Below are 922,746 nucleotides of genomic sequence, written 5' to 3'. Positions count from 1 at the left end.
GAAAGAGCAAAATATTGCCGATAATTTAGAACAGATGATGACAATAGTGAAATCTATAAAGACCAAATAGGGGGAATTTAGATGCAAAATTTAACTACAATGGAACAATTTGAACTATTAAAGAATGAAGAAAAAGTAGTTTTCAAATTTACGGCGGATTGGTGTCCAGATTGCCGTTTTATCGACCCTTTCATGGGAGAAGTAGAAGAGAAATTTTCAGACTTCACATTTGTTTCAGTAGACAGAGATCAATTTATTGATTTATGTGGCCAATTAGACATTTATGGTATTCCTAGTTTCATTGCTTTTGAAAATGGGATAGAAATAGGACGTTTTGTTAGCAAGGATCGCAAAACGAAAGAAGAAATCGAATCATTTCTTCAAACTATTTAACTTTATTCAGTAGCCGTCCCAACGTAATAGAGTGGCGGGAGTAAAATTTGGACGCTAATATGCCATTGCTTATTTGATAATAATAAAACGGTTCACGACTTGTGGACCGTTTTGTTTATGGAAAGGAAATGTTTAAAGTGAAAGCACTTGAACTCATTAGGCTTCTAAAAACGAAGCTATCAGAAGAAATTTACACGTACGACTATAATCGAGAAACAAATAAACTTCGATTAGACCATAAAGAATTAGCAAAAGGAATTGATATTTCTATTCCTCCTATATTAGCTAAATATGAAACGAAAAAAGAGAAAGCAATTGAAGAAGTAGTATATACAATTCAGCAAACCTTTCAAGCAATGGAAAAGGAAATCGCAGGAGAAATTGATCCTGCTGCCTCTATTTATCCAGTTATTCGTTCCACTTCGTTTCCACAGAAGTCCAATGAAGGGAACCGCTTTATCACGAAAGATCATACAGCAGAAACGCGAATATATTATGCATTAGACTTAGGGAACACGTATCGATTACTCGATGAAAAAATGTTAGCCGGATGGGATATTCGAGAAACTGAAATACGAGAAAGAGCTATTTTTCAAGTTAGAAATTTAGAAACAAATTACAAAAAAGATGAAGTAGCCGGTAATATTTTTTATTTCTTTAATAATAATGATGGCTATGATGCAAGTCGCTTGCTGAATGAATCGCTGCTAAGAGATATGAAAAAACAGGTTGTTGGAGATATGACTGTTTCTGTACCCCATCAAGATGTTATGATAATTGGTGATATAAGAAATGAAACAGGTTACGATGTTCTCGCTCAAATGACTATGCATTTCTTTACTGTTGGAACCGTACCTATTACTTCATTATCTTTTATATATGAAAATGGAGATTTAGAGCCGATTTTTATTTTGGCGAAAAATCGAGTAACAAAGGAGAATGAAGACAAATGAATATTTTTTACAATGAAGTTGGCGTAGGGGACGTACTATTAGTACAGTTGACACCCGAAAAAACGGAAAAAGTTATTACAGAGTCAAAAGGAGATGTGACGTTAGTAAAAGACGCACAATCAAACGAGGTATTAGCGATAAACGTTTTTGGTTACAGTAAATATGACCAAATACAAACAACTGGACAAGTTTTCCTAACGGAAGAATTAGTAGCAAAAGTACAACATGCCCTGGCAGAAAATGGTGTATCTTACACGTTTGAAGTAGATTTATCGCCTAAATTTGTTGTTGGTTATGTGGAATCATTAGAACAACATCCGAACGCAGATAAATTAAAAGTTTGCCAAGTAAATGTTGGAGATACTACACTACAAATTGTATGTGGTGCTCCTAATGTAGAAGCAGGTCAAAAGGTAGTAGTAGCAAAGGTTGGAGCTGTAATGCCTTCTGGAATGGTTATTAAGGATGCAGAGCTTCGTGGAATTGCATCAAGTGGAATGCTTTGTTCTGCAAAAGAATTAGCATTGCCAAATGCACCAGAGGTAAAAGGCATTCTTATTTTAGATGAGCAACAAGAAGCAGGAAGTCCTTTTCCGCAATCATAAAAAGTAGTGCAAAATTACTTTATTTTTGTAAAATATCCAGTTTTTTATCATCATTCTTAAAGCATGCCGATTAGGTGTGCTTTTTTTTATGTATTTCTATTATATAATAGGGACGTATACTGGTATTACTGGTAAAATAGAAGGTATCGATTAGAAAGAGTGATGAATTTGAATTGGTTTAAAAAATTATTTGCAGCTAATGAAGATGAATATAGAGATGAAACAGAAGTAGAAGTACAAGGTGTCCCAAAAACAACACAACCTAAAACACCATTTCGTTTCCCATTAATTTCAGATGAAGAAAAACATGAATTTTTATATGGGTTACCAAAAGAAGAAAAAGTAGTGGAAGAACCATTTCTAGAAAAAAAATCTAATGATACACAATCGTTTAAGCCTTTACATACGCAAGGTATTTGGCAACAGCGGAAGCAGCAAACGGTTGTTCATCGTGCAGAAAAAAAAGAAATAGAAGAGGCTCCAGCGATTATAAGAAAAAAAAGAGCATTTACACCAACAGATGTACCTTCTCCTATTTATGGTTTTTCTAAAGAAAAAGAAAAGAAAGTAGAACCAAAACAGGAAAAAGAAATAATAGTAGACGACCTTATCGTAATGGAGGCTCCAATTCCAGTTCCACAGCAGGTTGTAGAAGAGTCTGTTGCACCAGTGGTGGAAATCATGGAGAGAGTAGTAGGTGAGGTAGAACAATCTGTAACTACAATGGAAGAGATTCATGAAGCTATAGATACACTACCAATCGAAGAGGTCGAAGAAACTAAGCCAACAGTTCCAAAAGAAAATATTCGACCTTTTAATGTGCTTATGTTGAAATCAGATAAACAAAAGCAGGTGGAAGAAGCTGCTGCAACAGTCATGGAAATAATAGATGAGGTGGAGGTAGAACAATCTTCACCTCTAACTGAAGAGATCCAAGAATTTAAGGTTAATATACCAATCGAAGAATATAAGGATACATCACCGATCGAAGAGGTCCAAGAAGTAAAACCAACAGCTCCAAAAGAAAACATAAGACCTTTTAATGTAATGATGCTGAAATCAGATAAACAAAAGATGAATAAACTAGATATAAATAATCCTATGTCACAGTCTGTACAACCATCTGCACTAAAACCGGAAACACAAATAGTAACATCAAAAGAAGTGCTTATAGAAGGAGTGAAGCAAGAAATCGTTCCATCTACTTATACAAGACCATCATTCAGTTACTTGCTTCCTCCGGAAATAAAGGATGAAGATAATGAATGGATGGAAGAGCAAGCATTTACACTAGTAGAGGCCTTATCCCATTTTCAAATAACGGGTGAGATTGTTCAAACTTTTCAAGGACCTGCTGTCACCCAGTTTGAACTAACAGTAGGACGTGGGACAAAAGTAAGTAAAATTCGTAATTTAGCTGACGATTTAAAATTAGCTTTAGCAGCAAAAGATATTCGTATTCAAGCGCCTATTCCAGGAAAAAGTTCTATTGGTATTGAAATTCCCAATAGAAAGTCCCGAGCTGTCCGCATTTCAGAAGTTCTTAAAACCGATGTGTTTACAAACTCTGATTCACCACTTGAAGTTGCACTTGGGTTAGACCTTACTGGAAAACCAGTGACACTAGATTTACGAAAAATGCCGCATGGTTTAATAGCGGGTGCGACAGGGTCAGGAAAGTCAGTATTCATTAATTCATTACTTGTTAGCCTGTTGTATAAAGCAACTCCTGAAGAAGTAAAGCTACTTTTAATTGATCCGAAGATGGTTGAACTTGCTCCTTTTAATCATATTCCACATCTAGTGAGCCCGGTAATTACAGACGTTAAAGCTGCTACAGCGGCATTAAAATGGGCAGTGGAAGAAATGGAGCGTCGTTATCAATTATTTGCTCATGTAGGTGTGCGCGATATTGGCAGATTTAATACGCTTGCGACAGAAAAACGACAATTCGCTCAAAGACTACCTTATCTCGTGATTGTCATTGATGAGCTTGCCGATTTAATGATGATGGCACCTGCAGAGGTGGAAGAAGCAATTTGCCGTATTGCACAAAAAGCAAGAGCCTGCGGAATTCACTTAGTATTAGCTACTCAGCGTCCATCTGTAGATGTCATTACTGGTTTGATTAAAGCAAACATACCAACCCGTATTGCATTTTCTGTTTCTTCTCAAATCGATTCTCGTACAATTTTAGATCAGCAAGGTGCAGAGCGATTACTTGGTAAAGGGGATATGCTTTACCAAGGAAATGGCATGTCTAGCCCTGTTCGTATTCAAGGTACTTATGTATCGGACGATGAAATTGAAAGTGTTATCGATTATGCAAGAAGCCAGGGAACTCCTGACTATATGTTTGAGCAAGAAGAGTTAATGCAAAAAGCAGAAATAGCATCTGAACAAGATGAATTATTTGAAGAGGCATGTCGTTTTATTGTAGAACAAGGGTCTGCTTCTACCTCCTTATTGCAACGTAAGTTTCATTTAGGTTATAATCGAGCAGCTAGATTAATAGATGCCATGTATGAGAATGGATATATTACAGAGCAAAAAGGAAGCAAGGCGAGAGAAGTATTACTAACAAACGACAATTTAGAACAAATATTTAGTTAATATTGTTTATTAAATTTATGTATGAAAAAGTGATATAATTGGGAATACGTCTATTAAGACGATTGTATTAAAAAATGTATATAAGTGGGACTAATCCCAGGAGGGTTACAACGTATGACAAAGTATCATTTTACAGGCATTAAAGGGTCTGGAATGAGTCCGTTAGCACAAATCTTACATGATATCGGAAATGAAGTGCAAGGTTCTGATATTGAAAAGTATTTTTTTACGGAAAAACCATTACATGACCGACATATAAATGTTTTATTATTTGATGAAGCAAATATAGAAGAAGGTATGACAATTATTGCAGGGAACGCATTCCCTGATAGTCATCCTGAATTAGTGAAAGCAAGAGAACTAGGTTTGAATGTAATACGTTATCACGATTTTTTAGGCGACTATATGAGTAAGTTTACGTCCATTGCTGTTACTGGAGCTCATGGGAAAACGTCTACCACAGGACTACTATCCCATGTGTTAAGTGGTTATAGCCCTACTTCTTTTCTAATTGGTGATGGTACTGGTAAAGGGGAAGCAGATGCTTCTAATTTTGTGTTCGAGGCATGTGAGTATCGTAGACACTTTTTAGCGTACAGTCCTGACTATGCAATAATGACAAATATTGATTTCGATCATCCTGATTATTTTCAAGATATTGACGATGTATTTAGTGCATTCCAATCCATGGCGATGCAAGTTAAAAAAGGTATCATCGCTTGTGGAGATGACCAATATTTACAAAAAATTAAAGCTGCTGTGCCGGTCGTTTATTATGGATTTGGTGAGCATAACGATTTTGCGGCAAGGAACATAGAAAAAACGACAGAAGGTACTTCATTCGATGTATTTGTCCGAAATGAATTTTATGAGCGTTTTACTATTCCTATGTTTGGTGACCATGCAGTCCTAAATTCGTTAGCTGTTATCTCTCTATGTCATTACGAGGAAGTGCCAGCGGATATTATTCAAAAAGGCTTAGAAACGTTTGAAGGTGTGAAAAGACGCTTTACAGAGACTGTTATTGGAGATCGTATTATTATTGACGATTATGCACATCATCCAACAGAAATTAAAGCAACGATTCAGTCAGCTCGACAAAAATACCCAAATCGTAAGATTGTCGCTATATTTCAACCACACACATTTACGAGAACGCAAAAATTTCTGCATGAATTTAGCGAGAGCCTAAGTTCAGCGGATCAGGTGTATTTATGTGATATCTTTGGTTCAGCAAGGGAAAATGCTGGTACTTTAACCATTCAATCACTAGGAGACCTAATTGAAGGAAGTCATATTTTACATGAAGATACAGTAGATCAATTGCTGTCTCATGAAAATGCTACTTATTTGTTTATGGGAGCAGGAGATGTACAGAAATACCAAGAAGCTTTCAACCAAAAACTAAATAAATGATAAAAATGCTTAATCCATTTGTGATTAAGCATTTTTTTAAAGGAAATTTCTAAGAAAAGTAGTATAGTATAAAGAAAGAAGTTTAGTTTATTTCTTTTAGGGTAAAATTACAATATCACAAACAAGTTAGAGGAGAATGCTCAATGGAAAATCTTTTATACATAGCTGCTATTATAGCTGCAATTGCATTTCTAGTACTTTGTATAAGCCTTGCTGTTACGTTATCTTCAGTTAAAAAGACTTTAAATAATGTTGCGGATACACTGGAAGGGCTAGATACACACTTACAAAATGTTACGAAAGAAACAGCGGAACTTCTTCATAAGACCAATGAATTAGCAGAAGATATCCAAGAGAAATCAGTACAACTAAACACAGTGGTTGCAGCAGTCAAAAATGTAGGAACTTCCGTAAATGGTTTTAATAATTCTATCCAACGTCTTACATCATCTGTTACAACAGAAGTAGAAAAGAATGAAGAAAAAATAGCACAAGTTGTTCAGTGGAGCAGTGTAATTCTAGGTCTACGAGACAAATGGAAAGAAAGAAAAGCAATGGATCAAGCAGAGTTTTATTCCTTTGAAAAAGATAATAAAACAAATAACTAATAAATTGGAGGAATTTTAATGAGCAATCATGAACAAAACAAACCAAATTATAATGAAGCAAAATTTAACCATGAGTATTATGCAAACCAAGCTTCCTACGATCGTCAATCACAACCAAACTATCCACTTGCTCCTTCTTATAACGAAACGAGAGAGAACATTTATCGTGATCAAGAAGTGAATGGTAAGGACTTTATCATTGGAGTAATAATTGGAGGTATTATTGGAGCTACTACTGCTTTGTTATTAGCGCCTAAAACTGGGACTGAGTTGCGTGGAAATCTTTCAACACAAGCTGGCCAAATTAAAGTAAAAACAATGGACTTATCTTCTACAGCTAAAGAAAAAACAACAAAAATTTCTAAGCAATTACAAGAACAATCCGAGCAATTAGTAGATAAAGTTAAATCCATGAAGGGAAAACCAATGTCGCCTTTAGACGATGGAACTGCTTCCTCAGAAGGTGAAGAGCCAATGGAATTCATGGCAACTATTTCACATACAACGGTTGAAATAGCGGAGGAAGATGAAAATCTGACTGTAGTAGCCGAAGCAATTAAAGAAGCGGTTACAGAAGAAAATAATCCGAATAAGAATTAAAAAAAACGGGCCTTATGCCCGTTTTTTTAGTTGAAAATTATTTCGAGTTCGTCTCCGCCAAAGATTTCTTCATCAAAGCGAGAGGCTAGTCCGTTTTTAATGATTTGGAAAGAACCAGCATTTTCTGGTAAGGTCCATTCGGAAAAACGAAAAACATCTTGGAATATCCATGCAGAGGTATTAACCTCTTCCCACTGAAGCGCTGTTCCATTTGGAATTAAGTCCGAGGGAGATAAAATAGTATTTTCACTGATTACCTTAGCACTTTCTTTAAAAAGTTCGATCGTTTCTTGTTGAAATTTGATTGTAATACGGTCCAGAAGTTTTTTCTCTAGATGATCTGAAAGTTGCTGCAAAGTAGGAGCAGTAGCTATATTCATTTGTAATACATCATTGTCTTGAACGGGATATTGTAGCTTTACAGCGTTCCCATTTAATAATAATGTGGTGGAAAAGGATGGGATGTAATGATTTTTATTATTAATAGAAATTGTATAAGGCTTTAATTGGGTTAAGTAATTTTCTTTTTGAATTGCATGTAAAAGTTGTTCAATTGTATGTGGAGTTTCAACTGTGATCTTGTCTCTTTCTACTAGTGAAGTTTCTAGTGAAACTCTCTCTCCATTTACTTGAACAGTTGGTTCTACAATATGTTTAACTCCCTGAAAGGTAATTGTTTTTACAGATGCTTCGTCTAGTAAATCTCGGACTGATGCTGTACCTACATTACCATCTTTTCCTTCTATGAGTTCTATTTTATCTTTGTTTTTTATTAGTGTTTTTGTATTTGCTTCCTGACCATTAAGCTCAATAACAGCGGGCTTTCCATGCTCTCCTGGAATATGGATTGTTTGTCCATTTACTTGAACGGAAAGAGCTGCTCCTGGTCTTCCATACAACTTACGAGTAGAAATATTTGCGGCAAGTAATGCATCTCCAATAGTCATTTCTTTTAATTCAAATAAACGAACAACCTGTTGGTTTACCTCAACAGACATATATTGAATGGGAGCACGTTTAGCAGCAATTGCAATTCCTATTGGTGTAACAAGTTCTGGAGATACAGGAATATGATCTTCTTTCGTTAGGTTTTGAATGGCGTCAATTCCTCGTACAGCAACTCGATTTACAGGTAAATTTAATTTTTCTGCAAGAAGTGTTGTGAGCGAAGGGGTTAAGCTTCCTCCACCTACTAGCATGACAGCCTTTGGTGGATGGTTATTATTTAATCGGAAAATTTCCGTTGAAACAGCCGATGCTAATTCCAACGTTGCTGGTCTTAACGCATCAATTACTTCTTCTTTAGGGATGTTTTGATCAAAGCCTAGAATATCTTTTATTTGAATAAATTCATTTGTATTTATTGCTCTCTTTGCATCTTCTGCAAGTGGAAAATCTAGAAGATAAATGTCGCTAAGTGCTTCTGTTATTTCATCGCCTGCATAAGGTACCATTCCATAAGCAACAACTGTCCCATAATTGGTAATGGCAATATCCGATGTTCCTGCCCCTATATCCACTAGTGCCACATTGAGGCGCCTCATAGTTGGTGGAATTAATACATTAATCGCCGCAATAGGCTCTAATGTTAAAGCTTCCATTTCTAAATTAGCTCTTTTCAAAGCAGAAAGTAGTGATTCGACAACGACTCTAGGTAAAAAAGTGGCAATTACTTCGATAGATGCTTCATTTCCTTGTTGATCTACTAGGCTACCAATTTCTTCACCATCAAGTCTGTAGTAAAGTACGCTATATCCCACACAGTAATAATGACTTGATTGTCTTTCTCCGTCATTTTGGACTAAATTATTTTGTGCTTGTTGAACTGCTGTGAGTTCAAGTCGGCTGACATCGTCTTCTGAAAATATAGGTCTGTTTTTGATGTCCATTTTCATCTCTGCTTGTTCTGTTTTTAACGCTCGTCCAGCAGCGGCAACGCTTACTTTTTCCAAGGGTCCATGTTTTTCTTCTAATTGTGTTTTTATGGATTGAATGACTTCCACTACTTTTAGCACATTATGTATTTGTCCATCCACCATCGCACGTTCTTTATGTTCTTCTACTAAAACATCAATTACATGAAATGTTTCATGGCGTTCTTCTAAAATAATTCCTACTACGGATCTAGTACCAATATCTAATGCAAATAATTTTGATGACAAATTTCCACGTCCTTTTCAGACAAATACTTTAGCGAGTTGAATCGCTAAAATTAAAATACGTGACATTCTTGTATACATTGATTATAATATGACTTATATCTTAAAATGTATCATAATTTTCAGTCGATAGAAAGCATCGATGGAGAGAAGAGAGGAGAAATATCTATGAGTCAAGTAGATTTAGTGGCTTTACGTAGTCGTGTAGATGAGATTAACGTAGAAATTTTACAGTTAATCAACGAAAGAGCTGGTGTTGTTCAAGAGATTGGAAGAGTTAAAGAAAAACAAGGTGTAAATAGATATGATCCTCTTCGCGAAAGACATATGTTAGATCATTTAAAAGAAAACAATTCTGGGCCACTTCCACAATCAACAGTTGAACATATTTTCAAGGAAATATTTAAAACTGCTCTAGAATTTCAAGTAGATGATCAAAAGAAAGCTCTTCTTGTTTCACGTAAAAAGAAATCAGAAGATACGATAGTTGAAATTAATGGAGAAAAAATAGGCACAGGAATTCCTTCATTCGTATTTGGTCCTTGTGCAGTAGAATCTTACACTCAAGTGGCAGAAGTTGCTGCGGCAATCCAAGCTAAAGGCCTAAAACTTATAAGAGGTGGAGCGTACAAGCCACGTACCTCTCCATATGATTTCCAAGGTCTTGGTTTAGATGGATTAAAAATATTAAAACAAATTTCACAAAAATATGGCTTAGCGGTTGTATCTGAAATCGTAACTCCAAGCCATTTAGATGAAGCACTAGACTATGTGGATGTTGTACAAGTAGGTGCTCGTAATATGCAAAATTTCGAACTATTAAAAGCGGTAGGTTCTATTAATAAGCCAGTCTTATTAAAACGTGGTATTGCAGCTACGTTAGATGAATTTATCCATGCAGCAGAATATATTATGTCACAAGGAAATGACCAAATCATTTTATGTGAACGAGGTATTCGAACGTATGAGAGAGCAACTAGAAATACATTAGACATTTCTGCAGTACCAATCTTAAAACAAGAAACACATTTACCTGTATTTGTCGATGTAACACATTCAACTGGACGTCGTGATATCCTTTTACCTGCTGCAAAAGCAGCAATTGCAATTGGAGCAGATGGAGTTATGGCTGAAGTGCATCCAGATCCAGCGGTGGCATTATCAGATGCTGCTCAACAAATGAACTTACAGCAATTCGATGAGTTTTATGATTCCTTACAAAAATTTATGAAGACGCATGAAGTTCACGCGTAATTCGTGAAATAATTCACAAAACCGACTCTTCTTGAAGGGTCGGTTTTACTATTTAATTGAAAGTTAGGAAGGATATCAAGTATTATTTAATTATATACTTAATTAGACTAGTAAAGGAGGGTACGCGTTGACTATTACAATTTATGATGTAGCAAGAGAAGCGAATGTATCAATGGCAACTGTTTCACGTGTAGTAAATGGTAACCAAAACGTCAAGCCAGCAACACGTCAAAAAGTGCTAGCAGTAATAGAACGATTAGATTATAGACCCAATGCAGTGGCAAGAGGTTTAGCGAGTAAAAAAACAAAAACAGTTGGAGTAATTATTCCAGATATATCAAATGTGTTTTATGCCGAACTAGTGCGAGGTATAGAAGACATTGCTACTATGTATCGTTATAATATTATTTTAACAAACTCCGACCAGCAAGAAGACAAAGAAGTACAGTTATTATCTACATTATTAAGCAAACAAGTTGATGGCGTAGTCATGATGAGTGACGAAATTACAAAGGAAATGCTTCGTGAAATGGAAAGGACGGATGTACCAGTTGTTTTAGCTGGAACAGTAGAAGATTCTAATTCTTTTCCATCAGTCAATATAGAATATCATGAAGCAGCTGTCGACGCGGTTAATCGCTTAATACAAAACGGTCATACTAGAATTGCATTTGTATCTGGATCCATGTCTTCTACCATAAATAGAGTATACAAGCTTTCGGGCTATGAAAAGGCTTTGAATGCAGCAAATATAGAAATTGACTCAGATTTAATCGTTGGCGTCGATAATACATATGACGATGGCCTTGTAGCGTGGGAACAGCTCCGCAATCTTAAAAATCCACCAACAGCATTTTTTGCTGGGAACGATGAAATTGCAATTGGACTTATTCATGGTGCTCAAGATAGTGGGTTAAACGTACCAAAAGATGTTGAGGTAATAAGTTTTGAAAACTCCAAACTTGCTCGAATGGTAAGACCTCAACTCACAAGCGTTGTTTTACCTTTGTACGATATCGGTGCCGTTTCCATGAGGTTATTAACAAAATTTATGAATAAAGAAAAAATTGAAGAACAAACAGTAGTTCTTCCTTACCGAATTGAGGAAAGAGACTCGGTAAAATAAATCTTCTAATAAAAAGGGGCTGTCCAAAGTCATATAGTGACTGAGAGATGGTCCCTTTTCCAATGTATTGATTTCTGTTCCAGACGGACGCTTTCCGCGGGCATGGCTTCAGTCTCCTCAGGCCAACACGATGTTGGTCACGAAGGCGTTGCCACACGAGGTGGCGTTCTTAGCCTTCGTTCCTTTGTTCGCTCCTGCGGGGCCTTCAGCTCATGCACCTGCCGCTTCGCTTTCGGTGCAGAAAACATCTGCTATTCCCGCTGGAGTCGCCGTCTTCCACTACAATCAATTGCCTACAAAAAATAGTAGTTTAATAAAAAGTATACAAAAAGCAGGTGTAGAAAAAGACTCGTTTTTCTGCACCTGCTTCAATTTATGGGCTAATTGGACAGCCCCTTTTTATATGACTGTTGATTGCGTAACAAATATAACGCTTTATCTAGCATTTGTTTATTTTTCTCCATTATTTCTAGTTTTCTTGGAATAGGCTCATATAATGGATGAGGATCCATCCAAGTAGAAATAAGAGGTATAGGTGACTCCTTAGCCCAACGATCAAGCCAAGATTTCGGCAAGTTACCTATGGGAGATTTTACATCATTCATTTCCATCCACAACAATGACCATGCACGTGGAACAACTCTCCAAATATCATACCCACCACCACCAACAGCAATCCATTTACCATCGCAAAACTCATGAGCAAGTTCATGTGCCAGTTTAGGTATCTCTTGGTATAGGTTCATTGTTCCATATAAATGGGTTAACGGGTCAAAATAATGAGCATCCGCACCATTTTGGCTTAAAATAATATCGGGTTTAAATGACTCAACTATCTCGCGAAAACTTGTACGATAAATATCTAAAAATGACTCATCCTCTGTAAATGCATCCATAGGAAAATTAAAAGAAGTTCCATATCCTTCACCAGTTCCTCTTTCTGTAATGTTGCCAGTTCCGGGAAATAGATACCTTCCTGTTTCATGGATGGAAATAGTACATACATTAGGATCATCATAAAAGCTCCATTGAACGCCATCCCCATGATGCGCATCCGTGTCTATGTATAAAACCCGTGCATTATACTTTTGCTGCATGTATTTAATAGCAACGGAACTATCATTATAAACACAAAAACCGGAAGCTCGTCCTCTAAATCCATGGTGGAGACCACCCCCTAAATTAAGTGCATGAGACGATTTACCCTCCATCACATAATCCACTGCAGTTAAGGTACCTCCAACAAGACCTGCGCTCGCTTCATGCATATGAGGGAAAATAGGGGTATCTTCTGTTCCAATTCCATAATTTTCATACTTCGTAGTGTCGCTTGTTTCCGAACTTGCTTTTTTTACGATCTCAATATAATGAGGATCATGTATTAAGCTTAATTCTTCATCTGTTGCAATTCTAGGAGCAACTATATCTGATAATGATAAAGCATTCATTTCCCTTAATAAATCGACCGTAAGTGTTAAGCGTTTTTGATTGAACGGGTGGGTTTCCGAAAACTTGTAGCCTAACTGGTCCTCTGAAAAGACAAACACTGCATTTTTTTTCATATATTCATTCCTGGGTGATTTGGCCATAATACTTCGAACCCTTCAGCTCTTATTGCTTCAATAAGCTTGAGTGGATTCATCGTCTTCACTCGAAGGACTAATATTTTATAATCACTTTTATCTTTATCTGGATATACTAGCACACTTAACAGATTTATTCTTTGCTCATAAAAAACTCTAGATACTTCAAACAAGACACCTGTTCTATTTGGGACTCGAACCTCTATTTGAGAACCAGGTTGATGTACACCAGTTAGTTCAATAAATTTGTACAATAAGTCGGACTCTGTAATCATACCGATTAGTTTCCCTTGGCTCACAATAGGTAAGCATCCTATGCGATTATCATAAAAAATACTTGCCGTTTCTTCTACAAAATCTAATGGATGGCCGGTGATTGGGTTTTTCGTCATAATTTTTTCTAACGGTAAATCAAAAATTTCTGCATTCTGACTGCTGATTAAGGAGGAAGGAGTTGCTTCTTTTAAATCGCGATCAGTTACAACACCTAAAACCTCATTCTCCGAGTTAACTATTGGGATATGACGAATTCGTTTTTCCTTTAAAAGCTTTAGTGCATCATTAATTGTATGAGAGGGGCTTAAGGTTGGTACGGATGTATTCATGATTTCTTCTACAAGCATGTGAATGAACTCCTTTTATAAGAAAGTTATACATTTTTGTTTTAATACATGAAACGGTTCATAAAACGTAGTTGATCAAATTGCTGAATGGAATCATTATCCACTCTATTCCCTATTTTAGCCATTAAACAATTAGCGGGATGGGAACTAATTTCTGGATCGTCTGTTGCAAAATACTTAAGTCCGCCAGCCTGCATCATTTTCTCCATCACTTTTCGGTATTCCCAGACATTTAAACCAGTCCCTTTTAAATCCCAATGCCAATAATATTCAGTAGTAATCGTTATATAGTCTTCCATCGCATCATCCATCATGGAAACTCGTAGAAGTGTTTTTCCTACTCCAGTTCCACGATATTTTGGAATGACTTCGATAGCACCAAGCTCTATCAAGTTTTCCATATTGCCTTTAGACCATGTTTCTAAAGGGTCTGGGTGTAAAAAAGTGCAGTATCCAACTATTGTTTGTTGATCTCGAACAATAATAATTCTTCCTTCAGGTAATTTTGCAATTTCTATAATTGCTCTATGCTGCGCGTCAGGTACTCGAAAAGCTACTAAGTCCTCATGAAATTCTAATTTTGCTATTTCCTCAGATAAAATAGGACCTTCAATAACGACGTTACCATGCTTTGTTTCTAATTCCACCGCATTATACGCTTTTTTGTGTATCACGAATTCACCACCTATAAATTAATTACAATTGAAACTATTATACATGATTTTAATAATAGAAAGCGTTTTCTTCATTAATTGTAATAAAACATTCAAAAGAGTAAAAAAATTAGCAAAAATCGAAAAGAGTATTGTAAAATAAAAGATATAGTTATAGAAAGGGTGAGTAGGATGAAGGTAGAAGTGTTACCAGTTGTGCAAGGGGACTATCGCTTAAAGGATTATGAAGCGACTGTAAAATCTTTTCAATGGGAAGATGCAGAAAAGTCTTTTTCATGGTATGAAACAGGAAAAGTAAATATGGCATATGAAGCTATTGATCGACATGCTGAATCTGATAAAAAAGACAAAATTGCACTCTATTATCAAGATGCAGACAGAAAAGAATCTTATACATTTAACGAGATGAAAAACTGGACAAACAAAGCTGCAAATGTCTACACTCAACATTCCAACTTAACAAAAGGGGACCGTCTATTCATTTTTATGCCTAGATCTCCTGAATTATATTTTTCTTTATTAGGTGCTGTAAAAATGGGTGTTATTGTTGGACCTCTTTTTGAAGCATTTATGGAAGGTGCTGTGTACGACCGTTTATTGGATAGTGCTGCAAAAGCAATTGTTACAACTCCAGAATTATTAGATCGAATTCCTTTGGATAAATTACCTGATCTTGAAACTGTATTTTTAGTGGGAGACAATATTGAAGAAAAAGATAAATTTATTGATTTTAAGAAAGCGTTAAATAGTGCTTCCGATTCTTTTACAATTGAGTGGGTAGATAAGGAAGACGGGTTAATCCTACACTATACATCTGGGTCAACAGGGAAACCTAAGGGGATTTTACATGTACATTATGCAATGGTTCAACAGTATCAATCAATGAAATGGGTAATGGACATCCGTGATGAAGATATTTATTGGTGTACCGCAGATCCAGGATGGGTTACTGGAACTTCCTATGGAATATTTGGACCTTGGTTAACAGGCGCTACTTCCTTAGTACTTGGAGGTCGTTTTTCACCAGATGCTTGGTATAATGCCATTGAAGATTATCGTGTAACTGTATGGTATAGTGCTCCAACCGCATTTCGCATGTTAATGGGAGCAGGAGATGCGATTGTAAAAGAGCATGATTTATCCACTCTTCGACACGTTTTATCCGTTGGAGAACCATTAAATCCAGAAGTTATTAAATGGGGAATGCAAGTATTCAATAAGCGAATTCATGATACTTGGTGGATGACAGAAACAGGGGCTCAAATGATTTGTAATTACGGTTGTCTACCGATTAAACCAGGATCTATGGGGAAACCACTACCAGGACTAGAAGCTGCCATTATTGATAACCAAGGAAATGTTGTTCCACCTTATACAATGGGTAACTTGGCAATTAAAAAAGGATGGCCATCCATGATGCGTCAGATTTGGAATAATAAAGAAAAATATGAATCTAGCTTTATGAATGATGAATGGTATTTTTCAGGCGACTCTGCTTATATGGATGAAGAGGGCTACTTTTGGTTCCAAGGACGTGTAGATGATGTCATAATGACGTCTGGGGAGAGAGTAGGACCATTTGAAGTAGAAAGTAAATTACTTGAGCATCCTGCTATTTTAGAGGCTGGGGTGATTGGTAAGCCGGATCCAGTGCGTGGGGAAATTATTAAAGCATTTGTTGCATTAAATGAAGGATATGAACCTTCGGAAGAATTAATTGCAGATATTCAGCAGTTTGTGAAAAAAGGGCTTGCTGCACATGCAGCACCTAGAGAGATAGAATTTAAAGAGAAGCTACCAAAAACGAGAAGTGGCAAAATTATGCGTAGAGTTTTAAAAGCATGGGAATTAAAATTACCAACAGGTGACTTATCCACTATGGAAGACTAGAAAAGAAAAGCCACAGCGACCTTACATTTCAGGTCGTTGTGGCTTTAATATTTTAACTATTAAGGGTTTGTATCTTCGTCTTCAGGGGGGGCTTCTTCCTCAGGAGGAGTTGTTTCTCCGTCTCCTTCTCCTTCTCCGTCTCCATTACCCGGAGATGTTTCCTCTTCATTTCCCTCTTCCGGTATTACTGGGTCAGGTTTTTGTTCTTCTATCGATACAGTATTAGAAGGGACTGACAGTAAACCAGTAATATCAACAGAAACAATGACATACTGCCCGGGTCCATTAATGGTATAACTATAATTTTCCGCTTCTAGCTTGGATGCCACTTGAATTCGTTCACCGTTCACCACTTGATATATTCTATATCCTACAACATCAGAGGATGCAGCTTTGGTCCAAGTAAGTGTTTGTCCGGAAAGAGTGGCTGTAACGGAAGCCGGAGCACTACCATCCGCTTCAAATAGATCTTCAGATACTACGTTTCCAGCAAAAGTAGATTTTGTGTGGAAAAGTTTACTTGCATTTCCTCCAAATTTACCAAGCATCCGTTTGATAAATGCTTCGTTTACTCCATATCCACCTTTTACAACAAATTCATCAGGAGTGGAATCTAAAGCTCGGTATTTATTCCCATCAATTACTACAAAAGAAGCGGATATTAAACTATCATCTGACGCAGTTGGTAACATAGCTTTAGAATTAAACAAATCAGATTTGACTAATCCTGCTTGTTCGCATGCTTCAGAGGTAGCAAGTCCAGAAATACCACAGAACGACCTGGTTACAACACCTTCTGGAGCTTGGAATGCATTAGGTGCATCTACTAGCTCTGGATTCACATCATACATGGCATTCATCATATTAGACCAAAGTGTATTTACACGAACGCTTGGGTGGTTATAACGATTATTCAGATGAAATAATGAAATACTGTTGTCGTCGTAACCAAGCCATACACCAAGAGAAACATTTGGGTTATATCCGATAAGCCATGAATCATTGTGATTTTGGGTTGTACCCGTTTTTGCAGCAAAATCTGACTGGAATTTTAGTCGTGAATTTGCAAGTTTGGCAGTACCTTCCGTTAATACATCACGAAGAATGTCTGTCATGATATAGGCAGTTTCAGGACTGAATACTTCGACTGGTTCTATTTCATGCTGATAGATAATATTTCCTTCCACATCTTCAATCTTTTCAATCATATACGCATCGATAAATTGCCCATTGTTTGCAAATGTTCCATAGGCGTTTGTATTTTCTTCTACACTTGCACCATTGTCCATTCCACCAATCGATAGGGCATGGTTCGCATATTCGTTCTCGTTGATATGTTCAAAGCCCATTTTATATAAGAAATCAGTAGGCTTTCTATCCATGATCAAATCATAAAGGCGAATTGTCGATAGGTTTTGTGATGTCGTTAAAGCTTCACGTGCTGATATAATTCCTTTTTCTTGCTCAGTCGTATAATTCGAAGGTGATTTTGTCCATGTTGTACTGCTTAAATCTTCTAGTTTGACATCGACTACTGGACTTCCTGCACCAATAACACCATATTCAATAGCAGGAGCGTACACTAATAATGGTTTAATCGTAGACCCCATAGATCGAACGGCTTGAGTAGCGTGATTGTACTTTTCTACATTATAATCACGTCCTCCAAGGAAGGACAAGATTCTACCTGTTCCATTTTCGATAAGCATGCTTCCTACCTGTACAGGATAGTCTTGCATGATCATCTCACCTGTATTTGGATCCTTTACTTCTTTCGTGTGAGTATGCCCATAGGTTTCGAACTCATCTCTTACTTTAAGCATAGTTTCATACATCTCTCTATCAATTGTTGTATGAATGCGGTATCCACCTGTACTCACTGCTCGTTGTGCTATAATATCATATTTTTCATAGAGTTTAGATTCGACTTTTAATCGTTCCGGATCAATACCATCTTTCTCTGCTAATTGTCCTCTTAAAATATCCTTTACTCTGTTTTCTATTTCAATAGTTAACCATGGATATTTTTCTTCTGGTAAAATTTCAGGTTGTCTAAAATCTTTTGTAATATCATATTTTATAGCAGAGTTATATTCTTCTTCTGTAATATAACCTGTTTCTTTCATCCGAAATAGTACTGTTTTCATCCGATCTATTCCAGGTTGTAATGCCTTTGCTTCTTTTAATACCCCTCCTTGTCTAAAAGGAGTATAAGCGAAAGGAGCTTGAGGAATTCCAGCAATATAAGCAGCTTGTGGCAAACTTAAATCTATGGCTTTTACATTAAATATTCCATTGGCAGCTGTTTCAATTCCAGCAATATTTCGACCATTAGCGTTTCGACCATAAGGAATAATGTTTAAATACGCTTCAAGTATTTCTTCTTTTGTCATAAACTTTTCCAAACGCATTGCTAAAAGGATTTCTTTTGCTTTTCGCTCATAAGATACTTCGTTCGTTAATATTTGGTTTTTAATTAATTGTTGTGTTAGTGTAGAACCACCTGTTTGTGTATCTGAATTCGAGACATCTTGAAGTAATCCACGGAAAATCGCTTTTGGTACAATTCCATCATGCACCTCAAAATATTCATCCTCGGTTGCTAATACAGCGTCCAATACGTAAGGAGAAACTGCGGAAAGTTTGGTTTCCGTACGTTCAAGGTCAGTCCGTAATTTACCTAAATAGACATTTTCGGCAAAGTAAATTTCGGAGGTTTCCTCATAGTTAAATACAGCAGCTCTCATTTCCTCTTTATCACGTAACGGTTCTTCTTTCACTAGTGAAGCGAAATAACCAGCTGCAACTGATGCAGCAAATATTCCAAGAGCAAGGCCTACTACAATGAATAGTAAACATAAGTTCCATATAACACTGGAAGAAATTCGTATGCTTTTTGCCCAATTTGTTGATTGCCATGTATCCAACTTATCTTTGTAAAATTGGAATTTCTCCATCCATTTATTCATTAAAATTCCACCCCCAAATCATGAATTATTATACCATAATCGTTTATCATAAGACGATAGTTATTGACATACGTTTTAAATTAGGTAAAATAAAAATATATTTTAGCGAAGAAGAGTCCGAAGTAGTTATTATACAAACTGTATAGAGAGCTAGCGGTTGGTGAAAGCTAGTCAGTGTATAAGAACGAATTACAGGCTTGGAGTTAGACGTTCTCACAACGATATCGTGATTGAAGCGGAAGGATTTCTCTCCTTCAAGCTGGGTGGTACCGCGCTAATTAACTAAGCGTCCCTGCATGATATATATATCGTGCAGGGGCTTTTTTTATTTGGCTCTGTTAAATTATGCTGTTGTTTTTTAACCTATAATTTGCGGTAGAATCAGCGCAGACTCCTGCAGGAAAGCGAGCGAGAAGAGACCCTGCAGGCGCAGTCGAGGGGGCTTGTCGGTTCCCCCGCGGGAAGCAAGCGGATTCTGTCAAATAACAACAATGTAGTTTAACAGAGCATTTTATTTTAAAGGAGGAGTTACAAATGACAAATTCATTATTAGAAGATTTATCTTGGAGAGGGCTATTGTATCAGCAGACAGATAAAGAGGGGATGGAAGAGCTATTATCCAATGAAAAAATTTCCTTGTACTGTGGAGTAGACCCTACTGCTGATAGCATGCATATTGGACACATTGTACCGTTACTTACTTTAAGACGTTTTCAACTACATGGTCATCGTCCAATACTTTTAGTTGGTGGAGCAACTGGTATGATAGGAGATCCATCTGGTCGGTCAGAGGAGCGTCAACTGCAAACTACAGAACAAATTGACAAAAATGTTCAAGGTATTAAAACGCAAATGGAGCAAATTTTTGACTTCCAATCAGAAAATGGTGCACAAATGGTTAATAACCGTGATTGGATTGGATCAATGAATGTAATCGAGTTTCTTAGAGATTTCGGAAAACTAGTGAATATTAATTACATGTTAGGAAAAGATTCCATCGCTTCTCGCTTAGATACAGGGCTTTCCTTTACAGAATTTACGTACACCCTAATTCAAGGTATTGATTTCAATCATTTATTTAATCATTACGGCTGCCGTGTGCAAGTTGGTGGGTCTGACCAATGGGGGAATATAACAACAGGGTTAGAAGTGATTCGCAAAACACATGAAGAAGAAACAAAAGCATTTGGCATAACAATCCCGCTTGTAACAAAAGCAGACGGAACGAAATTCGGTAAATCGGCATCTGGTTCTGTCTGGTTAGATGCGAAAAAGACCTCTCCGTATGAGTTTTACCAGTTCTGGATTAATACAGCTGATTCAGATGTGATTAAATACTTGAAAATTTTCACATTCTTGGAACGTAGTGAAATTGAAGCGCTGGAAGTAACGGTACAAAACGAGCCGCATTTACGAAAAGCACAAATTACACTTGCAGAAGAAATGACTCGTTTAATACATGGTCAGGAAGCATTAGACCAAGCGATTCGTATTTCACAAGCATTGTTCAGTGGAAATTTGAAGGAACTGAATGCAGAAGAAATGAAGGATGCGTTTAAAGATGTACCTTCCGTGGAGATGTCAAAAGAAGAAAAAAATATTGTAGACTTTATTGTAGAAGCTAGCGTCTCGCCCTCTAAAAGACAGGGGCGTGAAGATGTGACAAATGGAGCTATTTCAGTCAATGGTGAAAAAATAACAGATGTTGGATATATAATAGGTAAAAATGACCGCCTCGAGGATGAATTTATGATTATTCGAAGAGGAAAGAAAAACTATAAAATGATTAAATTTGTATAAATTAAAAGCTACTTCTCATAATATTGGGAAGTAGCTTTTTAAATCTATAGATAATAATTCATACTGTTCTAACCTGTTTAAAGCATTTTTTTGCTATTTACCACATTTATCCTCCTAATTTATTTCTATAATTTTCTTGTGTTTACTTTAATAGGTTATTTGTATGGTAAATATTAATTAAAATTTAAAAGTTAATCAAAATAGATGATAAAAGAGTATGAGATAGTATAGAATAATAAATGTGGACAAATTTACATTAAAAATAAAATAAAATATTGTTATTTTATATATTAATTAATAATTTTATTAAAAGATCGAGGAGCTGTTCGTGGTGGAATCAAATAAGTATGTATTAGATCATTTCGATGATTTTTTTGTAATACTTTTCGGAAAAAATAATAAAGCCAACAAGCTAGTTATTTTAAAAGAAAAGTTTACAATAGATGCAAAAGAAGGGGATTTGTTAGAAATTTATATAAATAAAGACAAATCGGGTTATGACTTCAAGATTTTAAAAGAAGAAGCAGATGAAACAAAACAAAGACTACTTGATTTAATTGCGAACATGGAGAAAGATAAATAGTACGTTAAAAAATTCCCCCGTAGAAGTTGATTAACACAACTTCTATGGGGATTTTATTTAAGAGACACTATGCAGCGTATTGGTAAAATGGTGAATTAATATAGGTGCAAGGTATATATGTTATCCAAATCACAACATATTTTTGGGTTCATCCTATTTTTGTACATGTGTTGATTAACCAAAAGTACCCAGTAAATTGCTTATTAAAATGGTGATTTCACACTAAGCACTCTATGTGTAGGTGGTATTGGAGTGCTTGGAACTAAAGGTAGCTATTCTTTCCTTTTTCAAATCCATTTCGGTTTACTTTTGAGCGTTGTAGGTACGTAACGGTTGCCTGCACGATGCAGGTCACACAGTCGTTGCGAAATGTTCTTTTATTTTGCGACGAGCTTTGCGCAGGAGTACCACGATGTCGCGTACTTAGACTGTGCTCCTTTAAATATCCACAACAGGATGAATGAATTATTTTAAGCTCCTCTAACCACGGTCATTTTTATGCTATATCGGAAAAAATAAAAAAACCTCCAAAACCCTGTATTATCAAGGTCTTGAAGGCTCTTTGTAGAGTAATAAAATTAACGAGAGTAGAACTCAACGATTAGAGCTTCGTTGATTTCAGCTGATAATTCGCTACGTTCTGGAAGGCGAACGAAAGTACCAACTTTTTTGTCAGCGTCAAATGTTACGTATTCTGGAACGAAGCTGTTCACTTCGATAGATTCGTTTACAACGTCAAGGTTTTGAGATTTTTCACGAAGAGAAATTTCTTGACCTGGTTTAACGCTGAATGAAGGAATATCAACACGTTTACCATCAACCATAACGTGACCGTGGTTAACTAATTGACGAGCTCCACGACGAGTGCGAGCAAGACCTAAACGGTATACAACGTTATCAAGGCGAGTTTCAAGAAGAATCATGAAGTTTTCACCATGTTTACCTTGCATTTTACCAGCTTTGTCAAATAGAGTACGGAATTGACGTTCGTTAACACCATAAGTGTGACGAAGTTTTTGTTTTTCTTGTAATTGCATACCGTATTCTGTTAATTTTTTACGTTGGTTAGGACCGTGTTGTCCTGGTGCGTAAGGGCGTTTTTCTAATTCTTTACCAGTACCGCTTAGTGAAATACCAAGACGACGTGATAATTTCCATGCTGGACCTGTATAGCGAGCCATGAATGACTCCTCCTTTTGTATTGGTTTTATTTTGTTGTAAAATAAGACCAGATGTATTCAGACTAGCAGACATTTTGTTTTCATGTAACATCGCCCTAGCAGCCGAGGGTTACTTGATACACCATCTATTAAAATAGAGGAACAAAATGAGCAATCTAGGCCATACAACTGCTGCATTTATTTTACACAAAGTCAATTGTATATCTATAGAATGAGAAAGTCAATAAAATTCATTACTTAATGATTGATATAGAACAGAAATCTATTTTCTGAAATTTGACAAATGGATGGCAATATAGTCAAATTGAATTATAAGTTTCATTGGGATAAAAGTATCACATCCACTCGTTGAAAGTTGAGAGGTGTAAAAATGAAAAATGAAGTAAACATGATTCTGTTGAAAAGTCGTATTTTAGATATTTGGAATGAAAATGTATTTACCCATGAATCCAGTGCCAAATGGCTTGAAGAATTAAAAGTTATATTAACAGAATTTTTCGATGTTGAGTTTGCTAATTATTATATCTATGATACAGATACGTTTGTGCAGTTAAAATGGAATCATTCCTTGTCCAAAAAATTGAACGCGATTAAATGGCAAGAAATAGAACCGTTTTTCTATGAGCAAGATTTTGTAGAAAATTCTTTTTTACAAAACGAGGATAGAGTGATCCGAGAAGTTGCAATTTTACTAAAAGACGAAGAGAATCAAATTTTAGGATTACTAACCACGAATCTAACTGAGAAATGGCAAAAATTCTCTCAAACTCCACAAGTAAATGATTTTATAAAAACGATAAGCAAACTGGTGAAAACAATTCGGAGATCTGTCTTTTTAACGCAGCAGGAACATCAATACCGTAATTTGTTTAATGTAACGAAAATGTTTCACTCAACATTAGAGGTCGGGGAAATTTTAGAAGGTACTTTATTTGCAATAAATGATGCATTTCCGGATTTTGAATCCATCTTAATATTATCGAATGACCAAGAGCGAAAAACTTCGGTACCGTATAAATTGTTTGACTACACCTCTGAGCGAACTGCTACAGTAGAAGCATATGTATCGGGCGAAATTACATCGGAGCTTGCAAATGATTTGGACGTTCGACTACTAAATGTACCGATAAAAGGGAAACAAGGGATTTACGGTATCTTACAAGTATCTACTCCGCTTGATTATTTATTTTCTGTCAGACAAAAAGAATTTACATCCATGTTAGCTTCAGCTGCAGGTAACGCATTGGAAAATGCCAAACTATATATTCAATCGCATCGCTTAGTAGCCGATTTGCAATTAATTAACGAAACCTCTCGCAAGTTAAATATGAATATTTCTTTAGAGGAAATGCTCCTTTTTTTAAGAAACCAATTAATGAAATCCTTCCATCCAGAACAAGTTTGTTTTGTGTTTATGGGAGAGGATGAATATAAAGTATCAACAGCAAGCTCGGAATTTTTCCATTCAATTGATGGGCAATTGTATATTCAGCATGTAGCTAATCATTTTATAAAAATGAAAGATTCTTTATTTGTTGCTGATTTAAATCGCTTAGCTGATATAAAATATGAGTATCGATCGTTAGTCGCTATTCCATTTAGAGAGCAGAATACAATTACTGGATTTAGCATTGTGTTACATAAAGAACCGTATTTCTTTTCGTTCGATAGCTTTAAATTAATGCAATCATTAATCCAACATTCTTCTCTTGCGATTAGCAATTCTGCATTACGCAATAAACTGCAGGAAATGGTAAACCGTGATCATTTAACAAATTTGTACGCACGTACATATTTAGATAAATTTGTGGAAGCCTCCATGGATGAGGAAGATAGTGGAGTGTTTGTATTAATGGATATTGATAACTTTAAACAGGTGAATGACACACATGGTCACCAAGTTGGAGATGAAATATTAAAGCAAATTGCTTCTATAATACAAAAGAAAGTAGATCAAATTGGTATAGGTGCTAGGTGGGGTGGAGAGGAGCTTGCATTATACTTTTCTCAAATGACCATTACACAAGGCACTGAAATCTGCTGTCAGTTGCTAGATTTAATATCTAGCAATACAAATCCAAGAGTTACAGTTTCTATTGGCGTTTCTGGCTGGAAACAAAAAGACAACATAAGTTTCCACCAATTATTTCATAATACTGACACCGCTTTATATGAAGCGAAAAATAGTGGCAAAAATAAATTGAGTATTTTTGAGGCATCTCATCTTTCCTGATGAGTGCCTTTTCTTTTTCATATAATCCGTGTACACTGTATGTAAGCGTTTACAAAAAGGGGTGCAACGTTTATGGATAAATTAAGTTATGAGAAGGAAACATTATATGTTCACAAGGGGTATAGTTCTAAAAATCACCAAGGAAGTTTGTCCGTTCCACTCTATCAAACATCTACTTTTGCCTTTGAAACTGCGGAACAAGGGGCAAGAAGATTTGCTGGAGAAGAGGAGGGTGGCATTTACTCCCGCTTAGGTAATCCAACTGTTCACGTATTGGAAGAAAGAATGGCTGCAATTGAGCATGGAGAAGGAGCACTTGCTTTTGGTTCTGGAATGGCTGCTGTTAGTACGATATTAGTACACTTAACGAAAACAGGAGATCATATACTTTGTACACGAGGAATTTATGGTTGTACATTTGGACTTCTTAATATATTGGAAGAAAAATATAATATTACGCATGATTTAGCAGATTTAACGACAGAAGAGAAAATAGAAGCTGCGATTAAACCAAATACAGTGTGTATTTATATAGAAACACCAATTAATCCAACGATGGAAATAGTGGATATCGCTCAAATAACGAGAATTGCTAAAAAACATGGTATTCAAGTTGTTGTCGACAATACATTTTCCTCCCCTTATTTACAAAATCCATTAGAGTTGGGAGCAGACTTTGTCTTGCATAGTGCAACAAAATATATTAATGGGCATGGGGATGTAATAGCAGGGATTTTAGTAGGAAAAAATCGAGAAGATATTAACAAAATTCGTTCTACCATTCAAAAAGATTACGGTGGTATCATTTCACCATTTGATGCATGGTTGCTCATCAGAGGGGTAAAAACGTTGCATGTACGTATGGATAGACATTCTAATAATGCTGCAGATATTTTTAGATTTTTGAAATCAAACCCAAAAATAGAGAATATTTATTATCCTTTTGATGAAGATAATCCTCAATATGAGGTTGCGAGAAAGCAAATGAAAGCTGGAGGGGGGCTTATTTCATTTACAGTAACTGGTGGAATAAATAATGCCCAAAAGCTTATGAATGAATTAAGATTAATCAAGATTGCAGTGAGTTTGGGAGACGCGGAAACGCTTATTCAACATCCTTCAACGATGACACACTCGGTTGTGCCAGAAAAGGAAAGAGTCGAAATGGGAATTACCGACGGGTTGCTTCGCCTCTCTGTTGGACTTGAAAACTCTCTTGATCTAATAGAAGATTTACAGCAAGCATTATCTAAAATATAGGCGTTGTTATTTTTGGCTCGTTAAGCTACATGAGTTAATTTCATAAATAGTGCTTTGTCATTAAAATACGAACATTTATCACTTTGTTGATGGAAGCGGCAGGCGGCGACTCCAGCGGGATGAGTGAGACAGATAAGTCATCACAAACGACGCGTGAGCGGCGGTGATGGCTTATCGCTCACCCCGCGGAAAGCGTCCGCCTATAGCGGAAATCAACTATACTTTATTCCGTGTAAAATATATTTCTTTAGCTACCTTAGTATAGTTCGTGTTTTTTCATATAAATTGGAATTATGAAATTGATTTAGAAAAACGGAAAGAGAAAATCTCCTTCCGTTTTTTTATATATGTTTAACTAACACTTCAATGAACTGCTCTAAGCCTGCAGCATCTTGGTCAGAAAAACGATCTTTAATTGGGCTATCGATATCAAGGACCCCTATTAACTTCCCATCTTTTAAAATAGGTAGGACAATTTCAGATTGGGATGCTGCATCACAAGCAATGTGACCAGGAAATGCATGAACGTCTGGAACAATAACCGTTTCTTTATTAGTTGCAGCTGTTCCACATACCCCTCTTCCGAGTGGAATTCTTACACAAGCTGGTAAGCCTTGGAACGGACCCAAAACTAATTCGCCATTCTCCATTAAATAAAAGCCAACCCAATTAATTTGATCAAAGAATTGATTTAAAAGTGCAGACGCATTACTTAAATTAGCAATTGCATTTGTCTCCCCAGTTAATAGCGCGTCTAATTGCTTTGATAACATCGTGTAATTCGCTATTGCATCTTCTGAATAGGTTGATTTTGTAAACATGATTTATCCTCCATTCTCAAAAAAAGTACTAAATTCATTATAATACTGATGTAAATCATTTGCTAGATGCGCATCCGAGCCGAATACAAGCGGTACCCCTAGTTTTTTTGCGAAACCAATATAGGCTGGGGGTGGATAGCTTTCTAGACAATAAGCTTTCGCTAAACCAGCACTATTGACATCAAGTGCAAGTTGTTGGTTCTTCATCTCTGTTAATATAGAGATTATTTCCTCGTGATCATCTACCTTTTCGTCCAGTGCATGTTGAAATTTATGGACAAGTGTAATATGACCGATTCGATTTGGTTTATATCTTCCTAATTCACTCGTTATTGAATCCATTACTGTTTTATAATACAATTTATACACAGACATCGGACTTCCCACTTGATGAATAAAGTCTAAATAGGTAGATTTAGAAAAGTCGATACATGTGTAGGTTTGCTGAAATTGTAAAAAATGTACGGATAAAATAGAATCATCCAAGTATTTCCCGTATGAATTTAAAAAGGAAATCGTTTCTTGTTCAAAACCGGAAATATAATCTATTTCTAATCCAGTTGAAATAACAATATCTTTTTTGTATTGTCTTTTCAACTTGACTAAATCGGAAATATAATTTTCCAACTGTTTGAAATCCATTCCACTATCTTTTTCTGGTGTTGGATCGATAAAATTAATAGGTAAGGGCGCATGCTCGGTAAATGAGATTTCATGAAACCCATTTTTAATAGCTTTTTCAATGTATAAATGGAAAGGGTCAAGCGTTCCATGAGGACAATATGGTGTATGTATATGACCATCTTTTTTCAAAAAAACCGACCTCCTTATCATTGAAAGACAATTATTTCAAAGAATTCATTGCTTTTCTAGTGTTTTATGAAACAATAACATAAAAAGCATGGTAAGATATAGAGTAACACATTTGAATTGGAACTTTTTGATTTTGGAACAGGGGGCTTACGATGAAGTATATCATCCCAGCAATCATTATACTTTTAGTAATTGCAATTTTTGCGTTTATTATTAGAAGAAAACATAATTCAGAAATATCGCGGTTAGAACATGAAAAGCATCAAATTCAAAATAAACCTATTTTAGAAGAAATGACGAAAGTGAAACAATTGAATATGAACGGGCAAACGGAAGAAATGTTCGAGGGATGGAGAAATACATGGACAGAAGTAATGGATGTTCATATGCCTAAAATCGATGTTCTATTATTTGACGCGGAAGAAACTGTAGATAGGTTTCTTTTCTTAAAAGCTTCCAAAGTTGAAAGGGAGATTCAAACATTAATTTCTCTATGTGACGTCAAAATGTCTGGAATTTTGAAAGAATTAGAAGAACTGATTGGCAGTGAAGAAAAGAACCGAATTGAAATGGAACAATTAAAAGAGCAGCATCGTGCTGCAAGAAAGACATTACTTGCTCATCAGTATTCATTCGGAGAAGCAGTGCCAGCATTAGAAAGAAAGTTAGAATCATTTATACCTCATTTTGAAGAGTTTGATAATTTGACTGAGACAGGCAATTATTTAAGTGCTCGAGAGATTGTAATGGCAGTTCAAGATGAAGGGCAAAAATTCTTTCATAAATTGCATGTTATTCCGACAATACTTACGGAAATTCAACATAAGATTCCGGCTACTATTCACGAATTAAGAAATGGTCAAAAAGAAATGGAAGAAAGCTCGTATTATTTACAGCATCTTGAAATGACTAAAAAATTGGATGCGATTGAAATAGAGTTAGTGGATTTAAAAGCTGCGATTGTAGAGCTTGAAGTTGCTAAATCCATCACACGTGTGGAAGAAATAAAGGATGAAATTGAAACTTTCTATGATTTATTAGAAAAAGAAGTATTAGCTAAAAAGTACGTGGATAATTATAAAGATCAAACTGCTCATCGGTTGAGAGAAGTAACTTCTGTAACTAGAGCAATAAGTGAAGAAGCAGCTTTTGTGCAGCAAAGTTATCGTTTACCAGAAAAAGAAGCTGAAATTCCCCAAAGTTGCTTAAAAGAGCTAGAGGAATTAGAAAAGAAATTTGAACTTCTCTCCACTCGTGTAGAAGAAGAAAGATCTGCTTATTCTAGCTTACAAGAAGAGTTGAACGAAATAGCAGAAGAGATTGATCGTTTATATGATGAACAAGACCGATTTGCAAATCGATTAAAAAATCTTCGAATTGATGAAAATCATGCACGAGAGAAGCTGGAAGAATTAAAGAACTTACTACATGATACAGATCGCATGCTGCAAAAAGCGAATATTCCTGGAATTCCTGAAGAGATGGACATTCGGTTAGAGGAAGCAGAAGAACATATATATGTAGCCATGCAAAGTCTTCAAGAGGTTCCACTAAATATGACGTTAGTAGACAATTATTTAGAGAAAGCGGAAGCTTGTATGGAAGAGGTCCATAAAAGAGCAAAAGAAATGTTAGAAAATGTGTTATTAACAGAGAAAATTATTCAATATGGTAACCGTTATCGAGCAACTCACCCCACTATGCATGCACGCTTACTGGAAGCAGAAGAAGCATTTAGACAGCTACGGTACGCAAAAGCCCTGGAAGATGCTGCTACAGCGGTGGAAGAAGTGGAACCAGGTGCTTTAAAGAAAATTGAAGTTTTAATAAAGGAAACTGCTTGGCGTACATAACTATATGTCTGATACATGGATAGGCATCTAGACTGGACTTAAGTATATACTTTAGAAAACAGATATATATACAAACGTGAACCACCTCACTATAATTGTGATGGTGGTTTTTTTCCGAAAAGGAGAGAGGAATACATTGATTTATTTTGACAATAGCGCCACAACAAAAGTGCATCCTGAGATTATGAAAACATTTGTGGCGGTAAATGAAAATTTTTGGGCGAATCCTGCATCCATTCATGAATTTGGTCATCAAACAAATGAGTTATTGCAATCTGCTAGAGAGCAAGTGGCAGATATTTTACACACGTCTAGTGATAAAATTTATTTTACATCCGGTGGTACAGAATCCAATAATCTAGCCATTTTTGGATTGGCCACTAAATATAAGCATCGTGGAAATCATGTACTTGTTTCAGAAATTGAGCATCCATCTGTGCTAGAAGCTGCAAAACAATTAAGCAAAGTTGGATATGAAGTAGAGTGGATTCCTGTCGATTCGGAAGGAATTATATTATTAGATGCGCTAAAAAATCTACTTCGTGACAATACTGTTTTAGTAAGTGTTATGCATGTGAATAATGAGACAGGAGCAATCCAACCAATCCAACAAATATCGAGCATTGTAAGAGGGCAAGGTAGAGCGTTGATTCACGTAGACGCTGTACAAAGCTTTGGTAAATTACCGGTACATTTTCAAGCATTCGATATTGATGCTCTTACGATTTCTTCTCATAAAATCCACGGTTTAAAAGGTTCAGGCCTACTTGCACTAAATAAATTCATTGAAGTTGAACCGATCCTTTTTGGTGGTGGACAGGAATCAGGTATACGAAGTGGAACAACACCTGTTCCGTTAGCAGTCTGTACTGCAAAAGTAGTAAGACTTGCAAGTGAGCAAATGCAAAATGTTGCGGAAAAGATGCAAAAAATGACTAATAACCTTATTCATTTTTTAAATTCCTTTCCAAATATTAAAATTATCTCTCCCCCAGATAGAGCTCCACATATTGTTTCGTTCTCCGTAAGCAAAATAAAAGGGGAAGTTTTGATTAATGCATTGCAACAAAAAGATGTTATTGTTTCAACGAGCAGCGCTTGTTCATCTAGGCAAACGAAAACGAGCCATGTATTAAAAGCTATGCATATACAAGACGAATACATTAAAGGAGTAATACGATTAAGTTTTAGCTCTATTAATACGGAAGAAGAAATAGAACAATTTAAAAAAATATTTTCACATGTGATGAATGTAATTAAAGGAGACTAAATTTTATGAAATGGGAAAAAATATTAGTAAGATACGGTGAATTATCAACAAAAGGGAAAAATAGGAAACAGTTTATTGGCCATTTGAGAACCAACATCAAATTTTCATTTGTTGATCTACCAAATATTAAAGTACACGCGGAAAGAGATCGAATGTTTTTAACTTCGACGGAGGACTCAGAGATTCAAGAGTTAATTCAACGACTTCCAAAAATATTTGGCATTCAATCTTTCAGTCCAGTTGCATCTTGTTCACAGGGTTTAGAGGATATTCAAGCAACTGCACTGCAAATAATGGAAAGTCTGGATAGTCAAGATAAAACATTCCGTGTAACTGTAAAACGTACAGACAAACGTTTTCCGATGGATACATATGAATTGCAAAAGAACATTGCTAGCCATGTTTTAAGACAACATCCTACTTTAAAAGTGCAAATGAAAAAACCGGAAATTGATCTACGCATAGAAGTGTTGGCAGATGCGGTTTATATGATGGCGCAAGTAATTCCAGGAGCAGGTGGAATGCCATTAGGTTCAAATGGACGCTCCTTATTAATGCTTTCTGGTGGAATAGATAGTCCAGTTGCTGGCTATATGCTGTTGAAGCGTGGTGTTCGACTGGATGCAATTCATTTTCATAGTCCTCCATTTACAAGTGAACGTTCAAAAGAAAAAGTAATGGACTTAGCCAATCAGCTAAGTCATTTTGGAGCAACAGTGAGACTACATGTTATTCCTTTTACAGATATTCAACAAAGCATACAATCGCAAATTCCAGAAAATGTAACTATGACAACAACTAGAAGAATGATGATGAAAATTGCCGATATAGTTCGTGAAGAAATAGGAGCATTAGGAATAGTGACAGGAGAAAGCTTAGGACAAGTTGCAAGTCAGACACTTGAAAGCTTGACTGCAATAAATGCAGTTACTACAACTCCTGTTTTTAGACCACTAATTTCAATGGATAAATTAGACATTATAGATATTGCCCGGGAAATAAATACGTATGAGACTTCCATATTACCATATGAGGACTGTTGTACGATTTTCACGCCATCTTGTCCAAAAACAAAACCAAAGCTTGAAAAAGTGGAGTATTATGAAAGCTTTAAGGATTTTGATGATCTGATAAAAGAAGCAGTTGAAAACAGAGAAGTGATTTCGTTTCCAATGAGAAAAAACAGTAATTTCGAAAACTTACTTTAAGAAATAGCACTGTTAAACTACATGGTTGTTATTTGGTAGCATCCACTTGCTTTTCGAGGGCGAACCGATAAGCCTCCAGGAGCCTGTGCGGATTCTCGCAAATTATATGCAAAAAAACAACAACAGCACAATATTACAACGGCTAAAAAATAGCAAAATATACCTCCTTGAACCTGTGCATGATTTGAATGATAAAAGCCATTCTAATTTCACAAGGAGGTGAGAGACATGCCAAACAACAATAAACTTGTAGTTCCAGGCGTAAAACAAGCGATTGATCAAATGAAATATGAAATTGCTCAAGAGTTTGGAGTACAACTTGGACCTGATGCTTCATCGCGTGCCAACGGATCCGTAGGCGGAGAAATTACAAAGCGATTAGTGCAACAGGCTCAACAACAAATGAATGGATTTTTAAAATAGTATAACTGTAAAACCGGTAGCGATTATGCTACCGGTTTTACTTTTTTATAGTTTAATCAACGTTTAAATGTTATGTTAAAATAATATCAGAAAATTAAATATATATTTAATTATTACATAATTTATTTTATAATTTAAATAACTTAAAGGAGGAATTGGAATGTTAAAACAAGATTTGATTGCTCCATTGCATTATAACCTAGTAAGTGAATTTGAAAAGTTTACTGCTGATGAAAACAAGTTAGCATTAATTTGGGAGTCAGAAAAAGGCGAGACGCGAAAAAGTACGTATAAACAATTATTACAACGAGCAAATAAAATTGCTAATCTTTTTACGAGAAAAGGCCTTCAAAAAGGCGATGTAATTTTAGTAATGGTACCTCGATTAATTGAGGCCTATGAAGTTTATATTGCAGCTTTAAAAGCTGGATTAGTTGTAATACCAAGTTCTGAAATGCTAAGAGCAAAGGATATTGAGTATCGTTTAGAACATAGTGAAGCAAAAGCAATTATTGCCTATGAGCCATTTTTACATCAATTTAACGATGTAAAACACTTGGAGGAAAAATTATTATTAGTAATTGGGAATGGTCATGGAAACTGGACTTCTTTAACGAATGAAATGGAAAATGAAAGAGATGAGTTTCAAGCGATAGATACATTGAAAGATGATATGGCATTCCTATCTTATACAAGTGGAACAACAGGTAATCCGAAAGGAGTTGTACATACACATGGATGGGCATTTGCACATTTGCGTACATCTGCTCCTAACTGGCTTGGTATACAAGAAGGCGATATTGTTTGGGCAACTGCGAGTCCTGGATGGCAGAAATGGATTTGGAGTCCTTTCCTTGCAACTCTTGGTAGTGGGGCAATTGGGTATGTATATAATGGGAAATTTGAACCGAATATATATTTAAAAATTATTCAAGAGAATAAAGTGAATGTGATCTGTTGTACACCTACTGAGTATCGTATTATGGCGAAAGTTGAAGGGTTAACAAACTATAATCTTTCTTCCCTTCATAGCGCAGTATCTGCTGGTGAACCTTTAAACAGAGAAGTTATTGATACATTCGGTAAATTTTTCAATTTAGAAGTCCGAGACGGCTATGGCCAAACCGAAAATACATTACTTGTTGGGACAATGAAAGGCATGGAAGCAAGACCAGGCTCTATGGGTAAACCGACACCCGGAAATACAGTGGATATTATTAATGAACATGGCCAAATTTGCGCACCGGGCGAGGTAGGGGATATTGCAGTCCACATAACCACTCCTGCATTATTCAAGGAATATTTAAAAGACGCTGAAAGAACTTCGATGCAATTTAGAGGAGACTATTATATTACAGGTGACCAAGCGAAAAAAGATGAAGATGGTTATTTCTGGTTTGAAGGTAGAGGAGATGACATCATTATTAGCTCTGGTTACACGATTGGACCATTTGAAGTAGAAGATGCACTAACAAAACATTCCGCAGTGCAAGAATGTGCGGTTATTGGAAGTCCACATGAAGTTCGTGGATCAATTGTAAAAGCATACGTTGTTTTAAGGGATTCAACTGTTCAAGGCTCAGCTGAATTAGTGAAGGAGCTGCAAAATCATGTAAAGGCCATGACTGCTCCTTATAAGTATCCACGCGAAATTGAATTTATTGCTGAACTACCGAAAACAACATCCGGTAAAATTAGAAGAATCGAGTTAAGACAGAAAGATCAAATGAAAAAATAGAAGAGGAAAGCACGGAGAGCGAATTAATCTCTGTGCTTTGTTATTTACTTTAAAGAGCTAAAGCAATATAATGAATCTCGTGTTTCAAAATAATGAGGTGAAGTATTGCAAACGGAAGAAAAGCAAGGAATAATAATGGTCGTAATTGCTTATGTATTTTGGGGATTCATGCCAATATATTGGAAGTTACTAGACCATGTATCCAGTGATGAAATATTATCAGGTCGAGTCATTTGGTCTTTTATATTTACTTTACTGCTTGTGATAGTTGGTCGTAATTTTAAACAACTTATGATGGATTTAAAAGAGTTATGGGGCAATCAGAAAGATTTCTGGAGCCTAGTCATCGCTTCTTATTTAATAACAGGAAATTGGTTTACATACATATATGCAGTAAATGCAGGATATATTGTACAAACAAGCCTAGGATATTACATAAACCCTTTACTCTCTGTCGTACTCGGTATAGTATTTTTTAAAGAAAAATTATCAAAGGCGCAACAATTAGCTGTAGTAATTGCTGCTGCTGGTGTATTAATTTTAACAATCTCTTATGGTGAGATTCCCTGGATTGCCTTTACATTAGCAATTACGTTTGCATTATATGGACTTATTAAAAAAAGTTTGAAGATTAATGCATCAAGAGGACTAACGATTGAAACATTTTTTGTACTTCCTGTAGCGCTAATTTATTTTGGATACTTGGTTGCAACGGACAAAGCTATGTTTTTCTCATCGGATTTATCTACGGTCATTTTGTTAATATTAACAGGTGTAGCAACTGCGGTCCCACTTATATTTTTTGCAAAAGGGACTAAAACAATGCCACTTTATATGTCAGGATTCATTCAGTATATTGCACCAACGATTATGTTATTAGTAGGTATCTTCATGTACGATGAACAATTTAGTAAAATTGAGTTTTTGTCATTTTCTTTCATTTGGTGTGCATTAATCCTATTTACTATTTCAAAAATTGTGGAAGTACGAAAAAACAGGTAGTTTACGTTTGACGACGAAACTACCTGTTTTACTTTCTAAAAGGCTCTGTTAAACGATCATGTTGTTACTTGTCGAAAATCCGCTCGCTTTCCGTGGACGAACTCCTAGCCACCTTGGGGCAACAAGATTTGTTCCTATAAGCTCGTTGCGGGGTCTTGGTAGCCGGTCTTTCCGCAGGTTTCTCGCGGATTTTCGTCACAAAATTTATTCTTATAATTAAATAACAGAGTAATTTAACCTAGCCTTATAAAAAGGTACGTTTAACTTTTTCCCAATAGCTATTATTTTTAAGTTTTACTGTTTTTACTACTTTATCACTGAGTGAGATGGTGACAGACTCTACGTGTTGAATACTTAGCGCTTCATTATCTGTACTCATGGAAGGGTAATCATTCCAATCTTTATGTAACTGAAGTTCTAATGATCTATTACCACTTAATATAAAAGAAGAGCCTAATGTTCTAAACTCATTACTATTTATAGAAGCAATCTCTGCAACTTGAATACATGGTAGAAGTGGGTCGACGATAGCCCCATTTAACGATTTATTATAAGCGGAACTACCAGTAGGAGTCGATATGACCATGCCATCTCCTCTAAACGATTCAAAATGCTTATGGTCAATAAAAATATCTAATACAAATGCTTTGATAATATTAGACCGTATTGTAAACTCATTTAAGCATAAAAATTTTGGATTATTGTTTACCGAAATTTCTAGGACAGGATATTTACGAACTTCAATTTTATTAGTTAAGACAGCTTCTGCCATTGCCTCAATATCATCAGCAAGGAAATCACAATACATACTTAAGGAATCTGACGTTGAAATACCAGCATACAAGCAATCTTGTCTAAAACCCGTATTGCGAACGGCTTGTAAAAAAGAACCGTCTGTTCCAATGCTTACTATGATTGAAGCATGATGATCTTCTTCTACGACTTTAAATCCATTTTGTATAATTGCTTTTTCCAATGTAGCTTTTATTTGCAAAGACTTTGTGTCATTCTTAGTATATAAATATATTGTATTTCTGGAGGTCATAAGTATTCTCCTTTTTATATAATTATATATATTTTAGCATTACATGAAACGTTTTGACATTTTTTACGTATAAAAAGAGGAAAGTTAAAGGAGGAGTAACATTTATGAATATGAAACGCTGGTTTGCTATTTTAGGGGCGACCATATTATTGGTAATTTCGATAGGCGTTAACACGCTTTCAAGTGCCTTTTCAACAGATTGGACAGCTTTTATGGATGATTTTGCATCTGTTGCCAGTTCAGATTTTTTTGAAACGGTAATAGAAGAAGGAAACGTGAACGAACGCGTAGCTTTATTAACAGTTGACGGAGTAATTCAAGATACAGGAAGTGCTAATACACTATTCGGAGCAGAAGGGTATAATCATCAATTCTTCTTACAACAATTAGAACAAGCGAAAACGGACGAATCGGTGAAAGCGATTGTACTACAAGTTAATTCACCAGGGGGTGGAGTTGTAGAATCAGCCCAAATTTATAAAGAAATTAAGGAATTACAAGAAGAAACAGCAAAACCAATTTATGTATCAATGGGAAGTATGGCTGCTTCTGGTGGATATTATATTTCTGCACCAGCAGATAAAATTTTTGTGAACAAAGAAACAATTACAGGGTCCATTGGTGTTATCATGCAAAGCATTAACTATGGAAAACTGGCAGATAAATACGGAGTAGAATTTGTAACGATTAAATCTGGTCCATACAAAGACATCATGAGTCCAACAAGAGAAATGACAGAAGCTGAGAGAAATATGTTACAAGAAATGTTAAACGAATCGTATGAGGATTTTGTCGATATTATCGAAGAAGGTCGTAACATGACGGAAGCTGAAGTGAAAAAAGTGGCAGATGGAAGAATCGTAAATGGACGTCAAGCGATTGAAGCTGGTTTAGCGGATGATTTTGGATTTTTAGAAGACGTAGTGCAAGCTATTAAAACAGATTATAACTTAGAAAATGCTGAAGTATTTGAATATGGTTATACACAAAGTTTTGGTTCCATATTTAAAATGAAAGCTCAATCACTTTTAGGTGTTGATATGGAATCCAAGATAATTGCTAAGTTAATAACAGATAATAATGCACCAAAAATGATGTATTTATACGGGAATGAATAAGGAGGGGTCCAGATGAGTGAAGTTGTACAGACAGATGAGCATGATGTGCAAGAGAACACATCGATAACCCAAAAGGTTGTTGTTCATCGAACAGCACAATATGAACCGAAAGCTGCTGGTTTTTGGATTCGCTTTTGGGCTTATACAATAGACATCCTTATATTGTCATCCATCGGTATGTTACTAATAAAACCTGTGTTCCGTATTTTTTCATTAGATCTTAATGATTCCAAATGGTACGCGCCTTTTGCCATAATTACTGCAATCATTTTTTACACTTACTTTGTATTAATGACGAAGTTATGTCATCAAACAGTAGGGAAAATAATTGTTGGCATTCGAGTAGTTTCAAAGGATGGCGGAAAATTAACATGGAGTACTGTTCTGTTTAGAGAGTGGATTGGACGTCTTATTTCCGTAATTCCATTTAATATTCCGTATATTGTCGTGGGATTTACACCAAAGAAACAAGCAATTCACGATTATATCGCCGATACTTTAGTGGTATATGAAGCATCTTACGAGAAAAAGGAAAAAGTAGAATATGAACACCCTTCAACTGCAAAAGAGTTGCAAGAGGAGAATGTATTCTAGTAAGATAAAGATAATGAAAAAGGAGGCTACATATATGGCTCAAGTAACATTTAAAAATAATCCAGTAACTTTAGTAGGTAAAGAAATAATAGTTGGAGAAAAAGCGCCAAACTTTAAAGTATTAGCAAATGATTTATCAGCCGTTACACTTCAAGACTCTGCTGATAAAGTTCGTTTAATCAGTGTAGTTCCTTCCCTTGACACAGGTGTTTGTTCTATCCAAACTAATAAATTCAATCAAAGTGCTGCTAGTTTAGGTGACGACGTGGTTATTTTAACAATATCAGTAGACCTGCCATTCGCGCAAAAACGTTGGTGTGGGGCAAATGCAGCAGACGCAATTCAAACATTATCTGACCACCGAGACCTATCATTCGGAGAAGCTTACGGTGTATACATGGAAGAATTACGTTTACTAGCTCGCGCTGTATTTGTAGTAGATAAAAACGATGTTGTAACGTATGCTGAATATGTAAGCGAAGGTACAGATCATCCAGACTATGAAAAAGCGCTAGAAGCTGTTAAAGCAGCAACGAATTAATAATACACGAAACCCACTCGCAGTTGAGAGTGGGTTTTCATATGAGGGATATTTATGCATACAAATGTTGAACAAATTTTTACCTTTATTGATCAAGAAAGTACGTTTATAGAAGAACAACAATCAGCAACCTATTTAGAAGGCGTTGTGTACGCTCTTGAACTATGGCTAGAAGAGAAAAAAGTTCCTACCGTATATAATCCAGACAAAGAACAGATTCGAAAAGCAGTTCAGTTGGCCATCTTAAAAGGAATGAAAAAATCAGCTCAAGTGAATCATCAAATGACTCCAGATGCCATCGGTTTATTAGTAAGTTATTTTGTAAAAGAAATGGCGAAAGGCAAAAAAGAACTTTCTATTTTAGATCCTGCGCTTGGAACAGGTAATTTGCTGTATACCATAATGAATGCCATACCTACAGAAAATTACGCTTTTGGTGTTGAAATTGATGAGTTACTGATTCAACTTGCAGCCCAAACAGGTGAACTGCTAACACATGATGTTCAGTTGTTTCGACAGGATGCTCTAAAACCTTTATTAATTGATCCAGTGGACATCGTAATAAGTGATTTACCGGTTGGTTTCTATCCGGATGAGGAAATTGCACAAGACTATTTTCTACATAGTAAAGATGAAATGTCTTATGCACATCACTTATTTATGGAACAGTCGATGAAGCATGTAAAACCAGGTGGTTATCTATACTTTTTAGTCCCTGCTACTATTTTTGAATCCAAACAAGCAGCACAGCTTCATAAATTTATTAAGGAACAGGGATGGATCCAAGCAGTCATTCAATTTCCATCTTCCATCTTTAAAACTAAAGGACAAGAAAAAAGCCTGCTCATTTTGCAAAAGAAAAGTGAGGCACTGAAAGCGCCACGAGAAGTGTTGCTTGCAAAAGTTCCTAATATGTCGAACAAAGAAGCAATGGAACTCTTCTTCCAAAAAATAGATATCTGGCAAGAAGAAAATGCCAAGTGAAAGTTGCTCGCCCCTAAAACGAACGGTACAATTAAAGTACTAGTTCAAAGAAGGGGCGTTTTTTTATGCCAAATATTTTAGCAGTAAATGCAGGAAGTTCTTCTTTAAAGTTTCAATTATTTAAAATGCCAGAAGAAGTAGTAATTGCAAAAGGTTTAATAGAGCGAATCGGTTTAAGTGATCCAGTTTTTACAATGACGACTAAAGACGAGCGGATTCATATGATTCAAACAGTTGAAAATCATGCACAAGCAGTCAAATTATTAATAAACATATTATTGGATAAAAGTGTGATTGAATCATTAGACGATATTCAAGGAATAGGACATCGTGTCGTCCATGGAGGAGAGGTTTATAGTGACTCTGTACTCATAACAGAGGGTGTTTTAGTGACCTTAGAAGAGTTGTCCGAGCTTGCACCACTTCACAATCCTGCAAATGTGGCAGGTATTAAGGTATTTGCAAAAGAATTGCCGAATGTTCCTGCCGTAGCCGTGTTTGATACCGCCTTTCATCAAACGATGCCAGAAAGTTCTTATTTATACTCTATTCCTTATAATTACTATGAAAAATATGGAATCCGAAAATACGGCTTTCACGGTACATCTCACAAATATGTGGCGAATCGAGCTGCAGAACTGTTAAATCGACCGTTGGAAACTACTCGTTTTATCTCTTGCCATCTGGGCAATGGGGCAAGCATCGCTGCAATTCACAAAGGAAAGTCGATTGATACATCTATGGGCTTTACACCACTTGCAGGTGTAACGATGGGCACTAGGTCAGGTAACATTGATCCCGCTCTCATTCCTTATTTAATGGAGAAAACGGGAAAAAGTGCTGAGGGAATATTAGATGTGTTGAATAAAAAATCTGGAATGCTTGGTGTTTCTGGTTTTTCAAGTGATTTAAGAGATATTGTAGTAGAGGCATCTAAGGGAAATGATCGTGCTCAATTAGCACTTGATGTATTTGCTAATAGAATACATAAATATATCGGATCTTATGCTGCCCGTATGAACGGTGTAGACGCCATTATCTTCACAGCTGGTATTGGTGAAAATAGTGAAGTTATTCGCGAAAAAGTGTTGACAGGACTTCAATTCATGGGTGTTTATATGGACCCCGATTTAAACAAATTGAATGGTAAGGAAGGGTTTATTAATTACCCACACTCTCCTGTAAAAGTCATCGTGATACCAACGAACGAAGAAATAATGATTGCGAGAGATACGATGAGAATTGCAGGAGTATAAAGGGTTTGAGTGCAAATTCAAGGTTGTAAAGATAAGTATAATGAATACTATTTGGCGATGAATTATTTTACTAAGTTTTTAATGTTTTTACAGATATATGCAAGGTTAGCAGTACTCTAATAAAGTAATAAGGTTTACTTCAGTAAAATAAGGTATATTATATTTGTTGAATAGATTCTCTTTAAAGACAAGAAAAGTAGGTGAACAAAGTGGGGAAATATCAATTGGATACTAAAGGTCAGGTAGCTGTGACAAAGTATCATGAAAAACACAAGCCCGCAAAATTTGATAAAAAGCAGCAACTTGAAAAAATACGTGCGGAGTATTTGAAAAAGAAGCAAAAACAAACAGATAAATAATATGAATGATAACATAGGAAGACTAAAATCTCCCTATGTTTTTCTTATTCGAAGTTCTTTTTTCAATTGATGATAACACATTACGCAAAACTCAAATTACAGCTATGCACGAAGCAGGAGCAGACCTAGCAACAATCGCAAAGCAAAGTGGTCACAAAAACCTTGAAACAATCAATAAGCACTACTTAGAGGTCAGTGACAGAACCGTTTATAAATACTTGTGAAAATTAATAGAAGCTCTTATGGATTAATGGAATTTTAGAAAGGTTCCGTTGGGGTAATTGATAAGAGAATGGGCGATTTATGGGGGCTTTTCTGTATGTTTATTCATAACAGATAGCCCCTTAAAATTTATATTTTATTTAAGCCATGCAACAGAGAGCTATGTGTAGAGCCACACACGCCTCCTGTGTGTTCCTACGCGGTGAGGTTGATATTCCGTCATGGGAGCGTCAGACCGTCACACCGTCACACAGAGCCATTTCGAGATCCGGATGGCATGATTCAGGTAGGGGGTATTTTCCGATAATTTGATTAGTATGAATGAAGAATCCAAGCTACCTACTACACCCATACCAAAAGGAATACGCAGCGATACGAGAGCAACCTTGTGAAGTTGAAATACATAGAAATCAACAAAATAATGGAAGGTTTCACACTTTAAGAGCAATTGTCGTGAGCGTAACCTTTTGAGATAGAGCGGTATAAACTACGTGTTTATATATTTTTTTTGCTTAATTAAATGAAAAGAGAAAAATAAAAGTGAACAGCATTTTTATTCAGGTAATATGGTATATTTATTTGGGAGAAAAATATTAACTATATTTGTAAAAAATAAATAACCGAATATTAATGGAGGGATATTAATTGTTTGAGATGTTTAGAAAAAAGAAACAAAATGATGAATTGGAAGTGACACAGGAAGAAATAATAGATGGAGTAAATTTTGAGGAAGTAGAGAAAGAAGAAAAATTAGATTTTGAAGAAAAAGAGGTAGAAGAATTAAAGTTTGATGCAGAAAATATGGAAGAAGAAGCTATTCAAAATCACGGAAAGTATTATTCGGAAGATAAGTTGTGGAAAAAAATCAGAAATTTCGCTAAGAGAGCTGGCTCTTCAGTTATATATGCTGTTCTACTTCTTTATTTTACATTGCAGAAACCAGAGGTACCTTTGAAAGTAAAAGCTACAATTGTAGGGGCATTAGGGTACTTTATACTTCCAATAGATATAATTCCAGATGTTGCTATGGGGGTAGGTTATATTGATGATCTATCTCTCGTTATGGTAGCATTATTTCAAGTGGCTATATACATTGATGCAGATATAAAAAAACAAGCAAAAGATAAGTTAAAGGATTGGTTTGGGGATGATGTAGATACATCTGATATAGATGATAAATTATGATATTAATTTTGTAATTGAGAGCTATCATTGCTCTCTTTTTTTTTTTTGAGCTAAAGTGTAAAATCATTATTTAAAGTGAGCAGTAAGTATGGTAGAAGGCTAGTGAAAGTTCAAGGTTGAAGAGAACAATAGAATAAGAGTAGCAAAGAAGCGACATAAACTAGATATGATAGGCTTTTTTTAGAATTTAAACTGGATTTATGGTAGTACTATTAGAGTGGTGTACATAAAAAAGCAATCATAACCATTTTTTCAAATCGTAGAGCAATCACAACTGAAATGATAAATTTGGGGTTAAGAATTCAATGAAACATTGTCATATCAATATTCGATATGTTTTTTGTATAAATCGTGATACCTACAAACGAAGAAATAATGATTGCGAGAGATACGATGAGAATTGCAGGGGTAAAAAAAGGATAGCCGTAATTGACTATCCTTCATGAATTAATATTTAATCTGGTTTTTCTTCTGTACGAACTACTAATACGTCGCAATTTGCGGAACGAACGATATATTCGGATACACTTCCGATTAGAAATCTTTCCATAGCATTCAGACCAGTAGCACCACAGATAATTAAATCTGCTTCTACCCTTTTCGCGATGTCTTTGGAAATCATTGATTTAGGTGAACCGTAGTCCACTATAATATTAACTTTTTTAACCCCTGCTGCAATTGCTTGTTTTTTGTAGCCTTCTAGTAATTCTTCAGCAAATACTTGTGCTCTTTCGGCAATGGAACGGTCATATGCTTCGATTGCAGCAAATGATCTAGTGTCAATTATGTTGATCAGATTTAAAGTTGCGTTATTTCTAGCTGCGATTGATGCTGATTTTTTAAATGCAAACTCTGCTTCCTTTGATCCATCCACCGCTACAATAATTTGGTTATATTTCAATGTCATTATTAAAACCTCCTATACTTGTTATATATATATATTTCGAGATTTATTGGTATATTCCTTCTACTATTATTTATTTAATTTGCACAATTTGTGAACATTTCCTTTTAATTATTTTATTTGTTGAGCATTTTTGATTTATTAATGATAAAATGGACTTGTTTAAATGTTTCATTTATTATTGCTTTGATTAAAATGCTTACATAGGGGGATAAAAAAATGCGTATTGGGGTTCCGAAAGAAACAAAAAACAATGAAAATCGTGTGGCAATGACACCAGCAGGAGTAGTGAGTTTAAAACTTTATAATCACGAAGTATTTATCGAAGCTGGCGCTGGATTAGGCTCAAGTTTTGCGGATGAGGATTATATTGCTGCAGGTGCAACAATTGTACAAACAGCAGAAGAAGCATGGAATCAAGAGATGGTGATGAAAGTAAAAGAGCCTACTCATGAAGAATTTTCACTTATTCGTGAGGAATCAATTCTTTTTACTTACTTGCATTTAGCTCCTGAAGAAGATTTGACGAGAGTATTACTGGAAAAGAAAGTAACTGCTATTGCATACGAAACAGTTCAACTTCCAAATAACTCGTTACCATTGCTAACTCCTATGAGTGAAGTTGCTGGTCGTATGGCAACGCAACTTGGTGCTCAATACTTAGAGAAAATTAATGGTGGAAAAGGTATTTTACTTGGAGGAGTTCCAGGGGTACCACGTGCAAAGGTTACGATTATAGGTGGAGGTATTGCCGGTACAAACGCAGCTAGCATAGCTATAGGTATGGGAGCACAAGTAACAATTATCGATTTAAATGCTGATCGTCTACGTCAATTAGAAGACTTATTTGGTAGCAATGTTCAAACATTAATCTCTAATCCTTATAATATTGGACAAGCGGTAAAAGAAGCAGATTTAGTAGTAGGAGCAGTTCTCATCCCTGGTGCCAAAGCCCCTAAGCTTGTATCAGAAGAAATGATTAAATCTATGTCTCCTGGTTCTGTTGTAATTGATATTGCAATTGACCAAGGTGGTATTTTTGAAACTTCGGATCGCATTACAACTCATGACAATCCAATTTATGTAAAACATGGCGTAGTACATTATGCAGTTGCTAATATGCCAGGAGCAGTACCTAGAACTTCCACAATGGCGTTAACAAATGCTACTGTCCCTTATGCAGTTCAAATTGCAAACAAAGGGTATATCCAAGCATGCTTAGATAATCTTGCTTTACAAAAAGGTATTAATACTTTAGCAGGCAACATAACATTTAAGGCTGTTGCGGAAGCACAAGGCTTGCCTTATGTTGATGTAGCAACTCTTTTAAACTAAATAGTAAAAGGTCATCACCCAAACCTGTACAGGCTTGGGTGATTTCTGATTATTAGCATCAATGGAGATGAAAAAATGATGTTTTTTTACGTAGGGGTTGCAGGCGCAATGGGTGCAATTGCAAGATATGTTATAGGAAATATATTTTTCTCACAATCAGTGTTTCCATTCGCTACATTATGTGTAAATTTAGTGGGGTGCTTTGCTTTAGCATTTATAACGTCTAGAAGTATGTTTTCTAAACAACTAAAAGTAGCAGTCGGGACTGGATTTTTAGGATCTTTTACCACGTTTTCAGCATTTAGTGTCGAAACAGTCCGTTTGTTTCACAATGGTGATACTATTCTTGCTTTCGTTTATATTGGAATAAGTATGGTCGGTGGAATTTTAATGAGTAACATAGGGTGGAAAAAAGAGGTGAGTAGATGAGTCTCTACTATTTGTTTGCTGTTGGCATCGCGGGATTTGTAGGAGCAATTGCTAGGTTTTACATTTCAGAGAAATGGAACGATAAATCGGATGGGGGCTTTCCTTACGGGACGCTATCAGTTAATATTGTAGGTTCATTTCTTCTTGGGATAATTATTGGGATTAACATGGAAGAATTTTATTTATTAATGATTGGGACCGGTTTTCTAGGGGCGTTTACAACTTTTTCTACCTTCAATAAAGAATTATATACACTCCAAAAGAATCCGATGAGATGGCTTCTTTATTTTTCTACTACCTATTTAGGGGGACTAGCATTTGCGTTTATTGGCTATATGATTGGACAGTAAAAAAGCACCCTAAAAGGGCGCTTCTATATTATAGAATTTGTAATTCTTTTGGAAACTTAGTTAGCACTTCGACTCCATCAGCTGTTACTACAACGTCGTCTTCGATACGAACGCCAGTTATTTCTGGGTGATAAATTCCTGGTTCAATGGTGAAAACCATCCCAGTTTCTAGTTTCATATCATTTACTCCTGTAATAGAAGGAAACTCATGAACAGAAATACCAAGTCCATGGCCTAAACGGTGTGTAAAATAGTCTCCATATCCTGCATTTGTAATAATATCACGAGCAATTTTGTCTAGTTCCATCGCAGTAATACCTGGTTTAACAGCTTGTACTGCAGCTTCTTCCGCTTGACGAACTGTTTCGTATATTTCACGTTTGTCCGAAGTTGGTTCACCAAAAGCAACGGTGCGTGTAATATCTGAGCAATAGCCATTGTAAACAACCCCAAGGTCAAATAATATAAAGTCACCTTTTTGGATTTTACGATCACCAGGAGTTCCGTGAGGAGAAGCAGTCTTAGGTCCGCTTAATACCATTGTATCGAAGGACATTTGTGCAGCACCTTTTTCTTTTACTGCTAATTCTATCGCGTTTAATATTTCGAGCTCTGTTTTACCTTCTGCGATTTCTTTGCATCCAACTTCAATTGCATAATCAGCAAGCTCTGCAGCTTTACGCATATTCACTAATTCTTCTTCCGATTTAATCACACGAAGCTCGTTTATCTTTTCATCAATTCTAGAAACTTGTAAAGAAGGGATTCTTTCCTCCAGTGCTTCTAGTCTCTCCACTGTTAAATGTGCTTTTTCGATGGCAAGCGTATTTATGCCTCCAACTTTTTCTTGGATCGTTTGAATAACGATATCCCAAGCATTTTCTGTATCTTGATGTCCTACTATATCACCTGTCCACCCAGCAACTTTTGCGTCTGGAATTTCCATTTTAGGGCAAATAATAAAGGGAGCGGTATCTTTAAAAATAACAACCCCCAATAAGCGTTCATGTGGGTTGCTTCTAAAGCCGGTAAAATAAAACACATTGTCTGGAGTAGTTATAAAAGCAGCATCCGTTTTATTAGATTGTAAAAACGATTGAATTTTTTCTATTTGATTCATAAAGGCACCTCTTTTTGGTTTATATAATTAAGAATAGCAGAATAAAGGAATTCTAGCATCTACGTTGAATGAATAATAAGAGAAAGTATAAAATTATTTAAGGAGATGATGACATGAACATTAGCTACCATGGACACTCAGTAATCAAGATTAAAACAAACACACACACAATTTTAATTGACCCATTTATTACAGGAAATGGACAAACGGATTTAAAAGCTTCGGAAGAAAGTGTCGACGTCATCTTATTAACGCATGGCCATAATGATCATGTGGGAGATACGGTGGACCTCGCAAAAAGAAATGATGCATTTGTAATTGCCACATTTGAACTTGCGAATTATATAGAATCACAAGGAGTAAAGGTGCATGCAATGGGAATAGGCGGAGCATTTGACTTTGACTTCGGAAAAGTAAAATATACACAAGCTTTTCATAGCTCATCATTTACAACAACAGAAGGAAAGACCATCTACGGTGGAATGCCTGCGGGAATCCTGCTCACAGTTGGAGGAATAACTATTTATCATGCTGGAGATACCGCATTGTTCGGAGATATGAAGTTAATCGGGGAACGAAATAACATTGACGTAGCATTTTTACCAATTGGAGATAACTTTACGATGGGACCTGAAGATGCTGCATATGCTGTGCAATTACTTAACCCAAGAATAGTGGTTCCGATTCACTATAATACGTTTCCGGCGATAAAGCAGAATCCAAATGAGTTTAAAGACCTTGTGAAAACTGCAGATGTACAAGTATTGAATGCAGGGGACTTTGTCCAATTGTCACATAAATAGATATAGTGAAAATTGTGGTACAATAAACGTATAACAATCGTTTGGATGTGACTACATGACAACAAAACATGAGCAAATTTTAGCATATATAGAAAATCTTCCTGTTGGAGATAAAATATCCGTTAGACAAATTGCAAAGGATTTAGCAGTCAGTGAGGGTACAGCTTATCGAGCAATAAAGGAAGCGGAGACTAGAAGACTAGTTAGTACGATTGAACGAGTTGGTACAATTCGAATCGAACTAAAGAAGAAAGAGCATTTTGAAAGACTAACTTTTGCTGAAGTTGTAAATATTGTAGATGGACAAGTTTTGGGTGGTAAAACGGGTCTATATAAAACATTGAATAAGTTTGTAATTGGTGCAATGCAGCTGGATGATATGATGCGTTATGTGGAGCCGAGTAACTTACTGATAGTTGGGAATCGCTTAAAAGTCCATGAGACTGCATTACAAGCAGGAGCAGCAGTATTAATCACAGGTGGATTCGATGTTTTAGACAGTATTAAAAAGCTAGCAGATGAATTAGAACTGCCCGTTATTTCAACTAGTTACGATACATTCACAGTGGCAACAATGATTAACCGAGCAATAGACGATCAACTAATTAAAAAAGATGTTTTACTCATCGAAGATATATATGTACCCATACAAGAAACGTCCTTTCTATATACAACGGACCAAGTTAAGCAATACCGGGAGTTAAACCATTTAACGACACATGGTGGATTTCCAGTAGTAGATAAATCGAATAAATTAGTCGGGATAGTTACTGCTAGAGATGTAATAGGGAAATCAAGTAATGAATTGATTGAAAAAGTGATGACGAAAAGCCCAATATCCATAACGATGAAAACAAGTGTTGCATCTGCTAGTCATCGAATGATCTGGGAAGGAATCGATTTGTTGCCAGTAGTGCGGGATAGTAATTATTTAGAAGGTGTTATTAGTAGACAAGATGTTTTAAAAGCATTACAAGCCGCTTCTAGACAGCCCCAAAATGGAGAGACAATCGATGATATCGTTAAACAGCAAATAAAAGTTATATCCACGGAGGAATTTTTATTTGAGTTTGAAGTAACTCCGCAAATGACGGATCACTATGGAGCGATGTCTTACGGAGCTTTTACTATCCTGTTAACAGAAACTGGCGCGCAAACATTGAAGATTCGGAAGCGTGGAGAAAGTGTTGTTGAAAATATGACGATTTATTATACAAAACCAATTCAATTGGAAAGTATTCTTCGAGTTCACGCTCGTGTTTTAGAAATGAGCCGAAAAGTAGCGAAGATGGATATCGAAGTATTTAATGACAAACAACTAGTCGGAAAAGCAATGGTAACCTATCAGTTGTTAGAAAGATAAAGTGTAAGGATTCTATGTAAATAAAAAAATGATGCAGCATTTGGCTGCATCATAGACGATTATTGATTTAGAGAAACTTCCTCTTTTACAAACTGACCATAGTGTTTTGCAGCCTTAAAATTATGATACATAAAATAACCGCCTAGTAAAATGAATAGTCCAGAAACAACATAGGTTACACCGGATTGGTAAACAAATAAAAAGTTAAGCCCAAAAAATAGTAAAAATGCTCCAAGACATGCAGAAGCTTTTGCTGCGAACCATTTTTTACGAATAGGTAAAGTTGTGCGTAGCTGTTTAGTTTTATAATAAAAATACCAAACAAATGAGACAACTATAGCAATTACGAATAGTACATTTAGAAACATAATGAACCTCCAATAAAAGATAATCTTCTATTATTGTAAAGGAAATTTCAAAAAATGCGAATAGTAAACGAGTCTCAATGGGGGAAAATAAATGAAAAGACAAATCATAGACACAATCGAACGCTATGACAAAATAATTTTACACCGTCATGTTAGGCCAGATCCCGATGCATACGGCTCACAAATAGGTCTTAAAGAATTAATAGCATTTAACTATCCAAGCAAAAAAGTATTTGCAACAGGAACCCATGAAAATACATTAGACTTTCTTGCTCATCCAGATGTAGTGACAGATGAAGACTTTCAAAACGCATTAGTCATTGTAACGGATACAGCAAATACGGAAAGAATAGATGACGAACGCTATAAGCTAGGTAGTTATCTCCTAAAAATTGACCACCACCCAAATGACGATGCATACGGAGATTTACTTTGGGTAGATACAGATGCCAGTTCTGTGAGTGAAATGATTTTTGAATTGTTTGCTGAGGCTAGAGAATATAAAGGTTGGAAAATGGATGCTGTCATAGCAAGATTACTTTATGCAGGAATAGTAGGGGATACAGGCAGATTCATGTTCCAAAGTACGACAGAACAAACGATGAACGTTGCAGGTGAATTAATTTCCTATGGTTTTGATCGTACAGCACTTTTTAATGGCATGTACGAAGTGGAAAGTAATCTACTTCAACTCAAAGGCTATATTTATGCAAACTTTGAGATGGATGACAAAGGAGTCGGTCATGTGAAATTGACGAGAGAACTCCTACAAAAGTATAAGGTAGCTGAGTCAGAGGCTTCTTTATTAGTAAGTGCGTTAGCGGACGTTAAAGGAATGAAATGCTGGGTGTTTTTCATTGAAGATGCAGACGCTATTCGTGTTCGTTTACGCTCTAAAGGTCCGGTTATTAATGGAATTGCTAAGAAGTACGGTGGTGGAGGTCATCCGCTCGCTTCAGGAGCTAGCGTTCAAACATGGGATGAAGCAGATCAAGTCGTGGAAGATTTGAAAAAGCTATAAATTGAGGTGTTTATTATGAAAACAGTATATCCACAAATTGTCACATCAGCGGATATGCTGAAAAGTACAATTCAATTGGAGCAGCTCATTCAAAAGTTGAAAGAAAATAATGCAAAGGCAGCTGCCATTACAAACAGTAGATTGTATGGGTTGTTGCCTTTTTGGCATGAATTAAGTAAACATCAAATTCAGCCAGTCATAGGTCTTTCCTTGAATGTCCAATTAGAAAGTAAATCTGTTGTTGTCGTTCTATATGCAAAGAATAATGATGGCTACGAGAACTTATTGAAAATATCTAGTAGTCTTGAGACAAGAGAACTTACTATCCTTCCTAAAAAATGGTTACAAGCCTATAAAACTGGTCTAATCGCTGTTTATAAGGCTGACAACCATTTTTCTGCTGAAGCACTTTCAGAGTTACATACTATTTTCGATATCTCTTCCCTATATATTGGAATAGAGCGTCCAAATGGTCAGAAGCTTGAATTGGAAGTGGAAATAATACAGGCCGCGCAGCAAACCTCTACAAAAATAACCGTCTTTCATATGAGTCGCTATGTACAAAAAGAAGATGCATTTGCCTACGAAGTATTAAATGCAATGGACCAATCCGTGAAAATGACGGATCATAATCGACTAAAGCCTTCGGATCATTCGTATCATGTTTTAACAAATGAAGAATGGAACGAGTGGTTTTCAGACGTTCCTCACTGGCTTGAAAATACGCAGGAAATGTTGTTAGGATGTCAAGTGAACTTTGATCATCAAGCACATATTATGCCGAAATTCCCCTTGCCGGAATCCGTGCTAGCAAAAGATTACTTAAGAGAGCTATGCGAAGAAGGACTAAAAATACGTTTACAAGAAGTGACGCAACGGTATAAAGATCGACTTCATTACGAACTTCAAATTATTAATCAAATGAATTATGAGGATTACTTCTTAATTGTGCAAGATTTTATGAAATTTGCAAAGCAAGCCAATATTTTAACGGGACCTGGTCGAGGTTCATCTGCAAGCTCACTTGTGGCTTATTCTTTATTTATTACGGATGTAGATCCCTTAACTTATGGGCTACTTTTCGAGCGTTTTTTAAATCCTGAACGAATAACTATGCCTGACATAGACATTGATTTCGCTGATTCTAGAAGAATGGAAGTAATACATTACGTTGCTGAGAAATATGGGAAAAATTACGTTTCTCAAATTATTACGTTTGGAACCTTATCTGCGAAAGCAGTTGCCAGAGAAGTTGCGAGGGTGTTTGGATTTGAGTCTACTACATTAGAGGCTATTTCCTCTTTCATTCCAAATAAATTAGGTATCACCTTACAAGATGCTTTCGAGCAATCACAAAAATTACGAGAATTCATACAGACAGAGGATATTCGAAAGAAATGGTTTCAAGTGGCTCTTGCTTTAGAAGGGTTGCCAAGAAATGCATCTACCCATGCAGCAGGTGTTGTGTTGTCTCCTGTTCCGCTTGTGGATGTAGTGCCTATTCAAAACGGACATGATGAGATATTTTTAACACAATGGCCAATGAAGGAAGTAGAACAAATAGGCTTGTTAAAGATGGATTTTCTAGGTTTAAGGAATCTGACGATCATTGAACGAATTTTAAACCTTATAAACAATAATCGTTCTATGAAGTTTTCTTTAACCGATATTCCACTAAATGACGAAAGTACATTTCACTTGTTACAACATGGAGATACGACAGGTGTCTTTCAGTTAGAATCAGCTGGGATGCGAAATGCGCTGAAACAGATACAGCCCACTAGATTGGAAGATATTGTAGCAGTAAATGCATTATATAGACCAGGTCCAATGGATAGTATTCCATTATACGCAAAACGTAAATTAGGCCAAATACCGGTTACGTATGAACATCCTGTTTTGCAGCCTATTTTACAAGAGACGTATGGCATTATAGTATATCAAGAGCAAATTATGCAGATTGCCTCCCAAATGGCTGGATTTACATTTGGAGAAGCTGATTTATTGCGAAGAGCTGTAAGTAAAAAAAATCGAGATATTTTACAAAAAGAACGTACTCATTTTGTCCAGAAAGCAATTCAACTTGGTCATTCAGAGCAAGCAGCTTCTTCTGTTTATGACCTTATCGTTCGATTTGCAGACTATGGATTTCCAAAAAGTCATGCAGTTGCCTATAGTCTCATATCCTATCAAATGGCCTTTTTGAAAGCCCATTTTCCACTGGAATTCTACTGCGCTCTATTAAGTACAGCTACAGGAAATCAAGAAAAGTTAAACCAACTAGTTATGGAGATGAAACAAAAAGAGATTCCGGTATTTCCTCCATCTATATTTAAAAGCCTACCATTTTTTACGGTTGAAAATGATGGAGTAAGATTTGGTTTACAAGCAATAAAAGGGGTTTCTCATCTATTTACGCAGAAACTACTGAAGCAGAGGATGGATGGATCAATGAATTGGGAAGATATATTTGATTTTGCTGCAAGTATATCCGCTATTCATTTTACAAGAAAGAATATAGAGCCGCTTATAAAGGCCGGTGCATTAGATGATTTTGGTGTGGAACGTTCGACCTTACTTGCAACACTAGACGCAGCAGCAAAATATGCAGAGCTTGTAAGTCCTGCAGAAGAAACGGACTTATTTGGAGGAGATGCTTCACATTTTGGGAAATCCAAATATATAAAGTCAGAACCATTGCCTTTAATGCTAAAACTCCAATTTGAAAAAGAAGTATTAGGACAATATTTTTCTGAACATCCAACGATAGATAAGAAGAAAAATATTACTGAGCCAATTAATAATATATGGAACATACTGCAATCTACAAAAGACTCGAAAGTAAGAGTAGTGGGATTAATCCAAGAAATAAAAAGAATCCGTACGAAAAAAGGTGAAGCGATGGCTTTTGTCACTATTCAAGATGATACCGGAAGTCTTTCTATTACTTTATTTCCTGAAGAATACGCCAAGTACAATAATCTTCTAAGTGAGCTTTCTATTATTTTGGTCGAAGGCAAATGCGAAAGACGAAATGGAAAAGTTCAAATTTTAACAAAAACCATTTTAGACTGTTAAAAAAATACTTTTGAATAGTCTATGTTAAATTAGGCTTTTGTTTTTAGAAGCATCTATTTTAAGACGAAAATCATCGAGACTCATCCTGGAAAAACGGGCTGCCATAACCCAATAGCGGGCTTATGAGGGCACTGAAAAATGGTGATGTAGGATTTGTTCCGATAAGCCAGAGGGCACTGAAAAACTCTATTATAGTTTTTTTATGATAAATATTCGATGTGACGATACTGTGTATTATAGGATTTAGCACGGCGGCGTGAGACTACAGTGGGAAAGCGAGACAGTCGAGACCCCGCACGAAGCGTAGCGTAGGAGGAGGCTCGGCGCTCGCCCACGGAAAGCGAACAGAGTCGTGCTAAATCTAATTTGCGGATATTTATTAGAACACCACATCCATGCGGCAACGGATTTGCGTCTGTCGGTTACGGCTTTCGACGCAGAATGGGCGCAGTGACCAACATCCTGTTGCCTCGAGGAGACTTGGTAGTTCGTCCACGGCAAGCGAGTGGATTTTCGGCAGGTGACAACATGATCGTTTAACAGACCTTTTGAACAAAATATTAACTTTATCTCTAGACTGTACATTTTTTTGTACAGTTTTTTCTTTACGTTTTAATAAATCTTTTGTATGCTAATACATATAAGTGGTCTGACCACTTTGTAATAAATGGAAGAGTGAGGATTGGATGAATCCAAAAAACAACTCAAGAAAAATGTTTTTAGAAATAGTCAAGCAGCTAAGACAGCTTATTCATGATGAACAAGTTGCGGTGGGTGGTAAGCTACCTTCCGAAAGAGAACTTGCAGAACGTTTACAAGTGGGTAGATCAACTGTAAGGGAAGCACTTAGAAGCTTAGAGCTACTAGGATTAATTGAAACAAGAAGAGGAGAGGGAACTTTTCTTTCCGATTATCGTAAACATCAATTAGTGGAATTATTATCCACTTTTATATTGCAAGAGTCTAAGTCGAAGGAAGATGTTCACACGACAAGAGAGGCTTTAGAAAAAGATGCCATTCGAACGATTTGTCTGACAGAGCATCTTCAAAAACTAACAATCTGGGATGCATTTGTAGAAAGATTACTACAAGAAGAAGTGCTTCGAGAGGATGTTATTAGAGAAATACTCATTATATCTGATAATAGACTTGGATTAAAAATTTGGTTTTTATTAAAACAGTTTGCTGGAGAGCCATATCGCAGTTACATGGATTCAGAAGAGAAAAGAGCCTGGATACAGCTTCTGACATCCTTGCAAAATGGGGATGAGCAGCTTGCCGTATCTTTTTATAATGAATGGCTTTTGTTAATGAATAGGGGAGAAGTTTAAATGAGTATTCGAGATATATTTAGAAAAAATCAGAAAAAGAAATATGCAACGATTCCGACCGAGAAAAATAATGTGCCAGAAGGAATTATGATGAAATGTCCGGAGTGTAGAAAAAATGTGTTTACAAAGGACCTCATGAAAAATTTAAAAGTTTGTCCTTCGTGTGATCATCATATGAAAATGACGGCTTTTGAACGCGTTGAAAGCTTTTTAGATGAAGGGTCCTTTGTATCGATGGATGACCATTTAGAAACAATAAATCCGCTAAACTTTCCTGGTTATACGGAAAAAGTTAAATCAGATGGAAAAAAGACTGGCCTAAATGAAGCTGTCTTAACAGGTATTGCACAACTAGAAGGTCAACAAGTTGTAGTTGCTATAATGGATTCCCATTTTAGAATGGGTTCAATGGGCTCGGTAGTCGGAGAAAAAATTACAAGAGCAGTTGAAAAAGCGACAGAACTTCGTGTACCTTTCATTATTTTCACTGCTAGTGGTGGAGCAAGGATGCAAGAAGGGGTATTATCCCTCATGCAAATGGCGAAAACTTCCGTAGCGTTAAGAAGACATAGTGATCATGGTCTTCTATATATTTCGATTTTGACTCACCCGACAACAGGAGGAGTTTCTGCAAGTTTTGCTTCCGTTGGAGATATTAATATTGCAGAGCCAAAAGCTTTAATTGGATTTGCAGGTCGAAGAGTAATCGAGCAAACTGTTCGCGAAAAACTTCCAGAAGATTTTCAAACCGCCGAATTTTTATTGGATCATGGTCAGTTGGATGCGGTAATACACAGAAAAGATATGCGAGAAACAGTAGCATTACTTGTTCAAATGCATGAGCGTAAGGAGGTATCCCCATGGTAAAAGCACTACCTTTTGAAGAGCCAATTATTCAACTGAAAAATAAAATAATTGAACTAAAAGAATACACTGTAAATGCAGAAGTAGATATGACAGTAGAAATTGAAAATTTAGAAGATCGATTAAGAAAATTAGAAAAAGAAATTTATGAAAATATGGAACCTTGGGACCGTGTACAAGTAGCCCGCCATCCAAATCGTCCGACGACAAGAGACTATATTCAATTATTATGTACAGATTTTATTGAACTTCATGGAGACCGTTTGTATGGGGATGATGCGGCAATCATAGGCGGAATAGCTTTATTAGACGGAAAACCAATTACTATTATTGGGCATCAGCGTGGTCTGGATACGAAAGAAAATATTAGACGTAATTTTGGGATGCCACATCCAGAGGGATACCGAAAAGCATTACGTTTAATGAAACAAGCGGAAAAATTTAATCGTCCAATTATTTGTTTTATCGATACTAAAGGAGCTTATCCAGGTAAAGCTGCAGAAGAGCGAGGTCAAAGTGAAGCAATCGCTAGGAACTTAGTAGAAATGGCTGGCTTAAAAGTTCCGGTAATTAGTGTCGTAATCGGTGAAGGTGGTAGTGGTGGAGCACTAGCTTTAGGAGTTGCTAATCACATTCATATGTTAGAGAACTCTACTTACTCCGTAATCTCACCAGAAGGAGCAGCTTCTATTTTATGGAAAGATGCATCTCTTGCGAAGCAAGCTGCTGAAGCGATGAAGATTACAGCACCGGATTTAAAAGAAATGAATATTATTGATACGATTGTTCGAGAAGTACATGGAGGTGCTCATAGAGACCTAGATGCACAAGCAACGTATATGAAAGAAGCACTTATAAACTCTTTACAACAACTATGTAAGCTTTCAGCAGATGAATTGATTGAAAATCGTTATGCTAAGTTTAAAAATATTGGGGAGTTCACGGAGGGAAATGCGTCTAGATAAGGCGCATTTTTTTTTTTAGCCATTTCGTGATAAGCTTATTCTATTAATTACATAGGATGGAGGGGAAATAGTTGAAGCGCATTGGTGTATTAACAAGTGGAGGAGACGCTCCGGGCATGAATGCTGCAATTCGTGCAGTTGTCAGAAAAGCAATTTATGAAGGACTTGAAGTAGTAGGTATATTTCATGGTTATCAGGGCTTAATTGATGGGAATATGGAATTGCTAAATCTCGGTTCTGTGGGTGATATTATTCAACGTGGAGGAACGAAGCTATATTCTGCTAGATGTCCAGAGTTTCGGACAGAAGAAGGACAACGCAAAGCTATAGAGCAGTTAAGAGCAAATGATATTGAAGGGTTAGTTATTATTGGAGGCGATGGTTCTTATCGTGGCTCTATGACCTTAACGAAAAATGGATTTCCATGCGTTGGTATACCAGGGACTATTGATAATGATATTCCAGGTACAGATTATACATTAGGCTTTGATACGGCGCTTAATACGGTTATAGATTGTATTGATAAAATAAGAGACACGGCAACCTCACATGATCGAACGTTTATTATTGAAGTAATGGGAAGGGATGCCGGTGATCTTGCATTATGGGCAGGTCTTGCAGGAGGTGCGGAAACAATTATTATTCCAGAAATTGAAATAAATATGGAAGAAGTTGTGGAACGTTTACAAAGTGGACATGCACGTGGTAAGAAACATAGTATTATTATTGTGGCAGAAGGAGTTATGAGTGGCTCGGAATTTGCATTAAAACTAATGGAACATGCAAATATTGAAACTAGAGTTTCCGTGCTTGGTCATATTCAGCGTGGGGGTTCTCCAACCGGTCGCGATCGAGTGCTAGCAAGTATGTTCGGTGCTAGGGCAGTCGAAGTTTTACTATCAGGTAACGGAGGGCGTGCGGTTGGCATCCAGAATCATCAAGTGGTAGACTATGATATGATGGAAGCATTTGAAAAGATAGAAGATTTTGATACGAATATGTATCAATTATCGAAAGAATTATCTATTTAATCAGCTAAATATTTCTTTAATTAGAAAGGACTGTACTATGAGAAAAACTAAAATAGTTTGTACAATTGGACCTGCAAGTGAATCGGAGGAAATGTTAGAAAAATTAATTGAAGCTGGAATGAATGTTGCCCGATTAAATTTTTCACATGGTAGCCACGAAGAGCATGCGGCTAGAATTAAAACAATAAAAGCAGTATCTAAAAAACTAGGGAAAATTGTTGGGATCTTATTAGATACAAAAGGCCCTGAAATTCGAACACATAAAATGGAGAATGATTCTATTGAATTGATTTCTGGACAAACAATCGATATTTCGATGACGGAAGTGTTAGGAAACACAGAACGTTTCTCTATTTCCTATGAGAAGTTAATCGAAGACGTACAGGAAGGTTCTATTATATTACTTGATGACGGATTAATTGAGTTAGTTGTGACAAAGATTAATATAAGTGATGGAATTATTTCAACATTCGTTCAAAATGCTGGTACGTTAAAAAATAATAAAGGTGTAAATGTTCCAGGAGTATCTGTCCAATTACCAGGAATAACAGAAAAGGATGCAAAGGATATTTTGTTTGGAATAGAACAAGACGTAGATTTCATCGCGGCATCCTTTGTACGACGTGCAAAAGATGTATTAGAAATTAGAGAGCTTTTAGAAAAAAATAATGGTGCTCAAATTCAAATCATCCCTAAAATTGAAAACCAAGAAGGCGTAGATAATATCGATGAGATTATTCTAGTTTCGGATGGCTTAATGGTGGCAAGGGGAGATCTTGGTGTTGAAATTCCTGCAGAAGAAGTTCCATTAGTGCAAAAAAGTCTTATTCAAAAATGTAATGAAGCTGGAAAGCCAGTAATAACTGCAACTCAAATGTTAGATTCTATGCAACGTAATCCAAGACCAACTCGTGCAGAAGCGAGTGATGTTGCAAATGCAATTTTTGACGGAACAGATGCAATTATGCTTTCTGGAGAAACTGCAGCTGGTTTATATCCAGTAGAAGCAGTTCAAACGATGGACAAAATTGCAAAGCGAACAGAAAACGCTGTAGATTATCGGGCGAATGTAACGAAGCTAAGTAAAGCAAGAGAAGTAAACTTAACAGATGCGATTGGACAAGCTGCAGCACATACAGCGATCAACTTAAAAGTGAAAGCTGTAATTGCACCTACAGAAAGTGGCTATACTGCTAAAATGATTGCTAAGTTTAGACCCGGAGTTCCAATTATTGCAGTCACTTCCTCTATTACACCGTCTCGAAAATTGACGCTTGTATGGGGTGTTTACCCGATAGTTGGAAGGAAAGCACAATCTACAGACGAAATTTTAGAAGTAGCAGTCGAGGAAAGTATCCTTCATCATTATGTAACTCATGGAGATCTTGTGGTCATTACAGCAGGAGTTCCTGTTGGAGAAGCTGGTACTACTAACTTGATGAAAGTACATATAATTGGTGACATGGTTGCAAAAGGCCAAGGAATCGGTAGAATGACTGCATTTGGTAAAGCCCTTGTTGTAAATAGTGCGAAAGAGTTAGAAGGAAAAGATACTTCCAATAGTATTATTGTAACAATTGGGTCCGACAAAGATATGATTCCTGGAATTGAAAAATGCAAAGGACTAATTACGGAAGAGGGTGGCTTAACAAGTCACGCGGCAGTAGTAGGTTTAAGCTTAGGAATTCCAGTCATTGTCGGCGTTGAAAATGCGACTAAATTAATTGGAAATGGCCAAGAATTAACGATAGATGCTGTAACTGGTGTAATTTATCATGGCCATGCAAGTATTATTTAATAGTAATAGCCTCACCCAAAAGGTGAGGCAACAGACTGTTGACAAATGATTTCATTCTTCGTTACTCCTGCGCGAAGCTCGTCGCAGAAAAGCGGTGCTTGCGCGCCTCGACTGACTTACGTTTTCAAAACAGTCAGAGGTGACACCTTAAATTAAGATTTTTCTACAACAATATGCCTCACCCAAAAGGGTGAGGCAATTATTATATATATGGAAGGTGAATGTATGAAATGGATTATTAGTTTGTTCATCATAATTCCTGCAATTGAGTTATATATTTTACTCCTATCCGGTAAAACAATAGGTGTTGGAAATACGTTTCTTTTAATAATAGCAAGTGGAGTGATCGGTGGGTATTTTGCGAAAAAACAAGGTATGAAAGCATTCCGAGAAGTTTCAGATAGTGTGAAGAATTATCAAGCACCCGGTCAAGCTGCCATTAATGGAATATGCATTTTTGTTGGAGCGATTTTAGTAGTGCTCCCAGGTTTCATTTCAGATATCCTTGGCTTCATGCTTTTATTTGCTCCAACTCGAAAATTATTTAAACCAATTATTTATCGATGGATTCGAAAAAAAATGAAAAATGGTCAAGTTATTGTGATGAAGTAGAAGTCTTCGTAAGGCTCTCCCACTTATTTGCGAACAAATAAATAAATGGGCTAAATAATATACCTATAAACCCAAATAATAATATGGCTGCCGCGCTTAGAAAGAATACGTGGACAGCCTTTATTTGCATAGAGGCAGACCAAAGCATAGAGTCGACAATATGTCTTGTTAATTGAACAAATAGATAGAGAAGTAAAATGATTGTACCGACTATCTGTTCATCCATAAGAAAGAAATATACACTAAGCGGAATTAGAATGAGGCCAGTACCTAAGAAAGGGATACTATCTACTAATGAAATTAGAAAAGCGTATTTTATGGGATTATGTAAGCCTAAAACGATAAACCCAATGGATAATAGCAAAAAAGTTAGTAAAAAAAGTTTTAACCCCACAGATAAAAATTTATTTACGACAACAGAGGCCTTTATCAGAGCCCTTTGAAAAAAGGAGCGAGATTTTTTAGGAAAGTAAACGAGAAACCAAAGACGATCTTTTGTAGATTCGGTTAGTGAAAAAAATAACCCAATACTAAAAAGAAATACTTCAAAAAAATAAGAAGGTAGATGGGTGAGATTTATTAATAGATTATTTAATAACTTATTTAATAATTCCTGAAACTCCCCTTCAAACATTAAAAAGATTGGATGTTTTTGTAATTGATCGATTGGTAATAGGACTACATGGTCGTGTATAAGTGGGATGAGATCTATTAATGTCTGCACTATAAAGAATAGAAATAATAAAACTCCTGTTAAAATCAGTGCTTCTGTTAACAAAACACTAAAAATAATTGGCATTTTTATTTTATTATAAAAGAAATTTGTAATTGGGAATAGAAAGTAACCACATAAAATAGCCAATGAAAGAGGGTAAGCTATAAATAGTATTAGTATAATTATTCCTATTGGAACCCAATAAGTCACAATTTCTTTTTTATTTATTTGCAGAGCAATCATTTTCATCCATTCTTTTCAATAAATTAGGAGATTGAAATTTCTTATTTATTTTATTTCAAGCGTTTTCATTCACAAATTCGCCAATTATGATATATAATATGGGAGTACGCAGTTCAGGAAATATAATACATACAGATAGTATTTCGGTTTACGAAAGAGGTAGAGCGAATTATTGTACTGTTGAAAGGGAGATTTAGAAATGACAGCAACTCGTGGTTTAGAAGGAATTGTAGCAACGCAGACGGCCATCAGTTCTATTATTGATGACACACTTACATACGTTGGCTATGATATCGATGATTTAGCAACTAATGCAAGCTTTGAAGAGGTTGTGTACTTACTGTGGCATAAGCGCCTACCAAAAGCAGGAGAGCTATCAGAACTAAAACAACAATTAGCTGATAATATGGCAGTCCCTCAAGAAGTTTTAAATCATTTCAAAACTTATCCAATTGATAAAGTTCATCCAATGTCTGCTCTAAGAACAGCAGTCTCTATGCTAGCATTATATGATGATGCAGCTGAAGATATGTCCGAGGAAGCAAACTACTTAAAAGCAATTCAACTGCAAGCAAAACTTTCCACTTTAGTTACTGCATTCTCACGTGTACGTAGAGGTCTAGATCCAGTTGCTCCTAGAACTGATTTAGGATACGCTGCAAACTTCTTGTACATGCTTTCAGGTACACTTCCAGAAGAAATTGAAGTCGAAGCATTTGATAAAGCACTTGTACTACATGCAGATCATGAGTTAAATGCATCTACATTTACTGCGCGTGTATGTGTGGCAACTTTATCTGATATTTACTCAGGGGTTGTAGCTGCAATTGGTGCACTAAAAGGACCACTTCACGGTGGAGCTAATGAACAAGTAATGAAAATGTTAACTGAAATCGACTCACTTGATAAAGTGGACGAGTATATTAAAGCTAAATTAGATAATAAAGAAAAAATTATGGGCTTTGGTCACCGTGTATATAGAAAAGGTGATCCACGTGCAAAACATTTACGTGAAATGTCTAAAAAGCTGACTACACTTCGTGGAGAATCAAAACTATATGATATGTCGATTCGCATTGAAGAAATAGTTACTGGTCAAAAGAAACTTCCACCTAACGTAGATTTTTATTCTGCTTCTGTATATCATTCTCTAAATATTGATCATGACCTATTTACACCTATTTTTGCTGTTTCACGTGTATCTGGTTGGACTGCTCATATCCTTGAGCAATATGCAGACAACCGTTTAATTCGTCCACGTGCTGAATATGTTGGACCGGGTATGCAAACTTATATTCCGATCGAAGAAAGATAAGAACAATTTTTTAAATAGAAAGGGCTTTAACATATTGTCTTTATGGCCCTATGATTATAATAGTAGGAGGAAATAACAAATGTCATCAGGTAAAATTACAGTAGAAAACGGTGTTCTTAACGTACCAAACACAGCAGTAATTCCTTTCATCGAGGGAGACGGAACGGGTCCGGATATCTGGGCTGCAGCATCACGTGTATTAGAAGCTTCAGTAGAAAAAGCTTATAATGGTGAAAAGAAAATTGAATGGAAAGAAGTTCTTGCTGGTCAAAAAGCTTTCGACCAAACAGGCGAATGGTTACCTCAAGAAACTTTAGATGTTATTAATGAGTATCTAATTGCTATTAAAGGTCCTTTAACTACACCAATCGGTGGAGGTATTCGTTCATTAAACGTAGCATTACGTCAAGAGCTTGACTTATATACTTGCCTACGTCCAGTTCGTTATTTCACTGGAGTACCTTCTCCTGTTAAACGTCCAGAAGATACAGATATGGTTATCTTCCGTGAAAACACAGAAGATATCTACGCAGGTATCGAGTATGCAAAAGGAACAGACAATGCTAAAAAATTAATTGATTTCTTAAAAACAGAATTCGGTGTTAAAAACATTCGTTTCCCTGAAACTTCTGGAATCGGGATCAAGCCAATCTCTGAAGAAGGAACTAAGCGTTTAGTACGTGCTGCTTTAAACTACATCATTAAAGAAGGTCGTACTTCTTTAACATTAGTTCATAAAGGGAATATCATGAAGTTTACTGAAGGAGCTTTCAAAACTTGGGGTTACGAAGTAGCTGAACAAGAATTCGCAGATAAAGTATTCACTTGGAATCAATACGATCAAATTAAAGAAGAACAAGGCACAGAAGCTGCTGATAAAGCACAATCTGAAGCTCTTGCAGCTGGAAAAATATTAGTAAAAGATTCAATCGCTGATATCTTCTTACAACAAATTTTAACTCGTCCAAAAGAGTTCGATGTAGTTGCTACAATGAACTTAAATGGAGATTATATTTCTGATGCATTAGCTGCTCAAGTTGGTGGTATTGGTATCGCACCAGGTGCAAACATTAACTATGTAACTGGTCATGCTATTTTCGAAGCAACACACGGAACAGCTCCAAAATATGCTGGTCTTGATAAAGTAAACCCATCTTCTGTAATCCTTTCAGGTGTATTAATGCTTGAACACCTTGGTTGGAATGAAGCGGCAAAACTAATCATGGATTCAATGGAAAAATCTATTGCGTCTAAAGTAGTAACATACGACTTTGCTCGTTTAATGGACGGCGCAACAGAAGTGAAATGTTCCGAATTCGCTGACGAACTAATTAAAAACATGTAAGCTGAAAACGAAATTTGGTTTTTAGGAAGGGAATTTCCCTTCCTTTACGTTAGAACAAAAGGAGAGTTTTCTAATGACATTAAAAAGAAATAAAATCTCAGTAATCGGTGGCGGATTTACAGGTGCTACAACTGCATTCTTATTAGCTCAAAAAGAACTTGGAGATGTTGTATTAGTTGACATTCCCCAAGCTGAAAACCCAACTAAAGGGAAAGCTTTAGATATGGCGGAGGCAGGTCCAGTTCAAGGATTTGACGCTAACATTATCGGTACTTCAAATTATGAAGATACAAAAGACTCAGACGTAGTAATAATTACTGCTGGGATTGCACGTAAACCAGGTATGAGCCGTGACGATTTAGTTCAAACAAACCAAAAAGTAATGAAAGCTGTAACAAGCGAAATCGTAAAATATTCTCCAAATACAACAATCCTTGTATTAACTAACCCTGTTGATGCGATGACTTACACGGTATATAAAGAATCAGGCTTACCAAAAGAACGCGTAATCGGTCAATCAGGTGTACTAGATACAGCTCGTTTCCGTACGTTTGTTGCGCAAGAATTAAACCTATCTGTTAAAGATGTAACTGGTTTCGTTCTTGGTGGACATGGTGATGACATGGTTCCTCTAGTAAGGTATTCGTATGCTGGTGGTATTCCATTAGAAAAATTAATTGACGCTTCTCGTTTAGAAGAAATTGTTGACCGTACACGTAAAGGTGGAGCTGAAATCGTTAACCTTCTTGGTAATGGTTCTGCTTACTATGCTCCTGCTGCATCTTTAGTAGAAATGGCTGAAGCTATTCTTAAAGACCAAAAACGTGTTTTACCATCAATCGCTTACTTAGAAGGCGAATATGGTATGAACGGAATTTATCTTGGTGTTCCAACTGTCCTAGGTGCAGGTGGCATTGAGAAAATTATTGAATTAGAACTAACAGAGGATGAAAAAGCGTTATTAAGCAAATCTGCTGAATCAGTTAAAGCAGTAATGGACGTTTTAGCATAATCTATAATAACATTAATCGAGCGAGATAAACTCGCTCGATTTTTTTGTGCTTTAGGAGACTATAAAACGTGTGAAAACAGAGTTGGCTTTTAATGTGAGTAATGAGTTGAGCGCTTTTCTTCAAAGATAGCTCTCTTAAAAATCAATCGATAATGATAAAGCAATAAGTCTGTCCAAAGACCTCCGAAAACGATACAAAACAGGTTTTGGACTTAGAGGGCGCTTGCGCTTTTCTTATTGTCTAGGTAAATACTGCTACATTAACCGTCAATACTCTAGCACCTTGCACTTTTATTGTACTTATTGTTAAGATAGAAGTAGTTTACTGACGAGGGGATGAAGCATCGTTGTTGGGTAAAATAAGGAAAATGGGAAGAAACATTGAAGAGTTAATTGTTGGAGAAAAATTAATGATTACTGAAAAAATAGAAGACAAAGACTTACTTCTTTATTTGGGATTAACAAATGATAATAATCCTTTGTATATTCAGCACGATTTTGCCTCTAAATCAATTTACGAAAATCCTATTGTTCCACCGATCATGTTGACGGGTATAATTACTTCTGCTTTATCAAAGTATTTGCCTGGACCAGGCTCTCATTTAACAAGGCAAATCGTCTCCTTTCCGACGCCAACCTATCATTATGCAATTGTAACGTTTAATTTTGAAGTAAAAGAGGTTCATGTACATGCAAATGAAGTAGTCATTTATGTAAACGCACAAAATGAGCAAAACGATACGGTCGTGGACGGTATATTTCATGTGACACCACCAGTTAAATAAAACTAGAAGTTCCTATACAAAGTTCATGTTTCAGTCAATGATTTGGAATGGGGGTTTCAAATCGACTTTGGAGGCTAAAAAAATGAAAAAAGTATTAGTTGTAGATGATGAAAGCTCAATAGTAACATTATTAAAATACAATCTAGAAGATGCTGGTTTTGAAGTAATAACTGCTAGTGATGGGCTGGAAGGACTAAATCTTGCTGTAGAGGAGAATCCAGATGTTATCGTGTTAGACTGGATGTTGCCGCATATGGATGGAATGGAAGTATGTAAAGAGCTTCGTATAAAAAAAATCCAAACACCAATTATTATGCTTACAGCAAAAGATGAAGAATTCGATAAAGTACTTGGCCTAGAATTAGGCGCGGATGACTACATGACAAAACCGTTTAGTCCTCGAGAAGTTACAGCACGCGTCAAAGCAATGATTCGTCGGTCTGGTATGTCATCTGACCACCAAAATAGCCAAAAGCAAACTTCCGAAGAAACTTATACATTTGGTTCTTTACAAGTTTTCCCTGAACGATTTGAAGTATTATTAAACAACGGACCAATTGAGTTTACTCCAAAGGAATTTGAGTTACTTGTTTATTTAATTGAAAATAAAAATAGGGTGCTTACGAGAGATCAACTACTAAGTGCGGTATGGAATTATGATTTTGCGGGAGATACACGAATTGTTGACGTTCATATAAGTCATTTAAGAGAGAAAATTGAAGAAAATACCAGAAAGCCTATCTTTATCAAAACAATACGTGGTCTTGGTTATAAGTTTGAGGAGCCGAAGTCTTCATGAAGAAGTCGTTTCAATCCCAAATATTACGAACGTATTCTATAATAATTGGGTTAATATTAGCTGGTCTAGGTCTTATTCTTGGACAGCTTTTTCCTATTTTTTGGGAACATTCAACAAAGGTCCATTTAGATGCTAAAATGGATGATGTAGCCGATTATTTAGATGCAACAGGACTTTCTAAAAAAGAGCAAGCAGATATAACGGAAATATTGTCATCTACAATTCATTATAAAGATATGACAAATGAACAACATTCGCTTTGGTTATATTTATTTTTTGCATTATTTATAGCGTTTATTCTTGCAATATTTCTTGGTTCCAATATATTTAAAAAATATGCACAACCTATTGAGCATTTAACGGAGACTGCTATGGAACTTGCAAGGGGGAACTATCGAATTAGAGCTTTTGAAGACGATTTTTCTGGTATGTCGAAGCTGAGTAATTCTATTAATATACTTGCCCGTAATTTACATGATATTTCAGTTATGCGAGAAACAGAGAAAGAGCGTTTGAAAACGTTAATTGAAAACATGGGTAGTGGTCTAATTATGATTGATCGTAATGGTATTGTCACTATCGTAAATCGATCATTTTTAAATCAATTGCAAATTTCATTGGAGGATGTAGATGGCAAGCTATTTCGTAAAATCGGACTTCCTGAAAAAATAGAAGCTTTTATTGATAAGTTATTTTTAACAGAATCTTTAAATCGAGAGCAAATACAGATTCAACGTAATTTACATACCTATTATATGAATGCGTATGGAGCTCCTGTTATTGGTGAACATGGAAGATGGCTAGGTATTGTTGTGGTCATGCATGATATTACAGAGCTTGTTAAGCTGGAGCAAATTAGAAAAGATTTTGTTGCTAATGTTTCGCATGAGTTAAAAACGCCTGTTACCTCTATTAAAGGTTTTTCAGAGACGTTATTATATGGTGCTTACAAAAATGAAGAAACATTACTTTCTTTTTTAGAAATTATTCATAAGGAAAGTAATCGTTTGCAAATGCTTATTAATGATCTTTTGGATCTTTCAAAAGTAGAGCAAGTTGGATTTGAAATATCACTCCAAAAAGTGAAGCTGAACAACGTGTTAAATAGAAGCATTGAAATGACAACACACTTAGTAGAAGAAAAAAATATGGACATAGCTGCAACCATAGATGAGAGTGTAGAGGTTCTCGGAGATCCAAACCGCATCATGCAAATTATGATGAACTTACTGACGAATGCGATTAACTATTCAATTGAAAATACTACTGTACATATTTCCATTTATAAAAACGAGAAATACGGCATCTTTCAAATAGAAGACCAAGGAATTGGCATTAGCAAAGAAGAGATAAATCGAATTTTTGAGCGTTTTTATCGTGTAGATCGTGCGAGAAGTCGAAACTCAGGTGGTACAGGTCTTGGACTTGCGATAGTAAAGCATTTAGTAGAAGCACATCATGGTTTGATAAAAGTAGAAAGTGAAGTTGGGAAGGGGACAAGTTTTACTGTGTTCATCCCACTTGTTAAAAGTTAATGGAGGTCAATATGAAGAACCAATCTTTTATCCCGATTATTATTGGGACAGATATAAATGCCTATAATATGGCAATTTCATTTCATGAAGAATATGGTATTAAGCCAATCTTAGTTGGTAAAGAGGAAATGTCGTTTACTAAATGGAGCAGTATTATTGAACGAATAGAAATTCATTCTAACTTATGGGACAAAACAGAATTTGTTGCAGTTTTAAGTGAAGTGGCTAAAAAATATCAAGCACCTGGCAAACAATTATTATTAATCGGAACAAATGATTTCTATGTTCGTTTAATTATAGAAAATACAGAAGCATTAAAAGAAATGTATGTGTTTAACTATATGTCGGAAGAATTGATGAATAATCTTCTTGTAAAATCGAATTTTTATAAACTTTGTGAAGAGCATGGAATAGATGCCCCAAAAACCTATAACTATTCTTGCGCAAAAAAAGAGCCTTTTACTGAAGAAGTATTATTCCCTTTAATTATTAAGCCAAGTAATGGTGTTCAATATTATAAAAATAAATTTCCAGGGCAACAAAAGGTATACAAGGTAGAAACGCACGAAGAGTTAAATGATGTAATCAACCAAGTGAATGCAAGTGGCTATGAAGAGGATCTAATTATTCAAGATTTCATTCCTGGTGATGACACATATATGTGGGATTCTGTTTTTTATATGAGTTCAAAAGGTAAAGCGCAACTGAGCACACTAGCACAAGTAGTGTTACAAGAACATACAGTGACTGCTATTGGAAATTATACAGCACTTATCACGAGATATAATGAAGACCTAATGAAAAAGCTTCAACACTTTTTAGAAGCGGTAGGATATGTTGGTTTTGCAAACTTTGATTTGAAGTTTGATGAACGGGACGGTAAATTTAAAGTGTTCGAAGTAAATATTAGACAAGGACGTTCTAGTTATTATACGACAGCTCTTGGGCATAATATGGCACGGTATTTTGTGGATGACGTGATCCATGAAAAAGAAAAACCCCTTACGCTATTAAATGAACATTATTTGTTTACGGTAGTCCCTAAGATTGTATTAAAAAAATTTGTTGACAATAAAGAAATTCAAAAAGAAGTTCGCATGTTACTTAAAGCAGGAAAATGGGGTAATCCTTTATTTTATAAACAGGACAAAGATTTTAAGCGGAAGTTCTATTTGATTGCCCGCCAGTTTAATTATTATAGAAAATATAAAAATAATAATTGGTGATGAAAAATTTACAAATTATTCACAAAGTATTTACAATGGTCTGTTACATTTAATTAGACCCCTTTTCCAAACGATTTACCCAAAGAAGCTAGCGCTTGTCGCTAGCTTTTTTTATTTTTTTGAAACTTATTACAATTTGAATGCGTAAAGAAGGTATACATACGAAAGGGGAAAAGATATGAGTACAAAAAGATTGATGACGATCATCACTATATCCATTATTGGAATCATTTTATTATCTGCAGTATTTACATCGTGGTATACAGTTGATGAATCGGAGCAAGCAATAGTCATAACGTTTGGAGAAGCAAGTGATCCGATCACAGAATCTGGTCTGAAATTTAAATTACCTTGGCCGATTCAAAAAGTAGAAAAACTTTCAAAAGAAACATTTAGTCTCAAATTCGGCTATAAACAAACACCTGATGGAGAGGTTACTTCTTTTGATAAGGACACAAAAATGATTACTGGAGACGACAATATTGTATTAACAGATTTAGTCGTTCAGTGGAAAATTACAAATCCAAAAGCTTATTTATTTAATTCAGAGAGTCCACAAGAATTATTACATGATGCAACATCAGCATCTATCCGTTCTGTAATCGGGAATTCGAAAATTGATGATGCCTTAACATCCGGAAAAGCACAAATAGAAGCAGATACAAATGAATTGCTAGGATCCCTAATAGAAAAATATGATATTGGAATTACAGTATTGACTGTTAAATTACAAGATGTAGAGCTACCAAATGCAGAGGTACGTTCAGCCTTTACAGCAGTAACAGACGCAGAGGAAACGAAAAATACGAAAGTAAACCAAGCAGAGAAATATGAGAATCAAAAAATGAGTGAAGCAATCGGTGAAAAAGATGCCATTATCTCCAATGCAAATGGGTACAAGACAGCTCGTATCGAGCAAGCAAAAGGAGATATTGCGCTTTTTGATAAGCTTTATGCGGAATACCAAAATAATAAAGAGATTACAAGACAACGACTTGTAATGGAAACATTAGATGCTGTTTTACCGAATGCCCAAATCTATATTATGAATGACGACGGTGGCACGATGAAGTATTTACCACTTCAAACACTAGAATCTACAAAACAAACACCACCACCAACTTCAAAGGATACAGAAACTAAGGCTGAGGAAGGGAGTGGGCAATAATGGCAGATAATAATAATCCTTTTGCAAATATGGAATCCAAATTTAAAACCGTACAAAATAAACCTAAAAAAGAAAAGACTCCAATTGACTACAAAAAATATACAAAGTCATTTATTGCTATTTTCATAATGTTTGTCGTTATTGTCATAGCTTTTGCTAATATTTATGTTGTAAAAGAAGGCGAATACAAAATAATCCGCCAGTTCGGTGAAATTAAAGATGTAAAAGAGACGCCTGGTTTGCATATGAAAGTACCATTCATTCAAAGTGTCACAACCGTTCCAAAATATCAAATGAACTATAAACTTTCTGAAAAAGAGATTAACACGAAAGATAAGAGACGTATCATCATTGATAACTATGCAGTTTGGCGCGTTGTAAATGCAAAAGAAATGATTTCGAGTGCAGGTAGCTTAGTTGGTGCTAGTTCTCGTATGGAAGAATTTATCTATTCCGTCGTTCGTTCAGAGCTTGGCCAACTAGAATATAGTGATATTATAAATGATGAAAACTCATCTCGTGGTAGCCTAAACGATCAAATTACGAAGCATGTCAACGAACTACTCGAAAAGGATAAGTATGGGATTGAAGTAGTAGATGTGCGTATTAAACGTATAGATTTACCAGAAGAAAATGAACAATCGGTTTATAATGAGATGATATCCGAAAGACAGAGTATTGCACAAAAATTCTTATCTACAGGGGATGCAGATAAGCGACGTATTGAAGCTGAAACTGATCGACAAGTGAGAGAAATGCTTGCATCTGCTAAAAAAGATGCTGCTATTATTGAAGCAGAGGGAGAAGCAGAGGCAGCGCAGATTTATAACAAATCTTTTTCAAAAGACCCTGAGTTTTATTCCCTATACCGAACGCTAGAATCGTATAAAAAAACAATTGGGGAAGATTCGATGATTATTATTCCATCTGATTCTCCTTACGCTAGAATTCTTTCTGGTTATTTAGAATAGGTTATGAATCGTCATTCCCCTTACTCTCATGGTAAGATATAGGGAATGACGGTTTTTATTTGTATAAATAAATTCAGAAGAGGAGCTGTCCCTGAGAATAGCTCTTCGTAAAAAATGCCACATTTCAAATTGAAGGAGTGAAATATATGTCATCCGAAAAAATTCTTTTATTAGATGGGAATAGTCTTGCATATCGAGCTTTTTTTGCTTTACCTTTACTAACAAATGAACATGGAATACATACAAACGCGGTTTATGGTTTTACATTGATGCTTCAAAAAATTATGGACGAAGAAAATCCTACGCATATGCTCGTTGCATTTGATGCTGGTAAAACAACTTTCCGACATTCTACTTTTGGTGAATATAAAGGTGGAAGACAGAAGACTCCACCAGAACTTTCCGAACAATTTCCGTATGTTCGTAAGTTAATCGATGCATATGGCATTAAAAGATATGAGTTAGAAATGTACGAAGCAGATGATATTATTGGGACGCTTTGTAAGCAAGCGGAAGCGAAGGGCCAACAAGTAATCGTTGTTTCTGGTGATAAAGATTTAACGCAACTAGCAACGGACAATACGACTGTGTACATTACGAGAAAAGGAATTACAGATATTGAAAAGTATACGCCAGCTCACGTGGGAGAAAAATATGGTTTAACTCCTCTTCAAATTATTGATATGAAAGGATTAATGGGTGATGCCTCTGATAATATTCCAGGTGTTCCCGGAGTTGGTGAAAAAACAGCTATAAAATTATTAAAAGAACATGGTTCTGTAGAAAATCTCTATCAAGCACTAGATACAGTCAGTGGAGTGAAGTTGAAAGAAAAACTTACGGCTAATGAAGAGCAAGCGAAAATGAGTAAAGTTCTGGCGACGATTGAAACAAATGCACCAATCGATGTTTCTTTAGAAGATTTAACATACAGTGGTCCGAATATGGATGAAGTGATCACTATTTGGAAAGAGCTAGCATTTAAAACACTTCTTGAAAAATCGGAGTATGTTGCAGAAGAACAAACTACAACAGAAACTAAGTTTGAAGTAATAGAGCAAATAGATGCTGCTATTTTACAGGATGAAATGGCCGTGCATCTTGAAATGTATGACGAACAATATCATACAACAGAGTTATTAGGGATTGCGTTATCAGATGGGGAACATTCATATTTCGTTCCTGAAGCTAAGGCATTTCAGTCAGAAGCATTTCGTGAGTGGCTAGAGGATGATTCCAAGAAGAAGTATTTAGCCGACTCGAAAGCGACCCAAGCTGTAAGTAAAAAATACGACGTAAGCATTCAAGGGGTTGAATTTGATCTACTTTTAGCAGCCTATATTGTTAATCCATCGATCTCATCTGATGACGTATCTATCATTGCAAAAGAATTTGGCTATTATAATGTGTTAACGAATGAAAATATTTATGGAAAAGGCGCGAAAAAGACAACTCCTGAACAGAACAAGCTTGCAGAACACGCCTCAAGAAAAGCGCAAGCGGTGTGGAAGTTAAAGCCGATTCTAGAAGAAAAATTAGAAGAAAATGAGCAGTACGCTCTTTATAAAGAACTCGAATTACCACTCGCGTCCATTCTTGGGACGATGGAATCAGACGGCGTAAAAGTAGATAAACAAATTCTTGTTGAAATGGGCCACGATTTAGAAATAAAGTTGCAATCCATTGAAAAAGATATTTATGCATTAGCAGGAGAAAAATTTAATATTAATTCACCTAAACAACTAGGCGTTATTTTATTTGAAAAATTAGGATTGCCTCCTTTAAAGAAAACGAAAACTGGTTACTCAACTGCAGCGGATGTACTAGAGAAGTTAGCAAGTGAGCATGAAATCATTGAACAAATTCTTCACTACCGTCAATTAGGTAAACTCAACTCAACTTATATTGAAGGATTGTTAAAAGAGATACATGAACAAGATGGAAAGATTCATACACGCTATCAGCAGGCGCTTACTTCTACTGGTCGTTTAAGTTCCATAAATCCAAATCTACAAAATATTCCAGTTCGTTTAGAAGAGGGGAGAAAGATTCGTAAAGCATTCGTTCCTTCTCATGCAGGATGGGTTATGTTTGCAGCGGATTATTCTCAAATCGAACTACGCGTACTAGCGCACATGTCTGAAGACAAAAACTTAGTGGAAGCATTTAATAACGATATGGACATTCATACCAAAACGGCAATGGATGTATTCCATGTAGCAAAAGAAGATGTGACGTCGGATATGAGACGAGCTGCAAAAGCGGTTAACTTCGGAATTGTCTACGGGATTAGCGATTACGGCTTATCTCAGAACTTGGATATTACTAGAAAAGAAGCAGCAACATTTATTGAACAATATTTAAATAGCTTCCCTGGCGTAAAAGGGTATATGGATGAAATTGTCCAAGAAGCTAAACATAAAGGGTATGTTACGACGATTTTAAATAGAAGAAGATATTTACCAGAAATAACAAGCTCTAACTTTAATCTTCGCAGCTTTGCGGAACGAACAGCGATGAATACGCCTATTCAAGGAAGCGCTGCAGATATTATTAAAAAAGCTATGATTAACATGGCTTTGCGTTTAAAAGAGGAAAATATGCAAACGAAAATGCTATTGCAAGTGCATGATGAATTAATTTTTGAAGCACCACAAGAAGAAATTGCATTACTTGAAAAAATAGTTCCAGAAGTAATGGAATCTGCAATTAAGTTAATCGTTCCATTAAAAGTAGATTATGCATTTGGTTCATCCTGGTACGATACGAAATAAGGAGTTTTTTAGATGCCTGAATTACCTGAAGTGGAAGGACTCGTTCGTTCGTTACAACCCATTGTAACGGGTAAAATAATTCGATCGGTAGATGTTTCGGAAACAATTATTACTTCGAAAGCAAATGGGAAGGAAGCAATTATTAAAGGGGCGGACGTGGAATCTTTTCGAAAAGCGATACCCGAAAAGACAATTGAAAGAATAGAGCGACGTTCTAAATATATTTATTTTCATTTAACTAAAGACGGTATCCCACAGTTACTCGTTTCTCACCTTGCTATGTCTGGGGCCTGGTTTTACGTAAGGAATCTCCATGAAATAGTAGAAGAAAAATTTAAGCGGCACGTACATGTCATCTTCCATTTTGAAGAAGGTGACATGCTCGTATACGCTGATATTCGTCGTTTCGGAGAGCTTCGTTTATTAGAAAACGAAGCGGATTACCCCCCTTTATTGCTCATGGCCCCAGAACCTTTTGACCACGGTGCATTAGAGCATTTCCTGGAAATGAGCGTCTTGCCAAAGTATGAGAATAAGGCAATCAAAGAATTCATAATGGATGGACATGTTGTGTCTGGTTGCGGAAATATATATGCAACAGAAGCGTTATTTAATAAGAGAATTCACCCGGCTCGAAAAGTAAAACGTATTAGTAAAGAAAGAAGAATACAATTATTTAATGAAATCGTCCTTGTCCTATTAGATAGTATTGAACATGGAGGAAGTAGCATTTCCGATTATCGGTCGATTAACGGGGAAGCCGGGAATATGCAAAATAGACTACAAATGTATGGTAAAAAGAGTTGCCCTATATGTGGGACGAAAACGAAGCAGAAAACGATTGCTGGTCGAACTTCAACTTATTGCGGGATATGTCAGAGGTAACGGAGGATTCACATGATTATTGGTTTAACAGGAAGTATTGCAAGTGGGAAAAGTACAGTTTCGGATATGTTAAAAGCGTTAAACTATCCAATTATTGATGCTGATGTTGTAGCACGAGTTGTGGTAGAGAAAGGAACAAAGACGCTGGAAACAATTAAGGAAGTATTTGGGAAGGAAGTCATTTCAGAGGATGGTTCACTTAACCGTGAGAAATTAGGGTCCATCATTTTCTCAACTCCACAAAAGCGAAAACAATTAAATGATATTATACACCCCGCAATTCGTGTAGAAATGATTCGTCAAAAAGAAGAACTTTTAAAAGATGGCCATCCAACGATTGTGATGGATATTCCTTTGTTATTTGAAAGTAAGCTCCAATCTTATGTAGATAAAATTCTCGTGGTTACAGTGACAGAGGAAACACAGTTGCAAAGACTAATGGCTAGGAATAACTATTCATTAGAGGAAGCAAAAGCAAGAATCCAGTCTCAACTACCTCTTTCGATTAAAGAAAAAGGGGCAGATGCAGTGATTTATAATAATGGAACGCTACAATCTACAGAAGAACAGTTGAAAAAAGTTTTAGATAGTTGGGACTGCTAATTGCTGACAAAGAGAAAAAAATTAAATGTGTCAATTGGGAGTGCATAATTCGAAAAATGTGTTATACTAATGCATGGCAATAAAACATAAAGTATCACACAGTTACAGGAGGATTTTCAAATATGTCAGCTTCAATTGCAATTAATGGTTTTGGTCGTATTGGACGAATGGTGTTTCGCCAAGCAATAGTACAAGAGGATTTAAATGTTGTCGCAATCAATGCAAGATACCCATTAGAAACGTTAGCGCATTTGATTAAATACGATTCAACACACGGGACTTTCTCTGGTGAAATAGTGATTGAAGAAAATACACTTATTATAAATGGAAAACGTGTACAAATTGTAAACGAGCGTGATCCAGGAAACTTACCTTGGAAAGATTTAAATGTTGATATTGTTATAGAGTCAACAGGTCAATTTAATGATGGTGAAAAAGCATCTCTTCACCTAAAAGCTGGTGCGAAAAAAGTAATTATTACTGCTCCTGCCAAAAATGAAGATGCAACCATTGTGATGGGTGTAAATGACGACAAGTTAGATTTAGCTATTCACCATATTATTTCAAACGCAAGCTGTACGACTAACTGTTTAGCACCAGTTGCTAAAGTGTTAAATGACACATTTGGAATTGAGAATGGTCTAATGACTACAGTTCATGCTTACACGAATGATCAAAATAATTTAGATAATCCACATAAAGATTTAAGACGAGCTCGTGCATGTGCGCAATCGATTATACCTACTTCTACGGGTGCTGCAAAAGCGCTAACATTGGTTTTACCTGAACTACAAGGGAAAATTCATGGTATGGCACTTCGTGTACCTACTCCAAATGTCTCTTTAGTAGATTTAGTAGTAGATTTGAAAAAAGATGTAACTGTAGAAGAAGTGAATGCTGCATTTATGAATGCATCGGAAGGACCTATGAAAGGTATTCTTGGTTTGACGATGGAACCACTTGTGTCTATCGATTTTAATACATCAACAAACTCTTCAACTGTAGATGGCCTAACTACAATGGTAATCGGAAATCGTAAAGTTAAAGTTCTTGCTTGGTATGATAATGAGTGGGGTTATTCAGCTCGTGTCGTAGACTTAACGAAAAAAGTTGCTACTGGCCTTTAATAGTGGATCCTTTTTCTAATTTTTTTAGAAAAAGGATTTATTATATGTTGCATAATTTTCTAAAACAACATATAATGAGAATCGTGTTACTTAACGTTCACAGACTACTTAAAGGGTTAGGACCTCTTAGGACTAACTTTCCCCCGTGGTAGTCAACTTTGATGTTCAAAATAAAACTAATCAAAGGGGGAAACGGACATTGGAAACAATGGGACGTCACATTATTGCAGAACTATGGGAGTGCGATTTCGACAAACTTAACGATATGCAATTTATCGAGCAAACATTTGTTGATGCTGCACTGAAATCTGGAGCAGAAGTCAGAGAAGTTGCATTTCACAAATTTGCACCACAAGGTGTAAGTGGAGTCGTTATTATTTCCGAATCGCATTTAACGATTCACAGCTTTCCAGAGCATGGTTATGCGAGCATTGATGTATATACATGTGGTGATTTAGATCCATCAATCGCAGCTAACTATATTGCAGATGCTCTTAATGCTGGAATACGCGAAACGTTGGAAATGCCTCGTGGTATGGGTCCAGTAAATGCACCTAAATCACGTATGACAGTTCAAGCGTAATAAACTTTATCCTAAATGATTGAGCAGAGGAAGAGATTCCTCTGCTTTTTCGATTTTATTGAAGAATGTTGCTATAATAGATATATAAATTAACGTGAAGATTTAGGAGAGGTCTATATGAGATGCCCAGCTTGCCATTTTAATGGGACAAAAGTTGTCGATTCTCGTCCAGTGGATGACAACAAGGCGATTAGAAGAAGAAGAGAGTGCGAGGACTGTGGGTTTCGATTCACCACATTTGAAAAGGTAGAAGAAACTCCTTTAATATTAGTAAAAAAAGATGGCTCACGAGAAGAGTTTAGTCGTGAAAAAATATTGCGTGGATTAATACGTGCCTGCGAAAAAAGACCAGTTGCGCTTGATCAATTAGAAGATGTTGTGTTTTCCATTGAAAAGGAATTAAGAAGAACTGGTAATTCCGAAGTGAAGTCTGAGGAAGTAGGCGAAAAAGTGATGGACAAGCTAGCTGAAATAGATGAGGTAGCTTACGTTCGATTTGCATCTGTATATCGTCAATTTAAAGATATAAATGTATTTATTGATGAACTAAAAGAGATTCTTAAAAAGAATCCATCATTATAAGTTATAGGAGAGTAGGCGCAATTGTCGATGTTATATAAGGAGCTACAGCCAGCAGATTTGTATATGATTCGCTTGCCATATTCTTTTTCAGACTATGATCGTCAGTTATTAACTTTATTTTATCAACCACTAGTTGGAGCTGAAGGCATTAGCCTGTATTTAACACTATGGGCAGATGGAGAATTAAGAAACAACGAACAATGGCCGCATTATCAACTCATGAATGTATTAGGTGTTTCAATAGGCAAGATCTTTCAGGCGAGAATAGCTCTCGAAGCTATAGGATTGCTTCGTACATGGCAAAAGTCAGAGGAAGATGGCCGTGTTTTTTACTACGAGCTCGCTGCTCCCTTAGACGCAGAGTCCTTTTTAAAGGACCCTCTATTGTCCATGTTTTTGCTGAATAAAATTGGAGAAAATGCTTATAAACAATTGCGAAACCGCTATATACATAAAGCAAATTGGAATAATGGATTTACAGATGTTTCTCGAACGTTTATGGATGTTTTTAAACCGTCTACGAAAACCGGAAGTGTTATCTCCCATACAGATGAATTTGAATCAAAAGAAAGAAAGTCTTCTATTCCTTTTTACTATGAAGAATTCGATTTTGCTTTATTACAAGAAGGTTTATCCGAACAATTGGTACCAAAATCTGCGATGACCATTGAAGCAAAAGAAGTGATTGCTAAACTTGGGTTTTTATATAATTTAAATCCAATTGAAATGCAAAAAGTGGTTATTCTTGCTTTGGATGACGAATTACATCTTTCAGAGGCTAGATTAAAAAAAGCATGTGCAGACTACTATAAACTTACTGTTTCCAAAACTGCACCAGTCATTGAGAAAATAATGGAACAACAGGTAAAGCCAATTCCAAAAAATAGTCAACCTTTATCGAAAGAAGAGGAACTGATACATTATTTAGAAACAACTTCCCCAACAGTTGTATTAAAAGATATTGCAAATGGAAAAGAGCCCATTCTTGCGGATGTCCAACTAGCGAATTATTTTGTGACTCACTATAAAATGCCTATTGGTGTTGTAAATGTTTTATTGCAATATGTACTTCTTCGAACGGATATGAAGCTGACGAAAAACTATGCAGAAAAAATTGCTTCCCATTGGATGCGAAAAGATGTAAAAACAGCAAAGCAAGCAATGGAGCTGGCAAGAAATGAACATGAACAATATATTAAATGGAAAAATGAAGGCTCTAAGCAGAAATCCTATGCGAAAAAACCAACACGCGAAGAAAAAGTTCCGGACTGGTTTTACAAAAAAAATGGGGAAACAAAGCAATCTGGAAACGAAACGAATGGAATACAAAATATAGATGAAGAACGACAAAAACTACTAGCCGAACTAGGTGTCAAGAAAAGGTAGGTGACGCAGATGGAACGAATAAATGAAACATTAAAAAGAGTCATATCACCGGAATTTACCTCTAGATTAGATGACATGAAACAGGAAGTTTTAGAAAATCCAGGAGTACAAAAGTTTTTGGAAGAAAATGCTGCCGATATTTCCAAGCAAATTGTAGATAGAAGCTTAAGTAAACTCTATGAGTATAAGTCTCAATCCCATGATTGTGTGTCCTGTCCTTCTTTAGAGCAATGCGTGAATCACCTAAAAGGATATGAGCCAAAACTTGTATTGGATCGAAACTTAATTGATTCAGAATATGTACGCTGTAAGCGCGGCGTCATTGAGGATGAACGGAAGAAAGTAACATCTATGATAGATAGCATTCATATGCCGAAAGAAGTAATGGAAGCTAGTCTTTCTGGTGTTGATTTAGAGGATGGAAGTCGTGTAGTAGCAGTTCGCGCTGCAAAAGACTTTTTAAACGAGTGGGAAAGTACGAATGTATTGCCAGTAAAAGGGCTCTATATTTACGGACAGTTTGGGGTTGGGAAATCCTATCTGTTAGGGGCATTAGCTAATGAGTTGGCAGCTAGACATATACACTCGGTAGTTGTATACGTTCCGGAATTTTTAAGGGAAATGAAACAAGCAATTCAAGATCAGTCACTTGCTGAAAAAATTGAATTTGTAAAGCGTGCTCCTGTTCTTATGCTAGATGATATAGGTGCGGAAACGATGTCGAGTTGGACAAGAGACGAGATTTTAGGCACCATCCTTCATTTCAGAATGTCAGAGCAATTACCTACATTTATGTCGTCCAACTTCAATTATGATGAATTGCAGCATCATTTATCATTTACCCAACGTGGTGAAAAAGAAGTGGTGAAAGCCGGCAGAATAATGGAGAGAATCCGTGCGCTAACAATTCCTATTTCACTCAAAGGGAAGAACTGGAGAGAAAATTAACTTTTTTTAGTAATTTTCAGCGATAAACTTGCGCAAGAACAATCGTTTCGTCGGAATCGAACCAAAACGCTCAAGTAGAATTAAGTGAGCCTTGTGATTTTCTTAAGAACGACTTGCAAATGGTTTTTTGGTGGCGTATAATCATTTTCATAAGAATAAGTAAATGCGTTGAAGAGGACAACAATCAGTTTGTACGACTTTTAAGAGAGAGAAGCCTTGGCTGGAAGCTTCTTAAGTATCGGCAATCGATTTACCACCTTGGAGCAATAGCTGTGAACTAATTATTTAGCAGCTGTCGGTCACCGGCCCGTTAGCCGATGCAGAGCTTCGTCTATTTTTATTTTGGATAGACAGAAGAAGGGTGGAACCACGATTGAACCTCGTCCCTTTTTAGGGATGGGGTTTTTTGTTTTTTTTACATTTATTTAAGAGGAGTGTTCAAAATGGCAGAAATTATTAAATTGCAATTCCCAGATGGAGCAGTAAAGGAATTTCCGATGTCTACAACAACAGAAGAAATAGCTCAATCGATTAGCCCGGGATTACGTAAAAAAGCTTTGGCGGGTAAATTAAGTGGTCAACTAATTGATTTAAAAACACCAATTACAGAAGATGGCGACATTGCAATTATTACACCAGAATCCGATGAAGCTTTAGAAATTCTTCGTCATAGTTCAGCTCACTTACTTGCACAAGCTGTAAAGCGTTTGTTTAAAGATGTAAAATTAGGAATTGGTCCAGTTATTGAAAACGGGTTTTATTATGATATTGATTCACCTGAACCGATTACTGCAGAAGATTTACTGTTAATCGAAAAAGAAATGAAAAAAATTATTAATGAAAATATTGAAATTGTTAGACATGACGTTTCTCGTCAAGTTGCTTTTGATAAATTTAAAGATGATGAATACAAAGTAGAACTACTAGAAGCAATTCCTGAAGGAGAACAAGTTTCTATATACGAACAAGGTGAATTTTTCGACCTTTGTCGCGGCGTACATGTACCATCTACAGGAAAGTTAAAAGAATTTAAATTATTAAGTATTGCTGGTGCCTACTGGCGCGGAAACAGTGACAACAAAATGCTTCAACGTATATACGGGACTGCTTTCTTCAAAAAAGAAGACCTACAAGCGCATCTACAAATGCTAGAAGAAGCAAAAGAGCGTGACCACCGTAAAATTGGGAAAGAATTAGATCTTTTCATGAATTCTCAAAAAGTAGGACAGGGTTTACCACTATGGCTACCAAATGGTGCGACAATTCGCCGTGTAATTGAGCGCTACATAGTAGACAAAGAGTTAAAGCTAGGCTACAAACATGTATACACACCTGTTCTTGGTTCGAAGGAGCTTTATGAAACATCCGGTCACTGGGAGCACTATCAGGATTCCATGTTCCCTCCAATGGAAATGGACAATGAAACACTTGTAATGCGTCCAATGAACTGTCCTCACCATATGATGATTTTCAAAAACGGCATGCATTCTTATCGTAATCTACCTCTACGTATTGCAGAGTTAGGTACAATGCATCGCTATGAAATGTCAGGTGCTGTGTCAGGTTTACAGCGTGTACGTGGGATGACTTTAAATGATGCCCACCTTTTCGTACGTCCTGACCAAATTAAGGTTGAATTCCAAAAAGTTGTAGAGCTAATTATCTCTGTATATAAAGATTTCGACTTGAAAGACTACTCTTTCCGTCTATCATACCGTGATCCACAAGATACAGAAAAATATTTTGATGATGATGCAATGTGGGAAAAAGCGCAAAGTATGTTAAAAGAAGCAATGGATGAGCTTGGCTTAGATTATTTTGAAGCGGAAGGCGAAGCAGCGTTCTACGGACCGAAATTAGACGTTCAAGTAAAAACAGCGATTGGTAAAGAAGAAACTTTATCAACTGTACAACTTGACTTCTTATTACCAGAGCGTTTTGACTTATCTTACGTTGGGGAAGATGGAAAGCAACATCGTCCAGTTGTTATTCACCGTGGCGTAGTTTCAACGATGGAGCGTTTTGTTGCATTCTTAATCGAAGAATACAAAGGTGCATTCCCAACTTGGTTAGCACCAGTACAAGTCGAAATTATTCCAGTATCTAATGGAGTACATTTCGATTATGCAAAACAAATCGAGGAAAAACTAGTCGCTGCTGATTTACGTGTGGAAATGGACGACCGCGAAGAGAAACTTGGTTATAAAATTCGCGAAGCACAAATGCAAAAAATTCCATACATGCTTGTACTCGGCGATAAAGAGTTAGAGGCTGGTAATGTAAATGTACGTAAATACGGAGAACAGCAATCAGAGAGTATTCCTTTTGAAGAATTCTTAGCGCGTGTTCAGCAAGAAGTACAACATTAAGAAATATAGTTGACATACTGTTAGGTACGTGCTATAGTTATTAAGGTTATTGAATACAAGTTTGTGGTATAAGAAGAGGCTGCCCGCTTCTCACCTGTTCGACACATTAAGTTGTTGACTGGTAAGCACACGATCACTGCACATGTAGTTGCTACATGTTCTCATATCGGCGGGCAGACATAACACTTATGTCTGTCCGCTTTTTTTATTGGATCGAAAACGGCTAATTCGTTTCTACGGAATTTATGCCTCAAACCATGTATTCGCGACACTATCTGGAGGTGGATTGTTATTAGCAAAGACATGTATGTGAACGATGGCATTCGAGCACGCGAACTACGAGTTATTGATCAAAATGGTGATCAATTAGGTTTAAAAACACGTAACGAAGCACTTGAAATCGCAGGTCGTGTAAATTTGGATCTTGTCCTTGTGGCTCCTCAAGCCAAGCCACCGGTCGCTCGTATCATGGACTATGGTAAATTCAAATTTGAGCAGCAAAAGAAAGATCGTGAAGTTCGTAAAAATCAAAAAATCATCGTGATGAAAGAGGTTCGTTTGAGCCCAACGATCGATGAACATGATTTCCAAACGAAATTGAAAAACGCGATTAAGTTCCTTGAAAAAGGAGATAAAGTGAAAGCATCTATTCGCTTTAAAGGTCGTGCCATCACTCATAAAGAGATTGGTCAACGAGTTTTAGATAGATTTGCAGAAGCTTGTACGGAAGTATCTACAATCGAGTCAAAACCGAAAATGGATGGCCGTAGTATGTTCTTAGTGCTTGCACCAAAGAACGAAAAACAGTAATAGAGTACAATTGTTTAGGAGGAATTCGACATGCCGAAAATGAAAACTCACCGTGGAGCTGCGAAGCGTTTCAAAAAGACAGGTACTGGTAAATTAAAACATGACCGTGCTTTTGGAAGCCACTTATTCGCAAACAAATCTACTAAAGCAAAACGTAAACTACGTAAAACTAAAGTAGCTTCTTCAGGCGATTACAAACGTATCAAAACTTTACTTACTTACATGAAATAATAAAAGAAATTCAATCATTCGAAAGAATAGCAGGAGGTAATGAATCATGCCACGCGTAAAAAGCACACCAGTAACAAAAAGACGTCGTAAAAAAGTTTTAAAATTAGCTAAAGGTTATTACGGTTCAAAACATACATTATATAAAGTAGCAAACCAACAGGTTATGAAATCTTTAATGTATGCATACCGTGACCGTCGCAACAAAAAACGTGAATTCCGTAAATTATGGATTACACGTATCAATGCGGCAGCACGTATGAACGGACTTTCTTATAGCCGTTTAATGCACGGATTGAAAGTAGCTGAAATCGAAGTTAACCGTAAAATGTTAGCTGACCTAGCTGTGAATGATGCTTCTGCATTTACACAACTTGCAGATGCAGCAAAAAAAGCGATTAGTAAATAAGCATAGATGAAAAGGCTGATAGAGATTCTATCAGCCTTTTTTTTGCAAATAAGAAAGTATAATTTTTCTACAATGTAACTGTCCAGACTTCAGTCAGTACCTATTGGGGCAGACATAGGAGCTTACGCTTTTCTTATTAAGGAGGTCGAATCCAATGACAGAAATCATTCTAATATTTATTCTAATAATGTCTATTATCGCATTCTTTGTAATGGGGTATGATAAGTCACAAGCCAAGAAAAAAGGGCAACGAGTATCTGAGCGTACATTATGGATGCTAGCTTTAGTAGGTGGAGGAATTGGTGCCTACTTAGGAATGCAATTATTTCGTCATAAAACAAAGCATACTAATTTTCGTGTTGGCTTTTTGATGTTATTAATTGCATATATATTCTTGGTTTTTTGGCTATTAAAAACAGACAGCCCTATTATTTCTTAGGACTGTCTGTTTCTATTCATCATTCATTAATTGTTCAATAGGGCTTTTCCAATTTATTTTGGCAGAAGGATAATTCATACGTATTTCATTTTGTAGAAATCGGAAGTCTTCTTTTGTGAAGCCTTGAAGTTTAGAGGAATCTTTCGTCCAAACGAAAATAGAAACGACTTCAAATGCTTGATCGGTCGTACCTAGATACTTTTCTCCTTCAAATAAAGCACCTTTATAGGTAATAAAAAAGTTTTTACGGACATTTTTTATATCATCATAATAATAGTAGCTTTCATTCTCGTATGCTTCATCTAATTTTCTTTTAGGATCAAATAAATAGCGAAGAATCTTATAAAATACATATATAATAATGACAATTATAAGCAATCGAAATATATGGACCATCCTTAATGTCCTCCTTGTAAAATACATTGTATCTGCTATACGATAGAAGGAGTAGTTTGGTTTCAAAATAAATTAAATTTTTTGGAGGAAATGATGAATTTAGAAAAACTTTTTACAATGCAGCAATCATTAGATGAATATATTCAAACAAACAAACAAGTGGACGAAGATGTTTTTATGAAAAAAGGATTGGCACTTCTTGTAGAACTTGCGGAACTAGCGAATGAAACTCGCTGTTTTAAATTTTGGAGTGAGAAGGGACCTTCTGAAAGGACTGTTATTTTAGAAGAGTATGTTGACTCTATTCATTTTCTATTGTCACTAGGTATTACAAAAGGCTTTGATGATTTAAAAGAGTGGCCAGTAGAAAAGAAAGAAGAAGATTTAACTACGTTATTTCTATTAACAAACGCGGCTATCATAGCATTTTTACATCATACAACGAAAAGTACATATGAAAAGATTTGGATTTTATATGGCGCTATTGCAGAAAACCTAGGGTTTAGTAGTCATGATGTATTGCAAGCGTACATTTCTAAAAATGAAACAAACTATGAAAGACAAAAGAGTGGGTATTAACTTGAATCAGCAAATGTTCTTTTGCGATGAGCTTGAGCAGGAGCAGAATTCCTTCTCTTCTAGAAGAGGAGGGATGAAAGCCAGAATGCATTTTAATCAGAGTGAGCCCCAACTCACATCAAAATCTGGACGAAGTTACGCAGAAGCGTAATTGATCAGTAAAATAATTGGAACTTTTTCAAATGTAAGCCGTAAACAAACTAACATAAAAATTAGTGATGTTGAGGTGAATCAATGAAAAAGTTCTTTTTTTTAATTGTTATTTTTTTGTTAGCTCTTTCACCAAGTATAGTTGCGGAAGCGAGATCTTATTCAATAGACACGGTACATATTAAATCTTGGATTCAACCAAATGGCGATCTTTTAGTCAATGAAGTATTCACATATAACTTTGAGGGGAGCTATACAAATTTAAGGCGATCATTTCCAGAAAAGCATGAGGGAAACGTGGAAGATTTTTACGCTTATGAATTAACTACATTAAGTCCAGAGCCGGGTTTTATTGAAGATAATACGTTAATTCCGTTAAACATATCCATTGATAATGGAGTATATCGAACAAGTATAAACAAAACAAATGAAAAAGTTTCTTTTATGTATGTATATACCCTTAAAAATGCAGTGAAAACATATGATACTTACAGTGTTGCAAATGTTACGTATTTTGAAGATGGGGATGCACATGATCAAGATTATCACCAAGTAACAGTCGATTATATTCTTCCTCAATCGATGGATCCATCCAAATTCGATGGAGTGTTTTTTGATCGAAACGCAGTAGAAAATGGCAAGTCCGAATATGGAATTCGATTTTCAACACCGATTTCGGAGGAATCTTCTGTAACGAAAACAACTTTCTTTTTTCCTTCTACTGTAATGACGAGTATGGAGAAAACGAAAAGTGATGTTTCTATGAACGAGGCTTTTGAGAACGAAAAGCAACTGGCGGATGCTATGCAAAAAAAGTTATCCAATATTCCTGCACTCATGCAATTAATACCTACATTTTCACTCGCATTAGTGATCATAGCAATACTGTTCATTATTGCTTTACCTCAAAGGCATTTTTGGCGAAAAGGAACTGGTGAAAATATACTGGATATCGATATTTTATATTTATTTTCTGTGTATAAGACTGGAAAGAGGAATAAGAAAGGATTTTTAGCTGGCTTATTTTCGCTAGTTGAAAAAAAAGCTGCCATCGTAAAACCGTCAGCAGCGGCATTACGTTTTAAAAACGACCCGAAAGCACCAAAAGATACTTTATTTTTTCGATTGAAAAATGGAGGTATTGCAAAGGGTGCATCTGAGAACTATTTGATTCAATGGCTTTTTAATACAAGAAGTGGTTCGAGTAAATGGGCATTTCATTTACATGATGCAGCTGGTGCACCAAGAAAAGAAAGTGACAGAGGAATGTCCAATTATTATCATGCAAGAACGAAAGACTTTAAAAAGAATCAAAAAACATGGCATAAAAAAGTACAAGAGGAACTAGTGGAAGCTGAAACTTTTCATCCTAAATTACCTAAGCTAATAATTAGTTTAACGATTATTTTGTTGTCAACATTCGTAGCTTTCAGTAATTATGCAGACCTTCGCAGCGGTGGAGGTATTGTGTTCATTGCTCTCATTACGATATTTTTTCTTATTATCTATTGGGTTAAATGGAGCGCTAACGGATATTTTATCGCTTATATGATTTTGCTCAGTTTAATGGTAGGAGATACAGTAAATGATGAATTGATGAGTGAGATAATTGGTGCTATTTTTGCGACAATTCTTTTGTATATCGCAGTTCCGAAAAATATTCTTTCGATGAATGCTGTTCGTGTAAAAGATAATATTCGTTCTTTCCAGAGAAGTATGGGAAACGGAATTCCTGCTACACTTACGAAAGAAGAGCAGGAGAAATGGACGATACGAGCATATTTATTTGGTAGAAAAAATGTGCATATACCAGTTGCAGATGAAGCAATCCCATTAGCAGCATTATTAATAACAGGAACCGATCCAATGGACTATGTAACGAAATCATGGAAATGGTCTACAGGCATTACATCCAGCGGCGGTTCATCCGATTCAGGAGGAGCTTATAGCGATGGTGGCGGTGGTGATAGCGGCGGCGGAGGGGCAGGAGCCGATTAAAATATAGCGCTTAATTTTGAAAGTAGAATGAATTTAGAATATAATAGTTATTGCAGGTATATTTAGGAGGGCGAAATAATGACGAAGTTAGATGAAACCTTAACAATGTTGAAAGAATTAACAGATGCGAAAGGGATTCCAGGGAATGAGCGTGAACCTCGCCAAGTGATGGAAAAGTACATAACACCTTTTGCTGATAAAATAGAGTACGATAATTTAGGGAGCTTAATCGCTGAAAAAGTAGGCGATGCGAACGGTCCTAAAATTATGGTAGCAGGACATTTAGATGAAGTAGGATTTATGATTTCCAAAATTGATGATAAAGGATTTTTAAGCTTCCAAACGGTTGGAGGCTGGTGGTCACAGGTTATGCTTGCTCAGCGAGTAACAATTGTTACGCGTAAAGGAGACACAATTACAGGTGTGATTGGCTCAAAACCGCCACATATTTTAACACCGGATGCACGAAGTAAAGCAGTAGATGTAAAAGATATGTTCATTGATATAGGTGCCTCTTCCAAAGAAGAAGCAATGGAATGGGGAGTGTTACCGGGAGATATGGTCGTACCTTATTTCGAATTCTCTGTGATGAACAATGAAAAACTATTACTTGCAAAAGCATGGGATAACCGCATTGGTTGTGCCATTGCAATCGACGTATTAAAAGGGTTAAAGGATGAAAAACATCCGAATATTGTATACGGAGTTGGAAATGTGCAAGAAGAGGTTGGCCTTCGTGGTGCAAAAACTTCTACCGTAAAAGTAAATCCGGATATCGGCTTCGCAGTAGATGTAGGTATTGCAGGGGATACACCTGGAATAACAGCGAAAGAATCGACAAGTAAAATGGGTGCAGGTCCACAAATTGTGTTATTCGATGCGTCTATGGTGTCACACAAGGGATTACGTGATTTCGTTGTAGATACTGCGGAAGAAAACAACATACCATATCAATTTGAAATGATACCTGGTGGGGGAACAGATGCAGGTTCTATGCATATTTCTTTAAATGGTGTTCCATCATTGTCGATTGGAGTTGCTACTCGATATATTCATTCTCATGCAGGGATTCTACATCGCGATGATTATGAAAATACAGTCAAATTAATCGTAGAAGTAATTAAAAAATTAGATCGCGATACAGTGAACAAAATTACATTTGATTGATTTAAAACGTCTAGAAGAGCATAGTGGATGCTTTTCTAGACGTTTTTTATTTATTTAATATAGTGAATAAATTTCATAATAGGGAACTAAATATTGAAATCCGAACAAAGTGGATTTCCGCTTCAGGCGGACGCTTTCCGCGGGCTTGGCATCAGCCTCCTCGTCGCTTAGCTCTTGCGGGGTCTTCAGCTCAAGCTATTCCCGCAGGAGTCGCCGCCTTCCGCTCCAATCAACGGAAAATTGCTAGCTACTCATATATTGTGTGAAGTCAATCAATGTTGCGTACAATGTATTTTTTACAGAAGTAATAAGAATGATCAGAAGTCTGAACTTTATAAGTGTTCGGAGAAGCATCCGCTCGATTCCCGTGGAAAGCGAGCCGTAAGTTTCGGAAAACCTGATTAACTTTTCTTTTTATTTTTTGCATAAAAATTCAGTTGACTTTATGTTTATTCATAATTATAATGATAATTACATAAATATACGTAAAGGGGAGTTTTTATAAATGAAATTATTAGAATGGGTGAACTTAAAAATTGTCGACAGTTTAAAAGGAAAAGACTTATTGACGCTTTTTGATTACTCAAAAGAGGAGATAGAAGATTTAATTCAGCTTGCAGTTGATTTGAAAAATCTAACAAAAGCGGGAAAATGCCCCCCTCTTTTAGAAGGTAAAACATTAGGGATGATTTTTGAAAAACATTCTACACGAACTAGAATTTCCTTTGAAGTCGGCATGAAACAATTAGGTGGAAATGGTATGTTTATGCATGCGCGTGATTTGCAAATCGGTCGTGGGGAATCGGTTTATGATACAGGGCATGTATTATCTGGTTATTTAGATGGGATTATGATTCGTGCCAATTCGCATGAAATGGTGAAAGAGCTTGCTGAACATGCAAGTATTCCTGTCATTAACGGATTAACGGATATTTATCATCCATGCCAAGCTCTTGCGGACATTTTAACGATTCATGAAGTGAAGGGATATACGAAAGGTTTGAAAATTGCATATATCGGGGATGGGAATAATGTAGCGCACTCCTTAGTTATAGCAGCCGCATACATGGGTATGCATATTGCAGTAGCAACTCCGGTTGGATATGAAGCGAATGAAGGCATTATCGAAAAAGCAAAAGCAATTGCTTTAGAAAACGGTGGTTCGTTATTTGTATCGAATGATCCAGTAGAAGCTGCAGTGAATGCGGATATTATTTATACAGATGTTTGGACATCTATGGGGCAAGAAGAGGAAACGGAGAAGCGTTTAGCTGACTTTAAAGAATTCCAGATCAATGATGGACTAGTAGCCAATGCAAAATCAGACTATATGTTTTTACATTGCTTACCTGCGCATCGAGAGGAAGAGGTTACTACATCTGTAATTGATGGGCCAAACTCATATATTTTCCAACAAGCTGAAAATCGTTTGCACGCTCAAAAAGCGGTACTTGCTTCCGTAATGGCATAATGTACAACAGAATGTGATGGCAGGGTTTGCCTAGCGGTCTGCTATAATATAAACGCGATGTCGATCGTCAAGATGGATGGCTTCATCGCTACATAGGAAGAGTGATTCGGGAGACGCTGAATCACTCTTTTTTTTACGTAACAATATTCCTAAATATAGATATTTAAAAACAATATTTCCAAATAAATGTTATACTACTAATTACATTAAAGTGGAAAGGGTTTTAAAAGAATATGAGAACAATTTATATTTTATTATTTTCAATATTGTTTATGGTATTTATTCCGAATGCTTATGGAAACGTACTTGCAGCTAGCGATACTACCAACAAGATTCAAGAAGTTACAATGGACGCAAAATTTACAGATGTCTCCGATGCATACTGGGCAAAAAATGAAATTATGCAACTTGTAGACATGGGAATAATGACTGGGGATCGAGATTTACAATTTCGACCCGATTTATTTGTGACAGTCGAAGAAGCAGAAGTAGTATTGACAAAAGCATTTAAACTAGAGCCACATATGTTAAGAAATTATCTCTTGGGAGATAAGAAAGACTTTGTAACGATGAAGCAAGTAGAAGCTGCACTAGAACACGCAATTAACGTGACAGAAACAGAGGAGAATAATAGTTCGCTTCTTGAAGGAAAAAGTGAATTAGTATCCCTACTTAGCACACCCTCCATTAATAAAAATAATTTCTCAAATTTGAATAATACGATCGATCGTGCTACATTCGCAGTTATGTTACATGAAGCACTAGTTAAAAGTGGAGCCATAAATACGATTAAGAATTACTCCCTAAAGAATTTATCGTTTTCAAATAATTACAGTCCACTCCATTCAGAAGCAAATTTAATGAAAGTTTCGTTTGATGAACACCCAATTTATTTAAGATCGACTGAAAATATTGTGTTTACAAATCATACAAGAATTGATAATTCATTTTCACGTGATAATGATTATACCTATGATGTAGGTATGAACGGTGCGACAATTGAGTTAACTGTTCGTTCTTTTGATAATGGGGATTACTTTTTATTTTCCAAAATCGATAATCCAACTAACTCTGCTGTAGCAGTTGATGTTATTCAAAAGGAAAATCAAGTTGATTCATTAGAACTCTTCCGTTATGATCGCTACGAAATTAAACGCAGTAGTAAGGATGTTTTTGGAAGTGATATCACGTCTTATCCAACAGGATTACTTCGCTTTGTGAAGCAAGATGGTACAGTAGAAGAGCGTATGGTAGGTCAATCGTATATATCTAAACAGTTATCTTTAACGTATCCGAATAATGGACAAAGCTATATGCGCGATTTGCTTGCTGAAAAAGAAGCGTTATCGTATGCACAAGTTGGTGAGACATTAATGTCCATTCATACATTGGAATCTGAAGGTAAAGATATTGTTGAACAGTGGTACTTGAATGCAGATAATCCATTATTTTCTAGTAATGAGCATATGGAAAACTGGATGCTCGAATCGTCGGAGAACTACAAAAAGCGTAATAAGTGGTACACCGCAGACGGTCAATACAGTAAAATGGCTACAACAACCGAACCAATGCCAGAGTCTGGTCAAGGATACGGACGAATTTTATTATTACAAAAAGAGGATCGCGCATTAGTCTTATATAATCAACAAAAAGACCGTTATTTTGAGAACTTAATCTATAATTCTTTTGTTAACTTAAAGAACTTTAAAGGTGACAAGGGATATTGGGAAACAGAAGTAACAAGTACGTATTTGAAAAGTTTATATGAAATTACCGCTCCATTTATTGATACACGCTTTAACGAACAAATTGCGTTGTTTTATTATAATAGTGCGGATGCATTTGGAATTGAAAATGGAAAAGAGCCCCTTCGTAATTATGCAGACTTACTTGTATCACAGAAAAGTAAAGGCAATGTCATTCCAGTAGATGATGAATCTTATTACATTTCTGATTACTTCCCAGTCGTGCAAGATACCACAACACATGCTTCCATGAATCATGTGTTAGGAGGTATGAATATATTACTAATGGCTTACAATGAGTTTCATGATGAGAAATATTTAGAGGCGGCACATGCCATTCAAACAGCGATTGCAAAGGATAAGGATGATTGGATTCGAGATAACGGGGATATTTGGTACCGTATTTCTCCAGTTCAAGATTATAAAGGTGACGACTATAAGCACCTTACTTTAGAGGATTTAATTAATTCGTATAAGCTTTGGAAAGATATAGACCCAACCTATTTACCGTTACTGGAGGAAATGATTGCTTCCAAAGCATCCTATTTATCGAATGAAAACCTAGGGTACACATCGAAAATTAAAAATGGATTAGCTGATATCGGGTTAATGCAATACCTTCCAGTAGGAAATGAGCAAACGGACGCATTATAAAAAATATTTTTATAATTAGAATAAGAGACTAACTCTGAGATTATATTTTGCACACCTAGAACGGATGCAGGTTCTATGCATATTTCTTTAAATGGTGTTCCATCATTGTCGATTGGAGTTACTACTCGATATATTCATTCTCATGCAGGAATTCTACATCGCGATGATTATGAAAATACAGTGAAGCTTGTAGTAGAAGTCATTAAAAAGCTAGATTGAGATGCCGTAAATAAAATTACATTTAGTTAATAAGGAACGACTAGAAAAGCTAAAATAGATGCTTTCCTAGTCGTTTTTATTATTCTAAAATTGCGTATAAATTCACTTTACTTTATATTTATTCACCAATCTGTCGGGCGTGTATCGGACTTTCACCGACTAGTTATTACCCATGCTGGGCGCACCAAAAAAGTGCTGAAGTTAAGCAGAATTTCTGCTAGCTAGCTTCAGCACTTTTTGTTGGGTTTCTTTAAATAGTTTTCTTATTTAAAAGATAGAAATAATTTTATCTAGTATTCCAGTTATATCAAGGAATACGATGATAATTACTAACGGAATAATATATCTCATGATAAAGAACCAAATGTTAAATGCAGTAGCACCCAAACTAGAATGCTGTAATACTTCTTCACGTAATTTACTCTTCTTAATCTTAAGTGGTACGAAAATAGAGATTAAAAATACGCCGAGTGGCATTAATATATTACTAACTAAATAATCTGCGGAATCAAATATATTCTTTGAGAAGATGATAATATCTTCAAAAACACTATATGATAATGCAGATGGAACTCCAACTGCGAATATTAAAACACCAACAATATAAGCATATTTTGTTCTCTTCTCTTCTTTTCCTTTAACTAATGAAGCTACAATAATTTCTAACATAGAAAATGCCGAGGTTAATGTGGCAAATAAAAATAAGGCTAAAAATCCTAATAAAAAAGCTTCTCCAAAGATGATTTGATCAAAAACAGCAGGTAATACAACAAACAGCAAACCAGGTCCTTCAGCAGGTTCTAAACCTAATGAAAATACAGCTGGGAAGATTGCTAAACCTGCTAATAAAGCGATGAATAAATTCATTGAAACGATTGAAATAGCCGGTTGAATTAAACTTTCTTTTTTTGAAAGATACGAACTATAAGTAACCATTACTGATACACCGACACTTAGGGAGAAGAAAGCTTGTCCCATTGCATACAGAATACTTTGAGATGTGATACTTGCGAAATCAGGTGCTAAGAAGAATTTCACACCTTCCATAGCATTATCAAGTGTAAGTGAACGAATGATAAGAACAAAAAATAGGATAAATAAAGCGGGCATCAAAATTTTACTTACTTTTTCAATTCCATTTTGAATCCCTTTTGCTACAACTACAACTGTGAAGGCTAGGAATGCAAATTGAGCTCCGATAACTAACATTGGATTTCCAATTGTGTCGTTAAAAATAGATCCATAATCTGCGCCTTCACTAATAATTCCACCAAACAAACCTTTTGCAAAATATATAACAATCCAGCCACCAATTACACTATAAAAAGACAATAGAAGGAAACATGTGAATACCCCTAACTTGCCGATCCAATGCCATTTAGTATTTGGAGCTAAAGTACGATAAGCACTAACTGCTTCCTTTTGAGTGCTTCTACCAATGACAAACTCTGCTAATAACAGCGGAAAACCTATGAATAATGAAAAAAGGATAAACAGTAGAAAGAATGCTCCCCCTCCACTGATGCCAGTCACATAGGGCAGCTTCCATATTGCGCCTACTCCTATAGCTGACCCTGCTGCAGATAAAATAAATCCAATCTTAGATGACCATTGCTCTGATGTTTTAATACTTACCAATCCAATCTATATTTATTACGTCTTTTCCTCATAAAAAACAAAGGAAAAGACAAAAAAACCACGTCTCTATCTTTAACGATAGGGACGTGGTTGTTCACGCGGTACCACCCTAATTGGAAACAAATCTAGTTTCCCACTTACTTGGTAAAATAACGGTTTAATCCGTTTTTATACTACCTTCTCTATGATGAAGTATAAAAAAAGCTCTAAGAATGAAATTCACCAAAATCTATGTATCAGTTTCCACCAACCACTGATTCTCTGTCAACAGGGAGACCCGGCTTAATATGTTCTTGTCATCGCTCATTTGCTATTTAGAATATTAAATGAAATTATAGTATGAGGACACATTACGGTCAAGTGTTTTTTCAGAGTTTCACTATAATTCTACCTAATCACGTCTTTACACCACTTTTCCAAACTACCATTCATATGCATATGTGATTTATCCGCATAGATAAAAAAGTCGTATTTATTTGTAAAAATTATTTAAAACTTAGTAATAAAAAAGGGTCATGAAAATGTGCGGACGTTTTAGTCTATTTTCTAACTTTGAAGACATAAATCTCCCGTTACGAAAGTATGTCATATATCCCTACCCAAATGGAGTAGTTGTCATCTAAACGATTAGCTATCTTCTTTTAAAATGAGTTCGAGACGCACTAGACTTGTGCGGAGTGTATGCGGCAACACATGGGTGCTGGTGGGTTTAAGTAATTGGTTAGGTCCTACCATAATAGAATAGAACATAGCCTTTTTATTTATCTTCAAACAGTTTTTTCTTCAACTAAAACACCAGTTAGTTGAAGAAGGAATATTAATTAACCAGTCCCTATAGTTAAATTAAATTCAACAAAAATAGCGTTAATCCTTTAAGGATCAACGCATTCTAATTGAGATATGATTTGAAGGACTACCTTCCCTTTTGTACGTCCACTTTCTACATGCTTATGAGCCTCTACGATTTGATCCAAGAGATAACACTTCTCTATAATTGGTTTTACTTTCTCTTCCTCTATAAGCCCACGCATGAATTCTAGATCCATGTCATTAGGATTTGTAAGATGCAGCTTAGCTTTCTTTCGACCGATTAAGGAACCAACCAATAACTGAACTGGGTGATACATAGGATAGAGGGGGTTTTCTGTTATATAGACACCATTCTCAGCTAGTGAACGTAAACAACTAAAAAAGGTCGTTTTACTAACAGCATCCAGTATGATATCGTACTTTTGTCCGTTATTTGTGAAGTCTTCTTTCGTATAATCGATCACGTAATGTGCACCGAGATCTTTCACCCACTGCAGATTCGAGGTGCTGCAAACCGCGGTTACTTCAGCCCCGTAGTAATTGGCAAGCTGAATTGCAAAGTGCCCGACACCGCCCGAAGCTCCGTAGATCAAAACCTTATGTCCCGATTTTATCTTTGCTACATCTCGCAACGCCTGAAGAGCTGTTTGAGCAGCACATGGCACGGCTGCAGCCTGTTCGAAGGTTATGTTTTTCGGCATATGACTCAATCCACTCTGTGGAGGGCAGACATATTCTGCGTAGGATCCGAAGCAACTTCCGAAGACATAGTCGCCAACTTTAAATCTTTGTACATTTTTACCGACCGCTTCAACGATGCCTGAAACGTCAATCCCCAATATTGACGATTTTGGTTTTTTAAGACCATTATTTAATCTGGTAGGCAAATAACCCTTCCGATATAGACAGTCAAATTGATTGACTGAAGCGTTATGCACTCTGATTAGTACCCGATCGTCATTCTTTATAGATGGCAGTTCAACTTCATTTATCCTAAGGACCTCCGGGGATCCATACGAGGTGTAAACAGCTGCTCTCATCTCACTAACCTCCCAGAATATTTTTCAATTCGTTATTAGTTATACATTTAATATAATTCGCTTAAATAGCCATAAATTCTTTACTCAATTTAGTTAATTTAGTCATGCTATTTTGGACAATAATCAGTTCCCAGTATCTATATACTTATTGACCTTGTTTTAGAACAAATTTGGTTTACATTAACTTAATTCTTAAATCGCATAAAAACGCTTTTAATTTATTGTTAAACTAACCTGCTGCGTTAGTTTAAGTGAAATCCTTCATAAACTATAGTTGTTTTAACATAAATATCCAATAAAAAAAATCACCTGTCAGATAAACTAGAGAGGTGATTTTAATCATCTTTATTTAATTCAAACTAAACTTTGTATTCTTTAAAATTTCTATATCAGTAACCTACTTTAATACAAAGTTACCAACTTTAATGTTACTGGACGCGAGAGCGCCAGAAATTGTATCTTCTGGCGTCCCTCTTTTAAAACTTTCCCGGTAATAATATAGCAAACGTGCCGTCAAAAGCACGTTAGAAACAATGGAGACAAGATGCACTTAAAGGCCGCATTCAAAAAATAGCAAGCGTAACGAATAATTTTTTTCTTAAAGTATATCGCTATTTTTGAATATATGCTTATCAGCGAAGAGTAATAAAAATAATCCGTGAAGAGTTATTATTCTTCACGGATTATTTTTATTTGAATGCGGTTGCGAGTTCATTTAATACGGAATTTCGTTTTGTATCATCCGCCATTTTCCACCATTTTTCAAAGATTACTCCAAGTCCAGGTAGTAAATGTTCTTCTCCTCTTTGAATGGCATCTTCGACTACCTCTCGAATATCAGTTGTCGAATTGCCTTTCAAATTTGCAGTTATTGCTTCTCGAATTTGAAAATCCAATTTTCATCACTCCTCGCAATTATGTTATCCAAACTCTCGCAAGCTATACATGAATTTGTTACAATTAATCAAGAAAAGTGTAAGGTATTATTAAGGTGTCTCCAATGAGCACTTTACATATAGGCTCTTTTAAATTAGGTTGTTGTTTTTTAGAAGCATATATTTTGTGACGAAAATCCGCGAGACTCCTGCGGAAAAACGGGCTGCCAAGACCCCGCAACGAGCTTGTAGGAACAAATCCTAAGTTCGCCACATCCATGTGGCAACGGATTCGTGACCAACATCCTGTTGCCCCGAGGAGGCTTGGCAGTTCGTCCGCGGAAAGCGAGTGGATTTTCGTCCATAACGACATTATCGCTTAACAGATCCTACATATAAACTAGACAGATACTAAGTAGAAAAGCTATACTTTGTTATCTAAAAAAAAGGCGGTCACACATAAATGAAACGAATTGAATCTCCACAAAATTCACTGGTGAAGCATTGGAAAAAATTATTAAGTGTTAGAAAAGAACGGGATAAAACAGGTGAATTTATTATTGAAGGTTTTCACTTAGTAGAGGAAGCAATTAAACAAAAAGAAAACGTGCTTACGATTATGATAAGTGATACTAGTGAGATTCCAGTGAATTGGGATGTAGAAAATATTGAAATGGTTGAAATCAATGATGTCATAAAAAAAGAACTTGCTGAAACAGAGCATACACAAGGTATATTTGCTCACTGTAAACAACAAACTGTGGTTGATCAAGAGCAAACGAACTGGAGTCGCCTATTATTAATTGATGCCGTTCAAGATCCAGGTAATATTGGCACAATGATACGCACGGCAGATGCTGCAGGAATAGACGCAGTGATTCTTGGAAAAGGATCTGCGGATGCATATAATTCCAAAACACTACGATCTGCACAAGGATCTCATTTTCATATTCCTGTAGTAAAAGGGGATCTACACGATTGGGTGGATCAGTTGAAAAATCGACAAGTGCCAGTTTTCGGAACTGCATTTGAAAATTCTACACCGTTTAATGCAGTTAAAAAAGGTGATACGTTTGCGTTAATCGTTGGGAATGAAGGAAGCGGCATACATGCTGAGCTACTACAGAAAACGGATCAGAATATTATAGTACCCCTTTTAGGTCAAGCTGAATCATTAAACGTAGCAGTTGCAACCGGAATTCTTCTATATGGATTAACATTAAAATAAAAGACACTTGAAGAAATGTCTAAAAATACGTATAATAGACTATAATTTGATAAATAGAAAAAGCTGTGATCGGGAAAAGTATATATGACGATTCGAAAAAAGGGATTTTACACCGTGACTGAAAGTGTAAATAGAGAATGCATATAGAAGTTCACCCCGTTAGCTGCCACCGGGACCAGCGATTGCTGTAAAGGTGTGCCGGTGTAGAGCCGTTAGTCGAATTGAGTGATTGCACTTACTTTTGTGCAATAATCAGGGTGGTACCGCGAAATTAGTCCTCGTCCCTTTTATAGGGGCGGGGCTTTTTATTTTGTAAAATTTCATTCAGCCGAGTAATGTTGAATGAAATCATAGCCTCTGGCGGATGTCACAGATTTGCAAAGCAGTTCAGTTCATCGAGCTAGCTTGATGCAAAACCTGGACTCCATTACGCCAAGGCGAATTTGATTAAGGAGGATTATCAGATGGAAGCACAACTTCAACAGTTGAAAGAGGAAGCAATTCAAAAAATTGCAGCTTCTCAAAATGTAAAAGAATTAAATGATGTGCGTGTTGCATATTTAGGTAAAAAAGGACCGATTACGGACTTACTAAAAGGAATGGGTAAACTTCCTGCAGAAGAACGTCCGAAAATGGGGGCATTAGTAAATGTAGTACGTGAAGAAGTAACAGAAGTACTTGAAGCTCGCATGACATTGCTTCAAGACCAAGCGATCCAAGAACAGTTAGAAAAAGAATCTATTGACGTAACATTACCAGGGCGTCCAGTGAAAACAGGTAATCATCATCCACTTACTCGTGTAGTAGAAGAGATTGAAGATTTATTTATTAGCATGGGATATGAAATTGCGGAAGGTCCGGAAGTGGAAAAAGACTATTATAATTTTGAAGCTTTAAACTTGCCAAAAGGTCATCCAGCTCGTGATATGCAAGATTCTTTCTATATTTCAGAGGATATTCTTCTTCGTACACATACTTCTCCAGTACAAGCTCGTACAATGGAAGCAAAAGAAGGCAAGCCGATTAAAATCATTTGTCCAGGTAAAGTGTACCGCCGTGACAATGATGATGCGACACATTCACACCAATTTACACAAATCGAAGGACTTGTAATTGGGGAAAATATTCGCATGAGTGATCTAAAAGGAACACTTTCTGTCTTTGCGAAGAAAATGTTCGGTGATGATCGTGAAATCCGTCTTCGTCCAAGTTTCTTCCCGTTCACAGAGCCATCTGTTGAAATGGATATTTCTTGCTTTAAATGTGGCGGAAGTGGCTGTAACGTTTGTAAGAAAACAGGGTGGATTGAGATTTTAGGTGCTGGTATGGTACATCCAAACGTACTTGAAATGGCTGGCTATGATTCGAAAAAACTATCTGGGTTTGCATTCGGTATGGGTCCAGAGCGTATTGCAATGTTGAAATATGGAGTGGAAGATATTCGTCATTTCTATACGAATGATGTGCGTTTCTTATCGCAATTCCACCGAACAGAAGTGTAAGGAGGAAATGACATGTTAGTTTCTACGAAATGGTTAGCAGATTATGTGAATACACAAGGACTTGATCCAAAAGAATTGGGTGAAAAAATTACTCGTTCAGGTATTGAAGTCGATGCAGTAATAGATCGCTCTCAAGGAATGACAAATGTAGTAGTCGGTTATGTGAAGGAATGTGTGAAGCATCCAGAAGCAGACAAGTTGAATATTTGTCAGGTAGACGTTGGAGATGAAACAACACAAATTATTTGTGGAGCTCCAAACGTTGCAGCTGGTCAAAAAGTTATCGTTGCTCGTCCAGGAGCAGTGCTTCCTGGTGGCATGAAAATTAAAAAAGCAAAACTTCGTGGGGAAGAATCAAATGGTATGATTTGTTCGCTTCAAGAACTTGGAATTGAAGGCAGACTGGTAGCAAAAGCATATGCAGAAGGTATTTATGTGCTTCCAGAAACAGCAACTGCTGGAGAAAGCGTACTTCCTTTATTGGGGTTAGACGATACAATCCTAGAGTTAGGCTTAACACCAAACCGTTCAGATGCTCTAAGTATGCTTGGAGTAGCTTATGAAGTTGGGGCAATTCTATCAGAGGATATGAAATATCCAGAAGCAACATACACAGAAAGTAACGAGAAAGCTTCTGATTACTTAAGCTTACGTGTAGATGCTGATATAGAAAATCCAATGTACGTAGCAAAAGTAGTGAAAAATGTAGTGGTAAAAGAATCACCACTATGGTTACAGCACCGACTTATGGCTGCTGGCGTTCGTCCACATAATAACGTAGTAGACATTACGAACTATGTGCTAATGGAATATGGTCAACCACTTCATGCGTTTGATTATGACCGACTGGAAACAAAAGAAATTGTCGTTCGTCTTGCAAATGAAGGAGAAAAAATTGTCACGCTTGATGATCAAGAGCGTACGCTAAAATCTAATCATTTAGTTATTACAAATGGCAAAGAGCCAGTTGCTATTGCTGGTGTTATGGGTGGTGCTAATTCAGAGGTGCATGAAGGAACAACAACGGTTGTCATCGAATCTGCATACTTTGTTGGCGGATCCGTTCGCCAAACTTCTAAGGACCATAACTTACGTAGTGATGCGAGTGCCCGTTTTGAAAAAGGTGTCGATCCGAATCGTGTTATTCCAGCTGCAGAACGTGCGGCAAGTCTTCTTGCAGAGCTTGCTGGTGGAGAAGTCCTAGCTGGTTCAATAGTAGTTGATGAGTTAGATAAAACTCCAGCTGAAGTAGTTGTGTCGCCTGACTTTATTAATAATCGTTTAGGAATGAAAATTTCATTAGAAGAAATGACTTCTATATTAACTAGACTTAAATTTGATTTCGAAGCGGCAAATGGATACTTGTATATTAAGGCACCAACTCGTCGTCAAGATATTAAAATTAAAGAAGATATTGTAGAAGAAATTGCTCGTATGTATGGGTACGATGAAATTCCAATGACATTACCAGTGGAAGAATCAAAACCAGGTGGATTAACATCTTATCAAGCAAAACGTCGTCAAGTTCGCGCTTACTTGGAAGGTGCTGGTCTTTATCAAGCCATTACGTATTCATTAACATCAAAAGAAATGTCTCAAAAATTTGCATTAGAAACTGCTCCAGTAACTGAGTTATTAATGCCAATGAGTGAAGAACGCAGTATCCTTCGTCAAAGCTTAATCCCGCATTTACTAGAGGCTGTTACGTATAATACGGCTCGCCAAGCGGATACAGTTGCTCTTTATGAAGTAGGTTCCGTATTCCTAGGTGAAACAGAATCAGGCTTACCTCATGAGCAAGAGCATTTAGCAGCTGTAATTGCAGGTAAATGGTTAGATCATAGCTGGCAAGCTGAGAAAAAAGTTGTCGATTTCTTCGTATTAAAAGGAATTGTCGAAGGATTAATGGAACTACTTGGACATACAAGTGAGCTTACATTTGAACGTTCAGTAGTAGACGGGTTACATCCTGGACGTACTGCTTCCATCAAGTTAGCTGGAGAAGAGATTGGGCTTATCGCTCAATTACACCCATCTGAGCAAAAAGCACGTGACTTAAAAGAAACGTATGTAATGGAATTGAATTTAGCAAAAGTATTAAATAAAGAAGTGGAAACATTATACTATGCACCAGTTTCTAAATTCCCATCCATTACTCGTGATATTGCATTAGTAGTGGACAGCGAGAAAGCTTCTGGCGAACTACAAGCAATTATTCAGTTATCTGGTGGAAGATTATTAAAAGGTGTACATCTATTCGATTTATATGAAGGAGAAAAAATGGAGCCAGGCAAAAAATCGGTTGCATTCTCTCTCACATACTTCGATCCAGAACGTACCCTTACAGATGAAGAAGTAGTAAATGCACATAACAAAGTATTAAAAGCACTTGCAGAGCAAGCAGGAGCAGAGTTACGAGGATAATAAACATAAACAGGAGCAGCACCGATACCATGGTGTTGCTCTTTTTATTGGATTTGATTTTTGTTACCGGATAAAAATATTTCTGACTAGATAGGAATAAAATGTGACCGGATAAAAATATTTCTGTCCGTATAGAAAATTTTAAGACCACAATGGGTATGTTCAATATGAAAATAAACATAGGAGTAACACGGATTACTCGTGTTACTCCTATGTTTATTTATTTAATTTAAGTTTACGAATCGTCAATAGTATACCAAATAACACGCCGATGAAGGACATAGCCGAAATGATGAAATAAAACGAATGCCCACCAAATTCATTATAAATATATCCACCTGCATAAGATGCGATGATACTCGATAATCCAAAAAATAAGAGTGCAAGAATGGTTTGTCCGGTAGCACGCCATTCCTTTGGCATAATTTGATATAAGTATTGAATTGCTGCGGTGTAAAAGATTGGGAACGTTAGCATTTGTAACACTTGTAGCAATGTAAGAACGATCGGACTCGTTACGAAACCTGAGGCCAAAAAACGTAAAAAGTAAAAAAATGTAGCAATCGTGATGATTTCCATTTCTTTTCCTTTTCGTAACCACCAAAAACTTAACGCAAAAATAACAATTTCACTTGTTGCAGCTATGAAGAAGGTGATTCCAACTAATGATGTGTCCCCGCCAAGTGCTTTTATATGAATGCCTAAAAATGTATCGTTCATACGAGCCGGTATAGCGCTAATAAACACTAACGCTAAAAATAGAAGCATTTCTTTATTGTTTAATACTTGTTTAAAGCCTTCCATTGTCACTGGTTTTGATGAGGCTTGTACTTCTGGCATAAACCAAATAACTCCAAATGAAATAATTCCTACTATAATAAACAAAATAGATACACTGCTCACACCAAAATAATCCATTGCAAAGCCGGAAATTAATGCCAACACCGCATAACCCAGAGCACCATATGTACGAATAGAGCCATAGCTAACACGTGCCATTTCAGAAACAGTGAAATTGAGGCTTTCAGTAAGTGGATCAATTGGCATCAAGAAAAAATAAACAAGCAGTGCAAAAATAATAAGTAACATGAAGCTATCTACGTTAAATAAAAAGTAACCGAAAATTGCTGTTAAACTAACGAGTAATAGCATTACCTTACGAATTGTTTTTGTTTTATCACTAATGAAACCCCATAGCGGTTGTGCAATTAATGTCACAAAGCCCCCCGTTCCAATAATCAGACCTATTTCGCTCGCTGATAAACCCTTTTCACCCAAATATACAGGTAAAAATGGAATAAAGAGCGCAAGTAAACCGAAAAACAAAAAATTATAACCTTTTAATAATACTTGTACATTCAATAAAATTTCTCCTTCTGAGGTAAAAATGCTTGCCTTCCATCTTTATTAAGATAATACCATTGAATATTGTAACTGATTTTCCTATCGAATAGCTGTTTTTATTGTAATAAAGGAGCACTTTTCAATTTACTAATAAATCAGAAGAGTCCATCTGTTATAATTTGTAGTATTAAGGGGTGACAGTTAAAAATGAGAAGAGTAAACGTCGTGTATGCTTTGATTTTAAATGAGGATAAGAAGAAAGTGTTGATGGTCCATAATATTGGAGCAAGTTGGACACTTCCTGGGGGTGCAGTAGAAGATGGGGAGACCTTGGAACAAGCGCTTATTCGTGAGGTCAAAGAGGAGACCGGTTTAGTAGTACAAGTGGGGGAAGTTGTATCATTAAATGAAAAGTTTTTTGAACAAAAGGGAGAACATGCTTTATTTATAACTTTTATCGCGAATGTAATAGAAGGAGAAATCTTCATTCAGTATGAGGACGAAATTTCAGAAATAAAATGGGTCGATAGGAAAACCGCTAATGAACTAATGCCTTATTATCCTGGTGGAGTAGAAGGTTTACTAAAATCAGCCGTTCCATACATTTTTCAAATCTAGTCTAAAAAACGTTAAGGAGGAAGATAGGTTGTTTAATCTGTTTAAAAAAGAGGAACAAGTAGAAATTAATGATGGGGAAGACGAATTCATAGATGAAAAGGAAATAGGAATCCTTATTCAATATACATCTGTAGCTGTGTATATGTATCTCTGTTCAGATGGTCGCATTGAAAACGAAGATGTGCTTTTTGATGCGGCAGGAAGAGAAACGATTGTACAAGGTAATACTATATCGATAGTTGTAGAGAGTCCAACCGAAATAGCAGAAATTATAGAACTTTATGGGTTGAATAAAATCAACCTTCCTTTATTCACGATAGATGTAACTTTGTTTTGATTCAGAAAAAAATAGTAGTAAAGGGGGATAGGTATGTTAAAAAGAAGGTATGGAGATCGTTCGGATTGGAAGCGGATTATTAAAAGAGAGTATGCACAATCGTTTGTTGAGAAAGAGGAGTTCACAGGATATATAACACTACTAAGCTTAATTCAGGTTACGGAGCCCTTATGGGTAAAATATGATGAAAAAAGTGTCTGTATTGTAGATGATGGATACATGTGGCTGCAGCACTTTCCAGATGGACAAAATTACTCCGTAACTACCATGTTTGATTCGAATGGAGAAGTAGTGCAGTGGTATATAGATATTTGCAATGAAATAGGAATAGAAAATAATGTTCCTTGGTGGGATGATTTGTTTCTGGATATTATCGTATTGCCTACAGGAGAGGTCATTCAGCAAGATGAAGATGAACTGGAAGAAGCCCTTATAAATGATTGGATCGATCAAAGGATGTATAACTTGGCTTGGTCTCAAGCAAATAAAATTACTACTAGTAATACAGAAGGAAATTTTGATTTACTTAACTATTCAAAGATTCATAAGGAGATGTTAACGAAACTTCTTAAATAGAGGGAGGAAGATAGGAATGCGCAAAGTGGAGGTATTAGCATTTTCAGCGGATTGGAAGGAAAAGTTTGAGGAAGAAGCAATGCAGCTTCAAGCAATTTTTGGTCCAGAAATCATTGCTATTCACCATATTGGTAGTACTTCCGTACATGGATTATATGCAAAACCAATTATCGATATAATGCCGGTTGTTCGGGATATAACGAAAATTCATACATATAACCATGCAATGATTGCTATAGGATACGAACCAAAAGGAGAAAATGGGCTTACTGGTCGTAGATATTTCCAAAAAGGTGGAGATAATCGGACGCATCATGTCCATATGTATGAATCGGGAAATCTAGAAATTGAGCGACATCTTGCATTTCGAGATTACTTACGCGTACATCATGATGATGCAAAAGAATACGGAGATTTAAAAAAAGCGTTAGCAAAGAAGTTTCCTTATGACGTAGATTCGTATATTAATGGAAAAGATCAATTAGCGATGGAAATCGAACAAAAAGCAATTAGATGGTATATGGGTATTGAAAAGGAAAGAAATTTTCATCGTGCATTTGGTGTCTATGGAATTTGCGTCCAAAATGAGAAGCTGCTAGTTATCAATAAAAATGGAGGTCCTTATATAAATCGTTTTGATCTCCCAGGGGGCAGTTTAGAAGAAAGAGAAAGTTTAACAATTGCAATGAAAAGAGAGTTTCTAGAAGAGACAGGTCTTGAAATTGAAATTATACAAAACATAGGCACCACGGATTTCATGATTTCGTCTAACTGGAGAGGATTGATGGATGTTCATCATATCGCAGTATTTTATTTAGTTCAGCAAATAGGGGGCAGTTTAATAGAGCCCGAACAATTTCAAGGCCAAGACTCACTAGGAGCTATATGGATTTCTGAAGAAGAGGTATCCATTGAAAATGCTTCACCTTTAGTGTTGAAAGCATTTGAATGGTTAAGAACAAATAATTTAGGGTTAGATGCTGATTTTTATAATGATTGGAAAGTGAAAACGAAATAAAGAAAGATTTCTATAAATGTATAGAAGTAATAGTCTTTCATATATGGTTCTCTAAGAGAAACACAGAAAGAAGTTTGATTTAGAAACTTCCATTCTGTGTTTTTATTAAATTAAATGAATCAATTTCATAATTCTAATTTACATAAAAAAACACGAACAATACTAAAGGAATATTACTTTGTCATTAAAATACGAACATTTATCACTTCGTTGATGGAAGCGGCAGGCGGCGACTCCAGCGAGATGAGTGAGACAGATAAGACATCACAAACGACGCATGAGCGGCGGTGATGGCTTATCGCTCACCCCGCGGAAAGCGTCCGCCTATAACGGAAATCAACTTTACTTTATTGTAAAATTTACCATCAATGAAATTAACTTAAATAGTAGGTTTTTCAAGATCATGCTTTTTTATATGATATTGCAAGCTTTGCCGAGTGATACCAAGTTTTTGGGCAGCCTGTGATACATTCCAATTCGACTGTACCAGCGTTGTTTCAATTAGTTGCTTTTCCGAACTTTTAAAGATTTTTTTAAGAGGTCTTTTTATTTCGTTACTTTCTTCAAATGAAGTAGTAGAATGCACCACTAATATCTTTCCTCGCATATAGGATGGAAGATGATTAACTTCAATGGCTGTAGCATTTTCAGGCACGCGAATAATTAGGTTTTCAATCATATGCTCTAACTCTCTTATATTTCCTGGCCAAGAATATTGAAGTAAACTTTTTTGTAATGAATTAGAAAGTATTGGAACTGATTTTGCTAGTTTTCTTTGATATGTATCTAAAAAATAATTTATAAAAAAATGTACATCTTCTATGCGTTCCCTAAGTGGAGGAATGTAAAGGCTTGTATGTGCAATTCGATAAAACAAGTCAATACGCATTTTATTTTCCGCAATCAGTTTCTCCGGATCTTCGTTGCATGCACTAATAATAGTACATTTCACAGGTGCCACATCATTAGAACCTACTTTTCGAACTAACCTTTCTTGTAATACACGCATTAATTTGGTTTGCAAAGTAATGGGCATGGAATTAATTTCATCTAAAAAAAGGGTTCCATCTTGAGCGTATTCAAACAGTCCTATTTGATCCGTTGCACCAGTAAATGCACCTTTTACTGTTCCGAATAGAGTACTTTCCAGTAAATTCTCCGGAATGGCAGCACAGTTTATTGCCACGAATGGCTTATTAGCTCTAGGACTATGATTATGCATACTTTGCGCAAACAATTCTTTGCCAGTTCCCGTCTCTCCGACAATCAATGTATCCGCATTATGGATAGATACATTTTGGGCTTCCTTTATGAGATCTAAAAGTACAAGGCTTTTCCCTTTTATATCATTAAACGTAAAAATTGTACCGTTCTTTGAATGGACCTTCTCTTGGTGTGTAACATTTGCTTGTCTTTTTTGTTCGATTGTTTGATGAAGTCGGTCTTTAAGCTTTGATTCATTTGTACTCAGTGAAAACACAGCAATGGTTTTTCCATCTTTTTGAATTGGATATGTACTATAGTTTACATATTTCGGTATTCCGTTGATGGTAGAATGTGCACGATACCTTGAGAAAATTGGTTTTCCTGTTTTAATTGTATGCTTATGCTCGGAATATTGTGGATTGTAATTGTAAACAGACCATAAATGCTTGCCTATAATATTTTGACTGATTAATCCCTCCATTTTTTCTTGTGCTTCATTATATAAAGTAATTTCTCCTTCAGAGTTGCTCATCATGACACCTTCATCGAGAGAATCAATAATTTTTTCCAAGCAATACAATCGCTCTTCCAGATTAGTCGTTTCATTAGTTAAATCTTTTAGACATAAGAAAATAATAGTATCCTCCGTAGATAAAACTTTGACGTCAAACGATAATTGTTTTCCGTTTAAATCAAGAAGAAATGTTTCATTGTTTATAAAATGTTTGTTATCACATTCCATAAAACTACTAATAGTCATCCCTTTTGAAATATTAATAGGGATATCCTCTTTAATATCATGCCAAAGAATTTCACGTTGCTCGTTTAAAGCAATCACTCCATCTACAAAACTTCTTATAATCGCTCCTATAGACGCAACAGTCAAGGTAGTTTTACTCCTTCCTAAAATAAAATTATCAATAGTATAACATAATCTTCTGATTATTTAGAAGAGTCTGCATGTAAAATTTATCTGCACTAGATGAAAAGCATTGTCCTCAAGGAAATATAAAATATTTACTGAATTTTGAGATTAATAATGCAAATATATCTGCGCTATTGTAATGTCTTTTTGCACTGAAGACCATTTAAGATTTACTGATTCAATGATGAAAGTAAAAAAAACACTGATGAGACACGATTATATGAAAATTTAGCTTTATTTTTTGTCGAATGAAGAAAGTTGGCACGACTCTTGCAGTATATAAAAGTGTAAAACACAAATTATTCTTTTAGGAGGAAATATCGATGACAACACCAGAAATCTTATACTCAGTAAAGGCACAAAGAGGTCCAGTATTACGTTGTAAAGGATGGAGACAAGAGTCGATTTTACGCATGCTAGAAAATAATATGGAAAATGCAGAAAAGCCAGAAGAGCTTGTTATCTACGGTGGAATCGGGAAAGCAGCCCGCAACTGGGAATCCTACCATGCAATAGTGAAATCATTAAAAGAGTTGGAAGATGACGAAACACTTGTCGTGCAATCTGGTATGCCAGTGGCTATCTTCAAAACACATAAATATGCTCCGACTGTAGTGATGGCAACGACAAACATTATGAAAGCAGACTGGCCAACATTTTATGATTTACAAGACAAAAACTTAACTATTTACGCCAACTATACAGCAGCACCATGGGAATATATCGGTACACAAGGGGTAATTCAAGGAACGTTTGAAACACTTTCTGCGATTGCCCGCCTGCATTACAATGACTCACTTGTTGGGAAAATCCTTTTAACTGCTGGTGCAGGGGGAATGGGTGGTAACCAAACACGTGCGATGACAATGCACGGAGGAGTAGCAATTCTTTGTGATTCGAATATTGAAATCATTCAACGTCGTATCGACAAAGGGTTTATCGATGAGGTGGCTAATTCTTTAGACGAAGCAATTACGAAGGCAAAAGAATATGCGGCTGCAGGTAAACCACTAGGTATCGCTGTTGTAGGAAATGCTGCAGATATTTATGAAGAAGTACTTGAAAAAGGATGGTTGCCGGATATCTCTACTTCCATGACACCAGGACATGACCCAATTTCTTACTTGCCATCGGGCTATACAGTTCAAGAAGCTGAAGAGCTTCGTGATTCAAATCGCGAATTGTATTTAGAAAAAGCACGTGAAACGATGGTTCGCGAATTAAAAGCGTTAATTAAATTCATGGATCTAGGTGTTCACTCGTTCGAATACGGTACAAGCCATCGGAAAGAATGTATTGATGCAGGCATGGATGCAAAAGAAGCGAAGCGTCTTCCAGGTTTCGTAGCCGAATATATCCGTCCACTTTTCTGTGAGGGGCGTGGGCCGTTCCGTTGGATTTGTCTATCAGGAGAAGCGGAAGATCTACGCAAAATTGATGACATGATTTTGGAAAAATTCGGTGATGATCACCTAGTGACACGTTGGATCAAGCTTGCAAAAGAGCATATTCCAATTGAAGCACTACCTGCTCGTATTTGTTATATGGGCTTCGGTCAGCGTAAGGCTTTTGCGCTGGAAGTGAATGATATGATTCGCCGTGGAGAGTTGTCTGGTCCAGTTGCATTCTCACGTGACAACTTAGACTCTGGTTCTATCGTGAACCCAACATTCGAATCCGAAAACATGAAGGACGGTAGTGATTTGATCTCTGACTGGCCGATGTTGAACGGACTTTTAAATGCTGTCGGCATGTGTGACCTAATTGCAATCCAAGCTAACTATTCTATGGGAGAAGCGGTTCATACAGGTGTAACAATGGTTGCGGATGGAACGGCTGAATCGGATATGAGACTCGAAGTGGCAATGACCGTTGACTCTGGAATTGGGGTTGTTCGTCATGCGCAAGCAGGTTACGAAATTGCCCAGGACGTTGCAAATGGAAAAGGAAAGTTAACGAAAGAGAGCATCCAAATACCATTATGGTGGAAACCTGAAGCTACATTTGGACCAAAGGACCTTCATAAAGAAGAAGTGAAGGCTTAACAAATAAACTTAACAGATTATAGAGATCTAAGGTTACTTGGATCTCTATCCCTACTTTACTCGAAATTTCGAATGAAATTATTTTTCTATTATGGGTCTAATGGATAAAAAATAGAATAATTCTAAGGAGACAATGAAATGAAAAAGAAGGTATTTCTAACAATTGTCATGATTTTCTCTCTCATACTAGCTGCATGTGGGGATAATCAAGCTGATGCTGAAAAGAGTAATGGTTCAAATGGGGATAAGAAAAAACTTAAAGTTGCAACAGAGGCAAACTATGCACCATTTGTCTATTTGAATCAAGGGGAAATGACTGGATTTGACGTAGATTTTATGAATGCTGTTGCAAGTGAAGCGGGTTATGAAATTGAACTTGTCAATGTTGGTTGGGATCCTTTATTTGTTGAAGTCAAAAGTAAGCTCTCCGATTTAGGTATTTGTGCGATAACTATAAATGACGAACGGGAACAAACGTATGATTTTTCTGTTCCATACTATTTATCTACAAATAAAATTCTAGTACCAGAAGGCAGCGACATAAAGAATGCTGCAGATTTAAAAAATGATAAAGTGGTAGCTGTGCTTGGTGGAACTACAGGTCAAGAAGCAGTGGAGAGCATTTTAGGGAAAAATCATGCGAATATAAAAAAATTCGATAATAATAATTTAGCAATTATGGAAATGCTAAGTGGCGGTGCAGATGCTGTTGTAGCTGATAATGCAGTTGTGGAGGAATATGCAAAAAATAATCCAGACCAAAACCTAGTTGTTATTACAGATGATGATGGCTTTGAAAAAGAATTTTACGGAATTATGTTTCCAAAAGGCAGTGAACTTAAAGCGGATTTTGATGTAGCCGTTACAAAGGTTCTTGAAAACGGAACATATGCAAAAATCTATGAGCAATGGTTCGGATCAGAACCTGATGTAGCAACAATTCTAGCACAACAGAATTAAGTGAATAATAAAATTGCGTAACACTAAAAGAGTAGTTGCGCAATTTTGGTTTCACTAGGGGGGAAATCAATGGATTTTAGATTAGACATCATAGTAGAATATATCCCTTTCTTTCTAAAGGGGACCTTACTGACAATCGGGTTATCGCTTATAGGAATTTTAATAGGGACGGTACTAGGATTATTAATCGGTTTAGGAAAAATGATGCGCAATAAGTTTATTTCGTTTATTTGTAACTGCTATATTATATTTTTCCGTGGAACTCCACTATTTGTGCAAATTTTATTGATTCACTTTGGTGTCGTGCCTATGTTAATAGGGCATACAAACGGGATAGTAGCTAGTATTATTGCGCTATCGTTGATTGCGGGTGCATATATATCAGAGATTTTCAGAGCAGGAATCCAGTCAATTGATAAGGGGCAAATGGAAGCGTCACGTTCTCTTGGTATGAATCATATTCAATCAATGAAAGATGTTATTTTGCCTCAAGCCTTTAAAAGAATGATTCCACCTTTAGGGAATGAATTTATAGTACTTATTAAAGAGTCCTCACTTGCAGCGATAGTTGCAACTCCTGAGCTTATGTATTATGGACGGGCACTGGCAAGTCAATATTATCGTGTATGGGAACCTTACCTTACAGCTGCGCTTATTTATCTAGTGTTAACTACTTCTTTGAGTTTCTTATTAAATCGTCTTGAAAGAAGGTTGGCAACAGAATGATTCAAGTAAAGAATTTAAAAAAAACGTTTGGAAGTAATGAAGTCTTAAAGGATATTAATGTATCCATTAAACCAAAGGAAGTTGTGGTGGTAATTGGACCATCTGGATCAGGAAAATCTACCTTTTTAAGATGTCTGAATTTACTAGAGTCCATAACTGATGGTCAAGTTTTGATCGAAGGCATTGATATTACGGACAAGAAGACAGATATTAATAAAGTAAGAACCGAGGTAGGTATGGTATTTCAGCAATTTAATTTATTTCCACATAAAACCGTGATAGAAAATATAATCCTCGCTCCAATGAGAGTTAGAAAGTTATCTACAGAAAAGGCAAAAGAAAGAGGCCTTGAACTTCTTCGTAAAGTAGGGCTAAAAGAAAAGGCAGATGCATATCCAGATTCGTTATCTGGTGGGCAAAAACAGCGTGTCGCAATTGCAAGGGCACTCGCGATGGAACCGAAAATTATGCTTTTTGATGAGCCGACCTCAGCGTTGGATCCAGAAATGGTAGGAGAAGTACTCGAAGTTATGAAACAGCTAGCCAATGAGGGAATGACGATGGTGGTAGTGACACATGAAATGGGTTTTGCTCGTGAAGTCGGGGACCGCGTGCTGTTTATGGATGGTGGTTTCATTGTAGAAGAAAATATCCCTAAAGATTTATTTGAAAACCCACAGCAAGATCGAACTAAATCATTCTTAAGTAAGGTTTTATAGTAAGTTGCAGAGAGTGAATAAAGATTTATAAATTTGCTATTACAGCATATGGGGTGAAAAAATGAACAGTATTCCAGAATCATATGATAATCGTCAAGTTGCCAAAGAAGAAAAACAAAATATATACTCGCTTCAAAACTTCTTGAAATTTTTCATTTTTAGTACAATTGGAATCTTTATGTTTTTTATTCCAATCGATATAAATGATAAAAACTCCATTCCATTAGATCACTTAGTTACGTGGATTCGGTCGTTGTCTCATACTGTGAATGCCTACTATGCAATGATATTAGTAGTTTTAGGTGCAGCTTACCCATTTTACACTAAAACTTGGAGGAAAAGTAAAGTGGAAATGGTGTTATCTGGATTTAAAGTATTAGGAGCAATTGCTGCTTTTCTAGTCTTGTTTGAAATAGGTCCAGCTTGGTTAATGGCCGAAGACATGGGGCCATATTGGTATTATAGTTTACTCATTCCAATAGGAGTGCTCGTTCCAATCGGTGCAATCTTTTTAGCAATGTTAGTTGGATATGGGTTACTTGAATTTATCGGTATTTTCATGCAACCGATTATGCGTCCGATTTGGCGAACACCAGGAAGATCTGCTATTGATGCAGTTGCTTCTTTTGTCGGTAGTTATTCAATTGGTCTGTTAATAACGAACAGGATTTATAAAGAAGGTAAGTATACAAAGAAGGAAGCTGTCATTATAGCAACTGGCTTTTCTACGGTATCAGCTACATTTATGATTGTTGTGGCAAAAACTCTAGACATAATGCATATTTGGAATCTTTATTTTTGGCTAACTTTTTTAGTTACTTTCGTTGTAACCGCTATAACTGTTAGAATTTGGCCTATTAACAAAATGAGTGATGAATATTACACAGAAGAAGGATTTCCAGAAGAGATTATAAAGGAGAATAGAGTAAAGTATGCTTGGGAGCAAGCAATGACTACTGCTCACAATGCTCCGAAACTAAAGGATAACATTTTGGAAAATGTTAAAGATGGCTTAGTAATGGCAATGGGTATTTTACCGTCCATTATGTCTATTGGATTATTGGGACTAATTTTGGCCAATTATACGCCTGTGTTCGATTTCCTTGGCTATATTTTTTATCCCTTAACTTGGATTCTTCAAATTCCAGAACCACTTCTTGCCGCAAAGGCTGCAGCAATTAACTTGATTGATATGTTTTTACCTTCATTGGTCGTACTAGAGGCTAGTTTAGAAACCCGATTCATTATAGGTTCACTTTCCATATCAACCATTCTATTCTTTTCAGCGTTGATTCCATGTATTCTATCTACGGAAATACCGATAAAAATGAGTCATATGTTAGCAATTTGGTTTTTGAGAACAGTGTTAACACTCATTATTATTACGCCACTTGCATTTTTACTACTTTAAGTTTATTACCAAAAGTTAGTTTGGAAGTGAAAGGAGTTTTTGGAATGAAATCAAAAGTTGATTTAGTAATTAGTAATGCCGCTGAAGCAATTACTTGTACAGGTGAAGGCATGGCTGGCATTGAAGTCATCAAAAATGCTTGGATTGCTATAAAAGATGACAAAATTGTTGGAGTTGGTTCCGAAGAAGAGGTGAGCAACAATTTTGCTTTAGAGAATTCGACAATTATCGATGCAACTGGGAAAGTCGTTGCACCTGGGTTTGTTGATTGCCATACACATCTCGTCTTTAATGGTACACGTGTAGAAGAATATGCGGCAAAATTGACTGGCAATGACCCTGAAAAATTGAAAGAGCTTGGCATTACAACAGGACCTAATCGGACAATTGAATTAACACGTGATGCATCGGAGGAAGATTTATTTCAACAATCGAAAAAAAGATTATTGTCTATGCTAGATTACGGAATTACGACAATTGAAAGCAAGAGTGGATACGGCTTAACGACTGAAAGTGAAATTAAAATTCTTGAAGTAGGCAGGAGACTTGGGAAAGAAACACCAGTAGATGTGCTAAACACATTTCTAGGTGCACACGGTTTTCCAAAAGGAATGTCGAAAAGTGAATACCTTGACATAATTATTAATGAGATGATTCCACAAGTTGGTGAGCGTGAACTTGCAGAGTTTTGTGATGCTTGGTGTGATGAAGGTTATTATACAGCAGCAGAATCGAAGCAAATTTTACAAGCCGCATTACAATATGGAATGAAACCAAAATTACATGCAGATGCGTATTCATACATCGGTGGTTCGGACTTAGCGGTGGAAATGAACATGGTTTCTGTCGATCATCTTAACTTTACACCTGTTGAAGTGATGGAGAAGCTTGCAAAATCAGAAGTAACTGGTGTGTTAATGCCTGCACTGGATTTTGCAGTTGGCCATAAGCACCCTTTTAATGCTAGGAAAATGCTTGACTTAGGGATGAATATAGCACTTGCAACGGATCTTTGCCCAGCATGTTATACAGAATCTATGCAATTTGTTATTAACCTTGCATGCCGTCTATATAAATTTACCGTAGAAGAAGCAATAAAATCAGCTACATATGGCGGAGCATGTGCTCTAAATTTAAGTGATCGAGGCGTTATTGAAGTTGGCAAACTTGCGGACTTGCAGATATGGGATATCCCTACATACCAGCATGTTGCCTATGAACTTGGAACGAATATTGTAGAAAAGGTTATTAAAGATGGAAAAATAGTTGTAAGTAGATAAAACAAAAATGAATTAATATTGGAGGACTTTCAATGACTAATAAACAAATTGTCTCTGCTGCTAAACAAGTAAATGAGGAACGATTGCTAGGTTTATTTCTAGAGCTTGCAAAAATTAACGGACCAAGCACGAAGGAACAACTGGTAGCCGATTATTTAATAAACGCATTACCTGAACTGGGATTTACACTAGACTTTGATGAAGCATATAAGCACTTTGACGGTGAAGTAGGGAACTTGATTGCCTGGCATGAAGGAACAGATTCATCTATACCTCCGTTATTTTTCTCTACACACATGGATACAGTACTTCCGACAGAAGGATTGAAACCGGTAATTAAAGATGATGTTATTTATTCAGATGGCACAACTATATTAGGTGCTGATGATCGTGCTGCATTGGCTGCGTATTTAGAAGGGATTCGGGCGATTATTGAAAGTGGCGCTCCACATGGTCCGATTGAATTTATTTTAACAGTGAACGAACAGCCTGGCCTTGTAGGAGCAACATATATGGACTATAGCAAGGTCAAAAGCAAAGCTGGTTATATTTTCGATAGCAGTGGTGACGTAGGGCAAATCATCTTAAAAGGGCCATACAGCAGTCGTATATGGATGGAGGTTGAAGGAAGCGCAGCACATATTGCATTGAATGCGGAAGAAGGGAATAGTGCATTTCTCATTGCTGCAAAGGGATTGCTGAAAATGAATCTTGGTACAATTGATGAAGAAACGCTAGCTAATATAGGTATTATTAACGGTGGAGAATTGACATCTATTATTCCAGGTAGTGTAACGGTAGCGGGAGAGGTCCGAAGCTTTTCCAAAGATAAATTAGAACTTCAACTGAAGCACATGGAGGAAGCGATGCAAGAGGTAGTTACGAATAGTGGTGGGAAATTAACTGTACGAATTGAAAAGAAATACAGTGGATTTGATATTCCTAAAGATCATATTCTATCGGTAACCGTTGAAAAAGCGGCAAGCAACATTAATGTAAAATCTTATCTAACAAAAACATTAGGTGGAGCAGATACAAATGTGCTAAATGATAATGGATTGACTTGTATTACCCTCGGAAATGGATTTCAAAATATCCATTCATTTAGAGAGTGCATAAGTGTGGAAAACTTAATAAATACAGGTAGATTAACAGCTGAATTGATTGAACAATGGTATGTGAGTCATAAACAAAAATAATAGTATACGAACAAAATAGCAAAAGACACGGGGAGTGGACTTACATGGAAAGTCAAAAAATAGTTGAATTGGATGGTCTTACATTAGATAGACACAAGATAGAAATGGTTGTTTTTGGAAATGCAAAAGTGATCATTCCGCAAGCAGATTTACTACGAGTTCGTGCTAGTCGCGAGAGAATCGAAAAACAACTTATTGATGGAAAAGTAATATATGGGGTTAATACAGGGTTTGGAAAATTAAGCGATATCGAAATTGAGAAGGAAGACATTGCTAAATTACAATTGAATTTATTACGTGCAGATGCTGTGGGTGTCGGGGAGCCATTGCCAAAGCCTGTGATCAGAGCAATGATGATTCTCCGCGCCAATGCACTTGCGAAAGGGTTTTCTGGAATTAAAGAAGATACACTTTTATTGTTAATTGACATGATTAATAAAGGGGTTCATCCAGTTGTCCCTTGTAAAGGATCTGTGGGTGCGAGTGGAGATTTGGCACCTTTATCTCACATTGCAATCGTATTGATAGGTGAAGGAAAAGCGGAATATGAAGGAGAAGTTCTTTCGGGTGGGGAAGCACTTAAACGCGCTGGATTAAAACCTGTTTCATTGGAAGCAAAAGAAGGACTTGCTTTGATAAATGGTACGCAGGCAATGACAGGTGTAGGAGTTGTAGCCTTAAATGAAGCAGAGCGTGTAGGATTGGCTGCGGATATGGCTGCTTGTTTAACGATGGAAGCGCTGCAAGGAATTATATCTGCATTCGATAGTGAATTGTTAGCTGTCCGTCCTCATCCTGAGTTGGAATTCGTTGCATCACGAATGAGAAATTGGTTAGAAGGAAGTAAACGAATTACGCATCAAGGGGAAGTTCGAATGCAAGATGCTTATTCGATTAGATGCATTCCTCAAGTGCACGGTGCGTCTTGGCAAGCATTTAACTATGTAGAAGATAGACTGAAAGTTGAAATAAATTCAGCGACGGATAATCCGGTAATTCTGGAAAATGGAGAAATCATCTCAGGTGGGCATTTCCACGGTCAGCCGATTGCTCTTGCAATGGATTTCTTGAAAGTTGGTGCAGCAGAGTGGGCGAATATCTCAGAACGAAGAACGGAACGACTTGTTAATCCGCAACTAAGCGGTTTGTCGCCATTCTTAGCCATGGATCCGGGCTTAGAATGCGGGTTAATGGTTGCTCAATATGCAGCAGCTGCTCTTGTTTCGGAGAATAAAGTACTTGCACACCCAGCAAGTGTCGATTCTATTCCGACTTCAGCTAATCAAGAAGATCATGTAAGTATGGGGACAATCGGATCCCGCCAAGCGCGAGAAATTATTCATAACAGTGCTCGAGTGATAGCAATTGAACTGATCTGTGCATCACAAGCTATCTATTTAGAAAAAGCAGAAAACCAATTAGCACCGGCTACCAGAAAATATTTAGACATCGTTCGAGGAATTTGCCCTCCTTTAGATGGGGACCGAGCTATTTCAGATCAAATGGAAGAGCTGGCACAATATATCTTACGGGCAGACGATTTAAAATAGTATCTGCAATAAGAACCAAGACTCACTTAAGTTTAGTTAATAGTCAAATAAAAGTAATGTATACCATTAGAAAAAGAGGTTATGGGTGAAAATTGAAGTGCACCCGAAACCTCTTTTTCTTTTGAATAGAAACTCTAAACCCTAAAGATCTATTTCTTTACGTAGATTGGAAGAAGGAATATTAAGTTCTTCTCGGTATTTACTAATAGTTCTTCTAGAAATGGTAACCCCTTTTTCAGTGTTAAAATAATCTGCTATTTTTTGATCTGATAAAGGTTTACATTTGTTTTCTTTCTTAATAATTTTTTCTAAAAGGTCTTTAACTTCCGTTTGTGAAATGGAATTTCCGTCTATCGTTTCTAATTTGGATGTAAATAACTTCCGAATGTCAATCGAGCCTCGAGGGGTCTGGATAACTTTGTTCATAGTTGCTCTACTAACGGTTGACTCATGCATTTCAATTTCAGTGGCTACTTCTTTTAATGTTAAAGGCTTTATTGAGCGAACTCCTTCTATAAAAAACTTTTCTTGTTTTTTCAGAAGTACTTCGACTATCTTCAAGATAGTAATACGACGTTGCTCTATACTGTTTAATAACCATTTGTAGCTAGTGAATTGATTGCTAATATATTTGGACGTTTCATCTTCTAAGTTAAGTAGATTCGAGTACTGGTTGTTAAAATGAATTTCTGGTAAATAACTTTCATTTAAGTAATAGACAAGATTTCCATCCTTGTATTCAACAATGATATCTGGATTTAAATATTCTACTGAAAAATCAGAAATATCAGAGCATGGGTTTGGATTAAGTGTTTGAATGAAATCATACGTTTCTTTTACACTTGCTAATGAAATCCTCATACAACGTGCGATATCGTTCCATTTTCTATTCGCTAATAGATCTAAATGATTTTCGATTAGGGTTTTCGCTAATTTTTTTTCCGGATATTCGTATGTTATTTGCAAGAGCAAACATTCCTTCAAACTTCTTGCGCCTATTCCAATAGGTCCAATCTGTTGCAGAAGATGAATCCCTTTTTCAATAGTAGTTTCATCAAAAAGTTCGTTTTCCTTTAAACGTAAATAGCCATTATCATCTAAATTGTTGATGAGATACTTAAGAAGTTGTTGATTTTGTTTATTTCTAAAAAGAAACTTAGCTTGTTCATATAATTTATGTCTCATTCCAATGTCATTACTTTTTACAAAGTCAATAAGTTGCTGAGATGAACTGGTTGATATAGTTTTACCTTTCCATTTTTCCGAATCTATAAAATTATTTGTGCGTTCTACCAATTCTATTAATGGGTTTTCTAACTCTTGTTCTTTTATGTATTGATAAAGATCGTAAGTGGAATATTGTAATAATTCAATTGCCTGTCTTAATTGAAAAGTCATGACAAAACCTAGTTCTTGTTTTTGTTTAAGAACGAGTTCCATGTTATCCTCCTCCTTAACGCCTACATTTTTATACCTTATTATACTACAGTTTAACATTTTTATTAATATAAAATTAGAATATTTAGAATTATAAAAATGGAATTATACGAAAAATAAAGACTGTAGATAAGCGTATACGGTACGCTAATTCCACAGTCTATCTCAATTTTTTACATTATATTACGTATTCAAAGTATGGCTCTTCTTGCTCCGTATCATCAAAGTATCTCATCTCTTTAAATCTAAAACCAACCTTTTCCAAAATCTTTAAAGAGCCTTCATTTTCTGGGCTCGCTGAGGCTGTCACTAGTTGTACATCCCCATGGTTTTTAGCTACTTCCAAGCAAGCATTTGCAGCTTCCGTTGCGTAACCTTTTCCCCAAGAATTTTTACTAAAATGATAAATTAATTCTACTTCAATTAATGAACCAGATGTATTAAATCCAGCCGCTCCAATAATTTCATTGGTTTCTTTTTCTTTTACAGCGTAAACGGATAAACCATGGACATTATGACATTTGCGATATCCTTCGATAACTTTATGCAATACTTCATGGGAAGCAGGTCCAGCGCATAGTGTCATCACTTCTTCATCTCCCCAAAATTGTTTAGATGACTCTAAATGGGCGTCCTCAAACACACATAAATACAAACGCTCTGTTTCATAAACGATTTCCATGTAGTCCCTCCGTATACTAAAATTTTCTTTTATTTGCAAGCTTCATTGCTTTTTGTGTATTCGCAAAATGCCATTTTGTAATGGACTTTAAAAATGCTTCTCCATGCTTCAAATATATACTTGCTGCGATTTCATCCACTTTTGCACTGGCACCTTTTGGGATGGTTGTATTTGCCAATTCGCTTAGACGGTCCATTTCTTTTAAGAATGCATATCTTGCAATAATGGAAGCAGCGGCAACAGAAACGTGCAACTGTTCTGCCTTTGTAGAGAACAGTACATTTTCACGTATGATTTCTTTTTCGGCTTTAATATGATTATAATAAATGCCTCGTTCAGCGAACTGATCAATTAAAATATGCGCAGGTTTTTCAGGGGCCATTTTACTCAACACATGCTTAAGTGCTTGGTTGTGCATCAGTGCTTTTATTTTTCCTTGGGACCAACCTCGTCCCTGTATAGTATTATATTTTTCATTTTTTAAAACAAGAACGCTATGGGTTAAAGTGGCCATTAAATCCGGGGCCATTTTACGCATAACCTCATCTGTTAGCATTTTGGAATCTTTCACTCCAAGCTCTTTAATGAGTTCAATTTGATCTGCCCTTACAAAACATGCAGCAACTGTTATTGGTCCGAAGTAATCTCCTGTTCCTGTCTCATCTGAACCAACGACCGATAGAGAGGTGAAACTTGGTGGTAATGTATCACCTTTTGTCGTGCCACTATTTACTTTTTCTACTGATTTGCTGGTAGTTCCCCAAAGAGAAGCTTCACGTGCTGCTCCATTACCTTGAAACATGACTTTGCCAGATTTATAGACAGTAACTGCTGTATCTACGATTTTTGCTGCAAACACGACACCTGGTGCTGATCTTTCTACTTTGTATTTTAGATAGTGAGCTTTTACTTTTTCTATTTCATGTGGTTGTAAAACTAGGACTTCATTTGCCATTCGTTTGTTCCTTTCTTCACATCGTAATCTATTTCGTGTATTATTATAAATAGGAATTTCTGGGGGAGGGTACGTCTTTGTCAGAACAACAAAAAACACGAATTTCTGTTGATATATATGGACAGAATTATAAAATAGTAGGTTCCGAATCTTCGGGTCATATGAGACTTGTAGCCTCCATGGTGGATGATAAGATGAGAGAGATTCATTCTCATAATGGTCAACTAGATATTGCGAAGCTTTCAGTGCTTACTGCTGTAAATGCAGTGCATGATTATATAAAAATAAAAGAACAACTAGAGTTTTTAGAAGAAGAATTGAAAAGGTTAAAGGACTGAAAAAATGATAGATATAATAATACTTATATTACTTGTAGCTGGTTTTATAACTGGTGCAAGGCGAGGACTAATTGTCCAACTTATTCATATGACTGGTTTTATAATCGCACTTATAGTGGCTTACACATATTATAAACCACTTGCAGAGAAATTTGTGTTATGGATTCCGTTTCCAGCAATAACTACTGGTTCAAAGTTAACAATTGCAGTGGACAGCTTAGATCTTGATCAAACTTTTTATCGAATTATTGCGTTTGCCATTATTTTTATTGCGGTTAAATTTGCACTACAATTACTCGCGTCGATGTTTGATTTTTTAAAGTATTTGCCAATACTAGGTTTTGTTAGCAATATTGCGGGGGCCATTTTAGGATTTATCGAGTTTTATTTTATTATGTTTGTTCTACTATACGTATTGGCCCTTTTACCAATTGATTTGATACAGAATCTAATAGCTAACTCCGTTTTAACAGGATGGATGCTTGAACATACGCCGATATTATCAGAACTAGTAAAAAAATGGTGGTTTATTTATATAGAAAAGTAACTTCAGTAACTTTGCTCAGATAATCTGTGAACAATGATTCTACCGCAAATTGTACACTAAAAACAACAGTAAAATATTTCAGCGTCTCTAATAAAAACTTCTCTCAGTAGAGGGAAGTTTTTTTGAATGAAAGGAGTCCTAGTGATGGATAAAAAGACGATTATTAAAACATTAGAAAAAATTGCTTTATATATGGAACTACAAGGTGAAAATCCTTTTAAAGTGTCTGCTTTTCGTAAAGCGGCGCAAGTATTAGAATTAGATGCACGAAGCCTTTCAGAAATGGACAATATCTCCTCCTTAAAAGGTATAGGGGCTGCCACGGGTGCAGTTATAGAAGATTTAATGACAACTGGGGAATCCTCTTTATTAAAGGAACTACAAAATACCGTGCCTAGTGGATTACTTCCGATGTTAAAAATACCTGGACTTGGTGGCAAGAAAATCGCCAAGTTATATAAAGAATTACAAATAGATTCCATTGATACCTTAAGGGTAGCTTGTGAGGAAGGTAAAGTACAAGTACTTGCAGGATTTGCTGCAAAAACAGAAGAGAAAATACTAGCAGAGTTAGCAAACTTTCAATCAAAACCGGAACGAACTGCAGTTTGGCAGCTAGAACCAATCGTGGAATTAATAGAAAATACATTAACTGCTATTCCTTTGATAGCAAAATTTTCGGTAGCAGGCTCTTATCGAAGAGTAAAAGAGGCCAGCAAAGACATCGACTTTATTATTGCTACTAGCTCTCCTCAAGAAGTTCGAGAAGAACTATTAAAAAAGCTTCCCGTGTTAAAGGTAATAGCAGCTGGGGATACGAAAGTATCGGTTACATTGGACGTAGAAAACGAAGTAGATGTAGACTTTAGACTAGTGGAATTACATCAATTTGCTTCTGCGCTAAACCATTTTACGGGTTCAAAAGATCATAATATTAAAATGAGACAAATTGCAAAAGACCAAGGAAAGAAAATTAGTGAATATGGTGTAGAGCTTGAGGATGGAACAGTGGAGCATTTTGAGTCTGAGCAGAATTTCTACGCTTATTTTGACTTGCCTTTTATTCCTCCTACTGTTCGAGAAGATGGTTCGGAATTTACAAAGCTCGATCAATTGCCATTCCTCGTTGCGTTAGATGATATTCAAGGTGATTTTCATATGCATTCCACATGGTCTGATGGGGCACACTCGATAGAAGAAATGGTGGAAGCTTGTTTAGCAAAAGGGTATTCCCATATCGTCATTACAGATCACTCAGACTATTTAAAAGTTGCGAATGGTCTCTCAAAAGAGCGATTATTAAACCAAATCGAAACGATTCGAGCATTAAACGCCAAGTATACAAATATCGAAATTTTTGCAGGAACAGAAATGGACATTCTTCCGGATGGTTCGCTTGATTTTGATGATGAATTATTAAAGCAATTAGATTTTGTAATTGCTTCGATCCATTCCAGTTTTAGTCAGCCACAAGAAAAGATTATGGAGCGACTATTAAATGCAGTCAAAAATCCATATGTGCATATGATTGCGCATCCAACAGGTAGAATTATTGAACAGCGTAATGGCTATAATCCAGATGTCCCTACACTCATTGAGTGGGCAAAGGAATATGGAAAAATTTTAGAGTTAAATGCCAATCCGTACCGTTTGGATTTACAAACTGATTATTTAAAGATAGCACAAGAAAAAGGTGTACCAATTGCAATTAATACAGATGCACACCATATCAATCAATTAAAATACATGGACATTGGTGTCCGATATGCACAAAAAGCGTGGCTTCACAAAGATAATGTCGTGAACACATGGTCATTAGAAAAATTTAAGCAATTCATAAAGAAATAAATAGGAGGTGCCTTAGTGATAGCTGAAAGAGCACTGAAAACATTAGAATATTTTAAAATACGAGAAGAAGTTTCGAAATACTGTACTTCTTCCATCGGAAAAAGTCATATAGATAAACTTGTACCATCTGTCGATTTTGCAGAAGTGGCAAAGCTTTTAGAAGAAATGGATGAAGGATTATCGGTTCTTCGACTAAGAGGAAATGTACCAATGGGCGGGATTACAGATATTCGTCCTCATGCAAAACGCGCACAAATTGGTGGTATGCTAAGTCCCGTCGAATTAATGGAAACAGCTAGTACCATTCGAGCAAGTAAAATTCTCCGTCTATTTTTAGAAAATGTAGCAGAATCAGAGGATGTAGCAATCCCTCATTTTATTGAGAAAAAAGACGCAATGCCAATATTAACTGCACTAGAGCATGAAATAAATGATTGCATCGATGAAAATGGTTCTGTTTTAGACAGTGCGAGCAGTACATTGCGTTCAATTCGCCAGCAATTACGAATCCAAGTTAGTCGAGTTCGCGAAAAATTAGAAAGCTATACGCGAGGTGCAAATGCATCTAAAATGCTTTCCGATTCGATTATTACCATTCGAAATGACCGATATGTTATTCCGGTAAAATCTGAATATCGAAGCCATTATGGTGGGATAATTCACGATCAGTCTTCTTCTGGGCAAACTCTATTTATTGAACCATCTGCAGTTGTGCAAATAAATAACGATATTCGCGGTTTAAAAATAAAAGAACAAGAAGAGATTGACCGTATTTTAATTAGATTAACGGCAGAAGTAGAAGTAGTAGGACATGAAATATTCCTATTAGTCAATATTCTAGGGGAAATTGATGTCATTTTGGCGAAAGCAAAATATGGACAAGCTGAAAAGTGTACGATGCCTAAAATTAATAATAGTGGATATATCCGTTTAGTTAAAGCAAGACATCCACTCATTTCGGTTGATCATGCAGTGACAAATACGATTGAATTTGGAAAAGATATTACGGCAATCGTCATTACAGGACCTAATACAGGTGGTAAAACCGTGACGCTTAAAACAGTTGGACTATGTACATTGATGGCGCAAAGTGGGATTCCTATACCTGCATTAGACGGTTCAGAAGTGGCATTATTTGAATCAGTATTTGCAGATATCGGAGATGAGCAATCCATCGAGCAAAGTCTAAGTACATTTTCATCACACATGGTCAATATTGTGGATATTTTGAAGAAATATGATGAAAAATCATTGATATTATTTGATGAGCTTGGAGCTGGAACAGATCCTCAAGAAGGAGCAGCTCTTGCAATTTCTATTTTAGATGCAGTGCACGGAACAGGCGCGCGGGTGATGGCTACAACACATTATCCTGAGCTTAAAGCATATGGATATAATCGTCCTGGAGTGGCAAACGCAAGTGTAGAATTTGATATTGAAACGTTAAGTCCTACTTATAAATTACTAATAGGTGTCCCTGGGCGTAGTAATGCTTTTGAAATCTCCGAGCGCCTTGGTCTTCCGGGTCATATTATTTCGCAAGCACAAACATTTACTGGAACCGACCGCGGAGAAGTGAATTCCATGATTGCTTCATTAGAAGATAGTCGTAGACAAGCCGAAAAAGATGCGGAAGAAACAGAAGTAAGATTAGAAGAAGCCAAACAAATACAAGAAGATTTAGAAAAAAGATTAGCTGAGCTCGATGAGAAAAAAGAGAAATTAGAGCAAAAAGCAAAAGATAAAGCGCGAAAAATTGTAGACGATGCACGTCGTGAAGCAGATGAAATTATTATTGAGCTGCGAAAAATGCAAGCGAATACCCATAAACTCGTAAAAGAGCATGAACTAATTGATGCTAAAAAACGTTTAGAAGAGGCACTTCCGAACAATCCAGTTCTTAAAAAGCAAAAGAAACTCAACGAACTTGGTAAAGAACTGAAATCCGGAGATGAAGTGAAGGTTCTAAGTTTTGGTCAAAGAGGAACATTATTAGATAAACTTTCTAATTCTGAATGGTCAGTTCAAATTGGTATGTTAAAAATGAAACTCGATGAGTCTGATTTAGAATATATAAAGCCGGAAAAACAAAAACAAACTGTTTCTGTCAATGCTGTTCGTGGTAGAGATTCACATGTGAAACTCGAGCTTGATCTTCGTGGAGAGCGATATGAGGATGCCATAATTCGAACAGAAAAATATCTAGACGATGCCATTCTTTCAAATTACCCGCGTATTTCCATTATTCATGGAAAAGGGACAGGTGTTTTAAGACAGGCGATTCAACAGTACTTAAAAAATCATTCTCGTGTCAAAAGCTACCGTTTTGGTGAAGCAGGAGAAGGTGGACATGGTGTAACGGTTGTTGAATTAAAATAATAGCCTCTGTTATATTAGGCTGTCGTTTTTTAGAAGCATAAATTATTGACGAAAATTCGCGGAAAGCGAGCGGATTTTCGTCAATAACAACAGGATCGTTTATCATAGCCAAATAATAAAATAAATGAAACCTTTTATCGGTCAAACCGTATAGAAAGAAAAGTGTAAAAGGGGTTATTATGTTGCTACTATCTAGTTTTTGGTCAAACCCACTAGTGGAGTCTGCTGGTTATTTTAGTGTAGTCATTTTATGTTTAGTAGTATCAATGGTTTTATTTGAGATTGTGACGAAATATAAAAACTGGCAAGAAATCAAAAACGGGAATATTGCAGTTGCTTTGGCAACTGGAGGAAAAATCTTTGGTGTTTGTAATATTTTCAGCTATTCAATTGAACAGCATAATTCATTATTTGAAATGATTGGCTGGGGACTATTTGGATTCTCCCTGTTAATAGTGGCATACTGGTTATTTGAATTTCTAACACCGACTTTTAATGTTGATAAAGAAATAGAAAATGATAATCGTTCCGTTGGATTAATTTCTCTTATTATTTCCGTTGGCTTATCATTTGTTATTGGTGCAAGTATTTAACTTAATTCAGCAAAAATGTTTTTTGTATTTGATTAGGAGCGATCTAGATGGAGAAATTGTCGAAAATTTTAATTGCTGTAGGCATACTTTTTGTTGCCATCGGAATAATATATGTTGTAATGAATTAATAGAATGAGTTATCAACTCATTCAGAGACTGTTAGTAACGCTTCCACTCATGTAAATGAATAAGCGAATTCAAGCAGTCTCTTTTTTATGTAAAGAATTGAATTGTCATTCATTTTTATCTATAATAAAAATATTAATATTCTTATTATTAAAAATAAAAGGGGGCAATAAGTTGACTGAAAAACCATGGCTGGCACATTATCCACCGGAAATATCGCATACGCTTAACTATGAATCTATTCCAGTTCACGAATATTTAACGCGAGCATACAAGAAATTTCCACTGAAAGTAGCCATTCATTTTTTGGGAAGAGATGTATCATACAAAGAGCTATATGAATCGTCGTTGAAATTTGCTAATTATTTGAAGTCGTTAGGTATTCAAAAAGGGGACAGAGTGGCAATCATGTTACCAAATTGTCCGCAAGGGGTAATAGGCTATTACGGAGCTTTATTTGCAGGGGCAATTGTAGTACAAACAAACCCACTTTATACAGAACGAGAAATATCGTATCAAATGAAAGACTCAGGAGCTAAAGTAATTTTAGCATTAGATATTTTGTTTCCTCGAATTTCAAAAGTAATCAAAGACACAGATTTAGAAAATATTATACTAACAGGTATTAAAGATTATTTACCGTTTCCGAAGAGCCTCGTTTATCCCTTCATTCAAAAGAAACAATATGGATTTAGTGTGAAGGTAGAACATCGAGGAATGAATCATTTATTCACTGAAATAATGAAGGTTGCGAAACCAAGTCCAATCGAAATGCCTTTTGATTTTGAAGAAGATATTGCACTGTTACAATATACTGGTGGAACGACAGGATTTCCGAAAGGTGTTATGCTAACCCACAAAAACTTAATATCTAATGCGTCCATGTGCAACGCATGGCTGTACAAATGTAAAGAAGGCGAAGAAAGTATTTTAGGGATTTTACCATTCTTCCATGTGTATGGGATGACTGCAGTTTTAATACTTTCTGTTCTGTTAGGAAATAGAATGATATTATTACCAAAGTTCGATGTAGAAACAGCGCTTAAAACAATTGATAAGCAAAAGCCAACCTTGTTTCCAGGGGCGCCTACTATATACATTGGTATTCTAAACCATCCGGATGTTCAAAAATATGATTTGTCTTCTATTGTTGCTTGTTTAAGTGGTTCAGCAGCTTTACCGGTAGAAATTCAAGATAAATTTGAAAAAGTTACTGGTGGTAAATTAGTAGAAGGTTATGGGCTAACAGAAACTTCACCTGTAACTCATGCAAATTTAATTTATAGCGATCAACGCGTAAAAGGTTCTGTAGGCATTCCTTGGCCGGATACAGAATCGGTTATTTTAGGAGTAGAATCTACAACCCCTCTTCCACCTGGTGAAATTGGAGAAATTGCAGTAAGAGGTCCACAAGTTATGAAAGGCTATTGGAACCGTCCGGAAGATACAGAAATGACGATGCGAGATGGATGGTTTTTAACAGGGGATTTAGGTTACATGAATGAAAGCGGTTACTTTTTTATTGTCGATCGTAAAAAAGATTTAATTATTGCTGGCGGGTATAATATTTATCCTCGAGATGTAGAAGAAGTACTTTACGAACATCCGGCTATTCAGGAATGTGTTGTGGCAGGAGTACCAGATCCATATCGCGGTGAAACGGTTAAAGCATATATCGTACTAAAAGATGGAGTCGCTACAACGGAAGAGGAGTTAGATAAGTTTTGTCGTGAAAACTTAGCAGCTTTTAAAGTTCCGAGAATATATGAATTTAGAAAAGAGTTGCCGAAAACAGCAGTTGGTAAAATATTGAGAAGAAACCTAATAGAAGAAGAAAAAGAAAAATTGAAACAAGTGGCATTAGAGAGTTAATTGTTTATTGACATAATAGAAAATTAAATATAATATAAAAATATGAATGAATCATCATTCATATTTTTATTTTTGGGGCTGAATTCAATGAAAAAAGATAAACCTAAGTATAAGCAAATTATTGACGCTGCGATTATCGTCATTGCAGAAAATGGATATCATCAGTCGCAAGTTTCTAAAATTGCCAAGGAAGCTGGTGTAGCAGACGGGACGATTTACTTATACTTCAAAAACAAAGAAGATATATTAATATCCGTATTTGAAGAAAAAATGGAGATGTTCGCTAATAATTTACAAGAAATAATAAAAGAAGATGTGAGCGCTTCAGAAAAATTATATAAGATGATTGAAAATCATTTTAAGGTACTTGCTAGCAATCATCACTTAGCAACTGTCACGCAATTGGAGCTGCGACAATCAAATCTTGCTTTACGTTTACGTATAAATGCCATTTTAAAAAACTATTTAGTTTTCCTAGAAACCATACTAAAAGAAGGCATCGAAAAGGGAGAATTTGAAAATAACTTAGATATTCGCTTAGCAAGACAAATGGTTTTTGGTACAATTGATGAGACGACAACTACTTGGGTCATGAATGAATATAAATATAATTTAGTTGACCTAACAGAAAAAGTACATCGTCTATTGTTAAAGGGGATAAAGTGAAACTTCCATCAGTGGGGGGGTCTTCATCCCCCACTGATGGTTAGTTGAACCAATCGGGGTTTTACAGGTTGTTTATCCCCACCTATTTTCTCTCGCAAAATTTGTGGTGGGGGTATTACAGCCTGTTAAGCCGTGATAAAAGCATAACAAAGGGGAAGTGAGCAAATGGAATTTTTATCATGGACTATTGAAGATCATGTAGCGATAGTTACGCTTAATCGTCCACCAGCTAATGCATTAGCTAGCGGAGTTATTCTAGAAATAAATAGCTTTCTAGACGATGTAGCAAATGATGATACCGTTCGAGTTGTTTTACTTAAAGGAGAAGGAAGATTCTTTTCTGCAGGAGCAGATATAAAGGAATTCACTTCTATATCAACAGGAGAAGAATTTTCGGAATTAGCTACAAGTGGGCAATTAATTTTCGAAAAACTTGAAACATTCCCAAAACCAGTGATTGCTGCAATTCATGGTGCTGCACTTGGTGGAGGTCTGGAATTAGCGATGAGCTGTCATATTCGACTTGTTTCGGAAAATGCAAAGCTTGGCCTTCCTGAATTACAGTTGGGGTTAATCCCTGGCTTTGCTGGAACACAGCGTCTTCCACGTTATGTTGGATTTGCAAAGGCGGCAGAAATGCTGTTAAGTAGCGATCCGATTAGTGGGAGAGAAGCGGCTCAATTTGGCTTAGCGAATCATGCTTACCCAGAAGAAGAACTATTTGCTCGCGCAAAGGAACTAGCAACCAAAATTGCAAAGAAAAGTCCTGTAGCTGTAAAAGCTGCGCTAGAAATGCTTCAATATGTGAAACCAGCTTCTTACTATGAAGGTGTGAAAGCAGAAGCAAATGCTTTTGGAACGGTATTCGTTTCAGAAGATGCAAAAGAAGGTATTTCAGCGTTCTTAGAAAAAAGACAGCCTATTTTTAAAGGGAAATAATTACTTGTTGAGAAGGAAACAACACTATACACATTGGGGGATTTCTAAATGAATATTTATGTTTTAGTGAAACGTACATTTGATACAGAGGAAAAAATTGTCGTAAGCGGCGGTAAAATTCAAGAAGACGGTGCAGAATTCATCATTAACCCATATGACGAATATGCGATTGAAGAAGCAATTCAAGTTCGCGACGCACAGGGTGGAGAAGTAACTGTAATCACTATGGGTGGGGAAGATGCAGAGAAACAACTTCGCACAGCGCTTGCAATGGGAGCAGACAAAGCTGTTCTTATTAATTTAGAAGACGACGTAGAAGAAATGGACCAATTTACAGCTGCACAGATCATTTCTGAATACTTAAAAGATAAAAGTCCTGATTTAATTTTAGCTGGTAACGTTGCCATTGACGGTGGATCTGGACAAGTAGGCCCACGTGTTGCAGAATTATTAGGCATCAACTATGTAACAACAATTACAAACCTAGAAATAAACGGAACAACTGTTACGATTAAGCGTGACGTAGAAGGGGATACTGAAGTATTAGAAACTTCTTTACCACTTTTAGTAACTGCTCAACAAGGTTTAAATGAACCACGTTATCCTTCATTACCAGGAATTATGAAAGCGAAGAAAAAACCTTTGGATGAAATAGAATTAGATGATCTTGATATCGATGAAGACGAGGTCGTAGCTAAAACAGAAACCCTTGAGATTTATCTTCCTCCTAAAAAGGAAGCAGGAAAAGTATTAGAGGGCGAATTAGCTGACCAAGTGAAAGAGTTAGTTCACTTACTTCATTCGGAAGCAAAAGTCATTTAACTTGGTTTAACAGATGGTCACTTCTGGTAGCAACTGCTCCAAGGTGTATTTGATTCGAATTCATACTCAAACTGGGAGGAAAACAACATGTCTAAAAAAGTATTAGTATTAGGGGAAGCGCGTGAGGGTGCTTTACGTAATGTATCATATGAAGCTATTGCCGCTGCAAAGCAAATTTCTGATGGTGGGGAAGTAGTTAGTGTTCTACTAGGAGATTCAGTGAAAGAGCTAGCTGTTGAACTTGCTAAATATGGTGCTGACCGCGTGATCACTGTTGAGCACCCACATTTAAAACAGTATACATCAGACGGGTATGGCCAAGCTATACTTGCTGTCATTGAGCAGGAAAAACCAGGAGCGATAGTTTTCGGACATACTGCCCTTGGAAAAGACTTATCGCCAAAAATTGCAAGTAAATTACAAGTTGGTTTAGTATCTGACGTTACAGCTATTGAAGGGGAAGGCGATGAAGCTGTATACATTCGTCCAATCTATTCTGGTAAAGCGTTTGAGAAAGTTAAAGTAAAAGACGGAATCGAATTTATTACAATTCGTCCAAATAATATTGCTCCTCTTGCAAAAGATGATAGCAAAACAGGTGATGTCTCTTCCTTATCGGTAGATATAACGAACCTTCGTACCATTATCAAAGAGGTTGTTCGTAAATCTTCCGAAGGTGTAGATCTATCAGAAGCAAAAGTAGTTATTGCTGGTGGTCGTGGAGTGAAAAGTGAAGAAGGCTTTGCACCTTTAAAGGAGCTTGCAGCCGTGTTAGGTGGAGCAGTAGGTGCATCACGTGGAGCCTGTGACGCTGATTACTGTGATTACTCACTACAAATTGGCCAAACAGGTAAAGTAGTTACACCAGACCTTTATATCGCAGCTGGTATTTCAGGAGCAATCCAACATTTAGCTGGTATGTCTAACTCGAAGATAATCGTAGCAATCAATAAAGATCCAGAGGCTAATATTTTCAAAGTAGCAGACTACGGTATAGTTGGCGACCTATTTGAAGTAATTCCAATGCTTACGGAAGAATTTAAAAAACTAAAAGTGAATGCATAAGAAAATAGAAAGGTGTTCGCACCATTCTATTTAGTATAGATTTTACTCAGTTGTCACTTTCTTACAAAGAGTAGGCTGTGTTTTTAGAATTTGTGACGAAAATCCGTGAGACTCCTGCGGAAAAACGGGCTGCCAAGACCCCGCAACGAGCTTATAGGAACAAATCCTAAGTTCGCCACATCCATGTGGCAACGGATTTGTGACCAACATCCTGTTGCCCCGAGGAGGCTTGGAAGTTCGTCCGCGGAAAGCGAGCGGATTTTCGGCAGGTAACAACACTTTTTTTAACAGAGCCACTGATAAAAATGATACTCGGTTCTATTAAAAGGGCCGAGTTTTTTCATATTACTTGCCTGTAAGCTAAAATGTAGAAGTAGTGTTTTCTGTCTGCTATAATCTATTTATAGTTAAAAAAAGGAGGAAATTATAATGGCAATAGTTCACGGAACAGATCAAACTTTCAATCAAGATATAGAAGAAGGATTAGTATTAGTAGATTTTTGGGCAACATGGTGTGGACCTTGTAAAATGATTGCTCCTGTATTGGAAGAAATGGACGCTGAAATGAGCGATAAAGTCAAAATCGTAAAAGTAGATGTAGATGAAAATCAAGCAACTGCTAGCGAGTTTGGAATTATGTCGATTCCGACATTAGTATTATTCAAGGATGGTAAACCAGTAGACAAAGCTGTTGGATTCCAACCAAAAGAAGCATTAGTTCAATTTGTAGAAAAAAACGCATAATAATAAAACCGGGTCCTCTAAGGTCCCGGTTTTTTTAAACGGGTGATAAAATGAACGATTTAATTCAACAAAAATGTGCTATATTACCGGATCAACCTGGTTGTTATTTAATGAAGGACCGCCAAGGAACCATTATATATGTCGGTAAAGCAAAAATACTAAAGAATCGAGTGCGCTCTTACTTTACGGGGTCTCACGATGGAAAAACACAAAGATTAGTACAGGAAATAGTGGACTTTGAATATATCGTCACATCGTCTGATATAGAAGCATTAATTCTCGAGCTTCATCTTATTAAAAAACATGATCCGAAATATAATATTATGTTAAAAGATGACAAGACGTATCCATATATTAAAATCACGGCTGAGAAAAATCCAAAGCTAATCATCACGAGGCAAGTAAAGAAGGATAAGGGCAAATATTTTGGTCCTTATCCAAATGTACATGCTGCAAATGAAACGAAAAAGCTCCTTGATCGTTTATATCCTTTGCGAAAATGTCAAAAATTGCCTAACCAAGTTTGTTTATATTATCATATGGGACAATGTTTAGCTCCTTGCGTGAAAGAAATTGAAGATTCTGTTTATAAAGAAATGATTCAAGAAATCTCTAGTTTTTTAAACGGTGGGCATGCGAATGTAAAAAAGGACTTAACGGAAAAGATGCAGTCTGCAGCAGAACAATTAGAATTTGAACGTGCAAAAGAGTATAGAGATCAGATTGCACATATTGAAATGGTAATGGAAAAGCAAAAAATGACGATGAATGACTTCACAAATCGAGACATCTTTGGATATACGGTTGATAAAGGATGGATGTGTGTTCAAGTATTTTTTATTCGTCAAGGTAAATTAATCGAAAGAGATGTTTCACTATTCCCGATTTATCGTGATCCAGAAGAGGAGTTCCTGACATTTTTAGGTCAATTTTATGCCAAGCCAGAACATATTAAACCAAAAGAAATATTTGTTCCGATTAATACAGACTTGCATTTAGCTTCGGAGCTATTACAAATGAAAGTGATTATTCCGCAAAAAGGTACAAAAAAAGATTTAGTTGATTTGGCAGAAAAAAATGCAGTATTAGCATTAAGCGAAAAGTTTCATTTGATTGAAAGACGTGAGGAACGAACGATAGGTGCGGTAGAGGAATTAGGAGATATAATGGGGATTTCAACTCCAAATCGAATAGAAGCCTTTGATAATTCGCATATCCATGGTACGGACGCTGTTTCTGCTATGGTTGTTTTTGTAGATGGAAAAGCGTACAAAAAAGATTATCGTAAATATAAAACGAAGACTGCCGCGAAGCATGATGATTATGGTGCTATGAGAGAAGTTGTTCGTAGAAGATATACAAGAGTTCTAAAAGATCAATTACCTTTACCAGATTTAATCATTATTGATGGAGGGAAAGGACAAATAGAGGCTGCTCGTGAAATCATCGAAGATGAATTGGGCCTAGATGTTCCGATTGCTGGCCTTGCGAAAGATGGGAAGCACCAAACCTCTCAGCTTTTGTATGGAGACCCAATTGACATGATTCCGATGAAGCGTACGAGCGAAGCATTTTATTTACTCCAACGTATTCAGGATGAAGTGCACCGATTTGCTATTACATTCCATCGTCAACAACGTGGAAAGCATACAATAGCTTCTTCGTTAGACGGGATAGAAGGAATCGGACCAAAACGAAAAAAACTATTACTAAAGCATTTTGGATCTTTAAAGAAGATGGAAGCTGCTAGTAAAGAAGAGTATATAGATGCTGGACTTTCCAGTAAGCTCGCAGACGTTATGATAAATCATTTTAATAAAAATTCGTTGTCTTCAGAATAATGTTGTGTTATGGTTGAAACAATTTAATATTCACTATTCAAAAGTGAAGATAGAGGTGCGAATTAACAAGAGTACTCATCAGGAGGATGAAAAGTTCCTAGGATTGTTGAGAAAAGGGTTATTCGCCGAAATATAGAAAAGCTTTTCCTTTTCTATGTTGGTCCTGCATTTAAGAGATGTAGGATTGTCAGAATTTGATATTCTGGAGGGCTATCTCACATGGACAATTACTTTTTGACCGTGTATGAGACAATGCTTTTCACAATATGTGAAAAGCATTTTTTAATCCTTGCAGATAAAAAAGGGAGATAATGTTCATGAGTAAAATTGTTATGAAGTTTGGTGGTACCTCTGTTGGGACTACAGAAAAAATTGCACATGTAGCTAATCGAATACGCAAAGAAAAAGAAAAAGGTCATGATATTGTGGTTGTCGTTTCAGCAATGGGGAAAACGACAGATGAGTTAGTGAAACTAGCACATGAAATAACGGAAAGTCCCACTAAAAGAGAAATGGATATGCTGTTAACCACTGGAGAACAGGTAACGATGTCTTTACTTGCAATCCAATTAAATGCTTTAGACATTGATGCCATTTCTTTAACAGGTTGGCAAGCAGGCTTACAAACAGACAATGTATATAGAAATGCTCGAGTAGAAAATTTGGATGGCTCTAAAATTCTGAACTTGTTAGAGGAAGGTAAAGTAGTCATTGTTGCGGGATTTCAAGGGGTTTCAAGCGATGGAGAAATTACGACGCTTGGTAGAGGTGGATCAGATACAACTGCAGTAGCAATTGCTGTATCAATAGAGGCGGATATTTGTGACATTTATACAGATGTAGAAGGGGTATTCACTTCGGACCCACGATTCGTCCCAAATGCAAGGAAATTAGAGCAGTTGGAATATGACGAAATGCTTGAGCTTGCTAATTTAGGTGCAGGTGTATTGCATCCAAGAGCAGTGGAATTTGCAAAAAACTATAAAATTCCATTAAGAGTTCGTTCCAGCTATGTAGAAAATGAGGGTACTATTTTAAAGGAGGAAGTAGACGTGGAAAAAAATTTAGTAGTTCGTGGAGTAGCATTTGAATCGGATATTGTTCGATTAACGATAGAGTACGAAGTGCCTTTTAACGGTTCGTTAGCTTCTATCTTTACTACACTTGCTAATAATCATATAGATGTAGATATTATTGTTCAATCCATTGTAGATGGTGTAAAACCAACTGTTTCATTTTCTATCAAAAAAGAATCCTTATCAGAAGCAATTACAGTTTTAGAAACTCATAAAGAAGTGCTTGGTTTTACATTTGCTGATTTTGAGGTGGGTCTAGCAAAGGTTTCAATCGTTGGGTCTGGTATGGTTTCTAATCCTGGTGTCGCTGCACAAATGTTCGATCGTTTGCGTAAAGAAAATATTCCGGTGAAAATGGTGAGTACTTCTGAAATAAAAGTTTCCGTCGTGGTACCCCAACAAAATATGATTCTTGCAGCTAATGCTTTACACGATGAATTTAAATTAGGACTTAGCCAGTAAGAAGCGAAAAAAAGCAATGTACATAGTCTATGACATGTACATTGCTTTTCGTTGGATTATTAACTTTTTAAATCCCATTTAATATGAAAAGTAACGATTCCATTCTTTTTTAATTGTTCATCATAGCATTCAGTTAAGTAACCAGATATTTTTTGTTGTTGCTCTGCTAAGAAGCCAGCTTCTAGTCGGTGGCTGCGACTTATCCCGCTTTGGGGTAAATTATACGTATGTAATGTATAGTAAGCAGAATCCTTTGTTGTTTTATCGAGTTCTAGTGTACCCCATCCTGCTTCTTGGAAGAAAGAGATGGCTTCTTCCATCGAATAGAGTGGAAATTTGCGAGCAAGATCTTTTCCAGCCCAATATAATATGTCTTTTTCATGTTTTCCGAGAATAGAAGCAAGCACGTGGTCTCTTATTAATTCATATCCAAAGGAAGTTACATGTGAATGTTCTTTTTCATTCAAGTAGCAACCCATCTTTCCAAAAAAAATATTAATCTATCTTGTTTATTTTATCATAAATAAATTTGTCTTGGTAACCGAATAGTTTGTGAAAAAATAATTCAATCATTATAGGGGAATGAAAGTAGAAAGATTGCTGAAATAATTAATCCTGCCTTGACGCTCCAAAATGATGAGAGTACAATGGATATGTCATAAATTCGTAACATGAATATGTGAACAAGTGATGATGCCTATTGTTCTATTACGATAGTAATTCATCTTTGTCGAATGTAAATATGAGGGAGGTACCTGTTTTGTCGAAAGATCGCGAATTTTACATGCGCCGATTACATTCTTTATTAGGAATAATTCCTGTTGGATTGTTTGTGGCGCAACATTTAGTAATAAACCATTTTGCTACAAGAGGACCAGAGGCATTTAATGGTGCAACACATTTTATGGAGAGTCTTCCATTCAAATTAATGCTGGAGATTTTCGTAATTTACTTACCATTAATGTTCCATGCGTTTTACGGGATTTACATTGCATTTACTGCAAAAAATAATCCGAAAAACTTTGGAACACTTCGAAACTATTTGTTTATTTTACAACGTTTTACTGGGATTTTTCTTGTTGTATTCATCGCTTGGCATGTATTTGAAACAAGATTCCAAGCTGCTATTGGAGCAAAAGAAGTTAATTTTAATATGATGGCAGAGATATTATCAAATCCATGGATGTTAGGCTTCTATATTGTAGGGGTAGTTTCAGCTTCATTCCATTTAGCTAACGGTATTTGGTCATTCTTAGTTAAATGGGGTATTACTCAATCACCAAAATCACAACAAATTGCTACATATGTAACAATGGTAATCTTCTTAGCATTATCTGTAGTTGGTGTACAAGCTCTTTTAGCATTCGTATAAGGAACCCTCTACACATTCAACTACTATTAAATAAGGAGTGAGAATAGCATGGCAAAAAGTAAACTTATTGTTGTCGGCGGTGGTCTAGCTGGATTAATGGCAACAATGAAAGCAGCCGAAGATGGCACACACGTAGATCTATTTTCATTAGTTCCTGTAAAACGCTCACACTCTGTTTGTGCGCAAGGCGGTATTAACGGGGCTGTAAATACAAAAGGTGAAGGAGATTCACCAGCTGTACACTTAGATGACACTGTCTATGGTGGAGACTTCTTAGCAAACCAGAAACCAGTAAAAGCAATGACTGATGCTGCTCCTGGAATTATTAGCTTGTTTGACCGTATGGGTGTTATGTTCAACCGTACACCGGAAGGATTATTAGATTTCCGTCGTTTTGGTGGTACTTTGATGCACCGTACAGCATTTTCTGGTGCAACAACTGGTCAACAACTTCTATATGCTTTGGATGAGCAAGTGCGTCGTTTTGAAGTAGATGGTCTTGTTACGAAATTCGAAGGATGGGAATTCCTTGGTATAATAAAAGATAGTGAAGGTGTTTGTCGCGGTATTAAAGCGCAAAATCTTCAAACAATGGAAATTCGTGCTTTCCGTGGGGATGCAGTAATTATGGCTACTGGTGGACCTGGTATTATCTTTGGGAAAACGACGAATTCCATTATTAACACTGGTTCAGCAGCTTCTATCGTTTATCAACAAGGTGCATATTATGCAAATGGAGAATTTATTCAAATTCACCCAACTGCAATTCCTGGTGATGACAAATTACGATTAATGTCAGAATCTGCACGTGGTGAAGGTGGACGTATTTGGACTTACAAAGACGGCAAGCCTTGGTACTTCTTAGAAGAAAAATATCCTGCGTATGGTAACTTGGTTCCACGTGATATCGCAACACGTGAAATCTTTGACGTATGTGTTAACCAAAAACTTGGTATTAACGGAGAAAACATGGTGTATCTAGATCTTTCACACAAAGATCCTCATGAACTAGACGTAAAACTAGGTGGCATTATCGAAATTTATGAGAAATTCACAGGTGATGACCCTCGTAAAGTACCAATGAAGATCTTCCCAGCAGTTCACTATTCTATGGGCGGACTTTGGGTAGATGAAGATCAAATGACGAATATTCCTGGTTTATTTGCTGCAGGAGAATGTGATTATTCACAACATGGTGCAAACCGTTTAGGAGCAAACTCACTACTATCTGCTGTATTTGGAGGAAGTGTTGCTGGTCCTAATGCAGTAAAATATATGAAACACCTTGATACTCATGCTGAAGATATGGACGCTACTATTTTTGAAGCGGAAGTTAAACTTGAGCAAGAGAAATGGGATAAAACAATGGCGCTGTCAGGTACTGAAAATGCATACTTACTTCATAAAGAACTAGGTGAGTGGATGACAGACAATGTAACGGTTGTTCGTTACAATGACAAACTGGAAGCTACAGATAAAAAAATTCAAGAATTACTTGAACGATATGAACATATCAATATGAATGATACACAACAATGGTCGAACCAAGGTGCTTCATTTACTCGTCAATTGAAGAACATGTTATACTTAGCTCGCGTTATTACGATAGGAGCACTTCAACGTAACGAAAGCCGAGGAGCACATTACAAACCTGACTTCCCAGAGCGTAATGATGAAGAGTTCATGAAAACGACAATGGCAAAATTTGATCCTGCAACAGGGGCTCCAATTTTCCATTATGAAGAAATAGATGTATCTCTTATTGCACCTCGTAAACGTGATTATTCTTCTACGAAAGGAGAGAAATAATAATGGTTACAGCAACTGAAACGAAAAAAGTACAGATAGAAATTTTCCGCCAAGATACACCTGAATCCACACCATATTGGGAAAAATTCGAAGTGAACTGGCGTCCAAATATGAATGTTATTTCTGCTTTAATGGAAATTCGTCAAAATCCAGTAAACGCTGATGGAAAAGCTACTACTCCAGTAGCTTGGGATATGAGTTGTTTAGAAGAGGTTTGTGGAGCTTGTTCTATGGTTATTAATGGTCGTCCACGTCAATCATGTTCTGCTCTTATAGACCAATTGACTCAACCGATTCAATTAGCACCAATGAAAACATTCCCAGTAGTTCGTGACCTTCAAGTAGATAGAACACGTATGTTTGATGCTTTGAAAAAAGTAAAAGCATGGGTTCCGATTGATGGTTCTTACGATCTTGGAGAAGGTCCACGTATGCCGGAACGCAAACGTCAATGGGCATATGAATTATCAAAATGTATGACTTGTGGTGTATGTTTGGAAGCTTGTCCAAACGTAAACAGTGGTTCAAACTTTATAGGGCCAGCTCCACTTTCACAAGTTCGTCTGTTTAATGCGCATCCAACTGGGGCAATGAACAAAGATGAGCGCTTAAATGCAATTATGGGAGATGGAGGCCTTGCAAACTGTGGTAACGCACAAAACTGTGTAGTTGCATGTCCAAAAGGTATTCCTTTAACAACTTCTATCGCTGCTTTAAACCGCGATACAACAGTTCAAATGTTCAAAAACTTCTTCGGAAGCGATCATATGGTTGACTAATACTTTATTAGGAAGTCTGCGTAGAATATTATTCTATGCAGATTTTTTATTTCTCTGATACAATAAGTGCATAATTATCGGTTTTCAGAATGTTAAACCTGAAAAATCCACTAATAATTCAACGTAGGGGGATTAGTATATGAGACCTAGTTACATAGAAGATGCTGCGAGTTGGGAACAAGGATTTGCTTTTTACGCAGAGGTTAGCGTTCGTTTTTCAGAAACGGATATGTATGGACATTTAAATAATACTGTGACCTTTGCTTATTTTGAGTATGCACGCATTGAATACTTCAAACATATAAATCTAATGAACGATTGGTTAGATCCTAAGGGAGAAAAAATTCCTGTCGTGGCTGATTTGCAGTGTGATTATGTAAAACAGGTTTTCTTTGATGAAAAACTGCGTATATATGTGAAGGCAAATACAATTGGGTCCTCCTCTGTAGATATTCACTACATGGGTAAAGATGAAAAAGGGGAAATTGTTTTCACTGGTAGAGGGGCAATTGTTCAAATTGATAAGAAAACAGGAAAAGCATCAAAATGGACAGAAAAAGATAAAGAAGTTTTTCAAAAGAGTGTTAACTAGCCGTCACCTACTATCCTCATGCTACATACGTTAGTAGGAGAGTGGATAGGGGGCTATGGCATTGTACGATAGTAATCAGCATCGATCAATACTGACGAACAGAGAACGTCAAATTTTTCAATTACTAGTAGAGGATAATTCTACGAAAGATATTTCAGTAACGCTATCTATTAGTGAAAAAACTGTAAGAAACCATATTTCTAATACAATACAAAAGTTAGGGGTATCGGGAAGGTCACAAGCAATTGTTGAACTATTAAGATTAGGTGAATTATCCTTAAATTGATTTGAATCCTTGCCATTTTCCTCAGAACAAGTCACAATATTAAATAGTTAGTATTGTTTTGAGGAGTGAAGGATTATATGGCAGATGAAATAAATAGTATTAGACATGATCATAGTCAAGATGATGTTGCTTTTTTAGAAAAGGAACTCCGACATATATCAGGGATTATTAAGCAAAGAGGGCGTCAAATTTTAAATGCATATACTATTACGCCACCTCAGTTTGTAGCACTTCAATGGCTATTTGAACTTGGAGACATGACAATTGGTGATTTATCTAATAAAATGTATTTAGCTTTTAGTACGACGACAGATTTAATTGACCGAATGGAAAAAAGTGAACTTGTTCAACGAGTAAGAGATGAACAAGATCGTCGTGTCGTACGTATTCATTTATTAAAAGAAGGCGAACGAATCATCGAAGAAGTAATCGATAAACGACAACAGTACTTAAAAGATATACTAGATCAATTTGATCAAGACGAAGCAGCGAACCTAGCAATATTGTTAAAAAAGTTACACCAAGAGATGAAAAAGAACTGAGGAATTAAAGTGAATGCCCCAATCGGTGTTATAGACTCTGGAGTCGGTGGTTTAACCGTTGCAAAAGAAATTATGCAACTTCTACCTAATGAAGAAATAATTTATATTGGCGATACAGCTAGATGTCCATATGGACCAAGATCAAGTGAAGAAGTACGGAAATTTACATGGCAATTGGCCATTGCTTTGTCTAAAATGAATATAAAAATGCTTGTTATAGCCTGTAACACAGCTACAGCAGTGGCGCTTAATTCATTAAACAATAAAATGCCTTTTCCTGTTATTGGTGTTATTTTTCCAGGAGCGAGAGCAGCTATTAAAGCTACAAAAAGAAATGAAATTGTAGTGTTGGGTACAAGCGGTACGATTAAGAGCGGGGCGTACGAAAAAGCTATAGCGGCTTTGAATACGTCAAGTAAAGTCATACCACTTGCCTGCCCTACGTTTGTTCCACTCGTAGAAAGTAATGAATATGAAGGGGAATTTGCTCGCAATATGGTATTTGAAACGTTATTGCCATTAAGGGCAGAGCAATTTGATACGGTTATTCTTGGATGTACGCATTATCCATTATTACAAAAGCATATCGAAGAAGTAGTAGGGAATAATGTTAGTGTGCTTTCCTCTGCAGAAGAAACGGCTCATGATGTCATGGAATACTTAGATTACCACCAAATGCACAATCCGATAAAAGAAGTGAAAACACCTGTATTTTATACGTCAGGCTCGGTACCAATATTTAAAACAATTGTAGAGAAGTGGTTAGAGTTACCGAATGCAGATGTACGAACAATTTCATTCAATTGACCCTGTTAGCTTGAGAATCCTCGATATAGCGGGGTCTTCTTTTGCGTAAGGGTATATAAAAAGGAGCTATTTATGATTAGAACTGATGGAAGAGAAGTTAAGCAATTGAGAGATGTACAGATTGAAACGGATTATTTAATGCATCCAGAAGGATCTGTTTTAATAACAGTAGGACAAACTAAGGTTATTTGTAATGCGACGATTGAAGATCGTGTACCCCCATTTTTAAGAGGACAAGGTAAAGGATGGATCACGGCGGAATACTCAATGCTACCACGTGCCACAGAATCACGTACGCAACGTGAGTCTTCCAAAGGGAAAGTAACTGGTCGTACAATGGAGATCCAACGTCTTATTGGACGAGCATTGCGCTCCGTAGTTGACTTAGAAGTCATTGGAGAAAAAACGATTTGGATTGATTGTGATGTTATTCAAGCGGATGGTGGAACTCGAACAGCAAGTATTACAGGAGCATTTGTTGCATTAACGATAGCCCTTGGAAAGTTATATGACAGGAAACAACTTCCTAAATTTCCGGTACGTGAGTATTTAGCTGCGACAAGCGTAGGAGTAATTGAAAACGTTGGAGTTGTGTTAGATTTAAATTATGAGGAGGATTCTTCTGCTTCTGTTGATATGAATATTGTCCAAACAAGTAATGGGGAATATGTAGAGCTTCAAGGAACTGGTGAAGAAGCAACCTTCTCTAAAAAGGAATTGCTGGAGTTATTGGAGTTTGGTGAAATTGGAATTCAACAACTGATGGCTATCCAACGTGAGGCACTAGGAGAACTAGCGTCTAAAATCGGGGAGAAAGGACTTGATTTCGAATGAAAAAAATTATAATAGCGACGAAAAATAAAGGAAAAGCAAAGGATTTTGAAGCGCTTTTTGGTCCACTTGGGTATGACGTGTTAACTCTACATGATGTAGCGGAAGAGATGGACGTAGAAGAGACGGGAACAACTTTTGAAGAGAACGCTCTATTAAAAGCAACAGCCCTTGCTGATCACCTGCAAACAATTGTCATTGCAGATGATAGTGGACTTGAGATTGACGCCTTAGACGGCCGTCCAGGCATCTATTCTGCAAGATACGCAGGCGAAGATAAAAGCGACGAAGCAAATATCGATAAAGTGTTAGAAGAGCTTAAAGATGTTAAAGAATTAGAACGATCTGCTAGATTTGTTTGTGCAATAGCTGTGGCTTCTCCTACGAAAGAGCCGTTTACTGTAAGGGGTACTTGTGAAGGTATGATTGCTACGGCAAGAAAAGGGAATAATGGTTTCGGTTATGACCCAATATTTTATGTTCCATCTGAGAAGAAGATGATGGCAGAGCTTTCAGCAGAAGAAAAAGGGGCTATTTCACATCGAGGAAATGCGATAAAACAGCTTGCTTCTAATTTAACTGACTTGCTGCAAGATGCGTAGGTCTGGGAATGAAATTATTAGTACTTAGTGATACTCACCGAGATACAGAGACGATGGAGCAAGTAATTCAGCATTGCCAGGATGTAGATGCGGTTATCCATTGTGGCGATAGTGAATTAGATGCTGCTTATTTTGAAGGTACATCCATTCATATCGTTCGTGGAAATTGTGACTTTGATGAGCTTTTTGAGGATGAAGCTTTATTCGATTTAGCAAATAATAAAGTATTAGTGGTTCATGGCTATAAGCATAACGTAAAATCAACTCTAATGCCCCTTAATTATCGAGCACAAGAGGTACAAGCATCGATCGTATGCTTTGGTCATTCACACCTACTCGGTACAGAAATGCAAAACGGTATCCTGTTTGTGAATCCAGGCAGCTTACATAAGCCTCGAGGGCGTAAAGAAAAAAGCTATGCAATCATTCAAAAACTGGAGAATGCATGGAGTGTTCTATTCTATACCGATGAACATAAACTATTGGAACAAGTAAATTTTAACTTTACTTGAAATATCGTTGACTTTAACTTGTGATCGTTATATAATAAATCTTGTCTTTCCTATCTTTGTGGTGGGGAGTACTTGTCTCAGTAGCTCAGCTGGATAGAGCAACGCCCTTCTAAGGCGTCGGTCGGGAGTTCGAATCTCTCCTGGGACGTTCATTCTATACATAAAAAAACCTTCCAATCATTTGATTGGAAGGTTTTTTTTATGACTTTGCTAGACTTTATTACACTTCTAATAAGTTACTTCTGTTTTCCGATATTATCTATTTCCATTAGTTGATTTAGATTATTTCATTCTAGAACTTATAATATCTCGTTTTATTGTCAAAACTAAATAATATCAACAAATGATAGAGGGTTTTTTAGTGAGAGGAACAGGTGTCGGACCAATTAGTATATTGCACGTAATTTTTCTATCGATGACTGTTATTGGTTTAAAGAATCATGTGACAATTATTCCTCCGATATTGCAAGTTGTAGGCAGAGATGGGTGGGCTGCAATATTGTTTGCTGGGCTCTTTATGTTTCCCTGGTTATTTCTTTTATTATATGTTCATAACAAATCACATCAGTTGCCAATGAAAGATTGGTTAAAACAAAGGATTGGAAAAGTCGGATATACCATTATCCTTTATATGATTGGATTTTATTTAATCGTCCTTAGTGCGTTTACAATAAGAGAAACATTGCAATGGGTGAAGACGACATTTTTACCAAATACTCCAATGTTACTTTTGCTGACCATTTTTACAATACTTTGCATCCTACTTATATCAACAAATATTCAAACTATTGCTATCGTGAATGTACTTGTTTTATTCGGAGTGATTGTTTTAGGATTTTTTGTGGCATTTGTCAATATGCAAGTAAAAGATTATGAATTGTTAAGACCTTTTTTTGAACATGGGATTCAACCGATTGTTACAGGAGCGGTATATCCTGCATCTGGATTTGTTGAACTGCTCTTGCTTTTGTTCCTTCAGCATCACTATAAGGGCAGGATTCGCTGGTACCATTTTGCTATTATGCTATTTATTTTAATGGGATTGACGATGGGGCCACTTATCGGAGCAATCACAGAGTTCGGGCCAGTTGAAGCAGCTAAACAAAGTTATCCAGCTTATGAAGAATGGGGACTTGCAACGATAGGAAGATATATTGAACATATGGATTTTTTCTCAGTGTATCAATGGTTAACAGGTGCATTTATTAGAGTTGGATTTTTGTTGTTTATAGTAGTAGATCTATTCAATTTGAATGAGAATAGGAAACGGATATGGACGATGATCGCACCACCTTTCTTCTTCCTTAGCTTATCATTATCTCTGTTGAATGATGATCTGTTTTTGGAAATAAAAGGAAATTATTTCTTAATATGTACTTTTGTATTCTTAATCGTACTATCACTCTTTTTAACCATAGTTGCATTCGCTTCCAGAAAAACTGCCAAAAACGTGTAATTATAATATTGCTTAGAAAGAAGTGAAAAGACAATGCAATCGGCTGAAAGTACAATGGATTTGCAAGCATTGCAGCAGTTATTTCAATATTCCGCGGATGTTAAATTTCAGGGATACTCATTCCATCGACATAAAGTACAGTTTCTCATTTGTGAGGCGATGGTTGACCAGCAGTTATTAAATGAAGTCATTGTACATCGAGTTCAGTCAGTTTGCGACAACATAACGGAGCAATCACTCGAAGAAGTAATTATTGAGAAGTTACACATACCCGACTTAAAAAAAGTGGAGAATCAAGAGGAAGCAATTTCTTTAATATACGAGGGACATTTGTTACTTTACTTCGAGGAAGGCAATCTTTTATTTTCAAGTAATATTTCTAAAAAGCCAAATAGAAATCCTGAAGAATCGAGGATGGAGGTACTCATTAAAGGTCCGAGGGATAACTTTATTGAAGATATCTCTGTGAATATCGCATTAATACGTAAGAGATTGCCTACGAATTCGTTGTGCGTAGAAAAACTTATACTAGGAAAGCGTTCCAAAACTGTAGTAGCCATTCTATATTTTAGCGATATCGCCAATAAAGATATATTAAATGAGATTAAAGAACAGTTGAATAAAGTTGACACAGATATTGTTTTTAGTGGTGAGTTTTTAATGGAAGAAGTGAATAAAAATTCTAAAATTTTTCCAAGGACTGATTATACAGGGAGACCAGATTTCGCTGTTCAATCACTCGTACGAGGAAGGTTTATCATATTAGTTGATGGAGTTTCTTACGCTGTTATTACCCCTGTGAATTTATTTTTACTTTTAAAGTCAGGTGAGGATACAGAATATCCTGTAGCGTTTAGTTCATTGGAAAGGACACTACGTATTTCAGGTATTCTAATCGGCGTACTTCTTCCTTCATTTTGGCTTGCATTGACTACTTTTCATCAAAATCAACTGCCTTTTCAATTACTTACTACTGTAGTTCAATCAAATACAGGTTTACCTCTTCCATCCGCGATTGAAATGCTCTTAATGCTCCTAATGTTTGAACTTTTTCGTGAAGCAGGCTTACGTCTTCCGAGCGTAATTGGTGGGACGATAAGTGTTGTAGGAGGACTCATTATCGGAGATGCTGCAATACGAGCAGGTTTAACTAGTCCTGCAATGATTGTTATAATTGCGATTTCTACCATATCGACATTTACACTAGTTAACCAATCTCTTGTGTCAGCTGTAAGTATTACGCGTATTATATTTATTTTAATCACTGCAATTTTAGGGTTATTCGGATTTTTTATGGCGCTGTATTTCCTGTTGCTATATTTAGCGAATATCCGAATATTTGGGGTTCCTTATATGAATATTGCCACTGATTTAAGTTGGACAACTATTAAAAAATCGTTATTCAGATTGTCTCCGGAGAAGTATAAGAAGCGTCCGAATGTTTTAGATCCACAAGATAAGACTCGGACAAAAGAGGCTGAGAAATGAAAAGGATAAAAATGATTATCCTCTTTATATTAATGACATTTATATCAGGCTGTTGGGATGTGACGGAACCTGAAAGAATGCTCTATATTTATGGAGTAGGTGTGGATTATAAAGATAATAAATATGAGGTATATGCTCAAATTGTTAATTTTGCAAATATAGCTAAGTCAGAACAACCAAATCTTGAATTAAATCAGATAGAGGTGGGTCATGGCTCAGGAAAAACTATTGATGATGCAATTTTTAGCTTGTATCGATCGATGGATTTAAAGCTTTTTTGGGGGCATTTTAGTTATCTTATTTTTTCGGAAGAAGTATTAAAGAATGGGAATGCAAATCCGGTAATTAATGGGTTTATCCGATATAGAGAAACGAGATATCAAACATGGGTCTATACAACGACAGATCCAATAAAAGATGTATTGCTCCTTACACCGATATTCAACAAAGCGATGACGCTGTCTAAGATTTCAGATCCTGAAAACTCTTACAAGCAAGATTCATTAGTAGAGCCTATTGATTTACGAGAGCTAATTATTATGTTAAACGAGCCAAATTACGAAGTGAAAATCCCGTTAATTACTATTAAAGAAAATTGGGAGACGGAAAAAGAATTAGATAAGGCTGCTTCTATATTAGGGGTAGGTGTGATTTCCCCGACCGATTTTAAGGGTTTTATTCAAGGAGATAAAATAAGAGGATTGCAATGGATGACGGAGGAAACAGTTAGATCGGAATTAACGTTCAAAATAGATCCTCATGAAGAAAGTTATATGACTGTAATTTTAGATGATCTTGATGTTAAAGTAAAACCGATAGTTACGAGAGATAATGTCAATTTTGATATCGATATAAGAGTGAATGTTTTAGTTAGCGAGTTTCAGGGAAAAATAACACCCGAAGAAATACGGAAAGGTGTTATCAAACAAGTGAAGAAAGAGATTGAAGACACGTATAAAGAAGGATTAAAAAACGAGATTGATATTTACCGTTTATCAGAGTATGTGTATCGACAAAAAGTGGAAACGTGGAAGGAACAACAAACAGATGGAAAGGTAAGATTGAGCGAAGATTCTATAAATGATCTTAATGTAGTGGTAGGTAAGATTTATTCAGGTAGAAAATCATTTGAGGAAACAATTGAATAAAAAATGATAATATCCCTTGACAAATTACTGACAAAAAAACAAAATAGATATTTTCTTTGGTAAGACAGGTGCGTTGTCTCAGTAGCTCAGCTGGATAGAGCAACGCCCTTCTAAGGCGTCGGTCGGGAGTTCGAATCTCTCCTGGAACGTAAGTGAAACTTGCGATGAAAAAACATCTTCTAATATTAGATTAAGAGGTGTTTTTTTCCCGTTGCCACTTGGATGTGGCGAACTTAGGATATGTTCCTATAAGCTCGTTGCGGTGTCTTGGCAGCCCGTTTTTCCGCAGAAGTCTTGCGGATTTTCGTCACAAATTATATTCTTCTAAAAACAACAGTGAATTTAATTTTAAAATTGATATGTTGTTTTAGAATAGTACAAAACTAAACTGGTATTAAGTTAAGGTAAAACAATTGTAAATAAATTTTTCCTGAAGGGTTGAAATTTGTTAAATTTCCTTTATAATAGGTAAGTAGGCAAATTTGGTCATACATAAGTCTCAGTAGCTCAGCTGGATAGAGCAACGCCCTTCTAAGGCGTCGGTCGGGAGTTCGAATCTCTCCTGGGACGTAAATAAAATAAGTAAAGAAAAGGCTGTAAATGTTGTTAATCAACGTTTACGGCCTTTTTTCTGTTTTCTTTTAAAGTATGTACATTATACCCTTTGGATAAATAGATAAATGGATTTTTATACATCTTGAGTTAGGTTTTTTCATAAATTAAATACAGATCCAATTCTTGGAGGAATTTAAATGTATTTTGTGAAAAAAAGCATCGTCATTGTTATCGGTAGCATCCTTATATCTTTAGGGATAAATCTTTTTTTAGTTCCTTATAAGGTGTTGGATGGGGGAATTATTGGAATTGGATTAATTTTAAATTATTTATGGGGACTTAAAGCTGGGCTTACAATTATAGTTTTAAGCATCCCTATATTTATAATTGCTTGGGTATCTTATAGAGATTATTTCTACAATAGTTTACATGGCATGATAATATCTTCTCTTTTTATAGACTTCCTAAAAACAAATGACTCGCTATTTTTGATTAATCCTGTGTATAGCTCGATTCTAGGAGGGGTCTTAGTGGGAAGTGGCATAGGCTTAATGCTTCGGTTTCGGACGAGTACAGGAGGTACGGATCTGATTGCGCAGTTCCTATGTGATAAGACTGGTATAAATGTGGGGATACTCATTTTTTTCATTGATTCATTTGTTATTTTGCTTGGAGGTATTTTATTATCGACCGATACATTGTTTCTATCTGTTATTACTATCATGTTTGTTGCTCTTACTACAAGTTTATTTACTAGAAATGTAGTTCAAGCTTGAACGATTTATAATTGATGTAATTCCAATCGTTCTATTGATTTCGGTTTTTTCATATACTTTCCTCAAATAAAAAATAATTTTTGAATATTTAAAATATTCAACTTAAAATGATGATACTACTTTAGAAATAAAAGGAGAGTAATTGACTTTGAAAACCATCTATATCAATGGCAATATTTATACGATGAATCCTAACGAACCTATGGCACAATCTATTGTTACAAGTAATGAAAGAATCGTTGAGATAGGCAATAACGAAGATATGCTTCTTCAATGGGGGAGAAATGGAACAACAATTATTGACTTAGAAGGGAGAACCGTCCTTCCAGGTTTAATAGATAGTCACCTCCACATTTCGAGTGTAGGCATTAATTCGCAAGAGTTAGATCTTACTGGTGTAAAGTCAAGAGATAAACTATTGGCTGCAGTTAGAGGGAAGGCTGCATCCATACATCCTGATGAATGGATATTAGGTCGTGGATGGGATGAAAATATTTTTCCGGATAAACGAATTCCAACTATAGAAGAACTTGATTATGTCGCTCCTTTTTCTCCTCTTTTCTTGCCAAGAATATGCGGACATGCATTTTTGGTCAATAGCAGAGCGCTAGCACAATGCGGATATCACTCCAATATGGCAATTCCATATGGTGGTACTGTCGTCTTAGAACCTACTACAAAAAAACCTACCGGTCTGTTATTGGAGACTGCTTCAAATATTGTTACAAAACATATCCCTAAAAAGAATTACAATCAGTTAAAAAGTGCAGTAAAAACGGCACTCGATGACGCTGTTCGCCTCGGCTTAACGGGTATTCACACAAATGATCCGAATTATTTAGATGGTGCAAATCAAACTTATAAACTATTCGATGAGCTAGTAAACCAAGAAGGAATTGGTCCGAGAAGTAACCTTTTAATAGACTATACCTATTTGGACGAACTGAAAAGCTCTGGAATGTTTGCTGGCTATGGAAATAACAAGGTAATGATTGGAGCAATTAAGTTTTATGCGGATGGTGCTTTAGGGGGGCGTACAGCTCTTCTTTCAAAGACATACGAAGACGACCCAGGAAATTTCGGAAATGCCATGTATAACAATGAGGAAATATATCGAATGATTCAAGTGGTAAGAGAATATAAAATGCCAGTTGCAATTCATACCATTGGAGATCAAGCTTTAACAAATGTGTTAGATGCATTAGATCAATTTGAACCTGTTAGACATCGTGATAGGCTCATCCATGTTTCTGTTTTGAATGAAGAATTGATTAGTAGACTTAAGAATCCTCATCGTATTGCTGACATTCAACCCAAATTTGTTCCAAGTGATTATCCTTGGATTGTTGATAGATTAGGTGAAGATAGATCAAATTATTCTTATCCGTTTAAAAAACTTCTTCAAGCTGGTGTATGGTGTGCAGGAGGTTCTGATGCCCCGATTGAGCCACTAAATCCACTGCTTGGTATTCATGCTGCTGTAACACGAAAGAAACATGGGGATATTCACAACGGTTTCAATGAGCAAGAAAGATTATCGATGTACGAGGCTGTTCAATTATTTACGTTAGGAGGTGCCTACGCAACAAACGAGGAGATGGACAAAGGAACACTCGAAATTGGTAAACTTTGCGATATGACTGTCCTGTCACGTAATCCATTTTCCATGGACAGTGCTGACGAGCTTTTGACAACCGATGTGGAGATGACAGTTATCGGGGGAGAAGTGAAGTACCGAAAATAATGGTAGGGAGAATTGTTCGTAAAAACTAAAGGGGGGCAAGAAAATGGATGCAATACTTGAAACGATTGTCGGGTGGTTATGGGGATTACCACTCATTGTTACTGTTTTATTTGTTGGTGTATATTTCACAATAGGCAGTAAGTTATTCCAGTTCGGCTATTTACCTCATATTTATAAACAGACTTTCGGAAAAGTATTTTCCAAACGAGACAAATCCGAGGACTCGAAAGGACTATTAACACCATTTCAAGCTGTAAGTACGGCGATTGGTGGCAGTGTCGGAGTAGGGAATATAGGAGGTGTCGCTACAGCGATTGCAATTGGTGGGCCTGGAGCAGTTTTTTGGATGTGGATCACTGCTCTTCTAGGAATGATAACAAAAACCGTAGAAGTAACATTATCCGTCTACTACCGGAATACGGATGAAAAAGGAAATCCATATGGCGGACCTACTTACTATATGGAAAAAGGGCTTGGGGAAGAAAAGAACTTTAAGTATTGGAAAGTACCTGCCATTCTTTTTGGTATCGGCATTTTTACAACGTTTTTTATTACGCTACAAAACTATACTATTTCGGAAGCGTTAAGCTCTACATTTAATATTGGAATGATACCCGCTTCGTTCATTTATTTAACGATTATTTATATTATTATTTACGGTGGAATTAAGCGAATTGGGGAGATTGCATCTTTACTCGTTCCTTTTATGTGTATGTTTTACGTTATAGCAGGTCTGTTTATTATCTTCAAAAATTATACTGAAATTATTCCTGTTTTCGCATTAATATTCGATAGTGCATTTTCCGGTATGGCAGCTGTCGGTGGTTTTACCGGTGCTGTTATTGCTCAAGTAATCCGGATGGGGGTTGCAAGGGCTGTTTATAGTAATGAGGCAGGCTGGGGAACTTCTCCGATGATTCACTCCACAGCGAAAACAGATCACCCGATAAAACAGGGGATGTGGGGATCAGTAGAAGTATTTGTTGATACCATTATTGTCTGTTCGATTACTGCTTTTACAATTATCATCACAGGCGTATGGTCTTCTGGACTTGATGGTGCGGCATTAACCTTGTCCGCATTTGAAATTGGGATTGGTGAGTTCGGTAGAATAATTCTTACCGTGTCTATCTTTTTGTTTGGATTGACAACTTCCACAGGCTGGTATACGTACTATGAAATATTGTTAAGGCACGTATTTAATACAGAAAAAAAGATTACCTTAAAATATAAAATTCTAACTCTATTCAAGTGGCTTTACCCTGTACCAGGTTTTTTAATGGTTGTATATGCAGTAACGTATAACCTTCCAGGAAAAGCGGTTTGGTATTTTGCTGATATTACAACGGCAATCCCTACATTCGTAAACCTAGTCGTTATTTTAATACTAAGCAAAAAATTCTTTGAGCTACTTCGGGATTATAAAGCGAGGTATTTAAATATCGGTACCATCGACCCAAATTTCAGTGTCTTCTACGAAGATGAAGTGAAGAAACGGAAAAAGAAGTAGATTGTAAGAGTCAAAAAAATTGATAAAAGGTGATTGAAATATTATGAATAAAACAGCGACCTTCTCTGTTGAGTTGGTCGCTAGTTTATTATTTTAAGACGTTTTTGCCTTCGCCGTTCTTTTTCTTGTAGGAGGTTTTTTCGTCTTCGTTTTATCCAAAGAGGCCTGGAGGGCAGCCATTAAATCAGTCACATTAGAAGGAGCAGCTGGTTGTTTTTCGCTCAATGCTACTGTTTGGTTACTAGCTTTTTTCTCATCAATTAAATCCATTAAGGCTGTACGGTACTCATCTGTATATTTTTCAGGGTCGAAAGCAGTTGTTAACTGATCCACTAAGAGCAGGGCTGTGTCTAGCTCCCTTTGAACAACTGTTTGCTCACTAGGGATATTGGGGACGTCTGCGGCACTTCTTACTTCGTCAGGAAAATGTATGGTTTCCATTAGGAGTGTTTCTTTAAATACGCGAACTATTGCTAACTGTTCCTTCGAACGAATAATGATTTTGGCTATTCCAATTTTGCCGGACTCCTGTAAGGCTTTTCTTAGAAGGGAATATGCTTTTCCACCGCCACTATCAGGTGCCATGAAGTAACTTCGTTCAAAGTAAATAGGATCTATTTCCTCTAATTTGACAAAGTCTATTATTTCCACTGCTTTATCTTCGTTTTCTTTTTTTAACCTCTCTAATTCCTCCTCATCCAAAACGACAAATTTATTTTTGGAATACTCATAGGCTTTTACAATGTCTTCGTTCTGCACTTCTTTTTTACAGCCCTCACAAACTTTTTCATAACTAATGGGTGTATGACATTCTTTATGAAGTTGACGTAATTTAATATCCTTATTTTCCGTTGCTGTATGAAGCTTTATTGGAATATTAACAAGACCAAAGCTAATACTTCCTTTCCAAACTGTATGCATTTATTTCCTCCTACTATTCCTTTTCTTCTTACTATGTAATCTTTTGGCTGTTTTTATGTATTAGGAATGTAAATTGATCAAAAGATAAGCAAAATAGGAAAGTAGGTTAACCATTTGAAGCCAATGCTTTTAACTGTTGCAACAGAAATACCTTTAGGGAAAGACTGGCTGTATGAAGCAAAATATGATGGTTTTCGATGCATATTAGAATGGGAAGATGAACCAATTCTTATAAGTAGAAATGGAAATATACTTAATGCGATGTTTCCGGAGATTATTAACTTCTGTCATGAAATGTATGAACGAGTAAAACCTTTCCTGCCCTTGACTCTAGACGGAGAGTTGGTAAATCTAACGAATCATTTTCAAAGTAACTTTTCAATTGTTCAATTAAGAGGACGCATGCGCAATCAAGAGGTGATTGAGAAGCACGCACAAGCATTTCCTTGCCATTATATTGTGTTTGATATACTGAATTATCATGGAGAAAATCGAACAAATGACTCTCTTGCTACTCGCAAGAAGCAACTTCATACACTATTTCAAAAGCTTCATCTTCCTATTTCTACAAACTATGAAGACATAAATCGAATTCAACTAATTGATGTGTTTCATGATAGTGATGTTTTATGGAACAAGATCGTTGTGAATCATGGTGAAGGAATAGTAGCTAAGCATCAAACGAGTAGTTGGAATAGCGATAAACGAACGATTAACTGGTTAAAAATAAAAAATTGGCGATATATAAGTGTAATCTTAATAAAATATGACGAAAGCAATAACTATTTCCATGGAGCAGTATACGAAAAAGAGGTGCTTGTAGAAGTAGTAGCTTTCCGTCATGGCTTACAAGAAGGGGAGTTACATACATTAAAAACGTTGTTTCAAACGAATGGCACAAAAAGGACTGCAAGCACGTGGGAGATTGAACCGTCCATCTGTGTAGAGATAGATTGTATAGACTTCGATGGAAAAAGTTTACGAGAACCACGGTTCCATGGATTTAATCTAGATAAGGAGCCTAGTGATTGTAGTTGGCAGCAAATGCAACGACAATTGTATCCACTTCCTGAAAAGGTACATGTGACGCATCCGGAAAAACCTATTTGGCCAGCTAGTGGTATTCAAAAAGACGATTACTTGTTTTATTTACAACATGTATCTCCATATATACTTCCATTTTTACGTGACCGTCAATTGACTGTTATTCGTTATCCTCATGGCGTAATAGGTGAAAGTTTTTATCAAAAAAATTGGCCTGATCATCTTCCAGGTTTTATTGCAACGGAGCAGGTGGATGATATCCGTTATGTACTCTGTAATGATGTGGAATCCTTACTTTGGTTAGGAAATCAGCTGGCGTTAGAATTTCATATTCCTTTTCAACCTACTCAAACGGCTAAGCCAACCGAAATAGTATTTGACCTGGATCCTCCTTCTGTTCATGAGTTTTCATTAGCTATTGAAGCAGCTATACGAATGAAAGCTATTTTTGATCATTTTGAGCTCCCATCATTTGTGAAAACGTCCGGAGGGAAAGGGTTGCAAATTTATATCCCTTTACCAATAGATACTTATTCGTACGAAGACACTCGTTTATTTACGAAATTTGTTTGTGATTTTTTATGTGAGCAGGAACCACAATGGTTTACAACGGAGCGGCTGAAAAAGAATCGTCATCATAAATTGTACTTGGACTATGTTCAGCATCAGGAAGGGAAAACGATTGTAGCACCATTTTCTCCAAGGGGAAATGAGCGGGGACTTGTTGCTACACCATTAAATTGGGATGAGGTATGTGAATCTTTAAGACCAGATTTATTTTCCATCCCTACTGTTCTAGAACGAATAAAGAAAAAGGGTAATCCATTTCGTGACTTTCGACAAAAAATAGATAATGAGCAATTTGCAGTTGTACTTAGCCAACTAAAGGAACTATTAAACTCTAAAAAATAATAACTTACATGTTTATTTCTTAAATAAGCGGGAATATAAGGACTAAGCTACTTTACTAGCTTAATTTTTTTTAGAGGAGGATTAAATTTATGACTACCAAAGAAAACGATTTAAACAGAAAGTATAGGGAAGAAGAGGAGCATAAATACGTAGAAGCTACCTCTAAAAAGAAGGAACAACAAAATCGCGGAGAACGTGATTTTAGTTTAGACAATACAACAAGTAGACAAAAAGATAGTAGATGAGCTTGGCATACTAAAAACTAAAGTTGGTTGGTTAGCTTAACTTTATATAGTTGGAAGTATGAAATAAAGGGAAGGATATCCTTGGTCTATCTTTGACTTTTAGGATATCCTTTTTCTTTGTACTATGCTCTTTTAACTTCTAGAAAACAGCAGTCTAATTTAATATAGCCTTGTACTAAGATAAGTTAGTTCATAAAATGGAAGTTCCTTGAATCCAGTATTCGTGAGATTTTAAAGTTGAGATACTCCAATGAATTAAATGCTTGTTTTCAAGTACTTTAAAGAACTACCATTAAGAAAATAATTTTCTACCTCAATTCTCACAATTGTAATATCACTAATGACGAAAAAATAGAGAGGGCAATTGATTGTAGTGGAAGACGGCGACTCCAGCGGGAATAGCATGAGCTGAAGGCCCCGCAGGAGCGAAAGCGACGAGGAGACTGAAGCCATGCCCGCGGAAAGCGTCCGTCTGGAACGGAAATCAATACATTGGAAAAGGGACCATTTCTCAGTTAATGTATGACTTTAGGGACAGCCCTTTATAAGTCTTCTATTATGAATGAGACAATGAAAATAACATGGTATAGTATTAAGTATACATAGAACGTAAAGGCGGGCGATTAAATTGAAGAAAAAGCATCGTTTCCTTCAAAAAAAGGAAAACGTGATTGTTTTTCCTGGAATGGTAGAAACTTTAATTGCAGATGGTTTAGCGTTTGCGGAAGAAAGTAATTATATAAAAGCAGCATTGTGTTTTGATGAGGCAAAAAAGTATATTAAATTAGATGATATGATTCTGAGCGTGTATGTTCTCACGTTATTAGAAACAAGACGACCTCGAGAGGCGAAAGAGATATGTGAGAGTTTATTAGCGGAAAAATCTCCCGTATTTGAACAAATGGTCGAATTATATTTAACGATATTAGTGGAGTTGAAAGAGTATAAAGAACTCGATCATGTATTAATTCGTTTACTGAGAGATTATAACTTTTCACAAGATCGAATAGATAGTCTTCTCCAGTTAAAAGACTTGAGCATAAGACTTGCAGCTGAACAAGATATTTTAATAGAAGTCGAAGATAGTCCTCTAGTGATCGAAATGGAAAAAGAAAAACTCGAGCTCGAATACTTTACAAGTCTTCGTTTTCCACAGCAAGAACAATTGTTACAACAGGCTTTTCACAAAAATATAATAGATTCAATTTCGGAGATTAAAGCAATTGCGGAAAGTGAAAGCATAGCTCCAACGATCCAAACACTAGCTCTTTTACTTCTTGGCAGTGCTGGGGTAAGCGATGAAGTTACAATGAAAAAGTTTGGTTTCAAGGGAAAAGTAAATCCTTCTGTACTTCCAGCTAATACAGCTATAGGCCGTAGAGATGCCATTACAGAGTGTGTGCATGAATTCTTACAAAAAGATCCTTCCAAACTTGCATTAACGACAGAACTAGTGCATCGTCATGCATATGCCTTATTTCCTTTTGAGTGGGAAGGCTATCAGGATGAAACGGTTGCTTTAACGTATATTGATTATGTGGATACTTTATTTGGAGAAGGTTCATTGCAATCAAATCCGTTATTGGATTTAATCAAATTAGTGGAAGATTCTTTAGAAGTAGTAGATAATGAATAATGTTGAAACTCTAGTCATCTATGCTATAATATACAAGTTGTCAATATAATTAGTGTAAAACTGTCCTGTACTTGAAAATACAGGCTGCTAAATTATTGTAATTTATTTTTGGAGGTAGAATATATGTCAATGAATTTGTCAGTTAAATGGGAAAAACAAGAAGGAAACAATGGTTTACTAACTGTTGAAGTTACTGCAGAAGAAGTTTCAAAAGGATTAGATCAAGCGTTTAAAAAAGTAGTAAAACAAATTAACGTACCAGGTTTCCGTAAAGGGAAAATGCCTCGTCAAATGTTTGAAAAAATGTATGGTGTGGAATCTTTATTCCAAGATGCTTTAGATATCATTCTTCCACATGCTTATGGTCATGCTGTTGAAGATGCTGGAATTGATCCTGTAGATCAACCAGAAATCGACATCGTAACTATGGAAAAAGGACAACCTTTAGTATTTACTGCTAAAGTTGTTGTAAAACCTGAAGTTACATTAGGAGATTACAAAGGTCTTGAAGTAACAAAATTAGATGAAACTGTTACAGACGAAGAAATCGAAGAACAATTAAAAAGCCAACAAGCTCGTTTAGCTGAATTAGTTGTTAAAGAAGATGCTATCGTTGAAGGCGATACTGCTGTAATCGACTTTGAAGGTTTCGTTGATGAAGTTGCATTCGAAGGTGGAGCAGGAACAGATTACGCATTAGAAATCGGTTCTAACTCTTTCATTCCAGGATTTGAAGAGCAATTAGTTGGTTTGAAAACTGGTGAAGCAAAAGACGTGGAAGTAACTTTCCCAGAAGAATACCATGCAGCTGAATTAGCTGGCAAACCAGCAGTATTTAAAGTAACTATTAAAGAAGTAAAAGGGAAAGAACTTCCTGAATTAAACGATGATTTTGCTAAAGAAGTAGATGCTGAAGTTGAAGGTATCGATGGATTACGTGCAAAATTAAAAGAAGCTGCTGCTGAACAGAAGAAACAATCATCCGCACAAAATCTTCGCGATGATTTAGTAGAAGCTGCTGCGGCAAACGCAACAATAGATATTCCTGAAGCTATGATTAAGTCAGAAACTGATCGTATGTTACAAGAATTTGGTCAACGTTTAGAACAACAAGGCATGAATTTAGACCTTTACTACCAATTCTCTGGTCAAGACGAAGCTGCTTTACGCGCTCAAATGGGTGAAGATGCGAAAACTCGTGTGAAAGTTTCTTTAACACTTGAAGCAATTGCAGTAAAAGAAGGGCTTCAAGCTTCAGAAGAAGATATCACTGCAGAACTTGAAAAAATGGCTGCTCAATTTAACATGGCTGCTGAAGACATTAAAAAAGCACTTGGTGGTACTGAAGTTCTTGCTAATGACCTTCGTTTCCAAAAAACAGTTGAATTCTTAGTAGAAAACGCTAAAATTTCATAATTTGTCATTAAAGAGTTATAATATAAAACAAGGTACAGGAAATTGTCTGTGCCTTGTTTTATACCATACATAGTGTACCTGTCGTATAAAACATACTTAAACTTATTATTTGATTCCGTGTTAAGAATCTTGTAAGATAATGGCTTGAATAGGGGTGAATATTTTGTTTAAATTCAATGATGAAAAAGGGAATTTAAAATGTTCTTTTTGTGGAAAACCACAAGAGCAAGTTCGCAAGCTAGTTGCGGGACCAGGTGTATATATTTGTGATGAATGTATCGATTTGTGTTCTGAAATCGTAGAAGAAGAACTTGGAATAGAAGAAGCAGTAGAATTTAAAGAAGTTCCAAAACCAAAAGAAATTTTAGCTATTCTAAATGAGTATGTAATTGGCCAAGAACGAGCAAAAAAATCACTTGCTGTTGCTGTCTATAACCATTACAAACGTATTAATTCCAATAGCGTAATTGATGAAGTAGAACTATCTAAATCAAATATAGTTTTAATTGGTCCTACAGGTAGTGGTAAAACATTATTAGCTCAAACTTTAGCGCGTATATTGAACGTACCATTTGCTATTGCTGACGCTACTTCTTTAACGGAAGCAGGATATGTTGGAGAAGATGTAGAGAATATTCTTTTAAAGCTTATTCAATCTGCAGACTACGACATTGAACGAGCAGAAAAAGGGATAATCTATATCGATGAAATAGATAAAGTAGCACGTAAATCTGAAAATCCTTCGATTACTCGAGATGTTTCAGGTGAAGGTGTTCAACAAGCACTTCTTAAAATCTTGGAAGGTACAGTGGCTAGTGTTCCACCGCAAGGCGGACGGAAGCATCCACACCAAGAATTCATTCAAATCGACACAACGAATATTTTATTTATCGTTGGAGGAGCATTTGATGGAATCGAACAAATTATTAAGCGTCGCCTAGGTGAAAAAGTAATTGGTTTCGGTGCAGATCCAAACAAAGCTCAAGTGGAAGCGGGTTCTGTACTTGCTCAGTTAATCCCAGAGGATTTATTGAAATTTGGACTTATCCCAGAGTTTATTGGTCGTTTACCAGTACTTGCAAGCTTAGAGCAGTTAGATGATAAAGCGCTTGTACAAATATTAACTGAGCCTAAAAACGCACTTGTCAAGCAATATCAAAAAATGATTGAATTGGATAATGTTAAGTTAACATTTGAAGATGATGCATTAGTAGAGATTGCAAAGCAAGCTATCGAACGTAAAACAGGTGCTCGTGGTCTTCGTTCTATCATAGAAAACACGATGTTAGATGTGATGTACGAACTACCTTCACGTGAAGATATTGTGGAATGTGTTGTGACGAAAGAAACAATTACAGATCACACACATCCAAAGCTATTATTAGCAGATGGAACTGAAGTAGAAAAAGATAACGAAAAAACATCGGCTTAAATTAGCCATTGAAGAAGCTGGCTTCCAAACTACGCGTGCTTAGCGTAAGCAAGGATGTCAGCTTTTTCTCCTTATGTTAGGATTCGTATTAACTGTCGGTTAATAATACATTCTCTAAATGATACGCTATAACTGTATTATTACTTGATAAATCGGACAGAATAAGATGGAGGTGACTTCCCCAGATGACAAAAAACAATGTGACATATTATCCGTTATTACCACTAAGAGGATTATTTTTATATCCAACCATGATTCTGCATATAGATATTGGACGAGAACGTTCAATCGCAGCTTTAAATGAAGCAATGGAACGTGAAGAAAAGTTATTTCTTTCTGCTCAAAGAGATATGAGCATAGAACAACCGACTGAACCAGACTTATATAATGTCGGTATTTTAGCGCATATTAAGCAAATAGTGAAGTTACAAAATGGAACAATGAGAGTCTTAGTAGAGGGTTTGCAACGAGCGATTTGGGACGATTATAAAGTCACAGATACATTTGATGAGGTAAAAGTAACTGCATATAATGAACCTAAAACAGCGGACAAAGAAGAAGAAGCGCTAATGCGTACTTTATTACATAATTTTGAAAAGTATTCAAAGGCATCAAAGCAAGTATCGGAAGAAACGTATTTATCCGTTGCAGAAATACAGGAACCTGGTCGATTAGCTGATATGGTTGCATCAAGCTTGCCGCTGAAATTTTCTGGCAAACAAGAAATTTTAGAAATAGTAGATGTAAAAGAACGTCTAGAAGCACTAATAGGTCAATTGTATAACGAACAAGAGATACTAAATTTAGAAAAGAAAATTCATACGCGTGTTAAAAATGCAATGGAAAGAACGCAAAAAGAGTTTTATCTTCGAGAACAAATGAAGGCAATTCAAACAGAGCTTGGTGATAAAGAAGGTAAAACTGGTGAAGTTGCAGAGTTGAAGAAGCGAATTGAAAAAGCGGGTCTTCCAGAAACGACTAAAATGAATGTCTTAAAAGAATTGGGGCGTTATGAAAAATTACCGTCTCAAGCACCAGAAAGTGGTGTCATTCGGAATTATATTGAATGGATTGTTTCTATTCCATGGTCAAAATCAACGGAAGATCAGTTAGATATTAAGCGTTCTGAACAGATTTTAAATCGTGATCACGATGGATTAGAACCTGTAAAAGAACGAATACTAGAATATTTAGCTGTTCGCCAATTAACGAAATCCTTACGTGGACCAATTCTTTGTTTAGCTGGACCACCTGGAGTAGGGAAAACTTCCCTTGCAAAGTCAATTGCGGAATCTTTGGGACGTAATTTTGTTCGGATTTCATTAGGCGGGGTTCGTGATGAATCGGAAATTCGTGGGCATCGTAGAACTTATGTAGGTTCGATGCCGGGTCGTATTATTCAAGGAATGAAAAAAGCAGGGACGATCAATCCACTTATTTTATTAGATGAAATTGATAAAATGTCCAATGATTTTAGAGGAGACCCTTCTGCAGCGATGTTAGAAGTGCTAGATCCTGAACAAAATAATACGTTTAGTGACCATTATATTGAAGAAACATATGATTTATCCAATGTATTATTTATTGCCACTGCTAATGATCTAAGTACAATTCCAGGTCCATTAAAAGACCGTATGGAAATTATTTCTATTGCAGGATACACGGAAATCGAAAAGCTTTCTATTGCGAAAAATCATTTATTACCAAAGCAATTAAAAGAGCATGGTTTGAAAAAATCGCAGCTTCAAGTTAAAGAGGACGCTCTATTAGATGTTATTCGATATTATACGCGTGAAGCTGGTGTACGAAGTTTAGAGCGTGTGATGGCAAATATTTGCCGAAAAGCCGCACTTCAAATTGTTTCCCTTGATAAAAAGCGTGTATCGATTACGACCAAAAATTTAGAAGACATCATTGGTAAAAGAAAATTCCGATATGGACAAGCAGAAACAGAAAATCAAATTGGAGTGGCAACAGGACTTGCATATACAACAGTTGGTGGAGATACACTTCAAATAGAAGTGTCGTTATCGGCTGGAACAGGCAAACTCCAATTGACAGGTAAGCTTGGCGATGTCATGAAAGAATCTGCTCAAACTGCATTATCTTATGTTCGCTCAAAAGCAGAAGCATTTGGAATTGATCCAACCTTCCATGAAAACAAGGATATTCATATTCATGTTCCAGAAGGAGCAGTCCCGAAAGATGGACCTTCTGCGGGAGTTACAATGGTTACTGCTTTAGTTTCTGCTTTGTCGAAACGTCCAATTCGTCGTGAAGTGGGGATGACTGGAGAAGTAACACTGAGAGGCCGAGTATTACCGATCGGCGGTTTAAAAGAAAAAACATTAAGTGCACATCGCGCAGGTTTAACGACTATTATTTGTCCACAAGACAATGAACGCGATATTGAAGATATACCAGAAAGTGTTCGCGAAGTATTAACGTTTCATTTTGTTTCCGATGCTGAAGAGGTGCTTCAAATAGCATTAGAGGAGGCAAAATAATGAAAATCCATAACGTAGAACTACTTATAAGTGCTGTAAGACCAGCTCAATATCCAGAAGGGGACTTACCCGAATTTGCTCTAGCAGGACGTTCGAATGTTGGGAAATCGTCTTTCATTAATAAAATGATTGGTCGAAAAAGCATGGCGCGTATTTCATCTAAACCAGGGAAAACACAAACATTAAATTTTTATAAGCTGGAGGAAGATTTAATTTTTGTGGATGTACCTGGATATGGTTACGCGAAAGTATCAAAATCAGAGCGTGCAGCGTGGGGTAAAATGATTGAGACGTATTTTACCTCTCGCAATGTGTTAAAAGCGGTTGTAGTAATTGTCGATTTAAGACATCCACCAAGTGCTGATGATTGCATGATGTACGACTTTTTGAAGCACTACAATATCCCTTGTATCGTTATTGCAACAAAGGCCGATAAAATTCCTAAAGGGAAATGGGATAAGCATAAAAAGATGGTAAAAGATGAATTGCAAATGGACAAAAATGACCCATTAATTGTATTTTCATCGGAAACAGGATTAGGCTTTGACGCTGCTTGGGCAGAAATAGAGAGCAGAATGTAATTACATACTGTTGTTAAACGCACTTTATTCGTTCTAAAGTATCTACCTATAATGTAAGATTAGAACTGGTCTTTAGGAAATTATATTTTCTATACGACCAGTTTTAATATTTAGAACTGATAAATTAGGTTGTTGTATTATAGATAAATATATTTAGTGAAACGAAAATCTGTGAGACTCCTGCGGAAAAACGGGCTGCCAAGACCCCGCAACGAGTATAGGAACAAATCCTAAGTTCGCCACATCCTGCTCCTTCGCAAAGCTCGTCGCAAAAGAACATTTGCGGCAACGATTGCATGACCCACATCCTGTGGGCCTCAACAAATTCGTGACCAACATCCGCCCCGAGGAGGCTTGGCAGTTCGTCTGCGGAAAGCGAGTGGATTTTCGTCAATTAGCTCTTATTGTTTAACAGAACCTAATGTTTTGCAATTATTGCAAAGTTAGCGTCCTTTTAATGGGGTTAGTTGGAAATTTAGCGATTATTTTATTAGAATAGTTAGACTTCGATAAAATTGGGCAGAATGATTGTATCGGTCTATAGTATTTGCTATTATTAATTTGTAATAATTCTAATTAAGATTTCATAGCTTGTTCACAAATGTATAATGAATGAAAGAAAAGCTATGATATAATAGGACTATGAAATGAACGTGAAAGGGTGACATGATTCCATGCATACAATCGTGGTTGGTGTCAATTACCGTACTGCTCCTGTCGAAATTCGAGAAAAGCTGTCATTTGTTGAAAATGAGCTACCGAATGCGATGCAAGCATTACAGGATCAAAAAAGTGTATTAGAAAACGTCATAGTTTCTACATGTAATCGTACGGAGATTTATGCAACCGTAGATCAATTGCATACAGGGAAATACTATGTAAAGCAGTTTTTAGCCAATTGGTTTGATATACCTTTAGAAGACCTGTCTAGCTATTTGTTTATTCACGAGGACGACCAAGCGAATAATCATTTATTTCGTGTAACAGCAGGCGTTGATTCGATGGTACTTGGTGAAACACAAATTCTAGGACAAGTAAAAAAGAGCTTTCTAAATGGACAAGAAAATGGAACAACAGGTACTGTTTTCAACCAATTATTTAAACAAGCAGTGACGTTTGCAAAACGTGCCCATGCGGAAACGGCAATTGGTGAAAATGCTGTTTCAGTTTCTTATGCAGCAGTAGAACTAGGGAAGAAAATTTTCGGTTCTTTAAATCATAAGCATATTGTGATTTTAGGTGCAGGGAAAATGGGAGAACTTGCGATTCAAAACTTGCACGGGAGTGGTGCAGGACAAGTGACGGTAATTAACCGTACATTTGAAAAAGCGAAAGAGCTTGCGTCTAAGTTTGATGGAAACGCCAAGCCAATGGACGAGCTTCAATGTGCATTGCTCGATGCTGATATTCTAATCAGTTCAACAGGCGCAACAGAATATGTTATTGACTTTGAATTAATGCAATTTGTTGATCGCTTGCGTAAAGGGAAACCGTTATTTATGGTCGATATTGCTGTACCTCGTGATTTAGATCCACGTATTGGTGATTTACCAAATGTATTCTTATACGACATCGACGATTTACAAGGAATTGTAGAAGCAAACTTAGCAGAACGTGAACGTGCTGCAGCACAAATTAATAAAATGATTGAAGCGGAAATTGTTCAATTTAATGATTGGGTAACAACACTTGGGGTCGTACCAATTATTTCGGCGTTGCGCCAAAAAGCGAATAGAATTCAAACAGAAACGATGAATTCTATTGAAAATAAAATGCCAAATTTAACCGATCGCGAACGCAAAATTCTAAATAAGCATACGAAATCGATTATTAATCAATTTTTAAAAGATCCAATCTTGCAGGTAAAAGAATTATCTACAGCAAAAGGGTCAGCTGACCAGCTTCAACTATTCCAACAGATTTTCGGAATTGAAGAAGATGTGCAAAATGAAATTGTCGTTCAAGCAGAAAGAGCGAAAATTAATTTAAAGCAGTCACTGGTGGAATCAAAAGATTTAGAAGGAAATTTGTCATTAAACTAAGTAAAAGGAGGCGTTTTTGTATCTTATGGAAACTAATAGATATATGAAACGCCTTTTTATTGTGTAAAGGGAGAATAGTATGGCTGATTTGACGATGACAAGGCTACACGAGATTATGGTCATCCTCCAATCCGTAAGCCTTGTTTTTTATTTTATTGATTATTTGAACAAAGAGCGTCTAGCTCATCGCATTGCAGTGGGGCTGCTCTCCATTGTGTGGTTATTGCAAACGGTGTTTTTGGTTATGTATATGGTGGAAATGAAGCGCTTTCCAATACTCTCCTTATTTGAGGGGATTTACTTTTATGCATGGCTAATTATTTTGTTGTCACTTGTGCTACAATTCGTATTTCGTTTAGATTTGCCAGCATTCTTTTTGAATATGATTGGGTTCATCTTTATGACCATCCACACATTTGCACCAAATCAAATGGAACAGTCTCATGTTGGTGATGCACTTCGATCTGAATTATTATTTATTCATATCACGTTTGCATTTTTAGCATATGCAGCTTTTGCTTTAGCGTTTGTTTTTTCTACTTTATACTTGATATTGTTTCGAGTTTTAAAAAAGAAAAAGTGGACTAAGCAATTTTCAAGATTACCCTCCCTGAATCAAGCGGAGAATGGCATGACAATGTCCATTGTGACTGGCATTCCTTTATTGTTTGTAAGTTTAGTTCTAGGGTTACAATGGGGATATGTATCAATAGAAATGTTCTCTATTTTTGATTTCAAGATTGTCAATTCCTTTATAGTATTAGTTATTTATATTGTTGTGCTATTACTTAGGAAACGAGCAACTATTATCGGGACAAACTATGCCTGGATTCACATATATGCATTTTTATTTGTCTTAATAAATTTTTTATTGGGTAGTCAATTATCACAATTCCATTTATGGTATTAAAGAGAGGTAGCGAAATAATGCGTAAAATTATCGTAGGTTCTAGAAGAAGTAAATTAGCTCTGACACAAACCAACTGGTTTATTCAACAAATGAAAGATATGGGAGCTCCCTTTGAATTTGAAGTGAAAGAAATTGTTACAAAAGGGGACCAAATCTTAGATGTAACGTTATCTAAAGTTGGGGGTAAAGGGCTTTTTGTAAAAGAGATTGAACAAGCTTTATATGATAAAGAAATCGACTTTGCAGTACATAGTATGAAGGATATGCCATCTGTATTACCAGCAGGATTAGTCATGGGATGTACACCTAAACGTGTTGACGAGCGCGATGCATTTATATCTACTGGTAATGTGAAATTTGCAGACCTTCCATCAGGTGCTATTGTGGGAACAAGTAGTTTAAGAAGAAGTGCGCAATTATTATTACTACGTCCGGATATAGAAATTAAATGGATTCGTGGGAATGTAGATACTCGATTACAAAAGCTGAAAGATGGCGAATATGATGCCATTATTTTAGCTGCAGCAGGACTAAAACGTCTTGGTTGGAGTGATGAAGTAGTAACGGAATATTTATCAACAGAAGATTGTGTGCCGGCTGTTGGACAAGGGGCTCTTGCGATAGAATGTCGTGAGGATGACGCTGAGTTATTAGCAGAACTTCGTAAGCTTTCCCATGAAGATACATGGAATGCTGTTCATGCGGAACGTGCATTTTTAGCAGCTATGGACGGTGGATGTCAAGTGCCGATTGCAGGCTATGCAACGATCAATGGTGATGAAATTACGATTACAGGTTTAGTTGCAGCTCCAGATGCATCTATTGTATACAAAGAAGTAATCACAGGTAAGGATGCAGAAGCAGCTGGTAAAGAAGTTGCTCGTCTTATTACAGAGCAAGGAGCATACGATCTAATCCAAAAAGTTAAGGCAGATTTAAATGTCTAAAGTCTTTCCTCTGCAGGATGAGTTTGTCATTTTTACTGGAATACCAAGATCAAAAGAAGCAGCGGATCTTACTTCAGGGCTTGGAGGAACAGCGGTAATTGCACCACTTATATCGACAGCAGAAATCGTTTCGACAGAGGATGAAAAGAAGCTTCTAGAAAGCCAAATGTACAATTGGTTTATTTTTACGAGTCAAAGCAGCGTGCAGGCTTTTCATGAAAAAATGAAACGCTATAAGCTAGATGTCTCGTTTTTTCAAGCGAGAATTGCTGTAGTTGGCTCTCAAACAGCTTCTGCTTTGGAGAGATTAGGTTTTACTGTAGATTTTACTCCAAAAACGTTTAGCGCCGATGTATTTGTGCAGGAATTTCCTGCTTTCGTCTCAGCGGATGATACTTGTTTATTTTTTAGAGGGAATCTTGCAAAGAATACAATCTCAGATGGTATACCCAATGTTGTAGACGTCTGGACGATTTACGAAACAGTGGAAGTGGAAGAAAATAAGGAGCAATTACGAAAAATTTTAGAAGGTGACCAAAGCTGCTCGATTATTTTTACTAGTCCATCCACTGCCAAAGTATTTCACCAAAGTATTGGACAATATTTGGGTTATAATTGCTACACGATTTGTGCAATTGGTCATATCACGAAAGACTATTTAAAATCATTAGGTGTTACGGTTCATGTAATGCCCGACACATACACTTTAACAGAAGTAGTCAATAAATTAGCGCAATGGAAAGGGAGAGAAAAATGACAGAATTATTTTTTCAACGTCATCGTCGTTTAAGACAATCAGCTGGCCTACGAGCTATGGTAAAAGAAACTTACTTACATAAAGAAGATTTAATCTATCCAATTTTCGTCATGGACGGAGAAAACATTAAGAATCCAGTAGCTTCTATGCCAGGTGTTTTTCAATTTTCACTAGATCGTTTAGGAGAAGAAGTGGACGAGGTAGTTTCACTAGGTATTCCTTCTGTCATTTTATTTGGACTTCCTGCTGTGAAAGATGCAGTTGGTACACAGGCGTATCATGATCATGGAATCGTGCAAAAAGCAATTCGCTTTATTAAAGAACGTCATCCTCAATTAGTAGTTATTGCAGATACTTGTCTTTGCGAGTTTACCGATCATGGGCATTGCGGAGTAGTGGATGCAAATGAAAGAATTTTAAATGATCCATCACTTGATTTATTGGCAAAAACAGCAATTAGTCAAGTACAAGCGGGTGCGGATATTATTGCGCCTTCCAATATGATGGATGGCTTTGTTGCTGCTATTCGTCACGGTTTAGACGAGGCTGGATTTGCAGATGTGCCAATTATGTCTTATGCAGTAAAATATGCCTCAGCCTATTACGGACCTTTCCGTGAAGCTGCGGACGGTGCACCGAAATTTGGCGACCGTAAAACATACCAAATGGATTATTCTAATCGTATGGAAGCAATACGTGAAGCAACATCTGATATCGAAGAGGGAGCCGATTTCTTAATCGTGAAACCAGCACTTTCTTACTTAGACATTATTCGTGATGTGAAAAATAACTTTGCAACTCCAATCGTTGCGTATAATGTAAGTGGAGAATATGCAATGGTGAAAGCTGCTGCTATCAATGGTTGGATTAACGAAAAAGAAATTGTTTTAGAAACGTTAACAGGAATGAAACGTGCAGGAGCAGATATTATTTTAACGTATCATGCTAAAGACGTAGCGCGTTGGTTGGAGGAGAAATAATGACCAAATCATATGAATTATCCAAGCAAGCATTTGAAGAAGCGAAAGAGCTAATGCCAGGTGGCGTAAATAGTCCAGTCCGTGCATTTAAATCCGTAGATATGGACCCTATTTTCATGGAGAGTGGAAAAGGTGCAATTTTAACAGATATAGATGGCAATGAATACATCGATTATGTATTATCATGGGGACCTCTTATTTTAGGTCATACAGAACCAAATGTAGTAAAAGCGATCCAACAAGTGGCTGAAACAGGCACTAGCTTTGGAGCATCTACATTAATTGAAAATAAACTTGCCAAACTTGTGATGGAACGCGTCCCTTCCATTGAAATGGTACGTATGGTTTCATCAGGCACAGAAGCAACAATGAGCGCACTTCGTTTAGCGCGTGGGTTTACAGGACGAAACAAAATTTTAAAATTTGAAGGCTGCTACCATGGTCATGGAGATAGCTTACTAATTAAAGCGGGTTCTGGTGTTGCTACATTAGGCTTACCAGATAGTCCAGGTGTTCCTGAATCCATTGCGAAAAATACGATTGCAGTACCTTATAATGATTTAGAGAGCGTTCGTTACGTATTCGAAAACTTTGGGGACGATTTAGCAGCAGTAATCGTTGAACCAGTTGCAGGAAATATGGGTGTTGTTCCTCCATTAGAAGGGTTCTTAGAAGGTCTACGCGAACTAACAGAGCAAAATGGAACAGTATTAATCTTTGATGAAGTGATGACTGGCTTCCGTGTTGGATATAATTGTGCACAAGGCTATTTCGGTATTACTCCTGACTTAACATGTCTAGGGAAAGTAATCGGTGGAGGGTTACCAGTTGGTGCTTTCGGTGGGAAACGCGAAATCATGGAAATGATTGCGCCAAGTGGCTCTGTCTATCAAGCTGGAACACTTTCTGGTAATCCACTTGCCATGACTGCAGGATATGAAACATTAACGCGTTTAAACGAAGGATCATATGAGCATTTCATCAAACTTGGTGACTTACTGGAAAAAGGTTTCCGCGAAGCAGCGACGAAATATGATATACCACATACCGTGAATCGAGCAGGATCAATGATTGGTTTCTTCTTTACCAATGAGGACGTAATCAGCTATGATCAAGCGAAAAACTCGGATTTAGATTTATTTGCGAAATATTTTCGTTTAATGGCGGAGGAAGGTATTTATTTACCACCTTCCCAGTTTGAAGGAATGTTCTTATCTAGTGCCCACACAGAGGAGCATATTGAAAAGACTGTTCAAGCTTTCCATACAGTGTTTGAAAAATTATCAGCTAAATAATTTGTAAAAAGCCTTGCATATATTGCGAGGCTTTTTCATATTTTCCGATGTCTTTACATAAGTTGTCCTATATGAAGGAGGATGACAAATGGAAGTGAAAAATTGGGAAGTAAAAGAGCAATTTCGTTTTCCCCAAAGCTTTGGGATACCAAAAGAAATTAAAACGGTGAAAGTAACTCCACAATATGAGCAAAGTGAAGTAGAAGACGCGATTCAAATTGGTGGTATTTATCATATTACTTGTTACGTTAGGTTTGAAGAGGGAGAACATGCCCATCATGGGACAGGTGATTTTACTCAAATTGAAGATCTAGATGTGCAAGGAGAGTTTGGATATTTTGAATATGCAGTACCAATGAGTGTAGATATAAGTAAACAAAAAATCCAAGCAGGTAGCACACCTAGCTTAAGCGTTCAAAATGTCAATTCAAAAACGACAGGCCATGAAGGTATTGAAATATCTTGGATAGTAAACTGTGAATACGAAACGTCAAAAGAACAAATAGTAAAAGCTGACGTACAAGAAGCAGTAGCACAGGAAGAACAGGTAGCTCAGGTAGCACAAAAAGAAACAAAAGAATTGAACGCACAGGTACAAGAAGAAAGCGAGAATCTAGAGGAATCGGAGCTTCAATTTATTTTAAATTTGGATGATGGATATTCAAAGCTTACCTTCCCATCAAATTATGTCTTTGTAAAACAAAAAGCAGAAGAAGAGTAGAAAGATAAGTAAAAGAATATCCCAAGTAGTAGGAATAATTAATACACGTATGGTTTGGAAACCACAAATAGGAATAATAATCCCTTTACAATAAAAGCGTGTTTTACGAAGCCACTCAGGTAGTAAATACGGGTTATATCTAGGTCCTTTTCTCATGATAATATCCTCCTTTCGCAAGACTGGACTTGACGGCATATAATAGTATTCGATACAATATAAACAACTATATATGGATGCTATGAATGGGAAGAGTAAAATGATCTGGTTTTCAAAAGAAAGGAAACAATTTGCTGAAATGTTTCTGTGAACCACCATTTGAAGGTAGCCCACGAGCAGTATTTGTGAACTAATAGTAGCAAATACCGGTTTGAAGCCGTTATCGAATTGAGAGCGTGATGCATTCTTTTGCATCTGCGAATAAAGGTGGTACCGCGAACAAACTCCTTCGTCCTTTAAGACGAATGGAGTTTTTTTATATTCTTTTTTAGGAGGAACAGAAAATGACAAATGAAACAACGATGCCAACCAAGTATGATCCACAGTCGATTGAAAAAGGTCGCTACGAGTGGTGGCTAGAAGGGAAATACTTCGAAGCGCATCCAGAAAGCGATAAGAAGCCTTATACAATCGTAATACCGCCCCCAAACGTAACAGGTAAATTACATTTAGGGCACGCATGGGATACAACTCTGCAAGATATTATTATTCGTATGAAGCGTATGCAAGGATACGACGCATTATGGTTACCTGGTATGGACCATGCAGGTATCGCTACACAAGCGAAAGTAGAAGAAAAGCTACGTTCAGAAAATATTTCACGTTATGATTTGGGTCGTGAAAAATTTGTAGAAGAAACATGGAAATGGAAAGAAGAGTATGCTGGTCATATTCGTGCACAATGGTCAAAACTAGGTTTAGGCTTAGACTACTCTCGAGAACGCTTTACATTAGACGAAGGTCTTTCAAACGCAGTAAAAGAAGTATTCGTGAAGCTGTACAATAAAGGGCTGATTTACCGCGGTGAATATATTATTAACTGGGATCCTGCAACAAAAACTGCGCTCTCTGATATCGAAGTAATTCATAAAGATGTACAGGGTGCATTCTATCATATGCATTACCCACTTGCAGATGGTACTGGTTCAATCGACGTTGCGACTACTCGCCCTGAAACAATGCTTGGTGATACTGCGGTTGCAGTTCATCCAGAAGATGACCGTTACAAACATTTAATCGGTAAAACAGTAAAGCTCCCTATCGTTGGTCGTGAAATTCCAATCGTTGGGGATGACTACGTAGATATGGAATTTGGTAGTGGAGCAGTAAAAATTACACCTGCACATGATCCTAACGACTTTGAAATCGGAAATCGTCATAATTTAGAACGTATTTTAGTTATGAATGAAGACGGTACAATGAATAAAAACGCAGCAATTTATGATGGAATGGACCGTTTTGCTTGTCGTAAACAAATCGTAAAAGATTTACAAGACGCTGGTGTTTTATTCAAAATCGAAGAACATATGCATTCAGTAGGACATTCAGAGCGCAGTGGAGCAGTTGTAGAACCATATTTATCAACGCAATGGTTTGTTAAAATGCAACCTCTAGCTGAAGAAGCAATCAAATTACAACAAACAGAAGAAAAAGTAAACTTCGTACCAGATCGCTTTGAGAAAACATACTTACGCTGGATGGAAAACCTTCATGATTGGTGTATCTCTCGACAATTATGGTGGGGCCATCGAATTCCTGCTTGGTATCATAAAGAAACAGGAGAAGTATATGTTGGACACGAAGCTCCAGCAGATGCTGAAAATTGGAAACAAGAAGATGATGTGTTAGATACTTGGTTCTCTTCTGCACTTTGGCCGTTCTCGACATTAGGTTGGCCTAATACAGAAAACGAAGAGTTTAAAAAGTATTATCCAACGAATACACTTGTTACCGGTTATGATATTATATTCTTCTGGGTTTCTCGTATGATTTTCCAAGGGATAGAATTTACAGAAACTCGTCCATTTGAAGATGTATTAATTCATGGACTTGTTCGTGCAGAAGATGGAAGTAAAATGTCGAAATCACTTGGTAATGGTATTGATCCAATGGAAGTTATTGAGCAATACGGTGCAGATTCACTTCGATATTTCTTAAGTACAGGTTCATCTCCAGGGCAAGATTTACGTTATTCTACTGAAAAAGTAGAAGCAGTTTGGAACTTTGCAAATAAGATTTGGAATGCTTCTCGATTTGCATTGATGAATATGGACGGCTTGAAATTTGAAGAGATTAATTTGGATGGGAAAAAATCCGTTGCGGATGCTTGGATATTAACTCGTTTGAATGAAACAATTGAACAAGTAACAAGACTTTCAGAGAAGTATGAGTTTGGTGAAGTAGGTCGTGCCCTGTATAACTTCATATGGGATGATTTGTGTGACTGGTACATCGAGATGGCGAAACTCCCACTAAATGGGGAAGATGAAGAAGCGAAGCAAATGACACGTTCTGTTCTAGCTTATGTACTAGATAACACGATGCGTTTATTGCATCCATTTATGCCATTTATCACGGAAGAGATTTGGCAAAACCTTCCACATGAAGGAGAGTCCATTACAGTAGCTGCATGGCCAACAGTAAACGAAGCTCTTTCGAATAAAGAAGAAGCTGCTAGCATGAAGCTACTTGCTGAAATTATCCGATCTGTTCGTAATATCCGTGCAGAAGTACAAACACCAATGAGTAAAAAAGTGCCATTATACATTTCAGCTAAGGATGCAGAAACACTTGCTGTATTAGAAGCAAATGCAAAATATCTAGAGCGTTTCTGTAACCCAGAACCACTTGTAATTGGTCAAGATATTGAAGCGCCGGGTCAATGTATGTCGACCGTAGTAACAGGGGCAGAATTATTCCTTCCTTTACAAGGACTAATTGATACCGATGCAGAAAAAGCACGTTTAGAAAAAGAGTTAGAAAAATGGGCAAAAGAAGTGAAGCTAGTTCAAGGGAAATTGTCCAACGAACGCTTCGTTTCCAAAGCACCAGAAGCAGTTGTTGCAGAAGAACGTGCGAAAGAACAAGATTATCTAGAAAAACACGCAACTGTGTTAAAACGATTAGAAGAACTGAAAAACCTGTAAGAAGAGTATTAAGAACTGGGATAATTTCGAATGGAGGGTCGTGACGCAAGTCACGACCCTCCATTTTTTTTCGGTAATCTTGTGGCAGTCGTCTGTCCTTCGCCCTCCTACAGCTTTTCGTGACAGGCTACTTCTGTTTTGTATAATGAAAGAATTTAATACTTTCTTCTTATAAAGTAAGCTCCCAAAGATACAATTTCGGTCGCACAGTTGCTTCTTAATAAAATGGGTGCTGTCTATTTTTCTTTCAAATCGTTGACTAATAGTATTGCAACGAGGCAAAATGCTGTGCTTAATTGTTAGTTAGAAAAACCCATTAACGAAAAAAGAGTGCAGCCTCATTTAGATGGAGGCGCACTCTTTTTTCGTTACTTGATTATGGATATACTCCATGATAGGTATAGCAATGTCTTTTTGCGTTGTATGGAAATAAGATCTAGCACCAACTGGATCTTCTATTTCATTGAAAAGCCAGCCACCGTTCGGTAATAAGAGAAAGTCGATTCCAATATAGTCACTTTTTAATGCTTTTGCTATTTTTTCTACATCAGCTAGTTGCTGAGAGTCCAACGTATATTTTTCGACGGTTCCACCGAGTGTGAAATTCGATTTAAAGCTATTCTCAGCGCCAATTCTTTTTACGGCACCTACAACTTGTGTACCGAGCATAAATACGCGTACATCAGTAGCATTTGTTTCAATATATGTTTGTGCAATAATCGTTTGAGAATCATATTGTTTAATAAAAGCCTCTGCATCTTCTTGTGTATGAAAAAGCTCTACCTGCATTCCACCATGGCCATCAGTTGTTTTTAAAACGACAGGATACTCAGAAATCTCTGAGATACTTTGTATTTTCTTAGTTGGCACAGTAGCTATGCCAAGAAGCTGAACGAGCTGCATTGCTTTCCATTTATCATTGGCAATCACATTCACCTCTGCACGATTGAACATGGGAATATTTCGTTGTTCTAATTGCTTAGAAAGCTTTGGGTTTCTAGCTCTAAAAAATATAAAATCGGCCTCTGGAATAGTAGACTGCTGATCATCTACGACAGAAAGTGTATGACCAAGGTTTTCTGCAGCAGTAATTAAACGGTCTATGAAACTACTATTTCGTTCTATTTCTTTTGGTTCGTAGATTAGTAAGCCGTTCATATTGCAGCGATCCTTACTTTAGACAGAATGTAACTAATCATCGCATCTCCTACGTTAATACCTGTTACATTATATATATTACGAATATGGGCAACGCCGTTTACTTCACAAACAAGCGGTTCTTCATTTTCACCAAACAATAAATCGACTCCTGCAAATTCTGCATTTAATGCTTGTGCGGCTTGAATAGCAACTTCTTTTTGTCTTTCGGTAAGAATAATCTGAGATGCAGTACCTCCATTTGTAATGTTGGCACGGAAATCAGTGTCAGAGTGGCGATGCATGCAAGCAACTACTTGTCCACCGACTACATTCACGCGAATATCACGGCCTCTGCTCGACGCTATAAATTCTTGGAAAACGTATTCAATTCCTCTTAATTCATCGACTTTTTCAAAAAACTGCTCTCTTGTCTCTATTAAATATACTTTCATTCCAAATGAGCCATGCGCTTCTTTGATGATCATTGGAAGTGGAATTGTTTGTAGTACCTGTTCATAATAACCTGTATGTTGAATCGAGCAATCTGGATACACTTTTGGAGCAATAATTGTGAGAGGCATTGGAACTTGTGCTTTTGCTAACGCCATATATTGTCGCGCTTTATTATCACAAATTTCAATAACTCCTGGGTCATTAAAGACTGGTATGCCTTCATTTTTTAAATATTGTGCAAGTAAAATATCTTTATCAAGAAAAACAACAAAATCGGGTTTTGCATGTAAACTTTGCTGAACGTTCATTAGGAGCTCATAGTTTTTCACTAAAGTTGCTTGAATTCCTTGCTTTTCAGCTGCTTCCTGAAGCAGGAGCGCTTGATCGATAAATTTATCATGTGTAAGACTACCGTTATAAACAATCCAACATGTCTGCATAATGAATGACCTCCACGGGTACGTGTTATAATATGTTTACAAGAAGTTTAGCACGAAAGTTGCTAAGATGGGAATAGGGTGGAGTAGTTGGAAATAAATAATTTTAATTTATATAAAAAAGAGTGGAAAGTAGAGAGTGAAACAATTATTAAGCCAGGACTGGAAGCTATCCAAAAAGCTTTAGCCAAGCTTGGAAATCCACAAAATAAGCATCGCATAATCCACGTAGCAGGTACAAATGGAAAGGGATCTACTATAGCGTTTTTAAGTGCCATTGCAAAAGAACATGGACTTGCATATGGCTCTTTTACATCTCCAAGCATTATCGATGTACACGATCAAATCCAGGTGAACGGTGTTCCTGTGACTCCGGAACAAATGGATCTTGCTTTTCAAAAAATGTTTCAAGCTGGCTTAAGTGGTATGTTAACCGATTTTGAATTGTTGACTGTTGTTGCTTTTCTCGTTTTGGAAGAAGAAACATTAGATGTTGTTTTTATAGAAGCAGGAATGGGCGGTAGATTTGATAGTACGAATGTGATAGATCGTTCTGTAGCGGTCATTCCAAGCATTTCCATTGATCATACAAATTTTTTAGGTAATACTGTCGAAAAAATAAGTTGGCATAAAGCAGGGATATTAAAAGATAATGGCAAATTAGTAATAGGGGCTTTATCCTCTGAAGCAACAAAAATAGTCCTAGAAGAAGCAATGCAGAAAAATTCAATAGTAATAGAATATAATAAAGCATTTTCTATTATAGGAAATACTTATACATATGAAGAGACTCAGTTTCATCATTTGTACCCACAAATGTTAGGAGAACATCAGTTATCCAATATGTCACTAGCAATAACTGCTCTATTAGAAAGTAATTTTTCGTTAAAGGAATGCCATGTTCAAGCTGCTGTTAAAAAGGCTTTCTTACCAGGTCGGATGGAAAAAATGAGTGAACACGTATACTTCGATGGAGCTCATAACAAAGCGAGTATTGATGCTTTAGTAGATACGATAAAGGAACAATTTCCGAATAAACGAATCCATTGTATTGTCGGTATTTTGAAAGATAAAGACTACATTTACATGTTGCGAAAGCTAGAGGAGGTAGCCTCCAGTTTTGAATTTGTAGATTTTCATCATGAAAGAGCACTATCAGCATCTATTTTATATAAACACTGTTCTCACAGTGCGAAAAGTGTTACTAAAGATGTAGGTGAAATTAATTTAGAAGAAAATTCTAGAATAGATATTACTATTGTCACTGGGTCTCTCTATTTTATTTCAGAAATTAAAGATAAAAACAGGTAAAAGGTAGTTGATAATTATTGGAATCTTCATGATATAATTTATTTAATAAGTGCTATTAGTACCAATAAAAATACACTAAAAGGAGATTAATAGTCCTATGGATATTTCGAGAAAAGCCAAACAGAATATTTTCTTCATGTGGCTATTAGTTGTCCCAATCGGTACTTTTTTGGTGTATAGGTACGCTTCAAGTAAGCCGATTGAATGGGATCTGTATTTTTATTTTGTTGTACTTGCTTTGCTCACGACTATTTTTCCTTTTTTTATCGCAGGGGCGACAATGATCCTTGTTCAATGGGTCAACCTTGCAATTTTTTTGAATTACGGAATTTTAGCAGAACTTGTTGCGATGCAACTTTGTTTAATACCTCTTATATACCATATGAAAATAATGAAAGAGACTAGATATAAACTGTATTATAGTTCTTTTATGTTTTTTGTAATTTCTATTGCGTGTGGCTCTTTTGTGATTTGGCTTGGGTACGATATAGGTACTCTAGTGATTAAAGATGTTCTTATATTTGGATCCATTTATGCTTTTTTAAGTATTATTCTCAACCATGTTCTTTTATATGTTCGACAGGTAGCTACTGGATTAAAACCAGATTTTTTTACAAAGGATTTTGCATGGGATATTATCTGTACAATGATTACGCTACCTTTTGGTATAAGCTTATTTTTCTTAGAAAGTTATGTTGGAGCTATTGCTTTTGTACTATTAGGAGTCCCATTTTTAATGATTACATTATTAATTCGTATGTACAATGACTCGGAAAAGGTAAATGCAGATCTGAACAAGGCAAGTGAGTTCGGACATGAATTAGCAGAAAGAATGACAGGAACAGAAATTATCGATATGTTTATAGAACGTATAGCAAATATGTTTCCTATGAATTCAGCCTATATTGTTGATAATATTAACAATCAGTTTGTTATTTTACGAGCAATAGAAGACGGTGTAAATAAAGAGATAAAATTTTCTCATGAAGATATTAAGCATAGTCTTGCTGGAAAAGGCTATAAAAAGGGATATCCGATTTTATATAATAAACAGTCCGAGTGGATTCACATGAAACCCCCATTTTTAACGTTGGATATGCAGAGCGTCATGTGTGTCCCAATCTATCGTAATCAAACAATAGAAGGCGTTTTAATATTAGCTTCTAGAGAGAAACACGCATTTCAAGCTTACCAATTAAAAATTGTACATTTGCTTTGTTCTTATTTTGCCGTATCAGTGGAGAAAGCAAATTATGTACGAGATGCTGTTGCCAAAAGCGAAATTTGTGAGTTAACGAAGATTCATAATTATCGATATCTAGATAGACAGATTGATATAGATATGAAAAAATTATCGGCTGGTGTTTATCATTCTTTGTCTTTAATAATGTTGGATATTGATAAATTTAAGGAAGTAAATGATTCATATGGCCATCATAGTGGAAATCTTATTTTACAAGAATTTGCACAAATAATTAAAGCTGAAATAGGTCCGAATGGAACGGTTGGAAGGTATGGAGGGGAAGAGTTCGTTGTTATTCTTCCGAACTACACCAAGTTACAAGCAATGCGTATTGCTGAGCAGCTTCGATTAAAAATTGAACAAACACCATTTATCGTGCAGCTAGACTTGGCAGATGTTTCTCGAGATGAAATAATATTTATCACAGCAAGTATCGGTGTTTCCTCGGCACCAGATGACAGTGAAGAGGGTATGTCACTCATTCGAAACGCGGATCGAGCACTCTATATTGGTGCGAAACAGGCGGGTAGAAATCGAGTTGCGGAATATGTGAAATAGAACAAATGAAAAATGAGAGAATCCTGGAGTAAATGGATTCTCTCATTTTTTTCACCAGGAGTGCGGTTTATGGCATGCCAGGGACATCACCGTTAGTCGGAGTAAGTTTTTTCTGTTTTCGTTGTTCCTCTAAGAGATTGATCATTAATAATTTCAAGAAAGTTATTGCGACACTTTCTCGACTCGTCTGTTGATTACGTATATCCGCTTGTAGTGAACTTTCAGAATTCTGAAGAGAGTTTCTGACGCAAAGTCACGATGTTAATGATAAATAACTTCTGATGTAATATTGTCTTCAATATCAGTTTCTTTAATCAAGTAATCGTCCTGATTAGTGTTAGTTTTAATGAAATTACAGTTATCTTCAAATTCTTTTTGGGAGACAAAATAAATAGCGTTTTCTATACGGTGAGGATTATTAGATAGTATATAAACTTTTGCACCATCTTTACCTCCTTGAGTATTTAATTTCTTTGCATCAGATTCAGAAATTTCTCTTATACATAGCTTTGAATTCTTACCTAGTTTGATGCTGTTAGGGTTACCATTCTCTTTCTCAGTTGTAATTACTAATTTGTCCATATAGACGTTTATATTGTTGAGGTTACCAATGTTTTTTTTTGTGATTGTTACTGTATCGTTAAATTGTACAGTTCCACCAGAAAATGTAAAATCGCTTGAAAATAATACATCTCCATCAACTTTACATTCATTGTCTATGTAGTCATTATTACAGTCAGGGTAAACTTCTGGTATCGGATTACCTGTCCCAGGCCCATTACCTGGTATAAAGGTCACTGTTAGTAAAGTTTCAGGTATATTGAAAATAGCGGATATTTTATTTTGTTTATTTGGAACGCTTCCTTCCACTAATATCTCTAATTGAGGTTTAGTTGAAGAAGATAGAATTTTTGAATTCAATAAAGTAAATTTAACAGAATTTGTTGTATCAATTTCTTTTACGGGTAAAATGTCGTTCTTTTCTGTATCGTGGCATCTGCTAGTATCTTTATAATCGTCAATGCATTCTAAGCCTGTTCGGAGTTTTGAGCTAAATTCTAATTCTAAGGAGCTAATAACTGATGCTTTTTCTGATGCAGATAAATTGTGGTTATCCTCGATCCTTTCAATCTCTGCATCTAAATCTGATTTAATTTTGTATATTTGATTCACTATTTCTGCTTGATAATATTCAATGCCCATTTCGGCTACTCCCACAGCTTGATAATTATTATCAGTATTTTCTACTTGTTTTTGTTGATTCATTGCACTTAAAGCAAATGAAGAAAAGAATATGATAATAATGAAAATAATTATTAGGGTTAGCAAGAGGGTATATCCTTTTTCATTTTGAACTATTTTCATAATGAATCATCTCCCTTCATTGATATTGTCCTGCTAGTTTACTAAATGTTGTTTTAGTTTTAACCTCTATTATTGGATTTTCTGAAGTCAAAGTAAGCTCGAAAGAGAAAATATTACCTGGATTAATTATTTCGTCATTCGGGGTGATCAGGTTATATTTAATGTTTTTATTATCAAATGAAATAGGTATCTCTTCTCCCTCTTTATTAATTGAAATAATACTAATCTTTGAGTCTATTTCTTTAATACTTTTTATTTTATTTTTTGTATGCAGTTGTTGCATAGTATTTACAATCAAATTTGCTTCTTGTTGTAATTGATTTTTTGTGACTTCTCTTTCATTAAAACTTAAGGCTTGAAAAAAGAAATTCCAAATAAGTAGAGAAATTACTCCGAACAATGCGAGAGCGGCTAGCAATTCTACTAAAGTTATTCCTCTTTCATTCATTATTCTCTTCACATTATCACCTCTAACTTTCAATTACCCTTTATATATCCATATGTTGTCGTCAATGTAGGTGAATCTGTCTTTATTTCTTTCGCATCCACATCAATGGTAACTTGATGAAGTTGGTGAAATTGACTTTGATCAGGGGGAGGAAATTCTCCTGTTTTTTTTATCTGTATTTTTATAAAAAATGTTTGCCCCAATTTGTCATATGTTCCTTCATATATAATGGAAGAAGTAAGGTCTTCTTTTTTAGCTAAGTTTCGAATGGTTGTTTTTATATTAAGATTCGAATCATTATTTAGAAAGCTAGTATAAGCATCCTTTTTAACCAACACCAGCAACTCTTTCCCCACATTCGCTGCATCCAAATTATCTCCATTTCGATTATTCATATTCGCCATTTGAGGGAAAATAGATAGAAACATGGAAATAACTATAGTTAAAAGCACGACAGAAGCTAGAATCTCAATTAATGTAAAACCATTTTTGTTTTTGATATTATTTAACATAAGGGATTCATCCTTTGTGTTTGCGAAATTCGTGTATTTTTTTTGATTAACAGTTAATTTCCTCTCTAAAATCTATTGGAAAAGTGCTTCTCCTATTAAATGTATAATTCTCAATTCTTATATTAATTGTATGCCTTGGAAGAAGCTATGTTAAGATGGAATTAAATTTATATAACCTACTTTTTTAGTCTTGTAATTGGTAGTTTAATCATATATAAATAAGTATAAAGAATCAATTGTTATTAGTTGATTTAAAGGTTTTAGAAAATGGTGTTTCTAAAGTAATATGTACAATTCCCTTGAATGAGATATTATACTTTGTTTATATACATTAATTGGAATTTAGTTAACGCGATTAGAGTTATTTTGGCCTATATATTTGAAGGAGTTATGCATTGTGAAAGTTATTTGGAAAACTTCTATACTACTAATATTAACATTTTTTCTTTTTTATTTATGGTCTAGTAATAATTTCACTACTTTGCAACAGTTTACGAAAGCAGAGAGTGGGGTACCTATTTCTACAATTGGTGGACAAGAAGTGGAATTGCTAAAGAAAGATGAAATAGTATCTTTATTAAATACGAAAATTTTGGAATGGAAAGAAAAACCCATTCTTTTAACTGGAAACGATTCAGATCTGACATTACTTCCAGAATGGTTTACGTTTGATGTGGAAGCTACTGTTGATCAATATCTAATGGAATTGGACAAGCATTGGTATACATTTTGGGAGTCGACTCCTTCCATTCATATACCCTTGCAATTTAGTATGAATCCAGAAGTGAATAATTTAATTGAACAAAAGACTCAATTGAATAAGGAGGACACTCTTGCTAATATCGTTTCTCAAGTTGGGTTACTTTCACCAAATCCAATTGAGACGGTGGCTGTAGATTCTTCTGTATTTGAATTAGAACGACTTGCATTTGATATAGAGGAAATACCGATTAGTACAAATGATTTAGAGAACATCGTTTCTACTTTAAATGAACAAGTCATTGGAAATGGTGAAGTTTTTTCTCTATTGGAACGATTAAAAGATGTAGAGCTCGACGTAAATGATGAGAGTGCAGATTTTGTTGCTTCTGTAATCTATAGCGTCATTTTACAAACGAATTTTGAAATATTAGAACGACACTCGCAAGGTAAAATTCCAGATTATTTAGAGCCTGGAATCGAAGCGAAAATACGAAAAAATACGAATGTAGATTTAAAATTTGTAAATAACAATGATGCACCAGCAACTTTAAAAGTGCAGATAAAGGGTCCTAGTTTATTAGTAGAAATTTATACTCTACCTCTTGAAACAACAGCTACGTATCGAGTGACCGACCGAGTAGAAATTAAGCCTAGAACGATCTATCGTTATTCCGATGATTTGAAAGTTGGCGACGAGAAGCTAGTGCAAGAAGGAAAGCCTGGACTTCGAGTTTCTGTCTACAGAACTATATCAGAGAAATCTGGCCCTTTTGAAAAAGAAGAATTGATTAGTAAAGATTTTTATCCACCTGTCCATAGAATAGTTCTTAAGTCATCTCTCGTTCCTGAAACACCAACAGTAACTGATTCGGACCTAGAAATGGATTTGAATGGCGATGGATTACCAGATGTAGAGACACCTACTACAACTCCAACAACTCCAATGGAAGAGGATGAAACACATGTTGAAAATCCACCAGAAGTGGATGAGTCTACTGTTTTACCAAAAGGAAGCTATTACGATAAAGCTGGAAATATTATCGTTCCAGAGTCTAAATGATGGCGTAGAGGGGTGAAGAGAATGAAAGCGAACACGCGGAAAAGGTTAGGAGATTTACTAGTTGAATCTCATGTAATCAGTAACGAGCAGTTAGAGTACGCGTTAACAACCAAAAGTCGAGATGAAAAACTAGGTGACTTTTTAATAAGAGAAAACCTACTTACAGAGCAGCAATTAATAGAAGTACTAGAATTCCAGTTAGGAATTCCGCACGTAAGTTTAAATCAATTTTCAATTGAACCAGAGCTTATTCATCTAGTACCTAAAGAGTTGGCAAAACGGACGAACATTATGCCAATACGAAAAGATCGGAATAAACTATTTATAGCAATGGCGGATCCGATGGATTATTTTGCTATTGAAGAAGTTCGAATGGCTACGGGATGCCAAATTGAAACGAGTATTGCTGCAAAAGATGATTTATTTAGAACGATTACTAAATATTATGATTTGCAAGAGTCAATGGATCAAGCCTTAATTGATATAACACCAAAAGAGTTAGAAAATGATACACAAATTACGGATGAAGATTCACCGATTGTTCGACTGGTGAATCAAATTGTTGCTAATGGGGTTGCACAGCGTGCCAGCGATATTCACTTTGACCCTCAAGAGACAGAATTACGTGTTCGTTACCGTGTAGATGGAATTTTGAAAACAGAACGAGCACTACCAAAACATATGCAAAGTGTTATATTAGCTCGTATTAAAATTATGGGGAACTTAAATATAACGGAACACAGAGTTCCACAAGACGGACGTATTAAACTAAACGTTAATATGAAGCCGGTGGATATTCGTCTTTCTACTTTACCTACGATTTATGGAGAGAAAGTAGTTATGCGTATTTTAGATTTAACCAGTGCACTAAATAATCTAGACAAACTTGGCTTCAATGATAAAAACTATCAATCTTTTAAAGAAATGATTGAAACACCAAATGGAATAGTACTAATTACAGGTCCTACAGGTTCTGGTAAATCTTCGACGTTGTATGCAGCACTTAGTCGTTTAAACGGAGAAGAAGTCAATATTATTACAGTCGAAGATCCAGTGGAATATCAACTAGAAGGTATTAACCAAATCCAAGTGCGAGAAGAAGTAGGTTTAACTTTTGCTGCGGGACTTAGATCCATATTAAGACAAGATCCGGATGTCGTCATGGTAGGGGAAATACGTGATTTAGAAACTGCGCAAATAGCCGTTCGTGCTTCTTTAACAGGACATCTTGTATTAAGTACACTTCATACAAACAGTGCTGTAGAATCAGTTTCTCGAATGAAAGACATGGGAATTGAGCCATTTTTACTTTCTTCTTCATTAGTTGGAGTTGTCGCACAACGATTAGTTCGAAAGGTTTGCCGTGATTGTAGTGAAGTACAGATACCAAACGAACGGGAAAGAATAATTTTTGCGGACAGAGGCCTGGAAATAAAGGAAATACGAAGAGGACGAGGTTGTCCCTCTTGTAATAACACTGGCTATAGGGGTCGTTTAGCTATTCATGAAGTGCTTGCTGTTGATGAGTTCGTCAAAGACGTGATTCTAACCGGCAAAAGCATGTCCTTACTTCGAAACCATATGAAAGAAACTGGTTATTATAGTTTACTAGAGGATGGTTTATTAAAAGTGCAAGTGGGGTTAACTACAACCGAAGAGGTGCTTCGTGTTGCAACAACGGATTAAGGTGGGAAGATATGAAAATTTCGATTATAGACTTATTAGAAAAATCATTTCATGATCGAGCATCGGATCTTCACATTACGGTTGGATTGGCTCCTGTATTTAGAGTTAATGGGAATCTACAAGCTTATGGGGAATCTACATTGCATGAAGATGATACAAGAGCGATGTTGAATGAAATATTACCCCCTGAGAAATTGCAGGAGTTCGAAGAAAATGGTGAACTTGATTTCAAATATACACTTCCTAATCTATGTCATTTTCGGATCAATGCTTTTCATCAACAAGACCAAGTTGCCATAGCAGTTCGCATGATTGATGCAAAGATACCGGCGATTGAAACACTTGGAATGCCTAATGTCTTATATACTTTAGCAGATAAACCTCAAGGACTAATTCTAGTAACTGGTCCTACTGGGTCTGGCAAATCAACGACACTTGCATCCATGATAGATTATATCAACACAACAAAATCGAAGCACATTATTACGTTAGAAGACCCAATTGAATACGTGCATACGCATAAGAAGTCAGTCATTAATCAACGAGAAGTCGGTTCGGATACGCAAAGCTTTGCCAATGGATTACGAGCTGCACTCCGTCAAGATCCCGATGTTATTTTAGTTGGTGAAATGCGAGATTTAGAAACAATTTCTACCGCCATTACAGCAGCGGAAACGGGTCATCTAGTCATGGCAACACTTCATACAAGTAGTGCTCCAACGACGATCGATCGAATTATTGATGTTTTTCCACCACACCAACAAGGGCAAATTCGCATTCAACTAGCAAACGTACTACAAGGGATCATTTCTCAAAGACTCTTTGTTAGAAACGATGCAAAAGGACGTGTCGCGGCAACGGAGATTTTAGTTCAAACACCGTCTGTTGCCAATCTAATACGAAATGAAAAGGTGCATCAAATTCAAAATGTCATGCAAACAAGTCGAGCACTTGGCATGCATACACTCGAATCATCGATTCAAACTTTGGTCACTTCAGGTAAGATTTCGCTAGAATCAGCAAAACCGTTTATGGATGTAGGTGAGTATTGATGGTTGTATTTAAATACAATGGTCGAACTGCTCAAGGTGCATTAAAAAAAGGAACCGTGGATGCTACTACTAAGCAAGCAGCTATTACAAAACTTCGTTCACAAGGAATTAATCCAAGGGAAATTGAAGAGTCCAATAGTATTCTACATAAGGAACTATCTATTGGTGGTACCGTAAAAAACCAAGATTTTGTTATTTATTGTCGTCAGTTTGCCACGTTAATACGTGCAGGCGTTTCGATTTTAGAGTCAACAAAAATTTTAGCAGAACAAACTTCCAGTAAGCCTTTAAAGAAAAGTTTACTTTCGGTTGAGGAAGATGTTCGATCTGGATTGTCATTTTCGGATGCGACAGCGAAGTATCCAAAAGTGTTCCCGCAGTTATTCGTAAATATGATACGTGCAGGGGAAGCGACTGGTAATTTGGACGAGTCATTAGAGAGATTGGCATTTTCATATGAAAAGCAATTCAACTTGAAAAAGAAAGTGCAGTCGACGATGGCCTATCCAGTCGTGTTACTAGTGTTGACGGTATTTGTAGCAGGTTTTCTCATGTTAACAATAGTTCCTCAGTTTGTCACAATGTTTAATGATATGGGAGCAGAACTACCTACAATTACAAAAGTAGTGATGAGTTTTAGTGAACTGTTGCAATCATCTTGGTATATCTTATTAGCCCTCACTATCATTGCAGTTATAGTTTTTAACTATGTATACAAGCATAACGAAGCTTTTAATTTTTCAGTGAATATCATCTTACTTAAGATGCCGATATTTGGAAAACTGCTTCAAAAGTCTGCAATTGCTCGAATGACTAGAACACTTTCTTCTTTATTCAGCAGTTCAGTACCTATCCTACAAGCTTTGACCATTGTGGAAAAAGTTATTGGTAATCCAGTCGTAGCCAAAGTAGTTCGGGAATCACGAACAAGCTTAGAACAGGGTAGTACGCTCACAGCTCCACTAGAGAAAAGCTGGATATTCCCACCTTTAGTAACACAAATGACGGCAATTGGTGAGCAAACTGGTTCACTTGACTATATGTTAGAAAAGATTGCAGTGTTTTACGAAGATGATGTTGACCGTACTGTAGATACGCTAAAATCACTAATCGAACCACTCATGATTGTGATATTAGCTGCTGTAGTTGGAACTATCGTTATGGCGATTATGATACCTATGTTTAGTATGTATGAACAAATCTAATCATTGCTTTCCATTAAAGGAGGTGACAAGTCTTGAAAACAATGATGAATGTAACACCGAAAGAAATAAATGAATCCAATTCTAGGGGGAAAATGAAAATGAAAAAATTCACTAAAATACTTAAAAATCAAAAAGGTTTAACACTTATCGAGCTTCTAGCAGTTATCGTAATCTTAGCTATTGTTGCAGCAATTGCTGTACCATCAATCGGGAATATTGTTAATAATTCGAAAGATAAAGCAATTTTATCCGAAGCTTCTAATGTAATTGCTGGAGCTAAAATAGCAGTTACTGAAGAAAAGTGCTCAACGACTACTGCTAATAATATTACTACTACAACTTGTAGTTCTAGTAATTTACTACCATACGTAGAAGGAATTACATTTGCTTCATCAGGTGATCAAGTAGTTAAAACTGTTGCTGCAGATAATACAACGACATGGACATTAACATATGCAAAGTTAGGTAAAATCAAAAATACGACTAAGTTTACAGGTGGTGGATTTACACCGGGGGCTGCCAATTTAACTATTACTGAGACTCAATTAAATACTATTTTAACAAATTAAGATTTTCTACAGCAGCTCCAGCTGCTGTAGTCACTTATTTTCACGTTTCAGCAAACGAAAGCTTCGTTTGCCGAAACGTGAAAATAACACATATAGATAGAAACATATAGGGGGGTAGCGGCTATGTTCAAAAGTAAAAAGAAGCGATTTGTTGCTTTGGAAGTGAATGAATATCTGATCCGAGCAATCGTGATGAACAGTCCAGATATAAAACAAGCCGTTGTTTATGAGCATCCGTTAAAAGCCGGAATTATTGAAGGAGATATGATTCGAGATGAGATGGCTTTATTTGATGAATTGAAGGAGCTTGTACCTGCATGGGGGATGAAACGACATGATGTTCGTTTTTTTGTTCCAGATCGTTCTGTTATGATGAAGACATTTGAGCATCCTGCTGATGTGACATCTGCTAAGTTAAAAGCTTACGTCGAAATGGAGTTAGGACAAACAATTCATTTACCTTTTACCCATCCGCTTATTGATGTGTATGATGAGAAACCGAATGACGGAGAGGCAACTCTTTTTGCTGCTCCTTCGGAGGAAGTAAGTAAGATGGCTGGTTTATTAGCTGATGTCTCGCTATCTCCTACAGTTGCAGATGTTCGTACTTTATCTACAATTCGTTTTTTAGAAAAGATAAATGCATTTACGGATAAAAAGAGTTATCTTATTACGGATTGGTCGATAACAGGAGTTTCCATTAGTATTTATACGCCTGGAAAGTTAGAATTTCTTCGCTACCAAACAATAGATACTCCTATGCAAAAATGGCAGGGACGTCAAATAGATGAGAAAATGGTTCAATTTTTTTATGATGAAGATATGGAAGAATATCGTATGCAATTAATGGATCAAATCGCTGAAATCGATCGAATTCTAAATTTTTATCGTTTCTCGCTTTATAAAGGAGAAAAGGCAGTAGATGAATTGATTGTTTTAGGAGATTCTCCAGATATGAGTTATATCTTATCCGAAATTCGTTCCAATTATGAAACTCCCGTTACATATATAGGGGATGAAGAGGTTCAGTCGTTATATCCTAATCTTAACGCTAGGCATGCTCCACTTATTGGACTTGTAATCAAGGAGGTAAATTAGTGGTTCCAGAAATTAATTTATTGCCAAAAATAGAAAGTAAAAGGTCTAATAACTTAGTAATTATCTTGAGTATAATCGTATTTGGTGCAATTATATTATTTTTAATCATACAATCATTCTCTTTAAAGAAAGATATTAGCGCTTTGACTACTGAAGAAATACAATTAATAGCAGAAAGAGACGTGCTAGCTGCTCAAATTTCTTCAACAAGTTCTGAAGATCAAGGAAGTCTATCCTCATCGGTTACTTTTGTAGAGAGTGTCTCGTATCCTGTCAGTCCTTTAATAGAAGAAGTACAATCATTGTTAGTAGAGAACACGTATTTACGTGACTATCAATTTGCAGAAATGGATGTTAATCTTACAGCTGATTTTGAGACGATGAATGACCTTTCAATTTTCATTGAAAAATTATTAAACAGTTCTTATTTTACAGATGTGAAAGTGCTGGAAATTTCAACCTTTGAACCAGCAGGTAATTCAGAAGAAACTACGGATACGGATGAGACTGATTTTGATGTGCAACCGCGTTATTCTGCTATGATTGATCTCACTATTGACCAAACGTATTTAAGTACAGGAGGTGCCCGTTGATGAATGAGTTAGTTAGTAATAAAAAAACGGGTTTTCTGTTAATAGCAGCACTAGTAGCAGTTGTCTTTGGTGCTATTTATTATTATGTTATTTATCCTTTAAACGAAGAAAAAAGTACGAAAGAAGTAATGGTAAGCAATGTTCGCAATGAGATTGCCGTATTAAATGAGCAATTAACTGCTCCGAACGAAGAAGTAGAGCCTGAGCAAAATACGTTTGCTCTACAAAAGAAAGTTCCGTTAACACGCGCTTTAGACGAGCTAATTCGCTCGATTGAAGAAGTAGAACTTATTAGTGAATCTAAAATAGAATCTATAAATTTTAATAATTATGACGCAGCTGTTTCTGAATCTCCACTTGCTCCAACGCAAACGGAAGAAGGAACACAAACAGAGAATGCTAAACCAACAGAAGAGAATACAGCTACTGAAACACCTGTTTCACCAGTAGCTAATATTGTACTTCCTCCTCAATTAAAACTAATTACTTTTAATATTTCTGTACTAACAAAAGACTATGACCACCTAAAAGTATTTATTGAAGAACTTGAAAACTTAGAACGAATTGTACGTGTCGATCAAATAGGGTTCTCCATGCCAGGTGAGGAACAATTGTACGATTTGGATTCTGAAGAAACGATTTCTGCTGAAATTCAATTGACTACGTTCTATTACAATGGCGAGTAAATGTTCGACTGTTTACTCGCTCTATTTTTGTGGATATCTACTATGATAAGGAACTTTGAAGATAGGGGTAAAGCGAATGTCTATTAGTCAGTTAAGTATATATTTGTGTGCATATATCCTCCCGGCTCTCTATTTATTTGGGATGGCTTGTGTCGTTATTTCGCAGCATCCGAAAAGACTAGAAAATAGACTGGTTGCTTCTGTCGTGTTCATCTACAGTCTCCTTTTTTTTGAAGAGTTTTTTCGACACTTATTACCAATGGAATATAGTGCAACTTTGACGAAACTGTTCTTTGGAAATTTAGGGTTACTCGTTGTAGGTATTACTTTTCATTTATATACATTTTTGGCCATTTCACAGAAGCGGATGAGAAAACCGTTTTATCCGTCTATTTTTTATGCTCCCTTCTTAGTAGCGATCGTTGCTCAATTATTTAATTACAATCTAATTTCCAATACACAGTATGAAGCAAAAGGAATTTGGTATGTTCCTGTTTTCAACATGCAATATTATGCCACGATGACGGTTTCGAATGTTTTTATAATAGTGATGTTTTTTATATTAGTTACTGGTTATCGGAAGACCAGAGTAATACAGCAAAGAAACTTACTTCGTTTTTTAATGACAAGTACCCTCGTTATCTTATTTTTGAATATTGGACTAGGGTATCTAGATTTTGCACCCGATCTTCCTCCCTATACGTATATTTATGAAGGGTTTGTGTTCTCGATACTTTTATCAATTTCGGTGATGCGCTATCGTTTATTACCGAATGTATCTAAAAGGTATCAAACGATGTTCGACTTGAGTCCTGTGTCCATTATGATCGTTAATGCAAACTGGGATATTTTAGAGATAAATGAACGCGCGGAGCAGATGTTAAACTTACATGATCAATTTGCTGTCAACATGATGAAATTTGCTCACACCAAGAACAATCAAAAGAAGCTCCGAAAACTGGCATTTGAGCTTCAAGAAAATGGAACTGTTCATGGGTATGAGATGTCTTTTGAGCTTTTGCATAGGGCAGGAGTCTCCCACTTTGCAATTGATGCATCGATAGTGTCAACTGGTGAGGAAAAAATCTATTACTTAATGTGGCGAGATGTAACGGACGAGGTAGAGAAGGAAAAGATTATTATGCATATGGCGTATCATGATGCATTAACTAATCTACATAATCGTGCTTATTTTGTGACGAAAGTACGTAGACGATTAATAGAAATTACCAATCAAACAAATGCTATGGGTGTATTAATTTTACTTGATCTGAACCACTTTAAAGAAGTCAATGACCAATTTGGTCACAGCTTGGGTGATCAAGTGCTTCAACATACGGCAGATATTTTGAAAAAGGCAGTTCGGAAAAATGATTTAGTTGCACGCTTTGGTGGGGATGAATTTGTCTTGTTTTTGCATGACTTCGCGTCAAGAGAGTTATTTTATGAATGGTTAGTGCGTTTACGCTCCTTGTTTGCGGCAAACCGTTTTGAATCTAAGGGTATTATGGTAGAAATTGAACCGAGTATTGGTATTGCGTTTTATCCGGATCAGGCGCTTACTTTTGAGGATTTATTTCATCAGGCTGATTTGAATATGTATAAAGATAAAGAAAGTTTAAAAAGTATGAAATAAGGTGTTTATCATGGAAATTGCACTAATGTTGGTTGTGTTTATATATGGGCTAGTATTTGGGTCTTTTTTTAACGTAGTGGGCTTGCGTGTGCCGAAGGGGGAGTCTATTCTTCGTCCTCCTTCCCATTGTACGGTCTGTGATCGAAATCTATCTGCGCGAGATTTAGTTCCTGTGTTTTCCTATGTGTTTTTAAAAGGAAAATGTAGAGGCTGTGGGACAAAGATTCATTGGGTGTACCCAGTGATGGAACTAGTGACGGGTTTATTATTTGCATTTGCTTTTGCTCAGCTAGGTTTTTCCAAAGAGTTTATTGTAGCCATTTTACTTACTTCCTTGCTTGTCATTATTACGGTTTCCGATATTGCGTATATGCTCATTCCGGATAAGATTCTATTATTCTTTTTAATTCCTTTAGTAGGTGCTAGAATTTTAGCTCCTCTAACCCCTTGGTGGGATAGTATACTTGGAGCGGTAATTGGTTTTAGTGTATTGTTTTTAATTGCGGTATTGTCGAAAGGTGGAATGGGTGGCGGGGATATTAAGTTATTCTTCGTCATTGGACTTGTACTAGGTACAGTGTCTACATTATTGACGTTGTTTTTAGCGTCCATTATCGGGACTATTTTCGGAATCATTTCATTACGAATTGCGAAAAAAGGGCGTAAGACACCGATTCCATTTGGACCTTCGATTGCCATTGCTGCAGTGATTTCGTATTTTTATGGGGGATCACTTGTCGATTGGTATATGAATTTGTTTTTTTAACTCGATAAATTTTTAGGGCGAGCCGACATAGGTCTAGTCTTTTTTTATGTTTTTCGTGATAAGGTTGTGAAAAAAGAGGTGATATTATGCCGATTAGAAGGCGGAATCCTAGAAAAAAGATAATATTAGCAGCCGTTCAAGGGCTTGTTATTGGAGTAATTGGAGTTTTACTTTTTGGTTTTATATTAAATTTTGCGAATGAGAAAAAAGTAGAAAATGAAGAAGAAATTACTGCTCCTAATACTGTAAAGGAGGAGGAAGAAGACGAAGAGAAAGTAGAAGTAGCAGCTGATGCTTTGCTAGCTTTTAAAGCAAAACAATATGGCATGTTTACAACAAAGGAAAGTGCTATAGATTTTATGGCTACGGAACCGACTCTAGTGAAAGCGAGTATTGTACAAGTAGAAAATCAATTTTTTGTATGGAGTGAATTATTTGTGAACGACGTGCCTAGTTCTCAACAGGAAGCGCTCCCTACTTTTATTAAAAATCTATACATTTCTACAAACGGATGTGAAGATCCAAAAGTGAAAAAAATCATGACGGTTTTACAAGAAGAAAATATCTCGAAAAATTTTTTTGACTCTATCGTAAAAAAAGAAGAATATCCGGATGATTTAACAAACATCGTGCAAGCGGTATCAACGTTTTCAGATGTTTCATCGGTTATGAGATTACATGTTTTTTCCCACTATTTAGATCAGAATAAATGTGTAGAATTGAGTTTCTGAGCTTAAAAAGGGCCCAAAATGAAATAGTTGCGATTTCTACACAATTCCCATTTTTTCATTTCTTTTGTATGCTATTGAAAAGGGGGAATTAACCATGAAAATCATCACTAATCACCAAATTATTTTAGCAAGCGAATCTCCAAGAAGGAAGGAACTCTTTGGCAAATTAGGAATTCCATTTGAAGTACAACCTTCAAGTGTAAATGAAGAAGTAGAAGGGGAACATACACCGGAAGAATTTGCTCTTTCCATTGCCAAACTGAAAGCAACTGCTATTGCAGAGAAAAATCCTCATGCAGTTGTTATTGGAGCAGATACAACGGTTCGTTTAGGAAATGAACTGCTCTCTAAGCCGGCAAATAATGAGGAAGCTAAAAAGTATCTGCAGCAGTTATCGGGTAAAGTGCATAATGTTATAACGGGTGTCTCCATTCAAGGGCTGGGAAGCAGTTTAGGTTTCACAGAATCTACACAAGTGAAGTTTTACGATTTAACCGATGAGCAGATTGATGCTTATGTAGCTACAGGGGATTCTTTAGATAAAGCTGGTGCATATGGTATTCAAACATTGGGAGGATTATTTGTCGAAAAAATCCAAGGAGATTACAATAATGTCGTTGGGCTTCCAATTAGTCGCTTGTTTCAAACGCTATTAAATCTTCACATAATAGAATTTGATAAGGAGCTGAGTAAATGACCGTAAACTTACCACCTGCCTTAATGATCCGAGATGTACATATGGCTGATCGACCTCGAGAGAGACTTATTAGACAAGGTGCGCAAAGTTTATCCAACCAAGAGCTAATAGCGATCTTGCTTCGTACAGGTACGAAGCAAGAGTCTGTTCTACATCTTGCGAACCGTGTGCTTAACTTTATTGAACAAATACAAGAATTAAAAAATACTACCATGGAAGAAATTATGTCTGTGAGAGGTATTGGTGAAGCAAAGGCCGTGCAGCTCCTTGCAGCAGTTGAGCTAGGTAGAAGATTGTCTCAACAAGTAACAGACGAAAAATTTACGATCCGCTCCCCGAAAGATGCCGCTATATACCTAATGCCTGATATGACCTCGTTAAAACAAGAGCATTTTGTAGTACTCTTCCTAAATGTCAAAAACCAAATTCTCCATAAACAAACTGTATTTATCGGCTCCCTTAATGCTTCAATCGTACATCCAAGAGAAATATTTCGGGAAGCTGTGAAACGCTCCGCTGCCTCTATTATATGTGCGCATAACCATCCCTCCGGCAATCCCACGCCCTCTTCAGAAGATATTGATGTAACGAAACGATTGCTTGAGGCTGGACAGCTGATGGGAATCGAATTGATTGATCATGTCATCATAGGGGACCATCAATTTATTAGTTTAAAAGAAAAAGGGTATATGTGACACTGTGCATTTTCTTTTCTATCCGTTATAATGAGAGTTATGACTTTAAAACAATTAAGTGAAACTTGTAAGAGATAGAAAGGGAGTAAGTAATAGTGTTTGGATTTGGATCAAGAGATGTTGGAATCGATTTAGGGACAGCGAATACGCTTGTTTTTATAAAAGGGAAGGGCATTGTATTAAGAGAGCCTTCTGTAGTTGCAAAAAATGTGCAAAACGGTGATATAGTTGCTGTTGGTAACGATGCAAAAAATATGATTGGTCGAACGCCAGGTTCGATTGTAGCTATACGTCCAATGAAAGATGGTGTTATTGCGGATTTTGATACGACATCTGCAATGATAGAATATTATTTAAGAAATGCGATGAAGGCGTCTGGTATGTCTTGGAGCAAACCAAATGTGATGATTTGTGTACCATTCGGAATTACTTCCGTAGAACAACGTGCTGTAATTGATGCTGCAAAACAAGCGGGAGCTCGTGATGCCATAACAATTGAAGAGCCATTTGCTGCTGCAATCGGAGCAAATTTACCTGTTTGGGAACCTACTGGAAGTATGGTCGTTGATATAGGTGGAGGTACGACAGAGGTAGCAGTCATTTCCCTTGGGGGAGTTGTAACAAGTGAGTCCGTTCGAGTAGGCGGAGATGCAATGGACCAAGCTATTACTAGCTATGTTCGTAAAACGTATAACTTAACAATTGGTGAACGTACAGCTGAATCGATTAAAATGGAAATTGGCTCTGCGAGAGTAACAGGAATTGAAGATAAAATGGACATTCGTGGCCGAGATTTAGTGACTGGATTACCGAAGACTATTGATATCTCTTCCAAAGAAATTGCAAGTGCTTTACGTGAATCGATTTCATCTATCATTGATGGTGTGAAGAAGACATTGGAGCAAACTCCTCCAGAATTATCTGCGGATGTAATGGAACGTGGTATTATGCTTACTGGTGGTGGAGCATTATTGAAAAATTTAGACAAAGTTATTAGTGACCAAACAAATATGCCTGTATTTATTGCCGAGAGTCCATTAGATTGTGTTGCTATTGGAACAGGAAAAGCACTAGATCATATGGGGCTATTAAAGCGTCAACAAAACAAACATTAAGGGGAAGTGAGTTATGCCACAGTTTTTTTCGAATAAGCGATTAATTTTGCTGCTTGTAGGGATGATCTTTCTTGTGGCACTCATCAGCTTTTCTTTGCGCGATCGAAATCATGCATCATTACCAGAACAATTAATTAAAGATGTGGTCGGTTTTGGACAAACAGTGTTTTCTAAGCCGACCCAGTATGTTACTGGTATTTTTAACAATGTGGAGTCTTTGCTTAATACATATGATGAAAACAAACGATTGAAAGCTAGATTAGAAGATTATGCATCCTTACAGGCTGAAGTGAACGATTTACAGCTTGAAAATAAAGAGTTAAGAAACATTGTAGATAAAGAAGAAAATCTCCGAGCGTTTAACCCAATTCAATCTACCGTGATTGCACGTAATCCCGATCAATGGGAAGAAAAAATCATTATTGATAAAGGCGAAATTCATGGAGTGGAAAAAAATATGGCTGTTATGACTTCTAAAGGATTAATAGGGAAAGTCATATTGACTACACCATATACTTCTACTGTGGAACTTTTATCTACTCAAAATCCAAATTATCGTGTTTCTGCAGTTATTGCGGCTGAAGAAGAAGTTTTTGGGTTAATTGAAGGGTTCGATGAGAAGCGTAAAGAACTTATCATGAAAAGAATCGATTCAGACTTTGAAGTGAAAAAAGGTCAAAAAGTGACTACTTCTGGTTTAGGTGGTATTTTCCCAAAAGGGATTTTAATTGGAGAAGTGACAGAAGTAACAACAGATGATTATGGTTTAACACAACTTGCCTACATTAAACCAGCAGCAAGCTTCTCTATATTAGATCATGTGATTATTTCTAAACGTTCTATTAATTCTGTTGATGGTTCTGATGGAGATAATACAGAGAAAGATCTAACAGAAGGTGCGGGGGACGGCTCATGATTCGTTTTCTAGTAATTATTGTGTCGGTTCTATTATTTTATATGGAACCGATTTTTGGCCTATTTTCTCCAATTGAATTAAATGGAGATTTTTATGTTTTAGTACCACGCTTTTTAATCATGTATTTAATATTTGTCTCCATTTATTACGACCGCAAACGAGCGATGTTATACGCTTTGTTTTTTGGGCTCTTGTATGATGTCTTTTTCATTGATATTATTGGATTATATTCTTTTATTTACCCATTAATGTGTTTAGTTGCAAGCTATGTTGTTAAGTTTGTCCATCAGCACTTAATAGTCGCTACTATTTTGACGCTAATTCTAGTAGCTGTAGTTGAATCATTATTATTCTTATTTTATACATTCATTGGTATTAAAACGATGTCGTTTACTAATTTTTATCAATATAATCTCATCCCCACGATGATAGCTAATCTAGTATTCCTATTAATGTTTGGGTGGGCATTTAAATATATTCTTCTAAATCGGTTTAATCAAAAAGCATTACTTCTTCAAAAATAATAGTTTTGGTTAAACTGTAGATCTGAGGTGACTTGATTGACGAAAAAGCAGTTAATATCGATTAAAGGAACGAAAGAGGGCCTTGTATTACGTTTAGACGATCAGTGTTCATATACAGAGCTTTTAGAAGAGTTAGCGAAAAAGGTATCTGATGAAGGTTTTGAAGGTCAAGCTGAAGTGCTATTACAACTGGGATATCGATATTGCAATGACGAACAGGCAAAAGAAATTATTAACTGTGTACAACAAACGGAACATCTTCGAGTAACAAAGATTCAAAGTGAAGTAATGACTGTGGAAGAATGTAATAGAAGATTACTAGAAAACCAGTCAGAAACGTACGTTGGAATTGTTCGATCAGGACAAGTAATAACGGCAGTAGGTGACCTAGTAATCATTGGAGATGTTAATCCGAATGGACGAGTTGTTGCTGGTGGTAATGTGTTTGTACTCGGTAGGCTAAAAGGTATTGCACATGCCGGTTCTAGTGGGAATAGAGATGCGGTAATAGCAGCCTCTTGGTTAGAGGCAACGCATCTAATCATTGATAATGTCGTTGAAATGATGACAGAGGAGTCAGGTATTCTATCAGAGAAACCAGAAATGGAATGTGCTTATTTACATACAAATGGTTCTATCGCAATTGACCGTTTACAAGACCTTCGATTGTTAAGACCAAATATATCAACATTTAAAGGAGGAAGCTAATGTGGGAGAAGCAATCGTAATAACTTCAGGGAAAGGTGGTGTCGGTAAAACGACTACAACTGCAAACCTTGGAACTGCATTGGCTTTGCAAGGAAAGAAAGTTTGTTTAATGGACACGGATATTGGTTTAAGAAACTTGGATGTGGTTCTTGGACTTGAAAATAGAATTATATATGACCTAGTAGATGTCGTGGAAGGTCGTTGTAAGATTCATCAAGCGCTTGTAAAAGATAAGCGTTTTGAAGATAAGTTATACTTATTACCAGCAGCGCAAACGACAGATAAAAACGCTGTCACTCCAGACCAAATGAGAGAGCTTGTGACAGAGCTGAAGCGTGATTATGATTATGTTTTAATCGATTGTCCAGCAGGGATTGAGCAAGGGTATAAAAATGCAATTGCTGGAGCAGATAAAGCAATTGTTGTCACAACGCCTGAGATTTCTGCAGTTCGTGATGCTGATCGAATTATTGGCTTACTAGAACAAGAGCAATCAATTGATCCTCCTAAGCTAATTATTAACCGCATTCGCCAACATTTAATGGTGAAAGGCGAAGCGCTTGATATAAACGAAATTACAACACATTTATCCATAGATTTATTGGGAATAATACCAGACGATGAGAATGTTATTACTTCTTCCAATAAAGGAGAACCTGTTGTAATGGATCCAAGTAATAGAGCAGCACTTGGGTACCGCAACATTGCACGGCGTATTCTAGGTGAATCTGTACCTTTAATGTCAATGGATACGCAAAAAAAAGGTGTAATGTCTAAAATTAAATCTATCTTCTCTAAATAAACTAACTATCGAGAAGCTAACTTCCATTAATAATTTGGAGTTAGCTTCTTTTTATATTCATGAATTTGATTGGGTTGTCATACATTCTTTTTAGGGGGAATGTTATGCTTTCGAAAAAAAAATGGATGCTTGCATTTGCATTGGTAATTTTGTTTGTAATGTTGGACAAATTCGAAAAAAATGATGTGTTATCTACTGATTACGCTACATCACTTCTGGCACCTCAAAAGCCATCTGAAGTGTATAGGAAAGTCATGGAGTGGATTAATCCATCCGATGATTTAGTAAGTGTTAGTGCACCTGTGACCAATCCTCCTTTAATCGAATATAAATCGATTCAACCTTTTGAAAAAGGAGCTATTTTAGCCATTGATGAAACACAAGAACTTTATGCTTCGGAAGATGGATTAATTATTTTCACAGGATATACAAAAAAAACGGGTAAAACGCTATCTATTTTGTATGATACTGGAGAAACCGCTACCTTTGGTTTTGTAGAAGATTTTTACCAATTACCTTACACAACTATTAATGCAGGAGATATTTTTGCGTCTGTAGAGAGCAAAGTTCTCTATATTCAAGTAGAAAAAGAAGGGGAGTTATTAGAAACGAGCGACCTAGTAGAATGGTTAACCGCATCGAATGAATAAGCCAGTTTACCGGGTACATCCTATTATGATTCCGTTTTTCCTCTTTTTTTATTTGTCTGGAGAAATTGCCATCTATTCAATCGTATTTGGCTCTTTGCTTATACATGAGGTAGGACATTTAATAGGAGCAAAGCTAGTTGGGGCAAGAGTTCGTTCTTGCACTATTCTCCCATATGGTGGAGAAATAAAAATAGAGCAGTTTTCCAGATTGAAAGGAAGTCACCAGCTTTTTATTATTCTAATAGGTCCTTTCTGTACATTATTATTAATGGTTTTTAGTGTTATTGTAGACTTTCCACAAGCAAATATACTATTTTTCACTCAGACGGCTATTTTAGGGTTAAATCTACTTCCTATTTTTCCACTGGATGGTGGACGAGCATTATACGTGTTTTTCCCAAATCATTACGTGGAGTTAATAAGCTTTTCGATTTGGATTAGTGTGCTTATTTTTTATGTCAGTTTATTTTACTTTCCTAAAGGTCTGTCCATCTCGATTATTTTTTTATTTATCGCATTTCAAAACTATTCTTATTGGAGATTTAGAAAGTACAAACTTGCATTTGATCGTATTACTAGAAGTGCTTGACTCGGATTTTTATATGTGCTATTATTTTAATGTTATTGTTTGTAACAGCACCCGTTGTTACAACCGCTCTGAAAAGGTTTAAGTATACGAGTAATCGGATCACCTTTTGTAAGGCGAGTCTTAGTCTAAGAGGAGGTGCAAGTATATGTACGCAATTATTGAAACTGGTGGAAAACAAATCAAAGTTGAACAAGGGCAAGAAATCTACATTGAAAAATTAGATGCTAACGCTGATGAAGTTGTAACTTTTGATAAAGTTCTATTCGTAGGTGGAAATGATGTTAAAGTTGGTGCTCCATTCGTGGAAGGTGCTACAGTTACAGCGAAAGTTGTAAAAAATGGCAAAGCTAAAAAAATCATCGTTTTCAAATACAAAGCTAAAAAGAACTACCGTAAAAAACAAGGTCATCGTCAACCATACACTAAATTAGTAGTAGAATCTATTAGCTTATAATATGATTAAAGTGACTGTGATGAAAGATCAATCAGGTCTTATTCATTCATTTGAAATGAAAGGACATGCTGATTTTGCAGAACATGGGAAAGATTTAGTTTGTGCAGGTGCTTCTGCTGTATCGTTTGGTGCAGTGAATGCCATTATTGCCCTTACAGAAATCACACCTATAATCGAGCAAAAAGGTAACGGAGGGTATTTATACGTTGAAGTGCCAAGCATTACAAATCCGGAAAAGGCTGCTAATATACAGTTAATTCTAGAGGCGATGATTGTTTCTTTACAAACGATTGAACAAGATTATGGGAAATATATAAAAATAACCTTCAAACAGTAGGAGGTGGAACATATGTTAAAATTAAATCTTCAGTTTTTCGCATCCAAAAAGGGAGTAGGTTCGACTCGTAACGGTCGTGACTCTCAATCGAAACGTCTTGGCGCTAAACGTGCTGACGGACAATTCGTATCAGGCGGATCAATTTTATACCGTCAACGCGGTACTAAAATTCACCCGGGTGAAAACGTTGGACGTGGTGGAGATGACACACTTTTTGCGAAAGTTGACGGTGTAGTGCGCTTTGAGCGTTTCGGCCGCGACAAGAAAAAAGTAAGTGTATATCCTGTAGCTCAAGAAGCTTAAACAAAAAATCAAAGGACTGCATTTATGCGGTCCTTTTTTATTTTCAAAAAACATAAAAGTTATCCTATACTCTGGAGCAAAATGTATCTATACCTGTTATACTAGACAAGGATAGTAAACGTTGGAGTGTGTATACTAATATGAGTCATAAACCAATAACAATAAATGAAATACTTCGCCATTCCATGCATGATTTTTTAAATCAAATGCATCTAATTCAAATGAATCTAGATATGGGTAGACAAGAGGAAGCAAAGAATTTAATTCATATGTATTCACAGAAATGTAATCAGTTCTTCGATATAAATAACGCTGGATTATTAAAAACGAATGAATGGTTGCAGACGTTTACTATGAAGTATAATCACATGACTTTAGATGTTCAAACATCTCTTCTAAAACGTGGAGCAGAAAAATACGATGTTGCACTTCGGGATTATTTAGATCGGTTTGTTCAATCCGTTTACCCGAACCTTAGAGGATATCAAGAGCAATTACTTAAAGTTCATATCAATTCAGATGAATTATTGGAGATTTTTATTGAAATCACTGGAGATTGGTCTCCCTATTCGTGGATGGATGAAATATCGAATGAATTATTTCGAATAGAAAGACTGGTAAATACAGAAAACCAAATAAAATGTAAACTAATTGCAAGTGAAAGATTGGAGTGAAATAAATGTTTGTCGATCACGTGAAGGTGTATGTAAAAGGTGGAGACGGCGGAGATGGTATGGTTGGATTCCGTCGTGAAAAATATGTTCCTATGGGAGGTCCCGCTGGTGGTGATGGCGGAAACGGTGGAGATGTTATTTTCGTAGTAGATGAAGGTTTACGCACGCTAATGGATTTCCGTTATAAACGCAATTTTAAAGCAACTCGTGGAGAACACGGGGGAAGTAAGAATATGCATGGTGCAAATGCAGATGATTTATTCGTAAAAGTTCCTCCGGGTACTGTTGTGATGAATGAAGAAACTGGACAAGTTATTGCGGATTTAGTAGAGCAAGGTCAAAAAGCAGTAATCGCAAGAGGTGGCCGTGGAGGTCGTGGAAACTCTCGTTTTGCAACGGCAGCAAACCCTGCTCCAGAGCTTTCAGAGAAGGGCGAACCAGGATACGAGTTAAGTGTTACATTAGAACTTAAAGTTCTAGCGGACGTAGGTTTAGTAGGATTCCCAAGTGTGGGTAAATCGACTTTATTATCGGTTGTGTCTGCAGCAAAACCAAAAATTGCTCCGTATCATTTTACAACAATTGTTCCTAATTTAGGAATGGTTGAAACAGAAGATCACCGTAGTTTTGCAATGGCTGATTTACCAGGATTAATCGAAGGCGCACATGAAGGTGTAGGCCTAGGTCATCAATTCCTACGTCATATTGAACGTACACGCGTTATTGTACATGTAATCGATATGTCTGGGATGGAAGGCCGTGATCCTTACGAGGACTATTTAACAATCAATGAAGAGCTAAAACAATATAATCTTCGTTTAACGGAAAGACCTCAGATTATTGTTGCAAATAAAATGGATATGCCAGATGCAGAAGAAAACTTAATTGCATTTAAAGAAAAGGTTGGCCCTGATATGAAGGTCTTCCCAATCTCAGCAATTTCCCGTCAAGGACTGCAAGAATTACTATTTTCTGTAGCTGACTTATTAGAAGTAGCGCCAGAATTCCCGTTAGAACAATTGATGGAAGAAGAAACAGAAACGTCTGTTATGTATAAGCATGAAGGCCAAAAAGATGACTTCACGATTACTAGAGATGATGATGGAGCGTTCGTATTATCTGGTGGGACAGTTGAAAGATTATTTAAAATGACTGATTTCAGTAGAGAAGATTCTATCCGCAGATTCTCAAGACAATTACGTGGTATGGGAATAGATGAAGCATTACGTCAACGTGGAGCAAAAGATGGAGACATCGTAAGACTATTGAAATTTGAATTTGAGTTTATCGAATAGGAGAAAGAAGGGAACCGCATGAAAGATGTTACAAACCAGCGCTTTTTTTTAGTACGAGAAGATGTGCTTACTGAAGCAATGCAAAAAACTTTGGATGCAAAGCATCTTCTTCAATCTGGGAAAGTATCTTCTATTTGGGACGCAGTAAAAGAAGTTGACTTATCCCGAAGTGCTTTTTATAAATATCGTGATGCGGTTTTTCCGTTCCATTCGATTGTGCAAGAAAGAATATTAACAGTATTTTTACAGTTAGAAGATAGAGAAGGAACGCTCGCAAGATTACTCCAACTCATAGCAGACTCAGCATGTAATGTATTAACTATTCACCAAACGATACCAATTCAAGGCAGAGCAAGTGTGACGTTATCGCTAGATGTCACAGCAATGACAAGGGAATTAGAGGAATTCATAAATGAAATGAAGCGACTAGACTTTGTCGAATCAGCGGAAGTTATTAGTTCTGGTGCTTTATAAGGAGGATTTTAATTGTCAACTCAACAAGTGGCTTACCTCGGACCGGAAGCTTCTTTTACCCATTTAGCAACGAAGTGTTTATTCCAACATAATCAATTAGTTCCAATACGAACGATACCAGAAGCCATTGAAGCAGTCGCTAGTGGTAAAGTGGATATTGCTGTCGTACCAATCGAAAATGCGTTAGAAGGTACAGTTCCATTAACGATTGATTATTTATTTCATGAAGCAGATGTGTATGTCATTGCTGAAATACTAGCACCAATAGAACAGCATTTAATGGTACATCCAGCCAATGAAAAAAGATGGGAAGACATAACGACTGTCTATTCTCATCCCCATGCTCTCGCTCAGTGCCATAAGTTTTTGTATAATCGCTTTAGAAAAGTCCCACTTGAACAATCAACTTCAACAGCAGCTGCAGCAAAATTTGTTTCTGAAAATGAACAAGCATGTATTGCTGCAATTGGAAATACATCCGCTGCTACTGAGTATGGATTAAAAATCGTTGAGCATAATATTCATGATTTTCATTTTAATCACACTCGTTTCTTTGTACTCTCCCAAAAGAATAAGAGTATCCAACAACCTGGCCATACAGATCAAATAAAGACGACTGTGATGATCACATTGCCAAAAGACGATCGTTCTGGGGCATTGCATCAAGTACTTTCTGTTTTTGCATGGAGACAGCTGAATTTAAGCAAAATTGAATCCCGACCTTTAAAAACTGGACTAGGGCAATACTTTTTCATCATTGATGTACTAGAAGATGAAAGAACTCCTATGATGGTAGGTGCAGTGGAAGAATTAAAAGCTTTAGGCTGTGAAGTGAAGTCTCTTGGATCTTACAATACATACGAAACGGAAACAGAAGCGCCTGCAGATTGAGGTGCTTCTGTTTTGCGTTTCATTTAATTTAGTCTCGCATTTACGGGAATTGGTCTCAGTTAGTTGGGAATGAATGCACTTTAAAGGAATTTGGTCTCTCTTTAATCTAAAATGGTCTCGTTAAACCATTTATTGGATAAATAGACACCTATTCTTTAATTACATATCCTTTTCTTTGAATAGCTCCTATTCCGCGGTTTAAAATTTCTTCTGTTGGTGCAGATAGAAGGTGGAGATGAATACCGGAAGTAAGTTCCAACAAAAAAGATGCTTCTGTTTCTCTAACTTTCTTTAAAAACATTTCTACATCATGACGGTTAGAAACCATGATGGCAGAGGTGATTTCTCCGTATACAGGATGCTCTACCGTGACATTTTCTACCGTAACCCCGGCGTCTACTAATGTGAGTAGCTCATCTTCCGAATCTTTTGATTGATGATTACATGCAACACGTTTTTGAAAATAAGCACTATTCTCTTTGTCTGGTAATAAAATATACCCTTGACTTGTAGACACAATAGGGATATTCGTAGCCTTTAATAAAGTAATATCATTTACAATTACCTGTCGGCTGACATTTGCTTGCTTAGCAAGCTCTGTCCCTGTTACTGGCTGATCTTGTTCTTTTAAATAAGAAAAGATCCAACTTCTACGTTCTGCCCCTTTTAACTTTTTCAACTTTAATCCCTCCAAACTTGCATAACGGTATAGTTCCTATTCATAAGTTTATCATGAAGGGAAGTGTGTTTGTTTTAAAATCTGTGACCAATTTTAGGTGTTACACATAATTTAAGGAGAAGGAAGGAAGGAGGAAGACTGTGCAGATTCATATTGTCAAAAAAGGTGACACCCTTTGGAAAATTTCAAGAAGCTATGGTGTTTCTTTTGAAGAATTAAAAAAGTTAAACGCACATCTCGCAAATCCGGAATATATTGTGCCAGGTATGAAGATTTTTATCCCGGTTACAAATAAGACGGAATCGATGACTCATCCGTATAGCGAGAATCGGCCTGTTAAAAAAGAAATGACGAAGAAGGAGGGGGTAAAGGTTCAACCGATACAACCAAAACAAATAGTTAAACCAGTCCAACCAAAGCAAATAGTTCAACCGCAGCCGCAGCCACAACCGATCCCGCAACCGCCACCGATGCCAGCAATGCCAGCAATGCCAGCAATGCCACAGATGCCACAGATGCCACAGATGCCGCAAATGCCGCAAATGCCGCAAATGCCGCAAATGCCGCAAATGCCGCAAATGCCACAGATGCCACAGATGCCACAGATGCAACCGGTTCAGCCAGTTTGCCCTACGCATAAACCAAAACCAATTCAGCCTTATTCGCTTCCATTTCATATGATGCCAGTACCAGACATAGATATGACACCATCTCCTCAAGGGTGGAGATTAGTGGAGTCCACTTGTATTGAAGCAATTAGTGAAGAGTGTGAATCACCCGAAATGCCTTTACCAACACCAAGGCCAACACCAATGACAGCGCCAATTGCGCAGGAAATGTCTCCGATGATGGAAGAACCATCTCCTGAAATGCAACCTATGTATGAAAATCCACCTATGCAGCAATTTGCATATTTGTGTTCATGCATGCCGCAAATGCACCCATGTATGCACCCACAGATACACCCATGGATGCACCCACATATGCACCCACATATGCATCCGCAAATGCACCCATACGGAGGATGTCCATGTTCACAATTATGCTACTTCCCAGTAGAATCATGCCCTCCATATCCACAACCATATCAAGCTTTTTAATAAGTGGACGATTACATTAAGCAAATTAAAAAGAACGTGTGGAAGTGGAAAAATGAAAATGGAGTATTTTCCGTAAAGAAATATCCTTCCGTGGTGCAGGCGGAAAAAATTCGTTTTATTCATAATGAATTGCAATATATGGAAAAACCATTTGTATTACCTGTTATCACTTCTTCTCAGCCCGATTTTATTATTCAGCCTTGGTTTAAAGGAACGCACTCAGTTAATTATGGTAATGAAAAAGATCGGAAAGAGGTCTATTCATTATTGAATCGATTGCATAAAACAAACCGGATGACTTCGTGGGAAGATAGTAAAGTTCTTTATCCATTCAATCTAGTTTCAAAGTGGCAAAATCGATTATTGAAAATAACAGAAATTGCATATTTCATCGAATCCTATATCGGTAATTACAAAACAAAGCATCTTTTGTTATATGGTGAGATTGCACTTCGAAACATTGGACCATTTAGTATGAAAGAACGTACTATTTTGCATGGTGATGTCGTCCACCATAATTTTTTATCGAATGGCTCTTCGTATAAGATTATTGATTTTGATCTTGCAGTTCTTGCTCCTAAAGAAATGGAATATATTTTATGGATTCATCGGGTACTTCCTGAAATTGAATACGATATTCATTTTTTACTTAGTGAATTTCCCGTATTAGAGGAAATTGTAAGCAAGCATAAAGAAGCTTTGATGTTTCCAAATGAATTATATAGAGAATGGTTATATGCATTTGGTTTACCGGTAGAAAGAAAACAAAAATTTATAGATCAGTTAGTTCCATATACGAACAAAGCTTTAACCAATTGGGCTAATTTGTGCTATAATTTAAGTCAGCTATAAGAGTTAAATGTGGAGTTGGTCGCTCATTTGGGGCGGCCTTCTTTGTTTGATATGGTATAATAAGTGTATGGATTGTGAGGGATTTAGGGCATGTATGATTACATAAAAGGCCAGGTGACACGGGTGACACCTGAGTACGTAGTACTAGAACAACAAGGAATAGGATATCAGCTTTTTACACCAAATCCATTTGCCTTTAGAAAGAGTGAAGAAGTCATTCAAGTGTTTACGCATTTTCATGTAAGAGAAGATGCGCAGCAATTAATGGGCTTTTTGACATTAGCGCAAAGAGAGTTATTTCGAAAGCTTATTCTCGTATCTGGTATAGGTCCAAAAGGGGCCTTAGCGATTTTAGCTAGTGGCGAACCGACTCATGTGATTCAAGCAATCGAACGAGAAGATGAATCATTTTTAGTGAAATTTCCAGGAGTCGGGAAAAAAACCGCTCGTCAAATGATTTTAGATTTAAAAGGAAAATTACATGATTTAATCGATATAGAACTGATGGAATTCGAAGACGACGAACCAAATTTATTTGTAGATAGTGAAACAGAGCATGAATTAGAAGAAGCAATGCTTGCTCTGACAGCACTTGGCTATTCGGAACGTGAACTTTCAAAAGTCCGTCCACAATTGAAGACAAATAAAGAGCTTCAAACAACGGATGAGTTTATGAAAAAAGCTTTACAATTATTATTTTCCGGGAAATAAGGAAAGGAGGGTCTTGGCATGACAGAACGTGTGATTTCGAGCGAAATTTCTAATTTTGATGAGCCATTTGAGCAATCACTCCGTCCGCAGTTATTAGCACAATATATTGGGCAAGAGAAGATTAAGCATAACCTAGAGATTTTCATTGAAGCAGCAAAAATGAGAAATGAAAGTTTAGATCATTGTCTTTTGTATGGACCTCCTGGACTTGGTAAAACGACACTTGCTTCTGTAATTGCGAATGAAATGGACGTCCAGATACGCATGACTAGTGGGCCAGCAATCGAGCGCCCTGGAGATTTAGCAGCTATTGTTAGTTCACTAGAGCCTGGAGATGTATTGTTTATTGATGAAATACATCGCTTAAATCGCTCTATAGAAGAAGTACTATATCCTGCAATGGAAGACTTTTGCTTAGACATAGTTGTTGGGAAGGGTCCAGCTGCAAGGAGTGTCCGACTTGATTTGCCACCTTTTACATTGGTAGGCGCAACGACAAGAGCAGGTGCATTATCTGCGCCATTACGAGATCGTTTTGGTGTTTTACTTCGACTTGATTATTACGATGAAGCAGCACTTACGTCCATTGTTGTACGGAGTGCGGATCTTTTTAATGCGTCCATTGATTATGAATCCGCTGGAGAAATTGCTAGGCGTGCCAGAGGGACACCGCGTATTGCCAATCGTTTATTGAAAAGAGTTCGAGATTACGCGCAAGTCCGAGGAAATGGGCATATATCAATCGACATGGCGAGGGAAGCTCTAGAACTACTGCAAGTAGATCCTCGCGGTTTAGATCATATTGATCACAAGCTAATCAATGCAATGATTGAACGTTTTAGAGGGGGACCCGTCGGACTGGACACAATTGCGGCGAGTATTGGTGAAGAGTCTACAACTATTGAAGATGTATACGAGCCATACTTGATGCAAATCGGTTTTATTCAACGTTCCCCACGTGGAAGAATTGTTACATCGCTCGCATATGAGCATTTAGGAATACCGTTACCGATTGAAAGAAACAACTAATAAAGGATGTAAGCAAAATGAGAGTAGAAGATTTTGATTTTGATTTACCAGAAGAATTAATAGCACAAACGCCATTACTTGATCGGACAAGCAGCAAGCTGTTAATTGCTGATTATCCGAAGGGCATCTATACACATGAAAAGTTCTCAGCCATACTGCATGAATTAAACGAAGGTGATTGCTTAGTATTAAACGATACTAAAGTACTGCCTGCTCGCTTAATGGGTGTAAAAGCAGAAACAGGTGCAAGTATAGAAGTTTTACTTTTAACACAAATTGAAGGTGACCATTGGGAAACACTTGTAAAACCAGCTAAACGTGTAAAGATTGGAACAAAAGTTTCGTTTGGCGATGGTTTATTAAGTGCGGTTTGTACCGAATTAAAAGAACATGGTGGACGAGTATTCCGCTTTGAATATACAGGAGTGTTTTTTGAAGTACTGGATAAGCTTGGAGAGATGCCTCTACCACCTTATATTCATGAAAAGTTGGAAAATAAAGAACGTTATCAAACAGTATATGCAAAAGAACAAGGTTCAGCGGCGGCTCCAACTGCTGGATTGCATTTTACCGATACTTTACTTGATGACATTCGAGCAAAAGGTGTTAAAATAGCATTTGTGACACTTCATGTAGGACTTGGAACATTCCGACCAGTAAGTGTCGATTCGATTGACGATCACGAAATGCATGCAGAGTTTTATCGAGTTTCTAAAGAAACGGCCGATACGATAAATGAAGTGAAAGCTTCTGGTGGTAAAATTGTTGCAGTTGGTACAACTTCTACACGAACACTAGAAACCGTAGCTACAAAATTTGACGGTGTTATAAAAGAAGATAGTGGATGGACATCGATTTTCATTTACCCAGGATATGAATTTAAATGTATCGATGGAATGATTACAAATTTCCATTTGCCAAAATCGACACTAGTTATGCTTGTAAGTGCTCTGACAGAAAGAGATTTTATATTGTCTGCTTATAAAGAAGCAATTGAGATGCGTTACCGATTCTTTAGTTTTGGGGATGCAATGTTTATAAAAGGAAGGAATTATTAAATGACAGCAATCACATATGAATTAATAAAGAAAGACAAACAAACAGGAGCTCGTCTTGGAATAGTGCATACACCACATGGCTCTTTTGAAACACCAACTTTCATGCCAGTAGGAACACAAGCTACCGTGAAAACAATGGCTCCAGAAGAGATTAAAGAGATGGATGCTGGGATTATTTTAAGTAATACGTACCACTTATGGCTTCGCCCAGGTAATGATATTATTCGTGAAGCTGGTGGCCTGCATAAATTTATGAACTGGGACCGTGCTATTTTAACGGATTCTGGTGGTTTCCAAGTATTTAGTTTGAGTGATATGCGTAAAATTGAAGAAGAAGGCGTTCATTTCCGTAATCATTTAAATGGAGATAAATTATTTTTAAGTCCTGAAAAGTCCATGCAAATTCAAAATGACTTAGGTTCTGATATTATGATGGCATTTGATGAATGTCCTCCATATCCAGCTACATTTGAATATATGAAAGCTTCTGTAGAGCGTACATCTCGCTGGGCAGAGCGTTGTTTAACGGCGCATACAAATACAGATAAGCAAGGGCTATTTGGAATTATTCAAGGTGGGGAATACGAGGAATTACGTAAACAATCTGCAAAAGATTTACTTTCTCTTGACTTTCCAGGCTATGCAATAGGTGGCCTTTCTGTAGGGGAACCAAAAGATGTGATGAACCGTGTACTAGATTTTACAACACCTTTAATGCCTGACAATAAACCTCGCTATTTGATGGGAGTTGGATCACCGGACTCACTTATTGATGGTGCAATTCGCGGAGTCGACATGTTTGATTGCGTGTTACCGACACGTATCGCCCGTAATGGCACATTCATGACTTCGAAAGGTCGTTTAGTTATTAAAGGAGCGGCATTTGCTAGAGACTTTGGACCAATTGATGAAAAATGTGATTGCTATACTTGTAAAAATTATTCAAGAGCATATATTCGTCACTTATTTAAAGCAGATGAAACGTTTGGTCTACGTTTAGCTTCTTATCATAATCTTCATTTCTTAATGAATTTAATGAAAGATGTGCGTCAAGCTATCCGTGAAGATCGTTTACTTGATTTCAAAGAAGAATTTTTTGAAGAATACGGTTATAATAAACCAAATGCAAAAAATTTCTGATTCTTGTATACTGTAAAGAGAGAAGGAGGGGAAATATATATATGGATACATTAGTTGGTTTATTGCCGATTATCGCGATGTTTGCTGTGATGTGGTTTTTTATCATCCGACCAGCACAAAAACGTCAAAAAAACACAGCTTCAATGCAAAATAGTCTAAAACGTGGGGACCAGATTATTACGGTAGGTGGTTTACACGGAAAGATAGATGCAGTGGATGATCAAACAATTTTTATCACGGTTGCGGACGGAACTCGTTTACAATTCGAGCGCGTAGCAGTTGGACGAGTTGTTTCAGAGTCTTAAGAAAAAAAGAACTTACTCTAAAATAAATGAGTAAGTTCTTTTTCATTGGGCAAAATAATGCTGAGGTGGTTAATGTGCACGACATACTCGTCATTATTTTGCGAACGATAGTCTTATATTGGTTCATTTTAGGCATACTACGATTAATGGGAAAAAGAGAAGTCGGTGAGTTGAGTATTTTTGACTTAGTCGTCTTTTTATTAATAGCAGAAGTAGCTGCTTTTGCTTTAGATGATCCGAATAGCAATTTTATTCATGCAATAGTTCCAATGGTTATTTTATTTATCATACAAATTGGCGTATCCTATTTTTCTTTAAAAAGTAAAAAATTTCGCGACGTGATGGAAGGTAAGCCCTCGATAATTATGAGGGATGGAATAATTGTTGAGAAAGAAATGAGAAAGCAACGATACAATTTAGATGATTTGCTTCAGCAACTACGGGAGCAGCAAATTGGTTCCATACAGTCGGTATCTTACGCTTTTTTAGAACCCTCAGGTAATTTATCTGTCTTCAAAAAAGAGGAAGAGCAATACGTCTTTCCAATTATTATTGATGGGGATATACAACAAGATCATTTAGAACGAATTGGCAAAAATGAAAAATGGCTATTAGAGGAGTTAGAAAAAAAGTCTATTACCGATGTGAAGAAAATATTTTATTGTAGCTATGAACAGGATGCTTTATATATTCAACTAAAAACTTCTTTTTAAACTTAGGCTATGTTAAATGAGGGCACTGAAAAAGTCTAATCATCATTTCTTAGCGAGTTCTTGAACGGCAAATCGTTCAAGAACTCGCTTTTTGTTTAAATATAACATAACATTTAAGTGATTCCGTTGCAGGCGGACGCTTTCCGCGGTCGGTCCGTGAGCCTCCTCGTCGCAAGCTCCTGCGGGGTCTCACCTGGACGCGCTTTTCCCGCTGGAGTCACCGCCTTTCACTCTCATCACCATAAAATAAATACTCTTTAAACTAAAAAAGAAGCGTGTTTCCTTTATATTAAAAGGAACTAAAAAAAGGATATGTCGGTTAAATATTTCTTAGAGATGGCTTCAGAAGATACAGTCATTGATGCTAGTTCATATCACTAGGAAAGAACATTTATCACTTTGTAGATTGAAGCGGCAGGCGGCGACTCCAGCGGGTTGAGTGAGACAGATAAGCCATCACAAACGACGCGTAGCGGCGGTGATGGCTTATCGCTCACCCCGCGGAAAGCGTCCGCCTAAAGCGGAAATCAACGAGATTTCGGCAGGTAACAGCATAATCGTTTAACAGAGCTAAAACTTAAAACCTATTTTTGGATGATTGGGCTATTTTAAAAATGACAGCTACTTCCTTACGTTTAATTTGTCTAAAGAGAACTAGCCCAATTGTTAAATAGACCATGGTAAACAAACAATCCATGATTAATGGACGGTCTCCAATGGATAAAATTAACGGACGAGAAATAATGGTAAGTAAAAAGACTACATACGGGAGAACAAAAAACGAGAAGCCAATTTGTGCTTCTTTTTTTTCTTTTAACGAAGCGATATGTAAAAATGAAGTAATTAACACTCCAAAGCCAATCGCAACTACAGCACCTTTTTCTTGTATGGAAGCTTGGGAGGCAAGGAAAAATAATAATAACAGTTTTCCTACACCACCATATAATGAGTTTAAAAACGCAGCTCTTGAATTGTTTAATGCTTGCAAGATAGAAAAAAGTGGACTTTGAATATAATAAAAGAAAAATATTGGGGAAAGAATCTTCATGTAAACCGTGCCATTATCCACGTGAAAAAGTGCAGAAACTAGCTCACCACCATGTAAATAAAAAAGAGTGGCGGCATAGCAACCAGTTAACGTAGAAAATTTTAATGACAAATGAATTCTTTCTTTTAATAAGGTGTAATTTTTTCTAGCAAAAGCATCACTGACAGCTGGGATAAGCACAATAGAAAGAGCGTAAGGAATGAAAGAAGGAAATAATACTAATGGTATTAATACTCCTGAAATTACCCCATAAAGTGTAGTAGCTGCAACTGCTGTAATGCCTGTTATTGCAAGAGCTTTAATAAAAATAATAGGCTCTAAAAACCAAGTGAACGACCCAAATAATCTACTTCCTGAAGATGGTAGCGCAATCGCGAACAATGGTGACAAAGGATAACCGCTTTTAGCTTTTGTGTAAGACTGCTTATTTTTCCATTTGTTATATTTCCATTTTAAATATAAGAGAGCGGCAAGTTCAGCCAAAAGAGATATAAACATTGCATAAGCTGCTGCTTCTTGTGGGGAAGCAGAAGTGAGGAAAAATGGTAGTAAAAAGCTAATGAGTATAATTCGAACAATCTGTTCCATCAGTTGAGCTACAGCAGTTTCCTCAAGGCGAGCAATTCCTTGGAAAAACCCTTTTAATATACCACCAGCGGCTGCAATCGGTACGATGGCAATCGATACATAGAGCGTCATCGCAATCGCATCATTTTTCAAAAGATTACCAGAAATAAATGGTGTGACATACAAAAAGAATGGTGTGAATGCTAAAATAGAAATGACTGTAACAATTACAGAAGTTCGCATGACCGAGAAATATTGAGAAATAGCATTCCTCGCCCGTAATTCAGCAATTATTTTGGACATGGCAACTGGTATTCCTAGTTGAATAAGCGATAGAAAGAATATGAACGCAGGATATGCGGTCATATAAATACCTACTGCTTCTTCGCCTGTTAAGCGGACAAATTGCATTCGAAAAATAAAACCTAAGAACTTGGACAAAAAAATGGCAAGCATTAACAAAATAGATCCTCTTAAAAATGTAGACAATTGAACACTTCCTTCTCAAATACAGGAACTTCGTTTACAATAACAATATGCATATTACTTGGTACATTATTCTATAAAGGGGTGCGGTATTTTGGAAAACACATACGAAGATATTTTTACGCACGTATTACCTGCTTTAGAAAGTAAAAAAAGTGAATTTGAAGTATATCAATATGACACGGTTACCGAAAAAGACATATGGAAATATTGTGTGACAAAAAAGTGGCGAAAGCAAAACGTTCTTTCACTATCGTTATATCAAATTGTAAATGATGTTCTTTCTATTTCACCTGCAGAATATATGACTTTTGAACAAATCCAGAATTCTAGAACTGCGAATTGGTTTTCGGAAATCAATCAAGAAGAGTTACACTTATTATTAAACTCAAAAAATGAAGATAAATGATGTATCCGTTATTTGACAGTGAGCGCATCGTGTTTCATAATAAATATGTTGCGTTTTTTTTTTTGAATGAAATAGCAGGAATCCTGTTCTATTTCGTAATTGATAAGCTATAGATGTCAAATAAGTGATGTCTGGTGCTTTTCTTAGGAGGAAATATACATATGAAAACTAGAGGACGCATAGTTGCGTTTTTATTGCTAATCGTAATTTTTGCAGGAACAATAAGCCCAACAGTTGGTAATGTTTTGAACAATATTAAACTAGGGTTAGATTTACAAGGTGGTTTTGAAGTTCTTTATCAAGTAGAGCCATTAAAAGAAGGTCAAAAGATAACAGAAGAGGTTGTTAGTGACACAGCATCTGCTCTAACTAGTCGTATTGACGTACTTGGTGTTAGTGAGCCTAGTATTCAGATTGAAAATGGAAATCGTATTCGCGTCCAGCTTGCTGGGGTGGAAGACCAGAATTCAGCAAGGGAATTGCTTTCTACACAAGCAAATTTAACATTCCGTGATTCAGAAGATAACATTATGTTGGACGGAACGGATTTAAAACAAGGTGGAGCAAAAGCAGCTTTTAACCAACAAGGGCAACCGATTGTTACACTAGAATTAAAGGACGCTAATAAATTTGCAGAAGTTACTGGTGAAATCGCTGCTAAACCAGCACCAGACAATGTATTGGTAATTTGGTTAGATTTTGAAGAAGGTGTGGACTCATACGCTGCAGAAGTGATGAAGGAAAAACCTAAATTCACATCTGCTCCAAGAGTTTCACAACGAATTAGTTCAGATAGTGTGGAGATTTCTGGAGCGTTTACTGTAGATGAAACAAAAGATTTATCAGGTATTTTAAATGCTGGAGCTTTACCTGTTAAATTAAAAGAAATTTACTCTACATCAGTAGGTGCTCAATTCGGAGAACAAGCATTAAATAGTACTATTTTAGCTAGTATTATCGGTGTTGCCGGTATTTTCATATTCATGATTTTCTACTACCGTTTACCAGGTGTAATAGCGGTTATTTCGTTAATCGTCTACATTTTCTTGATCTTAGTAATATTTGATTGGATTAACGGCGTACTGACACTTCCTGGTATCGCAGCGATTGTGCTCGGTGTTGGGATGGCTGTGGATGCCAATATCCTAACCTATGAGCGAATTAGGGAAGAATTACGGGTTGGTAAATCCGTCAAAAAAGCATTTGACTCGGGAGCTAAAGAGGCATTCTCCGCTATTTTTGACGCGAATATTACAACACTTTTAGCAGCGGCTGTATTGTTCTTCTTTGGTACAAGCTCTGTTAAAGGATTTGCTACTTTGTTAATCATTAGTATTTTAGTTGTGTTTATCACAGCAGTTTGGGCTTCACGTATCCTTTTAGGATTATTAGTTCATAGTGGATACTTTGATAATAAACCAGGCTGGTTTGGTATATCCAAAAAACGTATTCATCCTCCTGAAGAGGAAGTTGATACATTAGATTTAACAACTAAATTTGATCGTTTAGATTTCGTACACAACCGTAAAATTTTCTATACCGCTTCTATTGTTTTAACAATAGCGGGAATCGTTATATTGAGCGTGTTCAAATTGAATCTAGGAATTGACTTCTCTTCTGGTACTCGTGTACAGATCAATTCTGAAACTCCATTAACACAGGAAATTGTTTCCGAGAAAATTGAGAGTATCGGATTATCATCTGAAGATATTGTTTTATCTGGAGAAAATGGTGATAGTGCAGTTGTTCGTTACAAAGAGGAATTTTCTCAGGAAGAGATTAAAACATTAAAAGCAGAAATGACAGAGCAGTTTGGAGAAGAACCTACAGTAAGTACAGTATCTCCAACAGTTGGTAAAGAGCTTGCTAAAAATGCTCTCTATGCATTAATGATTGCGGCTATCGGAATTGTTATATATGTTGCGTTCCGTTTCGAATGGCGAATGGGTGTAGCTTCCATTGTTTCCTTAATACATGACGCTTTCTTAATGGTTGCTATATTCAGTATTCTACGTTTAGAAGTTGATATTACATTCATTGCTGCAGTCTTGACGATTGTTGGATATTCAATCAACGATACAATTGTAACGTTTGACCGTATCCGTGAGAACTTACTTCGTAGTAATAAAATTACGACCGAAGAAGAGCTAGCAACCATTGTCAATAAATCACTTCGTCAAACACTAGGACGCTCGGTTAATACGGTACTTACTGTTGTCTTAGTAGTTGTTGCACTTCTATTATTTGGTGCAGAAGGTATTCGCAACTTCTCCATCGCATTGTTAATCGGTTTAATAGCAGGAACATACTCTTCAATTTTAATTGCTACGCAATTGTGGTTCGATTTGAAAGTGAAAGAGTTACGTAAAACAGGTGGAATTGATGTGAAAAAAGAAGAAAAAACATGGGGTTCAGACGAGCCGGTAGTATAATAAAATAAAAATTCATTGGGGCTGTCCAATAGGCCCATAAATTGAAGCAGGTGTAGAAAAACGAGTTTTTTTCTACACCTGTTTTTTGTATACTTTTTATTACAACTACTATTTTTTGTAGGCAATTGATTCTAGTGAAAGACGGCGACTCCAGCGGGAATAGCAGGAGCTGAAGGCCCCGCAGGAGCAAAAGCGACGAGGAGACTGAAGCCATGCCCGCGGAAAGCGTCCGTCTGGAACGGAATCAATACATTGGAAAAGGGACCATCTCTAAGTCACTATATGACTTTAGGGACAGCTCCATTTTTTTTACAGAGTATGACAGGGGCCACTGGCGATTTTCTTAAAATTTTATGGTAGAGTAATAAGTAAAAGGGGTGAAGGGATGAAATTTCAGTGGACATTACTATTAGGTTTGATTTTTGCTGTTATTATTGCTTTATTTGCTGTAAATAATGTTGGAGCAGTACCTGTAAACTATGTATTTGGAGAAGCGGACTGGCCGCTTATTTTAGTTATTTTAGGCTCTGCCCTATTAGGTGCCATGTTGAGTGGAACTGTAGCAATTTATCGCTCCTTTGTACTTTCACGTAAGGTGAAGCAATTAAGTAAAGAGCTTGAAAAGAAAGAAGTATCTCTTGCAGCACTCCAAAATGAGCTTTTAGGACAACATACAAAACAAAGTGAGGTAGTTGAAAAATCAGTTAGCCTTCATGATGAGAAAACAACAAAATAATCCAAAAACCTTTTGGCTAATGTCAAAAGGTTTTTTTGCGTTATAATAAAGACAAGGAAGTGAAGAAAATGATTCAATCTCAAAAAAGATGGCGTATTTCAAGACCCGACGAACAATTAGTTTCTGCTTTAGAACAGGCACTTAATATCCCAAAAGTTTGTGCAAAAGTGTTAGTTTCAAGAGGTTTTGAAAACGTAGAAGATGCAAAAAACTTTTTACATGTAACGGAAAAACATATACATAACCCATTTTTACTAAATGGAATGGACGATTTAGTAGAAAGGGTACAGCAAGCAATAGATGCTGAGGAACGCATTATGGTATACGGAGATTATGATGCAGATGGTATTACAAGTACAACGGTGATGATGAAAACACTGGAGTCCCTTGGTGCGGATGTTATTTTTAAAATACCGAATCGATTTATCGATGGCTATGGACCAAGTGAGCGTTTATTTCAAGAAGCATTTGACGAAGGGGTTAAACTAATCATTACAGTCGATAATGGTATTTCTGGTCTGAAGCAAATTCAATTTGCAAAAGAGTTAGGGATGGATGTTATCGTTACGGATCACCATGAACCAGGAGAAGAGCTACCAATAGCAGACATCATCATTCATCCTGGACTAAAAGACACTACGTATCCGTTTCCGCATTTAGCTGGAGTAGGGGTGGCTTTCAAGGTGGCTCATGCATTAATTGGGGAAATGCCAAAGGAATTATTTTACTTAGTAGCAATTGGAACAATTGCGGATTTGGTTTCATTGACAGGAGAAAATCGTTATTTCGTGCAGCAAGGAATAAAACAAATGCAACGAACCGATTCGGTTGCAATTGAAGCGCTCGCAAATGTAAGTGGTGTGGAAATATCTACGATCAATGAAGAGACAATTGGTTTTATGTTTGGTCCTCGAATTAACGCGGTTGGGAGACTTGGCGAAGCGGCTCCAGGGGTAGAGTTATTTTTAACCGAGGAGTCAAATTATGCATTATCAATTGCCAATATGTTAAACGAAAAAAATAAAGAACGTCAGGCAATTGTAAAGCAAATTACCGATGAGGCGATTGAACTAATTGAACAAGAGAATAATATACAAGGTCCAAGTGTAATTGTGGTTGGAAAAAAAGACTGGAATCCAGGTGTGTTAGGAATTGTTGCTTCCAAACTTGTTGAAAAGTATTATCGTCCAACTATTGTTCTTGGCTTTGATGAAGAAAAGCAAATAGCAAAAGGGTCTGCTCGAAGTATTGAAGGGTTCCATATGTATAAAGAACTCGCAAAAAACAATGATATAATTCCTCATTTTGGAGGACATCCAATGGCGGCTGGTATGACCTTTCCTTTGGAACATCTAGAAGAGGTAAAAGCACGATTAAACGATCAAGCAAAAACTTGTTTAACAGAGGAGCAATTAGTTCCCGTAATTTTGATTGACGTTCCTCTCGAGATGGATGAAATATCGACAGAATCTATAGATTCTCTTCGGAAACTTGCACCATTCGGAATGGGTTTTGCAAAGCCTGTCTATTGTATAGAAAATATGGAAGTAGGTTCTATACGGAAAATTGGATCGGCACAAAATCATGTGAAGTTGGAGTTAAAGCAAGGAGCTACAGTATTAGATGCAATTGGGTTTGGAAAAGGAGATTTAGCAGATGAAATCGCCCCGGCTACGAAACTATCATTTATCGGAGACTTACAAATTAACGAATGGAACGGCAGAAAGAAACCACAACTAATGATTCAAGATGCAAGAACAAACGAATGGCAGCTATTTGATATAAGAGGAATTCGTCAAGTGAATCGCTGGCTACCAACCATTCCTGTAGGACAGACTATTTTTGTATCCTTTGATGAAGCTTCCATTAGTCATTTCCGTTCATTCATTCAGGAAAAGGTATGGCTATTTAAGGATTTGGTGGAGCAAAGGATCCATGCAGATTTCGTAACGGTTTTAGATTTACCTTCAGATGAAAAGCTACTGGTACAGTTGTTGGAACACCATCAATGGAAGCGAATATATGCCCATTTTTACGCAACTGAGTCTACTTATTTTGAAGGGCTACCAACAAGAGAACAGTTCAAATGGTATTTTTCTTTTTTAGCAAAACGAAAAACATTTGCACTAAAACAGCATGTACATGAATTATCGAAGCATACGGGTTGGAGTCAAGGAACAATTAATTTTATGTCAAAGGTGTTTTTTGAGCTTAATTTTGTTAGAATAGAGGGTGGGACGTTGGTCTTAAATGATAATATTCCTAAAAAGGATTTATCGGAAGCACCAGCTTATCACCAACGTGCTAAACAAATAGAGCTTGAACAAAAGCTTTTGTATGCGCCATATATAGAACTGAAACAATGGTTTGAAGAGCGAAAAGCAGTACAAACCGTTCCTGAGGAGGAGCAAATATGGATTTAAAGCAATACGTAACAATTGTAGAAGATTGGCCAAAACCAGGCATTCGTTTTAAAGATATTACGACAATTATGGATAATGGCGAAGCCTACAAGTATGCGACGGACCAAATTGTTGAATACGCAAAACAAGTGGATGCTGATATTATAGTGGGACCTGAAGCACGTGGATTTATTATCGGGTGTCCAGTTGCTTATGCACTTGGTGTAGGCTTTGCACCAGTTCGTAAAGAAGGAAAGCTTCCTCGTGAAGTAATTCGTGCTGAATATGGCTTAGAATATGGAAAAGACGTATTAACGATGCATAAAGATTCTGTTAAGCCTGGACAACGAGTTCTTATTGTTGATGATTTATTAGCAACTGGTGGAACAATCGAAGCCACGATTAAATTAGTAGAAGAATTAGGCGGAGTTGTTGTAGGGTGTGCATTCTTAATCGAACTAACATACCTAGATGGTCGTGACAAATTAAAAGATTACAATATTTGCACATTGATGCAGTATTAATTTCTGTTAAGATTATAGATAAGTGAAGCTATTTTCTACACAGTCTAAGGGTGGACTTTACAAGTCCCTCTTTTTTTTTATACAATATAGTTTATATACTATTTTGAAATATAACGAAATCAGGTGAATGGCATGGCAAAAGATCAAGTGAAGACAGCAGAAGATGTTTTCGATACACTTTCTACTTATATGAACAAACAGCATGTTGATTTTGTTAAAAAGGCATACGCGCTCGCAGAACATGCACATCGAGAACAATTTCGTAATTCTGGTGAACCATATATATTACATCCAATCCAAGTAGCCGGAATTCTTGCTGATCTTCAAATGGATCCAGAAACCGTTGCTGCTGGTTTTTTACATGATGTAGTAGAAGATACGGAGTTTACAAGAGAAGATATCGTTCGGGATTTTAATGAGGAAGTTGCGCTCTTAGTAGAGGGAGTTACAAAGCTCGGCAAGATTAAATATATGTCAAAAGAAGAACAGCAAGCAGAAAATCACCGCAAAATGTTTATTGCAATGGCACAGGACATTCGAATTATACTTATCAAACTTGCTGATCGTTTACATAATATGCGTACGCTTAAGCATTTACCGGAAGAAAAACAGCGTCGTATTTCCAATGAAACATTAGAAATTTTTGCACCACTTGCCCATCGTCTGGGGATTTCTGCAGTGAAGTGGGAATTAGAAGACACGTCTTTACGTTATTTAAACCCACAGCAGTACTATCGTATTGTTAATTTTATGAAGAAAAAACGAACAGAGCGAGAGTCGTATTTAAGTGATGTCATGAACGATATTCGTAACCAATTAGATGAAATGGAGGTAGACGCAGATATATCTGGTCGACCGAAACATATTTATAGCATCTATCGAAAAATGGTCATTCAAAACAAGCAGTTCAATGAAATATACGATCTTCTTGCAATGCGAATTATCGTCAACAGTATTAAAGATTGTTACGCCGTATTGGGAGTTATTCATACATTATGGAAACCAATGCCTGGTAGATTTAAGGATTACATTGCGATGCCAAAACAAAACCTATACCAATCTCTTCATACGACTGTGATCGGACCAAATGGAGAACCTCTAGAAGTGCAAATTCGCACGGAAGAAATGCATAATATTGCGGAATTTGGGGTTGCGGCACATTGGGCTTATAAAGAAGGAAAAAAAGTAGAGACAAACAAATTAACGGTTGATTCTAAGTTAACTTGGTTCAGAGAAATTCTTGAGTTTCAACAAGAATCGTCCAATGCAGAAGAATTTATGGAATCTCTAAAATTCGACCTATTTTCGGATATGGTATATGTGTTCACTCCAAAAGGTGATGTCATTGAGCTACCTGCGGGCTCTGTACCAATTGATTTTGCTTACCGCGTCCATTCTGAGGTAGGAAATAAAACGATAGGCGCAAAATTAAATGGCAAGATGGTTCCACTTGATACAAAGTTAAAAACAGGTGACATTATTGAAGTGCTCACTTCTAAACAATCATTTGGTCCAAGTAAAGACTGGGTGAAAATTGCCCAATCCTCCCAAGCGAAAAATAAAATTAAACAGTTCTTTAAAAAGCAACTTCGTGATGAAAATGTTATAAAAGGTAAAGAACTTATTGAAAAAGAAATAAAAGCACAAGAGTTTGATATTAGGGTAGTATTAACTCCTGAAAATATAAAGCGTGTATGTGAAAAATATGCTTTTGCCGGGGAAGAGGACTTGTACGCTGCTGTAGGTTTCAACGGGATAACAGCGCAACAAGTAGTTAATCGACTTGCAGAAAAAATGCGCAAAATTCGCGATCAAGAAGAAGCGTTAGAAAAAATTACAACTGAAATGAAAACACCTAAGATTAAAAAATCGACGGATTCAGGTGTAGTCGTAAAAGGTATCGAGAACCTTCTTATTCGACTTTCCCGCTGCTGTAGTCCAGTCCCAGGTGATGAAATTGTAGGATTTATTACAAAAGGTCGAGGGGTATCGGTTCATCGTGCGGACTGCCCTAATGTACAAAATGACGATGCACACTCTCGAATTATTGAAGTCGATTGGGAACATTCAGATACACCAATGAAAAAAGAGTATCAGGTGGATATTGAAATATCTGCATTTGACCGTCCTGGTCTTTTAAACGAGGTGTTACAAGTAGTAAATGAATCAAAAACAAATATTGCTGCTGTAACGGGAAGATCTGATAATGATATTGCTTCCATACATTTAACGATATTAATATCAGACATAGCACATTTGCATAAAGTAGCGGACCGTATTAAACAGTTATCAGATGTTTACTCCGTACAACGAATTATTAATTAAAGGAGTTATTTTTTCATGAAAGTGTTGCTTCAACGTTGCAAAAATGCAAAGGTCACTGTCGATGGAGAAGTGACAGGGAAAATAGACCATGGCTACTTACTTTTAGTAGGTATAACGACAACAGATAGTGATGTAGAAATAACATATCTAGCAGATAAAATTGCAGGTTTGCGTTTATTTGAAGACGAGGATGGAAAGATGAACCATTCCATCGAAGAGGCCCGTGGAGCTATTCTTTCTGTATCGCAATTTACATTGTATGCTGATACTAGAAAAGGTAGAAGACCAAGTTTTACCGATGCGGCTCGTCCAGAAATTGCAAAGCCGTTATGGGAGCTATTTAATAAAAAGCTTCGTGACAAAGGTTTTACCGTGGAAACTGGGGTTTTTGGTGCCATGATGGACGTCACCTTTACAAACGATGGTCCAGTTACCATTATGTTAGAGGCTTAGGAATTTGTATGAAAAAAGCTGTAATGACTCGTAGAGCCACATTACAGCTTTTTTTGAATTTGCATAGGTAGATAGGATAGATTAATTCAAGGGCTCCCGAAATTGCATCTTTGAGAGCTTTCAACATGATTAAAAAAGAATCTATTCTCTCATTATCCAAAAAGATCTTAACCTTATTCGAACTGTTGAAGGAGGGCGACGGACTGACAAACGCTATAAGATTACCGAGAAAAGAGAGGCTGGTCGTGACGTCAGTCACGACCAGCCTCTCTTAAAAATCAATCGGTAATGATATAGCAATAAGTCTGTCCAAAGACCTCCGAAAACGATTCAAAACAGGTTTTGTACTTAGAGGGTGCTTGCGCTTTTCTTAACATTAATTTAATTGGCTATCAAAGTAATTGATTATTCCATTGTAAATTCCATGTGTTGCTTGTTCTCTAAACTTTGGCGTTGTCACGTTTCGTTCTTCCGTAGGATTACTTAAATACCCTAGCTCAACTAATACGGCTTTTTGCTTATTTTCTCGTAGAACTAAATAATTACCAGGTTGTGTGCCACGATCCTTTAATGAAATCATATCAGCTAGACCATCATGCACATACTGAGCTAATTCCTTTTGATAACCATGCATATAATAGCTTGTAAAACCGCGTACAGAGCTATTATCAACTGCGTCATAATGCAAACTAATAAATGCATCTGCTGAAACCTGATGGCCGATGGAAACACGTTTACGAAGGTCAACGTACTGGTCTGATTCCCTTGTCATGATTACATTTGCGCCAGCAGCTTGTAGTTTGGACGAAAGTAGTTCAGCTGTTAATAACGTAATGCCTTTTTCGTCGGTCCCAAGGGCACCAGTTGTACCGCGGTCATTTCCTCCATGACCAGCATCGATGACAATCGATAATCCATTCAAAGTACCTTTTTTCCGTTCTGTTTCTACTTCTTTTTCAGGTATGCTTGCATTCATTCCTTTAGTCGATGAAGAGGGAGAAACCACCCAACTCGCTACATAAGCAGTAGATTGATCCTCCAATGCAACTTTATACCAATCGTTGATTGATTCTAAAACAACATAGGATTCCCCCGCATCTGCTCTTTTCACAACATTACTATTTGTCGCGCTATCAGAGCGCAAATTAGTACCGTTATAAAGAACAGTAATGGTGCCATTGGTATCATCAGTAGATGGTGGTGATTCAACGTCATTCGTAAATCTACCATAAAAACTATACAGCCAACCTTTTTTTCCGTTTTCTAATTGTACTTGTACCCAATTATGATCTGTAGAAAGTATTTCAAATTGTTCCCCTTTTTCTACTTGTCCTATTTTTTTAGATGATAAATCTGCTTTTGCACGAACATTTAAAACATCGACAGACACAACGAATAACTTCTCTTTAGAAGGAGTAGGAGCAGGTTTAACTTCAGCAGAAGGTTGTTCAATTAGGGTAATATATGATTGATTTACCCAGCCTTTTTGGCCTTGAAAATCAATTTCCACCCATTCTCCTTCTGATTTGTATGCGACGAATTGATTTCCTTCGTTTATTTGGCCAATAGTGGCTGATGAAGTAGAGGGTTCTGTTCGAACATTCAACCTATTCACCTTGGAAACAACTTGTTTATTGGTCATTTCTACTGACTCACTTGTGGTATACCAATTAGCAACCCATCCTGTAGTATTTCCAAATTTAATATGAAGCCAGTCATTTTCTCTACCAATCACAGCTAATTTCTCGTTTTTTGTAACAGCACCTATTGTGTCGTATGTAAGTCCGGGACCTGATCGGACTTTCAATGTACTAACATTCACCGTTACTTCCTCTTCCTGTGCCTTAGCCTGCATTACTGGAACTAGTAGGATAAAAGCCAGGAAAATTAATGTCATTTTATGTAGTATTTTATCGTTCATTGGATTCACCCCTAGTCCTATTGTAAATAGTCTGATAAAAAAATTCTACCTTTTATTTAAAAGGGTTGACTTATTTCATTTACGTCATTAAGATAAAGTATAATCAAAAACTAAAACAAACCGATGACCGAAAAAGTAGCTGTTTAAAACGGATGACAAGAGAGGGAAAGACGTGGCTGAAATCTTTCCTACATACGAACTCAGTGAACAACATTCGAGAGGATTTTTGTCGAAAAAGAATTTCTTAAGTAGGCAAAAACGGAGCTGGCCGTTATCCAGAGTTGAGAGGGTCAATTTTTGGCCAACTAGGGTGGAACCGCGGAAGCTTATATAAGCTCTCGTCCCTTGCTATATGCAAGGGATGGGGGCTTTTTTTTGTTTCTGTTAAATTAGACTGTTGTTTTTTAGAAGCATATATTTTGTGCCGAAAATCCGCGGAAAAGCGAGCGGATTTTCGGCAAGTAACAACATAGTCGTTTAGCAGAGCCTTATTTTTATATTTGAAAGGAGTCCTGAAAAAATGGATATTAAAGTACCAAGAGGAACACAAGATATTTTGCCATCCGAAACGGGAAAATGGCAAGTAGTTGAAGATTTAATAAGAGAGCAATGCCGTATGTATCAATATAAAGAAATTAGAACTCCTATATTCGAGCATACGGAACTATTTACGAGAAGCGTTGGAGATACAACTGATATCGTGCAAAAAGAGATGTATACATTCCAAGATCGTGGAGATCGTTCACTCACACTTCGACCTGAGGGAACAGCTTCTGCCGTTCGTGCATTTGTGGAACACAAAATGTTCGGTTACCCTGATCAACCAGTGAAATTGTATTATATGGGACCTATGTTCCGATATGAGCGCCAACAAGCCGGAAGATATCGCCAATTTGTTCAATTTGGCATTGAAGCAATTGGAAGTGCAGATCCAGCAATTGATGCAGAAGTTATTTCACTTGCTATGTCTGTTTATCAAAAAGCAGGCTTGAAGAAATTAAAGCTCGTAATTAATTCCCTAGGTGATACAGAAAGCCGAGTTGCGCACAAAGAAGCACTAGTAAACCACTTTGCACCGCATATCGAGGAGTTCTGTTCGGACTGTCAAAACAGATTGCAAAAAAACCCACTCCGTATTTTGGATTGTAAAGTCGATCGCATACATCCTTTAATGGAAACTGCGCCTTCACTAACTGATTATTTAAATGAAGATTCGGCGGCTTATTTTGAAAAAGTGAAGGAATACTTAACGATTTTAAACATTCCTTTTGAAGTAGATCCTAACTTAGTTCGTGGTTTGGATTATTACAATCACACCGCATTTGAAATTATGAGTGCTGCAGAAGGCTTCGGCGCAATTACAACTTTAGCTGGAGGCGGAAGATATAACGGCCTTGTAGAAGAGCTTGGAGGACCAGATTCTCCGGGTATTGGATTTGCAATGAGTATAGAACGATTATTGCTTGCGATGGAAGCGGAAAAAAACATTTGGGCGGATAGCTCTACGTTAGATGTATATGTCATTGGTATGGGAGAAGCTGCGAAGAAAAAAGCGGTGGAACTTACGAATGAATTACGTCAAAACGCTATTACGGCAGATATGGATTATCTAGACCGCAAAGTTAAAACGCAAATGAAATCAGCAGATCGCCTAAAAGCAAAATTAGTGCTTGTAATAGGGGATGATGAACTGGAAAAACAAAGCGTGATGTTAAAAGATTTATCTACAGGAAACCAACAGCTAGTACCATTTAGCTCATTGATAGAGCAAGTAAAAAATAGTATGACAACAAAGGTGGAGGCAAAAGAACAATGAACAGAACCCATACAAGTGGAGAATTAAATGAACAACATATAGGTGAATCCGTCCAATTAATCGGGTGGGTTCAAAAACGAAGAGACTTAGGTGGACTAATATTTGTAGATGTGAGAGATCGTTCCGGTTTAGTTCAAGTAGTATTTAATCCTGAGATTTCTGAAAATGCGATTCAAATCGCTGACACACTTCGTAATGAATACATTATCGAAGTACAAGGTAAAGTAATCGGACGTGCTGCAAATCAAGTAAATCCCAATATGCCTTCTGGTGCAATTGAAGTACATGCAACAGATGTTTCTATTATTAATGAAGCGAAAAATCCACCATTCGCAATTGAAAATCAATCAGAAGCTGGTGAAGATATTCGTTTAAAATATCGTTATTTAGATTTAAGAAGACCAGTGATGTATGACACATTTAAAATGCGCTCGGATATTACTAAAACAGTGAGACGTTTCTTAGATGACGAAGGATTTTTAGAAGTGGAAACACCAATTTTAACAAAATCGACACCAGAAGGAGCTCGTGACTATTTAGTTCCAAGTCGTGTACATGATGGAGAATTTTATGCACTTCCACAATCACCACAATTATTTAAGCAAATGTTAATGGTAGCTGGATTTGAAAAGTATTATCAAATTGCTCGATGCTTCCGTGATGAAGATTTACGTGCAGATCGTCAACCAGAATTTACGCAAATTGATATGGAAATGAGTTTCTTATCCATGGATGAAATTTTGGAAATGAACGAGCGTATGATGAAAAAAATCATGAAGGATGTAAAAGGTATCGATGTAACTATTCCATTCCTTCGTATGAACTATGATGAAGCTATGGATCGTTTCGGTTCTGATAAACCAGACGTTCGTTTCGGTCTAGAATTAGTCAACCTTTCAGAAATTGTGAAAGATAGCGCATTTAAAGTATTTGCTTCTGCTGTGGAAACTGGAGGACAAGTGAAAGCGATTAATGTAAAAGGAGCAGCGGATAACTATTCAAGAAAAGATATCGATGCTCTTGGTGAATTTGCCGGAGTTTATGGTGCAAAAGGGCTTGCTTGGTTAAAAGTAGATGTTGATGGCCTTAAAGGACCTATTGCTAAATTCTTTGAAGGCGAAGCAGCAGCTAGCTTAATCGAAGCACTAGAAGCAACTGCAGGAGATTTATTATTATTTGTTGCAGACAAGAAATCTGTTGTAGCAGATGCATTAGGTGCACTTCGTTTAAAACTTGGTAAAGAGCTGGAATTAATCGATGAAAATCGCTTTGAATTCCTATGGGTTGTAAACTGGCCATTGTTCGAGTACGACGAAAAAGAAGGACGATACTACGCAGCACATCATCCATTCACACGTCCATTCGACGAAGACCTACCATTAATGGATTCTGATCCAAGTAAAGTACGTGCACAAGCATATGACTTAGTATTAAATGGTTATGAACTTGGTGGAGGATCATTGCGTATTTATTCAAGACCGGTTCAAGAAAAAATGTTTGAAATACTTGGTTTCTCGGATGAAGAAGCGAAAGCTCAATTTGGATTCCTAATGGAAGCATTTGAATATGGGACTCCTCCACATGGTGGTGTTGCATTTGGATTGGACCGTGTAGTTATGCTTCTTTCTGGCAGTACAAACTTGCGCGATACAATTGCATTCCCGAAAACAGCAAGTGCTAGTGACTTGTTAACACAAGCTCCAAGTCCCGTAGCAGATGCACAACTGGAAGAACTAAGTTTAAAGTTAAATATAAAGAATAAATAATTGCATTTCACATAACCTGAGACCACTCGATCTACTGAGTGGTCTTTTTGATAAGATTAGACGGAAGCCATATTGATAAAAGTAAATATCCATACATAGAATAGAAAAGTATCTATTCTTGTGAGGGACGGTGGTCCAAGTTATTGAAAAAGCGTTACTATTTATCATTTTATTAAGGTTACTTTCCGGTAGTGTCGAAATAACAGCTGCAATGTTTATGCTAAAATTTAATGATTTGGAAAAGGCTTTTTATATCAACACTTTACTTGCTTTAGTTGGACCAGTTATTTTAATAGTTACAACAGGGATAGGATTAATCGGCCTAGCTGAAAAGATTTCGATGACGCGGATAGTATGTCTGTTTGCCGGCATATTTCTCATTCTCTTCAGCTTAAACTCCAAATAAAAAAGGACTGATTCAGTTCATTGACTGTTCGGTCCTAATCATTACATAGTACAAAGCGTACACTTTCCTAAGTGTACGCTTTCATTTTTCTATGCAGAATTTTTCTTTTGATCTATTTCATCTACCTTTACGCACTTAAACACAATGAATAAAAGGACAAGGCCAAGTACACTCGAGGCGATATAAGTGACATTAAGATAGTCTGTCATTACAAGAGACATAACTGGAGGGCCTGCAGCAACACCAATAAATCTGGCAGAGCTGTAAAACGAAGAAACGGTTCCTCTCTCTTCCTTCTGTATATTTTCTGTGATGATGGCGTCAAGTACAGGTAGTATTGCGCCAATTGCAATACCCACGATACTAGTTACTACTAACAAAAGTATAAGCTTTTCTTTGGTAAACCCAACAAAAACTACACTTGCGGAAACAATTATCAAACAAAAGACCATTAATTTTTTTATCGTTGACAATTCACCTTTCATTTTTCGTCCCGTAATAAAAGATGCTATGCATAGTAATAAAAGAGGAATGGCTAGTACAAATCCTTTTTTTATTCCTTTAATATGATGTACTTTTTCAAGATTCTCGGATAAAAAGAAAAGTACGCCGAATAATATAAACATAACGAAGATTCCATTAAGAAATACGGAAAATAACCACTTTCCTTCCTGCTTAAATGTTTTTTTTATATTTCTTAAAAAGTCTTTTAACTTTACAGGTTCATCTTCTTCCTTTGGTACTTTTACAAAGAAAAAAATAAGGGCAATAGAAATTAAACTAAATATAGAAATGGAGAAGAAAGGCAAAAACCATAATAGAGCGGCAAACGCAGAACCTAGAATAGGGCTTAATACTTTTCCAAACGTGTTGGATGTTTCAATAATACCTAAAGTAGAGCTTGTTTTTTCATCGTCCCCTTTAAACAAATCGCCCACAAGAGGCAAAACAATTGGCATAGCTCCAGAAGCCCCAACACCTTGTAATATGCGTCCTATAATGATCCATGTAAATGGGTTATCCATTTTCCAGGATGCGAAGCCGGCTATGAGACCTCCGATTAATGCAAGTATCAAACTAGGTAAGATAATCATTTTCCTTCCAAAACGGTCGGATAAATAACCCGCAACAGGGATGAGAAAGATAGCTGCAACCGAATAACTCGTAATAATCATGCTAGATTGAAAAGAACTGATCCCGACCTTTTCTTCCAATACAGGTAGGACTGGAATAAGCATAGAATTTCCAAGTGTCATAACAAGCGGAATAGAGGCCAAACTAATAATACACCACTTGCTAACGATATTTTCACTTTGATCTGTCTTTTCCATAAACACACCTCAATAACATCAATTATTAAAGGTATGTTTACCTTACCTATTGTTTTTATGCATATAGGAAAAGAACGATTTAAAAATTATGTAAATCGTTAAAATAGGGAATGATATGCTTGGATGCCAAAATAAATTCCAAAACCAATCATGGAAATAGAAGATATAATAGAAATAGTTTTTAAAAACGAATTCGACAATAATTTACGTGATCCACTGGATATAGTTGCCATAGTTAAATCCACTAATGTAATGCCAAGTAAAATAGTTATACTAAATAAAATCACTTCAAATCCCGTTAAAGAACCGCCGCCGCCTACTAAGATAGAACCATATATACCCAACCAAAAAAGGATGGTCAATGGATTTAGTAGTGCCACGAGTAAGCCAGCTAAAAATGAGTGTCTCAGACGAACTACTTTGCGAAATTTTGGATCCATCGAAATAGTATGGAGTGTCAGTAAATTTTCTATCCCTGTATATATAAGAACAAAAAAACCAAAGGACCATAAGAATGTTTTCATAAACGGATTATCGATAAATTGTCCGACCCCGAAATATACCATTAACATGTAAAGGATGTCGGTTGCGATAGCACCAAGACCAAAAAACCAAGCATGAAAAAATCCATTCTTAATACCTGTATTTAATAAGGTCGCCTTAACAGGGCCGATCGGTGCTGCTAATGAAACACCTAAGATGAAGTAGGTTATTAAGGAATTCATAAGGGAGCCCTCCGTAGATATCGTGTCTTTGCATAATATTCAAAAAAGACAGGTTGTACTACTACTTCCAAGTTAATTTTTCATTGGCTTTTTTTAAAGTGAAACTCTAGTATATTTAAATTCTTTGGCACATAGGATAATTCATTTGATCTTATTCACAAGCGACTTATTGGATAAAGAACCCTCCATTGAATAATACTCTGAGTATTTATTCCTATAATAAATTATTCAGAATAGTCTAATAATAATGCGATAAATTAATTGAAGTTTATAAATCCATATGCTATTATACAAGTAACACGAATCCTGATGTGTTCGCATCATGCCCATCAGTTTTGACCGAACAATTATATCGTCGGGAGTCTAACTTTTATTATGAATGACATGCCTTTCAATGGGACGTCAGAAGTAATAAAGAGGACACCCACCTGCTATATGCGGGTTCAAAACGATACGCTTTATGTGTCGGCACGATTGGGATTCGTCTAAAATTTTTAAATATCCTCTAGCAGTTTTTGCTGGAGGTTTTTTCTTGGGTACTATTCCTACTAATTTGATATAAATGGAGTGATTTAAATTGTTACATCAATTTTCTAGAAATGAGCTTGCAATAGGTACAGAAGGTGTTGATTTATTAAGAAATACGACTGTAGCTATTTTAGGTGTTGGAGGAGTTGGTTCTTTCGCGGCTGAGGCTTGCGCGAGAAGTGGGGTAGGACGTATTATTTTGGTAGATAAAGATAATGTTGATATTACAAATATTAATCGTCAACTAGTTGCTTATATGTCAACTGTTGGTCGCTCGAAATCGGAAGTAATGAAAGAACGAATTGCAGATATAAATCCTGCGTGTGAAGTAATCGATATGCATATGTTTTATACAGAAGAAACGTATGAGCAGTTTTTTGCAATGAATATTGATTATGTCATTGATGCATCGGACACCATTATTTACAAAATACATTTGATGAAAGAGTGTTTAAAGCGTGGAATTAAGATTATTTCCAGTATGGGTGCAGCCAATAAAACAGACCCAACTCGCTTTAAAATTGTCGATATCTCAAAAACACATACAGATCCACTTGCGAAAGTCATTCGTACAAAACTACGTAAGGAAGATCGCATTACGAAGGGAATACCTGTCGTATTCTCAGATGAAAGTCCAATTGTAGTGCGTGAGGACGTGGTAGAAACTGTTGGAAAACCGGATGCAGCAATTCGTAAAGCAAAAATGCCACCATCCTCCAATGCATTTGTCCCTTCAGTAGTAGGTTTAATATGCGCAAGTTGGGTTATTAATGATATTACAAAGGACATTACGGTTAATCGAGTACAGTAATTGGTTGCAGTTTTTTCCTTATCATTTATACTAAAATTACATAACTTATGAATGAGGTGGAAAAAAATGACGGAATCTACAAATCAAGAACAAACAAAAAAGAAAATGACTTTACAAGAAGCGGTGAAACAAAAGCTAGAAGAAAAGAAAAACCAAGCTTCTGGTGGAAAATCACAAGGTAACGTCACTGCTGGCAACCAAAAAATGAAAAGCCAGCAAACCAAGAAAGTGAGCAATACTAGACGGAAGATGGGTGTCTAAAAGAATTTGTGTATAGATAGTATTATCTATACAGTCTGCGACGAGCTTTGCGCAGGAGCACAACGAAAAAAGTAAGTAATACAAGAAGAAAAATGGGTGTTTAACCCTAAAGTATCCAGTCTATCTATAACGTAGACTGGATTTTTTCTCTCCAAAAGTTACAGGAGAGCGACGGACAGACGATCGCCACAAGATGACCGAAAAAAGTGAGGCTGGTCGTGACGTCAGTCATGACCAGCCTCTCAAAATTAATCGGTAATGATATAGCAATAAGTCTATCCAAAGACTTTCGGAAACGATACAAAACAGGTTTTGAACTTAAAAGGTGCAATGCGCTCTTCTTATTTTTCCAATTTAAAATTCTCTAATCGGTTATAAATAGCAGCGAGACGTTTTTCTTCACCCGCTTCGATTGGTTTATAAAATTTCGTGCCAATGAGACTGTCGGGCAAGTACGTTTGATTAACCCATCCCCCGAAGGTGCCAATTTTATGATCATGCGGATAAATATAGCCTCCGTGACCAAGTTCCGTTGCACCGGCATAATGAGTATCTTTTAAATGACTTGGAATGTCACCCGTTTTTCCTTGATGAATACTAGCAATTGCCGCATCGAGAGCAGCATAAGCGGAATTAGACTTTTCGGACAAGCACATTAAAACAACGGCATTCGCTAAAGGAATACGTGCTTCTGGGAGACCAAGTCGTTCAGCCGCTTGTATAGCAGCAAGCACCTGTGACCCAACAGATGGGTTTGCAAGGCCGATATCCTCATAACTCATCACGAGCAGTCTTCTAGAAACAGCTACTAAATCTCCATTTTCAAGTAAGTGGGCTAAATAATAAAGTGCGGCGTCCGTGTCACTGCCCCTAACTGATTTTTGTAAGGCGGATAATAAATTATAAAAATGAGACCCTTTTTTATCTCCAAAAACGCCTACACGATCAATTAAGCTCTTAAGTGTAGTGTCTTCTACCTTTGTGACTCCGTCTTCCTCAAAGCTTGCAAATATAGTTGATTCTAATAGAGTTAATGCTTTCCGGGCATCACCATTTGCTGCATCTGCTATATTTAATCGCTGTTCATCGGTAATATGTATGGACGTTTGACCCAGCCCTTTTACTTTATCAAGTAAGGCTCTTTTTAAAAGCATATCTACATCTTCTGTTGTTAAACGCTTTAGCTGCTTTATCTCTCCACAACGAGAACGAATTGCCGGATTCACATCGTGAAATGGATTTTCAGTTGTCGCTCCAATTAATATAATTGAACCATTTTCAACATGTGGCAAAAGTGTATCTTGCTGCAATTTGTTGAAGCGATGAATTTCATCTAAAAACAAAATGACTTTTCCGCTAATACGAGCATCTGCAACCACATCTTCCACATCTTTTTTACCTGCTTTTGTTGCGTTTAATGCCACAAAAGGGAGCTTGGTCGTTCCTGCAATAGCAAATGCAAGAGAAGTTTTACCAACCCCTGGATCGCCATAAAGAAGCATGGAGGGAACATGACCGTTTTTAATCATTTTATATAACGCTGTATTTTTTCCAATAACATGCTGCTGTCCAGCGAGTTCATCTATAGTTTGAGGTCTCATGCGATAGGCTAAAGGTTCGTTGTTCAAAATGGTCACTCCTTCATTCGTACATTTGTTCTTTTATTATATAGAACATTGTTTAAAAAGTCATTTTGAAGTCGCTAGAACTAGTAACTATGCTATACTAGGGAAAGAATTTTTAACTGAAATTGATAACTAATGAGGTGGAATATATTGAAATTTTCAACAAAAGGCCGCTATGGACTAACGATTATGGTTGCCTTAGGAAAACAATGTGGACAAGGACCAATCGCACTTCGTCAAATAGCAGCAGATCATAATTTATCAGAAGCATACTTAGAACAAATAGTATCTCCTCTTCGAAATGCAGGACTTGTTAAAAGTGTACGTGGAGCTTATGGAGGGTATATGCTATCAAAAGCACCGAATGAGATCACAACGGGTGATGTAATTCGAGTTTTGGAGGGGCCAATTCAAATCGTAGAAGGTATTGATGAGGAAGCGCCACCCCAACGCGAATTATGGTTGCGTATTCGTGACGCAGTGAAAAACGTGTTAGATACGACAACGATTGAGGATTTAGCGGAATATTCAGAAGAAAATCCAGAAGACCCTGGATATATGTTTTATATTTAAGGAGTTTACAATGACTAGAATATATTTAGACCATGCTGCTACAACGCCAATGGCCGAAGAAGTAATTAAAACGTTCACGGATGAGTTAAATCAAGTGTTTGGAAATGCATCAAGCATTCATCAAACTGGTAGAAGTGCAAGAAAAAAACTAGATGGAGCAAGAACTATTCTTGCATCAAGTATAGGTGCACATGAGACCGAAATAACGATTACTAGTGGTGGAACGGAAGCCGATAATTACGCTATTTTTGGTACAGCTTATGCGCGAATGAATGAAGGAAAACATATTATTACGACTCAAATTGAACATCATGCTGTGCTACATGCATGTGAACAGTTAAAGCGTGATGGATTTGAAGTTACTTACTTACCTGTAAACAAAGATGGACTGATTAATGTCGATGACTTGAAAAAATCACTTCGAGAAGATACTATATTAGTTTCGGTTATGTATGCTAATAATGAGGTCGGCTCGATTCAACCAATTCAAGAAATTGGAGATTTATTAGTAGATCATCCAGCTTATTTCCATACAGATGCCGTACAAGCTTACGGAAGTATTTCTATTGATGTACAAGCATTACACATCGATTTACTAAGTGTTTCTAGTCACAAGATCAATGGTCCAAAAGGAATTGGCTTTTTATTTCAACGAAAAGGTATTTTCTTAAAACCACTATTCTATGGTGGTCAACAAGAACGTAAGAAGCGTGCGGGTACGGAAAATGTTCCTGCAGTCGTTGCATTTGCGAAAGCTGTTGAATTAAAACAATCCAGTTTTAAAGATAGTTTTCATCATTATCAACAGTTAAAAAAAGCTTTCTTAAACGAGCTTGGAAATAAGGGCGTTCAGTTCACTATAAATGGATCAGCAGATTACGTTTTGCCTCATGTATTGAACGTTAGCATACCAAAAACAGATGTGGAAACATTTTTAGTACAACTGGATTTAGCTGGAATTGATGCTTCAAGTGGTTCTGCATGTACAGCCGGTTCAATCGATCCTTCTCATGTGTTAGTAGCTATGTTCGGAGAAAATACACCAGAGCTTCGAAATTCTGTCCGATTTAGTTTTGGATTAAACAATACAGAGCAGCAAGTAATAGAAGCTGCAACTAAAATAAGTAAAATTATTCTATAGTTTGAACGAATAATCGAAATGAGTGAATATAAGTGAAAAAAATAGAAGATACACGTGTAGTTATTGGAATGTCCGGGGGAGTAGATTCATCGGTCGCAGCTTATTTGTTAAAAGAACAAGGGTATGATGTAATCGGTATTTTCATGAAAAACTGGGATGATACAGATGCAAACGGTGTTTGTACCGCAACAGATGACTATGAAGATGTTATTAAAGTGTGTAATCAAATAGGTATCCCGTATTACGCAGTGAATTTTGAAAAGCAGTATTGGGATAAAGTGTTCACGTACTTCTTAGAGGAATATAAAGCAGGAAGAACTCCAAACCCTGATGTAATGTGTAATAAAGAAATTAAATTTAAAGCATTTTTAGATCATGCATTAGCGCTTGGGGCAGACTATTTGGCAACAGGCCACTACGCACAGGTGGAAGTTCGTGATGGACAAACTCGCATGCTACGAGGAAAAGACAATAATAAAGACCAAACGTATTTCTTAAATCAATTGAACCAAGAGCAATTAGAGAAAGTAATGTTCCCAATTGGTCACTTGGAAAAGAAAAAAGTGCGTGAAATTGCTTTAGAACAAGGTCTTGCAACTGCAACGAAAAAAGATTCTACTGGCATTTGCTTTATTGGCGAAAGAAACTTTAAAGAGTTTTTAGGTCAGTATTTACCTGCCCAACAGGGTGTGATGGAAACAATGGATGGGAAACCAATGGGTAAACATGATGGATTAATGTACTACACAATAGGACAGCGTCATGGTTTAGGAATTGGTGGTTCAGGTGATCCATGGTTCGTTATTGGCAAAGATTTAGTACGAAATGTATTATTAGTTGGACAAAATATCAATAATGATGCATTGTTCTCGACAAGCCTAACAGCTACGGATTTATCTTTCACAACGACGCTAGAAAAACCAAAATCATTTAATTGTACGGCTAAATTCCGTTACCGCCAGGAAGATGTAGGAGTTCATGTAGAATTGCTATCTGAAGATAGAGTGCTTGTCACATTCAATCAGCCAGTTCGCGCAATAACACCAGGCCAAGCGGTTGTTTTCTATCAAGGAGACGAATGTCTAGGTGGAGCAACGATTGATGAAGTATTCAAAGATGGATTAAAACTGGATTACGTTGGTTAATGGAGGTTATTAACATGAATTATAATGAATTAGGCATCCAAGCGATTCAAGAAGAAAATTATGAAAAAGCGATGGAGCTATTTACAAAAGCAATTGAAGAAAGCCCAGAAGAAGCAATTGGGTATATAAACTTTGGGAATCTTCTTGCTTCCATGAATGAAAACGAACGTGCAGAACGATTCTTTCAAAAAGCTATTACATTAGATGAACAAGCGGCGACGGCATTTTATAGTTTAGCAAATTTATACTATAATGCAGAGCGCTACGCAGAAGCAGCCAAATTATATGAAAAAGCGATTTCAAATGGAATTGAAGGTCCAGATGCGTATTTCATGCTGGGAAAAAGCTTTGATAAAGAAGGTCATACCAAGCTTGCCTTACCATACCTACAGCGCGCATATGAATTAGATGCATCAGATATACAAATTAAACTAACATACGGAATTGCGCTAGCGAGCATGGAAATGTTTGAACAAGCGGAACCTGTCTTTAAAGAAATAACAGAGGTTGATCCAGAAAATGCTGACGCTCATTACAATTTAGGCGTTTTATACGCTGTTTCAACATCGGATACGGAAGCTGCTCTTAAGCACTTAAAAGAAGCATTTACGATTCAACCCAATTATGATCAAGCACGATATGTGTACGACATGATTGCTCTTCGCAATTAACTTATTCAGACCTTGCTGAATTAAGTTTATTCCTCTGGCGGATGTCACAGATTTGCATCGAACAAGTTCGATGCAAAATCTGGACCCAAATACGCCAAGGCGAATTTAATTTATATTATTTGGAGGCGGTAGCATGACAAGCGAAATGAACAATGAAAAACAGTTTATAACGGGTCGTCCTATCGTCTCTATTTTTCATAATCCTCAAAACCTATTTTCTATTATTAAATTAAAAGTAAAATCTACAAATACTACATATCCAGACAAAGAAATCATCGTAACTGGTTATTTCCCCTCACTTGTTCTAGAAGAAGCATATAAATTTACTGGACTTATTAAAAATCACCCTAAATATGGAGTCCAGTTCCAAGTGGAGACCTTTCAAAAAGAGGTTCCTGCTACGGAACAAGGAATTGTCCATTATTTATCCAGTGATATGTTCCCTGGTATTGGACGAAAAACAGCAGAACAAATCGTGAAAAAACTGGGTCAAAATGCGATTAATAAAATTCTGGATGATCCAGCTGCATTAGATGTGATTCCAAAACTCGGGGAAGATAAAAAACAAACTTTGCGAGCGGTGCTAGAGCAAAACCTTGGTTTAGAAAAAGTAATGATCCAGCTGAATGAATGGGGCTTTGGACCTCAAATCGCCATGAAAATATATCAGGCATACCGAGAAGAAACAATTGTAGTACTGACAAAAAATCCATACCGACTAATCGAAGAAGTAGAAGGGGTAGGATTTGTTCGTGCAGATGAACTGGGGTATAAACTTGGTATTCAAGGAAATCATCCTGATCGAATCAAAGCCGCTATTTATCATTTAATACAATCAGCATCCTTAAGCGAAGGACATGTATATATGTATGCTGAGCAACTATTAGAATCCGTCAAGAGGTTGCTAGAAAGCGCGCAACGGGAAGAAATTCCGTTTGAAGCAATAACGAAATGTTGTATTGAACTATCGGAGGAAAGCCGTATTGTAGGTGAAGTTAATCGTTTTTATATCCCTTCTCTTTATTTTTCAGAAGTAGGCATAAGCTCCAAAATCGAAACGTTACTTGGCGAAAATGATACCCATCATAAATTTCCACTAGCGGAGATGAAAAAGCATTTGGGTGGATTGGAAGAACGTTTAGGTGTGCAATATGCTGCGACACAAATAAAGGCAATTGAAACCGCTCTAAATTCTAGTATTACTTTACTCACAGGGGGCCCAGGTACCGGGAAAACGACAGTTGTTAGAGGAATTGTAGAATTATATGCTGAACTTCATGGACTTTCTTTGGATCCAAAGGAATGGGCGAAAGACAAAAAGCCATTTCCTGTTGTTTTGGCCGCTCCTACTGGGAGGGCAGCCAAACGATTAAGTGAGTCCACCGAGTTACCTGCCATGACGATACACCGCTTATTAGGGTTCACAGGGCAGGAAGATGCCGATGTGGAAGGAAAAGAAATTGAGGGGAAATTAGTCATTATTGATGAAACGTCAATGCTCGATACATGGCTAGGACACCAACTTTTAAAAGCAATTCCAAAAGACGCTCAAGTTATTTTCGTTGGCGACCAAGATCAATTACCACCTGTTGGTCCTGGACAAGTATTAAAGGATTTATTAGCTTCTAAACGAATTCCAACAGTAGAACTAAAAGATATTTATCGACAGTCGGAAGGATCTTCCATTATTGAACTAGCACACGACATGAAAAAAGGATCGGTGCCGTCAACTTTATTGGACAAAACAAGAGACCGTTCATTTATTAAAGCTTCCGCTGAACAAATTCCTAAAGTAGTGGAACAAGTGCTGAAAAGTGCTCTTTCAAAAGGTCATTCCATTCGAGATATTCAAGTACTTGCCCCGATGTACCGAGGACCTGCTGGAATAGATGCATTAAATAAGATGATTCAAGAAATGGTTAATCCTAATACAGATGGCAAACGTAAAGAGATGGTATTCGGAGATACGATTTATCGAATAGGTGATAAAGTATTACAGCTTGTCAATCAGCCGGAAAGTAATGTGTTTAATGGCGATATGGGTGAAGTTGTAAGTATTTTTAAAGCCGCTGAAACAGTCGAAAAGAAAGAAATGCTCGTCATTTCGTTTGATGGCAATGAAGTGACTTATGAAAAAAATGATTTGAACCAAATTACATTAGCTTATTGCTGTTCGGTTCATAAATCTCAAGGTAGTGAGTTTCAAACGGTTATCATGCCAGTAACAAGAAGTTACATGAAAATGCTTCGTCGAAACTTATTGTATACAGGTATTACAAGAGCAAAAAACTTTTTAATATTATGTGGAGAACCGGAAGTATTTAAGTTTGGTGTAGAGAGAACGGATGATCTTCAACGATTAACCACTTTAAAGAACCGATTAACGGTGAGGGAAGATCTATCAGAGGAACAGTCGGAAATAGTGAAGGAGGATTCTACTGAAGTTTTGGTAGAAGCTACTTACCTAACCGCTGATAATTACCATTTAATTGATCCATTAATCGGTATGAATGGTATAACGCCATATCAATTTTTGGATGCAGACAATTGACACAATGCAAATAGTTTTCTATAATCAATTGCATAAACGAAAATGATGACGGAGAAAGTACTATTGTTACCTGACTAGAGAAGGATTCCTTGGCTGGAAGAATCCACAGAGCACAACAATTAGGAAAGCTACTCTTGAGTGCAATTAATACTTGCCGTATAGCCGCGTTAAGGCTTCTTGAGAGACACATTGGGCAAAATCCAGCGTGTAACTAGGGTGGTACCGCGAAATCATAGCTTTCGTCCCTTTTTTGGGATGAGGGCTTTTTTTATTTCCCTAAAATATGTATCTTTCAGGCGCAATTCACATTTAAATTAGGAGGAATTTACATGAAACAATTAACAGGTGCTCAAATTAGACAAATGTATTTAGACTTTTTTATTGAAAAAGGACACACACAAGAGCCATCAGCTCCACTCGTACCAATCAATGATCCATCTTTACTTTGGATTAATAGTGGTGTAGCAACATTAAAAAAATATTTTGATGGTCGTGTTGTACCAGAAAATCCACGTATTACAAATGCACAAAAATCGATACGTACAAATGACATCGAAAACGTAGGGAAAACAGCAAGACATCATACTTTCTTTGAAATGCTTGGAAACTTCTCTATCGGAGAATACTTTAAAAAAGAAGCAATTCACTGGGCTTGGGAATTTTTAACGGATGAAAAATGGGTGGCTTTTGAAGCAGAAAAATTATCCATTACGATTCATCCTGAAGACGAAGAAGCATATCTTATTTGGAGAGACGAAATTGGTATTCCAGAGGAGAGAATTATTCGTTTGGAAGGAAACTTCTGGGATATAGGAGAAGGTCCAAGTGGTCCAAACTCCGAAATTTTCTATGATCGCGGTGAATCATACGGGAATGATTTAAATGACCCTGAATTGTATCCAGGTGGAGAAAATGAGCGTTATTTAGAAATTTGGAATTTAGTATTCTCGGAATTCAACCATAATCCAGATCATACGTACACTCCACTACCAAAGCAAAACATTGATACAGGGATGGGCTTAGAACGTATGGCAAGTGTTGTTCAAAATGTTCCGACGAACTTTGATACAGATTTATTTATACCAATTATTCGTCAAACGGAAGCGATTTCTGGCAAAACATATCGTGAAAACAATGAGGATGACACTGCTTTCAAAGTAATTGCAGACCATATTCGTACGGTAGCTTTTGCGATTGGTGACGGCGCGTTGCCTTCAAACGAAGGAAGAGGATATGTACTTAGAAGATTACTTCGACGTGCTGTTCGATTTGCAAAACAACTTGGTGTTGATAAACCATTTTTATATGAGCTTGTTCCAGTTGTTGGAGAAATCATGGAAGATTTCTATCCAGAAGTAACAGCAAAAAAAGATTTTATTATGCGCGTTATAAAAACAGAGGAAGAACGTTTCCATGAAACACTTCACGATGGCCTTTCTATTCTCGAAAAAGTAATTGAAGATCAACGTGCAAAAGGGGAGTCATTTATTCCTGGAACAACTACTTTCACGTTATATGATACGTATGGTTTCCCGATTGAATTGACGGAAGAATATGCGGAAGAAGCAAATATGACGGTCGACCATGAAGGATTCAAAGAAGAAATGGAAGCTCAACGCTCACGTGCTCGTGCTGCTCGTCAAAATGTGGACTCTATGCAAGTACAATCAGAGGTGTTCGGCAATATTCACGATGAAAGTGAATTTGTAGGGTATGATACATTAAGCGTTAAGACTAATATTACATCGATCGTTCTTGGTCAAGCACTAGTGAAAACTGCTCATGAAGGGGATGAAGTAAAGGTAGTTTTATCTCAAACTCCTTTCTACGCAGAGAGCGGTGGTCAAATAGCGGATCATGGAATGATTGGAAATGATACATTTAGAGGTTTTGTGAAAGATGTTCAAAAAGCTCCAAATGGACAAAATTTACACACCGTAGTAATTGAATCTGGTGAAATGATTGCTGATGCAGAAGTAGTGGCAACAGTAGATCAAGCTCTACGAGGCCATACGATTAAAAATCACTCAGCGACACATATTCTGCACCAAGCATTAAAAGATGTGTTAGGAACACATGTAAACCAAGCTGGTTCTTATGTTGGGCCAGACCGCTTACGTTTTGACTTTTCACATTTTGGACAAGTAACAAAAGACGAGTTAGAGAAAATTGAACGAATAGTAAATGAAAAAGTGTGGGATAATATACCGGTAGTAACTGGATACCATAATATTGATGAAGCGAAGAAAATGGGCGCTATGGCTTTATTTGGTGAAAAATATGGCAATATTGTTCGTGTTGTACAAATGGGGACTTTCTCACTAGAGCTTTGCGGTGGTGTTCATGTGAAAAACACTTCGGAAATTGGATTCTTTAAAATTCTTTCCGAAAGTGGAATTGGAGCAGGTACTCGACGTATTGAGGCTGTTACTGGAAAAGGTGCTTTTGAAATTGTAAAAGAAGAAGAACAAATATTAGCAGAAGCATCGAATTTATTGAAGGCTCAATCGAAAGATTTGACTGCAAAAGTAGTACAAACGTTACAAGAGTTAAAAAATGTACAAAAAGAAAATGAGTCACTTTCTGCAAAAATCGCGAATAGTCAAGCATCATCTGTTTTATCTTCTGCTCAAACAGTGAACGATGTAACTGTACTCTCTGTCAAAGTAGATGCAAAAGATAATAACCAATTACGCCAAATGATGGACGATTTAAAACAAAAATTAGAAAAAGCAGTAATTGTCCTTGGTGCAATCGATGGGGATAAAGTAATGATTTCTGCTGGTGTAACAAAAGATATAGTAGGTGGGAACTACCATGCTGGAAATATCGTCAAATTAGTAGCGGAGCAATGTGGAGGTAAAGGCGGCGGCCGTCCAGACTTTGCAATGGCTGGTGCAAAAGACGGTAGTAAATTAGAAGCTGCGTTAACTTCTGTTTACGAATATATCAAATCAGTTTAAACAATTTCCAAATTAGGTTATACTATGTATAGATACGTAAAGTTACCTACCAAAATCGAAAGCGAGGTGCTGATCATGAGCTCATTTGATAAGACGATGAAATTTAATTTCCCTGAAGAATCTATGGAACAAGAAGTTAAACATGTGATGCTACAAGTTCACTCTGCACTAGAAGAAAAAGGGTATAATTCTATCAATCAAATTGTAGGCTATCTACTTTCTGGTGATCCAGCTTATATTCCTCGCCACCAAGATGCACGTAACATGATACGAAAGTTAGAACGAGACGAAATTTTAGAAGAGCTAGTGAAGTTCTATATCAAAAAAAATAATGAGGCTTAAGCATGCGAATTATGGGTTTAGACGTCGGTTCTCGAACAGTGGGCGTAGCAATTAGTGATGCACTTGGCTGGACAGCTCAAGGTATTGAAACGATAAAAATAAACGAAGAAAATTTAGAGTTTGGTTTGGATCGTATTGATGAACTAGTAAAACAACATGAAGTAACAGAATTCGTTGTTGGTTTTCCTAAAAATATGAACAATTCCATTGGTCCCCGAGCAGAAGCATCGGAACAATATGCAAAAATGTTGACTGACAAATTTAATTTTCCAATAACAATGTGGGATGAAAGATTGACAACGATGGCTGCAGAACGTATGTTAATAGATGCAGATGTTAGCCGTAAAAAACGGAAACAAGTGATAGACAAGATGGCTGCAGTAATGATATTACAAGGCTTTCTTGATAGAAAAAATAGATGAGGTGACTGGAAATGGACCACGGTCAAGAAAATATTACAGTTGTAGATGAAAACGGAAATGAGCAACTTTGTAACGTACTATTCACATTTGAATCAGAAGAATTCGGGAAGTCATATGTACTTTACTATCCAATTGGTGCGGAAGAAGATGAAAATGAAGAAATCGAAATTCACGCTTCATCATTCTCACCTAATGAAGATGGGGAAGACGGAGACCTACTTCCAATCGAATTGGATGCAGAATGGGATATGATCGAAGAAATGTTAAATACATTTTTAGATGAAGAAGAGGAAGACGAAGAGTAAAAGTAAGCGTTATTCTACTAAAAAAGGATGGAAAGAGGTGCTCCTCATTCCTCCTTTTTCTTTTTGTCCATTATCTAGTATAATGAAATGGATATAAAGGGGGAGAACCCGTGGAAAATGAAACCAAAAAAGAGATCATGTTTGAAAAAATGAAAAAAAAGAAAAAAGAAGTGAAGCTTGTTAGACGAATTGTGTTAATAATTGCATTGTTAATATTATTAGTAGGTGGTATTGGTGGTTATATCACGTATAACTATGTAACAAGTGCATTAAAACCTTTAGATCCTACTTCAGAGGAATTAATAAGTGTAGACATACCAATAGGATCTGGTTTAGACAGTATATCTGCGACGCTAGAAAAGAACGGTGTCATTAAAGATGCTAAAATATTTAAATACTATGCAAAATTTAATAATGAATCGAATTTTCAAGCGGGCAAATATGATTTAACAAAAGCAATGACATTAGATGAAATTATTGAAAGTTTAAAAACTGGTAAAATTTACAGAGAACCACTATTTACATTAACTGTTCCAGAGGGCTTAACATTGGAACAAATAGGACAAGTTGTAGAGAAGAAAACAGGTAGATCGGCGGAAGAATTTTTTAATCTTGTAACAAGCGATGAATTTGTTGATAGAATGATGGTCAAATATCCTAATTTATTAACAGAAGATATTAAAGCGGAAAATGTTCGATATGCGTTGGAAGGATATTTATATCCTGCTACATATCCGTTTTATGAGGAAAAACCTTCGCTAGAAGAAATTGCTGAAACAATGTTAAAGAATACGGAAAAAACAGTTTCTTCGTATTACGATCTCTTGCAATCAGAAGAAAAATCCGTCCACTGGCTACTAACATTTGCATCTTTACTTGAGGAAGAAGCAACGGCTCAAACAGATCGAGAAACAATTGCAAGTGTATTTTATAATCGCTTAGATGCTCAAATGCCATTACAAACAGATCCGACGGTATTATATGCGTTAGGCAGTCATAAAGAACGTGTTCTTTTCGAAGACTTAGAATATGATAATCCATATAATACGTATCAAAATCAAGGGTTGCCCCCTGGACCGATTGCGAATGCAGGTAAATCATCTATAGAGGCGGTTTTGAATCCAGAGGCCACAAATTACTTTTATTTTCTTGCTGATAAAACAGGAAAAAACCATTTTTCTGAAACGTATGAAGAGCATCTTCAAAAAATTGACGAATATCTAAAATAATACAATGCAGGAGAAGGAATGAGGTCGCTTTCCTTCTCCTGCTATGTTATTATAAGATGTGTTTTTTACATACAAGAAAACGCGTTAGACGCTGACTGTAGCTTGATTAATGCCGAATGAATGGTACGTACGTTAATATTTTCCCAAAGGGGTTAGCTTGGAATGAATATAAGTGATGATTTTTTAAAAGATCTAATAAAACCTCGATCTTCCATTTTCATGGAGATGGAACAGTACGCAAAAGAAAATCATGTACCAATTATGCAATTAATGGGAATGGAGTCATTACTTCAATTACTTTCCTTACAAAAACCTTCAACTATTTTAGAACTTGGTACAGCTATTGGCTATTCTTCTATGCGAATGGCGATGAAATTAGTAGAAGCAACGATTGTGACTATCGAACGTGATGAACAAAAAGCAGAACTTGCAAAAAATTATATAGAGCGAGCAAATTTACAACAACGTATTCAAGTAATTGTTGGAGATGCTTTAGAAATTTCATCGGAATCATTAGGTAGTAAAAAATTTGACGCTATTTTTATAGATGCAGCAAAAGGCCAATATAAAAACTTCTTTGAAAAGTACGCACCCTTTTTACACGATGGGGGCGTTATTTACTGTGATAATTTATTGTTAAATGGCTTATCAGAATTACCTATGAGTGAAGTGCCAAGGCGTAAACGAACGATGGTGCGCAATCAGCATCAATTTATGGAATGGCTTATGAATCATCCAGACTATGACACAGCTTTCTTTCCTGTTGGAGATGGAATGCTAGTAAGTATTAAGAGGTGAAAAGATTGAAAAAAACAGAACTATTAGTTACTCCTGCAAGTATTGAACATATGAATGAGTTAATCAGAGCTGGAGCAGATGCATTTTTAATTGGAGAACAATTTTTTGGCTTGCGTCTTGCTGGAGAATTCACTTTGGAAGATATAGAAGTTGCAGCAAAGCTAACAAAAGAACATAATAAAAAAATATATGTTGCCATGAATGCTCTTTTTCATAATGATAAATTGGATGCACTTGCTCCTTATATGCAAAAACTGCAGGAAATCGGCGTAGACGGAATTGTTTTTGGAGACCCGGCGGTTATTATAGCTAGACGTGAAGCAGGTGTCACAATTCCTCTTCATTGGAATACAGAACAAACTGCTACGAATTATTTCACAGCGAATTATTGGGGCAAACGAGGGGCAACTCGTGCAGTACTAGCTAGAGAACTCAGCTTAGATGAAATAGTAGAAATAAAAGAAAATGCAGATGTGCAGATTGAAGTGCAAGTACATGGGATGACATGTATGTTCCAATCTAAACGACCATTACTAGGGAATTATTTCTTATTCCAAGATAAAGCTATGGAAGTAGAAAATCGTGCAAACAACAAAAATATGTTTTTACATGACAAAGAACGTTCGAACAAATATCCAATTTATCAAGATGAGAATGGGACACATATTTTTAGTCCGAATGATATGTGCATGATCGATGAGTTAGAAGAGTTTCTAGCTGCAGAGGTCGACAGCTTGAAAATAGACGGTATCTTACATGATCCTTCTTATGTAACGACAGTAACTAGCTATTATCGTCAAGCGATTGATGCTTATTACGAGTCAAAAGCCTCATACAAAGAGATTAAAAAAGATCTGTTTAAAAAATTGGAAGAAATACAACCTTCACTACGTCCACTTGATACTGGATTTTTCTTTAAAGAGACCGTTTACTAAAAACGTTCATCGTGACAAAGGTAGACAGTAACTGATTGAAAAGATTTATTTTCTTAAGAAGGGGAAGGTTACAAGTGACAAATACGAAATTAGATAAAATTAGTGAACTAATAGATGGTAAAAGAGTGATTACCAAAAAGCCTGAATTATTAGCTCCAGCTGGAAGTTTAGAAAAGCTTAAAATTGCCGTACATTACGGTGCAGATGCCGTATTTATCGGTGGACAGGAATTTGGTTTACGTTCAAATGCGGGTAACTTTTCCATTGAAGAAATGCGCGAAGGTGTTGAATTTGCTAATCGTTACGGCGCAAAAATTTATGTTACAACGAATATATTTGCGCATAATGAAAACATGGATGGATTGGAAGAATTCTTGAAAGAAGTTGAAGGTGCTGGTGTAACGGGTATCATCGTAGCAGATCCATTAATCATTGAAACTTGTCGACTTGCAGCACCTAAATTAGAACTACATCTAAGCACTCAACAATCCTTGTCTAACTGGAAGGCGGTACAGTACTGGAAAGAAGAAGGTTTAAATCGTGTGGTACTTGCTCGTGAGACAAGCGGTGATGAAATTCAACTGATGAAAGAAAAAGTTGATATAGAAATTGAAACATTTATCCATGGTGCAATGTGCATCGCCTACAGTGGAAGATGTACCCTTTCTAACCATATGACTGCTCGTGATTCAAACCGTGGTGGTTGCTGTCAATCCTGTCGATGGGATTATGATCTTTATGAGCAAAATGATGGAGAAGAACAGGCATTATTTGTAGAAGATGATACTCCTTTTGCAATGAGTCCGAAAGACTTAAAGCTTGTTGAATCTATACCAAGGATGATAGAACTAGGCATTGATTCCCTTAAAGTAGAAGGGCGTATGAAATCCATTCACTATATTGCAACAGTTGTGACTGTTTATCGTAAAGTAATTGATGCTTACTGTGCAGACCCTGAAAACTTTATAATGCAGCAATCTTGGTTAGATGAACTTGAAAAATGTGCAAATCGAGAGACAGACACGGCGTATTTTGAGGGAGAACCAGGCTTTGAGCAGCAAATGTATGGGGTACATGATAAGAAATTAGGCTTTGACTTTGTAGGTCTTGTTCTGGACTATAATGAGGTTACACAAGTCGTAACGTTACAGCAACGCAACTATTTCAAGCCTGGCGATGAAGTAGAGTTTTTTGGACCAGAAATAGAAAATGTTCGTTTAGTAATAGGTGAAATTACCAATGAAAAAGGACAAGTATTAGATGCAGCGAGACATCCATTAGAAATTATTCAATTCAAATGTCCTGTAAAGTTGTATCCAAATAATATGATGAGAAAAGGGATGAAATAATGTCTAAAAAAACCCCTCTTATTATTGGGATTACTGGTGGTTCAGGTTCTGGTAAAACGAGTGTAACAAAAGCAATTAGTGAAGTTTTTAAAAACCATTCTGTTGTTGTGATTGAGCAGGATTACTATTATAAAGATCAAAGTCATTTAAAGTTTGAAGAAAGACTAAATACAAATTATGATCATCCATTGGCTTTTGATAATGATTTACTTATTGAACATGTGAATAATTTGTTGAACAATAAGGCGGTTGAAAAGCCTGTTTATGATTACGCACAACACACGCGTTCAACAGAAACGATTACAATTGAACCGCAAGATGTAATAATTCTAGAAGGTATTTTAGTGCTCGAGGATGAGCGACTTCGTAATTTAATGGACATAAAATTATTCGTGGACACAGATTCAGATTTACGAATCATTCGTCGAATTCTGCGAGACATTAATGAAAGAGGACGTACAGTTGATTCAGTTGTTGATCAGTATATTAATGTCGTTCGTCCAATGCACAATCAATTCATAGAACCAACGAAAAGATATGCAGATGTTATTATTCCAGAAGGCGGTCAAAATGAGGTCGCTATAGATTTAATGGTTACAAAAATAAAAACTATTCTTGAAACTAATGTTATTGTATAATATGATGATTGAAGATTGACAATATTTTCATGGAGATTCATATCATTTTAATAAGAAGCATATGAATGAGAAATGATTATTTATTAAGTGGTTATTTAAAGGAGTGTATGGGGATGTCAACTGAGAAACAATTTCCAATGACCGTTGCTGGCAAAAAAAAGCTTGAAGATGAATTAGAACAATTAAAAACGGTAAAACGTAAAGAAGTAGTAGAACGTATTAAAATTGCAAGAAGCTTTGGAGACTTATCTGAGAACTCTGAGTATGATTCTGCGAAAGAAGATCAAGCATTTGTAGAAGGAAGAATTTCTACAATTGAGTCGATGATTCGTAATGCAGTTATTATTGAAGAAGAAGATAATAATGATCTTGTCTCACTAGGAAAAACAGTAACTTTTATTGAAATTCCTGATGGGGATGAAGAAACATATACAATTGTTGGTTCGGCTGAAGCAGACCCGATTGAAGGACTTATTTCTAATGATTCTCCAATTGCTAAAGGGTTATTAGGCAAAACAATTGGGGATAAAGTAAAAATCCTAACTCCAGGTGGAGAAATGGACGTTGAAATTAAATCTATTCATAATAAGAAAAGCTGAATTCGCCTGAAAAATATAAAAAGAGGTAAACACCAGTGTTTACCTCTTTTTTTATATATTATGCTCTGTTATATTAAACTGTTGTTTTTTTTTGAAGCATATATTTTGTAATGAAAATCGGCGAGACTCCTGCGGAAAAACGAGTTGCCAAGACTCCATAGCGGGCTTATTGGAACAAATCCATTGCCACATTCATGTGGCAACGGATTTGCGTCTGTCGGCTAAGCCTTCAACGTAAAAGGGGCGCTGTGACCAACATCCTGTTGCCCAGAGGAGGTTTGGCGGTTCGTCCGCGGAAAACGAGCGGATTTTCGTCTATAACAACATGAACATTTAACAGAGCTATTTATTATGAAACAAAAAGTAAGTTATAATCGTCTATAAGTAATATGTTCTCTAATAAATGGAGGAGGAATTGTATGCCAGAAAATAATCGAAGAATGAATTCACGCCTAAATCAAAAACATCGAAAGAAAAAAACTAATACGATGCTAAATGTGCTGATTGGTATTGTGCTCGTCCTTATTATTGTTACGGTTGTCAATATAGTTACTGACGATGAAGTGAAAGATAGTGCAGTAGAACCAAATACATCTCCAATAACGAATAACGAAGATGATACTACTGAAGACTCTACTGATATAGAAGAAGAGAATAGTTCAACAGACGAAGTAAATGCACAAGACGAAACGAACACGGAATCATCTGTAGAGGATAAAGAAGAAGAGTCAGAAACAATAGAGGAAAGTACAGGAACAATTACAACAGAACCATCTAGTGATTCAAATGTAGAATCAGAGATAGTAGATTCTGGTTGGCAACCAATTGGGACGATGCAAACTGGTGAACACGTTTCCAGTTATGATCAAAATTCCGTCGATTGGGCAGAAAAAGTGGAAGCATTAGCCTATGCCGCTAACCTTGAACCATCGAATATGTATGTTAAGTTTCTTGGGAATGGTGGAAGTCCACAAAAATCGATTGGAACGGTTACATCTAAAGATGGAAGTGAGATTTACCGTATATCTTTAGAGTGGGTAGATGGTCAAGGATGGAAACCAACTAAAAAAGAAAAATTAAATTCTCTAGACTAGGCATCTTAATAGATGGAGCTAGTCAAGATGTTTGTCGAATTGCCCGTGGGAAACCATCGGATTTTGTTCATAACCACATGACTGTTTAACAGAGACTAAAAAAAGACCCCTCCAGACTGGAGAGAGGGCACTGTAAAACTAACGTTTTTAAAACAGTAAATTCTTTTTAAACAAAAATCCGGCCCTTGTTGTTCAAGTTTGAACAGGAAGTACCGGATTTCTTTGTCTATTTCTCCTCTTTTTCGTTCAATAATAGATATTTGAACATGCGAATCGGTAGAATCGCATTGCGACCATGGTGATTGGAGTGGAAGGCGGCGACTCCAGCGGGAAAAGCGCGTCCAGGTGAGACCCCGCAGGAGCTTGCGACGAGGAGCTCACGGACCGCCCGCGGAAAGCGTCCGCCTGCAACGGAATCTCCTAGATGTTATTTTGAACGACTTGTCGTTCAAGAACTCGCTAAGAGATGATTAATAGACTTTTTCATCTGCCTCTTGACTGGAGAGGTGTCTTTGACTTATTTTTAAAGAAGTGCTTTTTAGAGAGGAGTAATATTAAATGAAAATAGCAGTAATAGGTGCAATGGAACAAGAAGTAGAATTATTAAGAAGTGAAATTAAGAATGCAGAAACAAAAATAATCGCGAACAGTGAATTTACTGTTGGTACATATAAAAACCATGAGGTAATTTTACTTAAGAGTGGAATTGGTAAAGTAAATGCAGCGATGACTACTACCATTTTATTAAACGAATTTAAACCTGATTATGTTATTAATACGGGTTCAGCAGGTGGTTATGATCCAAACTTAGAGGTAGGAGCAATTGTTATTTCGGATGAAGTAAGACACCATGATGTAGATGTTACAGCATTTGGTTATGAGATAGGTCAAGTGCCACAGCTACCTGCTGCATTTAAAGCAAATGTACACTTAATGGAACTTGCAGAAGCAGCCGTAAAAGAAATAGGAGAACATCAAACAGCAACTGGATTAATTGCAACTGGTGATATTTTTATGCATAATCCAGAAAAAGTGGAAATTGTTCGACAAAACTTCCCACAAATGAAAGCATGTGAAATGGAAGCAGCTGCAGTTGCACAAGTTTGTCATCAATTCGATGTACCTTTTGTCGTAATTCGTGCATTATCAGATATCGCTGGGAAAGAGTCTTCTGTTAGTTTCGATGAGTTCTTACCAGTTGCAGCTAAACACTCAACTCAAATTGTATTACATGTTATCGAGAGAATATCCTAACTTGTCATGAATTAGACAAACCCCTTAAATATTTTCATATTAATAATTATTTAAATATATGCTATGATGATAGCATCAAGCGCTTTCATATTGTAATAGGGGGAGATCGAATGATTTTTATTATGGCTATGTCTATTTTAATTACTGCAGTATTGGCATTTGTGATGATAGCAGAGACAAGCGAAGATTAAATTCCTCTAAGCTCTTTTGGTGTTCGATACATCAAAAGAGTTTTTTTCATGAATATAATATTGGTACAGTTTAACGAGAGCACGTTTTTCGATTCGTGAGACGTAACTCCTAGATATCTTCAACTGTTTGGATATTTCTTTTTGTGTCATTGGCTCATGACCTAGTAAGCCATATCGACGAACGATAATTTCTAACTCTCGTTTTTCTAATTGAGACAAATGTGTATATAATCGATTTGTATCTTCTTCGTCAACAAGTTGTTCATCCGTACTTTTATCGATTCCTTGAAGTAAATCAGTTATTTCTAACGAATGGCCGTCTTTATCCATTCCGATTGGCTCATGTAAAGAAATGTCTTTTTGTACTTTTTTTAATGATCGTAAGTACATAAGAATTTCATTTTCAATACACCTTGCAGCATACGTTGCTAATTTCGTCTTTTTCGTAGGCGTGTAGCTATTTACAGCTTTCATCAAACCAATTGTACCAATGGAAATATAATCGTCTAAGAGCTCATGTTTTGGATGAAATTTCTTGACGACGTGAGCAACGAGGCGCATATTACGTTCGATGAGTTCATCTCTTGCGGATAAGTCTCCGTCTAAAAAACGCTCAATCATCACTTTTTCTTCTTCTGGAGTAAGTGGTTGATGGAACGCCTGACCTTTTAAGTATCCTAGAACAAGTGGAAGATCTGAGATGATGCCGATAAAAGCAGTCAAAAGACCAGAGATTATGTTCACCTCCATCTAGTTATAAGCTTAGTATATGTCGAAAAAAGGTAGAATATGAAAAAAACGACTGCAATGGCAGTCGCTTCAGAGGTTTAAATTATTTGAAAAGTACGGTGAGCTCTTATACTTTTCGTAAAGTAAATGTGCTAATCATTAACAAAGATAAAATGATAAATAAAAACATGTAGGTTACAGAAGGAACAAAATTAATTGCAAAATAAGATAGTGTTAATATGACACCAGCAACTGTAATTGGAAGGCCAGTAAAAAATCCATTAGGTTCAGAAACATTAAATCTAGCAAGTCTAAATGCACCACATGCTATATAAATGACAGTCATAATCATTCCAGTAACACTATATTCGTTCAAAATTAATGCATACATTAACAATGCTGGAGCTACACCAAAAGAAATGATATCGCTCATGGAATCGAGTTGTTTTCCTAATTCTGATTCTAGATTAAATTTTCTTGCAACCATACCATCAAATCGATCTAATAAACCTGCTATAAATATAAATAACACACTGAACGTGTAATGTTCATTCATTGTTGCCATAATTGCTGCCCCACCAAATGCAAGATTACAAATGGTAAGCATATTGGCTGCATGTGATTTCAATTTTTTAACTGTTTGAGTCATAGCATTGGGTAAATACATTGCAAATCACTCCTTTACAAATAATATATCTATTCATTATACTTCGAGTAAGCAAAAATTGTAAGTTATTTTTCATAGGGAGACTAAAATGAGAGAAAAATTATATCAATCAATGATCGAATTAACAAATGGGAAATGGTCGTCATCCATGATTAAAGCATTTTCACAGTCAAAAATGAGTAAAAAATTTATACCCTCTTATATTAAATATTTTAATATTAAAACTCAAGAAGTAATCCGTCATGTCGATGATTTTTCTACATTGCATGATTTTTTTATTCGGGAAGTGAAAGAGGACAGTAGACCATTAGATGATTCGCCATCTAGTGTTATAAGTCCCGTAGATGCAACGATTGAAACTTTCGGCGATATTACGTCCGAAGGGATTTTTTTCGTAAAAGGAAAAGCGTATACACTACATGATATGCTAGGATCACAAAAAATAGCTAAAGAATATGAAAATGGGAAATACATGATTCTCTATTTAAGTCCAGCTGAATATCACCGTATTCACGCACCAGTTGATGGCAAAGTGAAGCGTCAATTTGTCCTCGGAAAAAAATCCTATCCAGTCAATAAATGGGGACTTCAATATGGGAAAGAAACAATTAGTGGGAACTATCGTTTGCTAACAGAACTTCATATGCCAAATGGAAAACACTGTTTCCATATCAAAGTAGGGGCAATGTTTGTCAATTCTATCGAACTTACGAATACTTCGCAGGAGTGGAAAAAAGGTGAAGAAGTTGGCTATTTCTCGTTTGGTTCTACAGTAGTTATGCTGTTTCAGGAGAATAGTATCGAGTTTTCGAGTCATGTAAAACCTCGGAATTTTGTGCGAATGGGTGAGATCGTAGCAACTATGCTATAATCGTTAGAGAAAATGCGTCGAATTGGAGTGTTAATCTTTGTATTCAAATTTTATACCAAGTGAATTTGTAAGAAGTGTCTTTCACATTACGCCGGAAATGTTAAAAGAGAAAGGCGTTACAGCGATTATTACAGATCTGGATAACACATTAGTGGAGTGGGATCGCCCAGATGCAACACCTAAATTAATCGAATGGTTTGTTGGAATGAAAGCTGCGGGAATTCAAGTGACGATTGTTTCCAATAACAATGAATTGCGAGTGAAATCATTCGCAGACCCACTTGGAATCCCTTTTATTTTCAAGGCTCGAAAACCACTCGGGAAAGCTTTCCTACAGGCGTTAAATACCATGTCTGTGAAAAGAGAAGAAGTTGTTGTAATTGGTGACCAACTTTTAACGGATGTTTTTGGAGGAAATCGACAAAAACTCCATACGATTTTGGTGATTCCAGTCGCAAAATCGGATGGATTTGTCACAAAGTTCAATAGAATGGTTGAACGAAGAATTTTTAGTTACTTGGAAAAAAAAGGTCAAGTGACATGGGAGGAAGAAGCGTGACAGAAGCACCAAAATGTATCGGTTGTGGTACAACGATTCAAACAGAAGTAGTAGGAGAACCTGGTTATGCACCTGTTTCTTCATTAGAAAAAGAGGATATTATTTGTCAGCGTTGTTTTCGCCTGAAAAATTACAATGAATTACAACCCGTCTCATTGACAGATGATGATTTCTTACGTATTTTAAACGGCTTAGGGACACAAAAAGGTTTAATCGTGAAGATCGTCGACATATTTGATTTTAACGGTAGTTGGCTACCAGGATTGCATCGTTTTGTAGGGAATAATCCCATCTTATTAATTGCCAATAAAGCGGACTTGTTACCGAAATCTGTAAAGAAAAACAAAGTAATTAACTGGATGAAACAAGAAGCGAAGAAGTTAGGCTTATCTCCGATCGATGTGTTGTTTGTTAGTGCACATAAAGGAACAGGTATGCCGGAAGCAATGGAAGCAATTGAACACTACCGAAAAGGTGAAAATGTGTATGTCGTTGGATGTACAAATGTAGGGAAATCTACGTTTATCAATCGTATTATTAAACAAGCTACTGGAGAAGATGCGGTCATTACTACATCTCATTTCCCAGGTACGACACTTGATATGATTGAAATTCCATTAGATGATGAAAAATCATTGTACGACACACCAGGTATTATTAATCACCATCAAATGGCGCATTATTTGGATCCAACGGAGCTTAAATTCATTACGCCAAAGAAAGAAATTAAGCCAAAAGTTTTCCAACTCAACAGTGAGCAGACGCTATATTTAGGTGGATTATCTCGTTTTGATTTTATTAAAGGGGATCGCGCAGCCTTTACTTGTCATATTGCGAATGATATTTTGATTCATCGTACAAAGCTCGAAAATGCAGATAATTTATATAAAGAACATAAAGGTAAGCTACTATCCCCACCTTCGGAACAGTTTGTTGACCAGTTCCCACCTTTAGTCCGCCATGAATTTAAGATTAAAGATCCAAAAACAGATATCGTATTTTCTGGTCTTGGTTGGATCACAGTGCAAAACGGGGGCGTAATTGTTGCAGCTCATGCACCTGCTGGCGTAGAGGTTTCCGTTCGCCCGTCGCTTATTTAGGAGGAATTGGAATGAAAAAATGGTTTGCGGTTATAGGAAATCCTATTGCACATTCACTTTCTCCATATATGCATGACACATGGCTTCAAGAGCTGGAAATAGAAGCAACGTATATTCCAATTCATGTAGAAGAAGGAAAGCTAGAAGTGGCTGTACAAGCTTTAAAGCTTCTCGGTTGCAGCGGTTGGAATGTGACCGTACCGTATAAAGAAGCAATTATTCCTTTTTTAGATGAAATTGATGAGTCTGCTATACACATTGGAGCAGTAAATACGGTTGTGAAAACAGTAGATGGTAAATTTGTTGGCTACAATACGGATGGGTTGGGTTTTATCCAATCCCTCGGCCCTATTAAAGCAAAGGATCGTATCTTAATGCTAGGTGCAGGTGGTGCAGCAAGAGGTATTGTCCATGCGTTCAAGCAAAGAGGCTTTAAAAATATTGCTATTGCAAATCGCACGTATGCGAATGCAGAAAAACTGGTGGAAGATTTACAAATTGGACAAGCATTGACTTTACAAGCGGCAGAAGACAATTTAGAACTATTTGATATTATTGTTCAAACGACTTCATTAGGTATGAAAAGCAACTCAACAACGTTACCAATTCAGCTAAATAAAATAAAAGAAGATGCAATTGTTGCAGATATTGTATATAATCCTTTAGTTACCCCATTTTTAGAGGATGCCGAAAAATACAATGTTCGAACAATTAATGGCCTAGGCATGCTTGTTCATCAAGGAGCACTAGCCTTTTCATATTGGAATGAATTGAATCCAGATTCAGATGAAATGATTTTAAGATTGACAGAGCAATTAGGAGGAAATTATGTTAACAGGTAAACAAAAAAGATTTTTACGTAGTCAAGCACATCATCTATCCCCAATTTTTCAAGTTGGAAAAGGCGGCGTCAATGATGCAATGGTGAAGCAAATTGGTGAAGCGTTAGAAGTACGTGAATTAATTAAAATTAGTATTTTACAAAACTGCGAAGACGAGAAGCAGGAAGTGGCAGTTGCTCTTGCTAAAGGAACGAAGGCTGAGCTAGTGCAATTGATTGGTTTAACCGTTGTTTTATACAAACCGTCGAAAAATAATAAACGAATCGAGCTTCCAAAAGCGAGCCGTGCATGAGTAAAAAAGTAGGGATTTTAGGTGGAACATTTAACCCACCGCATATTGGTCATTTAATCATTGCAAATGAAGTGTTGCATGCATTGAATCTAGATGAAGTAAGATGGATGCCAAATGCAACCCCTCCACATAAACAAATGGACGAGCGTGTGACAGCTAGCCAACGATTAAAAATGGTAGAACTTGCAATGGAAGGAATCCCCTATATGTCAGTTGAATTAATAGAACTTGCACGTGGAGGAACTTCTTATACTTTTGATACGGTGGAACTTTTGCAAAAGCGAGAGCCTGAGACGGAGTTTTTCTTCATCATTGGTGGAGATCAAGTGGAGTATTTACCTAAGTGGTATCGTATTGATGAACTTGTAAAAAAAGTGCAAATTGTCGGTGTATCTAGACCAAATACGACAATTGAATCAGCATATCCTATTATTACATTGGAGATCCCTCAAATTGATTTATCTTCTACCCTCGTTCGAAATCGACTGATGAATGGAGAAACAACTAAGTTTCTAATTCCTGATGTTGTGAGAGATTTCATCCAAAAGGAGAAGTTATATGAAATTTGATCATGTATTGAAGCAGATGAAAGATCGTATGCCTGAAAAGCGATATATTCATACAAGAGGTGTCGCACTGACGGCAATTCATCTAGCAGAGAAATATGGGGAAGATACATCGAAGGCAGAAATTGCAGGTATCTTGCATGATAGTGTAAAATATGCAGATAAAGAATGGTTAAGAGCAAAGATTCTTTCTGAGAAGATGGATCCAACTCTATTGAATTTCCACCATGAGCTTTGGCATGCGCCGGTCGGAAGCTATGTAGCAAAAAATGAATTTAACATTGATGATGAAGATGTTTTGCAGGCTATAAAGTATCATACAACTGGTCGTGCAAACATGTCCCCTCTAGAGAAAATCATTTACATCTCCGATATGATTGAGCCAAGCCGCAATTTTCCAGGAGTGGACCTTCTACGAGAAAAAGCAGAAAAAGATTTAGAAGATGCAATGATTAGTTGCATCCACCACAGTATTACATTTTTGATAGGAAAAAAACAGCCGGTATTTCCGGATTCATTTCATTGTTACAATGATTTGATACAAAAGAGAGGAAAAGTGAAAGAATGACTTCTACACAATCATTAGTAGAGATTGCTTATAAAGCAGCAGACGATAAACGCGCGGAGGATATCGTAATATTAAATATGCAAGGAGTATCTTTACTTGCAGATTATTTTTTAATTTGCCATGCGAACTCGGATCGTCAAGTTCAAGCGATTGCTAAAGAGCTATCAGAGCAAGCACTTATCGCGGGATATAATGTGAAACGACTAGAGGGCTTCGATGAAGCAAGATGGATTTTAGTAGATATGGGCGATGTTGTGGCACACGTATTCCACAAAGACGAGCGTTCATATTATAACCTAGAACGACTTTGGGGAGATGCACCAATGATCGAAGTTGGGCAAGACGCATAATGTCCACTTACGACCAGTTTGCCTTTATTTATGATTCGTTAATGGCGGATATTCCGTATGTAAAGTATGCAGAATGGGTGCAATATCATGCACCTGTAACTGCAGGGAAACGATTAGTCGATATCGGCTGTGGTACCGGCGTTTTAAGTGTTCATTTTGCGAAAGCTGGTTACGAAGTAATTGGTGTGGATTTATCGGAATCGATGTTAACGGTTGCGCAAAATCGAAGTTTGGAGAATAATACGGTGATTTCTTTTATCTGTCAGTCAATGGCTGAAATGGATGGAATCGACGGTGTGGATGTGGCAGTAATTGCGATTGATTCCCTTAATTATCTCGAGACTTTTGGAGAAGTGGAACAAACTTTTCAACAAATTTTTGCTGCGTTAGCTACAGATGGTCAATTATTTTTTGATGTTCATTCACTTTATAAAATGGATGTCATTTATCCTAATGGTCCATTTACGTATGAAGACGAGCAAGTGGCGTATATTTGGCATACCGAACAAGGTGAAGACGAACATTCTATTTATCATGATATTACATTTTTCGTTCGAGATGATACTGGCTACTATGAACGCTTTGAGGAATCTCATTACCAAAGAACGTACCCCGTGGAAGCATATGTTGACTTGTTAAAACAAGTTGGGTTCTCCTCTGTCACTATTTCTACCTCTATTTTTGGGGAGCAGGAAGAAGGGGCAATTGAACGCTATTTTATCCATGCAGTAAAATAAACTCTTTTCAACGAGAGGTAAATTTAGTATAGTTTCTATAACTCCATATAATTTACCTCTTTTCGAAAGAGGCTGATACTCCTGATCCGCATGTTAGTCCAGAAATACAAGAAAAAACTGTTGCTCCCAACAACGGTAATAGCGATTATATTATTTTTCGTTATTCAAGCCCAAATGGAATCAGCATCCCCCACAGCTGATCTAATTCAACCTCTCCCTACCAATGAATCCTATACCGAACAAGAAGAAACAACTGAATATATAGAAGATACGACCATTTATGTCGAAGTGAAAGGTGCTGTTCATAAGCCAGGAGTTTATGAACTATCCGAAGGAGATCGAGTATTAACGGCGATCGAACTAGCTGGAGGTTATTTACCGGCGAGTAATAGTAAAAATATTAACCATGCGCAAAGAGTAGAAGATGAAATGGTTATTTATGTGCCGATAGAAGGAGAAGAAGTAGAGGAACTTTCTTCATCGCCAGATCAAAAGTCCAGTCTTGTTAATATTAATAAAGCAGAAGTAGCGATGCTAACTACTTTACCAGGAATTGGCCCTGCAAAAGCTGATGCTATTATTGCTTATCGAGAAGATGTTGGAGGCTTTAAGGAAAAACAAGATTTAATGAAAGTAACCGGCATCGGACAAAAAACCTTTGAAAAATTAGAACCACTTATTACAGTAAAGTAATCATAAGTTATATTGAAGTTTTTTCGACAAACTACTAAACTAAGGGAAGTAATATATTTGGGAGGTAGTTATATGGAGCGAATTACATGGGATCAATTTTTCATGGCGCAAAGCCATTTACTTGCATTAAGAAGTACTTGTACTCGTTTAGCGGTTGGTGCAACAATTGTACGGGATCGTCGAATTATGGCAGGTGGATACAATGGATCCATTTCTGGTGGAGACCACTGTATAGATCATGGATGCTACGTGGTAGATAACCATTGCGTGCGGACAATCCATGCAGAAATGAACGCCTTGTTGCAATGTGCGAAATATGGAATTACGGTAAGTGGAGCAGATTTATACGTGACACATTTTCCGTGTTTACCATGCACTAAATCAATTATTCAAGCTGGGATTTCGCGTCTATATTATGCGCAAGACTACAAAAATAACACTTATGCGATTGAATTGCTAGAAAAAGCAGGAGTGGAAGTAATTCATGTGCCATTTGATGACCGTAAAATTGATTTCTTAAGTGATGAAAAAATTGCACTTTACATGGAGCTTATAACAAAGCTGCGTGAGAAAGGGGCAAGTAGTGAAGAATTGGCACCTTATGAAACGAAGGTGGCTGAATTATTCGGTTTATAACTATTCAAGGTAATCTTATATATCTAGCTTTATCTATTGTAATAGCTACAGTTGCAGCTTATGAATCGGTAAGGCTATTACTTCTATTTCTCATGCTATGTAGTTGGTTAATATATAAACAAAAGCATGTACTATTTATTATTGGAACTCTTCTATTTGGAATGCTTTCGTATGCATACGTTGGAGCGGTAATTCCTCAACCAGCAAAAGAAGGGAATGTAACGAACCTAACATGGACAGACGTTTACCGAATAAATGGAAGTTATATCAGAGGTTTTGCCATTTCAGATGAAAATGAAAAATGGTATGTACAGTTGAAAATAAAATCTGAACAGGAAAAACTAGCTCTTATGAATACCTCCCTCGCGGGTATGATTTTCAAAGTAGATGCAAAAGAAGTTCCGAAAAGACCCATGTCCCACCAATATGCTTTTGAAATGGATCAGTATATAAAAAGTAACGGGGCGGTCGGACAAATACAAGTAGAACAGTATGAAGTGATTGGTAAAGTTGAAGGCTTCTTGGCTTATATGGCGGAGAAACGTTTTAAGATGAAGCAGCATATACAAAAAACTTTTCCTTTGTCTTTGCAGTCGGAAGCCGAAGCTTTATTGATCGGCAGTAGGGAACAAATGCCATCCGATACTCAAAATGCCTATCAAACGTTAGGTATCACGCATCTGTTTGCTATTTCAGGCCTTCATGTAGCATTAGTTGTGTTCCTTATATATGAGTTACTTATTCGTTTGGGTGTTCGAAAAGAAACTGCAAATTGGATTTTAATCATTTCTCTTCCGCTGTATGGTTTTATAGCAGGAGGGGCACCGTCTGTTTGGAGATCGGTCTCGGTTACTGAGATCGTATTAGTGAGTGTATTATGGAAGAAAAAACTCGCAATAGATGATGCATTTTCAATTAGTCTTATTGGTTTTATATGGCTCTCTCCTTGGGTAATCTTTCAATTGGGGTTTCAGTTGTCGTATTTAGCTGCCTTCTCTTTAATCTATTCGTCTATACTATTAAAACATAGTACTTCTTATCTTTTTCAATCGTTAGTAATTACTGCTGTATGTCAGCTGATTGTGTATCCCATTCTTATTTATCATTTTTATGAGATTTCTATTTCTTCCTTCCTCGCTAATTTAGTTTTTGTCCCTTTATTTTCTTTCATCATTTTGCCAATAAATCTCTTTTTCTTATTCCTTACCTCTATATCTACCTCTCTAAGTCATCTCCTATTTTTGTTATACGAGCCCATTCGTACTTTGCTGGGAAATTTTATAATGTATTTAGGAAGCTTACCTTATCAATTGTGGAATCCGATGAAACCTACGCTATTAATTGTATTTATTGCGTATATGAGTGTTATTTTCTTTTTTATTTCCATAGAGAGAAAGCAAAAGCGATTATTTAGTATCTTTCTTCTTTTATTGCCAATGATAACCATTCAACTTACCCCATATTTAGATTCATCCACCAAAATTACGTTTTTAAATGTTGGACAAGGAGATTGTATAGTCATTGAAATGCCTTATAGAAAAGAGGTGCTAATGATTGATACTGGTGGGTTGTTACGCTTCGAGCAAGAAGCTTGGAAGGATACAAAGGAAGCTTATGAGATTGGAAGGCAGATTGTTGTACCTTTTTTAAAAGGAAAAGGAATTACCAAAATAGATATGCTCGTCTTGACACACGCTGATGCCGATCATATGGAAGGGGCAGAAGAAATATTAAGAGAAGTGCAGGTAGAGGAAATTCATATTTCTCCAGGTTCACTGGACAAAGAAGTAATGAGGGACTTAAAGGAGGAAGTAGAGAAACAACAAATACCTATAATGGAAAAAAGAGCTGGAGATAAAATTGATTCAAACTATTTTCAACTGCAGTATATGTATCCATTTGATTCTGATTATGAAGGAAATAATGATTCGCTTGTCTTATCGATGAGAAATAATTATTTTCATGGATTATTTATAGGGGACTTGGAGATTCAAGGAGAGCTAGAATTAGTGGAGAAGTATCCAAAAACTTTAAAAGAGATTACGTTATTAAAAGTTGGGCATCATGGGAGTAAAACGTCTAGTGATGAATCTTTTTTAGCGTGGACCAATCCCAACATATCTATTATTATGGCTAGTTTTGATAATCGCTATGGTCACCCACATCCAGAAGTTGTTGAACGGCTAAATGATTTGAATATCCCTTTTTTACAAACGGGTAAAGACGGTGCAATAGAAGTAAAAGTGACGAAAAAAGGGGAGGTATTTGTTACTACCCCATAAAAAGGGAAAAGGGTTTTGCCTATAATAGACAAAACCCTTTTCAGTTATTATCGAGAAACAAACTCAATAACTACTGCAATTACAAACATAATTGTAAAAAATCCAAAGGAGACAGCGAAACCTACGCCTGAGTCGATCGCGTCGTTACGTTTCGACTGTACATTTTGTTCAAACTCGTTCATTGTTACCCCTCCTATTTCCACCTAATTATAAAGGAATGCCTATAAAAAATCTACATAGAATCTCTTCTTTTTCATTTTGCACTTACAATGTCACAAATTATTCACCTATTTTACGTTATAATAAAGTTTAACTATAAGTAGCAAGGAGATCTAGTATGATTTCAGATAAATGGGCACAAATAACAAACAATAATTTATCCGATGTGTATTTATTATATGGAACGGAAGCTTACTTTATTGAAGAGACATTGAAAAGAATTAAAAGACAGTTAAAGGCAAATGGAGAAGCAGAGGTTATTTCCTTTGATTTAGAAGAAAAAAATGTAGAAGAAGTAATGTATGAAGCAGATACTCTCCCTTTTTTCTCTGATAAAAAACTAGTCATTGCCAAAAATGCATTTTTCTTAAAAGCGACGGAAAAAGGAAAAGAGAAAATAATGCATGATACGACTGAATTAGAAAAATGGTTGCAGAGTCCTTCGCCAACGGCAGTTACCATTTTTATTGCACCTTATGAGAAGCTGGATGAACGAAAAAAAATAACGAAAGCAATGAAACAGTATGCAAATGTGATAGAAGCAATAAGTTTGCAAGCGCATGATTTAAAAACTTGGGTATTACATGAAGTTTCGACATATGGAAAAACAATGTCTGAAGAAGCAATTAATTGCTTGATTGAACTTGGAGGAACGAATTTAGTTCACTTACAAACGGAGTTAGTAAAAATAGCGACGTATATAGGGGAAGATCAAGAAATTGACGCAGATACAGTGAAGCAATTATTAGTTCGAACTTTAGAGCAGGATGTATTTACATTAGGGAACGCTTATCTAGCAGGAAATAAAAGCGAAGCAATTGAAATTTACCATGATTTGTTGAAGCGTAAAGAGGATCCATTGAAGTTAAATGCATTAATTGCCACACAAGTAAGACTAATGGTGCAAGTAAGCCATTTAAAGAAAAAAGGATACCATGCACAGCAAATTGCCAATCAGCTTAAGGTGCATCCTTATCGAGTGAAATTATTATTTGACAATCCAATGCTGCATAATGAACAAAAGCTACTTCGCACATTAAATGATATAGCGACAGTTGATTTGCAACTGAAAACATTAAGTATAAATCGTGAGAGAATTTTAGAGTTGTTTTTATTAAAATGAAATTGTGACTAAATATAGACAAATAAATAAAGACTGGCCGAATAGAATCGGACCAGTCTTCTTTAATTTACGCTTTTTTCATTAATTGAGCTTTCTTACGACTAGCTGCGTTTTTATGAATTAAACCTTTTGAAGCTGCTTTTTCAACTTGTTGAATTGCAGTTTTAATAAGTTCTTTTGCGTTTTCATCGTTATTAAGTGCAGCGTTATCAGCTTTTTTCACAGCAGTACGCATCGCTGATTTAGCTTTTGCATTTTGAGCGTTTAACTTCTCATTTGTCTTAACACGTTTAATTGCAGATTTAATGTTTGGCATACCTTTCACCTCCTAATAAGGTCTGAGATGATACATTTTTTGTTGAAACTGTATTATACAACAAGCATTATTTTAACAAACGAAAAAACAAATTGCAATATATAAATGCAAAGAATATTTACTTGACACATCGTGCAAACTAATTTGGAGGTGAATTTTATGTGGGGACGAACAGATTTGTTAGATGAATCGGAAGAAATGGTCAAACATCGAACAAAGGGAGAGAAAGACACTTTAAAAGAATCAGAAGGCATTATCTTTGAAGAAAGTCGAGAGGGTCCTGTATTAATAACATCTATTGAAGTAAACGAGGAAGGAGAAAAAAAGCTTGGAAAGAAAAAAGGGAAATATATTACGTTAACTGACTTGACTGTTAGCCCAGATGAGGAACAAAGCTTTCAAAACTTAGAAAAATTATTTACGCGTAAGTTGCAAGAGATGCATGAACATATTAAGTTAACCGAATCCTCTAAAATACTAATTATTGGGCTTGGGAATGCCACAATTACACCTGATGCTATTGGGCCTAAGGCAATCGAATACTTGCAAGGTTCGTCATTGACTCAGAATGAACAGGTTAAAGTAGTCATGTACGCACCAGGAGTGACCGGACAAACTGGATTTGAAACAAGTGATTTTATTGAAGCCATTAGCAAGGCGTTTCAACCAGATTTAATCCTTGTTTTAGATGCACTTGCTGCAAGGAATAGTGAACGACTATGTAAAACGATTCAGCTTACAAATACCGGTATTCACCCTGGGTCGGGTGTTGGAAATCAGCGAAAGGAAGTATCGGAAGAGGTGTACGGTGTTCCTGTTACAGCAATAGGAATACCCATGGTTGTCGACGGACCTGTCTTATATGCGGATGCAATGGAGCATGTTATTCATTATATTGCATCTAAGGTAGAGGAAAAAGGTAGGCCTTCATCTGCATTAGCAGTTACGCCGATGGTTTCAAGTAAAAAAACTTCCATAGATAAAACTGTTTTACAACCAATTTTCGGAGAATGGGTTACGTGGTCGACGGATGAAAAAAGAAAATTGTTTGAAGAAGTATTTGTCGGGAAAAATCCATCTTTATTTGTCACTCCAAAAGAAACAGATGCCTGGGTGGAACAATACGCTTATTTGCTTTCCTCCGGTTTAGAAACATGGATAACGGGTAGATGATGTCGTTCTAAAATTCCACTTCTCCACATACGATTGTGTGAGGAGAGTGGAACTTATGGCAAATTCCCTAAAGAATTTAACAAGCATTTTATTACTTTTATTTTTAGCTCCCATTATCATAGCGACAATCCAAGCGCCTCTTTTATCGGCACCAACAGAAGAAAAGAAAAAAGAGGACACGCCAGTAGTATATGCAGCACAATTAGAGGCCAAGCCAACTGTAGCAGAAATAATTGCACCTAAAAAAGCATTTGTTTATTTTACCCATTCGCACGAAGCCTTTCTGCCTATACTTGCTTCACAAGGAGAAAAAGTTGCAGTTTATCATCCTGCAAATAATATAACTTCCTTTCAAGATCAAATAAATGCTCAATTTGCATTTCATCAAATAGAAACACAGTTTTTAGAAAATCATAATCCAAAAGAGATGGATGATTATGCTACTGTCAGACCGCTTGTTCAGGATGCATTAACACATAATGAATATGATATTGTCTTAGATATTCACAGAGACTCAATGAAATCGAAAGTAACTACCCTTCAAACTGGAGAGGAAAGCTATGCGAAGATTATGTTCGTTATTGGAGGAGAACACGATAACTATAAATGGAATGAGCAACTTGCTAATAATCTCTCTGATGAATTAAATAAATTAGTACCCGGGATATCACGAGGAGTTATGGTTAAAGCCGGTAAAGGTGTTGATGGGGTATACAATCAAGACATCGCTAAAAATCTATTAGTGATGGAGCTCGGAGGTGTTGACAACACCGAACAAGAGTTAAATCGTTCCATCGCTATTTTAGCAAAAGCCATTTCTAATATGTACAATCAACAACTACCTTCTTAAAACAAAAAGTGATTGAGCGTAAAAAATGGGCCCACTGAAAAAATCTATTCTTAGCGAGTTCTTGAACGACAAGTCGTTCAAGAACTCGCTTTTTGGTTAAATATATCATCTAGGTGATTCCGTTGCAGGCGGACGCTTTCCGCGGGCGGTCCGGGAGCCTCCTCAGGCCAACAGGATGTTGGTCACAAAGGCGTTGCCACACGAGGTGGCGTTCTTAGCCTTTGTTCCTATGTGCGCTCCTGCGGGGTCTCACCTGGACGCGCTTTTCCCGCTGGAGTCGCCGCCTTCCACTCCAATCACCATCAAATAAATACTCTTTGAACAAAGCCGGTATCAAATGAAATAGTGGAAGAATTAGATTATTGTCGTCAAGTAATGGAAGTCGTAGAAACATATCGAAGTTGGCATATATGCCCTCTCTACAGGAAAAGGTCAATGTTTTAAAGAAGTGATTGAAGATTACGAAATGCAATTATGCTATTCAACAGATCTCGATGCCCATGTCTGGCATAAGAAGCGGATTCTTCTTTTTTAGCTTTAAAACACATACTGCGATGAGCGATGAACGTATTATTACAGCAGCAGTGGTGACAACAGGTTAAAAAAGTGACGGGCAATATCTACAAGAATTAATTGAAAAAAGTAAGGCAACGTGCATGGAAGTGGAAACGGTTATTGGCGATACAGCCTACTTAGGAAAAGACAATTAAATGATCACTTTGTTGATTGAAGCGGCAGGCGGCGACTCCAGCGGGATGAGTGAGACAGATAAGCCATCACAAACGACGCGTGCGGCGGTGATGGCTTATCGCTCACCCCGCGGAAAGCGTCCGCCTATAGCGGAAATCAACTATACTTTATTTCACTTAAAATAATATTTCTTTAGTTTCCTTTAATATTGTTAGTGTTTTTTTATGTAAATTGGAATTATGAAATTGATTCAAACAAAAGAAGAAATATTGATTGCACTTCCTGTTCAAACTGATGAATAACTCAGATTGTCTTACGAACAGAATTTTGGTAAGATTAAAGTCTGGCAAAAAAAGATGAAAATAACGAACAAATACATAGAAAAAATATTTTGAATAACAGACTTAATGATTATGCGTTACTTAGACGCGAGTTGTCTGTTATAATTCATAGTAGTTTAATTAGGAGTGAACAAGCATGAACAATGAAGATAGAATCGCGCGACAGAAGAAGATTCGTAATTTTTCCATTATCGCGCATATTGACCACGGAAAATCGACTTTAGCCGATCGTATTTTAGAAAAAACGAAAACATTAACTTCACGAGAAATGAAAGACCAATTGTTAGATTCCATGGACTTGGAGCGTGAAAGAGGTATTACCATAAAGTTAAATGCGGTTCAATTAACATACACTGCAAAAGACGGAGAAGAGTATATCTTTCATCTAATCGATACTCCTGGTCACGTAGACTTTACGTACGAAGTGTCTAGAAGTTTAGCAGCATGTGAAGGTGCAATTCTTGTAGTGGATGCAGCACAAGGAATTGAAGCCCAAACACTAGCAAATGTTTATTTAGCATTAGATAATGATTTGGAAATATTACCGGTTATCAATAAAATCGATTTACCTGCAGCCGATCCAGAACGTGTAAGAGGAGAAGTAGAAGAAGTAATTGGACTTGATGCTTCTGAAGCAGTGCTTGCATCTGCAAAAGCAGGAATCGGTATTGAAGAAATTTTAGAACAAATAGTTGAAAAAGTTCCTGCACCAACAGGGGATCCTTCCGCTCCTTTAAAAGCATTGATCTTCGACTCCCTATTTGACCCTTACCGAGGTGTAATTGTGTATATTCGAATTATGGAAGGTACAGTGAAACCAGGAGACACGATTAAAATGATGTCATCTGGTAAAGAATTCGAAGTCGTGGAAACAGGCGTATTTACACCAAAAACGACACAACGATCAGAGTTGACAGTTGGAGACGTAGGATTCTTAACAGCATCGATGAAACATGTAGGAGATTCCAGTGTCGGGGATACAATTACATTAGCCTCTAATCCTGCAGCAGAAGCGTTAGCTGGATATCGCAAAATGAACCCTATGGTATTCTGTGGATTATATCCGATTGATAACACGAAATACGTAGATTTACGTGATGCACTAGAAAAATTACAACTGAATGACTCTGCACTAGAGTTCGAACCAGAAACTTCTCAGGCGTTAGGCTTTGGGTATCGTTGTGGATTCTTAGGATTACTTCATATGGAAATCATCCAAGAGCGTATCGAACGCGAATTTAAAATTGATTTAATCACAACTGCACCAAGTGTTATTTATGACGTGAAGTTAACGAATGGTGAAGTAATCAAAGTAGACAACCCTTCTATGATGCCTGATGTGCAAAAAGTAGAAGCGATTGAAGAACCTTATGTAAAAGCATCGATTATGGTTCCGGAAGATTACGTTGGTTCTGTAATGGAACTATGCCAACGTAAACGTGGAAACTTTATCACGATGGATTTCTTGTCTAAGGCGCGTGTTAATATCATTTATGAGATTCCATTATCTGAAATCGTATATGACTTCTTTGATTCATTAAAATCAAGCACAAAAGGCTATGCATCTTTTGATTATGACTTGATTGGATACAAAGAATCGAAATTAGTGAAAATGGATATCTTATTGAATAGTGAAAAGGTAGATGCTTTAAGCTTTATCGTGCATCGTGATTTTTCTTACGAGCGAGGAAAACTAATCGTTGAAAAACTAAAAGCGTTGATTCCAAGACAACAGTTCGAAGTACCAGTACAAGCAGCAATCGGTCAAAAAATCGTTGCTCGTTCAACGATTAAATCGATTGGTAAAAACGTTTTAGCTAAATGTTATGGTGGAGATATTTCACGTAAACGTAAACTTCTTGATAAACAAAAAGAAGGTAAAAAGCGTATGAAACAAGTAGGGTCTGTTGAAGTGCCTCAAGAGGCATTTATGGCAGTACTCAAGATGGATGAGCCGAATAAATAAGAAAACCGGAAAGGGGGGCACTAGTAGCCTCCTTTTTCTTTTATCCAGCTATGACCTGTAGAAAAATCCTAGTTCAACTATCATTCAAGAAAATCAAACACTAGATGAAGTTGTGCTTTATATAGAAAGTAGGAATGATTATGGTAAGAGGCGTATATATACATATTCCTTTTTGTCATCAAATTTGTAATTATTGTGATTTCAATAAATTTTTCTTTCATAATCAACCTGTCGATGAATACATTGAATCTCTTGGTAAAGAAATGGCTTTATGGACAGATGATTTAAAAAAGGCAAAGATTGATACTATTTTTATCGGTGGAGGAACGCCTACTTCATTATCACTAGAACAATTAGAACGTTTATTTACACTCATCCACATGTATATTCCAATGGAACAAGTTATAGAATTCACATCGGAAGCAAATCCGGATGAAATCACGCTTGAGAAAATGCAACTTATGCGAAAATTTGGTGTGAATAGATTAAGTATGGGAGTGCAAACTTTTGATCAAGACTTGTTGAAAGTTCTTGGAAGAACACATTCCAATGAGCATGTTTATGAAGTGATTGAGTTCGCAAAACAAACAGATTTTCCATCTATAAGTATCGATTTAATGTATGGCTTACCAAATCAAACGATGGAACAGTGGAAAGCATCTTTACAAGAAGCTTTTCGTCTAAAGATCCCACATATTTCAGCCTACTCATTATTAGTAGAACCGAAAACAATTTTTTATAATTTATTATCTAAGGGAAAGCTATCGTTACCAGGAGAAGATTTGGAAGCGGAAATGTATGGCTATTTGATGGACGAGATGAAGCAGAACAGCTATCTACAATATGAAATAAGTAATTTTTCGTTGGAAGGCAAAGCTTCCCAACATAATTTACTTTATTGGAACAACGATGAATATATTGGATTGGGAGCAGGAGCACACGGTTATGTAAATGGTGTGAGATATTCTAATCACGGTCCTTTAAAAAAGTATATGCAAACAATCGATTCTGGTGAAAAACCACTGATGATGCAAAAAGAAGTAACACAGACAGAGAAAATGGAAGAAGAAATGTTTTTAGGATTGCGAAAAAATGCAGGGGTATCCTTAGTAAGATTTGAAGAAAGATACGGACAAACTCTCCCACAGGTGTACGGTGAACAATTGGAAGAATTGCTTCGAAAAGATTTAATCCTAATGGAAAATAACTTTGTAAAATTAACGACTCGTGGGCGCTTTATGGGAAATGAAGTGTTTCAATATTTTCTTAAATAAATGCCTCTGTTAAATTAGGCTGTTCGGCAGGTAACAACATGATCGCTTAACTTAGCTAAATAAATAAAACTAAATCGTTGACAGTTATCTATAGATTTGATAAATTTTATATGAGTATTAGCACTCTCTATAGACGAGTGCTAACAGAGGTGATGATCATGCTAACTAATCGGCAATTATTAATATTGCAAGTAACGGTAGATGATTTTATTGAAACCGCTCAGCCAGTGGGATCTCGCCAACTTTCGAAAAAGGAGGAAGTTTCATTTAGTCCTGCTACTATTCGAAACGATATGGCGGATTTAGAAGATATGGGTTTTTTAGAAAAAACGCATACATCGTCTGGCCGCGTCCCTTCAGAAAAGGGCTATCGTTATTATGTAGACAATTTGTTAACTCCCCAACGGATTACCAAAGACGAGATTAACCAGATTCGTTCTGTTTTTCAGGAACGGATGGTTGAGACGGAGCAAATAATTCGAAAATCGGCAAATATTCTTTCCGAATTAACGAATTATACCTCTATTATGTTAGGCTTAGATGTTAGAAAGCATCGTGTTAAAAGGTTTTCCATTGTTCCATTAACGGATGATTCCGCTGTTGCAATCATTGTGACAGATAGTGGGCATGTAGAAAATCGCGTATTTTCCATCCCGGAAAGTTTTACTGCATCTGACATTGAACGTATGGTTAATTTAATCAATGAACATTTAGTTGGTGTTCATTTACATGAGCTTCCAGCAAAATTAGATGCTGTCACATTATCGGTCTTGCGTCAAAACAGCGGTCGTTTAAATAATCTTCTAGGTTCATTAAACAAAGCGATGACAATCGAACATGAGGACAAAGTATACTACGGCGGAAAAATGCAATTGTTAAATCAACCTGAATTTAATGATTTAGAAAAAGCACGAAGTATCATGTATTGGATGGATCATGTAAATCAAATTCCAGGACTTTTCCATTTAGAGAAAAAGGGAATTCAAATTCGAATCGGTTCAGAAAATAACCAACTAGGAATGGAAGATTGTAGTATTATTACTGCGTCCTATGAAATTGGGGATGAACAGATGGGTTCAATTGCAATTATTGGGCCTACTCGTATGGATTACAAACGAGTTGTTTCCTTGCTTGACGTAATGAGTGGAGATCTATCTCGGGAATTGTCCAAAATATTACATGGCCATGGCCCACATGGATAAAGGAGAGTTGCTAGTAATGGAAAAAGAAAAAGATGAAGTAGTTGAAGAACAGGGAATATTGGAAGAACAACAAGAAACAGAAGCTACTGAAGTACTGGTAGAAGAAGAGATCGATGAATTGACACTTGTAAAGCAAGAACTTGACGAAGAAAAAGACAAAGCGATTCGTTTAAGAGCGGACTTTGAAAATTACAAACGTCGAGTTCAATTAGATAAGGAAGCCGATTATAAATATCGCGCCCAATCCGTATTAACGGATATTTTGCCAGTGCTTGATAATCTAGAGCGTGCCCTTGCGGTTGAAGCAACAACAGCAGAAGCTGTTTCTTTAACAAAAGGTGTAGAAATGGTTTACCGATCGTTATTAAGTGCAATTTCAAAAGAAGGCTTAGAGCCAATTGAAGCAGAAGGGGTTCCATTCGATCCTAATTTTCACCAAGCAGTTATGCAAGAAAAAGACGATTCTAAAGAATCTGGTATCGTGCTTCAAGAACTGCAAAAAGGGTATAAGTTGAAAGATAGAGTACTTCGCCCAACGATGGTTAAAGTAAACGAATAACAATCAATCTTTTGAAATGCAGTTTATATAATAAAAAAATATTAATGATATCTCATATATCAGTTATATATTAGGAGGAAAAACATATGTCTAAAATTATTGGTATTGACTTAGGAACAACAAACTCATGTGTATCTGTACTTGAAGGTGGAGAACCAAAAGTAATTCCGAATCCAGAAGGTAACCGCACAACTCCATCAGTTGTAGCATTCAAAAACGGCGAAAAACAAGTTGGGGAAGTAGCGAAGCGTCAATCTATCACTAACCCAAACACAATTGCATCTGTTAAACGTTTAATGGGTACAAATGAAAAAGTAACAGCAGAAGAAAAAGAATATACACCACAAGAAGTATCTGCAATGATTCTTCAATACTTAAAAGGATTTGCAGAAGAATATCTAGGAGAAAAAGTAACTAAAGCAGTAATTACTGTTCCTGCATACTTCAATGATGCTGAACGTCAAGCTACAAAAGATGCTGGTCGTATTGCTGGTCTTGAAGTAGAACGTATCATCAACGAACCAACTGCTGCTGCACTTGCATACGGTTTAGATAAAATGGACCATGATGAAAAAATTCTTGTATACGATTTAGGTGGCGGTACATTTGACGTATCTATCCTAGAACTTGGTGATGGCGTATTTGAAGTACTAGCAACTGCTGGTGATAACCGTCTAGGTGGAGATGACTTTGACCAAGTATTAATGGACTACTTAGTACAAGAGTTCAAAAAAGAAAACGGCATTGATTTATCAAAAGATAAAATGGCTATTCAACGTTTGAAAGACGCTGCTGAAAAAGCGAAAAAAGATCTTTCTGGTGTTACTTCAACTCAAATTTCACTTCCATTCATCACTGCAGGCGAAGCTGGACCACTTCACTTAGAAGTTACAATGACTCGTGCGAAATTTGATGATTTAACAGCTCACTTAGTAGAGCGTACAATGGTACCAACTCGTCAAGCAATGAAAGATGCTGGATTATCAGCTTCACAAATTGATAAAGTTATTCTTGTAGGTGGATCTACTCGTATTCCTTCTGTACAAGAAGCTATTAAGAAAGAAACTGGGAAAGAACCACATAAAGGAGTAAATCCTGATGAAGTAGTAGCAATGGGTGCTGCTGTTCAAGGTGGAGTTTTAACAGGAGATGTAAAAGACGTTGTTCTTCTTGACGTTACACCACTTTCTTTAGGTATTGAAACAATGGGGGGCGTATTCACGAAGTTAATTGAACGTAATACAACTATCCCAACATCAAAATCTCAAACGTTCTCCACTGCAGCGGATAACCAACCGGCAGTAGATATTCACGTATTACAAGGTGAACGTCCGATGGCAACTGACAACAAAACACTTGGTCGTTTCCAACTTGCGGATATTCCACCAGCACCACGTGGTGTTCCACAAATCGAAGTTACGTTTGATATCGACAAAAATGGTATTGTAAATGTTAAAGCGAAAGATTTAGGAACGCAAAAAGAACAAAATATTACAATCCAATCAAACTCTTCTCTTTCTGACGAAGAAATCGAACGTATGGTAAAAGAAGCGGAAGCGAACGCTGAAGCGGATAAAGTTCGTAAAGAAGAAGCAGAAGTGAAAAATGAAGCGGATCAATTAGTATTTATGACTGAAAAAACTCTAAAAGACCTGGAAGATAAAGTGTCTGAAGAAGAGAAAAAGTCTGCTGAAGATGCAAAAGAAGAGTTAAAAGCTGCACTTGAAGCTGGAAACCTAGAAGAAATCAAAACGAAAAAAGATAAATTAAATGAAATCGTTCAACAACTTACAATGAAGCTTTATGAACAAGCTCAAGCAGATGCTGCTAATGCAGGTCAAGCTGGTGGACCATCTGATGACGGTGTTGTCGATGCTGAATTTGAAGAAGTAAACGACGATAAAGACAAGTAAGAATGTTAACAGAAAAAGTCAAAGACCGTTTTCGGCTTTGGCTTTTTCAATGTTATATAAGATAATGGTAAAATTTCTATTTGTTTTGCTATTCGGATTTTGTCCATGTTACAATAATTTTTATGTGTACGTTAACAGAGCAGGAGAGTGAACTATGAATAAACGTGATTATTATGAGGTGCTAGGCGTTTCTAAAAGTGCTTCTCAAGATGAAATTAAAAAAGCTTATCGTAAGCTTTCTAAGCAATACCATCCCGATATTAACAAAGAAGCTAATGCAGAAGATAAGTTCAAAGAAATTTCGGAAGCATATGAGGTATTAAGTGACGAGCAAAAACGTGCGGGGTATGATCAATTTGGTCACGCTGGTCCAAATCAAGGCTTTGGTGGTGGATTTAGTGGTGGAGATGGCTTTGGATTTGAAGATATTTTCAGTTCGTTCTTCGGTGGCGGGGGTTCTCGCAGACGTGATCCAAATGCTCCGAGAAAAGGAAATGACCTTCAATATTCTATGACAATTGATTTTGAAGAAGCTGTTTTTGGGAAAGAAAAAGAAATTGAAATTGCCAAAGAAGAATCATGTGAAACATGTAAAGGTAATGGTGCTAAACCAGGCACGCATCCTGAAACATGTACACACTGTAATGGCAATGGTCAAGTGAATGTTACACAAGACACACCATTTGGTCGTATTCAAACTAAACGTGCTTGTAATCACTGTTCTGGAACTGGAAAAATGATTAAAGAAAAATGTTCTACTTGTTCTGGTAAAGGTACAGTTAATAAACGTAAAAAAATTAAAGTTACAATTCCTGCAGGTGTTGATGATGGTCAACAACTTCGCGTAAGCGGTCAGGGAGAACCAGGTGTTAATGGTGGTCCAGCTGGAGACTTATATGTTGTATTCCGAGTAAAAGCAGATCCTCGATTTGAACGTGACGGTGACGATATTTACTATGAACTTCCATTAACATTTGCTCAAGCGGCACTTGGAGATGAAATTGAAGTTCCAACGGTTCAAGGGAAAGTGAAACTAAAAATTCCTGCTGGTACTCAATCACAAACGCAATTCCGACTAAAAGGAAAAGGCGTAAAAAATGTTCACGGGTATGGCATTGGTGACCAACATGTTGTTGTCAAAGTTATTACTCCGAAAAAATTAACAGAAAAACAAAAGCAATTGCTACGCGAATTTGCCGAAATCAGTGGGGATATTCCTGAAGAGCAAGGTAGCTCATTATTTGATAAAATTAAAAGAACGATAAAAGGCGAATAAAGGAGTTGGCGCAAGTGAAATGGTCTGAACTATCCATTCATACTACGAATGAAGCAGTGGAGGCAATTAGTAATATTTTGCATGAAGCTGGTGCAAGTGGAGTAGTTATTGAGGATTCAGAAGAGTTAGTGAGAGAACGAGAAGATGTTTTTGGAGAAATCTACAGCTTAAATCCAGATGATTTTCCAGTAGATGGAGTTCGAATAAAAGCTTACTTAGCCAAAACAAGTTTTTTATTAGAAACAGTGGAAGAGATCAAACTTGCGATTAACAACTTACTAAACTTTAATATCGACCTTGGACATAATATTCTTACTATACAAGAAGTAGATGAAGAAGATTGGGCAACTGCATGGAAAAAGTATTATCATCCTGTGAAAATATCGAACCGTTTTACAATTGTTCCAACATGGGAAGACTATGAGCGTGTCAATTCAGATGAATTGATTATCGAATTAGATCCAGGGATGGCTTTTGGTACAGGTACTCACCCAACAACTGTTATGTGTTTACAAGCACTTGAAAAAACAGTACAGCCTAACTCAAGCGTGATTGATGTAGGCACTGGTTCTGGGGTACTTTCAATTGGAGCAGCTAAACTAGGCGCTACTGCTATCCATGCACTTGACTTAGATGAAGTAGCTGTTAAATCTGCAAAAGAAAATATTCAGCTAAATAAGGTAGAACACTTAGTGCAGGTAACTCATGGTAATCTACTAGATAATGTGAAAGAACAAGCAGACATTGTAGTGGCTAATATTTTAGCAGAAATTATTATGACTTTTACAGACGATGCATTTTCGATTGTTAAAAAAGGTGGATTATTCATCACATCCGGCATTATTGCAACGAAAAAAGAGGATGTTCGCAATTCCTTGCAGGAATCTGGCTTCGAAATAGAAGAAGTGATGATGATGGAAGACTGGGTAACAATCATTTCTAAGAAGCCTGTTCAATAAAGGAGATTGTCATGCAACGTTATTTTACGAATGAAACAATCCAAGAAAATAATACAGTGACAATTTCAGGTGATGACGCGCATCATATGATTCAGGTGATGCGCATGTCTCCTGGAGATCAAGTATATGTAGTGGCAGATAGTAAGACGTATACGATGACGATTGTGGAAGGTACTTCTAAATCTGTCCTTCTACAAGTGGTTGAAATGCATGGGCAATCCAATGAAATGCCTATTAAAGTTTCTCTCGTCTGTGGTCTTCCAAAAGGTGATAAATTAGAATTGATCACGCAAAAAGCAACCGAATTAGGTATGCATACGCTTTATCCGTTTGAAGCTAAACGCTCTATTGTGAAATGGGATAAACAAAAAAATGAGAAAAAAATTGCGCGCTTACAAAAGATTGCTAAAGAAGCGGCAGAACAATCTCACCGCTCATTTATCCCACATATACATAATCCAATCTCTTTAAAAGAGCTTTTGGAAATTTCTAAAGCATACGATGTGAGATTTGTTGCGGATGAAGAAGATGCGAAGCTAGAAGACCGACAAAAATTTGCGGACCAATTGAAAAAAGTATATGATAAACAGTCGATACTGATCGTTTTTGGCCCAGAAGGCGGACTCGATCGTCAGGAAGTAAAACATTTACTAGAAAATGATTTTCAACCAATCGCTCTTGGACCAAGGATTTTACGAACAGAAACCGCTCCGTTATATGCGCTAGCTGCAATTTCCTATGAATATGAATGAAAGAGGTGTAAGGACTTGTCATCCGTTGCATTCCATACATTAGGCTGTAAAGTTAATCATTATGAAACAGAAGCTATATGGCAATTATTTAAAGAAAATGGTTATGACCGTACAGAGTTCGAAAAACAATCAGATGTTTATGTCATCAATACATGTACCGTAACTAATACTGGTGATAAAAAGAGTAGACAAGTAATTCGTCGTGCTATTCGCCAAAATCCAGATGCAGTTATTTGTGTAACTGGTTGCTATGCACAAACTTCTCCTGCTGAAATTATGGCGATTCCAGGAGTAGATATTGTTGTAGGTACACAAGAACGCACAAAAATGCTGGAGTATATTGAGCAGTACAAAACCGAGCGTAAACCAATTAATGCTGTAGGCAATATTATGAAGAATCGTGTATATGAGGAGTTAGATGTTCCTGCCTTTACGGATCGCACTCGTGCATCATTAAAGATTCAGGAAGGTTGTAATAATTTCTGTACATTTTGTATTATTCCTTGGGCTCGTGGACTAATGCGTTCTCGAGATCCAGAAGAAGTTGTTCGACAAGCACAACAATTGGTGGACGCTGGATATTTAGAAATTGTTTTGACTGGTATTCATACAGGTGGATACGGAGAAGATTTAAAAGATTATAATTTAGCACAGCTTTTAAGAGATATCGAAGCAAATGTAAAGGGATTAAAGCGACTTCGCATTAGTTCGATTGAAGCAAGTCAATTATCAGATGAAGTAATTGATGTATTAAGTGAATCGAAAATTGTTGTTAGGCATTTGCATATTCCCATACAATCTGGTTCAGATACGGTATTAAAAAGAATGCGCAGAAAATATACAATGGAGTTTTTTGCAAATCGATTAGATCGCTTAAGAGAAGCTCTTCCTGATTTAGCTATTACATCTGACGTGATTGTTGGCTTCCCAGGAGAAACAGAAGAAGAATTTATGGAAACGTTTAGTTTTATTCGTGATCAAAAGTTCTCTGAGCTTCATGTTTTTCCATATTCTAAGCGTACAGGTACACCTGCCGCAAGAATGGATGACCAAGTAGACGAAGATGTGAAAAATGAACGTGTTCACCGTTTAATTACGTTGAATGACCAACTAGCAGCAGAATATGCTTCCAGATTCGAAGACGAAGTCCTAGAGATTATCCCAGAAGAAAAACATAACTTAGATGGCCAAGCTAATTTAGTTGAAGGATACACGGATAATTATTTGAAGGTTGTTATTCCTGGCACAGATGAATTAATTGGGAAGCTAGTCCGTGTGAAAATCACAAAAGCTGGTTATCCATTTAATGAAGGTCAATTTGTCCGTGTACTAGATCAGATAGAAGAATTAGTTTAACCAATAAGCCTCCGATGGATGTTAGAGTCAGTGAGAATAATCTCACTGGCTTTTTTTTTAATTCTCTATTATGATGGAGAGGTACGTACAACTCGAGAGGGGAAAATTTAATGACTCAAAATATTGCTGCATTAATCGATCATACATTACTAAAACAAGACGCGACTAAAAAACAAATTGAAAAACTTTGTGAAGAAGCTAAAACAAATATATTTGCTTCTGTATGTGTAAATCCAACTTGGGTAAAGCTTAGTTCGACTTTATTACAAGATTCACCAGTAAAAGTATGTACGGTGATTGGTTTCCCACTTGGAGCAAGCACAACTGCTGTAAAAGCATTTGAAACAACAGATGCTATTGAAAATGGTGCGGATGAAATTGATATGGTTATAAACGTTGGAGCTTTAAAAGATCAAGATTATAACTTTGTACAAAGAGATATCGAAGCTGTAGTTGAAGCTGCAAAAGGAAAAGCGATTGTGAAAGTTATTTTAGAAACTTGCTTATTGACAGATGAACAAATTGCGAAAGCAAGTGAACTATCAAAAACTGCAGGTGCAGACTTTGTTAAAACTTCTACAGGATTCTCTACAGGAGGTGCTACAGTTAGCGCAGTGAAGTTAATGCGCGAAACAGTTGGACCTGACCTAGGAGTTAAAGCATCTGGGGGAGTTCGGAATCTGGAAGATCTACAAGCAATGGTAGATGCAGGAGCTACAAGAATAGGTGCAAGTTCTGGTGTAGAAATTGTACAAGGCTTGGAAAGTAAATCTAGTTATTAAATTACGGCTCGGCGTAATTCCGTCCTGATTTTGAATTGAGCTTGCTCAATTAACTCCTTTCAAAATCTGTGACATCCGCCGGATGCTTAGCTTGATTCAGTAGTTTTTAATTACGACGAGCTTGCGCAGGAGTAGGAATTTTAAACTTTTTACTGAATCAAGTTAAATTTAATTCAAAGTATTGACCAAGTCTAAAGTATACGGTATAATTTTTTAGTACATAACACTAGGTTATGTGCTTGACGTGTGTTCGGAGGGAGGGAAAAAGAGATGTCAAAAACTGTCGTTCGTAAAAACGAATCGCTTGAAGATGCTCTTCGCCGCTTCAAACGTACTGTATCTAAAAGTGGTACAATTCAAGAGGTAAGAAAGCGCGAGTTTTATGAAAAACCAAGCGTGAAACGTAAAAAGAAATCAGAAGCTGCACGTAAACGTAAGTGGTAATTTAATCCCAACCATCCCTACGTTCAAAACACGTACTGTATGATTAACATTTACAATTATCTAAACCGAGAAAATTTATTTTCTCGGTTTATTTTTTTTGCTAATTTATTCATAGGAATATTTATATATCATAACAAAAGAGTTTAATACATATGCTTATTTTTTTAGCAGAACACGGCTGTTGATTATCACATTAAAATTTCAGAAGAAATGCGAGAGGATCCCATTTTGCATTTGTACGTTTTTGGTTCGCTTTGGACGAAATGATCACTACATCATTACTTCCTGCTACACTATTTTCTATCATCCTGTTGTGGATATTTAAAGGAGCACAGTCTAAGTACGCGACATCGTGGTGCTCCTGCGCAAAGCTCGTCGCAAAATAAAAGAACATTTCGCAATGACTGTGTGACCTGCATCGTGCAGGCCTCCGTTACGTACCTACAACGCTCAAAAGAAAACCGAAATGGATTTGGAAAAGGAATGAATAGCTATATTTCTATTCATAGTGGAAGTGCCCGAAGATGCAATTTCGGGCACTCTATTTCTTTCTATCATGCATTCCTTGCTTATTTTTGCAGGGCTATTCTTTCATTTCCAAAAGCTTTGGCACTACTATTACAAGTAGATATGGAGAGTGACGGAGCAACGATTACCTTACGATTATGAAGGGATGCGATTTTATCGCATCCTTTCGCATCAAGAAATCCAGGTAATGATGTATAACTCGTTCAGTTCCAAGCACTCCAAAAGTAGCTATACATTGAGTGCCTAGTGTGTGATCAGCAATTTAATGGATACATTTGGTTAATTAACACTATTGATTACAGAACAAACATTGGTAATTGAGTGTTGGAATATATAGGATGATATTGAAATTTCAGTGATATAATGATGGGGGAGAATTATTAAATTTCGCTAAAGGGGAGAATAAGTTGAAACAGTTTATTCGAATATGTTGCATTGTATTTTTAGTCACTAGTTTACTAATCAGTGTGTTACCAGAAATAGCGCAAGCAGCCACTACTCAATCTGCAACAGTGAATACAAGTTTTGGATATGTCCGCGAGAAAGCTGATTTAACCTCTAAAAAGCTTGGAACAGTCGTTAAAGGTGATATCCTTACATTGTATAGTAGTTCGAAAACTTGGACAAAAATTGAATATAATAATTCAGTTGGGTATGTTTTGACGAAGCATTTAATTCTTCAGGAACTAAATGAAACATCTATAACAAAACAGGCAACAGTAAATATTGCCTCATTAAACGTTCGAGCAAAATCCTCTGTAACTTCCAAAAAATTAGGGTCCTTAAAAAAAGGAATGACTGTTTCCGTTTATAGTACATCAAAAGGCTGGGCTAAAATTGTATTTAACAATCAAACAGCTTATGTAAGCGAAAAATACTTAACATTTGTGAAAACAACCACTTTAAAACCGAAATTTGGCATTGTGCAAAAAGAAGTAGCCGCAACTAAATATTCGAGTCGTTCTTCAGCGGTAATTGATACTTTGTCTGAAAAAGTTTCCGTATATGTCTACGCTTCTAATAATGGGGTTAGTCGTATTGATTTAAATGGTACTCCAGCATTTGTGCCTACTTCTAGCTTAAAGTTGTATGACTTTGATAAAGTCTCTGCAAAGGTGAATAGAATGTATAAAGGTAGTAGCTTGGACTTATATGATTTATCTGTATTTTCTAAACCAATCAGGCAATATGAAAAAAAATCTGTAATCGGTAGATTAAGTCCAGACGAACAAATAACAATTCTATTGCCAAAAGATGCACCGAGATATGAAGTTGCCATTGTGGAGTATAAAGGGCAAATCGCGTATACACAGAAAGTAAACCTTTCCACTTTAGCAAATGATTCGACTGAGTTGGATGAAGCCGCGTATTATTCTACATTTGAAACGACAAAAACAGGCTACCAATATGGTATTAGAAACGGAGATACACTCGAGTCACTTATGGAGAAAATGGGAGAGCCAAAATCGATTGATAAAATGGAACAGGATAATTACTATTTGTATGAAGTTTTTCATTACGATAATTTACATGTAGGAATAGCTAAGAATACTAATACAATTACTTTTATGTACGAGTATTTTGAAAACGAAGAAGGGTATAATTCATCCGATATTCAAGCAGCCTTCCACATGTTTTCAGTTCGAAATCATACTAACCCTAAGTATGGTATAGTCATGGCTAATCGTTTTAGTGTTCATAACGGTGGGATCGGTGTGTATTTTATTAATCCAGGGCCGGTTGGAGTAGATAATTCTGTTGAATATATCAGAAACTATCAAGAAATTGTAAATTTGAAACTGGTAAAGGGAAAAGCAACTGGCTATCTTGTTGGTCAACCATTTGATGATGGTATTTAATATATTTGAGTTAACTTCATAAATAGTACTTTGTCATTAAAATACGAAGATTTATCACTTCTTTGATTGAAGAGGCAGGCGGCGACACCAGCGGGATGAGTAAGACAGATAAGCCATCACAAACGACGTGTGGCGGCGCTGATGGCTTATCGCTTACCCCGCGGAAAGCGTCCGCCTATAGCGAGCGGGAATCAACTATACTTTATTTCGCTTAAAATATATATTTAGTTCCCTTTAGTATTGCTCGTGTTTTTTATGTAAATTGGAATTATGAAATTGATTCATTTGTAAATAATTTTATTTTAAATGAAACTTTATTCGTTCTATTCCGTAAAGAGTACTATACATATAGAAGAAGGGAGGTTTATATGTGAAATTGTCTCGGTATTTTATTTCAATCTGTATGTTACTTTTGTCATTTAGTATAGTAATTCCTTCGTTTGCTGCAGAAACTACGGTAGTTTATAAAATTCCCGTATATAAAGAAGTGGAAAAAGGGTTATATGCTTTTTTGAAAAGGTCCATACATGATGCGGAAGAGGCAGGAGCCGAAGCAATAATCTTTGATATTAATACACCAGGTGGATTTGTAGATTCCGCGGAAGATATCATCAATTTATTAGATTCAACCTCCATTCGAAAAATCGCTTATATTAACTCCGAAGCATTATCAGCAGGTGCATACTTAGCGCTTCATACGGACGAAATATATATGTCGCCGAACGGTACGATTGGGGCAGCTGCTGTCATTGATAGCAGTGGAAATGCTGCGGATAAAAAAGCAACAAGTGCGTGGATAGCGAAAATGATCAATGCAGCAGAACTTACAGGAAAAGATCCAATTTACGCACAGGCAATGGCCGATGAGACTGTTCATCTTCCTGAGTATAGGGCGCCAAAGGGTGAATTGTTAACGCTTTCTTCTGCCGAAGCTTTAGAAGTGAAGTATTCGAATGGAACGGTCAGTTCTTTTGAGGAACTGCTAAAAGTGACGAATCTTTCCGGTGCGAAGGTTGTTGAAACGGAACAAGCATTTGTGGAATCACTAGCACGATTTGTTACGAATCCCATAATTGTGCCCATTTTATTATCCATTGCAAGCCTCGGATTAATTTTAGAGCTATACTCGCCGGGATTTGGAGTGGCAGGGACCATGGGACTTATCTCACTTGGTCTGTTCTTTTTCGGCCATTTAGTAGCCGGTCTAGCTGGTTATGAAACAATTATTATCTTTATTATCGGAGCAATTTTAATAATTGCAGAATTCTTTTTACCCTTTGGAATTAGTGGTATATTAGGGGTAATAGCTATTATTTTTAGTATAATACTAGCTGGAGGCGATCTTGTACAAATGAGCATCGCTGTTTTAATTGCATTAACAGTTGCTATATTAGGAATGGTGATTATGATGAAGTTCTTTCGAAAAGGACTAAAAGCATTGAATAAAGTGATTTTGACTGATGCAACTACAACAGAACAAGGGTATGTATCTAATCAAAATCGATTGGATTTAGTCGGCAAATTAGCCGAAACTATGACACCACTTAGACCTGCTGGAACTATACGTATAGGTAATGAGCGTATTGATGCAGTATCTGATGGAAGTTTTATTGGGAAAGACAAACTGGTTAAAATTATTAAGGTAGAAGGCTCTCGAATTGTTGTTCGAGAAGCTACAGAAGGGGAGGCAACATAATGTTTACAGGAACTACAATTGGACTAATAGTGGTGATTGTTTTAGCATTCATTTTGTTATCGGTATTTTTCACATTTTTCCCGATAGCACTATGGATTTCCGCATTAGCAGCGGGAGTTAAGATTAGTATTTTTACACTTGTAGGGATGAGGTTACGCCGAGTAATTCCATCGCGTATCGTAAACCCTTTGATTAAAGCACATAAAGCTGGATTGCAAGTTTCGATCAATCAACTGGAAAGTCACTACTTAGCAGGTGGTAACGTAGACCGCGTTGTAAATGCTTTAATTGCCGCACATCGTGCTAATATTGAACTAACATTTGAACGTGCAGCAGCGATTGATTTAGCAGGGCGTGATGTATTAGAAGCAGTACAAATGTCTGTTAACCCGAAAGTAATTGAAACACCGTTTATCGCTGGTGTTGCAATGAACGGTATTGAAGTAAAAGCGAAAGCACGTATTACAGTTCGAGCGAACATCGATCGTTTAGTCGGTGGTGCAGGAGAAGAAACGATCGTTGCCCGTGTTGGTGAAGGGATTATCAGTACAATTGGGTCAAGTACGAGTCATGAACGAGTGCTAGAAAACCCGGATTTAATCTCTCAAACTGTTTTAGGAAAAGGATTAGATTCAGGTACTGCATTTGAAATTCTATCGATTGATATAGCGGACGTTGATATAGGTAAAAACATCGGTGCTGAACTACAAACAGAACAAGCAGAAGCAGATAAGAAAATTGCGCAGGCTAAAGCAGAAGAACGTCGTGCAATGGCTGTAGCATCTGAGCAAGAGATGAGAGCGAAAGTAGTAGAAATGCGCTCGAAAGTAGTAGAAGCAGAAGCTTCTGTTCCTTTAGCGATGGCAGAAGCACTTCGCGAAGGAAATATTGGGGTAATGGACTACATGAATTATAATAATATTAAAGCCGATACTGGTATGAGAGACTCCATCAGTAAAGTTGGAGGAGATAAACCTTCTACTGATGAGTTAAAAGACTAGTTATCATGAAGAAAGGAGGTCTTCTCCTTGGAATCATTAATTATTTTCGCTGTCATTGGTATTATTAGCGCGTTGTTTGGCAAAAAAAAGCAGGAGCAAAAACCTGCTCCAAAACCATTTACAGCTACTCCTCAGCGAAAGCCTGTAGCCGACAATCCGTTTAAAAACTTAGGGGATCTAGCAAAGGAATTTAAGCGGGAACAGCAAGCTGAAATGGAACGAAAGAGACCTGTTTTGAAAGAAAAGCCAGTAGCTAAACCGGTAGTTATTGCTCCAAGCACTGTAGAAAGACCTCAACGTGAGGTTAGCCGAGATCAAGGTGTTGCCAGAACCTCTGGTCGCTTATCTGTCCATCAGGAAAATAAGGCTTCCTTAAATAGTGGTAAACCAATTGTTCATAGCATTTTACCGAATACAAAAGATGAACTTGTTCGTGCGATTATTTTCTCGGAAATATTAGCACCTCCAAAATCTAAAAGATAACTCATGAACACCCCTTTACATGCATAAATTCATGTAAAGGGGTGTTTTTTATAAAACAATTATTTCCACTCCATGCGAGTATTATGATTGATAATTTCAGCGATATTATATTAGATTACGAAATTACCCTTCTTCGGTTGAACGAAAACAGCTTAGTATGTTCTTACAATCAGTATCTTTTAGAAATAAATGCTGAAAATTTACAAATAAAGTCTCTATCCATTGATCGACTTCATTTACATGTAGAAAAGCTTAACTATTTCAACCTAACTAGGAAGGATAAAACGTAATGCCACAGCTTATTCAAGTTCAAGTACCAGCAAAAACAGATCAGTATGTATTGTTTCAGCGTTTATTAGCAGCGAATATCGAAGTGTTTCGAATATATAGTTCAGAACAACACTTATTTTTTTCTATACAACGTAAAGATTTAAAATCCTTTCGAAAAGTTAGAAAAACAATGAAGATACCAGTTCAATTAGTAGATGAATCAACAAATGGAATAATATCTTTTTATTCTTTTTCTGTTATAGGTGTAGCATTATTAATAATAATTCCAGTTGTTTTAGCTCAATTTATATGGACAATTAATATCGATTCACATTCACCTGAAAGCAATGTCCTTATTTATGAACAGTTAAAAGAAATAAAAATTCAAGAAAAAATGCTTTCTTCATCTCTGCCACCGGAACAAGAAATAAGACAAAAAATTCTTTTAAAACATAAAGAGTTTTCATGGGTACACTTTAATCAGTCTGGTTCTACTTTTACTGTTTCTCCTATGTTAGCTCCAATTCAAACCGAACGAAAAATAAAAGAACCTCCACCTTCTCACTTAATTGCTAAACGAAGCGGTATAATAACGGATTTTGATTTAGTAAAAGGGGTAAGGGCAGTTGAAAAAAATGTCGCTGTAAAAAAAGGAGATATAATTGTTCATGGTTTTGTTACTCAAGGAGATAAAAGAATTATTACGAGTGCAGAAGGAAAAGTGTATGCAAGTTATTGGATAGAACTCAGCTTTGAGCTACCTAAAAAGGTAATCATAGTAAGACCGGCTGAACGAGAATTTTTAATTCAGAAAAAAAGTAATGCGAAACAACCCTATTGGAAAGAGATTGCACTTCCTGCACCTCTTCAAAATTATTTTAAAGCTGGATATGTTCAAAAAAATATCGAAGCATCATACGAATTAAATGAACAATCAATCGACCAGTTAATACGACCTCTGCTCTTTCAAAAATTAGTAAATGAAATGCCATCTGGGACTCAAATATTGGAAGATAAAGTTTTACAGGTATCCATACAAAATGATAAAGTAAATGGGAAGATCTTATTATTGATAAATGAAAATATTGCAATACCACAAGTTATACCCTAAGGAGACGAAGCATGAGCGATCAAAAACAACTGGATATAAATTTGCAAGATCCCACAGAGGCGGTAATGCTTCTAGGTATATCAGATAAAAATGTAAAGCTTATTGAAGAGGAACTAAAGGTACAACTCATCACAAGAGGCGAATTAATACAAATTGTTGGTGAACCGGATAATGTAGAAGAGGCAAAAAAATTAATGGTACAACTTCTTGCAGTTATTCGAAAAGGGATCAACATTAATTTAAGAGATGTTTCTTCTGCAATTGAAATGAGCTTAAATGGAACAATTGAATATTTTTCAAGTCTATATGATGAAGAAATTGCAAGAAATACAAAAGGAAAAGCGATTCGTGCGAAAACAATTGGTCAACGGGAATATATACAGGGTATACGTCACACCGATTTAACTTTTGGGATTGGCCCAGCAGGTACTGGAAAAACATATCTTGCGGTTGTAATGGCTACCCAAGCTTTAAAAAATGCACATGTGAAAAAAATCATTTTAACGCGCCCTGCGGTAGAAGCAGGTGAAAGCCTAGGTTTCTTACCTGGAGACTTAAAAGAGAAGGTAGACCCATATTTACGGCCTTTATATGACGCATTGCATGATGTGTTGGGTACTGAACAAACAGAACGTCTAATGGAACGTGGAACAATTGAAATTGCACCACTTGCTTATATGCGTGGAAGAACACTTGATGATGCTTTTGTTATTTTAGACGAAGCCCAAAACACAACGAAAGCTCAGATGAAAATGTTTTTAACACGTCTTGGTTTCGGTTCGAAAATGGTCATTACTGGTGATAAAACACAAGTTGATTTACCAAAGGGAGCAGAGTCCGGATTAACGGTGGCGGAGAAAATTTTACAAAAGGTTTCTGGCATTCATTTTCAATATTTAGAGCAAGGAGATGTCGTTCGACACCCTCTTGTAGCGAAAATAATCCAAGCATATGAAGAAGAAAAATAATCATTCTATTTGAATCAAAGAAGCAACCGTCGGATAGTAGACAGTTGCTTCTTTTCATTTTGGAATTATTAGTGAATTGTTCAAATAATAAGGTATAATAAAAGAACTAGTTGTGAAGGGAATGAGGTTGAATGAAAACAATTATGTTGAAATGGAGAGGATGGCGCGAAAGTAAGTATCTCCCATTAGCCATCATTCTCTTAACCTCGGTTTGCATGTTTTTATTAATAATAGGAAATGTAAAAGAAAATAAATATGATATAAAACCGTTTCAACTCGCCCCTGATACAATCCGTTCTGTTAAAACAATGGAGGATCCATTGAAGACGGAAGAAGAACGTGAGAAAGCTGAATTGGAGGTTCTTCCAGTTTATCAATTTCAAGAAGAAACCTCTGATAATCAAACTGCAATTATGGAATCCATTTTTGATAGTGTGATAGAAGTAAAGAAACTTCCGCCAACAGAAGCTGATCAAGAAGGGAAGAATGAACCGTTAGACAAGCTTAAAAAGGAAATGAATGTACTATCTGACAATGCAAGTTATGTTCCTTTAAGTGATGAAATGTTAAATGTTTTACTGAAGCAGACTTCTCCTTCCCTTAAAATAACAAAAGAGAAACTATCTGTCCTTGTAGAGGAAGCATTGAATAAACCAATTCGCTCAGAAAATATTACTAGTGAGCGAGAGCAAATTGCCCAACAGGTAAGAAGGACGTTTAATTATTCTGATGATTACATGAATGTGCTTCTATTTATTGCGAGAGGAACCATTGTAGCAACAGAAGTAATAAATGAAGAGCAAACCCAGCTTCGCGTAGAACAAGCGAAAGCAAGTGTCGATCCGACTAGAATTTTACAGGGGCAAATACTTGTACAAAAAGGAGAAATTATCGACAAGGAAGTCTATAGACAACTGGAACTACTTGGTATGCTTACAAATAAAGCATCTAAAGCATCCTATAAGCCGTATATTGGAGTCGGACTATTTGTCATACTTACCATGTGGGTATTATTTGGACAAACCATACATCGTCGAGAAAAAACGATTAATAATACAAAAAACTTGATCGTTGTAGCTTTTAGTTTAATTGTTTCCGTATTAATGATGAAAGTGTTACAATCAGTTGCGAATAATTTTGATGTAATTATTGCGTTTTTATTTCCAACAGCAATAGTTTCCATGCTTGTTTATTTATTAGTAAATGAACGTGCGGCATTAATGACAAATTTTGTTGTATCAGCGTATGCAGGAATAATTTTTCAAGAAGGTTATACAAATGTGTTTCAAATGGAAATATCGTTATACATATTATTTGGAGGGATTGCAGGAATATTTGCTATGCAGCGCATGTACAATAATTCTCAAATATTACGCTCCAGTTTAATTGTTGCTTCGGTTAATACTTTATTTATTGTCTTTTATATATTAATGACGAAAACGACGTATGAATTTACGGATATTTTATTTTATGTTGGAGCAGCTGTGCTGTCAGGTATCTTATCAGGAGCGTTAACAATTGGGATTTTACCGTTTTTTGAGTCTGTATTCGGTATTTTGTCAACAATGAAACTGATTGAACTATCTAACCCAAATCATCCCTTACTAAAAAAAATATTAACGGAAACTCCTGGCACGTATCATCATAGTTTAATGGTCGCAAACTTAGCGGAAGCGGCTTGTGAAGTGATTGGAGCGAATGGATTGCTTGCACGAGTTGGCTGTTATTATCACGATGTTGGTAAGACAAATCGTCCTGGATTTTTTATTGAAAACCAAATGAATGGGTATAACCCGCATGATAACTTACCTCCTGAAGCTAGTCGCGATATTATTATTGCACATGCAGAAGATGGTGCGAAAATTTTACAAAAACATAAATTACCAAAAGAAATAGTAGATGTGGCGGCGCAGCATCATGGTACAAGTTTTCTAAAATTCTTTTACTATAAAGCAAAAGAAACAAATGAAAGTATATCGGAAGAAAGTTTTCGATATCCGGGACCAAAGCCTCAAACGAAAGAAATTGCTATAATTTCGGTAGCTGATAGTGTGGAAGCTGCAGTTCGTTCGATGAAAGAGCCAAATGCAGAGAAAATTCAAAAATTAATTCAATCAATTATTAAAGACAAAATATTAGATGGGCAATTTGATGAATGTGATTTATCTTTACGAGAAATAAAAAAAATGGAAGAAAGCTTCTGCTCTACGATGAACGGTACATTTCATTCGCGAATTGAATACCCAAAATAGAAATGTTAGGAGAAAAAAATTATGTTAGAACTCGATTTAATGGACGAAACAAATACATTATCAGAAGAGACGATTGCCTTAGTCGAAAAAGTATTGCAATCTGCAGGGGAACAATTAGACATAAAAGAGGGTAGTGAAGTAAGTGTTACTTTTGTAACAAATGATGTCATTCAAGAAATTAATAAAACATATCGTAAGAAAGATATGCCGACAGATGTGATTTCTTTTGCAATGGAAGAAATGGGTGAAGGGGAAATGGAAATACTAGATGCGGACATTCCAACAATGCTAGGAGATATTGTTATATCTGTTGAACGTACGATAGAACAAGCAGAATCATATGGACACTCATTTGAACGAGAGCTATGCTTTTTAGCTGTTCATGGTTTTTTACACTTACTTGGATATGACCACGGTACGGAAGAACAAGAAATAGAGATGTTCGGTTTGCAAGAAACGATTTTACAAGCTTTTGGCTTGATGCGTGAAGGCCATGAACTTTCCTAAGTTTTTTAAGGCATTTGCATTTGCGTCTCAAGGAGTTGTGCATGCACTTAAAAGTGAACAAAATTTCCGTTTTCATCTAGGGGCAGCCATTATAGTATTGTGTGCAGGTTGGTTCACTGGACTGTCAAAATGGGAATGGATAATCATAGTGTTATTAATATTCGGGATGTTCATGATAGAATTAGTAAATGCGTCTATTGAACGTGTAGTTGATCTAACTTCTCCCGAGTTACATCCACTTGCAAAACAAGCGAAGGATTTAGCAGCTGGAGCTTGTCTAGTATATGCAATTGGTACGGTGATCGTTGGTTTAATCATATTTATCCCGAAATGGTCGGGAATCTTATTTTAGAGGTGTGAATGTATGAACAGAGAAAAATTATTAGAAGCTTCCAAAACAGCAAGAGAAAAAGCATATGTACCATATTCAAAATTTCCGGTTGGTGCTGCCTTACTAACGAAAGACGGGGAAGTTATTCACGGTTGTAATATTGAGAATGCATCGTATGGACTGACTAACTGTGCAGAGCGTACTGCTATTTTTAAAGCGGTATCAGAAGGGAAAAAAGAATTTTCAGCAATTGCTATTGTTGGAGATACAGAAGGTCCCATTTCTCCATGTGGAGCGTGCAGACAGGTTTTAGCGGAATTTTGTCCTGGAAATATGCCAGTTTATTTAACCAATTTAAAAGGAAATGTATTAGAAACAACGGTATCAGAATTGTTGCCAGGAGCTTTTACAACGGAGGATTTAGATTATGCAGCAAAACAATGAAGGTTTTAAATCAGGATTTATATCGATTATCGGAAGACCTAATGTAGGTAAATCCACATTTTTAAATCGAGTAGTTGGGCAAAAAATTGCCATTATGAGTGATAAACCCCAAACAACTAGAAATAAAGTACAAGGCGTAGTAACGCAAGATAATAGTCAAATGATTTTTATCGATACACCTGGGATCCATGTTCCAAAGCATAAGCTTGGTGACTTTATGTTGAAAGTTGCTAAGAACACTTTACGTGAAGTAGATGTCATTTTGTTCATGGTAAATGCAACTGAACCAAGAGGTAAAATTGATGAATATATTATGGAAATGCTTGAACATAACGAAACACCTGTTTTTCTTATTATCAATAAAATCGATCAAATACATCCAGACGAATTAGTAAAAATTGTGGACTCGTATAAGAGCAAGTATAATTTTGCAGAGATAATTCCTATTTCTGCCTTACAAGGAAATAACGTAGATAGACTTCTTGAAACCATTCAAAAGTATTTACCAGAAGGTCCTCAATATTATCCTGCAGATCAAGTAACAGATCATCCTGAACGATTTATCATTTCTGAAATGATTCGTGAAAAGGTGCTCCATTTAACTAGAGAAGAAATTCCACATTCCATTGCAGTAATTATTGATAAAATAAAAAAAGAAGAAGACACGGAAAAAGATATGATTCGCGTCCAAGCAACCATTATTGTTGAAAGAGATTCCCAAAAAGGAATTGTCATCGGGAAAAAGGGAGCACTATTAAAAGAAGTTGGAACGAGAGCGCGACATGATATCGAAATGTTACTTGGTACGAGAGTATTCTTAGAGCTTTGGGTGAAAGTACAAAAAGATTGGCGTAATAAATCAACCCATTTGAGAGACTACGGTTTTAGAGATGACGAGTACTAAAAAATAAGGAAGCACTGAGGCTTCCACATATAGTGAAGAAGGAAGGGAAGGCTTTTGCTTCAAAAAGTAGAAGGGATTGTCTTACGGACTTCATCATATGGAGAAACAGATAAAATAGTCACTATTTTTTCGCGAGAACTTGGAAAGAGAGCGGCGATGGCTCGTGGGGCAAAAAAACCGACGAGCCGGCTGTCCTCTATATCTCAGCCTTTCACGTATGCCTATTTTCTAATTCAACAAGGTAGAGGAATGGGAACACTACAGCAAGGCGAGATCATCGACTCGATGCGCTCTATTCGTGAAGATATTTTCACTACCGCATACGCCAGCTTTATAATGGAACTAGTTGATAAGCTAATAGATGATGAGTATCCGAAACCGCATGTGTTTACTATTTTGCAACAAGCGTTGGAAGCTATTTCGCAAGAATATGATCCGGAAGCAATTAGTTTATTTGTTGAGTGGAAAATGCTACCTATCGCAGGGATTCATCCTGTGTTACATCAATGTGTTAATTGTGGTGCGACAGATGGAGAGTTTGCATTTTCTTTTGCCCAAATTGGCTTTCTTTGTCACAGATGCTTTTCGATTGATCCGTATTTAATACGACTGACACCTGCGCAGGTCAAACTTATCCGGACTTTTTATACGGTTCCGATTAACCAGGTTGGAAAGCTTTCCTTAAAAAAAGAGTCAAAAGGGTTTATTAAAAAAATAGTTCGTACAATCTATAATGAGCAAGTCGGTATTCGTTTGAAATCGCAAGGTTTTTTAGATCAAATGGAGAAGACACCTGAGTTTTTCAATCCAAAAAAAGATCCAAGTTCAGAATAATTCTTCTGACTTGGATCTTTTTCTGTCATTTAATGTCACGGCTGTTGATTATCCAATTTGCCCCATTAATATTTCACATTAAATGCGCAAGGTATCCATTTTGCACTTGTACGTTTTTGGTTCGCTTTGGATGGAATGATCACTAGTCCCTATGGAGAGTGACAGATGAACGACTACCACACGATTATCGAAAAAAGAAGGGAGGAAAGTGACGCTAGTCACTTTTCTCCCTTCTAAACTATCACCACTTGGCAATGTTGTACCACACGTCCCGTCCAAAGCACTGTGAAAACGTGCGTAAACAGGTTTGGCTTTTAAAGGACGCTTAAAGCTATTTTTAAAATTGTAGATGGCTTTCAATATATGCTTTTACATCTGCGATTGGCATTCTTGTTTGTTCCATAGAATCACGGTGACGTACTGTTACTTGACCATCTGTTTCAGAGTCGAAATCGTATGTGATACAGAATGGTGTACCAATTTCATCTTGACGACGGTAACGTTTACCAATAGACTGTGACTCGTCATAATCTACCATAAAGTGTTTGCTTAAGTCTGCAAATAAAGATGTCGCACCTTCAGATAATTTTTTAGATAAAGGTAGAATCGCTGCTTTTACAGGTGCAAGTGCAGGATGGAATCGTAATACAGTACGCGTGTCATCGCCTTCCAGTTGCTCCTCGTCGAAAGCTTCACATAGGAAAGCAAGTGTAACACGGTCTGCTCCTAAAGAAGGTTCGATGCAATATGGTACATATCTCTCGTTTGTTACTGGATCAATATAGTTAAAATCTTCACCAGAATGCTCCATATGCTGTTTTAGGTCAAAATCAGTTCTATCGGCAATACCCCATAGCTCGCCCCAACCAAATGGGAATTTAAATTCGATATCTGTTGTAGCATTGGAGTAATGAGAAAGTTCGTCTTCAGAGTGGTCACGTAAACGAATGCTATCCTCTGCAACGCCTAATTTTAATAACCAATCTTTACAATAGTTGCGCCAGAATTGGAACCATTCCATATCTTCACCTGGTTTACAGAAAAATTCTAATTCCATTTGCTCGAATTCTCTTGTACGGAATGTGAAGTTACCTGGTGTAATTTCGTTACGGAAACTTTTACCTACTTGTGCAATACCAAATGGCATTTTTTTACGCATCGAACGTTGGACATTTTTGTAGTTAACAAAAATACCTTGTGCAGTTTCAGGTCGTAAGAAAATTTCATTTGTTGAAGCTTCAGTCACACCTTGGAACGTTTTGAACATTAAATTGAACTGGCGAATTTCTGTGTAGTCAAAAGCACCACATGATGGACACACGACATTATGTTCTTTCATGATTTCTTCCATTTTCTCGAATGAAAGACCGTCAATAACCATTTCAATCCCTTTTTTCTCAAGTGCATCTTCAATAATTTTATCGACACGGTGTCGTGATTTACACTTTTTACAGTCAATCATAGGATCGTTAAAATTACCGATATGTCCAGAAGCAACCCATGTTTTCGGGTTCATTAAAATTGCAGCGTCTAAGCCTACATTATAAGGAGATTCTTGAACAAATTTTTTCCACCATGCTTTTTTTACATTGTTTTTTAATTCCACACCTAGTGGACCGTAATCCCAAGTGTTCGCCAATCCGCCATAAATTTCAGACCCTGGGAAAACAAATCCTCTTTGTTTAGCCAAGCTTACTACGTTTTCCATTGTAAATTTCATATAAAGACCTCCATGTTATTTTATAAATGCTCTTAAAAGGAAAAATAGAGACAAAAAAACTCGTCTCCGGGCCATATTAGCCCGGGGACGAGTTTAATACCCGCGGTTCCACCCCGATTGATTGTAAAAACAATCCTCTTTAAAAGCATAAGCTCCGAGCTGCCGTTTTCCTGTCATGTGGACTTTCACTACCTCCACTCGCTACTGGTACAGTACTTATAATGCTCTTCAACGCTTTATTATTTGTTGCTATTGTATCACGAGCTTCTTTACTTCGCAATAACGGTTAATATAGTATATAATAAATGAGTATTAGTATAACACTTTGAGGCGGTGAGTCCAATCGAACTCAACAAACGGCAAGTCGAAATTTTGGACATTGTAAAAGGAAACGGCCCTATTACTGGTGAACAAATTGCAGAACGACTTAAATTAACTAGGTCTACTCTTAGACCAGATCTTGCTATTTTAACAATGGCTGGATTTCTTGATGCTCGCCCGCGCGTTGGATATTTTTATTCTGGCAAAAAAACAAGCCAAGCAATTTCCGATAGTATTGCACAAATGCTCGTAAAGGATTTTCAGTCTATCCCAATCGTGGTGGATGAAAGTATGACTGTATATGATGCAATCTGTCATATGTTTTTAGAAGACGTAGGATCATTATTCGTCATTGATAAAAAATCACTATTATCTGGTGTTCTTTCGAGAAAAGATTTTCTACGCACTAGTATAGGTAATCAGGATTTAAATATGATCCCAGTACATATGATTATGACAAGAATGCCAAATATTACGTACTGTTCAAAAGAAGATACGATTATCGAGGTAGCAAATAAATTAATGAGTCGTCAAATTGATTCATTACCAGTTGTAAAAACGCGAGAAGATGGATTAGAGGTAGTTGGGAGAATTACGAAAACGAATATTACACGAGCTTTCTTATCTTTAGCTGAAGACCATGATCTATGAGGAGTGAAACGATGAAAATGCTAAACCTGTTTATAGTCTCAGATTCTATCGGAGAAACGGGCGAACTAGTAGCAAAAGCGGCAATAAGTCAATTTAGACCTGGTCTACAACATACAAAATTGAAAAGATTTCCTCATATTGATTCTTTGGATCATATTAAAGAAATTACGGAACTGGCAAATGAACAAAAGGCAATTATTTTGTATACACTTGTTCAGAAGGGCATGCGAGATGCACTTATCAAATATTGCGATCTGTATAATTTAGAATCGGTTGATTTAATTGGTCCAGTAATCAATTTATTGGAGAAAAATTTAGAAGAAAAGGCTTTTGAAGAGCCTGGATTAGTTCGGAAGTTAGATGAAGATTATTTTAAGAAAATCGAAGCAATTGAATTTGCAGTAAAGTATGATGATGGTAGAGATCCAAGAGGCGTATTACAAGCAGATATTGTTTTAATAGGCGTTTCTCGCACTTCTAAAACACCATTATCCCAGTATTTAGCGCATAAAAGATATAAAGTTGCTAATGTGCCACTTGTTCCAGAAGTGGAGCCACCAGAGGAGCTTTTCTTAGTAGATCCTGCTAAATGCTTCGGATTAGTTATTACTCCAGAAAAATTAAACACGATTCGCAAAGAAAGATTAATAGCTATTGGTTTAAATGATGATGCAAGTTATGCTAAAATAGATCGTATAAACGATGAAATCGCCCATTTTGAAAAAATCGTAAAAAAAATAGGGTGTAGAGTAATCGATGTAACAAATAGAGCAGTAGAAGAAACTGCTAATGTAGTGATTAATCATGTACAGCAAAAATAATTTTATGATATAAAAGCCGATTCACATTTGTGAAAAGGTTTTTTTGTATGGAGAATCGAATAAAGTATAGATTAATAAAATAAAATGTTTTATAATAGTTATTTGTGGAAAAAGGATAATAGCTATATGAAACTTTTTTTTGAATTATTTTGTCGATTCTTGCAGGATTTTTCTTGATTCTCTCGAATTAATACAAAGTAGCAAGTAAAGCTGGTGAAATAATGACAAATCGTATAGAAGAACAAGTTATCGAACAAGTTAGAAATAACACAGATATTGTCGATGTAATTAGTGAATATGTTCAACTTACGAAAAGAGGTAGAAATTATTTTGGCCTATGTCCCTTTCACGGTGAACAAACACCCTCTTTTTCAGTAACCCAAGAAAAACAAATTTTTCATTGTTTTGGATGTGGGGCTGGCGGAAACGTAATTACATTTTTAATGGATATCGAAAATCTGTCTTTCCAAGATGCAGTAAGTAAACTTGGAAGTCGAATAGGTTTAACGATCGAAGAAAGCTCCTCCAATAATTCAGAAGTAAAAGCACCTATCTCAAAAGAAGTGTCAATCATGAAAAAAGCGCATGAATTTGCAAGCGATTATTTTCACCATTTACTACTTCATACGGAGGAAGGGGAAAATGCATTAAATTACTTAGAAGAAAGAGGGTTTTCTGCACAACTTATCGAAAAGTATAAAATAGGTTGGTCACTTCCTAATTGGGATGCTCTAACGACCTTATTAGAACGAAAAGGTATGGATTTACAAGAAATTGAGAAAACTGGGCTCATTATCAGAAAAGAAAATGAATTAAAGTATTTTGATCGTTTTCGAGGAAGAATAATGTTTCCCGTCTTTGATGAAACTGGGCAAGTAATTGCTTTTTCTGGAAGAATACTTGAGAAAAATGAAAATGAAGCAAAGTATTTAAATAGTCCAGAATCTCCTATTTTCCAGAAAAGCCAAGTACTTTATAACTTAGATAAAGCTAGACTAGAAATTCGAAAGCAACGCAATGTCGTTGTTTTTGAAGGTTTCTTAGATGTGATTGCAGCATCTAAAGCTGGAATAGAAAATGGCGTTGCAACAATGGGAACTGCATTGACGTCTCAACATATAACAAAACTGAATAGATTAACCTCAAACGTCACACTATGTTATGACGGAGATAAAGCTGGTATGGAAGCGGCTAAAAGAGCAGCAAACTCTTTGCAAGCTCAAAACATTCAAACTGAAGTCGCAATCATACCAGATGCAATGGATCCAGATGATTATATTAAAAACTATGGGGAAGAGGCTTTTCAAACGAAAATTATTGAAAAGCCCCATTCTTATTTATCTTTTATGATGATTGTTTCGAAAAGAGACAAAAATTTTAATAATGAAAACGATACGCTGCAGTATATTCAAGAGATCTTGGAAATACTGAGTGAAAGAAACTCTTCCGTAGAGCGTGACCTATATATTCGACAACTTTCGCAAGAGACGAATGTATCAGAAGAAGCAATTTATCAGCACTTACGAAAACTGCAAGGAAAAAAGGCAAAACAATTTAAGAATGAGCAGTCCGATCCTCTGCCAACTCAGCAAGTGATGACTAAAAAGAAGAGGACTATATCGGCAGATGAAAGAGCAGAAAGAATTCTACTTTCTCATATGCTTCACAATGCACAAGTAATTGATATAGCTCGAAATAGTAGTGGGGAACAATGTTTTATTAGAGATGCCTACGAGGCAGCTTATGTAAGATTAACTGGATATTATGAAGATTATCCAGACGGCGACTATCAGCGATTTTTAGAAGTACTAAACGATGCAGAGCTTAGAAAAATAGTTATGGAAGCAGCGCTCTCAGAACGTGATCCAGATCATGAAACAGAGGAAGTCATGGACTGTTTGCGCCATATTCGAAAATACCGGATAGAGCAACAAATTGAACGGAAGTTACAGGAAGCAAAAGAAGCAGAGAAAATGGCTGACATGGCAAAAGCACTAAAACTAGCCCAAGAGGCGATTCAGTTGAGAAAATCTTTAGCAACTTTTGTGTAATTATCCGGTAGTAAAAGGAGGAATTCTTATGGCGGACAAGTCTGAACGTACAAAAGAAACGGATATTGAATTATCATTAGCAGAAGCAAAAAAACAATTAATCGAACTAGGTAAAAAAAATGGTGAGTTAACTTATCACGATATAGCAGAGAAACTTGCTTCCTTTGACTTGGAATCCGATCAAATCGAAGAGTTCATTGATCACCTAGAAGGTAAGGGGATTGAACTTGGCCGAAAAGATGGCGATGAAGAAGACTTAGACCGTTTAATGAAAGGAAAAGAAGAAGAAACTTTCGATCTAAACGATTTAAGTGTTCCTCCTGGTGTAAAAATTAATGATCCAGTGCGTATGTATTTAAAAGAAATAGGTCGTGTTGATTTATTAAAAGCATCTGAAGAAATTGCATTGGCTGAACGAATTGAACAAGGTGATGAAGAAGCTAGAAAACGTCTAGCAGAAGCGAATCTTCGATTAGTAGTAAGTATTGCTAAGCGTTACGTTGGTCGAGGTATGCTTTTCTTAGATTTAATCCAAGAAGGTAATATGGGACTTATTAAAGCGGTTGAGAAGTTTGACCATCGTAAAGGGTTCAAATTTAGTACGTATGCAACGTGGTGGATTAGACAAGCGATCACTCGTGCGATTGCGGACCAAGCTAGAACCATTCGTATTCCTGTGCATATGGTTGAAACAATTAATAAATTAATACGTGTGCAACGTCAATTACTACAAGACTTAGGTAGAGAGCCCTCTCCAGAAGAAATTGGGGAAGAAATGGATTTACCTGCAGAAAAAGTACGTGAAATTTTAAAAATTGCGCAAGAGCCTGTTTCATTAGAAACTCCTATAGGAGAAGAAGATGATTCCCATTTAGGTGATTTTATCGAAGATGCGGACGCTCAATCTCCATCAGATCATGCAGCTTATGAGCTTTTAAAAGAGCAATTAGAAGATGTGTTAGATACATTAACAGACAGAGAAGAAAATGTACTACGCCTTCGTTTTGGTTTAGATGATGGACGTACGAGAACACTCGAAGAAGTAGGTAAAGTATTTGGTGTTACACGTGAACGTATTCGTCAAATTGAAGCGAAAGCTTTACGTAAACTTCGTCATCCATCTAGAAGTAAACGTCTTAAAGACTTTTTAGAATAGAATTGAAAGATATCCACTATCTTAAGAGCGCAATGCAAAGAGGATAAAAACATCCAGTTTCATAATAAAAACGCCCCCAAATTATGTAAAAACATAAATTGGGGGCGTTTTTATTGAATATGAATGATAGATTCTTGCAGTGCCCCTAAAGGCTGTCTTTTTTTCAATCTAGTTTAAATGGTATACTATTGTCAATTGTATAATGAAATGAGGACGTGTAATGTCACTTCAGCGTAAACAAATCATCTTAAATGAAATAGCTTTCTGGAAGAAAAATAAGCTTCTTCCGGAACATTATTGTGATTTTTTAATCGCATTGTATGCACAAGGAGAATTAGTAGAACAAGAGAAACCTACCAAAGCTATACTTGCAAAAGAGAAGAAGAATATGTTACTACCAGTGGCTATTGGAATCTTGACAGGCCTATTACTAGTGGCACTAATATTTATGTCTTCTGCTGTTTTGATTCCTATTATTGGTTCTGGAATTGCTGTTTTCGCATTCTTATACATAGCAATTAAACTAGCAAAAACGAAATCGATTATGACTCCACTATTATTCGTATTTTCCGCATTACTACTTTTAGGATTGTCTTTTAAAGTATGGGACATTTATTTTGATAATTATCCTCTCATGTTGGTTGGATTAATCATCGGAAATTGTTTACTATGGCTATTTTCCGGATTACTACTGAAACTAGTGTATTTCAGCATTTCTGGCATTTTAGGAATTGTACTTATAGTATTCTACTTTTTTAAAATTTATCTTTAATGAATTTAGCTAAAACACCAACTGATTAACAAAAATCAGTTGGTGTTTTGTGCGTCGAAACAGCTAATCAAGCAGTACATCTTTTGTTGAATCAAATAAAGGGTGAACTAAGTACTGGATGAGAAGCATGTTTATCGCTTTCAAGCGTAAACTAGTGCACTATATAAAATTAATTGATAGAAAATTGGATAAATATAGAATTGGGGTTCTCTTACTCTTAAGTTTATTTATCTAATAAAATCTGTCTTTCAAGTTCTTTTATACTTGGACTTGGAGAACAGATTTTTTATATACTGTAAATTTACAGTTTTTTTAGTATAATAAGAATGTAAGCGTTTTTTTACAAAGGGGATGGAAGAGATGAATTTCGATTTGACGCAAGAACAGCAAATGATACGAAAAACAATTCGTCAGTTTGCAGATGAAGTGGTTGCTCCTGGTGCAATGGAGCGAGATAAAACAAAAGCATTTCCAAAAGAAATCTTCAAACAGTTAGCCGACATGGGGATGATGGGCTTACCGTTTGCAGAGGAGTATGGTGGAGCAGGTGCAGACACCATAAGTTTTGCGATTGTCACAGAGGAGCTAAGTCGAGCATGTGCTTCGACCGGTATTACGTATTCTGCTCATATTTCATTAGGTGGTTCTCCTATAAGTTTGTTTGGAACAGAAGAGCAAAAGCAAAAATATTTAGTTCCAATATGTACAGGTGAATCTTTTGGTGCTTTCGGATTAACAGAGCCTAATGCTGGATCAGATGCTGGAGGAACGCAAACGACTGCAAAAGAAGATGGTAATGATTTTGTGATAAATGGAAATAAAGCATTTATTACAAATGCTACCTATGCAAAACATTTAGCACTAACAGCTATTACAGATATAAAGAATGGGGAAAAAGAAATTTCTGCCATAATTGTACCAACTGATGCAGATGGATTTACAGTTATAGATAACTATGAAAAAATGGGATTAAATGCTTCTAATACAACTGAGTTAGTTTTAGAAAATGTTCGAGTTCCACAAGAAAATTTACTTGGTAAACGAGGAAATGGATTTAGACAATTTTTAGTTACGTTAGACGGTGGACGTATTGGTATCGGTGCTATGGCAGTAGGAATTGCGCAAGCTGCTTTTGATCGTGCGATTCGCTATTCAAAGGAGCGTAAACAATTTGGTAAAACACTTTCTGAATTCCAAATAACGCAGTTCAAGTTAGCGGATATGGCAATGAAACTCGAGCTAGCTCGAACGATAGTATACAAAGCGGCTTGGTTAAAGGACCAAGGTCGTGCATTTGGTAAAGAAGCTTCCATGTGTAAGTTATATGCTTCCGAAATTGCCATGGAAATAGCAGACCAAGCAATTCAAATTCATGGTGGCTACGGTTATATGAAAGAATATGAAGTAGAACGTTTTATGAGGGATGCTAAACTATTAGAAATAGGTGAAGGTACCTCGGAAGTACAACGTATGGTAATCGCAAGGCATTTAGGTTGTTAGTTTAATAATGTGTCGAAATTGTCACAAAGTAAGAAAACTTCCTCTTTAGGCTTTTCGTTTTCATTAGAATGCAGTACAATATTAGTGTTGACTAATTCTATTAGAAAAGATTGTATTTAGAGGGAGGGTTAACAATGCAAAAGAATCCAATAATTCCATTTATCTTAATCATGGCATTTGGTATCGGTCTAATTTTCTTCTTATCTGTTGATGGAGTAAATAATAAAGAAGAAATGGCAACGGAGCATGCTGCTGAAGGTGGCGGTGAAGAAGCGGCAGCAGGTAACTTTGATCCTGAAGCTCTTGCTCAAGGTAAATGTATCGGTTGTCACGGTAACAGTTATGAAGGTGGTGTGGGACCAAAATTAGTAGGAACTGCACTTTCTGAAGAGGAAATTAAAGAAGTATTAGCAAACGGTAAAGGCGCTATGCCACCTGGCTTAGTACCAGAAGAAAACCTAGACGCTATGGCTGCTTGGGTTAAATCTTTAGAGTAATCAAAAATTCTAATAAAAAGGCCTCGGATTCTGTAAAAGAATCGAGGTCTTTTTTACTTGAATGGTGCGTAAGTATAAAATTTTACTCTTAGAGATTACAGGCGTCATACGCTTTTCTTTGCTATAATGTTAAAAGAAGAGGTGTTTACTATTGAATGCAAAAAATTTATCGGAAAGACTAAAAACGGTCGCTTCCTTTGTTGAAAAAGATGCTATTTTAGCGGATATTGGAAGTGATCATGCCTATTTACCTTGTTACTTAGTGCATGCAGGAATAATTTCAAACGCAATTGCGGGTGAGGTTGTAAAAGGACCTTTTGAATCGGCACAAAAGCAAGTGAAAAGTGAAAATTTAGAAGAAAATATAGATGTACGATTTGGAAACGGTCTAGAAGTTGTAAAAGAAGAAGACAATGTAGGCACCATTACAATTGCCGGAATGGGAGGTCCACTAATTGCTTCTATTTTAGAAGCAGGAAAGAAAAAACTCTCTACAGTGGATACATTAATTTTACAACCCAACATTCATGCGAAAGCAATTCGGGAATGGGCAATAAATGAGAAGTGGAAAATTGTAAATGAAACGATACTAGAAGAACATGATAAGATTTATGAAATTCTAGTACTTAAAAAAGGCAAAATGGAACTGACGGATCAAGAACTGTTAGTAGGCCCTATGCTGCTGAAAGAAAAATCACCTGTTTTTAAGAAAAAATGGAAGAATGAAATAAACGAATGGCAACGAATTATTGACCAGTTAAATAATATACCATTAACAATAGATGTTCAGTCAAAGAAAGAGGAACTGCAGACAAAAGTCGCATTGGTGAGGGAGTTGCTATAAAAAATGAAGCAAACAAATGGTCAACAGCTTATCTCACTATTTGAACAATGGGCCCCTAAGTCACTTGCAGTTGAAGGAGACCCCGTAGGACTTCAAATAGGTACTCTAAATAAGCCTATCTCCAAAGTGCTCGTAACACTAGACGTCAATCCTGATGTAGTACAGGAAGCAATAGATAGCGATTGCCAGCTTATCATCGCACACCATCCACCGATTTATCGAGGACTAAAAAATATGCGTACAGATTTACCGCAAGGAAGCTTAATAGAAAAACTAATTAAGCATGACATTGCAGTATACGCAGCGCATACTAATTTAGATATAGCTACTGGTGGAGTAAATGATTTACTCGCAAACCAATTACAATTGGCAAATGTGAAAATCTTAGAACCAACGTCTACCGAGAAGTTGATGAAACTAGCGGTATTCACGCCAAAAGAATCGACAGAGCAAGTAAGAGCTGCTTTAAATACAGCAGGAGCTGGTCAAATTGGAGAGTATGATGCATGTAGTTTTACTTCGAGTGGAGAAGGGCGTTTTAAACCTTCTGAAAATGCCGATCCTTATTTAGGTATAGCGAATGAACTTACCATAGTAAAGGAAGATAAAATAGAGGTTGTTTTTCCAGTTACTATGAAAAGTCGACTATTAAAAGCTTTGCTGTCTATTCATCCTTATGAAGAACCAGCCTATGATTTAATCTTATTAGAATCAGAAGTGAATGAAAAAGGACTTGGAAGAATTGGTACATTGCCAAACCCAGTCACACTTGCAGAATATGCACGAACAGTAAAACAGCAGCTTGGTGTCCCGTTTGTGCGGGTGGTTGGAGATATGAAGAAGACTGTTCAAAAAATTGCTGTGCTTGGTGGAGACGGTAATAAATACATTCAAGTCGCTAAAAGAGCAGGTGCGGATGTCTTTATAACGGGAGATTTGTACTTTCATGTGGCGCAAGATGCAGAGGCTATTAACCTAGCCGTAATTGATCCAGGCCATCATGTGGAGCAGATTATGAAAGTAGGAGTTGCTGATTATATGAATTCAGCATGTAACGAAAAGAAACTTTCATGTACATTCATTCCGTCTAAGCTTTCAACAGAACCATTTCAATTAGTATAAGAAAAAGCTGCTTCCGAGGAAGCAGCTTTTAACTATTGCATTGTATATGGTTCAATACGAATAACTGGTTTTGGAACTTTTATTTTCGGTAGAATCTTTTCTGGCAGTACTTTTTTCGTAATATCATGAGTAGAAATGTCATTTGGGTCGTATTTCTCTAAAAATTGAATGACTTCTTTCACAATTGGTGTAGGAGTAGATGCTCCAGCGGTAACCGCGACATGCTGAACATTTTCTAACCATTCTAGCTTCAATTCCGAAATGTCTCCTATTCGATAAGAAGGTGTACCTGCAATCTCCTCCGAAACTTGTGTCAGTCTATTAGAGTTATTACTCATTGGATCACCAACAACAATTAATAGATCAGCTTCACCTGCTTGTTGGGCAACAGCTTCTTGTCTTACTTGAGTAGCAAGGCAAATTTCTTGATGCACATCAATATGCGGGTACTTTTCTTGAAGTTTTTCCATCAAGTGTGCAACATCCCATTGGGACATCGTAGTTTGATTCGTTACGAGTAGTTTATCCGTATTTAGTGTTAAATGTTCAATATCCTCTAACGATTGTACTAGGTGTACCCTATCAGGCGCTACACCGATAGCACCTTCTGGCTCCGGATGACCTTTTTTACCAATATAAATGATGTCAAAGCCTTCAGCCGTTTTTTCTTTAATTAAATCATGAGTTACAGTAACATCAGGGCAAGTAGCATCAATAGATACTAATCCTTTTTGACGAGCAAGTTCTTTTACTTCTGGGGATACCCCATGTGCAGTAAAAATTACGGTTCCTTTGTCTACTTTGGAAAGAATATCCAAACGATTTTCGCCGTCTAACGTAATAATCCCATCTTTTTCAAAAGCATCAGTCACATGTTTGTTATGGACAATCATGCCTAAAATATATATTGGCCGAGGGAGAGATTTGTCAAGTGCAGCATTGCGAGCAATTACCATTGCATCCACTACACCGTAACAATATCCTCTTGGCGAAATTTTTTGTACAATCATTTCTGAAACTCCCTTCAATACGAGCATACTCATATTATAACGGAGCACATAGACGATTACAAAAAATTAAAATGGTGGTTGGAAAATTCGTGGAAGGGAAAGCCCATTCGTCACGGCTGCTGCAGCACGTGCAACTGGAGCTGCTGCACCTGCATTAGTAGCGGTTGTAGCTGCAGTAGTTGCTGTAGCGACATTTGGAGCGGCCTGAAACCCTCGATATAGCCTTAGAAGTGCTGGTACATTTTGAATCATTGGTGCAAACTGTCTAACCATTGGTGTAAGCTGTTGGGCTGTGTTAATAAATTTATCAGCGGTTTGTAAATACGACATGGTTCTACCTCCACCAGCACCAGCGCCTCGTTGTGGGGCGCCTAAAGCACCGGCGCCTTGCTGAAATCCACCTGGACCTCCTTGCTGGAAGCCACTTGGTCCTCCTTGCTGAAATCCAGCTGGGCTTCCTTGCTGGAATCCACCAAAGGGTCCTTGTTCAAACCCACCTGGGGCTCCTTGTTGAAATCCACCGAGAGCTCCTTGGAACTGTCTAAACAGATTAGTTGCAGGACCGCTTGCAGGAGCATTAGTAGGTGGGACAAACATATCTTGAGCAGGTGGGGGCGTATTTAGTGGTGCAGAATTGTTGATATTAAAAAAATCATTTCCACGTGGTTGAGCGAATGGATAAAAAGACTGGTAGCGCATTTTTTCATCTCCTTTCGAACAATACAGACTAATCTATTCTATGCAAATTATACGTTTTATGTACAATCGTGGTACAATAAAGAAATGTGAGGGAGGGACTCAAATGTCCAAATATACAGATTATAATTTTCAGCCTTTTTTGCAAAATGCAATTGATAAACTAGGCTTTCAAGAACCAACGCCAATTCAAAAAGAAATGATTCCTTTAGTTTTAAAAGGGAGAAGTGCGATTGGTCAAGCACATACTGGAACAGGAAAAACACACAGTTTTTTGATCCCAATTGTTGAAAAAATAGATGCTAGTAAACAAGAAGTACAAGCAATTATTACATCACCAACAAGAGAACTTGCAACTCAAATTTATAAAGAGTTGAATAAGCTAGTAGAAGGTACAGAAATACAAACAAAACTATTCATTGGTGGTACTGACAAAGCACGTTCCATTGAGAAATTAAAGACGCAACCACAAATTGTTGTTGGAACACCAGGAAGACTGCGTGACTTAACTGTTGAACAAGCATTACTAGTGCACACTTCAAAAATTCTAGTAGTAGATGAAGCGGATTTAGCATTTGACCTAGGCTTTATAAGTGAAATTGATCAGTTCGCATCTCGTATGCCAGAACAATTAGAGATGTTTGTATTCTCTGCGACTATTCCTGAAAAACTACAACCATTCTTGAAAAAATATATGGACTCACCAGTGCATATTAAAATGGGAGATAAACGTCCAGTTGCTGATGGAATCGACTTTACCGTTGTCCCAGTCCGTAGTAAATCACGTAAAAAACGTTTGTTGGATGTAATCGAAGGGATTAATCCATACTTAGCGATCATTTTTGCGAATACGAAACAGCATGCAGATGAAGTAGCTAATTACTTACAAGGTAATGGAATAAATAAGGTTGGAGTTATTCATGGGGATATCTCTCCACGTGATCGAAAACGTGTGATGAAACAAATTCATGAACTAGAGTTTCAATATATTGTAGCTACTGATTTAGCAGCACGTGGTATTGATATTCCAGGAGTAAGTCATGTTATTAACTACGAAATTCCAGATGATTTAGAGTTTTTCATTCATCGTGTGGGAAGAACTGCTCGTGCTGGTTTAACTGGTACAGCAATTACTTTATATGAGCCTTCTGATGAAGATGCATTAGTTCGTATTGAAAAAATGGGCATACCATTAGAGCACAAGGATGTTGTAAATGGTGAGTGGTCTGATTTAAAAGAAAGACACGCTCGTAAAAATCGTACAAAAAATGAAAATGAAATAGATGCAAAAGCGAAGTCTATGGTTCGTAAACCGAAAAAAGTAAAACCAGGCTATAAACGTAATATGAAATGGGAAATGGATAAAGTGAAGAAAAGAGAACGCCGTATTAAAAACCGTCAGAAATAAGGAGGTTTTCCATTGCTTTTAGGATCACATGTTTCGATGAGTGGAAAAGACATGCTTCTTGCATCAAGCAAAGAAGCAGCTTCATATGGTGCAAATACATTTATGATTTATACAGGTGCACCTCAAAATACTCGTAGAAAACCAATCGAGGAACTTAATATAGAAGCTGGCTTACAACATATGAAAGATAATGGGATGTCTAACATTGTTGTACATGCACCGTATATTATTAATCTTGGCAATACAACTAAGCCAGAGACATTTGCACTAGGCGTTGACTTTTTACAAAAAGAAGTGGAACGCACAGCAGCAATTGGTGCAACTCAGATCGTGTTACATCCAGGAGCTCATGTTGGAGCAGGAGCTGAAGCTGGAATTCAGAAAATTGTGGAAGGCCTTAATGAAGTGTTAACACAAGATTTCCCTGTCCAAATTGCTTTAGAAACAATGGCAGGAAAAGGCTCTGAATGTGGGCGTACATTTGATGAATTAGCCCAAATTATTGATGGAGTTAGCAATAATCATCGTCTGTCTATTTGTTTAGACACTTGTCATATTCACGACGCTGGCTATGATATCGTAAATGATTTCGATGATGTGTTAAATCAATTTGATAAAATTATCGGTATCGATCGTTTAAAAGTACTTCATATAAATGATAGTAAAAATGTGCGTGGAGCAGCTAAAGATCGACACGAGAATATTGGCTTTGGGGAGATTGGCTTTGATGCGCTCCAATACGTGGTGCATCATCCACAGCTAACGGATATTCCAAAAATCTTAGAAACACCTTTCGTAGGAGTAGATGCTAAATCGAAACAAGCTCCATATAAATACGAAATTGAAATGCTTCGTTCCAAAACATTTAACCCTGAAGCAATTGACGCATTACGAGATTAATTTAAAGTACCTTCTTCTTTTCAACGAAAAGAGGAGGGTGCTTTTTCTAATATTTCTTGATAAAGCGCGCCTGCCCGTTGTTCTCCAAGTATTTGAATAAGTTTTTGTTGAATGGAAATTGGTACACCAAGTACAAGCCAGGTAATAGATATTTCTTTTAGCAATGGATAGACACCATCCAGTTCTTTATCGGATAACTTAATATCAAACCCTTTAATGATTGTTTTAAATTCTTTTTTGGAGCAACTTTGTAACTGAAGAACAAACTTCGCAATATCCATTAAAACATCCTTTCAAGCAATTTTATTTACACATGACGAGTTTTCCTCTATACTTTAACTTTGTAAATCGTAATCATTATGAATTGGAATAGAGGAAATAAAATGGCTACACCATTAATAAATTTAAATAATATTTCGTACCAATATGAACAAACGAAGGCATTGATAGATATTAATCTAACGATTGCAGAAGGAGAATTTTTAGCGATTATTGGCCCAAATGGATCTGGAAAGTCTACATTATTAAAAATAATGCTAGGCTTATTAAAACCGACTAAAGGAGAGGTATTTCTTTTCGGTAAGCCAGCCAATCAATTCAAAGGAAAAGAATTGATAGGGTATGTGTCCCAAAAATCAAATTCATTTAATACAGGATTTCCGGCGACAGTAGGGGAAGTAGTGCGAAGTGGATTAGTTAAAAAAATTGGATTATTTCATCGTTATCCGAAAGATGTGCAAATGCAAGTTCGACAAGCTCTAAAAGCAGTGGGTATGGAGCAATTCGCAGGGAAGAACATAGGAGATCTATCTGGTGGGCAACAACAGCGCGTTTTTATTGCAAGAGCATTGATTAGTAACCCAAAAGTTTTAATATTAGATGAGCCAACCGTTGGAGTAGATAGTAAAAATGTTCGTTCGTTTTATCATATGTTATCGCATTTAAATCGGGAACATAATATCACAATTGTACTAGTTACACATGATGTAGATGCGGTTTCCAAAAGTATTAGTCATGTTGCCTGTCTTAATCAGCGTATACATTTCCACGGATTTAAGAATGATATGGAAGCAATGAGTGAAGAACAATTAGAAGCGTGGTATGGCCACGCAGTTCGCAAAGTAGAACATCGAAGCGAGGTGCAATCATGATCGATTCGATCTTTCAATATCAATTTCTCCAAAATGCATTTGCATCCGGACTAATCATTGGGGTTATTGTACCTCTTTTGGGCGTATTTATTGTTGTACGTAGACTTTCCCTTATAGCTGATGCGCTGAGTCATGTTACACTTGCGGGGATTGCAGGAAGCTTGTATTTGAGTCAATCTATAGGTGCTCTAGCGTTATTAAATCCTTTATATTTGGGTATTGTAGCTTCGGTTACAGGTTCTTTATTTATTGAAAGATTACGCAGATTATATAAACATTATGAAGAATTAGCAATTCCAATCATTATGTCTGCAGGATTAGGTTTTGGAGCTATTTTTATCTCGTTAGCAGAAGGGTTTAGTTCTGATTTATTTAGTTATTTATTTGGCTCTGTATCTGCTGTCAGTCGGCAAGATTTGTGGATTGTTTTATGTATAGCTTTTATCGTTGTATTATTTTTAACGCTATTTTTCAAAGAATTATTTGTTTTGTCGTTTGATGAAGAATATGCGAAAGCTTCTGGATTACCTGCAAAGTGGGTTCATTTGTTATTTATGATTGTAATTGCATTAGTTATTGCTGGATCTATGCGAATTGTTGGCATTTTGCTAGTGTCATCGTTAATGACATTACCAGTAGCTGCAGCAATGCGTATTTCCAAAAGTTTTAAGCAAGCGATCATTTTTTCAGTATTATTTGGAGAATTAGCTGTCATTATTGGGTTAGTAAGTGCGTTTTACTTAGACTTAGCTCCAGGGGGTACCATTGTTGTTACATCTATTATTATCTTACTTCTTACTATTTTGTCGAAAAATATGGGGAGAAAGGGAGTTGAGTCTCCGTGAATATAGAAAAAGCATGGGATATTCTTAAAAAAGAAGGCTTTAAAAAAACAGATAAAAGAGAGCAAATCTTAAAAATTTTTTCAGAAACTACCAAGTATATAACAGCTAGAGATATTTTAAATGTCATGATGGAAGAGCATCCTGGGATGAGCTATGATACGATTTATCGCAATTTAAGTACGTTTGTAGAGCTTGGTATTTTAGAAGAAACAGAGTTAACAGGAGAGAAGCATTTCCGTATGCATTGCGAAATGGACCACCATCATCACCATTTTATTTGCATGAGATGCGGCAATATAAAAGAAATTAATTTTTGTCCAATGGAAGTAATTCAAAATTCGATACCGGGCTACCAAATTGAAAATCATAAGTTTGAGATTTACGGGAACTGTCCGGAATGTCATTGAAAAAAATAAGAAGTAGTGAGGGCCAATATCCATGGCTTTCACTACTTTTTTTATATTGGCTCTGTTAAATTTGGCTTTTGTTTTTGATAAGCATATATTTTGTGCCGAAAATCCGCGAGACTCCTGCAAGTTAGGAGGCTTGGGATTTCGTCCGTGGACGCATTAATCGTGTGTTGTGACACATCATAAATTTTTGCTAATTCAAAACTACACCTTATCCATTGCATTATGTATCGCTTATTTTACGAATTCGATTGTTCAATCTGTTCAAATAAAAAGATATTGATAACTGGAAGTGAAAAACTTAATCGGTAATTTTACCATATATCATGGCTATTGTTAATCCAATTTCCCACATTACATGTTGCACTTGTACTTTTTGGTTCGTTTTGGACGAAATGATCACTACATCACTACCTGCTACACCACTTTCAATCATGCGTTCCTTGCTTATTTTTGTAAAGATAATGGTAGAAAAGGGATACTTCCTTCCAATCGAAAGGCGGAAATAAGATAGAGAAGGACTGAACAGACAAAATTGTATCTTTGGCTGCTTACTCTATAAATAGGAAAGGGCCTATTCTTTCATTTCAATAAGCTTTGGCATTTCTAGTAATAATGCTTATGGGGAGCGATGGACGAACGACTACCACACAATTACCGAAAAAATGTGGAGGGATGCGACTTTGTCGCATCCCTCCACATCAAGAAGTCTAGGTAATGGTGTAGTACTAGTCCCTTTCCAAGCACTCCAAAAGCATCTATACATAGAGTGCCTAGGGTGTGATCAACATATCATGCAATGTTCATGGACATTCTCCTTATACTTTTAATTAGAAGAAAAAAGGATAACCCTTTGAAAGGCTATCCTTATCTCGTTTATTTTATTGGCATTGCAAATTCTTTTTCAATCCATTCATTTGCTTCTAGCCAATTGTTCACACGGATTACACCTTTTGGAGCAGCTTGTTGATTGTATGGTGTATTAAATAATAAAACAGGAATATCCAATTCTTCATGAATTTCCACTGCATTGTCATGCTTATCTTCAAAGAAGACATGGACGCCATGTTTTCTAGCAGTTTCGATTTTATTATGAGTGCCAATTAACTCAATATGATCATACAGTAACTCTTGTTCTTTAAACCAATTAAGCGTGACATCTCTTACATTTTCTCCACGTGCAGAAATGAAAAATAACTCATACTTTTCCTTCCATGCCGACAAAACAGCATGTGCGTCTGGCTGAATTGGAGAAGTTGCATAAATAACTGATTCTTCTTTTTTAAACCATTCGTAAAACTCTTTTTCGGTCACTGGAAATGCTTTAGTTAAATCATATTCTTTAATGTCGTCTAATTGTAAATTGCAATTAAACGCACTATTAATATGAGGAAGCAAAGAAGTAGGGCATGTTACGGTCCCGTCTATATCGATTCCGAATCGAATGTTCGTCATTTCAACATCTCCTTATGCTTGTTGTTTCTCTATCTCTTGTTGTTTTTCTAATTCTTGCTTTGCAAAATACTCTGCAGCTATTTTATCGATTTCAATTTTTAATTCGTCAACCATCGTTGCTTCTGGTACTTTACGAACTGTCTTCCCTTTACGGAATAAAAGACCTTCTCCGCGAGCCCCTGCAATCCCAATATCTGCTTCTCGAGCTTCTCCAGGACCGTTAACTGCGCAGCCTAAAACTGCAACCTTAATCGGTGCTTTAATATGAGAAATATATTCCTCTACTTCATTTGCAATCGAAATTAAGTCGATTTCAATACGACCACATGTAGGGCAAGAGATTAAAGTAGCTGCATTAGATGATAAAGCAAATACTTTCAAGAGCTCACGAGCCACTTTTACTTCTTCTACAGGGTCAGCACTTAATGAAACGCGCATTGTATTTCCTATACCCATAGAAAGCAATGTCCCTAAACCAGCAGCACTTTTAATTGAACCGGCAAAAAGTGTTCCGGATTCTGTGATACCAAGATGTAGAGGATAATCAAATGCTTGAGATGCTTTACGATATGCTTCAATTGCTAGTGTTACATCAGAAGCCTTCATTGACACGATAATGTCGTGAAAATCTAAGTCTTCTAGAATTTTAATATGATGCAGTGCACTTTCAACCATTCCATCTGCAGTAGGGTATCCATATTTTTCTAGAATTTTTTTCTCAAGAGAACCAGCATTTACTCCAATGCGAATTGGAATACCTTTTGCTTTAGCTGCATTTACAACAGCTTCCACTTTTTCTTTACGTCCAATATTACCTGGGTTAATGCGAATTTTATCTGCACCTTGCTCAATAGCAATAAGAGCAAGTTTATAGTCAAAATGAATATCCACAACTAGTGGAATATTAATCCGTTTTTTTATTTCACCGATTGAATTCGCAGCACGTTCATCTGGACAAGCGACACGAACGATTTGACAACCCGCTTCTTCTAGTCGCAAAATTTCTGCAACTGTTGCTTCTACATCGTGTGTTTTGGTTGTCGTCATACTTTGAATAAATAGTTCGTCACTGCCACCTATTGTTAAGTCTCCAACTCGAACGGGACGAGTTTTGGAACGATGAATTATTTCACTCATGAAATTCTCTCCTTCTTGAGGCTTTATGCCATCACTATCCTTCATTTTATCAGTCTTTCTAATGAAATGACAAGGAAGAAACTTCTACCTATTATTTTTTGCATTGCGCAGAAGCTGTGTACACAGGTAACAATACTTTTTCCCCAGCTCTGAATGTTTGATTGACAAGGTGTGGATTCAACGTATAAAAATCACTTAACCTTTCCGTAAAGGAAATGGATTCATTGGAAGGGTATATTGCAAATAAAGAATATATAGTATCTCCAGCAACAATCTCTACGGAGATAAAATCGGGCGTTTCTAAACATTTTTCGACTTCAGGTTCATTTGAATAAGCGAGTGGTATTGTTCCTTCAAATAAATCTACTTTCACAATATAGAACGAGATTAAGAGTAGAATAGTTGCTACGAATATTTTCATGAAAAAACCTCCTTGTCAAAAGTTATGCAGGACAAGGAGATTATATGATTATCTTTTAATAGGATAGTATTTAGAAGCTAGAGTTAAATAGATAATGGTAATCCCAAAGATTATAAGCTGAATATACGTACTCGACCATTGTAATAACGCGAAAATTATAGACAACATCATCGATAAAGTACTAGCAAAGAGTGTAGTTCGCCAAATATGACGATATTCACCTTTTCGTTTTCTCAACTGCAGTATAAGACTACCAATGTATGCAAATATACTTATGCGTACAAAGATTATTAACGTATTTAATACAAATAAAAAAACAAAAGCAAAAGGATAGACTAGCCAAAGAATTTCAGAAAAATAATCGAGTATTCCTTCCATACTTGTATGTTGGCCAGAAATTCCATTTATAAAAAGAACAAAAGAAATAATAGACATAATGAAAATATAACAAAATATATACTGCATCACTTTGCCAATCGAAATGAGTCGAAAAGCGGCAATTTTTTTTGGACTATGTAAACTTGCTTTGAAAATTTGGAATAAACTCATGGAAGACACCCTTTCTAAGTTATTTTAACATTTTTTGAAGATAGGAAACAAAAAAATGATTCGAAAGTGTTAAGAAATTATAAAAGTATATACATTCTCTTTACATTTCCTTTATACTTTAGTTTTGTAAAGTACATGTGAAAATTGTCGAAATGGGAGTTGAATTACGACATGGAGCTGAATTGGCAACAGATGCTCTTTGAATTTTTTGGCGGATTGGGAATTTTCTTGTTCGCAATTAAGTTTATGGGTGACGGCTTACAAAAAGCTGCTGGAAATAAATTACGAGAATTGTTAGATCGGTATACAACTAATCCGTTTATGGGGGTTATAGCTGGATTACTTTTTACAGTGCTAATTCAATCGAGTGCAGGGACGATTGTTATCATAATTGGACTTGTTAGTGCTGGTTTTATGACACTTCGACAGTCTATTGGAGTTATTATGGGTGCTAATATAGGTACAACTATTAAGGCATTTGTATTCGGTTTTGAAATAGGAGATTATGCATTACCAATTATGGCGATAGGTGCATTTTTCATTTTCTTTTTTAAAAAGAAGCCGATCCAAAACGTGGGAGAAGTTATCTTTGGGTTTGGTGGGCTATTTTTAGGTTTAGAATTAATGATGAGTGGGATGAGCCCACTTCAACAGCTTAATAACTTTACAGATTTCACTTTAAGTATGAGTAACCAACCGTTATTAGGAGTTATTGCTGGAACAGTGATGACCATGCTTATTCAAAGTTCAAGTGCATCTGTAGCCTTTTTACAAGGATTTTATGCAGAGGATTTAATCTCATTAAGAGGTGCGTTACCTGTATTATTTGGAGATAATATTGGGACGACGATAACAGCGATACTTGCTTCTCTAGGTGCATCGGTTAGTGCAAAGAGAGCAGCTGCATCCCATGTATTATTTAACGTCGTAGGCGCATTTGTCTTTCTAATTTTTTTAACACCATTTACGTTGTATTTAGAATGGATTTCGACAGTTCTATCATTAGAAAATAAAATGCAGATTGCATTTGCACACGGTACGTTCAATGTTGTAAATGTTATTCTGCAGTTTCCACTGATAGGTGCATGGGTATTTTTGTTAGTAAAATTATTACCTGGTGAAGATACGATGGTAAAATATAAACCAAAACATTTAGAAGAGGATTTTATAGAAGAAGCTCCATCAATTGCAATAGGGCAAGCAAAAGAAGAGATTTTAAGGATGGGGAATTTTAGCATCCAAGGCCTAGAAAAAACATATGCCTATTTAAAGTTAAGAAATAAGAATGATGCAGAAGAGGCTTATCAATTAGAAGATGCAATTAATCATTTAGATGCGAAAATAACAAATTATTTAGTGAAAATATCGTCACAATCTCTTTCAAGCCAAGATTCAAGTAGACATTTTATGTTACTGGACACGGTACGTGATATTGAAAGGATCGGGGATCATTTTGAAAATATTATTGAATTGATAGATTATCAAGGGGAACATCATTTTGAGCTAACAGTAGATGCAATGAAAGATCTGTCAGAAATGTTTGAGCTGACAATCGATACAGTTAAAAAGGCAATAGAAGCGTTAGATTTAAATGACAATCAATTAGCACGTGAAGTAGCGGAACAAGAAAATGTCATTGATCGAATGGAAAGACAGTTTAGGAAAAATCATATCCTGCGATTGAATGATGGGGTCTGTGAAGGGCATGCTGGTGTTATGTATGTAGATGTTTTAAGTAATCTTGAAAGAATAGGAGATCATTCTGTGAATATTGCGGATGCAATTTTAGGTAATCGTGTATGATGGAAATTATCGGTTGGATTTTAATAATTGCTAGTTTTATCATTGCTTTTGTTGGAACATTTTATCCAATTATTCCATCAGTCGTTTTTATGTTACTGGGGTATATGGTGTATGGATTATTTTTCAGTTTTGCACAGTTAAACTGGCTTTTCTGGATAATTCAAGTACTATTCGTTGTTTTATTATTTAGTGCTGACATGGCGGCAAATGCCTTTGGAGTCAAGAAATTTGGAGGTACAAAAGCCGGAGTATGGGGAAGTACAATTGGGTTAATTTTCGGTCCATTTGTGATCCCAGTTGCGGGAATTTTAATTGGACCATTCCTAGGAGCGGTCATAGCGGAACTAATTGTCACTCGAGAAGGTATTAAGCAAGCGATAAATTCGGGAATAGGTTCTTTAATAGGTTTTCTTACTTCTTCCGTTGTGAAAGTTATCGTTCTTACAGTCATGTTAATTGTTTTTATTCTGTTTATTTAAGTTCGGTCAAAAGTATGAGGATATTTTCGGGTGTTTTTAATTGAACGTTTTCTCTTATTTTGATACGCTAATAAACGGAAAGAATTTTACTAAAATATTCTTTAGGAGGAAACAAACATGGCATACGAATTACCAGAATTACCTTATGCGTACGACGCACTTGAACCACATATCGATAAAGAAACGATGAATATTCATCACACGAAACACCACAATACTTATATAACAAACGTAAATAACGCTTTAGAAGGTTATGCAGATCTTCAAGGGAAATCAGTTGAAGAGTTAATTGCAGACATAGACGCACTTCCAGAAGGAGTTCGCACTGCAGTTCGTAACAATGGTGGAGGTCACGCAAACCATTCATTATTCTGGCAAATCCTTTCGCCAAACGGTGGCGGAAATCCAACAGGTGAATTAGCTCAAGCAATTGATGCAAAATTTGGTAGCTTGGATGCATTCAAAGAAGAGTTTGCTAAAGCTGCTACAACTCGCTTTGGTTCAGGTTGGGCTTGGTTATCAGTAGCTAACGGAGAATTAGAAGTTTCTTCAACAGCTAACCAAGACTCTCCAATCATGGAAGGTAAAACGCCATTATTAGGATTAGATGTTTGGGAGCATGCTTACTACTTAAACTACCAAAATCGTCGTCCTGACTATATCGGATCATTCTGGAATGTAGTAAACTGGGATGAAGTATCAAAACGCTACGCTTCTGCGAAGTAATTAAAAATACTTTATAATTAGCTCTGTTAAATTACACTGTTATTTTTAGAGGATAAATTTTGTGACGAAAATCCGCAAGACTCCTGCGGAAAAACAGGCTACCAAGACCCCCAAGCGGGCTTGCGAGTGAGGTGGCTTGGGAGTTTGTCAGCGGAAAGCGAGCGGATTTTCGTCCATAACAACATGAAAGTTTAACAGAATCCAATAAATAAAGAAACTTAGCACACACTTTTTCGTCTAAAAGTGTGTGCTTTTTATGTTACACTAATACATAAGTAAATTTTATAAATAAGTAGGTGAATCACATGCGAAAAATTTCGAATAAGCGTGCACAAAGTATAAAGGCAAAACAACGAGCTACTATTACCTTTCGCATGAATATACTGTTCTTTTCTATATTCATCCTTTTTACGATCCTCATTTTGCGTCTAGGATTCTTGCAAATTGTTAAAGGCGAAGACTATACAAGAGCTATAGAGAGAACAGAGGAAGTTGCTGTAAATACAAGCGTACCGAGAGGGCGTATTTTTGATAGTGAAGGTAGAATTTTAGTAGATAATAAGCCGCAACGAGCGATTACTTATACGAAAGTGCAAACAACGAAAGCAGAAGAGATGTACAAGACTGCAAAGAAGTTAAGTAATTTAATCGTAAAAAAGACAGATAATATTACTAAAAGAGACTTGCAAGATTACTGGCTTTACGTAAACGAAGAAGAAGCGCAAGATTTAATAACAGATGAAGCTCGTAACAAAATACTAAGTGATGAAGAATTATCGAAGAAAGAAAAAAATATTGCAATTGATCGACTGATTAGAAGCAAAATTTCCGATGAGCAATTAAACTCATTTACACCAGAAGAGTTGGAAGTGATTGCTATTTATCGCGACATGGCTTCTGGCTATGCACTTTCCCCACAGATCATTAAAGGGGATGATGTCAAAGATCCAGTAACAGTAGAAGAATTTGCTCAAGTTTCAGAAAGACTAGGTGAATTGAGTGGAGTAAATACAACCACAGACTGGAGAAGGGTGAAAAATTCATCTCTTGCTATTTTAGGTAGTACAACATCACCAAAAGAAGGGATACCAAATGACCGTTTAGATTATTTCTTATCTAGAGATTATACTCGAAATGACCGAGTTGGAAAAAGTTATATTGAACAGCAATACGAAGAAGTATTACAAGGTCAAAAGAGTGTTGTCAAAAACATTACGAATGGAAAAGGTAACGTTATTGATGTACAAACAGTGTACGAAGGTGAACCCGGAAAAGATCTAGTGCTGACGATTGACAGTGAACTACAACTAGAGATGGAGACTATCTTTGAAAAGAAATTAATAGAAATGAAAAAAAATGCAGGAACAAAATATTTAGACCGTGCATTTTTAGTAATGTTAGATCCTTATACAGGAGAAGTATTATCAATGGTAGGAAAGCAAATTGGAAAAGACTCGGTTACCGGAAAACAAACGGTTAATGATTATGCATTTGGTTCCTTTACAACTGCTTATGAAGTAGGATCAACCGTAAAACCAGCTACGTTGCTAACTGGTTACCGCGAAGGAGCAGTGTCTATTGGTGACGTGTTGATAGATGAACCTATTCGCATAAAGGGTTCTCAACCAAAAAGCTCTGTTTTTAATAGAAATTCCCGTATGGCATTAAATGATTTAGAAGCTCTTGAGCGTTCTTCCAATGTATATATGTTCAAAGTTGCGTACAGTATAGCCGGTCGAACATATCAACCAAATCAATCGATTAACTTTGGGACGGATGCTTTTAGCAAAATGAGAAATGGATATGCACAATTAGGATTAGGGGTACCGACTGGAATTGATCTACCAGGAGAGGTTTCGGGTGTAATGGGTGGAGTGGAAGATGGTCAATTATTAGATTTAAGTATTGGCCAATATGATACCTATACTCCACTACAACTTGCGCAGTTTGTTTCTACACTTGCAAATGGTGGTAGTCGAATAAAGCCACATGTAGTGAAAGAAATTCGAGAGCCGTCTGTTGATGGTACACAATTTGGTAAATTAGTGAAAGAAATAGAACCGACTATTCTAAATACTGTAGATAACACAAGAGCGGAAATCGAACGTGTTCGTCAAGGGATGCAACGTGTTTATTTTGGTAACAATGGCTCCGCAAGAAGAGCTTTTTCAAACGCACCATACACGGCTGCAGGGAAAACTGGAACTGCTCAATCCTTCTATTATGATCCTGCGCAAAGAAAAAGTTTTCAAACAGTCAATTTAACCCATATTGGTTTTGCTCCTTATGATAACCCAGAAATTGCATATGCAATTGTCGTGCCTTGGGCATCAGAAGCGTCAGTTTATGAATCGAACTATACGAGTTTACTTGCGCGTGAGGTAGTTGACAAGTATTTTGAGATACAAAAAAAGAATGATGAGTTAAAAGAAAATGAATCCTCTTCTACACCAATTATTAAACCAGCATTTACTAATGATAAAATTGATGAAGAAGAAACCGAATAATGAAAAAAAGAAGGTCATCCTAATTTCTAATTAGGATGACCTTTCAGCTTGACGACAAAAGTATTTTTATAAATGTTTATCTATTTAAAAGTAAAGATAGTAGATATCTATAAGGAATTGTTAATAAGGCAAGGACCACTACGAAGACTCCTGTGGGAACAGCTTGAGCAGGAGACCCCGCAGGAATGCTTGAGGAAGGAAGCCTAAGAACGCCGCGTCCTGCTCCTGCGCAAAGCTCGTCGCAAAAGAACTTTTGCGGCAACGCCTTCATGACCAACCTCGTGTTGGCTCGAGGCTGAAGCCAAGCCCACTGAAAGCGAAATGGTGGTTTTTGCCGAATATAATATACAACTCTATGCACCTAAAATTGAGTTTGTCTACAGTCTGGAAGGTCATCCTAATAACTAATTAGGATGACCTTTTTCTGTATTATATAAACATCCTGAATACTCTCTTTACAAAACCTTTACAATACATTCATATCGACTCAACATGTAACCTTTAAAGTAAGGTTTGTAAGAAAGAAAAACAAAACTTTTAGGGGGATTTACCTGATGAAGAACTGGAAGTACTTATTAATGACAACAATGGTAGGATCAGCATTAACACTTGGAGCTTGTGGAAATGATACAACCCAAGAACCTACTGATGAAGAGACTGCATCTGAAACTGCATCAGAAACAACTTCTGGTGATACACAAGAAGAGGCAGTACTTGAAGGACAGGTAGCTGGTGATGGTTCAAGTACAGTAGCTCCAATTATGGAAGCGATTGTTGAAGAATATGCTGGAGTACAAGATAAAGTTCAAGTAACTGTAGGTGTATCTGGAACAGGTGGCGGTTTCGAAAAGTTCATCGCTGGAGAAACTGATTTCTCTAACGCTTCTCGTCCGATCAAAGACGAAGAAAAAGAAGCGCTTGCAGCAGCAGGTACTGATTTCACTGAATTCAAAGTTGCATATGACGGTTTATCATTAGTAGTAAATAAAGACAATGATTGGGTAGATTCTTTAACGGTGGAAGATTTACAAAAAATGTGGATTGAAGACGGTACAACGAAAAAATGGTCTGATATTAACCCAGAATGGCCAGCTGAAGAAATCGTATTCTACTCACCAGGTACAGATTCAGGTACGTATGATTACTTCGATGAAGTAGTACTTGATGAAGCTGACTTAGTAAAATCTGCTACACTTTCTGAAGACGATAACGTATTAGTACAAGGTGTACAAGGCGATAAAAATGCAATTGCTTTCTTTGGATATGCTTACTACTTAGCTAACAAAGATACATTGAAAATTGTTAAAGTTGATGGTGTAGAACCAACAAACGAAACAATTGAATCTGGAGAATATTCACCACTTTCTCGTCCACTATTCGTTTATGCGAAAAATAGTGCTATTAAAGAAAATCCTGCATTTTATGATTTCATGAAATATACAATTGAAAATGCTGGAGCAATGTCAGAAGCAGTTGGATATGTAAAACTTCCAGATGCTGATTACGAAAAAGGTTTAGCTGATTTAGAAGCTTTAAAATAAAATAATAGGTCAATCTGAAAAGTAAGAAACGAGTAGCATGGCTTGCTACTCTTTTCTTTCGTTTGGTAAAAGGGGGATTCACCATGGCTCAGAAGAAATTAACTGGTCAACCATCAGTTCAAGAGCTAATTGCTAGATCAAATAGCAAAAAACAGAAAAAAATTATAGAGAAAATCATTCCGATTATTCTATTACTTATTGCATCTGTTTCCGTTTTGACGACTTTTGGAATCGTTTTTACTTTAATCGTGGAGACAGGAATATTTTTCTCAAGAGTTCCAGTAACTGATTTTCTATTTGGAACAGAATGGTTTCCTTTTGGAAATACGGAACAATTATTTGGCATTCTACCTTTAATAGCTGGAACATTAAAAGTAACATTCATAGCAGCTATTGTTGCAGTTCCATTTGGAATTGGTTCTGCCGTATTTTTAAGTGAATACGCAAGTGATAAATCACGAAGAATTATTAAGCCTATCTTAGAGGTATTAGCTGGAATTCCAACGATTGTTTATGGGTTCTTCGCTTTAACGTTTGTAACACCACTTTTACAACAATTTATTCCAGACTTAAAGATCTTTAATGCATTAAGTCCAGGGATTGTTGTAGGAATTATGATTTTACCAATGATTGCATCATTATCAGAAGATGCGATGTCATCCGTGCCAAACTCGATTCGTGAAGGTGCACTTGCAATAGGATCTACAAAATTAGAAGTAGCGCTAAAAGTAGTATTACCTGCAGCTTTATCTGGGATTATTGCTTCCGTTGTACTTGCTATGTCTCGAGCAATTGGTGAAACAATGATCGTTTCGTTAGCGGGTGGATCAACGCCAAAATTCGATTTCAGTGTGACAGATTCCATTCAAACAATGACTGCATATATCGTTCAAGTATCATCAGGTGATGCAGGATATGGAACAACGATTTATTATTCAATATACTCAGTAGGTTTTACATTATTCTTGTTTACACTATTGATGAACTATATTGCTCACGTTATTTCGAAAAAATACCGGGAGGAATATTAAGATGAAATATGTAAATCACAAATCAGTCATTAAAAGAATGAATAATCGACTTATTATAAATCGCGTTTTTAAAACAATCTTCTTTATAGCAACATTATTTGCTTTAGTTACACTTGGTATTCTATTTTATCGAATTATCACACAGGGCGTTGGCTATTTGACACCTGAATTCTTTCAAAATTTTGGCTCTCGCTTTCCTGCCAAAGCAGGGATAAAGGCAGCTTTAGTTGGTTCCATTTGGTTAATGTGCGTTGTGGCACCTATTTCCTTAATATTAGGAGTTGGTTCAGCTATCTATTTGGAAGAGTATGCTAAGAAAAATAAACTAAATGATTTTATTCGGATGAATATTTCAAATCTTGCAGGTGTTCCTTCTGTTGTATTCGGGTTACTTGGTTTGACTATCTTTGTTCGTACTTTAGCGCTAGGGAATAGTATTTTAGCTGCTGGATTGACGATGAGTTTGTTAATATTACCTGTCATTATCGTTGGAGCTCAGGAAGCAATTCGTTCAGTTCCTCATGATGTTCGAGAAGCATCGTATGGGATGGGTGCAACGAAATGGCAAACCATTACAAAGGTTGTTTTACCTTCAGCTATTCCTGGTATTCTTACAGGTGCAATTTTAGCACTATCTCGAGCAGTTGGTGAAACAGCTCCATTAGTAGTAATTGGAGTACCTGTTATTATTCAGTTTTTACCAGAGAATGTATTGAGCCAGTTTACAGCATTACCTATGCAAATTTATGATTGGGCAAAACGACCACAACTAGAATTCCAATACGTTGCTTCTGCAGGGATTCTTGTTCTCATGATGTTCTTGCTGGTCATGAACTCAATCGCAATATTTATTCGAAACAAATTCCAAAAAAGATACTAAGCTAAATCGTGATTAGGGGGAATTAATATGGTACAATCGTTAGAAAAAGGATCAATTTTACAAAATGAATCATCAAGTATCGTATACAATACACAACAATTGAATTTATGGTATGGAAATCATCATGCCCTTAAAAATATTGACTTGCAAATAAAAGAAAATGAAGTAACGGCAATTATTGGGCCATCTGGTTGCGGTAAATCCACTTATATAAAGACATTAAATCGAATGGTGGAACTAGTGCCTACAGTGAAAACTTCTGGGCAAATCTTATATCGGGAACGCAATATTTTCGATGCAGATTATGGTGTAGAAGAGCTACGTACAAAAGTTGGAATGGTATTCCAAAAACCGAATCCATTTCCAAAATCAATTTACGACAACATTGCCTATGGACCAAGAATTCATGGCATTAAAAATAAAAAAATTCTGGATGAAATTGTAGAGAAAAGCTTACGTGGAGCGGCTATTTGGGATGAAGTAAAAGATCGCTTAAATACAAATGCCTATAGCCTTTCTGGTGGGCAACAACAACGTATTTGTATTGCTCGTTGTCTAGCTATTGAACCGGATGTTATCTTAATGGATGAGCCTACATCGGCGCTTGATCCGATTTCTACATTGAAAGTAGAAGAATTGATCCAAGAATTGAAACAAGATTACTCGATTATTATTGTGACGCATAATATGCAACAGGCTGCTCGTATTTCAGATAAAACTGCATTTTTCTTAAATGGTGAAGTAGTTGAATTTGATGATACGGATGTAATTTTTTCTACTCCTGAAGATAAGCGTACAGAGGATTATATTTCAGGGCGTTTCGGATAAGGAAAGGGGATATTGGAGATGGTGGGAAGAGAGAAGTTCGATGCAGATTTAAAAAAAGTACAGCAATTACTACTAGAACTAAGTAATGCTGCTATTCAAACATTAAATGATTCTATGGATCACTTACTAGCAAACAATATTGAAGGTGCACTTACAGTAATTAATAACGATGTTCATATTAATCGGATGGAAGAAGAGGTTAATGATCGTGTTATTTTACTAATTGCTAAGCAACAACCGGTTGCTAGAGATTTAAGAAGATTAATGGTGCTTGTAAAAATTGCTGCTGATATGGAACGTATTGGTGATTATGCTGTAAATATAGCAAAAGAAACAATACGTATTGGTAAGGATGAGCATATCGCACCAATTCACTTATTAGATGAAATGCGTATCAAGACTATTGCGATGTTAAAACAAACCTTAGACGCGTTTATTAATGAAGATATGGAAGAAGCGAAGAATATTGCGAAGCAAGATGATGAAATAGATGAAATGTATGGTCATGCTATCAAAACACTTCTTGCAGTTGGAATTGAACAACCAACCCAGATGGGCCAAATCACTCAACTATCTTTTGTTTGCCGCTACCTAGAAAGATCTGCAGATCATGCGACAAATATGGCAGAACGATTATTATACTTGTTAAAAGGGAAGCATTACGAATTAAATAATTAAAAAGAAATGCGCATGAGCCCTCCTTCTAGGAGGGGAATCATGCGCTTTTTGATTAGAGGGGATGGACCTGTTAGCTAGCAAGAATCTTTAAGAAGAGCATTTCTGCTAATTTTCTTCTACTGGTAAAAGTGTATATGACCAAAAAATAGTTAGCATCTATTGTATAGAGGAGCACTAGAGCACACGAAATTGCATCTTCGTGTGCTTCCTGTATGAGTTGGAAAGCATCTTTTCACTCATTATCCAAAAAGATCTTAACCTTATTCGTCCTGTTGAAGGAGGGCGACGGACAGACAAACGCCATAAGATTACCGAGAAAAGAGAGGCTGGTCGTGACGTCAGTCACGACCAGCCTCTCTAAAAATCAATCGGTAATGATATAGCAATAAGTCTGTGCAAAGACCTCCGAAAACGATACGAAACAGGTTTTGTACTTAGAGGGCGCTTACGCTTTTCTTATTTTTGTATATTATTTCGTTATTATTTCTGCTATTTGTTTGATGGTCATGGCAGAATGGAGCTCATATTCTCCAATTTGGAGGCGACTAGATAAATCTTGTGCTTGTAAATAATCCTCAAAATCGAGTCTGTTTTGAATAACACCCGATTGTTCTAATAAAGAGCCGACATCATTTGAATTCATACCGGATTGAATGATGAGTACCATATTTCTTGTCCCATCAGCCGCCGATTTTTCAGGTTTTTCTTCTTTCTGTACTACAGGAGTAGTAGCTTGCTTTTTTTGTGCATTTTGTAAATCAAGTTGAAGGGCAGCTAACTGCTGTTTCACTTGTGTTAATTCTTGTTGCGCCTCATCATATGATTGCTGTGAAATTGCGCTTGTAGAGGTTATTTCTTTATCGTTAAGCATATGGTGCACTTGGAAAGCTGCGCCAGCTAAAAACAGTCCTATTCCAAAAAATCGGATGGCAGATCTATTCATTAAATGCCACCACCTACGACAGATTTTACTTCTTCTACAGTTAAAGAAGAGCGTATACTAATATCTTTTAAGGAGTAACCTTGTTTATGTAATTCCAATACTTGATTTTTAATTATTTCATGTATTATTGGTTTTTTAATTGGTGCCTTTTTCGGTATTGTAAGCTTTGTTGATTCAATCATTAATTCTTCTTCCACTACTTTAAGTCTACGTTTAATGGCACTCGTTTCTTGATACAACGTAAAAGAGAGTTCTTCGACTTCTGTTTCTACTTTTTTTGACGAATCTTTTACGAAAAACGAAATAACAATTAAAAGTATTCCTATAATCATTATGATGATGGAAAAGTCCATTGTATTCACCTCAATTATTAAGTTCTTCTCCTTATTCTACCATATACCAAAAAACTTTGAATAATTTCTTGTATTAAGAGTAGATTTTATTTGATTATATGCTATAATTGGTTAGTCGTATAAATCATGCTCAAATTTTATATTTAATCCTGACAAAGAGTGGGAGGGACAACCATGCGCGTTAATATTACATTAGCTTGTACAGATTGCGGAGAGCGCAACTATATTTCTAAGAAAAACAAGCGTAACAATCCAGAACGTCTTGAACTTAAAAAATATTGCTCACGTGAAAAGAAATCGACTCTTCATAGAGAAACTAAATAATAACTTAAACCAAAACCAATTTCGGTTTTGGTTTTTTTCTATTGTATGGAGGGAACGTAATGACGAAAAAAGAAGAAAGAGATAAGATGAAAGCCCACTTGTCTTCATTAAAGGAAGAATTATATAGAACATACTCAAAAGAAATCGAACAAAATTTTTTAATGGAAGAAACCGTTGTGAATGCTTCTATAATTGGCATTACAATTTCTTCATTTCCAGAAGTTAATACAGAAGGAATTATTCAAAGTCTTTGGAAACAGGGAAAGACCGTAGTTGTCCCAAAATGCACACCTAAAGACCGTTCTATGACGTTTTATAAAATAGAAAGCTACAAACAGTTAGAAACAGTTTATATGCAGTTATTAGAGCCTAATCCTAATGTAACGAGTGCTGTTGCTCCGAGCGAAATTGACTTGCTTGTCGTCCCTGGGATTGTATACAGTAAAACGGGATTTCGCATAGGTTATGGTGGAGGGTACTTTGATCGTTTTTTAGCAAATTTTAATGGCAATACCATCTCTCTAGCGTTTGACTTTCAAGTAGTAGAAGTAGTTGAACATGAAATATTTGATTTGCCTATTGATAAAATAATTACAAATAATGCAATCATTCCATGTAAAGGGAATCGCGACAAGGATGAGTAATTTGAATTCAGTATATGATGTTATGCAGCTGTTAAAACGTTTCGGAATTTTTGTTTATACGAAAGATCGAATTGCTGATTTAGAAATGATGGAAGATGAGATAAGAGAACTGTATCGGATGCAGATGATAGAAGTAAAAGATTTTCAATTGGCCATTTTACTATTAAGGCAAGAGCAAAGTAAACTGAAGAAATAAAGAGCGTCAGATGCTATTTGGGATCTGTCGCTATTTTTTATTAAAATATGTTTTTATTTGCTTGTCCGAAACTTTTTTTGTTTAAGACCGTCTAATAGTGGGTATAAGGTAAAGTGATTGTAAATATATTAAATTCTTATTTCATTTTTGTTGATTTATTGTGAAGAAAGGATTAAGATATACTCTGTTACTTTTACTTATTTAATAAGATTGAAAAGGGGAGGATGTAGTCATGATGAAGAAAAAATGGCCGACACATTCTATTCTTGTTATAGCAATTGTGGCAACATGGATGAATACGTATATTGTTTACCACACGAGCTTTGATATGAAAATCGAGAATATAATGCAACAAGTGATATTATTTATTAATCCACTTAGTTTTCTTTTGTTTGCGTATGGATTATCATTATTTTTCAAAAGTCCTAAAGCTAGGAATAGATATATAGTAATTACGAGCATCATACTTTCAGGGGTTCTTTATGGTAATGCAGTTTTTTACCGTTTTTTCAACGACTTCATTACGATTCCTGTTTTATTCCAAACAAGTAATTTTGGAGATTTAGGAGCATCGGCAAGGGAAAGTATTTATGTAACGGACATTTTTTATTTTACAAATGTATTTATTATTTTGATAGCAATGAAATGGCTAAAAATTAATGAGAAAGTCTCACTTATTAAACCTGCTATGAGAAGAGCGTATTTTGTTTTAGCTGCCGCAGTATTATTTTTAAACTTAGGTTTATCTGAAATTGAAAGACCGCAATTATTAACTAGAAGTTTCGACCGCGAAATGTTAGTGAAAAACATCGGACCATACAATTATCATTTGTACGATTTGTATATCCAATCAAAATCGCATGCTCAACGTGCACTTGCTGATGGAAGTGAACTAGTTGAAGTGAACAACTTTGTTCGTTCTAATCAAGCAGATCCGAACGAAGAAATGTTTGGTACGGCAAAAGGACGCAACCTAATAGTTGTGTCGATGGAATCGTTGCAGTCATTTGTTATAAATAATGATATGAATGGGCACGAAGTAACACCTTTTTTAAATTCATTAACAAATGATAAAGACACGTATTATTTTTCAAACTTCTACCATCAAACAGGACTTGGGAAAACATCTGATTCAGAATTTCTATTAGAAAATTCCCTTTACCCACTTGGTGGAGGCGCTGTATTTTTTACACATGGTGAAAATACATTCCATTCGATGGCAGAGAGCTTAAATGAAGAAGGGTATTTTACAAATGTTATGCACCCAAACAAGAAGAGTTTCTGGAATCGTGATATGATGTATCAATCGCTTGCTATTCAAAAATATTATGATGTTAATAGCTATGTGGTAGACGAAGAAAATGCTGTAAACTGGGGAATGAAGGATATTCCATTCTTTGAACAATCAGTTGCTCATATGAAAGAAATGCCACAGCCGTTTTATTCACGTTTAATAACACTTACAAACCATTATCCATTTACATTGGATGAAGAGGATAAACTAATTCCTGAATACGATTCTAACTCTAATACTTTGAATAAATACTTCCAATCTGTTCGATATATGGACGAAGCATTGAAGAATTTATTTGATGATTTAAAAGAACAAGGATTATATGATAATTCAATCATTGTGATGTATGGAGATCATTATGGTATTTCAGAAAATCATAATGTGGCAATGGAACAGTATTTAGGGAAAGAAATTACTCCATACGAATCAGCAAAACTTCAACGTGTACCTTTATTCGTTCACATTCCGAATAGTGGGCAAGGAGAAGAAATTACAGAGACTGCTGGTCAAATAGATCTTCGACCAACTATCTTACATCTTCTTGGTGTAGAAACTGCGAAAGATATGCAATTAGGTGCAGACGTATTTTCGGAAGATCATGAAGAATTTGTTGTTTTCCGTGATGGTGGTTTTGTAACAGATAAACTAGTCTATACCAAAAATGCTTGTTATGACAATGCAACTGGTAGCGAAATTGATATAGAAAACTGTCAGCCATATATTGACAGAGCTGCGCAAGAACTTGGTTATTCCGATAAAATTATTAATGGTGATCTACTGCGTTTTTATGATTTGAAAACAGGGAACCTCCTATTGGATGAAGCCGAGAAATTAAATCCATAAAGTACGAAAGGCACAGACAAAAATGTCTGTGCTTTTTTGTGAAACAAATGTAGAATTAGTACGTCTAATATATATAACAAGAGGGGGGAGTAGATTGAAGAAAATTGGAATGCTTTTATTATGCCTTTTTTTACTACAAGCATGTAAAGAAAGTAACCCTCAATTAGAAAATAATGGACCTAACGCAATAGAAAAAGTACCACAGACTGTTCCAGGCAATCAGGTAGCTACTCCTACGAAAAAAATTCCATTGCTTAAGTTAAATCGATCTACGTTTCATAGTGTAATTGGGTGGATGTCTAATGATGAAATACTATTTATTTTAACAGAAGATGGCGATTGGACTGTTCAGTCGTATAACTTGTCTACTGAAACTTGGAAAACAATTTATAAAACAGAGACTCCAATTATTCAAGGAATAATTCATCCATCAAAAGAAATGATTTTATTACATACCTCTAGCAATTCGTCATCTGCTGAAATACAATTAATACATAAAAATGGCTACGTTGTACAAAGCTTATCCTTTGAATCAGCTGAAATTTACATGGATTGGCACCCAACAAATCCAGATTTAATCGTATTTTCTACATTTTATGATGATTGGTCTTATAGTACGTTTGTGTATGATGGGTCAACTCAACAATTAAAATCAATAGAAGTAGAGAATCCATTTGTGAAATGGTATGACGAACATCGTTTAATGGTTTTTAAATGGGGAGATTCTAGCTTGGATGGCAGTGATCTTCTCCTTTATTCTACAGCTGATGGAGGAACAGAAAGTACAGAATTTCAACATGTGTTAGATGTCCAAAATTTAGGGGATACGATGGTTTATGTTCAAATAAATGAAACACAAGGGAAATTTGAATATCATATGGAGCAACCAGAAACTGGACAATATTTTGACTGGAACTCACCGGCTGTAAGCAATTATTCCGAGTGGGTTGTACCAACTTTTTCTGTCGTTCACCCAACTCAATTAATTGCCATTCGTTCAAAAGCAGCAGGAAATGTGGATGAGTTTGACGATAAAGGGGTACTATCGAGTTATTCATTAAATGGTGAAAAAAGACTTGGTGAAATAGTTGATCAACCAATAGATTGTTCACCGAATGGAGAGGTTTGCCTAGGGGGATATGAAAAAGAAAACTGGATTCAATTAAATCCGTTTAATGAACAGGCTTGGTTACAATTAATAGAATAGAAAAAGCTGCTGTACGTTAAGTACAACAGCTTTTTCTTTTACATTTTAGTGTAAGCTTGGTGGGAAACCATGGTTCACGATTGTCATGACTGTAAAGAAGCCAAAAACAGCAAATGTACCAAAGTTAAATAAAACACCTAGCACATTCTTTTCTTTGAAAGCTTGGAAAGTGCCGACTACAGCTAAAACTGTAACTAGTCCAAAGATAACCATTAATAAGTTCATGAAAGACACTCCTTCCGACATCTGAAAATGAATGTCGCGTTTGCATATTCCTCTTCTATTGTAAATGTATTATTAACTTTTGTCGAGAGAAAAAAGTGGCGAAGCATTGAACAAAGGAATCATTATCTTTTTAAATAAGAAATAGGTGAAAACGTACGTATCCATTCCCTAATCTTCCATAAACACAAATTAAAAAAACAGTAAAAATCTATCATGCTCTACGTATTGGAAATCAATTTTTGGGCGAAAGAAATAATAGAATTCCTATGAATAACTGCAAAAAAGACAGGTTTTTAAGACCTGTCTCAGATGTTCTGTAAATTTTGGTTATAAGCACAAAGTTAATAACCGCCGCCGTATCCACCGCCGTGGTCACAGTTGCTTAAGAAACTTGCTCCAACAATAATCAAAAGAATAAACAGAACAACAATTAAAGCGAATCCGGATCCGTTGTTTCTATCTCCACCTACATTACCCATATTATACACCTCCTATATTTGAGTTAGTTCATTCTATGTCAAAAATGGATGTTCACCTGATTCATTTGTTCGGTTTTAAGAAGATATTTTAAAACCACTGGAGGCACAGTCAGGGTGGTATGATGTGCCCTTCAGTTATAATAGAGTATTCAAGTTTTTATAAAGTGCAGAGGCGTATACCTAAGAGTAATTTGTTGAGCTAGTTCGTTTGTGAGAAACACGCATTAGTTAAATTAAGTGGAGTAAAAAGAGATTACCCAATTAACCTGCACCCTATAGCCTCTAATTCTTATATAGAGGATTTCATAATGCTGGAGATAGTTTCTTAATTGGATTTGCAGTGTGGTCTTCAGACCTAAAATTCTGTACAATGTAATAAAATCAAAGAAAAGAGTGATTAAATGGCTACTTCTAACATCAGAACTTATCCATTAGGTTTTATTCAGACAAATTGCTATATCGTATCGAATGCTGAAAAGCAATGCTTAATATTTGATCCAGGTGGAGAAGGGGAAAAGCTAATTAGCGAACTTCATCGATTAAAATTAAAGCCACTTGCGATTCTATTGACACATGCGCATTTTGATCATATTGGTGCAGTAGACGAAGTAAGAGATGCATATACCATTCCTGTTTACATACACACTGCTGAAAAGAAATGGTTATTAGATCCTTCCAAAAATGGTTCTGCAAAGTATGCAGAAATACCATCTATTTCTGGGAAAGAAGCAGATATCATTTTAAATAATGAATCGGAATTGCAAATAGGAAATTTCCATTTTCAACTTTTACACACACCTGGACATTCACCTGGTAGCTTAACGTTTTATTTTGAAGAAGATGGATTTGCTGTGGTTGGCGATACGTTGTTTCAAAATAGTATTGGCCGGACAGATTTGCCGGGAGGGAATGAGGAGCAACTAATGAAAGCGATACATACAAAGCTTTTAACATTGCCTGAAACGACTATTATTTATCCAGGACATGGTCCAGCAAGTACAATTGAAGATGAAATGGAAAAAAATCCGTTTCTTAATGGATTTTAAACAATGGCTTTGTTAAATTAGAATGTTGTGTTCTAGAAGGATATATTTTGTGACAGAACCTAAGCAATAAAAAAAGCAGCCCTAATGGGCTGCTTTTTTTTAGACGTATTATCAATGTCCGCCAGGTACGTGCATAAACGTTGTGTAGTATGTAAAACCTGCGAAGAAGAACATTAAGTAAGCCCCGAAGATGTACATATACATACGCTCAGAAAGGTTCAAGAACCCTAAAAGAAGGAATAATCCCGTATTTGCTAAAAATAGTAAAGATGCTTCTGTCATATCACCTAAATAAAACATAACTGCAAAAATCCCTGTCCAGAAAGCCATCACTTTATACATATTGCCCATTTGTAGTCCCTCCTTTTGCAACGATACAATAATTCTCCTATTCATTATAAATGAAAGTGTTCATACATGTAAACTGAATAATATATTTCCATATAGGATAAACATAAGATTGTCACAAATATGATTCATCTATTGTTTCATTATAGAACTTCTATTTGATATACGCAATTGTTACAGTGATTTTGCATACTTTCCACTTGTACAAACTCATTGGTAGGAAAAAGTGTATCAAACTGTCCTTTTAAGAAAGATTCATGCAGCGCACAAACTAGATGTGGGTACTTGTTTAGCTGATCCTTGTAAGGGCAATTGTAAATAGAAAACGTAATGCTTTTTTTACCTTCTTTTTCTGTAATCTGTGGGAAGTAACCAATAGAATTTGCTGCTTCTGTTAATACTTCCAATTTAGTTTCAAATGACTGTGTTGAAGCATTACCATGTTGTATACTCTTTTGTCCATTACGATAACTAATTTCTTTTGCTTTGGTGATAGCTATTTCACCGAGGGAATCGACTAGTTCAAGCAACCATTGAAGCAGTAAATGATTTTCTTGTTTAGGAAAACTTAAATAGATAGGTTTTTCAGCAAGTAAGTAAACTCTTGCGGGTCTACCTCCTTTTCCATTTTTCACAAATTCGGATACAAGTAATTTAGATTCGGTCAGTTTTGTTAAGTGCAGCCTAGCCACATTAGGGTGGATTCCAAACTGCTCGGCAATTTCTTGCACATTTACTTGTTTTTTCTCTTTCAATATATATTGATAAATGGAATATCTAGTTTCATCCGCTAACGTATTAGTAAGCTTTAATGTATCTGACATTATATCCCTCATTTCCCCTGTTACTTAATATTATAGTAAAGATTCTAAGAATGACAAAATAAAATAATATCTCCTTTAATAATTTGAAAACTTTATAAAATCACTTTATTTATATGGAAATTACAAGTATACTAATTTTGTACAAGTTGTATGCGGTCACGACTTGTATCTGGAGAAAGGAAAAATGCATGCAAAAAACAGAAAATATAGTAGAACAAAAATGTTTTCAATTACTAATAAAAGCACATCAATTTGGTGCTTCTGATTTACACATGATTCCAAACGAAGAGAATTACTATTATTATTTTAAGAAAAATTCTCAAATGTTTGAAGCAGGGAAGCTTCCCCTAAACATGGGTGAACGTATTATTTCATTCTTCAAGTTTTTATCCTCTCTTGATATCAGCGAAAAAAGAAAGCCACAAAGTGGTTCATTTCAACAAACATTCAACTCTCAAAAATTTTCATTTCGAGTTTCTACTCTCCCATCTGTCTTTGGAAAAGAAAGTCTAGTAATCCGTCTTCAACAGCATGATAATGCTAAAATAATCCATTCATTGTCATTATTTCGGGATGCCTCTGAAAAAATTGTAGAGCTAGCGAACCAGCGACAGGGATTAATTCTTTTTGTTGGTCCAACGGGATCTGGTAAGTCCACTACAATGTACTCGCTCACAAAATACTGCTCGGAAAATTTAAATAGACATGTCATTTCTCTAGAAGATCCTGTTGAAAATAATCAGTCTCATTTACTGCAAATACAAGTGAATGAACGGTCAGGAGTGACATACTCTACAGGCTTAAAGGCCATTTTAAGGCATTCACCGGATGTTATTATGATTGGGGAAATACGAGATGAAGATACTGCGAAAGCTGCTATTCAAGCAGCTTTAACTGGACATCTTGTCGTGTCGACTATCCATGCAAGAGATGGGGTGGGTGCTTTATATCGTTTAATGGATCTTGGGGTTTCTGTGGATGAATTAAAACAAACAATCACAGGAATTGTGACACAAAGGCTCGTTACCGTCATAAATACAAAAACCCCAGAGTTATCGGCTATATTTGAAATTATTTCAGAGGAATTTTTATCAGAAGCGCTAAACTCTCTTTTAACTGGAAGAAGCTTTTGTGTACCACATACTAATACTCTTTCCTATCAAATAGAGAGAGGAGTTAGAGAAGGTGTTATTCAAAAAAATTAAAGCTTATCTCAAAAGGAAGGATGAAACAATTCCTTTAGAGATGCAATCCTCTTTTTTAAGTAGGCTAAGCGATTTATTAAAGGAAGGCTATACATTTCATGAAGCGGTTACAATGCTTCTTCCGTTTCATGTGAAAAAAGCCGGGGTTGTCATTCAAAAGATAACCGATATTCAAAAAAATGGGTTGAGTGTAACAGAAGTATTCAAATTACTAGGATTTCCTAGTAGATTGCTTTTACCGATTAATTTGGCTACGATCCATGGGCAACTACAAGAAACTGTAGCGGTTCTTGGGGTAAATGCTGCGATCATTGAACGTTCAAAAAAAAGGTTAAATAACTTATTAATGTATCCACTTTTCTTATTCGTCGTTATTTTTTTGTTGTTTACGATATTTCGCCTCTATTTTCTTCCTAATATGAAGTCATTGCTTGGGTCAAGAGATGCTCATCAGGCTGAAAGCTCTCTTGCTTTAACAAACATGTTATTGCAATTACCGAATACGTTTTTAATGACTATTTTAGCGATAGCAGTGCTCATCATTATCTTCCTGTTCCTACTAAATAATAAAAATATAAAAACCCAGCTTGATTTTTATAGAAAAATACCAGTAGTGCAAAGTTGGTATCGACTAATACTTACAAGAGTGTTCTCTAGAGAAATGGGAGGGCTTATTGAGAGTGGAGTGTCGCTACAGAAAGCGTTAGATGCATTAATAGCGCAAGAAGAGCATAAAGGTCTTCGGTATATTGCCGGGCAATTGAAAGAGAAAATAGTCCACGGAGAAACTTTCTCGGATGGTGTCTTATTACTCGACTATTTTACAAACGATTTCCACCATTTTGTCGTCCATGGAGAAAATAGTGGTTAAAGGGCGATAAAACATGTCCAAATGGTACACCAGTACTTATTGACCCGAATGATGGCAGGGTAACGATAGAAGGTGAAGAGACCGCGGGATCTACTAGTGATGGTTAAACAGTATGAAAAAGGGTTTACTTTAATTGAAACGCTGCTCGTTTTATCTATTGTGATGGTCATGTCGTCTTCGATTATATTTGTTACTTCTTCCAAGATGGAGGAAGTAGAGGAAAAGCGATTTTTTAGACAGTTCCATTTAGATATGCAAAGACTTCAATCCATTGCGATTGGAGAATATAAGTATACGTATGTAAACTTTGTTGAAAATGGCTCGAAATATGTCGCGAAAAGTGCAAATGTACCTTTATTTGAATATAAAGTTCCAAAACATATGCGACTATCAATGGATAGCTACTTAAAAGGGATTGCATTTCATCCTAACGGAACAGTCAGTCAGTTTGGATCATTCCTATTTGAAACAAAAAAAGGTCACAAAACAGTAACGGTGTATATTGGTAGAGGCAGACTAAGTTATGAAGAATAATGACGGCTTTTCGTGGCCTGAAACCATACTATCGTTAAGTATAACTTTAATCATCGCAACCACATTACTTCCTCTACTCCATAATTTTACCGTGCAATTAGAAGAGAAGAAGCGGAAGTATCATGCCTCTATTGTGATGAATGAAGCAACGAAAATGTTCATAACGGAAAATATTTCGACTGGATCTATACACATTGAAAAAGTCGCTTATATGTTTGTAATTGATAACGAAAACATATGTGTGATTTATGAAGGGGTGCGAGAGGAGAAAACGAGTTGCTTAACTATTTCAAACAGAGAATCGTGGATGAGAAAGGATATACACTAATCGAAGGGATTATTCAACTCTCGGTGTTAATGCTTTTTTCGCAAGTATTTGCTGTAACGATGTGGTGGTTATATAAAATGGAAGAAAATGTTACTAACCCGATGGATACCGAATGGGCTTTATTTGTCCAAAATGTAGAGACGTACTTAAATGATATAGATTCATTAGTTATACAAAGAGAACAACCAGGCATTCGGTTTTATAAATTAGGCGAAGAGTATGACATTGAATTTTATTCAACTTTAATACGAAAACAGAAGAATAGGCTAGGGCACGAACAGCTGCTGCTTCAAGTGGAGTCTTTGTCAGTGTCGATAGAAGGTAAATCTTTACGCTTTTTTGTCACATTTTTAAATGGCATGGAAAAGGAGCATACATTTTATGTTACGTATCGTGCAAAATGAAAAAGGAATCCTGTTGCCCGCGGCTGTTATTCTCTTATTAATCGTTTGTTTTTCCCTTTTTTCGACAACTGCTGCATACCTATCTAAATATCGAACGTATGATTCGTTGGAAATGAGCAATATTAATGCTACTATCATTAAAATGGATAAATTTAAAGAGCGAGAAAATAATCCAGATATGTAGTGAGTTGGTGAAGCGTGTACAAGGTATATTTAGTTGGCTTTATGGGAAGTGGAAAAAGTTCGGTCGGTAGGAGACTAAGCTATTTATTAAAGATGCCATATTATGATATGGATAAAGAAATAGTGAAAAGTCAAAAAAAGTCGATTTCTGAAATATTTGAGCAAGATGGGGAAGCGTATTTTCGAAATATAGAAACCGAGTTTCTTCAAAACTTTCGAGATGAGGCATGTATTATTTCTACTGGTGGCGGAGTTGCCATGAAGGAGAAAAATATTCAAATTATGCGGAGTACAGGTTTAGTTTTGTATTTGGATGCATCATTTGATGATATTTGGATGAGAATAAAAAGCAATAAAAATCGACCAATCGTACTACAAAGCACCCGTGAAGAATTAGAACAATTATACAAAAGCAGAAGAAGAAATTATAAAAAAGCGGCACATATAACTATTCATACAGAATACCGTCCGCTTAGACAAGTGACGGAGTATGCTGGTTATCAAGTAAATCGGTTAAAAGGCGAATGAAATTTAAATTTAAGTTAATTTAGTTCGTGTTTTAATTAAATTATCAAAAAAGATTGCTTACTTTATGGTTCAATGTTAGGATATAGACAAAGCTAGTGATTATACAGATAGCGGATGAATATACGGGGAGAGAACGCTTCGATGCGTCGCCGAAGGAGCAAGTAATGAATTTTATGAATCTCTCAGGCAAAAGAACTCGTATAGGACGCAACTCTGGAGAGTGCTTTCGTTTAATTTTACGCAAAGCCACCAAAGAGGAAAGCCATATTTGGTAAACTTTCAGGTGCCAGGACAGAGAACCCCTATTTTTACAAAGGGGTTTCTCTGTCTTTTTTTATGCGACAGATTAGAAAGAACAGCTTTCGAACCTTGTTGCAGCATCATGGGGTCATTCGCTTTTTTATGTGTGTATTATTGAAGGAGGAGATATTTTGTCAGAGCAATTGAAACGAACACCTTTATTTGATGTCTACGCAGCCTATGGAGGAAAAACAATTGATTTTGGTGGCTGGGAATTACCTGTGCAATTTTCTAGTATTAAAGCAGAACATGAAGCAGTAAGAACAAAAGCAGGATTGTTTGATGTCTCACATATGGGAGAAATAATCGTTACAGGTTCAGCAAGTGAAGCATTTTTACAAAAATTAATGACAAATGATATCTCCAAATTAGTAGAGGGTCAGGCGCAATATACTGCAATGTGCTATCAAGATGGCGGAATTGTAGATGATTTGCTAGTTTACAAATTAGAAGAGAATCATTACTTACTAGTAGTGAATGCAGGTAATATAGAAAAAGACTTTAAGTGGATGCAACAAAATGCATCGGGCGATGTTGAGTTAGTAAATAAATCCAATGAATACGGATTACTTGCGATACAAGGACCTCTTGCCGAGCGTATTTTACAAAAGCTTACTTCCCATAATCTTGAAGATATCAAATTCTTTCGTTTTGCGGATCAAGTCGAGATTGCAGGTAAGTCTGTTCTAGTTTCTCGAACAGGTTATACAGGTGAGGATGGATTTGAAATTTACGCAGCAAGCAGTGATGTTACGGAATTATGGAGCAGCATCCTAGAAACAGGTAAAGAAGAAGGAATTCTTCCCTGCGGCCTTGGAGCGCGCGACACTTTACGTTTTGAAGCATGCTTACCTTTATATGGCCAAGAGCTTTCGAAAGATATAACTCCATTAGAAGCAGGTTTAGGCTTTGTCGTAAAACTAAATAAAGAACAGGATTTCAACGGTAAATCTGTTTTAGCCGACCAAAAAGAAAATGGAGTACCTAGAAGAAGTATTGGAATTGAAATGATTGATAAAGGAATTCCACGCACTGGATACCCAGTCTTCGCAGGAGAAGAGCAAATCGGTTTTGTGACAACAGGAACGCAATCTCCTACATTGAAGAAAAATATTGGTCTCGCGTTAATTGACGCAAAATTTGCTGAAATCGGTAAAGAAATAGAAATTGAAATCAGAAATAAACGATTAAAAGCTATTACGGTTGCAACACCATTTTATAAACGACAAAAATAATTTTGCAGAAAGAGGTTGTCCATTGATGAAGCATCGTTATTTACCAATGACTGAACAAGATCAAAAGGAAATGTTAGATGTAATTGGCATTTCCACTATTGATGAACTGTTTGCAGACATTCCGGAGAAAGTACGTTTTAAAGGTGAGTATAATATTAATCCAGCTAAAGCGGAATCAGCATTATTAAAAGAATTATCTGCACTTGCGAGTAAAAATGCAGATAGCAAACAATACGCCTCCTTTTTAGGTGCTGGAGTTTATGATCACTTTAAGCCAATCATCGTTGATCACGTGATCTCTCGTTCAGAATTTTACACGGCGTATACTCCTTATCAACCAGAAATTTCACAAGGGGAGCTACAAGCTATATTTGAATTCCAAACAATGATTTGTGAATTAACTGGAATGGAGCTTGCTAACTCATCTATGTATGACGGTGGGACTGCACTTGCAGAAGCAGGTAACTTAGCAGCAGGTCATACTCGCAGAAAAAAATTAGTTGTTTCGGAAGCTGTTCATCCTGAATATATTGACGTTGTTAAAATGTATGCCAAAGGTCAAAACGTGGAAGTAGTTACTGTTCCAACGAAAGATGGAGTAACTGATTTAGCGATTTTAGAAGGATTAGTAGATGAAGAAACAGCTGCTGTTTTAGTACAGTATCCAAACTTCTTTGGACAAATTGAAGATTTAGCTAAAATAGAACAACTGACGCATGCTCAAAAAGCGCTATTTGTTGTTTCTGCTAACCCACTTGCATTAGGTGCACTAACACCTCCTGGTAAATTTGGAGCAGATATTACAGTTGGAGATGCTCAGCCATTTGGAATTTCTGAAGCATTTGGTGGTCCACACTGTGGTTTCTTTGCAGTATCTTCTAAATTAATGCGTAAAGTTCCTGGTCGTCTAGTTGGTGAAACAACAGATGAAGAAGGTCGTCGTGGATTTGTATTAACTTTACAAGCTCGTGAACAACATATTCGTCGTGACAAAGCTACTTCAAATATTTGTTCGAACCAAGCGTTAAACGCACTAGCGGCTTCTGTTGCAATGACAGCACTTGGTAAAAAAGGTGTAAAAGAAATCGCGATTCAAAATATCACGAAGACACATTATGCAAAACAAGCGTTTGAAAAAGCTGGATTTGAAGTTCCTTTCCAAGGAGCTCATTTCAATGAAATCGTCGTAAAAGTGAACGGTGCAGTTGCAGATGCAAACAAAGTACTTCTTGAAAAAGGAATTATCGGTGGTTTCGATCTAGGTAGAGTAAATGCAGACCTTAAAAATCATGTGTTAATTGCTGTTACAGAACAACGTACAAAAGAAGAAATAGATGCACTCGTGCAAGAAATGGGGGCTCTTTATGCATAAGGATAATCAACCACTAATTTTTGAAATTACGAAAGAAGGCCGTGTTGGGTATAACTTACCTGAACTGGATGTGCCAGAAGTAGATCTAGCTACTCTATTACCACAAGGTATGCTTCGCGAAGAAGAAGCAGAATTACCGGAAGTATCTGAGCTTGATATTATGCGTCACTATACAGCTTTATCTAACCGTAACCACGGGGTAGATTCAGGATTTTATCCACTTGGATCTTGTACGATGAAGTACAATCCAAAAATAAACGAATCAGTTGCTCGTTTCCCTGGATTTGCTAACATTCACCCGCTACAAGATGAGTCTTCTGTACAAGGTGCAATGGAATTAATGTATGAATTGCAACAATCTTTAGTAGAAATTACTGGTATGGATGAAGTAACGCTTCAACCAGCTGCTGGAGCACATGGTGAATGGACAGCGCTTATGATGATCCGTGCATTCCATGAAGCAAATGGCGATACGCACCGTACAAAAGTAATTGTTCCTGACTCTGCTCATGGTACAAATCCTGCATCAGCGACTGTCGCAGGTTTTGAAACTATTACGGTTAAATCAGATGAAAATGGTTTAGTAGATTTAGAAGACTTACGTCGTGTTGCTGGTCCTGATACAGCTGCTCTAATGCTGACTAATCCAAATACATTAGGTTTATTTGAAGAAAGCATTTTAGAATTAGCAGAAATCATCCACGGTGTTGGAGGTAAGCTTTATTATGATGGAGCTAACTTAAACGCTGTAATGTCTAAGGCACGTCCTGGAGACATGGGCTTTGACTGTGTTCACTTAAACTTGCATAAGACATTTACAGGTCCTCACGGCGGTGGTGGTCCAGGTTCTGGTCCAGTTGGAGTTAAAGCTGACCTAATTCCGTTCTTACCAAGTCCAGTACTTGTTAAAGAAGATGACAAATATACGTTCGAATACAATCGTCCACAAACGATTGGTCGCGTAAAACCATTCTACGGAAACTTTGGAATTAATGTTCGTGCTTACACATACATTCGTTCAATGGGTCCAGATGGTCTAAAAGCAGTTACCGAGTATGCAGTATTAAATGCAAACTATATGATGAGACGTTTAGAAGCGTATTACGATCTGCCATACAATCGTCATTGTAAGCATGAGTTCGTTCTAAGTGGTCGTCGTCAAAAGAAATTAGGCGTTCGTACACTTGATATAGCAAAACGTCTTCTTGATTTCGGATACCATCCACCAACAATCTACTTCCCATTGAATGTAGAGGAAGGTATGATGATCGAACCAACCGAAACAGAATCTAAAGAAACATTAGACGCTTTCTGTGATGCGATGATTCAAATTGCAAAAGAGGTAGAAGAAAACCCAGAAATCGTTCAACATGCACCACACACAACGGTTATTAATCGATTAGACGAGACAAAAGCTGCGCGTAAACCAGTATTACGTTACACAAAAGCATAAAGTAAAAAGCGCGATCCTAATATGGATCGCGCTTTTTTATATCGTAGAAATCCAAAAGTAATGATTATGTTGAAAAAATTAACAAATTTGAAACTTTCCTAACAATTTACCGTATAAAAAGGATAGTGAAGTTGACTAGGGAGCAAGTGGGGGAAGAGCGTGAAAAGTTCAGCTGAATTAACACGCACGCTAATTTAGGGGAATCATAGAGTTATTTTTAGAGTACTTACTTTTCAACATATGCTGTTGAAGAAAGGGTGGTAGAACATCTTTTGGGTTAAGATTTTTTTAAGCTGTTTAATATTAGCTAGTATTTTTATTTTAGATAGGTTTGTCAAAAAGAAATATCATTTACCAAAGAAGCTTAAGTATACGAAACGATTTAACTCTGACCAGGTGATCGTGGAGGGAGTTCTTTTGTTTATTGCTCTTGTCGGGATACTATTTGCAAGTATCTCAGAATTGGAAAATGGGATATATCGTCCGCTAAATCCCATTCCTTTAGGAATATGGCTATTTCTTTTTATGTCTGTTTTGTATGCTTACAGAGGATATATGGTAAAAAAGCATGCCAAACACTCAAAAGAATATTATGTACATTTTGCATTTGCAATATGGCTCCCTTTTGCTGCACTTATTTTGGAACTGTTATTTAAACTATGACAAGAAACGAGAAGCATACGCTCGAACTTCTCATAAAAACGACAAATTTACTACTCTGTTTATCTTAATACCATAGGAGGAAGGTGACTAATATAACAACCTCCTTTTTAAAAGGGTAGGAAGCATCTTTTCACTCATTATTCAAAAAGATCTTAACCTTATTCGTACTGTTGAATGAGGCGACGGACAGGCAAACGCCATAAGATTACCGAGAAAAGAGAGGCTGGTCGTGACGTTAGTCACGACCAGCCTCTCTAAAAAATCAATCGGTAGTGATATAGCAATAAGTCTGTTCAAAGATCTCCGAAAACGATACAAGACAGGTTTTGTACTTAGAGGGCGCTTGCGCTTTTCTTACTTTTTAAAATCCAATAGAATGCTCATCTTTATCCCATTCATTCTTGATTGATCGCTTATTCTGCTTGAGTAGTTCCTCGATACGTTTTTCGTAGGCTAGCTTTCCGTCGTAATGCCAATTCAAAGCAACAGACATATAGAGCTCATTTAACTGTGACATAGAAAGACCTTTTGTACGTTTGGCCATATCGACAAGTTGTTCGTCTGTAAAAATTTGCTTGATATCCAATTTGTGTAAATAGCTTTCTCGAACTTTTTCAGAAGGGGAAGGTATTTCATAGGCCCGATCAAATCGGCCAGCACGATTAATAAGCGCAGGATCGATTTTCTGAGGGTAATTAGTTGTACCGATGATAAATAATCCTTCTCTTGATTGAGCGCCGTCTAGCGTGTTTAAAAAGACAGAACGAGTGTATTCTGGCATTGAATCAATATCCTCGATTACTAATATGGCAGGTGCTAATCTCGTGACAATTCCAAACACTTCTTGTACAGAATGACTGCCAGTGAATTCGGTAATTTGCCAATACACAACAGGAGCTTTTGTTGAGCCTGTTATGGATTTAACTAAAGTAGTTTTTCCATTGCCAGGTGACCCGTATAGTAAAATACCACGTTTATATGGGAGACCATACTCTTTAAAAAAATGTCCCTCTTCCTTAAAAAATTCATCAATGGAACGGAAAATATCCTGTTTAATACTTTCGTCTAGTAATACATCTTCTCTATTTACCGATGCTTGTTCCCCATATTTTCTACGTTGTACTCCATGTTCAGTATCAACCAAATACGTAACGGATTGCATTAGTAATTGACGCATCTTTTCATTAATTTCTTTCAGAAAAGCAAGAGCGGTTTCGGTAGAAGTTGCAAAAAAATGATATTCTGGCCAAGTGTTACCACCAGAATAATTAAAGACAAGTGTCATAGCTACATCATATTCTGGAAAAAAGATGAGATTATTATCGAACGTTTCCACAATCTCTAATTTGCTTTCAATCGACAATTGTGATTTACTTGTTATTTTGCCCTGAGTTTTCGTTTCGAATATGGACGCTAATACTTCATACGTTATGAGATGGTTCTCCATCATTTCTAATAAATTACTATCCAGTTGCAAAATGGACTCTCCAATATCGATAGCTTGCCAATTGCCGAGACGACGTTCTTTTAAGAAATTAATAGCTCGTTTAGAGACAATTGCGTAGTCTTCATAGTTCGGATGGGAATGTCTGAAATCTTCATTGTGGGAAAATAAAATATGCTTGTGCATGCAGTACCTCCAAAAGTGGGATGATTCAATAAGAAAAGCGCAAGGCGATAGGAGACTAGTACTAACTAAGTACGGAAGAAGTTTAAACTTTCTTCTCTAACAAAAAAGGTTCCTCTGAAATAGAAGAACCTTATGTATTATTTGGATTTAATCTTGCCAGTCCAACCGCGGAAACCGCCTTGAAGCTGGTGAATTTGTGTATAGCCTTTTTTCTTTAAAAACATTGCTGCACGAGCACTTCGAGCACTGCTTTGACAATATAAATAAACTGGTTTGTCTGGGCGAATTTCTTTGTAACGCTGACGAAGTTGAGAGGATGGAATGTTTCTAGCTCCTAAAATATGTCCTCCATCAAATTCTTTTGGTTCTCTTACATCGATTAATTGCGCTTTACGATAGCCTTCGATGAATTGTTCTTGCGTAAGGTTAGTTACGGCTTTCTTCAGTCGGAATGCAGAAATACCTGCATAGACTAAAAAGATGACTAGTACTGCGATGATTATATACAGAAAATCTAACACGGTCTTTCCCCTTTCTATGTTTACATATTCATTATAAAAGATTTGCTAGATACAATACAATCTATTTGATAAAATGAATAGCATTGTGAGGGGGAGTTTTGATGGAAAAGACAAAATGGTATTTTATTAATTCAGGTGCTTGTAGTCCATCTTATAACATGGCACTGGATGAAGCGTTGCTAGATTGGCATAGTGAAGGGCTTATTCCGCCAGTAGTTCGATTTTATGAATGGAATCCTGCAACTTTATCCATTGGTTATTTTCAATCCGTTGAAAAAGAAATTGATATGGAAGCAGTAGAGCGTTTAGGGTTAGGATTTGTTAGAAGACCTACTGGTGGAAGAGGCGTACTCCACGAACATGAGCTAACGTATAGTGTAATTGTTTCGGAGAGTTATCCAGATATGCCAGCCACAGTGACAGAAGCATATCGTGTTATTAGTGAAGGCATATTATTAGGTTTTCAGAATCTTGGATTAGAAGCTTACTTCTCTATACCAAATACGGTAGAAAAAAAGCAGGATTTAAAAAAACCGAGGACCGCTGTTTGTTTTGATACACCAAGTTGGTATGAGCTTGTTGTAGAAGGTAAAAAAGTAGCGGGTAGTGCACAAACAAGACAAAAAGGTGTCATATTACAACATGGTGCAATTCTATTAGATCTAGATGAAGAAAAACTTATTCAAACATTTAAATTTTCTTCGGATGAACTGAGAAAAAGAGTAAAAAATAGCTTATCGCAAAAAGCTGTTGCCATCAACAAATTAATACAAAAACCGGTAACGGTCGACGAATGCAAAGTAGCATTTAAAAAAGGATTTGAAGATGCATTACAAATAGATTTAGTTGAATTTACGTTAACGGAGGAACAAGAAAACTACGTTAAAGACCTTGAAAACAGGCGTTATGCAAATGATGAGTGGAACTATAAAAAATAATTTTTTTTTTTTGGTAAATTAGTCCATTGACTACTGATACATATAGGTTTTCATCAGATCGGGTCATTTGCAAAATAACACAACATATAGTATCGTTTGTAAATGAAATTATACTATATATAGTGTTGAAAATTATAAATTAAAGGGAGGCAATATGATGGTATTAGCATCTCAGAATAAAAATGCAACCATTAACATTGAACAGTTAAACAAAGACATTGAATTATTTCCACAAGTACACCCAATTACAGAAGATATGAAATTAACACACAAAGGTGTTTCCCGATTAGTTATGATTGACCGTTATTCATTTAAAGATACGGAAAAGAAAACGCTAAAAGCAGGAGATTTTGTCGTTTTGACGGTAAAAGCAGATCCTAAATTTCCTGCACGTGGGTTAGGTCATATTGTATCGATTGATCATTCGACAAAAACTGCCGAAGTATTAATCGAAGAAGACTACCGTAGTGCAATCGATGACAATGACGAGTTACAGTCAGGTATTGTGAAACGTTCACTTAATATTATTGAAAAACCGCTTGAAGTGTTTTATGAACAAATTGCGAAACGTAATGCCACGGGTCTTGCTTCTGTGGAAAAAACAGAGGAAAAGCGAAAAGAATGGTTTGAAAAGTTTTATCAACAATTAGTTACATTAAAATTCATTCCTGCTGGACGAGTACTTTATGGAGCAGGAACTGGAACAGATGTAACATACTTTAACTGTTATGTGATGCCATTTGTTGCTGATTCTCGTGAAGGAATTAGTGATCATCGTAAACAAGTGATGGAAATTATGAGTCGTGGTGGTGGAGTTGGAACAAACGGTTCGACCCTACGTCCACGAAACACTCTTGCTCGTGGAGTAAACGGAAAATCTTCCGGATCTGTTTCTTGGTTAGATGATATAGCTAAATTGACACATCTTGTGGAACAAGGTGGATCACGCAGGGGAGCACAAATGATTATGTTAGCCGACTGGCACCCTGATATTGCAGAATTCATCATTTCTAAGATGCAAAATCCGCGAATTCTACGTTTCTTGATTGAAAACACAAATGATGAAACGATTAAACAATTAGCGAAGGACAAGCTAAAATTCAAACCGTTAACAAACCAGGAAGAAGCAATGTACCAAGGTATTGTAAACTACAAAGCGATTCCTGGCTTAGGTGGCTTTAACGATGAAATAATTCGTGATGCAGAAACAAAACTGCGTGATGGGGGAACTTATTCGGTTCATAATCCTGAATTTTTAACTGGTGCGAATATTTCAGTAACACTGACAGACGATTTCATGAAAGCAGTGGAGGAAGATGCAGACTTTGCATTACGTTTCCCTGCAACTGAATCTTACACTCCAGAGCAAATGGATTATTATAACAAACATTGGCATGAAATCGGAGATGTTCGTGAATGGGAACAAATGGGCTATCCAGTAAGAACATATCGCACAATGAGAGCGAAAGAGCTTTGGAATCTAATCAATGTGTGTGCTACTTACTCTGCAGAACCAGGTATTTTCTTCATAGACAATGCGAATGAAAAAACAAATGCTCGAGCATATGGACAAAAAGTAGTAGCGACAAATCCTTGTGGGGAGCAACCACTTGCACCGTATTCGGTTTGTAATTTAGCCGCTGTCAATTTAGCTCAATTTGCAAATAAAGAAACAAAAACAGTTAACTTGGAAGCATTAAAAGAAACGGTAAGCGTTGGTGTACGTATGCAAGATAACGTAATTGATGCTACTCCGTATTTCTTAGAGGAAAATAAAGTACAAGCCTTAGGAGAAAGACGTGTAGGACTAGGTGTTATGGGGCTTGCAGATCTTTTAATTTATTGTGAAAAGGAATATGGCTCGGAAGAAGGTAATGTATTAGTCGATGAGGTCTTTAAAACGATCGCTATTGCTGCGTACGAAACATCTGCTGAGTTAGCAAAAGAACGTGGAAGCTTCCCATTCTTAATAGGCGAGTCAGAAGACGAAACGAATCGACTTCGTAAAGCCTTTACGGAAACAGGCTTTATGGAATCAATGCCAGAAGAAATTAGAGCAACCATTTTAGAGAATGGTATTCGAAACTCTCATCTATTAACAGTTGCTCCAACCGGTTCAACTGGAACAATGGTAGGTGTTTCAACAGGTCTAGAACCCTACTATTCTTTCACTTATTATAGAAGTGGACGTTTAGGTAAATTTATCGAAGTAAAAGCAGATATTGTACAAGAATACTTACATGCAAATAATAATGCAGATGAACAGAATTTACCAGAATGGTTTGTTACTGCAATGGAGTTAGCGCCTGAAGCCCATGCAGATGTCCAATGTATTATTCAACGCTGGATTGATAGTTCTATCTCCAAAACAGTAAATGCTCCACGAGGATATACTGTGGAACAAGTAGAAGGGGTATATGAGCGTTTATACCGCGGTGGTGCAAAAGGCGGTACGGTTTACGTTGATGGCAGCCGTGATTCTCAAGTTCTTACACTGAAAGCGGAAGAAAATACGCTGGATGATCAAGAACAAGCACAAGAAGAAAAAGTATTTGAAAAACGACCGATTGTATTAATTGATACTATTCAAGACTTACGTTCTACGAATGTAACCATTGGATCAGAAGTAGGGGACACTTGCCCGGTTTGCCGTAAAGGAACGGTAGAAGAAATGGGTGGATGTAACACATGTACAAACTGTAACGCGCAATTAAAATGCGGACTATAATTATTAACTAAAAGAAACACACGCTGAGTAATAGTTTTTCAGCGTGTGTTTTTATTTACTTTTTTATTGTTTAATAATTTTCTTCTAAACACAAACTAAGTGAAAAAGGAGACTTGATTTATTTATGAAAACTTTATCTATTAGTACTAGTTTGGTTGCGTCTCTGGGAACGCTGATTATGCTGAAAATGTTATCGTACTTTCATTTTATAAAATGGAATCCGATTGGTTTTTCGCATACATTTGAGATGTTTAGTAAAAGTAATGTGTCCGTTAAATGGGGAGTTTTATTTCTATTTACTTGGGCTGTCTGTATTGCTTTGTATTATATTAGCATTTTATTCATAAAAGTTCCGGTGTCGATTACTAGCCTCGTATTAGGATTACTAATAGCATTTGCTTTAGAATGGATTATTTTAGATGCAGATTCAATTGAAAAGACGATTAAAAAACTATCCGTACCTTTTATATGTATTGTTATTATATTCGTTCGATTTTTAATGGAATCAGCCATCTTTCATGCACAGGATACTCCATTAAGTAAATGAAAATTTACCGTCCTCGTTTCCTATGCTAAAATAACAGATAGATGTTATTTAGAAAATGAGATGAGGGCTAAAGATGAAACTTGAAAAGTTACGTGCTGCATTAGAAGAACGAGGTGTTGACGCATTACTAATTACGAATGGACATAGTAGACGTTACATGACCGGATTTACTGGTACTGCAGGTGTTGCGATTGTCTCTAAACAGGATGCTGTATTCATCACTGATTTCCGTTATACAGAACAAGCAGCAAGTCAAATTAAAGACTTCCGTATTGTACAACATACGAAAACATTAATCGAAGAAGTGGCAAATCAAGTGAGTGAGTTAGGTATCCATTCTCTTGGTTTTGAAAAAGATGATGTGGCTTACAGTAGTTTTGAAATGTACAAACAAGCAATTTCAGCTGATTTAGTACCACTTTCTGGGTTAGTAGAAAAAATTCGCTTGATTAAGACCGAAGAAGAGATTAGTATAATAAAGGCAGCTTGTCGTATTGCGGATGAAGCATACGAGCATATTGTTACATACATAAAACCAGGAATGACAGAGCTTCAAGTGTCCAATGAGCTAGAATTTTTCATGCGTAAGCGTGGTGCAACTTCTTCTTCTTTTGATACAATCGTTGCTTCAGGTATTCGTTCTGCACTTCCACATGGAGTTGCGACGGATAAAGTAATTGAAGAAGGCGATTTTGTTACATTAGACTTTGGAGCTGTATACAATGGATACATTTCCGATACAACTCGTACTGTAGCAGTTGGAGAGCCGACCGAACTATTAAAAGAGATTTATCAGGTTGTTTTGGATGCCCAACTACTTGCTTTAGAAAAAGTAAAACCAGGTATGACTGGGAAAGAAGCGGACGCTATCGCACGCGATTATATTGCATCAAAAGGATACGGTGAAGCATTTGGACATTCTTTAGGACATGGCATTGGTCTAGAAGTGCATGAAGGTCCTGGGTTATCTTTCCGTTCGGATGTTGTACTAGAACCAGGTATGGTTATTACGATTGAGCCTGGTATTTACTTGCCAAATATTGGCGGTGTTCGAATCGAAGATGATGCACTTGTAACTGAAAATGGTTTAGAAAAGCTAACACATTCCACAAAAGAATTATTAATACTAGCTTAAATTTGGAGGGAAAAGAATGATTTCAGTAAATGATTTTAAAACAGGATTAACAATTTTAGTAGATGGAGTACTTTACCGAGTACTTGATTTCCAACATGTAAAACCAGGTAAAGGTGCCGCTTTTGTGCGTTCAAAACTAAGAAACCTACGTAATGGTTCTGTAAACGAAAAAACATTCCGTGCAGGTGAAAAAGTAGAAAAAGCACAAATCGATAACCGTAAAATGCAATATTTATATGCTAGTGGGGATCAACATGTGTTCATGGATACTGATTCATACGAGCAAATCGAATTAAGCGAAACACAACTTGAGTACGAATTAAAATTCTTACGTGAAAACATGGAAATTCAAGTAATTCAGTTCCAAGGGGAAACGCTTGGAGTAGAATTACCAAAATCAGTTGAACTAGAAGTAACAGAAACAGAACCAGGTATTAAAGGTGATACTTCTGGTGGTGGTTCTAAAACGGCAACGCTTGAAACTGGCGTAGTTGTTACTGTTCCACTTTTCATCAACGTTGGAGATAAATTAATCATCAACACGGATGAGGGTTCATACGTTTCAAGAGCATAATTTTTAAGACTATGGCAAAATGCTGACCATGAGGTTAAATGACACAAATATATATATACAAAAAGAGTCTCGCTTTTGCGAGGCTCTTTTTCATATTTTCTTCTAATCTTTCATATACTAATTGTATGGAAGGGGGAGGCATTGTGGAACTTCACGATGTACTTCGAGTTGCGGGTATAGGCTTATTAATAGCTATTCTTCACTTGTTTTTTGAGTCAACTGGTAAGAAAGAATTCGCGTTTTTCTTGTTTTTTGTTGGGTATATCTACATGACAATCGAGTTATTACGTTTATTAAAACTATTCTTTTATGAGATTTCGTCATTTTTAGAATGGCTTCTTATGACGAGCTAACAAATGGTTGTATATGTAACGATTATTCTCGCATTTTGTTTATTGCAGCTAGTAAAAGAAACGTATCCTCGGTTACATTCCATTATCTATACCATTTATATCTTTCTATTTCTAACTTATCTAGTGACATCCATCGTTATTCCTTTTGTTACACAGTATATTTCGATCGTACCAGAAGCCCTTCTACCCGTATTTAAACTTCTCCTTTTTTCGGTAATCTTACTTTTTATATCTCAAATTGTGGAAGAACTTCTTTTAGACTATGAATATACAAGCCTAGCTATCATCATTACATTTACAACAAAAGCAATCTTACTCTTTGTTTGGCTCCAACACATGAAGAAGTTTTATGAAAAGTTTTTATCGATAATGGGATTACTCTCTTGAAGGAATGAACTAGGATGGAAGAAATAATTTCAACTGTATTGCAGCCAGTGAAAGAAGTTATACAAACATTTACGTATATCCTCCTGTTTGGTTTTATTTTTGTTTGCTTAGAGTGGTTTATTCCGAGTAGCAAAAGACTCTTTAAATTATTATTTATCATGATTATTTGTTTTTACTGTTTAGAGCCCGCTTTTCGAACAGTAGGTATGATTCAAGCACTAACCAATCAGTTAGTTCATCTTTTTTTAGGTGTGTACCCTCTGCTTACGGCAGGTATAGCTATCTCAGGTGGCGCATTATTAGTAACTTCTTGGAACCCAGCGGTAATGTTATTTGCGACCTTTACGTCCATTTTGGCAGAAAGGGTATTAATACCAGCATTACTAGCAGCGTTTATTTTTGATTTAATAACGAGAATTCATCCAGCCACATCGTTTTCTAAGATGTCGGATCTAATTCGAATGACGTTAGTGGGATCAACATCCATCATTCTTGTCCTGTATAGTTTCTTTATGACTGTGAATGGTGTCATCACATGGACTGTAAGTGGAGCAGTCAATGAAACGGTCAAACGCTTAATCCAAAATAATATACCCTTTGTCGGGTCGTTATTGACAGAAAGTATAAGTACGATGAAAAACTATTCATCCTCTGCATCTGTAGTTACTGGTAATGCCGTATTGTTTTCTGTATTAGTGTTAGTATCTATTCCAACGATTCAAACGATCTTAATTGCTTTCTTGTATCGATTGCTAGGTGCTATTTTAGAACCTTTTATAGATGGACAAATTAGTGGACTGTTAGATGATATTGGAAAGACACTATTTGTCTTATCTATTATTTCAGTGTTAATCGCGTTTGCATTTTTCTTCACAATCATATTAACCATGCTTTTTGCAAAACTACTTATAAGTGTGAAAGGATAACTACAGTCGTTTCAACCCTTTTATATGGTATTTTACTCATAGTTGTCGTCGGTGAGATTCTCTCCATTCTATTAGAGCATATGGATAAGGAACGTACAGGCTTTCTTGTGAAAATTTCGATTATATTTTGGATTATGTCCTTTCTCTTCATATAAATAGGTTGTCTTGCATAAAGTATGTTATCCATTATGAAAAGAAGGGTGAAGTACAATTCCATTTAAACAAAAGCCCACTTTTCGTTTTGTTGTAATTAGTATAGCTGTTCTAATCATCAGTCTACTTTTTTCAGAAGTAATTGGTCGGAATGATAGTGATAATGCGAATATAGTTCAACCAGTTTCCCAATCTCCAGAAGAACTTTCTACAATTCTGGAAAAAATAAGTGGAGTTGGTAGAGTCGCAGTTTATTTTCATTACGAAGCGAACGCTGAAAAATCATCGGAAAGTGACGTATCATTTTTCCAATGGACAAGTGACAGTGGGAAGGACAAAGAGGAACTGATTGGAATACTAGTAGTTGCGGAAGGAGCGAGCGATAAACGTATACAAAATAACTTAATAAAGACCCTGTCATCTGTTTTACAAATATCTCCGCATCGAATTGTAATAGAAGAAATGGAATTGGAGGATAAATGATATGAATAGAAAACGATCCGTTTGGTTTTTAACATTACTAAGCTTAGTAGCAGTAGTTACAGTATTTTATATGTCGGAACGACCATCACCGTTTGATGGAATCCAGCTTTTTTCTGATGATACATTAGATGAGGTAGGATTAGTAGAAACTTCGTCAAATGAACAATCATTTCTTTCTAGTAGCAATGCTTTTGAAGAAATGAGGATGGAAGTACAAGAGAAACGAAGTCAACTTCGTGAACAACTCACAACTAAAGTAGGGAATAACGATCTTACAGCAGAAGAAAAAGATCAAGCTTACAGCGAAATAGAAGAGTTAGTAAATGTTGATTCTGCTGAAGCGATGCTAGAGTTAATCATTAAATCATTAGGTTATGATGATGCGTTCGTTCGCATTGAGGATAACAATGTATTAATAGATGTGGTTTCAAATGAATCGTCTCCAAAAAAAGCCTCTGATATTATTTACAATGTAAAACGAGAGTGGCCACAAGCTTATAAAGTAGAAGTAAAATTTGACGGACAATAACATAAGAAAAGTGCCTCGGAGGCACTTTTTTTGTTTGCATAAAAAAAGTAAAGAATTTTTAATGCTTAGGAACTTGAAAAATGCAAAAATATACCGGTTTTAGGGAAATTTCATAAGAATTAATTGTTTCCTATTTCAAAATAGGCTGAAAACGTCTAGAATGGGTAGAGTAGTATTAATAATGTATTCAAAGGGAGATAGGTTATATGAAAATCCAAGAAATTAGAGAAATTATTAAATTAATCGATCAGTCTACACTAGATGAATTTTTATATGAATCAGAAGGTACTAAAATTAAATTAAAAAAGAATGATAAAGGTTCTGTACTAACTTCTGGACAAACATTTGAAAGTTCTTCCGTAGTTGTGGAACAACCAAAAGAAGTAGAAGCTAACTTACAACCTGTAATCGAAACACCAAAAGAAAAAGTGGAAGAAATTAAAGCACCTGTTTTGGAAGACAGCAATCTGCATAAAATCACTTCTCCAATGGTTGGAACTTTTTATAAATCTTCTTCGCCAGATTCAGAGGCATATGTACAAGTTGGTTCGAAAATTTCTTCCGAATCGATTGTTTGTATCGTAGAAGCGATGAAACTATTTAACGAAATCGAAGCGGAAGTGAACGGTGAGATTGTAGAAATTCTTGTAAAAGACGGACAATTAGTTGAATACGGTCAACCTCTGTTCCTCGTAAAAAACTAAGAAAGGAGCAAGGATGATGAAAAAAGTACTAATTGCCAATCGTGGTGAAATTGCAGTTCGTATCATTCGTGCATGTAAAGAATTGGACATCGAAACGGTTGCTGTCTATTCAGAAGCAGATCGTGATGCACTACATGTTCAAATTGCGGACGAAGCTTATTGTATCGGTCCTAGATTATCAAAGGATTCCTATTTAAATTTCTCTAATATTATTAGTGTTGCTAAACTTACTGGCTGTGACGGGATCCACCCAGGTTACGGATTTTTAGCAGAAAATGCAGAGTTTGCGGAGCTATGTGAAGAATGCGATATTACATTTATCGGTCCAACTTCACAAGCTATTCGAAGTATGGGAATTAAAGATGTTGCGAAAGAAACCATGCAAAAAGCTGGTGTTCCAACAGTTCCAGGTTCGAAAGGAATCGTGGAAACAGAAGAAGATGCATTAAAAGTGGCAAAAGAAATCGGATTCCCTGTGATTATTAAAGCTACTGCTGGTGGTGGAGGTAAAGGGATCCGTGTTGCAAAAGACGAAGAAGATTTGATAAAAGGAATTAAAATTACACAAAAAGAAGCAGCAGCAGCATTTGGTAACCCAGGTGTGTACTTAGAAAAATATATCGAAGTATTTCGTCATGTAGAGATTCAAGTTCTTGCAGATGCGCATGGGAATGCGGTTCACCTTGGCGAACGTGATTGTTCTATTCAACGTCGCATGCAAAAACTTGTAGAAGAAGCGCCGTCTCCAGCATTATCAGAAGAACTTCGTGCCGAAATGGGAGAAGCAGCTGTGAAGGCTGCCCTTGCTGTTGGTTATCGCAGTGCTGGTACAGTAGAATTTATTTTCGATCACATCAATCAAAAATTCTATTTCATGGAAATGAATACGCGTATTCAAGTAGAACACCCTGTAACAGAAATGATTACGGGAATTGACTTAATTAAGCAAATGCTGAAAGTGGCAGCGGGAGAAAAATTACCTTTCAAACAAAAAGATATTAAACTTAAAGGATGGGCAATTGAATGTCGTATTAACGCAGAAAATCCTGCTAAAAACTTCATGCCTTCTCCAGGTCTAGTTGAATTTTACTTACCACCAGGAGGACTTGGCGTTCGCGTAGATTCTGCTGTTTATCCAGGCTATTCTATTCCGCCATTCTATGATTCGATGGTAGCGAAGCTTATTACGTATGGTGAAACGCGAGAAGAAGCAATTGCGAAAATGAAACGTGCTCTTAGCGAATTCGCCATCCAAGGTGTAGAGACAACAATTGGTTTCCATGAAAAGCTCATGAATCATGAAGTGTTTGTATCTGGAGATTTTGATACGAAGTTTTTAGAGAAATACGATGTAATGAATTCATAAAAAGGAGTGTTCTATATGACAGAAACAACCGAACAAAAATTTGTTCAAATGACTCCTGAAGGAAAAGAATACTTAGGAACAATTGAAATCGCTCCTGAGGTAATAACAGTAATTGCAGGTATTGCTACTAATGAGGTGGAAGGAATCGCAGGAACACGCGGTAACTTTGCTGCAGGAGTTGTAGAACGATTAGGAAAAAAAGTGCATGGAAAAGGGATTAAAACTGAGATTACGAATGATGGATTGTTCATCGACGTATATTGCGTAGTGAAATACGGCGCTTCAGTACCTGCCGTTGCAAAAGAAGTACAATCTCAAATTCGCCAAGCAATTGAAAATATGACAAGCTTAACACCTAAGGAAGTAAATGTGCATATTATGGGCGTACAATTTGATACTGCAGAATAAATGATAAAGAGCCTTCCATGGGATGGCTCTTTTTCTTATTTTCTTCTTTCTAATAACCACTGTACAAAAAAATATGCTATTATTGTGTAGATAGTTACATTTAAAGGAGAACTAAATAATGAAACGAAGAGAAGCGAGAGAATTAGCACTACAAGCACTATTTCAGTTAGACAATCACGAAATTACGATAGAAGAAGCAATTGGACATGTTACGGATGAACAAGACTCGTTTTTAACTCAATTAGTAACTGGAACAATTGAGCATAAAGAGCAAATCGATTCTACCCTAACAGATAAGCTTGAAAACTGGTCACTTTCTCGATTACCAAAAATCGAACGAACAGTTCTTCGTATAGCTGTATACGAATTATTATATACAGAAGAGACACCTGCTAAAGTAGTTATTAATGAAGCTTTAGAAATTTGCAAAGTGTTCGGAGATGAGAAATCTAGCCGATTTGTAAATGGTGTATTATCTAAATATACAGAGCAATAGAATAACGTAAGTTTAAGGAGCGTTTTTAATGACTAATCATAAAATTGATGGCAAACTTATAGCAGGTCAAGTAACAGATAAAGTAAAAGAACGTGTAGAAAGCCTAAAAGCAAAAGGGGTAACACCTGGATTAGCAGTAATTTTGGTAGGAAGTAATCCCGCTTCCCAAACATACGTAAACAACAAGACGAAAACATGTGAAAGACTTGGCATGTATTCTACCATGGTCGAATTAGAAGAAACTATTTCAGAAGATGAACTACTTAAAAACGTAGAGGCCCTAAACCATGATGAAAAAATTCATGGGATTTTAGTTCAATTACCTTTACCAAAACAAATCGACGAAGATCGAGTGATTGCAGCTATTTCTCCACTAAAAGATGTAGATGGTTTTCATCCGGAAAGCGTTGGCAAAATGATGATCGGTCAACAAACCTTCCTTCCATGTACACCATTTGGCATCATGAAACTTTTAGAATACAGCGATGTAGATGTAGCGGGGAAACATGCTGTAATTATTGGAAGAAGCAATATTGTTGGGAAACCAATGGGACAACTATTACTACAAAAAGATGCTACGGTAACGTATTGTCATTCAAGAACGAAAGATTTACATGCATTCACAAAACAAGCTGATATTTTAGTTGTAGCAACTGGTCGAGCAAAAATGATAGACGCTAGTTATATTAAAGAGGGCGCAGTAGTGATTGATGTAGGGATCAATCGCGATGAGAATAATAAGCTTTGTGGCGATGTTGATTTTGCATCTGCGCAAGAAGTTGCTTCTAAAATAACTCCAGTACCTGGTGGAGTAGGTCCTATGACAATTGCTATGCTAATGGAAAATACATGCCTAGCAGCCGAAAATACATTAAGTAACTAATTAAGAGCTGTTCTTCAGAAAACCAGCTAAGGTTGAAGACAAAATCTAAATTCGGAGGTTTCGCCTCAGACTGTCTTGAAAACGCTTGTCTAGGTAGGCAACCTTATGTTCCTCGCATCCTTGAGACAACGGTTGCAAATCTTTATCTGCGACGAGCTTGCGTAGAAGCACTGAGGCGGAAGCGAATAGAGCTAAAGTTCAAGAGCTTACAACGATGTGTAAGTAACGAAGAATGAAAGCGTTTGTCAACAGTCTGAGCTGTTCTAGAGAAGAACAGCTTTTAACTTGTCACCAGTCTGAGGAGTTGTTTTTGTGTCTTCACATACATACTTAACTGTAAAAGCACTAACTAAATACATAAAAAGAAAATTTGATGCGGATACGCATTTGCGGGATGTGTACGTGAAAGGAGAGCTTTCGAACGTGAAAGTTCATTCTAGCGGACACATTTATTTCACGTTAAAAGACGATGCAGCACGCGTCACCTCTGTCATGTTTGCAATGAATGCAAAAACGTTAAAATTCACTCCAGAAAGCGGTATGAATGTACTTGTACGAGGAGATATTAACGTGTTTGAAGCAGCTGGACAATACCAGCTATATGCTGCAAGCATGCAACCAGATGGTATTGGAGAACTTTTCTTAGCATTTGAACAACTAAAAAAGAAGTTAGAGCAAGAAGGATTATTCCATCCAGCCCGAAAAAAACCGATTCCAACTTTTCCTAAGAAAATTGGGGTTGTTACTTCTAAAACGGGAGCAGCAATCCGTGATATCTTAACTACTTTAGAACGACGATATCCTATTAGTGAAGTAGTCGTATTTCCTAGTATTGTGCAAGGTCCACAAGCTGCACCTTCCATTGTAAAATCCATTGAACAAGCAAATGGATTTGGAGATATTGATGTACTAATTGTAGGCCGAGGTGGAGGTTCCATTGAGGATTTGTGGGCATTCAATGAAGAGATAGTGGCACGTGCAATTGCCAATAGCCATGTACCAATCATCAGTGCCGTTGGTCATGAAACAGATACAACGATCGCCGATTTTGTATCTGACTTAAGGGCACCAACGCCAACTGCAGCAGCAGAAATGGCTGTCCCAAGCAAAGAAAATCTGATGAAAAATATTTTATCCTATCAGTCTGCTAGCTTACACTTCGTATCCAAAAAACTTGCGGATGAAAAAAATAGATACAAACGAGCAATAGAATCTCCCGTAATGGCAACTCCGGAAAAGTTATATCGTCCTTTTATAGAAAGATATGTCCGAGCGGAACAACAATTACAAAGAGAAACGAGCCGTCTATATCGAGAAAAAGGCCGTCATTTTGCTCAATTACAAAATAGATTCATTCAACTGTCACCACAAAAAGTAATTGATCAACATCATAAATCAGTACATTCGATTACGAATCAATTAAACCAAGTAGTACTCTCCACTTTTGAAAAGCATCGTCAACAATTTATAGGATCTTTACGCACATTAGAAGCTTTAAATCCATTAAAAATAATGGACCGCGGATATAACATTACCTACAAAGACGATAAGCTAGTAAAATCGGTAGATGATGTACAACAAGGAGATTCTATATTTGTCACACTTTCAGATGGTCGTATCGAAGCGATTGTTCAACAAGTTGAAATGAAAGAGAGAGGAGATTAACTGTTATGACTAAAAAAGAAATTCCATTCGATGAAGCTATGCTGCAACTGGAGAGTATCGTTCGTCAACTAGAACAAGGGGATGTACCGCTAGAAAATGCAATTGAACTTTACCAAAAAGGGATGGAGCTCTCCAAACTGTGTAGCGACAAATTACAAAGCGCAGAAAAACAACTTGTCTCTTTCATGGGTGAAAATAAAGAAGAGGCTGGCCAGGCGAATGAGTAATGTATTGCAAGCTTTTATCCAAACTAATCAACCCCTTGTAGAACATAAATTAGATATACTAATTAAAGAAATTAAAGCTCCTAAAGAATTAAAAGAAGCAATGTCATATTCACTTCAAGCTGGCGGAAAGAGAATAAGACCACTTTATACATTAGCAGTACTTGAGGAACTGAACATAACAAACAAAGATGCAATAATAGTAGCTAGTACGGTTGAAATGATTCATACGTATTCTCTGATTCATGATGATCTACCAGCAATGGATAATGATGATCTGCGAAGAGGAAAACCTACCAATCATATTGTATTTGGGGAAGCGCTTGCTATATTAGCTGGAGATGCACTCGTTACGCTTGCTTTTGGAATCATCGCACGACTTCAACATCTTACAGCAGAACAAAAAGTACAATTGATGGACCAACTCAGTTTTGCAGCGGGTGCTGAAGGAATGGTTGGAGGGCAAGTGTTAGACATGTTAGGTGAGGGTAAATCATTAACTTTGGATCAATTAGAAGAAGTTCATGTAAATAAAACCGGCGCACTTCTTTCCTTTAGTATTCTAGCTGGTGGCATTATTGCAAATGCATCCGAGGAAGTGATGGATGCCCTTAAGAAGTATGCATTCCACATTGGATTAGCCTTTCAAATACAAGATGATATATTAGATATAGAAGGCACCTCTGAACAATTGGGCAAAACGGCTGGAAAAGATGTATTAAGTGAAAAAAATACATACCCATCTATTCTAACCTTAGATGGGGCGAGAGAGCAGCTACAAAAACAATATAATTTAGCAATTATTGCTTTAGAAAAAGTAAATCTTCATAAAGGGCTACTTTTAGAGATTGCTAATTATATTACAAAAAGATCGAACTAATAGCGTATAATTTTGTTTTACGCTTAGTTATTGATATGATATTAACTAGTCGTATAATAGGAAATCTAAAAGAAGGTGTGTGATGGCAATGGATTTAACTTCAATTTCTAGCCCATCCTTTTTAAAAAGTTTAGATAATGAACAATTAAAGGAACTAAGTGAAGATATTCGATCGTTTTTAATAGAGAAGCTATCCGTTACAGGAGGTCATATTGGACCCAATCTTGGTGTTGTTGAACTGACAATTGCACTGCATAAGTCTTTTAATAGCCCAGATGATAAGTTTCTTTGGGATGTTGGGCATCAAGCGTATGTGCATAAAATTTTAACTGGGCGAGCGGATCAATTTGATACGTTACGTCAATTTAAAGGACTTTGCGGATTCCCAAAAAGAATTGAAAGCGAACATGATGTATGGGAAGCAGGGCATAGCTCTACCTCTCTCTCCGCAGCTATGGGTATGGCAAAAGCAAGAGACTTGCAAAAGAAAAAGAACTTCGTAATACCAATTATTGGTGACGGAGCGCTGACTGGTGGTATGGCATTAGAAGCGTTAAACCATATTGGTCATGAGAAAACAGATATGATCGTTATTTTAAATGATAACGAAATGTCTATTGCTCCGAACGTAGGGGCTTTGCACAATGTATTAGGTAAATTACGTACACATGGTACGTACAATAAAGCAAAAGATGAATTAGAGTATTTATTAAAGAAAATTCCTGCAGTTGGCGGTAAACTTGCTGGTACTGCAGAGCGAGTAAAAGATAGCTTGAAGTATTTACTCGTTTCAGGTGTGTTTTTTGAAGAAATGGGCTTCACTTACTTAGGGCCTATTGATGGCCATAGCCTGGAAGATTTAGAAGAAAATCTGCAATATGCGAAGAAAATGAAAGGTCCTGTCCTTCTTCACGTCATTACGAAAAAAGGAAAAGGGTACAAACCAGCTGAACAAGACAAAATTGGTACTTGGCATGGAACGGGTCCATATAAAATGGAAACTGGAGCTTTTGTTAAATCATCGACTCAAGCACCATCATGGAGCGGGCTTGTTGCTGAAACAGCGCGAAAACTTGCTCGCACAGATGAACGTATTGTCGCAATTACTCCAGCTATGCCGGTAGGTTCTAAATTAGAAGGGTTCGCTACTGAATTCCCTGACCGAATGTTTGATGTAGGAATTGCTGAGCAACACGCTACAACTATGGCTGCTGGTATGGCTGCAGACGGAATGAAACCATTTCTAGTGATCTATTCGACTTTCCTTCAACGTGCGTATGATCAAGTTCTACATGACATTTGCCGTCAAAACTTAAATGTTGTAATTGGTATAGACCGCTCTGGATTAGTAGGAGCAGATGGTGAAACACATCAAGGAGTTTTCGATATATCGTTTTTACGTCATATGCCGAATATGGTCATCATGATGCCAAAAGATGAAAACGAAGGGCAGCACATGGTGAAAACGGCATTTGATTATTCAGATGGACCAATTGCACTTCGTTACCCAAGAGGAAACGGACTAGGTGTGCCAATGGATGAGGAGTTGCGAACAATTCCTATTGGATCATGGGAAGTATTGAAAGAAGGCACTCAAGCTGCAATCTTAACATTTGGTACAACAATCCCAATGGCCATGAAGGCTGCAGAACAATTGGAACAAATGAATATTTCTGTAGAAATAATTAATGCTCGTTTTATTAAACCACTTGATGAGACAATGCTTCGAGATATACAAGCGCGTAATATTCCAATCATTACGGTTGAAGAAAGTGCTTTACAAGGCGGTTTTGGAAGTGCAGTATTAGAATTCTATAATGAGCATAACCTACAGGCAAATGTGAAACGAATAGGAATACCAGATATCTTTATTGAACATGGAGATGTTAACCAGCTATTAGAAGAAATAAATATTACAACAGAAGACATTGTAAAGCTTGTAGAAACTACAGTAAGTGATACTCAAAGGTATATTTCATCATGACAAAAATACCGAAAGAACGAGTAGACATACTGTTAGTGGAACAAGGTTTATTCGAAACAAGAGAAAAAGCGAAGCGAGCTATTATGGCTGGGCTTATATATAAAAAAGAAGAACGTGTAGATAAGCCAGGAGAGAAAATAGAAGTTGATTCTATCTTGACTGTGAAGGGCCAAGTGTTGAAATATGTAAGTCGTGGTGGACTAAAGCTTGAAAAAGCAATAGAACAATTTGATCTCACTATTCAAGACAAGATTATGTTAGATATTGGCTCTTCTACAGGCGGCTTTACGGACTGCGGTTTACAAAATGGAGTTAAGCATGCATACGCATTAGATGTAGGAAGTAACCAACTAGCTTGGAAAATTCGTCAAGATCCTCGTGTAACAGTGATGGAGAAAACAAATTTTAGATATTCTACACCTGCTGATTTTGCGGAAGGATTACCTTCGTTTACTTCTATTGATGTATCCTTTATTTCCTTAAAACTTATTTTTCCTACATTAAAAACTATTTTAGTTCCAAATGGTGACGTGATCGCGCTAGTAAAGCCACAGTTTGAAGCAGGAAAAGATCGAGTTGGGAAAAAAGGGGTAGTAAGGGACTCAGCAGTACATATAGACGTTTTAAATGAAATTGCGAACTTTGCGGAAAGTCAAAACTTCCAAGTGAAAAATGCTTCCTACTCACCAATTACCGGTGGAGAAGGAAATATTGAATTTTTATTTCATTTAATTAGCGTAAATGCAGAAGAGGTAACTCCGCATGGAATTGATTTTACCAAACTCGTCAACGAAGCGCATAATTCCCTAAAATAACTTGCGGCTCATTTAAGAGCCGCATTTTTCTTGTGACTTTTAAGTCGAAATGCTAATGTATAGAGTAAATAGAATAAATATACAATGAGGTGACTAATTTGAATAAAGGCCAGCGACACATTCGCATTCGTGATATTATTGCAAATTATGAAATTGAAACACAAGATGATTTAGTTGACCATTTAAAAAATGCAGGATATAACGTAACACAAGCAACCGTATCTAGAGATATAAAAGAGTTACATTTAGTGAAAGTACCACTCCCAAATGGCAATTACAAATATAGTTTACCTGCAGACCAACGTTTTAATCCAGTACAAAAACTACATCGTGCTTTAACAGATGCCTTTGTTAGCATCGATGGATCAAGTCATTTCTTAGTAATGAAAACTTTACCTGGTAACGCACATGCAATTGGTTCGTTAATCGACTATTTGGATTGGACAGAAATACTTGGGACGATTTGCGGAGATGATACATGTTTAATATTATGTAGAGAAGAAAAAGACAGTGAAATAGTGAAAAATCGCTTATTAGAGATGCTTTAAAAAGAGGTGAAGGCTATTGTTAAAGGAATTATCCATTAAAAATTTTGCCATTATTGATGAACTCACAGTGAGCTTTGAAGAGGGACTTACTGTGTTAACTGGAGAGACAGGCGCAGGGAAATCCATTATTATTGATGCTGTTCACTTATTATGCGGTGGAAGAGGCTCTCAGGAATTTATCCGTCATGGAGCTAAAAAAGCGGAACTAGAAGGCTTATTTATCATTACCAATCCCAGCCATAGTGTCTTTAAAAAAATGACAGACGTTGGAATTGACATTGACGAAGATACAATTATTTTAAGAAGAGACATTAATGATTCTGGCAAAAGCGTTTGTCGAGTGAACGGGAAACTTGTCACTATAGGAATTTTGAGAGAAATTGGCGCATCCTTAATAGATATTCACGGTCAACATGAAAGCCAAGAACTAATGGATGACAAGGCACATATTTATCTACTGGATCAATTTGCAGGTGAAGAGCTAAAAGTTGTGAAAGAGGCGTATAAAGAGCTATTTGCAAAATATAAAAAGTGGAAAAAAGAGCTTGCTATATTAACAGAAAATGAGCAACAAATCGCCCATAAAATTGATTTATTTACGTTCCAAGTAGAAGAAATTCAAGAAGCCCAATTAAGGATTGGGGAAGAAGACCAGCTCCTGGAAGAAAAAAAGAAGCTACTAAACTTCCACAAAGTTTTCGACAAAATGAGCAGTGCATATGAAGCTATCCTAGCAGAATCTAGAGGACTGGATTATATAGGAACAGCGATGGCAGATTTACGGGATATTTCAGATGTTGATAAAAATATGCATGAGCTAAGCGAAAATGTATCTTCGGCATTTTATATGCTACAAGATGCTGCATATCAATTAAAAAATGAATTGGACGAAATGGAATACGATAGTAATCAATTGCTAGTTGTAGAGGACCGACTCGCGCTCATTCAAACGCTGAAAAGAAAATATGGGGCTTCGATTGAAGAGATTTTACAATATCAAGAGAAAGTTCAACATAGCCTCGATCAGTTAGTTAATCGTGATGAACAAATACAAAGGATGACTGAAAAAATTCGTCAGATTGAAATTGATCTAGAGTTAGAGGCTAACGACTTAACGGACAAGCGTAAAATTGCTGCAAATCTATTAAGTGAAGCGATTATGGAGCAACTGCAAGAGCTCTATATGGAAAAAGCTACATTCTCAGTCATGTTTCATGAGTCATTGAAATCAGCTTATAATGAAAATGGATTAGATGAATTATCTTTTTATATTTCAACTAATGTTGGGGAGCCGCCTAAAGCGCTCACAAAAATTGCATCTGGTGGGGAATTGTCTCGAATGATGCTAGCACTTAAAAGTATATTCTCTAAGCACCAAGGAATTACTTCTATCATATTTGATGAGGTTGACACAGGAGTTAGTGGACGCGTGGCTCAAGCAATAGCTGAAAAAATTGCAGCGATTGCTACTAACTCACAAGTATTATGTATTTCCCATTTGTCACAAGTTGCGGCGATGGCCGATCAGCATTTAATGATTAAAAAAGAGGTAGCGGGAAATCGAACATTTACGATGCTCGAAGAGGTAACTGATGAAAAACGAGCAGAGGAACTAAGTCGTATGATGTCTGGTGCAGAAATAACAAGTACCACCTTACAGCATTCAAAAGAATTGCTTAAATTAGCCAAAAATCGAAAAAAAGTTTTACGAAATGCGTGAAGACCTTATTCTTTAGGGTCTTCTTTTTTTTATCAATTATTTACCTCACATAGAGTTCTTTCTGTAGGACATAGTATCAGTATGGGAGGTGAAATATGAAAAAAAGCTATCGTATTTGGTCGCTTTTGCCAATACTTTTCTTTACTTTATTCTTTGCAGGTCTACCTACTTTTGCTCAAAAAACCTCTGTTGTTCCACTCGGTCAATCGATTCAAATCGATCTTCAGTATGGAGCTGTATTTCTAAGCCACGATGTCTTGTTAACGGACGATTATTGGTTACGAACCGGTGATGCTATTCACCAAGTAAACGACCAAACGATAACGAATATAGAAGATGTAAAAACCGTAGTAAAAGACAAAGAGCAAATTATTCTTCAGTATGAGCGTAACAAAAAAATGTATACAAAAGAAATTTATTCGGAACAGATGTTAAAACTTCTTCCTTTTCTAAGAGATGCCACAGAAGGGATTGGTACTTTAACATATTTTGATCCAACCACAAATGAATTTGGGGCATTAGGTCACCAAATAGTGGATCATACTTCCGGAATCACGCCAAAGTTTTCACAGGGTTCGATTTATTTGTCTTCTATTGAGCAGATTAAAAAAAGTATACCGGGAAAACCTGGGTATAAAATTACTTCTCATCAGTCCAATACTTCCCCACTTGGCGGTGTGAATGAAAACAATGTGTATGGTGTGTTCGGGAAGTTAGAGAAAAATGCATTGGAGAATATACCTATGCAACAAGTAGATATTGCAGAAAAAGAAGAAATAATGACTGGTGAAGCAATAATGCGCACTTCCATCGATGGCGAAAAAGTTCAAGACTTCACTATAAAAGTAACGTCAGTAGATGGGCATGTTTTTCAATTCACTGTTACCGATGAGAACCTCATTCAGAAAACGGGTGGAATCTTGCAAGGTATGAGTGGAAGTCCAATTCTGCAACAGGAGAAATTAATTGGTGTTGTGACTCATATGTACGTAGATAAACCGAAAAATGGGGCAGCATTAGCAATTACTGAAATGATGAAAAAAAATCCTTAAGATTGAGGATATTAATCGGAAGGCTACACCGAATTATGGTGTAGCCTTTTTTCTTTCCTACATATACAATGGAAATAGAGATAATTCGACAAAGTTGTTGAAAGATTTAACATTATGTCAGAATTCAACGGAAACGTATTCTAAAAGACTTATTTTTCAAAAAAATAAAGGATGTCGTCTAAAAAGAGCGAATAGTATCTAAGTCAAAATATACTAAAGGTGGATGAATTTATGGAGAAAATTAAAATTGCAATTGTGGATGATAACAAAGACTTGATTCGTACAATGGATTCTTATTTTGATCAACATCCAGATATAGAAGTAATAGGTACTGCTGTAAATGGTAAGCTTTGTTTGGAAATGTTAGAAACCATTAATCCGGATGTTTTATTACTAGATATCATCATGCCACATTTAGACGGTATTGCAGTTTTGGATTCATTACAAAAAGATGATAAACTAAATGGCATTCAAGTAATTATGCTAACTGCATTTGGTCAGGAAGATGTGATGAAGCAAGCGGTGGATTTAGGAGCTTCCTATTTCATGTTGAAACCTTTCGAATTTGAAAGACTTGTGACACAAATTAAACAAGTTGTCGGTAGAAAAGGCACTGTTCAAGAAGTTCCAGCAAAATCAAATCCTGAAAAAGAAGCAGTGCAAAACAAACGCATGATAGATAATATTATTACAAATGTAATTAAGGAGATTGGAGTACCTGCACATATTAAAGGCTATTCTTATTTAAGAGAAGCCATTCAAATGGTCTACACCGATATCGAGTTACTTGGTTCTATAACGAAAGTATTATATCCAGAAATCGCTAAGAAATTCCAAACGACACCATCACGTGTAGAACGAGCAATTCGACACGCAATCGAAGTTGCCTGGAACAGAGGAAACTACGAAACAATCTCGAAAATGTTTGGCTATACAGTGCATCATTTAAAGTCGAAGCCGACGAACTCAGAGTTCATTGCAATGATTGCAGATAAAATTCGTATGGAAAATATGGCTAGTTAAGGTTACTTTTAGCTTTTAAATATAAGAATATCTCAAATTGAGATTTCGGAATCTATACCAGCAAACTACTTTTTGTACACAATAAATCTAAATGAATAGTTGCAAAATATGAAACACCTTCATTTACAAGTTTTCCTTCAAGTGAGTAGAGGTGTTTTTTGTTATGCCTGATTTAGTAATTGTTTGTTTGACTATTCGCTTACCGTTCAACTTATTTAAGTAATCTCTATATAGAACTAAAGTACTAAAAATAAATTAGAATTATAAGTTATTTTCAAATTTTCTAGGTATTAATAGGGATATTCAATTGTATGACCCTTTTTTCTAACCTACCATTATTAATGGGGCGTATAATGAAGAATGAAGGGGTGTGTGCGAATAATGATTATCGAAGAAAATGATGATATGTCGCTATTAGAAGATAGTGGACGAGTATACATTACGATTAAAAAAGATGGTTTTAACTTAAAGAAATTTGATGAAATGACTCGAAAATATCCGCGTTTAAAAGTATCTAATTTTATGGCTGTCAAAAAAGCTGTTGAAAGTAAATCTCATGAGGCAATTGAGATTGGCACTTGGATTGAAAGTATGGAACTGGATATTAGTGCAGATAAAATGCAAGCGCTTATTACATTTTATGAATCTCAAGCATATATTCATGAGAATATTATAGATGTTCAATCAGCCATTCAAAAATTATTAGTGGAACATCATATTACCTACGGTCAACAACCATTGGATTTTTTAACGATTAAGACAGGGAAATCATACATAATTGCACAAGGCTTACCTCCTCAAAAAGGGGAAGATGCGAAAATCTCCTACTTATCGCAGGCAGAAAAAAAACCTGTTATTAATGAGGATGGTAAAGCAGACTATTTCGACATGAATTTTATTGTCGAGATTGAAGAAGGCTCTTGGTTAGGAGAAAAAATTCCTCCGAAAAACGGAACTCCAGGAAAAAATATTATGGGAGAGCAAGTACCCGCTAGCCCCGGAAACGATCTTCCATTAAAGTATGATACGAAATGTGCCTATGAAGTTGAAGAAGGTGGTAAAACAGTTCTTCGTTCTAAAACAAAGGGTGTCATCGGCGAAGTAAATGGCCTGCTGTCGGTTCAAAAGCATCTAATAGTGGATGGTGATGTTGGATTGGAAACAGGAAATTTAAAGTTTGATGGGTCTATTCAAGTAAAAGGAACAATTATGCCAGGTTATTCTGTGATCGCATCTGGAGACGTTTCAGTAGAAGCTAAAGAGGGTGTAAATTCAGCGGAGCTAATCAAATCTACAGAAGGGGATGTCTTCATAAAGGGAGGCATTTTTGGGCGTGGTGTTACCAAAGTAGAAGCACATAAGAATATTTATATTAAACATGCAAATGAATGTTCACTTGAGGCGAAAGAAAATATTCAAATCGGATATTATGCTTTAGGGTCTACAATATTTGCAAATGAAATATTTTTAGATGAACGTAAAGGAAAAATTATTGGTGGTAAAGTGATCGCGATCAATTCTATTACAGCAGCATATTGTGGAAATAGCTTAGAAAGAAAAACAGAACTCATTGTTCAAGGTATTGATCGCAAAATACTAACGGAAAATGCGAAAATACATGCTGAAAAAATGATGAAGCTACAAAATGAACTGACGAAACTGAATGTCCAGGTCAGCCAATTAAAACAATTAGAAAATACGATGTCCATCCAGCAAATTGCTGTATATGAACAAACAAAGCAAAAATATAATAATATGCAACAAGAAGTAAAAGAAATAGATGCGGAGATTCAACGTATCTTAAAAATGTTGCGACATACTGGGGATTATTATATTAACATAACCAAGGAAGCAAATGCGGGTACAATAATTCAGATTGGCAATAAGTCTTCTATGCTAGCAAGTCGAACAAATGGTAAATTTAAATTAGAAAATGGGGAGTTAAATGTCTAAAATACCTGTATATGCACATCGTGGATACTCGGTGAAAACAGTCGAAAACTCCATGAAAGCCTTTAAAAGAGCGATCAAGATTGGAGCAGATGGCCTTGAATTAGATCTTCAACTATCAGCGGATGGTGTTGCATTTGTCACGCATGATATAGATTTTTTTCGATTAGCTGGAAATAAGCGCCGTATTACGGATATGCTGGCAGAAGAAGTATTGGACCTCAAATTAGGGAGAGTTTTTTATCGTAAGTTTTTCTATAGTCGAGTGCTGACATTCGATGAATTTTTACAGTTTGTCGCACCAACAGGCATCAAGCTTAATGTTGAACTAAAAGAATCCTTTCTTGGCAAAAAGGAAAAAATTAAAGAAGTCGTCGAAAAAACAAAAGGGATTGCCGATGTCCATTTTTCTTCCTTCGAATTTAGCATATTAGAAACGATCCATGAGATGCAATGGGATACCCAAACGGCCTTTATTGGTAAAAAAAATTCTGAATGGGATTACGTGTTATCGTTAAAAGAATTAGACGCTATCCATTTAAACAAAAAATTCTATGATTCTGAACTCATGCACAAAATATGGGGTGCTGGTTTTCCAATACGTTTCTACAATGTAAAAGGAAATGAAAAATATATCGAGCATCCACATGAATCAGTTATTGGATGGATTACCGATTATCCTAAGAAAATATTGCAAAGACAAAAAAGACGCTGACTATTATTACAAGTCTGCGTCTTTTTTCTTTTGAAATCGTGGAGCAACTTTTCCGTTTTTTCGATCTCTGTTTAATAAAAATCCAGCAAAAAAGCCTAATCCTAAAACAGTGAAAATAATTCCGCTTATAAATTGAATAGCCAAGCCCCCGATAGGGAGAATTTGTAAACCGAAAAAAGTATCTCTCATTAATTTAATCCCAAATGCTGCTAAAATTCCAGGAATTAATAACACGATTAAAGCCGCTAAGCGAGCCATTTTCTTCACTCCTGTTCCTACCAATATAATTTTACATGCAAGAATTTGATTGTCAATGAAAGAAACTTGCGTTATGATAAATGAGAAGTGCAATTAGTTGCAGAACAAAAACGGGGGTGTGCATATTTTTGCAAAAATACTTATTGTAGGTGCAGGTAAAGGTGGATATGCACTTCTGAAGTTGATTGAGCAAGCCGATTACCTACAAGTAACTGGTGTTGTAGATATCAATGAGGAAGCTCCTGGAATGATTTACGCTAAACAGAAGGGAATTCCGACTTATACAGATTGGACAGTTCCGTTAAGTGGTGACATTCAAATAATCTTTGATGTGTCAGGACAAAAGAAAGTGTTTCAAGCGCTTCTAGCCAATCGGCCTGCCGCAGCTGTTTTAATACCAGGTGGGATTGCAAACTTAATCGTTACATTAATTGAAGAGAAAAATGATTATATTCAAATCATTGATCATAAAACGATGATGCAAGAATTAATTTTTAATTCCATTGAAGAAGGTATGATTGGTATTGATGACCAAGGCATTGTAAACTTTTTCAATAAAAGTGCGGAAAAGATGACGAAAATGCCTGTAGAGGAAGCAATTGGGAAGCATGTACATGAAGTTATATCATTAAGCGAATTACCGAGAATATTCGAAACTGGTCGTTTCGAATTAAACAAAGAACTGACTCTTGAAAGCGGTACCAAAATCGTTACCTCTAGGTATCCGATGATTAATGAGGAAGGGAAACGAGTCGGCGCATTTGCCGTGTTCAAAGATATTTCGGAAGTTGTTCGACTTGCAGAAGAAATTACAAATTTAACGGAAATTCAAAAAATGTTAGAAGCTATTATTTATTCAAGCGATGATGCTATTTCTGTAGTAGATGAAGAGGGCAAAGGAATTCTGATTAATCCAGCTTATACCCGTATTACTGGTTTTAGCGAAGAAGAAGTGATTGGTAAACCAGCAACTGCGGATATTTCGGAAGGAGAAAGCATCCACTTAAAGGTGTTGCAAACAAGGAAGCCGATTCGTGGAGTAAATTTAAGAGTGGGAGAGCAGAAAAAAGATGTAATTGTGAATGTTGCACCAATTATTGTCAACAACCATCTGAAGGGTAGTGTCGGTGTTATACACGACATGACTGAAATGAGATTGTTAATGAAAGAACTCGACCATGCTCGTACGCTCATTCGAAATTTAGAATTTAGTTTTTCTTTCGAAGATATTATTGGGAAATCCGAACAAATTCAGTTCGCTGTTAACCAGGCAAAACTGGCAGCTAGTGTCCCAGTGACCGTTCTTCTAAGGGGAGAAGTCGGTTCAGGGAAAGAATTATTTGCACATGCGATTCATACCGCAAGTAATAGAAAATATAATCAGTTCATTCGAGTAAATTGTAGCTCGCAAGAAGAGCATCTTCTAGAACGGGAATTATTTGGATACGAAGAGGGTGGAACAAGTTACCTTGGTCTTTTCGATGAGGCGAATAATGGTACCATTTTCTTAGATGAAGTTGGTGAACTGACGAATAAAACACAGGCAAAGCTCCTAAGGGTTCTAAGAGAAAATGCTATAATTCGAGTAGGCGGCACCACTTCTATTCCGGTGGACGTTCGAATAATAGCGGCAAGTTATTTTAATCTGGAGAAACTGATGCTGGAAGGAACATTCCGAGAGGATTTTTATTTTCAGTTAAATCGAATGCCTATTCATGTGCCAGCATTAAGAGCTAGGAAGCAAGACATTCCATTAATTGCAAATCATCTCCTTGTTAAATTAAACAAAGAATTTGGACGTAACATAGAGGGATTTACCAAATCAGCGATGGAAAGCTTGCACTTTTATGATTGGCCAGGTAATTTAAGAGAACTGGAGAACATTATCAGTCGAACAATGATTTTCCTAGAAGCACAGGATCGAATAATAGAAGAGCATCACTTACCAAAGTATATTTTGGCTATGTCGGATGATGGCAGTGATGAAGAACAAATAGGGACGCTTGCAGAACAAATGGATGTTATGGAGAAAAAAGTATTATTGAATGCTCTCCGAGTTTGTGAAGGCAATAAATCACAGACAGCTAAAAAGCTGAACATCTCACTCCGTACCTTATATTACAAATTAGAAAAATATCATTTAGATTAACGTGATTTTTACATGGGGATGTTCAATCACTGGAAATGTTGGCGATTTATTCAAAGGGGTTTTAAACATATAAATTTTATTTAAACTACATGGGGATGTAATTTAAGAATATAATCATTTTCAAAAAAATATATAATTTCTTAACTACTAGGAGGAACTACAAATGGAAATTTTTAAATATATGGAATCTTACGATTACGAGCAATTAGTATTTTGCCAAGATAAAACATCAGGTCTAAAAGCAATTATCGCTATTCATGATACTACATTAGGACCAGCACTTGGTGGAACGCGTATGTGGAATTATGCTTCAGAAGAAGAAGCGATTGAAGATGCACTACGTTTAGCTAAAGGGATGACATATAAAAATGCAGCTGCTGGACTTAACCTTGGCGGCGGTAAAACTGTAATCATCGGAGATCCATTAAAAGATAAAAATGAAGAAATGTTCCGTGCGTTTGGTCGTTTTATCCAAGGGTTAAATGGTCGTTATATTACAGCAGAAGACGTTGGGACAACTGTTGCAGATATGGATTTAATTCATGAAGAGACAAATTATGTGACGGGTATTTCAGAAGCATTTGGTTCTTCGGGTAATCCATCTCCAGTAACTGCTTACGGCGTGTATGTTGGGATGAAAGCAGCAGCAAAAGAAGCATTTGGTACAGATTCACTTGAAGGAAAAACTGTTGCTGTTCAAGGTGTAGGGAACGTTGCTTACACACTATGCGAGTACCTTCATAAAGATGGTGCTAAACTGATTGTAGCAGACATCAATCAAGCTTCTGTTGACCGTGTAGTAAATGCTTTCGGTGCTGTACAAGTAAGCGTAGATGAAATTTATTCGCAAGAGGCTGATATTTTCGCACCTTGTGCACTTGGTGCAATTATTAATGACAACACAATTCCACAATTAAAAGCAAAAGTAATTGCAGGTTCTGCAAACAACCAATTAAGAGAGTCAAAACATGGAGATTTAATCCATGAAATGGGTATCGCTTACGCACCAGATTACGTTATTAACTCGGGTGGTGTAATAAACGTTGCAGACGAATTGTATGGCTATAACCAAGAGCGTGCGATGAATCGTGTAGCAGGTATTTATGATAAAATTGAACGTATCTTTGAAATTTCCAAACGTGATGGAATCCCAACATATGTTGCTGCGGACCGTTTAGCGGAAGAACGCATTGCTCGAGTGGGCAAATCACGCAGTCAATTTTTACAAAACGGAAAACATATATTAAATGGCCGTTAATCAATAATTTCATCGAGTAACAAAATGGCCGACTTTATAGAAACTTGTAAAGCGGCCTTCTTAAATGGAACACTAAGGGGATGTTAATCTTGGCAAAAGAATATGATGTAGTCATTATTGGTGGAGGTACAGGCGGGTATGTCGCTGCTATTCGATCGGCACAGCTTGGCTTAAAAACAGCGATTGTTGAAAAAGGGAAACTAGGTGGCACATGTTTACATAAAGGCTGTATTCCAAGTAAAGCATTACTTCGAAGTGCGGAAGTATTTAAAACAACAAAAAATCACGCTGCAGATTTTGGTGTCATCACAAGTGAAGTTACTTTAGATTTTAGTCGTGTGCAAGCACGAAAAGACTCTATTGTAGATCAATTACATCAGGGTGTGCAGGGGTTAATGAAAAAAGGGAAAATTGATGTGTACGAAGGCACAGGTAGAATGCTTGGGCCATCTATTTTTTCTCCATCCCCAGGTGGAACAATCTCAGTAGAAATGAATAACGGGGATGAAAATGAAATGCTTATCCCGAAAAACGTCATTATCGCTACTGGATCTAGACCACGAACGTTGCCAGGGTTAACAATTGACGGAACAATAGTGATGAGCTCTGATGAAGCATTAGCAATGACGGAATTACCAAAGTCGATTTTAATCGTCGGAGGCGGTGTTATTGGAATCGAATGGGCTTCTATGTTAAATGACTTTGGCGTAGAAGTAACTGTTTTGGAATATGCTGATCGCATTATACCAACAGAAGACAAAGATATTTCAAAAGAAATGCAAAAGTTACTAGGGAAAAAAGGAGTAACATTCGCTACAAGTGCAAAAGTACTTCCTGAAACACTAGAAACGACAGATAGCCAAGTAACGATTTCAGCAGAGATGAACGGAGAAACAAAAACATTTACTGCAGAGAAAATGTTAGTTTCTGTTGGGCGTCAAGCAAACGTTGAAGGAATTGGTATTGAAAATACAGATATTGTTATCGAAAAAGGATATATTCAGGTATCAGAAACATTCCAAACAAAAGAATCACATATATACGCAATTGGTGATGTAATTGGTGGACTTCAGCTTGCACATGTTGCAAGTCACGAAGGAATTACAGCAGTTGAGCATATTGCAGGTAATACTATAACGCCAATTGACTACAACTTAGTATCACGCTGTATTTATGCGAGTCCAGAATGCTCTAGTGTAGGAATCACTGAACAACAGGCGAAAGACCAAGGTTTTGATGTGAAAGTAGGTAAGTTCTCTTTCAAAGCAATCGGCAAAGCACTTGTATACGGAGAATCAGATGGGTTTGTGAAAATCGTTGCAGACAAAGTGACGAATGATATATTAGGAGTTCATATGATTGGACCACACGTAACCGATATGATTTCGGAAGCAGGTCTTGCGATGGTACTCGACGCTACACCATGGGAAATTGCTCACACGATTCATCCGCATCCTACTCTTAGTGAAGTCATGGGAGAAGCAGCGTTAGCGGTAGATGGTAAAGCTATTCATATGTAAAAAGGGGGAGTTCTATATGACAACAAATCGTCACGAAGAATTAGGTTTAACAAATGAAGATGTGTTAAAAATGTTTGAAACGATGTTAATGGCGCGTCGTATTGATGAGCGTATGTGGTTATTAAACCGTGCTGGGAAGATACCTTTTGTTATTTCATGTCAGGGTCAAGAAGCAGCTCAAGTTGGGGCAGCATATGCTTTAGACAATACAAAGGATTATATTGCACCGTATTATCGTGATATGGGTGTTGTATTACATTTCGGCATGACGGCTAAAGATCTAATGCTTTCTGCTTTTGCAAAAGCGGAAGATCCAAACTCAGGTGGACGTCAAATGCCTGGTCATTTTGGACAAAAGAAAAATCGCATTTTAACAGGCTCTTCACCCGTTACAACTCAATTACCACACGCAGTTGGGGTAGCATTAGCTGCAAAAATGGAGAAAAAAGATTTTATTACATTTGTAACGCTCGGAGAAGGATCCTCTAACCAAGGAGATTTCCACGAAGGGCTAAACTTCGCTGGAGTTCATCAGTTACCATGTATCACAATGGTTGAAAATAATAACTATGCGATTTCTGTACCATTTGAACGCCAAGTGGCAAGTAAAACGGTTGCAGACCGTGCATCTAGCTACGGTATGCCTGGTGTTACTGTGGATGGTAAAGATCCAATTGCTGTATATAAAGTGGTAAAAGAAGCAGCAGACCGCGCTCGTAATGGAGAAGGTCCAAGTCTAATTGAAGCAGTAACATACCGATTAACTGCTCACTCGTCAGATGATGATGATAGACAATACCGTACTGCTGAGGATATTGCAGAAGGAAAAGCGCTAGATCCACTTATTACGTTTGCTACTTATTTGAGAGAACTTGATATCTTATCGACTGAATTAGAAAAAGAAATCAATGATCGCATTATGAAGGAAGTAAACGAAGCAACTGATTATGCAGAAGACGCACCATATGCAGCTCCAGAAGATGCACTTAAGTACGTATATGCGGAAAAAGACGGGGGGAATGCATAATGGCAATCATGTCTTATATCGATGCAATAACACTTGCAATGAAAGAAGAAATGACTCGTGATGAACGCGTTTTTGTTTTAGGAGAAGACGTTGGGCGTAAAGGTGGCGTATTCAAAGCAACGAATGGTCTTTACGATGAGTTCGGAGAGAACCGTGTGCTAGATACACCTCTTGCAGAATCTGCTATTGCAGGAGTTGGTATTGGTGCTGCAATGTACGGCCTTCGTCCAATCGCTGAAATGCAATTTGCTGATTTCATTATGCCTGCTGTGAACCAAATTATTTCTGAAGCATCACGTATTCGCTATCGGTCTAATAATGACTGGTCGTGTCCAATCGTTTTTCGTGCACCTTTCGGAGGCGGAATTCATGGTGCTCTATATCATTCACAATCCGTTGAAGCAGTATTTGCAAATCAGCCGGGGTTGAAAATCGTTATTCCTTCCACGCCTTATGATGCAAAAGGTCTATTAAAAGCAGCAATTCGCGATGAAGATCCAGTAATGTTCTTCGAGCATAAGCGTGCATATCGTCTGATTAAAGGGGAAGTTCCTGAAGAAGATTATACGATTGAAATCGGAAAAGCAGATGTAAAACGAGAAGGGGAAGATATTACAGTAATTACGTATGGTCTTGCTGTTCATTTTGCACTTCAAGCGGCGGAGCGTTTAGAAAAAGACGGAATTTCTGCCCATATTCTTGATTTACGTACAATCTATCCGCTAGATAAAGAAGCGATTATTGAAGCCGCTTCTAAAACTGGAAAAGTACTACTTGTTACGGAAGATAACAAAGAAGGAAGCATTATTGGTGAAGTTGCGGCAATTATCGCAGAGAACTGCCTATTCGATTTGGATGCACCAATCATGCGATTAGCTGGACCAGATGTACCTGCGATGCCATATGCACCAACGATGGAAAAATTCTTTATGATTAATCCAGACAAAGTCGAAAAAGCGATGCGCGAGCTAGCTGCATATTAATAGGAAGGAGGATCTAACATGGCACTAGAACAAATCAAAATGCCTCAACTTGGGGAAAGTGTAACAGAGGGTACAATTGAAAAGTGGTTAGTTAAACCAGGCGATCACGTCAATAAATATGATCCACTAGCTGAGGTAAATACGGATAAAGTAACTGCTGAAGTACCTTCTTCCTTTACTGGAGTTATTAAAGAACTAATTGCAAGCGAAGGAGATACTCTTGCAGTTGGTGAAATAGTTTGTACGATTGAAACCGAGGGTGGGGGTTCGGAGGAAGTAATTGAAGCTGCTCCGGAACAACCAACAGCAGAAACAGTCAAACCTGCAGAAGTGCAAACACACGTTGCTCCAATTCAGCGTGAAAAAGGCGCAAAAGCTCGTTATTCTCCGGCAGTACTAAAACTATCACAAGAACATGGTATAGACCTTACTTTAGTCAATGGGACCGGCAATGAAGGACGGATTACGCGTAAAGATTTGCTTAAGATTATCGAAAGTGGTGAAATTCCAGTAGCTGCTCCAGCGGAAACAATCGCTGCACAGGCTCCTGTAGCATCTCAAGCTTCAGCACCTGCACCAAAAGCTGCTGCGCCGGCAAACGTTCCTGTTGCAGTTGGAGATATTGAAATCCCAGTAACAGGTGTTCGTAAAGCAATTGCAGCCAATATGCTACGCAGTAAACATGAAGCACCACATGCTTGGACAATGATTGAAGTAGATGTTACAAGTCTAGTTCAATACCGTGATTCTATAAAAAATGAATTCAAGCAAAAAGAAGGCTTCAATGTAACATACTTTGCATTCTTCGTAAAAGCAGTAGCGCAAGCATTAAAAGAATTCCCAATGATGAATTCGATGTGGGCTGGCGACAAGATCGTACAGAAAAAAGATATTAACATTTCAATCGCAGTTGCAACAGAAGAGGCACTTTTCGTTCCTGTCATTAAACAAGCAGACGAAAAAACGATTAAAGGTATCGCGCGTGAAGTGACTGAGCTTGCTGGAAAAGTACGTGCCGGCAAGTTGAAATCGGAAGAAATGCAAGGTGGTACATTCACTGTAAACAACACTGGGTCATTCGGTTCTGTTCAGTCAATGGGCATCATCAACTATCCACAAGCAGCAATTCTACAAGTAGAATCCATCGTAAAACGTCCAGTCATTATGGATGGTGGTATGATAGCTGCTCGTGATATGGTCAATCTTTGTCTATCTCTAGATCACCGTGTCCTAGACGGCTTAGTGTGCGGTCGCTTCCTAGCGCGTCTGAAAGAAATATTAGAAAACATTTCGAAAGAAAATACATCTGTTTACTAAAATAAATTCAAAAGACGGAGCTCCCTAATCTCGATTTAGGAAAAGCTCCGTTTTTTTTCGGTAATCGTGTTGTAGTGGTTCGTCCGTCACTCTCCATAGCTACTTATAATAGAAGTGCCAAAGCTTTTGGAGATGAAAGAATAAGCACTTTCCTATTTATACAGTAAGCAACCAAAGATGCAATTTTGGCTGCTCAGACCTTCTCTATCGTATTTCCGCCTTTTCGATTGGAAGGAAGTGTCCCTTTTCTATATAAAATCACTATATTCCGGCAATAACTTTGCAAAAATAAGCAAGGAACGCATGTTAGAAAGCGATAGAGTGCCCGAAATTGCATCTTCGGGCACTTCCGCTATGAATAGAAAGGTCCTATTCTTTTATATTCCAAATAGTAATGATGTAGTGAACATTTCGTCCAAAGAGAAGCAAAAACGTACAAGTGCAAATAGGACCCTTACGCATTTCTTGTGAAATTAGCACTCGGAATTGAATCTTAAATAATGAATAAAAGCTACTCTCTATAGGGAGTAGCTTTTATATAATCAATTACCTCCGCGTTCATCAACATAGTGATTATGTTGTCCATCCTTTACTTGGAGTATTTTCTTCTCTTCTTCACCTAATTTTTGAGGTTCCAAATACTTTTCACTTACACCTTTTTTATTCGTAGAATTGTTGAATAAACTAGTCATTTTATTATTTTTCACTTTATAACCTCCTTTTTAGTGATATCAATTTTTAGTATTTCCACAGACTAGACAAATAGTCATGAATTTTTTAATAAAATTTCTTTATAACTATCAGGACTTTAATTAAGATAATTGAGCTACAGGGGCAGCTCTTTCTTGTTGAGCTAGAGTAGCTGTAAAGCACCAATAAAATGCTATAATCTTATTGAAATAAAAAGTGAAATAGTTTCAATAAAATAGAAGGAGTGAAATTAATGATTAATAAAGTCGGTCAAATTATGTTGTATGTAAATAACCAAGATGAAGCAGTGAATTTTTGGACAGAAAAAGTAGGATTTAGTGTAGTTTCTGAAGAAGATAACGGTCAAGGAATGAGATGGATTGAAATTGCTCCATCAATGGAAGCTGAAACAAGTATTATACTCCACAATAAGGAATTAATTGCTAAAATGGAGCCTCAATTAAATCTTGGAACACCTTCTTTGATGTTTTTTACAGAAAATGTTGATAAATTACATGAAGACTTATCAAGTAAAAATATCACAGTCGGAGAAATTGTAGATATACCTTCTGGTAGAGTATTTAACTTCGCAGATAGTGAAGAAAATTACTTTGCGGTCATGGAAAAAAGGAAATAACATTAGAGTAGTTGAAACACCGTCCTACAATGGACGGTGTTTCATATTATTTACTGAATAAAGCACTATTAACCACTCTACAACATGGATACAGCACTACTAAAATCTTCCTATAATCAGTTAGTTTAAATATTATATTGATACATGATGATTGTAACGACGCTTCAAGTCCCTTTTATTTACTTTTACTTCAGAGTTCGATAGATTTGATCACGAGGACAATTGTTTTCATTGAAAATGTTATCGAGCATAAATAAAAGGGGCGATAGATGAATGAGATTAAGTGTACTTGACCAAGCACCCATTACAACGGGCAACACGGCTGCAGGAGCGCTAAAAAAAGCGGAAGAACTTGCAGTTTTAGCAGATGAATTAGGCTATCACCGTATGTGGATGGCTGAGCATCATGGAACAGGTGCTTTTGCAAGCTCCGCACCTGAAGTTATCACAGCACATTTAGCAGCGAAAACGAACAATCTTCGTATTGGAACTGGTGGCGTCATGATGATGCATTATTCTCCGCTGAAACTTGCGGAAGTCTTTAAAACACTAAGTGCTTTTTCACCTGGTCGAATTGATTTTGGCGTAGGCCGTGCACCAGGAGGAGATAACCATTCGATGTATGCCCTTTCCGAAGGTCGACAGCCAATGCTGAACAATATGTATGAAAAGCTGGAAACTGCACTACAACTTATAAATGATGAAGTGCCAGAGGATAGTTTATATAACCGAACGATTGCAACTCCATCGAATATTGTTTTACCAGAAGCTTGGTTACTTGGCTCAAGTGGGAATAGTGCCGTTCAAGCTGGGCGTAAGGGTGTCGGATACTCATTTGCACAGTTTTTCCAAGGTGGAATGACGCCCGCCATTTTAGATGCGTACCGCAAGAATTTCCAGCCATCTGCGTTTATGGATAAACCCGAAATTAACGTCACATATTTAGTAACGGTTGCGGAAACAAAGGAAGAGGCAGAGTTCGAAGCATTGCCACAGGACATTGCACGTCTCTCTTTAATGAAAGGCCAAATCTATCAAACTTTAACACCAGAGGCTGCTCAAGATTATCCATTAACGGAAATGGACCGCATGATGATTCAGGAAAATCGTAAAATTCATTTAGTCGGAGCAGCTAAAGATGTAGCGACTATTTTACAAGAGGAACAAGCCCACTATGGCTTTGACGAAGTAATGATATGCAGCATTCCGCACTCGCAAGAAAAACGGTTAAATGTGTATCGTTTACTTGCAAAAGAATTAATGTAAGGTATGGGGAGACACGCTCTTTTTGAGCGTGTCTTTTTGTTTTGGGAATGGATGTCGCTTTGGAGGTGGTGTTTGTCGTGTTCGGGTGGTCAATTGTCGCTTTCGCACTGCTGTTTGTCGCGTTCACTTCATGAAATGTCGCGCTCGGCCATTAATTCCCTGTTGAAATAAGAACAAATGTTCTATATAATGAGTGAAAAAGGATGAGTGATCAAAATGGCTAACTTCGAGGAAGATTGGAACCGACTAGATTTATCTCAAGTGCGTGACAGAGGGTCGAAAAAATGGGTAGCCATGATGCTGCCAGAGCATGTGAAAATGCTTCGAGACTACAATGAAGAGATAAAGAAAGTAGCACGTCCCGATTTAAATGAGTTTGACTACGAAGCAATTCAAGAGCAAATCGAACTTGCGATGAAAAGAAATGTGGAAATCAAAATCAAACGATGGAAAGAAGGCGAATTTCTGTATAACCGAGGCACTATCCAATGGATTGATTTAACTAAACGAACAATTGAAGTGGAAGATCCATTCCGTTGCTTTGAATTAAAAATAGATGAAATTGTAGATGTGACTATATTAGAATGATCTAACAAAAATATTGCACTTAGAAGACCTCCGAGATGAGGTCTTTATTATGTTCAATATTGTAAATTCCCATTGGAAAAAAGAAGGATAATGAAAGGAAGGTAATAAGAAAACAACATGTAAAAGGATAAAGATGACGATAATTCTATAAATGGATGGATATTGTGGAGGGAAAATATAGATTATTTCTCAGAGGAGTACCGTTATATAGTGGGAAAGGAATGTCAAAGGAAATTGTAAAAAGAAGGAATAAATACATTATAAAAATTAGGTCCCTTTTAAGAGTTCATATCGGGTCATGTGAAGGAATATTTCTTCTTCTATTAACAGAGACTTTTGTAGGAAGTTCATTGAACTCTAATTTAGCTCTTTTTCTTCGTTCAAGTAAAATCAGAAATATGTTAAATTGTTTAATCAAACACTTCTGTTAAGCTTTGACATAACATTGCTACACATTTCGATTAATGATATAATATAAAAACGTCAATAATTTGCGAGTGATAACGATGATCCGACTTACATCTAAATTAAAATATTTTAAAAGCCCGAAACCTCGACTACTATCAGTCGAGGTTTTTTGTTTCTCCAAGGAAAGAGTTCTAGCTAGACGACAAATTTATGGCTGAGGCTATCTATTTGAATATTATAGTTATTTTAATTTGGCTCTGTTAAATAAGGCTGATGTTATTTACGATGTTTGATTGCAGTAGGGGGAAATAAAATGGAAAATAAGAAGTATAATGATCTTAAATTAGGAGAGCGTGGAGCAATCATTAGCATTATTGCTTATATATGTCTTTCCATTATGAAGTTGGTTGTTGGATATATGAGTGACTCAGCTGCATTAAAAGCAGATGGTCTAAATAATACAACCGATATCATTGCATCCATTGCTGTCCTTGTTGGACTTAGACTTTCTCAAAGACCACCTGATAAAGATCATGGTTACGGTCATTGGAAGAGTGAAACAATTGCATCCATGATTGCATCTTTTATTATGTTAGCAGTCGGGATACAAGTGTTAACTGATGCTATTAGTTCTATGTTTGAAGGAAATAAAGAAACCCCTAACATTATTGCCGCATATGTAGGCATTTTTTCAGCTATCGTTATGTATTTTGTCTATCGATATAATAAAAAATTAGCTACAAAAATTAATAGTAAAGCAGTTATGGCAGCTGCAAAAGATAACATTTCAGATGCTTGGGTAAGTATAGGGACTGCAGCAGGTATACTAGGGTCCCAACTAAATATGCCTTGGCTGGATACGATAACTGCAATTATTGTGGGATTATTGATTTGTAAAACAGCATGGGATATTTTTAAAGAAGCTTCTCATGAACTTTCAGATGGATTTGATATAGATAAAATTGAACTTTATCGGAATGTCATTCAAAAAGTTGAAGGAATTAAAGGGATTAAAAAAATTAAAGGGAGAAACTACGGCAATAATGAGGTTATCGATGTCGTTATCCTTGTTAATTCTACGTTAGATATTAAAGAGGCTCATGATATAGCAACCCATGTTGAAAAAGTTATGATGAAAGATTATGGCGTATACGATGTTCATGTCCATGTAGAGCCAGATTAATTCAACTAAAAATATTGCATGAATTATCCCCCACTTCTCGAGTTTTTTTCAAGCTGCATGAGGTTAGGGGATTGATGGTAGTATTTTAGGGTTAGTGAACTAATAGATTATTAGAAACCAATAGGAAGGGATCAATATCATTCATTTTTCTTATTGGTCCGTGCAATATAAATAACAACTAACAATAAGCCTACAACTAGTAAAATTATATATAGAATATTATTTGCTGAGTTATCAGAGGATGGTTGCTCTTCACCTTTTAAGTCGTTTAAGTTAATCGATACTTGCTCGGTTGGTTTCTCCCCTATTCCTAGTTCATCTAAATCCATGTCAGCTGTTAATAGTGGAGTGGTTCTGGAACAGAGACCCGTTCTAAGTTCTCCATCCGTTTCGTTTGCGTATACTAGATATTGTTGATCTAAAGTAAATTCATAGCCACAACTGGCAGAATCTCTTTCCGTATAAATAATGACTTGTGTTTGATCGAGACCCTTCCACGTTTCTTTCACTTCAAATAGAACTGCAATTGGGTCAGCAGAGGATTGGATGGAATTATTTTTATTTACATCTACCATGTCGACAACTTTCCCAGAGAAAACCGCTGCACTTCGGTCCAATTCAGCCTGCGCAGTATCGGGCTGCATACAGGAACAAGCGAAGCTATTGATAGGGGAGTAATTAAACATACATAGAAAAGCCATCATGAACAGAAATGCAAACCTAACCTTACTCTTTTTTCGTGTTTCTTTTTCCAATGTTTTCCCTCCTTTTAATTTTAGACGGTTATACTAGATAACAAGTTACATGTGAATGAATTTTCTGTACTCTAATTATTTTACGAACTTTAGATCATACAGAAGGGGAGATGAAATGTTTAGAAGAAAGTTATTTGCATTTATGTTTACTGTAATAATATGTATGCCCATTATCGGTTTTTGTTTTATGCTCATTGAACAGAGTACGATAAGTGAGATACCAGGGTTAATAATCTTTGCGAGTATGTATGCAATACCAGTAACTCTTTTATTTGGGGTTCCTGTATCAATTCTTTCAGATAAAATGAATGACAGATTAATTGGTACAAAACGAGTATTATCTTCATTTGCTATCCATTTACTTTTCGGTATCAGTTTTCCCTTCTTTTTTATGCTGTTAGCTGATTCTAGGTCAATCTTGACTAATTTCAACTGGGGTGATTTATATTTCTTAATACCTTCGACGCTTATCTCGTTTGTGGGGTGGGGTATGGACGAGGTTTTGAGAATCTATTTTAGAAACTGAGACCTTTTATCATTTCAAGGTCTCTTTCCTGTTTATTCACATATTGTAGGGGGATGATTATTCAACTATTTCCAGGATAGTACGTCGAAAAATAGTTTTACGTTCAGTCATTCTTGGAAATGCAAAATCATGTTCTATCCAAAAAAGTACTTGGAAATTTGGTTAATAAATTCTTCTTCCAAAGCACCTTTCTTTTTTACGATAATGAAGGTTGAGACAGATGGTAGCTCAAATAGATCGAAGTGTGGCTGCATGATTTTCCCTTCGATTAGTTCGCGTCTTACAATTGAATGAGGGAGAAAGGAGACGCCGAGACCGTCTTGGATAAATCGTTTTGTGATATGTGCTTGGGTCACTTTCATCGTGCGCAGTCCGACGACCTGTTTATGTAGTTTAAAAAGTAGGTCATCCCAAAAGACAGGATGATGGTGTGTAAATAAGTAATTCCTCTGTAGTATCTCTTTCACATCGATTGGTGGTCCACTTTCTTCATCATAGCCATCGACCGGCATAACGAATAATATCGGATCCTCATAAATGGAAATGGATTCAATATTTTTCTGCTTAGCATCTAATGCTGAGATACCGATATTCACATCTCCTACTTCGACGAGCTCTTCAATCTTATAGGATTCCTCCACACGAATGTTTATCTCCAAGTCAGGATGAAGTTTCATGAAGGAACGCAAAAAATGGGGGAGAATCGTTTCAGCCATAAGAGGAGAAATGGCGATAGTCCAGTTCCGCCGATACCCTTGCGTAAATGAAAACACTTTATTGACGCTATTTTCAATGCTGTTCACTATTTGCTGTGCTTCAGGAAGAAAGAACCTACCAGCATCGGACAGCGATACGCGATTATTTTGTCTGTCAAAAAGAGTCGTACCTAAGTGTTCCTCTAATAATCGTATATGAACAGTAACGCTTGGCTGGGACATGACCAATTTCTCCGAAGCCTTTCGAAAGTTAAGCGTTTCTGCTGCTATACAAAACGTTTTAAGCCATTGATACTCCATATTTTCCTCGCTCCTTAATTAATAATATTAATTATTTCAATTATATATATTTAATTTTTATTATCAAGTTCCTCTAATATACTAAATGCAAGGAGGGATTTTGTATGTATCAAAAAGGATTAAAAGATATTGTGGCAGTTCATACGCATATTGCTTCAGTAGATGGAGAAGTTGGAGAACTTAGATACCGTGGAGTGAAGGTGGATGAGCTCGTCACAACAAGAACGTTTGAAGAAGTGGCGAATTTTCTATGGAGTGGGGAACAATCAAAAAACGAAGGAAATAGTTTAAATAAGTATAGAGAACTTCCTAATCATGTGAATGTAATTATTGATTCGCTTCCAAAGGGCGTATCCCTCATGGATGCGATGAGAACGGCGATCTCTTCTTATGCACATGAGGACTTTAAGGAGAAAACAATAGAGGAGCAGGCGGTGATTTTAACAGCAGCACTGCCAATTATTGTTGCAAGACATTACCGAAATCAGCAGTCGCTACCGATTGTTGAATCAAGAGAAGATTTATCACATACAGCGAATTACTTGTGGATGCTAAACGGAGAAGTACCGAGTGATGTACAAGTAGAAGCATTAGAGTCATATTTGAAGCTAACAATGGAGCATGGGCTGAATGCCTCGACATTTGCCGCAAGAGTGACAATTTCTACTGAATCGGACCTAACCTCAGCTGTTACTTCTGCACTCGGTACGATGAAAGGGCCACTTCACGGAGGTGCACCATCTGGAGTCATTTCCTTGTTAAATGAAATGAAAGATCCATCCATGATTCGAACAATTATAGAAAATAAAATGGAAAATGGGGAAAAGATAATGGGCTTCGGCCACCGTATATACAAAACGGAGGATCCTCGTTCCATCCTATTGCGTGAGAAATGTTTGAGCCTACAAGGAAAAGATCCATGGTTAGATATAGCAACAATTGCAGAAAAAGAAATAATTGATTTACTTGCAAAGCATAAGCCGGGGCGTAAACTCTACACGAATGTCGAGTATTATGCAGCAGCTATCATGCGTTCCATTGATATGCCAGCAGAACTATTTACCCCGACATTCAGTATAGCGAGAATGGTTGGCTGGACTGCCCACGCTATCGAGCAAACAAGAGACAACACCCTTTTCCGCCCACAATCTATTTATGTGGGTGAGCTAAAATAACAACAGTTGCAGACCAAGTGAAGTTGGTCTGCAGCTTTTTTTATGCCAATAAAATACAGGATAAATAATAAACGATGGAGAATATACAACTAACTAGACGTATAAAATTTATGAAAGTAAGGAAGTTGTGTATGAATGTCATAATTGAAACTGCCAAGCTGGAACATTATGAAACGGTAAACGAAATAGTAAAAGAAGGCCACGATGAACATGCTTTAGCGTTACCTCACCTATTTAAAAAAGTAGAACATGCAATGCCTAGGAGTTACTTTAATGAACTTCTTGCAGATCCAGACTCAGATGTACTGGTAGCAACATTAAATGAAGAAATGGTAGGGTTTGCGGTAATGGAATTAAAAGTAGCACCTGATTTTGACTCAATGATGCCAAGAGTTTTTGCTTATATGAATGATTTTGGAATGAAAGAATCTTATCAGAAAAGAGGCTACGGAAAAGAGTTATTTGATGCTTGTGTCAAGTGGGCAAAGCAAAGAGGCGCATCTTCATTGGACTTAAATGTATGGGAATTTAATCAGAATGCGATAACCTTTTATAGTCAGAGAGGCTTGGAGAGTGTAAGCAGAAAAATGACATTACCACTTAGAGATTAATTAACAAGTTTTCGCACCACTTAGCGTAACAAATGTTTGAAATATTAAAAGAAACATTCTCGAAATATCGATCAATAGTTTTTCCAAAACAATAGAGTTGATAAATATCACCTACGAGTGTCAACGACTAACAATCCACCCTTCTTTCTATAAAAGAAGCGCCATGCGAGAACTTAAAATAGAGTTAGATGGAAAGTAATAATTCTAAATAAAAATAGGTCTATATAAAAATAGCACTAATCCAATTAAATAGAATAACAATTACTAAAAGTGGCAATCCAATTATAATAAGCCCTGCAAAAAAATAAGAAAAATAATAAAGAATGTCTTGAATAGCTCCTGCTAAATCATCGATAAAACGTCTCAACTGTTTCACTCCCTATAACAATATACATATTTTAACATAATTAAGAGAGGAGCTGAAAGGTTTTAAAAGTTCAGGGTGGATGACTTGTATACTAGAATATATCATTATAAAGAATCACTTGATTTTTTCTGAATTTTGCGTATTATATAGTGTAAACTAAATATCATGGCTATGAAGAGGAAAAGTAAAGTGATGATGTTATAAAGAGAGCTTCTGTCGGTGGAAATGAGGCAAACTAATCATTTGAACATGATCTCTGAGCTTCGTACTGAACGTTTAAGAATTAGTAGGCTACGACAAGATTTGGCACTTGTTATCCATGTCAAAGTATAAAAGCATTTTTTGCTATGTACTTATGGAGTCAGACGGTGTGAATCGTTTGAGCATTAAGGTGGTACCACGAGTCATTTAGACCTCGTCCTTATCGAGTTTTTCGATAAGGATGGGGTCTTTTTTGTTTTTACACTATTTTTGGAGGGATTAAGAATGAGTATTTTTATTGGAGGAGCATGGCCGTATGCGAATGGTTCATTACATTTAGGCCATATTGCAGCACTATTGCCAGGGGATATTTTAGCAAGGTATTTCAGGCTGAAAGGGGAAGAAGTATTGTATGTATCCGGAAGTGATTGTAATGGCACACCCATATCGATACGTGCAAACTCAGAAGGGATAACAACAAAAGATGTGGCGGATAGATACCACGCAGAATTTGTGGATTCCTTTAACCGCTTAGGATTCTCGTACGACTTTTATACACGAACCGATAGTCCGAATCATCACGAAGTAGTCCGGGAAATCTTTTTAGAGTTAGTAGAGAATGGCTTTATTTACAAAAAAGAAATAGAGCAAACGTATTGTGAGGTTGACCAGCAGTTTTTACCTGACAGGTATGTGGAAGGTAATTGTCCAAACTGCGGAAGTCGAGCACGGGGAGACCAGTGTGATGTATGTTCTACAATTTTAGATCCACTCGATCTAAGCAACCGCAAATGTAAGTTGTGTGGAAATGAGCCGAGTATTCGGACGACAGAACACTTTTATTTTGCATTAAGTAAATTTCAAAAGCAGTTAGAAAGTTATGTGAACAAAGCAAAGAAGAATGGAACTTGGCGAGACAATGCCATTCAGCTGTCTGCGCGTTATCTAAATGAAGGGCTACAGGACCGTGCTGCATCAAGGGATCTTCCAAATGGGGTTAGTATTCCAGTCAAAGGCTACGAGGAGAAAAAAGTATATGTATGGATAGAGGCAGTTTCCGGTTATTTTTCGGCAAGCAAGCAATGGGCGAAATATCTCAACAAAGACGATGAAACGTTTTGGTCGGATCAAACAACGTCTTACTATGTGCATGGGAAAGATAATATTCCATTTCATACACTTATATGGCCAGCTATATTAATGGGGATTAATAATAAATCTTTACCAACTCATATTATCTCGAATGAATATTTGACTTTGGAGAAAAGAAAGATATCCACTAGTCAAAATTGGGCTGTTTGGGTCCCTTATGTATTAGACAAATACCATCCAGATTCTCTGCGATACTTTTTAACGATCAATGCTCCTGAAAATCGCGATACGGACTTCTCTTGGAGAGAATTTATTTACAGTCATAATTCAGAGCTGCTTGGGGCCTATGGGAATTTTATTAACCGCACATTAAAGTTTATGGAAAAGTCCTTTGGAGGAAATATTCCTGATAATGAAATAAATAAAGACATCCGTGATTTAACAGAGAAATTATATACAGATATCGGCAATCAAATCGAGAAGGGTCATTTCAAATTAGCATTAGAAACGATATTTACTTACATTCGAAACGCAAATAAGTTCTTTGATGAACAGAAACCTTGGATTCAGGTGAAAGAAAATTTACAAGTGTGCAAGGAAACGATTGCAACTTCTGTGTACATCATTGCAAATGCAGCACAAATACTGTCACCTTTTTTACCTTTTTCCAGTGAAGAGGTGAGAAAAACCCTGCACATAAATGAATTTAGTTGGCAGCCGATAACGGTGGGGCATAAGCAATTACATGATATAAAACCTTTGTTTGAAAGAATAGACACAAATACGATACAAGAGGAAATGGATTATCTAGTAAAGCAATCTATATAGAGGTACCAATGAAGTAGCAGGGTTGAAGAAGGAGTATTTTGAAATGGTATTGAATAAGTTAATATATGTAAATTAACATTAAGATTGGTGTTTAAAGGGTGTTGTGAATAACAACTTGAAAAGATGATTAGAATTCTATGTTCTATTCAAAACATGCTTTCAAATTTGTTAAAAACTTCTGATGAAGAGAAAATAACCATTTACGTTATTTCATACACTGAACAGAATGATCAATAAAAAAAGGGGATTGTGAAAGGGGATATAAAAATGAGTTTACAAATTTACAGTAAAAAACGTTCTATACAAAGTTATCTTTTTGAAAAATATCTAACATTGCGAAATACAAAAAAGGGTTTTTCCTCTATTGAAAACACCTCGCAGTTCGTAAAACAAAGGGGAATTGAAAATATTAAGCCATATGTTATAGAGAAGGCTAAATTTTCCTGTGAAATTAAGGAGCAAGTAATTGAGGACATAAAGGTTTTCACATTAAATGACCAAAAATCTATGAAACAAAAAGTAATTCTCTATATACATGGAGGTGCCTGGACTAATCAACCTTTAATTTTTCACTGGAGGTTCATGGATAAAATGGCTCAATCATTAAATGCAAAAATTATTGCACCTATTTATCCTAAAGTACCTAATTTTAATTATCAGCACACCTACCCTAAACTCGTAAACCTATATAAAGAAATCCTTGGAACCGTTGAAAGTCCTAAACAATTGACCATCATGGGGGATTCGGCAGGCGGAAATATATCACTTAGTTTGGCACAACTATTAAAGAGGAATAATATACCTCAACCAAAAGATATCATTTTGCTATCTGCATGTGTTGATATGGGGCTTGATAACCCTCTTATACCTGAATATGAAAAAAAGGACCCAATGTTGGCTATTGGAGGAATGGAAGTGATTACAAGGATTTGGGCAGCTGATAAGAACATAGATGACCCATTAATTAGTCCAATCTACGGTAACTTTAAAGGACTTGGGAAAATCACTCACTTTATTGGCACGCACGAAGGTTTATATCCAGATGCTATAAAACTTGACGAAAAACTAACAGAGCAAGGAATTGAGAACAATACATTTGTTTATCCAAAAATGAATCATGTGTTTGTTGTATTTCCAATTCCTGAAGCTAAAGATGCTCAACAAAAAATTATTGAGATCATTAATAACTAAGTGAGGTCTTCAACTGCAAATTAAGAGTGCTTGAGTTAAATACCTAGAGCGTCATTTAGGTAGCATTTTTGTCATTAAATGGTCCGGATATAAGATTGTAAAAGGATTGCACTTAAACTAATAGGTCCTCTACTTTAAGAACGAGTAAAACATTCTTCTTATTGAACTAAAGGGGCAGGTTAGTTAAATAAGGAATATTAATTGGAATCTAAAATTTTATATATACATTAAAGAGGTTACTAGCAACTTGCTAGTAGCCTCTTTAAAAAACATGAATTAAAATCTTTTTACTTTAATTCGGTAAGATAAACAATTTGATAACGAAGTGACTTCCTCAAACTGCCAAGTATCAAAATTAATTGCTCCACCCGGGTAAACTGCAATTATTTGAAGACCCGCTTGTTGACATAAGTATATATTTCATCTGTTGAATAGCAGGCTAGCGATTGTGTGATTGTTTCATTAGGTGAACTTCTTTGCCATTAGTGGATTTATGGAATCTGCTTTTGCCATAGGAAAGCATGATCTTCCCCATTAGCCGTTTCCGAATCTCCCACAACCTGTCTACGGTTATTAATATCAGAAGCAAAACTGAAGGTTCCCCCGAGCGTATCGAGATCAGTCATCACGCCTTTTTGCCAAAGGAAAGCATGACTTTCCCCATTAACCGTATCCGATAATCCCACAACCTGTTCACGGTCATTTATACTAGTAGCGCCACTAAAGCTTCCACCAAGCGTACCGAGATCGGTCATCACACCGTTTTGCCATAGGAAAGCATGAGCTTCCCCATTAGCCGTTTCCGAAATTCCCACAACCTGTTCATGGTCATTTATACTATCAGCGCCACTAAAGCTTCCACCAAGCGTACCGAGATCGGTCATCACACCGTTTTGCCAAAGGAAAGCATGGACTTCCCCATTAGCCGTATCCGAAAATCCCACAACCTGTTCACGGTCATTTATACTAATAGCGCCACTAAAGCTCCCACCAAGCGTACCAAGATCGGTCATCACACCGTTTTTTTGCAATAGGAAAGCATGAGTTTCCCCATTAGCCATTTGCGAATCTCCTACAATCTGTCCACGGTTATTAATATCATTAGCTTGACTATTGCTTCCACCAAGCGTACCGAGATCGGTCATCACACTGTTTTGCCATAGGAAAGCATGGAATTCCCCACTAGTAGCCGTTTGCGATCCTCCCACAATCTGTCCACGGTCATTTATACTAGTAGCATAACCGTTGAATCCACCAAGCGTACCGAGATCGGTCATCACACCGTTTTGCCATAGGAAAGCATGTAGTTCCAAATCATTAGCCGTCCGAGATCCTCCTACAATCTGTCCACGGTCATTAATACCAATAGCAACACTGACAGTTCCCCCGAGCGTACCCAAATCAATCATATGTGGTCCTATTCCCATATACACCATCCTTTCAAATAATAAATATATGAAAGTATATGAAAGATTTAATAAGTTTGATTGTGTTATACTCTCGTATAATATATAAATCAGCTTTCTATAGTAATTTACTAATCTATAGCTTTGAACGGAGAGATTATATTCACGATGAAAGTAGATAAAAAGCTTATTATTTGTTCCTAATATATTTGCGTTCGGTGACTTTTGGATTTTATTAAAGAATTTTTTTAAACCTTAAAAAATATGACATCGTTAGCTAATTCAACAACCTACAATGTTTCTTAAACTATAATGGTGCTTTAGTTAAAGATCATTGAGTTGCAATGCAACTCTTTTTTCTTGTTCAACTATCATGAAAATTAATTTCTTCAACAAAAGGAAAATGACAATACTTAAGAAGACCCCAGCTTAATCGTAAAAAAAGAGGAGATCGTACATTAATAAGGCTATTGATTTCGGTGGACTACAAGTATTGACTCCTCTATCCATTTTCATTCTCTGTGCTGCATGGATGGCTAAAGGGGTAGGTTAGTTGAAGAAGGAAAGTAAAGTACAGGAATTTAAATGACGAGAAGAAAATATTTAGAGGATCATAAGGGGGGAATTATTTGAATACTACTAAGAATAATGGATTTGAATTACTTGAATTTATTAGTTTAAAAGAGAAGGATATAGATGACTATCAGCCATTAGCAGGTTCTTACGCAGTAATAAAATGTAAAGAAAAATATCTTCTTTGTTATAACAAGTATCGTAAACAATGGGAAGTGCCTGCTGGTCAAAGAGAAGAGAATGAAACACCGAAGGAATGTGCATTAAGAGAACTATACGAAGAAACTGGACAAATAGTAACAGATATAGAATTCAAGGGTTTATTGAAGGTGAAAAATACAATGAATGGGAACATTAAATTTAATCCCGTTTACTTTACAACAATAAAAGAATTACAACCATTTATAGAAAATGAGGAAACATCAGATATAGTGCTATGGAACTTGTATGACGAAATAGGCAACATTGATTCGGTAGATATAAAGATTTTTGAATACGTCTGAGTGTAGCGGAGATGTATGGTAAAAAAATAGGAACTGGTTTGTTTGCAATTCGTGTAGTAATGATTTTAATAGGCATGCCTTATTATTGGGAGATTCAATTATAGGGGGTAGATTAAAGGTCGTCAATTATTTAATAATGACAACAATCGCCATCACACGTTGCACAGTTTTCTCACTAACCAAACAAGAATATGGTTTCTTTTTTTTCGTTTAAGAACTAACGCTCTTATTTTGGTAATAAAAAATGACCAGGCACACAAATTTTTGTGATTACCTGGTTTTTTTAGATGAACTTAATGTAACGGGTGGTAGCCTCTCATATTCAAGAACTAATAAACATTATTAATTCGAAACTTGAGTTTTTTTCATCATTGAAATTAGCGCTATTCCAATTAAAGAAACAATCCCTAAGAAGAACAATAAGAATCCAATTGGGATTAAGAAGAAGGGCTCTTCTAAGGTACCATCTGGTGCTACATTACTTCCAATGATAGCCTTTGCAATAAAGCAGAATACTCCTAAAAAAATTGGTGTTGATGCGATAAAATATTTTTTCTTCATATCATTTTTCCTCCATAAAAGTTAGTCTAATCATTTTTTATATTTCAAGAAATCACCTGGCTGACAGTCTAATACTTCACATTTTTTTTCTAATGTTGAAGATTAGCTATAATAACCATGTTACACCTCAAATCGTTAATTCGTTATCCTGCTTTATATCACTTGCTTTACGCATTAAATAAGAAAGTAAAGAAGTAAATACAGAAATAACAATTGCAAAAAATAGAATAAGAAAAAGAATCATTAATAGATTAGTGTTGTATTTACCACTAATAAATACATAAAGTAATGCGATAAAATATAAAACCGCTTCTGTCATTGCTAAAACACTTATCCGCTTTAAACTAATTGCATTTTTTAATGTAAAATCGTTGCCTACATTAATGTCTGAACATATACTCCAACCAATACATAAAGCAAAAAAGTAAGGAATGCCAGTTATCCAAATAAAAGCAATTAAAGGTTTATATGACTCTTTTAAGGAATCAGAATCTAACAATATATTCTTCCTTGTTTCTGGTCCAACATAGAAACAGAACAATAAACCAAATAACCAGCAAACCACAATAATAATTTTTAACCAATTTGCAAATTCCTTCTGTTTCAATGATTCATCGCCTTCTCAACTTTCTAATGTTAGGATAACCGATAACACATCCTCAGTCAATATTTTTTTATCGTAAAACAATAAATTATTATTACTTTAATATAAATGAACATCATTTGGATAATTTTTCGTAAATTAAAACCAGGTACTCATGAATACAGTGAGTCCTGGTCTTTTGCTTAAATGTTGTTTATTTATAATAAAGATTGATAATTTGTAATAAAGTTTGATTCAAAATCATCTATCCTCTATAGATTTCGAAATGATTTTTTTATTGGATATTTATGTTAATATCACTATAAAGATTGTGAAGAAATGTACTTAAACTAACGGAACAGATTAGTTGAAGAAGAACTATTCATATTTAAAGGTTTTTTACTGAGATAAAGAATAAGTACCAAATGCAGTTAAAAAATATTGTAAGGGGGAGAATTTCTTGCCTAATCCATTTCATCATTTAGCAAGGGGAATCTTTATAAAAGATAATAAAGTTTTACTTGCACAAGCAACCGGATATCCAAATACATTTTTACCAGGTGGTCACATAGAATTTGGCGAAAGTGCAAAAGATGCACTGATAAGAGAGATAGAAGAAGAATTAGGAATAACATGCACAGTGGTTAGTTTACTTGGGTTAGTAGAACACAAGTGGGAGAAAAAAGGCATTTTAAATTGCGAAATAAATCAAGTATTTGAGGTTACAAACGATGAATTAACAACAAGTTTTAACCCAAAATCAAGTGAGTCTCATCTTAATTTTTTCTGGTGCAATGCGAATGACTTGGATACTATAAATTTACAACCTTACCCATTTAGGAATTTGATAAAAAATTATTTAAATGGAAATAAGGATATTTGGTGGGAGAGTACTTTAAACTCTGCAATTGATGATACAAACAGAAGTTAGAACTTTCATCTTCAACTACCATGGAAGAATGTATTTTTTTTTCCCTATTCTTTGGTGAAGCAGGGCTTCATGGATGGCTAACATTGCTACCTCTGTAGCATTTCTTGTTTCGCTTTGTTTCTCCCATTTTAATTATCAAAATTATTGATTATCCTTTGATCTAATTAGTTTTGCACAATCTTTGATAGTATTTATGACGACTGTAGGCTCTGTTAATTGAGGAAAATGTCCGCTTTTTTCAGCGACAATATGTTTGCTATTTTTAGACAATGAAAGATATTCCAATTGATTCTCTACTCGTTTTGTTCGAACTTCCTCTGGTATCATTCGATTTTCCTTTCCACCTGTAACAACAAATACAGGTATCTCAGGAAAAATCTTTATTTGTTGAATTTGATTCACAGTATCTTTCACATAATTAACTTCATCAAATTGTTTATGTGGAGACAACGAATCAAACATTTTGAACAATTTATTTATTGTTTTTACTGTATTACCTTGGTATTCATTTAGGCTTAAATCTTTAGGATGGCTAGATTCTAAAAAAACTATTCCAGCTACCTCGTTCGGATAAAGTCTAGCAAATAAATTTACATATAATCCGCCTAATGAATGTCCAACTAATAATAATGGAGGTTCAATCCCCGCTATAGTAAGTGCTTCATGAAGAGTTTTTACTATCGTTGTACCATCTTGTGATTCGTTTGGTTTATCACTGCCACCAACTCCAAACCGATTATAAGAAAATACAGTGAAAGATTCCGAAATTTCTGGTAATATTTTCATCCAACCTTCAATAGGACCTGCCCCACCATTGATTAAAACTATATTTGGTTTACCATTTCCACGAATATTATATTGTAACTTCCCTTTTGATGTTTTCATTTCATATTTCTCTATTTTCAATAATTACACCACACTCTATCAAATTTTTCTTTTAACTTTATTTTAATAATTGGTTTATTAACATATTCTCGTTGGTTTTCTATAATTCCTTCTTCCACTAACCTTTTTCTTATTTGAAGTAGAATAATACCTTTTATGAGCTAAAAAGTTTCATGTATTCAACTACAATGGAAGAACGTAATTTTTTTCCATATTCTGTGGTGAAGCAGGGCTTTATGGATGGCTAACGGGTGCTTAGTTAAAGATCGTCGGGATGCTTAAGCAACACTTTTTCTTTGAACTAACGCAGCAGGTTAGTTGAATAAGAAAGTTATTTATATCTCCTGTCGAATTAGTCAATTAAAGAAAGTTAGATAGGAAGAAATTTATTAATTTAATTAAAAGCATTTTCCAGAAGATTTAGGAGGCAGATTCGAAGAAAACAGTTTATTTCTTAGCACCAGGACAAATTAAATATCTCCACAAAATGGTTGAACGAAACGAAGAAGGATGTAAACGCGAAAAATAACACATCGAACTCCACAAACCCCATAAACAACCCTAATCTATGCAAAAACACACTTCTCCTCCAAGTACAACCCCTCACCCTAGAAAATATTTACAATAATATAAATATTTTAATTTCAAGTTTCCAAAATTTGCTTTATAATATAATTATTACCGAAAAAAGGGGAGAGATTTAATTTGAAGAAGATAGGGATTATATTTACTGCATCTGCTTTATCGATTGGGATGTTTTCATCTGCTGCTAGTGCAGCGAGTATAGTAGAAGGACAACCAGTAAAAGTGGTAGCACAGGTGGCTGCTACAGGGGAGGTTGTTACTAAGGAGGACTTGCTTAAAAAGTTCCGTTCTGCTTTTCCTGGGATTTTTGACTTTGTGAATGCGAGTGATTTTCATATGAGTTCTAATAATTATCCTGGAGATGAGACAACAAGGTATCATTTATTTTTTAGTAAGCTGCAAAATGGGAAGGATATTCATGGAAACATAGGGTTTTATGGAGAAGATTTCGAGATAGAATCCTTTAACTACGAGCCTGTTAGTACTTCAGATGCGTTGTTTCCAGCTAAGGTTTCTAAAGAGGAAGCTAAAAAAGTTGCAACCGATTTCGTTAAGAAATTTCTCAAAGATGGCAATTACAAACTAGATGAGGATTATAATGATTACTATAATTATTCAAAGCAAATTTTAACTAGGCCCATAAGTTATTCCTTTTCTTTCAATCGTATGAAGGATGATGTTGCAATTGCTGACCAAAGTGTAAACGTTACCGTTCTCGGAAACGGGGAAATTGTAAGCTTCAATGGTTCACAAATAACTAAATCTCCTACTTTTGAAGATGTAAAAAAAGTAAAAGATCAAAAAGAAGCATTAGAAAAAATCAAAGGAAATCTTACTGCGAAACTACAATATCAAGTTAACACCAACTATGAAACTGGTGAAAATGATGTAAAGCTGGTTTATGTGCCTGATGTTCTAAGCATAAATGCTATCACAGGGGAATGGTTTAACGGTAAAGAATTTGTAGCAAAACAACCAACTAAAAAGGAATATGTAAAGGTTACAGAAACTGCATTGCCAGCCAAGCAAAATGGGATAACAAAGGAAGAGGCAAAGAAAGCTGCAGAAAAGTTATTACAAGTGAAGTCTAACAAAATTAAGTTAAGCATTCAATCAGTCGAAGAAGTAAAAAACAGTTATGGCCAAGAAATATTTAGTGTTCACTATATGTATAACTACGGTAATAGTGGAAGTGGGGCTACATTAGAATTTGATAAGAAAACTGGTGAGCTGCTCCAGTATCATAATACACTAAATAGTTTATTGTCTGAACTAGATGGAACTAAAGAGGAAGTCACAATTTCTAAAGAAGAGGCGATTACTCAAGCAGTTAAGTATGTAAAGGAATTGGTACCCTCTTACCTTCATGAGTATGCTATGCCTTTAGAGGAAGGTTATCAAGATGAAACAATGGGCAATTACTATATAACCTTCCCTCGCATTGTTAATGGAGTTATGGTTATGGGAGATCAGATTAGTGTAAGTATTCATAAAGACGGCTCCTTAGAGAGTCTGAATGTAATTAGACCACAAATTGACAAGTGGCCGGCTTTAGACAAGGTAATCTCTTCAAAAGAAGCAGAGAATATTTTGAGTAAAGCGCTAAGTTTAAAAATGAGCTATATGAAAGAAAATCAAAAGAAAGAAAATAAACATTATAATTTAATGTACTCTCCATTATTTAATGAAACTGCCTTTAATGTGTTAGAGGCCAATTCGGGCAAATGGATTAACCAATACAATATGGAAGTTACTCCCGAGGTTTCTCATCCAACAGCAGCTCAAGAGCTGAACTATTTAATCAAGGCGAAGGTATTGACGGTTAAAGATCCAAAAACCTTTAACGGGGATGCAGCAGTGTCTAAAGGGGAAGCAATCAAAGTTATGATGAATTCCTTAACGTATATTTATGAGACAAGCAATTATAGAGAGTCAGAGAGTATGAAGCAATCCTATACAAACGTTGATCCTAAACATGCTTCTTATCAAGCAATAGAGCGTGCAGTGGAAGCGGGGATTTTGAAAACAGACCAGAAGACCTTTGATGTAGATAGTCCCATTACTAAAGAAGAGCTAGCAGTATGGTATATTAGAGCACTAGGTCTTGAGCAAGCAGCGAAACATAGTAATATTTTTAAAAATGATTTTACAGACAGCCAAAAAATAAAAACGGAAAACGCTGGATATGTGATTTTGGCGCACTCACTTGGATTAGTAAAGGCAGAAAAAAATCAGTTTAACCCAACAAAAGAAGTAACATATGCAGATTTAGCAGTGTCCTCTATCCGTCTAGCACATGAAATCTCCAATAAGGGAAGAGATTTCAGATATGGTTATTAAATCTCAACCAAATTAATAATCAATAATATAACAAGAGGGTTGTGATAACAGTCACGACCCTCTATTTTAGTGGAAATATTAAACTGCAAAGGGGCTGCTCTTTTTTCTAATTGAATTAACGAGACAGTTTAGTTTAATAACTTCATTTTGTAGAAAATAATCTGTAATGAAGGCGGTGACATTATGTTTAAGAAAAGCATCAGATTCTCTTTATTATATTTTATAGTATCAACTGTTTGGCAATTAATTGTAAAAGATAAAGTTATGTGGATAGATAATATAATTGTCTGTCTTATAATGTTCATGATTATTCTGCTTTATGAATGGTCGAAAATTACCTATAAGTGGAATAAGGGAAAACAATGAGTAAATTTTATTGGCCTTTAGATACTAGAATTCTCTTATTTATAAGTTAGTGAAAGATTTCACTTAAACTACCATGAAAATTAGTTTCTTCAAGCAGTATGACACTTCCTAAACATTTTCATTCTCTGTGGTGCACACTGATTTTGTGCTACATGGATGGCTAACGGGTGTTTTAGTTTAACATGACCATCATTTCGAATGTCTATTTTTTCGTCCAAAACATCAAGTAGATTTCGGCGATCCATTGTGAAATGTTACACTTAAACTAACGAGGCAGTAGAGTTGAAGAAGGAAAAATAAGAGAAACTTATTGGGGGGGGAAATATATTGAGTACAGTTGTTTATATGGTGAGACACGGTGAGTCGCCAAAAGAAGGAAATGATAGAACAAGAGGATTAACCGGAAAAGGTTATTTAGATGCTCAACGAGTAACTGACATATTGAAAGATGAAAAAATCGATGCAGTTGTTTCAAGCCCATACATACGTTCAATATTGACTGTTGAAAAGATAGCTCAACAAATAGGGCAAGAAGTTTTAGTTTTTGAGGATTTAAAAGAGAGGATATTTTCTTCTGAAAACAAAAGATTAGCTGATAAGGAATTGGTTCAGATTTTGGAAAAGTCGTTTTTCGATTCAAATTTCTCCTTAGAGGGAGGAGAATCAAATGCTGATTGTCAAAAAAGAGCTATAAAAGTTTTAAAAGAACTATTAGATACTTTGAGAAATAAAAAAGTAGTGATAGGAACTCACGGGGCTATTATGACCTTGATGATGGGATATTTCGATAGCACCTATGACTTGAATTTTTTACATAGCACATCAAAACCTGATATTTACAGAATGGAATTCAATGAACAGGAATTACTGCACGTTCAAAGAATATGGGGGGTAAGTATTAGCGTTAAACAATAAAAATTATTTCTTGTTCTTCAACTAATTGGTATTATTAAAGAATTAAACGGGGATATAGAAGATAAAAAGTGAAAAGGGAAGGGAACATGTTTTTCAATTATTATTCCCTCATTATAAAAGAGCCCCTGTAAGAGTTAACGTTCTTGAACGATTTCCAATGCATTTGATTCACTGATTAATGTAATCATACGCGAATAAGTAGCTTCTGATGGAATTACATCCGACACGAGGAAACCACAATCAACTTTGAAATGTAAATCAAGTCTAGGGCGTATAATCAAATCTTTGAAAAATGGAATACGTTCATTAATCCGAATGATTAATGAATAAATCATTTCTGGACCACTTTTCCATGACAACATCAAAAATTGTATTGATATCAATAGCAGATAAAATAGAGTTAAAACGATGAGTAGGTTCCAAATCATATCAAATTGCATATCAAATAGACTTTCTTCTCGTATAATAGGGATAGAGCATTCCTCCAATCTGTTTATGTTTGTGTCGTAACTCTCATAATACAGGATTTTGGGAGGTGCTCTATTTTCTTGTCATTTTAAGCTTAGAGCCGCAAGGGCTCAAAATTATGTATATTAAACTCAAATATAGCTATTATCTAAACAGCCTAGTGGTATGAGTTCATGCATAAAAAAGAGGTATAGCCAAAGACGGTATACCTACTAACTCTCGTATATGTTACTGGTTCTCATTCCCAATCTAACACAATATTTATTTTGATAAGCATTTTTTAATAGACAAGGAGAAAAACTATGAACTTTGAACAATTACTATATATTGTTGAAGTCGCAAAACACAATTCCCTCTCTATAGCAGCACAGAATCTTTATGTGACTCAATCTGGTATTAGCCAATCTATTACTAGTTTAGAAAAGGAATTGGGGCTAAAAATTTTACATCGCTCAAGGGGACACGGTGCTGTACCAACCGATGAAGGTAGAATCATTCTGAAACAAGCCTACGAAGTGTTAAGAAAAATTGAGGAAATCAAAGAGACCGCCCACTCATTTAATTCCATGGTAGGAGGAGAACTAAAAGTATCTTGCATACCAGGATTGACGACGGTTCTATTAAAGTCTTTAGCTGCTTTTAAACAAGATTATCCACAAGTAAATGTAGAAATAAATGAAAAAAGCGGCTCTTCTGTTATTGAAGATGTTCGCCAGCATAAGACCGACATCGGGTTGATTGCCTATTCACCAGATTGGAACATAAACATGGAAGGAATAGCTTTTGAATCACTATTTGAAGGGAAACAGAAAGTCTATGTTTCTAAACATTCTCCTTTAGCGTTTATAGGTGCCATATCTTCACATGAGATAATAGATCAAACGCTCGTTACATATTACGGTGAATTTATGCAATACTTTGTTCATGATTTCTTTAACAAATACCAGCCTATGAAAATCCTATTTACATCAAACAATTCGGATGGCATTCTCCAAGCTATCATTGAAAATTTGGCTATTACATTCGCTCCTGATTTCATCATGAAAAATTATCCCCCCGTCATAAATGGAGATATAATTCCCGTTGATTTGGTAAATCATAGAGGTCTCAACATTTCTTTTGGATTAGTTTTATCCGAAGATAAACATTTATCCATTTTACTAAACAAGTATATTCATTATCTAAAATCTGAAATTACGAAAATATAAGAAAAAAAGAGTTGCCACTTCGTCTTATGGAAGGGCTTCTCTTTTTTTATCAATCTAACTATTAAAATTGAGTCACATCTATAGGTGTAATTCCTTCAGCGGCACAATGATCATGGTATTTTTGCAAGAATGACTGCCAATTATCTCTAGCAATAATTTCTCCATTCTCATTCAAATAGTCTAATGTTGCCTCAACAATATTTAACGTAATAACCTCTTCATCTCCTATAGATTCAGGTGTGTGTTGGGATCCAGCAGGCTCATAAACTACATCCCCAGCGTTAGAAACCCAATCATTCTCCATATATCTCCAAGAGCCATTAATGGTATACACAATAACCGTTCCAGGATGGAAATGCGTAGGAAGCTGTGTCCCCGCAGGAACTTTTAACAGGGTGATAGTTTGCCCTGTTACTGGATTAACCTTAAGTAACTTAAAATGAGCCACCCCAAAATAAGGAATCCACGGTAAATCATCTGGACAGATATTACCTGCATCATATACTTCTACAGCTTTTGCATTATTCATTTAAAATCCCCTCTTCTAATGTAAGTTTTGAAATTCGCACATTGATAGCGTATACACTAGGAAGCTCATTAACTATTACGAATTTGTAATTATTAGTATATTCATAATTATTCATTTATTCAAATTATCACTTTTAATATGCAGTTCAATTACATTAATATATACATGCAATTCACTTACGATGATCATAATTGCGTTTTGATTTGGGCATTCCCTAATTTGAATTACTAACTAGCTTCCTCCTTAACTTTTGTCGTTGTATGGTTTCGCTTAGTAGGACGTACGCCAATGCTATATTAGGATATCATTCATTTTTTCAGGTGTATTAGTAAGTGAAGATAGAATGAGGGCTAACTTAGCAACTGAATCTGTTGAGGGTAAAAATCAAATAAATAATGTTAGTTACCGTTCAGCTTTGATTGCAATTCCAGGTTTAGTAGTAGCAATTTTGTTTTACTTTTTATTGAACTACGAGTGCTTAGTTGAATAACAGAATGTTGTTATAGTTAATAGGAAAAAGGATGTCTTTAGGCGAAGTAATACTAAAGGACTTTGTATGAAACGGGGGAGATGACTATGTTAAATACGATAATTGATTTACCTGAAGATAAAAGAATTGCGGGTGTACATTGTATTCCAATAACGGAAAATGGAACAATTGTTATGGCGTGGGATAAAGAAGAAAAGCTATTAACGACTATTGGTGGAAGAATTGAAGAGAACGAAAGCATTGATGAAGCACTTGAACGTGAAGCTATGGAGGAAGTAGGTATGACACTTAGTACTAAGAGGATTCCATTTGCATCGTGGTATTGGCAAGCATCGGATACTTATACAGTGTGGTTTTTAGTAAAGGCTGTAAAATTTCTAACTTCTACATTCGATTTTGAGAAATTAGGGTATGTAATCTCTAATTTTGAAACTGCTAAACAAATAATCTCTAAAGTAGAATTAGGAAATGAGACAAGGATACAGATTCTAGATATCGCTAAAGAGCGAGCGATACAATTGGATTGGTTAAGATAAAAATTGTATTCCTTGCTCAACTACCATGAAAATAACTGTTTAGGTGGCTCTTTTTCTTATTGAACTAAAGGGGCAGGTTAGTTCAACAAAAATCGTGTGGGTACGTTCTTGTTTAGAATACCCAGCAAGTAATCGTGGAGTTGCTTAGACAGCTCTTTTTTATTATTAAACTAACGCAACAGTTTAGTTGAATAAGCTATACATAGAAGGTTTAGTTTAATCAAAGAGGCTTTCTTTTCCGGCAGCCTTGTTAGTCTTTGATGAAAAATTTTTATTCAATGCCAACAATAAAGTCATTCCAATTATGCAAACAGTTCCAACCCATTGAAAAGTTCCAAAAGGTTCTCTTAACCAGAATACGGTTGTAAAAACTGCTGCTAGTGGCTCTAGACTTCCGAGAAGACTTGTCTCTTTCGGCGAAAGACTTTTTAAACTCTCTATATAAAACCAGAAAGCAAGCATCGTACCGAAAATAATCACGAAACCTAAGTATAAATAAGCTTCTGTCGTTAAGTGTGCTAAGTTGATTTTCCAAGGAGGGCTGATAAAACTTAATGCAATACCACCGATAATCATAGCCCAGCCAACAATTACAAGAGAATCATATCTCTTCAGTAAATAAGCACCATATAAAGTATAAAATGCTGCTGCTATGCCAGATAAAATCCCCCAAACGATAGCTGAAGTTGGTACAGATAGTTGTGAAATGGAACCGTTTGTTAGTAAGAAAAAACAGCCAAATAGAGCTAAGGAAACCGTTAATAAATCTTGTCTTGATAGAACTGTTTGTTTGCGGAAAATTAAATAAATGATAATCATGACGGGTGATAAATATTGTAATAATGTTGCAACAGCAGCGTTTCCAGCAGCTATTGATGCCATATATGTGTACTGTACTGCAAGCATTCCGAAAAACCCAAAGATTACGAGTTGAAAACCGCCTTTTTTATCTTTCCAGACAGCAAATATTTGAGAACCGTCTTTAACAAAGAATTGAACGGTTAAGAGTAAGAAACCTGCTATAATCAACCGTATTGTTACTAGCCAATTTACATCAATTGTATACTGTTGGAAAAGTTTTTGAGACACGGTTCCGCCGATTCCCCAAAATATCGCTCCTGTAATTACAAAAAATAAACCCCTACCTCTAGCGGTTATATTCATGATTTTATCTCCACCTTAAATATAATAATAGTGTTATGATAATTGAAAGATACCGTAATAAATACTAGAATCAAATAAAAAAATAAAAGGATTTTGAGGTGGTTATATGCAAATAAAAAATTTTAAAGTTGATCAAAGCTTAAAAGAGCTAACTGAGCATCGCACAATTGTACTCCCCATTGCATGCTATGAAACAACTATTAACCAAAACATCAATGGGTATATACCACTTCATTGGCATGATGAAATTCAATTTGTTTTTGTAGTAAAAGGAGAAGCAATCTTCCAAATAAATAAAGATGAAATTGTGGTTAGAAGAGGCGACGGTTTATTTATAAATAGTGGTTGCCTACATATGGCGAAAGATAAGAACCAATCGGGATGTGTTTATATATGTTTTAATGTTTCTCCTCATTTCGTTTTATCTCTAGAACTCTATACAACCTATGTAAGTCCCTATATTAGAGCGACTAATTTACCTTATTTATATATAAATGCGAATGAACTTTGGGGGAAAAATATATTAGAAGCAATTTTAAAAATCAAACAGCTGATTGAGCGAAAATCACAATACTTTGAAATTGATATAACAATGCAACTAGCATTAATTTGGAAAAACCTAATCATTAATGGTTTTCAACCAGAATACGTTCAGACTGAAATGTTAAAAAGTCAGCGAATGAAGCAAATGTTAAGTTGGATACATTTACATTATGCTGAGAAAATTATGTTAGATGATATTGCAAAAGCAGGTCAATTGAGTCGTTCTGAAAGCTGCCGATATTTTAAGAAAGTATTAAATACGACACCTTTAAATTATGTAGTGGATTATCGAATTCAGAAGAGCTTAATTCTACTGCAACAAGCAGAAATGAGCATTACCGAAGTTGCCTATCAGGTAGGTTTTAACAGTACAAGTTATTTTATTGAGAAATTCCGAGCATCTATGAAGAAGACGCCATTGGCATACAAAAAAATAAAAATGGATGATAATTAACTGTATATTTTTATTCTTATTCAACTAAAGAAGCAGTTTTGTTGAAGATGATACCATTTGAATAGAGATACAAAACGTAACGGCTTATATTTAAGTCGTTCTTTTTTTTTGTATATAAATTTCCCTAAATGAGTCTCATAAAAAGTGTAATGTCTAAAAATTTTTATCATCCCCAAAATTAAAGTTGTTTGCAACTCTCTACATATCTATTTTTCACTTATTATTAGTTTTAACAAATTTAAAAATAATATGAACCATTTTTATGCGAAAGCATAGTATCTTTGAAGTGTAAAGGAGGGGGTGGTTTATCTTTAATTTACTTTCATCTGTTAATAATTTCAAATTCATTATTTATAAACAGGTTTAATATTAATGAAAATAAGTTGAAAGAAAAATGACAACAGTTAAGAAGACCCTGCTCAATCAATAAAAAAAGAGGAGGGCGTACATTAATAAGTCTATGGATTTCGGTGGATTATTAGTTTTGACCACTCTTAACCATTTTTCATACTCTGTGGTGCAGCATTATTTTGGGCTTCATGGATGGCTAACGGGTGCTTTACTTTAGTAGAAATAGAGCCTTTTTCTTATTCAAGTAACGCAGCAGGTTAGTTCAAGAAGGATTTCTCCTATTTTTAACGAATAATAAATAATATACTAATAAGTTATCAAGATTAGGTGATATTAATAGAAGAGCAAATTAATTTTTATATGGACGACGAAACAAAAATAAGTATAATAACCAGGCTTCGGATAGCCGGTTGTGTATTCGCAGAAGAAGAGGCACGGTTGTTTTTCTCTGAGGCACAGTCGCCGGCCGAATTTGCCACCATGGTGGAACGGCGAATAAACGGTTTGCCCCTTGAACACGTCTTAGGGTGGGCTGAATTTTGCGGTATCCGGATAGCGGTGGACCCGGGGGTCTTCGTACCCCGCCGTCGCACTGAGTTTTTAGTCCGCCAAGCAGCAGCTCTCGTAACACAAGGCGCCATTGTGGTTGACCTGTGCTGTGGCACAGGCGCAGTGGGCTCAGCACTGGCCGTAACTATGGAAGGAATCGAGTTGTACGCCGCCGACATTGATCCAGCAGCGGTGCGGTGCGCCCGCCGAAACGTAACTTCCGTCGAGGGTCACGTGTATGAAGGAGACCTCTATGAGCCACTGCCATCCACAATACGGGGTCGTGTCAACGTCCTGGTCGCAAACGCACCCTACGTCCCTACCGAAGCGATCGTACTGTTACCCCAGGAGGCCCGCATACATGAGGCACGGGTGGCACTCGATGGGGGAGCGGACGGGCTTGACGTCCAGCGACGGGTGGCGGCTGAGGCAACACTCTGGCTTGCACCGGGCGGTCATCTGTTGGTTGAGACTAGCGAGCGACAGGCACAGTTGACAGTCGAGATTTTTATTCAAAACGGGCTAATAACACAGGTGGCATATTACGACGAACTTGACGCTACTGTCGTCATTGGAACCAGGCCCAACGTCTAGAGCTCTATAGAACAAAAGAAAACCACTCCTCGCCTGAAGCAAAAGAGTGGTTCTCGTAAGAAAAACTAAATATAGACAACCACCACCTTTACGGTAGAAGTTGCATTTGAGGAGTGTTATGCGACACTTCTCATTTTATATTAATCACTAAAAAAAATCCGGGCGAAGCTTATGCAAGAATGTAGGCATCCTAGCACATCCCAATTCACCTAGTTAGTCATTATTACTCGGAAATGCAAATGTTGAATGGGATTCGCTATTTTCTTCAAACCACTTCTCTGAAATTGTTTTTGCTTTTGTGAAGAAGCGGACTTGGTCTGGTCCAAACATATGACCCTCGCCGAATTTCGAGCGTTTCCAGCCGCCAAAGTTATGATAGCCGACTGGGATTGGAATTGGCACATTTACACCAACCATGCCGACTTCTATTTCAGTGGTGAACTTGCGAGCGGCAGCACCATTATTTGTGAAGATTGTAACCCCGTTACCTAGCTCATGCGCATTGATTAATTCGATGGCTTCCTCTAATGAATCAACACGAACCACATTACGAGCTGGTCCAAATACTTCTTGCTCATAAATCTCCATACCTGGTTTGACATTGTCTAATAGCGTAGGGCCTAAGTAGAATCCATTTGAGTTTTCCGCGATGTCTGGGTTGCGACCATCGCATACTAACGTAGCTCCTTCTTCTAAGCTGCGGTCGATAAAACCAATGATTGTTTCCTTGGATTGCTTTGTAATAACGGGTCCAAAATCAACTTCTGGATCTGTATATGGACCTACTTTTAATTTTGATATTTTATCAGCTAGTACTTTTACAAGGTTATTCGCTGTCTCTTCGCCAACCGGAATGATTGTTGAAATGGCCATGCAACGTTGGGAAGCAGACCCATAAGCAGCTCCCAAAAATGCGTTTGCGACTTGTTCTAAGTCAGCATCAGGCATGACAACCATATTGTTTTTACCGCCACCTAATGCTGTGACGCGTTTCCCATGTTTGGAACCTGTTGCATAGATATAATCAGCTACTGGTGTTGAACCAACAAACGAAATGGCTTCAACAGTTGGATTTTCTAGTAATTCATTGACAGTTTCCTTGTCGCCATTGATGACTGTCCAAACACCATCTGGTAAACCAGCTTCTTTCCACAGTTCCGATAAAAATAGTGCTGAGCAAGGTACGCGCTCGGATGGCTTTAAAATAACGGAATTGCCGACTGCTACTGCCATACTTGTAATAGCAAGTGGCACCATCACAGGGAAGTTAAAAGGGGAAATCGCTGCAACAACGCCAAGTGGTGCTTTAGTTGAGTAAGCATTGATATGCCCACCAACATTTACAGAGTACTCGCCTTTTAGGAGGTGAGGGGCATTGATGGCTAAGTCAACAGACTCTAATCCCCGCGTGATTTCACCCCTAGCGTCTTCAATTGTTTTTCCACTTTCTGTACAAATCATGTCGATTAATTCATCTATATTTTCTGTCATCAATTGACGGAACTTCAAGACAATTTCAGCGCGTTTACCAACGGATAGTGCACGCCATGCTGGAAATGCGGCTTTAGCTGTTGCAATTGCGTGTTGTACTTCTTCTTTAGTGGCGATAGGTACACGTGCAATGACTGACCCTGAGCTTGGGTTGAAGACATCTAAGAATTGACCACTCTTTCCAGGAGTGATTTCCCCATTGATGAAATGCCCCAGTTCTTTTACTTCTGTATTGGTTACCATAAAATTAATTTCCTCCTTTGTTTTCGGCTCTATTAAATTCCATTATTGTTTTTAGCGAAAATGGTTGCGCTTTCCGAGGGCAGTAGCTGAGCCAACTCGTCGCTACGCTCCTGTGGGGGGGCTTTGCTATACTGCTATTCCCACAGGAATCAACGCCATTTTCGCATAACAAGTTAACAGCTATAACATAGCCTAGTAATATTGTTTACGGCTGTTGTAAAAGTTCGTTTAAAGCGTTCGTGAATTTTTCTACGATGAAATCCTTTTCTTCCAACGAGATAATAAGTGGTGGTGAAAGTGTGAGAACATTGTTAAAGCCTGCAACAGTTACACCATTTTTTCCGATGATGAGACCCCGATCTTTACATAATCCAATCACTTTATTGACAGCAGCTACGTCGAGTGGGGCTTTACTGTTTTTGTCGCTCACAAGCTCAATGCCGAGTAGTAAGCCTTTACCTCGGATATTACCTACGTTTGGATGGTCTTTTAAACGTTCTTGTAACTCTGCGAGGATGATCGCGCCCATTTCTTCAGAACGTGCAAATAAGTTTTCATTTTCCATGATTTCAATATTTTTAAGGGCAACTGCACAAGCCGCTGGAGAACCACCAAATGTATTTACATGGCGGAAGAAGTCGTACTCCTCGCTACCTGCGAATGCCTCATAAATTTCACGTCGTACAGCTGTTGCAGATAGGGGCATATAAGCGCTTGTTAAACCTTTTGCCATTGTCACAATATCTGGCTGAATGCCATAGTTTTGGAAGCCAAATGCTTTGCCTGTACGTCCGAAGCCACAAATTACTTCGTCAACAATAAGAAGGGCACCATGTTTTTCACAAACAGCTTTCACCCCACGTAAATAATCTTCATGTGGCATAATCACGCCGCCGCCGGTAATAATGGGCTCCAGGATAACGCCCGCGATCGTATCGGAAAACTCCCACGTCATGACATTATCGATAGCCTGAACAGACGGTAGGGCAGAGGGTTCTGTAATATGGTCTTCATTTGCACGGTAAGCATCAGGTGGTGCGACATGAATAAAGCCAGGTGCTAACGGTTCGTATTTGTATTTGCGCTGTGCTTGACCTGTTGCTGCTAATGAACCCATCGTACTACCGTGGTAGGCACGATACCGAGAGATAAATTTGGTGCGTCCTGTGTGTCCTTTTTGCTGATGATATTGGCGAGCGATTTTAAATGCTGCTTCGTTCGCCTCTGAACCGCTATTCGAGAAAAATACAACGTAATCGTCACCTAATACCTCGCTAATTTTTTCACTCAATTGAATGGCAGGGATGTGACCAACTGATAGCGGTGTATATGTGTTTTCAAGTAATTGGTCGTAAGCAACTTTGGCGATTTCTTCTCGCCCATACCCAACGTTTACACACCATAAACCAGCCATGGCATCTAAGTAACGCTTTCCATCGATGTCAGTGATCCATGCCCCTTTTGATTTTTCTACGATCATTGTGGCACTTGGATTGTACGGCTTCATCGAATGCCAAACATACTGTTGATCTTTTACTTGCCAATTTTGACCTGTTAAATTCGTCATCGAAAATCACTCCTTTGCTATAAATTTATTATTAAATTTTTGGGAAAATTAAGCATTGTACAAAATGTAAAACAAATGGAATACCACTTTTTACATAAAGGTAAGATTAAGGAGAGGAAGATCATTCAGTTGCCACTAACATCAATTCGAGTGCTAATCGTTTTTCTGGTTTCATAAAATCATGACCAAGCAGTTGTTCGATTTTTTCCAAGCGATGGTACAATGTTTGTCTAACGATAAAGAGACGTTCAGAAGTTTCTTTTTTAAGCCCATTTGTTTGCAAATACACTTTTAAAGTTTCGACTAAATTGCTGTTATGTTTTTGATCATATTTGATGAGTGGATCGATATATTCTGCCACCATCTCCATAATGGCAGGGTTTTTTTGTAATTGAAAAATTAAATGATAGAGGTGTAAATCTTCGTAGAAATACGAAAGATCTTGCGATTTCCATCGGATTTGCAAAGTGTCTTTGGCTGTAGTGAAGCTATTTTTAACATTTTGTAAATTAGTAACGTATTTGCCAACTGCGAGTGAAATTTTGAGCTTAGCATATTTTTTATTATTATCGTGTATCCGTTCAATGGCTTGTTCGATACGATGCTTATATGGCTCTCGCTCACGTAGATTCGCTAAAATGAAGATAAGTTGGTGATTTTTTTCTACTATAAAAGGAAAAAAACCAAACTTCTCAAACACATTTCGTGTAAATAACTTATAGTACGTTAAATCACTATTTTTGCTTTTTTGGATATGATGGATCATGACAATCCAATGATTCGTAGTGGTAGTTGCATGATGCTCTTGTATGAAATGCGTCAACTCTTCAATATTGGATACACCATTCAACCATTTCTCTAAAATATCACGATCCTCTAAACCTTTTTTCTCTTCTATATATAAATCTCGCAATAAATATTGAGATAGTGCAATAACAGTACGATCCAAAATAAGGGCATCGTATTCATTGATGACACGCAGCGGAGAAAACAAACAAACCTCACCGTAGCGTTGATTGAGGATATTGACATCACAACTGATTAAATGTTTTTCTTTATATTCGACGTTCGATTGCTTTTGCATCATTTCATACTTGTCTTGATGAATATTTGGGATGAAAATCGATCTTTGTCCGTTGAAAGTAAAGATGACCTGCAAGCCTAGATGTTTATATAAATGCATTAAAATTTGCTCGTAGTTGTTGGCAGTGAGTGTGTATTTATTAATAAGTTGTGCATAATCTTCGAGGTTTTTAACGATTTCATATTGTTGATTGATGAGAGTGCTGTGTATTTCTTGTGTGATTTCGACAAAAGCGACTTCCTCTTGAAAAATGATGAGAGGGAAATGATAGTCTGTAGCCAATTGCTGTACTAAATCAGGGATAGTTTGAATGGAGCTACCCAGCTCTATGCATAATCCAGAAGCTTTTGATGCAATTAATTGGTGAATAAATTGTTTAAAGTCATCAACATTGTTTTTTAAATGAATACCGGTCGTTAATATTAATTCATTGCCTTTTAAAAGCTTCGTAGCATCCATATTTTCGACGATATGTACCCATTTGATGATATTTTGTTGTCCATTTGCACCTGCAATCAGCTTAGCGCTACTGAATAACTTTTTCGTAAGTACATCTGCTACCGTGAGTGAAAAACCATTCATACTTTCCTCCTCCTAGAATTCTATGTGGATCGCTTCGCGCTCTGGCGTTCGCTTTCCGCGGGCGAAGCGCTGAGCCTCCTCGTCGCTACGCTCCTGCGGGGTCTCATCACTCCGCTTTCCCGCAGGAGTCTCACGCCGCCGCGCTAAATCCTTTCATAGTAAAGGAATGCATATGCAAAAATTTACTATAAAAAAATTCTAATTTAGAGTTTTTCAGTGCCCTCTCTCTGATCCCCTAGAAGTTGCCGCCTTCTACTCCAATCAACTAGACTCTTAATTTAAATTAAGTTTTATTACTTTACGAGATGGTTAAAGGAGGTGAGTTATATAATTTTGTAATAGATAGATTGTAGTTTTATCAGGCGTGTTGATTAGATACACTGTAGGTGATGAGAATCGAGAAAAAATCGTTTTTTTATTAATTTCCCCTTGAAAATAGTATTCACTAAGTTGATGGGAACGAAGGACTGTGTGACTCCAGCGGGAATAGCGCGAGCCGAAGACCCCACAGGCTTTCGCTAGCAAGTCATGGAGGCTGAGGCCGTGCCCGCAGGAAAGCGCGCAGTCCGAAGTGGACATCAACGATTTTCAAAGGTTAATCAACACACTTGTTGTTTAATATGATTCTGTAAGGATTTTTAGAATAACATATTTTAATTGAATTTTCTGATTTATTAGGTAGTGAAAATTCAAACTTCAATTATTGATGCGTTAATACATCCTCTATTAAAAAGGCCATGTAAAGATTTGTTTTTGTAAAGGGGTTACTTAGGTCCATATCTAATAGCATTTCTATTTTTTTGATTTTATAAAGGACCGTGTTGCGGTGGATAAATTGTCGTTCGCTAATTTTACTCGTGCTGCCGTTTTCTTCGAGAAAAATACGTAAAAACGATAAATAATCCGTGTTATGCAATTCATCATATCGATGGAGTTGTCCAAGTATATCTTGGCTGAATGATTCGATCAATGTCCGATTTTGCACACCCATAATAATTTTATATGCACCAATTTCTTTGTATTTGTATAAGAAGCGGTTGTTATGCAGTTGCGCTAATTGAATGACAGTGAGCGATTCATCGTAACTTTTTCGGATGTTTTCATAGTCCTTGTGAAAATTACCCTTGCCAATAATTACATTTAAGCTGCTATTTTTCTGTGTGATTTTTTCGTAAATTTCTTCAACTGTTTTTGAGAAGGGGATATTTGGTGTTTGTGCTCGGTCGATTAGGAAGATGAGGTGATTTTTATACTTTAATCTTAAAAAGCGTTTATATCTGTTTTGGAATGCGAATTGAATCATAACCTCATAGCGGTCAATCCTGCTTTGTGCATCTGTTGTTGTGCAAGTGATGATGGCTAATTCAGAGCCTGGTGGGAATCCGAGTTGTGTTAAGTTTTGTTTAATAGATTCAGCGTGTTGTTTGTAGTGAAACAGTAAGTTGTAAAGCACCTTATCTTCAGTAGATTGTTCTTGCTGGTGAGTGGCGATAAATTGAAATGTTGTTTTTAGAAGATCGGCGACACGACGATCCCAAGGCATTTGAAAAATTGGAAAGTCATGCTCATTTGCAAATTTAATGACCGATTCAGGAATGTCAGGAATGTAAGGCCCTGTATTAACGATAAAACCTGCTACTTTTTTTGTGTACGCTAGTTTAACTAGTTGTTCTAAGGATGAATTTTGGTGTGAAAAATTAATGCCTGTTGTCACGACTAATTCATTAGGTCGGCAAAACATGATTAAATCAATGCTTTCTACTACGTTAATACCTGTAACTTTTCGATACATACCACTTTGTCCAGCTACTAATGTCAGCATAGGGAATAGAGCCCCCTCTACGATTTTGCGAATCGTCCCCATAACAACCCTCCCTTATTATGCAAATAATTTACCATAAATAATGTGCACTTGCACATTTTTTTTTAGTTTCCTATCCATATCTTGTAAATCTTTTCTATTTTAGAATTTTAATAATAAACACCTTTTTAGTAATTGTGAAAGAGAGGACTGGCATATGTATAAATGTAATAGTAGTCGTTTGCAAGAGTCAATTGAGCAATTTAGTCAATTTGGAGCTACCGCAAATGGTGGTGTAACGCGTTTGTCTCTTTCGAAAGAAGATATATTAGCGAGAGACTATTTTTGTGAAGTATGTAAAGAGTTAGGCATGGAGATTAAAGTAGACGACATGGCGAATATCTATGCGATTCTACCAGGAAAAAAAGATTGCCCACCAATTGTAATGGGATCACATTTAGATTCTGTTGAAAAAGGTGGGAGGTTTGATGGCGTCTTAGGTGTTTTAACCGCAATAGAGGCTGTAAGAACGATTAAGGAAAATGACATTGAACTAGACATCCCATTAATGATTGTGAATTTTACGAATGAAGAAGGTGCTCGTTTTGACCCCGCGATGATGAGTTCTGGTGTAGTTGCTTCAAAATTTAGTAAAGACAAAATGATACAGTCTACTGATAAAAATGGCATCACTTTTAATGAGGCGCTTCAAGCTAGTGGTTATGTGGGGGAGAAAGAAAACCGTTTAACAGAAGCCCTCGCATACATTGAACTGCATATTGAACAAGGACCAGTATTAGAAGCGAAGCAACAAGAAATTGGTGTTGTCGAAGGCGTTTTAGGAATGGTTTGTTATGAAATTACGGTTACAGGTGAGTCAGACCACGCTGGAACAACGCCGATGTCGATGCGTAAAGATCCGTTGATTGTAGCGTCTCGCATCATTTCGTATTTACATGAGCATCTTGGGAAAATCGACGAACAACTTGTTTATACATTTGGACGTATGAATGTTTCGCCTAATATTCATACAGTAATTCCAAACAAAGTTGCACTTACCATTGATTCTCGTCATCAAGATCCAGAAGTAATGCGAAAAGTAGAAGAAATTCTAAAAAGCTTACCGTCAGAGGAAAATGGTTGCTTCGTCCATACAGTCAAGTTATGGGGACGTGATACTGTGTTTTTTGATGTATCTATTTGCAATGAAATAGAAAAATCTTGTCAGGACTTTGGCTACTCAAGCCACCGAATGTTCAGCGGGGCCGGTCATGATGCGCAGTATATCGCGAGTTTTATCCCTTCTGCAATGATATTTGTCCCGAGTATTAAAGGGAAAAGTCATTGCGAGGAAGAGGTGACGACATTTGAGGACTGTGCGAAAGGTGCAGATGTTTTACTTGAAACCGTGCTGACGCTGCAAACAAAGTTCGTAATGGGAGAGACATTTACTTTACATTAAATTTTTTAACAGGTGACTTCTTACTTTAATAGTAAAGTTGAAAATTGATTAATCAACACCCCAGTTTTTTTATGATTAAATTTATCAAGTGAAGGGTGAGGGGTATAGTGAAAAAAATTATTACAGGTGGACTAGTTGCTACGGCTTCAGATGTGTATGAGGCAGATATTTTAATAGAAAATGGAAAAATTGTTCAAATTGGCAAGGATTTATCAGCCGAAGGAGCAGAAATTATTGATGCAACGGGCAAGTACGTCATGCCAGGAGGAATTGATCCCCACACGCATTTAGATATGCCATTTAACAACACAGTGACAGATGATGATTGGAAGTCTGGCACGATTGCAGCTGCATTTGGTGGTACGACGACTATTTTAGACTTTTGCTTATCTGCAGGTGAAGAGAAGCTTTCAGCAGCGGTGGAAAAATGGCATGAAAAAGCAAAGGGCAACTCGGCTATTGACTATGGTTTCCATTTAATGATTGGTGATTTAACGCCTGAGACAGAGGCGGAATTACCGTTATTACTAGAGCAAGAAGGCATAACGTCCGTGAAGGTATTCATGGCTTACGCGAAAGAATTCCAAGCGACAGACCGCACGCTTTTCAAAGCATTTAAAATTGCGAAAGACTTAGGTGCTGTCGTGATGGTGCACTGTGAAAATGGCTCAGTCATCGATGAACTAGTAGAGGAAGCGAAACGTGCTGGTCATACAGAGCCGATTTATCATGCACTGACTCGTCCGGCAGAATTAGAAGGCGAAGCGACAAAACGAGCTATTGAATTAGCACATATCGCAGGTGCCAAACTTTATGTTGTCCATGTTACTTGTAAAGAAGCAGTCGATGAAATTATTGCAGCGCGTGAGAAGGGGTATGAGGTATACGGGGAAACATGTCCACCATATTTAACGCTCGATCAATCTGCTTTAGCACAGCCAGGCTTTGAAGGTGCTAAATATGTTTGGTCACCACCACTTCGTCCTAAGTACCATCAAGAGCATTTATGGAATGCCTTAAAAGCGAAGCAACTGCAAACAATTGGCTCAGATCAATGTTCATTTAGCTTTAATGGGAAGAAGCAATTAGGTATAAATGATTTCTCTAAAATCCCAAATGGTGGACCATTTATTGAAGACCGCTTTGGTATTTTATATTCAGAAGGCGTAGCAAAAGGGAAAATTTCAATCAATGAATTCGTCGATATGATTTCAACAAGTGCTGCAAAGATTTTCGGTTTATACCCACAAAAAGGAACGATTGCAATTGGTTCTGATGCAGATATCGTGATTTTCGATCCTTCGGTAAAACGTGAAATTTCAGCGAACACACATCACATGAATGTCGATTATAACGCTTATGAAGGCTGGGAAGTGACAGGGGAGCCGGTCAGCGTACTATTGCGCGGCGAGTATGTCATTAAGAATAAAGAGTTCGTAGGGGTATTAGGCAGTGGACAATATATAAAACGCGTACTAAAACCAACTGTTACAGATACGATTAAGGTTTAACTAGAAATAAACACATGAGGGGGATGTGGAAATGGATTCAATGACTTCGCAGCTTCAACGAAATTTTGTTGAATTGACAAATAGGATGACAAAAAATGAAGCGCTAGAAGAGGCAAATCGCTGCCTCTATTGCTACGATGCACCTTGTATTAAAGCCTGTCCAACGAGTATTCAAATCCCAAATTTCATAAAAAAAATTGCATCTGGTAATATGAAAGGCTCAGCTACGACTATATTAGAAGCAAACCCGATAGGCGCAAGCTGTGCGAGAGTTTGTCCGACAGAGGAGTTGTGTGAAGGGGCATGTGTGTTAAACGCTTCCACAAAACCAATTAAAATAGGTCACTTGCAACGTTACGCAACTGATTGGGCGATGGAATCGGATGCCCAGCTATTTAATAAAGGCCAAAGCAATGGACAAAAAGTAGCGATTATTGGCGCTGGTCCTGCCGGGTTATCAGCAGCACGTGAGCTTAGTCGTTTTGGATTCAGTGTCACAATCTATGAAGCTGAATCGAAAGCAGGTGGTCTAGGAAGCTATGGTATCGTGTCATTCCGTTTGCCGAACGAAGTAGTGGATTGGGAAGTTGAGCAAATTGCAAAGCTTGGCGTAGACATTAAAACGAATACAACAGTAGGCATTGATATTTCTGCCGAGGCAATTTTAGAGCAATACGACAGCGTTATTTTGGCGGTTGGCATGGGGGCAGTGCCGAATCTTAGAATTGAAGGGGAGGAACTAGCTGGGGTCCATGATGCAATCGAGTTTGTAAAGCAAACAAAAATGGGAGCGCTTACAAAAAACTTGGTCGGAAAGCGCGTTGCTGTTATCGGTGCTGGGAATACAGCAATCGATGGTGCTACATGCGCTGTTCGACTAGGTGCTGAAAATGTGAAAATTCTTTATAGAAGAACACAAAAAGAAATGACAGCGTACAAATTCGAATATGAATTTGCCAAGCAAGATGGTGTGGAGTTTAATTGGCTGACAGCTCCCCAAAAAATTATCGGTGACGAAGCAGGCCAAGTCGTAGGAATTGAATGCGTCAAAATGAAACTCGGGGAGGTGGGTGCAGACGGCAGACAAAGACCTGAAGTGGTTGATGGATCCAATTTTATCATTAAAGTAGATGCAGTGATTAAAGCCATTGGTCAAACACGCTTTGTATCATTAATTGAAGCGTTTGGCTTAAAGCATACTGACGGTGTAGTTGATATTGATGAAACGACAATGCAAACCTCGAATAAGAAAGTTTTTGCATGTGGAGATGTCGTATTCGGCAACGGTCAAGGAGAAGCGATGGTTGTAACAGCGGCACAGCAAGGGAAAGACGTAGCACAAATGATTCATAATCGATTGAAAAAACCTAGTGAACTTGCGTAGGGGGGACAGGGCATGGCAGACTTACGAATTGACTTAGCAGGCATTAAATCACCAAATCCATTTTGGCTAGCATCAGCACCACCGACTAATTCAGGTTATCAAGTACAACGTGCATTTGAAGCGGGATGGGGTGGAGCTGTATGGAAAACATTGGGTGAACCGATTTTAAATGTTTCTTCACGTTTTGCGGCGGTGAGTTATAACGGGCAGCGAGTAGCAGGCTTTAATAATATTGAACTAATTACGGATCGTCCGTTAGAGGTCAATTTACAAGAAATTTATGAAACGAAAAAAAGATTTCCAAACCATGCCATTATCGTTTCTTTGATGGTTGAGCCAAAGCAGGAAAAGTGGCATGAGATTGTAAAAAAAGTAGAAGATGTGGGGGTTGATGGTCTTGAGCTTAACTTTGGTTGTCCACATGGGATGGCAGAACGAGGAATGGGTTCTGCCTCTGGTCAAGTCCCTGAATTGGTTGAAAAGCAAACGTACTGGGTGAAAGAAGTTGCACGCACGCCAGTAATTGTAAAGCTAACGCCGAATATAACAGACATTACGGTAACAGCAGAAGCAGCAACACGAGGTGGAGCAGATGCCATCAGTATGATTAATACGATTAACAGCTTAGCAGGGGTGGATTTGGATACATGGAATACGGTTCCGCACGTTGGTGGTAAAGGTGCTCATGGTGGTTATTGTGGCCCAGCTGTCAAACCAATCGCGCTCAATATGGTAGCAGAGTGTGCACGTAATCCATCCATCAATGTGCCAATATCAGGCATCGGAGGTATTTCAAACTGGCAAGACGCTGCGGAGTTTATGTTGATGGGTGCAACCGGCGTGCAGGTTTGTACAGCAGCGATGCACCATGGATTCAGTATTGTAGAGGACATGATTGATGGACTTAATAACTATTTAGATGATAAAGGCATTGCATCTGTGATGGATTTAGTCGGCAGGACGGTACCACGTTATTCTGACTGGGGTAACTTAGACTTAAACTACAAAATTGTCGCTGAAATTAATAATGATGTTTGCATTAACTGTAATAAGTGTCATATCGCTTGTGAAGATACGTCACATCAATGTATAGATCTGTATACAGAGAGTGGTCGTCCGATGCTAAAGGTTCGTGAACAAGATTGTGTAGGGTGTAATTTATGCTCAATTGTGTGCCCTGTAGATGGCGCGATTACAATGGTTGAAAGAAAATCAGCTATTGCACCCATGACTTGGAATGAACGCCAATCACTGATAAGCAATCTTGCTAAGTAAAAGAAAAGCGCTCAATGATTTGATGAGTAACTGAAATTCAACTTTATTCAGTAGATGTCATGATGTCAACTGTATGGAGAGAAGGCTTAAGTGGATGTCACGGAAAATGAAAAATAAAAAGGAGAGACATGTATGGGAAATAACGGGAATTATTTAAAATCCCCAGATTTACTTCCTGTGACACATCAACAAAGAAACATCGGAGCATTTGGTTTTGCGGTAATTTGGATAGGGATGGCGATTGTATTAGCTGCATTTGCAATTGGCGGGTCGGCTATTATGAGTCTACCATTGCCCATGGTTATTTTAGCCACGTTAATCGGTTCTTGTTTAATCGGCGTGTTTATGACGTTAATTGGGGATATTGGCATCGAGCACGGCTTATCGTTCCCAGTATATATGCGCGCTCCATTCGGTATATTTGGAACGCATATCCCGTCACTTGTTCGTGGCGTAACGGCAGCATGTTGGTTCGGGCTTAACACCTATTTTGGCGCAATGGCGATTAACGGCATTTTAAATTTACTATTCGGATTTAATAATTGGTTTTTATGCTTCCTTGTCTTTGCCGCTTTACAGTTATTTAATACATCATTAGGCATAAAGTCGATTGAAAGATTTGCAGATTTAGCAGCGCCAATAATTATTTTAATTTCGTGCTGGATGTATATTACGCTTGCAGATAATGCAACGTCACAAGGAAAAGAAATTTGGACTTGGGTAGAATCACCGACAACAGGTGTAGCGGCCTTTACAGCATTCATGGTAGTGATCATGGCAAACATGGGATTCTGGGCTACGTTAGCGGCCGACATGCCATCACTATCACGTTTCTTTAAAGCGCCAAAAAATGAGCGCAACTGGTTTAAACGCAATAAAACACAGCTAGTTGGTTCTATTATCGTAATGCCCATTACGAATACTTTTATGGTGACAATTGGTGCAGTTTGTTATATGGCCGTGTCATCTGCTGATCCGATCAACGCATTACAACAAAGTGCAAGTGGCATTGTATTAGGAATTTTATTGTTGATGATTGTGTTAGCACAGTGGTCTACAAATACTTCAGCAAACGTCATTCCCGCGGCAACCATTTTCTCGAACATCGGTGGACCAAAAGTGCCGTTTTGGGTTGGTGTTGTTATTGCAGGAATTATTGGCGTTATAGCACAGCCATGGAGCTTGTTTGACGTCTTAGTAAATGCACTGTTAATCATTGGCGGTATATTAACTGCAATTGTAGGTATTTTATTTGCTGATTATTATTTAATCCGTAAACGCCGCGTGAATGTAAAAGATCTTTACGAGCTAGATGGGCAATTTAAATACATGCATGGCTTTAACTTTGCAGGTTTAATCGCTTGGGTTGTCGGAGGTGCAATAGCTAATATGTTCCCGACTTATTCTTCATTAATTGGTTTCTTCGTGGGGGCGCTCGTATACTTTGTGTTAGCGAAATATTGGTGGTTCAAAAAGTACCCTCAAGCTGAACTAATTGATCCGAGTGATGAAAAGTATTTAGGCATTACAGCTGGTCATAATTTGGATTGAATTTTTGGTCAAAAACCCGTACTCGTGCCTCCAATTGTAACAGCAGAAGTGGACCCACTATTTGAAATAAAAGACGAGGAATGAAGCAAAAAAGCGAGGTGATTGTATGTCGGATTACTTACAAAGTATAAGTGAAATAAAAAAAGTAGATGATTATTTAGACAGTGGCTTTAAAATTCAATACGCATATGAAAATTTAAGTGGTATGTTTGTAGAGTTTACAAGTCAGGAGGAAGTTGTTCATTTGCAGATTCTTACAGCAGATGCGCGTAAATATTTTTCGGCAAAGCTACAAGAACAAATTTTCTTGCAATGAATGACAGAAATAAAGGTGAAGAAAAGCAATTTGCTTTTCTTCACTATTTTTATGTTACTAGGTGCTTTTATCGTTAAAGCACCGTCAACCAATACATATGGAGGTAAGTTGCTGAGTTTACATGGAGGAATTAATAATCTATAGGAAAGGGCTATATGAGTATATACAAAACACAATCTGGAAGAGAAATGTCTTTAAAGCTTTATGATACTCAATTGAAGAAATTGGATTATTCATATAAGGATGTTTACGTGCATACTCGTTTTGGAAGAACACATATCATTGAAACTGCCAATCTATCGGGTGAACCATTGCTAGTATTTCATGGCGGAAATAGTACGTCTGCCTATAATTTACTAATGTATAGATTCCTGCTTAAGAATTTTCACATCTATGCGGTTGATATTATTGGCCACCCTGGAAAAAGTGATGAAGTGAGTCTCTCTCCTAGAAATTATGATTATGGGAAGTTGGCAAATGACGTTATTACAGGACTTGGATTTGATAAAATAGCTTGTTTTGGGGTTTCGTTTGGAGGCGGAGTTTTGGCAAAACTGATGTGTACGGCACCGGAAAAAATAAAAAAATCCGTATTAATTGTGCCATCAGGTATTAATAACGCCTTTCCAATCAGTACTGTAAAAATGATGATTCCTCTACTCAAATATAAACTAACAAAGAAAGAAAAATATATAAAAGAAACAGCTTCATTTATAGCTATTAACGAAGAAATTCTTGATAAAGATACTTTGGATATGGTGAAAGATAGCTTTGATTATGTAAAAACAAAAGTAGGGATGCCATCCAATGTGAGTGAACAATTAATGCAACAGTGTAAAGCTCCGACACTTATTATGGCAGGAGAAAAAGATTGTTTATTTCCAGCGAAAAAAGTAATACCAAGAGCAAAAAGAATCATACCAAATAGAACGACTCATATGCTAAAAGGGTGCGGACACATTCATATGATGCCAAAGCGTGAAAAGAAAATGATCGTTGATTTCTTAAATGTTTAGTAACTTATAAAGTTATAGAACGGAGTGCGATTGTTCAATTAGAGCAGTCGCTTCTTATGCTAACGAAGCAGTTTAGTTGAATAAGGATGTAATTTAAATTTGTTAATATGTGGTAGAATGGTGATTATTAAATGATAGGAAGGAACAATTTAGAGTGAAAATAGAGTGCACACGATTTCGAGTGAAACAAGGTAAAACAGAAAAAGTAAATGAATGGTTAGGCTTCTTAAATGAACATATGGAAGATGTATTAGTAACTCTTGAAGGCGAGAAAATGTACGTAGAAACCATTTTCCGAGAAGTTTTAAATGGAGAAGAATATTTATATTGGTATTCTGTTCAAGGTACAGGTGGAAATGAGGTTGATGAATCCGAACATTGGATTGATAAACAACACCTTGCATATTGGAGTGAATGTATTGATGACACATATAAACCAGTTGATTTACAAACTGAAGTAGTGATGATTCTTGATAAAGTTCGAGATTCTATGAAGTAAGATATTAAAGTAATATGGTTTTACTTTAAAAGCAATGAGCTGTTTTAGACAGCTCATTTTTATTAAACTAACGCAGCAGTTTAGTTTAAATCGGATAATTCACTTAATATTGGAAATTCCATTCATGTCAAACGTAAAGTAAAGGGACTATGTCAGTTCAATGAGATACATATAAAAAAATAATTATTAAAGGGGGAAATAAAACGGGGATTTATATGGTAATATTACCAATGATTAGTATACTAATAGGTTTGTATTTAGTATGTCTGGGACTATGGGAATTAAGAGTTGGTTTAGATAGAAAAAGATTTATAACCTTCTCGTTTACTGGGCTATTTTTGATCTTTATATTACCCGTTATCTTTGGGTTTCAATTGATTATTAATAACTTTCAATAAAAATTTTTCCGCTTATTGAACCAAGGAAAGTATTAGAAAAGATCAATGATCTGCATAGACGGCTCTTTATCCTTATTCAACTAACGCAGCAGTTTAGTTCAATAACCATAAATGAAACTTTAATTGGAAATTAACGAATTTTATGAAAAAGGGGAATACTTGTGAGATTAAAATACTTTTTCTTTTCTTTAATAGCTATTGCTTTTTTATCGGGTTGCTCCAACGATTCATCAGCTATTATTAACAATTCATCAGCAGAATGGGCTTTTAAATTTGTCGTTTGGGATGGTTATATTTATCGATTAAGTGATGAATATGTAGAAGATGTAGTTGAAGAAATCGGTGAAGTAACAAACCATTCAGTTATAGAGGACACGTACTCTGGAAACTTCTCGAATGTGTATGAAAAAGGTACAAAATATTGCGCTATGCAAGGAATAAGCACAGAAGAAGCAATTGCTATTGAAGAAGAAGAAGGTAAGTATAGAAAAGCGATTAGGGATGAAAAGTATGGAGAAAAATAACTATTATTTTTTACTAACGAGTGCTTTTGTGAAAGATCATTGAGTTGTTACTTCAGTACATTAATACCTTTTTCATCCTCAAGTAATGGGCAGGTTAGTTGAACAAGGAATTCGATTTATTTTAATCGCTGGAATAAGAATATTGGAATACTTTGTTAAGCTTTTAAAAAAAGGATATAGAAAGGACTGATTTTTAAATGGATATTAGAAAACCTAATGATTCTGAACTTGAAAAGGTAATTTTACTTTCTCCACAAGCTTTATTTGATGGCACAATGGGTGAAGTAAAACCTTACGAAAAAATCAAACGTCTTATTGAACCATTACTGGAAAAGGGAAGCTATTATTTAATAGCAACAGAGAACGAAAAATTAATGGGCTGGATTCTTGTAGGTGCAGGTAAAGACCAATTTACTGACAAGATGAATGGATTTATTTATGAACTGTTTGTTATAGAAGAATTTAGAGGGAATGGAGTTTCTAAACAGTTAATGAGAACTGCATTTGACCATCTAAGACAGGATGGATATTCTGAAGTTCGACTTAGTGCGTTTGCAGGGAATCCAGCTATAAAACTTTACGAAAAAATGGGCTTTAACATAAGAACAGTTTCTATGAGTTTGCCTTTATAAATAATTGACCTCTTGTTCAACTACCAAGGAAGAACGTAATTTTTCTTCCATATTTTGTGGTAAAGCAGGGCTTCATGGTTGCCTAACGGGGCAGGTTAGTGGAATAAGAAAGAAATTTTAGTGTATTAAGGAAATTAATAGAAAAATATAGTATTATTAAATAGTCTAAAAATTTTTTCTATTATTTCTAGGCAATAGTGTTAGAGGAGGCGTTCATTATGACAAACATAAGAATTTTTACTATGAAAGACGACATGGGGATAACGCCTAATTAACAAATTGTAAAGCGTTTTCCCGAATTTGAAAGGGGAAAATTATGAGTACAAAGCATGTGAAAATTGTAGAATTAAATACGGAAAACTGGTACGACTGTTGTGAATTAGAGGTATCAACAGAACAACAAGAATACATGGAGCCAAATGCTAGATCCATAGCTCAGTCAAAGTTTGAACCTTCACTAAAGCCATATGCTATATATGCTGAAGAAAAAATAGTTGGATTTTTAATGTACAATTCTGTTCAAGAAGAACTTGATGGTTATTGGGTATATAGAATAATGGTAGATAAGGAATTCCAAGGTAAGGGTATAGGTAAAGCGGCAACTAAATTAATGATTTCAGAAATGGCAAAATTACCAAATGCAAATAAAATTATTGTAGGTTATCATCCAGAAAATTTGGGAGCACATAATCTATACTCAAGTTTGGGATTTATTGATAATGGTGATAGGTTTGGTAAGGAAATGGCTGTTATTAAATATATCGAGTGATAAACCATCGATAGAATTATAAGTAAGACAATACGGGGCTGTCCAATAAGCCCATAAATTGAAGTAGGTGTAGAAAAACGAGTCTTTTTCTACACCTTTTTTTTGTAGGCAATTGATTGTAGTGGAAGACGGCGACTCCAGCGGGAATAGTATGAGCTGAAGGCCCCGCAGGAGCGAAAGCGACGAGGAGACTGAAGCCATGCCCGCGGAAAGCGTCCGTCTGGATCGGAAATCAATACATTGGAAGAGGACCATTTTTGGGTCCTCTGCATTTTGTCTAATCCGGTGGTTCACTTCAAGAAGCAGAAAAGACTTTTTTGTTAGACACATTCTAACAATTGGAGGTACAGTTCACTTAGGTGGATCTTTTTTCTTATTTAACTAAAGAGGCGGTAAAGTGTAAGATGACATTTAAAAAGGGGGAGATATGGCTTTTGGAACATTATGAAGCGGTTGTTAGACCTGAGAATAAGCGATTTTACAAAAAAATGGTTAAAGGGCTCCATAATAATTGGTTTGTTATTTGTTGCACTGGTAGGATATGGGGTTTATTGGGCTTTCTTTGATATGAATAGGTTACCGACAGGAGAATATCTGAAAGAAGAGTTATCACCTGATGGAAAATACACTTTAAAAGCATATGTTACAAATGGGGGTGCTACAACTTCAAATTCTGTTCGTGGTGAATTAGTATTTAATGATGAAGATAATAAAACCAAAAATATCTATTGGAACTATCGGGAAGATACTGCAAATATTACATGGACCGACAATAACACAGTGGTAATTAACGGACACTCGTTAGATATACCAAATGATAAATTCGATTTTAGAAATCAATAATAATGCCTTTTGATAATAGATATCTTGGCATTTTAAATGAGCCCAATTCTATGTGAATTTGGGCTCTATTTGTACGTTTATTTTTGAAGTTGTCAATATACCAGAAGGATTTAATAAAAATAGTTGTCTGATTTTTCCAATTAAGGTACAATAATAGTAAGAATATTTAAAGTATATTTGGATAGGAGTAAATTATGGAACTAAAAACAAGACTAAGAGAAATAAAAGAACAACCAGCAAATGCAAGCTTATTAAATAACTTAGATGGGTTATTAGAGGAGATGCTACAGAATATTGGGTCAACGGATTCGGAGCTAAGGGATAAGCTTATTTATTCAACTTTTGTTCAACTAATAATAAGAGGAAACCATTTGAACATACAACAACTTCATAGAATGATCCAAGTCTGTTTAGATGATCAGCATCTTTTTTATAAAATTGGAGAAAAAAATACAGATTCTGTTTTTACACGATCCTTTTCATCACTAGTAATTGACCTCATTTTAGAAAAGGATATGGAACTAAATTTCTTAGAAAAACATATTGCAAAGGAAGCATATAAAAAAACGATTCTTTACTTACAAAAAGAAGAGGATACTCGAGGGTTTGTAGAAGGCAAGGGGTGGGCTCATAGTATTGCTCATGGAGCTGATCTATTAACTTCCACCATAAAGCATTATTCATTTGAACTTGCTAACATAAAAGAATGTTTAGATACTATTGCAAATTGCATATCAAAAGATACGGTTTTTATCGATGATGAGGATGAAAGGATAATTTTTGCAATAGAAGCGCTTATTCAGAAAGGTTTGGAAGAAGATCAATTAAACACTTGGATTGACTCTTTCCATCTATTTTTAGAGGATCATTATGATAATAATGGTTTTTCATTAGATTATTTCAAATATAAATCTAATATAATGAACTTTTTGAAGTCACTTTATTTCAGATTATCTTATCTTAATAACGAGCAAAGTTCGCTTCAAGTTATAGAGGAAAATTTACAAAAAATGCACAAACGTGTTTATACGAATTGATGAAAGTATGAAGTTCCTGTTTTTCTATGAGAATAATGATACAAGTAGGAACCTTTTTTACATACGGTGCAGGATTTTTGAAGAAAAATTTAGAAGTTATTTCTAATATACAAATCAGAGGTGTAGATCAATGAATCCTCCTATTTCTGCCAAGCAAATAGATGTTGATTGGGATGGCCATATTATAAAGTTAAAATGGCATCCCTTCAAAATCTTAGACAAAAGTGAAGTTGCTACAAGTGTGCATAGTTTTTGCTTTAACCAAGATAAGGTCTTGTTAGTTCACGTAAAAGATCGAGGATATAATATTCCAGGTGGTCACATAGATTATAATGAAACTCCTGAAGATGCTTTGCATAGGGAAGTTTATGAAGAAGGTTATGTAGCGGGGAACATAAAGTATCTTGGCGCCATCGAAGTCAATCACACAGACAATCCTTCCTTTGTTCAGGATGGACCATATCCACTAGTAGGTTATCAATTATTTTATAGAATGGATATTGAAGAGTGTTTCCCATTTCTGAGAGAGAACGAGACTACTTCTCGTATTTGGGTAGAACCCGAAGAAGTTCCATATGTGATAAGCGACCATGAACTAATTTTGATAATCTTAAAAGAAGCTTTAAAACTGAATAATATATAAATGACATATTAAAATAGCACTCTAAATCTGTGAAGAAGGTGTACTTTTTACGGTTTTGGTATGATGATCATCAGTCGATCTAACATCATTGACAACTGCTTTAAAAACTGTAGGTTAGTAATTATGATCGTTACAAATCTCAAACTGTGCATGGAGACATGCACAGTTTTTTAATAATACCAACACCGTTATATAGGAAAGATAGACAGACCCCCTAAATGATTGATTTAGGGGGCCTTAAAGTACTTATTAAAGGATAAATGAAAAAACTAGAAGAGAAATTTTAACAATTAACTAAATCATTGACTGGTGTCGTTGTTTCGCTATCAATTGAATTATTGGGGCGATTTCCTAATAAATCACAAGGTTTACCAATCAGTTCAATCGATCCATCTTTTAACTTTACAATACGATCAGCTAGTGCATGTGCATCGTTTTCATCGTGCGTAACAAAAATAGACGTGATCCTTGCTTTTTTCAAAATAGATCGCAAATCTTTTCGAATTTTCACTTGCAATTCCGCATCTAAATTGCTGAAAGGTTCATCCAATAAGATTAAATGTGGTTTTGGTGCAATAGCCCGGGCAATGGCAACACGTTGTTGCTGCCCTCCGCTTAATTGATGGGGATATCTCTTACCAAAGTCCTGTAATTCAACAAGCTCTAAAACTTCTTGTAGCCTCTTTTTTTTCTCTGTTTTCTTCATACTAAACAAACCAAATAAAATATTTTCCGAAACAGTCATATGAGGAAAGAGCGCATAATCCTGAAAAACCATCCCAATTCCACGTTTTTCAGGTTGACGAAATCTTTTTTGATCAAACATTATTTCCTCTTGAATTGTAAAGGATCCTCTTGTTGGATTTTCAAGTCCTGCAAGTAAGCGGAGGATGGTACTTTTCCCACTTCCACTTCTACCTAAGATTGAAATTACTTCTCCTTTTTCAATGGTTAATGAAAATTGATCTAGTGCATAACCTTCTGAGTTCGGATAGGAATAACAAACGTCTTGAATAGAAATAAACATATTATTTCGTCTCCTTATCTAGAAACTTATTAAAAATTACAATGGCAATGGCACTTATACTAACTATTAATAAAGAAGCTTGTGATGCTTCCATAATTTTTTCATCACTTGCATATTGAAAAGCTTTTGTAGATAGTGTATCAAAGTTAAAAGGACGCAAAATTAGTGTTAAAGGAATCTCCTTTAGTATGTCAATAAAAACAACAATAATTCCGCTAATAATAGCACCTTTCATCATAGGGACATCGACTTTAAAAAACGTTTTGGTTATTCCTACACCAAGTAATCTCGAAGCATCTCTAAAATTTGTTCCTATTTTATCATAACCGGATTCAATTGAATTATAACCAATCGCAAAGAACCTGATGATGTATGCCGTGATTAACATGACCAGACTAACGCTTAAAACTAAAGTTGAACTTTCACCGAGCAATTGATAAAGTGGTGTTAAAAATTGGTCGAGTGCGATAAATGCCGTAACAACTCCTACTGCTATGACGGCTCCTGGAATAGAATAGCCAAGTATCGTTAGTTTAGGTAATAATTTAGCGTATTTCCCATGAACAAGGCGTCCAAAGTTTCCTAAGATCAATGCAAAAACTACAATACATGTGGCACTAATTCCAGCAACTAGAACTGAATTTTTTACGTATATCAAAAATTCATCCATTGGAATCTTGCCGAAAGTTAAGATTAACCAGTCCACCAGCTGGATAACTGGAATAAAGAAGCCCAAGCTTAAAATGAGGAAACCATATAAGGTTGCCAAAAATGCTTTAGCCCCTGTTAATTGAATAAGAGGCAAAGGTCTTACTTTTGTTGTCGAATAACTATATTGTCTTCGGCCTCTTAGAATCTTCTCTAGCATAAGGATAATAATCACTAATCCCATGAGAGATGCAGCAAGTTTAATAGTAGTTTCAATATCACCTAAGCCAAACCACGTTTGAAAGATTGCCGTACTAAAGGTTTGGATTCCATAATATTTAACTACCCCATAGTCATTTAACACTTCTAATATAACTAAGCTTGCCCCACCAATTATAGAAACTCGTGAAACTGGTATTACGATCTGAAAGAAAACTTGCCATGGTCCTTTACCCAAAACACGTGCACTCTCAATCAGCGATGCGGATTGTTGTGATAGGAATATACGGGTAATTGTATATACATAGGGATACAAGAAAATGGTAAAAATGAATATGGCGCCTGGCAGATTCATGATATCGAAATAAACGTGATTAAGTTCAAGTCCAAAACGCTCGCGCAGAGTTGTTTGAACAATACCTGTATAATTGACGATTCCATGATAAGTATAGGCACCTATAAATGGAGGAATCGAAAGTGGTAGAATTAATGCCCATTTTAAGAATTGACGAAAGGGAAATTGATATTGAGCAATTATCCAAGCTAAACTTAAACCAATTATTATCGATAAGATAGCTGTAAAACCTATCAGTATGAAGGAATTTTTAATATAAGTGCCCAAAACAAACTCTTTCATGTGTTCCCAGTTCTCATTGGACGGTGTGAAGATACCCGAAATAATGGTTAGATTCGGTAAAAATAAAAGAAGTATAATTATTCCTGCAACGACAGTCCAACTATTCACATTAGCCATTCTTTTCACGTTTAAAACACCTCTTAAAGAAATAGAAAGAAACCCCTTGCCAATGAGACAAGGGTGTTTAACATATTATTTCCAGCCTACTTCGTTAAATATTAAAATTGATTTTGCATTATTCTCACCTAAAGCAGATAAAGGTATATCTTGTTCTTTAAATTCTCCCCAAGATTTTAATAGCTCAGATGGTTCTACGGACTCATTCACTGGATACTCATAGTTTGCTTCTGCGAACGTACCTTGTGATTCAGGAGAAGATAAGAACTCAAGTAATTTAATCGCATTCTCTTTGTTCTTTGCCGCTTTAACAACTCCTGCACCGCTTACGTTAACATGCGTTCCATTTGTTTCTTGGTTAGGAAAAAATACCCCTAATTTTTCGGCTACTTTTACTTCTTCTGGATCTTCTGAGTTTAGCATTTGACCAAAGTAGTAAGTGTTCATAATCGCTACATCACCAATACCAGCAGCAATTGCTTTTGCTTGGTCGCGGTCGCCGCCCTCAGGGTCACGTGCGAAGTTTGCTACTAGGCCAGCAGCCCACTCTTTTGCCTTTTCTTCCCCGTTAATTTCTATAAACGAGGCTAACAAAGATTGATTATAGACATTTTCTGATCCACGAATCAAGATACGGCCCTTCCACTTATCATCTGTAAGTGCTTCATATGTAGACAATTCTTCCGGTTTTACAGTTTCTTTGTTATATACCATAACACGTGCACGTTTAGTTAAACCATACCACATTTGGTCTTTATCTTGAAAGTTCGATGGGATTTGCTCATCCAATACATCACTTGAGACAGGTTGTAATAACCCTGCATCTTTTGCTCGGTATAATCGACCTGCATCCGCTGTTAAAAATAAATCAGCTTGAGTTGCATCGCCTTCACGTTTAATACGCTCAAGCAATTCGTCAGCTTCACCTTTAATGACATTTACTTTAATGCCAGTTTCTTCTTCGAATTTCGCATATAGCTGATCGTCTACATCATAATGACGTGCCGTGTATAGGTTTACCTCTTTGCTATCGTTTGTTTCTTTTGTATTGTTTGTTGTGACTTTAGAAGTTGTGTCGTTGCTACAAGCCGCTAAAGCTACCAATGCAAAAGCTAAAATAATGAATAATGCTTTTTTCATTGATTGTGTCTCCCTTACTATGTAGATGAATCTGAAGTGAAAACGATTCTCAATTTCAATTATAATATTCAAATCATCTTTGTCAAGAAACTTTTTATAGAATAGCTTATTCATACTTCATTGGGAAGATACGAAAGGAATCTAATGATTGGAAAAAGTGTATGAGGTATAAAATAGTAAGAAATATGATAGGGTTTCAATGGAAATAGCACGCCTTTTCCATTACTTTTCTCAGCTTTAGTGTAGAACATGAGATGATGGTATGAAAGTTATCAAACAAAAAGTATTATGAATGGTTTTGGTAAAATGAATCTCGGAGTTATTCAAGGGTATTTATGAAACATTAAAGGAGGAGAGAAGTGTATATGGATAGAGAGGACATTGGTGCAATGGTTTTTTATCCTAGAAAAATGAAAGTATTTAATGGGTATTCATACGTCAAGCCATTAGATCCAATCATTCCTTTAATTGAAGAAATGGGACTATTTATTGAAGATTATTCAAATTAACCCAAATAAAAAGGATGTAAAAAAATTCTTAAAAGTACTATATGGAAAATGATGATGGTTTTACTTAAATAATATGTGACTATAAAGGTGTTTATTATATTATAAAGTAGTAAAAAAAAATAAAATGAGCTCTATGTTCAAATTAATGGTACAGTTAGAAAGAATATTTTAAAAGTGAGTAGGCGAACAAACATGATTGAGGTAAAAACATCTCCAATAAGTGATGGAGAATTCAATAGGGGTATATTTGCAACTAAAGATATCAAAAAAGGCGAGCTTTTTCATGAAGCACCTGTCATTTCTTATCCAAACGAAGAGCATCAATACATTGAGAAAACCATACTAGGTGATTATGCTTTTGAGTATGGGATAGGTCAATCTGCTATCCTTCTTGGTTATGGAATGTTGTTTAACCATTCTTATGAACCTAATGCAACGTATGAGATTAATTTTAAAAATCACACATTTGACTTCTTTGCTTACACAGATATAAAAGCAGGAGATGAAATTCTAATCAATTATAATGGCGACGTTGATGACAAAGATCAACTGTGGTTTAATCAGGAATAAAAGGATATGGAGGCAATTCTTGACGATTCGCCTTCCTATAAAATTTAGAAATGAAGAAAAACTTTTTTTAAAACATTTTAAATAACCATCTATCAGAGGAACTGATAGATGGTTATTGTGTTTTTAGAAACAAAATGAAACAACTTAATAATCTCTACCTCAAACGTGTGTAGAACAGCATAAAAAAGAAAACATACGAGTTGTCGTATGGTTTCTTTTTTTTGTATTTTATGTTTGGTTAAAGGAAAGATGTATTGGGTATTAACCTAAAAGCAGGTTAGTTGAATAGGCTACACTATGTTGCACGATTTAAATAAGGGCTCACTCTGTGCTCTTCAGTCAAACAACTTAATAAAATAGGTCTGCAGGCTTAGTAAATAATTAGTCTCAAGCTGGTTAACCCAATAAATGCCATTCTGTATGATTACTTTTGTACTTACAATAATTATTCGGGTCAAGTCTACTAAGAAACCCAAAATTTTATCTTTATAGGAAGGAGGAAAAAATTTGTTTTTAAAAATTGTTAAGAATGATTTTTACAGGAAGAAAATCATAACTGTGACAGTGTTTGCATTTATCACTATGGCAGTTATTTTGGCTGCTAGTGCAATAAATAACATTGCCAATCTGATTCAGTCGATGTCGGACCTGCAGGAACGTGCAGTACCAGCTGACATAACGCAGATGCATTCTGGAGAATTTGATCAGGCAGAAATAGATAGATTTACAGAAGCACAGCGTGAGAATATAGCGATGCAAGAGACAATGGTTCTTCTGACTTTGGATGGAAGTAATATTCATTTCGGCAATAATCAAACGATGGCTGGAACTGTACAGGATATTTCATTTGTTGTACAGAATAAAAAATTTGACTTTATATTGGACTTAGATAATGAAAAACTGGATGTAAAGGAAAGGGAAGTGGCGGTTCCCATCTATTTCATGCAACAATATGACTTAAAAATAGGTGATACGATTACGGTGAAAAGCGGAGAGTATGAGAATGAGTTTGTCATTTCAGATTATGCAAGAGATTATGAGATGAACTCTTCTCTTACTTCTTCGAAACGGTTTGTAATTAATCAGGCAGACTATAATGCAATGTTTTTAAAGCAGGCCGGGGAACTGGAATATATGATCGAATTCAAACTGCATGAAAACGGGGACTCTCAGGCTGTTCAGACTGCATATATCGAAGGAGGTCTTCCTGCAAATGGTCCTACAGTCGGAGGAAAGATATTTCTGATGTTTAATGTCATGTCAGATGTGGCAGTCGCAATGGTCATTATACTTATCAGTATTCTCCTGATTATTATAGCTATGCTCTGTATCAGACTTACGTTCTTGGCAACGATTGATGAAGATTTAAGAGAAATCGGTGTGATGAAAGCGATAGGAATATCCAAAAAAGATATAAAGAAGGTATATCTTAATAAATACAGAGTCATGTCAGTAGCAGCCGGTATAATAGGCTATCTGCTTTCCTTTGCAGTGGTAAATCTGTTAATCGGTAATATGAGACTTTACATTTCTTCGGATTTATCAGGAAACTTAAAATATATACTATCTCTTATAGCTCCCTTATTGGTATATTTCTTGATTATGATGTACTGCCAGAAAGTACTGAAAGGAATCGATAAGATTTCTGCGGTGGAAGCATTACGTTCAGATATCATGGAGCGTGGAAAGAACCGAAAATATAGTTTTCCACTGCTTAAGAACAAATTTTTCAGCACCAATATTTATATGGGACTTAGGGATGTATGGAAACGATTCAAATTATACAGGCTACTGTTCTTTATTTTTATCATATGTACGTTTATTGTAATACTTCCTATAAATATTTTTAACACCATGAATTCATCGGAATTTTCCACTTACATGGGAATAGGAAAATCCGACATGCGAATCGATCTTCGAAAGACAGATACAATTACAGAAGATTTTAAAAAGCTGCAGGAAGAACTGAAGAATGATTCGGATTTTGAAAAGTATGCCGCTTACATCACAAGTTCCTATCAGGTTAAAAATGCGGAAGATTCCTGGGACTATATTAATATTGAAATCGGAGATTTTTCCGTATTTCCATTAAAATATCTCGAAGGGAGAGCACCACAGGCTGAAGGGGAAATCTCACTTTCCTTTGCCAATACGTCAAAAGATGGATTAAACAAGAAAGTGGGAGATGAAGTAGTATTAAAAGTTGCCGGGGCAGAAAAGACTTTGAAAGTAACTGGTATTTATCAAGATATTACAAATGGTGGGAAAACAGCAAAGGCGCCTTCCGGTCTAGGTTTAAATGAAGATTCCGTTCTTTGGTATATTGTGAGCATGGATGTGGCTCAAAGCGTCGATGTTCGTGAGAAAATGGACTACTATCAGAATACCTATGATTCTGCGCAGGTAAATGATATCAAAGAGTATACAGTGCAGACTCTTGGAAATATCATTGATCAGATGAGCCTGATTGTTATAGGTGGAATCGCAATAGCAGTGATTATTGCCGTTTTGATAACTGCATTATTCCTTCGGATGCTATTATCAAAGGATATGTCTCAGATTGCAATCATGCGAAGTATGGGATTAACTTCTAAAAATATTAAACATCAATATATGGCAGGAACTATGATGGTACTGATTTTGGGAATCATAGTTGGAGTGCTGGCTGCGAATTTTCTAGGGGAATTTCTTGTAAGTATGGCAATGTCCTCTATGGGAGCCGCAAAAATTGAATTAGTTAATGTTGTATGGCAGACTTGGCTGCTATGTCCGTTAGCATTGATTGTAGTCGTTGGAATTACTATTTCTGTGTGCTGTAAGGTAACAGGAGAAGATGATTTATCTGTAGTTTTAAGAAGTTAGAACGGTTGAGAAAGGTCCAGGCAGGAGGGCGTATCCCCGAGATGGAAGAAGCCTCCAGCGTAAAGGCACCGAAACAGATAAGCATGCAGATTTCTGAAAAGTAAGGCATTCCGGGATGCCTCTGTGGATATATGTTTGACATTGGAGGAATATATATGAGCATTATATTAGAAGCAAGAAGTATGAACAAAAAAGTAGAATTAGGGCAAGAAAATGAGCTTCATATCTTAAAGGATGTAAACTTGGAGATAGAAAAAGGTGAATTCGTTTCGATTATGGGTCCATCCGGAAGCGGAAAATCAACACTCCTATATAATATAAGCGGAATGGATAGAATTACTTCTGGTAGTGTGAAATTTAATGGCAGTGAAATCGGCAGTCTTAAAGAAGAAGAGTTGGCAAAGATTCGACTGAATCACATGGGATTTATCTTTCAGGATATTAATCTATTAAAGAATCTGTCATTGATTGACAATGTTATGTTTCCTGCTCTTGTATCAAAAGATGCGGATAAAAATGCAGTATATCAAAAAGCAGAAAAACTGCTTAAAATGACAGGAATTGAAAAGCTTGCAGATAATAATATCACTCAGGCATCTGGTGGACAGCTGCAGAGAGTCGGCATCTGCAGAGCATTGATAAATGATCCGGATATCATATTTGGAGACGAACCGACCGGAGCATTAGATTCCAAATCGACAGAAGAGATTATGTCAATTCTTGCAGGGATTAATAAAAAAGGGACAACCGTAATGCTCGTTACGCATGATGCTAAGGTGGCAGCAAAAACCGAAAGAGTATTGTTTATGGTAGATGGAAATCTTGTTGCACAGAAGAAAATGAGTAAATACGATGCGCAGCATGACGATATGAAGAAAAGAGAAGAAAGCATTATGAAATGGTTAGTGGAAAATGGATTCTAATTTTTCATTGGTGTTCGCATAAAGTTCATATGGGAAATTATTTGGTAAGTTTGAAAGGGAAATTTAAAGACATTCAATAGTTAAGAAGATCTCTCATCCAAACATGAACTTGGAGAGAGATCTTCTTTTCTTAGTGTTTAGATATTTATAAGCTCATGCGAAGACTAAGACACGAAGCATTATGTATTGATGAAATGTGGGTAGTGGCGTGTACCAGATATTAAACTATTAAAAATAGTGTTCAAGTTGTGTGAGAACCTGGTACCCACCACTACCAAACTTTTGAGAAGCCTTTTTCTTTTGTAATGCTTTATGAAACTTTCTCCTGCTCTAGTATAGATTTTCATAAACGTACAAATGGACCGTTTCTGATAGAATTCGTTATCAAAATGAACAACACCATCGTTGTCACAAGTGTTATGGACAAAACGATACAGCTGGATCCAAGGGGACTGACGCCAGACCACAGCAACGTAAAATGGATAGCTGTGATAATTACCGGAATAGGCATACCGAATAAAAGACTCACCAAAACGTTTGGATTGGACTTGATAGCTTGAGAGGGGGTAGTCCAATCTGTGCTTGGGTTTTTCATATCAAATAACGGAGTAAGTAAGTTATAACAAATAACTAAGCAAGTAATAACGAGCAATATCACCATCGACTCCATGTTCCAATAGCCAAAAAGTGCATAAATTAAGAAGCTAATTAAAACAGCTATTATATTCAAAAAGGAGGCGAAACCTACTTTTGATAAATACAAGATATAATGATCAAATGGCAAACTTTTTATCAAAAAATGATATTTACCTTCTCTGGAATAGGGTGTACCGCTAATATTGTTGATACAGCACAAAAATAAAACCAAATATGAAAAATATTTATCGAAGATTCCTTTTTTAGTAATGTTTAAATTATCAGGAATGACCCCATTTTGTATAGCGACTAGAAAAATAAAAGAAATAACAGATGGTAATAAAATCGTTAGGACGACTTGCATTTTAAAATAAGCGTCGGAGTTAATCACCCACAACTCTCTTTGTAGATAATTACGCCAATGACCTTTCGCTATATATGCTTTGGATTTCTTTGTATTCGCTTGATTGTTGTCCGAAGCCCCGTTTTTTAAGTAGTTCTTTGAAATGTTTCTCTTAATTAAGTGATACAGTAACGTACTAATAACCAAAATGAATACAACTAATAACAAAAAGGAAATGGTTATTTTTTCAGACATAAAAGTTAAGATTATTAAATTGATCATAGGCATTCCCTGGAAGGTTTCTTGTGAATAATTCAATAGGAGAACGAGTGTCTCTTTACATTTAGTTAAGGATGATAAATCAATTTGCGAAAATAACTCGGTTATGTTGAGTGTAGACTTGCTCATAAAGTAAGCAATTACCACGGCAATCATCAAAAGAACAGTAAAAGTATTCAAGATTAAATAGGTGAGTTTATTTTTAAAGCGATATCTGTATCGGTTAATAAGTGATAAAACAAATAGCATCATCAAGGCGGTAAATACATTTATAATAGGTAAAACCATGAGCAGTTTGGTTGCTATGAAGTACTTTCCATCCAATATTAGAAATAAAAGGGTGGGTAGTTGAAGAAGCATTGTTATTCCTAAAGGTACACACAAGCTACTTATCAATTTTGCAGAAGCAATTTTTTCATAGGATAATGGTAACGATCCCAACGCATTAAATTCGTAATAATTAAAAACCGTTGAAATGGATAAATAACATATTAACGCAAAGACGAGAATGTTAGATATTAGTAAATTATAAAGCAGTAAATCTTGTGTGCTTCCAAGGAAAAAAACAAACGCATTTATAATCGTGAGCTGTATGAATAGGTAGAAGCAGGCAATGATTAAGACAACTTGCATCATTGGTTGCGTTTGTTTTCTATAGAAGGTTGAAAAAAGAAATTTGGTTAATTGAAATTGAATTTTCATATATGTTTCTCCATGAAAATGGATTCCAAAGTATACTCACCAATTACATTTTTTATTTCGTCATGTAGAATTATTTTGCCTTCCTTCAAAATGGCAACTGTCGTACAAATTTTCTCCACCACATCGAGTAAGTGTGTAGAGAAAAAGATCGTACCGCCTTCTGCTACATATTTTTTAAGGGATTCTTTAAATATAACAACAGCATTGGGATCCAGACCGTTTAAGGGTTCATCCATAATAATAATTGGTGGATTAATAGCAAACGCTGCGATTAAAGCCACTTTGTGCATCATCCCAAAAGAGTACGTGCCCATTGGATTGGAGATGACTTCTTCCATACTAAATTGCTTAATATACTCTTTTAATCTTTCTACATCTTCACTATCATATAGTTTCATTAAAAAAAGTATCCAATCGTACCCTGTAATATTTTTAAATACATCGAGAGTATCGGGTATAAAGAAAAACTGTTTTTTATAATCAAGTCCGTCTTCTTTTGTTAACCCATTAATCTCTACGGTTCCTGAATCAGATTCTAGAATACTTGTAATAATGTTTAAGGTCGTTGTTTTTCCTGCACCGTTAGCACCAACAAAACCGAGAATTTCACCTTTTTTAATATCTAATTGAATTCCGTTTAAAATTTTCTTACCGAAACTTTTCTCCAATGAATTGATGCTTAACAACGATCTTCATCCTCCTATCATTCGTTACTGAATTTTTTATTCGAAATCCAATAGTTTGTTACAAAGATTGCCAATGAGACACAAAGAAACGTCACTACTAGATTGCCTAATGCGTTTGGATTTACAGATCCTGTTATGAGCACTTCCATTGCATGTTTACTCATACTGGCGGGATTTACTATATCTATCATTGAATTCAAGCCAACGATAACTCTGCAACCAATTAAAAAAGCAATGGAGATTAATGCGATAAGCCCTGGACTATTGATAAGAGTGCTAATCATCGTTGTGAACGAAACTATAAAAAGAACCCATACAAGATAAAACAATAGGGCTGTGAGCATATCGGGAACAGGAACATTTGAGAATAGAAAATTAACGTATAGATAGGATGCAAAGTATCCAATAGCAATACTAAATCCTGTAAAAAAATAGTTAGAAGCAATTTTACTTCCCACGTATGAACGAACAGCTACAGGTCTAGTTAATATAAAGGCCAACATTCCGTTAGCTTTATCGGTTTGGATGATTCCCATCAAAGAGATTGCGATAATCATAATTCCAAGCTGATCAAATTGAGCACCTAACGTGCCGGCTAATATCTCTCCTCCTTGTTGAGCTGTCATACTTGGATCAATTGTAATGCCTTGACCACTTCCCAAAGCTTCTAATATGGTGGGCAAGTAATACGTCATTACAGGCTGAGTAATTCCTAATAAGATAAATACCAGCGGGAGCCATACAATTTTGAAATCTCGTACCATTTGGATAAATTCTTTGTTCATCAAGACTATAAAGCTTCTCATTTCTCCACCACCAACTTTAAGAAAATTTCTTCTAATGTATCGTTTCCGACTTCAAACTTTACGATATCTACATCATGCTTCAGTGCATGACCTAGTAGTAAGTTTTTGTTAGTTTCTAGGTTTTCAACTTTCACCTTTACCTTATTCCCAATGACTTCTATGTCTTTCACGTAAGGTAGTTCCTTTATAATGCCAATCCATTTTTGATCTCTTTCTGTAATTTCTATACTTAATTTATTGTCACTATTTCTTTGAAGGAGTTCAGTGATCGATGTGTCCTCTATTTTCAGTCCATTTTTAATAACTATAAATCGCTCACAGATTTCTTGTGCATCACCTAAAATGTGAGTTGATAATAGAATGGTCGTTTCCTTTTTTATTTCTTGAATAAGGTTTAATACTTCTCTTCTACCAATGGGGTCTAAGGCTGAGACAGGTTCATCCATAATAATGAGGGAAGGCTTATGTAGTAAAGTTTGAGCAATTCCAAGTCGCTGTTTCATGCCACCTGAAAATGTGCCGACTTTCGAGTCTTCCTCTCCGCTTAATCCAACTTTTTTTAAAATGTTTGGAATAGAACTTGTTAATTCACTTCTTTGTAGTCCCGAAAGTTTTCCCATAAACATAAGTGTCTCTTTGGCAGTCATCCAGTGAAAAAAGTTTGGATACTGTGGTAAGTACCCAATTTCTTTTTTCATCGAAGAAATCTTTTTTCCGTTTAATAGAATTTCACCAGTGTCCGGATTAATAATATCCGAGATCATTTTAATGAGCGTCGATTTCCCAGCTCCATTGGGTCCGATTAATCCGACACAATCTCCTGATTTGAGCTCCATGGAGAAGTTGTCAACGGCAGTTTTGTTTTTAAAAGTTTTCTTTACATTTCTAATTTCTAACTTCAAACTCGCTCACTATCCTTTCTTCCTATAACAAGATACAAAATGGGCCCAAGTGTATTGCCTAAAATGATAAGTAGCGTCCACATGAGTACATTTTTCCTTCTTTTTTTATTTCGGTACAAATCAATTAATGCAATCAAGGCAAGTGTAAACCCAACTAAAATAACTGGAAGCACAATAGGTAGGAACGACATTAAATCAAAGTCTTTTAAATCGTTTATTCCAAAATGCAATCGCATAATCCCAACTCCTTTAATAATTTCATTTTCATTATTGATAATGATAACATGAAGTTTTATATTTTGCACTAGTTATTCTTATTCTTTATAATGAGAATAAGAATGAGACAAAAGAGGAGATAGTATGTTAAATAAAGTTGAAGTTCTAATGCATCCAGTACGAATGAAAATTTCTCAAGCACTATTAAGGAATAAAGAAAATGGATTAACACCGTTGGAAATGGTTAAAATCATTAAAGATGTGCCTCAAGCAACTCTCTACAGACATATACAAGTGTTATTGGACTCCGAGATCATTCGTGTAATAAAAGAAAAGAAGGTAAAATCCGTTTCCGAGAAATATTATGTATTAAATGAAGAAGAGCTAAAACTTGACCAAGGTGAATGGAATCAAGCTTCTCAACAAGAAAAACTTGATTTTGTATCTTTTTATCAATTATCACTAATGACTCAATATCAAAACTATTTAAAAAAAATAGAGGAAACGAACCTTTCTCATGATGGAGCAGCGTTTTCTTTAGTCGAATTAAAAATGAATGATGAAGACTTCTTGAATTTTCAAAATGAATTAAAAGAAATCTTGACTAAATACTACCTTTCTACAAGCAGCCAAGACGGAAAAGATATCCCCGTGCGAACAATTGCGGTTACAATTATTCCAGACACCTGACGCAGCATCAAAGTATGTAAGGAAGTTAAGAGGTAAAAAAAATTTATAGTGGCTAGTTGTATAATCAAATACAATAGCTTTTACGTAAAAACCTCAGATAAACCTTGTATGATTGAGACAATGAAAGTTGCGAGAACCTGGTACCCACAAATTACTCAGACATTCAATAGTTAAGAAGACCTCTCAACCAAACATGAAGGGGCCTTCTTTTACTCTTTAAAGGCATAGGGTAATTTAATGACTCGGAAGCATTTCGTGCAATGCTTGCTGTTATACGTTATAAGATTGGGGATTCAAGGGATGAAAGGCATTTAAAATTCATTATATAAATGAGTACCTCAAATATGTAAAATGTTATTCAAGTGGTACTTTAGTTAAAGATCATAGGGTTGCTTAGGCAGCTCTTTTTTCTTATTGTATTGATATCCTATTAGCTGGTTTGGTGGAAGATCATTGAGTTGCTACTGAAGCTCTTTTTTTTATTGATCAACTAAAATAGAACAAAAAATGATGAATATAAATATTTTCAGTTTACAAAATAGTCGTTTAATTATAAAATAATGATTGATTAATCAATCAATCAATCATATGCATAAAGGAGTTATGTAAATGACAGCTTCCAATTCCCAACAACAGAAGATGAAGGCAAAACGACAAAGAATATTGGATGAAGCAATAGAGCTTTTCTCGGAGCACGGCTACAATGATACAACGATTGCAAAGGTGGCTAAGGCATCCGGTATCAGCTTCGGTAGTGTATTCACTTACTTTTCTACAAAAGAAGAACTGTTCCACTGTGCTGTGATTGAGCCTTTAGGGCAAATAACAGATGTGATGATGAATTTTGACCCTGAAGCGGAAGATCCGCTTGCTGAACTTGAACGGATTGTTAAGACTCATATCAAATTGTTTGCGAAGTTAAGCACTTATTTAAGTTTGGTGGTTCAAGTCATAGGACACCATTCCCACTTTACAGAGCAGTTTGAGGAGTTAAATCGCTTCCATGATGCTTTCTGCCTCAAGCTCTCAAAACTTATTGAAAAAGGCCAGTTGAAAGGTCAATTAATTCAAACTGACTCGATGTACGCGGCATACGCTTATATGAGTTTATTGCTTGGATTGAGATTGATGCGAATAGATAATTTTGATCATGAGATCTGGGAGCAATTTGTTCCTTTTGCTTTGAATTTATTTGGACCGGCTCGCTAAATAAGCTGCTGGTCAATTATTTTAAATTAAAAATGATTGATTAATCAATCAAAAAGGGGTGTATGAATGAATTTCCTGTCATTCAGTAAAACGATTCAAGTAAGGCTTGTACTTCAATTTTTCGGCACAATTGGGTCAATGAGTATCCTTCCATATATCATTATTTTCTTTTCAGGACAATTAGGAACGACAATTACAGGGTTTATGTTTTTAGGGGTTATGGGGGCAAACATCCTTGGTTCGATAGCTGGCGGTTATCTTTCGGATTTCATAGGGAGAAAAAAAGTGATAGTCAGGGCCGAGTTGATTGTCTCAATTGGTTATGCATTGGTAACAATTATGAATTCAAGCTGGCTGAATGAACCATATATGACGTTCATTTTGTTTCTTTTTATATTTGTATGTTCAGGTATGGCAAGTCCCGCCTATTCAGCCCTTATTATCGATGAAAGCAATCCTGAGAATCGTAGAGCAGTCTATACATTTTCATATTGGCTTAATAACTTGGCGGGTGCCATTGGTGGATTAATTGGCGCATTTTTATTCGAGGATTATTATTTTTATCTCTTCTTAGGAATGAGTATGATTGCATTTCTTACATTAATAATAACGATTTTCTTTATTGAAGATCATTATGAAGTGGCTCAATCTAAAGTGGAACCAGAGAAAAAAAGATCAAAAGGGTCTTTATTTGAGGTTAGTAAGGTTTACATGGTAGTTATAAAGGATTATCGCTTTGGAGCTTTAGCATTGGCAAATCTATTAATTATAGCTGTTGAAGAACAGCTAACCAGCTTTATTGGCTTAAGGCTAACGGAAGATTTACCAAAACAAATTCCTTTACTGCCCTTTCTAGATGTGGAAGTCGATGGATTTAATTTAGTCGGTATTCTGAAAGCTGAAAACACTATTTTAGTAGTGTGCTTAACAGTAGTTGTTTCATTTTTGTTGAAACGATTAAAGGACCGTTCGGTTTTACTTGGAGGAATAGTTCTATTCTTCTGCGGCTATGCTGTCATCAGTTTTAACAGTGTTCCAATCGTGCTTATTTTGGCAATGTTTATTGCTACTTTGGGAGAATTGATGAATATACCTGTCAAGCAAGCTCTGTTGGCGAACATGGTTCCGGATCATGCAAGAAGTTCATATATGGCAGTATACGGGCTTTTGTCGATGGGAGGGTCACTCATGGCCGGTTTATTCATCTTTTTGTATGGAAGGGTACCATCATTTTTCCTAACAGCTGTATTTGTACTAATGGGAATCGCAACTTTCATTATATTTTGGAGGTTGACGAAAACAGAAGCAACGTCGCAACATATAAATAAAGCGGAAATAGGCTGACTATAAAATGATGATAGAAATGCAGTTTACGACACTTTTGAGGAAGACTTAATACAAACAATTTGAGTATCCCGAGATTGAATTGCAGAAGAGAGATAAATAGAAAAAAATTCTTGTTCAACTAGCGAGTGCTTGTGCGGCCGAGCCTAGGTCGTATCATATAGCGGGTGGAATTCCCGTCGAGAAAGCACTAGCCATTCACTCGTAGCGAGTCTTGGAGGGCTAATGGTAACATTAGTCTTTAAGCGTAGACAGATAGGTGGCGGGCCGAAAGCCAAATGGTTGAAGGGATTGAGCTCCATAATGTTAGTAAATCGAGAGGGCTGAATTGAACAACATCTTTAAAGAAATATGGATAGTTATGTTAAGATTTAGGTGAGATTGTGAAGAAATGAAATTAAACTATCAGAAAAGGTTAGTATGATGTCAGAATTCGGAAAAACGGAGGTTTACTATGAAATCTCAAAGTATGAAACAACACTTTACAACACTTAAACAACAAAGAGAAATACTTTATCCGACACTCAAATCATTAACAAAAGTCCAATTATGGGAAAGACCTAAAGAAAATAAATGGTCTATTGGGGAAACGATTTATCACTTATATTTAATTACAAAAATGCTGAGAGTTGCAGCAATTATTACCATTCCATGTACAAAGTTATTTGCTCGAATGATGAGAAACAAACCATTTGATTCTGATATAAATGATATTTATAAGGAGTACAAGGAAAAACATAGGAAAGGTATGAAAGCTCCTTTTATTTTGAATCCACCGAAAAAAATTTATAATACAATGGACTATAACGAATTAAATCAACTTCTAATCAAGGAGACTTTAAAAGTATCAAAAATAGTAGAGGATATTGATGAAGACATTGCTGGACATATTATTTTTTTGGATCCTGTAGCAAATAATCCTAATCTTATTCAAGCGATTCAACTATTAGCAATACATGAAGCTCATCATATTAGAATCATTCAAAACAATCTTGAATCCTTGATTGAAAAAACAGACAATGAATAAGTAACAATTCAATGTCTCATTATTCTGCACTAAAATTGTTGTTTTAAAATCAAAAGCAGGTACCTATCCATATATGTATAATGTAGCAGTTAATTTAGAGAACGGCAGACGAAGGTAAAAGTAAAGTTGTACGTGAATAGTTCGAGGACTGGGCTCGGCACTATGATTGCATATGGTATTAATGAATTAAACGGGGATATAGAGATAAAAAGTGAAAAAGGAAAGGGAACATCATATTCTGTGGTGAAGAGAGGCTTTACGGGTGGCTAACGGGTGCTTTACTTCTAGAAGGGGATAAGCCTTTTTCCTTGAGCTATCGGGGCAGGATAAAAAAAGGCTATATCAAACTGCCAATCGGCGGTGAAGTAACAGCTAAATGGACTTCGACAAGTAAGAAAATCCATGATGTAAAGAAAAACTCTCTCTTTTTCAAGAGGGAGTTTTTTCGTTTACATTTGAATTAGAGAAGGAGAATGAAATTAGAAATTTTAGAAGAATTTAAAATTTTTGATTCATATAACCAGACAAATAAAATTGAAGCATTCCGAGCTAATTAAGCAATGTAAGTATCTCTTTTATTGCATTATCAACAAATGATCGTTTTGGACGAGATTTCATTATTACGGTTAGTCCAATTAACGATACGATTAGCGCCTGTGCTAATGCCTTCGCGTTTACATCGGTCGCGAGTTCACCTGATTGTATACCTCGTTCAATGGTTTCTTGAAATATGATTGAAAGGTACATTTGATGTTCCCTTGTAAGAATTTCAAATTTCTCATCATGAGGCGCAAGTTCGACCATTGTATTAATGCAAAAGCATCCTTTACTGCAACTTTCTGTGTATTCCTCAGCAACCACTTCTTCAAAAAAAGTGCAAAATGCTTCCTTTACTGATGGAAAGTTTTGAAGTCTGCTTCGGATTTCAGAAGCACGGGACATCGTGTATTTGCGTAGTGCGGCTTCGAACAAATCTTTTTTACCACCAAAGGTAGAGTAAATACTGGGTCGTTGAATTCCCATTCTGGAAGTTAAATCACTTAATGAGGTTGCTTCATATCCCTTCTCCCAGAATAGTTGCATAGCTGCATCTAATACTCTTTCTTCGTCAAATTCGCGGGTTCGTCCCATAGTCAAAACCTCTCGTTACTCTTGATTTTTTTATGTTTAAATATATCTATCATATGAAACTGCCAATTGCCTTTAATTACGTACTGAACAGTATATTATAAATATATATTTTTCACTTAATATTGTCAAATGTAGGCCAGTTATACCTAACATGGGATTTCCAAATACAAAGACGTGATTACCCGAAATATAATTTGTACGTTGACAGAATTAGTTTCTGTGAGTTATATTTACCAAGCAATATAACATACTGTTCGGTACGTTATATTTCTCCGTATCCAAAAATAATGGAAAAAAGGGGTGTACAGATTGGAGGAAATTAAAGAAAAAATAGCAGTCAATGCAGAGATAAAAGCGAATTCGACTCGGGGAGCATTTATCTCATCTGATTCAGTCCGTGTCTCTTCTATGTCTCGTAAAGTGTCATTATTATTTGCGGCTGCCTGTGGGATGTCAGTCGCCAACATCTACTTCGCACAGCCGCTACTAGATCAGCTGTCGAGTGAGTTCGGTATCGACCATTCCATCATTGGAATTGTTATTACCATCACTCAAATCTTTTATGGATTAGGATTGCTGCTGTTAGTGCCTCTTGGTGATTTGCTGAACCAGCGCTTCTTGATTATCGGCCAGATGTTACTATCCATAATAGTCTTGGTTATAGTTGGTACTGCTTCCACCAGCACGATACTATTTGCAGGAATGGCTTTAGTGGGGCTTCTTGGGGTCGTAACTCAGACTCTTGTGGCGTTCGCAGCATCTATGGCTGCTCCTGCCGAACGAGGACGTGTCGTTGGTTTTGTAACAAGCGGGATTGTAATCGGCATACTTCTTGCGCGGTCCTTTGCAGGAATATTAACGGATGTTGCGGGTTGGCGTTCCGTATATCTAGTCTCTGCTGCGCTAATGCTTTTTATGGTTTGTATGTTTTTTAGGGTATTGCCCAATGTTGAGCGAGAGGTAAAGTCATTGTCCTATCCTAAGTTGCTTAGATCGGTGCTTATATTGTTTAAACAAGAACGGATTTTGCGCATCCGCTCTGTTCTTGCCCTGCTGATTTTTGCTGATTTCAGCATTTTGTGGACTTCACTCGTACTGCCCCTTAGCACTCCGCCATTTTCTCTTTCGCATAGTGCAATTGGAGCACTTGGTCTTGTAGGAGTGGCTGGGGCTTTATCTGCAGCTCGAGCAGGGAAGCTAGCTGATCGGGGTTACGGACAGAGAACGACGGGCATTTCTTTGATTCTATTGTTGATTTCATGGTTTTTCATCAGCTATACAGAGCAGTCTCTATTCGCATTAGTTATAGGTATTGTTCTGCTTGACTTGGCTGTACAAGCCATACATGTTACTAATCAAACTATGATTCTTCCATTGCGACCGGAGGCACGTAGTCGGCTAACTGCCGGGTACATGGTGTTTTATTCTATCGGTAGTGCAAGCGGTTCAATTGCTTCTACCCAAATGTATGCGAATTATGGTTGGGAAGGAGTATGCTTTCTCGGGGCGTCAGTTAGTGCTTTAGCTCTTCTATTTTGGGCAATGACTAGGCGCGATACGGCTTCCGCATAAAAATAAGCTGTGTCTTATCATATCCAGATTCAACATCACGAATATGAGCTACACAGCAACCAGTTTTAGAAGAAATGAATACTAGTACAGAATAGAGATCTGATATTGTAATTTGTTGCTTTCAAAGCTGTGGCGGAGAAAAATTTGAAATAGGAGAGGATTGTACATGGAAATAGGTATTACTTCATTTGTAGAAACTAAGCCAGATATTCAGACTGGAGAAGTGATGAGTCACGCACAACGATTGCGTGAAGTGATAGAGGAAATTGTTCTTGCTGATCAGGTGGGACTTGATGTGTTTGGCATAGGTGAGCATCATCGGGAAGATTATGCGGCCTCTTCACCAGCAGTTGTGATGTCTGCAGCCGCTTCGCTGACGAAACGGATTCGGCTGACTAGTGCAGTTACGGTGCTTTCTTCAGCTGATCCGGTGCGCGTTTTTCAGGATTTTTCTACGTTGGATGGCATTTCAAATGGGCGTGCGGAGATTATGGCGGGCAGGGGTTCATTTATTGAATCTTTTCCATTGTTTGGCTATAACTTGAATGACTATGATGAGCTGTTTGAAGAACATTTGGAATTGCTCCTTAAATTACGTGAGGCCGAAAAAGTAACTTGGAAAGGTAGGCATCGAGCAGCGATTAACAATTTGGGAATATATCCACGGCCCGTTCAAAATCCTTTACCGATATGGATTGGCAGCGGAGGAAATCAGGAGTCAGCTATCCGTGCTGGTTTGCTAGGACTGCCACTGATGCTGGCGATTATTGGTGGAAACCCGATACAGTTTGAACCGCTCGTGCAGCTTTATAAGAAAGCAGCAGCGCATGCTGGTCACGACGAATCACGGCTTAAGGTTGGATCGCATTCGATAGGATTTATTGCAGAGAATACTGAAAAAGCAGCAGATATGTTTTTCCCATCTACCCAGGCAGGCATGAATAAACTCGGCAAAGAGCGGGGGTGGGCGCATTATGACCGTTCTAACTTCGATGCCGCTCGCAGTTTTGAAGGTGCACTGTATGTTGGCGATCCAGAAACTGTTGCTCAAAAGATCATTCACCTTCGTAAAAATGTAGGCATCACACGCTTTATGATGTATGTACCGTTAAGCACTATGCCGCATGACCAAGTGATGAGAGCTATTGAACTGCTAGGAACAGAGGTAGCACCACGGGTTCGAGAGGAAATAACCAAGTGGGATGCTGAGACAGAAAATATATCATCATTCAAGTTAGATTCATAAGGCCTCATACTAAATTGAGATGATAGATTTTGTTTCAGTTATTGCAAACAATTGAAGAGAATTCTTACCAATTTAAATTCATTGAGTACCTAGTACTTAATAATTTATTGCTAACTCAAGCACCATCCACTTTAAATGGAACAGTTCTTCAACTACCATGAAAATTAATTTCTTCAAGAAAAGAAAAATGACAATACTTAAGAAGACCCCAGCTTAATCGTTTAAAAAAAGGAGCGCGTACATTAATAAGTCTATGATTTCGGTGGATTATTAGTATTGACTCTCTTAAGCATACTCTGTGGTGCAGCACTATTTTGTGCTGCATGGAGGCTAAGGGGTGCTTTACTTGAAGATCATTGAGCTGTTTAGACAGCTCATATTTTTTCTTCAACTAACTCCTCAAGAATTGCCGTTAGATATGGCTGCTCTGTTAAAAATAATGCAAAGTTCTATTGATAAAAGCAATTTATTAGTTCGATGAAGTTGAGCTTATTTTACTGAAATTACTTTTTGACTAGGCAACTCCAAACAATTCAATTGTCCTCCGTATACAGCTCCACCATCGATACCGACGATTCGATTGCTTCCAAAATAGACATTGTTATTGTTGATATCCCTATGAAGAGAATTTGTTTCTGTATGTCCAAATATCACAATCTTTTCACCATTATAGCCTTTATGAAACTCGTCTCGAATCCACATTAAGATATGTGGATCTGTCTCAGCAATAGGTGTCGTTGGGTGTACGCCCGCGTGAACAAAAATATAATCGGATGTTTCTATGTAATTTTCTAATCCTTGTATAAACTCTAAGTGTTTATTTAGTGTAGATGATTGTAGCTCTGGTTTTTGGAACTTTTCTTCACTTGCGGCTATATCAATTTCTGAAAAACCATAGCTAAATAAAGTTTTATCTCCACCACATAATTTAATCCAGTGGTTCCACGATCTTTCTATGTCAGTAGTTAAAGCTTTTATCATCAAATCTTCATGATTACCTTTAAGCAATAGAGCTCCGGCTTCTTTTAAACTCATCACCTTATCAATAACACCTTTTGTATTAGGTCCTCGATCTACATAATCACCTAATAAGATTAATTGGTCAGTTTCTGGATCGTAGTCTACTTCTTCAAGTAACTGTTCAAACTTCTTTAATTCACCGTGTATATCACTTATTACAAGAGTTCTTTTCATTTATTTCGCTTCTTTCTAATTGAATATGTAATCTATTATTAACTAATCTCAGAGTAACTTCAAACTGTTTATGTTATAAGAAATAAAGATAAAACACAAAACAAAACTTTTTCATTATTCATAAAATAAGCTTCCTCCAATTTTCTGAATAATAGGGGTTCTTTTCATTGTAATTAGAATCCTTACCGAGCTGTTAATCCATGTCTTTCCAGGCGTATAGTATATATTTCCCCCTCCATTAGTATTTTATTAATTTTAATTATAAATTCATAATATTCATACTTTTATTCTTATAAAAATCATGTATAATCATAATAATATTACTGAAATTAATACTTGATAGGCGTTTAGACTAATGGAAAGAAGGGGATAGGGTATGGGTATTCCTACACTATTATTAAATGCATTCATTATTATCCTATGTATTTTTTGCTATCAAGTATTTTGGTTAGATAAAGATGGGAATAAATTACGCAACAATGTATTAATTTCTTTTCTTTCATCAATTGCTACTGTTCTTTGTATGACGTTCCCTTTTAGTTTTCATCTCGGATATATTTATGATTTACGGCTTATTCCTATCATACTAGCCTTTCTATATGGAGGTTTAAGAAGCTTTATTTTTGTCACCTTTGTATATCTTTCTTACCGTTTTTACTTAGGTGGAAACGGCTTTTTACCATCAGTAATTATTATGGTTATAATGTTCTTTTCTAATATTGCAATATATAATTTTTTTCTACCAGCTTATATAGAGAAAAGGAGAATACTGTTTGGCTCACTGTTGATTCTCATTTGCACTAGTTCTTTTTCTGTTCTTGCTATAATGTACGAAATAAAGATAAATGGAACAGTCAGCTCTGAATGGATGCAATTTTTCTGTAGCTATATAGTAATCAATATCCTTACCGGATTGTTATCTATTTATTTAATTGAAGGAATAATTGATAAGTTCAAAATGAAAGATAAAATTCAAAGGGCAGAAAAATATTATGTGATTAGTGAATTGGCCGCTTCTTTTGCTCACGAGATTCGAAATCCAATAACTACGGTATATGGATTTATGCAGTTGTTTCATAAAAATGAAATCTCGGAAACACATAAGGATGAGTATATACAAGTCATGCTGCAGGAGTTAGAAAGTACACAGCTCATTATTGACAATTATTTATCATTAGGAAAACCACAAAATAATGTTCTAAAAGACTCGTTAGATATTAGCCTAATTATGAATCAAGTTATAAATAATATTTCACCGCTAGCCATCTTATATAATATTGAAATCAAAAGCAGTATAAAAGATTCGCTTTCTATTAATGCTAATGCCGATAAAATAAAACAGTGTTTAATTAACATTATAAAAAATGGGATTGAAGCCATGGATAGTGGTGGAATACTACGAATTAATGTGAAAAAGGGAAAGAATAGTATTGTGATTGAAATTGTCGATTCAGGCAGAGGAATGTCACCTGAGGAGATAAAGAGAATCGCCATGCCGTTTTATTCATTAAAAGAGGAGGGGACTGGGCTCGGCACTATGATTGCATATGGTATTATTAAAGAATTAAACGGGGATATAGAAATAAAAAGTGAAAAAGGAAAGGGAACATGTTTTTCAATTATTATTCCTTCATTATAAAAGAGCCCGACATCGTCATGCTGTTTAATTAACTTTTACATTCGAAATCGAAACCGTATTCTTTATTTTTTTCTTGAAGAAGTAGTGAATTTTATGTCCACTGTAACCTTCCATTTCGGATATATAGCTTGAAGTGGTAGAAATTATTGATGATTTCTCATCTTAAATCTAGGAAAGTCGTTAAAGATATTAGTATTGGGATACGTTTAATACTGGGTTAGTTCAACTAACTGATTTTAGTATTACGTAAAGCATTGATAAAACAAGCTTTCTCATATTTAATTTACTGAGTTAAACTTGTTTGATTAAGTTACTTTAGCCTTCTTGGATCAACACCCCTGCAAATATGTGAGATTTTGGGAAAGCAAGTGATCTTTTAGAATATATAGTCCCCGTTCCCATAGGTGGCAATTCGAATGCCTCGCTTATCTTAATACCCTAGGGGCTTTTAGAAATCCCTTAAATGAAACAGGTGTAGAAAAACGAATTGTTTTTCTACACCTGTTTTTGTGTTTTTATCATTCTACTTTCAATAGATTGAAGACCATGGACATGATGCAAAAATTCGATTATTGTATAATCACTTTTCATATAGGTTCAAGTAAATAGTTGCTATTTCATTGTTTGAAAAAGCATGGGCAAGACTCTGCAGTGAGGTGCGCGTGGCCGTTTAAAAAGTCCATGATCATATACTGAACTAAGTATTTACTATTTATAAACGCTCCGGCTACCAATTGAAAGGCGCAATCGCTAGTTCTGTCTAGGCATATTGATGACATCAATTTAGGGGGTACTGAGAAACTATACTGAGAAATAATTTTACTAATTATTTGCAGAAACATTACTTTATATCACAGGATTTAGGGTAGGAGCAATTTTTTGTCGAGAACTTGCGCAATTCCCATACTCTGTACGTTAATTTTTAGGGAATTTTAGAAGTAGGCGAAACTCTTGCTGAATTACAATAGAATGAATTCTTATAGTCAATATCAAATAAGAGAATCAACAATTACCGATTCTATGTTTAATGAAACAATCCAGACTGTCTGGACTTCTTCAGTAATTCATTTGTTTTCTTGTTCGATTTTTCTTTCAAGAAGGCACCAAAAAGTAGGAAGAGTATTCCTACGCATGATAGAAATAGGATGTCTATGCCTGCTTTTCTCCAAATAATACCTCCAACTGCCTCGCGCATAAGATCTATTGCATAGGTGAACGGTAATGCAGGATTAATCCATTGGAAAAATTCAGGGAGCAAAGGAACTGGATATGTTCCACCAGAACCAGCGATTTGTAAGACCAACATAATGATTGAAAATGCTTTTCCAATATCTCCGAAAACCGATACAAAAGTATAAACAATGGATATGAATACACTGCTGATAAATAATCCAAATATAATAAACCAAAAGGGTTCTTGAACTTTAACTCCAAGTAAGGCTATGTCTCCAGCTGTGACAATGAGCGTTTGCATAATACCGATTGTCCCAAAGGTTAAAAGTTTACCGAAATAGATTTCACGTGCATGATATAAGTCTCCTTGGTGAACGTTTACGGAAAGTAAGGAGATTAACAATAGGCAGCCAACCCAGATTGCTAGAACTGAATAAAAAGGTGTCATGCTAGTGCCATAGTTTTCTATTGGGAACAGTTTATGTTCATTTAACTCAATAGGTTGTTTGAGAAATTCACTTTCTGCACTTGGGTTATTTTGTAGAAGCTGAATAAAATCGTTAATATTCATTTCGCTTTGGAAACTTCGAATTCTCTTTGCAAGTTCTGTTACTTTATTGCTAATGTAAGGATATTCGTTTAGCACAGTTTCGATTAGTTCTTTGCCGTCGTTGACGTGAGAAGAAGTACTTGTCAAAATGCGATCGACTTCAGGTAAAATAGTTTGAATACCATTCATAATACCTTTTGCTTCTGTTAACATTTGCTTTACCTTTTTTATTTCACTGAGAACAGTGGGCTCAATCGTATTCTTGTATTCATTTATAAAACTGTCGATTTGAACAGAAGTATTCTCAGCAATCTTTTGTAAATCAGTGATTGAATCTTTCAGTTGTGTTTCTTTTGAAAGTACTAGTTTATTTATATTTCTCGCATTTGTTTGTGCTTCCTGAAGAGTCCCTTTAAGTGCGGTTGTTTTTTGAATAGCATCGTCTAGTTTTTCTTTACTTTGAAAGTCTGTATTTTGCGCATTCATTTGTCTTAAATCTGTCAAGCTTTCTATAATTGTATCAACTGTACTGATTGCATTTGTCATTTGTTGATCCAACTTCTTTTGAGTGTTTTCCAAATCCGATGTGTCTACTTTAACGAGTTTTAGTTTCGTCAATAACTTATTAGCTTGTTGGGCGATGTCTTGAACTTTTTGTAGATCACGGTTGATTTGAGGCACTAATTCGTTAAATCCAGACTCAGCTTTCGTTAAAAAATCGGTTGTGTTTGCAATAGTTGATAATCCATCATCTGTAAGTTTTTTTACGTTTGAAAGACTACCTTGAGTACTTTGAATAATCTTTTGAGCAGATGCTGCATCGCTTAAAGAAGCATTTAATGATTGATGTATATCCGGTAGTTTTTGTTCTATTTCGAATACGTATCGTTCAAATTTCTGAATGTCAGGTAAATCGGCTTCGATTTCTATACCCAATTTATTAAAAACATCAAAAATAGTTCCATTTACAATAGCAGCGAATTCGTTGCTCATTTGGTCTACAATGAGGCTGACACCAGTATCAGAAATTTTCGGTGCAATGGAATTAATTTTTTCATTTACATAATAATCGACGTTTGCTTTCTGAGGTACTTCTGAAATGACCGATCCTAGTCTTTCCGTAAAGTTTTTTGGAATAATTATTACAGCAAAATAGTCTCCGTATTCTACTTTTTCCATTGCTTCATCTCTATTCGTGAATTGCCAATTCATATCATGATTACTTTTTAATGTTTGAACCAGTTCGTCTCCTGCATTAATATTTTCTCCACGAATGGATGCGCCAACGTCTTCATTGACAATTCCTATTGGAAATTGCCCAGTTTGCCCGTATGGATCCCATGATGCAAGAATATTGAGCCATGCGTAAAGAGAGGGAAGAAAGATAAGACCACCAATTAGAATAGCGGCTACCCAGTTGGTACTTATACTTTTAATGTCTTTTATAAAGATACTTCTTATATTCCTCAACTCAACGTTCCTTCCTAATGGTTTATGAGTAAATTGCTTATAATAGAGTAGGTAATATTTAGGGTAGCCATTCTCTATTCATTTCAAACCGTTACCCAAAATGACGAAGTTTAACTATCTTATATGTCCATGGGGTGGGGACACGACAATCCATTGACATATTATAGATTTTTTATAGATTTCATTAATTGTTGCTTAGAGAATTGTAAATGCTATTCATAATCCGAGTGGTTATTGGAATCTGTTTGTTTAGCGGTTCTATTGTATCTGGTTATACACAAGCCGTATAATTTTTTGAGGTATTTGAGAGGTTATATATAATTAACGGTGGAATTGATTTAGGATTTCTCAACCCAATGATATTTGCGAAGATTTTTTCTGGACAAGTCTAATGAAGGGAAAATGAGGAACTCTGATAATAATACCTAAAACTTTTGGAGGTTGAAGACATGAAACAACAAGAGTTAAGTAAGATGAACGAAGCGGGATGGAATCAATCTGCTTATCAGGCATGGGTTAATCGCCACGGCTTACCGAAGGAGTATGCACAAAAACTAATAGAAAATCCCACTCAAGCTATTTCACATTATTTGAAGTATATGGGGGACGTAAGGAGTAAAAAAATAGCTAATCTGCTAGGTTCAAAGGGTAATAAAGCAGTATCCTTTGCTTTGTTAGGAGCAGAAGTAACAGTTGTCGATATTTCCAAAGATAATAGTCGATATGCATTAGAGTTAGCGGATGAAGCAGGAGCGCCTATAAAATACATAGTTTCTGATGTACTAGATATACCTGAGTACGAAAAGCTAGTAGATTTTGATTTCATCTTATTAGAATTGGGGGTATTACATTATTTCGTTGATTTGCAGCCATTATTTGAGCTTGTATATCATTCACTTAAACCAGGTGGGAGATTTATCGTGAGAGACTATCATCCGTTTGTATCCAAGTTGCTTCGTGCAGAAGAAAATAAAATGATCGCAAGTGGGGATTATTTTGACAACGAGTTTGTTGAAGTAGATGTTGCGTACAGTATCTTATTAACTGATACGGAAAAAGCAAATTTAAACAAGAATACAATTCGTAGGTGGACATTAGGTGAAATAGTAACTACCATTGCAAAGGCAGGTTTACGTATCGAAATATTGGAAGAAGAATCAGGCGTCAGATGGGCATTCCCAAACGATTCCCCAGGAAATATAGAAAAAAAGATTCCAGGTTTATTTACGATTATTGCTAAGAAGTAACAAAAGCTCTATATCACCGACTTTAGCATTGCGGTTTTATGGTTTTATAATAAGGAATAGAAAGATAATCGTTAACGGGCTGTTGACGCTAAAAAGTTCATGTCGAATACATACAAGCATGGAATGGCATGTATTCGACTGTACTTAATTCATACCAACCAAAACACTTCTTCTTTCTAAAAAAACATTATCCCTCCATACGCCATCTATTTTCCCAATACGTTCTCGTATACCTACTTCTCGAAAACCATTTTTCTGATGTAGATGAATACTAGCTATATTTTCTGGGAAGATGGATGCTTGAAGTGTCCAAAAACCATGTTCTTCAGATGCTTTAATTAATAATTGCAAAAGTAAATTTCCAATACCTTTTCCTTTTGAATTAGGATGCACATAAATACTAACTTCTCCTACACCTACGTACACAGTTCTATCCGAAACAGGTGAAAGTTTGCACCACCCTAAAATTGTATTTCCTTCATGTAGAACTAGCGTACATTCTAGGTGTGCTTTGGACAGCCACTTTTCATATGAAGGTGGAGCTTGCGATTCGAATGTCGCATTCCCTGTAGCAATACCAGCCTTATAAATGGATTTAATTTGATTCCAGTCATCTTTCGTTGTTTTTCTAAAAGAGTAGTTCATAAATTATTTCCTCCTTTACATTAGATTTTATTTTTATTACTTGTATTTTGCAAGTAAATGTTTTATAACTAATGGAAGAGGTGAAAATCATGGAAAATAAACGTGAATTATTTCAAGTTTTAACTCGACGTTTTGGATTGTTGAACAAAAACTGTTGTTCCATTGGAGCGATAGATATATCAACTGTTCAAAGCCATATTATTTATGAAATTGACAAACAGCATACACCATCTATGCAACAAATTGCAGATACATTGGCAATGGATATCACTACGTTTAGCCGACAAATCCAAACATTAGTGAAAATGGAGTTAGTAAAAAAAACACCTGCTGCTGAAGACAAACGGGTTGTGATATTGAGCTTAACCGTCCAAGGAAAATTTGTTGCAACATCGATTGACGAATCAATGAATACTTATCTCAATGATGTATTCTCTCAGATGAATGAATTTGAACGAGAAACAGTCATTCGCTCACTGGAATTGTTAAATAAAGCGATGTCTAAGTCAACTGTTTGCTGTTCTACTATGTGCTAAGATTTATGTCTTCGTTATCAATTACTTGTAATTTACAAATAAATTTTCTGTGGAGGTTATGAAATGAAACAAATTGAACTAATAAACATTTCGAATTGCTGTGGAACTAAGCCTCAGTACTTGGAGAGTAAGCCCCCGCAAACAGATCAAAATTTACCGACGGCTATTATTGGTGCGGGTCCAGTTGGTTTAGCTGCAGCTGCTCATTTAGCTGATCGTGAGGAGCCTTTTATCCTCATCGAGTCAGGGGCACGAGTTGGGACGAATATTCTGCAATGGGGGCATGTGCGTTTATTTTCTCCTTGGCAATACAACCTCGATAAAATAGCAATGCAGCTACTTGAAAAGAGCGGGTGGGTTGCACCTGATTCCGAACAACTACCATTAGGAAAAGAGATCGTGGAAGACTATTTAGAACCCCTAGCGAATTTACCTGAAATTTATCCAAATATTCTATTCAACACCACCGTAACTGCTGTTAGTAAAAAAGGTTTAGACAAAATGAAAAATTATAATCGTAGTGATGCTCCATTTGTTTTATATTTGGAGCAAAAAGGCAAGACGAGACGTATGGAAGTGAAAGCTGTCATTGATGCAACTGGAACTTGGTCACACCCTAATCCAGTGAATGCAGATAGTTGTTGGACGAAAGAAGAAAAGGAATTAAACAAACATATTTACTACGGCATTCCAGATCTAACCAGTGCTGAAAGTGAGCGATACATGGGTAAACGCGTTGCAGTTGTTGGTGGTGGACATTCAGCTATTAATACTATTTTAGAACTTTCGCAATTAGGTCAACAGGTAGAAATCTACTGGATTATGAGAAAGAAAAATGTAGAGGATGCTTATGGTGGGCAAGAAAAAGATGCACTTCAAGCTAGAGGTGAGCTAGGAAGCCGTATTCACCACTTAGTTGATACAGGTAAGGTAAAGGCAATTACTCCATTCCACATACATGAGCTGAAGCATTCAGACAGTGGGATCGAAATTATAGGAGAACAGAATGGAGAAGGTTTTTCACTTACAGGTGTGGGTGAAATCATTGCGAATACCGGTAGCCGTCCGGACTTTTCCTTTTTAAGGGAAATAAGGCTTAGTGTAGATTCAGCAACAGAGAGTGTAGCAGCTCTTTCCCCTTTAATCGATCCTAATCTTCATAGTTGTGGAACTGTTCGACCCCATGGAGAAGAAACGTTAAGACAACCGGAAAAGAATTTTTATATCGTTGGAATGAAAAGCTATGGACGCGCACCTACATTCTTAATGGCGACAGGCTACGAACAAGTTCGATCCATAGTAGCTTATTTAACAGGGGATTTCGAATCCGCACAAAGGGTAGAACTCGAATTACCGGAAACGGGAGTATGTAGTACCAATTTAACAAGTCAAAATGGTGGAGCATGTTGTGGCTCTTCTTGTTAAGGAGTGAGGAAATATGACGGTCAATAACGGTGGGAAATTATCAACGGAATATTTTGTTTCATATTTGAAGTTAATTATGAATGCAAGAAATTGTTCGCTAGAAACAGCTAGCACAATTATGTTCGACCAGTTTTTTAAAGGTAATAAAGATACATTTGGAGCTTATAGTTACAGAAATTTTTTAAAAGCATTCGAAGGCTTCTCATGTTGTCATTCGTAATATAATTTTATTTAAGTAAAGGAGAGGTCAAATTGACTGACGCGATTTTAGCATCCTTGATTTTCCTTTTAACACTAACGTTAGTTATTTGGCAGCCTAAAAATTTATCTATTGGATGGACTGCATGTGGTGGAGCTATCATCGCATTATTAGTTGGGGTTGTAGGAATTCAGGATGTAAAAGAAGTAATCGGAATTACGTGGAATGCAACATTGTCATTTGTAGCAATTATACTGATTTCATTAATATTAGATGAGATTGGATTATTTGAATGGGCTGCTCTTCATATGGCGAAGGCTGCAAAAAGTAATGGAATTAAAATGTTTGTTTATGTCAGTATTTTAGGTGCAATTGTTGCGGCCTTTTTTGCAAACGATGGAGCAGCACTTATACTGACACCAATTGTTTTAGCAATGGTTCGAAATTTGAATTTTAAGGAAACGATGATTTTTCCTTTTATTATGGCGAGTGGATTTATTGCGGATACAACTTCGTTACCTTTTGTTGTGAGTAACTTAGTTAATATTGTATCGGCTGATTTCTTTCAAATCGGATTTATAGAATATGCTTTACGGATGATCATACCGAACTTATTTTCACTTATTGCTACGATTGCAATACTGTTCTTTTATTTTAGAAAAAGTATTCCTAAATCGTACGATTTATCCAAATTACGAGAACCAAAAGAAGCGATCCGTGATGTAAAGATGTTTCACCTTTCCTGGTATGTACTTGGGATCTTATTAATCGGCTATTTTGCAAGTGAGTCTATTCAACTTCCAGTTTCAATCGTTGCTGGAGTGATCGCGATCTTCTTTTTACTAATGGCGAAGAGAAGTAATGCGGTGAATACCGCAGCCGTTATCAAAGGTGCGCCATGGAGTATCGTATTTTTCTCCGTTGGGATGTATGTGGTCGTATATGGGTTGGGAAATGCATGGCTAACACATGCGTTAGCAGGAGTAATTCAAGTAGCTGCCGAGCAAGGTTTATTCATTGCGACGATGTCGATGGGCTTTATCGCCGCGTTTTTATCGTCGATGATGAATAACATGCCAACTGTGATGATCGATGCACTCGCAATTGCTGAAACGAATACTACGGGTACTATCCGAGAAGCACTTATTTATGCCAATGTTATTGGTTCTGACTTAGGTCCTAAAATTACTCCAATAGGGTCACTTGCAACCTTAGTATGGCTGCATGTTTTATCTCAAAAAGGTGTCAAAATTTCATGGGGAACTTATTTTAAAACAGGGATTGTATTAACAATACCGATTCTTTTCTTAACGCTATTAGGACTATATCTAACATTACAATTCTTTTAATGGAGACTAAGATGATGACTAAAAAAACAATTTACTTTTTATGTACAGGAAATTCTTGCAGAAGCCAGATGGCAGAAGGTTGGGCAAAAAAATATTTAAGTGACGAATGGAATGTATACAGTGCCGGGATCGAAGCACATGGACTAAACCCGAATGCGGTCAAAGCAATGAAGGAATCTAGTATAGACATATCCAAACAAACCTCCGATATTATCGTTCCTGACATTTTACATACAGCTGATTTAGTAATTACTTTATGTGGAGATGCGGCTGATAAATGCCCAATGACGCCACCTCATGTAAAAAGGGAACACTGGGGCTTTGACGATCCTGCAAAAGCGGAAGGAAGCGAGGAAGAAAAATGGGCTTTTTTCCAACGTGTAAGGGATGAAATCGGAGAAAGAATTGAGCGCTTTTCTAAAACTGGAAATTAGTAAACACCTAAAGCTGAGAGATATACTCTCGGCTTTTTTTATTAGACTTAGTCTAAAATCATCTTCGGAAGGTATTTAGAAATATTTATAGAATGTATGATAGAAAACTGGTAATTAATGAGGAGATATTTTTGGTGAAGCGAATTATAAGCGTCGTAGCTTTCATTATTTTGTTTATTAATTGGTACTATCCATATTCACCGATATCATTTACTAAATCATTCGCATATACAGAGCATATAGAAACTATTAATGAATTTAAAGATAAGTTAGAAACTCTACAAAGATACGAAGAGGTTGGCTCTACAACTAATTTAGTTGATAGTAGAGCATATTTGATTTTTGATAATTTAGAACAACAATGGCTGTTACATGAAAAAACGAAAAATTAAAAAGAGTGACTTGTTACAAATGCAAGCTGATGCACAAGCAATTCGTAATATGCTAATCGAACTTGCTTTTTTAGAACAGTATGATGATGAAATAGAAATTTACTTACAAGCCTCCTTACAGCAATCCATAAAAATTGAACAAAAGATAGGACAAGTGTATACAGGAGATTTTTATTCCCGCAAAGATTTAACTGTGTTATATCATAATCTTCAAGTAGATTTTAGAAGTTTACTTATGTCTTTTACTAGTTTTTACGAAGGCTATAAAACAATTGAATAACAAACCAGGATTGAGTACTTGCAATTATTATCTTTACAAATGATAAGATTGGTAATATTATTAGTTAGGTTAACTAACTAATTGCTAAAATAAATTATGAATTTGAAAGGTGAAATTATGTATTCATTTTTTTCGAAGTTAAAATTGATACATCGTCCTTATAGCAATCAGACAAACGAGGTGCTTTTACCTAATGAGTTGTCTGAAATTCAATGGGGATTGATCCGCTATCTCTCGGAAATTGGCCCTTCTACTTTTACAGATGTTGCAGCTTACTGGGGAGTGGAAAAACCATCGGTCACACCGATTGCTCAGAAGCTAGTGGAGCAAGAAATCATATATATTTCCCCTGGAATAGATAAAAGGCAGAAAGTCATGCACTTATCACCAAAAGGTATGGAAAAGTATGAACAAGGTAAGGAAGCAATGTATTTATTTCAAGCACAATTGCTTGAAGGAGTTTCGCAAGAAGAAATAAAAGTAGCTGAGCAAGTACTTGAAAAAGTGCGCGCAAATTTATTGAGAAGAGGCTAGTTTGTGATGAAAGAAAAACTATGGACAAAAGAATTCATGATTGTATCCACGATTAATTTTATCATTACACTCATATTTTTCTTATTAATGGTTACCATTGCATCGTATGCAAAAACTGAATATGGTGCATCTACTAGTACAGCCGGTTTAGTATCTAGTATCTTTATTATCGGTTCTTTAATTGGTCGATTAGGAGCTGGTAGGATTATAAGTGATGTTGGTACTAAAAAAACGTTGTGGGCAGGTTTACTATTTTTCGCAGTCACATCGATTTTGTATTTTTTTGCATTCAATTTAAGTCTGTTAATTGTTAATCGTTTATTACAAGGAATCGCAGTGGGTATTGCAAGTACGGCCAATGGTACTATTATTGCTCAAATATTACCGAAAACACGTAAGGGAGAAGGGATTGGCTATTATAGTTTAAGTGCTATTTTAGCGACAGCTGTAGGACCATTTATCGGTATTTTATTGATGAAGTTTGAGAATGGATTCCAATGGATATTCGCTTTAAATGTGATGTTTTCCATCGTATGTTTAATCATTTATGTGGCTGTTAAAATCGATGTACCAATAAATAAATCTAATATAACTCAAGAGGAAAAAGGATCGTTTTTGTCAAAATTCATTGAACCAAAAGCGGTGCCTATCTCACTGATCGCATTATTGATTGGCTTTAGTTATTCTGGCGTTATGTCCTTTTTATCGTTTTACGCAGAGGAAATTAATTTAGTTTCAGCAGCAAGCTATTTCTTTTTAATTTATGCCATCGTTATTATTTTTTCTCGTCCATTTACAGGGAAATTGATGGATACAAGAGGAGCAAATATTGTGGCGTACCCATGCTTAGTCATTTTTGCTGTCGGTATGTTTCTATTTAGTCAAGCTACAGCTGGTTGGATGTTGCTAGTAGCAGCAGCATTTATTGGATTGGGTTATGGTAACTTCAATTCCATTGCACAGACAGTAGCAGTCAAAGTAACACCTCCTCATCGCTTTGGCTTAGCGACTTCTACTTATTTCATTTTATATGATATCGGTTTGGGTGTGGGTCCATTTTTACTAGGATTTTTTGTACCAACTACTGGATACCGACCGATCTTTGTATCTATGATCGTGATCATTTTATGCTGTGTTCCTCTATATCACTGGTTACATGGAAGAAAAGATAAAGAGTTGTTACGGGCATCTTAAATTTAGGTCTCAAAAAAAGAATCCACTTTGAACAAATTCTTGTTCAAAGTGGATTCTTTTTGTATTTGATATGTTAGTAATAAATTTTTTAGTGATAATGGATCTAAATAAATGGTTAAATGATCTTTATGTAGAATATATAAGGATACGCAAAAGTAAGGAGGACTTTCCAGTGAAATTTTATAGATTTGATCCAGAGGTAGGAAAGGGTATTGCTCATTTTAATTCAAATTTCATCATGTCTCGAATTATAAAGACAGAAAAGCCAACGCAGATTGGTTGTATGCATTTAGATCCAAACGGGATTGTGGGATTTCATCAAGCTGTTGTTTCGCAGTTAATGCTTATTGTAGGTGGTGAAGGCTGGGTTCGAGGTGATGATGCTGAAAAATATTGTGTTAAAAGTGGTGATGCTGTCTATTGGGAAAAAGGCGAAGGACATGAAACAGCAACGAATACTGGGTTAACTGCCATTGTAATTGAATCAGAAGAAATAAATCCCTCAAACTTTATGTCAATCAAAGCAAGTGAATCCTTAAGTTTGTAGGAGGGGGTTGCAGAAATGATTTATGGCGGAATAAAGTATAGTTGATCTCCGCGATAGGCGGACGCTTTCCACGGGGTGAGCGATAAGCCATCACCTCCGCTACGCGTCGTTTGTGATGGCTTATCTGTCTCACTCATCCCGCCGGAGTCGCCGCCTGCCGCTTCCATCAACAAAGTGATAAATGTTCGTATTTTAATGACAAAGTACTATTTATGAAATTAACTAAATTGCCATAAAAACTCTTAAATGGAGAATTTGATGATTATTGCTCACCTATTAGGATAATAAAAAATGTTATCAAATTCATGAAAGAACCTAACCATTCGTAATAGTATACTTTCTTATCTCGGTGGAACAGCCATTCCTCCAATCCACGATTTAACCCTAACAAAAAAAACAGTCCAAACATTGGGGTTGCTACAATCAAAGAGTAAGTTTGGAAATTAGACCTTTCAATCAAGCTCATAGTACTAAAAATAAATAAGAATATAAGGACGATATCAATTGCGAATGAATATGAGTTTCTTTCTATAAAAAATAATCCTTTCCATTTGTTTTTTATTTTAAGTCGTCTTTTCAAGTAAAACTCGGTAATAAATAGATAGATCGCAAATACAATAAGTAAGCTTACTATTGTAAATGTTTTCATTTGGTCTCTCCTTCCAACCTCAATTAAATGGCTTTTTTGTACAAGAGTTCTTCAAACAATTTTAAGAAGAACTATACTTTCCCGATTTTGAAAAGTTGAAGATACCTACTATTAAACAAGTCATACTTAACGCCCAAATAACTCCGGCAATCCCTAGCTGAAGTGAAATTTCTTCTGATGCCATTGGATGGTTATAATCAATTGAAATAACTTGAAAGGTAAAATATATAGCGATTGAGAACAACATAAGATGCAATAAAGTCCAAACATAACCAGAGTTCTTGTTGTTATTTTTTATCCAAAGGAACAAAGTAACAAAGATTGCAATTCCCATAACAGCTGCGGAACCACCGATTAACAAACCAAATATCTCTTTTTCTAATGGCATAAGACATCCTCTTTCAAGTGAATTGTATAAAAAGATTGTACCATTCGTACCGTTTAAATGGAAAGTGTTGTATGTAAGCGACCCGATGAAGGAAAAAGGTATTCCTTTATAGAAGTATAGATTAACTAATATGAATGTGGGTGAGTGTATGAGTAAGATTATTAATTACTATGAGAAATTTGATGAATGGGGACGTTTAGATAGAGAACCAATTGAATTCCATGTGAATTGGCACTATATTAAAAAATATTTGCCTGAAAATGGATGTGTATTGGATAACGGAGCTGGACCAGGAAAATATTCCATGGAACTGGCTAAAGCTGGCTATAAGGTAACGCTGACAGACTTAACGCCAAAGCTAGTAGAGATTGCAGAAAAAAAAGCACAAGAACTTCATTTAAATGAACGGTTTGATGGATTTTATGTTGCAGATGCTAGAGAGCTTACTAACTTAGCGGATAATCAGTTCGATGCATCCTTAATGCTTGGGCCAATGTATCACTTACAGGAAGCAAATGACCGTATAAAAGCAGTAAAAGAATTGAATAGAGTGACGAAAAAAGATGGAATTGTTTTTGTAGCTTTTATGTCCAGGATTAGACATGTTTTTTCATCCCTTATGTCTCCAGAAAATTGGAAACCAAATAATAATATGGATTCGATCTTACAATTCTCGGAATCAGGTTGCTTTAATCATGCAGATGAAGGGCGTTTTACTGGTGCTTATTATTATAATATAGATGAAATCAAACCATTTATGGAAGCACAAGGGTTTGAAAGTTTGGAGCTATTAGGGTCAAACGTAGGTGCTAACTTAACTAATGAAAACTGGAATTACTGGAGAACTAAAGGGGAATACGAAGTAGAAAAAGTAATCAAACTATTGATAGAAAATGCGACAGATCCTCATATTCTTGGAATATCATCTCATTTACTTTACATTGGAAGGAAAAAGGATACTAGTACGAACTGAGGGCACTGAAAAACTCTATTACAGAATTTTTTTACGATAAATATTTGATGTGACGATACTGTGTACTATAGGATTTAGCACGCCGGAGTGAGACTCCTGTGGGAAAGCGAACAGAGCCGTACTAAATCCAATTAGCGGATATTTATTAGGAATTTTATTAGAATACCACTTTTAAAGTTTTTCAACAGTATTACTTAGAGAAAAAACTAATTTTATAATCTTTATAAAACAGAGGGGTAATAAGATGTCAAAGGGACTTATTCATCATGTGGAAATATATGTTTCAGATTTAAAAAGGTCCATTGATTTTTGGGGCTGGTTTTTAGAGAAGGTAGGGTATAGTATTTTTCAGGAATGGGAAAGTGGACAGAGTTGGAAATTGGGAGAAACCTATATTGTTTTCGTACAGGCAGAGGAAAGATTCCTAGATATCCCATATCACAGAAGTCGAGTAGGCCTAAATCATATCGCATTTCATGCAGATTCTCGTCAACAGGTCGATGAGATCACAAACAGCTTACAAGATAAAGGAGTGCACATCCTTTATACAGATAAGCATCCCTTTGCGGGAGGAAATGATTACTACGCTGTTTTCTTTGAAGATCCAGATAGAATAAAGGTCGAATTGGTAGCGCCTCCACACGAATAGTATTTTATTTTTTGGAGCGCGATGGAATGTTGTAAAGCCATTGTTAACCCGTTAATCATATTCATATAGTGGGACACCTATTACTTATGCGTAATATGTGTCCCACTGGTTTATTTAATCTCTGGTCTTACCCAAAGCTTGGAAAAGTCAACGTGGCCGAAATGCTTGATGTTGATATTCATCAAATCTGCAGAAAAGGGAATGTGACGTTTAGCATAATATAAGGGAATGATGATTGAGTCTTCAATTAATGCTTGTTCTACTCGAACATTTAAGCTTGTCCACTCTTCAAATGGAGTGCGGGCATATTCTGCTAAATACGACCGGTATTTTTCATCATTCCTTAAAATTTCGGCTAGAGGGGAATAACCATTCATTAAAAAATGAAAAAATGAAAAGTTTTGATTCATCTCAAAAACTTCTCCATGGATAAAAAGATCTACACAACTGTTTTCAGCCCTATTAGAAATATTATCTGCAAAGGAAACCCATTTTGTTTCAATGGGAACCCCTTCTTTTTCTAATACATCCTTTAACCAAAACGTTGTGTTTTTGGTGTAATTGACCTCTTTTAATACAAGTGGCTTCTCTATGTTCGGACGAGTCACTTCTTTAACATGATAAGATTTACTTTGACCAATTAGACATCCTTGTGAATTTGGTAATATGTGCGGATCTACTTCGCTAATCTCATGGCGATATTTAGAAATGACAAAGTGTATATAATCCCGTACTTCTTTCCTTTGGATACTCGTATGCTGAGACGCATTCATGATAACAACTCCAAAACCAGAGTCACTCTCTACTGGAAAAAATGATTTTCCGCTGTCTTCCGTAGATGAGCGATAGACGATGTCAAATTCTTCTGGTACTTGGACAAATTCGATTTTATCTAATAAGGGTCTTTCCCCATAATAATCTTTAAACGCCACTAAAGTTGTTTTCGTTTCATTGTTTTCTTCTATAAAAAAACTGCCCGTTCCGATTAAAGCTTCGTTCTTTTCCTTGTATATACTCGTATTCATCGTACCTAACATTTGTAAACAGTAACTACAACCACTTGGAAAATTTATATCCACAATTAATGGAGCGACTACCTCCATCCTTTCAATTGGCTGCCATAATGTTTGAAACTGTCGATCATGCCGGAGTCTGTCTAAACAGATGACAACATCTTCTGCAGTTAAAACCGAGCCATCATGAAACCTAATATCTTTCTTTAAATAAAGTCGAAGTTTTGTTTCCGTCATATCCCAACTATGGGCGAGCTCAGGGGAAACAATTCCCTCTTCATCTACGGCAACTAATCGATTATAAATAGTTGCTACAATTTTCGCACTGGATACATCAGCTGCATATAATGGATGCATTGTTAAAAATGGGTACTTTCTTGGTACCACAAGCTTGTCATTTGTATTTTGAACATAGCCAAATTTCGTTCGAAATTTATTCATTAAACGCAGTTTGCTATCTATTGACCAGTCAAATAAGAGGTATTTGCTACTCACTTCCACGGTTTCTTCCTCGATGGTCTGCATGACTTGTTCTTCGAAAATAGCTTCAACGTCCTTTAACCATTCAAGCTTCGAAACGTTGCCTCTACCACGACCTGATGTAAACATGAGCCAACCTTCCGCTGACCATTTCTGTATATAGCGCGTTGTTTGTTTTAGACTTAAGTCCAGCACTTCTGCTAGTTTATCCTGTTTTATATTTCCGGACGGGACTGCATTCCATAAGGTTAATAAATGTTTATCCATCGAGTACACCTCTATAAGTGGACATATCTGTTTAAAATGTCCATTTTTCATTTCAAAAGTCTAGTTTAATATACTAAAGACAGAGGAGGTATACAAGATGAAATGGAAAAACTACCCACAAAATATTAAGGTGCGATTAATCACCTCATTTTTTAATCGAGCAGTATCATCAGCGGTAATGCCATTTATGGCACTATTTTTTGCACAAGAAATGAGCAAAGTTTGGGCAGGTGTATTTTTAGTATGTACGGTAATCATAGGTTTTTTTATAAATTTAATTGGTGGCTATATGTCGGATCGATTTCCACGTAAAAGAGTGTTAGTTCTAACGTCTTTATTGAGTGGTTTAATGTTTTTATTGATGACGATTAGTTTATTTCCTGAAAAGAATATCATCTGGTTATTTGCATTTGCATATGTAGCTTTTATCATCACAAGTAGTCTAGGTCGACCAGCCATGCATGCGATTATTATAGATTCAACGACACCTGAGAATCGAAAAGAAGTGTATGCACTCGATTATTGGTTAATAAATTTATCGATGGCTATTGGAGCAGCTCTTGGGGGATTGCTCTATGTAAATCACCAAATCGAACTCTTTATGGTTCTTTCCATTACATCCTTAATCCTCCCAATTGCGTATAAAATTTGGCTTATAGACGAGAATACGAGCATTTTGGAAAAACAGCATCAAAATGTATTAATGGATGTAATTCAAAATTATAAAGTAGCTTTTCAAGATAGACCATTTGTAAAAGTCGTGATTGGCTCCATGTTTATTATTGCAGCAGAGTTTTCGCTGAATAGTTATATTGGAGTTCGGCTAGCGGAAACGTTTAAGTCTGTACATATTGGAGATTTTGAATTAGCAGGCGTTCGTATGTTAAGTATGCTCAACATTGAAAATATGCTGCTTGTTGTTTGCCTTACATTTTTTATTAATAAAATAACAGATCGTTTCAGTAGCCATAAAGTATTACTCGTTGGACTTATAGTATATAGTATCGGTTATGTCACAGTCACTTCAGCAAATACGTGGTACATTCTCATTTTGTTTAACTTTATTGCAACAATTGGCGAATTAATCTATTCTCCTGTGCGTAATGCCGAGCAGGCGAATATGATTCCAGCTGACAAAAGAGGATCATATTCTGCATTTTCGAATGTTTCCTTTAGCGGTGGAGACCTAATCGCTCGTTCTACAATTATTATTGGTGCTTACTTAATCCCAACAATGATGTCTGTTTATATTGGAGTCATTTTAATGATCGGCATCTTCTTATTGTACACAGGCTTATTTTGGAGGAGACCTGTTGCAACAACAGCTTAACGATTAAAATTGTTAGAAGTTCCTTTTATTACTACAGGTCTAATCATAATTCTACGCATCCTGTTCATATGTTACATAAAGGATGAAGGAGAATTGACAAGATGAAATTAATTGCCAAAGGTTCTAGCAGGAAAAGTCCTTCTCTTTACTTACTAATCATTACAGCTGTATTAATAATTGCAATTCCTACCTGGCTACGAATACAAGGAGGTTCTACCAACGATCAGCTTACGGAGAGTATCCAAATAGCTGCATCTGAACTCTTTGAAAAGGATAATGCCATAGCCGAATTTAAGATTGATAGCTTAGAACTTAGCCATACGAATGAGGCATCAGAAGAGGTTTATCTCCTTATGTTTTCTATAAAACCAGCTGACCCAGAAAATTTCGTACTCGTAGGAGGTGGAATTGAAGGAGAAGAAGGATGGATTCATGAGCGAGTAAATTATGTAACTGTTAAAAATAACAACAAACTGATTTTTAGCACGAGTCCTTAATAATGAGAGCTACCTTTTTATTTGGGTGGCTCTCCTTTTTTATTTTGGCTCAGTTAAAAGAAAATGTTGTTACCTGCCGAAAATCCGCTCGCTTTCCGCGGACGGAAGTGCCAAGCCTCCTCGGGGCAACAGGATGTTGATCCCAGAGCCCCTCTGCGTCGGAAGGCGTAGCGGTCAGATGCAAACTGTTGCCACATGGATGTGGATTTTAGGATTTGTTCCTATAAACTTGTTGCTTGGTCTTTGCAACCCATTTTTCAGCAGAAGTCTCGCGGAATTTAGTCACAAATATATTCATCTAAATAAGAACAGCCTAATTGAACAGAACCTTTATTTTGAATGCAACGTGAAAATTCTTTATTATGCTTCAAATGCATATATTGATGCAAATAAGTTAGGAAGAGGATGTACTTAATGGATAAAGGAGAAGTGTTTTTATGAGATTAATTGCTTCGACCCCCAACCAGAAAAGGAATGCCTATAAGTTCAGTCTAATGATCATAACAATTATATTAATCCTAGTAATTCCAAGTTGTATACGTTATATAAAAGCAGATTCTAAAAACAGTCAGCTTACAGATTATATAAAAACTGCTGCATCTGAATTACTTGAGAAGGATAAAGCAATATCTGATTTTGTAATTGATAGCCTAGAATTCAGCCATAAGACGGAAGAATCAGAAGAGGTTTACAAGATCATGTACTCTATGAAACCAGCAGATCCAGAAAATTTTGTACTAGAAGGTAGTGGTAAGAAAGGAGAGAAAGGTTGGATTCATGAGCGAGTAAATTATGTAACAGTTAAGAAGAATAGAGAACTAACTTTTAGCACAAACCCTTAATAATACAATTGAAGAATGAAAGCCAAATTAATGTATTAGATGGCTTTCATTTTTTCCGTTTGAAAAGACTTTTCAAATAAGTCTTTTTTTTTGCACATATATATCGCGTTGTGATATAGTCGTGTTACGACATAGTCGAAGTGTGACATATATAAGGGGTGAATAAGTGGAAAAAGTAATTAAGAAGTATGTACCGATGACCGAAACGGCTTTTTATATTTTGCTGTCCTTAACAGAACCAAGGCATGGATACGGAATTATTAAACGAGTAGAAGAAATGACAAATGGGAGGCTTACACTAGGTTCTGGCACGATTTATGGAACATTAACGAAAATGCAACGAGATGACATAATAGCAATTTATGCGGATGAAAAACGCAAAACCATCTATGAAATTTCGGTTTTAGGTAAGCAACTAATGCAAGTAGAAATGAATCGATTGAAAGAATTACATGACAATGTCTTACGTTATGAGGGGGACTTTCAGTGATAAAAAAAGTGAAAGGCCTATGGAGCTACAATGTAGATAACACGGAGAAGTGGCTTTCAGAAATGGCTATTAAAGGTTGGCATTTAACACATGTAAACCGATGGACGCGAACATTTACATTCGAAAAAGGCGAGAACAAGAATGTGAATTACCGCATCCAATTCGGGCAAAAAAATCACTCTTTGCCTCCAACGTTACAAAAAGCTGGATGGGAGATTGCAGTTTCATCAGGAAAATGGTTATTTCTAGTCAATGAAGAGCCAACTATTCGATTGTATCCATCAAGGGATGCCTATGTGAAACGAAATCGTACGCATGCATATGTATTGAGTCTACTTGCCACTTTTCATATATCAGCATCGATGTTACCAATCCTTCTAATAGGGATTCTTTCCTCTGCAATGGAGGAAGAGAATCTTTTAGGTCATAATTTGGGAATACTATTATTTTTTGTTGCTGAAATTGTTTTAGTAGCTTGGTTTGCTATCTATGTGTTCAGAGCATATCGGCGATTCGAAATTCATGAGTTTGATGCGAAAATAGATAGTATGTTAACAGGTAAAAAAATGCGTAAATTTAGAGGAGCCTGGATGTATCAACTTGAGGATACAAGAGAATGGCTTGAACGTCTTGCAAAAGAAGGCTATGAGCTCGAGAGTGTCAAAGCTGCAATCTTTACGTTTAGAAAAACAAATTCTTTTAATATAAAATATGAATGCATGTTTGAATATAAAGTGCACCCTTCCTATTTTGCAACACACAAAGAACTTGGGTGGCAGCTTAAATATTCCTCCAATATGACATTATTGAATTATTCCATATGGGCTATGCATTATGAAAATGAAGAGGAAATGCCTCAATTCTCGTATGACAAACAGGAACAACGCCAATCGATTAAACGAGCTTTTAAAATGAATCTCGGTATGAGCATTTATCTTATCTTTATTTTATCTTTTTCTTTTTACACCAATATGTTAAGTAAATATGAGCCTTTTCTCGCTTGGAGCTTTGGGGGAGTCATGAGAGTATTATTATTTGTTTTTTTATTATTTTGGTTATATAAATTTATTCAAATTCTGTTTAGCTATCGGAGAAGTTTAAAGGCTCTGAAATGATAGAAGGATCACCAAACAATACAATGACAATGGACTCTTTTAAATGAAAAGGGAAAACGTACGGAAGATTTTTTGTTACACTTGCTTAACAACGTAGAAACGAGGATTTTATGTTAGAAATAATCGGTGGATTTTTCCTTACATTTATTGTTTTTATATTAAGTGTAGCAGGCTTTCAATATTTATAAAGTTACCAAAAGAGAGAGCAACTACCACGAATTAAATACTATAGTTTACAAATTGGACTCATGTTAGGTGTACTTGTATCACTATTAGTATTTTGGATGTTGTGACAGTTTCTCCAAAAATAATTAAGGGCGAAAATAACACAGCGACTGGTGCTAGTTCAATTTATTATTACGAGAGCACAAAAAATGCTTCTTTAGATATTCTATTTCCTAGCTTAGAAGAAGAATTATTTTTTAGTGTTTCATTAAAAGGAGGGATGAAGAGTCACTAGATAAAGCGTACTACGAGGTCGACTATTACGAAGGCTCTGATTTTGGTGTGCATTATAAAATTTATGATGAGAAAGATGGTATTTTATTGCAGGAGGAATAAAGGTGGAAGGATACTTTTGATTTGTAACATCATAACCAATAAAAAAAGCATTATCTCAAGAGAGATAATGCTTTTTTTCTGAAGAACCCTTCGTTCCTTAAGAGTTCTTGCGGGTTTGGCACCCAATAATGCCGACTGGGATCAAACCAGTGAAATTATTTCAATCGATATTATTGGATGTCAAAACGAAGTAATGTTGTTTACTAGATTATTATAGCATAGGTATTATATTATTACAATATAATATTGTATTAAAGTAGGCTACTGATATTTATAAGAAATTATATAGAATTCAAAGTTTAGTTTGAATTTAATAAAGATGGTTAAAATCACCTCTCTAGTTTTTCTGTGAGGTGATTTTTTTATTGGATATTTATGTTAAAATAACTATAGATTGTGAAGGATTTCACTTAAACTAACGCAGCAGGTTAGTTGAACAAGCAAAATACATTTTTTAAAATTTCAAATGGAAAATTAACTAAAAAATGGAACCTCAATTCGTTTCAAACGTATTAAAGGAACGGGGCTGGAGGGAATTATATGTTTAATACAATTTTATTTTTTATCGTAGTGATTGCATTCTATGTTATTTCGATTTGGCAATATAAAAATCCAACAAAGGCTATTCGATTGTGGTTTCAACCAGCATATACTGAGGAACCTAAAGTAGATGAGGCATATGTAAGGCGTTCCCTTATAATAAGAGGGGTTTTCTTCACTTTGGCATTTATCGTAATTATTGTTTTGGCATTAGTTATATAGTTATTTTCACTAACGTGGTGCTTTAGTTAAAGATCATGGGTTGCTTAGGCAACTCTTTTTTCTTATTGAACTAACGCAGCAGGTTAGTTGAACAAGAAGGCATACTTAAAGAAGTGTTTGCAGAGAGGGAGTGGAAGTTGGTGGATATGAAAAAGAACCATTACTTTTATATTATCATTGGATATATAGGTACTTTATTAATATTGATTGCTGGTATAAGGTACATTTTAATCACAGATGATGTCATAGGAAATGGACTCATATTCTTTGGACTTATTTTTATCCTAAATAGTTTAAATTTTATGGAATCCAAATTTCTTACAGTAAAAGAAAGACGAATTGTTAATTGGTCATTCTTTAGTTTGATGGCAATAATTCTAATAATTGGTTTTACTTTCGTATAACTATCATCTTAAATGAATCATTTTCAACTACCATGAAAATAAACTTCTGTAATTTAGGGAAAAAGGCAATACTTAATAAGACGCAGCTCATTCGTTAAAAAAAAAGGAGAGCGCGTAATTCATTGAACTATTGTAGGTAGGTGGACTGGATTAAGACGCTTCAGGTTCTTGTAACGTAACTGTGTATCCTAAACTCTCAAGTCTTCGTAAGGAATGTCGAACAATTGACTGTTGTCTCTTTTTATCAAAGTAGTCTTCGCCTAAGTCTACGTACATTTCTTTTCGAGTTAAGAGATAATAGGAGATGCGTAACATGGCATGAGCGACGACAATTCCTGCTCGTTTCTTACCTTTTCTTGCTGCTGTACGACGATACAAAGCACCGAGATAGTTTTTGGAACCTCTTACAGAATGAGCTGCTTCTGTTAATGCTGATCTCAAATATTTGTTTCCTTTTTTGGTTTTAGTTGATTTCCTTTTTCCCGCACTTTCATTATGTCCAGGAACTAATCCTGCCCAAGAGCACATATGAGCTGCACTTGGAAACTGATTCTTAATATCCGTTCCGATTTCAGATAAAATTTGCTCCGCCATTCTTGTAGCAATGCCAGGAATAGAATCTAGTCGTTCAACATCTTCTTTATTGGCGCTTACTCTTTCCGCCACTTCTTGATCGAGCATCTCGATTTGCTCCGTCAAAAAATCAATATGCTTTAAAATGGTTTTCAACATAAGACGTTGATGTGAATTGATATAACCTTTAAGGGCGAGTTCCAGTTCATCTTTCTTCTTTTTCATTGTTCGTCGAGCAAAATTTGCAAGTTTTTCAGGATCATCTTCGCCTTCGGCGATCGCATGAAGCATATCCCTTGCTGAAACGCCCAACACATCTGAAACAACAGAACCTAACTTAATGTTCGCACCTTCCAATACCTTTTGAATCCGATTATGCTGTCTGGCACGTTCTTCAATAATACTCCGACGATAGCGAACAAGTTCACGTAGTTCCCGTTGATCACGGTCAGGAATATAACTAGCTTTGAGAAGACCATGGCGGAGTAGTTTGGCAATCCATTCTGCATCCTTCACATCTGTTTTACGTCCAGGCACTGCCTTCATATGCTGGGCATTCACAACTAGAAACTCAATATCTTCAGCTTCTAATAAATTCACAATAGGTTTCCAGTAAACACTCGTGCTCTCCATGGCGACATGCGTACAATTCAGCTGTTTAATCCAGTCCACCAACTGTATTAAAAATACAGTTTTAGTTGAAAACGTTTGAATCTCCTTTCCTTCTGGTGTGATAATACATGCAGTTATATTGTCCTTATGAACATCCATACCACATGCTCTTTCAATGACTATATCCATTGAAAACATCCTTTCTACGGCTCTTAATATTATTGGAGGCTGGTGCAACAATCAGAATAGGATTAATCTACCATGTGTGCTTCCTGTAAGGGAGCGACAGTCAGTGGTGCACCGTGGTCGTTGGAGTCAGACTAACGGATGGGCTCTAAGGCACCATAGTTCATCGACCTTCCTCTCCCAGCCGTAGAATCAGTATGGACGGTTTTTCACCATTTTCATTCTCTGTGGTGAAGCGCTGATTTTGCGCTTCATGGATGGCTAACGGGTGCTTTAGTTAAGCAAGTGGCTGCCTGTAAGGGAGCTTTTTCTTATTGAACTAACGCAGCAGGATAGTGAAGGAAGGGGAATTTTATGAAGAGTAAAAGAATTTTATTGTCGGCTATAACAATTTCTGTTGCCTTTTTGATTGTTTTTTTAATTTATAATTCTTTTTCGTCTGTGTTAACTGTAATTGATTTTACTGTCACTGAAAAAGGGTATTCTAACGATAACAATGAAGCATGGATAAAGGGATTTAACCCCAATGCCCCAGTGGGACATCAAGAAGAGATTAAAGTAATTGTTAGGGAACCAATGGTAATGAATTTAATTCAGAAAGATAAGACATACTTCGTAAGATACACGATAAAAAGAAATGGTTTAATTTTTCTTAGTGATATTGAAACTATTGAGTATCACAAATAAGCTTAGTTATTCAACTAACGAGTGCTTTACTTCAAGAAGGAGTAAAGCGTTTTTCTTATTGAACTAAAGCAGCAGGTTAGTTGAATAAGTAAGTGTTAAATAAAGGCTCTGCTTAAGAATAATGGTGGAAATATCTAGGAGTATTCTTTTGTATCGTACAACTTTTATTATCTGAAAACGTCTGTGTAAGAAGTAGCAAAAAAATGAGGTGATATTATGGAATTTATGTTCAATAAGATAACACTTTTTAGCATAAGTTTTATATCAATTTGTTTAATAGTAATTGGATTTATATTACAAACCATCCTTATCCCTTTACAAGATATCAATCTTATAAGCAATAAAGAACTATTGGAATATCAAAAAGAATATGCAATAAACTATCCCTTAGGAACGGGGCTACTCCATTTAGGTCAGTTTCTTATGATTTTAGTTATAATTCTATTCATTATTAAGTTTATAAAATCAAAAAGTATTAACCAAAAATCAGATGTATAACTATCCAACTACAATATTTGTTCTTCAACTAACGAGTGCTTTAGTTGAAGATGATGGGTTGCTTAGGCAAGTCTTTTTTCTTATTCAACTAACGCAGCAGGTTAGTTCAATAAAGATAATTACTAATAATTGGAAAAGGGGGAAAAGAAAATGAAAAGAAAATGAAAAGATTTCTATTGTTGGTTATTCTGGCATTATCTACGCAACTAATTGCAATCATTATATGGGAGAATACGTTTGGTTAAATAGGAGGGCAAACGGAAGTGTTGGCGGTACACCGTGGAACAAGTTCAGCCAATTTTGTGGTTAATTATTGTTTTAGAAATCATTATATTAATAGCATTCTATTTAAAAAAGAAAAATGAATAATTGGCTAATTCAACTAACGGGTGCTTCGTATTATAAGGTTAACCAGTTTTTACTGGTTGACCTTATTTTTATAGAATTTAATATATCAGTAGCCAGGGTAGGACGTACGGGTGCGTGGGACAATGATCCCGTGAATTAAACTGTCCACCCCCTACTTGTAGAAACATGTTTGAGGCTGGTTGGGACGTAGATCTCGTATAACAAGCGAAGCTATGATACTACATGGAGGAATAGGGGTACTGGTGAGTGAGTCAGAGGAGGAAGCAAAATGAATCCAGTAGTTGGTCTGGATGTGGCAAAAGGAGAGAGCCAAGTTCAGGCATTTTTAGATAAATCGAAGCCGTTTGGAAAGAGTTTTTCGATGAAGCATACAAGAGAGGAGTTAGACCGTTTTATAAGCTTTTTAAATGAGATTGAATTGATGACTGGGCAAATGCCTATGGTCATTTTAGAATCTACAGGTCATTATCATTCTCCTGTTATTCAATACTTGGAGGAGCACGAGGTTTTGTATATCTTGCTTAATCCTATTATTTCTTATCAGGCTAAGAGATCCAGTTTACGAAAGGTAAAAACAGATGCAATTGATGCGTATCAGTTGTGTGTGCTTTATTACAAAGAAGATTTTGAACCTCATAAAAACAGAGGAATTCAACTATTAAATCTTAGAAATCTTTCAAGACAACAGGAGATTGTGACGAATATGTATGTGGAGGCTAAGCTGCAGTTTCACACTATTTTAGATCAAGTGTTTCCTGAATACCGTAAGGTTTTTGGTGATCTTTATTCGAAGGTTTCTTTATTGATGTTAAAGAAATATCCTACTTCAGAAGATGTAATAGCGGCTGGGGAAAGTAAGCTAGCGGAGTGTGTTATGGAGTTTTGTCCAAGACGATCTAGTCAATGGGCGTTGGATAAGGCAAAAAAGTTAATGGATTCCGCGTCTCGAAATCCATTTCAAAAAGTGGTGTATCATAGTCACTTAATCAATCTTCAAATGTATATTGAAATGCTATTTCAGTACCAAGGACACCTTTCAGAGTTGGAAATTCGTATAGTGACCTTGGCAAATGAATTGGAAGACTACAAGATTGTCCAATCGATTCCAGGAATCGGAGAAAAAATCGCTGCCACGATAATCTCTGAGGTTGGTGAAATCGATCGGTTTAGTCATCCGAAAAAACTAGTTGCCTTTGCAGGAGTAGATCCCAGTGTTCACTCATCAGGAAAGTTTACTGCCACAACCAATCGTATTACTAAACGAGGTTCAAGTAGATTACGCCATGCTTTGTATCTTGCCGTATTGTGCGGTATCAGAAGTTCAAGAAACAAAAAGCTAAAAGAATTCTATGATAAAAAGAAATCAGAAGGTAAGCCTGCCAAAGTAGCGATAGTAGCCTGCATTAACAAACTGCTTCATTGGATTTATGCTTTATTAAATAGAAAAGAAGCTTTCCTGGATATAGCGTAATTAACGGTTATAAGTAATAAAGAGAAAACCTTCCAGGTTTTTGGAGGGCTATTTGTCATGCTCAAAATAGTATAACATAAGGTTAATTAGAATTTTAGAGAAAAATATTGACATCCTATTAGCTGGTTTACTTCAAGAAGAGGTAAAGCATTTTTTCTTATTGAACTAACGCAGAAGGTTTGAATAAGAGGAATTTTAAGAGAGGTAACGCATTTATTTATATAAGGACGTTCAACTAAAAGCGGCTGTTTACTTTAATAAGGGGAGATGAAAAAATATATGAAAGATTTATGTAAATGGAATGAAACATCTCATTTGAAAGTTGAAGCAGATATAGGTGCCGAAGCTATTTGGTGTAATAAATGTTATTGTAACTTTGACATAGAATATGTTCCAATTTCAATCGAGTTGAAGGCGGAATTAATGGAATGGATATTGAGATTTGATAAATTGTTTAGGACTATTGATGGGATAGTTCAAAAGGAAAAGGTTGAACTTGAAGAAGAACATAATAAACAGGGGTTTTTAACAGAAAAAGTAAAGAAAGAACTTGAAGGTTTATATGAAGTTTCATTTTCACCTTCGAAAATTGCAAGCAGGTATTCAACATAAGGGTATATATTTGCCTTTAACAGGAAAGAGGGCAATTGCACAACAAGAATAGCAATCGCTTCTTTCTCTAACGGTCAGCACTCCTGTTTAAGTAATTATTTTATTTCGGTTTACGAAATTTCAACTAACGGGTGCTTTAGTTAAACAAGATCCTCATTCCGATGGTCTATTTTTTTATCCAAAACATCAAGTAGATCTCAGAAATCTAATGTGAAATGTTACACTTAAACTAACGGATCAGGTTAGTTGAAGAAGGATTAATAATTCTTTTCTAATTGGAGAAAGTAATTAGAAAAGAGGTGAATTTTTCTTGAAAAAACTGTATGCACTGATTTTAATCGTATCTTTATTTACTTTGGGTTCAATTGAATCTTATGCACAGCCTAAAAATTGTCCCGTATTAAGTGAATTAGAGAAAATTCCGCTTAAGGATAAAAAAGAGGTAATAGAAGCGTTAAATACTTTAATACCAAAAACTTATGGAACTGGATTAGATGATTTTCCTGACATGTATACTAAGTGGAATGTAGTAACTGCCAAACCTTTTCTCAATACAGTTGGTAATAAAGAAGAAGAAGGCTATTTTGGAATGGCAAAAACCTTTTGTGGCAAAGAAATTGCTGAAAAGTCATGGCTTGTACGTTTAGATTTCCCCAAAGCACCCGGAGCTGATTTAGCTCAGGGTCAAATATTTTTAGCAAAAAGTAAGGAAAAAGGATGGTTTGTTTGGTTTCGATACCATTAAACTGCTATTCCTTATTCAACGAACGTGGTGCTTTAGAAGAAAAGGGCTGTCATTAGACAGCCCTTTTTGATATTTAACTAAAGGGGCAGGTTAATGTAAGAAGGATTGCAGGAAATTATGTGCAATAAATAGAAATACTTACTTAACAAACTATGTAAGGAGATAATACTTTGAACATTTTAACTTTGATTCTAAGTTATTTAATTGGCTCAATCTCATTTGCTTTAGTAATCGGTAAAATATTTTATAAGAAAGATATTCGTGATTACGGTAGTGGTAATCTTGGTGCAACTAATGCTTATAGAGTTTTAGGCATAAAAGCAGGAGTAATTGTTGCAATTGCTGATATATTAAAAGGTACATTTGCTTGTTTACTTCCCCTAATACTTGGTTCTACAGTTAACCCTATTGTATGTGGTTTATTAGCCATATTAGGGCACATATTTTCTGTTTTTGCTAGTTTTAAAGGTGGAAAGGCTGTTGCGACAGCAACTGGAGTTTTCTTGTTTTTGACTCCTTTGGGTGTTTTTGTTGGTTTTGTTGCGTTTGTGTTAACTTTGCTATTTACTAAGTATGTATCACTAAGTTCAATGTTGGCTAGTATAGCATTATTCATTTACAGTCTTATATTTGAAGATAAAGTTATCATAGCACTTTCTCTACTAATAAGCGTATCAATAATCATTCTACATCGACAAAATATAAAGAGAATTGTAAATGGAACAGAGAACAAAATAGTTGAAAATTAGTGTTTACTTGTTAAGCTAACGTGGTGCTTTACTTCAAGAAGGAGTGAAGCTTTTTTCTTATTGAACTAACGAAGCAAGTTAGTTGAAGAAGAAGGAAGTAATGAGTGTAATGAAGAATGGTACAAGACAAGGGGTGTTTTTATGTTTAAAAACGGTGATATTTTGAGTAAGAAAGTAATAATAATTTTACTCATGTTTCTTGTGCTTATTTGTGGGATTTTCTTAATACATCTGAAAATAGAAAACACAAAAACTGAATATGAAAAGAGAGTGACTAGTTATCTTGTGGATGAAAAGGGATATGAAAAGAAAGAGATAAAATCTGTTGAAGGAATATATGGAGTAAAATTGCCTCCATATTATGCAGTTGTAGTTTTTGAAGATGAACCTTATGAAAAACATATCTATTATGCACATGATGGGGTTAACCAAATGGAGTATATTCTCACTAATGAGGCGATAAAGCTTAATATAAATAAATCTGAATTAAAACATTACTATCCTTTTAGTGAAATTGATAAATATATAATAGAATAATTCCATTTACGCCTGTTCAACTAACGCAGCAGTTTAGTTGAACAAGAGGGAATAATATAAACTGTTTATTAGAGTCGATTACAGCAGACTTAATAATAGGGGGATATACAAATGGGGAAAACAGTCAATTTTTCTTTTAGTAGTACAAATTATGAAGGAACAGAGGCAAAAGAAGCATTCACTTTTGAAAAATTAGGTATTGACGATGATATGGATGATAAAGCATTAATAATAGAAATGGAAAGAATTTTTCATGCTTGGGTTTGGGATAAACTTAATATTTCTTATAGTATAGTCATAAATGAGGAGAATGCACTTGGTTCAGATGATATTCAGTAATAAAAGAGAAGTTGTTTATTTGACTAACGGGTGCTTTCGTATTATAAGGTTAACCAGTTTTTACTGGTTGACCTTATTTTTATAGAATTTAATATATCAGTAGCCAGGGTAGGACGTACGGGTGCGTGGGACAATGATCCCGTGAATTAAACTGTCCACCCCCTACTTGTAGAAACATGTTTGAGGCTGGTTGGGACGTAGATCTCGTATAACAAGCGAAGCTATGATACTACATGGAGGAATAGGGGTACTGGTGAGTGAGTCAGAGGAGGAAGCAAAATGAATCCAGTAGTTGGTCTGGATGTGGCAAAAGGAGAGAGCCAAGTTCAGGCATTTTTAGATAAATCGAAGCCGTTTGGAAAGAGTTTTTCGATGAAGCATACAAGAGAGGAGTTAGACCGTTTTATAAGCTTTTTAAATGAGATTGAATTGATGACTGGGCAAATGCCTATGGTCATTTTAGAATCTACAGGTCATTATCATTCTCCTGTTATTCAATACTTGGAGGAGCACGAGGTTTTGTATATCTTGCTTAATCCTATTATTTCTTATCAGGCTAAGAGATCCAGTTTACGAAAGGTAAAAACAGATGCAATTGATGCGTATCAGTTGTGTGTGCTTTATTACAAAGAAGATTTTGAACCTCATAAAAACAGAGGAATTCAACTATTAAATCTTAGAAATCTTTCAAGACAACAGGAGATTGTGACGAATATGTATGTGGAGGCTAAGCTGCAGTTTCACACTATTTTAGATCAAGTGTTTCCTGAATACCGTAAGGTTTTTGGTGATCTTTATTCGAAGGTTTCTTTATTGATGTTAAAGAAATATCCTACTTCAGAAGATGTAATAGCGGCTGGGGAAAGTAAGCTAGCGGAGTGTGTTATGGAGTTTTGTCCAAGACGATCTAGTCAATGGGCGTTGGATAAGGCAAAAAAGTTAATGGATTCCGCGTCTCGAAATCCATTTCAAAAAGTGGTGTATCATAGTCACTTAATCAATCTTCAAATGTATATTGAAATGCTATTTCAGTACCAAGGACACCTTTCAGAGTTGGAAATTCGTATAGTGACCTTGGCAAATGAATTGGAAGACTACAAGATTGTCCAATCGATTCCAGGAATCGGAGAAAAAATCGCTGCCACGATAATCTCTGAGGTTGGTGAAATCGATCGGTTTAGTCATCCGAAAAAACTAGTTGCCTTTGCAGGAGTAGATCCCAGTGTTCACTCATCAGGAAAGTTTACTGCCACAACCAATCGTATTACTAAACGAGGTTCAAGTAGATTACGCCATGCTTTGTATCTTGCCGTATTGTGCGGTATCAGAAGTTCAAGAAACAAAAAGCTAAAAGAATTCTATGATAAAAAGAAATCAGAAGGTAAGCCTGCCAAAGTAGCGATAGTAGCCTGCATTAACAAACTGCTTCATTGGATTTATGCTTTATTAAATAGAAAAGAAGCTTTCCTGGATATAGCGTAATTAACGGTTATAAGTAATAAAGAGAAAACCTTCCAGGTTTTTGGAGGGCTATTTGTCATGCTCAAAATAGTATAACATAAGGTTAATTAGAATTTTAGAGAAAAATATTGACATCCTATTAGCTGGTTTAGTTAAACAAGACCATCATTTTTCGATGGTCTATTTTTACGTCCAAAATATCACGTAGATTTCGGCTATCCATTGTGAAATGCTACACTTAAACTAACACAGCAGATAAGTTGAATAAGCAATCAAAGTTGGTACGCCATTTACGCATTGGATGAAAAACAATTAGTGGGTATGGGACGTGTTATTTCAGATGGTGTAATTACTGGAGTAGTTTGTGGAATATGTGTTCTACCAAGCTATCAGTCCGAAGGAATCGGGTGTTGTAACCAGTTTATGGACGTAACAGTAGAAGAAATCGCCGCTATGTACAAATCGCGCTGGGACATTGAGTCATTTTTTCGCTGGATTAAGCAGAATTTGAACGTTCGCGTATTGTTTGGCACAACATCCAATGCGTTGTTCAAGCAGTTATTCGCAGCTATGATTGCCTATGTTTTGCTGAAATTTCTTCATGTACAAGGCCAGAAGAAAAAGAAAAACAAAACAAACGCTTGTCATTTGTAGGTTTCACACGCCTGTTTCTTTGTGATGCCCTGTCGATTGTGCGGCAAATTAGCTTGAAAGAAACACTACAGGTCGATAAATCAAGAAACTGTATAACTTTGGTTAATCAACATACGTGTTAATTTATAGTATAATGATTACTTGAAATAATGCGATGGAAAACAGGGAAAAGAGGGAACTTATGCCTACTATACTGGTTGCTGACGACGATGCGAACATTCGCGAACTCGTCTGTTTATTTCTACGCAACGACGGATTCGCAACAGCCGAAGCCGCGGACGGCAAGGAAGCACTGGTCGTCTACACCTCAACGCATGTCGATCTTGTCGTGCTCGATATTATGATGCCGATTATGGATGGTTGGACGTTATGCAAGGAGCTCCGAAGAGCCAATCCTGATCTTCCTTTACTTATGCTGACTGCGAGAGGAGAAACATGGGAGAAAGTAAAAGGTTTCGAACTTGGGACGGACGATTATTTAACGAAGCCATTCGATCCGTTAGAGTTGACGGTTCGTGTTAGGGCACTACTCAAACGATACAAGATTGGCTCCACGCAGACGATCCATTTCGGGAATGTCATCCTTGATCGAAAGACCTATAAGGTGATGAGTGGGGCGGAGTCGCTTACGTTGCCGCTAAAGGAGTTTGAATTGCTGTATAAGCTCGCAGGAACACCTGGACAAGTCTATACGCGCGAGCAGTTGATCGATCAGATTTGGGGTATCGATTACGCCGGAGATGATCGAACGGTAGACGTACATATTAAACGCCTGCGTGAACGGTTCGCGACGACACCCGATTTTCGGATCGAAACGGTGCGCGGGCTTGGGTATCGGCTTGAGGTTGATGAATGATCAAATCCTTATATATACGTGTTATCCTGACATTTCTAGTCTCCATCATCGGGGGCACGATCATTTCATTTTTGGTGTCAACTTGGATATTCGAAGATAAATTGAACGAAAATGCTCAAATCAACTTACGTAACTTTGGTCAAGACATAGACCGGATTTACAAGACCCTTCCGTTAAGTGAAGCGGACTCGTTCGTAAGTGAAATGAAGCAGCTCGATTCCTATTATATTCGAATTTACGAAGCAACGGGTCAGTTCCAGTCTTATGGAAAACTTCACGGACACAAACCTGCGCCTGTCACGATGGAGCAACTAAAGAAAGTATTAGATGGAGGTGTTGTTCAAGACACTCCGAATGGTATTGCTAAGGTCCTCTTAGGGTTGCCGTTGAAAACGGAAATGGGAACGAAAGCGATGTTTTTGGAAACGCTCGCCCCTCCTTCGGCCTCTTTTGTCATAAAGTGGGCGTTGATCTTTGCAACCTGTTCGTTGATTGCAGGAAGCTTATTGATTTTAGTTCCTTCTGTATTCCTGGTAAGACCGATCAAAAAGCTGACAAAAGCGACCAAGCGGGTAGCATCTGGAGATTTTAACGTTAAGTTGAATATTAAGCAAACGAGTGAGCTGGGTACTTTGGCTCGCAGCTTCGAAGAAATGATGCACGATCTGCAGCAACTTGAGCAGATGCGCAGGGAATTCGTAACGAACGTGTCACACGAGGTTCAGTCTCCGCTCACTTCGATATCCGGTTATGCTCTAGCGCTTAAACAAGTTGACCTCTCAGATTACGAACGAAGCCGTTATCTTGATATTATCATCACTGAAGCGAAAAGGATGTCCAAAATGAGCGATAGCCTACTAAAGCTGAGTATGCTTGAATCGCAGTCAAAGCAACTTCGGCTCATCACGCTCAGCCTCGACGAACAAATCCGACGGGTAATCGTTGCGCTTCAGCCGCAATGGTCTGCTCGCAACATACATTTCGAGCTTGATTTAGATACAGTAAAAGTAACGGCTGAACATGACCAGCTAAATCAGGTATGGACGAATATCCTCGGAAATAGCATCAAATTTTCCGAGGATGGTGGCGTGATTAACGTAAGCATCAAACAAGATATCAGAAACGCGACAGTCCGAATATCCGACACTGGCATTGGTATTCACCATGAGGACCAGAAGCGTATATTCGAGCGGTTTTTTAAGGCCGATCGTTCCCATAGTCGTAAGTATGACGGTAGTGGTATGGGACTCGCTATCGTTAAACAGATCATATCGCTTCATCAAGGTGACATCCGAGTGGAAAGTGAACCTGGTAAAGGAACGACCTTCATTGTCACCTTGCCAATCACTACACCAACAGATTAGTTAGATTCATTCTCTATGCTACGGCTCATATGCAAGCTTCCTTGCATATGAGCCGTAGTATTTTTTTTTACAGTTCATATTCAGTTCATATTGTCGTCATGGGGAGTACATCTTTGTTGGTTAAACTTTCATTAGTCGCACCGTTAAGGTAGCTGAATAAGCAGATTAGGACAGGAGAAGATGAGAGTGACGCAAACAGAGGAAATGAAAACGAAGAATGGAACGAAATCAAAGAAAGTACGAAGCATTTTGCTTAAAATCATAGGAGCAATCGTTCTAGCAATTGTTATTTTTCTAGGCATTGTTTATACCGTTAATGTGATCAGTAATCATTCGGAGCAAAAAAGAATAGAGTCCTATGGTCAGCACGTATCTGTAGACGGGAAAAATATGAATGTTACCATTCAAGGAAAAGGCGAAGAAACCGTCGTGCTACTACCAGGGTATGGAACGGCAGCACCTGGTCTTGATTTTAAGCCGCTAATAGAAGAGCTATCACCATTTTACAAAGTCGTCGTAGTTGAACCTTTTGGTTATGGATTAAGTGATCTAACCGAAAAAGAACGAAGCACAGAGAATATTGTGAGTGAAATTCATGAAGCTTTACAGGGCCTTCATATTGATCGTTATATTCTAATGGGCCACTCCATTTCAGGGATTTACGGACTCGATTATGTGAACAAGTATCCAAATGAAGTGAGTGCATTTGTCGGGCTCGATAGCAGCGTTCCAACGCTAAGCGAGAAGAGGTTCTCATCTTCAGAAATAGAAACTGTTAAACTACTCAAAAAATCAGGTTTCTCCAGATTACTAATGAAACCGGATACCGACGTATATGCTGAACTACCCTATGATGATCAAACAATAGAACAAATCAGAATTCTTATGCACAAAAACATGTATAATCCCAACCAATTAAATGAAATTGAAAATATGTATTCTAATTTTAAAAGGGCTGAAAATTCAACATTCCCCAAAAATCTTCCTGTTATTTTCTTTATCCAAGCGAATCAACCAGCAACGGATAGATGGATACCCGAGCATAAAAAGCAATTAAAAGATTCTGTACATGGAAAAGTGGTACTACTGGAAGCAGGACATTATTTATATCGTTCACATTCCAAAGAAATAGCTAAAAACTTTAGGTCGTTTATGGAAGAAATCCAATGAATTCATCATGTGTAAGATTCCATGCATATAATGCCGCAGTATTTTTTTGCTTGTTCATATTCAGTTCATATTGTCGTCATGGGGAGTACATCTTCATTAGTTAAGATTTCATTAGCGGCACATGAAGGAAGCCAAACAAACAGATCAGGACAGGAGAAGATGACAGTGACACAACAAGAGGAAAAGAAAACGGGTAGTGGAACGAAAATAAAGAAAGTGCGAAACATCTTACTTAAAATCATAGGAGCAATCGTTATAGCCATTGTTCTTTTTCTAGGTATTGTTTATATCGCTAATGTGATGAGTAGTCATTCGGAGCAAAAACGAATAGTGCCCTACGGTCAGCACGTATCTGTAGACGGGAAAAATATGAATGTGTTAATTCAAGGCGAGGGAGAGGAAACGATCGTGCTCTTGCCTGGTTATGGAACAGCTACACCAGGGCTTGATTTTAAGCTTCTCATCGATGAATTATCTCCATTTTACAAAGTTGTTGCGGTTGAGCCTTTCGGTTATGGATTAAGTGACGAAACTGAAAAAGAGCGAACCACGGAGAATATGGTAAGTGAAGTTCATGAAGCTCTACAGCAGCTTAATATTAACAGATACATGCTCATGGGCCACTCCATTACAGGCATTTACGGAATTGATTATGTGAACAAATATCCAAAAGAAGTGACTGCATTTGTCGGAATCGATAGCAGTGTTGCAACACAACCGGGTATGGATATCAAATTCCCATTAAAAACGTTTGCATTTCTCAAAAAATCAGGTCTCTTAAGATTGACCATGAAAATAAGTGCTGACCCCTATGCTGGACTGGCATTTGATGAAAAAACCGTAGAGCAAATGAAAATGATTTCGAATAAAAACATGTATAATGACACTACCTTGAATGAGATGGACCATATTTCGTCTAATTTTAAAGGGGCTCAAGGTTTAACCTTCCCTAAAGATCTTCCGCTTCTTCTCTTTGTGCAAGCGAATAATGAAGGTGTAGCAGGATGGATACCTCTGCATGAAGGGCAGATCAAAGACTCGGTACATGGAAAAGTAGTAACCATGGATGGATCACATTATTTACACCATACCAAATTCAATGAAATCGCTGAAAACGTTAGAGTATTTATGAAAGAAGTAAAGTAAGTGTACAGAGAAAGGTTCATCCGCTATTTTATGCATATGTCTACAGCCTGAACAGGCTAGGTGGAGACCAGTAGGAGAGGCAACCAAAACAATTTGGGAAAATGTTAATCATCTGATTTACTATAAAGAGAGACTTGTAGGAAATTTAGAAGGCCGTGAATGGACAAATAATCTCGATGGTGATCAAACCTTCTACCTTACTAAACAATTAAATGACGACAAAGAATGGATAGCAGTCGTTGAACTTGGAGAAATGGTACAACTCAGTTTAAGACAAGTGCTAAGTAAAACAACTATTGAAGAACTTCAACAAAATTCTCTTGAAGAAAAGCTTTTAGACATAATGCTTCACGATGCTTACCATACGGGCCAAATTATTCAAATTAGGAAGATGCAAGGATCTTGGCCATCGCATCGTTAATTGGTGGAAAAAGAAGGTTTGTGAAACATTATACTTAAACTAATAGGGGCATCGATCCATGAAGGATTAATGCCCTTTTATGTTGAACTCCTTATGGTAGTAAAGGGGCAGAATAGTTCTGCAATTTGCCTGCATGAATATAATTATAAAAAGGTATATAGGATTCTTTGCTGAATGAACTAAACCTAATACTAATGTAGGATGATATGCGGTTGTAATGAACACATACTTAGGTTGAAAGGAGGTTTTTATTTGTGACACAAACATCAAAAACTATTCCTGGTGCCGCAGTACGCGGAACGGCATCTGGAGTATTTTTCATGGCGTTTTTCGGTACTCTGTGGGCGTACACAGGAATTATGGGATTACAAGGCTGGGGAGTTCCATTATTGTTAGTTACTGCTGTTGCCATAGGTATAGCGCTGTTCATCGGCGGTATATCATTAATACGCGCATCGCGAGAATTGACGAATCAGGTTTCAAAAACAGACTTAAGGCGTGGGAAGCGTACAAGGTTTTGGTTTAACATTATTTTTGCGGCAGAGGGTTTGGCTATAGCAATCACGATTGCTGTCAGTAACGCTACTGGTCACTCTGAACTTATACCTGTCGTAATAGCTATTATTGTCGGTGTTCATTTTCTCCCATTGGCCCTTCTTTTCCAAGTCAGACTCTATTATTTTACTGGCGCACTCCTTTGTTTACTCGCTATTATTACATTGCTGTTTGTACCTGCGAAAGTCACACTGGGGGGACATCAGATCAATGCATTTATGTCTGTAGTAGGCTTTGGCTCTGCCTTGATCTTGTGGGGAACGGGTCTTGCAATATGGCTAATGGGTAGAAAATTGTTAAGTATCGTCCCAAAATAAATAACATAAAAAGGAAGATAGGACTTTACACCGAAAAAATATGTTTATTGTACAATAAAATGAAAAGCAGAGTTACTTTCTTATTCAGCTAACGGGTGCTTTACTTCAAGAAGGAGTAAAGCCATTTTTCTTGTTGAACTAAAGCAGCAGCTTAGTGAAAGTAGAGTTTCATGGATATAAATAAAAAAATCCTTTTCTAAAGAAAAGGACACATAAAGTTTTGTAGACCATTAATAAAGAAAACTACTCGTAGTTAGCTTTGTAATTTCCTTCTTCAAATATTTCCTTAGGACTTTTGGAAGTCCATTCTTCTACTGTCATATCGGGATGCAAGTTTAAGTAAGATCTAATCATCTTGTAGCCTTCACTATAGCCATAATAATCAGGTAAACCATTAGATCCACCTATTAATATTTCAACAACCCCACTAGCACTACTTTCAAGATTTGGTATTCTACTCCAATATTCTTTGTTAAAGCTTTCGTTAACTACATAATCAGTACTATTTGAATCGGGATACACTAAGGTTTCAAACATCACGGCCTGCCCTTCCATTATTAAACTATCTAATACTGTTGGAAAAAAATCTTCCGTATAATGTTTTTCGATCCAAACACTATGATGATATTCATGGGACATACCTGATTTATTATTATTATTATTATTATTATTATCAAGCTCACTCAATGTATAATAATTATCAAAATTATTGAAAAGGACTAAAATTTTCCCTGACCCGACTATCATCATATCAGAAGGAAATCTTTCATTTTTAGGAAACACACATATTGTTGTTTTTTTATTTGATGAAAGTATGTCTGAGGATTTAACAAGGGATTCCTCATATAACTTATTTATATGATCTTTATCCATTGATTCAATTTGATTCTTAATACTATTAAAATCACTTTCTTTCGGTGTCCATTCAAATACACTAAATTTATAATATTCCCCATCTTTAAAACAAGCATCATATACAGGTTCGATAATCACCTGTTGATATAATTGGTATAGTGATTCATCTGGATTAACCTTTACAGTTTTAAAGTAGTTTTCATATAGCATGTAAGCATGAATTATATTAAATTCTTGGCCTGTATTGGGGTTTTTAAAAGAATAGGTTATATTTTGTTGTTCTTGTTGTTCTTGTTGTTCTTGTTGTTCTTGTTGTTCTTGTTGTTCTTGTTGTTCTTGTTGTTCTTGTTGCTCATTTTCCATAATTATATTCTCGTGAGATTGTTCAGTTTCCTTACAGGATGATAAAATAAGGATTAATAGAAGCATACAAAATGAAATTAATACTTTATTAGCGATATTAATAAATTTCATCTCCCTTTACTATATTGACCTATTTCCTTTACATTCCATTTTATCTAAAGATTTAATTAATTTAAACTATTAATAACATTAACGCAGCTGGATTGAAGAAGGAAATTTTCTGTCTTAAGCGAATTAGAATTTTAACCAAACTATACACGAATATAGGTATTGAAAATAACGGGAACATGGGAGGTACGAGATATGAAGATCAATAGAATAGATCATGTGAGTATAAACGTAAATGATCTTTCAGAGGCTAAAGCGTTTTTTCTTGATTTAGGACTTGTAGTGCAAGCGGAATGGGGATTGGAAGGAAAACAGTTAGACAGAATAGTTGGGCTTAATGATGTTAAAACGGAATGTGTAGGATTGGGGATGCCAGATGGTCAGGCATGGATAGAGCTAGTCAAATTTTATACTCCGTCAGATGAACAAGATATTCAGAAACCTTTTGCAAATACGCTGGGGATCCGACATATTTGCTTTGCTGTTGAAGATATTGAAGCTATTGTTGCGAAGTTAAAAAAGAGGGGCACGGAAATCTTTAGTGAGATACAGCAGTATGAAGAAAGTTATAAGTTATGTTATGTTCGCGGTCCAGAGGGAATTATTTTAGAATTGGCGGAGAAAATCAGATAAATATTGAATGGGACTTTAAATGATTTAAATTTCCAACTTTAAAGATTTCTTCTTAAACTATCGTGGTGCTTTAGTCAAGTAGAGCAACGTCTTTTAAGACGTTGCTCCTTTTACATTTAAAAGTACTTCAGATAATACTCTTTTCTTAATCTTCCGCTTAGCTGAGCATAAATCTGGGTGGTTTCACTTTTCCCATGCCCCATAAGACTTTGTAAGACTTCAATAGGGGCACCATTATTCAGCAAATGAGTCGCGTATCTGTGTCTAAGTTGGTGTGGGTGAATCTCTTTATTAATTTCAGCACGATTGGAGATCCGCTTGATGATGTACCACATTTAGGCGACACTCATTTGGTGTGGCTGTCTTGTTGTTACAAAAATTGCTGAATTATGGTCATTACGGCTTTCCATATAGCGTTTAAGCCATACATCGCAACGTGTATTAAAATAAACTACCCTTTCCTTGTCGCCTTTTCCTCTAACGATCGCAGATTAATTGGACTAATTAATATGGTTCTTTTCCAACTTAACTATTTCTCCAATTCGACAACCAGTAGAAAACATGAATTCAAAAATCGCTTCTTCCATGGGGGAATGACAGGATTCACGAAGGTGTTCAATCTCCCTTTCGGTTAAATACTTAGGTATCCGCTTCCCTACTTTGGGTTCTTAATTTTGGAAGTTGGATTCTTACTCAGGTATCCTTCTTCATGAGAACAACGAAAAAATGATTTCATAAAGCGGATACGATGCGCAAGACTGGCTGGTTTTAAATGCTCGCCGGATATTGCAAGATATTCCTTCAGTTGATTTGTATCCAGCAATTCCATCTCTACATCCTTAAAATAACCAATTAATAGAAAAGACTGTAACTGGTAGGCCTTCAACGTTTGCGGCGAAAAGCCCTCTATTCGTTTATCGGCTTCAAATGAAGACCATGCTTTTGACAGTAACAATTCCATTCCCCCTAAAATAGTAGTATTAAAGGGATTATTGCCAACTTAATAGAATTATAGACATAGGATGTGTTTTTACTTACGGGACAGAATACTGTTAAGAACAGAGGGGGGAAGTAATGAGAAAGTTATTTATTGGTATAGCAATAATAACAATACTTTTAACTGTGTTTCTAATATATAATCACAAACAACTCCCCACTAAAGATGGTGTATTTAAAATTACAGAAAACTGGTCTCCAGCAACAGAGGAAGTCTACTTAGTGAGAAAAATAGATGGGGAATGGTTAACTATTTTTAGAAATACTCATTCAATTATGCTTGGTCGATTAGAGCAAAACTGGTTAGGATTTTGGGTGTTAAAAGATGATAATGAAGTTGAAGGTACATTAGCTTCAACTTACCATCCACCTGTACAAGAAGACGAATTTACTTGGGGTGTGTCACTTGCAGGAGAGGGAAAACCATCATATTATTTTGGGCAGATTATTAATCCTGAAATTAAGAAAATAGAAATAGAAACACAGAAAAACTTTTTTGAAAGTGCTTTATTAATTATTTCAGGTCAAACTCGTTTTTTCTATTTAAAATTAGATGGAGAAGTAGTAATGCCTATAAACATTAATGGATATTCTGAAACTGGAAAGTTAATTTATTCTACAATTAAACCAATTAAAGAGGATTAATGTAATAAAAAGTTATTCAAATAAAGGTTGCTTTAGTTCAAGATCATGGGGTTGCTTTGGCAACTCTTTTTTCTTATTGAACTAACGAAGCAGTTTAGTTGAAGAAGGAATTATTCAACTTAGCAAAGAATGTTATTTACATTGGAGGGGAAATGAATATGAACGATTTATTTACAATAGACTGCGGTGAAATACTACTAAGAGAATTTAGAGTGGAAGATGTAGATGCTATTTATGAACTGACTTCACAACCCGAAGTTTATGAGTTTTTGCCAGATTGGCGTTCGACTAGAGAACAAAGATTAGATTGGGTTACAAATTATGAGATACCGGATAATAAAGAGTTTTTAGCTAATGTTCCAAGCATAGGCGAAGGATGGCTGAAGTTGGGAATTGTTTTAAAAGAAACTGATGAATTTATTGGTTTCTGTAATACGGGTATTAAAGAGGAATTAAGTGGACCAAATCGAGAAGTTGCTTACTCTATTTCTAAGCATTATAGAAATAAGGGGTACACAACACAAGCAGTAAAAGGATTAGTAAATTACCTATTTGAAAACACCGATGTTGAACAATTGAATGCTGTGGTTCTTCCGCGCAATATAGCTTCAAATAAAGTAATAGCAAAATGTGGCTTTCATCATAGAGGGAATGTTGAGATAGAAGACCAACTACATTATCATTACACTCTTGCAAAAAAAAAATTGATGAATTAAGTACTTCAACTAACGAGGTGCTTTAGTAAAACAAGACCATCAAAAATGATGGTCTTGTTTTATGTACAATGTGAAATGTTATACTTCAACTAACGATGCAGTTTAGTTCAATAAGCCAAATTGATTTTGAAAATTTCTAACGGGAAATTTGTTTAATATTGGAACTTCTATTAATTTCAAACGTATTTAAGTAAAGCAGCAGGTTAGTTAAAGAGTGTTGTTTAACTTGTGTCCAACAATCGGGCATTTTGTGTAGGAAAATCGTGTGGGCAGAAAAGGTGATGGCATGAGTTTAACTCAAGTTATATATATAGCGCTTATATGGGCAATTCCTATTCTGGGTGCTTGGCATTCCTTCAGAAAAATGGGGGAAGAGAAACAGATAGAGCTTATAAAAGAGATTAGACATCCTTTATCTATTTTAGGTATTATACCTAGTTTTATTGGTTTGCTAGTTTTTCTTACAGGTTCTGTTTTAGCATCTGGAATAAAAGTCTTACGCCATTTGGGAATTGGTTTAATGCTCATTGGTTGGTTTGTAACTTGGGTGGTAGGTTTGCTAAAAGGAGAGGAAAATGCCTTTAAGAGTATTGCTATGATCTTAATAGGTGTCTCCGGACTAATTGCTTATATCTATCTATTTTAAACAAACGGAGTGCTTTACTTCAAGAAGGATTTTCATTTTCCATTACTTTTTAGAAAGGTGGAGATAATAATGAAAAATGATTTAAGGGATGTTGAGCTAGACATAATTAATACAGATCTTCCATTAGTTGATACTTTGTATTTAACTAGTGCATACACACTGGTTCACTCAATTAATTTTCACTCTTTAAATAAGGAGGAGAGAGTGAAAATACAATTTATTTCCGTCAATTCATTATATCAAGGTAATCTTTGTTTCTTTGTAGATGGGGAAAATGTTGGGGAGGTATATATTTCAAAAGGAATAACACAGTTACCCCTTCAGTTAGAAATAAAACAACAGTTATCATCGTATTTTCATCCTCATTTTAAAGAGGATCATAATAAGCCGAGAACTGGGATTCAAATTAAAACCGTAGATTCATTATAAAGATTATGAAGAATCCGTCAATCAACTGGAAAAATAAACCAAGAGATTCGCACTACTCGTAATTCAACAAGTGTGCTTTACTTCAAGGAGGAGTAAAGCATTTTTTACTTATTGTACTAAAGGGCAGGTCAGTTCAATAAAACAAGGGGGATAAATATGATTATTAGTAACAGAAGGAATAATACACAAAGTAATTTGGTGTATACAGTTTTACTTCTGCTAACAGGCTATGGGGTGAGTTATTTTAATAGTCAGTTGTTTAACGGATTTGGCACAATTGTTTGGTTGCTTATTTTTATTTTGATATCGTTAAGTTTTAATTCAGTTAGAAGTTTGATGGTCCCTTTATTAAATTTCAAGCCACTTAAAAGCCCTATGACTTACCTATATATGTTTGTGGGAATCTTTATTCCCTACCTAATGTTAAAGTTAAGCATTCATTACGAAATTTTAATGGACCGAAGTCTCATCGTTTATTATAAAAATGGTTTGGTTGAGGGTTTAAAACAATATCCTTTAATAGTTGCTGTGATTTTCGCTCCAATTTGGGAGGAACTTTTTTTTAGAGGAGTACTATTATTTGCTCTATTAAAAATAGTGAAGCCAATATGGGCTGTTGTAATTACTTCAGTAATTTTTTCTCTGTTCCATCCTGCCTACTTATTCCTATCACTTATTGCGGGGGTTGTTCTTGCTTGTATTACTATAAAAACTAAATCGGTCGTTCCGTCAACAGTCACTCATTCTATTTGGAACTTGTATACTGGAAAGCTGTTTCTATTTTTGTAATCAAACATAATTTTTCTTATTGAACTAACGAGGTGCTTTAGTGAAATATGATGGAGGTGCTTAGGTAGCTCTATTTTCTTATTTCACTAACGAAGCAGGGTAGTTCAATAAGAAAATGGTATAATTTATAAAAAATTGGAAATTTGGAGGAGCTAGATGAATTCAACGAAACCAGCAGGATTTGGTATAAGGTTTTTAGCAAGTATTATAGATTTTTTAATTATTTCGTCAATACTTGGAATCATATATTATATCATTAACGGTAATTACTCTATTGAATGGACAAACGAATTTACTTTTCGATTTTTTTATACTTTGTACTTGACTATTATCCCTATTCTATGGGGCGGATACATAATCGGTAAGAGAATTTGCAAGATAAAAATAAAACGTTTTAAAGATGATAAAAACGTAACATTACTCAATATGGTTATGAGAGAAGTGGTTGGTAACTATATCGTTGTTTTAGCTACCTTTGGAGTATCAGTATTGGTTAGTGGACTTATGGTTATATTTCGAAAAGACAAGAGAGGCATTCATGATTTCATTGGTGGGACCTATGTTAGTAGAGAATAAATATTTCTTCAACTACCATGAAAATTAGTTTCTTCAAGAAAAGAAAAATGACAATACTTAAGAAGATCCCTACTTAATCGTTAAAAAAAGAGGAGAGCATAAATAAGTCTATGGATTACGGTTACTATTAGTAATTTTCATTCTCTGTGGTGCAGCACAGATTTTGTGTTGCATGGATGGCTAACGAGTGCTTTAGTTAAAAATTCGCGTTCCGAAATAATCAATTATCAATATAAAATTACTGCGTATTTTAAAGTTAAAACCATAACATTACGAAAATCATTGGGTTACTAACGATAATGTAAAAACCTTAAAGTACGATTGGATGGGTTACCAACTATAATGTCACTGGACATATCTTCATCTGGTACTACTTGTTCATTTCTATAGAGGAGAAAGTAGTATCAGATACAAAAAGAGTGACCCCGAGGGATCACTCTTTTTGTGCTGTCATAGCTGCTCGGAGGAGAAGAAAGGAAGTTTCAAATCCTATCGCACCTGTTATCCGAGATTTTATAGAATGTTAATTGTTGAATGTTGAACGTTACAATTTAAGAGCGTTGATGGTTAACCTTTTAGATCTGAGGGTTAAGTTTTGATCTTTTTACCATTTATTACCATTAAGGTTAATTTGAGTGCAGGGTTTGACCCAGACCCAGCGTACGGGGAAACTTTCTTCTTTTTCGCTAGAACAGCAAGTCATTTGATTAGTTAACAGAAATAAAAGTACGCGCATTGATTTCGCTTAAAGCGACATCAACATCGTCTTCGAAAGTCTCAATATCTAGAGACATTTTTGTCGCAACTTCTTTTACACTGATCGGGTCAATCAGTTTGGTTTCTTCAGATTCCCAAAACAGTTTTTTATAGCCTTCCACAGCGGTTAAGTCCGTTTTTCCATCTTTAGAAATCATGTTATTTAGTTGAGTGTCTAGTCTATCTTGAGCTAGTTCATTATTTTGTTCAACTCGTACTTGAGATCGACCATAATCACTGTTCATTTTTCCTAGAAGTGTCTTTTCAATTTCAATAAAATTCTTACGCTCAATAGCGTCTGCAACTGTCATTTTTACTCCTGAAACCTCTACAAATGTTTTCGCATTAGATTCTACAATCGCTTTTTTGATTTGTTTTCGACGAGAAATTAAATCTTGTATGGATTGTAGGCCTTCTTTTGCTTTATTTTCGAACTCATCGACTGTTTTGAAGCCAGGAATATTTTCTTTTGGCTTTTTTGATGCGGCAAAAGTAGTTTCATTAATTTTCTTTAAAATGCGTGCATCCAATGTCTTTAATTCACGTAAAGCTCTTGTAATGGAGATATCCATCCATACTTCACTCCTATTCGTCCATTTATTGTAAATTTAGTCTATAGTAGTTTACGAATCTATTCAAGTAATCCTACTATTTTTCGGAATAAAATGTGTGGGAGGGGCCAATAATTAGATAAAAGGCGCATTCATTGTATCTAATCCTGAGTTCCTTTAATATGATTTTTATATTCTAAAATACGAGGAGTAATAAAATGAAAGCACTAATCTTTGAAGCGTTTGGTGGACCTGAAGTGTTGCAATACAAAGAAATTCCTGATCCTGCAATGAATGAAAATGAAGTATTAGTGAGAATGAAGGCAATCGGAGTAAATTTTGCGGATATTTATAGACGAAGGGGGAATTATCATCTAGCTGGGAACCCACCTTACATTTTGGGTTATGAAGGCTCAGGTGTAGTGGAACAAGTAGGTGTTGGTACAACAAACATAAAAGTTGGAGATCGTATTGCTTTTGCAGATGTTCCGTTTGCAAATGCTGAATTAGTCACAGTTCCTATGGAAAAAATTATCCCCTTACCAAATGACATTTCCTTTGAAACAGCATCGGCTGTTCTATTGCAAGGTTTAACAGCACAGTACTTAACAAGAGACAGTTATGAAATAATAGCTGGAGATACAATTCTAGTCCATGCCGCAGCAGGTGGTGTTGGTCAAAACCTGGTTCAAATCGGTAACTATTAGGAGGGACGGTCATTGGTCTTACCTCGTCTTTAGAAAAGTCCGAAGCTGCATACGACGCAGGAGCAGATTTTGTATTTTTATACACTGATTCTTGGGTGGAAAAAGTAAAAGAAGTAACAAGTGGTCAAGGCGTAGATGTCGTATATGAATCAGTAGGTTCTACTTTAACAGAAAGTTTTGAAGCGACGAAAATAGGCGGTACAGTTGTATTTTATGGAATGGCTGGAGGAGACCCTACACCGGTCGATCCACGGATGCTGATGGATACTTCTAAAACTTTAACAGGTGGAGACCTATGGAATGTTTTGACTTCATTCGAGGAAAGAAAAATTCGTTCCCAACAATTATTTGACTGGATTTCGGAGGGAAAAATAAAAGTGAAAAAATCAACTATTTTTTTGCTAGAGGAAGGCTCTAAAGCACACATTTTACTGGAAAGTCGAAAAAGCGTAGGGAAAATTTTATTGAAACCATAAAAATAAAGGGGTGATCTAATGAAAAAGGCAGTATTTTTGGATCGTGATGGTGTAATAAATGAAGTGCTAACGGATAGAGTTAAATTTGTGAATAAACCCCATGAGCTATACTTTTTACCAGGTGTATCAGAAGCAATAAAAAAATTGAACCATTTCTTTGATTTCATATTTGTCGTAACCAATCAAGGTGGAGTGGGATTGGGATTTATGAAGGAATCTCAGCTCCAAAATATACATGACCATATGATTGCTGAACTAAAGAAGGAAGGGGCAATAATCCATGATGTGGCTTATTGTCCGCATAAGCCAAAAGAAGGGTGTGCCTGTCGTAAGCCAAACAGCAAATTAATAGTCGATCTTAGTAAAAAGTATGATATCGATCTATCCCAATCCTATATGGTGGGAGATACCGATACAGACATTATTGCAGGGAAGAAGGCAGGAACAAGAGGGGTATTCTTGGGTAAGAGTGATCCACTTGCAGATGCCGTTTTCCCTGACCTAATTAGTGCTGCAGATTGGATTATAGAGGATGCAACTGCGAAGTAGAACGTGCCTTTGGTATGCTCTTTATCGGAAATAATTTGTTAATAACTTACTTCTCTGATGAGGGGGATATTAAAAATATCTCCCTCATTAGTTTCGTAAATTTCATAACAAGAAAACAGATATCTTTTTCCAACTAAGAAAAAGCCTAGCTATGTATATTTTAGCTAGGCTTTTCTATTAGGCTCAATAATTTCCACTTGAATAAGGTTTAATTGTGTGTATACTATAAAGTAATTATATAAATTAAATGTTTTCTAGGGTTCCGCAACAAGTTGTTGGTCTGGTCCGAGAGAAAACTCACAGCTATGCTGTGTCACGGAAGGATAAAAGCCTGGGAGAAACTGTTTAACAGTTATCTCTTAGGCTTTTTTGTTTTTTTGGTAATAATAAAATCGGAGGTGTTTGTTTAAATGAATACAAACTGGATTAAAGTATTTGTTGCTGCTTTCTTTGAAGTTTTTTGGGTTATTGGGTTAAAACACGCTGATGACTTTTGGACATGGACTGGAACTGTTATTTCTATCATCATCAGCTTTTATGTAATGATTATGGCAGGTCGAAAACTTCCCGTGGGTACTGTATATGCAGTTTTTGTTGGATTAGGTACTGCAGGAACTGTCTTATCTGAAATTCTATTCTTTGGTGAACCATTTAAAATGGAAAAAGCACTCTTGATTTTACTTTTATTAGCAGGAGTAATTGGCTTGAAATTAGTTACAAAGGACAATGTTCAGAAAGGTGATGAATCCTAATGGCATGGATTTCTTTAATCTTAGCAGGTTTTTGTGAGATGTTTGGTGTTGCTATGATAAATAAATTGCATAAAGACCGAAATTGGCAATCATTACTTCTATTAATTCTAGGATTTGGAGCAAGTTTTCTATTTCTTGCTTATTCAATGAAAACACTTCCTATGGGTACGGCTTATGCAATTTGGACAGGAATTGGTGCGTCTGGTGGAGCAATTTTAGGCATGGTTTTATTTGGTGAATCAAAAGACTGGAGAAGACTTGTTTTTATAGGCATGGTTTTAGGTGCTGCTATAGGTCTAAAACTCGTCTCATAAAAGTGTTTTAGATTGTAGTATAAAGAAGATAATCTGTTTTTATTAAGCAAATTATCTTCTTTATTTTTTTATTCTTGTTCAACAAAATGGCCCGATTGCTGAACTAGCAGGAATTATCGCCTTTTTTGTCGAACTTATTGAACTAACATGAAAAACGTAAATTTCTTGCATATTCTGTATATAGTAAAGAAGCACATTAGTGATTTAAAAATAACAGTCAAAAGAATGTTAGGAGGTTTTTTATATGTCTGTTTCACTTCAAGAAGTATTTGAAAACGAGAAAACAATATTACGTAACTTATATTCCTATTATCTTCATGATCTTTCTAAGTTTACACCAAACCTTACTATCAATGAAAATGGATTCTTTGATTATGAGGATCTAAACTCATTTTGGACAAATGAGGGTATTTCTCCTTACTTCATCAAATTTGATGGGAACATCATTGGATTTATCCTTCTTTTGGAAAGGCCATTTTTAAAAAAAGAGAATGATTTTGGAATTAATGACATCTTTATTCTAAATCAGTTCAAAGGTAAGAGCTTCGGAATACAGGCAGTAAAAGCGTTATTTGAAAGCAAAAAAGGAAAATACTTTGTTATTGAACTTGTTCATAACCTCCCTGCAGTATCCTTTTGGAGAAAGGTATACAAAGAATTTCAAATTGATTATAAAGAAGAAAATCAATTAATTGATGACGAACCTTGCGTAGTCCAAACATTCGAAATCTAAGCTATTTTCATAGATTTTGATAGTTCGTCCGCGGAAAGCGGGCGGGTTTTTGGGAGGTAACAAACTCACCGTTTAACAGTGCAATTAATAAACCAAATGAAATAGGACACTGAACAGATAGCCCGTTAGGGTAAATGCTACAACTGACCTCATCGGAACAACTCGAATATGATGCAGAATAAATTCTTTTACACTTGTAAACGCGATTAAGCTGATGGATACACCAATCAGAACACCTTGTCCCCTTGTAGTGAGGTGGACAAGATGTCCAAGCCAAATGAATCCACTAAAGCAAACGGATAAGCCAATAAAACAAAGAAATAATCCCCATAGTTTTTCTCCTTGCGAGAGAAATGCCGAAGTAAGTGCAAATCCTTCCGGGAGATGGTGAAGAATTGTAGAGGTCGTAATCGTACCAGTGAAAGACGCATCCGGAGTCAAATTTCCAATGGTCAGACTTAATGGAATGGTATGTATAAACAAGCCAATAAGGAGCAAGTAAATAGTGGGTTTATTTTGGCTAGTAGAATGGAGTAATTGGTACATAATCCGAAAAAGGATGTATCCGATTAGACCACCAATTATTAACGCTGGTAATTCATACATGTTGAAAGCAGTTGGAATAATATCTACTGCAAGAAGTCCCACTAAAAATCCACCGCATAAAAGTGCCAAGCCTACATTGGAATGCTTAAAAAATTTAGATACTAACAAGGCAAATCCTCCACCAACACTAACACTAATAAATAGAAATCCCCCAAGGATTATTGCGCTCAATTTCATCATTCTCCATCCTAAAAAAGTAATTATCCTATCTCAAAATATATGCTCATCGATTTCAGGTATGAGCGTATCATGACAAATGCACTTTCTTCCATCCACACACTCATGTAAAATGAAATTTGTACGAATGATTTTACGAGGGGGTAGCGGAAGCGTTCATATGACTATACAAGACATGAAGCAAACGGTATTTAAAGAAGCAAGTCTTGCAGAATGGGAGCAAGCTGCGATTAAATCCTTAAAAGGAAAATCGCTTGCATCACTTTCGACGAAAACGTTAGAGGATATCATTTTGAAACCGCTTTATTCTTTAGCGGATGTAGCGGATATTCCTGCAAATCAAACTAATACAATTCGCCAAGCCAAACAATTTTCCGAATGGTTAGTGGCACAAACAGTTACTGGTCATTCATGTGAAGAGATTTTGGCAGACATGAAAGATTCACTGGCTAAGGGGAATAATGTCATTCATTATGCAGTGGAAAAAGACCATAAATGGAATAGTTCTCAGATAGAAGAGTTAAAATCTCTTTTTATAAATAATCAAGTATTACTGGACGTATCCAATAATCCTTCCTTTTTACATAACTTTCACGACATAAAAGGAAATATAAAAGGAGCAGGTGAAACAGATTTTACTAATGCACGCACGTATTTTCTAGACGGATCCAGCATTCATCAAACAGGTGGAGACGCTGTAAGTGAACTTGTCAGTGTGCTAGTTCAAGCGGATATACTTGCTCGCAAATCCAACATGGATCAACTTGTAAAAAAAGCATTTGTACAATTTTCGGTAGATAGTAATTTCTTTATGGAAATTGCGAAAATCCGTGCATTCCGCGTGTTATGGAAAGCATTTGGCGAAGCACATGGACAGTCTGATGTAGCCTCGATCCCTGTACATGCGGAAACTTCTTTACGATCATTTTCTGTACTTGATTCGAATGTGAATATTCTTCGCGCAGGAAACAGTGCACTTGCAGCCGTTTTAGGGGGGGCAGACAGTGTGACGACATATCCTCACGATGTTTTAACAGGAGCGACTTCTACTTCTAAGCGTATCGCTCGAAATATGCAACTTGTGTTAAAAGAAGAAACACATATCCAACGTGTGATCGACTCAGCTGGTGGCTCGTATTATTTAGAAACATTAACAAAAGAGCTTGTGGAAAAAGCATGGGCATTGTTTTTAGAAGTAATGAAAGAAGAAACGCTTAAAGCAAGAGTCGTTAAACTTCAGGAACGTGTGGATGCTAAATGGGAGCAACAACTAGAGGCACTTTCTAAACGGAAGAAGTCTTTAATTGGTATAAATAATTATGCAAATCCAGAAGATTCTTTAACATTTGAAATCATTCCTACCAATTATAAACGACTGGCGGAGCCATTCGAGCAATTGCGTAAAGCCTTTCAAGTGTTTCCTTTACAAACAGCCATTATCCCTTATGGCGTTTTAAAAGAATATAAAGCGCGATTAGATTTTGTTAGTGGTTACTTAATCGCACTAGGGATTTCACTTAAAGTAGCACCTGAAAACTTAAAGCCGTTCGATCTACAAAAGTGGCTCGACGAACAGGGGATTGATTATGTTGTATTTGTTGGGAATGACGAGCAAACAGCTGGTCTTGTTCCTGCTATATTAAATGAACAATTATCTGTTCCAATGGATGTTGCTGGAAAGTTTGAAGAATACGAAGATTGGCTAGATGCTGGACTTTCTGGACGTATATATGCAGGTCAATCAATAATTGAAAAAGGAAATGAACTGCTAGCCCTTGCGAAAAAGGAGGATTCTCATGACAACGCCTAATTACGCTAATGTATCCATCCATAAGCTATTGGAGAAAACGATGGACCATGATCCAATAGAAACTTCCTCTTTTTTGACGAATGAAGGTATTGAGTTAAAAAAAATGTATGTTGAATCTAATAGAGCTAGCTTGAAGCATTTAAATGATCTTCCAGGTATTGCTCCAAATACACGTGGACCATATCCAACGATGTATGTCGCAAAGCCATGGACAGTACGTCAATATGCCGGGTTCTCTACTGCAGAGGAAAGTAACGCTTTCTATAGAAGAAATTTAGCAATGGGTCAAAAAGGCCTGTCAGTTGCTTTTGACTTAGCAACTCACCGTGGATATGACTCTGACCATGAACGTGTAACTGGGGATGTAGGTAAAGCAGGTGTGGCGATTGACTCTGTCGAAGATATGAAGATTTTATTTGACGGAATACCGTTAGATCAAATGTCTGTTTCGATGACGATGAACGGTGCAGTGCTTCCAATACTAGCATTTTATATCGTAACAGCAGAAGAGCAAGGAGTAACTCCGGAGCAACTTGCAGGGACGATTCAAAATGATATTTTAAAAGAGTATATGGTTCGCAACACTTATATTTACACACCGGAAATGTCGATGAAAATTATTGCCGATATTTTTGCGTATACGGCAAACTATATGCCGAAATTCAACTCTATCTCGATTTCGGGCTATCATATGCAAGAGGCTGGAGCGACCGCGGATATTGAGCTTGCGTATACATTGGCAGATGGATTGGAATATGTGCGTACTGGAATCAAAGCAGGAATTGAAATTGATTCATTCGCTCCAAGGCTTTCATTCTTCTGGGCAATCGGCATGAACTATTTTATGGAAGTAGCGAAAATGCGTGCGGCACGTAGAATTTGGGCACAGATGATGCAAAGCTTTGATCCGAAAAACCCTAAATCACTTGCACTTCGTACGCACTCACAAACATCTGGCTGGAGTTTAACGGAGCAAGACCCATTTAACAATGTAACGAGAACATTAGTGGAAGCTAATGCAGCTGCCATGGGACATACCCAGTCACTTCATACGAATGCACTGGACGAAGCAATCGCACTTCCAACTGATTTCTCTGCTCGAATTGCACGTAACACGCAATTATTTTTACAAGAAGAAACGAATATGACGAAAGTGATTGATCCATGGGGTGGTTCGTATTACGTGGAAACACTGACGAACGAGTTGATGGAGAAGGCTTGGGCATTAATAGAGGAAATTGAAGAACTTGGTGGCATGGCAAAAGCAATTGAAACTGGTCTGCCGAAGATGAAGATTGAAGAAGCCGCAGCAAAAAAACAAGCACAAATCGACTCTTCGAAAGAGATCATTATCGGTGTCAATAAATACCGACTAGAACAAGAAGACGCGATTGATATTTTAAATATCGACAATACAGTTGTTCGCCAAAAACAAATGGAGCGACTAGCACAAGTAAAAGCTAATCGCGACGAAATAGCAGTCCGAGAAGCACTTGCGGCCCTAACGGAAGCTGCAAAAACAGGTAATGATAATCTCCTAGCTTTGGCAGTGGATGCTGCGAGAAAACGTGCAACGATCGGAGAAATTTCCGATGCTATTGAAGTAGTAGCAGGAAGACATAAGGCGGTGATTCGTTCCGTGAGTGGAGTATATAGCGCAAACTTTAATGACGCGGAGGAGATCGAAGCTGTGAAACAAATGGCAGAGGATTTCCGAGGAAATGAAGGTCGACGTCCACGCATTTTAATTGCCAAGATGGGTCAAGATGGGCATGATCGTGGTGCGAAGGTGATTGCAACCGCATTTGCAGATTTAGGCTTTGACGTGGATATTAGTCCTTTATTCCAAACACCTGCTGAAACTGCGCAACAAGCAGTAGAAAATGATGTGCATGTAGTTGGAGTTAGCTCCCTTGCTGCTGGACATATGACACTTGTTCCTGCATTAAGAGAAGCATTAGCAAAACTCGGTCGGGAGGATATATTGATCGTTGTTGGGGGAGTTATTCCGGCACAGGATTATGCTTTCTTACGTGAAAATGGAGCATCAGCGATTTTTGGGCCAGGTACAGTTATTCCAGTTGCCGCACAAAAAGTAATTGAAGAAATTTATAAGCGATTGGGTTATGAGGAAGTGGAAGGCTAATGGCTGAAACGGATAAAACAAACCAATCTTCGATGCATGTCATGGGTGGTATAAAGTCGCAGCATGATGGAATGGGAAGGGCTTCTGTCAAAAAGTTTTCTAGAAAGAAGCCACTTGTTATAGATGAGGAAGCTTATATCCGAGACATCCGAAATGGCTCAAGACTCCATTTAGCAAAAGCGATCACGTTTATTGAAAGTACAGTAAACGAGCAGCAAACGATTGGACAAATGTTGTTAAAACAACTCCTCCCTGTCACGGGAAATAGTATTCGTATTGGCATTACAGGTGTACCTGGTGCTGGGAAAAGTACGTTTATCGAAGCGTTTGGGAAGATGTTATGCGACAAAGGTTATAAAGTAGCAGTACTCGCCATCGATCCAAGTTCGTCGTTAACAGGAGGTAGTATTCTTGGCGATAAAACGCGGATGGAGGAGCTAGCGAAGAATCCAAGTGCGTTTATCAGACCTTCTCCAACTGCTGGAACACTGGGTGGCGTCCATAAAAAATCTCGGGAGACAATGCTATTATGTGAAGCAGCTGGATACGATGTAATTTTAGTGGAAACGGTCGGTGTTGGGCAAAGTGAGACAATTGTTCGAGGAATGGTTGATTTCTTTTTACTTCTCGCATTAACTGGCGCGGGAGATGAATTACAAGGAATGAAAAAAGGTATCATGGAGCTTGCGGATGCAGTTGTGGTGAATAAAGCAGATGGAGCCAATGAAAAACTAGCGAAAAAGACGGTAGCTGAGTTTAAGCAAATCTTGCACTTTCTTGCGCCTTCCTCGCCAAATTGGACAACCCCTGCACTAGCCGTATCTTCACTCTATAAAATAGGTTTAGATACAGTGTGGGAAACCACTTTACAATTCCAGCAAATTATGATGGAACAGCAAACTTGGCAAAATAGGAGAAAAGAACAAACCGTCGATTGGTTTAAAACGATGATTGTCGATCGTTTGTATGATGACTTTTTTTCTTCTGTGGAAAAAAAACAAATGATGACTGAACTTGAACAATTAGTGCGAAAGGAAAAAATAACGGTTTCGCAAGCAGTGGAAGAGTTATTTTTCTCGAATTCTAAAGAATAATCTGCTAAGATAAAACTAGTTTTAAAAAGGAGTGTTGAATAATGAATATGGATTTCAATTTATTAATGAATGATATGTTAATACAAGCTCGTGGAGAAGTGGAAGCAAGCGGTTATGAACAATTAACTACACCAGAAGATGTAGATGCTGCATTTGCTCGCCCTGGTACTACGTTAGTTTTAGTGAACTCTATTTGTGGATGTGCTGGAGGCATCGCTCGTCCTGCAGCTGCAAATGCTGTACATTACGATAAACGACCAGATCATTTAGTAACTGTGTTCGCTGGTCAAGATAAATTAGCGACACAACAAGCACGTAATTTCTTTGGGGATGATCACTTACCATCTTCACCTTCTTTTGTTTTATTAAAAGACGGACAACTAGTAGCGGAAATAGGTCGTCACGAAATCGAAGGTCACGCACCAACTTCTGTTATCACGCATCTTCAAGGATTATTCGAAGAGTACTGCGAAGAAATATAAGAAAAGAAAAAACAGCGGAAGCATTTGTATGCTACCGCTGTTTTTTATACTTTCTTATAAAATAAAGCTCAACCCGAATAATAATGTAGACATTACCATTACAATAATCATTAAATAGACGACAATTTTACGAAATGTTTGATTGCGCATGAAATTCTCTCCTTTAGCTTGTACTTTTATTTTAACAAAAACGAAAAAATGCACAAGAGGTAGCGATTTTTTTTCGAAATATGTACAATAGAGTAGTGAATAATCAAACAATAAGGGGTGTGTGACAATGGAAAAGGTCGATCATATTGGCATTGCAGTGAAAAGTATTGAAGATTCCCTCCCATATTACACAGAAACGTTAGGATTAAAACTTATACATATTGAGGAAGTTCCTTCTGAAAAAGTACGAGTTGCATTCATCGATAGTGGAAATGTAAAGCTGGAGTTACTTCAGCCAACCGATGAATCAAGTGCGGTCTATTCTTTCATTGAGAAAAGAGGAGAAGGTATCCATCATGTTGCCTTCGGGGTAACAAATATTCAAGAGCGTTTAAATGAACTAAAGGAAAAAGGGGTTCGACTCATTCAAGAAACACCTAAGATTGGTGCTGGAGGAGCACAAGTAGCATTTATTCATCCAAAAGCATCTGGTGGCGTTTTATATGAATTATGTGATAAATCAGGGGGAGCGAAGTAAACAAATGGATATTTATGAGAAAATTAATGATTTATACGATCGTAAACGAAAAATCGAATTAGGTGGCGGAGACGCTCGTATTGAAAAGCAGCATGAAAAAGGAAAACTCACTGCTCGTGAACGGATCGAACTACTCGTAGATAAAGGCACATTTGTTGAATTAAACCCATTTATCCAGCATCGTACAGTAGATTTTGGCATGGACAAGCAAGAAGGACCAGGTGACGGGGTTGTGACTGGTTACGGAAAAGTAAATGGAAGACCCATTTATTTGTTTTCCCAAGACTTTACGGTATTTGGTGGAGCACTTGGCGAAATGCATGCACTGAAAATATCCAATGTGATGGATTTAGCTGCTAAAAATGGAGCGCCTTTCATCGGGTTAAATGATTCAGGTGGAGCTCGTATTCAAGAAGGTGTTGTCTCACTTGATGGATATGGACAAATCTTTTACCGAAATGCTATCTATTCCGGTGTCATTCCGCAAATTTCGGTTATTTTAGGGCCTTGTGCTGGTGGAGCTGTTTATTCTCCGGCTATTACTGATTTTGTTTTCATGACAGATGACACGAGTCAAATGTTTATTACGGGACCAAAAGTAATTGAAACAGTAACAGGGGAAAAAATTTCTTCGGAAGACTTAGGTGGTTCAAAAGTACATAATACGATAAGTGGAAACGCCCATTTCCGTGGAAAAACAGAAGAGGAAGTTTTAGCAAATGTACGGCTTCTTCTTAGTTATTTACCACAAAACTTTGAAGAAAAAGCTCCAATGACAGAAGTACCAGATGGCGCGGACGATCGCCCAGATTTAGGGGATATCGTACCGTTTGAAGCAATCCGTCCGTATGATATTCGCAAAGTAATTGAACAAGTAGTGGATAGCGGTTCTTTCTTGGAAGTACACAAGGAATTTGCGAAAAATATTGTAGTTGGTTTAGCACGTATAAAAGGCGAAGTTGTTGGTCTAGTATGTAATCAACCGAAATTTATGGCTGGAGGACTTGATATTGACTCTTCCGATAAAGCAGCACGCTTCATCCGATTCTGTGATGCCTTTAATATTCCTATCATTACGTTTGAGGATGTAACTGGATTCTTCCCAGGTATTAAGCAGGAGCATGGCGGTATTATTCGTCACGGGGCGAAGATCCTATATGCCTATTCAGAAGCAACTGTGCCAAAAATGACAGTCATTTTACGTAAAGCGTATGGTGGGGCATACGTTGCGCTAAACTCTAAATCGATCGGTGCAGATGTTGTATTCGCATGGCCGAATGCAGAAATTGCGGTAATGGGTCCTCAAGGAGCAGCAAATATTATTTTTGCACGTGAAATTGCAGGTAGTGACAATCCAGAAAAAATGCGTGATGAGAAAATTGAAGAATATCGTGAAAAGTTTGCCAACCCTTATGTAGCGGCATCGATGGGAATGGTAGACGATGTAATCGATCCTCGTGAAACACGTATTAAGCTTATTCAAGCATTAGAAATGATGCGCAATAAAAAAGAAACAAGACCAAAGAAAAAACATGGAAATATTCCATTATAAAAGGAGTCTTTACACAAGATGAATCGATTAATAGAAGAATTTTTTGAATTAGTAAAAATAGATTCGGAAACAAAGCATGAGCAATTAATTGCGCCGATTCTAATGGATAAATTGGAGCAAATGGGCTTCTCTGTTATGCAGGATGATTCTGCAGAAAGAACGGGTCACGGTGCAGGTAATTTAATTGCAACGCTTAAAGGTACGAAAGCTGATACGGATACCATTTATTTCACAACTCATATGGATACAGTAGTGCCAGGTAAAGGGATTCAACCTATTTTGAAAGAGGACGGTTATATTTATTCGGATGGAACAACGATCTTAGGAGCAGACGATAAAGCGGGAATTGCTGCTTTATTTGAAGCAATTCGCCGTTTAAAAGAGCAGTCGATTGCCCATGGAGACATCCAAGTGATCATTACAGCTGGGGAAGAAAGTGGTTTAGTCGGTGCAAAAGAAATGGATCCTGCTCTAGTAACAGCTAAATATGGATATGCCATTGATAGTGATGGTCCAGTTGGCGGTATTGTCACTGCAGCTCCCTTCCAAGCAAAGCTTTGGACAACGATTACAGGGAAAACGGCACATGCAGGTGTAGCTCCTGAAAAAGGTATTTCAGCTATCACACTTGCTTCTAAAGCAATTTCGGCGATGAAATTAGGTCGTATCGACTCGGAAACAACGGCAAATATTGGCCGTTTTGAAGGTGGACAAGCGACAAATATCGTTTGTGATGAAGTGCATATATTAGCAGAAGCTCGTTCGATCAATCAAGATAAATTAGATGCCCAAGTGGCACATATGGTCGCAACGTTTGCAGAAACAGCCGAAAAATTCGGAGGAAAAGCAATAACGGAAACACAATTGATGTATCCTGGCTTCCGATTTGAAGTAGACCACCAAGTAGTACAAGTTGCGAAACGCGCAGTTGAAAGTATTGGAAGAACTGCCGATATAAAAACTAGTGGTGGAGGTAGCGATGCAAATGTCATTGCTGGGTTTGGTATTCCAACCGTTATTTTATCAGTAGGCTATGAGGAAATTCATACAACAAATGAACGTATGCCTGTTGTAGAGTTAGAAAAGCTTGCAGATTTACTTGTGGAAATTGTGAAAGTAGCTGCAGAGTAACCCGTATAGGAGGTGCCGTTATTGACTAGTGAAAAAGTAGTTGTATTTCAATGTGGAAACGAAGACTACGCAGTTCCAATCGAGCATGTCGTGTCTATTGAAAAATTAGATCAAGTGAATCCGATTCCTCATTTGCCAAACTATTTAATCGGTCTAATGAAAATTCGAGGGGAGCTTGTTCCGATTATTGACTTCGAACAAATCCTGTATAATCGCAGTGGTTTAGACAATGAGCTTGCACGCGTTGTTACGTTGCATACACAAGATATGTCCATTGGTATTCTTGTAAAAGAAGCAAAAGAGATTCTCGATATCGCCTCGGAAGATTTAAAGCAAATTGGGTTAATGAACTATTCCAAAACACAATACTTCACGGGTGTTGCGAATTTAGAGAATCGCATGATTACCATTGTGGATCCTTCTATTTTAGTTCGTTCATTGGAAGGAATTAAGGATATTCAGTCGTACTTAGAAAATGCTAAAAAAGAAGCTTTAGAAGCAACAAAGCAATAGCTCTGCATAGCGTTCAGCGCAGGAATTATTTCAACAAGAAAAGGGGCTGTCTCTAAAGTCATATAGTGACTGAGAGATTGTCCCTTTTCCAATGTATCGATTTCCGTTCCAGACGGACGCTTTCCGCGGGCATGGCTTCTGTCTCCTCGTCGCTTTTGCTCCTGCGGGGCCTTCAGATCATGCTATTCCCGCTGGAGTCGCCGTCTTTCACTACAATCAATTGCCTACAAAAAATAGTAGTTTTAATAAAAAGTAGGTGTAGAAAATGGCTCATTTTTCTACACCTGCTTCAATTTATGAGCTTATCGGACAGCCACTTTTCAGTGTGTAGGGTAAGCTTAATAAGGAGAACTTTTGAAGGAGGCAGCATCAATCGGGATGAGGTAGTGAATAAGCGGTTATCTCTTTTATTGAAAGAATACGGTCAAGAGGTCTATGTAGCCCTATTGGATAAACAATACCGAAGTTATTTGGAAGAGGGACATCAGCTTGTGGAAGGGGCCATTAAATTAATTGCCGACCTCCAACACAAATATGACTTGTATATTATAACGAATGGTGTCTCCAAAACCGCTTTGCTCGCATTCCTAATTTTTCTGTAGAAAGTGCATTGATTATAGATGATTCCCTAAGTGCGGATATAAGCGATGGTTTGCTTGCAGGTATCGATACATGCTGGTATAATCCGAAAATGAAAATGAATGATACTCAAATGGTTCCGACCTATCAAATACATAGACTAGATGAACTCTATCAAATGTTAAGTGATTAAGTGCTTTCATATTATTGAAATGGAAAGATGGGATGTATAAATTGGAACCATTCATACACGGTTTTTTATTAGCTTTTGGGCTTATTCTACCTTTAGGTGTGCAAAACGTCTTTGTATTCTCACAAGGAGCACAGCAAAAAAGTCTTGTACGTGCGCTGCCAGCAACAATTATGGCCTCCCTTTCCGATACATTCCTCATTTTACTTGCAGTTCTTGGTATATCAGTTATTGTAAGTGAGGTAGAACAATTGAGAATGCTATTAATGAGTGCTGGTGTATTATTTCTTCTTTATATGAGTTTCACCATGTGGAAAGCAAAACCAGAATTGCATGGGAATACGGAAGGCTTATCGATCAAGAAGCAAATCATTTTTGCTCTTTCCGTCTCTCTACTGAACCCACATGCCATTTTAGATACAATTGGTGTCATTGGTACAAGTGCGTTAAGTTATGCGGGTACAGAAAAAGTCATTTTTACTGTAACCTGTATTTTCGTATCATGGTGTTGGTTTATCGGACTAACAGTAGCTGGTAGTATATTCAAACGATTGGATGGGTCAGGGAAAATGTTGGGCATTATCAATAAATGCTCAGCCATCTTTATCTTTTTGACTGCATGTTGGTTAATACGTGACCTTGTTTCTTAAGTTAGTTAATATTTAATAGAATGATAGTTCGTTTTTCGATGATTCAGATGTTATATCTGTTTACCTGAAAAGATGGATTCTTCCAATACGATGAAAGAGGAAAGAGGTGGAATTCCATTGCTAGAAACTTTTTTAATCAATATTTTGTTTTTAATACTCCCAGTGCTTCTTGTTGTGATCTTTTTTGACAGTTATCAAAACAAGTTTCTGTCTTTATATATCACATTTTTCTCCTCTATTTCAATGATTTTATGTATGATTTATCCTTTTAAGTTGGAAATTGGGTTTATTGTTGATTTACGTTATGTACCATTCATTTTAGTTGCGCTATATGGTGGATATAAACGTGTATTTCCAATGTATGTGATATTAAATATTTATCGATTGCTTATTGGTGGAGAGGGTTTGCTTCAATCATTTGTTTTTTCAACAGTGATTTTTATTGCAGTGCCGATGTTAAGCAAAAAATTTACTGGATACAATACAAATAAACGAATGATGACAGGGGTCACGGTAGCCCTTATGACAATGCTATTTTATCTACTTACCCTGTTGTCCTTTTTTGATGAACTGACGAAAGAATATTGGACGCTTGCTTTTTATGCACTCACTACTCATGCAATTGTTATTGCTATAAATCTAAGTATGATTGAAAAGATAATTTCCAATTTTAATAAAAGAGAAAATTTCCTCCGTGCAGAAAGGCTGCATGTGATGAGTGAACTTTCTGCAAGTGTTTCGCACGAAATTCGAAATCCTCTTACGGTGACGAATGGTTTTTTGCAGTTATTGAAGGTATCAAAAACCATTACTCCAGAAGATAAAGTATATATAGAATTTGCATTAAAAGAGTTGGTTCGAGCGGAAACTATTTTAAATGATTACCTTGCATTCGCTAAACCTCAATCCGTACATATGGTTCACTCTAATTTAAAGGAAGAAATGGAATATGTGAGGAATGTATTGATGCCATATGCCAAATTAAATAATGTGGAAATTGTCTATCAATTTTCAAATACCCTCATGACAAAATATGATCAAAATCAGATGAAGCAATGTTTGATCAACTTATTGAAAAACGCCATAGAAGCAATGAGGGAAGAGGGAGGTACCCTTTCGATACGAGTATTTGAGCAAAAAAAGAATATTGTAATATGCGTGAAGGATGAAGGGATAGGGATGTCGAAAGAGGAGGTTCTTCAATTAGGGAAGCCTTATTATTCCACAAAAACTGAAGGTACTGGTCTAGGTATGCTAATGGTATTTGGGACGATAAGTAAATTAAAAGGGAAAATTGATGTGCAAAGCAAAAAAAGCGAGGGAACGACATTTACCATAAAGATTCCGACCTAATTATTCAGACTGTAAGATAACTGGGGGGGTGTCCAATAAGCCCATAATTGAAACAGGTATAGAAAAAATGAACTGCCCCGTAAAAGTTAGACACCAATCTAACTTTTACGGGGGTTTTTTATGGCAAAAGTAAGGGCTGAACAACGTATTCAAGCAGTTCAACGATACTTAAATGGAAATGAATCTATGATTGAAATCGCAAAAGATATCGGAGTGACAGATCGTGTTGTAAATGAATGGGTTCGCCGCTATCAAAAAAATGGTGTAGAGACTTTCTTAAAGTCCTATACAAAATATTCAGCTGACTATAAAATGAATGTACTTAATTATATGAACGAGACAGGTACATCTTCGATTAATACAGCTGCACTATTTAATATTTCATCTCCTGGCATGATTCGGAATTGGAAAATGAAGTTTGAGGTTGGTGGTTATGATGCCCTTGTTTCTAAGAAAAAGGGGCGTCCATCCATGAAAAAAGAAACAAAAAAAACAACGAAACCAACACCAATTGAAGGATCTGTTGAGGCATTAGAGGCACGTATTAAACAATTAGAAATGGAGAATGCGTACTTAAAAAAGTTGAATACTTTAGTTCAAATGCAAGAAAAATTACCAATCAAATCAAAGCGCAAGTAATTTATGAACTAAAGGAAATCTATGAAGTAGTGGAATTAATCAAAGTCGCTGATATTCCACGTAGTACGTATTATTACTGGGAAAAGCGTTTGAATCGTACTGATAAATACGCTGAAGTGAAAGTCGCAATTCAGTCCATTTATCTTGAACATAAGGGACGTTATGGTTATCGTAGGATTGCCAAAGAACTGAAAAAATACGGCTTTCATTATGATCCTAAAACGATTAATTATTTGATGAATGCCATTGGCATAAAATGTGAAGTCCGCATGAAGAAATACCGTTCGTATAAAGGAAACGTCGGAAAAATTGCCCCAAACATATTGCAACGCGATTTTACAGCGAAAAAAATGAACGAGAAATGGGTAACAGACGTGACAGAGTTCCATCTATTTGGTGAGAAACGCTATTTATCACCCGTCCTTGATTTATGCAATGGCGAAATCATTGCATACACAGTAATGAGTCGTCCAGTGTACAAACTAGTCCATGATATGCTAGAACAAGCATTGGAGCGCCTTCAATCAAGTGATCAAGTCATTCTTCATTCGGATCAAGGTTGGCACTATCAAATGAAAAAGTATCGACAAACATTAAAACAACATGGGATAATGCAGAGTATGTCCCGTAAGGGCAATTGTTTGGACAACGCAGTCATTGAAAATTTCTTTGGCTTATTAAAATCTGAACTCCTGTATCTACAAGAGTTTGAATCCATGGCACATTTTGAACAGGAACTCAAAGACTATATTCACTATTACAATCACAAACGAATGAAGGAAAAATTAAAAGACCTAAGCCCGGTGGAGTACCGAACTCAGGTCTTAGAAGTTGCTTAACTAAATATGTCTAACTTTTTTGGGTCAGATCAAAATAGTCTTTTTCTACACCTGTTTTTTGTATACTTTTTTAGTAAATCACTATTGTTTGTTGGTGTTTGATAGTAGTGGAAGAAGGCGACTCCAGCGGGAATAGCAAATGTTTTCTGCACCGAAAGCGAAGCGGCAGGTGCATGAGCTGAAGGCCCCGCAGGAGTGAAGCGACGAGGAGACTGAAGCCATGCCCGCGGAAAGCGTCCGTCTGGAACGGAAATCAGTGCATAGAAAAAAGGGGACCATCTCTCAGTCACTAAATGACTTAGGAGACAGCCCTTTTTCTTATCTAAGTAATCGTATAAGTTGGTTCTTGGACTACTGGTTTGCGTATTAAATAAGTACCAAAGTCTTTTTCTTATGGGGCAAGTTATTTTTCAGAAGTTTTTACAAGGAGATTTATTTACTTTAATTTATGGAAAATTAAACCTATAATTAATTGGAGGTTGAGATTTAGTAGATTTGGGGGACTAGATGATATGAAGATCTATGATGTTGTTGTGGTTGGGGCAGGACAAGCTGGTATAGCTATGGGCTATTCTTTAAAACAACAAGGAATTTCCTTCGTTATTTTAGATTCACAATCAAGGGTGGGGGATTCTTGGAGAAAACGCTATGATTCTTTGGTATTGTTTACACCTCGTAAATATAGCTCCTTACCTTCATTACCTATGGATGGCTCACCGGAAGGATTTCCAACAAAAGATGAAATGGCAAATTATTTAGAGAAATATGTAACTCATTTTGATCTACGGATAAAGCTCGATACCTCTGTAATGGAAGTTAAAAAGAAAAAAGAGGCTTTTGAAGTATTAACCAATCACGGGGTAATGGAAGGTAAACAAGTAATTATTGCTTCTGGCGCATTTCAAAAACCTTTTATTCCTGCTGTGATAGACAAAGGTAATACGGATGTGTTCCACCTTCACTCTTCTTCGTATACCTCGTCCAATCAATTACCTCAAGGTTCTGTATTAGTTGTAGGAGGTGGTAATTCAGGCACGCAGATTGCGGTTGAGTTAGCACAATCAACTGAAGTGACTTTGGCGGTAAGCCATCCATTTAAGTTTTTACCAGTTCAAATTATGGGTAAAACTATTTTTAGTTGGTTAAAACTTGTTGGTTTATTATATGCAGGAGTTGATACAAGTAAAGGAAAATGGTTTAGAAAACAAAGCGACCCAATCTTTGGCTACGAGCTCAAAAAATTAATAGCTAAGGAAGAAATGAATATTAAGCCAAGGGTAATAAATATACAAGGGAAAGCAGTAACATTTGAAGATAACAGTATCATGAATTTCGATGTCATTATATGGTCAACTGGCTTTGTCCCTTCTTATAAATGGATTAATATTGAAGGAGTCACTACACCAAGTGGACACCCTATTCATCAGAGAGGAATAAGTCCGATTAAGGGATTATACTTTATTGGTTTACCTTGGCAGTATCAGCGGGCTTCAGCATTAATATGCGGAGTGAGTAAGGATGCTGATTATTTAATCCCTTTTATTATGAGTAATTCATGAGAGGTTCTCCTTCGTTTTTAAAAAAGGGGTAAACAATTATTTAGTGGAGGGAATAAAGATGAAAATGGATCAAAAGGAATTTATTGTTAACGGAGTAAGCTACATAGTAAGATCTGCAATTAATAAAGACGCAAAGAATTTGTCTGAAATCAGATTACAGATTGATGGAGAGACTGAAAACCTCGATAGAGAAAAAGGGGAAGGATATATAGACACACCTGGTTTTGAGAAATTAATCAAAACCGATACGGAGAATAAGAGAAACCTTTTTCTGGTTGCCGTTATGAACGACAAGATTGTCGGATTTTCAAGATGTGAAGGAAACCTCTTGAAACGATACGCGCATAAAGTAGAATTTGGAGTCTGTGTATTAAAAGATTATTGGGGATTCGGTATTGGAACAAACCTTTTAAAAGAATCCATTTCTTGGTCAGATTCAAACAGAATTAATAAAATAACTTTAAATGTTTTAGAAACAAATAACAAAGCGATAGAACTCTATAAAAAGTTTGGTTTTAAAACAGAAGGCATCTTAGAGAATGACAAAATCCTTTCAGACGGTCAATATTACAACACCGTTGTTATGGGAAGATTTAATGAATGATGCCTTATTAAACAATTAAATAAACGTTTTTAATCTAATTCTCTAAAAATAATATCAGAAGAGACAGGTTTCAATCCTATTTCTCTAGCCCAAACAGATAATTGTCCAATATGATGGATCTCATGTGAAAAGATATGTCTAAGTATTTTATCGTATGAGAGTGATCTCGTAGTACCATTTTTCCTTTTAATTACCAAAATTCTGTCCTCAACTTCAGAAGTATATGATTTTATAAAGCTCTGTGTAACTGGTTGTGTTAAATTAGAAAATGCTCTAACCTCGTGAAGGTTCAACATTTTATTCATATCTTGCAAGATAACAGGTGTTCCTTGCATTTGATTAACCCATATTTGTTCGCAATCAATGACATGAAATAAATTATGTAAAATGCTTCCCATCCCACCGATACGTTTTTTTGTGAGTTCTTCATTTGAAATTGTCTCACACCATTTAAACCAATCTTCTCTGATTTGCCAATTATACAGAAACATATCTATCAATCTAATCGCTCCCAAAGTAATGAATATGTTGTAAAATGTCTTTAGTTAATGCTTAAATGATTCCATACTTTTTTAAGGCATATTCGATTCCGTCTTCACTTGACTTTTTAGTAACGAAATCCGCAACACTTTTTAATTTTTCATTCCCATTTCCCATGGCTACACCAAGTCCTACTAATTCCAGCATGTCAATATCATTCTCTCCATCACCAAATGCGATAGCTTCTGATCTATCAATATCAAAAGACTGTAAAACTTTCATAATGGCTAAAGATTTAGACACCTCTTCTTGTAATACATTTAACACGAAAGGGTGCCATCTTTTAAAGGTTAGCTGCGGAAATTTATGTATGTATTTCTCAACCGCTTCATCAGTAGTCATACAAACACATTAAGTACACTTCTTGTTGATAAATCAGTTGATTTATTGGAGGGTAATCTTTTATTGACAAAGTTTCCTTCAATGCTTTTAGTATTTTAATATCTTTAACCCCATTCATGCAAAAATCTTCCGTGAAGAATGACAGTCCATGATTCTGTGCTAAGGCAAATTTAAACACTTCTTGCATTAAATTTTTATCCATCGGAACTTTATGAATCACCTTTTGATCGTGCTTCACATACCCACCATTTGCTGTGATGAAAGTATCTATTCCTATTTCTCTTATTTCTTTGCACATGGAAAAAGGTCTTCCGGTGGCCGCTACCACTCTTATTCCTTTGTTTATTAATAATTTTATAGCTTCTTTGGTATTATTCGAAATACTTCCATCTTCATGGTGTGTAATAGTTCCATCTACATCGAAAAAAACAATTTTATAATCCATAAAAATCCCCTTAAAAAATCAACTATAGGAAAGTATGTAGCTTGTAACTATTAATAAACTTATAGTTAATGAAATACTCCGACAAATATTACCCCATGCTAATACTATAAACGTGAATTTAATATCTCGCAATATTTCGAAAATATTCCAGAGAAAATATTTGAATAAAACCACTTTTGTACTAGGAAGCAGGTCTACCCATGCGAGTTGCAATAAGGCTGACTAGGTCAAGCGTTTCCAACTGAACTTTCAGTTGCAAGCGTTGAAGTTTTAGATGTGGATTGATTACTCTATTCCTATTTGAAAACTTACAGATTAGCATTAATACAATATTTTGTGTCTTGGCGCAAAAGAGCGTTGATTAATAGTTTAAATTAAGTAATGATTGAATTAGTTAATTAAAGATAATTGGTTGTTTCAATGTTTTTTTTAACTCTATTAATTCACGAGGGGAGAAAAAAATAATGGAAAAAGAATTTCCAATAATTGAAACAAGTAGATTAATTTTAAGAGAAGTAAAAAAAGAAGATGCATTTGATATGTTTACATATCTATCGGATATAGATGTTGTAAAACCTATGGGGTTAGAACCCTTCCAAACTGTAAAAGATGCATGGGATGAAATTAACTGGTATACATCTATATACGAAGAAGGCACAGGTATTAGATGGGGGATTACACTAAAAGATTCTGGTAAGGTGATAGGAAGTTGTGGATTTCTTAATATGCTTACAAAACATTCCCGAGCTGAAATTGGATATGAATTAAGCAAAGATTACTGGGGAAAAGGTATAGCAAGTGAAGCATTGGAAGCCGTTGTTAAGTATGGTTATCATCACTATCATTTAGAACGAATTGAGGCTTTAATTGAACCTGCTAATCTTTCATCACAAAAACTAGTAGAGAAGCAAGGATTTAGAAGAGAAGGCTTGCTGAGACATTATGAATTTACATGTGGTAAATTCGATGATTTATATATGTACTCCATCATAAAAGAAGATTTCAATCTTATTTATAGACTTGTTTAAATTTCGTGGCCAAGTGTTCTAAAGTAGGTCGCTGCGACAACTTTTCTTACTCGACTAAAGAAGCAGTTTAGTGAAATAAGGATTTATTAAAATTCATACTGACTTGTTTTTTTAGCTACCAATTGGGAACCTTAAGGACTAAAGGAGAGTTAGTATGATAAACAAAATTAATCCAAGTTTTTTTATACTATTGATGTTATTTATGAATTTGGAAAAGAATGATGCAAGTGACCGAGTGGTGCTCTTAAGCATACCATCCGAAATATGGTATAACAGAATTTACTTAATAGCCGATAAAAAAAGCTGGATGGATTATGGAAATTTTACCGTTCAAATTGGTGACCGAGGTGAATTAGTTTATAACTTTCCCCATTGGTACCATGGAAAGTACGATCCAGCATTATATAACGTAGATATAAATGATGACACGTTAGAAGATGTTATCATTGTGTTAAATAATGATAAAGCTGGAATTGGAAAGCCTCTTAAGGATATTCATATCCTAAATCAAATACAAGATCCGTACCGAAGATATGAAGAGGCTCCAATTGAGCAACCCAACTTGACCATGAATCGCCTTGTAAAAATAGAAAAGCATGGAAATATTGTGAATATTCTTGCAGATAAAAAGGAATATAAAATCGATATTTCCAAGTATAATTTCACTAATCCTCGTGATCCATCTGTCAGTACCGACACCATAGAATATTCTATTGAAAATGGAACCTTAAAAGGAAAGATCAATGCTTATGTAGTACGTGATAACAGTGTTTATGGAGGTATTCTTGGTCATTTGATTATTGATTACTTTTGGGACGGACAAATGTATAAAGCAAAGTCAAAGTCCATTACATTCAAACAGGATGAACCTGAAAACAATTAATAATCAGTACAACAGTATAATGGCTAATGGAGGAAACAACAACAAAATGTATTTGGACACGACCGTGATAGATTATCTAGAAGTTTCTTGAAATTCAATATTAACCACTTTTTCAGTTTCGGTAATAAACTCAATTCTTACAAAAACACCGAATTCTTTGTCCCCATCCTTTAACCATAGCTTAAACTTTTCAATTGTCGAATCCTCTTTAGATTCTCTTCCTTCATGCAGGTAGTCAATAATCTTCGCATTAGGATATTTTGCTTGTGTTTCTTTCATAGCGAGCTTTCCCCACTCAGCATAGGCAGGAATTTCCTTTTGTGAAGGAGCAATAGCTGGGATATGTGTTGGTGCTAAATTAACTGTAATAAAAATTCCAAATACAATAAAGATTTTCCGCATAATAGATTTCATCTCCTTTTTTATAGGATGAGTAATTTGCTAAAAATCATTCTATACTGAATCAAATAATAGGACGGTAAACTTTTCGAAATAAGGCCTCTAACATCTGCGGAGCGAATTGACCAGTTAATGTATTTCTTTTTAAACGAAACTATTTTTCCGTTCCTATATCCCGTATAGATATGAACTCAAATTTCCTTTTCTTTAGGAAAAAATAAGCTTCCTCGGGATTCATTTACCTTATGGGCTTTTGTTCATTATGAATGTTGTGTAAAACATTAACCTGCACAAGAAAGGCATCTTGATAATGGTATTTGTATAATCAGAGGGGCTGTCCAATAAGCCCATAAATTGAAGCAGGTATAGAAAAACGAGTCTTTTTCTACACCTGTTTTTTGTATACTTTTTATTAAACTACTATTTTTTGTAGGCAATTGTTTGTAGTGAAAGACGGCGACTCCAGCGGGAATAGCAGATGTTTTCTGCACCGAAAGCGAAGCGGCAGGTGCATGAGCTGAAGGCCCCGCAGGAGCAAACAAAGGAACAAAGGCTATGAACGCCACCTCGTGTGGCAACGCCTTTGTGACCAACATCGTGTTGGCCTGAGGAGACTGAAGTCATGCCCGCGGAAAGCGTCCGTCTGGAACGGAAATCAATACATTGGAAAAGGGACCATCTTTCAGTCATATATTACTTTAAGGATAGCCCCTTTTTTCATTCATTCTCCCTAACAATTTCATACAAGCCCACGATGTATCTTATTTTCCAGTTGAAAATCCTTTCGAAATTGTATTCCTATTTATCGGATGCATAACACTTAACAGTTTTTGCATCAGGATAACTTAAAAAAAAAAAAAATAAATAAATAAAAAAATGTATTGACAAATATTTGTCCCATCGAATAAAGTGTTATTAAATACTTTTAATTTTCCTGAAGGAAACTTTTTTGAGGGGGTAAAAAACTGATGGACAAAAGCAATTTAACAAGAAGAGACATTTTGAAGTTAGGATCTGCAGGAGTTATTGGATTAGCGGGGAGTTATTTTTTAAATACAATTTCAGGACTTACGCCCACTGTAAATGCGGCTTCACACAACAAGAATGATCACAATCACATGAATCACAGCAATAACATTGAGGATCTATCAAAAACTGAAGGCTATTTAATGGCTGAAAAGTTACTTACTGCGTTTGACTATGGAAAAGTGAGTACTCTACCAAATGGTCAAACATTAAGGGAATATGATGTCATCGCGATTGATAAGGAAATCGAAATTGCTAAAGGAATTAAATTTCCTGGATGGACATATAACGGAACGATTCCTGGACCGACCTTTCGTTGTACGGAGGGGGATCTTCTACGGTTTCACTTTACGAATGGTGGAAGTCATCCTCACTCCATCCATTTTCATGGAATTCACCCACCAGAAATGGATGGACTTGATTCCATTTATCCCGGACAAAAATTCACGTATGAGTTTGAAGCAAACCCATATGGATTGCAAATTTACCATTGCCATGTCCTCCCATTAGCACGACATATTCATAAAGGATTATACGGTAATTTTATTATTGATCCAAAAAAGCCAAGAGAACCGGCAATGGAATTGAACATGGTCATGAATGGATTTGACTTAGATTTAGATGGAGAAAATGAATTTTATACAGTAAACGGATATGCAAATGCATTTATGAATCATCCTATTAAAATCAAGAAAGATCAGCTCGTCCGAATTTACCTGAGCAATTTAACTGAATACGATTTACTAAATTCTTTCCACTTACATGCTAATTATTTTACGTATTATCCAACAGGCCGAAACGATAACCCCTCACAATTTACAGATACAATCATGCAATGTCAGGGAGAACGTGGAATAATAGAAGTTCGTTTTCCTTATAAAGGGAAGTATATGTTTCATGCTCATGTAAGCGAATTTGCGGAATTGGGCTGGATGGGATTTTTCGAAGTAGAGTAAAGGAGGTCCACTAAAATGAAGGTTAAATGGTTAATTTCAGGATTAATACCCCTATTGCTACTTATAGCAGTAGTAGCATGGGTGATGGTAAATGGCGCTGGTATTGAAAAAGACCCTGCTGCACCAATAGAGGTATTAAATATTGAACAGATAAAGACAACAAATGACGGATTTGAATTATCGATTAGTAATACTGGTCCGGAGTCAATTACACTATCTCAAGTAATAGTCGATGATTCAATATGGGGTTTTAGTGTCACTCCTTCAGCAACATTAAAACGTTTTGAAGAAGGAACAGTAACCATTAATTATCCATGGGTACAAGGCGATCCACATGGAATTAAGCTAATTACCGAAAACGGGATTATTACAGAGGGTGACATTGCAGCTGCTACGCTCACTCCAGAAAGTAGTTTGAGTAATTTCCTTCAGTATGGATTCATCGGTTTTTATGTAGGGGTTATTCCAATTACGTTAGGATTATTATGGTATCCGTTTATGAAACGTTTCTCTCGAAAATGGATTAACGCAATCCTTGCTCTTACGGTTGGATTACTTTCATTCTTATTTATTGGAACTTTAGTTGATGGTTTTGAAATTGGTGCTGAAGCCCCCTTAGTTTTCCAAGGACATATGGTGGTAATTCTAGGAGCATTACTAACTTTCCTATTATTAATTGGATTTGATCAGTACCAACAAAGAAAGCAAGAAAAGAAAGTTTCTTCCCCTTTCAATATCTCTTTGTTAATGGCTGCTGGAATTGGGCTTCATAACTTTGGGGAAGGTTTGGCAATAGGTACTTCTTTTTCCCTAGGTGAAGCTGCGCTAGGAACATTTTTAATCATTGGGTTTACTCTTCACAATATCACGGAGGGTATAGGAATCGCTGCTCCTTTATTGAAAATAAAACCTCGCATTCGCGATTTCGTCTTACTTGGATTAATAGCAGGTGCTCCTGCTATCTTAGGAACTTGGTTTGGAGGATTCATTTTTTCACCGATTTTCGGAGCTTTGTTTTTAGGAATTGGTGCAGGTGCCATTTTACAAGTAATTTATGTAATAACTAAAATGTTAATAAACGAACATAAGAAACATTTGGAACCAACTGTTTCTTGGATGAATTTAGGTGGCTTCTCGCTTGGACTACTAATCATGTATTTAACAGCATTTTTTGTTAAATATTAAATGATTCTAGAGGTTTAAAAGGGCTTGGGAAGAGTATCAATTTAGATGATTATTTTTGATAAATAATTCAATAGGAATATATTAGTCCAGTAAAAAATAATTTTGAAAATTGGGGGATATCATGATTCAAAACTTAGGAATTCCAGGGTTGTTATTGATTTTGGTAATTGCTCTTATTGTTTTTGGACCATCAAAGTTACCTGAAATCGGAAAAGCATTTGGTTCTACATTAAGAGAGTTTAAAAACTCAACAAAGGATCTTTTATCTGAAGACGAAAACATTGCCAAAAAACAAGGAAAAGAAAATTCAAAAATAAATTGATTATTTATAATTAAATTATTTAACCTTCTACTCATGGGAAAATATTGATAGGTAATGACTTGAAAGATGCAGCATGTAGAAGTACTAAAAGGTTCACGAATTATCACTATAGTAGTTTTTCTGAGTAGATAGAGTCCTCTTGTATGATGTTGGTTCAATGGTTGTTGAAACTAATGCATCATACAAGAGGAGTTTTATTCTTCAAGCACTCGGTAGAGGGCTCGAATTAACTAAAGATGGAAAATGAAGCGAATATAAAAGAGTTCTATACACGAAATTTCGCAACAATTGAGTTGGATAGCTACTAAAATGAAACCACGCTAAGCTATGTGGGTGTTTAAGATCAGCAATTCCAACGTATTGTCGTATTCCAAATCAAATTACATAAAATATGCAGTATGCCCACCTTTAGAAAAGGTGGGCATTATTCGTTTACTTTTATAAAAATATCGCAAAGGACCATATGTGCCGAAATGGAAGCTGATACAGGGCTAGAAGAAAATAAGGAGACAAATTAGTACATATAAAGTCTGGGGATAGTGCAAAAGATATTTCAAAAGAATATAATTTAAGGAGAAGCATTATAAAGTGTACATAAATGAAAAGTATTTTAAAGAATGCATCAAATTGTAAATGAGGTGAGTAAGGATGCAACAGAAAGGGCGAATCATATTACATGTGGATATGAATAGCTTCTATGCATCTGTCGAGCAAGCGCATGATCCTACTCTTAAAGGAAAGGCAATCGCGATTGCTGGAAACCCAAAGGAAAGGCGAGGCATTTTAGTTACTTGCTCGTATGAAGCGCGTGCAAAAGGGGTTTACACAACAATGTCCGTTTGGGAAGCGAAACGTAAATGCCCTAATCTGATTTTATTGCCACCTAATTTTGAACTATACCGAGCAGCATCGAAGGCGATGTTTGATATTTTGCGCTCTTATACCCCGCTCGTGGAACCAGTCTCGATCGATGAAGGCTATATGGACGTGAGTAATTTGGAACTGAAGCAAGGTGCAGTCGCTTTTGCGGAATCCATTCAGCAGCGTATGATTCGAGAGCTCGACTTACCAAGTTCCATCGGTATTGCTCCAAACAAGTTTTTAGCTAAAACGGCTTCGAATATGAAAAAACCAATGGGTATCACTGTTTTACGCAAACGAGAAGTAGCGGATAAACTTTGGCCACTCTCAGTCATTGATATGCACGGGGTGGGAGAAAGTACAGCGAAAAAGCTTGCGGAAATTGGCATTCAAACCATTGGAGATTTAGCCAATGCACTACCTGGAGTGTTAAAAGAAAGGCTTGGAAAAGTTGGAGTCCGACTTTCCGACCGTGCCAATGGTATAGACATTCGTGCGGTGGATCCAGAATCTGTATATGATACGAAAAGTGTTGGGAACTCCACGACGTTGCCTTATGATGAAACGAACGTGGAAGAAATTGAAAAAGTATTAAAGCGCTTATCGAAAAAAGTAGAGTCTAGACTAGATGCAAAAAATTTGGCAGGACGATCGATTACGATTCATATTCGAGATGCCAATTGGAAAAATAAATCGAGAAGCAAAACAGTGTTGAATCGGCTTTACAAAGAACAAGAAATCTATCTGCTGGCATTGCAACTGTTTCATGCAGCTTGGAACGGTGATCCGATTCGATTGCTCGGCGTCACAGTAAATAATGTGTATGATAAAGGCGAATCGGTTGAACAGCTTTCCATTTTTAATTTTGAAGAGCATGCAAAAGAAGAACCGATTCTAAAGCTTGTCGAACAACTACAAGCAAAATTTGGAGAAGATAGCATTAAACGCGGGATTAAGGTGAAAAAGAAGCCTTCATTTGAATCCAAAACGAGTTTTAGTAAAGATTTTTTAGATGATCACTGATCATGAAAATCGGGCTGCCAAGACCCCACAACGAGCTTGCGAGGTAGGAGGCTTGGCAGTTCATTCGAGGAAAGCGAGCGGTTTTCGTCAACATTATTTAAAAGAGGCAATATAAAACATGGCGTTCCTACAAATTGATGTGGGGGCCTTTTTTGTTTTTAGAGGCTATCCGTATATCCATGCATTTTTTTCGAGCATTACAAAATGAAAAAACTCATCTGAGAAAGATTTAGGGAAAGAAATAAAATCCAGAAAATTCATGTTAATAAAACAAATCCCTTTACATACCCCTGGTAGGTACTATATAATGTGATTAAGAATAGGAGGTTGATTAGTTGGACAATGTAAAAGAAGAGGGAATAATTGCATCCGGCATAACTTGTCGAAAAAGTCATCATCCTGAACATGTAAAAAAAGATTTAACGAATCGATTAAACCGAATTGAAGGGCAAATACGAGGTATTAAAGGGATGGTAGACAAAGACGTCTATTGTGACGATATTATTACCCAGCTTTCTGCAACTCAATCAGCTTTAAACAGTGTAGCCAAAGTACTTTTACAAGGGCATTTAAAAGGCTGTGTTGTGGATAGGCTTACTGAAGGCGATGAGGAAGTTTTAGATGAGTTATTAATAACGATTCAAAAATTAATGAGAAAATAATAGGAGGAACAGAAATGGTCAATCAAGTAACGTTAAATGTGCAAGGTATGTCCTGTGGTCATTGTGTAAATGCAGTTGAAAGTAATGTAGGAAAGTTAGATGGCGTGGAGCAAGTGAAAGTGAACTTAGAATCAGGGAAAGTGGATGTATCGTTTGATGATGAGAAAGTAACAGTTGAAAAGATAAAAGATACGATTGATGATCAAGGATACGATGTTGAATAAATAGAGAAGAGTGCTATTTAAGGCACTCTATTTCTTTCTTAATTTTATACCCCCTAACCGTATATAGAGGAAGGTGAGATTGAAATGAGCAATCAGATAAAAGAAACAAGTCTACAAATTACTGGAATGACGTGCGCAGCCTGTGCAACAAGGATTGAAAAAGGCTTAAATAAATTGGATGGTGTAGAAGAAGCAAATGTGAATTTGGCTCTTGAAAAGTCATTAATTAAATATGATCCTGAAAAATTGAGTGATAAAGATTTAGAAAAGAAAATCCAAGACTTGGGATATGGTGTTGCCAAAGAGAAAAAGGAATTTGCAATAACCGGTATGACTTGTGCAGCCTGTGCAACAAGAATTGAAAAAGGTCTAAACAAGATGGAAGGAGTAGCCTTAGCAAATGTCAATTTGGCACTCGAAAATGCAACGGTCGAATATAATCCTTCTCAAATTTCCGTTGCAGATATTATTGCCCGAGTAGAAAATTTAGGTTACGGAGCACATAACAAGGAGAATGAGAAGGATGCTGTAGATTACCGTGAACTGGCTATACAGAAGCAAAAAAGAAAATTTATCTTATCTGCGATTTTGTCGCTCCCATTATTGTGGAGTATGGTCGGTCATTTTTCGTTTACATCGTTTATTTATATGCCTGAATTTCTCATGAACCCGTGGGTACAAATGGCGCTTGCAACACCCGTTCAATTTATTATCGGAAAGCAGTTTTATATAAGTGCCTATAAAGCTTTGCGAAATAAAAGTGCCAATATGGATGTCTTAGTCGTAATGGGTACATCTGCTGCCTATTTTTACAGTGTCTATCAAGCTATCATAACCATCGGTGAACATCATGCTGCACAACTATACTTTGAAACGAGCTCTGTGCTGATTACACTTATTATATTAGGAAAGCTTTTCGAGGCGAAAGCAAAAGGTCGTTCCTCTGAAGCCATCAAAAAGCTAATGGGTCTACAGGCTAAAACAGCATTAGTTATTCGAAATGAAATGGAAATAGAAATACCGATTGAAGAAGTTGTTACTGGAGACACTATATTAGTAAAGCCTGGTGAAAAGATTCCAGTTGATGGAGAAGTCATGGAAGGCAATACAGCTGTTGACGAATCTATGTTAACAGGTGAAAGTATTCCAGTAGATAAAACAATTGGTGATTCTTTATTTGGTTCAACGATCAATAAAAATGGTTTTATCAAAATGAAAGCAACGAAAATAGGTAGAGATACAGCTCTCTCTCAAATTATTAAAGTGGTGGAGGATGCGCAAGGCTCTAAAGCTCCAATTCAAAGACTCGCAGACAAAATATCTGGTGTGTTTGTACCGATTGTAATTGGTATTGCTATTATCACCTTTTTAGTTTGGGTTATTTGGGTCAATCCAGGGGAGATCACCCCAGCACTAGAAGCTCTGATTGCTGTTCTTGTTATTGCTTGTCCTTGTGCACTCGGACTTGCGACACCTACTTCGATTATGGCTGGGTCAGGACGTGCAGCAGAGCTTGGAATTCTGTTTAAAGGTGGAGAACATCTTGAAACGACTCATCATATTGATACAGTTATTTTAGATAAAACTGGAACTGTAACGAATGGTAAACCAGAATTGACCGATGTGATGGTAGCAAATGGTGTAGATGAAGTGGAATTTCTATCTTTAATTGGTGCAGCAGAAAAACAATCAGAACATCCACTTGCCGAAGCAATTGTTCAAGGTATTCAAGAAAGAGGGATTACACTTGGTATAGTTCAAGAATTCGAAGCAATCCCAGGTTATGGGGTTAAAACAATCGTTAACCAAAAAGAAATCCTTGTAGGAACTCGAAAACTAATGAATCAGTATCGTGTAGATATTTCGGATATCTTAAAATTAATGGAAGAATTAGAAGCTAATGGGAAAACGGCAATGTTGGCAAGTATTGACGGCCAATATGCGGGGCTAATTGCAGTTGCAGACACCATTAAAGAAACTTCTAAAAAAGCGATTAAACGTTTAAAAGAGATGAATATTGATGTCATTATGATGACAGGTGATAACCAACGTACAGCTACAGCAATTGGAAATGAGGTAGGTATTGACCATGTCATTGCCGAAGTACTTCCAGAGGGAAAAGCGGAAGAAGTGAAGAAACTTCAGGCTGCTGGTAAGAAAGTAGCAATGGTTGGTGACGGGATTAATGATGCACCTGCACTAGCCGTGGCTGATATCGGAATGGCAATCGGAACGGGAACAGACGTCGCTATGGAAGCTGCAGATATTACGTTAATTCGAGGAGATTTGAACAGTATTGCCGATGCGATTATTATGAGCCGCAAAACGATGCGAAATATTAAGCAAAATCTATTCTGGGCTTTTGCCTATAACACACTAGGAATTCCCATTGCCGCAATAGGACTACTTGCACCTTGGGTAGCAGGAGCAGCTATGGCATTTAGTTCAGTTTCGGTCGTTCTGAATGCTTTACGCTTACAACGAGTAAAACTGGAGAAAAAAGTTCGATAAACGATCCATTTTCGTGGGTCGTATATTTATCAATTATTGAATTGGTTTAGATTTTATATTTATTGTATGAAAAGGACTATCGATTTTTGTTTTAATTAGTAAATTTAGGGGAAAATATTGTATGAAGTACTTACTATGCTAGGAGGATTATATTGAAAAAGACAGTCGTAATGGGTATTGTATCTTTGTTTTATGTCTTTGTTTTATCCGGATGTGCCAGTGATAAAGAGGTGTCGAAGCCAAATGAAAATATGCATATGGTTCATTCTGACTTAAACCATTCTACTTCAGGAGAGATTCCAAAAGGTTTAAAGGTAGCTGACAATCCAACCTACCAAGTGGGAAGTAAAGCGATTTTGGAAGATGACCACATGAAAGGCATGAAAGGTGCTGAAGCAACGATTGTTGGGGCTTATGATACTACTGCCTATATCACTTCTTATACTCCAACAACTGGTGGAGAAAGAGTGGAAAATCACAAATGGGTGATCCAGGAAGAAATTAAAGATGCCGGTGACAAAACTTTAAAACCTGGGACCGAAGTTACGATAGAGGGAAATCATATGCCAGGGATGGAAGGTGCAACTGCCGAAATTGTTTCATCCGAAAAAACGACAGTGTATATGGTTGATTACACTCCGATAACAGGTGGAGAAGTAGTCAAAAATCATAAATGGGTAACTGAAAGTGAATTGTCACCGGTTAAATAAAGTTTAATAGCTCAAAATTATTAGAAAATAAATAAACAACAGCAAAAAAGGGGCTGTCCAATAAGCCCATAAATTGAAGCAGATGTAGAAAATGAGTCTTTTTCTACACCTGTTTTTTGTATACTTTTTATTAAAACTACTATTTTTTGTAGGCAATTGATTGTAGTGAAAGACGGCGACTCGAGCGGGAATAGCAGGTGTTTTCTGCACCGATAGCGAAGCGGCTGGTGCATGAGCTGAAGGCCCCGCAGGAGCGAAAGCGACGAGGAGACAGAAGCCATGCCCGCGGAAAGCGTCCGTCTGGAACGGAATTCAATACATTGGAAAAGGGGCTATCTCTCAGTCAATGTATGACTTAAGGGACAGCCCCCATTTAATAGTGTTGACTCTAGAAAGTGGTTTATCAAATCAAGCCCCAACATCGGTCAAATTAGTGTTCTGCGCAGATTGCTCTTGTAAAACGCTCGAAATTGCTTTGGCAAGAACAGAGATCGTACGATTAATTTCTTCTTGCGTGTTATCTATTCCCCCAAGTTCAATTAACACCATATTATTAGCAAGGTCTTGATTATAGATACCGTTCACATTGTCTCCTTTTTTTCCTATAACGCCGCGTGATATTCCAGGAACCAATTCGTTCAAATTAGCGGAGAGTTGTTGAGCAAAGGATTTATTCAAAGCAAAATTTGGATAATCTTCTCCTACAACAAAATAGATTTTTCCAAAAGTCTCATTGTTGTAAGTAAGTGTTGACTTATCTCTAGTTGCAGCGTCTCTGTGTAAATCAATGATTATGTCATACTTATTTTCTTGAATTTGAGCTGTTAGAAAAGGGCGTACGACAGAATAGGCTTGTGAAAAAGTACGATTTGTTTTTTTCATTTCAGCCATTGTGTCGACAGCTAGAAACTCTGTTTCAATCGAGTTTAGGCTAAATTGATTTCTTATAATATCTTCAAAAGCAGTGATGTTGGAGGTTGAATGGTATACTGCAGTTTGACCATTCTCACTTTGTACGATTGGTAAAAAAGCTTCATGTGAGTGCGTAAATAGCAACAATGCTTTTTTGGATTCCATTAGTTCTATGCTATTCGGGATTTCATTTTGAGTTGCAGAAGCATAAACGACTTGCTTATCTTCTATTGGCTCTGCAATTACTACTTGTTGAGGCTTACTAGAAAAAGTCGCTATCATTATTGGTGAAATAAATAAGAGTAAAATTAATCCGATTAATATCCTCGCTTTATTTGGCATGTTAAATCCACCTCAAACAACTATATGTTGGAGGAAAACAGAATAGAACTGAATTGAATTGCTCTGAGTACTTAAATCTATTAGGAGATTTTCATTTTCTTTTTCATATGTAATAATATTAGAATTATTATTAAAAAGGCTATAAAAACATAAAAGTAATTCATCGGAAATTTTTGGAGAACCCCAAAGACTACAGCTACTTCAAGAATAACTGCGGGAATTTTACCGATAGAACTTGCAACCATAAATCGCCATGCGCTAATAGGAGTCAATGAAGCACCCGCAGTAACTAAGCCAGATGGAACAAACGGTAGAATTCGAAATGAAATAATTAGAATAAATGTAAATAAAGGTGAGCTCTTTTGGATAGCTTTGAAAATAGAATGATTTATCCAACCAGTACGAACTTTAGAAAAGCCCCATCGATAAAGGTGAAATCCAATAAGTGCACCGAGAATTTCCCCTATAAATGTAAGAATGGAGCCTAATATCAACCCAACAGAGTTGATATTAATGGCTGTGATAAAGAAACTTGGCACAAACCCAATTGCACCGATGCCTAAGTTAAGGATAAGTAATAAGAAGAATTTGAGGGCTATGCTCAGTAATGGAATGAGCTGTATGGATTCATTCATAGGTTATTAATCTCCAATCGTCTGAAGCTAGTCTTATCGTTCTATTGATTTGAAGGAATCTTCACTTCTATCTCTAGGTATCAATATTGCAACGGATAAGTAATCGTATAAATACTAAAAGAAAGGTGAGATTAACCAATGGTTTTCCGTTCAAAAGTAGATATCTTTTTTATAACATTTATTTTTTTAGTGGTTTTAATAATGGCTGCTATATCACTGCTTCCCAACCTATTCAATTATGAAGAAGCATCATTATCAATTGTAATTATTTTGTCTGCTATCTTTAGTATTTCAGTAGGTTTCATATTGTGGTACGCAAATACTATTACGTATGTTTTCAATGAAGATTATCTATTAATTAAAGGCGGACCATTCAAAAGTAAAATTCTGTATCAAAACATAACAAAGGTTTCTCCAACAACAGATAGATTCACTGGTTATCGGATCTCCTCGTCTGAGAAGGGACTTGAATTATTTTACAAATCAGCAACCCTTGAAAGTATAAAGATTTTACCAAAGGATAAAATAGAGTTCATCACCGAGTTAAGAAAACGATGTCCTAATGCACAATTTCAAGAATTCGAGTAAATGGTCTAAACAAATTTGACCCTAACAAGGGTCTTTTTATTTAGAGATCTAATCGTGTATACTTTCAGTTATTGTTTACATATTGTTCTTGTTAATTATAATTAAAATAGGAAAAAATATTGAACAATCTTATTAATTCTAACATGAAGACGAATTATAAGTGTTGGAAATTTAACAACATTGCCGTATGATGAAACGAATGTGAAAAAGAATTCTAATTAATCCAGAACGTGTTTTAGTATAGATTTTTTAGATGATCAAGAAAGCAGGTTACACTATGCAATTATTATTTTTAGGAACGGGAGCAGGAATGCCGTCGAAACAACGAAATACGACAGCAACTGTTTTAAAATTACTAGATGAACGAGGCACATTTTGGATGTTTGATTGCGGGGAAGCAACACAACATCAAATCCTTCATACAACACTTAAGCCAAGAAAACTAGAAAAACTATTTATAACCCATTTACACGGAGACCATATTTATGGGTTGCCTGGTTTATTGGGCTCTCGATCGTTTCTAGGTGGAAATGAACCACTTACCATATACGGACCAAAAGGAATCAAGGCTTGGATCGAACTGACACTAGCCACTTCCAAAACGTATGTTAAATATCCACTAACGATTAACGAAATAGAAGAAGGCATTATTTTCGAGGATGACCAATTTATCGTAGAAGCAAAACCACTCGAACATGTTATCCCTTGTTTTGGATACAAAGTGACTCAAAAGACACTTTCGCCTGAGTTGCTTATTGAAAAAACAGATGCTCTAGGGGTTCCGAGAGGCCATTTATTGAGACAATTAAAAGAAGGCAAGGATGTAGAGCTTGTAGATGGACGTATTGTGAAAAGTGCAGAGGTGACAGGTAAACCAAAAGAAGGTTTCCAAGTGACAATCTTAGGCGATACAAAATTTTGTGAGAACTCTATTTTGTTAAGTAATGGATCGGACATTGTGGTGCATGAAGGGACATTCGATTTAGAGACTGCTGAACTAGCTAGGCTTTATGGACATTCCACGATTGTTGATGCGGCTAATGTATGTAAAGAAGCAAATGCAAAGCATTTAATCATCAATCATATAAGTGCCCGATTTATGCCATCGGATATGAAGGAAATGCTTGCACAGGTAGAGCATTACGATTTTCCAGTCTATGTAGCAGATGACTTTGCTGAATTTGATTGGTCCGATCGTACCTTAGTTAAACGAGGAAATTAATAAAGAATCCGAGTGAATAATTGATCACACTCGGATTCTTTATATTTTTTAGCTCTGTAAAATTAGGCTGTCGTTTTTAGAAGAAAATATTTTGTGACCACCATCCTGTTGTCTCAAGGAGGCTTGGCAGTTCGGCCGCGGAAAGCGAGCGGATTTTCGACAGGTACACATGATCTACTTACCCTATTTTTTATCAAATAAAACTAAGCTCAGCGTTGCAATTGGTCCAAGGAGGAGTGAAAGAAGGAACCAATTGAGTCCGCTTCTATTTTTTCCTTGTGCAATTCCAGCATTGATCAAGGCAAGTGTTCCCCAGCCAACAACATATGAGTTATCCATCTGTTCGTATTCACCTTTCTATTCGTTTAGTCTCGTTTAACCCAAATAATCCATCATTACTCGTACTGCTTCCCGAGTTCACGTGATTTTTTTTGCGCTGCGTCAATGCATGCGAAAATTGCTTCGTCTACTTTGTGCTTTACTAGCTGTTCAATTCCAGCTTCTGTTGTACCACCTGGACTCGTTACTTTTTTGCGGAGTTCTGCCGGCTCGACATCACCTTTTTTCAGCATCTGTGCTGCACCTTCCATCGTTTGGATGAATAATTGGCGGGCATCAGCTTGGTTCATACCATGCTCTACAGCTGCTGCTTCAAACTGCTCTGCAAAAAAGTATAAATAAGCAGGCCCACTTCCAGCTAATGCGGTAACCACATGTAAATCCTCTTCTACAACAGCCTTTACTGTTCCAATAGATTCTAATAAGTCAATTATCCCTAGTTTTGATTCCTCTGAAACTAAGTCATTCCAGCTAACGGCGGATGCGCTTAAGCCTACAGCTGCGGATGTATTCGGCATTACACGTGCAATAGGGCGTGAACCAAGATGAGCGGTAATTGTTTGAATGGACACACCTGCAATAACCGAGATAATCGTTGCTTCTTTGTTAATAAATGCAGCTATTTCTTGGCAAGCATCTACTGCATCTTTCGGTTTCATAGCTAAAAAGACGATGTCTGCTTCTGTTAAGGCTTTCTTTTCTGCGCACACTAGTTGTACATGATACGTGCTTTCTAAATGCTTAAGCTGCTCCAAGTCCGATTTGTTTGTCACATGAATCTGCTCTGGCGATACTTTTTCCTTCTTCGTCAAACCCTTGATAATTGCTTCGGCCATCGCTCCTGCTCCAACAAATACGATCTTCGTCATATACAATCCACTCCTCTTTTGGTCAATAAAAAAAGCGCTCTCATCCTAATAAAATAAGGACGAAAACGCATGTTTTCCGCGGTACCACCTAAATTTGCTGATAATCAGCACAACTTATACCTTCTTATCGCGAAGGAAACGACTATGTTTACACAGTAGCTCCGAAGTAGGTTCTACATATGAGCGGGAGGTGAAAATTGCAGCGGGTCATTTCACTCTCTTTAACTCCATCATATATGTACTATTCTTCATCTTGGCTTTTATTATCTGAATTATAGAAATTATATGGTTGTTTCAAATAAAAGTCAATGACAAATTAGTGACTGATTATGTAAAAGTCTGTACAATAGAATGAATAGCCATTCATTAAAAGGGGGATCTATCAAATGATACATAAAATCATCATTCCAACACCATTTGCAGTAGGAGATGTAAATTCTTATCTTATCAAGGGGGACGTATTAACATTAGTCGATGCTGGTCCTAAAACAGAACAAGCATTACTTGCTTTAAAGGCTGGTATACAAGAAGCAGGCTACAGTCTGTCCGATATCGAACAAGTCGTCCTTACACATCATCACCCGGATCATGCTGGCTGGGTGGATGCATTCGAACAAGCGACCATTTTAGGGCATGTCTATAACCAAGTGTGGCTAACGAAGGATGAAGATTTCTTACAATACCATGATGAGTTTTACAAACAATGCCTAATAGAAGAAGGGGTACCTGCTCTTTATCTGGCATGGGTGGAAAAAATGCGACGACCCCTGAATTTAATTGGAAACCGCCCGCTGGACCGCTTTTTAGCAGAAGGAGATGAGCTACCAGGGCATCCCAATTTTCAAGTAATAGAAACGCTTGGGCACGCCCAAAGTCATATTTCGTTATGGTCCGAACAATCTGGTGTCCTAATTGGCGGAGATCACATATTAGAAAAAATCTCATCTAATCCGTTAATCGAACCGCCAATCGAAAGAGGAGCAGCGCGTTCAAAATCGATGCTGCAGTATAACGCATCCTTAAAACGAGTTCAATCGTTGGATGTACAAAAAATCTATAGTGGACATGGCAATGAAGTATACAATGTATCCGATCTCATTTCTTCTAGACTAGAAAAACAAAAAGAGCGTGCATTTAAAGTACTGGATATGATGAAAGATGGAGAAAAAACAATCTATGAACTTACACAGCAACTATTCCCAAAAGTTTACGAGAAAGAGCTTGGTTTAACACTTTCTGAAACGATCGGTCAAGTCGATTATCTGATGGATGAAGGGCTTATAAAAGAGCATCAAAACGAGAAAGGAATTTTATTGTATGAGCAAGCGTAAGAAACTATTGATTACCGGGGCTACAAGTGGCGTCGGTTTAATGCTTGCAAAAGAGCTCCAAACAGAGGGGCATGAAGTGTGGGCAACTGGTCGTAAGGTTCAAGTATTAGAGGAGTTGGCACAACTTGGCATACATACTATACAGGCAGATTTAACAACGGAACAATCTTTTGACGAGTTATTTCATGAAATGGGTACGCCAGATACAATCGTTCTCTGTGCCGGCGTTGGTACTTTTGCTTATATAACGGAATTAGAAGAGGATGACATGACGCAAATGATGCAGGTGAATGTATTGGCACCCATGGTCCTTACTAAGCATTTTGCAATCAAAATGAAAGAAAGAGGGAGTGGCCATATCATTTTTGTCGCGTCGCAAGCTGGTAAAGTCGCAACACCAAAGGCATCCGTTTATGCCGCCTCGAAGCATGCAATTCTCGGATTCGCCAATGCCGTTCGAATGGAGCTTAAAGAATATGGGATTCAAATTACGACGATCAATCCAGGACCAATTGATACTCCATTTCTTGATTTAGCGGATCAAACGGGAAATTATCGAGAAAAGCTAAGTAAACATCTTTTATCACCCAGAAAAGTGGTTTCTGCCATAGTTAAAGCGATAAACCATCCAGTTCGGGAAGTAGATCTACCGTCGTATATGAGTCTTACAAGTAGGCTCTACGCTGTTTTTCCAAAGACCGTGGAAACCCTTGGAAAAGGATTCTTTAATAAAAAATAGTCTTTTACTCTTTATTTATTCACTGTTTAGTTCAGGAGGAATTTCAACATGATGTTACAAGATATTATTAAGTTAAATTTTGCTTACTTAGAGAGCTTTACCAAACGAACGGATACCGCTTGGGGATCATTATTCTGTAATGAAAGCCAGCCAACATACTATGATGCAAACCATGCACATATTAGTGAGGCTAGTGCTAATTCTCAGTTAATAATTGACGAAGTGGTTCGCTATTATGAAACTAAAAAGATTATACCAAGATTTTATTTGTATGATTTAGAAAACCAACGAGATCTTATTTCCACATTAACATTAAATAATTTTGGCTATGAAGAATTAATTAGCCCTGTTCAATTGTGGGACAAAAAGATGTTGAAAATAGAAAAGAATGAGCGCGTGGTAATTGAACTTGTAACTAAAAATAATTATATAGAAGCTTTAAATATTGAATGCAGTATAAAAGAGTTTGGTGGTAAAGCGGTTAGGGAAAAAGCGTTTGAACAGGAATTTGACCATCCAAGTTTTGTTCACTATTTACTCCGATACAATGGCATTGCCTGTGCAACTGCTTGTATCTTTTTTCAAGACAATCAAGCTCGTCTAGAGAGTGTAGCTACCTTGGAAGAATTTAGAGGTAGAGGATTAATCGGAGAGCTTATTCAATATATTCAAATGGAAGTTGCCAAAAAAGGTATAGAAAACCTTTGGGTATTTCCAATCAATGAGAAAATAGAAAAAGTGTATCAAAAATATGGATTTCATACAGTTGTAAAACTAAAAATGGGTCACGCATTTTTAGGAGGAAGAAGTATTAAAGAAATCCAAAGCTGAGTAGGGTGTGGATGAAATTATCCATTAGTAAGCTCACCTCCAAATAAAAAACGATTAGTCGATACTTTCTCTCGACTAATCGTTTTATTTCTTATGAAAATATTCATTCCTTTCAAGAAGCTAAGCCTTGATATCTATTGAGTAATTGATCTAGTTCTTGACTGCACGCGACCACCATTGGATGAGTAAATCCTAGCATTTTCGCCTTTCGATACATGACTTTTCTCTTAATTCCAATCTGAATCAACAGTGCCTTTTTGTTCATTACGCTTTTCACAAAACTTCCTCCATATAGTATATTTAGCTTCAAATCATGAGGATATTTTCTAGAATGTAGGGAAGCAACTTGTCCATTGTACGACATATTAAACGCAAATTTTGTCAAAGTGTGTAGGGAATGGCATATGTAATAAATTTGTAATAATAGTAACAAATCGCCGTTTCATACGTTGACAAAAAATGGCAGAATGAGACCCGAAATGTCGGAATCAAGACGAAGCAGCTAGAAAAAGAGACCAATTTTCAAAACCTGAGAACAACTCGATATAAACCGAGACTATATGACTATATGTTAAATTCCAATAGGCTAAGTGGAAAGCTAACACTCAGTAACAGAGAAACCTCCTGGCCAAGGTCTTTATGACCAGGATTCTTTTAACAATTGAACTCCTAAGAGAATTTGATCCGTTGATAAATTACTAAATCCAAGTTGAAGCATAGCTCCATGATTTTGCTCTTTCGCGAAGTAATGTGCAGTCGGATAAACCTTTACTCCATGGTCAAGTGCTCGTTTAATAAGTGTTTCTTCGCTAATAGAGTACTTTAATTGGATTAAAATATATAGCCCTGAATACGGGCCAATAATTTGAATACTTTCACCGAAAGCCCCTTGTAAAGCAGTAACAAGTGTTTGCATTTTGCGTTTATATGTTGCACGCATCTTCCGAATATGGGAATCCCAATAGCCGCGTTCCATAAAATAAGCCATTGTCCGCTGATGAATGCTTGAAGCTGTTTGTTCCACACCCTCGAATTGCTGTTTGTATCGATAAAGTAATTCTGTAGGAAGCACCATGTAACTTAACCGAATGGATGGTAAAAACGCCTTTGAAAATGTGCTTATATAGATAACACGTGCTTCTTGTTGAAGTGACGTAAGTGCTGGAAATGGTTGTTGCTGATACCGAAATTCGCTATCGTAATCATCTTCTATAATATAGCCATTTTGATCGTGTGCCCATTTCAGTAATTGAAGCCGTTCAGTAATTGGTAGGGTCACACCTGTTGGGAACTGATGGGATGGTGTAATATATACTAGCTTAGAGTCACTTTTCTCGAGTTGATTCATACATAGGCCTTTCGCTGTTACATCAATCGAGTTAATTTGATATCCGTTTAACTGAAAAACGGTCCGAGCTCCATCATATCCTGGATTTTCAACTGCAATGGAAGCATATTCTTGTTTCAATAAAATTGCCAAGTGCATTAATAATTGTTGTGTACTACTACCAATGATAATTGAATCTTGACTAGTCTCTATACCTCTAGATTGTAATAAATAATGTGCAATTTTCTCGCGTAATAATGAATCTCCTTGTTTATCACCGTAAGTATATACAGTGTCTTCTTTTAATACTTCATTGACACATTTTCTCCAAGCTTTTATGGGAAATGCCTGTTGGTCTACTGTTCCTGCTCGAAAATCAACCATCATCTTCGGTTCAGCTGTAAATATATTCTGTACACTCTGAATGGTCGTCGATACTCCAATTGGCTCAAATGTTGTGACAAAATAGCCTCTTTTATGCTCACTTCGAATATAGCCTTCTGCCAATAACTGTTCATATGCAATTAGAGTTGTGTTTCGACTAACATCTAAAATATCTGCAAGTTGTCGAATGGAAGGGAGTTTTGTGTTAGCTTTCAGTTTTCCATTTTCAATAAGTGTACGTATGGAATGGTAAATTTGTTTATACTTTGGACTGTTTTCATGTAGATGAATCAATAATTCTTTCATAATGTACTCCTAACTGACATGTTGAAAGTGTTTAATCTGTATCTTTTTGTAATGTCACTTCTAGTGAATACTATAGGAAAGGAGTGAAGAATATGCAAGTTCAAAAAGTACAAACGAAAGATGATTGGAAAGTGTCCTTTTCGCTTATTAACCAATTGCGCACTCATTTAACAGAAGAAAGTTATTTTGAACATTTACAACAAATGCCCAATTATCAAGGGTGGGTAGTGTTTGATGGGGTGCCTAAGGCATTTATCGGCTTTGAAGAACGCCATAACTTTTACAATGAAAGACACCTATTTGTCCATGATTTTGTAACAGACGAAAAAGAGAGGTCTAAAGGGTATGGGAAAAAGCTTATCGCAGCTCTTATTAGATATGCAGAAAAACATCAGTTTACTTATATTGCATTAGAATCAGGTATACAACGAACCGAAGCACATCGATTTTATGAAGATAAGATGGGATTCCATAAATGGTGCTACTCATTTAGAAAGGGGATTGACTGGTGAACGTTATAAAAGGGAATATCAGTTGTCTGGAGGATCTCACTCCACTATTTAATGCGTATCGAATATTTTATGATCAGCCAAGTGATATAGAAGGAGCAAAAGAGTTTTTAAAAGCAAGGATTCAAAAGGATGAATCCGTTATTTTTATGGCATATGAGGAAGATATAGCAATAGGGTTTGTGCAGTTATATCCATTTTTTACTTCTGTAGGTATGCAACGAGCTTTTGTTTTAAATGATTTATATGTAGATACGACCTATAGAGGAAAAGGGGTAGGGAAAGTTCTAATGGAGCAAGCTTTTCGTTTTTGTGGAATGGAAAAAGCAAGATTTGTCCTGTTACAAACAGCAACTAACAACCATACTGCAAAAGCTTTGTATGAGCAAATGGGTATGCAACTAGATCATGAAAATGATTGTTATATAAAATATTTATGATTTAAATATAGGTGGTAAAGATACTATCCGGTCATAAATCCAAAAAGGCCTCCTGAGAAGGTGGCCACTATAATAGTCAATAAATTATTTCTTAGCTAGTTCTTGAACGATAACTCGCTTTTTGATTAAATATAACATCTAGGTGATTCCGTTGCAGGCGGACGCTTTCCGCGGGCGGTCCGTGAGCCTCCTCGTCGCAAGCTCCTGCGGGGTCTCACCTGGACGCGCTTTTCCCGCTGGAGTCGCCGCCTTCCTCTCCAATCACACTTGGCATGGAAATACAAAGTGCCACAACGATATTCGCCGTCAATCTGAAACGGATTTCTGTTTAAAAAGATTTTACTGTTTTAAAAACGTATGTTTTTCATCCTCTAAGAAGGGGAGTTCTTTGTCGAATCTTTTGGTTTTCCATATGTAAAAGAAAGATTAGGATTTGATCAGTAAAAAAGGGTTCCCACGATAAATGGAAGCCCTTAATCAGCACCTAAATAAGTTGTATTAACCTCGGTTTCTACAGCCGCTCCAGATTTATTTGTAACGAAATAAGCTTTGGCATTTCTTCTAGAGCTCACCGCTGTATAGTAAGAATCATCTATAAAGTGTAAAGCAACGCCATCTTCTGCTGCATAGACTGCTTGCATTTCACCCTTAGAAATCAAATCATGATAAGCAGGTTTTCTTTTACTTTCACCGTTATAATGTGGACAATTGCTGCCTTTTAAAAATCCTAAGCAATCCATTTTGTATAGAGGGGCATTTAATGGGTCGGTTAAACCTTCTTCGAACCAACAGATGGATCCAGCGCTAAGTCCAGCAAGAATTATCTCGCTTTGATATGCTTTTTTCAGCAAATGGTCTAAACCCCACTCTTTCCACAGGGTAAGCAGATTTCTTGTATTGCCTCCGCCAACATAAATAATATCTTGTTCCAGTACGTATGCTTCTAAATCCTCAAAGTTTGGCTCAAATAACGATAAGTGTGTTGCCTTACATGGCAAACTATTAAATGCTAAATAAAATCTTTTCACGTAATTATCTTGATCTCCACTAGCAGTCGGAACAAAGCAAATCTTCGGTAATTCTTTCTTTGCCTGAGCTAGAATGTATTGATCAAGTAATAAGTTTTCGGCTTCCATAGAGAAACCACCGCCGCCCATTGCAATAATTTGTCTCATTGATCTCATCCTTCCTCTATATAACTAATACTACATAGCTTGAATAATATCCTTCCCAGGTCGTTTAAAGGATTTATTAAGGGATATAGAGAATATTAGGAAAGATAGTAACGATAGTGTGATTGGAAATGTATACATAAAGTAGGGAGGGGAGAATCTTGCTTAATGAGAGTGTGTTGCCGAAGCATGTAGGGATTTCGGTGGGAATTGGGATTATTATAATACTTACGTTTTTTATTTTCTTTCCTGGTGGTTACTCATTGGAAGAAATGAATGATAACAAGGTGACAATCTCCAAAAATGGTCTATTACAAACAGAAGCATTTACTGTAGAAGTCACCACTGAAAATGAAATTAGAATCGCTTTGTTACGTAATGTGATAAATAAATGGAAAGAAATAGAGTTGATTATTTACATTTTTATTCTAATAGTATTAATAATTTTAGCTGTAAATTTTGTTAGTAGATTAAAAGAGGAATTCACGATTATGTGTGTGCTTTCCGTGTTATTGATAGCTGCAGCAATTTATTTATATGTGAATAATTTGCAATTAATGGATCAATTAGTAACGAAATTGAAGGTTTAAGCTCGAATAATGCCAGATATAATTTTTATATTTGGCATTATTTTTATTATTCTTTAGTAAAGTCTAAAATTCTTATTAGATTTCCAGAGTTGTCTTGGAAAATAGCATAACGGCCAGGAGGAATATCGATAGGCTCTTTAATGAATTTTATTGTGTCTTTATTGTCCTCAAAGTACTGGTCTACACTATCAACTAAAAAAACTGCTCCAGGAGTTAAGCCTACCTCATCATTTTCTATCATTAATTGTACCTCTGAACCTGGCATTTTTAATGCAACGGTATGATCTCCTTCTCGCCAAGCTTCTTCAAAACCTAATACATCACGATAAAAAGCAAGTGATTCTTTAAGATTTTCGACTGGATAATCCATAAATACTAATTTCATATACCTTCCTCCAATGTTTTGTATTTTAAGAATAATCTAATTATGTATTACGTAATTGAGTTATGTCAAGCGTAATTCATTTACGTTGTATAGTGGATACGATATAATGAACGTATGAAAAATTGGATACCTATACCTGGAACGAACAAAGAAAAAATCATTAAAGTAGCGTTAGAAGAATTTAGTTTAAAAGGCTTCAGAGGGGTTAATATTGCAGAGTTGGCTGCAATGGCGGACATGACTACAGGTGTCGTCTATCACCATTTTGGGTCTAAAGCAAAGCTTTATGAGATTATTAGAACCGATATGGAACAAAGAATAATTGATAGAATGGAGGGAGCAGCTTCTTTATTTGATCAAGAGGGAGAAGCATTGGAGGCAGCACTTGTAACAGGAATAAACTTTGCAGTGAAAATGAAGATTTGTAAGTTGTTAAGTGAAGAAAAACCATATACTAATCAAGATAAGGTAGAGGAGTTTTTAACATACATGCTACAAAAAGAAAACCTTCCGCTTGATATAGTTGTCCTTTCTTCCTGGCGTTCTATTTTGAATGCAATTTCATCGGACCAGATAACTCATGAACAGGGGAAAAATTTAGTAAAATGGCTTTTTAGAAGCTAAAAAGAACGTCAGAATAATTATAAAAATGGCCTTTCCCTGATATGACAGAGAAAGGCCACTTTTTAAGTAATTATTGTTCTGTTAAAATTTTTACAAGATCATCAAGCATTTCGTTTGCTGCTAATATACCACCAGCAGTATTCCATGTCGCATCACTAACTTCGTATGCATTTCCATTTTTAACAGCATTTAAGTTTTGCCAAAGAGGATCATTTGTCCACTCTTTTGCAGTACTTATTGCTTGTGGATCTCCTGAAGGAGCGTAAGTAAAGTAGAATATTAGATCCCCATCCATTTTAGGAATAAGTTCTTTGCCTACCTCGATTGCTAGGTTTCCTAGTTTCGTGTCATTCGCGAAAAGCTCTTCTTGTTGCTCTACTCGTTTAAATCCTAATTGGTCAAAAATAACGCCCGAGAATGAATCAGTATAATAAATGCGAGTAGTACCTGCCATGAAACGTACAACAGAAACTTCTTGGTTTACTTTATCTCCAAGTTTTACTTTTACATCTTCAATTTTTGTATCATATTGCGCTAATACATCGTCGCCTTTTTCTTCAAGGTTTAAAGCTTTAGCGTATAATTTGAAGTTCTCTTTCCAATCTCCTCTAAGTGTTTCAGCAAACACTGTTGGAGCTATAGCATTTAATTGATCGTATACAGCTTCTTGACGAATTTTATTTCCAATTATTAAATCTGGCTTTAAAGATGCAATCTTTTCTAAGTTTACTTCACTTTCTACACCAACAACTTCGACACCATCCATGTCCGATTTAATATGATCGTACCAAGGATCTCCAAGCCAAGATTGAACTGCCCCAACTGGCTTAACGCCTAAAGCAAGAAGTGCCTCAGTACCTTCATTTGTCAGAATCACTACTCTTTCTGGCGTTTTTTCCAACGTTGTCGTACCCATTGCATGTTCTACGGTATAGCTAGTATCTGCTTTATTTTCTTCCTTATTTTCTTTTTCTGCGGATTGGTCACCTGTGTTACTTCCACAAGCCGTAAGAAGTAAAATTGCAAGTAGTGCCATCATGGCGCAAAGGGACTTAATATTCTTCATCATTCGTAACCTCCAAATTTATTGATAATGATAATCAATTACATTAGCAAACTAATCATAAAATTAAAATATCAAACTGTCAACAATTAATTGAAAATGATTATCAGAGTCATTGACAGAATCCCATTTTCACAACTACAATGAAAGAAACATTTAGAAATGGGATTCGGAAGGTAATTATATATGCTATTAAAAAATGCTAAGCAAAGATTGATTGGATTTGGTGTCACTATTGTAATACTTATAGTTTTAATGAGTATAAGTATTGTGTACGGTTATACGAATACTACTTGGCAAGTTTCTTTTAACGCTTTTACTAATTTTGATGGATCAACGGAACATATAGTAATTCGAACTGTAAGACTTCCTCGTGCATTGATCGCTGCCGCTGTAGGTGCGAGTCTTGCTATTGCTGGTGTACTCATGCAAGCACTAACAAAGAATCCATTATCGTCTCCTGATATATTAGGTGTAAATGCTGGTGCTGCACTAGCCGTTGTGATTGCAATCACTATTTTTGGAGTAAGCAACCTACAGTTATTTACATGGGTTTCCTTTATTGGAGCAGCTATTGCAGCTATTAGTGTTTATATGATTGGTAGTGTCGGTCGGGACGGTTTAACGCCTATGAAGCTAACCTTGGCAGGAGCCGCTATGACGGCTATGATAGCATCGCTGACTCAAGGCCTACTAGTTTCAAATGAAGCTCTTTTAGACCAAGTGTTATTTTGGCTTGCAGGATCAGTTGCTGGAAGAAGCTTAGATAATTTGGTTGCAGTGCTTCCTTACTTGGTTCTTGGGTGGGTCTTAGCCCAGTTAGTATCTGGTAAAGTGAATGTATTTTCTATGGGGGAAGATGTTGCAAAAGGACTTGGGTTAAACACGGCAATCCTTAAAATCACGATAGGAATAATTATTGTTTTACTTGCAGGTGGATCAGTCGCTGTTGCTGGACCAATTGGTTTTATAGGAATCGTTATTCCTCATGTTACGAGGTTCATAGTGGGGTTCGATCATCGCTGGTTAATCCCTTATGCAGCGCTTAACGGAGCTATATTACTAATTGCAGCAGATATTGCATCGAGATATATATTGATGCCTCAGGAAGTTCCAGTTGGTGTTATGACGGCAATTATCGGAACCCCGTTCTTTATATACATTGCAAGAAAGGGGTTCAACAAAGGATGAAACACTATAAAAGCCTTCGTTTATTCAAAGAAAGACTTTCGGTTTTAGTAGACTATAAAGCAATGATGAAAACTCTTACTTTATTTTTATTAACAATTGCTGTTTTTGTTATAAGTACAGGGTTGGGTGAGATGACTATTCATCCCTTAAATGTTTTAAAAGTTTTCTTTGGTGGTGGTACGGATTTAGAACAGCTAGTGGTTCAGTCTTTTCGTCTCCCACGAATTATTATAGCTCTTCTAGTTGGGATGGGACTTGCGGTATCTGGGGCGATTTTGCAAGGAATGATTCGTAACCCTCTAGCGTCACCGGATATATTGGGGATAACTGGAGGGGCAACAGTTGCAGTTGTTGGTTTTTTGGCGGTTTTTAGTGATAAAAATCATGCATTAACTGTAAGCATCAGTTGGCTACCGCTTGCAGCATTTATAGGAGCAACAATTGTCGCACTTCTTGTGTACTTATTGGCTTGGAACAATGGAGTTTCTCCTATCAGGTTTGTACTGATTGGAATTGGAATCATGTCTTTGATGAAAGCATTGACAACAATGATGCTTATTTTAGGACCAATTTATAAGGCAAGCCAAGCAAACCTTTGGATAACAGGATCTGTATCAAGTTCAACTTGGAAGAACGTAGCGGTTTTGGGTCCTTGGACGATCTTGTTTCTTGTAATTGCGTTTGTTTATGCAAGGAATATTAACATACAAGAGCTTGGGGATGACGTAGCTACGGGTCTTGGTGGAAGTGTTCAAAGACAGCGCTTCACATTATTAATGATCAGTACGGCATTAATTGGTAGTTCAGTAGCATTTGCAGGGGGAATAGGCTTTGTAGGGTTAATGGCTCCTCATATTGCGAGGAGACTTGTAGGATCAAATTTCGGTTCACTGTTACCAGCTTCCGCTTTGGTTGGAGCGATATTAGTAATGATTGCAGATTTAATTGGGCGTACTTTATTTTCTCCATTGGAGATTCCTGCCGGAGTTTTTACGGCAACAATAGGAGCACCATATTTTATCTATTTGCTGTACAAAACTAGAAACACATCAAAGTAAGAAGGAGTGGGGAAAATGGAGCAAGCCATTGAGACGAACAAATTAACACTTTCATACGGGGATACGATTATCATTAATGAGTTGGATCTTACTATTCCTAAAGGGGAGATTACTGTATTTATCGGTGCTAATGGTTGTGGGAAATCTACACTTCTTCGTTCCATTGCCCGATTATTAAAGCCGAAATCAGGTGCTATCTTGTTAGAGGGAGAGGCTATTGCCAAGCAGTCAACAAAAGAAATAGCAAGAAAAATGGCAATTCTTCCTCAATCTCCAGATGCCCCAGAAGGCCTTACTGTACTTCAACTGGTGAAGCAAGGGCGTTACCCATATCAAACTTGGTTAAAGCAGTGGTCTTTAGAGGATGAAATGAAAGTTCAAAATGCATTAATTGCTACTAACCTGGAAGAATTAAAGGAACGACCAATTGATTCCTTGTCGGGTGGACAACGCCAAAGAGCATGGATAGCAATGACGTTAGCACAGGACACCGATATAATCCTGCTGGATGAACCAACCACATACCTTGATATGACACATCAAATTGAAATATTAGACTTGTTATTTGAGTTAAATAGTAAAGAACAGAGAACGATTGTTATGGTTCTACATGATTTGAATTTAGCATGTCGATACGCGCATAACATAGTGGCTGTCAAGAATCAAAAAATATTTGCACAAGGTAAGCCTGAACATATTATTAGTTGTTCACTCGTCAAAAATGTGTTTGATATGAATTGTGAAGTGAGCGTAGATCCTTTATTCGGAACACCCCTTTGCATACCACATGGAAAAGGAAGATGTATCAACCAAACCCTACTTCAAAAATAGCAGAGGTATTGAATCAATTTCATCATTTCAAATTACATAAAAAAACATGCACAATACTAAAGGAAACGAAAGAAATATTATTAAAGCGAAATAAAGTATAGTTGATTTCCGCTATAGGCGGACGCTTTCCGCGGCGTGAGCGATAAGCCATCACCACAGCTACGCGTCGTTTGTGATGGCTTATCTGTCTCACTCATCCCGCTGGAATCGCCACCTGTCGCTTCCATCAACAAGGTGATAAATGTTCGTATTTTAATGACTAAGTACTATTTATGAAATTAATTCATTTACATTTAATTAATATAATCATGCAAAGACCTCAGAAAATAATTCTAAGGTCTTTTCGTTTCAGTTGAATTATTCTCAAAGTATTGAATTGACTCTTCTAAAAACTGCATCACTTCGTCTCTTATGGGATATAAGTTTAATGCTTCAGATTCTTTTGGAGATTTACGAACGTTCCAAAACTTCTCTTTTAACTCACGATTTCCCCCAAATATTTCATTCGTCAGTATAATAGTATCCTCCGCAAGAATTTGTGCTTCTTCTGAACTTGAATTGATTTCTTTTTCCAAACAAATTTCAATTCTTTTAATCAGATTAATCCACTTCTTGATTTGTTTGTCATCTCGTTCCATTTTGGGTAGTTTTGCTTTTACCATTTCCTGCTCTTCCTCAGTAAAGTAGGTATCCCAACTATTTTGTTTTTCTTCTTTGCCCTTTCTAACTAATGGTATCAGTTGTTCCCAGTCTAACTCATCCTCAATCTTTAGTATGTTCAGCAACGTATTTGTATGTAATACGGATTTTTCTAAATCAGTCATCTTCGATTTTAATAATCTTCTATTAGCCGTTAATATCTGTTCAATCGTGACTTCCGTCATTACTTTTTTTATATCTTCTAAAGGCAAATTCAGTGTCTTCAAAATTGTGATTTTTTCTAAGGTTAGGATGTCATAGTCATTGTAAAACCTTTTACCATTGTCCTTTTTTAACGACGGTTTTAGCAAGTCGATTTGATCATAATATCGTATTGTACGTACGGAAATCTCTAGTTTCTGTGCTACTTCTCCTGTTGAGTAATAGTTCAAAAAAAATCCCTCCCTAAAAAATACTTGCAGGTGACGTAACGTAACCTATTAGACTTAATATAACACATATTTATTGGGGGAATTTCATTGAATAATAGAGAACTGTATTTCAAGCAAACACCTTGGGCGTGGGGAGAACTTCTACTACTACTTGGCTTAGTGCTAGTTGTGGTACCATATTTTATTGAATTTTTATTGGAAGGTTTTTTAGCAGAGCTGTTCCAAAATAATTTATATTCTGGAACGTTCGTCGGTTTTATTATGTCCATTATTTTCACTCTTGGAATCTACTTTATAGCACTGAGACCGAATCGACTAAGTTGGAGAAACGTTGGGCTAACTAGGTTTCCAAGAAACTATTGGATTCCTTTAGCTGGGTGGACATTTGTTTTAATTATTGTGAGCATAGCAATTGCAATAGGAATGGAAGTTTTAGGGGGGGAATTAGAAAATAGCAAAACGGAGAGTCTTCAGTCTAGAATGACTCTTATAAATTTTGTAATTGCATTTGTGTCGGCTAGCATTGTTTCTCCTATATACGAAGAAATTTTTTATCGTGGTTTTCTATATAGATGGTTTAGAGGAAAATATGGGATTTTAATAGGGATGGTAGTCAGTTCTCTCATTTTTATGGTTGTTCACATTCCAACGTATAATGTATTACCAACAGCACTTGTATCTGGGTTATTTTTTTCGTGGACATATGAAAAGACCGGTTCCATTATTCCAGGAATCATTATGCATAGCACTTTTAATGGAATCGCTCTTATAGTTACGGTCTTTGCGTAAATAACACGAAGGAGTTACCTTTAAATGTAACTTTATTTGGTAGCTAACGCCTTATTAGAAAAGGGAGGCGATGATTTTGAAATTAAAACATCTGATATTGTCAATTATCGTATTTTCTTCACTTTGGATAACATCTTGTTCAAACGAAACGAATAAAGAGGGGGAAGGAAATGAGAATGAATTCCCCCCATCTATGACAGGGCTCATTTATATTAATGAAACAGAATATGAAATGATCGTAGGGAATTATAAATGGGAAAGAAAGCAAGGGTTAGAAACACAAGTTGTACAAACGGATGCAGCATCTCCAAACCAAATAGCTGAAAATGTGAAAGCAGTAATAATAGAGGAAAGCCCTAACATTAAAATCGAAATCGAAGGAAATCCCGAAATATCTGTCTATATATGGAATGAAAACGGGAGAGAAAAAGAAGTTAAAGTTGATAAGAATCAATTATCAGTGCCCACAAGTAAGGGACAGTATATATATGAGGTATTAGCTAAATGGTCGAATGGGGAAGTATCCTATACATTTGTAATTGAGATTAGATAAAAGTCCATTATTTAATACTATTACAATGACAGTAGGAATTCAGTTCAAAAAATACGTTCGATATTAATTGATTTTTCTAAACAAAGTAAATATTATGTTATAATTCTTATATATATCTATGAAAGGTGTGATGTTTTATGAATAACAATAACATGAATCAATTTGGCTTAGAGGAAATGATGGTCGACTAATCGAACTGTTTTAGAGGGTACTATCAAGTTCGATAGTTCGTCCAACTAATAGGAGGAACGTTCGTGCTAAATAACCAAGGATTTGACTTATGGGCAAATGATTATGACAAAACTGTAAAAGTAAGTGAAGAAAATAATTTGTATCCGTTTGCTGGCTATAAAAATATATTAAATAATATCTTTAATGAAGTGATGCAAAAAAAGAAGTCCAGAGTTTTAGATATTGGGTTTGGAACTGGAGTTTTAACCAGCAAACTCTATGAAAATGGTCATCAATTGGATGGCATAGACTTTTCACCAAAGATGATTGCCATAGCAAAGGAAAAAATGCCGATGGCAAATTTAATAGAGTGGGATATTTCAAATGGTTTACCAGATTATGTGAAAGAAAATAAATATGACTCTATCGTAAGCACGTATACATTACATCACTTAACAGATGAAGATAAAACAAGATTTATAGAAAGTTTACTGTCTTTACTTGCTGACAATGGGAAAATATTTATTGGGGATATTGCTTTCCAAACACGAGAGAAACTTGAAATTTGCAGAAATAATAACAGGAGTTATTGGGATAATGATGAGTTTTATCTCGTGTATGAAGAGTTAAAAGCATCCCTAATAAATATATGTACATGTGAATTTCAGCAAACATCTCATTGTGGTGGTGTATTTATCATTTCCAAGTAGTCAATGGCTGTCCTTACAGGGCAGCTTTTTCTTTTTGAATTAGACTCTGATAAATGATTATATTATCACCAACCGAAAATCCGCTCGCTTTCCGCGGACGAACTGCCAAGCCTCATTGGGGCAACAGGATATTGGTGTCACAGCAGTAAGAGTAGGAATTAGATTTCATATTAAAGGTATTTGTAGTAAACATATAGAAATAAGAATGAAAAGCTATGGGGGATAATATGAATTACATAAGTGAAATGAGAAAATTTATAGGAAATGAAACCCTTTTCACAGTTGGTTGTGGGGTTATTATTGAAGAAAATGAAAGAATTTTATTACAGCATCGTACTGATGAAGATAATTGGTGTATTCCAGGAGGGGTAATGGAAATTGGTGAGACCTTCGAAATTACGGCTAAGAGAGAGACCTTTGAAGAAACAGGTTTAATCGTTACCGGTTTAGAGTTATTTGGATTATATTCAGGTGAAAAATGCTTTGTACAATATCCAAATAAAGATAAAGTATTTAGTGTTCAAATAATATTTAAGACAAATAATTATACCGGGGAATTGAAACAAGTAGGAATCGAAAGTAGAGAACATAAATTTTTCTCTAAAACTGAACTTCCAGTAAACTTGAATCCACGTCAAAAAGCATTTGTTTTAGATTGGAAAGAAAACAAGAAAACTCCGATAATTAAGTAATAGATAAGACTAACAAGAGATTTAGTTAATCATGGTACATGTTAAAGAACTACGTTTAATAAAATGGATAATAAGGAGTTGCCGATGGATAATCATACAACTAAGAACCTCAAATTAAATGTTTTGGATGAGAATGATGTGGAAGGATTAATTTCTTTATCTCAATCAGTTGGTTGGGATTATGATCGAGATGAAATTAGAACAGTTATGTCTTCGGGTAAAATTATCGGACATAAAAATGAGTTCGGTCACCTTGTATCAAGTGCGGCAATAATTCCTTATGATACGCATTTAGCCTCAATAGGGATGGTAATTGTACATAAAAAATATAGAGGCCGAAGTCTTGGAAAAGAAACTACTCAAGCGTGTATTGATCTGGTACCAGAAAATAGATCTATCATGTTAATTGCTACACCCGAAGGAAAACCTTTGTATGAAAAAATTGGTTTTAAAGAAGTGGGTTACGTACAAAAGTTCATCTGTAACAACTATATACCATCTAATAGATTACCTTTAGAAGGAATTAAAGCAGAGGTATTAAAGCAGGGTGATTTTGATAAAGTTGTTGAATTAGATACAGATGCATTTGGAGATTCGAGGAGAAAATTCCTCATAAATAGAATAAGACAGTCTCACCAATCGCTTATCCTAAGTGATGAAAATGGTAGAGTTCTGGGATATGGTCTCTCTATCTTAGGTCCAGAAAATTTAGTATTAGGACCGATTGTTGCTCCTAATAACTATGCAGCTACCTTTCTAATAAATCAATTGGCTTTAAATCATAATGGAAATCTAAGGATTGATACTTCAACAGGAGATGAAATGTTTATTAAATTTTTATATGATAGTGGCTTTGAAAAAGTGAGTCAACCCCCAATAATGATAATTAATTCCGATACTATGCCTAGTCGAAATAAAAATTTATATGGTATTGCGGCACAAATTTTCGGATGATATTGATGAATATACAGTTCTTCTCGGTGGTAGGATCGTTGAGGGAGGTGGTTTAAGAAGGGGGGCATTCAAATGAAAACATTATTAAGAACATTATTAGAACTACTACGTATAATTATTATATTTGCATTTTTTGGTGCTTTAGGATCCGCGATTATAGTAAACATATATACAAGATTAGAAGTAAGTGAAACTTTTTCATGGCTTGGTCAAATAGCTATTTTGTTAATACTCTTTGTTCTGTATAGGAATAAGTGGCAATTCTCTGGTTGGTATAATGGAAAGGGTAGAGAAAAGCTTCCAAAGAATGTTTCATTGACACTAATTTTAGTTTCTATAGTACTAATTATCTCTCCATTTATATTAGGTTCTTAATTTAAGCTGTTAATAGCTTTCTTTTAAGGTTAGTGAGTTGCTTAGGCGACTCTTTTTTTATATTGAACGAAAGTGATAGGTTAGTTGAATACAAAGGTATTTCTGAACAGCAACGAATTCTGATAAAAATTAAAGGAGACTTTTTTAAACATAAGGGAGCGAACATAATAAAATGGATAGGATGTGGTGGTGATATGTCTGAAGAAGAAAGAGAAAGATTAAAAACAAAAGAACAACGAAAAAATCCAATCGGCACTTTAAATAATACGTTCGCACAAGCAATCACTGGTTCACCAAGTGGTGGGTGTTTATTAAATATTACTTCCATCATTATGATGATCATATTTGTATTAATAATTAGGGTTTGTTCGAATTAACTGTTACTTAACAAAAAGGGCAAGCTAGTTAAATTGGAAATTTGATTATTCGACCAGAGATAGGAAATAGCTAATATGAGGGAGGGATAGTATGAGCATTAATGAATTTATTAACCAATTCATTGAAAAATATCCTGAGATTGATAGGATAGATGTTGCTACAGATGAAATGATTGCAACACATGAAGAAACACTTGGATATCGACTGCCCGTTTCATTTGTGGAATTTTTGAAGAAATTCTCCAATGGTATATTTTTTTTGGATTGTGAACCCATTGGAGGTGTTAGTGAAGACTCTCCTTGTGGTGATATTTGTAAAGTAGATAGGATTATTCCTGACATTCCGAATGAGGTATTAATCGTAGAAACCAATGAGTGGATAGAATCTGATCGGCTTATTTCCTTCACTACGTTTGATGCTGGAGAAACTTCGAACAACCACTGGGTATTCTTATGCGAAGATGGCGTTCCAGATCATGAATATAGGGTTGGGTTTGTTAGCCAATCTTCAACCAAGATTGTAAAGATTTTAGATAATTTCCAAGAATGGTTGACAATATTATGGGAACATGATCATGAGGACGAGATGACATATCCAGTGTTCCACATACTTTTCCCAACGTTTGAAGAACGTGGTGAAATATTATATGACTGGTGGTTTGATTGAAAAAGCTATTTAATTAAGTTGAAGAGTCACAGACTGTCAAGAAACCACAGATTAGGTTTTCGGAGGAGGAAACAAGAAGGTATTGATAATGTGATATGAAATAACGTCGGTATTACTTCAATAAAGGGTAATGCTTTTTTTATTCCGTTTACGTTACACCAAAACATATGGGGTGGAGTGATTATGCATCGTAGAGGGTTTACTATACATCAATCAATTAAAAGAAAGGAAAGTTGAAAAAGGGATTTTTGAATATTTACAGAATAGTATTTTATAGATCAAAATTTTGCAGTATTGAAGGAGTACTATATGAAAATTAGGTTCAACAATTTTTTTAAAGAAGAATTAACGATTAATGAGATACAAGCAGCTATCCAGAACGGAGAAGTAACCTATAAAGAGTTGGTGATGTATTACCTGGACAGAATAGCAAAGTATGACCAAGACGGTCCGAAGATAAATTCTGTTCTTGAAATAAATCCTGATGCAATTTTTATTGCGGAAGCACTAGATTATGAAAGAAAGAAAAAGGGAATTAGGGGGCCACTACATGGTATTCCTGTTTTTCTTAAAGACAATATTGAAACAAATGATTCCATGCATACCAGTGCAGGAACACTTGCATTAGAAAATCATCTTAGCCATCATGACGCATTTCTTGTGGAAAAACTTCGCGAATCAGGTGCTGTAATTTTAGGTAAGACAAATATGACAGAATTAGCAAATGGCATGTCAACTAAAATGTGGGCAGGCTATAGTTCCAGAGGAGGACAAGTGTTAAATCCATATGGGGATGCTGACCTTTTTGTTGGAGGATCAAGCTCTGGTTCTGCCGTGGCAGTTGCTGCAAATTTTAGCGTATTGTCTGTTGGCACGGAAACGGATGCTTCCATTCTTAGTCCTGCAATTCAAAACTCAGTGGTCGGAATTAAACCTACTGTTGGGTTAATTAGTCGCAAAGGAATTATCCCATTTACATATTCACAAGATACAGCAGGACCTTTTGCAAGAACAGTTACGGACGCAGCAATATTATTAGGTGCTTTAACGGGTGTCGATAAATCCGATCCAGCTACTTACAAAAGCGAGGGTATTTCCAAACAAGATTATACTGTCTTCCTAGATTCTAAGGGATTGAAAGGTGCTAGAATCGGTATATTTAATCAAGCTTCGGAGGAATATTATAACTCAGGAGAATACGATGAAAATCTGTTTAAAGATGTTATTCACACCTTAACTCTAGAAGGATCAGTAATTGTTGACAATATCGAAATACCATCTTTCAATAGGGATTGGAGTTGGGGAGTACCAATTTATGAATTGAAACATAGCTTAGGAAATTACTTATCCCAGTTACCTTCGTACATACCAGTCCATTCTGACACAGAATTAATTCAATTTAATAAACAAAATGAACAGCAAGTCTTAAAATATGGTCAAAATAAGTTGGAGTATAGAGAAAATCTTCCAAACACTTTAAGAAATCCCGAATATTTGAATGCCAAATTAGAAGATTTGTATTTTTCACAGGATATGGGCATTGATTTTACATTAAAAAAGTATGACCTTGATGCGATCATTTTTCCATCTTATATTGGCTCAACCATATGTGCTAAAGCTGGCTACCCATCTATAGCTGTACCTGCTGGTTACATGGAAAGTGGAAGACCATTTGGCATAACATTTGCAGGTACGGCTTTTAGCGAAGGTGTATTAATTAAACTTGCTTACGCTTTTGAACAAGCGACAAACCATCGCAAATGCCCGAAATTTATATAATCATTCCGATAGGAGGTTTTAATATTGTTAGATACTCAACAAATTCAATTTATTATTAGACACCGTTACCCATTCCTTTTATTGGATCGAGTTCTGGAATTAGAAGAAGGAGAACGAGCGGTTGGGATTAAAAATGTGTCAGGAAACGAAGCATTTTTCAATGGACATTTTCCTGGTTATCCAGTGATGCCAGGTGTATTAATTGTAGAGGCGCTCGCTCAAGTAAGTGCAGTTATTATGCTTACAAAAGATGGAAACGAAGGCCGATTAGGGCTTTTAGCTGGAATTGATAATTGTCGCTATAAACAGCAAGTAAAGCCAGGGGATCAACTTCGACTGGAAGTAGAGTTTACTCGTTTAAAAGGACCTATTGGAAAAGGAAGAGGAATAGCAACGGTTGACGGAGCGTTAGTTTGTGAAACAGATTTAATATTTGCATTTGGGAGTAGTATTTAAAAGGTGCATGTAAATCAAGGGAGTATCCAAGAGAACTGTTGAATAGAATAAATAACGTTACTATTCAAGGAGGGATAACTTGCATAATGTTTAAGGCAATCAATAAATTATTATAACTGAACAATTAACTTGAATAGGAGAATCGTATGATCGATTACAAAGAAATGATGAATAGGGTTAGGTTGTGGGGTGAGCAAGAGGATGATATTCGTTCTATTTTCGTTGTTGGATCAATGGCTCGTAGTGATAAACCTGCAGATGAGTGGTCGGATTTGGACTTAGCCATTGTGTCATCTGATGTGGATAAATGGTTGCAGAGTGAAGAGTGGATTAGTCAATTTGGGAATCCTCAGGTCTCTTTTATAGAAGAAAGCCCTGTTGGAAGCTTAATGGAACGACGTGTCATGTTTGAGGGAGGTAATATTGTAGACTTTAATTTCTTGCAACTAGAAATGGCTAAACCATTTTTAGAAAGCGATGAAGTGAGAGATGTAATTGCACGTGGAGTTAAAGTATTACTAGATAAAGATCAGCTTACGGAAGTGTTTCATCATTCTACTTCAGAGACAAAACGGATAGACGATCTAAAGTTTAGTGAATTTAAGAATGACGTAAATGACTTTTGGTTCCATACAGTTTTTATCGCTAAAAAGTTGCGCCGTGGGGAGCTGTTAGTTGCTAAATCTTGCTGCGATGGTTATTTGAAACGCCTGTTATTAAAAAATGTTAAGCTGCAATCAAAGATGAACAAGAGCACGGATCAGCAAAACTGGCATGATGTAAGATTCTTTGAAGACTGGGTAGATGAGGATGTTCTACAAGACTTTGATAAGATTTATGGAACATACGACGAAGAAAGTGTCTGGAAGGCCCTTTTTCAAACGATGGAGCTTTATAGAAAGGTCGCTCAAAAAGTAGCAAATGAACTAAATTATACGTATCCCGAGATATCTGATCAAAGTGCCTCTGCGCTTGTACATGATTATTTCAACGGGAGAACAAACACATTGAAGAATAAATGACACATTTTATGTACAAAAAATGCTTCATGTGAAAGCATGAAGCCCAGAACTTATTTAGTGTTTGTGTAATCTCTCTCTACTTTACAAATCCTAGTTGTATAGGAAGAATACCAGTCTTGTTTGCCTTTTTCTTGAGCCTTTTTGTGAGCTATATTCTCTTTCCATAGCTTAATAGCTTCTAGAGATTCCCAGTAGGAGACTGTTATTCCTAATCCATTCTGTCCTCTTGCACTTTCCACTCCTAAGAATCCTACTTGTTTCGAAGCAAGTTCATCCATTAAATCAGCTGTTATGTTGTAACCTTTGTTATCATTTTCAGTTCTTTGAGAAGTGAAGACCACAGCATAATATGGGGGTTCTGGTGTATTTGCGAAAAACATATTACAATTCCTCCTTTTAGTTGATATTGGTAATTCTATCACATAAATCGTATAAACTTGCGTTACCAAATTATAAAACCGCCCCAAGTAGAGCATATGGGAGCGGTTTTGAAATTCTACAGTTTATTTTATTGGATAAAAGCTGTACATATTGACATCATGTATCCATATTGCTGCATAGTCACCATTTGGATCAGCAAACCATAAATCTGCTGCATTTGCGATTTTTTATTATCCAAGTAATCTGCATAAATAAATGAAGGGAAAATTAAACCATAAGACTATTTTACTTTTAAGCATTTATTACTAAAATGAATAAAACCGATCGAATTCCATTGTGGATTTCGGATCGGTTTTACTATATTAGGACACTTATAATCCTCTTCAATTAAGATTTAGTAACGCATCTAGCTCTTGACTAATTGAGACGACAAGTGGATGAGTGAATCCTAACTTATTCGCCAACTTATACATATTTTTTCTTTTGTTCTCTATTCGAATGTCCAACGCGTTCTCGTTCATTAAACAATGCATAAAACTTCCTCCATGATTTATATTTGGCTTCAATTCTTAAGGAGATTTTCTAGAGGTAGGGAAGCAACGAGTTCATTGTATAATATCTAAAATGCAAAAATTGTCGGATGTTGTAATGGAAGTGAAAATTCATGAATTTGTCACAAATAGAATGATTTAATTTACGTTGATATATTTGGAATGATTCCTCTATTAGTTCAGTTTCAATTTAGGTTACTCTTCTACAATAGGAACTTGTGTAAACTATATAAAAATACTGGTGACAATCTTAGTCTCCTTCATATTAGCGCTTGGACTTGGTCTTTTCCTAGTAGATGTGTTATTTGGATACGAATGCTATAAGTACGCGTGTCCCAGTATACGCATTTATCTTCCTCGTAGCGTTAGGAATAGATTATAATATTATTTTAGTGTCTCGTTTCATAGAAGAACGTAAAAAACTCAAAGTAAAAGAAGCATTAGAAATTGCAATCCATAATACTGGCGGTGTTTCTCTTCTGCTGTGTTAATTTTAGCAGCTACATTTGGGCATTAACGACAATGCCAATTGCAGATCTGTTTGTTTTCGGCTTTATCGTAGATATTGGTATCTTAATGGCTACATTCTTAGTACGTGCTATATTATTACCAGCATTGATTTTATTTCATTGAAAAGATAAAGCTTAATATTAGTAGTAAAGCAGAGGCCTTTTAATAATTGTCTCTGCGTTTCTGTACATTTGGAGAGGCGGATTCATATGAAAATTTTAGTTGTTGATGATGATGTGCATATTCTTCAGCTCATCACGATCCATTTAACAAAAGAAGGCTATCAGGTGTTGGGAGCTACAAATGCGGATGAAGTTTTGATGATTTTGGAGAATCAGTTGCCGGACTTAGCAGTTGTCGATGTGATGATGCCAGGCATGGACGGTATAGAATTAACCACTATTTTGAATAAAGACTATCAAATTCCAGTTCTATTACTAACCGCTAAAGGCGAAATGGAAGATAAAGCAAAAGGCTTTTTAGCTGGTGCAGAGGATTATGTAGTGAAGCCTTTTGAACCGAAAGAGCTTCTATTTCGCGTAGCGGTAATTTTAAGGCGATTTCGAAAAGAATTCACTTCCATCATTGAAGTTGGGAACTTGACGATCAATCGGAATATGTTTGAAATTTCAACTGGTGAGCAATCCGCTGTCATACCGTTAAAAGAATTTGAATTGCTTGCATTATTAGCAAGTCGAGTAGGATATGTCGTGGAACGGGGTACCATCATGGAGCAAATTTGGGGGTACGATTATGAAGGGGACGATCATACTTTGAATACGCATATGAAACGTCTTCGGGAGAAATTACAGCGTTTACATGCAAATGTGGAGATCCAAACGATCCGAGGTCTTGGCTATAAACTAGAGGTGGTATTTTGAAAACCTTATACCGACAATTTATTGTAACTACCATCGGCATTATGGTAATGAGTGCGGGAATTGGTTTTTTGATAACGAATGAGTACTACCATAATGTGACGAAGGAACAAATTGACGCCACAAATGTAACAATTGCTGAGGAAATCACCGATTATATAGAGGCTTCCGACAATTTAGACCTAGATGAATATTTAACCACGATCAGTAATATAGGTTATAAGGTATATATTATTAACGAGTCAGGGTATGAACAGTTTTTCGGGGAGAAGTATAAAGAAAAAAACTTATCTGAAGCTGCAAAGGAAAAGGTTTTAGAAGGGAACATATATCACGGGATGTTAGAATATCCCAAAAAATTTTTTATTACCGGTTTTTTTGCAAATGAATTACGTAATACTGTTGGTCTTCCATTCAAATATAATGGGGAAAATTATGGAATGTTCTTGCGACCGGATATAAACTTGCTTTTTTCGGGAGTGCATACTGTTTTAGCTGGTTTAATAATTTCTATTGCACTTATTAGTCTGATCGCTATGGTATTTGTGGCGAAGCAATTAATCAAACCAATTACGCAATTAACAGAGGCAACCAAACAAATCTCGCGTGAAAACTTTAATTTATTATTGAATATAAATCGTAAAGATGAAATTGGGCAATTAGCTAGAAGCTTTAATCTAATGTCGCATCAACTACAGGAAAATGATCAAGCACGTAAAGAATTTATTAGTAATGTATCACATGATTTTCAATCACCTTTACTGAACATTCAAGGATATGCAGATTTGTTGAAGTCTTCTTCGATTTCAGACACACAACGATTAGCATATACGACGGTGATTGAAGATGAAACGAAGCGTTTATCCAATTTGACCAAACAACTACTTCTTTTAACATCGCTAGATCAATCTTCTCGTACAATCTTAAGAAACGATATAGCTCTAGATCGACAATTAAAGGAAGTCACCGCAAAATATATGTGGCTTATACAAGAGTTAAATATGGATATCTATTATAATTTAAGTCCTATTCACTATTTCGGGAATGAGAGCTTACTTGAAAATGTATGGGAGAACTTATTGTCGAATGCTATCAAGTACAATACAGAAAATGGGTCCATTGATATTTCGCTTTCACAGACGGAAAAGGACATCATGATAATATTTCAAGATTCAGGAATCGGAGTGAAGGAGGATGAATTACCTTATCTGTTTGATCGTTTTTACCGTGCGGATACTTCTCGAACGAAAGAAGGAACAGGACTTGGTCTATCAATAGTTAAAGACATTGTCGAATTACATGGGGGGCAAGTTCAAGTAGAAAGTAAATGGCAGGAAGGCACGACATTCACCGTTATATTACCAGTAAAATAGTAGAGCAAGAGACTAATTCGAACAAGAATCCAGTCTCTTGCTTTTTATTTTTTGGCTATGTTCAATTAGGGTGTAGTTTTTTAGAAGTATAAATCTTGTGACGAAAATCCGCGAGACTCCTGCGGAAAAACGGGCTTCCGAGATCCCAGAGCAGCCTTATAGGAACAAATACTAAGTTCGCCGCATCCATGTGGCAACGGATTCGTGACCAACAATTTGTTGCCCCAACGTGGCTTGGCCGTTCGTTTGTGGAAAGCGAGCGGATTTTTGGCAGGTATCAACATGATTGTTTAACTGAGCCTATTTTTTACAATGTGAATGGAGGTATAAGTTAATCACTGTATTTATACTAAGCACTAACCGAATAACATATAGTATGTGTAGGAAAGTTAAGGCAGGGTGAAAGGGGATTACGTGGACAATTCGACGTCAAACCAAATGAACAATATGGATAAAAACAGTAAGGAACGCCAATTGGAGCAGTTTCGTGTGAACAATGATGGGAAAAAGCTTACAACCAATCAAGGACTCAAGGTATCAAACGATGAGGAATCATTAAAAGCGGGTGTGCGTGGTCCAACATTACTGGAGGACTTCCATCTTCGAGAGAAAATCACTCATTTCGATCATGAGCGAATTCCAGAGCGGGTTGTGCATGCAAGAGGGTACGCAGCTCATGGAGAGTTTGAATTGTATGAATCAATGAAGGAATATACAAAAGCGGGATTTCTTCAGAATCCAGGTTCAAAAACGCCAGTCTTTACAAGATTTTCGAATGTAGTTGGTAGTTTAGGTTCCGTAGACACAGCCCGTGATGTTCGAGGGTTTGCGGTTAAATTTTATACCGAGGAGGGGAACTACGATCTTGTTGGAAACAATATCCCGGTGTTTTTTATCCAGGATGCAGTGAAGTTTCCAGATCTGATTCATGCTGTGAAACCAGAACCGCATAATGAGATACCACAAGCAGCCTCCGCTCATGATACATTCTGGGATTTCGTCGCGAACAATCAGGAGTCAGCCCACATGGTTATGTGGCAAATGTCCGACCGCGCAATTCCGAAAAATTTTCGAGTGATGGAAGGGTTTGGCGTTCACACGTTTCGTTTTGTAAATGCCAAAGGGGTTGCAAGATTTGTAAAGTTTCACTGGAAACCTGTTCTTGGTGTTCATTCGCTTGTATGGGATGAAGCGCAGAAAATTTCGGGGAAAGATGGAGACTTTCAGCGACGCGATTTATGGGAATCCATTGAAGATGGAAATTATCCGGAATATGAACTTGGAGTACAGATGCTTGATCAAGCGGATGAATTCAAGTTCGATTTCGATGTCCTTGATGCCACAAAAATTTGGCCGGAAGAGATTGTTCCGCTAAAAATAATCGGCAAGCTGACACTAAACCGAAATGTCGACAATGTGTTCGCAGAAACAGAGCAAGTAGCTTTCCATCCTGGAAATCTGGTACCTGGCATTGACTTTACGAATGACCCACTGTTGCAAGGGAGATTATTTTCGTATATAGATACACAGCTCCTTCGACTTGGGGGACCTAATTTTACTGAAATCCCGATCAATCGACCTGTTTGTCCGATTCATAACAACCAGCGCAATGGTTTTAGTCGTCAAACAATCAATGTAGGAAAGGTAAGTTATCATAAGAATTCGCTTGCTAATAATACGCCTTCCACAAGCACCGCAGCAGAAGGTGGATTTGTTCATTATGAAGAAAAAGTAGAAGGCCGTGTCATTCAAGCAAGGAGTCCGTCATTCAATGATCACTTTTCACAAGCTAGGCTATTTTGGAACAGTATGTCACCTCCAGAAAAACAGCATATTATTCTTGCATTCTCCTTTGAACTGGGAAAAGTAAATAGTCGTGATGTTCGACAACAAGCAGTAAATATGTTCGTCCACGTGGATAAAGAAATGGCATGCATTATTGCAGATAATATAGGGGTAAAAAGACCAACAGGAGAGCAATCCCAAGTTACCACGTCTTCACCCGCACTTAGTCAGGAAAATACAAGGAAACTTCCGCTTACGTTAAAGGTCGCTGTACTTCTTGGCAATGGTTTTGATGTGGATGAAGTGGAAGAGACTGTAAAAACGTTAAGACGCTATGGAGTACAATACCGAATTGTGGCGGAAAAACTGGGGCTTGTCAGAAGTAAAGATGGATTTAAAGTAAAGGTCAATGAAACCTACCTTACAACAGATCCTGTTCTGTTCGATTCCTTATATGTAGTTGGTGGCACGGCTGTCAATCAAGCTAAACTCAACTCTGATATCATTTACTTTATAAATGAAGCGTACAAACATTATAAACCAATTGGGGTAGCAAACTCGGGTGTGCCATTTTTTAAAGCTTCAAATGCAAAAGCGGGACCAGGAATCGTATTTGCCACAGGAAATCCTGAGTTCGGGAAGACATTTGTGAAAGCAATTGCACAACAACGTTTTTGGGAAAGAGATATTTATTAGAATTGTATTATCTTTAGAAGTCGCTCCAGGATTTGTGGAGCGGCTTTTTATCTAACTTTTAGAAATGCATGTTAATTCTTGTAGTTTCATATAATGAAATAAATTTTCACTTCCTTGCATTTACTTTCGAATGTCCATTACCATAAGTAAATGCCGAGGAGCGCAAATATTTACACAATTATTCTCGATCCTATTGAAACGTCACCTTATCCTTTTTTCAAAAGTTAAGTAGGACAAGGAGTTTGCGAGAAAGTAAAAAATTATGAAGATCTGTTGCACTTTAAGTTACTTTTTGTAATTTAATTTATTGACACAATCAGATTACTAATATACAGTAAGTTACGAAATACAAGTGAAGGGAGATTGAAAAAACATGAACAAACAAGACATAGGGACTTTAATTCTACGCATATTATTTGGCTTTACCTTCTTACTGCATGGTGTAGCGAAATTCCAAGGAGGAATTACGAATACAGTAGGCTTTTTCGAGTCATTAGGGATTCCAGGTTTTATGGCTTATGTTGTTGCTAGTGTTGAATTAGTGGGTGGATTAGCATTAGTACTAGGCTTAGGAACTAGAATTATAGGGGCAACATTTGCAATCATCATGGTTGTAGCCATTGTGACAGTTAAACTTCCTTTAGGATTACTTGGGGAAGGTGTAGCAGCGGGTTATGAACTTGAATTAATTTTCTTCGCAGTATCAGCTTATTTTGTTTTTGCGAATCGATCAGAAATATCACTTGATGCAAAAATTTTCCCAAATAATTAATAAATAGCTAAAGCTGAAACTGTGTGATTAGTTAATCCCTTATACAGAGTTCTTGTATAAGGGATATTTTTTTGAAAAATTACCGATCATCTATGGCTGATTCAGGCTGGTACCATTTGGAGGATCTTGTAAACAGTAAAACTATGTTAAAATGAATGCTATGGTTAAGATTAAATGGAACGAAAGGCCTTTTGATTAGAAGTATTCAAAAGACCTTTCGTTCAAATTTTATTTTTGCATTTTTTTAATTATTTTAAAGGAAAGTAGCTAATTGCAATAGGAGTATATCATTTGACTCTTTTTGCTTGTAATTATATACTAGGTTACGTTATGTAAGTGTTTATTATAAAGAGAATATAATAGAAATAGGAAACAGGTCATTCATCATGAAATGAACACTGTTCACACTATAAGATAGATGGGTGAGAAAAAAATGAAAATATTAAAAGAAACGATAGATATATTACGAGAAAAAATCAAAATAATTGAAACTACTGATCAGGAGAATTTATGTTTAGTAGGTCCAGTTAGAATGCCAATTAAACAAGATGATTTTACTGCTACTTTCAACTGGTATTCTTGGGTAAAGGTCGATAAAATGCTAACAATTGAAGAGTTAGTTGCTTCACTTGCAACGTCCAATTTAGCATTCGGTCAACAGTCGTCTGTTTTAGTATATGGAGACTTTGCGCAAGAGGAGGATGCACTCATTCGTATGCATAGTATTTGTCACACTGGCGATATTTTTGGTAGTCAGCGTTGTGATTGTGGTTATCAGCTTCACGAATCAATGAAAATGATAGCGGATCATGGATGCGGAGCAATCTTTTACTTAGCAGATCACGAAGGGCGAGGTATTGGCTTATTTTCCAAGTCATTGGCTTACCTTTTACAAGAAAATGGTCATGACACGGTAGAAGCGAATCAAGCACTAGGATTTGAGGATGATACACGTTCATACGAGGATGCTATTCGTGTACTAGAAGCGTTAAGAGATAAACCAGTTACGCTAATTACAAATAATCCAAAAAAGCTAGCTGCTTTAAAGGCTCATGGGTTATTAGCGGATCATCACGTACCATTATGGGGCGGGCTTACGGATACAAACCGTTTTTATTTAGAAACAAAAGTCCAAAAGTCAGGACATATTCTAGAAGAATTACCTACTTTAAACGTCTAAGGAGGGAAAAGTGATGAAAACTGATCAAGACTATATGCGCCTAGCACTTGATTTAGCTGAAAGTGCAAAAGGTAAAACAAATCCGAATCCAATCGTAGGGGCTGTCCTTGTAAAAGATGGCGTCATTGTTGGTACTGGGCTACACCGCAAAGCGGGAGAACCGCATGCAGAAGTCCACGCTTTTAATATGGCAGGAGATCATTCAAAAGGTGCCACCCTTTACGTTACGTTAGAACCCTGCTCGCATTTTGGTAAAACACCACCTTGTGCGAACCTTGTGAAGGAATCAGAAGTACGTCGCGTTGTAGTAGCAGTGCAAGACCCAAATCCAGAAGTGGCAGGTAGAGGTATTAAGTTGTTACGAGAAGCAGGAATTGAAGTAGAAGTCGGCGTGTTAGAGGACGAGGCTAAAAGACTCAATGAACGCTTCATTCACAATATGATAACGGGGCGTCCTTTTGTCATTTCGAAATTTGCGATGACGCTAGATGGCAAACTCGCAACACATAAAGGCCATTCCAAATGGATAACAGGTGAAGCAGCTCGAGCGGATGTTCATATGCTTCGCCATGAAGTGGATGCAATTCTAGTCGGCGTGGGAACGGTAATAGCGGATAATCCATCTTTGACGACTAGATTACCAGAAGGCGGAGGGAAAAATCCAATCCGCATTATTCTAGATAGTGAATTACGCACACCATTAGATGCCAATGTCATGCAAACTGAAGTTGCTGAGACGATTATTGTGACAAGTCTAGAAGCCGATACAGAGAAGGTCAAGTTGTATAAAGCAAAAGGCGTTTCGTTAATAAATGTATCAAGAGCAGAAAATGGCTTAAATTTACAAGAAATGCTTGAAAAACTATATAAACGTGGAATTACAGATGTGCTCGTGGAAGGTGGAGGTGCAGTCAATGCCTCTTTCTTACGAGCTAATTTAATCGATAAGTACTTTATATATATGGCACCGAAAGTATTGGGCGGTCGTAATTCTGTCACACCATTTACAGGTAAAGATGTTGATACAATAGATGCTGCCATGCTTGTATCTTTTGCAGAAATTGAAAAGTTTGGGGAAGACATTCGGATTACAGCGTATCCAAAGCAAGGTGATCAGCAGTGAATGTGAAAGTAGATGTATGTATCGTTGGAGCTGGACCAGGAGGTGCACTCTTAGCGTATTTACTTGCAAAGAAAAACGTTTCCGTTATGCTTCTGGAGCGAACTCAAGATATTGGAAAAGCATTTCGCGGAGAGCATTTAAACGAAGAAGGCGAAGCTGTTTTAAAAAAACACGGTCTTTTTGATGCAATTGAGCAATTAGGGTTGTTACGTATGGAGCAACTTGAATATTGGCATGCAGGAAAGCTATTTAAAACCATTTTACCAGATCCAAAAGTAGGTCATCTAGGCATCCACGTACCACAAGCACATTTATTAACAGTGCTGATACAGGCAGCAGAGGAATATCCGAACTTAACTTGTCTGATGAATACTAGAGTAGTAGAGTTATTAAAAGATGAATCAGGATATTTTTGTGGTGTCAAAGCAGTACAAGATGGGCAAGAAATGGTGATTGAAAGTCAACTTATTATCGGTGCAGATGGTCGTTATTCAACTGTACGAAAAAAAGCAGAAATTGATGTCACTATTCGTAAGCATGGCTATGATTTACTTTGGGCTAGAATTCCAGCACCACACGACTGGGAGCCATCTATTAAAATGGCGCTTATAGGTGATAAACAGCTTTCTCTATTTACACAAGCAAAAGGCTTTATACAAATCGGTTGGAATATTGAAGAAGGCTCGTATCCAACATTGCGTAAGGAGCCGTTTACTCCGTTTATTGAGCAATTGGTGGAAGCATTTCCTCAACTTAAAGAAACCGTTCATCAACATATTCAATCATGGCAGGATTTTGTACTGTTAGATGTGTACAGTTCTACGAGCGAAAGCTGGGGCAAGGACGGCGTTGCGTTACTAGGGGATGCAGTCCACACGATGACACCAACAGGGGCTTTCGGATTAAATAGCGCATTAACAGATGCAGATTGTTTAGCTGCTCTAATTGATAAAGATTATATATCACAATTTAGTTTTATTGATTGTGCGTCTAGAAGAAAAAAAGAAGTAGAAAAGATTCAAGCGATTCAAATTGAAAAAGAGCAGTCTTTTGCGTCACAATTTGTCGTAATGGCTTAAAGAGTAGGAGAATTTACGTGAAATTTGGTTTTGATATTGACGATACGTTAATCAATTTAAGAGAGTATGCCTTCCATTTATACAATAAAAAATTAAATCAAAGTATTGCTTTAGACGTGTTCCAAAGTTTAAAAACTGTTGAAATCCATGAAGCATTTGGACTTGAAAAAGAAGTTGGAAATAAAATGTGGACTGACTCGATGGAAGAGATTTACTTTACGGATTGCCCAGCATTTGAAGGGGCAATTGAAACGTTGCAGCAATTAAAAAAAGACGGACATGAGATCTTTTATATTACATCACGTCCTAAAAAATACTGCACGCAAACGCGCGAATGGATGAAAGCTCAAGGATTCCCAGTGGAAGATAACCATTTCTACTGTGGCATGCAAGATAATGAAAAAATTGCAACAATTAAAGAACTAGCATTAGATTACTATTTTGATGATAAACCAGCAGTTCTTGAAACTTTAAGTGATGTTACAACGAAAGTATACATTATGGACCAATCGTATAATCAGCATGTAGATCTACCACGGATGAAGCATTGGTCAGAACTTGAAAAAATCATGATAAAGTAAAGTCCATATTTAAATGAAGTCGCTCCAGGCAGTTATTGGAGCGGCTTTTTTTTATTTTGGAGAAAAAGATCGATTCAATACTACTGTTGGTTTTCGTTACAGGCGGCGCTTTCCGCGGGGTTAGCGATGAGCCATCACCTAAAAAGTGAGAAATGTAATATTCCCACAGAGTGTTTAAAAAGGAACGAAGGCTAAGAGCGCCACCTTCCACTACAATCAAGTAAATGTTTTCAAATCAATCATAAAAGAAAGGACAACTAAAATGAAAAGAGAGGCTGGTCGTGACGTCAGTCCCGACCAGCCTCTCTTAAAAATCAATCGGTAATGATATAGCAATAAGACTGTCCAAAGACCTCCGAAAACAATACAAAACAGGTTTTGTACTCGAGGGCGCTTGCACTTTTCTTAGGGTTAGTTGACGCTTCCAATACCATCGAAAATCAACTTATCGAACAATCAAAGGCGAAAGCTATTTGAAAACAACAAGTTTGGCTTGTTGTACGGATATCTAATAACCCGCTCTTAAATATATAGAAAATGTGGGTTATTATGGTATTCTTTAAATGTAGATACTATTTTTGCACAAGAATATTTGATAATAGAGGAGTACTAATTATGAACTTTCACATTACAAAAGATCCAGATAAAGAAGCTAGTAACTATATAAATAACGAGTTGTATCAATATAATTTAAAACATTTTCCAACAGATTTAAAAGGTAGGTATAAGGAAATAAAACTGTTCTTAAGAGATGAAAACAACATTGTTCGAGGTGGAATAATAGGGGAAGTGTGTTGGAACTGGTTAGAAATTCAAGTTTTCATGGTAGATGAGGATTTGCGAAAATTAGGGCTTGGTACAAAGTTGTTATTTGAAGCGGAACAAATTGCAAGAGAAAGCCAGTGTGATTTCATCAAGCTCGATACACTTAGTTTTCAGGCGTTAGGATTCTACGAAAAACATGGCTACGAAGTATATGGCTGTATTGAGAACGTCGGCAGAGATCATAAGCACTATTACATGAAAAAGGACTTGAATTAGCAAACTTGATTTATAGTTATAGGAAACGAGCCCAATTCATATGCGAATTTGGGCTCGTTTTGTTTGTTAATTTAGAATTTGTACCACTCAACTGAACGGGTTAGGAATGATATGGTTCTCTTAAAATAAATACAGCAAATAGTTCCTACAAAACACTTATTTCTAGCTTATCAGTAACATCTTATTGATCTATTTTGTTTTTTACCTTTTGAATATTTGCAATGGAGTATTTCTGAAGCTTTACCATTTTTTCTTCTAAAAAGCTTGTTCTTTCAAACAAAATGAAACGAATATTATCTAGTTGCCGCATTATTTTTTCCATTAATCCTTCTTGATTATCTACCCGGTTACTTAATTCTTTTTGAGTCTCTTCTATATTACTAATTTGATCTGCCATTGTTTGATGAAGAGAATGTTGTTCCTCTATTTTTAAAATCATGTCTTCATTAGTTAAACCAACTTGTTCTAATCGATTAAGTACCTCCTCATTTCCCACTAAAAATTGATCCATACGATTAGCAACTTCCTCAGTTGTCACTTCCACTTGATTCAATTGATTGACGATTTTCCCATAAGAATGACTGATACTTTCTACTTGAGTAACTAAGTCTTTTTTTCCTCGCTTTTCATTCATCATAATCATTTGAAGTTTCTTATTTTGGTTCTCTAGTTTTTCTAACCAATCTATTACTAGGTGTTCCATTTTTTCATGTTGAGCATTAAGTTCTTTTAACTCACTTAAACGTCCTTTTATTTCATTCCATTGTCTCGATTGTCGGCGGTCAAAGTTATATTGTGCATTTCTTATACCATTAATCGCTACATGAAATGACTTATTGGATGCCTGTTGCTCCTTTACAAGCTCCGACAAATAGTCACTACGACACTCGACTTGATTTACAGCGTTAAGTTCACCGGTATTTTTAAATACTGTCGGGTGTTGACTTTCATTAATGAACAATCCCATCGGTGTTCCCCCTTATAATTTACTCTCCTGTATACTATGCTTAGAATAAAAAGTGTTCATTCCTTTGGGGGCAAAAATACAAATATTGAAAAGAATTCTAGATCGTATCGTATAATTAATAACAATAAATACACTTTCGTTAACATGCAATATTACTAGGGAACCAGTAACTTTCAAAATCTGATTTTACTTTTGTGGTCTAATCTTATTAGCAAAAAGTCTCAACTTGTCGTTTGTCCTGTTTTTTTGTTTCGCATAATGAAACATTTGCTGCTTTTTTTGCAATATACTTAGAGAATTTATTATAATACTTTATGAGTTGAGGTGATGAGATGAGCCAATATGAAGTGACCACGTTAAAAAAAGGATTACAAATTATTGAGTTGTTAAAAGAACAAAACGGTTTATCATTAACAGAAATTACAAAGCACTTAGAACTGAGTAAAACAACAGCATTTCGGATGCTAGCGACGTTAGAGGAAATGGGCTATGTTCAAAAATTTCAAAGCCGTTTTGAAATTAATCATAAAATGTTTTGTGAGCATTTTGAACGACGTATCGCATTAGACTGGGTTTCTTTAACGACACCTTATAAAGTAGCGAAGGAAATTGGAGAAAGTTTGTACATAGGGAAAATGGACGGTACAAATTTAGTGACGGTACATGCTGTACTAGCACCATATAAAGAGCCTGCTCGAGAAGAGATTGGCAACCGTTCATTTATCCATCAATCAGCTTTAGGGAAAATCATTTTAGCCAACCTACCATCTAAAACTCAATCAGACATATTACGAAAGTTGAACTTTACCAAAGCGACAGATCATGCATTTGAAGACGCTCATTTATTTGTCCATCATTTAAATGTTATTCAAAAACAAGGCTATGCCTTTGACGATGAAGAACGTATTGTAGGCATTCGGTGCATAGCTGTGCCCTTATTCTTAGAAGGAGAAATAATTGCTTCCATAGCAATTGCCGCACCAGCTGTACGAATTACGAAAGGTAAAAGATCAAAAATTTATTTAAAGCTAATGGAAGGAAGCGAAAAGATTACAAGAGAAATCGAATCGCTTAGATAGAAGCTGAAATGATTTTTTATCACAGACCAATCAACGTTTTGATTTTTGCTAAATTGTAAAGTCATTTTCAACAATAGGAGGAAACACACATGAAAGTAGTAGCAATAGTAGGAAGTATCCGTAAAGATTCATATAATTTAAAATTAGCACAACACGTACAAAACCGTTACGCAGATAAATTTGAGCTTGAAATTTTAAGCTTACGTGGAATACCAATGTACGATCAAGATATCGAATTAGATGCACCACAAATTGTACTTGACTTTAAAGCAAGAGTAAAGGCAGCTGACGCTGTTCTTTGGGTAACACCAGAGTACAATTCAACAATTCCAGGGGTACTAGGCAACGCAATTGACTGGATGTCTCGCGTGGACCGATCAGTAAATGGTAAACCATCGATGATCATGGGTGCTTCAATGGGTGCAATGGGTACAGTAAAAGCACAAATGCACTTACGTGATATTCTTTTCGCAAGTGGCTTAAACTCACCATTACTTCCAATGAATGAAGTATATGTTGGTGCAGCTCATACGAAATTTGATGAAGAAGGTAATCTTACAGACCAAGCAACTGTTGAGTTTTTAGATAAAGTAATTGAAAACTTCCTTAACTGGATGAAAACATTCGCTTAATATCGTGGAAACCTTATGTACCTATTGCATAAGGTTTTTTTATATAAAGGATTAAATAATTCGGGCTAGTTGAAAGTCCAGAATTTGCTCAGTGGCATGAAATGGGGAAGGCGAGGATACGCATACAGCAGGAATGGAAAGTTTCCTCCCATTAGTATGGAAAAAAAGTAACAATGGGCGGAGATAATAAAAAAGACTTGTCCTCAAAAAGGCAAGTCTTTTAAATTTGCTTATTATAAGCACTATCTCTTTTTCTTCTTACCAAGGTCTTTCGCGGCAGCTAGATTTTTAACAACTATTTTTTCAAACTCTACATGTACATGATAGATGTTTTCTTCCATCATCTTCACGCTAATAACTTTTCCTTTACGACCTTTAATTTTTAATTCCTCTTCGACAGAAGGAATACGTCTCAAAGCTTGAATTAGTAATCTAGTATTATTTTCAAAAAAATGAATGGCAAACATTTTCTTATCCCCCTAATTCTCTATATTTAATTCCTAAAAGTTAGAATCTACTCATTTTATGATTATCATGGAGATATAGAACTTTAGAAAAATAAATAAGAGAGTAAGAGTATAAGAAATATGATTAAAATTGTTATAAAACACATAAGTACTTTATAGGACTTAAAGAGAGAAAAGATTAAGGCTCAAAGCACCAATCGTAGTTATGGTAGGCTGTTTGTATTCTCCAGGATAAGAAAAACGCAAATGTGAGTTGTTGGAAATTGTGTATAACACAAGAGATTTTCTATGTCCAGCTGATAGAGTTAAGTTTATTAGTTGTAAAGTGATTTTATGTTTATGTTTACTGTTGGTTACTACTAAGCTTAAATTTGTATTTTGTATTCAAAAAAATCGTTGGCTTCGATACCCGTGTGAGCAATAATATTGAACCTCTAATAGTACTTGTTCTTAGTAATTGGCATTTATCATTTACGCCGTTACTTCAATTAAATGCGCTGTTTCTAATCGGCGACGTACGACAACGCCAAGATATGCAGCTAGTACTGCTTTTAATATACCTACGATAATAAACGGTGCTGCGCCACCCATAAATGCTGCAGTCCACGTTAAGTCAGCTGCGATTTTTAACCAGGCTGTTCCGAGTGCTAATGTTACTATCATACCAATAATATTTGCTACAATAGCATGTGGAATTGTGATACCAAATTTTTTCATGTAAAGACCCATTATTATTGCTGATGGCAAGAAGCCTACAATATAGCCGCCTGTTGGTCCAACCACGACCCCTAACCCGCCAGACATGCCACTGAATACTGGCATCCCAACTGCGCCTAGTAATATATATAATAATACCGATAATGTTCCTAATCTTGTGCCTAAAATTGTCACGATTAAACCGATTGCTAATGTTTGCCCTGTAATTGGTACGAGTGGTAACGGAATCGTCACCTGCGCGAGAATTGCGATAATCGCTGCACCAATTGCAGCTAATAAATATTGATATGTATTTCCCTTTTTCAAAATGAACTGCCTCCCCTTGTTGTGTTAACCAAAATATTTTATTGGTTAACATGAAGATAAAGCAATTTAATAAGATTGTCAATCAGCTTTATGTTTTCAACCTGTAAAGAAATTTGTATGGCCTTTTATTTTTAACAATAATAGATAGTGTTTCCGATGTTGCAAATAAACTAAAACTCAGACCATGACATCCCCGTTGTAGGCTAATTAATATCTATCTCAAGGGATCCTTTTCCAGAAAGAAAGGCTCCCTTTAAAGGGGAGAGGGAGCATTTCTTGTGTAGAATAGGATATCTCAACAAAATATTTCAATAAAGAAAAAAGTATCCCCTATCATTAGGAGGCAGCTGAAAAAGTCTATTAATCATCTCTTAGCGAGTTCTTGAATAAATAAAACATCTAGGAGATTCCGTTGCAGGCGGACGCTTTCCGCGGGCGGTCCGTGAGCCTCCTCGTCGCAAGCTCCTGCGGGGTCTCACTTGGACACGCTTTTCCCGCTGGAGTCGCCGCCTTCCACTACAAGCACCATAAAATGGACGCGATGCGATTCCATCGGATTCGCATGTTCAAATATCTATTATTGAAAGCGATTAGATGTGGATGTGATAGAGCGTTCGAAATATGATAAGTTGTTTAAATATTTCTTAGAGATGGCTCCAAAAGATCCAGTCATTGATGCCAGTTCATTAACGAAATTCCGTCGCCTTCCACTGCAAGGTGCCACAACGATAACCGCCGTCAATCTGAAACGGATTATGAAATTATTGAACGGAAAAGAGGGGAAATAGACAAAAGAAATCCGGCACTTCCTGTTCAAACTAGAACAAGAAGTGCCGAATTTTTGTTTAAATAGAATTTACAGTTATAAAAACGTAAGTTTTTCAGTGGCCTCTATCAATAGAAGGTATCTTAAGTAATCTAACCTATTTCGACGCTGGAGCTATAGTTGCTTCCGGTGTTGTTACCTTATCATAAAAATCTACGAAATTATCGCGTTCTTCGCTATTACGGTAAGCCATAGCAACACGTGGATGTTCATTAAGTACACCTGAGATCATGTAAGGGATAATGTAACCCCATTCCCAATTTTGTCGCATTTCTAACATATGCTTTTCAATGACACCAAGAACTGGCTTAATCTCATAACTAGGTTTTTGTATATAGCTAACGAGTAGTTCTGTGTGACAATTACCAGCTGCACGCCCCATACCATAGACAGAAGAATCAAGGAAACTAACCCCATTTCGCATCGCTGTTAATGTATTTGCGAACGCTAATTGCATATTATTATGCGTATGAATACCAAGCTGTTTGTTAGGAAGCATTGCTTGGAATTTTTTTACTTGATGCTCAATATTTAGAGGATCTAAACTTCCGAAAGAGTCAACGATATATACAACATCTACAGGACTTTCCAGCACCATTTCAAACGCTTCCTTAAGCTGATGTTCAGGTACATTAGATAAAGCCATAATGTTAAGGGAAGTCTCATAGCCCAAATCATGAAACATTTTGACAAGCTCCAAGCCTTTATCTACTTCGCGGATATAGCACGCCACTCGAATCATATCTAAAACACTTTGCTCACGTGGTAGAATGTCATTTGGATCTACACGCCCAATATCTACTAGAGCAGATAGCTTCGTGAACTTTTTCTCAGGGATAATCTCTTTCAGGAAGTTATCGTCAAGAAATCTCCATGGATTAGGTTCAGTCGCTTTAAGAAGCTTAGGTGAATTTTTATAGCCAATCTCCATGTATTCAACACCAGCTGCACTTAGGCCATTATACAAGTCTTGAACAAATTCGACGCTGAAATCCCAATTGTTAACCAAACCTCCATCACGAATGGTACAGTCTATTATTTTGCTATTATGTTCCATAGTAGGCATTTCCTCCAGTTATTGATATTATTACTTACTTCTACGAAGCGGCTACTAATATTCGTTAGAATATTAGAAGTAATAATAATATTGCAATTTGATTTAATTTAAATAGTATGGCACATTTTACGAAAAAATATAAATACTATTTTACGCAACTTTTGCATAACGATTTTGTTATATTGTGTAAGAAGAAGGGGGAGAAGTAATGTTTTTTCGATATTACATCTCTCATTGTGTCTAAAATGTGGACGTATGTACTGGTAGCAACTAAAAAAATCTTGAAATATAGAAATTTTTTTTGATTATTTTAAACAGACTGGCTACCTTGTTCACACGACTTTAATAAATTCGGTAATAGTTTGGCAATCGTTTTTAATGGATCTGTTGATTTTTGCGTTAAACAAAGCATCATCGCACCTTCAATCAAAGCAGTCATCATCAAAGAAATAGCGGAAGCTGATTCATTTGAAAAGCCTTCTGATAGAAGTTTCGCACAGTAAATATATTGAATGTTTTCATATAGCGCACTACAAGCATTGCGGACAGGTTCACTCATCGTGGCCATTTCACTGACAATGCTGCTAAATGTATAGCCAGTAATGGTACCGTCTTTTTCAAATTTGTGAATTAATGTATCAATCATTGATAGAGTGGCATCTTTAGTCGATAGATGCCTACTGAAAATAGCTTCGATATCTGTGGTAATAGCTTCGTTTAATCCCTGTAAACACGTAATTAACAGTTCTTCTTTTCCATTTGGAAAATGGTGATAAAGGGCTCCTTTAGTAACGTTACATGCTTTTAAGATTTCATTGAGTCCTATACTTTTGTAGCCTTTTTGCTGAAAAAGCATTGTAGCAGTATCAATCAATAGCAATTTTGTATCCATATTTGATGTATTTCTCCTAACATACCAACAGGTCTGTTTGTTAGAATAACAAATTTTAACCTGTATTATAGTTTTTTATTTTTTAAATCAAATCTTTCCCAAATTTAGATGGTAATGAAGATTCTTTATTTGAAGGAGTTCATTCCAAACTTCGTTGAACCCTGCAGATTGAAATAGCTTATTGACCGTGTTTTTATATTCGTCATATCCTGCAGGGGGTATAAATGATTCTGAAGCCACTTCCTCTATATCAATAGTTGTTCTATTGGCAAATCGGTGATTTTTCGGATTAACTAACACAATTTCTTCTTACATTAATACGCAACTCTCAATTGCTTCATCTTCTATTGGAGGTCCTGCAATTCCTAAATCAATTTCCCCCCTTTTTCAGATAACACTTCTTGTTCCAAAGCGATTGTTGAATAGATGCAGCTGGATTTAGAAAGAAATCTAGGATTTGAGATAGAGATCTTGATTCTTTTATGTACTTCGTTATATCTATTTTGTATATCCGTTTTTGCATTTTCGATTTCAGAAGAAATAGGTATTCACATGCTTTAGCATGATTTTTCCTGAATCATTTATACGATGAGATCAATTTAGAAAGTTGGCTCTATAGTAGGGAACTCATGGACTCATATAATACACTTTAAGCATATACATAAGTAAAGGGACGCTTGAAATAAGTTAGATTTTCCGATTTCGCAAAAACAACTGATATAGGTTAAATTCCAAATATAATCTTTCGAATAAAATCCTCAGTTGGCGTTAAAGGTTTTTCAGAGTCTTTCTAGAATTGAGAAATAGACTAATACTAAAGGAAAGGGTGAAGGAAAGATCCTTAATCGCAAAAAAAGTGCACCTTATATCGTTTCTGGCTTTTTTACGTTACTCTATTATGGCATATTTTTATATCTATATCTTCAAGATGTTATCGGTGGAATTTCATTTGTCTTTTTATTATTGCTTAGCCTCATCCTCTTATTAATTGTTCGCATTGTGCTTCGAAAAAAGTATAGATATAAACGAAAAATCACGCTTCCTACTTACATCATGCTCTTGCTGATTTGTTTCGAACTACCACTTATATTTTATGAAGGAAACACACACAGGGTTTTTCTTTATAATGAACCAACAAGCATATTCGGAAACACAGGAATCTACTTAGTAGGGGTAAATAGTGTAGATTTTAAAAACATGGAGAGTAAGCAAGCCGTTGAGGATCATTTAAACAAACAACATATACAATTTTTAGATATTATGGAGTTTACCAATTTAGATCTTTACGGAAGTAAAAACCGGCAATTATTGGTTTGGCTTCATCTTAAGAAAAATGAATTAGAACAAATGAGAGAAAGTGTGAATCATTACTTAGGCCAAGAAGATGCATCTATAAATGAATTTTTAAATCGAGATCATATTGGAGGAAATAGTGCAGGGTTAGGTCTAGCGTTAATCGGGCTCATTATAAGAGGTGATTTGCAAAGTGATTTATCTTTTGCAGTTACTGGGGCAATTAGTAAAACGGGAGACGTGTTACCAATAGGCCTTGTAAAAGATAAAATACAAATTGCCGAAGTATCTGGTTATTCCTATATGATTATACCGAGTGAAAATGCGGAAGAAGCAGCAAGAATTCAAAAGGAACATAACGTAAACATGCAAATTTTTGATGTGTCTCATATCGATGAAGCAATTCAACTGATTAATGAGTTGAACAAGAAAGATAAATAAATATAATTTTCATAAGATCTGCATCATACCCATGTACATGAATGAGTGGTTCTAAAAATTCATCTAATTATTTATGGGAACACTTGATGGGTTAGGTCAAATAGGAGAAGGTTCTATGAAAAAGAGAAATCTAATCTTTATTTTATTAGTATTAACAGGTTGTTCAAGTGTTGAAGGTTATATTGTCGATAAAGAAGATGGACGAATACTCATAGTTAATCCTGAATCAGTTACGTATGGTGAATCAAAAAAATCCAATGAGCATTATGATGCGGTTTGGATATCTACAAATGATAAGAACTATGAATTGGGACAAAAAGTGAAAGCATACTACAACAATATTGAAGAATCCTATCCTGGACAAGCTAGATCAAATCGCGTTAAAGTTTTAGGTTCTAATAAACCGAATAAAGCAGATTTATCAGAGCAAGATGTCATAAAATTATTGTTAAGTGAACAGGAAGAGTTATTGGTACCTGCAATAAAAAAGATAAATTACTCAGCTGAAAGGGATATTTGGGATATAACTGTTGTAACTGACGGCGAAGAATTATATTTCCAAATAGAGGATGAGTAGCATCTCGAGATGAATACTTGTCTATTAAAGAACGTCTATTAAATGTCTTCTATTGAGAGCAGGTGTCGGGGTCAAATCACAGGACTTAGTTCTAATGGAGCTCCTATTACTAGTTTTGAGATGTATATGTTCCAGGTTTTCAACAAGGCGACTGTGGTCCGGGAACTAATTAAATTAATCAATTATAAGCTTTTCATATGTTGTACGGTGAACCGTATCATAAGTAAATGAGGTTTTAATTGCCTTTGACCGAGTTGTTTGCCTTACAAATAAAAAGCCATTCCGCTTCAAGTGTTGTGGAATGGCCTTTTTATTCTAATTTTCGTTCTTTGTCGTAAAATCAGGTACGAACCAATGGATGAGCAATCCGGCAAGCGTGGCGTAGGCGATACCGTGGGCATATCCAACCCCGATGATAAAGATAATTGCGACGATGACTAAATTTTTCATATTAGCCAGACTAACATTTTCTTCAATGATGTGACGGATCCCCATTCCTGCGATCATACCAAACAACAAGATACATATTCCGCCCATCACTGCAACTGGAATGGATTGGATAACAGCTCCAACTTTACCGAACAAACCAAGAAGAATCGCAAGAACAGCAGCACCCTGAATAATCCTACTTGAAAACTGGCGTGTGATGGCTAGAACCCCGAGATTTTCCGCGTAAGTAGTTTGTGCAGGTCCACCGATGAAGCCGGAGATTAATGTTGCAAGGCCATTCCCCCATAGGATGCTTGAAAATCCAGGATCCTTTGTCACTTCTTTTCCTGTAATCTCATTTAGTACAAACATATGTCCAAGGTCTTCGATGATGGTAACCAGGGCAATCGGCGCCATTCCGAGGATTACAACCCATGTGAATTCCGGCATGACGAAATGTGGAAGAGTAAAGGCAGGTGCGCTGGCGATGGTATCAAAATCAACAAATCCACGCATCGCAGCATAAGCATACCCTACTGCAAGACCAATTATGAGCGGGAAGAGGCGGATCATCTTAGTTCCTGCAAGCGTAGCAATGATCGCCGCAAGAAGGCTGACGATAGCGACATCCCATTGGGTAGAAGCCATGTTGGTCACCGCAGTAGTTGCCAGCGAAAGACCGATTATACTTACAACCGGTCCGACGACAACTGCAGGAATTACTTTTCGGACTTTTTCAAAACCGACAACTGAAATGATAATAGATACAATGGCATAAACAATGGAAACGCTGATAAGACCTGCAACTGCTTGACCTGGTGAATTTAACTCCCCCACATACAATGCAAGCGGAGCAATAAAAGCGAAGGATGAACCTAGATACGTAGGAACCTTTCCACGTGTAATAAGATGGAAAATCAGGGTTCCTAAACCGCTGGCAATAAGTGCACTTCCTGGATCAAGACCGGTTAGTGCTGGAACCAAAACTGTTGCACCAAACATTGCTAACAAATGCTGTAAAGATAATGGTATCGTGCGAAAAAAATTTTTCAAACGTGTCCCCCCTTTACTATTGTCTTGCTATATGTTATTTCTCCTTTTTAATTTTTAGAATAAAAATTAAAGAATAATACTGAATGATATTTTGTGTTTTCTGTAGATGGAGATAATTACAAGGAGAGTAAAGCACAATTTAACATCTACACTAGGAAAATAAAACCCTCATTTAGATTCATAACGGTGAACCGTATCTTAAGTAAGTGCGGTTTTGGGCTTTGTCAAATGAACAGTCTCAGGAAGAGGATTTACAAAAGAAGAAATGAATTCAGCTACAGAGCAGTTTTATAGAGGAGATAAGAGTAGAAATTCAAAAAAACATTATGGAATCGGTCTATATATTGCCAAAAACTATGCAAAGCAACATAGGGGGAATATTTACTTAAGTAATTCAGAAAAGCTGGTTGGTGCAAAAGTTGTATTGGAAATATCGTATCGATGTGATGGAGAAAATGCAAAAGACTTTGTTTTCGTACATTCCTTGCAAATGGAAAATACTTTATATTTGTCGTATTAATTAGGGTGATTCAATATAGTTAGATGGCGATAGTTTCCTAAAAGAGAGGTTCCTGGCTATATTTTTTGATCCATCTATGAAATGTATTTTCGTTATCACATGAGCTATAGGCTTGTTATTCTCAACAATCAACTTAACAGTTTCTTTTTTATGAACTGACAGGTTTTGTTTCTCTCTTAATTTCGTATAGAGAAACAATAGGAGAAGGTGGTAATCCTTCTCCAGTGTTTTGGTACTCTCTCTTAATTTTTGATATTGCTCCATTAATAAGAGCAAGCTGTATTCCTTCTTCATTAAATAGAAAAGAATGATTTAGTATTATAAAAAATTTGATAATAAACTTCATCAATTGAAAGCTTTTTTATATCGGATATCGTTTTAATAGATTCTTTTATCATGGAGGGATGAGTCATCTTTCCGGTAAAAGGTCCTTCAAACGGCCATGGACCATCTGTTTCGACCATGATTTGCTGAAGTGGATAGGATTGAACGAGCTGTTGAATCTCCTCCTCATACAAAACATCGGGTGTGACAGAAATGTAGTACCCGTTTTCTGCCATTCGAAGAATCGTTTTGGAATCACCTTTGAACCAATGAAAATGGGCTTTTGGAACGGAATATCTCTCCAAAAGGTCACAAACGATGGGTGCATCTTCATAAACAGCATGAAGGACGATAGGTTTTTCTAATTCCTTACTTAGTTTAATAAATGCTTCTAATAGTTCAATGTACTGGCTGCGTTGAAGTGTCGATAGTTTTTGTTCTTTTCTTAAATAATAAGGAAGCCCTACTTCACCAACTGCAACCATGTCATTTTGATTGCTCTTTATCCAACTGAAAAGTTCATCCATTTGCTTCTCCGTAGGGGGCGTTTGCTCAGGATGATAGCCAAAAGCAGGCTTCACCTTTGAGAATATTTTGGCAAGCTCTTTATTTTTTTTACTTGAGTCTAAATCAAAAGAAACGGATATTAGTGCTTCTAAAGATGAGTCCCTTTCAATGATATCCTTTATTTCTTGATCGTTATAATGATCTAAGTGAATATGTGCATCAATCATTTTTAGCAACTTAATCACTCTCCTGTTTTTTTGAGGGAATAGTAAATTTTCCTTTTCCATTCTAAGAACTCGTCTTCTAGATATAGACTTTCCTCTCTTGGACGTGAAAAAGGAACGTGAAATTCGGCTGCCACTTGAGAAGGTTTATTGGATAAAACAATAATTCGGTCAGATAGAAATAATGCTTCTTCAATATTATGTGTCACAAAAAGGATAGTTCTTCGATGTTCTTCCCAAATAGATAAAAGCCATTTTTGCATATCAAGCCGTGTTAATTCATCTAAGGCAGAAAAAGGTTCGTCCAAGCAAATGATGGATTGTGGACTTAATAATGCTCGAATAAAGGAAGCCCTTTGCTTCATACCACCTGATAATTCATGAGGATACGCATTTTCATAACCCGTTAATCCTGCGATATCGATCATTTCTAATGCTGCTTCTTTTTCTGTTTTTCCTTGAAGTTCTTGCCCTAGTAATACATTTTCAAGAATCGTTCTCCAAGGAAGGAGAGAAGGGGTTTGTGGCATATAGCTAATAAACCCCCGTTTCCCGTTAATGACTTGATGATCTAAGTGAATGGTGCCTTTATCTGGTGAGAGGATTCCTCCGATAAGACTGAAAATAGTACTTTTCCCACTACCTGACGGCCCAATAATCGAAACAAACTCATTCTCTTCAACTGTGAATGCGAGATTCTTGATAACTTCATTTTTGTCAAATTGCATAGAAATATTGGAAACCGTAAGATGACTCACTTCCATTTCGCCCCTTTCAACTGCCACCGAACAAGCCAGCGCTCAATAAGAACAATTAAAGAAAAAAATAATAAACTTAATGTCACAATAGCAAATATGGCCACAAATACTCTATCTGTTCGAAAGGATGAGGAGGCGAGGGTCATATAAACACCGATACCATCCTTCGCTCCAAGCCATTCAGAAATAACTGCCCCCATAACACTGTAGGTTGCGGATATTTTCAAACCTGAAAATAGTGAAGGAAGTGCATAGGGAAGCTCTAGCTTCCAAAATAATTGCTTTTTCGACGCACCTGCCATAATCATGTAATGCTTTAATTCATTGGAAGTTTGCTTAAAACCATCTAATGCGGCAACCGTGATTGGAAAAAAGCAAACGAGCGTGATGACGATTATTTTTGGTAATAATCCAAAGCCAAACCAAATCACTAAAAGAGGGGCCAATACAATAATTGGAATGTTTTGTGAGATGATTAGTAACGGATAAATCGATTCCCGAATGAAAGGGAACAAGTGCAATAAAATAGCCGTAAGTAAACCGATTAGTAAACCTAGTGCAAATCCGAGTAAGGATAGTTTGATGGTTGATAATAAATGTGGGTAAAAATTGGACCAACCATCGAAACCTTCATAAAATATTTTTGTCGGAGAGGGTAAGAGCCAACTAGGAATTCTAAATTTAATCACAATCGTTTCCCATACAATGAATAAAAGGAGGAGAACCAGTAATGGTCTCCACCCTTTCGATACGATTTTCATCATTATCTATATTTCTCCGTAAGTTGATCCATTAAGATGCCTGATGGCTGGTACAATACTTTTATTTGGGAGATAACGTTACTGCTTCCCATCTCAATCATGCGATCGTTCATTTTCGTGATAACCTGAAGTAATTGCTGTAAATCGCCTTCCATTGTTGTTTCGAGAGGATGTACCTCAAATTTTACCCCGGACTCTTGTATCACTCGGATTGCTTCATCAACATACGGAATAACACTTTCTCCATTTTTTGTTTTTGGTATGATTTGAATACTGATCAGTGAATTTGTCATATTATAACCCCTTATTGTGGTAAAAATTCATTTGTAAATGCTTTTTGGGCATCAAGCTTTTTCTCAAGCAGCCCATTGTCAAACATCCACGAAGCATAATTTTCCCATACTATTTGTTTTTGCTCGCCCCATCTTGGTGCATCATCTTGATATTTAGAGGCTAGCCATTCTTGACTTTTTTTAACAAGCTTTGGATCCAATTCAGGCACTTCTTTAATTAAAATGTCGGCAGCATCGGATGGATTTTTAATAGCAAATTCATACCCCTTGGATACAGCTTTTACAAAAGCTTTTACTGTATCTGGGTTTTCTTTAATCATATTTTCATTAGTTGCGAGAACTGGCGTGTAATAATCAAGTTTATCAGAGTAGTCTGTTAAGTAGACCATATTGAGTTTTTCTCCACGCATCTCTGCCTCTACACCAGTCCAACCATAATAAATCCATGCGAAATCGATGTCTCGTTTCACAGCTGTAAAGAAATCAGTATCTCCCATATTAACAAACGAGACTTTATTTACATCAGCATTTTCTTTTTGCATCAAGGAAGAAATAACCGATTTTTCAACTGGTGATCCCCAGCCTCCATATGTTTTACCTACAAAGTCTTTTGGTGTAACAATGTTCTTCGCAGCTGGTGAGGCAAAACCAGATGTATTATGTTGAATGATGGCTGCTATGGAAACAAGAGGAACATCTTGTATACGTGCCTGTGTGATTGATTCTTGATAGCTTATGCCAAACTCAGATTTGCCTGAAGCCACAAGCTGATCTGCTCCAGCATCACCTGGCATAATGATGTCCACATCTAATCCTTCGTCTTCAAAATAGCCTTTTTCTTTTGCCACATATAAACCGGTATGATTCGTGTTTGGTGTCCAATCAAGTACGACAGATACCTTTTTAAGAGAGTGTGTGTCTTTCTTTTTCGTTTCCGTTTCCGATGCTGATTTCGGATTGCTACAACCTGCAAGTATTAATAATGAACATAATACGATTAACCACTTTTTCATTTCTAATCCTCCTGTTTACATAATAAAAAGCACCCTAGAGGAGAACCTAGGGCGCATATAAGCAAACAAAGTTAATTGTTCAAGAATATGTTCCCTCCGCTGGTATCAACCAGATCAGGTTCTAAGAGTCAACATCTTATGGATGTAATCTCAACCGGCAACACCGGTCCCCCTACAATTCTAACTATTAAATTATATTCCAAACTCATTATAACAGAATCCTTTATTTTGACTAGTGAAAAATATGGAAATTTGGTGGAGAGGGGTGAAAAGAAGAAATGATTATTTTTGAAGGGAAGGCACGGGCAAATAAATATAGATTGAATTGAAATTTGATAATTTAGCTACTTGAATGAAATGGCAACTCCAGAAAGGTTATACTGGGCCGAGGATAAAAGTGGAAGGGAAGGAACGGAGGACTCCTGGCTGGGAAAAAGTAATGATCAAAAAAGATAGAGCAAGGCATTTAAATGAGCCTCACTCTATCTTTCTAAATGAAAATCATTAGATTACTGCACTAATTAGTTGGAAGTAAGGAGTATACGTTCGTATCATACGGAACATTATTTTGATACATATAGTTTCTAAGAACCCCTTCTTTTTCAAATCCTAATTTTTCTAACAACACATTGGATGCTTTATTTTCAGTAAAAACAACAGCTCCTATTCGAGTTAAATTTAGCTCATTAAATCCGTACGATATAACTTTTTTAACTGCTTCAGTGGCATACCCATTTCCCCATTGTTCAGGGAAAATTGCATAAGCTATTTCCGCTCTCTTATGTTCAGAAGACCAATTATGGAACCCAATCGTACCAATAATTCCTTCTGTTCCTTTTATCTCAATTCCCCATTTAATCCCTTGTTTTTCCTTATAGTTATTTGAAAAATTCCTAACAATATTTTTAACTTGTTCTATATTTGTTAATGGATTTTGCCCATAGAAACGTAATACATCTTCATTTGAAAAACAATTCAATATCCCTTGTGCATCGTCTTCTATTAGTTCTCTTAAGGTTAACCTTTCAGTTTCTAACACAGGAAACATTCTCCCACTCCTTTTTATACAAACATATAAATGTTTACACATTATTACAACATTCTTGCAAGAATTATTTTTAGGATCAATACCAAAGTCTGTACCTGGTTAAGAACAGCAGCATAGGTTTCCTCTTTATAGTGGCCACTGAAAAAGTACATAGATAAAGCGACCATTCTATAGTCAAATAGTTCATTCATTTCTTTTACGATTACATTATAACAATTAAAATTCCAAGAGGGCGACGGACAAACATTCGCACATAAGATTACCGAAAAAGGAGGAGCTTGAAGTGAAGCAGTCACATCAAGCTCCTCTAAAAATTCCACGGTAAGTAAGGCCAGTGTTTGGTCCAAAGTCCGCTGGAATTGGCTTATGGCATATTGCACTTAAAGGGCAGCTTATGCTACTTTCCTCATTCTCTTTATTAAAAATATTTTATTGTTGTAGGACTAATTATTATGCATTATTATTAAGGTGATAGGAAAAAAGGGGTGTTTTTGTAGTGAAAAGGTCAAAAAGTATTGCATGGAAGTTATCAGGGTTAATTATTGGGCTATTTTTCATTTTATTTCTTGCTTACACCGTAACAACAAGTGTGATTTTGTATAATAAAAGTATAGAAGATTCGGAGACTTCTACACTTCAAAATGCACAATTTTCTGCTCAAAAGATGAGCGATCGTTTTAAGAAAACGAATGATACATTACAAACAACGAAACGAATATTTGAAACAATGCAGTCGAATGGAGAATTATCAGCTGCAGAAGTATTAAGTATACTTGAAAAAAATTTGGCTGAAAATGAGGATTTACTAGGAGTAGCAGCAATCCTAGAAAATGGTTCAGCGAAAGTAGAGTCAACCATTCCTTCGAATCTTATCGATAGCAGTAAACATTTTGTTCCTTACTTATCAAAAGATGGGAATGAGATTTCGACAACTTCTTTAGAAGGATATGAAGACACTGAAAATGGAGATTGGTACTGGATTCCCAAAAAAGAAGGTAGAGCAGTACTTACGGAACCATATGATTATGAAGTAAATGGAAAAACTGTTTCCATGACAACAATATCAGTTCCACTATTTAGCTCATCAGGAACATTTTTTGGAGTGCTAACTGCTGACTTGTCTATTGATTTTCTAACAGATTTGGCAAACTCTATTAAGCCAGAAGGTGGATATGCTGGAATCATTACAGAACAAGGAATGCTGACAGTAAATAGTGCTAACGAAAAGTTAAATGGAACAAACATGCAGGATACGCTTAATTGGTCATCCTTTAAAAATACACTAGAAAGTGGCAAGCCAGTAAGTACGTATTTAGAATCGGAGCAATTAGGAGAAAAATCTTTTAATGCCTTCGCACCAATGATGCTAGAGGGAATAGATGATACATGGTCTGTTCAATTAGTTGTACCAAAATCAAAAATTTTAGAAACATACAATCAAATTCTTTTATTAACAATTGTAGCAGCAATTATAATGATAGTTTTGATGGCAATTGTGACTGCATGGTTTATATTCAATCAATTAAAGCCATTGAAATTTTTGCGAGAATCTATTGAAACAGCAGCAGGCGGAGATTTGACTAAAAAAGTAGACGATAAATTTATTAAATCAGATGAAATTGGTGCAGTTGCCTTAGCTTATAACGATATGTTAGAAAAAACTAATAGTGCAATACATACGGTTTTTAATTCTTCCACACTTCTTAATAAATCGTCTAGCTATGTAAATGAAGCATTTGACGAAATTGTTGCGTCTAGCCAAGAAGTTTCGCTAGCAACGAATGAAATTGCTCAAGGTGCTTCTAAGCAATCAGAAGACACGGAGGAAACGAATCACCGAATGATTGATTTATCTGACCAAATAGATGCACTAACAGCATTGTCTTCTCAAATGGATACATTATCGACTAAAACGAAAGTTTCCACTGAAAAAGGCATGAAAGAAGTAGAAACCTTACGAGAACATAATACTGCAACTAATGAAATGAATGAAAAGGTTCAACAACAAATTGAATCATTAACATCAAACATAGCTAATATCAATCAAGTAATTGCATCTATTCAAGGTATTACAGAGCAAACAAATTTGCTTGCACTTAATGCAAGTATAGAAGCAGCTCGTGCTGGTGAGCATGGAAAAGGTTTTGCAGTAGTAGCGGAGGAAGTAAGAAAGTTAGCAGAGCAGTCAAGAGCTGAGACGGAAGTAATTAAGCAAACCGTGGAAAGTATATTAGAGGATTCTAAACAGACAGTTTCAGTGATCGCTTCTAATGTTGCATTAATGCAAGCACAAAGTGACTCTGTCCATAGCACAGAATCTGCTTTTAAAGATAATCATGAGCTATCAAGTGCAATTGAAGCTACAATTAATGAGCTGGTCTCTGAACTCACTAGTATGTTGGAACACAAAAATCAAGCAATGACTTCAATTCAAAGTATTTCAGCTATATCAGAAGAAACAGCTGCTTCAGCGGAAGAGGTAAGTGCTTCAGCTGCAGATCAGCAAGCAGAATTAGAGAGAGTGGCAGATTCTATCAATCATATGAACAAGATTGCACAAGAGTTACAAGAAGTTGTTAATCGATTTAAGCTCTCTTAATATGGAAAAGGATGTTCTCAGGAGTGTAATACTTGCGAGAGCATCCTTTTTTTGAGAGATAAGAAAGAAGAAAATCTTTTACTGAGTAACTTCTAAACTTCAGGTTTTCGTGCTCAGTACAGAGCATTGATTTGCTTGCTGATCCCCTAGGAGTCGCCACCTTCATGTTGCACTTAAAGTGCTCTTGCGCATTCCTTAAAGAATAAAAAAGTATATGATTTTCAACTCGACATTGTCCAACTCAGGTTTTCCGAAACTTACCGCTCGCTTTCCGCGGACGCTTCTCCAAACTAATATAATTATCTTGCTACTTTTTTATTAGCTATTAATAAATAGAGAATTTAAATGATTAATAGGCGTATTATAGTTGTCAGTGGAAATAGAGAAAAAAATTAATGTCGATGGATAAAATAGCGGAGAGCATCCGAAATTGTATCTTCGGATGCTTTTAAAAGGGTAGGACAGGATTTCTTCCCTCATTAGCCGCTGGGATTAGTGAAAGACAAGATGCATTTAAAGGGCACTGTATGCTGGTTTTCTTATGAACATTGAATGTGACAGAATTAAGTGTTTAAGTAGTGATATGTCGAAATTTGTAACAAGATGTGGTTGTATTTGTTTAAGTGATAATGGTTTAATAGTAATAGTTAACTAAGGAAGGATGACATAGATTGCTTCACTATCGAACTTATGAAATTAGCCCAACTGCCCCATGGGTAACATTTATACACGGTGCGGGAGGGAGTTCTTCTATTTGGTTCAAGCAGATTCGAGAATTTAAGAAAGAGTATAACGTTCTTTTGATCGACCTCCGTGGTCACGGGAAATCCGAACGTGGCCAATGGAAAAAAGGAGATACGTTTAAAGATGTCTCTAAAGAAGTAATCGAAGTGTTGGACCAAATAGAGGTTGAAAAGACCCATATTATAGGAATGTCACTTGGTACGATTGTTGCGCAAACAATTGCGGATCATTACCCAGAACGTGTGAAATCACTGATTCTTGGCGGTGCAATCATTCGATTCGACATTCGTGCGAAAATATTACTATGGACTGGACGTGCAACAAAGTTGTTTGTTCCTTACATGTTGCTCTATCAATTATTTGCCTACATACTTATGCCACGTAAAGAACATGAAGAATCACGGTTAGCGTTCGTCAATGAGGCGAAAAAGATGTGCCAGAAGGAATTCGTAAAATGGATGTCCTTAACAAAGCTCATCAATCCTTATTTGGCAAGCCTACAAGCATCTACAACTGCAATTCCGACATTGTTCCTGATGGGTGATGAAGATTATTTATTTATCCCGCCAATTGAGGAAGTTACTCGGAACAATAAGGGCTTTGAATTTATCAAAATAAAAAGAAGTGGTCATGTCTGTAATATTGACCAGCCTGAGTTGTTCAATACGTTTTCTATCAATTATATTTCGAAAATTGAACATAGTAGTGCTGTCATTTAATTGGATGACAGCATTTTTTTTAGAATAAGATGGTATACAAATTTTTATGCCATTAACAGGTTGATCTCCTCTGCAGGCTGACGCTTTCCAGGGGGCAAGCATCAAGCCGATTCGGCCAACACGATGTTGGTCATGAAGGCGTCGTCTCAGGATGAGGCGCCCTTAGCCTTCCTTCCTTTATCGCGCGTAGTCCAGGGTCTTGATTTGCTTGCTGATCTCCTAGGAGTCGCCGCCTTCCGCTCCAATCAACAAATCTAATTAGAATGGCAGAATGCTTAGTCAAATAAAATGATGTACTTCCTTTTGCCTATCAAGAGGGAAAGTGTAAATAGAGAAAAATAGGTAGTATCGATTAATAAAGAAGCGAGGAGCATCCGAAATTGTATCTTCGGATGCTTTTAAAAGAGTAGGACAGGATTTCTTACCTCATTATCCAAACCAAATGAAGCACCATGCCCATTCAAAATCCAAGAGGGCGACGGACAAACATTCGCCATAAGATTACTGAAAAAGGAGGAGCTTGATGTGACGCAGTCATATCAAGCTCCTCTAAAAATCCCTCGGTAGTAGTATAGACAATGTTTCTTCCAAAGCACGCTGGAATTGTCGTAGGACATGTTGCACTTAAAGGGAAGCACATGCTGGTTTTCTCATTTGACAAGAATTGAAAAAGCACTATATACCAATAAAACTGCCATAATTATATTAAACTGTTTTCTGTATTGTAATAAGATCTTTTGAAAAATCGAGCCAAATAGCCCCCAAGTAAATGTACTTATTAAACCAACTACTCCTAAAAATAATGAGAAAAGGAGGTAGCTTGAATAGGAATCGTAATAGGGAAGAATGAAGGTTGCCACAACAGTAATCCCAAAAAGAATACCTTTCGGATTAACAAATTGTAACAAGCTACCTATTAAGAAAAAGTTTCTATTACCTACATCATTTTCGCTGTCATTATCCTTACTTGTAAGTATTTTAAAAGCTAAATATAACATATAACCTACACCTAAAATGGTTAACGGAAATTTAATTATTGGCAAAACACTTGTAAGTAAGATATTAAAAAAATTACACACTAATGTGATAACAAAAAATCCGACACCTACTCCTAAACAAAATTTAATTGTTTTTTTTAATCCATGTTTATTCGCAAACGCCATTGCCATGATATTGTTTGGACCTGGAGTAAAACTGGTAATAAAAACAAATAACAGAAATGAAAATAAAGGCATTATTGGACCTCCCTTTTTATTTTGTATGTTATAATGACCAATATAAACAATATAACGTTGTTCGTTTTATTATACATAAAGGTCGTTATATTGTACATAATGTAGGGGTGATTTTATGGAGGAAATTCAACTTATACTTGCAAGAAATTTAAAAGCTATCAGAGAAAAGGAAAAATTAAGCTTGGAGAAGGTCTCGCAATTAAGTGGAGTAAGCAAAACGATGATTGGGCAAATTGAAAGAGGAGAGTCAAGTCCAACACTTACAACTATTTGGAAAATAGCTAATGGATTAAAGGTTTCCTTTACTACCCTAATAAATAATCCACAGCCCGATACCAAAGTTGTTTATAAAAATGAGATTCAAGTATTGTCTGAAGACAATGGAAGGTATAGAGTATATCCTTACTTTACCTTCCAAGAGGATAGACGTTTTGAAGTTTATTCTGTTGAAATTGAAAAAGAAGGGATATTAACTTCTGATTCTCACAGAGAGGGTACAGAGGAATTTATCACTGTTTTTGATGGAGAAGTAACTATTCGTGTTAGTGAATGTGAATACACATTAAAAAGTGGTGATTCAATCAGATTTAAGGCCGATAGACCTCACACATATTTTAATTCTGGAGAAACACTATCCAGATTAAGTATGACGATACATTATCCAATCTAGAGAAGCTTAAAGGTATAAGACTCAACTCGAATTACAAAAAACGGGAAATAGTATTTTCTCTCATTATCCAAAGCAAATGCACCGTGCCCTTTCACAGTCCAAGAGAGCGACGGACAAACATTCGCCATAAGATTACCGAAAAAGGAGGAGCTTGATGTGGCAGTCACATCAAGCTCCTCTAAAAATCCCACGGTAATAGTATAGCCAATGTTTCGTCCAAAGCACTTTGGAATTGGCAAAGGTCAAGATGCACTTATAGTGCGCTTGCGGTTTTCTAACTTGTTCAATTCAGAAATGGTTACAAATGAATAACCTTCACCTTTTAGGTAAGCAAGCACTGCGTCTAACCCTTCAGCAGTAGATGCATGAATGTCATGCATTAATATGATTGATCCGTTTTTTACATGTTGTTTCACGTGTTGAAGTAAGTGATTAGGATCGCGATATTTCCAATCCATTGTGTCAACATCCCAAAGGACAACAGGAAGTGCAGTCTGATTGCGAACTGTTTGATTTACTGCGCCATATGGTGGACGAAATACTGTAGGTTTGCTACCAGAAGCTTTTTCTACAGCATTGTCTGTATTATTAATCTCTAAAGCGATTTTTTCTGAAGAAGCCTTTGTTAAATCAGGGTGATTCCAAGTATGGTTTCCTAATTCATGTCCGGCTGCTTTCATTTCTTGAACAATTTCAGGATAAAAAGAAACCCGGCTTCCTAGCATAAAAAAGGTAGCTTTTGCATTATACTTTTTAAGTGTTTCTAAAATTTTCACTGTTGTATCCGGATTAGGTCCATCATCAAATGTTAAGCTAACTACTTTGTCTTTTGGGGATACTTCGCATGCTTCTTCTGTAGTAGTTTTCGGTACATTTTGTTCTTCTTTTGCAGGAACTTTTGTAGAAGGTTTAGAATCTACTGCTACGACAGGAAGTTTAAATGCATCTGCTACGAGATCATTGATTTCTGTGAGTGGTATCGTTACGATAGGTGCCCCTGCAGATCCTGTTGTAATTTCATACTCATCGTAATAAAATAAGATGGAATCTTTTGTAAGGGCGAAATTAGAGAAATTTCCCCATTTTGGAGCAGTTTTTTCTTCCAATTGATCTTGTATTATATATGGTTTAATTTGTTTATCCATTGTTACTGCTTTTTTCACTTTTTCTGAAAGGGTAACGAGTGCTCTTTCATTTTTTCCTATTAGTTCTTCTAAAGTTAGCATATGTCCTGATTGGTTATGTAGACGGAAAATTTTCTTTTCGGATACTCCGTTAGCTCCACCTGTATACATACTAGAATGTATAACAAATGAGTAATATCCAGTAGAATGTTGGAATACTTCAAATGAAATATTTAGCTCGCCTTTATTATGCTTATTAGTTTCGTTTATGTATTTTGTTTCTTCTAAGTATAGTGTTTTTAATTTTTGTGTATATGTTTTCACTATTTCGTTGAAACTTTGAACATTACTTTGCGGATATTGAATTGCATATGGGGCTTTTTTTTCGTTCGATGTTTCTGTGATAATACGAATTCCAGGATAAACCGAATTACTTTCTTTGATTTTTTCTTTAGCCTCAGATGATTGCTTTGACGAGGCAACAATTCCTTGTTGTTTAGTGGAGGTAGATTTTAACAGAAGGAAGACTATTAAACTACTTAATAAGATTATAGCGACGATACACAAGATATCGATCCAGTGACTTCTTTTTCTGGATCTTGGACTGATAGACATGATAATTCCCCTTTCAAGTATATAAGATTAGACTTACGAGCGTGTACGAAAGTTTTAAAATAGATTGTTTTTATTTTCATCTTTCGACAAGATTATCGTAAATAGGGGAAGGAGAGAGTTCTTTAGCAAATTTTATTAAACAACATACAATAAAAATCCACTTCTATCACTATTAATATCTATGATGAAATAGGCACTTTAGTAATATGCTATATCGAAGGAGGCGTACTATGAAGCAACTTTATATAAAGCAGAAGGTATTCAGTCTAAGTGGCAAATTTACGGTAAAGGATCTGCAGGAGAAGGATGTATATTATGTGGAGGGCAGTTTTATGCAAATCCCAAAGACTTTCTCCATTATGAATGCAACAAGAGATGAAGTCGCACTTATTACGAAAAAGGTGTTCAGCTTTTTACCGAAGTTTTTTGTTGAGGTGAATGGTCGAGAGGTGTTAACGATTAAGAAGGAATTTTCTTTCTTTAAAGCACGCTATACGGTTGATGCTGCTGACATTGAGGTACATGGTAACTGGTGGGATATGGATTTTCAAGTCTTACAGCATGGTGTAGTCATCGGTAAAGTGAACAAGGAGTGGTTCACTTGGGGGGATAGCTACAAGGTTCAAATATTTAATGAGGAGATGGAGGCCATCATTATTGCGTTCGTTGTAGCAATTGATTGTGTGAAGGCAGACCAAGCAGCTGCTTCCTCAGCAGCGACGTAATGTAGGGACTTAGAATATAAAATGCTGACGTTTTTATTAGAAATTCAAAATAATAAATAACATCAAAAAAGTGGGGAAATCACGAACGAATTCCCTGCTTTTTATTATCGAGTTTTTAGTGATACAGTTATAAAAAAGAGAAAGGGGAAGCTACTAGATAAAATACCTAAAAATAAATAGTCAGAGTCCTAAAAGTTCATGAAAGATTGATATATAGGTATTCAAAGCTATTATTTGTATATATCTTGAGTAGCAGTGATAGAAAATGAAAAACTGGATTGATGGTGCAAAAAATAAAAAATTTATAGCCTCATATAGTGGAGGGAAAGACAGTACTTTAGCGTTATATAAAGCTATGCAAGAAGGAACAGCCATAGGAATTATTGTAATGATGGAGGAAACTGGAGAAAGGTCAAGATCACATAGTCTTATTCCATCGGTGCTTAAAGCACAAGCAGAATCTATAGGACTTCCGCTATACACAGGGGCTGCGACATGGGAAGGTTATGAAGGGGTATTTGTAAAACTGCTAAAAGACGCGAAAGAATTAGGAGCAGAGGTGCTTGTAACAGGTGATATTGATGTACCAGTACAAGATTGTTGGCATGAAAGAGTTACAAGCAGTGTAGGGCTTGAACTTGGTATGCCACTTTGGCAAAGAGGACATAAAGATGTAGTAGAGGAGTTTATCCATTTCGGCTTTGTAACAAAGGTAGTGACAGTTAATTTGAAAAAAGGAATGAGAGAAGAAGATCTTGGACGTGTGCTTACTTTAGAGTATATGAAAGAGTTAGAAGAAAGGGGTATCGACCCTTGTGGTGAAGCAGGAGAGTTCCATACCACAGTAATAAGTGGCCCACTTTTTAAACAAGATTTAAAGGTTAGAAATGGTGAGATTACTTCAAAAGGCGATTACATGTACCTAGCATTAGAATTAGAAAATTAATATTTTGAAAGTAACCTCCTTTAGAGGTGCAATATTGGGGTATAGTTTCCAGTCAGAAATCGTTTTAGTTGATTGAAAACTTAAAGTAAAAATCACTATCCTTTCCATTTGGAAAGAATAGTGATTTTTTAATGCAATGATGTTGGAATTGCTTATATTAAAAATTAATGTATTTTATTTTATAAAACCACTAAACTATAGTTCTGTATCTAATGTTGAAAAACTAATTTCGAATTAGATAGTCAAATGAGCCTAATGCTGCAGTTGCACCAGATCCCATAGAAATAATGATTTGGTTATAAGCATTGTCTGTACAATCACCAGCAGCAAATACACCAGGAATTGTAGTAGCTCCACTCTTATCAACGATGATTTCACCAATACGATTTCGTTCAAGTGTTCCTTCTAACCAATCAGTGTTAGGAACTAGGCCGATTTGGACAAATACACCAGCTAATTCGATGTGTTTTTCTTCACCTGTCTCTTGATTTACGTAAGAAATACCATTCACTTTGTCAGTACCAGTAATTTCTTTTGTTTGAGCGTTTGTTAAGACAGTTACATTTGGAAGGCTGTATAAACGTTTTTGTAGTACCTCATCAGCTTTTAACTCTGAGTTATATTCAAGAACTGTTACATGATTCACAATCCCTGCAAGGTCAATCGCTGCCTCAATTCCTGAGTTACCTCCACCGATTACCGCAACGTCTTTCCCTGCAAACAATGGACCATCACAGTGAGGGCAATAAGCTACACCTTTGTTTTTGAACTCTTGCTCACCGGGAACATTAACATTACGCCAACGGGCACCAGTTGAAATGATCACTGCTTTACTCTTAAGAACAGCACCATTTTCTAATTCAACCTCAATTAGGTCTTTCTTTTCTAAACGTTTTGCACGTTGTAGGTTCATAACGTCAATGTTATATTCTTTCACATGCTCTTCAAGTGCTTGCGCAAGCTTTGGTCCTTCTGTCTCTTTCACACTGATAAAGTTTTCGATAGACAGTGTGTCTAAGATTTGGCCACCAAAGCGTTCTGCTACAATACCTGTACGAATACCTTTACGTGCTGAATAGATTGCTGCACTCGAACCAGCTGGACCACCACCAATAACGAGTACATCGTAAGGCTCTTTTCCGGAAAGTTCTTCTACATCAGGACCAGTACCAAATTTAGAGAGAATTTCCTCAATGGTCATTCTACCATTTCCAAATGACTCGCCATTCATGTATACAGCTGGTACTGCTAATATATCTTTGCTTTCCACTTCTTCTTTGTACGCTGCACCATCCACCATTGTGTGTGTAATGTTAGGGTTTAGCACACTCATTATATTAAGGGCTTGCACAACATCAGGGCAGTTGTGGCAGGTTAAGCTAACATATGTTTCGAAGTGATATTCACCAGTAACGTTCTTGATTTGATCGATAATCTTTTGATCCACTTTAGGTGCTCGTCCACTTACTTGAAGTAGTGCTAACACTAAAGAAGTAAATTCATGCCCTAGCGGAACACCAGCAAAAGTAATGCCTGCATCTTCTCCAACACGGTTGACACTAAAGCTAGGAGTTCTTGCAAGTTCTACTTTTTCTACTGTAATTTTAGATGAAAGGGAAGCTAGCTCATCTACTAGAGCTAGCATTTCATCTGAAACTTTGTCAGTTCCTACACTTACCTTTAGTACGATATCGTTTTCAAGCAGTTGAAGGTACTGATTTAATTGAGACTTAATTTCTGCATCAAGTGCCATTTAGTATCGCTCTCCTTAAATTTTACCCACAAGGTCAAGGCTTGGTTTAAGTGTTTCTCCGCCTTCTTGCCATTTAGCTGGGCAAACTTCCCCTGGATTGTTGCGAACATATTGTGCTGCTTTAATTTTGTTAATAAGAATGCTTGCATCACGTCCAATGCCACCTGCATTAATTTCAAGCGCTTGGATTACACCATCTGGGTCGATGATGAAAGTACCGCGGTCAGCAATACCTTCTTCTTCAATTAACACATCGAAGTTGCGAGAAATTACATGAGATGGATCTCCGATCATTGTATAAGTGATTTTACCGATTGCATCTGAACTATCGTGCCATGCTTTATGAACAAAATGAGTATCAGTTGAAACAGAATATACTTCAACATCTAGTTTTTGTAATTCTGGGTATTGTCCTTCAAGATCTTCAAGCTCAGTTGGGCATACGAAAGTAAAGTCAGCTGGGTAGAAGCAAACAACACTCCATTGACCTTTTAAATCTTGATCTGTAACTTCTACAAATTCTCCATTTTTGTATGCTTGTGCTGTAAATGGTAGTATTTCTTTTCCGATTAATGACATAATTAAAATTCCTCCATAAAATTAGTTAATAATAATAATTATCAAGAGTTAATTGTTACGTAGGTGTCGAATTTTGTCAAATATAACACCTTTGTATTATGTATAAACTTTAAAAAAATATACCTATAAATTGAATGAGTATCTTCATTGATACCGTAGGATAAAAGGAGTTGGAAGTATTTATGGTATCAGTAAAAAAAATTACAAAGTACCAATGGTATAAACATTTTTAAGAATCTGGGGTATTGGGGATGTTTTTAAGCTTGAAGGAAGACCTTTTTGTTATATATATTTAGAATCAATACGATGAACCGTTTTATAATTTTTGACTTTCTTTCGCCTCATTTTTCATTGTTGGTTTTATATTGAGGAGTTCTCATTTAGGAATAAGAGTAAATACCTCGTATAGGAGTATCACGGTGAAACCGTAAAAAATGGGCGGAACCTCACGGTTCCAGCCCATTTTTGACACAATCAGAAGATTGCCTTTATCCTTTTACTTCTCATCAAAACACTGAAACTGGTCCATCGATTTTTTTCTAGTAAGCCAGCGTACCAGGATCGGTATTGCCAAATGTCAGATAAAACGGCATGCCTAAAATTCCAGGAGGAATAAATACATCGAACGAGCCACACTCAACGTCATAGCGTCGTACCGAGCCTGTATCGGGTCCGTTTCCAGTAATAGGGACAAAGAGTTTTCCTTCCGGTCCAAACAGTATAGCCTGCGCGAAGGCACGGGGCCCTCCGACTTCATCAAGGTCAATCTTTTTGATAAATGTACCCGTTTTGCCTTCAAAAACTAAAATTTTGTCGGTGTCATCCGCGTCCGCTCGGAAACTGGTGATGTAGAGGTTACCGTCTGGACCGAAGACCAAACCTTCAGGACGATTGAGGTCACTAAAGGGGGAAATGAACACTCCACCGAACGCCCCTGTTTTCAAGTTATAGCGTACTACCGAACCACCAATCTGACCTTCCGGAGTATTAGGATTGTTGCGGACGGACACATACAGATAGCCATCCGGCCCTATGACTACACTGCGGGGAAAGAACTCCCCGCTGGGTGGGTGGTCAAGGTTCCGTATCAACGTCGCGGTATTGCCGTTATTCTTATACATCCGAACTTCCCCGTGCTGGCCGTTTTCTTCAATTATCACGTCAGCCACAAACAGGATATTGTGTTCCGAGAGGACGATGCCCCGCGGAGCAAACGAAGCGCCTTCTTGAATGGAGCTAACGAGTTCACCAAGAAAAGCCCCAGTCTCTCCATTATACTTCAACACGTTGCCGTTTAGAGGTAGATCGACGTTCTGGTTAGAGACAAGGAGATTGCCCACATGGTTGAAGATAAGACCTTGAGGACCGATTAAGCCGCCGCTTCCTGGTGTTACAAAAGTGCCAATGAACCGTCCAGTGACTGCGTCAAAACGCTTCACGGTGTCGTCTCTTTGATCACCAATAAAGAGAGAGTCTCTACGAATACCCATAAAAAAACCACCTTCTAAAATAATCTAGTAAAAACTAATTTTCACTTACTATAATGTATGTGAACGAGAGATTTGAGATATAGACAAACTCCCTAATGAAATAACAAAATTTCTAAATTATGTAATATTAATTCCGCTTTCCGAAATAGTAAATGTAAAATATTATGTAAGTATGTAAAAATCTTATTTTAAATAGTTTCGCAGAACCGCACCACAAGTTAAGCGAAAATTAGATGGTGGCAGTTGATTGTTAACGGCAAACCAGAGACTTAACTCTTACAAGAAGCCAGGGTAAGGCATTTCTTTTGGTGTGTTTCTGGGCGTGAAAGAGTTCTCACTTTTTACTACCTTTTAAACAATTTTATAACTTTCATTTTATATTTGATGTTTTAATTACTAACTAATTTTGATAGACTATTAAAGGTATATAATTGATACAGAAAAGGTGTGTCACTGTATTGCGCCTTGGCTTGCTGTGAAACCTAAGCTGGTGCTTCTACATCATTTCTGAAAGTCTTATAGAATAAGGATGATAAAAATGAGCAACAAAGAAACTAAAACAGACGTTATCTTAATTGGTGCGGGAGTCATGAGTGCGACTTTGGGATCATTACTGAAAGAATTAGCACCAGACTGGGAAATCAAAGTGTTTGAGAAGCTTGCAAACGCAGGAGAGGAAAGCTCTAACGAATGGAATAATGCGGGAACAGGGCATTCTGCACTGTGCGAGCTTAACTATACACCCGAAAAATCGGATGGATCCATAGATATTAGCAAAGCTATACAAATTAATGAACAGTTTCAGCTTTCAAGACAGTTTTGGTCTTATCTTGTAGACACCAATTTGATCCGTAATCCGCAGGACTTTATCGTGTCTTTGCCTCATATGAGTTTAGTAGAAGGGGAAAAAGATGTATCGTTCTTGAAAAAACGATTTGAAGCGTTGTCAAACAATCCCCTGTTTCAAGGGATGGAATTTTCCGATGACCCTGGAAAGCTAATGGAATGGATTCCGCTTATTATGGAAGGTCGTACGTCGAATGAACCGATAGCGGCAACAAAAATCGACTCTGGAACTGATGTCAACTTTGGGGCTTTAACAGGCCTGTTATTTGACCACTTAAAGAGTAATAACGTTGAGATAAACTACAAACATAGTGTTAATGACATTAAACGTACTACCGACGGCTCGTGGGAAGTGAAAGTACGTAATCTCGATAGCGGTAAGGTCGAAAGTCATACTGCAAAATTCGTCTTTATCGGCGGCGGTGGAGGAAGCTTGCATTTACTACAAAAATCCGGTATTCCAGAATCAAAACATATTGGAGGATTCCCAGTAAGCGGACTATTTATGGTATGTAACAACCCAGAAGTTGTAGCTCAGCATCATGCAAAAGTATATGGAAAAGCTAAGGTTGGTGCTCCGCCAATGTCTGTTCCGCATCTAGACACAAGATTTATCGACAACCAAAAATCATTGCTGTTTGGACCGTTTGCCGGCTTCTCGCCAAAGTTCTTAAAAACAGGTTCCATGTTTGATTTGATAACATCCGTAAAACCGGATAATCTCGTAACCATGTTGGCGGCAGGTGTAAAAGAGATGTCATTGACAAAATACCTAATCCAGCAAGTAATGTTATCGAATGAAAAGCGTATGGAAGATTTACGAGAGTTTATCCCGAACGCCAAAAGCGAGGATTGGGATATAGTGGTAGCTGGCCAACGTGTGCAAGTTATCAAAGATACAGAGACTGGCGGTAAAGGAACACTTCAATTTGGTACAGAAGTTGTTACTGCCGAAGATGGCTCAATAGCTGCATTACTAGGAGCTTCTCCGGGTGCTTCAACTGCCGTTCACGTTATGCTTGAGATACTTAATAAATGTTTCCCGCAACATATAAAAGAGTGGGAACCGAAAATCAAAGAAATGATTCCATCTTATGGCGTTCCACTAATGGAAAACCCAGAGCTTCTGCACGAAATTCATACTTCAACAGCAGAGTCGCTTGGTCTAAACGAAAAAGAGTTAGTCTATAGTTAATTCTTTGGATGTAGAAACAAAGCTATTTAATGAAAATATTTAAGTAACTTTTTTCATTTATGGAGAATTGTTTCTTTGATGAAGAATATAAAACAGAGAATCTTTGATCTATTTTTTTTAGATTGAAGGTTCTTTTTTTAATATTAGAGAGGATACGGTAAGTCTCATTATTAATAATTTTATAAATAGTACTTTGTCATTTAAATGAAGACATTTATCACTTCGTTGATTGAAGCGGCAGGTGGCGACTCCAGCGGGATGAGTGAGACAGATAAGGCATCACAAACGACGCGTGAGTTGTGGTGATGGCTTATCGCTCACCCCGCGGAATGCGTCCGCCTAGAGTGAATCAACTATACTTTATTTCGTATATAAAAAATTTTTTCTTTAAGTTAGAGGGATTAAAGGAAAAAGAACAGGTATACACAATTAGTTAAAAAATTGGGTACTTTCCGAGATTCAAATGTAAGTTGATTTGAAATTATATCTTGGGGGTATTAGTAACTTTGGATATAACACACTGAATAGAATTTTGAATCGTGGGCATTTTCTATACTGAAATATAAAGTGTCAGCAAATGAAAATTTTGGGGAATTGGGTATACTTGCTTTTCCAAATAACAATTTACTACATAAAATATTAATACTTAAATTTCCTCACTTAAAAATGGAAGCGCTTTCTCGGGATAGTTTGTCTAGAATAAACGCAAATGGTTAACAATCACAGTAAAGGTATTATTTAAGGGGGTTCTCTCATATGAAAATCAACAATGCAATTGAGGTTTTAGATCGGATGCGCCTACCGAACGGCGCTTACACTGCCAGTATTTCAAAGGACTACAATTTTGTTTGGATACGTGATGTCATATACACGGTTTTACCTTTTTTGCACAGCCAATCTGAGCGGTATGAAAAAGCATTTCATGCATTATTTGACCTTTTTATAACTTATGAATGGAAAATCGACATTCACCGTGAACAAAAACCGGTTTATCTTTTTGAATATATCCACTCACGGTATTCTACAGATTTAAAGGAAATGAGCCAAGAGTGGGGTCATGCTCAAAATGATGCAATAGGTTCCTTCTTATGGGGAGTAGGGGTGGGCATGAGCCATGGACAAAAGGTTATCCGTGATGACAAAGATCTCGCTATTGTTCAGAAGCTAGTCGACTATCTTGAATGTCTTCAATACTGGCAGGCAAAGGATAATGGAATGTGGGAAGAGAATATGGAACTGCATGCTTCAAGTGTAGGTGCATGCGTGGCAGGCTTGCGTGCGGTGAAAATGCTCGTAAATGTTAAGGATGAACTGATTCAAAAGGGTGAGGAGACGCTGCGGTTTCTTTTGCCAAGGGAAAGTGAAACGAAAGAAACAGATTTATCGCTGCTTTCACTTATCTATCCGTATCGAATAGTTGAAAGAAAAACGGCGCTTAAGATAGTCGAGATGGTTTCCAAACACCTTGAGCGGACAAATGGTTGTATTCGTTATCAGAACGATCAGTATTACAACGAAGGAAGCGAAGCAGAATGGTGCTTCGGACTACCTTGGCTAGGATTATGCTATTTTGAACTGGGCATGTATGAAAAGGCTTATGAATATGTAAATAAAACGGAACTAATCGTACCAGATAATTGGGAAGTCCCTGAATTATATATTGGCGGTAAAAATGTGCCAAATGGCAACACTCCACTAGCTTGGTCCGTCTCCCTTTCCTATTTATTTTTAAACCGTATGATTAATATGTCTTCTTCGCAATTGACAGGAAATGACTGATCTAAAATACAGGTTTATACTTATAAATTCTTAGGGATCAGATTTAATATATTGTTAAAACTCTTTTCAAAATCAGTCTCTTCTTAGGTGTGAAAAAGTATGGTGTGGGAACTCAGCAGATAAATGTGTAGGCGAAGTGCACATGAGAATTTATAATTTTTTAACAGTACACGATCAAATAGAATGTTACAAAAATCCTTCATTTCATGGAGGATTTTTTATTCTGTCTAAAATTATTATTATGATAATAAAAAGTAAAATATATTAAAGGTGTTTTTTGATAGATGGCGAATAATTTAGGAGATGAACTGGTATATTAATTGAAATATTCATAGGTTGAAAGAGGTGTTGAAATGGTAGAAATTCTGAAGTTCAATAACCAGCTATACCCAAGTGATTTTGATGTATATCTTTTCCATGAAGGAACGTTGTTTGAAAGTTATAAGATGCTCGGCGCTCATATCCTTTATGAGAACGATATTCAAGGTGTGCGTTTTGCGGTTTGGGCTCCTCATGCAAAGCAGGTATCGGTCGTGGGTAATTTTAATAATTGGAATGGTACCCAAAACCAAATGGAACGCTTGGATCATTCTGGAATCTGGGTGTTATTTATTCCCGAGCTTGGACATGGTGACATCTATAAATATGAGATTACAGGACCAGATGGGCGGAAGGAATTAAAAGCAGATCCGTATGCCTTTTATTCGGAACTCCGACCGTCAACAGCTTCTATCATCTACAATTTAAATACATTTGAATGGCAAGATCAAAAATGGATGGCACAGCGAATAAAGAAAGATATTTACCACAAACCGATGATGATTTACGAAGTTCACTTGGCTTCCTGGAAACAAAAAGAAGATGGTGAGTTTTATAGTTATCAAGAACTTGCGGACGAATTAGTCGATTATGCAATTGATAATGGCTTTACACATATAGAGTTGATGCCTGTTATGGAGCATCCTTACGATGGTTCATGGGGTTACCAAATAACAGGATATTATTCAGTGACTAGCAGATACGGCACACCTGAGCAATTAATGTATTTTATAGATCAATGCCATCGAAATGGCCTTGGTGTAATTCTTGATTGGGTGCCTGCACATTTTTGTAAGGATGTCCATGGTCTTGGACGGTTCGACGGAACGCCTCTCTTCGAATCAGCGGATCCCATGCGAGCCGAGAGGCCTATCTGGGGAACATATAGCTTTGACTATAGGAAGCCCGAAGTCGTCAGCTTCCTGATTTCAAACGCAATGTTTTGGATGGACTTCTATCATGTGGATGGACTTCGGATTGATGCAGTTTCTTCCATGATTTATCTAAATCATGATAATCCACTTCCTGTAAAATTGAAGAATCAATATGGTGGCGAAGAAAATCTGGAAGCAATTGATTTTCTAAAAAAGTTAAATGAAACCATTTTCCAAAAGTATCCTGGTGCCCTCATGATGGCGGAGGAAGCAACCGAATGGCCGCTAGTTACTAGTCCCACTAGTACAGGCGGTCTTGGATTCAATTATAAATGGAATATGGGCTGGTCAAATGACGTACTTAAATATATGAAGCTTGATGTTAAAGAACGACCAAAGCATCATCACCTTTTGACGTTTTCATTTTTTTATGCATTTTCGGAAAATTTTGTCCTTCCATTTTCGCATGATGAAATGGTCCATGGAAAAAGGTCATTAGTAAATAAAATGCCCGGCGATTACTGGCAAAAATTCGCAAATTTACGCCTCTTATTTGGCTATTTATTCGCGCATCCAGGAAAAAAACTTTTATTTATGGGCAGTGAATTTGGGCAGTTTGACGAATGGAAATACCGGCAAGAAATGGATTGGATGCTTTTAGATTTTGACGCTCACTCCAATTTTTCTCGATACTATAAAGAATTAAATAAATTTTATCAGGAAACCAATTCCCTATGGCGTCTGGACCATGAACTAACAGGCTTTCAATGGATCGATGCGGACAATGCGAAACAAAGCGTGATTACCTTTATGAGAAAAGGAAAACGGAAGGGGGATTATTGCATTGTTGTTTGTAATTTTTCTGCCGATGTTTACCATAATTATCAAATAGGGGTTCCGTCCAATGGGAAATATTTCGAAGCATTTAATAGTGATGCTGCATCATTTGGCGGATCGGGACAGGTGAATTCTACCCCAATGCATGCCAGTAAGGTCCCACACCATAACCAACCTTGCAGTCTGGAAATAACCGTACCGCCGCTAGGAATTGCTATATTCATGAAAGAAACAAAAACAAGACAAAGGGGATTCAGTACAAATGGCATCTAAAAAATGGGTAGCAATGCTTTTAGCTGGTGGACAAGGCTCAAGACTCGGGGAATTGACGAGTGACTTAGCTAAACCCGCGGTACCATTTGGAGGCAAATACCGTATTATCGATTTTACCTTAAGCAACTGTACACATTCAGGTATTGATACAGTCGGCATACTTACCCAATATCGTCCGCACATTTTAAATTCATATATTGGTAACGGCCGTCCGTGGGATCTGGACCGCAATAACGGTGGGGTTTCTATGCTTCCACCTTATCAGGGGAAGGATGGTGGTGAATGGTATAAAGGTACCGCAAATGCCGTGTATCAAAATTTTCATTTTATCGATCATAATGACCCAGAATATGTACTTGTAATTTCAGGGGATCATATCTACAAGATGGATTATAATAAAATGCTTGAAGATCATATTGATAAGGGTGCACATGCTACCATTGCAGTCATAGAGGTACCTTGGGAAGAAGCAAATCGCTTTGGCATAATGAATACCAATGAAACGGATCGAATAATTGAATTTGATGAAAAACCTAAACATCCCAAAAGTAATTTGGCTTCGATGGGTGTGTATCTCTTTAACTGGAAGCACCTCAAAAAATATTTAACAGAAGACGAACAGGATAGAAGTTCCACTAATGACTTTGGAAAAGACGTAATTCCAAAGATGCTGAAAGATGAAGCAAAATTACAAGCGTATCGATTTAAAGACTACTGGAAAGACGTCGGTACGATAGAAAGCCTGTGGGAAGCGCATATGGATTTATTGGAAGAGCCATCCAATTTTAAACTTGGAGACCTAAACTGGCAAATATACGCAGGGAATGCCAACCACCCCCCACAATATATATCTAAAGATGCTGATGTGACGCAATCATTAGTCAATGAAGGTTGTTTGGTATTTGGGAAGGTTGACCATTCTGTTCTTTCCTACAATGTCCAAGTTGGAAATGGCTCTATCATAAAGAATTCCGTTATCATGCCAAATGTGAAAATCGGAAATAATGTCATAATCGAAAAGGCTATAATCGGTAGCGGTTCAATTATCGAAGATGGCGTTGTAATCTCTGACTCTAAACAGGGGCTGACCTTAATTGGTGAAAATCAGCTGGTTTCTTCGGAAAGTGATTTGCTGCAAGCTTTATAATAGGAGGTAGCTTAAATGAGGAATGTATTAGGTGTTATTAATCTTGTAAATGAAAGACCCATATTAAAAGAATTGACCCATCACCGTTGCCTAGCCTCTGTACCATTTGGCGGACGCTATCGAATGATTGATTTCACCATGTCAAACTTTATGAATGTCTCCGTAAGTAAAGTTGCCATTTTCACAAAAGATAAATATCGATCGTTGATGGATCATCTAGGTTCTGGAAAGGAATGGGATCTCGATCACCGTTCACAAGGTCTATTCATTCTTCCGTCGATCCATCCTGATGAAAAAATTAAAGGAGATCTACAGCAGTTCTATGATCATCTAGAATTTTTCCAACGGGCAACTGCAGATACAGTAATTATTGCTCCTGGTCATCATATTTGTAAAATTGACTTTAACGATGTGATTAAAGAACACGAAAGTAATGAAGCTGATATTACAGTTTTGTATAAGGATTATGATGGGGTACCAGTGAAAAGACCACTTTATCATCAATGTTCACTTGATGATAATGGTGAAGTCCGAGATATAAACCTTTATACGTCACCTAAGAAAGGTGACCATGTATGTTTGGAAACATATGTGATTAAAAAACAACTATTAATAGATTTAATTAAAAATTGTATAGAGTATGATGAATATGATTTTTTGAAAGATATTGTTAAAGCAAATTTGATAAATCTAAAAGTACAAGGGTATCAGTTCACGGGTTATATGCCATTTATTCATTCCCTAGAAACATACCATGCTAGTAACATGGAATTTCTTAACCCAGAAATTCTTCGCAACTTTTTTTATGATTCATGGGAAGTTTTCACGAAAATTAAACATGAGTCACCTGCTGAATTTGCAAATTCCTCAAAGGTGTCTAATTCCTTAATTGCCAATGGATGTATTATTGAAGGCACCGTCGAAAATAGTATTATTTTCCGAGGAGTAAAAGTTAGAAAAGGTGCAGTAGTTAAAAACAGTATCATTATGCAGAAGGGTGATATTGAAGAAGGAGCACATATCGAAAATGTGATTTCTGATAAACAAGTAGTTATTACTAGGGATCAAATCATTACAGCAAGAAATAAGCCGTTGGTAATCAAGAAAGAAGAAGTAGTTTAAACTGGAGGACAATAGCATGAATGTTTTATTTGCAGCCTCAGAGTGCGCCCCATTTATAAAGACTGGGGGATTGGGTGATGTTATTGGTGCCTTGCCTCAATCTTTACAAGAAAAGGGAGCAAACGTCAGCGTAATATTACCGAAATATGGCGATCTTCCATTACATTTTCAAGAGCAGATGCAATGGATCAAAAGCATTGAAGTGCCTGTAGGCTGGAGACGCCAATTTTGCGGTATAGAAAAATTTCATTATCAGGGGATTACAGTATACTTTCTCGATAACGAATATTATTTTAAGAGGCATGGCAGTTATGGCTTTGGGGATGATGGGGAACGTTTCGCTTTCTTTTCCCGAGCTGTACTGGAGGCTTTACCATACTTAGAGGAACGGACCGATATTATCCATTGCCATGATTGGCAAACTGGGTTAATTCCTGTTCTATTGAAGGCACATTATGAAAATAATCCAACTTATAAGGGAATTAAAACGGTATTTACCATTCATAATTTACGCTACCAAGGTGTATATCCTAAATCAGTGCTTTCCGATTTACTGGATTTAAGCGAGCTTTATTTTCACATGGATGCCTTAGAGTTTTATGGGGATGTCAGTTACCTCAAAGGAGGGCTGGCCTTTGCTGATTGCGTGACAACTGTAAGTTCAACCTATGCATACGAAATACAGTCTCCTTTTTATGGGGAAAGACTTGATGGGTTTTTACGAAAAAGAGACGCTGATCTACAAGGAATCGTGAACGGAATTGACAATGACTCCTATGATCCTAAACGTGATGAAAATTTATTTCTTCCATTCGACGATTATAAGGGGAAGTCTGTAAATAAAAAGCACCTACAGGAAACACTCGGGCTTCCTATGAACACTGATATTCCAATAATTTCAATGGTTACAAGACTAGTTGATCAAAAAGGCATAGATTTGATTCTACATGTCTTCCATGAAATTATCGGATTGAATGTCCAATTTGTTTTATTAGGTACAGGCGATCAGCAGTATGAAGAGGCATTCAGGTACTTTGAAGAAGTTTATCCCGATAAAGTTTCAGCCAACCTTTATTTTGATGAAGCATTGTCACGAAAAATTTATGCCGGTTCTGATCTTTTTCTTATGCCATCCCAATTTGAACCGTGCGGCATTGGACAATTGCTCGCACTTCGCTATGGATCCTTGCCGCTCGTCCGCGAAACAGGTGGGCTGAAGGATACGGTTATACCTTATAATGAATTTACCGAAGAAGGAAATGGATTCAGCTTTGCTAATTATAATGCCCACGAATTGCTGTATACGATTGAGCTAGCAGTCGGACTTTATCGCTTCCAGCCTAACAAATGGAGAAACTTAGTAGGGCACGCAATGGATCTTGATTTTAGCTGGTCATCATCTTCGCAGCAATATCTAAAATTGTATCAGGACCTCCTGAAATCTGATAAATAAAAAAGAACCGTTTTTATATATATGAAAACCATTTATTTGTGTGCCACATAAATAAGGATTTTCATACACATTAAAAGATGACGCAGTCCTAAAATGGATGCGTCATCTTTTTTGCGCTTAGTACGGATGAGTCTTAAGGATACAAGTGCGCATTATTCCAAAGACCAAATGGCCAATGCAACAAGCTGGCAATGATTGATTGGATGAATTTTTAATAAGAGTCGTTCTACAATTGAAAATTACTGAAGTATTTAAATCATACTATCGTTCATTTATGTTATTAGTTGTATTATCGATTATTTTGGTTATTTTGTGGTGTGTCTTTACGTTTAGTTTGATTTAAATTTAGTTCTTCTGCAAATTCTTCACGAGTGTTGTTTTTTGAATTAGGTTCTTTCTTCTTAAAGTTTGGTTTACTTTGCTTTGTCATGGTATCGTCACCTCCTAGAGTTTAATGTGCTCAGTTTAGATGGTCTTATTCAAAATGATTTGCTCTTAGTAATTGTTTCATGAAATTGAAATTGTTTAATGAAATCTTCTTCAAGTAAAGGGAGGATTTAGTTAAAAAACAGGGCTGATTCTACTGAACTGCCCCGTAAAAGTTAGACACCAATCTAACTTTTACGGGGGTTTTTTATGGCAAAAGTAAGGGCTGAACAACGTATTCAAGCAGTTCAACGATACTTATATGGAAATGAATCTATGATTGAAATCGCAAAAGATATCGGAGTGACAGATCGGGTTGTAAATGAATGGGTTCGCCGTTATCAAAAAAATGGTGTAGAGACTTTCTTAAAGTCCTATACAAAATATTCAGCTGACTATAAAATGAATGTACTTAATTATATGAACGAGACAGGTACATCTTCGATTAATACAGCTGCATTATTTAATATTTCATCTCCTGGCATGATTCGGAATTGGAAAATGAAGTTTGAGGTTGGTGGTTATGATGCCCTTGTTTCTAAGAAAAAGGGGCGTCCATCCATGAAAAAAGAAACAAAAAGAACAACGAAACCAACACCAATTGAAGGATCTGTTGAGGCATTAGAGGTACGTATTAAACAATTAGAAATGGAGAATGCGTACTTAAAAAAGTTGAATACTTTAGTTCAAATGCAAGAAAAATTACCAATCAAATCAAAGCGCAAGTAATTTATGAACTAAAGGAAATCTATGAAGTAGTGGAATTAATCAAAGTCGCTGATATTCCACGTAGTACGTATTATTACTGGGAAAAGCGTTTGAATCGTACTGATAAATACGCTGAAGTGAAAGTCGCAATTCAGTCCATTTATCTTGAACATAAGGGACGTTATGGTTATCGTAGGATTGCCAAAGAACTGAAAAAATACGGCTTTCATTATGATCCTAAAACGATTAATTATTTGATGAATGCCATTGGCATAAAATGTGAAGTCCGCATGAAGAAATACCGTTCGTATAAAGGAAACGTCGGAAAAATTGCCCCAAACATGTTGCAACGCGATTTTACAGCGAAAAAAATGAACGAGAAATGGGTAACAGACGTGACAGAGTTCCATCTATTTGGTGAGAAACGCTATTTATCACCCGTCCTTGATTTATGCAATGGCGAAATCATTGCATACACAGTAATGAGTCGTCCAGTGTACAAACTAGTCCATGATATGCTAGAACAAGCATTGGAGCGCCTTCAATCAAGTGATCAAGTCATTCTTCATTCGGATCAAGGTTGGCACTATCAAATGAAAAAGTATCGACAAACATTAAAACAACATGGGATAATGCAGAGTATGTCCCGTAAGGGCAATTGTTTGGACAACGCAGTCATTGAAAATTTCTTTGGCTTATTAAAATCTGAACTCCTGTATCTACAAGAGTTTGAATCCATGGCACATTTTGAACAGGAACTCAAAGACTATATTCACTATTACAATCACAAACGAATGAAGGAAAAATTAAAAGACCTAAGCCCGGTGGAGTACCGAACTAAGGTCTTAGAAGTTGCTTAACTATATATGTCTAACTTTTTTGGGTCAGATCACTACACGTTTTGTAGATCAAGCCCTGTTTTTATTTTAACCTTATTTAGCAACAACCTTTGGGAAACACTTTCTTCGAGGAGGGTGATGTTAATTATTTTATTAATTGATATTTTTCTAGATCTTCACTCGCACGATTAACCATCGCTGCCATTTGCGCCCTTTTAACATTATCGCTAGGGTAAAATCCTCCATCTTCTTTACCCTTAATAACCCCATTACTACTTAGTTTTAAAATATCTAAATACGCCCAATGTTCTTTTTGTACATCATAAAAAGGAGATTCATTCGTATTATTTAATGGGTAATCTAATATTCTCGATAATATTGCTGATAATTGAGCTCTTGAAATTTTGGCATTTGGTTTAAATGTGTGTGGATTCGTTCCATTAACAATATTATATTTATGTGCAATTTCAATATCTCGTTTTGCCCAATGGTTAGTAGGAACATCCGTAAAATAATTGGGTACTGTTTCGTTTGTTTCGTCTAAACCAATAGCGTTAATAATGATTTTAACAGCTTGTGCCCTTGTTAAATCAGCATTTGGGTCAAAAGTGTATTCGGTTTTTCCGCTAATCCATCCCTTTTTATAAAGAGACAAAATATCCTTTTCTGCCCAATGATTTTCTGAATCTATAAAATTATGTTCTCCATTCGCCCATGACGAATAAAAATCCCATATTCCGTTATCCGCTTGATTTAAATCCCAACTACCAGTTCCTCTTAAATTGTATTTCTCTACTAATCTTAATTTATATTTTAATGATAAATCATTTTCATACCATATTGTGTAATTGCCCGTTGTAAGTTTTTTACCACCAATATAAGTTGGTGAATCACTACTTTTAACATTGAATTTAGCATAAGCTGATTTGGAGGAATTATCAAAATATAGTTTTCCTTTATGTTTGTTTACTATGCTTTTGACAGATTTATTTGCTACACCTTCTCCTCCAATTTTCTCGTCATCTTTCCAGATTCGACCGTAAAAAGGTAGGCCTAAAACTACTTTCTTTGAATCAACACCTTGATTTAATAAAGATTTAATAGAATTTTCAACAAATGATAAACTAGCGACTGGACCTGCTGGACCACCTTTCCAGCTTTCATCATATGCCATTACCATCAAGTAATCGCTATATTCACTGATTTTTAAATAATCATATGACCCATGCCATCCTACTGTCCATCCATTTGGATTTGCAGCAACCGCTATGGATATTGTTTTATCATTGGGCATTTTTTCATTTAATAATCGTATAAAATCTGTGAATTCTTCCTTATCTGTATAGTTTAAATTCTCAATATCTATATCTATTCCATCTAAGTTATTTTTTACTACAGAATCTACTAATTGAGTAGATAAGCTTTCTCTATTTTTCATAGCAATTTGACCTAAATTTCTATCGAAATTGTTAGTAATAAATGGTACGACTTTTAATCCTCTTTTGTGTAACTCTTCTATTAATCTTTTATCTATGGATGATTTTAAACTACCGTCAGCGTTTAAATTATAGAATTCTGGCGTAGCCGTATTTATCGCACCTAATGTCATATCTATATTTTCTAAAGAGGATTCAGAAGTTCCACCATATATATAAGTCATGTGTATGTCATTTGCCGAGGCAACAGCACTAAATGGATAGGCCAAAAATGTAATAAATAATGCCGGGATTAGAAAATATTTTTTTAATTTTTTTTTCATTGCTTTCTTCCTTTAAAATAGATTTTATCAACTTTAATTATCTATTATTAGGGTCAAATAACAATGATGAAAATATGGTATCTTAGAGTTATTAAGTAAATTAGGCTATAAAATTATGAAGCTATCAATAAAAAATCTTAATGTAGGAGTGGGGAAATGGGGAAATTTTTTGTTCCTTCACAGGGTGCAGTTTCATGGAGAGAATTCCTTACGGATCCTGAGAAACATTGAAAAGAAGGGTACTCAGCGTATGAATTGGCGATTTGTTGGGAAGAAGCAACCAATTTACCACCTAGTGTAGAAAGAGTATTTAAACAGAGTAAGTTACCTATATTTAATGAAGTTGAAGTATTGTATGGATTTCCAGAGTACAAGGTTGCTTTACCTGGTGGAAGGGCAAGTTCACAAAATGATCTTTATGTACTTGCGAAAGCAAATAATGAACTTTTAACGATTATGGTTGAAGGAAAAGTTTCAGAACCCTTTGGAGAAACTGTATCAGCATGGTTAGGCGAACATCCTAGTAATGGTAAAAGAAAAAGATTGAAATACTTACTTGAATTACTTGAATTACATGAGGGTAGTGTTGTGAATAAGAGATATCAATTATTGCATAGGACTGCTTCCTCTTTAATTGAAGCTAAGAACATTAATACTAATAATTCACTTATGCTCGTTCATTCGTTTAGTAAGACTGGAAAATGGTATGAAGACTATGCGGAGTTTGTTAAGCTTTTCAACTTATCACCTAAGAAAGATGGAATTGTTGGACCCGTACAGTTAAACGGGATAAATTTATATTTTGGATGGGTAACTGAGGTATAGAAAGTTTAAACAGAGACAGATAACACTTCTCTAGGCGGTGATTTTCGAATTGTGCACAGCTATTTTTGTAGACGAGGTGTTATTGATGAAGTGTGATTATCTGATTTGGTTGAATATGAACGTGCAGAACGTTCGTTTTTTTTCATCGATAGTAGGAGTATAATTTTTGAAATGTAATAATAGAACATTTTTAGAGGAGCAAAGGGTATATAGACTGAATTTTAATCAAAGATTTTGGAGAAATGATATGACCTATTATACATAGAAGATTGATGTCGGATTATGGTGTGTTTTAAGGTACTCAAGAGCGGTTTTTGTTAGTTTTTGCGGTTTCCCAGGAAATATTTCGTTTACGAATTATTCGCTCATTTCTTAATGAGCTACAAGAAAAGATTAATATATTTGAAGTGTCCCAAGTTGTGAGTTAGATAAGATTTCCCGATAGATAGAGTCGTTGCTAAATCAATATTAATTAACTGAATCTAAAATATTAAATTATTATACTACTTCTGTAAAAGAATTGAGGCAAGTTTATATAGATTAAGTGATATCAGTGACCATTACTTAAAAAGAGATGCAACCTTGAAATAAGGTAGTATCTCTTTTTGAGTGTCCAATCCTCATTAGTACAGTATAACTAGTTAGAAAGCGAGATGGAATTATGAATCTTCACTTTTGTGGCTTCAATTGCTTGAAATTCATACGAGATTTACAATAATTTATAAAAAGATTAAAATTTTTTGCAACTTTTAGACAGGGTTCTGCGTTGTTTGTACGAATGGAGGCAGGTACATGGAAATTGAGGACATCTATCGTTTATATGTGAATGATTTGTACCGCTATTTGCTATCCCTTTCAAAAGATCATCATAGGGCGGAGGAACTTGTGCAGGAAACGGTTTATCGAGCTTTTCTTCATATAGATGATTGTCAAGGATACGTTAAGCCATGGTTGTTTAAAACAGGATATCATGTGTTCATTGATTCAATACGAAGAGATCAAAGGGTAGTACTTACGGATACGCCATTGCTATCTAGTTGGGTGGCAAACGAACTAACGGAGGATGCGGTTATGGAGAAAGATGGATATAGCAAGCTTTTGGCATTGATTGAGGGGCTTCCCACAAATGAGAAACAAGCCATACTGCTCTGTGATGTACATGACTTTTCTTATAAAGAGGCATCCGAAATTCTCGTTCAAAATATGAATACAGTGAAAAGTCATTTGTATCGAGGCAGAAGGAAATTAAGAAAAATGCTAGAAGGAAGGGTGGAAACAAATGAGTCCTAAGGATAAAGCATATGAGAACTTAATAAATGGAGCAAAAAAAGAAATAGATGTACAAAATTTTCATATTTCTGAAGAACAGCAGCAAAAAATTATGAAGTGGGGTAAAATGCGTGCAAAGTGGACCACAGTAGTAACAATTTTGGCGATTCTATTATTAATCTTACCTGTTCTGACTCTGTTTTCCTTTGGTTACTATGCCATTGGAGGCCGTGCAAATGAATTAATTGAAGTTGCCGATAAAACGATTTATTTAACAGAGCCAAATGTAAGTGTAGCGGAAAGAGAAGTAGAGACGACTATGGGGATTTTTTCGATGGATGTGCACTTAAACTTAGAGAAAAAAGTTGGCAAGGATACAATTCGATTTGGCGAATTCTCCGTTCCATTCTTATTCAATAATGCGGAGCAACCAGTTAGCGAGTATCGTGTTGATTCACCACCAAAGAAAATACCATATTTTAATGATGAATTGATTCATCCGAAAGCACCGCTACCTTATGCTGAAGGTGATGAGTGGGAGAAGCTGCAAGGTCTTCCAGAAGGTACAGTAGCAGAAGCATATATATCGTTTGATAAAGAATATTTAGTAGAAGAAATAGAGCAATTATTTGCGGGTAAAGAAATGGAGCTTCGTTGGTATGCAGTTTATACAGGAAACGAAGATATTCAAATGGCGGATAATGGAGTATATGTTTCTCCAATCGGCTTCCCAGCACAAATCGATCCAGATCAATGGTCTCCTTTTAACGGAGAGGAGTCGAATGAAAAAGTATTCCTTGATAGCATGAAGTATTTACAAAAGCATGAAGACGTGGCGACAATGGTTGCAAGGTCTAAGGAACTAGATTTAACGAAACGAGTACAATATGTCGAACAAAATGGCATTAAAATCTACGGAGCAGTAGTCACAGGTCCTACTAAAGAAATCATGAAGTTACAAGAGGAGTCCTTTGTTAGAGGGATGAAAAGAGGAGAAGTGAGGTTATGGAATTGGAATTCGTAAAGGGAAAGAAAAAGCATACGTTTCGAACGAAACAAACAATTACAGGTACTATTTCTACTCTTTTAGCTCTATTCGCGCTGTTCATGATTAATGTAGTATTAATCATGAAATCTTCCTTTATGCCTATGGAAATCATTAAGTATTTTCTAGTAGGTGCTACGATTTTTGGTATGGCAGGGCTTTTCACCAACAAGGGAAACCGTACGTTTGCACTTCTAGGATTAGCAATTAGTGTTTTCATCGTTGTTTTTATGTTCTTTATGATAGGATTTGCATGGTCTATCAATCCAATGCCTTAGTAGAATTAGCAAGAAAGGGTTTGTCTCATAAGTCGATTTTCCGACTATGAGGCAAACCCTTTCTTTGAAGAATAAGAAAGTATATACATTTTTTGCTATAAACAGGTTGATTTCCGCTGCAGGCGGACGCGTTCCTGGGGGCAAGCATCAAGTCGCTTCCCTTGCTCTGCGCAAGCTCGTCACAAAAATTAATTTCGCTGCGCTAAGTCCAGTATCTTGATTTCTTACTGATCCCCTAGGAGTCGCCGCTTTCCGCTTCAATCAACAGATCTAATAGGAAAGACAATATGCTTCGTCCAATCGATGAACTGGTTTACTTTCTTTTGCTTATCGATATAGTAAGTGGACATAGAAAAAATAGGAAGTATCGATTGCTAAAGAAGCGAAGCAGCGGCCGAAATTGTATCTTCGGATGCCTTTAACGATGTAGGAGAGGATCATATCTTTCATTACCCAAACCAAATGATGCACGTTTCCCTTTCACAATCCAAGAGGGGGATGGACAAACACTCGCCATAAGATTACCGAAAAAGTCACATCAAGCTCCTCTAAAAATCCCATGGTAAAAGAAAAGTCAATGCTTCGTCCAAAGCACTCGAGAATTGGTGAAGAACAAGGTGCACTTAGAATCGGATATTAAGTACTTACTCGTATTAACATGAACCTGAGGACGTATTAATAGAATGATTAACACCAACGTTTAACCTTGCTATAGGCTTTAAAGTAAAATTGAAATCCGGGGAGAGAGAATGATGAAAGCGAAAAGAGTTTCTGAGCATATTTGGAGTTTAAAGACTTGGATGATAGTGCCGATTCATGTGTGGGTTGTTATAGAAGAGGACGGGGTTACATTAGTGGATGCTGGGATGCCAATAATGGCAAAAGGAATCATGAAATTTTTAAAACAACAAAACATGGGACCATTGCAAAGAATTCTATTAACTCACGGACATGTCGATCACGTAGGTGCCATAAAGACATTATTGAACGAAAATGAAGTGCCGGTATACGTACACCAAATGGAAATCCCTTATATGGAAGGTGAACTTCTTTATCCAAAAAGGAAGAAGCTTGAGCAAAACGTCGAAAAAGAAATCGCGAAAGCTCTCGCAGAAGATGAGCTAGGAAACTTGAAAAAAATTGGTTCGCTGACACCAGGCCACTCTCCGGGCCATGTCGTATATTACCATGAAATGGATCAAGTGCTGTTAGCAGGGGACCTATTTTCATCTAAAAAAGGAAAGCTTCGTCCGCCGTTGTTTACACCTGAAATAGCTGAAGCAGTAAAAAGCAGTAGCATTGTAGGAACATTAAACCCAAAACGATTAGAAGTATGTCACGGAAACACCGTGTATTATCCTGCCAATCAATTAAAGGAGTATATAGGGAATATGGAAAAGAAATTAGGAGCAATCGAGTTTAGTTAAATATCAAAAATGATGTGATACTTATGATAATTATCCAATCCATAGTGCTTTCACTATTCTTCCTCATGGAATTATGTGCTCTCGCAGCGTTTTCCTATTGGGGCTTTCATGTTGATAGAGGTCGATTAAAAAAATATTCTTGGATTAGGTACTCCACTTCTTGTTGCAATCTTTTGGGGTACCTTCGTTCAATACATTTCATTTCGTGATAGCAGGGAGATTTATCATGAATTAAATACTCGGGATGTGGGAGTTATTCAAATATCCGAGTATCACAGAGTCAAAAAAAGAAAAAAGTGGTAAATTGGTTATGAAACGAAATCAATCCCAGAAAAAATAAACACAAGGATATGTTGAATGTATCCTTGTGTTTATATTATTTTACTGCGCATGGCCGCTTATCAATTTGTTGCTTTCTTCCTTCCGTATGTCATAAATCTCCATACTTTTTCTAACGGTCCCATAGAGAAAAACTTGAACCAAATCATACTTATAATAATTTGAATAGTATAGATGGAGATTGCTAAATAAATAATGTCCTTTGGTGAAACAACCTCTAGACCTATAAGTGAAATGATTGCTGTTCCAATAATACTTTGTGCAATATAATTCGTAAACGCCATTTGTCCAACTCGTGAAATTGGTTTTAGTAACTTCACGATACGTTTATTTTCTAGCAGCATAAATAATGTGGTTAAGTAAAACAACGTCGTTGGAATTGCTCCTAATGCAATAATTAAATCTGTGTCACCGCTCTGCGAAGAGTTCCAAATCCATATAGAGAAAGCAAGGAACAATGGAAATGTTCCAATTTGCATCCGTCTAATCTGTTTAGACATTCCTTTTATTTGTACAAGCCAATCTGCCTTAGCTGTTAAAAAACCAGCTAAAAACATAATAAAGATTAGAACGATATCATTAGCAAAGAAGTCAAAGATAGCATGGATGGATTCAAGAGATGGCAAGAAAATTTTTGATACTAAGGAAACGAAGTAAATAGCAGTCATGCCAACAAGCCATTTTTTTAGTGTGGAAACCTTTGCGCGATAGAAAGGAATAAGAAATAGTCCTATCACGGCATAGAATGGTAGTATAGTTCCCCAAAAGATAAAGAAATGTAATATCCCAAGGAATAATAAAGAAAGTAAACGTCTTGCCATTCTCTTCCTTGGTTTATCTCCACGACTTTCCGCTCTTGAAGCGAAAATATACAAGCCTACTCCAAATAAGAAAGAAAAAATAGAAAAGAATTTTTTCTCTATCAGAATTGCAATTAGTTTATCGATAATACCATTAATCCCGCTATAGTCTGGTGAGGGACCTCCTTCCACAATAACTTGATACGCTGCAACATTTATAAGCAGAATGCCAAAAAGAGCAAATCCACGGATAATGTCTAATGAAATAATTCTTTCTTTTTGTGTAATGGATGGATTCATTTTGTATTTTCTCCTTTAAGAAAGTATTAATATTTGTATAAGGATTAGTTTGATTGATAAACCTTACAAGATATTAATGCCAACCTTACAAAAACCTTAAATATCCCAACTACATGGGAATTTTCGTGTTTATCATTGTAAAATGGGGAAATATAAAAAGGGGGTGGATGAATTGGTTACATATACAACGCCAATACTAACTGCAGGTATTAATTTCGTTTTTATCGCAATTTTTCTTTTTGTACCATGGCTCTTTTACACGTATCGTAAGTATGGATATTTAACTGTTTCCACAACGATTATTGCTTTTTCATTTATTCTTTATTTTTTAACTGCATTATTTCTCGTACTACTTCCGCTTCCGGAAACACGTGACACTTGCTCTATGCAGTCACCGGATACGGTTCACTATTCACTTGTACCATTTACGTTTGTAAAAAATACATTTGAAAACAGTGGTATAGTATTTTCACAACCTGGAACCTACGCACTTATTTTGAAGCAACCATCATTTTTTCAAGCTCTCTTTAACTTTTTATTGCTTCTGCCTTTTGGTGTGTATTTGCGTTATTTCTTCCAATCGAAACGTCATTGGAAAAAAGCCTTTGTTTTTGGCTTTGCACTAACTCTTTTCTATGAGATTACACAAGTGACAGGCATTTATGGAATTTACAACTGTCCATACCGCATTTTTGATGTGGACGACTTACTTTTAAACAGTATGGGGGCACTTGTCGGGTTCTTCTTAGCACCGATTTTCTTGTCATTATTCCCATCTAAGAAAAGTGTCCAGGCGAAAGCCGAGCAATTAGCTGAAAAAGATGAGATTCGTCCATTAGCACAGTTGTTTGCAATTATGTTCGACATAATCATTATCAACGTAAGTTGGTCCTTTACATTGGGGCTGTTTACAACGAATGGCATTTACGAATTTTTATATAAATCGGTTCTTCTAGTTGCCGTATTTTTTGTGCTTCCTTCTATTTGGAGTGGCAATACGTTAGGTACTAAATTTATGCGTTTCCGAATTACGAGTGAGGGTCGAATGAAGCGAGGCTTGTTGAAAAGATTTACGGCAATATACTTAACCTATTTCGCGTATAATGTATTCGCTGTTTTGAGTAAAGTAAACTTAGAGATGGATTCACCGTATTATACTTTTAAAGTGTTTATTAGCTTAGGAGCATTTATGCTGACGTTAGGACTTACCTTCGTATTAGTCATTCATGTCATAATAGTTATCTTGGGCAAAGGAAAACGTCGATTCTATTTTGATGAAGTAGCAGACGTATATATGACAAGAAAATAATAGAAACTTGAAACTGCTGAAAAGGAAACTTTTCTGCAGTTTTTTTTAAGAATAAGAAAGTATTCAAATTTTTATGCCATGAACACGTTTATTTCGACTGCAGGCGGACGTTTTCCAGGGGGCAAGCATCAAGCCGCTTCCCTTGCTCCTGCGCAAGCTCGTCTAAAAATCCCGCGGTAACAGTATAGCTAATGTTTCGTCCAAAGCAAGCTGGAATTGGCGAAAGACAAGGTGCACTTAAAGGGCACTGGCGCTTTTCTTAAGGATTTTGTAAGGTTCACACAAAAACAATGTAAGGATGATCTTTTATAGTTATAAACAAGCAAGACATCTATAGAAGAGGTGAACATTAATGGAAACATTACTAAAAGTAACGAATGTGAACAAAGTTTACGGGAAATCGTCCAATGCATTTACTGCGTTAGACTCTATTTCATTTGAGATTAGTGTTGGAGAATTTGTTGGTATCATGGGGCCATCCGGTGCAGGAAAGTCGACCTTATTAAATATGTTAGCAACAATTGATACACCTTCAGAAGGAACTATTGAAGTAAACAATCAAAAATTAGATAGCTTAAAAGAGAATGAATTGGCTACATTTCGCCGCGATAATCTAGGCTTTATTTTTCAAGATTATCATTTACTGGATTCGTTGACTGTAAAAGAAAATATATTATTGCCGCTTGCCATTGCGAAAACATCGTCAAAGGATATTGAACAACGTGTGCAGCAAATGGCGACATTATTTGGGATTGAGTCTCTTCTTGCTAAATACCCTTACCAAATTTCTGGGGGGCAAAAGCAGAGAACAGCTGCAGCTCGAGCATTAATTGCCCAGCCTAAGCTTATTTTGGCGGACGAACCAACAGGGGCGCTTGATTCGAAATCAGCCACAGGCTTGCTAGAAACCTTGGGCACTTTAAATGATCAGCATGACGCAACAATCATGATGGTTACACATGATGCATATGCCGCAAGCTTTTGCCGACGAATTATCTTTATAAGCGATGGGCAGCTATCACACGAAATACACAAAGGTAATAAGACTAGAAAACAGTTCTTTCAGGAGATATTAGACATTCTTTCTACTTTTGGAGGTGGTGTGCATGACACTATTTAGTTTAGCGAAAAAGAATATGCGACGTAACTTCTCGCAGTATTTTTTATATATGGCGTCGATGATTTTCTGTATCGTCATTTACTTTACCTTCGTTACGTTGAAATATAATGACACGATGGCGGAGCTTGCGAGCACATCAATGAAGGTAGATGCATTAATGAGCGGGGCGGCCTTCATATTACTATTCTTTGTTACCATATTCATCGCATATTCTAACTCCTTTTTTATGCGCAAGCGAAAAAAAGAGGTTGCACTGTACTCATTATTAGGCGTTCGAAAAAAACAAATTGGTTGGATGCTTTTTATTGAAAACTTCATAATAGGGCAATTAGCATTGATCGTTGGAGTTGCTCTTGGCTTTTTGTTATCGAAGGTATTTTTGACGATTTTAATTCAATTAATGGGCTTCGAGACTTTTGCAAGTTTTACGTTTTCAACTAAAGCGGCTATAAATACCGCGAGTGTCTTTTTAATTATTTTTCTAATTACTTCGTTTCAAGGCTATCGCTTAATTTATAAATTTAAGCTTATTGATTTGTTTCATGCGTCGAAAAAAGGAGAAGGCATTCCAAAGGCCTCCTTCGTAATGGTCTTTGGTGGAGTTGGTCTTATTAGTTTTGCTTACTGGCTAGCACTACAAGATTTATTTACATCCGAGGTATGGAGAAAAATAGGAATTGCTCTCACCCCTTTATTAATTATTGGTGCGGTCATGATTGGATCCTATTTGCTCTTCCATAGCGTGACAGTCTTTTTATTAGCTGGAATGAAAAAAAATGTCCGCTGGTTGTGGCGTGGATTGAATGTGATGACGGTTTCGCAGCTCCTTTATCGTATACGTGGGAATGCAAAAACGTTAACGGTTATTGCGATATTAAGTGCAACAACGATTACTGCTGGTGGTGCAGTGTATGGGCTTTATTACAATATAGAGTCGAACGTTCAGAAAGCCGATCCAAATACGTTCATGTACCAGGCAACAGACGAAGCTTGGGCAAAAGAAGTAGAAGGTTTACTGGAAAAAGAGAATTATGTTTACAAAGAAAAAATCCATGCAATTACAGTGGTAGCCGAGGAAATAGAGGGCTCTGATATTAAGATGTTGTACACAGTTTTGTCAGATAAACAATTCAACAAACTTGCTAAACTACAGCAGCGTACAGATCAATTGAGCTTAGATGGCAAGCAAACGATTATATTAGATGCTATGTACGATGAACGTTTTTCACCGAGCTATACGGGAAAGACCACGGTTGTGAATGAAAGAGAAAAGCTAACATATAAAGGCTTCAAGCAATACAATGTGCTAAATGTCGGTGTTTCAGGCCCAACACTCGTTGTCAGTGAAGAAACGTTTGAACAGCTGAAACAAGACGGTAAATCTCTGGAGCTCGTCGCTTATGGATTCAAACAGAGCAAGGATCAGCTTGAGATTTCCTCTCAAATGCAAGATTTAATGCCAGCGGGTGCAATGTTCAGTAGCTTTCCAAAAGATTATAAAATGAGTCTAGAATCTGTTGGATCACTCTTATTTGTGGGTAGCTTTTTAGGATTAGTATTTTTAGCTGCAACGGGTAGTATTATTTACTTCAAAATATTAACTGAAGCAGAAGAAGATAAAGAAAAGTATAAAGTATTACACAAAATAGGGGTCAGTCAAAAAGATATATTGAAAACTATTGCAACACAAGTGTTTTCTATCTTTGTGGCTCCATTAGTGGTGGGGATTATGCATAGTGCCGTTGCTTTAATTGCATTTTCTCAATTGCTATCGATGAACTTAACCAAACCAGTTATTCTCTGGATGGTAGCGTACACTGCAATTTACGGAGCGTACTATGTATTGACAGTATATTCGTTTAACCGGACAGTAAAACAAAATTACGAAAACGAGGGATTACAATGAAGAAACTAATTATAGGTGTAGTGGTAACAATCGTATTAGTCGGAGGTATGTTGTTTGCTTTAAGAAATATTAACTTTAATCGCATAAATACTAACCATTTTTATGTGCAAATTACGGAAGATGGCGTAAAAACAGAAGAAAAATTATCTTCTGGAGAAATTTTTGTACAATATGAATATTCATTGGATGCATACAATAAAAAGGGAGATAAACAAAAACTAGATTTCACAGCAGCAAAACAGCTTCGAAAAGATGCTTACTTGCAACTCTTTGTGAATGATGAGAATACTGTAAAGTCTTATCAGGAAGTTAAGCTGGAAGAAATACCGGAAAAGGCTCAGTTGAAATTAAAAAAATAAAGAAGTAAATGAAAGTCGGCCAAGAGAATTTCTCTTGACTGACTTTTTTTAATGAATAAGAAACAACCATGGCTCACGTTTTACGTAAGCCACCATCTATCATCTCTCATTATCCAAAGCAAATGTATCATGCCCATTCACAATCCAAGAGAGCGACGGACAAAAATCCCCCATTAGATTACCGAAAAAGGAGGAGCTTGATGTGACGCATTCACATCAAGCTCCTCTAAATCAAACGGTAATAGTGTAGTTAGATGTTTTGTCCAAAGTACTCGGGAATTGGCAAAGCACATGAAAATTAGAGCAGATAGGATAAAGCATTACCAAAAAATTATAATCGAATCTCGATTGTCGTACCTTGTCCTTCTTTACTCATCAAGTGAACCTCTCCATTATGTGCGGCTATGATATCACGTGCTATTGCCATACCGAGCCCCGTACCATATACATGATCCGTGTTCGTACCACGATAATAACGTTCAAATACTTGCGGCAAGTCCTTATTTTGAATGCCTTTCCCGTTATCTTGAATCGTAATATAGGTCCGTTCTGCTTGGTTTATTCGAATAGAAACTTCGACATCTAAATCATTATGTACTAGTGCATTGTAAATAAAGTTTAGAATAGCCCGTTTCATTAATTGTTGATCAATCATATGCTCGATCACTTCGGAATCGGCTTCAAAGTGAATATGTCGTTCGCTATATGAAGGATCATTTAGTATATCAATGGTCGTTTCTCGTAAGAAGGTTGTTAAATTGACTTTCTGAGTGTAAAGAGCTAGCTGTTGATTCCGTAAACGGGTAGTTAAATTTAAATCTTCAAGTAATTCTTTCATATAAATTGCTTTCTTTTCGATAATGGCTGTATATGCTTGCATTTCTTCTGTTGAAAGTTCGCAACCGCTATCCTTCATTAACTCAGCGTATCCTTGAATGGATGCGAGCGGAGTTTTCATGTCATGAGACATGTTATTAATCCATTCTTCGCGCATTTGCTCAAGCCTTTTACGGTTTTTCTCGTGCTGGTCAAGTGTTATAGATACTTCATTTAAATTTTGAAATACTTCTTTATACATTCCCTTTGGAATTGAAACCTTTTCAAATTTTCGCTGCCTTAGTTTTTGAATATCATTCATAAGGAAGTATAACGGCTTGGTCAATTTCTGGCTAAATAGAAATCCTATGATAATGGCAATTAACAAATCAAATAATAAGAATAGTAAACCAAAAACGTTTAGCATTTTGAACACGCTGTCCATACGATAGTTAATCACATACTTCGCGATGTATCGATCCTGTATACCGATGAAATAGCTAATCGAACCTTTTTTACCAATAAATACAGTCGTTTCAGCATCTACTTCTTTATATTTATACATTTGGATGATATCAATGGGAGTGTAGTGTTTCTTAAGGTCTTTTGGAGTTAGGAAGCTCGCTACTTCATTTCCAGACTCATCTAAAAACTGAATCCAGGCATTGCGCTTTTTTAATGCATCAAGTCCTATTTCACTGACAGAGATTTTCTCATCTTCAACAGTAACGTATTGTTCAAAGGTTCGAGTGAATTGTTCCTCAGAAGCGGCAGGAGACTCCAAAACGTTTGTTCTCTGCTGCAGTATAAAAATGCTAAGTAAGATCAATATATTAACAATAGATACAATAGCGACAATGGCAACAACTGATAATAGAAAACGCGTTGTTAGCTTCCATTTCATCAGGTCTTCTCCTTGACGACAAGCTTGTAGCCAAGTCCTTTAATCGTCGTTAAAAAAACTGGATTGGAAGGATCTTCTTCCATTTTCTCGCGTAATCTTCGAATATGAACCATTACGGTATTATCAGATCCAAAGAAATCTTCTCCCCAAACTCTTTGGAAAAGTGTTTCTTTACTAATAATTTGGTTTGGATTATGCAGAAAGCAGCGCATTAGACCGAGTTCTTTTGCTGTTAATACCAAAAGACAATCGTTTTTTTGTACCTCCGTCTCATCTGCATTTAATAAGAATGGTCCAACTTTCACAGATTGAGTACTCGTTTTTTCGGCTGCATAGCCCGCTCGTCTTAGCTGTGCCTTAATGCGATAAGCAACTTCTTTTGGGCTAAAAGGCTTCGTTATGTAATCATCGCCGCCAATCGCTAGACCTAAAAGCTTATCAATTTCTTCTGTTTTTGCGGACATAAATAATATCGGTACATTTGAAACTTGACGAATTTGCTTACACAAATCATAGCCTTCACCATCTGGAAGCATTATATCCAAAAGCACTAAATCAGGCTCCCATTGTAAAAATTTTTCTAAGCCTGCTTTCAATGTAAACGCTGTTTCTATATGTGTTAAACCTTCTTTTTTTAAAACTGCAGTCATTAAAAGCACAAGATCTTCTTCATCATCGATTAATAAAATACGTGGATGCTTCACGGTCATTAGTCGGCCTCCTTTTTACATTTAGTATAGTACATATATAGGGTAATTGCTTTCTCTGCTTAGGAGAGACCCATGGAATTATTCCTTTATTATACAAGGTAATAATATTCGCAATTGTGATATGAATTAAAGTGGGGTTACAAAACCATATTAGTAAAGAATAAAGTTGTGAAGAAGGAGGCTTTATTATGGGCAGAGAAAATTGTAATGGAACTAGAAAAAACGCTAGTTCTGCACCTAAAACGAAAGAAGAATTTTCTCTTGAGGTAGCTGAAATGGATAACTTGAATCCTAAGCAGGAGAGTATGAATCCGTATAAACGGAATAAAAAGGCTTCAGGAAAAACGTATTAGTGAATAGAAAGTTTATCCACCCACAAGTTTCTTAAACACAGTCTTTGTTTATTTTTAATCACATCAAGTTTAGATGGTTTTTTTTAATTTTGAAAAGGAAAGCACCGTTTAAAAGAAGATCAAACGGTGCTTTCCTTGTTTGATTTATAAATGCAGAGAAGATGGGGTAATGGAGTTGTGCTTGTACATAATCATATCAACAAGGTGATGGTTAAGTTAATGGGGAAGTGGAATCAGCTACTATTGTTCATGGTATTTTTATCATGACATTTTTTACATGAACAGGTTGATTTTCGATTTCCGCTACAGGTGTACGCTTTCCGCTTCAATCAACAATTCAAATAAGGAAGACAGTATGCTTAATTCAATTAATGAACTGGTACTTTCTTTTGCTTATCAATATGGCAAGTGGAGATATAGAAAAAATAGGCAGTATCGAAAAGTAAAGAAGCAGAGAGCACCCGAAATTGTATCTTCGCAAGCCTTTAACGGTATAGTTAGGATCAATCTTTTATTCCCCAAAGCAAAGCACCATGCCTATTTACAATCCAAGAGAGCGACGGACAAACATCCGCCACAAGATTACTGAAAATAGAGGGACATTATATGTACTGATCCTCTAAAGAAAGCAATAATAGTATAGCCGATGTTTCGTCCAAAGCACGCTTGAACTGGCAAAAGTCATGATGCACTTTTCTCAATGTGGTATACCAAACTCATCGTAATTTGGAGTTTAATGAGAACCTAGTACCCTACACTTATTGTTACATTACTTATTAATATACAGATCAAACAAATCGCTAAAGTCTTTTCTAACGTATTTGTCTTTCTGTTCGATCATCCAGTCAGTTGAGAAGCGAGTAATTGCTTCGAATGATTCGGCAGGTGTGACATCTTGACTTGAGATTCTTCCGATGGATTGAGCAGCGTATGATAGGCTTGCTTGAGCGATATCAAATTTTTTCTCATTTTCTTTCCCTTCAATTGAAATAGCATGAAGTACTTTGTATAGATCTTTAATATCAGTTGCAAATTTTTTGTGGATATCAATGGACAGAGGAACATCGCCGATTGTGAATTTGATTTCTACATCTAGGTCGATTGTGCCTGCTGTCTCTAGTGCCACATTCGTTATTGGATGATATGCGTAGTCATATCTTCTAAGCATTCTTTTTTTACTCATTGCATTTTGACCATCAACATGAATTAGAGCCTTATTCGTAAAGCAATATTCATCAGATTTTGTTTTGATAAGGAAATAGATAACTTCGCCTGATTCGTGCATGACAAAATCGTCTGCCTCTGTTTTATCAAAGTCCGCTTTTGGTACAACAACCCCTATATCTGAAAGTCCTAATGCATCTGCAGCCATTTTTTTAAACATGTGCAATTCCTCCTGTAAGAAAATAGATTATTCCCTTTCATATTACAGGTTCCTTCCCAAAAAAACATTACATTATGTATTTCTAGTATTATCACTGAATTTTTAAAAATTATTAGTCGGCACTATGTTTTGATTGAATCTAGAGATGTATAGAACTTTTATCCGACTTATTATGCTATGATAGAAGAACTTTTCCTTTTAAGGTAAGGAGGACCGGCAGTGTGGAAGAACCCAATTATATTTACTACATTATCCAAGTAGGCGAGCAGTTTGTTGCGAACCGTGACTGTGAAAATGCCCTAACAGAGGACGAGGAACAGGCCCGAGCTTTTACAACATATGATGCAGCTGTTTTGCAAACGAACGGAATCAATGGGATTGTTCAACAAAGGACGGTCTACGAGACAGAACTACAGGCGTTAACTGTGCAGCACCATGCTGAATATGTAACCCTACCACTAGCAGAACGAGAAGAAATCGCTTTGTTTTGTCAGCAACTAACAAAATTATGAAGAGCTAATTAGACAGTTGTTCTTTCTCAGTTAACATAACTTATGATAAAATAAGGTTATTGGAATTTTCAGAATAATAAGAAGTTTATTGTTCCGTTAAAGGGCAGGTTAATTCAATAATCGGAAGGAAAAAGGTATATAGAAAGGGAACTATTTGATATACCGGATTAAATAAAGGAGAGAAGGCTATGAGTAAATCATTTATTGAACAAGTACATTATATTAGAATTCCTGTAAAAGATTTAGAACTGTCTGCACAATGGTATAGAGATGTATTAGGGCTCCAGTTACTAAACAATACTGAGGAACTTGCAATTTTAAAAGTAAATGAAGGACCTTTCTTACTTATCTTAGTTCCTACCGAAGATGAAACATTTGCACATTTTACAATTGATAATGAACAAGAATTTAGCATTGGCTTTACAAGTCCAGAATTATCTAAATTTCATCAACACTTAATTGATAATCAAGTTAAGGTCGAGGATATAAAAGAAGATAATGGTCATGCCTTTTTCCACTTTTATGACCCAAATGGTAATAAACTTCAAGTACACTGGTAAGATTATAATAAATAAATTACCTTATTTCATTAACGGGTGCTTTAACGGAATAAGAAAGGGAACGTCCAAATCAGACGTTCCCATATTTTTTGCCTGAAAAACAACAATACTATTAAACAAAGCCTAAAGAATAATAAAGTATATAAATTTTATGCCATGAACTTGTTGATTTCCGCTTCAGGCGGCAAGCATCAAGCCGTTTCCCTTGCTCCTGCGCAAGCTCGTCGCAAAAATTAATTTCGCTGTACTCAGTCCAGGGTCTTGATTTGCTTGCTAATCCCCAAGGAGTCGCCGCCTTCCGCTTCAATCAACAGGTCAAATATGAAAGACAATATGCTTCGTCCAATCAATAACTGCTGTACTTTCCTTTACTTTTCAATATGGCAAGTGGAAATAGAGTAACAATAATTAGTGTCAATGGATAAAAAAAGCGGAAAGCGTCCGAAATTGTATCTTCGGACGCCTTTAATAGAGTAGGAAAGGATTTCTTCCCTCATTAGCCAAAGCAAATTCATCATGTCCATTCACATTCCAAGTTGGTGACGGACAAGCATCCACCACAAGATTACCAGATCCTCTAAATCAAACGGTAATAGTGTAGCGGATGCGACGTTCAAAGGTCACTGGAATGTGAAGGTCAAGATGCACTTAAAGGGCAGCGCATGCTAGTTTTCTTAATGCTTAAAATTATTAGGTATTCCTTCGTTAATTTGAGTGTAAAATTAAATTATTAAGTTTTTTATATATATTCATTTAATTTTTACTGTATTTTTTAAAAGTATTTACTTTATTTAAAGTAGTTACATATAATGAATTAAAATACAGAGAAAAGGAGGGGGAACTGATAGATCTAATTGATGCGAAGATTTTAGAAGCTTTAAAGAAGAATGGAAGGGCTACAGCATCGGAAATCAGCAAGCAAGTGAACTTATCAATACCTGCAGTATCCGAACGAATCCGAAAGCTAGAAGATTCAAAGATTATTGAGCAATACACAGTGAAAATAAATCGAGAAAAAATGGGATATAAATTATTAGCGATGATATTCTTGAATATTGACCATGCAGCGAATATAAAGAATTTCAGAGAAGCTATCATCCAGTTTACAGAAGTAATTGAATGTCACCATATGGCTGGTGAATATGACTATTTGTTGAAAGTGTTAGTAGAGGACACGGCAGAATTAGAGATTCTACTAAATGACAGGCTAAAATCGATTCAAGGTGTTGCCACGTCCAATACGCTAATCGTATTATCCACACTAAAAGAAAACTCGAATAGGTAGGTGTGTAGTGGATGATTTGGAAAGGGTTTCGATTTGGGATGTTCCTACAGATTGCTGTAGGGCCTATCTGCTTATTTATTTTTCAGACTGCTGCAACATCAGGATTTGTTGAAGCAGAGGTTGGCGTTTTAGGTGTAGTCATTGTGGATTGCTTATTCATTCTTGCTGCGATGTTTGGTATAGGAGCGATATTGAACAAATATAAAAAAGCAAAACAAATGATACATTACTTTGGGGCAGCTGTCTTAATTGTTTTTGGTTTAAGTAATATAGTAGGTTTTTTCGATGTGTCTCTAATGCCGAATTTGGAACAAGGTGCAGGGAGTGTTTTTTGGAAAACAGTTGTTTTAACTGTTTCGAATCCTTTAACGATCTTATTCTGGGCTGGTGTTTTCTCGACAAAAATAGTCGAAGAAAATATAACACAACAGGACCTATATTCTTTTGGGCTCGGAGCAGTTTTATCGACGTTATTTTTTCTAACAATGATTTCGATTTTAGGTAGTTTTCTGACGATATTTTTGGCACCAGCTATTCTGAAAGTATTAAATTTAATCGTAGGATTAGTGTTGGTCGGTTTTGGGATAAAAACGCTAATGAAAGTCAAGTCTGCATAAAAATCCTTAGCTGTAAGTAATATCTTTTGTTTCTTTGTCAAAGCACAATCAACCCAATATTTTAGGATGATTGTGCTATGAGTAAGGGCAAAGAATAGTAAAAAGCACGACTAAAAAAACCTGTTGTCCTTGTGTAGCCGTGCTCAATTCTTTGTTACCAATAGCCAAGTAGTTTCCACCATAAGCCACCGACTATAAGAAAAATGAGAATTGTAACGATAGAAACAATAAAGCCTACCGTCCACCATTTCTTCTGTTCAATATAACCTGCGCCAAAGAATACAGGGGCAGGACCAGCGCCGTAATGAGTTGTAGCACCAAATAAATTACTGAATGCTGCTAATAGGATCACCGCAAGCATGGCCGGTGCTCCCGCTTGAAGCATAACAGATAGAAACGCGGCATACATAGCACTAATATGCGCTGTAGAACTTGCAAAGAAATAGTGTGAATAGAAATAGATAAGTGCTAATATCAATACCGCAAACATCCAGTTATAGCCAGACACAAACGAACTGACCTCTTTACTAAACCATGGAATCAGTCCAAGCTTGTTCATGTAAGAGGCCATCATAAAGAGCGTTGCAAACCAAACAAGCGTATCCCATGCTCCTTGTTCCTTCTTAATATCTGACCATATCAGTACTTCTAATAATAAAAGTAAGGAAAGTCCAATTAAAGCAGCTGTTGTGGCACCAATACCTAAAGAATCCCCACCAATCCAAAGCCCTAAAACAACAATAAACACTGCAATCATGCGTTTCTCAGAGCTTTTTAAAGGCCCAAACTCATCTAATTTCTCTTTTGCAATTCGACTTGCTTCTGGAGTTTGTTTAATCTCTGGAGGAAAAAACTTATAGATAATAAATGGAACAACAATCAATGCTACTAATCCAGGAACAATCATAGCGGTTGCCCATCCAAACCACGTTATTGTCACACCAGCCGTATCACTCGCTAGCTTAACAATTAAAGGATTGGCTGCCATGGCTGTCATAAACATAGCAGATGTAATCAAGTTCCCTTGAAATCCTACCGTCAAAAGAAAGGCTCCCATTTTACGTTCTGTACCGTCTTCTGGTTTAGAACCAAATGTACGTGATAAGGATTGGATAATAGGAAAAATCACACCACCTGCACGTGCCGTATTACTCGGAATAGCAGGCGCCAAAATTAAATCACTTATCAATAAAGAATACGACAAGCTTAACGTTTTCTTTCCAAATAACCGAACAAATACATAAGCAATGCGTTCACCTAAACCCGTTTTAATAAATCCACGCGAAATAAAGAACGCAATAACGATAAGCCAAATTGTTGAATTACCAAACCCACTTAGCGTTTCTTCAATTGTTAACGTATTAGTCACCGCGATCACTGCCAGAGCAATAATTGAAATAGCTCCCATAGGTAATGGTTTTGAAATAAACCCGACAATTGTCGCAACAAACACAGCAAACAAATGCCATGCACTTTCTTCTACTCCAGCAGGTGCCGGTATAAACCAAATAATAATACCAATTGCAATGGTAATGAAGAATGGAACCCACTTTATCGTACTTCCTGATGTTTCTTTCATGACAACAAACTCCTTTCATGTCGATCCCCTATAACAACAACGTCTCCCGTCTAACATTTTCCCCATTATTAGCAACTTATATTGAGTTTAACCAATCTAAGTTATTAACCATGCGTCCCATTTACTTGAAAATTAAAATTTTATATCTAGTTCGTGTCTTAATGAAAAGAATTTTTTTCATCATTTTGGACCTCACCAAAATTCGAAGTTAGAAAGATCACAATAGATTTACTCATTTATTAATTAAAACGTCTCGTGAACTCGTTACAACAGTGTTTTACTTTCTTTTGCTTATCCATATGGCAAGTGGAAATAGAGAAGAAGTAGGGAGTATCGATCGATAAAGAAGCGCAGAGCTTCCGAAATTGTATGTTCGGAAGCTTTTAATGGTATAGGAAAGGATCATATCTTTCATTACCCAAACCAAATGCACCATGTCCATTCACAATCCAAGAGAGCGACGGACAAACAGCCGGCACAAGATTACAGAAAATAGAGAATCAGTATGTGACGCAATCACATACTGATCCTCTAAAGAAAGCAGTAATAGTGTAGCTAATGTTTCGCCCAAAGCACGCTGGAATTGGCAAAAGACATGTTGTACTTAATGGGCGCAAGAAGGGGGGCTATTACGAGTTTGAATGCACTCTGCATAGGACACACTTAGTATCAGTATCCTATAGGAAGAAGGCAAACAATGTTTAGGAAAGAGTGGATAATGACACAAGAATGGCATGATGTATTATTTCTACATTGGCCAGTTTCTCCGGATGATTTACGTGAACATATTCCTCCTGAACTAGAACTGGACCTCTATAACGGTAGAGCGTGGATAGGGTTAGTATCCTTTGAAGTAAAAGAAAATCGACCTAGATTTTTTCCACCAACCCTTGGTTTTAAATCTTATTTGCAACTAAATGTTCGTACGTATGTTAAGTATAAGGGGAGAGTAGGTGTTCATTTCTTTAATTTACTTGTGAATAATTCGTTAATTGTAAAATTGACAAAACTCGGCAACTTTTTGCCTTATCGTTATGCAGAGATAAGCATGATGTGGCGTAAGAATACATGTACATTTCATAGCACGAGTAAAGATAGAAAAAATGTTTCTGAAACGCTTGTTACTACATTTCAACCAATACCTAGCCCGACTAAAACTAACCAATTTGATCAATGGCTGACAGAACGTTATCATTTATGGACAAAAACGAAAGATCACTTATTTCGCATAGATATTAGTCATTCACCTTGGATTTTGAAAAATGTAACCGCTATGATTAACGAAAATACAATGGCATCATTTATTAAGAATGATTTTCGAGTAAACCAACCGATTGCTCATTATTCTAAAATGAAAAAAGCTAAAATGTTCCTGCCTGTAAAGGAAGATAGTGGAGAAGCAGAAGTGTAAACCTGAGATCGCTTTGTCTAATGAAAAAAACGTGCAAGTGCAAAGCAGGTAGCTCGGAGATATTCTTGAAGAGTAAGAAAGTAGATGTTTTTCTACTCAGTTCCAAGAGTGCGAAGGACAAATAACCGCCACAAGATTACCGAAAATAGAGGAGTTGGATGTGACGCAATCACATCCAACTCCTCTAAATCTAGCGGTAATAGTGTAGCTTATGTGCCGTCCAAAGCACTCTGGAATTGACATAGACAAGGTGCACTTAAAGGGTGCATTATTATGAAATACATTAGATAATTCTCAAGGAATAAAGTTTCACCTTATATAGAAATTTTGTTAGAAAACTGACTGTTATACAAATCGGCATAAAAGCCATTTTCATTTAGTAGCTCTGTATGAGATCCTTGTTCGATTACTTTTCCTTGATCCATCACTAAGATTAAATCAGCGTCCTTAATCGTAGAGAGGCGGTGAGCAATAACGAAGCTAGTTCTTCCCTCCATTAAACGAATCATCCCATGTTGGATGAGCAATTCAGTACGTGTATCCACACTTGAAGTTGCTTCATCTAATATCATAATAGGAGGATCTGCAAGAACAGCTCGAGCAATTGTTAATAGCTGCTTTTGACCTTGAGATATGTTCGATGCTTCTTCGTTTAAAACTGTTTCATATCCATCAGGTAATGTACGAATAAAGTGATCAGCACGTGCTGTTTTAGCAGCTGCGAAAATTTCCTCGTCTGTTGCACCTTTTTTCCCGTAAGCAATATTATCTTTAATCGTCCCGTTGAAGAGCCATGTATCTTGTAGTACCATTCCAAACGTTGTACGAAGGTCAGAGCGGGACATACTCCGAGTGTCGAGTCCGTCTATTAAGATTTTCCCATTATTTAGTTCATAAAACCTCATTAATAGATTGATCAATGTTGTTTTTCCAGCGCCAGTAGGTCCTACAATTGCGACAGTTTGACCAGGTAAAACATGAATGTTCATATCCTCTATTAACAGGTTATCTCCATATCCAAAATCGACATGCTCAAAAGTGACTTCGCCTTTTGCCCTTCCTAATTTCATCGATGTTATTTCTTGGACTTCTTCTTCCTCATCGAGCAATTCGAAAACACGCTCTGCAGCTGCAATTGTGGACTGTAAAATGTTCGCAATGTTCGCTGTTTGTGTAATTGGCTGTGTAAACTGACGTGAATACGTAATAAATGCTTGAATGTCACCAATTGAGATGGCGCGGTTTATGACTAAAATACCACCAATAATGCTAATTAGAACATAACTTAAGTTCCCAATGAAAAACATTAAAGGCATAATCATTCCTGAGATAAATTGCGCTTTACGACCTGATTCATATAATTTTTCGTTGATCTCATCAAACTGATCAACTGCCTTTTTCTCGTGACCAAAGGCTTTAACGACTTGATGTCCGGTATACATTTCTTCAATGTGACCATTTAATTGACCAAGATTTTTTTGCTGGGATGCAAAGTGTTTTTGTGATCTTTTTAATATAGGTCGAATAACGAAAATGGACATTGGTAAACTTACAATGGATATTAAAGTTAAAATAGGACTTATTGTTAGCATCATAATGATAATTCCAATAATAGTAACGATCGATGTAATAAACTGAGTCACACTTTGCTGAAGTGTACTACCTATTGTATCGATATCATTGGTTACTCGACTTAAAGTTTCTCCATTTGGACGACCATCGTAATATTTTAATGGTATCTTCTCCAATTTTTCGTTTACATCTTCTCTTAAACTATAAACGGTTTTTTGAGCTACACTCGACATGATGTACTGTTGAATATAGCTAAATAGGCTACTGAATATATATAAGCCACCGAGAAGAAGTAATAGTTGACCGATTCCATTAAAATCAATTGCAGCTCCGGGTACCCCTTTTAGCTTTCCATAAGCACCTTCAAATAATTTAGTGATTGCGTTCCCCATTATTTTCGGGCCTGCAATCATAAAAACTGTACTCAAAATGGCTGCAACAAATACTGCGAGTAACTGATTACGACGTGGTTTCAAGTAGGAGAGAAGGCGTCGAAACGTACCTTTAAAGTTTTTTGCCTTTTGACCACCCATCATCATCATATTTCCGCCGCCAGGTCCCATGTGGACTCCACCTTGAGCTTGCGATTTTTTTTGCTTACTCATGCGATTTCCTCCTCTGAGAGCTGTGATTCAACAATTTCACGATACACACTATTATTTTCTAGCAATTCTTTATGAGTACCGATGCCAGCAATTTCTCCTTTATCTAACACGATAATTTGATCAGCATCAATAACTGTACTAACACGTTGTGCGACGATAATTACGGTTGAGTTCTGCGTTTCAACTTTCAACGCCTCCCGTAATTTAGCATCCGTTTTGTAATCTAGTGCAGAAAAGCTGTCATCGAAAATATAAATGTCTGGTTTTCGAACCAATGCTCGTGCAATAGACAAACGCTGTTTTTGACCACCGGATACATTAGAGCCGCCTTGCGTTATAACAGACTCATAGCCATCCTTCATTTTGCTAATAAAGTCTTCTGCTTGAGCTATACGAGCGGCGTGCTCGATTTCCTCTAGTGTTGCATCTTCTTTCCCGAAGCGAACGTTTTCGGCAATTGTTCCTGAAAACAGTAATGCTTTTTGTGGGACGAATCCGATTTTTGAACGAACTTCTTCGTGTGAAGATTCACGAACATCCACACCATTTACTCGAATAGCACCATTCGTCACGTCATAAAAACGAGGTATTAAGTTCACAAGTGTTGACTTACCAGCACCTGTACCTCCGATGATAGCGGTAATTTCACCTGACTGAGCATGGAAACTAATATTCGTTAATGCGGATTCCTCAGCTCCAGGATAACTAAATGATACGTGGTCAAATTCAAGCGTTCCCTGTTTTAGGTTAGCTGACATTGTACCTTCGTCTAAGAATGTTGGTTTCATATCAAGCACTTCATTAATACGTTTTGCGGATACGGCAGCACGTGGTACCATAACAAACATCATGGACGCCATAACAAGCGCAAACATAATTTGCATAACGTATTGAATAAAGGCCATTAGGTCACCTATTTGCATGTCACCATTGTCAATGCGAATACCACCAAACCAAATGACACCAATAACTGTCAAATTCATAACAAGCATCATAACTGGCATTAAAAACGCCATGATTTTGTTTACTTTAATCGAAACATCTGTTAATTCTAGATTAGCTTTTTGAAGGCGAGCTTTTTCTTCCTTCTCACGATTAAAGGCACGTACAACACGAATTCCAGTCAAATTTTCACGTAAAACTAAATTCAATCTATCTAACCGTTCTTGAACTGTTTGGAAAAGTGGCACACCTTTATAAAGAATTAGAAGCACAGAACCAATAAGAAATGGCATAGCTAAAACAATGACAAGCGATAATTTCGCATCTTTTGATGTTGCCATGATCAATCCACCGATAAACATAATAGGTGCACTAATAACCATTCGTAGCATCATAATAACTACTTGTTGGACTTGTGTAATGTCATTTGTTGTTCTGGTAATTAATGAAGCGGTGCCAATCTTATCAAAATCTTGAAGCGAGAATTGTTCAACATGATTAAATACTTTAGAACGAATATCACGCCCAAGACCCATAGCGGCTTTTGATGAGTAAAAGCTAGCAATAATAGATGCTGTTGCTCCAATTGCAGCAACTACAAGCATCAATCCACCGATTTTCCAAATATATTTGGTGTCGCCTGATACTACGCCTTTATCAATAATATCTGACATAAGTGTGGGTAGATAAAGATCAGTCATGGACTGTATGAAAACTAATCCAAGGACTGCTAGAACTATCCACTTATATACGGAAAGATTTTTGAGTAACTTAATCATTCTGTTGGATCTCCTTTGTATTAGTTTCTTTTTCTATAAAATCTGCGATATGGAGAAGGGTAGTTTGTATCTCGATACATTGTGTTTTAGTAAGTGTATCCATAACGGATTGGATGGTCTGATGAATACTTCCTTTTTGGGCACTCATTTTCTCAAACAATGCTACACCTTTTTCGCTAAGTATTAACTGTATTTCACGACGATTATCCTGAACTGGCTCCCTATAAAGCCATCCAGCTTGAACAAGACCATCTACTGCCTGACTTAAAGTACTTTTAGGAATTTGTAATTTTTCACCTATTTGCTTTTGAGTCATTTCTTTATGGGGTGCAATGGCCAGTACAAGAGAATATTGTGGTATAGATAAATCATTTTCTAATGCAGCTTTATGTACAAATCGCATAAGACTTCTACTCAGATACCAAAGTGAATGTAAAAATTCTGATGAATCCATGTCTGACTGATTGTCCATTATTATCACTCCGTTCTCATTAGAATTGTTCAGTTACGAACAGTTCATTTGTATTCTTAAATTTACTCCACCAAATACAGAGAGTCAAGTTTGAAGATTTAAGGTGATTTTGAAGTTTATGCAAAAATAAAAAAGTGTAGACATTTCGCCTTACACGAAATGCCAACACTTAATGGATGTTTTTGAAAATATTGATATTAGGAATTAATTCGCGATGTTCCTCAAAAGCCCTCAAGAATTAGCGAAGGACAAGAGCACTTAAAGGGTGCCTGCGCTTTTTTTAAAGAATAAGAAAGCATATACATTTTTATCGTGACATTATTCCTATAACATGAAAATGTTGATTTCCGCTGCAGGCGGACGCTTTCCAGGGGACAAGCATCAAGCCGATTCCTTTGCTCTTATTAATCCCCTAGGCGTCGCCGCTTTCCGTTCCAATCAACAGGTCAAATAAGAAAGATAATATGCTTCGTCCAATCAATAAGCTTTATATGTCTCGGCATAAGGTATTGCGTAGGAGGAATATATTAATTGATAAGACTGCCGAAAGGATGGGGTGGGTGTGAATGAGTAAAGAGAGATCGGTAAAAGCAACGTCAAGTGGTATCGGTTTTGGAGTTGTTTTAGCTATAGTCATCTCCTGGAGTGTCAACAAGTCAATACTGTGGGCAATCCTTCACGGAATATTTGGATGGTTCTATGTAATTTATTATGCTATACAATATTGAACTTCTTAACACTAGCGAAGCTCGGTAATAAATAGCAAAAAGTAATAGCATGACTTCATAAACGACTCATAAAGTTTTCTCCTTTCGCATCAAATAGCATCAAAGGTCAACGTAAGAAGCAATCGGTATTCTACAGTTAAAGACTTTCAACATATAGGATTGTATCGCGTTGGTCTCGATACGACGGAGGCTACTTTTATAAGCCGTGGAAAGCTATAAGAGGCGTTCTCTTAAGACAACTGAATATACCTAATGTAAGAAAAACATTATTGACTGTAAAGATAAAGTCATCAAGCATCTGGTCTGTGGACTTGGTGCTTTTTTGATTCTGTATATTGAAAATGATATTAATTGGTACATTTTTCATTACGAAAAACGTCACTACTAATACCCATTTGATATACATAAATGTGTTAACCTTGTATTTGGAATTAATGTTAATAGTATACTTTGGTTGGTTAGCAATTGCATTTAATTTCCGCTAAAAGCGCTCACAGTAATGTGGGTGCTTTTTCTTTATCAAAATCATATTACATACAATTATTTCCAATCGCATTATAATTAGTGTGGAGGGAGGTTTTTATTATGGGGATTTCAGATATGCAAATTTTAAGATGGGGAATACCTGGGTGGATTACAGTATTTACTTATTCAATGTTGGTTTTATCAATAAATAATTACGATTTACCGGTCTATCACCAATAATGGCCACAATGGCTAAGTTTGTAGCAAATACTGTTATTAGTATAGTAGTTCCATCTTGAAAATTAACAATGAATTAGATAAGTAGGGGACCTATTACCAACTAAAATGTCGATTTGCTCTGTTTTACTTTTTAATAGAAGGATGTCCACTTTCAAATCGAAACATTTTAATGCTATTGACGACTTTTTCTTTTAAAGGTACGACACTGTCGTTTGTTTCCTATTCAAAGTACATCCAAAAGTATTAAAACACAACCCAAGAAAAATCAAATATCATCTTTTTCATTTAACGCACCACCTAATATACAAATTGTTCTTTCAGCAGAACTAAGATCTACTAGTGGCAACTTTATAACGGCATTCTGTCGTGATTCATCAAACACAGTAATACAAACAAAGTTATTTTTAAAACTTTTTTATTATTCGTGATATTATGAATATAAAAAAGGGTGGTTCTATGGGTATTCTTATAATTGTTATATTTTCCTTGTGCATTTTTGCATTCTGCATTTTATTAGGAGTAATATATTCTTTTGGAAAAAAGGGGAAAAACTTTTAATAAATTAAATGACATCCAAGCCATCAAAACATGAGAGAAGAAAAACCCTCTATTCACTTATCAGCTTCAGACGAAAACCATGCTTTTGACAGTAACAATTCCATTTCCCTAAAAATAGTTATAAAAAGGGATTATTGCCAACTTAATAGAATTATAGATATAAGGAGTGTTTTTACTAACGGGGCAGTTTAGTTAAAAAATATTCTAAGATATAGAGATAATTTATAGGGGAGGAGAGTTAAAATTGGTTAATATAAAAAAAATATGTTTAATTGCAATGTTAGTTATGACCGCTGTTTCATTTGCTAATTTTTTAGGATTTAGTATTGCTGGGATATCTGTTATTATCGGTATTGCGTTTTTCTTTATTAATAATAATTTGGAAAAAAATGTTTCTGCTGACACTGGACTAAATGCAAAGGCAATTGGAACGAGTCTGAAAGACAAAACAATTTATTTTTGGATTGTTTTACCGCTGATTTTGAATGTTGTTTGTATTGTGTTGGCAAAATTAATTTTGCCCGAATACATAGAACATCTTTATGGAAGAACGGCGTTTGTTGTTTCGTTAGATAAGATAATATTTCTCGTCTTTCAACTTGCTATTTTAGCATTGGGTGAAGAAATTGCATGGAGGGCTTTTTTCCAAAAGCAATTGAGTAAAGCACTACCAATAATACCTACTTTAATTTTTACATCCATAATATTTGCATTTGGTCACATTGCGGAGGGGAGTATTGTTGTAGTCGCTTATGATATTTTCTTTATCTTTATAAATAGTGTTTTATATGGTGTGATATTTTATAAAACAAACAATGCGTGGATAAGTGCTATTTCACATTTTATTGCTAATTTATTTAGCATTATTGTAATATCATTTTTGTTGTGATAATGACTTTGAGAGTAATGTATTAGCCGCATTTCGATTTCATTCTTAAAAGAATAAATTACAGATTTTCTTATTCTGCTAACGAGTGTTTTACTTGACGATTATGAGCTGTTTAGACAGCTCTTTTTTATGTTAAGCATTTTTCTTGAAAAACTGATTGATAGAAGCCAGGGCACTGATCAAGTGAATTTCTTATAAAATATCCATCCAAAATCTATTACTTGGAGTTAGCGCGGAGTATAGCAATTTTTTTGATTACTCCCATATTAGCAGTTTTCTATACAGTATCATTCCTATAATTTTCAATTAAAATCAAGAAACTGAAATATAATTATACAAAGTTTGGAATCATGTATAATTATAACCAGATATCTTGGTGTACACTATATAGAGAGGTGATAGCATTATGAAAATGATTAAATGGATACTCTTATTGTGTGTGTTATTATTACTTCCCTGGATTATTTGGGTTGTTTCAGATGAGAAGAAGTTACAAATTGCAGTAGTTGATAAAACAGTGCCAGAGGGAGATTTGAGTGAACATAAGGGATTCTTTTGGCTACTTAATAATATGAAAATAAATGATAAAAATAATAAATCATATAATCCGGAAAAAGATTATTTTGGTTTAACCTATAAAGATGGTTCTTACCACGATAAAAAATTGCCATCTGATTTGTCTAATTACGATTTAATATATATTGCGGATACATATGGGGTAGATTCTGAAAATATCTCGAATGGTTTGAGCGATGATGAGTGGGCATCTATTCAAACAGCAAATGAAAATAATAATACGACTCTATTAATGGAGTTTAACTCAATTTCCTCTCCAACGAATGACCGTGTAAGAGAGAAGGCAACTAAGTATTTAGGAGTTAATCAAACAGGATGGTCAGCTAAATTAAATCTATCACTAGCAAAAGAGGATGGACAAGTTCCAACTTGGATTATAGAAGCCTATGAGAAAAATGATGAATGGTCATTTGAAGGAGAAGGAATTATCTTTCATAACGAATTAACGGGACAAGTAGAAGTGCTTTCAGTAAATGAAGGGTCGCTGGAGGAGCAAGGATTACAATTTCAAACAACAAATAAAGGAGAAGAAGTGTTTTCCTTTAGCAAAAAGCATAGCTATAATAACTGGTTCGACATAGTGCTTGCGGAAGATAATACAGATGTACTTGCGGAGTTTAATATCCATGCAACAAAGGAAGGGATTAAAAAGCTAGATGAGATAGGTATCAGTAAAAATATTCCAGCTGTTATCGTAAAAAAGCAAACAAAAGCAAACAGTTATTATTTTGCTGGTAGTTTTAGTAATGTAGAAAAAACTCCAAAGGTATATCAGTACAAAGGATTTTCAAAAATAAGAGAATGGTTAACTGTTGAGTATTTATTTCCAGGAGATAGCTTATATTGGCAAATTTATGTTCCTATGGTAAAAGGGATTCTAAAAAATATAGAGGCAAATACCGAGAAAGTTGAGTCTGTGGATGCATCTATTTCTACATTAAAAACAACGAGCGGGTTAAAGTATAACACACGAATTAAAGAAAATAGATTTGAAGTGTATCGGAATGAACAATGGGAAACGATTACTATCAAAGGAGTTAACTTAGGAATGGGAAAGCCAGGAGTTTTCCCTGGTGAAGCAGCCATAACACGTGAGGAATATGCTCGTTGGTTTGAATATATAGGTGAGATGAATGCGAATACTATTCGTGTTTATACACTACATCCCCCAGCATTTTACAAAGCCTTAAAGCATTACAATGAAACGCATGAGAAACCAATATATGTTTTTCATGGCGTGTGGATTGACGAAGCTCCTTTAGAGGAAACTTTAGACGCTTATACACCAGAAATAACAGATGCATTCCGAAAAGAGTATAAGCAGTTAGTAGATGTAATACATGGAAATGCAGAAGTACCAGCAAAAGTAGGACATGCACATGGAACATACGATGCAGATATTTCACCGTATGTCATTGGCTGGATGATTGGAATCGAATGGTACCCACCTATGGTAGATAATATGAAAATAACCTATGCAAATTTAGATCAATATAGGGGAACGTATATAGAAACTAAAAAAGCAGAAGGATTTGAAATTTGGTTAGCAGAACAAATGGATGTTTTAATGGTATATGAAGCTGATAAATATAAATGTACCCGTCCTATGAGCTTTACTAATTGGGTATCAACTGACAATATAAAGCAGCCAGCTGAACCATTAGAACAAGAGGATTTAGCGTCTGTCAATCCGAATCACATTCACATTAAAGAGGGGTTAGATTTACCTGGTATGTTTGCGTCCTATCATGTATATCCTTACTACCCAGACTTTTTGAATCTCGAGGAGAAATACACACAATATATTGATCATCGTGGTAAGAAGAATAACTATGCTGGCTATTTACATGATTTAAAGGCAAATCATTCAATGCCAGTGCTAATAAGTGAATTCGGTATACCTGCTTCAAGAGGAATCGCTCACCTGAATCCTATTGGATGGAATCAAGGAGGGCATTCCGAAACAGAGCAAGGAGAAATATTAGCATCGTTATATGAGGATATTCTTGCAGAAGGAATGATGGGTGGGATTGTCTTTTCATGGCAAGAAGAATGGTTTAAGCGTACTTGGAATACGACGGCTTTAGACGATCCGGATCGTCGACCATTTTGGTCAAATGTTCAAACTAATGAACAAAAATTTGGTTTACTTAGTTTTGATACTTTAAAAGTTCAACTTGATGGTCAGACTGAAGATTGGCAAGGCATTCAACCTATGTATCAATCTTCGGAAGGACCTATTCGAAGTATGTATGTATCTCATGATGAAGCGTATTTGTACATCCGTATAGATAAAAAACCTAATCCAGATGAGGATTGGTTTAAGGACAATGAAGTGAATTTATTGTTCGATGTTTCTCCAAAGAGTGGATCAAGAACAATTGATGCTATGTCCACTTTTCAAGTGGATAAACCAAGCATTGATTTTTGGGCAAATATTAAAAGTGCCAATAGTGGTAACTTATTAGTAGATGCTTATTACGATCCTTTTTTGTATCAATATGGTCATATTTTGAACTTGCTACCAGGTGATGAACCAATCCCACAATCAAGTAATGGAGTATTTAATCCTATTAGGTATGCTTTAAATAAGGGACAAGTTAGGCCAGATACAGGAGAAGTAATCCCATTTGATGCATATGATACAGGAAATCTATTATTTGGAAATAGTAATATAGAAGTACAAGAATACAACTCGTTAGCAGACTACTATGCAGATGCTAAAACAGGGGTATTTGAGATGAGAATTCCTTGGCTTTTACTGAACGTAAAAGATCCAAGTTCCAAAGTTGTACTATCTGATTTATACAAAGAAGGAATGGAACCTAATTTGGAAATTAAGGATATTGGAATAGGTCTAGTCATTCAAAAAGATGGACAGCTTTATTCATTTCCGAAAATGAAAGATAATATGATGCCGGAAGCAAATATAGCTAGGTACAATTGGGGGAAATGGAAGGTTCCACCTTCTGAAGAACGGTTAAAGGAGTCGTATTATATCTTACAGAAAAAGTTTGAAATGATAAAATAGAAAAACGCCCAATTTGCATTTTGCAGGCAATTGGGTGCTATTTTTGTGATGTTGAAGAAAATATGAATTATCACTATTAATGTGAATCAGATGAAATTCCTTTTCGTTCCATTTTACCCCATTCTGATTTTTGACGGCGGAATGATTTTAATAGTCCTTCCAATCGCCAAAGTACCAAGAGCGGACGGAACCAAAATGATTCTGTTAAAGCCCATAAAAATAAAAGGACTAAGTGCTTTACTTTTGGGTATTTAAACATAGTTAATTCTTCTAAAAGGATAGATAAAGAAGAGATAAACGACCCGTAAAGTATGGTGATGGTTAAAATGACACCAATAACAAATGGATCTAAAAATCCAAATAATAAACCTCCTACTATTAAGAAAAATCCTAGTATTTCAATAACAGCACCTAATAATTCAACAGTAACGAAGTATGGAAAACCGATAAATCCTATCAATCCGTATTTGGGATTAAAAAACATCTTCTTATGTGCATTCAAAGTTTCCGCTAAGCCTATTTGCCATCGTACTCGCTGTGATTTTAATACTTTTATAGAACTTGGTGCTTCCGTCCAACATACAGGGTCTGGGATATATTTCAACTGTAAATCCAATTTCTCATCTTTAATCATTCTGTGCAAACGGACGATTAGTTCCATATCTTCACCTACTGTATCTACTTTATAGCCACCGGATTTTATAACTGTGTTCTTATGGAAAAGCCCAAATGCACCAGAAATGATGAGTAGTTGGTTTATTTTTGTAAAGCCGAGTCGTCCGATTAGAAAAGCTCTAAAATATTCTACTATTTGCATTATGACTAAAGGATTTTTAGGAAGGTTAATGGCTTCTACTTTACTTCGAGAAATGGTTGTCCCATTAGCAATCCGAACAGATCCTCCTACTGCTATTACTTTTCCCTCTGTATCAATAATAGGCTTCATAACCTTTAATAATGCATCTTGTTCTAAGATGGAGTCCCCATCTATTGCACAGAAATAAGGATACTTAGATACATTGATACCACAATTTAAGGCGTCCGCTTTGCCTCCGTTTTCTTTTGAAACTACAGTAATTAGAGAAGATATGTTTGATTTGTACGTAGCTTTAATTGTCTGAGTATTCATATGTTTTCGAACGGCTAAATCAATTTTCTCTAACTTAAGCTCTTCGATTAATTTATTTAACGTATCGTCCTTTGACCCATCATCTACAATGATAATTTCATATTGCGGATATTGTAATGTTAAAAGTGATCGAACAGTACTTACTACACCGACTTCTTCATTAAAAGCTGGTACAATTATCGATACTGGATATGTTCTTTCATTTATTGCGATATCCTCTAGTGACTCAGACTTGATGAGTTTTCCTTCACGCATTACATTTTTTAGAGAGAAGAGAAATAACACGATATAGCTCACTGCTGTAATTCCCATGTAAAATATTACAAAGAAAGAAGTAGCTTGAAACAATAGTATAATAAAGTCTCTCATTTTAACCACCTCTTTTTCCGGAACTAAGCCACTGTTTTGCCATATCTCTAGCGTAGATGTCCGAATGCTCGGCGGCTAGCTCCTTCAATTTTTCTTCTCCAAAAATACTAAGTAATGCTTCAGCCGAGGCATTTCGTACCCACCAAACGGAATCACCTAGAAGCTGGATTAATTGAGACTCATAGTTTTCTATCATAATTGCACCAATAATTTTGACACTAAACATTCTTTCCTCCCAAGAGGAAGAAGCAAAGAAAGGCTCTAATAAAGCGATATTTTCCATATAATTTAATCTGTAAAGACCTTTCAAAGATTGAATCCGCACTTCTGATTGCTCATCTAGCAATGTGTTTTCTAGAAGTGCTTGGTATCTTGTTTTTTTGCTTAAGCCAATAAAGTTTAGTATAGCTAATTTGCTTGTTTGATGATTATCTTCATAACAAATTTCAATAGAATTATCAAATTGTTCTTCACTTAATCGATTAAATACGTCTAAATATTGGTGCTGTTGAGAATCCTCGTTAGCATTCAAGTAGTGAATGATAGATGTATCATTTAACGCAGCTAAAGTTCGTATAAGTTGATTTTTCTCTTCGTCCCAAGCATTTAATTTATGAAACCGTTTTTGCAAGTATGGTAGTAGAGATACTATTTGAAAATCTTCAATATAATACAAAGTATTCACTCTAGTAGACCAGCTTCCTTTTTTTAGTCTTTTCAAGTATGTACTTGAAAAAATGGCGATAGCTGCTTCCTGTAATTTTTGTTTTGTCCGATCGTCATTCACCGTGGAGAATGTTTCGCTAAATATGCGTTCAGCTACTGCTATGTTTTTAGGATTAGCTAGTTGAACTGGAAGTTGTAAATTTTCATCATTGAATAGATAATCTACAAATAACTCAAGATTCTCTTGATATATTTGTTCTTCTTTTGCACTTCTTTTATTACGAATAATTTTTCGAATGCTCAGTACAAGTAGGAGAAGTAATTGGAATGCTAATAAAGCTATAATAGTGTAATAGAAATATTGAAAATTCCCATTCATACGAATAGCCTCCTTGTGTGTCGTTGTATACGAACTAACACTTCTTGAGGGTGGAATGGTTTTACCAAATAATCATCAGCTCCTTTATTCAGGGCATGTAATATTTCCTGGCTATTGTTACGAGAAGTCAGCATCGAGATAATTATTCGATCTGATGGAAAGTTTGTACGAACAATGTCTAGCACTTCAATCCCATCCATCTTTGGCATAGTGACATCTAGCATGAGAATATAGTAGTCCATAGGATCATACCAATCTGAATGAATAAAATCATATCCATTTTCATATGTTTCAACTTTTACATTAAATTTAGGAGAACTCCAAGTGGAGAATTGTTTTTCTAACATCAAACGACCTAGTTTATTATCATCAATTATTAGAACTCTAATAGTTGGTAGTGCTGCTGTAACATCCATAGAATGAAACGAAATACATCTAGCATCTGTAGATTGCCCAGTGATACTTAATGCCTGCTTTGCCTTTTCAACAAGTTGAAAGATAGATGTAAGCTCTTCCGACCATTCCGCAATTCCAGCGTTAAAGCTTACATGAAATGAAACCTCATCTTTCTTGAACGTAATAGTATGAAAGCTTTGTTGTAATTCTATTGTTTTTTCTAATGCCATTTCAGCGGAATGTTCAGGAAATATAATGATAAAGGTAGCTCCGTGTAATCGAAACAGGGACATTTCCTTGCCGATATTACTTCGAATAAAATTACTAAATTTTACAAGTATCTCATCAGAAAAACTGTAGCCATAGTTTTCATTAATCTTCTGGAAGTTATCAATATCAATAAGTGAGATAGAGAATGTGCTAAGTGATGAAGAGCACTTCTGAATTTGTTGAACAGCAATTTTTTCTAAACTCAAACTATTTAAGGCATTTGTTAAAGGATCGGTTAGTTGGAGACGAGAGATGGCATGCTTAGTGGTTAATAGGTTAGAGACTACTGCTTGAAGCAACGAATTGTCTTGGATCGGAATTAAATCAAATGCGCCATTTTGAATATAGGTTGTTTTCTTATGCGCATGTATTTTTTCAAAATCTAATACAATAATTGGAGTAAAATAGTTAAGAGATTGCATTTTGACTTCTTTCAGAAAATCTATTGTTGACATGTCTGTAAGCGTTGCAGAAACACAACATAAATCTATTTCTAGTAAGTGAAAATGTTCGAGCCCTTTTTTAGCTGTAGTGGAAATTATTGTTGTATATCCTTTTAATTCTAATTCGTTTTTTATTGGAGAAATGGCTTCTAACTCATCAGAGATTAATAGTATTAGCGCATTTTTTTCATATGAATGCCCTTCTTGTAAATCTGCAATAATTTTTAACAAAATGGTTACCTCCTTTAATTTACTCTTATCCGTATTTATATCTTTTCAAACTTTTAATGCTAAAGCAAGAGAATTCATGATTATTGAAACAAACTCTAATTTTCATGAATGTTTCTGTGCTTGGTACCACTAAATACAACCAGGAAAAAGACTACCTTCTGCCGAGGACACTGAAAAACTATCAACTTTAAGATATACAGACTATTCTGAAAATATGATGAAATTTAAGTCACTAACTTCTAGAAAATCGTTGAAGTAGGCGACACTCCTGCGGGAATAGCGTTAGCAGAAGACCAACAGCGAAGCGAGGAGGCTGAAGCAATTCCCGCGGAAAGGGAGAACTCTGAAAACTACAATGTAGAATTTTTTATAATTCTTTTTTAAGGAAACTTTACTTTAAATAAAAGGATTTAGAGCTGCGGCAAATTTTGTTTGCGACGCCTCGAAGTAATATAAAGTTGGATTGAAAAACAAAAGCTTCCCATTCAAAAGACCATTCAAAGTCACGCTAACTAATACAGTAAAATTCCTACCGACAAATCGTAAAATAAGAAGTAAATGTTAGGTAGATTTACTAAAAAAAAGCCTGTAAACATTGATATATCAACGTTTACAGGCTTTTGCAAATGATGGTCCCGACTGGTCTCGAACCAGCGACCCCTACCTTGTCGAATTTATCTCACTTATAAAAACTAGGTAAACTGAGTTCGATTAGGTTAAATAAGTCTGATTTAATAAGGTTTTCCCAACTGTGAAAATCATTTGAGTAAAATAAGATCGGTACAAAAAAATAATTCTACGGACAAATTGCGGACAAAAGAGTGAACAGGTGGTCTGTATTACTTTTTTGTTTAAAACAGGATAAAACAGTTGATCAGTGAATTAACAATTATTTCATTTCAATACTCCACTATTATAGGATTAGCGAGATTATTTGAGCCAGCAGGTCGGAGCAGCAAAAGTCTTTTCTCTCCTTTAAATTATATGAGCATCATTTACAGGGACAACTAGGGAAAGACGATCCGATTACCTATGAAGATATAGAAAAACCTATAAATACAGTAGAAGACATATTAAATACATATTAAGTTGGTAATAACGGGAATACAACTGGTGTTCCAAGCAATACTAATGATGCAGGTAAAATATTAATCGCATTAACGTGGTCAGAGATTATTAATGGATTCAAAATAACCTTTAAAATCTTGATTTAACAACATTTCTCGGAGAGGTGGGTTAGACTCCCGCCGTCTCCATACTACGAAATCATATGATTTCATACAGTGTCAAAACCCTTGATTATCAAGGGTTTTTTCTTTGTGCGCCCAGCATGGGCGTAATCTATAGGGTGAAAGTCCCGAACTGTGAAGGTAGAAGTAGCAGTTAGCTTAACGCAAGGGTGTCCATGGCGACGTGGAATCTGAAGGAAGCGAGCGGCAAACCTCCGGTCTGAGGAACACGAACTTCATATAAGGCTATGTGCAACTGGGTGAGTTTGCAGAGCAAAACAAAGCCCTTTCTACCGAAGGTTGTACGGAGTAGATGAAGCAGATAGATGGAGTGAAAGATTACGTTCTTACCTGGGGAGATCTGATTGGTACGTCAAGTACACTTGATAACCTATCCAGTGATGAATAGCTGAACAATCAGAAGTCAGCAGAAGCCATAGTACCATCCAAACTCGAGAAGGATGGAAAGGGCTGAACAATTAAGAGAGAACAACACCTTGGCATTCAGTAAACTGTGCTGAACACAGATAACCGATAAGGCATACTTGTTGGAGGAAATGGTGAATTCCATGGGGGACTTCAAGATGGTGTAGCAGAACTGGCATAAGAAGAACTGTTGTTCACGGAAAGAGGATATAACGAATGTTAATGGAACAAGTTTTATCTCGCGGAAATCTTTTAGCCTCCTTAAAAAGAGTGGAAAAGAATAAAGGAAGCCATGGTGTAGACGGAATGTCTTTTCAAGAACTGAGATTTCATATCTACAAAGAATGGGAAGCTATGAAAATAGCACTTCTTAATGGAACCTATGAACCCCACCCTGTCCGTAGGGTCGAAATCCCGAAACCCGACGGAGGAGTGCGATTATTAGGGATACCTACCGTAACAGACCGTTTCATTCAACAAGCTATTGCACAAATTCTTTCACCAATTTATGACGTTTCATTTTCTGAACATAGTTATGGATTTCGACCAAATCGTAGTGCCCATGACGCTATAAAAGAAGCGAAGTGTTATATACAGGAAGGATATCGTTGGGTAGTTGATATGGACTTGGAGAAATTCTTCGACAAAGTAAATCATGACAGACTCATGGGAACACTTGCTAAACGAATAGAAGATAAACGACTTTTAAAGTTAATCCGAAAATATCTGAAATCTGGCATCATGATGAATGGTCTTGTTAAACCGAGCCAAGAAGGAACCCCGCAAGGCGGTCCACTAAGTCCATTACTTTCTAACATTGTCCTAGATGAATTAGACAAAGAGCTAGAAAGTAGAGGACATAAATTTGTCAGATACGCTGATGACTGTAATATCTATGTGAAAACAAAGAAAGCGGGAATTCGAGTGATGGAATCTGTCACTTCATTTATTGAAAGGAAACTTAAGTTGAAAGTCAATCTGAATAAATCCGCAGTAGACCGCCCTTGGAAAAGAAAATTTCTTGGATTCAGTTTCACTAACGGTAAGGAACCAAAGGTTCGTATTGCTAAAGAAAGTGTGAGACGAATGAAGAATAAAATTCGAGAAATCACTTCAAGGAAGAAACCTTACCCAATGGAATACCGAATTAAGAAATTAAATCAATATCTAATGGGGTGGTGTGGATACTATGCATTAGCAGATACGCCAAGTGTATTTAAGAAGTTTGATTCATGGATAAGAAGAAGACTTCGAATGTGTGTGTGGAAAAGTTGGAAGAAGCCGAAGACTAAGGTAAGAAAACTTACTGGTCTAGGAATCCCAAAAGGGAAAGCATACGAATGGGGAAACACCCGCAAAAGCTACTGGCGTATCTCCAAAAGTCCAATACTAGACATTGCCCTCGGAAACTCCTACTGGAGTTCCCAAGGGCTCAAGAGTCTATTATATCGTTAGAAATTTGCGTCATCTATCTTAATTGAACCGCCGTATACGGATCCGTACGTACGGTGGTGTGAGAGGTCGGGAGCTAATCACTCCCTCCTACTCGATTGGTCTATATCATCTAGTTTCAATGATTATCAATCGAACGTAGTCAAAAACGTAGTCAAAGCGTAGTCACCAACTACATTTCAATATAGCTGGCGAACTTCGATATTGCTCCTTCTTTTGCTTCCTTTGAAACGTGTGCATAAATGTTCATCGTCGTTTTTACATCACTATGACCTAAACGATCTTGTACTTCCTTCAAACTAGCACCCGCTTCGAATAACAATGAACAATGGGTATGACGTAAACCATGTGTTGTGATTTTTCCTAGTTTGTATTTATTCTGTATTTGGTTTATCCACTTAATAGTTTTTTGAGGCTTCAAAAATTCATTCTTTTCATTGCTAAATACAAGCTGTTTAGGTTGCATTGTATTAAATCCTAGAATGAAATAATCTTGCTTCTGCTTTTTCTTCCAATCTTTTAAGATAGCCATTGTCTTATCGTCCATTTTAATTGTACGGGAATCACCTGTTTTAGTAGACTTTATATATAGTCTGTTATATTTACCTTCAGAAATGGCCTTGTTGATACGCAGTTCGTTTGAAGTAAAGTTTAAGTCATTCCATGTAAGAGCCAGTGCTTCACCTTTACGCATTCCACTGAAAGCTAGTAAGCGGAATAGAACATACGCTTTATGGTTATTTTCCCGTTCTAAGCATGATATGAACTCTTTAAGCTGTTCACGTGAGTAGAAGTTCTCTGCTTTATCTTCATCTGCTCCTATAGCCTTTTTAAAATGGTTAATTGGTAAATCTACAAGTGCAAACGGATTTGTTTGTATATAGCCACGCTTAATTGCAAAATCAAGCACCTTAGCAGCATAAGCTTTTACCATGCGGTACTTCTTTAACTTAGAGGCCCATTCATCCACATGCTTTTGACATACATCGACATGTATCTTTTCAATTTTATACGCACCCATCACAGGTAAAATATGATTTTTAAAGAGGCCAGTAGTTTTTACATATGTGCTTTCTTCCACAGTCTTTTCATATTGCTTTACCCATAGGTCGTAAATTTCTTGGTACGTTTCAGCACGTACTTGTTGGTATGTACCATTCGCAACAGCTAACTTAATACGAGCTAATTCTAATTCCGCTTCTCTGATTGTTTTAAAGCCACGTCTGGTAGAGCGTTTCTGTATACCAGTTAGCGGATCAATACCTAAATACACTGGAAACCTGTATAGTTTCTCACCCTTTTTTATATAGCTTTTAACAGGTGATACCTTTTTCTTTGCCATGATAATTCCTCCTGAATCAGTTGCGGGGGCAATGATTAAAGAGAGGATTTACCTCTAGTGATATTATAATCGAACCTAAAGGAAAATCCTCATAAAATATATTATTAAAAGCTATGATCTTCTAAAAAACGATCAATCTCTTTACGAGACACACGTTTAATTCCTTCTATTTCACACACTTGTAAACCCATTGCACGGAACTTGCTAAACGTGTTATAGGCGACACCAGCGTACTTGGCTCCGTCTTTTAAGGATAGCCACCCGCTATCCATAAATTGATGCTGCGTGGCTAATAATGCCTTCTGAACGGCCTTCATTACTACTTCTTCTATATTTGTATTCATTAACTCTACATTCATTGAAATTGCTCCTCTTCATTTTGATCCCCGCAATGTTTTAATTGCTTCTGTTGATTTATACGAGGAAGGAGGAAGAGAGTTAAATGGAAATAGAGAAGATTAATTAAAGGCATAGGAAAATAACACATAAAATGAGCTAGGAAATGTATCTCCTAGCTCATCGTATTTTGCTATTCGTTTTTTACTAAAGCACTCCGTTAGTTTAATAAAATTTTAAATGAAACATAAAAGGTAAATCCTGATACAAAGAAAAGAGGTATCTAAAACTCTTTACGAACTATCACATTAATTTTTAATCATTTTGTTAATATAGAAGTGTTGTATTAGAGTATAAAATAATAAAACTACCAATGGGCCAAAAATTAAAAAAATAACCACATTAATTGCATTCAGCTCTTGCATCAGTGAGAACTCCCCCCACTCCAAAATAACCCCAAAAAGGAATCCGATTAGATTAAAAAAAAATGTTAAACCTAGAACTAATAAAGGGCGATTCTTATATAATGCAACGAATATATAACTTACGAAAAAGTAACTAATAACAGTTATTATAAATATCAATAAAGGTAAAAAAGCGGATAGACTAATTGGGAATAATAGCGCTCCAGCAAATACAAGGTAGAAAAAAACAATATATTTACTAAATTTATTACTTTCTATCATTTCGAGATCAGTAGTCTTCATTTAAATTCCCCTTTCATAGTTAATTTTTGTTTCTAATATTAAAAGATATATATCAAAATTTTGCTTTTCTAAAGTAATATTCTCTATTCAATCAAAAAGTCCTTGTTCAACTAAACTGCTTCGTTAATTCAAAAAGAAAAAATGCTTTCCCCTTCTTAAAGTAAAGCATCTGTTAGTTCAATAAGGATTTTTGTTATTCATCTTCAGTATCAAGTAAATAACCAACAAATTCTTCGTGTAATGCAACTTCTTTTTGTAGTGACTCATTTGTCTCCCTATCCACTAAATCAATTAAATAATTATCAGCAAGTTCATCGCCACCATCAATCATAACTAAAATCGAGTGAATTACACCTTGAATAACTTCACTTTGAACTTTATGAAAAGCATTTAATTCTTCCTGTGATGTGAGTTTTGTTTGAAGTATTTTATACTCGTCTTCATAATCAGACCAGATTAAGTCTGTATTAGAATTTAAACCATCAACGGCTGTTTTTGTCCAGTAATCCTTTATATTTATTAAGTTCTGTAAAAGTAGCTTTTGTTTTTCATTCATATGTAATTTCCCCCTTGAAAATAGTAAAACCCATTATTATTTCTAATCCCTTGTTCAACTAAACTGCTGCGTTAGTTCAATACGAAAAAATGCTTTACCCCTTCTTGAAGTAAAGCACCCGTTAGCCATCCATGAAGCCTTGCTTCACCACAAAATATGCAAGAAAATTACGTTCTTCCATGGTAGTTGAATAAGGATTAGTCATTTTATTTCTTCCTCAAATGAATAGCTAATTTGACACCTAAATAAGCAATTATTAAAATTAATATATTTTTTTTTCCATAATCTCCTGTAAAAACCCCCAATATCCCCCAAGAAACAATCAAACCTAAAAGAAACAAAAAGATAGATTTCAATATATTTTCCTCCGTTTGAGTGTACAATTTTTTACTTGTCCTTCTTAAACTAACCTGCTGCGTTAGTTTAAGTGTAACATTTCACAATGGATTTCTGAGATCTACTTGATGTTTCGGATAAAAAAATAAACCATCGAAATGATGGTTTTGTTTAACTAAAGCACCCGGTAGTTCAATAAGGCAATGATCTAATTTATTTAGTTGGGTAGCAGTTACCTTATGAGTTCCCACATGTACTTAACTACGATCTTGAAAAAGTTTCCTTTGTTTCATATAATCAATAGCCTTAGTTTTATTTTTTTGCTCAGAAACATATTCTGCTTCGTTTTTAAATCTATAATAGTTATTAAAGCTTTCCTCTAAGAGATTACCTTCAGAAATTGCTTTTTTAACTGCACAATTAGGTTCGGTAGTATGAGTGCAGTTAGAAAACTTACATCCAGTGGATAATTCTAATATATCTTCGAATCCATTATCTAAGTTTCCTGCAGAATCTACTATTTCATATACCTTTTTATTAAATTTCATTTTTCAACTCCCTTTACCTATTTTACTATTGTTCACTTTTCAATATTTCACCATAAAAATCCATTTCCTTATTGAACTATACTGCTGCGTTAGTTTAAGTGCATTCCTTCACAATCTTATTCGTATATTAACATAAATATCCACTTGAGGTTGACCTAATTTTATTTGATATAGGGCAGGCGAAATAATACCATTTTACTCAAAATCAACCTTTTCCTTTACATAGCCCCAAGATGAAATCAAAGGAGGGGACAGTTTTATATTTTATACAGTAGCATGCCATTTAACATACCCGCCCAGTTTGACATGAAAAGCGCTCAAAATAGCATGTATCTAGAAATTACTTATTAAAAATAAATTGAATACACCCTTAAAAAGCAGTTGTTAACAGGTCTCTTGTTAATAGCTGCTTTCTTGTTGTTCTAAATAACAATGTTCCTTTACATGAATGTGAGAGACGAAGTAGGAAAGAAAAAATATTTAACTCTGCTAAACGGGGGGCGTATATAGCAAATGAAGGAGGTAGAACGGTTTATAACAGCCACATATTAGAGCAGTAAATAATCAACATGCTGCTATCAAAACTATAACCTTCGAACACAGATTCATACGTTATAGCTAGTCAATCTCGCATCTCGCACATCACGAATAAAAATCAAAGGTTTGTCAGGAATATTTCAATTACCCCCCCAGTACCTAGGAAATTGCTTGTTGAAGCGGCATTGGGCGGGAGCTACGTGATACCTATGGAAAATTTTTCGTGAAAAGTGGTGCGGATTAAAACATAGAAGCAATAAAAGAGGACATTCTCCTATTATATATATATGAAAGTGTCCTTTTTTTACAGGAGGAAATAGAAATGAAACAACTTCTAAATTTAATTGATTACTTGAAATGTGGAAAAGAAACGTTCCCCACACAATCATATATTGATGATCAACAAATGCCAGCGGATGAAAAGAAAAAGCTTACAGGTATAACATATGTAGAATTAAACTTTGCTAACATCGCAAATGATTTAGCATTTGCACTAGAAAGATGTGAAAAAGAGAAACGTTCATTATGTTTCTATATGAACGGAGCCAAGAACAAAAAAGATATAAAGCGAATCCGATTTTTTTCCGTTGATGTTGATGAGAAAGGTGGAACTAAGGAAGAACAATATGAAAGAATTAAATCAGCCCCACTCCAGCCTACCTTGGTTTGGCGTGGGCGGGCAGGGCATAAGCTGCTTTATGAAGTTGAAGAAGCAGAATGGGATATTTCTACTAATGAAAAGCTAGAGCAATCGGTTATTCAATTTAAAAATGTTCAACAACAGTTAATTGAATTTTTTAATGGAGACGAGAGAAAAGTTTCTCCTAATGATTGTTTTCGTTTGCCCTTAACAAATAACTATAAAGAGTATACTGAGAAAGGGATTGTATATAGAGAGGAAATTGTTCTATGGGAACCGAGCAATGTATATACACAAAAGCAATTATCTGAAGCTTTTCCTCTAGCTAAAAAGAAGCATGAAAAGAAAGAGTCTTTTACAGTTGATATTGATTCACAAGATGTTCTAGATATTATTGAGTGTTTCATCGATTGTTTAGAATCGGAGGATTTAATAGATGTTGTTACAGATGAAAAGGTATCGTTTAAATGCCCAATTCATAATGATAATAGTCCATCTGGATTTTTATTTTATAATAGATTAATATGCCACTGTTCTAGTAATAATTGTCCCGTTGAAAATGGTAAGCCTTTAAGTTGGGTAGCAAAAGAAAAAGGGTGGAAAGACCTCGAAGAAGTATGTGTAAAGCTCGAAGCGAAGCCGGCAGAAAAGTACGAACAAATTTCATTAAGTGATATGCAATCTAATGAGTTAGTGCCGCTACAGCCAACAAATGCTATCGCAAAAGGTAATGTAAAAGGTGTTTTATCTAAAGTTGTAGATACAATGACAAAGCTAAGAATCCCTATAGATGCAACTACTACTAATGTCTATGCGAACATCATTAATGAATTAGACCTACAAGTTGAAGGGATTACCGTTTGTCCTTTAGAACCGGGTGGCGGGAAGAGTACAATTATGGGTGCATATTTAAAATATATGTTAGAGCATTCTATTCCTGAATCAGGCACAATTATTGTTGTAGAACGTACCGAGACTGCTAAGAAATTAATGAAGGAATTAGGCAAATATACAATATTTGTTGATGCAGACGGCAAAGCTATAGATGCACCATATTACGAATCATCACCAGCAGCATTTGTAATGGAAAGTGCATACACATATAAAGACTGTAAACAGAAGCTAGAAAAATATCAGTATGGAGTATGTAGGGAATGTCCTTTTAAAGGCGATTGTATAGTTTATAACAAGCATCAAGAGCAGAAAAATTACCCTGTCGTAATTATGACCCATGCTAGATTAAAAATGGAAGCGGATGGATTAAGTAAATACAGCAGGTGGCAGTGTAAGGATGGTAACGAATATGAACGAAAACGTATCATTATTGACGAGAAGCCACCTTTGGTAGACGTTACAACTATACAGAGAACAGACTTAGACCAATTTTTATTTGACGTGCGAACCATGACAATGGATATCGGAAAGCTAGTTGTAGATGAAACGAAAGTGTTAATTGATCAATTACGGGAGCAGTTGTTAGACGCCTCCAGTGGCAAAAAAATAGTGCCGATTAATCCTGATTTTGTTTTTCCATACAGTAAAACATGGTACAGAAAATATTCAGGTGACAACGTTAATTTGCTAAGAGACATTGAGTATCTTATTCAACAGGGGGGGCTGGTGAAGAAGACCCTCTTGAACAATTTCTATGACATTCGATTCGCTAAACAGTGTGATCATACGTGAATAAGAAGCTTCCGATGGAATCTCATTCGAACCTTGGAAATCGCAATCAACCATTAATCTTACATTCTTATCGAGACAACCCACCATCTCCTTAATAAAAGATAAACTTTCAAAGATTCGTATGATTAATGGTTAAATTATAGTGGAATAGTTCAAGGATTGTTTTGGCCCGAAAAGGGACTTTTTAATGAACACATCTAGTAGTATGGGGGTATAAATACCTAATAAAATAGAATGACAATGATAACAATGAACTGAAAATTAAGAATATATATTATATTTAGAGATTGTTGTCGTATAATGGACATAAGTGTCTCCGTCTTATCAATAACACTTTTTTGCACTTATTAATTTCGACAATTAGGAGGTACTCCTTTTTTATACTCTAATCCTTGTGTAGTAAGTTATGAAGGTCACGAAACTGATTCAAATAAAACATGTGGTGGACAGGCAAAGAATACAATATTACATCTAACCATTTAAAAAATGTACAAACGGTGATTGGCTAATGGTACTGTGCCAGTTTTTTGTCAGATATTAATAGTCTAAAATAGAATCTTAAAGATAAAGGAAGGTGACATTTTGGAAAAGTTAAGCTCTATAGCTATGAGGGAACATTTATCCAGTTTTTATATTTATTCTATTTCTTTTCTTGGTTTGATTGCTGTTATCGCCTCCATAATAATGAGTGAAATGCCTTCTGACCCTATAATCCTCTTGCTGTTAGCTGTATTTATGGGGATTATGGAGTATTTTCCTATCCGTATTGGTAGAGGAGGGATTACACTTAGTCTTACGCTCATTTTTCCAATGATTTGGGAGTTCGGGATACATATAACTGTTATTGCTTGTGTGTGTGCAATGGTATTTACCCATTCCCTTCGCCGTTTGCCGATGCAAAGAACGCTATTTAATTCCAGCCAATTTGCTATTAGTCTTGTTTTGGGAGAATGGCTCTCCCATAAAATTCTTCTTATTATTGGACCGAATCTGCCTATTTTATATGCGGGATTAATAAGTTTGCTATTATTCAGTTTATTTTTTTGCCTTTTCAACACGCTCTTTTTCGATTTTTTAATGGTGCTATTACCACAGCCATATTCGCTTGAACAGTGGCATAAGAAAAATACTTTAGTATTTTTCAGTGCAAGTTTTTGTTTACTCTACGCAGTTCTAATCTATATATTAGATCATCAATATAATGAGGAATTTGGTAGAATTGCTATGCTGTTCTTCTTTTTCCCGCTTGTAGCAATTTGCATTATAAGTTCTTTCTCTAGGCAAATACGGATAGAAAAAGAACGATTATATAAACTTTTTTCCATTACTACGGAGTTGAGCCAGGGACTCTCTGCTGGAAATTTACATCAGATGAAACAATCACTTGAAGGTTTCTTAGGAATACAGGCATATGCTTTATGGGCAAAAGATGAGGAAAATTGGAGAATTCTGCTAATGGATGGAAGCGTACATTCCAATATTTCAAGTTCTTCTGACCTACAACCGAATTTTGAAGAGATATCCGAAACCTTTGTTGTTACAGATTGGAAAATGGGGATGGTACCAGGAGACAAAGTATTTGAAAATGTCATACGGTCCCTCGTCTACTTACCTCTTAAAGTCAATCATGAGTTGGTTGGAATGTTTGTTGCGGGTAAAAGCAGGGGGGCCAGTTTTATTGCCGAAGATATACAGTCTTTAGCTACATTTTCCAATCAATTGGGCGGGTTGCTTAAAACACAGTCTCTCGTATCCGAACAGGAAAAACGAATCATTCTAGAAGAAAGAAATCGACTTGCGCGTGAAATCCACGATGGAATCGCACAAGTATTAGCTGGGGTCATATTTCAACTGGAATCAGCTCAGAAGCAGTCAGCCTATCAATCAGGAAACTTGAAACAAGTGGTAGAAAAAAGTATAAAAAAATTACGGGAAAGCTTAGGTGATATTCGATATTCTATTTATGCTTTAAAACCGTATCCTACCCAACGGTTAGGGCTAAAACAAGCAATTGCGAATAAAGTTCAATCTCTTAAACAAGAATATGATCTGGACATTAAATATCATGAAAAAGGCCGTCCTCGAACACTCAGTTTTTCAAAAGAAAGAGCAATCTTCGATACTTTACAGGAAGGTTTACAGAACATTACAAAACATGCAAAGGCAGATAAAGTTGAGATTCTTTTAACCTATCAACGTGAACATGTGCTTTTAAAGGTGAAAGACAACGGGATTGGCTTCTCCCTTTTTGAATCTATGATTAAAACGAAGCATGAGCCCCATTATGGCATCTTACATATGAATGAACAAGCTGAACAGCTGGGTGCAACCCTTCAGATTGATAGTTCAGTAGGAAAAGGTACAGTAATTACATTGTTAATTCCGGATTCAGAAAAGGGGGAGGATTACAATGATTCAAATATTATTAGTGGATGATCATACGGTCTTGCGTGATGGAATTCGGAGTATATTGGCTCTTGAATCCGACATCCGAGTCGTAGGAGAGGTTGTTTCCGGGGATGAGGTGTTGAAGAAAGTAGAGGAGCTTCAACCGGATTGTATATTGATGGATATTAATCTTCCTGGAAAAAGTGGAATTGAGGTCACATCACTCGTGAAAAGTCAGTATCCGAACTGCAGAGTGCTCGTATTAACCATGTTTGAACATGAGGAATACTTGATGGAAGCACTTCGGGCGGGTGCAGATGGCTATTTATTGAAAGATTCATCATCAGAAGAAGTGGTGGCAGCCATTCGAATGATATCACAAGGACATTCTGTTATTCATCCTCGAATGACGAAAAAGCTGGTAACGTATCATCACCAGGAACCAAACGTAAATATGCTGACAGAGCGTGAAAAAGAAGTCCTATTTGAATTGGCCCAAGGTCTTAGTAATAAAGAAATTGCTGAAGCCCTATTTATTAGTGACAAGACTGTTAAAATTCACATCAATAACATTTTAAGAAAGCTGGAAGTGAAAAGCCGTACACAAGCAGTTATTTATGCCGTTCGAAATCAACTTGTTCCCTTTTCTTAAAGAACTATCCTGCGCCTAGACAAGGTGCGGATAGTTCTTTTGTTTTATGTTGGTTTAGAACCAAAAGCTATGGCAATTATACCTTTTGATTAATTTTCAGAAAAGTAAAAAAATGAAATAATAAAGATAGATTTGAAGTTTACTAGTTTCATCTATTAAAAAGAAAAGGAGATAGGTTCATGAAAAAAAGAAAAATGAAGGCCTGGAAAGTCATGACCACAGCAGCGATGACTTCCTTATTATTTTCATCACTTACCGTTTCTGCAGAAGGTGATGTTATACAAGCTGAGTCGCAAATGGTTGAAGAAATTGAGGAACAAGGAGGACAATTATTTTTTGATAAGGATAAGATCGAAACAGGTCAAGAAGATTCACTATATACAGACATTAAAAAAGAAGGTTTGGCTACAACATATAAACCGAATGATACTGTTCGCTTAATCGTAGAAGTTGAACAACCAACTGAAATTGAGCAAACTGCCAAAAGCAAAAAAGCTTTATATAAACAAAAACAAGATAAAGTAATCGAAGAAATCTCAAAAGAAAAAGATTCTAAATCAAATGCTCCTATTAAAGTGAAGCATCGTTTTTTCGAAGGGTTTAACGGATTCAGTGTAGAAACAGAGTTTCAAAATATAAAGGATATCCAGTCTATTCCAGGGGTTACGAATGTCCATATTGCTAGAATTTTTCAGGAAAATATGGCAGCAAGTAAAGAATCAGTACAAGCTCAAAAAGTATGGGAACAATATGGTTTTAAAGGTGAAGGCTTAGTAGTAGCGGTCGTAGATTCCGGGATTGATTATACGCACAAAGATATGAATCTATCTGACACAGCCAAAGCGAAAGAAAAATGGACTCAAGATAAAATTAATCAAAAATTTGCTGAGACAGACGTAAACGAAATTTGGTATTCCGAAAAAGTTCCAACAGGATATGATTGGGCAGACAATGATACCAATGTCATTCCGGGAACAAAAGGCAGTCCGCATGGTACACACGTGGCCGGTACAATTGGAGCAAATGGCGACGAAACGAAGGGTGCTGTCGCTGGAATTTCACCAGGTGTTCAACTATTAGCTGAGAAGGTATTTTCTGATAATGGCGGTGGGGCCTATGAGGATGATATTATCGCAGGAATTGAGCATGCAGTCACAATGGGTGCAGATGTAATCAACATGAGTTTAGGTGTTGATGCAGGCTATGTAGATGAAGATTTTGATCCGATCCAAAAATCAATCCGAGTTGCGACAGAACAAGGCACCCTTGTTGTAGTGGCAGCCGGTAATACAGCCTATAGTACAAAGAATAATATTATTCTCTCTTCATTAAAACCATATGCAGAAAATCCAGATATTGGAACAGTTGGTGCGCCGGGTGTAAGTCCATATGCATTATCGGTTGCTTCCTATGAAAATATTAAACTTCATTTAAATGCCTTAGCAGATCCAAGTGGTTTTTCGGTGCCGTTCAAAGATCAAACGCAATTTCCAGCATCGTATAATTTTAAAGTATCTAAGGTTCTTTCACCAGATGTACCTTATGATTTGGTAAATGTTGGGGAAGGAAAGAATGCATCAGATTATCCTAAAGGCAAAACTGACTACATTGCCGTAGTTAAACTATTAAATCCATATAGTACTGTTTCAACCATTCAGTTTACTGCAAAGAGTGCAGGAGCAAAGGCTATTATTATGATACCACCTGCAGTATGGTCAGATTATTCTTCTCTACCAGTAACGCCAACTGCAGCACCAACGGCGTCAACTAGTAAAGCTGAAGGTGAAGCATTACTGAGTAAAATGAATAGTTTGCCAAGTGGTCAATATTTAAGCATGAAATTTGCAGGCGATACTTGGGCAGAGAATCCAGCGAAAGACACGATGTCCTTATTTTCATCCTTTGGTTCTCCAAGTACATTAGATTTTAAACCAGAGATTTCTGCTCCTGGTGGAAATATTTATTCAACTATACCAGGAAATGATTATGAAGTGATGAGCGGTACATCGATGGCAACTCCTCATGTTGCAGGCGGCTCAGCATTGTTATTGCAGGCCCTTTATCAAAAAGGATTAACCCATTCAGAAGATACAGTTTTAAAAGCAAAACTTGCTTTAATGAATACATCTAATATTGCCATGGATCCATGGACAAATGGAGAAGTTCCATATTCACCACGTGTACAAGGCTCTGGGATAATGAAAATTCAAAATGCCATTAATACACCAGTCATTGTGACAAGTAGAAACACGCCTTTAGAACAAGCTGGAGCAATTGCATTAAAGGAAATCGGTCAAAATACAAGCTTTAAATTAAACATGGAAGCATTCGACACTCCTAAGGGTAAAAATAATAGTGATGATATTGAATACAATGTTTATGTAGATCTATTGAAAGATAAGACTGAAATGAAGGAATTCGATTTAGATAGTGATGGGCAATTGGATTCAAAAGAGTATTTAACATTAACTAGTGAACGAATTAATGGTGCGACTGTCACTGTAAATGGCAATGTAGTAACAGATAAAACTGGAGCATTAGTTAAAATTAAACCAGGTCAAACAAAAATGCTAACTGTTAGTGTAAATTTACCAGATTCCTTAAAGGAAAATAGTTTTGTAGAAGGATTTGTTCGTCTAGTTCCAGTAGCCAAGGACCAAGATAAAGCAGTGCCTTTAACAATCCCTTATATGGGCTTCTATGGAAAATGGGATGAACCACGAAATATCGACGCACCTGCATGGGAGAAGGATGCATTTGTAGGATATACGGCCCTTTGGGATGAGAATTCAGAAAGATATCCATTGGGATATAACCCTCATACTGGAAGGTTCAGTCTTAACCATATTGCATTCTCGAAAAACTATATACTCGATGGTATCTATCCGTCATTCCAAACCTTACGTAATTTAGACAAAGTTGAAATGTATATTGAAGATCAATCTGGAAATCTCATGAAAAATTTAGGCGATTTTAGTGAATATACTGGTACTCCATGGAAATTTAGAAAAAATATTATGTCATATGGGGATACAAATTATGGCGGATATAAATGGGATATGAAAGACTCATCCGGACAATATGTACCTGATGGTGTTTATCAATATGTTGTCAAAACAACATTAGATTATTCAAACGCAAAACCACAGATTGTTAAAATGCCAATTACGGTAGATTCTGTCGCTCCGACCGTTTCAGATATTTCAGTAACGCCAAAGAACGGAAAATATGAAATCTCCTTCAATCCGCAAGACAATGCAAGTGACTTTAACTCTGCTGTTGTATGGGTGGATGGACAACATTATTCACTAGGTCTTGAGCAAAAATCTTTCTTAGTTAATACAGAACCGAAAAGTATTATTATTCTAGCCATTGATTATGCAGGAAATCAATCGTACAAAGTTTGGGGAGATCCGAGCTATATTAAATATACTATGGCCGTTCAAACGATCAGTATAACTCCGACTGCAAATATTAACAAAAGCAAACCTGCAAATATTAATGCCTGGGCTTATGCCAGAGTAGACTGGACGATTAATGTTAAAGATGCAAGTGGAAACATAGTCGATTCGTTTGAAGTGAAAAATGAACATTCACTGAAAACACAATGGGTACCTAATACGGACCTTCAAAATGGAACGTATTCTATATCAATTGATGTCGTGACAAAAGACGGTTTTAAAGTAACAACAACGCCTAAACAAGTAACGGTTCTCCAACAATAAACCGATTGCGACCCAAGTGAGGATGATTCACTTGGGTTTATTCACGCCCTGTGCATGGTGCCATTTTTATACGCAAAAGATGAATGATTAAATAAAAAGTCGTGGAATAGTACTTTTGTTTTATGCAGGTGTAGAACAAATAGCTAATAATTTTACTTCTTGTATTCTATATCCAGAAAAATCGGAATATGGGATGATAAGGACAGAACAAGTTTAGTAGTTTACATAAATTCTTCTGAAAATGACTTGTTTATAAGAAACACTCTTTTGGGAGAAAAAAATGACAATTACATCAGAAAAAGGGGATGCGGTATGAAGAGGAGAAAAATTAATAAAATCATGACAGGAACGTTAGCTGCTGGACTGTTATTATCTCAAGGTGCTCCATATAACGTATTGGCAGAAAGCCCATATGAGTTGAAATCAGTTGATCATGCGGAAGAAATTCTAAAGACCCTGACTGAGGAACAACGAAAGGCGTTAGAGCAATTAGAGACGAGTACAGGCTTTACGATTTCTCCGGATATTGATGCAAATAGCCCTGAATTAGTCAAAGTCATCGTGGAATTCGAACAGGCACCAGCGAAAATTGACGTGATGAAGCAAGCAGCGAAAGGAAAAGAACTATCTTCTGCTACTGCAAATGAAAAAGTGGAGCAATCACACAAAGCTTTTAAAGAGCATGTGCAAGCATTGAAAGTGAAGAAGGACACGACCGAATACAAAGTGGAAGATGTAAACATTACAAGAGAATATAAAAATGCCATCAACGGTGTAGCGATGACGTTACCTGGTATAGCAGTAAAAGATTTGCTGCAATCTGGTGTTGTTAAACATATCTTTAAAGATTACGAGGTAAAAGTAGATCCACCGGTTGAAACGCAAGAAGCCATTGATCCTAAAATGGCGGATAGTATTCCGCAAATTGGCGTGGATAAGCTTCATGCCGAGAATATTAAGGGGAAAGGCATTAAAGTCGGTGTGCTAGATACAGGGATTGACTACAATCATCCAGACTTAAAAGATGTTTATAAGGGCGGATATGATTTTGTAGATGATGATGCAGATCCGATGGAAACGACCTACGAGGATTGGATTAATGCTGGCAAGCCAACATATCCTGGTTTAGTGTATTACACAAGCCATGGAACACATGTCGCAGGGACGATTGCAGCCCAACAGAAAAACGGTGTGGATTATGCTGTGAAAGGGGTAGCACCGGAAGTAGATTTATATGCTTATCGAGTATTGGGAGTTTGGGGTGGAGGAAATACAGCGGGAATACTTGCTGGAATCGATCAAGCGATTACAGATGGCATGGACGTCATCAATATGTCGCTCGGTGCCGCGACGAACAATCCTTTATACGCCACTTCTGTCGCAGTAAATAATGCTATGCTTTCAGGCGTGGTGACCGTCGTTGCTGCAGGAAACGCCGGTCCGAACGAAAAAACGCTTGGTTCTCCAGGAGCAGCGGCTCTCGGTATTTCAGTCGGGGCGAGCGATGTTTCCATGACCATTCCTACATTTAGTGGAAGCGTTTTCACTAATGGAAATGATAATTTGCAACGTCAAGACGAAGACCTTTTTCATCAATTAGAAGATTCAAAGCTTGACAGTGAGAACCTTTCTTCTCAATTAGAAGATTCAAAACTTATCAGCGAGGAACTTTCTCCTCAACTAGAAGATTCAAAATCCTTCGTCAAAGATTTTTCTTCTAAATTAGAAGATAAAAAGAAGGAGTTGTCTCACCAATTAGAAGATTTGCAACTTCTGGGCAAAGATTTTTCAGACCAATTAGAAGATTTACAAGGACAATCTTTACCATTTGTATATGTGGGACTGGGTAAAGTAGATGATTTTACAGGAAAAGATGTCAGCGGGAAAATTGCGTTGATTCAGCGCGGGGAACTTGCGTTTGATGAAAAAATCAAAAACGCCAAAAACGCTGGGGCTAAATCAGTGATTGTGTATAACAATGTCGACGCGCAAATACCTGCCTACTTGGGCGAGGTCGTCGGTTTAATCCCGTCTTTCCGCCTGTCAAAAGCAGATGGTGAGCGGTTAAAGGAGCTAGAAGAAGGTTCTTTCACATTTGAAACGTTAAGTAATACAAAAACAGAAGGCGATCATTTAGCAGATTTCAGTTCACGCGGGCCGGTAGAAGGAAATTATGATATCAAGCCGGATGTAGTCGCTCCAGGTGTGTCCATATTCTCCACGACACCGGAATTCATCAATGATCCACAGGACGGCATGAATTACGAGAATGCCTACGTACGTGTGTCGGGGACATCGATGGCCTCGCCACATGTGGCAGGTGTAGCCGCATTGATTTTACAGGAGAATCCAGAATACACGCCTTTCGATGTGAAATCGGTACTCATGAATACTTCAGATGATTTGCAAGGGGATAATTCTGTATACGAAGTGGGTGCAGGACGAATCGATGCTTATCAAGCGGTTCATACAGATACCTCCATCAAAGTGTGGGATAAGACACAAAATATCGAGAATGGAAACGTCGTGGAAATTGACGAACTAACAGGCTCCATTGTATTCGGCAAACATTATAAAAAAGATGATCAACCCATTGAGGCAAGTAAAAAGGTGACGGTTCAAAACAACAGCCAGGAAGAAAAATCTTATACACTAGAAGTGGAATATCACGGTGAGCGTACAGGGATTCAAGATGCTGTGAATAACGGTGTTACAGTGGATGTTCCTTCATCGATTACAGTGGGAGGCGGCCAAGTACAAGAGCTTCAGCCCAAAATAACGATACCAACCAGCGCTGCGGACGGAAGATATGAAGGGTATATTCATGTGACCAATGCCAACAATCCAGACGAAACCTATCAAATTCCATTTGCTGTCATGGTGACGGAAAAAGGGTTTGAATATGTCAAAACGACTAGACCATCCGTCACAAATATGACGCCTTTCTGGGAACTGAATGACACCCTCATTCATGTCATCATGAAGATGAATAGTCCAATGAAAACCATGGATGTACTTGTAAAAGATAGTGAAACAGGAAAAGCTGTTGGCTTCTTAGGAACTGTTGATGTGAGTAGATTACTTGTAGATACGGAAACTTTCCTTGTGGGTGCGTTCGCAGGTATGGTCTATCCATTTACAAATGATCCTTCCAACCCAATCAGTGATTATACTGTAAAGCTTCCATCAGGCGAATATACACTGGGACTGATTGCGCACGATGGGGAAGGTGGATCATATGCTTTTGATAATCTGCTGATCGTGGACAATACAGCACCAGAAGTGAACATGAATATCAAACCAGGTGTAATCGAAGTCAATGATTCTATGTTTACAGTAGAAGATGGTCAAAGAGCATTGTGGCTGCATGGAACAGCTAAGGATGCGACAGTGGATCTATTAAAAGCTAAAGGATTGGACTTCGATCAATCGTCCAACTTGATGGCTTACTACGCAAACTCTGGATTCGTAAGCGGGTTCTTCCCGATCGAGTCAAATGGAGATGTGAAAATCGGAATTGAAGCGAGTGATTTTGCAAAACAACCTTTGAATTTGAATTTGAGAACATCTGATCTTGCAACTGCAGTTGATACACAAAACTATTTCTTCCTAAAAGAAGGGACGGAATATGCTACTACCAGTCATGATAAGAAAGAGTTGAAAGTCGGCGATAACGTTACGATGACACTCAGTCTTAATAATGTGAAGCAGCTTGTATCCGGAGAATTTAATGTTGGGTTCAACAAAGAATTGTTCAAGTTTGCGAATGTGAATCTGAATAATGCTGTCAAACAATATGCAAAGGAAAAAGGGTTACAGGTATCACTCCATGAGCCAGTTGTGACGGAAGGTGCACATAGTAATACTTTGAATATAGGTGCTTCCATTACTGGAAATGTATACAGTGGATTTGATGGAGATATACCATTCCTCAATGTAACGTTTAAAGTTGTGAATGATGAATATTACAATGTTTTACCTGGATTTATGGTGCAGAAGGCGTCTTATAAAAAATCAGGACAAACAGCAAACACGACCATTCCTTATTACAACACTGAGCAGCTTAAGATGATTTCTAAACATACACAGGTGTATGGAAACATCTCGCCGCAAGCATTTCTGATTTCTGGAGGACCAGGGCAAGGAGAATACTTGAAAAAAGCGGATTATTCAAAAATAGGTGCACAAGTATATGCTCTTTCCAGAAGCGGTAAAAAGTATCCAGGAACTATTGAGAAGGGTGGAACTTACAAGATCAATGATATCCCGGCTAGCGATCAAGAATATTCAATTGTTATCGATATTCCGGGGCATCTTAAAGTGATGAAGAAGTTCATACCCGGCTATAATGAAAAAGGAGAGCTACGTGGACAATCTATAAGATTTACTCAGAGAAGTATTGCAGGGGATGTTAACGACGACAAAATGGTTGATATTTTCGACGTCCAGAGTGTCGTGGATGCATATGGTACGAAGGATTCATCCATCGTGTCACAAGATATCAATCAAGATGGTGTGGTAGATGAAGCGGACGTTCGTTTAATTGAGAAAAACTTCTTAACGAAGGGACCTGACGCACCTACTGGTAAACAACCGAAAGAAAAAATTGGTAAGAAAGGGCTGGAATACTTCCTACGCCTGATCGGTCTCGAGCTGAAGCAATAAACATAATTCTCATTAGGGATGTTCATAAAAGTAGGGGACACAAAGTAAAATGCTCTCTTTCTAAATGACAAAAAAGGTAAAACCAGAAAAGAAGATGATTTCTATATTCTGGACTACCCCCTTTCAAGTAGATAGTAATTAAAAAGTGGTTATTTAGCAGCCTTAGCCCTGTATTCTTGAGGGCTAAGGCTATTTAATTTCTTCCTGAACAGTTTGTTATTGTAAACCAATCCACATTCGTCCCATATTCAGCGTTGCTTGCTTTAAAATCATTTTCCAATAGTTAATGTTTATTTTCTTTGCGTAATCGAGCTAGTTCGTTTACTTGAGTTATTTATGTTTCCTAATGATATTTAATCCAACGATCAAACGCAGAATGCGTAATAACATATTCTCTAGTAAAGTCCGCAACAGATTTACCATTTTCATAAAGCTTCACTGATTGCGGGTTAAATTTCTGATGTAAAAGTTCGACCTTGAAGTGTCATAGGAGTACGCTCCCTTAAGTTAATAGTCTAAGTTTACAAGCCCTATTCTGTTCTACTAAGTGTAGCCTATCTAGGAGCCCTCCTTCTTGTTTAAGAGTTTGTTTAGTCATTAACTCATTACGACATTTGGGGAGGTCCTCCTTTTACTGTGTTTAAAGTCCATGAGCCATAAGGGCTCTGAGTTATGGAATCTATTTAATTACATTGTTAATTCCGGATTTAAGAAACGAGGGAAGATTATCATGATTCAAATATTATTAGTGGATGATCATACGGTCTTGCGTGATGGAATTCGAAGTATATTGGCTCTTGAATCCGACATCCAAGTTGTAGGAGAGGCTATTTCCGGGGATGAGGTGTTGAAGAAAGTAGAAGAGTTTCAACCGGATTGTATTTTGATGGACATTAATCTTCCAGGAAAAAATGGAATTGAGGTCACATCACTCGTGAAAAGTCAGTATCCGAACTGCCGAGTTCTCGTATTAACTATGTTTGAAGATGAAGAATACTTGATGGAAGCACTTCGAGCGGGTGCAGACGGCTATTTATTGAAAGATACATCATCTGAACAAGTGCTAGCTGCCATTCGAATGGTATCACAAGGAAATTCTGTTATTAATCCTAGCATGACAAAAAAGTTGGTAACATATCATCACCAGGAACTAAACGGAAATATCCTAACAGAGCGTGAAAAAGAAGTCCTATTTGAATTGGTCAAAGGTCTTAGTAATAAAGAAATTTCTGAAGCCCTATTTATCAGTGACAAGAATGTTAAAATTCACATCAATAACATTTTTAGAAAGCTGAATGTGAAAAGCCGTACACAAGCAATCATTTATGCCGTTCGAAATCAACTTGTTCCCTTCTCTTAACTAAAAATGTCCTGTACTTTATTATTCAGCTTTAAGACAAGTAATTGGAATAGTACTTTTGTTTTATCTGGTTTAAAACCAATAGCTAAGAAATTTACACCTTTCACTATATATTCGCAAAATTATAAATATGGGATGATAAGGAAGAAGAATTTTGGGAGAGGAAAATGACAATTACATTAGAAAAAGGGGATGCGGTATTATGATGAGGAAAAAATTCAATAAAATCATGACAGGATCGTTAGCGGTTGGACTGTTATTATCTCCAGGTACACCATATAACGTATTGGCAGAAAGCCCATATGAGTTGAAATCAGTTGATCATGCGGAAGAAATTCTAAAGACCCTGACTGAGGAACAACGAAATGCGTTAGAGCAATTAGAGACGAGTACAGGCTTTACGATTTCTCCGGATATTAATGTGAATAGCCCTGAATTAGTCAAAGTCATCGTGGAATTCGAACAGGCACCAGTGAAAATTGAAGTGATGAAGCAAGCCGCGAAAGGAAAAGAACTATCTACTGCTACTGCAAATGAAAAAGTGGAGCAATCACACAAAGCTTTTAAAGAGCATGTGCAAGCATTGAAAGTGAAGAAGGACACGACCGAATACAACGTGGAAGATGTAAACATTACAAGAGAATATAAAAATGCCATCAACGGTGTAGCGATGACGTTACCTGGTATGGCAGTAAAAGATTTGCTGCAATCTGGTGTAGTTAAACATATCTTTAAAGATTACGAGGTAAAAGTAAATCCACCGGTAGAAACGCAAGAAGCCATTGAACCTAAAATGGGAGATAGTATTCCGCAAATAGGCGTGGATAAGCTTCATGCCGAGAATATTAAGGGGAAAGGCATTAAAGTCGGTGTGCTGGATACAGGGATTGACTACAATCATCCAGACTTAAAAGGTGTTTATAGAGGAGGATATGATTTTGTAGATGATGATGCTGATCCGATGGAAACGACCTATCAGGATTGGATCGATGCTGGCGAGCCAATAGAACCAGGTTATGTGTATTATACGAATCATGGAACACATGTCGCAGGGACGATTGCAGCCCAACAGAAAAATGATGTGGACTATGCTGTGAAAGGGGTAGCACCGGAAGTAGATTTATATGCTTATCGAGTATTGGGACCTTGGGGTGGAGGAAATACAGCGGGAATACTTGCTGGAATCGATCAAGCGATTGCAGATGACATGGATGTCATTAATTTATCGCTCGGCGCCGCGACGAACGATCCTTTATACGCCACTTCTGTCGCAGTAAATAATGCTATGCTTTCAGGCGTAGTGGCCGTCGTTGCTGCAGGAAACGCCGGTCCGAACGAAAAAACGCTTGGTTCACCAGGAACAGCGGCTCTCGGTATTTCAGTCGGGGCGAGCGATGTTTCGATGACCATTCCTACATTTAGTGGGAGCGTTTTCACAAATGAAAATGATAATTTGCAACGTCAAGGCGAAGACCTTTTTCATCAATTAGAAGATTCAAAGCTTGACAGTGAGGACCTTTCTTCTCAATTAGAAGATTCAAAGCTTGACAGTGAGGACCTTTCCTCTCAATTAGAAGATTCAAAGCTTGACAGTGAGGACTCTTCTTCTCAATTAGAAGATTCAAAACGCTTCGACACAGATTTTTCTTCTAAATTAGAAGATAAGAAGAAGGAGTTGTCTCACCAATTAGAAGATTTGCAACTTCTGGGCAAAGATTTTTCTGACCAATTAGAAGATTTGCAAGGACAATCTTTACCATTTGTATATGCGGGACTGGGCAAAGTAGATGATTTTACAGGAAAAGATGTCAGCGGGAAAATTGCGTTGATTCAGCGCGGGGAACTTGCGTTTGATGAAAAAATCGAAAACGCCAAAAATGCTGGGGCTAAATCAGTGATTGTGTACAACAATGTCGACGGGCAAATACCTGCCTACTTGGGCGAGGTGGTCGGTTTAATCCCGTCTTTCCGCCTGTCAAAAGCAGATGGTGAGCGGTTAAAGGAGCTAGGTGAAGGTTCTTTCACATTTGAAACGTTAAGTAATACAAAAACAGAAGGCGATCATTTAGCTGATTTCAGTTCACGCGGACCGGTAAATGGAAATTATGATATCAAGCCGGATGTAGTCGCTCCAGGTGTGTCCGTATTCTCCACAACACCGGAATTCATCAATGATCCGCAGGACGGTATTAATTACGGGAATGCCTATGTACGTATGTCGGGAACATCGATGGCTACGCCACACGTGGCAGGTGCAGCCGCATTGATTTTACAGGAGCATCCGGAATACACGCCTTTCGATGTGAAATTGGCACTCATGAATACTTCGGATGATTTAAAAGGGGATAATTCTGTATACGAAGTGGGCGCGGGACGAATCGATGCCTATCAAGGGGTTCATGCAGATACATCCATCAAAGTATGGGATAAGACACAAAATATCGAAAATGGTAAAGTCGTAGAAATTGATGAAGAAACAGGTTCCATTGTATTCGGCAAGTATTATAAAAAAGATGATCAACCCATTGAAGCAAGTAAAAAGGTGACGGTTCAAAACAACAGTCAAGAAGAAAAATCTTTTACACTTGAAGTGGAGTATCACGGCGAGCGTAAAGGGATTCAAGATGCAGTGAGTAACGGTGTTACATTGAATGTGCCTTCATCGATTACAGTGGGAAGCGGCCAGGTACAGGAGATCCAGCCTAATATGACGGTGCCAACTAGCGCTGCGGGAGGAAGATATGAAGGGTATATTCATGTGACCAATGCCAACAATCCAGACGAAACCTATCAAATTCCATTTGCTGTGATGGTGACGGAAAAAGGATTTGATTATGTCAAAACGACTAGACCATCCGTGACAAATACGACAGCTTTCTGGCAATATAATGACAAAATTATCCATATCATCATGAAAATTAATAGCCCAATGAAAACCATGGATGTGCTTGTAAAAGACAGTAAAACAGGAAAAGCTGTTGGGTTCATAGGAACAGCTAATATTAGTAAATTACAATTAGATAGAGAAGTGTATCTTACTGGTGCGTTCAGCGGTACGGTCTTACCATTTACAAATGATCCTGCCAATCCAATCAGTGATCTTCCAATAAAGCTTCCAGCAGGCGATTATATACTGGAACTGATTGCACACGATGAGGATGGGAAATCATATGTTTATGTCAATCCGCTTATCGTGGACAATGAAGCACCAGAAGTCAACATGGATATAAAATCGGGTGTAATCGAAATCAATGATTCTATGTTTACAGTAGAAGATGGCCAAAAAGCAATGTGGCTGCATGGAACAGCTAAGGATGCGACAGTGGATTTATTACAATCTAAAGGGTTGGACGTCGATCAATCGTCCAATACTATGGCTTACTATGCAGGTGACTCTACGTATATAGCTGGGTTCTTCCCAGTTCAAGCGAATGGAGATGTAAAATTAGGAATTGAGGAAAGTGATATTGCAAAACAACCTTTAAGATTTTGGTTGAGAACGTGGGATACTGCAACGGCAGTTGGTTACCAAAAGTATTACTTCATGAAAGAAGGAACGGAATATACGACTACTAGTTATAACAAGCAAGAGTTGAGACTCGGTGATAACTTTACGATGACACTCAGCCTTAATAATGTGAAACAGCTTGTCTCCGGAGAATTTAATGTAGAGTTCTTAAAAGATTACTTCAAGTTCTCGAATGTGAAGCTGAACACTGCAGTCAAACAATATGCAATGGAAAAAGGCTTACAGGTATCACTACATGAGCCTGCTGTGACGGAAGGTTTATACAATAATAGTTTGAACATCGGTGCTTCCATTACTGGAAATGCATTCAAAGGGCTGAACGGAGACATGCCGTTCCTCGATGTAACGTTTAAAGTAGTGAAAGGTGAAGTTTACGAAGATGTTCAAGGATTTGAAGTCAAGAAGGGGTCTTATAAGAAATCAGGACAAATAGCAAGCACTGCTATTCCTTTTTATAACACTCAAGATCTTAAAGTAATTCCTACACATACACAGTTGATAGGATCCATCAGTCCGGAAGCATTTATTTTACAAAGTTCAGGGGCGGAATATTTGAAAGCGGCGGATTATTCGAAAATAGGGGCACAAGTATACGCTCTTTCCAGAAGCGGTAAAAAGTATAAAGGAACAATTAAAAGAAATGCATCTTTCGAGATCAATGGTATTCCGGCTTCCGATCAAGTGTATACAGCAGTTTTTGAAGTTCCAGGGCATCTTAAAGTGATGAAGAAATTCATTCCTGGATATCATGATGCAAAAGGGGAGCTACGTGGGCAATTTATAAGAATTGGCCAGAGAAGTATTGCAGGGGATGTGAATGGCGACAAAATGATTGATATCCTCGATATCCAGAGTATCGTTGATGCATACGGTACTAAGGATTCATCCATCGTGCCGCAAGATATCAATCAAGATGGTGTGGTAGACGAAACAGACATTCGCTTCGTGGAGAAAAATTTCTTAACGAAAGGACCTGACGCACCTGCCGATAAACAGCCGAAAGAAAAAATTGGCAAGAAAGGGCTGGAATACTTCCTACGCCTGATCGGTCTTGAACTGAAGGAATGAACAGAATCTCATCAGGGATGTTAATAAAAGGAGAGGACTCATAGTAAAATCCACCTTTTCTAAAGAGCGTAAAAGGTTAGGTCACAAAAGAAGAAGAATTTTATATTCTGGACTTACCCCTCTCAAAAGATAGTAATTAAATAGTGATTTATTGAACAGCCTTAGCCCAGTATTCTTCAGGGCTAAGGCTATTTATTTTTTACTAGAATCGTTAGTTATTATAGAACTAGTCTATTTTCGTCCCATAATCAGCGTTGCTTGCTTTAATCTATCATTTTCCATTACTAAACGTTTGTTTTCTTTGCATAATCGATTTGGTTCGTTTTATTCTTCAGAGCGATAATCTTCTAATTGCAATGTCCTGTGCTTTATTAATCAGCTTTAATACTAGTGATTGGAATAGTACTTTTGTTTTACCGGATATAAAACCAATAGCTTCCCAATTTACACCCTTCGCTATATATTCAGAAAATTATGAATGCGGGATAATGAGAGTGGACAAGTTAACTGGTTTTCCTGAAATACTGGAATTTACTTGTTAAAAGAAACATCATTTTGGGAGAGGAGGATGACAATTACGGTAGAAAAAGGGGATGCAGTATGATGAGGAAAAATCGCAGTAAAATTATTACAGGAACGTTAGCTGTTGGAATGTTATTATCTCAAGGTGCTCCATACAATGTATTGGCAGAAAGCCCATATGAGTTGAGACGGGTTGATCAGGCGGTAGAAATTCTAAATAACCTGTCTTTGAAATACAAAGAAGGGGGTTAGAGCAGTTGGATACAAATACAACCTTTACCATTTCTCCGGATATTGATGTGAATAGCCCTGAATTAGTCAAAGTCATCGTGGAATTCTATCCGGCACCAGCGAACATTGAAGTGATGAAGCAAGCAGCGAAAGGAAAAAAACTATCTTCTGCTGCTGCAATAGAAAAAGTGGAACAATCTCACAAAGCTTTTAAAGAGCATGTGCAATCATTGAAAATCCAAAAGAACTCGACTGAATACAATGTGGAAGACATTGACATTACAAGAGAATATAAAAACGCCATCAACGGTGTAGCGATGACGTTGCCTGGTATGGCAGTAAAAGATTTGCTGAAATCTGGTGTAGTTAAACATATCTTTAAAGATTACGAGGTGAAAGTAGTTCCACAAGTAGAAACGTAAGTAGCCATTGAACCTAAAAAGACAAATAGTATTCAGCAAATTGGCGTGGACAAGCATCATGCCGAGAGTATTACGGGTAAGGGTTCGGCGTGCTGGATACAGGTATTGACTACAATCATCCAGACTAAAAAAATGTTAATAAAGGCGGATATGATTCACCAGGAAAAGTGGCTCTCGGTATTTTCAGTAGGGGCGATCGATGTTTCCATGAACATTCCTACATTTAATGGAAGCGCTCACAATAATGTGTTTGAGGATTTCTAACTTCTCGTCAAAGACTTTTCTGAGTTGTTGCTAGATTAGTTGAAAAAATTTAATTCCTGATGTTGAAAGTCAGATCAGTGTATTAAATGTGAAGTTAAGTCATTAGCACGAAACCATCACATTTTTACAAATATATTAATCTACTATTTTGTAAGGAAAAGGGGGAAATTTAATGAGAAAGAGGAGAAACAAAAAATTTGTTAATGTAATGACCGCAGGATTGGTATCTGCAGTACTTTTGTCAACAAGTACTGGTAATTCATTTGCTTATGATGACACCGTCGCAGAAACGCTGGTCACTCAGGGGTCTATGCAACTGCAGAACAACCCAGTTGTCGACTCGCACACTGTTACCCTTATCACGGGCGAAGTTGTGATGCTCGACCGTTATGCCGACGGATTACAGGCAGCGACAATCGCACCGTCACCCGATGGCGAAGCAATGGAAATAACGAAGATCCAGTTGGGTGACGAAGTCTATGTCATCCCGGCTAAAGCGCAGCCGTATATCGAAGCGGATGAGCTCGACCGTGAACTGTTCAACATCACCAAGTTGGTAGATTACGGATACGACGACTCCAATGGCTCCGAGATACCGGTGATCGCGACTTACTCGGACACAATGGCTACAGTGGGCAAGGCATTAGAAAAGGTGTCTCCCGCAGGTTCTAAGAAGGACAAGGTATTAGAGAGTGCCAACGCAGTTGCGCTAAAAGTAGACAAATCGAATGCAGAGACGTTCTGGGAAGCAATCGACGATGATAGTGACTCCGCGGCGACCGAGCCGGAGCTGGCTGGTGGTATAAAGAAGTTGTGGCTTGACAAACAAGTACAAGTGACGCTAGAACAGAGTGTTCCGCAGATCGGAGCACCGACTGTATGGGAAGCTGGATATGATGGTGAAGGCGTGAAAGTAGCTGTCTTGGACACTGGAATCGATCCGAATCATGCTGATGTTAAAGCATCTATTATAACAGCAAAGAACTTCACGAACGATTCTGATTATATAGATGGTCACGGTCACGGAACGCATGTTGCTTCGACGATCGCGGGATCTGGAGCTGCTTCCGGCGGTAAATTAAGGGGAGTAGCTCCAGGTGCAGAACTTTTAATTGGGAAGGTGCTTAACAATGAAGGGTCAGGTCCTGAGTCGGGAATCATCGCTGCAATGGATTGGGCAGTCGAGGAAGGCGCCGATGTCGTCAGTATGAGTCTTGGTAGTACTATTCCGAGTGACGGCACAGATCCAATGAGTCAAGCGGTTAACCATTTGAGTGAAACCACTGACACATTGTTTGTGATTGCGGCAGGTAATGCAGGACCCGATAAGAAAACCATAGGCGCGCCAGGTGCAGCCGAAAAAGCATTGACTGTTGGGGCAGTTGACAAAAACGACGTGTTAGCTTCTTTCTCAAGCCGTGGTCCGATTATCGAGAATTACCGTGTCAAACCAGAAATTACGGCACCAGGTGTAGGAATCGTAGCTGCCCGTGCTGTAGGAACCTCTATGGGTACTGTCGTTGACGCCAATTACACGGCTGCTAATGGTACATCGATGGCTACACCACATATTGCTGGTGCCGCAGCAATTCTTAAACAAAGGCATCCGGACTGGTCTGCTGACCGAATTAAGCAGGTGTTGGTAGGAACGGCTAAGTCAAATGCCAACGATACGGCCTATCAGCAGGGTGGCGGACGTGTAAGCATTGTAAACGCTCTGGATGCGAACATCTATAGCAGTCCTGCAGTCGTCAGTCTTGGAGGCGCTGAGGAAACTAGTGAGCCACTCGAGCAGACATTTGATTATGTCAATCCATCCGATAGTGAAATAAAAGTAACGCTTAATATGGAATCTAAAAATGAAAAAGGAGCACCGGCTCCAGATGGTATGTTTACACTAAGCGATACTGAAGTAACGATTCCTGCTAATAGCAGCAGTGAGGTGAAAGTGACCTTTGATCCTTCAATTGGAAATGTAAGCGATTACAAAGTGGTTGTTACAGCTACTTCAAGTGACGGTAAAACAGTAACCACGACCATTGGTGCGACGAAGAAGGTACCATCCGTGGATTTAACCCTTCAATTGATTGACCGCAATGGTGACCCAGCATATGGAGAAGTCTTTGTGGTTAACCTTGATACGGGATTAAACAAAACAGTCTACGCAAATAGAGACACTGGAATCAAGCTCATCGAAGTACCGGAAGGACGTTACTCGGTAATGGGAACCGTGTACACACACGATGAGGCTGGATGGCGAGTGGAGAGCCATACACTCGCAGGTGTGCCTGAGGTTGAGCTAAGCAAGAACACGATGCTCACGTTAGATGCACAGTTGGGCAAAGAGGTCGAAATCTCTACTCCTAAGGAGTCCGAGGGGAACGGATACAAATTAGGATACCGCCAGACTAACGGCAAGTTCATGGTTGATTTCATGAAAGGTTTTGTTGCACCATACTTTGATCACCCTTATGTGGTACCAACCGAACCTGTGACAGACGGCACGTCCGATTTTGATTTCGAGTTCAACTTCCAACAGCGCAAATACGCCCCTTTGATCCGTGCATCTTATGACGGAAGTGATAGTTCGATCCCGCTCGAGCATGTAATGTATACGCCTAAGTTGGATGGCGATAAGACACTCGAAGCAGTCAACCTCGGCTTTGCACGACCTGATGACCTCAGTGGTAAGGATGTCAGTGGCAAACTGGCAGTCATCACCCGTGATACGACATCGACGATTACTGACCAGATCAAAGTAGTGACGGCTGCCGGTGCAGTGGGTGTATTTATTGTCTACGATGGGCCAGGCATTTATTGGACTAGCGTATTTAAAACGGCTGGCATTACCATACCGGCATGGACCCTCAAACAAGACGACGGAGCGGTGCTCTTCGATCGAATTGCCAATGGTACTACTAGTATCAACTTAAAGGGTATTGCCAACAGCCCGTACGTGTATAACATGGCGATGATGGTTCCGGATGTCATCCCGGCAAACCCAGTCGACGAAATGACTGCAGAGAACTCTGCCGTGGTGAATGCACACTACCGCGGTACTAGGGGTAGAGTAATAAGCGAAAGCCTTGCTCCGATCCGCCCTGGTGAGGCCGGGATATTCCTGTTCCCGGAGTTCCTAGACGCACCACTAGACCGGGAAGAGTGGTACTCAACCGGCAGCATGTCGCCTACCATGAAAGATATGAAATGGTACCACGCGGTCTATGACGAAAATCGCATCAGCCGCAACATGAAGGATATATTCCGTAATTATCTGCCAGGTGAGCAGCGCGAAGAGACATGGCTGGGCGCAGCAAACGGTCCAGCTCAACAGGACAATACAATGGCGTTCCGTGAGGGAGACACAGTCACTCTCAACATGCAAGAACAGGGTGACAGCCAACCGGGGCACTGGGGCACTTTTTATTACCCTGAAGACACGTCGATGGTTCGAATGTATCAGGACGGGAAGCTCCTCACGGAGAGGAAGTATTTTTCATGGCAAGCGCCGCTGACGGTCAGCCCTGACCCAGCGACCTACCAAATCACGATGGACACTGCGCACCCGACGGGGTTCAGAATGTCTACAAAGACCAATACGGCGTGGACGTTCATGTCCCAGCGACCAACAAGTGGGCAGGAAAACCTGGCTCTGCTGTGGCCAAAGTATGACATTAGCCTGGATGGGGAGAACAAAGCAAAAGGTGGCATTACTGACCACTTCGATCTATCATTCGTTCTTCAATCAGGTGCTACCGCAGATATTAAAGGGGTTGAGGTCCAAGTATCCACTGACGACGGCGAAACCTGGAATACGACAAAAGTGAAGGAGCAGAATAAGAAAGATAGCCGCTATAAAGTGTGGGTGAAAAACCCAGACACTGGCTACGTTTCGCTTCGCATCAAGGCATGGGACGGAAACGGTAGCCAAATCGAACAGACTATAATTAAAACCTATGCTGTGCGCTAACATTTTCGGTAGATACAATAGATTTGCATAAAGTGCAGTGACACAGGAATACATGGACAAATATTTTAAATGTCGGATGTAAAGTAGTCAAAAAAAGACCGTGCGTCTTTTAAAATGTTCCCTAAAGAGTAGACATGATAAAAAAAGTCTACTTTGTTGAACTGCCCCGTAATTGTTAGACACCAACTAACCATTTACGGGGTGTTTTTATGTCTAAATATACAGTAGAAGTTAAATTACAAGCGGTGGAACGCTATTTAACTGGAAATATTAAAATCAGAACTGCTTTATTTACAAGAGTTTTAGAGCATGGCGCATTTTGAAAAGGAATTAGAAGAATATCTTGAATTTTACAATCACAAGCGAATGAAGGCAAAATTAAAAGACCTGAGCCCGGTAGAATACCGAACTCAGATCTTAGAAGCAGCCTAAAATATTTGTCTAACTTTATTGGGTCAGATCATTTTAGTGGTCTACATTTATAAGATTTATCATGAATTATTGTGAATTTTAACCCCGTTTTAACCCCATTCATAAAAATGGTTGAATAAAAAAAGCCACAAACCCTTATGTATCAAAGGATGTGACTCTTCTGTATTTATGGTCCCGACTGGTCTCGAACCAGCGACCCCCACCTTGTCGAAATTATCTCACTTATAAAATTTAGCTAAACTGAGTTTGATTAGGTTAAATAAGTCTGATTTAATAAGGTTTTCGCAGCTGTGAAAAAATTAATTATGCGGACAAATTGCGGACAAATGAGTGAACAGATGGTCTGTATTACTTTTTTGTTTAAAGCAGGATAAAACAGTTGATAAGTGTCAGTTAACAATTATTTCATTTCAATACTCCACTATTATAAGATTAGCCAGATTATTTGAGCCACCAGGTCGGAGAAGCCGAAGTCTTTTCTCTCTATTAAATTATATGAGCATCATATACAGGGACAATTAGGGAAAGACTATCCGATTACCTATGAAGAAAAGTAGAAGACATTTTAAATTCATATCAAGTTAGTTATAACGGGAAATCAGTAGCATTATCCACCCATTGTTCATAAATTGTTTAGGAGGTGTATATGAACTATTGGTGGATTCACGTATTACCCAGTTGTTTTAGCTCATTTTTATTTTGTTTCCCCTTTCATGATCATAGCACTTCTTGTTAATTTAATTTCAGGAGGTGGCAAGAATGAATGATTTCCATAACGAACTCCAGATGTTGAATGTTGGCGATTTCAATACGAGTCAGCCAGTTGCTTTGGACCCAAACGGATCCTTTTCAACTCAAACTGCGCAGCTCGGTGGTATCGGTGGTGTAGGTGGTGTAGGTGGTATCGGTGGTGTAGGTGGTATCTTCCGTTGTTTTAGCTGTTTTAGCTGCTTTAGTTGCTTTAGCTGCTTTAATTGTTTTAATTGTTTTAATTGTTTTCGTTGCTCTAATTGTTTTCGTTGCTCTAATTGCTCTAATTGCTCTAATTGCTCTAATTGTTCTAATTGTTTTCGTTGCGGTGGTCACGGCCGCTAATATTTCTAGATTTCTAACAAAAATCGTGATTGCCAAGGTCCCTGCAGTTGTTGCAGGGACCTTTCTCTATAAGGTTAAACATATGAAACAAGCTACAGTACATAGGATGTAATGTTAAACATAATATCGATTTAGGAATAACTATGGTTAAGGAGGAGCAGAATGCCAAATTTGACCCCTATGATGCGTCTGAAAGTGAAAAGGGACACATTTTTTCTCCCCGATTCAAATAGTGGTGTGTATTTTCGAAATAATAAAAGTTCTTTTCATGTGGAAGGAAATGAGATCGTTCAGTGGATTGAAAAACTGATACCGATGTTCAACGGGAAGAACACGTTAGAGTATTTGACAGATGGATTACCTGGTCCATATCGGGATCGCGTCTATGAGATTGCGGAAGTGCTATACCGAAATGAATATGTTCGGGATGTGAGCCAAGATCTTCCTCATCAATTGGCGGATCCGGTTCTTAATAAGTATGCTTCTCAAATTGAGTTTTTGGACAGTTTCGGTGATTCGAGTGCGTACCGATTTCAAACCTATCGTCAGGCAAAAGTGTTGGCAGTTGGCTCGGGTCCTTTTTTTGTTTCGTTGGTTTCTTCATTACTTGAATCCGGATTGCCCAAGTTCCAAATTCTAATCACGGACTCGGTGTCGACCAATAGACGGCGGGTGATGGAACTCGTGGCACATGCACGTAAATCTGATACCGAGGTAGCGGTAGAAGAGGTTAGCCTGCAGAAGGAGGGAAGACATTTTTGGCGGGAGATTGTTCAACCGTTTGATTCGATATTGTATGTGTCTCAGGAGGGCGATATTGAGGAACTCCGAGTTCTTCATGAGGTTTGTAGGGAAGAAAAGAAGGTGTTTCTCCCTGCTATATGCCAACAGCGTGTGGGCCTTGCGGGTCCGCTAGTGCATCCTGACTCTAAGAGGTGTTGGGAGTCTGCGTGGAGGCGCATGCACAGAGCTGTACTTTCCAAAGAGCAACAGTTCACCACTTTCTCTGCAACAGCAGGGGCAATGTTAGCAAATGTAATCACATTTGAATTGTTTAAAGAGATTACTGGAGTAACCGAATCTGAACAAAGGAACCTATTCTATCTACTTGATCTAGACACATTGGAAGGAAACTGGCATTCGTTTTTGCCTCATCCGTTGGTGGATGGACACGTGTCTAGCGAATGGGTAACAGATTTGGATGTGCGTCTTGAACAAAGCTTAAGCAAAGATGAAACGAATGGATTATTACTTTACTTCAGCCTGTTGACATCGGAAGTATCAGGGATTTTTCATGTTTGGGAGGAAGGAGATCTAAAGCAGCTGCCTTTAGCTCAGTGCCGCGTACAGGCGGTTGATATGTTGTCGAAGGGACCCGCTGAGCTTTTACCAGACATTGTTTCTACAGGTCTGACGCATGAGGAAGCACGGAGGAAAGCAGGACTGGCTGGGATAGAATCGTATGTGTCACGAGCGGTTGAACTACTCGTTGCGACCCTACCTTCATATCTGGAAAAAGGGGAGAATGTAGTAGAAATAAAGGAATTCATCGGAGTTGGAGCGGGGGAAACGGTTGCGGAAGGTATTTGCCGGGGATTGCAAGGGTGTTTGGACAAAGAGCTAAGCATGCAGCTGATAAATAAAAAAAATCATGTTGCTCGGTTGCAATTGGATATGGTAGAAGATGAACGTTGCCGGTTTTATTTGGAGGCACTGACCACGATGCATGGCTCACCGACGATCGGTTTAGGAGAGGAAGTGAACGGTTTCCCTGTCATTTGGGTCGGAACGAATGACGGCTGGTATGGTGGTGTAGATTTGAATATTACATTGGCGTTGCGAAAAGCGTTACAACAGGCGCTTATGAAGGTACAATCCCCTACGGCTTCCCACCCGGTGCAAGCGCGGGAAGTTTCGTCCGTCATACTGGAAGAAAAGGTGCCACTAAGCCTTGTTATCTCCGCTTGTGATGAGAACAGACAGTCCGAGATTTTGCAATCCGCTATACAAATTCTAGAACGGAATCACAAACGGCTTTTAGTGCTTGATCTAGCATTTGAACCATTTTTGAAAGAGGGAATCGCAGGGCTGTTTGGCGTGTTGTTACGAGAGGAGAGAGGATTCCGGTGAGTGCCGTCGTGATGGTTGTTGGAGAAGGATTATTGGCTGATCGTGTGTGGGGGGATCTATCCACTCAATACGAAGTAATACGCCGCTCCGATTTCGAGGCGGGAGTACCAGAAACGACTAATCTGGTTCTGGTATTGCACGATACCTTGAATTCTTCCATTCATAAAAAGTCGGAAGAGGTATTGCGGCCAACCGGCATACCTTGGCTGCGAGGTTTTGTTTCATATGGAGAAGGAGTGATTGGGCCACTAGTACGTACGGAAATACCAGGCTGCTCCCAGTGTGCAGACAAACGACGTCTCATGGCCGGACGAGACCGTAAAGAGATGTGGGAGATGGAACAGAGACTTACGGCTCACGATGGGATTTCGTGTGATGCTTGGGCATCGCGTACGGGACTATTGCAAATGGCGCACCTTCTCGAGGCGGAGGTACAGAGCATATTAGATGGAGATCAGGCTTATTCGGAAGGTCGTTTATGTTTAATCAATCTGAAATCGCTAAAGAGTTCATGGCATCCGTTTCTTCCTGACCCGTTATGTCCGGTCTGTAGTCGATTACCCAATGATTCACCAGCCGCGGCCCGAATTACATTGCAATCTAGTCTGAAGATCAGTACTGACAGCTACCGCTGTCGTTCCATGGATGACCTGAAAAATATTCTAAGCAAGGATTATCTAAATGAGCGGACTGGTTTATTAAATGGTAAAATGTATGACCTCAGGCTACCATTTGCTGATGTAAGTGTTAATCTGCCGTTGTTTACGGGAGACGAGGGTGTGGCAGGCCGAACTCATTCATACAAGGTTAGTGAGTCTACGGCTATTTTGGAGGGGTTGGAGCGGTACTGTGGTCTGTCTCCAAGTGGAAAACGAACAGTGGTTCATGACAGCTTCCGCAATCTGGAAGACCGAGCGCTTAATCCTCTCAAGGTAGGTGTGCATTCAAAGGAACAGTATACGCTGCCTGATTTTCCGTTCAAACCGTTCAATCCTGATCGCTCCATCGATTGGGTTTGGGGTTATTCGTTTTTGCAAGAGTGTCCTATTCTGATTCCAGAGTTGCTTGCTTATTACAGCTTGGGCTACGATGAGGGATTTGTCTATGAAACTTCCAATGGTTGTGCGGTAGGCGGTAGTATAGAGGAGGCCATTTTCTACGGTATTATGGAAGTTGTAGAGCGTGATGCGTTCCTTATGACTTGGTACGCAGAACTGGCACTCCCACGTCTTGACCCTTATTCTACTAACGATCAAGAATTAAAGTTAATGATTGACCGTGTGCGTGCGGTTGGTGGATATGATCTCTATTTTTATAACTCGACGATGGAGAACGGAATTCCAAGTGTTTTGGTGCTGGCGAAAAACAGGAAAAAAATGGGGTTGAATATCATCAGTGCGGCCGGCGCTCATCTGGATCCAATACGAGCGGCGAAAAGCGCGATTCATGAGTTGGCTGGTATGATGCTAATACTTGATGGGAATTTAGAAGCAAACCGGGAGGAGTATGTGCAAATGTTGAAAGACTCTTCCTTGGTACGGAAGATGGATGATCATGGGATGTTGTATGGGTTGCCGGAAGCGCAAGAACGCCTACAGTTTTTGTTGGATGATAATCGGCCATTGCGAACGTTTGACGAGGAATATAAATGGGAGGCAGTGCATGCAGACCTTACGGATGATCTGAGGGACATTCTCCAGGTGTTTAGGGGATTGAACCTCGATGTGATCGTGGTGGAGCAAACGACACCGGAAATCAAACAAAACGGACTGTTTTGCGTTAAAGTCCTGATTCCGGGGATGCTGCCAATGACATTCGGTCAACATCTTACGCGAATAACAGGGCTTGAGAGAGTGCTCCGGGTGCCTATGGAACTCGGATATAAGGAACAACTGCTAACACTTGTACAGCTCAATCCATATCCGCATCCGTTCCCATAACTAGTGGTTAGGAGGTAGGAGGATGAATCTTGAGGCATTTCTGCACAATCTCCATTTTGATATTGAAAAGGTAAGCGCGCCAAACTGGGAAGTGGACTGGGATGATGCACCGCTTACGTTTAAGCTTTATCGTGGCTTACCTGTGATTCCACTTTCTTTAGAAGTACCGTTGACGCTTAAAAGGCTGGAAGCAACTGTAAAGCCTGACCTAAGCAGAATCGGTCATTTTCTCTGGTATGTATTTGGTCTAACTCAATTTAGCGAGTCTGTGATGAACTTGAATTTCAGCGATCAAGCCATAGACCTAATGCAGTCGAAACGGCGGTTTGTTCCTTCCGGTGGTGCGCTGTATCCAAACGAATTGTACGTTTATTTGAAGATAGAGAATTTGCCTTACGGTGTTTACCATTATGATGTAGCACATCATCGCTTAGTGTTGCTGCGAGAAGGAAATTTCGATTCATATATATCCCGGGCACTTGGCAATCGCTGTGACCTATCCGATTGTTTTGGTACTGTTTTTGTATCGACAATGTTTTGGAAAAATTTTTTTAAATACAATAACTTTGCCTACCGTCTTCAAGGGTTGGATGCTGGTGTGCTGATTGGACAATTACTGGAAGTAGCGAAATCTTTTGGCTTCGCAACTGGGGTATACTTCCAATTCCTTGATCGGGCCATCAACCACCTGCTTGGGCTTTCCGAACAAGAGGAGAGTGTGTATGCGGTGATTCCCCTATCGGCGGAATCAACAAGCTGCTTCAACAGAAGTAACATAGATGGGGATGACTCTGCCACTGAATTATGCCAAGAGTTGACAGCAATTCAGTCTACTCATTACGTCCAATCACGAAGGGTTATAGAGTTTCCGATGCTAACCAAGATGAATGAAGCGTCTATGTTGGAATCAACGAGATCGTTTCGGCAAATCAAGGAGGAGCAAATAAATTGTGAGGGTCAAACGGTGACTCTGCCTTATGTGAAGCAATTGTCGTATGATTTGGCGTCGGTCTGTCGAAAGCGATTTTCACCGGACATAGATTTCGTTTTGGGAAAGGTAAGTCAACTGCAGCTTGCCACACTGCTTAAGGGCGTGATGGATTCCTTCTCGTATCAAAATGATTTGGATGGAGTTCAAAAGAAACAGAAGTCCCGTGTCTCACTTTACGGATGTTTGTATAATGTCGAGGGCTTTCCGAATGGTGCATATCACTATGACAGCTCTGCCCATGCGTTACGTCGAGTACAACTCGGAGATCAGCGATTACGGTTACAGCACGGAATGTCCGGAGGTAATGTAAATATGTTCCAAGTACCGCTTTGTCTACATGTGGCAGGGGACAAAAATCATTTCAAAACGGAAATGGGATACAGAGGATATCGCATCCAACAAATGGAAGCGGGTATGCTGGTGCAAAGAATCCTGCTAGTCGCGTCAGCCCTCGGATTCGGAGGGCACCCACTCCTCGGGTTTGATGCGAACATATGTGATGAGATATACAAGCTGAGTCCACAAGGAAAAACCAGCCTTATCCAAATCCCGACAGGTCCGTATCGACACCGTCCTTGGTTAAGTGGAAGTCTGCATAGTTAAGTAAGTGGTAATGCCTCAATTTCCTTTTAGGAGTTGAGGCTATTTTTATTCAGAGAACTCAAACTTCCCCTATGGTTGATCATATAAGCAGGGAAGTATATTTTTTTAGGAAACGTTTAATTGAATTAAATGAAAGGAAGTTAATTTCTAAACGATTGGGACATGCAAATCCCAAAATTACATTGGAATTTTATGCTCATTTATTACCGAATAGAGATAGCGACATTGCGGATACTTTTCATCAGGCCATTCTTACTAATACAGAAAAATCCTGCGGACAAGTCCTAAAATAAGAAGTATATGTTAGGAATTTTTACTAAAAGAAAAAGCCTTAAAACATTGATATATCAACGTTTTAAGGCTTATGATAAGGATGGTCCCGACTGGTCTCGAACCAGCGACCCCCACCTTGTCGAATTTGTAACCCTTGAATTACCTGGTTAAATTGAATTCGATTTAGTTAAATAAGTCTGATTTAATAAGGTTTTCGAGACAGTGAAAATCATTTCAGTAAAATAAGATCAGTACAAAAAATTAATTCTGCGGACAAATTGCGGACAAAAGAGTAAACAGGTGGTCTGTATTACTATTTTGCTGGAAACAGTATGAAACAGAGTAATACTGTATTAGGAAAATTAAATTAGAGAGTTCATATGTATTAATTTTAGACTTGTATTAATTTAATATATCGTAAAATTAAATTGGTTTGAAATTATTATAAAATAAATTGGGGCAGTCTCAAATAAATTACTTCCTCCACTTATCTTTATTTTATATAGAAGAAACTGCTATAAAACGATGATTTTTCATATAGAAGGTCGTAAAAAAGTAACTGCCTCTCAGTTGTTTCTTAACATATTTAAAATACAAATAAAGAAGTAAAGCCAAGCACCTAAAAGCACAAAAAAACAAGATCAGACTTTCCCAACTGATCTTGGTACTGGCTTCACCAGTAAAGACAAACTACAAGAAACGATAATATTAGGGTTTATTCAACCAAAGGATGTCTAGGGGAAAGTTACCTAGGGTTGTCTTATATCATATTCCGAAAATTTAGGTGAATTTAAGACAAGCGGCCCATTAAGCTAGAAAGAAATTAAAGGTGATTACATAATTAATAGAATTGTTCTAGTTGGGAGATTAACAAAGGATCCTGAACTTCGATACACTCCAAGTGGTGTAACGATGGCGAGATTCACTTTAGCAGGAGGTGAAGGTAGAATTCAAACAGGTAGTTACCAGGGACAAGATGGAAAGCGTGATCATACTACAGACGTTGATGTAGAGAGCATGCAATTCATTGAACAGAAAAATGGACAGGTATCACAAAACAATGCTCCTAAAGGGCAACCTCAAGAGCATCAGAGAAGAAGTTCGGAATATCAACAACCACAAGCAGATCCATTTACTAATAACAATTGTCCGGTATCTTATTGAATCCACATGATGAATCGGATATATTATGTCTGAATACCGAGTGCCAGATTATCGAATTGATTCGATTGAAGATGTAAGAGACGCTTTAGAAAATCTTGCAAAACAGATAAATATATAAAAATTGTTATCCAAGTCACTTTCATTCGAGTGTGGCTTTTTATTATACATAAAAGTTGGTGGTCATTCTTGCAATACTCTAAGTCAAATTCGAGAAAGGTTAGGTGATCTACACATCTTCGAGCATCGATAAATAGTAAATATGATTGTGGAGGGATGAAAAAAGCAATCGAAATGTTGAATGAACAAAAAGAAAATCTTCAAAGGAAAGTCGAACGATTAGACGAAAGAATTGAACATGGATAAGAGTTTTAAATCCAGAAGAAGAGTACAGAGTATATGGTTTTCGTGATGAACACGGAGGTCAATATAATGTAGGTGGTGGTAACTGGGTACAAAGGTGGATGGATACATTAAGTACGAAACACCTTCCAAAGCGATGCTTGAAAAATTAAATAATCAATAATATAAAGCCTTGTTCACTATATTGTGGATAAGGCTTTTTTTATTCTTTATATAAATTTAAATAGAGACCAGCTCTCATTGAGCTGGTCTTTTTTTGCTTTTTTTAAAATGCCAAATCTTTTGTCCGTTTTTGTCGAACGAAATATGATGTTATTTTGAATTTACTAGTATATTTTTAAGATATATAGAATTAAGTCTCTAATTAAGCTCCTATCACCAATACAAATACAATATTAAAATATTTATTAAGAGTTATTTACATTATTTCTATAAAATGGTAATCTAAATTTGTATTAAATTACTTTTATAGTGGGAAAATGGGATGGGTAAATTATATATCGCTACTAAAGCTACTGGTGCTCAAAGTGCAAGAAGTAATGCAAGTAATGCTGGTAAAGATCTCGGAAAATCTTTGAACAATTCAAAGGTGGGACAAGCTGTCAATAAATCCGCTGAGGTAGTTGGAAAAGTTTTTGTCGATTATGGTAAAGCTATTAATAAAGCAGCTCAACAAACAGTGTATGGAAATATAAAAAGTCCTCAAGCTGCCGGAGGTGGTGCACTTGCTTCTGCTGCTATGACAAAGAGTTTATCCAGTGCAGCAAGAGGAGGAGCAATTGGTTTAATAGGAGAATTTGCTGTTAGATCAGTGTATAATATAGGAACGGATGTTTTTGGATTTGGAAAGTAAATATTCAAGAATGAGAAATATTATTCTATCTCTCTGTTATATAATATAAATATGAGTATATTTTTTAATTGTTTTATAAAATTGGCTTCTGTAAAGTTAGCGTATATAGATAATTCAGGAGACAAAAATACAATAGATTTAATAAGTGAAGATAGTATTCACTGGGAAATAAAAGATGAAGAGAAATTTGATATTAGTTGCTATGCTTTTATTGTAAATGAACAATTTTGGGTATGTGATACAAACAACAGTGAAGTGGTAAAAAAAAATAATGGATTTTTTTCTATATACTCTTCATTAATTTCTAATTCACAAGCCAAACTATCAAAAGTGAATAGTTTGTTTTGTAGTGACTTTAAACAAGATTCACTTGAACCAATTAATCCTAAATCAGTTTTTAATAATTTAGATGATGTAATTTGCTTTTGGTCAGAAATAAGCGGTGTAACAAATGACGCTCTTATTATTTTTCAAATTATCGATCCAAAAGGAAATCTTTATTTTATGGATCATGAATTATTACATGAAAATAATCAGAACGGTATTAGAAACTACTACGCTGTATTAAAAACAAGTTCAAAACTTATACGTGGTGAATGGACTTTTGAGATAATCTATAAAAAGGAAATGCTTAATTCAAAAAAAGTTACTTATAATATTCTTAATAACAGCTATAAAACAAACGACACTCATTATGCTAAAGATACTGCATTTAGAGTAGACATAAGAATGTAAGGAGCAATATGCTATGAAGTTGGATTCTAAATCAAACTTACTTTTTCGTATGGTACAATTACTATCTTATTTGGTTTTTATTTGGTATCCAACTATTCCTTATTTATTTATTTTTCCAATATTATTATTTATGTTAGATGAAGATAATAAGAATAAAAGATTTAAAATGTTAGCTATACTATTAGTTTCATGCATTATCTTTTATTTTTATTTAAACGATTTAGATTTAGAACAACAAATTGCAATTTCACTAGTTGTTTTGTTTATGGGTTTCTCTGACATATTGAAAAAAACATTGAAAAAAAATTCTATTTAAGCATCTCAAACGAGATGCTTTTTTATTTCCCTAAATTTCAAGTTGTAAAATCAAACGAATGTTCGAATTGTTATTAAGAAGGAGGGAGCAAGTGTGTGTATAAAGATTTTAAAGGCAATAAAGGTTTGAGAATATTCACGCCAGTTGTAATCATTAATCAATCTCTGTGAGAATACATTCAGTTTCCGACTCGGATTTTTTTAAGATCATTTGATTCAAGGGTTAAAGTGATAAATTCAGATGGCTCTACATTAGTAATAGCTTTGTTACCTATAAACTTATTATTGAAATATTCGACTGCATTTGTGATTTCTGTTTTCTTAGCATCTAGATCTTCATGGGCTTTAGGAGATGGTGTAGCGAATTTCAATAAAATCCTATACTTATACATGTTATATACCTCTTTGTTTTATTTTTTAGGTACTCAAGTAGAGGAACATTAAACGCGGCATAAGCTAGCGTTATTTTTTCTATCAAAAATTTATTAAAGGGTTTTCTCCTTTTTTTATTGAAGTTATTAATGCATTAAAAGAAAGGACGAAGATAAATGCGTAGAGATATGGAACTTGTACGAAAAATACTAATCGATACTGCTGATGGGGTAGATAGTTATAATCTACAGCTTGGACGATTTGCAGATGCAGATGTTGAAAAAGTAAGAAAAGATGAAATGTTGATTTATCATATTAATATTATGTCTCAAAAGAAATTGATTAACTTTAAGCACTTAGAAGATTTAGATGGAGATTGCCGAATCTATAAAGTTGAGTTGTCCTGGGATGGTCAAGATTATTTAAGCACAGTAGAAGATGATACTATTTGGAATAAAACAAAGGACGTTGCAAAAGCAAGAGGGTTAGAGATTGCTAAAATTTCATTTGACGTAGTGAAAAATCTTGCAGTCCAGCAATCAAAACAATTATTAGGAATAGAATAATAAATAAAATACGTCTTCTTCAATAATCAGTAGAAGGAACATACTACCTAATTTATTTAAGCAGTTAAGGCGGCAGATTTAATTCTGTAGGTAAATACTTACTTACTATTATTAAGGTAATTGTGTAAAAAATATGATATTAATAACAAAGAAATAGAAAATTAAGAGGATGAAAAAGATGAGTACAAGAGGTAGTAAATACGAACCACTACATAAATATTTAAAATCAAAGGATTCAAGACGTTTTGTTATGACTTTTTTAGAAGTAGAAGAAGTACTTGGGTTTAATCTTCCAGTATCAGCATCTAAATATATGGCATGGTGGGATAGTGCGTCACAACACACACAGGCTTATTCTTGGACAAAAGCAGGATTCCAAGCAAAACCAAACTTGAGTGAAAAGAAAGTTGAGTTTGTTAAATACGAAGAAGGGGTTTAGTCATCTACAAAAAACAAAAAAAGAACCCCTCGTTCCTTAAGGGTCTCGTGGGTTCGGTACCCAATGATGCCGACGGGGTTCGAACCAGGACCTCCTAACTGTAAAAAATTATCTTGCTAATAGAACCTAGGTAAACCGAGTTCGAATACGTTAAATAAGTCTGATTTTATAAAACGGGTGCTTTACTTCAAGAAGGAGTAAAGCCTTTTATTGAACTAAAGAGGCAGGTTAGTTTGAAGAACAATAGTGTAAATTACATTAAATAGAACGTAAATTATTTCATCAAACAACAAATAGTTTTCTTATTTTTACTAATTAGAATGTAAGGCTCAAGAAAGCATAAAGAAAGATAAGTTTTTGTTATTCGTCCTTCTACTTATGTAAGAACAAAGCATTCATTCCAATAGGATGAATGCTTTGTTTCAATTGAACTATTAACCAACGCACTTCGATTGACCTTGTTGTACAACGACCGTAACGGTTCCATCTGGATTAATAGTGATATGAAAAATCTGAGTCATAGTAAAATTTGGAGCACTACCTTTGGAAATCATTCTGACTGTATGAGTTTCATTTGTTATGGCTCCTGGGACTAGATTAAGGAAATTGTTATAAGTTTCACTACCCCTATATATATTACCCATATCACCTTTACCTGTAATAGATATATTATTATGAATGTTACCATTAAACCTTCCACTAGGTGCAAATACGCCAGTTCCCTGAACATGAACGGAACCGGTGAAGTTAATAACTTCACCATTACATGGATTTACTGTAGTATCTGCAATAGGATTAGTTTCGTTAACGTGTATTACATTTGCACTATTATCTGGCATAATTCTCAACTCCTTTCTTTATATTATATTATGAGTTTGTCAACCTTAAAGTAACGGCATTTATATCTATTAAAACTGTTTGATTAATAACAATAATAGTATTTATCATAACACCTAAAGGGGGGAGGTAGGCTCCTAGCGGAACGGTCACGATGACCTGTTGGATCGGAGAAGAAACTAATAATCGAGAGGGTGAGATAACTCTCCAAATCAATAACTTTGATATTAACCAGATTGAAATACCAGAAAAACGTTAGTGAGGTTTGGAAAATAAGGCTTCTTCAACTAACGGGTGCTTAGTTAAACAAGACCATCATTTTACGATGGTCTATTTTTTATCTAAAACATCTAGTGGACCTCAGAAATCCATTGTGAAATGTTACACTTAAACTAACGGGGCAGTTTAGTTGAAGAAAACAGAGGATTGTTATATATTGCCAATAAGGGGGGGCTTTAAATTGTCGTTCGGTAGTATAGCTTTGGGGATTTTTATGATAGTTCAAGGGATAAGTCATCTTAAGAAAAGTGACTATTTCATAGCGGGGAATATAAGGACTTTTTTAGGTGAAGAAAAATTCCAATCCTTTCAAAGAGGTTTGGTTTTTCCATATTTATTATTAGGGACGATAATGATTTGTATGGGAATAATCGAAAACGCATTAAATATACCAACATTACTTTTTTTTACAATATTTCTTTCTATTGGTCTGATTCCAATAATATTAGTTTTAAATAACAATAAAAAAATCACAAATCGATATATATTTTGGATAAGAAATAAATAAGTATATTTGTTCAACTAACGGGTGCTTTACTTCAAGAAGGAGTAAAGCCTTTTTTCTTATTAAACTAACGAAGCAGGTTAGTTGAAGATGAATGGGAGTTTTTATGTCGCATTTGACACAAAATACGTCATAATAATAAGAAATCCACTCATAATTTAAATGAGTGGAGATAGAGATTGTCTAATAATTAGTATGAATTACAAGATTAGTCATTCGGATTTATTATAGCTAACATCTGGTGATCTTCCCAAGACCCATTGATTTTAACGTTTTTCTTAGCTATTCCTTCTTTATGGAAACCAGCTTTTTCTAATACTCGAACGGAACCTATGTTATCTGGCATTACTCCAGCTTCAATTCGATGTAAGTTTAGAATTTCGAAAGCATAATTAACAATTAAATTGGTGGCTTCGGTAGTATAACCTTTGCCATTATGTTCTTGGTCTAAGGAATAGCCCAAAAGCGCACTTTCACGAGGTCCACGGAATACTTGAAATAAGCCGATGGTACCTATAAGAATATCACCATCTGTTTTAAAAATTCCGAATCGATATTCTATATCTTTTTTTGTATTTTGTTCCCACTTTTCGATTAACTCTTTTTGAGTTTCTAAAATCCAGTAATTTTCTGGATGAGTAATGGAATAGTTTTCAAAAAAAGCTCGATTTCTCTTTTCTAAATTTAGTAATTCGACAGCATCTGAGAGGATAAGCGATCGTATATATACATTTGATATTTTGGACATCTAATCTTCCTTTCTATATGTATGGGACCTATAAAATTATATCATGCAGGAGGGAAGATTGAGATTTTAGTTAGAAGATACAGTACGACCATAATGTGTAATAAAAGAGAAGGTGCTTATTCAACTACCATGAAAATAAACTTCTGTAATTTAGGGAAAAAGGCAATACTTAATAAGACGCAGCTCATTCGTTAAAAAAAAAGGAGAGCGCGTAATTCATTGAACTATTGTAGGTAGGTGGACTGGATTAAGACGCTTCAGGTTCTTGTAACGTAACTGTGTATCCTAAACTCTCAAGTCTTCGTAAGGAATGTCGAACAATTGACTGTTGTCTCTTTTTATCAAAGTAGTCTTCGCCTAAGTCTACGTACATTTCTTTTCGAGTTAAGAGATAATAGGAGATGCGTAACATGGCATGAGCGACGACAATTCCTGCTCGTTTCTTACCTTTTCTTGCTGCTGTACGACGATACAAAGCACCGAGATAGTTTTTGGAACCTCTTACAGAATGAGCTGCTTCTGTTAATGCTGATCTCAAATATTTGTTTCCTTTTTTGGTTTTAGTTGATTTCCTTTTTCCCGCACTTTCATTATGTCCAGGAACTAATCCTGCCCAAGAGCACATATGAGCTGCACTTGGAAACTGATTCTTAATATCCGTTCCGATTTCAGATAAAATTTGCTCCGCCATTCTTGTAGCAATGCCAGGAATAGAATCTAGTCGTTCAACATCTTCTTTATTGGCGCTTACTCTTTCCGCCACTTCTTGATCGAGCATCTCGATTTGCTCCGTCAAAAAATCAATATGCTTTAAAATGGTTTTCAACATAAGACGTTGATGTGAATTGATATAACCTTTAAGGGCGAGTTCCAGTTCATCTTTCTTCTTTTTCATTGTTCGTCGAGCAAAATTTGCAAGTTTTTCAGGATCATCTTCGCCTTCGGCGATCGCATGAAGCATATCCCTTGCTGAAACGCCCAACACATCTGAAACAACAGAACCTAACTTAATGTTCGCACCTTCCAATACCTTTTGAATCCGATTATGCTGTCTGGCACGTTCTTCAATAATACTCCGACGATAGCGAACAAGTTCACGTAGTTCCCGTTGATCACGGTCAGGAATATAACTAGCTTTGAGAAGACCATGGCGGAGTAGTTTGGCAATCCATTCTGCATCCTTCACATCTGTTTTACGTCCAGGCACTGCCTTCATATGCTGGGCATTCACAACTAGAAACTCAATATCTTCAGCTTCTAATAAATTCACAATAGGTTTCCAGTAAACACTCGTGCTCTCCATGGCGACATGCGTACAATTCAGCTGTTTAATCCAGTCCACCAACTGTATTAAAAATACAGTTTTAGTTGAAAACGTTTGAATCTCCTTTCCTTCTGGTGTGATAATACATGCAGTTATATTGTCCTTATGAACATCCATACCACATGCTCTTTCAATGACTATATCCATTGAAAACATCCTTTCTACGGCTCTTAATATTATTGGAGGCTGGTGCAACAATCAGAATAGGATTAATCTACCATGTGTGCTTCCTGTAAGGGAGCGACAGTCAGTGGTGCACCGTGGTCGTTGGAGTCAGACTAACGGATGGGCTCTAAGGCACCATAGTTCATCGACCTTCCTCTCCCAGCCGTAGAATCAGTATGGACGGTTTTTCACCATTTTCATTCTCTGTGGTGAAGCGCTGATTTTGCGCTTCATGGATGGCTAACGGGTGCTTTACTTCAAGAAGGAGTGAAGCCTTTTTTCTTATTGAACTAAAGCAGCAGTTTAGTTGAACAAGAGGTTTCTTTAGTAAGAACGTAGAAGTAGTTATTAAACAGATGATATTAGCATCGTTATAGTTTAGGAGGAGAAAGGAATGAGCCAAAACAAACAAGATAAAATCCAAAAGCAAAAAAAGTTCAAGGTGTATATAGAAAGATAAAACAACAGAGTAGAGGAGATAAAGACGATAAAAATGATAACAAAATAGGTGTTGTCATTGTAAATATTTGTGTTGTTTTAGGGATTTTACTTCTTATACTGAATGCATTTATTGATGATTTTTAGATTTGGTTTACTGGAAATTAGAGCGTACAAAATTGTGAAAAAATGCACTTAAACTAACGTGGTGCTTTACTTCAAGAAGGGAGTAAAGACTTTTTCCTTATTAAGCTAACGGGGCAGGTTAGTTGAAGATGGTTATATAGGAATGAGAAAAGTAAGGGGGGTGTTTTTTATTGAAAAGGCATACCAAGACTGGAAAAATCTTATTTTATTTAGGAGTATGGATAATGGCAGCTGGATTTGCTTTTAATCCATTTGGAATTGCGGATACTCCTGAACCATATGCAACATTTTCTATACCCTTAATTGTTATCGGAATTATATTAGGGGTGGTATCAAACTTTTATAAGAAAAGTAAAGAGAGTAATTAGTGATTTCGAAGGCTTTTCTTATTGTGCTAACGAGTGCTTTAGTTAAATAAGGTGATTTTATAAAATCAATTAACGGGATATGAATCGATTTTTAAATTGGGGAGCGGGATTATTTGTTAAATGTGATGAAGGTTATTTTTGCGGTGATTACATTCAGTTTAGCAGTATACTTATTCATAACTGTTAAAGACCAGGTAATACCTTATATGTTGTTTTCTTTTGGTGCAATGGTATTGGTTACAGGAATTTCTGAACTAAAAGAAAAACGAAAGACAAATGCAATAATATCCTTCCTTGTATCTGCTTTTGTCCTTTTTGTTTTCATCAATACTTTTAATGCTTTTCACTAACGGTGTGCTTTAGTAAAAGATCATAGAGTTGCCATAGGTAACTCTTATTCTTATTAAACTAACGCAGCAGGTTAGTTGAATAAAGAAGATTTGAAAGGAAAGTAATTCATAAAAAAAGGGGGTATAGAAGGTGGACATATTACTCTGGATAACTACTGGTTTCATGCTAATCGGATTTGTTGTTCTCGTTTCTATGAAAAAAAGTATGGAAAGTAAGCTCGCTTTTATAAAAGCAAATAAGGAAGGCGAGGAAAGTTCAACAAAATCTAAATCCATAATTTGGTGGATAGTGAGTGCCACGGCTTGGGGAATAGGGGGTATGTTTCTTGTTGTTTGGTGGTTTCATAATTATTTTGGATAACTGTCGGTTTCTCTTAAACTACCATGGAAGAACGAAATTTTCTTGCATATTCTGTGGTGAAGCAGGGCATCATGGATGGCTAACGGGTGCTTTAGTAAAAAATCATGGGGTTGCCAGAGGTAACTCTTTTTCTTATTGAACTAACGCAGCAGGTTAGTTTAACAAATTACCACAAGATTTATTGAATCAAAAACTACGAAATTCTGTCTAATTATAAAAGGAGTGGTGCTATTGAAAAAACTTAGCTTAATTTTGTCTTTAATGTTTCTTTCGATATGGTTATTAGGCTGTCAACAAAGTGATAAAGAGGAGGAACTGGACAACGAGATTTCTAAAAATGTAACCAACTCAACTGCTCAAAATATGCCAAAAGATATGCCTAGTGATTTTGATTTTTCTATTCAGTTCGGTGTTCAAAAAAAGAATGAAATTAATACTTTCGAAGAAACGGTGACTAAGGATTTAATAGCAGATGGTACTGCAACCACAGAGTTAATCTTAACAGAAGAAGAAATGAAAGATATTTATGAGAAAATGCAAGAAATTAATATAGTCGAAACGAAGGAATTTACACCTGAACCTGTAAAAGGGACGGTTTGTATTCGAAGACCATACGAAATAGATAGGTGGGAAATTATTATCAACGGTGAAACGTTAACACATTTAATTTCAGGGGAATACTGCGAACCAACGAACGATACAAAACAACTAATTGAGTTGAGAAATTATGTCTTTAATATAATTAAAAGCAAGGATGAATATAAATCACTGCCAGAATCCAATGGTGGGTACCGATAGTTCTTCAACTAACGAGTGCTTTACTTCAAGAAGGAGTAAAGCCTTTTTTCTTATTGAACTAACGCATCAGGTTAGTTGAACAGTGATTAGATGATTATTGTTTTCTAATTTGGGACCTATAAATATTTTATGAGTAATATAGTAAAAGCAAATGGTACTTCATCAAGAAATGGGTAGGTGAAAAGGTTGAGAAAGGTTATATATCCATTAATTTATGTAGGTGAATGGGTTCTATTTTTTTGTGTTCTTCTCTTTGTCTTTATATTCAATATGGTCAATCTCTTTAACTTAATCTACATAGATTGCCCTGGGAGGAGCCGATTTCTTTAACCTCATCCTTCGTGAAGTCATTGCTTATAGTATTAGGATTAGGTTTGATCATTTACTTTTATATTAGGTATTTAACTGGTAATAGAATCTATAAAATAATAAAGGAAGTTATTTGGGGAGTTCTATTCGGGTTAAACTCATTTAGTTGTACGCTTTGGTTGGGTGTTAGTAATGGTAATTTGTATAAGGATGATCGTATTTTACTTCTACTAATTACATTATTTAGCATCATTCTTACAATCCAAATCATCTTAAAATTCCGTAATGAAATAAAGTAAAAAACGCTTTCTTCTTAAACTTACATCTTACTTTAGCTGAAAATCGAGGGTTGCTTAGGCAACTTTTTTTCTAATTGAACTAACGGAGCAGTTTAGTTCAATGACTTTGTACATGGAATCTTGAAGAAATTAGTAGGTTTAACGGTATAAAATGGAGTTTTATTGTACTACAAGTCTTTTTCGTTTAATATTCAGAAGTATTTGAAACCTTATTTTTGCTTTTCCGTAGATAGTAGAAAGGGGATGAAAAGATGGATTTTTTAATAAACTTCGTAATTATTACTTTATTTATTTGTCCTATTATTGCACTAATTCACGAATCTGGACATGCATTTTTTTTGAAAATATTTGGTGCAAAAGTAAGTGAGTTTTCTATCGGCAACGGCGATATACTTTGGAGGAAAAACAATTTTTTCATTAAGAAAGCCTATTTCTTTGGTGGGAGAGTTGTCCCTGAAAACCATGAGATATTAAGTAAAAACCAAAGAGTCTTCTTTTACTTAGGTGGAGTTCTCTTTAATTTTCTATCTTCATTAGTACTTCACTTATTAACTGGTTATGAATTCCTAGTTTTCCGAAACTATTTGGATAGTTTTATTTTTGTATCGTATCTATTCGTTGTAATCAATCTAATTCCACTTAATACAATCATAGGTGCTACTGATGGTAAACAATTAGTTGAACTATATAGGAATTAATAAATTATGAATTTCGTTCTTCCACTAACGAGTGCTTTACTTCAAGAAGGGGTAAAGCTTTTTTCTTATTGGACTAACGCGGCAGGATAATAAATCAACGCCTTAGAAAATTCAGAAATTATAATGGAGGTTATTAGCTTTGCAAAAATGCGAGAAATGCAATACATATTTTAGTTGGAGTAAAATCTATGAATCGTTCTGACTAAATTATAAACCTATTAATTGTAACGAATGCGATACAACACATAAGATAACAACACCAAGCAGGTTAATTTTTGTTTCATTAACTATTCTTCCAATGCTCACCTTCGGTTATTTTCTTTCTCCTTTTAGCAATGGTCTTGTGACACTTGGCACAGCTATTTTTATTTTTATAATTGGTTCTTTGTTGGCACCTTTTCTTGTTACTTATAAAGAGACTTTGTGAACTAATGTACTTAAGCTAACGGGTGCTTTAGTTAAACAAGACCATCATTTTCGATGGTCTATTTTTTTATCCAAAACATCAAGTAGATCTCAGAAATCCATTGTGAAATGTTACACTTAAACTAACGGTGCAGGTTAGTTGAAGAAGGCAAGTTATTAATAAGCACTGATTTGAACATTTTATTGCGTTTATCAATTTAAGGGGGCGATTTATTGAATAAAGTAGCTTTAATATTTCTATCATTGGTTTTCTTGCTGACTGTTTGCCAAGCAACAGATTCCAATGCAATTTCATTGGAAGAAGTACTATCTTCATTTGAGGAACAGGGATTGTCACTTAAAGAAAGTAAAGTTAGAGATAAAAACATTTTTGGAATGAAACTTAATGGAGTCAGACCTTCTGATTATGAACTGGATGGGAAGATGCTAGCGGTTTATATCTTTGATTCAACTAAAGAACGAGAAAAGGGTTTAGAATATTTTCAGATAAAACAGCATCTGCAAATGTTGAATCTTATAACCCATTTAATAAGTTAGAAGAAGAATTCTTGAATCGCTATATTGCCTTTGAATGCGAACCTGTTCATAAATAAGAATTTGTGAGACTATCTATTGGAAATAAAAATAGAAGTACAAGAATAATAAGATATAAAGAGAAGATATCGTTAACCATGTATATTATACGGTACGATCCTGCAATAATATCTTTTGATAAATTGTTTAATAATAAGGATAAGATAGAAATATTATCTAAAAATGATTGTGTGAATATCATATATTATGAAGGAAGTACCAATATAATACAATCGCTACAATAAACATAGCAAAATAAAACATAAAAAAGGGGTTTTTAGACATGAAATTTAAAAAAATATTATTATCTGCAGCAGCATTTGCTTTTGTATCTACATCTGTTTTAGGAGGCACAATGGAAGCTGAAGCTGCAACTTACAACAAAACATTTAAAGATGTTTCTAAAAGTAATGCGAACTATGATGTAATTCACACAATGGCTCAAGAAGGAGTTATTAGTGGGTACGAAGACGGCACATTTAAACCAAATCAAACAGTTAACAGAAAACAAGCTGCTGCATTAATCAATCGTTCTGTTAAAGATTTACCTAAAACAACTTCATTTAACAAACCAAAAGACTTATCAACATCAAATCTTTATTATACTGATATCAAAAAGTTAATGGAAGCTGGATTACTTGAAGCTGACAATAAAGGAAATATTAATCCTAATAAATCATTAACACGTGGAGAGATGGCAAAAATTCTTACAGTTGCTTACAATCTAGATACTAGAGGCTCTCATGAAATGAAAGATGTATCTAGCAAATATGATAAATATGTAACAGCTTTGTCTGTAACTTATATAACATCAGGGTTTGAAGATCGCACATTCAGAGAAAATCAATCATTAACTCGTGCTCATTATGCTGCTTTTATGTACAGAGCTCAATATTTCAAAACAACAGAAGTGACATTAGATGATTTGAAAACTATGACAGATGCTGAAATTTTAGCTCTTGGCAATAACCAATTAGGTCGGTTAATTTTACCATACAGAAAAGCATTCTATGGAAAAGTAACATTACCAGAAGGACAAAATGATGCATCAGTATTGACTGAGCAGCTGAAGAAGCAATACAATGCTAAATTAGTTGAAATGAATACAAATTACAATATATCATACCCTATGAATTTAAGTGACACAGCAAATTTAAATCATAAATTTAATGGTCTATCAGGCAATGTACTTCAATTATCTCCATTAGATACTATTAATCTTATAAATGAAGCTTATACAACAGGAAAAGTAATGACTTTCGATAAAACAAGCAATTCAAGAAAATTCGTAATGTACTTTAATTATTTTGAAAGCCGTCTTTATATAGCTGTTAATTCAAATTAATGAATTTAATTTTAATGTAAAGGAGGTGAAATATTGAAAAAAATCTTTTTTGTATTATTTCTGACATATTTATGGTTTAGCACTTCTATCTTTGTCTATTTTCCAATAACAGCAAGTGCTGCATTGCCAGCAGGTCCTTACACAATAAAAGATATCGTAGCTCATGATAGTAATCAACATCCTTCTACATTAGCAGAACTAAAAACATATCTATATTCAGGAGGAAAAATACCAGGCCGTACTGGATGGAGTGCATATGAATTAACATGCAAACCAAAAAGTGATGGTACAGGCAATTACTGGGAAAAAGGTATAGAAGTAAATACTTCAGATAGTGGAATGGATAAACACTACTCTGTTTCTGAATATCGTTATGAAATTGTTGCGGCTTATGGTCAAGACATGTATGACGCGGCACTTGCAAGCGGTTTGACTTTACAATATCAAATAGGATCTAAAACAGAAGACCCAATGTTTTACTCTACTATGTGCATGGACTTGACCTAAGTTTAGTAGTTGAAGTTCATGAAGACATTCAAAAAGTAGTAGATGAATTAGATGAAAATTAGCTTTCATGCAATCGTTTCTTATTCCACTAACGAGTGCTTTAGTTGAAGATCCTCGGGCTGCTTAGGTGGCTCTTTTTTCTTGTTCAACTAAAGAAGCAGTTTAGTTCAATAAGAATTGTGTTAAAATTTGGAGAGAAAAAAGGGGAGAGAGATGATAGAACATTTTATCCTCAACAAGGAGTGTGTTTTTTAGTGAGAGAGAAGATCTTACTTTCAATAGCAATGATAGTTATGGCAATTATTTTATCTTTTTTTGTTAAAAACATTATAATTTTAATAACGATTTGGGCTATCTTCGGCATATCTATATTCTTTCTATTCTCGAATAAAGATAAAGAGAATACTGGAGGGGATTAGTCCTTTTTTGTGCGTTTTATCGTATCTTCTCCGTTGTTGTTATGTGCACAGAATCTGTATCAACACTATAATAAGTTTTCTTCAACTAACGAGTGCTTTACTTCAAGAAGGAGTAAAGCCTTTTATTGAACTAAAGAAGCAGAATAGTTGGATAAGATGATAAAATATTGTTAGTACAAAAATAACTAAGGGGTAAAAATATGAAGCTAACTTTGGCAACAGACGAAGAGATAAATAAACTGCTTTCAAAGTTTAAAAAATTTAATACAAATCTTATTGATGAACCTAGTAAGTTATACAATCATATTGGTAATATGGATGTATTTAATCGAGTTTTAACAGAAGAAGAGGCAAGCGAATTATTGGGCAGAAACCATAATCTAAAATACGGCGCAAAATTTGTTAGTACATTTAATAGCCTTTTTCATTTGGCAGAGAATGAAGTTTATGTACACATTAATAAAAGCTTGAGTAAACCAAGTCTTAAATATGTTTTAAGTTGCCTAAATCGAGGAGAGGCTAACCTCTTTCGTAAATTATTTTCCAATAAAAAGGGGATTTATAAAATAGGGGATGAGGAAGCCCTTACTTTTTTAGCAAATCTTTCAGTAAATGAACTTTATTTTGTTGATATTTTCTTTCCATCATTTGATACAGTAATAATGGGGAATTGGGATTTATCTTTTCCTATTTATTCTAAGACGTCAATAGGTTTTATGAAGTGCAAGAAAATTATTGAAGAAAATGGATTATTTATTCGTTAGTAACCAATAAGTGAACGAGTGAAGAAGCCGTTCCTTGTTCAAATAACGAGTGCTTTACTTCAATAAGGGTAGAGCGTCTCTTGTTCAACTAACGCAGCAGGTTAGTGAAAGAAGAGTATCGGCAATATAAAAAAAATCCTTTTCTAACATGTAGAAAAGGACACATTAAGTTTTGTAGACCATAAAGAAAACTACTCGTAATTAGACATGTAATTCCCTTCTTCAAAAATTTCTCTCGGACTTTTGGAAGTCCATTCTTCTACTGTCGCATCGGGATGCAAGTTTAAGTAAGATCTAATCATTTTATAGCCTTCACTATAGCCATAATAGTCGGGTAAACCTCTAGAGCCACCTAATATAAACTCATTGGTACCACTACTCTCAAGAAATGTTTCAATCTTACTCCAGTATTCTTTGTTAAAGCTTTCGTCAAGCACCAAATCTTTACTATTTGTATCGGGGTATACTAAGGTTTCAAACATTATGGCAGACCCCTCCATAATTATATTATCTAAAACAGTCATAAAATAATCTTCCGTATCATGTTTTTCGGTCCAAACACTATGATGATATTCATGAGAAATACCTGATTTATTATAATTATCAAGCTCACTCAATATAAAATAATTGTTAAGCTCACTGAGAAAGACTGTAATTTTCCCCGTTCCTAATGTATACATGTCTGAAGGAAATTTTTCATTTTCAGGAAACACACATACTGTTGTTATATTATCTGATGAAAGTATGTCTGAGGATTTATCAAGGGAATCCTCAATTAACATGTTCATATGTTCTTGATCCATCGATTCAAATTGATTCTTGATACTATTAAAATCACTTTCTTCCGGTATCCAATCAAATACACTAAATTTATAATTCGCACCTTTAAAACATGCATCATATACAGGTTCGATAATTATCTTTTGATATAATTCGTTAGGTGATTCATCAGGATTGTCCTTAACAGTTTCAAAATAGTTTTTATATAGCATATAAGCATGAATTATTTCAAATTCCTGTCCAGTATTGGGATTTTTAAAAGAATAAGATATATCTTGTTGTTCACTCTCCATAATTATATCCTCATGGGACTGTTCATTTTCCATAATGATATTCACTTGAGATTCTTCAGATTGCTTACAGGCTGATAAAATAATAATTAGTAGAAGAATACAAAGTGAAATTATAACTTTATTAGCAATATTCATTAACTTCATCTTCCTTTACTACATCGATTTACTTCCTTTACGTTCCATTTTTTCTAAAGGTTTCATTAATTTAATTGATAAATATTCATATTGAACTAAAGATAATTTGGTTGGCTCGGAATAGTTGGAAGAGAGATTCTTGAAGAGGAAGACTACTTTTCAATTACAAATAAAATCTTTGTGAAATAATGCACTTAAACTAACGGAGTGCTTTAGTTGAACAAGGAAAGAAAAAAACGCTTGGAGAAATATTCTCCAAGCGTTTTTTTATGTTATTACAATTAAAATGTTAATTCGTTATATTCAAGCCATTTTTCTTTTTCTCGCTCAACTGCTCGATTTTGCCATTCAAACCAAACGGATGAACATTCACTACAATGACTCTCTACACCACTATTATTATGCAAATCTCTACGTATAAATAAAGTCCTTTTGCGACAACAGTAGCAATAAATTATCTTATCATCATGGTTTTTTATTAACATAATAAACTTTCCCTCCAATATACATTATTTATTGTCTACTACTTGGATATTTATTCTTTAACCAATTAAATTTGCTAAATAAATTATACATTTAATAAATCTTAGAGGTATTTGTTATTGTTATTTCTTATATTGCTTTGATTTTTTAAATGATTAATGAGTGAAAGATAGATTAAGCCATAAATAGAAAAACGCTGTTGAGTAATACTCTCAACAGCGTTTTTTTATTTATAGGCTAAATGATGAAAAAAAAAGAAATATTTGTTAACAATGTTTAATGTTAATTCTTATTAATCTCAAAAATAAAAAGAAAGGATGATATAAAAATGTCGCCTCCCCAAAAATACTGGATAAGGAACAAGAAGAAATTTCAAAAGACGTAAAGAAAGTTTTGAACGAGTACCTACTCAGTCTGAAGCTTGAAAATAAAGCAGAGGGAACCATTACAAAATATCGTGTTCAAATAGAAAAATTTCTGAGGGAATGCAATGTACCGCTAGAAGATTTAACTTCAGATATAGTTTGGAAATGGTTAAACAATTATTCTACCAATAAAAAACCAAGAACTATTGACTTTGTGCTATCCTCTCTTTCTTCCTTTTTTAGATTTTGTCTCGAGGAGGAGTATATGGAAACACAAGTTATAAAGAACCGTTGGAGACCTAAGATACCCCATTCCTTGCCTCAGTATCTTACTGAACAGGAATATGCCCGTGTAAAGTTGGCAGCGGAAGGTCTCTCTATTCGCGACCGAGCACTTATTCTCTTCCTATTTTCATCGGGTTGCAGAAAATCTGAGGTCTCCAATTTAACATTACAAGATGTAGATATTGCAAAACGAACAGCTAAAGTAATTGGCAAAGGGAACAAGATTCGGTATATTCATTTTTCGGAAGAGTGCGCCTTCTTATTACTGTTTATTAGAGTCGATTACAGCATACTTAAAAATAGGGGGATATACAAATGGGGAAAACAGTCAATTTTTCTTTTAGTAGTACAAATTATGAAGGAATAGAGGCAAAAGAAACATTCACTCTTGAAAAATTAGGTATTGACGAGGATATGGATGATAAAGCATTAATAATAGAAATAGAAAGGATTTTTCATGCTTGGGTTTGGAATAAACTTAATATTTCATATAGTATAGTCATAGATGAGGAGAACGCACTTGGTTCAGATGATATTCAGTAAAAAAAGAGAAGTTGTTTATTTGACTAACGGGTGCTTTAAAAATTTATTTAAACAATAATATTGCAGCAAAAATCAAACATTAGGCAATACAATGGGAGATAATAAAGTTAAATTAAATTGTTTCCCAAAATGGAAACTAATAAAAAAGGAGACGAAACTTTAGCCTCCTTAATATTTTTATATTTAATTAGAGTGAACTCAAAGTAAACTTGGTTATACTATATTACTCGTAGTCAAAGATTTTTAATATCAAGTAGAAAAACTTAATAGACTGCTTGTGCAACACTTTTATGAGATGGTAGTTCCACTCCCGCCATCTCCATAGATAAAGAAAATCGCTCAACCTTTAATATTGGAGGTTGGCGTTTTTTTTAGATATTAGAATAGTAGATTAGGTTAACCAATCCATCTTGCCCTTTAAATAATTGGAAAAATTTATTGACTTTGTATATACAGATTTTATACAATTGTAACTCGACTGAAATTTTAGAAAGGTTAGGGGGTAGTAACATAATGAGCACTATATTTAAAGTGGAATTAAAGAGATTGCAAGAGGTTTTATCTACACTGGATGAGCAAATACACAAGTTAGAAAGTATTTCAGTTTATCATGGAGATAACTATACCGAGCAAGTTCTTGAAAGTATGAGGGAGTTAAATCGGCAAAACATGCGAATTGGTGTACAAGAGCCATACTTTGGACGTTTAGATTTTAAGGAGGATGGACATTTAGAGCCTAGTCAGTTATATATTGGGAAAGTCGGAGTTTCTGATGAGGAAGCGAAGAAACCAATAGTTATTGATTGGCGTGCACCAGTTGCAAGTATGTTTTATTCCTTCAATGGTGGAGAAGAGCTGGCTTTTTATCAATCGCCTGATGGATTGGTAGAGGGAGAAGTCCATTTAAAGAGAAACATTGTCATTCGTAAAAGAGAGCTAGAGCGTGTTGTAGATACGTATGTAAAAGGAAGTGAAGATGTATCCCTGACAGACGAATTTCTCTTGTACCGATTAGGTGAAAATAAAGATAATAAATTAAAAGATATCGTTTCAACGATACAATCTGAGCAAAATGAAATTATTCGAGCTGAGAAAAATAGTCCATTATTGATCCAAGGGGTTGCAGGGAGTGGGAAAACAACTGTCGCTTTACATCGCCTTGCTTTTTTAATTTATGAATATCGTGAACAGCTACAAGCAGATAGAATGATTATTTTTGCTCCAAACAGTTTGTTTTTAGACTATATTTCTGGTGTACTTCCTGAACTGGGAGTAGGTAATATTAAACAAACTACTTTTCCAGAGTGGGCGTTGCGTCTCTTAGATAATGTGGTTAAATTAAAACATCCAGAAGAAAAGTTGAAAGAAGCTTTTTCCATTAATCGTGACAATAATAAGGTTATGCTCGATAAATTAAAGGGCTCGATCAAGTTTAAGTCTTTTATTGAAAGAAGTCTCATTCAATTTGAAGAAAATCTAGTACCAACAACTAATTTAGAACTATGGGATCAAGCTGTGATAACAGTAAATGAAATTAAGAAGTGGTTGATTGAATATAAGCATTATCCATTAACAAAGCGCAGGGAACGATTAGTTGCACGAATCAAGCGTTGGATAGAGGTAGAACTTAAGAAGTTCGAAGGAACCAATGAGAAAAAGTTATTGAAAAAAGAAGCTAACAATAGATTAAATGCATATATGAATTTTTGGCCAAAAATGAGCGCTTTATCATTTTATACATCCTTGATGACTCGAAAAGAAATAATAGAACTATTACCTGAAGCGCTTGTTCGAGAAACAGAGAGGAATTGCCGAAAAAAAGAAGTAAATGTAGAAGATTTAGCACCACTTCTATATATTTATCATCAGTTAACGGGAATAGAAGGCAAACAGAAATTTCATCATGTTGTGATCGATGAAGCACAAGATTTTTCGCCGTTTCAAATTTATATATTAAAAGAGATTACAATAGGTAATTCTTTTACTATTTTAGGTGATTTATCTCAGGCAATCTATAATTATCAAGGCATAGAGGACTGGAATGACTTTAAAGAAGTATTTCAAGAAACAGGTTATTATGAACTGACGAGAAGCTATCGTTCTACAAAGGAAATTATCGAATTTGCAAATGAGGTCATTAAGCATGCTGAAGTTCCAGTAGGTCTTGCAACACCAGTTTTTCGTAGTGGTGAAAAAGTGAAAGTGATTGCTACGGATGATCAAATTACCGAAATCGTTAAGGTATTACAAGATTTACGAAAAGGAAATCTCAAGACGATTGCGATTATAGGTAGAACAGATGCTGAATGCCGTTCGATACATGAAAAGTTACTAACTGCGGGGATTAATGCGAACGTCATTGAAGCAAATCAAAGTAAATACGCAGGTGGTATTTCTGTCGTACCGGTGTATTTAGCTAAAGGGTTGGAATTTGATGCAGTGCTACTTATCGATGTGGACGCAAGTCACTATAAAGATTCAAAGTATGATGCCAAATTATTATATGTAGGCTGCACGAGGTCACTCCACGATTTACGTATTTTCTATTCTGGTGAAGCATCACCATTAATTCAAGGAATTCCAGAAGAATTTTATGAAAGTAAATAATAGATGTTTGAAGACGATTACTCAGTGATATGTTAGAGGGCCCTCTTTTTTGCGTTAATTTAGCGAGAGTAGTTGGTCTTCTTGGAGTAACTGTAACTTTTTAAAACCATGTCCTTGTGTCAGAAACATTCATGTTGATTCAAACAAGTGAGAATGTTGTGATTTTTATGTTTGTTTCAATCACAGGGACCAAACACAATTTTGAATGCGATTTATGAAGATTTAAAAGCTACGATTACCGAAGATGATTCGGTAATCGTGGCTTTTTGGTTGAGTAAAATTTTTTGACACGGAAGTGGAGTCTGGTTTTACTTCGCTGCAGAAGATATTGATGCTTTTTAAAACCTTAAAATTGATGAAGAGTATAGTTCTAGTTATATTCGGAAATGCATCAAATACTAAATCAAGCATTCAATCAAGCATTCAATCAAGCAGTTAAATGGAAAAGAATCAAATACAATCCAGTTATTGATGCTGATCCACCTGTTGTGACAAAAGAAGAGATGAAAATTTGGTCTTATGATGAAATCAATACGTTTCTTGAACACTGTAAAAGGGAAAGACATCATTTAACTTTCTTACTTGCAATTTATACAGGATTGAGACGAGGCGAGATTTTAGGGTTAAAATGGAGCGATATTAATTTGGTGAATAAAACGATTCGTGTTAAACGTTCGTTAGCATATATTCCGAAAAAAGGTTATATTTTAACGTCAACTAAGACTTGGAAATCCAATCGAATCGTTCCAATTTCGGATATGGTTGTGAACGAGTTAGTTAAATACCGTAAACAACAAGAAATTTGGAAAGAGCAACTGGGTGAACAATATCCGGAGGAAGACCTTGTGATATGTACGGAAACAGGGTCAAAACAAGATCCTCGAAATGTGTTACGAGCGTTGAAAAGACTGATTACCACTTCAAACGTAACTCATATTCGATTCCACGATTTCCGCCATACACACGCATCCATTTTAATTTCTAAGGGTGTTGATGTCGTGAAGGTGTCAAAACGTTTGGGACACGTTAATGCTAAAATTACCTTAGAAACATATGCTCACCTCGTTCCAGATGAAGATAACGATTTAGCAGATGTTTTTGAAAAAGCACTGGAAAAAATCTCGTGAGCAATCGGTGAGCATTTCGTAAAATTCGAGGTTTAGTACAGGAGGTGTTCCGAAAGGAAAAACCCGTAAACGTTGTTATATCAACGTTTACGGGCTAAAAAAATAATGGTCCCGACTGGTCTCGAACCAGCGACCCCCACCTTGTCGAGGTGGTGCTCTCCCAACTGAGCTACAAGACCGTTATGAAATGTTGTTATATCAACACTCCTGTTACTTCTGTGTTGTTAACTGGTGACATTCCGTCGCCAATATGTCGCCAATAATTTCCCCTCTAAAGCCTAGTTTTTTGTATGTAGCCCTATAAATAATCAATTATTTTTTGTCTGTATGAATAGCGAAATGTAGCTGTTATGGGCATAATGAAAATATTCTTAAGATGTTGAAGTGTTGATTTAACGATGTTTTAAATGTTGGATTCTTAATTAAGGTAATTCCAACGAACGAAGAAATAATGATTGCGAGAGATACGATGAGAATTGCAGGAGTATAAAGGGTTTGAGCGATTCCGCTATGTGAGAAATTCATTTCAGTTATGATTATTCTCCCTCGTGCAATCATTACCGAAATTTGATATGTACAGCTTTCTGAGGGTTCTGATTTCACTCTAGGAGGTTGTCTTATGAAGAAAAGAAGAACATCATCAACAGGTAAAGGTTTGACATGGTCAGAGGGTAGAGAACTAGTCGTTCGCATCAAAACTTTAGATGGTCGTGCATCTCTTACTATTGAAAGTTATAACAAATTGTTTAATGATTTTGAACGTTGTTTTGGGGTTCGAAAGTATATGACTAATGTTACTCAAGATGATGCAAGAAGATTTATCGAATGGCAGTTGAATGAGAAAACACAATTTTTAAAAGCAAGGTTTAGAAAGGATAAGAAAATTGGAGTATCGGTTGTATCTGCAAATTCCTATTTACGTAATGCAAAGTCTGCTTATGAAGTTTTGATTAAAGAAGGAATAATGGAAGAAAACCCTTTCCGTAACGTCAACAAAATTAAAGATAAGAAGAAGATTATCGAAACATTGTCACTCACAGAATTAAAGGAGTTACTCAACACGTATGATAAAACGTGGTATGTAGGATTTAGGGATTATGTCATCGTAAACGTTATGCTAGATACGTTTGGACGTATTAATGAAATCTGTCATTTGAAGAAATCGGATATTGATTATGAAAAAGGTCTGGTTACATTTACAGTAACAAAAAATGGCTCTTACCGAATTGTGCCAGTCACTAAGAAGGTATTAAGATTAATTAAAGAGTTAAACAAAGAAACTGAGGAATTTAACAGTCCATATATCTTTATTTCAAGTCATGGTACGAAACTAATTCCAGATGCATTTAGAAAAACATTACGTGATACAGTTGCTAAAACAAGTATTACTAAACGTGTGCATCCACATATCTTTCGTCATACAAGTGCTTCGTTGTTCTTAGCAAATGGAGGGTCTATTAGAGCGTTGCAGAAGATACTAGGACATGCAGATTTATCAACCACCATGATTTACTCTCACATGAACAACGATGTGCTTAAAGACCAGCATGAGCAGTTTAGTCCATTACAACAAATAGAGGAACATCGAAAAATTAAAACTCGTACCGCAAAAGAAACCCTATGATGAAAAAAATTGAAATATCAATTCAAGATTATGTTGGTTTAATAGAAGCATTATCATAAAGTATTGTAGTCGCTAATTCGGAACAGGATACCAAACGAGTGGAAGAATTTCGAGAATTGCTTTATTAAATACAAGTTAAATAATATTCGGGTATTTTAAGAATCCAGTCTTTTATTAGATTGGATTTTTTTAATCTTCGTTTGTTCATAATGTTTTCTATGAGCAGTAAACAGTAAGTTGCTCATCTTAGATAAATCAATTATTAGAGAAAGGGGGGAGCGTATACAGGAATAGCACTTACCCACATCTGTATATCTCTAAGAACTGTTACAGTCACAAAAGAGGAAGGAAATATATTTCCGATACGATAGCATAACGTATTGATTTGAGTCGTCTAATCAGTGATGAATCACTGTTAGTTTTATTTCTATTAAAAAACTTAAATAATGCACACAAAATTTTAATTGATATAGGGTTATGTATGAGAAGGGGAGTGGAAAAAGACAAGAAGAGTATTACTTTTTATAAAACAGCACACAAAATCAATTCTGAAGTTGCAATAATTGTGAAGAGAAGAAAAACTTTCGATTAACATTTGAAAGTTTTTTTATTTTGTCATGTATTTGGAAAGGAAGATGATGCTCTATTTGAAGAATTCTATTAAGAAAATGTAACCAATAAAAGCATTACACCAAAAAACAACAAGGAGAACTAATAATCGTGACTAAAACAATTATTAACGTAGTAGATGCACCATGCGGATACGGAAAGACATCATGGGCAATACAATATATGAATAGTATGCCAGAGGAATCACATCAATTTATTTATGTTACTCCATTCTTAGATGAGGTGCAAAGAGTCAAGGAATCTGTAACTAGTCGTAGATTCCATGACCCCGTAGCAATAAATGGAGAAACTAAATTAGATGATTTACACAGAATGTTGGGTGAAGGTAAAGATATATGTACCACCCATGCACTATTTCAGATGGCGAATTCTCTAACTATTGAGCTTTTGAGAGTAAACAGATATACGCTTATATTAGACGAAGTAATGAATGTAATTGAACAAGTAAAATTAAAAAGAGACGATTTGAAGTTTTTAGAGAAAGCCGAAGCAATAAGTAAGGTTGTTCGAGAAAATGGTTTACATTATGTTAAATGGAATGAAGAAAAGAAAGATTACGATACGCAGTATAACAATATAAAGCACCTAGCACTAACTAACAACTTAATGTATTGTGATAGTTCTGCTCTCATTTGGAAATTCCCATGTGAGATTTTTTCTTCTTTTCATAATGTATTTGTATTAACTTATATGTTTAATGGGCAAACTCAAAAAGCTTATTATGACCTACATCATATAGCTTATAGATACCTTTCTATAAAAGAAGTTGATGAAGAATTTCAGCTTGTTCCTTATGATGATAGAAAGCTATTTGATAAAGAACAATTAAAAAAAATGATAAACGTTTACGAAGGTCATCTTAATAAAGTTGGGAGTGGAAGGTATTTTCTTTCTAGGAGTTGGTTTGATAAACCTCAAAATAAAGATTTAATTGTAGCACTAAGTAAAAATGCAAGAAATTATTTTATGAATATTTGTAAGGTGAAGATGGAAGAAACAATGTGGACAACAGTAAAGGGGAAGATAGAAAAGAAAAGTGGTAAAGGGAAAATTTCTAATAAAGTGACCCCAAGAGGATATACAAAGTCATTTATTTCTATGACATCACGTGCCACGAATGAATATAAAGAAAGACATACATTAGCGTATCTTGTAAATAGGTTTTTAAGTCCAATTGAAAAGAAGTTCTTTGAACAATATGATGTGAAAATTGACCAAGATGCTTGGGCAATATCAGAACTCGTTCAGTGGGTATGGAGAAGCAGAATTAGAGATGGTAAACCAATAAACATTTATATACCTAGTAAGAGAATGAGAGAGTTGTTTATAGCATATCTAACAAGTGATAAGTTTGAAGAAGCATCAGAGAATGCAATAGTAAATGAATTATCTGGTGATTGGAATATATAAATACTTAGATACTAGTACTACCTAAGCCCACAAGGAAAACCTAATAAAAATATGGAGTTTTTTTTAGATTCCTTAAAAAAAAGTATAATTTAAATTAACATCAAATTCTTGAAAGCGGGAACATTGTGTTTAATAAAATACAGAAATTCGTATTATAGGTAATGAAACTACCTAAGGACATAGTGAAAAGCCTTTAAAAATCAAAGGTTTTTATAAATTTCCTTAAGAAAAGAATTTAAAAACTAGTTGTATGGGGGGCAAAAAAATAACGACTTTTGAACATTCATCTCCGCTACGCTTCGCTTCACTTTCGATGAATTATTCTAAAAGTCATTATTTTTTCTCCCCCTTTTTAAATTGATAACCCATATATTGCTTGTATTTAGCTTCAAATTGTCAAATATTCAATCAATTAATTAAGATAGAAGTAATACAAAACAAACAAATGACAGGGGATTTCTATATGAATGTATCATTTAACACTGAAAGTTTTACGATTGATGAACAAAATAATCAAATTGAAAAAATAAAAAATTATTTGCTTATTGAAAATAAGATGGAAGCAAGCTTATCTGATGCTTTAAATTACTCCATTAAATTTACAGAAGCTAACTTAAATAAGAATAATTTAAATTTGGAAGAAGTTAAGAAAATGATGTTTAGTTATCTTATAACAGTATTCTTGTCACAAATAAGTGGCGATATAGAAATTCTTCCTGTGCATCTTTCTGCGTTGGAACGAGTTAAAAAGAAATTTAATTCTGAAGAGGTAGAAGAAATAGCAAGTATCTACAACAATATGTTAGAGGATTTTGAACTAGATAACATAGAGCCAATGACGATAGGTAAACTTATTAGATTTACAAATAGAAGTATGCCAACTATTTTCTTAACGTGTATGGGTGTAGAGAATGAAGAATTTATTAATCTAAATGATAATGAACTAGCTGATTTTATATTAATGAAATTTCAAGATAAAGAATTTAAGGAATATGCAGATTTTTGTTTTAACATAAAAAAATAAAATGCAATTTAAATAAGCTACATTGCCTTATACATCTAAATAATGACTTTGTTAAATGACATAGTTGATTAAGTGTGCTGATTCTACGTACGTGTAGAATCAGCTCTTTTTTGATTGTAGCATTTTCTGTAGCCGAATCTTTTCAAATACTCTAGTTTTAAATTTTCTTGAATTTACCCCGCTTGAAACATATATAGATATTCAATTTAAACAGAGCCAAAATTCTCAATAGAATCACAATTTTATTTAGAATTGAAAAGGGTTTAAAAAAAACATTTGTTGAATAGTTTATATAGAAACGAAAAGAGAAATGGACACTTTAAAAGTGTCCATAGAAAAAATAATATATATAGTTTTAAAGATTTATTTAAATTTTTGTAGTTCTAACCCAATTAATTCATAGCAACTAAATGTTAGAAAGCTTACACAATATAAAATATAGTAATTGTCATATTCGATACCTTGCTTACCCATCAATGCACCTGAGCTTAAATTATGTGCAATTCTATTTCTCAAAGTATACATTAGTCTATATTCATTACTATTAGCTAACTTGATAGCTTTTTTTATCAATGCAGATTCGTAAGTGTCGCTAAGGTTGGCAATGTCTTTAAAGTATTTGATACTACCTATCTCATATTTTGATGATATGTATCTTGAAAGCTTGTCTAATACAGAATATATTCTAGATAGACCAGCATATAATAAGTTTTTTTCATCTAAAAACCTTACGATTTCTGGAGATATATTCTTGCTCCATTCTTGAATTAAATAACCATTTTCAAGATTATAAGTATCGACTATGCACTTTTGAATGTCTTCTAGTCTAAAGAAAATATCCCAAATTAGTTGAAAGTTTTCATTATTTAAAGCATCTTTATTCAGAGAATTTAAATCTAAAAATAGCTTAGCTTTTAAATAATCTATTTGTTTTAAATCAAAAGTTTTATCAGTTTCAACAAAGAGCTTTTTATCAATAGGTTCTTCAAATTCAGCAAGCATAGGGATGTGTAATATTTCAAATATTTCGATATTTTTTGTGAAATCCTCAATGATACTAATTAAAACCATATAAAGATTATTGATGGCTGAAATCAGTTTTGTAATTTGTGGTTTAAGAGTCTTTTCATCATAATAGTTAGCATTATTATTGAATATTATTTCAAAAGATTCTTCTGCATTTTTTTTAACTCTTTCATTTATATCCAGAATATGTTTGGACATACTATGAGTATTATTCTTTCTGATTTCATCAATAAATTGTATATTTTTATCTATATATTCTTTTAATAGTTTGTATTGTCTAGATTCTTTACAATTTATATCTTTTTTTAGATAATCTCTGATTTTAACAGTTGTATTGAGTTCGTAATTATCTTTAAACTCAAATTTGTATTTTAAACCTAAATATACAATTATTCTTTCGTAAGAGTACCAGACAGATTCAATACTATTGTAAAAGAAGAATCTTGCGGTATGAAATGGTATGGTTTCTTCCTTTTTTTTATATTCTAATGCAATATCATACAAAGCAATGTCTTGACATGCTCTTATTAAAAAATGATGAATATCTTCAATTAAATTTAAAATATAACCGAAATTATCCATTTTGTCTGGTAAATTTTTCAAACCCTTGTTTTTTAAATGTTTTGCGACTATATCATCAATTTGAATTTCAGTAAAATGTTTTTTTAGGAAAAAATTGTTAATTTCTTCGGATTCTTTTTTTGATAGGGTACTAAAGTTTACAGTTAGACCTTCAAACATAGGAATAATTTTATCCAAAAGCTCGAACTCATTAAAGTAAAATTTTTGTTCAATTTCTTCTCTATCATAAAATCCATCATATTTTGTAAAATCAACATTTTGAATATTTATGGTGCACCCATTTTTACATTCACAAGCTGTGTCTGTATGAACTCTAATAGAAAAATCAAAACATTCTTCACAATAATATTTTTTATAGTAAGTTAAATAATTTCTAGAACGGAATAATTGTAGTACCATAATTAGCTCCTTTTTCTTAAAATTTTTTCTTTATCTTCTTTATCATACTACGAAAGAATAGAATTCGTTCTAGTCCCTTCTTTTTCTGACATATAAAACTCTAACAAGTTGTTGTCTCACTACTTCTTCACCTCACTTAAAAATGAATGCCAATTGTTTTTAGAAGTTTACAGCCAGTACTGTATTTTATTTTTAGTGACCCTTTAAATTCACTATTATCTAGCTTGGGAAATTCACTTTTCCATAATTCATAAAGATTATGGTTTTTAGATTCACCATTTTTAGTTAATTTTACAATATGAAAACCATATTCATCATTACATCTGGATAACGCTCTATTACTTTTCAGTGTGAAAATTCTACCAGTTCTAGTAATTTCATAATAGCCCTCGTATCCTTGTATTGCTCTTCGTTCTTCTTGGAAATCCATGTTTTCACTTTCCTTTCTCTAACTACCTATTCTTAAAGGAAATTTGATTAATGTTTATTCCATATTGTACTAATTAAAAGGTATAATTAAAACTATTAATAATTTAAGAAGTTTAACAAAATTTATTTTTGTCATCGTATGGTACATAGGATAAAAGATGATGTATTAAGTATTGAAGAACTAAAAGAAATCATTCGAAAGCAAAGCAATTAAAATTTACTAACTATGGTTATTAAAAGGGAGAAGTCATGGAGATTATATTACTACCACAGGTAATGGCAACGTTAATTACAAGTATTGTATCAATAATAGTAGTAACCATAAACATTGTTACTCAATTCAGAATGACAAAGAGTAATAGAATGTTGGCTAAAGAAATGGAAACTTTAAAGGATGAGTCGTCAAAAAACTTTTTGATGTTTTCCTTACATCAAAATAAAAATTTTGACAAGCAATTAGAATTATGGGAAAACCTGATTGACCTTGAGGAATTTGTAGATGAGCTTTGGGATAGTAACTTTCCACGTAATAGAAATAAAGCTAAGTCTTTTTCAAAAAAGGCAAAAATAAATTTAAAGAAATCTAGAATATTTTTAGAGGAAGACCTATATAGAGAGATAGAACGTATCATAAATATTCTCGATAGGTATTTATTCGGAAAAGAGTCTCTTGAAGAAAGTTATTACAAATATACAACTGAAAGTAGTGATATACAAATCCAAAGGCATATTGATGTTAACAGTGTTTTAAGGAATGAGTACAAAGAGTCTTTGGAAAAACTTGTGAAATATCTCAGATTGCAAAATAATCGTTGATTAACTTAATAGATATAAAGTCATGTTTGTGAAAAATCATCTTTTATGGTGATAATCACAACAAATTTTTTGATAGTCAATGTCAAGTTCCATTTAGCTTGAGAGCGTTCCTTTACTGAAGGTAGAGAGAGAGCAAAGTATCTCTAACTTCACATTCTATAGAAGTAAATCCGATTAATTTTTATTCCACATTATACCAATTAAAAGGTATAATTAAAACTATTGATAAATAAAGAAGTTTAACAAACTTATATAGTTATTTGAATTAAAAAGAAAAGGAGAGAATAGAATGTCTGAGGATCAAAATCAACAATTACAAAACCAGTTACATAGAGCTTTGGTTGAAGTAGCAAAAAGTGCAAAAAGCATTGGCTATAATCCAACTATATTCAATCAAATGATAGCAACTGAGGGTGGTTATACTACTGCTAAAAAATTGATTCATAGTTCCGAAACATCTACTGGTTTCTATAAGTTATGGGAATTTAATAGATTAGACTTATCGACTGAAGCAGTGATACTAAGAAAAGAATTTAGACCATTATTCACTAAAGAAGAACTAGAAATTGCCCAAACTAGGTTAACTGATTATCGTTATGAAATAGAAGAATCAAATGATGATGATGATGATGATGATACTCTACCACTTTTATCTACAAGTAAATTTACAGAATGGATATCAGAAATATTAGTGTCATTAAAAGAGCTTGGTGGGAGTGGAACTCTTGAAGATATATATTTAACGATACAACAAAAGAATCAGATTGATTTATTAGCTTATGTCGACTGGAAATCGCAAATAAGAAAACAAATATATTTACATTCAAGTGATTGTGATATTTTTAGAGGTAATCCTGGAGACGAAAGTGATTTGTTCTATTCAATAGAAGGAAAAGGCAAAGGTTATTGGGGCTTAAGAAATTTCAGTCCTACTAATAATAATGTTAGTTTAATTGAAGATGATATGAGTTTTGCAGAGGGGAAAAGAAAGCTTAGGACACATCTTGTTAGAGAAAGAAACCCAAAGATTATCAAACTTGCAAAAGAACGCTTCAAAGATAAACATGGAAGGCTCTTTTGTGAGGTGTGCGACTTTGACTTCTTTGAAAAATATGGAGAACTAGGAGAAGACTTCATAGAGGGGCATCATATAATTCCAGTGTCAGAACTTGAAGTGGGACAAAGTACTCTAGTAGAAGACATTGCTCTAGTTTGTTCTAACTGTCATAAAATGCTTCATAGACGAAGACCATGGTTAAACAAGATGGAACTTAGAGAATTAATAAAATAGATAACTAAGTGGAGATTTACTAACGAAAAGTTAAAATCATTTTTAATTATATTAGAAGGGGAGAGAGGATTTGCAACAGTATGAAAGGGAAATTATTTCAATACCTGCAAGTGGAACTTTAGATTTAATATATAAATATGGTATCCATGCCCACCCAGATAAGAAAGGTTATGAATATAAAAACTCGCTCTATTATACGTTTAGAGGAAAGGGAGGGGTAATGGAGAGGTTATATTTTGTTGAGGATATTTTTAGGCTGAATCCCTATGACAAAAATATAATTAATAATACTATCCAAGATACTACGCAAAAGAAAAGAGTTATTCATTATATAGAAGAAAGAAAAAATACATATGGTTTTAATGAGCAGAATACTGATTATAAATTCTATATACTAAAGCCTTACATTCAATTAAAAAATATGCCAAGGCATCCGAAACAAGCAAACCATTGTTACTTTACAATTAATGAACTTTTGAGTGGGAAAACGGAGCTGAAGATTTCAAATGAGAAGATTGATGTTACCTATTTTAATAACAGTGCTTTCATGTCTGAAGAGATTTCCAATAATCTAACTTATTTTGAGGGTTCTGCCCAAAAGGTATTGGTTAACAAATATGAAAGGAATACAAAAGCACGACAAGAGTGTTTGAAACATTATGGATACAATTGTACTGTATGTAATTTTAATTTTGAAAAAGCGTATGGAGAATTAGCCAAAGGTATTATCCACGTTCATCATATAATACCATTGCATGAAATTGCTAGTAAGTATGAAGTAAACCCTATTAAAGATTTACGACCTGTTTGTCCAAATTGTCATTCTGTGATTCATAGTAGAAGACCACCATATGAAATTGAGGAGTTAAGAGTGATTTTAAGCAATGAATAAACTGCTAATATTGAGTTACTGAAAAGCGTAAATAACTGAGTGTTTATATATATAGATGGAATTATCGTCGTTCAAATAGAGTATAGAGCATAAAAAGAAATCATAACCAATTCTCAAAAATGGAGTAGTTATTCAACGTAAAACAATCGAGTAGAAGGTTATTACTTCACAAAATGCAACAAATATTTAGTAATAGAAATATATTAAATTGATTGAGAAGTGGTGTTACTCTGATAAATCCTGAAAAAAATGGTTCTGCAACTCGTTCAGCGCTTCAAAACGGTGCGTCTGTAGTTGCATTATTCTTAACGACTGAAGCTGTGAGTGTAAAGTGTAATCCCAAGACTACTTCTTTTAAGTAGTCTTTTTCATGTTAATAAAATTGGAGTGTACAGAAGTTCGAATCCCTATAAACTAAAAGAGAGTGTCAACGATATAAAGGTAAGGGGGGAATTTATGATGTTTTCAAGGATTTTCGAAAAGGTATTTAAGGGAGAATCTACAAAAAAAGTCTCTGTTTCATATAAAGATAACACCGAGAACAAATCCAATATTACTTCTACAAGAATTGGTGACCTTGGAGAATATAAGATAAACATCCAACTTGACCAACTACCTAAAAATAGTAAATATCTTAGCGATGTGTTAATTGTCAATACTCATGCAAAGTCTGGTTATTCACAAATAGACCATGTTGTCTTTACACCATATGCGATATTTGTTGTTGAGACTAAAAATTATGCTGGGACTATATACGGTGATAGAAGCAGAGGTCGGTGGAGTGTTAATGGTAAATTTCCATTGATGAATCCTTTTAATCAGAATTATGGTCATATACAAGCGATTAAGGGAGTACTCGAGACATCTGATGAGACACAATTTGTATCAATGGTGTCTTTTACTAAAAGGTGTACATTTAAAGTAAATGAGGAACTAAGAAAGATACAATCGAATGATTTAATTGTATATGACACAGAATTATCTGAGTATATTTCTAGAAAGGTTAATGTGCTTAAGCTTCAAAACCCAGCACCGATTTATTCAGATAATGAAATACTGGATTTATATAATAGGTTAAAAGAAACTAACATAACTGATTCTCAAATAAGAGATATGCATATTGAAAAGTTGAAAGAAAAAGAAAATAGAGAAATCGTTAAGAATGAGAGTAACCTATCGACTTGTAAAACGTGTGGCAAGGCAGTTTCTGAAAAGGTTAAAGCCTATTGTTTATCAAATAAAGTACGGTTTAAGGGTAGTATTTATTGTTATGAACATCAAAAAACTCTATAAACGATTACTAAGGGTAATCCCTCCAACATATATATATTCGTGCATCCTCTTAAAAAGAGTGATGCTCTTTTTTATTAAAAGATTTATTAGTACAGAAGTTTCAACTTCTAGACATGCATTAAAATAGTTGAAAATGCTATGGTTAAATTGCTTTAAATAGTCTTTAAGTTAGTCTATAATTAAATGTATAAAACATAATTAACTTTTAGACAGGAGCAGATGATATGGCTGTCATTGGATATGCGAGAGTATCAACAGCAGGACAAGACAACGGATTAGAGACACAGAAGGTATTACTTGAAGAAGCAGGGGTAATAAAAATATTTCATGAGAAGATGACAGGAATAAGTACAAAGCAAAGAACAGCGTTAAAAGATTGTATTGAGTATCTAAGAGAAGGAGATACATTAGTCGTAACAAAGATTGACAGACTAGCACGTTCGATAATGGATTTAAACAAGATTGTAGATGATTTGAAAGAAAAAGGAGTTAACGTACAGTTCCTAAAAGAGAACATGACATTTGAAGCAGATGGTAAATCCAACAGTCTAGGTACTTTACTATTTAACATATTAGGTTCATTCGCACAATTTGAACGTGATTTGATTGTAGAACGTACTACAGAAGGGAGAGAAAGAGCAAAAGAACAGGGTAAACATATGGGGAGAAAAGCAGGGTTTTCACCTAAAGCGATGCAGAAAGCTATTGAACAATATAACAATAGAGCAGAAAATAAATTGAGCGTATCAGATATACTTAAATTTAATGGTATACCTAAAGCTAGTTTTTATGTTGAACTAAAAAAGCATGGAACAATAGCCAAATAAGCATTAAAGGAGTAGTCATTTTACAGGTTACTACTCCTTTAATGCTTATTTGAAATTTTTGAATATTTAAATAGTGTAAATGTTATAATCAATAAATATATTGAAAAGGGTGTTAAAATAGCGACTATGCTAAGCACTCAACTCAACAGACGGCATAGTTCTATGCGCAGAATCTTAAGTTAGTTTAATAAGAAAGTCCCCCGAAGGAAGGACTTTAATGTTTTTCTACTTTAAAAGTTGCTGAATCAAAGATTTTTTTTCATATTTTTCTGCAGGAAGCATAGAATATTCATCTTCAGAAATTTTAATATTTGAAATGATTGGAGGTAAATCTTTGAAAAAATAAGATTGTAGTTTTTCTTGAATAAATAATTCCTGAATCTCTATTAATGATACTTTCTTGTTATAGGATTTAGTTTGACCATTTGCATATAGATATGAGTCTTCACTTAATTTAAAAATAATATCATTAAGAAATTCTTCTTTTGTACAAAGTAAACAATCAACAGATAAACCAAATTTAGAGAGTGGTGCTTTACTGGTTTTTTCCTTAATAATATGATTTAGGGTATCTTTTTTCCCAATTAATGAATCATTAATGATAAAATAATAAGTAACCCTACCTATTTTGTTCTTTAGGATATCCTCTTCAGTAAGATCGCTTCTAATTGCAACAGATAATAAAAAATTTCCATAAACAGTATTTTGAAAAAGTTCATTTTCATTTACTGAATTAATACTTTTATTTAAGCTTTTTATAAGAGTTTTAGGGTATTTAAGTATTCTTAGTTTGGAGATTGATGATTTCATAATATGTTTAAGCTCTTCCTGTATCTCGTAGTAAGTCTCTATTTCTGGCCATTTCTGTTCGACTAGGGGGACTGTAACTTTTTCGAAAACTTGTTTATAATTTTTATTTGTATCAAATCCTAAATATTTTCTATTTAATAATTTAGCAGTTGCTAGTAAAACACCAGTCCCTGCGAAGGGATCAAATACTAGGTCCTCTTCATCAGAAGATAATTTTACTAATCTGGCCATCATTTCTGGAGGGAAAGGGCAGGCGTGTCTAAATTCAACATCGTCAAAAGATTGTTTACTCCCCCAGCTACCCTGAGTAGGTATATTAAATTTCCAAATATTCTCTGGAACTTTTCCTTCAGGACTATAACGTTCGGGATAATCGATCCACCATTCTTTTAGTTCATCGACACTTTTAATTTGTTCAACATTATATTTATAATCAACATTACTTTTAGTAAACATAAGAATATACTCAAATATATTTCTTGTTTGTCCTTTTCTTGACCAAGGCAATGTTTTTCCTTTATCCCAAATTATAGTATCCTGATGATACCAACCAATGCTTTCTAACATTCTTGCGAAATCATCAGGTAATCTTAACATTTTACCATCACGTTTAATAGTATCTATAATTATATAGAGAGAAGCGGTTGATTTTGAAAGAGAATATACTCCTTCAAAAATTGATTTCATATCTTCTAAATATAACTCATAGCTCTGTCCAAACCCCGATTGTTCACCATCTCCGTATTGTTTAGCATTCCAATAGGGTGGGGAAGTAATTGTCAGGTCGATAAAGGGCGAGGAGTCTATAGGAAAATAATTTTTTAACTTTGTAGAATTAGCAATTAAATATTTATTAAGGGTATTGATATCAAGTTCTTGGTTATTTATTTTCATGGTATTCCCTTTCTCGATGTACTACATCTATTATATCAATAAAACACACTAAGATCCAGTAAAAAGAATTGGAATATGAACAAGATGAAATATACAAATATATCTAGAGCCTTTTTATTAATGTTGTTTTAAAAAACATATTGAAAGTAGGAATCAGATGAAGTTAGCGGCTTGTTATTCTCACAGATACGGGGAAGAAGAATGGGCTAGACGGGATTTACTTGATTGGATCAAATCTATTTGTGAAGAATCAAGCATTGATGGATCTATGTCAAAGGTAGTAACAAAGCATTTTCGGGATCAATTAACTGCCAAAGGTTGGTCTGATCCAGTAAGAATTTCAGTAGATAGTAATGTAACTATCTTTTCTTTATATTCTGATTTGGCCTTTCAAGTTCAAACAGGAAATGTTAGTAGGTATGCATATGATTTACTAAAGCTACAGTATTTATATCAAGCAGGAAAAATAAATGCAGTAGGGTTTGCATTACCCTCTAAAGAAGCAGCAAAAAAAATGAACGATAACGTTGCAAATGCAGAAAGAGCATGGAAAGAACTATGTATTTTTGACAGAATTATTACAGTACCAATATTAATTTTAGCATTTGAATAGGAGAGAGAAAAATGGAAGATATCTATCGTGTAAGAGTATTACCTTCAGAAGTTAGAATAGAACAAATATCACTGGAACAAGAGCATACTGAACGAAAACATTTATTTCCTTATTATAAAAATGAGCCTCAAGATTTACCAGTTATAAGGATTCCAATTGGATTGCCCGTTTATAGAATGGCAAATTTTAGAACAATTACTAATCAATCAACTTATATTCGCAAAAATAATTTGAAAATTGATTTCTTTTCAAAGGGACAAGAAAATGAATCGGTTCAAAAAATTCAACATCACTTTTTATATCAATATTCCCAAAAAGGAAAAGGAGAAACGATAGTACCTATTAAAGAAGTATTGGAAACTGAAAAGCAACATGAGCCTCTTTTAATCACTTTTGATGGAGTAGTAGTAAATGGAAATAGAAGACTATCAGCTATGAGAGAACTATATAGTTCTGGTATTGAGCACTTTAGCCATGTTGATTGTATGGTTTTACCGATAAATGCAAATGTTGATGAATTAAGAGAAATAGAGATTAAACTTCAGATGACAAGACCTACAATTTTACCATACGAATGGTTAAATGAGGGTTACGCCATTAAAGAGCTTCTTCATGTTGGATATAGTAAGTCAAGAATAGCTGATCTCATGAGGAAAAAAACAGGTGAAATTGATATACGCATAGTCGCTGTTGATCAAGCGGAGTTGTATCTTTCTGAATGGTTAGAAGAACCAGGAGATTATTCTTTGTTAGAGGAAAGCAATGAACAAATGTTTATGGATATTGCTAGAAACTTAAAAAATAAATCTGGCGAAGACTTAGAAGCTTCTCGTTATATTGCATTTATTCTGGCGAATTATTCACGAAGCTTAGGAACAAGGGTTTATGACTATAAAGCCTCATTTGGAACTAAATCAATAGAAGTTCTAGAAAAACTTGCCAAAAGACATAATGTAGATTTAAGTCAAGTACCAGTTGATGAAGAACTACAAATTGAGCTAGACTTTGAAATTGATGATGAGCCAGGTACTGAAGCAATTACATCTTATAAACCTATCATTGAATTATTAAAAGATAAATCAAGATCAGAAGAATTAGTCGAAGATATAACAGATATTTTTGATGGAATAAAAGCAGAGGAAAATGATCAAAATAAAAGCCAGCTCGCTCTTAAAAAGATAAAGGAAGCTTTGACGAGACTAATGGAAGTTGATCTTACAAGAGCAGAGAATATAACTTATGATCCGATAAGTCAACAACTTGCATCGATACAACAAAGAGTTACTCAACTACAAAATGAGTTAGATACAATTATTCAAACAATAAGGGAGTAATATTATGGATAAGATGACTAATTCGCTAGGAAATATGGAAATTTTATATAATAGTAAAACTTTAAAAGGTTACCTGATACCTGATGAGAATGTTTCCAAAAATATAATTATTCGTTTAAGACAGTTTGCGATGTCAGTTGATTCAAATTATTTTTTAGGTCAGGACGATTCTATTGAAATAACTTGGCCTGCAACACTTACATTATTAAGAGAATTTATACCTTTACAAAAAACTTTAGGATTTAAATTTATCGCAAAAGGAGAATCTAAAGAAAAAGTTAATGAATTTATAAAACAATTGAAAGAAGTTAAAAAATCACGTCACTCGCTCTCAGTTATAATAGAAAAATCAAGAATAAATCAAATATTATTTGAAAAAGGTTTTACTGAAAGAAATTTAACTGACGAGCAACTTCGTGATACGAGTAAAATGATTTCTTTACAAAACGGAGCAAATTTCTCAGTACCAGGTGCTGGAAAAACAACAGTCGCTTTTGCTGTACACATTCTTACTAGAACTGAGGACAGCAATTTACTTGTAGTGGGCCCTAGTAGTTCACATCAAGCTTGGAGAGATGTTGTAACTGATTGTATGAACATAGCAGCTCCTGCAAATGGAGCAGAAGAATTTATAACACTTACAGATAGAGATACTATAATTGAAAAACTACAAAGTGGAAAAAAACGCTTTCTTATTACTTATGACCTTCTAATTAGAGTTCGTGAAATTATAGGAAATTTCTTAGCCAACAATAAAACTCATTTAATTTTGGATGAAAGTCATAGAATGAAGGCGGGTTTAGGATCACAAAGAGGCACAATATTATTAAATATCGCTCCTCTTCCTATTAGAAGAGATATTTTATCTGGTACTCCCATGCCCCAAGGTCCTAGTGATTTAGAATCTCAACTTGATTTTTTATGGCCCGGTATTGGTCTTGGTCATAAGATTAAGTTGGGCGACCAACCAAAGGAAGTATTAGGAAACCTTTACGTTAGAACTACTAAAAATGAATTGATTTTAACTCCTGCAAGCCGGAACTTTATACATGTACCAATGTCAAAAGGACAACTTGCTCTCTATACTATTCTAAGAGATGAAACTAGAGCTCAACTAACATCTTTTCGACAAGATCGTAGGATAGATGTAGGAAGGGCTAGAAAGTCTATAATGAGATTATTGCAAGTATCTTCGAACCCTATATTGGCATTAGATGCAATGGTTTCAGGCATACCAAATGAGGAAATCCCTGCAATTGCACAGGTTATTCAAAGTGAAGGACCTTCTCCGAAAATAAAAAGAGCAGCATCTCTTGCTAGAGAGCTTGCCAATAAAGGAAGAAAAACCGTAATATGGACAATTTTCACCAATACAATTTTACAACTAGAGGATTTATTAGCTGATCTTAATCCTGTTTGTTTATATGGAGGTGTACCATCAGGCGATATAATGGACCCTAGCACAAGAGAGGCAGGTATCTTTAGATTTCATAATAATGATGATTGTATGGTGATAATTGCTAATCCCGCAGCGGTATCAGAAGGAATTAGTCTACATCGTGTTTGTCATGAGGCTATTTATGTTGATAGAAGTTATAATTCTACACATTATCTCCAATCAATAGATAGGATTCACCGATTAGGTTTAGACCCAAAAGAAGAAACTAATATTCATATTCTACAGACACTAGCTCCGTTAGGTTTAGGTTCAATTGATCATTCTGTAAGTAGAAGGCTTGCATCTAAAATTAGGGCATTACAACAATTATTAGACGATCCTGATCTCCATCAACTTGCATTAGATGAAGAAGATGCCAATGCTCCAATTGATTATGATATAAAACTAGAAGATTTAGATGATCTTCTTCTAGAATTAGAAGGTGGCCTTACTTTTAACGAAGAGGAGGCCCAATAAATTATTATGTTTGAGGAGAAATTTGTACAATATTTAAAGATGAGTGTTGTGAATGCTATATTTACATTAAAAAAGTATCAAAATACATATCCTGATAAAAGTATTGATGAAATTATTAAGCTAATTAGAGCCTCTAAATCTTATATATTTTCGTTTGATTATGATACTGCAAGTATATTGTTGCGTAATTGGGACTTTTCTAAGGTAAATGATTTGAAGGAATATATTGCACAAGTTTTACTACAAGAACAACCAAAATGGTTATTGCAAGTACCGTTCGGGAGAGAAATTGTAGCTGATAGTTTACTTGACAATGATTATACCGATATAATTCAATGTTTCAATAGTGCAGGATTATTTGATAGTAATCCTGATCAAGAAACTGTTGAATGGTGGGATAAGATAGCAGGCTTTGTCAGAAACAATCAAAATGAAGAGAATGTCAAGAGCGGTCGCTTAGGAGAAATTCTTTCATTAAATTATGAAAAAGAGAGATTAATTCAGTTTGAATTAGAACCTAAATGGATATCAATTGAAAATAACTTCGCTGGATACGATATTCTATCGTACAACGTGAATGGTAACCTTCGTAAGAAGATTATGATTGAAGTAAAAACATGTAAAACACTTCCAATAACATTCTACATTACTAATAACGAATGGAAGGTTGCTCAAGAATTTGGTGAAGGTTTTGTTTTTCATATTTGGTATTTACCCAAAAAAGAACTGCATATCTTAAAAGTGAAAGATGTGGAAACAAGCATACCATGCAACAGAGGTAATGGTAAGTGGCAAAATATCTTAGTTAAATTGGAATAACATTATAAAAGTATATATGTTAGGGTTCTGAACGAAGGTTCGCTGCTAAATATGGGTGACGTAAGCAATGGTCGCAAGTAAGAAGTTAGTTGGTGTTTGAATCCCTACAATTGATATATAAAATTGACACTCTTATTCATTTAAGTGTGTTAGAAAATCGTTAATCAAAAGTTATCAAGAAAAACGAGGTTGGTTTACGGGGTAAACAGTATTGGAATATAATTTTATCCTGTTGTATAAAAAAGGAAAGGCAATAATCTAACCAAGTTAGTAAAAGGTTAGACTCTCCTAGCAAACGTAGATGTACTTAAATTCTTCGGTGGTATTACAAAAGAAGAGCTTGTTCAATTAATTTATTAATAAATGGGAGAGAGTCTGACATATGTTGGACTCTTTTTAAATTTTAAACTGAAATTATAGTCGTTTAATTTGAGAGCATGGAATTGAATAAAGCAATCATAACCATTTTTTCAAAACGTGGAGCAATCACAACCGAAATGCTATAATTGGGTTAAGAATGCTTAGAAACGTTGTCATATCAAGGGTTCATTCACCTGTTAAAGTCATCGTGATACCAACAAATGAAGAAGTAATGATTACCCTAACGTTGTCTGTTTAGAAAATTAAACAGTTTAACTAAAAACTCTTTAGTTATGAACTATTGGAGAATTATATTAGGGGTACTTTTCAACATAATCAATGATGTAAAGGTTAAATTGTACGTTTGCTGTACCTCTCCTGCAAATTGGTTTAAAATAGTGGAGTGTTAGAAATCCCTTTTTCTAGTTTACTTTATATATTTTAACTACTTTATTTTTTAAAAATTAACATTAATTGGTCAAGTAGCCTTTCCCCTATAGATACTAATATTACGTGATTATATCAATAGTGCGGCTTTTCATTCTTAACAACAGAAGCAGTGATAGTCATTACAATGAATAAATCTTTAATGAGAGTCCTTATTAGAGGATTCTCTTTATATTTTGCAAGAAATTAGGGATATTGAACGGGAGTTAAATCTCGTTACAGTATCCTTTTTACATACAAACATATAAGTATTAGGAAAAATAAGACAGTACCAGTAGCTGTATCACTTGAAACAGGTTTAGAGTAACTAGAATTACATTTTGATTTCGAAAATTTCTGATTGACAGCACTAATTTAATGAAATAACTTATTAATATACAAGGAACAATCATGGCTTTAGAGGGCATCACGAGAGGATGTTTGCTATGAAAGGTTCTGTAAGAAAAGATGGTAGCAGTTGGTTGTATGAGGTAACGGTTAAAACAGACCCTATTACCAATAAGAGAAAAAGGAAGAAGAAAAGAGGCTTTAAAACAAAGCGAGAAGCGGAAAAAGCATTAGCTGCGTTAATTACTACTGTAGATAGTGGAACGTATATTGAACCATCAACAATGCTTTTTGAAGAGTATTTATACGGATGGTTTCAGACAAAGCGAAGCCAAATAGGGAAACAGACTGCTAAAAATTATGAATCTAATATACGACATCATATAGTTCCATATTTAGGGAATTGTCCTTTGTCTAAGTTAAATACACTCATTATCCAAAAATTCATCAATTCATTAGTTGATAAAGGCTTGTCTAATGCTACTATTAAAAAGATTTATAACATCTTAAATAACGCCATTCAGAAGGCTTTTAATCTTGAGTTAATGTCTAAGAATATAGTGTCAACGGTTGAGTTACCACAAGTTGTTAGAATTGAAATGAAGGTATGGAATATTGAAGAAGTAAAATTATTTCTAAAGGCAGCAAAGGAAAGTAGGTATTATATTGCTTTTCATTTAGCCATCACAACTGGAGTGAGGCAAGGGGAACTGTTAGCTTTAAGATGGAAAGATGTTGATTTAGAACGGGGAACGATTCATATCAGACAAACTTTAAGTCATGATGGAAAAGAGTTCTTATCAGGTGCTAAAACCGCTTCTGGCATCCGCCCAATTAGCTTGTTATCTGAAAGCATCAATACGCTGAAAAAACATAAGACCGCAATTGCAAAAGAAAAACTAAAAGCTGGAACAGACTATAATGATAATGATTTAGTAGTCTGTACGTGTTTTGGAACGGTGTTAACTCCTAGAAACTTAACAAGGACATTTAAAGGATTAATTCAAAAAGCGAATGTACCTACCATTAGGTTTCATGATATAAGACATACACATGCTACTTCACTTTTGATAGAGGGGATACATCCAAAGATTGTTGCGGAACGGTTAGGTCATAGTAGAGTAAGCATGACATTAGACATCTATTCGCATGTATTACCTAATATGCAAAAAGAAGCGGCAGAGAAATTAAATAAAAGCCTATTTGGATGATGATTAATTCATACTGTCGCCAAATCCGTCGCCATTTAGCCAAACAATTCTTAACCGTTTCAAAATTTACTAAAAGAAAAAGCCTGTAAACACTGATATATCAACGTTTACAAGCTGGTGAAAAGGATGGTCTCGACAAGTCTCGAACTTGCGACCCCCACCTTGTCGAGGTGGTGCTCTCCCAACTGAGCTACAAGACCGTTATAAGTATATAAAAAATGTATATACCAAATGTTGCTAATCTAAATATTAGCACAAAATAATGTGGTCGTACATACCTAATTTACAGGAAGCATCATATAGTTTAGTCATTTAAGGTAAATAATCACTGGATTACAGGCACTTTTCAGGTATTCTTCCTCAGTTAGTTTGAGCGAAGGATACTTTTTTTCATTCTAATGTTGTGAGGTACATAATTTACCTAGATTGTAAATATATGAAATGTGACCTAAGTTTCGTTTTGAGGGTATTTTAAGTAATGCAAAATATATATAGATGTCTAGAAGGACTAATCCAGAAGGTTCATTAAAATATAATATCGAAAATAATTAAAAAAAGTGAAAGGAATTTTCAGATAAATAGAGAATGGTAGTTTAGCAATACAAATTTCTATGAGGGGAATGGGTGTCTTGAAGAAAAGTTTCAGGTTTGTTGTTGCGTTTGTCTTAGTAAGTGTTTTATTTTTCCAAGGTGTTGGTGGAATTAATGTTGCAAGAGCTAGCGATGAAGATCCAAGCATTAGGATTGGTGTTGTCCCAGCAGTCGAATCGCTGACAGTTGGAAGTGAAGGTGAATTTGCTCTTATTGATAAAGTGACTGGAGAAGTATTATTTGAAGATGTAAATAAGGAGATTTCTGTTACATTAAGTGCTTCCTCTATAGTTAAGTCCAATTATCGTTTGCAAGCAGCATTTTCTTCGAGTGATGCATATATCACAGATTGGTTGACTCGCGCTGAAAACGAAGGATATCCAACTTATTTAGAGCCATTTAATAATGGATATCGCTTACTAATTGGAGAGTTTGCAACAAATGCATCTTTTACTGAAAGAACAAATTTTAAAAATGAAGTTGTTGCGAAAGGTTTGGCTGCAGCTGATTCATTCTGGAGAGTAATCACTTTGGTTGAGGGAGAATCTCAACTTAAAATATCAGATGGCACAGTGGAAAAAGTGTCTGCCAATCCAATTCAAGTGATCACTTCCTCAGAATTGGTAAAAATGAATGGCAAAAAGTATCGTGGACATGCAGAGGTTGGATTTAACAGTAGCGGTACACTAGCTGGGATTAATGAATTGTCTATAGAAGATTATTTATATGGCGTGGTGCCACGAGAGCTACCACCAAATCCTTACGCTGAAGTAGAGGCACAAAAAGCACAGGCCATTGCAGCACGCACGTATGCTCTATCCAACCTAGGTAAACGTAGCATAGATGGGTATGATTTGTTACCAACCACATCCGACCAAGTATACGGTGGGTTTGAAGCTGAACATCCAATTTCCAATGAGGCAGTGGATGGAACGAGAGGAATCGTAGCAACGTATGATGGCAAACTGATTACAGCCGTCTTCCATTCAACAAGCGGTGGTTTCACTGCAAACAATGAGGATGTGTGGAGTGCTGAAGCATCACCATATCTTCGAGCTACTCATGTTGCGCAAAAAGGGAACTCGCTTGAATACGTACCTGCTTTAGATATTTATAAAAATAATGGTAGTGGAGAGTCACTTCGTGAAGTAAAGAACGGTGATTTTGAAGCTGATTGGTCGAGATATTACCGTTGGAATTTTGAATGGACGGCAGAAGAGATTAGTCAGGTGGTTGGCACGTACTTCAATACGGAAGTAGGAAAAGTACTTGAAATTAATGTAACAGAGCGTTCAAGTTCAGGTCGTGTGGCAACTATTGAATTTATCACCGAAAATGGGACATTCTACGAATATAAAGATAGAATTCGTTGGGCCTTACAATATATTAATGCAAACGGGAGTCCAGCAGTATTGTTAAGCACCTTATTTATTATCGAACCAGTAGAAGATATTGAAACAAAAGAGGTGACAGGTTTTAAAGTAAATGGAGGCGGTTGGGGACATGGTGTTGGTATGTCTCAAGTCGGAGCAGTTGGAATGGCAGAAAAAGGCTATACTTTTGATGTGATTTTGAAACATTTCTATCAAGGGATCGACTTAGAAACAAGATATTAATAGAATTAATAGAAAGTCAGCTATGTAAAATGTAGCTGGCTTTTTTTCTTGTAAATTAAAAGCTCTGTTAAATTAAACAAAGTTTCTATGGGAAAAATGAAATAAATTGCGAGGAGTGATAATGTCGTTTTTTCCATTGAGAAAGTACATATCTTTATTGATTTTTCTAAAGCTGCATATGATATAGCATTAGTTATTCGTTTCTTAAAGTATATAAAAAGACGATAAACGCTGATTACAATGACGGTAAAATGCAAAGAATTCTAGAAGAAATCGTAATTTAGATAGAGACTGTATGAATAAAATATAAAGTTCTCCATTTTGTTTGTTATTTATTTTTATGTTTTAGAAAAATCGATTTGAGGGAAACTAAAATAAGAAGGGGATTGTGATAGAGATTTTACATACCTTCATTAATTGTCCTGAAATTTTAGCAGAAGAGAGGTACTATAAAAATGAGTTTAACCCCTAAACAAAGAATTGAGTTACATGGTTTTAATAACCTTACAAAGACATTAAGTTTCAATATGTATGATATTTGTTTTACAAGAACGAAAGAAGAACGTGAGAAATATATTGAGTACATTGATGAGCAATATAGTGCAGATCGATTGACAAAAATATTAACCAAAGTATCTGAGATTATTGAGGCAAATATTTTAAACATTGCTAAGCAAGATTATGAACCGCAGGGAGCAAGTGTTACAATCTTGGTTTCCGAAGGACCTGTCGATGATTCTTCCGTGGATTCTTTTAAAGAATCACCAGGACCTCTACCTGAAACCGTAGTGGGACATTTAGATAAAAGTCATATAACCGTTCATACTTATCCTGAATATCATCCGGATGAAGGAATTAGTACATTCCGAGCAGATATTGATATTTCCACATGCGGAGAAATTTCTCCATTGAAAGCGTTGAATTATTTAATTCATTCATTTGAGACAGACGTTATGGTGATGGATTATCGTGTACGTGGCTTTACTAGAGATGTAAAGGGTCATAAATTATTTATCGATCATGATATAAACTCGATTCAAAACTATATACCGGTAGGATTACAAGAAAATTTTCAAATGATTGATGTAAACGTATACCAAGAAAATATTTTTCATACAAAATGCAAGCTAAAGAAATTTGATTTAAATAATTACTTATTTGGTTATACAGAAGACGAGTTAACCGAGGATGAGAAGATATTAATCACGAAGAAGTTAAAAACAGAAATGGATGAGATTTTTTATGCTAAAAACATGGCAAGAACAGAATAAAATTGATATGTAACTAATGCATCCATAAGATCAAAAGTCAAAATGTCTAAAAGAAGTGTAGTCAAGCAACAAGGAAATGTGATTTTATTTACAAATAAATAGAAAAATGGCGAACTCAAATATTCCCTATACGTCTTGGTAATATACGGAATATTTTAAAACATGTTAGGGGGATGATTTTTGTTTAAATATATTATACAACTCATTATCGGAACGCTCATATTATGTACTGCAACATTTATCGCTTGGTATGAAGGCAGTGCTATTATGAATCATCCATGGGAATGGAAGTATTCAACACCATTTACTAAATTATTTAATATGGACATTATGGATGGTCATGATATTAGCCAGCTAGATTATTTTGTTTATGCAGCTAAATTCCAACCATTATTTCCAGCAATTATGATGGTCAGCGGAATCTACATTCTATGTGTAATTGGTTATTATCTATTGAAATGTAATTATGATTGGACTATAGGTTATTTTGGATTGATCGGGTGTATATTGCTAGTAGTAAGTGGTCTCATTTATAATTCACCAACAAATGGTGGAAGAATTTTTTTCTGGATCACCTCAGTATGTGGCTTTATATTTATGGCTGTTGCAGGTACTGGTTGGATAAGAAATGCTCAACACAAGGAGACTATTAATACATAAAAGATGTACCTATGCCTGTCGAATTATTTAGAAGATAGGAAACCTGGCCAGATATTTTTTTGATAGAAATAAGGGTAGAAGAAATACTCCTACCCTTTATTTTTTTTGTGAAGGCTTCTACTTAAATAAATACGGGCTATGCTTGAAGTTCCAGCGGCCAAGTGCACCTTTTCTTTCATAGTATAATTCTCTTTTTTTTGTGTTTTTAATTAACTAAATATTTTTTATTGTATAATAATAGTAGGTTAGGATGAATCCTTTGAAAAAAGTTCAAGGGGGTTATTCCCCATCAGATATTTCTGCATGTTAAATACTGTTAGTGTTCCTAGTGCATTTATGCTATTCCTTTCAATTGAACTTCAGCTCAACTTTTATCGAATTTGGCGGTTAACGGGTTGGGAGGCAGATTCAGTAACTCAACTTACAGCCGTTTTACATATTGTAGGATTTTCCCTTTTAACAATTCTAGTTTACATTTTTAATAGAAAATGGGTGCAAGAAGAAAAGCTATGTATTGGTCAGCAAATCTTTGGCTTCCGTATTTATTCTTCTTTCTTTTTCACTTCGCAAACCTGTTTCCGATTACTAATCGAGGTTCTCAACCTGACGCAGTACAAGGGCTTATTATTATAGGTCAGCTAATTTTTTATCCGTTTTATTTGTCATTTATTTATTTCTTTACATCTATTATCGAAAGTGTTCCTGAGGAGGACTCATCAAATTAACTTATAGCAAATCCTACTTTTATGTGAACATCGTATTTTGTCCGAAATTCTAAGAAAAACACCAGTTAGGAGTTATTTATGAATAAACAAATAAAACCAAATATTCCTTCACAGTTTGAAAAATTCTTAGGAAAAATAAATTCGTTTTCATATCCTAAAAGACAAGGTGCAACTTCTGAAGTAGCGCTTCTTCATACGGATAAAGGTCAGTTTGTATGTAAAGTAGCCAGCAAATTAAAATATAGAGAATGGCTTTCGCAAGAAGCAGATATCATGAAATGCTTGAATGCAGAAACAGATTTGCCTTTACCAACCTACTTTCATTTTGTAGAAAATGAAGAAAAGAGTTATTTACTCATGAGTTTGGAGGAAGGTGTGACCTTAAGAGAAGCGCTTCAACAATTTCCATCAGATGCTGAAAAATGTGCGCTTATCCAAAGTTTTGGAGAGCTTTTGCAGCAATTACACGAAACACAGCCCCCTACCGATTGGATTACGGAAGAAAATTGGCTAGATACACAATTACAAAAAGCGGCATACAACTTACAAAACTATGAAGTGGATGGGAATCAAGAGTTGCTGGATCAATTAATAAAACATCCACCTATTCGGTCTAAACAAGTGTTGATTCATGGTGATTGCACAATTGATAATGTCCTTGTTTCCAATGGAAGAGTTCAGACATTTATCGATTTATCTGGAGCAGCCTATGGCGATCCACGCTGTGATATTGCACTAGCCATTCGTTCTATTAAAGATAATGAAGCAATGATAAAAGCTTTTTATAAGGGGTATAGTTTGCAAATGATTACAAAGGAAGAATTCGACTATTTTGATGGAGGCTTATACGAGTTTTTTTAAATTTTTTCTAACGAATAGGGTGAGGTAATCATGTGGAAGAAGACGATACTCTTTTCATTCAGCATCATAGTTTTTAGTATATTAATTGGTTGTAAGGATACTAGTTCAGTAGATAATCAGAAAGCAATAGAGGATAACGACTTATTAATGGAAGAACAAAAGGAACAAATAGGTAAGCTAAAGAAACAAAATGAAGACCTGTTAAACGAATTAGATGCTCAAAAAATAGACTTGAACTATGCAAAAGAACAAATAACTTATTATGAACAATTTGCGGAAGATGCATTGCTATTTTTAAGGGAATCGGAATTACTTGAGCTAGCAAAAAAACAATGGACTTATTCGTTAACAGTTAACAATCAGCGAATACCTAAGAATGGATACGTAGAAATCCAAGACAATATAATGGAGATTTCCTTGGTTCAAAAACAAGCGCCGTATAATCCATTGCCATTTGACATTTATATCCAAGGTCCAATTAGTGGGAAATACGAAGAACACATACAACAGTTGACGCCACCTCCAACAGAAACATATTGGACGGACGGAACACTTACAACCGGATCTCATTATAAATATGAAAAAATAGAAAGGGCTTCAACCATTTCATTTTTCATTACAGAAGAGTTAAAGGAAAGATTAGGATTAGATACTACTCTGATAGAGATTGTTAATAAGTAAAAGTTATTTTAGATGGTAAATAGGGGGAATAAAAATGAAAATTATCGGTCCGTTTATTGTATTTTTGGGATTAGCTGGTATTACTTTTTCATTATTTGAGTTTCTAACTTTAGAAGGTTTTGAACAGCCAAAGTATTTCTGGTTAGGTTTTGTCTCGATGCCTGTTATTTTTGTTGGATTTATCCTAACCGGAGTGGGATATCGAAAGAATATTCAAAAGTTAAATGAAGATGTTTTGAGAGATCAAATGAGAGCTGCTGGACAAGGATTGAAAGAGGGATTATCGGATTCCATTCAGTATTGCTCCGATTGTGGACATTCAACTGCTCGAACTTCCAAGTTTTGTTCGGAATGTGGAAAGTCGCTCTGATATAAAGTAACTGAAAATCTTTATAATTAAAAGGTTATTTGCAAAAGACATTACATTTGATTAATAGCCTAGTGAGAAATGAACTTAGTTAATTATTACTGAAAGTAGTGGAGGGATATGAATGTTTCCAAAAGCTAAATCATTAGGATTAATAGTTAAAGATAATATGATTCTCTTAGAAGAACAACTAGGGAAACATTCAAAGGGAACAGGGATATTTTATCGGCCAATTGGCGGCACGATTGAACTTGGCGAAATATCAAGTGAAACGGTAATCAGAGAGTACCAAGAGGAATTAGAAGTAAAAATTACTATTAAAAGCTATATTTCTTGTTTAGAAAACGTATTCAAAATAGACGAATCTATTGGTCATGAGATTATACAAATTTATTTAGTGGAATTTGAAGATGAATGCCTATATCAAAAAGAAAGTTTTAAAGTTGTGGAAGGAAATAAAATTACATTAGCAAAATGGGTTCCTTTACAAGAACTTTTTAACGAAAAAAAGGTACTCTATCCAAACGGACTAAGTAACTTAATTCTAGAAAGTATTGAGATGAATGTATGAGCCGCGATAATGAAACTGAAAATCATGGAGTATATTAAACAACAATTATTTTAGTGAAAATATCAAAGGAGAAATTACGATGAAGAGTTGGAAAACGTTGAATTCGAGTTATGTATTTAAAACTCCATACGGAAATCTGCGTGAAGATAGTTGTGAACTACCGGATGGACAAAAAATAGAAAGTTATTATGTAAATGAATATGCTGATTGGGTGAATGCCATAGTTCTAACTAAGGAGAAACAGATTGTCCTCGTCAAACAGTATAGATATGCAGCTCAAGACTTCTTTTTAGAAGTACCTGCTGGTAAACCAGAGGGAAATGAAGCATATGAGACAGCTATTTTAAGAGAAATTAGGGAAGAGACTGGCTTTATAACAGAAAGAAATCCAATATTACTTGGTGAGTTTTATGTAAATCCAGCAACACAAACGAATAAAGTAATTACCTTTTTACTATTGGATGCGTATAAAGCTTTTGAACAAGAATTAGATCCAACAGAGTTTATTGATGTTCATTTGGTGGAGTTAAATGATATGGAAACAATGATTGCTAAAGGCGAAATAAATCAACTATTTACTGTGAGTGCTTACTATATGTCTAAATCGTTCTTAGATAATTGATCTTAATGAAGGTAGTGATGAAATAATGATTAAAGGAATCATATTTGATTTTGATGGTTTAATAGTAGATACAGAGACAGTTTGGTACGAAGCGTTTAAAGAAACATTATTTGAAAAGCATGCGATTGAATTAGATCTAGCAGGTTACTCCAATTGTATTGGAACAGGCAATGAAATCTTATATCAATACTTTCGTGAAATAGCTGGAAACTCAGTAGATTGTGAGCAAATAGAGGAAGAAGCATTCAATAAATATAAGGATAAAATGAAAGAACCTTTACTTAGAGAAGGAGTTAAAGCATATTTAGATGAAGCAAAAGAATACAACTTAGTAATTGGTTTAGCTTCAAGTTCATCTAGAGATTGGGTTCATTCATATCTAGAACAGCTACGAATTATTGATTATTTTGAAGTAATAAATACAAAAGAGGATGTCAGTAGGGTTAAACCAGATCTAGAACTCTATATTAAAACATTAAGAGACTGCAATTTATTACCAACAGAAGTGATAGTGTTCGAGGATTCGTTAAACGGATTGAATGCAGCCAAACAAGCAGGTATTAGGTGTGTGATTGTTCCTAATGATGTTACTAGAAATTTAGTATTCAAAGACCATGATTATGAACTTCATTCTATGAGTCAAGAAGCGTTGTGTGATGTCATCCAAAAAATAGCTAGTACCTAAATGAAGCGTTTGCTTCTTCCTATACAAAAAGTCTATCCATTCAATGGTGTTCAAATCGAAAAAGGTCGAACTACCGCTAACTGGACCGCGGTTAGAAAATGATCGAAATTTTTTATAAAAACTTTATATTAAAATTACAAGAAAAAATCCATTTTGTTAAATCTTTTTTCAAAATGGATTCTTCTTATTGACCCTAAAATACGGGTTTGTTAGGGAGTTATTGAACAAACATTATTTCAAATCAGCAAAGAGCTCTTTGCTTGTTTTTTGTTTGGACAGGGTTAAGCAGAGTTTAGGGGGTACTTAGAAAAAAATTAAAGCGAATTATGGAATCTGCATTTGCCATAGGAAAGCATGGAATTCCCCATTAGCCGTATCCGAAAATCCCACAACCTGTTTATGATTATTAATACTAAAAGCTTCACTAAAGCTTCCACCAAGCGTACCGAGATTGGTCATCACACCGTTTTGCCATAGGAAAGCATGAGTTTCCCCATTAGCCGTTTCCGAACCTCCCACAATCTGTCCACGGTCATTTATACTATTAGCTTGACTATTGCTTCCACCAAGCGTACCGAAATCGGTCATTACACCGTTTTGCCATAGGAAAGCATGATTTTCTCCATTAGCCGTATCCGATATTCCCACAACCTGTTCACGGTCACTTATACTATTAGCTTGACTAAAGCCTACACCAAGCGTGCCGAGATCGGTCATCACACCGTTTTGCCATAAGAAAGCATGGAAATCGAAAATAAACGGATTCGAACCTCCGACAATCTGTCCACGGTCATTTATACCCTCAGCAATACTGCTGATTCCACCAAGCGTACCGAGATCGGTCATCACACCGTTTTGCCATAGGAAACCATGAATTTCCCCGGTAGCCGTATCCGAACTTCCCGCAATCTGTCCACGGTCATTTATACTATTAGCTTGACTATTGCTCCCACCAAGCGTACCGAGATTGGTCATCACACTGTTTTGCCATATGAAAGCATGGAATTCCCCATTAGCCGTACTCGAAACTCCCACAATCTGTCCACGATCATTTATACTAAAAGCTTGACTAAAGATTACACCAAGCGTACCGAGATCGGTCATCACACCGTTTTGTCATAGGAAAGCATGAATTTCCCCATTAGCCGTACTCGAACCTCCCACAATCTGTCCACGGTCATTTATACCAGAAGCAACACTGATGGTTCCCCCGAGCGTACCCAAATCAATCATATACGGTCTTATTCCCATATACACCATCCTTTCAAATAATAAATATACGAAAGTATATGAAAGATTTAATATATTTGATTGTGCTAAACTTTCGAATTATATAAAAATCAGCTTTCTATAGTAGTTTACTAATCTATAGCTTTGAACGTAGAGATTAAATTCACGATGAAAGTAGATAAAAGCTTATTATTTGTTCCTAATATATTTGCGTTCTGTGACTTTTGGATTTTATTAAATAATTTTTTAAAAATTCTAAAAATATTACATCGTTAGTTAATTCAACAACCTACAATGTTTCTTAAACTATAAGGTGCGATTGTTTAATAAGCGTCGCTGTTCTTATTAAACAAAAGGGTGCTTTAGTTAAACAAGACCATCATTTCGATGGTCCTTTTTTTATCCGAAACATCAAGTAGATCTCAGAAACTCATTGTGAAATGATACACTTAAACTAATGCAGCAGGATTTTTGAAGAAGGATATTTTCTGTCTTAAGCGAATTAGAATTATAACCAAACTTTACACGAATATAGGAATTGAAAATAACGGGAACATAGGAGGTGCGAGATATGAAGATCAATAGAATAGATCATGTGAGTATAAACGTAAATGATCTTTCAGAGGCTAAAGCGTTTTTTCTTAATTTAGGACTTGAAGTGCAAGCGGAATGGGAATTGGATGGAGAACAGTTTGACAGAATAGTTGGGCTTAATGATGTTAAAACGGCATGTGTAGGATTGGGGATGCCAGATGGTCAGGCATGGATAGAGCTAGTCAAATTTTATACTCCGTCAGATGAAAAAGATATTCAGCAACCTTTTGCGAATACGCTGGGGATCCGACATATTTGCTTTGCTGTTGAAGATATTGAAGCTATTGTTGCGAAGTTGAAAAAGAAGGGCACGGAAATCTTTAGTGAGATACAGCAGTATGAAGAAAGTTATAAGTTATGTTATGTTCGCGGTCCAGAGGGAATTATTTTAGAGTTGGCGGAGAAAATCAGATAAATATTGAAATTGACTCCTCTTAACCATTTTCATTCTCTGTGGTGCATCAATATATTGTGCTGCATGGATGACTAACGGGGCAGTTTAGTTGAACATGAAGGTGTTTAGATAAGTAAATCGAATTAGTATTTTTAAAGGGAGATATTAAATTGGAGGGAATAGAAAATGGATGTAAAGACACTTTTGTTACAACAATGGGCAAGCTGCTTAGATGAAGAAGACTGGTTTCCTCCACTTGAAAAAGTGCTAGAGGATATTACTTTTGAACAGGCAATTTGGAAACCAGTTGAGGGGGCAATGAATTCCATTTGGGAATTAGTTTGTCATTTACTTTTCTATAAAAAGAGACTTCTGATGCGATATCTTGGTGAAGCAGCGAATGAACCCCAGGCAGAAGATAATGAATCTACATTTCGATTACCAACTGAGACGTTTCAAAATTGGAAGGAAACAAAACAAGAATATTATTATGTTCATCGTGAACTTGGAAAAATACTAGCAAAATCAGAACATGAAGATTTGTATAGACAGATCCCTGGAGAAAGATCATTAGTGCTTGAACTGAAGAGTTTAGCATTGCACGACGCATATCATATTGGGCAAATTGTATTCCTAAGTAAAATGCAAGGAATTTGGGCAGGGAAACGCAGCTTTTAAAAAAGCTTCATTAGCTATACAGTTATTCCATTATAGGGGGCTTTAATGGAATAAGAACGGGAACGTCCAAATCGGACGTTCCCATATTTTATACATGAAAAACAACAATACTACTTAACAAAGCCTTTGATTATGAACACGTAATGGCATCTGAAGAAAATTCATTTCAAATAGAGGTTGCTGGAATTACTTGGGCTTTTAGTATGGTTTATTTGATAAAAGGAATCTTTAAATTTTCAAACTCTGGAAAAGTAATTGAACTAAATCAGCAGGTTAAAGCAAAATGCTGCAAATGTATGCAAGGATTCTGTAAAAAACTGCCAAATCCTTAAAAAACAAAAAAAGGTCGGATGTACATCATACTTTTGCCTAATTAGAATAAAATGGTAGTAAAAAGATAATGGAGGGGTTTTATGAAGCTAGTAGGTCAACAAATTTATCTTCGACTTTACAAAACTTCTGACGCCAGCGAGTTAGCTAACTTACATACTAGAAATCGCGAATTTTTTCAACGAGTTAGCCCATTACTCCCAGAAGCCTTTTATACAGAAGAACATCAAAAAATACGCATTGAACAGGCATTAAAAAAGACAGATGAAGGGCAATTATATGCTTTTGGAATCTTTTTAAAAGCAACTGATAAACTTATCGGAGACATTTCATTAACTCAAATTGCTAGGGGAGACCTCCAAAGCTGTTATACGGGATTTACTTTAGATAAGGAGTATAATGGAAAGGGCTATACAACAGAAGCTCTTCAACTTGTTGTAGACTTTGCTTTTAGAGAATTAAAATTACATAGAATTGAAGCAGGAGCTATGCCTGACAACATAGCATCTATTCGGGTATTAGAAAAAGTAGGGTTTAAAAAAGAAGGTATAGCTAAAGAAAATCTAAAGATTAATGGCAAATGGACAGATCATCAAATATTAGGTATCATCAACAGCTTGGATGTGTAAGCTCAATTCACTTCCGATAATATTATGTAAACAAACACAGTCTCGTGCGTGACTGCCTTGTACATTTTTTAAAATTTTTCCACCACTACTTCAAGAAAAGTACGTAGCGGTAAAATTGTATATTGTACGAGAATTTGGTAATTATCTAAGGAGTTTCTTGGCAACTCTCTTTTTTTTGAAGATTGTGAAATATGTCACTTAAACTACCATGGAAGAATGTAATTTTCTTACATATTCTGTGGTGAAGCAGGGCTTCATGGATGGCTAACGGGGTAGTTTAGTTAACAAGCTTTGTTCGAATGATATTATTAAATTCAGCATTTAATAATATGTTTTGGATAGGGATTGAAAGCAAATATTGAACAGAAATGAGTTTGATAAAGGATTTATGGCGACAAAAGTTGTGATTTTATACGGTGATGTATTACCTCCATTTAAACATATTAGGAAAATCCTAAATAAGTACGGTAAATACTATTTAAGAGATATGAACATGGAAGACTTTCAAGAAGATAATTATTATGATGTACGGATAGAGGAACGACATACGGGTCTTACATATAGAGAACCGCTTGACGCTGTTCCTGTCATCCCAGTGAAGAAAGAATATCTATCTAAACTCTTAAACATTTTCAAAGCTTTAAACGGAAATGTGTGCTTATGTAAGGTAAACCACGAACATCCTATTGCTTGGGTTCAAGGGGTAGCGTATGAAGGTTATTGTTTTTATTTAGATAATGGCGAAGAAAAGGTGCTTTTCTTGGAAGAGTACAGTGACAATGAGGAACAATATTTTAACGTGAAAGAACTATATTGGTATAAGCGAATACCGCAAGACAAACGATGGATTCAGATAGACGTAAATGAAAATACGGAGAAAGTATTTTTACAATGGTTGAAGGATCTCGTTCCCTCAGATGTATACCAAAAAGGTTAGAATATTTGTATCTTAAAGAACTACCATGGAAGAACGTAATTTTCTTACATATTCTGTGGTGAAGCAGGGCTTCATGAATGGCTAACGGGTGCTTTAGTTCAATAAGGATAGTAATATATTACATCAAAAAAAACGCTCAGATTCCTGAGCGTTTTTTTGATGTTGAAGTATATACTAATTAGTATGAAATTTACTTTGTTATTAACATTTTTCTCCCCACCAACCGAACCCGTTAATTCAATGGACATGCTTTTTGTTTTAGCTAAAATCATAGCAAACTTAGTATTTATTAGACTGTTCATGCTGAAGTAGCCATTCTTTTCTCCACAATCCACCAGCAAACCCTGTAAGCTTTCCACCTACACTGATATTGCGATGACAGGGATTAACGATACTTAATTTGTTTCGTCTGTGAACATAATATAATAGATAGCTTCTTCCGTACTTAAAATCTCTATTATTCCAATGGGTGATTGGTAATCTAATTTATACGTATAGTGTCCTCCAAAGGTAAAAGGTAGTATGTCATTCGGATTAAAAAGGATTTCAACGTATGAAAGAAGAATATAATTAGATGTAGATAAAAGAACGAAGGAATAAAATCGTAAAAAGGTGGGGGAATTATTGACAACCGTAGGATTCATAAGACACGGAATTACAGAGTGGAATGAACTTAAACGAGCGCAAGGAATTTCTGATATCCCTTTAAATCAAACAGGTAAAAAACAAGCGTTATCATTGCGCAAATAGACTCTCATTAGAGGGAAAGTGGGACGTTATAATAACGAGTGATTTATTGCGTGCCAAAGAAACAGCACAAATAATTTCTGATCAATTATATTTGCCTATTTCCGGTTACGACAAGAGAATTCGTGAAATTAACTGTGGAGAAATCGAAGGAACAACCGAAGAAGAAAGGCTTCATAAGTGGGGTAGCACTTGGCGAAAATTGGAACTAGGTATGGAGAAGTTTGCAGACGTATCTAAAAGAGGGTCTGATTTTTTAGAAGAAGCAGCAATTACTTATAAAGATAAGCGAGTATTGGTAGTGAGCCATGGTGCGTTAATTGGTCTTACATTAAGACGTCTATTACCGGAGAAATTTACTAGTACACTCATCGATAATACATCTGTAACAATTTTAGAAAACATTGAAAACCAGTGGGACTGTACTTTGTATAATTGCACAAAGCATTTAGAGGAATTTATCCAATAATATACTCATTACCACTTGGGGGATTTTGTGAATATTAAAATGGTCTATTTTGCATTAAAACTGTTTACTATATTTTGGGCTATTGGTTGTTCAAACATACAGGATGATATGAAAACGACAGATACGGATAATTATAATCATATAAGGGAAGTAGCGTGGGAATTCATCAGAGAAAAAGGATGGGATGACACAGCTAGAGAAGATTGGCAAAGTGCAGTAGTAAAGCAGACAATTGCAGATAATAGCTATGAACTGTTAGATCCAACTTTTGTGGGAAAAGAGGCCTTATCTGTTTCTTTTAAAGACAGAGGTAAAGTTGTCATAGGCACGCCATCCATACTTGTTGATCCTGCTACTAACGAAGTAATTGGCTATATGCCTGGGGAATAGAAAAAGTGTTTGCTTCTTCAATGTGTATAAGAAAGGTAGTGAAAAAATGGGAAATGAAAGATATCCAATAGGGGAATTTCATTGTTCTACATGTATTTCAAACGAGGATATACAAGGGTGGATTAATGAAATAAGAACTTTACCAATTAGATTAAAAGAAGTCGTCCATGGCTTAGATGATCAAGCTTTAGAATATACTTATCGTGAAGATAGTTGGACAATTAGCCAACTTGTTCATCATATTGCAGATAGTCATATGAATGCCTATATAAGATTTAAATTAGCTTTAACAGAAGATAATCCAACGATTAAACCTTATGCAGAAGAGAAATGGGCGAGTTTACTTGATTCAAAACTGCCAATTACAATTTCCTTGAAACTTATTGAAGCGTTACATGAGCGTTGGACGTATTTACTCGAAACTTTAACAGATGAACAATTAAAAAGAAGTTTTAACCATCCAGACTCCGGCATTACCTCTGTAGAAAAGAATATTGGTATTTATGCTTGGCATGGTAATCACCATTTAGCTCATATCAATAATGCTTTAAATCGTTCTGTTAGCATTTGAATAATCCTTTTTCAAAATAGATTCTTTATACTGGCTATAACGTGTTTTCATATACACTTCATTTTTTAACGCTGACCTATTCATTTAGCATCAGCGTTTTTTTTATTTCCATATCCTTCACGTACGAAACCTGACGATCTCTTCCATCATTTTTTCTTCTCCTCTAAACTCGAACTCTGCTAAAAGGGAAAATTACTTTACAGTTCATTGGCTAGTGTATATAGCTTAATTAATTTTAAAATTTTCTGAATTTTTGTTGACTTATTCTTTTTGAAATATTAATCTATAAACATATTACGAATTAAGTTACAACCGTTCATAAAATGTTATACGAAAAATTTGAATACAATATATGAAATAAAGATAAAGTAAACGTAGGAGGAATGATGTTTGTATAATCCATTAATGGAAACGATGAAACGCGAAGATATGGAGAGTCTACAACTTGAACGTATACAAGATACCGTTCGAAATGTTTATGAGCATGTTGAATTCTATCGCACTAAATTCGTGGAACTAGGGATTACTCCAGACGATATACAAAGTTTAGGTGATCTATCGAAATTACCATTCACCAAAAAACAAGACTTACGCGATCAGTATCCATTCGGTTTATTCGCGGTACCTCAAGAAGAAATTGTTCGAATTCATGCATCATCCGGTACGAGCGGCAAACCGACAGTTGTTGGATATACAGCAAACGACATAGAAATGTGGGCTGAAGTTGTAGCACGTTCGATTGTGGCTGCAGGTGGCAAAAAATCGGATATTTTTCATAACGCATATGGCTACGGTTTGTTTACAGGGGGAATTGGCCTTCATTATGGTGCGGAAGTGCTTGGAGCTGCAGTTGTTCCAATGTCAGGAGGAAACACAGAAAGACAGATTTCATTGATTGAAGATTTTAAACCAAGAGGAATATGTGGAACGCCTTCTTACATGTTGAACATAGCAGAAAAAATGAAGGAAATAGGTATTGATCCAAAGCAATCGTCCATGGAGTATGGAATTTTTGGAGCAGAGCCTTGGTCCGAAGAAATGCGGACGAAGCTTGAGGAAACGTTCAATTTAAAAGCAATCGATATTTATGGATTGAGTGAAATCATTGGACCAGGTGTTTCCATTGAATGTCACGAAGCACAAAATGGCTTACACGTGCATGAAGATCATTTCTTTATTGAAGTAATTAATCCTGAAACACTTGAACCGGTTGCTGAAGGGGAAGAAGGCGAACTAGTTTTTACGAGTTTAACAAAGAAGGCACTTCCAATTATTCGTTATCGCACGGGCGATATCTCATCCATCACACGAGAGAAGTGTAAATGTGGCAGGACCTCAACGAGAATGTCGAGAGTAAAAGGTCGCACAGATGACATGCTAATTATTCGAGGTGTAAATGTATTCCCATCGGAAGTTGAACGAGTTCTTCTACAGGCTGGAGAAGACAAGTTGGTGCCTCATTATCAAATTCATTTATTAAGAAAAGATGCAATGGATATGGCAGAGCTACATGTCGAAATTGACAGTATGTTACACGAAACGATTGCAGGAGATTTGAACGATTCGCAGATAATTCAACTGAAAATTAATATTCAACGTTTGTTGAAAACGACTTGTTTAGTATCGATGGATGTCGTTATCAATAGTCCTAAAACGATTCCACGATCAGAAGGAAAAGCGATTCGGGTTGTAGATTACAGAGATAAAAATGTAATTGGTGTATGAGTCCATTCAGAAGGAGGAATAAAATTTGTCCCAAAGTGAGGAAATTTTTGACGTAACTATTATTGGTGGAGGACCGGTCGGCATATTCACAGCATTTTATGCTGGCCTTCGAAATATGTCTTGTAAAATTATCGAAAGCCTTCCACAGCTGGGAGGACAATTGTCCGCATTATATCCGGAAAAGTATATTTACGATGTTGCGGGATTTCCAAAAATAACAGCGCAACAACTCATCGAGAGATTAATGGAACAAATGGGCCAATTTGAACAAACAGTTTGTTTGAATGAAGCGGTGGTAGAGATAGAAAAACAGGCAGACAATTCTTTTAAACTAACGACGAACAAAGAGACACATTTTACTAAAACAATTATTATTACTGCGGGAAATGGCGCATTTCAACCAAAGAAGCTGGACCTAGCAGATTCTTCAAAATTCGAAAAAACCAACTTGCATTACTTTATCAATGATTTACAACAGTTTGCGGGGAAAAAAGTACAGCTATTCGGGGGAGGAGATTCTGCAGTAGACTGGGCTCTTATGCTGGAACAAATTGCAGAGAAAGTATCGCTCGTGCATCGCCGCGATAAATTCCGAGCACATGAACATACAGTGGAAAAGTTGATGAATTCTTCTGTCACTGTTTTGACTCCATTTGTTCCATCTGAATTTATCGGAGAAGAAAAAATTACACAAGTCGTGCTTAAAGAAGTGAAAGGCGATGAAACAAAGGTCATTGACGTTGACGATGTCATTGTCAATTATGGTTTCGTGTCTTCACTAGGTCCGATCAAAAATTGGGGATTTCATTTGGATAAAAACAGTATTATCGTTAATTCCAAAATGGAAACTAGTATTCCAGGCATATACGCTGCTGGTGATATATGCACATATGAAGGAAAAGTGAAGTTAATTGCGAGCGGTTTTGGCGAAGCACCAACAGCGATTAGCAATGCAAAAGTGTATATTGACCCGACATCAAAAGTTCAGCCGCTACATAGCACAAGCGTTATGGATAAAACGGTGAAGCAGCCTAGTGAAAAAGCTTGATAAATGGCTCTGTTAAATAGGTTGTTGTTTTTAGAAGATTAAATTTTGTGATGAAAATCCGCGAGACTCCTGTGGAAAAACAGGCAGCCTAGAACCCTAGACGGTGCTCCGAGGAGGCTTGGCATTTCGTCCGCGGAAAGTGACTTAATTTTCGTTAACATAAATCGTTTAACAGAGCCTAATAAAAATAAGAAAGGGTGTACTTTATGCCTGTATTTACAACCGTTGATCAGGAAACGTGTATTGCATGTGGAGCTTGTGGTGCAAGTGCACCAGACATCTTTGATTATGATGATGAAGGCCTTGCGTATGCAATACTTGATGGAAATAAAGGGACGGCGGAAGTGCCGGAAGATTTTCGGGACGATTTAGAAGATGCGTATCATGGATGCCCTACGGACTCTATAAAAATGGCAAACGAGCCAATTATAAAAGAAATAGTTTAAGAGTTATGTATCGTAGTTATCAGAATTAACTCGCTTTTTATATAACGGTATCATTTTATAACGTTAATTAATTGTTATGTGCAATGCCGGCAATGCATAAATTAGATATTGGGGGGTTAGATATGAATAATTTACACAATACGGAAGAAGATCAACGAATGGCTCATTTCATGCAGCGTATTGAAGCTGGTGACAAAATTGAAGCGGATGATTGGATGCCGGAGGAATACAGACTGACATTGATAAGATTAATCTCCATGCACGGGATAAGTGAAATAATGGGTGCATTGCCAGAGAAAGAATGGGTGCCAAAAGCTCCTTCTCTAAATAGGAAACTTGGCATTATGGCAAAGGTGCAGGATGAAATGGGTCATGGTCAGTTGCTTCTACGCGTTACGGAAGACTTACTTCAACCGTATGGGAAAAATCGCGGGGATTTAATGCAAGACCTTTTCAATGGCGATTTGAAATTTCATAATGTTTTCCATATGGAAACGAGAACATGGGCGGATGCAGGAATCATAGGTTGGCTTGTGGATGGTGCAGCTATTATTACGCAATCAAATATGCTTGGTGCTTCATACGGTCCTTACGCAAGAGCACTGCAGCGCATTTGTGCGGAAGAAGTGTTCCATGCACAACATGGCGAATCGATCATCATGGCGTTAGCAGAAGGAACAGATGAGCAAAAAGCAATGATACAGGAATCACTCAATCGTTGGTGGGAAGCCCTTCTCATGTTTTTTGGACCAGCGAGCAAAGAAACGACGGGTTCATCGAAACAAGACTTGACGATTAAATATAAAATTCGAACGAAAACAAACGAAGAATTTAGACAAATCTTTTTTGACAAATACATTCCGCGTATTTTATCACTCGGACTGACAATTCCGGACCCAACTCTCCACTTAGATGAAGAAAGTAAACAATGGTCATATAAACAACCTGATTGGAATGAATTTAAGAAAATCATTAAAAACGGGGGTCCACGTTCACTTGCTCGCTTAAATTTACGCCGATCTTCTTACGAAAATAACGCTTGGGTGCGTGACGCATTAGCTGCAACGGTCAACTAAAGGAGGGAGTAAGGATAATGGCTGAAAACAAAACATTTTATCAAGAATATGAAATTTTTAGCAAGCGAACGCCAAGCTCTGCATTCCAACACCAGTTCAGCTTATTAGCTCCAAATGAAGATATGGCCTTAATTTTAGCGCAGGAAAATTTCATGCGTCGCGAACCGGTTGCTGATATTTGGATTGTGAATCGAAAGAATATTCGAAAGATGGATGTCGAAGAGAAAATGACACTTGGCAGACTGGACAACAAAGACTACCGAACGACAAAAGGCTACGGTTACTTAAAGAAAAAATGGCGTCAATACGAGCAGCAAATTTTGGATGAAAAAGAGATTCTGTCATGGGGAGGAGAACGCAAATGAGCGAAAAAGATACGGTCATGAGTCCAGAGTATAAGGAAGCACTAACTAGCTTGTTACTCCAATTGGCGGATGATGATTTTTTATACGCCTACCGAGGATCTGAATGGCTCGGGCTTGCTCCTCATATTGAGGAAGACGTTGCTTCTTCTTCCATTAGCCAAGACAGCATGGGGCACGCAGCTATGTATTACAAACTCCTAGAAGATTTAGGGGTGGGAAGTGCAGATGACCTTGCGCATTTGCGTCTGGCTAAAGACAGAAAAAATAGCATATTGACGGAGCGAGTAAACGGTGAAGGCTATTATATGGAGACACCCGAATATGATTGGGCTTATCAAGTTGTAAGAAGTTACTTTTACACACAGGCGAAAAAAGTAAAAATGGATTCGTTATGTGAAAGCTCGTATAGCCCTATTGCAGAAACGGCAGTAAAAGTAAGAATGGAACTTTATTATCATAGGTTGCACTGGGAAATATGGTTTAAACAATTATTAAGCTCTACGGATGTAGCGAAAAAGAAAATGCATGATGCAATCAAGCTCGTGATGACTGATTTTGGTGATGTATTCTCTTATGGCAAAGAAAAACAAATAATTGAGAATAGTAGATTAATAGAAAGTGAAGAAATATTGAAAGAAAAATGGAAAGCAAGTCTTAAGCCATTGTTTGTTGCTCTTCAAATGGAAGTACCGGAGATTCCAGATCAACCTACAAAAAACGGCAGAAACGGCGATCATACAAAAGACTTGGATGATGCATTACTCACACTTTCCGAAGTTTACAAGCTTGATCCAGTAGCAGGCTGGTAATCCGAAACCGAAATGAGGGGACCTAAATGACTGCATCTATAGAAGTATCTACCGATCGTGTATGGGAAGTACTTAAACATGTAAATGACCCTGAAATTGATTCCATCAGCATTATCGACCTTGGTATGGTTGGAGAAGTTACTACACAAGGAAATAACGTAAAAGTTGTTTTACTTCCTACTTTTTTAGGGTGTCCAGCTCTCGAAATTATCAAATCGAATACGATCAATGCTGTAAAAGAACTACCGGAAGTAAAAGATGTCGAAGTCGAATTCGTCTTTCATCCACCTTGGACATCAGACCGAATAACGGAACAAGGACATGTGAATCTACGCAAGTTTGGAATAGCACCTCCACCCCGTCATTTTGAAGGGGACGGCTCTTGGCATGTGGATTGTGCCTATTGCGGATCTACCTTTGTATCAATGGAAAATATTTTTGGACCGACAGCGTGCAGAAGTATTTTGTACTGCAAGAGTTGTAAAAATGTCTTCGAAGCAATGAAACCTGTTTCAACATTAATGTAAAAGTGAGGAGAAGAGAAATGGCTAAATTAATCGCATTATACAAACACCCTGAAAATAAAGAGGCTTTTGATCACCATTATTTCAACGTGCATGCACCACTTACAGCAAAAATTCCGGGACTTCGAGAAATGAAAGTGACCAAAGTGACTGGATCTCCGATGGGTGGAGAGGGAAAATACTATCTCACGTGTGAGATGCATTATGACAATTTAGAAGCATTGCAGGAAGGCTTACGTTCACCTGAAGGGAGAGCTTCTGGCAAGGATTTAATGGGATTTGCAGGTGATCTTGTGACATTAATGATCGGTGAGGAAGCATAATGAACAGTTTCGAATTCATTGAAACTTTCCTAACTGGAAATGTTGCAGTTATTGAACTGAATCGTCCTCGCCAGTTAAATTCATTGAATCGAAAAATGGTCAGTGAAATCGTCGTTGCGATGGAAGGATTTGACCGAGATGAAAACGTCCGAGTGATTGTACTTGCCGGTAAAGGACGTGCATTTTCAGCAGGCGCTGATATTGATGAAATGATGAATGATCATCCAATTAGCTTAGAAGTGCTGAATCAATTTGCTGATTGGGACCGTTTTGCACTCATGAAAAAACCGATAATCGGTGCAGTAAATGGGTTTGTTTTTGGAGGGGGCTTCGAGCTTGCTTTAAGCTGTGATTTATTAATCGCTGCAAGCGGTACGGAGTTTTCATTTCCAGAAGTTGGCCTTGGTGTCATGCCAGGTGCAGGAGGAACACAACGGCTGACGAAACTTGTTGGTCGTACGAAAGCTCTCGAATGGCTTTGGACAGGTGAGCGAATTTCTGCGGAAACGGCTCTTAAACACGGAATCATCAACAAAATCGTTGCGCCTGAATTAGTAATGGAGGAAACGATGAAATATGCAGAGCGTCTTGCAAAACAGCCTCCTCTATCCTTGCGCCTCATTAAGGATTCGGTTAACAAAGCAGTAGATTATCCTTTATATGAAGGAATGCAATATGAACGAAAAAACTTTTACCTACTTTTCGCTTCCCAAGATCAGAAAGAAGGCATGAATGCATTTGTTGAAAAAAGAAAACCGAATTATCAAGGAAAGTAGGGAGGTAATTACATGTTTGAAACGATTCGATATCACGTCAAAGATGGCATTGCTTGGCTGTATTTAAATAGACCTGATAAATTAAATGCATTTATCGCACAAATGAACCGGGAAGTGAAAGAGGCAATTAAAGCAGCAACTTTTGATGACCAAGTTCGTTGCATTGTCATTACAGGTGAAGGAAGGGCATTTTGTTCCGGACAGGATTTAGCAGAAGTGGATGAAAATATGGATCTAGGTCAAGTATTAAGAGATCACTATGGACCGATGATTAAGCAAATTAGACTATGTGAAAAACCCATTGTCGCAGCGGTAAATGGGGTAGCTGCCGGAGCAGGATTCAGCTTAGCGCTTGCTTGTGACTTCAGACTTGTTTCGGAACGTGCCAGTTTTTTGAATGCTTTCATCCATGTCGGCCTCATTCCGGATTCAGGTAATCTTTATTATTTGACTCAGTTAGTTGGTCAGTCTAAAGCTGTGGAGCTATCTATTCTTGGGGAAAAAGTACCGGCTACAGATGCAGTAGAAATGGGTCTAGCGAACCGACTCATTTCATTGGATACATGGGAACAAGATGTTACCGCTTTTGCAGAACGTCTTGCTACTTTGCCAACAAAAGCTATAGGGTTAACCAAACGCTCGTTGAAGGCAATTACAGATCTTTCTTTCGAAGATTATCTGGAACATGAAGCACAAGGTCAGCGAATTGCAAGTTTAACAAATGATCACCGCGAGGGTGTCCTTGCATTTATGGAAAAAAGAAAACCTGTTTTTTCAGGACAATAGGGAGAGTAGAGCACATGACAATAATTGGGGAAAATGAAATCGAGCAAGAAGCGATGAAACGTGACTTTTACCATTTAATTATTAATGGAGAAAAAGTAAAAAGCAGCACAGGGGAAACAATTAAAACATACAATCCAGCAACAGGTGAACTTGTAGCAGAAGTGGCTAAAGCGTCAAAAGAAGATGCTGAAAATGCTGTTTCCGCAGCTCGATATGCATTTGATAACGGTAAATGGAAATTGTATCCGGTTGGTCGCCGTGCACAGGTCTTGAACAAAATTGCTGCAATCATGCGCGCTCGTTTTAAAGAACTTGTTGAATTGGAAATTCTCGATACAGGTAAATCTCTTCATGCAGCACAAGGTCAAGTTTCACAAGCAATTGAAGACTTTGAGTTTTATGCTGGAGCAATTGTTGGACATAGAGGAACAGTAAACAATGTCCCAGGTCAATTTCACAACTATACAGAGAAAGAGCCAGTAGGGGTTTGCGCGCAAATCATTCCGTGGAACTACCCACTCATGATGGCTTCTTGGAAAGTGGCACCTGCTATTGCGGTTGGTTGTTCGGTCATTGTGAAACCGGCATCACTTACTCCCTTAACTGCTATTATTCTAGGGGAAATTTGCTTGGAAGCAGGTGTTCCTGCTGGCGTGGTAAATGTTATTCCTGGTTCAGGTGCTGAAATAGGAAATTTATTAGTGGAGCATCCGCTAGTTGATAAAGTAGCTTTTACTGGTTCTACTCCAATCGGGAAAGACATCATGGGCAAAGCATCTCAAACGTTAAAGCGTGTCACGCTGGAGCTAGGTGGAAAATCTCCTAGTATTGTATTTGAAGATGCAGATATTGACGCAGCAGTAGATGGTTCTTTGTTTGGTATTTTCTATAACTCAGGTCAATCATGTGAAGCTCGGTCTCGATTATACATTCATGAAGACATTTATGATGAATTCATGAGCAAGTTTGTAGAAAAAACGAAAAAACTACAGCTAGGAAATCCATTCGATAAAGGAACACATGTCGGTGCAATTATCGACCAAGGTCAACTAGATACAATCGATGGGTATGTCGAATCTGCTCGCAAAGAAGGAGCAGAAATTCTTGTTGGTGGTAATGTTGCGAAACCAGAAGGATACGAAAATGGTTTCTGGTATGAGCCTACTATTATTGCAAACGTTCATCACGATATGACAGTTGTGAAAGAAGAAATTTTTGGCCCAGTTGTCGTTGTGATGAAATTTAAAGATGAAAAAGAAGCAATCCGAGTTGCGAACGATACAGAGTTCGGATTAGGTTCCGCTGTTTGGTCAAAAGACGGAGCACGTGCTACACGCGTTGCAAATCAGATCCAAGCAGGAATTGTCATGGTCAACTGTCCATTTTCAGCATTTCCAGGAACACCGTTTGGTGGGTATAAGCAATCCGGATTCGGACGAGAGCTATGCATCGAAACACTTGACCTCTATTCCGAAACGAAAAGCATTTTATCATACTATGGCAGTCGCCCGATAAATCCGTTCGGACTGTAAAAATAAAGCGGGATTACGGACAGGGATCTTAAAAACCCTGTCCGTCTTCATTCATTACCAAAGGAGGAGTAGAACGATGATAAACCGAATTGTTATCGTAGGTTCAGGTGTAATGGGAAGAGGGATTGCTTATGTAGGGGCAGTTGGGGGATATGTAGTGACAGTTGTCGACAATAATTATTCTACATTACAGAATGCGAAGGAAGAAATTGATCAAATTTTTGAAAAGAGTCTTGTCCGTGGGAAGATTTCATCTGATCAAGCTGAACAAGCACGTAGGAATTTAAGTTATGAAAGCGACCTTGCAAAAGCTGCAGGTATAGCTGACTTAATTATTGAGGCAGTACCTGAAAAGACTGCGATTAAAAAGATGGTGTTTGAAACGATGGAAGAGCATGCTCCTTCTCATTGTTATTTTGCAACCAATACATCAACGATGAGCCCAACAGAAATTGCTTCGTTCGCAAAACGTCCAGAAAAAACAATTGCGATGCACTTTTTTAATCCTGTACATAAAATGCCGCTTGTCGAAATTGTTCGGGGATTAGAAACGAGCAATGAAACGGCAGAAACGATTAGAGAAGTTGCTATCAAGATGGGAAAAGAAACGGTTGTCATTAATGAATTTCCAGGATTCGTCACGAGCCGAATTAGCGCACTTGTTGGCAACGAAGCTTTCTACATGCTCCAAGAAGGTTTAGGCACACCAGAAGAAATTGATAAAGCGATAAAGCTAGGATTAAATTACCCAATGGGTCCGTTTGAACTGGTAGATCTCGTCGGCCTTGATACACGTTTAAATAACTTGAACTATTTACACGAAAAGCTTGGAGAGAAGTATCGCCCGGCACCTCTACTGGAGCAATATGTTAAAGCGGGGCGCCTTGGACGAAAGAGCGGTAAAGGGATATATGACTATACAAAAGAGGAAGAGCTGGTGACAGAATGAGAGAAGTGGTCATTGTAGATGCTGTCCGTACACCTATTGGGAGATACAATGGTGCATTAAAAGACGTGCGCCCGGATGATTTGGGAGCTATCGTTATTAAAGCACTCGTTGATCGAAATCCAAACCTTCCCATAGAGAAAATAGAAGAAGTTGTATTTGGAAATGCAAATCAAGCGGGGGAAGATAATCGTAACGTTGCGCGAATGTCCGGCTTGTTAGCGGGTCTACCTGTTGAAGTGAGCGGTACGACTATTAATCGTCTTTGTGGTTCGGGTTTGGACGCTATTATGTATGCTGCTAGAGCAATTGCAGTGGGCGAGGGGGATATTTACATCGCAGGTGGCACAGAAAGCATGACGCGAGCTCCGTTTGTCATGGCAAAGCCAGATAAAGAATTTCCACGAGGTAATATGGAACTGCAGGACACTACAATCGGCTGGCGCTTTACAAATAAAAAGCTGAAAGAAATGTACGGAGTAGATACGATGCCGCAAACAGCCGAAAACGTTGCGCAGCGGTGCCGTATACCACGTGAAGACCAGGATTTATTTGCATTTGAAAGCCAGCAACGTGCAAAAAAAGCAATGGAAGAAAACCGTTTTGCGGAAGAAACTGTTCCGGTTGTTTATAAGGACCATAGAGGCAATGAAAAGATTGTAGATCGAGATGAACATCCGCGTCCAGATACAACACTTGAGAAACTGGGGAAGCTACAACCTATATTTGCAGGTGGGACCGTAACAGCTGGCAATGCTTCGGGCGTCAATGATGGTGCAGCTGCTTTACTTCTAATGAGTGCTGAAAAAGCGAAGGAACTGAATCTAAAGCCATTAGCGAAATATGTTATCGGCGCAACTGCGGGACTAGAACCGGCTGTTATGGGTCTAGGTCCTATTTTTGCTTCACAAAAAGCATTAAAACGTGCAGGACTGACTTCAAATGATCTTGGACTCGTTGAATTGAATGAAGCTTTTGCATCACAATCATTGGAATGCATTCGTCAGTTAGATCTTGACCCTGATCTCGTAAACGTCAATGGTGGAGCAATAGCGCTTGGACATCCTTTAGGTGCGAGTGGTGCCCGAATCGTTACGACACTTTTATATGAAATGAAGAAAAGAAACGTTCAATTTGGCTTGGCAACCATGTGTATCGGGGTAGGTCAAGGAATTGCAGCAATTTTTGAAAATATAGAATATGTAGTTGAATAAGGCTGTCTTTTGATTGGTGCAGTTTTTTAATTAAAAGCTATGTTAAAAGTTAGAGTTGTTACGTGCCGAAAATCCGCTCGCTTTCCGTGGAGGAACTGCCAAGCCTCCTCGGGGTAAGAGGAGGTTGGTCACGAATCCGTTGAGGCCCACAGGATGTGGGTCATGCAATCGTTGCCGCAGGACGCGGCGAACTTAGATTGCCTTCCATTGGATGTGGCGAACTTAGGATTTGTTCCTATAAGCCCGCTCTGCGGTCTTGGCAGCCCGTTTTTCCACAGGAGTCTCGCGGATTTTGATCACAAAAAGAAATCAACAGTTTAATTTATCAGTGCCATTTCAAAAGGAGATGTTATAGTGAAGACCATTTTACTAAAAAAAGAAGACGGGATTGCTTACGTGACTATTAATCGTGAAGAAGCATTGAACTGTTTTAACTACGAAACATTGCATCAGCTTCAAGAAGTGGTAGATGCGATTTCACTTGATCCGGAATTGAAAGCGGTTATTTTTACAGGTGCAGGTGATAAATCATTTAGTGCAGGAGCTGATTTGAAAGAAAGGAAAGCATTGAATGAAACAGAAGTTCGGAGGAATGTGAAAGCGATTAGGGATGTGTTCAACAGCATTGCAAATCTACCACAGCCGACGATTGCTGCAGTGAATGGCTATGCATTTGGTGGAGGCTTTGAATTAATGATTGCGTGTGATTTTTCCATTGCAGCTGAAGGGGTGAAAATGGGCTTAACAGAAACGAGCTGGGCTATTATCCCTGGAGCTGGAGGAACACAACGACTTCCTAGACTAGTTGGAGAAATGAAAGCAAAAGAGCTTATTTTTACTGCAAGGAAATTCACAGCGGAAGAAGGAGTTCAACTTGGGGTCGTGTTGAAAGTCGTACAAAAAGAAAATCTTCTTGCGGCATGTGAACAATTGGCCAATGAAATGATGGCAAATGGTCCAGTGGCGATTAAACAAGCAAAATATGCAATCACCCAAGGAATGAATACGGACTTGCAGACGGGTCTCGCAATCGAATCCAAGGCATATGAATTAACAATTCCAACCGTGGATCGAGTAGAAGCGCTTCAAGCATTCGGTGAGAAAAGAAAACCGATCTTCTTAGGAAAATAAGAAGTCAAAGTTAATTCCTATAACAAATTAATGAAAGAAGGATAGAAACGTGTTATATTGGTAATTAGGGGAAAAAAGAAAGAGTGAGTTTATATGTCGAATACACAATCTATGATATTTACCATATACGGTGATTACATCCGCCATTACGGCAACAAAATATGGATTGGTAGTTTGATCCGATTATTGAAAGAATTTGGCCACCATGAACAGTCGGTTCGGGTATCCATTTCAAGGATGATGAAACAAGGTTGGCTCGATTCCGAGAAGAAAGGTAATAAGAGCTATTACTTTCTGACGACACGTGGTGAAGCTCGGATGGAAGAAGCTGCAATTCGGATATTTAAATTGAAGCCGAACGATTGGGACGGGAAATGGCGGATGCTTATGTATACGATTCCGGAAGAAAAAAGGCAAGTTCGGGATGAACTACGAAAAGAGCTATTATGGAGCGGATTCGGCAGTTCTTCAAATGGGTGCTGGATTTCACCGAACAATCTTGAAAAAGAAGTAGAATTTCTTATAAAAAAATATGACATTCAAACTTACGTTGATTTCTTCGTATCCGAGTATAAGGGACCGCAGACAAACAGAGCTCTTGTTGAAAAAAGCTGGCCGCTTCAAGAGATAGAAGGAAAATATAAAGAATTTATTTCGACTTATAGCAATCAATTTATTATCCATCAAAGCTTGATAAACGATGGTCAAATGACAGATGCAGAGTGTTTTGTGGAAAGGACAAACCTCGTTCATGAATATCGCAAGTTTCTTTTTATGGATCCTGGGCTACCGAAAGAACTGCTACCAGAAATATGGAGTGGGAACCATGCCGCTCTTTTATTCGAGCAATACTATAAATTGCTCGCACCATCAGCAAGCTGTTTTTTCGAGGACATATTCCAAGAAGATAATGATATGCGTAGAAAAGACAAAGGATATAATGCTGGTGATCATCCGCTTCTTAAAGACTAAGGCGAGGATTCTTCATATAAGCAACTTGTTCCGTTGAGTGATATTAAATTGAAAATAATATCGTTATCAAACTAAATTAAACATTTATATTAAAGTACAAATTAGCATTGCGTAAAGCAGTGCTTTTTTTATTTTTAGTAAAATAATCTTATGTAAAGGAAGGTAATTGATAATTTAGTGATAATTCAATAAGAAAAGAGAAGATTTTAATAATTTTATTACTTAAAATTAATAGTTTATTGACAGTGTGCAATGATTTTTTTATAGTTAATTATTGGACAGAATACTATTTTGTAAAAACTTATTATTTGAAGCTAATCTACTGTATAACTCCTATCCACATCCATGCTTATGGGAATTAAATTACTTAGAAAGCAACCAAGAGAAACAACGAGATAAATCTAAGTGATTTTTATATTGGAGATGATAGAATGTCAGATTTAAAAGGCCCAATCACGAGGTATAGGCCTGAAATTGAAGGTTTAAGAACTATCGCAACACTTTTAGTAGCAATTTATCATATTTGGTTAGGAAAAGTTTCCGGTGGGGTGGATGTCTTTTTCATCATATCAGGGTTCTTAATTACTACTTCCTTATTAATAAAAATGGAAAAATTAGGAAGTATAAACCTTGTAGAGTATTTCTTAGGATTGGCTAGAAGATTATTACCACTTGCCTTTACTGTCATTTTGATTACATCTTTATTATCTATTCTGTTTATACCTCAAGTGCAGTGGAAGCAAATCATTTCTGAAATTTTTTCTTCTACCTTTTACTTCGAGAATTGGCAGTTGTCAATCAACTCAATTGATTACCTAGCTAAACATAATGAAGCAAGTCCGTTTCAGCATTACTGGTCTAATTCTATACAAGGACAAATTTTTGTTATATGGCCCTTCATTGTTTTACTAGCATATTTCATTTCGCGAAAGTTTCTAAAAATGAATTTCCGAAAGACTCTATTGGCTGTCTTAGTCACCATTTTTACTGTTTCTATTAGCTATTCTGTATACATAACATCTGTCAATCAGCCTTGGGCGTATTTCGATACATTTGCTCGAATTTGGGAGTTCAGCTTAGGCGGAATTTTGGCATTATTGATCCCTTATTTATCATTCAAAAAGTCCGTAAGTTTTGTAATTGGATGGGTAGGATTAGCGATTATATGCTTTACTGGTATTATTTTACCTGTGTCTACTGTTTTTCCAGGGTATGCAGCGTTATTGCCAACTACTGGCGTGATGTTAGTGCTACTTGCTGCTGAGAATAGTAGCCGATTTGGAGTAGACAAGTTGTTAAGTTTAAAACCATTTATATTTTTCGGTAGTTTTTCTTATGGGTTTTATTTGTGGCACTGGCCACTACTGATTTTGTACTATGCTTACATGGGTACTGACAGCGTATCTCTTCAAGGTGGGATTGCTATTTTACTCATGACATTTGTTTTATCTATTCTCTCTACTAAAATCATCGAAACACCAGTGCGGAAAATTAATATTAAACAATCGAAAATCAAACTTACTACTGTTTTGTTAAGCTTCCTGCTTCCTGTGCTTATTGTCAGTATTTCTTGGGGAGTGTATATGGGTGAGACGAAAGATAATCCAAATGAAGAGTATAATATAGCGGAATATCCAGGAGCACGTTCTATTTCTGATCATATTGTACCTCCCACAGGTATAGAGCCAATTCCTTCGACCGCTCATGTGAAAGAGGACCTACCAGCATTCTATGGATATCCAGGTTGTGTCACTGAGAAAAGTACTGTAGTAACATGTTCTTTCGGAGAAACAGAGGATCCAGATTACACGATCGCGTTAGTTGGCGGTTCTCACTCAGGTCATTGGTTTCCAGCTCTAGAAGAAATGTCCAAAGAGCTGAAAATAAAGTTAGATGTATACAATCATGATGGTTGCCGTTTTACGGATGATGATTTTAACGGAGTAATGACAGACGCTTGCATGGAGTGGAATGAAAATTTAATAGACATATTAATATCGAATCCACCTGATTTAGTATTTACAACAGCAAATGTCAATTCAGGTGATACCATACCGGTTGGATACCTAAGTCAGTGGAAGAAGCTTGAAGGAATTACTGAAATATTGGCAGTTCGTGATAATCCAAGGATGTTAGGGGACATCCCTATGTGCGTGGACCAAGAAGAAAATCTTTATAATTGTTCCATGCCTAGAAATGAAGCCCTATCGGAAACTCCACCATGGGAGAACACGGATGGAATACCAAGTAATGTGACTTTTGCTGATTTATCGGAGTATTTCTGTGACGATGATACCTGCTACCCTGTTATTGGAAATGTAATTGTATATCGTGACAACAACCATATTACAACTGCATATTCCAAAACGCTGGCACCTGCACTTAAAATACATATCAAGGAAGCTTTAGAACACTGAAAAAAAACTAATTGGTGTAACTATAGCTTGATTCACTGTGAGTTGAAGTGTATTGGGATCCAATTTGAGTTTAGTTTGTATAAAATTTTTGCTAAGAATTATATTTTTATCCAGTAAGCTCATTAATATATAAATTATTATAGAACCCAATTCCATTGAGGAATTTGGGTTCTTTTTCTGAATTTTATCAAAGAAAATAGAGCAGGTTACCAGTTGTTATCTTTTATCATTGTTTTGAAAAATTTCACGATAATCGTAACCTTTTTGAACATACGTATCAATGGATAACTGGATAAGTTCCAGATCCTTGTCAGTTAGTTCCCTTACTACTTTACCCGGTGAACCGACGACAAGTGAACGAGGAGGGATTTTCTTTCCAGGTGGAATTAACGTGTTAGCACCGATAATACACTCTTCCCCAATTTCAGCATGATCTAGAATGGTTGAGCCCATTCCAATAATGGAGCGTTTCCCAACTTTACAACCATGCAGGATCACATTGTGACCAACCGTAACTTCATCTTCTATTACAACTGGAGCATCCTCAAATAAATGAATAGTCGAATTGTCTTGAATGCTACATCTTTTTCCAATCGTAATCGATCCCTCATCTCCACGCAGAACTGCATTAAACCAAATGGTGGATTCTTCTCCAACTTGGACCTCCCCAATAATTTTAGCACCGGGAGCAACAAATACTGATGGTTCCAGCTCGGGTGTTTTCCCTTTATAAGTAATAATCATTAATTTTTCCTCCGTTTTTAGACTATTCCTAATTGTCATTCTACTACTAATAGTATAACATATTTTAATAGGGGTGGATAAAAAATGATATATGTTTGTGAAAAGCTACAAATTAAATATCCAATTATTCAAGGTGGAATGGGCAATATTAGCAATGCACAGCTCACTGCGGCTGTATCAGAAGCTGGGGGTCTTGGCACAATAGGGTGCGGAACAATGACGCCTAATGAAGTAGAGAAGATAATAATTCAAACAAAAGAACTAACTGATAAACATTTTGCGATGAACATTGCAATTAGTGTATCACCTTTTGCGAATGAATTGATTGATCTTGTTATAAAGCATAACGTTTCCATTGTTTCGTTATCAGCAGGTAATCCTGCGCCATATATTCCTAAACTGCATGAACATGGTGTTACTGTTATAGCGCTTGTCGCATCAGTAAAGCATGCTCAGAAAGCGGAAGCAGCTGGAGCGGATATTCTAGTGGCAGAAGGATTTGAAGCTGCTGGCATTAATTCTACTCTGGAGCTGACGACATTCACACTAATACCACAAATTGTGAAACATGTAAAAGTCCCGGTAATAGCAGCGGGGGGAATTGGTGATGGCAAAGGGTTGGCAGCTGCACTAATGTTAGGCGCATGTGGTGTACAGATTGGTACCCGTTTAATTGCGACTAAAGAAGCACCATTCCATGACACATACAAACAAAATCTTGTCAGAGCAAGTGATACAGATACATTGCTTATAGGACGTAGCTTAGGCAAATTGAGGCGTATATTAAAGACACCCTATGCTGGGAGGTTAACTGATTTAGAGAAATCGGGAATGACAATAGAACAATACAATGAGATGACTTCAGAAAAACAACATGTTAAAGGTGCGATCGAAGGAGATATGGAAAATGGCTTTATCAATAGTGGGCAAATTTCAGGATTAATTGAAGACATACCGACTGTAAAAGATCTACTTGATAGTATGATGGAAGTAGCAGAAGATCAATTGAACAACTCTGTGAGGGAATTTAGAAAAATACAAAACAACTAATTTTTCTCAAAAAGGCTCCGTTAAATTCGTGGGCACTGAAAAACTCGGATTTAGCTCGGCGGCGTGAGACTCCTGTGGGAAAGCGAGACAGCCGGAGACCCCGCACGAAGCGCTAAAGAGGAAGGAAGGCTAAGGGCGCTTGCACCTCGTCCTGAGGCAACGCCTTCATGACCAACATCGTGTTGGCCCGAGGAGGCTCGGCGCTCGCCCACGGAAAGCGAACAGAGCCGTGCAAAATCCAATTAGCGGATATTTATTAGGAAGTTTATTAGAATACCACTTTTTCGGTGCCCTCTAAAAAAACGCCGACCTAATCCTAGGTGCGGCGTTGGTCTTGAGATAGATTAATTTCGCTCTTTAAATGCTTCAAGTGTAATTAGTTTGTGTTTACGTGCATATTCTTCGATTTCCGAACTATCTGCGTGGTCTTTCAAAAGTTTAATGAGCGTGTAGTGTTCCTCGATTGATTGTGGTGTACGCTTGGGATAGAAAGTGAAACCTGCCTGTCTAACAATATCTAACCGATTCCATGTTTCTTGAATATTTTTTTTTAGTAAATTGTTCGGACAATAAGAATAGATTTGGAAGTGAAATTCTCTATTTAAGGTTCCCAATTTTTCCAGTTCATAGTTTTCAAGCATCTCTTTCATTTCGTTATTAATGTTTTCCAATGTCTTTATTCCATTTGATGTAATATGCGGGGCACTAAGTGCCGTTGCATGACCTTCTAATAAAGCTAAAACATGCATCGTTTCCATGTAAAGTTCGTTATCAATACCTCGAACAATTGCTCCGACATTTGGTTTAAATTCAATTAGTTGATCGGACTCTAATTGATGGATGGCTTCTCTAACTGGTATATGACTAGAGCCGACCTCCTTTGCGATTTGATTAATTATTATCCTTTGGCCAGGGGAATAAGTACCGTCTACAATTCTTGTGCGAATCACTTTATAAGCATATTGGCGTTTATTCATATTATTTTTCATAGTAAGCAGATTGTATATCAATTAATATATGATTGCAATAACAGTTTTCTAAAATATCAGATTTTACTAAAAGGGGTATGGTTGCAAATGTTATTTTAATATAATTCAGATTATAATAAAAATTCAGATAAGTACTTGAAATCATATACTATATCATATATGATAATTGTAAATTAACGGTTATAATAAAAGATTTTCGTAGACTAATTGTAAGTGAATACTTACTAATATAGTTATAAATTAATCGTTTGTTTGTAAGCGCTTCCAAGTTAGCCTTTTATTCTTTATTCATTTTAGGCATTCAGTTGAGTTACTTAAAATATACATGAAGTAGGTGATACTTAATGAAACGTGGATTGAGCGTAGGTAGACAAGAAAAGATAGAGATAACTGTGACAGAGGATATGTTTGCATCATTTGAGGGAGTAGTCGTACATCCGGTCTATTCAACAGTTGCAATGACCTATCATATGGAATGGGTTTCTCGAAAAATCATTCTTCCATTTTTGGAAGACCATGAAGAAGGAATGGGTGCATCCGTGCAGCTGAAGCATCTTGCCGCAGCACCACTTGGATGTACTGTTATCTTAACTGCAATCTTAATAGAACTTCGCGACAACAGAGTTATAACAAAAGTCACCGCAGAAAATCACTTGGGGATTATCGGAATAGGTGAAGTGACACAAGTCATATTACCAAAGGAAAAAATTGCGATGAGACTGAAAGAAGCTTCATCCAAAAAAGAGATAATGTAAGGTAGAGCCGAAGGGGGAAAATCTTTATATGCTAGCTGAGAGAATGTCTATGACAAAGGAATTTGAACTATTTGAACAAATGAGTGAGCATGAACAAGTCGTTTTTTGTAATGACCCTTCAACAGGGTTACGTGCAATTATTGCCATCCATGATACAACGCTTGGACCAGCACTCGGTGGATGTCGTATGCAACCATATAGCAGTGTGGAAGAAGCGTTAGAGGATGTTCTTCGCCTTTCAAAAGGAATGACATATAAATGCGCCGCCGCTGATGTTGATTTCGGGGGTGGAAAAGCAGTTATAATCGGTGATCCTAAAACGGACAAATCGCCAGAATTATTTCGTGCATTCGGTCAATTTGTTAACTCACTAGGTGGCCGTTTTTATACAGGAACAGATATGGGAACGACGATGGATGATTTCATTCACGCAATGAAAGAAACGAACTTCATCAATGGTCTTCCAGAAGCTTATGGAGGTGGTGGGGATTCATCTATACCTACGGCTGCAGGAGTTCTGAATGGAATTAGAGCAACCAATCAGATGCTCTATGGTAATGATGCATTAGGTTCACGTGTTTATTCCATTCAAGGTCTCGGAAAGGTTGGATTTAAAGTTGCAGTTGGATTGCTGGAAGCGGGTGCTCATATTTACGTAACGGATATTAGTGAGGAAAGTTTGCGAGCAATCGAAGAAGTAGCAGTAAAAACATCAGGCACAGTTCAACGGGTAACAAAAGAAGCTATTTATTCGCAAAAAGCGGATATTTTCGTTCCGTGTGCATTTGGAGGGGTTATTAACGACACGACAATTCCTCTGTTTAAAGTTAAAGCAATCGTTGGTGCAGCTAACAATCAGTTATTAGATGCTAGGCACGGAAAGATATTGCAGGATAATGGAATTTTATATGCACCGGACTATATCGTGAATGCTGGTGGTCTCATTCAAGTGGCAGATGAATTATATGGCTTTAATGCGGAACGTGTACTTGCCAAAACGAAACATATATACGAAGCGGTTTTGGAAGTGTACAAAGAAGCAGTGAGTAGTGGAAAAACAACGGAGGAATCGGCGAATGCGATGTGTGAGAAAAGAATAGCAAATCGAGGGAAACGCAATAGTTTTTACTCAGTACCTCTGAAACCAAAGTGGTCCATTCGCAAACAATCCTGATAGGAGGCAAGTTAAATGGAACATCTCTATCCTTTAAAAAGAATCATAGACAATCAAGGCTTTCTTGTTGATGAGAGCTTGGAAAAACAGATAGATGAACAATTGGTTAAAGACCTTTATTACCACATGTTAAGAATACGTACATTTGATAGAAAAGCGATTAACTTGCAGCGACAAGGACGTTTAGGAACGTATGCACCTCTTGAAGGGCAGGAAGCAGCTCAAGTTGGTAGTTCACTTGCATTAAATCCTGCTGACTGGGTTTTTCCAACTTATCGCGATCATGGTGCGACCATAACATTCGGAAAAAGTATGATGCGAACATTTTTATACTGGAACGGCAGAGTGGAAGGTTGTGTAGCTCCTGGAAATAGGAATATTTTCCCTCCAGCTGTTCCAATTGCAACTCAACTCCCCCATGCCGCAGGAGCTGCCTGGGCTGAAAAGAAAAAAGGAACACAAAACATTGCCATTGCTTATTTCGGGGACGGTGCCACTTCAGAAGGGGATTTTCATGAAGGGTTGAATTTTGCGAGTGTATTGAAAGTGCCAGTCGTCTTCTTTAACCAAAATAATGGGTATGCGATTTCAGTTCCGATTGAAAAACAAATGAATTCTGCAACGATTGCACAAAAATCTGTTGCTTATGGTATTCCAGGGGTCCGGATCGATGGGAATGATTGTTTTGCCGTTTATTTTGAAACGAAAAATGCTTTTGAGCATGCAAGAAGTGGAAATGGCCCGACCTTAATAGAAGCAGTTACTTGGCGCAAGGGTGCCCATACGACTGCGGATGATCCCTCGAAATATCGTCCAGAAAAACAAGGGGAGGATATAGTTGATCCTCTTATACGATTAGAATTGTTTATGAAAAATTACGGCTACTGGAATGAAGATTGGATTCAAGCTACGAAAGAAAGAACAAGTAGTGAAGTAGAAGCGGCTGTGGAAGAAATGGAAAAGTTTCCACCGCCAAACGTAGAAGACGTTTTCGATCATGTATACGCTGAAATGCCAGCTCAACTTGCTGATCAAAAAGAAGCATACCTTGACTATTTGGGGAGGCAGTGATTAATGGCACAAATGAAAGAGGTAAGTCAAAAAAATGAAACGACAAAACAGCTCACGCTAATTCAAGCAATCAATGAGGCTATGCATTTGATGCTAGAAGAGGATGAGCGAACCATCATACTCGGAGAAGATATCGGTAAAAATGGAGGCGTGTTCCGTGCAACAGAAGGACTCCAGGAAGCGTTTGGTGATGACCGAGTAGTCGATACACCGCTTTCAGAAGCAGGAATTATCGGTACGTCCATTGGTCTTGCAGTTAATGGTTTTAGACCGGTTGCAGAAATTCAATTTCTCGGTTTTATCTATCCCGCATACGAACAGATTATGACGCATGTCTCCCGTATTCGAATGCGGTCAATGTCGCGTTTTACAGTGCCTATGGTTATCCGTGCACCATACGGAGCAGGAATTCGTGCGCCTGAAATACATTCTGACAGTACAGAAATCTTATTTACACATATGCCAGGCATCAAGGTTGTTTGTCCTTCTAATCCATACGATGCAAAAGGATTATTGATAGCAGCAATGGAAGATCCAGATCCGGTGCTCGTTTTGGAGCCCATGAAAAACTATCGTGCCAAGAAAGAAGCAGTTCCTGTTGGAAAATATACTGTGGAAATTGGTAAAGGAAAAATAGTACGTGAAGGAACGGATGTCACGCTTATTGCTTGGGGTGCTATGATTTCAATCGCAGAAAAAGCAGCAGAACAAGTGGAGAAAAAGGGGATTAGTTGTGAAATTATCGATCTGCGAACATTGTATCCAATTGATCGTGACATGATAGCGGAGTCCGTGCAAAAGACAACGAGAGCAGTCATCATACATGAAGCGCATAATACGGGGGGGCTGGGAAACGATATTGTGTCGATTATTAACGATACATCTTTTCTTTATCTACGAGCTCCAATAGAACGAGTTACCGGATTTGACGTACCGGTTCCATTCTTTACATTAGAAGAACATTATCTCCCAACACCAGCGCGCGTGGTTGAAGGAATAGAAAAAGTGGTTCATTTTTAAGGAGGAAATGGAATGTTCGAAGTAAAGTTACATGATATCGGGGAAGGAATGACGGAAGGGGAAGTGATCCATTACTTAGTTAAAGTTGGAGATTCGGTTAGGACGGATCAGCCGCTTGTCGAAGTACAAACGGACAAAATGGTCGCTGAACTTACTTCGCCCTGCTCAGGTTTCGTGAAAGAAATTCGAATTGAAGTAGGTGAAACCGTCAAGGTCGGAACAAGTCTACTCTACATTGAAGCAGCTGAAGTTGCTCGAACTGAACAAAAAGACCAAGTAAATTCGCAACAAAATATGGAGAAGAAAGCGATTCCTGAGATGAATAGGGACGCAAAAGCTCAACCCATTTCTTATAATCGAGTACTCGCTGCACCATATACACGGAAAATTGCGCGCGACAACAACATAAATTTGGAGGATGTAAAGCCGACTGACCCTTCTGGAAGAGTAACAGAAGAAGATGTTTTCCGATTTATAAATGGATTGCAAACGAACGAGGCTACTGTGAAGAGTGTGAAGCAAGATGTTGTTGTTGAAGAAATACCAGATGAAATCCCATATAGAGGGATACGCAAAAAGATTGCAGAAAAGATGAAGAAATCTCTCTATACCATTCCTCATGTCACGCATTTCGATGAAGTTAATATGACAAACCTTTTTGAAATGAAGGAGCAGTTGAAAAATGCTGGTGAATCAGTCAGTATTCCAGCTTTTCTTATAAAAGCACTTGTTATTTCATTGAAGGATTTTCCGATTTTCAATGCTGAGTTGGATGAAGAAAATAGTCGGATACTCCTCAAGAAGAATTATCATATAGGCATTGCCACAAACACAGAAAGTGGACTTATTGTCCCTGTACTCCATGATGTCGATAAGAAATCAATTAAACAGATTAATCAGGAAGTCAAAGGACTAACAGAAAGAGCAATCGCTGGTAAATTACAACCGTATGAAATGCAAAATAGTACATTTACGGTGAGTAATGTTGGGCCATTAGGTAGTACTGGTGCAACGCCAATTATCAACTATCCAGAAACGGCCCTTATTGCTTTTCACAAAACGAAAAAACAACCCATCGTTAATAAATTTGATGAAATCGTTATCGGCCATATCATGACACTTTCCATGGCATTTGACCACCGTGTTGCGGATGGCGCAACGGCTGTTAAATTTACAAACCGCTTTGCGAGCCTGATTGAACAGCCTCACAAACTGATGATGGAGATGATATAAAATGGTTGTTGGGGAAATCAGTCAGGAACGAAATCTAATTATTATTGGAGGAGGGCCAGGAGGTTACAGTGCTGCGATACGGGCTGCACAGCTTGGTCTTTCGGTCACAATCATTGAACAGGCTCATATGGGTGGTGTTTGTTTGAATGAAGGATGTATTCCTTCTAAAATATTTACACATGCAGCAGCTAAACGCTCAGAAAGCGCTCATTTACAAGATCTTGGAATTGGAAATTCAGATAACCTATTCGATATGAAAAAGCTAAGTGATTATAAGTCTAAAGTCATCCATCAGCTTCGGTCTGGTGTAGAAAGTTTATGTAAATCAAACAAAATTGAAATAATACGTGGGAAAGCTACTTTCCTCGCTATAGACAAAATTGGTGTAGAAAATGGTCATCAATTCGATATTTTTGAATTTGAGCAAGTTATTATCGCAACAGGAAGTTCCCCGAGCATGCCAGCTCCTTTTAAAGACAAAGGGGAAAGAATTTTATTTCCGCATGAATTATTTAAATTGGATCAGTTACCGGACCACCTTATTGTAAGAGGTCAAGATTACATTGCCCTTGAAGTGGCTTCCAGTTTTGCGGCATTAGGGACACAAGTCAGTGTGGTTTTAGATTACAAAGCTGCCTTTCCTTTCGATGAATCCATTAATAAAGAGTTAAGTCGCTTATTTAAAAAACGAAAAATTAAAGTGTATAAAGAAATGGAATTAATCTCCTTTGACGAGACAAAAGATGGCATTACGATATCTTTCCTTACAGATAATAAAGTAGAAGAATCAATAAGTGGATCCCATCTATTCATTTCCGGAACAAGGACACCCAACTTAGATTCTCTAGGAATAAGTCGTTTCGGAATTGCGCAAACAAATGAGGGCTTTATAAAGATAGACGTAAATATGCGTTCATCGATACCTACCATCTATGCAATAGGTGATGTAACGGAAGGTCCAATGCTCGCAGTTAAAGCCATCAAACAAGGAAAAGCTGCCGTAGCATCCATTGCAGGAGAACAAACAGAAGTAGACCCTACATTTATACCAGTTGTTGCTCATACGATTCCTCCAGTCGTTTCTGTGGGGCTCACGGAACAAAGTGCACGGGATTATGGATTGGCTATTCGTGTCAGTCAATTTGCTCTTGGTACCAACGGTTATGCAGCCATTACTGGTAAAAAGGATGGGTTAATTAAAGTTATTTCGGATTCAACAACAGAGATAATACATGGGATTCATATGATTGGTGAAGGGGCTGTTGAAATGTCAGGCTCCTTTGTCCAGTTGCTAGAAATGGCCGCAAAAGAAGAAGACGTTAAATTCCCCCACTATGCACATCCAGCATTTAATGAAGCGCTACTTGAAGTGGTAGAGGGGTTAATCGGTCAATCCATTCACTCTACCACTGTTAATAAGGCTGATTATATTAAAATCTAATAAAATAACTCTATCAAACTAGTGAAAGAAAATGTATAATAAACAATTAATAATCAGAACATTCTAAATGATTTGAACTGATTATTATTAAGTTAGTAGTAAATGTATCGTGTATTGGGTTCAAATAACTACTAAATAAAACAGCTTAAAGAGGGGGAAATGAAATGAAGAACAGATGGAAAAAAATGATGGCTGTTATTTTCAGTACAACATTAGTACTTGCAGCATGTGGTGGTGATGGAGGAGATAAGGAAGCATCCTCGAAAAAATATAAAATAGGTGTAACCCAAATAGTAGAGCACCCATCACTCAATGCAGCATACGACGGCTTTAAAAAGGCTTTAGAGGATGCAGGGATTGATGCAGAATATGAAGTTCAAATTGCACAAGGGGATAACAGTGCCAATACGACAATTGCGACAAATCTTGTGAGTGAAAAAGTGGATCTAATATTTGCTAACTCAACTCCTAGTGCTCAGGCAGCAGCTAGTGCTACATCAGAAATTCCAATCGTTTTCACTTCCGTAACAGATGCAGTTGGAGCGGAACTGGTTGACTCAATGGAAAAACCGGGAGGCAATGTAACAGGTACAATTGATGCACATCCAGATGCAATTTCTAATACAATGAAGTTCCTGAAAGATGAATTAGGAGCGAAAAATGTTGGAATGGTATTTAACTCTGGAGAGCAAAATTCACGAGCTCAAGTAGATGCAGTAAAAGAAATGTTGAAAGGGATGGATATGACTGTTGTGGAAGCGTCTGTTGCTACTTCTGCAGATGTAAAACAAGCGACTGAATCATTGCTAGGTAAAGTTGATTCTATGTACATCATTACAGATAACACGGTTGTTTCCGCACTTGAATCTGTTATTTCAGTCGCAAACGAAAATAAAATTCCAATGATGGTAGGCGAATTTGACTCTGTCAAACGAGGTGGCTTAGCAGCATACGGATTTGAGTATTTTGATATTGGTTACGAAGCTGGACAAATGGCAGTTAAAATCTTAAAAGGTGAAAGTAAACCAGCTGATTTGCCAGTTCAAATTCCACAAAAATTAAAATTGATCATGAATAAAAACACAGCATCTACCATAGGACTCGACATCAAAGACGAATGGAAAGCTGAATTTAGCGAGTAATTAGGAGGTGGTTCTACATGTTTTCAGCAGTATTTGGCTCTGTGGAGCAAGGAATCATCTATGCAATTATGGCACTTGGCGTGTATATTTCATTCCGAGTGCTAGATTTTCCGGATTTAACAGTAGACGGAAGTTTTGTAACTGGAGCTGGAACTGCTGCCACGATGATTATCTTCGGATATCATCCGGCGGTAGCTACAGCAGTAGCCATAGTTATTGGCTTTCTTGCTGGATGTGTTACCGGTCTCCTACATACAAAAGGGAAAATTAATGCACTTCTATCTGGGATTTTAATGATGATCGCGCTCTATTCTATAAATTTACGCATAATGGGACTCACTTCTCCGAATTCCATTGGTCGCCCAAATATACCTTTATTAAATGCTGAAACAATATTTATTCAGTTCCAAACCTTTTGGGGTAATTTAGGTATCGACAAGGCCATTACAAATTTTTTAAGCATGCTGGGTTTTCAGTACTTACCTTCAACTTGGGGTACTTTGTTCATCATGACTATTATTGTTTTGATTATAAAACTTGTCGTCGATTGGTTTTTGAAAACCGAAGTAGGTCTTGCGATAAGAGCTACTGGCGATAATAAGAAAATGATTCGAAGCTTATCTGCTAATACAGACACACTTGTGATTCTTGGTCTTGGCTTCTCAAATGCACTTGTTGCCTTTTCTGGAGCCCTGATCGCTCAGTATGCAAAGTTTGCGGACATCGGAATGGGAATTGGGATGATTATTATCGGACTAGCTTCTGTCATTATTGGTGAGGCAATATTTGGTACGAAAACGATTGTCCGAACAACATTTGCTGTAATTGCTGGAGCCATTATTTACAGAATTGTACTTGGCCTCGCACTAAGAGTGGACTTTCTTGATACGGGAGATATGAAACTAATTACCGCGGTTATTGTCATTTGCGCGCTTATCTTGCCCCAGTTCTTTGAAAAGAAGCGGGAAAAAAATAGGAAAGCTAAACGCCATGCGGAACGATTAGTAGAGCAAAAACATTTGCTAATGAAGGAGGGGAATGCCGTTGTTAAAGCTCAGTCAGATTAATAAATTGTTTAATGAAGCAACACCTGATGAAAAAATTGCATTGGATCAAATCAATCTGCAGTTAAATCCTGGTGATTTTATGACTGTGATTGGAAGCAACGGTGCTGGAAAATCGACTATGTTGAATATGATTTCTGGCGCTCTTTCTCCTGATTTTGGAGTAATTGAAATTGCTAATAAAGACGTTACAAAAATGCCGGAGTATAAGCGTTCCCAGATGATTGGGAGGGTATTTCAAGATCCAATGGCAGGGACCGCACCTACGATGACGATTGAGGAAAACTTAGCAATGGCTTACTCACGAAACAAAAAACGTACATTAAAAAAGGGCGTTGACAAGAAACGCCGTGAATTTTTCCGTGCATCACTTGAAGCCCTTCATTTAAACCTGGAAAATCGATTGAATGCAAAAGTAGGAATGCTTTCTGGTGGGGAGAGGCAAGCACTTTCACTATTGATGGCTACCTTTACACAACCGTCTATTTTACTTCTGGATGAACATACTGCCGCACTAGACCCATCGCGAGCAGAATTAATTACGAATTTAACGAAGCTGCTTGTGGAAAAGGACCAGCTAACGACTCTTATGATTACTCATAATATGCAACAAGCGCTAGACTTAGGGAACAGGCTTATTATGATGGATAAAGGTCAAATCATTTTAGAGATAGAAGCAGAAGAAAAGAAAAAATTAACCATTCCCAAACTGATGGATGAATTCCAACGGATTCGTGGCGAGAAATTAACAAGTGATAAAGCATTGTTATCCATATAGTAATTTGTTTCAGTTTGTGTTAAATAATGGACAACTAAATAAGGGTATTTTGAGAATATAGTTTCTGAAATGTAGGGGCACCTCTTTTAATAGTTTGTGGTTTGAAAACTTCAGCCTAGAAGATGGGTGCCCTTATTTGTTTCTTAGTTAGTATTTCTTAGGAAATATAGTTGTTTCGCTATTGAAAATTAGCCTGGCAGATGAAGGAGTGAAACGTATGACCAGGGCAAGGATCAAAGTGTTAGGGGAACGGAATTTAGCATTAGTGGATGTGCATGCAGGAACGAATACAGTTGTTTTAGGGAACAGGGTGTTAAGTGTTAATGAAATACAGTTCGACAACCCGATTATAGGTACAGTTTATGGTACGCTACTGAACTATAAGGGGGCTCTTGAAAAATTAGGAGATGCTGTAAATGACAAACCATATGGTTCGCCGCCACTCGCTCCTATTCTTTATATTAAACCAGCAAATACCTTCAATCATTATGGTGCAGCAATCCCCATGCCACCAGGGATAGAGAAATTGGAGATTGGCGCAGCACTTGGATTAGTAATAGGGAAGCTAGCAGTTGCAGTCGATGAAAAGAATGCACTAAATTACGTAGCAGGCTATACGATCGTAAACGATGTCAGCGTACCAAATGAAAGCGTTTACCGACCAGGAGTTCAACATAAATCACGTGATGGGTTTTGTCCGATCGGACCATGGATTATAGATTGTCATGAAGTAGAGAATCCAGATGATTTAGCCATTCGGGTATTTATCAATGGTATACTCCAGCAGGAAAATTCGACTTCCAATTTGATCCGTTCGGTATCCCGCCTACTTGCAGATGTCACAGAGTTCATGACATTAAGCCCTGGAGATGTATTACTCGTAGGAGTCCCTGAAGAAGCTCCACAAGCAAAGGTAGGAGATAAAGTTCGAATCGAAATAGGTGGGATTGGGAGCTTAGAAAATGTGATTGTGGATGAAAGTGAAATCAATTGGAGGGGGAAGATATGAGAAAAGCGCGGATTGCATATGGGGGTGCCATTCATGAAGCGATTGAATGGGAAGGGCGACTTAAGTTAGATGATGGCCGAATAGTAGAAGAGAATAAAGTAACCTGGCTTACACCGATTGTGCCGCGCACGGTGTTTGCACTAGGACTGAACTATGCGGATCATGCAGCAGAACTTTCATTTGATGCCCCATCGGAACCCCTTGTTTTTTTAAAAGGACCGAATACGTTTATTGGGCATCAAGCATATACACGTCGTCCTGCAGATGTCACCTATATGCACTATGAATGTGAACTAGCTGTAATTATCGGGGAAACAGCTAGACATGTGAAAAAAGAAGAAGCATACAAATATATTAAGGGGTATAGTGTCGCAAACGATTATGCCATCAGAGATTATTTAGAAAATTATTACCGTCCGAACCTTCGAGTGAAAAATCGTGATACCTGTACACCATTCGGACCATGGATCGTCGATGCAACAGATATAGAGGACCCAATGAAGCTAAAGTTGACGACACATGTCAATAATAAACTGGTTCAAGAAGGAACAACGGCGGATATGATCTTTGATATTCCATCGCTTATTGTTTATTTAACTAGCTTTATGACATTGAGTGAAAATGATGTCATTCTTACAGGCACTCCTAAAGGATCAGTGGATACTACCGTTGGAGATGTTGTTGTCACGGAAGTGGAAGGAATTGGTCGCTTAGTAAATACCATAATCGGAGATGATTCCTTTGCAAATCGATAGTGCAAAAGGGGGGATTTTTTTTGCCGCATTTTATTGTGGAGTACACGGATAACATTAAAGATGAAGCCAATCTCGCAAAGCTACTAGAGGAAATCCATCGAGTTTTAATTGCACGAGCCCCTATTTTTCCAATAGGAGGTATTCGCTCAAGAGCGATTGAATTAAAAGACTATCGAGTGGCGGATGGAGCCGAGGATGATGCATTCGTCCATGCAGTGTTAAAAATTGGAGCAGGACGTTCCGAGGAAATAAAGAAAGAAGTTTGTCATACGCTATTTGAGGTCATGAAAGAGCATTTCTCCGAACTAATGTCCAAACGATACTTAGCGTTGTCTATGGAACTTATTGAATTTAGTGAAGCTGGTACTTATAAACAAAATAATATTCACGCAAGATTTAATAAGTAAACTGTGAATTTATAACTATAATCATATATTATTTCATATATCTTTGTACATTTGTAGTTCTGAGAATTATGAAAATACAATTTTAACCTAACAACTAGCAATAAGAGGAGGGAATAGAATGGGCGCACGAACGGGGAAAGAATATATCGAAGGCATTAAAAAGAGGAATACGGAAGTATGGATTCATGGGGGAAAAGTAGGAGACGTAACTACACATCCAGCATTTAAAAATGTAGTAGAAAGCGTTGCAGGTCTTTACGATTTACAGCATGAGAAGCCGGAAAAAATGCTATATACCTCACCGACATCTGGTAAAAAAGTGGGGCTATCTTTTATTGCTCCTAAAACAAAAGAAGATTTGTTTAAAAGACGTGAAATGCATACAGAATGGGCAACTTTTTCAGGTGGGATGATGGGGCGTTCCCCAGACTACTTGAATACAAGTATTATGGCCTTCGGAACTGCTAGCCAGTTTTTTGCGCAAGAGGGCGGTGGAAGTGAGCAATTTGGTAAAAATGCTGCAGATTACTATGAATATGCACGAGAAAACGATATTAGTTTAACCCATACTTTAATTCATCCTCAAGTAAATCGATCAATGTTAACGCAAGCAGAGCAAAAAGATCCATTTCTATCAGCACGTATAACAAAAAAGACCCAAGACGGGATTATAGTGAATGGTTGTCGTCTCCTGGCAACATTAGGTGGTATTACCGATGAACTCGTCGTATTTCCTTCTACGATAAATAGAACACCTGGAACTACAGATGATCCATTCGCATTTGCGTTTGCAATTCCAAATAATACAAAGGGTTTGAAATTCTTATCTCGTGAATCATTCGACTATGGAAAAAGCAAATGGGATCACCCATTAGGAGCTAGGTTTGATGAGAGTGATGCAATTATTTCATTTGAAGATGTATTAGTTCCATGGGAAAGAGTTTTTGTATGTGAAAGTACAAATATATGCAACCGTACGTATGCCGAGACAAATGCGGTTATACACATGACGCATCAGGTTATTTCGAAAAACGTCGTAAAAACCGAATTTATCTTAGGTGTCGTTATAAGTATGATGGAAGCGATTGGTATTGATCAATTCATGCATGTGAAAGAAAAAGCAAGTGAAATCATGGTTATTTTAGAGGTTATGCGCTCTCATTTATTCAGAGCGGAGCATAATGCCAAAATCGATCAGTATGGCAATATGACGCCAGACTTTGAACCATTAAATGCTGCACGTAACTGGTTCCCAAAAATGTATCAGCGTATGAATGAAATCATTAAAATTCTAGGGGCTTCCGGTTTAATGGCACTACCAACCGAAGCAGACTTTAGCAATTCCGATGTGGGTCCGTTAGTCCATCGTTACACACAAGGTGCAAATATAAATGGAGAGGAAAAAGTACAGTTATTCCGCTTAGCGTGGGATATATCCATTAGTGCTTTCGGAAATCGCCAAGCACTTTACGAATACTATTTCTTTGGGGATCCTGTGAGAATGTCGAATGCTTATTATGATGGATTTGATAAGAAACCTTATAAAGATATGGTGACAAACTTTTTAAATAAAGCAAAAAAGGAAGCGGGAATATTCTAATACCTAGTCAACGTCTCCAAAAAGTAGAGAGGTGGATGCATGATGCACCAAGAAAATCACGAGATTGATGATCGGTTATTCCGAAATGCGATGGGCTGTTTTGCAACAGGCGTAACGGTCATTACAACAAAAGTAGCGGAAGAAATTTATGGCATGACTGCGAATGCTTTTATGTCCGTTTCTCTAAATCCAAAGTTAGTAGCAATTAGTATCGGGGAAAATGCAAAAATGCATCAGCATATAAAAGTTTCGAAGCAATTTGCTATTAATATATTATCTACTAACCAACAAAACGAATCGAATCAATTTGCTGGTCGGCTAGATTCAGAATCTAACATTACATTCGCTTCCTTTAAAAGCTTGCCAATTCTGGAAGATACAATAGCGGTTGTTACATGTGAACTGCATAGCGAATATATAGTCGGAGACCATACCATTTTTATTGGTAAAGTGACTGGAGTAAAAATGAATCAAGGAGATCCTTTATTATTTAGTCAAGGAAAGTATCGCGAACTAAAAGAACTAGAGAGGGAGTAGATTCTATTGGCATATGAAGAAGCTAAAAAGAAGTTAAGAGGTTCTATTTGTCCTGTCATTACACCTTTTACTGAAAGTGGTGCAATTGACGAAAAAGTATTGATCGAGCTGATCAATTGGCAAATTGAAAGCGGAAGTCATGGGATTTCAGTTACAGGTACGAGTGGAGAACCGAGTTCTTTAACAATTGATGAAAGAAAAAGAGTTATGAAACTTGCAAAAGAGACGATAGATGGACGTGTGTTTTTTGCACCAGGTACAGGGTCTACCAATCATGATGAAACAATGGAGCTAACGAAATATGCAGAGGAGCTAGGCGCAGATGCTGCAATGGTTATCGTACCATACTACAATAAACCAAATCAGGAAGCACTCTATCAGCACTTTAAAACAGTAGCAGATTCAGTTGAAACACCAATCATTATTTACAATATTCCAGGTCGATCAGCTGTCAATATGGAAGTGAGCACGATGAAGCGCTTAGTAGAAGATTGCCCAAATATAATCGGTGTTAAAGAAGCAAATAAAGACTTTGAGCACGTAAATCGGGTGCTTTTAAACTGTGGAAGAGATTTTCTACTATTCTCTGGGATTGAATTACTTTGCTACCCAATGCTTGCAATTGGAGGCGCAGGATTTATTAGTGCTACAGCAAATGTCGAGCCTTCAAAAGTAGCAGAGCTGTACAATGCATGGGTAGCCGGTGATGTTGCAAGATCACAGGATCTTCATTTCGAATTAATGCCATTAAATGACGCGCTATTTAGAGACACAAACCCTGCACCGGTTAAAGTGGCACTAGGCATGATGGGCAAAATTACACCGAAGCTCCGCTTACCTTTAGGATTACCTTCACCAACAATACAAGAAGAAGTTCGGAAATCACTAATTGATCTTACCATTTTGCCTAAGGAATCAGCTTTAAAACTATAATAAGAAACTAGGTGATTAGTTTGGTATCTTCTCAGAAGTTAGCTTCTTTAATACATGAAACACAAAAGGATATTTCACTTTATATAAATGGAGAATTTACTACCGCTATAAGTGGAATGACGTTTAAAAATATGAATCCATTTACAAATGAACAAATTAATGAAGTTTCTGAAGGGCAATCGGATGATATAAATAAAGCAGTTGCAGCTGCACGGGAAGCTTTTGATCATGGCCCTTGGAAAACAATGAAGCTTTCGAAAAGATTGGCATATATTTACCGTATAGCTGACTTGATTGATGAAGAAATAGAGAAAATCGCTTACTTAGAAGCACTTGATACGGGACTTCCCATTAGCCAAACGAGAAAGATGGTAAGTCGTGCTTCAGAAAACTTCCGATTTTATGCTCGCATGGTAGAGAATCGTTTGGTCGGTGATGCCTATCAAGTGGATGATGAATTTATCAACTACACAATTCATGCACCTGTAGGAGTGGCTGGATTAATCACACCGTGGAATGCTCCCTTTATGTTAGAAACATGGAAAGTTGCGCCAGCACTTGCTACTGGTAATACTGTTGTCTTAAAGCCAGCAGAACTTTCTCCTCTTTCGGCTAATTTATTGGCAGAAGTGATTCATAAAGCAGACCTTCCAAAGGGTGTTTTTAACGTTGTTCATGGTCGAGGAGAAATAGCGGGTGATGCACTTGTAAAACATCCTGATGTCCAACTTATTTCTTTTACTGGGGAAACGACTACGGGTTCAACAATTATAAAAAATAGTGCAGATACATTGAAAAGCTGCTCAATGGAACTTGGTGGAAAATCTCCTATTATTGTATTTGAGGATGCTGATTTCGATCGCGCTTTAGATGCTTGTGTCTGGGGAATCTATTCTTTTAATGGGGAAAGATGTACTGCGAACTCACGCTTGTTTTTACAGGAAGGAATCAAGGATAGATTTATTGATGCTTTAAGGATTCGAGTTGCGAATATTAAAGTTGGTGATCCACTAGACGTAAGTACAGAAGTGGGGCCATTAATTGATAAAGAACATTATGGTAAGGTGAAAGGTTACTTAGAAATTGCAAAAGAAGAAGGCACTGAAGTCATTACAGGAGACATCCCACTTGAACTTGCTAAAGGGAACTTTGTCGCACCGACGCTTATTCTAAATGCAAAAAATAACATGCGCGTTTCCCAAGAGGAAATCTTCGGTCCTATTCTGACTGTCATGACATTTAAAGATGAAGAAGAAGTCATTAAGTTGGCAAATGATATTAAATATGGGCTTGCGGGTTATGTATGGACGAACGATATTAAACGAGGTCACCGTGTGGCGCATAAAGTAGAAGCTGGAATGCTTTGGGTGAATGCCCAAAACGTTCGTGATTTAAGAACTCCTTTTGGAGGTGCAAAGTCCTCTGGAATCGGACGTGAAGGTGGACATTACGGCTTTGATTTTTATACGGAACAGAAAATTATTCATGTTTCAATTGCTGACCATCACATACAGCAGTTCGGGAAAAATAGTGGAAGGTAAGGTGAACACGGTGGATTTTTCAATCATTCGATTCGCGCGAACTGTTCTTCATGTATTGGATTTGGAGGCGTCCCGTAAATTTTATGTGGATGGCTTAGGCATGATTGAAACAGAAAGGGATGACAATCATATCTATTTACGAGGTTTAGAAGAACATTCGCATCATAGTTTATTATTGAAAAAAGCAGAAAAAGCCGTTGTAGAAGTACTTAGTTATAAAGTGGAAAAAGAACAGGACCTCGATGAAATTGAAAAGCTATTTATCTCCATGGGTCTAAAAACAAAGTGGATGGCGAAAGGTGTGCAACATGGAATGGGAAGAACCCTTCGAGTCCATGATATCTCTGGCATTCCATTAGAATTTTTTGCGGAAATGATCACTGTTGACCGGATGCTGCAGCGATACGACCTATATCATGGAGCGAAAATACAGCGCATTGATCATGCAAACTGTGCAGTACCCGATGTTCAAAAAGCCTATGATTTCTTTGTAAACCAACTAGGATTCTCGTGTTCCGAGTATACGGATACAGAAGACGGGGAATTATGGGCGGCATGGCTTTATCGAAAACCAACTGTTCATGACCAAGCCTTTATGAGTGGTCCTGGGCCAAAGCTACATCATTTTGCATACACACTAGCAGATCGACTAAGCGTACTCGATTGCTGTGACGTTTTAGCGAGTATGGGATATGCATATTCTATTGAACGTGGACCAGGTCGACATGGATTATCTAACGCTTTCTTCCTCTATTTGAGAGACCCAGATGGGCATCGCATAGAGCTGTACACAGGTGATTATTTAACAAGTGATCCAGACATAGAACCAAAACGTTGGGATCTAAATGACCCACTTCGCCAAACATTCTGGGGACACCAAGCACCAGATCAATGGTTTAATGAAACAAGTACGTTCCTTGATATTGAAACATGCGAAGAAATTGAAAGTAAAGAACCGATTTTGGAACAAAGAAAACCAAAGATTATTGTATAAATACCATTACCCACCTATGAAAATGTTTGCTATCACATTTTCATAGGTGGGTTTATATTTGTATAATCAGGTACTTGGGGAAATATGATTTAACTTCGTGATAGTTTTCATCCGAACATAAACACTTTCTATTGTTTAAAATGTTTTTGCTTTGATAAAGGGTTTTATTGATATGGTAAAGAATATATTAAATATAGGAATTATTCTCAGAAATAGAAAATGCTTTTATTGAAAATGGAATTTTGATTATGTAATGTCTATTTTTCTTCAAACAAAAGGTGGTTTTAAGTATGCTTGTCGAGGTAGGCAAACGTATTCTAATAGGGATAATAGCAACTGTTATTTTCAGCTTTTCATTAGCTGTATTTACAGTTGTACCTTTCTTAAGTGGAGAATTAAACACATATGGTCTTTCGTTATCAGCTTATTTTATAATCTACTGCATATTCTCGGGGCCAGTATTTATCATTGCTGGATTTATTTGCTCGTTTATTATTGATATTTTATGTACTCAGTATTTACATGCTCTTATTTGTTATATTATTGCAGGGAAAATTACTGCCATCGTTATATTGTTTTTCAATTTAGGAGGGCCACTTCCAATAAATGCAGATACGTTTAGATTCTTAGTATTAGGAATACTTGCATCGCTTTTGTATTATCATATTTTCATTATTTGGAGGACGAGATTTTTTAAAAGATCTTTATCCCTCCATTAAATAAGTGCTATGGCTGACTCTAATGTGAAGTATCAATTGTGTAGGGAGGTTTTAATTGAAGCGATTTATGTATTATTTTATTTGGGTTCTCATTATTTTTATTATCTGTTATTTAGGCAGCCAATATTATATGAGATTAAAGGCTATTGCAGAATCAACGTTTGATTATAAAGGAACATTGATATTCTATTTTGTGTTTCCAATCCTAATGGGGATGTTATTAAAGTTACCTGGATTGGTCAAAGACATTAAGCAACAGAAAAAGTGGACATTCGATTGGGTGAAATTGTTAGCTATTGGTACTCCAACTCTTTATATCGCAACTATTCCCATTTGGACTTATAAGTCATTCGGAGAACACTTTTTATTTGCGGATTACTTCAGAATAACAATTTTTACTCCATTCATTACAGTAGCAGGAATTGTACTTGGCTATTGTTTGTTAGATGTCCTGAAAAAGTAAATATATTATAATCATTAGGAGAATTGTTGCGAAAGAAATGTAGAAGTTTCAAGGAGGTTATTAATTTGAATGAATACTATGGGGAACTTTGCACACAGATTTACGAGAAGGATAAATCTATCGCAGAGGGGAAAGAACTTGAGTTTTATCTCTCTTTTGTTAAAGACAAAAACATGAAAGTATTAGAACCAATGTGTGGAAACGGAAGAATGTTGATTCCTTTTATGCAACATGGAATCGATATTGAAGGGTTTGATATGTCAGAAGAAATGCTGCAAGTATGTGTGGACAAAGGAAATAGGTTAAATCTTAAACCAAATGTATTTCATGCAAAAATAGAAGAATTTAGAAGTACTAAAAAGTATGATTTAATTTTGATACCGTTTGGATCTTTTTCACTTTTACCTGATAGTTTAGCAAAAAATAGTCTTCTAAACATGAAATCGATTTTAAAAGAAGATGGGAAATTACTTCTAACAACTATGACGAAAAATGGAAAAGTTGAAGATATTCCTAATTGGGTTGAAACGAATAGGCAACATTTTGATAACTATATGATCGTTGAACACAAGAAAGCCCATTATGATGGGGAAAGCAAGTTACTAAATATGAAATTAAAATATCAATTGATGAAAGGAAAGCATATAGAAAAAACAGAAATAATGGATTTTCCTATTCGACTTTATGAAACAGGTGAATTTGAAAATATTCTCGAGTCGAATGGATTTCATAAAATTGTTCTTCACAAAGTTATGAATGGATATGGAGAAGGAAGTTCGTTTCATGTATTAGAGTGTTCAAAATAAACTGTAAAAAGGCCTATGTAAGGAGAAATACAGAACTTGTAAAATAAAGAAATAGACTTTAAGTTATAAGATGGGGGAAAATACATGGAAAAAAATGAATACGCTCCATATTATTCTACTTATGTAGAGTTGGTACCTGATGGAGATATAATGAAAATTTTAGATATACAAATGGAAGAAACAATTTCCTTACTTCAGGATATTTCGGAACATCAAGCCCATTTCCGTTACGCTCCTGATAAATGGGACATAAAAGAGGTGATTGGTCATTTGGCAGATACAGAGCGAATAATGGGGTATAGGCTCCTATCCATAGCTCGCGGTGAGACAATTGCTCTTCCTGGTTATAACGATGTTGCATATGTTCAAAATGCAGCATTTGATAAACAGTCCGTAGAGGAATTGCTTCAAAATTTGTCTACTGTGCGTCAATCAACTATTCATTTGATTAAGAGTCTAACAAGCGAAGATTGGCTTCGTCGAGGGATTGCAAACAGTTGTGAAGTAACTGTCCGTGCACTCATAACAATTATTGCCGGTCATGAAATTCATCATCGCACCATAATAAGAGACAGATATATTTTGTCCGAAGCATACCCAAGTAGCTAATATACAATACAAAAAGAGCGTCTCTGCAGTAGCTGGAGACGCTCTTTTTGTATCAAGATGGTAGAAGGTAAATAGAAAAGCAGGGATATACTTACTCTAAATAGAATAATTAGAAGAGGATAGTTAGGAGGATCCTTACATGGATAAAGAAAACTATTTTCTTTTCTTCTTACTATTGTTACTAGGATGAATCAATTTCATAATTCTAATTTACATAATGTGAGTGAAAGGAGGAAGAAATAGTGCAGATTAGGCTAGCAGAAAGAAAAGATATCGACCAATTGATTCAAATGAGATGGGATTTCACTTTTGAGGATAATGAAACGAAAACTTTTGAGGAGAGCGATTTGGAAGTATTTAAAATCGAGTGCCGTTCCTTTTTAGAAAATGCGATTGAGAGTGAAACTTGGTTTATTTGGGTTGCAGAGAAAGAATCAAAAATTGTATCTCATATCTACATAGAATTAATACAAAAGGTGCCACGTCCTGGCAGAGTAACTTACCCTTTTGCATTTATGACAAATGTCTTTACAGTGAAGGATTACAGGAATCTTGGTATAGGAAGTAAATTAATCACAACCATAAACGAATGGTCGAAAAATAGAAGATATGAATTTATCATTGTATGGCCAAGTGATGATAGCATCGATTTCTATAGAAGGAATGGATACATGCATTGTAAAGAGCCTATGGAATACTTTCCTTTATAAATTTATATGCTCTATCAAGAGGTTTTTCTTTTTCAGGTTAAAGAAGGTTTTTTTTGAAAGGACATCGAAGTAGTTAAAAGGGGATGCAGCTTGAGAAATGAGTTTAAATAAAATTGAAAAGGGGTTTTTAAAGTGAAACAAGCTTTGCTAGTTATTGATGCTCAACAGGAATTAATTGATGGAAATCAAAATGAAAAAAGTGTTTTTAATAAAGAAAAATTAGTAGATAATATTAATTTGGTTATTAATAAAGCAGTAGAATCAGATGCATTAATCGTTTTTATAAGAGATAAGGATGTCGCTGAAGGGACAGGAAAAGGGTTTCAAATACACGAAGATATTAGAGTACCTTCCATGTCAAAAGTATATGATAAAAAAGCAACAAATTCCTTTTATGGAACGCCATTGATGAGCGTTTTAAAGGAAAATGAGATCGAACATCTTGTAATAATGGGGTGTAAAACAGAGTATTGCATTGACACAGCGGTTAGAACTGCCACCATCAATGATTTTGATGTCACTTTAGTATCAGATGGGCATTCAACGACTGACTCTCCAACCTTATCTGCCGAACAGATAATCACTCATCATAATAAAATACTTCATGGGCATTACAATGTCGATCATTTTTCGGTTGTTAGAAATGCTCAGGAAGATCTGTTTGAACCAACTCATAATAGTTACCGTGAAGAAGAATGAAGGAATAATATATAAGAACCATAGTTATCTCCTTTCTCTAGAGAAGGAGATAACTATGGTTCAAATGCCTATGATAATTCTTTTACCATTAAAATATGCGGAATACCATCTTCCATAAATACATCAGATGAAGTCTGATAACCAAGTTTTGCATAAAAACCTTCTGCATGTGTTTGGGCATGTAATTTAACCTTATCTAATTCTTTTTCTTTCGCTATTTCTTCTAATGTGTTAATGATTATGTTTCCAAGTCCCAATTTACGGTAAGGAACTAAGATACAAATTCTCTCCAATTTACCTACCCCATCTACGACTCTTAATCTTCCGGTTCCGGCAGGTTGTTCCTCGGAATAGACTAAAACGTGTTCACACGTTCCGTTAAGTGTGTCGAATTCGTCAAATTCATATTCTAACGGTACCTCTTGTTCCTTTACAAATACTTCTTCTCTGATATGAAAAGCTTTTTTTAGATCGTCTTCTCGTGTTATTCTTATTGATTTCAATTATCTTCCGTCCGTTTCTAGATTTATTTAATAAACCATTTCTATGTAATAAATAGCTTTTTATTAGTTTAAGGTAAATTATTTTTGCTGTAAATACAACAAAAATTACGATATTCATGAAGGAAATTCAAATGATAATAAATTATGTATATAGAAGGAGGACTATATATGTTTGATAAACGAAAAATTGCTACTTATATAGCGTCAGGTATTGTGACCCTCTTATTATATCTAGTTTTGTGGTTTATATATTTTCAGGATTTGATCAATGCTTTTATACTGGTTGGGGCTTTATTGGTTGTATTAACTATCCAGTTAATATGCTTGATCAATTTTCGAAAAGATCAAGCAAAGATAGTGATAATGAGTATTTCCACAATCATAGTAGCAATAATAATATGCTTTGAATTTCTACTTTTAGAATATGAGGGGCATACATTTACAGCAAGTTTTTATGCGGATCCTATAGAAGTCATTGACAATTCGGGAATACACTTAATGGTTGTTCGAACGGAAGATATTGGTTACATAGAAGATCGAGAAGTAATTGTTAAACGTTTAGAACAAGAAAACGATTTTATTAGCTTACATAAAATAAACAATAAAGACCGTTATCAAAGTAAAAATGCTGAAATTCTCCGATTGTTAAGGATTAATAAAGATCATTTTACTCTTATGAAACGCAATGTAAAGCGTTATCTGGAAGGTGAAACTTCCAGTATTGAAGCGTTTTTAAGTAGAGAAGATATTTCAGGGGATAGTGTGGGATTAGGAGTAGCATTGACAGTTCTAATTGCACAAGGGGAGCTCTCAAATAAGTTTTCCTTTGGTGTGACGGGTGCACTTAGTGAAACAGGTGATGTGTTACGTATAGGGATGATAAAAGAAAAGGTACTGATAGCGGAGGAAAATGGTTATCCATTCATGATTATTCCTAGTGAAAATGCTGCTGAAGCTAGGGAAATAAAGTCATCACAAAATCTTAACATTGAAATATTTGATGTCAACCATATTGATCAAGCTGTTGTTTTAATTAAGAAGTTAAATGAGGAACATAGTAAATATGTATATATGGAGGAAATGAGAATGAACGTGGGAGAACGGACAACTGGAATAAGAATCGTACCATATGATGAACAATGGGAAAATGAATTTCTTTTACTTCAACAAGTGTTATCGAACTCGCTTGGTGAGTTAGTAATATGCATCGAACATGTTGGAAGTACCTCAGTAAAGGGTTTAGCTGCTAAGCCTATTATCGATTTAGACTTGGTCATAAATGCTAATGATGAATTTGAAAAAGTTAGTCTTAAACTACAAGATTTAGGGTATTTATACGAAGGGAATTTAGGAATCGAGGGAAGAGAAGCCTTTGCCCGAAAGGATGAATTTGTTCCGTGGGGGGGCGATCAAACACATTGGTTAGAGCATCATTTATACGTATGTACAAAAGATAGTGCGGAATTGCATAGACATCTTACTTTCCGCAATTACTTAAGAGAACACCCAGAAGTAGCAAGTTCATATGAACATTTGAAAATCTCTTTAGCTAAAAAATCTACTCGATCGGAATATACGGAAGCAAAAGGGGAATTTATAAAGGGAATTTTAGAGCTATTCTTTTTCAAATAAAGAAGGTATTTTTGCAAGGACATCGAAATTATCATTAAAAGGGGAAATAAACCAGGAATTAGTATAGTAACTTATTTTAATAGGGGAATGTAGTTTGAGGAGTTATTTTGTATATGAGTTTTTAACTGCAATTAAAAACATCATATAATAGAAACAAGAATAGGCGCTCAAACTAATGTTTTGTTCAAATGGATAACGAAAACGTGTAAGCGTTTGCATTATTATTGTGGGAGTTTAGAATAATTTTAACGTAGGGTATAGGATGGTGGTGAGAGAAAATGGTAGAGCCTTGGTGGAAACGAAGTGTGGTATATCAGGTTTATCCTCGAAGTTTTATGGATGCAAGCGGCGATGGTATTGGGGATTTACAAGGCATTATTTCAAAACTGGATTATATAGAGAGACTAGGTGTGGATGTCATTTGGTTGAGCCCAATCTATGATTCTCCAAATGACGATAACGGCTATGACATTCGAAATTACCGGGCAATTATGAAAGAGTTTGGTACGATGGAAGATTTTGAGCAATTGATAGATGAAGCGAAACAGCGAGGGATTCGAATTGTAATGGATCTTGTAGTTAATCACACTTCGGACGAACATACTTGGTTTGTTGAATCACAATCTTCTAAGGATTCGACTTACCGCGATTATTATATTTGGCGAGAAGGTAAGGAGGAAAACCCTCCAAATAATTGGAGTTCTATATTTTCTGGCTCTGCTTGGGAAAAAGATAACACCACTAATTCGTACTATTTACATTTATTTTCAAAAAAGCAGCCAGATTTGAACTGGGAACACGAACCTCTTCGAAACGAAATTTTTGATACGATGAAGTTTTGGTTGGATAAAGGAATTGGTGGTTTCCGAATGGATGTCATCAACTTCATTTCAAAAGATGCACAATTGCCAGATGGAATGATTCATCCAGAGCAATTGTATGGAGATGGGAGTCCATTTTTTATAAATGGGCCGAAAATCCATACTTATCTACGTGAGATGAATGAAAAAGTTTTGAGCAAATATGACGTAATAACAGTGGGGGAAATGCCAGGGGCTTCAACCGAAGATGCGCAAATCTATACCGATCCAATAAATAATGAAGTGAATATGATCTTCACATTTGAGCATATGAATTTAGACAGCGGACCGTATGAAAAATGGGATGTTCAGCCTTTAAATTTAGTTGCATTAAAACTCAATTTAGAGAAGTGGCAGCACGCACTTCATAAGGTGGGATGGAACAGCCTATATTGGAATAACCATGATCAGCCTCGTATTGTTTCACGTTTTGGTGATGATGACAAATATCGTGACGTATCCGCAAAAATGTTGGCGATTTGCCTTCATATGCTTCAAGGAACTCCATATATTTATCAAGGTGAAGAGCTAGGCATGACGAATGTGAAGTTTGATAGTATTGATGACTATCGAGATATCGAAACACTTAATATGTACAAAGAGAAACGTCAAAAGGGTATTGCGAATGAAGTGATAATGGCGAGTATTTATGCGAAAGGGCGAGATAACGCTCGAACGCCTATGCAATGGTCATCTGATGGTGGGTTCACTACAGGGACACCTTGGATTCAGATGAACCCTAATATGTCTAATATAAATGCAGAGCAAGCCCTTGCCGATCACTCATCGATTTTTTATACGTATCAAAAACTTATTCATTTACGAAAAGAGTATGACATTCTTACAAACGGGAGCTTCCAATTGTTAATTCCTGATCATCCGCACCTCTTTGTGTATAAACGACAAACAGAGGAAGAAGAATGGATTATCGTAACAAATTTTTCCGCGCATACGGAACAATTAGAGTGTGAACTATGTGGCGTACAAAATAATAACGGAAAAATCATCATAGCTAACTATGAAACTCCAACTATTAATGGAAATATCATAGAAGTACGTCCTTATGAAGCTTTTGTACTCGCTTTTGAAAGGGGAAAATAAATTGAAAAAAGTACTTGGTGTGGACATTGGGGGAACAAAAATACGTATGGGTGTCGTAAATGAAAACGGCAAAGTTATCACTGATAGGACGATTCCCACATTGTTACCTTTATACCCTTATCTTGAAAAACAGATTTTAAAGGTGAAAACGGATTTTCCTGACCTTATTGGTATTGGTATTGGAACAAGAGGAATGGTAGATGCGAAAACAGGTGTAGTCACATTCGAAAAAGAGTTGGAAGGTTGGCAAGGGACCCCTGTGAAAGCTCAGCTAGAAGCTGCTACTGGTCTTCGTGTAGAGATAAACAATGACGCCAATTGCGCTGCTCTTGCAGAGGCGCGACTTGGAGGAGCGGCTGGATTTCAAAGAGTTGTTTGTTTAACTGTAGGAACAGGACTTGGAGGCGGCTTCGTTTTTGATGGAGAAGTGATGAATGGGATACATGGTGGTGCTGGAGAAGTCGGTCACATGATTTTATATCCAAATGGCTTGCTTTGTAGTTGTGGAAGACGTGGCTGCAGCGAACAATATGTTTCTGGAACTGCACTAAAGAGAATGATTCAACAGGAAAATGTAGTGGATCCAGAAACTGGAGATATGGCATTACCGCAAGACTTGTTCCGACTCGCATCGACTGGTAATTCAAGTGCAATAGCAGTTCGTGATGAATTTCTTTCTAATCTCGCAATTATCATTTCTACTCTTCAAGCAGTGCTGGATATGGATTGTGTTGTCATTGGGGGGGGAGTTTCAGAATCTGCAGACGATTGGTGGGAATGTCTTCTTGAGAAAGTAGAACCGCTGAAACTGAAGCCATTAGAGCTGATACGAGCTGTTTTTGGAAATGAAGCAGGTATGCTTGGGGCAGCTATGCTCGTTTTAGACACATCAAATGACATGGAATACAAAAAAATATAGATATGTCAACAATAACATTAAAAGATGTTTCTAAAAAAATGATAATAAAGGTAAAAGCCGCTCAGAACATAGACGTGGGCAATGAAGAATTTAACGTTTTTGAGTCATAGCCATACGAGGCAAGAATTTATAAAGTTAAAAAAAGACGTTTTGTCCACGGACAAAACGTCTTTTTTTATTGGCTCTGTTAAAATTCATTGTTGATTTTATGGTATAAATAAATTGGAACTCAATTTTCAGAGTTCCAATTTATTTATTCTTTTAAAATCTTTATTCAGAGAGGATTTCTTCAATTTTCTACTTTTTAACAAATTTTTAATGTCAGAGACATTATCGTATGAGAGTTGAATGTAAAAGTAGTTAATAAACTCTAAAATTGCAAAGATATAAATGAAGAATGCAATTGATAATCCACCCAATGGAAAAGATGGATACCATTTAATGAAATCAAAAGCAAATGCAACAATTGCGGTAATAATCATAACTATATTAAGCGATTTTGAACGATGTAACAGTCGAACAATCTTAATCGGAGTTATAGCCGATTTCTCATTTCTTAGTCTTTTAAGATTTGCATACCAATAAATTGTTCCTTGTAATAAAAGAAACTCTAAAAGGATAAAGGATACCCAAAATGAATATAGAGAATACAATTGTAGATTAGGGAATGCATAATTTAATAGATAACTAACAAGGACAAAAACGATTATAGAAGCTAATTCCCCAGAATATAAATAAGCTAATCTTTTTTCTAACATTTCCTTCAAATTTACTACTCACCTCCTGGTGATGGCTTATCGCTCACCCCGCGGAAAGCGTCCGCCTTTAGCGGATACCAACTATACTTTATTCCATGTAAAATATATATTCCTTTAGCATCGTTCGTGTTTTTTCATGTAAATTAGAATTATGAAATTGATTCATATTAAATATAAAATATACTAATCGAAAAGTTCAATCATAAAATCGGGTGATTAGCAGTGATAATCGGATGACTTTAAGTGGTATCTTCTCTACAATAGGATATATCCCGGTTTATTTAGAATCTTAAAGATGTTTGATTTGTAATCTTCTACTCCTGGTTGATCGAACGGATTGATGTCTAGTAAGTATGCACTGTATGCACAAGCCATCATATAGAAGTATAAGAGGTGGCCTAAATGTTGTTCATCTAGTTGTTCGAATGTGAGTGATATTTGTGGCACGCCTCCAGCAAGATGTGCCGTTTTGGTTGCTTCATGACATGCCAAGTTAAATTCATGCAGTGTAAGGCCACTCAAATAGTTCAATTCATCTCCGTCATTTTCTGCTTCAAAAACTGTCAAATCACCTGCAGGCTTTTCCACCATTAAAAACGATTCAAATAACATGCGTTTTCCATCCTGAATGTATTGGCCTAAGGAATGCAGGTCGGTTGAATAAAGGACAGATGTAGGGAAAATTCCTTTCCCGTCTTTTCCTTCACTTTCTCCAAATAATTGCTTCAACCATTCCTGGACATAAATCAACTTTTCATCAAACGTTGCCATGATTTCGACTGGGTAACCCGCATCATATAAATAATTGCGGATGACTGCATATTGAATGGCAGGATTTGAATTTGTATCAAATACTCCAAATTCCTTCTCTGCTTCTCTTGCACCATTTATTAGTTTTTCGATATCATGACCTGCTGCTGCAATAGGCAATAAACCGACTGCAGTGAAGACAGAATATCTTCCTCCAATGTTACCGGGGATGACATAGCGCCTATAGCCTTTTTCTATTGCTAATGTCCGCAAGGCACCTTTCTCTTCATCCGTAGTGACTAGTATTCGGGATGCAGCTTGATTGCCATATCTTTTCTCCATGTATTGCTGTAAAAACCGGAATGCAATGGCTGGCTCTGTCGTTGTTCCAGATTTTGAAATAATATTCAAGGTAACTTCTTTATTGTCTAAATATGCCATCAGCTGTTTTAAATATTCCCCACTTACTAAATGACCTGCAAAAATTACTTCTAAGTCATTTGAATTCTGGAACGGTGTAGATAATGCCTCGATTACCGCTTTTGACCCTAAATATGACCCTCCAATACCAATGACAACTAAAACATCAGAAGTAGAGCGAATGCGTTCTGCAGTTTCTTTGATATCCTGTAGAAACGCTGGACTAATAGAACCCGGCCACTCTGCCCAACCTAAATAATCTGCACCTTCAGCAGATTTTGTATGAATTCCAAGATGGATGGCTTGTAGTTTATTTTCCAACTCAGGTGTAAGAAGTTGTAGATAATCTCCTGAATAATTGACCAAAATGTTCATACTATTCTCCTCAGTTTCGTTTTGTCTTGCTATTAATATATAAAAGGTATAACTAATTAATTCGCTATTAGATGAAAAATTTCCTTTTTATTAGTGCGAATTATCTATTAAATTAGAATATTACTGAAGTTGAATGCTACTGAGGTGAAGGCTGTACGATTCTCGATACTAACGCCATTTGAAAAGCGCTCCATTTTGAATTGAGGGCACTGAAAAACTAGAAATTAGTATTTTTGTTGGAACTATTTGCAGTATTTAATTTAAGAGAATTTAGCACGACGCAATTTCTTCGAAAGTTTCTTACTATAACAGAATACTAGTAGTTTTCATTCTAATTTTTCTCTTAAACCTTGTAATGCGGTAGTAAACTTAGTCATTTCCAAGGATGCTTTATATCAAGGCACTGTAAATTAGGCAACAGGGTAATTCGCCCTGCTACTGCTTTTATTCAATAAAGGGAAATCCTTAATCGATATAGAATCTTATAAGGATGAAATTATTACTATTGGATAAATGATTAATCAGAATTCAGAAATGACTTAAAGAGAGGTATATATGAAAATTGAAAATGGTGAGTACCTAGTAGATATTAATGGAATAAAACACTGGATAAAAGTGGAGGGAAAAGAACATAGTACGATCCCTTTATTTATTATTCATGGGGGTCCAGGAGGAAACCTATATACATTTGAAAGAACTGCCGGTCCTGTTCTTTCTCAAGAAAGAACCGTCATATATTACTAGCAGCGTGGTTGTGGTAGGAGTGAAAAACCACTTTCTGATAAAGCTTATTCTATTAATGAATTAGTTGATGACTTCAAGAAAATAATTGAGTGGATAGATGTGAAAAAAATCGATTTATTAGGCTACTCATTTGGAGGGGAGCTTGCTCTTGAATTTACATATGCTCTTCCAACTATTATTAACAAAATTATTTTATCTGGGCCAAGCTTAATGGCATTAAAGACGCAATATATGATTCAAATAGCTGGTTTCGTTTCCGTCGCAAATCTTCCTTTGGTAAATAAAATGGAAGAAATACTTCAAAAAGATACTTCAATTGAAGATAAATATAATCAAATATGGGGAATTGTTGATAATGAAACAGTGGATCGCTTATTTTTTTTGAATCAAGGTAATGCTAAAAAGTACCGTCGATTAGTAAAGGATAGCAATTTGCATAACACCGGTCTTATGTTGGCTGCATTGCAGGAAAATCCAGTAGAGGTACCATTATATGAGCGTCTTCAAGAAATTACCCAACAGACATTAGTGATTACTGGAGTTCATGATAGGAATACTGGGATTCCCATATCAACAATTATTTATAGAAACCTTGTAAACAGTGAATGGAACTTGTTTAACAGTAGCGCTCATTTTCCGGAGTTAGAGGAAACTGACAAGTTTGTTAGTATTGTATTACGATTTTTAAAAGCCTCATAAAGTTAATGGTTTCTTCGATTAACGATTATTTTCGTCTATACCTATCGTGGCATCTATGAAATGTAATTCCTAATAAATAGTTAAAGTTAGAATACAAATGTATATTTGGAGGTATTATATGAATCATTTCCCAACAATTACTTTAGGTAAAGTATCGTTTCAATTAAAAGAGCTACATGATTTTGAGTGGCTTACAAGATTAGGTCAAGTATTTTGTGTGTTTGACGAACAAGATTCTGGGAATGTTAGTTTTGGTATTGAAATAGATGGATTGAAAAGGTTTGTAAAGTATGCAGGAGCAAAGACTTTAAGGTATTCTGGCTATCCAGAAGATGCTATCGCTAGATTAAAAAGTTGTACTTCTCTTTATGAAGATCTGAATCATCCTCATTTAGTAAATTTAGTAGAATACTTTGAGGTTGAAAAAGGGTATGCATTAGTGTTTGACTGGTTTGATGGGGAATGTCTACACCCCCACTGGTCTTTCCCTCCACCACAGAAATATAATCACCCAGAATCCCCATTTTATCGGTTTAAGAAGCTGCCTATTGAATATCGTATAAAATCATTAAATAGTATCTTTGAATTCCATGTAAATGTTGAGAAGAACAACTACGTAGCTGTTGATTTTTATGATGGTAGTATTTTATATGACTTTAAAAATAACATGACAAAGATTTGTGATATTGATTTATATATGAAAAGGCCATTCATTAATTTTATGGGAAGACTTTGGGGTTCCTCCAGATTTATGTCACCAGAAGAATTTATGCTTGGTGCTGTAATAGATGAAAGAACAAATGTCTTTAACATGGGTGCGATTGCATTTGGACTGTTAGGTGGAGAGCTGGACCGTTCCTTTATAAAGTGGGATGCAGGACAAGAACTGTATGAAATAGCAGTGAAGGCTGTTGAAGAGGATAAAAGGTGCAGGTATTCTACCGTGGAAGAATTCTACAAAGCCTGGAAAGTTGTTTTATTAAAGGCTAATTTAGATTTTTGAAATGAAATATTATCCCAAAAAGCCCAACTATGTCTGGGCTTTTTGTATTTCTATTAGATGGAAACTTAATTAGCTGTATACAATTCTTTCAAATAATGCGTATTGAATGATACTGTCTCCAGTAGTTTCACTTGCATTTTCTATATTAGTATCATGCGGTCTATTTTTATAGTTTAATTCAATTCCCTTAAGTAATTTTTCCAAATTTAAAGACCAACATTTTTCTTCATTTTCTCGGTCAACAAATTCGATTGTTTCCCCATTTATTAACAAGTTAGTTGCCCATTCATATGTATATAGACCTTTAGTTTTCAAATCCCACTTTTCCCCAGTTTTAATTAGGTGTGCCCAATAACCTATTCCTCCTTCTATGGCAGCGTTCATGATGCTTTCAATATTATTTTCCGTTACGATAACTTCCACTTTTATTTCTGCGATTTTAGTATTATTTGCCATTTTAACTCTCCTTTTTCCATTTTTATTTCCAAATTAACTATAAACTTAAGTATGATGCTTTGTAACCAGGTAAGTTTTGGAATAAAATAATTAATTAAAATCATCTAACTATTTTATATGGTTATTTTCTATTAATTTATGTATAGGATTATAGGCAGGGGTAATACTTTAGGAAAGTAGGTCTTTTTCTAAACAGTGTCGAAGCATTAACTATTGATCCATTATTAACTCTAAGGATAAATTAGAATAAACCCGATTATCAAATTAATGCGGATAACTAATACGAAAAAATAATCTAAAGTTATTGATCAATCAAAGGGAAGTCTATAGTGGGATTAAATGGTCCGCTTCGAAAAAAGGTAAACCTCCCATAAGCCTAGGAAGCAATTGGGTGGTTTACCTTTTGGAATATACGTTTTTTCTTCTGTTACTAATACAATTCTAATTTTTTTCACAAGCTATAAACCATTTGACGTTAATTAATACCCTCTCTTATAAGGAGTAGGAGGTATTGCTTTGCCTGTGATGGCTATTTCTGCATGAAGTGCCCAATATGGATCTTTTAACATGCCACGCCCTACTGCGACTAGTTCTGCATCTCCTTCGACAATGACTTTTTCTGCAAGATCCGGATTTTCTAGTATTCCAACTGCGATAATAGGTACATTTAGTGCTTGTTTGTATGCACGAGCAAATGGAACTTGGTACCCAGGGGTGTTTGCAGGTTTTACTTTACCTGGAGTTGCCTCTCCACCACTCGATACATGGAACACATCCACACCAGCTTCTTTATATTTTTTCGCAATTTCTATAGAATGCTCGAGGTCGTAGCCATTGTCTATATACTCTACTGCTGATATGCGGAGCAATAGGGGCATTTCTTCTGGCATAACGCTACGTACTGCTTGGATGACTTCTACTCCAAACTTCGACAAGTCCTGTCCGTATTCATCCGTTCTGTTATTAATCGCAGGCGAGTGGAATTGGTGAATTAAATAGCCATGTGCTCCGTGAAGCTCAATTGTATCGAATCCAGCTGTAACTGCTCTCCTTGCAGCGTCTTTATATTTATTGATCATTTCTTTAATTTCATCTATTGTTAACGGTCTTGGCTCTTTCCATTTGCCATTCGATTCCACTGGAATGTTGGAGGGACCCACTGGTTGAATAGCATCTTGCGCTTTTCTACCTGCATGTGCAATTTGAACCCCAATTTTGACTTCATATTTATGTACCTCTTTTACAATTCTTTCGTATGCAGGAATATGTTCATCGGACCATAAACCTAAATCGTAATCTGTGATTCGCCCATCTGGTTCCACATCCGTCATTTCGACGATGATTAATCCTGTTCCACCAACTGCACGTGATACATAGTGAACAAAATGCCAGTCATTTGGCTTTCCATCCTTTGATTGAACGGAATACTGACACATCGGTGCCATTACTGTTCGATTTTTTAATGTTAAACCTTTTATATTTAATGGCGAGAATAAATGAGACACTTCTTCAACACTCCTTTTTTAATAGTATTACGTTTTTTGATATATCAATCAACAATAGTGAACTGAGGATATTCATATAGAAGAAAAGGAAATCGAAGAAGCTCAGACTGAAGAAGATTCTCTTGAAAAAAATAACGAAATTCAAAGCTAGTCATTCTTTTTCAATATATTTGTATATTTAATAAATTATTAGTTGTATTTATACATTTTCCATGATACATTATGTATATTAATACTAATAAAACGTATATAAATACATTGGAGGAATATAAGATGAATAAAAAAGTCGTTTTAGCATATTCAGGTGGACTAGATACATCCGTTGCCATTACATGGTTGAAAGACGAAGGATATGATGTTGTAGCGGTTTGTTTAGACGTAGGTGAAGGTAAGGATCTAGAATTCGTAAAAAACAAAGCGCTTGAAGTTGGAGCTATTGAAAGCTATATGATCGATGCAAGAGAAGAATTTGCGAATGATTATGCATTAATTTCACTTCAAGCACATACTTGGTATGAAAACAAATATCCTTTAGCTTCTGCATTATCACGTCCTTTAATTTCTAAAAAACTAGTAGAAATTGCTGAACAAACAGGAGCAACTGCTGTTGCACATGGTTGTACAGGTAAAGGAAATGATCAAGTTCGTTTCGAAGTTTCTATTAAAGCTTTAAATCCAAGTCTAGAGGTAATTGCACCAGTTCGTGAATGGAGCTGGAGTCGTGAGGAAGAAATTGCTTACGCGAAAGAAAAAAATATTCCAATTCCGATTAACTTAGACAGCCCGTTCTCTATTGACGCAAATCTATGGGGCCGCGCAAACGAATGTGGTATTTTAGAAGATCCGTGGGCAGCTCCACCAGAAGAAGCATATGAATTAACTGTTGCAATAGAAGATGCACCTGATACAGCAGATATCGTTGAAATCGAGTTTAAAAATGGTGTTCCAGTTGCACTTAATGGTGTGGAATATAAATTGTATGAATTAATCTTAAAAATGAATGATCTAGCAGGTAAGCACGGAGTTGGACGTGTCGATCACGTGGAAAACCGTCTTGTTGGTATTAAATCACGTGAAGTTTACGAAATCCCAGGTGCATTTACATTAATCAAAGCACATAAAGAATTAGAAGATATTACATTAGTAAAAGAAGTAGCTCACTTTAAACCAGTTATTGAGAAAAAATTAACAGAGCTTATTTACGAAGGACTTTGGTTCTCTCCACTTAGAACTGCTTTAGAAGGATTCTTAAAAGAAACACAAGTATATGTAAATGGTACAGTTCGTGTGAAACTATTCAAAGGCCATGCAATTGTTGAAGGACGTAAATCTCCGAACTCTCTATATGATGAAAAACTTGCTACTTATACAAAAGAGGATGAATTTAACCATGCTTCAGCTGTTGGGTTTATCGAGCTTTGGGGTCTTCCAACAAAAGTTCACGCAATGGTGAACAAGGGAGCAGAGAAGGTGAAAGCATGACTAAACTTTGGGGAGGAAGATTCCAAAAATCTGCCGAACAATGGGTAGATGAATTTGGAGCTTCTATAAGTTTCGATCAAACACTAGTAATGGAAGATTTAGATGGTAGTGCAGCACATGTGAAGATGCTTGGGGCATGTAGTATTTTGCCCCAGGAAGATGTGCAGCAAATTCTTGGCGGTTTAGAACAATTAAAGAAACTAGCTGCAGACAATGCATTAGAGTTTTTAGTTGCGAATGAAGATATTCATCTAAACTTAGAAAAAATGCTCATCGATTTAATCGGACCTGTCGGTGGAAAATTGCACACTGGTCGCAGCCGTAACGATCAAGTAGCAACGGATATGCATCTATTCTTAAAAAATAGAGTAGGGGAAATCATTGAGTTAATCGAGCTTTTCCAACAAACACTAGTAGCTCAAGCAGAAACCCATGTGGAAACACTTGCACCTGGCTATACACATTTACAACGTGCGCAACCAATTTCGTTTGCCCATCATTTAATGGCGTATTTTTGGATGTTAGAGCGAGATAAAGAGCGTTTTACGGATTCGATTAAGCGTATTGATATCTCACCACTAGGAGCAGGTGCCCTAGCAGGAACTACTTTCCCTATCGATCGTAAGCTTTCTGCCGAGTATCTTGGTTTTGCGAATGTCTATGCAAACAGTATGGACGCAGTAAGTGATCGCGATTTCATCGTAGAATTTTTAAGTAATTCTTCAATGTTAATGGCGCATTTATCCCGATTTGCAGAAGAAATCATTTTATGGTCAAGCTCTGAATTTAACTTTATTGAACTAGATGATTCTTTCTCTACAGGCTCCAGTATTATGCCACAAAAGAAAAACCCAGATATGGCCGAGTTAATTCGCGGAAAAACAGGTCGTGTGTATGGAAATCTAATGGGCCTACTAACTGTCATTAAAGGATTGCCACTTGCTTACAACAAAGACATGCAAGAGGACAAAGAAGGTATGTTCGATACTGTTCATACAATCGTTGGTTCACTGAAAATATTTGAGGGCATGGTTCGCACAATGACTGTTCATACAGAGCGTTTACACGATACAGTGCACAAAGACTTTTCTAATGCAACCGAATTAGCAGACTATCTTGCAGCAAAAGGACTTCCATTCCGCGAAGCACATGAAGTGACTGGGAAACTAGTATTCTTATGCATCCAACGTGGCTATTTCTTATTAGACCTACCACTAGTAGATCTACAAGAAGCAAGTAACCTAATCCAGTCTGATATTTACGATGTATTATCACCACTAGCTGCTGTAGGAAGAAGAAATTCTCTTGGCGGAACTGGCTTCGATCAAGTAGCAATTCAAATAGAAGAAGCTAAAAAGCGTTTAGCATAATACAAACCGTAAACACTCATATCAATGTGAGTTGTTTACGGTTTTTTATGCAAATTATTAGTCAGGATGAATTATTAAGGCAAGAAATGATTACCATTGTTCTTTGGAAATGGTATATTTAGGGTAAGTTGCGAGATAACCTAGAGAACATTTAAAGTAAATTAACCTAATATTCTGGAGATGAGTTAATGATTGATATAAGACGACTAGAACTAGATAAATCCAAACGAATTATTGTTGTTTCAGACATACATGCGAACCTGAATCTATTTGTAAAGATATTAAGCAAATTGCATTATACAACAGAAGATTATTTGTTCATTAATGGAGATCTTTGTGAAAAAGGTCCAAAAAGTTTAGAAGTAGTCGAGTTTGTAAAAGAGTTATCAGAACAATCCAATCAAGTTTTCGTAACGAAAGGAAATTGTGACATTCTCCACCGCTCTGTTTTTAATGAAAGTAAAGGAATTATACCTTACATGAACAGACAAAGGAATTCCGTTTTACATGAAATGCTAGCAAAGTACGATAAAATAGTAGATGATTTCAACTCTCTAAAAGAGTTAGGTGATTTTTACCGACAATATTTTCATGAGGAATTGGAATGGATTGAATCACTGCCAATTGCATATGAAACAGATGATTTTATTATCATTCATGCGGGCATTGAAAACATAGAAGAATGGCATGAAACAGAAGAAAGCTTTGCTTTACATACTGAGGCATTTTATGAGAAAGCCCATTTAGCTAATAAAATCGTTATCGTAGGACACTGGCCTGCCGTTAATTATCGAGCAGCGCATATAAGTTCACATAATCCTGTCATTGATTTCGATAAAAAAATAATTGCTTTAGACGGTGGAAATCAAATAAAAAAAGATGGACAATTAAATGCTTTAATTATCGAAAGTAACAACTATTCTTATACATATGTAGATGAGTTGACGCATGAAATGATTGTGCAAATAGAGCATAACGATCTTACGAAACGCGTTGGAACTGTGACATATCCAAATTACGATATGCAAACAATTAAGAGAGAGGAGTATTTTACACTTTGTAAAAATAGTAACTTAGGAATAGAGCAATGGATTAAAAATGAGTATTTAATGGCTGCTGAAGAGTCAATGCAGTGCAAGACAGATCTAAGTACAACTTTTTCATCTGTCACACAGGGTGAAAAAGTACGGATTATTGACAATCATTGTGATGGATATGCTCTTGTAAAGAGAGAGAATGGGGAAGTTGGATGGATACCGAAAAGTTGCTTTGTTGAGAATTAAAAAATAATTGGTTACTAGAAGATAAAAGGAGGAAAAAATATTGAAAAAAACAAAAGCTATCTTGATCGGTGCAGGTGATAGAGGTGCTAAGGCGTACGCACCATATGCAAGTGACTACCCACACGAATTAGAATTTGTTGCTATTGCAGAGTTAAATAGCGAAAGAAGAGAAGCATTTGCGAAATCATATGCTCTTTCGGAGGAACAATGTTATGAATCCTGGCAAGAAATGTTACAAGATGATATTGAGGCAGAAGTAGCGTTTATTTGTACTTTAGATCGAGAGCATTATGAGCCAACGATTAAAGCAATTGAAAAAGGCTATCATGTTTTACTGGAAAAACCAATGTCACCTGATCCAAAAGAGTGTATTTCGATGGTGGAAATTGCGAAAAAGCACAATAAACTGCTGACAATTTGTCATGTACTTAGATATACACCATTTTGGCAAAACATTAAAACCATTATTAAGGAAGGGAAAATTGGAGATATTGTCTCTATTCAACTGAATGAAAATGTGGAAGTAATGCATATGTCACACAGTTTTGTCCGAGGAAATTGGAATAATAGCGATGTATCTAGTCCAATGATTTTGCAAAAGTCATGCCATGATATGGATATATTAATGTATTTGATGGATCAAAAATGTAAGCAAGTTAGCTCTTTTGGATCTTTAATGCATTTTAAAGAGGCAAATGCACCGAAAGATGGGCCTTTACGCTGCTTGGATGGATGTCCTATCGAAAATGATTGCGCATTTCATGCAGGAAAATATTATTTAGGGGAAGGCAAAGGATGGGCGAAGAAGTTCACAATGGATCATTCACGTAAAGGTATCATTCACGCGCTAAATACTACTCCTTATGGAAAATGTGTTTATCGTTCAGATAATAATGTTGTCGATCACCAAGTAGTGAATTTAGAATTCGAAAACGGTGCTACTGCAACATTTAGTATGTGTGGATTCACTCGGGAGCAAACACGTATTGTACAAATCATGGGAACAAAAGGTGAAATTAGAGGGAAAATGGATGAAGATACTATTTCCGTTTTCGACTTTTTAACAAAACATGAAACGATTACCTACTTAAGTAAACCGAAAAGCGGTCACGGTGGTGGAGATGAAGCGATCGTCAGAGACTTTTTGCAAGAAGTACGAAACTATCCAGGAGATGAAAGCAGATCATCTGCTGCAGTATCACTTGAGAGTCATTTACTGGCATTTGCTGCTGAAGCTTCAAGACGCCAGAATGGTAAAGTAATTCAAATCGCTAATTTTTCGAATGAAGTTCTTTAAAAGGAAATAAGAAAGGTGTTACGAGCAGTGCCGAATTTAACAGTGCAAGGGAAAGATTTATACATAAATAACGAGCCAATTCAGCAAAATAGTTATCTCGACCAAGCTTATTATCCGTCAAAGTGTGAGAAAGTAAAGGAAGTATGTACAAATTAAAGAACAAACTCTATGAAAGCTTGATAAATAAGCTTCCATAGAGTTTTTTTATGCAACTGGTTTTCATAACATAACCAAACAATATTACACCACTTTTTATACTCCTGTTCATATCCCCTGATTGTACCTTGCCCTTATTTTTGACTAAAGCCTTTTATTTCATTCATTTTGTTAAGGACAAATACTGAAAAAGCACCTTGATATAGTAATATTTCATTTTTTTGGTTGCAGGGTTGACCCATCAACCTATCAATTGTATACTATTTTTATAGTCAGAAACTTCTGAATACCTGCAGTGTTTGATCGCGAAAGGGGTTGAAATCTATCTTTTTGAAATGAGTGATGAAGAGAGATGCAAGGTAACTTCGTCGTTTGGCTATGGAAGTTTGAGAGATATACTACTCAGTAATTCGAAGAAGATAATTCAAAAGGGGTGAATGGTATGAGTAAAAAAATCAAGATATTAGGTATATTCATGTTAATTGGAATATTACTATTGGCAGGATGCAGTAATGAGGAATCTTCTTCAGGTGGCAAGGACGAAAAAGTCACAATTAAATATTGGTCAATGTGGAACACAGGGGAGCCACAGCAAGTTGTTTTACAAGGAATTATTGATGCTTATGAAAAAGAAAATAAAAATGTGGATATCGATGTACAGTGGATGGGTAGACAAGTTATGTCTGATGTTAGAAATGCAGCATTAGGCGGCGATGCTCCAGACCTTACAGAACAGTCAGGTGCGGAAGTGGCAGGAACTCTTTTAAAAAGCGATCTAGCGGAACCATTGGATAATTTGCTTTCTATGAAAATTCCAAATGAAGGAACTGTTTTTAAAGAAGTATTTATTGATGATGTAGTTTCGTTTTATGAGCAAGAAGGCAAGACATATTTCATACCATATGAAATCATTAGTTCGGGCTTCCATTATAATAAAAACTTGTTTGAAGAAAATGGAATTGAACCACCAAAAACATGGGATGAATTCCTTGCTGTGAGTGAAAAAATGAAGAGTAAGGGCATTGCTCCATTTGCACAAGATGGTAATATCGATTTTTATAATGCTTACTACTATTACTGGTTAGTAGAACGGATTTTGGGACCAGGTGCTTTGTTGGAAGCTGCTGGGGACAAAACGGGTGAAACATGGTTACAGCCTGGTTATTTAGAGGCAGCTCAAAAGCTACAGGAATTAGTAGATAAAGATTATTTTGCAGCAGGATATGAAGGCAGTCAGTATCCAGCAGCACAAACATCGTGGGCAAAAGGCGATGCTGCTATGATTTTAAATGGAAGCTGGTTGTCTAGTGAAACGAAGCAATACACGTCAGATGATTTTGCATATAGTGCGTTCCCATTCCCGGAAATTGATGGTTCTAAGGGTAGCTACGACCAAGCGGAATTATATTTGATTGGTTGGGTAGCTCCAAAGGGTGCGAATGTTGAAGCTGTACAAGATTTCTTGGCATTTGCTATGCAGAAGGGCTATCAAGAAGGAATTGTTACGGATACAGGTAATATTAGTACAAGAAAAGATTTAGAAGCACCAGAAGCATTAGCGAGTTTCAGAGAAACTATTGTAAACGCTTCCTCGTATCATCCGGAATATGATGGTTTACAAGCAGAATACCCAGAATGGTGGAAAACTGTATTCCTTCCATTGGATGATAAGCTGATATTTGGCCAAATGAAGGCTGAAGAGTTTGTTCAAGAACTTAAAGACCAAACAGAAAAGTATTGGTCTAAGCAATAAATGGAGAAAAAACAGGGGAATTCCCCCTGTTTTCTCTTATTAATCTACCGGGGAAATATAGGAGGGAAAGTAGTGAATAACGAGAAAAAGAAACTGATTATTCCATATTTAATTCCAGCTATGGCCTTATATCTTATTTTCTTTATCGGCCCTGCACTCTATGGTCTTTGGATAAGCTTTCACGATTGGAGTGGGTTTACTAAGGATATGGACTTTGTTGGACTTAAAAATTACTTAAATATTTTTGAGGATCCAATCTACTGGCAGTCATTTAAAAACATGATGCTCATACTACTTGTTGGCGGAATCTTTGTCTTTTTTATCGCCTTACTATTTACTTCCTTAATGAGTCAAGGAGTAACGGCGAAAAAGGCTGTGCGTGCAATTATCTTCTTCCCAAATATTATCGCCCCAATTGCGTTAGCGATTGTATGGAACTACCTATACCGCTACGATATTGGATTTTTTAACTCGGTATTAAAAATAGTTGGAATCGACCCAGTCAACTGGACAAGTCCAGATAATATTATGATGTCGGCAGTTATTTCAATTGTTTGGTATAGCACAGGATTTTACGCAATCATCTTATTAGGTGGAGTTGATAAAATTCCAAATACGTATTTTGAGGCAGCAAGAATTGAAGGTGCTTCAACATTTAAGATTTTCACGAAAGTGACGCTTCCTCTAATCTGGGATGTCTTTTCGATTGCGGTTATATTATGGGGCATAAATGCTATTCGTTTATTCGATTTCCTGTTTGCCTTTGGTGGGCCTGAACCCCCTTCACGTATGTGGAATACAGCAATGTATCAATACATATTAGGATTTGGACAGCGGACACCTATTTACCAGCTAGGCTATTCGAGTGCAGTTGCTTTATCAATGGTTGTAGTTGTTTTGATCTTTGTTATCACGGGAAGAAAGTTGTTTAAACGTGAAGTATATGAACTGTAACCTGTACTCGTCAATAAAAAGAGAGGTTGAATAAAGTGAAAACAAATGATCGAAGTATTTTACTAGTTATCGGTAAAGCCCTCTTATATATTTGGGTTATCTTTATTTTATTTGTTCTAGGTTGGATAGTACTAGCCTCGCTAAAAACGAACCAAGAACTATTTGATGGTTTTTGGAAATTACCAGAAACATTGCAGTGGGGCAACTACTATACGGCATGGGTGCAATCTGATTTAGCATCATATTTCTTTAACAGTGTCATCGTTGTGACAGTCAGTGTACTAGGCATTGTTTTAGTAAGTGCACCGGCAGCTTACGTACTCTCAAGGTTTAAATTCTTTTGGAAAGAGCCTTTAACATTACTTTTTGTTATCGGGATTGGGATTCCGTATCAAGCGGTATTAATTCCTATTTATTTACTTTTGTTAAAAACAGGGTTAATCAATTCGCATTTGGGACTTATTATTGTATATGTAGCATTGTCACTACCATTTACAATTTTTATTTTGACAGGATTTTTCCAAACGCTTCCTGCTGAGGTTGAGGAAGCTGCTGCCATTGACGGGGCTACTGCAAACACAGTATTTTGGAAAGTCATGTTGCCTATGGCACGCCCAGGGTTAATAACTGTGACCATTTTAAATGCCGTATCCTTGTGGAATGAGTTTTTATTAGCCAAAGCTTATATAAATGTCAATGATCAATATACATTATCGGTTGGTTTATATCAGTTCTATCAATCCATGCAATACAATTCGGATTGGGTTAGCTTGTTCGCCGGGGTTGTTATTATTATATTCCCTATTCTGATTTTCTTTTTATGGCTTTCTGATAGAATTATAGAAGGAATGACTGCCGGAAGCGGAAAATAATTATAAGGTGGAGAAGGATATGGAGAAGTTAGATACGACTAGCTTTGTGCCATTGTATCAACAACTGAAGGATATTATTATTGAAAATATTGATAGAGGCGTTTGGAGTCCAGGAGACAAGATTTATTCTGAGCAACAATTGTCCGAGCAATTTAACGTGAGTCGCAATACATCGAAAAAGGCGATTGAAGATTTAGTACAGGATGGCGTCCTGTATCGCATTCAAGGCAAAGGGACTTTCTTAAGTTATCCGAAAATTGAACAATCATTATCGGCTTTTTATAGCTTTAGTCAGGTTTTAAAAGACAAGGGATTGAAGCCGAAAGATATTATTTTGAATATAAAGGTAGAAAAGGCGACACATAAGGTAGCGAAAGCACTTCAAATTAGTAAAGGTGAAGAAGTGATTATGCTACAAAGGCTACGCTGTGTAAAGGACGAGCCAATTATATTGGAGTCTTCTTATTTCCCTAAAAAGTGTATTAGAGATATTGAAAAGTTGTCATTAGTTGGTGAAATCCCTTTATATGATATTTTGAGAAATGAATTCGATATTATTGTAAATTCAGCCAAGGAAACGTTTGAACCGATATTAATAAGTGAAGAAGCTACGTATTTAGAAGTAAAGCCAGGCTCACCTGCGTTATTACTCGAACGGGTTGCTTATGATCCATCGAAGGTGCCAGTAGAATTTTGTAAGTCCATTGTGCGTGGTGACCGTTGTAAATTTTACACAGAACTGATTTAATCTCTAAGGAGTTGAAGAAGTGGAATATATTGTAGCGGTAGATATTGGTGGAACGAAAATAGCTGCAGGCGTGCTAAACAAAGAAAATGTTTGGATGTCTGAGATCAAGAAAAAAAGTGATACGTCAAGTGCCGACAATATGTATGTGTCATTATTGGATAGTATTCATGAGGCGATTGACCAAGCAAATTTATCGAAAGAACAAATTACCGGCATAGGGCTTACAATACCAGGGCAATTAGATACAGAGAAGGGTTTGGCTATCTATCAAAATAATTTGCCTTGGGAGAACTTTCCGGTGGGTGATAGATTAGCAAAGGAATTTCCAACCTACCAGTTAGCTTTTGAACATGATGTCGTAGCGGCGGCATTGGGAGAATGGTCAGTTAGGAACTTAACAGATGAACTATTTGTCTATATCACTGTGAGTACTGGCATTTGCGCGAGCATTATTCATCAGGGAAAGCCCTTACGAGGATTAGGACTTGCGGGTGAAATTGGCTTTTTCCCTGTTCATGAAGGTCAAGTACTAGAAAACTATGCTTCTGGCTCTGCAATGGAAAGAGCACTGAAGTTAGGTGATCCCAACAGTACGTTAGCAGATGCTTTTAGACGTTGGGAGCAAGGCGACAAGGATTTAGATTCTTTTTTTCAAGATAGAGCCTATCAACTAGCCGTTGCTATTTTTAATGTGACAGCCGTTCTTGATCCAGACAGGATTGTCTTGGGAGGCGGGGTCATTAATAATCAGGAAAGTTTCTTTAAGCTTATCAAAGATCATTATCAATTATTGTGCAAGCATCCACTTCAGAAAAATTGGCCCACTAGAATCGAGCTAAGTACATTGAAGGGAAAATCAGGCCTTTTTGGTGTAGCAATGAAGGCAAGTGTCTCTATTAAATGCGATGAATTGAGCTAGATGCTAGGTACGAAATATCCAATTGGAGTTTCTTAAAAAAATAAGTGGTTATGACAACATGACCAGGCGCTATTAGAATTTTTTAAAAAACGGAGGCGTAAAATTGTTTAATCTAACACCAGAACAAATTATCGACAATAATGCGGAACATACGACGAGGGAGATACATCACCAACCAGTAGTATGGCAGGAATTGATGAAGGACTTTTTGGAACAACAAGCTACATATAAAGAATTTCTAGCTTCTATTTACAATAAGCATGATCATGTGCGTATTATCTTAACAGGTGCGGGTACATCTGCATTTGTGGGCGATACATTAGTTCCAGAATTATATAGACATAATCGAAAGAATGTTCAGTTTGAATCTATTCCAACAACGGATATTGTTTCAAATCCAACGGCTTACTTATATAAGGATACACCGACAATCCTAGTATCATTTGCACGCTCTGGCAACAGTCCAGAAAGTGTTGCGACCGTTTCATTAGGACAGCAGATTGTGAAGGACTTTTATCAAGTAGTTATTACTTGTAATAAGGACGGACAATTAGCAAAAAATATTCAAGGTGATGCTAATTGTATGACATTGCTTATGCCAGAAAAATCGAATGACCAATCGTTAGCGATGACGAGCAGTTTTACAAGCATGATAATCGCTGCTTATGCGTTATTTACGGAAGAAGTTTTCACACCAGCAGTTGCCCAACAAGTGATTGATTGTGCACAGACATTAATTGACAAGCTTGGTGACTCGGTTGATGCAGTACTTGGATTTGAATTCGAACGAATTGTCTATTTAGGTTCAGGTCCACTTGCTCAACTGTCACATGAAGCAGCTTTGAAAATGCTTGAACTATCGGGTGGGCAAGTTGTTGCGATTCATGAATCGTCACTTGGTTTTCGTCATGGTCCTAAGTCGATTTTGAATGACAAATCAGTGGTAGCGCTATTTATGTCGCAAAATCCTTACACTAGAAAGTATGACTTGGATATTTTACGCGAATTAGCAGCAGCGAAATCGGGTATGAAAATTGTCGCACTAACAGAAAAAAAAGATGAAGAAGTTGAGAAGTTGGCGGATTGGGTCGTCACGGTGAATGCAGGAACAGAAACACTTGGTAATGACTTTAACCTGGCTGTCTTATATGTGATTTTTGCGCAAGCATTGGCGTTGAAAAAATCGATTAAATTAGGGATTACACCGGATAATCCAAGTCCAGATGGCGCAATTAGTCGAGTTGTCAAAGGTGTAACGATTTACGACTATCCAAATTAATCAATCTGCAATTATTCTACTGTGAAACTAGGAGGAAATAGGATGGGATACGTGCATAATACGAAAGATATGCTTATTAAAGCTAGAAAAGAAGGATATGCTGTTCCAGCGTTCAACATTCATAATCTCGAAACGATTCAGGTTGTCGTGGAGGCAGCTGCTGAATTGCGATCGCCTGTCATTTTAGCGGCAACGCCAGGAACAATGGTTTATGGTGGACGCGAATATATTCAAGCCATTGCAGAGATAGCGGCAAAAACCAATGATATTCCAATTGCCTTACATTTAGACCATCATGAAACAGTGGATTCGATTGTAGAATCACTTGAATTAGGCGTTAAGTCTGTCATGGTAGATGGTTCACACGGTTCTTTCGAAGATAATATTGCGATTTCCAAAGAAGTTGTAGAACAAGCACATCGTTATGGAGCTACAGTTGAAGCAGAGCTTGGAAAATTAGTTGGACAAGAAGACGATTTGATTGTTGAGGCGGCGGATGCGGCTTATACAGACCCTGATACTGTTCAAGAGTTTGTCGAACGAACAGGTATTGATTCGTTAGCAGTTGCAATTGGTACTGGTCATGGTTTATATGAAACAGAACCTAATCTTGATTTTGAACGTCTGGAGAAAATCAAAAATTTAGTTGATATTCCACTGGTGCTTCATGGTGCTTCAGGTATTTCTAAAGAGGATGTTCGGAAATGTATTTCACTGGGCTGTGCTAAAGTAAATATTTCGACTGAGCTTAAAATTCCTTTTTCAAATGCATTACGCAATTACTTGGTAGCCAATCCAAATGAGACGGATACGAGAAAGTATATGACACCTGCGAAGGATGCAATGAGTGCGGTTGTTAAAGAGAAAATTATGATGTGTATGAGTGACGGTAAAGCTTAACAATGTGATGGAGTGGGGTTTTATTCCCACTCCATTTGACTATCTATAAGAAAAGGTGGATTACTAATGATTTTAACAATTACATTAAACCCAGCTGTCGACATTAGTTATAAGCTGGAACATTTCTTTTTAGATACGGTCAATCGAGTGGATCATGTGTCTAAAACAGCAGGTGGAAAAGGATTGAACGTAGCTCGAGTTTTGCAGCTGTTGGACGAAGATGTAGCTGCATCGGGATTTTTAGGTGGCAGTTTGGGTGGTTTTATCCGCACACAAATAGAGTCCTTAGGTATTCAAGACTTTTTTGTTCAAATCGCAGATGAGACGCGCAATTGTATAGCGGTAATTCATGAAGGAAAACAGACGGAGATATTAGAGAGCGGACCAGTCATAGTGGACAAGGAAGCTATGTTATTTTTAGAGAAATTCACTGATTACGTTCATCTAGCTGATATCGTGACGCTATCGGGGAGTTTACCAAAAGGACTAACCGCTGACTTCTATGTAGAAATGGTGAAAATCTCTACGCAGAATGGTGCGATGGTGTTACTCGATTCAAATGGGGCGTTGTTAGATGCGATATTAACAAGTAGTTATAAGCCTTATTTCATCAAGCCAAATGAGCAGGAACTCGCAGATTTAGTAGGTGAACAAGCTCTGGATGAAACACAAATTATGGCAACACTTGCATTATCGCTGTTTGCAGATATTTATTGGATTGTTGTAACACTTGGGGCTGATGGGGCAATTGTCAAACAGGGTGATACTTTTTACAGGGCAAGAGCACCGAAAATTGAAGCGATCAATCCAGTGGGTTCAGGAGATTCAGTTGTTGCGGGGTTTGCAGCAGGCTTGGCTCGTGGTTTAATGGATGAAGACTTGATTAAATTCGGTCTGTCTATGGGTGTACTCAATGCAATGGAAGAAAAGACAGGGCATATAAATGTAGAAAAAGTAGAGTGGGCTGTTGAACAAATGCAAGTGGAAAAAATAAAGGGATGAATCAGACAGGAGGAGGCTATTAATGAGAAACTTGTTTCTACTAAATGCAACTATTGTATTGGAAGATAGTATTTTGCAACAAGGATTCATACATATCAAAGCAGACAAAATCGAGTCTGTCGGGGAAATGGCTAATTGTCCATCTTTTTCTGATGCTGATCAAGTATTCGATTGTACAGGAAAGCAATATGCGATGCCAGGCATGATAGATATTCACGTTCACGGTGCGGCAGGTTATGACTTTATGGATGGTAGTCACGAAGCATTTGAAGGAATTGCGATGGCTTTAGCGAAAGAGGGAACTACTTCATTCTTGGCAACGACGATAACAAATCCGATTGAGCATATTGCAGTTACACTAAAAAGCCTGGAGAATTACTGCGCGCAAAGCAGTGGTTTAGGCGTAGCCGAAATGCTTGGAATTCATTTGGAAGGGCCATTTATAAATAAAAAACAAAAAGGTGCGCAACCTGAAAGTGCTATTATTCCGCCGAATTCTAAAGTTTTTAGGGAATGGCAGGAGTTATCTGGGAATACAATTAAAATCATCACCTTTGCTCCCGAACTTGACAATCAATTTGAATTGTTAGCAGAGCTTAAAAAGACCGGCGTGATTGCATCAATGGGACATACCAATGCATCGTATGGTGAAACAATGGATGCAATTGATCATGGAGTCAGCCATGCAACCCATTTGTTTAACGGCATGAAGGGTATGCATCACCGTGATCCAGGCGTTGTCGGAGCTGCGCTGTTACATGATGACGTTCATGTTGAAATTATTCCAGATGGTATTCATTTTCATCCCGATTTACTTAAGCTAATTGTGAAGATGAAGGGGCTTGAAAATGTCCTAGCCATTACAGATGGTATGCGTGCAAAAGGCATGCCGGATGGAGAATATGATTTGGGTGGTCAGCAAGTGACGGTGCGTGAAGGAACGTGCGTATTATCTGCGAGTGGTTCTTTAGCAGGTAGTATCGTAACGATGAATCAAGCTCGATTGAATCTTACCAAGTGGCTAAACTTGTCTATTCATGAACAAATTCAAATCACCTCGGTCAATCAAGCAAAGCGTTTAGGTTTATCGGGTCGTAAAGGCTCAATAAAGGCTGGGAAGGATGCTGATATTGTTGTCCTAGGTCGAGATGGTGAAGTGGAGTTAACAATTTGTAGAGGTTCAATTGCATATGAGCGTATTGGGGCATTTGTATGATGATTGATCAATTACGTAAAATCTACCCTTCACTGATTAGTTATTCCGAAGGGCAGAATCAGTTAGATCGTACATATAAATGGTTTGTGATGGATGACAATGAGATTATTGGCATTCATGAGGAGGAGTTAACGGCTAAAGATGTATCCGTTTTGGCTACTTTTTTGTTGCCTTATCAAATACATTTCCATGTACTTACTGCTGAAGAACAGCAGTGGAGTAAAGTCATTTACTCCACTGAATCAAATGTTGACTCTGAATTAAAATTGGCTAGTCATTATCGTTTCGTCTATTTTTCGATTAAAAAAAATGAAATCGATCCGATTGTTTTTAAAAATGCGATCCAGGAACTTTTTGCTAAACCAGTTCCCATCCTATGGGTCAATGGTTATGAAGGGATCATTATTGAAGAACAGACCGTTTTTGATGAAAGTATTTCTTATGAGCAGATTATTGATGTTTTAATGAGTGATTTATATGTCAATATCAACTTCTTTGTGGGTCCTAATCGGAAAGGTTTGGAAGGAGTTAGCCAACATTATAATTCATTATTAACGGCTGCTAAAAGCGTATTCATTAATTCAAATAAGAGGGTTGTTACGTATATTGAGGCAGTTCCATATTTATTAATTAACCAAACAGAACAAAATTTCCGTTCTGATATTAGTAAAACGATTTTGCAAGAATATAGGGATGACAAAGAAACACTAAAAATGATTGAAGCGTTTGTCCAGTGTAATTTAAACTTATCGGAAACTTCTAAGGTACTGCATATGCACCGCAATAGTTTACAATATCGCTTGGATCGATTTTTTGAGAAAACAGGCATAGATGTCCGGCAATTTCACCAGGCCATTACAGTATACTTAGCGTTATTAGCAAGAAAGTAACGCTGTTCGGTATACAAGTAAATTTGCACGAAGACAATCCGAATCTTTGTGCATGTTCACCATTATTCAAATAGTCTAACTATTGTATACTATTACTAGTTAGTGAAAGCACTTACATACTAGGAGGGAATACAATGGCAGATTTGCAATTAAAGAATATTCAAAAGATCTATGATAAAAATGTTGTTACCGTTCATAATTTCAATTTGGAAATTAGAGACAAGGAATTTTTAGTATTAGTTGGTCCGTCAGGTTGTGGAAAATCTACGACACTTCGGATGATTGCTGGCTTGGAAGAAATCTCAGGTGGAGATCTTTTCATCGGCGGTAAAAGAGTGAACGATGTGCCACCAAAAGATCGAGACATCGCAATGGTATTCCAAAACTATGCACTTTACCCACATATGAACGTTTACGATAATATGGCATTTGGTCTGAAGCTTCGTAAATTCAAAAAAGATGAAATCAAAAAAAGAGTAGATAATGCTGCAAAAATTTTGGGGCTTGAGGATCTATTAACTCGTAAGCCAAAAGCTCTTTCGGGTGGTCAACGTCAACGTGTTGCTTTAGGAAGAGCTATTGTTCGAGATGCTGAAGTATTTTTAATGGATGAGCCATTATCGAACTTAGATGCTAAGTTACGAGTTCAAATGCGTACTGAGATTCAAAAACTGCATAAGCGACTGCAAACAACTACTATTTATGTAACCCATGACCAAACAGAAGCAATGACAATGGCAACGCGCCTCGTTGTGATGAAGGATGGACTTATTCAGCAAATAGGTGCACCTAAAGAAGTGTACGATGAGCCAAACAATATTTTTGTTGGTGGATTTATCGGTTCCCCTGCAATGAACTTTTTGAATGGTAAATTAGAAGGAAATTATTTTGTTATGGGAGATTTGAAAATTCTTGTTCCTGAAGGGAAACAGAAATTGCTTCGTGAACAAGGTTATGTTGGTAAAGATATTATTCTTGGAATTCGTCCAGAAGATATTCATGATGAACCATTATTCCTTGATTTTTCGCCTGAAACAAAAATTAATGTCTTAATTGAAGTTGCTGAATTAACGGGATCAGAAATTATGCTTTATTCTAAAGTAGCTGGTCAAGATTTTGTTGCACGTGTTGATTCACGTTTCAACGTGGATGCAGGAGAAAGAGTAGATTTAGCGTTTGATCTTAATAAAGCACATTTTTTTGATAGTGAATCAGAACTAAGAATTAAATAAGTGAAACTAAACTGTAGAAAATCGTAAATTATACGAATTTTTCTATAGTTTTTTAATTTTCAAATAATTCTATTGATTCTATAATATTTAAATGATACATTCTAAATATATCGAATCATTGGGGTGAAGAGATGGATGTTTTAAGTGCTACAAGTAGAAAGAGGGAAACGTATCAAGTTCAATTGCAATACTCAGTATTGTGGGAATGTGCGTTGGGGATAGCAGCAATAACGAATACACCACTTATTAAAACATTAGAAAAACCAGTAGAATATTGGCAAGGAATAAAAGAATCTCTACCAACTGGACTTTTAGTTGAATTAGATTTTGTAGGAAACAAAAATACTTGGAAAGCTTTACTGCAACTGCTCCATAAAAAAGATTTCACTGATCTAACAGAGTTTACTTCCTATATTCGGAATCTTTCAATGAGAGACTTTACATTTATTTGTTTGCCGTTTATCGGAAGAAGTTACCAAGAATTAAGGGGAAGTGCATCATTAGGTCAGGAATCGGCAATTAAGGAAATGATGAAAATTACAAATGATCATTTATTTTTTCCTAGCTATATTGAATTCATTTGCCAAGCTAATGGAAAGCGTTTAAAAGAGCATCTTATTAATGTGATGACCGGTTGGTATGAAGCAGTTGTAAAGAGTGATTCCAAGAAACTTCATACAATCTTGCAAACTGATTATGTGATGAGGAACAAGATGATAGACAAAATGTCCTCAGAAGAATTGGTCGAATGGGCAACAGGGGGTATAGTATATATGCCAGAACCTTGTGTTCATAACGTTCTGTTAATCCCTCAATACATCTATCGACCATGGACTATAGAGGCAGATATAGAAGGAACAAAGGTTTTTTATTATCCAGTAGCAAATGAAAGTATTACTCCAAATGACCGGTATACTCCTAATAACTTATTAGTACTTAAGCATAAAGCTTTGGGCGATGAGGTTCGTCTACGAATTGTTAAATTACTTTATGAGCAGGATCGTACATTGCAGGATATTACCGAGCAATTAGATATTGGCAAATCTACTATCCATCATCATCTTAAAATTCTGAGAGCAGCAAAATTAGTGGAGATTTTAGATGCAAAATACTCTCTAAAAAGAAAAGCTATAGATATGCTCTCAAAAGAATTGGATCTTTATTTAAATCAATGAGTGAAAACTTATTAAAAAATCGTCCGTTTCTTACTGTATGGATTGGGAATGTCATTTCTGAATTAGGTGGTGCTTTTGGTACTTTTTGCAACTCTATTCTTATTTATCAACTGACTAATTCTACGATGGCACTAGGAAGTATGTGGTTATTATATTTTATCCCTTCTCTCATTTTGCAATTATTTATTGGTCCTTTTATCGATAAATGGAGTCGAAAGTGGATTATGGTATTTTCGCAATGGGCTCGTGGTTTCATATTCCTTATACCACTTGTTTCACTCGCTACAGGAAATCTTGAAGTTTGGCATATTTATGCGGTTCAAATTGCAGTGGGATTAATAACACCTATTTATACACCTGCCAATCAAGCAATCACACCTACAATTGTTCCGAGCGACCAATTGGCTACAGCTAATGCGTATATAGACGGAACGGTGAGACTAATGACTTTCCTAGCACCAATTTTAGGTGGAGTCGTTATTGAGTATTCAGGTGTCATCCCTACACTGATTTTTGTATGTATCACACTTATGACTAGTGGTGCACTTTTACTTTTTGTACAAGAGAAAAAGGTCTCTCAAAGTGTCCGAAAATCTTGGCTGGAACAATTCAAGGAAGGAATATTTTACTTTTTCAGCGAACGGCCTATTGTTTGGTTAGGAATTTTTTTGGCTTTTGTTCAGTTTGGAGTAGGGGTGACGATGGTCGTTACTTTACCTTATATTACGCAGGAATTATCAGGAAGTTATGCCGAATATGGATACTTTATGGCAAGCTTTCCGTTAGGGTATGTAATTGGATCCATATTAGTAGGTAAAATAAATTATAAGAGTCGTAGAGTATTAATGTTAGGGGCATTAGTAATTGGAGGACTGACATTTATCTCACTAGGTTTTAACGATAGTATCATTTTTGCAATTACTACAGAGGCTGTTGCAGGAATAGCTATGGCGTTCTTTGGAGTCCATAATATTACCATTTTTCAGCAATCAGTTCCAAATGACATGATGGGTAAAGTAGCATCAGTCCGTCTTTTTATTATTAGAGGGACAATGCCATTAGGAGTACTTGCTGGAGGTATTTTAAGTGAGCAGTGGGGAATACGTCCACTCTACTTTTTAATTGGCTCCATTATTTGTACTGTCTCTATAATAGGGATTCTGCTTCCTTATTTTCGGTTTATGGATGACTCTCCTATTCATAATGATATTACATCCTAATATGGATAGCTTAGCGTTGTTCAGTTAGTTAGTATACTTTTGTATACTATAATACTTTAAAGTGCGTACTATTGAAATTACTGCTTATAAATTATAATGACAGTAACATAATAAAGGAGGAATAGAGTAAGCATGAATAATGTGAAACCTCGTGACATACAAAAAGTTTGGACAGTAAACGAACTAAAAGTTAGTAATATTCATAGTGCGGGAGCAGTTCTGGAACCTGGATACTGGGAAGATTTCGATCCCTTCTTATTATTAATGGAAGATAAATTTGAAAAAGGGGCATTCGACGTACACCCACACCGTGGTATGGAGACGGTGACATTCGTTATCGATGGGACAATAAATCATTATGATAGCGCGACTGGTGGGGGTGGTAAATTGCAAAAAGGAGATTTGCAATGGATGACTGCTGGAAGAGGTGTTGTTCATAATGAATCACCAGATGATGGGGAAATGGTCCATCTTCTTCAACTTTGGGTGAACCTACCGCGTAAGGATAAAATGACTGCGCCACGTTATCAAAACATGCATGCAAAAGATAGGCCTGTTCGTCAAGAGGAAGGTGCTTTGATACGAGTATATTCTGGTTCTTCCGGGGATGTTGTGTCTAATACACTCAATTATGTGCCAATCACATTTGTAGAAATGGTAGTAGAAAGTGGATTTTCAATCAGTCAAGACTTACCAGGGAGTTACAACGGTTTTATTTATGTTTTAGAAGGTAGCGGTACTTTTGGGGAAAATAAAGTGGAAGCTAAAAAAGGGCAAGCGTTGTGGTTAGAAGCTGCCGATGAATCAGACATGAGTAGTATAAACGTTACTGCAAATGAAAAATTGCGTTTAGTATTATTTGCTGGTGAGCCCTTGATGGAGCCGGTAGTTGCAAGAGGTCCATTTGTTATGAATACAGAAGAAGAAATAACGCAAGCTTATGCGGATTATAGAAACGGCAAATTTATTACACAAAACCAATAAAGTTTTCGGCGCAATATAAAGTTTCACTTTACGAATGAATAGAAAGAGTTATCTACATTGTCTTTGAAAAGACTTTGAGATAACTCTTTTATGTTTAATGGATAACTGCATGATGTTTAATAAAAGTAGTCTTTGTTGTATTGATATGCAAGCATGGACAAGAAATCAAATTCTGCAATTTTATCTGCATCTTAATCTATATAATTTCTTATCATCTAATTCATAGTTGTTGTTCTTTGAATTAAATAGTACAATCCTTTCTATTTATAAATGTCAGCGATCAGAGGTTTTTAGTTTATCGATTTTTGAAAGCTTTTTCTCAATTCATCTGAGACACGAATTAATTTTCCCCTTAATTCATCCAGCCAAGGTGGCTTTTCATTAATTTCCCCATAATCTAATGACGATAACAATCTCGCAAACTTATATAGTTTTGCGTATCTTTGAAACTGTTTAAACTGATTCACTACATCGTTTTCTATAGCAGATACAGAGCCATACCCGTTCAAAAAAGACTGAACCAATAAATCTGAATGGAGATTGTCATTATCAATAAAATCATCAAGAGCCGAAACAATATCTAGTGCATACCAATGATACATGGCATCGTCAAAGTCGATGATAATGAAACTATGATCCTCATTCTCTTTATAAAACATATTATCCAATTCAAAATCGTAATGTATTAAACCATGTACGTCACTTGTAGTAGGTAATGATTGAAGCCAGGAACTCACCGTACTTAGTTCCTGAAGTGCTTCTTGTTCCTGCGGGTGCTTTTGAAACACGTTTTCCATAAACTCTACTTTGTCCAACCAACTCTTTCTTCTTTCAGATACAGGCTCGAAATTCCTAGACAAACAATGAAGAGATGCAAGGGATTTTCCCCATTCCTCCATCTGATTTTCGGTGATTGTTTCGGAGTCTAGATTGGTTCCGTTTGCAGCACTAAAGACTACCGCAATATATGTCCCGTGTTGAGTCTCTATTGTTTCGATTAGTTCACCACTTATGGAGGGAATTGGTGATACACATGGAAATTTGTTGGACTGTAAATAGTGCATGAACTCTAGCTCGGCTTTTATTTGTTCAATGGAATTATCTTGTTCAAAACTAAATCGTAAAAAGTATGGAACTTGATTATGTTCAAAAGCATACACAAAGTTTGAACTTGCGCGCCAAACTTTTAAAGTACCCGCGTCATGTTCCCAAAATTGAATAAGTTTCTGGGCAACAGTGTTGGCAGATAATCCTCTTACCATGATTCCTAAATTCATCATCTTTTATTTTTCCTCCCATTACCTTTGAGAGGAATAAACCCCCATTAAGAGATAAACCCTCTCATCAGCATGTTAATTTGACATTCTCTATTTTTCAAAACGTCACCCCTTCCTAAAATATCGGCTATAGAAAAACAGCCATCTTTTATTTATTCTCCATAAAAAAATTATTACCTTCTGACACATTAAAATAAGTAAAATTCTTCGATAGCTATTCTTGGGTAGACATTGATAGTATTCATTATTTTGATGCTTAGAAAATGAGGATGTCCAGCGTTTTTATGTATTTTATTTTTCAGATGGGAAGGAATTGTAGCTCAAGAAAAATGGCCAATTAATAGAGGGAATAAGCATTCGAATAGATCAAAAAATACGTGAGCTAAACATTCCATTTGAGAGAATTCATGAGAAAAAAATGATTGATTAATAGTTTTTATGCATTTTAATACTTTAGAGATGATTTTTTATCATAAAAGTGCTATATTAAATTTTATAGATGAATAGTCCTTCGGGGTCGGGTGAAATTCCCAATCGACGGTGATGAAGAAATTCTAAGCCCGTGAGCCTTTTTTAAGGCAGGATTTGGTGTAAATCCAAAGCCGACAGTATAGTCTGGATGGGAGAAGGATGTACGAGTAAGCTTATTTCCTTATGGAGAAAAATACACTCCAAAAGGTTTATTTGTCGATGCTTCATACATAATTTCCAGATCCCCCGTAGAGAACATTATCTATGGGGTTTTATTTTTGAGTAAAACCGAACAAAATTTCATATGAGCACTCCTTCGGGGTCGGGTGAAATTTCCAATCGACGGTGATGAAGAAATTCTAAGCCCGTGAGCCTTTTATAAGGCAGGATTTGGTGTAAATCCAAAGCCGACAGTATAGTCTGGATGGGAGAAGGATGTGCGAGCAAGCTTATTTCCTTGTGGAGAAAATACACTTCAAAAGGTTTATTTGTCGATGCTTCCAACATAGATTTCCTAACCACCCCTTAGATTATTCTCTAAGGGGTTTTATTTTTGAGTAAACCCGAATGAATTTCAAGTAGTTCATTCTTTTGAAGTTGGTGAGTTTCAAAACTACTGAATGAAGAAGGAATACTTGAAATCTAATTGAATGCGAAACGAGGTGATGCAAATGTTCACAGGAATTGTAGAAGATTTAGGCAAGGTTAAAGCAATGAAAAGCGGAGCAAATAGCATGCAGTTAACATTAGAATCCAAAAAGATTGTAGAAGACATCCATTTGGGAGACAGTATTGCAGTTAATGGTGTTTGTTTAACCGTTATATCATTTTCGAATAACCTATTCACCGTTGATGTCATGCCAGAAACGGTAAAGGCTACAAATATTCGATCCTTGCAAATAGGACATGTTGTTAATTTGGAACGTGCAATGCCAGCAAATGGACGATTTGGCGGTCATTTTGTTTCGGGCCATGTGGATGGAACGGGTGTAATTTTGAGAAAAAGAAAACTAGAAAACGCGGTATACGTGGATATTGGTGTCAGTAAAGAACTAAGTAAATACTGTATGCTAAAAGGTTCGGTCGCGATTGATGGTATTAGTTTAACTATTTTTGATGTTCAACCTACGCAACTGACTGTTTCACTCATTCCAGTTACATTCAGCGAGACCATTTTAGGGATCAAAAGAGAGCATGATACGGTGAACATTGAAAATGATTTACTTGGCAAGTATGTTATTAACCAACTAGAGCGAAAACAAGAGAATTCATCGATTTCAATGGATTTTTTAAGACAAAACGGATTTTAATAAGAGGCGGTGTTTTACGTATGTTCAATACAATTGAAGAAGCAATTGAAGATTTAAAAAGAGGTAAGATCATTATCGTGGTAGATGATGAGAATCGTGAAAATGAGGGGGATTTTCTGGTACTGGCTGATTCCGCAACCCCAGAAAATATTAACTTTATGGCTACATATGGTCGTGGTTTAATTTGCACGCCTATTACGAAAAAAATAGCGGATCGTCTCGACTTGTATCCGATGGTCGCTCATAATACGGACAATCACCAAACTGCCTTTACGGTAAGTGTGGATTATAAGACGACGGAAACAGGTATTAGTGCATTTGAGCGTTCAGAAACGACTTTACAACTGGTAAATGCAGCATCAGTAAGTACAGATTTTCGCCGTCCTGGTCATGTATTCCCACTTGTTGCAAAGGATAACGGTGTACTTGAAAGGCGAGGTCATACAGAGGCTGCAGTTGATTTTGCAAAAATTTGCGGGGTTCAACCTGCTGGTGTCATTTGCGAAATAATGAGTGAGAACGGTGAAATGGCGAGAGTTCCAGAATTAAAGAAAATTGCTGAATTTCATGGATTGAAGTTTGTGACAATTGAAGCATTGGTTAACTATAGATATGAACAAGAACAAACAACTAAAGCCTAATGCGTCGCTTATTCGAACGACATTTTTTGAAGAATAATAGATGTTAACAAATTAAAACTTAGGAGAGATGAAGAATGGGAAAAGTATTTGAAGCGCAATTAATTGGAACAGATTTAAAAATTGGTGTAGTGGTAGGAAGATTTAATGAGTTTTTAACAGGTAAATTATTGGACGGTGCAATGGATGGTTTGAAACGCCACGGCGTATCCGAAGAAAACATTGATGTTGCATGGGTACCTGGTGTATTTGAAGTACCTTTTATGACGAAAAAAATGGCAGAATCCAAAAAATATGATGCTATTATTGGTTTAGGTACCGTTATTCGCGGCTCTACTACACACTATGATTATGTATGTAACGAAGCAGCAAAAGGTATTGCTAGTGTAGGGTTATCAACTGGTGTTCCTGTTATGTTCGGCATTGTAACGACGGAAACAATTGAACAAGCCATTGAACGCTCTGGTACAAAATCAGGAAACAAAGGCTATGATGCTGCGGTATCTGCAATTGAAATGGCGAATTTGAATAAGTTATTCTAATAATAAAGTAAATAAGTTTGTATACGTTTATGGACAGGCTGAAATTAGCCTGTCTTTTTTTCGACCAATAATAATGGCTTGGAGACCCCCAATTCACTCCACACTAATTTTCGAATCTACTAAAAATTCTATATTTTTCATGAATTACTATGTTATGATAATTTCATCTTAATTTTTAGATAGTAGGGGGATTTTTTGTGAAAGGATTTTTGAATTGGGTGCTTCAATTAGTTGTCGCATTCGTCGGTATTTTGTTAATTAGTGGTTTGCCTATATTAATCACTGGTTTTCAGCACGGAGAATTTTGGTGGAAGGAATATGGACAGCATTTACTTGTTTTATTTCCTGTTGAGGATTTTCTCGACCAACATTACGGTAATCATATTGGAGCGTATATCATTTACTCACTTGAAATATTGTTTCTTGCACTTATCGTTGCGATTTTTTTGGCACTTCTATTTACGATTATGACGATGTTGTTTAAAGAACGAACAAGACAGCGAATTAAAACCTTCTTTTTCTTTTTGGAATCCTTCCCAGATATTTTAGTTATTTTACTTGTGCAGTTAACCGTAATTATGGTTCACAAAAATACGGGTATTTTCATTTCAAAGATTGCGGTGACCGGTGGAGAAAAGATTTATTTGCTGCCTGTTTTTTGTTTAATGATTTTGCCAATGATTCAGCTGTATCGTTTAAGCATGCTGACGTTTGAAGCAGAAGAAAGAAAGATGTATGTAGAACTTGCCAATTCTCTTGGTTTTAGTAAGTTGATTATTTTACTCATACATATTTTCCGAAATGCCATTATTAGTATATTTTTTCAATCGAAAAAGACAATGTGGTTTATGCTTTCGAATCTATTCATCTTAGAACGAATGTTCAATATGCCTGGTATTATGTTTCACTTAAGTAGTAACTTGTCAGGAGAGACGTTTTTAATTACTGTTTGTAGTTTTTTCTTACCTGTCTTCTTATTGTATAGCTTGGGTGAGTGGTACTTCCTACGACGGTTGAACCGGGGAGGTGCTGTTGGATGAAATCTGTTTGGAGGCAACCTTATTTTGTTTTCGGCTTCATCATTCTAGCATTCTTTTTAATAGGAAGCTTTGTTTTTGAATGGATTTTTGGACCGGATCCGAAACAAACGTATTTTCTGTATGAAAATGGTCGTGTAGTAGAGGCAGCTCCTTTGTCACCAAGTTGGATGCATCCATTTGGAACCGACCAGTACGGGTATGATATGCTTGCAAAAATTATGCTCGGTGCGAAGTATACGATTATAGCTGCAATGGGTGTTGCAGCAGTTCGTATGTTTATTGCAGTACCACTTGGATTTGCGATAGGGACGTATTGGCAAAAGAAACGTTCATTGATTAATAGCTTCATTGATCCACTTCATTATGTACCGATGACTATTTTTGCCTATCTGATGTTGTATCCCGTTTTATGGCAGCCAATGGAAGGGTTCTCCACGACTGTTTGGGAACGCATTGTTATTCAAGTGGTGTTAATGGCGATTATTACAGTGCCTATTGTTGCATCTTTAATTGGTAATGAAGCGAATTTACTATATCATCAGGAATATATTTTAGCTTCGAGAACGCTTGGTGCTAGTCGACGTCGAATTATTACCCGTCATCTATTTCCAATGATGCGTGAGAAATTATTTGTCTTATACGGTCAGCAGGTAGTGGAAACGTTGGTCGTGTTTACGCATTTAGGGCTTCTCCAATTATTTATTGGAGGAACGAAAGTTAGTTATGACCCGATGTTTGGGGATCCACCGAAATCGATTGCCTATGAATGGGCTGGACTTTTTGGTTCGTCGTTTCGTTATTTGCAAGGAGTTCCGTGGCTTCCGCTTGCTCCAGCTATCTGTTTCGCACTTCTCATCTTAGCAGTTGCTACAATGATTGAAGGGTATACGAGAGCAGTGAGTGGCCAAGTGAAAATTCCAAAGCGGAAGAGAGTCGCGTTTGTGTCGAATGATACAATCGAGTGGAATAAAAAGCAATTACATGAAAAAATGCAGCTTCTTCATAAGAATGAAACAAAACTGTAGGCATTTCGCCTACAGTTTTTTAAATTGGTTGCGGGTGTTTCTGAATTGGTCTCACTTATTATACAAATGGTTTTGTTCATCCGTTTATTTCTAATAAAAAACATTATTCACCAAAATAAATTCCTTTTATGCAGAGTAGATATGTATACGACCATTTATCGCTCACCCCGCGGAAAGCGTCCGCCTATAGCGGAAATCAACTATACTTTATTTCGCTTAAAATATATATTTCTTTAGTTTCCTTTGGTATTGTTCGTGTTTTTTATGTAAATTGGAATTTTGAAATTGATTCGTTTGAATATGCAAAATTCTTTGCAAGCTGTGCAATAACGGATTAGGCTTGTCCGTTCATGATGCATGCTTTTTGCGTGGATATGGATAAGGAGAAAACTCTTCCGAAAAAAGTATGTTTCACAAAGTTTTGGGGAAATTATTAAGGTATTATGCTCTACGGACGTATAAATAAGTTGTATAATTTTAACATTATTGAAAGAGGTGTTACTGCAATGCCCCAAGGAACATTTGACTTTTCACCACTAAAACAGCAATTAACACAAGGACTTGAAGATATTTCGTTTGAAATAAATAAAGGTTTAAAAACATTAGAAAAAGATAGCTATTGTGTTTTGGGTGAACTGAAGGAGCTCAAGGATAAATTTGAACAAGTAGAAATGGTGGCAGCGTCTTTTTATCTAAATAATTATTTGTCTCCCTTTACTGACAAATACTTGGATATATCTACTTGTATTCAACATCTCTCTCATCAAAGACATGGAGCATTAATTGTGATTGAGCGTGAAAATGAGGTGGATTCATTCATTCGAGGTGGTACTCCTATTGGTGCAACATTGACACATGCACTATTGGAATCCATTTTTTATCCTGGAAACCCACTTCATGATGGTGCTGTACTAGTAAGGGCGAATCAAATATTTTCCGCAGCAAATATTCTTCCCTTATCTAAGATAGGGTCGAATAAAAAGAAATTAGGTACCCGCCACCGAGCCGCATTAGGTTTAACAGAACAGAGTGATGCAATAGTTCTTGTTGTTTCTGAAGAGACAGGCATTATTTCTTTTGCAATAGACGGGAAACTCCAACCGATTAGTACTGCTAGCTCATTCGTTTGAACTTTTTAGTAACAGTACAAAAACTTGACTGTTTTATTAGTTATTAATCGTAAAGAAATTCGTTAAAAGCCAAACACCTTGTGGGAAAATAATTGATAATTGCCATGCACCTATTCCTTGTAAACCGTATTCACGAACTAATCTCATTTTTTTACTGATACTTCTTACATCTTCAAACCACACCTCATGTTGTTGTCCTTGTTCATTAATATCGAAAAATGGAGATTGATATTCCACTGAATATTGTATTGGTGCTTGGCACTTCATTGCAGTTTCCACTGCGATTTACCTATCCCCCAAAAATCGTAGAGATACATTTAGCTTCTACTTATTGTATATAAAGACTCCCTAGATTTTACGGCATGAATGATCATATTTTATCCTACTTTCCTCTTGTTATTAGCCAGTAAAGGTTTCTATTTACTTATTAGTAGTGATCAATAGGATATATTATGATGATTTCTTGTTTTACATATCTCAAAGAAATGTAGCTGTTTGGTTAGTGATTCTAATAAAAAACAATTATTTTCCATTGTATAAGAACTAGTGTTCGTAATATACTATAAGAACAAACGTTCCTGATGGAGGAGTAAATAATATGTACGAAGGGTTAGAAAATCGAAAAATTATATGCATTGATATGCGCAGCTTTTTCGCGAGCTGTGCAGCTGCGGACGCTGGGCTGGATGTGATGAATACACCAATTGCTGTGATTGGAAATTTAGAGCAAAAGGGGAGTATTGTACTTGCTGCTTCTCCCAGAATGAAAAAGGAATTTGGCGTGAAAACAGGAACTCGATTATTTGAAATACCAAATCATCCTTCCATTCGTTTAATCGAGCCCAAAATGGAGTTTTTTGTTCGAGTGTCCCTGGAAATTGTGCGCTACTTAAATCAATTCGTACCTAGTGAATCCATTCATGTGTACAGTGTGGACGAATGCTTTGCCGATTTAGGTGGAACGGAAAAGCTTTGGGGACCAATAGAAAAAACAATCAAACATATACAAGATGGGTTACATTATCAATTCCAATTGCCGTGTGCAGTTGGAATGGGACCAAATATGCTCATGGCTAAACTGGCGCTTGACCTAGAAGCGAAAAAAACTGGGTTTGCTAAGTGGACGTATGAAGATGTTCAAACAAAGCTATGGCCGGTCTCACCACTAAGTGATATGTGGGGTATTGGCTCTCGTTTAGAAAAAACATTAAATAATATGGGCATTTTTAGCGTAGGACAGCTAGCGAAGACACCCCTTGCGATGCTAGAAGAAAAGTTTGGTGTCATGGGAAATCAACTATATCATCATGCGTGGGGTATCGACTTATCCAAGCTTGGGGCACCCATTGTAGACGGACAGATTAGTTATGGAAAAGGGCAAATACTGTTTCGTGATTACTGCACGAAAAGAGAAGTGATGGCTGTTTTACTTGAAATGTGTGAGGACGTTGCTAGACGCGCGCGTGAAGCCGAAATGGTGGGAAGAACCATTCACCTTACGATTGGCTATAGTAAAGATGCATTTGGCGGAGGATTTAGTCGTTCGCGTTCCATTGATGAACCAACGAATGCAACGATGACACTCTATAAAGTATGCGAACAAATCTTTGACGAGTTTTATGACCGTCGACCCGTTCGAAGAATATCCATTTCCATCACCAATCTAGAACCCGAGCATTCGATGCAGCTAAGTTTGTTTGAAGATAATAAATGGAAAGAACGAAAATTAGGAAAAACAATGGATTACCTCCGAAGTAAGTATGGCTCTACTGCGATCTTGCGTGCAGTGTCCTATACAGAAGCTGGAACCGCCAGAAAACGTGCGGGCTTACTTGGAGGGCATAAAAAGTAAGTAGAAATTAAAGGGAAATGTAAAAGTTTATCGAAGTAAGAGAGGAGGGGAAAATAAGGTGATTGAATCCTTAGAAATCACTTAAATGGAAATGAAAGAAGAGGAGGGATTTAGTTGGAACAAACTATTTTTCAACACATGGAAACTGTACGAGGAATAACGGAGCAGTCCATTAAAAAAATATCAGAAGAGATTGCGAATATTGTACCAAAAGGATTTAATAATAACATTCACTGGAATTTTGGCCATATTGCATTCATACAAGAAAAACTCGTTTATGGAGTGTTAGGTGAACAGATGAGTCTACCCATTCAATATGAAGAATTTTTTAGTGCAGGAACGAAACCTTCTGAATGGAAAGGAACTCCTCCTTCATTAGCAGAGATTTCTTCGGTTTTATCCGAACAAAAATCAAGAATCAGACAATCCCATCAAGGAAATTTGCACAAAAAGCTGCCAACCCCATTTACAAACCGTGCAGGGATCACATTTAATACGGTTGGAGAAACATTTCTCTTTAGTTTTTACCATGAAGCACTGCATATAGAAACGATTAAAAGAATATATCAATCTATTTCTGTTAAATAAGTTTAATCTACGTGATAAACTTAATTTAGTAAGTGTCTTCTGAATACCTTCGAAGCAGTGGACCTAATTATAATAGAAAACTAAAACCGAACGTTCCGGACGATCGGTTTTTTTGTATAGTACTCCTCCATGTTAAAGATCAAAAGAGAATATATATATAAAAGAGTGAGAGGAACAAATATATTTGTAAATGATTTTAGAGGGAGTGATGGGTCTTGAATTACATTTTATTCCTTATTCTAATACTTTCTCTTATCATTTCTATTCTCGTTTCTATTTGGGTACTAAAAAAATGGAATAGATGGTGGGGGATGGTGACAGGATTTTTTATAAATACAGTATTATTAGGTGTAACGTCAGCGTTCCTATACAAGATAGACGCTCAAGTCTTTCTTAAAGAGACGAGTGGATTAGTTATAGTAATGCTTTTTATTCCGATAAATACTTGGATTAATTTCTTTATACTTGGATTTATAAGAAATAGAGAAGTAAGGCCCACGGATTCTAACATTCTGTAAGGAAATAATGCAAAGTAGGTGTATGCATGATAGAAATATGCGCGAGGTCAATAGCTTCATCCATAGAAGAATTATTATACTATGCCACTTCTAGCTATCGAGTTGTAGAAGAATACGATAAGTATCAACGTGAAGAAAGTAGAAAACTATATGCCCTAGAAGAAAACAAACACTTCATTGGCTGTATAGGGATCCATTTTACAGAAACTTATTGCTGTGAAATCAAGCATATCGCGGTGTCCCCATCTAAGAGAGGCCAAGGAATCGGGAAAAGAATGATTGCCTTTATTTTGGAGAGACATTCGCTCCAACGAATAGCCGCAGAAACCGATCTAGAAGCGGTGGAATTTTATAAAAGCTATGGATTCGATATCACAAGTTTAGGTGAGAAATATGCAGGAGTGGAGCGATTTTGGTGTGAATATAACAGGGGAGAGAATAATGATAATTACCGAGATAGTGGAAAATAAAGCAGTCATGTGTACGGAAGACCATTTTGTCGGCATTGGTTCAACAAGAAAAGTGTACAGGTGGAAAGATTATGTGGTAAAGGTGAATCTCCATAGCATAGGGCATCAACAATCCATAAGAGAGCTTGAAATATATGAGTATATGCAAGCAAATGGGTTTGGGGAACTTTTTGCTCCAACTTATTATGTAGATGAGGAAATTTGTATACAGCAATATTTCCCGGAATTGCCGATGATGGATCATCAAAGTAGATACGATATTCCTGAACAGTCTGATTTCCGGAAGTTTCCGAACAAATATAAGGAGTGCGTCGAACTGTTAGACGAAAAGTTCGATATATTCAACATAAAAGATAGCAGCAATTACGGGTTAAATGAGAAGAGTGAGCTGGTATTCATCGACTATGGCATGAGCAAAAAACTATATGAAGACGCTTGGGTCCCAGCTGCGGAAAATGGGGATGTTCCACAAATAGATGTTCTGGCTTGTGACAAGTGTGGGATTGTGAAAGAAATTCGAATGTACGGTGAGGCTGATTCGTTGGTACGGTGCCATTCCTGTGGGAAAGAGTAATACATAGAGAAACCATGAAAATACATACAATGATTTGACCTATAAGATCTAATTGGAACTCCGCGAGAGTGTAAATAAGAAAAATTAATGAAGTGAGGGTAAGCCAGGATGTGGAACAACATAAAACAGTGGGCAAAGAGGGTAAAGCGTTCTATTTTCATCTTATATTTAGCTTCTAAAGATAAACGAGTACCACTGTCAGCAAAATTGTTCACAGCCTTTATTGTCGCATATGCATTCAGTCCGATTGACCTCATCCCCGACTTTATCCCAGTACTCGGATACTTGGATGATGTCATTCTTCTGCCAATAGGCATTTATTTTGCTCTACGAATGATTCCAAAAAATGTTCTTGCTGAATGTGAATTAAAAGCAGCAGAGCTCATGAAGCAAGGTAAGCCGAAAAACTGGATTGCAGGGGGCATCATCCTTTTCCTTTGGGCAGCCATTGCAACGTGGATGATTTATTTAATTTACGGGATCATTAAATGAACAAACCAAAAGCAGTAGAAGTACCATATTTCACTTAGGTGAATAGTAAATTGATATCGAACACAGCAATGAACCCATTGCGAACAAATAAAACACCAACAAAAAGAGACACCCTTTATGGATGTCTCTAATTCATTAACCTAATTCCGAGGAATTAAAGTTTTGTAATGTTAACAGCTTGTGGTCCACGTTGACCGTCTTCCACTTCAAATTCCACTTTTTGACCTTCGTCAAGTGATTTGAAACCTTCACCTTGAATAGCTGAGAAGTGAGCGAATACGTCGTTTCCGCCTTCAACTTCGATAAATCCAAAACCTTTTTCTGCGTTAAACCATTTTACTGTACCTTGTGTCATGTAAAAAACCTCCAAATATAATGTTATAATAATATATAATTTCTTCAAAAGATAAAAAAATTCACATATTATAAAAAGTACCGAACGAACACGATTACTTTTTGTAATATGTGAATTCATGTTTCTATTTAAGCAATTTAATTATTATCCTAATAATACCTTGTGTTTATACATTTGTCAAACAAGGTGCGTAATAAGGAAAACAAGAGCAAAACAACAGGGTATGCAACGATGTTTTAAAAAAACTTATTATTCGTAGATTTTCTTCTAGAGCTAAAGGTGAGTTTACTGATGGAATAAAAAGGTGTTTTTTGGATTTATGTCGAAGCAATTTATATATGGGTGGTTATTTTATAGAGTAGGTACAAGCAGAATTATCGAATATAAAGAAGTTAAGGAGGAATCGCGATGATTTTAGATGATGCAATAGAGGCAATTGTAAATAGTCTTAAGCTGGACAAAAAGGTTCAAGCGATTTTTATAAAAGGCTCAATAGGGCGTGGCGAACAGGACGAGCATTCGGATATCGATTTGTATTGCTTAGTGAATGAGGAAGATGAAGAAGAATTCCTTGAAAGTAGGCTTCAACATTTAGAATCCTATAACCAATTACTATTTCATGATGATATCTTTATTGTGGCTCCACAGATTCTTGCGGTCTATGAAAATTTAGTGCATATTGACCTTTTTACAGTGACAGAAAATACATATATCGAAAAGGATTTTATGAAAGTCTTATACGATCCAAACTTTAAATTGGAGAAATACAAACAAACCCAAAACCTAAAATTATCTGACCATGAGTTTCAAGACGCGGTCGATGATGTCGCATGGTTCCTTTTCCAGTATAAAAAATCATCTGCTCGAGGAAATGATATATGGTCAGTTAGTATGCTACACCATGTCATGACACATCTATCAAAGATATTACTGCATCGCTATCATTCGGACAGAGCTCAATTGGGATTGAAAACATTGGAAATCTCCCTCCGCGAAGGAATCGTCCGGCAAGCAAAGCAGATTTACGAAAACATAACACCACAAAAACATAAACAGGCAGTCCAATTAATATGTGAACTACTATTCCATGAAACTGAATGGATTTTCTCTGAGGTAGCACACCCAGAAAAGATTAAGCCGTTGTGGGATCGAATGCTTACTTCATTCCTATAAAAGGAAAAAGATACGAATCGAGTTAATTTCATAAATAGTAATTTGTCATTAAAATACGAACAGTTATCACTTTGTTGATTGAAGCGGCAGGCGGCGACTCCAGCGGGATGAGTGAGACAGATAAGACATCACAAACGAAGCGTGAGCTGAGGTGATGGCTTATCGCTCACCCCGCGGAAAGCGTCCGCCTATAGCGAAAATCAACTATACTTTATTACATATAAGAGTGAAAAGGGAGGGATTCAAACAATGATGAAAATAGTACCTCCTAAGCCTTTTTACTATAAAGGTGGAGAGAAAGCCGTATTACTACTACATTCTTTTACAAGCAATACTATGGATGTAAAAAAGTTAGGGAAATATTTGCAAAAGAACAATTATTCTTGCTATGCACCATTATATAGTGGGCATGGTTTAACAGCAGAAGAACTCATCACATATAGTCCATCAGATTGGTGGCAGGATGTACTAAACGGTTACCAGCTATTGAAAGATGAAGGTTTTGAAAAAATAGCAGTGATTGGTCTTTCTCTTGGTGGCGTGTTTGCATTAAAAGCTGGACAAGAGTTGGACGTAAATGGTGTTGTGACAATGTCAGTACCAATACATAGGGAAGTTTCTGTACTACAAAAGCGTGTCTTCCATTACGCAAAAAGATATAAAAAACTTGAAGGGAAACAGGAAGAACAAATAAATTTAGAAATGAAACTTCTTCAAAATATGTCAATAGATTCATTAGTCGAGTTCCAACAGCTAATTGATGTAACAATGGATAATTTAGCTCTCATTACTTCCCCAATTAATATATTATATGGCGAACTAGATGAACCATTATATGCAGAGAGTGCAAAGGTTTTATTTCGAAGTGTTATGACGAATAAAAAAACAATGAAAGGATATCCGAACTCTACACATTTGATGACATTAGGAACCGACATTAACGACGTGAACAAAGACATTCTTACGTTCTTAAATGATTTGATTTAATAATTCAGAGGGCTTTAATTCATTTGAGAAAGCATAAAAATGTAACGAAATGGCGTCTCTGCATTTCTACAAATTGAAAAAGCCTTACCATTCAGAGGTGATTGAATGGTAAGGCTTTTCTAATGCATTAACTGTGTTTCTTTTGAAATTGAACCATGAAGTCGCCTAGTGCTTGGCATGCTTCTAATGGTACTGCATTATAAGTGGAAGCTCGGCAACCACCGACTGAGCGATGTCCATTTAATCCGACAAAACCAGCTTCTTCTGCTTCCGTTAAAAATAGTTTTTCTAATGTTTCATCCGCAACTCGGAATGTGATGTTCATCAATGAACGGCTTTCAGGTGTTGCATGTCCTGTGTAAAAACCATTGCTATGATCAATAGCATCATAGATGACTTTCGCTTTCTCCTCATTGTTTTTAGCAATTGCCTCTAATCCACCTTTTGCTTCCATCCAATTAAGTACTTCTCCTAGCATGTAAATACCGAATGTAGGTGGAGTGTTGTACAAGGAATTGTTATCTGCATGTGTGCTGTATTTTAAGATAGTTGGGATATCCATATTAGCTTTTTCAAGTAAATCTTTACGTACAATAACGACTGTTACACCAGATGGACCAAGGTTTTTCTGTGCTCCAGCATAGATCATGCCGAATTTATTGATATCAACTGGTTTAGACATAATATCACTAGACATATCTGCAATCAATGGAATATCACCTGTGTCAGGAAACGCTGACCACTGAGTTCCGTAAATTGTATTATTAGATGTTAGATGAATAAAAGCGTCGTCCTCATTAATTTGGATATCTTCTAATGCAGGAATGTTACGGTATTTGTTTTCTTTTGTACTTACTACCTCGTAAGGTTCGCCAAATAGTTTCGATTCTTTAAATGCTTTTTCTGACCAAGAGCCTGTCATGATATAACCCGCTTGTTGACCGACTTGTAAGAAATTCATTGGAATCATTGAAAATTGAAGGCTTGCTCCACCTTGAAGAAAAAGAACTTCATATTGATCTGGAATAGAAAAGAGTTTTCTCATGCGAGAGATTGCCCCGTTATGTATTTCTTCGAAAATTGCACTGCGATGACTCATCTCCATGATGGACATGCCTGTGCCACGGAAATTAGTTAGTTCTGATTGTGCTTTTTCTAGTACTTCTAGCGGAAGAGCAGAAGGACCTGCGTTAAAATTATATGCACGTAGATTTGCTTCATTCAAATTGAACACTCCTAATCTATGTAGATGGATTTTATTTTTCTATTATATACTGTTTTACACGTAAGACATTAAAATTCGCAAAATTTTTTTAAAAAGGTGAATAAAGTGTTAACAGGCATTAATTTAGAGGTGCTTTTACTCCCAGTTCAAACTCCAGGATATCTTCAAACATGAGAGAAGGTATTACTTTTTGGCAGCCCCTCTACATTTTATAGCTCATGTTTTGCCATAAAATATTTCAGATGCCGAATTATTTTGCTTTCGTATCTTTCGCAATGTTCAAACTTTTGCTAAAATAGTAAAGTCTTAATTTATATTGTGGAGGAAAAAAAGTGAGAGTATTTTTGGATTTAGGTTGGTTTTTTAAACAAAGGAAAAAGCAGTATTTAGTGGGGATTTTTATGCTTATGTTTGTAGCATTTTTACAGCTGCTCCCGCCAAAAATTATTGGGTTGGTCGTAGATGAAATCAGTCTCGGGACACTAACCGCTGGATTTTTAACTAAATGGCTTTCCATTTTAGCAGTGACCGCTATTGGTATGTACATTGTACGCTACTACTGGCGCATCATGATTTTTGGTTCAGCTATTTTTCTAGCAAGACAGTTAAGAGAAAGATTGTTTCATCATTTTACAAAAATGGCACCTTCGTTTTATCAAAAGAAGCGTGTAGGAGACCTAATGGCGCACGCAACGAATGATTTATCTGCTGTTCAACAAACGGCTGGTGCTGGAGTTTTAACACTCGTCGATTCTTTAACTACGGGTGGATTTGTTATTGCGGCTATGGCTATAACGATTAACTGGAAGCTGACGTTAATCGCATTAATTCCACTACCGTTAATGGCTATTTTAACAAGCTATTATGGGAAACTGTTACACCAGCGTTTTCGCTATGCACAAGAGGCGTTTTCCGACTTAAATGATAAAGCCCAAGAAAGTATTTCTGGAGTAAAAGTCATTAAAACGTTTGGACAGGAAAAAGAAGACACAGAGCACTTTGTAGCGCTTTCTCAAGAGGTTGTTGATAAAAATATGCGCGTAGCAAGAGTGGATTCTCTATTTGACCCAACGATTTCGTTAGTTGTTGGGATGTGTTTCTTCTTATCCATTGTGTTTGGAACTCGCTTTATTTTAGCTGAGGAAATGTCCATTGGGGATTTATTTGCTTTTACATCGTATCTAGGCCTACTCGTTTGGCCAATGCTAGCTTTCGGTTGGCTATTTAACATTGTGGAACGCGGTCGTGCTTCCTATGACCGTATCAATAATTTATTAGATGAAGAAGTTGAAATTGACGACAAGGTAGGAGCACTTGATGAAAAGCCAGAAGGCGATATTCAATTTCATTTGGATGAATTTAAATTTCCTGGTGATGAGCGATTAGCTTTGCATAATGTTCATTTCACGCTTAAACGTGGCGAAACTTTAGGAATAGTCGGAAAAACTGGTGCTGGTAAAACTGCCATCTTGAAATTATTAATGAGGGAATTTGAAGGGTATAAAGGGGAAATTGTCTACGGAAGTCATACAATTGACGCCTATAAAAAGCGCAGCTTACGTGAAGCAATAGGGTATGTGCCACAGGATCATTTCCTATTTTCAACAACGGTAGCTGGTAATATTGCTTTTGCAAATGCAGGAGCCACGATGGAGCAGGTGCAGAAAGCAGCGAAACTTGCATCTATTCATGATGACATTTTGCAGTTCACGGATGGGTATAAAACCGTTGTCGGAGAACGCGGAGTATCATTATCAGGTGGACAAAAACAACGTATTTCCATAGCCCGTGCACTAATGATGGAGCCCGAGTTACTTATTCTTGATGACTCACTATCGGCGGTTGACGCACGTACAGAAGAAGCAATCTTAGAGGCTTTAAAAGAAAACCGTACGGATGAAACAACGATTATTACGTCCCACCGCTTAAGTGCAATTCAACATGCTCATCAAATAATCGTTATGAGTGAAGGTACAATTATCGAAAAAGGCTCGCATGAAGCATTAATGGATTTAAAAGGGATGTATTACGAAATGTATCAATTACAGCAACTTGAAACAATAGTGGAAAAGGGGGGCGAAGCATTATGAATGAAAAACAGCCTCAGATAACTGGTAAGGAGCAGTGGCAAATTCTCAAACGACTGCTCACCTACTTAAAGCCACATAAAAAAGTTATTTCCATTGCGTTAATTTTACTAATTATTACGGTGATAGGGGATATTCTCGGTCCGTATTTGATTAAAACGTTTATGGACGATTATTTAACACCACGAAATTTTCCAACAGGCCCATTAGTAGGTTTAGCGCTTGGATACATTTTCATCCAAGTTGGAAATGTCATCGTAAGTTATTTTCAATTGATGAAGTTTCAGGAAATTGCACTGAAAATTATTCAACAAATGCGTATCGATGTTTTTACAAAGGTGCACAAGCTTGGAATGCGTTATTTTGATAAGACGCCGGCGGGAAGTATCGTGTCACGTGTCACTAATGATACAGAAGCGATTAAAGATATGTTCGTTAGTGTGTTAGTAGGATTTGTGCAAAGTGGATTTTTAATAATTGGTGTCTACATTGCTATGTTCATTTTAAACGTGAAATTGGCGTTACTAGCGACGGTTTTATTGCCAATCATGTTTATGGTTATTCGAACATATAGAAAGTATAGTTCTGTTGTTTACCAAGATTTGCGTGAACGACTGAGTCAATTAAATGCGAAACTTGCGGAATCGCTACAAGGGATGACCATGATTCAAGCATTCAGGCAAGAAGATCGTCTGCAAGACGAATTCAATGAAATTAATGATACTCACTGGAAGGCAGGAAGACGAAATATTAAGCTCGATAGTCTATTGCTTCGCCCAGCAATCGATTTGGTTTACGCGCTTGCAATTATTATGGTGCTTAGCTATTTTGGTATTACATCGATGAACAATGTGGTAGAGGTTGGGGTCATTTATGCATTTGTTACCTATATTGATCGCTTCTTTGAGCCAATAAATCAAGTGATGCAGCGACTATCCATCTTCCAGCAAGCAATTGTTGCCGCTTCTCGGGTATTCAAGTTACTGGATGAAACAGATTTAGCTCCTAATCAAAACAATGTAGTAGATGCTAAAATTGATCAAGGGAAAATTGAATTTCAAAATGTGACGTTTTCGTATGATGGAAGAACGGATGTGTTAAAAAATATTTCGTTTACTGCAGAGCCAGGTCAAACGGTTGCATTAGTAGGCCATACGGGTAGCGGGAAAAGTTCGATTATTAACTTGCTTATGCGTTTTTATGAATTCGAGCAAGGCGATATTAAAATTGATGGACAATCCGTAAAAGATTTTGAGACAAAGGAAATTCGAGAAAAAGTGGGGCTCGTTCTACAAGATCCGTTTTTATTCTACGGGGATATCGAAAGCAATATACGATTACACGCGAAAGATATGACAGATGAAGAAGTACGAGCAGCAGCGGAATTTGTGCAAGCGAACAATTTTATCGAAAAACTACCGGAAACGTACAAGCAAAAAGTAACAGAGAGAGGCTCAACTTTCTCTAGCGGGCAAAGACAGCTTGTTGCGTTTGCACGTACAATAGCTACTAATCCGAAAATCTTAGTCTTAGATGAAGCAACGGCAAATATTGATACCGAAACTGAAGTAGCGATTCAAAGTAGTTTAGAGAAAATGAGACAGGGCCGTACAACGATTGCCATTGCCCATCGTTTGAGTACCATTCAAGATGCGGAACTCATCCTCGTTTTACATCACGGAGAAATCGTCGAGCGAGGCACACATCAGGAATTACTAAACGAAAAAGGCTTATACCATAAGATGTACTTATTGCAGAACAGCGTCGTCGAAGTAATTGCTTAACATTGCTATAACTTATATTTATCACATGTAAACCATTCAGTTTTTAAGATGTGTGCGCAATTACCAGTATACAAGGCGTAGTTTATAAGATAAAAAGATTCGAAAAGCTGTCACAAGCATTAGTAGAGTCAAAATGCCAAAAATTTGATACGATAGGGACAGTAATTCGGAAAGGAAGACTGCCGTGAGTACAGATATAAACTTGCTACTGGCGTTTGGTGCAGGGTTTCTAAGTTTTATTTCCCCTTGTACGCTACCATTATATCCTGCATTTTTATCTTATATAACAGGAATGTCGCTAGAAGAAATTAAAACAGATAAAAAGTTAATGCAAAAAAGAGGAATGCTTCATACATTATTCTTCTTATTAGGGTTTTCTATTATTTTTGTTGCATTAGGGTTTGCAACATCTTTAGTTGGGACATTCTTTATTCAATACGACGATTTAATTCGTCAAGTTGGCGCAATTTTCATTATTGTGTTTGGACTAATTGTGGTAGGTGTATTTAAACCTGAATTCCTCATGAAAGAAAAACGTTTGGAGTTTAAAAATCGTCCATCTGGCTTTTTTGGAACAACATTAATCGGAATGGCATTTGCAGCTGGTTGGCAACCTTGTACAGGTCCGATTTTAGCTGCTGTATTAGTAATGGCAGGAGCAAATCCAGGAGCAGGCGTATGGTATATGCTTGCATATGTATTAGGTTTCGCTATTCCATTTTTCGTGTTATCATTCTTTGTGACACGACTGAATTGGATTCGTAAAAATAGCAATTTGATCGTGAAGATTGGTGGATACTTTATGATCGCCCTTGGTGTTCTATTATTTTTTGATGGGCTATCATTTATTATTCGTATGTTAAGTCCGTTTTTTGGAGACTTTACTGGATTTTAATTGGAGGGAGTCATGACTATGCCCACAGTATTAGTAGTGGATGATGCAGTTTTCATGCGTTCCACAATTAAGAGAATGCTTGAAAATCAACAGTTTGAGGTAGTTGGCGAAGCAAGCAATGGACTAGAAGCAATTGATATGTATAGAAAACTATTACCTGATGTAGTGACTATGGATATTACCATGCCACGTATGACAGGAATCGAGGCCGTGAAAGCAATTATTGCTGAGTACCCAGATGCGAAAATTGTCATGGTCACGGCTCTTGGTCAGCAAAAGCTTATTGTAGACGCACTTGAGTATGGAGCGAAAGATTTTATTACTAAACCATTTGACCCTGATCAAATTGTGCATGTTTTACAAAATGTTACTTCTGACTAGGAATAACCGGTCTAAAAATAGAAATAAAAGATATGGAGAATACGTATGTTTGAAAAAATTCCACCTAATGTAATGATTATTGCAACTACTATCATGGCAATTGGAATGGGAATTGTCGTCACGACTTTAAGAGCAAAAGCTGCAAAGCACCCTGCTAGCGTCAAAAAAATCCTATTACCACCGGTATTCATGTCTACAGGTGCAGTAATGTTTGTATTTCCGTTTTTCCGTGTAACGGGAGCGCAATTTTTAGAAGCAATTGGAGTCGGGATATTATTTTCAGTAGTTCTTATTTGGACATCCAAATTTGAGCGAAAAGATGGAAACATTTATTTGAAACAATCGAAAGCGTTTGTTTTTATATTAATTGGATTGTTAATCATCCGAGTAATAGGGAAAATTGTACTGAGCTCAACTATTGATGTTGGAGCACTTAGTGGAATGTTTTGGATTTTAGCATTCGGGATGATTGTTCCATGGAGAATTGCAATGTATTTACAATTTAAAAAAATACAAAAAGAAGTAACTGAATAATAAAAGCGAGCACCTTTACAGGGTGCTCGCTTTTTTGTCTTCCGATAAAGCAAAGTATTTATTGTACGGTATAACGTCAATATTTAATTCTGCTAGTTTCTTGCGTAAAAACTTATGGTCACGCTTTGGAGTCGCTATGATGTATCCACGGATTAATAGCTCTCGTGTAATAGATGTCGCTTCTTCTTCGAGTGCCAACTGTCCAATTTTCCCCGCTATTTTTTGTTTCGCAACAGGTCTAAACAATTCTGGAACAGGACTCACTAACTCGTTTAATAGACCTTTTTGTTCCTCATTCCATAAATGAATAGTCTTGTCGACATAATAATCTTGCCAATCTAAATCCGATTTACCGTCTTCTTTTGGCATTGATTTTAAAAACTTACGGAACATAAAGAAGCCGCCAATTCCCATCAATGTAACTAGTACTACTACCCAAAAGAGTATAAACCATAAAAACCAACCTTCTAACAATCTATTCACCTCATTCTCCTACTCTTTAGTATAAGTTGTTCTGAAAAATATTTCACCTTGAATGTATCCTTTCTATCAAAAAATTTCTATCTAGTAGTTGAAAGGAGGTGATACATATGGCGAACCTGGAACATAAACAAGCAGTTTTAAAACTAATTTTCGAAGGTGAGGTAACAGGAGACGGAAAGATGAAAACAAAGTCGAAATCGTACCGTAATGTCCAAGGAGCTGCAACAGCAGATCAATTAGAAACAGTTGCACTTACAATCTCAGGCTTTACTAACAGTGTGTACATTGGTGCTGAAAAAATCGAAACATCGAATTTAAACTAATTAAAATGAAGGAGGAACAGACATGGCGAAAACTTTACAATTACAATTTGGAACAACTGCCGGGAAGAGCGTTATGTTAACGGTTGAGGAACCAAAGGATTCGTTGACGCGCGATGAAATAGAAACTGGTATGGAAGTAATCATTACTAGTAATGTGTTTCAAGTGGATGGAGCAGCACTTACATCCATAAAAAGTGCAAAAGTAGTAGAACGAAATATAAGTGAAATTATTTAAGAATTGAGACTCTCCAATAATTGGAGAGTCTTTTTAAAAGGATGTGATTTAAATGGAGCAGTGGCTTTCTATCATTCAAGATGTGGGCTTTCCAATATTCGTGTCATTTTATCTAATGCACCGTGTGGAAAGCAAACTGGAAGAAATTAAAAATGCACTGTTGTCTCTAAAATAAAATCTAGTCACAAAACTGTTGAATTCTAAGAGGCTATCTAGTTGAAGGATCAAACTTGTTTCGATAAGATAAGGCTATGAAGAGAAAAAGAGAGGTCTCAATATGAAAAAATTATTTGCAATGCTAGCAATAGCATTAGTAGTTCTCGCAGGTTGTGGCAGCAGTGGAAATTTTGAAGCCCAAACAAATTGGGAAATAGAAGATTTTACGTATGATAACCAACGTGGGGAAGAAGTTTCTTTAGAAAGCTTAAAAGGGCAGGTTTGGTTAGCTACATTTATTTTCACAAATTGTGAGACAGTATGTCCGCCAATGACTTATAATATGAGCGATATTCAAAGCATGTTAAAAGAAAAAGGTGTCGAAGATTATAAAATTGTGGAATTTAGCGTAGATCCAGAAGTAGATACACCAGAAAAACTTCAAGAGTATATCGGAAACTACGATGTAGTGGACGAAAGCAAATGGGAACTTTTAACCGGCTACACGCAAGAGCATATTTCACAATTTGCTCAAAAGTCATTTAAAACATTAGTAAAGAATGATCCTAATTCAAACCAAGTCATTCATGGAGTATCTTTTTACTTAGTAGATCAAAATGGTGTTGTGGTGAAAAGTTATAACGGGAACACAGATGTTCCTAAAGAAGAAATCGTTATGGACGTAGAAACATTAATAGAAGACGGTAAATAAATGAAAAGCCTATCCTCGGTTAAAATAATCGGGAACAGGCTTTTTTTTCATAAAATGGATGAATGGGAATAATTCAAATTTTTTTAAAAAACCGCAAGTGTATGGACCTGCAAAGTCCTTACATTTATGGTTTTTACATGTTATTTTGCTTTTTCAGTAAGTCTCTAATCTCTTCCAGTAATGCTTCTTTTGCATCTACCGTGGGCGTCTCCTCAATTACCTCCACAACTTCTTCTTTTCGTTTAAATTTAGACAATAGTCGAATAAACAAGAAAATAGAAAATGCGATTACGATAAAATCAAACACGGATTGAATAAAATTACCGTATAATATTTTCTTGTAAGCTAAAGTAGTAAAATCTACTCCATTAAGGAGAATGCCGACAATAGGCATAATGATGTTTTCCACTAATGATGTCACAATTTTGCCAAATGCTGCTCCAATGACAACAGCTACCGCTAAGTCTAGTACATTCCCTTTAAACGCAAACTCTTTAAAGTCTTTCCACAAATGCGCTCACCTCCATAAAGTCATACTACAAAAAAGTAAAGCGATTGTATAGCGAATATTTAAATTTTACTCTACTGTTTATAGACAAATTATGCTATTGTTTTCTTAGAGATATAGATGGGTGGTGTACGTGTGTCTTTAAAGAAAACTTATCGAAATATATCGTTTCGTATCGTTATTATTTACGCCGTTACTAGTCTATTATGGTTTCTATTTTCAGACACATTATTTCAATATTTCCCAGATGGAAACACAACTGCGGATATAAAGAGCTATATTTTTATTGCTTTAAGTGCACTTTTACTTCTGTATTTAATGAAACAATTATGGAGCGCCCAAAATGACTTGTTATTGAAAGAATATGAAGATGATTTAACTGGCCTACAAAATAGAAGTTCTTTACAGACTACCCTATCCGATTTTATTTCCAATAAAGAAAAATTTCACTTACTTTTTATAGATTTTGACCGCTTTAAAATGATCAATGACTTATACGGGCATGAGAGCGGAGACTCCGTCTTAATTCAAGTGTCCAATCGACTGCGCACTAATCAGTATATTAAGCCTCAAGATGTAGTTGCACGGTGGGTTGCTGATGAATTTATTATCTTATTGAAAAATAGAACAGATGATGAAATAGCAATATTTATCGATGATGTTTTTTCGGATTCTGCAGTACCTTTACAAATTTACGGAAAAGAGATTATTAATTCCATTAGTATAGGATCCGTTCAATATCCCCATGATTCGACAGTAGCCTCTGAACTATTAAGATTTGCGGAAATAGCGGCAGAGGAAGCCAAGAAATCAGTGGGATCAACCCATGTACCTTATCGAAAACATTTGTCTGACCTAGCAAATAGGGAGCTGTATTTAGAGGAAGGCTTAAAGGATGCATTGGAAAATAACGAATTGCTACTAAATTTTCAACCGCAAATATTAACAAATACACAGGAAATCATTGGATTGGAATCGCTCATTCGTTGGAAGCATGACGATCAATTTATTTCACCTGGAGAGTTTATTCCTATTGCTGAAAAAAGTGGACTTATTATTAAAATTGGTGACTTTGTATTGCGCGAAACATGCAAGCAAATCCCCATAATTGAAGAAGTAATTAATAAGGAATTACTATTTAGTGTCAATGTATCTGCTAGACAATTTTACCAAATGGATTATATTGCACGGACAAAGGAAATACTAGAAGAAACGAATATCCATCCAAGTAAAATTGTATTGGAGATCACTGAGTCGATTATCATGGAATACACAGACTTTGTTATTGAATCCTTGCAAGAATTGAAGGACTTAGGATTTCAAATTGCCATTGATGATTTTGGAACGGGTTATTCATCGTTCAAGTATTTAGAACTCCTTCCAGTAAATATGATTAAAATTGATCAAAGCTTCACACAATCTATTCATAATGTTCGGACAAAAGCAATTGTGCAATCCATTATTTCACTTGGACATAACTTAAAACTAAAAATATTAGCAGAAGGTGTCGAAAATGTTCTTCAAGTAAATTGTTTAAAAGAATTAGATTGTCATTACTTACAAGGTTATTTTTTTAGTAAACCATTGTCAGTTGAAAATCTGTTAATCGAATACAAAAAGTAATAAATGGAATAGGTGAACAATGTAGTATGAAATCAACAAATAATAAGTCGTACAAAACAAAGCTTTGGATAATTATATTGCTTCTTCCCTTTACTATTACCGTGTATATATTAGCGATTATAGGCTGGCATGAGCTTCAAAAAATACCGGCTGTCCAGGAATGGGCAGAAGCTATCCAGGAAAGCAAGTATAAACTTGATGTACCAAAAGAATACATTGCCATTTACAAGAATGCAGAAGAGCAATACGGAGTTCCATGGACATTGCTTGCAGCTCACCACCGTATTGAAACAAGATTTTCAACAATGGATCCGCTTCTTTCTCCTGTTGGAGCAGAAGGGCATATGCAATTCATGCCCTGTACGTTCGTCGGTTGGTCGCATCCTAGCTGTAGTGGGCTTGGTGTAGGAGACATACCAGAAAAAGATAAAGTGAACCCTGACATCATCGCTCAGTACGGAGGGTATGGAGTTGATGCAAATGGCGATGGGAAAGCCGATCCTTATGACTTAGAGGATGCTATTTATAGTGCAGCTAACTATTTGGCCGCTAGTGGCGCAGCAGATGGAGAGATAGAAAAAGCTATATTCAATTATAATCACAGCGATAAATATGTTAAAGACGTGCTTCATTTTTATCATTTATACGAAAACCAACTAGAAGCAATTCAAGCAGTAACAGCGAAGAAAACAGAATAAAAGGGGCTGTCCAATAAGCCCATAAATTGAAGCAGGTGTAGAAAAACGAGTCTTTTTCTACACCTGTTTTTTGTAGGGAATTGATAGTAGTGAAAGACGGCGACTCCAGCTGGAATAGCAGATGTTTTCTGCACCGAAAGCGAAGCGGCAGGTGCATAAGCTGAAGGCCCCGCAGGAGCGAACAAAGGAACGAAGGCTAAGAACGCCACCTCAAATGGAAGGCAATCTAAGTTCGCCGCGTCCTGCTCCTGCGGGAAGCTCGTCGCAAAAGTTATATGCTCCTGCGCAAAGCTCGTCGCAAAAGTTCTGTGCTCCTGCGCATAGCTCGTCGCAAAAGAACTTTTGCGGCAACGATTGCATGACCCACATCCTGTGGGCCTCAACGCCTTCGTGACCAACATCGTGTTGGCCTGAGGAGACTGAAGCCATGCCCGCGGAAAGCGTCCGTCTGGAACGGAAATCAATACATTGGAAAAGGGTCCATCTCACAGTCAATGTATGACTTTAGAGACAGCCCCTTTTTGATTTATTTAGTTGTATTTAAGATAACTTTATTTACGCATTGACTTTAAGATTAAGCTTAAAATTGCTACCAAAATGATCGAACCGATTAATGCTGGAATAATTGGCATATCCCAAATGACAGGTCCCATAGATGGGAAGATTAATCCTCCAATCCAAGCCCCAACAATACCTGCGATAATATTACCAATAATACCACCCGGAATGTCTTTACCTAATATAAGTCCTGCTAACCATCCGATAATACCACCAATAATTAAATACATAATGAATCCCATATTTCCCATCTCCTTCAGAGTGTTTAATGACTTGATACTCTTTATATAACCATCCGGGAGACAGATTAAACATTCCCTATTATTATTTAATTACGGTAGCCCCTAAAGCATTGGCAAAATGATCTAACGTCCACTCGTGACCTTGAGGATTAAAGCTTGCGACTCCTTTTTCATGAATAACTATGGAAAATCCTAAATTATATGCATCCACTGTTATATGTAAGATACAAATATCCGTACACACCCCCACAAGATGCACCTCATCAACATGACGTTCTCTCATCAATTGATGCAAATTCGTTCCGGTAAATGAACTATAACGAGTCTTATCAAGCCAAATAATGGAATCCATATGTTCATCATACACATTTTTTAGTTCTCCATATAATGCACGTCCTGGTGTGTTGCGAATATTATGAGAAGGAAATAGTTTCGTTTCCGGATGAAATGGATCATTTTTTTCATGTAAATCGACTGGGAAAATAACTGCATCATCATTTGCTAAAAATTCATTCGATTAAAGAAACAATGTACGCTTCAATTAACTGTCTAGGCTCCCCACAAGTCAATGCACCATTCTCACTCACAAAGTCCACAGTATAGTCGATAACAAGTAAAGCTTTTTTCACAAATAATCAATTCCCTTTACCCATTTCTTTAGTATGATTTAATTTCAAAAATAAGCTAGTAAAATGATATATTTAGAATTTTAAAAATATTTTGTATTTTATATCAAAAGGATTTATAATAATAAAAAAGGGGTGGAGAAGATGGACATTCAAGCAACCAAAAAGTTAAATAAACAAGCGGTATGGTTTGTCATTCTCAATACAATACTCATTATGAATGTTGCAATTGAATTCTATTCCGTACATTAGAAATATAACGAGGCAGTTTGTAGCTGCCTCTAATTACATAAAAGGATATATGTAAAGGCGCTACTATATTTTACGGTTGTTTCTTGCATGTTATCCGCGGAAAGCAAGCGGATTCAATCAAATAACAACAATGTAATCAAACAGCGACTATATAAAAAATGAAACCGAATGCCTTTTCGACATTCGATTTCATTTTTTTATTTCACGGTATTACTAACAAATGTATCATCTTTATAATACATATTTTTCACTAATATGTTCGGACCTAAACATTTTACTGCTGGGCAATGGCAATTAAGAGAGTTAGACAGAGGAGAAGCTAACCATTTATCAAAGATGGTAGGAAGAGTATCTGTTTGAATATTTCCTAGTTGCGGTGCATCCCCAAAATCAGTAACAATTACTTGGCCAGTGAAAATATTAACATTTAAGCGAGAGCGTCCATCTGGATCATTTCGAGTTGACACATTTTTAGCATTGCGAAGTCGGTCTAAAAGCTGTAAACTTTTTTCATTCGTACTACAAGGATAAAAAGGGAGTGTGCCAAACAACATCCATACATTATCGTTTCGGAAATCTAAAATATTTTGAATAGCAACCTGAGTTTCTTCTAGTGTTAGAGTTGTTAGAGCAGAAGCAAAATCAGATGGGTACATAGGGTGAATCTCATGGCGTGCACATTTCATTTCTTCTACTACTTGTTTATGAATATGTTCTAAATAAGGCAGTGTCTTTTTGTTCAGCATTGTTTCAGCTGAAACCATTACACCAGCTTCTGAAAGCATGCGACTGTTGTCTATCATTCGCTGGAATAGACTAGCACGTTGCTCATATGTAGGCTTTCTTTCCATCATGGCAAAGCCAGTTTCAACAAATTCATCAATCGTACCCCAGTTATGCGATATATGTAAGACATCTAAATAAGGTGCAATGAGTAAGTATCTGTCCGGATCTAATGTTAGGTTTGAATTCATTTGTGTGCGGACACCACGACTATGTGCGTATTTTAATAGTGGGAGCACGTAGTTAGTAACGGACTTTTTCGATAGCATCGGTTCTCCACCCGTTATACTAATCGTCCTTAAATGGGGGATTTCCTCTAGTCGTTGAATGATTAACTCTATTGGCAGTGCGATTGGATCTTTTGGTTGAAGTGTATAACCAACAGCACAATGCGCACATCGCATATTACAAAGCGTTGTCGTTGTGAATTCTATATTGGATAATGTAAGCTTTCCGTGTGTCTCTATATCTCGATAAGCTTCCCATGGGTCATTTATTGTATTCATACTAAATGTATTCATTATGTAAAACTTCCTTTCCAATAATATATTGTCGCATATTATTTAGTAAAAGAAAATATGTTCTTAGAAAGTGGAATGTTTAAAAGAACTGTAGAGTATAGGTAGGATAAACAGAAACGAGTGGAGGATTTATTTGTTTTTAGAGAAAAATAATAAAATTAGAACAGAACTATTTCAGCAAGTTGATTTATTAACTGATCAACAATTCAACGAAAAACCGAACCTAACTTCTTGGTCTCCGAAAGAAATCATCGAGCACTTAGTCAGATTGGAAAAAATGATAACAAAAGGTATTAAATTTCAACTTGCAAATCCTTCAAGTCCTCATGCAATGAAAAAACCAATTCAACTTATCACAATTCGTGTAGTAAAAGTAAAAGCACCTAGCTATATTGTACCTTCAGGGGAATATCAAACAAAAGATGAAATGAAAGCTCTACTAGATGATGCTAGAGCGGAGCTTCTTTCTTTATATGCCTCTACAGATCTAAATACATTTAAAACTAAATCAATGAAGCATCCTCTTTTTGGACAGGTTCCACTTATACAATGGTTCGCATTTGTAGGATTACATGAAAAAAGACATACTAAGCAATTAGAAAAAACGATCAAAATCGTTCAAAGTCATAAGAAATAATTATGACTTATAATAATTTTAATGTAATTTACTTATCGAGGATATTCACGTATGATAATTATTGGAGAAAAGTCGCTTGTAAAGAGTCTTTTCAATAGATATTAGGAGGAATATAAATGGCAAAGAGTAGCTTACACAACAGCCGGACTTCTTTTTCACTAAATGGTAAAGAATATAACTATTACCGTTTAGCTGCATTGGAAGAAGCGGGAATCGCAAATGTATCACGCCTTCCATATTCAATTAAAGTTTTATTAGAATCTGTATTACGTCAACATGATGGTTATGTGATTAAAGATGAGCACGTTGAACAACTAGCAAAATGGGGGAAAGATGCAGACCCAGAAGCAGAAGTGCCATTTAAACCTTCACGCGTTGTACTACAAGACTTTACTGGAGTACCAGTAGTAGTAGATTTAGCTTCTTTACGTTCAGCAATGAACGAAATGGGAGGAAATCCAGACAAAATCAACCCTGCTATTCCAGTTGACCTTGTTATCGACCACTCTGTACAAGTAGATAAATACGGTACTGCTAGTGCACTACAAGCAAATATGGACCTTGAGTTCGAACGTAATGCAGAGCGCTATAATTTCTTGAAATGGGCTCAAACATCTTATGATAATTTCCGTGCTGTACCACCAGCAACTGGTATCGTTCATCAAGTAAATCTAGAGTATTTAGCTCCAATCGTTCATGTGAACGAAAGTGCTGATGGAACATTAGAAACATTCCCAGATTCAGTAGTAGGTACTGACTCTCATACAACGATGATCAACGGTCTTGGTGTACTTGGATGGGGTGTAGGTGGTATCGAAGCAGAAGCTGGAATGCTTGGTCAACCTTCATACTTCCCAATTCCTGAAGTAATCGGAGTTAAATTAGTTGGAGATCTTCCAAACGGAACAACTGCAACTGACTTAGCACTTAAAGTGACACAAGTTTTACGTCAACAAGGTGTTGTTGGTAAATTTGTTGAGTTCTTCGGACCTGGAGTATCTAAGTTACCATTAGCTGACCGTGCGACAATTGCTAACATGGCTCCTGAGTATGGTGCTACATGTGGATATTTTGCAATCGATGAAGAATCTATCAACTATTTACGTCTAACTGGACGAGACGAAGAACATATTGCTGTAGTAGAAGCTTACTTAAAAGCAAATGATATGTTCTTTGATCCAACTCTAGAACCTGTTTATACAAATGTAGTGGAAATTAATCTTGGAGATATCGTAGCAAACCTTTCTGGACCAAAACGTCCACAAGATTTAATCCCACTTACTGATATGAAAGCTCGTTACCATGAAGCAGTTGTTGCTCCACAAGGTACACAAGGTTTCGGTTTATCAGAAAAAGAATTCGATAAAACTGCAACTGCTAAATTTGCGGATCAAGATGTTGTGATTCCAACTGGTGCTGTAGCTATCGCTGCAATCACTTCATGTACAAACACATCTAACCCGTATGTTATGTTAGCTGCTGGTTTAGTTGCGAAGAAAGCAGTTGAAAAAGGATTAACTGTTCCTGCTTACGTAAAAACATCTTTAGCACCTGGTTCTAAAGTTGTTACTGGTTATTTACAAGATTCAGGATTAAACAAATACTTGGATGAAATTGGCTTCAATACTGTAGGATACGGCTGTACAACATGTATCGGTAACTCCGGTCCATTACTTCCTGAAATTGAAAAAGCAATCATTGAGAAAGATTTATTCGTAACTTCAGTTCTTTCTGGTAACCGTAACTTTGAAGGTCGTGTACATCCACTTGTAAAAGCGAACTACTTAGCATCACCACCACTAGTTGTTGCTTATGCTCTTGCTGGTACAGTAGATATCGACTTACAAAAAGATTCATTTGGTACAGACAAAGATGGCAACGAAGTATTCTTTGCTGATATCTGGCCATCTACAGAAGAAGTAAACGAAGTGCTTTCAACAGTTGTTACTCGTGAATTATTCCAAAAAGAATATGCACGTGTATTTGATGAGAATGAAGCGTGGAATGCAATTGAAACATCAACTGAATCTCTATATTCATTCAATGATAAATCAACTTACATTCAAAACCCACCATTCTTCCAAGGACTATCTAAAGAGCCTGGTGATATCCAAACGCTTGCTGGCCTTCGTGTTGTGGCGAAATTCGGTGATTCTATTACGACTGACCATATTTCACCAGCTGGTGCGATTGGTAAAGATACTCCTGCAGGTAAATACTTGCGCGAAAATGGCGTAGAAATTCGTGACTTTAACTCTTATGGTTCACGACGTGGTAACCATGAAGTAATGATGCGCGGTACATTTGCAAACATCCGTATCCGTAACCAAGTTGCTCCTGGTACAGAAGGTGGATACACTACTTACTGGCCAACTGGCGAAATTATGTCTATCTATGATGCAGCAATGAAGTATCAAGAAGAAGGTACTGGATTAGTAGTAATTGGCGGGAAAGATTACGGAATGGGATCATCTCGTGACTGGGCAGCTAAAGGAACGAACCTTTTAGGCATTAAAGCAGTTATTACGGAAAGTTTTGAGCGTATTCACCGTTCAAACCTAGTAATGATGGGTGTTTTACCACTTAATTTCTTACCAGGTGAAAATGCTGAAACACTTGGCTTAACTGGTAAAGAAGAAATCAGTGTAAACATTGCAGAAGGTGTTAAACCTCGCGACATCTTAAAAGTAACAGCTAAAGCAGAAGACGGTTCTGTAAAAGTATTCGACGTGCTTGCTCGTTTCGACTCAGAAGTAGAAGTAGATTACTACCGTCACGGTGGTATCCTTCAAATGGTATTACGTAACAAAATGCTAGAAGCATAAGTCAACAGGAAAGGACCTAATTCTAAGTGAATTAGGTCCTTTTTTTGCGTATAGCTATTTTTAGAACAGTTTAAGCTGAACTAAAGGAATTTTTAGCTTTATCTTAATTTTATGTACATACACTGATACAACTAGTAATATTAAGAAACAGTATAACATGCTTTTTTGTTAGCGACTGTCTATATTATTACAGGTATAATGGTGAAGGAGGTGTGACAAAATGCAAATAGTATTTGTTTTAACTGAAGATGGACAGGAGCTTTTTCAACTGGTGTCAAATGATGTAGCGGGTATTTTAGCTGCTGCGCAAGGAGAGAGTGTAACATTTCCGAGTGGTCACTTCAAGTATGATTTCCACAATTTAGATCACTACATAGAAGATGATGTGTACAAGCAGGAACTAGTAATTTATTTAAAAAGAGCATAAAAATAAGAAAAACGATTTTGGAATATCCAAAGAAGTATACAAAGTAAAAAGACGTAATCAGCAATAGATTACGTCTATAAAAATCCTTCTAATCTTTTTAACTATTTAGCTTCGTACTCTTCTTTATTAAAAACTTCGATATCTAGGCGTTTGTATTAACCAATCTGTAGGTCCTTTTTATAGAACAAAAAACACCTTTACTCAACGAGTTACAACATAATGATCATTTAACCCAATCAGGTCTTATTAATGAAAAAACGAATGCATCATGTGATTGATTGTCTTGATATAGATATCCTCTTAACAAACCCTCTTTTTGAAAACCTAATTTTAGTAGAAGTTTATAGGATGCTTCGTTTTCTGGAAATGTAACCGCTCCTATACGATATATATCTAACTCTTCAAAACAATATTGAATAACGGCTTCTACAGCCTCACTAATAATCCCTTTTCTCCAATGCTCTGGTGAAAGCTCATATCCTATTTCTGTACGCTTGTTTGAGATCAGGAGATTATTTAACCCAACCGTCCCAACAAATTGAGAAGTATCTTTTCGTACGATTCCCCAACGCATAGATCTTCTTTGTTGAAAATTAGTGGAAAAAGTTTTAATTAAATTTACAGCTTGTTCTTCCTCGGTAAAAGGGGACATACCGTAAAATTTAATCACTTCTTTGTTTGAAAAGATTGAATAAATCCTAGATGCGTGATCTTCCTTAATCTCTATTAACTTCAAACGTTCTGTATCTAGTATAGGAAACTCCATCTAATCTTCCTCTCTTGTCATATATTTCTTATAATAGTATAACATTTTCAACAATCAGATAAAACTCCCTTAATATAATTAATACTTTTGCTTTGGTAAGTTAGGTTGTTATTTATAGAAGCATATTTTGTGAAGAAACTCCGCTATACTCCTGAGGAAAAACGGACTCCCAAGAACCCCTTAAACGAGCTTGCGAGTTAGGTGGTTTAGCAGTTCGTCCGCGGAAAGAGTGCGGATTTTCGACGGGTAACAACATGTTCGTGTAACGTGTAAATAAATCTGAATTTGCATTCAATTTTGAATATTAATATGATACGATATGTTTAACTAATTTTGTAGATGGAGGTGAAGTATGGTAAATACTACAATTATTATGTCAAAACTAACCCCACCTATCCCATCTTCTTATTATATGAGAAGATCATCCTTAATTAAGAAGTTAAAATCTAATGTGGATAAGAAACTTTCCCTTTTACATAGTGGTGCGGGTTTTGGTAAAAGTTCTGCACTCGCACAATATTTTACAGATTCTAAAGAATTGTTCTCATGGTATACGATTACTGAAGAAGATGATGATATTCTCCCTTTTATAAGGCATTTAGTTCAAAGTATACAAAAAGTAATTCCTACTTTTGGCAAGACTCTCATGGATAAAGATTTACTCTCTATGTATCCAAAAGAGACCGAATTAACACGATGGTACTCCTTATTTAGTAATGAACTTGCAAGCATCGATAATCCATTTTCAATTGTGCTAGATGATTTTCATCTTGTCGATCACGTATTTCACATAAATTATATAGTGGAGAAAATTATCGAGTTTCTACCACCCAATATACATTTAGTCGTTGCTTCACGCATACGGCCAAAATGGTCTATTTTATTAAAACTAAAGTTAGGTGGACAACTAGTTGAATTAAAAGAAGCAGATTTCATGTTTTCGGAAGAGGAAATCCAAGTGTTTTTCGAAGATTATTTTGATAAAACGATTTCAAGTGAAGAAGCTGCAAAAATAATGAATTTAACAGAAGGATGGGCAATTGCTATTCATTTAATAGCGCTACAGGTAACTGAGACGAATAAGCAAATTACACAATTAATTGATCCAGCTTTAAAAGATTTGTTTTCGTATTTGTCCGAGGAAGTATTTTTATTAATGTCTGCAGAAGACCAGCAATCCTTATTAAACTTCAGTATTTTCCCATTGTTTACATTCCAAGAAATTAGAGACTTTTTTGGAGAAGCAGAGGTCCAACATTTAGAAAGATTAACAAGTAGTCATGCATTTATACAATCTTTAAGCGGTACGAATGCATACCGGTTTCATGCGTTGTTTCAACAGTTTTTAGAAACGAAATGGCTACAAAAGGATAAACAGCTATACTATGACATGCAAAAACAAGCAGCACATTATTTTAAAGAACAACATAATTTAGTTCAATCAATCTATCATGCTGTTAAAGCAAATGACGAATTATTTCTTGGTCAAATGCTCGTCCTATCAGCTAATTCTATGATTCAGGCTGGACAGTTTGACTGGCTATTAGATTTAATGAAAGACAACTTTTCTCTTCAAACAAGAGAACAATTTTACGAGTTATATTATTTTGAAGGCGAATGTCATCGTTACAGAGCCTATTATGAGAAAGCAAGAAAGTCATATGAGACTTGTTTAGCTTTAGCTACAGGAAAAGAAGATATTTTGTTTGTCAGCAGATCAAATGCAGGGCTTGCACATATTTATTTGGATACAATCCAACCAGCACTTGCAAAACCTTATTTAGAAGAAGCAATCAAATGGGCTGATAAAAGTCAGGATAACTTTGCAGAAAGAATGTTTTTAAAAAGGCTACTAGCTGAAAACTTAGTGAATCTTGGGAAGGCAAATGATGCAAAGGATTGGGTCATACAGGAACAGTTAGATGCCGCTATATTAAAAGAAGGTAACCTAGACGCACGAATATTTTTGCGGACTGGTATGTTAGATGAAGCAGAGCAAGTGCTAGAAACTCGCATTCGAGATGATGTAGGTTTACCGGATTCTCACCGGGAAACAGATGTACTACTCTCCTTTATCTATTCGCTTACTGGTAATATCGATGCAGCAAAACGGTCTGCTATGAGAGGAATTGAGATGGGAATCAAAGAAAAGTCAGGCTTTGTAGAAGCGGTAGGGTGGACCCGAAAAGGTCATGCAGAAATATTAGTTGACCCATTCGACTTGGAAACTCCTGAAACGTGCTATCTCAAGGCTATTCAACTTATGGACGAGTTAAACGTTTCGAGAGCAAAGGCAGAGCCATATATGGGCCTCTCTATATTAAAGTCGAGACAAGGGCGAGTTCAAGAAGCGATTTCATACGGAGAACAAGGGTTGCGTGAAACGATTAAAAGTAATGATTACTGGCTTTCTGCTTATATCTTACTAGGTTTGACAATTGTTTATTTTGAAAATGATCTTTTAGAAAAAGCAGTACTAACAAGTCGCGAAGCAAATGACTTTTTTACGAGTAATGGCGATGTGTATGGGGAAATGATATCGAATTATTGGTTAATGTGTATGTACACTCGTTTACTGGAGGATGCATCTTTTATAGATCATGCACAAAGGTTTGTAGAGATATGTCTACGCCATGATTTATTATTTTTTCTTCAAAACAAAACTGTCTTTGGTCCAGTTGACTTACAGATGATTTATCCGGTAATACAAAAAGCTTGTGAGTTATTACCAAGCAATAGTCAAGTCCAAGTACTTGCAAATCGGTTAAATATTAAACCACATATCACCTATCCTGGGTATCAGCTGAGGCTTCAATTGCTTGGTCCATTTTCACTTTTTATGGGCAATCAAGAAATCAATGAACGAAAATGGCAAAGGGATAAATCGAAAGAATTACTAACGTATCTTTACTTGCAAAAAAAACGCTTTGTACCTAAGGAAGAGTTAATGCGTGCATTATGGGAGGAAAGCGACGAAAAGACGATGAATCGAGATTTTAAAGTTGCACTTAACTCCTTATTAAAAGTACTTGAACCTAATCGTATAGCAAGAGAAGAATCTTATTTTATTATTCGAAAGCAGTCCATGTACCGTCTAAATCCAGATGCAATTATTGAAAGTGATTTAGAAGCTTTTCAAACGTGTGTAGAAAAAGGCTTAGAAGAGAAAGATCCTCATGTATGTAAGGAACTGTTATTAAAAGCGGTTAAAGCATATAAAGGCGAACTGCTAGAAGATAAGTCTACAATCGATTGGATATTACATGAGCGAGAAAAAGCGCAACAACAATATGTAATGGCCTTAGAACGATTGGCTCAAACATATACCAGATTAAAAGAATTTGAGAAAACAATTTTCTATGCACAAAAACTTTTAAAAATAGAATCTACGTGGGAAGAAGCTTACCGACTGATGATGTATGCATTTTATCAGCAGCAAAACAGAACGCAAGCGGTAAAATGGTATGAACGATGTGTTGCTGTATTAGAAGCAGAATTAAACATCGAACCGATGAATACAACGATACAAATGTATGAAATGATTAGGAGTTATGGATGAGTGCAGAGAGAATTTTCTTTCTGCTCTTTTTGAGTTCTTTTGTCTAACTACTTAATATACAACCTTTCACTCCTGCGCTAAGCTCGTCGCAAAAGATTTACATAAGGGGGTTTTTGTAACTCTTTTGTAACTACTCTTTTGTACCATTGGGTAGAAGCATGAGAACGCTTACAAAATGTTAGAAGGGGGATTTACATGACAAAAAAATTGGGATTACTGCTGACGCTTTTGTTTGTTTTGATTTTCAGTGCGGCTTGTAGTGAAAAAGCTGTAACTACACCGAAAGAGGAAGAGCAAACTACGGAAGAAACAACGGAAGAGACAACTCCTGTTTCAAGTGAAGTGACAGAAGAAGCAGGTACGATTAAAATCGGTGTGCTTGCATCTTTAACTGGAGCGCTAGAATCTTATGGAAAACAAACAAAAAATGGATTTGAATTAGGTCTTGAATACGCGACTAACGGAACAATGGAAGTCGCAGGTAAGAAAATTGAAGTTGTATTTGAAGATACTGAAACAAAACCAGAAGTTGCTGTACAAAAGGCAACTAAGTTACTAGAAGAAGATGAGGTTGATTTTCTAGTAGGTTCTTCGAGTTCAGGTGATACATTAGCTGTTCTTCCACTAGCGGAAGAGTATAAAAAGATTATGGTAGTTGAACCTGCTGTTGCAGATAGTATTACAGGTTCAGAATTTAATCCGTATATTTTTAGAACAGGACGTAACTCTTCACAAGATGCAGTAGCAGGTGCTGCGGCAATTGCAAAACCAGGAGTGAAAATTGCAACATTTGCACCAGATTATTCCTTTGGTTGGGACGGCGTAGCTGCATTTAAAACGGCTGCAGAAAAGTTAGGAGCAGAAGTGGTACTGGAGGAATTTGCTGATCCAGCAGCGACTGATTTCACATCTAATTTACAAAAAATCATCCAAGAAAAACCGGACTATCTATTTGTCATTTGGGCAGGAGCAAATTCTCCTTGGAACCAAATTGCAGACTTAAAATTGCAAGAAAAAGGGATCAAAATTTCTACAGGAGCACCTGATATTCCGGCACTTTCTATTATGGAGCCATTAGTTGGAATGGAAGGCTTCTCCGTCTATTATCATACGCTACCAAAAAATAAAATTAATGATTGGTTAGTAGACGAACATAAAAAACGTTTCGACGGTGCAGTGCCTGACTTATTCACTCCAGGTGGAATGTCAGCGGCTATTGCAATTGTAGAGGCACTGAAAAAATCAGAAGGTAATGCAGATGGAACGGAACTGATCAAAATAATGGAAGGTCTTTCATTTGAAACACCAAAAGGAAAAATGACTTTCCGACCAGAAGATCATCAAGCACTGCAAACCCTTTATTCCATAAAATTAGAAAAACAAGACGGGGTTCCTTATCCAGTACCAGTTCTAATTAGAGAGTTGTCCCCGGAAGAAACTGAACCACCGATTTTAAACAATAAGTAAGACGTTGACTTATTAAGAGCGGCAACCAAGAATACCTTAAAAACTTGTAATTTTGAGTGACGACCTAATTTATTTAGGTCTGTCACTCTCCATATTATAGATCTCTCTATGGTATGGAGAGCGACAGATGAAAGGAGTTTATTTGATGGAACCTATACTAAAAACCGAGAATTTAACGATAAAGTTTGGCGGTCAAACTGCTGTAGATCACGTGAACTTTGTTATGCCCGAAAAGCATTTCAAATCCATTATTGGGCCAAATGGGGCTGGGAAGACGACATTTTTCAATTTAATAAGTGGGGAGCTAAAACCTACAGAGGGAGATGTTTTTTTTAGAGGAGAATCTATGGCTAAATATTCTTCCGTTGAGCGTACAAGAAAAGGACTAGGTAGGTCCTTTCAAATTACCAATGTATTTCCCAATCTTACGGTCATTGAAAATGTTCGATTAGCCGTTCAATCTAAAGAGAACATACGATATCAGATGTTTCGTCATTTCACCGCTTATAAGAATTTGCATATACAAGCAGAAGCTTTACTTGAAATGGTATTACTATCAAGTAAAGCCAATTCCTTTGCCAACCAACTATCGCACGGGGAAAAAAGAAAGCTTGAAATTGCCATGTTACTAGCGCTAGATACAGAAGTATTGTTGCTGGATGAACCTACTGCTGGAATGTCTTTAGAGGAAGTACCAGCCATTCTAGATGTTATTAAACTGATTAAACAAACAGGGGAAAAGACGATTTTATTGATCGAACACAAAATGGATATGATTATGGATTTATCTGATTCCATTATGGTGCTGTTTAATGGAAAATTACTTGCGGACGGTACCCCTAAAGAAATAATGGACAATGAAACTGTACAACATGCTTATTTAGGAGGGTTATACGATGAGCACCTTGCTTAAGGTAGATAATGTGCACACTTATATAGGTCAATATCACATTTTACAAGGTGTTTCCTTCAAGGCGAAAGCTGGTGAAGTAAGTGTGTTATTAGGTAGAAACGGTGCGGGGAAAACAACTACGTTAAAAACGATCATGGGTTTAACGCCAGCGACCTCTGGTTCTATTACCTTTAATGAAAAGTCTATTACCAAAAACGCTACACATCTTATTGCATCTAACGGGATTGGGTACGTACCAGAGGATCAAGGGATTTTTGGGGCCTTGACGGTAGAAGAAAATATAAAAGTAGCGATGAGAAAAGAAGATGATGCAGCAATGGCAAGACAAGAATATGTGCTCGAGCTTTTTCCCGACTTAAAAAAGTATTGGAAAAAAGACGGTGGACATTTATCTGGTGGTCAAAAACAAATGTTATCCATGGCACGTGCCTTTGTTAACGATAGTAAATTGCTTTTAATAGACGAACCATCTAAAGGACTTGCACCGGTTATTATCGAAAAAGTAATGGAAGCTATAGTAGAAATGAAAAAGCAAACAACGATCATTCTTGTGGAACAAAACTTTATGATGGCTAGTAGAATCGGAGATACATATACACTTATCGATGATGGGGAAACCGTTCAATCTGGTCACATGAGCGAATTAGTACAAAACGAAGAGTTGAAACGTAAGTATTTAGGAATTGGGTAAGGGGGTAATGGGATGGAGCTAATTATTAATTTATTCATCAATGGTTTAGCAACAGGAATGCTTATTTTTCTACTTGCTGCGGGTTTAACCTTAATTTTCGGATTAATGAGTGTATTAAATTTTGCTCATGGCGGGCTGTTTGCGTGGGGAGCTTTTTCTGGTGTTTGGTTTTATGGAATGACAAATAGTTTTACTTTAGGGATTATCGGAGCCGTCTTAACCGGAATCGTGCTTGGATTTATAACAGAAAAACTGATTATAACTCCTGTTTATGGCAATCATGTGCAACAAATATTGATTACATTAGGCTTTATGATTGTATTATCTGAAATGTTAAAGGTGGTTTTCGGTCCAAATCAAATCCCTGCAAAAACGCCTCCTTTATTAGCTGGAAGCTGGGAAATTGGTGACGTTATTATTATAAAATATCGCTTATTTATCATTATTGTCGGGCTTGTTGTTTTTGGGATATTTCAGTTTATCTTAAAACGAACAAAAATTGGTTTAACTGTCCGCGCTGGTGTGATGAATAAAGAGATGGTGCAAGCTCTTGGTATTAATATTAAAAAAGTCTTCTTATATGTATTTATGGCAGGAGCAGCGCTTGCTGCACTAAGTGGCGTTTTAATGGCTCCTTATTCTGGTGTTATTTATGCAGAAATGGGAATGGAATTTGCTATTCTTGCCTTTATTGTGGTGGTTATTGGTGGTATGGGAAGTTTTCCTGGCTCTCTCCTTGCAGCAATTCTTGTTGGGCTAGCAGGCAGCTTTATGGCGTACTATGTTCCTGCACTATCACTTGCGGTCAATATGATGCTTATGGCAGTTGTATTAATTTTCCGTCCGCAAGGTTTGTTTACAGCGAAAGGATGATGCGAAATGAAGTCAGCATTTCAACTTAAAAACGGTATACTGCTGGTACTAGTAGTTGCGCTTGCCATATTTCCATTTGTTTCAGATTCCCGAACATGGACAATTTTACTTACACAAATCTTCATTTTCTCCATTTTAGCAATGAGTTATGATATTTTACTTGGGTATACAGGGATCGTGTCATTTGGTCATGCCATGTTTTTTGGGATGGGTGCTTATGCGACAGCAATTATGCTTAATAATTTCGAAGCATCGTTAGGCATGTTTTTCTTATCCATTGTAGTCGGTATGATTATTGCAGGAGTGATTAGCTTTTTAGTCGGTTTACTTACATTAAGATTAAAGAGTCATTTCTTTGCCATGCTTACTATGGCTGTATCAGGACTGTTTTTAGTACTGGCAGAAAAATGGAGAACACTTACACATGGTAATGATGGTTTCACTTTTCGCGCTCCAGAGTTTTTTAAAGATCGCATGATGTTCTACTTACTTGTCCTTGCTTGCTTAGTGCTCATTTTCATTCTCTTACGTAGATTTGTGGAATCTCCACTAGGAAGAGTGCTCATTGCTGTACGTGAAAATGAACAACGAACTAAGTCATTAGGTTTTCAAACACTGTACTATAAAGTAATTGCTTCTGTCATTGCTGGAGTTGTTGCAAGTTTAGCAGGCTCTTTATATGCTGTTTCGTTACGTTTTGTAAACACAAGCGTACTGACAATGGACATTACACTGGATGCCCTCCTCATGACGATTATCGGAGGTGTTGGAACGCTAATAGGACCCATTATTGGCGCAGGTGTCATTGAACTGGCCCAACATTATTTATCGGGTCTCGCGAAAGAACATCCAATATTTGAACGATGGATTATTTTCTTTGGAATTGTATATATACTAGCTGTTATTTTCTTCCCAAGAGGGATTGTAGGGACTATTCGATATGCTTTTTGGAAACGAAAAAATAAAAGCCTGAAAATAGATGTTCCCACTCCTAAAAGAAGGGAGCTAGTAAAATGACGATTGGGATAGTTAGTACTGGAGTTTATATCCCCGAACACATAATGACTGCGGAGGAAATAGCGAATCTCTCCAACTTACCACTGGAGGTTGTTAAAACGAAGATGGGGATTACCCAAAAACCTATTCCTGGACCAGATGATCATACCGTTGCAATGGGAATACGTGCCGCAGAAAAAGCACTTCAAAAGGGCAATATCGATCCGAAAACAATTGATTTAATTATCTATATTGGGGAGGAACATAAGGAGTATCCTTTATGGACTGCTGCCATTAAAATGCAAGAGGAATTAGGGGCTTATCATGCCTGGGGCTTTGATGTTGCATTACGATGTGGAACTACAATCATGGCGATGAAAGTGGCAAAAAGTATGATGGAATCGGATTCCTCTATCAATACCGTTTTACTAGCTGGAGGCTATCGGAATAGTGATTTCATTGATTATACAAACGAACGCACACGTTTCATGTTTAACTTAGGAGCAGGTGGAGCAGCGATGATCTTGAAAAAAGATCATCCTGAAAACATTGTGTTAGAGTTCGATATACTGACGGATGGATCCTTCTCGGAAGATGTAGTCGTACCGGTAGGAGGAACAAAAGAACCCCTTACCTCCGAACATTTAGAAAAAGGATTATATCGATTAGATGTGTTAGATCCAGAAGGCATGAAAACAAGACTGGAACAAAAGTCAATGCAAAACTTTATAAACGTTATTCGAAATGCATTAATGAAAAGTGGTTACACAGAAAAAGAAATAGATTATTTAGCTATTCTTCATATGAAAAAATCGGCGCATGATTTCGTATTACATGAATTGGGCTTAACGGAAGAACAGTCCATTTATTTAAGCGACTATGGCCATATTGGACAGATGGATCAAATTATCTCATTAGAATTAGCCCAAGAAAACGGAAAATTAAAAGACGGAGATTTAACTATTTTAGTTAGTGCAGGAATCGGATACGCATGGGGAGCAGTAGCAATTCAATGGGGGAAACAGAAAGGGAGTGTTGGAATATGACGTTACAAAAAGTTTTATTATCAAATGGAGAATCAATCGCTTATCGAGAACGTCCAGGTGGGGAGCAAGTAATTGTGTTAGTACACGGGAATATGACTTCGTCTAAGCATTGGGATGTATTAATCGATGCAATTGATCCCGTGTATACAATTTATGCAATCGATTTAAGAGGTTTCGGTGAATCATCTTATCATACACGCATACAAGGAATAAAAGATTTCTCCGATGATTTAAAGGAATTTGTTGATCAATTGTCCTTAAAAAACTTTCATTTAATCGGGTGGTCAACAGGTGGCGCTATTTGTATGCAGTTTGTAGCCGATTATCCTACTTATTGCGAAAGGCTTATCCTACTAGCATCTGCTTCCACTAGAGGGTACCCGTTTTTCGGTGCAAATGCAGATGGAACCCCAGACTTTAACCATCGATTACAAACAGTAATGGAAATTGAATCTGATCCTTCTAAAACACTTGCTATACAGGGACTATATGATACAAGGAATAGAGAAGGACTAAAGGCAGTTTGGAATGTCGCTATTTATTCGCATAATCAACCATGTGAAGCGCATTATGACGCCTATGTAGATGACATGTTAACGCAACGAAATCTAGCAGATGTGTATCATGCTTTAAACACGTTTAATATAAGTGCAGAGCATAATGGAGTATCTGATGGAACAAATCAGGCAAAAGACATTGCGCCACCTGTTCTAATATTAAGGGGTGACCGGGACTATGTTGTCACAGAACAGATGACTCAAGAAATCGTTGCAGATTTAGGAAATGTTGCGACGTATATACCATTAGTCAATTGTGGACATTCTCCATTAATCGATGATTTGGAGCAGTTAACGGATCGAATTGAAACGTTTCTAACCTCATCTAGTATAAGTCACCCACTTCTATAAGATGAGTGGTGAATACTAATAAATTTGAGTATCTGTGTTTATAACAGCAGCTAAGTACCGCAAAAGAATCTTTGTGGCAAACCTAAGTAACAACAGACTGTGGCCCAAATCCTCCGGCGTATTCCACATATTTTGTAAAGGAGTTCACCGAGCAAGAATGGTGCACTGTTTTCATCTAAGCTGATCGTGGAGAGGCGGAAGAAAAAATCTAAGTCAATTTTCCAAGGAGAATTTGATTTTAGGAGGAGAATGTACAATGAGATTAAAAGATAAAGTCGCCATTATCACAGGAGCTGCAAACGGAATTGGTTTGGCTGCAGCTCTACGTTTTGCGGAAGAAGGCGCTAAAGTCGTATTAGCGGATTACGATGTAGCGACAGGTGCATTACAAGAGAAAGAACTAACAGATAAGGGTTTCATAGTGAAATTTATTCAAGTAGATGTGGCAAACCGAACAAGTGTCGATGCACTTGTTCAGCAAACACTAGATCAGTTTGGACAGATTCATATATTAGTAAACAATGCTGGAATTACACGAGATGCCATGCTAACAAAAATGTCAGCAGAAGACTTCTCTCGTGTGTTAGATGTTAATTTAACGGGTGTTTTTAATTGCACACAAGCTGTAGTCCCTTATTTAATTGAACAGGGTTATGGCAAGATTATCAACACATCTTCCGTAAGTGGTGTATATGGAAACGTTGGTCAAACAAATTATGCTGCCTCAAAAGCAGCGGTTGTTGGAATGACGAAAACATGGGCAAAAGAGTTAGGACGAAAAAACATTAATGTAAACGCTGTATCGCCTGGCTTTACGAAAACATCTATGGTAGCTAAAATGCCGGAAAAAATCATTGATCAAATGAAATCTGTTATCGGTTTGCAACGACTTGCAGAACCAAAAGATATAGCGAATGCTTACTTATTTTTAGCATCTGATGAATCTAGCTATGTACATGGTCATGTACTACAAGTGGATGGCGGGATCATGATGTAATGAAAGGGGCGGTGCAAATTGTATACAGAACAATCCTGGATTTATAAACGAGCAGCACTGTCTCCAACAAAAATTGCTTTAATAGATAGTAATTCAGGGGATCAATGGAGCTATCAAACGTTAACTGATCATATTTCTAAATGGGGTCATTATTTTCAACAGCAAAATTACGTTAAAGGCGAGCGGGTAGTTGTTCTATCGCAAAATAGAATAGAGCTATTTGCCATTTTATTCGCGTGCGGCTTAAAAGGTCTTTTGTACGTACCTCTGAATTATCGTTTGAGTACATCGGAATTAGCTCAAATTTTGGAAGACTGTAAACCAATACTCATCATTCACGACGAAGAACATCAGCAATTAAGTGATAACTTTCAACATGTAAAACGATTACTTTATTCAAGTGTTCTAGATGTTCAAGCATTTGCTCCTCCTACTAATACAAATTGGCTCTCGACAGATGCTTGGTTCATTATCTATACAGGGGGAACCACAGGAAATCCTAAAGGGGTAGTCCTTTCTTTTGATGCTGTAAACTGGAATGCCATAAATACGATTGTAAGTTGGGGACTGAATGATTCCGATTGTACATTAAATTATATGCCTATGTTTCATACAGGAGGATTAAATGCACTTTGTATCCCCATTTTAATGGCAGGTGGAACAGTTGTACTAGGAAGTCGTTTTCATGCAGAAGAGGCGTCGAAAGCTTTGAATACATATAAAACAACTTTGTCCCTCTTTGTACCAACTATGTATCAAGCGATGCTTGATACAGAATATATTAAGACAGCTACATTCCCAACTGTAAAAGCCTTTTTATCTGGTGGTGCACCTTGTCCGCACACGATTTATCAAAGGTTTGAAGAAAAGGGTATTTTATTTAAAGAAGGATATGGACTTACAGAAGCAGGCCCAAACAATTTCTTTATTGATCCACTAGTTGCTCAGAGGAAAAAAGGAGCAGTAGGGAAGTGTATGCAATTTAATGAGATAAAAATTATGAACGACTTTGGGGAAATATGTACAACAAACGAAGTAGGAGAGCTTTATATATTTGGGAAACATGTATTTACAAAGTATTGGAACAATGAAGAGGAGACAAGCAAGGCGTTCGTGGATGGCTGGCTAAAAACGGGCGATCTCGCAAAGTTCGATGAAGACGGAGATTATTATATTGTTGGACGACAAAAAGAGATGATTATTTCAGGTGGAGAAAACGTGTATCCTCAGGAAGTGGAGCAATGTTTAGTATTGCATCCTAACGTTCATGAAGCAGCCGTAATTGGTGTGGAAGATGAAAAATGGGGAGAATCTGTGACTGCGTTCGTCTCTAGTAAGGTAGCTTGTGAAATGGACGAAATCGAGCTATTAAATTTTTGTAAACAGGTACTTGGTAGCTATAAAGTACCGAAGAAGATATATATTCTAGAAGAACTTCCTCGGACTGCTGTTGGCAAAATTGATAAGAAGAGACTGCACGAACTAGCTATAGTATAGAATATTACTTCATCTCGATGTTATATAATTGACCCAAAGAGCTGTAAACCAAACTTTTACAGCTTTTTTGGTATAATAACATAGAGGTGACGATCGTATGTTTATAAGTGAAAAAGAAATAGAAGTGCGTTATGCGGAAACAGACCAAATGGGTGTCGTGTATCATGCCAATTATGTCATTTGGCTAGAAATAGGAAGAACACAGCTCATTAAAGACTTAGGATTTTCATACGCCGGACTTGAAAAAGATGGTTATTTATCTCCCGTTACAAATGTAAACGTGCATTATAAAACATCGGTTACTTACGGAGAAACAGTGACCATTCGTACATGGATTGAAAGCCATGGAAAGCTGCGTACTACCTATGGATACGAAATTGTACATAAGGATGGGACGATTGCATCCACCGCAACATCAGAGCATGTTGTCGTAAAAAAAGACAGTTTTCGACCTGTATCCTTAAAGAAAATTGATCCGGTATGGGATGCAAAATATAATGAAGTTGCAAAGGTACTCCTTTAATGGCTTTTGGAATAACAAGAAGTGAATTAGATCAGTGGAAACGTCAAGTAAAAAACGGACAAATCGCTTTTCTAACCCATTATTGGATAGACAAGCGATTTCCAGGATGCAATACAGTGACAAAAGTTGGCTGTAGCAATATTACTGTTCTGATTGAATGGGGTAAACAATACGGGCTAAAAGAGGAATGGATTGATTGGAAAGAAAATTATCCACATTTTGATCTATTCGGCCATTATGAGTATGAGATTATGGAAAAAGAAGGACATTTGGACCGACTAAAACGATTTAAATAAAAAAAGCGTGATATCATCACGCTTTTTTATATACATATGCTAATTCGTTTAACTTTGAATCTATTTCTACATACAAATCATGGCCATCGAAATACCACTCGTCACGTTCTTCTACAAAAAACATAATATGTTCGATTTGCACAGTTGCAGATGGCTCAAAGGGTGTATCCTTCGTTACGCCAAGTGAAAATGCATCATGAACAGGGCTTGACCCACCATAACGGGCATAAAATCGAATCGTATCTCCGTTAGTTGCTTCCATTTCGCCATGGAACCATTCCAAAGCATCAGAAGAGATGAAAATTTTCATAAGACTCACCAAGCTTTCATTAGGTTAAATCCATTTTACTTTAGGCTCTGTTCCATCTTTTATCCGTTTAATATTTGCCCGATGTCTATAAAAGATAAATACAGCTAATAGTGTAACAATTGCGATTAGCGGCCAATCTTTTTCAACCGTGAAGTAATAAACTATAGAATAAATAAATGCTATAATTGCTAGAATCATCGACGTTAAAGAAACCATTTTAGTAATCTTTAGTATAATAAAAAACCCTACAACTAAAATAACAAAGATTGGCCAATTGTAGCCTAGAAGTATTCCACCTGAAGTTGCTACCGCTTTTCCACCTTTGAAACCTGCAAAGATAGGATACATATGGCCAACAACAGCTAGAATTCCAAGTAATAATGGATGAATAGGAGCAGATTCAAATATAGCTAATGTACCAACTAATGTCGCAGCTGTTCCTTTTAGAATATCCATAATTGTAACAGCTAATCCTGCTTTTTTACCAAGTGTTCTAAACGTATTCGTACCACCTAAATTTCCGCTACCATGTTGTCGGATATCGATATTATAAAATAACTTTCCGACCCACAGTCCAGATGGGATTGAACCAATTACATACGCAAGTAAAAGCAAAATGATAATAGTCATAGCAAACTCCTTTAAATTATCAGTCTAATAATATAGTTAACTTTCTTAGTTTACCATGTACTTGAATGTATGTTCAATGGAAAGAAAATAGCCAACTGAGTTCATTACTAGCTCTAGATCAAAACAAAGTTCTTTTAAGATCTGTAGAACCACTTTCAAAAAAGATTCTTGGAGTAGCTCTCTAAGTTTTACTCGATGTGTCTATTGAAATTCCTATATTTAACATGTATGCTAAGTTTTATTCAGAGTAAAGAAGGAATTATGTATGCGAACAGAGAATGCTAGTTAAGGGTAGATTGCATTTTTATAAATATTTAAGTTACAATTAAGCTCTGGCCTTTGCTCCAGAGCTATTGACATAATGACGATCTGTTTGTACGCTTAAAAAGAATAAAGAACAGATGTTTTGTTTTTTGGAGGGAACGTATTTGAGTAAAAAAGAAATATTAACCAGTTATAGTGATGATGACATTCAGGTATTAGAAGGGTTAGAAGCCGTTCGTAAAAGACCTGGTATGTACATAGGGTCTACTGATGCCCGTGGCTTACACCATTTAGTTTATGAAATCGTCGATAATTCAGTAGATGAAAGCCTAGCTGGATTCGGAAATCATATTAGTGTGACGATTCATGAAGATCAAAGTATTACCGTGCGCGATTTCGGTCGTGGAATGCCTACAGGGATGCACAAGACCGGTATACCAACAGCTGAAGTCATTTTTACCGTGTTACACGCTGGTGGAAAATTTGGTCAAGGCGGATATAAAACAAGTGGTGGACTTCATGGGGTAGGTGCTTCCGTAGTAAATGCATTGTCTTCATTTGTAGAAGTAATCATTCATCGAGAAGGCAAAAAGTTCACGCAACGATTTGAAAACGGCGGGAAACTAGTCCAATCATTAACTCAAATTGGTACCACAAAGGAAACAGGAACTTCCGTTCACTTCCTTCCTGACAACACAATCTTCTCAACAGTGAAATATAATTATGAAACCCTATGTGAAAGACTGAGAGAGTCTGCTTTTCTTCTGAAAGGTCTTAAAATCGAACTGAAGGATGAACGTACAGATGCTCATGATATTTTTTACTATGAAACGGGAATAGAGGCTTTCGTTTCTTATTTGAATGAAGAAAAAGACGTGTTACACCCTGTTTTTTACATGGAAGGTGCACATGATGAAATTGAAGTAGAGTTTGCTTTTCAATTTAATGACGGATACTCCGAAACCATTTTGTCTTTCGTGAATAACGTACGTACCCGAGATGGTGGAACACACGAAACAGGTGCAAAAGCCGCTTTAACTAGAGTATTTAATGAATATGCACGAAAAACGAGTTTATTAAAAGAAAAAGATAAAAACTTAGATGGCTCAGATATTCGAGAAGGAATTTCTGCCATTGTTTCCGTTCGAATTCCTGAAAATATTTTGCAATTTGAAGGACAAACAAAAGGAAAACTAGGAACAAGTGAAGCAAGAAGTGCAGTAGATGCGGTTATTTCAGAAAAATTACAGTATATTTTGGAAGAAAATGCAGAACTAACTGCTTCTTTAATTCGTAAAGCGATTCGTGCGCAACAAGCTCGTGAGGCTGCACGTAAAGCACGAGAAGACGCTCGTAACGGAAAGAAACGGAAACGGTCGGATACATTGTTATCTGGAAAGCTAACCCCTGCTCAATCAAGAAATGCAGCTAAAAATGAACTGTATCTTGTCGAAGGGGATTCTGCTGGAGGATCAGCAAAACAAGGTCGAGACCGCACCTTCCAAGCAATCCTACCACTACGAGGAAAAGTTATTAATACTGAAAAAGCGAAACTCGCAGACATAATGAAAAATGAAGAAATCGCGACAATTATTCACGCAATCGGTGGTGGTGTTGGTGCTGATTTTCAAATAGCAGATATCGCATATGATAAAGTCGTTATCATGACCGATGCTGATACAGATGGTGCACATATTCAAGTGCTATTATTAACATTCTTCTATCGTTATATGAAGCCATTAATTGAGAATGGTAAGATTTATATCGCCCTTCCACCTCTATATAAAGTATATAAAGGGCTTGGTAAAAAAGAGGTATTTGAATATGCTTGGACGGAAAAAGAATTAAATGCTTCCATCCAAAAAATTGGTAAAGGAGCCACGCTTCAACGCTACAAAGGGCTTGGAGAGATGAATGCCGACCAATTATGGGATACAACGATGAATCCGGAAACTCGTACTTTAATACGTGTCACAATTGAAGATGGCGCTCGTGCGGAAAGACATGTAACGACACTTATGGGAGATAAAGTAGAGCCACGTCGTAAATGGATTGAAGCAAATGTAAACTTTAGTTTAGAGGATGATTCTAATATCTTAGAAAATGAAAGAATTCACACGGAGGATGAGTTAGTATGACACAAACCGAACGTTATCAAGATTTACCACTAGAAGAAGTGATAGGTGACCGGTTTGGACGTTATAGTAAGTACATCATTCAAGACCGCGCGTTACCAGATGCTAGAGATGGTTTAAAACCTGTTCAGCGTCGAATTTTGTTTGCTATGTTTCAAGAAGGCAATACGAATGACAAACCATTTAGAAAATCAGCCAAAACAGTCGGAAATGTTATCGGTAACTATCATCCCCATGGAGATAGTTCCGTTTATGAAGCGATGGTTCGTATGAGTCAAGATTGGAAACTTCGTCATATGCTGATCGAAATGCACGGTAATAATGGATCTGTCGATGGTGATCCACCAGCTGCAATGCGTTATACCGAAGCGAGGCTTTCTTCTATTTCACATGAATTATTACGTGATCTTAATAAAAATACAGTTGACTATATTCCAAACTTTGATGATTCTGATTCGGAGCCAATTGTGTTGCCAGCACGCTTTCCAAACCTACTCGTTAATGGATCAACAGGGATTTCTGCAGGATATGCAACCGATATTCCACCACACGCACTGCATGAAGCACTTGATGCCGTGTTAATGCGTATGGAAAATCCAGCTGCAACTGTAGATGAATTGATGACTGTCATCAAAGGACCTGATTTCCCAACCGGTGGTATTATTCAAGGGGTAGAAGGCATTAAAAAAGCATATGAGACTGGAAAAGGAAAAATTGTCGTTCGTTCTAAAACAGAAATTGAAACGATTAAAGGCGGCAAAGAACAAATTGTCGTTACAGAAATACCTTTTGAAGTTAACAAAGCAAATTTAATCAAAAAAATAGATGAACAGCGTCATGATAAACGTTTGGATGGTATAGCGGACGTTCGCGATGAGTCCGACCGTACAGGTTTACGTATCGTCATTGAAATGAAAAAAGAAGTAGATGCACATGGTATTTTACAATTCTTATTTAAAAATACCGACCTTCAAGTAACGTACAATTTCAATATGATTGCCATTCATAACCGTCGACCAACGATGATGACTTTGCCACTAATGCTAGACTCTTATATCAATCATCAAAAAGAAGTAGTTACGCGTCGCACAGAATTTGATTTGAAAAAAGCGAGGGAACGTCTGCATATCGTCGCAGGTCTGATGAAAGCTTTATCTATCCTTGATGAAGTTATTAGAACGATCCGTGCATCTAAAGATAAAAAAGATGCAAAAAACAACTTAATGACCGCTTATGACTTCTCTGAGGCTCAAGCGGAAGCAATTGTTTCCTTACAGTTATATCGATTAACAAACACCGATATTACGGAGCTTCAAAAAGAAGAAAAGTCATTAAATGCTCTTGTAAAAGAATTAGAAAGTATTCTAGGAAAAGAATCGGTTCTGATGAAGGTTATCAAGAAAGAGCTGTTAGAAGTAAGAAAACAATTTGCAGAAACACGTAAATCCATTATTGAAAATGAAATTGAAGAAATTAAAGTAACGCTAGACGTTCTAATTCCAAGTGAAGAAGTAATCGTGACTGTCACAAAAGATGGCTATGTGAAGCGTACTAGTTTAAGATCCTATACGGCATCGAATGGACAGGATTTTGCAATAAAAGAATCCGATTACCTATTATTCCAAAAACCAATCAATACACAACACCATTTACTTCTCTTTACTTCTAGAGGGAACTACATTTATCAGCCAGTGCATGAATTACCAGATATTCGTTGGAAAGATCTAGGTCAGCATATTTCTAGTATTGTGCCATTAGAAGCCAATGAAACAATCATTAATGTAATTGGTATTGATTCCTTTGATCTTGATTTATGTGTGCTTACTGCAACAAAAGAAGGTCAAATTAAGCGATCTTTACTATCCGATTATGTCGTTCAGCGCTACGCTCGTCCGATCAAGACTATTAATTTGAAAAAGAATGATGAACTAATACTTGCACAGCTTGTATCACCGTCTGACGAAGTATTATTTACGACACACTTCAGTTACTCAGTTCGCTTCTCCTTAGATGAAGTGCCGATAACTGGGGTAAAAACAGGCGGCGTAAAAGGGATAAATTTAAAAGAGGACGATTATGTAGTAAGTGTAAATGTGATTTCTCAACAAAGTAACGAAGATATCATGTTAGTTACCCAACGCGGGGCTGTAAAGAAAATGGCACTAAATGAAGTGGAATCTGGAGCACGAGCGAAACGAGGAATTGTTACACTTCGAGAGTTAAAAACAAATGCACATCGTGTGTTTGCTGTTGTTCTAGCAGATAGAAATAATGAAATTGTCATAGAAACAGAAAAAGGACTACAAGAAATTATTCAGACGAATACATTCCGTCCTTCTGATCGATATTCCAATGGATCATTTGTTGTTGATGTAGATAAAGATGGACACCTTGTTCGAGTTTGGAAAAAAACAGTCGAACAGGAACAATAAGGGTATATTATGTGGAGAAATAAGAATGTTTGGATAGTACTTATAGGGGAGTTAATAGCAGGACTTGGTTTATGGAGTGGCATCATAGGTAATCTGGAGTTTATGCAAGAAAAAGTGCCTTCTGATTTCCATAAATCATTAATACTAGCAAGTGGTCTGTTAGCAGGTGTTTTAACCGGTCCACTTGCTGGTAAAATAATTGATCAATCGAAGAAAAAAACAGTTTTAATTCTTTCAGGCATTGGTAGAGTTCTCAGTGTTTTATTTATGTTCGTAGCTATTGAAACAGGGTCTATTTGGTGGATGCTTTTATTTTTAATTAGTTTACAGATATCTGCATCCTTTTATTTTCCCGCGTTACAAGCAACGCTGCCATTGATCGTAAAAGAGCGAGATTTATTACAATTGAATGGTTGGCATATGAATATTGCAACAATTGCTCGAATTGCTGGAACTGCAAGTGCTGGTCTTGCACTAGTTTATTGGCCAATTCAGTCTTTGTATATCCTTTCGATGATTGCGTATGCGGTACTATTAGTATTTACTTACATGTTAAAAATAGAGGAAAAGGAAAAAGAAGCTCAAGACGTGGAAAAAGGGAAGAATGGGTTTAAGGAAGTGTTTCCTATGCTTAAGGAGAATACTCCGGTGCTTATGACACTTATTTTAACGCTCATTCCGGTCTTGTTTTTAGGGTCGTTCAACTTAATTGTCATTAATGTTAGCGAACTCCAAGAATCTACCTCCATCAAAGGAATAATTTATGCAGTCGAAGGTATCTCTTTTATGATTGGAACACTCGTTGTTAAGTATATCGGACAGAAATGGAAAACAAAGAACATATTGTTTACTTTTGTATTATTCATAGGATTCGCGGAAATCCTATTATTCTTTGTAGAAAATCCATACTTAACTTTACTTAGCTTTGCGCTTTTAGGATTTTCAATTGGCTGTTTCTTCCCAACAGCACTGACTATTTTCCAAAAGCAAGTACCTAAAGCGTATCATGGACGATTCTTTTCATTTCGCAGTATGTTAGACCGTATATCGTTCCAAGTCGTATTGCTATCCGCTGGAGCACTTCTCGATCTTATTGGCCTAGCATATATGGCAGTAGTGTTTGGTACAATCAGTATTTCATTGTCTTCCTTTTTTCTATTTCAAACGAAAAAACGCGGAGTTACTTTTCATTCTCAAACTACTGAAGCATAATAAAAAGCATTTCCATCAGGTACCATACCTTGTCGGAAATGCTTTTTATGTTTGTTTTGCTGTTGTTGTTGCTTTTCCTTCTTAGTTTTTGTCTTACGTACATGCGTACTAAAATCGATTTCATTTCGCATTATAGTGACGTCTTTCCCAACAGTTCGAAACAGATGTTCTCGTTTCCGTTTAGCCATTGATTTTGCCATTCCATTCACTCCCATATTTAAATATAATTACTTCAATAGAATACATGAATGGATATAAAAATTCAAATTTCATACTTTCTTCAAAACTATGTGGTATAAGTATTAATGCAGATATACAAATCTAGAATTAAAGCTTTGGAGGAAAGAAAATTGAAAAAAATACTATTAGCTACAATTGCATGCTTATTCCTTTTCGGAAACCAAGCACTTGCACACACTGGTTTAGAAAGCTCCAATCCAGCAAACGGAAGCACTGTTACAGAGCAATTAAATGATATTACGCTAACATTTGAATCCAAAATCGAACAGACAAGTTCATTTGAATTAAAAAATGCAAATAATGAAGTTTTCCCCATAAATAATCTGATCGTTTCTGAATCGTCCATGACAGGTTCAGTTGATCAATTAAACAATGGAGATTACACAATCGCATGGAAAATCATCGGTGCGGATGGACATCCAATACAAGGGGAAGTAGCATTTACATTAAATGCTCCAATTGCGGATAATACAACAGTAGAAGAGGAAGTTACTGAAACTGAAGTAGAAGTGACAAATGAACCAGAAACAACTTCCGTAGCACCGACACCAACAGAAACAAAAGAATCGTCGAATACAGGAATGATTAGCATCATTGTTGTTTTAGTTCTTGTGCTTGCTGGTAGTGCATGGTGGATGGCACGGAGAAAAAATAAATGATGTTTCTTCTAACTACAATTAGCGAAGCATTATTATACACATGCTTTGCGTTGTTATTAGGGAACTATATTTTTTCACTCATTCCATCTGATAAGAAACCAGAAATAGTTGTTCCTCGAAAATATAAACTAATAGCAGTGGTAGGTATTACATTGTTTTCATTTATACCTATATTAAGCATCGTAAGTTACTTATTGGAGGACTATAATCTTCCTTATGTCTTAAAAACATTGTTCCTATCTTTTGAGGTCGGAAAAGCTTGGTTAATGACATTTATTTTAAGCGTTATATTGGGATTGTTTATTCTGATATTTGATCATAAAAAAAAGAGTATTTATCCACTAATCGGCAGTTTCTTTGTTTTCTTGTTAATGATAGGAGTAGGGTGGACAAGCCATGCGCATTCCGTTTACGGATTGCAAGGTTTAATTACACATACTGTTCATTTTGCAACTGTTGTAATTTGGGTTGGAATTTTATTTGTCGTTAGTTGGTTTTCCAAAAATAAAGAGAACTGGCTCAGCTTTTTAGGTTGGTTCCATGTTACAGCAATTTTTAGTTTTGCCATTATTGTCATTACGGGATTATCCTTAATGAATTTTGCGATGGATTGGAAGGTGTATCCTAGCACTTGGATGATTCCTTATGGGCAAAGCTTACTTATTAAACATTTACTTATTCTTCCGTTGATTGGATATGCGTTTATCAATGGTGTATTGATGAAGAGTAAACTGCGTAAGGATTCTAATATGGATCCGAGAGCCTGGACGAAGCTTGAGTTTTTTATCATCCTACTTATTTTTGCGGCAACAGGAGCATTGAGCCAACAGTCTCCTCCACATATTGTAGATTCCTTATTAAGTACGGATACGTTGATACAATTTTTCAGCATCTTTGGCTTAGAACAACCTATACAGAGCGTATTCTCCGTTCAATTTGTACTAGGTTTGAATGGCATTTTATTAATAATCTTAGCAGGTCTATTCTTCGTTCTAAGTGTGTTTTCCTTTATTAGAAAAATGCCACCATTATTTTCATTTATTATGAGTGTTTTAGCTGTTTTTTCTGGATATATAGCATTAATGCTCAGTATTCAATTCGTATAAGAATCAAATGTAAAGCATTTCCACCGGGATTTATGACCGGGATGGAAATGCTATTTTATTTAATAAATAGGCGTTGTGTTGTTATTTGGTAGAAACCGCGAGAGTCTACCGCAAATTATAAGCTATTAAACAACAGTAAAATATAACAGTACCAATAATTACGAAATATGTATCTTTCATAAGAAACCTCGTATAATCATTTTAGTTCTACTATTCAAACATATTAAAGTGAGGGAAATTTATGGACCAAGATTTAAAGTTTGACGAAATGACTGCAAGTGATTGGCAGCAAGTACAAGCTATTTTTACAGAAGGTATACATACCGGAAATGCTACCTTTCAAACAAAAGCACCTACTTGGGAAGAATGGGATATGTCTCATTCGAAAGAATGCAGGCTCGTAGCGCGTTTAAATGGAGAAGTGGCAGGTTGGATTGCCCTAAGCCCAATCTCGAGCAGAGAGGCGTTTTCTGGCGTCTCTGAGGTAAGTGTTTATGTTACACATTCAGTAACCGGAATGAGAATTGGTAGCAAACTTTTAAAAGAACTAGTAACAGCTAGTGAAAAGCATGGATTTTGGACACTGCAGTCCATGATTTTCCCTGAAAATGAAGGTAGCATAAAACTACATAGAAAATTTGGATTTGAAGAAATAGGAACACCCAAACGTATGGGCAAATTAAATGGAGTTTGGCGTGATGTTGTATTGCTTGAGCGTAGAAGTAATGTTGTAGGAATCGATTAAAATACACCAGTTGGCCTAGCAGAAAAATGAATTTCATAGCTTCCCAAACCGTTTAGACTCTACTAAGATCTAATCGGTTTTTTTATACGTGTAACCTTTAAAACAATTTACGGATATGGATATTTGATTATTCTGATATTATTGATAAAATGATAGAAGATTTCTCACAATAAAAAGATATTAGATATTAATAGAAAATGAGAATTTGATCTGTTAAAACAGATCTGAGGGAGGGCTATGTGTTAATAAAACTGGCAGTGAAAAAGGATGTTGAACTAATTCTAGAAGTTTTGAACAAAGTAACGTTACATTTGCACAAAAGAGGAATTAATCAATGGGAATATCCATGGGATTCAGTCCATATTAAAAATGGAATCGAGGAAAGTAATACATATAAATTAGTAGTAGATGACAACGTCATTGGAACATTTGTAATTCAAACTATAGATCATTTAAATAAGCTCACTATAAGAGCAGATAGTTTGTATGTTGGTAGGATTGCTATTCTTCCAGAATATCAAGGAAGAAATATTGGTTCGATGATTATTGATTTCGCGAACTCATTTGCACATTCCAAAAATCAAGATATGTATTTAGATTGCTGGGCTGGCAATAGAAAGCTAAAAGATTTTTATCTTCATAATGGCTTGGACTATGTAGGTGATTTTCCTGTGAAAGATTATTGGATTAGCATATTTAAATTTTAACTCTGTAAAACGATCGTGTTGTTACATGACGAAAATCCGCTCGCTTTCCACAGGAGTTACGCGGATTTTCTTTACAAAATATATGCCTTTAATACAAGAGCCTAATATAATAAAGAGGAGATTTAATCAACGCTGATGGAACGTAAGTGTCGCCTTATCCAAGACTGCGGCAATTGTAATCCCTATTGTATATCGAATTAAGTCCACTATTAGAAACCCTTTCCCCAGAATCAATGCTCCGAGAAATGTTCCCCGAATTTGATTGATCCAGTCTGCTTGATACACCTGACTGAATTCAATACCAAAGCTAAACGTAAAACTAAGCCAGATTGCTGTAAATAAGGACCTACTCACTAATAAGAAACGGAATCCGAAAAAGACCATCATTGCCCAAAGCACATCCCCGGCATTTTGCGATACAAATAACGGAAGTAATTGGCTGTATTTTCTGGAGGCTAGACCTAATAAAATTGTCATGATAATAGCTACGATATAAGCCATTCTCCTATTAATGTATCTTGAGTTAGTAGATTTGTTTTTAGAAGACATTAGAATCACCCACTAGCATAGTTTTGATAATAGTTAACTTTGAATATACAAGTAATTTGTGATAGAAACAATAACAACTGTTTAGAAAAATTAATATATTTACATAATCCGAAAACGTGCTCCATTTATGGATCGTCAATTATTCAAAAGCAAGAAAGGGGGATTGTGACAGTGAACCGTTTTTTAGCAGAACAGAAATTTCAAAACGTCATGCAGGATCATATGGACTATTTATTAAAGCTAGCTTATTTATACGTAAAAGATTGGCCAGCAGCGGAGGATATCGTGCAGGATGTATTTTTAAATTTTTATCAAAAGTTTGAGTAATTTGAAGAACGTTCATCCTTAAAGACCTATTTAGCAAAGATGACGATTAATAAATGCAAGGATTATTTAAAAAGTTGGCGTTATCGCAAGCAAATCTTAACGACTAGTTTTTTGAATCCAGCAAAGAAAGCGCGAAACCGAATCGTAGAACAAGATGAAAAATTGGAGCTCGCTGATGCAGTCTTAGAGCTACCATTAAAATATCGAGAAGTAATTATTTATTATTATTTTGAGGAGTTATCGGTACTAGAAGTTTCTCAAATATTAGCCATTTCGGACAACACCGTAAAGACCAGGTTAAGGAAAGCGCGGGCACTTTTAAAGGTACAATTGAAACATAATGAATGGGAGGTGCTTATTCATGAATGAGATTAAACAACAATTGATTGAGAAAATAGGCGACACATCAGACCGGGCAATTCGTGTACAACAACAGGTTAACTTGAAAAAATCAAAGCAAACCATAGTAAAAAAAGAGCAATGGGCGCATTACTCAACGATAGTTGCTTTTTTAGGTTTGCTAGCATTTAGTATCTATATAATCCCTTCTGCTTTAAATAAAGAGGAGAGCCAGTTATCTGAACCAGAACCCACGGAATTAGTAGTCCCGAATGAAGAAGACATCGATGAAGAAAATACTCTAGATGGAAAGGGAGTAGAGGGACTAGTTCTAGAAAAAGCGGAATATTACGAGGAAATGATACAATATTTCCCTCCAGACGGCGCGGAAGCAATCTTTTTAGGTGGATATGAAAATGGTGGTACCAAAACACAAACTTTTTGGTTAAGTGATTATTATATCCAACAAATAACTAGTAATGATGGAGCGATTATAGAACAAATTTATCGTGTGAATGGGGAACAGGTAGAATTAGTCTATAGAGAAAACATTGATGGATCAGCCCCATCCCAATTAACAATGGAAGAATTAAATGAACTGCCAATGAAAGAAGTTGTTTTAAAAGCGCCAATTGAACTAGGAAGTGAATATGGTGAGTGGACCGTGACTGCACTAGCAGCAAAGGTGACGACGACGTATGGAACCTTCACGAATGTGTTAGTAGTTGAAAATGCAGTGGATAATTTCCGTACAAAAAAATATTTTGCTTCCGGATTTGGACTAGTGAAAATAGTATCAGAGTCTTTTAATGAAAGTAGTGGTAAATATGATACCGTTATGATGGATGATTTATCCGAATTTATTTTGCCAGAGGCTGAGAAAATAGCAACACCTGCACATTTTGATGCTAATGTAGTAAATAATTTTGAACCTACTTTTCATTCCCCTTGGAAACCTTCACCGGGTGGAAAACAACAAGCGACAATTGAAGGAAGAGGCGAACAAGCTGGTGAAGAAGGAGAAGCGGTGCTCGTAATAGAAAACCTTGAAACGAGCGAATCCACCATATATAAACTAAAAGATAATGAGCACGGTTAATATTCCCCTAAAGTTGTAGAGTGGATTGATGAAAACAGACTATTTGTCATTATTGGTTACTCTAATGGCATGGTAACCACAGGTGGTAAACTGTATGAACTGAATATTAAGGACAATATCGTTACTCCAATTATCGAAGATTTAGCACCGAGAGAAGAGATTATGTCCCTTACAGTCAATGAAGACGGCACATTCACTTATCAAAAACATGTTTATGATAATGATGATTTTAATTATGATGAAGCCCATATAGAAGAAGGAACACTCACAATTCCGCCAGTAAAATAGGTGAAAACGTAAATAGCTCAATTCTAGTCAAATAGAACTGAGCTTAATTTTATATGTGAGATAATTTTGTGTTTAGGGATAATATAGGAATTAGTTAATAAAGCTGTAGCAGAATGTAAAAAAGAAAACAGATGAAGAAATTAGAAAATTATGTTGTTTATTAACTGGAAAGGTTTAGACAACTATTAAAATAGGCAAGTTAGTGAAGAATATAAATGAAACCGGGTATCAGAAATTTATATAATATGGACAATGATCAAATTTTCCAAAGTAAATAGCTACAGTAGTAATTTACATATGTAATTAAAGTGATTTTTTATGAATTTTTCTCAAATATCTCAATATTTAAAGTATACTTTTTCATTGAGATTCAACTACAAATAATTTATATTATGTAAACTAAAATAAAAAAAGATAAAAGAGGTCTCAATTATTAGGCCCTTTCTATTTCAATAATTGAACACTGTTTTCTAGTACTACATTCATGTTACTTTATTGTTTTTAGCAAAAATTCTTACTTCCTCTAACAACTCTTTATCAGAAGTTGTATTTAACTCAATAGGATCTTTCGGGTTCTTTCCTCTAACAATAGAATATTTCGCTCTCTTTAACAGCAACTGCATCCATGTATTTTGCAATTAGTTGTAGAATTCGTTCATCTTTTTGAGATGAATAAATGCTATTGTTTTTATTATTTAAATGGCTATCCGTAACAAATGTTCCAAGTAACCAAGCCATTTCATGTGACCAAGTTTTAAAGAAATTTTCATTTACTTTGTCTTCCCTTGGTTGACCAGCATATTGTTCCCTATTCATTGGTATAGCGTGTTTAATTAGGACATTGCGAAAAGCTGGACCAGTAATTCCTATAATTTGTTCCAAGACCAGCCACTTTTGTACACCTCAATAATAACAACATCTGTCATACCAGGATTTCTTCTCATTACTATCCTCCCTTCTTTTTTCAATACTATCTCTATAATACAAACGAACGTTCTGGTATTCAACTTATGGAATAGGCGCTATTAATCATCATGTAGTTATCTGTCGAAAATCCGTCAAGCTTTTCCCCTATTGCTCCACCAATTTTTGGTCCCTTATCCTTTATAAGATATATAACTTTAAAATCTCCTTATAAAAATCATGCAATAGGTAATACTTAAAGTAGGCATTTTTTATAGGAGGTTTGTTAGTTTGAATAAAACAGAGCAGGAACTATCCATTTTCGCACTCGGAGGTCTGTATGAAATTGGTAAGAATATGTACGTCATCCAATCGTTTGATGATATTGTGGTAATAGATTGCGGGTCCAAATTACCAGATGAAAGTCTGTTAGGATTAAATTTAATTATTCAGGACATCTCTTACTTAAAAGAAAATCAAGATAAAATCAGAGCTTTAATTGTTACTCATGGAGATAGAGAACATATCGGAGGTATCCTCTATTTCTTAAAACAGTTACAGGTGCCTGTCTATGCGCCAAATCTAATTCATGGTCTAATTGTAAACAGATTAGAGGAATATGATCTTCTAGACAAAGTAATGCTATATATGATTGATGCAGATTCCAAATTGAGGAATGGAACGATTAAAACGACTTTTTTCCATACTAGTTACAGTAATCCAGATAGTTTAGGCATAGCATTCCAAACTCCACAAGGATTAATCATACATACTGGTTATTTTAATTTTGATTGGAGTATCGTAAATCAGGAATCACCGGATATTCAAAAAATAGCCGAAATTTCTCAAGATGGAGTGCTTTTACTTTTATCCGATAGCACAAATGCAGAAAAAGCAGGATATACATTAACGGAACAAAAAATTGCTGATGATATAGAAGGAGCGTTTAGACGTGCAACTCAAAAAATATTCATTTCAACGATTACATCTAATATTCAACGCATACAACAAATAATAAATGCTTCTGAGAAAACCAATCGTAAGCTTGTATTACTTGGCACAAACATGATTAATGCTGTATCTGTTGCATTAGATCTTCGTTACTTGACCATCCCAGTTGGAATGTTAATAGAATCTCATGAAATATGTAGATACGATCCTGACCAAGTGACCATCCTTTGTACAGGATGCCAAGGTGAACCTAGGTCAGCATTAGCTCGTTTAGCAGGCTCAAGCTATGTAGATGTAAATGTTTTGCCTAAAGATACTGTTATTTTTGCTGCAAATCCTATACCTGGGAATGAACGAATTGTATTACGTATAATTGATCAATTATTTTTACTTGGAGCAAACGTTATTTATGGTGCAAGTAAAATTAAAGGAATGAAAGTATCTGGTCATGCGCGTCAAGAAGAGTTAAAACTAATGATCACTTTATTAAAACCGAAATATTTTATTCCCATTTCCGGTGAATATCGCATGCTTCATCAACACAGTTTATTAGCTGAAACAGTTGGCATAAAAAAAGAAAATATCTTTATTTTAAATAATGGTGATGTCGTTGATTTTGTTCATCAAGAAGCTGTTCAAGAACGTAGGATTCCTACAGGAAACGTTTTTGCAGAAGAGCTTCGTGTAGGAGATGTGCATGAAGTCGTATTGCACGATCAGAGTATGGTCTCAGAGGATGGAATGTTGGTCATTATTACAACAATTAGAAAACAGGATGGTAAGATTATTTCAGGTCCTCATACTATTTCACATGGATTTATTCATGATACTGAATCAACGGATCTAATGAATGAAGTGAATAATTACGTAAGAGCAACTATTGACAAGATACAGAATAACACTAATAGAGAACGTATCCTAAAAGAAGCTATTAAAAATACTGCTCAGCAAATTTTAGTGGCCCAAACAAACAGAAGACCGATGATTCTTCCAATAATCATTGATATGTAAGAATTGAAGAAAATAAAGAGCCTATGAGAAATCTAGGCTCTTTTTGATTTCAATTATAACGTAATTGCTCCTGTTAAAGTTTCGAAATTACTGCCTTTTAAACATTAAACAGTTCGGCTTGTTTTTCTGCAAGCTCGATTTCAAAACCTAAATCTTGTAACATTAAATAATCCTTATTGACTTCTTGTCCTTCAGTCGTTAAATAATCTCCGACAAAAATACTATTGGCAGCATATAACCCTAATGGTTGTAGAGAGCCTAAATTGACTTCACGACCACCCGAAATACGAATTTCTTTAGTTGGGTTTACAAAACGGAACAGTGCAAGTACTTTTAAACAATAGCGTGGGTTCAGTTCTTTCGTACCTTCTAGTTTTGTACCATCAATGGCATGTAAGAAGTTTACTGGAATCGAGTCCGCATCCAGACGACGAAGTGCTCGTGCGATATCTATTACATCTTCCTTCGTTTCTTTCATACCAACAATTGCACCGGAACATGGAGAAATACCATGTTTTTTGACAACTTCCACTGTATTTACTCGGTCCTCGTATGTATGTGAGGTAGTAATGTAATCGTGATGACGTTCCGATGTATTTAAGTTGTGGTTATATCGGTCGACACCTGCATTTTTCAGCTGTTCAGCTTGTTCATTTTTTAATAGTCCTAAGCAAGCACATACTTTTAAACCATATTTTTCTTTAATTTCTTCTACCGCCTCACTGACAACATTTACGTCTTTACGTGTTGGACCACGACCACTTGCGACGATACAGTATGTACCGATTTGGTTTTCAAACGCACGTTTCGCACCTTCTAAAATTTCTTCTTTTGAAATGAATGGATATTTATCAATCGGTGCAGTGGATTTCGATGACTGGGAACAATATCCACAATCCTCTGGGCAATAGCCACTTTTCGCATTCATAATCATATTTAGTTTTACTTTCTTCCCATAGTAATGCTTACGAATTGTAAAAGCACCATGAAGTAAGGGTAGCAGTTCATCATCTGATGTTGTTAAGATTAGCATTGCCTCTTCATTTGTTAATTCTTTACCTTCAATAACTTCTTGAGCTAGTGTTTGCCAGTTCATTTTGTACGCCTCTTTTCGTTGAATGTATTGTTTTTAATAATGGATATATACGTGTAGCTAATAAACTTGAAAAAATAGCAAGTGCAATGTCAATACCTACCGTACTAAAAAATCCAGCTGCAAGTACATGAGATAAGTTTGTTGGCACATCTAGCCAAAAATTTAAGGCCAAGTAAAGATAAGTAACACCAAACGCATAAATGACAGCAGTGCCGATTAAATTTGCGACAATAAAATGTTTACGAGTAGGTTGCTCGATGCGTTCAATAAAGAAGCCAATCGTGTATGCCCCTGCAGCGAAGCCAATTAAGTAACCAAACGTAGGCTGTAGTACATACATAAACCCTCCTCCTTGTGTAAAGACCGGAAGGCCAGCTAATCCGACTAGGACATAAATCATTTGACTTTGTAAACCTCGCTTACTTCCTAATAATGAACCTGCTAAATACACAGCAATAATTTGCAATGTAAAGGGAACAATGGGCAAAGGAATTTTAATAAAAGCTCCAATTGCAGTCATTGCGGCAAAAATTGCAACAAGTGTAAGAGATAAAGTACGTGAATTTCTCAATTTATTCGTGCCTTTCTTTAAAAAATTGGACGATAACTTCTTTTGTTGTATCAATCATCCATTTGATTTCTTCATCCGAAATAACATAAGGTGGCATGAAATAAATAATATTACCGAGCGGACGAATTAGGAGCCCTTTTTCTAGTGCACGCTGATAAATTTGATAGCCTATACGCTCTTCGCTTGGAAATGGTGACTTCGTCTCTTTATTCGCAACTAATTCTATTGCTCCAACGAAGCCAGTTTGACGGTATTCACCTACGTAAGGTAAATGATCAAATGCTATATGTGCTAAATCTTGTAATAGTTTTTGTTTAAATGCTAGATTAGTCAACACTTGATCTTCTTCAAAAATTGCCAAAACTTCCTGCACTATTCTCAAGGCAAGAGGGTTACCTGTATAGCTATGGGAATGTAAAAATGCCTTCATCGTTCCATAGTCGTCATAAAAGGCGTTATACACTTCATTCGTTGTCAGAACAGCGGACAGGGGCATGTACCCACCTGTAATGCCTTTGGACAAACATAAAAAGTCCGGTGTTATATCAGCTTGCTCGCAAGCGAACAATGTACCCGTACGACCAAAGCCAACCGCTACCTCATCTGCAATGAGATGCACATCGTACTCATCGCATAATGCCCGTAGTTTTTTTAGAAAAACTGGTGGATACATTTTCATGCCTGCTGCTGCTTGGATTAACGGTTCAATGATGGCTGCAGAAATTGTATCAGCATGTTGTTTGAATTCTTCTTCTACGTACTGAGTACAAGGTGCATTACAGGTAGCAGGTGACTCACCAAAAGGACATCGGAAGCAATCTGGTCCTTGTGTATGGACGACGTTTAATAATAGAGGAGCATATACTTCGTTATATAAGTCAACCCCTCCAACAGACAATGCTCCAAGTGTTTCGCCATGATAGGCATTTGTAAACGCTAAAAAACGTTTTTTCTTTGGCTGTTTTCTTTGGGCACGGTACTGAAAGCTCATTTTTAGCGCGATCTCAATGGCAGCGGATCCGTTATCGGCAAAAAATACCTTTTCCAAACCTTTTGCTGTCAATTCAACGAGTTTCTCAGCCACACGAATCGCAGGCTCATGAGTAAAGTTCGCAAAAATAACGTGCTCCAATTTTTGCGCTTGCTCAGCTAAAGCTTGGCTTATACGAGGATTCGAATGACCAAATAAATTAACCCACCACGATGAAACTGCATCTAAATAGCGATTACCCAGCTTGTCGTACAACCACACCCCCTCCCCACATTCTATCACTATCGGAGGAAAGGACTCGTAGTCTTTCATTTGTGAGCAAGGATGCCAAATATGTTTTAGATCTAGGCCTTGAAGCTCCTTATATGTCATAGGTCATCATCCTTTCCAAAATTGATTCATCATCAAAGCTTTCAATTGTCCGATTAGCCTCGATGAACACGGTTGGTACTTTGACAAATCTACGTATGGTGTCAATATTATTTTTTTCTAATGCACTTTGCTCGAATTGGTTGAACACAATACCTAGTAAGTCAATATTACGCGCCTTGAGAGCGTTTACAGATAACAATGTGTGATTGATTGTGCCCAGCTTCGTATTCGTCACGAGTATGACAGGTAATGTTGATTCCTCTATAACATCAAGTAATGTCAAAGTAGTATCCGAATGAAGTGGCACATACAACCCACCTGCTCCCTCACAAATAACCGTATCATAATCTAGTTTTAACTTATCAATGTCTTTTAGAAGCCTGTGTGCATTAATTGTTTCTCCTTCAAGCTCTGCAGCAAAATGTGGTGATGCTGGTGTTGAGAAAGAGTATGTATTCAGTGCCTCTTTGGCTAAAGGTTGTAAGCTATATTTTAGATAGGTTGTTGTATCATGATAATAATAGCGGCCTTTATCCTCGACTTCACCCGTTTGTACCGGTTTGTATGGAGTTACTTTATTACCTTGGATTTGGAGATGACGCATGAATAAAGTTGTGATAAACGTTTTTCCAACATCTGTATCCGTACCCACTACCCAAAAATGTTGCAACAATTCTCCCTCATTTACGTTTTTTTAAAGGTTTAAATAAAATGTGTTAACCTGATATTCAAAAATGTTAACACAAATACGATTTAAGGTAAATGATTTTTTCAACTAATGGTAGTGCCAATCGTCGTTCAATCTAACTACAAAAAATCACACATTTTCGCGTCGTATAAATGACCTAAAACGTAGTCATTCATTTCAATACGTTACCGCAACGGCTGCTCCTTCTTTCTTTTCGGAAATACGGAAGTTTACTTTCTAATTTAGAGACCTCTCTTTGTACCTATGTATACACACGCTCAAATCTACTTACCCCATTCCCGGAGCAATTTTTCTCTTACGACGATTGTTTTTAGTTGTTGGTAGTGTAAAATTAACTTGAATATTAAATAAATTAAGAGAATACTACTAATTTATCTAAAAAGGAGACTCACATGTTAACTACAAAACAATTACTAGATATTGAAACCCTTCAAAAGGAATGTGAAGCGTATGATCATTTACAATTAAAATTAAATTGGGAAATGTTTCGGAATAGAGTAACAGATCAACTGGATTTCCTTCATTATGAAAATGATGAACTTGTTGCATTTTTAGGTCTATATGCTTTTGGTTCCACCGTAGAAGTATGCGGAATGGTAAAACCAAGTGAGCGTAGAAAAAAACATTTCTCTCGATTGTTCCAACTCGGAATGGCTACAGCAAAAGAGATGAACTTCAAGAAAATTTTGTTAAATGCACCAGCTAGCTCTACAGAAGCTCAAGCATTTTTAACGAAACATGGGGCTATCTATGGATTTTCGGAGCATCAAATGAAATGGGAAGAAAAGACCTTGGAAGAAGTGAATGGTTTTACACTGCGCCAGGCAAATACCGATGATTTAGACATGCGTGTTCGTTTGTCTGTGGAAGCATTTGGTTTGTCAAACGAAGATGCACTTGCAATGGAAAGTAGAATAGATGGCGATGAGGATACAGACATGTTCATGATTGATGGGAACAAGGAAACAGTTGGGAAAATTCGTGTAAAACGAGAAAATGGAGAAGCGTGGATTTATGGCTTTTCTATCTTACCGACTCATCAAGGAAAAGGAATAGGGCGGAAAGTATTAGCAAAAGTCGTCAAGGAACAGTCTGAATCGGGTCACTCCGTTCATCTGGAAGTAGAAACCAAAAATGCGCATGCACTTAGACTCTATGAATCAATAGGATTCCAAGTGGTACATGCCCAAGATTACTATACGTACTGATTTCTCACATATAAAGAGTGCCACCCACCTAATTTGGAATAGGTGAGTGGCACTTTCAAACTGTCCACAGGTAGTACCATGTTTTCTCATTATTTATGTATTATCAAGGAGTATCGACACCTGAGCAGTTAAAGAAAATCGATGAGGTATTTTTACTGTTCTCACTGTACACTCATCATTCCTGGGTTTGAATTATCGGTAGTGACCTTATTTACCAGCCTTTCTGTAAGTACCAAGTACTCCCCCTTAATTTCCCTATACGCACCGGTCAATCTCGGTACACGAATGCCTTACGACTAGCTGGTGCGGTATAATAATTCGTTTAACAGGTTCCTTTTCATTCTCAAGCATTTGAATCAAACTTCTAGCGGCCTGATAACCAAGCTCTTCTATATTGATATCGATCGAAGTCAACGGTGGCCTGGACATCTCAGCAAACAGGGCATTATTGAAGCTGACAATTGATACTTGCGATGGAATGTCAATTTGCATTTCTGTCAAAGAATTGACGACTCCGAGGGCCATTAAATCATCCGTCACAATAAGTGCTGTGGGTGGAATAGTCCTTTTTAGGAGCTTCTTGACAGCTTCCTGTCCTCCCTCACGCAGAAATTCTTCGTGGATGATATATTCTTCATTTAGCAGTAAGTTGTGGTCTCTTAGAGCGTCCTTATACCCTTGCAAACGATCCATCGTTACAGTGAGGCTTGGGCTTCCTCCAATGAAACCAATTTTTTCATGACCTAGACCAATAACATATTCAGTGGCTTCTTTCGCTGCCAGGTAATTATCATTATCAACATGGGTAATCTTTTCCACAAATTCAAAAGGCTTTCCGATGACGACAAATGGAAAATTCCTAGCTTTTAAATAGTATAGGATTTTGTCATCAATACGTGAGTATAGTAGGATAATGCCGTCTACTCTACCTCCCTGGACCATGTGCACAACACCTTCATATAATTCTTCCTCTGTTTTACCAGTACTCATTTGTAGTGCATACTGTTTTTCGTGTACACCTTCGCTTAACCCCTGTATGACCTCAGCAAAGAAAGGATTTTGAAAAAACACACCAGACGAGTGAGGTAATACAAGGCCTATGACTTTTGTGGATTGGCTGGCAAGACTGCGAGCGATAAAATTAGGATGATATCCTAGCTGATCCATCACTTCTCTCACCCGCTTCTTCGTCTCCTCACTAATACGGGGATTGTTAGCAATCACCCTCGAAACTGTAGAAGGAGCAACATTTGCCAACTTTGCCACCTCTTTAATCGTAATAGCCAATACATTTCCTCCACTCTCTTACAATAATAACAATTATATCTGTAACCATGAATTCCTATATACAAAAAGTATACCTTAACGAAAAATGGTCTGATATAGAAGACATTGTTTGAACGCAAATATCAAGAAGAGGCGATGGCGGTTAAATAGTCCGCTCCGCCTGTTCTGCTTCCTTAAATAAATATACTCTCATTTCATACGGTTGAAGCGAGACTTCCTCCGTGAGTTGATCAGGAGCATCGTCGTAATTGTATAGTATAAGGCCGTAATCAAGCTCCGGAAGACCGTTAAGTTGAAGTACCGTCTGCTTATTGCGGAAATTGCAGAGCACGACGGCAAACTGGCCAGAAATGGAACGCGTGTATATATACACTCCCGGATGTTCCTCCAGTAGTAAATCATATTCGCCATACACAAATACAGGATTTTCTTTTCGCAAATGAATCATTCTTTTATAAAAGTGAAAAATGGAATTTTCATCATTCTGTTGTGCTTCCACATTAATTTTCAAGTAGTTCGGATTGACTTTCATCCACGGTTCTCCCGTTGTGAACCCACTATTTAAAGTATCATCCCATTGCATAGGGGTTCTCGAGTTGTCCCGGCCGTTTGTCCAAATCATTTCCATTACCTCTTCATGTGGACGCCCTTTAGCAAATTCAATGGTATAGAAATTTTTCATGCCAATATCATCATAGTCCTCAATAGAAGGGAATTTGACGTTCGTCATGCCAATTTCCTGCCCTTGATAGATGAAAGGTGTCCCTTGCATAAGAAAATAACAGACAGCTAGCATTTTTGCACTTTCGTTCCAATACTCTTGATCATTTCCCCAGCTAGAAACACTGCGTGTTTGGTCATGATTTTCTAGAAAGAGAGCATTCCAGCCTTTATGGTGTAAACCCTTCTGCCATTTGGTCAATGTTTTTTTTAGTCCAATGACATCTACAGACTGATCTTTTTCCTTATTCCACAAACCAAGATGCTCGAACTGAAAAATCATATCAAATTTCCCGTTCGTTTCACCAACCCATTCATCGGCTTCTTCCACACCGACTCCGTTCGCTTCACCAACCGTCATAATATCATACTGAGAAAAGGTGTTTTCTTTTAATTCTTTTAAATATTCTTGAATACCTGGTTGGTTCGTATGCATATCGAAGGCCGGTACATATTGTTCCCCTGTTGGATTCGGCATATCCGGCAGGCCATAGCGTTTCTTTATATGACTGATTGCATCAACCCGGAAGCCGTCGATTCCCTTATCCAACCACCAGTTTATCATTTTATAAAGTTCTTCCCTCACTTTTGGGTTCTCCCAGTTTAAATCTGGCTGCTTCGTAGCAAACAAATGAAGGTAATATTGATTCGTCAAAGCATCATACTCCCATGAACTACCGGAGAAGATACTCTCCCAGTTGTTCGGAGCTTCATCACCCCTACCATCCTTCCAAAGATACCAATCCCTTTTAGGGTTATCTTTAGACGAGCGTGATTCAATGAACCACGGATGCTCATCGCTTGTATGATTTATAACCAAATCCATTATCAGCTTCATTCCTCGTGCATGGACCTCTGTCAATAATGTATCAAAGTCTTCCATGGTCCCAAACTGTTCTGATATATCCTGATAATCGCTAATATCATAACCGTTGTCCGCATTAGGAGACTTATAAAAAGGAGAGATCCAGATAACATCAATTCCTAGGTCCTGCAGATAATCCAATTTGGATATGATTCCGCGCAAATCACCGATGCCGTCTCCATTACTGTCCTTAAAACTTCTAGGATATACTTGATAACTGACTGCTTCTTTCCACCAATTTCTTTCCATATGATGAAGCACTCCTCTCGTTCTAAGCTTTTCTAAATTTGCGACCGCACGCAATCGACTGCAGCGCATATGATCGTGCCATACGCTAGATACACCAGATGGAATAGAGAGGGACTATATCTGCTAGTATGATTTCGTCTTTTTTGCCCTTCTGCTCCCAAAATACATGAAGGTAACAAATAATCCAATCATAGCTGTAAGAATTCCTATATAAAACCAATTCAACCCCATCTTATCAGCAAGCATATATATTTCTGTTTGCTCACCTTCAAGATTAAACGTATAGTGGTTTCCATTGGACTGTACAGTTTTCCCACCAAGCAGACCTCTTAACTCTTTCCCTTTTTCCAGCTCTTCTTCGAGAACTACCTTTTGTGTTTCTGACGTATTATTAATGGCAACAACTACAGTTTCATTCTTATAACTCCTTTTGTAGACAGCCATTCCTTCTTGTTCAAACAAAAGCTTCATATCGCCTCTTGTCAGGGAAGGTAGTTTCTGCCTTAACGCCCCTAGCTCTGTTATATAATCAATTACATTTGGATCTGCATCAAAATCCATCATCCTACGATTATCTGGATCGTTTCCACCATCCATGGCAATTTCGGTCCCATAATAGACAATTGGAATTCCAGGTGCAGTGTATAAATAAGATAGCCCTAGCTTCAATCGAGTAACAGGGTCCTGATTGTTGTTAATTGCTAAATGAGAGAACCGGGTCATATCGTGGTTGTCGAGAAACTGTCCTAGCAGCTCTGGACGATCAAACAACTTCTCATTTCTAGTAACATTTGAGAAAAGCCAGCCGAGGGACTGATCGGACTTTTCAAAAGCTGTACGCAAGCTATCATTCTGCGAAAAATCCATAAATCCATCGATTCCAGTATCCTTATAACCCGTTATTACGTTCGGATTGTCGTGCCATACCTCACCGATGAGAAAGAATGAATCTTTCTCTGATTTTACAGCTGCTGAAAAATCTGTCCAAAAGTCTTTTGGGACATGTTTTACTGTATCAAGCCTGTAACCATCGATATCTGTTTCACTAATCCACCATTTAGCAGCATCCAAAAGGAACCTCCTCGTGTCCGGGTTATCCTGGTTCAGGTCAGGTAAATCAAAAAGCCAACCTTTCTCTACTTCCTCCTGGTCATTCCAGTTGGTAATTGGCTTTTTTTCATGGAACCAATCTTCTTTCATAGGATCATCTAACCATTCATGGCCAGGTCCGACATGATTAACAACAAAATCCAGAATAACCTTCATATCTCGATGATGAGCTTCCTGCACGAGTGTTTTAAATTCTTCCATCGTGCCGAAGTATTCATTTGTTTTATAAAAATCCTTTACCCAGTAACCATGATAACCTTTTTCCGTATTTTCAAAGATAGGAGTCAACCAGATGGCTGTGAAACCCATCTCTTTCATATAATCCAGTTTTGTGGTGATTCCTTTGAAATCACCTCCGTGATATGCTAATGGATTATTTAGGTTAGCGTCTTTGTCATTCTTGCTATCACCGTTGTGGAATCGGTCTACCATAATCATATAAATGATCTCATCCTGAATCATTCGTTCTTCTTTTACGGCTGCAAGTGGCGGCTTAGGGTTGATTAATAGAAGCATAATAACAACGAGTATTGATACGCTCTTTTTCATGGTCGTCCTCCCCAGCTAATTCTTTATAGAACTGTAATTAGCCTTTTGTACCCCCTGCTGTCAAACCGGATATAAAGTATTTCTGGAACATCAAGAAAAGAATGGTGATCGGAATAGCAATTAATACTGATCCTGCAGCAAAAGTAGTGAATTCATTTCCAAATTGCTTGGATACTAGTTCATATAAACCTACACCCATAGTGAATTTCTCTTCCGAGCGTAGCATGATGCGTGCAAGGATGAAGTCCCCGAATGGAGCGATAAAGGCAAAGAGCGCTACTACAGCAATAATTGGTTTCGCTAGAGGCATAATGATTTGCCAGAAGATACGTAAATGGCCAGCTCCGTCCATTCTTGCAGACTCATCTAATTCCTTAGGAATGGTATCGAGATATCCCTTCATAAGCCAAGTACTCATTGGGATTTGCCCTCCGACATAAATGAGGATTAATCCTACATGAGTGTCCAGGAGTTCCGTTCTTTGTGCGAGTACAAATATGGCTATAAGAGCGGCAAAGTTTGGAATCATCTGAAGTACCAAAAAGGTAAGAAGTCCATTTTTCCTTCCGATAAATCGATAACGAGAAAAGGCATAACCAGTCAGAGAAACACTTATTACCGCTAAGACCATGGTGATTAAACTTATTTTCATCGAATTTAGATACCATAATATATAATTGGACTTCCCTGTATCGAACAAGTCTAGGTAATGTTTAAATGTCGGATTTTCCGGAATCATGGAAGAACCTGATAAACTTTGGCCGGGATTCAAAGAAGACCCTATAACCCAAAGCAGAGGATAAATCACGACCACAACCGCAAAAAGGAGAACAAGATATGAAACTGTCAGTCTGATAATTTTTTCAGTCTTATTAGTCATTACATCATATCCTCCTGTTTAAATGAATTGGTTCGTTTGAACTGCCATAATGCCACTGTTACAACAATCAAGGACAAGAGCATCGTAATTGCTGCCGCTTTTCCATATTGTCCTGAAGTCATCGTCAACTTATAGATCCAGGAAATCAATATGTCACTCCCCCCAGCATTTTGTCCTGGTAATGCAGGGCCCCCGCCGTTGAAAAGAAAGATAACATTGAAATTATTAAAATTAAATGTATACTGCGTAATAAGAATCGGAGCGGTAGCGTACAAGACCATCGGCAAGGTAATACTCCGAAAGTTCTGCCAAATCGAAGCTCCATCTACGTTTGCAGCCTCATATAAATCCTCTGGGATGGACTGCAGTACCCCAGTTGTCATTGCAAAAACAAACGGGAAGCCAAGCCACGATTGAATCAAGATTAACGCTACACGTGTCCAAAGTTCTTCGGTCATCCAAGGAAGGGGCTCCATTCCAAAGAATTGGAGAATACTGATGTTAATAACGCCGAAAGATTCATTGAACATTCCAGAAAATATCAAGATCGATATAAAAGCTGGAACTGCCCATGGAAGAATCAAGATTGTCCGAAAAACAACTTTTCCCTTTAAATCCTTTTGATTCACTAATACCGCTAAAAAGACGCCAATAGCAACTTGTAGTGTCGTTGCTCCAAATGTCCAAACAATTGTCCAACCGAGCACTCCAAAAAAAGTTGTTCTCCAAAGATCCAACTTGAAGATATCAATATAGTTCTGTATCCCTACCCAATCAACTAGTTTAGCCGGTGGAGAATGGTATAAATCATAGTTTGTAAAAGATAGTAGAATAACAAAAATGATTGGGAATATGACGACGAAGATTAACAATAAAAAGCCAGGGGATATCATTAAATACGGAAAGCCGTTATCCAAGAGGTTATGATATTGCTCCTTTACATTATTTAAGGTGAAACCTTCATCTCGCTTTCGGCCGTTATGATAAGCATCATAAATATTGAACGCATAGATGCCAAGCCCTATAATTGCTACCAACAACGCGATGATTCCATCGATTAGCAAGAAAATGGAATGGTCGAGCCGAGGAATCGTCCCTAATGTGAATAATCCCCAAAATCCCCAACTTAGTGTTTGAGAAAAGCTACTGATAAATGCGGCTGCTAAAATGAATAAAATGATACCTTTAACGTACTGCTTATTATAAAATTGCCCAAATCCCGGAATTATCGATAATAATCCGGCGTTCCGTTTATGTTTGGTTATGACATTACTATCCACCACAAATACGACCTCCTTCTTTCCTTTGAAAGGAGAATACTCTCTAATTTTTGTATAAACCCTTGCTCAAATAATCGGTAAGCGTAAGATATAAGCAAAGCCATGCTTCCTATATGGAAACATGCCTTTGCCTACTGTCATTTACTTGGGTGATTTGTTTCTATGTTTGTTTTGATTGTTTTAACCGCATCATCCATTGCAGCTTTTGGTTCTGCTTTGCCTGTAGCAATGGTTTGCAATGCAGAAGCTGCTGGACCCCAAACCTCGCCCATTTCAGGGATGTTTGGCATTGGCACAGCATACTGAGATTGTAGCGCTACAGCCTTTGCCCCTTCATTTTCAGCAATGATAGGATCTTCAATCAATGTTTTTACTGGTGGAATTTCTTGTGTTGTTTCAAAACGAATTTTAGCATTCTCTTCGTTTGTCAACCATTCAACCAATTTTGTAGACCAATATTTATGTTCTGTAAAGGATGAAACATGCCATCCTTTAACTCCCATAAATGTTTTCATGTGATCTCCGTTCGGAAGAGTTGGCATAGCAGAAACACCGATGTCAATGCCAGCATCCTTCATGCTTTGAAAAGCCCATGGTCCATCCATAACAGAAGCGACTTTTCCTTCATTGAAAAGCCCGTCTTTTGCAGAACCCCCACTTTCTCCTATAATCCCTTTAGGGAACAAGCCTTCTTTATACCATTTTTGAATATATTCCGCGCCGGCAACTGCTCCGTCATTACCCAGACCAACATCCTCACGGTCAAGTGCACCTTCGTTGTCTTTGAATACATAACCGCCCATGCCGCCAATTACACCATGAGCAAAGTAAAAGTTATCCCATAATGCAAGGAATCCAAACTGTTTACCATCCGAAAATTCTTTAGAAAAATCATACACTTCGTCCATTGTTGCAGGTGGTTCAGACATTAATGCTTTATTATAGATAAATACAGGTGTTTCTGTTGCTTTTGGCAATCCATAAAGTTTACCATCGTATTTTTGTGCAGTGATCGAAGAATCAGTGAAAGTAGAAAGAACTTCGTCACTTACTTCAATTTCCTGAATTAAGCCTTCCGTTACTACCTGACCAATTTGATCATGAGGTAAAGTAACGATATCTGCTCCAGTTCCAGAAGGTCCGTCCAGGCGGAGCTGGTCACGCATTTTATCAGCCATACCTAGTTCTTTAAATTCCACTTTAATACCGTATTCTTTCTCGAAAGACTCGATTGCCGGTTTTAAAGCGACCGATTTATCTGTATCTTCCCAAACTACAAGTTTTTCCGGTTTTGCAGGTTCATCTGATGTAGTGCCAGTATTTTCATTAACATTGGAAGTAACAGTAGTTGTTTCCTCTCGATTAGGTCCACAAGCAACCAATAGTCCAATGATAAATACCAGCATGATTAACAACGATAGTGACTTTTTCATTTCTTTACCCCCTCATAAGTGTATAGATCTCTTCTTCCCCAAGTTGAACAAGCGCTTGCACAAACATACTATTGTAACCGTTACCATTTATCGCTATATATTTTTATGCATATCCCTATAATGCTTGAAATATTCTAGTTAGTATGAGGAATTTTTGATAGATAAAATCTATGAAAGCGATTGCACAACTTATGAGTCTATTATACATTTATTCTAATGTTTAACAATATCTATTTTCTTTTTATTTAAAAAATTCTGAAACAAAATTATTTAGAGGGTTTTCCATTCTATAATAGTAGTCTAGTTTTTTAAAAAAACTAATACTTGTTATATTTAATTCGCTCTGATACTTTTAATATACAGAATGTTTTGTTTACTAAGTGCAAACGATTGCACAATAAAGGAGTTTTGTTATGGAAAAAGCCGCTATTTTTCACAGGCCTGTCGATAATTTTGCTTACATGGTAGACGATCGTACTTTGCATATCCGTATTAAATCAAAACAAAATGACCTGACGCGTGTTTCTTTGATTATGGGAGACCCGTACATCTGGGAAAATGGGGAATGGCAGTTTTCAGAAGTTCCAATGACCCTGGCCGGAAGTGATGGACTGTTTGACTACTGGGAAGTAGAAGCATTCGCCATAACTCGTAGACTGCGGTACGGTTTTAGGCTTTCTTCTCTCAATGAGGACCTTATTTATACAGAAAAAGGATTTTATAAAATAGCCCCAACTAATTCTGATTATTATTTTTGTTTTCCTTACCTCCACAAAGAAGAAAAGTTTAAGGCACCTGAGTGGGTGAAGGAAACCATTTGGTATCAAATATTTCCGGAGCGCTTCGCAAATGGGGACCCTTCGATAAATCCCAAAAATACGAAGTTATGGGGTAGTGAGCTGCCAGCAATAAATAATTTCTTCGGTGGTGACTTTGCTGGGATTACTGAACATCTAGACCATCTTTCAGATATCGGTGTTAACGGCATATATTTCAATCCGATTTTTAAAGCTTATTCCAATCATAAATACGATTCGATTGACTTTATGGAACTTGACCCTCAATTTGGCGATGTAAACTCTTTCAAGAAACTGATTTCCGAGTGCCATAACAGAGGAATCAAGGTTATGCTGGACGCAGTTTTCAACCATAGCGGCTACTACTTCCCACCTTTCCAAGATGTTCTGGAGAAAGGTGAGAATTCTCTTTACAAAGATTGGTTCCACATACACAACTTTCCCGTTCAAGGGGGAGCAAGACCGAATTATGAAGCTTTTGCTTTTGTTGAATCTATGCCGAAATTGAATACTTCAAACCCAGAAGTAAAAAAATATTTGATGGATGTGGGGACATATTGGATTAAGGAATTTAATATTGATGGCTGGCGACTAGACGTAGCTAATGAGGTAGATCACTCCTTCTGGCGTGAATTTAGGAGAGCTATGAAAGACGCAAAACCAGACCTTTATATACTTGGAGAAATATGGCATGATTCCATGCCGTGGCTTCGTGGAGACCAGTTCGATGCAGTCATGAACTATCCTTTTACAACAAATATATTGAATCTAGTTGCTAAAGGAAATATTAGCTCCAAACAATTTTTAGAGAATATGAGCGCGGTATACTTTAGCTACCCAAAAAACGTGTTCGATTTCACCTTCAATCTGATAGGTAGCCATGACACCTCAAGGATCTTGACAGAATGCGATGGTAATGTGAAGCGAACAAAACAGGTTTTTACTATGCTCCTTACCTTTATGGGAACGCCTTGTATTTATTACGGAGATGAAATTGGGCTAACAGGTAAAGGAGATCCCGGCTGCAGGAAATGCATGGATTGGGACGTGGAAAATCATAATTCCGACATTAAGAATCATGTACGGACATTGACTACACTTCGTAAAACAGAGAAGCTCTTGGCGAACGAAGGAGCAGTTCGTTTCCTGTTACCTCAAGCAGATAATGGTATATTTGGTTATCGGAAGTACACCGAAAAAAAATCCGTTGTTGTCCTTCTCAATCCAAATTCGGCAGAACAAACCTTTTCACTTGAAACAGGCAGCAATTATGAAGTTCTCTATAGCTGTGAAGCCGAATTCGATGCTCCTCAAATCAAATTGGGGGAATACGGATTTTGCATCTTGTCTGACACCCATTGATTTTCGATAAAATTTTTCCGTGTTTAGCCTCCAAAATCGAGTGGCTCATGCACAAGAATTCTAGATGTAAAACTAATGACTTCCCTGAACGTTTAAAGCCCTGATCTACTCATTTAAGAGTGCATCAGGGCCATTTCTTAAGTATGAATTTACGCTTTGAATTGAAAAACTGCATGTTCCTAACTACTCAAAATAGGACATAAAACGATGGGAAATCGCTTTACATCCTAGGAATCTCTTCTATTTTAGCCCTCTATCTTTCAAATATTGCGTATTACGTCTTGCTTTGTAACGCACATCATTATTTTTCCACCAAGCCCAAATGGATATTAAAAGAGTGATTATAAACGTAATATCTTCATTAGTAATTGGCAAAGCCTTATAACCTTTCATAACTAAAAACTGGTTAATCCAGGCTAGTAATAGTATGGTAGTCCGAATAATCATCATTTTATCAAACGGTGCCGGATTCTGTTTATTCGTCAAATTTGGCCCCCCTAAAAGATTTGATTAATAGTTGTGCACTATAATCATATGATTCTATGGTTTGTCCTTATTCGACACTTTATTCTTTTTAAATATGCTATTTGTAACTATACGAAATACCTTTCAATTAAGAACTTTCATTCCTAATTGAGCAATAATAAAGATCACTTCTCTATACTAATCCAATCACTAGCAAGCATACCGTAAACAACATGATCCACATAGTGATCATAAAGCCACTCTGCTTGTCTCACACAGCCTTCTTCTGTGAATCCAAGCCTTTCGGGAATTGCTCTGCTTTTTTTATTTTCTACAGCTGCACGAATTTCCACTCGATTCAATTTCAAGTCAATTAAAGCATAATCTACAAAAGCATGGACAGACTTCGTCATTAAACCTAATCCTACATAGTCATTTCCAAGCCAATATCCAATACTTGTTGATTTATTATTCCAATCGATTTTGTGAAAACCAATAACTCCGGCTATTTTACCGTCATACCAAATGCCTGCTTGGAATCCATTATTCTCACCGAATTGTTTCATAGTAGATTGGATAAAGTTCTGCGTATCTGCAACAGACTTCGTGTAATCAATGAATGGTAGCCATTCCTTCAGTGTTTCTTTTGATTGTATCGTTAAATCGAACACATGTTCAGCATCCCGTAAATCGAGCATTTTTAGCTCTGTGTTGTCGTCTATTTTGTGTGTAAACATGAAAATATCCCCCTATTTCTCCTTATTTATTCCATATTATAGTATAACAAATAATTAGATACTTAAAAATAGTTTTAGGTTTACATAATAATATTATGTAAACCTAAATATTTATACTTCTCTATTGAAAGATTAGTTTGACTTCTATAAACTCAATTTATAGAGAAAAACGGGGTGAGAAAAATTCAACAAACGAATATGAATAGCGAAAAAAGAACGTTTTTCCAATGGGTTAATTTTTTTATTCCGTATTTATATACTGCAGGAATTGTTGTAATTATAGCTTGGATGATGGTTGCATCCATTTTAATCGGGATATCGACGATGAAAGAGAATCCAGAAGCTTTACTTTTACAATCTGAGTCTGAGATTAATAATGATGTACAAGAAAAAGAAACCGCATTTACCATTATTGTTAAACCTTTTGTAGAATCTAACTTCAATCAAATTATTTTCCGTGGTCTCTTTTTACTCTTCATCTGGTTGCTGTTATTTTTAACTATCCCTGTCGCCTTTAAACGTTTGAAAAGATTCAAGTTTTTAAACTTGGAATTTGAGGTAGACAATATAGAACAAGCTGCTATAGAAACGGTTGAAATTAGCGGAACTAAGGCGAGGCTTATGGCATATTTCACTGGTGATGATGCGTCTGGTAGAACGTTAGATTTCTTATCTGAATCTACGATAGACTATAAAGAAGTATTAGAATATTTCCTAGCGGAAACCCAAATGGGGTACAAAAACCATCCAATCAATGGTGCATTTACGTATAACATATTCCATAATACTGCTCCTGAAAAATTACGTGATTTAGTGGAAGAATCAAAGGAAACTGGAGAATCTGCGGTTTGGAATAAGATAGATGAGGATAATTTGTTAAAAAAGAGCTATCTTGTATACTATTTCTTTTACAATCGAAACGAATATATTACTGTGATAGAAAGCTATACGTATTCCTTTGATATTTTAGATAAATACTTATTTGAGCTATTACATCAGACTGTTAGTAAAAATATAGAAAATATTGAGTATATGGTAGCATTAACAAACACAATTGAGCTGATGGATGAAGAATGACTCGCTTGACCGAACGCCAAAAAATCATGTAATATAAAGGAAAGGAGTGATTCATATGGTCAGTGTCAAAACTCCAATTAATACCGATGATATTAAAGAGCGTGCAGCAAGTAAATTAAGGCTATTCAGTGCAAGTAAAAACACGAAACGTGAAAAGCGTGTAACTGGCGATATGGTAAAGCCGATACATGTAAGTAAATCGGACCCATTAGTAAAAAGAATCACTAACTATCAAAAAAATAATTAATCCTAGCCCACTTTATTCAAAGTGGGTATTTTTTATTGTATTTTAAGTTTTTGGAATGTTTTTTTGCTAATTCCTGCATGATTGGCGAAGATCCAACTAAATCCGCTGCTTGCTTAACTGGTAGGCGCCCTAGATTAATGTCACTAATGCTTTTAAATTTCTCTCCTTTTAAATACTTCGCGTAGATTTCAGATATCCTCATGTACGATCCATCCTTTTCAGCTTTTGGTACAGTATGTGTATAACGTAGTATATTCCATCCTTACCGTTTGCTACTCAAAAGAACAAAAAAGCAATTGAATTCTAAGGTGTACCCTATATAGTTGATTTCCACTTTAGGCGAACGCTTTCCGCGGGGTGAGCGATAAGCCACCACCACAGCTCACGCGTCGTTTGTTATGGCTTATCTGTCTCACTCATCCCGCTGGAGTCGCCGCCTGCCGATTCAATCAACAAAGTGATATATGTTCGTATTTGAATGACAAAGTATTATTTATGAATTTATCTATATAATTGTCGCACTACTACTTTATGTATCATTTAGTTTACATAATAAAATTATATTAACCTAAATTGTTGAACGGATTGTTTTCAATTACTTGTTGAATTTCTTTGTCCTCCACATGGGTATAAATTTGGGTAGTGGAAACACTTGTATGGCCCAGGATATGCTGTAAACTTCGAATATCTGCTCCGTTTTTATACATAATGGTTGCGGAAGTATGCCGTAGCTTATGAGGAGTTATTTTTGCTTTGTTTAAGCCCGAGTCCTTGTTGATTTGCTTTACAATCTTCGCAACGGTTTGTCGTGTTAATCTAGTACCTTTTTGCGATAAAAACAACGCTTCATTTGAGCTAGCTCCTTGGATAAAGGGACGTTCTTTCTCCATATAGACGTGAAGAGATTGTATACAAGCTTTGTTTAAGAAAACAGTACGTTCTTTGTCTCCCTTACCGACGATTCGTAACATATTGTCTTGAATGGAGTTAATATTTAAGCTACATACCTCCGAAACACGAATCCCTAAGTTCAAAAAGAACATAATCATACTGTAATTGCGGTAGTAGTGATTACTTCTCTTTATTCCAGCTATAAACATTTCTGCTTCCTCTTGATTCATATAAATAGGCTTTTTCTTCCCTATCTTTGGCGTTTCCAACTCATCAGCAGGATTATCTTCAATTAATCTTTTTTTCCCTTTTAAGTATTTAAAAAATGATCTAAGTGTAGCTGTCTTTCTCGCTCTTGTAGCAGCACTATTATGTCGTTGTGCTTCACAGTACTCCAGAAACAAATACATATCTTCTAAGGATATTTCACGAATAAAATCAATGGTGATATCTTTAATCGGAATGTCATCCATGTTATCAAATGCTATATCATCTTCGATTGCTTTTAAAAATCGGAAAAACAAGCTGATATCGTATTCGTATTCTTTCCTTGTTCGTAATGATTTTCCTTTGATTGTTGTTAAATAGACTAAGAAATCTTTTAGAATTTTCGGAATTTCACGTTGCATTCTCTCACCTCATGTCCTCCTATTTTATCACAAATTAAGGTTCCCAAATATGTATTTGGGAACCTTTTTTAAAAAATACGTTTTTTCATTAATAATTCCTTTTTGAACCAAATTGACCAATTCCTCCGTCGTGCTTCAAATTAGCTCTGAGACGTCTTTAATTATTTTTTTACGAGTGATTGTATGTAACTCACTTCTAAATTGCATTCGACTATCTTGCAAGGAAAAAGGTGTTTTATTCACCCCCTTTTTGCTTCTTCTGATAATTTAAGAGTGGTCTGGATCCTTTTTCAATTTTTTCTTTCGCATTGTATATATAACTACTAGCAATAGAGGAAAAAAGAATCCAATTATAAGGGAGAGGGCAATAGATACTTTCGAGTCAAATTTTAAATGATATAAGATATTAGGGAAAATTATTACTGACAATACAACAATAATTACGCCTAAGGAAGAGGTTAAAGAACGATAATCCTTCAAGCTAAAAATTTGTTTCAAGCCAAAAATAGCAGCATAGAAATAAAGTACTGCCTTAAAAAACAACCCAAGAATCCATAAAGTCGCCATTAGGGCCTCTATCCGCGTTAGAAAATTTCCAACGTTTATCACTTTAGCTAAAGCATAGCTCGGATATACTTGTCGTGCAGTTGTAGTAGAACCTAGTACAAAAATACATAATAATGTAATGATAGTAACGATAATACCACCGATAAAATTCCCAATAAAAAAGTTCTTTTTAGCTTTTTCAATATCTTTTATAAAAGCTGGGAATATCATAAATAAAACAATAGAATTTACTGATGATACAACAACTACAGCAATTGATGAATGAAGAAGTGAACCAATATTTTCTTGGAAAAATGGTTCCAGATTTTCGAAATTGATTTTTGGAGAAATTGTTAGCGTTAATAAAATAAAAAGAAATAAAAACACAAAAATGAATATTTCAGCGGAACGAGCAATTGTTTCTAAACCGAGACGAACTGCTATTACGACTAGTAAAGCCATTAGTATGTTCAGCGCTAATATGGGTGTTTTGGGAAACATTTGTGTAATTAAAAATGTCCCAGAATGTGATAGAAGAGCAGATGTATAAAGAATACACATAAAAACAAATAGAATAGATATAGTTTTACCAATTATTTTTCCAAATATTTTTTCGTTTACTTCGGTATAGGTAAGAGTAGGATACCACATAGCAATAGTAGTAAAGAGCCAAATAACTAATTGACCAATTCCAGTGCCAATAATCGCTACAATCCAAGCATCTTGTTTTACTTGAGAACTTAAAATTGATGGGACGTATAAGATGCTTGTACCAATTGAAAAGAAAACAACCAATACCAAAAACTGGAATGAATTTATTTTCCCATTTTGCATCGTTACACATCCTTCCTTTTACTTTAACTATAGTGACAATAAATCAATGACAGGTTTTAAAATGGGAAATAAAATATCTACTGGACTTGGAATAGTTACTCCAAATCCACGTAAAATCCATGTACCTATACCTATTGCAAGAAGAATTAAGAATAGGATTAATTCTTTTTTTAATTTTTTTTCTAAAAGTGGAGGTACTTCTATCATTAGAATAACAGTTGCTACCATTAATATTCCTAAGCTATTCAGCATATACTCTATTCCTTTATAGTTTTTTGAATGGGATTAATTACAGCACCAAAATGTCGAATGGTCATTTTCACTTTAATATTCACTGGTATCTCAGAGAACTCCTCATTCCACTGATCCTTTATTTTTTTCCATTCCTTGGGATTTTGTTGGTGAATGGTTGCACCAAATCCAAAAATGTCTGATCCAAATTTATCTTGAACCACCTTTATAGATTTATTAATACTTTTTTCTACTTGTTCTTCGTAAAGCTTCTCCAACATTTTAAGTGTTTCTTCTTTTGTTAGATCGATTGAACAATCTACTTCTCCTAAATTACCACTTATTTGGATATTTACTTCTATCTCAGGATTACCATTAACTAATTTACTTTTAAGCTTTGATTTAAATTTATTGACCTCGATATTAACTTTACCTCCTTCAGGGCAAGACATTGTCCCTAAAGTAGTCTTTATCTGATTTGTGACACCATTATAACCTCTGCTTTCATCATCCGTTAACCAACCGACTAACTTATCATCCTTTAAAACCGCTAACTCTTGAAACTTAATATGAGCGGCAGGAGTGATGGATTCAACATTCTGTTTACTAGAACCACTTTCCTGGTCTCCTATCACTTTAATTCCTGTTAAAACACCCTCTTTTCCTTCACGCTCCAGATCTACTATCAATTCGGCTAATGTCACAGCACTCGTAGTGGATAAGTGTTTCTCTGACGTATGGAGTATCCAATATATATTGTTAGCAGGTATATTTTCTAAAGTTGTCTGTATATTCAATATGTTTTCAGCCGTATTATCTTTTGCAACCATCAGATAGAAGTCTGATCTCACTTCCCAATTCCTTGATAAATAGTCTAAAAGTGATCCAATTCCTTCTTTTGCTAATGATTCACCAATCACAACGATTTGTAAATGACCAGGATATATATGCCGAGGAGAGATAGAAGTCAATTTTTGAATTGCTTCATTTACAGTTTTCCCCTTTTCCTGAAAGAGAGTTACTGGTGAACGACCAGTTCCCGCTTTCATGGAAACCTCACTTGGCAATACAACTTGTGCTGAGGCCAAATATTCATCTTCTACTTTATCCACTCCTAGCGCCATAGTGATAGCTAACTCATTTAACTCTCTTTTATCCCAACAACCGGTTAGAAAGAGGCTTAGAATTAATAATAATAGGATCCTTTTTTTCATTGCTTAAACACCTTTTTCCCCTCATTTATTTTTCTTAGAAGGTGCTGAATATTGCTGCCTAGTTCGATTTTTTGAAATTAAGTCAGGGCGAGTAAGGAACCTCCATATTGGCAGTCGAATAAAAGTATCTTTTTGTCCTTTTATACTGAATGGAGCTAAAGGAGACATATAAGGAACACCAAATGAACGTAAACTACATAAATGCAAAACTAGCGCAATTAAAACCACGATAATTCCAAATAAACCAAATGAAGCGGCAAATATCATAAATAGAAAACGTAGTATTCGACCGGCAATGGCAATATCATATGTTGGTGAGACAAAACTAGAAATAGCCGTGATTGAAACAACTATTACCATTGCAGCCGAGATAATGCCAGCCTCAACTGCAGCGGTTCCAATAACAAATGCACCCACAATAGACATCGCAGAACCAATAACTCTTGGCATTCTTAATCCTGCCTCTCGTAGAATTTCAAAGGTGATTTCCATAATAACCGCTTCAACAAAAGCAGGAAATGGTACACCTTCCCGCTGAGCTGCTAAACTAACTAGGAGTGAAGGCGGGATTAATTCTGGATGGAAGGTAATTACAGCAATATAAAAAGCAGGAGCAAGCAATGTTATTCCAAAAGAAACAAAACGAAGTAATCGTATTAGACTCGCCATGATCGAACGCTGATAATAGTCTTCAGAAGCTTGAAAGAATTGGACAAATAATGCAGGTATAATTAGTGCGAAAGGTGTCCCATCAACCAAAATTGCTATTCGGCCCTCTAAAATTCCAGCCGCTACAACGTCGGGACGTTCCGTATTAAAGACTGTAGGAAAAGGTGAATATTGAGAATCTTGTATAAATTCTTCTATATTTGCACTTTCCAATATTCCATCTATATCTATGAGATCCAATCTTTGACGAAGTTCGCTTACTACATTATCATCTGCTACCCCATTCAAATACATGATTGCCACATTCGTTTTCGAAAGCTTTCCGACTGTCCTGGATTCAATCCACAAACTTTGATCTTTTATTATCCGACGAACTAATGCCGTATTTATACGTATATTTTCGGAGAAGCCTTCCCTTGGACCCCTCACTACACTTTGAGCGGTTGGTTCAGTAACTCCCCGTTCCATCCAATGCTTATTTCCTACAATAAATCCCTTGGAATATCCATCTATTAAAATAATTGCATCTCCTGATAATAGTGCTGTATATAAGTCTTCCAATGTTGTTAAATCCTTTATTTCCCCAACAGTCATAGCAAAATCTTTTAAAGTCTTTAGAAGGTTGGGTTCGGAAGCTATCTTTTTCTCTAGCTCCAAGCCTTTTATGTCAATCATCAGTGTTTCCAATATGAAATTTTGTAGAGAGGCTGAATCGCTCAATCCATCCGTATAAATAACAGCGGCCTTAACCGAACCTTCCTTACCTATTCGAATTTCTCGAATAATAATATCGCCACTTTCTCCAAGTGTATCTTTTATAGTTTGAAGGTTTCCTGAAAGATCTTTTTTAAGTGGAGTTTGTTCAGTTGATTGCTTTTCTTGTACCTTAGTTTCTGGAGGTACACTGTCTGCTGATTTCTTTTCTGGAGCCTTAGTTTCTGGAGATTCCTTGTCTGTGGATTTCTTTTCTGGTACCTTAGTTTCTGGGGGTTCCTTGTCTGTTGATTTCTTTTCTGGAGCCTTAGTTTCTGGAGATTCCTTGTCTGCTGATTTCTTTTCTGGAGCCTTAGTTTCTGGAGATTTCTTGTTTGTTGATTGCTTTTCTATTAATTCCTTGTCTTTTGATTTCATTTCGGGTGCTTTCATTTCTGTTAATTTCATTTTTGATAATTTCTTATCAAGTGAATTCTTATCTGCCGATTTCATTTCTGTTGAATTCATTTCCGTTAATTTATTATCAAGCAATACTTTCTCTTTTGATTCCTTCTCTTCATTTGGGGAAGGATTAGAGGATTTTAAGACTATATTGTTTTTCTTTTTAAAAAAATCCATACAATCCCTCTTTGCTCTTCAAAATTTATAGTGTATCGCTAAGTTTCCCATATAAGGTTTAATTATTCGTTTATTAGAGCATTCGTTGTTAAATAGGCGATTTTTTACACAAATAAAAAAACCAAGAGTTTCCTTACCTCTTGGTTTTTTTAATATTAATTAATGCTTGAAATAGTTTCTCTCTGAAATACCACTTTACCCTTTAAGTACGTTTCTTCTACAGAAATTTGGTCTATCTCATTAGCAGGAATCTCTAATATATCTTTATTTAGAACGATAAAATCTGCATGATAACCTTCTTTTAACTGACCGACTTTTGGGATTCGTGTAACTACCTGCGCTTCTCGCGTATAAAATTCGATTGTTGTTTCTACATCAATTCTCTCTGCATCTCCTGTATTTGTTCCATCATATGCAACCCGGGTTACAGCAGATTTAATCCCAACAAAAGGTTTTACAGGGTCAGCCCAAGCAGTTGCAGGAGCGTCAGAAGAAAACTCAACTGGCATTCCAGCTTCTAACATCGTTTTGATGGGATACGTTGTTTTTGTGCGATCTATTCCTAAATTCATAATGTAGCCTCTACGTATCTGGTACTAAGTTAAAACCAATTGAAATTCATTAAATCAAAAATCTACTCTCATAAAGTTAACGCATAAAACCACTGTGCACTTTGATATGCTTCCATCCAGAATGCATCATTATCTTCTACTGCCCAACATGCACTTAACGTTCCCATCACAACACATGCCTTTAATAATCGAACCTTATCTAATTGTAGTTCCTCACATAATAACATGACTCTCTTCTCCAATAGTCTCCTTGGATTATCGTTATTATGCAATTGATTGATTAAAAAAGATGTAAGATCAAAATAACGATCCCCGATAACTCCTTTTGGATCAATTGCCAACCATCCATAATGATTGGAAAAAAGGATGTTTTCGTGATGTAAATCACCATGGAGCAGTTCATTCCCTAAGGAACTGTCTATTATATCTCTACTATAGTTTTTTGCAAGTTGAATAAAATCCTTGGGAATCGGTCCTTCTTTAGCAGAATATTTATGTAAGTATCGATCAAATGCTATCATCCAGTCTACAATAGAAGGATGATCTGCATTTATTTGTACTGGTTTGCGAATTACAGTCCAAACTTGAGCAAAACGTTTAATAGCAAGCTGTTCTTCTACTTCCACTAGCGTTGTTCCTGGTAGTAAATGCTCTAGTAGCATGACTCCATTTTCAGCATCTGCTTTTAATAATTTTACACACCCTTTACCACCATACGCTTGGAGTGTCCGTATTTCATTAGAAAAATCAGAATTGGGAATTCCAATTTTTAGAATAGCAGAGTTGTCATTTTCGTCCAATACTTTTAATACATAATTATACGACAGATTACTTACTGGACCAGCTGATCGGAGTTTCCACTTTTTAAGATAAGTTTCAATCAGTGAATCTAGTCCAATTAACCACACTCTACCATCATCACCAAAAGCACTAATTATTTTACTTACGAATAGGTCTGGGTAGTTCATTTAATCGCCCCTCTCCATAGTACTCCTCACTGCTTTCTTTTCTTATATATATATATTACACGATTTATCTTTCAACAATATAGCATGATTTTAGCTCCACTAAATGTTCTGTGCAATAGACGAGATGAACCAGGTGCATGTTTAATCGATTATGCAAACAAAGGATCATTTGATATAGTGATCATTGGATCTCGTGGATTAAATACGCTACAAGAAATGGTTCTTGGGAGTGTTAGTCATAAAGTTCTAAAAAGAGTGAATTGTCATGTGCTAGTTGTAAAGTAAAATAAGAAAAAGCGGATATCACTAAATATTCGTGGCATCCGCTTTTCTTTTTAGTTTTTGGCAAACTTGCCGTCGACCTCTACTGTTTCAAATATATTAATAAACGCATCCTCATCATGTTTACGTACAATTTGTTTAATCTGTAGTGTCTCATAACGTGTAACGACCATCATTAATATTTGCTTTTTTTCTAGAGTGAAGCCCCCATATCCTTCTGTTATCGTAACTCCACGGTAGATGGATGCTAACAGCTCTTTTCGAATTGGTTCACCTTTTGTTGTAACAATTTGCATCGTTAACTTTTCATGATTCGTATAAATCGTATCAAGCATTTTCCCTGTCAAATAAATAGACAATAGCGTGTATAATGCGATTTCCCATGTGAAAACAGCACCAGATATTAATACAATTATCCCATTCATCCCTGTAAGAAGAAGACCAACACTTACATTACTACTACGAGAAATCATAATTGCTATAATATCTAATCCCCCAGAAGTACCAGAGTACTTTAATATCAGTCCGATTCCAATTCCACTTACAATTCCTCCAAAAATACTTGAAAGTAGGACATTATCCGTTATAGCTTCAGCCGGTAGTATGGAGAGAAATGCCGAAAGCGAAATAACACAAATCAGTGTATTAATGGTAATTCTCTTTCCTAACTTGAAATACCCAAGTACTAGCAGAGGTAAATTAAGTACCAGATTCAATAAACCAGTATTAAATGGTGTAATGATACCTAACAAAATAGCAATCCCACTAATACCGCTGCTTAAAATACCATGTGGAACTAAAAAATAATTAAAAGCAAATGCTACTATTAGTGAACCCGCAACAACTATTAAATTTTTCATTTGAACGTACCTCCCCAAAATACCAAAAACAATAAAAAAAACTAAAAAATTAGAGATTCCATGAGCTAAATTGTACCGTTATCATCCTGTCGATTTTCCAACTTTTTAGACTTCTTATGTTTAAATAAAAAACTCGCCCCAATTAGGGACGAGTTTTCGCTCGCGTTCCTACTTATATTCCATAGTATATCCTAAAGAGAATACGTTTAAAAAGATTTCAGAAAAGACTTTCTTATCCCTTTTCCGAGTAAATACGCTTGGTAAAAATAAACTCAAAGTAATTTTATTATAAAGATTAATCTAACAAAATTCCATAATTGTGTCAACAAGAAATCCTATAAGGAGACTATTTTGAGCTACCTACTGATATCTTACCATTATCTGTCTCTAGTTTTATCAAGTTATCTCCATCGCCAAATATTGTTTGTTTATTCGATTTTCCGAAAATATCAAGTTTCCCAATTTCTATGTCAGCTTCAATCGTTGCATTAGTTGGCTCTTTGTCTGTTTGGATCTCAATCAAACCATTATCTGTTGAGAGAGAAATAGGTCTTTCTAAATTACTTGTAATAAGGACAATGCGGCCATTATCAGTGGAAGCCTCTATATCACCTTCTACTTCATTCATCAAGATTTTCCCGTTATCGGTACGCACATGCACCGTTTCTGCTACCATATTTTTCATATGAATGAATCCATTATCTGTTTCCAAATGAACTGATTTCGCCTGCATATCTTTTGCAATAATTTCTCCGTTATCTAGTTCCGTCTTGATATCATTGTATTGTTTTTCTGGTACATAGACAGTTAGTTTGATATCCATGGATGTAAATCCAAACTGTATAAAATTCCAATTCTTTTGTGTTAATTCAATAGAGAGTGTATCCCCTTTTACATCTGCAGTGAAATTGTATTTCATTTTTTTCTTCATTCTTCCTGAAAATTCTACTTTTGTTTCATCATCTTTTGTAGAGATAAATTCAACAGAAGCATTGTCAGATTGTACCTCAATATTTTTATAATGATTATTTTCGACTACAATTTCATCTGCTTTGTTGACTAACGCGACTTTTATATTCACGAAAACATTTATTGCTGCTCCCGCTAATAATACAAATAAAGCTATAATAGCAACTTTTTTCATACTCATTTTTTCATCCTCCACTTTTCGTTTTTCTTAGCTAATTTCCATTATAAAGAATGCATAAAAAATGGAAATGGTCTGAAGAAGTGATTTCATCTCAGTCTTAAGGCGTAGAAATGTATGATTGTACTATTTATATGCGAGGGGATGTAAATTCATCTGATACAATTGGTTGTTAGAGTAGCAATTAAACCTATAATGAAAGGATTGTGGAAATAGAATAAGAAAAGCGAAAGTGCTTTGAACTGACTTTCCCTTATCATTTCCAAAAGGTAACAAGTTGGGGCTGTCCCTAAAGTCATACATTGACTGAGAGATGGTCCCTTTTCCAATGTATTGATTTCCGTTCCAGACGGACGCTTTCCGCGGGCATGGCTTCAGTCTCCTCGTCGCTTTCGCTCCTGCGGGGCCTTCAGCTCATACTATTCCCGCTGGAGTCGCCGTCTTCCACTAAAATCAATTGCCTAACAAGGGGATTAATCCTTTAGTTCCCCTACTACTTTCTATCCCTTGGTCTCATAAAAAGTATGTGCCTGAAATTCAAATGTAGTAAGGAGGGCTATTGTTGCATGATTATACTTTGCAATTTCTTCTATTTGGCCAGGTAAGATGATGCCTAGCCCTTTCCCTCTAATTTCTTGACTAAACCATAAATCGTTTATCTCAAGCTAATTCCATTACACCTCTATTTTTCTATTTGGTTTTCTAGTAAAATCGTTTGCTCATTTAATAGTTCCGTATGAGCAGCCAATTCATCTTTACTGGTTGTATTTATGTAGATAGGTTCACCAAAAATGATGGTTGCTTTTTTCATTTTCCGTAACTCTTTTAGTGTTCTCGGGCCCACATATAATGCAGGAACAATTGGAGCTTTTGATAAATTACTAATTGTCACAGCCCCTCTTTTTAACGGAGCATTTTCTGCCGCTCTAGTTCCACTCGGAAATATGCCTACTACCTCTCCAGATTTCAATAGCTTCACTGGAATTTTAATACTACTTGGAGAAGGATTCTCTCGATCCACAGGAAAGGCATTTATTTTTTGTAGGAAAGATCCAATGAATTTGTTTTCAAAAAGCTCTTTCTTTGCCATATAATGAATCGACCTTGGCACACAAATGCCTAAGATGACTATTTCCAGCCATCCTCTGTGTGTGCAAGTGACGATATATCCCTCATTCTTAGGTAACAAATGCTTATTTTTCACTTCTACTTTTCCAAATAAACGCACAACCATTTTTGCAACTGTTAGTGTAAATTGATACATAGTCATCACCTTTTATTATCTAGTTTTAGTACCTAGTAATAATTATAAAGATTTTGAAAATAAAATACCAGACCAAATTTGGCCTGGTATTTTATGATACCAAATTGGTAGTTCTATGAATCCTCTCAAAGAATACTCTCTTCTCATTGGGTATACCACTTCGGCACATCTAGCTTAAAATCATCAAACTGATCAATTGTAAATCGAGTATAACCTTGAAATTTTTCCTTTTGATTTATGCCACCTTCATGGCCCCATACTTCTGCGGATACAATATGGATTGCAGCGTACAGACGATGCAACTCCCAAAACGATGGTGGAACAGGATTTTTATCGTGATAACCATCCACTACACCTCGTGAGTACGGTGTACTTACTTGTACATTAAAATATTCCATTTTATAAAATTCGTTGATTGGGTCCGCGTATGTAATTTTTTGCATATCGATTAAACCAGAAAATTGATCTTCATGAATTAAAATATTTCCAGGGTGAAAATCATAATGCTGAACACAGCTAGGACGTTTGTTCAATAAATGCAAATTATCTTGTATAAATGGCAAGACGTTTTGATAGTTCGGATGTCTTCTAATAATATCTTGAAATAGAGGAGCTTGTCTTGCTATTCGAGCCCTCCAAGTTTCTTCCCAACTTGGATATTCTTTAGGTGCTTGGATGCTATGCATATTCTTAAGCGTCTTCCCGACCTGAATTCCAATCTCATATTGCACTTCTGCACTTTTCATTGGTAACGCAACATCCCCGTTTTCTCCATTTAAATAGTCAAGAATCATGTAAGCTCTATCTTTATATATTCCTACATCATGTACAAATGGAATATGAGCATCAATGGCATGAACAGCATTGGTAAGTTGCGCCTGTTTTTCTAGCTTTGTTATGTTCATATCAGGAGAAAAACGCAGTAAATATGTTTGATCTACGCACCATTTCTCATCATTTGAAAACCCTTCTTCTATTAACTGAAAAAAGGTACATTTACTTAAAAACGGTATGTTTAGTTCTAGCATTATTTCCCCTCCCAGTTATTCAAAATATTTCAAAATATTAGAACGCTAGATTTAATGTTACTAAAATTATGTAAATATGACAAATTTATTTTTATAGATAAAAAAAGCCGGTCTGCTATTCATTAGTTGAATAACAGACCGGCAAAAAAATCTCATTAACTACGCTGCAGACCGCACGTTTTGTAAAACATTGATCGCAAACATGATTACGCTAAACACGACTAATACTCCACCAATTGCAATAAAGGTAATCGCAGCTTCTACTCCATTCAAAAGATAAATTGCCAGTGCAACCATCATGATTGGAAGCCCGATATTCGCACTCCAAAAATGAAGCTTTGCATAAAGATTGCTAGTAGCTCTTGGGAATAAATGATACACAATCCCTGCTAGAGCAAATGAAGCCCAGCCTAATAAATTGATGTGAACATGTACCCCTGTTAATGCAACATCGTGTGTCATAGACATAAAGAGACCTAAAATTACTCCAATGGCAAAATAGACAACCGAAATTTTAATAAATCTAATACCCATTTCTCCCTGTCTCCTCTCATATAAATAGAATAATAACTGCTTATACATTCTATTTATGAAAAGAAAAGAGTATTCTCGGAATCATTCAAATTAATAGGTATGTTAATTGTTACTACTTTCCAAATGTCATCCTGTTTGTTCGAATAAAACTTGAATTTTTTTGATTTGCAGAGATGTATAATCATTCCTTGGAATAGAATTGTAGGAGAAAGTAGTGATGTATTTTGGAAATGAATATATTAAGTATTTTCATTGGATTAATTTTTTTCATGATCATGACTCGTATTGCGTATCAGAGAATTAAAAAGAAAAGGTTACCCCCCAGTAATTACACACCTTTCGATGATTTAATTTCAGGTATTGACCCAGACTTAAAACAAAATAATCAAATCATAAAAGATACCAAGCATGAAACTGCCTATGAAGAGAGAACAACTCGTAAAAACTAGTTCTCTCAGATTGTTGACAAATATTTCTTCAATTTGCGACGAGCTTTTCTCTTGCGCAAGCTCGTCGCGTATAAAGGCATTGAAGTCGTTGTCGCAAGGGTGCGTCGAACCTATGTTTCCTTCTTGGATATGCTTTTGTTTTCAAGTCAGTCTGAAATGACACTTTCAAATTTATATTTTATCTATTACCTGATAGTAGTTCTCCTTTACTATTACATTTTAAAAGAAATGAGCTCATGTTTGACATGAAATCCAGCCGATTTATATAAATGGACCGCTTTTCCGTTTGCCAATGCAACACATAACGTAACTTCTCTTATCTCGTCATAAGAGAAAAGATGATCTAATGCCACCTTCATAAGTTTTGTTCCAATACCTTGTTTTCGGTAATCGGAGGAAACCGCGATATATTCAATAGCCCCTTCCATGTTTTCAGGATCTGCTTCTACGTATACATAACCCTTCATTTTTTCATCTGTATCCTTCATAATCAATAATTGATTTTCCTTATTTATACGTTGAAGTATTTCATCCGCTCTGTAATATGTAAGAGGAAATTCAGCTGCATGAAGAGTAACAAATGATTCATGGTAAGAGGATTCGTATTTGATAATGCCATAAGATTCCACTGATGTTGTATTACTACGTTGTGTCTTTAGAATAAGGTGATGATCGTTTTCCATTCCGCCTAAATTCTGCACAAATTGACGTGTAAGCAAATTTTCATTATTTACAAAGAACGAATACGATTGGATATCCAGTGGCGTCATTAAATTCATCTTTTCCCATAAATCATTTGCTAACGATTCAAACTCCCTTTCATCTTTTATGAACGGTCCCCACACTTCAACACTTTTAGTTTCTACATCGATGTCAAACCCCAAAGCACCAATTATTTCATCGTTATCGTATGCTACTGCAAATGATTCAGAGAGATCTAAGTCAGAGAAATCATTCAGAAGCGTATGATAAATCTCGCTTTTAGATTCCCCGCAATAACCAATATGGGTTTTTGGATTATTGTTCATCTCTTCTAAAAACTGAGACAGGCTGTCAATATCTATTGGAGAGGCTATATTTAGTGTCATTTTTGATAACTCCTTCACTTCAATCATAATTTGCGAGCTTTGTATCATTATTATCGATGCATTTTATTAATAGTAAGTGAACACTTTTCCTCTCTTTAAAGTTTCTTCGTAAAGCATATTATACGATTCGACTCTGTAAATCCTAGTCTCAAATGCATAACTAGGCTATCTTCATTATGTAATTCACAGTCGCTAGCAAATTCAATACACCCTTTGCGTTTCGCCCATTCCTCGCAGTAAGTTACTAGTAATCTTGCATACCCTTGTTGTCGAAATGCTTCTCTGATAAAAAGTCCCTCTAAGTAACCAACAGGGTTGGATTCAGTTCCCTCGACATAATCGTTTCGAAGTTGACATTGTGCAAATCCAATGGCCTCTTCTCCTTCATATGCTAAAAAGATGGCGGTGTTTTCAGAGGATATAAACTGGTGCATATCTTCCGTAAATTCCTCTACTGAATGTCCTGTCCAAAGTAGCGATGCTAGTTCTGCAGCAATACCAGCTTCCTCTAATGTTGCTTGTTTAAGCATAAATCCTCCTCCAATTGTGTTTGTGAATTTCCTTTCCAACTCTTGAATCGTTAGTTCGTAGTTCATTTAACATTTTTCTATTTTAATTAAGACCTGTAATACTTTAGCCTAAAGGAGTAATCATACCAACAACTCAAGTAATATGCGCAGATAATAAATTCTTTTAGATCTCCCTCATTGAATATCTACTATAAGTCTATTTCGATACACATTAACTAACTCCTCTTTTTAAATTATCCTGCAACTTTGTTTGAATAACGGAAAGTATAAAAAAGCTAATAGATAGTGAAATACTGCTACTAGAATCATAATTACACCTAGTCTAAGGGCCTCTCTTTGTGTCAATGAATAATTGAGCATGACACATTTAAAACATTTAGATAATTTTTATGGGGAAAACGTGAAAAAAGTAATCAAAAAGAGTTGAATACAACACATTTTGATTACTTTTATTTGGGTTATATAAATTGTCGAAAATTATTCAATAGAGCAATATTCGATCTATCGAAATTGCAACTTTGGGAAATACTGCGTTTATTTTTAATGAGAAGGATGGCAAAAACATTCTAAAGTGTGGTCATTCACCAATCCTACAGCTTGCATATAAGAATAACAAATCGTACCACCTACAAATGTAAATCCATCTTTTTTTAAACGTTTGCTCATTTTATCACTTATTTCACTTGTAATTGGAACTTCTTTAACCGTCTGCCAATGGTTAACAATTGGAGTGTAATCTACAAAACTCCATATATAATTAGAAAATGAACCGTATTCTTTTTGAATCTTTAGAAATGCCTTTGCATTCGTTACGACGCTTTTAATTTTTAATTTATTTCGAACAATGCCCTTATCTTCTCTTAATAATTCTAATTTTTCATTTGTATAGTGTACAATTTTTTCCGCTTCAAAATTATCAAAAGCATTTCGATAATTTTCTCTCTTTTGTAAAATTGTCCACCAACTGAGCCCCGCCTGTGCACCTTCTAAACATAGCATTTCAAATAATAGTCTATCATCATAAACAGGTACACCCCATTCCTTATCGTGATATTTCATATATAAAGGTTCTTTTGTTGTTACCCACGTACATCGACTTGTCATTTAAGCACACTCCCTTTTGTCTTTTACCCATCTAATTTCATCATCCGAGCATTTATAGATCTACATTAAATATAGAACGAATGTTCCGTTAAGTCAAATATCAAAATTGATTGTTACTGGTCCATAACAAAAAAAGAATGGGCAAATGTTAAAGGCATTCAGGTATCTTATATTATCCAACTAAAAAACCCGTTCAACAAGGACCGGGTTTTTCTACTATATTGTGCCTTTGATAGTTCTATAAGCTATTTTTCATTTTTGTTATTATTATTTTTAGCTCCATTAAGTCATCTATTATCAAATCAGCCTGAGCTAGTTCATCTTCTTGTGCAAAATCAAAATTACATCCAATTGCAATTAAACCATTATCTTTAGCTGCATTTATATCAGAAAGACGGTCTCCTACTACTGCTCCTTTTTTTATATCATATTTTTTTATAATTGTTTTAACTAAATCTCCTTTATCTAGCGTTTGTATTTGTTGAATACTAAATGTTTCAGTAACCCAATTATCCAAATTATAATAACTCACAATTGCTTTTAAATATTCCGTTAAACCATTACTCGCTATGTAAATGGAACAATTATTCTCTTTTAAATAACTGAAAACTTCCTTTACATTAGGATATAAAGCACCTTTCCCACTTCTAATGTTTTCAACTAATCTTTCCAGAAAATAAGCATCAGCTTGTTCTCTTACCTCATTAGAATGATTAGGTAACAAAGCTTCCCATACTTTTGGTAAAGGTACACCCATAATTTCACGGTATTTATCAATAGGGGTTACTGCATTCCATTTATTTATTGAGTGTAAATGGTTAAAAGTATCATCAAGTGATAATTCTAAAATTTTATCTGTTTGAAATAAAGTTCCATCCATATCAAAAATCAGTGATTGTAACATTACT

General features: G+C 36.4%; 860 protein-coding genes, 5 tRNA genes, 1 other RNA gene, 23 pseudogenes, 6 riboswitches and 9 other annotated features (1 of these 904 running past the window's edge). Of the genes and pseudogenes, 681 read left to right on the top strand and 208 right to left on the bottom strand.

Annotated features, from left to right (window positions below):
- From MHB48_RS14125 to MHB48_RS14090, 8 genes are all read left to right on the top strand, one after another.
- Positions 1-70, top strand: the end of a protein-coding gene (locus MHB48_RS14125; protein ID WP_342598644.1) for a hypothetical protein. 446 nt of this gene lie to the left of the window's left edge; 70 of the gene's 516 nt are visible here — the last part of the coding sequence; the start codon falls outside the window, past its left edge; the stop codon is at positions 68-70.
- 11 nt (positions 71-81) lie between these two features.
- Complete coding sequence (locus MHB48_RS14120; RefSeq protein WP_342598643.1) at positions 82-393, top strand: thioredoxin family protein; 312 nt, start codon at positions 82-84, stop codon at positions 391-393.
- Between the two features lie 128 nt (positions 394-521).
- Positions 522-1,346: a DUF1444 family protein gene (locus tag MHB48_RS14115; RefSeq protein ID WP_342598642.1), complete on the top strand. Its 825-nt coding sequence runs from the start codon at positions 522-524 to the stop codon at positions 1,344-1,346.
- Complete coding sequence (gene ytpR, locus MHB48_RS14110) at positions 1,343-1,951, top strand: YtpR family tRNA-binding protein (protein ID WP_342598641.1); 609 nt, start codon at positions 1,343-1,345, stop codon at positions 1,949-1,951. The genes MHB48_RS14115 and ytpR overlap by 4 nt, the downstream gene beginning before the upstream one ends.
- Positions 1,952-2,113: 162 nt before the next feature.
- Positions 2,114-4,564, top strand: coding sequence for a DNA translocase FtsK (locus MHB48_RS14105; protein ID WP_342598640.1), 2,451 nt, complete (start codon positions 2,114-2,116; stop codon positions 4,562-4,564).
- 114 nt (positions 4,565-4,678) lie between these two features.
- Positions 4,679-5,980, top strand: a complete 1,302-nt coding sequence (murC, locus tag MHB48_RS14100) for a UDP-N-acetylmuramate--L-alanine ligase (protein ID WP_342598639.1) — start codon at positions 4,679-4,681, stop codon at positions 5,978-5,980.
- A gap of 143 nt (positions 5,981-6,123) precedes the next feature.
- Positions 6,124-6,588: a DUF948 domain-containing protein gene (locus MHB48_RS14095; RefSeq protein WP_342598638.1), complete on the top strand. Its 465-nt coding sequence runs from the start codon at positions 6,124-6,126 to the stop codon at positions 6,586-6,588.
- Positions 6,589-6,606: 18 nt separating this feature from the next.
- Complete coding sequence (locus MHB48_RS14090) at positions 6,607-7,188, top strand: YtxH domain-containing protein (protein WP_342598637.1); 582 nt, start codon at positions 6,607-6,609, stop codon at positions 7,186-7,188.
- A 26-nt stretch (positions 7,189-7,214) separates the two neighbouring features.
- On the opposite strand, the gene MHB48_RS14085 is transcribed toward MHB48_RS14090, so the two are convergent.
- Positions 7,215-9,350 carry a cell division protein FtsA gene (locus MHB48_RS14085; RefSeq protein ID WP_342598636.1) on the bottom strand — a complete coding sequence of 712 codons (2,136 nt, stop codon included), beginning with the start codon at positions 9,348-9,350 and terminating at the stop codon, positions 7,215-7,217.
- 165 nt (positions 9,351-9,515) lie between these two features.
- On the opposite strand from MHB48_RS14085, the gene MHB48_RS14080 reads away from it, so the two are divergent.
- Together MHB48_RS14080 and ccpA are read left to right on the top strand one after the other, a co-directional pair.
- Positions 9,516-10,601, top strand: a complete 1,086-nt coding sequence (locus MHB48_RS14080) for a bifunctional 3-deoxy-7-phosphoheptulonate synthase/chorismate mutase (protein WP_342598635.1) — start codon at positions 9,516-9,518, stop codon at positions 10,599-10,601.
- A gap of 127 nt (positions 10,602-10,728) precedes the next feature.
- Positions 10,729-11,727 (top strand): catabolite control protein A, encoded by a 999-nt coding sequence (gene ccpA / locus MHB48_RS14075; RefSeq protein WP_342598634.1) that lies wholly within the window; start codon positions 10,729-10,731, stop codon positions 11,725-11,727.
- 380 nt (positions 11,728-12,107) lie between these two features.
- Here the strand turns inward: ccpA and MHB48_RS14070 are convergent, their stop codons facing one another.
- The 3 genes from MHB48_RS14070 to MHB48_RS14060 are packed head-to-tail and all read right to left on the bottom strand — an operon-like array spanning position 12,108 to position 14,607.
- Positions 12,108-13,316 (bottom strand): acetoin utilization protein AcuC, encoded by a 1,209-nt coding sequence (locus MHB48_RS14070; protein WP_342598633.1) that lies wholly within the window; start codon positions 13,314-13,316, stop codon positions 12,108-12,110.
- On the bottom strand, positions 13,286-13,933 hold the full coding sequence (locus MHB48_RS14065; protein WP_342598632.1) for an acetoin utilization AcuB family protein: 648 nt from the start codon (positions 13,931-13,933) through the stop codon (positions 13,286-13,288). The genes MHB48_RS14070 and MHB48_RS14065 overlap by 31 nt, the downstream gene beginning before the upstream one ends.
- A 41-nt stretch (positions 13,934-13,974) precedes the next feature.
- A complete protein-coding gene (locus MHB48_RS14060; protein WP_342598631.1) occupies positions 13,975-14,607 on the bottom strand; it encodes a GNAT family N-acetyltransferase in 633 nt (210 codons plus the stop codon).
- 171 nt (positions 14,608-14,778) lie between these two features.
- Between MHB48_RS14060 and acsA the strand changes: the two genes are divergently transcribed.
- Positions 14,779-16,497 carry an acetate--CoA ligase gene (acsA, locus tag MHB48_RS14055; RefSeq protein ID WP_342598630.1) on the top strand — a complete coding sequence of 573 codons (1,719 nt, stop codon included), beginning with the start codon at positions 14,779-14,781 and terminating at the stop codon, positions 16,495-16,497.
- Positions 16,498-16,556: 59 nt separating this feature from the next.
- On the opposite strand, the gene MHB48_RS14050 is transcribed toward acsA, so the two are convergent.
- A complete protein-coding gene (locus MHB48_RS14050) occupies positions 16,557-19,454 on the bottom strand; it encodes a transglycosylase domain-containing protein (protein ID WP_342601394.1) in 2,898 nt (965 codons plus the stop codon).
- Between the two features lie 111 nt (positions 19,455-19,565).
- Positions 19,566-19,763 (top strand) — a binding site (T-box leader).
- A 237-nt stretch (positions 19,764-20,000) separates the two neighbouring features.
- On the opposite strand from MHB48_RS14050, the gene tyrS reads away from it, so the two are divergent.
- Positions 20,001-21,266, top strand: a complete 1,266-nt coding sequence (gene tyrS / locus MHB48_RS14045) for a tyrosine--tRNA ligase (protein WP_342598629.1) — start codon at positions 20,001-20,003, stop codon at positions 21,264-21,266.
- A 331-nt stretch (positions 21,267-21,597) separates the two neighbouring features.
- On the top strand, positions 21,598-21,849 hold the full coding sequence (locus MHB48_RS14040; protein ID WP_342598628.1) for a hypothetical protein: 252 nt from the start codon (positions 21,598-21,600) through the stop codon (positions 21,847-21,849).
- Positions 21,850-22,427: 578 nt separating this feature from the next.
- Here the strand turns inward: MHB48_RS14040 and rpsD are convergent.
- Entirely contained in the window at positions 22,428-23,030 is a 603-nt protein-coding gene (gene rpsD / locus MHB48_RS14035; protein WP_342598627.1) for a 30S ribosomal protein S4, read from the bottom strand.
- Positions 23,031-23,400: 370 nt separating this feature from the next.
- Between rpsD and MHB48_RS14030 the strand changes: the two genes are divergently transcribed.
- Both MHB48_RS14030 and megL read left to right on the top strand, forming a co-directional pair.
- Positions 23,401-25,263: a diguanylate cyclase gene (locus tag MHB48_RS14030; protein ID WP_342598626.1), complete on the top strand. Its 1,863-nt coding sequence runs from the start codon at positions 23,401-23,403 to the stop codon at positions 25,261-25,263.
- Positions 25,264-25,335: 72 nt separating this feature from the next.
- Positions 25,336-26,523 carry a methionine gamma-lyase gene (gene megL, locus MHB48_RS14025; protein WP_342598625.1) on the top strand — a complete coding sequence of 396 codons (1,188 nt, stop codon included), beginning with the start codon at positions 25,336-25,338 and terminating at the stop codon, positions 26,521-26,523.
- Between the two features lie 341 nt (positions 26,524-26,864).
- Here the strand turns inward: megL and MHB48_RS14020 are convergent, their stop codons facing one another.
- Both MHB48_RS14020 and hisJ read right to left on the bottom strand, forming a co-directional pair.
- Complete coding sequence (locus MHB48_RS14020) at positions 26,865-27,344, bottom strand: GAF domain-containing protein (RefSeq protein WP_342598624.1); 480 nt, start codon at positions 27,342-27,344, stop codon at positions 26,865-26,867.
- 3 nt (positions 27,345-27,347) lie between these two features.
- Positions 27,348-28,157, bottom strand: coding sequence for a histidinol-phosphatase HisJ (hisJ, locus tag MHB48_RS14015; RefSeq protein WP_342598623.1), 810 nt, complete (start codon positions 28,155-28,157; stop codon positions 27,348-27,350).
- A 152-nt stretch (positions 28,158-28,309) separates the two neighbouring features.
- On the opposite strand from hisJ, the gene ezrA reads away from it, so the two are divergent.
- From ezrA to rarD, 6 genes are all read left to right on the top strand, one after another.
- On the top strand, positions 28,310-30,010 hold the full coding sequence (ezrA, locus tag MHB48_RS14010; RefSeq protein WP_342598622.1) for a septation ring formation regulator EzrA: 1,701 nt from the start codon (positions 28,310-28,312) through the stop codon (positions 30,008-30,010).
- Between the two features lie 136 nt (positions 30,011-30,146).
- Complete coding sequence (locus tag MHB48_RS14005) at positions 30,147-31,280, top strand: cysteine desulfurase family protein (protein WP_342598621.1); 1,134 nt, start codon at positions 30,147-30,149, stop codon at positions 31,278-31,280.
- A 5-nt stretch (positions 31,281-31,285) separates the two neighbouring features.
- The gene (gene thiI, locus MHB48_RS14000; RefSeq protein ID WP_342598620.1) at positions 31,286-32,488 is read left to right on the top strand and encodes a tRNA uracil 4-sulfurtransferase ThiI; all 1,203 of its coding nucleotides are present in this window, start codon (positions 31,286-31,288) and stop codon (positions 32,486-32,488) included.
- 228 nt (positions 32,489-32,716) lie between these two features.
- On the top strand, positions 32,717-32,911 hold the full coding sequence (locus tag MHB48_RS13995) for an alpha/beta-type small acid-soluble spore protein (protein WP_340922359.1): 195 nt from the start codon (positions 32,717-32,719) through the stop codon (positions 32,909-32,911).
- Between the two features lie 160 nt (positions 32,912-33,071).
- Positions 33,072-34,649: an acyl--CoA ligase gene (locus MHB48_RS13990; RefSeq protein ID WP_342598619.1), complete on the top strand. Its 1,578-nt coding sequence runs from the start codon at positions 33,072-33,074 to the stop codon at positions 34,647-34,649.
- Between the two features lie 105 nt (positions 34,650-34,754).
- A complete protein-coding gene (gene rarD / locus MHB48_RS13985) occupies positions 34,755-35,651 on the top strand; it encodes an EamA family transporter RarD (RefSeq protein WP_342598618.1) in 897 nt (298 codons plus the stop codon).
- Between the two features lie 244 nt (positions 35,652-35,895).
- On the opposite strand, the gene MHB48_RS13980 is transcribed toward rarD, so the two are convergent.
- Positions 35,896-36,696 carry an NAD kinase gene (locus MHB48_RS13980; RefSeq protein WP_342598617.1) on the bottom strand — a complete coding sequence of 267 codons (801 nt, stop codon included), beginning with the start codon at positions 36,694-36,696 and terminating at the stop codon, positions 35,896-35,898.
- Positions 36,697-36,800: 104 nt separating this feature from the next.
- On the opposite strand from MHB48_RS13980, the gene sppA reads away from it, so the two are divergent.
- From sppA to MHB48_RS13940, 8 genes are all read left to right on the top strand, one after another.
- Positions 36,801-37,814, top strand: coding sequence for a signal peptide peptidase SppA (sppA, locus tag MHB48_RS13975; RefSeq protein ID WP_342598616.1), 1,014 nt, complete (start codon positions 36,801-36,803; stop codon positions 37,812-37,814).
- A gap of 12 nt (positions 37,815-37,826) precedes the next feature.
- Positions 37,827-38,408 (top strand): RDD family protein, encoded by a 582-nt coding sequence (locus tag MHB48_RS13970; protein ID WP_342598615.1) that lies wholly within the window; start codon positions 37,827-37,829, stop codon positions 38,406-38,408.
- 34 nt (positions 38,409-38,442) lie between these two features.
- A complete protein-coding gene (tpx, locus tag MHB48_RS13965) occupies positions 38,443-38,949 on the top strand; it encodes a thiol peroxidase (protein ID WP_342598614.1) in 507 nt (168 codons plus the stop codon).
- Between the two features lie 54 nt (positions 38,950-39,003).
- Positions 39,004-39,933, top strand: a complete 930-nt coding sequence (locus MHB48_RS13960) for a class I SAM-dependent methyltransferase (protein ID WP_342598613.1) — start codon at positions 39,004-39,006, stop codon at positions 39,931-39,933.
- Positions 39,934-39,998: 65 nt separating this feature from the next.
- On the top strand, positions 39,999-41,189 hold the full coding sequence (locus tag MHB48_RS13955) for an acetate kinase (RefSeq protein WP_342598612.1): 1,191 nt from the start codon (positions 39,999-40,001) through the stop codon (positions 41,187-41,189).
- 209 nt (positions 41,190-41,398) lie between these two features.
- Complete coding sequence (locus tag MHB48_RS13950) at positions 41,399-41,548, top strand: hypothetical protein (RefSeq protein WP_107925157.1); 150 nt, start codon at positions 41,399-41,401, stop codon at positions 41,546-41,548.
- Between the two features lie 35 nt (positions 41,549-41,583).
- Positions 41,584-41,772: a tyrosine-type recombinase/integrase gene (locus MHB48_RS13945; protein ID WP_342598611.1), complete on the top strand. Its 189-nt coding sequence runs from the start codon at positions 41,584-41,586 to the stop codon at positions 41,770-41,772.
- Between the two features lie 652 nt (positions 41,773-42,424).
- The gene (locus tag MHB48_RS13940; RefSeq protein WP_342601393.1) at positions 42,425-42,955 is read left to right on the top strand and encodes a YkvA family protein; all 531 of its coding nucleotides are present in this window, start codon (positions 42,425-42,427) and stop codon (positions 42,953-42,955) included.
- Between the two features lie 454 nt (positions 42,956-43,409).
- Here the strand turns inward: MHB48_RS13940 and MHB48_RS13935 are convergent, their stop codons facing one another.
- Positions 43,410-43,862 (bottom strand): universal stress protein, encoded by a 453-nt coding sequence (locus MHB48_RS13935; RefSeq protein WP_342598610.1) that lies wholly within the window; start codon positions 43,860-43,862, stop codon positions 43,410-43,412.
- A gap of 216 nt (positions 43,863-44,078) precedes the next feature.
- On the opposite strand from MHB48_RS13935, the gene ald reads away from it, so the two are divergent.
- From ald to MHB48_RS13920, 3 genes are all read left to right on the top strand, one after another.
- The gene (gene ald, locus MHB48_RS13930; protein WP_342598609.1) at positions 44,079-45,194 is read left to right on the top strand and encodes an alanine dehydrogenase; all 1,116 of its coding nucleotides are present in this window, start codon (positions 44,079-44,081) and stop codon (positions 45,192-45,194) included.
- A 75-nt stretch (positions 45,195-45,269) separates the two neighbouring features.
- Complete coding sequence (gene crcB, locus MHB48_RS13925; RefSeq protein WP_342598608.1) at positions 45,270-45,623, top strand: fluoride efflux transporter CrcB; 354 nt, start codon at positions 45,270-45,272, stop codon at positions 45,621-45,623.
- Positions 45,620-45,973 (top strand): CrcB family protein, encoded by a 354-nt coding sequence (locus MHB48_RS13920; protein ID WP_342598607.1) that lies wholly within the window; start codon positions 45,620-45,622, stop codon positions 45,971-45,973. The genes crcB and MHB48_RS13920 overlap by 4 nt, the downstream gene beginning before the upstream one ends.
- Before the next feature lie 28 nt (positions 45,974-46,001).
- Here MHB48_RS13920 and MHB48_RS13915 read toward each other — a convergent pair whose 3' ends face one another.
- Complete coding sequence (locus MHB48_RS13915; protein WP_342598606.1) at positions 46,002-47,093, bottom strand: Xaa-Pro peptidase family protein; 1,092 nt, start codon at positions 47,091-47,093, stop codon at positions 46,002-46,004.
- A gap of 113 nt (positions 47,094-47,206) precedes the next feature.
- Here MHB48_RS13915 and MHB48_RS13910 point away from each other — a divergent pair, with 113 nt between their 5' ends.
- Together MHB48_RS13910 and MHB48_RS13905 are read left to right on the top strand one after the other, a co-directional pair.
- Positions 47,207-47,896 carry a metal-dependent hydrolase gene (locus MHB48_RS13910; RefSeq protein ID WP_342598605.1) on the top strand — a complete coding sequence of 230 codons (690 nt, stop codon included), beginning with the start codon at positions 47,207-47,209 and terminating at the stop codon, positions 47,894-47,896.
- A 55-nt stretch (positions 47,897-47,951) separates the two neighbouring features.
- Positions 47,952-49,259 carry a DRTGG domain-containing protein gene (locus MHB48_RS13905; RefSeq protein ID WP_342598604.1) on the top strand — a complete coding sequence of 436 codons (1,308 nt, stop codon included), beginning with the start codon at positions 47,952-47,954 and terminating at the stop codon, positions 49,257-49,259.
- 59 nt (positions 49,260-49,318) lie between these two features.
- Here the strand turns inward: MHB48_RS13905 and MHB48_RS13900 are convergent, their stop codons facing one another.
- Positions 49,319-49,627 carry a YtpI family protein gene (locus tag MHB48_RS13900; RefSeq protein ID WP_342598603.1) on the bottom strand — a complete coding sequence of 103 codons (309 nt, stop codon included), beginning with the start codon at positions 49,625-49,627 and terminating at the stop codon, positions 49,319-49,321.
- A gap of 91 nt (positions 49,628-49,718) precedes the next feature.
- Here MHB48_RS13900 and MHB48_RS13895 point away from each other — a divergent pair, with 91 nt between their 5' ends.
- The 8 genes from MHB48_RS13895 to MHB48_RS13860 all read left to right on the top strand — a co-directional run bounded on the left by MHB48_RS13895 (position 49,719) and on the right by MHB48_RS13860 (position 60,327).
- Entirely contained in the window at positions 49,719-50,648 is a 930-nt protein-coding gene (locus tag MHB48_RS13895; RefSeq protein ID WP_342598602.1) for a bifunctional oligoribonuclease/PAP phosphatase NrnA, read from the top strand.
- A 15-nt stretch (positions 50,649-50,663) separates the two neighbouring features.
- Positions 50,664-53,726, top strand: a complete 3,063-nt coding sequence (gene dnaE / locus MHB48_RS13890; protein ID WP_342598601.1) for a DNA polymerase III subunit alpha — start codon at positions 50,664-50,666, stop codon at positions 53,724-53,726.
- Positions 53,727-54,412: 686 nt separating this feature from the next.
- Positions 54,413-55,057: a GntR family transcriptional regulator gene (locus MHB48_RS13885; RefSeq protein ID WP_342598600.1), complete on the top strand. Its 645-nt coding sequence runs from the start codon at positions 54,413-54,415 to the stop codon at positions 55,055-55,057.
- On the top strand, positions 55,058-55,924 hold the full coding sequence (gene accD, locus MHB48_RS13880; RefSeq protein WP_342598599.1) for an acetyl-CoA carboxylase, carboxyltransferase subunit beta: 867 nt from the start codon (positions 55,058-55,060) through the stop codon (positions 55,922-55,924).
- The gene (accA, locus tag MHB48_RS13875) at positions 55,918-56,886 is read left to right on the top strand and encodes an acetyl-CoA carboxylase carboxyl transferase subunit alpha (protein ID WP_342598598.1); all 969 of its coding nucleotides are present in this window, start codon (positions 55,918-55,920) and stop codon (positions 56,884-56,886) included. The genes accD and accA overlap by 7 nt, the downstream gene beginning before the upstream one ends.
- Before the next feature lie 71 nt (positions 56,887-56,957).
- Positions 56,958-57,917 carry a 6-phosphofructokinase gene (gene pfkA / locus MHB48_RS13870; RefSeq protein WP_342598597.1) on the top strand — a complete coding sequence of 320 codons (960 nt, stop codon included), beginning with the start codon at positions 56,958-56,960 and terminating at the stop codon, positions 57,915-57,917.
- Between the two features lie 37 nt (positions 57,918-57,954).
- Complete coding sequence (gene pyk, locus MHB48_RS13865; protein ID WP_342598596.1) at positions 57,955-59,715, top strand: pyruvate kinase; 1,761 nt, start codon at positions 57,955-57,957, stop codon at positions 59,713-59,715.
- Positions 59,716-59,940: 225 nt separating this feature from the next.
- Complete coding sequence (locus tag MHB48_RS13860; RefSeq protein WP_342598595.1) at positions 59,941-60,327, top strand: FxsA family protein; 387 nt, start codon at positions 59,941-59,943, stop codon at positions 60,325-60,327.
- Here the strand turns inward: MHB48_RS13860 and MHB48_RS13855 are convergent.
- On the bottom strand, positions 60,311-61,285 hold the full coding sequence (locus MHB48_RS13855) for an AI-2E family transporter (protein WP_342598594.1): 975 nt from the start codon (positions 61,283-61,285) through the stop codon (positions 60,311-60,313). The genes MHB48_RS13860 and MHB48_RS13855 overlap by 17 nt on opposite strands.
- A 199-nt stretch (positions 61,286-61,484) precedes the next feature.
- Between MHB48_RS13855 and citZ the strand changes: the two genes are divergently transcribed.
- The 22 genes from citZ to MHB48_RS13745 all read left to right on the top strand — a co-directional run bounded on the left by citZ (position 61,485) and on the right by MHB48_RS13745 (position 84,584).
- A complete protein-coding gene (citZ, locus tag MHB48_RS13850) occupies positions 61,485-62,600 on the top strand; it encodes a citrate synthase (protein WP_342598593.1) in 1,116 nt (371 codons plus the stop codon).
- Between the two features lie 79 nt (positions 62,601-62,679).
- Positions 62,680-63,945, top strand: a complete 1,266-nt coding sequence (icd, locus tag MHB48_RS13845; RefSeq protein WP_340922303.1) for an NADP-dependent isocitrate dehydrogenase — start codon at positions 62,680-62,682, stop codon at positions 63,943-63,945.
- 73 nt (positions 63,946-64,018) lie between these two features.
- Positions 64,019-64,957, top strand: a complete 939-nt coding sequence (gene mdh / locus MHB48_RS13840) for a malate dehydrogenase (protein WP_340922301.1) — start codon at positions 64,019-64,021, stop codon at positions 64,955-64,957.
- Between the two features lie 368 nt (positions 64,958-65,325).
- Positions 65,326-65,742, top strand: a complete 417-nt coding sequence (locus MHB48_RS13835) for a MaoC/PaaZ C-terminal domain-containing protein (protein WP_342601392.1) — start codon at positions 65,326-65,328, stop codon at positions 65,740-65,742.
- A gap of 82 nt (positions 65,743-65,824) precedes the next feature.
- On the top strand, positions 65,825-66,541 hold the full coding sequence (locus tag MHB48_RS13830) for a response regulator transcription factor (RefSeq protein WP_342598592.1): 717 nt from the start codon (positions 65,825-65,827) through the stop codon (positions 66,539-66,541).
- Positions 66,538-68,076, top strand: a complete 1,539-nt coding sequence (locus MHB48_RS13825; protein WP_342598591.1) for an ATP-binding protein — start codon at positions 66,538-66,540, stop codon at positions 68,074-68,076. The genes MHB48_RS13830 and MHB48_RS13825 overlap by 4 nt, the downstream gene beginning before the upstream one ends.
- Before the next feature lie 11 nt (positions 68,077-68,087).
- Entirely contained in the window at positions 68,088-69,302 is a 1,215-nt protein-coding gene (locus MHB48_RS13820) for a carboxylate--amine ligase (RefSeq protein WP_342598590.1), read from the top strand.
- Positions 69,303-69,480: 178 nt separating this feature from the next.
- Entirely contained in the window at positions 69,481-70,470 is a 990-nt protein-coding gene (hflK, locus tag MHB48_RS13815) for an FtsH protease activity modulator HflK (protein ID WP_342598589.1), read from the top strand.
- Positions 70,471-70,499: 29 nt separating this feature from the next.
- Entirely contained in the window at positions 70,500-71,441 is a 942-nt protein-coding gene (locus tag MHB48_RS13810) for a protease modulator HflC (RefSeq protein WP_342601391.1), read from the top strand.
- A gap of 146 nt (positions 71,442-71,587) precedes the next feature.
- Positions 71,588-74,215, top strand: coding sequence for a DNA polymerase I (gene polA, locus MHB48_RS13805; protein WP_342598588.1), 2,628 nt, complete (start codon positions 71,588-71,590; stop codon positions 74,213-74,215).
- Between the two features lie 12 nt (positions 74,216-74,227).
- Positions 74,228-75,100: a DNA-formamidopyrimidine glycosylase gene (mutM, locus tag MHB48_RS13800; protein WP_342598587.1), complete on the top strand. Its 873-nt coding sequence runs from the start codon at positions 74,228-74,230 to the stop codon at positions 75,098-75,100.
- Between the two features lie 12 nt (positions 75,101-75,112).
- On the top strand, positions 75,113-75,703 hold the full coding sequence (coaE, locus tag MHB48_RS13795; RefSeq protein ID WP_342598586.1) for a dephospho-CoA kinase: 591 nt from the start codon (positions 75,113-75,115) through the stop codon (positions 75,701-75,703).
- A gap of 122 nt (positions 75,704-75,825) precedes the next feature.
- On the top strand, positions 75,826-76,830 hold the full coding sequence (locus MHB48_RS13790) for a glyceraldehyde-3-phosphate dehydrogenase (RefSeq protein WP_342598585.1): 1,005 nt from the start codon (positions 75,826-75,828) through the stop codon (positions 76,828-76,830).
- Between the two features lie 199 nt (positions 76,831-77,029).
- The gene (gene speD / locus MHB48_RS13785; RefSeq protein WP_340922283.1) at positions 77,030-77,413 is read left to right on the top strand and encodes an adenosylmethionine decarboxylase; all 384 of its coding nucleotides are present in this window, start codon (positions 77,030-77,032) and stop codon (positions 77,411-77,413) included.
- Positions 77,414-77,530: 117 nt separating this feature from the next.
- Positions 77,531-77,995 carry a transcriptional regulator NrdR gene (gene nrdR / locus MHB48_RS13780; RefSeq protein WP_340922281.1) on the top strand — a complete coding sequence of 155 codons (465 nt, stop codon included), beginning with the start codon at positions 77,531-77,533 and terminating at the stop codon, positions 77,993-77,995.
- A gap of 27 nt (positions 77,996-78,022) precedes the next feature.
- Positions 78,023-79,381 carry a DnaD domain protein gene (locus tag MHB48_RS13775; protein ID WP_342601390.1) on the top strand — a complete coding sequence of 453 codons (1,359 nt, stop codon included), beginning with the start codon at positions 78,023-78,025 and terminating at the stop codon, positions 79,379-79,381.
- 9 nt (positions 79,382-79,390) lie between these two features.
- Entirely contained in the window at positions 79,391-80,329 is a 939-nt protein-coding gene (gene dnaI, locus MHB48_RS13770; protein ID WP_342598584.1) for a primosomal protein DnaI, read from the top strand.
- A gap of 159 nt (positions 80,330-80,488) precedes the next feature.
- Positions 80,489-80,720, top strand: a binding site (T-box leader).
- 52 nt (positions 80,721-80,772) lie between these two features.
- Positions 80,773-82,698, top strand: a complete 1,926-nt coding sequence (thrS, locus tag MHB48_RS13765) for a threonine--tRNA ligase (RefSeq protein ID WP_342598583.1) — start codon at positions 80,773-80,775, stop codon at positions 82,696-82,698.
- Between the two features lie 64 nt (positions 82,699-82,762).
- Positions 82,763-82,912, top strand: a sequence feature (ribosomal protein L20 leader region).
- Positions 82,913-83,001: 89 nt separating this feature from the next.
- On the top strand, positions 83,002-83,508 hold the full coding sequence (gene infC, locus MHB48_RS13760; RefSeq protein WP_053588660.1) for a translation initiation factor IF-3: 507 nt from the start codon (positions 83,002-83,004) through the stop codon (positions 83,506-83,508).
- A 30-nt stretch (positions 83,509-83,538) separates the two neighbouring features.
- Positions 83,539-83,739, top strand: coding sequence for a 50S ribosomal protein L35 (gene rpmI, locus MHB48_RS13755; RefSeq protein ID WP_053588661.1), 201 nt, complete (start codon positions 83,539-83,541; stop codon positions 83,737-83,739).
- Between the two features lie 46 nt (positions 83,740-83,785).
- Positions 83,786-84,145 carry a 50S ribosomal protein L20 gene (gene rplT, locus MHB48_RS13750; RefSeq protein WP_340922272.1) on the top strand — a complete coding sequence of 120 codons (360 nt, stop codon included), beginning with the start codon at positions 83,786-83,788 and terminating at the stop codon, positions 84,143-84,145.
- A 154-nt stretch (positions 84,146-84,299) separates the two neighbouring features.
- The gene (locus MHB48_RS13745) at positions 84,300-84,584 is read left to right on the top strand and encodes a DUF1294 domain-containing protein (protein WP_342598582.1); all 285 of its coding nucleotides are present in this window, start codon (positions 84,300-84,302) and stop codon (positions 84,582-84,584) included.
- Positions 84,585-84,596: 12 nt separating this feature from the next.
- Here the strand turns inward: MHB48_RS13745 and MHB48_RS13740 are convergent, their stop codons facing one another.
- Positions 84,597-84,980: a sigma-w pathway protein ysdB gene (locus tag MHB48_RS13740; RefSeq protein WP_342598581.1), complete on the bottom strand. Its 384-nt coding sequence runs from the start codon at positions 84,978-84,980 to the stop codon at positions 84,597-84,599.
- A gap of 93 nt (positions 84,981-85,073) precedes the next feature.
- Here MHB48_RS13740 and MHB48_RS13735 point away from each other — a divergent pair, with 93 nt between their 5' ends.
- The 6 genes and pseudogenes from MHB48_RS13735 to MHB48_RS13710 form a co-directional block, all read left to right on the top strand.
- Complete coding sequence (locus MHB48_RS13735; protein WP_342601389.1) at positions 85,074-85,559, top strand: dUTP diphosphatase; 486 nt, start codon at positions 85,074-85,076, stop codon at positions 85,557-85,559.
- Between the two features lie 234 nt (positions 85,560-85,793).
- Positions 85,794-87,707, top strand: a complete 1,914-nt coding sequence (locus MHB48_RS13730) for a DUF2207 domain-containing protein (RefSeq protein WP_342598580.1) — start codon at positions 85,794-85,796, stop codon at positions 87,705-87,707.
- A gap of 78 nt (positions 87,708-87,785) precedes the next feature.
- On the top strand, positions 87,786-88,874 hold the full coding sequence (locus MHB48_RS13725) for a M42 family metallopeptidase (RefSeq protein ID WP_342598579.1): 1,089 nt from the start codon (positions 87,786-87,788) through the stop codon (positions 88,872-88,874).
- Between the two features lie 505 nt (positions 88,875-89,379).
- Complete coding sequence (argF, locus tag MHB48_RS13720; RefSeq protein WP_342598578.1) at positions 89,380-90,345, top strand: ornithine carbamoyltransferase; 966 nt, start codon at positions 89,380-89,382, stop codon at positions 90,343-90,345.
- A gap of 233 nt (positions 90,346-90,578) precedes the next feature.
- On the top strand, positions 90,579-92,744 hold the full coding sequence (locus MHB48_RS13715) for an S-layer homology domain-containing protein (RefSeq protein WP_342598577.1): 2,166 nt from the start codon (positions 90,579-90,581) through the stop codon (positions 92,742-92,744).
- 60 nt (positions 92,745-92,804) lie between these two features.
- Positions 92,805-92,963, top strand: a pseudogene (locus tag MHB48_RS13710) (peptidase M28); the annotation flags it as partial.
- Positions 92,964-93,230: 267 nt separating this feature from the next.
- Here the strand turns inward: MHB48_RS13710 and MHB48_RS13705 are convergent.
- The 4 genes and pseudogenes from MHB48_RS13705 to sspI all read right to left on the bottom strand — a co-directional run bounded on the left by MHB48_RS13705 (position 93,231) and on the right by sspI (position 97,347).
- On the bottom strand, positions 93,231-94,592 hold the full coding sequence (locus MHB48_RS13705; RefSeq protein ID WP_342601388.1) for a sodium-dependent transporter: 1,362 nt from the start codon (positions 94,590-94,592) through the stop codon (positions 93,231-93,233).
- Between the two features lie 86 nt (positions 94,593-94,678).
- Positions 94,679-94,910 (bottom strand) — a binding site (T-box leader).
- Between the two features lie 563 nt (positions 94,911-95,473).
- On the bottom strand, positions 95,474-96,112 hold the full coding sequence (locus tag MHB48_RS13700) for an NAD(P)-dependent alcohol dehydrogenase (protein ID WP_342601387.1): 639 nt from the start codon (positions 96,110-96,112) through the stop codon (positions 95,474-95,476).
- A gap of 63 nt (positions 96,113-96,175) precedes the next feature.
- A pseudogene (locus MHB48_RS13695) lies at positions 96,176-96,451 on the bottom strand (alcohol dehydrogenase catalytic domain-containing protein); the annotation flags it as partial.
- A 689-nt stretch (positions 96,452-97,140) separates the two neighbouring features.
- A complete protein-coding gene (gene sspI, locus MHB48_RS13690) occupies positions 97,141-97,347 on the bottom strand; it encodes a small acid-soluble spore protein SspI (RefSeq protein ID WP_342598576.1) in 207 nt (68 codons plus the stop codon).
- Between the two features lie 442 nt (positions 97,348-97,789).
- On the opposite strand from sspI, the gene MHB48_RS13685 reads away from it, so the two are divergent.
- From MHB48_RS13685 to pheT, 3 genes are all read left to right on the top strand, one after another.
- Entirely contained in the window at positions 97,790-98,554 is a 765-nt protein-coding gene (locus tag MHB48_RS13685) for an RNA methyltransferase (RefSeq protein ID WP_342598575.1), read from the top strand.
- Positions 98,555-98,610: 56 nt separating this feature from the next.
- Positions 98,611-98,843, top strand: a binding site (T-box leader).
- A gap of 175 nt (positions 98,844-99,018) precedes the next feature.
- Positions 99,019-100,056 (top strand): phenylalanine--tRNA ligase subunit alpha, encoded by a 1,038-nt coding sequence (pheS, locus tag MHB48_RS13680; RefSeq protein WP_340922253.1) that lies wholly within the window; start codon positions 99,019-99,021, stop codon positions 100,054-100,056.
- 12 nt (positions 100,057-100,068) lie between these two features.
- Complete coding sequence (gene pheT / locus MHB48_RS13675) at positions 100,069-102,480, top strand: phenylalanine--tRNA ligase subunit beta (protein ID WP_342598574.1); 2,412 nt, start codon at positions 100,069-100,071, stop codon at positions 102,478-102,480.
- Positions 102,481-102,696: 216 nt separating this feature from the next.
- Here pheT and MHB48_RS13670 read toward each other — a convergent pair whose 3' ends face one another.
- Positions 102,697-103,842: an MFS transporter gene (locus MHB48_RS13670; RefSeq protein WP_342598573.1), complete on the bottom strand. Its 1,146-nt coding sequence runs from the start codon at positions 103,840-103,842 to the stop codon at positions 102,697-102,699.
- 189 nt (positions 103,843-104,031) lie between these two features.
- Between MHB48_RS13670 and MHB48_RS13665 the strand changes: the two genes are divergently transcribed.
- From MHB48_RS13665 to MHB48_RS13645, 5 genes and pseudogenes are all read left to right on the top strand, one after another.
- Positions 104,032-104,442 carry an NUDIX hydrolase gene (locus tag MHB48_RS13665; RefSeq protein WP_342598572.1) on the top strand — a complete coding sequence of 137 codons (411 nt, stop codon included), beginning with the start codon at positions 104,032-104,034 and terminating at the stop codon, positions 104,440-104,442.
- Between the two features lie 28 nt (positions 104,443-104,470).
- On the top strand, positions 104,471-104,779 hold the full coding sequence (locus MHB48_RS13660; RefSeq protein ID WP_342598571.1) for a hypothetical protein: 309 nt from the start codon (positions 104,471-104,473) through the stop codon (positions 104,777-104,779).
- Between the two features lie 33 nt (positions 104,780-104,812).
- Positions 104,813-105,355 carry a DUF402 domain-containing protein gene (locus MHB48_RS13655; RefSeq protein WP_342598570.1) on the top strand — a complete coding sequence of 181 codons (543 nt, stop codon included), beginning with the start codon at positions 104,813-104,815 and terminating at the stop codon, positions 105,353-105,355.
- Positions 105,356-105,371: 16 nt separating this feature from the next.
- Positions 105,372-105,845, top strand: a pseudogene (locus MHB48_RS13650) (GrpB family protein); the annotation flags it as partial.
- A 30-nt stretch (positions 105,846-105,875) separates the two neighbouring features.
- Positions 105,876-106,373 (top strand): NUDIX hydrolase, encoded by a 498-nt coding sequence (locus MHB48_RS13645; RefSeq protein ID WP_342601386.1) that lies wholly within the window; start codon positions 105,876-105,878, stop codon positions 106,371-106,373.
- Positions 106,374-106,752: 379 nt separating this feature from the next.
- Here MHB48_RS13645 and MHB48_RS13640 read toward each other — a convergent pair whose 3' ends face one another.
- The gene (locus MHB48_RS13640) at positions 106,753-108,465 is read right to left on the bottom strand and encodes a sigma 54-interacting transcriptional regulator (RefSeq protein ID WP_342598569.1); all 1,713 of its coding nucleotides are present in this window, start codon (positions 108,463-108,465) and stop codon (positions 106,753-106,755) included.
- A gap of 362 nt (positions 108,466-108,827) precedes the next feature.
- On the opposite strand from MHB48_RS13640, the gene hutU reads away from it, so the two are divergent.
- The 8 genes from hutU (at position 108,828) to hutH (ending at position 118,394) form a co-directional block, all read left to right on the top strand.
- The gene (hutU, locus tag MHB48_RS13635) at positions 108,828-110,549 is read left to right on the top strand and encodes a urocanate hydratase (protein WP_342598568.1); all 1,722 of its coding nucleotides are present in this window, start codon (positions 108,828-108,830) and stop codon (positions 110,547-110,549) included.
- Positions 110,550-110,687: 138 nt separating this feature from the next.
- A complete protein-coding gene (locus MHB48_RS13630) occupies positions 110,688-111,509 on the top strand; it encodes a basic amino acid ABC transporter substrate-binding protein (RefSeq protein ID WP_342598567.1) in 822 nt (273 codons plus the stop codon).
- A 69-nt stretch (positions 111,510-111,578) separates the two neighbouring features.
- A complete protein-coding gene (locus tag MHB48_RS13625) occupies positions 111,579-112,235 on the top strand; it encodes an amino acid ABC transporter permease (RefSeq protein WP_342598566.1) in 657 nt (218 codons plus the stop codon).
- Positions 112,232-112,954: an amino acid ABC transporter ATP-binding protein gene (locus MHB48_RS13620; RefSeq protein WP_342598565.1), complete on the top strand. Its 723-nt coding sequence runs from the start codon at positions 112,232-112,234 to the stop codon at positions 112,952-112,954. Before MHB48_RS13625 ends, MHB48_RS13620 begins: the two co-directional genes overlap by 4 nt.
- Before the next feature lie 61 nt (positions 112,955-113,015).
- Positions 113,016-114,365 carry a YjiH family protein gene (locus MHB48_RS13615; protein WP_342598564.1) on the top strand — a complete coding sequence of 450 codons (1,350 nt, stop codon included), beginning with the start codon at positions 113,016-113,018 and terminating at the stop codon, positions 114,363-114,365.
- A 44-nt stretch (positions 114,366-114,409) separates the two neighbouring features.
- The gene (hutI, locus tag MHB48_RS13610; protein WP_342598563.1) at positions 114,410-115,645 is read left to right on the top strand and encodes an imidazolonepropionase; all 1,236 of its coding nucleotides are present in this window, start codon (positions 114,410-114,412) and stop codon (positions 115,643-115,645) included.
- 32 nt (positions 115,646-115,677) lie between these two features.
- Positions 115,678-116,844, top strand: coding sequence for a M20/M25/M40 family metallo-hydrolase (locus MHB48_RS13605; protein WP_342598562.1), 1,167 nt, complete (start codon positions 115,678-115,680; stop codon positions 116,842-116,844).
- Between the two features lie 44 nt (positions 116,845-116,888).
- Positions 116,889-118,394 carry a histidine ammonia-lyase gene (gene hutH / locus MHB48_RS13600; RefSeq protein WP_342598561.1) on the top strand — a complete coding sequence of 502 codons (1,506 nt, stop codon included), beginning with the start codon at positions 116,889-116,891 and terminating at the stop codon, positions 118,392-118,394.
- Between the two features lie 141 nt (positions 118,395-118,535).
- On the opposite strand, the gene rpoN is transcribed toward hutH, so the two are convergent.
- The 3 genes from rpoN to rnhC all read right to left on the bottom strand — a co-directional run bounded on the left by rpoN (position 118,536) and on the right by rnhC (position 121,468).
- Positions 118,536-119,834 carry an RNA polymerase factor sigma-54 gene (rpoN, locus tag MHB48_RS13595; protein WP_342598560.1) on the bottom strand — a complete coding sequence of 433 codons (1,299 nt, stop codon included), beginning with the start codon at positions 119,832-119,834 and terminating at the stop codon, positions 118,536-118,538.
- Between the two features lie 175 nt (positions 119,835-120,009).
- On the bottom strand, positions 120,010-120,513 hold the full coding sequence (locus MHB48_RS13590; protein WP_342598559.1) for a GNAT family N-acetyltransferase: 504 nt from the start codon (positions 120,511-120,513) through the stop codon (positions 120,010-120,012).
- Positions 120,514-120,529: 16 nt separating this feature from the next.
- The gene (gene rnhC, locus MHB48_RS13585) at positions 120,530-121,468 is read right to left on the bottom strand and encodes a ribonuclease HIII (protein WP_342598558.1); all 939 of its coding nucleotides are present in this window, start codon (positions 121,466-121,468) and stop codon (positions 120,530-120,532) included.
- A gap of 77 nt (positions 121,469-121,545) precedes the next feature.
- Here rnhC and zapA point away from each other — a divergent pair, with 77 nt between their 5' ends.
- The 13 genes from zapA to MHB48_RS13520 all read left to right on the top strand — a co-directional run bounded on the left by zapA (position 121,546) and on the right by MHB48_RS13520 (position 136,786).
- Positions 121,546-121,806: a cell division protein ZapA gene (gene zapA, locus MHB48_RS13580; RefSeq protein WP_340922220.1), complete on the top strand. Its 261-nt coding sequence runs from the start codon at positions 121,546-121,548 to the stop codon at positions 121,804-121,806.
- A gap of 4 nt (positions 121,807-121,810) precedes the next feature.
- The gene (locus tag MHB48_RS13575) at positions 121,811-122,353 is read left to right on the top strand and encodes a CvpA family protein (protein ID WP_342598557.1); all 543 of its coding nucleotides are present in this window, start codon (positions 121,811-121,813) and stop codon (positions 122,351-122,353) included.
- A 144-nt stretch (positions 122,354-122,497) separates the two neighbouring features.
- On the top strand, positions 122,498-124,201 hold the full coding sequence (gene polX, locus MHB48_RS13570; RefSeq protein ID WP_342598556.1) for a DNA polymerase/3'-5' exonuclease PolX: 1,704 nt from the start codon (positions 122,498-122,500) through the stop codon (positions 124,199-124,201).
- A 15-nt stretch (positions 124,202-124,216) separates the two neighbouring features.
- Positions 124,217-126,580, top strand: coding sequence for an endonuclease MutS2 (locus tag MHB48_RS13565; protein WP_342598555.1), 2,364 nt, complete (start codon positions 124,217-124,219; stop codon positions 126,578-126,580).
- A gap of 182 nt (positions 126,581-126,762) precedes the next feature.
- Positions 126,763-127,173, top strand: coding sequence for a DUF350 domain-containing protein (locus tag MHB48_RS13560; protein ID WP_342601385.1), 411 nt, complete (start codon positions 126,763-126,765; stop codon positions 127,171-127,173).
- Positions 127,174-127,473: 300 nt separating this feature from the next.
- The gene (locus MHB48_RS13555; RefSeq protein ID WP_342598554.1) at positions 127,474-129,171 is read left to right on the top strand and encodes an AMP-binding protein; all 1,698 of its coding nucleotides are present in this window, start codon (positions 127,474-127,476) and stop codon (positions 129,169-129,171) included.
- Positions 129,172-129,258: 87 nt separating this feature from the next.
- Positions 129,259-129,837 (top strand): TetR/AcrR family transcriptional regulator, encoded by a 579-nt coding sequence (locus tag MHB48_RS13550; protein WP_342598553.1) that lies wholly within the window; start codon positions 129,259-129,261, stop codon positions 129,835-129,837.
- Positions 129,838-130,002: 165 nt separating this feature from the next.
- Positions 130,003-130,776, top strand: a complete 774-nt coding sequence (locus tag MHB48_RS13545; RefSeq protein ID WP_342598552.1) for an enoyl-CoA hydratase — start codon at positions 130,003-130,005, stop codon at positions 130,774-130,776.
- Positions 130,777-130,824: 48 nt separating this feature from the next.
- The gene (locus MHB48_RS13540; protein ID WP_342598551.1) at positions 130,825-131,598 is read left to right on the top strand and encodes an electron transfer flavoprotein subunit beta/FixA family protein; all 774 of its coding nucleotides are present in this window, start codon (positions 130,825-130,827) and stop codon (positions 131,596-131,598) included.
- An 87-nt stretch (positions 131,599-131,685) separates the two neighbouring features.
- Positions 131,686-132,663 (top strand): electron transfer flavoprotein subunit alpha/FixB family protein, encoded by a 978-nt coding sequence (locus tag MHB48_RS13535; protein ID WP_342598550.1) that lies wholly within the window; start codon positions 131,686-131,688, stop codon positions 132,661-132,663.
- Between the two features lie 429 nt (positions 132,664-133,092).
- The gene (trxA, locus tag MHB48_RS13530; protein WP_340922201.1) at positions 133,093-133,407 is read left to right on the top strand and encodes a thioredoxin; all 315 of its coding nucleotides are present in this window, start codon (positions 133,093-133,095) and stop codon (positions 133,405-133,407) included.
- Positions 133,408-133,457: 50 nt separating this feature from the next.
- Positions 133,458-135,248, top strand: coding sequence for an excinuclease ABC subunit UvrC (gene uvrC / locus MHB48_RS13525; protein WP_342598549.1), 1,791 nt, complete (start codon positions 133,458-133,460; stop codon positions 135,246-135,248).
- Between the two features lie 42 nt (positions 135,249-135,290).
- A riboswitch (Lysine riboswitch) is annotated at positions 135,291-135,469 on the top strand.
- Positions 135,470-135,565: 96 nt separating this feature from the next.
- Entirely contained in the window at positions 135,566-136,786 is a 1,221-nt protein-coding gene (locus MHB48_RS13520; RefSeq protein WP_342598548.1) for an aspartate kinase, read from the top strand.
- Between the two features lie 59 nt (positions 136,787-136,845).
- On the opposite strand, the gene MHB48_RS13515 is transcribed toward MHB48_RS13520, so the two are convergent.
- Positions 136,846-137,253: a YslB family protein gene (locus tag MHB48_RS13515; RefSeq protein ID WP_342598547.1), complete on the bottom strand. Its 408-nt coding sequence runs from the start codon at positions 137,251-137,253 to the stop codon at positions 136,846-136,848.
- Positions 137,254-137,546: 293 nt separating this feature from the next.
- On the opposite strand from MHB48_RS13515, the gene MHB48_RS13510 reads away from it, so the two are divergent.
- From MHB48_RS13510 to MHB48_RS13420, 19 genes are all read left to right on the top strand, one after another.
- Entirely contained in the window at positions 137,547-138,158 is a 612-nt protein-coding gene (locus tag MHB48_RS13510) for a succinate dehydrogenase cytochrome b558 subunit (RefSeq protein ID WP_342598546.1), read from the top strand.
- A 48-nt stretch (positions 138,159-138,206) separates the two neighbouring features.
- Positions 138,207-139,967: a succinate dehydrogenase flavoprotein subunit gene (sdhA, locus tag MHB48_RS13505; protein ID WP_342598545.1), complete on the top strand. Its 1,761-nt coding sequence runs from the start codon at positions 138,207-138,209 to the stop codon at positions 139,965-139,967.
- A gap of 2 nt (positions 139,968-139,969) precedes the next feature.
- A complete protein-coding gene (sdhB, locus tag MHB48_RS13500; protein WP_342598544.1) occupies positions 139,970-140,746 on the top strand; it encodes a succinate dehydrogenase iron-sulfur subunit in 777 nt (258 codons plus the stop codon).
- 139 nt (positions 140,747-140,885) lie between these two features.
- Positions 140,886-141,338, top strand: a complete 453-nt coding sequence (locus tag MHB48_RS13495; protein WP_342598543.1) for a thioesterase family protein — start codon at positions 140,886-140,888, stop codon at positions 141,336-141,338.
- 55 nt (positions 141,339-141,393) lie between these two features.
- Positions 141,394-141,624, top strand: a complete 231-nt coding sequence (locus MHB48_RS13490) for a LuxR C-terminal-related transcriptional regulator (RefSeq protein WP_340922185.1) — start codon at positions 141,394-141,396, stop codon at positions 141,622-141,624.
- A 77-nt stretch (positions 141,625-141,701) separates the two neighbouring features.
- Entirely contained in the window at positions 141,702-142,166 is a 465-nt protein-coding gene (locus MHB48_RS13485) for a MarR family transcriptional regulator (RefSeq protein WP_342598542.1), read from the top strand.
- Between the two features lie 9 nt (positions 142,167-142,175).
- Positions 142,176-142,973: a glutamate racemase gene (gene racE, locus MHB48_RS13480; RefSeq protein WP_342598541.1), complete on the top strand. Its 798-nt coding sequence runs from the start codon at positions 142,176-142,178 to the stop codon at positions 142,971-142,973.
- Positions 142,974-143,045: 72 nt separating this feature from the next.
- Entirely contained in the window at positions 143,046-143,807 is a 762-nt protein-coding gene (rph, locus tag MHB48_RS13475; protein WP_342598540.1) for a ribonuclease PH, read from the top strand.
- Positions 143,804-144,406, top strand: a complete 603-nt coding sequence (locus MHB48_RS13470; protein ID WP_342598539.1) for an XTP/dITP diphosphatase — start codon at positions 143,804-143,806, stop codon at positions 144,404-144,406. Before rph ends, MHB48_RS13470 begins: the two co-directional genes overlap by 4 nt.
- An 8-nt stretch (positions 144,407-144,414) precedes the next feature.
- Positions 144,415-144,918, top strand: a complete 504-nt coding sequence (locus MHB48_RS13465; RefSeq protein WP_342598538.1) for a metallophosphoesterase — start codon at positions 144,415-144,417, stop codon at positions 144,916-144,918.
- A gap of 74 nt (positions 144,919-144,992) precedes the next feature.
- Positions 144,993-145,066: transfer RNA gene (locus tag MHB48_RS13460), tRNA-Arg, on the top strand.
- 213 nt (positions 145,067-145,279) lie between these two features.
- Positions 145,280-146,374: an endospore germination permease gene (locus MHB48_RS13455; protein WP_342598537.1), complete on the top strand. Its 1,095-nt coding sequence runs from the start codon at positions 145,280-145,282 to the stop codon at positions 146,372-146,374.
- Positions 146,375-146,407: 33 nt separating this feature from the next.
- On the top strand, positions 146,408-147,862 hold the full coding sequence (locus tag MHB48_RS13450) for a spore germination protein (RefSeq protein WP_342598536.1): 1,455 nt from the start codon (positions 146,408-146,410) through the stop codon (positions 147,860-147,862).
- The gene (locus tag MHB48_RS13445; RefSeq protein ID WP_342598535.1) at positions 147,859-149,010 is read left to right on the top strand and encodes a Ger(x)C family spore germination protein; all 1,152 of its coding nucleotides are present in this window, start codon (positions 147,859-147,861) and stop codon (positions 149,008-149,010) included. Before MHB48_RS13450 ends, MHB48_RS13445 begins: the two co-directional genes overlap by 4 nt.
- Before the next feature lie 75 nt (positions 149,011-149,085).
- Positions 149,086-149,159: transfer RNA gene (locus MHB48_RS13440), tRNA-Arg, on the top strand.
- A gap of 347 nt (positions 149,160-149,506) precedes the next feature.
- Positions 149,507-149,580: transfer RNA gene (locus MHB48_RS13435), tRNA-Arg, on the top strand.
- Positions 149,581-149,762: 182 nt separating this feature from the next.
- The gene (locus MHB48_RS13430) at positions 149,763-150,341 is read left to right on the top strand and encodes a YitT family protein (RefSeq protein ID WP_342598534.1); all 579 of its coding nucleotides are present in this window, start codon (positions 149,763-149,765) and stop codon (positions 150,339-150,341) included.
- Positions 150,342-150,525: 184 nt separating this feature from the next.
- Positions 150,526-152,085 (top strand): amidohydrolase, encoded by a 1,560-nt coding sequence (locus MHB48_RS13425; RefSeq protein WP_342601384.1) that lies wholly within the window; start codon positions 150,526-150,528, stop codon positions 152,083-152,085.
- Positions 152,086-152,128: 43 nt separating this feature from the next.
- Complete coding sequence (locus MHB48_RS13420) at positions 152,129-153,595, top strand: sodium:alanine symporter family protein (protein WP_342598533.1); 1,467 nt, start codon at positions 152,129-152,131, stop codon at positions 153,593-153,595.
- 93 nt (positions 153,596-153,688) lie between these two features.
- On the opposite strand, the gene MHB48_RS13415 is transcribed toward MHB48_RS13420, so the two are convergent.
- Positions 153,689-154,516, bottom strand: a complete 828-nt coding sequence (locus MHB48_RS13415) for a Ku protein (protein WP_342598532.1) — start codon at positions 154,514-154,516, stop codon at positions 153,689-153,691.
- 114 nt (positions 154,517-154,630) lie between these two features.
- Between MHB48_RS13415 and MHB48_RS13410 the strand changes: the two genes are divergently transcribed.
- The 15 genes from MHB48_RS13410 (at position 154,631) to MHB48_RS13340 (ending at position 175,084) form a co-directional block, all read left to right on the top strand.
- Positions 154,631-156,472: a DNA ligase D gene (locus MHB48_RS13410; RefSeq protein ID WP_342598531.1), complete on the top strand. Its 1,842-nt coding sequence runs from the start codon at positions 154,631-154,633 to the stop codon at positions 156,470-156,472.
- Between the two features lie 89 nt (positions 156,473-156,561).
- Positions 156,562-156,717, top strand: coding sequence for a hypothetical protein (locus tag MHB48_RS13405; protein ID WP_342598530.1), 156 nt, complete (start codon positions 156,562-156,564; stop codon positions 156,715-156,717).
- A 628-nt stretch (positions 156,718-157,345) separates the two neighbouring features.
- Positions 157,346-158,353 (top strand): hypothetical protein, encoded by a 1,008-nt coding sequence (locus MHB48_RS13400; protein WP_342598529.1) that lies wholly within the window; start codon positions 157,346-157,348, stop codon positions 158,351-158,353.
- 135 nt (positions 158,354-158,488) lie between these two features.
- Positions 158,489-159,769: a trigger factor gene (gene tig, locus MHB48_RS13395; protein WP_342601383.1), complete on the top strand. Its 1,281-nt coding sequence runs from the start codon at positions 158,489-158,491 to the stop codon at positions 159,767-159,769.
- A 163-nt stretch (positions 159,770-159,932) separates the two neighbouring features.
- Positions 159,933-161,201, top strand: a complete 1,269-nt coding sequence (clpX, locus tag MHB48_RS13390; RefSeq protein ID WP_340922156.1) for an ATP-dependent protease ATP-binding subunit ClpX — start codon at positions 159,933-159,935, stop codon at positions 161,199-161,201.
- Positions 161,202-161,386: 185 nt separating this feature from the next.
- A complete protein-coding gene (gene lon / locus MHB48_RS13385) occupies positions 161,387-163,708 on the top strand; it encodes an endopeptidase La (protein ID WP_342598528.1) in 2,322 nt (773 codons plus the stop codon).
- Positions 163,708-164,289, top strand: a complete 582-nt coding sequence (gene yihA, locus MHB48_RS13380) for a ribosome biogenesis GTP-binding protein YihA/YsxC (protein ID WP_340922154.1) — start codon at positions 163,708-163,710, stop codon at positions 164,287-164,289. Before lon ends, yihA begins: the two co-directional genes overlap by 1 nt.
- Positions 164,290-164,963: 674 nt before the next feature.
- Complete coding sequence (hemA, locus tag MHB48_RS13375) at positions 164,964-166,331, top strand: glutamyl-tRNA reductase (RefSeq protein WP_342598527.1); 1,368 nt, start codon at positions 164,964-164,966, stop codon at positions 166,329-166,331.
- 79 nt (positions 166,332-166,410) lie between these two features.
- Positions 166,411-167,241 carry a cytochrome c biogenesis protein CcsA gene (ccsA, locus tag MHB48_RS13370; protein ID WP_342598526.1) on the top strand — a complete coding sequence of 277 codons (831 nt, stop codon included), beginning with the start codon at positions 166,411-166,413 and terminating at the stop codon, positions 167,239-167,241.
- A gap of 17 nt (positions 167,242-167,258) precedes the next feature.
- Positions 167,259-168,188, top strand: coding sequence for a hydroxymethylbilane synthase (hemC, locus tag MHB48_RS13365; RefSeq protein WP_342598525.1), 930 nt, complete (start codon positions 167,259-167,261; stop codon positions 168,186-168,188).
- A complete protein-coding gene (locus MHB48_RS13360; protein WP_342598524.1) occupies positions 168,181-168,945 on the top strand; it encodes a uroporphyrinogen-III synthase in 765 nt (254 codons plus the stop codon). The genes hemC and MHB48_RS13360 overlap by 8 nt, the downstream gene beginning before the upstream one ends.
- Positions 168,942-169,925: a porphobilinogen synthase gene (gene hemB / locus MHB48_RS13355; protein WP_340922147.1), complete on the top strand. Its 984-nt coding sequence runs from the start codon at positions 168,942-168,944 to the stop codon at positions 169,923-169,925. The genes MHB48_RS13360 and hemB overlap by 4 nt, the downstream gene beginning before the upstream one ends.
- Positions 169,925-171,220 carry a glutamate-1-semialdehyde 2,1-aminomutase gene (gene hemL, locus MHB48_RS13350; RefSeq protein WP_342598523.1) on the top strand — a complete coding sequence of 432 codons (1,296 nt, stop codon included), beginning with the start codon at positions 169,925-169,927 and terminating at the stop codon, positions 171,218-171,220. The genes hemB and hemL overlap by 1 nt, the downstream gene beginning before the upstream one ends.
- 88 nt (positions 171,221-171,308) lie before the next feature.
- Complete coding sequence (locus tag MHB48_RS13345) at positions 171,309-171,941, top strand: hypothetical protein (protein WP_342598522.1); 633 nt, start codon at positions 171,309-171,311, stop codon at positions 171,939-171,941.
- Between the two features lie 229 nt (positions 171,942-172,170).
- Positions 172,171-172,397, top strand: a binding site (T-box leader).
- Between the two features lie 44 nt (positions 172,398-172,441).
- Entirely contained in the window at positions 172,442-175,084 is a 2,643-nt protein-coding gene (locus MHB48_RS13340) for a valine--tRNA ligase (protein WP_342598521.1), read from the top strand.
- 342 nt (positions 175,085-175,426) lie between these two features.
- Here the strand turns inward: MHB48_RS13340 and MHB48_RS13335 are convergent, their stop codons facing one another.
- Together MHB48_RS13335 and MHB48_RS13330 are read right to left on the bottom strand one after the other, a co-directional pair.
- Entirely contained in the window at positions 175,427-176,242 is an 816-nt protein-coding gene (locus MHB48_RS13335) for an ATP-grasp domain-containing protein (RefSeq protein WP_342598520.1), read from the bottom strand.
- Positions 176,239-177,117, bottom strand: coding sequence for a RimK family alpha-L-glutamate ligase (locus MHB48_RS13330; RefSeq protein WP_342598519.1), 879 nt, complete (start codon positions 177,115-177,117; stop codon positions 176,239-176,241). Before MHB48_RS13330 ends, MHB48_RS13335 begins: the two co-directional genes overlap by 4 nt.
- Before the next feature lie 87 nt (positions 177,118-177,204).
- On the opposite strand from MHB48_RS13330, the gene MHB48_RS13325 reads away from it, so the two are divergent.
- Both MHB48_RS13325 and MHB48_RS13320 read left to right on the top strand, forming a co-directional pair.
- On the top strand, positions 177,205-178,425 hold the full coding sequence (locus tag MHB48_RS13325; RefSeq protein ID WP_342598518.1) for a folylpolyglutamate synthase/dihydrofolate synthase family protein: 1,221 nt from the start codon (positions 177,205-177,207) through the stop codon (positions 178,423-178,425).
- 97 nt (positions 178,426-178,522) lie between these two features.
- Entirely contained in the window at positions 178,523-180,226 is a 1,704-nt protein-coding gene (locus tag MHB48_RS13320; protein WP_342598517.1) for a sensor domain-containing diguanylate cyclase, read from the top strand.
- Between the two features lie 261 nt (positions 180,227-180,487).
- Here the strand turns inward: MHB48_RS13320 and MHB48_RS13315 are convergent, their stop codons facing one another.
- Genes MHB48_RS13315 through MHB48_RS13305 form a run of 3 tightly spaced genes read right to left on the bottom strand, consistent with a single transcriptional unit; the run spans position 180,488 to position 182,551 of the window.
- Complete coding sequence (locus MHB48_RS13315) at positions 180,488-181,591, bottom strand: hypothetical protein (protein WP_342598516.1); 1,104 nt, start codon at positions 181,589-181,591, stop codon at positions 180,488-180,490.
- 16 nt (positions 181,592-181,607) lie between these two features.
- Positions 181,608-182,051, bottom strand: coding sequence for a prepilin-type N-terminal cleavage/methylation domain-containing protein (locus MHB48_RS13310; RefSeq protein WP_342598515.1), 444 nt, complete (start codon positions 182,049-182,051; stop codon positions 181,608-181,610).
- Between the two features lie 17 nt (positions 182,052-182,068).
- A complete protein-coding gene (locus MHB48_RS13305; RefSeq protein ID WP_342598514.1) occupies positions 182,069-182,551 on the bottom strand; it encodes a type II secretion system protein in 483 nt (160 codons plus the stop codon).
- A 397-nt stretch (positions 182,552-182,948) separates the two neighbouring features.
- Here MHB48_RS13305 and MHB48_RS13300 point away from each other — a divergent pair, with 397 nt between their 5' ends.
- The 27 genes from MHB48_RS13300 to pheA all read left to right on the top strand — a co-directional run bounded on the left by MHB48_RS13300 (position 182,949) and on the right by pheA (position 205,459).
- Positions 182,949-184,313, top strand: a complete 1,365-nt coding sequence (locus tag MHB48_RS13300; protein ID WP_342598513.1) for a VanW family protein — start codon at positions 182,949-182,951, stop codon at positions 184,311-184,313.
- Between the two features lie 21 nt (positions 184,314-184,334).
- Complete coding sequence (locus tag MHB48_RS13295) at positions 184,335-185,999, top strand: ATPase, T2SS/T4P/T4SS family (RefSeq protein WP_342598512.1); 1,665 nt, start codon at positions 184,335-184,337, stop codon at positions 185,997-185,999.
- Positions 186,000-186,010: 11 nt separating this feature from the next.
- Complete coding sequence (locus MHB48_RS13290; protein ID WP_342598511.1) at positions 186,011-187,051, top strand: type IV pilus twitching motility protein PilT; 1,041 nt, start codon at positions 186,011-186,013, stop codon at positions 187,049-187,051.
- Positions 187,051-188,256, top strand: coding sequence for a type II secretion system F family protein (locus MHB48_RS13285; RefSeq protein WP_342598510.1), 1,206 nt, complete (start codon positions 187,051-187,053; stop codon positions 188,254-188,256). The genes MHB48_RS13290 and MHB48_RS13285 overlap by 1 nt, the downstream gene beginning before the upstream one ends.
- Before the next feature lie 98 nt (positions 188,257-188,354).
- Positions 188,355-188,825 (top strand): type II secretion system protein, encoded by a 471-nt coding sequence (locus tag MHB48_RS13280; RefSeq protein ID WP_342601382.1) that lies wholly within the window; start codon positions 188,355-188,357, stop codon positions 188,823-188,825.
- Positions 188,826-188,948: 123 nt separating this feature from the next.
- Positions 188,949-189,923 (top strand): pilus assembly protein PilM, encoded by a 975-nt coding sequence (gene pilM, locus MHB48_RS13275; protein ID WP_342598509.1) that lies wholly within the window; start codon positions 188,949-188,951, stop codon positions 189,921-189,923.
- On the top strand, positions 189,923-190,516 hold the full coding sequence (locus MHB48_RS13270; RefSeq protein ID WP_342598508.1) for a hypothetical protein: 594 nt from the start codon (positions 189,923-189,925) through the stop codon (positions 190,514-190,516). The genes pilM and MHB48_RS13270 overlap by 1 nt, the downstream gene beginning before the upstream one ends.
- Positions 190,516-191,202, top strand: a complete 687-nt coding sequence (locus MHB48_RS13265; RefSeq protein WP_342598507.1) for a potassium transporter — start codon at positions 190,516-190,518, stop codon at positions 191,200-191,202. Before MHB48_RS13270 ends, MHB48_RS13265 begins: the two co-directional genes overlap by 1 nt.
- Before the next feature lie 76 nt (positions 191,203-191,278).
- The gene (locus MHB48_RS13260; RefSeq protein ID WP_342598506.1) at positions 191,279-192,838 is read left to right on the top strand and encodes a diguanylate cyclase; all 1,560 of its coding nucleotides are present in this window, start codon (positions 191,279-191,281) and stop codon (positions 192,836-192,838) included.
- A 10-nt stretch (positions 192,839-192,848) separates the two neighbouring features.
- Positions 192,849-193,604, top strand: coding sequence for a prepilin peptidase (locus tag MHB48_RS13255; protein WP_342598505.1), 756 nt, complete (start codon positions 192,849-192,851; stop codon positions 193,602-193,604).
- A gap of 86 nt (positions 193,605-193,690) precedes the next feature.
- Positions 193,691-194,335 (top strand): hypothetical protein, encoded by a 645-nt coding sequence (locus MHB48_RS13250; protein ID WP_342598504.1) that lies wholly within the window; start codon positions 193,691-193,693, stop codon positions 194,333-194,335.
- Between the two features lie 94 nt (positions 194,336-194,429).
- Positions 194,430-195,032 carry a Maf family protein gene (locus MHB48_RS13245; RefSeq protein WP_342598503.1) on the top strand — a complete coding sequence of 201 codons (603 nt, stop codon included), beginning with the start codon at positions 194,430-194,432 and terminating at the stop codon, positions 195,030-195,032.
- On the top strand, positions 195,029-195,727 hold the full coding sequence (radC, locus tag MHB48_RS13240; protein ID WP_342598502.1) for a DNA repair protein RadC: 699 nt from the start codon (positions 195,029-195,031) through the stop codon (positions 195,725-195,727). Before MHB48_RS13245 ends, radC begins: the two co-directional genes overlap by 4 nt.
- Before the next feature lie 95 nt (positions 195,728-195,822).
- On the top strand, positions 195,823-196,842 hold the full coding sequence (locus MHB48_RS13235; protein WP_342598501.1) for a rod shape-determining protein: 1,020 nt from the start codon (positions 195,823-195,825) through the stop codon (positions 196,840-196,842).
- Positions 196,843-196,855: 13 nt separating this feature from the next.
- Positions 196,856-197,758, top strand: coding sequence for a rod shape-determining protein MreC (gene mreC / locus MHB48_RS13230; RefSeq protein ID WP_342598500.1), 903 nt, complete (start codon positions 196,856-196,858; stop codon positions 197,756-197,758).
- On the top strand, positions 197,755-198,282 hold the full coding sequence (gene mreD / locus MHB48_RS13225; protein ID WP_342598499.1) for a rod shape-determining protein MreD: 528 nt from the start codon (positions 197,755-197,757) through the stop codon (positions 198,280-198,282). Before mreC ends, mreD begins: the two co-directional genes overlap by 4 nt.
- A 36-nt stretch (positions 198,283-198,318) precedes the next feature.
- Positions 198,319-198,990, top strand: a complete 672-nt coding sequence (gene minC / locus MHB48_RS13220; protein ID WP_340922095.1) for a septum site-determining protein MinC — start codon at positions 198,319-198,321, stop codon at positions 198,988-198,990.
- Between the two features lies 1 nt (position 198,991).
- Complete coding sequence (gene minD, locus MHB48_RS13215; RefSeq protein ID WP_340922092.1) at positions 198,992-199,792, top strand: septum site-determining protein MinD; 801 nt, start codon at positions 198,992-198,994, stop codon at positions 199,790-199,792.
- A 104-nt stretch (positions 199,793-199,896) separates the two neighbouring features.
- Positions 199,897-200,442: a hypothetical protein gene (locus MHB48_RS13210; RefSeq protein ID WP_342598498.1), complete on the top strand. Its 546-nt coding sequence runs from the start codon at positions 199,897-199,899 to the stop codon at positions 200,440-200,442.
- A complete protein-coding gene (locus tag MHB48_RS13205) occupies positions 200,435-201,031 on the top strand; it encodes a hypothetical protein (RefSeq protein WP_342598497.1) in 597 nt (198 codons plus the stop codon). Before MHB48_RS13210 ends, MHB48_RS13205 begins: the two co-directional genes overlap by 8 nt.
- A 51-nt stretch (positions 201,032-201,082) precedes the next feature.
- Positions 201,083-201,162 (top strand) — a sequence feature (ribosomal protein L21 leader region).
- Positions 201,163-201,176: 14 nt separating this feature from the next.
- Positions 201,177-201,485, top strand: a complete 309-nt coding sequence (rplU, locus tag MHB48_RS13200) for a 50S ribosomal protein L21 (protein WP_340922086.1) — start codon at positions 201,177-201,179, stop codon at positions 201,483-201,485.
- Between the two features lies 1 nt (position 201,486).
- Positions 201,487-201,822: a ribosomal-processing cysteine protease Prp gene (locus tag MHB48_RS13195; RefSeq protein WP_340922084.1), complete on the top strand. Its 336-nt coding sequence runs from the start codon at positions 201,487-201,489 to the stop codon at positions 201,820-201,822.
- Positions 201,823-201,834: 12 nt separating this feature from the next.
- On the top strand, positions 201,835-202,125 hold the full coding sequence (gene rpmA, locus MHB48_RS13190) for a 50S ribosomal protein L27 (RefSeq protein ID WP_090564003.1): 291 nt from the start codon (positions 201,835-201,837) through the stop codon (positions 202,123-202,125).
- Positions 202,126-202,265: 140 nt separating this feature from the next.
- Positions 202,266-202,799, top strand: a complete 534-nt coding sequence (locus tag MHB48_RS13185; protein ID WP_342598496.1) for a Spo0B domain-containing protein — start codon at positions 202,266-202,268, stop codon at positions 202,797-202,799.
- A 5-nt stretch (positions 202,800-202,804) separates the two neighbouring features.
- Positions 202,805-204,094 carry a GTPase ObgE gene (gene obgE / locus MHB48_RS13180; RefSeq protein ID WP_342598495.1) on the top strand — a complete coding sequence of 430 codons (1,290 nt, stop codon included), beginning with the start codon at positions 202,805-202,807 and terminating at the stop codon, positions 204,092-204,094.
- Between the two features lie 18 nt (positions 204,095-204,112).
- On the top strand, positions 204,113-204,568 hold the full coding sequence (locus MHB48_RS13175) for an ACT domain-containing protein (RefSeq protein WP_342598494.1): 456 nt from the start codon (positions 204,113-204,115) through the stop codon (positions 204,566-204,568).
- A 12-nt stretch (positions 204,569-204,580) separates the two neighbouring features.
- A complete protein-coding gene (gene pheA, locus MHB48_RS13170) occupies positions 204,581-205,459 on the top strand; it encodes a prephenate dehydratase (RefSeq protein WP_342598493.1) in 879 nt (292 codons plus the stop codon).
- A 148-nt stretch (positions 205,460-205,607) separates the two neighbouring features.
- On the opposite strand, the gene MHB48_RS13165 is transcribed toward pheA, so the two are convergent.
- Entirely contained in the window at positions 205,608-206,138 is a 531-nt protein-coding gene (locus MHB48_RS13165) for a transcription repressor NadR (RefSeq protein ID WP_342598492.1), read from the bottom strand.
- 140 nt (positions 206,139-206,278) lie between these two features.
- On the opposite strand from MHB48_RS13165, the gene MHB48_RS13160 reads away from it, so the two are divergent.
- From MHB48_RS13160 to MHB48_RS13125, 8 genes are all read left to right on the top strand, one after another.
- Positions 206,279-207,238: a LysM domain-containing protein gene (locus tag MHB48_RS13160; RefSeq protein ID WP_342598491.1), complete on the top strand. Its 960-nt coding sequence runs from the start codon at positions 206,279-206,281 to the stop codon at positions 207,236-207,238.
- Positions 207,239-207,274: 36 nt separating this feature from the next.
- Positions 207,275-208,090, top strand: a complete 816-nt coding sequence (locus MHB48_RS13155; protein WP_342598490.1) for a phosphotransferase — start codon at positions 207,275-207,277, stop codon at positions 208,088-208,090.
- Positions 208,091-208,180: 90 nt separating this feature from the next.
- Positions 208,181-208,801 carry a Holliday junction branch migration protein RuvA gene (gene ruvA / locus MHB48_RS13150; protein WP_342598489.1) on the top strand — a complete coding sequence of 207 codons (621 nt, stop codon included), beginning with the start codon at positions 208,181-208,183 and terminating at the stop codon, positions 208,799-208,801.
- A gap of 18 nt (positions 208,802-208,819) precedes the next feature.
- Positions 208,820-209,830 carry a Holliday junction branch migration DNA helicase RuvB gene (gene ruvB / locus MHB48_RS13145; protein WP_342598488.1) on the top strand — a complete coding sequence of 337 codons (1,011 nt, stop codon included), beginning with the start codon at positions 208,820-208,822 and terminating at the stop codon, positions 209,828-209,830.
- A gap of 17 nt (positions 209,831-209,847) precedes the next feature.
- Entirely contained in the window at positions 209,848-210,888 is a 1,041-nt protein-coding gene (gene queA / locus MHB48_RS13140; protein WP_342598487.1) for a tRNA preQ1(34) S-adenosylmethionine ribosyltransferase-isomerase QueA, read from the top strand.
- On the top strand, positions 210,889-212,028 hold the full coding sequence (gene tgt, locus MHB48_RS13135; RefSeq protein WP_342598486.1) for a tRNA guanosine(34) transglycosylase Tgt: 1,140 nt from the start codon (positions 210,889-210,891) through the stop codon (positions 212,026-212,028).
- Between the two features lie 41 nt (positions 212,029-212,069).
- A complete protein-coding gene (gene yajC / locus MHB48_RS13130; protein WP_342598485.1) occupies positions 212,070-212,333 on the top strand; it encodes a preprotein translocase subunit YajC in 264 nt (87 codons plus the stop codon).
- A gap of 74 nt (positions 212,334-212,407) precedes the next feature.
- Positions 212,408-213,046 (top strand): DUF421 domain-containing protein, encoded by a 639-nt coding sequence (locus MHB48_RS13125; RefSeq protein ID WP_342598484.1) that lies wholly within the window; start codon positions 212,408-212,410, stop codon positions 213,044-213,046.
- Between the two features lie 577 nt (positions 213,047-213,623).
- Here the strand turns inward: MHB48_RS13125 and MHB48_RS13120 are convergent.
- A complete protein-coding gene (locus MHB48_RS13120; protein ID WP_342598483.1) occupies positions 213,624-215,150 on the bottom strand; it encodes an oligosaccharide flippase family protein in 1,527 nt (508 codons plus the stop codon).
- Between the two features lie 91 nt (positions 215,151-215,241).
- Here MHB48_RS13120 and MHB48_RS13115 point away from each other — a divergent pair, with 91 nt between their 5' ends.
- The 7 genes from MHB48_RS13115 to dtd all read left to right on the top strand — a co-directional run bounded on the left by MHB48_RS13115 (position 215,242) and on the right by dtd (position 224,428).
- Positions 215,242-215,556 carry a post-transcriptional regulator gene (locus MHB48_RS13115; protein ID WP_342598482.1) on the top strand — a complete coding sequence of 105 codons (315 nt, stop codon included), beginning with the start codon at positions 215,242-215,244 and terminating at the stop codon, positions 215,554-215,556.
- Positions 215,557-215,717: 161 nt separating this feature from the next.
- Positions 215,718-217,988, top strand: a complete 2,271-nt coding sequence (gene secDF, locus MHB48_RS13110; RefSeq protein ID WP_342598481.1) for a protein translocase subunit SecDF — start codon at positions 215,718-215,720, stop codon at positions 217,986-217,988.
- 385 nt (positions 217,989-218,373) lie between these two features.
- On the top strand, positions 218,374-218,724 hold the full coding sequence (locus MHB48_RS13105) for a lipopolysaccharide assembly protein LapA domain-containing protein (RefSeq protein WP_342598480.1): 351 nt from the start codon (positions 218,374-218,376) through the stop codon (positions 218,722-218,724).
- Positions 218,725-218,792: 68 nt separating this feature from the next.
- Complete coding sequence (recJ, locus tag MHB48_RS13100) at positions 218,793-221,147, top strand: single-stranded-DNA-specific exonuclease RecJ (RefSeq protein WP_342598479.1); 2,355 nt, start codon at positions 218,793-218,795, stop codon at positions 221,145-221,147.
- Positions 221,138-221,650: an adenine phosphoribosyltransferase gene (locus tag MHB48_RS13095; RefSeq protein ID WP_340922050.1), complete on the top strand. Its 513-nt coding sequence runs from the start codon at positions 221,138-221,140 to the stop codon at positions 221,648-221,650. The genes recJ and MHB48_RS13095 overlap by 10 nt, the downstream gene beginning before the upstream one ends.
- 132 nt (positions 221,651-221,782) lie before the next feature.
- A complete protein-coding gene (locus tag MHB48_RS13090) occupies positions 221,783-223,975 on the top strand; it encodes a bifunctional (p)ppGpp synthetase/guanosine-3',5'-bis(diphosphate) 3'-pyrophosphohydrolase (protein ID WP_342598478.1) in 2,193 nt (730 codons plus the stop codon).
- A 15-nt stretch (positions 223,976-223,990) separates the two neighbouring features.
- Positions 223,991-224,428, top strand: coding sequence for a D-aminoacyl-tRNA deacylase (dtd, locus tag MHB48_RS13085; protein ID WP_342598477.1), 438 nt, complete (start codon positions 223,991-223,993; stop codon positions 224,426-224,428).
- 376 nt (positions 224,429-224,804) lie between these two features.
- On the opposite strand, the gene MHB48_RS13080 is transcribed toward dtd, so the two are convergent.
- Positions 224,805-226,349 carry an SH3 domain-containing protein gene (locus MHB48_RS13080; RefSeq protein WP_342598476.1) on the bottom strand — a complete coding sequence of 515 codons (1,545 nt, stop codon included), beginning with the start codon at positions 226,347-226,349 and terminating at the stop codon, positions 224,805-224,807.
- A gap of 114 nt (positions 226,350-226,463) precedes the next feature.
- Positions 226,464-226,698, top strand: a binding site (T-box leader).
- A 171-nt stretch (positions 226,699-226,869) separates the two neighbouring features.
- On the opposite strand from MHB48_RS13080, the gene hisS reads away from it, so the two are divergent.
- The 3 genes from hisS (at position 226,870) to MHB48_RS13065 (ending at position 230,337) form a co-directional block, all read left to right on the top strand.
- Positions 226,870-228,165: a histidine--tRNA ligase gene (gene hisS / locus MHB48_RS13075; RefSeq protein ID WP_342598475.1), complete on the top strand. Its 1,296-nt coding sequence runs from the start codon at positions 226,870-226,872 to the stop codon at positions 228,163-228,165.
- A complete protein-coding gene (gene aspS, locus MHB48_RS13070) occupies positions 228,162-229,931 on the top strand; it encodes an aspartate--tRNA ligase (protein WP_342598474.1) in 1,770 nt (589 codons plus the stop codon). Before hisS ends, aspS begins: the two co-directional genes overlap by 4 nt.
- Positions 229,932-230,061: 130 nt before the next feature.
- Positions 230,062-230,337: a YqhV family protein gene (locus MHB48_RS13065; RefSeq protein ID WP_342598473.1), complete on the top strand. Its 276-nt coding sequence runs from the start codon at positions 230,062-230,064 to the stop codon at positions 230,335-230,337.
- 89 nt (positions 230,338-230,426) lie between these two features.
- Here the strand turns inward: MHB48_RS13065 and MHB48_RS13060 are convergent, their stop codons facing one another.
- Positions 230,427-231,668, bottom strand: coding sequence for an MFS transporter (locus MHB48_RS13060; RefSeq protein WP_342598472.1), 1,242 nt, complete (start codon positions 231,666-231,668; stop codon positions 230,427-230,429).
- Positions 231,669-231,766: 98 nt separating this feature from the next.
- Positions 231,767-232,393: a LysE family transporter gene (locus tag MHB48_RS13055; protein ID WP_342598471.1), complete on the bottom strand. Its 627-nt coding sequence runs from the start codon at positions 232,391-232,393 to the stop codon at positions 231,767-231,769.
- Between the two features lie 300 nt (positions 232,394-232,693).
- Between MHB48_RS13055 and ssrS the strand changes: the two genes are divergently transcribed.
- The 3 genes from ssrS to MHB48_RS13040 all read left to right on the top strand — a co-directional run bounded on the left by ssrS (position 232,694) and on the right by MHB48_RS13040 (position 233,993).
- A non-coding RNA gene (gene ssrS, locus MHB48_RS13050) (6S RNA) lies at positions 232,694-232,878 on the top strand.
- Positions 232,879-232,970: 92 nt separating this feature from the next.
- Positions 232,971-233,732, top strand: a complete 762-nt coding sequence (locus MHB48_RS13045; RefSeq protein ID WP_342598470.1) for a tRNA threonylcarbamoyladenosine dehydratase — start codon at positions 232,971-232,973, stop codon at positions 233,730-233,732.
- Positions 233,733-233,798: 66 nt separating this feature from the next.
- Entirely contained in the window at positions 233,799-233,993 is a 195-nt protein-coding gene (locus MHB48_RS13040) for a hypothetical protein (RefSeq protein ID WP_342598469.1), read from the top strand.
- Positions 233,994-234,334: 341 nt separating this feature from the next.
- Here MHB48_RS13040 and MHB48_RS13035 read toward each other — a convergent pair whose 3' ends face one another.
- Positions 234,335-235,621: a replication-associated recombination protein A gene (locus MHB48_RS13035; RefSeq protein ID WP_342598468.1), complete on the bottom strand. Its 1,287-nt coding sequence runs from the start codon at positions 235,619-235,621 to the stop codon at positions 234,335-234,337.
- 147 nt (positions 235,622-235,768) lie between these two features.
- Here MHB48_RS13035 and MHB48_RS13030 point away from each other — a divergent pair, with 147 nt between their 5' ends.
- From MHB48_RS13030 to mtnN, 17 genes are all read left to right on the top strand, one after another.
- Positions 235,769-236,191: an Rrf2 family transcriptional regulator gene (locus MHB48_RS13030; RefSeq protein WP_342598467.1), complete on the top strand. Its 423-nt coding sequence runs from the start codon at positions 235,769-235,771 to the stop codon at positions 236,189-236,191.
- A 10-nt stretch (positions 236,192-236,201) separates the two neighbouring features.
- Positions 236,202-237,332 carry a cysteine desulfurase family protein gene (locus tag MHB48_RS13025; RefSeq protein WP_342598466.1) on the top strand — a complete coding sequence of 377 codons (1,131 nt, stop codon included), beginning with the start codon at positions 236,202-236,204 and terminating at the stop codon, positions 237,330-237,332.
- A gap of 32 nt (positions 237,333-237,364) precedes the next feature.
- A complete protein-coding gene (gene mnmA, locus MHB48_RS13020; RefSeq protein WP_342598465.1) occupies positions 237,365-238,477 on the top strand; it encodes a tRNA 2-thiouridine(34) synthase MnmA in 1,113 nt (370 codons plus the stop codon).
- A 14-nt stretch (positions 238,478-238,491) separates the two neighbouring features.
- Positions 238,492-239,148, top strand: a complete 657-nt coding sequence (locus MHB48_RS13015; RefSeq protein ID WP_342598464.1) for a tetratricopeptide repeat protein — start codon at positions 238,492-238,494, stop codon at positions 239,146-239,148.
- 133 nt (positions 239,149-239,281) lie between these two features.
- Positions 239,282-241,699, top strand: coding sequence for an ATP-dependent RecD-like DNA helicase (locus tag MHB48_RS13010; protein ID WP_342598463.1), 2,418 nt, complete (start codon positions 239,282-239,284; stop codon positions 241,697-241,699).
- Positions 241,700-242,028: 329 nt separating this feature from the next.
- Positions 242,029-244,662 carry an alanine--tRNA ligase gene (alaS, locus tag MHB48_RS13005; RefSeq protein WP_342598462.1) on the top strand — a complete coding sequence of 878 codons (2,634 nt, stop codon included), beginning with the start codon at positions 242,029-242,031 and terminating at the stop codon, positions 244,660-244,662.
- Positions 244,663-244,737: 75 nt separating this feature from the next.
- On the top strand, positions 244,738-245,004 hold the full coding sequence (locus MHB48_RS13000; RefSeq protein ID WP_053588802.1) for an IreB family regulatory phosphoprotein: 267 nt from the start codon (positions 244,738-244,740) through the stop codon (positions 245,002-245,004).
- Between the two features lie 2 nt (positions 245,005-245,006).
- On the top strand, positions 245,007-245,426 hold the full coding sequence (ruvX, locus tag MHB48_RS12995; protein ID WP_342598461.1) for a Holliday junction resolvase RuvX: 420 nt from the start codon (positions 245,007-245,009) through the stop codon (positions 245,424-245,426).
- 11 nt (positions 245,427-245,437) lie between these two features.
- Positions 245,438-245,731 (top strand): DUF1292 domain-containing protein, encoded by a 294-nt coding sequence (locus MHB48_RS12990; protein WP_340922011.1) that lies wholly within the window; start codon positions 245,438-245,440, stop codon positions 245,729-245,731.
- Positions 245,732-245,841: 110 nt separating this feature from the next.
- Positions 245,842-246,960, top strand: coding sequence for an endolytic transglycosylase MltG (gene mltG / locus MHB48_RS12985; protein WP_342598460.1), 1,119 nt, complete (start codon positions 245,842-245,844; stop codon positions 246,958-246,960).
- Positions 246,961-247,122: 162 nt separating this feature from the next.
- Positions 247,123-247,758: an O-methyltransferase gene (locus MHB48_RS12980; RefSeq protein WP_342598459.1), complete on the top strand. Its 636-nt coding sequence runs from the start codon at positions 247,123-247,125 to the stop codon at positions 247,756-247,758.
- A 5-nt stretch (positions 247,759-247,763) separates the two neighbouring features.
- Positions 247,764-248,693, top strand: coding sequence for a peptidase U32 family protein (locus MHB48_RS12975; RefSeq protein ID WP_342598458.1), 930 nt, complete (start codon positions 247,764-247,766; stop codon positions 248,691-248,693).
- 74 nt (positions 248,694-248,767) lie between these two features.
- A complete protein-coding gene (locus MHB48_RS12970) occupies positions 248,768-250,042 on the top strand; it encodes a U32 family peptidase (protein WP_342598457.1) in 1,275 nt (424 codons plus the stop codon).
- Positions 250,042-250,680 (top strand): uridine kinase, encoded by a 639-nt coding sequence (gene udk / locus MHB48_RS12965; protein ID WP_342598456.1) that lies wholly within the window; start codon positions 250,042-250,044, stop codon positions 250,678-250,680. The genes MHB48_RS12970 and udk overlap by 1 nt, the downstream gene beginning before the upstream one ends.
- Before the next feature lie 113 nt (positions 250,681-250,793).
- Positions 250,794-251,279 (top strand): transcription elongation factor GreA, encoded by a 486-nt coding sequence (greA, locus tag MHB48_RS12960; protein ID WP_340922000.1) that lies wholly within the window; start codon positions 250,794-250,796, stop codon positions 251,277-251,279.
- 419 nt (positions 251,280-251,698) lie between these two features.
- Positions 251,699-252,373 carry a YrrS family protein gene (locus tag MHB48_RS12955; RefSeq protein WP_342598455.1) on the top strand — a complete coding sequence of 225 codons (675 nt, stop codon included), beginning with the start codon at positions 251,699-251,701 and terminating at the stop codon, positions 252,371-252,373.
- A 558-nt stretch (positions 252,374-252,931) separates the two neighbouring features.
- Entirely contained in the window at positions 252,932-253,627 is a 696-nt protein-coding gene (gene mtnN / locus MHB48_RS12950; protein ID WP_342598454.1) for a 5'-methylthioadenosine/S-adenosylhomocysteine nucleosidase, read from the top strand.
- Positions 253,628-253,824: 197 nt separating this feature from the next.
- Here mtnN and sigK read toward each other — a convergent pair whose 3' ends face one another.
- Entirely contained in the window at positions 253,825-254,553 is a 729-nt protein-coding gene (gene sigK, locus MHB48_RS12945) for an RNA polymerase sporulation sigma factor SigK (protein ID WP_340925246.1), read from the bottom strand.
- A 121-nt stretch (positions 254,554-254,674) separates the two neighbouring features.
- Positions 254,675-255,214, bottom strand: a complete 540-nt coding sequence (gene pssA / locus MHB48_RS12940; RefSeq protein ID WP_342598453.1) for a CDP-diacylglycerol--serine O-phosphatidyltransferase — start codon at positions 255,212-255,214, stop codon at positions 254,675-254,677.
- 88 nt (positions 255,215-255,302) lie between these two features.
- On the opposite strand from pssA, the gene MHB48_RS12935 reads away from it, so the two are divergent.
- The 12 genes from MHB48_RS12935 (at position 255,303) to MHB48_RS12880 (ending at position 264,710) form a co-directional block, all read left to right on the top strand.
- Positions 255,303-256,085 carry a phosphatidylserine decarboxylase gene (locus MHB48_RS12935; protein ID WP_342598452.1) on the top strand — a complete coding sequence of 261 codons (783 nt, stop codon included), beginning with the start codon at positions 255,303-255,305 and terminating at the stop codon, positions 256,083-256,085.
- 97 nt (positions 256,086-256,182) lie between these two features.
- Positions 256,183-256,644: a YqeG family HAD IIIA-type phosphatase gene (locus MHB48_RS12930; protein WP_342601381.1), complete on the top strand. Its 462-nt coding sequence runs from the start codon at positions 256,183-256,185 to the stop codon at positions 256,642-256,644.
- Positions 256,641-257,744: a ribosome biogenesis GTPase YqeH gene (gene yqeH, locus MHB48_RS12925; protein WP_342598451.1), complete on the top strand. Its 1,104-nt coding sequence runs from the start codon at positions 256,641-256,643 to the stop codon at positions 257,742-257,744. Before MHB48_RS12930 ends, yqeH begins: the two co-directional genes overlap by 4 nt.
- 11 nt (positions 257,745-257,755) lie before the next feature.
- Positions 257,756-258,586, top strand: coding sequence for a shikimate dehydrogenase (gene aroE, locus MHB48_RS12920; protein ID WP_342598450.1), 831 nt, complete (start codon positions 257,756-257,758; stop codon positions 258,584-258,586).
- The gene (yhbY, locus tag MHB48_RS12915; RefSeq protein ID WP_342598449.1) at positions 258,573-258,878 is read left to right on the top strand and encodes a ribosome assembly RNA-binding protein YhbY; all 306 of its coding nucleotides are present in this window, start codon (positions 258,573-258,575) and stop codon (positions 258,876-258,878) included. Before aroE ends, yhbY begins: the two co-directional genes overlap by 14 nt.
- On the top strand, positions 258,875-259,447 hold the full coding sequence (locus MHB48_RS12910; protein ID WP_342598448.1) for a nicotinate-nucleotide adenylyltransferase: 573 nt from the start codon (positions 258,875-258,877) through the stop codon (positions 259,445-259,447). Before yhbY ends, MHB48_RS12910 begins: the two co-directional genes overlap by 4 nt.
- Positions 259,437-260,012, top strand: coding sequence for a bis(5'-nucleosyl)-tetraphosphatase (symmetrical) YqeK (gene yqeK, locus MHB48_RS12905; protein WP_342598447.1), 576 nt, complete (start codon positions 259,437-259,439; stop codon positions 260,010-260,012). Before MHB48_RS12910 ends, yqeK begins: the two co-directional genes overlap by 11 nt.
- A complete protein-coding gene (gene rsfS / locus MHB48_RS12900; RefSeq protein WP_340921979.1) occupies positions 260,009-260,362 on the top strand; it encodes a ribosome silencing factor in 354 nt (117 codons plus the stop codon). Before yqeK ends, rsfS begins: the two co-directional genes overlap by 4 nt.
- On the top strand, positions 260,362-261,099 hold the full coding sequence (locus MHB48_RS12895) for a class I SAM-dependent methyltransferase (RefSeq protein WP_342598446.1): 738 nt from the start codon (positions 260,362-260,364) through the stop codon (positions 261,097-261,099). Before rsfS ends, MHB48_RS12895 begins: the two co-directional genes overlap by 1 nt.
- A gap of 120 nt (positions 261,100-261,219) precedes the next feature.
- Positions 261,220-261,792, top strand: a complete 573-nt coding sequence (locus MHB48_RS12890) for a helix-hairpin-helix domain-containing protein (RefSeq protein ID WP_342598445.1) — start codon at positions 261,220-261,222, stop codon at positions 261,790-261,792.
- A gap of 72 nt (positions 261,793-261,864) precedes the next feature.
- A complete protein-coding gene (locus MHB48_RS12885; RefSeq protein WP_342598444.1) occupies positions 261,865-262,428 on the top strand; it encodes a ComE operon protein 2 in 564 nt (187 codons plus the stop codon).
- Between the two features lie 161 nt (positions 262,429-262,589).
- Entirely contained in the window at positions 262,590-264,710 is a 2,121-nt protein-coding gene (locus MHB48_RS12880; RefSeq protein ID WP_342598443.1) for a DNA internalization-related competence protein ComEC/Rec2, read from the top strand.
- Positions 264,711-264,757: 47 nt separating this feature from the next.
- Here the strand turns inward: MHB48_RS12880 and MHB48_RS12875 are convergent, their stop codons facing one another.
- Complete coding sequence (locus tag MHB48_RS12875) at positions 264,758-264,892, bottom strand: YqzM family protein (RefSeq protein ID WP_340921969.1); 135 nt, start codon at positions 264,890-264,892, stop codon at positions 264,758-264,760.
- A gap of 155 nt (positions 264,893-265,047) precedes the next feature.
- On the opposite strand from MHB48_RS12875, the gene holA reads away from it, so the two are divergent.
- Positions 265,048-266,052, top strand: coding sequence for a DNA polymerase III subunit delta (gene holA / locus MHB48_RS12870; RefSeq protein WP_342598442.1), 1,005 nt, complete (start codon positions 265,048-265,050; stop codon positions 266,050-266,052).
- A 67-nt stretch (positions 266,053-266,119) separates the two neighbouring features.
- Here the strand turns inward: holA and rpsT are convergent, their stop codons facing one another.
- On the bottom strand, positions 266,120-266,368 hold the full coding sequence (rpsT, locus tag MHB48_RS12865) for a 30S ribosomal protein S20 (RefSeq protein WP_340921965.1): 249 nt from the start codon (positions 266,366-266,368) through the stop codon (positions 266,120-266,122).
- 159 nt (positions 266,369-266,527) lie between these two features.
- Between rpsT and gpr the strand changes: the two genes are divergently transcribed.
- From gpr to recO, 26 genes and pseudogenes are all read left to right on the top strand, one after another.
- Positions 266,528-267,541, top strand: coding sequence for a GPR endopeptidase (gene gpr / locus MHB48_RS12860; protein ID WP_342598441.1), 1,014 nt, complete (start codon positions 266,528-266,530; stop codon positions 267,539-267,541).
- Between the two features lie 55 nt (positions 267,542-267,596).
- Positions 267,597-268,391, top strand: a complete 795-nt coding sequence (spoIIP, locus tag MHB48_RS12855; protein WP_342598440.1) for a stage II sporulation protein P — start codon at positions 267,597-267,599, stop codon at positions 268,389-268,391.
- Positions 268,392-268,878: 487 nt separating this feature from the next.
- Positions 268,879-269,098: pseudogene (locus MHB48_RS12850) on the top strand (transposase); the annotation flags it as partial.
- 460 nt (positions 269,099-269,558) lie between these two features.
- Positions 269,559-271,388 carry a translation elongation factor 4 gene (gene lepA / locus MHB48_RS12845; RefSeq protein ID WP_342598439.1) on the top strand — a complete coding sequence of 610 codons (1,830 nt, stop codon included), beginning with the start codon at positions 269,559-269,561 and terminating at the stop codon, positions 271,386-271,388.
- 140 nt (positions 271,389-271,528) lie between these two features.
- Positions 271,529-272,662: a radical SAM family heme chaperone HemW gene (gene hemW / locus MHB48_RS12840; RefSeq protein ID WP_342598438.1), complete on the top strand. Its 1,134-nt coding sequence runs from the start codon at positions 271,529-271,531 to the stop codon at positions 272,660-272,662.
- A gap of 158 nt (positions 272,663-272,820) precedes the next feature.
- Positions 272,821-273,864 carry a heat-inducible transcriptional repressor HrcA gene (hrcA, locus tag MHB48_RS12835; protein WP_342598437.1) on the top strand — a complete coding sequence of 348 codons (1,044 nt, stop codon included), beginning with the start codon at positions 272,821-272,823 and terminating at the stop codon, positions 273,862-273,864.
- Between the two features lie 16 nt (positions 273,865-273,880).
- Positions 273,881-274,423, top strand: a complete 543-nt coding sequence (grpE, locus tag MHB48_RS12830) for a nucleotide exchange factor GrpE (RefSeq protein ID WP_342598436.1) — start codon at positions 273,881-273,883, stop codon at positions 274,421-274,423.
- Positions 274,424-274,509: 86 nt separating this feature from the next.
- The gene (gene dnaK, locus MHB48_RS12825) at positions 274,510-276,336 is read left to right on the top strand and encodes a molecular chaperone DnaK (protein ID WP_342598435.1); all 1,827 of its coding nucleotides are present in this window, start codon (positions 274,510-274,512) and stop codon (positions 276,334-276,336) included.
- A gap of 154 nt (positions 276,337-276,490) precedes the next feature.
- Positions 276,491-277,612 (top strand): molecular chaperone DnaJ, encoded by a 1,122-nt coding sequence (dnaJ, locus tag MHB48_RS12820; RefSeq protein WP_342598434.1) that lies wholly within the window; start codon positions 276,491-276,493, stop codon positions 277,610-277,612.
- A gap of 14 nt (positions 277,613-277,626) precedes the next feature.
- Positions 277,627-278,571: a 50S ribosomal protein L11 methyltransferase gene (gene prmA / locus MHB48_RS12815; protein WP_342598433.1), complete on the top strand. Its 945-nt coding sequence runs from the start codon at positions 277,627-277,629 to the stop codon at positions 278,569-278,571.
- Positions 278,572-278,582: 11 nt separating this feature from the next.
- Positions 278,583-279,323, top strand: coding sequence for a 16S rRNA (uracil(1498)-N(3))-methyltransferase (locus tag MHB48_RS12810; RefSeq protein ID WP_340921945.1), 741 nt, complete (start codon positions 278,583-278,585; stop codon positions 279,321-279,323).
- 15 nt (positions 279,324-279,338) lie between these two features.
- Entirely contained in the window at positions 279,339-280,679 is a 1,341-nt protein-coding gene (mtaB, locus tag MHB48_RS12805) for a tRNA (N(6)-L-threonylcarbamoyladenosine(37)-C(2))-methylthiotransferase MtaB (protein ID WP_342598432.1), read from the top strand.
- Between the two features lie 110 nt (positions 280,680-280,789).
- Positions 280,790-281,461, top strand: a complete 672-nt coding sequence (deoC, locus tag MHB48_RS12800) for a deoxyribose-phosphate aldolase (protein ID WP_342598431.1) — start codon at positions 280,790-280,792, stop codon at positions 281,459-281,461.
- 270 nt (positions 281,462-281,731) lie between these two features.
- Positions 281,732-281,905 (top strand): 30S ribosomal protein S21, encoded by a 174-nt coding sequence (rpsU, locus tag MHB48_RS12795; RefSeq protein ID WP_004227078.1) that lies wholly within the window; start codon positions 281,732-281,734, stop codon positions 281,903-281,905.
- A 935-nt stretch (positions 281,906-282,840) separates the two neighbouring features.
- The gene (locus tag MHB48_RS12790; protein WP_342598430.1) at positions 282,841-284,292 is read left to right on the top strand and encodes an SH3 domain-containing protein; all 1,452 of its coding nucleotides are present in this window, start codon (positions 282,841-282,843) and stop codon (positions 284,290-284,292) included.
- Between the two features lie 403 nt (positions 284,293-284,695).
- Positions 284,696-285,988 carry a nodulation protein NfeD gene (locus tag MHB48_RS12785; protein WP_342601380.1) on the top strand — a complete coding sequence of 431 codons (1,293 nt, stop codon included), beginning with the start codon at positions 284,696-284,698 and terminating at the stop codon, positions 285,986-285,988.
- Positions 285,988-286,989 (top strand): flotillin-like protein FloA, encoded by a 1,002-nt coding sequence (floA, locus tag MHB48_RS12780; protein ID WP_340921936.1) that lies wholly within the window; start codon positions 285,988-285,990, stop codon positions 286,987-286,989. The genes MHB48_RS12785 and floA overlap by 1 nt, the downstream gene beginning before the upstream one ends.
- A gap of 27 nt (positions 286,990-287,016) precedes the next feature.
- Positions 287,017-287,472 (top strand): hypothetical protein, encoded by a 456-nt coding sequence (locus MHB48_RS12775; RefSeq protein ID WP_342598429.1) that lies wholly within the window; start codon positions 287,017-287,019, stop codon positions 287,470-287,472.
- A gap of 289 nt (positions 287,473-287,761) precedes the next feature.
- Positions 287,762-288,853, top strand: a complete 1,092-nt coding sequence (locus MHB48_RS12770; RefSeq protein ID WP_342598428.1) for a sporulation protein YqfD — start codon at positions 287,762-287,764, stop codon at positions 288,851-288,853.
- An 11-nt stretch (positions 288,854-288,864) separates the two neighbouring features.
- Positions 288,865-289,821 carry a PhoH family protein gene (locus MHB48_RS12765; RefSeq protein ID WP_340921930.1) on the top strand — a complete coding sequence of 319 codons (957 nt, stop codon included), beginning with the start codon at positions 288,865-288,867 and terminating at the stop codon, positions 289,819-289,821.
- A 131-nt stretch (positions 289,822-289,952) separates the two neighbouring features.
- On the top strand, positions 289,953-292,073 hold the full coding sequence (locus tag MHB48_RS12760; RefSeq protein WP_342598427.1) for an HD family phosphohydrolase: 2,121 nt from the start codon (positions 289,953-289,955) through the stop codon (positions 292,071-292,073).
- A gap of 18 nt (positions 292,074-292,091) precedes the next feature.
- Positions 292,092-292,580, top strand: coding sequence for an rRNA maturation RNase YbeY (ybeY, locus tag MHB48_RS12755; RefSeq protein ID WP_342601379.1), 489 nt, complete (start codon positions 292,092-292,094; stop codon positions 292,578-292,580).
- Positions 292,567-292,932 carry a diacylglycerol kinase family protein gene (locus MHB48_RS12750; protein WP_340921924.1) on the top strand — a complete coding sequence of 122 codons (366 nt, stop codon included), beginning with the start codon at positions 292,567-292,569 and terminating at the stop codon, positions 292,930-292,932. The genes ybeY and MHB48_RS12750 overlap by 14 nt, the downstream gene beginning before the upstream one ends.
- Before the next feature lie 12 nt (positions 292,933-292,944).
- A complete protein-coding gene (locus MHB48_RS12745) occupies positions 292,945-293,355 on the top strand; it encodes a cytidine deaminase (protein WP_342598426.1) in 411 nt (136 codons plus the stop codon).
- Positions 293,339-294,259 (top strand): GTPase Era, encoded by a 921-nt coding sequence (gene era, locus MHB48_RS12740; protein ID WP_342598425.1) that lies wholly within the window; start codon positions 293,339-293,341, stop codon positions 294,257-294,259. Before MHB48_RS12745 ends, era begins: the two co-directional genes overlap by 17 nt.
- A 54-nt stretch (positions 294,260-294,313) precedes the next feature.
- Complete coding sequence (gene recO / locus MHB48_RS12735) at positions 294,314-295,093, top strand: DNA repair protein RecO (protein WP_340921918.1); 780 nt, start codon at positions 294,314-294,316, stop codon at positions 295,091-295,093.
- Between the two features lie 337 nt (positions 295,094-295,430).
- Here recO and MHB48_RS12730 read toward each other — a convergent pair whose 3' ends face one another.
- Positions 295,431-296,813: a glycine--tRNA ligase gene (locus tag MHB48_RS12730; protein ID WP_342598424.1), complete on the bottom strand. Its 1,383-nt coding sequence runs from the start codon at positions 296,811-296,813 to the stop codon at positions 295,431-295,433.
- A gap of 333 nt (positions 296,814-297,146) precedes the next feature.
- Between MHB48_RS12730 and MHB48_RS12725 the strand changes: the two genes are divergently transcribed.
- The 9 genes from MHB48_RS12725 (at position 297,147) to MHB48_RS12685 (ending at position 306,548) form a co-directional block, all read left to right on the top strand.
- The gene (locus MHB48_RS12725; RefSeq protein ID WP_342598423.1) at positions 297,147-297,785 is read left to right on the top strand and encodes a helix-turn-helix transcriptional regulator; all 639 of its coding nucleotides are present in this window, start codon (positions 297,147-297,149) and stop codon (positions 297,783-297,785) included.
- Between the two features lie 11 nt (positions 297,786-297,796).
- A complete protein-coding gene (locus MHB48_RS12720; RefSeq protein ID WP_342598422.1) occupies positions 297,797-298,606 on the top strand; it encodes a pyruvate, water dikinase regulatory protein in 810 nt (269 codons plus the stop codon).
- Positions 298,607-298,827: 221 nt separating this feature from the next.
- The gene (gene dnaG, locus MHB48_RS12715) at positions 298,828-300,657 is read left to right on the top strand and encodes a DNA primase (RefSeq protein ID WP_342598421.1); all 1,830 of its coding nucleotides are present in this window, start codon (positions 298,828-298,830) and stop codon (positions 300,655-300,657) included.
- Positions 300,658-300,685: 28 nt separating this feature from the next.
- A complete protein-coding gene (gene rpoD, locus MHB48_RS12710) occupies positions 300,686-301,813 on the top strand; it encodes an RNA polymerase sigma factor RpoD (RefSeq protein WP_342598420.1) in 1,128 nt (375 codons plus the stop codon).
- A 220-nt stretch (positions 301,814-302,033) separates the two neighbouring features.
- On the top strand, positions 302,034-302,585 hold the full coding sequence (locus tag MHB48_RS12705) for a hypothetical protein (RefSeq protein WP_342598419.1): 552 nt from the start codon (positions 302,034-302,036) through the stop codon (positions 302,583-302,585).
- 360 nt (positions 302,586-302,945) lie between these two features.
- Complete coding sequence (locus tag MHB48_RS12700; protein WP_342598418.1) at positions 302,946-304,085, top strand: acyl-CoA dehydrogenase family protein; 1,140 nt, start codon at positions 302,946-302,948, stop codon at positions 304,083-304,085.
- A 134-nt stretch (positions 304,086-304,219) separates the two neighbouring features.
- Positions 304,220-304,582 (top strand): cytochrome c550, encoded by a 363-nt coding sequence (gene cccA / locus MHB48_RS12695; protein WP_342598417.1) that lies wholly within the window; start codon positions 304,220-304,222, stop codon positions 304,580-304,582.
- 151 nt (positions 304,583-304,733) lie between these two features.
- Positions 304,734-305,426, top strand: a complete 693-nt coding sequence (locus MHB48_RS12690; RefSeq protein WP_342598416.1) for a tRNA (adenine(22)-N(1))-methyltransferase TrmK — start codon at positions 304,734-304,736, stop codon at positions 305,424-305,426.
- Positions 305,427-305,429: 3 nt separating this feature from the next.
- Positions 305,430-306,548 carry a Nif3-like dinuclear metal center hexameric protein gene (locus MHB48_RS12685; protein WP_342598415.1) on the top strand — a complete coding sequence of 373 codons (1,119 nt, stop codon included), beginning with the start codon at positions 305,430-305,432 and terminating at the stop codon, positions 306,546-306,548.
- Positions 306,549-306,580: 32 nt separating this feature from the next.
- On the opposite strand, the gene MHB48_RS12680 is transcribed toward MHB48_RS12685, so the two are convergent.
- Complete coding sequence (locus MHB48_RS12680) at positions 306,581-307,558, bottom strand: 4-hydroxy-3-methylbut-2-enyl diphosphate reductase (RefSeq protein ID WP_342598414.1); 978 nt, start codon at positions 307,556-307,558, stop codon at positions 306,581-306,583.
- Between the two features lie 66 nt (positions 307,559-307,624).
- Positions 307,625-308,257 carry a VrrA/YqfQ family protein gene (vrrA, locus tag MHB48_RS12675; RefSeq protein ID WP_342598413.1) on the bottom strand — a complete coding sequence of 211 codons (633 nt, stop codon included), beginning with the start codon at positions 308,255-308,257 and terminating at the stop codon, positions 307,625-307,627.
- Between the two features lie 103 nt (positions 308,258-308,360).
- On the opposite strand from vrrA, the gene MHB48_RS12670 reads away from it, so the two are divergent.
- Positions 308,361-309,662, top strand: a complete 1,302-nt coding sequence (locus MHB48_RS12670; protein ID WP_342598412.1) for a DEAD/DEAH box helicase — start codon at positions 308,361-308,363, stop codon at positions 309,660-309,662.
- Between the two features lie 12 nt (positions 309,663-309,674).
- Complete coding sequence (locus MHB48_RS12665; RefSeq protein ID WP_342598411.1) at positions 309,675-310,562, top strand: deoxyribonuclease IV; 888 nt, start codon at positions 309,675-309,677, stop codon at positions 310,560-310,562.
- A gap of 20 nt (positions 310,563-310,582) precedes the next feature.
- Here MHB48_RS12665 and MHB48_RS12660 read toward each other — a convergent pair whose 3' ends face one another.
- Entirely contained in the window at positions 310,583-310,843 is a 261-nt protein-coding gene (locus MHB48_RS12660; RefSeq protein ID WP_342598410.1) for a hypothetical protein, read from the bottom strand.
- A gap of 102 nt (positions 310,844-310,945) precedes the next feature.
- Here MHB48_RS12660 and MHB48_RS12655 point away from each other — a divergent pair, with 102 nt between their 5' ends.
- Genes MHB48_RS12655 through MHB48_RS12645 form a run of 3 tightly spaced genes read left to right on the top strand, consistent with a single transcriptional unit; the run spans position 310,946 to position 312,965 of the window.
- The gene (locus MHB48_RS12655) at positions 310,946-311,713 is read left to right on the top strand and encodes a metal ABC transporter ATP-binding protein (RefSeq protein WP_340921886.1); all 768 of its coding nucleotides are present in this window, start codon (positions 310,946-310,948) and stop codon (positions 311,711-311,713) included.
- Positions 311,710-312,558: a metal ABC transporter permease gene (locus tag MHB48_RS12650; protein WP_342598409.1), complete on the top strand. Its 849-nt coding sequence runs from the start codon at positions 311,710-311,712 to the stop codon at positions 312,556-312,558. The genes MHB48_RS12655 and MHB48_RS12650 overlap by 4 nt, the downstream gene beginning before the upstream one ends.
- Entirely contained in the window at positions 312,555-312,965 is a 411-nt protein-coding gene (locus MHB48_RS12645; RefSeq protein ID WP_342598408.1) for a Fur family transcriptional regulator, read from the top strand. The genes MHB48_RS12650 and MHB48_RS12645 overlap by 4 nt, the downstream gene beginning before the upstream one ends.
- A 304-nt stretch (positions 312,966-313,269) precedes the next feature.
- On the opposite strand, the gene MHB48_RS12640 is transcribed toward MHB48_RS12645, so the two are convergent.
- From MHB48_RS12640 to MHB48_RS12620, 5 genes are all read right to left on the bottom strand, one after another.
- Positions 313,270-313,404: a hypothetical protein gene (locus tag MHB48_RS12640; RefSeq protein ID WP_342598407.1), complete on the bottom strand. Its 135-nt coding sequence runs from the start codon at positions 313,402-313,404 to the stop codon at positions 313,270-313,272.
- Positions 313,405-313,844: 440 nt separating this feature from the next.
- Positions 313,845-314,423: a hypothetical protein gene (locus MHB48_RS12635; protein ID WP_342598406.1), complete on the bottom strand. Its 579-nt coding sequence runs from the start codon at positions 314,421-314,423 to the stop codon at positions 313,845-313,847.
- Between the two features lie 12 nt (positions 314,424-314,435).
- Complete coding sequence (gene ispG, locus MHB48_RS12630; protein WP_342598405.1) at positions 314,436-315,560, bottom strand: flavodoxin-dependent (E)-4-hydroxy-3-methylbut-2-enyl-diphosphate synthase; 1,125 nt, start codon at positions 315,558-315,560, stop codon at positions 314,436-314,438.
- A gap of 91 nt (positions 315,561-315,651) precedes the next feature.
- Positions 315,652-315,981 (bottom strand): hypothetical protein, encoded by a 330-nt coding sequence (locus MHB48_RS12625; RefSeq protein WP_342598404.1) that lies wholly within the window; start codon positions 315,979-315,981, stop codon positions 315,652-315,654.
- Positions 315,982-316,029: 48 nt separating this feature from the next.
- On the bottom strand, positions 316,030-316,530 hold the full coding sequence (locus MHB48_RS12620) for a DUF1189 family protein (protein ID WP_342598403.1): 501 nt from the start codon (positions 316,528-316,530) through the stop codon (positions 316,030-316,032).
- Positions 316,531-316,701: 171 nt separating this feature from the next.
- Between MHB48_RS12620 and MHB48_RS12615 the strand changes: the two genes are divergently transcribed.
- From MHB48_RS12615 to phoU, 9 genes are all read left to right on the top strand, one after another.
- Positions 316,702-318,333, top strand: a complete 1,632-nt coding sequence (locus MHB48_RS12615; RefSeq protein ID WP_342598402.1) for a Na/Pi cotransporter family protein — start codon at positions 316,702-316,704, stop codon at positions 318,331-318,333.
- Entirely contained in the window at positions 318,333-318,812 is a 480-nt protein-coding gene (locus tag MHB48_RS12610; RefSeq protein ID WP_342601378.1) for a DUF456 family protein, read from the top strand. The genes MHB48_RS12615 and MHB48_RS12610 overlap by 1 nt, the downstream gene beginning before the upstream one ends.
- A gap of 117 nt (positions 318,813-318,929) precedes the next feature.
- Positions 318,930-319,538, top strand: a complete 609-nt coding sequence (locus MHB48_RS12605; protein WP_342598401.1) for a superoxide dismutase — start codon at positions 318,930-318,932, stop codon at positions 319,536-319,538.
- A gap of 305 nt (positions 319,539-319,843) precedes the next feature.
- Positions 319,844-322,045 carry a penicillin-binding protein 2 gene (locus tag MHB48_RS12600; protein WP_342598400.1) on the top strand — a complete coding sequence of 734 codons (2,202 nt, stop codon included), beginning with the start codon at positions 319,844-319,846 and terminating at the stop codon, positions 322,043-322,045.
- 554 nt (positions 322,046-322,599) lie between these two features.
- On the top strand, positions 322,600-323,586 hold the full coding sequence (locus MHB48_RS12595) for a PstS family phosphate ABC transporter substrate-binding protein (RefSeq protein WP_342598399.1): 987 nt from the start codon (positions 322,600-322,602) through the stop codon (positions 323,584-323,586).
- Between the two features lie 83 nt (positions 323,587-323,669).
- Entirely contained in the window at positions 323,670-324,617 is a 948-nt protein-coding gene (gene pstC, locus MHB48_RS12590; protein WP_342598398.1) for a phosphate ABC transporter permease subunit PstC, read from the top strand.
- A 1-nt stretch (position 324,618) separates the two neighbouring features.
- Entirely contained in the window at positions 324,619-325,497 is an 879-nt protein-coding gene (pstA, locus tag MHB48_RS12585) for a phosphate ABC transporter permease PstA (RefSeq protein WP_342598397.1), read from the top strand.
- Positions 325,498-325,524: 27 nt separating this feature from the next.
- Positions 325,525-326,325, top strand: coding sequence for a phosphate ABC transporter ATP-binding protein PstB (pstB, locus tag MHB48_RS12580; protein ID WP_342598396.1), 801 nt, complete (start codon positions 325,525-325,527; stop codon positions 326,323-326,325).
- An 18-nt stretch (positions 326,326-326,343) separates the two neighbouring features.
- Positions 326,344-327,003 carry a phosphate signaling complex protein PhoU gene (gene phoU / locus MHB48_RS12575; RefSeq protein WP_342598395.1) on the top strand — a complete coding sequence of 220 codons (660 nt, stop codon included), beginning with the start codon at positions 326,344-326,346 and terminating at the stop codon, positions 327,001-327,003.
- A gap of 469 nt (positions 327,004-327,472) precedes the next feature.
- Here the strand turns inward: phoU and MHB48_RS12570 are convergent, their stop codons facing one another.
- Both MHB48_RS12570 and MHB48_RS12565 read right to left on the bottom strand, forming a co-directional pair.
- Positions 327,473-327,946 (bottom strand): hypothetical protein, encoded by a 474-nt coding sequence (locus MHB48_RS12570; protein ID WP_342598394.1) that lies wholly within the window; start codon positions 327,944-327,946, stop codon positions 327,473-327,475.
- Positions 327,946-328,299 carry a hypothetical protein gene (locus tag MHB48_RS12565; protein ID WP_340921853.1) on the bottom strand — a complete coding sequence of 118 codons (354 nt, stop codon included), beginning with the start codon at positions 328,297-328,299 and terminating at the stop codon, positions 327,946-327,948. The genes MHB48_RS12570 and MHB48_RS12565 overlap by 1 nt, the downstream gene beginning before the upstream one ends.
- A 174-nt stretch (positions 328,300-328,473) precedes the next feature.
- Here MHB48_RS12565 and rpmG point away from each other — a divergent pair, with 174 nt between their 5' ends.
- The 5 genes from rpmG (at position 328,474) to MHB48_RS12540 (ending at position 332,807) form a co-directional block, all read left to right on the top strand.
- Positions 328,474-328,623, top strand: coding sequence for a 50S ribosomal protein L33 (gene rpmG / locus MHB48_RS12560; protein WP_093265860.1), 150 nt, complete (start codon positions 328,474-328,476; stop codon positions 328,621-328,623).
- Between the two features lie 59 nt (positions 328,624-328,682).
- Positions 328,683-329,267, top strand: a complete 585-nt coding sequence (locus tag MHB48_RS12555; RefSeq protein ID WP_342598393.1) for a 5-formyltetrahydrofolate cyclo-ligase — start codon at positions 328,683-328,685, stop codon at positions 329,265-329,267.
- A gap of 1 nt (position 329,268) precedes the next feature.
- The gene (locus MHB48_RS12550) at positions 329,269-329,463 is read left to right on the top strand and encodes a YqgQ family protein (protein WP_342598392.1); all 195 of its coding nucleotides are present in this window, start codon (positions 329,269-329,271) and stop codon (positions 329,461-329,463) included.
- A gap of 232 nt (positions 329,464-329,695) precedes the next feature.
- Positions 329,696-331,600: an LTA synthase family protein gene (locus MHB48_RS12545; protein WP_342598391.1), complete on the top strand. Its 1,905-nt coding sequence runs from the start codon at positions 329,696-329,698 to the stop codon at positions 331,598-331,600.
- Between the two features lie 94 nt (positions 331,601-331,694).
- Complete coding sequence (locus tag MHB48_RS12540) at positions 331,695-332,807, top strand: hypothetical protein (RefSeq protein WP_342598390.1); 1,113 nt, start codon at positions 331,695-331,697, stop codon at positions 332,805-332,807.
- A 45-nt stretch (positions 332,808-332,852) separates the two neighbouring features.
- Here the strand turns inward: MHB48_RS12540 and MHB48_RS12535 are convergent, their stop codons facing one another.
- Together MHB48_RS12535 and MHB48_RS12530 are read right to left on the bottom strand one after the other, a co-directional pair.
- Entirely contained in the window at positions 332,853-333,032 is a 180-nt protein-coding gene (locus MHB48_RS12535; protein WP_342598389.1) for a DUF2759 domain-containing protein, read from the bottom strand.
- Between the two features lie 341 nt (positions 333,033-333,373).
- Positions 333,374-333,511: a YjcZ family sporulation protein gene (locus MHB48_RS12530; protein WP_342598388.1), complete on the bottom strand. Its 138-nt coding sequence runs from the start codon at positions 333,509-333,511 to the stop codon at positions 333,374-333,376.
- 401 nt (positions 333,512-333,912) lie between these two features.
- On the opposite strand from MHB48_RS12530, the gene MHB48_RS12525 reads away from it, so the two are divergent.
- Positions 333,913-334,557 (top strand): MBL fold metallo-hydrolase, encoded by a 645-nt coding sequence (locus MHB48_RS12525; RefSeq protein WP_342598387.1) that lies wholly within the window; start codon positions 333,913-333,915, stop codon positions 334,555-334,557.
- Positions 334,558-334,668: 111 nt separating this feature from the next.
- Here the strand turns inward: MHB48_RS12525 and MHB48_RS12520 are convergent, their stop codons facing one another.
- Together MHB48_RS12520 and MHB48_RS12515 are read right to left on the bottom strand one after the other, a co-directional pair.
- Positions 334,669-334,908, bottom strand: a complete 240-nt coding sequence (locus MHB48_RS12520; RefSeq protein ID WP_340921834.1) for a DUF2626 family protein — start codon at positions 334,906-334,908, stop codon at positions 334,669-334,671.
- A 140-nt stretch (positions 334,909-335,048) separates the two neighbouring features.
- The gene (locus tag MHB48_RS12515) at positions 335,049-335,729 is read right to left on the bottom strand and encodes a helix-turn-helix domain-containing protein (RefSeq protein ID WP_342598386.1); all 681 of its coding nucleotides are present in this window, start codon (positions 335,727-335,729) and stop codon (positions 335,049-335,051) included.
- Between the two features lie 188 nt (positions 335,730-335,917).
- On the opposite strand from MHB48_RS12515, the gene comGA reads away from it, so the two are divergent.
- From comGA to MHB48_RS12460, 11 genes are all read left to right on the top strand, one after another.
- On the top strand, positions 335,918-336,934 hold the full coding sequence (gene comGA, locus MHB48_RS12510; RefSeq protein WP_342598385.1) for a competence type IV pilus ATPase ComGA: 1,017 nt from the start codon (positions 335,918-335,920) through the stop codon (positions 336,932-336,934).
- The gene (locus MHB48_RS12505; protein ID WP_342598384.1) at positions 336,915-337,805 is read left to right on the top strand and encodes a type II secretion system F family protein; all 891 of its coding nucleotides are present in this window, start codon (positions 336,915-336,917) and stop codon (positions 337,803-337,805) included. Before comGA ends, MHB48_RS12505 begins: the two co-directional genes overlap by 20 nt.
- A 99-nt stretch (positions 337,806-337,904) precedes the next feature.
- Positions 337,905-338,339, top strand: coding sequence for a competence type IV pilus minor pilin ComGD (comGD, locus tag MHB48_RS12500; protein WP_342601377.1), 435 nt, complete (start codon positions 337,905-337,907; stop codon positions 338,337-338,339).
- A complete protein-coding gene (locus MHB48_RS12495; RefSeq protein ID WP_342598383.1) occupies positions 338,329-338,667 on the top strand; it encodes a type II secretion system protein in 339 nt (112 codons plus the stop codon). Before comGD ends, MHB48_RS12495 begins: the two co-directional genes overlap by 11 nt.
- Positions 338,616-339,071, top strand: a complete 456-nt coding sequence (comGF, locus tag MHB48_RS12490) for a competence type IV pilus minor pilin ComGF (RefSeq protein WP_342598382.1) — start codon at positions 338,616-338,618, stop codon at positions 339,069-339,071. The genes MHB48_RS12495 and comGF overlap by 52 nt, the downstream gene beginning before the upstream one ends.
- Positions 339,049-339,255, top strand: coding sequence for a hypothetical protein (locus tag MHB48_RS12485; protein ID WP_342598381.1), 207 nt, complete (start codon positions 339,049-339,051; stop codon positions 339,253-339,255). Before comGF ends, MHB48_RS12485 begins: the two co-directional genes overlap by 23 nt.
- Positions 339,256-339,269: 14 nt before the next feature.
- A complete protein-coding gene (locus MHB48_RS12480; RefSeq protein WP_340921818.1) occupies positions 339,270-339,782 on the top strand; it encodes a shikimate kinase in 513 nt (170 codons plus the stop codon).
- 114 nt (positions 339,783-339,896) lie between these two features.
- A riboswitch (glycine riboswitch) is annotated at positions 339,897-339,990 on the top strand.
- A 223-nt stretch (positions 339,991-340,213) separates the two neighbouring features.
- The gene (gene gcvT, locus MHB48_RS12475; protein ID WP_342598380.1) at positions 340,214-341,317 is read left to right on the top strand and encodes a glycine cleavage system aminomethyltransferase GcvT; all 1,104 of its coding nucleotides are present in this window, start codon (positions 340,214-340,216) and stop codon (positions 341,315-341,317) included.
- Between the two features lie 25 nt (positions 341,318-341,342).
- Entirely contained in the window at positions 341,343-342,689 is a 1,347-nt protein-coding gene (gcvPA, locus tag MHB48_RS12470) for an aminomethyl-transferring glycine dehydrogenase subunit GcvPA (RefSeq protein ID WP_342601376.1), read from the top strand.
- Positions 342,682-344,142, top strand: coding sequence for an aminomethyl-transferring glycine dehydrogenase subunit GcvPB (gene gcvPB / locus MHB48_RS12465; RefSeq protein WP_342598379.1), 1,461 nt, complete (start codon positions 342,682-342,684; stop codon positions 344,140-344,142). The genes gcvPA and gcvPB overlap by 8 nt, the downstream gene beginning before the upstream one ends.
- A gap of 267 nt (positions 344,143-344,409) precedes the next feature.
- Positions 344,410-344,805, top strand: coding sequence for a DUF4181 domain-containing protein (locus MHB48_RS12460; protein WP_342601375.1), 396 nt, complete (start codon positions 344,410-344,412; stop codon positions 344,803-344,805).
- A 361-nt stretch (positions 344,806-345,166) separates the two neighbouring features.
- Here MHB48_RS12460 and MHB48_RS12455 read toward each other — a convergent pair whose 3' ends face one another.
- Both MHB48_RS12455 and MHB48_RS12450 read right to left on the bottom strand, forming a co-directional pair.
- Positions 345,167-346,435 (bottom strand): ATP-binding protein, encoded by a 1,269-nt coding sequence (locus MHB48_RS12455; protein ID WP_342598378.1) that lies wholly within the window; start codon positions 346,433-346,435, stop codon positions 345,167-345,169.
- Positions 346,436-346,572: 137 nt separating this feature from the next.
- Positions 346,573-346,956 (bottom strand): rhodanese-like domain-containing protein, encoded by a 384-nt coding sequence (locus tag MHB48_RS12450; protein WP_342598377.1) that lies wholly within the window; start codon positions 346,954-346,956, stop codon positions 346,573-346,575.
- 101 nt (positions 346,957-347,057) lie between these two features.
- Here MHB48_RS12450 and MHB48_RS12445 point away from each other — a divergent pair, with 101 nt between their 5' ends.
- From MHB48_RS12445 to MHB48_RS12325, 25 genes are all read left to right on the top strand, one after another.
- On the top strand, positions 347,058-347,894 hold the full coding sequence (locus MHB48_RS12445) for a biotin/lipoate A/B protein ligase family protein (protein WP_342598376.1): 837 nt from the start codon (positions 347,058-347,060) through the stop codon (positions 347,892-347,894).
- Between the two features lie 157 nt (positions 347,895-348,051).
- Positions 348,052-350,622: a vitamin B12-dependent ribonucleotide reductase gene (locus MHB48_RS12440; protein ID WP_342601374.1), complete on the top strand. Its 2,571-nt coding sequence runs from the start codon at positions 348,052-348,054 to the stop codon at positions 350,620-350,622.
- Between the two features lie 124 nt (positions 350,623-350,746).
- Positions 350,747-351,169 carry a hypothetical protein gene (locus tag MHB48_RS12435; protein WP_342598375.1) on the top strand — a complete coding sequence of 141 codons (423 nt, stop codon included), beginning with the start codon at positions 350,747-350,749 and terminating at the stop codon, positions 351,167-351,169.
- Between the two features lie 73 nt (positions 351,170-351,242).
- Positions 351,243-352,304, top strand: a complete 1,062-nt coding sequence (locus MHB48_RS12430) for an aminopeptidase P family protein (protein WP_342598374.1) — start codon at positions 351,243-351,245, stop codon at positions 352,302-352,304.
- A 16-nt stretch (positions 352,305-352,320) separates the two neighbouring features.
- Entirely contained in the window at positions 352,321-352,878 is a 558-nt protein-coding gene (efp, locus tag MHB48_RS12425) for an elongation factor P (protein WP_342598373.1), read from the top strand.
- Positions 352,879-353,021: 143 nt separating this feature from the next.
- On the top strand, positions 353,022-353,231 hold the full coding sequence (locus MHB48_RS12420; protein ID WP_342598372.1) for a SpoIIIAC/SpoIIIAD family protein: 210 nt from the start codon (positions 353,022-353,024) through the stop codon (positions 353,229-353,231).
- A 3-nt stretch (positions 353,232-353,234) separates the two neighbouring features.
- Entirely contained in the window at positions 353,235-353,618 is a 384-nt protein-coding gene (locus tag MHB48_RS12415) for a hypothetical protein (protein ID WP_342598371.1), read from the top strand.
- A gap of 14 nt (positions 353,619-353,632) precedes the next feature.
- Positions 353,633-354,544 (top strand): stage III sporulation protein AE, encoded by a 912-nt coding sequence (locus tag MHB48_RS12410; protein ID WP_340921792.1) that lies wholly within the window; start codon positions 353,633-353,635, stop codon positions 354,542-354,544.
- Positions 354,545-355,181: 637 nt separating this feature from the next.
- A complete protein-coding gene (locus MHB48_RS12405; RefSeq protein WP_340921790.1) occupies positions 355,182-355,709 on the top strand; it encodes a SpoIIIAH-like family protein in 528 nt (175 codons plus the stop codon).
- 206 nt (positions 355,710-355,915) lie between these two features.
- Complete coding sequence (gene accB, locus MHB48_RS12400) at positions 355,916-356,413, top strand: acetyl-CoA carboxylase biotin carboxyl carrier protein (RefSeq protein ID WP_342598370.1); 498 nt, start codon at positions 355,916-355,918, stop codon at positions 356,411-356,413.
- Between the two features lie 13 nt (positions 356,414-356,426).
- Positions 356,427-357,779, top strand: coding sequence for an acetyl-CoA carboxylase biotin carboxylase subunit (gene accC, locus MHB48_RS12395; protein ID WP_342598369.1), 1,353 nt, complete (start codon positions 356,427-356,429; stop codon positions 357,777-357,779).
- A gap of 15 nt (positions 357,780-357,794) precedes the next feature.
- Entirely contained in the window at positions 357,795-358,187 is a 393-nt protein-coding gene (locus tag MHB48_RS12390) for an Asp23/Gls24 family envelope stress response protein (protein WP_342598368.1), read from the top strand.
- Positions 358,188-358,305: 118 nt separating this feature from the next.
- A complete protein-coding gene (gene nusB / locus MHB48_RS12385) occupies positions 358,306-358,683 on the top strand; it encodes a transcription antitermination factor NusB (protein WP_340921782.1) in 378 nt (125 codons plus the stop codon).
- Between the two features lie 28 nt (positions 358,684-358,711).
- A complete protein-coding gene (gene folD, locus MHB48_RS12380) occupies positions 358,712-359,566 on the top strand; it encodes a bifunctional methylenetetrahydrofolate dehydrogenase/methenyltetrahydrofolate cyclohydrolase FolD (protein WP_342598367.1) in 855 nt (284 codons plus the stop codon).
- A gap of 312 nt (positions 359,567-359,878) precedes the next feature.
- Positions 359,879-361,231, top strand: a complete 1,353-nt coding sequence (gene xseA / locus MHB48_RS12375; RefSeq protein WP_342598366.1) for an exodeoxyribonuclease VII large subunit — start codon at positions 359,879-359,881, stop codon at positions 361,229-361,231.
- Between the two features lie 5 nt (positions 361,232-361,236).
- Complete coding sequence (xseB, locus tag MHB48_RS12370; RefSeq protein WP_342598365.1) at positions 361,237-361,458, top strand: exodeoxyribonuclease VII small subunit; 222 nt, start codon at positions 361,237-361,239, stop codon at positions 361,456-361,458.
- Entirely contained in the window at positions 361,451-362,335 is an 885-nt protein-coding gene (locus MHB48_RS12365; RefSeq protein ID WP_342598364.1) for a polyprenyl synthetase family protein, read from the top strand. Before xseB ends, MHB48_RS12365 begins: the two co-directional genes overlap by 8 nt.
- 88 nt (positions 362,336-362,423) lie before the next feature.
- Positions 362,424-364,319, top strand: coding sequence for a 1-deoxy-D-xylulose-5-phosphate synthase (dxs, locus tag MHB48_RS12360; RefSeq protein ID WP_342598363.1), 1,896 nt, complete (start codon positions 362,424-362,426; stop codon positions 364,317-364,319).
- The gene (locus tag MHB48_RS12355; RefSeq protein ID WP_342598362.1) at positions 364,316-365,134 is read left to right on the top strand and encodes a TlyA family RNA methyltransferase; all 819 of its coding nucleotides are present in this window, start codon (positions 364,316-364,318) and stop codon (positions 365,132-365,134) included. Before dxs ends, MHB48_RS12355 begins: the two co-directional genes overlap by 4 nt.
- A 98-nt stretch (positions 365,135-365,232) precedes the next feature.
- Positions 365,233-365,682, top strand: coding sequence for a transcriptional regulator ArgR (gene argR, locus MHB48_RS12350; RefSeq protein WP_342598361.1), 450 nt, complete (start codon positions 365,233-365,235; stop codon positions 365,680-365,682).
- 16 nt (positions 365,683-365,698) lie between these two features.
- A complete protein-coding gene (gene recN, locus MHB48_RS12345; protein WP_342598360.1) occupies positions 365,699-367,402 on the top strand; it encodes a DNA repair protein RecN in 1,704 nt (567 codons plus the stop codon).
- A gap of 95 nt (positions 367,403-367,497) precedes the next feature.
- Positions 367,498-368,454, top strand: a complete 957-nt coding sequence (locus MHB48_RS12340) for a SpoIVB peptidase S55 domain-containing protein (protein WP_342598359.1) — start codon at positions 367,498-367,500, stop codon at positions 368,452-368,454.
- A 231-nt stretch (positions 368,455-368,685) separates the two neighbouring features.
- Complete coding sequence (gene spo0A, locus MHB48_RS12335) at positions 368,686-369,477, top strand: sporulation transcription factor Spo0A (protein WP_342598358.1); 792 nt, start codon at positions 368,686-368,688, stop codon at positions 369,475-369,477.
- A 381-nt stretch (positions 369,478-369,858) separates the two neighbouring features.
- Positions 369,859-371,430 carry a FapA family protein gene (locus tag MHB48_RS12330; protein ID WP_342598357.1) on the top strand — a complete coding sequence of 524 codons (1,572 nt, stop codon included), beginning with the start codon at positions 369,859-369,861 and terminating at the stop codon, positions 371,428-371,430.
- A complete protein-coding gene (locus MHB48_RS12325) occupies positions 371,423-372,142 on the top strand; it encodes a glycerophosphodiester phosphodiesterase family protein (protein WP_342598356.1) in 720 nt (239 codons plus the stop codon). The genes MHB48_RS12330 and MHB48_RS12325 overlap by 8 nt, the downstream gene beginning before the upstream one ends.
- 6 nt (positions 372,143-372,148) lie before the next feature.
- Here MHB48_RS12325 and MHB48_RS12320 read toward each other — a convergent pair whose 3' ends face one another.
- Positions 372,149-372,400, bottom strand: coding sequence for a DUF2627 domain-containing protein (locus MHB48_RS12320; protein ID WP_342598355.1), 252 nt, complete (start codon positions 372,398-372,400; stop codon positions 372,149-372,151).
- 97 nt (positions 372,401-372,497) lie between these two features.
- On the opposite strand from MHB48_RS12320, the gene MHB48_RS12315 reads away from it, so the two are divergent.
- The 6 genes from MHB48_RS12315 (at position 372,498) to MHB48_RS12290 (ending at position 380,654) form a co-directional block, all read left to right on the top strand.
- Entirely contained in the window at positions 372,498-374,549 is a 2,052-nt protein-coding gene (locus tag MHB48_RS12315; protein WP_342598354.1) for a sigma 54-interacting transcriptional regulator, read from the top strand.
- Between the two features lie 163 nt (positions 374,550-374,712).
- The gene (bcd, locus tag MHB48_RS12310; RefSeq protein WP_342598353.1) at positions 374,713-375,807 is read left to right on the top strand and encodes a branched-chain amino acid dehydrogenase; all 1,095 of its coding nucleotides are present in this window, start codon (positions 374,713-374,715) and stop codon (positions 375,805-375,807) included.
- 89 nt (positions 375,808-375,896) lie between these two features.
- Positions 375,897-377,327, top strand: a complete 1,431-nt coding sequence (gene lpdA / locus MHB48_RS12305) for a dihydrolipoyl dehydrogenase (protein WP_342598352.1) — start codon at positions 375,897-375,899, stop codon at positions 377,325-377,327.
- Positions 377,328-377,343: 16 nt separating this feature from the next.
- The gene (locus MHB48_RS12300; protein ID WP_342598351.1) at positions 377,344-378,354 is read left to right on the top strand and encodes a thiamine pyrophosphate-dependent dehydrogenase E1 component subunit alpha; all 1,011 of its coding nucleotides are present in this window, start codon (positions 377,344-377,346) and stop codon (positions 378,352-378,354) included.
- Positions 378,354-379,337, top strand: coding sequence for an alpha-ketoacid dehydrogenase subunit beta (locus tag MHB48_RS12295; RefSeq protein WP_342598350.1), 984 nt, complete (start codon positions 378,354-378,356; stop codon positions 379,335-379,337). The genes MHB48_RS12300 and MHB48_RS12295 overlap by 1 nt, the downstream gene beginning before the upstream one ends.
- An 18-nt stretch (positions 379,338-379,355) precedes the next feature.
- Positions 379,356-380,654, top strand: coding sequence for a dihydrolipoamide acetyltransferase family protein (locus MHB48_RS12290; protein ID WP_342598349.1), 1,299 nt, complete (start codon positions 379,356-379,358; stop codon positions 380,652-380,654).
- Between the two features lie 542 nt (positions 380,655-381,196).
- On the opposite strand, the gene MHB48_RS12285 is transcribed toward MHB48_RS12290, so the two are convergent.
- Positions 381,197-381,361 carry a hypothetical protein gene (locus MHB48_RS12285; protein ID WP_340921739.1) on the bottom strand — a complete coding sequence of 55 codons (165 nt, stop codon included), beginning with the start codon at positions 381,359-381,361 and terminating at the stop codon, positions 381,197-381,199.
- A 236-nt stretch (positions 381,362-381,597) separates the two neighbouring features.
- Here MHB48_RS12285 and MHB48_RS12280 point away from each other — a divergent pair, with 236 nt between their 5' ends.
- The 4 genes from MHB48_RS12280 (at position 381,598) to MHB48_RS12265 (ending at position 385,426) form a co-directional block, all read left to right on the top strand.
- Positions 381,598-381,981 carry a VOC family protein gene (locus tag MHB48_RS12280; RefSeq protein WP_342598348.1) on the top strand — a complete coding sequence of 128 codons (384 nt, stop codon included), beginning with the start codon at positions 381,598-381,600 and terminating at the stop codon, positions 381,979-381,981.
- Positions 381,982-382,254: 273 nt separating this feature from the next.
- The gene (locus MHB48_RS12275) at positions 382,255-383,247 is read left to right on the top strand and encodes an LLM class flavin-dependent oxidoreductase (RefSeq protein WP_342598347.1); all 993 of its coding nucleotides are present in this window, start codon (positions 382,255-382,257) and stop codon (positions 383,245-383,247) included.
- A gap of 216 nt (positions 383,248-383,463) precedes the next feature.
- Positions 383,464-383,835, top strand: a complete 372-nt coding sequence (locus MHB48_RS12270) for a YolD-like family protein (protein WP_342598346.1) — start codon at positions 383,464-383,466, stop codon at positions 383,833-383,835.
- A 721-nt stretch (positions 383,836-384,556) separates the two neighbouring features.
- The gene (locus MHB48_RS12265; RefSeq protein ID WP_342598345.1) at positions 384,557-385,426 is read left to right on the top strand and encodes a cation diffusion facilitator family transporter; all 870 of its coding nucleotides are present in this window, start codon (positions 384,557-384,559) and stop codon (positions 385,424-385,426) included.
- 137 nt (positions 385,427-385,563) lie between these two features.
- Here MHB48_RS12265 and MHB48_RS12260 read toward each other — a convergent pair whose 3' ends face one another.
- Complete coding sequence (locus MHB48_RS12260) at positions 385,564-386,181, bottom strand: hypothetical protein (protein WP_342598344.1); 618 nt, start codon at positions 386,179-386,181, stop codon at positions 385,564-385,566.
- Between the two features lie 115 nt (positions 386,182-386,296).
- Between MHB48_RS12260 and MHB48_RS12255 the strand changes: the two genes are divergently transcribed.
- On the top strand, positions 386,297-386,707 hold the full coding sequence (locus MHB48_RS12255; protein ID WP_342598343.1) for a hypothetical protein: 411 nt from the start codon (positions 386,297-386,299) through the stop codon (positions 386,705-386,707).
- A gap of 134 nt (positions 386,708-386,841) precedes the next feature.
- Here MHB48_RS12255 and MHB48_RS12250 read toward each other — a convergent pair whose 3' ends face one another.
- Complete coding sequence (locus tag MHB48_RS12250) at positions 386,842-387,723, bottom strand: LysR family transcriptional regulator (protein ID WP_342598342.1); 882 nt, start codon at positions 387,721-387,723, stop codon at positions 386,842-386,844.
- A gap of 104 nt (positions 387,724-387,827) precedes the next feature.
- On the opposite strand from MHB48_RS12250, the gene MHB48_RS12245 reads away from it, so the two are divergent.
- Together MHB48_RS12245 and MHB48_RS12240 are read left to right on the top strand one after the other, a co-directional pair.
- Positions 387,828-388,898, top strand: a complete 1,071-nt coding sequence (locus MHB48_RS12245; RefSeq protein ID WP_342598341.1) for a citrate/2-methylcitrate synthase — start codon at positions 387,828-387,830, stop codon at positions 388,896-388,898.
- Positions 388,899-389,029: 131 nt separating this feature from the next.
- Complete coding sequence (locus MHB48_RS12240; protein ID WP_342598340.1) at positions 389,030-389,509, top strand: GNAT family N-acetyltransferase; 480 nt, start codon at positions 389,030-389,032, stop codon at positions 389,507-389,509.
- 220 nt (positions 389,510-389,729) lie between these two features.
- Here the strand turns inward: MHB48_RS12240 and MHB48_RS12235 are convergent, their stop codons facing one another.
- Positions 389,730-389,876 carry a hypothetical protein gene (locus MHB48_RS12235; protein WP_342601440.1) on the bottom strand — a complete coding sequence of 49 codons (147 nt, stop codon included), beginning with the start codon at positions 389,874-389,876 and terminating at the stop codon, positions 389,730-389,732.
- Between the two features lie 162 nt (positions 389,877-390,038).
- Positions 390,039-390,302 (top strand) — a binding site (T-box leader).
- 60 nt (positions 390,303-390,362) lie between these two features.
- Between MHB48_RS12235 and metG the strand changes: the two genes are divergently transcribed.
- On the top strand, positions 390,363-391,997 hold the full coding sequence (gene metG, locus MHB48_RS12230; RefSeq protein ID WP_342598339.1) for a methionine--tRNA ligase: 1,635 nt from the start codon (positions 390,363-390,365) through the stop codon (positions 391,995-391,997).
- A gap of 267 nt (positions 391,998-392,264) precedes the next feature.
- Positions 392,265-393,188, top strand: coding sequence for an alpha/beta hydrolase (locus MHB48_RS12225; protein WP_342598338.1), 924 nt, complete (start codon positions 392,265-392,267; stop codon positions 393,186-393,188).
- 491 nt (positions 393,189-393,679) lie between these two features.
- Here MHB48_RS12225 and MHB48_RS12220 read toward each other — a convergent pair whose 3' ends face one another.
- Complete coding sequence (locus MHB48_RS12220; protein WP_342598337.1) at positions 393,680-394,615, bottom strand: hypothetical protein; 936 nt, start codon at positions 394,613-394,615, stop codon at positions 393,680-393,682.
- A gap of 608 nt (positions 394,616-395,223) precedes the next feature.
- Here MHB48_RS12220 and MHB48_RS12215 point away from each other — a divergent pair.
- Positions 395,224-395,670 carry an NUDIX hydrolase gene (locus MHB48_RS12215; RefSeq protein ID WP_342598336.1) on the top strand — a complete coding sequence of 149 codons (447 nt, stop codon included), beginning with the start codon at positions 395,224-395,226 and terminating at the stop codon, positions 395,668-395,670.
- A gap of 342 nt (positions 395,671-396,012) precedes the next feature.
- On the opposite strand, the gene MHB48_RS12210 is transcribed toward MHB48_RS12215, so the two are convergent.
- Both MHB48_RS12210 and MHB48_RS12205 read right to left on the bottom strand, forming a co-directional pair.
- Positions 396,013-396,231, bottom strand: a complete 219-nt coding sequence (locus tag MHB48_RS12210) for a DUF3955 domain-containing protein (protein ID WP_342598335.1) — start codon at positions 396,229-396,231, stop codon at positions 396,013-396,015.
- A 127-nt stretch (positions 396,232-396,358) separates the two neighbouring features.
- Positions 396,359-396,838: a DUF2975 domain-containing protein gene (locus MHB48_RS12205; protein ID WP_342598334.1), complete on the bottom strand. Its 480-nt coding sequence runs from the start codon at positions 396,836-396,838 to the stop codon at positions 396,359-396,361.
- A 436-nt stretch (positions 396,839-397,274) separates the two neighbouring features.
- Here MHB48_RS12205 and MHB48_RS12200 point away from each other — a divergent pair, with 436 nt between their 5' ends.
- On the top strand, positions 397,275-397,745 hold the full coding sequence (locus MHB48_RS12200; protein ID WP_342598333.1) for an NUDIX domain-containing protein: 471 nt from the start codon (positions 397,275-397,277) through the stop codon (positions 397,743-397,745).
- 141 nt (positions 397,746-397,886) lie between these two features.
- On the opposite strand, the gene MHB48_RS12195 is transcribed toward MHB48_RS12200, so the two are convergent.
- The gene (locus tag MHB48_RS12195) at positions 397,887-398,630 is read right to left on the bottom strand and encodes an alpha/beta hydrolase (protein WP_342598332.1); all 744 of its coding nucleotides are present in this window, start codon (positions 398,628-398,630) and stop codon (positions 397,887-397,889) included.
- A 705-nt stretch (positions 398,631-399,335) separates the two neighbouring features.
- On the opposite strand from MHB48_RS12195, the gene MHB48_RS12190 reads away from it, so the two are divergent.
- Both MHB48_RS12190 and MHB48_RS12185 read left to right on the top strand, forming a co-directional pair.
- Positions 399,336-401,555, top strand: coding sequence for a YcdB/YcdC domain-containing protein (locus MHB48_RS12190; RefSeq protein WP_342598331.1), 2,220 nt, complete (start codon positions 399,336-399,338; stop codon positions 401,553-401,555).
- A gap of 693 nt (positions 401,556-402,248) precedes the next feature.
- Positions 402,249-402,836, top strand: coding sequence for a histidine phosphatase family protein (locus tag MHB48_RS12185; protein WP_342598330.1), 588 nt, complete (start codon positions 402,249-402,251; stop codon positions 402,834-402,836).
- 134 nt (positions 402,837-402,970) lie between these two features.
- Here the strand turns inward: MHB48_RS12185 and MHB48_RS12180 are convergent, their stop codons facing one another.
- Positions 402,971-403,171, bottom strand: a complete 201-nt coding sequence (locus tag MHB48_RS12180; RefSeq protein WP_342598329.1) for a hypothetical protein — start codon at positions 403,169-403,171, stop codon at positions 402,971-402,973.
- Positions 403,172-403,606: 435 nt separating this feature from the next.
- Here MHB48_RS12180 and MHB48_RS12175 point away from each other — a divergent pair, with 435 nt between their 5' ends.
- The gene (locus tag MHB48_RS12175) at positions 403,607-404,512 is read left to right on the top strand and encodes a LysR family transcriptional regulator (RefSeq protein ID WP_342598328.1); all 906 of its coding nucleotides are present in this window, start codon (positions 403,607-403,609) and stop codon (positions 404,510-404,512) included.
- 61 nt (positions 404,513-404,573) lie between these two features.
- On the opposite strand, the gene MHB48_RS12170 is transcribed toward MHB48_RS12175, so the two are convergent.
- The gene (locus tag MHB48_RS12170) at positions 404,574-405,041 is read right to left on the bottom strand and encodes a 2,4'-dihydroxyacetophenone dioxygenase family protein (RefSeq protein WP_342598327.1); all 468 of its coding nucleotides are present in this window, start codon (positions 405,039-405,041) and stop codon (positions 404,574-404,576) included.
- A 295-nt stretch (positions 405,042-405,336) separates the two neighbouring features.
- On the opposite strand from MHB48_RS12170, the gene MHB48_RS12165 reads away from it, so the two are divergent.
- Both MHB48_RS12165 and MHB48_RS12160 read left to right on the top strand, forming a co-directional pair.
- Positions 405,337-405,531, top strand: a complete 195-nt coding sequence (locus tag MHB48_RS12165; RefSeq protein WP_342601373.1) for a DUF5316 family protein — start codon at positions 405,337-405,339, stop codon at positions 405,529-405,531.
- An 86-nt stretch (positions 405,532-405,617) separates the two neighbouring features.
- The gene (locus tag MHB48_RS12160) at positions 405,618-406,067 is read left to right on the top strand and encodes an NUDIX domain-containing protein (protein ID WP_342598326.1); all 450 of its coding nucleotides are present in this window, start codon (positions 405,618-405,620) and stop codon (positions 406,065-406,067) included.
- A 216-nt stretch (positions 406,068-406,283) separates the two neighbouring features.
- On the opposite strand, the gene MHB48_RS12155 is transcribed toward MHB48_RS12160, so the two are convergent.
- Positions 406,284-407,231, bottom strand: coding sequence for an EamA family transporter (locus MHB48_RS12155; protein ID WP_342598325.1), 948 nt, complete (start codon positions 407,229-407,231; stop codon positions 406,284-406,286).
- A 106-nt stretch (positions 407,232-407,337) separates the two neighbouring features.
- Here MHB48_RS12155 and MHB48_RS12150 point away from each other — a divergent pair, with 106 nt between their 5' ends.
- The gene (locus tag MHB48_RS12150) at positions 407,338-408,228 is read left to right on the top strand and encodes an AraC family transcriptional regulator (RefSeq protein ID WP_342598324.1); all 891 of its coding nucleotides are present in this window, start codon (positions 407,338-407,340) and stop codon (positions 408,226-408,228) included.
- Between the two features lie 711 nt (positions 408,229-408,939).
- On the top strand, positions 408,940-409,722 hold the full coding sequence (locus MHB48_RS12145; RefSeq protein WP_342598323.1) for a putative protein N(5)-glutamine methyltransferase: 783 nt from the start codon (positions 408,940-408,942) through the stop codon (positions 409,720-409,722).
- Between the two features lie 213 nt (positions 409,723-409,935).
- On the opposite strand, the gene MHB48_RS12140 is transcribed toward MHB48_RS12145, so the two are convergent.
- From MHB48_RS12140 to MHB48_RS12125, 4 genes are all read right to left on the bottom strand, one after another.
- On the bottom strand, positions 409,936-411,456 hold the full coding sequence (locus tag MHB48_RS12140; protein ID WP_342598322.1) for a CoA-acylating methylmalonate-semialdehyde dehydrogenase: 1,521 nt from the start codon (positions 411,454-411,456) through the stop codon (positions 409,936-409,938).
- A gap of 205 nt (positions 411,457-411,661) precedes the next feature.
- Positions 411,662-413,023 carry an aspartate aminotransferase family protein gene (locus tag MHB48_RS12135; protein ID WP_342598321.1) on the bottom strand — a complete coding sequence of 454 codons (1,362 nt, stop codon included), beginning with the start codon at positions 413,021-413,023 and terminating at the stop codon, positions 411,662-411,664.
- Between the two features lie 121 nt (positions 413,024-413,144).
- Positions 413,145-414,689, bottom strand: coding sequence for a PucR family transcriptional regulator ligand-binding domain-containing protein (locus MHB48_RS12130; protein ID WP_342598320.1), 1,545 nt, complete (start codon positions 414,687-414,689; stop codon positions 413,145-413,147).
- 700 nt (positions 414,690-415,389) lie between these two features.
- Positions 415,390-416,553: a PucR family transcriptional regulator ligand-binding domain-containing protein gene (locus tag MHB48_RS12125; RefSeq protein WP_342598319.1), complete on the bottom strand. Its 1,164-nt coding sequence runs from the start codon at positions 416,551-416,553 to the stop codon at positions 415,390-415,392.
- Between the two features lie 154 nt (positions 416,554-416,707).
- Here MHB48_RS12125 and MHB48_RS12120 point away from each other — a divergent pair, with 154 nt between their 5' ends.
- From MHB48_RS12120 to MHB48_RS12055, 14 genes are all read left to right on the top strand, one after another.
- Positions 416,708-417,952 (top strand): Zn-dependent hydrolase, encoded by a 1,245-nt coding sequence (locus MHB48_RS12120; RefSeq protein WP_342598318.1) that lies wholly within the window; start codon positions 416,708-416,710, stop codon positions 417,950-417,952.
- A 107-nt stretch (positions 417,953-418,059) separates the two neighbouring features.
- Entirely contained in the window at positions 418,060-419,463 is a 1,404-nt protein-coding gene (hydA, locus tag MHB48_RS12115; protein WP_342598317.1) for a dihydropyrimidinase, read from the top strand.
- A gap of 31 nt (positions 419,464-419,494) precedes the next feature.
- Complete coding sequence (locus MHB48_RS12110) at positions 419,495-420,847, top strand: NAD(P)-dependent oxidoreductase (RefSeq protein WP_342598316.1); 1,353 nt, start codon at positions 419,495-419,497, stop codon at positions 420,845-420,847.
- A 12-nt stretch (positions 420,848-420,859) separates the two neighbouring features.
- Positions 420,860-422,122, top strand: a complete 1,263-nt coding sequence (preA, locus tag MHB48_RS12105; protein WP_340921657.1) for an NAD-dependent dihydropyrimidine dehydrogenase subunit PreA — start codon at positions 420,860-420,862, stop codon at positions 422,120-422,122.
- 132 nt (positions 422,123-422,254) lie between these two features.
- The gene (locus MHB48_RS12100) at positions 422,255-423,673 is read left to right on the top strand and encodes an NCS1 family transporter (RefSeq protein WP_342598315.1); all 1,419 of its coding nucleotides are present in this window, start codon (positions 422,255-422,257) and stop codon (positions 423,671-423,673) included.
- A gap of 106 nt (positions 423,674-423,779) precedes the next feature.
- The gene (locus MHB48_RS12095; RefSeq protein ID WP_342598314.1) at positions 423,780-423,989 is read left to right on the top strand and encodes a hypothetical protein; all 210 of its coding nucleotides are present in this window, start codon (positions 423,780-423,782) and stop codon (positions 423,987-423,989) included.
- A 188-nt stretch (positions 423,990-424,177) separates the two neighbouring features.
- Positions 424,178-425,005: an alpha/beta hydrolase gene (locus tag MHB48_RS12090; protein WP_342598313.1), complete on the top strand. Its 828-nt coding sequence runs from the start codon at positions 424,178-424,180 to the stop codon at positions 425,003-425,005.
- A 154-nt stretch (positions 425,006-425,159) separates the two neighbouring features.
- A complete protein-coding gene (locus MHB48_RS12085) occupies positions 425,160-425,504 on the top strand; it encodes a DUF6176 family protein (protein ID WP_342598312.1) in 345 nt (114 codons plus the stop codon).
- Between the two features lie 559 nt (positions 425,505-426,063).
- A complete protein-coding gene (locus MHB48_RS12080) occupies positions 426,064-426,426 on the top strand; it encodes a hypothetical protein (RefSeq protein WP_342598311.1) in 363 nt (120 codons plus the stop codon).
- Between the two features lie 197 nt (positions 426,427-426,623).
- Complete coding sequence (locus MHB48_RS12075) at positions 426,624-427,058, top strand: GNAT family N-acetyltransferase (RefSeq protein ID WP_342598310.1); 435 nt, start codon at positions 426,624-426,626, stop codon at positions 427,056-427,058.
- 316 nt (positions 427,059-427,374) lie between these two features.
- Positions 427,375-427,827 (top strand): GNAT family N-acetyltransferase, encoded by a 453-nt coding sequence (locus tag MHB48_RS12070; RefSeq protein WP_342598309.1) that lies wholly within the window; start codon positions 427,375-427,377, stop codon positions 427,825-427,827.
- Positions 427,828-428,271: 444 nt separating this feature from the next.
- Entirely contained in the window at positions 428,272-428,670 is a 399-nt protein-coding gene (locus tag MHB48_RS12065; RefSeq protein WP_342598308.1) for a DUF5412 domain-containing protein, read from the top strand.
- 194 nt (positions 428,671-428,864) lie between these two features.
- On the top strand, positions 428,865-429,707 hold the full coding sequence (locus MHB48_RS12060) for a DUF2785 domain-containing protein (protein WP_342598307.1): 843 nt from the start codon (positions 428,865-428,867) through the stop codon (positions 429,705-429,707).
- 130 nt (positions 429,708-429,837) lie between these two features.
- Positions 429,838-430,350 carry an NUDIX domain-containing protein gene (locus tag MHB48_RS12055; RefSeq protein ID WP_342598306.1) on the top strand — a complete coding sequence of 171 codons (513 nt, stop codon included), beginning with the start codon at positions 429,838-429,840 and terminating at the stop codon, positions 430,348-430,350.
- Between the two features lie 283 nt (positions 430,351-430,633).
- On the opposite strand, the gene MHB48_RS12050 is transcribed toward MHB48_RS12055, so the two are convergent.
- From MHB48_RS12050 to MHB48_RS12040, 3 genes are all read right to left on the bottom strand, one after another.
- Positions 430,634-431,377: an ABC transporter ATP-binding protein gene (locus MHB48_RS12050; RefSeq protein WP_340921625.1), complete on the bottom strand. Its 744-nt coding sequence runs from the start codon at positions 431,375-431,377 to the stop codon at positions 430,634-430,636.
- Between the two features lies 1 nt (position 431,378).
- A complete protein-coding gene (locus MHB48_RS12045; RefSeq protein WP_342601372.1) occupies positions 431,379-432,998 on the bottom strand; it encodes an iron ABC transporter permease in 1,620 nt (539 codons plus the stop codon).
- A gap of 75 nt (positions 432,999-433,073) precedes the next feature.
- On the bottom strand, positions 433,074-434,138 hold the full coding sequence (locus tag MHB48_RS12040) for a Fe(3+) ABC transporter substrate-binding protein (protein ID WP_342598305.1): 1,065 nt from the start codon (positions 434,136-434,138) through the stop codon (positions 433,074-433,076).
- Between the two features lie 359 nt (positions 434,139-434,497).
- Between MHB48_RS12040 and MHB48_RS12035 the strand changes: the two genes are divergently transcribed.
- The 4 genes from MHB48_RS12035 to MHB48_RS12020 all read left to right on the top strand — a co-directional run bounded on the left by MHB48_RS12035 (position 434,498) and on the right by MHB48_RS12020 (position 439,002).
- A complete protein-coding gene (locus MHB48_RS12035) occupies positions 434,498-434,647 on the top strand; it encodes a hypothetical protein (RefSeq protein WP_342598304.1) in 150 nt (49 codons plus the stop codon).
- 192 nt (positions 434,648-434,839) lie between these two features.
- Positions 434,840-435,217, top strand: a complete 378-nt coding sequence (locus MHB48_RS12030; protein WP_342598303.1) for an SET domain-containing protein — start codon at positions 434,840-434,842, stop codon at positions 435,215-435,217.
- Between the two features lie 507 nt (positions 435,218-435,724).
- Positions 435,725-438,079, top strand: a complete 2,355-nt coding sequence (locus MHB48_RS12025) for an ABC transporter permease (RefSeq protein WP_342598302.1) — start codon at positions 435,725-435,727, stop codon at positions 438,077-438,079.
- A gap of 155 nt (positions 438,080-438,234) precedes the next feature.
- Complete coding sequence (locus MHB48_RS12020) at positions 438,235-439,002, top strand: ABC transporter ATP-binding protein (protein WP_342598301.1); 768 nt, start codon at positions 438,235-438,237, stop codon at positions 439,000-439,002.
- Between the two features lie 343 nt (positions 439,003-439,345).
- On the opposite strand, the gene MHB48_RS12015 is transcribed toward MHB48_RS12020, so the two are convergent.
- From MHB48_RS12015 to MHB48_RS11995, 5 genes are read right to left on the bottom strand one after another with little or no spacing between them, the layout of a single operon-like run.
- Complete coding sequence (locus MHB48_RS12015; protein ID WP_342598300.1) at positions 439,346-440,962, bottom strand: hypothetical protein; 1,617 nt, start codon at positions 440,960-440,962, stop codon at positions 439,346-439,348.
- On the bottom strand, positions 440,959-441,648 hold the full coding sequence (locus tag MHB48_RS12010; RefSeq protein ID WP_342598299.1) for an ABC transporter ATP-binding protein: 690 nt from the start codon (positions 441,646-441,648) through the stop codon (positions 440,959-440,961). The genes MHB48_RS12015 and MHB48_RS12010 overlap by 4 nt, the downstream gene beginning before the upstream one ends.
- A 17-nt stretch (positions 441,649-441,665) precedes the next feature.
- A complete protein-coding gene (locus MHB48_RS12005; protein WP_342598298.1) occupies positions 441,666-442,454 on the bottom strand; it encodes a hypothetical protein in 789 nt (262 codons plus the stop codon).
- Complete coding sequence (locus tag MHB48_RS12000; RefSeq protein ID WP_342598297.1) at positions 442,451-443,356, bottom strand: ABC transporter ATP-binding protein; 906 nt, start codon at positions 443,354-443,356, stop codon at positions 442,451-442,453. Before MHB48_RS12000 ends, MHB48_RS12005 begins: the two co-directional genes overlap by 4 nt.
- Positions 443,353-443,592 (bottom strand): PLD nuclease N-terminal domain-containing protein, encoded by a 240-nt coding sequence (locus tag MHB48_RS11995; protein WP_342601371.1) that lies wholly within the window; start codon positions 443,590-443,592, stop codon positions 443,353-443,355. The genes MHB48_RS12000 and MHB48_RS11995 overlap by 4 nt, the downstream gene beginning before the upstream one ends.
- Positions 443,593-443,716: 124 nt before the next feature.
- Between MHB48_RS11995 and MHB48_RS11990 the strand changes: the two genes are divergently transcribed.
- The 4 genes from MHB48_RS11990 to MHB48_RS11975 all read left to right on the top strand — a co-directional run bounded on the left by MHB48_RS11990 (position 443,717) and on the right by MHB48_RS11975 (position 447,842).
- A complete protein-coding gene (locus MHB48_RS11990; protein ID WP_342598296.1) occupies positions 443,717-444,262 on the top strand; it encodes a helix-turn-helix domain-containing protein in 546 nt (181 codons plus the stop codon).
- 609 nt (positions 444,263-444,871) lie between these two features.
- Positions 444,872-445,471 (top strand): TetR/AcrR family transcriptional regulator, encoded by a 600-nt coding sequence (locus MHB48_RS11985; protein ID WP_342598295.1) that lies wholly within the window; start codon positions 444,872-444,874, stop codon positions 445,469-445,471.
- A 66-nt stretch (positions 445,472-445,537) separates the two neighbouring features.
- Positions 445,538-446,815 carry an MFS transporter gene (locus MHB48_RS11980; RefSeq protein WP_342598294.1) on the top strand — a complete coding sequence of 426 codons (1,278 nt, stop codon included), beginning with the start codon at positions 445,538-445,540 and terminating at the stop codon, positions 446,813-446,815.
- A gap of 454 nt (positions 446,816-447,269) precedes the next feature.
- Positions 447,270-447,842 (top strand): DinB family protein, encoded by a 573-nt coding sequence (locus MHB48_RS11975; protein ID WP_342598293.1) that lies wholly within the window; start codon positions 447,270-447,272, stop codon positions 447,840-447,842.
- Between the two features lie 549 nt (positions 447,843-448,391).
- On the opposite strand, the gene MHB48_RS11970 is transcribed toward MHB48_RS11975, so the two are convergent.
- Entirely contained in the window at positions 448,392-448,973 is a 582-nt protein-coding gene (locus MHB48_RS11970) for a TetR/AcrR family transcriptional regulator (protein WP_342598292.1), read from the bottom strand.
- Between the two features lie 378 nt (positions 448,974-449,351).
- On the opposite strand from MHB48_RS11970, the gene MHB48_RS11965 reads away from it, so the two are divergent.
- The 3 genes from MHB48_RS11965 to MHB48_RS11955 all read left to right on the top strand — a co-directional run bounded on the left by MHB48_RS11965 (position 449,352) and on the right by MHB48_RS11955 (position 452,272).
- Entirely contained in the window at positions 449,352-450,545 is a 1,194-nt protein-coding gene (locus MHB48_RS11965) for an MFS transporter (protein ID WP_342601370.1), read from the top strand.
- Positions 450,546-450,711: 166 nt separating this feature from the next.
- Complete coding sequence (locus MHB48_RS11960; protein WP_342598291.1) at positions 450,712-451,791, top strand: LLM class flavin-dependent oxidoreductase; 1,080 nt, start codon at positions 450,712-450,714, stop codon at positions 451,789-451,791.
- A 346-nt stretch (positions 451,792-452,137) separates the two neighbouring features.
- A complete protein-coding gene (locus MHB48_RS11955) occupies positions 452,138-452,272 on the top strand; it encodes a hypothetical protein (RefSeq protein WP_342598290.1) in 135 nt (44 codons plus the stop codon).
- A gap of 8 nt (positions 452,273-452,280) precedes the next feature.
- Here MHB48_RS11955 and MHB48_RS11950 read toward each other — a convergent pair whose 3' ends face one another.
- Positions 452,281-452,985, bottom strand: coding sequence for a metallophosphoesterase family protein (locus MHB48_RS11950; RefSeq protein ID WP_342598289.1), 705 nt, complete (start codon positions 452,983-452,985; stop codon positions 452,281-452,283).
- 376 nt (positions 452,986-453,361) lie between these two features.
- Here MHB48_RS11950 and MHB48_RS11945 point away from each other — a divergent pair, with 376 nt between their 5' ends.
- Positions 453,362-454,624, top strand: a complete 1,263-nt coding sequence (locus tag MHB48_RS11945) for an ATP-binding protein (RefSeq protein WP_342598288.1) — start codon at positions 453,362-453,364, stop codon at positions 454,622-454,624.
- A 1,024-nt stretch (positions 454,625-455,648) separates the two neighbouring features.
- On the opposite strand, the gene MHB48_RS11940 is transcribed toward MHB48_RS11945, so the two are convergent.
- Entirely contained in the window at positions 455,649-457,817 is a 2,169-nt protein-coding gene (locus MHB48_RS11940; protein WP_342598287.1) for a YhgE/Pip domain-containing protein, read from the bottom strand.
- Positions 457,818-458,266: 449 nt separating this feature from the next.
- Here MHB48_RS11940 and MHB48_RS11935 point away from each other — a divergent pair, with 449 nt between their 5' ends.
- On the top strand, positions 458,267-459,064 hold the full coding sequence (locus MHB48_RS11935; RefSeq protein ID WP_342598286.1) for a methyltransferase domain-containing protein: 798 nt from the start codon (positions 458,267-458,269) through the stop codon (positions 459,062-459,064).
- Positions 459,065-459,208: 144 nt separating this feature from the next.
- Here MHB48_RS11935 and MHB48_RS11930 read toward each other — a convergent pair whose 3' ends face one another.
- Positions 459,209-459,709, bottom strand: a complete 501-nt coding sequence (locus tag MHB48_RS11930; protein WP_342598285.1) for an N-acetyltransferase family protein — start codon at positions 459,707-459,709, stop codon at positions 459,209-459,211.
- 89 nt (positions 459,710-459,798) lie between these two features.
- Between MHB48_RS11930 and MHB48_RS11925 the strand changes: the two genes are divergently transcribed.
- From MHB48_RS11925 to MHB48_RS11880, 10 genes are all read left to right on the top strand, one after another.
- Positions 459,799-460,245, top strand: a complete 447-nt coding sequence (locus MHB48_RS11925; protein ID WP_342598284.1) for a MarR family winged helix-turn-helix transcriptional regulator — start codon at positions 459,799-459,801, stop codon at positions 460,243-460,245.
- 63 nt (positions 460,246-460,308) lie between these two features.
- Complete coding sequence (locus MHB48_RS11920) at positions 460,309-461,670, top strand: NAD(P)-binding domain-containing protein (protein ID WP_342598283.1); 1,362 nt, start codon at positions 460,309-460,311, stop codon at positions 461,668-461,670.
- Positions 461,671-461,683: 13 nt separating this feature from the next.
- Positions 461,684-461,890 carry a hypothetical protein gene (locus MHB48_RS11915; protein ID WP_342598282.1) on the top strand — a complete coding sequence of 69 codons (207 nt, stop codon included), beginning with the start codon at positions 461,684-461,686 and terminating at the stop codon, positions 461,888-461,890.
- A 32-nt stretch (positions 461,891-461,922) separates the two neighbouring features.
- Entirely contained in the window at positions 461,923-463,218 is a 1,296-nt protein-coding gene (locus MHB48_RS11910; RefSeq protein ID WP_342598281.1) for an arsenic transporter, read from the top strand.
- 14 nt (positions 463,219-463,232) lie between these two features.
- Entirely contained in the window at positions 463,233-463,652 is a 420-nt protein-coding gene (arsC, locus tag MHB48_RS11905; RefSeq protein WP_342601369.1) for an arsenate reductase (thioredoxin), read from the top strand.
- A gap of 134 nt (positions 463,653-463,786) precedes the next feature.
- Positions 463,787-464,044 (top strand): hypothetical protein, encoded by a 258-nt coding sequence (locus MHB48_RS11900; protein ID WP_342598280.1) that lies wholly within the window; start codon positions 463,787-463,789, stop codon positions 464,042-464,044.
- Positions 464,025-464,324, top strand: a complete 300-nt coding sequence (locus MHB48_RS11895; protein ID WP_342598279.1) for a hypothetical protein — start codon at positions 464,025-464,027, stop codon at positions 464,322-464,324. Before MHB48_RS11900 ends, MHB48_RS11895 begins: the two co-directional genes overlap by 20 nt.
- 117 nt (positions 464,325-464,441) lie before the next feature.
- Positions 464,442-464,858: a MarR family transcriptional regulator gene (locus MHB48_RS11890; RefSeq protein ID WP_342598278.1), complete on the top strand. Its 417-nt coding sequence runs from the start codon at positions 464,442-464,444 to the stop codon at positions 464,856-464,858.
- 3 nt (positions 464,859-464,861) lie between these two features.
- Positions 464,862-466,052, top strand: coding sequence for an MFS transporter (locus tag MHB48_RS11885; RefSeq protein WP_342598277.1), 1,191 nt, complete (start codon positions 464,862-464,864; stop codon positions 466,050-466,052).
- Between the two features lie 172 nt (positions 466,053-466,224).
- Positions 466,225-466,599, top strand: coding sequence for a cupin (locus MHB48_RS11880; RefSeq protein WP_342598276.1), 375 nt, complete (start codon positions 466,225-466,227; stop codon positions 466,597-466,599).
- 262 nt (positions 466,600-466,861) lie between these two features.
- Here MHB48_RS11880 and MHB48_RS11875 read toward each other — a convergent pair whose 3' ends face one another.
- The gene (locus MHB48_RS11875; protein WP_342598275.1) at positions 466,862-467,248 is read right to left on the bottom strand and encodes a DUF4181 domain-containing protein; all 387 of its coding nucleotides are present in this window, start codon (positions 467,246-467,248) and stop codon (positions 466,862-466,864) included.
- A gap of 61 nt (positions 467,249-467,309) precedes the next feature.
- On the bottom strand, positions 467,310-467,636 hold the full coding sequence (locus MHB48_RS11870) for a hypothetical protein (RefSeq protein WP_342598274.1): 327 nt from the start codon (positions 467,634-467,636) through the stop codon (positions 467,310-467,312).
- A 148-nt stretch (positions 467,637-467,784) separates the two neighbouring features.
- On the opposite strand from MHB48_RS11870, the gene MHB48_RS11865 reads away from it, so the two are divergent.
- Positions 467,785-468,609 carry a class I SAM-dependent methyltransferase gene (locus tag MHB48_RS11865; protein ID WP_342598273.1) on the top strand — a complete coding sequence of 275 codons (825 nt, stop codon included), beginning with the start codon at positions 467,785-467,787 and terminating at the stop codon, positions 468,607-468,609.
- 244 nt (positions 468,610-468,853) lie between these two features.
- Entirely contained in the window at positions 468,854-469,258 is a 405-nt protein-coding gene (locus tag MHB48_RS11860) for a VOC family protein (RefSeq protein WP_342598272.1), read from the top strand.
- A gap of 110 nt (positions 469,259-469,368) precedes the next feature.
- On the opposite strand, the gene MHB48_RS11855 is transcribed toward MHB48_RS11860, so the two are convergent.
- Positions 469,369-471,018 (bottom strand): ABC transporter substrate-binding protein, encoded by a 1,650-nt coding sequence (locus MHB48_RS11855; RefSeq protein ID WP_342598271.1) that lies wholly within the window; start codon positions 471,016-471,018, stop codon positions 469,369-469,371.
- A 97-nt stretch (positions 471,019-471,115) separates the two neighbouring features.
- On the opposite strand from MHB48_RS11855, the gene MHB48_RS11850 reads away from it, so the two are divergent.
- The 7 genes from MHB48_RS11850 (at position 471,116) to MHB48_RS11820 (ending at position 477,019) form a co-directional block, all read left to right on the top strand.
- Positions 471,116-472,348 (top strand): MFS transporter, encoded by a 1,233-nt coding sequence (locus MHB48_RS11850; protein WP_342598270.1) that lies wholly within the window; start codon positions 471,116-471,118, stop codon positions 472,346-472,348.
- 101 nt (positions 472,349-472,449) lie between these two features.
- On the top strand, positions 472,450-472,845 hold the full coding sequence (locus MHB48_RS11845; RefSeq protein WP_342598269.1) for a hypothetical protein: 396 nt from the start codon (positions 472,450-472,452) through the stop codon (positions 472,843-472,845).
- A 437-nt stretch (positions 472,846-473,282) separates the two neighbouring features.
- The gene (locus MHB48_RS11840; RefSeq protein ID WP_342598268.1) at positions 473,283-473,687 is read left to right on the top strand and encodes a hypothetical protein; all 405 of its coding nucleotides are present in this window, start codon (positions 473,283-473,285) and stop codon (positions 473,685-473,687) included.
- A gap of 196 nt (positions 473,688-473,883) precedes the next feature.
- Positions 473,884-474,177: a PadR family transcriptional regulator gene (locus tag MHB48_RS11835; protein ID WP_342601368.1), complete on the top strand. Its 294-nt coding sequence runs from the start codon at positions 473,884-473,886 to the stop codon at positions 474,175-474,177.
- Entirely contained in the window at positions 474,174-475,292 is a 1,119-nt protein-coding gene (locus MHB48_RS11830; protein ID WP_342598267.1) for a DUF2812 domain-containing protein, read from the top strand. The genes MHB48_RS11835 and MHB48_RS11830 overlap by 4 nt, the downstream gene beginning before the upstream one ends.
- A 1,101-nt stretch (positions 475,293-476,393) precedes the next feature.
- Positions 476,394-476,615 (top strand): hypothetical protein, encoded by a 222-nt coding sequence (locus MHB48_RS11825; protein WP_342598266.1) that lies wholly within the window; start codon positions 476,394-476,396, stop codon positions 476,613-476,615.
- Positions 476,616-476,761: 146 nt separating this feature from the next.
- A complete protein-coding gene (locus MHB48_RS11820) occupies positions 476,762-477,019 on the top strand; it encodes a hypothetical protein (RefSeq protein ID WP_342598265.1) in 258 nt (85 codons plus the stop codon).
- Between the two features lie 150 nt (positions 477,020-477,169).
- Here MHB48_RS11820 and MHB48_RS11815 read toward each other — a convergent pair whose 3' ends face one another.
- Positions 477,170-478,393, bottom strand: a complete 1,224-nt coding sequence (locus MHB48_RS11815) for an IS110 family transposase (protein ID WP_342598100.1) — start codon at positions 478,391-478,393, stop codon at positions 477,170-477,172.
- Between the two features lie 351 nt (positions 478,394-478,744).
- Between MHB48_RS11815 and MHB48_RS11810 the strand changes: the two genes are divergently transcribed.
- The 16 genes and pseudogenes from MHB48_RS11810 to MHB48_RS11735 all read left to right on the top strand — a co-directional run bounded on the left by MHB48_RS11810 (position 478,745) and on the right by MHB48_RS11735 (position 492,341).
- Positions 478,745-479,077, top strand: coding sequence for a hypothetical protein (locus MHB48_RS11810; RefSeq protein WP_342598264.1), 333 nt, complete (start codon positions 478,745-478,747; stop codon positions 479,075-479,077).
- A gap of 1,135 nt (positions 479,078-480,212) precedes the next feature.
- Positions 480,213-481,415: an IS110 family transposase gene (locus MHB48_RS11805; protein WP_342598258.1), complete on the top strand. Its 1,203-nt coding sequence runs from the start codon at positions 480,213-480,215 to the stop codon at positions 481,413-481,415.
- A gap of 267 nt (positions 481,416-481,682) precedes the next feature.
- The gene (locus tag MHB48_RS11800) at positions 481,683-482,027 is read left to right on the top strand and encodes a hypothetical protein (RefSeq protein WP_342598263.1); all 345 of its coding nucleotides are present in this window, start codon (positions 481,683-481,685) and stop codon (positions 482,025-482,027) included.
- A 310-nt stretch (positions 482,028-482,337) separates the two neighbouring features.
- Positions 482,338-482,772, top strand: coding sequence for a hypothetical protein (locus MHB48_RS11795; protein WP_342598262.1), 435 nt, complete (start codon positions 482,338-482,340; stop codon positions 482,770-482,772).
- Between the two features lie 170 nt (positions 482,773-482,942).
- Positions 482,943-483,521 (top strand): glycerol-3-phosphate 1-O-acyltransferase PlsY, encoded by a 579-nt coding sequence (gene plsY, locus MHB48_RS11790; protein WP_342598261.1) that lies wholly within the window; start codon positions 482,943-482,945, stop codon positions 483,519-483,521.
- A gap of 141 nt (positions 483,522-483,662) precedes the next feature.
- Positions 483,663-484,058: a DUF3139 domain-containing protein gene (locus MHB48_RS11785; protein ID WP_342598260.1), complete on the top strand. Its 396-nt coding sequence runs from the start codon at positions 483,663-483,665 to the stop codon at positions 484,056-484,058.
- A gap of 111 nt (positions 484,059-484,169) precedes the next feature.
- Positions 484,170-484,397: a hypothetical protein gene (locus MHB48_RS11780; protein WP_342598259.1), complete on the top strand. Its 228-nt coding sequence runs from the start codon at positions 484,170-484,172 to the stop codon at positions 484,395-484,397.
- A gap of 279 nt (positions 484,398-484,676) precedes the next feature.
- On the top strand, positions 484,677-485,879 hold the full coding sequence (locus tag MHB48_RS11775) for an IS110 family transposase (RefSeq protein ID WP_342598258.1): 1,203 nt from the start codon (positions 484,677-484,679) through the stop codon (positions 485,877-485,879).
- A 213-nt stretch (positions 485,880-486,092) separates the two neighbouring features.
- Positions 486,093-486,266: pseudogene (locus MHB48_RS11770) on the top strand (GNAT family N-acetyltransferase); the annotation flags it as partial.
- Between the two features lie 15 nt (positions 486,267-486,281).
- Complete coding sequence (locus MHB48_RS11765; RefSeq protein WP_342601367.1) at positions 486,282-486,512, top strand: transposase; 231 nt, start codon at positions 486,282-486,284, stop codon at positions 486,510-486,512.
- A gap of 181 nt (positions 486,513-486,693) precedes the next feature.
- Positions 486,694-487,368: a response regulator transcription factor gene (locus MHB48_RS11760; RefSeq protein WP_342598257.1), complete on the top strand. Its 675-nt coding sequence runs from the start codon at positions 486,694-486,696 to the stop codon at positions 487,366-487,368.
- A complete protein-coding gene (locus MHB48_RS11755; RefSeq protein WP_342598256.1) occupies positions 487,365-488,732 on the top strand; it encodes a HAMP domain-containing sensor histidine kinase in 1,368 nt (455 codons plus the stop codon). Before MHB48_RS11760 ends, MHB48_RS11755 begins: the two co-directional genes overlap by 4 nt.
- 180 nt (positions 488,733-488,912) lie before the next feature.
- The gene (locus tag MHB48_RS11750; protein WP_342598255.1) at positions 488,913-489,902 is read left to right on the top strand and encodes an alpha/beta hydrolase; all 990 of its coding nucleotides are present in this window, start codon (positions 488,913-488,915) and stop codon (positions 489,900-489,902) included.
- A 165-nt stretch (positions 489,903-490,067) separates the two neighbouring features.
- Positions 490,068-491,048, top strand: coding sequence for an alpha/beta hydrolase (locus MHB48_RS11745; protein WP_342598254.1), 981 nt, complete (start codon positions 490,068-490,070; stop codon positions 491,046-491,048).
- A gap of 49 nt (positions 491,049-491,097) precedes the next feature.
- A pseudogene (locus MHB48_RS11740) lies at positions 491,098-491,469 on the top strand (DinB family protein); the annotation flags it as partial.
- Between the two features lie 254 nt (positions 491,470-491,723).
- A complete protein-coding gene (locus MHB48_RS11735) occupies positions 491,724-492,341 on the top strand; it encodes a hypothetical protein (protein ID WP_342598253.1) in 618 nt (205 codons plus the stop codon).
- A gap of 243 nt (positions 492,342-492,584) precedes the next feature.
- On the opposite strand, the gene MHB48_RS11730 is transcribed toward MHB48_RS11735, so the two are convergent.
- Entirely contained in the window at positions 492,585-493,559 is a 975-nt protein-coding gene (locus MHB48_RS11730) for a DUF2268 domain-containing putative Zn-dependent protease (RefSeq protein ID WP_342598252.1), read from the bottom strand.
- Positions 493,560-493,862: 303 nt separating this feature from the next.
- Here MHB48_RS11730 and MHB48_RS11725 point away from each other — a divergent pair, with 303 nt between their 5' ends.
- Entirely contained in the window at positions 493,863-494,300 is a 438-nt protein-coding gene (locus tag MHB48_RS11725) for a VOC family protein (protein WP_342598251.1), read from the top strand.
- Positions 494,301-494,416: 116 nt separating this feature from the next.
- Here the strand turns inward: MHB48_RS11725 and MHB48_RS11720 are convergent.
- Positions 494,417-495,255 (bottom strand): annotated as a pseudogene (locus MHB48_RS11720) (tyrosine-type recombinase/integrase).
- Positions 495,256-495,374: 119 nt separating this feature from the next.
- Here MHB48_RS11720 and MHB48_RS11715 point away from each other — a divergent pair.
- The 6 genes from MHB48_RS11715 (at position 495,375) to MHB48_RS11690 (ending at position 499,097) form a co-directional block, all read left to right on the top strand.
- Complete coding sequence (locus MHB48_RS11715; protein WP_342598250.1) at positions 495,375-495,941, top strand: hypothetical protein; 567 nt, start codon at positions 495,375-495,377, stop codon at positions 495,939-495,941.
- Between the two features lie 158 nt (positions 495,942-496,099).
- Positions 496,100-496,657: a GNAT family N-acetyltransferase gene (locus tag MHB48_RS11710; protein WP_342598249.1), complete on the top strand. Its 558-nt coding sequence runs from the start codon at positions 496,100-496,102 to the stop codon at positions 496,655-496,657.
- Between the two features lie 265 nt (positions 496,658-496,922).
- A complete protein-coding gene (locus MHB48_RS11705) occupies positions 496,923-497,303 on the top strand; it encodes a hypothetical protein (protein WP_342598248.1) in 381 nt (126 codons plus the stop codon).
- 69 nt (positions 497,304-497,372) lie between these two features.
- Positions 497,373-497,732: a hypothetical protein gene (locus MHB48_RS11700; RefSeq protein WP_342598247.1), complete on the top strand. Its 360-nt coding sequence runs from the start codon at positions 497,373-497,375 to the stop codon at positions 497,730-497,732.
- Positions 497,733-497,888: 156 nt separating this feature from the next.
- The gene (locus MHB48_RS11695; RefSeq protein ID WP_342598246.1) at positions 497,889-498,521 is read left to right on the top strand and encodes a type II CAAX endopeptidase family protein; all 633 of its coding nucleotides are present in this window, start codon (positions 497,889-497,891) and stop codon (positions 498,519-498,521) included.
- A gap of 156 nt (positions 498,522-498,677) precedes the next feature.
- Positions 498,678-499,097 (top strand): RDD family protein, encoded by a 420-nt coding sequence (locus MHB48_RS11690; RefSeq protein ID WP_342598245.1) that lies wholly within the window; start codon positions 498,678-498,680, stop codon positions 499,095-499,097.
- 707 nt (positions 499,098-499,804) lie between these two features.
- Here MHB48_RS11690 and MHB48_RS11685 read toward each other — a convergent pair.
- A complete protein-coding gene (locus tag MHB48_RS11685) occupies positions 499,805-500,425 on the bottom strand; it encodes a hypothetical protein (RefSeq protein ID WP_342598244.1) in 621 nt (206 codons plus the stop codon).
- A 197-nt stretch (positions 500,426-500,622) separates the two neighbouring features.
- Here MHB48_RS11685 and MHB48_RS11680 point away from each other — a divergent pair.
- The 5 genes and pseudogenes from MHB48_RS11680 (at position 500,623) to MHB48_RS11660 (ending at position 503,935) form a co-directional block, all read left to right on the top strand.
- Positions 500,623-501,587, top strand: a pseudogene (locus MHB48_RS11680) (quinone oxidoreductase).
- Between the two features lie 18 nt (positions 501,588-501,605).
- A complete protein-coding gene (locus MHB48_RS11675; RefSeq protein WP_342598243.1) occupies positions 501,606-502,136 on the top strand; it encodes an HAD family hydrolase in 531 nt (176 codons plus the stop codon).
- A gap of 243 nt (positions 502,137-502,379) precedes the next feature.
- Positions 502,380-502,476, top strand: a riboswitch (guanidine-I (ykkC/yxkD leader).
- A 70-nt stretch (positions 502,477-502,546) separates the two neighbouring features.
- Positions 502,547-502,888 carry a multidrug efflux SMR transporter gene (locus tag MHB48_RS11670; protein WP_342598242.1) on the top strand — a complete coding sequence of 114 codons (342 nt, stop codon included), beginning with the start codon at positions 502,547-502,549 and terminating at the stop codon, positions 502,886-502,888.
- The gene (locus MHB48_RS11665; RefSeq protein ID WP_342598241.1) at positions 502,888-503,202 is read left to right on the top strand and encodes a multidrug efflux SMR transporter; all 315 of its coding nucleotides are present in this window, start codon (positions 502,888-502,890) and stop codon (positions 503,200-503,202) included. The genes MHB48_RS11670 and MHB48_RS11665 overlap by 1 nt, the downstream gene beginning before the upstream one ends.
- A 244-nt stretch (positions 503,203-503,446) precedes the next feature.
- Positions 503,447-503,935, top strand: a complete 489-nt coding sequence (locus MHB48_RS11660) for a GNAT family N-acetyltransferase (RefSeq protein ID WP_342598240.1) — start codon at positions 503,447-503,449, stop codon at positions 503,933-503,935.
- An 84-nt stretch (positions 503,936-504,019) separates the two neighbouring features.
- On the opposite strand, the gene MHB48_RS11655 is transcribed toward MHB48_RS11660, so the two are convergent.
- Complete coding sequence (locus MHB48_RS11655) at positions 504,020-504,718, bottom strand: zinc transporter family protein (protein ID WP_342601366.1); 699 nt, start codon at positions 504,716-504,718, stop codon at positions 504,020-504,022.
- Positions 504,719-504,878: 160 nt separating this feature from the next.
- Here MHB48_RS11655 and MHB48_RS11650 point away from each other — a divergent pair, with 160 nt between their 5' ends.
- From MHB48_RS11650 to MHB48_RS11635, 4 genes are read left to right on the top strand one after another with little or no spacing between them, the layout of a single operon-like run.
- Positions 504,879-506,528 (top strand): methylmalonyl-CoA mutase family protein, encoded by a 1,650-nt coding sequence (locus MHB48_RS11650; protein ID WP_342598239.1) that lies wholly within the window; start codon positions 504,879-504,881, stop codon positions 506,526-506,528.
- Positions 506,515-508,674 (top strand): methylmalonyl-CoA mutase, encoded by a 2,160-nt coding sequence (scpA, locus tag MHB48_RS11645; RefSeq protein ID WP_342598238.1) that lies wholly within the window; start codon positions 506,515-506,517, stop codon positions 508,672-508,674. The genes MHB48_RS11650 and scpA overlap by 14 nt, the downstream gene beginning before the upstream one ends.
- Positions 508,674-509,768 carry a methylmalonyl Co-A mutase-associated GTPase MeaB gene (gene meaB / locus MHB48_RS11640; protein WP_342598237.1) on the top strand — a complete coding sequence of 365 codons (1,095 nt, stop codon included), beginning with the start codon at positions 508,674-508,676 and terminating at the stop codon, positions 509,766-509,768. The genes scpA and meaB overlap by 1 nt, the downstream gene beginning before the upstream one ends.
- A 41-nt stretch (positions 509,769-509,809) precedes the next feature.
- Positions 509,810-510,250 (top strand): BrxA/BrxB family bacilliredoxin, encoded by a 441-nt coding sequence (locus MHB48_RS11635; RefSeq protein WP_342598236.1) that lies wholly within the window; start codon positions 509,810-509,812, stop codon positions 510,248-510,250.
- 54 nt (positions 510,251-510,304) lie between these two features.
- On the opposite strand, the gene prli42 is transcribed toward MHB48_RS11635, so the two are convergent.
- Positions 510,305-510,400: a stressosome-associated protein Prli42 gene (prli42, locus tag MHB48_RS11630; protein WP_340921466.1), complete on the bottom strand. Its 96-nt coding sequence runs from the start codon at positions 510,398-510,400 to the stop codon at positions 510,305-510,307.
- 127 nt (positions 510,401-510,527) lie between these two features.
- Between prli42 and mce the strand changes: the two genes are divergently transcribed.
- The 10 genes and pseudogenes from mce (at position 510,528) to MHB48_RS11580 (ending at position 520,547) form a co-directional block, all read left to right on the top strand.
- A complete protein-coding gene (gene mce, locus MHB48_RS11625) occupies positions 510,528-510,938 on the top strand; it encodes a methylmalonyl-CoA epimerase (RefSeq protein ID WP_342598235.1) in 411 nt (136 codons plus the stop codon).
- A gap of 4 nt (positions 510,939-510,942) precedes the next feature.
- Complete coding sequence (locus MHB48_RS11620; protein ID WP_342601365.1) at positions 510,943-512,490, top strand: carboxyl transferase domain-containing protein; 1,548 nt, start codon at positions 510,943-510,945, stop codon at positions 512,488-512,490.
- An 18-nt stretch (positions 512,491-512,508) separates the two neighbouring features.
- On the top strand, positions 512,509-513,621 hold the full coding sequence (locus tag MHB48_RS11615) for a M20/M25/M40 family metallo-hydrolase (RefSeq protein ID WP_342598234.1): 1,113 nt from the start codon (positions 512,509-512,511) through the stop codon (positions 513,619-513,621).
- Between the two features lie 21 nt (positions 513,622-513,642).
- The gene (locus MHB48_RS11610) at positions 513,643-514,134 is read left to right on the top strand and encodes a chemotaxis protein CheW (protein ID WP_340921459.1); all 492 of its coding nucleotides are present in this window, start codon (positions 513,643-513,645) and stop codon (positions 514,132-514,134) included.
- A gap of 347 nt (positions 514,135-514,481) precedes the next feature.
- Positions 514,482-514,906, top strand: a pseudogene (locus tag MHB48_RS11605) (HAD family hydrolase); the annotation flags it as partial.
- 41 nt (positions 514,907-514,947) lie between these two features.
- Positions 514,948-515,553 carry a LysE family transporter gene (locus MHB48_RS11600; protein WP_342598233.1) on the top strand — a complete coding sequence of 202 codons (606 nt, stop codon included), beginning with the start codon at positions 514,948-514,950 and terminating at the stop codon, positions 515,551-515,553.
- A gap of 117 nt (positions 515,554-515,670) precedes the next feature.
- Positions 515,671-516,906: a HAMP domain-containing sensor histidine kinase gene (locus MHB48_RS11595; protein ID WP_342598232.1), complete on the top strand. Its 1,236-nt coding sequence runs from the start codon at positions 515,671-515,673 to the stop codon at positions 516,904-516,906.
- Positions 516,907-517,026: 120 nt separating this feature from the next.
- Positions 517,027-518,384, top strand: a protein-coding gene (locus tag MHB48_RS11590; RefSeq protein ID WP_342598231.1) for an IS3 family transposase whose coding sequence is annotated in 2 segments (ribosomal slippage) — positions 517,027-517,480 and positions 517,480-518,384 — 1,359 coding nt in all. Because the reading frame shifts where the segments join, the coding sequence is not laid out codon by codon here.
- Positions 518,385-518,902: 518 nt separating this feature from the next.
- Positions 518,903-519,943, top strand: coding sequence for an NAD(P)/FAD-dependent oxidoreductase (locus MHB48_RS11585; RefSeq protein ID WP_342601364.1), 1,041 nt, complete (start codon positions 518,903-518,905; stop codon positions 519,941-519,943).
- A gap of 58 nt (positions 519,944-520,001) precedes the next feature.
- Positions 520,002-520,547, top strand: coding sequence for a GNAT family N-acetyltransferase (locus MHB48_RS11580; RefSeq protein WP_342598230.1), 546 nt, complete (start codon positions 520,002-520,004; stop codon positions 520,545-520,547).
- A gap of 29 nt (positions 520,548-520,576) precedes the next feature.
- On the opposite strand, the gene MHB48_RS11575 is transcribed toward MHB48_RS11580, so the two are convergent.
- Both MHB48_RS11575 and MHB48_RS11570 read right to left on the bottom strand, forming a co-directional pair.
- Complete coding sequence (locus MHB48_RS11575; protein WP_342601363.1) at positions 520,577-521,038, bottom strand: DinB family protein; 462 nt, start codon at positions 521,036-521,038, stop codon at positions 520,577-520,579.
- Positions 521,039-521,099: 61 nt separating this feature from the next.
- Positions 521,100-521,874: pseudogene (locus MHB48_RS11570) on the bottom strand (Cof-type HAD-IIB family hydrolase).
- A gap of 464 nt (positions 521,875-522,338) precedes the next feature.
- Between MHB48_RS11570 and MHB48_RS11565 the strand changes: the two are divergent.
- Both MHB48_RS11565 and MHB48_RS11560 read left to right on the top strand, forming a co-directional pair.
- Complete coding sequence (locus tag MHB48_RS11565; RefSeq protein ID WP_342598229.1) at positions 522,339-522,902, top strand: GNAT family protein; 564 nt, start codon at positions 522,339-522,341, stop codon at positions 522,900-522,902.
- Positions 522,903-523,056: 154 nt separating this feature from the next.
- On the top strand, positions 523,057-523,785 hold the full coding sequence (locus tag MHB48_RS11560) for a hypothetical protein (RefSeq protein ID WP_342598228.1): 729 nt from the start codon (positions 523,057-523,059) through the stop codon (positions 523,783-523,785).
- Positions 523,786-523,857: 72 nt separating this feature from the next.
- On the opposite strand, the gene MHB48_RS11555 is transcribed toward MHB48_RS11560, so the two are convergent.
- Positions 523,858-524,187 carry a DUF3889 domain-containing protein gene (locus tag MHB48_RS11555; RefSeq protein WP_340921438.1) on the bottom strand — a complete coding sequence of 110 codons (330 nt, stop codon included), beginning with the start codon at positions 524,185-524,187 and terminating at the stop codon, positions 523,858-523,860.
- Between the two features lie 965 nt (positions 524,188-525,152).
- Between MHB48_RS11555 and MHB48_RS11550 the strand changes: the two genes are divergently transcribed.
- The 8 genes from MHB48_RS11550 to MHB48_RS11515 all read left to right on the top strand — a co-directional run bounded on the left by MHB48_RS11550 (position 525,153) and on the right by MHB48_RS11515 (position 533,664).
- Entirely contained in the window at positions 525,153-526,166 is a 1,014-nt protein-coding gene (locus MHB48_RS11550) for a multicopper oxidase domain-containing protein (protein ID WP_342598227.1), read from the top strand.
- Positions 526,167-526,181: 15 nt separating this feature from the next.
- Positions 526,182-527,351 (top strand): ZIP family metal transporter, encoded by a 1,170-nt coding sequence (locus tag MHB48_RS11545; protein WP_342598226.1) that lies wholly within the window; start codon positions 526,182-526,184, stop codon positions 527,349-527,351.
- Positions 527,352-527,472: 121 nt separating this feature from the next.
- Positions 527,473-527,673, top strand: coding sequence for a twin-arginine translocase TatA/TatE family subunit (gene tatA / locus MHB48_RS11540; protein ID WP_340921426.1), 201 nt, complete (start codon positions 527,473-527,475; stop codon positions 527,671-527,673).
- 648 nt (positions 527,674-528,321) lie between these two features.
- Positions 528,322-529,557 carry a DNA polymerase IV gene (locus MHB48_RS11535; RefSeq protein ID WP_340921424.1) on the top strand — a complete coding sequence of 412 codons (1,236 nt, stop codon included), beginning with the start codon at positions 528,322-528,324 and terminating at the stop codon, positions 529,555-529,557.
- Positions 529,558-529,892: 335 nt separating this feature from the next.
- A complete protein-coding gene (locus MHB48_RS11530) occupies positions 529,893-530,219 on the top strand; it encodes a metal-sensing transcriptional repressor (RefSeq protein ID WP_340921422.1) in 327 nt (108 codons plus the stop codon).
- 14 nt (positions 530,220-530,233) lie between these two features.
- The gene (copZ, locus tag MHB48_RS11525; protein WP_340921418.1) at positions 530,234-530,443 is read left to right on the top strand and encodes a copper chaperone CopZ; all 210 of its coding nucleotides are present in this window, start codon (positions 530,234-530,236) and stop codon (positions 530,441-530,443) included.
- Positions 530,444-530,527: 84 nt separating this feature from the next.
- Positions 530,528-532,954: a heavy metal translocating P-type ATPase gene (locus MHB48_RS11520; protein ID WP_342598225.1), complete on the top strand. Its 2,427-nt coding sequence runs from the start codon at positions 530,528-530,530 to the stop codon at positions 532,952-532,954.
- Positions 532,955-533,124: 170 nt separating this feature from the next.
- Positions 533,125-533,664: a YdhK family protein gene (locus MHB48_RS11515; RefSeq protein ID WP_342601362.1), complete on the top strand. Its 540-nt coding sequence runs from the start codon at positions 533,125-533,127 to the stop codon at positions 533,662-533,664.
- A 408-nt stretch (positions 533,665-534,072) separates the two neighbouring features.
- On the opposite strand, the gene spoIIP (MHB48_RS11510) is transcribed toward MHB48_RS11515, so the two are convergent.
- Positions 534,073-534,918 carry a stage II sporulation protein P gene (spoIIP, locus tag MHB48_RS11510; RefSeq protein ID WP_342598224.1) on the bottom strand — a complete coding sequence of 282 codons (846 nt, stop codon included), beginning with the start codon at positions 534,916-534,918 and terminating at the stop codon, positions 534,073-534,075.
- An 80-nt stretch (positions 534,919-534,998) separates the two neighbouring features.
- Positions 534,999-535,553, bottom strand: a complete 555-nt coding sequence (locus tag MHB48_RS11505) for a VTT domain-containing protein (protein WP_342598223.1) — start codon at positions 535,551-535,553, stop codon at positions 534,999-535,001.
- A 138-nt stretch (positions 535,554-535,691) separates the two neighbouring features.
- Here MHB48_RS11505 and MHB48_RS11500 point away from each other — a divergent pair, with 138 nt between their 5' ends.
- Both MHB48_RS11500 and rnz read left to right on the top strand, forming a co-directional pair.
- The gene (locus MHB48_RS11500) at positions 535,692-536,141 is read left to right on the top strand and encodes a PH domain-containing protein (RefSeq protein ID WP_342598222.1); all 450 of its coding nucleotides are present in this window, start codon (positions 535,692-535,694) and stop codon (positions 536,139-536,141) included.
- A gap of 277 nt (positions 536,142-536,418) precedes the next feature.
- Positions 536,419-537,363: a ribonuclease Z gene (rnz, locus tag MHB48_RS11495; RefSeq protein WP_342598221.1), complete on the top strand. Its 945-nt coding sequence runs from the start codon at positions 536,419-536,421 to the stop codon at positions 537,361-537,363.
- A 183-nt stretch (positions 537,364-537,546) separates the two neighbouring features.
- On the opposite strand, the gene MHB48_RS11490 is transcribed toward rnz, so the two are convergent.
- Together MHB48_RS11490 and proC are read right to left on the bottom strand one after the other, a co-directional pair.
- On the bottom strand, positions 537,547-537,702 hold the full coding sequence (locus tag MHB48_RS11490) for a hypothetical protein (protein ID WP_342598220.1): 156 nt from the start codon (positions 537,700-537,702) through the stop codon (positions 537,547-537,549).
- A gap of 56 nt (positions 537,703-537,758) precedes the next feature.
- Positions 537,759-538,577, bottom strand: coding sequence for a pyrroline-5-carboxylate reductase (gene proC / locus MHB48_RS11485; RefSeq protein ID WP_342598219.1), 819 nt, complete (start codon positions 538,575-538,577; stop codon positions 537,759-537,761).
- Positions 538,578-538,957: 380 nt separating this feature from the next.
- Between proC and MHB48_RS11480 the strand changes: the two genes are divergently transcribed.
- From MHB48_RS11480 to MHB48_RS11470, 3 genes are read left to right on the top strand one after another with little or no spacing between them, the layout of a single operon-like run.
- Positions 538,958-539,902, top strand: a complete 945-nt coding sequence (locus MHB48_RS11480; RefSeq protein WP_342598218.1) for an MBL fold metallo-hydrolase — start codon at positions 538,958-538,960, stop codon at positions 539,900-539,902.
- Positions 539,889-540,641, top strand: a complete 753-nt coding sequence (locus tag MHB48_RS11475; RefSeq protein ID WP_342598217.1) for an SDR family NAD(P)-dependent oxidoreductase — start codon at positions 539,889-539,891, stop codon at positions 540,639-540,641. Before MHB48_RS11480 ends, MHB48_RS11475 begins: the two co-directional genes overlap by 14 nt.
- Positions 540,642-540,689: 48 nt before the next feature.
- Complete coding sequence (locus tag MHB48_RS11470; RefSeq protein WP_342598216.1) at positions 540,690-541,472, top strand: GNAT family N-acetyltransferase; 783 nt, start codon at positions 540,690-540,692, stop codon at positions 541,470-541,472.
- Between the two features lie 112 nt (positions 541,473-541,584).
- On the opposite strand, the gene MHB48_RS11465 is transcribed toward MHB48_RS11470, so the two are convergent.
- Entirely contained in the window at positions 541,585-541,749 is a 165-nt protein-coding gene (locus MHB48_RS11465; protein ID WP_342598215.1) for an aspartyl-phosphate phosphatase Spo0E family protein, read from the bottom strand.
- A gap of 360 nt (positions 541,750-542,109) precedes the next feature.
- Entirely contained in the window at positions 542,110-543,489 is a 1,380-nt protein-coding gene (locus MHB48_RS11460; RefSeq protein WP_342598214.1) for a PLP-dependent aminotransferase family protein, read from the bottom strand.
- Positions 543,490-543,581: 92 nt separating this feature from the next.
- On the opposite strand from MHB48_RS11460, the gene MHB48_RS11455 reads away from it, so the two are divergent.
- Together MHB48_RS11455 and MHB48_RS11450 are read left to right on the top strand one after the other, a co-directional pair.
- On the top strand, positions 543,582-544,001 hold the full coding sequence (locus tag MHB48_RS11455; protein ID WP_342598213.1) for a GNAT family N-acetyltransferase: 420 nt from the start codon (positions 543,582-543,584) through the stop codon (positions 543,999-544,001).
- Positions 543,998-544,438 (top strand): GNAT family N-acetyltransferase, encoded by a 441-nt coding sequence (locus MHB48_RS11450; RefSeq protein WP_342598212.1) that lies wholly within the window; start codon positions 543,998-544,000, stop codon positions 544,436-544,438. Before MHB48_RS11455 ends, MHB48_RS11450 begins: the two co-directional genes overlap by 4 nt.
- A gap of 473 nt (positions 544,439-544,911) precedes the next feature.
- Here the strand turns inward: MHB48_RS11450 and MHB48_RS11445 are convergent, their stop codons facing one another.
- Complete coding sequence (locus tag MHB48_RS11445; RefSeq protein ID WP_342598211.1) at positions 544,912-545,613, bottom strand: peptidase E; 702 nt, start codon at positions 545,611-545,613, stop codon at positions 544,912-544,914.
- A 158-nt stretch (positions 545,614-545,771) separates the two neighbouring features.
- Here MHB48_RS11445 and MHB48_RS11440 point away from each other — a divergent pair, with 158 nt between their 5' ends.
- A complete protein-coding gene (locus MHB48_RS11440) occupies positions 545,772-546,200 on the top strand; it encodes a hypothetical protein (RefSeq protein WP_342598210.1) in 429 nt (142 codons plus the stop codon).
- Between the two features lie 46 nt (positions 546,201-546,246).
- Here the strand turns inward: MHB48_RS11440 and MHB48_RS11435 are convergent, their stop codons facing one another.
- The gene (locus MHB48_RS11435; protein ID WP_340921380.1) at positions 546,247-546,585 is read right to left on the bottom strand and encodes a VOC family protein; all 339 of its coding nucleotides are present in this window, start codon (positions 546,583-546,585) and stop codon (positions 546,247-546,249) included.
- Positions 546,586-546,699: 114 nt separating this feature from the next.
- Here MHB48_RS11435 and MHB48_RS11430 point away from each other — a divergent pair, with 114 nt between their 5' ends.
- On the top strand, positions 546,700-547,209 hold the full coding sequence (locus tag MHB48_RS11430; RefSeq protein ID WP_342598209.1) for a TetR/AcrR family transcriptional regulator: 510 nt from the start codon (positions 546,700-546,702) through the stop codon (positions 547,207-547,209).
- Positions 547,210-547,279: 70 nt separating this feature from the next.
- Here MHB48_RS11430 and MHB48_RS11425 read toward each other — a convergent pair whose 3' ends face one another.
- Positions 547,280-548,275, bottom strand: a complete 996-nt coding sequence (locus MHB48_RS11425; RefSeq protein ID WP_342601361.1) for an iron-siderophore ABC transporter substrate-binding protein — start codon at positions 548,273-548,275, stop codon at positions 547,280-547,282.
- 183 nt (positions 548,276-548,458) lie between these two features.
- On the opposite strand from MHB48_RS11425, the gene MHB48_RS11420 reads away from it, so the two are divergent.
- Genes MHB48_RS11420 through MHB48_RS11410 form a run of 3 tightly spaced genes read left to right on the top strand, consistent with a single transcriptional unit; the run spans position 548,459 to position 551,352 of the window.
- Entirely contained in the window at positions 548,459-549,463 is a 1,005-nt protein-coding gene (locus tag MHB48_RS11420; protein ID WP_342598208.1) for an iron ABC transporter permease, read from the top strand.
- Positions 549,460-550,521, top strand: coding sequence for an iron ABC transporter permease (locus tag MHB48_RS11415; RefSeq protein WP_342598207.1), 1,062 nt, complete (start codon positions 549,460-549,462; stop codon positions 550,519-550,521). Before MHB48_RS11420 ends, MHB48_RS11415 begins: the two co-directional genes overlap by 4 nt.
- Positions 550,522-550,536: 15 nt before the next feature.
- Positions 550,537-551,352, top strand: coding sequence for an ABC transporter ATP-binding protein (locus tag MHB48_RS11410; protein WP_342598206.1), 816 nt, complete (start codon positions 550,537-550,539; stop codon positions 551,350-551,352).
- A 332-nt stretch (positions 551,353-551,684) separates the two neighbouring features.
- Here MHB48_RS11410 and MHB48_RS11405 read toward each other — a convergent pair whose 3' ends face one another.
- Positions 551,685-552,443: a MerR family transcriptional regulator gene (locus tag MHB48_RS11405; protein WP_342598205.1), complete on the bottom strand. Its 759-nt coding sequence runs from the start codon at positions 552,441-552,443 to the stop codon at positions 551,685-551,687.
- An 87-nt stretch (positions 552,444-552,530) separates the two neighbouring features.
- On the opposite strand from MHB48_RS11405, the gene MHB48_RS11400 reads away from it, so the two are divergent.
- The 11 genes from MHB48_RS11400 (at position 552,531) to MHB48_RS11350 (ending at position 560,988) form a co-directional block, all read left to right on the top strand.
- Positions 552,531-553,232 (top strand): type II CAAX endopeptidase family protein, encoded by a 702-nt coding sequence (locus MHB48_RS11400; protein WP_342598204.1) that lies wholly within the window; start codon positions 552,531-552,533, stop codon positions 553,230-553,232.
- Positions 553,233-553,308: 76 nt separating this feature from the next.
- Positions 553,309-553,785, top strand: coding sequence for a hypothetical protein (locus tag MHB48_RS11395; protein WP_342598203.1), 477 nt, complete (start codon positions 553,309-553,311; stop codon positions 553,783-553,785).
- Positions 553,786-554,039: 254 nt separating this feature from the next.
- A complete protein-coding gene (locus MHB48_RS11390) occupies positions 554,040-554,666 on the top strand; it encodes a class I SAM-dependent methyltransferase (RefSeq protein WP_342598202.1) in 627 nt (208 codons plus the stop codon).
- A gap of 227 nt (positions 554,667-554,893) precedes the next feature.
- Entirely contained in the window at positions 554,894-555,358 is a 465-nt protein-coding gene (locus tag MHB48_RS11385; protein ID WP_342598201.1) for an NUDIX hydrolase, read from the top strand.
- An 84-nt stretch (positions 555,359-555,442) separates the two neighbouring features.
- Entirely contained in the window at positions 555,443-556,312 is an 870-nt protein-coding gene (locus MHB48_RS11380) for a GNAT family N-acetyltransferase (protein ID WP_342598200.1), read from the top strand.
- A 72-nt stretch (positions 556,313-556,384) separates the two neighbouring features.
- Positions 556,385-556,687 (top strand): hypothetical protein, encoded by a 303-nt coding sequence (locus tag MHB48_RS11375; protein WP_342598199.1) that lies wholly within the window; start codon positions 556,385-556,387, stop codon positions 556,685-556,687.
- A 194-nt stretch (positions 556,688-556,881) separates the two neighbouring features.
- A complete protein-coding gene (locus tag MHB48_RS11370; protein WP_342598198.1) occupies positions 556,882-557,064 on the top strand; it encodes a DUF6366 family protein in 183 nt (60 codons plus the stop codon).
- Positions 557,065-557,155: 91 nt separating this feature from the next.
- Positions 557,156-557,731 carry an SMI1/KNR4 family protein gene (locus tag MHB48_RS11365; RefSeq protein WP_342598197.1) on the top strand — a complete coding sequence of 192 codons (576 nt, stop codon included), beginning with the start codon at positions 557,156-557,158 and terminating at the stop codon, positions 557,729-557,731.
- Positions 557,732-558,040: 309 nt separating this feature from the next.
- On the top strand, positions 558,041-559,510 hold the full coding sequence (locus tag MHB48_RS11360; protein WP_342598196.1) for an amidase family protein: 1,470 nt from the start codon (positions 558,041-558,043) through the stop codon (positions 559,508-559,510).
- A gap of 24 nt (positions 559,511-559,534) precedes the next feature.
- The gene (fabZ, locus tag MHB48_RS11355; protein WP_342598195.1) at positions 559,535-559,966 is read left to right on the top strand and encodes a 3-hydroxyacyl-ACP dehydratase FabZ; all 432 of its coding nucleotides are present in this window, start codon (positions 559,535-559,537) and stop codon (positions 559,964-559,966) included.
- Positions 559,967-560,112: 146 nt separating this feature from the next.
- The gene (locus MHB48_RS11350) at positions 560,113-560,988 is read left to right on the top strand and encodes an aminoglycoside 6-adenylyltransferase (protein ID WP_342598194.1); all 876 of its coding nucleotides are present in this window, start codon (positions 560,113-560,115) and stop codon (positions 560,986-560,988) included.
- A 50-nt stretch (positions 560,989-561,038) separates the two neighbouring features.
- On the opposite strand, the gene MHB48_RS11345 is transcribed toward MHB48_RS11350, so the two are convergent.
- Both MHB48_RS11345 and MHB48_RS11340 read right to left on the bottom strand, forming a co-directional pair.
- The gene (locus MHB48_RS11345; RefSeq protein ID WP_342598193.1) at positions 561,039-561,368 is read right to left on the bottom strand and encodes an antibiotic biosynthesis monooxygenase; all 330 of its coding nucleotides are present in this window, start codon (positions 561,366-561,368) and stop codon (positions 561,039-561,041) included.
- Between the two features lie 384 nt (positions 561,369-561,752).
- Positions 561,753-561,902: an aspartyl-phosphate phosphatase Spo0E family protein gene (locus MHB48_RS11340; RefSeq protein WP_342598192.1), complete on the bottom strand. Its 150-nt coding sequence runs from the start codon at positions 561,900-561,902 to the stop codon at positions 561,753-561,755.
- A gap of 247 nt (positions 561,903-562,149) precedes the next feature.
- On the opposite strand from MHB48_RS11340, the pseudogene MHB48_RS11335 reads away from it, so the two are divergent.
- The 10 genes and pseudogenes from MHB48_RS11335 to MHB48_RS11290 all read left to right on the top strand — a co-directional run.
- Positions 562,150-562,553 (top strand): annotated as a pseudogene (locus MHB48_RS11335) (MMPL family transporter); the annotation flags it as partial.
- 86 nt (positions 562,554-562,639) lie between these two features.
- A complete protein-coding gene (locus MHB48_RS11330; protein WP_340921334.1) occupies positions 562,640-563,311 on the top strand; it encodes a response regulator transcription factor in 672 nt (223 codons plus the stop codon).
- Positions 563,308-564,681, top strand: coding sequence for a HAMP domain-containing sensor histidine kinase (locus MHB48_RS11325; RefSeq protein WP_342598191.1), 1,374 nt, complete (start codon positions 563,308-563,310; stop codon positions 564,679-564,681). The genes MHB48_RS11330 and MHB48_RS11325 overlap by 4 nt, the downstream gene beginning before the upstream one ends.
- A 438-nt stretch (positions 564,682-565,119) precedes the next feature.
- Positions 565,120-567,162: a catalase gene (locus MHB48_RS11320; protein WP_342601360.1), complete on the top strand. Its 2,043-nt coding sequence runs from the start codon at positions 565,120-565,122 to the stop codon at positions 567,160-567,162.
- Between the two features lie 373 nt (positions 567,163-567,535).
- Positions 567,536-567,934: a DoxX family protein gene (locus tag MHB48_RS11315; RefSeq protein WP_342598190.1), complete on the top strand. Its 399-nt coding sequence runs from the start codon at positions 567,536-567,538 to the stop codon at positions 567,932-567,934.
- Positions 567,935-568,367: 433 nt separating this feature from the next.
- Positions 568,368-569,114, top strand: a complete 747-nt coding sequence (locus MHB48_RS11310) for a GTP cyclohydrolase II (protein ID WP_342598189.1) — start codon at positions 568,368-568,370, stop codon at positions 569,112-569,114.
- Between the two features lie 13 nt (positions 569,115-569,127).
- Positions 569,128-570,237 carry a bifunctional diaminohydroxyphosphoribosylaminopyrimidine deaminase/5-amino-6-(5-phosphoribosylamino)uracil reductase RibD gene (gene ribD / locus MHB48_RS11305; protein ID WP_342598188.1) on the top strand — a complete coding sequence of 370 codons (1,110 nt, stop codon included), beginning with the start codon at positions 569,128-569,130 and terminating at the stop codon, positions 570,235-570,237.
- Positions 570,234-571,316, top strand: coding sequence for an FAD-dependent monooxygenase (locus MHB48_RS11300; protein WP_342598187.1), 1,083 nt, complete (start codon positions 570,234-570,236; stop codon positions 571,314-571,316). Before ribD ends, MHB48_RS11300 begins: the two co-directional genes overlap by 4 nt.
- 17 nt (positions 571,317-571,333) lie before the next feature.
- Positions 571,334-571,897, top strand: coding sequence for an HAD family acid phosphatase (locus tag MHB48_RS11295; protein ID WP_342598186.1), 564 nt, complete (start codon positions 571,334-571,336; stop codon positions 571,895-571,897).
- 615 nt (positions 571,898-572,512) lie between these two features.
- The gene (locus MHB48_RS11290; RefSeq protein WP_342598185.1) at positions 572,513-572,938 is read left to right on the top strand and encodes a GNAT family N-acetyltransferase; all 426 of its coding nucleotides are present in this window, start codon (positions 572,513-572,515) and stop codon (positions 572,936-572,938) included.
- Between the two features lie 181 nt (positions 572,939-573,119).
- Here the strand turns inward: MHB48_RS11290 and MHB48_RS11285 are convergent, their stop codons facing one another.
- Complete coding sequence (locus MHB48_RS11285) at positions 573,120-573,905, bottom strand: hypothetical protein (RefSeq protein WP_342598184.1); 786 nt, start codon at positions 573,903-573,905, stop codon at positions 573,120-573,122.
- A 332-nt stretch (positions 573,906-574,237) separates the two neighbouring features.
- Between MHB48_RS11285 and MHB48_RS11280 the strand changes: the two genes are divergently transcribed.
- Both MHB48_RS11280 and MHB48_RS11275 read left to right on the top strand, forming a co-directional pair.
- Entirely contained in the window at positions 574,238-574,984 is a 747-nt protein-coding gene (locus MHB48_RS11280; protein ID WP_342598183.1) for an IclR family transcriptional regulator C-terminal domain-containing protein, read from the top strand.
- Positions 574,985-575,073: 89 nt separating this feature from the next.
- A complete protein-coding gene (locus MHB48_RS11275; protein WP_340921315.1) occupies positions 575,074-575,616 on the top strand; it encodes an NADPH-dependent FMN reductase in 543 nt (180 codons plus the stop codon).
- Positions 575,617-575,858: 242 nt separating this feature from the next.
- On the opposite strand, the gene MHB48_RS11270 is transcribed toward MHB48_RS11275, so the two are convergent.
- Both MHB48_RS11270 and MHB48_RS11265 read right to left on the bottom strand, forming a co-directional pair.
- A complete protein-coding gene (locus MHB48_RS11270) occupies positions 575,859-576,083 on the bottom strand; it encodes a hypothetical protein (RefSeq protein ID WP_342598182.1) in 225 nt (74 codons plus the stop codon).
- A gap of 471 nt (positions 576,084-576,554) precedes the next feature.
- Positions 576,555-577,106, bottom strand: a complete 552-nt coding sequence (locus MHB48_RS11265; RefSeq protein WP_342598181.1) for a biotin transporter BioY — start codon at positions 577,104-577,106, stop codon at positions 576,555-576,557.
- A 556-nt stretch (positions 577,107-577,662) separates the two neighbouring features.
- On the opposite strand from MHB48_RS11265, the pseudogene MHB48_RS11260 reads away from it, so the two are divergent.
- A pseudogene (locus MHB48_RS11260) lies at positions 577,663-577,822 on the top strand (transposase); the annotation flags it as partial.
- 207 nt (positions 577,823-578,029) lie between these two features.
- On the opposite strand, the gene MHB48_RS11255 reads toward MHB48_RS11260, so the two are convergent.
- Together MHB48_RS11255 and MHB48_RS11250 are read right to left on the bottom strand one after the other, a co-directional pair.
- Positions 578,030-578,989, bottom strand: coding sequence for an aldolase catalytic domain-containing protein (locus MHB48_RS11255; protein ID WP_342598180.1), 960 nt, complete (start codon positions 578,987-578,989; stop codon positions 578,030-578,032).
- A 310-nt stretch (positions 578,990-579,299) separates the two neighbouring features.
- The gene (locus MHB48_RS11250) at positions 579,300-579,881 is read right to left on the bottom strand and encodes a TetR/AcrR family transcriptional regulator (protein WP_342598179.1); all 582 of its coding nucleotides are present in this window, start codon (positions 579,879-579,881) and stop codon (positions 579,300-579,302) included.
- A 1,197-nt stretch (positions 579,882-581,078) separates the two neighbouring features.
- Here MHB48_RS11250 and MHB48_RS11245 point away from each other — a divergent pair.
- Together MHB48_RS11245 and MHB48_RS11240 are read left to right on the top strand one after the other, a co-directional pair.
- Entirely contained in the window at positions 581,079-581,615 is a 537-nt protein-coding gene (locus MHB48_RS11245; RefSeq protein WP_342598178.1) for a S16 family serine protease, read from the top strand.
- Positions 581,616-581,730: 115 nt separating this feature from the next.
- The gene (locus MHB48_RS11240; RefSeq protein WP_342598177.1) at positions 581,731-582,192 is read left to right on the top strand and encodes a DUF3221 domain-containing protein; all 462 of its coding nucleotides are present in this window, start codon (positions 581,731-581,733) and stop codon (positions 582,190-582,192) included.
- Between the two features lie 315 nt (positions 582,193-582,507).
- Here MHB48_RS11240 and MHB48_RS11235 read toward each other — a convergent pair whose 3' ends face one another.
- Positions 582,508-583,674: a solute carrier family 23 protein gene (locus MHB48_RS11235; protein WP_342598176.1), complete on the bottom strand. Its 1,167-nt coding sequence runs from the start codon at positions 583,672-583,674 to the stop codon at positions 582,508-582,510.
- Positions 583,675-583,912: 238 nt separating this feature from the next.
- Between MHB48_RS11235 and MHB48_RS11230 the strand changes: the two are divergent.
- Positions 583,913-584,110, top strand: a pseudogene (locus MHB48_RS11230) (ATP-binding protein); the annotation flags it as partial.
- 377 nt (positions 584,111-584,487) lie between these two features.
- On the opposite strand, the gene MHB48_RS11225 reads toward MHB48_RS11230, so the two are convergent.
- The 6 genes from MHB48_RS11225 to MHB48_RS11200 form a co-directional block, all read right to left on the bottom strand.
- Positions 584,488-585,261 carry a TatD family hydrolase gene (locus tag MHB48_RS11225; protein WP_342598175.1) on the bottom strand — a complete coding sequence of 258 codons (774 nt, stop codon included), beginning with the start codon at positions 585,259-585,261 and terminating at the stop codon, positions 584,488-584,490.
- A gap of 5 nt (positions 585,262-585,266) precedes the next feature.
- Positions 585,267-586,007, bottom strand: a complete 741-nt coding sequence (locus MHB48_RS11220; RefSeq protein WP_342598174.1) for an ABC transporter ATP-binding protein — start codon at positions 586,005-586,007, stop codon at positions 585,267-585,269.
- Positions 586,004-586,771: an ABC transporter permease gene (locus MHB48_RS11215; RefSeq protein WP_342598173.1), complete on the bottom strand. Its 768-nt coding sequence runs from the start codon at positions 586,769-586,771 to the stop codon at positions 586,004-586,006. Before MHB48_RS11215 ends, MHB48_RS11220 begins: the two co-directional genes overlap by 4 nt.
- Entirely contained in the window at positions 586,771-587,061 is a 291-nt protein-coding gene (locus tag MHB48_RS11210; RefSeq protein ID WP_340921296.1) for a thiamine-binding protein, read from the bottom strand. Before MHB48_RS11210 ends, MHB48_RS11215 begins: the two co-directional genes overlap by 1 nt.
- Before the next feature lie 11 nt (positions 587,062-587,072).
- Entirely contained in the window at positions 587,073-588,074 is a 1,002-nt protein-coding gene (locus MHB48_RS11205; RefSeq protein WP_342598172.1) for an ABC transporter substrate-binding protein, read from the bottom strand.
- A 74-nt stretch (positions 588,075-588,148) separates the two neighbouring features.
- Positions 588,149-588,258: riboswitch (TPP riboswitch) on the bottom strand.
- 333 nt (positions 588,259-588,591) lie between these two features.
- Entirely contained in the window at positions 588,592-589,122 is a 531-nt protein-coding gene (locus MHB48_RS11200) for a GNAT family protein (RefSeq protein ID WP_342598171.1), read from the bottom strand.
- Between the two features lie 496 nt (positions 589,123-589,618).
- Here MHB48_RS11200 and MHB48_RS11195 point away from each other — a divergent pair, with 496 nt between their 5' ends.
- A complete protein-coding gene (locus MHB48_RS11195) occupies positions 589,619-591,721 on the top strand; it encodes a methyl-accepting chemotaxis protein (RefSeq protein WP_342598170.1) in 2,103 nt (700 codons plus the stop codon).
- Between the two features lie 671 nt (positions 591,722-592,392).
- Complete coding sequence (locus tag MHB48_RS11190) at positions 592,393-593,184, top strand: alpha/beta hydrolase (RefSeq protein WP_340921286.1); 792 nt, start codon at positions 592,393-592,395, stop codon at positions 593,182-593,184.
- 650 nt (positions 593,185-593,834) lie between these two features.
- Here the strand turns inward: MHB48_RS11190 and MHB48_RS11185 are convergent.
- A complete protein-coding gene (locus MHB48_RS11185; RefSeq protein WP_342598169.1) occupies positions 593,835-594,419 on the bottom strand; it encodes a LysE family transporter in 585 nt (194 codons plus the stop codon).
- Between the two features lie 115 nt (positions 594,420-594,534).
- On the opposite strand from MHB48_RS11185, the gene MHB48_RS11180 reads away from it, so the two are divergent.
- The gene (locus tag MHB48_RS11180; RefSeq protein WP_342598168.1) at positions 594,535-595,089 is read left to right on the top strand and encodes an XRE family transcriptional regulator; all 555 of its coding nucleotides are present in this window, start codon (positions 594,535-594,537) and stop codon (positions 595,087-595,089) included.
- Between the two features lie 242 nt (positions 595,090-595,331).
- Here the strand turns inward: MHB48_RS11180 and MHB48_RS11175 are convergent, their stop codons facing one another.
- Positions 595,332-596,828 (bottom strand): polysaccharide deacetylase family protein, encoded by a 1,497-nt coding sequence (locus MHB48_RS11175; protein WP_342598167.1) that lies wholly within the window; start codon positions 596,826-596,828, stop codon positions 595,332-595,334.
- 230 nt (positions 596,829-597,058) lie between these two features.
- Here MHB48_RS11175 and MHB48_RS11170 point away from each other — a divergent pair, with 230 nt between their 5' ends.
- Entirely contained in the window at positions 597,059-597,553 is a 495-nt protein-coding gene (locus MHB48_RS11170) for an LURP-one-related family protein (protein WP_342598166.1), read from the top strand.
- Between the two features lie 265 nt (positions 597,554-597,818).
- On the top strand, positions 597,819-598,499 hold the full coding sequence (locus MHB48_RS11165; RefSeq protein WP_342598165.1) for a diphthine--ammonia ligase: 681 nt from the start codon (positions 597,819-597,821) through the stop codon (positions 598,497-598,499).
- Positions 598,500-598,722: 223 nt separating this feature from the next.
- On the opposite strand, the gene ahpF is transcribed toward MHB48_RS11165, so the two are convergent.
- The 3 genes from ahpF to MHB48_RS11150 all read right to left on the bottom strand — a co-directional run bounded on the left by ahpF (position 598,723) and on the right by MHB48_RS11150 (position 602,321).
- Positions 598,723-600,252, bottom strand: a complete 1,530-nt coding sequence (gene ahpF / locus MHB48_RS11160) for an alkyl hydroperoxide reductase subunit F (protein ID WP_342598164.1) — start codon at positions 600,250-600,252, stop codon at positions 598,723-598,725.
- 15 nt (positions 600,253-600,267) lie between these two features.
- On the bottom strand, positions 600,268-600,831 hold the full coding sequence (gene ahpC, locus MHB48_RS11155; RefSeq protein WP_342598163.1) for an alkyl hydroperoxide reductase subunit C: 564 nt from the start codon (positions 600,829-600,831) through the stop codon (positions 600,268-600,270).
- A 539-nt stretch (positions 600,832-601,370) separates the two neighbouring features.
- Positions 601,371-602,321 (bottom strand): hypothetical protein, encoded by a 951-nt coding sequence (locus tag MHB48_RS11150; RefSeq protein ID WP_342598162.1) that lies wholly within the window; start codon positions 602,319-602,321, stop codon positions 601,371-601,373.
- A 538-nt stretch (positions 602,322-602,859) separates the two neighbouring features.
- On the opposite strand from MHB48_RS11150, the gene MHB48_RS11145 reads away from it, so the two are divergent.
- The 6 genes from MHB48_RS11145 to glgA all read left to right on the top strand — a co-directional run bounded on the left by MHB48_RS11145 (position 602,860) and on the right by glgA (position 612,166).
- Positions 602,860-604,362, top strand: coding sequence for a malate:quinone oxidoreductase (locus tag MHB48_RS11145; protein WP_342598161.1), 1,503 nt, complete (start codon positions 602,860-602,862; stop codon positions 604,360-604,362).
- 756 nt (positions 604,363-605,118) lie between these two features.
- A complete protein-coding gene (locus MHB48_RS11140; RefSeq protein WP_342598160.1) occupies positions 605,119-606,141 on the top strand; it encodes a glycoside hydrolase family 15 protein in 1,023 nt (340 codons plus the stop codon).
- Between the two features lie 353 nt (positions 606,142-606,494).
- Positions 606,495-608,444, top strand: a complete 1,950-nt coding sequence (gene glgB / locus MHB48_RS11135) for a 1,4-alpha-glucan branching protein GlgB (protein WP_342598159.1) — start codon at positions 606,495-606,497, stop codon at positions 608,442-608,444.
- Positions 608,434-609,591, top strand: a complete 1,158-nt coding sequence (locus tag MHB48_RS11130; protein ID WP_342598158.1) for a glucose-1-phosphate adenylyltransferase — start codon at positions 608,434-608,436, stop codon at positions 609,589-609,591. Before glgB ends, MHB48_RS11130 begins: the two co-directional genes overlap by 11 nt.
- Before the next feature lie 15 nt (positions 609,592-609,606).
- The gene (gene glgD / locus MHB48_RS11125) at positions 609,607-610,713 is read left to right on the top strand and encodes a glucose-1-phosphate adenylyltransferase subunit GlgD (protein WP_342598157.1); all 1,107 of its coding nucleotides are present in this window, start codon (positions 609,607-609,609) and stop codon (positions 610,711-610,713) included.
- A 16-nt stretch (positions 610,714-610,729) separates the two neighbouring features.
- Positions 610,730-612,166, top strand: a complete 1,437-nt coding sequence (glgA, locus tag MHB48_RS11120; protein WP_342598156.1) for a glycogen synthase GlgA — start codon at positions 610,730-610,732, stop codon at positions 612,164-612,166.
- 289 nt (positions 612,167-612,455) lie between these two features.
- On the opposite strand, the gene MHB48_RS11115 is transcribed toward glgA, so the two are convergent.
- Positions 612,456-612,596 carry a hypothetical protein gene (locus MHB48_RS11115; RefSeq protein ID WP_342598155.1) on the bottom strand — a complete coding sequence of 47 codons (141 nt, stop codon included), beginning with the start codon at positions 612,594-612,596 and terminating at the stop codon, positions 612,456-612,458.
- Positions 612,597-612,802: 206 nt separating this feature from the next.
- On the opposite strand from MHB48_RS11115, the gene MHB48_RS11110 reads away from it, so the two are divergent.
- A protein-coding gene (locus MHB48_RS11110; RefSeq protein WP_342598154.1) for an IS3 family transposase occupies positions 612,803-614,160 on the top strand; the annotation gives its coding sequence in 2 pieces (ribosomal slippage) (positions 612,803-613,256 and positions 613,256-614,160; 1,359 coding nt in all).
- A 124-nt stretch (positions 614,161-614,284) separates the two neighbouring features.
- Here MHB48_RS11110 and MHB48_RS11105 read toward each other — a convergent pair.
- Entirely contained in the window at positions 614,285-615,898 is a 1,614-nt protein-coding gene (locus MHB48_RS11105) for a glycosyl hydrolase family 18 protein (protein ID WP_342598153.1), read from the bottom strand.
- A 255-nt stretch (positions 615,899-616,153) separates the two neighbouring features.
- On the opposite strand from MHB48_RS11105, the gene MHB48_RS11100 reads away from it, so the two are divergent.
- The 5 genes from MHB48_RS11100 to MHB48_RS11080 all read left to right on the top strand — a co-directional run bounded on the left by MHB48_RS11100 (position 616,154) and on the right by MHB48_RS11080 (position 620,742).
- On the top strand, positions 616,154-616,723 hold the full coding sequence (locus tag MHB48_RS11100) for a hypothetical protein (protein ID WP_342598152.1): 570 nt from the start codon (positions 616,154-616,156) through the stop codon (positions 616,721-616,723).
- Positions 616,724-617,515: 792 nt separating this feature from the next.
- The gene (locus MHB48_RS11095) at positions 617,516-618,013 is read left to right on the top strand and encodes a sigma-70 family RNA polymerase sigma factor (protein ID WP_342598151.1); all 498 of its coding nucleotides are present in this window, start codon (positions 617,516-617,518) and stop codon (positions 618,011-618,013) included.
- Entirely contained in the window at positions 618,003-619,016 is a 1,014-nt protein-coding gene (locus tag MHB48_RS11090; RefSeq protein ID WP_342598150.1) for an anti sigma factor C-terminal domain-containing protein, read from the top strand. Before MHB48_RS11095 ends, MHB48_RS11090 begins: the two co-directional genes overlap by 11 nt.
- Positions 618,998-619,315, top strand: coding sequence for a hypothetical protein (locus MHB48_RS11085; protein ID WP_342598149.1), 318 nt, complete (start codon positions 618,998-619,000; stop codon positions 619,313-619,315). Before MHB48_RS11090 ends, MHB48_RS11085 begins: the two co-directional genes overlap by 19 nt.
- A 749-nt stretch (positions 619,316-620,064) precedes the next feature.
- Positions 620,065-620,742, top strand: a complete 678-nt coding sequence (locus MHB48_RS11080) for an MBL fold metallo-hydrolase (protein WP_342598148.1) — start codon at positions 620,065-620,067, stop codon at positions 620,740-620,742.
- Positions 620,743-621,143: 401 nt separating this feature from the next.
- On the opposite strand, the gene MHB48_RS11075 is transcribed toward MHB48_RS11080, so the two are convergent.
- Positions 621,144-622,181 carry a DUF418 domain-containing protein gene (locus MHB48_RS11075; protein WP_342598147.1) on the bottom strand — a complete coding sequence of 346 codons (1,038 nt, stop codon included), beginning with the start codon at positions 622,179-622,181 and terminating at the stop codon, positions 621,144-621,146.
- Positions 622,182-622,353: 172 nt separating this feature from the next.
- On the opposite strand from MHB48_RS11075, the gene MHB48_RS11070 reads away from it, so the two are divergent.
- The 4 genes from MHB48_RS11070 (at position 622,354) to MHB48_RS11055 (ending at position 626,875) form a co-directional block, all read left to right on the top strand.
- Positions 622,354-623,490, top strand: coding sequence for a VanZ family protein (locus tag MHB48_RS11070; RefSeq protein WP_342598146.1), 1,137 nt, complete (start codon positions 622,354-622,356; stop codon positions 623,488-623,490).
- Positions 623,491-623,842: 352 nt separating this feature from the next.
- A complete protein-coding gene (locus tag MHB48_RS11065; protein ID WP_342598145.1) occupies positions 623,843-624,610 on the top strand; it encodes an ABC transporter ATP-binding protein in 768 nt (255 codons plus the stop codon).
- Positions 624,597-626,516, top strand: coding sequence for an ABC transporter permease (locus MHB48_RS11060; protein ID WP_342598144.1), 1,920 nt, complete (start codon positions 624,597-624,599; stop codon positions 626,514-626,516). Before MHB48_RS11065 ends, MHB48_RS11060 begins: the two co-directional genes overlap by 14 nt.
- Positions 626,513-626,875: a YxeA family protein gene (locus MHB48_RS11055; protein ID WP_342598143.1), complete on the top strand. Its 363-nt coding sequence runs from the start codon at positions 626,513-626,515 to the stop codon at positions 626,873-626,875. Before MHB48_RS11060 ends, MHB48_RS11055 begins: the two co-directional genes overlap by 4 nt.
- 331 nt (positions 626,876-627,206) lie before the next feature.
- Here the strand turns inward: MHB48_RS11055 and MHB48_RS11050 are convergent, their stop codons facing one another.
- Together MHB48_RS11050 and MHB48_RS11045 are read right to left on the bottom strand one after the other, a co-directional pair.
- The gene (locus MHB48_RS11050; RefSeq protein WP_342598142.1) at positions 627,207-628,595 is read right to left on the bottom strand and encodes a HAMP domain-containing sensor histidine kinase; all 1,389 of its coding nucleotides are present in this window, start codon (positions 628,593-628,595) and stop codon (positions 627,207-627,209) included.
- Positions 628,595-629,299: a response regulator transcription factor gene (locus tag MHB48_RS11045; protein WP_342601359.1), complete on the bottom strand. Its 705-nt coding sequence runs from the start codon at positions 629,297-629,299 to the stop codon at positions 628,595-628,597. The genes MHB48_RS11050 and MHB48_RS11045 overlap by 1 nt, the downstream gene beginning before the upstream one ends.
- 194 nt (positions 629,300-629,493) lie before the next feature.
- Here MHB48_RS11045 and MHB48_RS11040 point away from each other — a divergent pair, with 194 nt between their 5' ends.
- On the top strand, positions 629,494-629,658 hold the full coding sequence (locus MHB48_RS11040) for a hypothetical protein (RefSeq protein ID WP_342598141.1): 165 nt from the start codon (positions 629,494-629,496) through the stop codon (positions 629,656-629,658).
- A 769-nt stretch (positions 629,659-630,427) separates the two neighbouring features.
- On the opposite strand, the gene MHB48_RS11035 is transcribed toward MHB48_RS11040, so the two are convergent.
- A complete protein-coding gene (locus tag MHB48_RS11035) occupies positions 630,428-631,042 on the bottom strand; it encodes a PH domain-containing protein (protein WP_342598140.1) in 615 nt (204 codons plus the stop codon).
- Positions 631,043-631,263: 221 nt separating this feature from the next.
- Here MHB48_RS11035 and MHB48_RS11030 point away from each other — a divergent pair, with 221 nt between their 5' ends.
- The 4 genes from MHB48_RS11030 (at position 631,264) to MHB48_RS11015 (ending at position 634,016) form a co-directional block, all read left to right on the top strand.
- Positions 631,264-631,554 carry a hypothetical protein gene (locus MHB48_RS11030; RefSeq protein WP_342598139.1) on the top strand — a complete coding sequence of 97 codons (291 nt, stop codon included), beginning with the start codon at positions 631,264-631,266 and terminating at the stop codon, positions 631,552-631,554.
- 188 nt (positions 631,555-631,742) lie between these two features.
- A complete protein-coding gene (locus MHB48_RS11025; protein ID WP_045516608.1) occupies positions 631,743-632,114 on the top strand; it encodes a VOC family protein in 372 nt (123 codons plus the stop codon).
- An 841-nt stretch (positions 632,115-632,955) separates the two neighbouring features.
- Positions 632,956-633,399: an Lrp/AsnC family transcriptional regulator gene (locus tag MHB48_RS11020; RefSeq protein ID WP_342601358.1), complete on the top strand. Its 444-nt coding sequence runs from the start codon at positions 632,956-632,958 to the stop codon at positions 633,397-633,399.
- 11 nt (positions 633,400-633,410) lie between these two features.
- Positions 633,411-634,016: a LysE family transporter gene (locus tag MHB48_RS11015; protein ID WP_342598138.1), complete on the top strand. Its 606-nt coding sequence runs from the start codon at positions 633,411-633,413 to the stop codon at positions 634,014-634,016.
- 154 nt (positions 634,017-634,170) lie between these two features.
- Here MHB48_RS11015 and MHB48_RS11010 read toward each other — a convergent pair whose 3' ends face one another.
- Complete coding sequence (locus tag MHB48_RS11010) at positions 634,171-635,595, bottom strand: anion permease (protein ID WP_342598137.1); 1,425 nt, start codon at positions 635,593-635,595, stop codon at positions 634,171-634,173.
- 697 nt (positions 635,596-636,292) lie between these two features.
- Between MHB48_RS11010 and MHB48_RS11005 the strand changes: the two genes are divergently transcribed.
- On the top strand, positions 636,293-637,006 hold the full coding sequence (locus tag MHB48_RS11005; RefSeq protein WP_342598136.1) for a DUF2071 domain-containing protein: 714 nt from the start codon (positions 636,293-636,295) through the stop codon (positions 637,004-637,006).
- Between the two features lie 314 nt (positions 637,007-637,320).
- Here the strand turns inward: MHB48_RS11005 and MHB48_RS11000 are convergent, their stop codons facing one another.
- From MHB48_RS11000 to MHB48_RS10990, 3 genes are read right to left on the bottom strand one after another with little or no spacing between them, the layout of a single operon-like run.
- Positions 637,321-639,183 (bottom strand): ABC transporter ATP-binding protein, encoded by a 1,863-nt coding sequence (locus MHB48_RS11000; protein WP_342598135.1) that lies wholly within the window; start codon positions 639,181-639,183, stop codon positions 637,321-637,323.
- Entirely contained in the window at positions 639,180-640,904 is a 1,725-nt protein-coding gene (locus MHB48_RS10995; RefSeq protein ID WP_342598134.1) for an ABC transporter ATP-binding protein, read from the bottom strand. The genes MHB48_RS11000 and MHB48_RS10995 overlap by 4 nt, the downstream gene beginning before the upstream one ends.
- Positions 640,897-641,376, bottom strand: a complete 480-nt coding sequence (locus MHB48_RS10990) for a MarR family transcriptional regulator (protein ID WP_342598133.1) — start codon at positions 641,374-641,376, stop codon at positions 640,897-640,899. Before MHB48_RS10990 ends, MHB48_RS10995 begins: the two co-directional genes overlap by 8 nt.
- 2,235 nt (positions 641,377-643,611) lie before the next feature.
- Between MHB48_RS10990 and MHB48_RS10985 the strand changes: the two genes are divergently transcribed.
- Together MHB48_RS10985 and MHB48_RS10980 are read left to right on the top strand one after the other, a co-directional pair.
- The gene (locus MHB48_RS10985) at positions 643,612-644,256 is read left to right on the top strand and encodes a CPBP family intramembrane glutamic endopeptidase (RefSeq protein ID WP_342598132.1); all 645 of its coding nucleotides are present in this window, start codon (positions 643,612-643,614) and stop codon (positions 644,254-644,256) included.
- Between the two features lie 406 nt (positions 644,257-644,662).
- Positions 644,663-647,863 (top strand): hypothetical protein, encoded by a 3,201-nt coding sequence (locus MHB48_RS10980; protein ID WP_342598131.1) that lies wholly within the window; start codon positions 644,663-644,665, stop codon positions 647,861-647,863.
- Between the two features lie 76 nt (positions 647,864-647,939).
- On the opposite strand, the gene MHB48_RS10975 is transcribed toward MHB48_RS10980, so the two are convergent.
- From MHB48_RS10975 to MHB48_RS10965, 3 genes are read right to left on the bottom strand one after another with little or no spacing between them, the layout of a single operon-like run.
- On the bottom strand, positions 647,940-649,361 hold the full coding sequence (locus MHB48_RS10975) for a glycosyltransferase (RefSeq protein WP_342598130.1): 1,422 nt from the start codon (positions 649,359-649,361) through the stop codon (positions 647,940-647,942).
- Between the two features lies 1 nt (position 649,362).
- Positions 649,363-650,406, bottom strand: coding sequence for a HEAT repeat domain-containing protein (locus tag MHB48_RS10970; protein ID WP_342598129.1), 1,044 nt, complete (start codon positions 650,404-650,406; stop codon positions 649,363-649,365).
- Positions 650,403-651,746 (bottom strand): response regulator, encoded by a 1,344-nt coding sequence (locus MHB48_RS10965; protein WP_342598128.1) that lies wholly within the window; start codon positions 651,744-651,746, stop codon positions 650,403-650,405. The genes MHB48_RS10970 and MHB48_RS10965 overlap by 4 nt, the downstream gene beginning before the upstream one ends.
- Before the next feature lie 1,871 nt (positions 651,747-653,617).
- Here MHB48_RS10965 and ltrA point away from each other — a divergent pair.
- On the top strand, positions 653,618-654,856 hold the full coding sequence (gene ltrA / locus MHB48_RS10960) for a group II intron reverse transcriptase/maturase (protein WP_342598127.1): 1,239 nt from the start codon (positions 653,618-653,620) through the stop codon (positions 654,854-654,856).
- A gap of 169 nt (positions 654,857-655,025) precedes the next feature.
- Here the strand turns inward: ltrA and MHB48_RS10955 are convergent, their stop codons facing one another.
- The 5 genes from MHB48_RS10955 to MHB48_RS10935 all read right to left on the bottom strand — a co-directional run bounded on the left by MHB48_RS10955 (position 655,026) and on the right by MHB48_RS10935 (position 658,678).
- Positions 655,026-656,195: a tyrosine-type recombinase/integrase gene (locus MHB48_RS10955; protein ID WP_342598126.1), complete on the bottom strand. Its 1,170-nt coding sequence runs from the start codon at positions 656,193-656,195 to the stop codon at positions 655,026-655,028.
- A 104-nt stretch (positions 656,196-656,299) separates the two neighbouring features.
- On the bottom strand, positions 656,300-656,554 hold the full coding sequence (locus MHB48_RS10950; RefSeq protein WP_342598125.1) for a DNA-binding protein: 255 nt from the start codon (positions 656,552-656,554) through the stop codon (positions 656,300-656,302).
- 877 nt (positions 656,555-657,431) lie between these two features.
- Positions 657,432-657,794: a histidine kinase gene (locus MHB48_RS10945; protein ID WP_342598124.1), complete on the bottom strand. Its 363-nt coding sequence runs from the start codon at positions 657,792-657,794 to the stop codon at positions 657,432-657,434.
- Positions 657,795-658,000: 206 nt separating this feature from the next.
- Entirely contained in the window at positions 658,001-658,150 is a 150-nt protein-coding gene (locus MHB48_RS10940) for a hypothetical protein (RefSeq protein ID WP_342598123.1), read from the bottom strand.
- Between the two features lie 237 nt (positions 658,151-658,387).
- A complete protein-coding gene (locus MHB48_RS10935; RefSeq protein WP_342598122.1) occupies positions 658,388-658,678 on the bottom strand; it encodes a hypothetical protein in 291 nt (96 codons plus the stop codon).
- An 859-nt stretch (positions 658,679-659,537) separates the two neighbouring features.
- Here MHB48_RS10935 and MHB48_RS10930 point away from each other — a divergent pair.
- From MHB48_RS10930 to MHB48_RS10845, 18 genes and pseudogenes are all read left to right on the top strand, one after another.
- Entirely contained in the window at positions 659,538-661,541 is a 2,004-nt protein-coding gene (locus tag MHB48_RS10930; protein ID WP_342598121.1) for a hypothetical protein, read from the top strand.
- 582 nt (positions 661,542-662,123) lie between these two features.
- Positions 662,124-663,977 (top strand): sensor histidine kinase, encoded by a 1,854-nt coding sequence (locus MHB48_RS10925; protein ID WP_342598120.1) that lies wholly within the window; start codon positions 662,124-662,126, stop codon positions 663,975-663,977.
- On the top strand, positions 663,952-664,581 hold the full coding sequence (locus MHB48_RS10920) for a response regulator transcription factor (protein ID WP_342598119.1): 630 nt from the start codon (positions 663,952-663,954) through the stop codon (positions 664,579-664,581). Before MHB48_RS10925 ends, MHB48_RS10920 begins: the two co-directional genes overlap by 26 nt.
- A 179-nt stretch (positions 664,582-664,760) precedes the next feature.
- Complete coding sequence (locus tag MHB48_RS10915) at positions 664,761-668,306, top strand: S8 family serine peptidase (RefSeq protein ID WP_342598118.1); 3,546 nt, start codon at positions 664,761-664,763, stop codon at positions 668,304-668,306.
- Between the two features lie 312 nt (positions 668,307-668,618).
- Positions 668,619-672,971: a S8 family serine peptidase gene (locus tag MHB48_RS10910; protein ID WP_342598117.1), complete on the top strand. Its 4,353-nt coding sequence runs from the start codon at positions 668,619-668,621 to the stop codon at positions 672,969-672,971.
- A 730-nt stretch (positions 672,972-673,701) separates the two neighbouring features.
- Entirely contained in the window at positions 673,702-674,331 is a 630-nt protein-coding gene (locus MHB48_RS10905; RefSeq protein WP_342598116.1) for a response regulator transcription factor, read from the top strand.
- Between the two features lie 202 nt (positions 674,332-674,533).
- Entirely contained in the window at positions 674,534-678,928 is a 4,395-nt protein-coding gene (locus MHB48_RS10900) for a S8 family serine peptidase (protein ID WP_342598115.1), read from the top strand.
- 600 nt (positions 678,929-679,528) lie between these two features.
- Positions 679,529-680,228: pseudogene (locus MHB48_RS10895) on the top strand (protease inhibitor I9 family protein); the annotation flags it as partial.
- Positions 680,229-680,539: 311 nt separating this feature from the next.
- Complete coding sequence (locus MHB48_RS10890; RefSeq protein ID WP_342598114.1) at positions 680,540-684,337, top strand: S8 family serine peptidase; 3,798 nt, start codon at positions 680,540-680,542, stop codon at positions 684,335-684,337.
- Positions 684,338-684,604: 267 nt separating this feature from the next.
- Positions 684,605-684,769, top strand: a pseudogene (locus MHB48_RS10885) (IS3 family transposase); the annotation flags it as partial.
- 916 nt (positions 684,770-685,685) lie between these two features.
- Positions 685,686-685,976, top strand: a complete 291-nt coding sequence (locus tag MHB48_RS10880; RefSeq protein WP_342598113.1) for a hypothetical protein — start codon at positions 685,686-685,688, stop codon at positions 685,974-685,976.
- 50 nt (positions 685,977-686,026) lie between these two features.
- The gene (locus MHB48_RS10875; protein WP_342598112.1) at positions 686,027-687,994 is read left to right on the top strand and encodes a putative thiazole-containing bacteriocin maturation protein; all 1,968 of its coding nucleotides are present in this window, start codon (positions 686,027-686,029) and stop codon (positions 687,992-687,994) included.
- On the top strand, positions 687,991-689,934 hold the full coding sequence (locus MHB48_RS10870; protein ID WP_342598111.1) for a TOMM precursor leader peptide-binding protein: 1,944 nt from the start codon (positions 687,991-687,993) through the stop codon (positions 689,932-689,934). Before MHB48_RS10875 ends, MHB48_RS10870 begins: the two co-directional genes overlap by 4 nt.
- Before the next feature lie 22 nt (positions 689,935-689,956).
- Complete coding sequence (locus MHB48_RS10865; protein ID WP_342598110.1) at positions 689,957-691,528, top strand: SagB family peptide dehydrogenase; 1,572 nt, start codon at positions 689,957-689,959, stop codon at positions 691,526-691,528.
- 1,110 nt (positions 691,529-692,638) lie between these two features.
- The gene (locus tag MHB48_RS10860) at positions 692,639-692,965 is read left to right on the top strand and encodes a single-stranded DNA-binding protein (RefSeq protein ID WP_342601357.1); all 327 of its coding nucleotides are present in this window, start codon (positions 692,639-692,641) and stop codon (positions 692,963-692,965) included.
- Positions 692,966-693,809: 844 nt separating this feature from the next.
- Positions 693,810-694,178 carry a hypothetical protein gene (locus tag MHB48_RS10855; protein WP_342598109.1) on the top strand — a complete coding sequence of 123 codons (369 nt, stop codon included), beginning with the start codon at positions 693,810-693,812 and terminating at the stop codon, positions 694,176-694,178.
- An 81-nt stretch (positions 694,179-694,259) separates the two neighbouring features.
- Entirely contained in the window at positions 694,260-694,913 is a 654-nt protein-coding gene (locus tag MHB48_RS10850; protein ID WP_342598108.1) for a hypothetical protein, read from the top strand.
- A gap of 13 nt (positions 694,914-694,926) precedes the next feature.
- Entirely contained in the window at positions 694,927-695,229 is a 303-nt protein-coding gene (locus MHB48_RS10845; protein WP_342598107.1) for a hypothetical protein, read from the top strand.
- Positions 695,230-695,407: 178 nt separating this feature from the next.
- Here MHB48_RS10845 and MHB48_RS10840 read toward each other — a convergent pair whose 3' ends face one another.
- Positions 695,408-695,620 carry a hypothetical protein gene (locus tag MHB48_RS10840; protein WP_342598106.1) on the bottom strand — a complete coding sequence of 71 codons (213 nt, stop codon included), beginning with the start codon at positions 695,618-695,620 and terminating at the stop codon, positions 695,408-695,410.
- A 156-nt stretch (positions 695,621-695,776) separates the two neighbouring features.
- Between MHB48_RS10840 and MHB48_RS10835 the strand changes: the two genes are divergently transcribed.
- Positions 695,777-696,166 (top strand): DUF2513 domain-containing protein, encoded by a 390-nt coding sequence (locus MHB48_RS10835; RefSeq protein WP_342598105.1) that lies wholly within the window; start codon positions 695,777-695,779, stop codon positions 696,164-696,166.
- Between the two features lie 178 nt (positions 696,167-696,344).
- Positions 696,345-696,605, top strand: coding sequence for a hypothetical protein (locus MHB48_RS10830; RefSeq protein WP_342598104.1), 261 nt, complete (start codon positions 696,345-696,347; stop codon positions 696,603-696,605).
- Positions 696,606-697,039: 434 nt separating this feature from the next.
- Here the strand turns inward: MHB48_RS10830 and MHB48_RS10825 are convergent, their stop codons facing one another.
- A complete protein-coding gene (locus MHB48_RS10825) occupies positions 697,040-697,444 on the bottom strand; it encodes a hypothetical protein (RefSeq protein ID WP_342598103.1) in 405 nt (134 codons plus the stop codon).
- Positions 697,445-697,851: 407 nt separating this feature from the next.
- Here MHB48_RS10825 and MHB48_RS10820 point away from each other — a divergent pair, with 407 nt between their 5' ends.
- Positions 697,852-698,229: a hypothetical protein gene (locus MHB48_RS10820; protein WP_342598102.1), complete on the top strand. Its 378-nt coding sequence runs from the start codon at positions 697,852-697,854 to the stop codon at positions 698,227-698,229.
- Positions 698,230-698,434: 205 nt separating this feature from the next.
- On the opposite strand, the gene MHB48_RS10815 is transcribed toward MHB48_RS10820, so the two are convergent.
- A complete protein-coding gene (locus MHB48_RS10815) occupies positions 698,435-698,974 on the bottom strand; it encodes a GNAT family protein (protein ID WP_342598101.1) in 540 nt (179 codons plus the stop codon).
- Positions 698,975-699,221: 247 nt separating this feature from the next.
- Positions 699,222-700,445, bottom strand: coding sequence for an IS110 family transposase (locus MHB48_RS10810; RefSeq protein ID WP_342598100.1), 1,224 nt, complete (start codon positions 700,443-700,445; stop codon positions 699,222-699,224).
- A gap of 773 nt (positions 700,446-701,218) precedes the next feature.
- Between MHB48_RS10810 and MHB48_RS10805 the strand changes: the two genes are divergently transcribed.
- From MHB48_RS10805 to MHB48_RS10765, 9 genes are all read left to right on the top strand, one after another.
- Positions 701,219-701,416: a hypothetical protein gene (locus MHB48_RS10805; protein ID WP_342598099.1), complete on the top strand. Its 198-nt coding sequence runs from the start codon at positions 701,219-701,221 to the stop codon at positions 701,414-701,416.
- A gap of 122 nt (positions 701,417-701,538) precedes the next feature.
- The gene (locus MHB48_RS10800; RefSeq protein ID WP_342601356.1) at positions 701,539-701,766 is read left to right on the top strand and encodes a YczI family protein; all 228 of its coding nucleotides are present in this window, start codon (positions 701,539-701,541) and stop codon (positions 701,764-701,766) included.
- Positions 701,767-701,896: 130 nt separating this feature from the next.
- Complete coding sequence (locus MHB48_RS10795; protein ID WP_342598098.1) at positions 701,897-702,127, top strand: hypothetical protein; 231 nt, start codon at positions 701,897-701,899, stop codon at positions 702,125-702,127.
- A 231-nt stretch (positions 702,128-702,358) separates the two neighbouring features.
- Positions 702,359-702,925 (top strand): hypothetical protein, encoded by a 567-nt coding sequence (locus MHB48_RS10790; RefSeq protein WP_342598097.1) that lies wholly within the window; start codon positions 702,359-702,361, stop codon positions 702,923-702,925.
- 859 nt (positions 702,926-703,784) lie between these two features.
- Entirely contained in the window at positions 703,785-704,231 is a 447-nt protein-coding gene (locus MHB48_RS10785; protein WP_342598096.1) for a site-2 protease family protein, read from the top strand.
- Positions 704,232-704,870: 639 nt separating this feature from the next.
- Positions 704,871-705,194, top strand: a complete 324-nt coding sequence (locus MHB48_RS10780; RefSeq protein WP_342598095.1) for a hypothetical protein — start codon at positions 704,871-704,873, stop codon at positions 705,192-705,194.
- Positions 705,195-705,513: 319 nt separating this feature from the next.
- Positions 705,514-706,575 (top strand): S-layer homology domain-containing protein, encoded by a 1,062-nt coding sequence (locus MHB48_RS10775; RefSeq protein WP_342598094.1) that lies wholly within the window; start codon positions 705,514-705,516, stop codon positions 706,573-706,575.
- Between the two features lie 33 nt (positions 706,576-706,608).
- Positions 706,609-707,082 carry a hypothetical protein gene (locus MHB48_RS10770; RefSeq protein ID WP_342598093.1) on the top strand — a complete coding sequence of 158 codons (474 nt, stop codon included), beginning with the start codon at positions 706,609-706,611 and terminating at the stop codon, positions 707,080-707,082.
- 619 nt (positions 707,083-707,701) lie between these two features.
- A complete protein-coding gene (locus tag MHB48_RS10765) occupies positions 707,702-708,265 on the top strand; it encodes a hypothetical protein (protein ID WP_342598092.1) in 564 nt (187 codons plus the stop codon).
- A gap of 191 nt (positions 708,266-708,456) precedes the next feature.
- On the opposite strand, the gene MHB48_RS10760 is transcribed toward MHB48_RS10765, so the two are convergent.
- Positions 708,457-709,473, bottom strand: a complete 1,017-nt coding sequence (locus tag MHB48_RS10760; RefSeq protein WP_342598091.1) for a DUF2268 domain-containing putative Zn-dependent protease — start codon at positions 709,471-709,473, stop codon at positions 708,457-708,459.
- 876 nt (positions 709,474-710,349) lie between these two features.
- Here MHB48_RS10760 and MHB48_RS10755 point away from each other — a divergent pair.
- The 4 genes from MHB48_RS10755 to MHB48_RS10740 all read left to right on the top strand — a co-directional run bounded on the left by MHB48_RS10755 (position 710,350) and on the right by MHB48_RS10740 (position 714,883).
- Positions 710,350-710,973 (top strand): tyrosine-type recombinase/integrase, encoded by a 624-nt coding sequence (locus MHB48_RS10755; protein ID WP_342598090.1) that lies wholly within the window; start codon positions 710,350-710,352, stop codon positions 710,971-710,973.
- Positions 710,922-711,149, top strand: coding sequence for a hypothetical protein (locus MHB48_RS10750; RefSeq protein ID WP_342598089.1), 228 nt, complete (start codon positions 710,922-710,924; stop codon positions 711,147-711,149). Before MHB48_RS10755 ends, MHB48_RS10750 begins: the two co-directional genes overlap by 52 nt.
- Before the next feature lie 513 nt (positions 711,150-711,662).
- A complete protein-coding gene (locus tag MHB48_RS10745; RefSeq protein ID WP_342598088.1) occupies positions 711,663-713,756 on the top strand; it encodes a UvrD-helicase domain-containing protein in 2,094 nt (697 codons plus the stop codon).
- 386 nt (positions 713,757-714,142) lie between these two features.
- Entirely contained in the window at positions 714,143-714,883 is a 741-nt protein-coding gene (locus MHB48_RS10740) for a site-specific integrase (RefSeq protein ID WP_342598087.1), read from the top strand.
- Between the two features lie 106 nt (positions 714,884-714,989).
- Here the strand turns inward: MHB48_RS10740 and MHB48_RS10735 are convergent.
- Positions 714,990-715,062: transfer RNA gene (locus MHB48_RS10735), tRNA-Val, on the bottom strand.
- A gap of 440 nt (positions 715,063-715,502) precedes the next feature.
- Here MHB48_RS10735 and MHB48_RS10730 point away from each other — a divergent pair.
- The 3 genes from MHB48_RS10730 (at position 715,503) to MHB48_RS10720 (ending at position 719,571) form a co-directional block, all read left to right on the top strand.
- On the top strand, positions 715,503-716,507 hold the full coding sequence (locus MHB48_RS10730) for a tyrosine-type recombinase/integrase (RefSeq protein WP_342598086.1): 1,005 nt from the start codon (positions 715,503-715,505) through the stop codon (positions 716,505-716,507).
- A gap of 720 nt (positions 716,508-717,227) precedes the next feature.
- On the top strand, positions 717,228-718,547 hold the full coding sequence (locus MHB48_RS10725) for a hypothetical protein (protein WP_342598085.1): 1,320 nt from the start codon (positions 717,228-717,230) through the stop codon (positions 718,545-718,547).
- 463 nt (positions 718,548-719,010) lie between these two features.
- Positions 719,011-719,571, top strand: coding sequence for a hypothetical protein (locus MHB48_RS10720; protein WP_342598084.1), 561 nt, complete (start codon positions 719,011-719,013; stop codon positions 719,569-719,571).
- A 363-nt stretch (positions 719,572-719,934) separates the two neighbouring features.
- Here the strand turns inward: MHB48_RS10720 and MHB48_RS10715 are convergent, their stop codons facing one another.
- A complete protein-coding gene (locus MHB48_RS10715) occupies positions 719,935-721,578 on the bottom strand; it encodes a hypothetical protein (RefSeq protein ID WP_342598083.1) in 1,644 nt (547 codons plus the stop codon).
- Positions 721,579-721,714: 136 nt separating this feature from the next.
- Complete coding sequence (locus MHB48_RS10710) at positions 721,715-722,008, bottom strand: NUMOD4 domain-containing protein (RefSeq protein WP_342598082.1); 294 nt, start codon at positions 722,006-722,008, stop codon at positions 721,715-721,717.
- A 248-nt stretch (positions 722,009-722,256) separates the two neighbouring features.
- On the opposite strand from MHB48_RS10710, the gene MHB48_RS10705 reads away from it, so the two are divergent.
- The 5 genes from MHB48_RS10705 (at position 722,257) to MHB48_RS10685 (ending at position 727,126) form a co-directional block, all read left to right on the top strand.
- On the top strand, positions 722,257-722,823 hold the full coding sequence (locus MHB48_RS10705; protein ID WP_342598081.1) for a hypothetical protein: 567 nt from the start codon (positions 722,257-722,259) through the stop codon (positions 722,821-722,823).
- Between the two features lie 676 nt (positions 722,824-723,499).
- Positions 723,500-724,114 carry an HNH endonuclease gene (locus MHB48_RS10700; protein ID WP_342601355.1) on the top strand — a complete coding sequence of 205 codons (615 nt, stop codon included), beginning with the start codon at positions 723,500-723,502 and terminating at the stop codon, positions 724,112-724,114.
- Between the two features lie 70 nt (positions 724,115-724,184).
- Complete coding sequence (locus MHB48_RS10695; RefSeq protein ID WP_342598080.1) at positions 724,185-725,006, top strand: HNH endonuclease; 822 nt, start codon at positions 724,185-724,187, stop codon at positions 725,004-725,006.
- Positions 725,007-725,462: 456 nt separating this feature from the next.
- Complete coding sequence (locus MHB48_RS10690) at positions 725,463-726,299, top strand: nuclease-related domain-containing protein (RefSeq protein WP_342598079.1); 837 nt, start codon at positions 725,463-725,465, stop codon at positions 726,297-726,299.
- 224 nt (positions 726,300-726,523) lie between these two features.
- The gene (locus MHB48_RS10685; RefSeq protein WP_342598078.1) at positions 726,524-727,126 is read left to right on the top strand and encodes a recombinase family protein; all 603 of its coding nucleotides are present in this window, start codon (positions 726,524-726,526) and stop codon (positions 727,124-727,126) included.
- A 225-nt stretch (positions 727,127-727,351) separates the two neighbouring features.
- Here the strand turns inward: MHB48_RS10685 and MHB48_RS10680 are convergent, their stop codons facing one another.
- Positions 727,352-728,830: a DNA methyltransferase gene (locus MHB48_RS10680; protein ID WP_342598077.1), complete on the bottom strand. Its 1,479-nt coding sequence runs from the start codon at positions 728,828-728,830 to the stop codon at positions 727,352-727,354.
- A gap of 157 nt (positions 728,831-728,987) precedes the next feature.
- Here MHB48_RS10680 and MHB48_RS10675 point away from each other — a divergent pair, with 157 nt between their 5' ends.
- The 5 genes from MHB48_RS10675 (at position 728,988) to MHB48_RS10655 (ending at position 735,856) form a co-directional block, all read left to right on the top strand.
- A complete protein-coding gene (locus MHB48_RS10675; RefSeq protein WP_342598076.1) occupies positions 728,988-729,443 on the top strand; it encodes a BglII/BstYI family type II restriction endonuclease in 456 nt (151 codons plus the stop codon).
- An 11-nt stretch (positions 729,444-729,454) separates the two neighbouring features.
- Positions 729,455-730,777, top strand: coding sequence for a hypothetical protein (locus MHB48_RS10670; protein ID WP_342598075.1), 1,323 nt, complete (start codon positions 729,455-729,457; stop codon positions 730,775-730,777).
- A gap of 4 nt (positions 730,778-730,781) precedes the next feature.
- Positions 730,782-732,692: a DEAD/DEAH box helicase gene (locus tag MHB48_RS10665; protein WP_342598074.1), complete on the top strand. Its 1,911-nt coding sequence runs from the start codon at positions 730,782-730,784 to the stop codon at positions 732,690-732,692.
- 6 nt (positions 732,693-732,698) lie between these two features.
- Positions 732,699-733,511 (top strand): DUF3883 domain-containing protein, encoded by an 813-nt coding sequence (locus MHB48_RS10660; protein WP_342598073.1) that lies wholly within the window; start codon positions 732,699-732,701, stop codon positions 733,509-733,511.
- A gap of 1,232 nt (positions 733,512-734,743) precedes the next feature.
- Entirely contained in the window at positions 734,744-735,856 is a 1,113-nt protein-coding gene (locus MHB48_RS10655) for a site-specific integrase (protein WP_342598072.1), read from the top strand.
- A gap of 127 nt (positions 735,857-735,983) precedes the next feature.
- Here MHB48_RS10655 and MHB48_RS10650 read toward each other — a convergent pair.
- Positions 735,984-736,056 (bottom strand) — tRNA-Val (locus tag MHB48_RS10650).
- A gap of 429 nt (positions 736,057-736,485) precedes the next feature.
- Here MHB48_RS10650 and MHB48_RS10645 point away from each other — a divergent pair.
- The 9 genes from MHB48_RS10645 to MHB48_RS10605 all read left to right on the top strand — a co-directional run bounded on the left by MHB48_RS10645 (position 736,486) and on the right by MHB48_RS10605 (position 744,506).
- Positions 736,486-738,063 (top strand): SpoIID/LytB domain-containing protein, encoded by a 1,578-nt coding sequence (locus tag MHB48_RS10645; RefSeq protein ID WP_342598071.1) that lies wholly within the window; start codon positions 736,486-736,488, stop codon positions 738,061-738,063.
- A gap of 455 nt (positions 738,064-738,518) precedes the next feature.
- A complete protein-coding gene (gene speD, locus MHB48_RS10640) occupies positions 738,519-739,334 on the top strand; it encodes an adenosylmethionine decarboxylase (protein WP_342598070.1) in 816 nt (271 codons plus the stop codon).
- A gap of 180 nt (positions 739,335-739,514) precedes the next feature.
- A complete protein-coding gene (locus MHB48_RS10635; protein WP_342598069.1) occupies positions 739,515-739,994 on the top strand; it encodes a YjdJ family protein in 480 nt (159 codons plus the stop codon).
- 803 nt (positions 739,995-740,797) lie between these two features.
- The gene (locus MHB48_RS10630; protein ID WP_342598068.1) at positions 740,798-741,580 is read left to right on the top strand and encodes an aminoglycoside phosphotransferase family protein; all 783 of its coding nucleotides are present in this window, start codon (positions 740,798-740,800) and stop codon (positions 741,578-741,580) included.
- A 30-nt stretch (positions 741,581-741,610) separates the two neighbouring features.
- Entirely contained in the window at positions 741,611-742,261 is a 651-nt protein-coding gene (locus tag MHB48_RS10625; protein WP_342598067.1) for a hypothetical protein, read from the top strand.
- Positions 742,262-742,295: 34 nt separating this feature from the next.
- The gene (locus MHB48_RS10620) at positions 742,296-742,631 is read left to right on the top strand and encodes a hypothetical protein (protein WP_342598066.1); all 336 of its coding nucleotides are present in this window, start codon (positions 742,296-742,298) and stop codon (positions 742,629-742,631) included.
- A gap of 121 nt (positions 742,632-742,752) precedes the next feature.
- Entirely contained in the window at positions 742,753-743,199 is a 447-nt protein-coding gene (locus MHB48_RS10615; RefSeq protein ID WP_342598065.1) for an NUDIX domain-containing protein, read from the top strand.
- 79 nt (positions 743,200-743,278) lie between these two features.
- Complete coding sequence (locus tag MHB48_RS10610; RefSeq protein WP_342598064.1) at positions 743,279-743,821, top strand: NUDIX hydrolase; 543 nt, start codon at positions 743,279-743,281, stop codon at positions 743,819-743,821.
- A gap of 25 nt (positions 743,822-743,846) precedes the next feature.
- Positions 743,847-744,506, top strand: a complete 660-nt coding sequence (locus MHB48_RS10605; RefSeq protein WP_342598063.1) for an HAD family hydrolase — start codon at positions 743,847-743,849, stop codon at positions 744,504-744,506.
- Positions 744,507-744,830: 324 nt separating this feature from the next.
- Here the strand turns inward: MHB48_RS10605 and MHB48_RS10600 are convergent, their stop codons facing one another.
- A complete protein-coding gene (locus tag MHB48_RS10600; RefSeq protein WP_342598062.1) occupies positions 744,831-745,610 on the bottom strand; it encodes a hypothetical protein in 780 nt (259 codons plus the stop codon).
- A gap of 12 nt (positions 745,611-745,622) precedes the next feature.
- Complete coding sequence (locus tag MHB48_RS10595; RefSeq protein WP_342598061.1) at positions 745,623-745,757, bottom strand: hypothetical protein; 135 nt, start codon at positions 745,755-745,757, stop codon at positions 745,623-745,625.
- Between the two features lie 550 nt (positions 745,758-746,307).
- Here MHB48_RS10595 and MHB48_RS10590 point away from each other — a divergent pair.
- The 4 genes from MHB48_RS10590 (at position 746,308) to MHB48_RS10575 (ending at position 749,298) form a co-directional block, all read left to right on the top strand.
- A complete protein-coding gene (locus tag MHB48_RS10590; protein WP_342598060.1) occupies positions 746,308-746,745 on the top strand; it encodes a VOC family protein in 438 nt (145 codons plus the stop codon).
- A gap of 165 nt (positions 746,746-746,910) precedes the next feature.
- Entirely contained in the window at positions 746,911-747,402 is a 492-nt protein-coding gene (locus tag MHB48_RS10585) for a DinB family protein (RefSeq protein WP_342598059.1), read from the top strand.
- Positions 747,403-747,815: 413 nt separating this feature from the next.
- Positions 747,816-748,361 carry a GNAT family protein gene (locus MHB48_RS10580; protein WP_342598058.1) on the top strand — a complete coding sequence of 182 codons (546 nt, stop codon included), beginning with the start codon at positions 747,816-747,818 and terminating at the stop codon, positions 748,359-748,361.
- 358 nt (positions 748,362-748,719) lie between these two features.
- Positions 748,720-749,298, top strand: coding sequence for a hypothetical protein (locus MHB48_RS10575; protein ID WP_342598057.1), 579 nt, complete (start codon positions 748,720-748,722; stop codon positions 749,296-749,298).
- Between the two features lie 279 nt (positions 749,299-749,577).
- Here the strand turns inward: MHB48_RS10575 and MHB48_RS10570 are convergent, their stop codons facing one another.
- Complete coding sequence (locus tag MHB48_RS10570) at positions 749,578-749,667, bottom strand: MGMT family protein (protein WP_342601354.1); 90 nt, start codon at positions 749,665-749,667, stop codon at positions 749,578-749,580.
- A gap of 255 nt (positions 749,668-749,922) precedes the next feature.
- On the opposite strand from MHB48_RS10570, the gene MHB48_RS10565 reads away from it, so the two are divergent.
- The 20 genes from MHB48_RS10565 (at position 749,923) to MHB48_RS10470 (ending at position 767,565) form a co-directional block, all read left to right on the top strand.
- Positions 749,923-750,048 carry a phosphoglycerate mutase family protein gene (locus MHB48_RS10565; protein ID WP_342598056.1) on the top strand — a complete coding sequence of 42 codons (126 nt, stop codon included), beginning with the start codon at positions 749,923-749,925 and terminating at the stop codon, positions 750,046-750,048.
- A 46-nt stretch (positions 750,049-750,094) separates the two neighbouring features.
- Positions 750,095-750,514, top strand: coding sequence for a histidine phosphatase family protein (locus MHB48_RS10560; protein ID WP_342598055.1), 420 nt, complete (start codon positions 750,095-750,097; stop codon positions 750,512-750,514).
- Positions 750,515-750,541: 27 nt separating this feature from the next.
- Positions 750,542-750,904 carry a hypothetical protein gene (locus MHB48_RS10555; RefSeq protein ID WP_342598054.1) on the top strand — a complete coding sequence of 121 codons (363 nt, stop codon included), beginning with the start codon at positions 750,542-750,544 and terminating at the stop codon, positions 750,902-750,904.
- Between the two features lie 46 nt (positions 750,905-750,950).
- Positions 750,951-751,475 carry a YfiT family bacillithiol transferase gene (locus tag MHB48_RS10550; RefSeq protein ID WP_342598053.1) on the top strand — a complete coding sequence of 175 codons (525 nt, stop codon included), beginning with the start codon at positions 750,951-750,953 and terminating at the stop codon, positions 751,473-751,475.
- A gap of 405 nt (positions 751,476-751,880) precedes the next feature.
- Positions 751,881-753,200: an AMP-binding protein gene (locus tag MHB48_RS10545; protein WP_342601353.1), complete on the top strand. Its 1,320-nt coding sequence runs from the start codon at positions 751,881-751,883 to the stop codon at positions 753,198-753,200.
- A 25-nt stretch (positions 753,201-753,225) separates the two neighbouring features.
- Complete coding sequence (locus tag MHB48_RS10540; protein WP_342598052.1) at positions 753,226-754,248, top strand: NAD(P)/FAD-dependent oxidoreductase; 1,023 nt, start codon at positions 753,226-753,228, stop codon at positions 754,246-754,248.
- Positions 754,249-754,454: 206 nt separating this feature from the next.
- Entirely contained in the window at positions 754,455-754,694 is a 240-nt protein-coding gene (locus tag MHB48_RS10535) for a ferredoxin (protein ID WP_342598051.1), read from the top strand.
- A gap of 122 nt (positions 754,695-754,816) precedes the next feature.
- Entirely contained in the window at positions 754,817-755,770 is a 954-nt protein-coding gene (gene paaA / locus MHB48_RS10530; RefSeq protein WP_342598050.1) for a 1,2-phenylacetyl-CoA epoxidase subunit PaaA, read from the top strand.
- A 17-nt stretch (positions 755,771-755,787) separates the two neighbouring features.
- Complete coding sequence (gene paaB / locus MHB48_RS10525; RefSeq protein WP_340920955.1) at positions 755,788-756,135, top strand: 1,2-phenylacetyl-CoA epoxidase subunit PaaB; 348 nt, start codon at positions 755,788-755,790, stop codon at positions 756,133-756,135.
- Positions 756,132-756,944 (top strand): 1,2-phenylacetyl-CoA epoxidase subunit PaaC, encoded by an 813-nt coding sequence (gene paaC, locus MHB48_RS10520; RefSeq protein ID WP_342598049.1) that lies wholly within the window; start codon positions 756,132-756,134, stop codon positions 756,942-756,944. Before paaB ends, paaC begins: the two co-directional genes overlap by 4 nt.
- Before the next feature lie 26 nt (positions 756,945-756,970).
- A complete protein-coding gene (gene paaD / locus MHB48_RS10515; protein WP_342598048.1) occupies positions 756,971-757,471 on the top strand; it encodes a 1,2-phenylacetyl-CoA epoxidase subunit PaaD in 501 nt (166 codons plus the stop codon).
- A gap of 17 nt (positions 757,472-757,488) precedes the next feature.
- Complete coding sequence (locus MHB48_RS10510) at positions 757,489-757,791, top strand: EthD family reductase (protein ID WP_340920948.1); 303 nt, start codon at positions 757,489-757,491, stop codon at positions 757,789-757,791.
- On the top strand, positions 757,791-758,567 hold the full coding sequence (locus tag MHB48_RS10505; protein WP_342598047.1) for an enoyl-CoA hydratase-related protein: 777 nt from the start codon (positions 757,791-757,793) through the stop codon (positions 758,565-758,567). The genes MHB48_RS10510 and MHB48_RS10505 overlap by 1 nt, the downstream gene beginning before the upstream one ends.
- Positions 758,568-758,579: 12 nt before the next feature.
- On the top strand, positions 758,580-759,353 hold the full coding sequence (locus tag MHB48_RS10500; protein ID WP_342598046.1) for an enoyl-CoA hydratase-related protein: 774 nt from the start codon (positions 758,580-758,582) through the stop codon (positions 759,351-759,353).
- 14 nt (positions 759,354-759,367) lie between these two features.
- Positions 759,368-760,885, top strand: coding sequence for an aldehyde dehydrogenase family protein (locus tag MHB48_RS10495; protein WP_342598045.1), 1,518 nt, complete (start codon positions 759,368-759,370; stop codon positions 760,883-760,885).
- A gap of 76 nt (positions 760,886-760,961) precedes the next feature.
- Positions 760,962-761,834: a 3-hydroxyacyl-CoA dehydrogenase gene (locus tag MHB48_RS10490; RefSeq protein WP_342598044.1), complete on the top strand. Its 873-nt coding sequence runs from the start codon at positions 760,962-760,964 to the stop codon at positions 761,832-761,834.
- Positions 761,831-763,045, top strand: coding sequence for an acetyl-CoA C-acyltransferase (locus MHB48_RS10485; RefSeq protein ID WP_342598043.1), 1,215 nt, complete (start codon positions 761,831-761,833; stop codon positions 763,043-763,045). Before MHB48_RS10490 ends, MHB48_RS10485 begins: the two co-directional genes overlap by 4 nt.
- Positions 763,046-763,399: 354 nt before the next feature.
- Positions 763,400-764,176, top strand: coding sequence for an enoyl-CoA hydratase-related protein (locus MHB48_RS10480; RefSeq protein WP_342598042.1), 777 nt, complete (start codon positions 763,400-763,402; stop codon positions 764,174-764,176).
- Between the two features lie 93 nt (positions 764,177-764,269).
- A complete protein-coding gene (paaX, locus tag MHB48_RS10475) occupies positions 764,270-765,148 on the top strand; it encodes a phenylacetic acid degradation operon negative regulatory protein PaaX (RefSeq protein ID WP_342598041.1) in 879 nt (292 codons plus the stop codon).
- 431 nt (positions 765,149-765,579) lie between these two features.
- A complete protein-coding gene (locus MHB48_RS10470; RefSeq protein ID WP_342598040.1) occupies positions 765,580-767,565 on the top strand; it encodes an acyltransferase family protein in 1,986 nt (661 codons plus the stop codon).
- 216 nt (positions 767,566-767,781) lie between these two features.
- Here the strand turns inward: MHB48_RS10470 and MHB48_RS10465 are convergent, their stop codons facing one another.
- Positions 767,782-768,309 (bottom strand): gamma carbonic anhydrase family protein, encoded by a 528-nt coding sequence (locus MHB48_RS10465; RefSeq protein WP_342598039.1) that lies wholly within the window; start codon positions 768,307-768,309, stop codon positions 767,782-767,784.
- An 84-nt stretch (positions 768,310-768,393) separates the two neighbouring features.
- On the opposite strand from MHB48_RS10465, the gene MHB48_RS10460 reads away from it, so the two are divergent.
- Entirely contained in the window at positions 768,394-769,359 is a 966-nt protein-coding gene (locus MHB48_RS10460; RefSeq protein WP_342598038.1) for a DUF561 domain-containing protein, read from the top strand.
- Between the two features lie 344 nt (positions 769,360-769,703).
- Here the strand turns inward: MHB48_RS10460 and MHB48_RS10455 are convergent, their stop codons facing one another.
- Positions 769,704-770,336, bottom strand: a complete 633-nt coding sequence (locus tag MHB48_RS10455) for a GntR family transcriptional regulator (RefSeq protein WP_342598037.1) — start codon at positions 770,334-770,336, stop codon at positions 769,704-769,706.
- Between the two features lie 356 nt (positions 770,337-770,692).
- Here MHB48_RS10455 and MHB48_RS10450 point away from each other — a divergent pair, with 356 nt between their 5' ends.
- From MHB48_RS10450 to MHB48_RS10340, 23 genes are all read left to right on the top strand, one after another.
- On the top strand, positions 770,693-771,103 hold the full coding sequence (locus tag MHB48_RS10450; protein ID WP_342598036.1) for a thioesterase: 411 nt from the start codon (positions 770,693-770,695) through the stop codon (positions 771,101-771,103).
- Positions 771,104-771,131: 28 nt separating this feature from the next.
- The gene (locus MHB48_RS10445; protein WP_342598035.1) at positions 771,132-772,277 is read left to right on the top strand and encodes a Glu/Leu/Phe/Val dehydrogenase; all 1,146 of its coding nucleotides are present in this window, start codon (positions 771,132-771,134) and stop codon (positions 772,275-772,277) included.
- 15 nt (positions 772,278-772,292) lie between these two features.
- Entirely contained in the window at positions 772,293-773,348 is a 1,056-nt protein-coding gene (gene pdhA, locus MHB48_RS10440) for a pyruvate dehydrogenase (acetyl-transferring) E1 component subunit alpha (RefSeq protein WP_342598034.1), read from the top strand.
- 12 nt (positions 773,349-773,360) lie between these two features.
- On the top strand, positions 773,361-774,368 hold the full coding sequence (locus tag MHB48_RS10435) for an alpha-ketoacid dehydrogenase subunit beta (protein ID WP_342601352.1): 1,008 nt from the start codon (positions 773,361-773,363) through the stop codon (positions 774,366-774,368).
- 12 nt (positions 774,369-774,380) lie between these two features.
- Complete coding sequence (locus tag MHB48_RS10430; RefSeq protein ID WP_342598033.1) at positions 774,381-775,601, top strand: dihydrolipoamide acetyltransferase family protein; 1,221 nt, start codon at positions 774,381-774,383, stop codon at positions 775,599-775,601.
- 1 nt (position 775,602) lies between these two features.
- Positions 775,603-777,042: an FAD-dependent oxidoreductase gene (locus MHB48_RS10425; protein WP_342598032.1), complete on the top strand. Its 1,440-nt coding sequence runs from the start codon at positions 775,603-775,605 to the stop codon at positions 777,040-777,042.
- 164 nt (positions 777,043-777,206) lie between these two features.
- Positions 777,207-778,184 carry an ABC transporter substrate-binding protein gene (locus MHB48_RS10420; protein ID WP_342598031.1) on the top strand — a complete coding sequence of 326 codons (978 nt, stop codon included), beginning with the start codon at positions 777,207-777,209 and terminating at the stop codon, positions 778,182-778,184.
- 17 nt (positions 778,185-778,201) lie between these two features.
- A complete protein-coding gene (locus MHB48_RS10415) occupies positions 778,202-779,251 on the top strand; it encodes an ABC transporter permease (RefSeq protein WP_342598030.1) in 1,050 nt (349 codons plus the stop codon).
- Complete coding sequence (locus tag MHB48_RS10410) at positions 779,229-780,026, top strand: ABC transporter ATP-binding protein (protein WP_342598029.1); 798 nt, start codon at positions 779,229-779,231, stop codon at positions 780,024-780,026. The genes MHB48_RS10415 and MHB48_RS10410 overlap by 23 nt, the downstream gene beginning before the upstream one ends.
- Positions 780,027-780,243: 217 nt before the next feature.
- On the top strand, positions 780,244-781,035 hold the full coding sequence (locus MHB48_RS10405) for a fumarylacetoacetate hydrolase family protein (protein ID WP_342598028.1): 792 nt from the start codon (positions 780,244-780,246) through the stop codon (positions 781,033-781,035).
- The gene (locus tag MHB48_RS10400) at positions 781,032-781,790 is read left to right on the top strand and encodes a fumarylacetoacetate hydrolase family protein (RefSeq protein ID WP_342598027.1); all 759 of its coding nucleotides are present in this window, start codon (positions 781,032-781,034) and stop codon (positions 781,788-781,790) included. The genes MHB48_RS10405 and MHB48_RS10400 overlap by 4 nt, the downstream gene beginning before the upstream one ends.
- A 20-nt stretch (positions 781,791-781,810) precedes the next feature.
- Complete coding sequence (locus tag MHB48_RS10395) at positions 781,811-782,197, top strand: 5-carboxymethyl-2-hydroxymuconate Delta-isomerase (RefSeq protein ID WP_342598026.1); 387 nt, start codon at positions 781,811-781,813, stop codon at positions 782,195-782,197.
- Positions 782,198-782,315: 118 nt separating this feature from the next.
- Complete coding sequence (gene hpaB, locus MHB48_RS10390) at positions 782,316-783,797, top strand: 4-hydroxyphenylacetate 3-monooxygenase, oxygenase component (RefSeq protein WP_342598025.1); 1,482 nt, start codon at positions 782,316-782,318, stop codon at positions 783,795-783,797.
- A gap of 42 nt (positions 783,798-783,839) precedes the next feature.
- On the top strand, positions 783,840-784,334 hold the full coding sequence (locus MHB48_RS10385) for a flavin reductase family protein (RefSeq protein WP_342601351.1): 495 nt from the start codon (positions 783,840-783,842) through the stop codon (positions 784,332-784,334).
- A gap of 6 nt (positions 784,335-784,340) precedes the next feature.
- The gene (gene hpaI, locus MHB48_RS10380) at positions 784,341-785,267 is read left to right on the top strand and encodes a 2,4-dihydroxyhept-2-ene-1,7-dioic acid aldolase (protein ID WP_342598024.1); all 927 of its coding nucleotides are present in this window, start codon (positions 784,341-784,343) and stop codon (positions 785,265-785,267) included.
- A gap of 20 nt (positions 785,268-785,287) precedes the next feature.
- Positions 785,288-786,808, top strand: a complete 1,521-nt coding sequence (hpaE, locus tag MHB48_RS10375) for a 5-carboxymethyl-2-hydroxymuconate semialdehyde dehydrogenase (RefSeq protein ID WP_342598023.1) — start codon at positions 785,288-785,290, stop codon at positions 786,806-786,808.
- Positions 786,809-786,818: 10 nt separating this feature from the next.
- A complete protein-coding gene (hpaD, locus tag MHB48_RS10370; protein WP_342598022.1) occupies positions 786,819-787,802 on the top strand; it encodes a 3,4-dihydroxyphenylacetate 2,3-dioxygenase in 984 nt (327 codons plus the stop codon).
- Between the two features lie 290 nt (positions 787,803-788,092).
- Positions 788,093-788,521 carry a hypothetical protein gene (locus tag MHB48_RS10365; RefSeq protein ID WP_342598021.1) on the top strand — a complete coding sequence of 143 codons (429 nt, stop codon included), beginning with the start codon at positions 788,093-788,095 and terminating at the stop codon, positions 788,519-788,521.
- Positions 788,522-788,576: 55 nt separating this feature from the next.
- Positions 788,577-788,984, top strand: coding sequence for a hypothetical protein (locus MHB48_RS10360; protein WP_342598020.1), 408 nt, complete (start codon positions 788,577-788,579; stop codon positions 788,982-788,984).
- Between the two features lie 65 nt (positions 788,985-789,049).
- Positions 789,050-789,790 (top strand): class I SAM-dependent methyltransferase, encoded by a 741-nt coding sequence (locus tag MHB48_RS10355; protein WP_342598019.1) that lies wholly within the window; start codon positions 789,050-789,052, stop codon positions 789,788-789,790.
- An 84-nt stretch (positions 789,791-789,874) separates the two neighbouring features.
- Positions 789,875-790,399 (top strand): DinB family protein, encoded by a 525-nt coding sequence (locus MHB48_RS10350; protein WP_342598018.1) that lies wholly within the window; start codon positions 789,875-789,877, stop codon positions 790,397-790,399.
- A gap of 242 nt (positions 790,400-790,641) precedes the next feature.
- Entirely contained in the window at positions 790,642-791,109 is a 468-nt protein-coding gene (locus MHB48_RS10345) for a GNAT family N-acetyltransferase (RefSeq protein WP_342598017.1), read from the top strand.
- Between the two features lie 132 nt (positions 791,110-791,241).
- Positions 791,242-791,808, top strand: coding sequence for a cysteine hydrolase family protein (locus tag MHB48_RS10340; protein WP_342598016.1), 567 nt, complete (start codon positions 791,242-791,244; stop codon positions 791,806-791,808).
- 68 nt (positions 791,809-791,876) lie between these two features.
- On the opposite strand, the gene MHB48_RS10335 is transcribed toward MHB48_RS10340, so the two are convergent.
- On the bottom strand, positions 791,877-792,311 hold the full coding sequence (locus MHB48_RS10335) for a GNAT family N-acetyltransferase (protein WP_342598015.1): 435 nt from the start codon (positions 792,309-792,311) through the stop codon (positions 791,877-791,879).
- A gap of 144 nt (positions 792,312-792,455) precedes the next feature.
- On the opposite strand from MHB48_RS10335, the pseudogene MHB48_RS10330 reads away from it, so the two are divergent.
- From MHB48_RS10330 to MHB48_RS10315, 4 genes and pseudogenes are all read left to right on the top strand, one after another.
- Positions 792,456-793,325 (top strand): annotated as a pseudogene (locus MHB48_RS10330) (S16 family serine protease); the annotation flags it as partial.
- A 72-nt stretch (positions 793,326-793,397) separates the two neighbouring features.
- Positions 793,398-793,943, top strand: coding sequence for a GrpB family protein (locus MHB48_RS10325; RefSeq protein WP_342601350.1), 546 nt, complete (start codon positions 793,398-793,400; stop codon positions 793,941-793,943).
- Positions 793,944-794,221: 278 nt separating this feature from the next.
- The gene (locus MHB48_RS10320) at positions 794,222-795,904 is read left to right on the top strand and encodes an alpha-glucosidase (RefSeq protein WP_342598014.1); all 1,683 of its coding nucleotides are present in this window, start codon (positions 794,222-794,224) and stop codon (positions 795,902-795,904) included.
- 1 nt (position 795,905) lies between these two features.
- Entirely contained in the window at positions 795,906-796,823 is a 918-nt protein-coding gene (locus MHB48_RS10315; protein WP_342598013.1) for an ROK family protein, read from the top strand.
- A 236-nt stretch (positions 796,824-797,059) separates the two neighbouring features.
- Here the strand turns inward: MHB48_RS10315 and MHB48_RS10310 are convergent, their stop codons facing one another.
- Complete coding sequence (locus MHB48_RS10310; protein ID WP_342598012.1) at positions 797,060-797,590, bottom strand: general stress protein; 531 nt, start codon at positions 797,588-797,590, stop codon at positions 797,060-797,062.
- A gap of 246 nt (positions 797,591-797,836) precedes the next feature.
- A complete protein-coding gene (locus MHB48_RS10305) occupies positions 797,837-799,126 on the bottom strand; it encodes a glucose-6-phosphate isomerase (RefSeq protein ID WP_342598011.1) in 1,290 nt (429 codons plus the stop codon).
- Positions 799,127-799,681: 555 nt separating this feature from the next.
- On the opposite strand from MHB48_RS10305, the gene MHB48_RS10300 reads away from it, so the two are divergent.
- The 3 genes and pseudogenes from MHB48_RS10300 (at position 799,682) to MHB48_RS10290 (ending at position 801,572) form a co-directional block, all read left to right on the top strand.
- Positions 799,682-799,870, top strand: a complete 189-nt coding sequence (locus MHB48_RS10300; protein WP_342598010.1) for a proline iminopeptidase — start codon at positions 799,682-799,684, stop codon at positions 799,868-799,870.
- Positions 799,871-799,882: 12 nt separating this feature from the next.
- A pseudogene (locus MHB48_RS10295) lies at positions 799,883-800,569 on the top strand (alpha/beta hydrolase); the annotation flags it as partial.
- Between the two features lie 118 nt (positions 800,570-800,687).
- Entirely contained in the window at positions 800,688-801,572 is an 885-nt protein-coding gene (locus MHB48_RS10290) for a serine/threonine protein kinase (protein WP_342598009.1), read from the top strand.
- 69 nt (positions 801,573-801,641) lie between these two features.
- Here MHB48_RS10290 and MHB48_RS10285 read toward each other — a convergent pair whose 3' ends face one another.
- Complete coding sequence (locus MHB48_RS10285) at positions 801,642-802,028, bottom strand: hypothetical protein (protein ID WP_342598008.1); 387 nt, start codon at positions 802,026-802,028, stop codon at positions 801,642-801,644.
- 479 nt (positions 802,029-802,507) lie between these two features.
- Positions 802,508-803,533, bottom strand: coding sequence for an NADH:flavin oxidoreductase/NADH oxidase (locus MHB48_RS10280; RefSeq protein WP_342598007.1), 1,026 nt, complete (start codon positions 803,531-803,533; stop codon positions 802,508-802,510).
- Between the two features lie 273 nt (positions 803,534-803,806).
- On the opposite strand from MHB48_RS10280, the gene MHB48_RS10275 reads away from it, so the two are divergent.
- The 19 genes from MHB48_RS10275 (at position 803,807) to MHB48_RS10185 (ending at position 824,265) form a co-directional block, all read left to right on the top strand.
- Positions 803,807-805,015 (top strand): argininosuccinate synthase, encoded by a 1,209-nt coding sequence (locus MHB48_RS10275; RefSeq protein WP_342598006.1) that lies wholly within the window; start codon positions 803,807-803,809, stop codon positions 805,013-805,015.
- On the top strand, positions 805,012-806,385 hold the full coding sequence (gene argH, locus MHB48_RS10270; protein ID WP_342598005.1) for an argininosuccinate lyase: 1,374 nt from the start codon (positions 805,012-805,014) through the stop codon (positions 806,383-806,385). Before MHB48_RS10275 ends, argH begins: the two co-directional genes overlap by 4 nt.
- A 188-nt stretch (positions 806,386-806,573) precedes the next feature.
- Positions 806,574-807,668, top strand: coding sequence for a metallophosphoesterase (locus MHB48_RS10265; RefSeq protein ID WP_342598004.1), 1,095 nt, complete (start codon positions 806,574-806,576; stop codon positions 807,666-807,668).
- Positions 807,669-807,708: 40 nt separating this feature from the next.
- Entirely contained in the window at positions 807,709-808,965 is a 1,257-nt protein-coding gene (locus tag MHB48_RS10260; RefSeq protein WP_342598003.1) for a Gfo/Idh/MocA family oxidoreductase, read from the top strand.
- 27 nt (positions 808,966-808,992) lie between these two features.
- Positions 808,993-809,121 (top strand): hypothetical protein, encoded by a 129-nt coding sequence (locus MHB48_RS10255; RefSeq protein ID WP_342598002.1) that lies wholly within the window; start codon positions 808,993-808,995, stop codon positions 809,119-809,121.
- A 442-nt stretch (positions 809,122-809,563) separates the two neighbouring features.
- Positions 809,564-810,874 (top strand): extracellular solute-binding protein, encoded by a 1,311-nt coding sequence (locus MHB48_RS10250; protein WP_342598001.1) that lies wholly within the window; start codon positions 809,564-809,566, stop codon positions 810,872-810,874.
- Between the two features lie 72 nt (positions 810,875-810,946).
- Positions 810,947-811,828, top strand: a complete 882-nt coding sequence (locus tag MHB48_RS10245; protein WP_342598000.1) for a sugar ABC transporter permease — start codon at positions 810,947-810,949, stop codon at positions 811,826-811,828.
- A gap of 35 nt (positions 811,829-811,863) precedes the next feature.
- Positions 811,864-812,700, top strand: a complete 837-nt coding sequence (locus MHB48_RS10240; protein ID WP_342597999.1) for a carbohydrate ABC transporter permease — start codon at positions 811,864-811,866, stop codon at positions 812,698-812,700.
- A 19-nt stretch (positions 812,701-812,719) separates the two neighbouring features.
- The gene (locus MHB48_RS10235; RefSeq protein ID WP_342597998.1) at positions 812,720-813,448 is read left to right on the top strand and encodes a GntR family transcriptional regulator; all 729 of its coding nucleotides are present in this window, start codon (positions 812,720-812,722) and stop codon (positions 813,446-813,448) included.
- Between the two features lie 19 nt (positions 813,449-813,467).
- Complete coding sequence (locus MHB48_RS10230; RefSeq protein ID WP_342597997.1) at positions 813,468-814,367, top strand: ROK family protein; 900 nt, start codon at positions 813,468-813,470, stop codon at positions 814,365-814,367.
- A 103-nt stretch (positions 814,368-814,470) separates the two neighbouring features.
- Positions 814,471-815,646 (top strand): SIS domain-containing protein, encoded by a 1,176-nt coding sequence (locus MHB48_RS10225; protein ID WP_342597996.1) that lies wholly within the window; start codon positions 814,471-814,473, stop codon positions 815,644-815,646.
- Between the two features lie 42 nt (positions 815,647-815,688).
- Entirely contained in the window at positions 815,689-816,546 is an 858-nt protein-coding gene (locus MHB48_RS10220; RefSeq protein ID WP_340920825.1) for a tagatose-bisphosphate aldolase subunit GatY, read from the top strand.
- A gap of 66 nt (positions 816,547-816,612) precedes the next feature.
- Positions 816,613-817,548 carry a hexose kinase gene (locus MHB48_RS10215; protein ID WP_342597995.1) on the top strand — a complete coding sequence of 312 codons (936 nt, stop codon included), beginning with the start codon at positions 816,613-816,615 and terminating at the stop codon, positions 817,546-817,548.
- Positions 817,549-817,570: 22 nt separating this feature from the next.
- Positions 817,571-818,764, top strand: coding sequence for an N-acetylglucosamine-6-phosphate deacetylase (gene nagA / locus MHB48_RS10210; protein WP_342597994.1), 1,194 nt, complete (start codon positions 817,571-817,573; stop codon positions 818,762-818,764).
- Positions 818,761-819,654 carry a helix-turn-helix domain-containing protein gene (locus MHB48_RS10205; RefSeq protein ID WP_342597993.1) on the top strand — a complete coding sequence of 298 codons (894 nt, stop codon included), beginning with the start codon at positions 818,761-818,763 and terminating at the stop codon, positions 819,652-819,654. The genes nagA and MHB48_RS10205 overlap by 4 nt, the downstream gene beginning before the upstream one ends.
- A gap of 134 nt (positions 819,655-819,788) precedes the next feature.
- A complete protein-coding gene (gene ugpC / locus MHB48_RS10200) occupies positions 819,789-820,886 on the top strand; it encodes a sn-glycerol-3-phosphate ABC transporter ATP-binding protein UgpC (RefSeq protein WP_342597992.1) in 1,098 nt (365 codons plus the stop codon).
- Positions 820,887-821,017: 131 nt separating this feature from the next.
- Entirely contained in the window at positions 821,018-822,061 is a 1,044-nt protein-coding gene (locus MHB48_RS10195; protein ID WP_342597991.1) for a winged helix-turn-helix domain-containing protein, read from the top strand.
- Positions 822,058-823,281 (top strand): MFS transporter, encoded by a 1,224-nt coding sequence (locus tag MHB48_RS10190; RefSeq protein WP_342597990.1) that lies wholly within the window; start codon positions 822,058-822,060, stop codon positions 823,279-823,281. Before MHB48_RS10195 ends, MHB48_RS10190 begins: the two co-directional genes overlap by 4 nt.
- Before the next feature lie 132 nt (positions 823,282-823,413).
- On the top strand, positions 823,414-824,265 hold the full coding sequence (locus tag MHB48_RS10185; RefSeq protein WP_342597989.1) for a pirin family protein: 852 nt from the start codon (positions 823,414-823,416) through the stop codon (positions 824,263-824,265).
- Positions 824,266-824,555: 290 nt separating this feature from the next.
- On the opposite strand, the gene MHB48_RS10180 is transcribed toward MHB48_RS10185, so the two are convergent.
- Positions 824,556-825,545, bottom strand: a complete 990-nt coding sequence (locus MHB48_RS10180; protein ID WP_342597988.1) for a phosphotransferase — start codon at positions 825,543-825,545, stop codon at positions 824,556-824,558.
- A gap of 500 nt (positions 825,546-826,045) precedes the next feature.
- Positions 826,046-826,177, top strand: a riboswitch (FMN riboswitch).
- Between the two features lie 144 nt (positions 826,178-826,321).
- Positions 826,322-826,453: riboswitch (FMN riboswitch) on the top strand.
- A gap of 231 nt (positions 826,454-826,684) precedes the next feature.
- Between MHB48_RS10180 and ribE (MHB48_RS10175) the strand changes: the two genes are divergently transcribed.
- The 6 genes and pseudogenes from ribE (MHB48_RS10175) to cdaS all read left to right on the top strand — a co-directional run bounded on the left by ribE (MHB48_RS10175) (position 826,685) and on the right by cdaS (position 831,698).
- Positions 826,685-827,323, top strand: a complete 639-nt coding sequence (ribE, locus tag MHB48_RS10175; RefSeq protein ID WP_342597987.1) for a riboflavin synthase — start codon at positions 826,685-826,687, stop codon at positions 827,321-827,323.
- A 20-nt stretch (positions 827,324-827,343) separates the two neighbouring features.
- Positions 827,344-827,943, top strand: a pseudogene (gene ribB, locus MHB48_RS10170) (3,4-dihydroxy-2-butanone-4-phosphate synthase); the annotation flags it as partial.
- Between the two features lie 95 nt (positions 827,944-828,038).
- A complete protein-coding gene (gene ribE, locus MHB48_RS10165; protein ID WP_342597986.1) occupies positions 828,039-828,503 on the top strand; it encodes a 6,7-dimethyl-8-ribityllumazine synthase in 465 nt (154 codons plus the stop codon).
- A gap of 197 nt (positions 828,504-828,700) precedes the next feature.
- A complete protein-coding gene (locus tag MHB48_RS10160; protein WP_340920797.1) occupies positions 828,701-829,543 on the top strand; it encodes an ABC transporter permease subunit in 843 nt (280 codons plus the stop codon).
- Positions 829,540-830,568 (top strand): ABC transporter permease subunit, encoded by a 1,029-nt coding sequence (locus MHB48_RS10155; RefSeq protein WP_342597985.1) that lies wholly within the window; start codon positions 829,540-829,542, stop codon positions 830,566-830,568. The genes MHB48_RS10160 and MHB48_RS10155 overlap by 4 nt, the downstream gene beginning before the upstream one ends.
- 506 nt (positions 830,569-831,074) lie before the next feature.
- A complete protein-coding gene (cdaS, locus tag MHB48_RS10150) occupies positions 831,075-831,698 on the top strand; it encodes a sporulation-specific diadenylate cyclase CdaS (protein WP_342597984.1) in 624 nt (207 codons plus the stop codon).
- Between the two features lie 36 nt (positions 831,699-831,734).
- On the opposite strand, the pseudogene MHB48_RS10145 reads toward cdaS, so the two are convergent.
- A pseudogene (locus MHB48_RS10145) lies at positions 831,735-831,980 on the bottom strand (sporulation protein); the annotation flags it as partial.
- A 316-nt stretch (positions 831,981-832,296) separates the two neighbouring features.
- On the opposite strand from MHB48_RS10145, the gene MHB48_RS10140 reads away from it, so the two are divergent.
- From MHB48_RS10140 to MHB48_RS10120, 5 genes are all read left to right on the top strand, one after another.
- A complete protein-coding gene (locus tag MHB48_RS10140; RefSeq protein WP_342597983.1) occupies positions 832,297-833,550 on the top strand; it encodes a UV damage repair protein UvrX in 1,254 nt (417 codons plus the stop codon).
- Positions 833,551-833,664: 114 nt separating this feature from the next.
- Positions 833,665-834,138: a DinB family protein gene (locus tag MHB48_RS10135; RefSeq protein WP_342597982.1), complete on the top strand. Its 474-nt coding sequence runs from the start codon at positions 833,665-833,667 to the stop codon at positions 834,136-834,138.
- Positions 834,139-834,682: 544 nt separating this feature from the next.
- Positions 834,683-835,126 (top strand): GNAT family N-acetyltransferase, encoded by a 444-nt coding sequence (locus MHB48_RS10130; RefSeq protein ID WP_342597981.1) that lies wholly within the window; start codon positions 834,683-834,685, stop codon positions 835,124-835,126.
- Positions 835,098-835,700 carry a protein kinase gene (locus MHB48_RS10125; protein WP_342597980.1) on the top strand — a complete coding sequence of 201 codons (603 nt, stop codon included), beginning with the start codon at positions 835,098-835,100 and terminating at the stop codon, positions 835,698-835,700. The genes MHB48_RS10130 and MHB48_RS10125 overlap by 29 nt, the downstream gene beginning before the upstream one ends.
- 108 nt (positions 835,701-835,808) lie before the next feature.
- On the top strand, positions 835,809-836,192 hold the full coding sequence (locus MHB48_RS10120) for a YkvA family protein (RefSeq protein WP_342597979.1): 384 nt from the start codon (positions 835,809-835,811) through the stop codon (positions 836,190-836,192).
- 154 nt (positions 836,193-836,346) lie between these two features.
- Here MHB48_RS10120 and MHB48_RS10115 read toward each other — a convergent pair whose 3' ends face one another.
- Positions 836,347-836,547: a cold-shock protein gene (locus tag MHB48_RS10115; protein WP_342597978.1), complete on the bottom strand. Its 201-nt coding sequence runs from the start codon at positions 836,545-836,547 to the stop codon at positions 836,347-836,349.
- Positions 836,548-836,955: 408 nt separating this feature from the next.
- Between MHB48_RS10115 and MHB48_RS10110 the strand changes: the two genes are divergently transcribed.
- Together MHB48_RS10110 and MHB48_RS10105 are read left to right on the top strand one after the other, a co-directional pair.
- Positions 836,956-837,720 (top strand): nucleotidyltransferase domain-containing protein, encoded by a 765-nt coding sequence (locus tag MHB48_RS10110; protein WP_342597977.1) that lies wholly within the window; start codon positions 836,956-836,958, stop codon positions 837,718-837,720.
- Positions 837,721-837,969: 249 nt separating this feature from the next.
- Positions 837,970-838,707, top strand: coding sequence for an alpha/beta fold hydrolase (locus MHB48_RS10105; RefSeq protein ID WP_342597976.1), 738 nt, complete (start codon positions 837,970-837,972; stop codon positions 838,705-838,707).
- A gap of 127 nt (positions 838,708-838,834) precedes the next feature.
- Here the strand turns inward: MHB48_RS10105 and serC are convergent, their stop codons facing one another.
- Positions 838,835-839,932, bottom strand: coding sequence for a 3-phosphoserine/phosphohydroxythreonine transaminase (gene serC / locus MHB48_RS10100; protein WP_342597975.1), 1,098 nt, complete (start codon positions 839,930-839,932; stop codon positions 838,835-838,837).
- A 332-nt stretch (positions 839,933-840,264) separates the two neighbouring features.
- Here serC and MHB48_RS10095 point away from each other — a divergent pair, with 332 nt between their 5' ends.
- From MHB48_RS10095 to MHB48_RS10075, 5 genes are all read left to right on the top strand, one after another.
- Positions 840,265-842,022, top strand: coding sequence for an ABC transporter transmembrane domain-containing protein (locus tag MHB48_RS10095; RefSeq protein WP_342597974.1), 1,758 nt, complete (start codon positions 840,265-840,267; stop codon positions 842,020-842,022).
- Positions 842,019-843,803 carry an ABC transporter ATP-binding protein gene (locus MHB48_RS10090; RefSeq protein WP_342597973.1) on the top strand — a complete coding sequence of 595 codons (1,785 nt, stop codon included), beginning with the start codon at positions 842,019-842,021 and terminating at the stop codon, positions 843,801-843,803. Before MHB48_RS10095 ends, MHB48_RS10090 begins: the two co-directional genes overlap by 4 nt.
- Before the next feature lie 184 nt (positions 843,804-843,987).
- Positions 843,988-844,698: a cytochrome c biogenesis protein CcdA gene (locus tag MHB48_RS10085; protein ID WP_342597972.1), complete on the top strand. Its 711-nt coding sequence runs from the start codon at positions 843,988-843,990 to the stop codon at positions 844,696-844,698.
- Between the two features lie 18 nt (positions 844,699-844,716).
- Entirely contained in the window at positions 844,717-845,079 is a 363-nt protein-coding gene (locus tag MHB48_RS10080; RefSeq protein ID WP_342601349.1) for a response regulator, read from the top strand.
- A 45-nt stretch (positions 845,080-845,124) separates the two neighbouring features.
- Positions 845,125-845,613: a cytochrome c biogenesis protein CcdC gene (locus MHB48_RS10075; protein WP_342597971.1), complete on the top strand. Its 489-nt coding sequence runs from the start codon at positions 845,125-845,127 to the stop codon at positions 845,611-845,613.
- Positions 845,614-845,628: 15 nt separating this feature from the next.
- Here the strand turns inward: MHB48_RS10075 and MHB48_RS10070 are convergent, their stop codons facing one another.
- The gene (locus tag MHB48_RS10070; RefSeq protein WP_342601348.1) at positions 845,629-846,087 is read right to left on the bottom strand and encodes a DUF2621 domain-containing protein; all 459 of its coding nucleotides are present in this window, start codon (positions 846,085-846,087) and stop codon (positions 845,629-845,631) included.
- Between the two features lie 116 nt (positions 846,088-846,203).
- Here MHB48_RS10070 and MHB48_RS10065 point away from each other — a divergent pair, with 116 nt between their 5' ends.
- The 4 genes from MHB48_RS10065 (at position 846,204) to MHB48_RS10050 (ending at position 847,522) form a co-directional block, all read left to right on the top strand.
- The gene (locus tag MHB48_RS10065; RefSeq protein ID WP_342597970.1) at positions 846,204-846,419 is read left to right on the top strand and encodes a DUF1659 domain-containing protein; all 216 of its coding nucleotides are present in this window, start codon (positions 846,204-846,206) and stop codon (positions 846,417-846,419) included.
- Positions 846,420-846,441: 22 nt separating this feature from the next.
- On the top strand, positions 846,442-846,654 hold the full coding sequence (locus MHB48_RS10060; RefSeq protein ID WP_342597969.1) for a DUF2922 domain-containing protein: 213 nt from the start codon (positions 846,442-846,444) through the stop codon (positions 846,652-846,654).
- A gap of 52 nt (positions 846,655-846,706) precedes the next feature.
- Positions 846,707-846,829 carry a YvrJ family protein gene (locus tag MHB48_RS10055; protein ID WP_342597968.1) on the top strand — a complete coding sequence of 41 codons (123 nt, stop codon included), beginning with the start codon at positions 846,707-846,709 and terminating at the stop codon, positions 846,827-846,829.
- Between the two features lie 102 nt (positions 846,830-846,931).
- A complete protein-coding gene (locus MHB48_RS10050) occupies positions 846,932-847,522 on the top strand; it encodes an SCO family protein (RefSeq protein ID WP_340920753.1) in 591 nt (196 codons plus the stop codon).
- A 133-nt stretch (positions 847,523-847,655) separates the two neighbouring features.
- Here MHB48_RS10050 and mscL read toward each other — a convergent pair whose 3' ends face one another.
- Positions 847,656-848,033 (bottom strand): large conductance mechanosensitive channel protein MscL, encoded by a 378-nt coding sequence (gene mscL, locus MHB48_RS10045; protein WP_342597967.1) that lies wholly within the window; start codon positions 848,031-848,033, stop codon positions 847,656-847,658.
- A 132-nt stretch (positions 848,034-848,165) separates the two neighbouring features.
- On the opposite strand from mscL, the gene MHB48_RS10040 reads away from it, so the two are divergent.
- Positions 848,166-849,653, top strand: coding sequence for a bifunctional diguanylate cyclase/phosphodiesterase (locus MHB48_RS10040; RefSeq protein ID WP_342597966.1), 1,488 nt, complete (start codon positions 848,166-848,168; stop codon positions 849,651-849,653).
- Between the two features lie 26 nt (positions 849,654-849,679).
- The gene (locus MHB48_RS10035) at positions 849,680-850,351 is read left to right on the top strand and encodes a lytic murein transglycosylase (RefSeq protein ID WP_342597965.1); all 672 of its coding nucleotides are present in this window, start codon (positions 849,680-849,682) and stop codon (positions 850,349-850,351) included.
- 551 nt (positions 850,352-850,902) lie between these two features.
- Here the strand turns inward: MHB48_RS10035 and MHB48_RS10030 are convergent.
- The 3 genes and pseudogenes from MHB48_RS10030 to yfkAB all read right to left on the bottom strand — a co-directional run bounded on the left by MHB48_RS10030 (position 850,903) and on the right by yfkAB (position 853,333).
- Positions 850,903-851,151 (bottom strand): GlsB/YeaQ/YmgE family stress response membrane protein, encoded by a 249-nt coding sequence (locus MHB48_RS10030; RefSeq protein ID WP_342597964.1) that lies wholly within the window; start codon positions 851,149-851,151, stop codon positions 850,903-850,905.
- Between the two features lie 82 nt (positions 851,152-851,233).
- Positions 851,234-851,780: pseudogene (locus MHB48_RS10025) on the bottom strand (isochorismatase family cysteine hydrolase).
- Positions 851,781-852,226: 446 nt separating this feature from the next.
- Positions 852,227-853,333 carry a radical SAM/CxCxxxxC motif protein YfkAB gene (gene yfkAB, locus MHB48_RS10020; protein ID WP_342597963.1) on the bottom strand — a complete coding sequence of 369 codons (1,107 nt, stop codon included), beginning with the start codon at positions 853,331-853,333 and terminating at the stop codon, positions 852,227-852,229.
- Between the two features lie 133 nt (positions 853,334-853,466).
- Here yfkAB and MHB48_RS10015 point away from each other — a divergent pair, with 133 nt between their 5' ends.
- From MHB48_RS10015 to MHB48_RS10005, 3 genes are all read left to right on the top strand, one after another.
- Positions 853,467-853,970, top strand: a complete 504-nt coding sequence (locus tag MHB48_RS10015) for a DinB family protein (protein WP_342597962.1) — start codon at positions 853,467-853,469, stop codon at positions 853,968-853,970.
- Between the two features lie 116 nt (positions 853,971-854,086).
- Entirely contained in the window at positions 854,087-856,795 is a 2,709-nt protein-coding gene (acnA, locus tag MHB48_RS10010; RefSeq protein WP_342597961.1) for an aconitate hydratase AcnA, read from the top strand.
- A 220-nt stretch (positions 856,796-857,015) separates the two neighbouring features.
- Positions 857,016-857,222 (top strand): thymidylate synthase, encoded by a 207-nt coding sequence (locus MHB48_RS10005; RefSeq protein WP_342597960.1) that lies wholly within the window; start codon positions 857,016-857,018, stop codon positions 857,220-857,222.
- A gap of 223 nt (positions 857,223-857,445) precedes the next feature.
- On the opposite strand, the gene MHB48_RS10000 is transcribed toward MHB48_RS10005, so the two are convergent.
- Complete coding sequence (locus MHB48_RS10000; RefSeq protein ID WP_342597959.1) at positions 857,446-857,988, bottom strand: GNAT family N-acetyltransferase; 543 nt, start codon at positions 857,986-857,988, stop codon at positions 857,446-857,448.
- 352 nt (positions 857,989-858,340) lie between these two features.
- Here MHB48_RS10000 and MHB48_RS09995 point away from each other — a divergent pair, with 352 nt between their 5' ends.
- From MHB48_RS09995 to MHB48_RS09940, 12 genes are all read left to right on the top strand, one after another.
- Complete coding sequence (locus tag MHB48_RS09995; protein WP_342597958.1) at positions 858,341-861,547, top strand: BTAD domain-containing putative transcriptional regulator; 3,207 nt, start codon at positions 858,341-858,343, stop codon at positions 861,545-861,547.
- Positions 861,548-861,742: 195 nt separating this feature from the next.
- Positions 861,743-863,014: a substrate-binding domain-containing protein gene (locus MHB48_RS09990; RefSeq protein ID WP_342597957.1), complete on the top strand. Its 1,272-nt coding sequence runs from the start codon at positions 861,743-861,745 to the stop codon at positions 863,012-863,014.
- 145 nt (positions 863,015-863,159) lie between these two features.
- Positions 863,160-863,927 carry an ABC transporter ATP-binding protein gene (locus MHB48_RS09985; protein WP_342597956.1) on the top strand — a complete coding sequence of 256 codons (768 nt, stop codon included), beginning with the start codon at positions 863,160-863,162 and terminating at the stop codon, positions 863,925-863,927.
- The gene (locus MHB48_RS09980) at positions 863,911-864,618 is read left to right on the top strand and encodes an ABC transporter ATP-binding protein (protein ID WP_342597955.1); all 708 of its coding nucleotides are present in this window, start codon (positions 863,911-863,913) and stop codon (positions 864,616-864,618) included. The genes MHB48_RS09985 and MHB48_RS09980 overlap by 17 nt, the downstream gene beginning before the upstream one ends.
- 12 nt (positions 864,619-864,630) lie before the next feature.
- A complete protein-coding gene (locus MHB48_RS09975; RefSeq protein ID WP_342597954.1) occupies positions 864,631-865,491 on the top strand; it encodes a branched-chain amino acid ABC transporter permease in 861 nt (286 codons plus the stop codon).
- Between the two features lie 6 nt (positions 865,492-865,497).
- Positions 865,498-866,508, top strand: coding sequence for a branched-chain amino acid ABC transporter permease (locus tag MHB48_RS09970; RefSeq protein WP_342597953.1), 1,011 nt, complete (start codon positions 865,498-865,500; stop codon positions 866,506-866,508).
- The gene (locus tag MHB48_RS09965; protein ID WP_342597952.1) at positions 866,505-867,533 is read left to right on the top strand and encodes a 3-oxoacyl-ACP synthase; all 1,029 of its coding nucleotides are present in this window, start codon (positions 866,505-866,507) and stop codon (positions 867,531-867,533) included. The genes MHB48_RS09970 and MHB48_RS09965 overlap by 4 nt, the downstream gene beginning before the upstream one ends.
- A complete protein-coding gene (locus tag MHB48_RS09960; RefSeq protein ID WP_342597951.1) occupies positions 867,530-868,441 on the top strand; it encodes an alpha/beta hydrolase in 912 nt (303 codons plus the stop codon). The genes MHB48_RS09965 and MHB48_RS09960 overlap by 4 nt, the downstream gene beginning before the upstream one ends.
- 256 nt (positions 868,442-868,697) lie before the next feature.
- The gene (gene fabG, locus MHB48_RS09955; RefSeq protein ID WP_342597950.1) at positions 868,698-869,438 is read left to right on the top strand and encodes a 3-oxoacyl-ACP reductase FabG; all 741 of its coding nucleotides are present in this window, start codon (positions 868,698-868,700) and stop codon (positions 869,436-869,438) included.
- An 18-nt stretch (positions 869,439-869,456) separates the two neighbouring features.
- On the top strand, positions 869,457-870,935 hold the full coding sequence (locus tag MHB48_RS09950) for an AMP-binding protein (protein ID WP_342597949.1): 1,479 nt from the start codon (positions 869,457-869,459) through the stop codon (positions 870,933-870,935).
- Between the two features lie 97 nt (positions 870,936-871,032).
- Complete coding sequence (locus tag MHB48_RS09945) at positions 871,033-871,458, top strand: thioesterase family protein (protein ID WP_342597948.1); 426 nt, start codon at positions 871,033-871,035, stop codon at positions 871,456-871,458.
- Positions 871,458-871,754, top strand: coding sequence for a hypothetical protein (locus MHB48_RS09940; protein WP_342597947.1), 297 nt, complete (start codon positions 871,458-871,460; stop codon positions 871,752-871,754). The genes MHB48_RS09945 and MHB48_RS09940 overlap by 1 nt, the downstream gene beginning before the upstream one ends.
- A 16-nt stretch (positions 871,755-871,770) precedes the next feature.
- On the opposite strand, the gene MHB48_RS09935 is transcribed toward MHB48_RS09940, so the two are convergent.
- The gene (locus MHB48_RS09935) at positions 871,771-872,064 is read right to left on the bottom strand and encodes a HesB/YadR/YfhF family protein (RefSeq protein ID WP_342597946.1); all 294 of its coding nucleotides are present in this window, start codon (positions 872,062-872,064) and stop codon (positions 871,771-871,773) included.
- Between the two features lie 24 nt (positions 872,065-872,088).
- The gene (gene plsY / locus MHB48_RS09930; protein WP_342597945.1) at positions 872,089-872,694 is read right to left on the bottom strand and encodes a glycerol-3-phosphate 1-O-acyltransferase PlsY; all 606 of its coding nucleotides are present in this window, start codon (positions 872,692-872,694) and stop codon (positions 872,089-872,091) included.
- 428 nt (positions 872,695-873,122) lie between these two features.
- On the opposite strand from plsY (MHB48_RS09930), the gene parE reads away from it, so the two are divergent.
- Genes parE through MHB48_RS09915 form a run of 3 tightly spaced genes read left to right on the top strand, consistent with a single transcriptional unit; the run spans position 873,123 to position 878,737 of the window.
- Positions 873,123-875,096, top strand: a complete 1,974-nt coding sequence (parE, locus tag MHB48_RS09925; protein WP_342597944.1) for a DNA topoisomerase IV subunit B — start codon at positions 873,123-873,125, stop codon at positions 875,094-875,096.
- Positions 875,093-877,525, top strand: a complete 2,433-nt coding sequence (gene parC / locus MHB48_RS09920) for a DNA topoisomerase IV subunit A (protein WP_342597943.1) — start codon at positions 875,093-875,095, stop codon at positions 877,523-877,525. The genes parE and parC overlap by 4 nt, the downstream gene beginning before the upstream one ends.
- Positions 877,526-877,534: 9 nt before the next feature.
- Positions 877,535-878,737 carry an MFS transporter gene (locus MHB48_RS09915; protein WP_342597942.1) on the top strand — a complete coding sequence of 401 codons (1,203 nt, stop codon included), beginning with the start codon at positions 877,535-877,537 and terminating at the stop codon, positions 878,735-878,737.
- Here MHB48_RS09915 and MHB48_RS09910 read toward each other — a convergent pair.
- Positions 878,719-878,937 carry a hypothetical protein gene (locus MHB48_RS09910; protein WP_342597941.1) on the bottom strand — a complete coding sequence of 73 codons (219 nt, stop codon included), beginning with the start codon at positions 878,935-878,937 and terminating at the stop codon, positions 878,719-878,721. The two genes, MHB48_RS09915 and MHB48_RS09910, sit on opposite strands and share 19 nt — an antisense overlap.
- A gap of 150 nt (positions 878,938-879,087) precedes the next feature.
- On the opposite strand from MHB48_RS09910, the gene MHB48_RS09905 reads away from it, so the two are divergent.
- From MHB48_RS09905 to MHB48_RS09890, 4 genes are all read left to right on the top strand, one after another.
- Positions 879,088-879,636: a copper resistance CopC family protein gene (locus MHB48_RS09905; RefSeq protein ID WP_342597940.1), complete on the top strand. Its 549-nt coding sequence runs from the start codon at positions 879,088-879,090 to the stop codon at positions 879,634-879,636.
- Complete coding sequence (locus MHB48_RS09900) at positions 879,633-880,742, top strand: CopD family protein (RefSeq protein WP_342597939.1); 1,110 nt, start codon at positions 879,633-879,635, stop codon at positions 880,740-880,742. The genes MHB48_RS09905 and MHB48_RS09900 overlap by 4 nt, the downstream gene beginning before the upstream one ends.
- A gap of 241 nt (positions 880,743-880,983) precedes the next feature.
- The gene (locus tag MHB48_RS09895; RefSeq protein ID WP_342597938.1) at positions 880,984-881,487 is read left to right on the top strand and encodes an N-acetyltransferase family protein; all 504 of its coding nucleotides are present in this window, start codon (positions 880,984-880,986) and stop codon (positions 881,485-881,487) included.
- Between the two features lie 239 nt (positions 881,488-881,726).
- Complete coding sequence (locus MHB48_RS09890; RefSeq protein WP_342597937.1) at positions 881,727-882,194, top strand: GNAT family N-acetyltransferase; 468 nt, start codon at positions 881,727-881,729, stop codon at positions 882,192-882,194.
- 126 nt (positions 882,195-882,320) lie between these two features.
- On the opposite strand, the gene MHB48_RS09885 is transcribed toward MHB48_RS09890, so the two are convergent.
- Positions 882,321-882,743, bottom strand: coding sequence for a DUF2809 domain-containing protein (locus MHB48_RS09885; RefSeq protein ID WP_342597936.1), 423 nt, complete (start codon positions 882,741-882,743; stop codon positions 882,321-882,323).
- 171 nt (positions 882,744-882,914) lie between these two features.
- Between MHB48_RS09885 and MHB48_RS09880 the strand changes: the two genes are divergently transcribed.
- The 3 genes and pseudogenes from MHB48_RS09880 (at position 882,915) to MHB48_RS09870 (ending at position 884,796) form a co-directional block, all read left to right on the top strand.
- Positions 882,915-883,070, top strand: a complete 156-nt coding sequence (locus MHB48_RS09880) for a sigma factor (RefSeq protein ID WP_342597935.1) — start codon at positions 882,915-882,917, stop codon at positions 883,068-883,070.
- Between the two features lie 12 nt (positions 883,071-883,082).
- Positions 883,083-883,439 (top strand): annotated as a pseudogene (locus MHB48_RS09875) (sigma-70 family RNA polymerase sigma factor); the annotation flags it as partial.
- A pseudogene (locus MHB48_RS09870) lies at positions 883,411-884,796 on the top strand (DUF4652 domain-containing protein). The pseudogenes MHB48_RS09875 and MHB48_RS09870, both read left to right, overlap by 29 nt.
- A gap of 582 nt (positions 884,797-885,378) precedes the next feature.
- On the opposite strand, the gene MHB48_RS09865 reads toward MHB48_RS09870, so the two are convergent.
- Entirely contained in the window at positions 885,379-885,678 is a 300-nt protein-coding gene (locus tag MHB48_RS09865) for a hypothetical protein (RefSeq protein ID WP_342597934.1), read from the bottom strand.
- A gap of 312 nt (positions 885,679-885,990) precedes the next feature.
- Between MHB48_RS09865 and MHB48_RS09860 the strand changes: the two genes are divergently transcribed.
- Complete coding sequence (locus MHB48_RS09860; RefSeq protein WP_342601264.1) at positions 885,991-887,661, top strand: ribonuclease J; 1,671 nt, start codon at positions 885,991-885,993, stop codon at positions 887,659-887,661.
- Between the two features lie 97 nt (positions 887,662-887,758).
- Here MHB48_RS09860 and bioB read toward each other — a convergent pair whose 3' ends face one another.
- The 4 genes from bioB to bioD are packed head-to-tail and all read right to left on the bottom strand — an operon-like array spanning position 887,759 to position 891,361.
- The gene (bioB, locus tag MHB48_RS09855) at positions 887,759-888,757 is read right to left on the bottom strand and encodes a biotin synthase BioB (protein ID WP_342601263.1); all 999 of its coding nucleotides are present in this window, start codon (positions 888,755-888,757) and stop codon (positions 887,759-887,761) included.
- A complete protein-coding gene (locus tag MHB48_RS09850) occupies positions 888,723-889,328 on the bottom strand; it encodes a biotin transporter BioY (protein ID WP_342601262.1) in 606 nt (201 codons plus the stop codon). Before MHB48_RS09850 ends, bioB begins: the two co-directional genes overlap by 35 nt.
- Position 889,329: 1 nt before the next feature.
- Entirely contained in the window at positions 889,330-890,691 is a 1,362-nt protein-coding gene (gene bioA, locus MHB48_RS09845) for an adenosylmethionine--8-amino-7-oxononanoate transaminase (RefSeq protein WP_342601261.1), read from the bottom strand.
- Positions 890,681-891,361: a dethiobiotin synthase gene (bioD, locus tag MHB48_RS09840; RefSeq protein WP_342601260.1), complete on the bottom strand. Its 681-nt coding sequence runs from the start codon at positions 891,359-891,361 to the stop codon at positions 890,681-890,683. Before bioD ends, bioA begins: the two co-directional genes overlap by 11 nt.
- A 431-nt stretch (positions 891,362-891,792) precedes the next feature.
- Here bioD and MHB48_RS09835 point away from each other — a divergent pair, with 431 nt between their 5' ends.
- Positions 891,793-892,608 carry a GNAT family N-acetyltransferase gene (locus tag MHB48_RS09835; RefSeq protein ID WP_342601259.1) on the top strand — a complete coding sequence of 272 codons (816 nt, stop codon included), beginning with the start codon at positions 891,793-891,795 and terminating at the stop codon, positions 892,606-892,608.
- A gap of 255 nt (positions 892,609-892,863) precedes the next feature.
- On the opposite strand, the gene MHB48_RS09830 is transcribed toward MHB48_RS09835, so the two are convergent.
- The 6 genes from MHB48_RS09830 to MHB48_RS09805 all read right to left on the bottom strand — a co-directional run bounded on the left by MHB48_RS09830 (position 892,864) and on the right by MHB48_RS09805 (position 900,981).
- Entirely contained in the window at positions 892,864-893,895 is a 1,032-nt protein-coding gene (locus MHB48_RS09830) for a LacI family DNA-binding transcriptional regulator (protein WP_342601258.1), read from the bottom strand.
- Positions 893,896-894,037: 142 nt separating this feature from the next.
- The gene (locus MHB48_RS09825; RefSeq protein WP_342601257.1) at positions 894,038-895,729 is read right to left on the bottom strand and encodes an alpha-glucosidase; all 1,692 of its coding nucleotides are present in this window, start codon (positions 895,727-895,729) and stop codon (positions 894,038-894,040) included.
- A gap of 123 nt (positions 895,730-895,852) precedes the next feature.
- On the bottom strand, positions 895,853-897,388 hold the full coding sequence (locus tag MHB48_RS09820) for an alpha-amylase family glycosyl hydrolase (protein ID WP_342601256.1): 1,536 nt from the start codon (positions 897,386-897,388) through the stop codon (positions 895,853-895,855).
- Positions 897,389-897,425: 37 nt separating this feature from the next.
- The gene (locus MHB48_RS09815) at positions 897,426-898,268 is read right to left on the bottom strand and encodes a sugar ABC transporter permease (RefSeq protein ID WP_342601255.1); all 843 of its coding nucleotides are present in this window, start codon (positions 898,266-898,268) and stop codon (positions 897,426-897,428) included.
- Positions 898,268-899,551, bottom strand: coding sequence for a sugar ABC transporter permease (locus MHB48_RS09810; protein WP_342601254.1), 1,284 nt, complete (start codon positions 899,549-899,551; stop codon positions 898,268-898,270). The genes MHB48_RS09815 and MHB48_RS09810 overlap by 1 nt, the downstream gene beginning before the upstream one ends.
- A gap of 134 nt (positions 899,552-899,685) precedes the next feature.
- Entirely contained in the window at positions 899,686-900,981 is a 1,296-nt protein-coding gene (locus tag MHB48_RS09805) for an extracellular solute-binding protein (RefSeq protein WP_342601253.1), read from the bottom strand.
- 413 nt (positions 900,982-901,394) lie between these two features.
- On the opposite strand from MHB48_RS09805, the gene MHB48_RS09800 reads away from it, so the two are divergent.
- Positions 901,395-903,140, top strand: coding sequence for a glycoside hydrolase family 13 protein (locus MHB48_RS09800; RefSeq protein ID WP_342601252.1), 1,746 nt, complete (start codon positions 901,395-901,397; stop codon positions 903,138-903,140).
- A 240-nt stretch (positions 903,141-903,380) separates the two neighbouring features.
- Here MHB48_RS09800 and MHB48_RS09795 read toward each other — a convergent pair whose 3' ends face one another.
- Positions 903,381-903,626 (bottom strand): phage holin, encoded by a 246-nt coding sequence (locus MHB48_RS09795; protein ID WP_342601251.1) that lies wholly within the window; start codon positions 903,624-903,626, stop codon positions 903,381-903,383.
- Positions 903,627-903,790: 164 nt separating this feature from the next.
- Positions 903,791-904,342 carry a GNAT family protein gene (locus tag MHB48_RS09790; protein ID WP_342601250.1) on the bottom strand — a complete coding sequence of 184 codons (552 nt, stop codon included), beginning with the start codon at positions 904,340-904,342 and terminating at the stop codon, positions 903,791-903,793.
- A 174-nt stretch (positions 904,343-904,516) separates the two neighbouring features.
- Between MHB48_RS09790 and MHB48_RS09785 the strand changes: the two genes are divergently transcribed.
- Positions 904,517-905,419 (top strand): hypothetical protein, encoded by a 903-nt coding sequence (locus MHB48_RS09785; RefSeq protein ID WP_342601249.1) that lies wholly within the window; start codon positions 904,517-904,519, stop codon positions 905,417-905,419.
- A gap of 55 nt (positions 905,420-905,474) precedes the next feature.
- The gene (locus MHB48_RS09780; protein ID WP_342601248.1) at positions 905,475-905,666 is read left to right on the top strand and encodes a hypothetical protein; all 192 of its coding nucleotides are present in this window, start codon (positions 905,475-905,477) and stop codon (positions 905,664-905,666) included.
- A gap of 16 nt (positions 905,667-905,682) precedes the next feature.
- Here the strand turns inward: MHB48_RS09780 and MHB48_RS09775 are convergent, their stop codons facing one another.
- The 8 genes from MHB48_RS09775 to MHB48_RS09740 all read right to left on the bottom strand — a co-directional run bounded on the left by MHB48_RS09775 (position 905,683) and on the right by MHB48_RS09740 (position 913,552).
- On the bottom strand, positions 905,683-905,868 hold the full coding sequence (locus MHB48_RS09775) for a hypothetical protein (RefSeq protein ID WP_342601247.1): 186 nt from the start codon (positions 905,866-905,868) through the stop codon (positions 905,683-905,685).
- A 361-nt stretch (positions 905,869-906,229) separates the two neighbouring features.
- Complete coding sequence (locus MHB48_RS09770) at positions 906,230-907,186, bottom strand: tyrosine recombinase XerC (RefSeq protein ID WP_342601246.1); 957 nt, start codon at positions 907,184-907,186, stop codon at positions 906,230-906,232.
- 267 nt (positions 907,187-907,453) lie between these two features.
- Entirely contained in the window at positions 907,454-908,566 is a 1,113-nt protein-coding gene (locus tag MHB48_RS09765) for an endospore germination permease (protein ID WP_342601245.1), read from the bottom strand.
- Between the two features lie 27 nt (positions 908,567-908,593).
- A complete protein-coding gene (locus MHB48_RS09760) occupies positions 908,594-908,818 on the bottom strand; it encodes a hypothetical protein (RefSeq protein WP_342601244.1) in 225 nt (74 codons plus the stop codon).
- Positions 908,819-908,823: 5 nt separating this feature from the next.
- Positions 908,824-910,011 (bottom strand): Ger(x)C family spore germination protein, encoded by a 1,188-nt coding sequence (locus MHB48_RS09755; RefSeq protein WP_342601243.1) that lies wholly within the window; start codon positions 910,009-910,011, stop codon positions 908,824-908,826.
- Positions 910,012-910,032: 21 nt separating this feature from the next.
- Positions 910,033-912,012: a spore germination protein gene (locus MHB48_RS09750; protein WP_342601242.1), complete on the bottom strand. Its 1,980-nt coding sequence runs from the start codon at positions 912,010-912,012 to the stop codon at positions 910,033-910,035.
- 155 nt (positions 912,013-912,167) lie between these two features.
- Positions 912,168-912,584 carry an amidohydrolase family protein gene (locus tag MHB48_RS09745; protein ID WP_342601241.1) on the bottom strand — a complete coding sequence of 139 codons (417 nt, stop codon included), beginning with the start codon at positions 912,582-912,584 and terminating at the stop codon, positions 912,168-912,170.
- A 68-nt stretch (positions 912,585-912,652) separates the two neighbouring features.
- Complete coding sequence (locus tag MHB48_RS09740; protein ID WP_342601240.1) at positions 912,653-913,552, bottom strand: aminoglycoside phosphotransferase family protein; 900 nt, start codon at positions 913,550-913,552, stop codon at positions 912,653-912,655.
- A gap of 126 nt (positions 913,553-913,678) precedes the next feature.
- On the opposite strand from MHB48_RS09740, the pseudogene MHB48_RS09735 reads away from it, so the two are divergent.
- A pseudogene (locus MHB48_RS09735) lies at positions 913,679-913,837 on the top strand (universal stress protein); the annotation flags it as partial.
- Positions 913,838-913,887: 50 nt separating this feature from the next.
- On the opposite strand, the gene MHB48_RS09730 reads toward MHB48_RS09735, so the two are convergent.
- From MHB48_RS09730 to MHB48_RS09710, 5 genes are all read right to left on the bottom strand, one after another.
- Entirely contained in the window at positions 913,888-914,694 is an 807-nt protein-coding gene (locus tag MHB48_RS09730; protein WP_342601239.1) for a YitT family protein, read from the bottom strand.
- 346 nt (positions 914,695-915,040) lie between these two features.
- Positions 915,041-915,844, bottom strand: a complete 804-nt coding sequence (locus MHB48_RS09725; RefSeq protein ID WP_342601238.1) for a DUF4097 family beta strand repeat-containing protein — start codon at positions 915,842-915,844, stop codon at positions 915,041-915,043.
- 679 nt (positions 915,845-916,523) lie between these two features.
- A complete protein-coding gene (locus tag MHB48_RS09720; protein ID WP_342601237.1) occupies positions 916,524-917,105 on the bottom strand; it encodes a lysophospholipid acyltransferase family protein in 582 nt (193 codons plus the stop codon).
- 143 nt (positions 917,106-917,248) lie between these two features.
- Complete coding sequence (locus tag MHB48_RS09715; protein ID WP_342601236.1) at positions 917,249-918,133, bottom strand: phosphotransferase; 885 nt, start codon at positions 918,131-918,133, stop codon at positions 917,249-917,251.
- 159 nt (positions 918,134-918,292) lie between these two features.
- Positions 918,293-918,667, bottom strand: a complete 375-nt coding sequence (locus MHB48_RS09710) for a cytochrome-c oxidase (protein WP_342601235.1) — start codon at positions 918,665-918,667, stop codon at positions 918,293-918,295.
- Between the two features lie 224 nt (positions 918,668-918,891).
- On the opposite strand from MHB48_RS09710, the gene MHB48_RS09705 reads away from it, so the two are divergent.
- Positions 918,892-919,116, top strand: coding sequence for a hypothetical protein (locus MHB48_RS09705; RefSeq protein ID WP_342601234.1), 225 nt, complete (start codon positions 918,892-918,894; stop codon positions 919,114-919,116).
- 212 nt (positions 919,117-919,328) lie between these two features.
- Here the strand turns inward: MHB48_RS09705 and MHB48_RS09700 are convergent, their stop codons facing one another.
- The 4 genes from MHB48_RS09700 to MHB48_RS09685 all read right to left on the bottom strand — a co-directional run bounded on the left by MHB48_RS09700 (position 919,329) and on the right by MHB48_RS09685 (position 922,742).
- Positions 919,329-920,204 carry a GNAT family N-acetyltransferase gene (locus MHB48_RS09700; protein ID WP_342601233.1) on the bottom strand — a complete coding sequence of 292 codons (876 nt, stop codon included), beginning with the start codon at positions 920,202-920,204 and terminating at the stop codon, positions 919,329-919,331.
- A gap of 95 nt (positions 920,205-920,299) precedes the next feature.
- Positions 920,300-920,734 carry an aminoglycoside 6'-N-acetyltransferase gene (gene aac(6') / locus MHB48_RS09695; protein WP_342601232.1) on the bottom strand — a complete coding sequence of 145 codons (435 nt, stop codon included), beginning with the start codon at positions 920,732-920,734 and terminating at the stop codon, positions 920,300-920,302.
- Positions 920,735-921,274: 540 nt separating this feature from the next.
- Positions 921,275-921,838: a DNA-3-methyladenine glycosylase I gene (locus MHB48_RS09690; protein WP_342601231.1), complete on the bottom strand. Its 564-nt coding sequence runs from the start codon at positions 921,836-921,838 to the stop codon at positions 921,275-921,277.
- Between the two features lie 238 nt (positions 921,839-922,076).
- The gene (locus MHB48_RS09685) at positions 922,077-922,742 is read right to left on the bottom strand and encodes an HAD hydrolase-like protein (protein WP_342601230.1); all 666 of its coding nucleotides are present in this window, start codon (positions 922,740-922,742) and stop codon (positions 922,077-922,079) included.
- Between the last annotated feature and the right edge of the window lie 4 nt (positions 922,743-922,746).

It is taken from the genome of Psychrobacillus sp. FSL H8-0483 (genome assembly GCF_038637725.1).
Lineage (GTDB): Bacteria > Bacillota > Bacilli > Bacillales_A > Planococcaceae > Psychrobacillus.
Note: the sequence above shows the minus strand (reverse complement) of the source record. Positions and strands in the feature narration are given on the sequence as shown.

What these genes read in the sequence shown, in the direction of transcription:
- MHB48_RS10825 (WP_342598103.1), bottom strand. Translation starts at nt 697,444, where the DNA reads ATGCCAGATAATAGTGCAAATGTAATACACGTTAACGAAACTAATCCT.
- MHB48_RS11715 (WP_342598250.1), top strand. Translation starts at nt 495,375, where the DNA reads ATGAGAAAGTTATTTATTGGTATAGCAATAATAACAATACTTTTAACT.
- murC (WP_342598639.1), top strand. Translation starts at nt 4,679, where the DNA reads ATGACAAAGTATCATTTTACAGGCATTAAAGGGTCTGGAATGAGTCCG.
- MHB48_RS10690 (WP_342598079.1), top strand. Translation starts at nt 725,463, where the DNA reads ATGATGTTTTCAAGGATTTTCGAAAAGGTATTTAAGGGAGAATCTACA.
- MHB48_RS13980 (WP_342598617.1), bottom strand. Translation starts at nt 36,696, where the DNA reads ATGACCTCCAGAAATACAATATATTTATATACTAAGAATGACACAAAG.
- MHB48_RS13210 (WP_342598498.1), top strand. Translation starts at nt 199,897, where the DNA reads ATGCTTTCGAAAAAAAAATGGATGCTTGCATTTGCATTGGTAATTTTG.
- greA (WP_340922000.1), top strand. Translation starts at nt 250,794, where the DNA reads ATGTCAACTGAGAAACAATTTCCAATGACCGTTGCTGGCAAAAAAAAG.
- hemC (WP_342598525.1), top strand. Translation starts at nt 167,259, where the DNA reads ATGCGTAAAATTATCGTAGGTTCTAGAAGAAGTAAATTAGCTCTGACA.
- MHB48_RS11725 (WP_342598251.1), top strand. Translation starts at nt 493,863, where the DNA reads ATGAAGATCAATAGAATAGATCATGTGAGTATAAACGTAAATGATCTT.
- MHB48_RS11810 (WP_342598264.1), top strand. Translation starts at nt 478,745, where the DNA reads ATGAAGAGTAAAAGAATTTTATTGTCGGCTATAACAATTTCTGTTGCC.
- MHB48_RS13830 (WP_342598592.1), top strand. Translation starts at nt 65,825, where the DNA reads ATGAAAAAAGTATTAGTTGTAGATGATGAAAGCTCAATAGTAACATTA.
- MHB48_RS11385 (WP_342598201.1), top strand. Translation starts at nt 554,894, where the DNA reads ATGAATTACATAAGTGAAATGAGAAAATTTATAGGAAATGAAACCCTT.
- MHB48_RS11185 (WP_342598169.1), bottom strand. Translation starts at nt 594,419, where the DNA reads ATGCCTTTATTTTCATTTCTGTTATTTGTTTTTATTACCAGTTTTACT.
- MHB48_RS10485 (WP_342598043.1), top strand. Translation starts at nt 761,831, where the DNA reads ATGAGAGAAGTGGTCATTGTAGATGCTGTCCGTACACCTATTGGGAGA.
- MHB48_RS10975 (WP_342598130.1), bottom strand. Translation starts at nt 649,361, where the DNA reads ATGAGAGACTTTATTATACTATTGTTTCAAGCTACTTCTTTCTTTGTA.
- MHB48_RS10950 (WP_342598125.1), bottom strand. Translation starts at nt 656,554, where the DNA reads ATGAATGTAGAGTTAATGAATACAAATATAGAAGAAGTAGTAATGAAG.
- MHB48_RS12770 (WP_342598428.1), top strand. Translation starts at nt 287,762, where the DNA reads ATGCCACAGCTTATTCAAGTTCAAGTACCAGCAAAAACAGATCAGTAT.
- MHB48_RS11785 (WP_342598260.1), top strand. Translation starts at nt 483,663, where the DNA reads ATGTTTAAAAACGGTGATATTTTGAGTAAGAAAGTAATAATAATTTTA.
- MHB48_RS14065 (WP_342598632.1), bottom strand. Translation starts at nt 13,933, where the DNA reads ATGCTTGTAGAAGAAATCATGAATACATCCGTACCAACCTTAAGCCCC.
- MHB48_RS09720 (WP_342601237.1), bottom strand. Translation starts at nt 917,105, where the DNA reads ATGTATCAATTTACACTAACAGTTGCAAAAATGGTTGTGCGTTTATTT.
- MHB48_RS11080 (WP_342598148.1), top strand. Translation starts at nt 620,065, where the DNA reads ATGATGAAAGCGAAAAGAGTTTCTGAGCATATTTGGAGTTTAAAGACT.
- ispG (WP_342598405.1), bottom strand. Translation starts at nt 315,560, where the DNA reads ATGAGTGAAATAATTCATCGTTCCAAAACTCGTCCCGTTCGAGTTGGA.
- floA (WP_340921936.1), top strand. Translation starts at nt 285,988, where the DNA reads ATGTTTACAGGAACTACAATTGGACTAATAGTGGTGATTGTTTTAGCA.
- acsA (WP_342598630.1), top strand. Translation starts at nt 14,779, where the DNA reads ATGAAGGTAGAAGTGTTACCAGTTGTGCAAGGGGACTATCGCTTAAAG.
- cdaS (WP_342597984.1), top strand. Translation starts at nt 831,075, where the DNA reads ATGCCCCAAGGAACATTTGACTTTTCACCACTAAAACAGCAATTAACA.
- rpmA (WP_090564003.1), top strand. Translation starts at nt 201,835, where the DNA reads ATGTTAAAATTAAATCTTCAGTTTTTCGCATCCAAAAAGGGAGTAGGT.
- MHB48_RS11000 (WP_342598135.1), bottom strand. Translation starts at nt 639,183, where the DNA reads ATGAGTAAGCAAAAAAAATCGCAAGCTCAAGGTGGAGTCCACATGGGA.
- MHB48_RS12045 (WP_342601372.1), bottom strand. Translation starts at nt 432,998, where the DNA reads ATGGCTAATGTGAATAGTTGGACTGTCGTTGCAGGAATAATTATACTT.
- MHB48_RS11205 (WP_342598172.1), bottom strand. Translation starts at nt 588,074, where the DNA reads ATGAAAAAGTGGTTAATCGTATTATGTTCATTATTAATACTTGCAGGT.
- MHB48_RS10720 (WP_342598084.1), top strand. Translation starts at nt 719,011, where the DNA reads ATGAATGTATCATTTAACACTGAAAGTTTTACGATTGATGAACAAAAT.
- pdhA (WP_342598034.1), top strand. Translation starts at nt 772,293, where the DNA reads ATGGAACATCTCTATCCTTTAAAAAGAATCATAGACAATCAAGGCTTT.
- MHB48_RS09970 (WP_342597953.1), top strand. Translation starts at nt 865,498, where the DNA reads ATGAAGTCAGCATTTCAACTTAAAAACGGTATACTGCTGGTACTAGTA.
- MHB48_RS11835 (WP_342601368.1), top strand. Translation starts at nt 473,884, where the DNA reads ATGACCGAAACGGCTTTTTATATTTTGCTGTCCTTAACAGAACCAAGG.
- MHB48_RS10110 (WP_342597977.1), top strand. Translation starts at nt 836,956, where the DNA reads ATGATTTTAGATGATGCAATAGAGGCAATTGTAAATAGTCTTAAGCTG.
- MHB48_RS12660 (WP_342598410.1), bottom strand. Translation starts at nt 310,843, where the DNA reads ATGGATATTGCGAAGTTTGTTCTTCAGTTACAAAGTTGCTCCAAAAAA.
- deoC (WP_342598431.1), top strand. Translation starts at nt 280,790, where the DNA reads ATGACTCAAAATATTGCTGCATTAATCGATCATACATTACTAAAACAA.
- MHB48_RS10745 (WP_342598088.1), top strand. Translation starts at nt 711,663, where the DNA reads ATGAGCACTATATTTAAAGTGGAATTAAAGAGATTGCAAGAGGTTTTA.
- rpsT (WP_340921965.1), bottom strand. Translation starts at nt 266,368, where the DNA reads ATGCCAAACATTAAATCTGCAATTAAACGTGTTAAGACAAATGAGAAG.
- MHB48_RS10655 (WP_342598072.1), top strand. Translation starts at nt 734,744, where the DNA reads ATGAAAGGTTCTGTAAGAAAAGATGGTAGCAGTTGGTTGTATGAGGTA.
- hemB (WP_340922147.1), top strand. Translation starts at nt 168,942, where the DNA reads ATGACAGAATTATTTTTTCAACGTCATCGTCGTTTAAGACAATCAGCT.
- rph (WP_342598540.1), top strand. Translation starts at nt 143,046, where the DNA reads ATGATTAGAACTGATGGAAGAGAAGTTAAGCAATTGAGAGATGTACAG.
- MHB48_RS10265 (WP_342598004.1), top strand. Translation starts at nt 806,574, where the DNA reads ATGATTGATATAAGACGACTAGAACTAGATAAATCCAAACGAATTATT.
- cccA (WP_342598417.1), top strand. Translation starts at nt 304,220, where the DNA reads ATGCAAAAGAATCCAATAATTCCATTTATCTTAATCATGGCATTTGGT.
- spoIIP (WP_342598224.1), bottom strand. Translation starts at nt 534,918, where the DNA reads ATGCCAAATAAAGCGAGGATATTAATCGGATTAATTTTACTCTTATTT.
- MHB48_RS10930 (WP_342598121.1), top strand. Translation starts at nt 659,538, where the DNA reads ATGAAACAACTTCTAAATTTAATTGATTACTTGAAATGTGGAAAAGAA.
- MHB48_RS12635 (WP_342598406.1), bottom strand. Translation starts at nt 314,423, where the DNA reads ATGACGAACATTCGATTCGGAATCGATATAGACGGGACCGTAACATGC.
- MHB48_RS13175 (WP_342598494.1), top strand. Translation starts at nt 204,113, where the DNA reads ATGAAAGATGTTACAAACCAGCGCTTTTTTTTAGTACGAGAAGATGTG.
- MHB48_RS12100 (WP_342598315.1), top strand. Translation starts at nt 422,255, where the DNA reads ATGGGAAATAACGGGAATTATTTAAAATCCCCAGATTTACTTCCTGTG.
- dnaE (WP_342598601.1), top strand. Translation starts at nt 50,664, where the DNA reads ATGAAAACAGTATATCCACAAATTGTCACATCAGCGGATATGCTGAAA.
- MHB48_RS13920 (WP_342598607.1), top strand. Translation starts at nt 45,620, where the DNA reads ATGAGTCTCTACTATTTGTTTGCTGTTGGCATCGCGGGATTTGTAGGA.
- MHB48_RS11005 (WP_342598136.1), top strand. Translation starts at nt 636,293, where the DNA reads ATGTTTAGGAAAGAGTGGATAATGACACAAGAATGGCATGATGTATTA.
- MHB48_RS09745 (WP_342601241.1), bottom strand. Translation starts at nt 912,584, where the DNA reads ATGAATTTAGGAATAGATCGCACAAAAACAACGTATCCCATCAAAACG.
- MHB48_RS09800 (WP_342601252.1), top strand. Translation starts at nt 901,395, where the DNA reads ATGGAAAAAGCCGCTATTTTTCACAGGCCTGTCGATAATTTTGCTTAC.
- hflK (WP_342598589.1), top strand. Translation starts at nt 69,481, where the DNA reads ATGAGTACAAAAAGATTGATGACGATCATCACTATATCCATTATTGGA.
- MHB48_RS13415 (WP_342598532.1), bottom strand. Translation starts at nt 154,516, where the DNA reads ATGCATACAGTTTGGAAAGGAAGTATTAGCTTTGGTCTTGTTAATATT.
- ruvA (WP_342598489.1), top strand. Translation starts at nt 208,181, where the DNA reads ATGTATGATTACATAAAAGGCCAGGTGACACGGGTGACACCTGAGTAC.
- MHB48_RS13915 (WP_342598606.1), bottom strand. Translation starts at nt 47,093, where the DNA reads ATGAATCAAATAGAAAAAATTCAATCGTTTTTACAATCTAATAAAACG.
- paaA (WP_342598050.1), top strand. Translation starts at nt 754,817, where the DNA reads ATGAATAATTTACACAATACGGAAGAAGATCAACGAATGGCTCATTTC.
- MHB48_RS10750 (WP_342598089.1), top strand. Translation starts at nt 710,922, where the DNA reads ATGGGGAAAACAGTCAATTTTTCTTTTAGTAGTACAAATTATGAAGGA.
- MHB48_RS14020 (WP_342598624.1), bottom strand. Translation starts at nt 27,344, where the DNA reads ATGTTTACAAAATCAACCTATTCAGAAGATGCAATAGCGAATTACACG.
- MHB48_RS13260 (WP_342598506.1), top strand. Translation starts at nt 191,279, where the DNA reads ATGTCTATTAGTCAGTTAAGTATATATTTGTGTGCATATATCCTCCCG.
- MHB48_RS13330 (WP_342598519.1), bottom strand. Translation starts at nt 177,117, where the DNA reads ATGCAGACATGTTGGATTGTTTATAACGGTAGTCTTACACATGATAAA.
- MHB48_RS13910 (WP_342598605.1), top strand. Translation starts at nt 47,207, where the DNA reads ATGAACATTAGCTACCATGGACACTCAGTAATCAAGATTAAAACAAAC.
- MHB48_RS12485 (WP_342598381.1), top strand. Translation starts at nt 339,049, where the DNA reads ATGTTACGTATCGTGCAAAATGAAAAAGGAATCCTGTTGCCCGCGGCT.
- MHB48_RS11660 (WP_342598240.1), top strand. Translation starts at nt 503,447, where the DNA reads ATGTCTGTTTCACTTCAAGAAGTATTTGAAAACGAGAAAACAATATTA.
- MHB48_RS10350 (WP_342598018.1), top strand. Translation starts at nt 789,875, where the DNA reads ATGGAAAAAAATGAATACGCTCCATATTATTCTACTTATGTAGAGTTG.
- MHB48_RS10715 (WP_342598083.1), bottom strand. Translation starts at nt 721,578, where the DNA reads ATGGTACTACAATTATTCCGTTCTAGAAATTATTTAACTTACTATAAA.
- MHB48_RS11410 (WP_342598206.1), top strand. Translation starts at nt 550,537, where the DNA reads ATGGAGCAAGCCATTGAGACGAACAAATTAACACTTTCATACGGGGAT.
- MHB48_RS10980 (WP_342598131.1), top strand. Translation starts at nt 644,663, where the DNA reads ATGAAAATGATTAAATGGATACTCTTATTGTGTGTGTTATTATTACTT.
- hemL (WP_342598523.1), top strand. Translation starts at nt 169,925, where the DNA reads ATGACCAAATCATATGAATTATCCAAGCAAGCATTTGAAGAAGCGAAA.
- MHB48_RS14115 (WP_342598642.1), top strand. Translation starts at nt 522, where the DNA reads ATGTTTAAAGTGAAAGCACTTGAACTCATTAGGCTTCTAAAAACGAAG.
- MHB48_RS11925 (WP_342598284.1), top strand. Translation starts at nt 459,799, where the DNA reads ATGGAAAATAAACGTGAATTATTTCAAGTTTTAACTCGACGTTTTGGA.
- MHB48_RS10710 (WP_342598082.1), bottom strand. Translation starts at nt 722,008, where the DNA reads ATGGATTTCCAAGAAGAACGAAGAGCAATACAAGGATACGAGGGCTAT.
- yihA (WP_340922154.1), top strand. Translation starts at nt 163,708, where the DNA reads ATGAAAATCCATAACGTAGAACTACTTATAAGTGCTGTAAGACCAGCT.
- MHB48_RS11895 (WP_342598279.1), top strand. Translation starts at nt 464,025, where the DNA reads ATGAAAAAACGAAAAATTAAAAAGAGTGACTTGTTACAAATGCAAGCT.
- MHB48_RS11500 (WP_342598222.1), top strand. Translation starts at nt 535,692, where the DNA reads ATGGTTTTCCGTTCAAAAGTAGATATCTTTTTTATAACATTTATTTTT.
- MHB48_RS12640 (WP_342598407.1), bottom strand. Translation starts at nt 313,404, where the DNA reads ATGATTGAAAGTGGTGTAGCAGGTAGTGATGTAGTGATCATTTCGTCC.
- MHB48_RS13040 (WP_342598469.1), top strand. Translation starts at nt 233,799, where the DNA reads ATGACGGAATCTACAAATCAAGAACAAACAAAAAAGAAAATGACTTTA.
- yajC (WP_342598485.1), top strand. Translation starts at nt 212,070, where the DNA reads ATGGATACATTAGTTGGTTTATTGCCGATTATCGCGATGTTTGCTGTG.
- MHB48_RS11275 (WP_340921315.1), top strand. Translation starts at nt 575,074, where the DNA reads ATGAAAGTAGTAGCAATAGTAGGAAGTATCCGTAAAGATTCATATAAT.
- sdhB (WP_342598544.1), top strand. Translation starts at nt 139,970, where the DNA reads ATGGTTACAGCAACTGAAACGAAAAAAGTACAGATAGAAATTTTCCGC.
- MHB48_RS11150 (WP_342598162.1), bottom strand. Translation starts at nt 602,321, where the DNA reads ATGGGTATTCGTAGAGACTCTCTCTTTATTGGTGATCAAAGAGACGAC.
- MHB48_RS12060 (WP_342598307.1), top strand. Translation starts at nt 428,865, where the DNA reads ATGGAACTAAAAACAAGACTAAGAGAAATAAAAGAACAACCAGCAAAT.
- MHB48_RS12225 (WP_342598338.1), top strand. Translation starts at nt 392,265, where the DNA reads ATGAGTTTACAAATTTACAGTAAAAAACGTTCTATACAAAGTTATCTT.
- MHB48_RS11065 (WP_342598145.1), top strand. Translation starts at nt 623,843, where the DNA reads ATGGAAACATTACTAAAAGTAACGAATGTGAACAAAGTTTACGGGAAA.
- MHB48_RS11240 (WP_342598177.1), top strand. Translation starts at nt 581,731, where the DNA reads ATGAAAAAGAGAAATCTAATCTTTATTTTATTAGTATTAACAGGTTGT.
- MHB48_RS12340 (WP_342598359.1), top strand. Translation starts at nt 367,498, where the DNA reads ATGAAAAAAAGCTATCGTATTTGGTCGCTTTTGCCAATACTTTTCTTT.
- MHB48_RS12440 (WP_342601374.1), top strand. Translation starts at nt 348,052, where the DNA reads ATGGTATTAGCATCTCAGAATAAAAATGCAACCATTAACATTGAACAG.
- mreC (WP_342598500.1), top strand. Translation starts at nt 196,856, where the DNA reads ATGCCACAGTTTTTTTCGAATAAGCGATTAATTTTGCTGCTTGTAGGG.
- MHB48_RS11650 (WP_342598239.1), top strand. Translation starts at nt 504,879, where the DNA reads ATGACTATACAAGACATGAAGCAAACGGTATTTAAAGAAGCAAGTCTT.
- MHB48_RS12020 (WP_342598301.1), top strand. Translation starts at nt 438,235, where the DNA reads ATGAGCATTATATTAGAAGCAAGAAGTATGAACAAAAAAGTAGAATTA.
- MHB48_RS11550 (WP_342598227.1), top strand. Translation starts at nt 525,153, where the DNA reads ATGGACAAAAGCAATTTAACAAGAAGAGACATTTTGAAGTTAGGATCT.
- MHB48_RS10470 (WP_342598040.1), top strand. Translation starts at nt 765,580, where the DNA reads ATGTCAGATTTAAAAGGCCCAATCACGAGGTATAGGCCTGAAATTGAA.
- MHB48_RS13490 (WP_340922185.1), top strand. Translation starts at nt 141,394, where the DNA reads ATGGCATTGTACGATAGTAATCAGCATCGATCAATACTGACGAACAGA.
- MHB48_RS11180 (WP_342598168.1), top strand. Translation starts at nt 594,535, where the DNA reads ATGGAGGAAATTCAACTTATACTTGCAAGAAATTTAAAAGCTATCAGA.
- MHB48_RS12015 (WP_342598300.1), bottom strand. Translation starts at nt 440,962, where the DNA reads ATGAAAATTCAATTTCAATTAACCAAATTTCTTTTTTCAACCTTCTAT.
- dnaG (WP_342598421.1), top strand. Translation starts at nt 298,828, where the DNA reads ATGACAAATCGTATAGAAGAACAAGTTATCGAACAAGTTAGAAATAAC.
- MHB48_RS10300 (WP_342598010.1), top strand. Translation starts at nt 799,682, where the DNA reads ATGAAAATTGAAAATGGTGAGTACCTAGTAGATATTAATGGAATAAAA.
- MHB48_RS12600 (WP_342598400.1), top strand. Translation starts at nt 319,844, where the DNA reads ATGCGAAAAATTTCGAATAAGCGTGCACAAAGTATAAAGGCAAAACAA.
- MHB48_RS11970 (WP_342598292.1), bottom strand. Translation starts at nt 448,973, where the DNA reads ATGGGACGAACCCGCGAATTTGACGAAGAAAGAGTATTAGATGCAGCT.
- MHB48_RS12090 (WP_342598313.1), top strand. Translation starts at nt 424,178, where the DNA reads ATGTCTTTAAAGCTTTATGATACTCAATTGAAGAAATTGGATTATTCA.
- MHB48_RS11425 (WP_342601361.1), bottom strand. Translation starts at nt 548,275, where the DNA reads ATGAAGAATATTAAGTCCCTTTGCGCCATGATGGCACTACTTGCAATT.
- MHB48_RS10180 (WP_342597988.1), bottom strand. Translation starts at nt 825,545, where the DNA reads ATGATGAATTTAGGAATCATGGTAAGAGGATTATCTGCCAACACTGTT.
- MHB48_RS12220 (WP_342598337.1), bottom strand. Translation starts at nt 394,615, where the DNA reads ATGGGAATAGGACCACATATGATTGATTTGGGTACGCTCGGGGGAACT.
- MHB48_RS11580 (WP_342598230.1), top strand. Translation starts at nt 520,002, where the DNA reads ATGAAAATGGATCAAAAGGAATTTATTGTTAACGGAGTAAGCTACATA.
- MHB48_RS11345 (WP_342598193.1), bottom strand. Translation starts at nt 561,368, where the DNA reads ATGTTTTTCGCAAATACACCAGAACCCCCATATTATGCTGTGGTCTTC.
- MHB48_RS11270 (WP_342598182.1), bottom strand. Translation starts at nt 576,083, where the DNA reads ATGTTTGCCATTCATTTTTTTGAAAATAATACTAGATTACTAATTCAA.
- MHB48_RS10890 (WP_342598114.1), top strand. Translation starts at nt 680,540, where the DNA reads ATGAGAAAGAGGAGAAACAAAAAATTTGTTAATGTAATGACCGCAGGA.
- MHB48_RS11475 (WP_342598217.1), top strand. Translation starts at nt 539,889, where the DNA reads ATGAGCAAGCGTAAGAAACTATTGATTACCGGGGCTACAAGTGGCGTC.
- MHB48_RS11035 (WP_342598140.1), bottom strand. Translation starts at nt 631,042, where the DNA reads ATGTTTAAAAAAATGGCTGCAGATGCATTAGGACTTTCAGATATAGGG.
- MHB48_RS12895 (WP_342598446.1), top strand. Translation starts at nt 260,362, where the DNA reads ATGTCCACTTACGACCAGTTTGCCTTTATTTATGATTCGTTAATGGCG.
- MHB48_RS10865 (WP_342598110.1), top strand. Translation starts at nt 689,957, where the DNA reads ATGAATCTTGAGGCATTTCTGCACAATCTCCATTTTGATATTGAAAAG.
- era (WP_342598425.1), top strand. Translation starts at nt 293,339, where the DNA reads ATGCAGCAAAACAATGAAGGTTTTAAATCAGGATTTATATCGATTATC.
- MHB48_RS11245 (WP_342598178.1), top strand. Translation starts at nt 581,079, where the DNA reads ATGGAGAGTAAGCAAGCCGTTGAGGATCATTTAAACAAACAACATATA.
- MHB48_RS12765 (WP_340921930.1), top strand. Translation starts at nt 288,865, where the DNA reads ATGAGCGATCAAAAACAACTGGATATAAATTTGCAAGATCCCACAGAG.
- bcd (WP_342598353.1), top strand. Translation starts at nt 374,713, where the DNA reads ATGGAAATTTTTAAATATATGGAATCTTACGATTACGAGCAATTAGTA.
- MHB48_RS11565 (WP_342598229.1), top strand. Translation starts at nt 522,339, where the DNA reads ATGGAAAAAGAATTTCCAATAATTGAAACAAGTAGATTAATTTTAAGA.
- MHB48_RS11515 (WP_342601362.1), top strand. Translation starts at nt 533,125, where the DNA reads ATGGGTATTGTATCTTTGTTTTATGTCTTTGTTTTATCCGGATGTGCC.
- MHB48_RS10620 (WP_342598066.1), top strand. Translation starts at nt 742,296, where the DNA reads ATGAAAATTATCGGTCCGTTTATTGTATTTTTGGGATTAGCTGGTATT.
- MHB48_RS13015 (WP_342598464.1), top strand. Translation starts at nt 238,492, where the DNA reads ATGAATTATAATGAATTAGGCATCCAAGCGATTCAAGAAGAAAATTAT.
- MHB48_RS12210 (WP_342598335.1), bottom strand. Translation starts at nt 396,231, where the DNA reads ATGAAGAAAAAATATTTTATCGCATCAACACCAATTTTTTTAGGAGTA.
- MHB48_RS13615 (WP_342598564.1), top strand. Translation starts at nt 113,016, where the DNA reads ATGAACAGTATTCCAGAATCATATGATAATCGTCAAGTTGCCAAAGAA.
- MHB48_RS12625 (WP_342598404.1), bottom strand. Translation starts at nt 315,981, where the DNA reads ATGAAAATATTCGTAGCAACTATTCTACTCTTAATCTCGTTCTATATT.
- MHB48_RS10155 (WP_342597985.1), top strand. Translation starts at nt 829,540, where the DNA reads ATGAAATCTGTTTGGAGGCAACCTTATTTTGTTTTCGGCTTCATCATT.
- MHB48_RS11685 (WP_342598244.1), bottom strand. Translation starts at nt 500,425, where the DNA reads ATGGATATCTCCATTACAAGAGCTTTACGTGAATTAAAGACATTGGAT.
- ytpR (WP_342598641.1), top strand. Translation starts at nt 1,343, where the DNA reads ATGAATATTTTTTACAATGAAGTTGGCGTAGGGGACGTACTATTAGTA.
- pyk (WP_342598596.1), top strand. Translation starts at nt 57,955, where the DNA reads ATGAGAAAAACTAAAATAGTTTGTACAATTGGACCTGCAAGTGAATCG.
- MHB48_RS10510 (WP_340920948.1), top strand. Translation starts at nt 757,489, where the DNA reads ATGGCTAAATTAATCGCATTATACAAACACCCTGAAAATAAAGAGGCT.
- MHB48_RS12245 (WP_342598341.1), top strand. Translation starts at nt 387,828, where the DNA reads ATGTATCAAAAAGGATTAAAAGATATTGTGGCAGTTCATACGCATATT.
- MHB48_RS12280 (WP_342598348.1), top strand. Translation starts at nt 381,598, where the DNA reads ATGATTAATAAAGTCGGTCAAATTATGTTGTATGTAAATAACCAAGAT.
- glgA (WP_342598156.1), top strand. Translation starts at nt 610,730, where the DNA reads ATGAATGTTTTATTTGCAGCCTCAGAGTGCGCCCCATTTATAAAGACT.
- MHB48_RS11250 (WP_342598179.1), bottom strand. Translation starts at nt 579,881, where the DNA reads ATGGATACAAAATTGCTATTGATTGATACTGCTACAATGCTTTTTCAG.
- MHB48_RS11050 (WP_342598142.1), bottom strand. Translation starts at nt 628,595, where the DNA reads ATGAAATGGAAGCTAACAACGCGTTTTCTATTATCAGTTGTTGCCATT.
- MHB48_RS13090 (WP_342598478.1), top strand. Translation starts at nt 221,783, where the DNA reads ATGGCAAAAGATCAAGTGAAGACAGCAGAAGATGTTTTCGATACACTT.
- MHB48_RS13470 (WP_342598539.1), top strand. Translation starts at nt 143,804, where the DNA reads ATGAAAAAAATTATAATAGCGACGAAAAATAAAGGAAAAGCAAAGGAT.
- MHB48_RS10840 (WP_342598106.1), bottom strand. Translation starts at nt 695,620, where the DNA reads ATGTATAAGTATAGGATTTTATTGAAATTCGCTACACCATCTCCTAAA.
- MHB48_RS10810 (WP_342598100.1), bottom strand. Translation starts at nt 700,445, where the DNA reads ATGGATATAGTCATTGAAAGAGCATGTGGTATGGATGTTCATAAGGAC.
- MHB48_RS10450 (WP_342598036.1), top strand. Translation starts at nt 770,693, where the DNA reads ATGAAACGTGGATTGAGCGTAGGTAGACAAGAAAAGATAGAGATAACT.
- rpoD (WP_342598420.1), top strand. Translation starts at nt 300,686, where the DNA reads ATGGCGGACAAGTCTGAACGTACAAAAGAAACGGATATTGAATTATCA.
- MHB48_RS12750 (WP_340921924.1), top strand. Translation starts at nt 292,567, where the DNA reads ATGAACTTTCCTAAGTTTTTTAAGGCATTTGCATTTGCGTCTCAAGGA.
- MHB48_RS12095 (WP_342598314.1), top strand. Translation starts at nt 423,780, where the DNA reads ATGTCGGATTACTTACAAAGTATAAGTGAAATAAAAAAAGTAGATGAT.
- MHB48_RS11085 (WP_342598149.1), top strand. Translation starts at nt 618,998, where the DNA reads ATGGAATTGGAATTCGTAAAGGGAAAGAAAAAGCATACGTTTCGAACG.
- MHB48_RS13775 (WP_342601390.1), top strand. Translation starts at nt 78,023, where the DNA reads ATGTTATATAAGGAGCTACAGCCAGCAGATTTGTATATGATTCGCTTG.
- MHB48_RS13420 (WP_342598533.1), top strand. Translation starts at nt 152,129, where the DNA reads ATGGATGCAATACTTGAAACGATTGTCGGGTGGTTATGGGGATTACCA.
- tpx (WP_342598614.1), top strand. Translation starts at nt 38,443, where the DNA reads ATGGCTCAAGTAACATTTAAAAATAATCCAGTAACTTTAGTAGGTAAA.
- MHB48_RS12295 (WP_342598350.1), top strand. Translation starts at nt 378,354, where the DNA reads ATGGCAATCATGTCTTATATCGATGCAATAACACTTGCAATGAAAGAA.
- MHB48_RS11255 (WP_342598180.1), bottom strand. Translation starts at nt 578,989, where the DNA reads ATGGAACATAATAGCAAAATAATAGACTGTACCATTCGTGATGGAGGT.
- MHB48_RS12565 (WP_340921853.1), bottom strand. Translation starts at nt 328,299, where the DNA reads ATGGACTTTTCCATCATCATAATGATTATAGGAATACTTTTAATTGTT.
- MHB48_RS12330 (WP_342598357.1), top strand. Translation starts at nt 369,859, where the DNA reads ATGATTATCGAAGAAAATGATGATATGTCGCTATTAGAAGATAGTGGA.
- MHB48_RS12365 (WP_342598364.1), top strand. Translation starts at nt 361,451, where the DNA reads ATGAGTAATGTATTGCAAGCTTTTATCCAAACTAATCAACCCCTTGTA.
- MHB48_RS10740 (WP_342598087.1), top strand. Translation starts at nt 714,143, where the DNA reads ATGCATCAAATACTAAATCAAGCATTCAATCAAGCATTCAATCAAGCA.
- MHB48_RS10130 (WP_342597981.1), top strand. Translation starts at nt 834,683, where the DNA reads ATGATAGAAATATGCGCGAGGTCAATAGCTTCATCCATAGAAGAATTA.
- MHB48_RS10460 (WP_342598038.1), top strand. Translation starts at nt 768,394, where the DNA reads ATGATATATGTTTGTGAAAAGCTACAAATTAAATATCCAATTATTCAA.
- MHB48_RS11850 (WP_342598270.1), top strand. Translation starts at nt 471,116, where the DNA reads ATGAAATGGAAAAACTACCCACAAAATATTAAGGTGCGATTAATCACC.
- MHB48_RS11310 (WP_342598189.1), top strand. Translation starts at nt 568,368, where the DNA reads ATGAAAATATTAAAAGAAACGATAGATATATTACGAGAAAAAATCAAA.
- MHB48_RS10760 (WP_342598091.1), bottom strand. Translation starts at nt 709,473, where the DNA reads ATGAATATTGCTAATAAAGTTATAATTTCACTTTGTATTCTTCTACTA.
- MHB48_RS10600 (WP_342598062.1), bottom strand. Translation starts at nt 745,610, where the DNA reads ATGACCGATCTCGGTACGCTTGGTGTAATCTTTAGTCAAGCTTTTAGT.
- MHB48_RS10435 (WP_342601352.1), top strand. Translation starts at nt 773,361, where the DNA reads ATGAAAGAGGTAAGTCAAAAAAATGAAACGACAAAACAGCTCACGCTA.
- MHB48_RS13405 (WP_342598530.1), top strand. Translation starts at nt 156,562, where the DNA reads ATGACTACCAAAGAAAACGATTTAAACAGAAAGTATAGGGAAGAAGAG.
- MHB48_RS13425 (WP_342601384.1), top strand. Translation starts at nt 150,526, where the DNA reads ATGAATCCTAACGAACCTATGGCACAATCTATTGTTACAAGTAATGAA.
- MHB48_RS13545 (WP_342598552.1), top strand. Translation starts at nt 130,003, where the DNA reads ATGGAATTTTTATCATGGACTATTGAAGATCATGTAGCGATAGTTACG.
- MHB48_RS13345 (WP_342598522.1), top strand. Translation starts at nt 171,309, where the DNA reads ATGGAAGTGAAAAATTGGGAAGTAAAAGAGCAATTTCGTTTTCCCCAA.
- MHB48_RS13465 (WP_342598538.1), top strand. Translation starts at nt 144,415, where the DNA reads ATGAAATTATTAGTACTTAGTGATACTCACCGAGATACAGAGACGATG.
- MHB48_RS13010 (WP_342598463.1), top strand. Translation starts at nt 239,282, where the DNA reads ATGACAAGCGAAATGAACAATGAAAAACAGTTTATAACGGGTCGTCCT.
- MHB48_RS13185 (WP_342598496.1), top strand. Translation starts at nt 202,266, where the DNA reads ATGAGTCATAAACCAATAACAATAAATGAAATACTTCGCCATTCCATG.
- ahpF (WP_342598164.1), bottom strand. Translation starts at nt 600,252, where the DNA reads ATGGCACTTGATGCAGAAATTAAGTCTCAATTAAATCAGTACCTTCAA.
- alaS (WP_342598462.1), top strand. Translation starts at nt 242,029, where the DNA reads ATGAAACAATTAACAGGTGCTCAAATTAGACAAATGTATTTAGACTTT.
- MHB48_RS11760 (WP_342598257.1), top strand. Translation starts at nt 486,694, where the DNA reads ATGCCTACTATACTGGTTGCTGACGACGATGCGAACATTCGCGAACTC.
- paaB (WP_340920955.1), top strand. Translation starts at nt 755,788, where the DNA reads ATGGCTGAAAACAAAACATTTTATCAAGAATATGAAATTTTTAGCAAG.
- MHB48_RS11665 (WP_342598241.1), top strand. Translation starts at nt 502,888, where the DNA reads ATGGCATGGATTTCTTTAATCTTAGCAGGTTTTTGTGAGATGTTTGGT.
- MHB48_RS11340 (WP_342598192.1), bottom strand. Translation starts at nt 561,902, where the DNA reads ATGCATTGTTTAATGAACGAGAACGCGTTGGACATTCGAATAGAGAAC.
- MHB48_RS11175 (WP_342598167.1), bottom strand. Translation starts at nt 596,828, where the DNA reads ATGTCTATCAGTCCAAGATCCAGAAAAAGAAGTCACTGGATCGATATC.
- MHB48_RS11435 (WP_340921380.1), bottom strand. Translation starts at nt 546,585, where the DNA reads ATGAAATTAGTATTTATGGATTATCCAGTCGAAAATCTTAAAGAATCA.
- MHB48_RS12530 (WP_342598388.1), bottom strand. Translation starts at nt 333,511, where the DNA reads ATGGGTAATGTAGGTGGAGATAGAAACAACGGATCCGGATTCGCTTTA.
- efp (WP_342598373.1), top strand. Translation starts at nt 352,321, where the DNA reads ATGATTTCAGTAAATGATTTTAAAACAGGATTAACAATTTTAGTAGAT.
- MHB48_RS11855 (WP_342598271.1), bottom strand. Translation starts at nt 471,018, where the DNA reads ATGGATAAACATTTATTAACCTTATGGAATGCAGTCCCGTCCGGAAAT.
- MHB48_RS12595 (WP_342598399.1), top strand. Translation starts at nt 322,600, where the DNA reads ATGAAGAACTGGAAGTACTTATTAATGACAACAATGGTAGGATCAGCA.
- sdhA (WP_342598545.1), top strand. Translation starts at nt 138,207, where the DNA reads ATGGCAAAAAGTAAACTTATTGTTGTCGGCGGTGGTCTAGCTGGATTA.
- MHB48_RS11840 (WP_342598268.1), top strand. Translation starts at nt 473,283, where the DNA reads ATGAGATTAATTGCTTCGACCCCCAACCAGAAAAGGAATGCCTATAAG.
- gpr (WP_342598441.1), top strand. Translation starts at nt 266,528, where the DNA reads ATGTGGGGACGAACAGATTTGTTAGATGAATCGGAAGAAATGGTCAAA.
- MHB48_RS11290 (WP_342598185.1), top strand. Translation starts at nt 572,513, where the DNA reads ATGAACTTTCACATTACAAAAGATCCAGATAAAGAAGCTAGTAACTAT.
- MHB48_RS10535 (WP_342598051.1), top strand. Translation starts at nt 754,455, where the DNA reads ATGCCTGTATTTACAACCGTTGATCAGGAAACGTGTATTGCATGTGGA.
- MHB48_RS11870 (WP_342598274.1), bottom strand. Translation starts at nt 467,636, where the DNA reads ATGCCATTAGAAAAAGAGATATTTGGTTTGTTAATCGGTGGTTCCGCA.
- MHB48_RS13605 (WP_342598562.1), top strand. Translation starts at nt 115,678, where the DNA reads ATGACTAATAAACAAATTGTCTCTGCTGCTAAACAAGTAAATGAGGAA.
- MHB48_RS10915 (WP_342598118.1), top strand. Translation starts at nt 664,761, where the DNA reads ATGAAAAAAAGAAAAATGAAGGCCTGGAAAGTCATGACCACAGCAGCG.
- MHB48_RS11360 (WP_342598196.1), top strand. Translation starts at nt 558,041, where the DNA reads ATGAAAATTAGGTTCAACAATTTTTTTAAAGAAGAATTAACGATTAAT.
- MHB48_RS12325 (WP_342598356.1), top strand. Translation starts at nt 371,423, where the DNA reads ATGTCTAAAATACCTGTATATGCACATCGTGGATACTCGGTGAAAACA.
- nrdR (WP_340922281.1), top strand. Translation starts at nt 77,531, where the DNA reads ATGAGATGCCCAGCTTGCCATTTTAATGGGACAAAAGTTGTCGATTCT.
- MHB48_RS10275 (WP_342598006.1), top strand. Translation starts at nt 803,807, where the DNA reads ATGAATAAAAAAGTCGTTTTAGCATATTCAGGTGGACTAGATACATCC.
- glgB (WP_342598159.1), top strand. Translation starts at nt 606,495, where the DNA reads ATGGTAGAAATTCTGAAGTTCAATAACCAGCTATACCCAAGTGATTTT.
- MHB48_RS10125 (WP_342597980.1), top strand. Translation starts at nt 835,098, where the DNA reads ATGATAATTACCGAGATAGTGGAAAATAAAGCAGTCATGTGTACGGAA.
- MHB48_RS12055 (WP_342598306.1), top strand. Translation starts at nt 429,838, where the DNA reads ATGAATCCTCCTATTTCTGCCAAGCAAATAGATGTTGATTGGGATGGC.
- MHB48_RS13540 (WP_342598551.1), top strand. Translation starts at nt 130,825, where the DNA reads ATGAATATTTATGTTTTAGTGAAACGTACATTTGATACAGAGGAAAAA.
- MHB48_RS11975 (WP_342598293.1), top strand. Translation starts at nt 447,270, where the DNA reads ATGAAATCTCAAAGTATGAAACAACACTTTACAACACTTAAACAACAA.
- pstA (WP_342598397.1), top strand. Translation starts at nt 324,619, where the DNA reads ATGAAATATGTAAATCACAAATCAGTCATTAAAAGAATGAATAATCGA.
- MHB48_RS10585 (WP_342598059.1), top strand. Translation starts at nt 746,911, where the DNA reads ATGGATGTAAAGACACTTTTGTTACAACAATGGGCAAGCTGCTTAGAT.
- MHB48_RS12355 (WP_342598362.1), top strand. Translation starts at nt 364,316, where the DNA reads ATGACAAAAATACCGAAAGAACGAGTAGACATACTGTTAGTGGAACAA.
- MHB48_RS13940 (WP_342601393.1), top strand. Translation starts at nt 42,425, where the DNA reads ATGTTTAGAAAAAAGAAACAAAATGATGAATTGGAAGTGACACAGGAA.
- MHB48_RS11945 (WP_342598288.1), top strand. Translation starts at nt 453,362, where the DNA reads ATGGGTATTCCTACACTATTATTAAATGCATTCATTATTATCCTATGT.
- MHB48_RS12250 (WP_342598342.1), bottom strand. Translation starts at nt 387,723, where the DNA reads ATGGAGTATCAATGGCTTAAAACGTTTTGTATAGCAGCAGAAACGCTT.
- MHB48_RS11920 (WP_342598283.1), top strand. Translation starts at nt 460,309, where the DNA reads ATGAAACAAATTGAACTAATAAACATTTCGAATTGCTGTGGAACTAAG.
- MHB48_RS11140 (WP_342598160.1), top strand. Translation starts at nt 605,119, where the DNA reads ATGAAAATCAACAATGCAATTGAGGTTTTAGATCGGATGCGCCTACCG.
- citZ (WP_342598593.1), top strand. Translation starts at nt 61,485, where the DNA reads ATGACAGCAACTCGTGGTTTAGAAGGAATTGTAGCAACGCAGACGGCC.
- MHB48_RS11775 (WP_342598258.1), top strand. Translation starts at nt 484,677, where the DNA reads ATGAATCCAGTAGTTGGTCTGGATGTGGCAAAAGGAGAGAGCCAAGTT.
- pstB (WP_342598396.1), top strand. Translation starts at nt 325,525, where the DNA reads ATGGTACAATCGTTAGAAAAAGGATCAATTTTACAAAATGAATCATCA.
- MHB48_RS11375 (WP_342598199.1), top strand. Translation starts at nt 556,385, where the DNA reads ATGAAAACATTATTAAGAACATTATTAGAACTACTACGTATAATTATT.
- MHB48_RS10705 (WP_342598081.1), top strand. Translation starts at nt 722,257, where the DNA reads ATGGAGATTATATTACTACCACAGGTAATGGCAACGTTAATTACAAGT.
- MHB48_RS10055 (WP_342597968.1), top strand. Translation starts at nt 846,707, where the DNA reads ATGGAGCAGTGGCTTTCTATCATTCAAGATGTGGGCTTTCCAATATTC.
- MHB48_RS11985 (WP_342598295.1), top strand. Translation starts at nt 444,872, where the DNA reads ATGACAGCTTCCAATTCCCAACAACAGAAGATGAAGGCAAAACGACAA.
- MHB48_RS11040 (WP_342598141.1), top strand. Translation starts at nt 629,494, where the DNA reads ATGGGCAGAGAAAATTGTAATGGAACTAGAAAAAACGCTAGTTCTGCA.
- MHB48_RS12135 (WP_342598321.1), bottom strand. Translation starts at nt 413,023, where the DNA reads ATGACGAATTTAACAGGTCAAAATTGGCAAGTAAAAGATCAACAGTAT.
- folD (WP_342598367.1), top strand. Translation starts at nt 358,712, where the DNA reads ATGACTAATCATAAAATTGATGGCAAACTTATAGCAGGTCAAGTAACA.
- crcB (WP_342598608.1), top strand. Translation starts at nt 45,270, where the DNA reads ATGATGTTTTTTTACGTAGGGGTTGCAGGCGCAATGGGTGCAATTGCA.
- MHB48_RS12655 (WP_340921886.1), top strand. Translation starts at nt 310,946, where the DNA reads ATGGCTACACCATTAATAAATTTAAATAATATTTCGTACCAATATGAA.
- MHB48_RS09980 (WP_342597955.1), top strand. Translation starts at nt 863,911, where the DNA reads ATGAGCACCTTGCTTAAGGTAGATAATGTGCACACTTATATAGGTCAA.
- MHB48_RS10075 (WP_342597971.1), top strand. Translation starts at nt 845,125, where the DNA reads ATGTTTGAAAAAATTCCACCTAATGTAATGATTATTGCAACTACTATC.
- MHB48_RS13995 (WP_340922359.1), top strand. Translation starts at nt 32,717, where the DNA reads ATGCCAAACAACAATAAACTTGTAGTTCCAGGCGTAAAACAAGCGATT.
- MHB48_RS14050 (WP_342601394.1), bottom strand. Translation starts at nt 19,454, where the DNA reads ATGGAGAAATTCCAATTTTACAAAGATAAGTTGGATACATGGCAATCA.
- MHB48_RS11995 (WP_342601371.1), bottom strand. Translation starts at nt 443,592, where the DNA reads ATGCGATTGCATTTTGGAATAAACGATTTAAAAGACTTTGATTTAATG.
- MHB48_RS13320 (WP_342598517.1), top strand. Translation starts at nt 178,523, where the DNA reads ATGGATATTTCGAGAAAAGCCAAACAGAATATTTTCTTCATGTGGCTA.
- MHB48_RS10050 (WP_340920753.1), top strand. Translation starts at nt 846,932, where the DNA reads ATGAAAAAATTATTTGCAATGCTAGCAATAGCATTAGTAGTTCTCGCA.
- MHB48_RS12110 (WP_342598316.1), top strand. Translation starts at nt 419,495, where the DNA reads ATGGATTCAATGACTTCGCAGCTTCAACGAAATTTTGTTGAATTGACA.
- MHB48_RS09985 (WP_342597956.1), top strand. Translation starts at nt 863,160, where the DNA reads ATGGAACCTATACTAAAAACCGAGAATTTAACGATAAAGTTTGGCGGT.
- MHB48_RS09760 (WP_342601244.1), bottom strand. Translation starts at nt 908,818, where the DNA reads ATGCTGAATAGCTTAGGAATATTAATGGTAGCAACTGTTATTCTAATG.
- MHB48_RS11280 (WP_342598183.1), top strand. Translation starts at nt 574,238, where the DNA reads ATGAGCCAATATGAAGTGACCACGTTAAAAAAAGGATTACAAATTATT.
- lon (WP_342598528.1), top strand. Translation starts at nt 161,387, where the DNA reads ATGACAAAAAACAATGTGACATATTATCCGTTATTACCACTAAGAGGA.
- rpoN (WP_342598560.1), bottom strand. Translation starts at nt 119,834, where the DNA reads ATGGAACTCGTTCTTAAACAAAAACAAGAACTAGGTTTTGTCATGACT.
- MHB48_RS10845 (WP_342598107.1), top strand. Translation starts at nt 694,927, where the DNA reads ATGAAGTTGGATTCTAAATCAAACTTACTTTTTCGTATGGTACAATTA.
- ccsA (WP_342598526.1), top strand. Translation starts at nt 166,411, where the DNA reads ATGGCTGATTTGACGATGACAAGGCTACACGAGATTATGGTCATCCTC.
- obgE (WP_342598495.1), top strand. Translation starts at nt 202,805, where the DNA reads ATGTTTGTCGATCACGTGAAGGTGTATGTAAAAGGTGGAGACGGCGGA.
- MHB48_RS13445 (WP_342598535.1), top strand. Translation starts at nt 147,859, where the DNA reads ATGAAAAGGATAAAAATGATTATCCTCTTTATATTAATGACATTTATA.
- MHB48_RS12405 (WP_340921790.1), top strand. Translation starts at nt 355,182, where the DNA reads ATGAATAGAAAACGATCCGTTTGGTTTTTAACATTACTAAGCTTAGTA.
- MHB48_RS12180 (WP_342598329.1), bottom strand. Translation starts at nt 403,171, where the DNA reads ATGATTTATTCATTAATCATTCGGATTAATGAACGTATTCCATTTTTC.
- MHB48_RS11695 (WP_342598246.1), top strand. Translation starts at nt 497,889, where the DNA reads ATGATTATTAGTAACAGAAGGAATAATACACAAAGTAATTTGGTGTAT.
- MHB48_RS13285 (WP_342598510.1), top strand. Translation starts at nt 187,051, where the DNA reads ATGGTTGTATTTAAATACAATGGTCGAACTGCTCAAGGTGCATTAAAA.
- MHB48_RS10660 (WP_342598073.1), top strand. Translation starts at nt 732,699, where the DNA reads ATGTTTGAGGAGAAATTTGTACAATATTTAAAGATGAGTGTTGTGAAT.
- MHB48_RS10545 (WP_342601353.1), top strand. Translation starts at nt 751,881, where the DNA reads ATGGAAACGATGAAACGCGAAGATATGGAGAGTCTACAACTTGAACGT.
- nusB (WP_340921782.1), top strand. Translation starts at nt 358,306, where the DNA reads ATGAAACGAAGAGAAGCGAGAGAATTAGCACTACAAGCACTATTTCAG.
- MHB48_RS10920 (WP_342598119.1), top strand. Translation starts at nt 663,952, where the DNA reads ATGATTCAAATATTATTAGTGGATGATCATACGGTCTTGCGTGATGGA.
- MHB48_RS12195 (WP_342598332.1), bottom strand. Translation starts at nt 398,630, where the DNA reads ATGAAAACATCAAAAGGGAAGTTACAATATAATATTCGTGGAAATGGT.
- MHB48_RS12670 (WP_342598412.1), top strand. Translation starts at nt 308,361, where the DNA reads ATGTCCAAATATACAGATTATAATTTTCAGCCTTTTTTGCAAAATGCA.
- MHB48_RS12685 (WP_342598415.1), top strand. Translation starts at nt 305,430, where the DNA reads ATGAAGCAAACAAATGGTCAACAGCTTATCTCACTATTTGAACAATGG.
- rpsD (WP_342598627.1), bottom strand. Translation starts at nt 23,030, where the DNA reads ATGGCTCGCTATACAGGTCCAGCATGGAAATTATCACGTCGTCTTGGT.
- MHB48_RS11090 (WP_342598150.1), top strand. Translation starts at nt 618,003, where the DNA reads ATGAGTCCTAAGGATAAAGCATATGAGAACTTAATAAATGGAGCAAAA.
- MHB48_RS13430 (WP_342598534.1), top strand. Translation starts at nt 149,763, where the DNA reads ATGTATTTTGTGAAAAAAAGCATCGTCATTGTTATCGGTAGCATCCTT.
- MHB48_RS10875 (WP_342598112.1), top strand. Translation starts at nt 686,027, where the DNA reads ATGCCAAATTTGACCCCTATGATGCGTCTGAAAGTGAAAAGGGACACA.
- MHB48_RS11750 (WP_342598255.1), top strand. Translation starts at nt 488,913, where the DNA reads ATGAGAGTGACGCAAACAGAGGAAATGAAAACGAAGAATGGAACGAAA.
- MHB48_RS11015 (WP_342598138.1), top strand. Translation starts at nt 633,411, where the DNA reads ATGATTTGGAAAGGGTTTCGATTTGGGATGTTCCTACAGATTGCTGTA.
- MHB48_RS09945 (WP_342597948.1), top strand. Translation starts at nt 871,033, where the DNA reads ATGTTTATAAGTGAAAAAGAAATAGAAGTGCGTTATGCGGAAACAGAC.
- MHB48_RS10670 (WP_342598075.1), top strand. Translation starts at nt 729,455, where the DNA reads ATGGAAGATATCTATCGTGTAAGAGTATTACCTTCAGAAGTTAGAATA.
- pheT (WP_342598574.1), top strand. Translation starts at nt 100,069, where the DNA reads ATGTTAGTTTCTACGAAATGGTTAGCAGATTATGTGAATACACAAGGA.
- MHB48_RS13055 (WP_342598471.1), bottom strand. Translation starts at nt 232,393, where the DNA reads ATGAATTCCTTAATAACCTACTTCATCTTAGGTGTTTCATTAGCAGCA.
- MHB48_RS13905 (WP_342598604.1), top strand. Translation starts at nt 47,952, where the DNA reads ATGACAACAAAACATGAGCAAATTTTAGCATATATAGAAAATCTTCCT.
- MHB48_RS11890 (WP_342598278.1), top strand. Translation starts at nt 464,442, where the DNA reads ATGTATTCATTTTTTTCGAAGTTAAAATTGATACATCGTCCTTATAGC.
- MHB48_RS09815 (WP_342601255.1), bottom strand. Translation starts at nt 898,268, where the DNA reads ATGACTAATAAGACTGAAAAAATTATCAGACTGACAGTTTCATATCTT.
- dtd (WP_342598477.1), top strand. Translation starts at nt 223,991, where the DNA reads ATGAAAGTGTTGCTTCAACGTTGCAAAAATGCAAAGGTCACTGTCGAT.
- MHB48_RS10285 (WP_342598008.1), bottom strand. Translation starts at nt 802,028, where the DNA reads ATGGCAAATAATACTAAAATCGCAGAAATAAAAGTGGAAGTTATCGTA.
- paaD (WP_342598048.1), top strand. Translation starts at nt 756,971, where the DNA reads ATGACTGCATCTATAGAAGTATCTACCGATCGTGTATGGGAAGTACTT.
- MHB48_RS11490 (WP_342598220.1), bottom strand. Translation starts at nt 537,702, where the DNA reads ATGGATAACTCATATGTTGTTGGCTGGGGAACACTTGCCTTGATCAAT.
- thrS (WP_342598583.1), top strand. Translation starts at nt 80,773, where the DNA reads ATGGCAGAAATTATTAAATTGCAATTCCCAGATGGAGCAGTAAAGGAA.
- MHB48_RS09715 (WP_342601236.1), bottom strand. Translation starts at nt 918,133, where the DNA reads ATGCTAGAACTAAACATACCGTTTTTAAGTAAATGTACCTTTTTTCAG.
- nagA (WP_342597994.1), top strand. Translation starts at nt 817,571, where the DNA reads ATGAGAAACTTGTTTCTACTAAATGCAACTATTGTATTGGAAGATAGT.
- MHB48_RS13885 (WP_342598600.1), top strand. Translation starts at nt 54,413, where the DNA reads ATGAATCCAAAAAACAACTCAAGAAAAATGTTTTTAGAAATAGTCAAG.
- plsY (WP_342597945.1), bottom strand. Translation starts at nt 872,694, where the DNA reads ATGACTATTATCATTTTGCTTTTACTTGCGTATGTAATTGGTTCAATC.
- mutM (WP_342598587.1), top strand. Translation starts at nt 74,228, where the DNA reads ATGCCTGAATTACCTGAAGTGGAAGGACTCGTTCGTTCGTTACAACCC.
- pilM (WP_342598509.1), top strand. Translation starts at nt 188,949, where the DNA reads ATGTTCAAAAGTAAAAAGAAGCGATTTGTTGCTTTGGAAGTGAATGAA.
- infC (WP_053588660.1), top strand. Translation starts at nt 83,002, where the DNA reads ATGTATGTGAACGATGGCATTCGAGCACGCGAACTACGAGTTATTGAT.
- MHB48_RS13900 (WP_342598603.1), bottom strand. Translation starts at nt 49,627, where the DNA reads ATGTTTCTAAATGTACTATTCGTAATTGCTATAGTTGTCTCATTTGTT.
- fabG (WP_342597950.1), top strand. Translation starts at nt 868,698, where the DNA reads ATGAGATTAAAAGATAAAGTCGCCATTATCACAGGAGCTGCAAACGGA.
- MHB48_RS12515 (WP_342598386.1), bottom strand. Translation starts at nt 335,729, where the DNA reads ATGTCAGATACATTAAAGCTTACTAATACGTTAGCGGATGAAACTAGA.
- MHB48_RS12270 (WP_342598346.1), top strand. Translation starts at nt 383,464, where the DNA reads ATGGCTAACTTCGAGGAAGATTGGAACCGACTAGATTTATCTCAAGTG.
- MHB48_RS13340 (WP_342598521.1), top strand. Translation starts at nt 172,442, where the DNA reads ATGACAAATGAAACAACGATGCCAACCAAGTATGATCCACAGTCGATT.
- MHB48_RS09750 (WP_342601242.1), bottom strand. Translation starts at nt 912,012, where the DNA reads ATGGATTTTTTTAAAAAGAAAAACAATATAGTCTTAAAATCCTCTAAT.
- MHB48_RS13575 (WP_342598557.1), top strand. Translation starts at nt 121,811, where the DNA reads ATGATAGATATAATAATACTTATATTACTTGTAGCTGGTTTTATAACT.
- MHB48_RS12545 (WP_342598391.1), top strand. Translation starts at nt 329,696, where the DNA reads ATGATGAAGAAAAAATGGCCGACACATTCTATTCTTGTTATAGCAATT.
- MHB48_RS11200 (WP_342598171.1), bottom strand. Translation starts at nt 589,122, where the DNA reads ATGTTTCCTGTGTTAGAAACTGAAAGGTTAACCTTAAGAGAACTAATA.
- MHB48_RS12525 (WP_342598387.1), top strand. Translation starts at nt 333,913, where the DNA reads ATGGCTACTTCTAACATCAGAACTTATCCATTAGGTTTTATTCAGACA.
- MHB48_RS11365 (WP_342598197.1), top strand. Translation starts at nt 557,156, where the DNA reads ATGAGCATTAATGAATTTATTAACCAATTCATTGAAAAATATCCTGAG.
- MHB48_RS09935 (WP_342597946.1), bottom strand. Translation starts at nt 872,064, where the DNA reads ATGAAAATTTTCATCTCTTCTGATGCTTTGGAATGGTTCCATGGCGAA.
- MHB48_RS11430 (WP_342598209.1), top strand. Translation starts at nt 546,700, where the DNA reads ATGAAAAATTGGATACCTATACCTGGAACGAACAAAGAAAAAATCATT.
- MHB48_RS10220 (WP_340920825.1), top strand. Translation starts at nt 815,689, where the DNA reads ATGGGATACGTGCATAATACGAAAGATATGCTTATTAAAGCTAGAAAA.
- parC (WP_342597943.1), top strand. Translation starts at nt 875,093, where the DNA reads ATGACACAAACCGAACGTTATCAAGATTTACCACTAGAAGAAGTGATA.
- MHB48_RS13990 (WP_342598619.1), top strand. Translation starts at nt 33,072, where the DNA reads ATGTTAAAACAAGATTTGATTGCTCCATTGCATTATAACCTAGTAAGT.
- MHB48_RS11420 (WP_342598208.1), top strand. Translation starts at nt 548,459, where the DNA reads ATGCTATTAAAAAATGCTAAGCAAAGATTGATTGGATTTGGTGTCACT.
- MHB48_RS11930 (WP_342598285.1), bottom strand. Translation starts at nt 459,709, where the DNA reads ATGAACTACTCTTTTAGAAAAACAACGAAAGATGACTGGAATCAAATT.
- MHB48_RS14090 (WP_342598637.1), top strand. Translation starts at nt 6,607, where the DNA reads ATGAGCAATCATGAACAAAACAAACCAAATTATAATGAAGCAAAATTT.
- MHB48_RS10830 (WP_342598104.1), top strand. Translation starts at nt 696,345, where the DNA reads ATGAGTACAAGAGGTAGTAAATACGAACCACTACATAAATATTTAAAA.
- pstC (WP_342598398.1), top strand. Translation starts at nt 323,670, where the DNA reads ATGGCTCAGAAGAAATTAACTGGTCAACCATCAGTTCAAGAGCTAATT.
- MHB48_RS12435 (WP_342598375.1), top strand. Translation starts at nt 350,747, where the DNA reads ATGAAAACTTTATCTATTAGTACTAGTTTGGTTGCGTCTCTGGGAACG.
- thiI (WP_342598620.1), top strand. Translation starts at nt 31,286, where the DNA reads ATGAAATGGGAAAAAATATTAGTAAGATACGGTGAATTATCAACAAAA.
- MHB48_RS11210 (WP_340921296.1), bottom strand. Translation starts at nt 587,061, where the DNA reads ATGACAAATTCACTGATCAGTATTCAAATCATACCAAAAACAAAAAAT.
- MHB48_RS12145 (WP_342598323.1), top strand. Translation starts at nt 408,940, where the DNA reads ATGGACGACGAAACAAAAATAAGTATAATAACCAGGCTTCGGATAGCC.
- ribD (WP_342598188.1), top strand. Translation starts at nt 569,128, where the DNA reads ATGAAAACTGATCAAGACTATATGCGCCTAGCACTTGATTTAGCTGAA.
- MHB48_RS11455 (WP_342598213.1), top strand. Translation starts at nt 543,582, where the DNA reads ATGCAAGTTCAAAAAGTACAAACGAAAGATGATTGGAAAGTGTCCTTT.
- MHB48_RS10685 (WP_342598078.1), top strand. Translation starts at nt 726,524, where the DNA reads ATGGCTGTCATTGGATATGCGAGAGTATCAACAGCAGGACAAGACAAC.
- copZ (WP_340921418.1), top strand. Translation starts at nt 530,234, where the DNA reads ATGGTCAATCAAGTAACGTTAAATGTGCAAGGTATGTCCTGTGGTCAT.
- MHB48_RS12040 (WP_342598305.1), bottom strand. Translation starts at nt 434,138, where the DNA reads ATGAAAAAAGCATTATTCATTATTTTAGCTTTTGCATTGGTAGCTTTA.
- MHB48_RS11470 (WP_342598216.1), top strand. Translation starts at nt 540,690, where the DNA reads ATGATGTTACAAGATATTATTAAGTTAAATTTTGCTTACTTAGAGAGC.
- MHB48_RS10455 (WP_342598037.1), bottom strand. Translation starts at nt 770,336, where the DNA reads ATGAATAAACGCCAATATGCTTATAAAGTGATTCGCACAAGAATTGTA.
- MHB48_RS12415 (WP_342598371.1), top strand. Translation starts at nt 353,235, where the DNA reads ATGGTTGTATATGTAACGATTATTCTCGCATTTTGTTTATTGCAGCTA.
- MHB48_RS13495 (WP_342598543.1), top strand. Translation starts at nt 140,886, where the DNA reads ATGAGACCTAGTTACATAGAAGATGCTGCGAGTTGGGAACAAGGATTT.
- MHB48_RS13825 (WP_342598591.1), top strand. Translation starts at nt 66,538, where the DNA reads ATGAAGAAGTCGTTTCAATCCCAAATATTACGAACGTATTCTATAATA.
- MHB48_RS11700 (WP_342598247.1), top strand. Translation starts at nt 497,373, where the DNA reads ATGAAAAATGATTTAAGGGATGTTGAGCTAGACATAATTAATACAGAT.
- MHB48_RS10900 (WP_342598115.1), top strand. Translation starts at nt 674,534, where the DNA reads ATGATGAGGAAAAAATTCAATAAAATCATGACAGGATCGTTAGCGGTT.
- MHB48_RS11815 (WP_342598100.1), bottom strand. Translation starts at nt 478,393, where the DNA reads ATGGATATAGTCATTGAAAGAGCATGTGGTATGGATGTTCATAAGGAC.
- MHB48_RS10120 (WP_342597979.1), top strand. Translation starts at nt 835,809, where the DNA reads ATGTGGAACAACATAAAACAGTGGGCAAAGAGGGTAAAGCGTTCTATT.
- grpE (WP_342598436.1), top strand. Translation starts at nt 273,881, where the DNA reads ATGGAAAAAGAAAAAGATGAAGTAGTTGAAGAACAGGGAATATTGGAA.
- MHB48_RS09995 (WP_342597958.1), top strand. Translation starts at nt 858,341, where the DNA reads ATGGTAAATACTACAATTATTATGTCAAAACTAACCCCACCTATCCCA.
- MHB48_RS11350 (WP_342598194.1), top strand. Translation starts at nt 560,113, where the DNA reads ATGATCGATTACAAAGAAATGATGAATAGGGTTAGGTTGTGGGGTGAG.
- MHB48_RS11615 (WP_342598234.1), top strand. Translation starts at nt 512,509, where the DNA reads ATGAATCGATTAATAGAAGAATTTTTTGAATTAGTAAAAATAGATTCG.
- MHB48_RS13935 (WP_342598610.1), bottom strand. Translation starts at nt 43,862, where the DNA reads ATGACATTGAAATATAACCAAATTATTGTAGCGGTGGATGGATCAAAG.
- MHB48_RS12150 (WP_342598324.1), top strand. Translation starts at nt 407,338, where the DNA reads ATGCAAATAAAAAATTTTAAAGTTGATCAAAGCTTAAAAGAGCTAACT.
- MHB48_RS09725 (WP_342601238.1), bottom strand. Translation starts at nt 915,844, where the DNA reads ATGAGTATGAAAAAAGTTGCTATTATAGCTTTATTTGTATTATTAGCG.
- recJ (WP_342598479.1), top strand. Translation starts at nt 218,793, where the DNA reads ATGATTCAATCTCAAAAAAGATGGCGTATTTCAAGACCCGACGAACAA.
- MHB48_RS12880 (WP_342598443.1), top strand. Translation starts at nt 262,590, where the DNA reads ATGCTTTCGTATGCATACGTTGGAGCGGTAATTCCTCAACCAGCAAAA.
- MHB48_RS10060 (WP_342597969.1), top strand. Translation starts at nt 846,442, where the DNA reads ATGGCGAAAACTTTACAATTACAATTTGGAACAACTGCCGGGAAGAGC.
- MHB48_RS10990 (WP_342598133.1), bottom strand. Translation starts at nt 641,376, where the DNA reads ATGGACAATCAGTCAGACATGGATTCATCAGAATTTTTACATTCACTT.
- MHB48_RS11505 (WP_342598223.1), bottom strand. Translation starts at nt 535,553, where the DNA reads ATGAATGAATCCATACAGCTCATTCCATTACTGAGCATAGCCCTCAAA.
- prli42 (WP_340921466.1), bottom strand. Translation starts at nt 510,400, where the DNA reads ATGCGCAATCAAACATTTCGTAAAATTGTCGTCTATTTAATGATTATT.
- rnhC (WP_342598558.1), bottom strand. Translation starts at nt 121,468, where the DNA reads ATGGCAAATGAAGTCCTAGTTTTACAACCACATGAAATAGAAAAAGTA.
- MHB48_RS10970 (WP_342598129.1), bottom strand. Translation starts at nt 650,406, where the DNA reads ATGAATGGGAATTTTCAATATTTCTATTACACTATTATAGCTTTATTA.
- MHB48_RS10835 (WP_342598105.1), top strand. Translation starts at nt 695,777, where the DNA reads ATGCGTAGAGATATGGAACTTGTACGAAAAATACTAATCGATACTGCT.
- comGD (WP_342601377.1), top strand. Translation starts at nt 337,905, where the DNA reads ATGGTTAAACAGTATGAAAAAGGGTTTACTTTAATTGAAACGCTGCTC.
- rplT (WP_340922272.1), top strand. Translation starts at nt 83,786, where the DNA reads ATGCCACGCGTAAAAAGCACACCAGTAACAAAAAGACGTCGTAAAAAA.
- rplU (WP_340922086.1), top strand. Translation starts at nt 201,177, where the DNA reads ATGTACGCAATTATTGAAACTGGTGGAAAACAAATCAAAGTTGAACAA.
- MHB48_RS11380 (WP_342598200.1), top strand. Translation starts at nt 555,443, where the DNA reads ATGGATAATCATACAACTAAGAACCTCAAATTAAATGTTTTGGATGAG.
- MHB48_RS10185 (WP_342597989.1), top strand. Translation starts at nt 823,414, where the DNA reads ATGAATAATGTGAAACCTCGTGACATACAAAAAGTTTGGACAGTAAAC.
- MHB48_RS13970 (WP_342598615.1), top strand. Translation starts at nt 37,827, where the DNA reads ATGAGTGAAGTTGTACAGACAGATGAGCATGATGTGCAAGAGAACACA.
- MHB48_RS10855 (WP_342598109.1), top strand. Translation starts at nt 693,810, where the DNA reads ATGGGTAAATTATATATCGCTACTAAAGCTACTGGTGCTCAAAGTGCA.
- MHB48_RS11060 (WP_342598144.1), top strand. Translation starts at nt 624,597, where the DNA reads ATGACACTATTTAGTTTAGCGAAAAAGAATATGCGACGTAACTTCTCG.
- MHB48_RS11845 (WP_342598269.1), top strand. Translation starts at nt 472,450, where the DNA reads ATGAAATTAATTGCCAAAGGTTCTAGCAGGAAAAGTCCTTCTCTTTAC.
- hisS (WP_342598475.1), top strand. Translation starts at nt 226,870, where the DNA reads ATGGATATTAAAGTACCAAGAGGAACACAAGATATTTTGCCATCCGAA.
- rpsU (WP_004227078.1), top strand. Translation starts at nt 281,732, where the DNA reads ATGTCAAAAACTGTCGTTCGTAAAAACGAATCGCTTGAAGATGCTCTT.
- ahpC (WP_342598163.1), bottom strand. Translation starts at nt 600,831, where the DNA reads ATGTCATTAATCGGAAAAGAAATACTACCATTTACAGCACAAGCATAC.
- MHB48_RS11755 (WP_342598256.1), top strand. Translation starts at nt 487,365, where the DNA reads ATGATCAAATCCTTATATATACGTGTTATCCTGACATTTCTAGTCTCC.
- MHB48_RS12705 (WP_342598419.1), top strand. Translation starts at nt 302,034, where the DNA reads ATGTCACTTCAGCGTAAACAAATCATCTTAAATGAAATAGCTTTCTGG.
- MHB48_RS13630 (WP_342598567.1), top strand. Translation starts at nt 110,688, where the DNA reads ATGAAAAAGAAGGTATTTCTAACAATTGTCATGATTTTCTCTCTCATA.
- MHB48_RS12130 (WP_342598320.1), bottom strand. Translation starts at nt 414,689, where the DNA reads ATGAATGGTTTTTCACTCACGGTAGCAGATGTACTTACGAAAAAGTTA.
- MHB48_RS09775 (WP_342601247.1), bottom strand. Translation starts at nt 905,868, where the DNA reads ATGAGGATATCTGAAATCTACGCGAAGTATTTAAAAGGAGAGAAATTT.
- metG (WP_342598339.1), top strand. Translation starts at nt 390,363, where the DNA reads ATGAGTATTTTTATTGGAGGAGCATGGCCGTATGCGAATGGTTCATTA.
- MHB48_RS13895 (WP_342598602.1), top strand. Translation starts at nt 49,719, where the DNA reads ATGAAAAGACAAATCATAGACACAATCGAACGCTATGACAAAATAATT.
- MHB48_RS10305 (WP_342598011.1), bottom strand. Translation starts at nt 799,126, where the DNA reads ATGAACATTTTGGTCAATTATTCAGGAGATTATCTACAACTTCTTACA.
- MHB48_RS12720 (WP_342598422.1), top strand. Translation starts at nt 297,797, where the DNA reads ATGAAAATGCTAAACCTGTTTATAGTCTCAGATTCTATCGGAGAAACG.
- MHB48_RS12030 (WP_342598303.1), top strand. Translation starts at nt 434,840, where the DNA reads ATGATTGAGGTAAAAACATCTCCAATAAGTGATGGAGAATTCAATAGG.
- mtnN (WP_342598454.1), top strand. Translation starts at nt 252,932, where the DNA reads ATGAAAATAGCAGTAATAGGTGCAATGGAACAAGAAGTAGAATTATTA.
- MHB48_RS11415 (WP_342598207.1), top strand. Translation starts at nt 549,460, where the DNA reads ATGAAACACTATAAAAGCCTTCGTTTATTCAAAGAAAGACTTTCGGTT.
- MHB48_RS13645 (WP_342601386.1), top strand. Translation starts at nt 105,876, where the DNA reads ATGGGTATTGAAAAGGAAAGAAATTTTCATCGTGCATTTGGTGTCTAT.
- accD (WP_342598599.1), top strand. Translation starts at nt 55,058, where the DNA reads ATGAGTATTCGAGATATATTTAGAAAAAATCAGAAAAAGAAATATGCA.
- MHB48_RS13620 (WP_342598565.1), top strand. Translation starts at nt 112,232, where the DNA reads ATGATTCAAGTAAAGAATTTAAAAAAAACGTTTGGAAGTAATGAAGTC.
- MHB48_RS11825 (WP_342598266.1), top strand. Translation starts at nt 476,394, where the DNA reads ATGTTTAATACAATTTTATTTTTTATCGTAGTGATTGCATTCTATGTT.
- MHB48_RS12810 (WP_340921945.1), top strand. Translation starts at nt 278,583, where the DNA reads ATGCAACGTTATTTTACGAATGAAACAATCCAAGAAAATAATACAGTG.
- MHB48_RS10465 (WP_342598039.1), bottom strand. Translation starts at nt 768,309, where the DNA reads ATGATTATTACTTATAAAGGGAAAACACCCGAGCTGGAACCATCAGTA.
- MHB48_RS10115 (WP_342597978.1), bottom strand. Translation starts at nt 836,547, where the DNA reads ATGACACAAGGTACAGTAAAATGGTTTAACGCAGAAAAAGGTTTTGGA.
- MHB48_RS11520 (WP_342598225.1), top strand. Translation starts at nt 530,528, where the DNA reads ATGAGCAATCAGATAAAAGAAACAAGTCTACAAATTACTGGAATGACG.
- MHB48_RS13250 (WP_342598504.1), top strand. Translation starts at nt 193,691, where the DNA reads ATGCCGATTAGAAGGCGGAATCCTAGAAAAAAGATAATATTAGCAGCC.
- MHB48_RS09965 (WP_342597952.1), top strand. Translation starts at nt 866,505, where the DNA reads ATGACGATTGGGATAGTTAGTACTGGAGTTTATATCCCCGAACACATA.
- MHB48_RS10400 (WP_342598027.1), top strand. Translation starts at nt 781,032, where the DNA reads ATGAGAAAAGCGCGGATTGCATATGGGGGTGCCATTCATGAAGCGATT.
- MHB48_RS10235 (WP_342597998.1), top strand. Translation starts at nt 812,720, where the DNA reads ATGGAGAAGTTAGATACGACTAGCTTTGTGCCATTGTATCAACAACTG.
- MHB48_RS09700 (WP_342601233.1), bottom strand. Translation starts at nt 920,204, where the DNA reads ATGACACTAAATATAGCCTCTCCAATAGATATTGACAGCCTGTCTCAG.
- MHB48_RS10945 (WP_342598124.1), bottom strand. Translation starts at nt 657,794, where the DNA reads ATGAATGAAAAACAAAAGCTACTTTTACAGAACTTAATAAATATAAAG.
- MHB48_RS13685 (WP_342598575.1), top strand. Translation starts at nt 97,790, where the DNA reads ATGAAACGAATTGAATCTCCACAAAATTCACTGGTGAAGCATTGGAAA.
- hutH (WP_342598561.1), top strand. Translation starts at nt 116,889, where the DNA reads ATGGAAAGTCAAAAAATAGTTGAATTGGATGGTCTTACATTAGATAGA.
- MHB48_RS12910 (WP_342598448.1), top strand. Translation starts at nt 258,875, where the DNA reads ATGAGTAAAAAAGTAGGGATTTTAGGTGGAACATTTAACCCACCGCAT.
- MHB48_RS13535 (WP_342598550.1), top strand. Translation starts at nt 131,686, where the DNA reads ATGTCTAAAAAAGTATTAGTATTAGGGGAAGCGCGTGAGGGTGCTTTA.
- MHB48_RS09960 (WP_342597951.1), top strand. Translation starts at nt 867,530, where the DNA reads ATGACGTTACAAAAAGTTTTATTATCAAATGGAGAATCAATCGCTTAT.
- accB (WP_342598370.1), top strand. Translation starts at nt 355,916, where the DNA reads ATGAAAATCCAAGAAATTAGAGAAATTATTAAATTAATCGATCAGTCT.
- MHB48_RS10730 (WP_342598086.1), top strand. Translation starts at nt 715,503, where the DNA reads ATGAAGAAAAGAAGAACATCATCAACAGGTAAAGGTTTGACATGGTCA.
- MHB48_RS13450 (WP_342598536.1), top strand. Translation starts at nt 146,408, where the DNA reads ATGCAATCGGCTGAAAGTACAATGGATTTGCAAGCATTGCAGCAGTTA.
- MHB48_RS12065 (WP_342598308.1), top strand. Translation starts at nt 428,272, where the DNA reads ATGAAGCGGTTGTTAGACCTGAGAATAAGCGATTTTACAAAAAAATGG.
- mreD (WP_342598499.1), top strand. Translation starts at nt 197,755, where the DNA reads ATGATTCGTTTTCTAGTAATTATTGTGTCGGTTCTATTATTTTATATG.
- MHB48_RS12445 (WP_342598376.1), top strand. Translation starts at nt 347,058, where the DNA reads ATGGAAAAGACAAAATGGTATTTTATTAATTCAGGTGCTTGTAGTCCA.
- pheS (WP_340922253.1), top strand. Translation starts at nt 99,019, where the DNA reads ATGGAAGCACAACTTCAACAGTTGAAAGAGGAAGCAATTCAAAAAATT.
- gcvPB (WP_342598379.1), top strand. Translation starts at nt 342,682, where the DNA reads ATGCATAAGGATAATCAACCACTAATTTTTGAAATTACGAAAGAAGGC.
- MHB48_RS12275 (WP_342598347.1), top strand. Translation starts at nt 382,255, where the DNA reads ATGAGATTAAGTGTACTTGACCAAGCACCCATTACAACGGGCAACACG.
- MHB48_RS13820 (WP_342598590.1), top strand. Translation starts at nt 68,088, where the DNA reads ATGAAGAACCAATCTTTTATCCCGATTATTATTGGGACAGATATAAAT.
- MHB48_RS13000 (WP_053588802.1), top strand. Translation starts at nt 244,738, where the DNA reads ATGAGCTCATTTGATAAGACGATGAAATTTAATTTCCCTGAAGAATCT.
- MHB48_RS13280 (WP_342601382.1), top strand. Translation starts at nt 188,355, where the DNA reads ATGAAAAAATTCACTAAAATACTTAAAAATCAAAAAGGTTTAACACTT.
- hemA (WP_342598527.1), top strand. Translation starts at nt 164,964, where the DNA reads ATGCATACAATCGTGGTTGGTGTCAATTACCGTACTGCTCCTGTCGAA.
- MHB48_RS13305 (WP_342598514.1), bottom strand. Translation starts at nt 182,551, where the DNA reads ATGTTAAATAATATCAAAAACAAAAATGGTTTTACATTAATTGAGATT.
- MHB48_RS10590 (WP_342598060.1), top strand. Translation starts at nt 746,308, where the DNA reads ATGAAGATCAATAGAATAGATCATGTGAGTATAAACGTAAATGATCTT.
- dnaI (WP_342598584.1), top strand. Translation starts at nt 79,391, where the DNA reads ATGGAACGAATAAATGAAACATTAAAAAGAGTCATATCACCGGAATTT.
- MHB48_RS10905 (WP_342598116.1), top strand. Translation starts at nt 673,702, where the DNA reads ATGATTCAAATATTATTAGTGGATGATCATACGGTCTTGCGTGATGGA.
- MHB48_RS09910 (WP_342597941.1), bottom strand. Translation starts at nt 878,937, where the DNA reads ATGGCAAAATCAATGGCTAAACGGAAACGAGAACATCTGTTTCGAACT.
- sppA (WP_342598616.1), top strand. Translation starts at nt 36,801, where the DNA reads ATGAATATGAAACGCTGGTTTGCTATTTTAGGGGCGACCATATTATTG.
- dnaJ (WP_342598434.1), top strand. Translation starts at nt 276,491, where the DNA reads ATGAATAAACGTGATTATTATGAGGTGCTAGGCGTTTCTAAAAGTGCT.
- MHB48_RS13665 (WP_342598572.1), top strand. Translation starts at nt 104,032, where the DNA reads ATGAGAAGAGTAAACGTCGTGTATGCTTTGATTTTAAATGAGGATAAG.
- MHB48_RS11285 (WP_342598184.1), bottom strand. Translation starts at nt 573,905, where the DNA reads ATGGGATTGTTCATTAATGAAAGTCAACACCCGACAGTATTTAAAAAT.
- MHB48_RS13290 (WP_342598511.1), top strand. Translation starts at nt 186,011, where the DNA reads ATGAAAATTTCGATTATAGACTTATTAGAAAAATCATTTCATGATCGA.
- MHB48_RS11690 (WP_342598245.1), top strand. Translation starts at nt 498,678, where the DNA reads ATGAATTCAACGAAACCAGCAGGATTTGGTATAAGGTTTTTAGCAAGT.
- MHB48_RS10595 (WP_342598061.1), bottom strand. Translation starts at nt 745,757, where the DNA reads ATGGGAATAAGACCGTATATGATTGATTTGGGTACGCTCGGGGGAACC.
- MHB48_RS11620 (WP_342601365.1), top strand. Translation starts at nt 510,943, where the DNA reads ATGGATATTTATGAGAAAATTAATGATTTATACGATCGTAAACGAAAA.
- MHB48_RS09770 (WP_342601246.1), bottom strand. Translation starts at nt 907,186, where the DNA reads ATGCAACGTGAAATTCCGAAAATTCTAAAAGATTTCTTAGTCTATTTA.
- MHB48_RS11370 (WP_342598198.1), top strand. Translation starts at nt 556,882, where the DNA reads ATGTCTGAAGAAGAAAGAGAAAGATTAAAAACAAAAGAACAACGAAAA.
- MHB48_RS09835 (WP_342601259.1), top strand. Translation starts at nt 891,793, where the DNA reads ATGTTAACTACAAAACAATTACTAGATATTGAAACCCTTCAAAAGGAA.
- MHB48_RS10775 (WP_342598094.1), top strand. Translation starts at nt 705,514, where the DNA reads ATGAAATTTAAAAAAATATTATTATCTGCAGCAGCATTTGCTTTTGTA.
- spoIIP (WP_342598440.1), top strand. Translation starts at nt 267,597, where the DNA reads ATGGCAAATTCCCTAAAGAATTTAACAAGCATTTTATTACTTTTATTT.
- MHB48_RS09825 (WP_342601257.1), bottom strand. Translation starts at nt 895,729, where the DNA reads ATGGAAAGAAATTGGTGGAAAGAAGCAGTCAGTTATCAAGTATATCCT.
- MHB48_RS10675 (WP_342598076.1), top strand. Translation starts at nt 728,988, where the DNA reads ATGAAGTTAGCGGCTTGTTATTCTCACAGATACGGGGAAGAAGAATGG.
- MHB48_RS10680 (WP_342598077.1), bottom strand. Translation starts at nt 728,830, where the DNA reads ATGAAAATAAATAACCAAGAACTTGATATCAATACCCTTAATAAATAT.
- MHB48_RS12650 (WP_342598409.1), top strand. Translation starts at nt 311,710, where the DNA reads ATGATCGATTCGATCTTTCAATATCAATTTCTCCAAAATGCATTTGCA.
- MHB48_RS11555 (WP_340921438.1), bottom strand. Translation starts at nt 524,187, where the DNA reads ATGCGGAAAATCTTTATTGTATTTGGAATTTTTATTACAGTTAATTTA.
- holA (WP_342598442.1), top strand. Translation starts at nt 265,048, where the DNA reads ATGATTTCAGATAAATGGGCACAAATAACAAACAATAATTTATCCGAT.
- radC (WP_342598502.1), top strand. Translation starts at nt 195,029, where the DNA reads ATGACCGTAAACTTACCACCTGCCTTAATGATCCGAGATGTACATATG.
- paaC (WP_342598049.1), top strand. Translation starts at nt 756,132, where the DNA reads ATGAGCGAAAAAGATACGGTCATGAGTCCAGAGTATAAGGAAGCACTA.
- MHB48_RS13625 (WP_342598566.1), top strand. Translation starts at nt 111,579, where the DNA reads ATGGATTTTAGATTAGACATCATAGTAGAATATATCCCTTTCTTTCTA.
- MHB48_RS11095 (WP_342598151.1), top strand. Translation starts at nt 617,516, where the DNA reads ATGGAAATTGAGGACATCTATCGTTTATATGTGAATGATTTGTACCGC.
- ltrA (WP_342598127.1), top strand. Translation starts at nt 653,618, where the DNA reads ATGTTAATGGAACAAGTTTTATCTCGCGGAAATCTTTTAGCCTCCTTA.
- MHB48_RS10195 (WP_342597991.1), top strand. Translation starts at nt 821,018, where the DNA reads ATGGATGTTTTAAGTGCTACAAGTAGAAAGAGGGAAACGTATCAAGTT.
- MHB48_RS13945 (WP_342598611.1), top strand. Translation starts at nt 41,584, where the DNA reads ATGTTTTTCTTATTCGAAGTTCTTTTTTCAATTGATGATAACACATTA.
- MHB48_RS11480 (WP_342598218.1), top strand. Translation starts at nt 538,958, where the DNA reads ATGATACATAAAATCATCATTCCAACACCATTTGCAGTAGGAGATGTA.
- MHB48_RS11980 (WP_342598294.1), top strand. Translation starts at nt 445,538, where the DNA reads ATGAATTTCCTGTCATTCAGTAAAACGATTCAAGTAAGGCTTGTACTT.
- yfkAB (WP_342597963.1), bottom strand. Translation starts at nt 853,333, where the DNA reads ATGAATACATTTAGTATGAATACAATAAATGACCCATGGGAAGCTTAT.
- MHB48_RS10765 (WP_342598092.1), top strand. Translation starts at nt 707,702, where the DNA reads ATGAAGCTAACTTTGGCAACAGACGAAGAGATAAATAAACTGCTTTCA.
- MHB48_RS11145 (WP_342598161.1), top strand. Translation starts at nt 602,860, where the DNA reads ATGAGCAACAAAGAAACTAAAACAGACGTTATCTTAATTGGTGCGGGA.
- MHB48_RS12785 (WP_342601380.1), top strand. Translation starts at nt 284,696, where the DNA reads ATGTTACTTTTGTCATTTAGTATAGTAATTCCTTCGTTTGCTGCAGAA.
- MHB48_RS11010 (WP_342598137.1), bottom strand. Translation starts at nt 635,595, where the DNA reads ATGAAAGAAACATCAGGAAGTACGATAAAGTGGGTTCCATTCTTCATT.
- MHB48_RS12410 (WP_340921792.1), top strand. Translation starts at nt 353,633, where the DNA reads ATGGAAGAAATAATTTCAACTGTATTGCAGCCAGTGAAAGAAGTTATA.
- hpaB (WP_342598025.1), top strand. Translation starts at nt 782,316, where the DNA reads ATGGGCGCACGAACGGGGAAAGAATATATCGAAGGCATTAAAAAGAGG.
- MHB48_RS10250 (WP_342598001.1), top strand. Translation starts at nt 809,564, where the DNA reads ATGAGTAAAAAAATCAAGATATTAGGTATATTCATGTTAATTGGAATA.
- MHB48_RS10910 (WP_342598117.1), top strand. Translation starts at nt 668,619, where the DNA reads ATGAAGAGGAGAAAAATTAATAAAATCATGACAGGAACGTTAGCTGCT.
- MHB48_RS10105 (WP_342597976.1), top strand. Translation starts at nt 837,970, where the DNA reads ATGATGAAAATAGTACCTCCTAAGCCTTTTTACTATAAAGGTGGAGAG.
- MHB48_RS12455 (WP_342598378.1), bottom strand. Translation starts at nt 346,435, where the DNA reads ATGCACAAGCATATTTTATTTTCCCACAATGAAGATTTCAGACATTCC.
- MHB48_RS09685 (WP_342601230.1), bottom strand. Translation starts at nt 922,742, where the DNA reads ATGTTACAATCACTGATTTTTGATATGGATGGAACTTTATTTCAAACA.
- MHB48_RS10385 (WP_342601351.1), top strand. Translation starts at nt 783,840, where the DNA reads ATGCACCAAGAAAATCACGAGATTGATGATCGGTTATTCCGAAATGCG.
- MHB48_RS10815 (WP_342598101.1), bottom strand. Translation starts at nt 698,974, where the DNA reads ATGTCCAAAATATCAAATGTATATATACGATCGCTTATCCTCTCAGAT.
- yqeK (WP_342598447.1), top strand. Translation starts at nt 259,437, where the DNA reads ATGAAATTTGATCATGTATTGAAGCAGATGAAAGATCGTATGCCTGAA.
- MHB48_RS12570 (WP_342598394.1), bottom strand. Translation starts at nt 327,946, where the DNA reads ATGAATAGATCTGCCATCCGATTTTTTGGAATAGGACTGTTTTTAGCT.
- meaB (WP_342598237.1), top strand. Translation starts at nt 508,674, where the DNA reads ATGGCTGAAACGGATAAAACAAACCAATCTTCGATGCATGTCATGGGT.
- MHB48_RS12155 (WP_342598325.1), bottom strand. Translation starts at nt 407,231, where the DNA reads ATGAATATAACCGCTAGAGGTAGGGGTTTATTTTTTGTAATTACAGGA.
- acnA (WP_342597961.1), top strand. Translation starts at nt 854,087, where the DNA reads ATGGCAAAGAGTAGCTTACACAACAGCCGGACTTCTTTTTCACTAAAT.
- MHB48_RS13295 (WP_342598512.1), top strand. Translation starts at nt 184,335, where the DNA reads ATGAAAGCGAACACGCGGAAAAGGTTAGGAGATTTACTAGTTGAATCT.
- rnz (WP_342598221.1), top strand. Translation starts at nt 536,419, where the DNA reads ATGCAATTATTATTTTTAGGAACGGGAGCAGGAATGCCGTCGAAACAA.
- MHB48_RS12875 (WP_340921969.1), bottom strand. Translation starts at nt 264,892, where the DNA reads ATGAACGAGTTTGAACAAAATGTACAGTCGAAACGTAACGACGCGATC.
- MHB48_RS12390 (WP_342598368.1), top strand. Translation starts at nt 357,795, where the DNA reads ATGACAGAAACAACCGAACAAAAATTTGTTCAAATGACTCCTGAAGGA.
- MHB48_RS11330 (WP_340921334.1), top strand. Translation starts at nt 562,640, where the DNA reads ATGAAAATTTTAGTTGTTGATGATGATGTGCATATTCTTCAGCTCATC.
- MHB48_RS12605 (WP_342598401.1), top strand. Translation starts at nt 318,930, where the DNA reads ATGGCATACGAATTACCAGAATTACCTTATGCGTACGACGCACTTGAA.
- MHB48_RS11805 (WP_342598258.1), top strand. Translation starts at nt 480,213, where the DNA reads ATGAATCCAGTAGTTGGTCTGGATGTGGCAAAAGGAGAGAGCCAAGTT.
- rsfS (WP_340921979.1), top strand. Translation starts at nt 260,009, where the DNA reads ATGACTTCTACACAATCATTAGTAGAGATTGCTTATAAAGCAGCAGAC.
- MHB48_RS12050 (WP_340921625.1), bottom strand. Translation starts at nt 431,377, where the DNA reads ATGTTTATTTCTATTCAAGACGTTTGTTATTCCTATCCGAACTCAGAA.
- ezrA (WP_342598622.1), top strand. Translation starts at nt 28,310, where the DNA reads ATGAAGTATATCATCCCAGCAATCATTATACTTTTAGTAATTGCAATT.
- scpA (WP_342598238.1), top strand. Translation starts at nt 506,515, where the DNA reads ATGACAACGCCTAATTACGCTAATGTATCCATCCATAAGCTATTGGAG.
- MHB48_RS10625 (WP_342598067.1), top strand. Translation starts at nt 741,611, where the DNA reads ATGTGGAAGAAGACGATACTCTTTTCATTCAGCATCATAGTTTTTAGT.
- MHB48_RS11315 (WP_342598190.1), top strand. Translation starts at nt 567,536, where the DNA reads ATGAACAAACAAGACATAGGGACTTTAATTCTACGCATATTATTTGGC.
- speD (WP_342598070.1), top strand. Translation starts at nt 738,519, where the DNA reads ATGAGTTTAACCCCTAAACAAAGAATTGAGTTACATGGTTTTAATAAC.
- MHB48_RS12520 (WP_340921834.1), bottom strand. Translation starts at nt 334,908, where the DNA reads ATGGGCAATATGTATAAAGTGATGGCTTTCTGGACAGGGATTTTTGCA.
- MHB48_RS09805 (WP_342601253.1), bottom strand. Translation starts at nt 900,981, where the DNA reads ATGAAAAAGTCACTATCGTTGTTAATCATGCTGGTATTTATCATTGGA.
- MHB48_RS11670 (WP_342598242.1), top strand. Translation starts at nt 502,547, where the DNA reads ATGAATACAAACTGGATTAAAGTATTTGTTGCTGCTTTCTTTGAAGTT.
- tyrS (WP_342598629.1), top strand. Translation starts at nt 20,001, where the DNA reads ATGACAAATTCATTATTAGAAGATTTATCTTGGAGAGGGCTATTGTAT.
- MHB48_RS11215 (WP_342598173.1), bottom strand. Translation starts at nt 586,771, where the DNA reads ATGATGAAAATCGTATCGAAAGGGTGGAGACCATTACTGGTTCTCCTC.
- MHB48_RS12240 (WP_342598340.1), top strand. Translation starts at nt 389,030, where the DNA reads ATGAATGTCATAATTGAAACTGCCAAGCTGGAACATTATGAAACGGTA.
- MHB48_RS11635 (WP_342598236.1), top strand. Translation starts at nt 509,810, where the DNA reads ATGAATATGGATTTCAATTTATTAATGAATGATATGTTAATACAAGCT.
- MHB48_RS14120 (WP_342598643.1), top strand. Translation starts at nt 82, where the DNA reads ATGCAAAATTTAACTACAATGGAACAATTTGAACTATTAAAGAATGAA.
- polX (WP_342598556.1), top strand. Translation starts at nt 122,498, where the DNA reads ATGGATAAAAAGACGATTATTAAAACATTAGAAAAAATTGCTTTATAT.
- MHB48_RS10630 (WP_342598068.1), top strand. Translation starts at nt 740,798, where the DNA reads ATGAATAAACAAATAAAACCAAATATTCCTTCACAGTTTGAAAAATTC.
- MHB48_RS11165 (WP_342598165.1), top strand. Translation starts at nt 597,819, where the DNA reads ATGAAAAACTGGATTGATGGTGCAAAAAATAAAAAATTTATAGCCTCA.
- MHB48_RS14095 (WP_342598638.1), top strand. Translation starts at nt 6,124, where the DNA reads ATGGAAAATCTTTTATACATAGCTGCTATTATAGCTGCAATTGCATTT.
- ugpC (WP_342597992.1), top strand. Translation starts at nt 819,789, where the DNA reads ATGGCAGATTTGCAATTAAAGAATATTCAAAAGATCTATGATAAAAAT.
- MHB48_RS11765 (WP_342601367.1), top strand. Translation starts at nt 486,282, where the DNA reads ATGGACGTAACAGTAGAAGAAATCGCCGCTATGTACAAATCGCGCTGG.
- pssA (WP_342598453.1), bottom strand. Translation starts at nt 255,214, where the DNA reads ATGTATTTACCCAATGCTATGACTCAAACAGTTAAAAAATTGAAATCA.
- MHB48_RS12175 (WP_342598328.1), top strand. Translation starts at nt 403,607, where the DNA reads ATGAACTTTGAACAATTACTATATATTGTTGAAGTCGCAAAACACAAT.
- MHB48_RS09780 (WP_342601248.1), top strand. Translation starts at nt 905,475, where the DNA reads ATGGTCAGTGTCAAAACTCCAATTAATACCGATGATATTAAAGAGCGT.
- MHB48_RS12430 (WP_342598374.1), top strand. Translation starts at nt 351,243, where the DNA reads ATGAAACTTGAAAAGTTACGTGCTGCATTAGAAGAACGAGGTGTTGAC.
- trxA (WP_340922201.1), top strand. Translation starts at nt 133,093, where the DNA reads ATGGCAATAGTTCACGGAACAGATCAAACTTTCAATCAAGATATAGAA.
- MHB48_RS13855 (WP_342598594.1), bottom strand. Translation starts at nt 61,285, where the DNA reads ATGATTGCTCTGCAAATAAATAAAAAAGAAATTGTGACTTATTGGGTT.
- MHB48_RS13315 (WP_342598516.1), bottom strand. Translation starts at nt 181,591, where the DNA reads ATGAAAATAGTTCAAAATGAAAAAGGATATACCCTCTTGCTAACCCTA.
- MHB48_RS11950 (WP_342598289.1), bottom strand. Translation starts at nt 452,985, where the DNA reads ATGAAAAGAACTCTTGTAATAAGTGATATACACGGTGAATTAAAGAAG.
- MHB48_RS12730 (WP_342598424.1), bottom strand. Translation starts at nt 296,813, where the DNA reads ATGAAATTTACAATGGAAAACGTAGTAAGCTTGGCTAAACAAAGAGGA.
- MHB48_RS10935 (WP_342598122.1), bottom strand. Translation starts at nt 658,678, where the DNA reads ATGAAATTTAATAAAAAGGTATATGAAATAGTAGATTCTGCAGGAAAC.
- polA (WP_342598588.1), top strand. Translation starts at nt 71,588, where the DNA reads ATGTCATCCGAAAAAATTCTTTTATTAGATGGGAATAGTCTTGCATAT.
- MHB48_RS10955 (WP_342598126.1), bottom strand. Translation starts at nt 656,195, where the DNA reads ATGGCAAAGAAAAAGGTATCACCTGTTAAAAGCTATATAAAAAAGGGT.
- MHB48_RS09790 (WP_342601250.1), bottom strand. Translation starts at nt 904,342, where the DNA reads ATGTTTACACACAAAATAGACGACAACACAGAGCTAAAAATGCTCGAT.
- MHB48_RS12120 (WP_342598318.1), top strand. Translation starts at nt 416,708, where the DNA reads ATGTATAAATGTAATAGTAGTCGTTTGCAAGAGTCAATTGAGCAATTT.
- queA (WP_342598487.1), top strand. Translation starts at nt 209,848, where the DNA reads ATGAGAGTAGAAGATTTTGATTTTGATTTACCAGAAGAATTAATAGCA.
- comGA (WP_342598385.1), top strand. Translation starts at nt 335,918, where the DNA reads ATGCAAAAAACAGAAAATATAGTAGAACAAAAATGTTTTCAATTACTA.
- MHB48_RS14070 (WP_342598633.1), bottom strand. Translation starts at nt 13,316, where the DNA reads ATGGCCAAATCACCCAGGAATGAATATATGAAAAAAAATGCAGTGTTT.
- MHB48_RS13025 (WP_342598466.1), top strand. Translation starts at nt 236,202, where the DNA reads ATGACTAGAATATATTTAGACCATGCTGCTACAACGCCAATGGCCGAA.
- MHB48_RS13860 (WP_342598595.1), top strand. Translation starts at nt 59,941, where the DNA reads ATGAAATGGATTATTAGTTTGTTCATCATAATTCCTGCAATTGAGTTA.
- MHB48_RS12680 (WP_342598414.1), bottom strand. Translation starts at nt 307,558, where the DNA reads ATGATTGTACAAAAAATTTCGCCAAGAGGATATTGTTACGGTGTAGTG.
- MHB48_RS11960 (WP_342598291.1), top strand. Translation starts at nt 450,712, where the DNA reads ATGGAAATAGGTATTACTTCATTTGTAGAAACTAAGCCAGATATTCAG.
- MHB48_RS13255 (WP_342598505.1), top strand. Translation starts at nt 192,849, where the DNA reads ATGGAAATTGCACTAATGTTGGTTGTGTTTATATATGGGCTAGTATTT.
- MHB48_RS11130 (WP_342598158.1), top strand. Translation starts at nt 608,434, where the DNA reads ATGGCATCTAAAAAATGGGTAGCAATGCTTTTAGCTGGTGGACAAGGC.
- arsC (WP_342601369.1), top strand. Translation starts at nt 463,233, where the DNA reads ATGACTAAAAAAACAATTTACTTTTTATGTACAGGAAATTCTTGCAGA.
- MHB48_RS11460 (WP_342598214.1), bottom strand. Translation starts at nt 543,489, where the DNA reads ATGAAAGAATTATTGATTCATCTACATGAAAACAGTCCAAAGTATAAA.
- MHB48_RS12290 (WP_342598349.1), top strand. Translation starts at nt 379,356, where the DNA reads ATGGCACTAGAACAAATCAAAATGCCTCAACTTGGGGAAAGTGTAACA.
- MHB48_RS13740 (WP_342598581.1), bottom strand. Translation starts at nt 84,980, where the DNA reads ATGGTCCATATATTTCGATTGCTTATAATTGTCATTATTATATATGTA.
- MHB48_RS11445 (WP_342598211.1), bottom strand. Translation starts at nt 545,613, where the DNA reads ATGAGACAAATTATTGCAATGGGCGGCGGTGGTTTCTCTATGGAAGCC.
- MHB48_RS12255 (WP_342598343.1), top strand. Translation starts at nt 386,297, where the DNA reads ATGTTTAGAAGAAAGTTATTTGCATTTATGTTTACTGTAATAATATGT.
- MHB48_RS11075 (WP_342598147.1), bottom strand. Translation starts at nt 622,181, where the DNA reads ATGAATCCATCCATTACACAAAAAGAAAGAATTATTTCATTAGACATT.
- MHB48_RS12935 (WP_342598452.1), top strand. Translation starts at nt 255,303, where the DNA reads ATGAGAGAAAAATTATATCAATCAATGATCGAATTAACAAATGGGAAA.
- MHB48_RS13735 (WP_342601389.1), top strand. Translation starts at nt 85,074, where the DNA reads ATGAATTTAGAAAAACTTTTTACAATGCAGCAATCATTAGATGAATAT.
- MHB48_RS11545 (WP_342598226.1), top strand. Translation starts at nt 526,182, where the DNA reads ATGAAGGTTAAATGGTTAATTTCAGGATTAATACCCCTATTGCTACTT.
- MHB48_RS09975 (WP_342597954.1), top strand. Translation starts at nt 864,631, where the DNA reads ATGGAGCTAATTATTAATTTATTCATCAATGGTTTAGCAACAGGAATG.
- MHB48_RS11675 (WP_342598243.1), top strand. Translation starts at nt 501,606, where the DNA reads ATGAAAAAGGCAGTATTTTTGGATCGTGATGGTGTAATAAATGAAGTG.
- hutU (WP_342598568.1), top strand. Translation starts at nt 108,828, where the DNA reads ATGACAACACCAGAAATCTTATACTCAGTAAAGGCACAAAGAGGTCCA.
- MHB48_RS13590 (WP_342598559.1), bottom strand. Translation starts at nt 120,513, where the DNA reads ATGGAAATCGTTTATGAAACAGAGCGTTTGTATTTATGTGTGTTTGAG.
- MHB48_RS12070 (WP_342598309.1), top strand. Translation starts at nt 427,375, where the DNA reads ATGAGTACAAAGCATGTGAAAATTGTAGAATTAAATACGGAAAACTGG.
- MHB48_RS10505 (WP_342598047.1), top strand. Translation starts at nt 757,791, where the DNA reads ATGAACAGTTTCGAATTCATTGAAACTTTCCTAACTGGAAATGTTGCA.
- MHB48_RS10445 (WP_342598035.1), top strand. Translation starts at nt 771,132, where the DNA reads ATGCTAGCTGAGAGAATGTCTATGACAAAGGAATTTGAACTATTTGAA.
- MHB48_RS10605 (WP_342598063.1), top strand. Translation starts at nt 743,847, where the DNA reads ATGATTAAAGGAATCATATTTGATTTTGATGGTTTAATAGTAGATACA.
- MHB48_RS12495 (WP_342598383.1), top strand. Translation starts at nt 338,329, where the DNA reads ATGAAGAATAATGACGGCTTTTCGTGGCCTGAAACCATACTATCGTTA.
- MHB48_RS09915 (WP_342597942.1), top strand. Translation starts at nt 877,535, where the DNA reads ATGTGGAGAAATAAGAATGTTTGGATAGTACTTATAGGGGAGTTAATA.
- MHB48_RS09820 (WP_342601256.1), bottom strand. Translation starts at nt 897,388, where the DNA reads ATGAAAAAGAGCGTATCAATACTCGTTGTTATTATGCTTCTATTAATC.
- uvrC (WP_342598549.1), top strand. Translation starts at nt 133,458, where the DNA reads ATGAACGATTTAATTCAACAAAAATGTGCTATATTACCGGATCAACCT.
- MHB48_RS10205 (WP_342597993.1), top strand. Translation starts at nt 818,761, where the DNA reads ATGATGATTGATCAATTACGTAAAATCTACCCTTCACTGATTAGTTAT.
- MHB48_RS09900 (WP_342597939.1), top strand. Translation starts at nt 879,633, where the DNA reads ATGATGTTTCTTCTAACTACAATTAGCGAAGCATTATTATACACATGC.
- udk (WP_342598456.1), top strand. Translation starts at nt 250,042, where the DNA reads ATGTCTAAAAAAACCCCTCTTATTATTGGGATTACTGGTGGTTCAGGT.
- bioA (WP_342601261.1), bottom strand. Translation starts at nt 890,691, where the DNA reads ATGACATATAAGGAGCTTCAAGGCCTAGATCTAAAACATATTTGGCAT.
- aspS (WP_342598474.1), top strand. Translation starts at nt 228,162, where the DNA reads ATGAACAGAACCCATACAAGTGGAGAATTAAATGAACAACATATAGGT.
- MHB48_RS09740 (WP_342601240.1), bottom strand. Translation starts at nt 913,552, where the DNA reads ATGAACTACCCAGACCTATTCGTAAGTAAAATAATTAGTGCTTTTGGT.
- MHB48_RS12980 (WP_342598459.1), top strand. Translation starts at nt 247,123, where the DNA reads ATGAATATAAGTGATGATTTTTTAAAAGATCTAATAAAACCTCGATCT.
- MHB48_RS12300 (WP_342598351.1), top strand. Translation starts at nt 377,344, where the DNA reads ATGACAACAAATCGTCACGAAGAATTAGGTTTAACAAATGAAGATGTG.
- MHB48_RS12535 (WP_342598389.1), bottom strand. Translation starts at nt 333,032, where the DNA reads ATGAACTTATTAATGGTTATCTTTGGACTAGTTACAGTTTTAGCTGTA.
- phoU (WP_342598395.1), top strand. Translation starts at nt 326,344, where the DNA reads ATGGTGGGAAGAGAGAAGTTCGATGCAGATTTAAAAAAAGTACAGCAA.
- MHB48_RS14080 (WP_342598635.1), top strand. Translation starts at nt 9,516, where the DNA reads ATGAGTCAAGTAGATTTAGTGGCTTTACGTAGTCGTGTAGATGAGATT.
- MHB48_RS10215 (WP_342597995.1), top strand. Translation starts at nt 816,613, where the DNA reads ATGATTTTAACAATTACATTAAACCCAGCTGTCGACATTAGTTATAAG.
- ald (WP_342598609.1), top strand. Translation starts at nt 44,079, where the DNA reads ATGCGTATTGGGGTTCCGAAAGAAACAAAAAACAATGAAAATCGTGTG.
- MHB48_RS10425 (WP_342598032.1), top strand. Translation starts at nt 775,603, where the DNA reads ATGGTTGTTGGGGAAATCAGTCAGGAACGAAATCTAATTATTATTGGA.
- MHB48_RS13335 (WP_342598520.1), bottom strand. Translation starts at nt 176,242, where the DNA reads ATGAACGGCTTACTAATCTACGAACCAAAAGAAATAGAACGAAATAGT.
- MHB48_RS09765 (WP_342601245.1), bottom strand. Translation starts at nt 908,566, where the DNA reads ATGCAAAATGGGAAAATAAATTCATTCCAGTTTTTGGTATTGGTTGTT.
- MHB48_RS12760 (WP_342598427.1), top strand. Translation starts at nt 289,953, where the DNA reads ATGAAAACAATTATGTTGAAATGGAGAGGATGGCGCGAAAGTAAGTAT.
- MHB48_RS10785 (WP_342598096.1), top strand. Translation starts at nt 703,785, where the DNA reads ATGGATTTTTTAATAAACTTCGTAATTATTACTTTATTTATTTGTCCT.
- MHB48_RS12700 (WP_342598418.1), top strand. Translation starts at nt 302,946, where the DNA reads ATGAATTTCGATTTGACGCAAGAACAGCAAATGATACGAAAAACAATT.
- MHB48_RS14030 (WP_342598626.1), top strand. Translation starts at nt 23,401, where the DNA reads ATGAAAAATGAAGTAAACATGATTCTGTTGAAAAGTCGTATTTTAGAT.
- xseB (WP_342598365.1), top strand. Translation starts at nt 361,237, where the DNA reads ATGACTAAAAAAGAAATTCCATTCGATGAAGCTATGCTGCAACTGGAG.
- ruvB (WP_342598488.1), top strand. Translation starts at nt 208,820, where the DNA reads ATGACAGAACGTGTGATTTCGAGCGAAATTTCTAATTTTGATGAGCCA.
- MHB48_RS10325 (WP_342601350.1), top strand. Translation starts at nt 793,398, where the DNA reads ATGAACGTGGGAGAACGGACAACTGGAATAAGAATCGTACCATATGAT.
- MHB48_RS10610 (WP_342598064.1), top strand. Translation starts at nt 743,279, where the DNA reads ATGAAGAGTTGGAAAACGTTGAATTCGAGTTATGTATTTAAAACTCCA.
- MHB48_RS12160 (WP_342598326.1), top strand. Translation starts at nt 405,618, where the DNA reads ATGTTAAATACGATAATTGATTTACCTGAAGATAAAAGAATTGCGGGT.
- MHB48_RS09990 (WP_342597957.1), top strand. Translation starts at nt 861,743, where the DNA reads ATGACAAAAAAATTGGGATTACTGCTGACGCTTTTGTTTGTTTTGATT.
- MHB48_RS11655 (WP_342601366.1), bottom strand. Translation starts at nt 504,718, where the DNA reads ATGAAATTGAGCGCAATAATCCTTGGGGGATTTCTATTTATTAGTGTT.
- MHB48_RS13700 (WP_342601387.1), bottom strand. Translation starts at nt 96,112, where the DNA reads ATGCCGAAAAACATAACCTTCGAACAGGCTGCAGCCGTGCCATGTGCT.
- MHB48_RS09710 (WP_342601235.1), bottom strand. Translation starts at nt 918,667, where the DNA reads ATGGGTATTAGATTTATTAAAATTTCGGTTGTCTATTTTGCCATTGGA.
- MHB48_RS10065 (WP_342597970.1), top strand. Translation starts at nt 846,204, where the DNA reads ATGGCGAACCTGGAACATAAACAAGCAGTTTTAAAACTAATTTTCGAA.
- MHB48_RS13835 (WP_342601392.1), top strand. Translation starts at nt 65,326, where the DNA reads ATGGGAAGAAACATTGAAGAGTTAATTGTTGGAGAAAAATTAATGATT.
- MHB48_RS11055 (WP_342598143.1), top strand. Translation starts at nt 626,513, where the DNA reads ATGAAGAAACTAATTATAGGTGTAGTGGTAACAATCGTATTAGTCGGA.
- MHB48_RS10495 (WP_342598045.1), top strand. Translation starts at nt 759,368, where the DNA reads ATGACAATAATTGGGGAAAATGAAATCGAGCAAGAAGCGATGAAACGT.
- MHB48_RS11780 (WP_342598259.1), top strand. Translation starts at nt 484,170, where the DNA reads ATGGGGAAAACAGTCAATTTTTCTTTTAGTAGTACAAATTATGAAGGA.
- rpmG (WP_093265860.1), top strand. Translation starts at nt 328,474, where the DNA reads ATGCGCGTTAATATTACATTAGCTTGTACAGATTGCGGAGAGCGCAAC.
- mce (WP_342598235.1), top strand. Translation starts at nt 510,528, where the DNA reads ATGGAAAAGGTCGATCATATTGGCATTGCAGTGAAAAGTATTGAAGAT.
- MHB48_RS10320 (WP_342598014.1), top strand. Translation starts at nt 794,222, where the DNA reads ATGGTAGAGCCTTGGTGGAAACGAAGTGTGGTATATCAGGTTTATCCT.
- MHB48_RS10035 (WP_342597965.1), top strand. Translation starts at nt 849,680, where the DNA reads ATGAAATCAACAAATAATAAGTCGTACAAAACAAAGCTTTGGATAATT.
- MHB48_RS11170 (WP_342598166.1), top strand. Translation starts at nt 597,059, where the DNA reads ATGAAGCAACTTTATATAAAGCAGAAGGTATTCAGTCTAAGTGGCAAA.
- MHB48_RS13095 (WP_340922050.1), top strand. Translation starts at nt 221,138, where the DNA reads ATGGATTTAAAGCAATACGTAACAATTGTAGAAGATTGGCCAAAACCA.
- MHB48_RS10430 (WP_342598033.1), top strand. Translation starts at nt 774,381, where the DNA reads ATGTTCGAAGTAAAGTTACATGATATCGGGGAAGGAATGACGGAAGGG.
- MHB48_RS10365 (WP_342598021.1), top strand. Translation starts at nt 788,093, where the DNA reads ATGCTTGTCGAGGTAGGCAAACGTATTCTAATAGGGATAATAGCAACT.
- MHB48_RS11935 (WP_342598286.1), top strand. Translation starts at nt 458,267, where the DNA reads ATGAAACAACAAGAGTTAAGTAAGATGAACGAAGCGGGATGGAATCAA.
- MHB48_RS13960 (WP_342598613.1), top strand. Translation starts at nt 39,004, where the DNA reads ATGCATACAAATGTTGAACAAATTTTTACCTTTATTGATCAAGAAAGT.
- MHB48_RS10030 (WP_342597964.1), bottom strand. Translation starts at nt 851,151, where the DNA reads ATGGGATTCATTATGTATTTAATTATTGGTGGTATTATCGGATGGTTA.
- preA (WP_340921657.1), top strand. Translation starts at nt 420,860, where the DNA reads ATGGCAGACTTACGAATTGACTTAGCAGGCATTAAATCACCAAATCCA.
- MHB48_RS12555 (WP_342598393.1), top strand. Translation starts at nt 328,683, where the DNA reads ATGACGAAAAAAGAAGAAAGAGATAAGATGAAAGCCCACTTGTCTTCA.
- MHB48_RS11820 (WP_342598265.1), top strand. Translation starts at nt 476,762, where the DNA reads ATGAAAAAGAACCATTACTTTTATATTATCATTGGATATATAGGTACT.
- MHB48_RS13655 (WP_342598570.1), top strand. Translation starts at nt 104,813, where the DNA reads ATGTTAAAAAGAAGGTATGGAGATCGTTCGGATTGGAAGCGGATTATT.
- MHB48_RS13080 (WP_342598476.1), bottom strand. Translation starts at nt 226,349, where the DNA reads ATGAACGATAAAATACTACATAAAATGACATTAATTTTCCTGGCTTTT.
- mdh (WP_340922301.1), top strand. Translation starts at nt 64,019, where the DNA reads ATGACATTAAAAAGAAATAAAATCTCAGTAATCGGTGGCGGATTTACA.
- argH (WP_342598005.1), top strand. Translation starts at nt 805,012, where the DNA reads ATGACTAAACTTTGGGGAGGAAGATTCCAAAAATCTGCCGAACAATGG.
- MHB48_RS11865 (WP_342598273.1), top strand. Translation starts at nt 467,785, where the DNA reads ATGAGTAAGATTATTAATTACTATGAGAAATTTGATGAATGGGGACGT.
- coaE (WP_342598586.1), top strand. Translation starts at nt 75,113, where the DNA reads ATGATTATTGGTTTAACAGGAAGTATTGCAAGTGGGAAAAGTACAGTT.
- tgt (WP_342598486.1), top strand. Translation starts at nt 210,889, where the DNA reads ATGACAGCAATCACATATGAATTAATAAAGAAAGACAAACAAACAGGA.
- MHB48_RS12265 (WP_342598345.1), top strand. Translation starts at nt 384,557, where the DNA reads ATGGAAAATAAGAAGTATAATGATCTTAAATTAGGAGAGCGTGGAGCA.
- MHB48_RS10000 (WP_342597959.1), bottom strand. Translation starts at nt 857,988, where the DNA reads ATGGAGTTTCCTATACTAGATACAGAACGTTTGAAGTTAATAGAGATT.
- aroE (WP_342598450.1), top strand. Translation starts at nt 257,756, where the DNA reads ATGAAAAAATGGTTTGCGGTTATAGGAAATCCTATTGCACATTCACTT.
- rpmI (WP_053588661.1), top strand. Translation starts at nt 83,539, where the DNA reads ATGCCGAAAATGAAAACTCACCGTGGAGCTGCGAAGCGTTTCAAAAAG.
- accA (WP_342598598.1), top strand. Translation starts at nt 55,918, where the DNA reads ATGGTAAAAGCACTACCTTTTGAAGAGCCAATTATTCAACTGAAAAAT.
- MHB48_RS12320 (WP_342598355.1), bottom strand. Translation starts at nt 372,400, where the DNA reads ATGGCTCGCTTAGCGGCTTTAATCGTGTTATTAATTCCTGGAATTTTA.
- MHB48_RS13955 (WP_342598612.1), top strand. Translation starts at nt 39,999, where the DNA reads ATGCCAAATATTTTAGCAGTAAATGCAGGAAGTTCTTCTTTAAAGTTT.
- MHB48_RS13245 (WP_342598503.1), top strand. Translation starts at nt 194,430, where the DNA reads ATGAAAATCATCACTAATCACCAAATTATTTTAGCAAGCGAATCTCCA.
- MHB48_RS11860 (WP_342598272.1), top strand. Translation starts at nt 468,854, where the DNA reads ATGTCAAAGGGACTTATTCATCATGTGGAAATATATGTTTCAGATTTA.
- dnaK (WP_342598435.1), top strand. Translation starts at nt 274,510, where the DNA reads ATGTCTAAAATTATTGGTATTGACTTAGGAACAACAAACTCATGTGTA.
- MHB48_RS10080 (WP_342601349.1), top strand. Translation starts at nt 844,717, where the DNA reads ATGCCCACAGTATTAGTAGTGGATGATGCAGTTTTCATGCGTTCCACA.
- MHB48_RS11560 (WP_342598228.1), top strand. Translation starts at nt 523,057, where the DNA reads ATGATAAACAAAATTAATCCAAGTTTTTTTATACTATTGATGTTATTT.
- paaX (WP_342598041.1), top strand. Translation starts at nt 764,270, where the DNA reads ATGTCGAATACACAATCTATGATATTTACCATATACGGTGATTACATC.
- MHB48_RS10490 (WP_342598044.1), top strand. Translation starts at nt 760,962, where the DNA reads ATGATAAACCGAATTGTTATCGTAGGTTCAGGTGTAATGGGAAGAGGG.
- glgD (WP_342598157.1), top strand. Translation starts at nt 609,607, where the DNA reads ATGAGGAATGTATTAGGTGTTATTAATCTTGTAAATGAAAGACCCATA.
- MHB48_RS13730 (WP_342598580.1), top strand. Translation starts at nt 85,794, where the DNA reads ATGAAAAAGTTCTTTTTTTTAATTGTTATTTTTTTGTTAGCTCTTTCA.
- MHB48_RS10615 (WP_342598065.1), top strand. Translation starts at nt 742,753, where the DNA reads ATGTTTCCAAAAGCTAAATCATTAGGATTAATAGTTAAAGATAATATG.
- icd (WP_340922303.1), top strand. Translation starts at nt 62,680, where the DNA reads ATGTCATCAGGTAAAATTACAGTAGAAAACGGTGTTCTTAACGTACCA.
- MHB48_RS10550 (WP_342598053.1), top strand. Translation starts at nt 750,951, where the DNA reads ATGGGAAATGAAAGATATCCAATAGGGGAATTTCATTGTTCTACATGT.
- MHB48_RS11535 (WP_340921424.1), top strand. Translation starts at nt 528,322, where the DNA reads ATGCAACAGAAAGGGCGAATCATATTACATGTGGATATGAATAGCTTC.
- MHB48_RS12140 (WP_342598322.1), bottom strand. Translation starts at nt 411,456, where the DNA reads ATGGTAACCAATACAGAAGTAAAAGAACTGGGGCATTTCATCAATGGG.
- MHB48_RS09895 (WP_342597938.1), top strand. Translation starts at nt 880,984, where the DNA reads ATGGACCAAGATTTAAAGTTTGACGAAATGACTGCAAGTGATTGGCAG.
- MHB48_RS12955 (WP_342598455.1), top strand. Translation starts at nt 251,699, where the DNA reads ATGCCAGAAAATAATCGAAGAATGAATTCACGCCTAAATCAAAAACAT.
- MHB48_RS13810 (WP_342601391.1), top strand. Translation starts at nt 70,500, where the DNA reads ATGGAATCCAAATTTAAAACCGTACAAAATAAACCTAAAAAAGAAAAG.
- gcvPA (WP_342601376.1), top strand. Translation starts at nt 341,343, where the DNA reads ATGAAGCATCGTTATTTACCAATGACTGAACAAGATCAAAAGGAAATG.
- MHB48_RS11575 (WP_342601363.1), bottom strand. Translation starts at nt 521,038, where the DNA reads ATGTTTCTGTATAATTGGCAAATCAGAGAAGATTGGTTTAAATGGTGT.
- MHB48_RS13745 (WP_342598582.1), top strand. Translation starts at nt 84,300, where the DNA reads ATGACAGAAATCATTCTAATATTTATTCTAATAATGTCTATTATCGCA.
- MHB48_RS13205 (WP_342598497.1), top strand. Translation starts at nt 200,435, where the DNA reads ATGAATAAGCCAGTTTACCGGGTACATCCTATTATGATTCCGTTTTTC.
- MHB48_RS11990 (WP_342598296.1), top strand. Translation starts at nt 443,717, where the DNA reads ATGTTAAATAAAGTTGAAGTTCTAATGCATCCAGTACGAATGAAAATT.
- MHB48_RS13360 (WP_342598524.1), top strand. Translation starts at nt 168,181, where the DNA reads ATGTCTAAAGTCTTTCCTCTGCAGGATGAGTTTGTCATTTTTACTGGA.
- MHB48_RS12615 (WP_342598402.1), top strand. Translation starts at nt 316,702, where the DNA reads ATGGAGCTGAATTGGCAACAGATGCTCTTTGAATTTTTTGGCGGATTG.
- MHB48_RS12990 (WP_340922011.1), top strand. Translation starts at nt 245,438, where the DNA reads ATGGACCACGGTCAAGAAAATATTACAGTTGTAGATGAAAACGGAAAT.
- dxs (WP_342598363.1), top strand. Translation starts at nt 362,424, where the DNA reads ATGGATTTAACTTCAATTTCTAGCCCATCCTTTTTAAAAAGTTTAGAT.
- MHB48_RS13195 (WP_340922084.1), top strand. Translation starts at nt 201,487, where the DNA reads ATGATTAAAGTGACTGTGATGAAAGATCAATCAGGTCTTATTCATTCA.
- MHB48_RS12125 (WP_342598319.1), bottom strand. Translation starts at nt 416,553, where the DNA reads ATGGGGACGATTCGCAAAATCGTAGAGGGGGCTCTATTCCCTATGCTG.
- ruvX (WP_342598461.1), top strand. Translation starts at nt 245,007, where the DNA reads ATGCGAATTATGGGTTTAGACGTCGGTTCTCGAACAGTGGGCGTAGCA.
- vrrA (WP_342598413.1), bottom strand. Translation starts at nt 308,257, where the DNA reads ATGCGCTACCAGTCTTTTTATCCATTCGCTCAACCACGTGGAAATGAT.
- MHB48_RS11875 (WP_342598275.1), bottom strand. Translation starts at nt 467,248, where the DNA reads ATGAAAACATTTACAATAGTAAGCTTACTTATTGTATTTGCGATCTAT.
- MHB48_RS10580 (WP_342598058.1), top strand. Translation starts at nt 747,816, where the DNA reads ATGAAGCTAGTAGGTCAACAAATTTATCTTCGACTTTACAAAACTTCT.
- MHB48_RS11915 (WP_342598282.1), top strand. Translation starts at nt 461,684, where the DNA reads ATGACGGTCAATAACGGTGGGAAATTATCAACGGAATATTTTGTTTCA.
- MHB48_RS11115 (WP_342598155.1), bottom strand. Translation starts at nt 612,596, where the DNA reads ATGACAAAGCAAAGTAAACCAAACTTTAAGAAGAAAGAACCTAATTCA.
- MHB48_RS09730 (WP_342601239.1), bottom strand. Translation starts at nt 914,694, where the DNA reads ATGAAAAATTTAATAGTTGTTGCGGGTTCACTAATAGTAGCATTTGCT.
- MHB48_RS09755 (WP_342601243.1), bottom strand. Translation starts at nt 910,011, where the DNA reads ATGAAAAAAAGGATCCTATTATTATTAATTCTAAGCCTCTTTCTAACC.
- ribE (WP_342597987.1), top strand. Translation starts at nt 826,685, where the DNA reads ATGTTCACAGGAATTGTAGAAGATTTAGGCAAGGTTAAAGCAATGAAA.
- MHB48_RS14105 (WP_342598640.1), top strand. Translation starts at nt 2,114, where the DNA reads ATGAATTTGAATTGGTTTAAAAAATTATTTGCAGCTAATGAAGATGAA.
- hutI (WP_342598563.1), top strand. Translation starts at nt 114,410, where the DNA reads ATGAAATCAAAAGTTGATTTAGTAATTAGTAATGCCGCTGAAGCAATT.
- MHB48_RS10500 (WP_342598046.1), top strand. Translation starts at nt 758,580, where the DNA reads ATGTTTGAAACGATTCGATATCACGTCAAAGATGGCATTGCTTGGCTG.
- MHB48_RS10405 (WP_342598028.1), top strand. Translation starts at nt 780,244, where the DNA reads ATGACCAGGGCAAGGATCAAAGTGTTAGGGGAACGGAATTTAGCATTA.
- spo0A (WP_342598358.1), top strand. Translation starts at nt 368,686, where the DNA reads ATGGAGAAAATTAAAATTGCAATTGTGGATGATAACAAAGACTTGATT.
- MHB48_RS12005 (WP_342598298.1), bottom strand. Translation starts at nt 442,454, where the DNA reads ATGAGAAGCTTTATAGTCTTGATGAACAAAGAATTTATCCAAATGGTA.
- MHB48_RS10665 (WP_342598074.1), top strand. Translation starts at nt 730,782, where the DNA reads ATGGATAAGATGACTAATTCGCTAGGAAATATGGAAATTTTATATAAT.
- secDF (WP_342598481.1), top strand. Translation starts at nt 215,718, where the DNA reads ATGAAAACTAGAGGACGCATAGTTGCGTTTTTATTGCTAATCGTAATT.
- MHB48_RS13265 (WP_342598507.1), top strand. Translation starts at nt 190,516, where the DNA reads ATGAATGAGTTAGTTAGTAATAAAAAAACGGGTTTTCTGTTAATAGCA.
- MHB48_RS13105 (WP_342598480.1), top strand. Translation starts at nt 218,374, where the DNA reads ATGAAATTTCAGTGGACATTACTATTAGGTTTGATTTTTGCTGTTATT.
- MHB48_RS10005 (WP_342597960.1), top strand. Translation starts at nt 857,016, where the DNA reads ATGCAAATAGTATTTGTTTTAACTGAAGATGGACAGGAGCTTTTTCAA.
- MHB48_RS13715 (WP_342598577.1), top strand. Translation starts at nt 90,579, where the DNA reads ATGAGAACAATTTATATTTTATTATTTTCAATATTGTTTATGGTATTT.
- MHB48_RS12610 (WP_342601378.1), top strand. Translation starts at nt 318,333, where the DNA reads ATGGAAATTATCGGTTGGATTTTAATAATTGCTAGTTTTATCATTGCT.
- MHB48_RS10090 (WP_342597973.1), top strand. Translation starts at nt 842,019, where the DNA reads ATGAATGAAAAACAGCCTCAGATAACTGGTAAGGAGCAGTGGCAAATT.
- MHB48_RS10140 (WP_342597983.1), top strand. Translation starts at nt 832,297, where the DNA reads ATGTACGAAGGGTTAGAAAATCGAAAAATTATATGCATTGATATGCGC.
- MHB48_RS11320 (WP_342601360.1), top strand. Translation starts at nt 565,120, where the DNA reads ATGAACAATATGGATAAAAACAGTAAGGAACGCCAATTGGAGCAGTTT.
- megL (WP_342598625.1), top strand. Translation starts at nt 25,336, where the DNA reads ATGGATAAATTAAGTTATGAGAAGGAAACATTATATGTTCACAAGGGG.
- MHB48_RS13725 (WP_342598579.1), top strand. Translation starts at nt 87,786, where the DNA reads ATGACGAAGTTAGATGAAACCTTAACAATGTTGAAAGAATTAACAGAT.
- MHB48_RS11025 (WP_045516608.1), top strand. Translation starts at nt 631,743, where the DNA reads ATGAGTAAATCATTTATTGAACAAGTACATTATATTAGAATTCCTGTA.
- MHB48_RS11730 (WP_342598252.1), bottom strand. Translation starts at nt 493,559, where the DNA reads ATGGAAAATGAGCAACAAGAACAACAAGAACAACAAGAACAACAAGAA.
- yhbY (WP_342598449.1), top strand. Translation starts at nt 258,573, where the DNA reads ATGTTAACAGGTAAACAAAAAAGATTTTTACGTAGTCAAGCACATCAT.
- bioB (WP_342601263.1), bottom strand. Translation starts at nt 888,757, where the DNA reads ATGAACTGGCAAACACTAGCTCAAGAAGTTATTGAAGGTAAAGAATTA.
- MHB48_RS09690 (WP_342601231.1), bottom strand. Translation starts at nt 921,838, where the DNA reads ATGACAAGTCGATGTACGTGGGTAACAACAAAAGAACCTTTATATATG.
- MHB48_RS09885 (WP_342597936.1), bottom strand. Translation starts at nt 882,743, where the DNA reads ATGTCTTCTAAAAACAAATCTACTAACTCAAGATACATTAATAGGAGA.
- MHB48_RS10190 (WP_342597990.1), top strand. Translation starts at nt 822,058, where the DNA reads ATGAGTGAAAACTTATTAAAAAATCGTCCGTTTCTTACTGTATGGATT.
- MHB48_RS10995 (WP_342598134.1), bottom strand. Translation starts at nt 640,904, where the DNA reads ATGATTAAGTTACTCAAAAATCTTTCCGTATATAAGTGGATAGTTCTA.
- lepA (WP_342598439.1), top strand. Translation starts at nt 269,559, where the DNA reads ATGAACAATGAAGATAGAATCGCGCGACAGAAGAAGATTCGTAATTTT.
- hemW (WP_342598438.1), top strand. Translation starts at nt 271,529, where the DNA reads ATGGTAAGAGGCGTATATATACATATTCCTTTTTGTCATCAAATTTGT.
- MHB48_RS13790 (WP_342598585.1), top strand. Translation starts at nt 75,826, where the DNA reads ATGTCAGCTTCAATTGCAATTAATGGTTTTGGTCGTATTGGACGAATG.
- MHB48_RS12745 (WP_342598426.1), top strand. Translation starts at nt 292,945, where the DNA reads ATGAACAGAGAAAAATTATTAGAAGCTTCCAAAACAGCAAGAGAAAAA.
- ribE (WP_342597986.1), top strand. Translation starts at nt 828,039, where the DNA reads ATGGGAAAAGTATTTGAAGCGCAATTAATTGGAACAGATTTAAAAATT.
- MHB48_RS12170 (WP_342598327.1), bottom strand. Translation starts at nt 405,041, where the DNA reads ATGAATAATGCAAAAGCTGTAGAAGTATATGATGCAGGTAATATCTGT.
- MHB48_RS10290 (WP_342598009.1), top strand. Translation starts at nt 800,688, where the DNA reads ATGAATCATTTCCCAACAATTACTTTAGGTAAAGTATCGTTTCAATTA.
- MHB48_RS09940 (WP_342597947.1), top strand. Translation starts at nt 871,458, where the DNA reads ATGGCTTTTGGAATAACAAGAAGTGAATTAGATCAGTGGAAACGTCAA.
- MHB48_RS13060 (WP_342598472.1), bottom strand. Translation starts at nt 231,668, where the DNA reads ATGGAAAAGACAGATCAAAGTGAAAATATCGTTAGCAAGTGGTGTATT.
- MHB48_RS12885 (WP_342598444.1), top strand. Translation starts at nt 261,865, where the DNA reads ATGGAGCGAATTACATGGGATCAATTTTTCATGGCGCAAAGCCATTTA.
- tatA (WP_340921426.1), top strand. Translation starts at nt 527,473, where the DNA reads ATGATTCAAAACTTAGGAATTCCAGGGTTGTTATTGATTTTGGTAATT.
- MHB48_RS13550 (WP_342598553.1), top strand. Translation starts at nt 129,259, where the DNA reads ATGAAAAAAGATAAACCTAAGTATAAGCAAATTATTGACGCTGCGATT.
- MHB48_RS11710 (WP_342598249.1), top strand. Translation starts at nt 496,100, where the DNA reads ATGAACGATTTATTTACAATAGACTGCGGTGAAATACTACTAAGAGAA.
- MHB48_RS11800 (WP_342598263.1), top strand. Translation starts at nt 481,683, where the DNA reads ATGAAAAAATATATGAAAGATTTATGTAAATGGAATGAAACATCTCAT.
- MHB48_RS12620 (WP_342598403.1), bottom strand. Translation starts at nt 316,530, where the DNA reads ATGAGTTTATTCCAAATTTTCAAAGCAAGTTTACATAGTCCAAAAAAA.
- MHB48_RS12075 (WP_342598310.1), top strand. Translation starts at nt 426,624, where the DNA reads ATGGATATTAGAAAACCTAATGATTCTGAACTTGAAAAGGTAATTTTA.
- hrcA (WP_342598437.1), top strand. Translation starts at nt 272,821, where the DNA reads ATGCTAACTAATCGGCAATTATTAATATTGCAAGTAACGGTAGATGAT.
- MHB48_RS13485 (WP_342598542.1), top strand. Translation starts at nt 141,702, where the DNA reads ATGGCAGATGAAATAAATAGTATTAGACATGATCATAGTCAAGATGAT.
- MHB48_RS13520 (WP_342598548.1), top strand. Translation starts at nt 135,566, where the DNA reads ATGAGTAAAATTGTTATGAAGTTTGGTGGTACCTCTGTTGGGACTACA.
- MHB48_RS10420 (WP_342598031.1), top strand. Translation starts at nt 777,207, where the DNA reads ATGAAGAACAGATGGAAAAAAATGATGGCTGTTATTTTCAGTACAACA.
- argF (WP_342598578.1), top strand. Translation starts at nt 89,380, where the DNA reads ATGAAATTATTAGAATGGGTGAACTTAAAAATTGTCGACAGTTTAAAA.
- MHB48_RS11105 (WP_342598153.1), bottom strand. Translation starts at nt 615,898, where the DNA reads ATGAAAAAAAAATTAAAAAAATATTTTCTAATCCCGGCATTATTTATT.
- MHB48_RS10415 (WP_342598030.1), top strand. Translation starts at nt 778,202, where the DNA reads ATGTTTTCAGCAGTATTTGGCTCTGTGGAGCAAGGAATCATCTATGCA.
- accC (WP_342598369.1), top strand. Translation starts at nt 356,427, where the DNA reads ATGATGAAAAAAGTACTAATTGCCAATCGTGGTGAAATTGCAGTTCGT.
- MHB48_RS12930 (WP_342601381.1), top strand. Translation starts at nt 256,183, where the DNA reads ATGTTAAAAGAGAAAGGCGTTACAGCGATTATTACAGATCTGGATAAC.